A 922,746-nucleotide genomic window follows, 5' to 3' on the forward strand; every position below is an offset into this window, starting at 1 on the left:
TACGCATGAAGAGTTGCGTTATAATCGACTGAAGTATTCTTTTGATGCTCTTGATTATTCGATTTCTGACGAAGAAATTGATGCCATAGCAAATGATTATATTCGTTTTTTACCCGAAAACAATCATCTTTTTGATGGCACTTTTGAAGTTTTAGACTATTTAAATCAAAAATATAATCTTCATATAATTACAAATGGATTTGCTGAGGTTCAACACAAAAAGATACATAATTCTAATATTGGGAGTTATTTTCAAACCGTCACAAATTCTGAAATGGCAGGCGTAAAAAAACCAAATCCAATTATTTTTGATTATGCCTTAGATTTGGCCAAAGCCAAAAAAGAAAATAGTATTATGATAGGGGATAGCTTAGATGCAGATGTGCAAGGTGCTCTTGACGCGGGATTAGATGCTATTTTTTTTAATGAAAGTAAAATACAAGTTGAGCAGCAAATTAAACAAATTAATCATTTATTAGAACTTAAAAAATATTTATAAATATGAAAAAGCAATTTTTATTATTGTTATTATTGGTCGTTAGTTATTCCTATTCTCAATCTGTGAACGATTACAAAGCTGTAATTGTTCCTTTGAAATACGATTTTCTCAATGGCGAAAACCAATTCCGGTTGAATACATTAACCAAGTTTAATTTAAATAAAGCAGGTTTCGTTTCATTTTATGCCAGTGAAACTATACCGGCCGAGTACAATGAAAGATGCAGTTTGTTATATGTTGATGTGGTTAAAGATAACGGCTTTTTAACGACAAAACTTTTTATAACGCTGAAAGATTGTTATGGAAAAATAATATTCCAATCGATAATTGGAAAAAGTAAAGAGAAAGAATATAAGGTTGCTTATACAGAAGCTTTAAACGAAGCATTTAAATCTGTTTACGCTTTGCAATATAAATACAATGGAAGTGTGGCTGCTAAAGTCGAACCTGCGATACAAACAGAAGTTGTTAAGCCTATGGCATCTCCTGTTGCTGTGGTTAAAAATGTAGTGAGTGAGCCAGTTGTGGTCAATACTGTAGTTGGAGATTCTAATTTATTGTATGCACAGCCTACGGCTACAGGTTTTCAATTGATAGATAGCACACCAAAGGTTGTTATGAAGTTATTCAAAACCTCTCAACCGAATTCCTTTATTGCAATGAAAGACACCGTTCAAGGGTCATTAATTCTAAAAGACAATCAGTGGTATTTTGAATATTATCAAAACGATAAATTAATTTCTGAAAAAGTAGTTGTTAAGTTTTAAACTTCAGAAAGCTGTTATCTAAAATAGTTTCATAAAAAAAGGTCTTGAGAAATCAAGACCTTTTTTATGAAATTTAATATCCGTATTTATCTTTCCAACGGTTTTTCAGAAATTCCCTAATACTATTTTCTCTGGAATTGTTCCCAGGAATATATATAGGTGTTTTGCTTAATGCTTCGGGTAAAAATTCCTGTTCAGCAAAATTATTGGTGTAATCGTGCGAGTATTTGTATTCTTCACCATAGCCTAATTCTTTCATTAGTTTTGTTGGAGCATTGCGTAAATGAATAGGAACGGGTAAATCTCCAGTTTGTTTTACAAGTTGTTGTGCCGTTCCGATGGCTAAATAGGAAGCATTACTTTTAGGTGAGGTCGCTAAATAAACGGCGCATTGGCTCAAAATAATTCTACTTTCAGGATATCCAATTGTAGCAACTGCCTGAAAAGTATTATTTGCCATAATAAAAGCCGTTGGATTAGCATTACCTATATCTTCACTACTTAGAATTAGCATTCTTCGTGCTATAAACTTTACATCTTCTCCGCCTTCAATCATTCGGGCAAGCCAATATACTGCTCCATTAGGATCACTACCTCGAATGGATTTTATAAAAGCAGAAACTATGTCATAATGTTGTTCGCCGGTTTTGTCATACAAAACGGTATTTTGTTGCACCAAGGCAAAAACACGATCATTTGTGATTACAATTTCGTCTTCATTGGACGCATTTACGACAAGTTCAAATATATTTAATAGCTTTCGTCCATCACCACCGGAAAGTCTCAATAGCGCTTCTGTTTCGCTTAAAACAATATTTTTTGTAGATAAATAAGCATCTGTTTTCATGGCGCGTTCCAGCAAAGACTCTAAATCTTTTTTGGTAAAAGCATTCAAAATATAAACCTGACAACGGGAAAGTAATGCAGGAATCACTTCAAAACTCGGGTTTTCTGTAGTGGCGCCAATTAGTGTTATCCAACCTTTTTCTACTGCTGCCAGCAAAGAATCTTGTTGTGATTTGCTAAAACGGTGAATCTCATCAATAAATAAAATAGGATTTTTAGCGGTAAACAAACCACCGCTTTGCTTCGCTTTTTCAATCACATCACGAATATCTTTTACACCAGAATTGATGGCGCTCAAAATATAAAATGGTCGTTTCGATTCTTGCGCAATAATTTGTGCTAATGTAGTTTTTCCAGTTCCCGGTGGTCCCCAAAATATTAATGAAGGGATGATTCCTTTTGCGATTTGTTGCGTCAATGAACCATTTGGTCCTACAAGGTGGGATTGACTGATGTAGTCTTCTAATTTTTGTGGTCGTATGCGTTCTGCAAGTGGTGCTTCCATAACGTAAAATTACTGTTTTTTTTAATCTGAACTTGTCTTGGATTGTCAAAATTTGTTTCGTTAGGAGCTATTTCCAGCTGTACACTATATCTTTTACATCTCGTTGAAAAAACGAGATATAAAAGGATGTCGTTTCCATCTGGGCTAGGTAGTAGCATTAAAAAATGGTTTTCAGTTTAAATATGACAAAATAGCATTAAATTGCTTTTGGATAAGTTTTTGAATTAAAACCAGAATATAAAACTTCTCGCTATTCATGGAAAAGCATTTTAAATTTACCAATTCAGTTATTGGGTTACCACTTTTTTTTGTGGTATTCCTGTGGTTTGTTTTTTGGCTCGAAGTCCGATTTGATTTTGATTTTGTGCAAAACGGTATTTACCCAAGAACTTTTTCAGGTTTACAAGGTGTTTTGTTTAGTCCGTTTATTCATGCTGATATGGAACATCTTTATAATAATTCGATTCCGTTACTAATTTTATTGGCTGCTTTACAATTTTTTTATGCAGATCAATCGATAAAAGTTATTGGGTATGGGATTTTAGTTTCAGGATGTATAACTTGGGTTATTGGCAGAGATAATTACCACATAGGGGCAAGTGGATTGATTTATGTTCTCTTTAGTTTTGTTTTTTTTAAAGGCATACAAACTAAATACAATCGATTGGTAGCTTTGTCACTTGCTGTGATAGTTGTGTATGGAGGTTTGGTTTGGTATGTCTTTCCAAGTCCTGAAATTACAGGAAATAAATCTATTTCTTGGGAAGGTCATTTGGGAGGATTGCTCACAGGTTTTTTTCTTTCGTTAGTTTATAAAACTCCTGAATATAAAAAAGTCATTAAATATGATTGGGAACGCCCAGATTTTGATCCTTCAGAAGATAAATTTATGCAGCGTTTCGATGCTGATGGAAATTTTGTAAATATCCCAAAAATTGAAGAAAACGAAGAGCAAGAGGAATTGTCAACATTTTATATTCCCAGTTTTCCAGTAGTTTATGAGATTGTCACAAATGAAAAAAATGAATCAAAACCGGAGTCTTAATTCATTTTAGTAAATAGTTTAGAGAATATAGTATTCTAAAAATCTAAGAAGTCCAACAATCTAAGATCGCTGTCTTACTGCTTCATATAAAAAAGCTCCACAAGCTACTGATACATTCAGTGAGCCAATAGTTCCAAACATAGGAAGTTTTGCTTTCTCATCAACAATTTTAAGTACTGATGGGTTTACACCTCTATCTTCCGATCCCATAATGATTGCTACAGGTTCGTTTAATGAAATGTCATAAATATTTTGATCTGTTTTCTCAGTAGCTGCAACAGTTTTTATACCACTTGCTTGCAAAAGAAAGATAGCATCCTTAATGTGTTCTACTTTACAAATTGGAATATTAAATACTGCTCCGGCTGATGTTTTTACAGTATCGCCATTTACAGGTGCCGAACCTGCTTTTTGAACAATGATTCCGTTCACTCCAGTACACTCAGCAGTTCTGATTATAGCACCAAAATTACGTGCATCAGATATTTGATCTAAAATCAAAAACAAAGGTTTTTTTCCGTTTTCGATTACTGTTTCTATCAAAGATTCTAAGTCAAAGAATGATATAGGGGAGATGGTAGCCACCGCACCTTGATGGTTATTTGGTGTCAATCTATTTAGTTTTTCAACTGGTACATAAGAAAAATTAATATTACCACGCTTCATAACTTTCATCAGGTCTTTCATCAGTTCACTGCTCGCTTCCTTTTGAATATAGACTTTGTCTACAGTTGCACCCGCTTGTATAGCTTCAATTATTGCTCTAATCCCAAATATTTGATGTTCTTTTTCCATGGCGCAAAGATATAAAAAAAAACCACCCCAAAAAATGGGATGGTTTTAATAATAGAATTAAGTGATAATTAGAATTTATCCCAGAATATTTTTGTTGTTTGAGTATCGCCACCAATTGCAGCAGCAGCAGCTGTGTAATTGACTTTGTTTAAGTTTTGCTCATTAATAGGATAAGTATATCTTGTTGGAACTGGATCTTCAGAGATAGCTGGCAAGTTAAAGCCAGGGATATCATAAGTTCTCCAAGCAGTCCATGCTTCGTAACCTCTGTTATACATAGCTAACCAAAGCTGATTTCCGATTTTTACTTTCCAAGTACCTGGAGCTGTTGCATAATTTACATTAGGATTTAGTAAATAAGTAGCTACATTAGGGGCTCCCCAATAGTCGAAAGATGCTGTAATACCCGCATTGTAGAATCCAGCAGCTAAGGCTGGAGTTCCTGAAATTGAACGTTCCGCTGCATCTGCTAAATAGAAACACACTTCTGAATAATCCATTAAGGATGCTGGATTAGTTGGGTCTATAACTCTTGCGCTTACATGAGTGTAAGATGAAAAAGCATTATTATCACCATAAGGCCCACCTTCGTAAACATTTGTCCCTTTATTTTGATCAAAGTAAAAAGGTCTTCTAGGGTCATTAAGAGCATTCATTTTATCTACTAATGTATTAGCGACAACAAAATCTGATCTTCCAGATTGAACTAAATCAACCCAAACAGGATTGGTATTAGGTGTTGCATTGGAATATGCAAAAGCAGCATTATCAGCATTTGAAGTGAATACACCTCCAGCAACAGCTGCTTGAATAGCAGCAGTTGATTTTGCAGCCAAAGCTGGAACATCTGCAACTCGTAATCCCATTCTTAACATTAATGAATTTCCGAATTTTTTCCATTTTGCAGCATCTCCACCGTAAATTTTGTCTGCCGATCCAAAACCACTATTAGTTACGTTAGGAATGGCAACAGCTAAACGAGCAAGTAAATCACCATAAACGGTTGCTGCATCATCATATACAGGTAGTACATACTGATCTGGATTCATCGCTTGCGTATAAGGAATATTTCCAAATGTTTCAACCATTTGTGCCCAAGCATAAATACTTAAAATCTCAATTTGGGCATTTTTTGTTTTTCTAGTCTCCGCAGATAATAAAGGATTTGTATCATTATCATTATTTGTTTTCGCATCTGCTAAGTCAAATAAAACATCGGTATACATTTCACGCCAATGGTTTTGTGGGATATTACGAGTGTTAAAATCGTAATTTGCCTCATCTACGTATGTTGTTTCTGTCCAATGTTGACCTAACATCCTAAAGATGTTGGTGTTAACATTGGTGCTTGTCATTTGATCAAATAGACTCTTGGTTGCAGCATTGAATAAAAACTCTGAGCTTACCTCAGTAGGATTTTTCGGATCTATATTTTTATCTTCATATTGGTCATCAGACTGACACGATATTAAAGTAATGATAGATAAAGCTGTTATTATTATTTTTTTCATAATTTAATGTATTAAAACTGTAGTTTAAGACTTGCTCCGATTTCTCTTATAGATGGATAAGCTCCCGATTGGTATCCTTGAACATTTCCAGAACTTAGACCAGCTTCTGGATCTGCATATGGAGTGTTTTTATCGATAATCCATAGATTTCTTCCAATTAAAGATACAACAATGTTAGTGAATGGTGTTTTTTCTAATGTTTTAGTATTAAAATTGTAAGTTAAACTAGCTTCACGCAACTTAACATAACCAGCGTCATAAACGTGAAGTTTATTAGGAGCTCTTGCATAACCCCAAGCAGTTGTATATATATCACCAGCGGCTCTAACCTGATTTGGTGTTCCATCAGGAGCAACACCTGGTAAAATAAATCCACCACTGTTTGCTCCATAGTTACCTGGCGTTCCAACTATTGGATTTCTAACTGGGTTTCCTAATTCATTATCAGCAGCTGAGAAGTCATACATACCAGTTGCATAACCATACCATGTATCAAGTGAGAATACATCTCCACCTTTTTGCATGTCAATTAAGAAACTTAAATTGAAATTTTTATAAGTGAAACTGTTATTAAGTCCCGCTTTCCAATCAGCGTTAATATCTCCAATTACTACGTTACTTGCACTAGTTCTTTGATAAGTACCAATTCTAGTTGCACTTCCTGTTTGGTTAACAATTGGTTGACCGTTTTCAGCATAAATAAAATCACTACCTCTAATAGTTCCGTATGGTTGCCCAGGTGTTGCATTGATAGAAACACCACCTTGCAATGAAGCTAATTGTAAGTTTTCAATACCGTTCAATAATTCAACAACTAAACTCTTGTTTTTAGACCAGTTTAGATTAAGATCCCATTTGAAAGAATCCGTTTTTAATGGTGTTGCATTAATTTGAACTTCAAATCCTTTATTTTCGATTGTTCCCGCATTTAAAACGGCTGAATCATATCCAGTACCTGTTGATAATGGAATACTTGTAATTTGATTAACATTTAAATCACGGTAATATGATACATCAAATCCAAGACGTCTCTTAAAAAAGGCCATTTCTAAACCAAATTCATAACTTTTTTGTCTCTCTGGTAAAAGGTTCGGGTTAGCAAGTGTGCCATTATTTGAAGCAACACCTGTTCCATCGAATGGAGTTCCAATTTCATAGGTATTAAAAACTCTGTATGGAGTCGTATCGTTACCAACTTCAGCATAATTAGCTCTTAATTTACCAAAGGATAACCATTCTGCATTAATATATTTAGAGAAAACTAAACTTCCAGAAACTGAGTAGTAACCATATCTATTGTTTGCTTTCGGTAAATTAGAAGAACGGTCAGTTCTGTAGGTTCCCTCTAAGTAAGCAAAGTCATCATAACCTAAACTTGCTCTTATGTATGCACCATCAACCATGCTACTTGCTTCATATTCTTGTGGAGCAAGAATCGGAGCGAAACTATTTGAAAGTGAAAAAAGTCTTGATTTGTTTAAACCTCCGTTAGTAGCAGCGAAAATACTGTTTCTAAGATTGTTTCGTACATTGTAACCAATGTTTCCTTCTAAATTTAATTTTTCAGTTAAATCTTTATTGAAATTTAACATTAAATCATAATTATATTCAGAAACATTGTTGTTGTATCTTGAATATTTAGAAACATCTGCACTTCCTACATTTATTCTTTCCTCTTGTAATTCAGCATAAGTGTCAAAAGAAAATCTACCTAGGATGCTCAACCAGTCAGTTAGCTTGTCTTCTAATGCTACATTACCAAAATATCTTGATCTTGTATCTGTTTGATAGTTTTCATAAAATGTCCAATATGGATTGTCAGAGTAAATTGGTTTTAAATTAGTAGTGGAATTTGGATTCCATGTAATATTATCTCTTGTAAGAAAATACGCAGCTTTTTGCTCATCAAAATCAACGTTCATTTGATTCCATTGTCTAAACTGTTGCATTACGTTACCAGAAGAATAACCTGTTCCGTTTCTACCTTTTCCATCAGTTTTGACAAAATTGAAACTTGCAGAAGCTTTTAATTTTTCAGTTAAATTATGTGATCCTGAAAAAGATATAGTATTTCTTTTAATGCTACTGTTTGGTAAGCTACCTTCTTGTAATAAGTTGGTAAAACCTAATCTAAAAGAACTTTTGTCATCTCCACCATCTAATGATACAGAGTTTACAGCAGTACTTCCAGTGCCCCAAACAGAGTTTGGATTTGCTTTACCAGCTACCCAAGGAGTCGCTTTTCCGTAAGTTTCAGTTAATTGAGGATAAATGGAATTCCATTGGTAAATCAATAAAGATGGGTCAAATGCAGCTCCATAAGAAGCGTCTTCAGTAAAAGGTGTTGTTAAATCAGGCACACCATCTCCGTTTACATCAGCTTCATTGAAATATGAATCTTCATTAGGGCCATAGAAAGGGCCGTAACCTGCTCCATATTTATTTTGATATCTAGGTAAAGTTTCTTTGTCAGCAGTTCCTAAAGTTAAACTTGAGCTAATTGTGATTCCAATTCCTTTTTGACTTTTCCCTTTTTTGGTAGTGATCATTACTACACCATTAGAAGCACGAGAACCATAAAGTGCAGTTGCAGCAGCTCCTTTTAAAACGTTGATAGATTCAATGTCATCAGGATTGATATCTGATGCAGCATTACCGTAGTCATAACCACCTCTACCAGCTTTTTGATCCCCTGAATTTGAGTTGCTATTGTCTATTGGTACACCATCAATTACAAATAGAGCTTGGTTGTTACCAGCAATTGAGTTGTTCCCTCTAATAACTACTTGTGTAGAACCACCTAAATTACCTGAGGTTTTAATTTCTAAACCTGCAACTTTACCAGATAATGAGTTTACAAAGTTTGAGCTTTTTACCTTAGATACGGCGTCGCCTTTAACCTCTTGTGTTGCATAACCTAGCGCTTTTTTGTCTCTTTTGATACCTAAAGCGGTTACTACTACTTCGCTTAATTCTTGTGAATCTGTCGCCAGTTTTACATTTACTGAAGCAGAGCTAGCTGTAACTTCTTGGGTTTTCATCCCAATGTAGCTAAATACCAAGACTTGGCTTGGAGAAGCTTTGATAGAGTATTTTCCATCAAAATCAGTTTGTGTTCCTGAATTTGTTCCCTTTACTAATACACTCACGCCTGGTATCGGCAATCCTGCATTATCAGAAACAACACCTGAAACAGATCTTTCTTGCGCAAAAGTTAGTTGCGCCATAAGTACTACTAATAGTACTAAGATTCCATTGAACTTTAGTTTCATTTTTTAATATTTTGAATTAGTCTCGCAAACTTCTTAATAATTTGTTAACTTTCCTAATATATAAATCTCTATTTTTTATTGTAATTAAAATTTAACATTATAACAGATATGGATAATAGTGTTATAAATTTCTAATTGTTGGTCTTGTGTGCTGCCATTTGCTACAGCAAATTTTAACAACCCATTTTTTGTTTGTAGTCCAAATCCAAGTCCTATTCCTAGTAGTTTTTCGGTGTTGTCTGTTTGTTTAATGTCTGATTTGTTCTTGTAGATGCTGTAATCTAGTATTGAATGTACATATAGATTGGTAGAGAGTAAGTATCTGTATTCTGTAAGAATTGAGGTTGCGAAATATGCTTGTAGACTGTTTTCTGTAAAGCCTCTTATGCTGTTGAATCCTCCAAAACGGAAAAGTTCATTTGCAAGATAACGATTGCTTTGTAAATAATAATTCTGGCTATTTATATTTATTATATTCTTTTTGTTTAAGCTAAAGTTATGTGTCGCTTGAATATTTAAAAAAAATTGATTGCTTTTGTTGGTGTTTTCTGGTTTATTGTTGATTTGTCGTTTTCCGATTCCGGCAGTTATTGAAAAATTTGATTTTATAGGGAGGGTAAAATTGGTTAAATCTAATTTTGTGTAATTAAAGCTGGATGTTAAAAAGGAATTATTGAAATCGCTTATCGAAGTGTCGACTGAGTTTTGAATGTCGCTTGACTCTGTAGCTTGGTATCCTATATAGAAACGTGTATTGTAGTTTGTAAAGTAGCTTAAGTCAATTGCTGTTTTTGTGTTTTGGAAAGTGCTGTCTTGTCTGAATAATTGAATTTGTGCTTTTAATCCTATCGGAGTTTTAAATAAATAAGGTAGTTCGATATTGGCATTAAATGTTTTTTGGTCGTTCCCATCGCTTTTCCAATAAACGGATAATTGTTCGCCAGAGCCTAAAATATTTTCTAGCTTTACGTCTAAATAACCATTTAGAGTTGTTTTTTTATTTTCGTTATTTGAAAATCCAATAAAACCATCAAAAGTATTGGATTTTTTTTTCTCAAGATATACGAAAACTTTTGTCGTGTCTTTTGTGAATAAAATTTCGGGATATTTTACTTGGCTGGTAAATCCGAATTTTTCAAAATCATTATAAATTTGGTCTACTATTTTTTGATTAAAAATACTGTTCTTGTATTTTTTGTTGATTTGTGCTAAATGTCCACTTGGGAATTTATTTGATCGGTTATTTTCTGTATAATTTATTATTATGGAGTTTAGTGTTCTTTTTTGGTCTGAATCTAGTTTTAAATCAGCGTAAATTTCGGTATCGATTCTTTTAATATTAATCAGTTTTAATTTTGCTAATGCAAATCCGTTTAGCTCTAGTTTTTGAACAGCTTCTTTTAGAAAAGAATTAATTTTTGTGTAGGGTAGCGTTAGCGTGTCTTTTTTGCTTAGATCTGACAAGTTGTTGAGTAGATTATTTGTACCTATATATATATGTATAAATTTTATTTTTTTTCCTAACTCAAAATTCGCAACGTAACTAGAGTCTTCTTTTTTAGTAAGTTCTAAAGTAGTGTTGTCGATAAAGCCTATTTCGGATAGTTTTTCTGAAAGTTTTTGTATTTCTTCGCTAATGGATTTCGTGTTTTTGTGTTCTGTGTTGTATTTGAGTGAATCTATAGTTTTTGTTTCTAATGAATTACTTCCGGTTATCAATAATCGAAAATTTTGCGCAGAAGAATTAAGGCAAAAATTCAGAAAGAAAAGTAAAATAAAGGTGGATTTCAAATGAGTATGTATTTTTAATAAAAGTAACGCAAATATCTATTGTTTGTGATAAAAATCAAATGATAAAATAATCTTATTGAAAATTAATGAATTAACGTTTGTAGAGTAAAAAATATTTTCTACATTTGCAACCCCGTAAAAAGCGGGAATTTAATATAATAAGAAATTTTTAGTATTAATTATGCCAACAATTCAACAATTAGTAAGAACAGGAAGAACTCAGATAACTAAGAAGAGTAAATCGGTTGCTTTAGATTCTTGTCCTCAAAGAAGAGGGGTTTGTACGCGTGTTTACACTACAACACCAAAAAAACCAAACTCTGCAATGCGTAAAGTAGCGCGTGTACGTTTGACAAATGGTAATGAAGTGAATGCTTACATCCCTGGTGAAGGACACAATTTACAAGAGCACTCGATAGTATTAGTTAGGGGTGGAAGGGTAAAAGATTTACCAGGAGTTAGATATCACATCGTTCGTGGTGCGCTTGATACGTCAGGAGTAGCAGGAAGAACGCAAAGAAGATCTAAGTACGGAGCAAAACGCCCAAAAGAAGCAAAAAAGTAATTTAAAAAGTTATTTCTTGTAGAGAGGTGATTCGTCACAACTGTATGGGTATGACATTTTATTAAAAAAAAGACATGAGAAAAAGAGCGGCAAAGAAAAGACCACTTTTACCAGATCCAAGGTTTAATGACCAACTGGTAACACGTTTTGTGAACAACTTAATGTGGGATGGAAAAAAATCGACAGCGTTTAAAGTATTTTATGATGCAATTGACATCATTGAGTCTAAAAAACAAGATGCAGAGAAACCGTCATTAGAAATTTGGAAAGATGCGCTAACTAATGTTATGCCTCACGTAGAAGTACGTAGTCGTAGAGTTGGTGGAGCTACATTTCAAATTCCAATGCAAATTAGACCAGACAGAAAAATTTCTATGGCAATGAAATGGTTAATTCTTTATTCAAGAAGAAGAAACGAAAAATCAATGGCTCAGAGATTGGCTTCAGAATGTTTAGCTGCGGCTAAAGAAGAAGGAGCTGCAGTTAAGAAAAGAATGGATACTCACAAAATGGCAGAAGCTAACAAAGCATTCTCTCACTTTAGATTTTAATTCTTAAGAAATGGCTAGAGATCTTAAATATACAAGAAACATAGGAATTGCTGCTCACATTGATGCTGGTAAAACAACAACAACGGAGCGTATATTGTTCTATACTGGAAAATCACACAAAATTGGTGAAGTACACGATGGTGCTGCAACAATGGACTGGATGGCACAAGAGCAAGAAAGAGGTATTACAATTACTTCTGCTGCTACAACTTGTGAATGGAATTTTCCAACTACACAAGGTAAAATTTTACCTGAAACATTACCTTATCACTTCAATATTATCGATACCCCGGGACACGTTGACTTTACAGTTGAAGTAAACCGTTCTTTGCGTGTACTTGATGGTTTGGTTTTCTTATTTAGTGCTGTTGATGGTGTTGAGCCACAATCAGAAACTAACTGGAGATTAGCAGATCAATACAGAGTTCCACGTATTGGATTCGTTAATAAAATGGATAGACAAGGATCTAACTTTTTGATGGTATGTCAACAAGTAAGAGATATGTTGAAATCAAATGCAGTTGCGATCACTTTGCCAATTGGTGAAGAAAATGATTTCAAAGGTGTTGTGGATTTAGTTAAAAACCAAGCTATAGTATGGCATGAGGAAGGTTTAGGAGCAACTTATGATATTGTGCCTATTCCTGAAGATATGCTTGAAGAAGTTAAAGAATACAGATCGATTCTTATTGAAGCAGTAGCTGATTATGATGAGACTTTGCTTGAAAAATTCATGGAAGATGAAAACTCTATTACAGAGGAAGAAATCAACATTGCATTAAGAGCAGCTGTAATGGATATGGCTATCATTCCTATGATTGCTGGTTCTTCTTTCAAAAATAAAGGAGTTCAATTCATGTTAGATGCAGTATGTAAATACTTACCTTCTCCAATGGATAAAGATGGTATCGAAGGAATTCATCCTGATGATGCTGATTTATTAGAAGAAGATCAAGCTAAAATTTTGCGTAAGCCAGATGTTAAAGAGCCATTCGCTGCTTTAGCTTTTAAAATTGCTACTGACCCATTCGTAGGTCGTTTAGCTTTCTTCCGTGCTTATTCAGGACGTTTGGATGCTGGTTCTTATGTTTTGAATACTCGTTCAGGAAATAAAGAAAGAATTTCTCGTATCTATCAAATGCATGCTAACAAGCAAAACCCAATCGAATATATCGAAGCAGGTGATATTGGAGCAGCAGTTGGATTTAAAGATATTAAAACTGGAGATACATTGTGTGATGAAAAGAACCCAATTATCTTAGAAAGTATGAAATTCCCTGCGCCGGTAATTGGTATTGCAATTGAGCCTAAAACTAAAGCTGACGTAGATAAAATGGGTATGGCTTTGGCTAAATTAGCTGAAGAAGATCCTACTTTTACAGTTAGAACAGATGAAGCTTCGGGTCAAACTATTATCTCTGGTATGGGTGAGCTTCACTTAGATATCTTAGTGGATAGAATGAGACGTGAATTCAAAGTTGAAGTGAACCAAGGTGAGCCTCAAGTTGAATACAAAGAAGCTTTTACTAAGAAAGCACAACATAGAGAAACATACAAAAAACAATCTGGAGGTCGTGGTAAATTCGGTGATATCGTATTTATACTTGAGCCAGCAGATGAAGTTGACGGTAAAGCTCCGGTTGGATTGCAGTTTGTAAATGCAGTAAAAGGTGGTAACGTTCCTAAAGAATATATTCCATCAGTTGAAAAAGGTTTTAGAGAAGCTATGAAAACAGGTCCTTTAGCAGGATACCAAGTAGATAGTTTGAAAGTAACTTTATTAGACGGATCTTTCCACCCTGTGGATTCTGATGCACTTTCTTTTGAGCTTGCAGCAAGAATGGGTTATAGAGAGGTAGCTAAAGCAGCTGGTGCTGTTATATTAGAGCCAATCATGAAAATGGAAGTGATTACACCAGAAGAAAACATGGGAGATATCGTAGGTGATATCAACCGTCGTAGAGGTCAGGTGAATGATATGGGTGATAGAGCTGGTGCTAAAACTATTAAGGCAGATGTGCCATTATCTGAAATGTTTGGATACGTTACTACGTTAAGAACGCTTTCTTCAGGTAGAGCAACATCTACTATGGAATTTTCACACTACTCTGAAACGCCTTCTAATATTTCAGAAGCAGTTATCAAAAAAGCAAAAGGAAACGCATAATCTTTAAGAAAATGAGTCAAAAAATCAGAATAAAATTAAAATCTTACGATCACATGTTGGTAGACAAGTCTGCTGAGAAGATTGTAAAAACGGTAAAAAGTACCGGTGCAGTTGTTACAGGACCAATTCCATTACCAACACACAAAAAACTTTTTACAGTACTACGTTCTCCACACGTTAACAAAAAAGCGAGAGAGCAATTTGAAGTAATGTCATACAAGAGATTAATTGACATTTATTCATCTTCATCAAAAACTATTGATGCTTTGATGAAACTTGAATTGCCTAGCGGTGTTGAAGTAGAGATCAAAGTTTAAATAGCTTACTAGTAAGAAAGGAACGCTGTTTTTAAGCGAAAAATATTTTTTTGGTTTGTGTGTAAATAAGTTATACATTTGCACCCACTTAAAAAAATAGGATTCGGTTAAAAGCTGCGTTCTATATTTATATTTAATAATTAATAATTAATATTTATGTCTGGGTTAATTGGTAGAAAAATCGGCATGACTAGCATTTTCGACGAGAACGGGAAGAATATTCCTTGTACAGTAATCGAAGCTGGACCATGTGTTGTTACCCAAGTCAGAACCAAAGGTGTTGACGGGTACGAAGCGTTGCAACTTGGTTTCGATGACAAAAACGAGAAACATTCCACAAAAGCGGCTTTAGGTCACTTTAAAAAAGCGGGAACTGTAGCTAAGAAAAAAGTCGTTGAATTCCAAGATTTCGCAACAGAGCAAAAATTAGGAGATCTTATTGATGTTTCTATTTTTTCTGAAGGAGAATTTGTAGATGTACAAGGTGTATCTAAAGGTAAAGGTTTTCAAGGGGTTGTAAAACGTCACGGTTTTGGTGGTGTTGGTCAAGCAACTCACGGTCAACACAACCGTTTAAGAGCGCCAGGTTCTGTAGGAGCTTCTTCTTATCCATCTAGAGTATTCAAAGGAATGCGTATGGCTGGAAGAATGGGAGGAGACAATGTAAAAGTTCAAAACCTTAGAGTTTTAAAAGTAGTGGCTGATAAGAACCTACTTGTTATTAAAGGATGTGTTCCTGGTCATAACAACTCTTATGTAATCATTCAGAAGTAATGGAAGCAAAAGTATTAGATTTCAACGGAAAAGATACTGGAAGAAAAGTTCAACTTTCTGATTCAGTATTTGGTATAGAACCAAACAATCACGCAGTATACCTTGATGTTAAGCAATATCTTGCTAATCAAAGACAAGGAACGCACAAAGCTAAAGAAAGAGCTGAAGTAGCGGGAAGTACTCGTAAGATTAAAAAACAAAAAGGAACTGGTACTGCTCGTGCGGGTAGTGCAAAGAATCCATTGTTTAAAGGTGGTGGAACAGTTTTTGGACCAAGACCAAGAAGTTATTCATTCAAATTGAATAAAAGCTTGAAACGTTTGGCTAGAAAATCTGCTTTCTCAATTAAAGCAAAAGAGTCGAACATTATCGTTCTTGAAGACTTTAATTTTGAAACTCCAAACACTAAAAATTTCATCAACGTTTTGAAAGCTTTAGAGTTAGAGAATAAAAAATCCCTGTTTGTGTTGGGTGATACAAATAAAAATGTATATTTGTCGTCACGCAATTTAAAAGGCTCTAGCGTAGTAAGTAGCTTAGAATTAAGTACTTACGCTATATTAAACGCTAATAATTTAGTGCTTTTAGAGAGTTCTTTGGAGATAATTGAAGAAAATTTAAGTAAATAATAGGATATGAGCATCATAATTAAGCCTATAGTAACGGAAAAAGTAACCAAAGAAAGTGAAGTTTTAAACCGCTTCGGATTCGTTGTTGACAAAAAAGCAAACAAAGTGCAAATTAAGAAAGCTGTTGAAGCTGCTTATGGAGTAACTATTTTGAGTGTTAACACGATGAACGTAAGACCGGATAGAACTACTAAATACACTAAAAGTGGTTTAATTAGTGGAAAGACGAATGCAATTAAAAAAGCAATTGTTCAAGTACAAGAAGGAGAAACAATTGATTTTTACAACAATATCTAAGATAAAATGTCAGTAAGAAAATTAAAACCTATTACCCCAGGTCAGCGATTTAGAGTTGTGAATGGTTATGACGCCATTACAACTGATAAGCCGGAACGCTCTTTGATAGCGCCGATAAAAAACTCTGGTGGTAGAAATAGTCAAGGAAAGATGACCATGCGTTATACGGGTGGTGGTCACAAGCAGAGATATCGTATCATTGATTTTAAACGTACTAAAGAAGGAATTCCTGCTACGGTTAAATCAATTGAATATGATCCAAATCGTACTGCATTTATCGCTTTGTTAGCTTATGCTGATGGAGAGAAAACGTATGTTATTGCTCAAAACGGATTGAAAGTTGGTCAGAAATTAGTTTCTGGTCCAGAATCTCAACCTGAAATTGGTAATACTTTACCTTTAAGTAGAGTTCCACTTGGAACTGTTATTTCTTGTATCGAATTGAGACCGGGACAAGGAGCTGTAATTGCTCGTTCTGCTGGAACATTTGCTCAATTAATGGCAAGAGATGGAAAATATGCTACAATTAAAATGCCTTCTGGGGAAACAAGATTAATCTTGTTGACTTGTTCGGCTACAATTGGAGCGGTTTCTAATTCAGACCACCAATTAGTTGTATCTGGTAAAGCAGGTAGAACAAGATGGTTAGGAAGAAGACCTAGAACAAGACCTGTTGCAATGAACCCTGTCGATCACCCAATGGGTGGTGGTGAAGGACGTTCTTCTGGTGGACATCCACGTTCAAGAAATGGAATACCAGCTAAAGGTTATAGAACTCGTTCTAAGAAAAACCCGAGTAACAAGTATATCGTAGAACGTAGAAAGAAATAATAAGATATGGCACGTTCATTAAAAAAAGGACCTTTCGTTCATTATAAGTTAGACAAGAAAGTTCAAGAAAACATCGCAGGCGGAAATAAAGGAGTGGTTAAGACATGGTCTAGAGCTTCTATGATTACTCCAGACTTTGTTGGACAAACTATCGCAGTTCATAACGGTCGTCAATTTGTACCAGTTTACGTAACAGAAAACATGGTAGGTCACAAATTAGGAGAATTTTCACCAACTAGATCTTTTAGAGGTCATGCTGGAGCAAAAAATAAAGGTAAAAAATAAGAAGCAATGGGAGTTCGTAAAAGAGAAACAGCAGATGCAAGAAAAGAGGCTAACAAGTCATTGGCTTTTGCAAAGTTAAATAACTGCCCTACTTCACCTAGAAAAATGCGCTTAGTAGCAGATCTAGTAAGAGGTCAGAAGGTAGAAAGAGCACTTAACATCTTAAGATTCAGTTCTAAAGAAGCTTCAAGAAAATTAGAAAAATTGGTTTTATCAGTAATTGCCAACTGGCAAGCTAAAAACCCTGAAGCTAATATGGAAGAAGCTGGTTTATTTGTTAAGGAGATCCGTGTTGATGGTGGAATGATGTTGAAAAGACTTCGTCCAGCACCACAAGGAAGAGCACACAGAATAAGAAAACGTTCTAATCACGTAACAATCGTGCTTGGAGCTATCAATAACACACAAAGCAATTCTTAAGCAGCATGGGACAAAAGACAAATCCAATTGGAAATAGACTTGGTATCATCAGAGGGTGGGACTCAAACTGGTATGGTGGAAATGATTACGGTGATAAACTTGCCGAAGATCACAAAATCAGAAAGTATATCCACGCTCGTTTATCAAAAGCTAGTGTATCAAAAGTAATCATTGAGAGAACTTTGAAACTTGTAACCGTTACTATCACTACTGCAAGACCTGGTATTATTATTGGGAAAGGTGGACAAGAGGTAGACAAGTTGAAAGAGGAACTTAAGAAAATTACTGACAAAGAGGTTCAAATCAACATCTTTGAAATTAAAAGACCTGAACTTGACGCGTATCTAGTTGCTACAAGCATCTGTCGTCAAATCGAAAGCAGAATTTCTTACAGACGTGCAATCAAAATGGCTATTGCTGCTTCCATGCGTATGAACGCAGAAGGTATCAAAGTTTTGATTTCTGGTCGTTTGAATGGTGCAGAGATGGCACGTTCAGAAGGTTTCAAAGAAGGTAGAATTCCTCTATCAACTTTCAGAGCTGATATTGATTATGCTTTGGCTGAAGCTCATACTACTTATGGTAGAATGGGTATCAAAGTATGGATCATGAAAGGTGAAGTTTATGGAAAGAGAGATCTTTCTCCACTTGCCGGAATGGACAAAAAACAATCTGGTGCTGGTGGTAAAGGTGGTGATTCTCCTAGAGGAGACAGAAAACCTTTTAATAAAGGTGGAAAACCAGACGCTCGTAAACGAAAGTAAATTTTTAAACTAAAGAAAAATGTTACAGCCTAAAAGAACAAAATACCGTAAGGTACAAAAAGGTAAAATGAAAGGGAACTCTCAAAGAGGACATGAACTTTCTAATGGAATGTTTGGTATTAAATCTGTACATGAAGATGGAATGTTCTTAACCTCTCGTCAAATCGAAGCTGCACGTATTGCTGCAACTCGTTTTATGAAAAGAGAAGGACAATTATGGATCAAAATATTTCCAGACAAACCTATCACTAAGAAACCTCTTGAGGTACGTATGGGTAAAGGTAAAGGTGCCGTTGAATATTGGGCAGCTGTTGTTAAACCCGGAAGAATTATGTTTGAAGTTGGTGGAGTACCTTTGTCAGTTGCAAAAGAGGCGTTACGTCTTGCAGCTCAAAAGCTTCCAGTAAAAACTAAATTCGTCGTTGCTAGAGATTTCGAAGCATAATCTATATTATATTATGAAACAATCAGAAATAAAAGATCTTTCTGCAGCGGAGTTGCAAGAAAAACTTAGCCAGACTAAGAAGGCATATGCCGACCTAAAAATGGCTCACGCTATTTCTCCAATTGAGAACCCACTTCAAATTAGAAGTGTAAGAAGAACAGTTGCAAGATTAGCTACGGAACTTACTAAAAGAGAGTTGCAATAATTGTAATCTGCTGAAAGATGGAAGAAAAAAGAAATTTAAGAAAAGAAAGAGTTGGTGTTGTAACTTCAGACAAAATGGACAAGTCTATTGTTGTTGCTGAAGTACGTAAAGTAAAACACCCATTATACGGTAAGTTCGTGTTGAAAACTAAAAAGTATCACGCACACGACGAAAAGAACGACTGTAACATTGGAGATACTGTAAGGATTAGCGAAACGCGTCCTATGAGTAAAACAAAATGTTGGAGGTTAGTTGAAATCCTAGAAAGAGCTAAATAATTATGGTACAACAAGAATCAAGACTAAAAGTAGCAGATAACACTGGAGCAAAGGAAGTTTTAACTATCCGTGTTTTAGGAGGTACCAAAAGAAGGTATGCCTCTGTTGGTGACAAGATTGTAGTTTCTATCAAAGATACTGCTCCTAACGGAAGCGTTAAAAAAGGAGCTGTTTCAACTGCAGTTGTTGTACGTACCAAAAAAGAAGTAAGAAGAGCCGATGGTTCATACATTAGATTTGATGACAACGCATGTGTGTTATTAAATGCTGCTGGTGAAATGAGAGGAACTCGTGTTTTTGGTCCGGTAGCAAGAGAACTTCGTGAAAAACAATTCATGAAAATTGTATCATTAGCACCAGAAGTGCTTTAATTCGTTTTTAAGATGATAAAGCTAAAAATAAAATCAGGTGACATCGTAAGAGTAATTGCTGGAGACCATAAAGGTGCTGAAGGTAAAGTTTTACGTGTTTACCGTGAGAAAAACAAAGCGATAGTTGAAGGTGTAAACATGGTTTCAAAACATACGAAACCAAGCGCGAAAAGCCCTCAAGGTGGTATCGTAAAGAAAGAAGCTTCTATACAAATATCTAATATATCTTTAATTGATCCTAAAACTAAGGAAACAACTAGAGTTGGTATTAGAGTAGAAGGAGATAAGAAAGTAAGATTTTCAAAAAAATCTAATCAAGTACTATAGTAATGGCGTATATACCTAGACTAAAAGAAGAATATAAGAGCAGAGTAATTGCTGCTCTTAAAGAGGAATTCGGATACGTAAACGTAATGCAAGTTCCAAAATTGGAAAAAATCGTTTTAAGTAAAGGAGTTGGTGCAGCTGTATCTGATAAAAAACTAATTGACTATGCAGTTGATGAGTTAACAAAGATCACTGGACAGAAAGCAGTATCTACAATCTCAAAGAAAGACGTTGCGTCATTCAAATTGAGAAAAGGGATGCCTATTGGAGCAAAAGTTACTTTGCGTGGAGAAAGAATGTATGAGTTTTTAGATAGACTTATCACTTCTGCTTTACCACGTGTTAGAGATTTTAGCGGAATTAAAGCTACTGGTTTTGACGGAAGAGGTAATTACAACCTTGGTGTTTTGGAGCAAATCATTTTCCCAGAAATTGATATTGACAAAGTAAACAAAATATCAGGAATGGATATATCTTTTGTTACTTCTGCAAAAACTGATAAAGAAGCAAAATCACTATTGGCTGAATTAGGTTTACCTTTTAAAAAGAATTAAGATATGGCTAAAGAATCAATGAAAGCCCGTGAGGTTAAGAGAGAAAAAACTGTAGCAAAGTATGCTGAGAAAAGAAAAGCTTTGTTAGAAGCTGGAGATTTCGTAGGTTTGCAAAAATTACCGAAAAATGCTTCTCCAGTTCGTTTGCACAATCGTTGCAAATTGACAGGTAGACCAAGAGGATATATGCGTCAATTTGGTATTTCACGTGTAACATTTCGTGAAATGGCAAATAACGGATTAATCCCAGGTGTTAAAAAAGCATCTTGGTAGACTGTAACTCAGTTACGTCAATACAAACACATTTATAAATTGGTTAAAGGTTCATAGGATGAGTATCCTATGAAAACCATAACCGCAAATTAATACACATGTATACAGATCCTATTGCAGATTATTTGACAAGAGTTCGTAACGCTGTGGCTGCAAACCACAAAGTTGTTGAAATTCCTGCATCTAATCTAAAAAAAGAAATAACTAAGATCTTGTTTGATCAAGGTTATATCTTGAGTTACAAATTTGAGGACAACGCTGTTCAGGGTTCAATCAAAATCGCTTTGAAGTATGATAAAGATACTAAAGAGTCTGTAATTAAAGATATCCAAAGAATTAGTAAACCAGGTTTACGTAAGTATTCAGGTTCTTCATCAATTCCTAGAATCCTTAACGGATTAGGAATTGCTATTGTTTCTACATCAAAAGGTTTGATGACAGGAAAACAAGCCAAACAGTTAAATGTTGGTGGTGAAGTAATTTGTTACGTTTACTAATCATTAAAATAGTAGAAGATGTCAAGAATAGGTAAAAATCCGGTTGTAATCCCTGCTGGTGTAACTGTTGAAGTTGCAAATGGTATTATTACAGTAAAAGGAAAAAATGGTCAACTTACACAGGAGTTCTCGGACGTTACTGTAACGGTTGAAGACGGTCAAGTTCAAGTTGATAGATCGTCTGATCACAAAGACCAAAGAGCAAAACACGGTTTATATAGATCTTTAATCAATAACATGATTATTGGTGTAAACGAAGGTTTTACTAAATCTTTAGAGTTGGTAGGAGTTGGTTATAGAGCTTCAAATCAAGGACAAAAGTTAGATTTAGCTCTTGGATATTCTCATAATATTGTTTTAGAAATTGCTCCAGAAGTAACTTTAGAAACAATATCTGAAAAAGGTAAAAATCCAATTGTTAAATTAACATCATTTGACAAACAACTTTTAGGTCAAGTAGCTGCGAAAATCAGAGGTTTCCGTAAGCCTGAGCCGTACAAAGGAAAAGGTGTTAAATTTGTAGGTGAAGTATTAAGAAGAAAAGCAGGTAAATCAGCTTAAAAAATAAGATTATGTCATTAACAAAACCTGAAAGAAGACAACGAATTAGATTCAGAATTAGAAAAACAATTAGTGGTACTGCTACTAATCCAAGACTATCTGTATTTAGAAGTAACAAAGAAATTTACGCTCAACTTATTGATGACGTAAACGGAGTTACTTTATTGGCAGCTTCTTCAAGAGAAAAAGAAATAGGTAACGGTACGAACATTGAAGTTGCTACAGCAGTTGGAAAACTAGTTGCTGAAAAAGCTTTAAAAGCTGGGATAGACGTAGTGACTTTCGATAGAGGAGGTTATTTATATCACGGTCGTATTAAATCATTAGCGGAAGGCGCAAGAGCGGCTGGACTTAAATTCTAATATAGTATGTCTAATAGTAAATACAAGAATGTAGAGTTAGTAAAACCAAGTGGTCTTGAATTAAAAGATCGTTTGGTAAGTGTAAATCGTGTTACTAAGGTTACAAAGGGAGGTAGAGCTTTTGGTTTTTCTGCTATTGTAGTTGTAGGTGATGAAAATGGAGTGGTTGGACACGGATTAGGAAAATCTAAAGACGTTTCTGAAGCAATTGCGAAAGCAGTAGAAGATGCTAAGAAAAATTTAGTAAAAATTCCTTTGAATGGTCAATCAGTTCCTCACGAACAAAAAGGTAAATTTGGTGGTGCACGTGTATTCTTAATTCCTGCCTCTCATGGTACTGGAGTTATTGCTGGTGGAGCTGTTCGTTCAGTTCTTGAATCAGTAGGAATTCATGATGTATTATCTAAATCTCAAGGATCTTCAAATCCTCACAACGTAGTAAAAGCAACTTTTGATGCTTTATTACAAATGAGAAGCGCTTATACTGTTGCAAAACAAAGAGGTGTTTCTTTAGAAAAAGTTTTTAAAGGTTAATTCAAGGAAATTATGGCTAAATTATTAGTAAAACAAGTTAGAAGCAAAATCAACTGTCCTCTTACTCAAAAAAGAGGATTAGAAGCTTTAGGTCTACGTAAAATGGGACAAGTTGTAGAGCATGATTCAAACCCTACAATCCTTGGGATGATAAATAAAGTTAAACACTTAGTTTCTGTTGAAGAAACTAAATAACAAATACTGTTATGAATTTAAGTAACTTACAACCTGCTGAAGGTTCTACACACAATCAAAATAAAAGATTAGGTAGAGGAGAAGGTTCTGGAAAAGGTGGTACTTCTGCAAGAGGTCACAAAGGAGCAAAATCTCGTTCTGGTTATTCTAAAAAGATTGGTTTTGAAGGTGGGCAAATGCCACTTCAAAGACGTGTGCCTAAGTTTGGTTTTACAAACATCAATCGTAAAGATTACGAAGGTGTAAATCTTGATACACTTCAACTTTTGGTTGACAATGGTGTTATTAAAGATACTGTTGATATGACAGTTTATGTTGCTAATCGTTTAGCTACTAAAAATGAAATCGTTAAGATTTTAGGTAGAGGTGAATTGACAGCAAAATTAAAAGTAACCGCTCACAAATTTACTGCTACTGCAAAAGCTGCTATTGAAGCTGCTGGTGGAGAAGCTGTAACAATGTAATTTTTCAATTAATATGAAGAAATTTATTGAATCAATAAGTAATGTTTGGAAAATCGAAGAACTGAAAAATAGAATCCTAATAACATTGGGTTTGCTTTTAGTTTATCGTTTTGGGGCTCAAGTAACCCTGCCAGGTATTGATGCTACACAGTTAGGTAATTTAGCTGGGCAAACTAAAGAAGGAATTGGTTCAATTCTTGACATGTTTACTGGAGGTGCATTCTCTCAAGCTTCTGTTTTTGCTTTGGGGATTATGCCTTATATTTCTGCTTCAATTGTTGTTCAGTTAATGGGAATTGCGATTCCTTATTTGCAAAAACTTCAAAGTGACGGAGAAAGCGGTAGAAAAAAGATTAATCAAATTACTCGTTGGTTGACAATAGGAATTACTTTAGTTCAAGGTCCAACTTATATCTATAATTTATATAGAACATTACCTAGTAATGCATTTTTATTGGGATTCAATTCATTTGAATTCTTATTTTCTTCAGTAGTTATTTTAGTTACAGGTACAATTTTTGCCATGTGGTTAGGAGAAAAAATTACTGATAAAGGAATTGGAAATGGTATTTCTTTGTTAATCATGGTTGGAATTTTGGCTAGATTACCTCAGGCTTTTATTCAAGAGTTTACAACAAGAGTTACCAATAATAATGGTGGACCAATGTTGTTAGTTATTGAAATTATCATTTGGTTATTAGTTATCATTTGTTGTGTGTTATTGGTTATGGCGATCAGGAAGATTCCTGTTCAATATGCACGTCGTACAACATCAGGTGATTTTGAACAAGACATGTTGGGTGGAAACAGACAATGGATTCCTTTGAAGCTTAATGCTTCTGGGGTTATGCCAATAATTTTTGCGCAAGCAATTATGTTTATTCCAGCAGCCTTAGCAGGTTTGTCTAAATCAGATGCATCACAATCAATCGTTGGCGCTTTTAGTAATATGTTTGGATTTTGGTATAACTTTGTATTTGCAACTTTAATAATTGTATTTACTTTCTTTTATACTGCAATCACAGTTCCTACTAATAAAATGTCTGATGATTTAAAGAGAAGTGGTGGTTTTATTCCAGGTATCAGACCAGGAGTTGAAACTTCTGATTATCTTGACAAAGTGATGTCCTTGATAACTTTTCCAGGATCTTTATTTCTTGCTTTGATAGCTGTGTTCCCAGCAATTGTTGTGAGTCTTATGGATGTTCAACAATCTTGGGCAATGTTTTTTGGAGGTACTTCATTAATAATTATGGTTGGAGTTGCCATAGACACAATGCAGCAAATTAATTCATACTTGTTGAATAAACATTATGATGGTTTGATGAAAAGTGGTAAAAATAGAAAAGCAGTAGCTTAACTTATGGCAAAACAATCAGCAATAGAACAAGACGGATCAATCATTGAGGCATTGTCAAATGCAATGTTCCGTGTAGAGTTAGAAAATGGACATATTGTAATCGCACATATATCTGGAAAAATGCGTATGCATTACATCAAATTATTACCTGGTGATAAAGTGAAACTAGAAATGAGCCCTTACGATTTGTCAAAAGCAAGAATTACTTATAGATATTAAAGGATATTCAAAATGAAAGTTAGAGCTTCAGTAAAAAAGAGAAGTCCCGAGTGCAAAATTGTGCGAAGAAAAGGGAGATTGTACGTAATAAACAAAAAGAATCCTAGATTTAAACAAAGACAAGGATAGTTATGGCAAGAATAGCAGGGGTAGATATCCCAAAAAATAAGAGAGGTGTTATAGCACTTACCTATATCTTCGGATTAGGAAAAAGTAGAGCTGTTGAGATTTTAGAAAAAGCTCAAGTTAGCCAAGATAAAAAAGTTCAAGATTGGAATGATGACGAGATCGGAGCAATTCGTGAGGCGGTATCAACTTTTAAAATTGAAGGAGAATTACGTTCTGAAGTTTCTTTAAACATCAAACGTTTAATGGATATTGGATGTTATAGAGGTATCCGTCATAGAACTGGTCTTCCATTAAGAGGACAAAGAACTAAAAACAACTCTAGAACAAGAAAAGGTAAGAGAAAAACTGTTGCCAACAAGAAAAAAGCAACTAAATAATAAGTAATATGGCTAAAGCAACTGCAAAAAAACGTAAAGTTATCGTTGAATCAACGGGAGAAGCTCATATTTCTGCTACTTTTAACAATATCATCATTTCTTTGACAAACAAAAAAGGTGAAGTTATTTCTTGGTCTTCAGCTGGTAAAATGGGTTTTAGAGGTTCTAAAAAGAACACTCCATACGCAGCCCAAATGGCAGCAGAAGATTGTAGTAAAGTAGCTCTTGAAGCTGGACTTAAAAAAGTAAAAGTTTATGTAAAAGGACCAGGAAACGGACGTGAGTCTGCTATCCGTTCTTTGCATAACGGTGGAATTGAAGTTACAGAGATTATCGATGTTACTCCAATGCCTCACAATGGATGTCGTCCTCCTAAAAGACGTAGAGTTTAGTACTCAAAATATTTATAGTATAACCTAGGTAGAATATAGATTATCGAAGGATAAGACCTGAATTCATAATCTCTACCTTAAACAATTTAAAATGGCAAGATATACTGGTCCAAGTACAAGAATTGCTCGTAAATTTGGCGAGGCAATTTTCGGAGACGATAAAGCTTTCGAAAAAAGAAATTACCCACCCGGACAACACGGGATGGCTAAAAAAAGAGGAAAAAAATCTGAATATGCTGTCCAGTTAATGGAAAAGCAAAAAGCTAAATATTCTTACGGAATATTAGAAAAACAATTCAGAAATTTATTCGAAAAAGCATCAGCTACTAAAGGAGTTACTGGTGAAGTTTTATTACAATTGTGTGAAGCAAGATTAGATAACGTTGTTTTTAGAATGGGTATTGCTCCTTCTAGAAGAGGTGCTCGTCAAATCGTTTCTCACAGACACGTTACTGTAAATGGTGAAGTGGTTAATATTCCTTCTTACCACCTTAAGCCTGGTGATAAAGTTGCTGTTCGTGAAAAGTCTAAATCATTAGAAGCTATCGAACGTTCTTTATCTAATTCAAGTCATGTTTATGAATGGATTACTTGGAATAATGATATCAAAGAAGGTACTTTCGTTTCTGTACCTGCGAGACTTCAAATCCCAGAAAACATTAAAGAACAATTAATCGTAGAGTTGTACAACAAATAATAATTGACTTAGTCGAAATTTATGGCAATATTTAATTTTCAGAAGCCCGATAAAGTTATCATGATCGATTCAACCGATTTTGAAGGTAAATTTGAATTTAGACCTTTAGAACCAGGTTACGGATTGACCGTTGGTAATGCACTTAGAAGAGTTTTGCTTTCAGCATTAGAAGGTTATGCAATTACATCTGTTCGCATTGAAGGTGTAGATCATGAGTTTTCTACTATTTCAGGAGTTGTTGAAGACGTTACCGAAATTATCCTTAATCTTAAACAAGTACGTTTCAAACGTCAAATTGAAGATATCGATAATGAATCAGTTACTATTTCTGTTTCAGGTAAAGACCAATTAACAGCTGGTGATTTTCAAAAATTTATTTCAGGTTTCCAAGTTTTGAATCCAGAACTAGTTATCTGTAATTTAGACAGTAAAATCAAACTTAATTTTGATTTAACGATCGAAAAAGGTAGAGGATATGTTCCTGCTGAAGAGAACAAAAAACAGAATGCTGCAATTGGAACTATTTTTACAGATTCAATTTTTACTCCGGTAAAAAATGTAAAATATGCCATTGAAAACTTCCGTGTAGAGCAAAAAACAGATTACGAAAAATTAGTTTTTGAAATAAAAACTGATGGTTCTATCAATCCAAAAGATGCCCTTACTGAAGCTGCAAAAGTTTTAATTCACCATTTCATGTTGTTCTCTGACGAAAGAATTACACTCGAGGCTGACGAAATTGCACAAACAGAATCATATGATGAAGAATCATTACATATGAGACAATTGCTTAAAACTAAGCTTGTTGATATGGATCTTTCTGTAAGAGCACTAAATTGTTTGAAAGCGGCTGAAGTTGATACACTTGGTGATTTAGTATCGTTCAATAAAAATGACCTAATGAAATTCCGTAATTTCGGTAAAAAATCTTTAACTGAGCTTGATGAACTTGTTGCAGTTAAAAATTTGAACTTCGGTATGGATTTAGCAAAATACAAACTAGATAAAGAATAATCTAAGCCGCAAGGTTTAAATTTACATAGCAATGAGACACGGAAAAAAATTCAATCACTTAAGCAGACAGACTGCACATAGAAAATCTATGTTAGCTAATATGGCTTGTTCTCTTATCGAGCACAAACGTATTAACACTACTGTCGCTAAAGCAAAAGCGCTTAAACAATTCGTTGAGCCGCTTATAACAAAATCTAAAGCTGATACGACTCACAATCGTCGTATCGTTTTTGCTTACTTACGTAGCAAATATGCCGTAACTGACTTGTTCAGAGACGTAGCTGCTAAAGTAGGAGACCGTCCAGGTGGATACACTCGTATCATTAAAGTTGGAAATCGTTTAGGAGATAATGCTGATATGGCAATGATCGAATTAGTAGATTTCAATGAACTTTACAATGGTGGTAAAAAAGAAGTTAAAAAAGCAAAAAGCCGTCGTGGTGGAAAAGCTAAGAAAGATGAAGCTACTGAAGCTCCAGCTGCTGAAACTGAAACAACTACAGACACTGCTGAGTAATTATGAAAATAATCATTCAATAAAAATCAAGGATAAGCTAGTACTAGTTTATCCTTTTTTTTTGTTTTTTTTGGAGCAAAAACCTTGGGATTTAATTGCGCATCCTCCTGCTGTCCACTGTATCTTTTGCTTTTAAAGAAAAGCAAAAGGATGCCGTTCCCATCAGGGCTAGATTAGAATGTTTTTATTTTACAATAAATTTCAAAAACTTGCATCCATTGCTTTAAAGGATTAAATTTGCACAATATTTAACTACAGATGAAACTAGCTTTGCGAGTTCCATGAGACTATTAAAAAAATAATAGAAATCAAAGAATGAAATATACAACACGACAAAAAGCAATTCTTTTATTAAGTGACGGAACCATATTCCATGGAAAATCTATTGGGATAAGCGGAACCACTTTTGGAGAAGTTTGTTTTAACACAGGAATGACAGGTTACCAAGAAATTTTCACTGACCCATCTTATTTTGGTCAATTAATGGTAGCCACCAATGCCCATATTGGAAATTATGGGGTAAATGATTCAGAAGTTGAATCTGAAAGTATTAAAATAGCTGGATTGGTTTGTAAAAACTTTAGCTTCAATTATTCTCGTGAAGATGCTTCAGGGAGTTTAGAAGACTATTTTATCAAGCAAAACCTAATCTGTATCTCAGATGTAGACACACGTGCGCTAGTAAGTTATATTCGTGACAATGGCGCTATGAATGCAGTCATTTGCACTGATGAAACTTCAATAGAAGAACTAAAAATTGCATTGGCAAAAGTGCCAGATATGAAAGGTTTAGAATTAGCTTCTAAAGTTTCTACCACGGAACCTTACTTTTTTGGAGATGAAAATGCAACCTATAAAATTGCGGCACTTGATTTAGGAATTAAAACGAATATCCTTCGTAATCTTGCCAAAAGAGATTGCTACATCAAAGTATTTCCTTTTGATTCTTCGTATCAAGATTTAGCAGCATTTAATCCAGATGGATACTTTTTATCTAATGGACCTGGTGATCCGGAACCGCTTTCTGGAGCTATTCAAGTTGCTAAAGAAATCCTTGAAAATGACAAGCCTTTATTCGGAATTTGTTTAGGACATCAAGTTATTGGTTTAGCAAACGGAATTTCGACTTATAAAATGTTTAATGGTCACAGGGGAATTAATCATCCTGTAAAAAACATCATTTCCGGAAAAGGAGAAATAACTTCTCAAAATCATGGTTTTGCTGTTAATAAGGAAGAACTGGATAATCATCCTGATTTAGAGATTACTCATCTTCATCTAAATGATGGAACGGTTGCAGGTATGCGAATTAAAAACAAAAATTGTTTCTCAGTTCAATACCATCCGGAAGCAAGTCCAGGACCACATGATTCTTCTTATTTGTTTGATCAATTTATAGAGAACATAAAAGGATAAATTAGGATAACTTCCTAAATTAGATATTGAAAAGGGTTTGACTTTTAATTAAGTCAAACCCTTTTTTAATTACAATTACATTCCAAAAGGATATGTTTCCGGAATTTGGTTTCCGTCTGGCTGTATGTGTATGGGATGTAATGCACTTGTTTCGTCTAGAAAAATAAAAGCATCGTATCTTTTTGGTAATATTGTGGGAACATAATTTCCGAATCTTTCGTGTTCAGGATTGTAGACAACTCCTATTGCACGTTGTCCTATATAAGTTGAAAGACATTTTTCATCCTTTACTTTATTCATTAATAATAATTTGTTTTTGCCATTGCCAGCAAGATGAAAAGCATGTTCCCAACTGCCCATAACTGCTTCGGGAACTTTTATTTTTCGCATCGAATCACCCCATTCTCTACCAGCAACCACACTTCCTTTATAGGAGCCAAATCCTACCGGGACAACTCCATCATTCAAATGTTGTTCTCTTATTAGCTGTCCTACATTTACCATTCCTTCGGAAGCCATTTCTGTAGCACGGGCATCACCGATGTGAGTGTTGTGTTCCCAAACAATAATTTTAGCATCTTTTCCATGAAATTTCATAAGTCGTTGTATGGTGGCGACCATGTGTTCATCTCTAATGTTCCAAGAGGCAGAACCTCTTTTTATCATGGCGCGATAATATTTTTCGGCATTTCTGGCAATAAATGCATTTTGTTCTGTGCTTAAAACATTTTCTGCATCGTGGTTGTAATTGGGTACATTTTTTATGATTTCCGTAAGCATGTGCAGGATTTCTTTCTCGCATAATTCTGGAACATAGGAAGAGGCTCTGGCATAAGATTGCCCTTCGTCTTTATTGTAGGGCTCAAAACATTTCATGGCTGTTTTTGCAACTGCAAGTGCTTTTGGATCATTTTTTTCTAAATATTGAATAATCGAATTCATAGATTCCCTAAAGCTGTATACATCCAATCCGTAAAATCCTATTCTTTTATCAGCAGAAAAGCTTTCGTTATATACCTTGAGCCAATCTATGAATGCTGCTGTTTCCCAATTTGCCCACATCCAAGTAGGCCATCTTTTAAACTCATTCATAACGCTAAAAATATCTTTCCCGGAATCTAAATATCCTTTTGCATACCGATTTAAACGATAGCAATCCGGCCAATCTCCTTCAACTCCTACAAATGAAAATCCTTTCTCCTGAATGAGTCGTTGTGTTATTTTAGCTCTCCATGTATAATATTCATGTGTGCCATGTGACGCTTCACCTAAAAGGACATATTTTGCATCTCCTATATAGTCTATTAGTGGGTCTAAATCTGTTGAATTTTCCAATGAAGAAGCCGTTTTATTCAATAATGCTACAATTTCACTAGAATTCATTAAATTGTTAAGGTTTTTTAAAGCTTCCATCACATATTTATTTTTTAATTTAGAAATTGAATTATAAAAATTGCTAATCTGGAATGCTGTAATAGTACGTGGATTTTTTGGTTTTAAAAAAGCTGTATAAATTTAATGTATATAATTGATAATGAGGCTATTTGTATTGATTTGTTTGCTGAAATCAATTGATTTTATGCTTAAGTAAGTGTCATTAATTTTTAGTTAATGTAGCACGCATTTCCTGAATTAGATTTTAAAGGAATTGAAAAAAATAACAGATAATGTAAAAATAAATTCTTAAAATAGCTTAAATGTTTTGTTTGCCAAAAAATTATAACGTTTTCGTTAATAACATTCATTATTTTCATAAAATCATTCAAAAAGATAGAATATATTTGTATTTTAAAATTTAAAATTTTAGTATATGAGTATTATTATCAAAATTCACGCAAGACAAATTTTCGATTCAAGAGGAAATCCTACAATAGAAGTAGATGTAATTACAGACAATGGTGTTTTAGGAAGAGCAGCAGTACCATCTGGAGCTTCAACAGGAGAGCATGAAGCAGTTGAGTTACGTGATGGAGGAAAAGCATTTCTTGGAAAAGGAGTTTTGAATGCTGTGAAAAATGTGAATACCATTATTTCTGAAGAACTTGTTGGTGTTTCAGTTTTCGAACAAAATCTAATTGATCAAATGATGATCGATTTAGATGGTACTCCAAATAAATCAAACTTAGGAGCAAATGCAATTTTAGGTGTTTCACTAGCTGTAGCAAAGGCTGCTGCTAATGAATTAGGATTGCCTTTATACAGATATGTAGGTGGTGTTTCTGCAAACACGTTGCCGGTACCAATGATGAATATCATCAATGGAGGATCACATTCTGATGCGCCAATCGCGTTTCAAGAATTCATGATTTTCCCTGTAAAAGCAACTTCTTTTTCACATGCAATGCAAATGGGGACTGAAATTTTTCATAGCTTGAAAAAAGTGTTACATGATAGAGGACTTTCTACAGCAGTAGGTGATGAAGGTGGTTTTGCACCAAATCTAGCTGGAGGAACTGAAGACGCTTTAGATACTATCAAAAAAGCTGTTGAAACTGCAGGATATACTTTTGGAGATGAAATCATGATTGCTTTGGATTGTGCTTCTGCTGAGTTTTACGTAAATGGAAAATACGATTATTCTAAATTTGAAGGAGAAACTGGTAAAGTGAGATCTTCTGCTGAACAAGTAGAATATTTAGCTGAATTAGTAGCTAAATATCCTATCATTTCTATTGAAGATGGAATGGATGAAAATGACTGGGATGGATGGAAATTACTTACAGAGAAAATTGGAGATAAAGTACAATTAGTAGGTGATGATTTATTTGTTACTAATGTAACACGTTTGTCTACTGGTATCGAAAAAGGAATCGCTAATTCAATTCTTATTAAAGTAAACCAAATTGGAACTTTGACTGAAACTATTGCAGCTGTCAATATGGCTAAAAATGCAGGTTACACTTCAGTAATGTCACACCGTTCAGGAGAGACAGAAGATAATACAATTGCAGATTTAGCAGTAGCTTTGAACTGTGGTCAAATAAAAACAGGTTCAGCATCTCGTTCTGATCGTATGGCAAAATACAATCAATTATTAAGAATTGAGGAAGAATTAGGAAATACAGCTTATTTTCCTGGTAAAAATGCTTTCAAAATCAAATAATTTCTTACGATATTTTTATTTAAAGCCATTCACGTTTTGTGAGTGGCTTTTTTTTATAATATTTAACAATTTCATTGTGTTATTCTCTTTTTAATTAGTGTTTAATTCCCTAGATTTGATAAATTATTATTTTAAAAGTTTATTTTCAATTATATTATGTCAAAAATAGCAACATTAGAAATTGATGGTAAAAAATTTGAACTGCCGATCATTGTAGGAAGTGAAAATGAAGTTGCCATTGATATTAACAAATTACGTGATTTATCAGGTGTAATTACACTTGATCCAGGTTATAAAAATTCAGGTTCTTGTAAAAGTGATATTACTTTTTTAGATGGAGAGCTTGGAATCCTTCGTTATAGAGGATATTCAATTGAGGATTTAGCTGAAAAAGCAGATTTTCTAGAAGTATCATACCTTTTAATTTTCGGGGAGTTGCCTACTGTTGATCAGTTAGCACAATTTGAAACTGATATTAGAAAATACACTTTGGTCAATGAAGAAATGAAAAACATCATTGATGGTTTTCCTAAAACAGCTCATCCAATGGGTGTTTTAGCTGCGTTGACAAGTGCATTAACAGCATTCAACCCTAAGTCGGTAAATGTTGAGAATGAAAAAGAAATGTATGAGGCTGTGTGTAAAACTATGGGTAAATTCCTGGTTATAGCAACTTGGACGTATAGAAAAAGCATGGGCTATCCTTTGAATTATTACGATAATACTAAAGGTTATGTAGAAAACTTCATGCGTTTAATGTTTGAATTGCCTACAGAACCTTACACTGCAAATCCTGTAGTAATTGATGCATTAGATAAATTATTTATTCTTCACGGAGATCATGAACAAAACTGTTCTACATCTACAGTTAGAATGGTTGGTTCTTCTCATGCAGGATTATTTGCTTCAATATCTGCTGGAGTTTCTGCACTTTGGGGTCCATTACACGGAGGAGCAAATCAAGCAGTTCTTGAAATGTTAGAAGAAATCCATAGGAATGGTGGAGATGCTGATAAATATATGGCTAAAGCCAAAGACAAAAATGACCCTTTCAGATTGATGGGTTTTGGTCATAGAGTCTACAAAAATTTTGATCCAAGAGCAAAAATCATCAAAAAAGCAGCTAACGAAGTTTTAGAAACTTTAGGAGTTGAAGATCCAATTCTTGCAATTGCTAAGAAACTAGAAGAATCAGCTTTAGAAGATGAATACTTCAAGTCAAGAAATTTATATCCTAATGTAGATTTCTATTCTGGAATTATTTACAGAGCATTAGGAATTCCTACCGATATGTTTACTGTAATGTTTGCAATAGGTCGTTTACCGGGTTGGATCGCACAATGGAAAGAAATGCGTGAAAATAAAGAGCCTATCGGAAGGCCAAGGCAAGTTTATACGGGTCACCCTTTGAGGGATTTTGTACCAACAGATAAAAGATAAAATCAGTTTAAAAAGCTTCACTAATTAGTGAAGCTTTTTTTATATTTGCCAAAAGCTAAAATACATGTTAGAGTTAAATATAAAGAATGAAACTTCAAGACTAAGAGCTGTAGTTCTGGGTTCAGCAGTCAATAATGGACCTACGCCAAAGGTTGAAGATGCCTATGATCCAAAATCACTAGAGCATATTTTAGCAGGCACTTATCCGCAGGAGAAAGACATGGTAAACGAAATGGAAGCATTCAATACTGTGCTGAAAAAATATAATGTGACCGTTTATCGTCCGGAAATGATTGAAAATTACAATCAGATATTTACAAGAGATATTGGTTTTGTAATTGATGATGTTTTTGTGAAATCAAATATTTTGCCGGATAGAGAGCGAGAATTAGATGCTATTCAATATATAATTGACCAAGTTGATCCTAAAAAAGTGGTGCGCCCTCCAGAGGAAGTTCACATAGAAGGTGGTGATGTGATGTTGTGGAACGATTATATTTTTATTGGAACCTATAAAGGCAGTGATTACAAAGATTATATTACTGCACGAACGAATGTGCAAGGAGTGCAATATATTAAGGATTTGTTCCCAAATAAAATTGTTAAAGAATTTGATTTGGTAAAATCTAAAATTGAAGCCCGCGACAATGCATTGCATTTAGATTGTTGTTTTCAACCTGTAGGGAACGATAAAGGGATTATCTACAAAAATGGATTCCGTGAAGAAGCAGATTATTTGTTTTTGGTGAATCTTTTTGGAAAAGAAAACCTATTTCATATTACTAGAGAAGAAATGTACAATATGAATTCCAATGTTTTTTCTATTGATACAAATGTTGTCGTTTCAGAAAGGAATTTTACCAGGCTTAATAATTGGTTGCGTGCAAACGGTTTTGTGGTCGAAGAGATTCCATACGCAGAAATTGCAAAACAAGAAGGATTATTACGGTGTTCTACCTTACCTTTAATTAGAGATTAAATATTTGTTTAGGGTTTAAAGTTTAACGTTACCCAACATTAAACATTAAACGATTAAACATTAAACTAAAAATGATATGAAACAAACAACAAATTCCATATTGATGATTCGCCCAGTTGCGTTTAGAATGAACGAACAAACGGCAGTTAATAATTATTATCAAAAAGTATTAGACGGACTTTTGCCTGCAACTGTAAATGCTAAAGCGCAACAAGAATTTGATGCTTTTGTCGAAAAACTTACAGCAGCAGGTGTTGATGTTACTGTTGTTGATGATACATTGAATCCAGATACGCCAGACAGTATTTTTCCGAACAACTGGATTTCTTTTCATGAGAATGGTGATGTGGCTTTATATCCAATGTTTGCAGAAAATAGAAGGCAGGAACGTCGCGAAGATATTCTGGATATCTTGGAAGATAAAGGTTTCGTGATTAACAATATTGTAGATTATACATCGGCTGAGGAAGATGGCTTTTTCTTGGAGGGAACAGGAAGTTTGCTTTTGGACAGAGCCAACGCAAAAGCATACTGCGCATTATCTCCTAGAGCTGATGAAGAATTATTTATCGAATTCTGTGAAGATTTTGATTATGCACCAGTAATTTTTGAAGCTTTTCAAACTGTTGATTCAGAACGAAAATTGATTTATCATACCAATGTGATGATGTGTTTAGGAGAAACTTTTGCAGTAATTTGCGCGGATTGTATCGATGATAAAAAAGAGCGCAAAATGGTTTTGGATAATCTAAAAGAAAACGGAAAAGAAATCATTTTGATTACTGAGGCCCAAATGAATAATTTTGCGGGTAATATGCTTGAAGTTCGTGGAGCAAATGATAAAAGATATTTGGTTATGAGTGCAGCTGCACATCAAAGTTTGACTCCAAAACAAAAGGAACAATTAGAAAAACATGCTGAAATTTTGAGTTCAAGTTTAGATACAATTGAAGCTTGTGGCGGAGGAAGCGCCAGATGTATGATGGCAGAAATTTTCTTGCCTAGAAATTAAAAAAAACCGGATAAGATTCAGAATCTTATCCGGTTTTTTTTCTTGTTTTTAATTTAGGAGAGATTCCCTTTTATAATATTGATAATTGCACTCACGATATATTGTATTCCTATCGCAATTACAATGAAACCTACAATTCTTGATATCGCAACAATTCCGGATGCTCCCAGTATTTTTGCTAAATAATGGGCGCTTTTTAGGATGATAAAAATAGCAACTGCAATGGCAAGAATAGCAATTGAAGAAATAATGATCTCCATACTTGTATTGTGTTCCTGATAAAATGCGATAAGTAAAGAAATAGAACCAGGACCGGCAAGCATAGGGATTGCAAGCGGAGTCAAGGCAATATCATTCCTTTTTTGTGCATCAGTTTCTGCTTTTTTATTAATACCTCTCTTTTTATTAAACTTTCCTGAAAGCAAGGAAAATCCAGAACTCACAATAATAATTCCTCCAGCAATTCTTAGTGCGTCAATACTGATTCCAAAAAAAAGTAATACATATTGTCCAATAAAAAAAGAGACGATAAGGATGATAAATACATTTATCGCCGTCCATAAAGAAATTCTGGAACGCTCCTTTTTAGTGTCATTTTGGGTAAGTCCTACAAAGATAGGAACGGTTCCAATAGGATTTAATACCGAAAAAAGTGCGACAAACAGATAAATAAATAGATCCATATTTTGTTTTTTAATAGTGTAAAAGTACTCTTTTTTTACTTTTTAATGTTAGCGTAATGTTTTTTCTTACTTTTATAACTAAACCTAATAATTGCTAAACTCATGGGTCTTTTTTCATTACTTTTGCAAAATATAATTACAGAAAATGATAAAAAATAAAAAAACGCTAGTTCTTGGAGCTTCAACAAAACCTGCTAGATATTCTTTCATAGCGATTGAAAAACTGGTTGATAAAGGACATTCAGTTCTTGCTATCGGTCAAAACGCTGGTGAAGTAGCCGGAATAAAAATCCAGACCAAAGCTATTCCACTAAAAAATATCGATACGGTTACGCTTTACCTAAATCCTTTGCGTCAGCGTGATTACTATAATTATATCGTTGAGGCACAACCAAAACGTGTTATTTTTAATCCAGGAACTGAAAATCCTGAGTTCTATCAATTGTTGAAATTAAATGACATCAAAGTCGAGATAGGGTGTACGCTGGTTATGTTGGCAACAAATCAATATTAGTTTTTTTGGAGCTATTCCAGCTATCCGTTACAATCTTTTGTAAAGCCGGAAGCTTTCAAAAGGCTTCCAGCTTTATAAAAGGATTTTCACTTCTATCTGGGCTAAAACTAAAATCGTGTTCCAGAAGTTGCTTTCTTGCTAATCATTAACAATCCAAGAAAAGTGATTAGCCCGTTTACGATAATCAATTCGTTATCGAAAACATATCCGAAAAATAATGCTTTAGAATTTTCACTGATAAAGTAAGTCACAGCCGGAGATAATAAACATATAATAGGAACAAATTTGTCTTTGACTGTTTTTGATTTTACAAACAATCCAAAACAATACAACCCCAAAAGTGGGCCATACGTATAGGATGCAACCCTAAAAATCATTCCTACAACAGAACTGTCATTAATAGCATTAAAGAAAATAATCACCAGAAACATTAGGAACGAAAAGGCAATATGAACAAAATGTCTGGTTCGTACTACATTTGGTTTCCCTAGATTTTCTACTTTATCCATTCCTAAAAAATCCACACAAAACGAAGTTGTTAGCGCTGTTAACGCGGAATCCGTTGTGGCAAAAGTTGCGGCCGTTAATCCTAACAAGAAAATAACGGATGGAATTAGTGTTAAATGGTTAAAGGCAATTTCGGGAAATAGCAAATCGGTTCTGGGTTTTCCGGTAACTAAATCAGTTGGAACTTCAATTCCGTTTTTAGTGGCATAGATATAAAGTAAAGCTCCCACACTGAGGAAAAAAATATTGATAAGTACAAATATTCCAGTGAACGTAAACATATTTTTTTGTGCTTCGCCAATGTTCTTGCAACTCAGGTTTTTCTGCATTAAATCCTGATCCAAACCTACCATGGCAATAGTAACAAAAATTCCTCCCAGAATTTGTTTTACAAAATGAAACTTACTCGATATGAAATCTTCAAAGAAAAATACTTTGGAATAATTACTATTTTTTACTTCTTCAAAAGCTTCAAAAATATTCAGGTTTAAACTTCTGCAAATAAAGAAAATTGTCAAGAAAACCGAAGTGACCAAGAAAAAAGTTTGCAAAGTGTCAGTAATAATAATGGTTTTCAATCCACCACGATAGGTATAAGCAAATATCAAAGCCAGCGAAATTAAAACCGTAACTGCAAATGGAACTCCGTAAAAGTCAAAAACAAAACGTTGCAAAACAATCACAACAAGATACAATCTGAATGCAGATCCGATGGTTCGGCTAATCAGGAAAATAGTTGCGGCAGTTTTATAGGAGTAAATCCCTAGTCTATGTTCTATATAACCATAAATCGAAGTTAGATTCATCCGATAATATAGTGGTAGCAGTACTTTTGCAATAATGACGAAACCAATAGCATTGCCTAGTACAAATTGAAAATACTTGAATTGTTCCCCATTTGGAGAGCCAACTTCTCCCGGAACTGAAATAAAAGTCACTCCGGAAAGTGCCGTTCCAATCATTCCAAAAGCAACTAAGTACCATTTGGAGTTTTTATTGGCTTTAAAAAAAGCATCGTTTCCGCTGTCTTTTTTGCTTACAGCATGAGAGATGTAAAATAAAATTCCAAAATAAACGATTATAAGTATTAGAATGGTGCTGGGAGTCATTTTGTATAAATATTGTTTGGACCAAATTACATAAATAATCTTCAAATTTTCAAATTATCTATCCCGAACGTTCGGGACAAATTAACTACTTTTGCTGTTATGGAATTTTCTTCAAAACTTATAGAAAAAGCAGTTAACGAAATGTCTCAGTTGCCGGGAATTGGTAAACGAACGGCGCTGCGATTGGTATTACATTTGCTAAAACAGCCAAAAGAGCAAACAGGTTTTTTATCTCAAGCCCTAGTTGCTATGCGTGAGGATATTAAATATTGTAATAGCTGTCATAATATTTCGGATAGTATACTGTGTGAAATTTGTGCTAATCAGAGTAGAAATCACCAAATCATTTGTATTGTTGAGGATATTCGGGATGTTATGGCAATTGAAAATACAGGTCAGTTTAGAGGTATTTATCATGTTTTGGGAGGTAAAATTTCCCCTATTGATGGTGTTGGTCCCAGTCAGTTGAACATTACTACATTGGTCGATAAAGTAAAATCAGGTAGTGTCAACGAAATAATTTTTGCGTTAAGCTCTACAATGGAGGGCGATACCACCAATTTTTATATCTATAAACAAATCGCTGATTGTGAAATAATCATGTCAACAATTGCAAGAGGAATTTCGGTAGGAGATGAGCTGGAATATGCTGATGAAGTTACCTTGGGAAGGAGTATTTTGCAAAGAGTACCTTTTGAAAAGTCTTTTAAAAATAATTAATCCATTTAATGAATAGCGATGCTTTTTAAATAGTAAATGAAAAGCTATATTTGTCGTTAAAAATATTGAAAATGAGCAAGTCCGTACTCTATTTGTTGTTGTTTATTAGTGTGTTGTTTTCTTCTTGTATTCCAACTCAAGATTTAATTTACCTTCAGAAAAAGAACAATTCAGATGGTGAAACTATGATTGCGGCTGTTGAGTCAAAACCATACCGATTGCAAACTAATGACGTTTTGAGTATTACTATAAAAGCAATAGATCCTAAATTAGTCGCTATTTTTAGTCCTTCCAGTGAAGGAGCTGCAGCAGGTAAATCTGAATCAGGATTGTATTTTGACGGTTTTACAGTGGATGATCATGGAAATATAAGAATTCCTGTTTTGGGAGAACTAAATGTCATCGGTTATACGCTGGATGAAATTAGGGTTAGAGTTGAAAAGCAATTATTAGCAGAGTATTTTAATAAGGAGGCTAATATTTTTGTAACGGTTAAATTAGCAGGTTTTAGATATGTTATTAATGGAGAAATTGGGAGTACAGGAACTAAAACTTTGTTTCAAGAGCAGGTAACCATTATGGAAGCTATTGCTAATTCTGGAGATATTACTATTACTGGAGATAGAAAGGCAGTTACAATTATGCGAAAAACACCAACTGGAGTTCAAATGCATGATTTAGATCTTACCGATATAAATGTGATGCAATCACCTTATTTTTATTTACAGCCAAATGATTATATTTATGTAAAACCATTGAAGCAAAAAACTTGGGGAACCGGAAAGACAGGGATAGAATCTTTGGGGACAATCATTACATTGTTGTCTTTAGCTACAACCACTTTTTTACTATTAAAAAATTAAAACAGCGCTCAAAAAATGTTAGATATAAAAGATTTTTCGATTTTTGAAAACCAAGTAAGCTTTGACTTCAAGGGTTTCTTAATAAAAATCGGAAGTTATTGGAAGTGGTTTTTAATAAGTTTATTAATCACCTTCACAATTGCGTATCAGGTGAATATTCGTAAAGAAAAAATTTACGGTATGGAAACACTTATTTCTGTAAAAGAAGAAAGCAATCCGCTTTTTACCTCAAATACCAGCTTGGTTTTTAATTGGGGAGGAACTTCAGATCAGGTTCAGACCATATCAACGACTTTGCAGTCCAGATCTCACAATGAGCTGGTTGTTGATAAATTACAATATTATATTAATTACTTAGTTCAAGGTGAATATAATTTGGTAGATGCTTATGGATCAGTTCCTTTTTATGTTAATATTGATAAGTCAAAAGGGCAACTAGCTGGAACCTTAATAGGAATTAAGTTTATAAGTGAAGATACGTATGAAATTAGAATTCCGTTTCAGAGCCAAAATGTTTCTATAATTACGTATTCTGATAATTCATATAGTAATACAGCAGTAGCAACAGGAGATTTTGTAAAAAGGTATAAGGTTGGCGAAAAAGTTTCTTTGCCCTTTTTAAATTGGAAGTTGCAAATAAATGAAAATCCAGGTTTCTATAAAGGAAATGAATACTTTGTGCAGTTTAATGATTTTAACGGAACAGTATCAGGGTATAAAGGAATAAGCGTAAGGTCAGATGATAAAGGCGGTTCTATAATTACCTTAGGCATGCAGGGAACTAATAAAGCGAGAATGGTTGAGTATTTGAATGCAACTGTTAAAATGCTTATCAAAAGGCAGTTAGATAGTAAAAACCAGTTTGCAACCAATACTATTGCCTTTATAGATAGCACATTAGTAACGATGGAATCCCAACTTAAGGAAACTGGGAATGAGCTAAAAAGCTTCAGAAAAGGTAAAAATATATACGATATAGAAGAAGGCGGAGCTAAATTTTCTGAAAAGATTTTGGAATTTGATGTCAAAAAAGACGAGGTTAATCGCAAAATGGCATATTATAATTCTTTGAAAGCATATTTGAAAAACAGCGTAAACTATGCTAAACTTCCCGCACCTTCGGTTGCAGGAATAGAAGATCCTAATATTGTAGTAAATGTTTCAAAATTAATTGCATTGTCTACACAAAGATCTGAAATGGCTTATGCTGTAAAGAGTGATAAAATATTTAAGGATTTTGACAATCAAATGGAGGCTGTCAAAAATGTTTTATTAGAAAATATAGCAACAGCAAAAGCTTCTCTTCAGTATGATTTAGCTATGGTGAGCAGCAAAATAAATGAGACTGAAAGTACTATAAAGCAGCTTCCTGAGGATCAACAGGAGCTTATTAAAATTAAAAGAAAATATGATTTAAGTGATAATATTTACAGCACCTTTCTTCAAAAAAGAAGCGAAGCAGACATTGTTAAGGCGGCAAATTTATCAGATGTTCATTTTATAGATCCCGCTAAGGATGTTGGCGGAGGACTTATAGGGCCAAAAACATCAGTTAATTATGTATTGGCTTTATTTCTGGGGATACTTTTTCCATTGGTTTTTGTATTTGCAGTTTTCTTTATCAATAATTCGATTCAGAATGCTGAGGATATCAGTAAGATGACAAAAATTCCTTTAATAGGTGTTGTTGGAGTCAATAAAGAGAATACCAATTTAGCTGTTTATGATAAGCCAAAATCAGCTTTATCTGAATCCTTTAGAGCCATTCGTTCTTCTCTTCAGTTTCTCTATAAGCAACAAAATTTAGATGGTGCAAAGACACTAATGATCACCTCTTCGGTGAGTGGTGAGGGAAAAACATTTTGTTCTATAAATATCGCTACGGTATTTGCACTTAGCGAGAAAAAAACAGTGGTTATTGGTTTGGATTTAAGAAAGCCAAAACTCTCTACTGAATTTAATTTGTCGAATGAAGTTGGGGTAGTCAATTATCTGATAAAGCAAAAAACGATTGACGAAATCATAAATCATACACACATACCTTTTCTAGATGTTATTTTGTCAGGGCCAATTCCTCCAAATCCTGCTGAAATGATAATGAGTGAAGGAATGGGAGAATTGATAGGAGAGTTAAAGAAAAAATACGATTATATTATTTTGGATACGCCTCCAGTCGGCTTGGTGTCTGATGCTTTGGAGTTAGCTCAATATTGTGATGTTACCTTATATATAGTAAGACAGAATTTTACTAAAAAAGATATGATTACGCTGTTAAACAACAGAGTGAAACGCGGAGAGTTGAATAATACCAGTATCATTTTGAATGGTTTAGAGAATAAAGCAAAGTATGGTACGGGTTATGGATACGGTTATGGATACGGCTATGGTTATGGTACCTATGCAAATGGATACTATGAAGAGGGTAAAACTAAAAGTATTTATCAAAGAATAGCACAGAAGATTTTGAAAAAACATACGAAGTAATTGATTGTTTAAAAACCAACAGATGCAAGTAGAAACAAAAAGTTCCGTTTTAATTACGGGTGGGGCAGGATTTATCGGTTCTAATCTTTGTGAATATTTTTTGTCTAAAGAGTATGAGGTTGTTTGTTTTGATAATTTTGCAACTGGATATAGACATAATTTAAAAGACTTTATAAATCATCCGAATTTTCGTTTGATAGAAGGTGATATTCGTAATGCTATTGAATGTCAAAATGCAGTACAAGGTGTAGATTATGTTTTGCATCAGGCAGCTTTAGGTTCTGTGCCAAGATCTATTAATGATCCCATTACTACAAATGATGTAAATGTCTCCGGTTTTTTGAACATGATAGTAGCGTCAAGGGATGCAAAAGTTAAACGATTTATTTATGCAGCAAGTTCTTCTACCTACGGCGACTCAGAAGCTTTGCCTAAAGTTGAAGCGGTAATTGGAAAGCCACTTTCTCCTTATGCAATTACAAAATATGTAAATGAACTATATGCTGAAATTTTTAGCAGAACCTATGGTTTAGAGACAATCGGGTTGCGTTATTTTAATGTTTTTGGTCGAAAGCAAGATCCAAATGGAGCATATGCAGCGGTCATTCCTAAATTTGTAATGCAATTGATGCAATTAGAAAGCCCAAAAATAAATGGAGATGGGGACTATTCCCGTGATTTTACCTACATCGATAATGTTATTCAAATGAATGAATTGGCCATGTTAGTGAAAAATCCTGCAGCTATAAATACAGTTTACAATACTGCCTATGGTGACAGGAATACGTTGAATAATTTAGTTGATTATTTAAAGGAATTCTTAAGTGTTTACGATGAAAGAATTGCTGCTATAGATATAGAATATGGGCCTAATAGAGTCGGTGATATTCCTCATTCTTTGGCAAGTATTGAGAAGGCTAAATTATTATTGGGTTATAATCCAAAATATTCGATGCAAGAAGGATTGAAAGAAGCAGTTGAATGGTATTGGAATAATCTTAGGTAAAAATGTTTTTTAAGAAAAAGAACACAATAAATTAAAATATATTTGCAAATTAAAATTTAAATAAATGAAAATCACAAAAATTTGTTGCATTGGAGCTGGATATGTAGGTGGCCCAACGATGGCAGTTATAGCTCAAAAATGCCCACAAATACAAGTTACAGTAGTTGACTTAAATGAAGAACGTATAGCAGCTTGGAACGATGAGAATACCGATAATATTCCCATTTATGAGCCTGGATTAGATGAAATTGTTGGTGAGGCAAGAGGTAGAAATCTATTTTTCTCAACTGAAGTGGACAAAGCAATCGACGAAGCACAGATTATTTTTATATCAGTAAATACGCCTACAAAAACCTATGGGAAAGGGAAAGGGATGGCAGCTGATTTGAAATATATTGAATTGTGTGCGAGACAAATTGCCAGAGTAGCTAAAGACAACAAAATTGTAGTTGAAAAATCGACACTTCCTGTTAGAACAGCTGAAGCAATAAAAAGTATTTTAGACAATACCGGAAATGGCGTTCAGTTTCAAATTCTTTCTAACCCGGAGTTTTTGGCTGAAGGTACTGCTGTTCAGGATTTATTGAATCCGGATAGAATTTTAATTGGAGGAGATCCTTCGGAAGAAGGACAAAAAGCGATACAGGCACTTGTTGACGTGTATTCAAATTGGGTTTCTTCAGCTCAAATATTGACAACTAATTTATGGTCATCAGAGTTGTCAAAACTGACAGCGAATGCATTTTTGGCACAAAGAATTTCGTCGATTAATGCAATGTCTGAGCTTTGTGAAAAAACTGGGGCAGATGTAAATGAAGTGGCAAAAGCTATAGGAATGGATAGCAGAATAGGATCAAAATTCCTGAAAGCTTCGGTTGGTTTTGGAGGTTCTTGTTTTCAAAAAGATATATTAAATTTGGTTTATATCGCTAAATCGTACGGACTAAATGAAGTTGCTGATTATTGGGAGCAGGTAATTATAATGAATGATCATCAGAAAAGGCGTTTTTCGAACAATATAATTCAAACACTTTACAATACCGTTTCTGATAAAAAAATAACCTTTCTTGGTTGGGCTTTCAAAAAAGATACGAATGACACTAGAGAATCTGCGGCTATTTATGTTGCAGATGATTTAATAAATGAACATGCAAAAATTGCTATTTACGACCCTAAGGTATCTAATAAAAAGATCATTAACGATTTAAATTATTTAGAAACCAGAAGCGCTGAGTTAAATACGAATAGTGTTAGTTCTTTTGATAATCCATATGAGGCATGCCATAATGCTCATGCAATAGCGGTACTTACCGAATGGGATGAATTTATTAATTATGATTGGCAAAAGATATATGATTCCATGCAAAAACCTGCTTTTGTTTTTGATGGAAGAAACTTGTTGAATGCATCAGAATTAAGAGCTATTGGTTTTGTATATCAGGCTATAGGTTCGTAAAAAAAATAGATTATTAACATGTAAAAATAACTAAGAGACAAGATTAGAGTGTTATTATGAATCAAGTAGAGATGTATTGTCTCTCGTAGAAGTTTATTTCGATCAATGACACTAAAACTATTAGTGTAATACAAAATATAAGATGAATTGGTATGTAGTTTATACAAAGCCCAAATGGGAGAAAAAAGTTGCAGAACAATTAAGAAATAAAGGAATAGAGTGCTATTGTCCTTTGATCACACAAGTTAGGCAATGGTCAGATAGAAAGAAAAAAGTAGAAGTCCCACTTTTTAATTCCTATGTTTTTGTTCAACTGCCAGATTCTGAAAGAAACGCAGTATTTCAATCTGTTGGCGTGGTGCGTTATTTGTTTTGGTTAGGAAAACCAGCTATAGTTCGTGACGAAGAGATTAGTATTATAAAGAAATGGTTGAATCCTTCTGAAGGAAACGATGTTTCAATACTTTCTTTTCAAATTGGAGATGCTATACAATTGGATTCCGGACCATTTTCTAATCAAAAAGCAATTGTTCAAGAGGTTACTAATACCCATTATGTATTGGTTTTGGAATCGTTGGGTTGTGTCTTAAAGATGAAGTATAAATAATAGCTATTATCACATTTTTTAGGGTAATTTATATTAGATGCCTTCTGTAGTGTGCTTAAAAAATTTTAAAAATGCGAAAGCCTAGCTCAATTGAGCTAGGCTTTCGCATTTTTAAAATAGACATGGATTCGGAATTAGCAGTAATTTTTATATTTAAATAATTTATTGCACTTTCAGTCTTATAAATGTCACTATTAGTTTCGATTTTATAAGGGTTAGTTTAAAATCTCTTTTGTGTGTTTTTTATCACCAATTTAGGTGATTTTTTGGAGTACTTTCATTGGTTTTAAAAATGCTTCTTACTGGTTTTTAGTTGTTTATGTTTTTGTTTGGTTTTTGTGAAAGTATAGTCTTATTTCGAGGGGTAAATAATAGATGAAAAATCGGCATAATGTACCTATATTTGCCCTCTTAAATTATTCTGTTTTCAGCTCATTTCTGTGAGTATGATTTGCGAAGCAGTGTAATAAAGTTAACGATAGTTACTTATAATTGTTTAAAAAATGCATTCTAAGACAAAAATAGCTGTAATTGGTTTGGGTTATGTAGGTTTACCATTGGCAAGATTGTTTGCAACCAAACATGCTGTTGTTGGATTTGATATCAATCTATCTAGGGTTAGTTCATTAAAATCAGGTACTGATACTACATTTGAAGTAGATGACGTTACCTTGCAAAAAGTGTTATTGGAGCAGCCAAGTGATGCTATTGGTTTGTACTGTACTACTGATGTTAATGATATTGCAGATTGTAATTATTATATTGTTACGGTGCCTACTCCGGTTGATAAGAATAACCGCCCAGATTTAACTCCATTATATAAATCCAGCGAAACTGTTGGTTCAGTTTTAAAAAAAGGAGATGTCGTTATTTATGAATCTACCGTTTATCCTGGGGTAACTGAGGAAGAATGTGTACCTGTTTTAGAGCGTATTTCTGGATTGAAATTTAATGTAGATTTTTTCGCGGGTTATTCTCCTGAAAGAATTAATCCGGGAGATAAAGAACATACAGTTGAGAAAATTTTAAAAATCACTTCAGGTTCAACTTTCGAGATTGGCCAAAAAGTAAATGAATTATATAAGTCTGTTATTACTGCGGGTACACACTTGGCACCATCTATTAAGGTTGCCGAAGCTGCCAAAGTAATCGAAAACTCTCAGCGAGACATCAATATTGCTTTTGTAAACGAGTTAGCTAAAATATTCAATTTGATGAATATAGATACGCAAGCCGTTTTAGAAGCAGCGAGAACCAAATGGAATTTTCTGCCTTTTAAACCCGGCTTAGTTGGAGGTCATTGCATTGGGGTAGATCCTTATTACTTGGCTCAACGAGCACAAGAATTTGGTTATCACCCTGAAATTATTTTAGCCGGAAGGCGATTGAATGACAGTATGGGCGAATATGTAGCTTCTCAAGTAGTGAAGTTGATGATTAAAAAAGGAATTTCGGTTAATGGAGCTACAGTTTTAATGCTAGGAATTACCTTCAAAGAGAACTGTCCGGATGTTCGTAATACAAAAATTGTGGATGTAATAGCTGCTTTAACGGATTACGGAATTACAGTAACGACGTATGATCCTCTTGCTAATCCATTAGAAGTAAAAAAAGAATATAACTTGGTTACGACAAATTTAATCCCAACTCGAAAATTTGATGCCGTAATTTTAGGAGTTGCTCACCATCAATTTTTAGATTTAGACTTATCCATTTTACAAAATGACACTAGTTTGTTGTATGATGTAAAAGGGGTTTTGGGTGACGCTGTTGATGGGCGGTTATAGAATACCATTAATAAAAAATGTATAGAATTAAAATAGCAATAAAAGTTCAGCATGGAAAATAAGCCTTCAATTACACATGTCATTCTTACTGGCGGAGTAGGCAGCAGATTATGGCCTTTATCCCGTAAAAGTCAACCTAAACAATATTTAGATTTGTTTGATGGTAAATCATTATTTGAAATGACTGTGGAGCGTAATCGTAATGTTGCCAATAAAATTATGGTTGTGGGCAATATTGATAATTGCCACCTGAGCAGGAAAGTAATGGAGAAATCAAATACTCCCTATTTAGATATCGTTGAATCCACTCCAAGAAATACGGCTGCCGCAATAGCTTTTGCCGCTTTTGCCTCGGATCCGGAAGATATTTTAATTGTAACCCCTTCGGATCATATTATTGATGCCATGGAAAATTATGAAGCAGCAATTAATGAAGCGGTAGAAAAAGCTTCCAAAGGCTATATTGTAACTTTCGGAATTGTACCCACTAAGCCAGAAATAGGATATGGTTATATTGAAAGAAAAGGAGATGACGTGATTTCTTTTCGAGAAAAACCAAACCAAGTAACTGCAAAGGATTTTATTGCCAAAGGGAATTTTTTATGGAACAGTGGCATGTTTTGTTTTAAAGCGGGTGTGTTTTTAGATGAACTACAATCCTTTCAACCAGATGTATATGAAATGTCTAAAATTGCATGGGATAGTAATAAAAATGGCACTTTAGATTTACAATTGTCTCTTGAAATTCCTTCTATCAGTATTGATTATGCAGTTATGGAAAGAAGTAAAAAAATAAAAGTAGTTCCCTCCACATTTATTTGGTCTGATTTAGGTTCTTTTGAATCCGTTTATGACTATCTGGTTTCTACGGGGCATTCTGTTGATAAAAATGGAAATATGGTTATTGGGACTGATAATTATACCGCTTTTGTGGGATTGAAAAATACTATTTTTGTTTACACGGAAACGGCTAATTTAATTTTACAAAAAGATAGTTCTCAAGATGTCAAGAATATATATAATCAGTTGGAAAGAGAAAATCCAGATTTGTTAAATTAGAAAAGGATATGAATAAAGATACTAAAATTTATATAGCAGGGCACAATGGTATGGTAGGTAGTGCTATCTGGAGAACCTTGTCTGCTAATGGATATACTAATTTATTGGGAGCTTCAAGCAGCGAATTAGATTTGAGAAATCAACAAGCTGTTACCGATTTCATAGCTATCGAAAATCCGGAGGTTATTATTGATGCTGCAGCGCGAGTAGGAGGGATATTAGCTAATAATAATTATCCTTATCAATTTATTATGGAGAACATGCAAATCCAGAATAATCTAATCGATTCTGCACTGCAATCCGGTGTAGAGAAGTTTATTTTTCTTGGAAGTTCTTGTATTTATCCTAAACTAGCGCCTCAACCCTTGAAAGAAGAGTACCTGCTTACCGATACTTTGGAACCCACTAATGAATGGTACGCTATTGCAAAAATTACCGGGGTGAAAGCCTGTGAAGCTATCCGAAAGCAATTTGGAAAGGACTATGTTAGTCTTATGCCAACTAATTTATATGGTACACATGATAATTTTGATTTGAATACGTCACATGTTTTACCTGCGATGATGCGTAAATTTCATGAGGCAAAGGAAAATAATCATGCTCCAGTTACTTTATGGGGAAGCGGAACTCCTATGAGAGAATTTCTGTTTGTAGATGATATGGCTCAATCTGTAGTATTTGCTTTAGAGAACAAATTGCCAGACTATTTATACAACGTAGGAACCGGTGAAGATTTGACTATAAAACATTTGGCAGAAACCATTCAAAAAATCACGGGACATCAAGGTGAAATTATTTGGGATGCAACCAAGCCGAATGGTACGCCAAGAAAATTAATGGATATAACCAAAATGCACGATTTAGGATGGAAACATCAGGTAAACCTTGAGGAGGGAATCCAAAAAACCTACGATTGGTTTTTAGAGCATATAAATGAAATTAAAGAAGTAAAAATGTAAATCGGAACGTCGAACGTTTTTCTTTAAATTAAGAATCAAGAACAAAAAATTACAATAAAAAATTACAATAAAATTACGACAATACTATGAGTACAACACAAAAAACAGCCTTTATAACAGGAGTAACAGGACAAGATGGGGCATACCTAAGTGAATTTTTACTGAAAAAAGGATATATTGTACACGGATTAAAAAGACGTTCTTCGTTATTTAATACCGATAGAATCGATCATTTGTATCAAGACCCACATGTAGACCATCGTAATTTCTTTTTGCATTATGGCGATATGACGGATGGAACAAACTTAATTCGTTTGATACAAGAAATTCAACCGGACGAAATTTATAATTTGGCAGCGATGAGCCATGTTGCGGTTTCTTTTGAAACACCTGAATATACCGGAAATGCTGATGGATTAGGGACTTTGCGTATTTTGGATGCGGTTCGTTTATTGGGGTTAGAAAAAAAGACCCGTATTTATCAAGCATCGACTTCTGAATTGTATGGTAAAGTACAGGAAGTGCCACAATCAGAAACGACTCCTTTTTATCCACGTTCCCCTTATGCTGTGGCTAAAATGTATGCTTTTTGGATTACGGTAAACTATAGAGAAGCTTATGGAATGTATGCTTGCAATGGTATTTTATTTAATCATGAATCCCCTATACGTGGTGAAACTTTTGTAACGCGTAAAATTACGAGGGCGACTTCTAAAATTGCTCTTGGATTACAAGATAAATTGTATCTAGGTAATCTTGATGCCAGACGTGACTGGGGGCATGCCAAAGATTATGTGCGTATGATGTGGATGATTTTGCAGGCTGATGAGGCAGAGGACTGGGTGATTGCGACAGGTAAAACGACTCCAGTACGGGATTTTGTACGTATGAGTTTTGCTGAAGTAGGGATTGAATTAGAGTTTAAAGGAGAAGGTGTTGATGAAAAGGGGTACGTTAAAGCTTGTACTAATCCAGAATTCCAACTAGAAATAGGAAAAGAAGTATTAGCGGTTGATCCCAAATATTTCAGACCAACAGAAGTAGATTTATTGATTGGCGATCCTACAAAAGCGAAAACTAAATTAGGTTGGGAATGTAAATATGATTTACCAGCATTGGTAAAAGACATGATGCAATCTGACTTAAAATTGATGCAAAAAGATCAGTACTTGAAAGATGGTGGATATGCCACTTTGAATTATTTTGAATAGGAAAGGGTAATGGTTAGAATTAAAAGTTTAGACGGCATAAGAGCAGTTTCAATTGTAATGGTTTTACTAGGTCATGGAAAAGAAACAATTGATCCAAAATATACTGATAATTTTATATTTAATGTAATTTCTAATAGTAGTTTGGGTGTAATGATTTTTTTTGTGATTAGTGGATATCTAATAACAAGTTTACTTCTTAAAGAAAAAGAAGTACATGGAAAAATAAGTATTAAGAATTTTTATATACGTAGGATTTTTAGAATTTTTCCAATTTTCTATTTATATATAATTACCATACTCATTTTAAAAAATATAGGTTATCATTCTATTTTTACGGACTATTCAACAGTTCTTTTTGCGGGCTTGTATTTATGGAATTATAAACATTTTTTTCAAATTCCTGAGACTAATGGGAATTGGTTTTTTGGTCATACTTGGTCATTGTCTTTAGAAGAACAATTTTATCTAATCTGGCCGTTTCTTTTTAGTAGGTTTAATATTAACAATTTAAAAAAAGTAACTATTGGAATTATTTTAATTTCTCCTTTTCTAGGATTAATTACTTATTTTATTTTGCCAAATAGTAGGGGGCAAATAGGAATGATGCTACCAACTGGGTCTGGTACCATATTTATGGGGTGTTTAGGAGCTATACTTGAAAAAGAAATTGATTTTAAAAAGAAATTAATAAGTTTGTTAAATAATAAGGCGTTGGTTTTTTTAGGCTTCCTATTTGTTTTTATTATTAATCCATTTTTGAGTAATAAGTTTGGCGGAGGTTATTCAATTCTTTTTGGTAATAGTCTTAACAGTGCTATTATAATGTTTCTTATTTTTTATTGTATTTACGTAACTTCATTGGTCTCTACTTTTCTAAATAAAAAATTACTTGTCAAAATTGGATTAATTTCATATTCTCTCTATATATGGCAACAATTATTCCTAACTGATTTAATCAATTTGCCTATAAACAGGTTTCCAATTAATTTAGTAATGTGTTTTGTGGTAGCAATTATTTCATATCACTTTATTGAAAAACCTATAAATAATTTAAAAACCAGGTTTAAATTAATTAAATAGTTTGTAAAAAATGTTTTTACATAGCTGATTTCTATTACTGACTTTGTTTCTAAAACAAATATTAACATTAAACTCTAAAATAAACATTAAATATTTTAAATTAACATCCATTGGTTTTCAGGTCAAAGGTATTTGGAAAGAGTAAAAATAATATAATTTGAAATCGAAATTTAATACGCTCAAACAACACCCCAAGTACGATACAGTAATCAATTGGGGGAAGCTGATCTCTATTACAGGTAGTGCTCAAATTATATTGCAAGCTGTAGGTTTTGTAAGTGGTATTTTGGTTATTAGGCTTTTGTCTACTCAGGAGTATGCGCTTTACACCCTAGCAAATACAATGTTAGGTACTATGACAATATTATCCGATGCTGGAATATCGACAGGGGTTATGGCACAAGGAGGTAAAATATGGCAGAATCAAGAAAAATTGGGATCTGTAGTGGCAACAGGCATGGATTTACGTAAAAAATTTGCTATTGTTAGTTTAATCGTTTCCCTGCCTATTTTGTTTTATTTATTACTACACAATGATGCCAGTTTACTAATGTCAATAATGATTTCATTGTCATTAATACCTGCTTTTTATGCAGCACTTTCAGATTCTTTGCTTGAGATTGTTCCTAAATTACACCAGTGTATCGTACCGCTTCAAAAAAACCAGATTGTAGTGAGTATTGGGAGATTAGTTCTTTCTGCTGTAAGTCTTTTTGTTTTTCCTTGGACTTTTATGGCAATTTTGGCAAGCGGCTTACCGCGTATTTATGGAAATATAAAATTAAAAAAAATATCAGAAGGTTTTATTGATACGGCTCAAAAACCCGATCCAATAGTTAGAGATAATATTTTAAAAGTTGTAAAAAAAAGTTTACCAACCCTAATATTTTATAGTTTTTCTGGACAAATTACAATTTGGATTGTTTCAGTATTTGGTAATGTTACTTCTATTGCACAATTAGGTGCATTGGGACGTATTGCAATTTTATTAAACTTATTTAGTGTGCTTATAGGCACATTGGTAGTTCCTCGTTTTTCGAGATTAGAAAATAATATTTCCAAATTATTATTGCGATATACTCAAGTGCTTCTTATATGTACTGTGTTGATGATTGTTTTTGCAGGAGGTATCTATGTTTTTGCAGATAGAATTTTATGGATATTAGGTAAAAACTATAGTTCACTTAATTTTGAATTGTTTCTTATAATGATTAGCGCTTGTTTAAACGTAATTTCTGGAGTAGCTTTTGGTCTTTACTCATCAAAAGGATGGATTTTACCTCCTTTGTATACAATTTTAAAAACGATTTTAGTTATTCTGGTTGCTAGTTTTGTTTTTGATTTATCAACTTTAGGAGGAGCTTTGTATTTAAATATTTTATTTTCAATCACCGCAGTGTTTACAGATGTTTTTTTTGGATATTATAATATACTGAAAATAGATTCAACAAGTAAATCGTAAGCATAAAATAAATTAAATGAACCAATGGAAGTACAAAATAATTTCAGATCTAAAATTAGAGGATTTTTTACTAAAATGAGAATTTTTATAAATTCGTTTAATGGATTCTTATTTCATTCTTTATATTGTAAATTTAGCAATAATACCAAAAACTACAAAAAAGTAATTATTAACTCTAATGTTAATTACTATGAGAAGACTTGTATTGCTTTAATTGATTCATTAGTTAAGTATGGTGTTAAAAAGGACGATATTATTTTGATGGTTGGAGGGTTTTCTAAGATAGAAAAGTTTTATTACCATGGTGTTGAATCTTATTTTTTAGATAATAATACGATTGATTTCACTGCTTTTATAGGTGTTTTAGATCTTGAATTGACTAATAGCGTTGATTACTTCTTTTACATACATGACACTACTGTAATTAATTCCAAAAAATTCACGAATGTGTTTTATAAATACCCTGTAAAAAAACAGCATGCATATTCTATAGGTACGTTTATTAGTATGAATATTGGGTTTTATTCTAAAGAAAGTTTAATTAAGAATAAAACGCTTATAATGAGTGCTAAAAACACGGATTACTCGCGTCAAGGGGTTTACAACTCTAAAGTTTTAGGTTTTGAAATGGAAGATGCTATTTTTAAAAATAGTTTTAAATATCGAAAGACAATTTTTTTAGGATATTCTTTCCCAATTGTAAATAAAACTATTTATGTTGGACAAGAAAGGATTGAAGAAAACTTTAAATACCTTGGAATACTCAAATATAAAGCAAATAGTGATCATGTAGGGAAATATAAAATAACACTTACAGATTAAATAACAAAATTCAATTAGGTTCTAAAAGTAAAATGCTATTAAAAATAAACGTCCATATAAATAAAGGCATATTATATCTAATGAGTATAAAAAAATATTTATGAATAAAAAATTTGATTATTTAATTGTAGGTTCCGGTTTATTCGGTTCTGTTTTTGCACATGAAGCAAAAAAGAAAGGAAAAACGTGTTTGGTGATAGATAAACGAAATCACTTAGGAGGTAATGTTTATTGTGAAAAAATTGAAGATATTAATGTACATAAATATGGTGCCCATATTTTTCATACCAATGATAAAAAAATATGGGATTATGTTAATAGTTTAGTTGAATTTAACCGCTATACTAATAGTCCTGTTGCAAATTACAAAGGTAAACTTTACAATTTACCCTTTAATATGAATACCTTTTACCAATTATGGGGGGTAAAAACCCCCGAAGAGGCTAAAAATAAAATTCAAGAACAAATTCAAGATTTAAATATTACTAACCCCAGTAATTTAGAAGAACAAGCATTGTCTTTAGTAGGTAAGGATGTTTATTTTAAGTTGATTAAAGGATATACAGAAAAACAGTGGGGCCGTAAAGCTACGGACCTGCCAGCATTCATAATTAAAAGACTCCCTGTTCGATTTACGTATGATAATAACTATTTTAATGATAACTATCAGGGAATACCTATTGGGGGTTATAACAAATTGATAGATGCATTATTGGACGGAATTGAAACTCTTACCGATGTAGATTATTTTGAAAATAGAGAGGATTGGAACGCTAAAGCTGACAAAGTTGTATTTACAGGTAGAATTGACGAGTATTTTGGATTTAAATATGGAAAATTAAATTATAGAAGTTTAAAGTTCGAAACTGAAATTCTTGCTACTGATAATTTTCAAGGAAATGCAGTAGTGAATTATACGGATTTTGAAACGCCATATACTCGAATACTGGAACACAAACATTTTGAGTTTGGAAATCAAAAAAAGACTGTTGTGACTAAAGAATACCCGCAAGAGTGGGAAGAAGGTAAGGAGCCATATTACCCTGTGAATGATAAAGATAACAATGATTTATTTGATAAATACAAAGAGTTATCAAAGAACGAATCGAATGTTATTTTTGGAGGACGGTTGGCCGAGTACAAATACTATGACATGCATCAAGTAATTGCTTCTGCTTTAAAAAAAGCAAGCGATTTAATATAACGAATGTTTGTGTTTCTTTTCTTATGTGGTAGTGAAAACAAATCATTCGATAAGTCGAAAATAATGAATGTAAAACGCTTAAATTCAATAGATATTGCTAAAGGGATTGCTATAATCCTAGTTGTAATAGGGCATACCTCTACACACTTAGGGATTGAAAAAGTTATTTATCAATTTCATATGCCACTTTTTTTTATTTTATCTGGATTTTTTTATCAAGATAATTATATTAAAGCACCTCTAGTTTTTTTATTAGTTAGTCTAAAAAGATTATACGCACCCTTTGTTATTAATGGATTGAGATTGTTTTTTATTGGTTTACTGATGACCTATTTGATTTTGGGATCTACTGGATTTTCATTCTTAGGAGGACTTAAATATATTCTCCTGATAATTTTAGGTTTAAATAGTCCACAATTTGGTGGAGGTGCTTTTTGGTTTCTTAGAGCTTTATTTATGGTAAGATTTCTTTATTTATTTATAATTTTATTCAGTAATAAAATTGAGAATACCAGTTTAAAAAATTGTATTGTCTTTATGTCCGTTTTTATATTTTTGATTATTGGTTATAAAACGCAGTTTCCATATTCAATAAGTTCTTCATTTATTGCTTTATTTTTTTATTATATGGGGAATTTATATGCTAAAAACCAAAAGTACATTAATTTGAATGGGTTTTTATTAATTCCAGCTATAGCTTTTGTAATAGGTTCATCGTATATTAATACAGTAGATTTAGCCTATAATACCTATACCTATTTTTCATTGTTTATTTTAAGTTCCATTTGTGGTACTTATGTAATATTATTTGTTTCAGAAAAAATAAAGCAGAATTATATTTTGGAATATATTGGGCAAAAGTCTCTGTCAATCATGATATTTCATTTTCTTTCATTTGTAACAATAAATTTAGTTATTGTATTACTATTTGATTTACCAATTGAAAGAATACTTGATTATCCTACTATTAAAGAGTATCGTTGGTGGTGGTTATTGTATAGTGCCGTAGGAGTTATAGCACCTCTTTTTATTGAAAAAATAATTGTGAGTCTTGAAAAAAAACTTCCGAGATATTTAACAAACACGTTTTGGTTTGAAAAATTAAATACTAAAATAATTAAATAATATTATGTTTATTTCCGTCGTAATACCCACCTATAATTTATTAGAAGATTGTATAAAGGCTTTGGACCCTTCTATACAAAATCCTTCTTGTAGCTATGAAGTCATAGTTTCGGATGATAAAGTTCCTTCGGAAGCTAAAAAAATGTTAGATGAAAAGTATCCCTGGGCAATATGGGTTGAGGGGCCACATAAGGGTGTGGCTGCCAATCGTAATAATGGCGTGAAATACACCAAAGGAGACTGGATTGTATTTATTGATAATGATTGTATCCCTTCTGAAAATTTGATTAATACTTATATTAAAGCTATTGAAGATAATCCTGAAATTTTAGTTTTTGAAGGTAGAATTAGTGCTGATCGTAAAAGACGCCATTTTTTGGAAGAGGCTCCTATCAATGAAAAAGGTGGATTATTTTGGACCTGTAATGTGATGGTAAACAAAGCCTATTTTGAAAACACCTTGAAAGGCTTTGATGAAAAATTCTATATGTATGGAGAGGATCTGGATATTCGGGAGCGTATCAAACTTGATGGGCAACCCATGCTATTTTTAAAAGACGCCTTTGTGATTCATCCTTGGCGTTTGCAAAAACATCCTGTTGAAATAGTAAAGCAAAAATCTGTTATGGTTAATTATTTATATAATAAACATCCGCAACTTTTTAAACCTTCAAGTCTTTTTGTGCATTTAAAAAATGAATTGCGTTTTTATATAAAACAGGTGTTGTTTAACCTTATACCCTTTAGAGGTCGAGGGGTATTTGATTTCATTAAAGCGCATATAGTAGAAAATAAATACAAAAAAATAGTACTAGACGAGAGTTTAAATAATACCGAAAACTGGACAAGGTTCTATAAATAATTTTAAAAAAAAATAAAGGAGTAACTAAACCCAATTAACAATTTATTAAATGAAATTTTTATCAGAACGAAGCCCCTACATTTGTAATCATAGTATAATAAATCGACCCAGCCACAGCCTGTGTTTATGGTATTATAAAAACATAATGGGTTTTGATTGTCAAATGAATAAGAGTGAGTTTTATTTAAAAAGAGTTACTCGTAAATCAATCCCCGCTCTAATGGCACTTTTTGTGTTTAATTATTTTAACCTCTATATTAGTGTTGTATGGTCGCTAATTAATGATAATAGCAAAATCAGTTTTTCTAATTACATTAATGACCAGTTTGGTTTTTGCTCTTGGTCAATTAACTCTTTTTATTCACAAATACAAAACATTTAAACGTTAATTTTAAGCCAATGGAAATTACTATATCTATTATAAATTACAATTACGGTCAATATTTAAAACAGGCTATAGAGAGCGCTTTGAATCAAACAACTGATGTGGATTATGAAGTGTTGGTAATAGATGATGGTTCGACAGATAATTCGGACGAGATTATAGCAAGTTATCAATCACATCCGAAATTTAGAAGTTCCAAAACTGAAAATCGTGGTTTTGCAGCAGCCTTAACGCGTGCTTTAACAGAGGCAAATGGTTATTATGTTTTTTTTATGGATGCAGATGATTATTTTGAGTTGGATAAAATCAATGTGATACTACCTTTGTTAAAAATGAAGACAAATTATTATGTAGCTGATTGCCCAAAACCTTTTGATAACAAAGGTGGATTTTATTCAAGTTATTTTCCACCTGGTTGTACTTCCACAGTAGCTGTTAATCGAGAGAAAGCATTGGTACTTTGCCCTGTAGAAAATGAATTGTGGTTTCATACTTTAAAAAAACTTGGATTTGGTATTTTTTTGGAGACCTCTTATACAAATTATAGAATACATGGTTCAAATATGACCAATAGAACTATTGCAGGAAAGTGGCAAAATTATTTATATAAGATGACATTTAATCTGTATAATCAACTAATTAAAGAATCTGATAACATTGCAGATGCGCTAAGTATTAAATCATCAAAAGTAATAAAAACAGCAAAATTTTTGAAAGCACAAGGGTATTACAATAAAACAGAAATGCATTTGGAGTTGGGTTCAAGATCAAAGGCATTCAAGGCATTTTTGAAAATGGTTTACTATAATTTAATTACTATTCATAGGATTAAATTTTTTGATATTAAAATGTTAATAAGGGTTATCTTAGTTTGGCCTTCACAAAAAAAAGGATAAGAAATATGAAAATGAACATCCTCTTTATATGCGGCGCAGCCTCCTAACCCGGAAAAGATAGAATAGGATATGGTATATGACCATTAAAAAATAAATTATAAACGATGTATTTCAGTAATTTATGAGCTTATTAGCAAGAATAATATTTAGAATCCGCTTTAAAATGAATTTTTCCAGAATCATAAGTACATGCTATTGGAAAATTCTAGGCATGCAAATAGGGCCAAAAACATTACTCAAAGGTACTCGAGTTACATGGCCTCATCAAGTAAAAATGGGCAAGCAATGCCGCTTAGAGCATGACATATATTTTCATTATGATGGGATTTATAAAACTGGTCCCTCCATAATTATTGGCAATAATGTTTTTCTTGGTTTTGGATGTGAATTTAACATCACAAAAAAAATTGTTATTGGTGACGACTGTTTAATAGCTTCGGGCTGCAAATTCATAGATCATAATCATGGTATGGAGTTGGGAGAATTGATGAGTACACAAACTGCACCAAAAAGTAAAATTGTTTTAGAAAACGATGTTTGGTTAGGTGCCAATGTCATTGTTTTAAAAGGTGTAACTATAGGCAAAGGGGCTATCGTGGCGGCTGGAGCTGTGGTAAATAAATCAATACAATCGTATGAAATTTGGGGTGGGGTACCAGCCAAAAAAATTAGCCAACGAATATAAATATGAAAACCATCTTTCTCTGTGGATCTGCTGAACCTGGTAAAGATGGTGTAGGTGATTATACTAGACGCTTGGCAGGAGAATTGATTCGTCAAGGGCATCAAGCTCAAATTTTGTCTTTATGTGATAAGCAGTCAACTAGTTTTGTTGAAGAGATCCAAGTGGTCGAAGAGACCCCTGTTTTAGTAAGACGTATACCGATAATGAGTACTTATAAGCAACGATTGGTTTGGACGCTAGGCATATTGAAGGAAGAATCACCAGACTGGATTTCATTACAATATGTGCCATATAGTTTTCATTCTAAAGGTTTACCATTGTGGTTGCCTAGATTTTTAAAAAAACTTGAAGGAAATCACAATTGGCACGTGATGTTTCATGAGTTGTGGCTGGGAATTAAACATAATGCTAGTTACAAAGAAAAAGTTTATGGTTTTTTTCAGAAAAATATAATTTACAGGCTTTGTAATACTATTACGTTTAAAAGCGTACATACGAGCACTGATGTTTATCAAAATAATTTATCGAAAATAAATGTTGATAGCCTTTTATTAGAGCTGTTTGGAAATATTCCAATCGTCAATAATTACAAAAAAATTGAAGTAAAAAAGTTTATTAAATTCATTCATTTTGGGTCATTGCATCCTGAAGCCAATGAAGTAGTTTTCTTAAATAAATTATCTATTTTTTTTAAATCTAAATCAATTTCTTTTCAAATAAATTTTGTGGGTAATACAGGTTCCAAAATTGAAAATTGGATAAACACCGCTAATAGTTTGGGAATTATAACCAATGTATTAGGAATGAAGTCAGATGTTGAAATTTCTAAAATTTTATTAGAATCTGATTATGGGGTAACTACAAACCCTATTGAATTTATTACAAAAAGTGGTTCAGCAGCGTCTATGGTCGAACATGGATTGTCAATACTGAGCGCAAGAGAAGACCAAAAACCATTAGGAATTAAAAGTGATTTATCATATGTCTATTACAGTAATGAAACCGATATGGGTTTATTAATAAAGTCTAAAAAACAAAAACCAGTTAGTAGACTTTCGAAAATTTGTCAAGAATTTTTAAAAAGTCTGAATTAATAAAATATGAATAGTAATTTATCAGTGGGAATCCCTACCTACAATCAAGCCCAATATTTAAGAATTTCGGTTTTAAGCGCATATCATCAGTCTTGTCGGCCTACTGAGATAGTTGTGTTTGATGATTGCAGTACTGATAATACAACTCAGGTTTTAGAAGAACTTAGTCTAGAGATAAAAGAGCTAAAAGTTGTTCGACAAGACCAAAACAAAGGAATTGCAATTAATAAAGAAGCTTGTTTGAAAGCTTGTATGGGTGATTACATTATTCTCTTGGATTCAGACGATAAACTGGAACCCAATTATGCGGAAACTTTGATTCAACTTCTTGAAAAATACCCAGAAGCGGGCTATGCTCATGGGAATGTACAAGAAATAGACGAAAATGATAATAAAACTAGGTTGAGAAACCTTTTCAGAAAAGAGGAATATATTGAGCCAGATAAAGATTTAAAGCGCCAATTAAGTGGTATGAGAGTTGCGGCAAATATTATTCTTTATAAAAAAGAAGCACTTATAAAAATTGATTATTTTAATTGTACTGTAAATTTCTGTGAAGACTGGTATATGCTGTGTCAAATTGCAGATGTTGGTTATGGAAATGTTTTTAGCAATAAAGTTTTAAGTTCCTATAGGGTTTGGTCAGATAGTGGTCAAGTGCGACAAAAAAGAAAATTAGAAGAAATTAACGGCTACAGAGCAGTATTTGACGAGGTACTGATTCCCGCTTTTATAAAAAGGAATTGGAATTTACTTAGTATAAGAAAAGCAAAATTGGCAAAGGCTGCAGAGCAATCTAAATCTTTGTCAGTTACCTATTTTAATAAGCAAGAAAAAAAAGAGATAGAAGCTGCCATACTTAAATTGTCTGATCATTTTTTAGTCAAAATGTATGTTTTTTTATATACATCTAGGTTATCAAAACTTTTGATTTATTTTGATTTATTGAAATTTAATTTTAAAAGTTACATCAAAAATAAATTAATTAAGCACTAAAATGAATTTTATTTTTTCCATCAAGCCAGGCTTATTTAGGTTGTTTTTGGCATTACTTGTAGTACTATATCATCTATCAAAATATATTTATCTAGGAGGCTTTGCAGTCTATTGTTTTTTTATTCTCAGTGGTTATTGGGTGGTAAAAATGTATACTGAGAAATATAGTAAATTAAAACAGCCTATATTAGAATTTTATGCTTCACGAATTATTAGACTCTATCCACTTTATTTATTAACGACTCTTTCAGCCATCCTGATGAATTTGATTTTTAAATCAGATTATTTGGATATAATTAAAGCGTACAGCCCTATTAATTGGATCACTATCTTCGGATTAATTGGGTATAATACAGGGCCTTGGGTGATTCCTCCGGCATGGTCATTAGATATAGAAATGCAATTTTATATTTTAATACCCCTTTTATGGATCCTACTTTTAAAGATTGAAAAATTTGGAATTATTTTACTGGTGTTGCTATCAGGTTTAATTTGGTTAAATTTTTCGTTTCATTTAATTGATACTGGTATCAACATTAAACCCACTGTACTGCCCTATCTTTTTTATTTTGCTTTAGGGATTGTGTTGTATTTAATCCCAAACATTTTTTCAAAAAAACAGGTAGTTTCAGGAATGTTTATGCTAGTTAGTATTGTTATAATTCACTACGTAGTACCTGCTTTAAGATTAAAAGTCATTGGAAAAAATGATGTTGATTATTTTGAACAAATAAATTTATTATTACCCTTGCTAATAGTTCCCTTTATAAGTTTTAATTTAAAAGTTAAAAGTAATCAAAGGGATAGGTACTACGGAAATTTATCCTATGCTATTTATTTATGCCATTGGGTACTTATTATCCCATATAATTATTACATTGAAAACTTAAGTTTTACAAATAGAATTCCGTATGCCTTCCTGTATCTGGTACTGACATTATTGACATCTCATTGTATACTACTGTATTTTGAAGCCCCAATTCAGGATAAAGTAAAATTTTTTTTTAATAAAAATCATAGTACTCAACAAAGTTAAAATGAAAATCATTGTATCTCACCCATCCTCCAACCAATTTTCAAGAGCTTTGGTTGCAAATTTAATTGAAAGGAAAATATTATTACGCTTTTTTACAGCTATTGCAATTTTTCCAAATCAGTTACTTTATAAATTTGGAAAAATAGGAATGTTAAAAGATATCAACAGACGTTCCTTTGATCAAAGTTTTAAAAAGTACACGAGTTCTAATCCTATTTTAGAAATTGGTCGTTTAATAACTCCTAAATTAAAACTGAAAAGGTTGACAAATCACGAAACAGGAATTTTTTGTACAGATAAGGTGTATCAGAGTCATGATCGGTGGGTAGCCAAGAACTTGTCTACAATAAAAGATAAAACGCTTACTTCAGTTTATGCCTATGAAGATGGAGCATTGGAAAGTTTTTTAAAAGCCAAAGAATTAGGTTTAAAATGTATTTATGATTTGCCAATAGCCTATTGGGAAACTGGGAGGGAACTTTTAAAAGAAGAAGTGCTGCGTTATCCAAAATGGGCTGATACTATGATAGGTGGAGCTACAGATAGCCAAAATAAATTAAATCGTAAGATTAAGGAGTTACAGTTAGCTGATTTTGTAGTGGTTCCCAGCTATTTTGTACTTGATTCGTTACCGACCTGGGTAAATAGAGAAAAAGTAATCGTTTCCCCTTTTGGTTCTCCAATTTATTGTGATGACAATAAGTATAAATCGGTTGTAAAAAAGGAAGCTAATGCACCTTTAAGGGTTCTTTTTGTTGGATCGATGGGACAGCGAAAGGGGTTGGCAGATTTATTTGCTGCTATGCGTTTATTGAATACTTCAAAAATAGAACTGGTTGTTTTGGGCTCTTTAATAGCCCCTCTTGATTTTTATAAAAATGAATTTGCTGATTTTAGGTATGAGAAAGGACGACCTCATGAAGAAGTATTGGCTTTAATGCGTTCTTGTGATGTATTTTGTTTGCCTTCCATAGTAGAAGGAAGAGCATTAGTAATGCAGGAAGCCATGAGTCAAGGATTGCCATTAGTTATTACGGCCAATACGGGTGGGAAAGATTTAATTATAGAAGGAGAAACAGGATTTTTGGTACCCATCCGTTCTCCAGAAGCTATAGCCAGTAAACTGAATTGGTTTCTGGAAAACAGAGCTGATATTCCCGAAATGGGAAAGAAAGCACAAGTGCATGCTGCCCAATATACTTGGGATAAGTATGCTGAAACTATTGTAAATGGAATTGCTGATTTTTTATAAAAAAAAATATAGTGTTGGGAACAAAAAATGTAAAGAACGAGTTAACCGAATTGTTTTTTAGTACTAAATGATTATAATGAAGAATACTAATTTACAATTTCTTAAAAAAGGAATTTGGGTCTATTTTATCCTTTTGATTATGGAAGGTGGATTGCGTCGTTGGTTTTTGCCTAGTTTGGCGACTCCTTTACTTATTATACGAGATCCTTTAGCCGCGTATTTATTATTTACAGCCTACCGTTTTAATTTTTTTCCGAAATACAGATTCCTTCCCCTTCTGTTTTGGATTGGAATTATAAGTATTTTTACGGCCCTCTTTTTTGGCCACGGCAATGTATTTGTTGCTTTATTTGGTGCGCGTATTTTATTGATACAATTCCCGATGTTATGTCTAATAGCTTGTATTTTTGATCGCTCGGATGTAATAGAGATGGGAAAGGTCATTTTATGGCTCTCCATTCCCATGGCCATTTTGATTTCCTTGCAGTTTTATAGCCCGCAGAGTGCGTGGGTGAATCGAGGGGTTGGCGATGAGCTGGGAGGAGCAGGATTTTCAGGAGCTAATGGGTATTTTAGGCCACCAGGCACTTTTTCCTTTATTTCAGGAACGGCTTCTTTTTTTGGTTTGGTAGCCTGTTTTGTTTTCTATTTTTGGTTGCAACCCAAATATATAAATAAATTAGTTTTAATTAGTGCAACTTTGGCACTACTGGTAGCGATACCTACTTCTATCAGTCGTTCCTTGTTTTTTGGAACAGTAATATCCTTACTTTTTTTTCTTGTGGCTAAGTCCAGTCAGCCCGGTTTTTTAAAAAATATGGTGCAATTGCTCTTGGGTTTTTTGGTATTGATTATTGTGGTTTTAAGTACCGATAAGTTCAATACGCAGATAGAGGCATTTACTGCTCGATTTACTTCTGCGAATGAAATAGAAGGAGGTTTAGACGGGGTACTAATAGATCGTTTTTTAGGTGGATTAGTGGGGGCCTTTATACATATTGATGATAGTCATGCTTTTTTTGGTCAAGGCATCGGAATGGGTACCAATGTAGGCGCGCAATTGCTTTCAGGAAAAACTGCTTTTTTAATTTCAGAGGGAGAATGGGGAAGACTTATTGGAGAAAGCGGAATGCTATTTGGGACCCTTATTATTTTAGTAAGAATCAGTATGACGGCCACTATAAGTATCCAATCGTTTAAATTCCTTAGGAGGGGTGATGCTTTGCCTTGGATGTTGTTGAGTTTTGGATTTATAAATTTATTGCAGGCTCAATGGGCACAACCTACCAATTTAGGGTTTTATGTGTTGATCGGAGGGTTGATTCTGGCTTCTCTGAAAAAAACCGAGCTGCAAAAAATAAAATATTAATTAAATGGAATGTTTCGTAAAAATAATAATCTTCAATACCTAGTCCGAAAATTGACAGATGGTTTTAAAAAATAATAATTTTAAATAAAATAAATGAAGACAGTATTAATTTGTGGAGTATCAGGTCAGGACGGGGGATACTTAGCTAAGTTATTATTAGAAAAAGGGTACACGGTTTATGGTGCATCAAGAGATGCTCAAATGTCATCCTTTTCTAATTTAAAAAAAATGGGTGTTTACGAAAAGGTTCATAAAATTTCAGTAAATATTAGCGATTTTAGAAGTGTATTACAATCAATTCAAAATATTAAGCCATCTGAAATATATAATTTAGCTGGCCAAAGTTCTGTTGGATTATCCTTTGAGCAGCCTGTTGAGGCAATAGAAAGCATCTCGTTGGGCACACTAAATTTATTAGAAGCGATTCGATTTAGCGGTCAAGCTATTAAATTTTATAATGCAGGTTCTAGTGAGTCATTTGGTGATACAGGTGGGAAAATTGCTCATGAAAACACACAGTTTAAACCAAGTAGCCCTTATGCTGTAGCGAAAGCATCTGCTTTTTGGCAAGTAGCTAATTACCGAGAAGCTTACGGTATTTTTGCTTGTACAGGAATATTGTTTAACCATGAATCTCCCTTACGGCCTGAAAGATATGTTACTCAAAAAATAGTATCTACAGCATGTCGAATTGCAAATGGAAGTACTGAAAAATTATTACTGGGAAATATAGAAATTGCTCGGGATTGGGGTTGGGCTCCTGAATATGTTGAGGCAATGTGGATGATGTTACAAATGGATCACGCTGAAGATTATATTATAGCGACAGGAAAAACGGTTAAATTGAAATATTTTATAGAAATGGTATTTAAATATTTAGGTTTAGATTGGAAAAATCATGTTGAAATCGATACTAATTTATTACGCCCCACGGACATAATGGGGAATTATGCCAACCCGCAAAAAGCAAATTTAGAACTAAAATGGAAGGCAAAATATGATGTCAATGACGTAGTGAAGTTTATGATAGAGGATTATAAAAAAAGCTTGTAATATATACCTAAAGTATGAATAAATTAAAAGTAATGTATTTTCAGCGTAAACCAAAACCTGGTTTTAATTTTAGCTTAGAATTTATATTTGATGATATTAGAAAAAGGTTAAATAATTCTATAGATGCTGATATAAGGATATCAAGCTATGGAAATAATGGGATTTTTACCAAAATTGCTAATATTTTTGAAGCCGCCTTTAGACAATCAAAGTATATAAATCACATAACAGGAGAAACGCATTTTCTTAATTTGTTAATGAATAAGAAGAGGGTTGTGCTTACAATTTTAGATTGTGGTCCCATGTTTAGAAAAAAAGGTTTAGCTAAGGAATTTGTAAGATATTTATATTTAGTGCTACCAATTAAAAAAGCAGCTGTTGTCATTACAATTTCCGAAACTGTAAAGAAAGAAATATTGTCGTATACTAATTGTTTAGAACAAAATATAATCGTTATACCAGTGGCTGTCAGCGAACAGTACAAATCATACCCGAAAAAATTCAATGCAGAAAAACCAATCGTTTTACAAATTGGAACAGGACCAAATAAAAATGTTATTCGATTAATAGAAGCTTTGAAAGATATTAATTGCCACTTAGTTATTGTCGGTAAGTTGAACGATGCTATTTCAGAAGCAATAAAACACAATAATATTGAATATTCAAATTATGTAGGTTTATCTGATGATGAATTATTAATGCAATATAAATTATGTGATATTGTTTCATTTATCTCTACTTTTGAAGGTTTTGGAATGCCTATAGTGGAAGCAAACTGTATAGAAAGAGTCGTTATTACCAGTAATACATCTTCAATGCCAGAAGTCGCATCAGATGCTGCATGTTTAGTGGATCCTTTTGATATAAAATCAATCAAAAATGGTTTTTTAAAAGTTATTCAAGATGAAGCTTTCAGAGATTTACTAATCAATAATGGGAAAAATAATAGAAATCGATTTAATGCAGAGAAAATTGCTCAATCATATTTAGATATTTATAAGTTAATACAGTAAATTATTTACCAATAGTTAAAAAATATTGTTAAAACAGATGCAGCACCAATTACAGCCGTCGTGAGGAAAGTTTTTTAATTACTAGGAGACCGTTAGATTAGTTATTAATTACTAATTGGGAAAAATTATCCAACTGTCTATAGAAAGACAGAAAGTTTGTTTAAATGTGGGATTCAATACCATAAAAAGATTTGAGGCCAATACTTCATTGGGCAAAATGGAACAATGATACCAATTAATTTCAGTCAAAAAACAAAAATTTGAAAATTTTACATATTATAGCAAGTGCTAACCCCGAAAGTGGGGGGTTGATTCAAGGTATTCGAAACTATGAAGAGGCTTTGCATCTCTTAGGAATACAAAGAGATTTACTTTGTTTCGAGACTCCATCAGATATTCTGGAATGGCAGTTTCCTGTATCGCTAAAAGTCATTGGTCTGGGTACGTCAAAAACGGGTTGGCAATACAACGAGAAATTAATTCCTTGGTTGAAAAATAACATCCATAATTATGACCATGTTGTATTGGATGGCTTGTGGTCCTACCATACTTATGCTACTCTAAAAGTGGTTGAAACTTTGAAAAAAGAAAATTTATCTGCAAAATTGCCTGCTGTCTTTTTAATGCCGCACGGTATGTTAGATCCTTGGTTTCAAAGAGATAAATCGCGTAGAATAAAAGCAATACGAAATTTTTTTTATTGGCATTTGATAGAAAAGAAGGTGCTTAATGCTGTAGATGGCTTGTTGTTTACCTGTGAAGAAGAATTAATATTGGCAAGAACAACCTTTAGCGGCTACAAGCCAAAACAGGAACTTAATATTGGTTTTGGTATTGTTGAGCCTCCCATTTGTACCAAAGTTATGTTAGATGAATTTTACCGTCAATTTCCTATTTCAAAAGGAAAATACTTGTTGTTTTTAAGTCGGATTCATCCCAAAAAAGGCGTTGATTTATTATTGAAAGCCTATTGTCAAATAATAATTGAAAGTGATCAGCCTGAAGAATTACCAAATTTAATTATTGCGGGACCTGGTATCGAAACAGATTATGGTCAGGAATTACTTAAGTATTTGGATGCCAATCTTGTTTTACGAGATAAAGTTCAGTTTGTAGGGCATTTATCAGGTAATTTAAAATGGGGTGCTATTCATGGTTGTGAAGCCTTTATATTACCAAGTCACCAAGAGAATTTTGGAATTGCAGTGGCCGAAGCATTGGCTTGTTCCAAACCGGTCTTAATCACTGATAAAGTTAATATTTATCGTGAAATTGAATCAGGGCTAGGGGGTATTATAAATCAAGACACACTAGCAGGAACTACTAAAAGTATACTGGATTGGCTCTCATTATCAAGTCTGGAGAAAGAAAAAATGGAATTAAATTCACGCCTAGTTTATGAAAAGCATTTCAACATAGCGAATGCTGCCAAAAAATACTTTAGCGTAATGGCTGCCTCAAAATAAAAGATTATGAAGGATCAAGATTATCCAATTAGCAATCATTATGTTGTTTCTGTATTCTCAAGAGGTAATAAAGTAAAAAGACTACTTTGGCAAATGGTATGGACTGTTTGTTGCAGCTGGACGCCTGCTCCTTTCTATCTTTGGCGTAATTTTATAATACGTTTGTTTGGAGGTATTATAGGGAAGCATGTCCATATTTATCCCACTTGTGAAATATGGGCGCCTTGGCTGCTTGTAATGGAAGACTTTAGTTGCATCGGTCCGGGAGTTGCCGTTTACAATCCAGGTGGATGCACCATTGGACGGTATGCTATTGTTTCTCAGAATGCCTATTTGTGCGGTGCTACACATGATTTTAACAACGAAAATTTCACCTATATCAAAAAAGAGATTGTTATCGAAGCGTATTCTTGGATCTGTGCCAAAGCGACTGTTCTGCCAGGAGTACGTTGTGGTGAAGGGGCTGTTTTAGGTGCAGCCGCAGTTGCTTCCAAAAACCTGGAACCTTGGTCTGTATATGCAGGTAATCCTGCAAAATTTATAAAATCTAGGAATAACTTTAAAAACAAATAATGAAACAACTACTCAATATCACCATAGCCATCCCAATTAAAAATGAAGCACTTCTTTTACAAGGTTGTCTTGATGCTATTGGGAAAGACTTTGTTGAGAAAATTGTGATCATTGATTCCGGAAGCACTGATGATTCCTTGAAAATAGCGCAAAGAAATAGTGTTGAGGTATTGGATTTTAAATGGAATGGCCAATTTCCCAAAAAAAGAAACTGGTTTTTACAAAACTACACTCCAAAAACAAAGTGGGTACTGTTCTTAGATGCAGACGAATATTTGACAGAGGGCTTCAAAAATGAAATTAGAAACGCTATTGTTGATGAAAACAAAGTGGGTTTTTGGTTGACCTATACCCGTTATTTCTTAGGTAAGCAAATGAAGGGAGGCTACCCTTTGCGCAAGTTGGCTCTGTTTCAGGTTGGTTCAGGAGCGTACGAACGCATAGAAGAAAATAATTGGAGTACATTGGATATGGAAATTCACGAACACCCCATTCTAGAGGGTAAAACGGGTGTTATCAAAAGTGAAATTGATCATCTTGATTTTAGAGGTATTTCGCATTATGTCATTAAACATAATGAATATGCCAGCTGGGAAGCAGAACGCCTAGTGAAAACAGGCAACAATCCAGCTGTTACGAAAAACTGGACTTGGAAACAAAAAATAAAATACAAATTGATGCTGTCTCCATTGATTGGACCAATATATTTTGTTGGCAGTTATTTTTTATTGGCAGGATTTAGAGATGGTGGAAGAGGATTGGCTTTTTCTATTTTAAAAGCTTCTTACTTTACGCAGGTATATTGTAAAGTAAAAGAGCTTTATATAAAATAGGCGCCAACTATAAGTCGTTCAATCAATATGAGTTTGTAATTTTTTTTACTCCTCTTAAATAATAAAAATAATAGATGTCAAGAATAGCTATAAAAGAAAGAAATTCAAACATAGACTTAGTAAAATTTATTTGTGCCTTTGGAGTAATTTGTATTCACACTAATTCCAGTACTGCCAATGCAGCCTTAATAGTTGAATTTTTTTTACCTTTATGTGTGCCTTTTTTTTTACTGAGTGCCTTAGTTTTTTTTATAGTTGGATTGAAAAAACCAGACTTATATTCCTTAGCAAATAAAATTTCGACAAGAATTATTATTCCTTATTTTTTTTGGACTGCGATTTATTTTTTACTTATTGTAATGAAGCATCTTGCTAAAAATGAGAGTTATTCAAACGATTGGTGGAAAATTTTGTTTTTTGGAGAAAGTGCAGTTCAATTATATTACATTCCAAAAATGCTTATAATGGAAGGTATTGCACTATCGGTTGTATTGCTTTTAAATCAAAATAATAAAAGAAGATATACCGGGGCAATACTTTTTTTATTTTCATCTGCATGGTTACTTTTAGGTATTAAAAACAAGTGTTTTAGTTTTAGCGAAGCTGATTTTGCAATGACCGCTTTATACCTAGTTTTAGCATTTGCTATATCAAAAATATATGAACATAATGAGCACAAAAATATTTTTATAATTTTAGGTTTTTTGCTGTTACTATCATTGTTTTTATTTAAATATTTACATTTTGACAATAATAACGGCCTGCTTTTTAATACTAATGGTTTAATGAGTATTATTGGGGGTTTAAGTCTTACGCTATTAGCATTCACTTTACCATCTCTTAATTTCCCAAAAAGGATAGAAATAATTTTTGGGTTTAGTTATGGTATTTATTTGTCTCATATTTTATTTTTAGAGGCATTTGAATTTATTTTGAATCATTTTAGAATCAACCTATTTTATGATTTTTGGACTAAATTGATTTTCTCTATTTGTGTTTTAGTATCTTCTATACTTTTTGTTTTTTTAGTAAAAAAAGTTTCGATTTTAAAAAGAGTGTTACTTGGAGAATAATTTCTTTGAATGTACTCTTCCTAAATCTTTACAAAATAATGAATGGAATGTTTTCGAACTTAAAATATATATAGGTTATTTATTCATAATTTGTGAATTGTTAACCCAAATAATAAATTTTAATACAGCTTTTTAAATCATTAAATTATTTTTCTTTATTTCATTATCCAAGCATAAAGACTTTAATCTCTCAAAAGCCTTGATAATTTAAATTTATAAATAATTCTAAACGTTTAACAATAAAAATATTACTGATAACAATAAAAAATGAAAAAAATTCTAATCACCGGAGGTGCCGGTTTCGTAGGGTCACATTTGTGCGAAAGACTATTAAGAGAAGGAAATGAAATTATTTGTCTGGATAACTATTTTACAGGAAATAAAAATAACATCATCAAATTGTTGGATAATCCGCATTTTGAGATGGTACGCCACGATATTACCGAGCCTTATTATGCTGAGGTCGACGAAATCTATAATTTAGCCTGTCCTGCATCACCTATCCATTACCAGTATAATCCCATCAAAACGATAAAGACTTCTGTAATGGGGGCTATCAATACCTTAGGTTTAGCGAAACGGGTGAAAGCAAAGATTTTACAAGCCAGTACGAGTGAAGTATATGGGGATCCGCATGTGCACCCACAAAAAGAAAGTTACTGGGGGAATGTAAACCCTATAGGGATCCGCTCTTGTTATGATGAGGGGAAACGTTGTGCCGAAACTTTATTTATGGACTATCACAATCAAAATGATGTTGCCATAAAAATTATTAGAATATTTAATACCTATGGACCCAATATGAATCCTGCTGATGGCAGAGTGGTTTCTAACTTTATTGTGCAAGCTTTAAAGGGTGAAAATATTACTATTTTTGGGGATGGATTGCAAACACGCTCTTTTCAGTATGTGGATGATTTAGTTGAAGGTATGATCCGCATGATGGGTAGTGATAATTCGTTTTTGGGCCCGGTAAATATTGGTAATCCTAACGAGTTTACGATGTTAGAATTAGCTGAAGCTGTTATTGCGTTGACAGGTTCCAAGTCTAAGATTATTCACCTTCCTTTGCCGCAAGATGATCCTAAACAAAGACAACCAGATATTTCTTTGGCTAAGGAAAAACTGCAAGGATGGGAACCAAAAGTGCAATTACGAGAAGGACTTCAAACTACCATAGCGTATTTTGATTCCCTTTTATTGAATGCTAAATAACAATTCATTTAGTATCTCATTACCTTTTATTTTAAACTAAAATAAAAGGTAATGATTGAGGAAACTAGTACCATACTAATCCAAAATTGAAAATTTTCTTTTTGTTGTTTTTAAATTAAGTCAATAATTTATGCGTGTTTCCTTAATTACAGTTTGTTATAACCGAGAAGCCACTATAGCAAAATCCATAGAAAGTGTTTTAGAACAGGATTATCCCAACATTGAGTATATCATCATCGATGGTAATTCGACAGATAGTACTCAGAAAATCATTGAGTCTTATTCAGAAAAGATAAGTAAATATATTTCAGAATCGGATAAAGGGATGTATGATGCTATTAATAAGGGTTTATCCATTGCAACAGGTGAGGTTGTTGGGTTAATGCATTCGGATGATGTGTTTTATGATTGTTTCGTGGTCTCCAAAATTGTTGCAGCTTTTAAAAATGCACCTCATACCGATGCTATTTATGGGAATGGTATATATATCACCAATGATGCCGAAGAACGAATAGTCCGAAACAGAATTGGTGGTGAATATGATTTTGAAAAATTAAAATCAGGTTGGTTGCCTTTACATCCGACTGTTTATCTTAAAAAATCGCTTATTGAAAAATATGGCTCCTATAATTTAGATTTTAAGATTGCTTCCGATACGGAGTTCTTATTGCGCTATTTATTTCAACATAAAATTAAGTTGATTTACCTCAATGAATATGTTGTCAAAATGCGTATGGGAGGTTTGAGTACCAGTTATAAAAGAGCCTTTGAGGTATTACATGAAGATTATAAAATTTATAAGTACCATAATATTTCAGCAGTACGCGCTGTTTTTCTTAAAAAATTAAAAGCATTACTACAGTATGTAAAAAAATAAAGGTCATTTCACCTCATTTTTTTGTGTTATCTAGTAATCATTTTAAACAAATTTCATGGGTTTTTAAATTTAATCCGAATTATTACTTTAACAAATTAGTTATTTTTTATGTCAATTTTAAAAGAACTTGCTGCTTATCGGTTTTCGCGTTATTTCAAACTTTGTTTTCTTATGTGGGACATCGTGTTATTGAATGTGGCGATTATTCTCTCCTTTTTATGTATATCTGACGGTTTGGATGGACTGGATTTGAAAGAGGTCAGAACTATTTCTTTATTGTCTAACCTATTTTGGATTGGTTTATTGCTTTACAAAGATTCTTATAGAATAGTCCGAGTGGAGCGAATTGAAACTATTTTAATGCGAACCATTCGAATGATACTAATACATGGTGCTTTGATTGTTGGATTTATAGTTCTTTTAAAATATTCTGAAATTTCTCGATTGCGTTTGGTGTATTTCTATTTGATTTTTTTTCTATTTCTGTTTGTTTCCCGAGTGCTTTTTATGAAACTTTTAAAATACATTCGATCCCAAGGCTATAATTTTAAGAATGTAATTATCATAGGGGCTAATGATACCGGAGAACATATGCGCAAGATTCTTTCAAAAGATCTTACCTATGGCTATCGTGTTTTGGGTTTTTTTGATGATAAATTAGATCCTTTTGCCTTTATTTCTTCTCCATTATTGGGAGGATTTGATGCTATTCCAAATTATATAATCAATGAAAATGTGGATGAAATGTACATTGCACTCCATATTGACAATATAAAAATAATCAATTACCTAACTGAACTCTGTGAGCGTTACATGGTACGAATTAAATTCATACCTGATTTTCAGTTATATACGAAGTCTCGTAAGGTTGAGATTAGTTTTTATGAAAATACCCCAGTATTGATGCTGCGGAAGGAGCCATTGGAAATTACATTAAATCTTCTTACAAAAAAAGCATTTGATGTTTGTTTCGCCTTCTTTGTTATTGTATTGATTTTCCCTTGGCTGTTTCCAATTTTAATGATTTTAATAAAAATGGATTCTCCGGGACCAGTTTTTTTCAAACAAGAGCGTTCCGGAAGAGACAATCGGGCGTTTGGATGCTTGAAATTTAGAACTATGCGGGTAAATGCTGCAGCAGATAAGCTGCAGGCAACGCTGGGAGATAAGCGAGTAACTAAAATAGGGGCTTTTATGCGAAGAACTAATATAGACGAATTACCGCAGTTTTTAAATGTTTTTTGGGGTAATATGTCAGTGGTCGGTCCACGACCACATATGCTGATGCATACGGAGCAATATTCGGAATTGATTAATAATTATCTTGTACGGCATTATGCTAAGCCAGGAATAACGGGTTGGGCGCAGGTAAATGGTTTTCGAGGTGAAACCAAAGAACTTATCGATATGAAAGATCGAGTAGATTATGATATTTGGTATATTGAAAACTGGAGCTTGTTGCTGGATTTGAAAATTATTTATAAAACGGTTCTTAATGTATTTCAAGGAGAGAAAAATGCGTATTAAATGGGTATGGTTTAATCGGTTAATTGTTTTTCGACTTTTTTACATGAATATACTGTGGTTATAAATTAAATAAGTAGTTTTTTATTTTAAAACACTATTTATTATTGTAGAATCGCAGAAAGAATAATCGAACGGACTCTTCGATAAAAAATTAAAATAGAGTTACTTAAATCACCAATATAGATTTTTACAGCTCTATTCTTTAAAAGTAAATTCCCTGGCCGTGCTCCTTTTTAAATCATTAATACAAGTTAAATGTCTATATTTGTTGCTTTTCAAAATTTAAATTATATGAAATATCCTTTTTTATTAAAAAAAATAGCCTTCTTGTTTTTTGGGATACTATTTTTTTCCTGTGCTTCCAGAAAGGATGTTGTTTACTATCAGGATATTGATAGTATGGCATCTCAAGAAAAGTCTAATTCGTATGAAATTAAGATACAACCAGATGATTTGTTGAGTATCACTGTTTCTGCGGAAGATCCTGAAGTAGCAATACCTTTTAATTTGGGTGCGACTTCAGGCACTAGTGGAGCGTCTCAAACGATTCAGTTGTATTTGGTAGATTCCAATGGAACAATTGACTTTCCGATATTAGGTAATTTGAAGGTAAGTGGTTTAACTCGTTCAGAAATGCTTAAAATGTTACAAGACAGAATAACGGTATATATTAAAAATGCAATAATTAATCTCCGAATTACGAATTTTAAAGTATCTGTTCAAGGGGAAGTAAATGCCCCAGGAACTTATTCCGTTGCTTCTGATAGAGTTACGTTGATAGAAGCATTAAGTAAGGCCGGAGATTTGACTATTTTTGGAAAAAGAAATAATATATTAATTATACGAGAAATAGACGGAGTTAAGTCCTTTAATCGTGTAGACATCACCAAATCGGATTTTATTAATTCTCCTTTTTACTATTTGGCTCAAAATGATGTTATATATGTTGAGCCTAATAAAAGCAAAATAAGTGCGTCTGCAGTAGGGCCGAGTACAGGTTTGATTTTTTCAGTAACCTCACTTCTGATTGGAGTAATTACATTAATTATAAGTTTTTAAATATAATATTTGAATGGGAAATAATAACTTTGAGAATGATTTCGATAGTAGTATTGATTTAAAGACTGTTTTAAAAAAGTATTTAATACACTGGCATTGGTTTTTATTGGCTGTAATAATAAGTCTTTTAGGAGCCTTTTTTAAATTACGATATACTATCCCTCAATATACAGCTACAACTACCATATTGGTTAAGGATGAACAAAAAGGAGGTATGCTTTCGGAACTTTCTGCTTTTGCAGATATGGGTATCGGTAGTGGTATGAAGAATAATTTAGATAATGAACTTGAAATTTTAAAATCCAGATTTTTAACAGAGAGTACTGTGAAAAAATTAAATTTAAATATAAGTATTATTGCTAAAGGTAAAATATCTGATATAGAAATTTATGAAGATGCTCCTATAGCTGTCAATTTTGTTGATAAAACGAACGATTTTTACAAACAAACTATTAATTTGGCATTCACGGGTTTAAATTCAAAGAAATTTAAATTGGAGGATGAATTAGCAACTACTAATTCAAAAGTTATTTTATCATCAAAAAGTGAATTTTCTTTTGGAGAACAAATTGCTACTAAATACGGTGTTTTGGTTATAAGTAAGTCGGGTTCTATAGCAAATCCATTTAGTCCCAATTCAAAACCCATTACTATTGCTGTAAGTCCTCTTGAAAATGTTGTTGAAAATTACAAGAATGCACTAAAAGTCGACCCTGTTAATAAAATGAGTAGTGTTGTTGCTTTGTCAATTACAGGTCCAGTAATAAAAAAATCGGAAGATTTCTTAAATAATTTAGTTCAAGTTTACAATGCTGAAGCTGCTACGGATAAAAACTTTATCTCAGAAAACACTTCTATATTTATAGCCAACAGACTAAAATTGATTACCCAGGAATTGGATGGAGTGGAACAGGATGTGGAGAGTTTTAAAAGGTCCAATAACGTAACTGATATTGAATCCGAAGCAAAGCTTTTTATAGAAGGATCTAATGAATACGATAAGAAAGGAATTGAAATAGAGATTCAATTGAATGTAATAGCATCTCTATTGGATTTTATGAATAAAAGTAAAAATATTGAATTGTTACCTGGTAATGTTATTGCAGGAGAAGGAGATACTTCAGGATTAATTAGTTCTTATAATCAATTAATTTTAGATCGCAATAGAATTCTTAAATCAGCTACTTTAGAGAATCCTACTATTGTTAAAATGGATCAGCAGATAGCTTCTTTAAAGAGTACTGTTAAATCTAGTTTAATGCGTATGCAGTCTAGTTTAAACATTCAAAAAAGAGATTTAAACAGAAATGAAGGTGTTTTGAATGCTAAAATTGGTAAAATTCCTGTACAGGAACGTCAATTTAGAGTTATCGCTAGGCAGCAAAAAGTAAAAGAGGAATTATATTTATATTTGTTGCAGAAAAGAGAAGAAAGTGCTATTTCCCTGTCTGCAACAGAGCCTAATGCGCGTGTAGTAGATGCTGCCAGAGGAAATAAATTTCCTATTGCACCAAAGAAAAACATGATTTATTTGTCTAGTTTACTTTTAGGATTATTAATTCCGTTTGGGTTTATATACATTGTGGATTTATTAGATACTAAAATAAAAAGCCGATTAGACCTTGAGGGTAAAACAAATATTCCGTTTATAGGAGATGTACCCACCTCAGATTCTCCATCGCAAATCATAGGATCTGGAAGTAGAACAAGTTCAGCAGAAGCTTTGCGTATTATCCGAACCAATATGGAATTTATGTTGACTAAGGTTCCAGATGGAATAGCCAAAACGATATTTTTAACCTCTACTTTCCCTAAAGAAGGCAAAACATTTGTTTCGGTTAATTTGGCAGCTACTTTTGCATTGTCAGGTAAAAAGGTGTTGTTAATAGGGATGGATATCAGGAATCCAAAATTAGATGAATATTTAACATTACCAGAAAGAGGGGTGACCAATTATTTATCCTCTAAAGACTTAAAACTGGAAGATTTGATTGTTAAATATGAAGGATTTGAAAATTTTCATATACTTCCGGCAGGTATTATACCTCCTAATCCTGCTGAATTATTGATGGGTAAAAATGTAGATGTACTTTTTGCAGTATTAAAAACACAATACGACTATATTATAGTAGATACAGCTCCAGTAAGTTTAGTAACAGATACTTTATTGATTGCAAAATATGCAGATTCTTTTATCTATGTTGTCCGTGCCAACTTTTTGGAAAAAAGGATGTTGAATATAGCCAATACTTTTTACAAAGAGAAAAAGTTACCTAATCTGTGTATGCTTTTGAATGATACAGATTCAACAAAAGGTTATGGTTATGGTTATGGTTATGGGGTAAAAATTGAAAAAAAATCTTGGTATAAAAAAATCTTGAAAATTTAGTACCACTAGTTTTAAATAAAATAAGTTTAAAAGTTTACAGGGTATTTTATTTTGTAAACTTTTTTTTATTTAATGCTGTTATTTCTTATGGAATTCACTGTTTTTTCTTATTTGAAAACAATTGTTCTTACTTTCGCAAAAATAACAGCAAAATTTGTCGTCGGTATATTCGTATGAATCAAACATATGGCTTTTTTGATTTATATTTCCTACTGAAACTATAGATTTTCCTATAATTTTACTCTAGCTTTGTGGAAATTTAAAAAAAGAAGTAAGTCTATTATGTGGCTTACTGTTGCGAAGCTGTACCTAATTTTGATACTAAATAATTGTATAATCGTGATTTAAAATTAGAAGTAGTTAAATAGATTGTAAATTTGATAAAAATTAAATTTTATAGTAGATATGAAAAAAATAATTATTGCTGTTGTATTGTTTGTAGCTCTATTTCAATCCTCAACCCTGATGGCGCAAGATTTGCTTAAAAGTACTGATTTAAGTACCTTGAAAGTAGATTATATGTCAGATAGTGATATTGCAAAAATAAAAGCACAGTTGCAAACTAATAATATGACACTTGATCAAGTGGAGCCAATGGCCTTAGCTAAAGGAATGCCTGCAAGCGAGTTTACTAAGTTGAAAGAGCGATTGGCGATGCCTAGTTTGCAAAAAGGAGAGCTTAAGAAAGGGACTAAAGAAGAGGAGCAAGAGGAGATTGATCAGAAAGACAATTTTGGAAGAAAACAAGAAAAAATCATCAATACAAAAGTAAAAGATTCTATAAATGCTTTAATTTTTGGTTCGGAATTATTTGATAATCCAACTTTGAATTTTGAACCTAATTTAAAATTGGCTACTCCTGTAAATTATGTATTAGGACCTGGTGATGAATTACAAGTGAGTATTTATGGTGTGCAAGAATTTAATGCCAGTGTTCCAGTATCAATAGAAGGTAAAGTGACTATTCAATATGTAGGCCAAATACCAGTTTCAGGGATGACTATTGAGGCTGCTACGCAAAAAATAAAAGGTGCTATAGCCAAAGTGTATAGTACAGTTGCATCTGGTCAATCTCAAGTTGGGGTCAGTTTGAGTCGTATCAGAACGATTAGAGTTACCATCATTGGGAGCAGACAACCCGGAAACTATTCTGTTTCTTCTTTGGCAACCGTTTATAATGCTTTATTCCTTGGAGGTGGGCCTGGTAAAAACGGGAGTTATAGGAATATCGAATTGTTGAGAGATAATAAAGTTTACAGAAATATAGATATCTATCGTTTTTTGGTAAATGGAAATCAATCTGATAATGTTGGTTTGAAAGATAATGACGTTATTAGAATTCCTGCATACAATCAAAGAGTTACTGTTGAAGGCCAGGTAAAACGTCCCGGAATTTTTGAAATGAAAAAAGGGGAGTCGTTCTCTGATTTGATATCTTTTGCTTCTGGTTTTAATGAATTTGCTTACACAGCTTCTGTAAATGTATTACAAAAAACGGGTAAAGAATTTAAAGTTAAAGACATTACTGTATCAGAATTTAATAGTTATAAACCGCTTTCTGGAGATGTGTTTAGAATAACTAAGATATTAAATCGATTTGAGAATCGTATTAAAATTGAAGGCGCTGTTTTTAGACCAGACACCTATTCTTTTTACGAAGGCATGCGAATTTCGGACTTGATTACAAAGGCTGATGGCTTAAAAGAAGATGCTTATGGCGATAGAGCCAGAATTATTCGACAACAATCAGATTTGACTACCGAAATTGTTACTGTGAATTTGACGAAAGCTTTGGAAGGAAATCTTGAAGCGGATGTTGCATTGAAAAAAGAAGATATCGTGACTGTGTATTCTATTTTAGATTTTGTTGAAGAATATAAAATAACAATTGATGGCGAAATAAAAAAACCTGGTGTTTATGATTATCATGAAAATCTAACTTTAAATGATTTATTGGTTCAAGCAGGAGGATTAACCGGTTCAGCGTCTAAACGAGTTGAGGTTGCCCGAATGATTAAAGGAGAAGAGATAGATGATGCCAATCCGAGTAAAGTAGAACTGTTTAATATTGAAATCACTTCCAATAATAATGAACAGTTAAAAAACTTTACTTTGATGCCCTTTGATGTAGTGAATATCCGTAAAATGGCTGTGTATGAAAAACCAGAAACTGTAACGATTAAAGGTGCAGTGAATTATGCCGGAAAATATGTTTTAGCAAATAAAAAAGACAGGGTTTATGATGTTGTTCAACGAGCAGGCGGTCTTACTTCATTAGCTAATATGGATGGCGTAAAAATTAAACGACCTATACAGGCCAAGCAAATCGAAGAGGTAGAAAGTGTTAATTTAAATTTGGGTAAAAAAGATAGTGTTCAAAAAAAATTAACTAAAAAATTAAAAGAAGATTTAAAGTATGCTACCATACCAGTAGATTGGGAGTCTATTGTTAAGGATCCTAAAAGTAATACCAATGTCACTTTGTTTCCTGGAGATGAAATTGAAGTTGCAGCCTTTAATGAAGGGGTCAAAGTTACGGGAAATGTTTTGTTGACTTCTGAAATTCCCTACACAAAAGGAAAAGGATTTGGTTATTACTTGAGTGCTGTTGGGGGGTTAGACAATAAAGGATGGAAAAAGAAAACCTATATTATCTATCCAAATGGAAAAGCGGCAGTGGCTCATTCTTTTTTGTTTATAAGATCCTATCCTAAGGTAACTCCTGGATCTCAAATTATAGTTCCTGAAAAACCAGAAACAAAGAAGATGAGTACCGGTGAGTTTGTAAGTATAGCAGGAGTCTTGGCTAGTTTGGCAGGAATTGTAATTGCTTTAATCAGGTAGTAGTGTTTAATATAATCAGTATTTTTATTACTCTGTGTTCAGTAGCTATTTAGGGTTTTTTAAAAAGAGTCAGTAGGTTATTAGTAATAAAATTTTTAAAAGGATACTCTAATAATAAAATAAACAAGCGTAAAATCTTGATATAATGAATAAACAAAATACAGCTAGCGACGAAATATCTTTAAAAGAATTACTTGAAAAAGGAAGAGAATGGTATGCTTATTTACTTTCTCAATGGAAAATTATACTTCTGGCAGGAATCATTGGTGCAGGTTTAGGCTTGGCTTATTCTTTTAATAAAAAACCAGTATATACTGCAACACTATCCTTTGCACTTGAAGATGAAAAAAGTGGCGGTGGATTGGGAGGTGCTTTAGGTTTGGCGAGTTCGTTTGGAATTGATCTTGGCGGTGGTGGTGGCAGTATTTTTACAGGATCTAATTTGACAGAATTGTTTAAGTCCCGTGCTATGGTAGAGCAAACTATGTTAAGATCAGTTGTTGTTGATGGTAAAATTATTTCATTGGCGGAGATGTACATTCAGAAGAAGGGATGGAGAGAACAATGGAACGATAAACCCAAATTTAAGTTTTTACAGTTTTTACCCAATACTAAACGCAAGTATTTTACTAGGGTACATGATAGTATCTTGGGATTAATATATCAAGATTTGTCGAAAACTGGCTTGGTTGTAGGACAAAAAGATAAAAAAATAGCCATAATAAGTATAGATGTTAATTCTACTGATGAATTGTTTGCCATGTATTTTACGGAGGCCCTAGTTAAAGAAGTGTCTGATTTTTATGTTATGACCAAAAGTAAGAAGGCACGAATGAATATGGATATTCTGGAACGACAAACGGATTCTATACGTGATGAACTAAATGGAGCGATTACGGGTGTAGCTGTTGCAAATGATAATACTTTTGGTTTGAATCCCGCTATGAATGTTCGCCGTGCACCTTCCGCGAGAAGACAGGTGGATGTGCAGGCGAATACGGCTATCTTGACTGAATTGGTCAAACAATCTGAATTAGCTAAAGTAACCTTGCGCAAGGAAACTCCATTGATTCAAGTAATTGATCGGCCTATTTTGCCATTAAGAAAAGAAAAGTTTAGTAAAGGAAAAGGTATTGTATTGGGAGGTTTTTTAGCAGGATTCATAGTAGTTATTGTTTTATTTGTAAGGAGAGTTTTTAATATAATCAAATAAATTGACTGACTCTAATTCTAATATAATTTTATACCTTTTTATATGTGCTTAAATAGTTTCAATCTTGCTAACTTTAGGTATGCAGAAATTTCATAATTGAAAACTAAAAGTTTAGTTTAACGATGAATTGTTCATGACGATGAAATTTTTAAAGAAAATAATTCAGGATTAATTTTTATTTAATTGTTTTATTCATACAGAAATGCATTTTTTGATACTTAAAAGCATAATTACAAAAAATAATAGTAAACGTTAGTTGTATTGTTCTATAAGAAGTAATTTTCTATTGCTACAATAAATAATAAAACAGTTTTAATAATATGAATTCATAGATGACAATTCTTAGAAAAAATATTTTTTACAATACTTTACTTTCATTATCACAAATTCTTTTTCCTTTAGTCACATTTCCTTATGTTTCAAGAGTATTAGGGCCTAATGGTGTCGGGCAGGTTAGTTTTGTAGATAGTTTTACGCAATATTTCATTTTGTTTTCTGCATTAGGTATTCCATTGTATGGTGTTCGTGAATTATCTAAAATAAGAAATAAAGTTCAAGAATCTAGCAAGCTTTTTACGGAGCTAATATTGTTACATTTAATTAGCACATTTCTATTATTGATTGTTTATTTAGCGCTGATTTATTTATTGAGTTATAAAGGAATAAATATAAATTTGTTTTTTATTGGCTGCGGTATCCTTTTAAGTAATGTATTTATAGTGGAATGGTATTACCAATCTCAAGAAAAGTTTGGCTTCATAACTAAAAGAACGATTATTCTTAGATTTATGTTTATTATATTGTTGTTTTTTATAGTTAATGATAAAGCTGATTTTGTAAAATATTATTTACTTTTTTTACTTTTAAATGTTTTGAATGCTGGAGTTAACTTTTATTTTGTTTTAAAGTCAGAAATTAAACTAGATTTTTTAAATTTAAATTTAAATAAGCATATCAAGCCTTTATTTCTGCTTGTGTCATGCTCGGTTATTGGAAGTGTATATGTCTTGTTGGACAATGTTATTTTAGGAATCTTAAGTACAACAGAGTCAGTTGGGTTTTATTCTTCTGCGATAAAAATAACAAAAATTCCAATTTCTTTAATAAGTTCTTTAGGAATAGTTTTAATTCCGAGACTTTCTGAATCTTTTTCTAATAATGATTTAAAATCAATAAAATATTATATTGACAGTTCGGTACAATTTGTTCTCACATTTGGAGTCCCTTTATGTCTTGGGATTGCATTGACTGCAAAATGGACTGTTTTAATTATCTCCGGTACTGAATTTGAGCCTTCAATAGAACTTGTACGTTACTTGTCACCTATTATCATTTTAATTGCATTGAATGGTATTTTCTTCTTTCAATTGTTTACTCCTGGAAATAAAGAGGTTTCTATGATAATTATTTTAGCGATGAGTGCAATTATCAGTATTGTTCTCAATTTAATTTTAATACCTAAAATACAGCATCTAGGAGCTGCAATTACTACCACAATTACTGAATTTTCAGTTTTTTTAATTAGTATCTATTTTGCAAAAAAACATTTTAATATTAAAATTAATTTTAAAATGTTTATAAATCCTCTTTTATCTTCTTTAGTTTTTATACCAATTATATTTTTAGTTGAACTCTTTAGTGTTAACATAGGTTTAAAGCTTATACTTTCAGCAGTATTATGCATATTGTCCTATTATATTATTCAGAAGTTTGTCTTTAATGATGCAATTATTTCTAGAATGGAGGATTTCGTAAAAGATACACTTAAAATTAAATAAATATATTTTAATATTACATGAAAATTTCAGCAATAGTTGTAGGAAGAAATGAAAGTCACAAATTAAAAGAATGTTTAAATTCTTTATCCTTTTGTGAAGAAGTATTATATGCGGATTTAGATTCAAGGGATAATTCTGTAGAAGTTGCCATGAGTTTTGGTTGTCAAGTATTTAATTATAAGAAATTTGGTCCATCTTGTGAATATACACAGGCAGAACTTATTAGATTGGTTGAAAATGAGTGGGTAATTTTATTAGATCCTGATGAAGTAATTACAGAACAATTAAAGTTTGATATTCTCGAAAAATTACCATCAATTTCATTAGATCCCCAAGTTGGAGACGTTTATGTCCCATGGCAATTCTATTTTGGAAAAAAAAAATTAAAAGGAACTGTTTGGGGATATAATAAGTCAAAAGGAATAATAGTTAATAAAAATAGATATGAAATACTTCCTATTACTCATTATGGAAGAAAACTAAAAAAAGGGTATAAAAGTTTTTATTTATCTAATAATGGAGCCAATTTATTAAATCATTTTTGGATGGATGATTTACAAAGTTTCATATCTAAACACCGAAAATATTTAAAAGATGAAGGACAAGATAGATATGTTACTGGAGAGCGTATATCTATAATCGGAATTGTATATAATTTTTTTTATCAGTTTTTTAGATGTTTTTTTATTACCAAAGGGTATAAAGATGGTTTTACTGGTTTTTTTCTAAGCTTGTTCTGGATGTGGTACATCACAAACTCAAACATATCACTATACTTTGTAACTATTAAAAATAAAAAATGATTTTTAAGATAAACTTAATCAGGAAGATAGGTGATGATGCTTATTTGGATTGTTTTGATGAAATTGAGACGTGTATAAAAAAAAAAGACGGATATAACATTAAAATCATTCCTTCAAAAGACTCTAGTTTTAAAAATGTTATCTTATTGTTTTTAAATTTCATCAATTTCATCAATCTCATGAAATTTAAAAACAATAAGATAAGTTTTTCAATACTTATGGGAGCATCTTTTGGAAGTTTAATACCTTATGTTTTCTTTTTCAGTAAAAATTTTGTGTACATGTATGATGCATGGCCCAGATATCACAAAACAATAGCAAAAACTGCAAAAATATTAAATATTAAAATGATATTTTTTTCTTCCTATAAAGCTACAAACCTTTTTAATGAAATGAATTCTGGAATAAAAGGGATATGGGTTCCTGAAGGCATAAATATTGAGGAATATCATTATGAGCCATTTATATCAAAGAAAATTGATGTTATTGAGTTTGGTAGAAAATATGAAATTTATCATAATAAAATTTTATCTGCACTGAAAATGAATAATTATTCTCATTTTTTTGAAAAGAATAAAGGAGAAGTAGTTTTTAGATCAAGATTAGAGTTTATTAATGGTTTATCACAAAGTAAGATCTCGATTTGTATACCATCGAATATTACACATCCTGAAAGAGCTGAAGGTATTTCATCTATGACACTTAGATACCTTCAATCCATGGCATCAAAATGCCTAATAGTTGGGATTTTACCAGAAGAGATGAAAATGTTATTTGATTATATGCCACTTGTAGAGATAGATTTGGATAACGCATCATCTCAAATTTTAGATATTCTTGCGAATTATGAATCGTATATCCCTTTAATAGAAAGAAATTACAAAGAAATCCAGAAATTTCATACATGGGATGTCAGGTCAGAAAAAATACTTTTAAATATAATAAATGAATCAGCATATTAAAGAACCTTTAGTGACTGTAATAACGGTAGTTTATAATGGTGTAAAGACATTGGAACAGACGATAAAATCCGTCATAAATCAATCGTATCAAAATATAGAATATATTGTTATTGATGGAGGATCTACTGATGGATCTTTAGATGTAATAAGTAAATATGACAGTCATATTAAATATTGGATTAGTGAGAAGGATGAAGGTATTTATTATGCAATGAATAAAGCTTTAATGTTAGCTAAAGGAAGTATCATAAGTATTTTGAACAGTGATGATTGGTATGAAATTAATACTATAGAAAAAGTAATTAGTTATTATCAGTTAAATCCTGAAGTCGATATAATTCATGGATTACTTCGATTTATAGCTGTTAATAATAAACCAGATTTAATAACTGGACATTATAGCTCTTTTTTGGATAAAGGAATGATTGAGCATCCGACATGTTTTATTAAGAAAAGCTTATATGATAAAGTGGGTTTTTTTAATATAACGTATAATTCGGCCTCTGATTATGAATGGATGTTACGGGCTCGAAGATCAGAAGCCAAATTTTTATTAATACCCGAGCTTTTAACAAATTTTAGAAGAGGTGGGATATCAGATTCGCTTTTTGGTGCTTCAGAAGAGTTATTAATCAAAAAACGATTTGGTGTTATTAGTGCGTTTAAATATTTTTATTGGAAAGTTTTTATTACTCTATTGATCTTTAAAAATAGAATAATCTAATTCTAAAATAAAATAAAATAAAAAAATCAAAAATGAATAGTAAACCCTCTGTTTCAATTATTATTCCTTGCTATAATGATCAGAAGTATTTATTAAAGACTATAAATTGTGTCATCTCACAGACTTTTACTTGTTGGGAATGTATTATTATTAATGATGGTTCAAGTGATCAAACAGAGCATGTTATTCTTCAAATAATTAATAAGGATAACAGATTAAAATATATTTATCAGGAAAATAAGGGAGTTTGTATTGCTAGAAATAATGCTATTAAGACTTCTGTAGGGGAGTATGTTTTATGCTTAGACGCTAATGATTTAATCTCTGAAAACTTTCTTGAGGAAACGGTAAAGTTATTAGATTCAAATGACGATTTAACGGTTGCTTCATCAGTTGTTAAGTTCTTTGGTAGAAGTAGCGGGATTCTAAATGTAGTTTCCTATGATTTAGGAGTTTTGTTAGCGGAAAATCAATTGGTGATTACTTCTTTATTTCGTAGATCCGATTTTGATAAAGTTGGAGGATTTAATTTAAATATGAAGGAAGGTTTTGAAGATTGGGATTTTTGGATTTCCATTCTTAAAACAAATGGGATTGTAGCATGTGCTACCAAGGCTACTTTTTATTATCGATTGCTTAATACATCTAGAAATAATCAAATTTCAAGGGAGAAAGAAAGAAGATTACGAATGCAAATATGGGAAAATCATAAAGAACTTTTTTCGAAATATTTTGTAGATCCAACTACTAATTTTGAATACAAACGTTTTGCTAACTCAGTTGAATATAAAATAGGTCAAATTGTTATGAACCCTATCAGAAAAGTTAAATTTTGGATTGTTTTTTTGAAAGAAAAAATAATTTTTAAATAGGATTATTCTAGTTTATAAACAGTTATTTAACATGAATTTAAAAGAAATATTTCTAGTTATCGTTCTCTATAAAACGAGTCTTGAAGATTCGAAAACAGTAAATTCTTTAGAAAATATAATTGGAGAAAGAGTTAATTTATTTGTTTTTGATAATAGTCCCATTAGACAATATAAAAGTGATAATTTTGATTTTAGATCATTTAAAGTTTGCTATTATCATGATGAAACTAATCCGGGTTTAAGTGTAGCCTACAATTATGCACTTGATTTAGCTATAAATACTAATTATTCATGGTTGCTGTTGCTGGATCAAGATACTACTTTTACTCTGCAATACATAAAGGCAATTAAAAGTTTAGATTTTAGTGACATTTCAAGTTCTGTGGTTGCAATAATACCGAGAGTGGTTTCGCTGGTTGGAAAAAGTATAATTGCTCCTGCAAAAATATTATTAGGAGGAATATGTAGGCCGATAAAGTTGTCAAGTGGTGTCGTTAATATTCCAATAAGCGGGATAAATTCGGGAACTATTTTAAGTACTGCTTATATGAATTCTATAAATGGCTTCTCTGAAAAATATACTTTAGACATGCTAGATCATTGGTATTTTAGAAAAATATTTAATGATGGTAAAAGTGTTTATGTATTAGATAGTTTTATAAATCAAGATTTATCTATTTTTGGAAATTTTGAAGAAAACGTTTCTTTTATTAGATATCAACAAATGCTGAAGTCAGAATCTCTTTTTATTAAAGAAGAAGGTGTATTAAGTTTGTTGATTTTTAAATTTCGATTAATTTTTAGAGTTTTAAAACAGCTTAAATATAAGAATAGTGATTACTATAGATTTACTTTAAAACAAGTTTTTTATAATTAATTTTTCTAATAAAATGTTTTTTATAAAAAAAACTATTGAATTCATTCTAGATAAAATAAAAATTAATTTTTTGTATTCATTATATATTTATACTATATGAACATCAGTTCGAGTTTGTTTAGAGAAATAGGGATATGTTTATTAGTAGGTTTACTTTTAACGTATAGGTATATTAATCTTGGTGTTGATCATACACAAGTTTTATATTTTTCATCGTATTACAGCATAGCAACTTTTGCTTTTTTTTTGTCACGTATTAGGTTTAAAAGTCCGATTAATCCTATTTCTCTTTTTGTGCCTTTTTTATTTTTATTATCCTATAGCTTTATACAACTTTCAGATGAGCAAGTGACTTATTCAATAAATACATTTTTAGTTATTAATATTTCTATAGTAATATATATATTATTTGCTTCACTTAGTTATTCTTACAAACCCGTTAAATTATTTATTTTAGACAATAATTTGAAAAGGATTTTTTTTTATTTTATTTGTATCATGGCTTTTTTAACATTTGTAGCAGAATGTTTAATTTTTGGTTATATTCCAATTTTGAATTTTTCCGGATTGGATGTTTATAATGAAACTAATGCTAAATTAATACCCTTTCTTCATTATTTTATAACTTTGATGGGATTTATCCCTGCATGGGCATATATATATTTGAAGGAAACAGTTATTTCTAAACGTGAATATAGATTTTTTGTTTTTATATCGTTATTAATATTATTTAATTATCTAAGTAAACAAACTTTTTTGTTGTTGGGACTGTCTTTTTTTATGTCTTATTCTTTTTATAATAAATTGAATTTGATGTTTTTGTTCAAGTCAATAATTGCAATCGTTATATTATTTTTTTTTATTGGATATTTGAGATTAGATTCAGAAATGTCAATTTCTGCAGCTGAATATTTTAGAGCTGTTTCAGGAATAAAAAATGATAACGTCTCTCTTTTTGAGGCTGTATTTGTTGAATATAGTTCTAAAAGATTTTCAGTATTAGATGAGATGGTCAATTTTAGTAATAAAATGGGTTATTTAGGCTTTGGTACTTATACTTTTAGGCCACTTACATCCTTGTTTTTCATGGAGAAGTTAAACGTTATTCAAAGGATTCCAGAATTGGATTCTGAAAGAAGAGTAGGGACATTTTTAATTGACCCTTATTTAGATTATGGGTTAATGGGAGTTTTTGTTATAATTTCATTATATGGTTATTTAGCTTCGAGATATTTTAGCCAGTTTAAAGAAAAATATCCTGAAGCAATCATTAAATTTAGTATAATTCTATTTTGCATTTTAATGGGGATGTTTGTGAATTATTTTAACACTATGTTTATTTGGTTAGGATTGCTTTTTAATAAAATTCTTATTAGTGGTTTTCAAAATAAAAAACTAGAATTATGATTTCTGTTTGTATAGCCACATACAATGGCGAAAAATTTATTAAAGAGCAAATAGAATCTGTACTATTACAATTAAGAAGTAATGATGAAATTATTATATCTGATGATAATTCTTTAGATCATACTCTCAAAATAATAAAAGAGTTTAAAGATGATAGGATAAAAATTTTTAAGGGTAATGGAAAAGGACTAATCAGTAATTTTGAAAATGCTTTAACAAAAGCTTCAGGAGATTACATTTTTTTATGCGATCAAGATGATATTTGGGTCAATAATAAGATTGAACTTTGTGTTGCAGATTTTCAAGAAGGATATGATTTAGTTCTTTCTGATTGTTTGATTTTTGATTCTGATACAAAAGAAACTATTTATAATTCTTTTTTCAAATTTAATAATTCTAAAAAAGGAATTATAAATAATTTAATCAATAATAGTTATATAGGATGTTGTATGGCCTTCAAAAAGGAACTTAAAAATAAGATTTTACCTTTTCCAAAACATATTCCTATGCATGACAGTTGGATTGGCATCAATGCTGAATTATATTTTTCTGTTAATTATAATAAAAATAAACTTATTAATTATAGAAAGCATTCTAAAAACGCCTCGCATACTAGTTCGGGTATTAGTAAATATTCTTTTTTAAAAAAAGTATCATTTAGAATTATTACTGTGTATTATCTTTTTGTAAGATTTTTAATTTAAAAAAATGATTCTAAAATAAAATATGTACGATATAGTTTGCAGTTTAGTAATTTATAAAAATGACAGGAAGCAGCTTTTAGATGCTATTGATAGTTTCCTTAATACCAGTCTACAAGTAAGATTAGTATTAATTGATAATTCCCCCAGTAATGATTTAAACGATATTAAAAAAGATTCCAGAGTAGAATATATTCATAACCCTTCTAATCCCGGTTATGGTTCTACACATAATATTGCTATCAGAAAGTATTCTGATAAAACAAAGTATCATTTGATTTTAAATCCAGATATATATTATGGGAAAGGTGTTATAGAAGATATTATCTCTTTTATGGATGGTGATGATAATATTGGTTTAGTAATGCCCAAAGTTCTATATCCAGATGGTAAAATTCAATATCTGGCAAAATTAATTCCAAGTCCCTTCGTTTTTTTTGCGAGACGTTTTCTGCCACTACAGAACCTGAAAAAAAACATTTCAGATCGATTTGAATTGCGGTTTAGCGGATATGATACTATTATGGAAGTCCCTTATCTATCCGGTTGTTTTATGGTTTTTAGAACCGCGGTTTTAGAGCGAATAGATGGATTTGATGAAAAAATTTTTATGCATATGGAAGATTTAGATATCACTAGAAGATGTTATGATGCGGGTTTTAAGACTTTATTTTATCCAAATCAAATAGTTTATCATGATCATTTATTTAAATCATTTTTAACTTTGGCAAATTTAAAAATGTACTTTACTTCCGCTTTCTACTATTATAATAAGTGGGGATGGGTTTTTGATAAAAAAAGGACTTTTATTAATAAAAAAACAATCAAAGATATTGAGTTCGCTAAAAGAAATAAATAATTTTTTTGCTAGAAGTAAGCCACTTTTTAAGAGCTATTTCTTTTTGAAAAAATAAAATTAAAACATTAATAAAAATCCAATTTATATATTAAGAATAGTTTTTAATAAAATTACACTATGACAATTGAAAAAACAACTATACAAGATTTAGTAGTTATTAGTCCAACTGTATTCGAGGATTCCCGAGGATATTTTTTTGAAGCTTACAATCAAGCTCAATTTAATGAGAATGGAATTGAATATCCCTTTATACAAGACAATCAGTCTTTCTCTAGACGCGGGGTGATTCGTGGATTGCATTTACAAATTAATCCTTTTGCTCAAGCTAAATTAGTGCGGGTATTACAAGGAGAAATTCTTGATGTCGCAGTAGATTTACGAAAAAATTCCCCTACTTATGGGCAGCATTTTAGTATTGTTTTGAGTGCGGATAATAAAAAACAATTGATGGTTCCTCATGGCTTTGCTCATGGTTTTTCGGTTTTGAGCGAAACAGCTTCAGTTATGTATAAAGTAGATCAATTGTATCATAAGGAAAGTGAAAGAGGGATTCGTTACGATGATCCTACTTTGGCTATTGATTGGCAATTAGAGCCAAATGAAGTTATTGTTTCAGAAAAGGATTTAATTTTACCTAGTTTTAACGAAATAGATTGGAGTTTTGATTCATAAAGAAAAAATTTTAGTTACCGGAGCCAAAGGACAATTGGGTTCTGAATTGGCTGTATTGTCAAAAAACTATACTCAGTTTGAATGGGTTTTTACAGATAGAGAAGAACTGGATTTGTGTGATTTAGTAGCTTTAGAAACTAAATTAACCACAATTAATCCACAATTTATCATTAATTGTGCTGCCCATACTGCTGTGGATAGAGCAGAGTCTGAGCGAGAACTATCAGATGTTTTAAACCACCAAGCAGTTGCTGTAATTGCAAAATGGAGTCAGGCCAATGGCTGTAAATTGATACATGTTTCTACCGATTATGTTTTTGATGGCACTGCAGCTACAGCTTTGACTGAAACTGCTCTGACGAATCCTATTAATGTTTATGGTTTGACTAAGCTGGCAGGGGAAAAGGCCTCTTTGCAAGAAAATCCAACTACAATTATTATTAGGACTTCTTGGGTGTATTCCAGTTTTGGAAATAATTTTGTAAAAACGATGTCCCGATTGATGCAAGAAAGGGATAGCTTAAATGTTGTAAATGATCAGATAGGAAGTCCTACTTATGCCGCAGATTTGGCTCAAGCTATCATGATAATATTAACACATGATAATTGGCAAGCAGGTATTTATAATTTTTCCAATGAAGGAGAGATCAGTTGGTATGAATTTGCATTGGCAATAAAAGAAATTGGAGGTTTTGATTGTGAAATCAGCGGAATTTCTTCCTCCGCATATCCAACACCAGCAAAACGCCCTCAATATTCTTTATTGGACAAAACTAAAATAAAAGATACTTTTGAAGTTGTAGTGCCAAAGTATAAAGAAAGTTTAGAAAAAATGTTTAACGTTTAAAATATTTCAATAGTTCTCTATACAATTTTATATAACTGCCATAACTGTTTTATAAAATCACTAGAACTGACGAATATTAAAATATAGAAATAATAATGAAAAAAATACTAATTACCGGTGGAGCCGGTTTTATTGGGTCGCATGTGGTGCGGCTTTTTGTGAAGAAATATCCTCAATATCAAATTTTTAATTTGGATGCACTTACCTATGCCGGGAATCTGGAAAATATTGTTGATATAGAAAAAGAGCCTAATTATACTTTCATAAAAGGAGATATCGTTGATGCTACATTTATAGATCAATTATTTGCTGAGCATCAATTTGATGGGGTTTTGCATTTAGCTGCCGAATCTCATGTTGATCGTTCTATAACTGATCCGTTATCTTTTGTGAAAACAAATGTTATAGGAACGATGAATCTGTTAAACGCTGCTAAAACTATTTGGCAAGGTAATTATGAAGGAAAACGTTTTTACCATATCAGTACCGATGAGGTTTATGGAAGTTTGGGTGCTGAAGGATTATTCACTGAAACTACAGCTTATGATCCTAATTCTCCTTACTCTGCTTCTAAAGCGAGTTCGGATCATTTTGTAAGAGCGTATGGAGAGACCTATGGCTTGCCTTATGTATTGACGAATTGTTCCAATAATTATGGGCCTTACCATTTTCCGGAAAAATTAATTCCTTTGTTTATCAATAATATCATTCAAAACAAACCATTACCCGTTTATGGTGATGGGAAATACACGCGTGATTGGCTTTTTGTTGAAGATCATGCCGTAGCGATTGATTTAGTGTTTCATGAAGGTGTCAACCATGACACCTATAATATTGGCGGTTTTAATGAATGGCAAAACATTGATTTAGTGAAGTTGCTTTGCAAAATAATGGATGAAAAATTAGGAAGACCTTCCGGTACCTCTGAGCAATTGATCGCTTATGTAAAAGACCGTCCCGGGCATGATTTGCGCTATGCCATTGATGCCTCTAAGATAAACAAAGAGCTCGGATGGAATCCGTCGGTTACTTTTGAACAAGGGTTAGAAAAAACCGTAAATTGGTATTTGGAAAATCAAACCTGGTTGAATAATATCACTTCCGGGGAGTATGCCACTTATTACGAAAAACAGTATAATTAGTCAAAAGTTTAAAGTCGAAAGACGAAAAGTCAAAAAAAAGATGAAAGGAATTATATTAGCAGGAGGCTCAGGAACCCGTTTGCACCCATTAACTTTAGCGATGAGCAAACAAATGATGCCTGTTTATGACAAGCCCATGATTTATTATCCGTTGTCTACTTTGATGATGGCTGGGATTCATGAAATATTAATTATTTCTACGCCTCATGATTTACCTAATTTCAAGAAGTTATTAGGAGATGGCTCTGCAATAGGTTGTCAATTCAGTTATGCAGAGCAGGCTATCCCAAACGGATTAGCTCAAGCTTTTGTTATTGGGGAAGAATTTATAGGAAATGATAGTGTAGCTTTAGTCTTAGGGGATAATATTTTCTTTGGTTCTAATATGGATGAGTTGTTGCAATCCAATACCAATCCGGACGGTGGGGTAGTATTTGCGTATCACGTCTCTGACCCGGAGCGCTATGGTGTAGTTGAGTTTGATTCTAATTTTAAAGCACTTTCGATCGAAGAAAAACCTTTGGAACCCAAATCAAATTACGCGGTACCCGGATTGTATTTTTATGATAATTCAGTAGTCGAAATTGCCAAAAATATCAAGCCAAGTGCTCGTGGCGAATATGAAATTACCGATGTTAATAAAGTGTACTTGGAAAAAGGAGCTTTGAAAGTGGGTATTTTAAGCAGAGGAACAGCTTGGTTGGATACCGGGACTTTTAATAGTTTAATGCAGGCTGGGCAATTTGTACAGGTTATTGAAGAGCGTCAAGGGCTGAAAGTAGGTTGCATCGAAGAAATCGCCTGGAGACAAGGTTTTATTTCGGAACAACAACTTAAAGAATTAGCTGAGCCTTTGAAAAAGTCAGGTTATGGTGAGTATCTTTTAGGATTGTTGAAGCATAAGTTGTAAGTGTTCAGTAATCAGTGTTCAGTTTAAGATTATTACATAGCGTTAAAAAATATGGTTTACATTGCATTATTGTTTTTATTTGTTGGTATTGAGCTTTTTTATTTTAAAATAGCGGATAAATACAATATTATCGATAAGCCCAATTCCAGATCGTCACATACTTCCATTACTTTGAGAGGTGGTGGAATTATTTTTCCAATAGCTATAAGTATTGCTTTTTTATTGGGATACATTTCTTGGCCAATAACACTTGCCGTAGTGTTGGTTGCTGTAGTTAGTTTTATTGACGATATCAAGCCATTAGCACAATTACCGCGATTTGTATCACATGTGATTGCTGTTGGGTTGGTTTTTTATGAGTTGCATTTATTTTACGAGTCTTTATGGCTACTTCCCATTGTATTTGTATTGTTGATAGGTTGGATAAACGCTTTTAATTTTATGGATGGTATTAATGGAATAACTGTTTTGTATGCCTTGACAGCTATAGCTAGTTTTTCTTTTTTATCAATCAACGAAGCTAGTTTACCATTACTGATTACTGTGGGATTATCTTGTTTGGCTTTTGGATTATTTAATGTTCGAAAAAAAGCAAAAACCTTTGCAGGTGATGTTGGCAGTATCAGTATGGCACTTTTTTTAGGGTATTTTATGATAAAAACTATTATAGATTCAGGACAATTTGGATATATTCTTTTCTTTTCAGTTTATGGAATTGATGCAATTATTACCATTATCACCAGATTGTTTAAAAAAGAAAATATATTTCAGCCACACCGCTCCCATTTGTACCAATATTTGGCTAATGAAATGGGCTATTCCCATATTTTAGTAGCCTTTATTTATGCTGGGTTCCAATTAGGAATAAATGGATTGGTTATTTATATGGATACCAATGGGTACCTAACCCTGTTTTTTATGGTTGGATTTTTACTGCTACTGACCTTTATTTATTTACTTGTTCGAAATTTCGTTACTCGTAAAATGATTCTAGGGAATTCTTAATCCGTTTTTCACTTGTATTCTTATCAAGAATAAAGTACTTTACAGGTATGATAAAACGTCTTTTTGATATTATTTTTTCCCTCTTCACACTTTTCTTATTTTTTTGGGTTGTATTGATTTCTTGGCTGCTGGCTGTTATCGATACGCGGACGAATGGAATCTTCATCCAAGAGCGTATTGGTCAATATGGTAAGAAATTTAAAATATATAAACTCCGTACCATTCCAATTTCATCACCTCCAGAAGAGGCTCTTATTTCCAAAATAGGTCAGCTGCTTCGAAATTATAAATTAGACGAATTGCCGCAACTCTTTAATATTTTAAAAGGAGACATGAGCGTGGTGGGTCCAAGACCAGATGTACCGGGTTATTATGATTTGTTAGAAGGTGTAAACCGCAAAATATTAGAATTAAAGCCTGGATTAACCAGTTTGGCTTCCATAAAATATAATAAAGAGGAGCTTTTGTTGCAGCAGCAGGAGTTGCCTTTAGTTTATAATGATAGTGTTATTTTTCCGGATAAAGTACGGCTGAATCTAGCGTATTACTACAATCAAAGTTTTGGTGGAGATATACTAATTATTTTGAAAACTGTTTGGTTTACTTTTTTTAAAAAATAGCACAATCGATAGTAAAAAGAATATAGTATTTCAGTCAGATTTATGGAGCAGTTTTTTATTACTTTAGCAAGATTAATTTCTATAGATTTTATTTTCTAGAAGATGCAAACAAACAAAATTTGGCTTTTGGCTCCCCGTATGGGAGGTAACGAACAAAAATACATCCAAGAAGCATTTGATTCGAATTGGATAGCTCCACTCGGACCCAACCTAGATTATTTTGAGCATGATTTGGAAACGTATCTAGGATCGCATCATGTTGCCGTTTTAAATTCAGGAACTGCCGCCATTCATCTGGGATTAATTCTTTTAGGGGTTCAGGCGGGAGATGTCGTAATTTGCCAGAGTATGACTTTTTCAGCTTCTGCTAATCCTATTTTATACTTGGGAGCAACTCCAGTGTTTATTGATAGTGAATCAGAAACATGGAATTTGTGTCCCATCGCATTAGAAGAAGCGATTATAGACAGTATTTCTAAAGGTGTTAGGCCAAAAGTAATTATTGCAGTACATTTATATGGTACTCCGTATAAAATAGAAGCCATAAGGGCAGTTGCAAACAAATACGCTATTCCCATTCTTGAAGACAGTGCTGAGGCTTTGGGAAGCAGTTATAAAGGTCAAAAGTGTGGTACTTTTGGCGATGTAGCTGTTTTCTCTTTTAATGGAAGTAAAATTATAACTACTTCAGGTGGTGGTGCCATTATAACTAATTCTGCAGCTCTAAAGGAAAGAGCTGTTTTTTTAGCGACACAAGCCAAAGATGATGCGCCTCATTATCAGCATAGTGAAATAGGATATAATTACAGGATGAGTACTATTTGTGCCGGTATTGGACGCGGGCAAATGGAAGTGTTAGGTCAGCATATCGGTTTAAAAAGAGCGATGCATGATTTTTATGCGGAATTATTCAAGGATATAAAAGGTGTTGCCGTTTTTGAAGTGCCGAATACAAATTATGAAGCTAATTATTGGTTGAGCACTATTTTAATACATCCAAAAGAAACTAATGGAATTACCCGTGAGATAGTAAGATTGGCACTAGAAGAAGAAAATATTGAATCCCGACCTTTGTGGAAACCCATGCACCTGCAACCTGTTTTTTGCAATTATCCTTATTATGGTGGCAGTATTGCAGCTACTCTTTTTGATAACGGACTTTGTTTACCCTCAGGGTGTAATCTGACAAAAGCAGATTGCGATAGAATAAAGAATGTTATTTTGAAACTATTTAGAAAGAGAAAGTAACTAGTTTGTAAACAGTACTATTACGATGTAGTTTGCCTATTTTTGACTAATTAATTTAAAAATTCAATTTATTTGTTTGCTTTTATCCATTTATTAATCGTTATTTTTGCTTCAGTAAAACAAGTAATGTTAAAAATATATCTATTTTGAGTACTACTAAAAGCCAGGGTTCATCATCAGTAAACCCTAATTTTTTTTCAAGAGAAAACTTGAAATTCAGCATTCATAATTTGCGCTATCTACCCAGATGGATTATTGTTATGATGGATTTTTCGGTTTTGGTATTATCGTTTTTTTTTACCATTCTTATTTTTAAGGGAACTGGTTTAGACTATGTTATTACTCCACATAGCTTCAGATTTATAGGTGCCTTGTTTGGTGTAAATATTTTCTTTTTTTGGCTGTTTAGAACCTATTCCGGAATCATCAGGCATTCTTCTTATATTGATGCCGTTAAGCTTTTGTTTTCACAAATGGCAGTTTTAGTGTTATTTCTCTTTTTTAATTTTGCCTACGAGTTGTTGCATGGAGAGAAAGCATTTTTAAATACTGCTTTCTTTATAAATATAGTACTTTCCTTTTGTGGATTATTTTTATATCGAGTAATAATCAAACAAACTTTTGAGATCTATTTTTCAGAACAAGGGACAAATAAATTAATAAGAACCATAATTTACGGTACTGATGCCAATGCCATATCAGTAGCTAATGCATTAAAATTTGAAACACCCTCCCGATTTAAAATTGTTGGGTTTGTCGATAAAAATAATCAAAATGCAACAAAGCGTATGCTGGATTTGCCAATTTTGATTAAAAAGAAAAAATTACCACCATTAATGCGTTCCGTAAATGCTCAAGCGGTTATCATTGCTGATAAAAGTTTGTCAAAAGAAGAGCAATTAATTATTGTTGACCAATGTTTAGAATTTAATTACAATGTGTTTACGGTGCCATTAATTTCCGATTGGGAGAATCAAAAAGAAATTTCCCAAAAAGTAAAGAATATTCAAATTGAAGATTTACTGGAAAGAAAGCCTATAGTATTAGATAACAAATCGATATCCAAACAATTAAAAGATAAGACCGTTTTAATTACCGGTGCGGCAGGATCCATAGGCAGCGAAATTGTTCGCCAAGTGTTAGGTTTTAGTCCTAAAGTAGTTGTTATTTTGGACCAGGCTGAAACACCATTGCATCACATGAGTTTGGAGATGAGTGGTTTAAATTCCAGTTCAAAAATGCATACTGTTATTGCTGATGTAAGGAATAAAGAAGCGATGAATAGTGTCTTTAAAAAATATGAGCCACAAGTTGTTTTTCATGCCGCAGCTTATAAGCATGTTCCGTTGATGGAAGAAAATCCTTCCCAAGCGATTCTTACCAATATAGAAGGCACAAAAATTCTTGCTGATTTGTCGTGCTTTTACAAAGTCAAAAAATTTGTAATGGTATCTACTGACAAAGCAGTAAATCCAAGCAATGTAATGGGAGCCAGCAAAAGAATTGCTGAAAAGTATGTGCAGTCTTTACAATTGAAGAATAAGCATAATGGTGAAAAAAATGCTACAAAATTCATTACCACTCGCTTTGGAAATGTATTAGGTTCTAATGGTTCTGTTGTTCCATTATTTACCAAGCAAATTGCAAATGGTGGGCCTATTACCATTACACATCCCGATATTATCAGGTATTTTATGACCATACCTGAGGCCTGTCAATTAGTTTTAGAGGCAGGAGCCATGGGTAATGGAGGAGAGATTTATATTTTTGACATGGGTAAGCCAGTTAAAATTATCGATTTGGCTAGAAAGATGATTAAGTTAGCCGGTTTTATACCAGAAAAGGATATCAAAATACAAATTGTAGGATTGAGGCCCGGTGAGAAATTATATGAAGAATTACTGAATGATACCTCAAAAACACTTCCAACGTATCATGAAAAAATTATGATATCTGAAGAAATTCTAGATGATTTTGAGGCTTTGAGTGCTGATGTTGAGGAGCTTATAAATATTGCAAATCATTTTGATAACGATGAAATTGTTCTGAAAATGAAGCAAATTGTGCCTGAGTTTAAAAGTATGAATTCCGCTTTTGAATTGTTAGACAGGTAGCAAAAGATTTAATAGATTATAAAGAAAGAGCCCAAAGTAAACTACTTTGGGCTCTTTCTTTATAAAACAATCAGATTTAATCTAATTTAAAGAACTGATTATTATCTATTGCTTCTTTAAGTGGTGTTAAATCTTTAAGATTTACTTTTTGTTTGAAAGCGGCAATATGATTGTCATGATGTACATCAGAACCTACATAGGTATACATGCCTTTTTGCAATAATTGATCTGCAATTTTAGTAATTGCAGTACCATAATACCCAACCACGGATAATAAATTTAGCTGGAATAAACAGCCCGCTCTTTTTAGTTTCTGGTATTCATTAAAATTATTATGATAAAATAAGTACCGTTCCGGATGTGCCAATACTGGAATGTAACCCGCTACTTGTAAATCAAATAGTATAGAATACAGCTGAATTGGAGGGTTGATGTATGACATTTCTACCAGAACGTAGTTATCTTTTAAAGTCAATAAATTATTTGATTGGAACAGTTGTACAAACTGATCGTCCATAAGATATTCGGCAGCCGCTTTAAATGGAACTGTAATGTTGTTCTTTTCCAGTTCTAAAACTGTAGTGGTTTTTTTATTTAAAATTTGTTCATGAGTGTTGTCCCAAACATGTTGAATAATGTGCGGTGTTGTAATAAACTCTGAAATTCCAATGTCTTGAAGTGCTTGAGTTAGTCTTAGCGTATCTCCAAAAGTTCTTGCGCCATCATCTATACCCGGTAACAAATGAGAGTGTATATCGATATGATGCGCTGGAATTAAATCTTTAAGTATGGGTTTTGACCTGAAGAATGTTAACATACTGCAAAGTTAATAAAAAGTGTTCGAATTTTTAGAAATTAGTGTTCCGTTTTGAGTGTTCAATCTTTAGTTTTATGTTATGAATTTTCGTAAAGTGATACTTTTACCGATTGATATTGGAAATCCTGAAAAATTAGGTACTTTTATTATGTATTGTAATTTTATTCTTTAAAAACAAAGACTTCAAGGGAAGCTATTATTGGGTGATAATTAGAGTAATAGTTGTAATACGTGATTATCATAATTGACGATATACAGGAGAATGGTTTTGTATTTTGGAAGTTAAATGATAACAGAAAGTTATTTTTAGCTTAGTTTTCAAGCCAATTTAATAACTAAAAAAAAACGAGCATGAATCCAATCATTAAAAACATTTTGGCAGTCCTAGTTGGAATTGTCATTGGGAGTTCAGTAAACATGGGAATTATCATGATTAGTGGTTCAATTATTGCACCACCTAACGGCGCTGATGTTACCACTACTGAAGGTCTAAAAGCGTCCATGTATTTATTTCAACCCAAGCATTTTATTTTTCCGTTTTTAGCTCATGCAGTTGGGACTTTTGCAGGTGCATTTCTGGCTGCTCTGATTGCAGCAACCCATAAAATGAAATTTGCATTCAGCGTTGGAATCTTTTTCCTGCTGGGAGGTATTGCCAGTGTTTTTATGCTTCCTTCGCCCAATTGGTTTACTGTTGTTGATCTAGTAGGAGCTTATATTCCTATGGCATATTTTGCCGGTAAATTAGTTGTGAAGAGAATGAATCATGGAATTAGTAAGCTATGAATTCAAGAAACAATAGGATATCATATTTTGGAATAATTGCTTCTACGATTTTTAGTTTTGATCAACCTAATATTGTCTTCTGTTTTGAATTTTCGATTTTGCCCTTGATTTTCCAAATAAATCTTTCCTGATAATGCGTTTCATAGCATGTTCAAGGAGTTGTTTGCTTGTGTTGCATTTATATTAATCCTAATTTTTTAGCTATACTTATTAGGTCGCTGTCGCTGCCTTTTCCCATTAATAGCTGTCCTTTTATATTTGCTTTTCTTTTTTCTATGGCACTCATGGAAAGCGGAATATAGTTGGGAAGATTCACCGTTTTAATACCTTTTGAAATTAGTATTAAAATCTGGCTATCATGTTTGTCCCAATTAATATTTCTATCCAACAGTTCTTTCTGCGATTCTATAATAGTACGGCTTTTGTATATTTCCCCATTTATAATTTTTTTACAAATAATAGGAAATAATTCAAAATTAATATCATTTTTAGAAACGAAACCTTCCGGGTTTATGTCTTTTATTATTTTATCGACAGCCAAGGGTTCACCATGCATGGTAAGCAAGACGATTTTACAATTTGGGAATTTTTTCCTGATTAGTGAAGCGAGGTCTACACCATTTTCAATATTAAACTTTATATAAGGAGGAAGGCTTATATCTAATAATGCCAAATCAATAGTTGTATTTTGATTTAGATAAAAAAATATTTTGTTATACGCATCTTCACAATTATAACTCCTTATGAAATTAGGTGTTCTTTCTTGGAAGTTACTAACAGACAAAATATTACTATAGCCGTCAACTGTCATCGGGTGATCATCAACGATTAAAATAGTAAGGGGCGTCTTCATTTCATCGAATTTATTGTAAAATTAATTAAATATTACGGTATAACCGTAATATTTAAAGAAAGCAAAGATGTTTATTTGTATTCAATGATTGTTTAACTTAACCTACGTTTATATGAAAAAATTATGCATCACCGGACTTGTTTTGATTTCTTTACTAACTTATTCCTGTTCAAATGATGAGGAGCGTTTAGAGGTTCAAGCCAGAGATTTTAAAACGATTCCCCAGTCTGTTTTGAAAACCGACTTGCCGATAAAAAACATTGATTCCACTACAGTAAAATTGGGCTCCACGGAGTTAGATGGTGATCCAATTAATCCGATACCTCCAAGGCCAAGATAGTTTAAGACATGCTTAATTGTAATAAGAATACCATATGGTTTAAATAAGCTATATGGTTTTCTTGTTTTAAAATATAGTATATTTGACGTTATAAAATAATAATTGCATTTTGAGTACTCTTACTAAAATAATCTGTTTGCTTCCACTATTCTTTTTTTTTTCATGCCAAAAGAATGATTCAGATGCCTATGCAAAAAACAATACTATTTTATTTAACAAAAGTTTTTTTGACGCTTTAGAAAAAAATAAAAAAGAGCCATACTTAGACTCAATAGGTGATTTATTAGAGTCCAAAGAAAATGATTCCATTGTTAGAGAGACCCACTTAAAAGTCGCAACGGAATATTACTACATCAATAATTTAGAAAAATCTTTATCTTTTAGTCTAAAGGCTTTACAACTATCCAAGCAGGCTAACGATAGTGTCAGAATTTCGAAGGCATTATATTATGTGGGCGATTGTTATCAAAACTCAAAAAGTGACAGCGCTTACTTTTACTATTTACAAGCAGAAAAATTATACCATAAAATGAATGATTATGATGGTATAGCGCGAATGCTATTCAATAAAGCCTATGTTTTATTTTATGACGGAAATTATGTAGAATGTGAAGTTGAAATTTCTAAAGCATTACAGTATTTGAAAAATTCTACCAATCACCGTTTGATTTATTCTTGTCATACGTTAATGGGTAATTGTTTAGAGAAATTTGTTAATTATGATGAAGCCTTACGCTATCATAATTTAGCCTTACTGGATTTAGAGAAATTGAGAAGTAGTGGTGAAGACAAAGATCTAATACATAATTACAACTTAATTTCTGTTATTAATATCTGTAATTTGTATGATTTAAAAGGGGAATTTTCCAAATCTATAGAAAAATTACAAAGTTTGCGTTTCGAAGATTTAAAAAAGAAATCACCCAGATTGTATGCGAATGCTTTAAGCAATTTGGCTTACTCTAAGATGAAAAATGGGGATTATGAAAATGTTGAATCCATGCTTTTTGAATCCTTACGTATTGTCGATAGTATAGGACTTACTTCGGATATTTTGTATAAAAAAATACATTTAGGGGAGTATTTTTTAACTCAGAAAGATACCAGCAAATCAATTCAAAATTTAAAAGAAGCGAAACAATTAGCCATTAAAATTAAGAATAGTAACGAAATTTTAGCTTCACTGAAATTGTTATCTCAATTAGATAAGAAAAACCAATTGTTTTATGCAAATGAATATATTAAAGTAAGTGACAGTATTAATCTGGTTCAAAAAAATGCACATAATAAGTATGCCAGAATTGAATATGAAACATCCAGGATCGAGGATGAAAATAAAGTTTTGACTAAGAATAATTTTTACATTTTAATTATTTCATTTGTGCTGGTTTTAATACTGATTGTAATTATTGTTTTACGGTATTTAAAATATAGAAATAAAGAGTTACAGTTTTTTAAGAAACAGCAAAGTGCTAATGAAGAAATATACGAACTGTTAACCGAACAAAATAAAAAAATTGATATTGCAAAATTTAATGAGAAGTCTAGAATAGCAAGGGAATTGCATGATGGTATCATGAATAAAATTTATGGTGTCCGAATGAATTTAGGTTTTTTTAATTCTTTAACAGACGAGGAAACAATTGAGAAAAGAAAAATATATATATCTGAATTGCAAAATATTGAGGGTGAGCTCAGGACGATATCGCATGACTTAAGTCGGGGCTCTTTTTTTGATGGGAATGATTTTAATGTGTTGTTGACAAGTTTGGTCGAGAATCAAAAAGAGTTTAGCAGTACCCATTTTAAATATGTAAATAATGAAATATTTGAATGGGATACTGTTCAAAATATATACAAGATCAATTTATACCGTATTATTCAGGAGGCTATTCTAAATGTCAATAAATATGCTAATGCAAAAAAATGTATAGTTGAAATTCAGAAAAAAGGAAACGATATTTTACAACTGAGTATTACTGATGACGGACAAGGATTTGATGTTAAAAATATAAAAGGTGGTATTGGATTAAATAATATGAAAGAAAGAGCGAATTCTTTAAAAGGTCAATTTAGCATTACTTCAAAAATTGGAGAAGGAACAAAAATTGAAGTGGAGTTTAATCTTTAAACTTTATCTTAGTTAGTATTTAATAAGCACGTTCTGTTGAAGATATCTTTGCAATTCCTTGTTAAAAAGGAAGCAAAAAATATTCATCAATCTTTGATTTCAAACCTGAATATTTTTACACCAAAAATCATCGAACAAATTTTTCTATAGCTACACCAGTCTTTTGTGCTATTCATTCAGCTCTGGGCTCACTCCCTTCGACCAACGCTTAAATTCTTAGCGTGATTTTGTTTAAAAAATATAAGTGCGAGTTGCGGGTAGTACGATACTATTTTATAATTTTAGTTTTACTCTAATCTACTAAAGCGGGAGTCGAAAATTTACCATTATTCTTTTATAAAATCACTAGAATGATAGTTTGATAAAGACTCAGGTCAGGCTATGTATGTATTAAGGTAAAAATAGTATGAATCCCGTTACTAATCTATCAATATTGTCGATAGATTATTAATTGCTGTGGTTATTTGTAAATGAATAGTATATTCGCTGAAAAATAACTCTTATTAACAGCTTAGCTTTGCCGGCAATACTGTTAGTAAGAACAGCGAAGCGTATCCGGAAATTCCGTTTTTTTGAAGATTATCATTTTGTTCATTAATTAAAACAAGATATTGCCTCAAAATAAATACGAAAGGACTCCTTTTTTTAAGGAAATACCTAATACAAATTATTTATATTTGCTTCGAAATGATACTGTTTAGTTAATATAAAGAAAAGTGTCTAGTTTTTCAACTGTCCTCTAAATGATATGTTCGAGATGATCAAATTAACATCAGTGTTTTAACATCAATCCATGAACCACACCGAAGATACAAATACCACATGGCTGTTTGAAATAACGCCCAAAAACAAATTCTTTTCACTTAATCTCAAGGAAGTTTGGCAATACCGTGATTTGCTGCTGCTTTTTGTAAAAAGAGATGTAGTGACGGTTTATAAACAAACGGTTTTAGGACCACTATGGTATTTGATTCAGCCTTTGTTTACTTCTGTAACCTTTACCATTATTTTTAATAATGTAGCAGGAATTGATACCGGAACGGTACCTCCATTTTTGTTCAATTTGGCAGGAATCACGGTTTGGAATTATTTCACGGCTTGTCTAACAGGGACCTCAAATACCTTTGGCGCCAATGCTGGTATTTTTGGGAAAGTGTATTTTCCAAGGATAATTGTACCTATCTCCATAGTGATTTCTAATTTGATTAAATTTGGAATTCAGTTTCTGATATTTATAGCATTTTATATTTTCTATTATCTAAAAGGCGCTACAATTGGACTAAATGGTTCGGTGGTATTCTTCCCTTTTCTAATTGTACTGATGGGGGTTTTAGGATTGGGATTGGGAATGTTCATTTCATCTTTGGTTACTAAATATCGGGATTTCAGTAATTTAATTGGTTTCGGCGTACAATTGCTAATGTATTTGTCGGCGGTGATGTATCCTATGGCATTAATCAAAGAAAAATTACCTGCTTATGGCTGGTTGGTTCAATATAATCCTTTAGCCTATACAATAGAAACTGCTCGTTATATGTTATTGAATGTAGGACACATTTCTATTTGGGGATTAGGCTATACGTTTTTGGTTACCGTAGTAGTCTTTTTTGTAGGAGTGCTCATATTTAATAGAACCGAAAAGAGTTTTATAGATACAGTTTAAATTTATTATTATTATTATTATTATTATCGATTACAAGATTAACCGAATAAGCAGTTAACCAATTATACCTCCATTGAAAGATATTATATTAAAAGTCGAGAATATTTCCAAGCAATATCGCTTGGGTCAAGTGGGTACGGGAACGTTGACGCATGATTTGAATCGTTGGTGGCATCATGTGCGCGGGAAGGAGAATCCGTATTTGAAAATAGGGGATACTAATGATCGAAGTACTAAAGGGACCAGTGACTATGTGTGGGCTTTACAGGATATTAATTTTGAAGTGGAGCGTGGTGAAATTTTAGGCATTATAGGGAAGAATGGAGCAGGAAAATCCACTTTACTTAAAATACTGTCCCGAGTTACTGCTCCTACCACGGGCAGTATTAAGTTTGGGGGTCGTGTAGCTTCTTTACTCGAAGTGGGAACCGGATTTAACGGCGAAATGACGGGCAGGGAAAACATTTACTTAAATGGGGCTATTTTAGGAATGACTAAAAAAGAAACAGCCTCTAAGATTGATGAAATTATTGATTTCTCCGGTTGTGAGCGTTATATTGATACACCTGTAAAGCGCTATAGTAGCGGGATGTATGTGCGTTTGGCTTTTGCTGTAGCTGCATTTCTAGAACCGGATATTTTGATTGTTGATGAGGTTTTGGCTGTGGGTGATGCCGAATTCCAAAAGAAAGCCATTGGTAAGATGCAGGATATTTCGCAAAATGGAGGAAGGACGATTTTGTTTGTAAGTCACGACTTGAGTGCAATAAGTACTCTTACTAATAAAACAATTATCCTGTCGAATGGTAAAATAGCTGCTTTTGAAGAAACCAATAAAGCAATTACAATCTATTCCTCCATGCAAAATTCCGGAAATGTTTTTACACAAGAATCGTTATTAGATAAGCCAACTGTAACTAAAGTTGTAATTTTAACTTCTGAAGGAGGAACTTTGCAAGGGAGTAATAAATCTTTTACTATTGACTTTGAAGTTACAATGCCTGATAAGGAGGTAGAAAATATGGCATTATCTTTTCAGATTTTGAATCATTTACAGGTTCCAATCTTGTATGATTATATTTTTGATATTCACACTGAAATTTGTAGGTCAAAAGGATTGAATCGTTTTTCTTTTACGTATCACAAATTAGCACTATATAAAGGGAATTATAGTATTATCGTTCATTTAGCCGAAACAAAAACAAAAACAAAATTTCAAGAATTTAATTGTTGCTCATTTGAAGTAGATATGATAGGTATGAAGGAACCAGAATGGGGTTGGCAAAAAAATGTTTGTCAATATATTGATAATGGAAAATGGATTGCTTTTTAATAAAAGAAACTAAAATCATTAGTTTCTTTAAATTATTAATAACCCTGATAAATTGAACAAAAAAATATAAAAGATGACACCCGTAGATTATAATGATAATTTTCATAAAGTGCACTTTCAAAACTCGATAGATTCTGCGAATGAGATTGTGCCTCTGTTTTTGTCCTATTTTAAACCTAAAACTGTTTTAGATATTGGCTGTGGACTTGGAACTTGGTTATCTATATTTGAGCAAAATCAATGTGAAGTTTTTGGAATAGATGGCGATTATGTAAAACCAAAAGATTTAGTTATTGACCAAAATAAATTTAAAGCTTATGATTTAAATACTTCTTACAATTTAGAAAAGAAATTTGATTTAGCAATCTCACTTGAAGTTGCAGAACATATTTTTCCTGAAAATGCTAAAATTTTTATTGATTCTATGTGTTTGCATAGCGATATAATATTGTTCTCGGCAGCAGTTCCTGGTCAAGAAGGTACAATGCATTATAACGAACAATATAATGAGTATTGGATTGATCTTTTTTCTCAAAATGGTTATCAGTGTGTTGATTTTTTAAGACACAAAATTTGGAATAATCATAAAATTAGTTGGTGGTACAGACAAAATATTTTGATATTTATAAAAAAAACAGAAATTGATAATTCTAAATTTGATTTAATAACTAGTGAGAAAATGAATAATTTTAATTCATACGTTCATCCTGATTTATTAGAATACAAATGTCAAAAAGCTGATAGATTAGAAAAAATATTAAATAATCCGTTAGAGATTTTTAAATATTATCTAAGAGATAAAAAATTATATTAAATGGAAAGAGCAGAAAATCTTGCAAGACTTGAGGATGTTGAGGAAATAAATATTTCTAATACAAATTATCTCGTGTATCTGTCATTCCATCGTGATTTATATAAGGCAATTGAAACTTATGCTACAGGTAAATTATTAGATATTGGCTGTGGCAATAAGCCCTATGAATCATGGACTAAAGGGAGAGTCTCGGAATACATAGGATGTGATATAATACAATCGAGTTCTAATAAAGTAGATGTTTTGTGTGAAGCAAATAATATATCTCTTGAAAGTACTAGTTTCCATACTGTTTTATCGACTCAAGTTATAGAACATGTAGAAGATCATCAGGGCTTAGTAAATGAAGCTTACCGATTGTTAAAAAAAGATGGGTATTTCATTTTATCTGGTCCGATGTACTGGAATTTACATGAAGAGCCCTATGATTTTTTTAGATTTACAAAACACGGGTTTAGATATATTTTAGAAAAAGCAGGCTTTGAAGTATGTGAAATTGTTTCTAATGGAGGTGCATGGGCAACTCTTGGACAAGTCATAAATCATACTTTTGAATTTAGAAATCCGAATGCCCATAAGGTAGCTAGAGGAATCAAATATTTATTTCGTAAGCTGAGATTACAGATCTTGGTTAATAGAGTGTTTAGTTATTTAGATGCGAAAGATTTAAATGCCATAAACACAATGAATTATGTTGTTGTAGCAAGAAAAAAATAATAAATGAAACCAATTTTATCAATAATTATTCCTTGTTTTAATTCTGAAGCTACTTTGGATACTACGTTGGAATCTGTATTGAATCAAAAATATCAAAATTGGGAAGCCATAATTGTAAACGATGGGTCAACAGATGGGACCGAGGAAATTGCTTTGCATTGGATTAATAAAGACGATAGATTTAAATATTTTACAAAGCAGAATGAAGGTTTGGGTAAAACTCGAAATTTTGCAATCAACAAATCGTGTGGAATTTTTATACTACCGCTTGATTCCGATAATCAAGTTGAAGAGAGTTTTGTTCAAGATGCTATTTCTATTTTTGAGGCTAATTCTAATATTGGAGTTGTGTACGGTCACGCGCAATATTTTGGTAAAAAGAATGGTTTTTGGGAAGTAGATGATTATAAATTGGAGAAAATGTTGGTTCATAATTATATTGACGCCTGTGCAATTTACAAAAAGAAGTTTTGGGAAGAAGTAGGAGGTTATGATGAAAACATGCCTTATCAAGGTCATGAAGATTGGGAGTTTTGGATAGCTTTAGGAAATTTAAACATTGTGTTTTATCACTTAAATAAAATTGCTTTTAAATATTTTGTTTCGAAAAACACTATGAGTCAGTTATTTACTGATAAAATTATTGTGCAAAACCAAGACTATATTGTTAAAAAATATAGCAGGCAATATCATGAGCAATATACTAAAGCTTTTTTTAGAAATTTAGATATAGATAAATTAAATAGTGAATCGGTTTTAGTTAAAACGAGTAAAGATTTATTATTTATAATTTTGTTTAGAATAAAAAAACGTTTATGGAACAAATAACTCCTTTAGTTTCTATAATTGTTCCCAATTATAATCACTACAACTATTTAAAAGAACGTTTAGAAAGTATTTTCAATCAGACGTATTCTAATTTTGAATTAATTTTATTGGATGATTGCAGTACTGACAAAAGTCAAGGAATCCTTTTAGAGTATGCTGAGGATCCAAAAGTAAGTCATTGTATTTTTAATGAAACAAATTCTGGAAATACATTTATTCAATGGAATAAAGGATTGGTTTTGGCAAAAGGGGATTATATTTGGATTGCGGAATCAGATGATTTTTGTGAACTAAATTTTCTGGAGGAATTGATTCAGCCATTAATTAAAGATGAGGAAATAGTATTGTCGTACTGTCAATCAAAGAGGGTAGATGAATTTAGTATTCATACAGGAGATTGGTTAAACCATACGGCTAGTCTTGACAAAACATTCTTTTTGAAAAATTTTATTTTAAATGGAAATGATTTTATTGAACGTTTCTTGATTTATAGAAATGTCATTCCTAATGCCAGTGGTGTTGTGTTTAGAAAAAGAAATGCTGTTAGTTTAGGGGAATTAGAAACAGATTCTTTTTTAAGGTATTATGGTGATTGGTTGTTTTACATGAAATTAATTACAAACAATAAAGTAGCATTTAAAAGCACCACTTTAAATTCTTATCGATATCATCCTACAAGTGTCATTACTATGGCTCACAAAAGCGGAAAATTTGCATCCTATAATGGAATTGATATTAATGTCAGGAAAAAAATGAAAGCTTTTTTATTGGGTAAAAAACCGAATAATTTGCCAACTATTTTAAAAATTAATAAACAAATCAGTAATGACTTAAAATATGAAAGAGCATTTTATTTTGTTAGAAATCAAGAAAAAATTAAAGGATTTTCACTCTTAATTTCAATATTTAGAACGTTTATTAGAAAATATAAATTCAAAAAAAATATTGAGTTACGAATCAATAAAATGTTTTCTAAAAACACCATATAAGTTTTCATAATGATGAAAAAAATTATATTTATATCAAATAATGCAACAAGAACTGGAGCGCCTTATGTTTTACTATTGTTTTTAAAATGGTTGAAAAAAGAAAATAAAAATATTGAAATTGATGTTCTTTTCTTAGAAGGGGGTGATTTACTAGATGAATTTAAGCAAGTGGCTAATGTATGTTACAACTACAGTGATATTTTAATTAGGAAATCTTTTGGAAACAGGTTGTATTTCTATTTACTCAGAAAAACTAACAAAACTAATACTAGAAAAAATCGGTATATAAAAAAAATTGCTAGTCAGCAATATGACATCATTTATGCGAATACCATTGCCTCAGTTTCAATTGCTACACTTTTAAAAAAGAATTGTAGTAATCAACCCAAATTGGTTGCCCATATCCATGAATTAAATACAACAATTAAGGCTTATTTGCCTAATTTTAAGGAGCATATTCCCCATATCGATTTGTTTATATCTGTTTCTAATATGGTAATGCAACATTTAAATTTAGATTGGGGTATTGATCCATTAAAGAATTATCTTGTTTATGAGTTTTCTGGCAAAGTAGCTAGAAAGCAAGAAGAGAACGAGAAGGTTTTCGAGGTAGGTGCTTCTGGGATGGTGAGTTCGAGAAAAGGAGATGATTTATTTATACAAGTTGCTAATTACATAAAAATACGATATCCGGAAATTAAAATTAAATTTACTTGGGTGGGACAAATTTACAACAGGCAAAGAAACCTTATTGAAGCTGATATAGAGAAAGCAAATCTAAAAGAGACCGTTTTTTTTGTTGGAGAACAAAGCGATCCAGAAAACTATTTTAAAAATTTTGATATTTTTTTAATGACCTCAAGAGAAGATCCTTTTCCCTTAGTTTGTATCGAAGTTGGAAAAATGGGGATTCCCATTATTTGTTTTGAAAAAGCAACGGGAACTGCAGAAATTTTAGTCAATGGCGGTGGCTTTATAGTTCCATACCTTGATGTAGTTGTGATGGCAGAAAAAATTATTATGTATTATAACGATGTTGATTTAAGATTGAGAGATGGAGAAATGAATAAAGTAAATTTTTCAAGATTTACTGCTGAAATTATGGGTGCTGAATTATATACTATTCTTGAAAATATCTAAAGTAAAAAACAATAAATTATTGTTAATGAAATTATAAATTTTGAAAACTAATGTAGCAGTTTCCTGAATTAAAATAAATAAAAGTTAAAATTAACACTGTAAAAAGATCTGATGCAAAAACACTTAATGTTTGCCAATACTGTTCCTTCTTTTTTAAAGTGGATTTTTTGAAGTATTAGTTGAAATATTAGTCGAAGATATAAAAGTTTTTTATGAAGGAAATTAAAATAAATTTTGTTGATTTTTGGCCATCATTCAATAAAACTAATAATTATTTTTATAATTTGTTGGTCAAAAAATACATTGTGTTAATTGATGAAAAACCTGATTTCTTATTTTATTCTTGTTTTGGAGAAGAATATTTAAAATTTGATTGTTTTAGAATATTCTATACTGGAGAAAATAGAAGGCCTGACTTTTCAGTCTGTGATTACGCTTTTTCATTTGATTACAATAACAGAAAAAATCATTTTAGGTTGCCATTATATTCTTTGTATATTGATCATTGTGATATGCTGGATCAATTGCAAACTATTGTCAATAGAGAAGAAGCCAGAAGAATTTGGCGCACTAAGTCTAAGTTTTGTTGTATGGTAATTTCAAACCCAAATTGTATAGAAAGAATAGAATTTTTCAAAAATCTTTCAAAAGTAAAACTCATTGATTCCGGCGGAGCAGTTTTAAATAATGTTGGAGGCAGAGTTGCAGATAAATTTGATTTTATTAAAGATTACAAGTTTGTAATTTCTTTTGAAAACAAGGAACAAGACGGTTATACAACTGAAAAAATAATGGAGCCAATTTTTAAAGATTGTATTCCAATATATTGGGGAAATAGATTAATTGATAAAGATTTTAATGCTAAAAGATTTATCGACTATAATAAATTTAAGTCCGAAAAAGACTTGATTGATGAAATGTTGAAAATAGACCAAAATGAAGAATTGGCTATCGATATCATAATGCAACCCACTTTTAGTTTGGATAAACTATCTCATGAGGAAGAACATCAAGAGGTACTTCGGATATTAATCAAAATTATAGAAAACCATGAAAATCTATTTGTTAGAAAATTATGGAGATACATTCTAAGGTACAATATAGGATATAAAAAGCATAAAAAGAGATTTTTAGTAAAATTAAAATTAGTGTAAATGCTTGCTATAGTAATTCCATATTATAAATTGACTTTTTTTGAGGATACGCTTATTTCACTTGCCCATCAAACTGATAAACGGTTTAAAGTGTATATTGGTAATGATGCCAGTCCAGAAGATCCTCAATTTTTGTTAGATAAATACAAAGAAAGATTTGATTTTAATTATCATAGATTTGAAGATAATTTGGGAGCTATTTCACTTGTAAAACAGTGGGACCGTTGCATTGCTCTGTCAGGAAATGAGGATTGGATGATGTTGCTTTGTGATGATGATACACTCAGTGAGAACTGTATTGCTGATTTTTATAAAAGTTTACCAGAAATTAATGAAAATGAATGTAATGTAGTTCGTTTTGCAACACGAGTAAAACAAATGGAGCTACGAAAAATCTCTGAGTTGTACGAGCACCCGGTACTTGAAAAAGCAACTGATTTTATGTACAGACGGATGACTAACTCCACCCGTAGTTCTTTATCGGAATATATTTTTAGAAAAAGTATGTATTTGCGCTACGGTTTTTTTGATTATCGTTTGGCTTGGCATTCTGATGATAGGGCTTGGCTTGAATTTTCGCAATTTAAATATATTTATTCTATTAATTCAGCATCTGTGTGTTTTAGGTTAAGCAAGGAAAATATTTCTAGAAGTGACTTTAGGATAGAAGAAAAAAATCAAGCTACTTTAGCATTTTATCATTTTGTTATATTTAAGCATATTTTAAAATTTAAACGGCTTCAACGTAAAGAACTGTTACATGTCTATGAACAATTTATTTACAAAATCAATAAAGCAAATTTTAGTTTTTTTATTTGCGTTTTTACACTCTTATTTATCAATTTATATTTTATACAATCTATAAAGTTTGCAAGACGACTTTTAATCCATTTAAATAAGCATGCTCAAAGTTCCTAAAATTTCTATTATTATTCCAGTGTATAATCGGGAGCATTTGCTAACCTATACTTTAGACAGTATTATTGGGCAATCATTTACGGATTGGGAATGTATACTTGTAGATGATCATAGTTCTGATACCTCTTTTGAAGTTATGGATTTGTACCAGAAAAAAGACTCTCGTTTTAAAGTCTACAAAAGACCAAATGAACTAAAAAAAGGGGCTAATGCGTGCCGTAATTTTGGATATACAAAATCGATAGCACCATTGATAAAATGGTTTGATAGCGACGATTTAATGCTTTCCGATCATTTAAACATCGCTTATCAAACATTAATTGAAAAAGAGTTGGATTTTGTAGTTACGGATACTATAAATTTTGATCACGATACTGCCGCACTTTTGGATAAACCATATTCTTTTGATCGAACTCAAGAAAGTATCAATGCTGAAAATTTTGCTTACGTACGGATTGGCTGGATTACGGATGATTTTTTGGGTACCCGAAAAATTGTTGATTCTGTGAAATTTAATGAAAATATTATTGACGGTGACGAGTATAATTTTTTTATAAAAGTATTACAAAATGAAGTCAAAGGAGCATTTATAAGTCAAACGTTAACACATAGAAGAATACATATTGATTCTATTTCTTTAAAAAATAGACAAAATGATATTAATTATATGTCAATATTAGCTACGTTAAAATATCAGACAGCAAATGATTTGGTTATCTATAAGAATAATACATTAATAAGGTGGTTTTTATCGGGCTACATGCGCATTTCCTTTGATTTAGCTCTTACAAGAACGGGATTACCTTATAAAAAAGAGTCTTTTAAGTTGATTTGTAAATATCATTCTATTAAAAGAGGTGTTGCCTTTTTATTAGCGATTTTTCTGGGTATCTATTTTAAAAAAGGATATAATATTATGAAATATGCACGAAAATAAATTAAAGAGGAAACCTCTAGTTTCAATTATTCTTCCTGTGTATAATGGGGAAAAATTCCTAGCAAGATCTATCGAAAGCTGCCTGAATCAAACCTATCAAAATTTGGAATTAATCATTGTTTATGATTCTTCTACTGATAATTCTTTGGAAATAATCAGGTCCCATGCTAACAAAGACAGTAGAATTAAAATCATTAATAATGTCGAAAAAAAGAATTTACCAGCTGGTCTAAATATTGGTCATTATGTTGCAAAAGGCGATTTTGTCACTTGGACAAGCGATGATAATATATTTGAAACAATTGCGATTGAAGAGATGTCAAAAAAACTTTGTGAAAATGATATTGATGTAGTGTATTGCGATATGGTAATAATTGATCATAATGGTGAAAAAGTTAGGGACTTTGTTTTTCTTGATTTAGAAAATATAATATTCCGCAATTATATTGGTAACTGTTTTCTCTACAAAAAAGAAGTTTTTGAGAGAAACAAGGGGTATGATGAAAATTGTTTTTTAGTAGAAGACTATGATTTTTGGTTGAGGGCAATTGCACATAGTCGTTTTTACCAGCTCAGAAAAAAACTGTACCGTTATAGAAAACACGATTCAAGTTTAACCCATCAAATTGCAGTTGATAATGAAAAGAAACAAATTTTTAATGAGAGTGTAATTAAAATGTATGACAGTTTCTCAAAAACATTGTTAGAAAAGGATTATTTAATTATTAGGGAATTTTTAAGCAAATCTTTAACCTATCAAAAAATAACTTTTAAATGGATTATAGACAATGAAAGTGTTATTAACGAATTCAAACAACAGTTGTCCCATAATATTAATTTCCAAAATAAAAATACAATTGAAAAAGTATTTTTAAATAAAATAGTTCATTTAATGGTTCTAGATCAGGGTACGAAAACTAATCTATCCAAATCTTTTTATATTGTAAAAAAATACGGTTTTTTTTTGGATAAAAAAGCAATCAAAACGTTAATCAAATATTCATTTTTTAAGAAATAGAGATGCCAAAAGTGTCCATAATAATGGCGACTTATAACAGGTCGGAATATATATTAGAATCTATACAATCGATTTTGGCTCAAACCTATCAAGATTGGGAATGCATTATTATTGATGATGGAGGAACCGATAATACTCTGGAAATTTTATCACCTGTATTAAAGCATGATATTAGATTTCAATATTTAGTACGTACCCCAAATTATCAAAAAGGATTACCTGGAAGTAGGAATTACGGTTTAGACGTGGCAAAAGGTGATTATATTATATTTTTTGATGATGATGATATTGCACATCCCCAAAACTTAGAATTATGCGTATTCGAATTATCCGATAAGCAGCTCTCTTTTTGTAGGTACATCAGGGATGTTTTCAGAGGAGATTTTGTTTATAATTTTGATTACTCAAAAGAGTATACCTCTTTTTATATTGACAGTAGCGATATCAACAAAGTATTGAGAAATGAATTGCAATTTAATTCTTGTGCAGTCATGTGGACAAAAGAATGTTATATAAATCATAGATACACAGAGCATTTAAAGTACGCAGAAGAATGGGAGGTCTATGCACGAATCATAACTTCAGTAAATAAAGGTATATCGATTAACAAAACCCTTTATTATGGCAGAAAACACAATGTGTCTATCACGGGGGACTTTGGTAATAGAAATTTAAATAGTTTGTCCTCTTACACAGACGCCATCCAGTTAGTAATTGCAAATTTAAAAAATAAAAAAATGTTGTCTAGTGAAATAATTCGTTATTTTATTCAAGTTTCTTTGCAATATAAAAAATTCAACTTGTTTGAAAGAATTATAAATACCTTAGATTTACCAAAAAGACAAGAACTAAAATGGAGATTGTTTTATGCTCATTTGCCATTACGGTTGTATTTTTATGTAATTTGGAAGAAGATTAAAAAATAAGTAATATCAATTAAATGAAATTTTTGGTAATCGCACAAAATTTAAAAGTCTCAGGGGCAAGTGAAGGGATTGTTTCCCGTTCTTTTCTGGCTAAGTTGCGAATGGCTTATCCGGAGTCTATTATTGATGTGTTGTATTTGAAAAATCATTATAGCGAAGATCAATTGCATTTATTGCCGGTTGATTCCATTCAATCCCATGTTATTAATTTAAAACCTCCCTTTGTCATCAAATGGTTGAATCGGATTTCTTGGCGTCTTTTTCATATTTCTTTGTACGATCGGTTTGTGCATAAATCGTATGGTTCTTATATTTCAAAAATAGACCACGAGCAGTACAATCATATTTTTATCAGGAGTTCAGGCTTGAATCACGAAACGCTATTGGGCGGCAGAGATTTACCTATTCTTAAAAAAGCAATTATTAATTTTCATGATCCCTATCCTTTTTTTTGGTACCAAGGCTCTCATCATGAGCTGTCTGGTGTAGAATTATTTCGACTCAAAACGATGTATAAAGTAATTCAGCAGGCTAAAGGTTGCATCAGTACTGCACAATTAATGTCTAATGATTTAGAATTTTTATATGGTTCCCGTAAAAAATTCTACACTATACCACATCAGTTTTCACCGTCTGTTTTTGATTTGTCAGATATTCAACAGGTCCAGCTTAAGCAAAAAAAGCTTACGATTGCGTATCATGGCTCTATACAGTTTGGGCGAAAAATTAATACCCTATTGGATGCCTATGCAGCATTAGTAAATGAGAATGCAACAATCAAAGAAGAAACGGAATTTGTATTGCGTTTAGGAGGAGGAGATGTAAATGCTTTGCAGGATAACTATAAGGAATGTAGCAATATTGTAATATTACCCACTTTAAATTTTTCTAATTCGGCTTATGAGCAAGCTTATATTGCTGATATTAATGTTATATTAGAGAATGGACCATTGTACTGTAATATTTTAGTTGGGAAAGCGCCTTTTTTAGCTTCAATACATAAACCTGTATTTTGTATCTCACCAGAGCGGAGTGAATTAAGACAAATTATCAAAGACTCCCAATTGATTGCAAATGGAGGTGATATTGGAGATGTTAAAGTAAAATTAGAAGTGCTTATTGAGAAAAGATTGGTTTCTAATGAACCCGTCTATTGTTTTGGGGATTACTTTAGTGATGAACATTTTAAAAAGAAATTAAATGAAGTTTTATTTCAAAAGAGTTTTTAAATTATTTATTTTAATTACAAAATTTTAAAAAATAATAATGAGAGAAACATTAATAAAGCAATTGCTTTTTATTTATAAATATTTTATTAAAAGTAATTTTATAAGGAATCGCATCAAATATTTATTAGGAGTTAGGAAAGTAGTAATCCTTTATAATAAATTTAAAATTAATGTTGGTGTAAAATCGGCAATTGAATCTAATGTATTTTTTGATACTTACAATGAAGCTGAAGTTTTAAAACTTATAGAAAAATATTCCTCTATGAATTATACTTTTTTTGATGTTGGCGCAAATATTGGTATTCATTCTTTAACAGCAGCAGCGACTAATTCGAAAATTGCTGTATATTCTTTTGAGCCAGAAGTTAATAATTACAATTCTTTTTTAAAAAATATTATTTTAAATGAATTTGATAATATAATGCCTTTTAGAATGGGGGTTGGGAGTACAGTAAATAATGTTCTTTTAAATATAAATGAAGGGTGGAATAAAGGAAAGCATTCAATGAAAATAAATTTTTCGGGTAGTAATAAAAAGGTTTCTATTCCGATAATACAACTAGATTCTTTCAGGAATTATGTTGATTCACAATATTTACTTCTGAAAATTGATGTTGAAGGGTTTGAGAAAGAAGTTTTAGATGGTGCTAAATTGCTTTTAAATCAAGTTGAAAATATTGTTATTATTATTGAACTAGTGACAGAAATTAATTCAACACAAACTTGCAATAAAATATTTAGTTTTTTAAAACACTTTAATTTTGATAAAGTCTTTAAAATTGAAAACAACAAAAAATTAATTGAAGTATTTAATTTTGATAGTAGTGGCGATTATATATTTTTAAAAGGTAATCATGCTATAAATTCATTTATTTAAAAATAAATAATATTCGTGCGAATAGGTAATAACCCACATAAAGATAAAGCCATACTTCAATCAGACTACCTTCATCAGGTAGTTATTCCTGTATATATTCCTCATCAAGAAGGATACTTTAAAGACAGTCTAAGGATTTTTCAATTATGTATGCAATCGCTCTTGAAAACGGTTCATAGTAAAACCTGTATTACTGTTGTTAATAATGGAAGTTGTGAAATGGTAATCGAATATTTAGATCAGATCTATCATGAGGGTCATATACAAGAACTCATTCATACGGAGAATATAGGAAAATTGAATGCAGTGCTAAAAGGTCTTGCCGGGAATAATATAGAGTTAGTTACCATAACTGATGCCGATGTATTATTTTTAGAGAATTGGCAAGAAGCCTCAACAAAAGTATTTAGAACATTTCCAAAAGCAGGTGTAGTGGGTGTTGTACCTCAATTTTGCATGTATAAAAATAAGTGTGGAAATATTCTTTTTGACACTCTTTTTAGTAAAAAATTAAAATTTATTCCAATACAATCCTCAGAAGGATTTATTCGTTTTTATGACAGTATCGGTTGGGATAGAAGTTATAATAAAGATTATCTAAAATACGGTTTAGGCTTAGAACATGATGGTGTTAAGGTATTTGTAGGTTCAGGACATTTTGTAGCGACCTATAAAAAACAAATGTTCCAAGAAATGAAATCGTATTTCAATTATAAATTAGGAGGAGATTCAGAAAATTACTTAGACACTTTACCTTTGAAATATGATTATTGGAGAGTAACCACTTATGATAATTACGCCTATCATATGGGAAATGTTTTCGAAGATTGGATGTCTGAAATCGAACATAATAAAAACAACAGTACTGAAATCGATTCGGGGTTTAAACTACATAAACGTGCTAAGGATTCTATAGTTGGATTAAAAAGTAAAATATTTTCTAAGGTTTTAGGTAGTGAGTTTGTTTCTAGGTTTTTTTACCGATGGAAAAAATTACCTAAAACAATGATTAAAAATTATTCTACAATTGCGCCAATCGTAAAATAAGGGTCCATTTCGATATGTTAAGTTTTTAAAAATTAATATATGTGGTTGGTGACTTATGGTTTTCTTTGAGATGTATGAGGTATGATTTTGTATGTCAAGGGGTAGTTGATGAACGATTATGCTTTCCTCTATTCAAGTTTAATAAAAAATCTAACCGATAGAGGTGATTTATGAAGAATTATATTTTTGGATTGAATGGTCTTAGAGCTATTGCAGTTTTTTTAGTTATACTGTCTCATCGATTGCCAGTGAACCATTTCCTTAAAAAATTTTCAATTGGGGATTACGGTGTCACCTTGTTTTTTGTTTTGAGTGGTTTTTTAATTTCAAGATTACTATTTTTTCAAATTCAAAATCAAGTGATTTCAAAGACTTCGGATTTTGTTATTCTAAAAAAATTTATTTTGAGAAGAAGTTTACGTATTTTCCCTATTTACTATTTGTTGCTTTTTTTTATGTATTTTACTGATGGGATTATAGGGAATCGTTTCCGAGAAAATTTTTCATGGTATTTTTTTTATGGAGCCAATTATCTAAATTATACAACGAATAAATGGTATGGTAGTTTGGCTCATTTTTGGTCGCTTTCAGTAGAGGAACAGTTTTATCTTTTTTGGCCATTATGCTTACTTTTTATTTTTAAAAGAAGTCTTTTTAGCTTTATTTGTTTTGTTATTTTGTTGGGTACTTTGTATCCGTTCTTTTTTGAAGGTAAGGTTGAAATACTAACATTAAGTTCTGTGAATGCTTTTGGAATTGGAGCCTTATTAGCTTATTTTGAAATTATGAAACCCAATCGGATTTTATTTTTTAATTTGAGTTTGAAATGGCTTTTTGTTCCTATATTAGTTTTAGTATTTACGAATAACTTAATGTTTGAAATTCCTTTTTTTTCTGAAAGATTAGCTGTTTCAATACTATCAGTAACTTTGATCTCGTTTTGTCGATTTAATGGTAATCATTTCATGGTCCAAAAAATTCTCGAAAATAGAATTATAGAATTTGTTGGTTTAATTAGTTATGGGATTTATCTCTATCACAACATTCTTCCTAAATATTGGTCTTGGGGGCTTCAAAAGATTAATGTAGTAACCCCGAGCTCTTTGGGTCAATTTTCGTATATTGAATTTGTTTTACAAACTTTATTTCTAATTTTTTTAAGTTACTTATCCTGGATTATCATAGAAAAACCAATTTTGAAATTAAAAAAATATATAACGTATTAATTTTTCATCAAATAAATTAGACTTTTATACTTTTTGTAATCGGCATTTAATAGACTAGTTTAGTATTTTTATAATTTAAAATATAGTTTTATTATAGTTATGGTGACACAAAGTATGATTGAGAATTGAAGAGAAATTTATTTTTAGCCCCATATAAATTACTAATTTGATTTTCTTGATTTCACCGCATTTTTATAAATCGTTTAGTAACTATCTTTACAAAATATTTTTTTGCTTCGATCTAAGCGTTAAATTATAATAAAAACAATAAATTTTTTTTAAAAAATATTTGAAGTTGAAAAATGAGGAAAAAATATTTTCGATTCTCATAAGTACCAAGAACAGATGTAATGATTTGATTCTTACATTAAGAAAATTAGAGTATTTGTTAATTCGGAACGATGTTGAATGTATTATCTATGATGATGGTTCGAATGATGGAACGTTTAATTATATTCAGAATAATTATCCTACTATCTTACTCAAAAGAAATGAAGTGTCAAAAGGATATTTATATTGTAGAAACAAAATGCTTAGCCAAACAAAAGCAATGTATGCTATTTCTCTTGATGATGACGCTCATTTTTTAACAAATAATCCTTTGGAACCAATCCAAAATTATTTTGAATCCAATCCGCATTGTGGTTTGATTGCCTTTCGAATATTTTGGGGGCGTACCGAACCACTAAATACAGTTTCATTTGAATTTCCTCAACGTGTACAAAGTTTTGTGGGCTGTGCTCATGTTTGGAGAATGAAAGCTTGGCACAATATACCCAATTACCCGGAATGGTTTGTTTTTTATGGAGAGGAGGATTTTGGAGCATTTCAGTTGTTTAAGCAGAATTTGGGAGTACACTATTTTCCTGAAATATTAGTCAATCATAGAGTAGATTTGAAATCACGAAAGAACAATTCCGATTACTATATTCGTTTACGAAGTTCTTTACGTTCTGGATGGTTTTTGTGTTTTTTGTTTTATCCCAAACGTATTATTCCGCGAAAAATGGTATATTCGATTTGGAAGCAATTGCAATTAAAAGTGTTTAAAGGAGATGTAAAAGTCTTACAGGTACTCTGTTTGGCGCTATTTGATTTATTTTTTGCAATACCCAAAATAATACAAAATAGTAATCGATTGACTGAAAACGAATTTAATAGTTATGAAAAGCTTCCTGCTGCCAGGATATATTGGCAGCCTAAAGATAACGTTATTAGTTCAGATTTTTTTAAATGAAAAATATAGCAATAATTCCAGCGCGTGGAGGCTCTAAACGGCTGCCTGATAAAAATAGTCTTTTGTTTGGAGGTATTCCACTTATTGCTCACAGTATTTTGTTTGCTCAGCAACATAAGGATATTGTAGACGAAATTTACGTATCGACAGATGATGAGGTAATAAAAAAAATAGCACTAGATTATGGAGCTCAGGTGATTGACCGTCCAGCATATTTGTCAGGAGATTTAGAACCTACAATAACAGCTGTTCAACACGCTTTAGATGTTATTCCGTACGCTGTTGACACAGTGGTTTTATTGCAAGCAACTAATCCATTGCGACCTGAAAATTTATTACGTGAAGCTTTTGAATATTATAGTATCAGCGATTCTGACAGCTTATTCACTGTTACCAGAAACCATCAAAAATTAGGTAAAATTTCAAACCATTGCTTTGAACCTTATAATTATACCATAGGCCAACGCAGTCAAGATTTAGAACCGCTTTATTTTGAAAATGGACTGTTGTATATAAGTAAAGCAAAATTGATAAAAGAAGGCAAAATATTTTCTCAAAATAGCATACCTTATGAAGTAAATCATATTTTTGCCAGTATTGATATCGATACTCAAGATGATTTTGATTATGCGGAGTATTTGTATCAAAAAATCATAATTCATAATTCATAACATATTTTATGAACCCATACATAGAAATAGCAGGAAGAAAAATAGGACCCGATTATCTACCATTAGTAATCGCAGAAATAGGGATTAATCATGAAGGCTCTTTACAAATAGCAAAAGAAATGGTTGATGCTGCGGGTAGGGCTGGTGTTGAGGTAGTCAAACATCAAACACATATAGTTGCTGACGAAATGAGTGGTGCGGCTAAGAAAGTAATTCCTGGTAATGCTGATGTTTCTATTTATGAGATCATGGAGCGGTGTTCTTTGAACGAAGCCGATGAGTTGGAGTTGAAAAATTATGTTGAAAGCAAAGGGATGATCTTTATTTCTACCCCTTTTTCTCGTGCCGCTGCAGATCGTTTGGAAAAATTTGATGTACCAGCTTATAAAATCGGTTCCGGGGAATGTAATAATTATCCATTATTAGAACACATAGCTTCTTTTGGAAAGCCCGTCATTTTAAGTACCGGAATGAATACCATTGACAGTATCACCAAAGCTGTAGCAATATTCGATAAACATAAAGTTCCAGTAGCCTTATTGCATACTACGAATTTGTATCCAACACCCATTCATTTAGTGCGTTTTGGAGCTATGATGGAAATGCATAACGCTTTTCGTGATAATGTTTTTGGATTGTCAGACCATACTTTAAATAATAATGCCTGTCTTGGTGCTGTTGCTTTGGGTGCCAGTATTTTGGAACGCCATTTTACGGATCATATGTATCGCACGGGCCCAGATATTGTGTGTAGTATGGACGAACAAGCTTGTACAGAACTTATTGTTTCTTCCGATGAAATGTGGCAAATGCGAGGTGGAACAAAAAAACCTGCTTTAGAGGAACAAGTTACCATCGATTTCGCTTTTGCAACTGTTTGTTCTATTCAATCCATACAAAAAGGGGAACTATTTACTAAAGAGAATATTTGGGTGAAACGACCTGGGACAGGAGCTCTATTAGCTGATAAATATGACTCTATCATTGGTAAGATTGCAACAAGAGATATTTGTGACGATGAACAATTAAAGTATAATGACTATGAATGAAAAAATATCGGTAGTCATCCGGAATAAAAATCAAGCTGAGTCTTTAGATTTCTTACTTAATAATCTGAAAAAAAGATATTTTGAAGATATTGATGAAATTATAGTGTTGGATAATTTATCTACCGACAATAGTTCATCTGTAATACAAAAACACGCTGTAAAAAAAGTCTCTATTGATAAATTTTCTTATGGTGGGAGTGCAAATTTAGCAGCAGAAAGTGCCTCCAATGATATTGTGGTTATTTTTAGTGCGCATGCATATCCTGTAAGCCACGATTTCTTTAAGTTGATACAATTAAGTTTTCAAAATAACAGTAAATTGGCCGGCCTAAGATGTCTGCATAACAAGAATGATTATGCGCTCTATATAAATGGCGTAACGGCTAATGAAAATCCAAATGGGGCAGGTGTGATTTTTTGTGGATCAGCTTTTAATAAAAATGTGTGGAGAGAGTTGAAGTTTAAAGAAGACATTCAAACCATGGAAGATAAGGAATGGACTAAAAGAGTTTTGGATAAAGGATACGCTATTGAATTTACTCCATCTATTTTTTGCTACGACATAAAGCGAAGTAATAAAGAACTTTTTTTTAGATATAAAAATGAAGTTATTGGAGGATATCAATTATGGCATACGGAACATAATTTTATTACCGCTTTAAAAATGTTGGTAGGCTCCAAAATAAGTGCTTTTAGAGTTTTTATCAGCAGTATTTATTATTCTTTTAAAAGATTCTTTTTTCTTTTAAAATTTATAAATAATAAGCCTGAAAAATTTTAAAGGCTAGCTCATGTTCTACAGAGTAAATTTAATACAACATCATTTTTAATGAAAAAAATCCTTTTTCTTACCGGAACGCGAGCAGATTTTGGTAAAATAAAATCACTAATTTCTGTTCTTGATGATCATCAAGATTTTGAAGTTTTTGTTTTTGTAACAGGAATGCATTTGCAAGAAGAATATGGATACACGCTTTTAGAAATTGAACGTTGTAATTTTAAAAATGTACATACGTTTGAAAATCATACGCATGAAACTACAATGGACTTAACATTAGCCAAAACGATAGAAGGCTTGTCAAGTTACTGCAAAAAAGTGAATCCGGATTTGATTGTCGTTCATGGGGATCGAGTTGAAACTTTGGCTGGAGCTATTGTAGGTTCTTTGAATAATATTCTAGTAGCACACATTGAAGGAGGCGAGCTTTCAGGTACTGTTGACGAATTAATTCGGCATAGTGTCAGTAAGTTAAGTCATATTCATTTTGTTTCTAATGATGATGCAGCAAAACGCTTGCTTCAAATGGGAGAAATTGCGACTTCTATTTTTACTATAGGTTCGCCAGATATTGATATTATGTTTTCGGATTCGCTCCCTAGTTTAGCAATTGTAAAACACTATTATGAAATCAATTTTGATGAATTTGCCATTGTAATGTTTCACCCTGTGACAACAGAAGTTGTAGAAATGCAAAAATATGCAACGGATTTTATCAACAGTTTATTAAAAGATTCCCATAATTATATAGTAATTTATCCTAATAATGATTTAGGGAGTCAATGTATAATAAAAGAATACGAAAGGGTAAGAGATAATAATCGTTTCAGAGTTTTTCCTTCCCTGCGTTTTGAATATTTTTTAACTTTTTTAAAGAATTCCCAATTCATCATTGGTAATAGTAGCGCCGGAATCAGGGAAGCTCCCTATTATGGAATTCCTATCATTAATATTGGGTCTAGACAGCAAAATAGAGTTGTGCATGCTGATATAATAAATATTGATTATACTGTTGAAAGTATCGATAAAGCTTTACAGTCTATAGATTCCCACAAAGTACAAATTACAACAACAGATTTTGGACAAGGAAATAGTACTGCTTTATTTTTGAACTCCATTCAAAATGGCGATATTTGGAAAATAAATCATCAAAAACAGTTTAGAGATAATTCTTAAAAATAAATAATTTGTGCTAACCGTTAGTAATTATCATTACATAAGAGAAAATTATAAAACTAATTATCCAAGTGTTTTTGGGGTAACACCATGTCAATTTAAAGAACAACTTTTACTTTTAAAAAATCAAGGGGATTTTATTTCTGCGAATGATTTGACTAATAATGCAGATATAATCATCAATTCTAAAGAGAATTTTATTTTAATAACCTTTGATGATGGATTAAAAGAACAGTATGATTTTGGTTTATCAATATTGAATTCTTTGAATATACCCGCGTTATTTTTTGCTAATTCGATTAATTATGATCAAAAAAAAGTCAGTACAGTTCATAAAATTCATTTATTACGCTCTATTATTTCTTCAGATGATTTTTTAAAAAGTATTTCAAAAATTGACACAACAAAAATCAATAATATAAATACTTTTAAAGCTAAAGAGATTTATATTTACGATGATGAAAAAAGTGCTGTTTTAAAGTATATTTTAAATTTTAGATTAACATTTTCAGAACAAGAAAAAATAATAGATAGCTTATTTTTAGCTTATTATGATGAATCAGCAGTTTTGAATAGTTTGTATTTCAATGAATTGAATATAAGAGAATTAGCTTCAATTGGTTTTTTAGGAAGCCATACTCATAGCCATTACCCGTTAGGGTTATTAGAAAGTAAAGACATTATTTTAGAATTACAAAATTCTAAAATATATTTTGAAAAACTAACTAATACAACTATAAATACCGTTGCATATCCTTATGGAAATAAGGAATCTTGTACTAATGAAGTTGCTGAAATTGCAAAAAAAGTAGGCTACAAGATAGGATTTACTACTGATAGAGGTGTGAATAAAGGAAACGAAAATAAATTATTATTAAATCGTTACGATTGTAATGATTTAGTTGGCGGGAAAAATTATAGAATATGATTACGAGAGAAGCAACAGTAAAGGATTGGGGAAAATTATTACAATTTTTTAAAATAATTTATAGAGAAAATCACCCATTACACAATCAAGAATTTTGGCAATGGCAATATGGCGATTCACAATATGGTCGTTCCTTTATTTGTTTAAATGTAAAAGGAGAAATTGTAGGACATGTTGGAGCTAATTTTCAAGATGGGGTAGCTTGGATTATTAATGTATATTTAAATGACGAGTGCAGGGGTAAAGGTATTTTAAGTAAATTATATAGTTTAGCCAGAGATTATTATCCATTGGCTGCCACTGCTGCAAATGAAGCTGGCTTGGGGTTGTATAAAAATATGCGTTGGATTCGTTATTATGATTTAGTAAGATATGTAAAAATAAATCCTTCGATTTCAGATAAATCGTTTGTTTCAGTATGTAAAAATGTTTCAGTTAATATTGAGAGTTTTATAAAAAAGGACACTCATTATTTTCAACAACCAAATATTAAAGGTATTCAACTTAATGATGGATCAAGAGCTGTAAGTCAAGAGAATGTTGGAGGTTTACGAGTTTTAGAAATTGAAAATTTGCTAGAATTAGAAAATCAAGCTTGGGAATTAGGTTATAATTGGGTGGATTATATTACCTCTTGGAACGATTTAAAGACAAAAGATTTGGATAAAAATAATTGGACCTTAGATTATAAGAACGTAGTTCCTTGGAGATTGAATCCAGTTGAAGAAAACTATTTTTGTGACATTACATTTTTATCTGAAAAGCCTTTAGATAATGAATTTGTAGTTAAAAGAAATTTTTCTGATCATGGAAGAATAGGAAGTTTGTAACAATATAAAATGAATAAAAGAAAAATTTTAGTTTTATTACCCGACGGAATTGGATTGCGAAATTTTGCCTATTCCAAATTTTATGATATCGGAAAAAAAGAAGGATTTGATATTCTTTATTGGAATAACACACTATTCCCTTTGAGTAATTTAGGATTTGAGGAAATTACAATAACCAATGCGAAAATTCATCCATTTACGGATATTTTAAAAAATGCGAGAAAGCAAATTGAGTTAAATTTAAATATAAAAAAAACAAAAGATTCTGTTTACGATTCATATCGATTTCCAAATTCTTATAAAACTTTCAAGTCAACTTTAAAAAATCTAGCTATTCATACGATAACTATTTTTTTTTCATCAAAAAAGGGTTTAAGAAAAGTTAGACAGTTAATTTTAACAAATGAACGTAAAACCGATTATTATCAAAATTGTTTAACCACATTACTACAAGAGAAACCAACAATGGTTTTTTGTACCAATCAAAGAATTAGTTTTGCAATATCGCCTTTATTGGCAGCTCATGATTTAAAAATTCCTACAGCAACGTTTATTTTCTCATGGGATAACCTGCCAAAAGGGACAATGGTCGTAGAAACTGACTATTATTTTGTATGGAGTAAACTCATGAAAGAAGAGCTTCTTTATTATTATCCTTACATAAATGATAATCAAATTGTTATTGCAGGAACACCTCAGTTTGAAAATCATTATGATAAGAACTCTATAGAAGCTAAGGCGAGTTTTTTTAAACAGAATAATTTAGATTTGGACAAAAAATATCTTTGTTTTTCTGGCGATGATATTACTACTTCTCCAGATGATCCATCATATTTAGAAGATTTTGTAAAAGCAATAATCCTGTTAAATAAGAAAGGCAATAATCTTGGAATTATTTTTAGAAGATGTCCTGTTGATATTTCGAGTAGATATGATGTAATAATTTCGAATTACAAAGATTTAATTGTAGAAATTGCTCCAAAATGGGAAAATATCAATAATTCATGGAATACAATTTTGCCAACTAAAGAGGATGTGATTCTATTATCAAATACTATTACATATTCTGAATTGGTAGTTAATTTGGGTTCCTCTATGGTTTTTGATTATGCTAGCCATAGTAAACCATGCGCTTATTTTAATTATAATCAAAAAGATCGATCCAATAAGAATTGGGATTTACATCAATGTTATAAGTATGTTCATTTTCGTTCTATGCCTACAGATGCAGTAGTTTGGTTGAATTCACCGGATGAAATTGCCTCTAAAATAGAAATGATGTTGAGTGATGAAGCTCAAAAAGTGGTTGCTAATGCTCAAGAATGGTTTGAAAAAATTAACCAGCATCCAGCAGAAGATGCTTCTCAACGTATTTGGGAAAGCATTTCCAAAATTTGTAAAAAGGAAACATGTTAAAACAAACTATTTTATCGGATTATAAACGATATGGTATTACTAAAATTAGCTTTTGGGTACTCGTCAAGACTTTTATAATTATGCCTGTCCCTGGGTTGAAATTCATGACTATTTTTCGCTTAACTCAATTTTTTAGAAGCAGGAACAGGCCTTTGTTTTATTTTTTCTTTCTGTGGTTGCGGAACTTAAAAGTTAAGTACGGATTTGATATCTCCTACAGAACTCAAATTGGGAAAGGTTTTTATATTGGACATTTTGGAAATGTGGTTATTCATGGGGATACCGTAATAGGAGATAATTGTAATATTTCTCAAGGAATAACTTTTGGAGTTAGCAATTCAGGAGCTCATATTGGAGTCCCAAAAATTGGAAATAGTGTATTTATTGGACCAGGTGCCTGTGTTTTCGGTGCAATAACAATTGGGAATCATGTTACCATAGCTGCAAATGCAGTTGTAACGGAAGATGTACCGGATTATCATACAGTAGTGAGTTCTAAAACCACAATAATCAATAAGGATTTATCCTCTTTCTACATTCATAATAGCTGAAAATAGTATGTTTTTTAATTCTTTATCCTTTGCCGTTTTCCTGCCTATTGTGTTTGTGTTGTATTGGTTTGTTTTTAACAAAACTAAAAGCACTCAAAATGCAGTATTGATAGTAGCGAGTTATTATTTTTATTCCTGTTGGGATTGGCGTTTTTTATTTCTGTTGGTTTTTTCTACGTTTTTGGATTATTACACCGGTATTCGAATTGAAAAAGCGAAAACTGAGGCTGGCCGTAAATTTTGGTTTTGGTTGAGTATAAGCATCAATCTTGGTTTTCTGGGTGTTTTTAAATACTATAATTTTTTTGCTGATTCTTTTTCTGAGTTATTGAATGGATTTGGATTGCAAACGAGTCCTTTATTGCTGAATGTAGTTTTACCTGTGGGTATTTCGTTTTATACCTTTCACGGATTATCATACGTTATTGATATCTATTTAAAAAGAATCAAAGCCGAATATAATTTCGTGGATTATTCCTTGTTTGTCAGTTATTTTCCATTGCTGGTTGCCGGCCCCATAGAGAGAGCCACACATTTATTACCACAAGTAAAAATAAAACGTAACTTTAACTATCAAAAAGCCAAAGAAGGAGCAAATCAATTCGTTTGGGGATTGGTCAAAAAAGTTGTCATTGCGGATACCTGTGCTACGTATGCTAATGCTATTTTTGATAATTACGAATCCATGAATTCTCTGTCATTGTTATTGGGAACCGTTTATTTTGCGTTTCAGATATATGGTGATTTTTCGGGTTATTCGGATATGGCTTTGGGAATGTCAAAATTATTTGGAATCGATTTGTTGCGTAATTTTAATTACCCCTATTTTTCTCGTGATATTGCTGAGTTTTGGCGTCGATGGCACATTTCTTTATCGTCTTGGTTTCGGGATTATTTATATATTCCTTTGGGAGGCAGCAGTGGTGGTATGGCGATGAAAATTCGAAATACCTTTGTGATTTTTTTGGTTAGTGGGTTTTGGCATGGTGCGAATTGGACTTTTATTGCCTGGGGATTTATTAATGCGCTGTATTTTTTACCGTTGTTACTTTTAAAAAAGAACCGGTCTAATATGGAACCGGTTTCATTGCATTGGAATTGGAACTCTTTTAAAGTAGTTTTAAGTATCATTAGTACCTTTTCATTAACCTGTTTGGCCTGGGTTTTTTTTAGGGCAAAATCGATAGGTGATGCTTTTGACTATATTGGTCGTATTTTTACTGATCAGCGTTTTTTACCGCAGTATTTAGAAAATGAGCGCTATAATTATGAAATTGCATTGTTGACTGGCATTTTTGTAGTAGTTGAGTGGAACAGCCGAATGCAGGTGGAACCCATTTCTGGAAGATACAGTAGTCTTAAATTAGCATTATGTATTGCAGCTATCGTTGCTTTAGGAACGTATTCGGATTATAAAGAATTTATTTATTTTCAATTTTAATTAGGAGTTTGGTATAAGTTTTAATTTTCCTCGGCTATAAAAAGCTTACAATTTAAAATATTATGAAATGCGATAGTGGTGTATTTCTTTTTTTTCTTTAGGATTGTAGAAGCAAAAAGAAATCTTGAGTATAAATAATAATTAGAATGAATTTATAAATATAAAAGTGGGTAAACCTACCATGAAGCAGTTTTTACTTTTGACTTTCAAAATACTATTCCTTACGGCATTGATTGCTGTAGTTTTAGACTTTCTTTATACGGCTACCTACTTACAGTCCTCCAATAGGGGGAAAATTGAGTATGTTTACAATTCAAAGGCCAGGAATTACGACGTTGTGATTTTGGGCTCTTCCAGAGCCAACAATCATTTCGTAGCTCCGATGTTTGAAGATAAAGGATTGAAGACTTTTAATTTTGGGATGAGTGGTTCGCATTTATTTGAATCTTCATTGCTGTTAAAATTGATGGTTGAACGCAAGTATAGTATAAAAAATCTAATTTTAGAGACGGATTTGAATTTGTCTAATGAGAAGCGAGACAATGGAGTTTCGTCGCATTTTCTTCCATTTCTTCATGATTCTAAAATAATAAAAAATCATTTTTCCGGTGAAGAAGATTTTAAATCATTGTATTATGTACCTTTTTACAGGTATGTTGCCTTTGACTCCAAGATAGGATTTAGGGAATTGTATAAAACAATAACAAAAGAACCTACTGCTTATTTAGCACATTTAGGATATTATCCTTTAGGGAAGAAAAAGGGAAATATGAAAAATGACATACGTGGTTTGAAGCCGCTTAAAAACAAGTATTATGAAGAAATTAAGCAAATTTGTGCCGCTAATAAAATCAATTTAATAGCAGTGATGACCCCCATGTGCACCAATACAAAAGGATTGGATTATTTTGAAAAAGTGCATCAAATTTATCCCGAAATTCATAATTATGAAAGTGCGGTAGAAGGAGATCAGTATTTTTCCTCTTGTGGACATATGAATGATACTGGAGCAAGGAAGTTTACCTCAATACTTATCAGCCACTTTTTTAATTAATAAAATATGAAAATAGCTTTTTTGACTCCTGAATATCCACACCTCAATACGGGTAGTTCCGGTGGTATTGGCACCAGTATAAAAAATTTGGCAATAGGTTTATTGGCAGAAGGGTGCTCCGTTCGGGTTTTGGTATATGGTCAAAAAGAAGAGGCTGTTTTTGACGATAATGGGATTGTAGTTCAGCAAATACGAAATGTGAAGTTGAAAGGATTGTCATGGTATCTCACCCGAAAAAAACTTCAAAAAATAATTAATGGTTTGTATGATTGCAAAGAAATTGATGTGGTAGAAGCACCGGATTGGACCGGAATTACGTCTTTTATAAATCCTGAAAAATGCCCAATAGTGATTCGATTGAACGGTTCTGATACTTATTTTTGTCATTTAGATAGACGTCCTGTAAAATGGAAGAATAAATTTCATGAAAAAAGAGCTTTAAAAAATGCTGATGCATTACTTTCAGTAAGCCAATTTACAGCTGATAAAACGAATCAGGTATTTAGTTTAGATAAGGAATTTACCATTATTCCTAACTCAATTGATCTTGATGCGTTTAGCCCGAATGATGAAAGCAATGAAAATAACAATACTATTCTATATTTTGGTAGCTTAATACGTAAAAAAGGTTTGTTGGAATTGCCTCTTATTTTTAATGAAGTTGTAACAAAAAATCCTAAAGCAAGATTGATTTTAGTTGGAAAAGATGTTCCTGATATTACCTCAGGAAATGGTTCAACTTGGCAGATGATGCAGAAACTGTTTACGGAACAAGCATTGATTAATGTAGATTATTTAGGTGTAGTCCCTTATCAGGATATAAAAAAGTATATCAATGACGCAACTGTTTGTGTATTTCCCACATTTGCAGAAGCTTTGCCTGTTTCATGGATAGAAGCTATGGCCATGCAAAAAGCAATTGTCGCTTCTAATATTGGTTGGGCAACGGAAGTTATGGATGACGGAATAAATGGTTTTTTAGTGCATCCAACTCATCACTTGCTGTATGCAAATAAAATTATACAGCTACTGGAAAATGACAAGTTGCAAAAAGAGTTTGGCACTGAAGCGAGAAAACAGGTAACAGAGAAATTTAGTATAACAATTGTTGCACAAAAAAGTTTGTCATTTTATAAATCTTTAATAGTATAAGTTTTGATTATTGTTTGCCACATAAATACTAAAATTACAGCGGTGACGACTTTAGATAATCAAAAAATTGAATTTGATTATAAAGGAACTATTGCAAGTAGTTTACAGGAGATCGCCAAACAATTTCCAGAAGAAAAAATACTTTGGTGTCATTCAGCTATTAAAGAACACTTGGATTTAGAAGCAATAAAAACGCTGTTTCACCATGATAAAATGATGTTGTCTTTTTCCTCACAGCAAGATACTTTTTTTGATAGTAAAATAGGTTATGTTGAGGAATCTTTATTTATTAATGTTAATAAAAAGGTATCCTATCCAACTTGGCAAATGAGTAGTGAAGTAGGTGTTATTCATGCTTCTGTTTTAAATCTACTAAAGAATAGAATAGCTTGTGATGCTGATTTTGATTATTATTTGAGTTCGATAGCAAAAATAGGAATGCCTTTAGGTTTACTTTGTTATTCTGAACCGAAACTTTTAAAGTCAGAACTATTAAAAAACATACCCCAATCGAAAGCGAGTATTTATACTCTTTTCAGATTTGTTAAACAGCATTATAAGATACAATGGGTGTTTCTTTTGTTGTTGAATTTAGTTTTATATGAAAGGAAATTTCCTATATTTCCTTTATTTTCATCACTTTTTTTTAAGGGTAGAAAAAATAGTACCATAAACTTAGATAGCATAATCGTTCAGTCGTCAAGAAAAGTAATTGATACAATTACTGTCGATGTAATTATTCCAACTATTGGAAGAAGCGATTATTTGTATGATGTATTAAAAGATTTTTCAGAACAAACACTTCTGCCAAACAAGATTATTATTGTAGAGCAAAATCCAGAAGAGGATAGCCAAAGTGAATTGGATTATATTGAAATTGAAAAATGGCCTTTTAAAATAGAACATTTTTTTATACACCAAGCAGGTGCCTGTAACGCCCGAAATCTTGCTTTAGATCAAGTGGAAAGTGAGTGGGTATTTTTGGCTGATGATGATAATCGTTTTGGACCTAATTTAATTCAAGAAATTTTTCAGAATATTAAAAAATATGGAACTGAAGTAGTAACTACCTCCTATCCTCAAAAAAACGAATCTAAGTTGCATAAAAAAATAATACAATGGCAAACGTTCGGAGCTGGAAATAGTTTAGCGAGCAGAGATGTTTTAAATAAAATTAGATTTAATATTGCGCTGGAGTTTGGTTATGGAGAAGATGCTGATTTTGGAATGCAATTGCGAAATCAAGGTCATGATGTGCTGTATTTCCCTGAGCCTGAAATACTGCATTTAAAATCACCTATAGGGGGATTCAGAACAAAACCAGAATTGATTTGGCACAAAGACTGTATTCAACCTAAGCCATCACCAACAGTTTTGTTGTATATTATTTTACATAATTCCAAAGAGCAGCTCAAGGGGTATAAAACAATATTATTTATGAAATATTATAAATATCAGAATATTAAAAATCCATACCGTTATTTTAAAATGTTTCAAAAACAATGGAATCGAAGTGTATTTTGGGCTAATCAATTAAAAGAGGTATCATGAAGTTTTCCCTAATTATATGCACCTACAAGCGCCCAAGACCTTTAATTAAATTGTTGCAATCGGTTAAGGAACAAACTCTATACCCGAATGAAATTTTAGTCATAGATGGGTCAATAAATAAAGAAACAGAAATTGTTTTAAATGAAAATCGATTTGAATCTTTAAAGTATTTTTCAGTACCGCCTGAGCATCGTGGACTGACTAAACAACGGAATTATGGGATAGAGCGTGTAGAGGACGAGATGGAAATAGTTTGTTTTCTAGATGATGATACCGTTTTAGACAATGATTATTTTGAGCAAATAGTAAAAACCTACCAAATTTATCCAGAAGCTTTAGGCGTTGGAGGTTATATCATCAATGAATCTGAATGTGAATTTGTGGGTTATAATTATGTACCTAAAATTGAGGAGTATTTTTTTGATGGCTGGAAACGAATGGACGGGAGCCGATTTGTTTTGAGAAAAAGATTAGGATTGGATAGTGATTGTCCACCTGGTTTTTCATCCTTATTTTCGCATGGTCGAAGCGTTGGTTTTTTGCCTCCCAACGGCAAAATCTATGAAGTCGAAATGCTTATGGGGGGTGTTTCTTCTTTTAGAAAAAAAGTATTCGAAACGTTGCAGTTCTCTACTTATTTTGAGGGATATGGCTTGTATGAAGATGCTGATTTTACGTTGCGAGTAGCCAAAATGGGAAAGTTGTATTTGAATACTTCAGCGAAATTAAATCATTATCATGATGTCTCAGGAAGACCCAATCAATATCAATATGGTAAAATGGTAGTCAGAAATGGCTGGTATGTGTGGCGAACAAAAAATCCAAAACCACTTCTTGACGCAAAATGGAGGTGGCATTCCATTACGATACTTTTGACCATTATAAGATACAGTAATGCTTTAACCAGTACCAAAAAAAGGGAAGCCTTTACTGAAGCATTAGGTAGGACTGTAGGATGGTGGAGTTTATGGTTGAGTAAGCCAAAAGAGAAAAGCGATAGCTATTAATACGCTTTGAAATTTAAACTAATTTCAAAGCGTATTTTTTAAACCGTTATGACAAAAATCAATTATATGAATCCCTATTTTTATATTTTCGGAACCTTATTATTTACTGTTTATGGACAAATTGTCTTAAAATGGCGATTGAATCAGTTGGGGAGTTTGCCTGAAGGAGTGAAGGATAAATTACTGTTTCTGATAAAGGCACTTTTGGATCCTTTTATTTTCTCTGGATTTGTTGCTGCTTTTGCTGCGTCTCTTTGCTGGATGGCAACCATGACCCATTTTGAAATTACAAAAGCTTATCCCTTTATGAGTTTGTCTCCAGCTTTAGTGTTTATTATTGGAGTCCTTTTTTTAGGAGAAACTTTTACAATGGGCAAAGTAATTGGATTATTATTGATACTTTTAGGAATTATTGTGACTGTTAAATATTAAAAATAATGCAAGATTTAAATCCTATTATTTCATTTGTTAGCCCAGTTTATAAAGCGGAAAAAATACTTGATAAATTGGTTGATGAAATTCAAAAGACCATGTTGGTTCTCGATATGCCATATGAAATTATTCTGATTGATGACAGAAGCCCGGATAAAAGCTGGGATGTAATGAAAATAATATCCCATAGATTTCTGGAAGTGAAGAGTGTTCGATTGAGTCGGAATTTCGGGCAACATCCTGCAATTATGGCTGGTTTAACATTAGCAAAAGGAGAGTGGATTGTGGTCTTAGATTGCGATTTACAGGATCAACCAAAAGAGGTGTTAAATTTATATAATAAGGCTAAAGAGGGATTTGATGTTGTTTTGGCAAAAAGAAGAAATAGACAGGATAGTTTTTTCAAAAAAATGACCTCTTTAATCTTTTCAAAAATTTATAGTTTTTTTACAGATACAAAATATGATAATGAAGTAGCTAATTTTGGAATTTATCATTCTAAAGTAATTGCTTCTATTTTAGAAATTTCGGATGCTATTAAATTTTTTCCATTATTTGTTAAGTTTGTAGGTTATAACTCTACTTCAATTATTGTTGAACATGGACTAAGAGAAGAAGGAAATTCGAGTTATAGTTTTTCAAAATTAATAAGCTTGGCTTTTAATTCAATTATCTCGTTTTCTAATAAACCTTTGAAACTGTTTGTTAAGTTTGGATTAATTATTTCTTTGATTTCATTTCTATTTGGGCTTTACAATATTTATTTAACGGTAACAAATCAAATAGAAGTTTTGGGGTATAGCTCAATTATTGTTTCCATTTGGTTTTTATCAGGAGCCATAATTACTACTATTGGTGTAACTGGGATTTATGTTGGTAAAATTTTTGATCAAACTAAAGGTAGACCAACATTTATTATTGATGAAGCTCTTAATTCTTAAATTAGTAAGTAATGAAAATATCATTGTTTTTAATGACTAATAAAGGTTGTGAAGTGTTAAATGCTTTAATTAAAAATAACCTTGTTGATTTTGTCGATAAAATTATAGTTGGTATTGATAATGATGTGATTAATGATTACAGCAATGAAATAATTGAAATATGTAAGTTGAATCAAATTCCTTTTTTTCTTTCGAATCAAATTTTTCAAATTAACTCATCCTATGCTTTAGCTATTTCATGGAGATGGATTATTAATATTGAAAATTTAAAATTAATTATTCTTCATGATTCGTTATTACCTAAATATAGAGGGTTTGCCCCATTAGTAAATTCTTTAATCAATAAAGAACAAACTATTGGTGTAACAGCTTTGTTTGCATCAGATGAGTATGATAAAGGGGCAGTAATTCTTCAAAGGCAGAGCTCAATTATTTATCCTATTAAGATTGATGAAGCAATAGCTAAAGTGAGTATTTTATATTCAGAGATTGTTGTTGATATTTTCAAAAAATTAAGTTTAAATATTCAGATAGAATCGTTTTATCAAAATGAAGTTGATGCAACTTATAGTCTTTGGCGAGATTCAGAAGATTATTTTATAAATTGGAATAATTCTTCTTCTAAAATAAAAAGATTTATTGATGCTGTAGGCTTTCCATACCAAGGGGCTAAATGTTTTATTAATGATGAGATAGTTTTAATTCAAAGTGCATCAGTTATTGATGATTTAATAATCGAAAATAGAGATGTAGGTAAAGTTATTTTTATTCAACAAAATAAGCCTGTTATTGTTTGTGGAAAAGGTTTGTTAAAAATTGAAGAAGCTATTTTTAAAAATTCAAAAAATAGTATTTTACCTTTAAAAAATTTTAGAACTAGATTTAAATAAATGATTCCATTCAATAAGCCTTATCTCACAGGTAGAGAGTTACTTTATATTGAAGATGCTGTCAAAAAAGGCAAGATTTCCGGCAATGGCTATTATACTCAATTGTGTCATGATTTTTTTGAACGTAACTATGGGTTTCACAAATGTTTGTTGACCACTTCCTGTACCGATGCACTAGAGATGGCAGCACTATTAATTGATATAAAAGAGGGAGACGAGGTCATAATGCCTTCTTATACTTTCGTCTCTACTGCCAATGCTTTTGTACTTCGTGGTGCTACCATAATTTTTACAGATAGTAGAACCGATCATCCGGGGATAGATGAAGACCTTATTGAAGCATTGATCACTAAAAGAACTAAAGCCATTGTTCCGGTACATTATGCCGGTGTTGCCTGTGATATGGATAAGATTATGGCTTTGGCCGATAAATACAATCTTTATGTCATAGAAGATGCTGCCCAAGCCATTGACAGTTTTTATACTGGTAAAGATGGCGTTAAAAGAGCCTTAGGTTCTATTGGCCATTTGGCAGCTTTTTCATTTCATGAGACTAAAAATATTATATCTGGCGAAGGGGGAATGCTTGCCATTAATGATTCGCAATTTTCAGAAAGAGCTGAAATTCTTTGGGAAAAAGGAACGAACCGCTCTGCTTTTTTTAGAGGAGAAGTAGATAAATACGGATGGGTAGATGTCGGTTCCAGTTTTTTGCCTTCCGAGATTATTGCCGCTTTTTTATGGGCTCAACTAGAAAACATTGCTGATATTCAACAGGTTCGTAAGTCACATTGGGGAAATTACAATAGTAAATTGCAAAATTGGGCACAGGAAAATAAAATCCAATTACCAATACTACCATCATTTGCCACTAATAACGGGCATATGTTTTATATTGTATGTAAGTCGATGGAACAGCGGCAAACCATTATTGAAAAATTAAAAAGAGAGAATATACTTTCGGTCTTTCATTATATTAGCCTTCATGGGAGCCCTTTCTATAAAAGCAGTTACAATGGTCTAGATTTATCAGAATCTAATCGATATTCGGATTGTTTGCTTCGATTACCTATGTTTTATGAATTAGATGTTCAAGAAGTAATAAAAGTATTATGAAAGACTTATATTCCAAATATAATTTAAAAATAGAAGTGACTTTTAAGGTGTTGGTCTCGGCTTATTTCCTGTTGTCATTTTATTATTTTTTTATTATTGCTGAGATTAGTGGAGATGAGACTTTATTTTTGAATGACTTAGTTTTTATTAAAACAAATGGTTGGATTGCAGCAATTGAAAAAAGTATTTCAATACCTTATATGATGTTGGTCTATCCATTTTCATTTTTTTTGAAAGAATACCTGGCTTTAAAAACAGCTAATATTTTTTTGCTACTCTTATTACTGCTGTATTTTTTTAAAATTGCAAAAATAAAAGCATCTCCATTTTATTTTTATTTATTTTTTTTCCTAGCCACATCCAAATATTTTTTTGCAGGGACTAATGACGCTCTTTTCTTTACGGGACTAGTTATATTTATGACAGAGGTGTTTTATTTCATTGCAAACAAGAAAATTAATAATCAAGGGCTTGCTTTTTCAGGATTGATTATCTCATTTTTTACCAGAGAAATGTTCTTGGTTTACTTGCCAGTTGTGCTGTTAGGACTTTATTTTCTTTATAAAAATGGTTTTTCTTTTTTTAATAAAAAAAGGATATTTTCGATTTTGATATTCTTCTTTTTTATGGGACTAAATGCTCCCAGTCTGAAGTTGAATCATAAGTTGTCCTATGATGATAAAACGCCATCCAGCGAGATTAAAGTAAGTTGGTCACAGCGTCAATATTTAGCACAATTACTTGTGAATAAAGGAGAGCTTCAGAATTTTAGTCATCCAAGTTGGGAACAAACACAAGAGTATTTAAAAAAGAATGGACTAAACTCTTTGCCTAACGGAATAGTAGAGGGTTTGACTTTTGATTACTCCTTAACTGTAAAAGAATTTTTTAAAGATTTCTATTATTCCATGTTTTTTGGATTAAGACAATTAGGATTTATACTGCTATTTCCTTTTTATTTTATATTAACAAATTTAAAAAAGAAGAATATTTTAAATCCAGAAATGTTTATCCCATATTCATTGATAGTAACACTTTGTGTTTTTTCACTTATTATAATTTCTTATATTGAACCCAGATGGTATATTGCCGTTTTTATAAGTGCGATTGTATTTTATAATCAATATCAAGTCGATAAAAGGATTAATCCTAATTTTATTATTGCTAATTATTTAGTCTTTATTTGTTTTTCTTTTTTAGGGATTTATAGTATTCTTCATAAGTTTATGAGAATTATTTGATAGGGACAAATAAAATATTAGATATATTAAACTTTATACATAAAAGCACTTTATATGTCTATTAAATAGTCAAATATAAATTTTAGTACATTCGGATTTAAGGAAGTATTGAATAAAATAAGATTAACAACTAATTAATGAAAACAATTCTTATAGCCCATAATTATACTGAAGTTTCTTTTTCGGCAATGAGCTATAGTTTAGCTAATCATTTGGCTAGTTTAGGCTATCAGGTGGTTTTTATTTCTCATCAACCGTATTTTATAAAAGAACAATTTATTCATAAAGATAATGGAAAAATTATCGTCTGTTCTTGGCCAACTACTAAAAGACCAACTTCACTAAGTGATTTTTTGTGGTATTGTAAAATATATCTGAAATACAAACCGGAGGTCGTAATAGGCCATTTTGTAGGGAGTAATATTACTATTTTAGCTTCAAAATTACTTTCCTTTGGTAGAGTAAAAACCTTTGAATATTATCACACCTTGAGAAGTCAACTTTTTATAGATATGAAAAGAGTAACGTTGAGGCAAAAACTATTGTTTTTAAGAAAAAAGATATTCTATAAACTATATTGCGATATTATTGTGTGTCCTTCTGAATTAGCAAAGAAAGATTTAGAGTCTTTTTATGGGAATGAAAAGGGGGTTGTTTTGTTAAATCCTATGATGGACCGGTTTATAGATAGAAAAGTCTTGATTAAAGATTCAATTATTGTATCTTATTTAGGTCGATTAGACCCTTCAAAAGGAATTATTGATTTAATCGAAGCTTATAAAGTATACAAAGAGAGGGTTGTGAATTCAAAAATTACTTTGAGAGTTGCAGGAACCGGAAGTCAAGTAGTAAAAATTCAGAAATTGGTTAAAAATAATCCGGGGATAGAGTATTTAGGCACTTTACAATATGATGCTATCGATGATTATTTGAGTGGGAGTAATTTTACTATAATTCCATCAAAATTTGATAATTTACCTACTGTTGGTTTAGAATCAATGATGAATCAGACGCCTCTGTTGATTTCAAATACGACCGGTTTAGCTGATTATTTGACAGACGGTAAAGAATGTTTTAAATTTGAGCCCAATTTAGATTCAATAGTATCATTGTTTGATAAAATTGAAAATAACTTCAATCTTTATGAACAAATGAGTTTTGATGCAAGGGCTACTTATTTAGATAAATTTAGTATGGATACCTACTGTAATACATTTTATCAAGCCATTTTATGAAGTTTGTTGTATTTACCCATGTTCCGCATATTAAAGAGAATAATCAGTATTATGCTTATGCTCCCTATGTGAAAGAAATGAATATTTGGGGAAAAAATGTCAATGAGTTAATAGTTGTTGCACCCTTGTTCTTAGGCAATAAAACACTAATAGAGAGTTCTTACAGTCATCAAAATATACAATTTATCTCTGTTCCAAGTTTCGATGTTTTGTCTATTAAATCTATTTTGATCACTTTATTGAAACTTCCCAGCTTAATTAGGATTCTTTTTAAAGCGATGAAAAATGCTGATCACATCCATTTGCGTTGCCCCGGAAATATAGGGTTGTTAGCTTGTTTTATTCAGATGCTCTTTCCTTTTACACCAAAGTCGGCTAAATATGCCGGTAATTGGGACCCGAAATCGAAGCAACCTTTAACTTATAAATTACAACAATGGATTTTGAAGAATACTTTTTTAACCCGAAACATACAGGTTTTAGTTTATGGAGAGTGGGAAGGCATGACCCCAAATATTAAACCTTTTTTTACTGCTTCTTATGCATTAAACGAGATAGTACCTGTTGTTCAAAAAAAATTGAGTGAAATTGTTGATTTTATTTTTGTAGGTGCTTTAGTGAAAGGGAAGCATCCGTTATATGCTATACAATTAGTGGCAAATTTGCATCTTAAAGGATATTCAGTACGTTTGAGAGTCTATGGTGAAGGTGTGGAGCGGGAAATGCTAGAGGATTATATTGCAACCCATGCGTTAGAAAATATTGTTTCATTACAAGGGAACCAGACACAGGATGTTGTAAAAAAAGCTTATCAGGACAGTCATTTTGTGGTTTTGCCTTCAGACAGTGAAGGTTGGCCCAAAGTAATTGCCGAAGGTATGTTTTGGGGTTGTGTCCCGATTGCTACTTCCGTTTCTTGTGTGCCTTATATGTTGGATTATGGGAATAGAGGGATTCTATTGCAGCAGGATTTAGAAAAAGATAGTGCCCAAATAGCGGTTGTTTTGCATGATCAAACCGATTATGAGGCTAAACGAGATAAAGCTGCAGAATGGTCCAGAAGGTTTACACTGGATGTTTTTGAGGACGCGATACAGGAGTTAATTGTTTAGGGGTTTGAAGTTTAAGGTTTGAAGGGTTGGAATTGGGAGCGATGGGAGCGGTAAACTGCAATAGCCAGATTAAGGAAACAAGAATCAAGAAGAAAGTATCAAGAAGAAGAGGCAAGAAGAAAGATGCAACATGCAACATGACAATCATAAAATAAGAATCATACAAATTATAGATTCCCTTGAGGCTGGTGGTGCCGAGCGTATGGCGGTGAGTTATGCTAATGCGCTTGCCCAAACAATTGAGTTTTCCGGATTGGTGGTAAGCCGTAAAGAAGGGGCACTTTTAAGTCAGGTTGGTGAAGGAGTATCGTATTTGTTTTTGAACAGAAAAAAAGCAGTTGATTTAAAAGCACTGTACAAGTTAAGGAATTACGTAAAGCAGCATAAGGTAACTGTAGTTCATGCTCATAGTACCTCTTTTTTTATAGCTTTTTTATTAAAACTAAGTTGCCCGTATTTACAATTAATCTGGCATGACCATTACGGAGACAGTGAGTTTTTACCCAAAAGGCCCATCCGTGCTTTAAAAATGGCTTTGCCTTTTTTTAGTGGAATTATATCCGTAAACCAAAAATTGAAAGTTTGGGCTGAACAAAAAATGAATTTCAAGAATACCGTTTATTTACCTAATTTTCCTTCTGAAGGGAATGATAGCACGGTCAATACTGTATTGAAAGGAATAGAAGGAAAGCGGATTGTATGTTTAGCTAATCTGAGAGTACAGAAAGATCACTTTTTATTATTGAAAGTAGCGTGTAAACTAAAAGTATCTCATCCAGAATGGACTTTTCATTTGGTAGGAAAAGATTTTAATGATAACTATGCCCAAAAAATTAAGGATTTAATAGTTGCTTTTGCTTTAGAAAAAAATGTGTTTCTTTACGGCACGAAACAAGATATTGAAAATATTTTGCAACAATCTACCATTGGCGTTTTAACGTCTCAATCAGAGGGTTTACCCCTAGCGCTGTTAGAATATGGATGGTTAAAAAAACCTGTTGTTGTAACGGATGTAGGTGAAATGTCTTCTTTGGTAGCCAATGGTAAAAACGGTTTTCTTGTCATCGCTCAACAGGAACATTTGTTTTATGAAGCGTTGGTTGCATTAATAAAGAACGAAGCTCTGCAACAGGAGTTTGGCAATGCTCTTTACAAAATAATAATTGACACTTATTCAAAAAAAGCTGTTATAGCACAGTATTTAAATTGGTTGCAAAATAGTCACAAATGAAAAAAGAGGATCAATACTATCTCTATTTAATTCTTTTCCATGTTTTTATCGGTGCATTGGGATACATTCTCCCCTTTACTTCTAAAATTTATGGGTATTCTATTTTTATTTTTGGGGTTTATTACATTATTAAAACTCAAAATAGAAATAATGAAGCTCTTGTTGTTGCTGCTTATGTTGTAGGGAGCGAAGTTTTTTTAAGGATGACTGGCGGAAATCCTCTGTACGAAATTTCGAAGTATGGCGTAATGGTTTTTATTCTGTTAGGAATGTATTACAGTGGTTTTTCTAAAGGAGCGGCACCATATTGGACTTTCTTACTTTTATTGGTACCCAGTGTTGTTATTTCAACTTTTGCTTTGAATTTTGATACAGATATCCGTAAAGCGATTGCTTTTAATATATCTGGTCCGGTTTGTCTGGGTATTGCTTCCTTGTATACGTTTAGGCGTAAGATTTCATTAGAAGAAACAAACAGTATTTTGTTGAGTTTGGGATTACCTATTATCAGCTGCATGGTATATTTAACCCTTTACACACCAAATGTTCAGGAGGTGATTACCGGAACTGAATCTAATTTTCAAACTTCTGGTGGTTACGGCCCTAATCAAGTAGCCACTATTCTTGGCTTGGGTATGTTTATTTTTTTTTCCAGAATCATATTGGATTCTAAAACAAAATTCCAAATTTTAATCAACATTATAATTGCCTTAAATATTACGTACAGGGGGATGATTACTTTTTCTCGTGGTGGGATGATTACCGGATTTTTGATGATTGTTTTGTTATTGGCGTTTTTGTATTTTAAATCGAATTTTGGCGGGCGGGTAAAATTGAATTATATTATTGTATTATTGACACTTGCTATGTTTGCCACTTGGTCTTATACATCGTTTCAAACAGGCGGGCTTATTGAGAAAAGATATTCCAATCGAGATGCCAAAGGAAGGGTTAAAGAAAGTCAATTTACAGGGAGGGAGGATGTGGCTCAAAATGAAATTGATACTTTTTTTAAAAATCCCATTTTTGGCGTTGGTGTCGGGAAAGGAGCAGAGATTCGAGAAGATGAAACAGGACTTAAGGTATTGTCCCATGATGAGATTACCAGAATGTTAGCTGAACATGGTTCGCTTGGTATCTTAGCATTGTTAATTCTATTTTTTACACCTTTGGTTTTGTATTTAGAAAATAAGTTTAATATGTTTTTGTTGTGTTTCGTTGCTTTTTGGTTTTTAACGATTAATCATGCGGCTATGCGAACAGCAGTTCCTGCCTTTGTGTACTCTTTGTCTCTACTGAATGTGCAGTTGGGGAGTCCTAGGAGGGTTAAGAATGAAGAAGAATGATTAGTTTTTTAGTGGTCAGTAAACAGTGGTCAGATTTTAGTGATCAGTGTTCGGTGGTCGTTGAGTTATTATTATTATTATTATTATTATTATTATTAATTGAAGTATAGCCCTAATCCATTTTAGTACTTGAAAAACACTTCTGTCGCTTTATTTATGAGCCTTATTTGAAATAGTCTTGTATTAACTTACTCTCTATTAAAATTTTGTTAAAAAAATTAACATTTCTTAAATTTACTTCGAAGCAAAAGCATTAAATTGCAGTCCTAAACGTAAATATCATTCATGTTCTCAGTCGATAAAATACATTTTGAAATATCAGAGCGAAAGATGATTCTTCGTGTTTTTGATGTATTTTTTATTTTTAGTTCTTTATTTTTTATTGGGAATATATTTGATTTTGATTATTTTATTTTGTCAACCAAGAATTCATATTGGATGCTAATTCTGGGTATTTATATCAATCTTTTCGGAACTATTTTTGAAATGTATAATCTTCAGGTTGCCAGTAATCAATTTCAGGTACTAAAGAGTTCTATTCTAACCGTTTCAACGACCGTTTTAGTGTACTTGTTAACGCCGATTTATTCTCCGGAGCTTCCTTCGAAAAGAATTCAGATTGTATTGTTTTATCTCGTTGTGTTTTTGGCTTTGTTTTTATGGCGAATGTTTTATGTTTCGTTTTTAGCCTCTACTCGATTTTTGCAAAACGCAGTTTTAATCTGTGATAAAGAGCAGGTAGAAGAGTTGATATCCGGATTAGAGCATATCGATCCCCATTATAAAATAATTGCATTTGTGAATGCCGATGCTGCCGAAGATGAACTAGTCGAATACCCCTATGTTAAAAATATAAAGCGAGATTCGTTATTTTCTTTTGTAAAACAAAACTCTATATCCGAGATTGTAATTGCTTCCCAAAAAACAGATGGAATTACGGCTGAGTTGTATCAGCAATTACTTCATTTGCTGGAGTCCGGAGCTATAATTCGAGAATATACGCAGGTATATGAAAGTAAAACACAGCGTATTCCAGTGCATTATATGTCCAGAGATTTTTATCGCTTTTTTCCTTTTAGCAGAAGCAATCACAATAAATTATATTTGATTGGAGCCCGAATTTTTGAAATTAGTGCTTCGGTACTTGGATTATCCATTGGACTTGTGCTATTTCCATTTATATTGATAGGAAATGCAATAGGAAACAGAGGAAAGTTGTTTTATACCCAAGAACGTGTTGGTAAAGATGGCGTGGTATTTGAAATTTTAAAATTCAGGACCATGGTCAGTAATGCCGAATCTAACGGGGCTGTTTTTACCACTACAAATGATTCTCGAGTGACTGTATTTGGTAAATTTCTACGAAAAACCAGGATTGATGAATTTCCGCAATTTATAAATATTCTAAAAGGGGACATGGCCGTTATTGGTCCTCGTCCAGAACGTCCTTTTTTTGTAAAGGAAATCGCTGAAGTAATGCCTTTCTATGAGACAAGACATATTATAAAGCCGGGTCTTACTGGATGGGCTCAAGTAAACTATGCTTATGGAGCAACAATTGATGACAGTTTGATAAAGCTTCAATACGACTTGTATTATATCAAACACAGAAGTATTTTTCTGGATTTAAACATTGCTTTTAAAACAATTACCACCGTTTTGTTTTATAGGGGGCAATAGTATTATTATTATTATTATTATTATTTAAAAAAATTAAATGATAATTGGAATCCGTTTTTTATTCTGCATTGCCATTCTGACCAAAATAATTCCGTTGGTAATTATTAATGGTAATACCAGTAAAAAATGAGCTTTGTTGATTACTACAAAGAAATAGATTCCTAACGACAGGATATTAAATAATGCCAGATTGTAAATTCCTTTTTTGTTTTTTGTCCAATAAAAATAAAGCAACCCTACTAAAGTTGGATTGAAAAGTAAAATATTATAGTTATATCCTAATTCCAGATGCGACGAATAAAATCCGACAAACGTAAAAAACATGCCCATTACCGCTATCAGGATGAGGTAAAATAAATCAATACTTTTCTTATTTATCAGTACTATAAACCCAAGAAAAAGTATGTAGGTATAGATGTTATTCCACCAAGAGCCAGGAGCTTCATCCTCGAATTCTAGTAGTGTCTTGTTTTCCTGCACCAGCGGATGATTCTGAAAAGTAACTTTCTTCAGGCTTTTTTGCAGTTCAAAAGGTAAAAATAGTTGCGTTCCCAAACCATCTACTTTTTTACCAAAGATGATGCTTGTCCCTAATTTTTCGTAAAAGTGATTGTCAAAATACGGATAAAGTATCGTTCTGTAAGTGATGTCGGTATCTTCGTTTTTTACAATTGCGGTCGTATCTAATGTTTTATTGATGATGTCAACAACCATCGATGTACAGTTTTTATCAATAAACTTGTATGTGTAATGACTTTCGCCTGAGGCCAATGAAGTGTTCAGATTGTCAAATAGTTTTTGTTTCAAGTATGAAGGAATGTTTAATTCCTGCTCATAAACAGCCCTTTTTTCATATTGATATTGATTGATAAAATCAGGGTAGGAGTCCGCTACGGCAAAATATTGTAAGTCGCCTTTTATGAATTTCATGACGAAATTAGGGGTGTTAAAATCAAATGCCCCATAATTGTATACCACATCAATTCCGTTGACCGTATCGTGTACTCGAATTGCAGTGTGTCCAAAAAGAGAATAGGATTCGTTCCCCGTTCCACAAGTAAGTACGCTGACTTGTGTGTTTTTTGATAATTGGATGCTTTGTCCGAAACTATAGTTTGCAATTGAAAACAAGAGTATGAAAAGAACTATTTTTTTTAAAGAAGCTATATCCATTTGTTGTGGTATTGTTGTTTTTAAATTAATTTCTAAACATTCCCAAATCTACTTTAACTGAAAAAATATTGGAATACAAAGCTGTACTTTGATCGCCTAAATCAGTCAACGCATAATCAATCTGGATGCCTTTGTATTTGAACCCCAAGCCGATATTAGGCTGAAAACCCACTTTTTCGGAGTTGTCCAGTTGTTGTACATTCTGAAAATTACCCACACCTGCACGTACAAAAACCAAATCAGTATAGCCAAATTCAAGACCTAAAGCTGGATCGATACTGACAAAATCGGTGGAGATAAGATCATTCGTTTTTGCAAATCGCATATTCATATTGGCAGCAGCCAAAATGCTATAATCGTATCGAATGATGAACTTTTTAGCGATTCCTAATTGTGCTTTTGGAGCTGTAATCTCAGTACTCTCCGGTAATTCCTGGTTTTCTCCGGGAATGGAATTGGCAATTTTCTGATATTCATCTTCATCAATATTCCATACGTTATACGTGGTGGTTATATCCCGAAGCATTAATCCAAATTGCCAGTTGTTCTTTTCGAATTGTAATCCGACATCAAAACCAAAGCCCCAAGAATTGGCAAATTTGCCGATGATTCGTCGGATAACTTTTGCGTTTACGCCATATTGAAATCCGGGAACAGGGAGTTTTCGGGCATAAGAAAAAGTGAAACCATAATCGGCCGTTGAGAAAAGACTGATTCTGTTGTAGTTAATATTTCCTTGGCTGTCAATGAGTTCAGTAGTGTTTAAAATATCATCGACACCAAAACGAATTAATGAAATTCCCCAAGCGCTCCGGTCATCTATAGGACTTGCGTAAGCCAAGTAATCGTATTGGGCTATATTGGCAAAATAATTAGCATGCATTAAGGATACCTGATGGTCTTCCAGATGAATCAGTCCTGCAGGATTCCAATACCCCGAATTAACATCACTCGTAGTAGCCACAACAGTATTAGACATGCCTAATGCAGCCGCATCCACGCCGATATTCATAAACTCATTCGAGTATTTTCTGACGGCTTGACTGTAATTTAGCGTACTAACCAAAACCGCTGCTAATAGGAAGCTTTTTTTCAATGGGGTCATTTTTACAAACTAAAAGTCTGTTTAATTTTTATCAAAAATATAATTTTTTACTGAGCTTATTTCTTCCTTTGGGTAAATATATCTAAACAAGAAATCACTGTTGAAAAAACTCTATTAAAAAACGTACTTCTCCTTGACTTATTATACTAAATTTGCCAACTGTGGTTCACTAAATTTTATAACTATGACTATTAAAAAGCATATCCCCAATATTATTACTTTACTAAATCTTTTTTGCGGTTGTATCGCTTTGGTTTTTGCTTTTAACCAAGATTTTGAAATGGCATTTTATTTTGTTTGCTTGGGTATATTCCTAGACTTTTTTGATGGTTTTTTTGCCCGATTATTCAAAGTATCGAGCCCGCTTGGTTTGCAGTTGGATTCTTTGGCAGATATGGTTACCAGTGGAGTTGTGCCGGGTTTAGTGATGTCTCAAATGATGATCGACAATTCGTCAACTGCGGCGGTTGATCATTTGCAAATTTTCCCTTATTTAGGGTTTTTGATTGCCTTAGGATCTTGTTACCGATTGGCAAATTTTAATATTGATACCCGTCAAACTGATTCTTTTATTGGTTTGCCAACTCCTGCCAATGCGCTGTTTGTTTTAAGTCTGCCTTTGGTTTTAAAATACACCGACTCTTTATTTGTTATCGAAATATTGACAAATCAATGGGTTTTACTAGCAATAACGGTATTGAGTGCTTATATCTTGAACGCTGAAATTCCTTTGTTCTCCTTAAAAATCAAGAAGTTCAATTTCAAGGATAATGCGCTTCAAATTGTGTTTTTGATTTGCTCCCTTTTGTTGTTAATTTTTCTCCAATATTTAGGAATTCCTTTGGTCATTCTTTTCTATGTTTTGTTGTCAGTAATAAATAATAAAATGCTGAAAAAGTAGTTTTTTTGGATGAAAAGAAAAACGGTCAGAAGAAAAACTACGGTAGTTCGTAAACCCAAAAAGAAAGCAACTGTTTTCTCCGGGAAGGTTTTGCGTTATTCTATTGTTGCTTTTTTTGTTTTGCTGATTGTTGCTGTTGGCTATCATTATAGAGATGGTTTAGCCTACTATTTTAGTTTTAAATCAGATAAAATTCTAAGAGAAGAATCAGAAGCCAAGCGCATTTCTGACGTTCGCAATTATCAGGTTTTAGAAAAACACGAAGGAAAAAGTATTGGTTTGGATGTTTCAGAATATCAAGGAAAAATCCGATGGACTTATGTAGATACTTTAGAACAAAAATATCCGCTGCATTTTGTGTTTATCCGTGCTACAGTTGGAAAAGATAGAAAAGACCGCCAGTTTAATAAGAATTGGCTTGGCGCCAAAGAAAATAAAATGATTCGCGGTGCTTATCATTATTATCGTCCCAACGAAAATTCAATGGAGCAAGCCGAACTTTTTATAAAAACAGTAACCCTTCAAAAAGGAGATTTACCACCCGTTTTAGACATTGAAAAACTGCCTAAAAATCAGTCGATTGAAAATCTTAAGTTAGGTTTGAAAAGATGGTTAAATGCTGTAGAGTCACATTACGGAGTAAAACCTATTATTTATACCGGAGAGCGCTACTATGATGATTTTTTAAAAGAAGAATTCAGTGATTATCTTTTTTGGATTGCTAATTATAACTTTTACAGAGAAGAAATAGCCGAAGATTGGTTGTTTTGGCAATTCACCGAAAAGGCATCAGTTCCTGGCATTAAAGGTAATGTAGACATAAATATATACAATGGAGATTTACAGCAGTTGCGGTATATTACAGTGGAGTAGTTTTTTAGTAATCAGTAATCAGTGATCAGTGTTCAGTATTTAGTGATCAGTCATCTTAATTTATATAAAAAATCCATTCGTTTTGCGAATGGATTTCATTTTTTCTAAAATTCCAATTTTTTCTTTCTTAATTCGAAATTTTGACCAAGATACACGCGACGTACCATTTCATCTTCTACTAATTCTTCTGGCATTCCCGCTTTTAGGATTCCACCTTCAAACATAAGATAGGTTTTGTCCGTAATAGCTAAGGTTTCCTGTACGTTGTGGTCCGTAATAAGAATACCGATATTTTTATTTTTTAACTGCGCTACAATTCTCTGAATGTCTTCAACGGCAACAGGATCGACACCCGCAAATGGCTCATCTAATAAAATGAATTTTGGATCTGTGGCAAGACAACGTGCAATTTCGGTACGACGGCGTTCCCCACCGGAAAGTAAGTCGCCACGATTCGTACGAATGTGTTCTAAGCTAAATTCTTCGATTAAACTTTCCATCTTAGCCTCTTGTTCCGCCTTGGATAGTTTTGTCAGTTGCAGTACGCTTAATATATTATCTTCAATGCTCAATTTTCTAAAAACAGAAGCTTCCTGAGCTAAATAACCAATTCCCTGTTGTGCTCTTTTGTACATTGGATAATCAGTAATATTCAAATCATCAAGGAATATATTGCCCGAATTTGGTTTAACCAATCCTACAATCATATAAAAAGACGTAGTTTTTCCGGCACCATTAGGTCCCAAAAGCCCTACGATTTCGCCTTGATTTACTTCTACCGATATGCCTTTTACAACACTTCGTCCTTTATAGGTTTTGATTAGATTTTCGGCTCTTAATTTCATTTTTTTAGTTTAATCGTTGGATTGTTTAACTGTTTAATCGTTCAAATAAACGAATAAACAATTAAACGATTTTGCTTCTTAACAATTATTTCACAGCAGTTTCTTCCAGTGCTTCCCAGAATTCGTATGCTCTCCTTAAGTGAGGTACCACGATAGTTCCGCCAACAAGCGTTGCAATTCCCATCGCTTCCATCATTTCCTCTTTGGTTACACCTTCTTTATGGCTGGTTTCCAAATGGTATTTTACACAATCATCACAACGTAAAACTGCCGAAGCTACCAATCCCAGAAGCTCTTTAGTTTTTACGTCTAATGCTCCCGCCGCATACGCATTGGTGTCTAGATTGAAAATTCGTTTTACAATTTTATTATTGTCTGCCAATAATTTTTCGTTCATTTTAGAACGGTACTCGTTGAATTCTTCGATTATATCAGCCATTTAATTTTTTTTGATTTTTTACTACTATTTTTGAAATTAAGATACTCGCTTCATAGATTAACAACATCGGAATGGTTACAATTATTTGACTCACCACATCTGGAGGGGTTACAATTGCTGCGACAATAAGAATGATGATTACGGCATATTTCCAATATTTTCTCAAGAAAACTGGTGTAACCAAACCTAATTTGGTTAGGAAATAAATGATTATAGGCAATTCAAAAAACAATCCACAAGCAATAACACTCGTTTTTACCAAGCCAATATATGAATCAATGCTAAACTGGTTTTTTACTACTTCACTGATGGTGAAAGTGGCAAAAAAGTTTACTGACATGGGTACAATTACAAAGTAGCCAAACAATACTCCCAGAAAGAAAAGTAATGAGGATGACACGATAAAAAGTCTCGCATGTTTTTTCTCAGTATCATATAATGCTGGACTGATGAATTTCCATACTTCCCATAATATGAATGGAAAACCAAGAATAAATCCGGCAGTTATACAGGTCCAAATCAAAACGTTGATTTGTCCTTCCATGTTTGTGTTTTGGATGATGAAAGGCATTTCGGTTACGCAAATACTTTCGGCAAAGCCCAATTGATTTGAGAGGTCGCAAAAAAAGCGATAGGTTATAAAATTAGCATTTGTGGGGCCAAAAATGATGACATCAAAAATATAATCACTGATGAAAAAAGTGATGGTAGCCAAAATTAATATTGCAATTGTGCTTCGAACCAATAACCATCTTAATTCTTCAAGATGATCTAAAAACGACATTTCGTTTAAGTTTTTTTTCGCCATTATATTATTCCTTCTTTTAAAATATCGTGTAAATGTAATACTCCTTTGTATTCTCCATTGTCAACCACAACTAATTGTGTGATGGAGAAGTCTTCCAAGATGTTCAATGCATCTACAACCATAGCGGTAGATGGTATTAATTTGGGGTTTTTTGTCATAATGTCTCTGGCAGTCAAATCAACGAAAGAATCTCTGTCGTTTAACATTCTTCGAATATCACCATCAGTAATAATACCGATAACTTTATCTTCATCGACAACCGCAGTTACACCAAGACGTTTTTCAGAAATCTCGAAAATCACTTTTTTTATAGATGCATCAGGCGATACCATAGGTTTTAAGGTGTGTTCTAGCATGTCTTTTACACGCAATAGCAATTTCTTGCCCAATGCGCCTCCGGGATGATAAACAGCAAAATCTTCCGGTTTGAAATCACGCATTTCCATAAGACAAATGGCAAGGGCATCGCCCATTACTAATTGAGCGGTAGTACTGTTAGTTGGAGCAAGGTTATTAGGACAAGCTTCGGCATCTACAGTGGTGTTCAAAACAAAATCAGAACCTTTAGCAAGAAAAGAAGCAGTATTTCCAGTTATTGCAATCAATGTATTTCCAAAACGTTTTAGGAGTGGCACTAAAACCTTTATCTCAGGACTGTTGCCACTTTTAGAAATGCAAATGATACTATCGTCATTTTGTATCATTCCTAAATCACCGTGAATAGCCTCTGAGGCATGAAGAAATAGCGATGGCGTTCCGGTAGAATTAAAAGTGGCTACCATTTTTTGGGCAATAATAGCACTTTTTCCTATCCCTGTAACCACTAGTCTTCCTTTGGAATTATAGATATTTTGTGTCGCTTCAATGAAGTTTTCATCAAGAAAATCAGTTAGTTTAGCAATAGATTGGCTTTCCGATAAAATAGTTTTTTTGGCGCTAGCCAATATATTTTCTTTAGATATCAAAACAGAATAATTAAAATTTGTATGTGTAAAAGAAATTTGTACCTTTAGGTGTTGCAAATTTATACAAAATACCACATAATAAAGAATGAATTCAAACGAAATTGACATACACAAAGAATTAAAGAAATATTTTGGCTTCAGCCAATTTAAGGGGTTGCAGGAACAAGTCATAAAAAGTATCCTAAACCAACAGAATACATTTGTGATAATGCCCACAGGAGGAGGAAAATCACTTTGTTATCAATTACCTGCTTTGATTCAAGAGGGAACTGCTATCGTAGTCTCGCCCCTTATTGCTTTAATGAAAAATCAAGTGGATGCCATCAGAAGTTTATCTTCTGAAAATGGCGTTGCCCATGTTTTAAATTCCTCTCTTACTAAAACCGAAATTACTCAGGTAAAAAAAGATATTACTTCAGGATTGACGAAGTTATTATATGTTGCACCTGAATCTTTAACAAAGGAAGAATATGTGAGCTTTCTGAAAAATGTTACCATATCTTTTGTAGCTATCGATGAAGCGCATTGTATTTCGGAGTGGGGACATGATTTTAGACCGGAATACAGGAATTTAAAGCACATCATCAAGCAATTAGGCGATGTTCCTATTATTGGGCTTACTGCAACAGCTACGCCAAAAGTACAGGAAGATATTCTGAAAAACTTAGATATGTCTGATGCTACCACTTTTAAAGCATCATTTAACAGACCCAATCTGTATTACGAAGTACGTACTAAAACTAAAAATATAGAATCGGATATTATTCGTTTTATAAAACAACATAAAGGCAAATCAGGAATTATTTACTGTTTAAGCCGAAAAAAAGTAGAGGCTATTGCCGAAGTTTTGCAAGTAAACGGAATAAGTGCCGTGCCTTATCATGCGGGATTAGATGCTAAAACCCGTGCCAAACACCAAGATATGTTCCTTATGGAAGATGTAGATGTGGTGGTGGCAACCATCGCTTTTGGGATGGGAATTGACAAACCGGATGTGCGTTTTGTGATTCATCACGATATTCCAAAATCACTGGAAAGTTACTATCAGGAAACCGGTCGCGCAGGTCGTGACGGTGGAGAAGGCCATTGTCTGGCCTATTACTCCTATAAAGATGTAGAGAAGTTAGAAAAATTCATGTCTGGTAAACCAGTGGCAGAACAAGAAATTGGATTTGCTTTGTTGCAGGAAGTTGTGGCTTACGCCGAAACGTCTATGTCCAGAAGAAGATTTCTGCTTCATTATTTCGGTGAAGAATTTGATGATGTTAATGGGGAAGGCGCTGATATGGATGACAATGTTCGAAATCCAAAAACAAAAGTCGAAGCCATAGATCAAGTTGTGAAACTGTTGGAAGTGGTTCGAGATACGAAGCATTTATACAAATCAAAAGAAGTTGTTTTTACCTTGATTGGCCGCGTCAATGCTGTCATCAAAGCACATAGAACAGATACACAGTCCTTTTTTGGATGTGGTTCAGATCATGATGAAAAATACTGGATGGCCTTGTTGCGACAAGTTCTTGTTGCAGGATTTTTATCGAAAGATATTGAAACCTATGGCATTGTAAAAATCACTAAGAAAGGATTAGATTTTATTAAAAACCGGGAATCCTTTATGATGTCTGAAGATCATGAATACAACGAATCTGAAGATGAAGCAATTGTAACTGCTTCTAAATCTACTGGAACTGCCGATGAATTATTGATGGGTATGTTGCGTGATTTGCGTAAAAAAGTGGCTAAGAAATTAGGCGTTCCTCCATTTGTGGTTTTCCAAGATCCATCATTGGAAGATATGGCTTTGAAATATCCTGTTTCTCAAGAGGAATTGATTAATATTCATGGTGTTGGAGAAGGAAAAGCTAAAAAATACGGAAAGGAATTCTTAGAATTAATCAGTCGATATGTACAAGATAACGACATCATCCGTCCAGAAGATTTAGTGGTGAAATCTACAGGAGTAAACTCCGTAAACAAACTTTATATTATCCAAAATATCGACAGGAAACTATCCCTTGATGATATAGCTTCCGCCAAAGGCATCAATATGGATGCATTGATTAAAGAAATGGAGCAAATTGTGTATTCAGGAACTAAATTGAATATAAAATATTGGATTGATGATATGCTTGACGATGATCAGCAGGAAGAAATTCATGAATATTTTATGGAATCTGAATCCGATAATATAGAAAATGCACTCAAAGAATTTGATGGGGATTATGATATTGATGAATTGCGCTTGATGCGAATTAAATTCATCAGCGAGGTTGCTAATTAAGAAAAGTGGTCAGTGGTCAGTGTTCTGCAATCTGAATACTGATTACTGCAAACTAAAAAAGCTCCCCACGATGCGGTTTCAAAGCATCTCGAACCTGAATCATGTTTTCATCCGTTACTACCATAAAAGCAATGGCTTGCATTTCACCTTGAATTTCAAAACCGGTTATATTCAATGGTAATTTTTCAATTGTGATGTATTCTTTTAAATGAATTTCGTGATGTTCCGCTGTTTTTGCAGCTGCCGGACCACGAAAATCCCATATCAGTTTTATTTGTCTAGACATTTTTTATGAGGTACAAAAGTTCAGTAATCAGTGTTCAGTAATCAGTGTTCCTCGAAAATCAAATATTAATTTTATTCTTAATTGTTTAATCGGTTGAGGAGTTATCGTTTTACTATTTTTGAATTGCAAAGTTACAAAGTCTAATTCGAAAATTAGGCAATTTGAAAATTTGAAAAATGCATTTTCCTTTCAATAACAAGAAGTCAATACAAAATACTACTTTTGTACCTGGATTATTTTAGACATTTTTAAAAGTCAAATAATCTAAAAATCGATAATCTAAAAAAATGCCTCAAGAACTCTTATTACAAGTATCTCCAGAAATTGCAGCAAATGATTTGTTGTTGAAAAATCATTTATCGAAACAAATTAAGATTTCCGTAAATGAAATTCAGCACGTTTCTATCCTAAAAAGATCTATTGATGCCCGTCAAAAAGCTATAAAAATCAATCTTAAGGTTTTAATCTATTTAAAAGTAGAGCCTTTTCAGGAGCAAAAAATACAACTTCCGGATTATGGTAATGTGGCTACAGCTCAAGAAGTAATCGTTGTTGGTGCTGGACCTGCGGGACTTTTTGCTGCCTTGCAATTGATAGAATTGGGTTTAAAGCCTATAGTTATTGAGCGTGGAAAAGACGTAAGAGGCAGAAGAAGAGATTTGAAAGCCATTAATGTGGATCATTTTGTAAATGAAGATTCTAATTATTGTTTTGGAGAAGGTGGTGCAGGAACCTATTCAGATGGGAAGTTATACACGCGTTCTAAAAAAAGAGGTGATGTAACACGCGTTTTGGAATTGTTTGTTGCTTTTGGAGCTTCAGCCGATATTCTTATTGAGGCGCATCCACATATTGGTACCAATAAATTACCTCAAATCATTCAGGACATTCGAGAAAAAATCATCGAATGTGGCGGACAAGTTTTGTTTGAAACCAGACTGACTGATATTTTAATAAAAAACAATGAAGTGCAGGGTATCGTTACTCAAAAAGGGGATACAATTCTTGCCAATAAACTTATTTTAGCCACAGGACATTCGGCTCGTGATATTTTTGAATTATTGGATAGAAAAAAGATTTTTATCGAAGCCAAACCTTTTGCCTTGGGCGTAAGGGCAGAGCATCCTCAATCTTTGATTGACAGTATTCAATACAGTTGTGATTATCGTGGAGAATTTTTGCCTCCAGCTCCATATTCTATTGTGAAGCAAGTAGGAGGAAGGGGAATGTATTCCTTTTGTATGTGTCCCGGTGGCGTGATTGCACCTTGTGCCACAAGTCCCGGCGAAGTGGTTACCAATGGTTGGTCGCCATCCAAAAGGGATCAGGCTACCGCCAATTCCGGAATTGTAATTGAATTGCAACTGGAAGATTTTAAGCCTTTTGCTAAATTTGGTGCTTTGGCCGGAATGGAATTCCAAAAAAGCATCGAGCAACGCGCCTGGCACTTGGCAGGAGAAAGTCAAAAAGTTCCTGCACAGCGTATGATTGATTTTACACAAAACAGAGTTTCATCGGATATTCCTAAAACGTCTTATGTTCCCGGAACAACTTCAGTTGAAATGGGACAGGTTTTTCCCGGATTTTTAACGCAAATATTGCGAGAAGGATTCACTGAATTTGGAAAATCGATGCGTGGATATTTAACAAATGAAGCCATACTTCATGCACCAGAATCAAGAACGTCTTCGCCAGTGCGTATTCCCAGAGATCCTTTGACTTATGAGCATGTTCAAATAAAAGGGTTGTATCCTTGTGGAGAAGGCGCAGGTTATGCCGGCGGAATTATATCTGCTGCTATTGATGGTGAGAAATGTGCATTGATGATAAAAGAGTCTATAGGAAATTAATTTTTTAAGTGATATAATTTTATTTTAAAAAAAAGCAGCCTTATTAGGGCTGCTTTTTAATGTTTTTAATAAGATTGCATTATTTTTTCTTTGCAGGTTTTATTTCTGTCACCACAATCTTGAATGTGGTAGTTCCAGTGTTTTTTGCCATGTGGGTTACGGGAGGGAAATATAATACGTCTCCTGCTTTGATATCTGCATTAGTTGCAGGTTTACCTTTTTCTGTTATTTTAATTTTACCACCGGTCAAAGCATACACGGTGTGATGTGGATGGCTATGCCACGGCATTGTTGCGCCTGGGGTAAATTCTGCAGACATGACCCTCACTTTATCATTCTCAAGGAGGATTTTTTTATATACTTTTGGACCTGCTTTCATTGGGTCTTGTGCATACACACTTGAACTCATTATTAGGAATAATCCAATGAGTAAAGACATCGAAATCATTTTAATTGCTTTCATTTTATTTCATTTTTTATTGATTAGACTAAGTTGGACACTATTTTGTTGTCCATTAAAAAAAATATTTCAGCTTCATTCTGGATGCATATAGACTTCTGCTAACACACCATTTTTAATTAGAAATAAGGAATTTGGCGACACTTTAATTAATGTTTTTTTAATTTATTTTCTATGCATTTCGATTAAAAAAGTAATGTCAATTTTTCAGGATGGTGCAAACTCTTGCTTAGCAATTCATTTGAACTATCGAAGCGCGATAAATGGCTTTTGGGGAACCACTAATTTACAAAATAAACAGATAAAATATTGAATTGGGGGTTTTTATTTTAATTTAAATCGCTGAAAATTAAATATTTATGCTTCTAAAGAAAACAAAAAAATCCGTTTTTAAATTTTTAAAAACGGATTTTCTATAGGTATTAAAGCGAAGTGTTATTTTTTTATTTTGTTCCTAATGCAACAGGAATCGCGTCGGTTTTTATTACAAAGAAAGAAAACAAAATTCATGATTTGGACTTAATGGTCGTAACTGATTACTCTGGATATTTTCCATTGATTGTCTTTTTTCTTCCAAATCATAAGAAATTTAAACGTTCCAATTTCTTCTTTTCCGTTTTCCATATGTCTGAATTCGTGTACACCAATTTCAATTGCTCCATAGTCTTTGATAGGATGGACTTCCAGCGTTCCTTTGACTAGTTTTCGGGTTAGTTTATTTTCATTTTTAAACATATTCGAAAAATTTTTAAAAACGGTTTCATGCGAAAGCAATCCGCCATTGTCTTGAAACCATTCTAAATCCTCAGTAAATAAAGATTTGAATTTTTCGAAATCTTTTTTGTTGAACGCTTCGAACATAATCTCGTCCATTTGTTCGATTTCCTTATATAGTGCTGCGGATGTTGATGCTACTTTTTTTTCTTGAGCAGTTGCAGTATTGAAAAAAACTAAAGCAAGAATTAGATTTAAAAAGAAATGAAATTTGAATCTGTTTTGTTTCATAAGAATTTATTTTGAGTCGGTAGGTTTCTAATTGGTTTTGGAATATCAAATGCTTATTTTATCTTTATTTTTTAACTGCTACAGCAATTTTTGAATCGGCAGTTCCATAATACAGAAACCATTGTTTTTTAAAATAAACCAATCCTTCTACAAAGCAAACTTCATTTACCTCACCGGTTTTTTCATAAGGTTTGTCCGGATGAATAAAATAATCTTCCATTCGGTCTATTAATTTATAGGGCTTTTCTTTATCAAATAGCGCTTGACTTGCTGCGTAAGTGAATTTAGGTAAACTCGAATCATTATAATTAGCCGCATTACTTCCGTTGTAAATCAGTAGAATACCTTCTTTTTGGAGTAAAGCAAAAGGACCGGGTTCTACTAAACGACTATCAAAATATCCCATTCGAGGATGTAAAACGGTAATCATTTTTTTGCTTTCTTCATTTTCGGCTACTTTCCAATGGATAAGATCTTCAGAAGTTGCCAGATACAAATCAGTGTCCCCAAAATACATCCAGTATTTGCCTTTGATTTTTGTAGCTATGATTTTATCGCCGGCTAATTTACAAACTATAGCTCCAGATTTTGACCACAAATCTTTGTGTTTATCTTCATTTAAAACTAAACCGTGTTTTGTCCACGTTTTTAAATCTTTTGAGCTGGCTAAACAAAGTCTAGCTGTTTTACCATCATAGGAGGTATAAGTCATGATATAAGTTCCATTCTCACTTTCTATGATTCTTGGATCTTCAACTCCACCTTTCCATTCATACTGTTTCATCGTATCGTTGTCCGGATAGAATATAGGTGCAGGTTGTTTTTTAAAGTGCAATCCGTCTTCGCTGATAGCCAGGCCTAATCTAGACGTCATGTCTTTGTCCTGTGCTCTGTAGATGAGATATACTTTTCCGTCTTTGACAATCGCTGATGGATTAAGAACATTTCGTTCTTCCCAGTGTACTTCTTTATTACTTATTGGAGATTGAAAAACTTGATTTAATTGAGGTTCTAAAATAGGGTTAAGGCTGTCTACTTTTACAAAGTTGAGCATCGCCCAATCCTTGCTTTTTGTTTCGGATTTATATGTGGAATTACTGCCGCAACCTATTAGAATAAATAAGAATAATAACGTAATGGTTTGTTTCATAATGTTCAAAATAGTTTAGGAGGAACGCACGATTCCTACAGTTATTAAGTATGGTTTTTAGTTTTTATTGATTTCAATTATTTATAAAAGAGTCTGATAGGGTAAAGTTGCATTTATTTTATCGAATAACAATTCTCTTTTTGAAGTTAATAGTACTTTAGTTACTTGAAGTTGTTTCGTTTCGCTTGAAATTGTCTCATTTGACTTAATGCCTTTTTTTAAATGATTGATGACCACTTCGTAATCGTGCCATTCTCCAAGTAAATCCGATAAAATATTTTTGTTTTGCAACGATTGGTTTTGTGATTCGCAGCTTAGGATTTTTTCATTGTATTGGTATCTTTTTAATCGTTTGCGAAAAGTGTGCATTTGCGTTTTTTTAAACTTGGTTTTACACATTAATTTTTTAATTTTCCTTCTCTTTTTATCCATATAGCGGTTAACCTTTTTTTTGCTTGCTTGTGTAAGTAAGGGAATTATTTTGCGGTACTTTTTTCTAAATTTAACAACGAAGCTCTTATTCGCAATTGCGAAGAAACGTTTCAGTTCTTTAGTTTCGAGTTTTTTTAAATGCTTGTAGTAAGCTTGCAGCAAATGAGAATTAGGCTGTTCAGCAAGTAAGGATTGTTCTATTTGAAGTTCTCTGATTTTTCCAGCCTGTTTAAAAATAAGTTTAAAGAAGGAGTAGTTTTTTTTGCGTTTAAATTTTTTAGAGCAATAGTTTAATAAATCAAATAAAGCATTCATTTTCTTGATTTCTACTCGAAGGCTATGGAAGGTCTCCGGAATATAGGATTTTGGAGATTTTTCTAAAATAAGGTTTATGGCACTTTTTCGTTTATTAAAATATGTTTTAAGTGCTTTCATTTTTTATAAAATATTATTTTAGAATAAAAAGGGATGATACTTGCAACAATGGATGTGTTTTAAAAGGCATAAAGAAGTTTGTTTTTTGTTTTAATTATCTTCAAGAAATTTCTTTTTTTCTTCAAACTCTTCTTTTGTAATTTCTCCTTTGGCAAATCTTTTTTTCAGAATATCCAATGAAGTTTCCTTTTTTGTTCGCTGACCAAGAAAGTTATAAGGAGATGCAAATACCCAAATGAGGATGATGATCCAAAAAATCCACCAGAAAAAATGCATTCCACCGAAATGATGTCCGTTATACATGGTGTTGTTTTTAAGTTGTTGAAAATCAATATAAATATATGAATTTCAGCCCGGTAATTCAAGTAATTCCATTAAAAAAACGCCTCATTATAGTGAGGCGTTTTTGTACTTTTCTTATTTTGTTATTGATAATCAATTGGTATTACTTCGTTAATGCATTTACTGATATAATTACTTATTTTTTTTTAGTGTTCATTTCCATATAATCTATAGTCAAGTCAGACATTGCTTTCATTCCTAATACAAAACCGCTTTCATCAATATAAAAATCAGGAGTATGATGTGGAGCAGTTTCTGATGTTGGCATGCCTTTAGGAGCACCTCCCAAAAAGAAGTATAGACCCGGTATTTTTTCCTGATAAAATGAAAAATCTTCGGCACCTGTAACCGCAGGAGTCAGTAGAACATTCTCTTTACCAGCAACAGCTTCTAATGTTGGGACCATTTTTTCGGTCAATGATGGGTCGTTGTAGGTAATAGCAGTTTTGTTGGTTATACTCACATCGGCAGTGGCTCCGGCACTTTCGGCTATTGCCGTTGCAATTTGTTTTATTCTGGAATGAACCATTTGCTGTACTTTGCTGTCCAAAGAACGAATGGTGCCATTCATTGTAAGTTCCTCCGGAATCACATTACTTCGTACCCCTGCATTTATTTGTCCAACACTTACAACTGCAGCTGATTCTGTTATGTTTACATTTCGGCTAACAATGGTTTGCAATCCCATTATAATCTGAGAAGCGGTAACAATTGGGTCAATACCAAGCCACGGATAAGCACCATGCGTTTGTTTACCCATTATTTTTATTTTAAACCAATCGGATGCTGCCATTGTACCTCTTGGACGGTACTTTATTGTACCAACTTCTGTCTGGGCATTAATATGTAATCCGAAAATAACATCTACTTTGGGATTAGTAAGAACGCCTTCTTTTATCATCAATTCTGCTCCTCCTTCTTCGCCTTCAGGAGGTCCTTCTTCGGCAGGTTGAAAAATGAATTTAACGGTTCCTTTTAAGTCGCTTTTTATAGATGCTAAAATTTCGGCTGTTCCCATTAAAATTGCAATATGTGTATCGTGCCCACAAGCGTGCATGATAGGAACTACTTTGCCATTGTATTCCCCTTCTGCTTTGGAAGCAAAAGGAATGTCTACTCGTTCTTTTACAGGTAGTGCATCAATATCTGCTCTTAGGGCAACAACCGGACCTGGTTTTCCTCCTTTTAGAATACCAACAACTCCAGTTTTTCCTACTCCGGTTTGTACCTCAATCCCAAGAGAACGCAGGTGTACCGCTATTTTTTCGGCAGTTTTAAATTCTCTGTTTCCTAATTCTGGGTTTTGGTGAAAGTCTCTTCGCCAAGTAATAACTTTGGATTCTAAAGAAGCTGCCTTTTGAGCAATCTTAGCTTTTAGTGCTGCATTTTGCGCAGAAGCAAAAATGGAAAAAGTGAGTAATCCTGTAAAAAGAATGATTTTTTTCATTAGTAGTGTTGTAAGGTTTGGTTTCATAATAGCAATTGTTTCAAATGAAATTCAAGCTATTTTAGAGGTAAATACGGTCAGTCAAAACAAATATAGCAAAAATATTTTGCCTTGCAGTAATTTTAAAATAGTGTGCAAAGTATCTTGCTTTAAGTAAGATGTAAAAAAAAATCGCATTGTTACTGCTAACAAGGCGATAGTTTGATAATTTATTTTTTCTTCTTTAATCGGCTTTTAAAAAGCTTTTCAAATTTTTCCATTTTGGGTTGAATTACCATTTGACAATACGGTTGGCTTTTATTGTTTGCATAATAATTCTGATGGTAGTCTTCCGCTTTGTAAAATTTAGTCAACGGTTCCAATGTTGTAACTATCGGACTGTCATAAATTCCAGCTTTTTTCATTGCAGCGATGATTGTTTGCGCTGCTTTTTTCTGTGCTTCATTTTTATAAAAAATCGACGAACGATACTGTGTTCCTACATCGGCACCTTGTCGGTTTAATGTGGTTGGGTCATGAACTGTAAAGAAAACTTTGAAAATTTCATCCAGATTTGTTACTTTTTTATCATAGGTAATCTGAACTACTTCGGCATAACCGGATCTTCCGGTAGAAACATCCTCATAAGTAGGATTTGCGATTTTCCCGCCTGCGTATCCTGATACCGCCGATTTTACTCCTATTAGATTCTCATAAACGGCTTCAACACACCAGTAACAACCGCCGGCTAATGTAATGGTTTCAAAATTGGATTGTTTTTTGGTTTTATCAATTGTGCTGTTTTGTCCAAACATGCCAAATGAAGTCAATAGCACTATTAAAAATATATTTTTCATATGTAGATTAGATTTATTTTTATTTAGTATCAGGAATAAAGTCAAGTGCGATAGAATTCATACAGTATCTTTTTCCCGTTGGAGCAGGTCCATCGTCAAAAAGATGTCCTAAATGACCGCTGCATCTTCCGCAAAGGGCTTCAATTCTTTCCATTCCAAGAGAATTGTCGGTTTTGTAAATAACACTGCTCTTGTTGTCTTGTTCAAAAAAGCTTGGCCAACCACAGTTGCTTGAAAATTTGGCGCCAGAACGAAATAATTTATTGCCACAGGCGGCACAATAATAAGTTCCTTTTTCATCCGTGTCCCAATACTTCCCTGTAAAAGGTCTCTCCGTGTCAGCATTACGGGTTACTTCATAGACGTCTTCCGGTAAAACCTTTTTCCATTCGGCATCACTAACATTAAGTTTTGTCGTGTCTGTATTGGAATAATACGGATTTCCGGGTTTGTTGATAAAATTGCCCATTGCTATAGATTTTTTTGTGCTGTCTTTTTTGTTTGTCGTTTGTCCACAGGCAGTGAACATAAATAAAGGGAGCAAAAATAATATGCTTAAAATACGGCTTGTTGTTCTCATAATTTTCTTTTTATACTACAAATGTAAAGCGCTTTTGAATCAAAAAATGTCGTCTACATTGCAAATTAATAGTTATTTAACTATCGTTATTTACGGGTAAAAGACAGTTCTGGATTTAGAATTAACAAAACCTTATTATTATGAAATCATTCGCATGTTGATAAGGTGTTTTTTGAAGCCTGCTTTCTCATACGCCTTAATCGCGGAAGCATTGTCATTGTATACATCCAGCCTGATTTCGAATACGTCCTGAAGATTACACCAGTTTTTGAGCGCTTCAATAATTTTAGCGTTTACTCCTTTTCCTCTGTGATTAGCATCAGTGTACATGAAACCTAAATAGGCGTAGTTCAGGTGATTCAAATAAGGCTTTGCAGTCTCTATTCGCGCATATCCGGAACCTATAAGCTCCGAATCAATTTCGGCAACCAATACTTCTATATGTGGTGCTGAAATCATTTTTTCAATATCATAATAATGTGTTTTTTCTGCTTTTAAAGTAGGGTCAAATGGACGTTCGGCAGTAATAATTCCCTGTTCGAATTCAAGGAGTTTTTCTAAATCGTTTGGATGAGCTTTTCGGATGGTTATAGTTTGCATTTTGTTATTTATAATTTGTCATAAAAATACAAAAGAATCTTTAAAAGGAAGGCGTCAATTTTATTTGGACAGCCTTAAAATAATTCCGCTTCAACAAATCGAAACAGAACGTTAAAGCCCCCGTCCCTAATTATCTTTTTTGTATTTTTGACCAGTAATAGATTTATATGTTAGAAGAAAATGTAATATTAGTTAACCAAAATGATGAGCAAATAGGATTGATGCCTAAGCTTGAAGCACATGAAAAAGCGGTTTTGCACCGTGCTTTTTCAGTTTTTGTTTTAAACAGTAAAAATGAAATCATGTTGCAGCAGCGGGCACATCAAAAATACCATTCTCCTTTGCTTTGGACCAATACCTGTTGTAGTCATCAGCGCGAGGGCGAAACAAATATTCAAGCAGGAAGCCGCAGGTTATTTGAAGAAATGGGTTTCAAAACAGAGCTCAAAGAACTTTTTCATTTTATATACAAGGCTCCTTTTGATAATGGTTTGACTGAGCACGAGCTGGATCATGTCATGATTGGTTATTATAATGATGCGCCGAAAATCAACTTGGAAGAAGTAGAAGACTGGAAGTGGATGAAAATTGACGCTGTTAAAGAAGATATGGAAGTGCATCCAGAGTTATATACCGTTTGGTTCAAGATTATTTTTGACGAGTTTTATCATTTTCTAGAGGAACACAAAATATAGAATTGTAAAAAACAGTTCAAAAATATAGTAACATTAAAAGACTTTAGATTTCGTCACTTTGAGAAATCTGATCCCGAAGCTTCGGGACTAAAATCTGAAATTATGAAAGTTACCATTTCACGAAAAGCCCATTTTAATGCGGCACACAGATTATACAGGAAAGATTGGACTTTCGAGCAAAACGATGCTATTTTCGGCAAGTGCAATAATCCTAATTTTCACGGCCATAACTATGAATTGATAGTGAGTGTAACCGGCGAAATTGATCCGGAAACGGGTTATGTAATGGATGTGAAATTCTTGAGTGATATTATTAAAGAGGATGTTGAGGATCAATTTGATCATAAAAACCTAAATATTGACGTGCCTGAATTTCAGGATTTGAATCCAACAGCCGAAAATATTGTTGTAGTAATTTGGAATAAAATCAGAAAAAGAATCAAGCCAGAATTTGAATTGGAAGTTGTTCTTTATGAAACACCACGAAATTTTGTAACGTATAAAGGTCAATAATGGGACTAAAAGTAGGTGATGTCATCCCCAATTTCAAAGCAAAAGATGCAAACGGCAATGATTTTGACAGTCAGAACATTGTGGGGAAAAAACCTCTCGTTATTTATTTTTATCCAAAAGATAATACTCCAGGCTGCACTGCTGAGGCATGCAGTTTTAGAGATCAATATGAAGATTTCAAAGATTTAGGCGCTGAGGTAATAGGAATCAGTAGTGATAGCGTCAGTTCACATCAACAGTTCAGTGAACAGTATAAACTGCCTTTTATTCTTTTGTCAGACAACGATAAAAAAATCAAAACCCTTTTTGGAGTTCCTTCTGGATTGTTTGGATTACTTCCTGGACGAGTTACGTATGTAACGGATAAAAATGGAGTCATTCAAATGATATTTGATAGTGTGTTAGCTACCAAACACATTCCGAAAGCCCTTCAAGCCATCAAGAAATTAGTATCATAGATTTTGTATTATACATTTGTTTTATCTTAATTTGCATTTAGTTGCTATTTCACGGTCATAAATCTTCTCAAAGGATTAAACAGTAGCGTAGTTTGGCAAAAAAAATATTGATTTTATACATCTGTAATTCAAAAACACACACTTAAATGAAATTTTATCCATTACAATTTGAACCCATTTTAAAAGAAAGAATTTGGGGAGGTGAAAAACTTAAAACATTACTTAACAAACCAATTACGTCAACAATTACAGGGGAAAGTTGGGAGTTGTCTACAGTTGAAGGAGATATAAGTGTTGTTGCTAACGGAGAATGGAAAGGGAAATCATTGACTGATATTATCAATGATTCTCCGGATGAAATATTAGGAACGGAAGTTCATGCCAGATTCGGAAAACAATTTCCGTTGCTTTTCAAGTATTTAGATGCTCGTGAAGATTTGTCCATACAAGTACATCCAAATGATGAGTTGGCTAAAAAACGCCATAATTCTTTTGGTAAAACCGAAATGTGGTACATCATGCAAGCAGATGATGATGCCAGAATTATTGTAGGTTTCAAAGAAAAATCGAATGCCAGTGAGTATTTAGAAAATCTAAAAAACAAAACCTTGCTTTCTATTCTGGATGATGTAAAAGTAAAATCAGGGGATGTTTTCTTTTTAGAAACTGGAACGGTTCACGCAATTGGTGCCGGATTGGTAGTTGCTGAAATTCAACAAACTTCGGATATTACGTATCGTCTCTATGATTTTGATAGGGTAGATGCCAATGGTAACACAAGAGAATTGCATGTTGATTTAGCTTTGGACGCCATTAATTATAATAAAGTAGAAACTAAAAAAGAGTATACAAAGAACATAAACGATTCAAACGAAATTGTTGACTGTCCTTATTTTACGACTAATTTTATTCCGTTAGACGGAGAAATTTCGGTTTCTAAATCAGGAAAAACATTTACTGTATATATGTGTACAGAGGGAACATTTGAACTGGAATACAATAATTCAAAATTGCAATATAAAAAAGGAGATACTGTTTTGATTCCTGCCGCTTTGAATGCATTCATTCTCAATGGAAAAGCTTCAATTTTAGAAATTTACATTTCATAGTCGGTAATAGAAAGATTATGTGTACTTTTGCAGACGCAAATTAAAATTCAAATTTTAAAAAAATAAAAATGGCAAACGTTAAGAATTTAAAAAAAGACATCAACTACGTTTTAGGAGATATTATTGAAGCAGTTTACTTGTTCGAAATTTCTACAACAGGAAAACCAACAACTGAAACTAATGATTTAATTGATGAAGCTATCGCTGCTTTTGACGCTTTAATCACTAAAGTGAATGCAAAAAAAGTAGAAAATAAAAAAGCACACTTCAAACAAATCAATGTTGAATTGGAACAAACTGCAAATCAATTGATTGCTAAAATCAACGAATTGTAGTCAAAAAAAAAGCGAAAAAAGTTTGAATTTGTTTTGGAAAATAGAAATTCAGACTTATATTTGCACCCGTAATGAGTCGCCAGCGTAGCTCAGTTGGCTAGAGCAGCTGATTTGTAATCAGCAGGTCGTGGGTTCGAGTCCCTCCGCCGGCTCTTTAATAAAACCACTTAACTTTTGTTAAGTGGTTTTTTGTTTTTGGTAAAAATGTGAATTGAATTCCGTTTTAATGGTACGTAATAATTTTTTTGTTAAATTTGGTATCTAACCTAAACATTAAATTATGGAAGAGCATTCAGTTATTGAAAATTTTGAGATGAAACTAAATGAGTCTGCAAAAGACTTTTTGAAAGAAGCGGCAAAATGGGCTTATTTTTTATCAATTCTTGGTTACATAGGAATTGGTTTTATCGTTTTTGCAGCTTTATTTGCCGGTACATTATTCTCTACTATGGGGAAAATGAATCCAGCAATGGGAATGATGGGTTCTTCTTTTGGAATAGTGATTGCAGTCGTTTATTTGCTTATTGCGGCACTTTATTTCTTTCCGGTGTATTACTTGAATAAATTTGCGTCTAATGCCAAAGCAGCGTTCAATAACAACGATTCTGAAACTTTAACTACTTCTTTAAGATATCTGAAATCACATTACAAATTTATTGGGATTATGACTCTAGTTATTTTCTCTCTGTATCTGTTAATGTTTGTAGGAATGATTGTTGGCGGAATGGCTTTTAATAATGCTTAAATAGCTTTTATATCAGATAACGATGAGGTTTCGTTCAGTTAGGCTTCAGAGCTAGACACTTTATAAAAAAAAAATCATCTTGTTTTATAACAAGATGATTTTTTTTATTCTAATTATGGAATAAAATGTAGCTTTTAGAACTGTTTATTTTTGGTTCTTGATGCTGGTAATATATTCTGTCAATTTTTTACCATAAAGCGATTGTGCAACTTTAGGAGACATTGATTTTTGAATTGTATCTAAATATTTGATATTGATGTCATAGATTTCTGATAGTGCTATATAAGGCGCCACCTCAAATTTTCTGTTGTTTAGTGCAAAATTAGTAGCAAATAAGTACTTTCTTTTGATGTTAGAATCCTGTCTAGCACTTAAACTATCTACTTTTTGTGTGTTTTGACTTTTGATTGCATTAAATTTTTGCTCAATCAAAGAAAGATTTTCATCTGTGAAACGGGTGTTGATTTTTTTATATTCTTCAAATATTTCCTGATTTTTTGATCCTTTAATTTTGGCGTCAGACAAATAACGATCTAAACTCGTTTCAATAGTTATGTTTCCTGGCTCAGCAAAGAATGGTAAATTATTGTCTAAAGAATTGCTCACGCCTCTGTCTAAGAATAAATAAAGCATTTCAGGAGACTTTAGGTCCAAATTACTTTCAAATGAAGAGCTTCCATCGATGTTGATAGTGTCAATAGCCACTAGTGTAGTGTCAACAACTCTTTGGATATACAAAGTTCCTTTTTTTAATCCTTTGATATTTCCGGTAATGTGTAAATTAGTTTTTGACTCATTCTTGTTACAAGATGCCAATAGGATAAGCGTAACGAATGCAATAATTGATTTTTTCATGTGAAGTTAAAATTTGTTTTTTTGGAACATGGTATCGTCATTTTTATGATTTCTCCCGTCTCGAAACTTCGGGATCAGGATTGAATCATGGCGATTTCATCGATGTTTATATTTTGGCGCAAAATAAAGAAAATTGTTGGAATGATTTTGTTAACGCATTCAAATTTCACAAAAAAAATCCCAATCTATTTCTAAATTGGGATTTTCTGAATTATTTTTGAAATTATGATTTCAACCAAGCTTCTTTCAAAGCAGTTTTGGTTGCATCTGTAGCCTTAAGACCTTCTTTGTCTTCATAAGGGAATTTCACCTTTCCTTTTATTATTTGTTCCTTACCGTCACGTTTTATTTTTACGGTAATAGCATCGTTTTCTTTCCAGTTGTCACTTTCGGTAATCATCTCATAAATGTTATCCAATGAATATGGTTTTTCATTGATAGACACCAAAATATCTCCTCCTTTAAGTCCTAAATTTGTATAAAAAACATTCAATTCCATGTTTGGAATCACAATGATTTCTTTAGTTTGCTGATTCACGGTGATGTACGGTGATTGTCCTTTTATGAAGACATTTCCTGCTACTTTTTCTATGGATTTAGTAACGCCAACTTTAGCCAAATAAGTTTCGTAAGGAATTGGAGCTGGTCCAGATACGTATGTGCTTAAAAAAGTTCCCACTTCAGGATAGGTAAATGAAGTTATTTTGGCAAAAAGTTCATTGTCATTAAATGGTTTTGATGCACCATATTCATTGGATAATTTTTGCATCAAATCAAGAATTCCTCTTTCGCCATTACTTTTTTCTCTTATTATAATATCCAAACACATTCCAATAAGCGCTCCTTTTTCATATACGTTCAAGTATTGTGCTTTGTATGGTTCTGTCAATACATTAGCACTCATAGTAGTGAAAGGCATTGTGTCATTCATAGCATTTGCATGTTCAATTTTTTCTGACATACGCGTATAAAACTCTTCTTCTGAAATTAACCCTTGATTGATCTGAAAAAGATTGGCGAAATATTCCGTCACCCCTTCGTACATCCATAAATGTTCTGACATTTTAGGCGTGTTGTAATCAAAATAGTGAATCTCTTTAGAATGAATCGTAAGCGGTGTTACAATATGAAAGAATTCATGCGAAACCACATCTTTCATTGATTTAACCAATTCTTCTTTTGGCATCATTTCTGGTAAAACAACAGTTGTTGCGGTAGGGTGTTCTAATGCTCCAAATCCTTTAGCATCAGTAGGTGTCATACTTGATAAATACAATAAAACGCTGTATTTTTTTGTAGCATTGATTTTTCCTAAAAATGTTTTTTGAGCGGTCATCATCGTTTTCATCTCCGGAGTGATGCTTTCTGCAGTCACTTTTCCTGTAGGGGAATATACGCCAATCAGTATTTCCATTCCGTCAACCGTAAAAGTAGTATAGTCCGGTTTAGCATACATGATAGGATTTTCAACTAATTCAGCATAACGAGGAGTTGTAAATATATCATTAGTAGTGCTTGCATCTTGATCTGTCATTGAGGTTGCTCCCCAAAGCATTTCCGGATGCGAAATGCTTACAGTGTACGGAAGGTCTTTTTTATCTTGAAAATAACCTGCAAAACCGTGCATGTTCAGCATAAAGTTTTTTCCTGCATCAATGTTTGTTCCTGCTGGAGAAAAAATATCATTTTGACCAAAACCACCGCCTTTTTCGGTGTCAAATGTGTCGTTTACCAAATAAGTTATTTTTACTAACGTTTTTGCATTTTTAATATTCCAAGTGTTGTCATCTGTTTTAGTAACAGGCAATACACTTCCTTTACTGTCAAATGCTTTAAAATCCTCAATATATTTTCCATAATCATCTACAGAATAGGTTCCGGGAACAATTTTAGGAATGCTGTAGGTTACTTCATCTGTACTGATTTTTGGGGAAGTAATCGTGACAAGTACTTTGTCCTCTTTTACATCATTCAAATTAATTGCAACTTTTACTATATCAGTAACGGATTTTGAGTCATTTGTAGCAGTACTGGCAGTTTTACAGCTCAAAAGAACCGATGCAAATGCTAGTGTAAAAAATATTCTTTTCATTATTGTGTTATTTTATTTTAAGTGTTAGTCTTTCAAATTGTAGAATTGTTACAATTTATAAGGACTAGAAACTACTTTTAAATTTTTTATTTTTTAAAACTGATTTGAGAATAAAAGAAATTTTATTTTGCGTTTAATTCTTTCATTACTACTTCCGGATTTTCAACTTCGATAATTAGTTTATTGTAATAGGAATCTTTGAGTTCGACAATAATTGCATTTTTTTTATTGCAAACATCCCAAAAATTGCGTTTCCCTTTTTTTATGTAAGTTCCAGCAGTGATAACCCATGGCAATTGGGTGCCTGGCATTTTCCAACCAATCCAAAAGGTAAATTCATCGTTGCTTTGATACGCTCGGATTATTTTATCTTTGGGTACTTTAATTTTATTTTCAAAAGCCCAAAATTTATGACTTCGGAGAATGTCAAAAATAAATTCGTTTTCGTTTGATGTTACTGAAACCATTGCTGAGTTTGTGAAAGTTAATTGATATAAAAACAAAAACTCCCGAATATCAGGAGTTTTGTTTTTAGTCTAATTTATTTTTTATATAATATTTTCCATCCAAATCTTCATCAAAATCATCAATCTTAACGGGTTTTGGTTTTGGTTTGTTTGCAGTCGCTTTCTTTTTCCACATTTCAAATTTTTCTGCGGGCATTTTCTTTTTCATGATTTCAAGAACCTCTTTTTCGGCTAAACCAAATTCTTTTTTGATGATTTCAAAAGGATTTTTTTCTTCTAAAGCCAATGTAACAAGTTTTTCTGTTTGCTCCCAGTTCAATTCTTTACGGTTACTCTTTTTCATCACGTGAAAATTAATTCAAATAAGTTGTTAATGATTAATAAATTGCATTTTTAATTACATCCAATATTAAGAAAAAAAATAATTACTTTTTCTCAAAAGGCCATTTTTTTTATACTTTTTAACTATTTTCCTTCAAAGGTTGTTTTTGAAAGGGTATTTTTAATAAATTTTTTAATTCATTGTGCTCTTCAGGCTTCGGATGCGTGTCGATTCCATAAATGATTTCTTCTTTTGGAAGCGTCATGAAGGTTCCGAAAAGCCTGTCCCAAATTGAAAATATATTTCCATAATTACTATCCGTATACGGCAAAACATAGTGATGGTGTACTTTATGCATATCCGGAGAAACGATAAAATAACTCAATATGGTGTCTACTCTTTTTGGAAGCGAAATATTAGCATGATTGAATTGCGTAGCCACAACGGATAACGTTTGGTACAGGAAAACCATCCACATAGGACTTCCAATAATTAAAACGCCCATTGCCGTAAATGTAAATCGAATTACACTTTCTCCCGGATGATGTCTGTTTGCAGTTGTGGTATCAATCCAAGTATCGGTGTGATGTATCAAATGGAAACGCCATAAAAATTTGGTTTTATGCTCTACTAAATGCACCAGATAAGCGCCAATTAAATCCAACAAAAGCAATCCAACTAATGCATAAAGCCACAAAGGCATTTCTGGCAGCCATTGTAAAATTCCAAAATTATTGGCAATTGTCCAATCGGCTGATTTTAATAAAATAAACGCCAAACAAAAGTTGACTACTATTGTGGTAAACGTCATAAAGATATTAATACCCGCATGATGCCATTTTTTATACGTGAAGTTAAAAAGTGGAAAAGCATTTTCTATTAACCAAAAAAAAGTGATTCCACCCACAAGAATTAAGCTTCGGTGTGATGATGGAATGGTAGAAAAATAGGCAATAATATCATTCATAATTGGAGTATTTATTTCAAATTTAATAATTTTTATTGAAAATAATTATTTGATTACCCGAAAGGTACCATTTATTCTGGGACCAATGGGTTTTGCCGTTTTTGGAATTTGATGTTTCCAATAGTGCTGCGTTGTTCCTTTCATTATTAATAAACTTCCGTGTTGCAGAACGATACTTTTTTTTAGGTCTTTGTCTAAATTATGTTTCAGTTGAAACGTACGCTCCGCACCAAAACTCACTGAAGCAATTACAGGATTTATTCCTAATTCTTTTTCGTTATCGGCGTGCCAGCCGTTGCTGTCTTTTCCGTCGCGATACTGATTGAGTAAAACGGTTGTGAAATTTACATCAGCAATATTTTCGATTTCCGTTTTTAGCTTTTGCAAAAGCAAATTCCAAGGATGTGGTTGCATGGTTATATTCGAATACGAATAGGGTTTTCCTTCGTTTCCAAATAAAGCGGTCAGGCGAGGTTGCGGATGAGTTTTTCCGTACACCCGAATATCATCTTGTTGCCAAGGAATTTCTTTTACCAATTCTGCAAAAATAATATCGGCTTGCTCTTTGTCGAAAAACTGAGGATAATAGATGATTTCAGCGTCTGGCAAGTCAAGAAATATGGGGTCGGATATAGATTGAAACAGTGATTTCAATGGATTAGGTGTATTGGTAAGCCCAGAAAATGAGAACTAATTGTAATGGCATTCGCAAAAGCAAAACCCATTTTGGCAAACCCATTCTTGCTTTTTCATCGAAATACATATAGAGATGCGTTGGGAAAATAGCCATCAATAAAGCAATAACTCCCCAAGCAGCATAGTTTGAAAGTAGCGGAATACAGAGCGCAATTCCCAGAAATATTTCTGCTAAACCGCTGATGTGGTTTAATAATTTTGGATTCGGAAAATAAGGAGGGATGATTTTCAGGTACAGTCTCGGGTTTCTGAAATGGTTTAATCCTGCGATAAAGTAAACAAAAGCCATCACATATAAATGCCAAGGTAAATTCATAATAAAGTTATTTATCACGAATTTATAAAAATTTTAATGAAATGAGTACAAATGTTTTTAAATAGAAATTAAGTCCTTTTCTTGAAGTTGACATTCATAATCACAATTGCCAGGATGATTAAAATAATTCCAATCCATTGGATTAGATTCACGTTTTCATTCAAAAGAAAGTAAGCCATCAGTACGGATACGGGAAGTTCCAGCGCAGATACAATACTTCCTAACCCAATTCCTGTAAGTGGAAAACCGGCATTGAACAATAATGGCGGAATTATAGTTCCAAAAAGAGCCAGTATGATTCCCCATTTCATGAAAATCTCAAAATTAAAAGGGGTTGTTTGTGTCGCAATTGCAAATCCAAATACGATTATTGCACCACCAAGTAACATAAACAGACTTCGTTGCGCCGAAGAAACATGTGTTGCCACACGATTAGCGGTAAACATAGTTGTGGTAAAGGAAGCAGCAGATAAAAGCCCTAAAACGATACCGCGCCAGTCTAATTCTACTTTGCTTTGAATAAGATTTGTGGCAAGTGCCGTACCAATTAGTACAATAACTACCGAAACTATTTTTTGATTAGAAGGTCTTTTCTTTTCTAAAATCATTTCGAATAAAACGCCCATCCAAACGGTTTGCATCAATAAAACGATAGCAATAGAAACAGGAATATATTTTACTGCCAAGTAATAAAAAATACTCGTCATTCCCAGAGAAGTTCCGGCAAGCATTAATTGAGTGATGTTTTTCTTAGATGCTTTTACAACGTCATTTCCTTTTTTAGCTTTTTGAAACAGATTAATCAGCAGCATTCCCGTGATTCCATATACAAATTGAGCAATGGTAACTTCAGGTGTGGTGAACCCTTCGCCGTAGGCTATTTTTACAAAAGTAGCCAACATTCCATAACTTGTTGCGCCAAGACCTACCAGGAAAACTCCTTTTAATACACTATTCTTTATCATTTTTTCAATTTTAAAAAGCGGGCAAAGATAGGGTTTAGTTCCTAGTTATGAGGTATAAATTAGGACTTAATATTTGAGGCTGTTATTCTGGTTTGATTTTGCTTCGCAATGAGGGAATTATAGATAAATCTAAAGAATCGTTCAATTGAAAGTTAATTTTATTTCACTTCTTTGTCGACTAAATCGCTCAAATGCAATCGCAACGCATTTACTGAAATACTGATTTCCCAAAACGATAATCCTAGTGAAATCAATAATCCTAATAAACTCAGCCCAAAAAGATAAATTCCTGCGGTTTGCTGTTCTAAGAATAATAAAAGCATGGCGAAAACGGATAAAAACAGACTCATTACGCCAGCCATTTGCATATTGCGAATCAGTGTCAAACGCAAGTTCAGGTTTTTGATTTCCAATAAAATCATATCGTTTTGCTTTTCCTTGTAGGTTTTTTTTAATCCTCTTACGATAGTGGCAATAGTCAAAAATCGATTCGTATATGCCAATAAAATCAACGAAGTTGCGCTAAAAAGTAATGCCGGAGTTTCTATTTGTAAAATCATGTTTTTAGAATTTAGAATTATGTTTTTTTGTGCCTTAAAAGTCGGGATTCTTAACTTGTTAAAGAGTTTTTTCTAAAAAGAAACTGTGAATGTAAATTTGTATTTCAATGAATGTAGAATAATTTTCTTAAGAGATTGTACTCACTATCCGTTACAAATAAAGTTCATTAATCATTTCCGTAAGAGAGTTGTAAAAGCAACTATTTGTCTTTAAATTTAAGGAGGCAATCACAGTAGAAAGGTGTTAGAGAAAGGGTAAAAATGACCAGTTGAATTATTTTTTTATTAAAATTAATCAAGTAATTTTCTTGATGGGATTATATTTAAATGACTTATGATTGATTTAAAAAAATGAAAGACTTCTAAATTAATTCCATCATCTAGTAAAATAAAATTAAGTATACGATAATTAAAGCTTCGATGTGGAATGCCTGTATTTAACCAAAAAATATAATCAAAATATTTTTGGGTATAACCAAAGATATAATTGTTATCAGTAAAGTGCTTTTTTTTAATATAAACACCGTTGTGTATTTTTCCTGAATAAAATTTCGTTGTATCATCGGAATAAAAAGCTACACTATTAGGTAATTTCATTTTATTCCAACGTTTAATATCTTCAGCAGTGTGCTTATTAAAAAAGTCAAAATCAATTTTGTAAAAAATTCTGTTTGGGTTAATTTTTTTATACCGCATCCGAAATAACCTCTGAGCCACATCAAATTTTTCATAATGTAAAAAGTGAATTTTAGCATAAGGTGTAGTTCCTACAGGATAAATTAATTTAAGTGCAGGGTCACAATGTTTTTTATCTAATTCCTTAACATCATAAGCATATTCTTTATTTAAATTCTCAATAAAATCTAAGAAATCTTCTCCGATGCCAATGCCAACTGTTGGTGTGGCGTATGGTAATTCAAGAAATGTATAAAGTTCCCGTCCCCAACAGTTATCTGATATTAGTGAAAAATCATGATGATTTATCTTTTTTAAAGAATAATAACGGGCTAAATTTCTACGATAGTAAAATATTTTTTTTAATATTTTTAGCATTTTTTATGATACAATTACATTCTGTTTTTAATATTATAAACTTTTATAAATCGCTACAAACTAATACTTAGTTAGTCAAAATTATGGAGATTTTAGCTATTGAGGAACATGTTTATTGTCAAATATAATGATTATCTTACTTATCTTTGCAATGTCTGTATTCGATTACTGCTTTTTTGTGTGTATAACCTTTTTTATTCACATTTTTAAAATAGGTTTATAGTAATTAGGATCTTTCCATAGCCCCGATAGGAGTGAAAATCCTTTGCTTTGAAAGGAGTCAAAAGCAAAGATTGCTGCGCATAGCGGGACGTAAGTGATTCTGAAAAACAATCGTTCTGCTCCAAAAAAAAAGCTGCCCAAGATTGGACAGCTTTAGTGTATTGAATATTCCGAAGCAACTTCGGAATAAGCGATTCACACCATTTTACTTCATAAAATGGGTTCCCTGCTTATTTAATCATCTCAAAACTTCTTTTCACGAAAGCCGTTAATGCTTCTCCTTTTAATAGGTTTTGTGATAATTTAGCTAAGTCTAAGGCTTGTTTTACCAAACTTTCCTGAGCGTCTTTGTCTTTGTTGTTTAGGATGCTTGTTGCTAATTCAGAGTTAGTATTTACCACTAAATTGTACATTTCCGGCATATTTCCCATCCCGAACATTCCACCACCGCCAGACTGACTCATTTCTTTCATTCTACGCATAAATTCCGGTTGTGTGATGATAAATGGTGAAGCATTACTGTCTAAAGCTTCCAGTTGTACTGAATAGGTTTGTTTAGGAACAATAGCTTCCAGAACGGTTTTTAAGTTCGTTTGTTCTTCTTCTGATAATTTAGAAATGGTAGTTTCCTCTTTCTTGATTAAATTATCAATATGATCTGAATCGACACGTACAAAAGTCATGTTGCTGTTATCGCCTTCAATTTTTTGAATTAAATGCGAGATAATTGGTGAATCAAGCAATAATACTTCATATCCTTTGTCTTTGGCAATTTCGATATAAGAGTGTTGTGCTTCTTTATTTCCGGCATATAAAACCACTAATTTTCCGTCTTTATCGGTTTGGTTCGCAGCAAGATTTTCTTTTAATTCTTCTAACGTGTAAAATTTACCATCAACTGTTGGATACAAAACAAACGCACCTGCTTTTTCGTAGAATTTATCTTCAGAAAGCATTCCGTACTCCAAAACGATTTTGATGTCGTTCCATTTTTGTTCAAAATCTTCACGGTTTTCAGTGAATAACGATTTTAATTTATCGGCTACTTTACGCGTGATATAATTGGAGATTTTCTTCACCGCAGCATCCGCTTGTAATCCAGAACGAGAAACGTTCAACGGAATGTCCGGAGAATCAACAACACCTTTTAGCATCATTAAAAATTCAGGAACAATTCCTTCCACATTATCCGTTACGTACACTTGATTTTGGTACAATTGGATTTTATCTTTCTGAATCTGTAAATCGGAACCTAATTTGGGGAAATACAAAATACCGGTTAAGTTGAACGGATAATCTACATTTAAATGAATGTGGAATAACGGTTCTTCAAACTGCATTGGATACAATTCATGGTAGAAATTCTTGTAATCCTCCGCTGATAATTCAGTTGGTTGTTTCGTCCAAGCCGGATTTGGGTTGTTGATGATGTTGTCTACTTCAACTTCCGTGAAAGTTTTGTCTTTATCTTCTTCAGCAACTTCTTCACCCTTTTTTTGCTCTATTTTTTCTGTTTTGGTTCCAAATTTAATTGGAATAGGCATGAATTTATTGTACTTGTTCAAGAGTTCCTTGATTTTGTATTCTTCCAAGAATTCCAAAGAATCTTCGGCGATATGCAAAATGATTTCTGTTCCACGAGAAGTTTTGTCAGCTGGTTCTAGTGTGAATTCCGGGCTTCCGTCGCAAGTCCAGTGTGCAGCTGGTTCATCTTTGAAAGATTTAGTGATGATTTCCACTTTTTCGGCAACCATAAAAGCAGAATAAAATCCAAGACCAAAATGTCCAATAATTCCAGAATCTTTGGCAGAATCTTTGTATTTGTCCAAAAACTCCTCAGCTCCAGAAAATGCCACTTGGTTGATGTATTTCTCCACTTCATCGGCAGTCATTCCAAGACCTTGGTCAATGATGTGTAATTTTTTACCTTCCTTATCAATTTTTACTTCGATAATTGGGTTTCCGTATTCTACTTTGGCTTCGCCAATGCTTGTTAAATGTTTTAATTTAAGTGTTGCATCCGTTCCATTAGAAATTAATTCACGCAAGAAAATTTCGTGATCACTGTATAGGAATTTCTTGATTAAGGGAAAGATGTTCTCTACCGAAACATTAATTTTACCTGTTGTCATATTTTGAATTTTAAGTTTATTTTAATGAATATGATTCTTTCAAATAGAATACCAATTACAATTGAAGTGACAAATTGTCGTAAGCGTTAATTATGATACAAAATACTTTAATTTTGAAACAATTTTCTTTTTCTTGCATCGTATCTTTGTGTAAGTATTAATTCATTAAATTTTAAAAAAATGAGAAAAATAATTTTAGTATGCACGTTAGCTGTTTTGATGTTCGCATGTAAGTCAACATCAGTGACAAGTACGAATACAGATAGAAAGGCTCAAGTTGCTATGAAAGGAAATTGGACAATCAGCTCTGTAACATATCCAGGTTCACAATATATTAAAGTGAATAGTTTTCAACTTGCGGATTCGGAATGTTTTGTAGGAAGTACATGGAAATTTGTTTCCAATAACAATAAAGGAAATATGGCTTTGACAAAAGCAAATTGTGTATCATTTAGCTCACCAATTACTTGGTTTGTTAATAATGATGGTCAGTTTATCTTAAAAATTCTTGATGCAGGTGAAAAAGCAAGAAAAGTGAGAGATGGTTATATTTTATATGTAGCGAATCAAACAGAATCTTCTTTTCAATTGATTGATAAAATCGATGTTGGAGGGAAAATGACGAATGTAGTGTACCAATTTCAAAAAGTTAATTAATAAAAAATTTAGATATGAAAAAGATTTCAATAGTTGCAATGGCAACAATAATGATTATAGGTTCAATGTTTACAAGCTGTGAAGCAGTAAAAAATACGAATAAAACACAAAGAGGAGCAGGAATAGGTGCTGTTGCGGGAGCTGTTCTTGGAGGTGTTCTTGGGAACAATCTTGGTAAAGGTGGTAACGGCGCACTAGGAGCTGTATTAGGTGGAGTTGTAGGTGGAGTTGCCGGTGGAGTTATTGGTAACAAAATGGACAAACAAGCAAGAGAAATTGATGCTGCACTTCCAGGAGCCGAAGTAGTTCGTGTAGGAGAAGGTATTAAATTAGTTTTGAATGAAAATGCTGTGCGTTTTGATACTAATAAATCATCTTTGACATCTACTGCAAAAGCAAATTTAGATAAATTGGTTCCTGTTTTTGGAGAATATCCAGATACTAACATTACGATTTACGGATATACAGACAGTACTGGTCCAGCTGATTATAATTTAAAACTTTCAGGAGAAAGAGCAGCGTCAGTTAAAAATTATTTAGCTAGTAAAGGGGTGTCTTCTAGTAGATTTCAAGTTACTGGTTTAGGAATTGCTGATCCAATTGCTTCAAATGAAACAGTTGAGGGTAGAAGCCAAAACCGTCGTGTTGAATTTGCTATTACAGCAAATGAGAAAATGATTAAAGATGCCGAAGCTGAAGTGAAAAACTAAGCAAAAAATACTATATAAACAAAGGCTGTTTCGTCAAGAAGCAGCCTTTTTTTGTGCCTAAATTTGAATTAAACATTGTAAATTTGCACTCTTAAATACAGATGATGCTCGAGATAAAAGATATTTCCTTCACTTACATTGACAAACCCGTTATTGAAAATGTAAGTTTTACTATTGCCAAAGGTCAAAACACCGCTATTATTGGCGAAAGCGGTTGCGGTAAAAGTACGTTGTTAAAACTCATATACGGATTATATGATTTGGATAGCGGAGCAATAACCTATAATGAAAGACCTATTTTGGGTCCTAAATACAATCTTGTTCCAGGGGAAGATTACATTAAATATTTAGCGCAGGATTTCGATTTGATGCCCTACATAACTGTCGAAGAAAATGTAGGCAAGTTCCTGTCGAATATGTATCCTGAGGAGAAGAAAGCCCGCGTTCAAGAGTTATTGGATATGGTCGAAATGACCGCTTTCGCAAAAGTAAAAGCGAAATTCCTAAGTGGCGGACAGCAACAACGAGTGGCTTTGGCAAGAGTTTTGGCTTTGGAACCTGAAATTATCTTGCTGGATGAACCGTTCAGCCAAATTGATTCTTTCCGGAAGAATTCTTTGCGTCGCAATTTATTCCGTTACTTAAAAGACAAAAGTGTTACCTGTATTATTGCCACGCATGACAGTACCGATGCTTTGTCTTTCTCTGATGAAACGATTGTGGTTCAAAACGGAAAAGTAGTGGCAAAAGGCGACTCAAAAGCCTTGTATGAAAACCCCGCTAATAAATACATAGCTTCTCTTTTTGGAGAAGTAAATGAGTTGAAATTATCTCAATTAATAGACCTTGAGAATGACGAAGACGCAGCACTTTTATTATATCCGCATCAATTAAAAGTGGTGGACAACGCAATCATGAAAGCAGTTGTGAAACAATGCTATTTCAAAGGAAGCCATTATTTAGTCAAAGCAGCTTTTGAGAGACGAGCTATTTTCTTCGAACATGATTCGGAATTAGAATTCAATCAGGAAGTGTACTTGATGTTATCCTGAGAAAAAGCGTTCAGTAATCAGTGCTCAATATTCAGTGATTTTCAGTTCTGAAAACTATCTGAATTCGAAGCCGTTTTCAACTTTTATAACAGTATTGTCGTAAAAAAACAAAACCCCGAAACCAATATGGTTTCGGGGTTTTGTGCTATGTTCTGCTTTCGTATCACTTATAGCTGATCACGGATCACTACTTTCGAAGTTAATTCTTCAAATACTTTTCTAAGAACTGATCTTGTTCCCAAAGCAAATGCAAAATATTCTCTTTGGCTACATAACTGTGTGCTTCTTTTGGAAGAATAACCATTCTTGCCGGAGCACCTAAGCCTTTCAGAGCTTGAAAATAACGTTCGGTTTGCAATGTGAACGTTCCTGGATTATTATCGGCTTCACCGTGTACTAAAAGCATTGGTGTTTTCATTTTATCAGCATTCATGAATGGAGACATTGTGTTGTATACTTCAGGAGTTTCCCAGTAGTTACGTTGTTCAGTTTGGAAACCAAACGGAGTCAACGTTCTGTTGTATGCACCGCTTCGAGCAATTCCGCAAGCAAAAAGATTAGAATGTGTCAATAAATTAGCCGTCATAAAAGCACCATACGAGTGACCGCCAACGGCTACTTTTTTTCTGTTGATGTATCCCAAAGCATCTACCGCATTAATTGCAGCTTCTGCATTGTCAACTAATTGCGTCATGAAATTATCATTTGGTTCTGTTGTTCCTTCACCAATAATAGGAAAAGCAGCGTCATCAAGTACTACATATCCTTTGGTTACCCAGTATACGAAAGAACCATAACTAGGAAATGTGAATTCATTCGGGTTTTGTGTGCTTTGTCCCGCTGAATTTTTGTCTTTGTATTCTGCTGGATACGCCCAAATCAACAATGGCATTTTTTCTTTTTTAGCCTTGTCGTAACCAACCGGTAAATACAACGTTCCAGATAATTCAACACCATCTTTACGTTTGTATTTAATCACTTCTTTACTCACGTTTTTGATACTTTCAAATGGATTTTTGAATGCTGTGATTGGCGTTAGCTTGTTTTTTTGTTTGATGTTTCTAAGGTAATAATTTGGGTACTCGTTTTTAGACTGGATTTGTACTAAAACAGTTCCTTTTTTGAAGTCTTCAATCTCTAATAAATCTTCTTTTTTATCGGTGTAAGTCGATGTGTACAGACGATTTGACTGTAAAGTTTTCAAATTAAATTCACTGATAAAAGGAAATTGTCCGTTTTTAGTAAATCCATCCCCAATAAGATACGCATTGTCATTTTCGATAGCCAAAACATATCTGTTGTATTGGTTTTTTCTGGTTTCAAAATTTCCTGGATCGGAATATACATCCTGTGAGTTTCTGTCGGAAATTACTTTTGGAGCCTGACTTGGATTTGATGGATTGATTAAATACGTTTTAGTATTACGTGTATCATACCATTCATCTGAAACAATCGCAACGTTGTCGTTCCCCCAAATCATTCGGCTGTAGCGTTGCGGAGTTTTCACCAATGAAGTTGCTGCTGCATCAAATGGAGCGTTCCAAAGAAAAACTTCATCTCTGAATTCTACTTTATTTGCAGGATCTCCAGCATCTAAAGCTTCAGCGTAAACTAATGTTGCCGGTTTGTCTGCTCTCCAGCTCATGTTTCTTTTTCCTTTACGAACAGCCATGAAACCTTTAGGGATAATTTCAGTCAGCGGCACTTCATTCACAACTTTTACTTCGTTTCCAGCTTTGTCATAGACTACTGATTTTGAAGGAAAACGGTTCAATGGAACGATGTATGAAAATGGTTTTTGAATGGTAGTCAGCATGATGTAATTTCCATCAGGAGAGAAGCTTTCTCCGGCATACATATCTGCATTTTTGAATAAAGTTGCCGTTCCGTTCAGGTTTATTTTATACAATTCAGACGTGATGATATTCTCAAAATTGATTTCGTCATTCTTGTTTTTCAACATATCAGGATACGTTCTGTTTTGAGATTTAGCACCATCGGCATTCGAAATTATCGGACCGGTTGGCAAATCTTTTTTGGCATCCAAAAGTGCTGCTCTGTTTTTTGGTAACATTTTTACCAAAATAGTTTCGTTGTCATTCATCCAACTGAATGGATTGCCAAGATTAGCATTTACAGTAGCGGCTGTTAATTTGGTAGCTTTCGCTGAAACTACGTCGATAAACCAAAGCTCAACTCCAGTAGCTGTAGTGTGTGAAAACAAGATTTTTTTATCATTTGGCGACCAAGAGATATTACTGATACGAGGATTTGTTGGCAATCCTGCAACCTGTACTTCTTCTTTTTCTTTTATTTTACGTAATTTAAGGTTGTTGATATACGTAACGGTACTCGAAATATTAGTGACTGGATTAATTCTCAATCCTCCTAAACGCAATTCATCTTGGTTTAAATCGTCCAGTGATTTATACGTGTTTCTATACGTAAGCAGCATGTATTCTTTTTTGGTGTCCATTGATACCGAAGGCGCTCTTTCATAATCAGCTAAATCAGCGATTGATTTGGAAGGTTTTTGATAGTTTAAATTTTCTTGGGCAAAGGCATTGAAACCGATACATAGAAACACAAATAGTGTGACTTTTAATTTCATGGATAGAAATATTTTGGGTTAGTTTAAATATGTTTAATTGTTGGTCTAAATTAATTGAATGTTGTTACAATTGAAAACAAAAATTACTTTTTAACGTTTCTGACTGGCCAAAATTTTTACGAAAACTCTTTTCTGCTTCCTTATAATGTTGAAAAGGGTACTTTATGATTAGTTTTATTTCTAATGAATAGCTTGAAACAGCTGTTAACATTGTAAAACTTGTAAATTGACAAAAAAGTAGTAATTTGTGGGCTCATATTTTTTAGTATGTTTAAATTTGCAACTTTATTTTAATAAAATAACAATAGTATGTATCATTCAAAAATAGCAGGATTAGGTTATTATGTTCCCGAAAACGTGGTGACTAATGATGATTTATCGAAAATCATTGACACCAATGACGAATGGATTCAGGAGCGAACAGGAATTCAAGAGCGTAGACACATTATAAAAGGAGAAGATACAACAACTTCTATGGGCGTGAAAGCGGCTAAAATTGCGATTGAGCGTTCAGGTGTTGCTGCGGCGGATATTGATTTTGTAGTTTTTGCAACATTAAGTCCTGATTTTTATTTCCCAGGGCCAGGAGTTTTAGTACAACGTGATTTAGGTTTAAGAACCGTTGGCGCATTAGACGTAAGAAATCAATGTTCTGGATTTATTTATGCTTTATCTGTTGCAGATCAATATATCAAGACCGGAATGTATAAAAACATATTGGTTATTGGGTCTGAGGTTCATTCTACAGGATTGGATATGACGACTCGTGGACGTGGTGTTTCGGTAATTTTTGGAGATGGGGCAGGAGCAGCTGTTTTGAGTAGAGAAGAAGATTTGACAAAGGGAATTTTATCTACGCATTTACATTCTGAAGGGCAACATGCCGAAGAATTAATTGTAAAAGCTCCAGGAATGGGAGGGCGTTGGGTGACTGATATTTTGGCAGACAATAATCAGGATGACGAAAGTTATTTTCCATATATGAATGGGCAATTTGTATTTAAAAATGCAGTAGTTCGTTTCAGTGAAGTTATTAATGAGGGATTGCAAGCGAATAATTTAGAGGTTTCGGATATTGATATGTTAATTCCGCATCAGGCAAATTTGAGAATTTCACAGTTTATCCAAAAGAAATTTAACTTGACAGACGACCAAGTGTATAATAATATTCAAAAATACGGAAATACGACTGCAGCTTCTATTCCAATTGCTTTAACCGAAGCTTGGGAAAAAGGAAAAATAAAATCAGGTGATACTGTTGTTTTGGCAGCATTTGGAAGTGGTTTTACATGGGGAAGCGCTATTATTAAATGGTAAATAACGGTGACAAAATAGTATTTCAATAGTACTGTTCTTATAAAAATATTCAAAGTCTGCACAATCCATTGTGCAGACTTTTTTATTTGAATACGATGTTTTAGATTTGAGGAACCAAATTAAAGTAGAAAGAACTAATATAAAATCGAAAATATGACAAACCGTAGAAATTTTATACGAACAGCGGCGATTGCTTCTGCAGCTGTTGCGTTAAATTCATTTAAAGGGAAACCAGAAGAAGAAAATGATTTTTCATCAAAAAAGGGGAGTAAACCCATTGTACTTTCTACATGGAATTTTGGAATACAAGCCAATGCAGCTGCTTGGGAAGTTTTAAAAAATAATGGAAGAGCTTTAGATGCTGTAGAAGCAGGAGTTAAAGTTCCCGAAGGTGATCCAAAAGAACGAAGTGTAGGATATGGCGGAAGACCGGATAGAGATGGTCGTGTTACACTTGATGCTTGTATTATGGATGAAAATGCAAATATTGGATCAGTTGGGTGTTTAGAATTTATAAAACATCCTATCGCTGTGGCTCGAGCGGTGATGGAAAAAACGCCGCACGTAATGTTAGTGGGTGATGGAGCGCTACAGTTTGCACTTTCTCAAGGTTTTGTAAAAGAAAATTTATTAGTTGAAGATTCTGAAAAAGAATGGAAGGAATGGTTGAAAACTAGTCAATATAAACCGATTGCCAATATAGAAAATCACGATACTATCGGGATGATTGCTTTGGATGCTAAAGGAAATCTTTCCGGTGCGTGTACTACAAGTGGAATGGCTTTTAAGATGCATGGACGTTTAGGAGATTCACCAATTATAGGAGCTGGTTTGTATGTTGATAATGAAATTGGCGCTGCCACTGCCACTGGTCATGGTGAAGAAGTGATACGTATTTCAGGTTGTCACTTGGTTGTCGAATTGATGCGTCAGGGGAAATCGCCACAAAAAGCCTGTGAAGAAGCGGTTGCCAGAATTGTAAAATTAACAAAGAATAGAAATAAAGAACTAAAAGACATTCAAGTTGGTTTCATCGCCTTGAATAAAAAAGGGGAATATGGTTCCTATTGCATTCAAGGAGGTTTTAACTACGCCGTTAATGATGCAACGGGAAACCGATTAATTGATGCCGATTATTTTTTGAAATAAATGAAAAAAGGGAGACTGGAGATAGCGTGTTTTAATCTTGAATCGGCTAGGATAGCTCAAGAAAATGGTGCCGATAGAGTAGAATTGTGTGACAATATGAAAGAAGGCGGGACAACGCCAGATTTTGAAATAACTAAAGCTGTCCGTGATATTCTGTTTATCGATTTGAATGTAATGATTCGACCTCGTGGTGGAAATTTTGTTTATTCTGATTTTGAATTTGAACAAATGAAAATTGAAATTGAGCAGTTCAAAAAACTAAAAGTTGATGGTTTTGTTTTTGGAATTTTAAAAGAAGACGGTAGTCTTAATAAAGAACAAAATGCGGAATTAGTAGCGTTGGCAAATCCACTTCCGTGTACGTTTCATCGTGCTTTTGATGGAATTAAAAATAAATTTCAAACTCTTGAATCTCTAATTGAATGTGGTTTTATAACCATTTTGACTTCTGGAGTAGAAACAAATGTAGTAGAAGGTATTGATGCATTGGCCACATTAGCAGAAAAGGCAAAAGATAGGATTACCATCATGCCGGGTGGTGGTTTGCGTTCCACGAATATTGGAGTATTAAAAGAAAAAACGAAAGCTGTTTTTTATCATTCCTCTGCTATAACGGACTCAAGTGAAATAGCAAATGGTAATGAAGTAAAAGCGTTGAAAGCTAATTTGTAATAATTGTAAAAGAGTAATTCTTTAAATCGAAAAACCCGGAGTTGGCATACTCCGGGTTTTTCTTGCTACAACAAAATATTAAAACTAATTTTTATAAGCATTATGTTTCTCGTTTAAAACAATCCTCCACCGTCTTGTTTGGTGTTGTTGTCTCTTTGTTTGCGTTGTAAACTTTTGTTTTTTCCTGCACCAAAGATGTAGTTGAAACCAACATAAACCGATTGGCTTTCCCAAGTAAATTGACCTACTTGCGGATAAGGGTTTTGTCCATCAAAACCAGCTTTCATAGTGTCGAAAACATCATTGAAACGAAAACTTAACGTGGCTTTGTCTTTTAGGAATGAATAACGTCCGCCAGCATCAATTTTATACATTTCTTTACCGTTAAATTGCACACCGTCAACCCCAGATCTGTAGAATCCGAATAAAAGGAAACGAAGGCTTTTAGTTGCTTTGAAATTACTGTTGAAACGGGCATTGAAAGCTGATGCAGTAACTTCTTTGGAAACCAAATCAAATGAATTGCTTGTTGAATTAAATACTGAAACCAATCCTTTTTGGTTGATACTAGAAAAATCTATTGCCGGTTGGATGTCCCACCAACTATTGATTTTGTAGTTTAAAGAAACTTCAAAACCATAGGCTGTGTTGTTGTCGAAGTTATCAAAACTCATAATTTGTTGGTCCTGATTTTGTGGATCTGGATAGAGAATTCTGTTGATTTCGTTATTGATGCTTCGCACAAAAAGACCTGTGGTGAATGATCCTTTAGTAATTGTTTTAGTATAATTTAATTCAATCGAATTGGTAAATTGTGGATCTAATTCAGGATTTCCTATTGAGGTTACTCTTGGTGTGCTGAATTCTCTGATGGGTTTAGTTTGGTCTAAACTAGGTCTGTCTACACGGCGGCTGAAACTGATTTGAAACTGATTTTTGTCGGTTGGAGAATAAGTCATCGAAGCCGAAGGATATACAGTGAAGTAATCATCCTTGTAAGCAGTAGCGCCGTTTAACATTGCACTTACCTTGTAACTTTCAAAACGAGCACCCAATTGGTATCCTATTTTTTTGAATTTCTGTCCAAAGGTAGCATAAGCCGAATAAATATCTAAATCATAGGTGTAATCAGAATTTGATAAAGAACTGTTGTTGGTGATGTAATTGTTTTCGGTTCTTACAATTCTACTTTCGGCACCTAATTCTAGCTTAGTCTTGTCATTTAGCGGATTTACATAATCTAAATTGATAGTAGAATTTCTTCTTTTTTCGTCAAGATTATCGGTATAAGAGCTAGTAGGAATACTTGGATTATTAAAAGTAGTTCTAAAGTCAGCATTTTGATTTTCAGAATAGATACTGTGGTTTATTTCTAAATCCAGTGTTTCTCCCTCTTTTTTGGTTAGATGTTTGTAAACTAAATTATAAGTACCGTCCGTATTATCTGAAAAGTATTTAGAATTCAGTAGCAAATTTTGTGAGGCATCAGGATTTACAATGTTCACATCCACAATACCATCTCCAACAAATATGTTTTGATTTGTATAGGCAGAAATAGTGTTTTTGTCATTGATATAATAATCCATTCCAATTTTGAACAAATGAGATTTGTTATCATTTACAATATCAAACATTTGATTAGATTTGTCGTCAAGTCTTGAGATTTGTCCTTCATTGAATCGTTTGCCAAAATTATTCCCATAAGTGGAGAAAAAGTTCACTTTACCGGTTCTATAATTCATGTTAATCGAGTTGCTAATCTTTGGTGTTTGTGCAAAAGTTAGACCCGTATTAACGCTGGCATTAAATCCGTCATTTGCATTTTTATGTAAAACGATATTGATAATTCCAGACATTCCTTCAGGATTGTATTTGGCACTTGGATTAGTGATTAATTCAATTTTTTTAATAGAAGTGGATGGAATTTGTTTCAATAATTGCGAAGCTTCAATATTGCTCGGACGACCATCTACTAAAACACGTACGTTTTCGTTGCCGCGTAAGGATAATTTTCCGTCCTGATCTACATTTACAGAAGGAATATTATTCATGATTTCGGATGCGGTTGCACCAGCGGTAGTCAAGTCTTTTCCAACATTGATTACTTTTCTGTCAATTTTTTGTTCAATAGTAGAACGTTCCGCTACTATTTCTACACCTTTTAGTTGTACGGCATCTTCTTCTAGTGCAATTGTATTAAAATTGATGCTATTGTCTTCTGATAGTTTTGCCGATTTTGAGATTGTTTTGTAACCTATAAATTGGATTTCAACGGTGTAATCTTTTAAAGCTAAATTTTTTATTTGAAAAGTCCCCTTGTCAGATGTGATGCCACCAGTAATGACTTTATCATTTTCCTTAACCACAATATTTACATACGGTAATGGTTCGTTAGTCTTTTTGTCAGTGATTTTTCCAGAGATAATTCCAGAGTTTTCCAGAATTGTCGGTTTGACCGAAGTTTGAGCCTGCATCGAAAACAACGTTCCGAAAAAGCAGATTAAAAGTAATTTAAGTTTCATGATTGAGTTTGATTTAATTGATTGATGATGCAAATATATTCTTTTATATAATACTATGTTAAACATAATACCTTTTTTAGTAATATTTAACATTTTTTAACAAATACGAAATATTAAAATTTACTTAATAGACTTCTGAACATGGATTTTGTTACATCGATTTTTGAAAAAAATATGGATTTATACCTTAAACAAGGTTAAACACTTCATTTTTAGGTGTAAATTATCTTGTTTTCCAATTTTCAAATTACTGCAATATGACTATCTTTGCAGCCTTAAAACCAATACACGAAATGACATTACCACAAATTCTTACGCCCTCTATTGAAAAAGCTGTAAAAGTCTTGTTCGACGTTACGATTGATAAAGTTGAATTTCAAACTACACGCAAGGAATTTGAAGGGGATATTACAATGGTTATTTTTCCATTGTTGAAAGTTGTTAAAAGCAATCCAGTAGAATTGGGAAATAAAATAGGAAACTATTTAGTTGAAAATTTAGCTGAGGTAAGTCGTTTTAATGTGGTTTCCGGATTTTTGAATATTGTTATTTCAGATGACTACTATTTGGATTTCTTCGGAGAAATAAAAGATGATGTTAAATTTGGTTTCGTTACTCCATCCCGAAGCTTCGGGACAGAAGACAAAGCGGTAATGGTGGAATATTCTTCGCCAAACACTAATAAACCCTTGCATTTAGGTCACGTACGTAATAATCTTTTGGGATATTCAGTAGCGGAAATTATCAAAGCTTCGGGTAAAAAAGTGTATAAAACTCAAATCATTAATGATAGAGGAATCCATATTTGTAAATCGATGTTGGCTTGGCAAAAATTCGGAAACGGACAAACGCCGGAAAGTACAGGTTTAAAAGGAGATAAATTAGTTGGAAATTATTACGTAGCTTTTGATAAAGCATACAAAGAAGAAATAGCGCAATTAATGAGCGCAGGCAAAACGGAAGAAGAAGCCAAGAAACAAGCGCCAATCATTCTGGAAGCACAAGAAATGTTGTTGAAATGGGAAGCTGGAGATGATGCAGTTATCACGCTTTGGAAAACTATGAATCAATGGGTTTACGATGGTTTTGCAAAAACCTATAAAAATCTTGGTGTTGATTTCGATTGTTTTTACTACGAAAGTAACACGTATTTATTAGGGAAAGATGTCGTTCAGATTGGTTTGGACAGAGGCGTTTTCGAAAAAGATCCTGACGGTTCTGTTTGGATTGATTTAACGGACGAAGGTTTAGACCGTAAAATTGTTTTGCGTTCAGATGGTACTGCGGTTTACATGACGCAGGATATTGGAACGGCGATTCAGCGTGTGAAAGATTATCCAGATGTTGGCGGAATGGTGTATACGGTAGGAAATGAGCAGGATTATCACTTTAAAGTGTTGTTTCTTATCTTGAAAAAATTAGGTTTTGACTGGTCTAAAAATTTATTCCATTTGTCTTACGGAATGGTAGATTTGCCTTCGGGGAAAATGAAAAGTCGTGAAGGAACTGTTGTTGATGCCGATGATTTGATGCAGGAAATGGCAGATACAGCACAAAAAATTGCAGAAGATTTAGGGAAATTAGACTCCTATTCTCCAGAAGAAAAAGCAAAATTATACAACACGATTGGTTTAGGCGCTTTGAAGTATTATATTTTAAAAGTGGATCCTAAAAAACGAATCCTTTTTAATCCGGAAGAATCGGTAGATTTTGCTGGAAATACTGGGCCGTTTATTCAATATACGTACGCCAGAATTCAATCGATTATTCGTAAAGCAAATTTTGACTTTTCGAATAAATCAAAAATGACTGTGCTTCATGAAAAAGAAAAAGAACTAGTAAAACAGTTAGAATTGTTCCCTGAAGTTATTCAAAATGCAGCGCAGCATCACAGTCCTGCTTTGCTTGCAAATTTCACTTATGATTTAGTTCGTGAATACAATTCGTTCTATCAAGCTGTTCCTATTCTTGGAGAAGAGGATTTAGAGAAGAAAATTTTCAGAGTTCAATTATCTAAAAAAGTAGCAGATACTATTGCAGCTTCATTTAGATTGTTAGGAATTAACGTTCCGGAGAGAATGTAATATTTTTTTAAGGCATTCATTGTGAAAATAATATTTTTTTGGTGCATTTAGTATCAAATAAATATTTTTATCATGAAAAAGATATTTTTTTACCCGCTTTTGTTTGGTCTGTTTTTGCTGAATGTAGCCGGAACATGCTGTGCTGATGATCCCGAAGTAGTATCTGTTGAAAAGAATAATCTGGCACAGGTAAACAGTATACTAAGTCAAGGAAATTGGAAAGTGAGCTATTTTCTTGATAAAAATAGTAATATGACCAATGAATATTTAGGATATAATTTCACTTTTGGAACGAATGAAATTTTGACTTCCAGCAATGGTGAAAATATTTTTACTGGAAATTGGTCCGTTGTAAAATCGAATAGTATTGATGATAATCCAGATAATGATTTGGATTTTGCCATTTCGTTTTCAAGTCCGGATAAATTAATTGAGTTAACGCAGCATTGGGATGTTACTGAAATTACGGAAACTAAGGTTCGGTTAAAAAGTAAATCTGGCAATGTTGATGGAATCAATTATTTGACTTTCGAAAAAAAATAAATTTATATCGTTTAACGATTTAGTAAAACTTTAGAAACAGTCTCAAAAAAGGCTGTTTTTTTTATAATATTATGAATACAACTTCAAAATCAAATGCTTAAATTTGCATCTCAAAATAAATTAATACTATGTTCGATAATTTAAGCGATAAACTAGATAAAGCCTTTCATATACTTAAAGGTCATGGAAAAATCACCGAAGTAAATGTAGCCGAAACGCTAAAAGAAGTTCGTCGTGCCTTGCTTGACGCCGATGTCAATTTTAAAATTGCCAAAGATTTTACCACTAAAGTAAAAGAAAAAGCAATAGGTCAGGATGTATTGACTACCCTTCAACCAGGACAATTATTGGTTAAGTTAGTAAAAGATGAATTGACAGAATTAATGGGTGGTGATGTTGCCGGAATCAATCTTTCAGGGAATCCATCGATTATTTTAATGTCAGGTTTGCAAGGTTCAGGGAAAACTACTTTCTCAGGAAAATTGGCAAATTATCTTTTAACAAAAAAGAATAAAAAACCATTATTGGTTGCGTGTGATATTTACCGTCCTGCGGCGATTCAACAATTATATGTTGTTGGAGATTCAATAGGAGTAGAGGTTTATTCAGAACCAGAAAATAAAAATCCAGTAGAAATTGCTCAAAATGCAATCAAGCATGCTAAAGCAAATGGATTCAATGTAGTGATTGTTGATACTGCGGGTCGTTTAGCAGTCGATGAGGAAATGATGAACGAAATTGAACGCGTTCATAAAGCGATTCAACCTAATGAAACTTTGTTTGTTGTTGATGCAATGACAGGTCAAGATGCAGTAAATACGGCAAAAGCCTTCAATGAAAGATTAAATTTTGATGGTGTTATTTTAACCAAATTAGATGGTGATACGCGCGGTGGAGCAGCAATTTCGATTAAATCGGTTGTTAATAAACCAATCAAGTTTGTAGGTACTGGGGAAAAGATGGATGCAATTGATGTGTTCTATCCAATTCGTATGGCCGAAAGAATATTGGGGATGGGAGACGTTGTGTCTTTGGTAGAAAGAGCCCAAGAGCAATTTGACGAAGAAGAAGCAAGAAAAATCCAAAAGAAAATTGCTAAAAACGAATTCGGTTTTGATGATTTCCTTTCTCAAATTCAACAAGTAAAGAAAATGGGTAATATGAAAGACTTGGTTGGAATGATACCAGGTGCTTCAAAAGCCATGAAAGATGTTGAGATTGAAGACGATGCTTTCAAACATATTGAAGCTATCATTCATTCGATGACTCCAATTGAAAGAAGCAAGCCGGCTTTGATTGATGTAAAAAGAAAAGCTCGAATTGCTAAAGGTTCAGGAACCAAAATTGAGCAGGTAAATCAATTGATGAAGCAGTTCGAACAAATGAGCAAGATGATGAAAATGATGCAAGGCCCAGGAGGAAAAAACCTCATGAAGATGATGGGTGGCATGAAAGGTGGAATGCCAGGAATGAGATAAAAATGAGTCAAAAGTCGAAAGTCTTAAGGTTGTAATGACTTTAAGACTTTCGGCTTTAAAACTATAAACTAAATTAAAATGCAACTACTAGACGGAAAAAAAACAGCGGAAGATATTAAGACTGAAATCGCTGCAGAAGTACAAAAAATGAAAGACAATGGGGATAAAGTACCTCATTTAGCAGCCGTTATTGTTGGTACTAATGGAGCCAGCTTAACTTATGTTGGCAGTAAAGTGCGGTCTTGTCAGCAAATTGGTTTTGAATCTACTTTAGTGGCATTGCCAGAAACGATTACTGAAACAGAGTTGCTTTCAAAAATAAAAGAACTAAATGAAGATAGTGATTTAGATGGTTATATTGTTCAATTGCCGTTGCCCAAACACATTGACGAGCAGAAAATCCTGATGGCTATAGATCCTGATAAAGATGTGGATGGTTTTCATCCTGCCAATTTCGGAAAAATGGCTTTGGAAATGGAAACCTTTTTGCCCGCAACTCCTTATGGAATAATGGAATTGTTAGAGCGTTACAAAGTAGAAACTGCTGGTAAACATACCGTAGTTATTGGACGAAGTCATATTGTGGGTCGTCCCATGAGTATCTTGATGAGTCGCAAAGGATATCCTGGTGATTCAACGGTAACACTTACGCATAGTAGAACCAAAAATATTGAAGAATACACCAAAAATGCTGATATTATTATCACCGCTCTTGGTGTTCCGAATTATTTGAAAGCCGATATGGTAAAAGAGGGAGTGGTAGTAATTGACGTTGGTATTACCAGAGTAGAAGATGCCTCACACCCAAAAGGATATGTAATCACGGGTGATGTTGATTTTGAAAATGTAAGTAAAAAATCATCTTTTATCACTCCAGTTCCAGGTGGAGTAGGGCCTATGACCATTGCAATGTTGTTGAAAAACACGCTTTTGGCAAGGGAAATGAAAAGAAATAAATAAAAAAATAGTTTTTAATTGATAGCCTTAAACATACGTTTAAGGCTTTTTTTATTTTAAAATGTATAAAATTCTGATAATTGATGTTAAAACGGAATTTAAAGAATACTTTTGCACCACTTAAAAAAAAGACCTTTAAAATGGACGATTATTATTCGGAAATGTTGAACTAATATAGCTCTTGAACTATTTTCAAGATGCTGTAAATAAACCTATAGAATTTTGAAATGAGAACTTTTTACAAAAACAATAACGGATTAATTGCCACTACAGAATGGACTCCAAACTGCTGGATAAATATTGAATGTCCTACCGAAGCAGAAAAAAAATATTTACTCGAAGACTTACAAATTCCCGAAGCATTTTATAACGATATTGAAGATATTGACGAAAGACCAAGGATAGAAATTGAAAATGGTTGGACTTTGATAATCATGCGAATTCCTGTGAAGAGTAATGATGTAAAATTACCTTTTCATACAATTCCTGTCGGAGTTGTTTTTAAAGGAGAAGTTTGTATGACTATTAGTTTTCATAAAACGGAAATGCTTACGGATTTTGTTACTTATACCAAACGCAAGAATATCAACATTAAAGACAACTTCGATTTAGTGTTGAAGTTATTGCTTTCTTCCAGTGTTTGGTTTTTGAAATACTTAAAGCAAGTCAACCAAAAAATAAAATTAGCCGAGGACAATCTAGAAAAGTCAATTAAGAATGAAGAATTACAGGCTTTACTACAAATAGAAAAATGTTTGGTATTTTTCATGACTTCGTTGAAAGGTAATGATATTTTGTTGCATCGAATCAAGAATATAAAATCTCAAAAGGAACATTTTGATTTGGATTTATTGGAAGATGTTGAAATTGAATTGCGTCAGGCGCAAGAAACCACTAATATTTACAGCGACATCTTGACCGGAACTATGGATGCATATGCTTCTGTGATTTCTAATAATATGAATACGATTATGAAGCAGATGACTTCAATCTCGATAATTCTGATGATTCCAACATTGATTGCCAGTTTGTATGGAATGAATGTCCCTAATGATTTAGAAGATAACCGCTATGGAATATGGATTGTCATTTCTGTATCTATTTTGTTATCTGCTTTTGGTGTGTTTTTGTTCAAAAGAAAAAGATGGTTTTGATCTTATAATTAACATTTATAATCTTACTTTTTTTGACATTTCATGAAATAGTTTTTATATATTTAGACAAATAATTAAATATTATAAAAATGAAAGTTTCAAACAGAGACATAAAAATATTTTTCTTAGGATTTGCTACGCTTTTTATCATAGAGTCAATCTACGATTGGGATTCTACTATTGGTTCTTTTAAAAGAGGTTGGGATTCTGTAGGCTCAAAATAGATTTTGAGAAAAAGAAATCTTTACAATAACTTTTCCTTTAAATAGAGGGTATTTCCATTGTATAAACATACATTTTATAAAATTTATTAAAATTAAATCGATTTCTATTTTGAAATCTAAAAATAATAAATAACTTTGTAATTCAAAGTACTTTATTTATGAGTCAAAAGCTTCAAGAAGATTTATCACATATTCGTTCCATGATGGAGCGCTCTTCAAGATTTATTTCGTTAAGTGGCCTTTCAGGAGTATTTGCCGGTTTATTTGCTTTGGCTGGGTCAATTTATGCCTATCAGCTGTTTAAGTATAATGGCATTGAATATTTTGATGGTAAGCAAAAAAGCTACAGTTATGATTTAATAATCGAACTGGCATTCATTGCTTTGGCAATTTTGGTCTTAGCATTAGGATCGGGTATATTTTTTACTTTGAGAAAAAGTAAAAAGTTTGATTTACCGGTTTGGACTAATACTACTAAAAAAATGTTACTGAATCTAGCGATTCCTTTATTGGTTGGAGGCGTGTTTTGCATGGCACTTTTGTACCACCAGTTATTTGCTCTTATTGCTCCTGTCACTTTATTGTTTTATGGTTTAGCACTTATTAATGCTGGTAAATATACTTTTTCGGACATTAGATATTTAGGTGCATGTGAGATTGTTTTAGGTTGTATTTCCCTTTTTTATCTTGGGTTTGGACTTGTTTTTTGGGCAATAGGATTTGGAATTTTGCATATCCTTTACGGAATAATTGTGTTCAAAAAATACAAATAGAAATGAGTATCATTGATAAATTAAATAAAGATTTCGAAAGTCGAGTCAGATTAGGCATTATGTCTGTTTTGATGGTTAACGATTGGATTGATTTTACTGAAATGAAATCTTTATTGAATATTACCGATGGTAATTTAGCAAGTCATTCTTCTGCATTGGAAAAATCAGGATATATAGAAGTAAAAAAGGAGTTTGTAGGTAAAAAACCAAAAACCTCGTATCGTGTTACCAATATGGGTAGAGCAGCTTTTGTTTCCCACTTAAATAGTCTAGAAAAATTAATCAAATCGAAATAACCCTTTTTTTAACTTAATACTTTGAAATGCAAAGTACTTTTAAATTTTTTACTATGAAAAAACTACACTTTATTTTAGCCAGCAGTTTGGTTTTTACACTGCTTTTTTACAACGAAGATTTGGGTCTTAATTGGGCCATTTTCGGGATGATGCAAACCGCCTTAATATGTTATTTCTTCCAAGAGAAATTTACCAGTAGGTTGCATTTGGTTTTAGTGGTTACATCGGTTCTGTCTTGTTTTGCGTTTGCCTGGTATGGAGATTTTCCGTCGTTTTTAGCTATGGCTTTGTCGATTATCTTTTTACAATTCAAAACCCAGGAACCAAAACTTAAATTGTTACAGGCTATTCCTTTGGTGTTTATCAACGGAATCGCTTCGTTAGGTCGCATATTGATGTTCAGTCAATATCTTCCTAAGCGAAAAGTCAATAACGGTTTTGCTAAAAAACTGATTGCTTATTTTGTTATTCCAATCCTATTTCTTGGATTGTTTTTAATCGTGTATTCTTTTGGAAGCGATCATTTTTCGTCTTTGTTTACCGGTTATTATTTAGATATTGATGCGTGGCAAGCATTTGTACTTACCGTTTTAGGATTTTTTATTTCATTCACTTTCTGGAATTATTGGATTCCTGAGCTTTGTTATGAAAAGAATGATTTACTGGACAATGATTTTAAGGAAGAAGCCAAAACGCAAAATCAAAATTCATTTTCGTTTCTGGATATTGATTTTGAAAGAAGAAGTGGCGAGATTACGTTATTTCTTTTAAATGCGTTGCTTTTGATTTTCATTGCAACTTATAATTACGAACAGTTTTTTGAAGTGGTCAAAAAATCTAACTTAAGTTCTGATACACACGAAAGAGTAAATGCCGTTATTCTCTCAATCATAATGGCAGTTGGTGTTATTTTATTCTATTTTAAAGGAGGATTTAATTTTGATGAAAAAGCTAAAAATCTTAAAAAATTAGCTAAGATTTGGATTCTTTTAAACGGAATTTTAATAATATGTACTATCATCAAAAATACAGAATACGTTTCGTTTTTCGGATTGACTTATAAAAGATTGGGTGTTTATGCTTTCTTGATTCTAGCCATAATTGGATTGGTTATTTCTTTTATAAAAATCACCAAGCAAAAAACAAATGCTTTTCTTTTCAATCAAATGATTTGGTATTTCTACGGGACAATCCTACTATGCAGTTTTGTCAACTGGGGAAATCTGATTACCAATTATAATATTTCGGTAAACAAAGGTGTTGAACAACGTTTTCTGAGAAGTTTAAACTTTAATGATAAAGCCTATTATGATTATTTTAAACTTCACCCGGAAGAGGTGGAAGACAAATACTACTATAAAGAGGGTTATGTAAAGCGTGTTCAAAATGAAACGATTTTGTCGAGATCGCTCTATTTTGAGTTTTTAAAAACTAATAAATAAAAAAAAAATCCCATCAGCGGCGGCGGATGGGATTTTTATATTTTTAATAATCGCCTCTTTTTTTAAATCTGGGATCATCTCTCTTTATGAATTCAGTCCTTCTTTTTGGCGCTTCTGTTTTAGGTAAACTGGCTTCTTCTGTTTTGCTTGAAGGTTCAATCAATTCGTTTAATTCTTTGATTTCAGCATCGGTCAAATCACGGTAACGTCCCACAGGAACATCAAGTGAAATATTGATAATTCGGATGCGTTTTAGAGCCGTAACATCATATCCTAAATATTCTGTCATTCTACGAATTTGACGGTTTAAACCTTGTGTTAAGATAATTTTGAAAGTGAATTTACTAATTTGTTCCACTTTACATTTTCTCGTAACGGTATCCAAAATAGGAACTCCATTTCCCATTCTTTCGATAAAACGATCGGTGATGGGTTTGTTTACAGTTACCGTATATTCTTTTTCGTGATTGTTTCGCGCGCGTAATATTTTATTAACGATATCACCGTCATTGGTCATGAAAATCAAGCCTTCACTGGCTTTGTCTAATCTTCCGATAGGAAAAATACGTTTGGGATAATTGATGTAATCCACAATATTATTACGAACATCAAGGTTTGTGGTACACTCGATTCCTACAGGTTTATAGAAAGCAAGATAAACGGGTTTCTCATTTTTCTCACGGATTAGTTTACCGTCAATACGCACTTCGTCATTTGGGGAAACTTTTGTGCCTAATTCGGGAACGACTCCATTGATGGTCACACGACCTTCTTCAATGATTTTATCAGCTTCGCGACGGGAACAATACCCAGTTTCTCCTATGAATTTATTGAGGCGTTTTAAATTTTCTTCCATACTGCAAAAGTAGTACTAAATTGTTTAATCGTTTATGCGGTTATTTGTTTATTTGAAAAAACAGGAAATATGTAAAAAATTTCGCAGATGTTTTATTTAGTTATCCGATTCAAATAAAAAATCAGATACTTTTTGATACAATTCGGCGTCATGCATACTGTGTCCTAAGCCTTTGGTTTCAATAAAAACTGCATTTTCCCATGCTCCAGCAATTTTTTTTCCTTCTTCGAATAAAACTACCGTGTCGTCAATATCATGAGCAATTAGTCCTTTTATACTTATTTTAGAAGCAAATAATTTACCTGAAAATTGTTCCAGACTGAGTTTGAAATTATTTAGATAATGATCTTCTAAGGATTTTGAAATTTTAGCATTTAAACTCAATAACGCAATGTAATTGTTTAATATGATATTGAAGTCACTCGGAGATCCTAGAATCACCATTTTTTTTAGGGAGTCATTTTGATAAACAGATTGGTAATACAAACAGGTTTTTCCGCCAATAGAATGACCGATAAGATATTGAGGTTTGAATTTTTCGACAGCAATATGAATAAATTCCGCATATTTAGGAATGCTAAATTCTTTTCCGCTGGATAATCCATGAGCAGGACCGTCAATTGCAATAATGGTACTTCCTGATTTTTTTAGATACGGAAGTAAGTTTCCCCATCGAGAAGCATTGCTTTCCCAGCCGTGAACTAAAAGTATTACGGTGTCATTCCCTTTCCAGGTATAAGTGTGAAAGGAATGTTCTTCATTTTGAAACGTTTCAGATTGTGCTTCTTGTAGAATTTCCGGAAGACTGGTTTTTGATAACTTGCCTTCTCGAGGTTCACTAAAAAAGGCATACGCAAGTTGCGAAGCTTTTTTTGGAAATACAAAACTCAAAAGGTTAATGTATATCCCAATAGATTTAGTGAATATAAAAAATAATATTTTTTTCATAAAAAAAAGTCCCGATGTGTATCGGGACTTAAATGTAATTAGAATTTAGAAAACAACTGTTCCATTTTCTCTTTTTCTTCGTCAGCTAATACGCTGTCTACTAATATTCTTCCTGAATGTTCATCAGTAATGATTTTCTTTCTTGAAGCAATTTCTACTTGTGTCTGTGGAGGAATAGTAAAGAATGATCCTGCAGATGCACCTCTTTCAATAGAAACTACTGCTAAACCATTACGAACGCTAGTTCTGATTCTAGTGTAAGCAGCTAATAATCTTTCTTCGATTAATCCTTGGTATTCAGCTGATTTTTCAGATAAGAATGCTTCTTCTTTAGCAGTTTCAGCCATGATAGCATCTAATTCTGATTTTTTATGCTTCAAGTGATTAGATTTTGCTTCTAATCTTTCTTTTGAATTTGAAATTACTTCTTTCTTGTGTTCGATAGAAGCTTTCATTTCTTTAATTTGTTTTTCAGACAATTGAATTTCTAATTCTTGAAATTCAACTTCTTTAGTCAACGAATTAAATTCTCTGTTGTTACGAACCGTTTCTTGTTGTTTCGTATATTTTTTGATAGCCTCTTTGTGCTCATCAATTGCATTCTTTTTTACCTTGATAAGATCTTCGATAACTTCAAGTTCACTTTTCAATTTTTCTGAACGTGTGCTTAAACCAGCCACTTCATCTTCTAAATCTTCCACTTCTAAAGGAAGTTCTCCTCTTACGTTTCTGATTTCGTCAATTCTAGAGTCAATAAGTTGTAAATCGTAAATTGCTCTTAACTTGTCCTCAACACTTAATTCTTTCGTATTCGCCATATTCTATAAGTACTTAACTGGATTTGAATTTTCTTCTGATAAAATAACTGCAAAATTAAGGATTTTTTTCCGAAGATACTCAACAATATAATTTTTTGTATAGCGTTCGCTTTCAAAATGTCCAATATCAGCTAATAGTAGTTGATTTTCGGCTTCATAAAACTGATGATATTTTAAATCGGCAGTCAAATACGCATCTGCTCCAGCCTGAATCGCATTTTTTATCGCAAAACTTCCTGCTCCGCCAAGAACGGCTACTTTTTTTATTTCTTTTCCTGTGAAGTTAGAATGTCGAATGCCACCGCATTCCATTTTTTCTTTCGTAAAAAGGAGAAACTCTTTTTCACTCATGGGATTTTTTAATTCGCCAATCATTCCCAAACCAATATTTTGATGCTTGTTTAGCAATTCATAAATCTCATACGCGACTTCTTCATACGCATGACTTTTGAATAATGCTTTCAGGATTTTGTTTTCCAAATGTTTTTCGAAAGTGACTTCGATTTTAATTTCGTCGCCTTGTACAAACTCAAACCGTTCTCCAACTTGTGGATTGCTGTGTTCGTTTCCCATGTAGGTTCCAACTCCTTTCGAATTGAAACTGCAATTTTCATAATTTCCAATCGTTCCGGCTCCGGCATCAAATAATGCATTTCGCACCTCTTCTGCATTTTCAGGAATTGTATATGTCACTAATTTCCGAATGAAATTTTCCTTCGGAATTAGGATTTTAGTATTTATCAATCCTAATGCTTCACTGAATATTTTATTCACGCCTTCTTGATGATTGTCTAAAGCGGTGTGAACGGCATAAATGGCAATGTCATTTTTTATGGCTTTAATTACGGCTCGTTCTACGTAGTTTTTTCCCGTTATTTTTTTTAAACCCGAAAATAATATGGGATGAAAACAAACCACCATATTGCAATTTTTTGCAATCGCTTCTTCAATTATATTTTCTAAAGCATCATGGCAAACCAGAATTCCAGTTGCTTCAGATTCTTGGTCTCCAACCAATAATCCCACATTGTCAAAATCTTCAGCATAGGCGAGTGGTGCCATTTCTTCGAGTACGGAAATTATTTCTTTGATTTTACTCATCGTTTAGTTTTTTAGTATTTGTGACCCGAGCCTAAAAGGCTAACGGATGCAATAATCTTCGATTTCATAACATCAGATTCTTGATTGTTTAATTCTGGAATTTCGAATAAACAAATTAACGAATAAACAAATCAACTTTAAAATAAAATATTCTACTTTCGTATAATGAATTTACTGCGAAAATTACTGTTTCCGTTTGCCATTTTGTATGGTTTGATAACGAGTATTCGGAATTTTCTTTTCGATAAAGGGATTTTAAAATCGTATTCTTTTGATTTGCCCGTTATTGCTGTTGGAAATCTTAGTGTTGGCGGAACCGGAAAAACACCTCAAATTGAATATTTGATTCGCTTGCTTTCGAATAAATATAAAATTGCTACGTTAAGCCGCGGGTATAAAAGGCAATCTAAGGGTTTCATTTTGGCGGAAGCCAATACAAATGCAGCTATTCTTGGCGATGAACCTTTTCAGTTTTTTCAAAAATTTCCTTCAATACAAGTTGCAGTTGATGCTGATAGGAAAAATGGAATAGAACAATTGCTTTCGCAACAAGAAAAACCAGAAGTGATTCTGCTTGATGACGCTTTTCAACATCGAAAAGTAAAAGCAGGTTTTTATATTTTGCTCACTTCTTACGGTGATTTGTATTCGGATGATTTTATGTTGCCAACTGGAAATTTACGAGAAAGCCGAAGCGGAGCAAAAAGAGCGAACGTTATTATTGTAACCAAATGTCCTTTTAATCTTTCGCTCGAACAACAGGATGATATTAAGAACAGATTAAAAGTTTCTGAAGATCAGGAATTGTACTTTACTTTTATTGCATACGAAGATTTTATTTATGCAGAGAATAGGAAGATAAATGTAAATGAAATTCAATCGGCGGCTAAATTACTGGTGGCAGGAATTGCAAAACCGGAACCGTTTTTTGCCTATTTGCAAGATACCAATGATGTCTGTTTGTCTTTTCCGGACCATCATAATTTTACCGATAAAGACATTTTGGAAATTAAAAATTTAGCTCAAAACAATATTATTATCACTACCGAAAAAGATTATGTACGATTAAAAGGAAGTTTGCCAAGCGAACAACTTTTTTATTTACCAATACAAAGTTCTTTCGTTTCGGGTCCCGATTCCGAAGTGTCGGAACGGAGAGATAATTTTGATAAAACAATTATAGATTATGTGGGAACAAGTACAAGAAACGGTAAGTCAGATTAAAGGGAAAATCAATTTCACACCAGAATATGGTGTGATTTTAGGTTCAGGTTTGGGGAGTTTTACAGATGAAATGAAAGTAGAGTATACGTTGCCTTATCATGAAATTCTAAACTTTCCTGTTTCGACAGTGCAAGGTCATAAAGGGGCATTGGTTTTTGGAACAATAGGAGATAAAAAAGTTGTTGCTATGCAAGGACGATTTCATTTCTATGAAGGATATTCTATGACTGAAGTTACTTTTCCGGTGCGAGTGATGAAATTTTTAGGAGTTGAGAAATTAATAGTTTCAAATGCTTCGGGTGGTGTAAATCCAAGTTACAAAGTGGGTTCTATTGTCATGATTACAGATCATATCAATATGACACCGGAACATCCTTTGCGTGGAAAAAATGACGAACGTTTTGGACCTCGTTTTGTAAACATGAGTGAACCGTATTCGAGAAAAATGATTGCTAAAGCTACTGAACTGGCTAAAGTATTGAACATCGAAGTTCATGAAGGAATTTATCTGGGTTTACAAGGGCCAACTTTTGAAACCTTGGCTGAATATAAAATGGTAAAAATTCTTGGTGCAGATTGTGTAGGAATGTCTACTGTTCCCGAAGTGATTGTGGCGCGACATATGGATTTGGAAACATTTGGTATTTCAGTAATTACTGATATGGGAAATGAAGAAAGTATTGGGACTATTTCACATGACGAAGTATTGGAAGCAGCAAAAAAGGCAGAGCCAAAAGTAAGAAGTCTTATTAAAGAATTGATTTTAAACTATTAGAAATCTAAATATATTCAGCGATTACACTGTAAAATTCCTCTGGCACAAATGGTTTAGTGATTACTTCATTCATTCCGAACGATAAAAGCATTTCGCGGTTTTCATGTAATGAGATTGCAGTAAGAGCAATGATAGGAGTAACCTTGTCAAATGTTCGTATTGTTTCCGTTGCAATTGTTCCGTTTATGCCAGGTAAGTGAACATCCATAAGAACTAAATCGAATGTATTAGTTTTTAATAAATCGATTGCTTCCTCACCGTTGTCAATTATTTCGCAGATAATTCCTTTATTATCCAACATTTTCTGGGTAATCATTTGGTTGATTTTATTATCCTCAACCAACAGAATTTTCTTGTTTACTAATTTAGCGGCATCGTATTTTATCATTGGTTTTTTCTCAATTTGAGATTCCTGTTGCGGACTTATTTGAAATTCTAAGTTAAATGAAAATGTAGAACCTTCGCCTACCACACTTTTAAGTTTGATATGTCCGCCAAGGATTTTGATTAATTTTTTTACGATAGTCAATCCTAAACCGGTTCCGCCATATTTGCGATTCACTTCTATGGAGCCTTGCGAAAAACTATCAAAAACACTACTTAATTTGTCTTCTGGTATTCCTATTCCGGTATCAGTTATTTCAAAATATAAAGTTGCTTTTTTATCCTCCAATCTTTCAAGATTGGTGATAACGGTAACGTTTCCGTTTTTTGTGAACTTTAGGGCATTGTTGATCAAGTTCATTATTATCTGTGATAATTTTGTTGGATCACCAATTAAATAATCCGGAATAGCAGCATCAACTTCAAGTTTAAAATCGTTGTTGTTCACCACAGCCAACTCTTTCAAAGAATGTTTGATGTCTTCCAATAATTTTTTCAGATTAAAACTGGTGTATTCAATTTCTGATTTGTGAGAATCAATTTTATTAATTTCTAAAATTTCATTGATGAATTTTGTCAAATAATCTCCTGAAAATTTTAAGGAAGATAAGTAGTCCAATTGATTTTTTTTTGGGTTTTCTTCCAATAATAAGTGAGTGATACCATTGATGGCATTCAATGGAGTTCGAAGTTCATGGCTTACAGTTGATAGAAATTCAGATCTCGCTTTGGATGCTTTTTCTGCTTTGTCTTTAGCAATTTCTAATTCTTTATTTTTTTCTTGCAACAATAAATTTGACTGATTTCTAATGATGTTATTTTTGTACAAGGATAGACTTAATAAAGATAAAATTGAAATTAAGGCAATGGCGAAAATACTGATTAGTTTAGAAAATTTATTAGCCTTTTCCTGTTCTTTATTTTCATAATTGGATTGTGCAATTTCTTTTAATTTTTCTGTTTCTTTGAACTTTTGGTAATCATCTATACCTAGTCTTTCATTGTTCAGAATTGTTATATTTTCTTTTAAATTGAGATGTTGTTTTAAATAGAAATAGGCGTTATTTTTATCTAACGTTTTTTCATAAACATCACTCAAGGCAAGCAAAATATTTGATTTCTGTTCTAGGTTTTCAGATTTACTGTTTAATTCTAATGCTTTATTCAGATAGTTTAAAGCTAAGTTGTTCCTATTTCTGCTGGCTTCAATTTTTCCTATTTGATAAGTGGCTTCTGCTTTAGTGTTTGTCAAAGCTGCATTGTCAGGCTTTGCAATTATAACTTTAAAAGAAGATAATGCTAAATCTAATTTATTCTTTGATTTGTAAATGAGCCCTTTTTGAAGGTTAAATAATTCAGCAGTATCAGGAATTCGTAATTTATCATTGATAGATTTTGCCCTCTCAAAATATATTGAAGCTCTGTCATAATTTTGCTTTTGCATGTAGCACAAACCAATATGATAGTAGGTTGCAGAACGCTCTAAACTGGGCTCAAAATTCGAAAATAATGCAGCACTTTTCAGTAACGTTTCTATTGCATCATCGTATTTTTTTAAATCAAAATAAATTTTTCCAAGATTACAAGTTTGCTGCGCTTGGTCTTTAATATTCTTGTTTTTTTCAGCGTAATCTATTGCTTTTTGAGTATGCAATAACGCCTCTTTATAATTATTTGTCTGAATATTAGAATTGCTTAAACTGCTGTAATATGCTGTGCTGTCTCTTTCCTCATTGGGCTGAGAATACAATGAAGAGTAAAAAAAAACAATAAAAGCAAAAAAATACTTCATTAACAACTGAATTTTTTCTTGGGGTTATTTTATTTTTTTGTTAAAAGAATTAAATCAATAATCCTGGACGAATAACCTATTTCATTATCATACCACCCAACAACTTTTACCATTTTATCAATAACAGAAGTTAGTTGTGCATCAAATATACATGAATTTTTATTGCCAATCACATCAACAGAAACAATCGGGTCTTCAGTATAATCCAATATCCCTTTTAAATTTGTTTGTGCGGCAATTTTGAACGCGTTGTTAATCTCATTTATAGTCACCGCTCGTTTTACATTGAAAGTAATATCAGTCAAAGAACCATCGGGAACGGGTACTCGTATACCGCAACCGCCAATTTTACCTTCAAACTCAGGGAAAATTTTTGTCAATGCTTTTGCCGCTCCAGTTGTTGTGGGTACGATGGACTGACTTGCACCGCGAGCGCGACGTAAATCTTTATGAGGTTGATCGTGCAAACTCTGGTCTGTCGTGTAGGAATGTATGGTAGTGATGTACGCTTGTTCTATACCGCAAAGCTCATTGATCACTTTAATCATCGGTGCTGCATTATTCGTGGTGCAACTGGCATTCGAAATGATAGTTTCAGTTCCGTCAAGAATAAAATCATTTACACCCAGCACTACCGTTTTTATAGTGTCTACTTCCGAAGGTGCAGAAAGAATCACTTTTTTGGCACCAGCAATAATATGGGAATTAAGTTCTTCAAAAGTTTTGTATTTACCGGTAGATTCAACTACGTAATCAATATCTAAACTTTTCCAATCCAGGTTTGAAATGCTTTTTTCGTGAAAAAACAAAAAATGATTTCCATCGACCAGAATTCCTTTTTCATCATCGCTGACCGCAAATGGTAAAACACCGTGAATACTGTCATATTTTACTAAATGCGCCATTGTCTTTTTATCGGCAATATCATTTATGGCAACAACTTCTATAGAAGTATGGTTTAAAAGTAATCGGAATAAATTCCTGCCGATTCTTCCAAAACCATTTATGGCAATTCTTGTTTTCAAATGGATTCGTTTATTCGTTTATTCGTTTATTCGTTTATTTGGTTAACCGATTAAACAAATAAACGAATAAACTATTTATAAAATATGTTTTTGTGCTTTGTAAGATGAACGAACTAACGGTCCGCTTTCTACATGGCGGAAACCTAATTCCAAACCAAATTGCTCGTATTTTGCAAATTGTTCCGGTGTTATAAATTCCTTTACCGGTAAGTGTTTTTTACTCGGTTGCAAGTATTGGCCTATCGTTACAATATCAACATTGGCTTCACGTAAATCTCGCATCGTTTGATAAACTTCCTCTTCTTGTTCGCCAAGACCCAACATAATTCCAGACTTTGTTCTGTTGATTCCTTTTTCTTTCAAGTAGCGCAACACTTCCAGACTTCGGTCGTATTTGGCCTGAATGCGCACTTCACGCGTCAATCTGCGAACCGTTTCCACATTATGAGAAACCACTTCAGGATTCGCTTCTACGATTCTATCAATATTTCTTTCGATACCTTGAAAATCCGGAATCAGAGTTTCCAGTGTTGTGTTTGGGTTCATTCTTCGGATGGCTTTCACGGTTTCAATCCAAATAATGGAGCCTCCATCTTTCAAGTCATCTCTGTCAACGCTGGTAATTACGGCATGTTTAATATTCATGATTTTTATAGAACGCGCCACTTTTTCAGGTTCATCCCAGTCCACCGTTTCTGGTCTTCCGGTTTTTACACCACAAAAACCACAAGAACGCGTACATACATTTCCTAAAATCATAAATGTAGCCGTTCCTTCGCCCCAGCATTCACCCATATTTGGGCAGCTTCCCGAAGTACAAATCGTGTTTAAACTATATTTATCAACTAAGCCGCGAAGCTCTGTATATTTTTGGCCTATTGGGAGTTTTACCTTCAACCATTTCGGTTTTCCCACAGGTAAAGTATTTTCTAAAACAGTTTCCATATATCAATTTTCAGAGCACAAAGATAAGGAATGTAGTTTATTTGTGGATTCCTTTATTTGTTTATTTGAAGAAAGAGAAATGGATGTTTTAGGAGCATACTATTTGCTTGTTTTTAGGAAATAGTCGTCCTGCTTTTCGTTATATTCACACTAATCGCTGCGTTTCTCGCAATGAGCATGTGATACCACTGCAAATGTAATTCACTAAACTCCTAAATTAAATAAAGGTTTTGTGAAGTAATCAGGGATACATTAGAATTTTTTGTTGTTTTAGGATAAAATGTAAAAAGAATAAAAAGGTATTAAAAAGAAAAGCTTCAAAATTAATTGAAGCTTTTCTTTTTATATTTAATTCATCTGTACCGTAATGGGAAGGTTATAGGCAGTTCGTACTGCTTTTCCATCAATCATTCCAGGTGACCATTTTGTTTTCAAGGATTTCAACACACGAACGGCTTCTTTTCCCAAGCCATAACCAGGATCTCTTTTTACCTGAATGTCAGTCATGCTTCCATCTCTTTCAATTACAAAAGAAACATATACTCGAATCGAACCGCTACCGTCTATTTCTTGTTTTGCAAAATTATTACCCACATAAGTGTAGAACTTATTAATTCCACCTGGGAACTCAGGAAGTTTATCCAAAGCAACGCTGTTTACAATAGTATTTCCCAAATCAACGGGCGTTACGCTTTCAGTTCCAGTTCCCGAGGAAGAAGTTGGGTTTATACCCACAGTTCCAGTTCCTTCAGCGCTTGTATTTGTTACGCTAGTATTGTCGGTGTTTTTTGCAATGTCCTGATTTGCTTGTGAAGCCTGAACAATTTCAGGATTAACAAGTTTTTCGCTTGTAACGGGCACTTCAACAGCTTTGGTTTTTATCTCAGGAAGAGTCTTTTTTTCTTCTAGCTGATTGGGAATTATGTCAGTAAGTTGGACGACAGTATTTGTAAGTTCAGGAATACCTATCGTGATTCCTTTATTGGGATTCAGATAGGAAATGATTACGGGAATACTTAAAGCCCCCGATAAAAATAATACACCCATAAAAAGTGCCGTTAATGATGTTTTAGTACTTTCCTGACGTAATTGATACGCTCCATATTCTTTGTTTCGGTCTTGGAAAACAAGGTTAATCCAACCGGTCTCGTAAATGCTTAGTTTTGACATAATTTATGGATTTAGTGGTTAAGTAATAATTAAATCATAAGCAGAGGTGTTTTATTTTTATAACGTGTAAAATAAGAATTTTAGTATATAAATTTAATAATTATTTTTGATTTATTTAGTTTTATGTTTATTTATTTAACGATAACGTTGATTAATTTGTTTGGTTAGTCCTTAAAGTTGGAGTAATTCATAAAAAAAAGCGCATCCAAATCAATGAATGCGCTTTGTTCTTGTATTAAATAATTCTGTTAGTAGGGTTTAAAAAGCATATTTAAATCCAATTTGTATTTGAAATGGATTTCCTGATGCTGGTGTGCCTAAAGCATATAATGATTGACTTCTAAGGGATTTGTTATGTTGTTTAAAATAAAAACTACCTTTTATTCTGAATAATTTCTGCCAGAAGTTTTTTGGCGCGAAGCAATTTAATCTTCACATTACTCAAAGGTTCATCGATTTTATTGGCAATTTCCTGGTAACTCATTTCCTGAAAATAGCGCAACTGAATCACTTCTTGATAATGTGGTTTCAATTCTTTGATGAATTGCAATAACTGAGAAAGATTTTGCTCGGTAATCAATTCATCTTCTGCTGATGGAGTAGTGTCAGCAATATTGTAGGCTTGCTGATCTTGTTCATCGGTAATTTCGACAAAAAGACTCGATTTCTTTTTTCGTAATAAATCGATGTGTACGTTTTTTGCAATGGCGATAAGCCAAGTATTAAACTGGAATTCCGAGTTGTATGTGGCTATTTTATCGAACGCTTTAGAGAATGTTTCAATGGTAATGTCCTCGGCATTAGTTTCATTTTCGGTGCGTTTGAGCATAAAACCATACACTTCATTCCAATAATAATCCAATAGAAAAGTGAAGGCAACCTGATCACCTTGTTTTGCTTTTTCTATTTGTTTGTTTATTTCCAATGTACTGGTTTTGAGAATATATTTGTTATAAAGATATTGATTTGTGTTAAGATAAGTACTATTTCAACAATAGGAAACCAGAATTTAATATCATTTTCTTTAAGTTTACCTGCCGAAAATCCTACCACAATCCATGCCACAAGATAACGTAACGCGATTAAGCTTAAAACTAATATCCATTGAAACTGGAAGGCTAACAATATGATTGGTAATATAATAAATAGTAATTGTGAACAATAGAATGCTCCTAACTGTAGTTTGTCAAGAGGTTTATAATAATTTGCCGTAGCAATATGCCTTCTTTTTTGGGTCAACCAGTCTTTGTAGGTGGTTTTTGGTTTAGAAAGTGTAAAACTTTCCGGTGTGTAGGCAATAGTTGTGTTTTTAGCTTTTGCGGCTTGGTTTATAAATAAATCATCATCACCAGAACGAATCTGCATGTGTTCGATGAATCCATTTACATTGAAAAATTCCTCTTTTTTATAGGCTAAATTTCTACCCACGCCCATATAAGGATGTCCAATTTTTGCCCATGAAAAATACTGAATAGCCGTCAATAAAGTTTCAAAACGAATTATTTTATTCAGCAATGAATTAGGAATTTTTTCATACTTACCATAACCCAAAACAATTGTCTTTTGCATGGTAAATTGAGAGCTCATTGCTGTTATCCATTCTCTTGAAGTTGGGTAACAATCAGCATCTGTGAATAATAAATACTCTTTTTTGGCGGCTTTTATTCCTAGAGTCAATGCGTATTTTTTGTTTCCCCAAAAGGCTTCGTTGTTCTCCACTTTTACCAAGCGAACATTAGGATATTGCTTTTCAAAATCTTCAAATATATCCAAAGTAGCGTCACTTGAAGCATCGTCAATCAGAACAATTTCGAAATCAGGATAGTTTTGTTCCGCAAGCAGAGGAATAAAATTAGCTACATTTTCTTCTTCATTTTTGGCACAGACAATCACCGAAATCGGGATTCTTTTTGGGGTTGTTTTCTGCGCTTTGGCGAAAGCAAATTTTCCAAAAACACCTAGATAGTACGAAATTTGAACAACAACAATAAAAATAAAAAAGTAAAGAATTAGTATAAGCATCTGAGTTTAATGAGTTTTTAAATCGAGTGCAAAGGTATGAATAGAATTGTGAATTGTTAAATACAATCTGTGAATTTCGAAAGAATTTATATTGGACATTTCTTCATCTCATTCGCAATAGCGACGGACTGATTTGTGTTCGCTTTTTCTAACTCAGAAATGATGTTTCGATAATTTTTTTCGTCCCTGTTTTGAGATAGTTTTTTCGTAGCTTGGATTTCAGTGATTTCAATTTCAAATGCTACAATGCCACGAGTTTGCATCATGGTTTTCTTAGATAAATCTTCTACGCGAACCGGGTTTTCAGAACTTTGTTCGTACTTATCGACTAGCTTTTTTAAGGATTCGATGACGGCTTCTCCTTCGATAATTTTGATTTTTCCATACACATGAACGGCAATGTAGTTCCATGTTGGTACATTTTGATGATCGTACCAAGAGGAAGAAATATAACTGTGAGGTCCTGAAAATACTGCTAAAATTTGGTCATTGTCTATGAAACCATTCCATTGTGGGTTTTCTTTGGAAATGTGCCCGTATAAAACATCCTTGCCTTCTTTATTAGTGTCCAGTTCCAAAGGAATATGTGTGGCGCATAATTTCCCATTGGTTTGATTGATTAAAATACCAAAGCTATTCTCTTGAAGAAATTTTTTGATCTCTTCTTGATTTTCATTTTTGTAAATATCGGGTGTATACATATTTGATAACTTAGGTTTTTGATGTTAGAATTAAACACAAAATTAAAAGATATGAATTAATTTTTTTCTAATAATCTAAGGAGTCTAACAGTCTTTTTTGTTAAATCACATTCACTTCGGCTTCAATGTGAATGCCAAACGTTTTAAAAATAGTCTCCTGAATATTTTTTGAAACATTCAAAATTTCCTGTCCGGTTGCATTGCCATAATTCACTAAAACCAAAGCTTGATTTTTATGGATTCCGGCATCACCAAAACGTTTTCCTTTGAAACCGGCTTGTTCAATTAGCCAACCTGCAGGAACTTTTACTTCGGTTTCTGAAATATCGAAATATTTCATTTCAGGAAATTGCTGATGAATTTTCTCAAAATCCGATTTCAATAAAATTGGATTTTTAAAGAAGCTACCGCTATTTCCCAATTCTTTTGGGTCGGGTAACTTGCTTTGTCGAATGGCAATTACAGCATTGCTTACGTCCTTCAAAGTAGGATTTGTGATGTTGTTTTTGGCTAATTCTGATGAAATATCTCCGTAAGAAGTATTGATTTTATGATTCGTTTTTGTCAGTTTAAAAACAACGGATGTAATAATATATTGATTTTTAACTTCATTTTTAAAAACGCTTTCTCGGTATCCAAAATGACATTCATCCTTTGTGAACGTTTTCATTTCCTGATTTTCTATGGTCATCGCTTCACAGGAAACAAAAGTGTCTTTAATTTCTGTACCATAGGCTCCAATGTTTTGGACTGGCGTAGTTCCAACGTTTCCAGGAATCAGTGACATGTTTTCCAAGCCACCAAAATTTTGGTCGATGGTCCAAAGCACAAATTCATGCCAGCTTTCACCAGCTTGACTTTCGACCCATACAAAATCATCATTTTCTTCAATGATTTTTTTGCCTTTTAAATCGATGTGAATGACAAGTGCATCAATATCTTTTGTTAAAAGCATATTGCTTCCGCCGCCTAAAATAAATTTTTTCTGTGATTTATTTTCTTGTAAAATAGTTTTTAAATCCGGCACAGAATGAACGGCAACAAACTGTTTTGCTTTGGCTTCAATGCCAAAAGTATTGTATTTTTTTAAAGAGAAATTAGATACTATTTCCATAAAAGAAAGTGCTTTTTGAATTGTTTTATTCCGCACCAAAAGTAACGATTAAAATTTAGTTGCATACGTTTTCATCCAGATATGCATCATAAACAATGGCATAATGTAAGGAGTCATGGTAGTTTCCCCTTTTTGTAAATTCTGAACAAGTTTTTGAATGTTTATGTGTTCAAAATAAGGTATTTGAAATAAATCACTTTTTGAGAAAGATTCTAATTCGTCTTTAAAAGCGGGACTTTTTGTGATGTAATCTCCCCAAGGTGCGCTTAAACCTACTTTTCTGAATTTTAGAATTTCATCTGGCAAACGTTCTTCCATTGCTTTTTTTAGAATGAATTTCCATTTTTTTCCTGTAAAAAGCCATTTGTCTTCTAATGATCCTAATCCAACAATTAATCTCGGGTCCAAAAAGGGTTCCCTGCATTCTATGGATGCGCCCATTGTGCAACGGTCATTTCTGTCTAGAAGCGAGCATAAATAGGTGTGTTGGTCAAAATAAAGTGCTTGTCGGCGTAAATTATCAGGATACAAAGACTTTGCTTCTTTATAGATTTTTTTTCTGTATTCGTTGTTTGGAGGTGTGTTAATTCCAAAAGTCTCCGCAATATCATTTGGAAAAATATTGGAGCCATTATAGATGACTAAATCAGATTTTTTATTGATTTGGGCGTAACGTGTTAATTTTTCGTACCGTGGTTGTTTTGTAAAAACATCCAGATTTCCTATGGAAGCGATGGAATTTAATAAAGATGGATATTGTAAGGCTTTATAGCGCACATAACCACCCATCAACTCATCAGCGCCTTCACCGGAAAGTAACACTTTTACAGAAGGTTTAGCCATTTGTGAAACCGCTAAAAGGTGCGGTTCGCTTAAATGCATAATCGGTTCGTCCTGAAAATAAGTAGAACTGATTAACTGATCGTAAAGATTTTTATCCTCTAATTGCATGGTTTGAAATCCATAATCGAACTTCTCTGCCATCATTTTAGCTAGATGTGCTTCGTTATGTTCTTTCTCTTTAAAACCAATATTAAAAGTTTGTATGTCTTTGTATTTTTGATGGTGCAGTGAAGCTAAAATAGATGATGAATCCAGGCCGCCACTTAGCATTACGCCCACAGGAACGTCGCTGACCATTCGCATTTTTACAGAATCATCAAACGTTTCTCGAAACCATTCTACGGGATTTTTTATTTCGGGTTGGTTTTGAATCTCGTTTTTTAAATTCCACCAGGTATTGTTAGTGGTTTTTCCGCCTTCATGAATGATCATGATGTGTCCGGGCAAAACTTTTTTTACGTTTTGATATAAGGTGTTTTCACCAGCAACAAATCGGTTAAAAATATATTCTTCCAGCCCGTCTTGTGCCATCTTGAGAGGAACTCCAGCTGTGAAAAGCGCTTTTTGTTCGGATGCAAAATAAAAAGTTTCGTTATAAAAAGAATAATATAAAGGTTTAACACCCATTCTATCACGAACAACAGTTAGTTTTTTCTCTAATTTATCCCAAATAGCAAACGCAAACATACCGTTGAGGCGGTTGAGCATTTTTAAACCATATAATTGAAATAATTTCATTAAAACTTCAGTATCCGAAGTGGTTCTGATGTCAAATCCATTGCTTTTTAACTCGGGATAAAATTCTCTGAAATTGTAGATTTCGCCATTATAAACCAGTACATATCTTCCGTCTTCTGATAGGAAAGGTTGGTGTCCGGCAAGTGAAACATCTAGAATTGAAAGTCTTCGGTGTCCTAAACCAATATTGTTTTCTATGAACAATCCTTTATCATCTGGACCGCGATGTTCCAGCGAATCGCGCATTTTTACAAGAACGCGTTCGTCAATTTTTTTTTGCGATTGTAAATGCAAGATTCCATTAATTCCACACATAGTTAATTGGGGCTATTTGTGTTAATTAATTCGTGGTATTTATTGGCAATAATTTTCATATTTATGTTGTAATCTGCATTCTTTTCTAAAAATATTCTATTTTTTAAAACGGCTTCGTTTCGATGTTTATTGTTTTTAAATGCCCAGATTAATTCTTCTGCCAGCATTTTGTAATCATCAATGGTAACTAATTGTCCGTTTTCGCGGTGTTTAATCCAACTCTGATTTCCTGCAATATCTGTTACAATTGGATAACAATTTGTAGCCATAGCTTCAAATAATGACGCCGAAACACCTTCTGTTATTGGCATACTAATGTAAATATTAGATTGTTGCAATAATTTTGGTAATTCAGTATTTGGGATTCTTCCGGTAAAGTTGACTTTGTCTTCAATACCTAAATCTTTTGCTAGATCTTTTAATTTCGAAAGTTGGGATCCGTCCCCTATAATGGTAAGTACGAAATCTATTCCCTTTTGGTTTAAAATTGCAAACGATTTTAAAATAATATCATGACGGTATTCCGGTAATAAAGAACGAGTGACTATGGCACAAATTTTTTCTGGATTGGCGTTGTTTTGATTCCCAAATTTAGTCAGATCAATTCCTTTTGGTAAAACCAAAACTTTATTCATATCTACATTGGCTTCCAGCATAGAAATAGTCATCACGGGTCCCCAAGCATGAATTAAATCTGCTTTTTTGAAAGCGTAATTCTGAATGAGTCTTTTTAAGGGTAATGAAATCGATTTTTCAGGCCATAAATCGGTTTTGCCTTGTTGTGCAATTGCAACAGGTTTTACGCCGGACAATGCAGCAAGAAAGCCATAACTGGTGGTTCTTTCCGCAATTACCATATCCGGTTGTTGGGTTTTTATTATTTTCTTGATTTTAAAAATAGCCAATTCGAATTCGAAAATCCTTAAAATTCGGTTATGAATACAATTGCTGGGTGTTTTTAATTCCCATGTAATGATTTCAAAATCACCAAATTCCTTCAGACCGTTCATCCAAGTGATGGCATCGGCTCTGTAGGATTCTCCCAGAAAAAGTATTTTCTTTTTTTTCATCAGTGAAAATTATAATTACTCAGAAGTTAAAGCTCGATTTATAAAATCGTTCAATGGTTTAAGCGCAATCAATTTTTTACTCATTGTAGCAACAAAATCCTTTTTTGTTACTTCGGAGATATCAATTCTTTGAGAACATTCGAAACTTTTCAATTTTAAAAATTCAATAGCAGGATGTTCTTTTTCGTATCCTCGTGGTGGATTCTTTAGCGTATCTTTTTCATTTCTATCAAAATCTTTAAATTCCCTTTTAAAATCTTTTTCGTTAAGAATAGCTTCTAAATCATCATGGAAATAGGCAATTTCTTTACGCATTTTTTTCAAATCTGGCGCTTCGGGGCAATACAATCCACCGGCAATAAAACTGGCTCCTTTTTCTAAATGAAGGTAATAACCAGATCGATTCATACCTTTTGCTCCCGAAGAAAGCCAAACGCCTAAATGTGATTTATAAGGAGTTTTATCCTTAGAAAATCGAATGTCACGATTGATTCTAAAAGTACAATTTTTTACTTCAAGCATTTCCAGCGATGGATCGAGCGGTTTCATGGCATCCAGAAAATCTCCAACTAATTGTTGGTAATCTTTCTTGACTGCTTCGTAGCGTTTTTTATTTTCTAAAAACCAATCTCTATTATTGTTGGCTTTTAAATCATCCAGAAATTGTAGTGTATCTTTTGAAAGCATCTTGTAGCTATTGTAGTTGTTTTTTTAAATCGTCCTCACTTATAAAACCAGAATGTTTCCATTTTACTGCTGCCTTGTCATACAATAATAAAGTAGGAAGTTCGCTGATTTTCATTTCAGAAATTAAGGTTTTATTTTTATCGGCATCCAATCGAATGATAGTCACTTTGTCTGCTAAATCTTTTTGCATTTGCAAAACATAAGGAGTCATTTTTTTGCAGGGAGCACACCATTCAGCATAAAAATTAATCAGTACTTTTTTATCTGAATTCAATAGTTTGTTGTATTCCTGAACGGATAGACCTATAATTTTAGCACTTGGTTTTGAAAGACCGGCAGCATCCCATTTTAACATTCCTCCGTCTAGTTGATAAATAGTTTTAAAACCTAATTCATTTAGTTTTTCAGCCGCTTTCTGACTTCTCCCGCCACTTTTGCAATACACAAAAACGGGTTGTGATTTGTCTAGTTTTTCTACATTGGCAACAAAAGTAGTTCCAAGCCAGTTTATATTTTTAGCATTGTCAATATGGTCAGAAGTGAATTCTTCAGGAGTTCGTACATCCAAAATTTGTGGATTTTGAGTTGTAGCTATCTTTTCGGCAAAAGCTTTTGAATCAATAGTTTTGATTTCTTTAGAATTTTGCCCGTTGCAGGATAAAACAACAAAGCATATTATTGCCAAGAATATTGAATGAAATTTCATTGTAATCGAGTTTAAAATTGAATACGCTAAAATAGGTAATTTTTCAATTTTCGAACCGTATAAATTACTAAATAAAAGTTATAAGTTGAAAATTTTATACGTCTGATGTGTCGATTTTACAATAGCTTCAGTACGTTCCGGATGTGTATCTGAAATAAAAAGTTGACCAAAAGTATCACTGTTGACCATTTCTATGATTTTGGAAACGCGACTTTCGTCTAATTTATCAAAGATATCATCAAAAAGTAAAATGGGTTTCACACCGCTTTGCTTTTTTAGAAACTCAAATTGAGCTAGTTTTAAAGCGATTAGAAATGATTTTTGCTGCCCTTGAGAGCCAAATTTCTTAATTGGATGTTGGTCTATTTCAAATGCTAAATCGTCTTTGTGAATTCCTACACTTGTATAATGTAAAGCTCTGTCTTTGTTGATGTTTTCCTGTAATAAAGTCAATAAGTCTTTTTCGAATAAATGACTTTCATATACCAGTTGAACCGTTTCTTGTGAACCGGTTATGGCTTGATGATGTGTGTTGAAAATAGGAATGAACTCACTTATAAATTCTTTTCTTTTTTTGAAAATATAATCTCCAAAACCATTAAGTTGCTCATTATATATAGAGAGCGTATCATTGTCAAAAACATGGTTCAATGCAAAATATTTCAACAAGGCATTGCGCTGACTCATTACTTTTTGATATTGAATGAGTTGTTGTAAATAATGGGAATCCAGTTGCGAAATCACGCTGTCCATGAATTTTCTTCTGGTTTCGCTGCCTTCCACAATTAAATCCCTGTCGGCAGGCGAAATGATTACCAAAGGAATAAAACCAATGTGATCCGAGAATTTGTCGTAGGCTTTTCCGTTGCGTTTCAATATTTTTTTTTGCCCTTTTTTTAGGCTGCAAAGAATTTGTTCATTTCTTTCGTTTTTTTCAAATTCAGCATCAATCACAAAGAATTCTTCTCCGTGTTTAATATTCTGAACCGCTAATGGATTGAAATAGCTTTTTCCGTACGATAAATGGTAGATTGCATCAAGCACATTTGTCTTTCCAATACCATTCTTGCCTACAAAACAATTTATTTTGCTGTCAAAATCGAAATTTGCTTCCGAAAAATTCTTATAATTGAATAATGAAATCTTTTTTAAATACATCTGTAAGGCTTGCTGGTATTGAGAACTTTGATGTTTTTAAACGGGTTTTTCAAAGTGGGTGCAAATTATTGAAAAATATCGATAAAAATGGCTTTTAGATTTGAATAAAAATTTTATTTTTGCGACTCACTAAATTAAAAATAAATGGCTACTTACAGTAAAAGAGGATATAAAGCACCAAAAGAAAAAGAAGTAAATGACGCGGTTGAAGCAGTACAAATTGATGAAAAAGACAGCACAACAGCTGGTGTTTTTTCAACATTAGACGAAACAGCTTCAAAAACTGAGGATTGGGTAGCTAAAAACCAAAAAGTTATTATTGGTTTAGTTGCCGCTGCCGCTATTTTTACAATTGGTTATTTAGGATACCAAAGATTCGTTGCTGCACCACAACAAGAGGAAGCAGCAAATGAAATGTTTGTAGCACAACAAAATTTTCAAAAAGCAACTGATGGAGTAGCAAGTGACTCATTATATAAATTGTCTTTGAATGGTTCAGAAGGTAAATTTGGATTCTTAAAAATTGCTGATGAATATTCTGGAACTGATGCAGGAAATTTAGCTAATTATTATGCTGGAATTGCGTATTTGAACACAGGAAAATATACTGAGGCGATTGATTATTTAAGTAAATTTAAATCAGATGATATTGTTTTAGGAGCTTTGGCAAAAGGAGCAATTGGAGATGCTTATTCTCAAAAAAACCAACCGAAAGAAGCTTTAGAAAATTACATAAAAGCTGCTGAATCAAATAAAAATGATTTCACTACACCACGTTTCTTATTGAAAGCTGGGAAAACAGCTTTGGCATTAGGAAATAAAGCAGATGCTTTGAAATATTTTACAGATATTAAAGACAATTTTGAAGGAACTCCAGAGGCTGCTTCAGTTGACGTTTTGATAGGATTAGCACAATAGTAAAAAATGATATTAAGATTGGTGATTTAAGATTGTAGAATTTTGATTTCAAAATGCTATCTTTAATATCTGAAATCAAAATTTTAAAATCAAAATTCTAAAATCAAATGGCTACCGTAAATAAAAACTTATCCGAGTACGATAAAAATTCAATCCCAAACGCGAAAGATTTTCGCTTTGGGATTGTTGTTTCAGAATGGAATGATGCTATAACTGAAGGACTTTATAGAGGTGCTATTGAAGCCCTTTTAGAAAACCAAGTTCCAGCTCAGCATATTATTCGCTGGAATGTTCCTGGAAGCTTTGAACTTATATATGGTTCAAAGAAAATGTTGCAAACACAAAATGTTGATGCTGTCATAGCTATTGGATGTGTAATTCAAGGCCAAACCAAGCATTTTGATTTTGTGTGTGAAGGAGTAACTCAAGGAATTAAAGACCTGAATGTTCAAACGGATATTCCGGTTATTTTTTGTGTTTTGACTGATAATACCATGCAACAATCTATTGATAGAAGTGGAGGAATTCACGGTAACAAAGGTACTGAAGCTGCTATTGCGGCTATCAAAATGGCCTATATTCGTCAACAGGCTTCGTTATCACATCAAATCGATAACCAACATTTATTGTCAGCCGGCGCTATTCAATTAGAAGAAGGGACACCTTTAGAGTTGAAGGAATAAATAATAAAAAACACTAATTATTAAACCTATACTGTCTCATAAATAGTATAGGTTTTTTGTTTTTTTTATGATTAAATAAGCTACCATTCCCAATAGAAATTCATTAAATTTGTACATCTTGGTTTTAAAAAATTTAAACCTTAAACTTTAAACAACATTTTTTTAATGTCGAGTATAATTCAATTACTTCCTGATCATGTTGCCAATCAAATTGCTGCTGGAGAAGTCGTTCAAAGACCAGCTTCAGTTGTCAAAGAGTTGCTTGAAAACGCAGTTGATGCCAGAGCAACAGATATAAAATTAATTCTTAAAGATGCAGGGAAGGCATTAGTACAAGTGATTGATAATGGTTTAGGAATGAGCGTTACCGATGCACGTTTGTGTTTTGAACGTCACGCCACTTCCAAAATTCGTCAGGCCGAAGATTTGTTTTCTTTGCATACCAAAGGATTTCGTGGGGAAGCACTAGCATCTATTGCGGCGATTGCCCATATGGAAATGAAAACCAGGCAAGATCAAGAAGAACTTGGAACGCACATTGTTATTGAAGGCAGTAAGTTTGTGTCACAAGATGTTGCTGTTTTGCCAAAAGGAACTTCATTTGCTGTCAAAAATTTATTTTTTAATATACCGGCGCGACGTAATTTTCTGAAATCGGATACGGTGGAATACCGCCATATTATTGATGAATTTCAACGTGTGGCTTTGGCTCACCCAAAAATACATTTTACCTTTTATCACAATGGTAGCGAAATGTTTAATTTGCCGCCATCTACTTTGCGACAACGAATTGTCAATGTTTTTTCAGGTAAAACCAATGAAAAATTAGTTCCTGTTCAGGAAGAAACAGAAATAGTGACGATTCAAGGATTTGTTAGTAAACCTGAGTTTGCCAAAAAAAATCGTGGAGAACAGTTTTTCTTTGTCAATGATCGTTTTATAAAAAGCGGTTATTTGCATCATGCGGTTATGGCCGCCTATGACGGAATCTTGAAAGATGGTGCGCAACCGAGTTATTTTTTATATTTATCGGTGCCGCCAAATACTATTGATATCAATATTCATCCTACTAAAACGGAGATTAAGTTTGATGACGAACATGCTTTATATGCTATTTTAAGAGCTTCCATAAAACATAGTTTGGGACAATTTAATGTAGCCCCAGTTTTAGATTTTGACCGAGATTCTAATTTAGATACGCCGTATCATTATAAAGATTTAGAAGGTGCTACGCCGACGATTCAGGTTGATGGCAACTTTAATCCTTTCTCCGAAGAAAAACCCAGCAAGCAATTTTCCAGTTATAGAAAACCGGAACCAACGGCTAATTGGGAAAGTTTATACGTAGGTTTAAAACAAGATACGGATGAAATAGGGCAGATGACTTTCGAAAATGAAGAAGTGACTTCTTCTTTATTTAATGATGAAGAAGTAGAGCATTCTGTTCATAAAACCTATCAAATTCATAAAAAATACATTGTTTCGTCAATCAAATCAGGAATGGTAATTGTCGACCAGCAACGTGCGCATCAACGTGTTTTGTATGAGCAGTTTTTAGTAAATATGACAGTGAACCAGGCATCAAGCCAGCAGTTATTATTTCCTTTGAACTTGTTTTTTTCGTCAAGCGAAATGAATCTTATCGCTGAGTTACAACTTTCGTTGATGAATACCGGATTTGTTTTCGAAGAAAATAACACCGATCATATTGTTATTTCGGGAATACCGGTAAATGTAACGGAGAGCGAAGTTTCATTGGTTTTAGAACAATTATTGAGTGATTTGCAGGACGGAATTCCTGAAAGTAGTTTCAGTCAGAATGATACGATTGCCAAATCAATGGCCAAAAGTTTAGCGGTAAAAACAGGAACGCACCTTACAGAAAAAGAGCAGGAAAATTTGGTCAACGGACTTTTTGCCTGTAAAGACCCCAATGTTTCCCCATTTCATAAACCCACTTTCATCACGATGCGTGTGGAAGATTTAGATAAAAAATTTGCATTATGAGAAACGTAACTGAGACAGTAAAACAATTAATTATTATAAATATATTGTTTTTTGTAGGTACACTTGCTTTAGGGGATTTTAATCCCACAAATCCAGCGTATAGAATATTAGCCTTATATTTTCCGGAAAATCCTGATTTTCAATTGTGGCAACCGTTGACACACATGTTTATGCACGGTGGCTTTATGCATATTTTTTTCAATATGTTTGCTTTGTATTCTTTTGGGTCTGCTTTAGAGCAAATGTGGGGAAGCAAGAAATTCTTATTTTTCTATATTTCCTGTGGCTTAGGCGCTGCGTTGTTGCATACTGGAGTTAATTATTACTATTTCCAAGATAGTTTAAATACTTTGATTGCTAATGGATTTCCTAAACAAGAGATTTTACAACTTTTAAATGAAGGCAAAATAGATACTAGATGGCAACAATTTATATCTGTTTCTGATTTTCAAAATTTCACAGGTGCTTATATTGGTACTGCAGTAGGAGCATCTGGAGCTATTTACGGAACGATAGTGGCGTTTGCTTTTATGTTTCCTAACGCTGAATTGGCTTTGATGTTTATTCCTGTGCCAATAAAAGCAAAATATTTTGTACCAGGTTTGGTATTGGTTGACTTGTATTTAGGTATTTCTGGAAAATCAATTTTTGGTGGTGGTGGAATTGCTCATTTTGCACACGTTGGTGGTGCTTTGTTCGGTTTTATTATTATGTGGTATTGGAAGAAAAATCAGTTCAATAAAAACCGTTGGAATTAAAAACACAACCCTTTAAAAGTAGTACGACCTAAATATCAGATCTTAAATCCCAATTAAATTATGAATATTATTGACGACCTGAAATTACAATACAAGATGGGAGGAATAGTGACTAGGCTAATTTTTTGGAATGCCGCTTTGTTTGTTCTTCCGTGGTTGCTTTTTGCACTTTTATCTTTGTTGGGTGTCAATATTGATTATATTCATTATGTGAGTTTATCTTCTAATCCGGCACATTTGCTTTGGAAACCTTGGTCGTTGCTTTCGTATGCTTTTTTTCACAGCGGAATCATGCATATTATTTTTAATATGATTGTTTTGAACTTTGCTGGCAGACTATTTATGACGTATTTTACGTCTAAGCAATTATTGGGTTTGTATGTATTGAGTGCCATTTTTGCTGGAATTAGTTATATTTTGGTATTCTACGTTTTAAATATTAATGCTCCAATTGTAGGTGCTTCTGCTGCTATTATGGCTATTTTGGTTGCTACGACTACGTATCATCCTTTGATGGATCTTCGTTTATTGATCATTGGGAATGTCAAGTTGTGGCATATAACCGCCGTAATTGTTATTGTTGATTTAATGCAATTGCGTTCAGAAAATATGGGTGGGCATATTTCTCATCTTTCTGGAGCTTTTTTTGGTTTTATTTTTATTAAATTGCTTCAAAATGGAACTGATTTAAGTACTGTTGTTACTCGTGTGATAGATTTTTTTGCAAATTTGTTCAAAAAAAATACGGCAACACCATTCAAGAAAGTGCATAAAAATTACAGTAAGCCTTTGGAAAAAAGTATTTCAAAAATAGTTACTAAAGATAAATCGCAACAGCAGATAGATGAAATTTTAGACAAAATCAGTCAGTCAGGTTATGATAGTCTGACAAAAGAAGAAAAAGAATTCTTATTCAAAGTTGGGAAATAAGTATCAATGAGATTTTAGCTATTGTTTTAATAAAAAATATAGAAAATGAAAAATCTTTCATGGTTTAATAAAGGAATGTTTTTTTTGAATATAGTCCTTACTATTGTGACTTTTATAGCCTATGTTTTGCCCTTTTTGGCGCCAAAATCTTTCCCTCTTCTGTCTGTTTTGACACTTTTTATGCCGCTTTTTTTTATCTTGAATGGCTTGTTTTTTGTGTATTGGGCCTTGCAACTCAAAAAGCAATTGATAGTTTCGGGTTTGGTTTTATTGATAGGGATTACTTTTATAAATAAATTTTATAAATTCTCTTCTCCTGAGTTTCCAATAGAAGAAAAAGATTTTACCGTAATGAGTTATAATGTTCGTCTGTTTAATGTCTTTAAATGGATTGATAGAGACGATGTTCCTTCGGATATTCTTGCCTTCATTAATGATAAAAACCCAGATATATTGTGTCTTCAGGAATACTCATCTTCTGCTAACATAGATTTGAAAGTGTATCCGCACCGATATATTTTCACTGATGGAAACCAAATTAAAACCGGCCAGGCGATTTTTTCTAAATTCCCGATTATTGACCAAGGAAATATTATTTTTCCAAATTCCAGTAATAACGTAGTTTTTGCGGATGTAAAAAAAGGAAAAGACATTATCAGGGTTTACAATATGCACATACAGTCTATCAAAATTTCTCCTGATGTCAATGAAATTGATGAAAATATAGATGCGATTAATCAGCAGAAATCACAAATGTTATTTATTAGAATCAGTAAAGCATTCAAGCAACAACAACAGCAAGCGGAGATTTTTAAGGAGCATAAAATGAAATGTACGTATCCAATTATCATTTGCGGAGACATGAATAATAGCGCTTTTTCTTATGTGTACCGAAGCATTAAAGGAAAATTGAAAGATAGCTTTGAAGAAGTAGGAAAAGGTTTTGGAGAGACCTATAAATTCAGGTATTATCCCGCCAGAATTGATTATATTTTTGCTGACGAAAAAATGAAAGTAAAGAAATTTGAGAATTTCCCAAAATTTATTAACTCAGATCACTTTCCTATTATGGCAAGATTGTCTTTTGAATAAAATCTAATTAGGAATTTTATTTTAGAATCAGTTCTTGTTTTTTTAAATAATCCATGGCATATTTCCCTTCATTAAACAGCAAATCCAGTACGCTAAGATTGTTGATAAAACCATGTTTGTCATCAAAAACCTGCGTGTAACTTTCGAATACAGAAAGGTCTTTTTTTCCGTTTACCAAACCCCTGAAATCTGTAATTGTAGTTGGTTCAACTTCGTGAAAGTATTCTGTTGTGGTCGTGTAATCCAGTTTCAGACGAAAACATTTTGATAGAATGTCAAAAACCTCAAAATTTAGATCCAATAAAAAGGTGTATTTTTTCTCGAAAATCGGTCTGATATCATCTTCGAAAAATTCAAAAAAAGGAGAACTTCGGTATCCAGCTTCTAATGATTTGAAATGTTGTTTTTGCCAATCAAAATCGGTTTCAATTTTGATGTCTTTTGTTTTTTGATGGCTTTCTTTCGAATGTTTTACTGGGATGTTTAATAGCTGAATTCCGTTTGGACTATAAATATAAGCGCGATTGCGATTGGTTTGTTTCTGAAAATTATCTTCTACTTCAAAGGTAATATTTTCCGATTGTACCATCGCTGCAAAATGGCTAATCGATGGAAAATAGGTAGGATGGATGAGAATGTTCATATTGTCTAAAGTTTTTAAAGTCATAAAGTCGAAAGTCATAAAGCTAGATTAAATAGCAACTTTATGACTTTAGACCTTGAAACTTTTGACTAATTTTTCGCCTCTTTTCTTTTCTTCCAAAAATAATCTCCAATAAAAAATGCGGCTAAAGCAATTAGGAAATATTTAAAATAAGATTGAGGTTGACCTTCACCGCTAACAGTTGTAAAAACCCTGTCCCAACGTATTTTATTCAAACCTTTCCCGTTAGTATCCCAACTTAACCAAATAAAAATAGGTTTCCCTACAATATGATTTTCAGGAACAAATCCCCAGTAACGACTGTCTTCTGAGTTGTGACGGTTATCACCCATCATCCAGTAATAATTTTGTTGAAAAGTATAATCTTTAACTACTTTTCCGTTTAGTCTTATTTCGTTTCCTGTCACTTTAAGATCGTTTTTATCTCCATTTTCATTTGTTTCATAATCAGTAATTATGGTTTTATAAAATGGCAATGATTCGGTTGTTAAAGCGACAGTTTTTCCTTTTTCTGGAACATAGATTGGACCGTAATTATCACTGTTCCATTTATTAATGTGCGGGAAAACACCTTTTCCATTATTTGCTTGATCAACATCTCTAGATATTTGTCTGATTACAGCAGTTACACCAGGTACGTTTTTCAATCTTTCTGCTCCGGCAGCTGTCAAGGCACTAAAGATTAATGTGTCTCTTCGTGTTTCATCAGTAACCATTACAGGGTCAGTTACGTCCATCTCTTTAAGTAAATGCTCAAAATCGATTGGTGTTTTTCCGTCTAATGCTACTTTATAGGAGAATTGTGGTTTTGCTCTTTCGGGCAATTCCAATAGTTTGCCATCAATGTAAATCATGCCGTCTTTTATAGACAAGTTATCTCCAGGGATTCCAACACATCTTTTAACGTAATTCGATTTCTTGTCTATCGGTTTTAAAGCACGTCTATTTGAAGTGTCAAAAAACCTGTAAACGGTATCAACCGGCCAGTTAAATACAACGATGTCCGTTCTGTTTATGTTTTGAATTCCCGGCAATCTTAAATAAGGTAATTGTGGCCAAGTTAAGTATGATTTTTTTTGAAGTAAAGGTATCGAATCGTGAACCATTGGCAACGCTACAGTTGTCATTGGGATTCTAGCGCCATAATTCATTTTGCTCACAAATAAAAAGTCACCTACCAATAAGGATTTTTCCAATGAAGAGGTAGGAATCGTGTACGGTTGAATTAAATAGGTGTGAACCAAAGTAGCTACAATAACTGCAAAAAGCAATGAGCTAACGGTATCAGCTGCTTTGTTTTCGGGACTTAAACTTCTGTCAGCTATGTAATTTAATTTTTGGGTATAATTGACATAATAGATGTAAAAACCAAGAGTTACAATTCCTAAAAAAGTATCTAATCCAGATCGCTTTCCAAAACTTCTCAATGTTTCTACCCAGATTACAGGAAACATAATCAAATTGATAATTGGAATGAAAAGTAAAATAGTCCACCAGGTAGGGCGGCCTATTATTTTCATCAAGACAATAGCATTATATACTGGAATAGCGGCTTCCCAACGTTTCCTTCCTGCACTTTCATATAATTTCCAGGTTCCTAAAAAGTGAACTATTTGTACAAGCAGAAAAAATATAAACCATTGATATACTGACATAATTTTTTGTTTAAGGATTAAAGTTTATGATTGTCAAATTAGTAATCATAAACTGGATAACATTTATTTTAAATTTAAAACATCTTTCATTGTGAAAATTCCTTGTTTCCCCACAATCCATTCTGCAGCAATTACAGCACCTAGAGCAAAACCTTCACGATTGTGTGCCGTGTGTTTTATTTCGATAGCATCAACAACAGAATTGTAAGTCACCGTGTGGGTTCCCGGAACAGTTCCTATTCTTTTTGCTTCGATATGAATTTGATTGGCTTCTGGTTTTTCCATTGTCCAATTGGTATATGAACTGTTTTCAATTACTCCTTTGGCTAATGAAATCGCTGTGCCACTTGGCGCATCTAGTTTCTGGGTATGATGAATTTCTTCCATGTCAACCGAGTAACTGTCAAATTTTGACATGATTTTTGCCAAATATTCATTGAGTTCAAAGAAAATATTTACACCTAAACTAAAGTTAGAACTGGAGATAAAACCACCGTTTTTTGCTGTGCAAAGTGCCGCCATTTCATCATAATGTTCTAACCAGCCTGTTGTTCCTGAAATTACAGGGACATTAGCATGGAAGCAACTGGAGATATTACTGACTGCTGCTGTTGGAACACTGAAGTCTATAGCCACATCAGCATTTGAAAGACCATCAAAAGTATTGTTTTCATCTTTTTTCAAAACGATTTCATGTCCTCTTTCCAGTGCAATTCTTTCAATTACCTGACCCATTTTTCCGTATCCTAAAAGCGCAATTTTCATTTGTTTTTTATATTTATAAATTAAAATTTAAAGATGAATCGAGCAATCTGTTTTCGATCTAAAAATTATAATTAAATGTTAGTCCTACATTAGTCTTTAATGTTACATCATTTGGATAAAGAACGGGTCTTACTGATAAGTTTTCATCCACATTGAATTGTATTAAAGCGGCATCGACATTAGCATCTATGATGTTTAATGCATAGAATGCCAAAGTTACCAAAGCTGATAAATCTCGATTTCGTTGATAAAATTTTTGTCCGGCAATCAATCGATTGTTATCTAAGAAAGCCAAATCATCTGTAGTGTATCCTTCTAATCTGCTTTTGTAAGCATCTCTGTATTGATGGTATTTCCTGTTGTTATCAATATAAAAGTAAACACTGGTTCCTAAAGCTCCGTAAACGAGCGGTATTTTCCAGTATTTTTTATTGTAAGCCTGACCTAAACCCGGTAAAATTGCTGAAAAGAAAGCTGCTTTTGCAGGAGTCAACGGATCGATGTCATTTGATTTCAAAGTATCTTTTGCGACAAGCACTGCTTCTGTTTTCGTTTGGGCAAAAACAGTAGTGTTTCCTGCAATAAAAAGGAATAGACCTATGAAAATGATTTTATGCACTACTCGTTTATTAGTTTAATGATTCTGTTGAAGTCTTCTTCAGAATGAAATGGAATAGTGATTTTTCCTTTGCCGTTTCCGGCTACTTTCACATCGACTTTGGTTCCAAAATAATTTGTAAAAGCGCTTTTGTGGGCATCTGCAATTTCAAATGAGGCTGCTTTTGGTTTACCAGCAGGTTTTGGTTTTAAACTTTCCTGATAGTTTTTTACCAAAGTTTCTGTATCACGAACCGATAAATTTTGGCTCACGATTTTTTGATAAATATCGGCTTGAATGTCTTGGTCTTCAATATTGATTATTGCACGACCATGACCCATACTGATAAAACCATCACGAATTCCGGTTTGGATAATCGGATCCAGTTTTAAAAGTCTCAAATAATTAGCGATAGTAGAACGTTTTTTTCCTACACGCTCACTCATTTGTTCCTGAGTCAATTGAATTTCGTCAATCAAACGTTGGTACGAAAGTGCAATCTCAATTGGATCTAAATCATGACGCTGGATGTTTTCCACCAATGCCATAACTAATGATTCATTGTCATTTGCAATACGAATGTAAGCAGGAACTGTTTTCAATCCCACAAGAGTCGACGCACGAAGACGACGCTCACCCGAAATCAACTGGTATTTATTGAAGTCTAATTTACGTACGGTAATAGGTTGAATAACACCTAATTCTTTAATAGAAGTCGCTAATTCTCTCAATGATTCCTCATTGAAATTACTTCTGGGCTGAAACGGATTTATTTCAATTGCTTCAATTTCAAGCTCAATAATATTTCCTACAACTTTATCGGCATTTTTATCGTCAACGGATTTTATATCGTTTTCCGGATCTTTCAATAACGCAGATAATCCTCTTCCTAATGCTTGTTTTTTTATTGCTTTTGCCATAAAACTATTTACTGTTTTTCTTTATAACTTCTTGAGCAAGATGTAAGTAATTGGTAGCTCCTTTGCTTGTTGCATCGTAGTTTATTATACTTTCTCCAAAGCTTGGCGCTTCGCTCAGTTTTACATTTCTTTGAATAATGGTGTCAAAAACCATGTCGTTGAAATGTTTTTGAACCTCTTCAACCACTTGGTTTGATAAACGCAATCTCGAGTCAAACATGGTCAATAATAACCCTTCGATGTCTAAATCCGGATTGTGAATTTTTTGGATGCTTTTTATCGTATTCAATAATTTTCCTAAACCTTCCAGTGCAAAATACTCACATTGAATAGGAATAATCACAGAGTCAGCAGCAGTCAAAGCATTCAACGTAAGCAAACCAAGAGATGGCGCACAATCGATGATGATATAATCGTACTCGTCCTTGATGCTTTCCAATGCTTTTTTAAGCATATATTCCCTGTTTTCTTTATCGACTAATTCGATTTCAATAGCAACAAGGTCAATATGAGATGGAATTACGTCCACATTTGGAGCAGAACATTTTATAATGGCCTCTTTTGGCGTATGACTATGTTCCAGAATTTGATACGTACCTATCTCAACAGATTCAACATCAATTCCTAATCCTGAAGAGGCATTTGCCTGTGGATCAGCATCAATAAGTAACACTTTTTTTTCTAAAACACCCAGTGAAGCAGCAAGATTAACTGACGTTGTCGTCTTTCCAACTCCACCTTTTTGATTAGCAATCGCGATGATTTTGCCCATTTATTTTTCTAAATTTTGAACCGTAAAAATACAATTATTTATGGTTTCTAAAAATCTATTTTGTTAACATTTGTTAAAGCTTGATTAGTCGCTATTTGACAATTCCCATTTTCAAAACAGATTTCATTTTACAGGAGTTATTCCTGCTGTGCGCTTCAATCCCGATAGTTCGGGACTTGAGCTTCTCCCGGTTTTTTCTAAAGCCATAAAAGGAGCTTCCTTTGGTCGCTCTTTTCTGTCAAGAAAAAATCAAGAGCAGCTCGTCGAAGCTTTTCACTGCCATCTGGGCTAGGGCAGTTGTGGTTGAATAATGCTGTGGAAAAACAAATTTATTTTAGATTTTCAGACTAATTTTCGAACCAAATAAATTTAGTCCTTATTTCTGAAATAGTTTTGCATAAGCCAAAAATAGTACTATATTTGCACCCGCTTTCGGGGTGTAGCGTAGCTCGGTTATCGCGCCTGCTTTGGGAGCAGGAGGCCGCAGGTTCGAATCCTGCCACCCCGACTAAAAATCCTTTCTGTCTCTACAGAAGGGATTTTTTTATTGTATAATAACAAAAACTGATTATTCAGGTTCGATAATACAGTAATTATGACTTATTTTTGTGCTGTTAAAAAATTATAATATACCTTACTATGTCTGATACAATCGAAAAAATTAAATGTCTTATTATAGGTTCTGGTCCAGCAGGTTATACTGCAGCAATATATGCCGCCAGAGCAAATATGAACCCTGTTTTATACCAAGGAATGCAACCTGGTGGTCAACTGACAACTACTAATGAAGTAGAAAATTGGCCTGGTAATCCTGAAGGAATTACAGGTCCCGAAATGATGGTAGGATTGCAAGCACAAGCACAACGTTTTGGTACTGATGTGCGTGATGGTTGGGCAACTAAAGTTGATTTCTCAGGAGATGTTCATAAAGTTTGGATCAATGATACTATAGAATTGCATTGCGAAACAGTAATTATTTCTACTGGAGCATCAGCTAAATATTTAGGGATGCCATCAGAACAACACTATTTGAAAATGGGTGGCGGAGTTTCGGCTTGTGCTGTTTGTGACGGTTTTTTCTATAGAAATCAAGAAGTAGTAATTGTAGGAGCAGGAGATTCAGCTTGTGAAGAAGCACACTATTTGTCAAAACTTTGTAAAAAAGTAACCATGTTAGTGCGTAGCGAAAAATTCAGAGCTTCTAAAATCATGGAAGAACGCGTTCGTAAAACAGAGAACATTACCATATTAATGAATCACGATACTGTTGAAGTATTAGGAGATGAGCAAGTTGTTACTGGGGTGAAGGCTTTGAATAAAACAACAAATGAAGTTTTTGATATTCCTGCAACTGGTTTCTTCGTAGCTATTGGTCACAAACCAAATACTGATATTTTCAAAGATTATATCACATTAGACGAAACGGGATATATTATCAATACTCCTGGAACTTCAAAAACAAATGTCGAAGGCGTTTTTGTAGCGGGTGATGCTGCGGATCATGTGTATCGTCAAGCGATAACTGCAGCTGGAACTGGTTGTATGGCCGCTCTTGATGCCGAAAGATATTTGGCTTCTAAAGAATAATACCAGTAATAAAATTTCAACATAAAAAAAGTCCCATTTGCCTTAGCAAGTGGGACTTTTTGTTGGTTAGAGGATTTCTATTTCAACTTTTTTATCAATTTAGCTTCATCAGCAAATTTTCTGATTTCGATTTTTGGAGCACCCACAAGTTGGATTTCTGATTTATTAGCAGCGTCTATAATAACGGTTGTTACCGCATTAACACTACAGTTGGAATAACTTTCTGTGGTTACGTCAACATTTTTTATAGTTAATTTATTTCCTGTCAAGCTCGAGTTATTATCCAACCGAATGATGGCATTCGCTGCGTCCCCTTCGATAGTAGCATCTGATTTTTGATACATATCCACTTTTAAATCTGTAGTGGTGACTAAGGCTTTTAGAGAGGCGTTTTTACTTAATTCGATCGTAGTATTTTCTGATTTTAAATTGAGTTCTGTTTTTGATTTATCATCAGATTGTAATACGAAGTTTTTGGCATTCACATTCAAAAATAGTTTGGATGCATCGTGTGCTTTAAGTGTGAGGTCATTCACTAAAATTTCTTGAATTGCATTTACAGTCGTTTCATTTTTTGACGTAACCATATTCAAATCATTGGTATAGGTTACTCTGACAATCAGTTTCTTATAATTGGTGGCTTGTTTTGTGGTATAAATGCGCAATAGATTATCACTTAAATCCAAAGAAATAATATCGTGTAAATTTTCGTCGGCTTCAATTTTCAGTTCTGTTCGCTCGCCTCTTTCTAAGTATACTTCGAGATTGTCTTCAACAGTAAGCGACTCAAAATCCCCAACTTTCCTTTGTTCCACAGTTACTGTTTTTGAGCCTTTTATTTTTTCTTTTTTCTGTGCAAATAACAATGTAGTTGATAAAAGGAGCAGGAGTATAGCAGTATGTTTTTTCATAGTCATTTGGATTAGAGTCTACACAAATATAAAAAAATCATCCACTTGTGATGGATGATTTTTTGATTTTTAGTAAAATGATTTTATTGTTCTTGATGAACACTTCCTCCGGAATTGGTTTCTTTTCGAATTGATTTCGGAACTTTATTATAGCTTATACTTCCTCCGCTAGAGGCTTCGGCGTCTAAACTGACAATTGGATGAATGTTGATGGTAGCTCCACTGGAAGCTTCAGCATTAACTTCATTTGCTAATAAGTTTTTGGCGTCAATTCCGCTTCCACTTGATGCATTTGCTTTCATTTTTAATCCCATTCCATTAATGGTGATGCTGCTTCCGCTGCTTGAATCACAAGTAATATCATCTGCTTCTATATTCAGGTCAATAGTTCCGGCACTAGATGTGTTTAGTGTAATATTTTCTCCTTTTATAGTGTTTGTACTTGTGATTGAGGCACTGCTATTGGCTTCTAATTGCTCAATAACTGGCATTTTTACAGTTACTTTTTTAGATTTCGTATTGATGAAAGAATTTTTATCGCAATAAATAACGAGTGTGCCATTTTCAACTTTGGTAAAGATGTGCTTCTGCAAATTATCATCAGCCTCAACTACTATTTCGGTTACGTCTGATTGTTCAATGACAAGATCGATGGCATTACTAACTTCTATGCTTTTGAAATCACCTTCCACATTTCTTCTTTCGGTGGTGACATTTCCGCTTCCTTCAATTGAATTCAAATTAATGGAATGGTTACACGATGCGAATAGTAATGCAGTTAAGGCAACCAGAATAAATTTTGTAATTAATGTGATGATTTTTAACATAGCTTTAATTTTTAATGATTACACCGTTTTTGCTTACTGATAAGCCTTTTTTGGTTCCAGCTTCATTTACTGTAACCGTTTCTCCGTTTACTTTTACAGTAGTAGTTGTAATACTGTCATTTTCGGTTACTTTTCCAGTAATGTTTACTTCTACATTATCACCATTTTCATTTACTTCAACATCATTATATTCATTTTCATCAGCAGGACAATTTAAACATTTTATTTGAGAATTTTCTACTTTGTAAATGTAATTGTCTGAACTGTAGTGCAAGTTGAAGAATGAATCGTCAGATCTGTCAAAATTTTGTACTGAAGTATCTGGTTTCAATAGAATTCCTTCTGGTACGTATAAAAATATTTCCACTTCCTGGTCACGGAATTTATTAGCTACTTCTGTCAATAAATAATTATCCAGAATCAACTGATTTCCTTCAATTTTGATAGCGTATTTTATTTTCTCAGCTCTTTGTTTTGCATCTTGAAATGATTTACCTCTAGCTATTTTTTCAATTTGGATGAAAGGTAATTTCTCGTCTGTACGTAAAATTTCTAAACTTACATTATTGGAATAAATCAATTGAGTGTTAGCTGAATCCTGAACAAACTTGAAGCTTTCTCTGTCATCAATGTCTTTAGTGTAATACTCATTGTATCTGAATTTTACAAACAAAGTATCATTTGGTAATACATTAATCGTTTCTTTCTGAACTGTTTTCCCTTCGTAAGCCACTTCTGACGCTTGTTTTATTCCTATTGAAATTAATATCGCTATGGCAATAATCCAAAGTGCCAATAATGTATATTTAGCAATATTTCCAATTGATTTCATGCTTGGTGACAATAATTTGAAACCTAAAAGTGTCAAGAAAAAGAACGGAATTCCAACTGCAAAGAACATTAACAATCCAAAAGACCATATTGGGTAATCCGTGAAATTTCCTGCTTCAATGAAACTCTGCCATGGCACATCAATAAAATCTGAAGAACCTAAAGTGAAAACAGCAATTAGTAAAGAAACTAATGTTGCAATTCCCGTGATGATTAAAATTACTCCTAAAAACTTTGCGAAAATCTTGAAAACAGTCATGATAAAATCACCAAAAGAGCTTCCTATTTTCCCGGCACCCGTTTTTATTTGATTGCCATATTTGTCGTAATCCACATTTTTTATTTTGCCAGAAACGCTTTCAAACTCTTCACGTACTTTTTTTTCGATATTCGAAATATTTACCGGTTCCCCGGTCATTTCCAGTTTTTCTGATGTGGTTACCGCTTCAGGGGTTACAATCCAAAGAATGATATAAGCCAAAATTCCAGTTCCAAATCCAGCAAAAACTAATAGGATTAGGACGATTCTGATCCATACTGCATCAATTCCAAAATAATGACCTAATCCAGCTGCAACGCCTCCAATCATACCTTTTTCTTTATCACGGTATAATTTTTTTGTTCTTCTGTTTGAACTGTCACTAAAAGTTTGAGAACCTTTCAACTCGTCTTCAATGATGTAATCTTCCGGTTGTCCCATTACGGCAATAACCTCATCTACATCTTTTAAACCCACAACATGTTTGTCGCTTATTTGTTTCTCATTCAATAATTCTGAAACACGCATTTCGATATCTTTTATGATTTCATCATGTCCAGATGAATTAGATAAAGAACGTTTTATGGCATCAAAATATCGAGTTAATTTTTGGTATGCATCTTCATCTATATGAAAGAACATTCCGCCTAGATTTATATTTACAGTTTTGTTCATGACTATTGTTTTTGGTTGGTTATAAGGTTTACGGCATCGGATAATTCAGTCCATGTGCCACTAAGTTCTTTTAAAAATGTTTGTCCTATTTCTGTTAGACCATAATATTTTCTTGGTGGTCCTGATGTGGATTCTTCCCAACGATAGTTGAGCAATCCATCATTTTTCAATCGGGTTAGCAGCGGGTAAATAGTTCCCTCTACAACTAATAATTTTGCGTTTTTTAATGTGTCCAATATTTCCGATGTGTATGCATCTTTTTCTTTTAATACGGATAAGATGCAAAACTCGAGAACACCTTTACGCATCTGGGCTTTTGTGTTTTCAATGTTCATAATTTCTTTTTTTTGATTTTGTGTTGATTAAACGGTTCATTTTTTGATTGATGATTGATTTGTTTTTGCGAGGAATAAAGCAATTGTTTCTTGCTGTTTGGTTCGCTTTATTTATTACGTTTGTTCGCTTTTAATCCATTTTATTTCTCCTACTTAATAAACGGAATCGTTATTGGATATTTGTATTTTTCACCATTTGATGTTTTGATGGAAGCATAAATGATTAAAAAGAATTCAACCACTTTTAAAAGTCCAAAAATTAAAACAGCAACTAAACCTACTGTTAACATTCCGATGTTTCCTTCAAAGTTAAAATTTCTAAAAACAAAATCGTGATCATTTACTACAGCTTCGAAAGGAACATTTTTAAACAGTGTAATTAAAAATGTTGGAACTGCAATTAGTATCAGCACTAAAGAATACAATAATAAACTTAACTGAAAATTAAGTACTTGTTTTCCGTGGTGATCCACAAATTCTGAACTTTCCTTTTTTGAAGTCCAAAGTATTATTGGAAAAATATAATTTCCAAAAGGAATAAAATATTGAGTTAATGCACTCAAATGAGTAAATGTTGCGGTGTTTTTTTCGGTAGTTGTTTCCATGATTAAAAGTATATAGTAATTTCTTATGCAAATATATGTCTAAAAGACAGTATCTTGTTTTGCATAGTACCAAATATTAACATAAAATTAACAAATCAATTTAATATGTATGCATAGTATTTTTTTGTATTTTAGCAAAAAACCTAGCTATATATGAAACTTACAGCGTCAAAACTTAATAAATTTCTCTTATTTAAATTACCGTCGGCATTTATGTGTGGTGTACGTGTAAAAGAGATTGATGAAAACAAATGTGTGGTATCAGTAAAACACCGCTGGATTAATCAAAATCCGTTTAATTCCATGTATTTTGCAGTGCAAGCAATGGCTGCTGAGCTTTCTACAGGAGCTTTGGTGATGTTTCAAATCCAAAAAAGCGGTAGAAAAATATCAATGCTTGTTGCAAACAATAAAGGAAATTTTACCAAAAAGGCAACTGGTAGAATCACTTTTACCTGTACCGATGGTCATTTAATTGAAGAAGCAATTGAAAAAACAATTGCAACCGGAGAAGGACAAACCTTCTGGATGAAGTCTGTTGGAACAGATGAAAAAGGAGTTCAAGTGTCTGAAATGGATTTTGAATGGAGTGTAAGAGCCAAATAAAAACACGTAGTTTGTTTCTAAAAATAGAAAAACGCCTCTAAATTTAGAGGCGTTTTTTTATAGGAAATTAAAATTTATATTGTTTAGACTAGCATTTTTTGCCACTTGCTTTTGCTGATGCATCACACTTTTTTCCTTCAGCCTTACATTTTGCTTGGCATTTTTCTATTTCATCAGCACTCATCGCTTTTGATTTAGAATCTTTTTTAGCACAACAGGATTCTTTTTTTGCTTTTTCTTTTGTAGCGGTTTTACTTTCTTGCGCACTAAGATTCACAGTTAGAAATGCGATTGCTATACATGCTATTATCTTTTTCATTTGTATAAATTTAAATGGTTTTCATTTTTTATTTGGATGTAAATCCAAAATTATAATTCAAATATAAATAATAATTTAAACCAATTTATTAAAATTGAGATTAATATTCACTTAATTGAATAGGATTCTGGTACTGGGAACATACATTTTATTTGATTATGATTTTTTTACTGTAATCTCCTTTTGAAGTTTTCAGTTTTACGATGTATATACCTGAACTTAAATTTTTGATTGGAATTTGAATTCTGGTTTGATTTTCATTTTTCACATCCCAATTTGCCACAGCTTGTCCTAATATATTAAAGAGACGCACCTCGTTCACGTTTGAATCAAGAGCTTTATTTTGAATAATTAAGACTTTATAATTATTGGAATATAAAACTATAAGTCCGTCATTTAAATTATTCTCATCAACATCAAGTGTTTTGTTTGTAAATCGAAGCGAGAAACGGTTTCTATACTCGCCAACGGCTAATGAAATTGTAAAATCACTAGTACGAATGTCATGATAAATGCCCGTTATGTTATCATGGATGTAAATTTGAGTTGTACCAGATATGTTTTCAAGAGCATCAATTTTTATTTTGATTTTGCCTTCGGTTCCTACAGTAAGTCCTAAAGGGATTACTTGATTTTCATTAAAATCAGTAACTGCTTGAATCACATATTCAATATTATTAATTTCCCAAAACATATCATTTACACTCAAATCAAACATTGGAGCATCATAACCGATGTCGAACATTGCGGTTGTGTTACTATCGGCTCCAAGTAATAGTTGTCGGTGCGCACCAATTGAAGAGTCAAAACCGAGTCTGATTTTTGATCTCGTTTCAGTTTCAACATCTGAACCTTTTGCACTTGATTTTGTTGTTCCAATCGTTTTCATAAAGAGCGAGTTTCCTGCACTTTCTTTGACAAATACTCGTTGGCTATTTTTAAAAATTAAATTGCCACCATCAACTGTTGTTGGAATCATCGTTCCTGATAGGTCAGAGTCTAAATAGGCATCAACAAAAAATCCTTGTGCTACGGGAATGTATCGTTCCGGTACTTTTGTACCAGCTCCAGTTCCAGTCAAAGAACTGTCAGCAATACCGGCAACTCCTCCCATTAAGGTATAGGTAGCATAACCACCTTCATATTCAGCTAAATAGTGATTATTGGATAAACCAAAATGATCCCAAAAATAAAGTGCGCCATTAAAAACATTTTTGCCTAGTGCATTTCTAGCAGCTAAGTTGTCTCTTATGAATTCGTCGGCGTCAAGCGCTGATGGGTAAGGATTTCCTACTAAGTACGTTTGGTCATAAGGTAAAGATAATGTAATAGTCCCTGAATTAGGTTTTCCTACAAAGACATAGTTTTGTAGTGCTGTGATTGGAGCAATACCACCGGTTCCTTTCATAGTATACGCTTCTCCAGTTTTTATCAGACCGGTACTGCCAACATATTTCCATTGATGATAATCATTTAAATCTGTATTCGAATTTAGTGTTTGTGAATTGTAAGACCATAACCAGCGGTTACTAATTTTTATAGGACTTGAAACTACATCTGCAAAAAATGCACCGTCATCAAAATTGATACTATTCGGAATTAAAGAATCCGTTCCATCTTTTAGAATATTTGCAATTGCATATAGTGAATTATTTAAACCTCCTTGAATACTTACCGGTGATGACCAATAGTTGTAATTGAAACTGTTTTTTTGACCTTGTTGATCTCGTTCAATATATCCTGAACTAGCTTCATCTAAAATACTGTCATCGTATTGAGATGCTGAATATCTCTTTTGTACCAGTTGTGATTGGCCTACAAGATCAATATTGCCATTCAATAATAAATAAAGGGTAATCCATAAACCTTGACCGTCATTATTTTCAATTGGATTAGTTACAACAGGATCAGCCATTGTTAATTTTCCGGCAGTTGAAAGTAAACCTAATACTGTAATGTCTTTATTTCCAGAATTAATGTTATGTGATATTTGTACAATATTCCAATCAATTGGAGTACTATTATCAACTCCTAAGCTATTTGGTGCATCCCAAACATTAAAGTGTGTCCAAGTAGTATCTGTACTCCAATCTTGACCATTAACTCTTGAAGTATATGGTATTGGAGCGGTTTGATCTTGTATGCTGGTAATATTTCTTAACTTACCTATGGCAGTTCCTTTTGTTGGATTGAGATAACCACAACTAATGGAGCTCATTTGGTAATAGCCTAATAAATCGGCTGTCCATGATAATCCGTTTACATCTACAGGAACGATTACTCCTGCAACGGTAGCTCCGTTGCTTTTAATTTCCTGATTCATAATTTGATGCAATTGTTCTGGAGTTAATGCTTTATTCCAAATTCGGAGTTCATCCATCCATCCATTAAAATAGCTTATAGGTTGGCTTCCAGATTTATTCATCGCTCCTAAAATACAATCAAAGTCATTAGTTGCTGGTAATGATCCTGATGCATTTTTCACTTCAACACCATCAATATATAATCGATACGTTGTACCACTCAAAGTAACTGCAATATGATACCATCTGCTTGTACTAATGCCATAATTAGAGGCAACGGTTCCTGTTCCATTCCAATTAAATGAAATTTTGTCTCCTATCAATTTCAAATCATAACCTGTAGCCAGATTATTAGAATCGCGTTTAGAAAAGATGGTTTGTGTCCCCGTTACTGAATTGGGTTTTACCCAAACCTCGATACTAAATGGAGCTGTGAAATCATAATTATCTTTGAAGGTTATATTGTCATTTGTACCGTCGAAATTGATTGTAGAACAATCAGTTAAAACAACGGTAACATCATCTGAACACCCGGCAGCTGTCCAAGTTAATACATAAGTTCCAGCATCACCGGTAAACGTAGCATTAGGGTCGGTATCATTTGGAAAAAAGGTTGCTATATTACAAGGGCTTATTGCAGTACTGGATTTAATGGTCCATTTTCCAGTGGCACCAGTACCTATAGCAGTATCGGTTACATAATTATTGTCCCAAGCTCCTTTTGCTATATTTTGCGCAGCAGTAAGCCTATTGTCATAAGCATTAAGAGTTACCGTATTATTACCACAATCTGTAGCTGGAATTGCAAGATCTTTCCCAGCATAAGAAAAGTTTACATTAACGGTTACAAATTCAGTTCCGTCTATTCCTGAACTTCTACATCCATTAATTAAAGTTGTGACACCGTAAACTTGAACCCCTGGTGAAACAGGTGTTATATTCACCGTATTTATTGTTGAAATTATATTTCCTTCTTCATCAGTCCATTCAATTGTTTGATTTGGTGGTGCATCCGGAAATTTAAAATTATCTAAAGCCCAAGCACTATTTGTATTGGCGCCTATAAAAGTGAATTTTACTCTCAATTGTGTTTGGCCTATATAATTTTGTAAATCGAAAGAAGTATTGTCATTCGCAAAGGTATTAAAGAGGGCCGATTGAGCCGGTCCGGTAATATCTTGTAATGTAACAGTGTAACTTGCACCACCGTTAAGTGAAAGTTCAATGAGTATGCGGTCTCCAGCCAATAATTTATAGGCCTGGTCAAATCCAAATGAAAAGGTTGTTAAACCTAATGAATTAAATATAGGTGTTTGTAAGGTTGTGGTTAACGGACCATTCGCAATTGCGAATTTTGGATCACCAGAATCATAAATTATTCCGCCTGGAAAAGGATGTGGGTTTGTACCTGACCAATGGTTAGAATTCGTGTTATTGGCAGATGCGGTGTAACCTCCAGGAGAACCATCTACTAGCCAACCTCTCGGGTCTTGCGTATTTAATTGTCCTGTTTGAAAATCACCGCCTTGCAAAAATTGGCCTGTACCATAACTACTTTGGGATGTAAATAAAGAAGAACTTCCCAAGCATAAAGTTGAAGGTGATGCCGATACAGGATCTGGTTTGATATTTGGCGGAATGACATTTACATATGCTATAGCTGAATATGCCAAGCCACAAGCTCCACTATCAAGTACTGCTCTGTACAATGTTGTTTGGCTGATATTTGTAAAATTATTTGTAGCACTTATGTTTGCAATAGGCACCCATGTTACGCCTCCATTAGTAGTGTATTCCCATCGTACTATATTCCCAACAAAACCACTTAAAGTAAGTGTACCACTACCTAAGTGGCAGGCAGTAATTAAATTGCTTATTATTGTGGGAGTAGCACTAAAATAACCAGTTATTGAACCACCAATCGTTACCGGATTAATTGTTATTACTTGAGAATGTGTTACCGCTACACAACCACCAGATGCTGCAATAGTATTGGTAACTGTATATGTCCCTGCGGTACTCGCTGCCAAATTGATTGCTCCTGTTGAGGAATTAATAGACAATCCTGCAGGTGTCGCGCTAAATACTCCTGCAACTCCACCTCCCGTATAAGTTAACAATGGATTCGTAGCACTCTTGCAAAAAGTTGCAGAACCATAATTGAACGTAGCAACAGGAAGCGGATTAATAGTAACCGATGTTGTTACTGCTATGATAGCACAACCTCCAGAAGCTGGAATTCGATAGGTTACAGTATAAGTGCCTGGAGTACTAGTACTAGGTGTTATTGCTCCTGTAGTCGCATTAATTGTTAGTCCACTTGGAGCAGAATAGGTTCCTCCGGTATAGGCATTTGTTCCCGTTAAATTTACTGCTTGTGCGCTATTTATCGAATTGCAAAAAGGAGTTCCTGCATAGCTGATAGATGCTGTTGGAATTGGAGTTATCGTAACACTTGTAGTTGTTGAAACTGGAGCACAACCTCCAATAGTAGGGCCGGTGTAAGTTACAGTATAAGTTCCAGCCGAACTTGTACTAGGAGTTATTGCTCCAGTAGTTGTATTAATCGATAATCCACTTGGAGCAGAATAAGTTCCCCCAGTATAGGCATTTGTTCCAGTTAAATTTACTGCTTGAGCACTACTTAATGAATTACAAAAAGGAGTTCCTGTATAACTGATAGTTGCAGTTGGAATTGGAGTAATCGTCACACTTGTAGTTGCTGAAGCAGGCGCACAGCCTCCAGTGGCAGGACCAGTGTAAGTTATTGTATATGTCCCTGCTGTGCTTGTACTAGGTATAATTGCTCCAGTAGTTGCGTTAATTGATAATCCACTTGGAGCAGAATAGGTTCCTCCTGTATAGGCATTTGTGCCACTTAAATTTACCGCTTGAGCACTACTTGATGAATTACAAAAAGGAGTTCCGGTATAACTGATAGTTGCCGTTGGAATTGGAGTTATCATAACTGTTGTTGTCGCCGTTACAGGCGCACAAATTCCAGTAACGGGGGTTGTGTATGTTATAGTATAAGTACCTGCGCTACTTGTACTAGGAGTTATTGCTCCAGTTGAGGTATCTAAACTTAATGTTGGTCCCCCAGAAACAACTGAGTAGGAGTAAGTGCCTCCAGTGAAGGCATTTGTTCCTGTTCTTGTTACAGGTTGAGCAACGGTATTATTTTTACAAAATGGATTTCCTGTATAACTAATTGATACTGTCGGAATTTGTGTTACCATTAATGTTGCTATTGCTGATTGTACAGAGGAGCATGTATAACCAGCTGGCCCTGAAATTACTACATCGTAGTTTGCAGCATCTCCTGATGCAATAGAATTGATTGTTAAAGTTGAAGCTGTTTGTCCAATAATATTTGAACCATTTTTTCTCCATTGATACGATAAAGGATCTCCGTTTGCATCAGCAACTACGGTAAATGTAACATTAGAACCATTGCATAGTGATTGTGAAACAGGTTGAGAAGATACTATAATCGCTTGATCTACATTCAATGTTCTTTGTGCAGAAGTAACTGCAGCACAAGGTGATGCTCCGTTAATAACTACATAATAACTACCATCATCGCTTAAACTTGCTTGGTTGAAATTAAGATTAGCAGATTGCGCACCCGAGATATTAGCTGAATTAACTATTGCTGTACCAGTAGGAGCAGTACCTTTATACCATTGATACGTTAAGCCATCACCAATTGCAACTACACTTAGACTTGCAGGAAAACTGGCACATATACTTGTATTCGAAGGTTGATTTGTAATTGCAACTACTTTTTTAATAGTTAAAATGATATTTGCGGTTATCGCTGTACATGGACCAGCCGGGTCATTAGTAGAATATGTTAAAGTAACTGTGCCTGAATTAATATCAGTTGCACTTGGGCTATAAATTGCAGTTGGTGTATTGTTATTAAATGTACCAGTTCCGCTTGTACTCCAAGTAGCCGAAGAAGCACCACCTCCAAATGAACCCGCCATCGTAGCTGTAGTATTTGAGCAGATAGTTTGATTTATTCCAGCACTTACGGTTGAAGCTTCATTCACAGTAATCGTTCTAGTAGCACTTACGGTTGTACAGGAGGTTAATGCATTTGTGGTAAGAGTCAGCGTAACAGTTCCACTGAAATTAGCAGCAGGAGTATAAGTAATGGCCGCAGGATTTACCGTTTGAGCTGTACTGCTTAAAGTCCCTCCTCCGGAAGTGATTGACCATGCTCCGGTTGTAGCTCCACCACCTATACTTGCACCAGAAAGTGTAATCGCAGACGGTATTGCTGATTGACAAACAGTTACAGTTCCTCCAGCATTTACAGTTGGAGTAGCATTTATAGTAATGGTTTTTATAGCACTTATGACTGAACAGCCACTTAGAGCATTTGTAGTAAGAGTAAGAGTGACAGTTCCACTGAAATTTGCCGCGGGAGTATAAGTAACAGTCGAAGGAGTAGTAGTTTGGGCTGTATCGCTCAATGACCCACCTCCCGAAGTAATAGACCATGCTCCAGTTGTAGCTCCGCCACCAATACTTGCACCCGATAATGTAATCGCAGACGGTGTTGGAGATTGACAAACAATATCAGGACTTCCAGCATTTACCGTTGGAGCGGTATTTATAGTGATGGTTCTGGTTGCACTTATTACAGAACACCCAGTTGGAGCATTTGTAGTAAGAGTCAACGTGACTGTACCGCTGAAATTTGCAGCAGGAGTGTAAGTAACAGTCGCAGGAGTCGCAGTTTGGGCTGTACTACTTAATAATCCACCTCCCGAAGTGATAGACCATGCTCCGGTTGTAGCTCCACCACCAACGGTTGCACCAATTAGTGTAATTGCTGATGGTGTTCCCGATTGGCAAACAGTATTAGGACCTCCAGCGTTCACAGTTGGCGTAGCATTGACAGTTATAGTTCTAGTTGTACTTATAGCTGAACATGCAGTAAGTGCATTTGTAGTAAGAGTCAAGGTAACGGTTCCGCTAAAATTTGCAGCAGGAGTATAGGTAACAGTTGCAGGAGTCGCAGTTTGAAGGGTACTGCTTAAAGTTCCTCCACCAGAAGTAATAGACCATGCTCCAGTTGTGGCACCTCCGCCAACAGTTGCACCAGTTAATGTAATTGCAGATGGTGTTGAAGATTGACAAACAATATCAGAGCCTCCAGCATTTACCGTTGACGCAGCATTTATAGTGATGGTTCTAGTTGTACTTACTGGAGAACATGCAGTTGGTGCATTTGTGGTAAGGGTCAATGTTACCACCCCACTGAAATTCGCGGCAGGTGTATAGGTAACTGTTGCAGGAGTTGCGGTTTGGAGGGTACTACTTAATGATCCACCTCCTGAAGTAATAGACCATGCCCCGGTTGTAGCTCCGCCACCAATAGTTGCTCCAGTTAATGTAATTGCTGATGGTGAAGCTGATTGACAAACAATATCAGCTCCTCCAGCATTTACCGTTGGAGTTGCATTCACGGTAATAGTTCTTGTTGCGCTTACTGGAGAACATGCTGTTGGTGCATTTGTAGTAAGAGTCAAGATAACTGTTCCGCTGAAATTTGCAGCAGGAGTATAGGTAACGGTTGCTGGAGTTGCAGTTTGTGCTGTACTACTTAATAATCCGCCACCTGAGGTTATAGACCATGCTCCAGTTGTGGCTCCTCCGCCAAGGGTTGCTCCGGATAATGTAATGGGTGAAGGAGAAGGTGATTGACAAACCACATTAGTCCCACCAGCATTTACGGTTGGAGCTGTATTTACAGTGACAGTTGCAGTTCCTGAAACAGTTTGGATACATGTTGGAGTTGAAGAATAGGAAACACTTGTTAATGTATAGATTGTGTTTGAAGTCAATGCCGCTGTTGTCAATGTAGCTGTTCCACTTGCTCCAATATTTATTGTTGATGAACCGGCAACACCCGAAACGGTATAATTTAGAGTTGTATTAGGAGTTGCATTGAATGTTATATTAGATGTAGATCCATTACAGATTGGATTTGCTCCAGTTACACTAATGTTGGCTGTAGGAGTAGGAAGAACTGTGATAATCATTTCATCTGATACTACCGGGCAATCAACAGTTGTTTGATTACTAACAATTCTTATTGTAATGTTTCCAGAGGTGAAACCTGGAGGAAGAGTGTAAGTGCTTGACAATGAGTTAGGCGAATTAATAGTACCGGTAGTAACTACCCAATCCCATTCATTTTGGTTATTAATTACACCACTAATTAAACCTTCTAAAGTTATTGGAGGTGTTCCTGAACAAACTATTCGGTCAATTCCTGCAGATACTCCTCCATTAGTATTGACATCTACTTGCAAGATACTTGGAGAGCTATTTCCGCAAACATTGGTAGCAATTACTGAGACAAAACCACTTGATGCATTATTAGGTACTTGTACTATTATTGAAGTCGTTCCTTGACCACTTGTTATGCTCCAGTTTGTTGGTACAGTCCAAACATAACTGTTGGCATTAGAAACGGCAGCTATTGAGTATGTTAGTGTTTTAGTTGGACAGATTACGGTTACTCCATTAATAAGTCCTGGTGTAGCTGGGATTGCAGTATTTACAGAAACTGCAAAAGTTTGAGCACCACTTGTTCCACATGAATTATTAGCAGTTACAGTAATATTTCCAGCAACTGCAGTTCCTGATGTTGAAACAGTAATTGTATTTGTATTTGTACCTGATGTAATATTCCAACCTGACGGTAAAGTCCATGTATACGATGAAGCATTTGCAACAGCGGATATACTATAAACAAGCCCTGTTCTGCTTATACATTGTTCTATAGAGCCACTTATTGCTCCCGGCATTGCTGGTGCAGCTGGACTTACGGTTACAGCCAAAGTTCTTGCTAAACTCGTTCCGCAGCTATTTGTTGCAGTAACACTAATAGTTCCATTTTGGCCTGTACTACCTGATGTTACAGTTATTGAATTTGTTCCAGCACCTGCAGTTATTGACCATCCAGTTGGAACTGTCCAAGTATAAGTCGTCGCATTAGGAACGGCTGTTATACTATACGTTAATCCAATAATTGCCGGACATACAGTCGATATTCCAGCAATTAATCCTGGTGTTACTGGTGTTGCCGGACTTACGGTTACTCCAAGAGTATTAGCTAAACTCGTTCCGCAGCTATTTGTTGCTGTGACACTAATAGTTCCATTTTGACCCGCAGTACCAGATGTTACAGTAATAGAATTTGTTCCTGTACCTCCGGTTATTGTCCATCCAGTTGGTACTGTCCAAGTATACGATGAAGCATTTGCAACAGCAGCAATACTATATGTTTGTCCTGTTAATGCAGGACATTGTGTAACAGTTCCTGATATTGCTCCTGGTGTTGCTGGTGTTGCTGGACTTACGGTTACAGCCAAAGTTCTTGCTGAACTTGTTCCACAGCTATTTGTTGCAGTAACGCTGATAGTTCCATTCTGGCCTGTACTACCTGATGTTACAGTGATAGAATTTGTTCCTGTGCCTGCAGTAATTGACCATCCAGTTGGAACTGTCCAAGTATAACTTGTGGCATTAGTAACTGCTGTTATACTATATGTTAATCCAATAATTGCCGGACATACAGTCGGTGTTCCAGCAATTAATCCTGGTGTTACTGGTGTTGCCGGACTTACGGTTACTCCAAGAGAACTAGCTGAACTCGTTCCACAACTATTTGTTGCAGTAACACTAATAGTTCCATTTTGGCCTGTACTACCTGATGTTACAGTAATAGAATTAGTTCCTGTACCTGTAGTTATAGACCATCCAGTTGGTACTATCCAGTTATACGTTGTAGCATTTGCTACAGCAGCAATACTATAAGTTTGCCCTGTTAATGCCGGACATTGTGCTCCAGTTCCGGTTATTACTCCTGGTGTTGCTGGAGTTGCTGGACTTACAGTTACAGCCAAAGTTCTTGCTGAACTTGTTCCACAGCTATTTGTTGCAGTGACGCTAATGTTTCCGTTTTGACCTGTATTACCAGATGTTACAGTAATAGAATTTGTTCCTGTACCTGCAGTAATTGACCATCCTGTTGGAACTGTCCAAGTATAAGTTGTAGTATTAGGAACTGCTGTTATACTATATATTTGTCCTGTTAATGCGGGACATTGTGTAACAGTTCCCGTTATTGCTCCTGGAGTTGTTGGCGTTGCTGGACTTACAGTAACTGCTAAAGAGGCAGAAGCACTTGTACCGCAACTATTTCCAGCGGTAACACTTATGTTTCCATTCTGTCCTGCGCTTCCAGATGTTACAGTAACAGAATTTGTTCCTACGCCTGCAGTTATTGACCATCCAGTCGGAATTGACCAAGTATAACTTGTTGCGTTGGTTACTGCAACAACGCTATACGTTAATCCTGAAATGCCAGGACACACCGTTGATGTTCCTGAGATTACTCCAGGAGTTGCTGGTGTAGCGGGATTAACTGTAATTGGAATACTGTTGCTTATATCAGTTATTGGCGATACGCAAATAGCATTTGATGTTAGTCTAACAGTTACTATATCACCATCAGCAAGTAATGAAGTAGAAAAACTAGGACTATTTGTGCCAGTATTAATACCATTAATCATCCATTGATAAGAAGGAGTTGTACCTCCATTTGTTGCCAAAGCAGAAAAAGTTACTGAGTTGCCTGGGCAAATTGTTGTAGCGGAAGCTGATATGCTAACAGATGGTACAACAACATCATTTACAGTCATTGTAATTAAATTACTGGTAACTGGAGAAGTGCAAGCAGTACTTGAAGTTAGCACAACGGTTACTTTATCGGTATTCATAAGAGATGTAGAAGTAAATGTTGGAATATTGGTTCCAACGTTTATACCATTTACTTTCCATTGATAAGAAGGAGTAGCTCCACCATTAACAGGAGTAGCTGTAAAAGTAACTGAGATTCCTGCGCAGATGTTATTTCCTGGATTTACTGCAATTGATACAGTTGGTAACGGATTCACAATTACGGTGTATGTTGCTGTTTGAGTTTGTGGTGCGCAGGCATTATTACTAGTTACCGTCATTGTCAAAGTAACAGAAGTTCCTGCATCGGTAGCAGTTGGTGTATAAGTGGGCGTTAGTGTTGTAGCTCCTGCGGTAATTGTTCCTGCCCCGTTTTCAGTCCATAGGATTGTTCCGTTTGTAGCAGAAGCACCACTTACGGTTGCCGTTGCATTCGAACAAATAGTTTGTGTTCCACCAGCAGTTGCAGTTGGTAACGGATTTACAATTACTGTATATGTTGCCGTTTGAGTTTGTGGTGAGCAGGTATTGTTGCTGGTTACCGTCATTGTCAAAGTAACAGAATTTCCTGCATCGGCAGCAGTTGGTGTATAAGTTGGCGTTAGTGTTGTAGCTCCTGCAGTTATAGTTCCTGCCCCGTTTTCAGTCCATAGGATTGTTCCGTTTGTAGCTGAAGCACCACTTATGGTTGCCGTTGCATTCGAACAAATGGTTTGTGATCCTCCGGCAATTGCTATTGGTAACGGATTTACAAGTATTGTGTATGTTGCCGTTTGAGTTTGTGGCGCGCAGGCATTGTTGCTGGTTACAGTCATTGTCAAAGTAACAGAGGTTCCCGCATCGGCAGCAGTTGGTGTATAAGTTGGCGTTAGTGTTGTAGCGCCTGCGGTAATAGTTCCTGCTCCGTTTTCAGTCCATAGGATTGTTCCGTTTGTAGCAGAAGCACCACTTACCGTTGCCGTTGCATTCGAACAAATAGTTTGTGTTCCACCAGCAGTTGCAGTTGGTAACGGATTTACAATTACTGTATATGTTGCCGTTTGAGTTTGTGGTGCGCAGGTATTGTTGCTGGTTACCGTCATTGTCAAAGTAACAGAATTTCCTGCATCGGCAGCAGTTGGTGTATAAGTTGGCGTTAGTGTTGTAGCTCCTGCGGTAATTGTTCCTGCCCCGTTTTCAGTCCATACGATTGTTCCGTTTGTAGCAGAAGCACCACTTACGGTTGCCGTTGCATTCGAACAAATGGTTTGTGTTCCACCAGCAGTTGCAGTTGGTAACGGATTTACAATTACTGTGTATATTGCCGTTTGAGTTTGTGGTGCGCAGGTATTGTTGCTGGTTACCGTCATTGTCAAAGTAACAGAATTTCCTGCATCGGCAGCAGTTGGTGTATAAGTTGGCGTTAGTGTTGTAGCTCCTGCGGTAATTGTTCCTGCCCCGTTTTCAGTCCATACGATTGTTCCGTTTGTAGCAGAAGCACCACTTACGGTTGCCGTTGCATTCGAACAAATGGTTTGTGTTCCACCAGCAGTTGCAGTTGGTAACGGATTTACAATTACTGTGTATATTGCCGTTTGAGTTTGTGGCGCGCAGGTATTGTTGCTGGTTACCGTCATTGTCAAAGTAACAGAGGTTCCCGCATCGGCAGCAGTTGGTGTATAAGTGGGCGTTAGTGTTGTAGCGCCTGCGGTAATAGTTCCTGCTCCGTTTTCAGTCCATAGGATTGTTCCGTTTGTAACAGAAGCCCCACTTACGGTTGCCGTTGCATTCGAGCAAATAGTTTGTGATCCTCCGGCAATTGCTATTGGCAAAGGATTCACAATTACTGTGTATGTTGCCGTTTGAGTTTGTGGTGCGCAGGCATTGTTGCTGGTTACGGTCATTGTCAAAGTAACAGAAGTTCCTGCATCGGCAGCAGTTGGTGTATAAGTAGGCGTTAGTGTTGTAGCTCCTGCGGTTATATTTCCTGCTCCGTTTTCAGTCCATAGGATTGTTCCGTTTGTAGCAGAAGCCCCACTTATCGTTGCCGTTGCATTCGAACAAATGGTTTGTGTTCCTCCGGCAGCTGCAGTTGGTGGTGAATCTACTGTAAAAATACCGGTACTCGTAGCAGTTCCTAAAAGGGTAACTACTGAAATAAATCCAGTTGAGGTACTTGCGCTCAGTATTGCAGTTATTTGGGAGTCATTATCGACAGTAAAAGAAGTCGCAGCCACACCATTAAAGGTGACCGAAGTCGCTCCGGTAAAATTATTTCCAGTTATGATAACTGAATCGCCAGAATTATTACAGGCGTTAATTGGATTAAAACTCGATATGGATTGGGCAGAACTATCAATACAGAACAGAAAAGCAATCAGAAAAAACAAAAGAGAAGTTTTCGAATTTATTAATACAAGAAATGAATTTATATGTAATTGAGAGTAGTTTTTTTTCATAATAGGCACACTTTTTAATCAAACAATTAATGATTTTGTAAATCGGATACAGAAAATTATCTATGACGTTTACAGAAGTTAAATAAAGTTTATTGTAGTGGTATTATTTGCAATGAAAAAATGAATCAAGCTGTTGTTATTCTCTATGTTTTATTTTAGAATTGATATTCAAAAATGACAACAGCTATGATTTTATTCGGATTATATATATTGTTTTTTTTGGTTTCCGATACTTAATAATCTTAAAATTAAGTATTTATAATGGTCTTTTGTCGAAAAGAATCCTTTTTTCGATAAAAGGATTTTATCTCCCGATAAACTACTTGTTTTAAAAAAATAATTTCTGAGGTTTACTTTTTTTCTTATTTTCAGGATTGATTTAGATATAAAAAAAACTGCCTTTGCAGACAGTTTTCTCTTTTTGAAGTGTATTAAACTAGAAATTATTTGATAATTATTTTTTTGCTAAGCGTTCCTTTGGAAGTTTTTAGTTTTACAATATACACTCCTGAGCTTATTTTTTTGATTGGAAGCTGTATGTCATACTGCCCTTGATTTTCAATTTTCCAAGTGGTGATTGATTGTCCAACAATATTGAATAAAGTAACTTCTTCTACAGTTGTGTCTATTGCTTTATTACTTATTATTATGGTGTTTTTACTTTGTGAATGGGCTATTTTTATTTCATCATCAATACTAGTTCCATCATTAAGACCTAATGTTTTGTCTTTGAATCGTAATGAAAAACGAGAATGGTGCTCGCCATTTGCAAGATTGATTTCAAAAGCTTCATTTCGGATATTATGGTATATTTTAGTCTCATCATCGTATAGAAAAATACGCTGGTTTGCATCAAAGTTTTCTAAAGCATCAATCATGAATTTTACTTTCCCCGCAGCATCCGTTTTTACACCGATAGGGTAGGAAGCATCTAGGTCAAAAAATCCTTCGCCTTGAATTACCAGTTGATTTTCCCCATTCAAAAAATACATATCATTTGGAAAGTCATCGATATTTAAACCGTCATAACCGTGATCCATTTCACTGGTCGCTTTTTCATTCATAAATCCTAACAATACCTGTCTGTGATGGTCATTATGGGAATTGAATCCCAATCGAATTTTTTTATAAGTATCATTTATTACTACATCATTATCATTGTTATTCCAGGCTTTCTCTTTACTGGATGTAGTTTTGTACATCACATTTGAGTTCAAAGCGTCATTTTCTTTATGAAAACCCCTTTGACTATTGTTGAAAATAACCGTTCCTCCAGAACCAATTTTTCCATTTACAAAAAAGCCTTGCCCAACCGGAATATAGCGGTTAGGAATACCTCTTGACGGAGTTCCTGACTGGCTGATAAAATCAACACCAGCCGCTGATGGTGCTAATCCTCCTGTTAAATTTCTAACGGCATAACCTCCTTGGTAATCACGTAAAGTGTGGGTGTTGTTGCTGTCATAATGTTCCCAGAAATATAATGTTCCATCTGTGGAGGGATTTGAATTTATATTGGCTGTTATGAAAGCTTCGGCATCCAGCGCTGATGGATAAGGATTACCGGTTAATAACAATTGATCATCACCAACAGTATTTGTTGTTATTGATCCATTATTTGGTTTTCCAATGAAAGTATAGTTTTGAGTTCCTAATGCACCACCACTTCCTTTTAAAGTGAATCCTTGCCCTACTCGTATCGGATCATTTTCAGTTATTTGTACCCAATTAGCATAAGCATTGGTATAATCATCAAATTTATAAAGCCAATATCTAGCTAAGCTTACAGGAAATGTAGGAGCTCCGTCATAGCCGCCAACCCAGTTTATTGCTATTGGTGCCAGAGGATTTGTTCCGTCTTTCAAGCTGCCGGAAACGGTATAGTTAGTGTTATTTGTTGTCGTATTTATTGGACTTACCGGAGAGCTCCAATAATTATAATTGTATACATTAGATTGCCCTTTTTGATCTCTTTCGATATGTCCAGAGCTTGTAACGTCTAAATCACTTTCTACAGTTTGCACCAATTGTGACATCCCAACTAGATCAATTTTCCCATCTAATTTTAAGTACCAATCATTTTGTATTTTGGTATCATTGTTCATTATGATATTTTTCCCTGCATCTACCAGCATTCCTAAATCAATATTGTTAGCCGTTTCTGTTATGTCGTGTTTTACATGAACAATCGACCAGTCTTGTTCCATTATATCTTCACCTCTTATTTCTTTTGTAGGGCTGTTTACCGCTGTTGCAAAACTTCCATTTCGTTCCGTTAAAAATGGCATTGGTGCTTGTTGAACATGAATGTTTTTATGGTTGTATATTTTTGTTCCAATGATATCAATTGCAGGAGTTGTTAGGTCATCAATGATATCATCTTTGTAATTATCCATTCTGTAATAGCGAAGCAAATTAGTAAAAGGCAAAGAAATAGGAGAGGAGGCTACGTTTTTTGGAACTATCATACCTCTAATTTGTGAACTAACATCTTGAATTTCTTGGTAGACCATTCTTTGTAATTGAGATTCGGTCAAAGCCAAATTAAATACTCTTACTTCATCTATTTTTCCTTTAAAATATTTTGTATTACTGCTAGGATCTTTTCCTAAAGTAAAGAGTGATGCATCAGCTGGAATACTTCCTGTTTTAGCTTGACTTGTCACCAAAGCACCATTTAAATAGAGTTTAATATTTGATCCGTCATAGATTACGCCAACATTGTACCACTGTGATACATTTAAAGTGGTGTTAAAAAGAACTGATGTTCCATTAATAACAGCTTCTAATTTCTTGCTGGCTGTAATTCTTATTTGGAAATTATTTTGTCCCACTATAACTCCTTCCGATGAAAATGCAGGGTTTAAATTAATCCATGCCATGAGTGATGCATTGGCTAAACCACCAAGAATTGCTGTACTTTGACCATAATCATTTCGTCCGTCAAAATCAAGAAATAGTTTTGTGTGGATGTCTCTTGGTGAACCAAAAGAAGCCGTATTAGTATCAAAAATGTCTAGTATTCCGTCTTTATCAATATCCGTTGTACCGTCAATAATTCCATTATTATTAGTGTCTAAAGTTTTGTAATCATAGATTAATAATGTGTTAGCAATATCGAATGTACTTCCATTTGACATGAGATCTAAATAATCAGGGATTCCATCTGCATCTGTGTCTTTTAAATAAGTTGTGGCAGGATTTGCAGTTGCAATTCCTTGTCCTGAATTTCCATATTGTGTATTAAATGTCACTCCGGTACCATAGTCATACATGTCTAATATCCCGTCGCCAAAACCTTCTGTTATTCCGTCGCCATTGATGTCTTTACTTCTGAATGTTTCTGAATCAATTCCATCACCAACACCATCACCATTGATATCACCATCACCATTTTGATATCCAGAAACGGCATTTGTATTTCCTGCTCCAGACTCATCAACATCAAAAAGACTGTCATTGTCACTGTCTAAATCAATATAATTTGGAACACCATCACCATCAGAATCTAATGCTGGTATTGCTGCTACTGATTCACCACTATCATGAAGTCCATTTCCGTTAGAATCGACCCAACTCACATCAATTTTTCCTTTAGCATTACTCAAGTTTCCTAAACCAGCTTCAATAACATCTTCAATGCCGTCATTATCGGCATCCAAATCAAACATATCCGCAACGCCATCATGGTCTAAATCGCATAAAGTTTGTGAAATTAGAATGTCATCCAACGCAAGATCATTACCACCACCACCAGGAGCATTATTTTTAAAACGAATGGTAAAGGCATTTACATTTCCTAGGTTGACACTAGTGGTGAACTGTTTCCAGACTCCTTGAGTACAACTGTTATCTGTGATGCTTCCTGAGCATCTACCTATATCTCCAGTGTTGAAAGTTGTAAGAAGATTGTTTGATAAATCATAAAATTCTACTGTCACATTGGGTAAAATTGAACCAGGGAAAGTAGAGGGAGCCATAATGTTTAATACCCAGAAACTATAGGTTATAGGTAGATTTGACAAGATTCCTGTAATAGTTGTTTCATAAAATGTGCCTGGTGTAAAACTAGCATTAAAAACAGCCATCCTCCCATTAGTATCTCCTGTGGTATGGTCTTCGCCGTTATACCATGCTAAATCCCCATGAATGTTATCAGGATCGCTAGCAATTGTTCCGGTTATTTTAGAGACTACAGTGTACTCACCATCGTCCAGTATCCAAGTTGATTGACTAGGACATTCTGTTGTATTAGCCCCTACGATTCCGTCTTCATAACAATAGGTTGTTGTTGCATTATAAGCAGCGGTAAAACTTGACGTTTTCCCTCCTGTTCCAAAGGTTTCATTTAAGAATTTATAATCTACTTTATGACCATTTGCGTTGTTGCAATTTACTTCTTCTGTTCCATCTAAGATACCGTCGTTATCATCATCTATGTCAAAGTTGTCGTATACTCCATCCCCGTCACTATCATAAAAGGTTTGGATTCCTGTTCCTTGGATAGAAATATCATATGGGTTTTCATTACTGTCATTATTTATAATTGAAATTTCAGCAGTTTTTATACCTAAAGTATTAGGATTAAAACTAACAGAAAATGTTGAGGTAGCCCCTGAAGCAATTAATGCGCTCGGACTAGTAGTAACCGTGAAATCACTTGCATTAGTTCCAGAAATAGTGATAGCTCCTATAGCTAAGGGTGCAATTCCCGTATTTTGAATCGTAAACGTTTTTGTGATGATTCCAGTACTGGTTTCCATTGAGCCAAAATTTGTCCAATCTGTGGTACTTGGTGTGGTGTCACCATCAACAATAGAAATCGCATTTCCAAGGATGTTTATTTCGGGAGTATTTATAGTTGCTATTATCGGAATTCTTGGTGAAGAAGTACAGGAAGCATTAGTGACTTCTAAATAATATGTTGTGGTGGTTGCAAGAATAGGAGTAGTGAAGGTTAATCCCGTACCTAGATTAGTTCCGCCAGTTAGAGCTGTAAACCAAGAAATTGTGCCCACTGAAGCAACAGCTTCAAGTACAACTGTACCTGTTCCTATTCTAGAAGCAGGTGTCGTACTTAAAATTATAGGAGTTGCATTTACAGTTATGTTTACTAAGTTATTAATAATGATTAGTGAACTACAATTATAGGGAGCTGTTCCTCCACTTGACAGATTAGTTATTGTTAATGCTGTTACGCCTGAGTTTAAAAGTATACTTGTTGTAAAAGTTCCTGTACCAGCAGTTGTAACAGTCATAGTTGCTGTATTTCCTATAGCTATATCGGCTCCTAATAAGTTGTAAGTGACGGTATAAATTCCTACGGGTAAATTTGCAGCAGCAGCAGTGACAGCTATTGTTGCACTATTAGATGTACATACTGATGTTGCGATTGTAGTACTACTCAAACTATAAGCAGTAGGGCAATTCCATGTAATAATAACTTTACCATCTGATCCATTTCCTCCTGCTCTTGGATTTGATGGGGATGTAGAATGACCTCCCGCACCTCCCGCACCAAAAGTAGTACTTGAAGCACCATTTGCTTCTGCAATACTTCCGCTGGCTCCAGCTCCACCACCTATAGGCGCGAGTCCACCAATTAAAAGTATCGGAGCATTTCCGTTTGTTAAAGTACCGGCACTAGAACCACCACCGCCACCAGATATTCCCAATAGACCTCCACTACCTCCGGCACCACCGTAGTATGAAAAGGAGGAGGACCAACCTATATTTCCTGTTGTACTTGCACTAGCTCCAGCTGCTGTGTTATTGTTGCTTTCTGAACTGTTACCTCCATTTCCGCCTATTGCTTTGATTGTCGTTGATGATTGAAACCATGATGCACCACCTGCACCACCAGAGCTAGTACTACCAACTCCACCAGTTCCAACATTTATGGTGTAAACGGTACCCGGTATAACAGTAAAAGCTGTGTTTCTGACATAACCACCTCCAGCGCCACCACCACCTCCAGATGAGTTTTTTGTTGCACCACCACCTGCACCACCTGCACCCCAAGCTTCCACTTGTATCGATGTTACTCCAGCAGGAACTGTAAAAGTACCTGAAGTGCTATAAACTTGACTTGTTTGTGAAATTCCAAAAACGGTTATAAATAGAAGGCTAATCGTAAAAACTATTTTTTTGCTTATTAAAGTAATTTTCTCCATAATCTAATTACTGTATTTAATTAAGGTTCAGTTTTTTATCTTTTAATAGGAATGTGTTTAGGTTTGTTTTTTTATTATTACAATAAATTTAAATTTATTATTATAATTAAACAGTTAAAAAGTAAAAAAAATCGATGAAATACATCTTTATTTTAATATTGTAAGTTAATTAATATTAAATTATTATTTTTTTATAAGAATTTTATGAGTATATTATTGTAGGAAATTAGGAGTTGGTTTCAGGTTTTTTTGAGTATTATTTACTTTTCCAAAAAATGCAATTCTGAATAACAGTATTTCTTAATTTCATGTTTATGATTTGAGTTAGAATTTTTTGAACTGATTTTAGTGTAAAAAAAAAGACTTCCCGGTTATGGGAAGTCTTTTTTAAGTTGGATTATTTTAAATTATTTGATAATAATTTTTTTATTGATATTTCCTTTTGAAGTTTTCAATTTTACGATATAAACTCCTGATGTTTTGTTTTGAATCGGGATTTTAATGCTAGTTTGTTCCTTTTCGGAAACATCCCAAGTAGACATTAATTTTCCTTGAATATTGAAAAGCGACACAGCAACAACTGTATTGTCATTTGCTCCATTTGTAATATTCAAAACATTATTAGAACGTGTAAAAGCTACTTGAATACTATTCTCATAAATCACATCTTTTACACCAAGTGTTTTATCCGTAAAGCGAAGTGAGAAACGATCCTTAAAGTATCCTTCAGAAAGTTCTACTTCATAAAGCTTGTTTTTTATGCTATTGTAGGTATCCGTTTCTTTATCGTAAATAAAAATATTTTGGCTTTGATCAAAGTTTTCTAAGGCATCAATTCCAAATGATACTTTTCCAGTAGCTTCTGTTCGAACTGCAATAGGGAAGGAGGCATCTTCATCAAAATAACCTTCTCCTTGTATAGCTAATTCATTTTCGCCATTCAATAAATACATATCACTTGGAGAATCATCAATGTTAAAAGCATCGTAACCATCATTCATCTCACTATTTGCTTTCTCGTCCATAAAGGCTAATAGCACTTGTCTGTGAAACGTTTTGTCGATAACATTAAATCCTAATCGTATTTTTTTATGGGTGTCATTCTCAATTACAGTATCACTGTTGTCTGTCCAATGATTAGCTGTTTTTGGAGTAGTAGGGATTCTGTATGTTGTTTGTGAACTTGCATTACCCTCTTTAATAAATTCTCGTTGGCTATTATTAAAAGTTACAGTTCCTCCTGTACTAGCTTTTCCAATCACAAAAAATCCTTGCCCTACTGGAATAAACTGGTTAGGGATTAACTTACTTGCAGTGCCAGATCCACTTATGAAATCTACACCTACTGAACTTGGAGCAAGTCCTCCAGTTTTATTATAGATTGCATAACCTCCTCTATATGCTCCTAAATTGTGCGAAGCATTGGAAGGGAAGTGTTCCCAGAAATACAAGGCGCCATCTATTGCTGGAGTAGTTGTTGCTGTTTGTATGGAGCCAATGTTGTCATCTATAAATTTATTTGCATCTAATGCGGATGGATATGGATTTCCTATCAGTAACAATTGATCTGCTCCTACAGTATTTGTTATAGCACCGTTATTAGGTTTTCCTAAAAAGGTTAGATTTTGATCAGCAGTAGCAGTTCCACTTCCTTTTAAAGTAAATCCTTTACTGGCTTCTAATGGTCCTGTTTCAAATATTTGAGTCCAATTAGCATAATTATTCCCTAAATTATCAAATTTATATATCCAATAGCGAGCTAAGCTTATTGGAGTTGTTGGTGATCCATCATATCCAGCAACCCAGTTTATAAGTGCTGGTGTAGCTAATGCTGTATTTGTTCCGTCTCTTAAAACTCCGGCTACGGTAAAGCTATTGTTATTTGTAGTATTGTTTATAGTTCCTACAGGAGAACTCCAATAGTTGTAATTGTACTTGTTAGCCTGTCCTTGTTGGTCTCTTTCTAATGAACCAGAACTTGTTGCGTCTAAGTCGCTGCCTAATTTTTGTACCAATTGTGATCTTCCTACCAAATCGATTTTACCATTTAGTTTCAAGTAGTGGGAAACTTCAATTTTTGAATCGTTAGTCGCGCTCAAAGTATTACTGTTCACAAATAACCCTAGAACAGTTTTATCTCCCTCAGAAAAAACATTATGTGTTGTTCTAACAATGTTCCAGTCTATGGGAGTACTATCGTTGATAATAGATAAACTATATGGTAAATCTTGATTTGCTCCATTTGTCCATGTTGCAGCAGTTTGCCATAATCCATTAGCAGCGCTAATATACGGCATTGGAGCAGTTTGTACATTGATTGATATTTTATCAGGAATTACTAAACTTCCTCTATTCACGTTTACTGAATCATCGTCAAGGTGAGTTCCTATGTAAGAGTTCATAGAGTAATAAGCAAATAAATTAATCCAAAGCAAGGTATTAATATCGTTTTTAGTAATTGTAGAAGGAATAATTGTTCCAATTGTTCCTGTACTACTTTGTAATATTTCTTGGTTCATAATGAATTGAATCTCTGTTGCGGTAAGTACTCGATTCCACATTCTAAGTTCGTCTATGTCACCTTTAAATAAATTATTAATGACGTTTTTTGTTATGTACTGGCCTCCAATACTAAAAATTCCTGTTGATGCACCTGGGTTTCCAGCCATTGTCACTGTTTTTTCCAAAACACCATCAATATAAATGGATAATGTATTGGTAGTATAAGTATATGCTATATTATGCCATTTTGCATTTGGTAAAATGGTATTTGTTATCGCAGTTCTTATAACTGCAGACCCGTCATACCATTCAAACCTAACTCTGTTATCGTTTTGTAAAACTATTTGATATCCGTTTCCAGCTGCGGATTTTTTAGATAAAATAGTTCTTTCATTTCCTAAAGTATTGGTGCCGTTTGGTCGTATCCAAGTCATAACAGAAAATACAGTAGGTAGTTCGTTACTGTTATCAATTCTTACATAATCGTCAACACCGTCTAGTGTAATATGCAATGGATTTGTAGCTCTATGTGCCACACCAAAAGAAATGTATTTAGTTCCGTCAAAATCATATAAACAGGTTTGATTTCCTCCAGAAGTTGACATAAATACGGTTTCTAATCCTGTTGTAAATGTTGCATTGGTAGCTACAACCATCACGTAAGCATCTGTTGCACCAAGAGCAGGTAAGCCACTCAGAAAAGAGGCGGTAGGAATATTAACACGAACAGTTCCTACATCGATGCCAGTTTTCTCTACTACTTTCCATTTTCTATTGACTACCTCTGTAATAGTAGTAATAGTCGTTGGTCCTAAATCTATATTTAAATTTACTCCAGAATTTGACATTGTGCCATTGTTGGAACCCCACATCAGATAGTTTCTATCTCCTCCAAAATTATTTGGATTATTACTATTGGTGGTTGTTATATCTCCAAGACCAATAGTTAAAACAGTATTGGGATTTTCACTTTTAGATTGCTTTTGTGTTAGTAAAGTATTATCATCTTTTCCTATTCCGGCTATGTCATAATTAAAACCTGTATTAGCTGCTACATCCCAAATAACATCTCCATTGGAATCGATGTAGTTTACATCACCTAGATTGTCTGCTGTTGTACTACCAGTTGCGTGTAAGGTTACTCCATTTTTAATTCCCAGATAGGATTGTATTTTTTGTTGCTCTACTGCAGTTCTTGCGGTCGAATAACTGGCTACCTCTGTTATTCTTCCATCTAGATAAGTGTTTAACGGAAAACCATTAAGAGTAAATCTACCTACCCCTAATTGATAAACAGAATTATTAAAGTCAGAGTGAACTAAAGGAGTTCCCGTTCCTGTTGTGCCTCTTGTGCCTGTATGATTATCAATTTTTTTACCATTCAAGTAAATTTCGGTAACGTTTGGAATCACTGATGTATTTGATTTGATATTTAATATCATTACATTGCCACCCGTTGTATTTGTTGCTGGAGGTGCATACGATCTTCCATAGGAATTAAGTTTAGATGGATTCCATGGCTCATCAACACTTAAATAATCTCCAATCATGTGAGAGATTAAATTGTTGCCATTAAATCGAGAAGAAATTCTTCCAAAACCTAATCCAGTACCATCCTGTCCAAAATTATTTATATTGATTTTTCCAGAAATTACTTCTTGTGAATTGCTGGTTGTTTTATCAACTGTACTGTTTGTTTTTACTACAACATAATAATCCTTAGACCAATAACCGCCTTTCCCTTTTAAGACATTATTACCGCTTCGGCTAAAATCGACAACAGGATTAAAATTGATGTTTCTACTCGCATCATTCCTGTATTTTGGAGCAAAAGTGCTATAGCCGTTGGCGCTGTTATCATCTGCTTGATCTCCCCATGAGGTAACGTTACTGTTGTCAATTGAAGAGTTTGTTCCTACATTTGCTTTTAACCAAAGTTTAAGATTTCCATTTATATTTCCCGGTCCTCTAGTTGGATTTGGTGGTGGAGTAATATAGTCTCCTTTAATTATGACATTGTCAATCGCTACACCATCATCGTTACCACCGTTATCTGATCCAAAATTAATTCTAAAGCGTAACGAAGTGGCATTGTTTAATGCAGTAACATTGCTGCTTGATATAGAGGCTTCTATGAATTTTGAAGGGCTATCTGCACCTTCAATATTAGTCCCCGACCAACCATGTACATTATTGCCTATGCCATTAACATCATTGTCATTATACCAATTAGTACCTTGGCCTTGACTACCTAGGGGTGTCCATCCAGAAAGCCCAAGGGGATCTGTAGTATATTCAATGTTCATTCCATCCCTATTCACCTCAGTTTTATAACGGATGTCAATATAGAATGTTACATTGTTAAAACCTGCTGTTGGTATTACGGGACTCGTTAACCTTGTAAGATAATTATTTTCATAATCATTAAACCTATTCAAACTCCAATAACTGCCTTCTCCTACTATAGGGTTTGCGTTATAGGACCAAGATCCTAATCTCAGTGCAGCATTGCTTGAAGTCCAACCGCCATTATTAGCATCAAAATTTTCGTAATAAATGGTTTTGGATTGTGAATATCCTAAAAAAACAAGAAATAAAAAGGCTACAGTAAAACAGGTTTTTTTTGTAAAAAGTATAGTTCTATTCATATAATAATCTTGATGTGGTATTTATTTATGGGCAATAAAATTTTTGAGTATAATGTATTTACGTATTTATTCTTTATTTGGTTTTAATTGTCAGCTAATTAATACTTTAAAAAAATAATTTAACGTGTCAAAAGTAAAATATTTATTTCTAATTACAATGTCTTTTTAACGACAAAAAGCAATTATTAGCGTTTAAGTTCAATGTTTTATGATTTTTAATAATTTTCCATCAAAAAACGAGAATTAATCAGGGAGTAAGAAACACCTTATTCAAAAAAAAAAGCTATCGTATTAGGATAGCTTTTTTAGTTTCAATGTAACAAATTATTATTGTTTTATAAAACGTTTTATTGTAGTGGTTTCTTTATCAGTTATTTCCAGCAAATAGTTACCTTCGGCTATAGAAGAAACGTTAATGGAATTATTTGATAATTTACCTTTCATAATGGTTTGACCAATTACATTGTAAATTTTATAGGTTGCATCCTCAGAAATTGAATTTACATTTAGAATTGATGTAGTTGGATTTGGGTACACTACAATATCGTTTGTAATCTCTTTCTGTTTGCTGGTTTCAATTGTTCGGGCAGCTGGAGCGGTAATATTTACCGTATAATCTTCAACTTGTCCTGAAGCAAATGTTTCGCATGAAGTAGGAATTGCATTGTATTTCATAGAAACTCTCATTCTAGTTGCTCCAACTTTTGCTGTAGCAGGAATGGTGATGCTTCCAGTAACTGGCGTTGTTGTTGTAGCTGCTCTTGTGAAAACTTGCTCACCTGCATCGACAAAATCGCCATCTGCATTGTAATCAATCCAAACACTATATCCTTCTTTGTATTTTGTTGAAGCCCAAGAAGGAGTTATTGTAATAGTGTACGCAGTTCCTCTTGTGGCATTTGTTGCAATAGCAGTATAGTTTTCATAACCTGTTCCACCAGTTGTAGTATTGTTTATTGTTCCAAAAACAACTTTGCCAATTTTCTCTTTTGTAACACTATTTCCTTTAGAAGCGCAATAAGTAGCAATAGGCGCTGAGGTTGTTACGCTTAGAACATTACTTGAAACTGAAATGTTTCCCGCAGCATCTTTGGCTTTTATAGAAAATGTGTAGGCTGTTGAAGCTGTTAATCCAGTTACTGCATAAGAAGTTGTTGTTACACTGGCCTTCAAAGTAGTTCCTTGGTACACATCATAGCCAGTTACTGCAGTATCATCTGCTGAAGCTGTCCAAGACAAATTAGTTGTGGTTTGAGTGGTCCCTGAAGCGACTAATGAAGCCGGAGCCGAAGGGGCAGTTGTGTCAACAATTGGGTCTAGTGTGGTAACATTTACCATAATGCTTTCAGCCGAGATGTTTCCGACAGCATCTTTTGCTTTTACAGAAAAAGTATACGCAGTTGAAGCTGTTAATCCAGTTACTGCATAGGAAGTAGTTGTAACACTTGCTCTTAAAGTAGTTCCCTGATATACATCGTACCCAGTTACAGCAGTATCATCAGTGGAAGCTATCCATGACAAATTGGTTGAGGTTTGAGTGGTTCCCGAAGCTACTAATTCAGTAGGAGCTGTAGGAGCTGTGTTATCTATAATTACATTTTGATTTGCTGCTACAGATTGTCCGCTTCCATCATCAAAAGTCCAAACTACTACAGTTGTTCCTTGTGCAGTTATAGGAAATGTTGTGTCAGTTGTTCCTGTTATTGTTCCTGCACATACATCAGTTGTTGTAGGAGCAGTAAGCGTTACGGCATTTTGACTCGTTACAGTAGCCAAAGTTGGAATTACTGGCGCAGTTGTATCTTTAATAGTTACACTAGAAGTACAGCTTGAAGTTTGTCCGTCAGCATCAGTAACAGTCAGAGTCACTTGTTGAGTAGTGTTTCTATGGGTACAATTGAAAGTGTTTGGAGAAACCGAAATAGAGGTAATGGCAACGTCATCTGTAGATCCATTATTTATGTCTGTTGGCAATACGGTTAATTGTCCGCTACTGTTTAAGGACAAAGTTGCGTCTTTACAAATAGCTACAGGAGCTGCAGATAAGTCTAAAATTTTGATGACTTTAAAATCGTCGATATAAAAACCATCGAAGGTAGTCGTATAACCATCAGTATTATTGGAACTGTCAGATCTCATATACAATCTGAATCTGGCAGCTGTAGCACCAACTAAAAAGGAATTGTTACTGGCATCAATTACAATTTCTTCCATTACCCATTTACCCATTTGATTTCCATCATATAAAACACCACCAGCACCGGCAGTATTCTGGAAATTATTAGTAGATGATTTAGTGGCATGGGGATTCGTTTCGGTTGTTGATGTAGGCTTGGTGTAATTACCGCACAATGGAGTCCAGTTTGTTCCATTTGTAGAACCTTGCATTTGAACTAAATCAAAATTTCTTTCTAAATCCCATTTTGCATAATACTGTACTAAAACTTTAGTCGCTCCAGATAAATTTGAAGTAGTGGCTGTAGTAAGGGTTTTGTTAAGATTATTTGCATACGCTACAGTTGAAGCATCAGTAATTGATCTTGTTCCTGAGTAAGCACTGGTCGAATTTACCCATGTGCCACCAGCTTGTGTCCATTTAGACAGTAAATTAGCGTCTGGATTGTCGCTGAATAATACAGTTGGTTGGTAATATTTTATAAAATTAGCTTCGTATAAAATATAATCCCCGTTACTCAATGAAATTTTATATTCAATTTTTTGATTGGGTAAAATTCCAGGAGCTAATTGTATTGCAGCAGTTACATTTCTTTGTTCTAATACAGTCATTCCGGTTTGTACCGTTGGAGATGTAATAGAAACGATATTGCTGGATACAGGTGTAACTGTTAATGTATAATTTGCAGTAGTTTGCCCAAGTCTTTCAATTCCAAAAGTTAAATTAGAATTTAAGGAAGTGATGCTGCTTTGTGTAAGGTCATGAAACTTTGCATATTTTCCGGCATAGTAAGCTGCGATAAGATTCATTCTCAAGGCTCTTTTTGCAATAGCGGTAATATTTATTGGGCTAGGCCAAAAACCACCTTCTGCCAAACTTCCATTTTCCGGGGATACTGATAAAGTGTTTTTTCCAGATCCGGTAGAACCAGTTCCGTCATTAACTCCGCCTGTCATCCAGTCGCTTGCATCGCCACTCGCAGCATATAATATTCCTGGAGCTGGTCCATAAACATATCTGTTGTATTGTGTCATATCATGACTGAATTTAGCAAACTCATTTTCTCTACCTGTTAAAACTCCTGATTTTCCATTTATTGGGTGCGGAAGAAGATTTGAATACGCATGATGATTTAAAGCTGTTTTGAAATTTTTTGTTAAAACAAAATCTCTCATCATTTGAGTTTCTGGCTCAGAAAAGGCAGCTGTTCCTCTATAAGTATTGTCGCATAAAGCAGTAGAAGAACCAACTAATCCATAATAGTAACCGTAATTTCTATTCAAATCAACTCCTCTTGTATTGTTACTAGATGCTGTAGTTCCTGCATCACAAACTCCAGGTCTTAAATTTTTACGTTGCATTCCTCCACCGGACGGCGCAATAGTTTCATTCCAAGACAATCCATCAGGATTTGCTACAGGAACAAAATACATTTCGGTGTTATCAACGATACTTTTTATAAAAGGGTCTGAGTTGTAGTTTTCCAATAAATACCACATATAGTATATAGTATTCATCATACTGCTAACTTCTCTTGAATGTGTCATACCAGTATAAAGAACATTTGGTTCTGTTTCATTCACTGATGGGTTATCAGAGATTTTCACATAATAAATAGGTCTTCCTTGGTGTGTCAGTTGATTTGATGGAGAAATATTTGCTTTAACAGATATTAGATTTGGATACATTTGCTGCATTTTATCTAATTCAGCAATCATTCCGTTATTAGTTAAACATCCACCAAAAGTTGACGGAATAGTAAAATTAGTAGGTGTTACAAAGTTGATTTCACTACAATCATTTTGTTGTCCAATATTACCAATAATAACATTTTTTACGCTCAATGATTTGTTTGTTTTTGAGCTCTTTTTTTCTCTAAGTAAATTGCTTTGAGCCTGAGGCATATCTTTTTGAGCTCTTTCCGAATATAATTTTGTAAGATCTTCAATTACTACTTTATATTTCAAGCCGGCAGATTTGATTTTGCCTAATTCATAATCAGAAAGTTCTAATTGAATATAGGTAGCGGTATTCACTACACCGCAATCTAGATCTACACCAGTTTCCATTAATTTTTTGATAACATCGGGAGAATTTTTCGAAATCTGAACTCTTCTATACTTAAACTCTGTATCTTCAATTTGACTAGAATTACTAGTAATAGATTTTGTTTGAGCGTAAGATTTGATGAAAATAAAAGAAAACAAAAGAAAAATAAAAGTAGTTTTTTTCATGGTAAAATAATTTAGGTTTTCAAAACTAAAATAAAATTTTAACAAAAACAATTTAAAAATCGATAAAGTGCATTAATTTATCGATAAAGTGCGATTTTAGTGTGTTGACTCTGTTAAAAGATAAGGATTTTAGATAAAATATTTATTAAATAAGCCTTTTTACTAATTATTTGAACCGGGTTTTATTTTAGTATAATTTCTTTTTACTTGGTTATTAATGGCTTACTGACTCGTGCAAATATCTATTTTTAGTAAAAAAATATTTTGAGATTACTTTTTTAGTACATTTAATAAAATTTATAAAGTATTGAATTATGAAAATTTCTAGAACATTGGTAGTTGTATTCTTCGTATTTGTTGGTTTTGGTTATGCACAAAATAAGCTGATCGGAAAGGTTATGGATTACAAGAATAAACCAGTGGCAAATGCCAGGATATATTTAGATTCCATTTATTCAAATGTTACTACGAATAGTAAAGGGGATTTTGAAGTTTTACTTCCTGAAAAAGTTACTGTTATTAACGTGTACTCATATAAATATGGTTTGTTGTCCTCTAAATTCAATAATGAAAATGTAATGAATTTCATGTTTTTGGAATCGCAAAAATCGATAAAAGATCGAGCTAAAAATGGAGATAATATTTCTATCGGATATTCTGATGTGGATAAACAGTACAAAGTTAATACAGCACAAAGTTTAGATGCTCAAAACGATAAAAATTCAAGTATTTATAATACTATATATGACCTTATAAGAGGGCGTTTAGCTGGAGTTACTGTAACAAGGGATAATAGAATTACGATTAGAGGAGTGAGTTCCATTCGGAATATTGAAGATCCATTATTTGTAGTTGATGGTGTTATTGTATCAAGTATAGACTATATCTCTCCTAATAATGTAAAAAGTGTAAGTGTATTAAAAGATGCTGCGGCTTCTATTTATGGAGCTCAAGGTTCTAATGGTGTCATAGTAATAAAGATGAAGTAGGACTGGATGGCACTTCTCATCCTATAGTTTTTAGATTAGCATCAAAATACTTTCGCCTAATAGTTAATTCATACTTTGTGGTTCTGGTATTTTGATATTTATCTTATTTTTCTTGGCCATCAATAAATATAATGTGATTCCGCCTAAAATAACCAATAAAGCAATTTGAAGTTGACCAAGAAGATTATTGTCGTTGTGCAAGGTATTTGAGTGTGTCAATTTAGACTTACCCTCTTTACTTTGAATTTGCGACAAAAGTTCCAGTGTTAGTAAAGCTTGATTACTGGAGTAATTTACTTGATTCCAGTTTTTATTTTGAGCCTCTTTATTAATCGCAGAACAAGAAGCCAGAAATGCAACTAAAGATGTTTTTTCTTTGGGAGTTAAAACAGTTTTCAGGTATAATTTATCTATGTTTTGAATGTTTTTTAAAGCGACTGTGATTTGATTCTTTTTTTGAGCATCATTTAGTTTTGCTTCTACTGCGCTAGCTTTTATAAAATAAAGCTCATTTGCATACTGAAAAATATAACGAGCCACAACTAATCGGTCATTATAAATCGTATTGATATCCTCATTCGTTTTTTTAGAGTTTTGCAGTGTATTGAAATTACTCAATAAGATGATAAACATAACAATCAGTAAAACAAAAGCGGCTTTTGTTTTATTACTGTATTTTTTTAAATCTTTCATCATAATAGAATTTATTAGTATTGCAATATAAGCTATTGTATTGAATTTGTTTTAACTACAGTAGATAGTATAGAAAAGTATATATTTTAGAAACGATTCATTTTAATAATACAACCTGAAATCAAGTAGTTTACAAAGCGCATAATGTTTTTGATATAATTCTTCTACAATTTCGACAACATCATCTAGTTCTTCAAATAAACTAAAGAAAGCTTTGTCAAGATTACTGCTGGTTAATGCATTGAATTTTGCCCCATAACCGGAAACAGCACGTGCTCCTGTAATATCTAAAAAATATTGTGCTTCTTCCTGGCTCAAGTCCAATACTTTTGCATTGGCAAAATGTAAAATTTTCCCTTTCATTTTTCCTTCAAAAAGCTCGGCTATTTCTTCTAAACTGTAGTAATATTCATTGAGGCAAATATTGTTTCCTTCGCCTTGCATCACTAAGTAGATTATTTCATAATTGGTAAAATTATGGTCGTCATAAAGCAATGTATTTAAGCTTTCTTCTAGTCCTTCAATGGTATCGCATGTTTTATAAATACTTGTAATACCTTGTTCAAAGGCTAATTGCTCCAGGTTTTTGACTACTTCAGTAACGGTGTCAGTTTCTATATCGGGAACGGCTTCGAGGCAGAAAATAAATGTATCTGAATCCATGAATTTAGTTTATGTAGATGATATAATGCAAACAAATATTTTATTGAGACAAAAAATTCCCAAAAGTGACACTCTTAGGATTCAAAACAAACGACAGTCTTATTGTACTTGCCACAAAGTCAATAACTCTCCTCAAATTAAGGCTTCATAATCTCATTTTGTAAAATTACTTCAGAATGAAATTCGTTGTTAGTATTTAACAATAAATAGTTATTAACCTTTAAGTATAGAATAAGGAAGGATTAAAATAGAATAAAAATAGCTAATGAATAGGCTTTTTAAAGGCTTCATCATTAGCTATTATAGTTTTATAATGCAGATTACTTTTGTTAGAACAATCTGTGCATGTTTTGATTATTGATTCCTAAAGAGATAACCATTATTAGTTAAATGAAATCTCCGATAATAGAAAATTATGATTACTAACGATGCCGTTTTTGTCAAATAAGTTCAGCTTAATCAACGGCTCTTTGTCTTTGTAGAAAATTTCTATTAAACCAATATTGTTCTGTATAATCACATCACCAATCCTGTTTTTATTCGACTCAGTGCTAGTCCATGTTTGGGTTATTCCGCTTGAGGTAACATCATACAAAGGATACGAATTATTTGTTTTCATTTTTGAAATTTCACCCCAGTGAACATCTCCCGAAATAAATACAACACCATTGGCTTTGGTTTTTGCTATTAAATCAACAAATTTTGCTTGTTCATGAGGCATATTTGTCCAGGATTCATACCCATTATACTCATGCCCAAATTGCAAACTTGAGGCAATGATTCTGATGTCTGCTTTTTTTGACAACTCATTTTCTAACCATTTCCATTGCTTGTTTCCAAGTATCGTACTGTCTTTTTTAGTATAGGGAACATAGTCATTTTTATAGGCTGAATTTTTAGGTTCGTTTTTTAATAAATCATCTCTAAAGGTTCTAGTGTCCAGCATTATTATCTGGAGCGTTTTATCCCCTAGTTTTACATATTCGGAACCATAAATACCGTCATGAGTTCTTCTTTCAGAGTTTTGGGGAACTTCCCAAAAGTTCATAAAAATTTCTTTAGACTCTTTTTTAAACGGGTAGTGTCTTCCTTTGTCATTTTCTCCAAAATCATGATCATCCCAAACCGATAAAATTTTAGTGCTTTTTTTCAGTTCTTGAAACTCAGCTTTGGAAGCTAATTTTTCATATTTATTCTTTAATACATTCATGTCTCGTGTATCACCATAAATATTATCACCTAGATAGATGAATAAATCAGGATTTAGTTTTACGGCTTTTTGAAGCATAGGCTGCTCTTTGTCCTGATGGGCACAAGAACCAAATGCGATTTTGAAACTTTCATTAAGCGGAGTCGCTGGAGTCTCATTTTTTTGAGCGGTGCAAAAGATACTGTTTGTTAATAGCAACAATTGCAGTATTGTGAATAGTCTATTGAAATTTTTCATTGTTTTTTATTAAAAGTGGTTCTGCCACAAAACTAATTTATAAAATAAAGAGTAAATATAATCAGCATTAAGGCATTAAGTTTATTAAGCTTAATGCCATTTAATCTCTTAATGGTAAAACTTTAAAAGTTATCCCACCAAACTTTAGTATTAATGTTATCTCCTCCAATTGCTTTTACGGCAGCACTATTGTTTTCGGCATTCACTGATTGCTCAATACTTGGATACATAACTCTTCTAGGGACTTTACCGCCATTTTTAGCTCCAGGTCCGGCTTGAATAAAGCTTGGTTTTCCAGTTCTTTTCCAGTCTATCCAAGCTTCTGCACCAGTGTGGTATAACGCCAGCCATTTTTGTGTGTACAGCACATCATTTGTAGCGTTATAAGGTGCAGTTGTGATTAAATAATTTGCTGGCATGACAACATTCCATTGATTAAATGAAGCTTCAACTGCGGTATTATAATATCCTTGAGCAGTTCCGGTAGTAATTATATTTCGCTGACGGGCTTCGGCTAACAAGAAATTTAGCTCACTATAAGTCATGAATATCGAAGTTATTTTAGTCTTGTTATAAAAATAATCTTCGGCTCTTCTGGAGTATTTTGTTGGTTCCCCAATTTGATCCAAAGCAAGACCCGGTTGAACTCCTTTGTGATTCGTGGTTCCGGCAATTGGATCTATCCATTCCTCTAGACGCGGATCATTGTTAGTGATTAATGTGTTTACTATGTGGGTTGTAGGCATAACGATATTGTATCCATACAATCTGTTTATTCCATCACTCATAGGAGATATATTTGGAAAAACACCCGTGTACTTATAATTTGCATTATCTGAGTTGGACTCAAATAGGGGATAGGTTGCCGGTTTCGAAATGATTTCACTTAGTTTTGCATTCACAACAGTCTTATTAGAAACACGCATCAACAATCGTACATGAAGTGAATTACAGAATTTTTTCCATTTCAACATAGAACCATTAAACAATAAATCACCTTCTATGGATTTACTCGTTTCAATAATGGAATTAGCGGTAGTTAAATTCTCAAATATTTTCGTGTAAATCTGTTCTTGAGAATCATACACCGGTTTCAAGATTCCTTCTTCTCCTCTTGATGCTTCTGAATAAGGTACATTACCATACGTATCAGTAATTACACTTATTACGTAGGATTCTAAAATTAGGGAAACTGCCTCATAATTTTTGTCATTTATGACAGCTGCCTGCTTCTTAATGTCATTGATGTCATTAAGCCATTTGTACATATCCCAAAAACGGCCACTGGCTCCCCAGTTATATACATCAAGCTCATTGTACTCATAGTTTCCACCATATTGAGCCACAATATCTCCAAAGTCAAAAGCATTTGACACATTTTCATTTGCCAAATTAAAAATGACATTTGGCAATAGCGTTTTAGGTTGGGCAGCTGTTGGCTGATTTTTATTGGTGTTAATTTCTTCGAATTGATCGGTACAAGAAATCGAAACACTTAATAATAGAACTAATATTAGAAATTTTTTCATGATTGTTTTTTTTAGAATGAAACATTTAGTTTTACACCATAGCTTCTTGAGGATGGAAGTTGCAGTACTTCAAATCCGGGTAATAATGTCCCACCGCTTAAAGATTGAGTTTCCGGATCGATATTAGGTACTTTTGTCCAAAGAGCCAAGTTGTTTCCTACTAAGCCAATGCTTATGTTTTGCACGTTGGCAGCTTTGATTAATTTTTGTGGAAATCTGTAGTTCAAACTTACTTCCCTCAATTTTACATATGAAGCATCAAATGAATTGGCTTCAATATTATCACGACGGAAAGCATTTGAATAATACCAGTTTTCGGCACTTATCACTGTTGTATTTGGACTGTACGAACCATCGGAATTTTGTACAACACCATCGCCAACAATTCCTGTTTCTCTTCCTGGTAACGAAACGGCCAAAATGCCACTTTCCATTCCAATTGCATTAGTCATTGAATAGATTTTTCCACCGTGTCTAACGTCAAATAAGGCGTTAAGGGTTACGTTTTTAAACCTTAAATTAGTAGAAAGACCCAACATCCAGTCCGGATTGTAGTTCCCGATTTTTTTAATTTGGGTGTCCAAAATTGGAGAACCGGTATTATCAAAAACAATTTGACCATCAGGACTTCTAAGATATCCTCTGCCGTACATGTCTCCCATTCTTTCTCCTACACGAGCTTCTACAGTTCCGCCATTAGGTCCTTGTGCAATAATATAACTGCTGATTCCTTCCGTTAGTTCTTTTACAACTCCTCTGTTTTGGCTAAAGTTGGCATTAATCGACCATTCTAGATTTTCACTTTTAACGGGTGTAATCCCTAAACCAATTTCAATACCTTTATTCTGAATTTTTCCTGCATTGATTACGTTTGATGTAGATCCGGTTGCTTGTGAAACATCTAAACCTACAATTTGATTTTTAGAGTTTGTAATATAATAACTGGCATCTAATGTTACTCTTTTGTTGAAAAACTGAGCTTCAACACCTACTTCATACGATGTTGCGATTTCAGGTTTCAAATTGCTGTTTAAAATAGTACTTGGATTTGTCAATGTACCTGCCAAAGCTCCATTTTCATATGTTTTTACTAAACGATACGGATCAGTGTCATTTCCTACCGATGCGGCATTTGCTCTAAACTTTAAAAAATCAATGTTTTTATTCATTTCAAACAATGAAGTAGGAATAAAACTCAACGACGCCGAAGGATAGAAATAAGAATTATTATCTGCTGGAAGTGTAGAAGACCAGTCATTTCTGGCGGTAAGGTCTAAATAAAGATAGTTTTTGTACCCAATATTCGCCATTCCATAAGTACTATTTATACGTTTCTTATAAATATTTCTGGATTGTATAGGCATTACATTAATGTTTTGCAAGTTGTAAATTCCAGGAATACTAATTCCCTGTCCTTCAATTTTGCCTTCGGAAGTGTATTGATTCATTCGGTTTGCACCCAAAGATAATTTTGTAGAGAAATCTCCAAAAGTACGGTCGTAAGTAAGCAAAGCATCTGCATTGTACTCTGTAAAAGCGATGCTTTGTTCACGGTACATTCCTTGTGGATATCTGGAAGAACCAATAGGTCTTCGTGACCAACGGAAATCATTAGAATTGTCCATTCCCATTCGAACCATCAAGGAAAGGTTTTCATTGAAATCATACGTTGATGCTATGTTTCCATATAAACGTCCTTTTTTGAAGGCATTGATGTTTTCATAAGCAATTTTAAACGGATTGTCTCCCCAACTGAACATGCTGTTTTGTTGAACATCTTTTGTAATCCAGTAATCCTTAAGCCAGTCTAAATCAACATTGGTATGATTCCACAATAGATTATACATAAGTCCTTGGCTTCCATATCCAGTTACTGGAGTATTGTCACTACCGCTTTTTGTATAGGTTGCTATTGTTATTACTTTCCATTTATCAGAAATTTTATAGTTTAAGTTCAAACTGATATTATCTCTTTTTAAATTTGAATTTGGTACAATATCTTCACTGGTGGTCTTTCCGTAACTCAAACGGAAATTAGTCTTCTCGTCTGAACCGGTGATGGATACCGAATTAGAAATCGAACTGCCTTTTCTGAAAAAGTCATTCAAATCATATCTGAATTGAAAAGGTAATGCAACTCCTTGACCAACAGAATAACCTGGACTTCCGTTTTGTAAAATAGACAATCCTGCATCTAGTCTGGGACCTAAATTTGTATCTGCTCCCGGATCATAGGTTAGTTTTGATCCTGCACCGTAAACACCTTGTATTTCTGGCAATCTCAACGCTTCACTTGTCATGTATGAGGAAGAGATGGAAACACCAAGTCCTTTATTTTTTTTACCTGATTTTGTGGTAATAACAATAACCCCATTAGCGGCTCTTGATCCGTACAAGGCAGATGCTGCGGCACCTTTTAATACATTCACACTTTCTACATCTTCTTGGTTTATTTCGGATGCACCATTCCCATAATCTGTTGGTAAATCACGTTGATTGGTTGAGTTACCACCAACTCCATACGTATTGTTGTTTATTGGTATTCCGTCAACAACAAATAATGGGCTGTTATTATTTATGTTTAAAGATTTATCCCCACGAATCACCACTCTAGAAGAGCTTGTAATCCCATTTCCGGAGCCTGTTATTTGAACACCGGTAACTTTTCCTGATAGATTAGAAACAAAATTTGTGGAGTTGACTCTATTGATGTCATCTGATTTTAATTCTTGCGAAGCATATCCAAGAGCTCGTTTGTCTCTTTTGATACCTAAAGCTGTCACTACGACTTCCCCCAAAGTCAATGAATTATCATCCAATACCACATCTATTTTAGACCCTTCGGAAGTTAAAATCTCTTTGGTTTTAAAACCCATAAAAGAGAATACTAACGTTTTTCCATTTTCAGTTTTAATGGAATAGTTTCCGTCTAAATCTGATATGGAGCTCAGTTTGGTTTCCTTAACCATAATACTGGCGCCTGGTAATGGAAGCCCCGATTGATCGGTTACTTTCCCCGTAATTGTTTTTGTTTGTCCATTAATTAAGTGAACAGAAAAAACAAATAAAAAAAACAATAATTTTTGTCCTAAGATTTTCATTTTTTGTAAAGTTTGATTTTCGAGGACAAACTTAGTTGTAGGATGTTTATGGTGTATTATGATAATTTTAACAAAATGTATTCTTTTATTAATAAACAAAATGGAATGTAAAGTTATTGGTTGACGCCCTTTTATGGAGTGTTTGATAAATTCTGGAAGTGTCTTAAAGTGCTAAATAATAAGTTCTTATGTGTTTTATTTTTTTGATTTTAGCTTTCTCCAAATAGGTTAAAATTTAAAACTGCTAAAACTAATTAGGATAAAGACATAGATTATTTGAACTTGTAGCTTTAAGGTAGTGTTAAGTGCAAATTCCAGTAATATTAACTCAACCATTTAGAAAAAATAGAAATTGAAGAGGACGCATTGAAAATTCAAATTTTTTGGAATTTAGTGCGTCACTCTAATTCCTCACTTTTGTATTGTAACCTTTTATGCTTGTTAAAAACCTATTATATAAGAAAATAATGGTTATAAATAGGTGCATTTTTTCTAACTGAATCATCTTTTTGTTTTTAACATAAAAAATGTTTAATATTGCTTTTTTCGATCCTCACCTCTTTTAAATAATGTCTGTTTATAGCAAATATGCTGATCATATTTTATTAAATCTTCTTAGGGAAGATGATCAATTGGCGTTTACAGAAATTTTTGAAAGGTATTCTAAAATTTTAGTTAATCATGCTTATAAAATGCTGGGCAATCAGGATGAAGCAAATGATGTTGTTCAGGAAGTATTCTTATCAATCTGGAACAAACGCTATGAATTAACGCTTACCGGATCTCTTTCTTCTTATTTATACAAAGCCACAAAAAACAGAATACTAAATCATATCGCCCATGAAAAAGTGGTTTCGCGTTATGCAGATTCAATTTCAAACTTTATCGAAAACAGTTACGTTTTAGCAGATTCTAATCTTAGAGAAAAAGAATTAGAGGCAATTATTGCAAGAGAAATTGCTTTACTTCCAGAAAAAATGCGCGAAGTTTTTCTTTTAAGAAAGGTAGAAGAACTCTCCTATGATGAAATTGCACTTCAATTAAATATTACAGATAAAACGGCCAAGCAGCAAGTGTATAATTCGCTGAAGATACTACGAGGAAAACTCAAGTCTTTAATGAGCGTTTTTGTTTGGTAAATTATAGTAGTGCTTTTTGTTAATTTCTATGATAGAATCTAGTCAGAACATCCTTGTTGATGAAAAAGAAATAACATTGGTCTGGATTTATTAACGATATAATAATATTTTTTTAATTTTTTTTGTCATAGTCTATGACAAAAGTTATTTCTAACTGTCTTACTTAAAACAGGACAAAATTTCGTGTTGTAGTTATGAATGAAACTGAAATCTTAGCGTTGCTACAAAAATACCAGAAAGGTACTTTATCTAATGAAGATAAGGATAAACTAGATGCGTGGTATTTGCATAAAGCGTCTAATAGTAATGGGCAGCTTAGCGAGTATGAACTGCAAGATAGTTACGAATATCTAAAATCGAAATTGCCATTAAAGTATGAAACAAAAGTAGTTAGTCTTTGGCCACGTGTAGCGGTTGCGGCATCAATAGCTTTATTATTGGGTACGGGAATATTTTATTTTACAAAACCAAAAGAGCAAGTTATTCAGGTTGTTGAAAAACCACAGGAAATTGCTCCTGGAGGAAATAGGGGAATCTTGACACTTTCAAACGGAAAGCAAATTGTTCTGGCTGATATTTCGGCAAAAGATACTATTGCCAAAGAAGGAGAAAAAGAAGAAGTTACAATTAAGATGAATGCAAATGGAGTTATCACGTATATCGTAAATCCAGATGCTGATGCTTCAAAAAATGATGCTAATTCATTCAATACACTTTCAACACCTACAGGAGGACAATACAATATTGTTTTGGCAGATGGAACCAAAGTTTATCTAAATTCAGTTTCATCCATTAAATATCCAACCCAGTTTAATGGAGATCAAAGGATGGTGGAGTTAGAAGGAGAAGCTTATTTTGAAGTGGCCAAAAATAAAAATAAACCTTTTAGGGTAAAATCCGGCAATCATGCTATTGAAGTACTTGGAACTCATTTTAACGTAAATGCTTATAACAATGAATCAGTTGTAAAAACTACTTTATTAGAAGGAAGTGTAGCGATTACTTATAAAAATCAAAAAGCAATTTTAAAACCGGGACAACAATCTAATGTGTCTGATAATTTTAATAAGATTGCAATTCGGGAAGTGGATACCGAAGCTGCTATTGCTTGGAAAAATGGCCGTTTTAAATTTGATAATGCCAATCTGAAAACAGTAATGAAACAACTGGAGCGCTGGTACGGAATCAAAGTAGAATACCGTGGCGATGTTTCGGATGTAAGGTTTAATGGAGGTACGTTTATGAATAAAAATTTGTCTGAAGTATTAAAAGTACTTGAGCTTAGTAATATAAAATTTAAGGTCGAAGGAAAAACGATTATTGTGTATCCCTAGATGTTAAGTTTCCCCGATTATTAAGGCTATTAACCAAAAAACCAGAAGCAGTTACGATGCTTCTGGTTGTGATAAAGGTTAATGACCAATATAAATTGTTCTCGTTGTTTAACCCTAACCAAATGTAAATGTATGAAATTTAATTTACAACCAAAAAAAAATCCCCAAAGACCAGGGAAGAGAATTCCTAGGCTAAATTTATCAACTTATTTATGGGTATTCAGTACACTATTTCTACTATGTAGTTATACTTCTGAAGCACAGAATATTTCGATAAATGTAAAAGATGCACCTCTTGAGACTGTGCTGAAAAATATTGCTAAACAGGCTAACTATGAAGTTTTTTACAGCCAAAAGCTTCTAAAAAGTGCTAAGCCTGTCACTATTGCTGTAAAAAATACTCCGTTAAGAAGTGTTCTGAATTCAATCTTTGATGCTCAGCCATTAAAGTACTCCATCACCAATCAAACCATTGTGATAAGTGCTATTATAAAAGAGGATAAAGGAACGGGTTCTATCGATGTTCGCGGTCGTGTCATCAATGCTAAAAATGTACCTTTTCCCGGAGTAAATGTTCGGGTTGTGGGAGCCGAAATTGGAGCAATAACAGATTCTGACGGTAGTTTTGTTTTAAATAATGTACCTGAAAATGCAACAATTGAAAGCTCAGGATTAACTATTGAGAAAAAATCTTTTTCTGTTAATGGACGCACTGAATTGACGCTTGTAGTTGAAGAGAAAGTGTCGATAATGAAAGAAGTTGTTGTGACTGGTTTTCAGACTCTTGCCAGAAGTCACTCCACTGGTGCAATTTCTAAAATTGATGAAAAAACCTTAAACGAAAATATCAATGCTAATTTATTAACTGCACTGGAAGGTCGTGTGGCTGGTTTGATGTTTCAAAAAAATCCTTCTGGATCTGCAGCAGATAAACCTATATTACGAGGTATAGGCACCTTTTCTTCTTTAGGAGTTGGCTACACTCCGCTACTGGTAATTGATGGTTTGCCAACTGAATTGACTTTGGAAGAGATTAACCCTTATGATATTGAAAGTGTAAATGTCCTTAAAGATGCAGCAGCAGCTTCTATTTATGGTTCAAGAGCAGCAAACGGTATTATTGTTTTAACTACTAAAAAAGGAAATGGTAGCTTAAAAGTAAGTATCAATTCTGATTTCTTTATAGCTACAAAACCCAATTTAAGGGATATGAATTATGCCTCTACAAGTGACTTAATTGATTTTGAACAGGCTGTATATAATAGAGAACGAGCGAGATTTGCCAACACGGCTACTATGTTCAGCAGTTATGGAGATGTTGGAAATAGCAGTATGAAATATTATAGCCCTCTTTACCAGCTCAACAGAGATTTTGAAGAAGGAAAAATTAACAATTTAGATTACAACAACACGATTACCCAATGGAGAAAGAACGACTATAATAAAGATTATAGGGATAATGTATGGCAAAATGAATTAAGGCAACGTTACAATATTGCGTTTTCAGGTAGTACCAGTAAGCAAAATACCTATGTGTCATTTAATTATGACGAGTCAAAAAATCGTATAAAAAACAATGATAGCCGAGCATTTAATCTGTATGCAAAAAGCAGTTTTCAAGTATACAACTGGTTAAATGCTACCATTGGATTAAATGGAACATATAGTAATGATGATGTTACGGATTCTAGTTTTGGTAATTACGATATCCAAAAAAGATATGAGCGCATTACCGATGACAATGGAGATCTTGTAATATCTCCATTTGTAGGGATTAGCGATGGTTTTACGTCAGGCGGTGTAATTAATCCATTAGTAGCTTCAAAAATAGCTAGTCTTAGTGGTTTTAAGCCAGTAACTTTTAATGTTTTAAATGCGCTTCAGGAAGGTATTACACATGAAAAATCTTTAAGTTTAAGAGCTTTTGCAAACTTGCGTGCCAAGATATGGAAAGGTTTAAGTTTTAACACACAATTTCAATACGAAACAAGAAGAAACGATAATGAGCAATATAATGACATCAATTCTTATAAGATGCGTTATGCCATTAATTCTTTAACGGGATATAATCCCACTACTAATGCTTATACCTATGTAGATGGCTTCTCTACTGGAGGACGATACAAACAATTTAGCAGTCAGGCCAGCAACTATTCTTTTAGAAACCAATTAGATTATAGCCAAGATTTTAGTGAAGGTAAACATTCAGTTAGCGCTATAGCTGGTTTTGAAATGCGAGAAACTTTTGTTCCCAGAACTATTGAACAGTTAAGATACGGTTATGACCCCGTTACACTTACCTCTGCGGTAATCAATAATCTTGCTCTTAGTCAAACAGGAGTTGCAAGTTATATATATGGAAATAACCGAACTTTAGCAGCCTTGTCAAGAACCCAACAGGAAATTTTACATCGTTATTTTTCGGTTTTTAGTACTTTAGGGTACACCTTTTTATCTAAATATAACGTAACAGGAAGTTACAGGGTTGATAGAGCAGATTTGTTTGGAGTAGATCCAAAGTATAAAAACCGTCCTTTGTGGTCTGCAGGTTTAGGATGGAATGCCAGCAACGAGGATTTCATGAAAAAAATACAATGGGTAAGCTCACTTAAACTTAGAGCGACTTATGGTGTGAACGGAAATATTGATCAAACTACCACTCCATACGTTACCGCTACAAGAAGAAACGATAACTTATATCAATCTTTACAATACATCAATATCACGGCTCAACCAAATCCTTTGTTGAGATGGGAAAAAACACAAAGTACCAATTTAGGTATAGATTACAGCCTGTTTCAAAGTAAGTTAAGAGGTAGTGTCGATATTTATCGTAAATACAGTTCTGATTTATTAGCGACAACCGATTTAGATCCTACTGTTGGTGCATTGACCAGAAGAATTAATGCCGGAGCTTTATTGAACAAAGGAATCGAATTTAGTATTGGTTCTGAATGGTACAATAATGGTAATTTCCATATTAGTTCTAATGTAGTTTTGGGCTTTAATAAAACGACCGTTAAAAAAATTACCAGAGCGCAATCTAATGCTTCGGTGTATGTTAGTTCGCCATCAGATTACTTTTTAGAAAATGAGATATACAATAGTTTGTATGCTTATAAATATGGAGGAACGATTAATGGGTATCCTTATATTTTAGATGAAAATGGAAGTCCGTCAATCACTTTTGATGCAAATGGTAATCCAATATCAAATACTATAAAAACAGTTAATAATCCTGATGCTTTAGTAAACATGGGGAGTTTAACACCAACTTATACCGGTTCATTATCACAGCGATTTTCCTATAGACAATTCGATTTGAATATGTTGTTTGTTTTCTCAGGTGGAAATGTAATGCGTAAAGAGGTTCTTGATATGAGTTCTGATGCAGTAAATCTTTCAGGTATTTCAGATCGTTACACTGATTTGCAACAAAATGGCAATACTCGTTTGTATGTAGATTTTGATGAAAGTGTTAGAAATTATGCTGGAACTATTAGCAGTCAATGGCGAAATTCAGATGTAAATGTTGTAGATGGTGATTACATCAAGCTTAGAAACATTTCATTAGGCTATAATTTACCAAAATCTTTTGCAAATAAAATTAAAATGTCATCGGCTAAATTTACTTTTCAAGTAAATAATCTTTGGTACTGGAGTGCTGCTGGAAATCGTATTGATCCAGAAGTCTATTCTGTTAACGCTGGTACACGTAATTTACCATCGCCTAAAACGTACTTATTTGGTTTTAATCTTACAATTTAAAAAAATGAAACACATACATACTATATTGCTATCGCTGATCATGTTAACTGTAGCATCTTGCGAAGATTACACTGATGTTACACCAAAAGGAGCCTTAGTTGTTGAAACAGCTGCACAATTTCATGAAATGGTATCGCTCCCAAACAGAGGATATCCCATCAATAATTTTCAGTATTTGTCAGACGATCAATGGATGCGAGAGGCAAACGTAATAGGAAGAACACCAAACATCGATATTATTAATTTTACTTTTGATGAAAGCACAGATAGAGTTTCTCTATTTACAGGTTCCAGTTTTTATAATCAGGCTTATACTTATATTAACAGATGGAACACCATTATTTCATTAGTTGATATTAGTAAAGGAGATGAAAGTATAAAACAACTAGCAAAAGCAGAAGCTAAAATCTATAGAGCATACGATCACTTTTTGTTAATAAATACCTATGCAAAAGGGTATGACCCACAAACTGCCACCACTGATGGAGGTATTTGTATCATGGATAAATTTGATTTAGAGGCGCAGCCATCAAAATCTACTGTGGCGCAAGTTTACGAATTTATTCAGAAGGACATAGAGGATGCATTGCCGTATCTTCAGGAAAAGCCACTTGATGTTTATCATCCGTCATTAGCATTTGCTTATGCGTTTAAAGCTAAAGTTCATTTGTTTAAGCGTGAAATTGCCAGTGCTGCTACAGCTGCAGAAAAGTCACTAAGCTATAATAATCAAATATTTGATATGAAAGCTTACAGTGCACAGGGAGGACCAACAGCAGTTGCTGTACCTGCAGCAAATAATGTAGAAGTACTTAGCTATATGTACATGACAGGTTACAATGAGATGAATTTTGCACAGAGTTATGTCATAAGCCCGGAGTTGAGAACTTTATTTGGCACTAATGATGCACGTTTTAATTTGTTTTTTAATTCTACCAGCACAACAAATCTGGATCAAGGTTCAAATACAGCGTATTGGGGAACTCAATATACGAGATTTTTTTACCCTACTGTTGGAATGAAAACGCCGGAGGTCTATTTGATGTTGGCCGAATGTTATGCCAGAGAAGATAAATTTAGTGAGGCTGTAGCTGTTTTAAATACATTAAGAGCAAAACGTATTTTATCCGGTACTGTAAATTTAGCTGTTCCAGCTACCAGAGCAGCAACTATGGAGCTTGTTATAAACGAACGCAGAAAAGAATTACTATTGGGTTTCCATCGTTTTTTTGACCTTAAAAGGTTAAATAATGAAACGGAATACGCAAAGACTATCACAAGAGTATTTCCAATCGTTAACAAGACCGTTCCACAAAAAACGTATACTTTACAGCCCAACTCCAGATTATACATTGTGCCGTTTCCTTTGTCTGCTCTATCAAAGAATCCAAAACTTACATTAAACACAGACGAAAAACTCCCATTTTAATTCGAATGAAGAAATTATTTATATTAATAATCATGTTCGTTGCAGGACAGCAGCATGGTTTTGCACAAACTCAAGAAAAAAAAGCGGATAGTACCAGTACCCAGCCAAAAGGGATACAGCCCTACAGTAAGGTAATCAATGAAAGCGCTAAAAGTAAATTAGGTCTCTTTACTATTAGTAAGGTTGATAATAAGTTTTTCTTTCAGATTCCGGACAGTTTGTTTAATAGATATATGCTGGTGGTAACCAGATATCTTTCTACTCCTGAAGGCATGGGGCGTTTTGGTGGTGAGAAAGCCAACGAGCAGACTATTTACTTTGAGAAAGGAGCTAACAATACCGTTTTCTTGAGGTCATTGCAATACAAGCAAGATGTCCGTAACGCAGATTCGATGTTAGCAAAAGCATTGGCTGGAAGTAACGAAAATCCAATTGTTGCAGCCTTTCCAATAAAAGCAATCAATCCTGATACGAAAAATATTGTCATTGATGTAACAGATGCTTTCAAGAAAGATAATCCAATGTTCTCTTTGGCGAGCCAAGAGAAAACGGATAAAAAACTAACGACTCTTGCAGATGATAAATCGTTCATCGAGACGATAGATGTCTATCCTATTAACATTGAGGTCAAAACTACAAAAACGTACACAAATGCTACGGCGAGTAGCGGAAGCATAACACTGCGATTAAATACCTCAATTGTACTGCTTCCAAAAACGCCAATGCGCAAACGTTTTGCTGATGAAAGAGTGGGTTATTTCGCTAATAAATATGTTCTGTTTGATGATGATGAGCAGCGTGCCCAAGCTAAGTATATCGTTCAGCGTTATCGGTTGGAACCTAAAGACAAAGACATTAAAAAATACGAAAGAGGCGAATTGGTTGAACCAAAAAAACAAATTGTCTACTACATTGATCCTGCAACGCCTAAAAAATGGAGACCTTACTTAATTGCAGGGATTAACGATTGGCAAAAAGCTTTTGAAGCCGCAGGTTTTAAAAATGCTATTGTTGGTAAAGAATGGCCGGAAGATGATAAGACGATGAGTCTGGAAGATGCACGGTATTCTGTAGTACGATATTATGCTTCGGAAACGCCTAATGCTTATGGACCACGGGTGAGCGATCCCAGAAGTGGAGAAATCATCGAAAGTCACGTGGGGTGGTATCACAACGTGATGAAATTAGTACAAAAGTGGTATATGATTCAGGCAGGACCTTTAGATCCCAGAGCCAGAAAAATGCACTTAGATGATGAGTTAATGGGGCAATTAATTCGCTTTGTTTCTTCTCATGAAATTGGACATACCATTGGTTTACGCCACAACATGGGAGCCAGCAATGCCACACCGGTAGAAAAACTCAGGGATAAAAAATGGGTGGAAGCAAATGGTCATACCGTTTCTATAATGGATTATGCCCGTCTTAACTATGTTGCACAACCAGAAGATAATATTAGTCCAGAGGGTATTTATCCTCGTATTGGTATGTATGACAAATGGGCGATTAAGTGGGGTTATGGCTATTTTCCAAACGCTAAAGATGAGTTTGAAGAAGAGAAATTGCTCAGCAAGTTAACAACTGATAGCTTGGGCGCTAATCCTAAATTATGGTTTGGGGGCGAAGGAAAAGAAGAAGATCCACGCAGCCAAACAGAAGATCTTGGTGATGATGCGGTACTTGCCAGTGATTATGGAATTAAAAATCTAAAGCGTGTAGTGCCTAATCTTATTGAATGGACTTACCAGCCTAACGATGGATATGATAATTTATCAGATATGCATAAAGCAGTTGTGAAACAATATGGGGTGTACTTGTATCATGTGCTGAAATATATTGGTAATAACTACATAACCAAAAGAACTGTTGATGAAAAAGGTTTGGTTTACCAGCCTATTCCGAAAGCAAAAGTAAAAGCGGCTGTCGATTACGTTGGCAGACAATTGTTTGCAGCTCCTCTATGGATGTATCCGCAAGAGATTAGTCAGCTGATTTCTTTGAAAACCGCAGACGAAATATCAGATCAGCAAAATCAAGTGCTAAATATGTTGTTAAGCTCTGGTATGCTTTACAATATTAGTCTTAAAGCAATGCAATTTGAAGGAGCTTATACTGTTCCCGAGTTTCTAAACGATTTGCAACAAACCGTATGGGTAAAATTTAGTGGTAACGAAAAATTGGATTTTTACAGACGAGGTCTGCAACGCAGCTATATTGATAAACTAAATATGCTGTTATTACCTAAAGAAGTAGAACCAGGTAAAGCTTTAAATGCAGCACAACGCAGTGATGTGGCGTTATACAGCAAGCAACATCTTTTAAGATTAAGAACTGATGTTACGAAGCTAATGAATGTAACAACAGGTCTAAACAAAGAACATTTGGAAGGTATTTTGATAGAAATAGATAAAATAGTTTCAAAAATAAATAAAACAACTATATGAAAAATATATTAGTTATAGCATTAATTTGCTTTAGCAGTTTGTTGCAAGCCCAGTTAACTTCAAAGCAAGAAGTTACTCCCGAATTAGTAGCAAAACGCGAAGCAGAAAAAAAGGAAATCACAAACAATTACCTGGCTTTAAAGAATAATTTGCTAATTTCAGATAGTCTGGCAGTTGTTGTAAATGCGACTGCATTACAGAATTCGTTAAAAAACTTCAAGTTTAAAAAGTTAAGTCTTGAACAAATGAACGAGGCTACGAAAACAAGAAAGGAAATTATAGAACTTGCAACAGAAGTTTCATCAACTAAAAACATCAATAAGCAGCGTAAAATTTTCGAATTACTTTCTGTTAAATTTTGGAATATGGCACCTAAATTCAAGGCTGCTGATACCACATTACATCTGCAGGTATGTCCAATGACCAGTGCGATGTGGTTAAGTGATAGTATGGAAATCAAAAATCCGTATTATCCCAAAAACATGTTGACTTGCGGTGAAGTAAAAGCAAGCTTATAAAAAGTAAGGTAGTTTCTTTTTCAGGTTGTCAAGTGTCTAAAAAAACGCTTTACAGATATTTTATCATCACATTCAACTCATGAGATACTCGAAAGGTATTATATTGACCTAACTATTTTCGTTACTACTGGGGTTGAGGTCTGAAGAATTTTACAAATTTTAAATATAAAAACCCTAACATATTGATGTTAGGGTTTTTGCTTTGGTAGCGAGATCGAGATTTGTTTACGGTTAACATTAAAATTTAAGACTGCATTAATAAAAATTTATTAGAAGATATGACCTCTCTAAAGAGGCAAAGATGTAATTTTGTTTATTAAATTTATTTAGAGCCTGTTTTGAAAAATATACTTATCATCGACGACGAAGAAAAACTTCGTGGACTTCTCGCTAGAATTATAAAATCTGAAGGTTTTGAAGTTTTTGAAGCATCGGATTTAAAATCGGGTTTCAAAAAAATGGAAAGCAAAGATATTGATGTCGTTCTTTGCGATGTCAAACTACCTGATGGCAATGGTGTTGAATTTCTTCATAAGATGAAAACAAGTTTTCCATTAACAGAAGTTATCTTATTGACAGCTTTCGGGAAAATTTCCGATGGGATTCAAGCCATGAAAAACGGAGCTTTTGATTATATCGTCAAAGGGGATGATAATGATAAAATTATTCCGCTTTTGTACAAAGCACTGGAAAAAGTACAATTGCAAAAAAAAGTCAAACAACTCGAAAAAAGAATCTCAGATAAATATTCATTTGATACCATTATTGGAAAATCTAAAGGATTGGAGCAAGTAATTGATTTGGCCCAAAAAGTTTCTAAAACAGATTCAACAGTTCTTTTAACAGGAGAAACAGGAACAGGAAAGGAAGTTTTTGCGCAAGCAATTCATGAAAACAGTAACCGCATCGGAAAATCATTTGTAGCACTAAACTGTAGCACTTTCAGCAAGGAAATCCTTGAGAGTGAATTATTCGGTCATAAGCAAGGTGCTTTTACTGGAGCTGTTAAAGATAAAAAAGGATTTATTGAAGAGGCCAATGGAGGAACTTTATTTCTGGATGAAATTGGCGAAATGCCATTGGAATTGCAAGCTAAATTGTTACGGGTTTTAGAAACTAATGAATACATTCAAATAGGAGATACGACTCCCAAAAAATCAAACTTCAGGCTAATAGCAGCAACAAACCGAAATTTGAAAACTGAAAGTGAAGCGCATCATTTTCGTTCTGATTTGTATTTTAGACTTAATATTTTCGAGATTGTAATTCCGCCCTTACGGGAAAGAATAAAGGATATTGCTCCATTGGCGCAGTATTTTGTAAAACAGTTTTCAGCTAAAACGAACAAGCAAACCTTATCTATTGATCCAGAATTCCTTCATAAATTGCAAACATATCATTGGCCGGGAAATATTCGAGAATTAAAAAACGTCATTGAACGAGCCGTTATCTTAGCTAATGATTTATGCCTCACGCAAGATGTTTTACCTTATGAAATTCAGCATCAGCAAGATAATTCCAATAAGACGATGTCAGCTTTTTCGATGCAAAGTATTGAAAAACTCCACATTCAGAAAGTTATAAATTACACCAAAGGGAATAAAGCAGAAACGGCACGTTTACTAGAAATAGGAATTGCAACGCTTTATAGAAAATTAGACGAATATAACATATAATAGAAACCTATTGTTTTGAGAAAAGCCTATCATTTTGATAGGCTTTTTTTATGTCTTTTTTTAGTTGGGAATCATCAAGCCTTAAATCACAATCACTTACAAAGTTTTATTTTTCTTGGAATACATTTTGGCATAAGCGATGAAGAACATAAAAATCATTCTTATGAAAAATCAAGTCAGCACGATTTACAAACAAGCAGAACGCTTTGCCGAGATCACCAAGACTGCAATTATTACGGGAAATATTTCCAGGGCAAAAAAATGTTTAGCACTTGCTGAACAATTATTGATAACAGGAAGCAACGAAACAAAAATCGCTATTTCCAATGTTTATCTTTTTTCGGTTTCTTCTTTTATGGAATTACGCCATTGCAGTATTTCAAATCTTTTTCCTAAATCGTTGAAAGCAGAATACATTAAACAAATCAATGCTTCGGGAGTATAATGAGGCAAATCGATTGTCTAAAATTCTAATAATCCAATAATCTAAAATCTATGTTAATCACTATTCTATTACTCGCATTAGCCGTTTTGTTGTTTGCGATTTGTTTTAAATCTGTCGAATTTTTTGAAAAAATCTAAACTATGACTGCACTATTTATTATTTCAATAGCTGTTTTCGGCTATTTGGTTTATGTATTAATCAAACCTGAAAAGTTTTAATTCATGTAAAAAATAAAATTTGAATTGTAAAAAGTAAGAAGACGAAAAATCTACAGTACTACGCATCTCACATTTTACAATTTACATTTCACAAAAAAACAACAAATTATGAACACAGAATTATTTGGTGTCATCACTATTTTTATTCTCTCAATAATTTTAGCTATTCCCGTTGGAAAATATATTGCTAAAGTTTTTATAGGAGATAAAACATTCCTTGACCCGATTTTCAATCCAATTGAAAAATTTATTTTCAAAATCAGCGGTATCAATGCTGCCGAAGAAATGAACTGGAAACAACACTTAAAAGCACTATTGAGTGTCAATATGGTTTGGTTTTTCCTTTGCTTTTTCATTTTATTGTTTCAAGGATCTTTATTTTTAAATCCTGATAATAACCCAAATATGTCACCTGATTTGGCTTTCAATACAGCCATTTCGTTTGTTGTAAATTGTAATTTACAGCATTACTCAGGCGAAAGCGGCGTTTCTTATTTGTCGCAACTGTTTTTAATGTTTTTGCAGTTTGTTTCTGCAGGTGTAGGAATGGCCGCAGCCGCCATGGTTTTCAATGCAATGAAAGAAAGAACTACCGATAAATTAGGTAATTTCTATAATTATTTTATCAAAAGTTGTACTCGTATTTTATTGCCGCTTTCTGCAATTGTAGCTATCGCTTTGTTATTCAGCGGAACACCAATGACTTTTGAAGGAAAAGATACGATTACCACTTTACAAGGAGATTCAGTAGCCGTTTCTCGTGGTCCTGCCGCCGCATTTATTGCCATCAAACATATTGGTACCAACGGTGGTGGATTTTTTGGAGCCAACTCAACGCATCCATTAGAGAATCCTACTTATTTTACGAATGCGGTCGAATTATGGGCACAATTAATCATTCCGTTTGCAATGATTTTTGCTCTGGGTTTTTATCTCAAAAAAAGAAGATTGTCCTATGTCGTTTTTGGAGTTATGACTATTGGTTTTTTGCTTTTAGTAATACCAACCGTTATCAGTGAACGCAACGGAAACCCTGCTATTGAAAAAATGGGAATCTCACAAACTACTGGAGCTATGGAAGGCAAGGAAGTCCGTTTTGGACCCGCTATTTCTGGATTTTGGAGTATTGCTACGACCGTAATTTCTACAGGATCGGTCAATAGTATGCACGATAGTTCGATGCCAGTTTCAGGTTCCATGGAATTATTAGCTATGATGGTCAATGCCTTTTATGGCGGATGCGGTGTCGGCTGGTTGAATTTTTATATTTTCATTATTCTCGCTGTTTTTATTTCAGGTTTAATGGTGGGAAGAACACCTGAATTTCTGGGAAAAAAAATCGAAGCCAGAGAAGTAAAAATCGCTGCTTTTATTGCCATTCTTCATCCTTTATTGATATTGTCAGGAACGGCTTTGGCTTCTTATTTTGCTGCGCATGATACGGCGATGGGCTATTGGTTTAGCGGAAATGCAACTGGCTGGCTCAACAATCCGGGGCATCATGGATTTTCGGAAATGCTATATGAATATACATCAAGTGCCGCGAATAATGGTTCTGGTTTTGAAGGTTTGGGAGATAACAATCCGTTTTGGAATATCACTACAGGAATTGTTTTGTTATTGAGTCGTTTCATTCCTATAATCGGGCCATTGGCTATTGCAGGATTATTAGCCAATAAAAAATACATTCCGGAAAGTGCAGGAACTTTAAAAACTGATACGACCATTTTTGGTGTGATGGTTTTTGCTGTAATCGCCATCATTGCATCTTTATCGTTCTTTCCTGCATTGGCTTTAGGTCCATTGGCGGAATATTTTTCAATGTAAAATGTAAAAAGTGAGATGTAAAATGTAAAAATATTCAAAACTCACATTTCACAAAAAAACAACTCACATCTTACAACTATTGTAATCTGTCTTCGAGGTTTTTAATTAATCCATAAATGAGTTTTCCTATGATGTCTAATTTTCCAATCAGTTGTTCACATTCTTTTTTATTGATAAAGTTTAATTCTTTACTCAATAAAAGCAAAGTGTCAAGTTCAGATAAAGAACCTAATGAAATATGCAGAAAATGGATGAATTCTTTTGTGCCTTTTCTTGCAGCACCTTCAGCAATATTTACTGGAACTGAAACGGAAGCTCTTCTAATTTGTGAAGTTAATCCAAATTTTTCATCTGAGGGAAATTGATTTGTAACCAAATAAATTTCTTTGACGAATTCAAAACTTTTAATCCAAGAATTCAAATTTTTATGTGGCTTCATACTTTAAATATTTTAAATGAATATCAAATATATCCAATCTTACGACATTTCACATTTATCATCTAACATTTTACTAATAAGAAAATGACTAAAAATAAATCCAATTCATTATTCGAAGGGAAGCAGGTAAAAGATGCCTTGGTGCAATCTTTTGTGAAGCTTAACCCGAAAATAATGTTCAAGAATCCGGTAATGTTTACCGTAGAAATAGGGACAGCGATTATGTTTGCTGTGTGTATCGCCATATTATTTGGCGCACAAGACCAAGGCAGTTTTACTTATAATTTCATTGTATTCTTAATTTTGTTAGCAACACTTTTGTTTGCCAATTTTGCCGAAGCGATAGCTGAAGCCCGAGGAAAAGCACAAGCGGACAGCTTAAGAAAAACAAGGGAAGAAACTCCGGCGAGACAGCTTTTAGCTAATGGAGAAATCAAAAACATCAGTTCTTCTGAATTGAAAAAAGGAGATGTTTTCGTTTGTGAAGCAGGTGATTTAATTGCCACTGACGGTGAAATCATCGAAGGTTTAGCTACAATTGACGAAAGTGCGATTACGGGAGAAAGTGCTCCTGTAATTCGGGAAGCTGGTGGTGATAAATCATCAGTTACCGGAGGGACAAAAGTATTATCGGATAAAATTAAAGTTATTGTGACCAATGAGCCAGGGGAGAGTTTTCTGGATAAAATGATTGCTTTGGTAGAAGGAGCAAGCCGTCAGAAAACACCAAACGAAATTGCCTTAACGATTTTGTTGGCAGCCTTTACTTTAATCTTTGTGATTGTTTGTGTGACCTTAAAACCGTTTGCTGATTATGCAAATGCACCAATAACCATTGCGGCTTTCATTTCCCTTTTTGTTTGTTTAATTCCAACAACAATTGGCGGTTTGCTTTCCGCAATTGGAATTGCAGGAATGGATCGAGCCTTGCGTGCCAATGTAATTACCAAATCAGGGAAAGCGGTAGAAACTGCCGGAGATATTGATGTATTGCTTTTGGATAAAACGGGAACAATAACTATTGGAAACCGAAAAGCAACCCGTTTTTATCCTGCAAAAGGAATCTCGGAAGAGGATTTTATCAAGGCGGCAGTTTTAAGTTCGCTTGCCGATGATACACCGGAAGGGAAAAGCATCATTGAGCTCAGTAAAATGTTAGATGTAAACGGTAAAATGGAGTCCGACATTTCACAACTCACTTCTCACATTTTACACACTATCAAGTTTACTGCTGAAACCAGAACCAGTGGTGTTGTCTTAAAAGACGGAACAGATATTAGAAAAGGCGCGCAGGATGCAGTAAAAAATATTGCAAAACAAGCCGGAAATGCATTTCCGGAGGATACAGCGCAACAAGTAATCGAAATATCCTCTAATGGAGGAACGCCATTGGTTGTAGTTAAAAATAACATCGTTCAGGGCGTTATAGAATTGCAGGACATTATCAAAACGGGAATGAAAGAACGTTTTGATCGATTGCGAAAAATGGGAGTAAAAACTGTAATGGTTACTGGTGATAATCCTTTGACAGCAAAATTCATTGCCGAAAAAGCAGGTGTTGATGATTTTATTGCCGAAGCCAAACCGGAAGATAAAATGAACTATATCAAAAACGAGCAACAAAACGGAAAACTGGTAGCGATGATGGGCGACGGAACGAATGACGCACCCGCTTTGGCGCAAGCCGATGTAGGTGTGGCCATGAACAGCGGAACTCAAGCTGCAAAAGAAGCTGGAAATATGGTCGATTTAGACAATGATCCTACCAAGTTAATTGAAATCATAGAAATCGGGAAACAATTGTTGATGACTAGAGGAACGCTTACTACGTTCTCGATTGCAAATGACGTTGCCAAATATTTTGCCATTGTTCCGGCACTTTTCATTACGGCTATACCAGCACTCGAAGGATTGAATATTATGCGTTTGCACAGCCCGGAAAGTGCCATTTTATCGGCGGTAATTTTCAATGCGATTATTATTCCAATATTGATACCGCTAGCCTTAAAAGGGGTCGACTATAAACCAATTGGCGCGAGTGCCATTTTAAAAAGAAATCTTTTGATTTATGGTCTTGGTGGATTAATTGTTCCTTTTATTGGGATTAAATTGATTGATTTAATTGTGGCGTTATTTCTTTAATTAGTGAAATGTGAGATGTAAAAAGAAAAGGTAAAAATTACAGTTCAACTAACATCTCATATCTTACAACTAACATTTTACATTAAAAACATGAAAAATATATTTTCAATACTCAAATTCACACTATTCATGCTGGTATTGCTTGCTGTTATTTATCCCATGGCGATTTTTGGGATAGCACAATTGGCTCCAAATAAAGGAAAAGGAGAAACGGTTACCGTTAACGGAAAAGTGGTAGGATATCAAAAAATTGGACAGAAATTCGATAAATCAAATTATTTTTGGGGAAGACCATCGGCAGTGGATTATAATGCTGCCGGAAGTGCCGGAAGTAATAAAGGACCCAGCAATGCAGATTATCTTGCTTTGGTCCAAAAAAGGATTGACACTTTTTTAATCGTTCATCCTTATTTGAAAAAAGAAGAAATTCCATCGGATATGGTTACGGCTTCCGGTAGTGGTTTAGATCCGAATATTTCACCTAAAGGAGCATTGATTCAAGTGAAACGAGTGGCGGTAGCAAGAAAATTATCAGAAGAAAAAGTAAAAGCTTTGGTAGAAAGTAAAATCAATGTGCCAACTGTTATGGGAACTTCAACTGTAAATGTTTTGGAGTTGAATATAGCTTTGGATGAATTGAAATAAAAAAATAAATTATAGAACAAATTTTTTAGCCCCGATAGAAGGGAAAATCCTTTTGTTTTTTCCTTAAAAAACAAAAGATTTGGAATGATAGCGGGATTAGCTCTTAATATAAATAATGATGAGGATGAGATTGCTTCATTCCTCACAATGACAAAAAAACAATGAGAAAATTAATAGTTTCTGCTTTATTAGCTTTCGGATTTACAACAATCAATGCTCAAGAAGGTGGGAAAGATAAAAGTCCTTTCACGTTTTCGGGTTATATAGAAACGTATTACAGTTATGATTTTGGCGAACCCGACAATCACGTCAGACCCGGATTTTTTTACAGTCATAACAAACATAATGAGGTCAATTTGAATTTAGGATTGGCAAAAGTGAATTATTCGCAAGACAATGTTCGCGGAAATTTTGCTCTAATGGCTGGAACGTATGGAGAATACAATTTAGCAACAGAACAAGGTCTATTGAAAAATGTATATGAAGCCAATGTGGGAGTGAAAATTGCTAAAAATCAAAATTTATGGATTGATGCGGGAGTTATGCCGTCACATATTGGTTTTGAAAGTGCCATTGGTAAAGATTGCATGACGCTTACCAGAAGTATTTTGGCGGATAACTCTCCGTATTATGAAGCGGGAGTTAAAATTGGCTATACTTCGAAATCAGAAAAATGGTATTTGGCTGCGATGTATTTGAACGGTTGGCAACGCATTCAGAAAGTAGAAGGAAACCAAACGCCGGCTTTTGGAACTCAGATTACGTTCAAACCATCGTCTTTAATTACTTTGAATTGGAGTACTTACATTGGAAACGAACAACCGGATAATGATAGGAAATGGCGTTATTTTAATAATTTTTACGCATTGTTTAAAGTGTCTGAAAAAGCAAGTGTTGTGTCTGGTTTTGATATTGGTTCGCAACAATCAGCCCATAAAAGTGACAAATATGATGTATGGTTTTCACCAATTTTGATTTTGCAATACAAACCAACCGCTAAAATTCAATTGGCAGCAAGAGGCGAATATTACCAAGACGAAAAAGAGGTAATCATAGCAACGGGAACGCCAAACGGATTTAAAACCTATGGTTTCTCCGCTAATTTTGATTATTTGGTTACCGAAAATGTAATGTTTAGAGTAGAAGCCAGAAATTTGAATAGTAAGGATGAGGTATTTTTGAAAGATAATTTGCCTAGTAATGAAAATTTATTTTTAACGACTTCATTAGCGATTTCGTTTTAAAAAAAGGAAGGTGTAAAATGTAAAATGTGAGAAGTGAAATGTAAAGGAGAGATGCGGTCAATCACAAACATTTCACATTTTGCTTATTACTTTTCATTCTATCAGACAATGGAACAAGAAAAAGAACATAACGTTAAGCACTTTCTGGATTTAATTCAAAAATCACGTAAAGGAAAGTTTAAAGTCTACATTGGGATGAGTGCCGGTGTGGGTAAAACGTTTCGAATGTTACAGGAAACGCATACATTGTTGAAAAAAGGTATTGACGTAAAAATTGGGTATATCGAAACGCATTTTCGCAAAGAAACCCATGAATTGTTAGAAGGTTTGCCTGTAATTCCAAGAAGGACACTTTTCTATAAAGGCAAACAACTCGAGGAAATGGATGTGCAAGCCATTATCAATTTACGTCCTGAAGTGGTTATTGTTGATGAATTGGCGCATACAAATATTGAGGGGAGTAAAAACGAGAAACGCTGGCAGGATGTTTTGGAGATTTTGGAAGCGGGAATTAATGTAATTTCGGCAGTGAATATTCAGCATATTGAAAGTCTGAACGAAGATGTAAAACGCATTACCAATATTGATGTTCAAGAGCGAATTCCGGATAATGTACTGCGATTGGCCGATGAAGTGGTGAATATTGATTTGACCTCGGAGGATTTGATTGTGCGATTGAAAGAGGGGAAGATTTATACTGCGGATAAAATTCAGACCGCCTTGAATAATTTCTTCAAATCAGATCAGATTTTGCAATTGCGAGAATTAGCTTTAAAGGAAGTTGCAGGTCAGGTACTTAGAAAAGTAGAAAATGAAGTTTCAAATAATAGTGCTTTTAGACATGAAAAACTGCTGGCTTGTATCAGTAGTAATGATAAAACGGCTAAAATTGTAATCAGAAAAGCAGCTCGTTTGGCTAGTTATTACAATTGTAATTGGTCTGTTTTGTATGTGGAAACACCAAAAGAAAGCAGCGATAAAATTGCATTGGATAAGCAACGGCATTTGATAAATAATTTCAAATTAGCCACACAACTTGGAGCAGAAGTGATTAAAGTTCAAAATCCTAATATTACAAATGCAATGCTGAAAATTGTGGAGCAAAAAAACATTACAACGGTTTGCATAGGAAAACCACACTTCAATTTATTTAAAGTAATTTTGTCTACAACAATTTTCAGACGCTTGTTGAATAGTCTTTCGTTATCAAAAGTTGATTTAGTGATTTTGTCATAAAAGAATGTAGCCGCAAGTTCACAAATTTATAGCCGTAAATAGTAGTGATAAATAAAAAACTAATTAAATAAAAGAGGGTGGGATTACTTCATTTCTCGCAATGACACTATGAAAATTAAAACTAAATTAAACCTGGGTGTTGGGTTGCTTTTTCTAATGATAATTATTTTGTCAATAATAGCTTCGTTTTATATTTTTTCGATAAAAAAAGATACCGAAAACATTCTGAAAGCGAATTATAATACCTTAGAATATTCTCGGAACATGCTTCTTTCATTAGATGAAATTAATGTCGATAAAGGAAAGGCAATTGCTGTTTTTGAAACGAATCTGAAGAATCAAATTGCCAATATCACAGAAATCGGGGAAGATAAAGTGACGTATAATTTGCAAAAAAGTTTTGATTTTTTAGAAAAAAACAGAACTGATGAGAATGTAAAAAGCCAAATACGTCAGGATATTTTCAAAATCATGAAATTGAATATGATTGCGATAAAAGAGAAAAGTGATATTGCTAAACATACTGCCGAAACTGCTAATTTATGGATAGCCGTTACTGGAACACTTTGTTTTTTGATTGCGTTCAATTTATTAGTGAATTTGCCTAATAATATTGCCAATCCAATAAAAGAGCTTACCGCTAGTATTAAAGAAATTGCGAATAAAAACTATTCTGAACGCGTTCATTTTATGAATCATAATGAATATGGTGATCTGGCCAAATCGTTCAATACAATGGCACAAAAACTAGAGGAATACAGTAATAGTAATCTGCATAAGTTATCCTTTGAAAAGAAACGATTGGAAACACTGATTAACAATATGCATGACCCGATTATTGGATTGGATAATGATGGTCTTGTATTATTTGCGAATGACGAAGCCTTGAAAATTATGGGATTGAAATCAGAAGATGTGATTGGCAAACTAGCTTCTTCTTTGGCTTTGACAAATGATTTGATGCGCTCATTAATTATAAAAGAATTAGAAAGCGATATTAAAAACCCAAGACAAAAATCGCTTCCCATGAAAATTTTCGCAGATGGAAAAGAGAGTTATTTCGAGAAAGAAACAGTAACAATTACGATACAATCAACAGGTGAAGACCAAACTACCACTATTGGTGATGTGATTATTTTGAGAAACATTACCGTTTTTAAAGAATTGGATTTTGCCAAAACAAATTTTATTGCGACAGTCTCACATGAATTAAAAACACCAATTGCATCCATAAAATTAAGTTTACAATTATTAGAAAAACCGGAAACCGGAAAAATAAACGAAGAGCAAGAGCAGTTAATCGAGAGCATAAAAGAGGACAGCCAAAGACTTTTAAAAATTACAGGTGAATTATTGGATATGGCGCAATTAGAAACAGGAAATATCCATTTAAGTATAGAAAAAAGTAACCCGTATCAAATGGTAAAATATGCTATAGATGCTGTAAAAGTTCGAGCCGATCAAAAGGAAATTGAACTAATTATTGATGGAGAAGATGAATTGCCAGATGTAAAAGCTGACAGTGAAAAAACGGGCTGGGTATTAATTAACTTTCTAACTAATGCTATAACTTACTCTTCAAATCAAAGTAAAATAATTGTCAAACTCAAAAGAGAAAACAGTCAAGTAGTGTTTCAAGTTGTAGATAGTGGAAAAGGAATTGATAAAAGGTATAAAGACAAAGTTTTTGATAAGTATTTTCAAATTCCAGGAAGCAATAAATCTGGAACGGGCTTAGGTTTAGCAATAAGTAAAGAATTTATTGAAGCACAAAGTGGAACTATTGGAGTTGAATGTGAATTGGGACTGGGAAGTAATTTTTACTTTAAATTGACTGCGGTTTAAAATTTTTGAAACAGATTTATTTAAAAAAAATGTTGAAGATTTAAAATTGAACAATCCAAAAATCAAATAGTCTAACAATCTGCCAGATTCCCGATGATTGAAAAATGACTTTGAAAATTAAAATGTTTAATGTTTATTGATTTTTTATCTCGATTCTTAGAATTCTTTACTCCTTTTCCTCACTTGAGCCATTTGCAGTTGGTATTTCATAAATATAATTTCAATAAAAAACCCTAACATATTGATGTTAGGGTTTTTGCTTTGGTAGCGAGACCGAGATTTGAACTCGGGACCTCAGGGTTATGAATCCTGCGCTCTAACCGACTGAGCTATCTCGCCATGATTCCGGGTGGATAACCATCCCTGAATGCGGGTGCAAATATAAAAATAAAATTAATGCTTGCAAGCATATTTTTAATAAAAAAAAATATTTTTAAAAACGCTTTTTTTTCGGAGTTATATTCTATATATTTCGAAAAAAATAAATGTAGCTCATGGATCAAAAAGTACGTTACGAAATCGAGTTTCCCATAAATTCTTCGCCTCAATTATTGTATCAATATATATCGACTCCGTCAGGTTTATCTGAATGGTTTGCTGATAATGTGAATTCTCGTGGTGAGTTTTTTACCTTCATTTGGAATGATTCCCAAGAGAAAGCTAGACTTGCTTCAAAGAAAACAGGTGAAAAAGTAAAATTCAAATGGGTTGATGATAATAGTAAAGACACGGAATACTTTTTTGAGTTGCATATTTTAGTGGATGAACTTACCAAAGACGTTTCTTTGATGGTAGTTGATTTTGCAGAGAAAGATGAGGTTGACGAGGCTACATTATTGTGGGAAAATCAAATCTCAGACCTTAAACATCTAATTGGTTCTGTATAGTAAAATAGTATTTTATAACTTATATTTGCCCTGAATAAAATTTAGGGCTTTTTTTATGATTAATTTTAATGGAACTATTGTATCTGAGGATGCTAATATATTGACACAAAATAGAGCTTTTTTATATGGCGATGCCGTTTTTGAAACGGTTAAAATAATAAACAATAAAATCCTTTTTTTCGAGGATCATTATTTTAGGTTAATGTCTTCAATGCGTGTTGTTAGGATGGAAATTCCGATGAATTTTACCATGGAATACCTTGAAGAGCAAATACTTTCTTTAGTCGCAAAAAATCAAGTGCTAAATTCTTCTCGTGCTCGAATTACCGTTTATAGAAATGACGGTGGATATTATTTGCCGCAAAATAATTCGGTATCTTTTCTAATTCATTCAATAGCGCTTGAAAATACGTTGTATTCAATTGAAAAAAAGCAATATGAAGTTGATTTATACAAGGATTTTTACATTACAAAACAATTGCTTTCGTCTATTAAAACAACCAATAAAATTATAAACATAACAGGAAGCATTTTTGCAAATGAAAATGGTCTAGATAATTGTTTGCTGTTGAACGATAGTAAAAATGTTGTAGAAGCTTTACAGGGTAATATCTTCATGCTCTTGGGAAACAAATTAGTTACACCTCCGGTCTCTGAAGGATGCTTGAATGGTGTTATGAGAAAACAAATTCTAAGTTTGGCTAAAAAACTAGGAAATTTAGAAGTTGTAGAGGAAGTAATCTCACCATTTGACCTTCAAAAAGCAGATGAATTATTTATTACAAATGTCATAAAAGGAATTCAACCGATAACACAATACCGAAAAAAAGCATTCAGTACGAATGTATCTGTTGAATTGTTAGCGAAACTTAATGAAATGATCAGTACAACTTAATTTAAGTATGGATTTTCAGGGGCATTGGACCAGATAATATATTCTCCTCCCAATTCCATGATTTGCTCTTTCCAGAAATGAGTTGCTGATTTTCCAATTATTTTATTCTCGTAGCTATTAGCGGTAATAATCCAGGAATGACTTTCCATTTCGTTTTCTAGTTGGTTTTCATTCCAACCTGTATAACCTAGAAAGAATCGGATGTTATCGTTGTTAATGGCTCCTTTGTTGATTAATTCCTTTGTCGATTCAAAATCACCTCCCCAGTAAATTCCATTAGAGATTTCGATGCTATTGGGAATCAATTCTGGAATGTTATGTATAAAATAGAGGTTGTCTTGTTCTACCGGACCGCCATTATAAATCTTAAATCGCGCGTCTATATCCGGAATTAAATCATGTATAGTATATTTCAAGGGTTTGTTAATTATAAAACCAACTGATCCTTCTTCGTTGTAATCAGCTAATAAAATCACCGATCTGTTGAATGATAGATCCCCAATTATCGTAGGCTCTGCTATAAGCAAATATCCTTTCTTTAGTTTATCTGTAATCATCGGAATGTGTTTTTTTTATTAAATTTAAGTTTTTTATTATAATAATGCAAAATAAAATCGTTGAAACGCATAAAAAAACCTTCCAGATGGAAGGTTTTGATTATATTGGGGGAACTAAAATTAGTTTACCGCACCTTCTAATTCTGCACCTGCTTTAAATTTTACTACATTTTTAGCAGCGATTTGAATAGTTTTTCCTGTTTGAGGATTTCTACCGTCTCTTGCAGCTCTAGCAGAAACAGACCATGATCCGAAACCTACTAAAGATACTCTTCCACCTTTTTTCAAAGTTCCGCCTACATTACCTAAAAACGACTCTAAAGCCAATTTTGCTGCAGCTTTAGTAATTCCTGCATCAGCAGCGATAGCATCGATTAATTCTGATTTGTTCATAATAATTAGTTATTAATTGTTGGTTAAAAAAATTGTTAATACACAAATTTAGTAGGAAATACGTTCCTTGCAAGTGTTTTGCTTGATTTTAGTTTATTTTGTTAATAACTTATTTCTTTTGTTAATAATTAGAAAGTTATTTCTTACTAAAGCCAATTAAACGCCCGTTTTTATTGATGTTAATGAGCCTTTGCTTCAGCTGAAAATGCAATTCCATTAAGTAATTCTGCCGTATTCATCTTCTTTTTGCCTGGAAACTGCAAACTTAGCACTTGAATAAATCCATTTTCTACCGCAATCTTCATTTCTTTTTTGGTACAAATCAAACTTCCAATGCTGTAATTATGATCTTCTAAAACAATTTTAGCTTCGTATATTTTTACATTCCATTCTTCATTCTTGTCCTGAATGAAACACCACGCTGCTGGATATGGACTCAAACCTCGAATTAAATTGTTGATTTCTAAAGCTGGTTTTGTCCAGTCAATTTTGCAATTCTCTTTATTAAGTTTGTAAGCCGTTTTAATATCGGCAGTGTCTTTTTGAATAATTGTGGATACATTGCCTTTTTCAATCATCTCCAAAGTATTAATAACGGTCTTGCTTCCAAGATCCATTAATCGGTCATGCAATTGACCTGCATTTTCGGTTTCATTGATAGGTGTTTCGGCACTTAAAATCATTGCACCGGTATCAATTTTGTCATCAATAAAAAAAGTAGTCACACCCGTTTTTGTCTCTCCATTTATTATTGCCCAGTTTATAGGCGCTGCTCCGCGATAATTCGGCAGGAGCGAGGCATGAAGATTGAAAGTGCCTAACGCTGGCATTTCCCAAACTACTTTTGGTAACATTCTAAAGGCAACTACGATTTGTAAATTAGCATTCAACGATTTCAATTCCGATAAAAAAGTTTCGTCTTTAAGATTTACTGGCTGTAATAAAGTAAGATTGTTAGCCAGCGCATATTCTTTTACTGCTGAATATTTTAATTTTTGTCCACGACCGGCAGGTTTATCTGCGGCAGTAATGACACCAACAACTTCGTAGTTGTTTTTGAGTATGGTATCTAATATTCCCACTGCAAATTCGGGCGTTCCCATAAAAACAATTCGTAATTTTTCCATTATGATTTTAAAGTATATTTATTATTTGGTTTAACCAAAATTGTGTTATTTTCTAATAAATTCTGAAGTGCAAAGATAACTTCGTCAGGGTTATTTTTAGTTCTGTTTTGTATGTCTCTCGAATTTAAATCTTCGGACTGTAATAAAGCAATGATTGCTGCAGAAAGTGACGTGTTGTCTTTTTTCTTGTTTTTCTTGGTAATGCAAAAGGAACAAATTCCACAATCAACATCCGTTTTTTCTCCAAAATAATTCAAGATAAGCTTGTTCTTGCAAACCTTTTTTTCGGTAATATAATTCAGAACGGATTGAAGTTGTTCTTTCTTTAGTTGATTTTGATTTTCTAAATATTTTGAAACCCTACTGATAGTTCTTTCATCTTCCCGAACTTCATTAAAAATTAGTGTGGAATCATTATTTTTCGAATGGTACTCAATAATTTCTTTTCCTTTCAGTTTATGTAAGACCGCTTGTATTTCAGCTTCTTTATGATTTGATTTTTTGGCAATCAATTGTAAGTTGAAAGCGGTTTGCATTTCATAAATCCCGGGATAGGTTCTCAATATTGCCAAAATAATTTCTTCGTCATTCGGATTCAAACTCATATACCGAATCACTTCTTTGGAAGGAATAAGAAATTGTAATGTAATTTTTTCAGAAAACTCTTGAGACAAATTGATAATTCCTTGTCTGTCCAGAAATTGCATTGCATTGTATGTTTTCAATGTGGGGAATTCATATTTTAAACAAAAATGATGCAAATTGAATGTAAACTGCTCGTTGATTCCTTCTCCGTAAGCTATCTGAAAATAATTGCAGAGTTTGACATACATGAGATTCAAGAACTTTTTATCTGGAAGAATATTTATAAATTGGTTTTCAGCCTGAATTATATCCGAAGGGCTTGTTAGTAAAACAGCATAGGCTTTTTCTCCATTTCTTCCTGCGCGTCCCGCTTCTTGGTAATAATTCTCTAAATTTTCCGGTAGTTGAATGTGGATTACGGTTTTTACATTGGCTTTGTCAATTCCCATCCCGAAGGCGTTGGTGGCCACAATAACCTGAACGTCTTCATTCATCCATAATTGCATGTTTTTATCTTTTTCTTTGGACGAAAGTCCGCCGTGATAATATGTTGCTTTAAATCCTAATGAATTCAGTTGTGCCGAAATGTCCAGACAGGATTTTCTGTTTCGAACATAAATGATAGATGATTCTGGATTTTTCTTCAGGATTTGTTCTATTCTGAAAAGTTTGTCTTCTACTTCAAAAACCATGTAGGCGATATTTTCTCTTGCAAATGATTTCTCAAAAACGTGTACATCATGCAATCCAAGTTCAGTGATGATATCTTCTTTGACTTTTGGAGTTGCAGTAGCCGTTAATGCAAGGAAAGGTACTTTTGGGAAATGTTTTTTTAATGCCGAAATCTTCAAATAAGCAGGTCGGAAATCGTGTCCCCATTGTGATACGCAATGCGCTTCATCAATGGTAATTAAGTTTATGGGAAGGCTTTTTATTCGGTCCAAAATCCAGTCAGATTGTAAGCGTTCCGGGGATAAATAGAGGAATTTATAATTACCGAATTGGCAATTATCCAATAAATCAATCATTTCTTCGGATCTGATGCCACCAGTTAATGCAATGGCTTTGATATTTTGCTTTTGCAAATTAGCAACTTGATCTTTCATCAGCGCTACTAATGGCGAAATTACCAGACAAATTCCCTCGTTCATCATTGCCGGAATCTGGAAACATATAGATTTTCCTCCTCCGGTTGGCATCAATGCAAAGGTATCTTGACCACTTAAAACGGAATCGATAATTTCCTTTTGCAGCGACCTGAATTTGTCGTGTTTCCAATATTTTTGAAGAATAGCTAACGCTTCTTGCATAGATTACAGATTTCAATTCGTAGAAAAAATCCCAAATTGTAACTTCTAAACTCGAAAATTATTTAGAAATTTCATCTAAGATAAAAAGAATTCTGTTATCCAGAGTATCTTTAGGAACTTCTATGAGTTCGTAACCGTAACTTTGATACGTTTCAGTAAGGTGATTATAGATAAGTTTAGCTTGTTCGAAGTTTTCATAACGTTCGTGATCGCTAATATAAATTTCTTCCCAAGGCGGAAGAATGAAGATTTTTGAGTACGTATGTTCGCGACAAGCTATGTCAAAAGACGCAGGATAGCTATCGCCAATGTAATGCATGTAAGCTAAAACATCTGGAATTCCTCGGTCAATAAAAACGATTTCATGTGGCTCTTTGGAAGCATTATGAAACTGTTTTTTTCTTCCTTCAAGGAGTAATTCACTGAATAAGAGTGGTTTTTCGAGGAATAATTGCTCAATTCCTTGTTTTTTTGCTTCCAAAGTTACTTCCCGTGAAATTTCGGGATAACAACAATGTCCTTTGGCTATCAATCCATCGATGATAGTTGTTTTACCTGTTCCTGGACCGCCAATGATAACTATGATTTCTTTCTGCACCTTTAAAAAATAAGGGGCAAATTTACTTAAACTTATTGGGATTTGAAAAAATGATTGCGGTTAAAATAATATTAGGTAAAAAATCATAATTCAAAATTCATAATTTACGTTTGAAACTGTATATTTGCCTTTATTTTTAAATGAAAAATGGATAAGAACACTCAAGAATTTTATGATAGATTAAAAGTAGAGTTGGACATGAGCAATACATGGCCGGCAGAATACTTGTTTAAATTTATTGTGCCAACTGAAGAGGACAATATCGAACGTGTTCAACTGGCTTTTGATTGTATGGGAGCGGTCATAAAAACGACAAAATCTAAGACGGGTAAGTTTACCAGTATATCTGTTGACGTAACCATGAAAGATTCACAAGAAATAGTAGATAAATACCTAGAAGTTTCTACCATTAAGGGAATTATTTCTCTTTAGATATAAAACTAAATTTTGATGCATATACAATCGAATGATTGCAAATCTTCGAAAAAGAGCATGTAAGATTATAAAATATACATTCGAATATGAATTCAAAATATATTAAAGAAAACTCGAACGATGTGGTGCATCATTTGGAATATAATGCGGAAAGATCGCATTTGATTATTCCAGAATATGGACGCCATTTGCAAAAACTGATTGATCAGGCAACTAAAATTGAAGATGATGTAGAACGCAACAAAGCGGCAAAATACATTATTCAGGTTATGGGAAGTTTGAATCCACATTTGCGTGATGTTCCTGATTTTCAGCACAAGTTGTGGGATCAGATTTTTATTATGTCTGATTTTAAATTAGTGGCTGATTCTCCATATCCAATTCCATCCCGTGAAGTATTACAATTGAAGCCGGATGTATTAAGTTATCCTCAGAATTTTCCAAAATACAGATACTACGGCAACAACATAAAATACATGATTGATGTAGCCAATAAATGGGAAGATGGTGAAATGAAAAGTGCTTTAGTGAAAGTTATTGCTAATCACATGAAAAAATCCTATTTGAGTTGGAACAAAGACACTGTTAAGGATGATGTTATTTTCGAACATTTATATGAATTGTCAGGCGGTAAATTGAATTTGCTTCAAAGTACCGAAGAGCTTCTTAATACCACTGATTTATTGCGAACCAATAAGCGAGTTTCTAATAAAATCTCACCGGCTGGTCCTCCAAAAATTCAAAGTAATAAGAATACAAAAACTGGAAAACCAAATCCGATTCACAAAAATCAAAATAGAAAACCGTTGTAAAATTTAGTTATAAGGTATCAATTATAAGTTATGAGTTTAAAAAACCGTAGTTTATCAATTCATAGTTTATTCATTCATAATTCATAATTGTAAAAAAATATGGGAATTTTTAAAATAGAAGGCGGCATTAGTCTTAAAGGAGAAATCACGCCACAAGGAGCCAAAAATGAAGCATTACAAATTTTATGTGCTGTTCTTTTAACCCCTGAAAAAGTGATTATTAATAATATTCCTGATATTATTGACATCAATAAACTAATTACACTTTTAGGAAACTTAGGAGTTAAAATCCAAAAAACAGGATCTGGCTCGTATACTTTTCAAGCTGATGAAGTAAATATTCAGTATTTAGAAACCGAAGCATTCAAGAAAGAAGGCGGTTCTCTTCGTGGATCGATTATGATTGTTGGACCACTTTTGGCACGATTTGGAAAAGGATATATTCCAAAACCAGGTGGTGATAAAATTGGACGTAGAAGATTAGATACTCACTTTGAAGGATTTATAAATCTTGGAGCAAAATTCCGTTACAATAGAGAAGATCATTTTTATGGAGTAGAAGCGCCTAAAGGATTGAAAGGTGCCGATATGTTACTGGACGAAGCTTCAGTTACCGGAACAGCAAATATTGTTATGGCTGCCGTTTTGGCCAAAGGAAAAACAACAGTTTATAATGCTGCTTGTGAACCTTATTTACAACAATTGTGTAAGATGTTAAACTCCATGGGAGCTAAAATTACAGGCGTTGGGTCTAACTTATTGACTATTGAAGGTGTTGAAAGTTTAGGTGGTTGTGAGCATAGAATTCTTCCGGATATGATTGAAATAGGAAGTTGGATAGGTCTTGCTGCAATGACAAAATCAGAAATTACGATAAAAGATGTAAGTTGGGATAACTTAGGAGTAATTCCTAATACTTTTAGAAAACTTGGAATTACCCTGGAGCGTAAAGGAGATGATATTTACATTCCTGCTCACGTAGATGGATATGAAGTAAAAACAGATATTGACGGTTCTATTTTAACAATTGCAGATGCTCCTTGGCCTGGATTTACTCCAGATTTATTGAGTATTGTTCTTGTAGTTGCCACTCAAGCGAGAGGTGATGTTTTGATTCATCAAAAAATGTTTGAAAGCAGATTGTTCTTTGTGGATAAATTAATCGATATGGGGGCTAAAATCATGTTGTGTGATCCACACCGTGCCGTTGTTATGGGACACGATTTCAAATCACAATTGAAAGCCACCACAATGTCTTCACCAGATATTCGTGCAGGAATCTCATTATTGATTGCTGCGCTTTCAGCAAAAGGAACGAGTACAATTCAGAATATTGAACAAATAGACAGAGGGTACGAACGCATTGACGAACGATTGAGAGCTATTGGAGCTAATATTGTACGTGCATAAATCAAATAAATAATTACAAAATATCGTTTAAGTAAACCAAATAGGATTTGAATCTAACCATTCAATACGGTTTACTTAAACGTTTTTAATTTTAATTCATCTTTAGAAAAAGAGCATGTCAACGGAACAAACAGCGATAAAGGCCACTTATTTTAGTATTATTGGAAATACATCTTTGGCCATTATTAAAGGTCTGGCAGGTTTTTTTGGAAATTCGTATGCTTTAATAGCGGACGCAATTGAATCTACCACGGATATTTTTGCTTCATTTTTAGTTTTATTTGGAATAAAATATTCGAATAAACCTGCAGATAAAAATCATCCTTACGGACATGGAAGGGCAGAGCCTTTAATCACTTTTTTGGTTGTTGGTTTCTTAATCACTTCTGCCACCATCATTGCTTATGAAAGTATCATCAATATTGGTACGCCACATGAATTGCCAAAACCATGGACATTAATCGTTCTAGGGGCAATAATCATTTGGAAAGAGTATTCCTTTAGAGTAGTGATGAAAAGGAGTATTCAAACAAATAGTTCCTCATTAAGAGCTGATGCTTGGCACCATCGTAGCGATGCTATAACATCTGTAGCGGCATTTCTTGGGATTTCAATTGCTTTGATTTTAGGAAATGGATACGAATCAGCCGATGATTGGGCAGCACTTTTTGCATCGGGATTCATTCTTTATAACAGTTATCTTATTTTTAGACCCGCTTTGGGCGAAATCATGGATGAACATTTATACGATGATTTGATAGAGCAAATTAGAATAGTTTCACTTCAAGTAGACGGAATAATAGATACCGAAAAGTGTTTTATTAGAAAAGCAGGAATGCAATATCACGTAGATTTACATGCAATTGTAGATTCGAATATTACGGTAAAAGAAGGGCATGACTTAGCACATAAACTGAAAGATACGTTGCGGGAGGAAATACCTGAATTAGGTCATGTTTTAATTCATGTAGAACCGAATTAATTTTATAATTTAATTCATTTTGAAATTTATAAAAGCTAAAAAAGGCACAAGAAGATTATTTCTTGTGCCTTTTTTTCTTGTGGAAGTTTTACTCTAAAATATTTAAAAATTTAAGTCCAAAAACTACTCCGTCACCTTGAAATCCATTTTGGTAGGAACGTACATAGTCAATTCTTAGCATCTTAAATTTTCCAAATCCTAAATTATCTAAGCCTACCGTGAACTCAGTGTATGGCTTAACATTTGGTGTAGAAAGTGTATGAGCACCCAGAATTAATGTTGATTTTAATTTATTCAACAACGGAATTTTATTCATAAAATATCCTTCGTCATTGTATTCTGCGTGTGCTTCAAAATAACGGTTATTTGTACTGTTAGAATAATAAGGCAATAAGTTAAAAACATTCAAGTAGCGCTCTGTCTGACCTATGTGTGTTTGATTTCCATTGAAATGTTTGTAATCTACAAAAGAGATATTTTCTGCATTCAGGAATTTCCCGGCTTTTAAATTCATTCCTAGAGTTCCTTTATTTTCTAATTTTAAATCATAAGTTAATCGTGCATTTATGTGGTCAAATTCATATTTTTTTTCATTGGCAGCAAAGCCTTTTTCATACCCTAAAAATAATGTGGGATATTTTCCATTTCTAATATTATATTTTCCGTCTGGACGGGAAGAATATTTATTTCCAAAATTTATTCTCGCATTTAGATTCGCTTTCATCAAATGATGTTTTTCAAAAGCTGGAGTTGTGAAATCATCCGGTGCCAAAGGATTATTCGAAGTGTATAAATCATTTTTGTTAAAAAATGAGAAATCAGTATTGTTGAATAATGGTTTACGTTGTTGGTATTCTATTTTTCCATTTAGGTTCACTCCATTTGCAATATCTTGGCTATAGCCAATTGTTGCAAATTCAAGGTTATACAGCTTCATATAATTGTTCTTAAATGCTAATGAACTTATCGAATTTATAGTAGCACTAATGGGTTGTTCTGCATTAAATTGTTTCACTGTATTTCCTCCGGTCAAGTATAAAGTGGCATAATTCTGATTGTTGAACCGATGGATAAATTGTCCTGTTAAACGCAAACGATCTTCAGCAAAACCGTAGTTGAGTTTAGTACTTATAGAAGTATATATTCCTTTCTTTTCTTGATTTTTCCAGTTAGTGTATCTAAAGCCCGAATCAAAATTATACCCTTGTACGGTATTGAAACTTAGAGAACCTAGATTTAGTAATCCTTCATAACTAAAGGCATTTTTCTCTGAACTGTTTCTATAAGTATAACCCGTTAAGATTTTCAGCAGTTTGAATTTGTTTCCTTTTGCATCAATAGAATCTAAATATTTTTTAGAATTTCGAACCTTATAAATACTGTCTTTTCGAATGTAATCATTGCTTTCCTCAATGGTTAAAGGAATGGGTCTGTTGCTATTCCAAAAAATAGAATCTTTTTTATTTGAATTTATTTCGACACTTGTAATTTCATTTGTAAACGTTTTTTTAGCAAAGGAGTTCACAAATTCATAATTACTATAGACATAGGTATATTTCCCATCGAATTTTATTCCAAAGGCTCCGGCTGTAATATCGAGACTTTGGGTATTTTTTGCCCATATTTTGTTGCTTTTGTTGTAACTGAAGTTTTGTTTTAAGGTCATTACATCTACAAATTCTTCTTTCATTCGGTAACCTTTAATATCCAAGTCAACGGCATATATGGCCCAAGAATCTTCAACAATATAAATGTAACCTTCAAAAACAGGTTCGCTGTCACGTTTTGCAGTAACTTTTATTTTATTAATCATTTGATTATTGGCATCATAAAAAGTACTTTCTAATTTGTATGTATAATAATTGAAAGCATTATTTGAGATTGGAGAAATCATATTAACCCCAAAGTCAATTGTATTATCATAGAAGTCATAAAACGAAGATCTGGCCGTATTGTAACTGTAGCCGTTATCTCTTCCACTTACTTTGGAGGCAGTTACGACTTCTCTTAAATTATTGGGTTTCTCAAAAGTAATTTTAGAAAAAGTTTCAGACAATGAAATAATTCCCGTTCCTGTAGAATCCAAAGAACCATTCATATCACCAATTTTTTGGCCAAATATTTTTTTAGGGGCATTTTTTAGTTTGAAAATTCCTCTGGAGTAAAAATCAGCATTGAAACGTGCTGTTTTTTCAGTATTTTCTTTTTTACTGGCAATCGCATTTTTTATGATAGCAATTGCAGGATTGATTTTAGTGTTGATAACCACTTCGTTCAAAGAATAACTTTCTTCAATCATTTTAACGTCAAAAGAATAAGGTAATTTATCCGTCTGAATTGTTATTCGTTGCGTTTTAAAACCTAAAAATTGAAATACTACTGTTTGCTTTTCCGCTTTCTTCAAATTCAGCTCATATTTTCCTACTTCATTTGAGGTAGTCCCATTATAGGTTTCTTCTTGAAAAATAGTCACAAAAGGCAGGGGATTCCCTTTTTCGTCAGAAACGGTTCCTTTTATTTGTGCATGGTTCGTAAGCGATACCAATGAAATTAGAAGTAGGTAGTATTTTCTCATGAAAGTTTTTTCTTTCACAAAAATATAAGAAGTTTAAAAAGAGGCTATTAATTATTTGTTAAACATTTATAAGAATATTTTTATTCTAAAATGTGACTTACACGAAAGATTGGATAGCCAATTCATAACTTTTTAAACCAAAACCTAAGATTACTCCTTTTGCATTTCCAGAAATGTAGGACTGATGTCTGAAACTTTCACGTGAAAATGTATTCGAAATATGGACTTCAACAACTGGAGTTGTGATAGCTTTTATGGCGTCACCAATGCCAATGGAAGTGTGGGTATAAGCGCCAGCATTTAGAATAATACCATCGTAGGTGAAACCAAATTCCTGAATTTTATCAATTAATTCCCCTTCAATATTACTCTGAAAATAAGAGAATTCTATTGTTGGAAATTTTATTTGTAAAGTCGTAAAATATTCTTCAAAAGTTAAGCTGCCATAAACTTCTGGTTCGCGTTTTCCTAAAAGATTGAGATTTGGTCCGTTGATAATACTAATTTTCATAATTCCAGTTTTGGTAAAAATAAAAAAACCGTTCTAATTTAAAGAACGGTTTTGATAAATTTAATTTTTTTATTGGAATTAGAACGTAAATCCAGCTGATATTTGTACCACAGAGTTTTTAACTTCAGCCTCTTTTGACGCTTCAGTTAATCCTAGTACATAACGACCTTGTAAAAAGAAGTTTTTAGTGATATTAAATCCTAATCCTCCTGCTACACCAAACTCAAAAGTTTCTGCGTTTTCTATATCAAAATCATTTCTTTCGCTCAATAAAAAGGATGCTTGTGGGCCAAGATCAAGACTGACTGTTTTATTCAAATGAAATTTTGCTAAAACAGGAATAGACAGGTAACCTAATTCATTTTTGAATTCTTCAGCAGCATTCTTATAGGTTGCACCTTGAGTAGAGTACAATAATTCGGGTTGAACTGAAAAACCATCGGTTAACTTAATCTCGGCTACTAGTCCAGCATGATAACTGGTGATAGCATCTGTTGAATTGTAATTTGTCGAATTGATTGTCACTTCGCTTCCAGTTTGATTGGCATAGTTTAAACCAGCTTTAATTCCAAACTTGACCAATTGAGCTTGCATGTCTACAGACGCGGCAAGAAGTACTACTGCTACTAAAATTATTCTCTTCATAATTTGTTTTTTTATATTAATAATTGAATTGGGACTTTTACTTAAAACTATTTTGTTTAAGTATTATTGTCTAATTTTTCTTAAAACCAATTCTTGCAAAAATTAGTCCAATAAATTACAAAAGCAATTTTAAGTGCTCTATTTTTACTTGTTTTTTATGTTTTTAAATTTATTAAAAATATAAAATAATGATAGTCAGATAGTTATAAACTATATTTTTTACTGTTTTTAATCTGATTTATTTGATACTCAACGAGTTTTTCTTTCAAATAAGCCTTCTCCTATTTGATTTTTTTAACTTTGGTAGTATTAATTTTAAATGATGAATCATGAAAAAAATTATTTTAATGGTAGTTATGGTGTTCACTTTTGGTTTTGTGAATGCTCAAGAAAAAGCAGATATGGCATTTGGGGTTAAAGGAGGTTTGAATATCTCCACAATTACTAATGCTGATGTAGATGGAGTAAATACTAAATCTTTAGTAGGATTTCATGTTGGTTTTTTTGGAGAATTTATGATTAGTAATAAATTCGCTATTCAACCTGAAGTTTTGTACTCTGCGCAAGGAACGGAATTAGAGTTTGAGGGGATAAGTGGAGATTTGAAATTAGATTACATTACTATTCCGGTTATGGCTAAATATTATGTAGCGGATGCTTTTAGTCTTGAATTAGGTCCTCAAATAGGATTTTTAGTATCAGCCAAAGCTAAATCCGGTGGAGAATCTGAGGACGTTAAGGACGAGCTTAAATCAACCGATGTAAGTTTGAATTTTGGTGCAGGATATGATATTACGCCAAACTTTATGATTGGTGTGCGTTATAGTTTAGGCCTGACACGTTTGCAGGATGAAATTTTCCCCGGAGAAGATGAATCTAAAAATTCTGTTTTTCAAATTTCAGTAGGTTACAAATTTTAATATTTTTAAAAAGTTATATTCTAAGCCTCCCAATTTGGGAGGTTTTTTTATGTAATTAAATCGATATTTTCTTCAAATGAACTTTCAATCTATTTTTTTTTATAAGTTTTATATTGTTAAATTTAATTGGATTGTTTTAAAAAATAAACTCACTAAATTCCGTTAGAGAAGTGATATTAAATTATTGAAATTCATATATTTAATTAAAATTGATTAAATATCTCAAAATAAACTTACAATGAGTTTTTACTTTTTATTATAGAAAAAAAGTACTTATTCTGAGGTTTTTCTTATGTTTGTTAAAAAAAACAATCAAATGAAAAAAATTATTTTAACTGCAGTAGCAGTATTTGCATTTGGATTCGCAAATGCACAAGAAGCAAAATTTGGGCTTAAAGGAGGATTAAATCTTTCTACATTTACGGGTGATACTGATGGTCTGGATCTAAAATTAAAGCCAGGATTTAATGTTGGAGCTTTTGTAGCGGTTAAATTATCAGATAAACTTACATTTCAACCAGAAGCTTTGTATTCGATGCAAGGAACAAAAATTGATGAGTTTGAATTTGAATTAGATAATGCTGTTTATTTAGCTGAAGCCAAGATTAATTTGTCTTATATAAATGTGCCTTTGATGTTAAAATATTATGCTGCTGAAAAATTTAATCTAGAAATCGGACCACAAGTTGGGTTTTTAGTAGCTGCAAAAACAGTAGCTGAGGTAAATGGAAATGAGGGAGAAGAAGATGTTAAAGATAGTTTCGAATCGGTAGATTTCGGACTTAATTTTGGGGCAGGATATGACTTTACAGATAATATCTCAGCTGGCTTAAGATATAATTTAGGTTTGTCTAATATCGCAAAAACAGATTCTGGTGATGATTCTAAGCTGAATAACAGTGTGTTGTCAATTTCATTAGGATACAAATTTTAATATTTTAAAAAATATATAATTTTAGGCCTCTCAATTTGGGAGGCTTTTTTTATGCTCAAAAAAGCTTTACTTTGTAACTATGAATTGGATTTCCTGTATCAAAAGCTATCAGTCATACTTGAAAATCGAACGCGGTTTGTCTAAGAATACTATAGATAATTATTCTTTCGATATTGAACGGTTGTGTCTTTTTTTGACTAAAAATGAAATTGTTGTTTCACCGATTAAAATTGGAGAAGAAACAGTTCAGCAATTTATTTATAGTGTAGCTAAGGAAGTCAATCCACGTTCACAAGCCAGAATCATTTCAGGGCTTAAAAGTTTTTTTAGTTATTTGATATTTGAAGATTATCGGGTAGATAATCCATTAGAACTTATTGAAACTCCTAAAACTGGCAGGAAACTCCCGGACACTTTATCCGTGGATGAGATTGATAGTCTTATTTTTGCGATTGACTTAACCACTAACGAAGGTGAACGCAATCGCGCCATGCTCGAAACGCTTTATGGATGTGGATTGCGGGTTTCCGAATTAGTTTCTTTGAAAATTTCGGATTTATTTTTTGAGGAAGGTTTTGTTAAAATAACGGGTAAAGGAAATAAACAGCGTTTTGTGCCCATAAGTGATTTGACGCAGAAGTACATTCAAATTTACAGGAATACCATTAGAACTCATATCACTATTCAAAAAGGTTTTGAGGATACGCTCTTTTTAAACAGAAGAGGGAAACAGTTAACCAGGGCTATGATTTTTACTATTATTAAAAACTTAGCGGTCAAAATAGATTTGAATAAAACGATAAGTCCGCATACTTTACGACATTCTTTTGCTACTCATCTTTTAGAAAACGGGGCTGATTTGCGCTCTATACAATTGATGCTTGGGCATGAATCGATAACAACGACAGAAATATATGTACATCTTGACAGAACGTTTCTGACACAAGTTCTAAATTCATTTCATCCTAGAAAATAACATTTTGTTAATAATTTAAAATTTAGAATTGTTTAAGAAAGAAAAGGTTTACGGATTAAGCCTAAAATTAAATTTCTGAAAATTCAGTTTATAATCTCATCAAATTGGTGGGATTTTATTGTTAATTTGCCTGTTAAATAAAAAATATAATCTAAATTGTTCACGTATTAAATGTTATAAAAGAATATGGTTTTTGATTTTCCCCAAAACGGAAATTGCCAAGAGGTAAATGATTTTTACAGTAAATTATTTAATGAGATTCCAGATTTAATTTTTGAATTTGTGATTGCTCCTGACAATACCTATTTGTTTCCTTTAGTGAGTAAATCGGTAAACGATTTTTTTGAGCTGTCTTCAAATCATTTTGTTGACAGTGACAAATATGTGATCTATAACAGGATATTTGAAGCTGACCGATTGTCTTTTTTTCAGTCATTGGTAAATGCAAAAAGGAATATTACAAGATGGGATTTTGAGTTTCGGGTTTTATTACCTGAAAAGGGATTGAGATGGCTTAAAGTTTCATCAAAACCAGAATTATATCCTGATGGGAATATTGCTTTTTATGGAAGAATTTCAGATGTAACTGACTTAAAAGAACAGGAAATCAAGCTTAAAATTTCTGAAGAACGATTTAAATTTGCTCTTGAAGCTTCTACAGCAGGAGTATGGGATTGGGATTTAACGACCAATAAAGTTTTTTATTCCTCACAATCGATGAAAATCCTGGAGCAAGAGTCTTTGGATATTTTTGATAATCCGGAACGTTGGGACGAAATTGTGCATCCGGATGATTTAGAAAAATATTACTCTGAAATCCATGATCATTTTGATAATAAAATACCTTTTTATGAAAATTACCACCGTGTTTTAACCTCCAGCGGGAAATACAAATGGATTTTAGACAGAGGAAAAGTAATTGAGCGTGATGAAGATGGGAAGCCATTACGAGTTATTGGCACGCATACTGATATTTCTTCGCAAAAAGAAAAAGAGCTAGAATTAGTGCGAACAATGGAATTGTTTAGTCAGCAAAATAGCCGACTATTGAATTTTTCACATATTGTATCCCATAATTTAAATACACAAGCAGGAAATATTAAATCACTATTAGACATTATAGATGAGGATGATAATTTAGAGAGTAACAAAGAAATGTTGGCTCATTTGCGCACTGTTTCGAATGATTTAAACGAAACAATTGCTAATTTGACTCAATTGGTGCTCATACAAAGTAATTCGAACATTCCTATTAAATCATTAGACTTGAATTTTTATTTAAATAAGACTTTAGATTTAATCAAGAATTTAAAAAATTACAATCAAGTTACCATCATAAATGAGATTCCTGAAGGTGTTTTTGTCGATTTTAATCCGGCATACCTAGAAAGTGTTTTGTTGAATTTTACAACAAATGCTATAAAATATTCGAATTCTAATAAACCAGTGGAGATAAAATACTCGTTCTCATTGGAAAATGGTAAAAAGACCTTATCGATTTCAGATAATGGATTAGGCATCGATTTGAAGAAATATGGAGATTCTCTTTTTGGTATGTACAAAACATTTCACAAGCATGAAGAAGCTAGGGGATTAGGATTGCATATCACGAAGAATCAAATAGAATCGATGAAAGGGACTGTTTCGGTTGAAAGTGAAGTAGGAGTAGGGACTACTTTTAAAATCGTTTTTCACGACAGTTTGAATGATTAGTTAATTGGGTTGATAAATAACAAAGTATCTTTTAAAGTAACTATATAGTATGCAAAAAAAAAACTTCTCAGCGATGAGAAGTTTTTTTATATTAAAATTTAAATAAATTATTTAGCGATATTCACGGCTCTTGTTTCACGAATTACAGTTACTTTAACTTGTCCAGGATACGTCATTTCTGTTTGGATTTTTTGAGAGATATCAAAAGATAAGTTAGCTGCGTTTTCATCAGAAACTTTTTCGCTTTCCACAATTACACGAAGTTCTCTACCAGCTTGAATTGCATAAGCGTTTTTTACACCGCTGAATCCGTAAGCTACTTCTTCAAGATCTTTTAGACGTTGAATATAAGAATCCAATACTTGTCTTCTCGCTCCTGGTCTTGCGCCTGAGATTGCATCACAAACCTGAATAATTGGCGATAATAATGATTTCATTTCTATCTCATCGTGGTGTGCTCCAATAGCGTTACAAACCTCTTCTTTTTCACCATATTTCTCCGCCCATTGCATTCCTAATAATGCGTGTGGTAAATCACTTTCAGCATCTGGTACTTTACCAATATCGTGTAATAAACCAGCTCTTTTAGCCAATTTTACGTTTAGACCAAGTTCAGCAGCCATGATTCCACAAAGTTTAGAAACTTCACGGGAGTGTTGTAATAAATTCTGTCCGTAAGAAGAACGGTATTTCATACGTCCTACCACTTTAATCAATTCAGGATGTAAACCATGAATTCCTAAATCGATAACGGTACGTTTACCAACTTCTATAATTTCATCGTCAATTTGTTTAGCAGTTTTTGCAACTACTTCTTCAATACGAGCCGGGTGAATTCTTCCGTCAGTTACTAATTTATGTAAAGCCAAACGTGCAATTTCTCTACGTACAGGATCAAAACAAGAAAGGATAATTGCTTCTGGTGTATCATCTACAATGATTTCTACTCCAGTCGCAGCTTCCAGTGCACGGATATTTCTACCTTCACGACCAATGATTCTACCTTTTACGTCGTCAGATTCAATGTTAAATACCGAAACACAGTTTTCTACTGCTTCTTCTGTACCAACTCTTTGAATAGTATTGATGATGATTTTTTTAGCTTCTTGTTGTGCAGTTAATTTTGCCTCTTCAATAGTGTCTTGAATATGAGACATTGCTTTGCTTTTTGCTTCCGCTTTCAATCCTTCTACTAATTGATCTTTAGCTTCTTCAGCAGATAAACCAGAGATAACTTCCAATTGTTGCAATTGACTTTTATGCAATTTGTCAACTTCAGATTGTTTCTTATCTAGGTTTTCAATTTTAGTGGTGTATTCTAAAGTTTTAGATTCGAAATCATCATTTACTTTTTTAGCTTTTGATAATTCATTAGAAACTTGAGATTCTTTGTCACGAACTCTTTTTTCTATTTCTGCAACTTTTTTATCACGGGATAAAATAACCTGTTCGTGCTCTGATTTTAATTCAATAAACTTTTCTTTTGCTTGAAGAATTTTATCTTTTTTTATGTTTTCAGCTTCCAGATTTGCATCTTTTAATATGGATGCTGCTTCTTTTTTTGCGTTTTTAATTAAGTTTGAAATATTGCTTTTTTCAATCAATTTGGCGATCCCAAAACCTCCCGCAATACCTATAATTCCTGAAATAATAATCGTTAATATGTTGTCCATGTTTGTTAAAATTTATATATAAAAAAGCCTACATTAGATTGCTTGTATAAACTCGAAAAGACAAGTTTTGAGCTAACTCGTTGTTCAAGCTTCCAAACTGAATTGGCTTGCTATAGTAACGATGATTTGCTCATTCTAAATTGTTAGTGTTGAGTTTACCAAATATGAACTAATGTAGGCAGTATCTTAGTTTTTGTAAAGAACGTTTATTTGTCGAGATATTGATCTAAAATCGCATTGATTTTTTTAATTCTTTCGATGGTTGCTTCTCCATCTATCGCATTATCAATTTGTTTTTGTTCCGTTTGTGAGGCAAATTGTAAAGCACACATGGCTAATACATCTTGCTTGTCACGAACTGCATAATTTTCTTCAAATTGCTTGATCATCGTATCAATTTTTTTTGAAGCGCTTCTAAGGCCTTCTTCCTGAGAGAAATCAACCGTTAACGGGTAGACTCTGTCTGCGATTGATATTTTAATTTTAAGCTTTTCGTCCATATCTTTTATTAATCTGATAGCTGTGCTATACAGTAATCAATTTCGCGAATTAATGAATTTATTTTAAGCTTCGTATCTCTTTTATTATCGTCACTGCCTAGTAATGTATTTGCTACTTTGAGTGTTTCATACTGCGTTTTTAGCGCTTCAATCTCTTGTGACTGAGTTTGTATTATGGATGCAGTTTTTGTTAATTCGTTTTTCAAATCTTGATTATTTTTCTCCAAACCTTTCATTTTTGTGAAAAGTTTTTCAATCTTACTTTCAAGAGTATCAATAATTTCTGCAATTGCACTCATTATATATCTTATTCATTACATAATCATACAAAGTTAGTATTCCTTTTTAATTTTGCAATATTTTATTATTTTTTTTGCATTAAATTAATTAAATATCAGTTGTACAAATGGTTACGAACCATTTTTTTTATCGCTGTTTTGAATACTTTTTTTATCTTAGCAAAAATGTAAACGATGAGATTTCCTGTATTTTTTTTATTTTTTTGTACTTCTGTTTTTGCACAAGTTGACTATCCAAAAGATTATTTTAGATCTCCTTTAGATATTCCGATGCAATTATCAGGAAATTTTGGAGAATTGAGACCCAACCATTTTCATGCAGGTTTTGATTTAAGAACGCAACAAAAAGAAGGATTAAAAGTATACGCAGTGGCCGATGGTTATGTGTCAAGAATAAAGATTTCTACTTTTGGAAACGGAAAAACAATTTACATCAACCATCCCAATGGGTACACATCAGTTTATGGGCATTTAAAAATGGCCAATGGCGAAATAGAAAACTACATCAAGAAAACGCATTATAAAGAAGCATCATTTGAAATCGAAATGTTTTTTAAACCTGATGAAATGGTGGTAAAAAAAGGAGAAATCATTGCTTTTTCGGGTAATACAGGAGCTTCAGAAGGACCACATTTACATTTTGAATTTCGAGATACTAAAACAGAGTTTATAATCAATCCGATGCTTTTTGGGTACGATAAATTTTTAAAAGATACAAAGAAACCTGTCGTTTCCGGAGTTTATGTGTATCCTTTGGATTCAAAAACTACGGTTAATCACTCGAAACGACCTTTGTTGCTAAATGTTTCTTTGCAAAAAGATGGAACTTACCTTGCTGATAAAGTAGTTGCAAACGGTACAATAGGTTTTGGTATTTCGGCTTATGATACTGATGATGTTTCGTTTAATAATAACGGAGTATATAAAGTGCAGTCTTTTTATAATGGAAAACCAAATTTCGGTTATGAATTCAATACCTATTCATTTGACGAAATGCGCTATATCAATGCGCTGATTGATTATTCTAGATATAAGAAAATGCAGCAACGGGTTCAGAAATTATTCATGAAAAACCCGTACAATCTTAGCATTATACAAGCCGATGAAAATAAAGGAGTTTTACAGGTAACTCCAAATTTAGCATCTTTATATCGTATTGAAGTTTCGGATTTTTTTGGAAATAAAAAAACAATAGCCATTCCTATTCAATATGATTTATTGTCTACAACTATCAGTCCTGAGCCAGTGCAATCGAACTATTTTGTTAAAGCGAATAAAGACAGCAATTTTGCTTTAGCGAATATGTCGGTTTTCTTTCCTGCGGGAACTTTTTACGAAGATTTTGATTTGAATTTTGATGTAAAAAATGACACGTTGTTTTTACACGACGATACAGTTCCTGCCCACACTAATTTTACGGTTTCAATTGAAGACACAAAATCGACTGAAGCACAGAAAGAGAAAATGTTCATTGGCAGAATAGAAGGAAAGAAAATAAATTACAATCCAACCTATAGAAAAGACAGCATATTCAATACAAAGGTTAAAATTTTAGGTAAATATGCTTTGGTTGCAGATACTATTGCACCAAAAATTACTATGGCGGTTCCTGTTGAAGGGAAATGGATTAGCGAGCAAAAAACAATTCAGCTTTCTATATACGATGAAGTGTCTGGCATAAAATCATACAACGGCTATTTAAACGGAAAATGGGTGTTATTCGAATATGATAATAAAACCAGAAAACTAACCCATTATTTTACTGATGGAATTGTTGCTGAAGGTGCCAATGATTTAAAAGTTGTTGTGATTGATAATGTAGGAAATTCAACTACCTTTGAAACTCGTTTTTTTAGAAGCCAAAAAAAATAAAAACCAAATAATTTGAGTACTAATAAATTAATTTTTGTTTTCTTTTTCTTCTTCGTAAGCCTATCTTTATTGGCTCAAACGGCTAGAATAAAAGGAGTTATTTTAGACAAAAACAATCAACCCGTAGGTAACGTAAATGTTTCTTATTCCAGTATTGGCACTCAATCCAATAAAAATGGATTTTACGATCTAAAAGTTCCTGCGAACCAAAAAGTAACGCTTGTTTTTACGCATGTTTCGTTAAAAAAAATAACAATAACTTTTTCTTTGGATTCCAATGAGCAAAAGGAATTCAACCCAGTGATGAGTGATCAGGAAGAACAAATGGGTGAAGTGATTGTGACGTCCAATAACCGAAAGCTGATTCAAGGGATTTCTACAATTGAGCCTGAGGTTATTCGGAAAATTCCTGGAGCTAATGCCGGTATCGAAAATATTTTAAAAACCTTACCTGGAGTAAACTCTAATAACGAATTGAGTACACAATACGCCGTACGCGGTGGGAATTATGATGAGAATTTGGTTTATGTAAACGAAATTGAAGTCTATCGCCCGTTCCTGATTCGTTCGGGACAGCAAGAAGGTTTGAGTTTCACTAATACTGATTTGGTACAAAATGTTGATTTCTCGGCGGGAGGTTTTCAAGCTAAATTCGGGGATAAACTATCATCTGTTTTAGATATTACATATCGAAAACCGGTTAAATTTGGCGCAAGCCTTGAAGCTAGTTTTCTTGGCGGAAGCCTTTCTGTTGATGCGGTTTCTAAAGATAAAAAATGGTCTGCGGTAACGGGAGTTCGATATCGAAACAACAGCCTTTTGGTAAAAAGCCAAGAGACGCAGACGAATTTTACGCCGTCATTTGCAGATATTCAAACCAATATAAATTATCAGGCTTCGGCTAAATGGCAGTGGAGTTTTTTGGGGAATATTTCTCAAAATAAATACCAATATCAGCCATTGACGAGACAGACTACTTTTGGAACCATAGATAATCCTATGGCACTTACTGTTTTTTATGAAGGTCAGGAAAAGGATAAATACGATACGTATTTTGGAGCTTTAAAAACAACATTCAATGTTTCGGATAATTTTACGTTGAAATTCATCGGTTCTGTTTTTCATACTTTAGAACAAGAATATTTTGATATTTTCGCGCAATATCGTTTAGGTGAAGTGGATTCCAGTATTGGGTCAGAAACTTTTGGAGAAGTTGCTTTTACAAGAGGAATTGGTTCGCAGCTGAGTCATGCCAGAAATGATTTGGATGCACTAATTGTAAATACCGAGATAAAAGGATTCCACGACTGGAAAGAAAATCAATTTGAATGGGGAATTAAATATACACGGGAATCCATTCGTGACAGAATAATAGAGTGGGAGGTAATTGATTCGGCTGGTTTTTCATTGAATCCACCAATTATTGATTTGCCTAAAAATGATCAGCCGTATTCGCCTTACACCGGACCGCTTGTTCCGTATCAAAATATTCGAGCGACTAATTTTAACTCCATCAATAGATTTTCGGGTTATGGTCAATGGAGTTTGAAATCGAATATTGGTTCGAGTGAAGTTTGGTATAATGCTGGCGTGCGCATGCACAATTGGGAAGTTATAGGTACTGCTATAACTGGAAAGTCCCAAATTACTTTTAGTCCCAGAGCACAGTTTGCCATAAAACCAGACTGGGAGAAAGATATGGTTTTTAGACTTTCAGGAGGATTATACCATCAGCCGCCATTTTACAGGGAATTGAGAGGTGAGGATGGAATGGTGCAACCCAATACTAAGGCGCAACAATCGGTGCATATTGTTTTTGGGAATGATTATAGTTTTAAGATGTGGGATCGTCCTTTTAAATTGGTTTCAGAGTTGTATTATAAATCGCTGACAGATGTAAATACGTATACGATTGACAACGTTCGCATTCGTTACGCAGCCAATAATAATGCAACAGCCTATGCGCAAGGATTAGATGTTCGCTTGAACGGGGAATTTGTACCCGGAACAGAATCTTGGTTTAGCTTTGGCTATTTGAAAACAGAAGAAAACAGCAATGAAAAAGGATATATTGCCAGACCTACGGATCAACGACTGAAATTTGGGCTTTTGTTTCAAGATTATATGCCTAATATTCCAAGTATAAAATTGTACTTGAATTTGGTTTACAATACTGGATTGCCAGGAGGTTCGCCATCATATGCTGATTCTTACTTATACCAAAATCGATTGAATGATTACCGCCGTGTGGATGTTGGTTTCTCCAAAGTTTTCATAGATAACACTACAAGAAAAGAGAATAATACGGGTTGGTTTAAAAACTTTAAAGAGTTGGCGATAGGATTAGAAATTTTTAATCTTTTTGACAATCAAAATGCCATTACGAATACCTGGGTTCGGGATGTATATTCGAAAAATCAATATGCAATTCCTAATTATATGACCACCAGAGTTTTTAATGTAAAATTGACTGCGAAGTTATAAACGTTAAGAAGCGGTAAAGTTTAACCCAATTTTAATTCGTTAAATCAAGTATTGAATGGCGTTACCATTTTTAAAAATGATTACATTTGAATTTTAATAGTACAACAACATGAAAAAACTACATATCACAATATTAGGAATCGCAATTCTGCTTTTAACCAGTTGTAAAGAAGAGGTTGAAAAACCAAAAGTTACTTACGATGGAGCGAGTAGGGCTAAAGAACTAGCCAAAGCGGATTCTACACAAATACAAATTGCCGATTTGCCACTTCAAATGGAAGGAACGGATTATTTGATTCATCCCGTAGCTGATTTAAGCATTCGCGAGAAAGGGATAAAATCGAGATATGGTTCTTCCAGTGTGAACGATTTGAGTTTTACTATATCTAATTATGGCGAATATGAAATCACAGGTTTTTTGCAGAATTTAAAATTTCAAAAAGTTGATTCGGATTCCATCAGAAAATTGACAGACAAACCTGTTTTGATTCAAACTGCTACGTATTTAAAATCGGTTGCTGACAAAACCAATAACCAAATTATGGTGTACACCATGGTTGATATGGATACGAATAAAGACGGAAAATTAGATACAAGTGATATAAAAGCATTGTATTTAAGCGAAATTAGTGGCGAAAAATTCACTAAAATATCTTCCGATTTTCAGGAATTAATAGATTGGAAATTGATAGGTTCAAAAAATCGTTTGTACTATAGAACCGTTGAAGATACTAACAAAAACGGAGAGTTTGATAAGAAGGATGTGGTGAATTACTACTATATCGATTTGTCAAAAAAAGAATGGAAAATAATTGGTTACGAGCCAGTTTAGAAGCACCGATTTTAAATCAAAATATCACTTTCCAAGTCTGATTTTTCAATGGTGAAATCAAATCCCAGTTGTTTTACTAATTGAATAACCAGGTTTTTATACCAGTTTTCGGATTTGGGATGAATGTATATTTTTTCAATCAATTGATTGATATCTACATTGATTTTAAGTCCCTCATTGATTTTGATGTCACTTTTACCAATGTCTGTGATGATGCGTACTTCGCCTTCATACTGAAAACTTTTTCGCTTGAATAAAAAAGGAAAAAACATATCATCAAACGGAATGTGTTCTTTTTTGTAATCGATGTAATTTACTTCCCCAATATATTGATTGAAATTAGTTTCCGGAATAAGGGATTCCTGTAATCTGCCAATGGTTGATTGAATCGCCAAACCTTCACTATTTTGCGTGAAAATTTGCCACATAGCAAACGATTCATATTCATTGATATGCCAGCTGCTAATCGCAACTTTTTCCCGATGTGTTTTGTAATAGTTTAAAAAGTCAGGATTGTCAATGGAAAGTTTTTTTATTTCCTCAAAAGTGGGTTCGCTAAAAGTGCCTTCATATTGATCTTCAAATTTATCAGATCGCGACATGAATAACTTCTCGGACATTAATAAATCTAAGAATTTAGATAAGTCAAGATATTTCCAAACAATAGTGTTTGGGTCTTCAGGTAGTTTTATGTTTTGATTATTGATGTACATTTAAATTATTTAAAAAATTGTCGGGGCAACAAGTAAATAAGACATGTAAAGTTCACCAATTTATTTTAGAATTATGATTTAAGGACTTGTTTTTTTATAATGATTTTTTGTCCATTCAGCTTTTCTATTTCATAGCTGTCTTTTTTAAGATTTTCAATTCTCCACAATAAAAAATCACACTCGTCTTTAAAATCAATTGCCGTTAAACCATTTATTGATTTTATTTCTTCTTCTGTAGCTAATTCTTTTGCTGAACTTTCAGAATTGTTGTTTTTACCGACTATTATTAACTTACCATTTTTCAAAAAACAATCGGCATCAAAACTCATTTGTAAAGAAATAGGTTTGTTTGAAAGTTTTAAATAATATTTAGAATTGTCATTGTTTAGTATCATAATTGAGGATAATTGAGAAAAGAATTTGAGCCCGATTTTATTTTCAATATTGGCCCTGATTTCAATTTTTAAATCATCAAATCGTGTGTTGCCTATCATCAAATTATCAAAGCTTAAAGTCTCGTACTTGTTGATTTCCATATTTGAAAGACTCATTGTCAATCGCGAACCAGAAATTATTGCATCTTGATTTTCTTGTTTTAGTTTTTTAAAAAAGGGTTCTTTCTCAGAAACTTCAAAAAAGTCGTTATATCCTAAGTCTACTAAACAGTTTTTGAATTCAGTTTCATGGATATTAAAAGTAGTAAAATGTCGGTTATTTTTATAATTAATGTGCATTTCAAGCATTTCGTCTGAATATTCAAAAGTTGATTTTGAGACGTATAAAAGTTTTTTTTCAAAATCAATTTTCCAGTTCAGCTTGTTGATTGCATTTGCACCCAATAAATAATAATTATTACAAGCCAAAAACGGCATGTCATATACGACACTTTTTATGTTTTTAATTTCGAAAGTGCCTATTGTTACTGTTTCAATCATGGCTTCTGACATTGAGTTTACATTTTCATTACTGTCAGTAATATTCTTTTTCCCAGCAATTCGTATTTTAGTATCACTTGCTTTCGCAGATGTAATAACTCCAATAGCTGCACCTGTATCTAACACAAAATCAGTTTCGACACCATTTATTTGTCCCTTGAAAACTAATAATGATGATGAAGTAGTAAAGGGAATTGTATCAATTTTGACAGATTGAGCTTTGCTTAAAAAAGATATTAAAAACAGCACTGAGAGTAGTAGATTTTTTCTCATTGGTATTGATTTGATTTTTGAGATTTTAGTTTTCGTAATGTTCGACCGATGAAGATACCACCAATAATTCCTGGTAAACTCCACGCTAAAACTGCGGGTAAATAAGTGTTATTAATGACAAGAAATGCCGTAAAAGCTGCAATATAAGCTCCAGTCATTCTACCGATATGATTCTTTAATCCGTATAATTTATCAGTTACTTTTCCGGTGTAAGCTTTGTATTCAACGGAACATAATCGCAAACTAATACTTCCAAACAAAATATAAACTATTCCGAAAATTTGTTTTGCTAACATATATTTAAACCCAATATAAAAGAAGATAATACTGGAAATAAGCATTAGAATAGTCAAAAAAGCATCGCCTATTTTAGGTTTTTGACCCAGATGAGCCTTTTTTAAATGGATCATTCGATAGCCTGAAATAGACAGGTAAATTGTAAACACGCCTACTATAAAAAGGAATAAGTTAGGATGTACATACGAAAGGTAGAATGCGCACAAACCAGTTGAAACCATGGCTAAAGTAAATACTTTGCCAAGTTTTTTATGAATGACATCTCCTTTTTTGCGAATTAAAAGCAGCGTTCCTAACAGTAATCCGGTAAATCCAGAAATGATATGAATGGTTAAGATAATTTTGAAAATCATATTTTTCAGTATTAAATTAAAAAGGTTGAGTAAATATATTAGATGTTACTCAACCTTTTTTAAATTTTTTACTGAACTGTAATTTTAACAGTCTGAAGTGTATTTTATGGTAACTTACTCGAAAGACTGCATGGTAACTAATTTATTATATGTCCCATTCATTGCAATAAGTTCCTCGTGTTTTCCTTGCTCCACTATTTTTCCTTTTTGCATTACCACAATCAAATCGGCTTTTTGAATGGTAGACAGACGGTGCGCAATAACAATTGAAGTTCTGTTTTGCATCATGTTTTCTAGTGCTACTTGAACGAATTTTTCGCTTTCGGTATCCAATGCTGATGTAGCTTCATCCAAAATCATAATTGGAGGATTTTTCAAAACCGCTCTGGCAATGGATAATCGTTGTTTTTGTCCACCGGAAAGTTTGTTTCCGCTGTCGCCAATATTTGTATGAATTCCCAGTGGCAAGTCTTTCACAAATTCGTAAGCATTTGCAATTTTTAGGGCTTCAATGATTTCTGTATCAGTGGCATCATGTTTTCCCAAAGCAATATTAGCTTTTATAGTATCATTAAACAAAATACTGTCTTGCGTTACTAATCCCATTAAATCACGAAGGGAATGCAGGTTCATGTCTTTGATATCAATTCCATCAATAGCGATTGTACCTTCATTTACATCATAAAAACGAGTCAATAAATTGGCAATCGTACTTTTCCCACTACCAGATTGTCCTACAAGAGCAACGGTTTGTCCTTTTTTAACTTGAAGCGAAAAGTCTTTTAAAACGTTCTCGTCTTCATATCTGAAATTAATATTCTTAATTGCGATACTGTCTTCAAAAGTTAATTTTTTAATCGCATTTTCGCTGTCTGTAATCTCATTTTTTACTTCTAAAACTTCAAAAACACGTTGGGCTGCGGCTAGTCCATTTTTTACTGAATAGGAAGCTTTAGAAATGGCTTTGGCAGGAGTTAAGATGTTATAGGCAAGACCCATGTAAGCTAGAAATTTAGCTCCATCAAGTAATGCTTTTCCATTAGGTAATTTGTCAACAAGTACCATTTTTCCACCAAACCAAAGCAATATGCAAATAGTAATTATCCCTAAGAACTCACTTAAAGGTGTAGCTAAGTTATTTTTTTTACCTATACTGTTAGACAATTTTAAAACTCGTGTAACTGAATCATTAAATTTTTGTTTAAAATTTGATTCGGCATTATAGCTTTTAACAACTTTTAGTCCAGATAATGATTCTTCTACAATCGAAATTAGATAACCGTTTTCATACTGTACTCTTTCGGATTTGCTGCGCAGTGATTTACCAATTTTTGATATTAATAGTCCTGAAAGAGGGATGAAAATAAAGACAAACAAGGTGAGCTTGAAACTGATTGCAATCATACCAACGAGGGTGAATATGATGGTCATAGGCTCCTTAACAATCAATTCTAAGACAGAAAAAAAAGAATTTTGAACCTCATTTACATCACCTAACATTCGAGCCATAATATCACCTTTTCTTTTTTCAGAATAGTAGGAAACAGGTAAGTTGATGATTTTGTGATACATTGAATTTCTTAAATCCTTCAATACACCATTTTTAAGATGCATCAAATGATTAGATGCTAAGTAATTAAATAGATTTTTGAATAGGAAAGTTATACTCACTATGGCAATAACTAACAGTAAGGCAAATTCAGGACCATTCTTTTCGGTTAGTAGTGTGATGTTGTAATATAAGTATTCTTTAGAAAATTTGATGATGTCAAAAATAGACTCTAAAACAGGTTTTTGATTAACTTTTTCAGTAGTGCCAAAAAGCACATCCATCATTGGGATTAATGCAATAAAAGACAAGGTGCTAAAGAGTGCGTAAAAAATATTGAATATTACGTTCCAAACCACATGAGAACGGTACGGGTTTGTGAAAGGAATAATTTTTTTGAAATTTGAATCCATTTAAGTTGTTTTTTTATCATCAAGACCCGATAAGTTCTCTACTTATCGGGTCTGTCTGAAAAATCAATTTTGTTTTTTTTTATTAATTCAATTGCATTGAAGTAATAATGTTTTTTATTTTATTGTCCAAAATGCTTTCTACTTCGTTGAAATCTGCTACTGAATCCAATTCCGTATTTACACTGATATAGAATTTTATTTTAGGCTCCGTTCCACTTGGTCTGGCGCAAATTTTAGAACCATCTTCGGTATAATAAATCAATACGTTCGATTTTGGAATTTCCATTTTGGTTTCCTCATCAGTAAGCAAGTTTTTAGCTATTGAAGATTGGTAATCCTCTACCATGACAACTCGTTGTCCGTTGATTTCTTTCAATGGATTTTCACGCAAATCAATCATCATCTGATTAATTTCCTGTAAGCCATCCATTCCTTTTTTGGTCAATGAAACTAAATATTCTTTGTAAAAACCGTTATCAACATACAGTTGTAGTAGTTCTTTGTAAACCGTGCTTCCTTTTGCTTTGGCTTGAGCCGCAACTTCGCAAATCAATAAAGTAGCCGCAACAGCATCTTTATCACGTACGGCATCGCCTACCATATAACCAAAACTTTCTTCGCCACCTCCAATGAATTCCAACTCAGGAAAATCCTTAATCATTTTGGCAATCCATTTGAAACCAGTCAAACCAACTTTGCATTCTACACCGTAGTTTGTTGCTAATTCCATCATCATAGGAGTAGAAACGATTGTAGAACCCACAAATTGTTTGCCATTGATTTTACCTGCTTTTTTCCATTGTTCCAATAAAAATGCAGTCATCAAAATCATGGTTTGATTTCCATTAAGCAACGTCATTTTGCCTTCGTTATTTCTAACGGCAATTCCTAAACGGTCACAGTCAGGGTCAGTCCCAATAACGATATCCGAATTTGTCTTGTCTGCCAATGCCAATGCCATTGTCAATGCTTCCGGCTCTTCAGGATTTGGAGATTTAACAGTTGGGAAATCACCATTCGGCACTCTTTGTTCTTCAACAATATTCACATTAGGATAACCCGCTTGCGATAAAGTATCAGGAACTAATTTTATAGATGTTCCGTGCAAAGAAGTGAAAACAATATTCAGATTTTTTTTGGCTTCAGCCGAAGTTCCAAAGCTCGCATTTTCGATAGTCGATTTGATAAAAGCTTCATCAACTTCTGTATCAATATAGTGTATCAAATCTTCATTGGCAGTAAACTTGATTTGATTGTAATTTAAATTCTCAATAACATTGATGATTCCCTCATCTTCCGGCGGCACAATTTGTCCACCATCTTGCCAGTACACTTTGTATCCATTATATTCCGGTGGATTGTGTGATGCCGTAAGAACAATTCCGCACTGACAGCCTAAATGTTTCACTGCAAATGACAATTCTGGAGTAGGTCTCAATTCCGAAAACAAATACACTTCAATTCCGTTAGCCGAGAAAACATCCGCAACTAATTTGGCCAACGTATCACTATTATGACGACAATCGTAAGCAATAACCGCTTTCAAAGGCTGGTTAGGAAATGCAGTATGTAGGTAATCCGAAAGTCCTTGCGTGCTTTTTCCAAGTGTGTATTTATTGATGCGATTGTTTCCCACACCCATAACTCCGCGCATTCCACCAGTTCCAAATTCAAGATTTTTATAAAAACTCTCTTCCAGTTCTTTAGGCGATGTAGTCATCAATTCTTTAATTGCTTCCTGCGTAGCGGTGTCAAATGTTGGCGTAAGCCACTCATTTACTGCGTCCAAAATGTTTTGTTTGATATCCATTCGATATGTTTTTTAGTTTCTAAATTCGTAATTAAAATTTAAATACAGTTGTTTTGTTTTAGGAGCTATATCCTGCTATTCGCTGTATCTTTTTCTTTTTTTAAAGAAAAAAAAGAAAAAGGATGCCGCTGTTATCAGGGCTAGTTATAGTGTAAACGATAACTATTATCTTTAAATTTAGTTTTAGTTAAATTTATAAAAAATTAACTTCACTCGACACTTTATAACGCTCTTCATTATTTTTTGTTCGCAAAATTATTTCGCCAAGAAATCCGGCCAAAAATAATTGTGTTCCCAAAATCATCGTGGTAAGTGCGATGTAAAACCAAGGATTATTTGTTACCAGACTATAGCGCATGTCATTATACATATGATATAGTTTTGAAATACCAATATATCCGGCAAGCATAAACCCGATAATAAACATTAACGATCCCATGGCACCAAATAAATGCATCGGTCTTTTTCCAAAACGGGAAAGAAACCAAATGGTAATTAAATCCAAGAAACCATTGATGAAACGTTCCATACCAAACTTGGTCTCACCGTATTTTCTGGCTTGATGCTGTACTACTTTTTCGCCAATTTTTCCAAAACCGGCATTTTTTGCCAAAACCGGAATGTATCGGTGCATTTCGCCCGAAACTTCAATGTTTTTTACAACAACATTTTTGTATGCTTTCAATCCGCAATTGAAATCATTCAATTCAACTCCCGAAGTTTTTCTCGCAGCCCAGTTGAATAATTTAGAAGGCAAGTTTTTTGCCACTACGGAGTCGTAGCGTTTCTTTTTCCATCCGGAAACCAAATCATATTTACCGTTGGTAATCATATCATACAATCCCGGAATTTCCTCTGGACTGTCCTGCAAATCAGCATCCATAGTAATAATTACATCACCTTGTGCTTTTGCAAAACCAGCATGTAGCGCTTGCGATTTACCAAAATTTTTCATGAAACGAACCCCTTTTATATGAGGGTTTTCTTGTGCAAATCCTTCAATAATAGTCCATGAATTATCAGTACTTCCATCATCCAAAAAAATGATTTCGTACGTATAATTATGAGATTGCATCACTTTGATGATCCAGTTGTATAGTTCATTAAGTGATTCCTCTTCATTAAGAAGCGGTATGAGTATAGATAAATTCATTAATTTTTATTCTTGTGTAGATTTGCTTTTAAAGAATGCTGCCAAAATTAATCCGAAAATTGAACTAAAAACAATACTAAAAATAGATCCTTTTAGTAATTCCAATGTAGAATAAGGATTGTTTTCTTTCATTTTTGCTATAGCGTCGTTAATGGCTGATGCTGGTGTACCAAATTTTTGCATCATGTTGACAGTATATTTAATCATTAATTCACTTAAAGTCTCTTTAGCAGAAGGATCAATAAAATTGAATAAAAGAACATTAAAAAGTGTTGAAATTAAAATACCTATTAGTGTAGCAATGAAGTAAGTTGTAAAAGCATCTTTGAAAGAAAAAACATTGTTGAGCTCTTTTTTTGTTTTCGAAAGTAAAATAATTCCCAATGTAAGATAAACCAAAATACTTAAGACTCCAATCCACCAAGAAGTAAACAAATTTAAATCAATAGCGTAAATTGTTGAAGTAATTAATGCAGAAACAATTCCAATTGTTACTCCATAGGTTATTCCATTCTTTTTAATAATTTCATTTATCATTGTTGTTGTTTTAGAATTAATCCACAAATATAACAATTCCCAATATATTCGTAGCTAAAAATCGTTTTTTACGATTATATAAAAAAAGTGATACAAAGATTTGTTTATTGGAAAATAATTGTAAATTTGCAAACTCAAAATAATAGTGTAAAACAAAAAGTTATAAGGAGTTTATACCTTTTCTGTTAGAAGAAAAGCTTCAAGACTAATTATAATTAACAAATAAAAAAGATTAACAAGATGAAAAAAGGAATTCACCCAGAAAATTACAGATTAGTTGCATTTAAAGACATGTCAAATGACGAAGTTTTTATCACTAAATCTACTGCAGATACAAAAGAAACATTAACAGTTGACGGAGTTGAATATCCAGTTGTGAAAATGGAGATCTCTAGAACTTCTCACCCTTTTTACACAGGTAAATCTAAACTTATTGATACTGCAGGACGTATTGATAAATTCAAAACTAAATACGCTAAACACGTTAAATAATTTTAACTCGTTTTCAAATACAATTAAGCCTTCCTTTTTGGGAGGCTTTTTTATTTTTATCTATTTGAAAACTTTGTAACTTTGGTGTCAATATTATTAAAACGGCAGGTTGATGAAATTAATTTTCGAATCAACAAATAACCGAATCAACAAATAAACAATTTTTATGAATTACATACTTTTTGACGGACCTTCCAGAAACGGCTTATTGCCTTTTACTTTTACGCGTCCGGTTGCGGATATTCTTATTGGAATCATGACCATTCGTCAAAAATGGGAAATGCGTTTGGGTTCTACTACAACTACATTGACAGAGGAATATTTGTCTGAGAAATTCCCAATGGTAGAATTAGAAGAGAATGTAATGATAAACGCTTCCTTTCTTCCTAATGATGTTTTAGCAGAAATGGTTAGTAATCTGGAACCCAATCAGGCTATTTTCAAAGGAGACGAAGTAATTGCTTTTTATACGAATGATGAGCAGGAAGAAGTAAATTTTGATACCTATGAAATTATTGAATATACTGATGATTGCTTGACTATTGAGCATACTTGGGATATTTTTTCTAAAAATGATGCAGCGATACGAGAAGATTTTGAATACCTGACAGAGGATAGAAAATCACAACCAATACCAAAAAGTGTCAATGTCATTGCACCTGAAAATATATTTATAGAAGAAGGGGCGAAGTTAGAATTTGTGACTTTAAATGCTTCTGCAGGTCCTATTTATATTGGTAAAGATTCAGAAATCATGGAAGGTTCCGTAATCAGAGGGCCTTTTGCCTTGTGCGAAAATGCACAAGTGAAAATGGCTTCAAAAGTATATGGTGCTACAACCGTAGGACCTTATTCCAGAATTGGTGGTGAAGTAAAAAATGTGGTGCTTTTTGCATATTCAAATAAAGGGCATGATGGGTTTTTAGGAGATTCTGTTCTTGGCGAATGGTGTAATATTGGAGCCGACAGTAATAATTCTAATCTAAAGAATAATTACGAAGAAGTGAAATTGTGGAGTTATGAAACGGAAGGTTTTGCTAAAACAGGACTTCAGTTTTGCGGATTGATGATGGGAGACCACAGTAAATGTGGCATTAACACCATGTTCAATACGGGAACGGTAGTAGGCGTAAGCGCTAATATCTTTGGCAGCGGATTTCCTCGCAACTTTGTGCCTAGCTTTTCTTGGGGTGGTGCTTCCGGTTTTACCACTTATGTGACCAAAAAAGCTTTTGAAACGGCTCGATTAGTGATGAGTCGCAGAAACGTAGATTTTGATGAAAGAGAAGCTGCTATTCTTGAACATGTTTTTGAAGAATCAAAAAAGTGGAGAAAAGAATAATTTCTCATTTTAGATATAAAAAAAGCCTCTTGATAGAGGCTTTTTTATTTTAAGTTAACCTTTTATTGATAAGCATAAATAAGTGACCCATTTTTTATTAAGTTAATTAGGGTGTTGGCATTGTTGTCCGGAACTGAAAAACATCCCCAACTGAATTTACTAAACATCTTTTTTGACGAATGGACAACGATATTTCTTTTCAAAGCATTCGAATTTTTATCATTTTCCAACCCATCTAATCGTAAAGAATATCCCCACATCCCTTGATAGGTCTGTAATGTAAGATAGCATCCTAATGAAGTGGCTTTGCTTCCTTCAATATTGCTAAAGGAACTTGGAGTCAATCCTGTTCCTGAGCCAGAACCATGGTCAACATTACTGGTTAGAAGTATTTTGTTGTTTTTTAAATCAATAACGTAGAGCCTTGCTTCGTTGATTGATTTTGAAAAATCAATGAGTGTAATAATATTTTTATTTTTGGCTTTAAAGCCCCATTTTGTTTGTACTTCGCAAGCTTTCTGTACAATTTCTTCATTGCTTTGGGCTGCAATAAACTGGAAAGCGCACAAGAGAATAATTGTTAATGTTTTTGTCATGATCTAGTTTTTAAATTTTCATTCAACCTATAAAAGTTAGGTTTTCGGTTTACGCATCGGTTTTATTTTCTACACCATTCTCCTGTTTTTACATTGTTTAAACAGGGATTACTATTTTCATAATGATTTAGGGATTTGTTGTTTTTAAGATTTAATGTTGTTTCAAATGAAAATGTTTTTTTGTAGTTAAACGTCTAATTATCAAATGCAAAACTATAAAAAAATACTATTATTGTGCGTTGTTTAAATTTTATATTTCTTTTATTCAAAATTTAAATTGTTATAAATTATTCAATTGTCCAATTCCTGAATTAATCTATCTTTGCACTTTTAAAAAACACTTGCTGAGAAGTCTAATAATCTAAGCAGTCTAAAAATCTAAAAATCTAAATGATTACAGTTAACGATATTTCTGTGCAGTTTGGTGGCACGACACTTTTTAGTGATGTTTCTTTTGCTATAAATGAAAATGATAAAATTGCCCTTATGGGTAAAAATGGAGCAGGAAAATCGACGCTGCTTAAAATTATTGCAGGTCAAAGCAAGCCTTCAACCGGTAATATTTCGGCACCAAAAGATGCTGTTGTGGCCTATTTGCCTCAGCATTTATTGACTACAGATGGTGCGACGGTGATGGAAGAAACTTCTAAAGCGTTTGGAGAAGTTTTTGCAATGAAAGCAGAAATCGATGAAATCAATGAGCAACTAACCATTCGTACTGATTATGAAAGTGATGCGTACATGAAATTAATCGAAAGAGTTTCAGACTTGAGCGAGAAATTTTATGCTATTGAAGAAATAAATTATGAAGCCGAAGTAGAGAAAATTCTAATCGGTTTGGGATTTGTTCGTGAAGATTTTAGCCGTCAGACTTCGGAGTTTTCTGGAGGATGGAGAATGCGAATAGAACTTGCCAAAATCCTTTTGCAAAAACCAGACTTAATTTTACTGGATGAGCCTACCAACCACATGGATATTGAAAGTATTCAATGGTTAGAGGATTTCTTGATTAATTCAGCCAAAGCTGTTGTGGTAATTTCTCACGACAGGGCTTTTGTAGATAATATTACGAATCGTACCATCGAAGTTACAATGGGACGTATTTATGATTATAAAGCCAAATATTCTCATTATTTGGAACTTAGAAAAGACAGACGTGTGCATCAGCAAAAAGCATATGACGAGCAACAACGCATGATTGCTGATAACAGGACTTTTATCGATCGTTTTAAAGGGACGTTTTCTAAAACGGATGCCGTTCAGTCTCGTGTTAAGATGTTAGAGAAGCTGGTTATTGTTCAGGTTGACGAGGTGGATACTTCGGCTTTGAAACTAAAATTTCCGCCTGCTGCACGTTCCGGACAATATCCGGTAATTGTAAAGGATTTGTCAAAATCATATGGCGATCATGTGGTTTTTTCGAATGCAAATATGGTTATCGAAAGAGGAGAAAAAGTAGCTTTCGTTGGGAAAAATGGGGAAGGAAAATCGACGATGATCAAAGCCATTATGAAAGAAATCGAAATAAATGGCGGAAGTTTAGAGATTGGTCATAATGCACAGATTGGTTATTTTGCTCAGAATCAAGCCTCTTTATTAGACGAAAATGCTACTATTTTTGAAACTATTGATGATATTGCCGTGGGTGATGTTCGAACTAAAATTAAAGATATTTTAGGGGCTTTCATGTTTCAGGGTGATGATGTGACTAAAAAAGTGAAAGTGCTTTCCGGTGGCGAGAAAACGCGTTTGGCAATGATTAAATTATTGTTGGAACCAGTGAATTTATTGATTCTGGATGAGCCTTCGAATCACTTGGACATGAAAACCAAAGATATTATCAAAGATGCGTTGCGTGATTTTGACGGAACATTAATTTTGGTTTCTCACGACAGGGATTTCTTAGATGGATTGGCGACTAAAGTTTTCGAATTTGGAAACAAAAGAGTAGTAGAACATTTTGAAGATATTACCGGTTTCTTGGCAAATAAAAAAATGGACAGTATGCGAGAGATAGAAAAATAGTCTTTGGTAAGAACAGTTTATAAATACTGAAACGGCATGCGGATAACGCATGCCGTTTTTATTTAAGTCAATTTTTGAGTAGTTTTTCTGCAGTAAAACGATAGTGATTTTTGAATGTAATTTTTTATATATAAAAGGTTAAAGTGCTTGTTATTAAGTATTTAATTTTAAATTTTTCGTACCTTGTGTAGTGATTTAATTTCAATGTATAAAATTTTTTAGTCATGAAAAAATTAATTTTATCCTTAGTCTTTTTAGCTACTGCGCTGTTTAGTGTGCCTCTGTTTTCACAAATAGACAACAGACCGGTAGCTTTGGGTATGCCGGGTGATAACCTTAATCTTTATGCTGTATTAGATATTTTTCAAAAAGAAAAAACTTTAGAAGAATTTGAAAGAGCAATTAATGATAAAGATACCAATGTTAATAATCTTGATTTGAATAATGATGGCTATGTCGATTATATTCAGGTAGTTAGTTATAAAGAAGGCGATTCTTATTCAATAGTCCTTCGCGTAGCGGTAAATAGAATTGAATATCAGGATGTGGCCGTTATTGAAGTCAGTAAAAATAGATACGGGAAGGTTATTATTCAAATTATAGGCGATGAAGAATTGTATGGTGAAGATTATATTCTGGAACCTTCAGCAGGAGATGGGTATACGCCAAATCCAGGTTATTTAGGTTATGAAAGAGCGTACACGGGTAATTATTGGAATGGAGTTTTATATGTTAACAATTGGCCAATAATAATCAATTTATTTTCTCCGTCATTTGTAGTTTATATATCTCCGTGGCGTTGGGGTTATTATCCGTCTTATTGGCGTGCATGGACTCCTATTTATTATTATAATTATTGGGATTACCACCGTCATTATTATAGAAATGATTTTTATCGCAGAGTGGGATATGTACGATATCCGCTTGCGTATTCCTATTATTATTCCAGAAGGAACAGTTCTCCGGTGGTAAGGAGAAACAGAGTAAATAATGTTTATAGAGATACCTATCAAGGAAGAAGTTTTACAAGACCACAAGGAACAGTTCTTCCTAGAACTCGAGAACAAATAAGAGGAGACCGTTCTGTAAATCCTCGAGCCTCCCGTTCGGATCAGTCCATGAGACCTACAAGACGTCAAAATGTAGAAGAAAATCGTCAACAAAACCCTTCATCAGCGCGTCCTGTTCGGCCTGTAGCACCAACAAATCGTCAACCGGCTCCAAGAAGCCGACAAGATAATCCTGCAACTGCCCGTCCATCTCGATCCAATGCGCCGTCAAGTCGTCAACAAAACGAAGGAGCTCGTTCTATTCCATCTAGAAGACCTATGGAAAAATCGGCTCCGGCAAGAACGAATAATCCTTCTCGTGGTAAGGATAGAAATTAATACGGGTTTTGAATTTTCATTAAATAAAAAAGGCTGTGTTTTTATATGACACAGCCTTTTTTTATAATCGTATTCCGGGTGGTAAGAGCTCTTTGTAGACAGGATTTTTTTTGAAAAATGCCACTATTTTAGGTTGGATTGGAACAACTTTTAATTTTCGTTCAATCGCAATTTCCATGATATTTTTTAGAAAATTAGAAACGAATTCCTCGTTTTTGAATGTTTCCGGTACATTTAATTTTGTCAGAAATATTTTTTTCTCCTGAAAAGAATACTCAACTGAGATTAATTCTTTTTCAACTATAGTTTCAAATTGTCTTGAAAAAGTATTGTCTTTGATTTCCATAGTGATTGCTGTATTCATACTAATTAACGCTAATTCATTGGTACTTCTACCAATAGTATTTTTGATTTGGTACTGATTTTAATTTCGAATTGATCAAAATCGGTTATTCCCATGGCATCTCTTGCCTTCAAAGTTTGATTATTCACTTCTATTTCGCCCTCAATCAAAAATAAATAGACACCATTTTTAGGGATTTTAACCTCATATATAGTGGTGGTATTGCTATCGAAAATGCCTAAATGGAAAAAGGTTTTTTGGTAAACCCAAAGTGCATTTCCGTCATTTTTATCCTTTGGCGAAACGATGTTTACAAAGGTATTGATTTGATTTTCAATATCAAATGATTTTTGGTCATATCTTGGAGCCACGTTTTCGGTGTCAGGAAAAACCCATAATTGCAGTGTTTTTGCCTCGTTTTTCTGGCTGGCATTCATTTCAGAATGTTCTACTCCAGATCCGGCGCTCATTACCTGCACTTCTCCAAAACCAATTACTCCTTCGTTTCCCATGCTGTCGCGATGTTGTAGCCCGCCTTCGAGCGGAATAGTGATGATTTCCATATTGGCATGGCCATGAGTGCCAAAACCTGATCCGCCCGCAATAGTATCGTCATTTAAAACGCGTAACATTCCGAATTGTACGCGTTCTGGATTGAAATAATTTCCGAAAGAAAAAGAAAAATTGGCTTTAAGCCATCCGAAATCGGCCTTGCCTCTTGTATTTGATTCAAATAGTTGTGTAGTCATAAATTATTGATAATATAAAGTGAAAAGTGAATAGGGTTTGAATAAAAAAATTATTTTTATACAAAATTCGCCATAAAAAGACTGAATTTTGTTATAAAATAGTTAAAACAATTATGAGTAAAATCGCAGTTTATTTAATGCCGGGATTAGCGGCAAGTACGACCATTTTTGAGCGAATTGCACTTCCCGAAGAAATGTTTGAAATAGTCTTGCTGGAGTGGGAAATCCCTCTTAATAATGAGTCTTTGACGGATTATGCCAAGAGAATTGCAGATAAAATTACGCATCCGAATCCGGTTTTGATTGGGGTTTCGTTCGGAGGTATTTTGGTACAGGAAATGGCTAAATATGTCGAAGCCAGAAAAATAATTATTATTTCGAGTGTCAAAAGTAATGTGGAATTTCCCAGAAGAATGAAAATTGCTAAAACCACCAAAGCCTATAAATTAATTCCCATGAATCTGATAGCAAATATTGAAAGTCTTGCTAAGTTTTCCTTTGGCGAAAAAGTAAATCAAAGGCTCAAGCTATACGAGAAATTTCTCTCGGTTCGGGATATTCGTTATTTGAATTGGGCAGTGGAACAAGTGATTTTATGGGATAGAACGGTTGTTGACGAGGATGTAATCCACATCCATGGAGATATGGATGATGTGTTTCCAATAAAATATATCAAGAATTGTGTCGTTGTAAAAGGAGGGACGCACATTATGATTTTGAATAAGTACAAATGGTTGAATGAAAATTTGCCTACCATTATATTGGGAACAGAAAAGAAGTAAACGCACTTTTATAGCTATATGAAAGGTCTAAAAAAGAAAAGATGAAATTGATTAATAAAGTTGCCATAATCCTTACCGTGATTTTTGCGAGTAGTGTATTTATTTTTGCGGCTAAAAACCCGTCAGAAGAAAAAGAGGTTGCAAAAGAAATTGCGGGTGATTTTCCTGTGAAATTAGATTTTGCAGGCGAGGAAACACCTTTGAAAATATCAGATGTAAAAGAACGTTTGGACAGGGAATTACTGGTAAATGTAAATCTGCATGCTTCTACTATTTTGGCTATAAAAAGAGCGAATCGTGCTTTTCCTGTAATTGAGCCTATTTTAAAAAAGAACGGAATTCCGGATGATTTTAAATATCTGGCCGTTATAGAAAGTGGCTTGGTTAATGTGGTTTCGCCAGCAGGAGCAAGAGGGATTTGGCAGTTCATGCCGGATACGGCCAAAGAACGCGGAATGGAAGTCAATGAAAATGTGGATCAGCGCTATGATTTAGAAAAATCAACGCAAGCGGCCTGCAGTTATTTTTTGAGTGCCAAAGGAAAATTTGGAAGCTGGACTTTGGCGGCAGCTTCTTATAACGGAGGAATGACGGGTGTCAATAAACAAATTGACATTCAAAAAGTGACAAATTACTATGATTTGTTGCTTACCGAAGAAACGTCTCGCTATGTTTTTAGGATTTTAGCCTTGAAAGAAATCATGGAGAATCCCGTAAAATATGGATTTACAATTGCTTCCGAAGATTTATATGCAACGTTACCAACTAAGAAAATCGAAATTGACAGTACGATTACAGATTTGGCTGATTTTGCAAAAGAGCAAGGAATAAACTATAAGATTTTAAAAATTCACAACCCTTGGCTTAGAGAAACGAAACTAATAAATGATACCGGTAAAAAATACCAAATCGAAATTCCGTTAAAAGGATATTAACTATTCTTAAACTATATAAAGCATTTAAGGAAATATTACCCACGTAAAAACTTATTTGAACTTATATTTCTTATATGGTTAATAAAAAAATGGGGTGTAGTTTTGTTTTCCAAAAATTTAGGAGATAACCAAATAAAAAAGGGTCAAATGTGTATCATTTGACCCTTTTTCGATAATTATAAAAAAAATTATATTTTTTTCATTTGTTCTTTCATCATGACAATCTGATCTTTCAACATGTTTTGTTTGTCTAATTTTTTGGCTTCATTCAATAACGTAGTAGCTTCTAATTTTCTTCTGCGTGTCATGGCAACTCCGGCTAAGTTTAATTTGGCTACAGCCAAATCCATATCCATTGATAATCCCAGTTCAATTGCTTTTTTGAAAAATTTCTCTGCTTGATTGATATTGGTTTGCGAAAGCATGATTCCGTGTAAGTAATTAAAGTATCCTTGTTGTTTTCTTACCAAAGCTGTTTCCGGTTTTTTGATGTAAGCCAACCATTTTTTGGCCCCTTCAAAATCTTGTTTTCTTAATTTTAAGAAGGCTAATAAGATGAATTCGTTTTTAAAGTAAAGGAAAATAGGAATAGCACTCAATAATATAAGGAAAATTCCATTACCGATATTGCTTTCCGTGAATTGCCAAATGCCAGTAATGATAATTAGTCCGGCGATAATAAGTTTAATATTTCTGTGAAACATAGTGTGATTATTTTAAGATGACAAATATAGTAAAATGAATTGAAAATATTTTTACAAAACTGCTTGTGAGAAAAAAAAGTCTTTGTATATTTGCACTCGGTTTTAGAATAACAGTTATTCAAAAATAGGAAGACATATAAATAAGATTTTAAAGATACAAAGCAATGAGCAAAAGAACGTTTCAACCATCGAAAAGAAAAAGAAGAAATAAGCACGGATTTATGGACAGAATGGCTTCTGCAAATGGAAGAAAAGTTCTTGCGCGTAGAAGAGCTAAAGGAAGACATAAATTGACTGTTTCTTGCGAACCAAGACACAAAAAATAATGTTTCTATAAACATAAATAAGGCGTTACTTTTTTTAGTATCGCCTTTTTTTATACCTATTCGTTAAAAAAAGTTTAAGATTTACAGTTAAAGGGTTTGAGTTCAGTAACTTTAATCTTTTGAAGACAACAACTACACAACACAATAATACCATACAATGCCAAAAGATACATCTATAAAATCAGTTTTAATAATAGGTTCAGGTCCTATTGTTATTGGTCAAGCGTGCGAATTTGATTATGCGGGATCGCAATCTGCCCGTTCTATTCGTGAAGAAGGAATTGAAGTTATTTTGATAAACTCCAATCCGGCAACGATTATGACCGACCCAAGTATGGCCGATCATATTTATTTGAAGCCATTAACGACCAAGTCAATTATTGAAATCCTTAAAGCACATCCTCAAATCGATGCCGTTTTACCTACAATGGGTGGACAAACCGCTTTGAACTTGTGTCTGGAAGCAGATGAAAAAGGAATTTGGGAAGATTTCGGAGTACGATTAATCGGGGTTGATGTAAACGCCATTAATATTACCGAAGACAGAGAGCAGTTTAAACAATTGCTTCAAAAAATAAATGTACCAACTGCACCGGCAAAAACAGCTACTTCTTTCTTGGAAGGAAAAGAAATTGCACAGGAGTTTGGTTTCCCGTTAGTAATTCGTCCTTCGTTTACACTTGGGGGAACTGGAGCCGCTTTTGTACATACCAAAGAAGAATTTGACGAAAAACTAACCTACGGATTAGAAATGTCACCTATTCATGAGGTTTTAATTGATAAAGCTTTAATAGGTTGGAAAGAATACGAATTGGAATTATTGAGAGATAAAAACGATAATGTTGTTATTATCTGTTCGATTGAAAATATGGATCCAATGGGAATTCATACCGGAGATTCCATCACGGTTGCACCAGCAATGACATTATCAGATACGACTTTCCAAAAGTTGCGTGATATGGCAATCTTGATGATGCGCAGCATCGGAAATTTTGCAGGAGGTTGTAACGTGCAGTTTGCCGTTTCACCAGATGATAAAGAAGATATCGTAGCGATTGAAATCAATCCTCGTGTATCTCGTTCCTCAGCTTTGGCATCAAAAGCTACAGGTTATCCTATTGCAAAAATTGCTTCTAAACTGGCTTTGGGTTACAATTTAGATGAATTGCAAAACCAAATTACCAAATCGACTTCGGCTTTATTCGAACCGACTTTGGATTATGTGATTGTTAAAATTCCACGTTGGAACTTTGATAAATTTGAAGGAGCAGACAGAACGTTAGGACTTCAAATGAAATCCGTAGGTGAAGTAATGGGTATTGGACGTTCGTTCCAAGAAGCCTTGCACAAAGCGACTCAATCATTGGAAATCAAAAGAAATGGTTTGGGTGCCGACGGAAAAGGATACACTAACTACGAACAAATTATCGAGAAACTGACATTTGCAAGTTGGGACCGTGTTTTCGTGATTTATGATGCTATCGCGATGGGAATTCCATTGAGCCGTATTCATGAAATCACTAAAATCGATATGTGGTTCTTGAAACAATACGAAGAACTGTACACTTTAGAGAAAGAAATTTCTAACTATAAAGTTTCGAATCTTCCAAAAGAATTGTTGCTTGAAGCGAAACAAAAAGGTTTTGCTGACAGACAAATTGCTCACATGATGAACTGTCTGGAAAGTGAAGTGCATACGTTGCGTATGGATAAGAACATCAACCGTGTGTTTAAACTGGTTGATACTTGTGCTGCTGAGTTTAAAGCTAAAACACCATATTACTACTCTACTTTTGAGGCTGAAATCGAAAAAGCAAATGGCGAACGTTATGTAGATAACGAAAGCATTGTAACTGATAAAAAGAAAATAATTGTTCTTGGGTCAGGCCCAAATAGAATTGGACAAGGAATCGAGTTTGATTATTCTTGTGTACACGGAGTTTTGGCAGCAAAAGAATGTGGTTATGAAACGATTATGATTAACTGTAATCCGGAAACAGTTTCGACTGATTTTGATACAGCTGATAAATTATACTTCGAACCCGTTTTCTGGGAACATATTTACGACATCATTCAGCATGAAAAACCAGAAGGTGTAATAGTTCAATTAGGTGGTCAAACAGCCTTGAAATTGGCTGAAAAACTGTCTAAATACGGAGTAAAGATTATAGGAACCAGCTTTGATGCACTTGATTTAGCCGAAGACAGAGGACGTTTCTCTGAATTGTTAACTGACTTGAATATTCCTTTCCCACAATTTGGGATTGCTGAAACAGCTGACGAAGCTTCTGCCTTAGCAGATACTTTAGATTTCCCATTATTGATTCGTCCTTCGTATGTGTTAGGTGGTCAGGGAATGAAAATCGTAATCAATAAGAAAGAGTTGGAAGAGCACGTTATCAATTTATTGAAAACAATTCCAGGAAATAAATTGCTGTTAGATCATTATTTGGCCGGAGCAATCGAAGCGGAAGCCGATGCAATTTGTGATGCGGATGGTAATGTGTACATCATAGGAATTATGGAGCACATCGAACCTTGCGGAGTGCACTCTGGAGATAGTAATGCTACTTTGCCTCCTTTTAACTTAGGAGAATTTGTGATGCAACAAATAAAAGATCATACCGTTAAAATTGCTAAAGCGTTAAAAACTGTAGGTCTAATCAACATTCAGTTTGCTATAAAAGATGATACTGTTTACATTATCGAGGCAAATCCTAGAGCATCCCGTACGGTTCCATTTATTGCAAAAGCATACGGAGAACCTTATGTGAACTATGCTACTAAAGTAATGTTAGGTCACAATAAAGTAACCGATTTCAAATTCAATCCACAGTTGAAAGGATATGCGATCAAGCAACCAGTTTTCTCTTTCAGCAAGTTCCAAAATGTAAACAAAGCATTAGGACCAGAAATGAAATCAACAGGAGAAAGCATCTTGTTTATTGATGACTTGAAAGACGATCAATTCTACGAATTGTACTCCAGAAGAAAAATGTATTTGAGTAAATAAAACTTGAATGTATATATTGAAAAAGCCCCAATTTTGATTGGGGCTTTTTTTATGGGATAGTGTTTTATTTGCTTATAGTTACGGGGTCAAAGTCGGAGACATTTGCCCAGCGTAAAATGACTAACTCTACGGAGAGCTGGGTTTCTGCCCGGCAATTGCTTCCTCAAGATGATAATCTATTCTTTACAACTAACTAGATAAACAACCAAAATTAGTAACACAGCAGATAGCAATGAATATATTACATAATATAATCTTTTATATTTTGGTATTCTTTTTTTAATCATCTCTTTTTTTTCTTTACTCATTCTTTTGTATGCTAAATAATTTAGAATAAATAAAATAATCACTGTAATTATAAGATACCTCAAGTCAACTAAATTAAAATTAATTAATTTTAATAATATTAATAAAATAGTATTCACATTAAGTGATTGGATAAATGAAGTATTAAGAATTATCCTTACTTCGGGATCGTTCTCATACCTTTTAAGCCTATTATACCTGGAAACCGAATAATCAAGCCAGAAATCAAAGATAGTTTTAATCATTATCTAATATTTTACTTTTCCACCAATATTTCTCACTCTGTTTAATGCGGATGAATGAACACCAAAGAGAATTCTGTTATAAGTTTCTGTTTTGCTAACATACCTATCCATAACTTTCCACGTTGCAGACCATGCTAAACCAGCTCCCCAACCATAAGCCCAACCGATCTCTCCTCCGGTATAATTTGATAGACTACTAACCGCTCCTCCATATAAATCCCCATTAGCCACTTTCTGAAGTCCATCATAATATCTTATAATATCAGCCGAACCTTTTAGCAAACTTGAAACTTTATTTATTTTATTTGAGATAAGGATTCGCTATGTCCTTTTTCATAGACATTAAATTTAGAAAATCCTGTTTCGTTTAAAGTACTATAACTACCTATGAGAAAATCAGCTTTTGACATATTTACTTTTAATAAGTTTCCAGCAATTCCTGCCCCAAAATTGTAAGTAGTAGCATAATCAGTAAAACTTGAACCTGTGTTACTATCATAAAATTTATTACTAAATGACCAATTTAGGTTTAATTCACCATCTACAACAGTACTTTCGTTAAAACCATATCTATGATTTTTATTTGTTTACGTTTTTTTTGGTAATATCTCGCCTAACTTGCATATAGGTCTAACGATATCTGACTTGTCATCACTAAATTGTGTCTCTATATCTGATAAACGTCAGATTTTATTTATTTTCAAATATAACCAAATTCCTTATTTGCTTTTCATTTTTGCAGTGTTTTCTTTAAAAATGATAGCTATTCATAAATAAAAAAGCCCCAATCACGGGACTTTTAGATATCTGAATTCTGAAATTATTTCTTCTTCAATTTCTCCTTAAAAAAATCTATAGTTCTCGTCCACGATAAAGTAGCGGCTTTTTCATCGTATCTGGGAGTCGTATTGTTATGAAAACCATGATTGACACCTTCATAGAAATAAGCGGTATGCTCTACTTTGTTCTTTTTAAGGATGGCTTCAAAAGCGGGCCAACCTTCATTTACACGCGTGTCTAAACTGGCATATTGCGCTAGGATAGGTGTTTTTATTTTTTCGGCTTCGGCAGCAGTGGGTTGTCCTCCGTAATAGGGAACTGCGGCACACAAATCTGGGATTTTAACCGCCATCATATTGGCAATCCAACCACCAAAACAAAATCCTACTACGCCAATACGGCCATTACAATCTTTGTGTGATTTTAAGTATTCGTAGGCTGCAATGAAGTCTTCGAGCATTTCCTCACGCGTACGTTTTTTTTGTAATTCTCTTCCCGCATCATCATTTCCGGGATAACCGCCCAAAGGCGATAAAGCATCAGGAGCCAAAGTAATAAATCCTTCCACAGCGGCTCTTCGTCCTACATCTTCAATATACGGATTCAGTCCACGGTTTTCATGTACGACGATGATTCCCGGTAGTTTCTTTTTGGTTCCTGTGGGTTGGGATAAAAGTCCTTTGATTTTTCCTCCGCCTTTTGGAGAATCGTAGGTGATAAATTCTGATTTCAACCTTGGGTCACCAGGTTTTATCAAAATAGAATCAATATAATTGGGTGTCATAAAACTCAGAAGTGACGGTAGCGTAAGTGTTCCTACCGCAAACAAGGATAGTTTCTCGACGAATTGTCTTCTTTCAATTTTGTTATGGGCGTAATCATCGTATAAGTCAAATACTTCCTGACTGATATCTTCTTTGGTTAGTTTTTTCATAGCATTTATTTTGATTCAACTAATTTAGGAAAAAAAAGCAAGTAAAGTCCCAATGAAGGAATTTTACTTGCAGTATACGAATTGATTTACTCCCCTTGATTTTTCTCAAAATTTATCATCCAGTTTACCCCAAATTTATCCGTGAATGTCCCAAAATAGCCACCCCAAAAAGCATCTTCCATAGGCATGATGACTTTTCCACCGGCTGAAAGAGCTTGGAACACTTTATCGGCTTCGTCTTTGCTTTCGGCATTGATAGAAAGTGAAAAATTATTCCCGTAAATAGTTTTTGCCCCAAAAGATTCGAAACTGTCACTTCCCATTATTGCTGTTTCGTCACTAATGGGCAGAGAAACATGCATTATTTTTTCAGCATCTCCGGGAGGGCAGGTTTTGCCTTCTGACATTGGCATTTCTTTGAATCTTCCAAAATAAGAAAATTCACCACCAAAAACTGATTTGTAAAACAGGAATGCTTCTTCGCAATTCCCATTATAAGTGATATACGTATTAACTGTTACCATGATATTTTTTATTTAAAGGATTGTTTGCTTCTTTATTTTTTTCCAAATTTATAATAGGTATTAATCGTCTTTTGTTGTTAAATACCTTTTGTACCAAACCATTGCTAATTCAGCTACTTCAAGTAATTTTCCGGGTTCTTCAAAAAGATGGGTGGCTCTGGGAATTATTTTCATTTCTTTTACGGATTCTAATTGATCGTAGGCCATTTTATTCATCCCGATAACTGCAACATCAAGACCGCCTACAATCAGTAGAGTGGGAGCGGTTACTTGTGGCAATTCGGTAATGGCTAAATCGGGTCGTCCGCCACGAGAAACGACAGCTTTAATTTTTGTCTTGAAATAAGCCGCTGCCCGCAACGCCGATGCAGCTCCCGTGCTGGCCCCAAAATAACCAATTGGTAAATCCGAAGTGCTTTTATAATCCATCAACCATTGTGTAGTTTCGATTAATCGGTCGCTTAATAAATCTATATTGAACCGGTTCTCATACAGTTCATCTTCTTCCTCGGTGAGTAAGTCAAAAAGGAATGTACCGATGTTTTGTTTTTGTATCAACTCGGCTACCATTCTGTTTCGGGAACTGAATCTACTGCTGCCACTTCCATGAGAAAAAATAACGATTCCTCTTGCGTTTTCAGGAATTATCAAATCTCCCTTCAATGTGACAGATGATAAAGGAATGTCTAAATCTAATTTTTCCATCATTTCAAGTTTTAAATATGAAACTGTATTTTAAAAATGACATTATTCTGTGCTAATAGGAAGTCGCAACAATTCTATCACTTCATTATCTTCTACTTGATTGAATACTTCATAAAATCCGCCTACACCCGTAAAATATTTCGAAGCTATCAGGTAGATAAATTCATCAGTATTTTTCTCAAATACAGGCACGTTCTCATAAGGTATTACGGGTGTAGCCACGATTATTTTTGCCGGATTTTTTTTCCGAAGCATATTTATGCTGGCAAGCAAAGTATTTCCTGTAGCGATGCCGTCATCTACTAAAATTATATTTTTACCTTTTACATCCAGCGGTTTTCTATTGCCCATATAGAGCTCGTATTTATGTTTCATTAATTGCCGCAGCCGAATAATTTCACTGTCGATATACTTTTTAGGGATATTTGGATGTTCATCAAGAATCATAGAATCTGATGAGACGGCACCAATCGCAAATTCTTTATTATTGGGATGTCCTATTTTTTTTGAAAGAACGATATCTAAAGGAAGGTGCAAATTTTTAGCAATTACATATCCCACAGGTACTCCGCCTCTGGGAACGGCAAGTACTATGGTGTTGCTATTCTGGTACTTTTTTAGTTTTTCAGAAAGCAATAAACCCGCCTCAATTCTATCTTTTAAGATCTCGTCAAACATAGCTTAAAGTTTTGTGTGAAAGAATAAATCACACATAAAGGTATTGATTTTCAATTAATTACAATTGTGTTTTAAAAATATTTTAGCATTAAAAATAGCAGTTGTGCAAAAAAATATTCTTGAAAAGAAACATTAGTGATAAATAAAAAAAGTAGGGTACAAATGAACAAATAGCGTTATAAAAACAAGTTGGATTAAGGAATGGCATATTCGAAAGGTAAAAGCACTTCTTATTTATAAAGCGTTTTTTTTGCTATTTTTACCTCACAACAAATGAATAGCAATAACTGCAATGAAGAAAATAAATTCAAAAGCTAAGGCAGATACCAATACTGGTTTTGGAGTAAATGCCAATAACTATGGTGGGCGTTTTGTGAATAAAAATGGAACGGCTAATGTAGAGAAACGAGGCATGCATCTCTTGCATCGCATTAGTTGGTATCATACCATGATTGATTTGCCAAGATGGAAATTCATGTTGATTCTTTTGTTGTTCTACGTGGGTATGAATTTTCTATTTGCGCTACTGTATTATGCCATTGGAATCGAAAATCTGAATGGGATTGATGCTTCAGGTTCAAATTGGGTTCAATTTGGACAGGCTTATTTTTTTAGTGCGCAAACTTTTACAACCGTGGGATATGGACACATTAGTCCTTCCGGTTTTTTGACCAGTTTATTAGCTGCTGCTGAGGCTTTGATAGGATTGTTGAGTTTTGCGATTGCTACCGGTTTATTTTTTGGACGTTTTAGCAAGCCCACCGCTTTTTTGAAATTTTCTCACAATGCCCTGATTGCTCCTTATGGGGAAATAAAGGGTTTAATGATAAGAATTACACCTTTTAAAAATACTAATTTTACTGATGCTGAAGCCAAAATGACACTCGGTATGAGTGTGGAAGAAAATGGTGCAAAAACAAATAAATTCTATTCTTTAGATTTAGAATTGGAAAGAATAAATGCATTAACCTTAAGCTGGACTTTGGTTCATCCCATAACCGAAAATAGTCCGCTGTATAACTTAACCAAAGAAGATTTTGATAGTATTCATGGAGAAATCCTTGTTTTTATAAAAACCTTTGATGATATGTTTAGTAATACGGTTGCCATTCGTACTTCGTATACTTTTGAGGAAGTTATTTATGGGGCAAAATTTGAACCTATGTACACTCGAAGTACTGATAATTCAAAAACAGTTCTTGATTTAGACAAATTAAATGCTTTTTACAGCGTCACTTTAGACTAATGCAATAGTTTTCAAATTATTTCAAATTTATAATAAAATTTATTTTACATTTGTTTATTAAATTTAGACAAATGATAAACAATATAAAAAGTGTGTTTAGTATAAAAGATCTTGAAAATCTTTCAGGAATCAAAGCACACACTATACGAATCTGGGAGAAAAGATACGATATTCTTCAACCGATGCGTACTGATACTAACATCCGATTGTACGATTTGGCTAGTTTGCAAAAACTATTAAACATTACTTTGCTACATGACTATGGCTATAAAATTTCAAAAATAGCGACTTATCCACAAGAAAAAATACCCTCTCTTGTACGAGAAATAATTTCGAACAAAACGGCCAAAAGTCATGCTATCAGTGAGTTTAAGATGGCAATGATGAATTTTGACCAGGAGTTATTTTTCAATACATACAATTGGTTGATTGCTGAAAAATCATTCAAAGAAGTATTTCTTCAAGTCTTTATCCCTTTGATGAATGAACTGGGATTATTATGGCAATCTGATACGATAACACCAGCCCACGAGCATTTTATCAGCTATTTAATCAAGCAAAAACTACTCATTAATACGGAGAAACTTCAAGTTTTGAAGCAAACTAAAAACGATAAAGTTTTTGTGCTTTCGCTGCCAATGAATGAAATTCATGAACTTGGGTTGATGTATTTAAATTATGAAATTCTGTTACTGGGTTACAAAACCATCTATCTGGGTGAAAGTATGCCTATCAGTAATTTGAAAGATTTGAAAAAGCATTTTGACTCGATTATTTTTATTTCGTATTTCACGGTGCAACCTGAAAGAGATATTTTGGATGAATACATCCAAAAAATGGCAGATGAATTATTAGATGAGAATACTGAGTTATGGTATACTGGACGTTTGGTGGAGTTTATCAACAAAGAAGGGCTTTCAGATAAAATATCAATTTTCAATTCCATTTCTGAATTAGTGAATGAAATTTGATTTTTTGTTTAAACTTTTTGTATATTTGCTAAACAAATGAGAGAGATAAAAAAAATTACAATTATAGGTTCTGGGTTTTCTTCGCTTGCTGCTTCCTGTTATTTAGCGCAAAGCGGGCACGATGTTACCGTTTATGAAAAAAATGCAACAATTGGCGGAAGAGCACGACAATTAAAAATGGAGGGTTTCACGTTTGACATGGGGCCAAGTTGGTACTGGATGCCAGATGTGTTCGATCGTTTTTTTGCTGATTTTGATAAAAAAACTTCTGATTATTACGAGTTAATAAAGTTATCGCCCGCGTATCGTGTATATTACGGAATCGATGATTTTATTACCATTGCGGATAATTTAACCGATATAATATTTGCTTTTGAAGCGATTGAAAAAGGTAGCGGAAAAATATTAAATGATTTTATGGCTGAGGCCAAAAGTAATTATGACATTGCCATAAAGGATTTAGTATACCGCCCGGGAGTTTCTCCACTGGAGTTAATAACCGTTGAAACGGCTAAAAAAGTAGGGCAGTTTTTCAGCAACATCAGTAAAGATGTTCGTAAGAAATTTAAAAATGAACGATTGATTCAAATTCTGGAATTCCCAGTTTTGTTTCTTGGTGCAAAACCATCCGATACGCCTTCGTTTTATAGTTTTATGAACTATGCCGATTTTGGTCTTGGAACCTGGCATCCTAAAACTGGAATGTTTGATGTGGTTCGTGCCATGGAAAGTTTAGCAAGAGAATTAGGAGTTACGTTTCACACGAATTCAAATATTGAAAAGATAATTGTTGAGAATAAAACAGCTAAGGCTTTAGTGGTAAATGGCGAAACAATTGCATCTGATTTGATTTTGAGCGGTGCCGATTACCATCATACTGAAACATTGTTGGATCAGGAACATCGTGCGTATTCTGAGAAATATTGGAACAGCAGAGTTTTCGCACCTTCGTCATTATTGTTTTATGTTGGTTTCAATAAAAAAATAGATAATATTTCGCATCACGCATTGTTTTTTGATGTCGATTTTTATCAGCATGCCAAGGATATTTATGATGAACCACAATGGCCTAGTGAACCGTTGTTTTATGCCAATTTTCCATCAGTGACAGATAAAACTGCCGCTCCCGAAGGAATGGAATCTGGCTTTTTCTTAGTGCCTCTGGCCCCGGGAATCAATGATACTGAGGCATTACGAGAAGAATATTTTGAAAAAATAATAGATCGTTTTGAAACGTTAACACAGCAAAGCGTGAAAAATAATATTATATTTAAAAAATCATTTTGCAAAAACGACTTTGTTTCAGAGTACAACTCTTATAAAGGAAATGCATACGGAATGGCGAATACATTATTGCAAACCGCTTTTTTGAGACCTAAATTAAAAAGTAAAAAAGTAAAGAATTTATATTTCACAGGTCAATTGACCGTTCCGGGACCAGGTGTTCCACCAGCATTAATTTCTGGAAAATTAGTGTCAGAATTAATTAATAAGCAATTTTCAGAGCAATAATTATGAAGCAATTATTTGATGATGTATCTTTTAAATGTAGCAAGCTAGTTACAAAAAACTATAGCACCTCTTTCTCTATGGCGGTTTACATGTTGTCGCCAAGTATAAGAGATGCCATTTATAGTATTTATGGATTTGTTCGTTTTGCCGATGAAATTGTAGATTCATTTCACGGTTTCGATAAAGAAAGTTTAATCACGGAGTTTGAGGATGAGTATTACAAATCAATGGATAGAGGAATCAGTCTGAATCCAATTTTGAATTCTTTTCAGCAAACGGTAAAACAATACAATATCTCGGATGATTTAATTCAAGCTTTTTTGAGAAGTATGAAATTAGATTTAATCAAATCCGATTACAACAGCAAAGCCGAATATGATGAATATATTTATGGTTCCGCAGATGTGGTTGGATTAATGTGTCTTAAGGTTTTTGTTGCCGGTGATAATAATCGATATGAGCAACTAAAAGACGAAGCCATGCGATTGGGTTCTGCTTTCCAGAAAGTTAATTTTTTGAGAGATTTGAAAGATGATAATTTGGTTTTGAACCGAAACTATTTCCCAGGTGTAGACTTGAATTCATTCGATGAAAAAGCTAAAACAGCAATCATCAATGAAATCGAAGAAGATTTTAAAGTCGCCTATCAAGGAATTGTGAAATTGCCAATTGAAGCTAAGTTTGGCGTTTACACCGCATTTGTGTACTACAAAAAACTATTGAAAAAATTAGAAAACACGCCTTGTCATGAAATTGGAAATGCCAGAATTCGAGTTTCTAATTATACTAAAGCGGGTCTTTTGGCGCAATCTTTTGTAACGTATAAATTAAAATTGGTATAAAATAATACCAGTTTTGAAAAGTATATTTTTAATTAAATAAAAAAACAATGATTTCCTTTTTAATCTTTTTGGGTGTTTTCCTTTTCATGGAATGTGTGACCTGGCTTACGCATAAGTACATTATGCACGGTTTGATGTGGTATTTTCATGCCGATCATCACCAACCTAAATACGCCAATGTTTTCGAACGAAATGACATTTTTTTTGTGATTTTTGCCATTCCCAGCATCGTTCTTTTCTACTTTGGCGTGCAAGGCGGAATGAATTATTTGTTTTTCATTGGGCTCGGAATCACATTTTACGGATTCTGTTATTTCATGATTCACGACGTCTTAATTCACCAACGATTTAAGTGGTTCAAAAACACCAATAACAAGTATTTAATAGGTTTGCGAAAAGCACACAAAGTGCATCACAAACATTTAGGTAAGGAACACGGCGAGTGTTTCGGAATGTTATTTGTGCCTTTCAAGTATTATAAAATGTAACAATTCCATTTGGGCGTGACCCGCTGAAAAAGCGGGTCGGGCTGTACGTTCCCGCTTTTTTATAGATGGTCTCGTTATAAAAAAAACGAGACCACCTATAAAAAGAGCTCCACTGCCATCCCTCACGCACAATTCCGTAAAGTTAAAGAGATTTTTGGATGAAGATTAATGATTTTTGTCCTGAAGCTTCGGGAGCAGATTTCTGAAAATCCTTAAAAGCACGTTTGAAAATCTTAAATCAAGAATCGTTAATCAAAAATCTTAAATATTTTTAGATGAAACTCTATAAAAAAGAAACCGTTCAGCATGTAAATGCAACTTTAGAAGAATGTTGGGCTTTTTTCTCCAGTCCACGTAATCTTCAAAAAATTACACCTGAAACAATGGGTTTCGAAATCACTGATTTTGATAATAAATCCATGTACGCAGGGCAAATAATACAATACAAAGTGTCACCACTTTTGGGATTGAAATTGCCTTGGGTTACTGAAATTACATTCGTAAAAGAGAATAGTTATTTTATCGACGAACAACGTTTTGGACCGTATGCATTGTGGCATCACAAACATTTTTTCGAAGCTACTGAAAACGGAGTGAAAATGACTGATTTGGTTCATTATGCGTTGCCTTTGGGGTTCATCGGTCGCATTATGAACACACTTATCGTAAAGAATAAATTGAAAGCCATCTTTGATCACAGACGTGTTATGGTAGATCAAATGTTTAACTCAAAATAATGGTGAAACAAGAAGTATCTTTTTTTTGGTTCAGACGCGATTTACGTTTGGAAGATAACGTTGGATTATTCCATGCTTTGAAATCTAAATATCCAGTTATTCCATTGTTTATTTTTGATGATTCCATTTTAGATAGTTTACCAAAAAACGATGCTCGAGTAGGTTTCATCCACGAATCACTTTCGAAAATAAACACGCAATTACAACAAATAGGAAGTTCACTTTTGGTAAAAAAAGGAAAAACTATTGACGTTTGGCAATCGCTTATTCAAGAATTTGATGTTAAGGAAGTCTTTTTCAACAAAGATTACGAGCCCTACGCCATACAACGAGATATTGTTATTTGTGAGATTTTGGAAGCCAACAATACCATTTCTTATTCTTTTAAAGACCAAGTAATTTTCGAAGAAAAAGAAATCACAAAAGCTGATGGATTGCCGTACACGGTTTACACTCCTTTTAAAAATAAGTGGTTAGAAAAATACAAATCAATGGCTCCGGTTCCAGAATACGATGCCACGGATATGTTTTCTAATTTCCATAAAAATAGTTTTACTTTTCCAACATTGGAACAAATAGGTTTCGAAGAAAGTCCAATAAAAGTAAAGCCGCACAATTTAAAATTCATTGCAAATTATCACGATATAAGGGATTTTCCAGCCTTGGACAAAACCTCCTATCTTTCACCACATCTGCGTTTTGGAACTGTAAGCGTTAGGAAATTAGTCAATTGGGCATTTCATAAAAACGATGTTTTTTTGAGTGAATTGATTTGGAGAGAATTCTTCATGCAAATCTTATTTAGTTTTCCAAAAGTCGTTACGCAAAACTTCAAATCAGCGTATGATGGGATTCAGTGGCGCAATGATGAAGACGATTTCAAGCGTTGGTGTTCCGGAACAACTGGATATCCTATGGTTGATGCCGGAATGCGTCAGCTCAATGAAACAGGATACATGCACAACAGAGTCCGAATGGTCGTGGCGAGTTTTCTCTGCAAGCATTTATTGATTCAGTGGCAATGGGGTGAGGCTTATTTTGCTCAAAAATTACTGGATTACGAATTGTCTGCTAATGTAGGAAACTGGCAATGGGCAGCAGGAACCGGTTGTGATGCTGCGCCTTATTTCCGTGTTTTCAATCCGGAGATTCAACAAAAAAAATTCGACGAAAAAGGAATCTACATCCGAAAATGGATTCCAGAATTTGATTTAGGATATGGAAAACCAATGGTAGAACACGCTATGGCTAGAGACAGAGCGATTGCCACATACAAAGCGGGAATTTTAAAATAAAAGATACAAATTGAACAGATTGATAACCTGTTCAATTTGTATTTCCTTTTTCCAGTAGGTACAGAAAAGGATATTTGTTTACTATTGAATCAATTTCTTCAGCATTCCCTCGAAAATAAATCCATGAAACGGCAAAACAGAATACCAGTATAATTTTCCCCAAATTCCTTTTGGTCTGAAAGTCGCCGCTTGATATAAAGTATTTCCGATAATTTTAAATTCTAACCAAGCTTCACCTGGTAATTTCATTTCGGCAAATAAGATTAGTTTTCCCTCTTCTTTATTGGCATACAAAACGCGCCAAAAATCTAAGGCATCACCAGAATGTATATCATGACGATTCGTTCTTCCTCTTCGGGAACCCACGCCACCGTATAATTTGTCTATAAAACCGCGTAAATCCCAAAGCCAATCCCCATAATACCAACCCGAATCGCCTCCGATGGACCATATTCTGCTGATGGTAAAATCGCGGTCAATGATTTCCATTTTACGGCGGTCGATGTAGCAATCCTTTTTTGGAACTTTCAAATATTCCGACATATTGCTGCTAAAACGCCCGCTGATTAAGGAATCTTTCCAGCTGGAAGCTACTTTGTCTTCGTCTACTTTTATCAAAGCACGGGAAAGCGCTTGTTTGTAAGTCATAGGCGTAACATTCAATAAAGCATTGATTCGGTTATCACTGCAAACCACTTCGACTTTCATACTGCTAACCAGTGCTGATGCGAGTCTATACGATGTTGAGGTTACAAAATACAACCAATACGAGGATAATTTTGGAGTCATTATTGGGACAGTAAAAATCCATCGCTTTAGTTTTTTTGCTTCTGCAAAACCCAAAAGCATTTCTTTGTACGTTAAAATATCCGGTCCGCCAATGTCAAAACTCTGATTGTAGGTAAGCGGATTTAATAAAGATTTGGATAAAAAATCAAGAACATCCGGAATTGCAATCGGCTGGCATTTTGTATTGAGCCACTTTGGAGTAATCATAATGGGTAATTTATTCACTAAATCCCGAATGATTTCGAACGATGCACTTCCGGAACCTACAATAATTCCAGCTCGTAAAGTTGTCGTGGCAAACGTTCCAATATTTAAAATTTCTTCTACTTTTTTTCTCGATGATAAATGTTTGGACAGCGATTTATCATTGACAATGCCGCTCAAATAAATAACTTGTTTTGCTTTGGTTTCATTCAATCGTTGCACAAAATTCAATGCTGACACGCTTTCTAATTCATCAAAATTATTAGCGGATCCTGACATGGAATGAATCAGATAATAAGCGGCATCAATAGCATCTGGAATGGCTGTCAATGTTTCTTGTTTGAGAAAATCGACTTCAATTACGGTAACACTTTTTTGAAATTCTATTGGACAATAAAACCTGTTTTTATCTCTTACACAACAGATTATTTCATGTCCTTGTGCCACCAACAAAGGCAAAAGTCGCTTCCCGATATAACCTGTTGCGCCTGTTAAGAGAATTTTCATGATTTTGTGTTTAAATGATAAAAATTAACTCAGTTTATTAGAAACCAAACTGATAAATTCTTTTCTGGTTTTGTCTTTTTCGAAAGCACCGGTGAAAGATGATGTTGTGGTAACTGAGTTTTGTTTTTGAATCCCTCGCATTTGCATACACATGTGTTGGGCTTCAATCACAACCGCTACACCCAGTGGATTCAAAGCGTCCTGAATACAGTTTTTAATCTGGTCTGTCAATCGTTCCTGTACTTGCATTCTTCTGGCAAAAGCATCTACGACTCTTGGTATTTTACTTAAACCTACAATTTTTCCATTTGGAATATAAGCGACATGTGCTTTTCCAAAAAACGGTAACATGTGGTGTTCACACATAGAGTAAACTTCGATGTCCTTTACCACAATCATTTGTTGATGATCTTCGGTAAACATTGCCGATTTTAGTATTTCCAAAGGATCCAGTCCGTAACCATGAGTTAAATACTGCATGGCTTTGGCAACACGTTCCGGTGTTTTTTCAAGACCTTCACGAGTAACATCTTCTCCTAAATTTTCAATTATTACTCTATAATTATCAGCTAAAGCTTCCGTTATTTCAGTATCGTATTGTTCGATTTTTTCGTAACTTTTCATTTCTTTTATCATGGTGTTCTGTCTTTCAATATTAAGTTTGGCTAATTATTTTTTTAGATTTTAAAAGTCACTATTCCGTAATCCATTTCGAATATCTGACCTGAGATTGATTTCGCATTTTCCGAAATCAGGAAGTTTGCCATATTGGCCACTTCTTCCGGTTTCAAATAACCTTTCATCGGGTGGCGTTCCACCATATTTTCTTTCATTCGATCATTTCTTAAAATACCTGCCGAAAGTGATGTTTCGGTAATCGTGGGAGCAATGGCATTGATGCGTACTACCGAAGCCAATTCTGCTCCCAGCGATTTCACTAATCCTTCAATTCCTGCTTTTGCGGTAGCAATACTAGCATGAAACGGCATTCCTAATTTTGCGGCTACGGTGCTAAACAAAACAATCGATGGATTAGTTCCCTTTTTTAAAACAGGTAAATATTTCTGAATGGCTTTTACTGCGCCAATGACATTAATTTCAAAATCATTTCTAAAATCATCGATACTAAGACTTCCGATGGGTTTCAAATTGATGGAACCCGGACAGTAAATCAAGGTATCAATAGTTTCAATTTCCGGAAGTGCATCCTGCAAAACATCTGTAGAAAAGTGTTTCAGATTGGGATGTGTGATATCTGGAGCATTTCTGCTGATGTTGTACACCATGTTTGTCTCTAATTGTTGCAACAAAATAGCACTGCCAATTCCTTTACTACCACCTATGATTACTATGTTTTTCATTTTTTATTTATGTTGTTATTTTAACAGATTACGGTTCACTAAACCCTAATTTTTATCGCTTAGAAATCTTGTTGTTGTTAATTTGTCGTTGCATCGTACATTTAAAACGCCCTTCTCGAAAATCCCTCAATTTTTCATGTTTTGTTTTGCGGCCTTGCACTCTTTCGCGCCACATTCTAAAACTCGAAGGTTTCATTTCGGTACGCATCAGGTCGATTACTTCTTGTTCTTTTAATCCAAATTGCATTAAAATCGCATCAAAAGTGGTTCGGTCTTCCCAAGCCATTTCTATGATTCGGTCTTTGTCTAAATCGGTAAGTTCTTTTTTTACAGTCACGATATTTTATTTATTTGAAATTGCTATTGTTTTTGAGATTGCTATTGAAAAATTATTCACTGTCGCCAATATCGGCCATAGTGTGTAATTTTAATATGCGTGAACTTTCCTCTTTTACCAATGGATTTTTCTTCATTTTCCATAAAAAATCACTGGCAAATTTCCTCGTTCGTTCCATATTTACTATTGGTTTCGGATAGCTGATGCCTATTTCGAAATCATTAAATTTCTGGTCCAAATAGGTCATTTTATACGGTTCATGTATAAATCCTCGTGGCAAATTGCGTAATTCCGGCACCCATTTTTTTATAAATTCACCATCAGGATCGTGTTCGTAACTGTTCTTTATTGGATTATATATACGTAACATATTGATTCCGGTTTCACCAGCCTGCATTTGCAACTGCGGAAAATGAATTCCGGGTTCAAAATCAAGGAACATTTGTGATAAATGTTGTGTGGCTTCTTGCCAAGGCTGCCATAGATTATGTGTAAAAAAAGACACTAACATAGCACGCATTCTAAAGTTCAAATAACCGGTTTCATTCAAGCAGCGCATGGAAGCATCGATTAACGGAAATCCTGTTTTTCCTGTTTTCCAAGCTTCAATATAATTTTCATTGACTTTCTTTTTCATCGAATGAAACCCTTTATTGACACTTTCAAACTCCATGATTTCTTCCATTTCAAATTTTTGAATGAAATGTGCTTGCCACGTCAGTCTGGAGATAAAAGAATCAATTTGCTTTTTATGGCTGCACGTCAATCGGAACGTAGCTGCTTTTTGCAAAACTTGTCTGGATGATAGATTTCCCCAAGCAATGTATGGGGATAATCTGCTGCAACTTTTTCGAGCCAATAAAGGTTTCGAAATATGCGAACTATAATTGTGATAGCGCTCGTCAAAGAAGTTTTGTAAATATTTGCCAGCCATTGTACTGCCGCCTTTTTGAAAAATAGTATCCGGAACAGTTTCTAAATTTGTCTTTTCTAATGCTTTTTCTAGTTCGGTTATTGCTTCTGTGTCGAGGAAATTTTCTGCTTTCGAATCAAAAATAAATTGTGGTTCATTCATGTATTTTTCCCACTTTGAAACCCAGTTTGTTCTGTTTCTTAACGCTCTAAAAATGCCGTTATTGGTGTTTTCAACCCAATTTATTTGATTGTTTTTACAAAAACGTTTGAAGGTTTTGTCTCTTTCATAAGTGATTTTTAATCCCGTTTCCTGATGTGAAAAAACAGTGTCTATTTTATAGATTTCTTGCAGGGTATTGAAAACGGGAAGCACTTCAGAAGACACCGCTAAAACATGTGTATTCGATTGTTCCAGTTGTTTGTTGATATCTACAAGCGATTGTTTGATGAAATTCCAATGTCTCGGGCTGTAATGCGAATCATTTTCTAAAGATTTTTCGAATACATAAAGCAACAAAGTAGGAGTATCTGTTTTTGTGGCATTAAAAATCGCTTCGTTATCCTGTAAACGAAGGTCTCTTTTAAACCAAACCACATTGATATGTTTCTTGTTTGTATTCATTTAATTTTTAAAATAATTGTTGTTGCAACCATAATTTCTGGAATTTTGATTGCCCGTCATAATTCTCGGCCTGTAACTTAATATTGAATTTTCTATCTCTTGGGTCGTTGCCAACTCCTGAAACATACATCCAATTCCCGTAATTGCTGTGTACATCATAATCAATAAGCATCGCTTCAAAATAAGCCGCTCCTATGCGCCAATCTAACAGGAGATTTTTTGCAAAATAGGAACCTACATTTTGCCTGCCGCGATTGCTCATCCAGCCTGTTTGTTGCAATTCAATCATATTGGCATTTACAAAAGGCTCTTCAGTTGTACCGTTAATCCAATTTTTTATCGCTAATTGATTGTTTTTCCAATCGTATTTTTTGTCTAAAATCCCTCCAATTTTAAAAATCGAATTCCCGTTTTTCATCGAAACGTATTTAAAATAATCTCTCCAAATCAGTTCAAAAATCAACCAATACGTAGAATCATTTTTCTCGATTTGTCGTTCGTATTTGACAATCTCCCAATAAATGGTTTTCGCCGAAATTGAACCGTTTGCCAACCAAGGAGAAAATTTCGAACTAAATTCAGTGCCAATTAATCCGTTGCGGGTCAATTTATAAACACTTAGTTTTTTGGTTTCCCAAAAATAATGTTCCAATCTTTTCATTGCTTCGTCTTCACCTCCTCGAAAAGGAAAAGCTGTTCTGGAATCCATTTGAAAGTCAGTAAATCCTAATGTTTCCATCGTAGGAATTACAGTTTCATTTTCCATACAATTTTCTTCAGACATCTGTTGAACTGCAAATTCAGGTCTGACTTTTGTCGATTTTTCACACTGATTTCTGAATTGTGTAAAAACATTTGGAATCGATTGAATCTCAAACGGAATGTCTTCAGGATGAAATAAGAACTGATTGTAAGTAGCTTTAAACGCTACTGAATCTGAAACTTTCGATTTTATATTCTTTAAAAGTTCCATTTCCTCACTTGTCCATTCTTCTTGGAAGTAAACAGAATTGATTTTATTTTGAGTTACAATTTCCGGAATAGAATCTTCTGGTTTTTGGTGATACACCAAAAGCGGAATATTCAATTTTTCCAGATTTTGTCTCAATACTGTCACTGATTCAATTAGAAATTTGGCTCGAAATTTTTCTGTTTTTTTAAAACCAAATCTTGTTTGTTCAAAGTGTCTTGGATCAAAACAATAGACCGCAATTACAGTATCATTTTCTTGTATAGCATTTGTCAAAGATTCATTATCATGGACTCTGAGATCATTTCTAAACCAAACTAACCCTTTTTGTTTCTCTTGCATTTTTCACTACAATATTTGACTTCGTCCCAAACTTTTTCCCATTTTTTCCGCCAGCTAAAAGGTCGGTTACAAACCAAACACATTTTTGAAGGCAGATTTTCCTTTTTCACTAGTTGTATTTTTGATATTCATTGACAACAATTGTCGCTTTCAAATCAAACATTAAATTGTATAACCCAAAGAACGTTCTGTTCATATAAATGAAATGTTTGGAACCTCGATTGCCATTCATTTTTCTAAGATTGGTATCTTTTGAAAATCGTTCGCCCAATTGTGCGATGCTTTCAAAGAATGTTGCGTCCGAGAAATCAAACGTTTCGGTTTGAAAAGGTTTCGTGAAAAGCGATAATAAATCGTAAAACATTTGAGTAAAATATTCCACTTCCTCTTTGGAATCATCCTCTCTAAGGATTTCCAATTCGAATAATTTTTGACTAAAAAGTTTCTTGTTATCAATCACTTCTTTGTTTATTAATTCGAAATAAGGAATATAGAAGTCATTGGGAATTTGTTTCATACAACCAAAATCCAATGCTACTAATTGGTTTTTATCATTTACCAAGAAATTTCCCGGATGCGGATCAGCGTGTACTTTTTTCAGAATATGAATTTGGTACATATAGAAATCCCATAAAGCCTGACCAATTTTGTCCGCGATTTCTTGATTGTCATTTTTATTGGTAAATTCCGAAAGATGAATTCCTGTCATCCAATCCATCGTGATAATTTTCTCCGATGAAAATTCAGAATAGTAATTTGGGAAAACTAGATTTTCAATCTTTTTACAGGCTTCAACCACTTCTTGGCTTTGTTTTAATTCCAATAAATAATTGGTTTCTTCAATCAATTTGTCCTCCACTTCCTTGAAATACTTGTCAGAATCTTTTCCTTGAAGATTAAACATTCTGATTGCAATGGGTTTTACCAAAGCCAAATCAGATGAAATACTATTGGCTACGCCAGGATATTGAATTTTCACAGCCAGTTTTTTTCCGTCTTTTACAGCGAGATGAACTTGTCCGATACTGGCAGCGTTAACGGAATTTGCGTTGAACTCATCAAAAATTTCATACGGTGTTTTTCCGAAATTTGTCTTGAACGTTTTCAATACTAATGGAGCCGAAAGTGGCGGAACAGAAAACTGTGACAATGAAAATTTTTCTACATAAGCCTGTGGCAAAAAACTTTTGTCCATACTTAGCATTTGTGCGACTTTGAGCGCACTTCCTTTCAAACTTTTTAGTCCGTCATAAATATCTTCGGCATTATCTTCGTTTAGTTTATCACGAGTCAAATCAGAATTAACCATTTTTTCTCCATAATATTTTAGATAATTGACACCAACTTTAGCACCGGTTTGCACCAGTTTTGTGGCCCTTTCAATTTTTGAGGTAGGAATGTAGTCTATCGTTTTCATTACTTGTTGTATATTTTTTCTTTGAAAATAAATTTTCCAAAGTCTATTAAGCTATCCAGCGGTGCAATATTCATTAATTCAAAAGAGGCTTTTACTGACTTCTCAATATAGATGTCAGTTTTTTCAAAAGCTGGTGAAGAATCATCCAACCAGAATTTTAGCGTCAATAAAAGTTGAATCCATGACGTTTCCTGAAACGCTTTCTCCTGGAATTTTTGAATTTTTTCTTGTTGCGTTCTAAAGTCGTCTGAGATTATTTCGATAAGATAATTTTTAAAACTGTTTCTAAGTTCAGAAAGCTGCATCAGTTTTTTTAATTGATTGTTGTGTTCTTTTAAAACGAGCACGACATAACTTCTGTTCGCAGTTAGAATTTCAAAAAAAGTAAAGTAGAAGCTTAGCATTTTACTTTTCATATCATACATTTCGTATTCCTTGTTTTTGTTGAGCAATTCTACTGTTTTTTCTAAAAACATTTTAAAAATCTCTTTTTCGATGCTTTCTATTGTTCCAAAAAATGAATAGAATTCCGCTTCCGTAAAGTCATTCATTTTTGCAAAATGATATACGGATTTCGGTTTTTCACTATGATCGAGAACATAATTCATATAAAGTGAAACTATTTTGTCCTTTGTTAGTATTGTTTTTTTAGCAGCCATTTTTAGTATATTTCAAATTAAAGTATAAAGGTATGAAATGTTTAACTATATATTAATAAAGTTAAACAAAATTTAATATAATTTTATATCGTTATAAATCATTAGCTTTACACTATCATGAAAAAAAATGTTTTAATAAGCGGAGGTTCGGGATTTATCGGTAGCCATTTAACAGGTTTATTGATCGCGAAAGGGTATTCAGTATCTATCCTGAGTAGAAGTGAAAAACAAAATAAAGGAGACATTTTCTATTACAAATGGGATGTCGCAAATCAGACTATTGACGAAAGCGCCGTTTTAAACGCAGATTATATTATTCACTTAGCAGGTGAAAATATCGCTGAAAAAAGATGGACCGCTAAACGTAAAGCGGCTATTATTGATAGCCGGGAAAAATCAACTCAATTGTTATATTCTGTTTTAAAAAAGAACAATAAAAAATTGGACGCTTTTATTTCAGCATCGGCTGTTGGTATTTATGGAGCCGTAAATGGAGAAGAGATTTGTTCAGAAAACACGTCGCCTGCAAATGATTTCTTGGGTTATACCTGTCAGAAATGGGAAGGTGCTTTAGATTTTATAGAAAACCTAAACATTCGTACCGTAAAAATCCGTACTGGATTAGTATTAGGGAAAAATGATGGTTTCTTGAAAAAACTTATTCCCTTGTTCAAGTTTAGATTGGGTTCCGCATTGGGTTCCGGTAAGCAATACATGCCTTGGATTCATGTAGATGATTTGTGTAACATCTATCTTCAAGCGGTTTTAAATCCTAATATGGAAGGTGCATATAACGCAGCTGTAAATGATAATACGACCAATACTATTTTTTCTAAAACGTTGGCTCGTATTTTTGGCTATTCTATTTGGTTGCCTAATGTTCCTGCTTTTGTGTTAAAATTGGTAATGGGTGAAATGGCAGTGATTGTCTTGACCGGTAGAAGGGTTTCTTCTGATAAGATTGAAGAAACGGGTTTTCAATTTAAATTTAAAAATCTGGAAGAGGCTTTAAAGGATTGTTTAACAAAATAGATTTATTGTAAGACACAAATGAGTTGCGTGTTGACGCTTTTGGATATTTTGCTGCGAACTATAAAAGGAATTTCAATCATAAAATCATCCGTGTTTAAGGGAAACTCAGAGATAAGTTCAATTCGCTTATCCACTTTTTTTAGGGTGCCATTAATACCTATTTTTTTTGTTTTGCCATGAATGGTGATTTTCCCGTTGATTTGATATTGTTTAGGAACTGAGTTAATGTTTTTTAAATCAAATTTTTCAATTTTGCCTTTAAAAACTGCTCTTGGAAATCGTTTGCTTTCCATGTAGTTTTCATTAAAATGTTCTTCCATCAGGCTTCTTTGAAATTTGAAGTCTTTAATGTTCATCCAACAGGCTATCTGTCCTGTTTTAGTTATCAAAATACAGGTTGTTTTTTCATTACTTGCTTTTACTTCTTCAAATAAGGGAATTGAAGCCTCAAAATGTATGATTGCTCCATAAGTCACCATTTTATCTTGTGCAAAAGATTTAATTGCAATAATGAGTAGTACTATTAGAGTAATTTTTTTCATAATGATTTATGAATTAAATTACTTAAAGTTACGAAATTAACCGATGAAATAAAAGTATTGAACGGTTGAAAAAATCACCAAATGAGTTAATTTTTCTCGGTTTTTTTAATCAGAAATTAAAGTATAATTGGGAATGTAATATTCGTAGAAAAGTATTTTTTACAAAAGTGTTAGTTATCGATTGACTTAATTATAATTCTAACTTTATGTTGTATTTTTTTAAGCTTTCTAATGATTCTTCTGAAGTGTAATCAAACTTTTCTTCATGAAGGTCTTTTTCCTTTTTCAAGGCGATCTGTTTGATGCAATTGCAAAAACGACGTACTTCACTCATATTAGATAAAATTAATCCGGGAACAAGCATGCTATTGCCTTCTTTGTCTTTGGCAACCATCGTAAAATAAGAAGAATTGCAATGTTTAATTTTTCCCGTTTGAATATTCTCTGCTTCTACACGAATGCCAATAATCATGGAACTATTGCCTACGTAATTCACGCAGGCTTTCATTGTAACGAGTTCGCCTACTTCTATTGGTTTGAGGAAATTGACCGTATCCACGGATGCAGTTACGCAATAATTTCCTGAAAATTTTGATGCACAGGCAAATGCAATCTGATCTAATAAGGATAAAATATAACCACCATGAATTTTCCCGCTAAAATTAGTGTGTGACGGCAACATCAATTCTGAAATTCGAATATTTGAGGATGCAACGGTTTTAAAAGTACGGTTCATTTATTTTATTTTAAAAGGAGAATTTACTTTTTTGACTTCTGTTATAAAATAGCGTGTATCGCCCCACCAAGGAAATGTCCTGTAGCGTTCTACATAAGCTACCTGAACATATTGTCCTTCGAATTCTTGTAAGTCAGTAATTACTTTTTCCTCACTGTCCAATACTGAAAAAGAAAAAATTTGTGCCCCGGAAATCCCTTGACTTATTTCACCTTCCCAAGTTTTGAATGCAACTCCTTTGCGGCTCACCTTTATTAATTCGCCTGAACGTACCCCTTCGCTATACGTGGCAGTGTATAAAAAAGCGAAATAACCGGCAACTGATACGACAAGTATTAAAGTTATAACCATTAAAAATTTTCTCATTTTTGTTTAGTTTAAAAGTTGATTTTCGTCTTTTTCTGCTCTATTTAATATACTTTCTGGAAGTGCTTTTTTCGCTTTGGCTCCCATTTTTTTCAATTTCTCCACACTTACGATTAAGTTTCCTTTTCCTTCTACGAGTTTATTCATAGCGCCGCTGTATTCTGTTTTGCTTTCGTCTATTTTCTTTCCAATTCGGATTAAATCCCCAACAAAACCTTCAAATTTATCATACAAAGCACCAGCCTGACGTGCAATTTCAAGTGCGTTTTCCTGCTGCTTTTGGTTGGTCCACATGCTGTCAATCGTTCGCAAAGTAGCTAATAATGTCGCCGGAGTAACAATAACTATGTTTTTTTCGAAAGCTTTGTTGTACAAACTCGTATCCTCGTTCAGAGCCATGGCAAAAGCCGGTTCGATAGGAATAAATAACAAGACAAAATCAGGGCTTTCTATTTGATATAAATCTTGGTAGTTCTTATTGCCCAATTGCTCTACGTGGCGTTTGATGGAGTTAACGTGTTCTTTTAAAAATCCAACTTTTACATCGTCATCTTCTTCATTGATGTATTTTTCATAAGCGGTCAAAGAAACTTTAGAATCGACAATCATCTTTTTACCGTCCGGCAGATTGATGACAACGTCAGGAAAAACACGATTTCCATCTTCGGTAGTGAACGCTTGTTGCACTTCATATTCACGTCCTTTTTCTAATCCTGATTTTTCAAGAACACGTTCCAAAACCAATTCGCCCCAATTTCCCTGCATCTTGCTGTCGCCTTTCAAAGCCTTGGTCAAGTTGAGGGTTTCCTTGCTCATTTGGATATTCATTTCTCGTAAGCCAAGAATCTGTTGGCGTAAAGCCGCATGATAATCAATGCTTTCCTTGTGGGTGTCTTCGACTTTCTTTTCGAACAAATGAATTTTATCTTGTAAAGGCGTCAAGATGTTTTTCATGTTCTCCTTGTTCTGTTCCGTAAATTTATTGGACTTTTCTTCTAATATTTTGTTGGCGAGATTCTCAAATTCTTTGGTGAATTTTTCCTGTAGTTTCTCGACTTCTTCTTTTTGTTCTTTGTTGCGTTCCCAAAGATTCTCAAAATCAACTTCTTTTTTCGAAAGTTGAATCGCCAGACTGTCTTTTTCGTTTCGAATGCTTTCTTTCTCGGCATTTGCATTTTCTAATTGCTTTTCAAAAGTTGTTTTATCAATGACAATCTGCTCTTTTAGTTGGTTGAATTGGGAAGTAAAAGCAATTAGTTTTTCTTCTAAACTAATTTTTTCCGATTGGAATCGGGCGGAGAAAATGAGTTTGCCAATAAAAATACCAATAGCGAGAGCAACGATGAAAATCAATAAAAACGGAAGCATATTTGACATAAAATTTCTTTTTGTAAGTTTGTAAAAATAAACAAAAGTTTCCTTCTTTCCTTTCGGAAATCAAAATAGTATCTCAAGTTTTAGCATTCATGGATTTGCAAAATTAGTTGCCAATTAATTTTTATACTTTAAAAAATATGCAGGATAAATCTTTAAAATTGAATTCTCGTTTTTTTGCAATTATTGCTATTGTCGGTTGGTTTGCGGTTGTATTACAATTGTACCTTATCATTATCAATCGGGTGGTGTCACTTTCGGAAACGATTGTTCGGTTTTTTAGTTTTTTCACCATTCAAACGAATATTTTAGTGGCAGTTTGTTTTACTTTTCTTTGGCTGAAGCCAAAATCCAAAGGGGGATTATTTTTTTCAAAACCTAAAAACACAACAGCAATTACGTTATACATTACCATTGTTGGACTTGTTTACAATGCAATTCTTAGATTTTTATGGGTGCCTACGGGTTCTCAAAAAGTAGTGGATGAGTTGTTGCATTTGGTTATTCCAATTTTGGTTTTAGTATATTGGATTCTATTTGTCCCTAAGAAAACATTGGAATTCAAAAACATCTTTCCGTGGTTAATTTTCCCTGCGGTGTATTTGGTTTACACGTTAATTCGGGGCGCTTTTTTTAGTTTTTATCCCTATCCATTTATAGATGTGATACTTTTGGGTTATGATAAAGTATTACTTAACAGCTTTTTTATGCTGCTGGCTTTTGTTTTTTTTGGAACGTTGTTTATTGGAATTGGGAAAATAAAAAAGACCAATAGGAATTAGATTCGTATTGGTCTTTTTGCACTAAATCAATTATTATTCATCCAGTTTTATATTTCCTCGGTCTTCCTGATTATCCGGATGGGAATTTGGATAACGGTTTGGAATGATATCCGAGTTATGATCTTTATTTTCTACCATTTTTTTAGCTTGTTCTTCAGAGACATTTGCAATATCAGAACTTAAATTTATAGGAGTACTATCCTCATTCTGTTCTAGAGTTCCGTCTATATTCCGTGCTCTTTGGACAATTTTTTGATTTCCATGACTATCAGTTTCTACTTCTGATTTCAAATGGGATACTTCAGGATTCGTATTTTGGGCTAGATTCTGACCGCTAAATCCTTCATTTATATTTTGCTTATTATTTGTTTTTTTTGAACCTAAATCATTGCTTTCCATACTCTTTAATTTTAAAGCTAATACTGTTAGCTTCTATAAGATTACGCCTTTTAAACGAAGGAATTCAATCATTTAACATAGCTTTTGGTTTACACCAATAAATGTATGGCGACACTATTTTAAATCCAGAGAAAACAAAACTATCTTTGCACGCACAACTAATACACTAAAATGTCTCATTCTCATTTCATCATTCATAAGCCTTACGGGTATCTGAGTCAGTTTATTTACGAATTAAAAAGAAAAAAGAAACTGCTGGGTGAATTGCACGATTTCCCAAAAGGAACGATGGCAATAGGGCGTCTTGACGAAGATTCCGAAGGATTGTTGCTGTTGACCACAGACGGGATGATGAGCGAAATCATTCGAAGCAAAAAAGTCGACAAGGAATATTATGTCCAAGTCGATGGCATTATCAATCAGGAAGCCATTGAGCAATTGCAAAAAGGAGTCGAAATAGGTTTCAATGGCACGAAATACATCACGAAACGGTGTAAAGCTTTTTTGATAAACGAAATTCCCGCTTTTGGCGCAAGAGGAAAAAAGATACGCGATGAACGTCACGGTCCCACTTCTTGGGCTTCGATAACGGTAAATGAAGGGAAGTTTCGCCAAGTCCGAAAAATGACTGCCGCTGTTGGTTTTCCTACGTTACGATTGGTTCGTGTTCGAATAGGAAACGTACATCTCAATGATTTGCAGGCTGGAGAAGTTTTGGAAGTATCTGATTTTGCAGTCGATTCGAATGAAAAATAACAATAAAAAATAACAATAATTGCAATGTTAAACATCGTTTTAGTAGAACCTGAAATCCCAAATAATACGGGAAATATTGGCCGATTGTGCGTAGGTACCGAAAGCCGTTTGCACTTAATTCATCCTTTTGGATTTGTCATTAATGATAAAAACCTAAAACGTTCTGGATTGGATTATTGGGTGCATCTTGATGTTACCGAATATCAAAATGTAGCCGAATGGAAAGCGCAGATTCCTGATTTATCAAGAGTTTTTCTGATGAGTTCCCATGCCGAAAAATCGTATCTGGAGACTGATTTTCAGGATGGAGACTGGTTGGTTTTTGGAAAAGAAAGTAAGGGTTTGAGTGAAGCTGTTTTAAATGAATTCCCCAACCATCTGACAATTCCTATGTCATCGTTAATCAGAAGTTTTAATATAGCAAATTCCGTTGCGTTTGTCATTGGTGAAGCAAAAAGACAAATAGCTAGTAGACTGTGATTTGTAAATTAAAAGTTGTAAAAAAGTAAGGTTATTTTGTGGTTGAAATTTCATATATTTGAATAGGTCATTCTGGATCTAATTGTGTTTTTTCTCCCTTAAAACGTACTTTTTATGATTGATAAAATTACTCTTAGAAGCACCATTTTCAAACATTTAGACGGTTTGGTTACCGCTCCCGTTGCGCATGTTTTGTATGAAAAAGGGGTACTGTCCTATATTCTTGACAAAAAAGAAGTCACGCTTTCGGAACTTTCGGAACACTTTAAAGCCAATGAAGGCTATCTCAATGTGGGTTTGCGTGTTTTGTGTTCGCAGGGATTTCTGAATTATCACATCAATACTTCCACAGGCCAAATTTCGTTTGCCATAAACGAAAAAAGCGCGATTGCTTTTCCTATGTTCTATTTGTATGAAGACGTGCTTGATTTACTGCATTTCACGATGCAATTTCGCACGCGATTATTAGACGATATTCCATTCGTTCGATTGGGTTTAATTTTCGATTTGTATAAAAAAAATTATGGAATTTCATTTTCGAATGATGCGCTGACCAATGAAATTCAGCATCAGATTCTAACGCACATTGAAGGTTCTTTGGTTGGACCAATATTAGTGCGATTGGGTATGAGCGGTATGTTTCATAAGTATTTTATGGAGATTTCCTTCCGTCCTGAAGAATTTCATAAATCTCCCGAGAATTTCAAAATTATATTAGATTTCTTTGCAGATTTAGGTTGGTTTACCCAAAAAAAAGGCAATTACCAGTTTACGGGAAAGGGATTGTTTTTTGCCAAAAGGGCTTCTGCTTATGGAGTGACGGTTTCCTATTTGCCAACTTTCAGTAAAATGGAGGATTTGATTTTTGGTAACCCAAATATACTCCGAACGGTGGCCGAAGGCGAAGATGAAATTCATGTGGACCGAGAAATGAATGTTTGGGGAAGCGGAGGTGCGCACGATACTTATTTTAAAGTCGTAGATGAGATTATCATCAAATTATTCAATTTACCAATAGAAGATCAGCCGAAAGGAATTCTCGATATGGGTTGTGGCAATGGAGCATTTATTGAACATATTTATAATGTAATCGAAAGACAAACCCTTCGCGGAAAAATGCTGGATGATTATCCTTTATTCCTTGTGGGTGCCGATTATAATCAAGCAGCGTTGAAAGTAACCCGAGCCAATTTAATCAAAGCCGATATTTGGGCCAAAGTAATTTGGGGCGATATTGGTCAACCCGATTTGTTAGCCAATGACTTATTGGAAAATTATAACATTGATTTGAAAGATTTACTGAATGTGAGAACCTTCTTGGATCATAACCGAATTTGGGAAATGCCAAAACATGTTACCAAAGACAGAGTAAGTCATTCAACAGGAGCATTTGCGCATAGAGGAGAGCGAATCAGTAATGGTCTTGTCGAAGATAATCTATTGGAACATTTGAATAAATGGTCGCCTTACGTTCGGAAATTCGGGTTATTAATGATTGAATTGCATACGATTGCTCCAAATTTTACTGCTGCTAATTTAGGTAAAACAGCCGCTACGGCTTATGATGCCACGCATGGTTTTTCGGATCAATACATCGTTGAAATTCCCGTTTTGCACAAAATCGCTGCTGAAGCGGGATTGTATCCGGATGCTAATTTCTTTAGGAGATTCCCAGACTCAAATCTTGCAACAGTGAGTATAAATTTATTGAAAGGAAATGGTTAGTATGATTTTGGACGGAATAAAATGTTGGAACTAAACAATCATGAATTTTCCTTTTTCAGCGTCAAAAACAATATGTTCATCTTTGAATAAGGTATTGAAACTTCCTTTTGAAATAAAATTACAAGGCTCGTCTTGAAGCACTGTTTCAGGGGTCATAATAATCATTTCGTCACTCAATTGTATCGCCATATCAATATCATGAGTAGAAAATAAAATGCATTTTCCGGTTTCATGGGTGAGCTTTTTCAAAAGTTTGAATAAAGCCACTTTGTGCAATAAATCCAAATGGGTTGTGGGTTCATCCAAAATTATTAATGGAGTATCTTGTGCCAAAGCGCGTGCAATCAATACTTTTTGTAATTGCCCGTCACTAATCTCATAATGTTTTTTTGTGGCTAAATGACTGATTTGTGTCAATGCCATGGCCTCGTTAACTTTAACAATATCAATATCAGACAAAGTTCCCATCCAATTGGTGTAGGGCTGTCTTCCTAAAGCAATGAGTTCAAAAACGGTTAAATTACTGGGAGGCAATTTTTCGGTTAAAACGATACTTAGGTTTTGGGCTAAATCCAAAGGTTCGTAATCAGTGATTTTCTTTTCATTCAAGAAAACAGCACCGGAAAGCGGTTTCTGGATTCCAGTTATTGTTTTTAAAAGTGTTGATTTTCCAATGCCATTCGCACCAATTAAAGCAATCAGTTTTCCTTTTTTTAAAGCAATAGAAATATCCGAAGCCACAACGATTTTCTCTTTTTTATGAGAATAACCGATGCTAATTTGAGACGCTTGTAAGATGATTTTGTTTTCCATTAGGCAATCATTTTTCGTTTACTAACCAATAGCCAAATCACAACTGGAGCCCCAATTATAGAAGTTACAGCATTGATTGGCAAAGTAATCTCCAATCCGGGCAATTCTGAAATTACATCACAAATAAGCATAATTGAGGCGCCTAAAAGTAACGTACTCCAATACAAAACCGAATGGTTACTGGTTTGAAACACTAATTTTGCTATGTGCGGAACTGCCAGTCCTACAAAGGCAATTGGACCTGCATAGGCCGTGATGCTTCCTGCTAAAATACTTGTTGCAAAAATAATAATCAATCGTGTTTTTTTGAAATTCAAACCTAAACTGCGTGCGTAATTTTCACCCAATAATAGTGCATTAAGTGGCTTGATGCTAAATAGACTTAATAATAAGCCAATTGCCACACAAATTGTCAGAATTAATATAGAAGGCCAAGACAAATTGCCTAAGTTTCCCATAGACCAAAACGTGAATTTCTGCAATTGTTCAGCGGAACTAAAATACGTAAGAACGCCTACTATTGCGCTGGTAAAACTGCCAAACATCAATCCCACAATTAATATGGCCATCGTATCGCGTAACCTTTGGGAAACCATCAAAACGGCGAGTAATACAACTGAACTTCCTATAGTTGAAGCTAAAACCACTCCATAAGAGGATAACAAAATAGTACTTAAAAAAGGTGGAAGTAAGCTTGCTCCTAATAGTACAAAAGCAACACCTAAACTGGCACCGGAACTCAGTCCTAAAACATAAGGCCCTGCTAATGGATTTCGAAACAAAGTTTGCATCAGCAAACCACTTATAGATAATCCCATTCCAACAAGAATTGCTGTAATGGCTTTGGGTAAACGATAATTGATGATGATATATTCCCAAGTAGACTTACTCGCTTGACCACCAGTTAAACTAGTGTAAATTTCTTTAAAAGGAATCGTGATAGAACCGAAACTAATGTTTACAAAAAACAATAGAACTAGCCCCAAAGTAAGCAAGAAGAATAGAATCGTATTTCGTTTTTGATTCGCCAATTTAGTTTAGTTTTTGTGCAAAAGTAAAAGTATAATTTGGAAGCAATTCAGGATGGAAGATTTTAATGTAATCTTTCAAGACTAAATCCGGTCTGCTTGGTGCTAATTCATAATAAATGGTTCCTCCTGTTGTGCCTAATTTACTTTCAAAAGTATACACATTTTTAGATTTTGAAGCATCAAACTGACTGTAATGCGGATTACTGTTTTCAAATTCAGTAATACTTTTAAAAGAACCTGTTGCAATCCAATATTTAGCCGTTTTTGCTTTCTCCAATATTTTTTCAAAAGGCAAACTAAGACTTCCTGTCCCTTCGACATTTGCCCACAAATAATTTGCTTTGGCATCTTTCATAAATTGCGCTACCCAGCTATTTCCTCTTGCTACATACCATTGCTCTTGATACATTGATCCATACAAAACGGTTGCTGTTGGTTTTTTGGTTGCAACCAATTGTATTGCGTCATTGTAATTTTTAACAATTCCATCAAAAAGCGTTTTGGCTTCTTTTTCTTTTCCAAATAAAGCACCGTAAAGCTTAATCCATTCTGCTTTTCCCAGCGGAGTTTGTTCCATCCAGTCCGCTTGTATGAGTACTTTAAGGCCGCTTTTTTGTAAATTATCAATCATCGGATTATTGTTGTCAACTCCAAAAGTCACGATTAAATTAGGCTCCAATTCAATGAGTTGCTCCATGTTTAATTTTTCGTTTTGCCCTATGTTTTTAACAGCACCGCCATCAATTAGTTTTCTGGTTTTTTCAGAAGAAACATAATCGGTATGAGGGAAACCCACCAGTGATTTTTCAACTCCCAGCATTTCCAAAAAAGGAATATTGGTCGTTGAGGTAACGACGATTGATTCCAAAGGAACTGAAATTGTGGTGTATTTTTGCAGGCTATCAGGAATGCTGCCGTTTTTTTCTTTTAAGATATAAGTAAAGTTTTTATTGGCTTCAGGCCAAGGATTTGAAACTGTCACTACTGAATATCCTTCGTATTTATTAATAGAAAGTCCCGAGGCATATTCGATTGCATTTTTTGAATCAGTACTTTCTTTTACGGTTAGGTTTTCGCTTTTTTTACATCCAACGAAAGTTGAAAAAGAGAGAACAAAAAGGATTAATTTAAAGGTGAATTTCATGATTTAATTTTTCGATAGCGACAAAGGTATACCAAATTTATAAAATTTCTTGTTTATTTTTAGCAGTAAAAAATTGAACAAATACTATCTTTACGAAATGAATAGCATTAAAGTCAAAAACTGTTCTACTTGCGGAACTCCTTTTAATTGTGGGGACACACCTGAAGGAAGTAAATGCTGGTGCAACAATTTTCCACCCATTTTTACTCCGTCAGAAGTGGTGGATTGCTTGTGTTCCAGTTGTTTTACAACTGCCTGCTCCACTAAAATTGACGAATATGTTGCAACACTATCTTCTGAAACTGCAACGGATAATAAAGCCAAAGATTTACCCAAAACAATGAATCTCATAGAAGGAATTGACTATTATTTAGAAAATGGGAACTATGTTTTTAAAGCTTGGTTTCATCTAAAAAGAGGTAATTGTTGTGGCAATGGATGTCGACATTGTCCGTATAAATAATTATAAATTGTAAATTATCAATGATGAAAGATAATATTGTTAAAACCAAGAGTTTTGATTTTGCTGTACGAATAGTTAGATTATATCAATATCTATGTTGTGATAAAAAAGAGTTTGTGCTTTCAAAGCAGCTATTAAGATCTGGCACAAGTATTGGTGCTATGATTCGCGAAGCAGAACATGCCGAGAGCAAGCACGATTTTATTCACAAGTTTGCAATTGCACAAAAAGAAGCTAATGAGGTTGTTTATTGGTTAGAATTATTAAAAGCTACGGATTATTTAAATGAGAAAGAATATGAAAATATAAATAACGATGCAATATCAATATTAAAACTTATAACAAGTATTATTAAAACGACTAAAGCAAAAGTTGATACCAAGAAATAAGTTATTCAATTAGCATAAAAGATGTTACTACAATTTACAATTAATAATTTACAATTAGAATGATATATTTAATAACTGGCGGTGAACGCTCCGGTAAAAGTAGTTATGCCGAAAATTTAGCAAAAGAGTTATCGGATAAACCAATGTATGTGGCTACAGCCAGAAAATGGGATGATGATTTCCAAAAGAGAATCGATCGCCATCAAAAAGACCGTGACGAACGATGGATTAATATCGAAAAAGAAAAACACTTGAGCGAAATTGATTTTTCGGAAAAAGTAGCTATCGTCGATTGTGTTACGCTTTGGTTAACGAACTTTTTCGTGGATACTAAAAACGATGTTCCCTTGTGCTTAGAAGAAGCTAAAGCCGAATTTGATGCTATTGCCAATCAAGAAAATGCGACAATTATTATTGTAACCAATGAAATAGGGATGGGTATTCATGCCGAAACGCATATTGGGAGAAAATTCACCGAACTTCAAGGTTGGATGAATCAATATATAGCTGCAACTGCCGATACCGTTGTGCTTATGGTTTCTGGAATTCCTGTAACGATAAAAGAAAAAAAATGAAATAGCTATGATCTTACAATATTAAATTCAAAGAAATATTGCCTCATAGCGTATTACATATTCAATTAAAAATCAATAAATAACTACATATGAATTTTGTAACTTCTTGGAGTGGCGGAAAAGACAGTTGTTATGCAATGATGCAAGCAATTCAGCAAGGATTTATTCCAAAAGTGTTACTCAATATGATGAATGAAAACGGGAAAGTGTCTCGTTCTCATGGATTGCCATTGTCTATATTGAATCAGCAAGCCCAAAAAATGGGATTGCCTCTGGAAGGAATTCCCGCAACTTGGGGTGATTATGAAGCCAAGTTTATTGCAGTTTTGAAAATGCTAAAAGCTGAATATGATTTGGAAGCAGCCGTTTTTGGTGATATTGATTTGCAACCGCACAAAGATTGGGAAGATAAAGTATGTGCTGAAGCATCACTAAAAGCAATTTTACCTTTGTGGCAACAAGACCGAATCGTTTTGGTAAATCAAATGCTTGAAAACGGAATTGTAACGATGATTGTTTCTTGCAATACAATTATGGGAGAACGTTATCTGGGTAAAATTTTGACGAAAGAATTAGCTCAAGAATTACATGAAAAAGGAATAGATCCTTGTGGTGAAAATGGGGAGTTTCATACTTTGGTAATTAATTCTCCGTTATTTTCTGGAGCCATTGAACTGCCCGAATTCACTAGAATTACCTATGAAAATTATTGTTTCATCGTTTGGGAAGAAGTATAAAAACAAAATTATTTTAAGATGACTTATTTAGATGAAATTTTAAAATCCCGTCGTGACACCCGTCATTTTACGGAGGATCAAGTACCAGATGCTGTTCTTGAAAAAGCACTGCAAGCAGGACATTGGGCGCCTTCAGTGGGTTTGACTGATGCTACAAAATATTATCTGATCAAGTCGCCTGAAATGAAGAAAGCCATTAAAGATTTGTTTTTAGATTATGATAAAAAAGCAATTTCGCTAACTGATAATGAACAACAAAAACAAGCTTACAAAGACCTTAAGTTAGAGGCAATAGAAGAAGCGCCACTGGGATTAGTGATTTGTTATGATCGTTCCGTTTTAAATAATTTTACGATTGGAACCGTCGGGAGTAATGAAGCGGTAAAGTTCAGTTCCGTTTGTGCAGCACAAAATATTTGGCTATCCTTAACGGAGCAAGGCTATTCCATGGGATGGGTTTCTATCTTGAACTACTATCAGTTCAAGCAATTATTGGGTTTGCCTGAAAATATGGAGCCTTTGGGGTATTTTTGCGTGGGAAAACCGGCTACAGATTATGATAATCAACCCATGTTGCAACAACTGAATTGGAAACAAAAGCAAGAAATTCCATTAGTTGAGGAAATCACTGTTTTGCATGAAAGTAAGGTGGAGAAAGTATTTTTTGATACTAAAAAGGAAATGGACGGTGTTGCTTTTGCAAATGCGTTACAACATAAAATCGACCAAAAAACAAAACCAACGGGTTCATTAGGAATTTTAGAAGTACTTGCTAAACAAATCGGGATGGTATTTCAAACTTTAGAACCAAAAATTATAAAACCTAATCTGGTTGTTTTTGCCGCGGATCACGGAATTGCAAATCACGGAGTAAGTGCCTATCCGCAAGATGTAACCAGACAGATGGTGAGTAATTTTTTGATAGGTGGTGCAGCTATCAATGTGTTTTGTAAACAAAATAAGATTCAATTAGCTATTGTGGATGCAGGTGTGAATTATGATTTTCCTATGAATACGGATTTGATTTCGGCTAAAGTAGGAAAGGGAACCAACTCCTTTTTACAAGGACCTGCGATGAGTAAAACAGAAGTTGAATTGTGTTTTATGAAAGGAAGCGAAATTGTTGCCACTATTGCAAAAACGTGTAGTAATTGTATTGGTTTTGGAGAAATGGGTATTGGAAACACTGCTACGGCTTCGGTTTTAATGAGCATTATTTTAGAATTACCAATTGAAGATTGCGTAGGAAAAGGCACTGGTGTAAATGATGAACAGTTGATTCAAAAAATTAATATCCTTAAAAAATGCATTGCCAATTATAATGGTTCAGATGATTTAGAGAGCAAATTAGCTTATTTCGGAGGATTTGAAATCCTTCAAATGGTAGGTGGAATGCTTCAAGCTAAGGAAGCAAATATGTTGATTCTAGTGGATGGATTTATCTGTAGTGTTGCTTTTTTAATTGCCTTTAAAAAGAATCCATCTATTACTGAAAATGCTATTTTTTGCCATTCTTCCGCTGAGCAAGGGCACCAAAAAATATTAGATTACCTAGGAGTTCGTTCTTTGTTGCAACTTGATTTACGGTTGGGTGAAGGAACGGGTTGTGCCATTGCTTTTCCTATAATTGAGTCGGCTGTGGCATTCTTGAATGATATGGCGAGTTTTGAATCAGCGGGGGTTAGCAGTCGGTAGAGACGCTTGTAGAGACGCACTGCAGTGCGTCTCTACAAGAAATAAAATCAAAAAATAATTCCAAAAATGAAAAAAGAACTACACATATTTTTTACAGCATTAATGTTTTACACCAGGATTCCGTGTCCCAAAAACATCGATCATAATCCGGATTATTTGAATAAAGCGTCCCGTTATTTTCCATTAATTGGTTGGATTGTGGGTAGCGTTGCTTTTGGGGTATATTGTGTTTTTAATTATTTAGTTGCTCCTGAAATTGCGGTAATCTTCTCTATGATTGCCTCCGTTTTAGTGACAGGAGCTTTTCATGAAGATGGTTTTGCTGATGTTTGTGATGGTTTTGGTGGCGGTTGGACCAAAGAAAAAATATTGATAATTATGAAAGACAGTGCCATTGGTGCTTATGGAGCGATTGGTTTAGTACTGTTGTTAGTGCTTAAATTTCAAGGGCTGACTCAATTAATTGATGTCTCGGATAATCCTAAACTTATAATTTATAATTCACAATTTATAATTCTATTACTCCTTGTTTCTGCGCATTCCATCAGTCGATTAGCAGCGATTTCAATTGTTTTTACCCATGAATATTCTCGTGAGGACGCTTCCAGCAAAAGCAAACCAATCGCACAAAGTTATTCTTGGAGAGAAGTGACAGGAGCGTTCTTTTTTGGATTACTTCCATTAGTTGTTTTGTCTTATTTTCAGTGGCAAATGCTGTTGGTTTTAATCCCTGTTTTTTTGACTCGATTCTTTTTGGCGCGTTATTTTCAGAAATGGATTGACGGATATACCGGAGATTGTTTGGGCGCAACACAACAGGTTTGCGAAGTGGTTTTTTATATATCAGTTATTGCATTATGGAAGTTTATTTAGTACGTCACACGGAAACGGTTTGTGAAAAAGGAATTTGTTACGGGCAATCGGATGTGAAAATCATGGAGCCTTATGATGCTGTTTTTCAGTCTGTTTTGGATCAATTGCCTCAAGATGCAATATTGTATTCCAGTCCTTTACTTCGCTGTGTTCATTTAGCAAATTACATCAAAGACAATTCAGAGATTACTGCTGTAAACGAAGATTCCCGTTTAATGGAAATGAATTTTGGCGATTGGGAAATGAAAAATTGGGATGTAATTCCACCTGATGATTTTACACCTTGGATGACTGATTTTGTAAATGTTCGCGTGCCTAACGGAGAATCATTTACGGATTTACACAATCGAGTAATTGATTTTATGCATAATGAACTTCAAGGAACCAATTCAAAACCAGTAATTATTGTGGCGCATGCTGGAGTGATACGAAGTTTTTTATGTAAAATTTCGGATTTACCGCTGAAAGACGCTTTTCAGAATAAAGTTGATTTTGGAGCTGTAATTAAAATTGAATTATAAAATCCGCAATTATTTAGGTTATTAACTTAATATAATTTTATCTTTGCCGCCGTATTGAGGTTGAGGTTTGTTTTTTTCAAACCACATTAAAAGGGAATCAGGTGATAGATTTCAAGTTTTAGATTTCAGATTTCAGGATTTAAATCCTAAATCAAGAATCCTAAATCTTAAATCAAAAATCCTGAGCTGTACCCGCAACTGTAAGCTATCAAGCTTGTTGTTATCTACAAAACCATTGTTCGCCGCGGCGAATGAGAAGGTAAACAACAAGACGCAAGCCAGGAGACCTGCCTATTACATCGAGTATCAAACTTTCGGGAAAAAAGGTTTGGGTATGGGTCATTCTATGCTTTTCTCCCCATTTATTAAATTTTACATTTTTAAAATGAACAAAAAATTCATTCGCTTTAGTGCGATTGCATTGTTATTTGCAATGAACACGTATGCACAAGAACAAGAACCAAAACAACTTGATGAAGTTGTTGTTTCCGATTCGAAATTTGCTTTGCCAAAAGAAAAATCAGGAAAAGTTATCGTGAAAATTACTGCTGCAGATTTGAAGAAAAAAGCAGGACAATCAGTAGCTTCAATTTTAAGTACAGTAGCTGGTGTTGAAATCAATGGGAATCAGAGTCGTAATGGTAAGGATTTGGGACTTTACATTCGTGGAGGAAGAAATCATCAGGTTTTAATTTTGATTGACGGGGTTCCTGTTACGGATGCTTCCGGGATTAGCTTATCGTATGATTTGAGATTGCTTCCTGTGGAGCAAATTGAAAGTATTGAGATTATGAAAGGTGCTTCAAGTACTTTGTACGGTTCTGGAGCAGCTACAGGTGTTATTAATATTACACTTAAAAAAGCAGGTAAAAAAGCTATTGCAGGAAATGCATACGTGAATATTGGTACACAAACAGCTGCCAAAAATGCAAATTATAGCATACAAGATTACAGTCAAGGAATTGCTGTAAACGGTGGTTTTGAAAAAGTAAATTATTTTGCTTCTTTGAATAGTACTGAAACTACAGGGATTTCTGAGGCAAGACCATTAAATTCAAATACTAAATTTGAGAACGATGATTTTTCAAGATTAAATTCGGTGGTGAAAATTGGCTTTACGCCAACTAAAAAATTATCATTGGATTTCTTTGCAAATTATGATCGAATGAAAAACGGTTTTGATGCAGGTTCATTTTCAGATGATCTTACAAATTTCAGTCTTTCGGAGCAATTTAGAGTTGGTTTTTCTCCAAAATACAAATACAATAAAGGAGAATTGGTAATCAATACCGGTGCAAATGTAATCAACCGCGACATCTTTAGTTATGGATCTTTATTCCAGGCAAAGTCAAGAAGTGTTGATGTTGATGCTTTTAATAAATATGAAATTTCATCTGAGCTATTTGTGGTTACAGGAGCACAATTTCAGTTTCACGAAATGTCAAACTTAAGCGAGTATGATGCAATTACAACTGATATGGCAAAATTCAATATGATTGATCCTTATGTAACGGCAGTTTATAATTCTAGTTTTGGATTAAACTTAAATGCAGGAGCACGTTATAACATTCATAGTAAATACGGGAATAATTTAGTTTATAATGTTAATCCATCGTATAGCTTTTCAGAATCATTGAAAGTATTGGCTTCTTATAGCACAGCATTTGTTACTCCAAGTTTGTACCAATTGTACTCTCCGTATGGTGATTTGGATTTATCTCCAGAGAAAGATGCAACTGCCGAAGTTGGTTTTGAAGTAAGTTTGGCAGATAAGAAAGTGGTTTTAAATGCTGTTGTTTTTCAAAGAGAAGAAGAAGATGCAATAGGGTTTGATTTGATGACTTATAAATACTTTAATGTAGATGGTAAAAACAAAGCCAAAGGTCTTGAAACAATGATTTCTTATGCTTTTAATGATAAAGTAAAATTCAATGCCAATTATACTTTTACGGAGTTAGAAAGACAATCTCGCATTCTAAACCCGAAACATAAAGCTAATGCTTCTGTGGATGTGCAAGCAACAGAACGTCTTGCTTTTAATCTGGCGTATCAGTTTGTATCAGACAGATATTTAGAATACACGACTTATCCGGAGCCAACTTATGATCCTGTTTTAAATTCAGAAATTTTGAAAGACTATCAATTAGTAAATGCCAATGCTCGTTATGAATTGATCAAAAACAGATTGAATGTTTTTGGTGCAGTTGATAATATTTTGGATAAAGATTTTGTTGAAAGTCGCGGATACAGTACAAGAGGAAGAAACTTTAAATTAGGTTTAAATTTCTTATTCTAAAAGAGTATGTTTTAGTTTTTAGTCTTAATTCCCGTTCCTAATTTGGAGCGGGTTTTTTGTTGGAGAAAATCGGATTCTTTGATTTATAATGATAAAAAAAAGAGGCTTTCAGTGATGAAAGTCTCTTTTTAGTTTAATTTTTGAAATTAATATTATTCCAATGCTTTCAAAAGTCCTTCTGGAGCTTTGTCAATATACATTTGATTTTGGATTCCTTTGATTGATTTAGCATCTTTAAAAAACTCAAAATCTACTCCTGTATTTTGTTTCAACATTCTGGTTGTTCCTGTTATTTTTCCTATTGCGGTACTTAATAAAGGTTCTGAAGTGTCTCCAAGAACTCCATAAGTGCTAATAGTTTCTTTTAATAAATAATCAGGTTGTAGTCCATTGAAATAATCTCCAAAACCGGTTGAATTCACAATTTTCAATACAATTGGCTGCATGGCGTATCTGTGATTTGGGTTTCTGTTTTCGGAACCAAAAGTAGCAGAGTCATATAGTGTAACTGACCCAACATTTTTCCCTACAGTTACATCACCAATTTGTATTACATTGATATGAGGTTCTAATCCGTTGATTACTAATTCACTTGCCGATGCCGTGCTTTGAGTAGTCAATATATAGACTTTAGTCAAGTTTAAACTGTTTATTGCGGTAGTCCCAATTTTGTCAGTAAAATTATTTATTAAAGCTCCGGGATTGTTAGTTTCGAAATACGCGTTGATTTTAGCATTCCATTGTTGTTTAGCAAATACCTGTCCAGTAAATTGTCCGGTAATCATACTCGCTAAACGTGTAGCCGTTTGCACAGAACCACCTCCGTTATAACGTAAATCCAAAACTAAGTCCGTAACTCCTTGTGATTTTAAAGAAGCAAAAGCTTCATTTAATTGCGTGTCATAATTAGCATAAAAACCATTGTACATCAAATACCCTATTTTATGTGAACCGGAAGTGATTACTTTGTTGATTAAAATTGGATTTTCGGATAAAACGGTTTTTGTCAACTCTACTGATTTTCCGTTGGCAACAATAGTAGTTCCGTTATAATCTGCCAGATTTAATGTGTAAGTTTCGTTTGAACCAAATAATAGAGATTCATAATTACTCAAAGTAAGCTGAGTTCCATTTACGGCAGTAAAAAAATCACCACGCTTGATGTTCTTGTTCGACGCATCTGAATTTGCAATGATGTAACGTACATAACCAAATATTTCAGTAGTGCTTCCGGGCTTTCTGCTTAAACCAAAATCAACACCATTGTTTTTAGTTGTTCCTTGAAGCGTTCCTTCCAGCTCTAAATAATCATCCACAATCCAACTGAAACGGTCTATGGTTTTGTCAACTCTAAGCGCGTCAAACAACTCTTCAGGAACAGGGTATCCTCTTAGAAACGTATTTAATGCAGTTTGGTCTGCAAATTTATCATCTGATAAATTTGGAACATCTGCCTGCCATAAGTAATATTGGTTCATCCCTTTCCAAATAAAATCTTGTATGTCTAAACTGGCTGGTGGGGCAACATCATCATTATCTTGACAGCTTTGGAAAGTGAAAACTGCTATAAATAATAAAAGCGTAATTTTGAAACTTGTTCTCATATGTAGGTTTTAATATAATTAACGTAAAAATAGTAACTTTAGTTTTATTTTATGTTTTTTGTTACAAAAATAAAAATGAGTCGTCTAGATTATATAACCAGTTTAAAAACCAAATTTTTTATGAACCAAAATGAGTTTGTGCAACTCGTCACTCCTTTTAAAGATAAAGTCTTTAGGTTGGCTAAGCGATTGCTCGTAAGTACTGAAGAAGCCGAAGATGCAACTCAGGAAGTTTTGGTGAAATTATGGAGTAAAAATGGAAATTTAGCAGCGTACAGCAGTGTAGAAGCATTTGCAATGACAATGACCAAAAATTATTGTTTGGATCAGCTAAAATCAAAAAGAACAGGAAACCTCAAAATCGTTCATACAAATTATGTAGATAGAGAACCGGGTCTCGATAAGAAAATGGAAGACTTAGACAGTTTGGATTGGGTGGAGAAAATAATGGATAAATTGCCCGTTCAACAAAGATTAATTATTCAAATGCGGGATGTTGAACAATACGAATTTGAAGAAATCGCAAAAATACTCGACATGAATGAGAGTGCGATTCGGGTGGCGCTTTCAAGAGCAAGGAAAACGATACGGGATTATATGACAGAAACACACAATTATGGAATTAGTTAAAATAGAAGATTTATTAGAAAAATACTTTCAGGGAGAAACCAGTATTGCAGAAGAAAATGAATTACGTAATTATTTTTCTTCATCGAATGTTGCGCAGCATTTAGAACAATACAAACCTTTATTTGGGTATTTCTCTCTTGCAAAAGAGCATCAGTTTACGCCAGAAATTCCACTACTCCCGAGGCCTCGGGATAAAAAACGTAATGTTGCGTGGATATCAATTGCGGCTTCGGTTGTTGTTTTGCTGGGAATAGGAACCTATGCTTATTATAGTGCAGATGTTGTAAATAAAAGCCAAGATTTAGGAACGTATGATGATCCTGAAGAGGCTTTCAGAGCAACTCAAAAAGCATTATCATTATTATCAGATAATGTAAATGTTGGCATAGAAAGTGTACTGTATATTCAAGAATACCAAACCACAAAAGACAAAATATTCATTAGTACTAAAAAACAGTCTGGTGGTTCTTAATTGCCTTGAGTAAACAGTAAAAAACAAAAAAAATAATTTTAAACCATAACAATTTAAAAAAATGAAATCAACAATCAATAATAACAAAATGAACAGTAATTTTAATAAGAGTAAAAAGTTTATACTAACATTAGTATTTACATTAGTTTCAAGCACATTTTTTGCACAAGCGATTTTTGATAAATTCGACGGGCAAGAAGGCGTAAAATCAATCATTGTCAATAAAAAAATGTTTGATTTGATGAGCAAAGTAAAAATGGATGCTTCTGATAAAGAAACACAACAATACTTGAGTTTGATAAAGAAACTGGATGATTTGAAAGTGTTTACCACTAAAAGCGCCAGAATAGAAGGCGAAATGAAAGTTGTGGCTGATAAATACATAAAAACGGCAGGATTAGAAGAACTAATGCGTGTGAATGAAGATGGCAGAAGTATTAAAATTCTAGTGAAATCGGGAGCAAGTGATTCTCAAATAAGAGAGTTGTTTATGTTCATTGAAGGTGCTAAAAATGACGATACGGTTTTAATGTCTTTGAAAGGTAATTTCGATTTGAATGAAATTTCAGTTCTTACCAATAAGATGAAAATTCCTGGTGGAGAAGATTTGAAGAAAGCAACTAAAGGGAAAAAGTAAGATGAAAACAGTTTTTGGATTAGCGCTGCTATTGAGTTTGTTTCTCGTGAGCTGTAACTCGGAACCGACCTTGCAAAAGTATTTTGTGGAAAATACCGAAAACAAAAATTTTATAGCTCTTGATGTGTCACCTAATATTCTGAACGTTGATAAAACAAAATTATCAATTGCACAGAGTGATGCTTTAAAGTCTTTTGATAAGATGAATGTTTTGGCTTTCAAATTAAACGATAAGAATAAAGCGGAATTTGAAATTGAACGTGCCAAAGTTAATTTGATTTTAAAAGACAAAAAGTACCAACAGCTTATGAAGTTTGGTTCTGGTAAAGAAGGTGCTTCGGTGAGCTTTGTAGGGACTGATGAACATATTGAAGAGTTTGTTTTTTTTGCGAATAAAAAGGAAAATGGTTTTGCTGTTGTTCGAATTTTAGGCAAGGATATGAATCCTACTAGTGTTATGACTATGATGAGCGTTTTGCAGCAATCTAATGTTGATTTAGAGCAATTGAAGCCTTTGCAGCAGTTAATGAAATAAACGTATTCTAAAACAATAAAAAGCGCCTTGATAATATGTCAAGGCGCTTTTTTTATGATGTATAATTTTCGATTAAATGTAAATGTGTTATTGTTTGCAAAACATCTTTTTTATTGCCACTGAATCGTTCTTGTTAAATTATGATTTTAGATATATAAATAATTGAATAAGAGTTAGGATAAAAAATAAAAGGAACTAAAGCGGATTTATTTTACCTTTTCTAACAAAGCTCCGCTTTAAAAACAAAAATGCTTCAAAAATAATCAAGTTAACTTGGAATTATTTTTGAAGCATTTTTATTTATTCGTGACCACGGTGGGATTTGAACCCACACGCCCTTGCGAGCACCAGCCCCTCAAGCTGGCAAGTCTACCGTTTCTCCACGTGGCCTAAAAAAAGAAAAGGTCAAGTAATAAATTACTCGACCTTTTGTGACCCGACTGGGGCTCGAACCCAGGACCCCATCATTAAAAGTGATGTGCTCTACCAACTGAGCTATCGAGTCAATGCTTCAAGGAAATTATGTGTTGATCACTAAAATTGTGACCCGACTGGGGCTCGAACCCAGGACCCCATCATTAAAAGTGATGTGCTCTACCAACTGAGCTATCGAGTCATATTCTTTCCTTGAATGCGGGTGCAAATATAAGGACTTATTTTGGAGTTTTCCAAGCAATTTTATTATAAATTTGTCTTTTTTTAACAAAATCACTCAACACCTTAATTTGTAAGGTTTTATTCAGATGAAAAAAATTATATTATTAGGTTATATGGGCTGTGGTAAGTCCACAATTGCAAATAAATTGTCAAAACTTATCGGAATTCCTTTTGTGGATTTGGATAAAAAGATTGAAGAGAAGGTAAATTTGTCCATAAATGCTATTTTTGAAAAGCACGGAGAAATTTATTTTAGAAAGCTAGAACACGAAGTTTTTATCGAATTATTGCATTCGCCTGAACAATTAATCATCGGTTTAGGTGGAGGAACTCCATGTTATGCCAATAATCATGAGTTGTTAAAAGGCGATAATGTGGTGTCTGTTTATCTTAAAGCATCCATTGATACTTTGTTCAATAGATTGAGCCATAATAAAAGCAAGCGCCCTCTTATTGCAAATAAAAGTGACGCTGAGATGAAAGAGTTTATTGCGAAACATCTTTTTGATAGAAGTTTTTATTACAATCAAGCACAATATAAAGTGAATGTTGATGATAAGACAATCGATCAGACGGTACTCGATATCGTTGCAATTCTAGCTTAAATAAGCATAATTGTCATTGTTTTCATCAAAAACGACTTGTACGTGTTCCAATAATGATGTAGAAAGTGAGATGCCTTTGAAATCAGCTTTTACAGGGTATTTTTTGTGGTTTCGGTCCACAAGTACTGCGGTTTTAAACTTTTTCAAAGGAACGTCTATAAAATGCCTAACTGCATAGATTAATGTGGTGCCTGAATTTAATACATCATCAACAAGAACTAAGCCTTTATTAGCGTACTGTTCTTTTGATAAGGAAGTGTGAATTGGTAATTCGGGATTTTGCTTATTGATTTGTACTTCGCAAAGCGAAACTTTAAGAGGAGAAATAGTTTCTAAGATTGAAGCTATTTTTTTTGCAAATGTAAAACCGTTAGAGGCAATTCCTGCAATTACAATTTCTTCTTCATCTACAAATGTTTCATAGATTTGGTAAGCAATTCTTTTTATTTTATGCTCGATTTCTTGATTCGTTAAGATAATATTTTTGCTCATTATTTTTAGTTTGTTATTTAACCGTTTACAGTTTAAAATTCAAAGAATCATATTGGTAACTTAAAAAAGTAATGTTTTAGGTTTACTCATCATCTTCATCGGTGGTTGTTTCATTCCCAAATTCATCAATATCTCTTCGGTCTTTTTTGGTAGGTCTTCCGGTGCCATTTTTTCGGTAATGCTCCTTTGATAATTTCAGTAATTCTAAATGCTGGTAGGCTTCTGCAGGAGTATCATTTCGTCTGTAGATATCAACTAATTTAGCGCCAACACGATTCTCTGGTACATCCAGAACTGTGATGATTTGGGTAATTTGGTCTTTCCTAAACGTAATTTTGTCAGTAGGAAAAACCTCTTTTGATGGCTTTGCAACAAGACCATTTACAGTCACATGATTCTTTTTACAGGCCTCGGTAACCATATTTCTGGTTTTATAATACCGCATGCACCATAAATATTTATCTATTCTCATAAATTTTCTAAAATCGGAGTTAAATAGTTTACAAAAATCAATCAATATTGTATCTTGCGCACTTAAAAATTTAGCTATAATGAACAAATTTAAGTATTATTTTATTCTATTAATTACAACCGTCTCTTTATTTTCATGTTCAAAGGATGATGCTGCTGAAATTGAACCACCTAGAGATTATGCAGCACAACTTGCTACTGATTTAACTGATATTGAAGAATATTTAAAAACCTATTCTATAACTGTTCTTAATCATCCTGGTTTTTCTGATGATCAAGATGTTACTTTTACAAAAATTCCAACAGGAGGAACAGCACCCTCTATTTATTCGTATTTGAATAGTACCACTTTTCCTAAACTTTTGAGTAAAGAGGTGAAACTTCATGATATAACTTACAAGTTGTATTATTTAGTATTAAGAGAAGGAGTAGGAGAGAAACCTTCTAATGTTGATGGTGTGTTAGCCGCTTACAAAGGCGATTATTTAGATCGTCAAACGGTATCTGAAGTTACGGCATTAACGGCAACCCAATTTGAAGAAGTTAAGAATCCACAACAATTTTTAAGTTTATTTAGTACAATAACAGGATGGGGTGAAACTTTTCCTGAGTTTAAAGTAGGAACGTATTCTTCTAATGCTGACGGTACAGTTTCTTATAATGATTTTGGAGCAGGAATTATGTTTATTCCTTCAGGACTTGGATATTACAATTCAGGAAGTGCCAGTATTCCAGCTTACGCTCCTTTAGTTTTTAGTTTTAAATTATTTGCAATTAGCAGATTAGATTCTGATAATGATGGAATTATGAACTTTCAAGAGGATGTAAACGGAGACGGTTACATGCGTATTTTGGCAACAGGCGTTGTGAATCCTGATGATACTGATGGAGATGGTATTCCTAACTTTTTAGATGCAGACGATGATGGAGATGGAGTTAGTACAAAAACAGAAATTACAGGAGCTAATGGTGTTTTAATTCCTTTTGCAGATATACCGAGTTGTGATGGTAATACTACTGATCCGGCTAGAGTAAAAAGACACTTGGTAAAGTGTAATTAAAAAATAAATTCAAAAAAAAATCCAGTTCAATTGAACTGGATTTTTTTTGGTGTAAAATGAAAATATTATTTTCTTTTCATTACTCTTTCTACAGCTTCAATAATCGCTTGATTGTTCAATTTGTATTTTTCCATTAGTTGTTCTGGTGTTCCAGATTCTCCAAAACTGTCATTAACCGCGACAAACTCTTGTGGAGCCGGACTGTTCAATGCTAGGACTCTGGAAACGCTTTCGCCAAGACCACCAAGAATATTATGCTCTTCAGCAGTAACGATACATTTTGTTTTTGCCAATGATTTCAAAATCGCTTCTTCATCCAATGGTTTGATCGTATGGATATTGATTACTTCAGCAGAAATACCTTTTGCTTCCAAAGCTTCAGCAGCAATTAGCGCTTCCCAAACTAAATGTCCAGTAGCAATAATTGTTACGTCAGAACCTTCGCTTAAAACAATCGCTTTTCCTATTACGAAAGGCTCATCAGCAGGCATGAAATTAGGCACAACCGGACGGCCAAAACGCAAGTAAGCTGGACCATGGTGCTCTGCTAGTGCTAGAGTAGCCGCTTTAGTTTGATTGTAATCACAAGTATTGATTACAGTCATTCCCGGTAACATTTTCATTAATCCAATATCTTCAAGAATTTGATGTGTAGCACCGTCTTCACCTAATGTTAATCCAGCGTGCGAAGCACAAATTTTTACATTTTTCTCAGAATACGCCACTGATTGACGGATTTGATCATACACTCTTCCTGTAGAAAAGTTAGCGAAAGTTCCTGTAAAAGGAATTTTACCACCAACAGTTAAACCAGCTGCTATTCCAATCATGTTTGCTTCTGCAATTCCAATTTGGAAAAAACGTTCCGGGTGATTTTTCTTGAAATCGTCAAATTTTAAAGAACCTATTAAATCCGCACAAAGTGCAACCACATTTTCATTCTTTTGACCTAATTCAGTCATTCCCGCTCCAAAACCCGAACGAGTGTCTTTACTTCCTGTATTTGTATATTTTTTCATTTTTCAATTTAGATTTTTAGCAGTATTCTACTGAACACTAATTACTGAGCTCTGAACACTTTCTAGTAGTCGCTTTCGCCTTCAGTATAGTTTTGACCTAAAGCAATTTCAAGTTGCGTATCATTTGGCGCTTTACCGTGCCAAGCATGACTGTACATCATAAAATCTACACCATTACCCATTTCAGTATGTAACAACACACAAACTGGTTTTCCTTTTCCAGTTCTTGATTTTGCATCATTCATTCCAGCAATAATAGCTTCAATATCATTTCCTTTTTCAATTTCTAAAACATCCCAATCAAAAGCTTCAAATTTAGCGCGGATACTTCCCATTGCTAAAACTTCATCAGTTGTTCCGTCAATTTGTTTTCCGTTTAAATCGATTGTAGCGATAAGATTGTCTACTTTTTTTGCAGATGCATACATAATTGCTTCCCAGTTTTGACCTTCTTGTAATTCACCATCTCCGTGAAGCGTGTAAATTATATGATTGTCACCATTTAATTTTTTAGCTTGAGCAGCACCAATTCCTACTGATAATCCTTGTCCAAGAGAACCTGACGCAATTCTCACTCCAGGTAAACCATCATGAGTAGTTGGGTGACCTTGTAATCTTGAATTGATCAAACGGAAAGTTGCTAATTCCGATACAGGGAAATAACCGCTTCTCGCTAAAACGCTGTAGAAAACAGGAGAAATATGTCCGTTTGAAAGGAAGAAAAGATCTTCTCCAATACCGTCCATATCAAAACCTTCTTTGCGTTCCATTATGTTTTGGTATAAGGTTACCAGAAATTCAGTACAACCTAGAGAACCACCTGGGTGACCTGAATTGACAGCGTGTACCATTCGAAGAATATCTCTTCTGACTTGGATTGTTAAATCGTTTAATTGTTGTGTGTTAGGCTTCATTTTGTGTGTAAAAGTTAAACTGGTGCAAATGTAATTTTTATTTAGGGTTACCGCAAAAGTTTTTAGGAATATTTAATGTAAGATTCCGTTAGAATTTAAGTTGAATAAAATTACCGGCATAAGTTTGCATAATTCACAAAAAAGCCCGCATTTGGCGGGCTTTTTTGTGAATGGAGAAACATATAATATTTGTATATTCTCCAATTACAATTATAGTTAAGTGTTCGTAATTGCATCAGCTCTGTGCGCTTGATTATTGATAGCAGTTAATGCGATTCCAGTTAATACCGCATCTGTTTTTTTCTCCTCATCAAGACTCATCGCCAATAGATTTGCCGCTTTATCTTCTCCTAAAGTTTTTGCAAAAGCATGGAGGGTTCCATAAGTTGCAATTTCATAATGTTTTACCTTTTGATCTGCTGCAATAATTCCGGCATCTCGAACAACGCCAATATCAGTTTGTCTGATCAAGCTATTTGTTTCTTTCAATATGCCTCCCATTGCTTCGCATTTTTTGGCAGTCGCTTCAACACCAGTTGCTTCAAATATTTTTTCCAAACGTGAAACGTGTTCTTGCGTCTCATTCAATTGGTTTTTTAAAGAGTTAACTAATTCTGGTGATGATGCGTTTTTCATCATTTTTGGCAATGTTTTAGTTAACACTTTCTCTGCCCAATAAATATCTTTCAATCCAACTTCAAATAAATCTCTCAATCCATGTGCTGCATTTGCTTGTACAGCTCCTTTACTATTTTCGCTTTTACCCATTTCAGTTCTCATAACACTAGTTTTTTAAGATTAATTTTTTATGAAAAATATTAAATATGATATTCTCTTAAACAAACTCATTATTTAATTTTCAAGTAGGGTAAAATTAAACATATTAAAATGTAATCAATTGTTAATTAACTAATTGTAAATACGAAATGTATGATTTTTTAAAGAAATTAATGTTCTGATTTTAGTTTTGAATAGCTGTTGGATTGTCTTTTTTAAGTGGTTTGTGACTGATGATAATTCACATCCAGCCATGAACCGCCATTGTAAGATTCAATTCCATGTGCCGTTAGAAACACTTGTGCCTGTCCACTTCTATTTCCCGATGCACAACAAAGAATTAATGGGGCTTTAAGTTCTTGTATTTCCTGCATTCTATGTGGTATCTCATTCAAAGGAATGTTTATGGAACCAGCAACATGACCCCCCATAAATTCATCATAGGAACGTACATCGACTATGGTTCCCAGTTTTTCTTTAATTATTTTTGCTACTTCCATTTTGTTGTTCTTTAAAGATTATTAATCTATGATAGCATAAAGCTGTTTTGCTCTATCTAAATTTACGGATTTATTCAACGGAATTTCTAAGAAATATTCCAGTTGCCATTTTTGGGTTTTTTGCGCTTGTTTGCTTTCTGTCAAGTCCCACGGCGGATACACCCGAATTCCTCGTTTTCCTTCTTTTAAGTCAGTACTGATAATTCCTTGTTGGCAAAGCACCGACTTTGGAAATATAAATTGACCAAATTTATCGTTGCTTTTAGTATTTATAACAAAAAAATCAATTTCGTCTGAAACCGCATAAGGCTCGATAGGTCCATTTTCGCTTCTCTTCCAAAAAGTGACAAATTGCCCAATCTTTGTAGGGGTAATTTTTGCAACACGAAAGAGTATTTTAATGGTGTCAAGGTCAAATTTACAGGCGAAATATTCGGCACTTTCTTTTTCTATTTCAAGATTTCGGAGGTCAAAACCACATTTGTCAAATACAAGCTCTTTAGTCTCAATCAGGTTTTCGGGAATCATTCGTGTTGTTATTTGGGCTTTTTAATTGGAAACTAATTTTCTAATGCTTGTAAGTTAGTATCAGGTATGATTTTCACTTCTTCTTCCTCATCCTTCAATTCATAAAGTAAGTGTTCAACTTCAGAATAATCCTTAATCACTTTTACAGTAATTATGGCTAGAGGAATACCAATTATTGAAGCAACAATACTGGCAATTGTAGTCGTAGTAAGCTCTTCAAGTGTCTCCGCCTTCATGGAATATCTAAAAATGAATTGCCCTAAAAATGAAGAAATAATCCATAATGCCCACCACCATCCAATGAAATGTGTTGTTAGATTTCGAGCATAATTTTCATCCTTTTTAGATAGTAAAATTTGTGTTTCCTGATACAACTCTTTCATGATTTGATTGGGTCTATAAAGAGATATGATTGGTACAAACCAGCAACCGGCGGCCCATCCTTCGGTGAATGATAAACTTTCGGCTTTTATATGAAGATTGTAGTAGGCTCTCCTGAACCATCGTATAAAAGTAATTCCCGAAATCACATATACTGTCAAATAAATTAGGCCTATGATTTTTTGTCTTAAATCATTATCAGTGGCTGCTTCAGTTGTGATTTGTCCACCATTTGCAACAGTTTCTAATAAGTCATATTGCAAATAATCAGAAAGTAGTGAAATTATTTCGACAGTTAGCACAGTCCATAATAGCATAATAGCAATTTTTGCTCTTTGGCCGTTGGGTTTTAAATTTTCCATTTTTTATTTTTTTGTCAATTTAAATGCTCCACCACCTTGTTTTATAATCATTTGTTTTTCATTTGGCTTAAATTCTAGTTGTATTCCAGCGGCTAAAAACTCAAATTTATCTTTCTCAGTTGCTTCTAACGGAAATGCAGATTGTCCGGTTGCTTGTGCAAAAAGTTTTAAATTATCTTTTGTAATCGTAATTTTCATGGGAAATCCAGCATCTGAATATTCTCCTAAATAAGGATCCAAGTCTTCGGTTTTGAGTTCGAAATTTTTAAAAGTAGGAATTACAAACGGCTTGTTGAAGTAACTACTTAAAGCGGCGATAATGATATCATTATTGTCGTATGTCTTTCCGTTTGATGTTAATGCAACGGCAATCTTGTCCTCTGTAAAATAATACAACACAGATCTGAATTCATCAATTCCTCCATTATGGCCAAATCCCTTTTTATCATAAAACGGAATTTGGAAAATCCCCATGCCGTAGTTGTCTTGCAAAGTAATCATTTGTTTTAAACTGCTTTCGTTGATTATTTTATTCGCGAATAAATGGTCAATAAAAATGGTCAAATCAGTCGGATTAGAAACAATTGAACCAGCACCCATTGGGATTGACATATCCGTTTCGGTTTCTTTTATCCATTTTTCTGAAAATTTATAAGAATTAGATTCGTTGTTTTGAATGCTTATTTTATCTCCTACGTAAGTATTTTTTAAGCCTAATGGCTTTGTAATTTTATCTTTTAAAATAGCTGCATATGGTTTTTTGTATGCTTTTTGAAGAATATAACTCAACAAAACATAATTTGAATTGCTATAATCTGCTTTGCTGTTTGGTTCAAAATCACTTTTCCCTTTTGCAATGATTTCTACCATTTGCTCTTCGGATTTGGGTTCGGTATTGTACTTTAAATAGTCTGGATTATTGGTAAAATTATGGATGCCGCTTCTGTGGTTTAATAAATTTCCAATCGTTATTTTCGTTGCATTTTCGATTGTTGGGAAATAGATTTCGATAGTTTGATTTAATGCTATTTTCTTTTCTTCAACTGCTTTAAATACTAATGCAGAAGTAAACATTTTTGAAATAGAACCAATTCGGTATTTGGATAAATTAGTTGCTTTTTTATTCGTTTCAATATCTACTTTTCCAATTGATTTGGAATAAATCAGCGTTCCATTTTGCGAAACGGCTATGCTTCCCATAAACTTATCCTTTGCTTCAAGAATTTGAAATAAACTATCCAGTTTTGCAACGTTCATTTTTTGGGAATATCCAGTGCCAAATAATAAACTGAAAAGCATTGTAATTAAAATTTTCTTTACCATAATTGTTTCAATTGTATTGTTGTAAGGTTTTAAAAAATCTTGTGAAATCCCAGTTCATTTTGAAAAGGATAAAAGAATAAGATTTTAGCAATTTTCAAGTAAATATATACGATTAAACTGATATAAAATTATTTTTATAAAAAATAACTTCCTGTAAAAGGATTACAACAACGTTGCTTTTTTTGGAATTATATTTTTCTATTTCAGTTTTGAAAAGAGTTACGCAGTTAGGAAAAGTCCCTGTTTTTATGTTTTTATTCGTCCGTAAAAGGGAATTATTTTATGAATTTAAATGCATAAAAATTTCAAAAATGCTCCTTTTTTATTTAAAACAAGATGAAAGTTTTTAATCGTAAATACCTGATATTCAGTATTTATAGTTAAATTTAATGTCTTATTAACCAAAAAAACAAATAAATATGAAAAAATTTTTCTCAATGGTACTGTTGATTGCAGTTTGCATCACTTACGCTCAAAAGAAAACAAACGGGACTATTTATGTGGAGCATCCTGCAATTAATGTTGTTGAAGCCATGACTCAAGCTTATGTCAAGGGAGACGCTGATAAAGTTGCCAGTTTTTTAACAGACGATTTTAAATCATTTAATGGTGTGACTTCTAATAAGGATGATAAAGGATCAGACAAAACTGCTTTTTTAAACGAGGTCAAGTTTTGGAAAGAGAACATTGATTATTTAAGTATTAAAAAATCAGAAGGTGCTTATCCAGATGCTTTAGAATATAAAGAAGCTGATAATAAAGATGTAGTTTGGGTTCAAACTTGGGACGATTTAAAAGGAGTGCACAATAAAACAGGAGTTAAAATTGATACACCGTTGCACCGTTTATTTGTGGTGGATAAGAACAATAAAATCAAGACTATTATTAGATATAGAAATAGCAGTGTTTTTGATGAAATCGAGCATAGTTTCAATGACAGGGAAAATGGTGCGATTTATAATCATCACGAAAACATTAATAGTGTCAGAAAAATGATTTATGCTTTTGAAAACAAAGACTTTGACAAAGCGTATAGTTTTTATGACGAAAAGGCAACATTCTCGGATATAAATATGCCTGTAGACAAAAGCATCACTTTAGCGGAGCAAAAAGCAAATGATCAAAAGCTTTTTGAAAAATATGATTTGACAAGTATTGACATGGTAGGATATCCAGACTATTTGCATTATGAAATGGGAGATGCAAGAGTGGTACAGTCATGGTGGAATTTTAGACTAACAAGAAAATCAGATAACAAGAAAATAGTTTTGCCTATATTTTTCATTGATAATTTTGATGATAAAGGCAAAATAATTTCTGAAATTGCTTACTACAGTGAAAAACTATTAGAATAATTATATTCGTTTTGAAATGGATAACGTCCTAAAATAAGTTGGCAGAAAACACAACTTATTTTAGGACGTTTTTATATTCAATGATTTTTTAAAGAGTTTTTCTTTTCAAAACGGAATCCATTGAATAGGTACCGCTTCCCAATAAAAATAGGGCAATATAGCACAGTAAATACATTAATGCAGATTCCATTGTTCCCAGATCATCATTTATATGAACAATAAACACGGCTACTACCATGGTAATAATTAGCGGAATCAATGCCAGTCTGGTCCATAATCCGATTACAATTAATAAAGAGCATACAACCTCGGCAAAAACAGTCAAAGTCAATGATGCTGGAACACCAATGCCTATTGGGTCACCAAATTCCATTGTGCCATTCATTAATTTCATCAGTTTAGGAATGCCATGACTCAACATCAACAAACCAAGTGTTAATCGTAAAATAAGCGAAGCCCAATCGGTTGCATTAGCGGACCAAGAAGTTGGGGAGAACAGTTTTTGAATCATAATTTAAAGTTTTTAGTATTGTGTTCTTACAAACGTAAGATATTTTTGCAATAATTTGCTGTATGGAATAGCTTATTTTAGCGATAGCCCGAAGCATTTATTGTATTTTATTCTCTCGTTTTAAAGTGAATTTTTCAATGCTAATTACGGCCAAAATTCCAAGCACGTAGGCAAGCAAATCCATCCAGGCGAAAGAATTTCCAAGAACAACTTTAGCAATTTTGTAATGCTCTAATCCTAGTTTTTCAACCATATTAAAATATTGTGCAATTTCGATAGCAAATGAAAAGAGCAACACAAGACCAGCGGCAGCCCAAACCGATACGTTTAGAAACGATTTCAGGAAACAATAGAGTAGCATGACCACTAAAAAATCTCCAAAATAAGGTCTTATAAAGTTGTCATGAACAAACAAAGCGATGGCTGTTTCCAGGAGAAAAAGGAATACAGTAAAAGCAAAATAAGTGCGGTTGAATTGAAGCATTTTGGTTGTTTAATTATTTAGGATTTTACTTTTTATTGCATTCGTTTTTGTTGTTCACTGATTTGTATTGTTTTTTCAAGCCGTGATATTCTGGTTTTTTCTTGTTTTGCGGTCATTATCCAATGTATCATTACCTTTTTGTAAGAAGGTGCTTGTGCATTAAAAAAATCCCAGGCTAATGAATTCATTTTAAATTGGCTTTCATAATTTGGATTAAGAATAGCTGGTTCTTTCTCGTGAGAATAAATTCTGGATTTATTTTCTGTACGTAAATCAAATGCTTTTTGCCCTTCAAGAGTCATTAGTCCGGCTTTTGTGAGTTCCTCGACTTTCAGGATGTTGATGGCACTCCAAATACTGCTGCTTCTTCGTGGCGTAAAACGAATGCTGTAACTTTCAATATCAATTGATCTTCGTACACCGTCAATCCAACCAAAGCAAAGTGCTTGATCCACGGATTGCGACCAAGTCATGGAAGGTTTGCCGCTACTCACTTTATAGAAACCAACGAGAAGTTCCGTTTCCTCTTTGTGGTGCTTTTCTAACCATTCTCTAAATGCTGCTTGTGTTGCAAAAAAGGTTGGTGTCATTTTTAAATGAAGTTTATTAAATATCGCAGAAAAATACAAAAAAAGAGGAATTCAGATTGCCCGTATTTACGACAATCGTTAGGATGGTCAATCGATCGTATTTTTATTCAAGTTTAAATTTTACATTAACAATGCTTTCTATTTTTATTTTTTGGAATTCTATATCAATAGGTTTAAACTCTTGTTTACTTTTTCTAGCAAATCCTACGACTACAACTTCTTGTAAACTTTCACTGTCGTCAAAATTTCTTCCGTTTGTTAAATCTGAAATGAAAATTGCATTTCCCACTTTTTGTTTCAAAGGTTTGGCCATAAATTCAGCTTGAATTTTTGCTTTTGAAATTGCATTTGATTTAAGTATTAGCTTTATTTTTTCATATTCTGTATTTTCGGTTTTAACTACTCGAATATTTGAGATTTCTATTGTTTCAAGTTCTGAAATTACACTTCCAGCAATTTTTGCATTATCAACAACTAAGTTGTATGATTTCGATTTAAGAACATCGGTTTCTTTTATAAAATATTTTTTGAAATTACTTACTAAATCATTTAAACTTAAATTTTTGTATGTGTCAATTCCTAATCCTTTTAATTTTTGTTCCATTAAATTTTCTAATTCTTCAACGGAATATTTGTCTTTTGTATCTTTTTCAGATATTATTATGTTTAGATGAATCCTATTAGGCAACAACAAAGTATCTGCTGTTGCAGAAGTTTCAATATATGGCAAGTCAATGAAATTTTTTGTTTGTGAAAAACCTTTCGCTGAAATAAAAATTAAAAGTACTAATGTTAATTTTTTCATTTTTTTTATTTTGATTTTTTTTCGGTTAATATGTTGTCTAACTTTTCCTTGCAACCGTTAGTTTGGTAATAAATCAAGCCCATTATTCGGATTTACCACCCGAGCGATAGCGAACAGGCGAAGCAAATTATCCCAAATACAAAAGCAATTTCCCTTTAAGCCAATTTCCCAAATTCATTGTAGTAGCTATTACCTGCTGGCATTATTTCTGTTTTAATAACCATTCAATTAATTCGTTATTATTCACAATACTCCAAGAATGTGGATGCCTACTATTATCAGGTTTTCTATATCCTTTATTTTGTGTAATTATCAATTCGGCTTGAGTATTCCCAAGTCTATTCAATTCGTTAATCATTGCCGAACATTCCGAAACATTCATCCCTGTGAAATCTTCTGCATATTCTTTTAACCACCAATTGACATCAGGTTCAGAGTAAATTCTCAAAGGAAGTTTTATTATATTCTTAATAGCTGTTTGAGTAGTATCACTGAATGAATAAGGTGATGTTTTGTAATAATTTTTTAACGCAATTTTTGGTGGCCCTCCCATTTCTTTTTCTAGTCTCTCAATCATGTAAACTCTTTCTTCATCTGGAATTTTGTTTACGGATAATCTAACCTCTCTTTTACTCGAATTATAATATCTTTCAAGATCAAGTGGTGAATCGATAGCAAAAACTGCGGTTGGTTTTATAGTTGCATTTTCGGCAAATTTAATTGCTGTACTACCACCAATTGAAAAACCACCAACATAATATTTAAGGTCAGTTAATTTGTGTTTTTTCTTTACATCAAGTATAATATTATTGAACGATTGTTGGCTTAAGCTATCAATCCCAAATGACAAAACGCCATCTTGAAAAGTTGGAATAATTGTCAAGAGTCCACTTTTAGCAGTAAGTTTAACTAATTCAGTTTGTTCTAAAACTCTTTCGGCCGTTTCTCCAAATCCTGGAATAATAAATATATAACCAGTCCAAGGTAGTTTTGGTGGATAAATTATTGTGTAGCAATTTTTACTAGAATCATTTTTGTCAAGAAAGACTTTTTCTATTTTCTGTCCAAATGAATTTGTCAGAATGATAAGTGTAAAAATGGTTAATTTTAATCTTTGCATTTTAGTTGTTGTTTGACGCTTGCAGGTAAATAATATATAGGTCTGATAAAATCAGACCTATCACCCCAGAAGAAGAGAGATAAGTCTGACTAACATAAGACATTATTTCATATCAAATATATTAAAATTTTCTTACAATTTATGAGATGAATATTTTATTTGCTAGGTGCTTTTGAATTTACATGGAGACTATTTTAGTTGTCGTTACCGCTCATTTGCGTGAGGGATAGCAGTGGAAATCCTTTTATGAAGTGTAGCGGAATAAAAGATTACAACGGATAGCCCGACCTTTTTAGGGCACGCCCAAAATGATTTTCCAAATGGTAATTAAATTTTTTAAATTATGTAATTATCTAATTTTCAAATTAACCTATCTTTGCCAGCCGAACAATCGGGTGAAATACGTTACTATGAAGTTTGATTTATTAAAAAAAGATCCGCAGTCCAAAGCCAGAGCGGGAACTGTTACCACTGATCACGGTGTGATTGAAACCCCAATTTTTATGCCTGTAGGAACCGTAGGTTCTGTAAAAGGGGTGCATCAACGCGAATTGAAAGACGATATAAACCCGGATATTATCTTGGGAAATACTTACCATTTATACTTGAGACCACAAACCGAAATCCTCGAGAAAGCAGGTGGTTTGCATAAATTCATGAACTGGGATCGTAATATTTTGACGGATTCCGGTGGCTACCAAGTGTATTCACTTTCGGCCAACCGAAAAATCAAGGAAGAAGGAGTAAAGTTCAAATCGCATATTGACGGTTCGTACCACTTTTTTACGCCAGAGAATGTGATGGAAATTCAACGTACCATTGGTGCCGATATTATCATGGCTTTTGATGAGTGTACGCCGTATCCATGTGATTATAACTATGCGAAACGTTCGATGAAAATGACGCACCGTTGGTTAGACCGTTGCATCAATCATTTAGACACGCAGCCTTTTAAATACGGATACGAACAAACGTTTTTCCCAATTGTTCAGGGAAGTTGTTATAAAGATTTACGCCAACAATCAGCGGAATACATTGCGAATTCAAACCAACAAGGAAATGCGATTGGCGGACTTTCAGTAGGGGAACCTGCGGAGGAAATGTATGCCATGACCGAAGTGGTTTGTGAAATTTTACCGGAAGACAAACCGCGTTACCTGATGGGCGTGGGAACTCCGATAAATATTCTAGAAAATATAGCTCTTGGAATTGACATGTTTGACTGTGTGATGCCTACGCGTAACGCCAGAAATGGAATGTTGTTTACAGCAAATGGTACAATAAATATCAAAAACAAAAAGTGGGAAGATGATTTTTCGCCAATTGACGAAATGGGAATCACTTACGTGGACACCGAATATACAAAAGCATATTTGCGCCACCTTTTTGCTGCCAATGAATACCTTGGAAAACAAATTGCCACGATACACAATCTTGGTTTTTATATGTGGTTGGTTCGTGAAGCGAGAAAACATATCTTAGCGGGCGATTTCAGACCTTGGAAAGAAATGATGGTGAAAAATATGAGCCAAAGACTTTAAAAATGTTTAATCGTTTAATCGTTAATTCGGTTAAACGATTAAACAAATAACCGATTAAACTTTACTATGCTTACAATAATAGACAAATACATCCTAAAAAGATATTTAGCCACATTTGCGGTGATGCTGTTGTTGTTTATCCCTATAGGAATTGTTGTTGATGTATCGGAGAAGATCAATAAAATGCTCGAAAATAAAGTTGCGTTTTTAGAGATTGCACTCTACTATTACAACTTTACTATTTATTTTGCAAATTCCCTTTTCCCGATATTTTTGTTTTTATCGGTGATTTGGTTTACTTCAAAACTGGCGAATGATACGGAGATTATCGCGATTTTAAGTTCCGGGATTTCATTTACGCGCTTTCTAAGGCCTTATATAATAGGCGCTTCCATTGTTTCCGTTTTTGTATTGCTGATGGGTTTCTTTGTGGTTCCTGCAGCCAGTGAAGGATTCAATAATTTTAGATATACGTACTTGAAAGGTGGCGGAAAAGAAGCGATGCGTGGTGATAATACGGACGTTTACAGACAAATTAGTGATGATGAGTTTATCTATGTAAACAGTTTTAACGCGGAGTCTAAAACTGCTTTTAGTTTTTCGCTTGAAAAGTTTAAAAACGAAAAATTAGTCCATAAAATTACCGCTACCAGAATCAAATGGAATCAAAAGGACAGCACTTACACCATGTATGATTATACCAAAAGAACGGTGGGTGAACTGAATGATAAGATTGAAAAAGCACCTCAAAAAGACGCTGTTTTTACTTTTGATTTAGAAGATTTAACACCGGTGGTTTACATTGCAGAAACCTTGAGTTTAGGAAAATTGAATGCCTTTATTAAAAAAGAAAGAGAAAGAGGTTCCTCTAATATCAATGTGTATTTAGTGGTTTTGTATAAAAAATATAGTGTTCCGGTATCGGCATTTATTCTTACCATTATTGCTGTTGCCGTTTCTGCCATGAAGCGAAGAGGAGGAATGGGAACTAATTTAGCAATAGGAATTGCATTGGCTTTTGCCTTTGTATTTTTTGATAAAATCTTTGGCGTATTGGCCGAAAAATCGAGTATTCCACCCATGTTAGCCGTTTGGTTGCCTAATATTGCTTTTGGAATTTTAGCCATTTATTTGTTACGTAATGCAAAACGATAAATTAAAGAGTTACTTAAATCTTCATTTGATAGTTTTTATATGGGGTTTTACCGCCATTTTAGGGGCTTTAATCACCATTACCGCTGATGCTTTAGTTTGGTATCGCATGTTTTTTGCAGGGCTGTTTTTAGCTTTGTTTATTGCATTCAAGAAGATATCATTTAAAATCCCTTTAAAATCCTTCTTGAAATTGATTTTTGTGGGATTGCTGATTGCCTTGCATTGGATCTTTTTCTTCAAAGCCATCCATGTTTCTAATGTGTCCATTACACTATCCGTTTTTTCACTGGGAGCTTTTTTTGCGTCCATTTTAGAGCCTGTTTTTTATGGTCGAAAAGTATTGTGGTACGAAGTATTTTTTGGTCTTATTATTATTGCTGGTCTGGCATTGATTATGAAAGTCGAAATTAACTATTTGGATGGAATGCTATATGCTTTGGCATCGATCATATTAGGTGTTTTGTTTACACTGATGAACGGAAAATTGATAGAAAAACACGAACCTCCAGTAATTGCTTTTTACGAATTTCTGGCAGGTGTTTTCTTTATTACGATTTACTTTTTGTTCCAACAAAAATTCACTGCGGACTTCTTTATACTGACAGCTAATAATTGGGTTTTAATACTGATTTTGGCCTCTATTTGTACGGCTTATGCATTTACCGCTTCTGTAAAAGTAATGCGAAAACTAACGCCCTACACTGTAATGCTGACTACAAATTTAGAGCCGGTTTACGGGATTGTTTTGGCCTATTTTATCCTTGGCGGAAAAGAGAAAATGAGCTTTGAGTTTTATATCGGAGCACTAATAATTGTAATCACCGTAATCCTGAACGGGGTTATAAAACACTATCAAAAGGACAAATAAGAATAACTTTCTCAACGTTTTGAGAAGCAAACTTTTACACATAAATATAAAATTTACCTTTTTGAACGATTTAAAATTTTATATTTGCGGTTCCAAATAAAAACAAAAACGCAAAAATCCTATGGAATATTTAGATTTTGAGCTTCCAATAAAAGAACTAGAAGAACAGTTAGACAAATGTCTTATTATTGGTCAAGAATCGGATGTTGATGTAACGAATACTTGCAAACAAATCAACAAAAAGTTAGAAGAGACTAAAAGACATATTTATAAAAACTTGACAGCTTGGCAACGTGTCCAGCTATCAAGGCATCCAAGCCGTCCCTATACAATGGATCATGTGCGTGCTTTATGCGGTGATACTTTCTTGGAGCTTTTCGGTGACAGAGGTTTTAAAGATGACAAAGCCATGATTGGCGGTTTAGGTAAAATTGACGGACAGTCATTTATGATTGTTGGTCAACAAAAAGGATTTAACACTAAGACACGTCAGTTCCGTAATTTCGGAATGGCAAATCCTGAAGGATATAGAAAAGCATTGCGATTGATGAAAATGGCAGAGAAATTCGGTATTCCTGTTTTGACTTTGATTGACACTCCGGGAGCTTATCCGGGATTGGAAGCAGAAGAACGTGGACAAGGTGAAGCTATTGCCAGAAACATATTTGAAATGATTCGTTTAAAAGTGCCTATTATCACAGTAATTGTTGGTGAAGGAGCTTCTGGAGGAGCATTAGGAATAGGTGTGGGTGACAAAGTGTACATGATGGAAAATACTTGGTATTCTGTTATTTCACCAGAATCTTGTTCGTCTATTTTATGGAAAAGCTGGGAATACAAAGAACAAGCTGCCGAAGCATTAAAATTGACTTCTGCTGACATGAAAAAACAAAAATTAGTGGATGATATCATTCCGGAACCTTTAGGTGGAGCACACTATGATAGAGAGACTGCTTTCAAAACAGTGGAGCAATATATCATGAAAGGATTTAATGAATTGAAAGACTTATCAACAGAAGAATTAATAGCCCAAAGAATGGATAAATACTGTAAAATGGGCGAATATAAAGAGTAAAATCTTACAAATTAATCTTTAATCCGAAGCCTTACCGTTTCGGATTTTTTTTTGGTTATAAACAAAAAATAGTTACTTATGAACAATTATTTGTAACAACTCAATGACAATAATTTTTTAATTTTTGCTACTTTCGCTCTATGGAAAACTTCAGAAATATAAACCCTGTAAAGGTGGATAAAACAACAATTATAAGCTTAGAAAAAGGGAAATTGCCTCCTCAGGTTCTCGATTTAGAAGAGGCGGTGCTGGGTGCCATGATGATTGATAAAAAAGGGGTTGATGATGTGATTGACATTTTACAACCTGATGCTTTTTACAAAGATGCACACAAACATATTTTTGAGGCTATCGTTCAACTGTTTACAGAAACACAGCCTATTGACTTATTAACCGTTTCAGCCCAGCTTAAGAAAAATGCAAAATTAGAGTTGGCAGGCGGTGATTTTTACTTAATTCAACTAACGCAGAAGATTTCCTCTTCGGCACACATTGAATTTCACTCCAGAATCATTTTACAAAAATTTATTCAGCGTAGTTTGATTCGAATATCTTCAGAAATCATCGAAGAATCCTATGATGAAACAACAGATGTTTTTGATTTATTGGACAGAGCTGAATCTAAATTATACGAAGTAACACAAGGAAACATTAAACGTAGTTCTGAAACTGCCCAAAGTTTAGTATTGCAAGCCAAGAAAAGAATCGAGGAAATTGCTGGTCAGGAAGGATTGAGTGGTGTTGCAACAGGGTTTGATAAATTAGATAAGATTACCTCAGGTTGGCAACCAAGTGATTTAATTATTATTGCAGCGAGACCAGCGATGGGTAAGACCGCATTTGTATTATCGATGGCACGAAATATGGCAATTGATTTTGGAATGCCAGTTGCCTTATTTTCTCTTGAGATGGCATCGGTTCAGTTGATTACCCGTTTGATTTCTTCTGAAACTGGTTTGTCATCTGAGAAATTGCGTACTGGAAAACTGGAAAAACACGAATGGGAACAATTGAGTACCAAAGTTAAAAATTTAGAAAAAGCACCTTTGTTTATTGATGATACGCCTTCCTTGTCTATTTTCGATTTAAGAGCTAAAGCGAGACGTTTGGTTTCACAGCATGGTATCCGAATTATCATTGTCGATTACTTGCAATTGATGACTGCCGGAGGAAACGGAAAAGGTGGGGGAAATAGAGAGCAGGAGATTTCTACGATTTCCCGAAACTTAAAAGCATTGGCAAAGGAATTAAATGTTCCGGTTATTGCTCTTTCTCAATTGTCGCGTGCGGTTGAAACCCGTGGTTCGAGTAAAAGACCTTTGCTTTCTGACCTTCGTGAATCTGGGGCGATTGAGCAGGATGCCGATATTGTATCGTTTTTATACCGTCCTGAATATTATAAAATTGATGAGTGGGATGATGATGAAGCTTCCCCTACAACTGGTCAGGCAGAAATAATGATTGCTAAACACCGTAATGGTAGTATTGAAAACGTTCGTTTAAAGTTTATTGGACATTTAGGTAAGTTTGATAATCTGGAAGATTTCAGTGGTGGTTATGATGATTTACCGTCTAGTATGAATCAAGAAGATAATCCTTTTATCACTAAAAATCTCCCTTCGGCTAATGAAGCTTTTGGAAGTAATTTGAATGATTTGGATGATGACAGTGACGTTCCGTTTTAGAAAATTAAACAAGTCAAATATTGTTTTTAGAATATAAAATTAAAAAGCCTGAATCAAATAAATGATTTAGGCTTTTTAATTTTGCAATACATAGGATGTATTTTGTTAAAACAATAAAAAGTAGTAGTTTAGCTATCGATTTTTATTTTTAAATATAGTGTTGACCAAAACCTAAAACCTATGTCACAAGAAACTACTTCTGAAAACCATAAACAAACAAAAACTGTAAATGCAATTCCTTTAAAAACTGCACAAAAATGGGCCAAACGTTGGACTAAAAAAGAAGGAGATTACAACAAACACCATCATGTTAATGCTTTTTTGATTCCAAAAGTAGATTTACTGGAAGTATTGGCTGAAGGCGTTGATGCCGTTAGAGCTTACATTGGGATAGATGATGATAATGTAGAGAAATTGATGATCGTAGGTACTAAATACGATCCTGTAACAAAAATTTATGTAGACATGATTACCGTTGGGGTAGGGAATGCAACTGCCGAGGAAGATAATATTTATGATTTTTCAACGCCTTGCCCACCAGCGGGGGATCCTGAAAGTCCTTTAAATGTATAGTTAAAATGTATTATGTACTTGTAAATATTGGTTATTTAATTTTATTTTTTAATCTGGTACTATTTATAAAAGGTTTTGCCAATCAATGCAAAGCTTATAAAATCTTCACTTGGTATTTGGGAGTGGTTTTTACTATACAAATCATATCGAATATCTTTATGAGGATGAATACTAACAACTTATTCTTGTCTCACTTCTATTTTATTGGCCAATTTATTTTATTGAGCTTTTTTTATATAACGCTTCTAAAAGAAGAGTTTCAAAAGAAGCTGGTGAAAGCGGGTTTGGTAATAGGATTATTGGCTTTATCTATACAATATGCGTATGATACCAGTCTGTTTTTTAAATTTAATTTATTCGAAATATTCATCACCTCTTTTTTGCTGATCATTTATGCCACCATTCATTTTTATAATATGTTGAATGAAAAAAAGGAATTTTATTATGTTAATGTTGGGCTTCTGATATATTTATTAGGAAGCACGATATTATTTTTTGTTGGTAATTTGACAGCTGTTTTAAGTCCAAAAATGAGTTTGTTTACCTGGATATTGAATGCTTTGCTTATTATTATAAATCAATTTTTTATTTTAATAGAATGGAAAAAAAGTTTTTATAAAAAGGAAATTAATACCGCTTTATGAAAGTAAACACACTACAAGAAAGTGAAATAATTGAAATCGTAATTTATAGTTGTGTCGCTTTTCTTTTAATGGGATTTGTTTTGATATTGTTTTTCTATTTTTCAAGAAAGAAAATTATTCAAAAGGAATTAGAAAAAAAAGATTTAGAAATTCAGTATCAAAAAGAACTTTTAAGCGCTGTAATTATTACTCAGGAAGAGGAACGCAAGCGTATTGCCCAAGATTTGCATGACGATATTAGTTCTAAACTCAACATAGTTTCTTTGAACAGTCATTTGCTTACAACACCTAATTTAACCGAAAACGAGGTAGCTGAAATCACAACTAATATCATTAATCTTACGACCAAAGCATTAGATAATTCAAGGAAAATTGCACACGGTTTGTTGCCTCCAGTATTGGAGAAATTTGGATTGCATGCAGGTGTTGAAGAATTGTGTTTGGAATTTAGCAGTTCCAAAGCTGTAAAAGTAAATTATGAAAATAAAACTGCTTTTGATATTACTGACAATGATAAACATTTACACGTATTTAGAATTTTACAAGAGCTGATGAACAATTCGTTGCGTCATGGAAAAGCATCCTTTATTTCGATTGTTTTTGAAAATAAGAATGAAAAGAATTGGTGTTTTTACACGGATGACGGAATTGGTTTTGAAATGAAAAACAATGAAAATCAGAAAGGTCTGGGGATGAAAAATATAGAAAGCAGAATCGCTTTTTTAAACGGTAAAATGACCTTGGAATCATCAATAAATAAAGGTATTTCAGTAGTTTTTAATTTTTAAAGAATGAACAAAACTATAAAAATAATATTAGTGGATGACGAGATTCTTTTTAGAAAAGGAATCTCTTTTTTATTGGGACGCGAAACAAATATTGAGATTATTTTTGAAGCTTCTAATGGGGATGAATTGATTTCTTTCCTCCAAAACAATAAAAATAATCATCCTGATATTATTATCATGGATTTAAAAATGCCAATAATAAATGGAGTTGAGGCAACTAAGATTATTCGAAAGGAATTTCCGGAACTAAAAATCATTGCGCTGACCAGTTATGATTCTAAATCGTTTGTTGCAAATATGATTGATGTAGGTGCTGTTTCGTATTTGATAAAAAATGCAACGCCACAAGAATTGCTGACTACAATAAAAGAAGTCGCATCAAAGGGATTTTATTACACGGATTATGTCATGAAAATAATTCAGGCCGATGTATTGACTAATAAAAAGACCAAGAGTAATTTTGACAGCAACTTTCTTAGTCCACGAGAGATTGAAGTGCTTAAACTTATTTGTATTCAAAAAAGTACGGTGGAAATTGCTGAACAACTTTTTATAAGTCCGAGAACAGTAGAAGGACATAGAAATAATTTGTTGCTGAAAACCGAATCCAGAAACATTGCCGGTTTAGTGGTTTATGCCGTTCAGAACGAATTGATGTTGCTGAACGATTAATTCTATAATGCAATTGTGAAGTTGATTTCTTTATTTTCAATGTTTGTATCAAGAAACCCTCTGTAATTTTTCTGTTCTTTTGTAGGTTTTAAATCGGAGTTTGTATTCGTTTAAATCTCTTTCGAAAACTGTTTCCAATAATTTTTTTACAGATTTTTTTCCACCAAAATCTCTCAAATAAGACAATAAAAAATCGGAAGCTCTAATTGTTTTAGACTCATTATCAAATTCAGTTTCCAGACGAATAAAATCTTTGGTAACTATAGTAAGTTGTTTCTCAATTTCTTCACAATCGAAATAATCAATAGTTTTTTTCTCCAAATTAATACTTCTCAATGCAAAATGGATTCTGTAATCGACTTTGTTTACAGCTAAGGTTTTTATAAAATCAGAGTAGAATGGATTTGTAATATATCCAAAACCAATTCTAAATTTGTATTTTCTTAAAATACCGTGTTCAATATCATTTAATGAAAATATAGCGCGTGCAATTTTGATTCTTTTCAGATTGAAAATTTCTTTTCCTTGTTTTGTTTCTTTTAAGTTGATGAGGTAAAAAGCATTATAAATATTTATCCAAAAAGTCTTTTTTAAATCATCTGTATTTAAACTTTTTTCAAGTTTTGCTTGTCTGATGTAAAAAAGTTGTCTCCGCAAGGTGACAGTATCTTTCCCTGATTTTGCAAGAGAAAGAATTTCTTCTGATAAAGTTGTGTAATAATTTTTCACAATAATGGGGTATTGTATTTATAACTTAAAAGAAATATTAATTGAAAATAAGCTGATAACACAAAACATAGAAAGTAATGATAAGTATTATTAAAAATACTATTGCAACATTTTTTATAAGATTCTTAATATTGACAGGTCTATTTTTTTCGGTAGAATTCATTGTTAAATTTTTCATCTTCATTGATTATAGGATATCTGCGAATTTAGGAATAGGAAATTGTTTGGCTATGCGTATTTTTACGTGTTTTGTCTATAAACTTATTTTTAGAATAGATTTAATCGTTAAATTTCATGAATTTGAATAGCTTACTTTCTATCTTTGAGGTATAAAAATTAAAAATCGATGTCGAAACCATTTCTATATATTCTTATTTTTTTGCTGAGTATAACAGCAAAAGCCTCTTTTATTTTGTTGCCAATGGATGAAACGAGTCAACAGAATCATCTAAAAGCATACGGAATTACATACTGGTGTTTGGATAAAAATTATAAAGCCAGTTGGTTGCTTAACTATCGAGGAGGTTCTTTTTTATTACCTGATGCGGAGGAAATTCGCAAAGAATGTCAAATTAGGGGAGTGAGTTTTGAGGTTATTTCCGATGGTGATGAATTGGCAATCCTGAATGAAATATCCAGTCCTTCCCAAAATATGGAATCTGTTGTACTGGAAAAAGCACCTAAAATTGCGGTTTATACTCCAAAAGGAAAACAACCTTGGGACGATGCGGTGACGATGGTACTGACTTATGCAGAAATTCCTTTTACTCCAATTTATGATGAAGAAGTTTTGAGTGATCAATTGTTGCTATATGATTGGCTACACTTGCATCATGAGGATTTTACTGGACAATATGGTAAGTTTTATGGAGCTTATAAAAATGCACCTTGGTATATCGAGCAAAAGAAAGATTCAGAAACACTGGCAAGTAAATTAGGATTTCCTAAAGTGTCTCAAGAAAAAGGAGCTGTTGCTAAAAAAATCAGGGATTTTGTCATAGGTGGTGGGTTTATGTTTGCCATGTGTTCTGCAACGGATAGTTTTGATATTGCTTTGGCAGCGGATGGTGTTGATATTTGTGAAACCATGTTTGATGGAGACCCGAGTGAAGGAAATTACCAATCCAAAATGAATTACAGCAATTCATTTGCTTTCAAAGATTTTACTTTAGAAAGAAGACCGGAACAATATGAATTTTCAGATATTGATATGACTTCGAAACGAAGAGTTCCAATGGAGAAAGATTATTTTACTTTAATGGAATTTTCGGCAAAATGGGATCCAATTCCTAGTATGCTTTGTCAAAATCATACCCAACTTGTAAAAGGGTTCATGGGGCAAACCACTGCATTTGATATTCCTTTAATTAAATCGAATATTCTGGTGATGGGTACTTGCGAGGTTAATGGTGAAGCACGTTACATTCATGGGCAAAAAGGGAAGGGAATGTTCACATTTTATGGTGGTCATGACCCAGAAGATTTTCAGCACCAAGTGGGCGATCCACCAACGGTTTTGGATTTGCATCCTAATTCGCCGGGATATCGTTTGATTCTGAATAATGTATTGTTTCCTGCAGCGAGAAAGAAAAAACTGAAAACGTAGTATAAAATAAAAGCCAATCGTAATCGATTGGCTTTTGTATTTTTAGCACTGATGGCAGTGACATCCTTTCTTTGCCTTTTTAGGCAGAGAAAGATATAACGGACAGCAGGATTAGCTCCTGAAAAAACTACACGATTCCGTGTTCGTTTTCTTTGTCTAAATATTCTTGTACAATGTCGATGGCATTAGTAACAACGTCGCTTAATGCGGTGATGAAACTTCCCTCTTCGGCACAATTTATAGCGTGTTTTATCGCTTCAGTTTCTTTAGGGATAATTTCATAGGTAACAGTTTTGCCTGATTTTTTAATTCCGTCAAGGATTAAATTAATGATCTCATCTTCGGTTCTTCCTCTCAGATATTTTTCTTGGCGAATGATAATATGGTCAAACATTCGGGCGGCTATCGAGGCGCATTCTTTGATATCCTCATCACGACGGTCTCCAACACCGGCAATAATTCCAATTTTTTTGGTAGCTTCAACACTTTGTAAATATTCTTCAACACCTTTATAACCGGAAGCATTGTGTGCAAAGTCAATCAATACTTTGAATTTTTTGAACTCAAATATATTCATACGACCTGGAGTTTGTGCAGCACTTGGAATAAAAGTTTGTAGTGACAGGCTGATATCTTCGGTTTTAAATCCCCACAAATAACTCGCTAAAGTGGCCGCAAGGACATTAGCAATCATGAATTTTGCTTTTCCGCCTAATGTTAATGGAACGTGAGTGGCGCGTTCGATTCGGATTTTCCATTCTCCTTTTTTGATGGTAATGTATCCATTTTCATATACAGCAACTGTTTTACCTTCGGCAGAAAGTTTTTTGATAAAATCACTGTCTTCGCTCAAACTAAAATAAGCGACATTGCAATTCAAATCTTGACCTATTTTTACACAATGTTCATCGTCTCCATTCAAAACTGCCCAACCATTTTTCTTGATGCTTTTGACAACTGTAGCTTTTACCCTTGCCAAATCATCTAACGTATGAATGTCACTTAAACCTAAATGGTCTTCTTGAATATTAGTAATAATTCCAATATCACAACTGCTAAAACCCAAACCGGAACGAAGGATTCCTCCTCGAGCGGTTTCTAAAACGGCAAATTCTACAGTTGGATCTCTCAAAACATATTCAGCACTGATAGGCCCGGTAGTATCACCTTTTTCCATCATATGGTTTTGAATATAAATCCCATCGGATGTGGTGAATCCTACTTTGAATCCATTATTTTTTACAATATGAGCCAAAAGTCGGGTAGTGGTCGTTTTTCCATTGGTTCCTGTAACAGCAATTATAGGAATGCGACAGGATTTTCCCGGTGGGTATAACATATCAATTACGGGTGATGCAACGTTTCTTGGCAATCCTTCAGAAGGAGCAAGGTGCATTCTAAATCCAGGAGCCGCATTGACTTCCAGAATTACACCGCCATTTTCTTTTAATGGTTGGGTTAAATTTTCTGCCATAATATCAACACCACACACATCGAGTCCAATTACTCTTGAAATTCTTTCGGCAAGAAATATATTTTCAGGGTGCATCATATCGGTAACATCCACAGAAGTTCCGCCAGTGCTTAAATTTGCTGTAGATTTTAAGAATACAATTTCACCAATTCTAGGAATGGTTTCTAATGTGTAGCCTAGTTTTTCCAATAAATCTTCGGTATCTCTATCGACATCAATTTGTGTAAGTACATTTTCATGACCGTAACCTCTTCTTGGATCCAGATTCGTAGTTTCAATTAATTGCTGAATAGTATCCGTTCCGTTTCCAATTACATGAGCAGGAACTCGTTTTGCAGCAGCAACTAATTTATTATCAATTACCAATATTCTAAAGTCGAAGCCGGTAATGAATTTCTCAACAATGATTCGTTTGCTGTATTCTTTGGCGAAAGCCAAGCCTGAAACGGCATCTTCCCAATTTGTAACATTGATTGAGGCACCTTTTCCGTGGTTTCCGTCCAATGGTTTTAACACGATTGGGTAACCAATTTTTTTTATGGTCTCAGCCAAGTCGTCTTCGTCAACACAAATACTTCCGCTGGCAACAGGAATGGATGCCATGTCCAACATTTTTTTGGTAAGTTCTTTATTGCAGGCAATATCAACCGCAATACTACTTGTTTTACAGGTGATTGTTGCCTGAAAACGCATTTGGTTAATTCCATATCCTAATTGAACCAAAGAATTAGTTCCTAATCGTATCCAAGGAATATTTCTGGAAACGGCTTCTTCTACAATACTTCCGGTACTTGGTCCTAGTCTAACGCGTTCGCGTATTTCACGCATTTTCTGTAAGTCGGCATTCAAATCATAATCTGTTCCGGCAATTAATGCTTCAGCAATGGCAACAGAAGATTCTGCAGCAAAAAGGCCTACATTTTCTTCGGTATAACTAAAGACTACATTATAGGTACCGGGAGTTTTGGTTTCTCGAGTCCTTCCAAAACCAGTTTCCATACCAGCCAAAGACTGAATCTCAAGGGCAATATGTTCAATTACGTGTCCCATCCAAGTACCTCGTTCTACTCTGGAAAAAAATCCGCCACGACAACCTTCGGAACAACGGTGCTCAATCATCGTAGGAAACATAGCTTCGATGCGTTCTCTAAATCCTTCTATTTTATTAGTAGGAAACTGTTCCATTTCTTCCAAATCCAATCGCATTTGGATTAATTTTTTTCTTTGGATACTCCAAATATTGGGGCCACGAAGTGCTTGTACTTTAATTATTTTCATAAAACGGAAAGATTATTTTTGAACTAAAAAATGGATATGTAATGACTTAATTTTAAATGAAATAGATTCTAACTTAGGAAAAGAGCTGATTTGAGACGGTATTTTTTTTTAAAAAAGTATAGAATCCAACTAAAGTAGTTTTTTAAAAATAGGAATCAAAATTTATTACCTTAAAAATAAACAATAAATATTGAGTTTGTGATAATTTAAAAAAAAAGCCTAGTTCAATGGCTTCTTTTATCTTTTTGGTTATTTTTACAAAATGAATATACTAGGAAAACTAATAATAATAGGAGGTGCGGTAGATAAAGGAAGTTTTACTGAAACTGATTTAGATAAAAATGCAACTAGCAATTTAAACTTTTTTGAAGCAGGCATTTTAAAAAGGATATTAAACGAGTCAAAACACAAAGAGAATTCACGAATAGAAGTCATTACAACCGCTTCAATCATTCCGCGCGAAATAGGTCCAGAATATGTTAAGGCATTTGAATATTTGAATGCTAAAAATGTTGATATACTTACTATAGAAAGACGGGAACAAGCAGCTGATGCGGAAGTTTTAGCCCGATTAAAAGCTGCAGATATTGTTATGTTTACCGGAGGCGATCAATTGCGATTGACATCTATTCTTGGCGGAACACCATTTCATGATATTTTACTGGATAAATACCATAATGAAGAGTTTATTTATGCAGGAACTTCGGCTGGGGCAGCTGCGGCATCTAATAATATGATTTATCAAGGCAGCAGTTCTGAAGCTTTATTGAAAGGCGAGGTGAAAATTTCAAGTGGATTAGGCTTAATTGATGGTGTTATTATCGATACCCATTTTGTACAACGCGGGAGGATTGGCAGGCTTTTTCAAGCTGTTGTTGGTAATCCAAGAGTATTGGGAATAGGACTTGGAGAAGATACCGGTTTGTTAATTACCAATAATACCCAAATGGAAGCTATAGGTTCAGGATTAGTTATTTTGGTAGATGGTCGTGAAATAAAAGACACTAATTTGACAAAGGTGGAATTAGGCCAACCGATATCAATCTCACATTTGGTAACGCACGTTATGAGTAAATTTGACACTTACAATCTCGAAACGCATAAAATGCACATTCAATCTTCACACTACGTATAAATAAGAAAGCCTTTCAGTATTTAGATAACTGTCGAAATCTGGAAGCTGCACCCGATACATTATGAAACTAATTATACACGGAGGTTTTTTTTCGGAATCATCTACCAATCACGAAACAAAAGTTGCCAAACAAAATGCATTAGAGCGAATTGTAAAAGATTCGTACGATTTTTTAAAAACACATTCGGCATTGGAAACGGTTGTTTATGCAGTGTCACTTTTGGAAGACGATGAATTGTTTAATGCGGGAATTGGTTCCCAAATTCAAAGTGACGGAAAAATCAGGATGAGCGCTGCTGTTATGGATGGAGAAACTCAGAAAATGAGTGGTGTTATCAATATTGAAGAAGTTAAAAATCCAGTTCATGTTGCTCAAATATTGATGAATTATGACGATAGGGTTTTAGGTGGAAGCGGAGCAACGAATTTTGCAAGGGAGAATGGTTTTGAAGCTTTTTCAACTGAGATTCCACAACGTCGAGCTGAATATGAAGCAAAGCTAAAATCACTAGGAACCGGAACTGTGGGTTGTGTAGCTTTGGATACTAATGGAAAAATTGCCGTTGCTACTTCCACAGGAGGTAAAGGTTTTGAAATTCCTGGACGCATTTCAGATTCGGCTACAGTAGCGGGAAATTATGTCAATGCATTTTGCGGAGTGAGCTTGACAGGAGTAGGCGAGGACATTGTGAGCAATGCCACCGCTGCCAAAATAGTGACTCGTGTTACTGATGGTTTTACATTGCAAGATGCCTTTACTAAAACATTCAATGAATTAAAGCCTTATGATGGTTTTGCGGGTGCAATTGCTATCGATAATCAAGGAAATATGTTTCATCAGGATTCACATCCCAGTATGGTTTTTGCTAGTTTTGACGGAGATAATTTTGAAGTTTTCGATTAATTTAATTCAAAGAAAATTCAAACCAAATAGGAATATGATCTGATATTATTCTAGCTTCTTTTAATGAATTAAAGTTTTTATGAAAAGGGATAATTCCTGAATTTATAGTATTGATTTTTGAAGTTCTGTAGTACATATTGTCAAATTCGGATGCTAGACATTTACCATTTTTACATTCTTGTTTCAAAGAGGTTTTCTGGTTGACTAAAATCGATTGATACCCCATTTTTTTCAAAGGATTAAAAACCGTGTGTGATTGCGGACAATTGAAATCTCCTGCAAATATTAAATTCAAGTTAGGATATTCATCGGGTAAAAACCGGAAGTATTTTATTTCTGTTTCAGGTTGCCTATTTTTAGTGATAGCATGAAAATTAACGACAGTAAATTGTTTGTTTTCATATTGAAACGTGCAAAAATACGGTTCTCTATCAATCTCTAAATGGTATTTTTTTTCGAGCCAAGCGTTACCTATCTTTTTCAATTTGCTCGTTTTCCATATAAAAGCATAGCGTTCCGTTTTGTATGCACTACTACTGGTTGGGTCGCTGATTACATAATCCCATTTGGCTCCTTTGCGGTTGAGTTCATCTGCTAATCGCGCTACTGCTTGAGCACCGCCATAACCCGCTACAACCTCTTGGATTGCAATGATATCGTAATCACGAAGTGTATTGGCTATATAGTTTATCGTTTCATCTGATTTAGATTTACCAAGGTTTTCTATGTTCCAAGAAAGGAGTTTGGTTTGTGAGAAACAAAAGGTTGAAATAAGAAATAGTAGTAGAGAAAAGAGGAATTTCAATTTTAGGGGATTGTATTTTAAAGTTATTTAGTTAAACAATAACGAAATTAACTGTCAGCAATTGTTGGAGCTCATATTAAATTATGAATAGAGTATATTTTGCTTTGATTTTTCTCTTTATTACCTTTCTGACTAAACTGATTTAACAGCAAAAATAGTGAAATAACTTTGAAATTTTTGTTATGTAATTTTAAGCTTTTAAATTTACAAATTAATGAATCTTCCTTTTATTAACCTAAACGATAAAAATAAAGTTTCTTTTATTTTTATCTCCTTTTCCAAATTTTATAGACTAAATAGATGATGCATATAGAGCCAAAAAGAATTATTGCAATATGTGCAGCGTATAATAGATTAGATTTCAAAATAAGTAATGACTTCATTGATTTAATTTTATTAGTGTAAAACTACATGCTTAAAAGAATATTATTTTACGGTTTTCCTCATTTGAGATAAAAAACAAAAACCGTTTTATTTAATATCAATAGTTTGAGTTTTTGTTTGGTTTTTTATGTAGATAATTTTTCCTTTTCGATGTCTGGAAAAATGTTTTACCGGACGTTGTTTAGCAGAAATGTCTATGGTGCTTTTTATTGGTTCATCAAATTTATTTAATGGATAATCCCTTCTATTGATTATCAGTTGCCTTTCATTAGCATCATATTTATTTTGTGTATTCCTTTGTTTTTCGGGTTGCTTTTTTGAAGTATAAGAGAATAATGCTATGAATAACAAGAGTCCTAGAATTATAATTTTTTTCATTTGTTTTTAAAGGCTATATTAATTACAACATGCATTCACGATTTTTTTTCGAATTTTAAAAACCTTTGTGAGTTGCTTTTTCGTCAATAACTCTTTCTTGATTCCTTTATTCAATTTTTTGCTTAAGCTTTCAGATTTTACTTTTAAATAAGGGAATTTTGATAATGAAGCAATATTCCCTTTAAGAGATTTTTTATAATGTATGAGATATTCTTTGACATAATTATCATAGTCATTTAGTTTTTCATCCCATTTATCTAGAATTAATTCCTCTTTATTTTTTTCTGATACGTTCAGAATGGATATAGTTTCGTTTCTCGTCATGACCTAAAAATTATTTTTTTGAAAATGATTTGGATTTTTTATCTTCTCAAAAGTAAGTTTGATAAAAGAGATTACCTTACGGGAACCCGTAAACCATTGAAAAAAATACCACAATACTTTATAAGCTCTCGTGCTTATAAAATATTCTGAAATTCTGAATTTAGTGCATTGAAATAAACGGCTATTATATTTTTATCCAATTGCTTGCAATCCAGTCTAATAATTGAGATCGGTAGATTTCATTTTCCAAAGAGGGATGTTGTAAAAAGCTTTCTGCTTTTTGAAAACTTGCTTTGGTTTGAGGAACTTTATATTTCTTTAGAAACTGATTACAGAAATGAATTACTTCAAATTCTTCTGTTTTATCAACATAAATCCTATCAAGAACTTCGATAGTTTTAGGATAATCGTCAGCATTTATAGTTTGTGAATATCCAGTAAATGCTAAGTCTTCTCTCGTGAAATCTGCCATTTTATATGATTTAAAGTTTTATTAGCCAAACCTAATATCTTTAAAAACCATTTCTTTACGGGAAACCGTAAAAGAGGTAATTATTTTAAAAAATTAAATGATATCCAATTTCTAAGATTTGAAATTGCGATTTTCTTTAACGAATTTTATTGATTGTTGCACCGTTTTTATTGGAGAAAAATTAGCTTAAACTAAGCCTAAATCTTTGGTAATAGCAATAAGATGCACATTATTACTGGCTTTGAAGTATATTTTTAATCTGTTGATTCGTTTTTCGAGACTGCTGCTACCATTTGGGATGATTCCTGAATGTTTAAATTCTGATGAAATATCTTCAAGAGTCAAACCTTTAGATAATGATTTTAATAGTGAAATGTCATAGGATTCAATTTCAAATAGCGATTTGTCTCTTAATGCATGAGATATTTCAGCTGAAGGTTTAATTTCTTCATTATTATAAATGCGTTGTATCGCTTTCTTTAGCTCAGGAATACTGTCTCTCCCTTTAGATACATAGGCATTAATTCCCAAGTTATTGAATAGTGATTTTATTCTGAAAGATTTGTCTTCTATGGAGAATACTATAGTCTTGATATTCGGTTGTGCTTTTTTTACTGCCTCAATTAGTTCTTCGCCTGAGTTTAGTCTGTTTTCTCGATGGTCAGGTTTAAATGATAAATCACTAATTAATAAGTCATAGGGCTGATTGTCATGAAGTGCTTTTTTTATTTTTAAAAAAGCATCATCACAGTATTTGGCATGATGAATTTCTAAGATAGAAATTTCTTCCAGAGCTTGAACAACTGCTATACTAATACTGTCTAAATCTTCGGCTATTAAAACTTTATGGAACATAGAATCGAGTATTATATTGGAATAATAAATTGCACTTTAAATCCTTTATTTGATTTAGTGTCAAAATTAATTAATCCTTTTATAGCCTGAATACGGTTTTCCACATTTTGAAGTCCATTTTTTGAATTTAATTGTTCTATAGTTGCTCCGACCCCGTTATCAGTATAGTCTATTTGTAATTTATCTCCTGTTTTTTTAAAAGTCAGAACAACTAAACTGCATTGACTGTGTTTTTTCATGTTGACTAGTAATTCTTGGATGACACGATAAATGATGATTTTTTTGTTACTTTCTATTGCCATCCAATTGATAGAATCCATTCCATTAGTTATCACATTTACTTCTTGAGTATTAAAACCGGACATCATTTCTTTCAAATCAGATATAAATAACGGTCCAGTTTCCATAGCATTGTTTTCTCTGGAGATATTTCGCGTTCTTGAATAAATGGTGTCTAGATTGGAAATTAATATCTCTTTATTATGTTTTGTGGATAAATCTTGAGTTTCAGCAAATGCCATAGTATGATATACATCATTAGCTAATTCATCGTGAAGTTTTTTAGCAATTCGAATTTCAGTAGTATAGGAAGCTTTAATTTTTTCTCTTTTATTTCTGGCTAAAAGGAGATTAGTTATAAAAATACTTATTGCAATAATGATTCCCACAACTGTATATAACACTAGATTTCTCTTTTTTTGATGTTCTAATTGAAGTGTTTTCTGGGCTTTTAATTTCAGATTTTCATCTTTTTCTTTTTTTGAATCATATTTTATTTTAGCAAATTGGTTCTTAGCTTTTTGTCGCACTTTAGTGATACTGTCATTAATATGGAGGTATTTTAGAGAATATTCTTTTGATTTATTTGCTGAACTGTTTTGTATTAATAATTTTAGACATTCCAACCTTGAATCAACACTGTTAAGTTTTGTAGCTTTTTCATATGCAAGACGGGCATAATTATTACCTAAATTGACATTACTTTTTTTATAAAACTCAGAAAGATGGTAATAACTTGAAATTAAACCCCATTCATCCTTTTCTTGCGTTCTTATTTTTAAAGATTTATTCAAATAATCAAATGCTCTTGAATCTCCTACTTTAAAATAGGAATATCCTAGATTATCAATTATTCTGGATAATGATTCGGGATTATTTAAAACTTCTTTTTGGACCGTTAAAGGAGAAAGAATTTTTATTACTTGATGATGATTCTCCTTATCTGTATATATTTGTGAAATATTGTTTTTAGTATCTGCTTTCCGAAGTTCACTGATTCTTAAGTTTAAGGCTTTAGTATAATAATAAAGAGCATTGTTATGATCAGATGTATATAAATAGTTAATACCTATTATGGTATAAATATTCCATTTATGCTGGGGATTTGTAGTTTTTTCTAAAAAAGGAATCGCCTCCATGGCTGTAGTTTCACTGCCAGAGTAATCTCCTTGGTTTTGTTGGATAGTAGCCAAATTAGATATTGAATAGATGATTTTAGAAACATCATTATTTTCATCACAGGCTGATTTAGCTTTGTTGAAATAATAATAGGAACTGTCATATTCTGATTGCTCAAAATATTTGTCTCCTAGGGCAATCAGTCGATCAATTTCAGCTGTATTATGTTTTTTCTTGAGATTGTTTAGTGTCTTTTTTTCACAGGAGTGAAGTATTAAAAAGAATAACAATGATAAAAAATAAACTATGGGGCGTAACTTTTTTAGAATCATTTCTCGAAAATACAGAAATTAATTAAAATACTGAATATATCTCCTAAGCAATTTAGAGTATAGTTTTACAGGAAGAGTTAGAGTTTTCAGTTTCGATGTATCAATTAAATTATCCTCAGTGTTTTAAATGGTATGGTTACAATGTTTTAATTTAGTTAAAACTTTACGAAACATAGAACCGAATATTATATTGGAATAATAAATTGCATTTTAAATCCTTTACTTGATTTAGTATCAAAAGTTATTGTTCCTTTTATAGTTTGAATACGGTTTTCAATATTTTGAAGTCCATTTTTTGAATTTAATTGTTCTAATGTTGCTCCAACTCCGTTATCGGTATAATCTATCTGTAATTTGTTTCCTTTTTGTTTCAAAGTCAGTACGACTAAACTGCATTGACTGTGCTTTTTCATGTTGACAAGCAATTCTTGGATAACACGGTAAATGATGATTTTTTTATTACTTTCTACTACCAACCAATCAATTGAATCCATTCCATTGGTTAAAACATTCACCTTATCGGTAATGAATCCGGACATCATTTCTTTTAAATGAGATACAAATAATGCACCTGTTTCTATGGTGCTGTTTTCTCGGGATATATTACGTGTTCGGGAATAAATAGTATCCAGATTGGTCAGTAATATTTCTTTATTCTGACTGGTGGATAAATCCTGTGTTTCAGCAAAAGCCATAGTATGATAGACATCGTTTGCCAACTCATCATGAAGTTTCTTAGCAATTCGAGTTTCCGTATTGTAAGAAGTTTTTATTTTTTCTCTTTTATTTTTGGCTACCAGATAATTATAGACAAAAACACTTATCATTATTATAATTCCAACGGCTAAGTATAATAATAAATTTCTGTTTTTTTGTTGTTCTAATTGAAGTGCATTTTCGGCCTTTTGTGTTTTTAGATTTAGATTCTCTTCTCTGTTTTGATCACTATCGTATTTGATTTTTATAAACTGATCTCTGGCATTATTACGAACTTTTATAATACTATCATTAAGTCGGATGTAGTCTAAAGCATAGTTAGTAGTGCTTTTTTCAGAATTATTGGATACTAAAAAAGATAATGATCTCAATCTTTCATCAATACTGTTGAGTTTTGTAGCAGTTATATAGGCTTCTTCGGCATATGTTTTAGCATATTGGGGATTTATTCCTTGGTAATATTCGGCTAAATGTAAATTACTTTCAATACTTCCATAGAAATCTGTATTGCTTTTTCTGATGAATAGTGATTTTATCATCAATTGTAATCCTTCTGAATTACGTTTTGTTTTAAAATAACAATAGCCTAGATTGTCTAGAACTCTGGCTTTTCTTTTATTGTTCGTGTTTAAATAAGATGATTTCAAAATGGATTCTAATATCTTAATAGAAGAGTCGTATTTTTTCATTTTGATGTAAACCGTAGCAATATTATTTTCAAAAGTAATTCTTCCTATCGAATCATTAGTTTCAGTTTTGGCTTTATTGTAATAATACAAAGCATCTTCATAATTGAACAGTTCTTTTGAAGAAATGCCAAGAAGGTTGTATGCTGCTGATTTATAAGTCGAGTTTAGCTCTGTAAAGGATAAAGCTTCAATTAAATTTTTTTCACTTCCTACATAATCACCAGAGGTTTGTTGGCTATGCGCCATTTGAATTAAATTGTAGGTTACTGACGCACTATCTTTTTCTAATTCATATAGTATTTTTGAACGGTTATGGTAATGAAAAGCACTGTCAAATTTTTGAAGTGCTAAGAACTTATCGCCCGTATCTAATAGTTCGCGTGCCTGAATAGCATTTTTACTGATATTATTTTCTTTATTGGAGGCTGATTCGTTTTTTAAATCATTTTGACAAGAATAGATAAATATCGAGAATAGGAATATAAAAATCGGGGAACGCATCATAAAGATAACTTTCCCCGAAAGTAATAATTTATAGTTTATAAACTCTAGTTTTATTATTTTGATTAATTTTTAGGAGTATTTTCATATCCCGGATTCCATCCTTTATATGGGAAATCATTAAAACCAATTATACAGTATTATTTAAAGCTAAGTTATTCCATAAAAAAACTCCCATTCTGATTTTTTGAATCTAAATGGGAGTTTTTTATGGTTTAAAAAAATTATTTTATCGCAAGAGCATTATCGATTAAGAAAATGAGGTTGCCTCTATGTGCTCGCGTACTTTCGTCTATGGAAGTTGCTGTAAGCAGCATTGATTTAATTTTTTTCAATGTTTGTCTTGCGGCAGCTTTCGAAATATCATCATAAGAGTTTCTGGAAGAATTTATATCCGAAATTTCTACAGCTTGTTTAACAAAATAAGTTTGAAGGTATTGTCTTTGCATATTCACTTTTCCAACTAAATCAGCTTTGAATATTCCGCTAACTAAATCATTCATAACCTCTGCTACTGAATACGTATTGCCGTACAGACTTGTATTAGAAATTCGTTGCAATGTTGTAGGGTGGAGAATGTGTGAAAGCGCTCCATCAGTTTGCATTGATAGATAGATACCACCCAATTTTGGATCTTCTGTAGAAGAGAAAAATCCAAATCCACGTCTTTGCAATTGTAAATACGGATATAAAGAAGCATCAGCGTCAAATGCATTTGGTGCAAATGCATATTTATTCAATACTTCAATAGCTCTTTTTTGCTCAGCTTCAGATACAGGGGTGAATGGTTTTTCAGTTGTATTTTGGCCTACATAACTTCGGTCAACATACACTCCGCCAACATAGCGGCTTACCACAGCAATCATGTTTCTTCTTTGCCCATTTAGCATACTATATCGTGAACGCATTTCTGCATAATTCTGTCCAGTTTTACTATATTTTACTTTAAGTTTAGGCATTACAGTGTTGACTAATTTAAATCGGCCTTCGGCATATCCTATTGCATCACTACTTAAGTCTTCAACCATAACATGTGGATCAATCGCCTTTCCAGACGATCTCATATCATCGGCATCATTACCAAAAGCAAGACCAGGTTCAGTACTTCTGCTAAGAATTTTATTTAACTCATTCTCTTCCAGTTTTTCATCGAACTCTTTGTATCCATATTCAATGGCCCAAAGATCGTATGGTCCAGGTTTTGTTGTAAAATAGTTTCCTTGTTTTGTTCTATCCAATGAAAGATTAATAGTAGGATAATCCATTACTGAACCAATTAAACCAATTTTTTCTGTAATTGAAGTATCATTAAGTTCAGAAGGGCTTAACATTTGACTCGCTTTCATATTGTGATTTAGTCCCAAAGTATGACCCATTTCATGTAAGATCAAATAATATAAAAATTCTTTATGAACTTTTAAAATAGTTTTTGGATCTTCATCATAAGCTTCTGCTATAGTTGCACCAGTCAAAAACTGACTTTTTAGTTCGCTTGCCATGGTACAAAGATGTCCATCTGAATGGAAATAGGTGTTGAGATTATTTTGATTTTGAATGCTTTTCGCCGAAAATAATTCATCATATATTGGAGATCTGCTTCCTGAACTCCATTCCACTGTAATATCAGAACCTAAAATTTGCCCTGTTCTTGGATTGGCAAAACTTGGACCAATTGCACCATAATTTGGATTAGCAGAAGCAACCCAACGGATAACGTTATAACGCACATCTCCTGCATCCCAATCAACAGAGTCTGGTTGTATCTTCATTACAACAGCATTTTTGAAACCTGCTTTTTCAAAAGCTTGGTTCCAACGATTACCTGCCTCAATAATAGCTTGACGATATTCAACGGGAGTTGTGTTCTCAACCCACCAAACAATGGGTTCTACAGGTTCACTGATAGCTGCCGTAGGATCTTTTTTTGTCAAATACCATCGATTGATAATGTCTTTATAAGGTGTTGGTTTTATACTGGTTTGGTCATTAATAGTTTGTCCAAAATATCCAATACGAGGGTCATCCTGTCTGGATTTGAAATTATTTTCAGGAATTTCTAAAAACGTATGTTGCATACGTACACGAACATATCGTGCATCAGTAATGTCATTCCCACCGCCATTTAAAGGTGCTGGATTATCATAAGCCAAATCTACAACTACATCAGTGTTATTAGGAAAAGATCGGATGCTATGGTATTTTGACTTAGCGGAATTGAAATTACCTAGGTTGAAAATTGCTCCAGGAGGTATTCCTGGAGGCATCGTAGGCTTTACAGGATCTAATTTTTCACTCAAGAAAAGTCCATCAGCAGCAATTAAGAAACCAGTACTGTCTTGTGCTACAATTTTCTCAGCCAAAAAAATTGCTTCCGAAATATCAGTACCAGCAGTTTTACTAACAGCATTTGTTTTGTCGTAATAAAAAGCGGTGTTAACTAATCCAAATTCAATTTTGTCATTGGCTTTCTTTATGTTGAAAACACTTGTTGCACGATGCATACTTTGATTTAAAAACAAAGCCGTTGGTCCATTCATGGAATAGCTTTGATAAATAAATTCCTTATCCAGTTGGTTTTTCTTAATGTAAAGTTGCATGTTTCCAGTAACGGTATCCTGATACATGGTAAACAAGCCTTCAATTTTTTTAGCGCTTTTTATTTTATCATTTATAGAAACGGTAGCAGTTTTTTTCTTCTTAATGCTATCAGATTTTGCAGCTGCAATCTCTTTTTTGTTTCTCTTCTTACGATTGTTTTTTTCTTGAGCGAATGTAGAACTTGTAATAAATAAAAGCACTAAAGAAAGAAGCAGTGTGGATTTCAATTTAGTCATAGTATTTGAGTTTAATGAAAAATGATAGGAATCACGTCTGATTTTTTGAAAATCCTTACGAAAATAGAATAAAATTTTGATATTAGTTGCATGTTTTTTAATTAGAATAAATTTTGAAAACAAAAAAACCCCAATCTTTCGATTGAGGTTTCTATATAAGTAAGTAATCTAAATTGAGTTTATAAAACGTTTATTTTACTTTGTTAAGTATTGCTTTGAAAGCATCTGGGTGATTCATTGCTAAATCTGCAAGAACTTTACGGTTCAATTCGATATTGTTAGCTTTTAATTTCCCGATGAATTGAGAATAAGACATTCCTTCCAATCTAGCTCCAGCGTTGATACGTTGAATCCATAAAGCACGGAAATTTCTTTTATTCACTTTTCTGTCACGGTAAGCGTAGCACATTGCTTTCTCTACCGCATTCTTAGCAACTGTCCAAACGTTTTTACGTCTACCAAAGAAACCTTTGGCTTGCTTCATTATTTTTTTTCTTCTTGCTCTTTTAGCAACTGAATTTACCGATCTTGGCATAATTTTACTGTTTTTTTGTAGCAGGCGGCTTGAATTTAATCAAAAGCACTTAATGGCCATACTCCAAGGTTATTTGAAATTGTTTTAACCTAAAGATTATTTAGTCAAAAGTTTTTAAAGTCTAATGTCGAAAGTCTTTAAGACCTTTGACTTTGAAACTTTAAGACTTAATTAAATAATTCTTAATTGTTGTTTGATGCTTTTCATATCTGTTTTGTGAACTAGCGCTGAGTGTGTCAAAGCTAATTTACGTTTTTTAGACTTTTTAGTCAAGATGTGACTTTTAAAAGCATGCTTTCTTTTAATCTTTCCAGAACCAGTAACTTTGAAACGTTTCTTGGCGCTAGATTTGGTTTTCATTTTAGGCATTTTTTCCTAGTGTTTTAATTTATTCTTACTTACTTATCTTCTTTAGTCAGAAAGTTTTTAAAGTCTTAAAGTCAAAAGTATTCAACTTTTGACTTTAAGACTTTTGACTTTAAGACTTATTTCTTTTTCTTAGGAGCAATGAACATAATCATTCTCTTTCCTTCTAGAACTGGCATCGCTTCCACTTTACCAAATTCTTCAAGATCTGTAGCTAATCTTAATAATAAGATTTGCCCTTGATCTTTATAGATAATCGAACGTCCTTTAAAGAAAACAAATGCTTTCAATTTCGCACCTTCTTTCAAGAACTTCTCAGCATTCTTTCTCTTAAATTCGTAATCATGCTCATCTGTTTGAGGTCCAAAACGAATTTCCTTAACGACTACTTGTGTAGATTTCGCTTTTAGGATTTTATCACGTTTCTTTTGCTCGTAAACAAATTTCTTATAATCCATGATTTTACAAACCGGTGGATCTGCATTTGGTGAAATCTCAACTAAATCCAATTCAAATTGGTCAGCTAATCTTAAAGCTTCCGAAAGTTTAAAAACTCCAGGTTCAATATTTTCACCTACAAGTCTTACTTCTTGTACACCACGAATAAGGCTGTTTATTCTGTGGGCATCTTTTTTTTCTACGCGAGGTTGGTAACCTCTGTTGCTTCTTATTGCTATGACTTTATAATTTAAGTTAAACTGTAAATACTTTTAATGTTTTATTGATCTCTTCGTTTACAATAGCAGCAAATTCTTCTATTGTAACGCTGATATTTCCTTTTCCTTCCTGTCCATGACGACGGATAGAAATAGTCCCATTTTTCTCTTCTTCCTCACCTACAATCAACATAAATGGGGTTTTTTGCATTTCTGCATCCCTAATTTTCTTCCCGATTGTCTCGTTTCTATTGTCAATGAGGGCGCGAATTTCGTGATTTTCTAGCAAATCTAAAACTTTTTTCGCATATATTTCATATTTCTCGCTCAAAGACAATATTATAGCTTGTTCAGGCATCAGCCAAAGAGGGAAATTTCCTGCTGTATGTTCTAGTAAAATAGCGATAAATCGTTCCATTGAACCAAAAGGTGCTCTGTGAATCATTACGGGTCTATGCAATTCGTTATCAGATCCTTTGTAGGTTAAATCAAAACGTTCTGGAAGGTTGTAATCAACCTGAATCGTTCCTAATTGCCATTGTCTTCCCAAGGCATCTTTTACCATGAAATCCAATTTTGGACCATAGAAAGCTGCTTCGCCATATTCTACTACAGTATTTAGACCTTTGTCGGCTGCAGCGTTAATAATTGCATTTTCCGCTTTTTCCCAGTTTTCATCAGTACCTATATACTTATCTCTATTTTCTTTATCTCTCAGTGAAATCTGAGCGGTAAAGTTTTCAAACCCTAAAGAACCAAATACATATAGTACCAAGTCAATTACTTTCTTAAACTCTTCATCTAGTTGTTCAGGAGTACAAAAAATGTGCGCGTCATCCTGAGTAAACCCTCTTACACGAGTCAAACCGTGTAATTCTCCACTTTGTTCGTATCTGTAAACTGTACCAAATTCAGCATAACGCTTTGGTAAATCTTTGTATGACCAAGGACGTACATTATATATTTCGCAGTGATGAGGACAGTTCATAGGTTTTAATAAAAACTCTTCGCCTTCAGCTGGAGTGCTTATAGGTTGGAAACTATCAGCACCATATTTTGCATAATGTCCTGAAGTTACATACAATTCTTTTTGACCAATATGAGGTGTAACCACTTGCTCGTATCCGCCTTTTTTCTGTGCTTTTTTCAAAAACTGTTCTAGTCTGTCTCTTAAAGCGGCTCCTTTAGGCAACCATAATGGTAAACCTGCGCCTACCTTTTGAGAAAAAGCAAACAGTTCAAGTTCTTTTCCTAGTTTTCTATGGTCACGACGTTTTGCTTCTTCTAGTAATTCTAAGTATTCCGTTAAATCCTTTTGTTTAGGAAATGAAGTTCCATAAACACGAGTCAGCTGCTTGTTTTTTTCGTCACCACGCCAGTATGCTCCTGCAACGCTCATGATTTTCATCGCTTTGATTATCCCAGTATTTGGAATATGACCACCACGACATAAATCAGTAAACGTATCGTGATCACAAAACGTAATTGTTCCGTCCTCAAGATTGCTAATAAGCTCTGTTTTGTAAACGTTGTCCTTATATAGTTCTAAAGCTTCAGCTTTAGAAACGGGACGTAGTTTGAATTCATGCTTACCTCTAGAAATTTCAAGAACACGATCTTCAATTTTTTTAAAGTCAGCATCAGTGATTTTTTGGTCTTCAAAATCTACATCGTAATAAAAGCCATTAGAGATTGCTGGTCCAAGAGTTAATTTTATACCAGGAAACATTTCCTCAAGAACTTGTGCCATTACGTGTGAAGTAGAATGCCAAAAAGCTTTTTTTCCGCCTTCGTCATTCCAAGTATATAATATAAGACTGCCGTCCGTCGTCAAAGGAGTTGTTGTTTCCACAGTTGTACCATCAAAAGAAGCCGAAATAACATTTCTGGCAAATCCTTCACTAATGCTCTTGGCAACATCCATAGGAGTAATCCCAGGAGCAAACTCTTTAACTGACCCGTCGGGCAAAGTAATCTTAATCATCATTTATTATTTTAAGAATGCAAATATAGACCATTACAAAAATACATACAATATATATATAAGGTTTGTTGTCATAAATAGGTCTAAAAACTAAAAGAAGAGTTATTATAGCATATGAGTTTAGTAGGAGTGTTATAATTAGGAGCTGTTTCCCGCTATTCGTTGTAATCTTTTCTCTCGTAAAGAAATGAGAGAAAAGGATTTTCACTGCTATCGGGGCTAGGAGAGTGGTTTTGGTTAGTCGTATCCTGCTTAAATCATCCGAAATAGGGAGCAATTAGTGGTGTTAATTAAAAAAGTGAATAAAGATTATGGGTACGTATATATAGTATAGTCTTGATAAAAGGAGAATCCGGTGTGTTTTTTGATTTTTCTTATGTTTATCATAAAAAACTTTGTGTTTCAAGAATCATGTTTTCAGCGAGTTAAAGATTAGGTTACGAAAACATGAAAAAAAAGGTTTAAAAAAGCTTGTAAAAGCGAATAAAGGTGCTACTTTTGCACCCGCAATGACGCAGACGTTCTTTAGAAGACTGACAAGTAAACTGGATTAAAAGAGGAAATTTATTTTCAAAAAAAGATTCGGAAAAGCTTGTGAGATTAGAAAGAGCTTATTACATTTGCACCCCGCAAAACGCGCAAAGTTCCTTGACAAGCTGATAAGAAAACGGTAGTAAAACGGAGATAAAAATTTCCAAAAAAAACTTCAAAATTTTCTTGCCAGTTAAAAAAGAAGTTGTACTTTTGCACCCGCTTCGAGAAACACTTTAAGTAGTGTTAACGAAGGGAAAAACAAAGAAGAACACGTTCCTAGACATATTGAATTGACAGCCGTTTTGAAAGAGATTTCAAAACAAAAGAATGAGAGTAATAGAATCGAGAGATTTGAAAAAACCACTAGAATTTAGTCGAATAAACAAAGAGAGAAGATTTATCTGATCTCACACAATATACGATGAAGAGTTTGATCCTGGCTCAGGATGAACGCTAGCGGCAGGCTTAACACATGCAAGTCGAGGGGTATAGTTCTTCGGAACTAGAGACCGGCGCACGGGTGCGTAACGCGTATGCAATCTACCTTTCACAGAGGGATAGCCCAGAGAAATTTGGATTAATACCTCATAGTATTATAGAGTGGCATCACTTTATAATTAAAGTCACAACGGTGAAAGATGAGCATGCGTCCCATTAGCTAGTTGGTAAGGTAACGGCTTACCAAGGCAACGATGGGTAGGGGTCCTGAGAGGGAGATCCCCCACACTGGTACTGAGACACGGACCAGACTCCTACGGGAGGCAGCAGTGAGGAATATTGGACAATGGGCGCAAGCCTGATCCAGCCATGCCGCGTGCAGGATGACGGTCCTATGGATTGTAAACTGCTTTTGTACAGGAAGAAACACTGGTTCGTGAACCAGCTTGACGGTACTGTAAGAATAAGGATCGGCTAACTCCGTGCCAGCAGCCGCGGTAATACGGAGGATCCAAGCGTTATCCGGAATCATTGGGTTTAAAGGGTCCGTAGGCGGTTTAGTAAGTCAGTGGTGAAAGCCCATCGCTCAACGGTGGAACGGCCATTGATACTGCTAAACTTGAATTATTAGGAAGTAACTAGAATATGTAGTGTAGCGGTGAAATGCTTAGAGATTACATGGAATACCAATTGCGAAGGCAGGTTACTACTAATGGATTGACGCTGATGGACGAAAGCGTGGGTAGCGAACAGGATTAGATACCCTGGTAGTCCACGCCGTAAACGATGGATACTAGCTGTTGGAAGCAATTTCAGTGGCTAAGCGAAAGTGATAAGTATCCCACCTGGGGAGTACGTTCGCAAGAATGAAACTCAAAGGAATTGACGGGGGCCCGCACAAGCGGTGGAGCATGTGGTTTAATTCGATGATACGCGAGGAACCTTACCAAGGCTTAAATGTAGATTGACCGGTTTGGAAACAGACTTTTCGCAAGACAATTTACAAGGTGCTGCATGGTTGTCGTCAGCTCGTGCCGTGAGGTGTCAGGTTAAGTCCTATAACGAGCGCAACCCCTGTTGTTAGTTGCCAGCGAGTCATGTCGGGAACTCTAACGAGACTGCCAGTGCAAACTGAGAGGAAGGTGGGGATGACGTCAAATCATCACGGCCCTTACGCCTTGGGCTACACACGTGCTACAATGGCCGGTACAGAGAGCAGCCACTGGGTGACCAGGAGCGAATCTATAAAACCGGTCACAGTTCGGATCGGAGTCTGCAACTCGACTCCGTGAAGCTGGAATCGCTAGTAATCGGATATCAGCCATGATCCGGTGAATACGTTCCCGGGCCTTGTACACACCGCCCGTCAAGCCATGGAAGCTGGGGGTGCCTGAAGTCGGTGACCGCAAGGAGCTGCCTAGGGTAAAACTGGTAACTAGGGCTAAGTCGTAACAAGGTAGCCGTACCGGAAGGTGCGGCTGGAACACCTCCTTTCTAGAGCTTTAGTGTTAGCTATATGCACGCTAAAGAAAGAAGACGAAAGTTCAAGTTGGAAACAAATCCCAACGTTTTATTACTCTTGCTGTTAGTTCAAATAATACCATTTAAGAATAAGAGTGTCTCGTAGCTCAGCTGGTTAGAGTACTACACTGATAATGTAGGGGTCGACAGTTCGAGTCTGTCCGAGACAACTATTTAAAGCTTAAATAAAAGAAGAAATTCTAGAGTTGAGGAGTTATGAAATATAAATTCATAATTCATAATTCACAATTCATAATTAGATTGGGGGATTAGCTCAGCTGGCTAGAGCGCCTGCCTTGCACGCAGGAGGTCAACGGTTCGACTCCGTTATTCTCCACTATTCGAGTGAGTAGTAAAGAGTAAAAAGTAATTAGTCAAAAACTAATCACTAATTACTAAGGGCTAATCACTAGAAAAAAGTTCATTGACATATTGAGATAAGAAAATAATAAAAAGTAGAAAGCATTTTTTACTTGTTTATCATTAGACAAGTAAAAGAAACGGTCTCGTTTTAATTAACGAGATTGGTACAATAAGCAAAATAAGGGCGTATGGGGGATGCCTTGGCTCTCAGAGGCGATGAAAGGCGTGATAAGCTGCGAAAAGTTACGGGGATTGGCACACACGATACGATCCGTAAATACCTGAATGGGGCAACCCACTATGTTGAAGACATAGTACACCGATAGGTGGGCAAACCCGCTGAACTGAAACATCTAAGTAGGCGGAGGAGAAGAAAACAAAAGTGATTCCGTAAGTAGTGGCGAGCGAACGCGGATTAGCCCAAACCAATGTTGTTACGGCAATGTTGGGGTTGTAGGACCACGTTATTTGTTGCGGATAGAATTAGAATCTACTGGAAAGTAGAGCCAAAGAAGGTGATAGCCCTGTATAAGTAATAGAAGATAACGATAGTGGTATCCTGAGTAGGGCGGGGCACGTGAAACCCTGTCTGAATTTGGCGGGACCATCCGCTAAGGCTAAATACTCCTGAGAGACCGATAGTGAACCAGTACCGTGAGGGAAAGGTGAAAAGAACCGTGAATAACGGAGTGAAATAGATCCTGAAACCATACGCTTACAAGCGGTCGGAGCCCTTTCGTGGGGTGACGGCGTGCCTTTTGCATAATGAGCCTACGAGTTAACGTTGCTGGCAAGGATAAGTGGTTAAGCCACGGATCCGTAGCGAAAGCGAGTCTGAATAGGGCGCTTTAGTCAGTAGTGTTAGACGCGAAACCGTGTGATCTACCCATGGGCAGGATGAAGCGCTGGTAACACAGTGTGGAGGTCCGAACCGGTTGACGTTGAAAAGTCTTCGGATGACCTGTGGGTAGGGGTGAAAGGCCAATCAAACTCGGAAATAGCTCGTACTCCCCGAAATGCATTTAGGTGCAGCGTTATGCGTAAAGTTATATAGAGGTAGAGCTACTGATTGGATGCGGGGGCTTCACCGCCTACCAATTCCTGACAAACTCCGAATGCTATATAATGTTTCATAACAGTGAGGGCTTGGGTGCTAAGGTCCAAGTCCGAGAGGGAAAGAACCCAGACCATCAGCTAAGGTCCCCAAATATATGTTAAGTTGAAAGAACGAGGTTTGTCTGCCCAGACAGCTAGGATGTTGGCTTGGAAGCAGCCATTCATTTAAAGAGTGCGTAACAGCTCACTAGTCGAGCGGACGAGCATGGATAATAATCGGGCATAAACATATTACCGAAGCTATGGATTTGTAATTTATTACAAGTGGTAGGGGAGCATTCTAACAGGGTAGAAGGTGTGTCGTAAGGCATGCTGGACTGGTTAGAAAAGAAAATGTAGGCATAAGTAACGATAATGCGGGCGAGAAACCCGCACACCGAAAGACTAAGGTTTCCACAGCTATGCTAATCAGCTGTGGGTTAGTCGGGACCTAAGGCGAACCCGAAAGGGACAGTCGATGGACAACGGGTTAATATTCCCGTACTAGTTATTACTGTGATGGGGTGACGGAGTGATGAAAGCGCCGCGAACTGACGGAATAGTTCGTTGAAGTACCTACCTATAAGCTGCGCAGGCAAATCCACGCGGCTTGGGGAAATACGATAGTACTCGGAGTCTTCGGACAAAGAGATAGTGCGCCTAAGGGCTTCCAAGAAAAACCTCTAAACTTCAGGTAATAAGTACCCGTACCGCAAACCGACACAGGTAGTCGAGGAGAGAATCCTAAGGTGCTCGAGAGATTCATGGCTAAGGAATTAGGCAAAATAGACCCGTAACTTCGGGAGAAGGGTCGCCAGCAGCAATGCTGGCCGCAGTGAAGAGGTCCAGGCGACTGTTTATCAAAAACACAGGGCTCTGCAAAATCGTAAGATGAAGTATAGGGCCTGACACCTGCCCGGTGCTGGAAGGTTAAGAGGAGATGTTATCTTCGGAGAAGCATTGAATTGAAGCCCCAGTAAACGGCGGCCGTAACTATAACGGTCCTAAGGTAGCGAAATTCCTTGTCGGGTAAGTTCCGACCTGCACGAATGGTGTAACGATCTGGACACTGTCTCAGCCATGAGCTCGGTGAAATTGTAGTAGCGGTGAAGATGCCGCTTACCCGCAGTGGGACGAAAAGACCCTGTGCACCTTTACTATAGCTTAGTATTGACCTTGGATAAATGATGTGTAGGATAGGTTGGAGACTGTGAAGTGGCGTCGCTAGGCGTTGTGGAGTCATTGTTGAAATACAACCCTTTGTTTATCTGAGGCCTAACCCCGTTATGCGGGGGACATTGCTTGGTGGGTAGTTTGACTGGGGTGGTCGCCTCCAAAAGAGTAACGGAGGCTTCTAAAGGTTCCCTCAGTACGCTTGGTAACCGTGCGTAGAGTGCAATGGCATAAGGGAGCTTGACTGAGAGACATACAGGTCGATCAGGTACGAAAGTAGAGCATAGTGATCCGGTGGTTCCGCATGGAAGGGCCATCGCTCAAAGGATAAAAGGTACGCCGGGGATAACAGGCTGATCTCCCCCAAGAGCTCATATCGACGGGGGGGTTTGGCACCTCGATGTCGGCTCGTCACATCCTGGGGCTGGAGAAGGTCCCAAGGGTTGGGCTGTTCGCCCATTAAAGTGGCACGCGAGCTGGGTTCAGAACGTCGTGAGACAGTTCGGTCTCTATCTACTGTGGGCGCAAGAAATTTGAGTGGATCTGATTCTAGTACGAGAGGACCGAATTGGACAAACCTCTAGTGTATCTGTTGTCACGCCAGTGGCATCGCAGAGTAGCTACGTTTGGAAGGGATAAGCGCTGAAAGCATATAAGCGCGAAACCCACCACAAGATGAGATTTCTTTTAAGGGTCGTGGGAGATGACCACGTTGATAGGCTATAGATGTAAAGGCAGTAATGTCATAGTCGAGTAGTACTAATAACCCGTAAGCTTATGTACGCTTTTCTCCCGTCTTTCGGGACGGGAGAAGAAACTTTCTTTTATCCTGAATTTATTTCAGGAACTTCAATACTTTTTCTTTATCTCAGTATGTTAAGATATTATGTGATTAATTATCAATGATAAATTGTTAATTGTTACAATAATTGCCCAAAGCAATTATAACCTCTTAAGGTGGTTATTGCGGCGGGGCTCACCTCTTCCCATCCCGAACAGAGTAGTTAAGCCCGCCTGCGCAGATGGTACTGCAGTTATGTGGGAGAGTATGTCGTCGCCTTTCTTTGAAGAATCCTCATCATTTATTTGATGAGGATTTTTTTGTTATAAATCAATATTTTATTATTGTAATGTTCGAATTTAGAGGATTGTTATCATTTTTTTATCCTTATTTGCATGGCATAATTATAAGGATCGAGTGATGTAAATGATATTTTCTTCTTTTTCACAAATTGAAAATAGCTGTATATTTTTCCTTTTGTAAATCGTTGTGACCAAAATCTTTCTTTAGTAGCCGTAAAACTATCTTTTGCATCAGTTATTACTGTCATTCCCATTTTCTGATACGATAGTTCTTGCTTTTTTCTTGTATTCCCGTTGTCAATATAGCAGACTCCAATTAAAATTTCTCCATTTGCATTCAGCATTTTATAGGCAAAGGTGAAAATAGTACTAAATTTTTCATTTTTTGATAAATCAAGTTTTTCGGATAATAAATTATAATTTTCAAAAGGGAAGTTTTCAGGATAAAAATTACCTGCTGTAAACCAAGTTGTAATAATCAAATCATAATGCTTTTGTAATTGATTTAAATTTACTGCATCTAAAAAATAAACAATTACTTTGTCTTCAATATTTAATTCTTTTATTGTGTTACGGGATAAAATAACACATGTTTCGGCATTATCAGTACCATCATATAATTCAATCATATCCCACATTTTTGGTATTGCATATAAATGTTTTACTATTCTTGCATTTCCAATTCCTATGTCTAAGATGGTTATTGGACTTCCTTTTTTAAGGTATATATCGGCAATTACTTTCTTTAGTTCTATGAATTCAGCCCATTGAGCTTGTAACAACTCTTCGGATAAATAATTTTCATCAAATGATTTGTGTGAAGTATTTTCATTGTCATACATTTCCATAACTACTTTATTTTAAACTAATTCAAATTTAAAATTTAATCTGTCATAATTAAATCTGAAGAGCCTTTATATTTTAAGTGCTTATATTTTTTTAGATTCGATTTTAACCGAGTTAAGAGAAGATTAATTTATAGGTTTTAAGTTTTGTTCCGTACAATTTTTAAACATTAAATTGTATTTTTGGTAAACTATATAAAAATATAATATGAAAAGAATTATTTTGTTTTTGACATTTATTATGTCTTTAAACTCACAAGCTCAACAACGCCCAAAATTAGTGATAGGTATAGTGGTAGACCAAATGAAAATGGAATATCTATATCGTTTTTCAGATGATTTTTCTGCGAATGGTTTTAAAAGATTAATGAATAATGGTTATACTTTTCACAATATGCATTATAATTATGTACCTACTTATACTGCACCGGGGCACGCGAGTATTTATACTGGAACTACTCCATCTACTCATGGTATTGTAGGGAACGATTGGTTTAATAAAGCTACTGGAAAAGATATGTATTGTACTGATGATGCTTCAGCTAAAACAGTAGGTGACGGAACAGAAAAAGAGGGAGCAATGTCTCCAAAAAATTTGTTAAGTACCACCATTACAGATGAGTTGCGAATGGCCACAAATTTTAAAGGGAAAGTAATTGGGATGAGTGTCAAAGATCGTGGAGCAATTTTGCCTGCGGGACATTTTGCTAATTGGGCATTTTGGTACAGTAAAACTGGAGCTTTTATCTCAAGCACTTTTTATGGTTCAGCATTACCGAATTGGGTAACTGAATTTAATCAAGAAAAACGATACATGAATTACATTAATAAAGGATGGAATTTATTGAATCCCATAGCAACTTATAATGAAAGTCTTCCTGATGATAATCCTTATGAAGGAAAGTTAGATAAAGCTAATGCGCCAGTTTTTCCTTACGATTTAAGTAAAATGTATAAAGAAAAAGGAGCAGATGTTTTGAGAACTACCCCTTTTGGGAATGATATTTTGGCGGAATTAGCCATGAAAGCTATAGAAAAAGAAGAGTTAGGGAAAGATGAAATTACGGATTTTTTGACGGTTAGTTTTTCTTCAACGGATTATGTAGGACATACTTTTGGACCACGTTCTATGGAGTTGCAGGATACATATTTACGTTTAGATCAAACGTTGGCTCAGTTTTTAAACTATTTAGATAAAACGGTTGGAAAGGATAATTACTTGCTTTTTCTGACTGCTGATCATGCCGGTGCTGAAAATCCAAATTATCTAAAAGATAATAAATATAATGTGAAAAATATTCCTTCGAAAGACATTGTCGAAGCATTAAAAAAACATTCTAACGAAACTTTTGGCGCTGATTTAATATTAGATTATTCTAACTTTAATCTTTTTTTCAATAAAGAAATTATTAAACAGAAAGGTTTAGAATTAGCAAAAGTGAAGCAAAGTTTTAAGGATTTTTTGATGACGCAAGAACAAGTTAAAAGAGTGTATACTGAAGAAGAAATTTTAGCTTCGTCAGGAGATGACTATTTTTTAAGTTTTATTTCTAAAGGTTATGATCCTAAACAAAATGGTGATATTGTTATACTTGATAAAACAGGCTATATGCAATATCAAGCCACAGGAACTACTCATGGTTCACCTAATAGTTATGATACACATGTGCCTTTGCTTTTTTATGGTTGGCAAGTTCCAAAAGGAGAATTGCACAATAAAAAATTCATTACTCAAATAGCACCTACACTTTCACAAATGTTGAAAATTCCATTTCCTAATGGAACTGAATCTGAAGTTTTAGATACGCTGTTAGATAAGAAATAATAGTATTGCGTATTATTAAAAAATCCCATTTGCATTAGCGAATGGGATTTTTTATTTATGCTGTTGTTGCTGCAACTGGCAGCGGAATTTGATTTTTTAATAAATCTTCAAAGGTTTCATGCGCTCTTATTAAATGCCCTTCACCATTCATCCATAACACTTCGGCCGGTTTGTACCTAGAGTTATAGTTGGATGCCATAGAGAAACAATAGGCTCCTGCATTTCTAAAAGATAAAATATCACCTTCTTTTATTTCTGCAATTTTTCTATTATTTGCAAAAGTATCCGTCTCGCAAATATATCCTACTACGGAGTAGAAACGTTCTTTCCCTTTTGGATGTGATATGTTTTCTATATGATGTTGTGAACCATAAAACATTGGTCTGATCAAATGGTTAAAACCACTATCTATTCCTGCAAAAACAGTTGAAGTAGTTTGTTTAACTACATTTACTTTAGCCAAAAAGAAACCTGCTTCACTTACTAAAAATTTCCCAGGTTCAAATATTAACGTTAATTCTTTCCCGTATTCAGTACAAAAGGCATTGAATCTTTTTGATAATTTTTTACCTAATTCTTCAATGTCAGTTTCGATATCGTCTTTCTTATAAGGTACTTTAAATCCACTTCCAAAGTCTAAGAATTCAAGGTTTTTAAAGTTTCTAGCGGCATCAAATAATATTTCGGCAGCATATAAAAATACTTCGATATCTAAAATATCAGAGCCGGTATGCATATGAATTCCCACAATGTTCATTTTAGTATTTTCAACAATACGAACTAAATGAGGTAATTGGTGAACAGAAATACCAAATTTACTATCAATATGACCAACAGATATATTTGCATTTCCACCTGCCATTACGTGCGGATTTATTCTGATACATACTGGAACATTTGGGTATTTTGTACCAAATTGCTCTAATATGGATAAGTTGTCAATATTTATTTGAACTCCCATCGCCGATACTTCTTCAATTTCTTCAAGAGAAACACCATTTGGAGTATAAAATATTTTGTCTGGGTCGTAGCCGGCATGAAGTCCTAATAATACTTCTTGAATGGAAACAGTATCTAATCCTGACCCCATTTCTTTCAATAACTGAAGTATAGCAACATTAGACAAAGCCTTCATTGCATAATTGATGCGCAACTTATCTACCTTTGAAAAAGCTTTCGTTAATCTGTTGTATTGAGATTGTATTTTTTCGGCATCATAAACGTATAATGGACTGCCAAATTGTTCTGCTAATTGTAGTAAGTCTTTTGATTGCATGATTATTAATTTTGAGCAAATTTATTATTCTTTATTTAGTCCCACAAGCTAATGAATGAATTCTAACAAATTCTAACAAAAAGTTATAAATTAAACATTTATTTGAAATTTTATAAAAAAAATAACCCTTGACAAATTTTTCTATCAAGGGTTATAAAATGTTATTCAAACCTATAAGTTGGGTAAATCGCCATTTCCTTTGGTAGGTAAATTGGTATAACCCATCAAGTATTTATCTACTTCTCTTGCAGCTTCACGACCTTCAGATATTGCCCATACAATTAAAGATTGTCCTCTTCGCATGTCACCAGCAGTAAATATATGAGGAACATTAGTTTGATAATTAGTCGCTTTAAAATTGCTTCTCATATCAATTTCTAATCCTAATTGATCGCTTAAAGTTTTCTCCGGACCTGTAAATCCAAGTGCCAATAAAGCTAAATCACAAGGCCAAATTTTTTCAGATCCTTCTTTTTCTATCAGTTCAGGTCTTTGTCCAGGTGTCATTTTCCATGCCACTTCAACGGTTTTTAAACCAACAAGTTCTCCTTTTTCATTAGAAATAAATTCTTTGGTATTGATTAGCCAGTTTCTATTACAACCTTCTTCATGTGAAGAAGATGTTTTTAATTGCAATGGCCAAAATGGCCAAGGAGTAGTTTCACTTCTTCCAACTGGTGGTTTTGGTAAAATCTCAAAATTAGTAACTGATTTTGCACCGTGTCTGTTTGAAGTTCCAATACAATCTGAACCTGTATCTCCACCACCAATAACGATAACATCTTTACCAGTTGCTTTAATTTGATCTGGAATGGATTCTCCGTACAATACTTTAGTTTGTTGCGTTAAAAAGTCCATTGCCTGAACAACTCCTTTGCTTTCTATTCCTTTGGTAGGCAAGCTTCGTCTTTCGGTTGCACCACCACATAATACGATAGAATCAAAAGAATTCAATTCTTCAACACTATAGTTTACGCCAACATTTACATTAGTTTTAAAAGTAATTCCTTCAGCTTCTAAAACAGCAACACGTCTGTCGATAATTCCTTTTTCCAATTTGAAATTTGGAATCCCATAACGTAATAATCCTCCAATGGCATTGTCTCTTTCAAAAACTGTAACAGTGTGTCCTGCTCGATTTAATTGTTGTGCAGCCGCTAAACCAGCAGGGCCAGAGCCTATTACAGCTACTGTTTTTCCTGTTCTAACTTCTGGTGGTTGTGGTTTAATCCAACCTTCAGCGAAACCTCTTTCGATAATATTTTTTTCAATATTCTCGATAGCTACTGGCTCGCTTATAATTCCTAATACACATGATTTTTCACATGGAGCAGGGCATAAACGGCCTGTGAATTCTGGAAAGTTATTGGTTGATTGCAATATTTTCAATGCACTTTCCCATTCTTCCTGATGTACCATGTCATTAAAATCTGGTATCAAATTTCCTAATGGACAGGCACTGTGGCAAAATGGAATCCCACAATCCATACATCTGGATCCTTGTTCTTTGATTTTATCTTTGGTTAACGGAATTGTAAATTCATCATAATTCGATACTCTTTCTGGAACAGCAACATTACTTTCGTCGGTTCTAGTATATTCTTTAAATCCTCCTATCTTTCCCATGACTATAGTGCTATTAGTTCTTCAATTTTTTTTTCTTCTGCCAATCTCTGTAATGCTTTTTTGTAATCAGTAGGCATTACTTTGATAAAATGGTTGCGTTGGTTTTCCCAATCTTCTAAAATCCTTTTTGCCAAAGGACTATTGGTATACATAGAATGATTTTTTATCAAACGTCTCAGTTTAGTAAAGTCATCATCTTCCAATGTTTCAAAAGCGACCATTTCCATATTACATAATGTAGCATCGAATTTTTTATTTGGATCAAAAACATAAGCAATACCACCGCTCATTCCTGCAGCAAAATTTCTTCCTGTTTTTCCTAAAACCACTACAGTTCCTCCAGTCATGTATTCGCATCCATGATCTCCAATCCCTTCAACAACAGCTGTTGCTCCAGAATTTCTCACACAAAAACGTTCTCCGGCCATACCATTAATATAAGCTTCACCAGTGATTGCTCCGTAAAGTGCCACGTTACCAATAATGATATTTTCTTCTGGTTTGAAAGTGGCAGTAGGAGGGACTTTTATAATTAATTTACCTCCAGAAAGTCCTTTTCCTAAATAATCATTACAGTTTCCATGTATTTTAAAAGAAAGACCATTTGTTGCAAAAGCACCAAAACTTTGTCCGGCAGAACCTGTAAAATCTACTAATATTGTGTCCTCAGGTAAACCTTGTGCACCATATATTTTTGAAATTTCATTACTCAATATTGCTCCAACGGAACGGTCTGTGTTTTTGATATCAAAAGTAACTCTTGTTTTTTCTTTTCTATAAATAGAAGGAATAGCCGCTTTTATAATTTCAAAATCAAGTACATGGTCTAAAGCATGGTCTTGTGTAGTCGTATTGTGGTTTGGAACTTCTTTAGCTTTTTCTGGTTTATATAAAATAGTAGATAAATCTAATCCACTTGCTTTATAATGCTTGATGGCTTTATTGACATTCAATTTTTGAGATTGTCCCACCATTTCTTTTAATGTTCTAAATCCAAGTTGTGCCATGATTTCTCTCAACTCTTCAGCAATAAAATACATAAAGTTAATGATGTGTTCCGGTGTTCCTTTGAAATTTTTTCTCAATTCAGGATCTTGAGTTGCAATACCTACAGGACACGTATTCAAGTGACATGCTCTCATCATAATACAACCAGATGCTACTAAAGGAGCGGTTGCAAAACCAAATTCCTCAGCTCCAAGTAATGCAGCGATAGCAACATCACGCCCTGTTTTCAATTGTCCGTCACATTCTAAAACTACACGACTTCTTAAATCATTTAGAATTAATGTTTGTTGTGCTTCGGCTAATCCAAGTTCCCAAGGAATACCAGTATGTTGCAGTGATGTTAATGGTGCAGCTCCAGTTCCTCCGTCGTATCCTGAAATCAAAATTACGTCGGCTTTTGCTTTAGCAACACCGGCAGCGATTGTTCCAACACCCACTTCAGAAACTAATTTTACATTAATTCGAGCTTCACGATTAGCATTTTTTAAATCAAAAATTAACTGTGATAAATCTTCAATAGAATAAATATCATGGTGTGGCGGAGGTGAAATTAATCCAACATAAGGTGTAGAATTTCTTACTTCAGCAATCCAAGGCACTACTTTTTCGCCTGGTAATTGACCACCTTCTCCAGGTTTTGCACCCTGAGCCATTTTTATTTGAATCTCTTTGGCATTTGTCAAGTAGTTGATAGAAACTCCAAATCTTCCAGAAGCAACTTGTTTAATGGCACTATTTCTAGAATCACCATTTAAGTCTTTTTGGAAACGTTTAGAATCTTCTCCACCTTCTCCAGAATTACTTTTTCCACCAATTCTGTTCATTGCAATCGCTAGATTTTCATGAGCTTCTTGGCTGATAGACCCATAAGACATGGCTCCAGTTTTGAATTTTTTTACAATTTCTGTCCAAGGCTCCACTTCGTCAATTGAAATAGGATCTAAGTTATTGAATTCAAATAAACCTCTGATGGTCATCAAGTTTTCACTTTGATCGTTCACCATTTTAGAGTATTCTTTATAACTCTCAGGACTGTTTAAACGTACCGCTTGTTGCAATTTAGAAATCGTCGTTGGATTAAACATGTGTTTTTCTCCTGATCTTCTCCATCTGTAAATACCTCCAATTTCTAAAGGCAATAAATTGCTGACTTTTGAATTTGGAAATGCTTTTTGGTATCTTTTCTTGATTTCTTTTTCGACTTCCATTAGCCCAATTCCTTCAATTCTGGAAGGAGTATATGGGAAATATTTAGAAGTGAATGTTTTGTTTAATCCTAAAATTTCAAAAATTTGTGCTGCTCTATACGAATGTAAAGTAGAGATACCAATTTTATTCATGATTTTCAGAATCCCTTTTGCAATAGCTTTATTATAGTTTTTAATAGCATAATCTGCTTTTACACCAGTGATAAAACCTTGGTTAACTTGGTTATGAATAATTTCATTTACCATGTAAGGATTGATTGCGCTGGCACCATAACCAAATAGTAAGGCAAAATGATGTGGTTCGCGAGGTTCTGCGGATTCGATTATGATTCCAAATTTAGAACGAACTTTCAGAATGTTAAGCGAATGATGAATGTAAGAACACGCCAATAACATTGGTATTGGAGCCATTTTTTCGCTTACTCCTCTATCCGAAAGAATCACAATGTTGCAACCTTCTGAAACTGCTTTGAAAGTCGCCTGAACCGCTCTTTCCAAAGCGCGTTCTAATCCGTTTACTCCTTTTTCTATATCGTATAATGTAGAAATAGTGACTGATTTGAAATCAGCATGATCAATATTTCTTATTTTATCTAAATCCTCGTTTGAAATTACAGGATTTTGTATTTTTAATTTTTTACAATGCTTAGGCTCAATATCAAAAATATTAAAATCTCCACCAATCGCTAAACTGATATCAGTAATGATTTCTTCACGAATACCATCCAAAGGTGGATTGGTAACCTGAGCAAATAATTGTTTGAAATAGTTGTATAACAGTTGTGGCTGATCAGATAAAACAGCTAGCGGCGTATCATTACCCATAGAACTTAATGCTTCTGCACCTTCAGCTCCCATTGGGTTTATGATTGTTTTTAAATCCTCTATTGTGTAACCAAACAAACGTTGTCTTGTTTCGAAATCAATATTTTCCGTAGGGATTGGATTGTCAGTATAAGGGATTTTTGCTAATTGCAATAAATTTTCATCCAACCATTGTTTGTAAGGACGTTTGGTAACAATCGCATTTTTAATCTCATCATCTTCAATGATACGACCTTCGTTCATGTCAACCAAAAACATTTTTCCGGGCTCTAAACGACCGTGTTGAATCACATCTTCTGGTTTGATGTCAAGAACACCAATCTCTGAAGACATAATTACAAAACCACTTTTAGTCAATGTGTAACGAGATGGACGCAAACCATTTCTATCCAATAAAGCACCAATAACGTTACCATCTGTAAAAGGAATTGAAGCTGGTCCGTCCCATGGTTCCATGATGCATGCATTGTATTCGTAGAATGCTTTTTTGTCTTCCGACATGGTTTGGTGTTTTTCCCAAGCTTCAGGAACAACCATCATCATTGCTTCCGGCAAAGAACGACCTGTCATCAATAACAGTTCAATTACCATATCCATAGAAGCCGAATCTGATTTTCCTTCTAAAATAATTGGGAATAATTTTTTGATGTCATCACCAAAAACATCACTTTTCATCAGTTCTTCACGAGCACGCATACGGCTAATATTACCGCGAAGTGTATTGATTTCACCATTGTGGCACATGTAACGGAAAGGTTGTGCCAATTCCCAAGATGGAAATGTATTGGTAGAGAAACGTTGGTGAACCAAAGCTAATCTGGTTACCAAGTCATCGTCTAACAAATCAGTATAGTATCTACTGATGTCTTCCGGCATCAACAAACCTTTGTATATAATGGTTGTAGTGGAGAAACTTGAAAAATAGAATCTGTAACTTTCTGAAATTCGTGAATTTCTGATTGTATGCTCAGCAATTTTTCTTCCCGCAAACATTTTGGCGTTAAATTGTTGTTCTGTAAGGTCTAATCCATTTTTACCAACAAATACTTGTTTAACGGTTGGTTCTTTTTCGGCAGCAATTTGACCCAAATTAGAAACATCCACAGGGACATCTCTCCATCCTAAAACTTCTAAATTTTGATCACGTATTGATGCTTCAAAAGTTGTTTTACAAAAAGCTACTTGGTTTGGACTTTTAGGCATAAAAACCATTCCTACAGCATATTGTCTAGCTTCTGGGATTTCAAAATCACATACTTTCTTAAAAAAATCATGAGGGATATCAAATAATATTCCAGCTCCATCTCCAGTTCTGCCATCTGAACTCACAGCACCACGGTGTTCTAATTTGATTAGAATGTCCAGTGCTTTGTGTATAATATCATTTGATTTAATTCCATTCAAATTACAAATGAATCCTGCTCCGCAATTGTCGTGTTCAAATTCGGGCAAATAAAGGCCTTGTTCTTTAACTTTCATGCTTAATATTTTTTTTTACAAAATTAAAGATTTAGTAACATATAACAGGCTTAAAAGTTAAAAACGCCTTGTTTTTACAGTTCTAATAGAAAAAGGTTAAATAAATCACAATAATAAGATTTAAGGACATCTGATTTGATTTTTCGACAAAAACAAAATGAATTTTGAGCCGTAAAGCCCGGAATTTTGAGAGAAATGTTTTACTGATGGTTTTTCTTCAATATTTATAACAAATTAGTAATTAATTTTTATATTTTTTATAATTTGATGCCTGTTATTGCCGGGTTTAAAATATCTAAATTTAGACTCCATTTAAATTGAAAAAAAAATAACAGTTAAGTTTAATTTTGCTATTTTTGTGCCACTTTTATTCTGAAATAAATTCAGAATCCAGACAAATTCTATATTATGAACATACACGAATATCAAGGAAAAGAGATTTTAGCTAGCTACGGAGTTCGCATTCAACGCGGAATCGTTGCTAATAGCCCAGTAGAAGCGGTTGCTGCTGCAAAACAATTAACTACCGAAACTGGTACAAGTTGGTATGTTGTAAAAGCCCAAGTTCATGCAGGTGGACGTGGAAAAGGTGGTGGAGTTAAACTTGCCAAAAATTTACAACAAGTAGAAGAGATTTCAGAGCAAATCATCGGAATGCAATTGATAACTCCTCAAACTTCTGCTGAGGGTAAAAAAGTACACAAAGTTTTAATCGCTGAAGATGTTTATTATCCTGGTGAAAGTGAAACTTCTGAGTTTTATGTTTCTGTTTTATTGAATAGAGCTACAGGTCGTAACATGATTATGTATTCTACTGAAGGTGGAATGGATATTGAAGAAGTTGCGGAGCACACTCCACATTTAATTTTTACTGAAGAGGTTGATCCTTCTGTTGGATTACAAGGTTTTCAAGCAAGAAGAATTGCTTTTAACTTAGGTCTTTCTGGAAATGCTTTCAAAGAAATGGTGAAATTCATCGATTCTTTATACAATGCTTATATTGGATCTGATGCTTCGATGTTTGAAATCAACCCGGTTTTAAAAACATCTGACAATAAAATTATGGCTGTAGATGCTAAAGTAAATATCGATGATAATGCTTTATACAGACAAAAGAAATATGCTGACATGCGTGACGTTCGTGAGGAAAACCCAATCGAAGTTGAAGCAAAAGAAGTAGGTTTAAACTATGTAGATCTTGACGGTACAGTAGGATGTATGGTAAACGGAGCTGGTTTAGCTATGGCAACTATGGATTTAATTAAGTATGCTGGTTTTGAGCCTGCTAACTTCCTTGACGTAGGTGGAACTGCTGATGCAAAACGTGTTGAAACTGCTTTCCGTATTATCTTAAAAGATCAAAACGTAAAAGCAATTTTGATTAATATTTTTGGTGGAATCGTTCGTTGTGACCGTGTGGCGCAAGGAGTTGTTGATGCTTACAAAAATATGGGTGACGCAATTAAAGTACCAATCATTGTTCGTTTACAAGGTACAAATGCAGCTATCGCAAAAGAATTAATTGATAATTCGGGAATGCCAATTTTATCTGCTGTTGAATTTCAAGAAGCAGCTGACCAAGTAAAAGCAGCACTTTCTTAATTAGAAAATTGTTATATATATTTAAAAAATCCTGAGTGAAAGCTCAGGATTTTTTTGTTTTTACCTGTAGATTTTTTGTTTTTTGAAATCTATTTTTATGGGACATGTTTTTTTATAGCTAGAATTTTTAGGACCTAAAAATCATAAAAATAAATAAAAGTATAAATAATACTGACTTACAACCGTTACCTTTACTATTGTAAAAAATTCTTTTTTAAATATTATGAAACTTCATTTGCAAAATAATTTTATAGCCGAGTTACCTGCTGATACGAGTGATATCAATATGCCAAGGCAAGTGCAACAAGCTTGTTATTCGTTTGTTTTGCCAAAAAAGCCTTCAAATCCATCGCTGATTCACGCTTCGATTGAAGTGGCTAATGCTATTGGTCTTTCTCAGGAAGATATTGTTTCCGCTGATTTTTTAAATACTTTTTCAGGAAGTACTGTTTTTCCGGAAACAAAACCTTTTGCCTTGTGTTATGCCGGACATCAATTTGGGAATTGGGCTGGACAATTAGGAGATGGTCGTGCTATCAATCTTACCGAAGTAGTTCATGATAATAAAACATACACTTTGCAACTAAAAGGAGCAGGGCCAACACCATATTCCCGAACTGCAGATGGTTTTGCCGTATTGCGTTCTTCCATTCGAGAATATTTGTGTGCCGAAGCAATGCATTATTTGGGAGTTCCAACAACGCGTTCGCTTTCGCTAATGCTTTCTGGAGATCAAGTATTGCGTGATGTTTTGTATAATGGAAATCCTGCCTATGAAAAAGGCGCTATTGTTTGTAGAGTGGCTCCTTCTTTTATTCGTTTTGGAAGTTTTGAATTATTTGCAGCTCGGGAAGATCATATTAATCTCAAATTATTGGCGGATTTTACCATTAAACATCATTTTCCTCATATTCAACAAGAAGGTGTCGAAAAATACCTGGCTTTTTTTCAAGAAGTTACCCAAACTACACTCAAGATGATTGTTCATTGGCAACGCGTAGGTTTTGTTCATGGAGTTATGAATACCGATAATATGTCTATTCACGGCATCACCATTGATTACGGTCCTTACGGTTGGTTAGACGATTACAACTCCAGCTGGACGCCCAATACAACCGATATACAGCATAAAAGATACCGTTTTGGCAATCAACCTGAAATTGCGCTTTGGAATCTGTATCAATTGGCAAATGCATTGTATCCTTTGATAAAGGAAGCGAAACCGCTGGAAACTATTTTAGATGCTTTTAGTGTAGAGTACGAAAAGGAGTATTTGAATATGATGCAAAATAAGCTTGGTTTCCAAATCAAAAAAGAACAAGATGTAGTTTTGATTCAGAGTTTGACTCAATTGTTGGAACGAGTAGAAACAGATATGACTATTTTCTTTAGGAACCTGAGTACTGTTACCAAAGCGGATATTGTAATAAATGCTTTCAATACCATAAAAGACGCCTTCTATAATGAAAAGGATTTGAATGAAGCAATATTGAAAGATTGGCACGATTGGTTTGAGAAATACACTATTCGAATCAATGAAGAAACACTTTCTGATTCTGAAAGAAAAGAGCAAATGAATACAGTGAATCCAAAATATGTATTGCGAAATTACATGGCGCAGTTGTGTATTGATGACGCGGATAAGGGAGATTATTCGTTGCTGAACGAATTATTTGAAATGCTTAAAAATCCTTATGACGAACAACCGAATTTGCAAAAATGGTTTGCCAAAAGACCCGATTGGGCGAGAGATAAAGTGGGATGTTCTATGTTAAGCTGTAGTTCTTAAATTAGATTTAAACACTATTGAAAACAGAATCTATTTAACACCTATTGCTTCATGACCTCTTAATAAAACCTTGTTTTTATTTTCTAAATTTTCTTTGGTTTTCCCTAAGATGTTGATGATGTCAAATTTGGTATCGCTCTTTCTTAAGTTATAAAATTCTTCTGAATTAGTGATTTCAACTTCTAAAATATAGTTTCGATCTAATTTGAAAGTTTCAATATTGTCTTTTATAAATGCTCCATTTACCATATAAATGACATCGTTACTTTTGATTTTGGTAAATTCAGATTTAATTTGTTCCAAACTTATAAAATCATATTTCTTAGGGTTTTTGGAAGTAATGTTAATTTGGCCACGATACAAAACCCCATTTATTATGGTGTCTTTTTTGACAACATTTATAGATTCAATTTCATTTGGCTCAATATATTCCATTGTATTTATTGAAAGTAAGGTTGAATCAAAAAACATGGCTGGTTCTTCAGTTTTATTGTTTTGTCCAAAAAAGAGTGTAGTAAAAAATAATAGAGAGAAGGTGAGAATAAATTTCATTTTTCAAGGGATAAAGTAGTAATGATGAATTAAATATACAAAAAAAAATCTGTTCGCCACGGCGAACAGGTTTTTTTGACTTATTTAGCAAGGCACTGCAGTGATTCGCTACTATTTACGATTTTTTATTCTTACCGAAATTAAATTTCACTTTCTCTACAACTTGAACTTTTGGAGTTCCTTTTGTAAATTGCTTTTTGAACGGTTTCTTAGCAGCAGGTTTCGATTTTGAAGGACTTTCGTCACCTCTTGATTTCTCTTCGTCTCTAGGCTTTGCTTTAAATTCAGTTCTTTCAGAAGCTCCTTCTTTTACAGGAATTTGAGCTTTGTGTTTGGCTAAAACATCATTTGGGTTTTTTGGATTTTCTTTCGTTCCACGCAAGTGAATTACTAATCCGTTTAGGAAATTACGCAACACTTGGTCGCCACATTCCATATAATTTTCATGTTTTTCATCACGGAAAAAAGCACCCAATTCTGATTTGGTGATTCTGAAATCCACCAATTCTAATATTTCAACTATTTGATCGTCACGTAGCATTAAGGCCACACGAAGTTTTTTAAAGATATCGTTGTTTGTCATCTTATTCTAATTTTTTACAAAGGTACGGTTTAAAAGCAATTGCACCACAATTTTAGATTTAGAATTGATTTTGGTTAAGAATGTGAATTATTGTATCCAAATCTTCTTTTTGGTGATTCGCAGTAATTACAATTCGATTTAGATTCTTACTGTCGGTCGGGTATTTAAAATTGGTTACGATAATTTTATTCGCTGTAAAAATTTCATTTAAGCCTTCTATTTCTGGATAAATTAAAGGATAATTTGAATCAAAATGAATTGCTTTGTTTTTAATCAAATTTACATCTATATATTGAAGATTGTCTTTTAGTTTTTGATGCTGTTGCAAATAAATATTGTCCGCATCAGCCATTGTCTGAACAAATGCAGCATTCATTCCGGCACTGGAAACAAAAGTGTCGTGAGTTGCCATTTGATTAATAAATTCCGCATCACTGGCAATTACACCTCCTGTCAATCCAAAGGCTTTCCCTAAAGAGGATATCATAATTTTTCTTTTAATATTGGGAACATTGATTGTCGAAAAAATCCCGCAACCATTCATACCCAAAATTCCAAGCGAATGTGATTCATCAATAACCAAAGTAATTTCTTTATTGTACGGAATCGAATTTATTATAGTAAGATCGATTGGTTTAATATGAAATGAAGGAACCGAATCCGTTAGAATCGTAATTTTTTCAGTTGCGTTATCCAGCAAACGAGGATTTAATTTTTCTCCAATAAAAAAAGGAAGACTGTTTTGTGCTTTGATGGCAGTATGCGTATCCGGAAAATGAAAAAAGCAATCGGTTTCAGGTGTTAATGCTTCAATAACTAATTTTCCTGCCAGCATAACAGAAGAAAGGGTAAGTGTAGCATCTGCTTTGATGTAATTAGCTAAAAATTGTTCACCTTTTTCGTAGGCGGTTAGCTGAATATTGGCACTTCTCGAACTTCCATAAGCCGTTCCCCATTGTGAAATGTTTTTGATGAGCAGTTTTTGAAATTCGGGATGCGTTGGTAAACCCAAATAGGCTGTTCCTCCAAAATAGAGGTATTCTTCGTTGTCTATTTCAATTATTCGATCTGGAAATTGGCTGACTTTCATTTAAAACTACATTAAAGTTACACCGGTTCCGTTTAAATCAGAATAGTTTATTTTTCCAAAATCTATGGTTACACCAGTTGCTATATCTTCTGCCAAAAGCAATGCGCCGTCCATATCAACATAATCCAGTTGCGGCAATAAATGGGCTATCGCAGAAATCCCTACAGTTGATTCGGTCATGCAACCCACCATCGTTTTTAAACCTAATTTCTTGGCTTCCTGAATCATTCGTCTTCCAGGAGTTAGTCCGCCACATTTTACCAATTTTACATTGACACCATGAAAATGGTTGTGACATTTGGCTACATCTTCTTCAATGATACAACTTTCATCAGCAATTATTGGTAAAACGGAATGTTTAAAAACTTCCTTGTGTCCTTCCCAATGGTCTGCTTTCATGGGTTGTTCCAAGAATTCTACTCCTAGTTTTTTTAGTTCAAAGGCATTATTTATGGTTTCGTCCACGCTCCAACCACAATTAGCGTCGATTCTAAAAATGGCATTCGTATGTTTCCGAAGTTCAGTAACAATAGCAATATCTTCTTTGGTTCCCAATTTTATTTTATAAATCGGCCAAGGCAATTCCTTCATTTTTGCAACCATTTTTTCTATGGAAGCAATTCCAATTGTATAATCGGTCAATGGATTTTTATCGATAGTATAATTCCATAACTCATACAATTTCTTTCCTTTTTTGCGTGCGTATAAATCATTGTATGCCATATCCAAAGCGCACAATGCAAACATATCATCTTTTAAATAAGGATGAATTTTTGCCCAAAATTCTTCAGGTGTTTCATCTGTAGTGTTTTCGATTATGCTTCTAATTTTTTCTAAATCCTGCATCATCATCGGAACAGTTGTTTTGTAATACGGATTAGAAGTTGCTTCACCAAAACCTGAAAAGCCGTCAAGCTGCAACTCTACAATCAAAGAAGGTTGAAAGTCGATCGATTCTCTCGAAATTGTGAATGTATGTTTTAATTTGAGGTTGTATTCTCTTAATATTAGTTTCATTTGAATCTGATTTTGCACTTAAAATTAATACGTTTCTTTAAACGGAAAATTTAATAACCAAGCCATAACACTGCTTTTACAAAATTATCACGCCAGAGTTTTTCATTGTGTTGTCCGCCTTTTATAATTTTCTTTTCATTCAAATTAAGACAATAACATCGATTTGAATTTAATAAATATTCCATTTTATTCAAATCCGAAACCATATCGTCACTTTCATGATCTCCACATAGGAAATAGATTTTAGATTTTATCTTTTTAGATTTTTCAGTCAAATCATAAATGTCTTTACTGTACCAAAACGAAGGGGAAAACACACCCGCTTTTCCAAATATTTCAGGGTATTTTAAAATGGCATAATAAGAAGTAAGCCCACCAAGGGAACTTCCCATGATAATAGTGTTTTTCTTTTTAGTTTTTGTTCGATACGTTTTGTCGATTTGTGGTTTTAATGTTTTTACGATAAATTCTAAATAACTGTCTGCTTTTCCACCACCATATTTCTCATTTTTGAAAGGTGTTAATTCATCGATTCGTTTATCATTTCCATGTTCGATTCCTATAACAATAACCTGTGCTTTTAGGCTGTCCAGTTTTTCATCCACATTCCATTCACCCGAATAGGAAGTTTTAGCATCAAATAAATTCTGAGCATCATGCATATAAATTACTGAGAATTTCTTTTTGGAGGTTGCATAATTTTCTGGCAAATACACCCAAATTTTCTTTGTCATTTGCAGTTGTGGCGCTTCAATAGTAAAAGTGGAAACTTGTTTTGAAGCAGTGCTTTGTTTTGACTGGTTAGAGTCTTGAGCAGCAATTTTTGCTATTATAAAAAAGAAAACTAGCAGTAGGAACTGTGGTCGAATCATTATTAGTTTTTGTGTTTTGATTTAAAAACAATATTTTAGCTAAAAATAATAATTTGATGAATACTTTCGAAGAAAAGAGGAGTTTACTTTTAGAGATGATTGCTTTTTCCACTGTTGATGGACATTTGCATAAGAGGGAATATGATTTTTTAGCAATTATTGCCAGGGAATTGAGTTTTGATGTAGCAGTTTTTAAAGATTTGTTTCATCAGGAATTACCACAATTACCTATTAAAACAGAGTTTTTGCGCATTCAGCAATTTTACAGATTGGCTTTGTTGATGTATTGCGATGGTGTTTTGCATAAAAAAGAAATGACAACTATTCAGCAAATAGCGATTGATATGGGGCTTAATCCTATAGCGACAAAACGAATTCTTAAATTGATGAATGAAGCGCCCAATGCTATTATCGATGGCGAGATTTTATTGAATGTTTTTCAGGAGCAACACAATTAAATTTTTATTAAATATACTACAATGATTATTAGTTATTTGAATTTTTTTATTAAGAACTAATTAATTAGGATTTCTCTAAAAAAATAATTTGAAATAAAAATCTTATTTATTTCAAATTTTTGCAAAAATTTAACATTATCATTTTTTTTTTTAATAAAACATTTATATTTGTAAATCAACAAATAAAATGCTTATGAAAAAAATTACTCTTTTATCAGGTTTAGGTTGTTTATTTTTACTTTATTCGTGTGCTTCTAAAGCTCCAGTAGTAAAGTTATCTGGGCCACAAGTTACCGCAAGTGCTAAAGAATTAGTTAGAATAACGGATGATGTAGTGCCTGAATTTCAGCCATGTTTATCTCCTGATGGTAAAAAATTATTATACGTAATTAGAGATGATGCAAATACTGGATTCAGTAAATGGAGTATTAGATTAAAGAACGATGTAATGTTACCAGGTTTTACTCCATTAATTGGTAATAAAACAGATAGACCGTCATGGACTGATAATGAGAATTTTATTTTTACTTATTATGCTTCTAAACCAACTATTGCAGTGACAAGTGTAAACAAACTAGGGTTAACTTATATCGGTCAAAATGCTTATGGTGATTTCGATGCTGATGCTAGTCTTTCTCCTGATAATAAAAAAATTGTATTGACAACTACTCTTCAAGATACAAGAAATATTTGTCTTGTGAATAAAGATGGAAGCAGTTTTACAGTACTTTCTGAAGGGATAAATCCAAAATGGAGCCCAAAAGGAGATAAGTTACTTTATACAAAACTTTCTGGAGATTTTTTCCAGTTATTTGAATTAGACTTGAAATCATTTCAAAGTACTCAAATAACTACCGGCGAACAAAACTCTACTAATGGTGCTTACTCTCCTAACGGGAAGCATATTGTATACATCGGTACAAAAGATAAATTTAGCCATCTTTTTGTAATGAAAATAAATGGTACTTCTTTAACTCAAATTACAAGTGGGGATTCTAATGAAACTCAACCATTTTGGGGTGTTGATGGTAACATATATTTTTCTTCTACTGCTGGTGCACGTCAACCAGACAAAGCGGCTAGTAAAATAGGAAATGTTTTTGCTAGAATTTCTTCAAACAACATAACTCAAGAACAATCAGCATACTCTTATCCTTATACTGATATTTGGAGAGTTCAACCTTTGATTGTTGAATAATGTATAGCTTATGAATTGAACGTTCATAAGAGAAAATAATATTAAAAAGAGCTGTAATATATTCTTACAGCTCTTTTTTCTTTTTATGTAGAGTTCGATAATAATTAAACATAGGATTTATGTTGGCCTGATTTTTTATGACAATTGCCCTTGTAGCACTTTTATTTCATCACGTAATTTTGCGGCCTGCATAAAGTCTAATTCTTTAGCTGCTTTTTCCATGTTTTTTCGTTTTTCTCGAATACGTTTCTCAATATCGGGTTTTGATAGATATTCTGTAACTGGTTCTGCTGCAGTTGAAAGTGTATAGCCTAATTCGTAATCTGCTAAAGGATTTTTGGTAAAGGCACTTTCTATTTTTTTATTTAATGCTTGAGGAACTAAATTATTTGCAGTATTGTAATTAATTTGCTTGGTTCTGCGATAATTGGTTTCATCAATGGTTTTTTGCATACTAGCCGTAATTTTGTCCGCATACATAATTGCTTTACCATTTAGGTTTCTCGCTGCACGTCCAATTGTTTGCGTAAGCGAACGATGGCTTCGTAAAAAACCTTCTTTGTCTGCATCTAAAATTGCTACCAAAGAAACTTCAGGTAAATCCAAACCTTCACGTAGTAAATTCACACCAATTAATACATCAAAAATTCCTTTTCGTAAATCTTGCATGATTTCTATTCGTTCCAAAGTATCTACTTCAGAGTGAATATAGCGACAACGAATATTAACTTTGGTTAAATATTTAGCCAGTTCTTCCGCCATTCTTTTGGTTAAAGTCGTTACCAAAACACGTTCATCAATTTCTGCCCGAACCTGAATTTCTTCAATCAAATCATCAATTTGGTTTAAACTTGGTCGGATTTCAATAATGGGATCCAATAATCCTGTAGGACGAATCACTTGCTCTACAACAACGCCTTCCGTTTTTTGCAACTCATAATCGGCTGGTGTTGCCGAAACATAAATTACCTGATTTTGCATCGCTTCGAATTCTTCAAACTTCAAAGGACGATTGTCCATTGCTGCGGGAAGTCTAAAACCGTATTCTACTAAATTTTCTTTTCGGCTTCTGTCTCCGCCATACATAGCGCTAACTTGAGAAAGTGTCACGTGACTTTCATCTACCACCATTAAGTAATCTTTCGGGAAATAATCGAGTAAGCAAAAAGGTCTGGTTCCTGGTAAACGTCCGTCAAGATAACGAGAATAGTTTTCGATTCCAGAGCAATAACCAAGTTCACGAATCATTTCCAAATCAAAATTGGTACGTTCTTCCAATCGTTTTGCTTCCAAATGTTTGCCAATTTCCTTGAAATAATCGACCTGTTTTACTAAATCTTGCTGGATTTCCCAAATGGCATTTTGCAAAACATCTGGAGAAGTCACAAACATATTAGCAGGGTAAATGGTCAGTCTGTCAAATTTTTCAATAACCTGTGAGTTCTTTGTATCGAAACTTTCAATTTCTTCGATTTCATCACCAAAAAAATGGATTCGGTACGCTTCATCCGCATAACTCGGATAAATATCTACTGTATCACCTTTTATTCTGAAACTTCCGGGATTAAAATCGGCTTCAGTTCTGGAATATAAACTTTGCACCAATTGATGCAATAATTTGGTACGAGAAATAATTTGTCCTTTCTCAATTGGAATTAAGTTTTTCTGAAATTCGATAGGATTTCCAATACCGTACAAACAGGAAACCGACGCCACTACCAAAATATCTCTTCGTCCGGAAAGTAACGAAGCGGTGGTTGACATTCGCATTTTTTCCAGTTCTTCATTGATAGATAAATCCTTTTCGATGAAAACGCCAGTTACAGGCATAAAAGCTTCTGGCTGGTAATAATCGTAATAAGAAACAAAATATTCGACAGCATTATTCGGGAAGAATTGCTTGAATTCCGAATATAATTGTGCTGCCAACGTTTTGTTATGTGCCAAAACTAATGTGGGTCTTTGTACTTCCTGAATCACATTGGCCACTGTAAATGTTTTTCCAGATCCGGTAACTCCTAATAAAGTTTGGAATTTATCACCATCTATAATGCCTTGGGCTAATTTGTCAATCGCTTGCGGTTGGTCGCCTTTTGGCTGGTAATCGGATACTACTTGGAAATTCATTTAATTAAGGGGCAAAGTTTTAGAACTGTAAAGGTACAAAGTTTGGATTCTTTTTTTACCAAAGTTTTAGCCAAAAAAAAACCATCCTGCTTTAACAGGATGGTTTTTAGTAAAAAAAATAGTTCTTAGAAACTGAAGTTCAATCGGGCAAAAACAAAACGACCGTTTTGACCAAATTGAGACACGTTTCTTGAATATACAAATTGGTTTGCATTTGATAAATCGATTGTTGCTGGAGCAGATGTATAATCAATAGCTCCTGATACTAATCTAGGTCTGATTGCAGTTTGCGTACCAAGATTCATATCTGGATAAATATCAAAAATATTATTAGCTCCAATAACAATTTTTGCAGCATTAGTAATTTTGAAACCAACAGATAAATCAGTAATTATTTTAGCTCCCCATATTGGGTGCTCTATTTCTACCGCTTGACCGTTTACTATAACACCTTCAACTCTTCCATCTCCATTTACATCCGCAGTATTTGGATCGGTAACTTTACCGAAATAAACATTTCTCAAAAAGAAATCGAATTTTTTGTAAGTAATAGAGTTAGTTAAATTAGCTTTTACTCTAGGAATTGCTTCTTGTAAATAAACTCTACTTGCTTCAGAATAGTATCTGTTTATCTGACCTGCAGCTTCTAATACTGGTGAAGCGTGAATTTCTCCCACTCTGTAAGTTTTAGAAAAAGTTCCTGATAAATCTGTTTTTAAAGAAACGTTATTTCCAAAGCTTGTTTTATGACTTATGACAACATCAATTCCTTTTGATTCCGTATCAATAGCATTAGCAAAGAAAGTTGCTGCAGTTGCTCCGGCTGTATCAAATAATGCATTCAAAACTGCATTTGGAGATCCAGCTGCAGGAGTTCCGCCCGGTCTTGAAAATTGATCGGTAAGAACAACTCTGTCGTCTATTTTTACAATATAAGCATCAGCAGTCAAGGTTAAATTGGCTTCTGGTATTTTAGCAGTAAAACCAACACTTGCACTTTGAGATTCTTCTTGTTTTAATTTAGGGATTCCTAATAATTGTGCTGCTTGCGAGTCATTACTAAAAGTTCCTACTTCAAATGGTACGCCACCTACGAATTGTGTAGCGGTTGAATTGAAATAGATTTGATGTAACGATGGCGCTCTAAATCCAGTTGAAACAGCCCCACGTAAATTGATATTATCGGTTAGTTTATAACGAGTCGCTAACTTGAAATTAGTTGTGTTTCCGAAATCAGAATAGTTTTCAAAACGGACTGCACCGTTTACTAACCATTTGTTAGTAACGTCTAATTCTAAATCAGTATAAAGAGCTACACTATTACGGTCTTTATCAATGGCATTTGCTGGTCTGAAACCTGGGAATACTTGAGCTCCTCCTGGTCTGGCTGCTCCAAAAAAGTCAGTAACTCTGATATTTGCAGCTGTAGTTCCTGTTACTACACCTCCATTAATGTCATATTGATTGTAAGAATCAGGCTCACCTGCATTGATTTGGAAGTTTTCATGACGGTATTCTGCACCAAAAGCAACGTTTAATCCTTCTAAGACATCAAATTTTCTGTTCATGTCAAAATTAGTAGTGTTTTGCGCAAAAGCTAATCCACCAGCATCAAATTCCGTAGGAGAATTTTCTCTTAAAGAAGCATTTACTGTATTTTCAACTCCATAATCAAAAGCATTTCTTCCAAAAGTATTGCTTAAATCAAAATTCCAATTTTCGAATAGCATACCTCTAAGACCAGCTGCAACGGAGACGTCATTGATTGTAGAATGAATTTCCGGTAAAAAACCGTTTAAATATAATCCTGTGTATGATCTTGCTTGATTCGGTCTTCTGTAAAAACCTGCAGCTTCACCATTTCTGTAACTAGTTCCACCAAAAGCATACGCTTCTAATTTGTCATTTATTGGATAAGCAGCATTCAAAAAGAACTGGGCACTTTGCAAGGAAGATTGTCCCACTCTCATATTAAAATCTTTTCTTTGAAGACCTCTATATAATAATTCTCCTTCGGTTGCATCAAAATTTAATGCTGTCTGCATTTGAGAAATACTAGTTGCACCAAGTATTGCAGTTTGCTGTGCACCTGTAAAATAAGATACACCCGGAGCATACTGTTTTATAGTGGTAAGAATTTGAGCTGTATTTGGAGTATTTGTTATGTTTCCAAACAATGCATTAATATTTGTTCCAGCTTCTGCAGCTCTTTGTTCAACAGCATTGTACCCATTGAATAAAGTTCCGGTTACATCTTTTGCTCTACTTGTAGCATCACGCAATTGGAAACTACCAGTAGCATTAATGAAACTTTTTTCTTTACCAAGACTTGTTCCGTAGTTTAAGTCTAATTGATAGTTACCACCATCGAAACCACCGTCATGATCATTAGCACCTTTAGAAAGATTTCCTCCACCAAAAAGGTTTACTTCTAATTTATTCGTGTTTTTCTTAACATTAATGTTGATTACACCAGCAATAGCATCAGAACCGTATTGTGCAGAAGCTCCGTCTCTTAATACTTCAATTTTTTCGATAGCAAAAGCAGGAATAGCATTTAAATCTGTTCCTACAGATCCTCTACCTGGAGATCCGTTAATATTTACTAATGAAGAAGTGTGTCTTCTTTTTCCATTTATTAAAACCAATACTTGATCCGGTCCTAAACCTCTTAATTGTGCAGGGTCAATGTGATCCGTTCCATCAGCAACCGTTTGAGTGTTTGATGTAAACGATGGTGCAACCATGTTCAAAATTTGGTTTAAGTTTACTTGAGCTCCTTGTGAAGCAATCTCTTTCATAGAAATCACATCAATAGGCACAGCAGATTCTGTTACAGTTCGTGCAGGATTACGGGAACCTATCACAACAACATCTTGTAATGTTTCTCCACTTCCCGTTAAAGTAACGTTTAATGTAGTCCCAGTTACAGTTACCGATTTAGTTTCAAGTCCCACATAAGAAAATTGTAAAACATCTCCAATCTCGGCACTAATGGTATAGTTTCCTTCGATATCAGTCGTTGTACCTTTTGTAGTTCCTTTTACGAGAATCGTTACACCAGGTAAAGATTCTCCTTTTTCATCAACTACGCGGCCTTTAATAATTTCAGCCATTGCGTTTTGATTTAAAGTCGAGAAAACTTCTCCATTAATTCCTGTTTTTGCAATTCCTTCCTTTTGTAAAATAATTTGATTGCTTACTTCAGTGTAATTAATTTTTAGTGGTTTTAAAATGCGGGTAAGTACACTTGATAATGCTTCATTATTAGCATATACACTCACTTTTTGATTCAATTGTGACATTCTCGAATTATACGAAAATTTTACATGTGCCAATTTCTCAAGTTTAGTCAGCGCAGTATCTAAGTTCAAGTCGGTCACGGTAATAGTTACCTTTGTGTCCAGCTTTTTTTGACCTCTGATATTGTTCGCTATTGTTACACTTGAAAAGACAAGGGCTAAAACAAATTGAAATAAGGTTATTTTCATAATTCGAATTAGTAGTCGTTGTTTAAGGACGGTTTTTTTCATAGTTTTGGTCTGTTTTTATTAATATTCGTTAGTTAGGGTATTTGTAGAACACAGCAATTACTCTTTACAGAGAGTGAATTGATTTTATTCAAGGCGTCGGGAATGTTACAGCATTTTCGGCGCTTTTTTATGGTATACTTTAATTCATAGGCGAGTTACTGTTAGTTACATCCATCTGATATAATAATAATTTGGTTGCCATTCATTTCATAACTCGTATTGTTTCCAAGACTTTTACAAATAATTTTAAGCTTTTCAGGCAAAGGCTGATCGCTTAAAGATGTGGTGAGATAGCAGTCTTTTAATTTTGTTTGAGGGAAATCAATTTTTACTAAATACGCCTGCTCAATAGTTTTGAAAATTTGCGCCACAGGAATATCGGTGAATTCGAATCCCAATTGCTCTATATTGCTGGTCGAACGGCTTAATGATTCGTCCTGTGTTATATCCGTAATTTTATTGAAACTTAAGTTTTTTCGAACGAATCGTAAGGCTTGATTCGGTAATAAAACAATCAATTCGTCTTTTGTATTTGAAATTAATTCATTAGATCTTACTTTTACTTTTCCAGTTCGAACTACCACTTCTACATTTGGCTGATTAGCGTATGCTTTTATTTTAAAACTGGTCCCAACTACTTTAGTAACGATTTCATTTGCAAATACAAAAAACGGTTTTTTAGGGTCTTTACTGATTTCGAAAAAGCCTTCACCGGAGAGGTACACTTTTCTTTCATTGCCCACAAATATTTTTGGATAACTTAATTTACTGTTGGGTTGTAATAAAACAGAACTACCATCGGATAGGGTTATAATTTGTGGTTTGTCTGAATTATTAGTTTGTTCAACCAAACCTTCCTCATTTTCATTGATCAATTCACTATAACTTAACGCGGAGTTTTCAGAACTGCTGCTTTGATTGTACAACCAGCCGGATAAAAGACTTAAAACCAAAACTGCGGCAACTCCGTTAAACCATTTTTTTCTCAAAAGTTTAAGAACTGGTTTTTCGGTGTCTTTTTTATTTTCTTCTGCTCTTTCAATTTTTTCCCAAGTAGCTTCCAAAGCATGTTGAACGTCATCCACAGCTAAATTATCAGTAGGGACTTTCATTGCTAACAACCATAATCTGGCTTCTTCAACCAATTTAGCACGACTGGAATTCTCTAAAGTCCATTCTTCCCATTCTTGTTGGTCGTCTTTGAAACATACCCATAATCGGAATGATTCATCAGCTAAAAAGTGTTCTATCTCGGTATAATTATTACGGTGTTGCATCAAAAAAAGGGGTTACAATTATATAGAGGACCATTTCTTTAATTGATACTCACTAAAACGTAAATTTTTTTGAATTTATTTTTTGTAATTTAAAATGCAAATGAAAACAGCACTAAAATAAGGAAGATATTTCCTTTCCATTCTTTGCGTAAGCTCAACAAAGCGCGGTGTAAAAGGTTGTTTGCTGATTGATAATTAATGTCAAGTGTATCGGCAATTTGGTCTACGGTAAGTTCTTGGGAATAACGAAGATACAAGGCTTCTTTTTGTCGAGAAGGTAAATCATTTATCAGATGATTGAGATGCGAAACTTTAGAAGCTGTCGTTTCATCTGAGATAAGGTTGTGTTCAATGGAGAAATCAAATAAAAATTCAACAGTATCTATAGAAGTGCTGAGGCGAAAAATACGATCTCGTTCTTGTGATCTTGTAATTCGCTTGCGAACGCATGCCAGTAAATAGGCTTTTACAACCACTTTATCACTCAGTTTGTCTCTGTAAATCCAAATATCTGTAAAAACATCTTGAACACAGTCTTGTACTTTTTCAGGAAAAGGAAGAAATGAATTTCCATAACGTACTAAATGAGAATAATGTCTTTTAAAAAGTATTGAAAAAGCATTTTCATTCCCTTCCTTCAGGCTGTTCCAAAGTGTGGAATCCTCAAGTATTTCGGTATGTAAGAGTTGCTTTTTCACAATTTATGTTGAATTAGTTCATTGGTTTTATGCGAAATTTTGATACACGTATTTTTGATATTAAATGCCAAAAAAATAAAATAAAAAAGAATAATAATGGGGTGTTAGTATCTTATTTTAAGCGCTTTTTTGGTTTGAGAATTACGATTTTCAGTTAGCTTTTTGATGCATCGTAAAAGAAATTTCTTTTTAATTATTTAAAGATTTCTTTACCAAATTTACGCAAATTTATGTTAAAATTCATTTTTGCTCTTTAAAATAGGAAGAAATACAACTATTTATAGATAGACGTATTTTTTTTTCGAGAAAATAAATTTTTAGAAGTTTAATTATAGATTTAATAATGGAGGTTTTTTAATGCCTTGATTTTAAATAAATAATTTAAGGTAAATAATGTGAAAAAGTATTTAAATATATAGATTATCCCGACTATCAAGAATGATTGTGGGATTGAATACTAAAATGGAATAGGAGTTTTATTCGAACTTCCAGGCTTTTTGTTGCGCTTCACTCAGGAAAGTCCAAGCTACAATTCGGCTTGTTTTTTGGCCTTGAGCCATATCAATCGTTTTAACTTCGACAGCGCTAACCTTGTTTAATGTTTTGTAAAGACTGGAAAGATTTTCTTTCTTAGACACTAAAGTCGTGAACCATAAACACTGCATCGGATATTTTGCACTTTCGTAAATCATTTGGGTAACGAAACCTAATTCGCCGCCTTCACACCACAATTCAGCATTATGACCACCAAAATTTAAAACAGGTTTAGTTTCGCTTCTTTCGGCTGCGCCTCGGGTTGTAGTTTTGGTGTTTTCTAAATTATTTATTTTGCGAACGGTGCTTTTTGTGGCTTCATCTTGTGAAGCATGAAAAGGAGGATTGCAAATGGTGAATGTAAACTTGTCTTCAGGAGTAATTATATTTTTAAAAATAAAACGCGATTCCGTTTGTTGTTGTAAACTGATGGCATCAATCAATTTTGGATTGTCTTCAATGATGGCGCTGCAATTTTCAATTGCTTGTAAATCGATATCAGTTCCTACAAAACTCCATCCGTAAGCTGAATTACCAATTATAGGATAAATACAATTCGCACCAACACCAATGTCTAAACCTTGAACAGTTTCTCCTTCAGGAATGATTCCGTTGTTACTTGAGGCTAATAAATCGGCGATATAATGAATGTAATCCGCTCTTCCGGGAATGGGAGGGCAAAGATAGTTTTTAGGAATATCCCAGTTTTGAATGTCATAATGCGATAACAATAATGCCTTGTTGAGTGACTTTACGGCATCAGGATTACTAAAATCAATAGTCTCGATATTATGCTCGTTGATAGAAACAAAATGCTGCAGTTCAGGAGATTTTTCTATTAATTGCTCAAAATTATATCCAAATCTGTCAAGATTTCTGGGATGTAAATTAGTCTTTTCGGTAATCGTTTTCGGTTTCATTTTCTATATTTCGATGCAAAGATAGGCATAACTATTTTGTAAACGCATAAAGACGACTTTGACCTATTAAACGAATAAAAAATAAATCATAAAATTAGAATATTGCCGCTTTTTTGAGACATAAAAACGGTTACTTTTATAAAAAATACAAATAGTATGACTTTTATGCCCGCTTCATTTAAATTCAAAAAGAGATACATAGCTTACAGTTTTATGTTTTTTTATATCATAATGTGTCAGTCTTGTATGACTATGCGATTTTCGAATAAAGAAACCATCACTTTTTTTATGCCATCAAAAATAGAATTTCAGGATAAAACAATTGCTTTTGAAGGCTATAAAATTCATTATGTAGAAACGGGTAATGCGCAAAATCCGACATTGTTTTTTGTACACGGTTCGCCAGGAAGTTGGAATGCCTTTAAAGAATATCTTAAAGACACTTTATTGTTGAAAAAATACCGAATGATTGCTATTGACCGACCTGGTTTTGGGTACAGTGATTTTGGTGATGCTCAAAATTTAAGTGTTCAATCTAAAAGAATTTCGGAGTTTATAAAAAAAATCGATAATAAAAAACAGCTAATTTTGGTAGGACATTCCGTTGGCGGACCAGTTGTGGCTAAATTAGCTGTAGATAATCCAACTTGGTACAAACGATTAGTAATTCTGGCTGGATCATTGGACCCAAAAGCTGAAAACCCAGAAAAATGGAGAACGGTTATCAAAGTTTCGCCTTTGCGGTATTTGATTCCCGGAGCATTGCGCCCGTCTAATGATGAGTTGTGGTGGCTGAAACAAGATTTAGTAGATTTAGAGCTAGAACTGAAAAACATTACTAGCGATGTTACGATTATTCATGGAACTAAAGATGTTTTGGTACCGTACAGTAATGTTGCCTTTATTCAAAAAAAGTTTGTCAATGCAAAATCAATGGATACAATAACGATCGAAAAAGCGAATCATTTTATCCCGTGGAGTCATTATGAAATTGTGAGAAATGCTTTGTTGACTATTCAATAAGTCCTAATCCAGACATTCCATCATCAATAAATCGCCTTTGTCATGTTCTATTGTTACGATGCCGTCCTTGATGACATGATTGCTGCTTCCGGTTCTGTAACCAATGGTCAGACTATCATCTTTCAACGGATAAAATAAATTATCCGAATGAATTCCAGTAACGTGACCGATGGGAATTAAAGAAATAGGAGTGTTTGCCGTGTACCATTTTTCGAATTTCTTAGGCAATAAAAACACTTTCGAGTGATCGTCCAGAATCACAATTTTCAATAGATTTCTGTATCGTGTGATGTTGGTAAGATTGGTAATGGTATGATCGGCTCTTCGTCCGGTTGCCCAAACGACATTTACTGCGGGAATTTTTCTTTCGATTAAATAGTCAAAAGCTTTTTCTAAATCGGTTTTATTCTGATCCGGAGTATGAATGATTTCGATTGGAAATTGAGATGTTCTGTAAATTTCAGGATCAAATCCTCTGTCGAAATCGCCTAAAAGCACATCGACTTTGATGTCTAATTCCATAACACGCACCATAGCCGAATCTAATACTACCACAAGTGGCGACCATTCCAGTAATTGACCCAATAGTTCCGGGTTGCAGGAAGCGCCATTGGCAATGATTAAAGCAGGTTCTTGGTCGTCGCGAACGATATGATGTGAGGACATAGTTAATTATGAATTGAAAATTACATGCAAATATACTTATTCGATAGTGTAATTTCTAATATCGACTTCACTAAGGGAAAAATAGCCCAATGGATAATTAGCCGCATCAGTGGTGTTGATGATGTTTCCTCTAACGGTTGCTGGCGGAGATTGAAACGGTCCGCCGCCATTATTTCCAGCAATACTTACTAAAACACTCATGTAATTGTAATATGCTTTAGAAATCCCGAAATGGCTTATTTCGATTTTATCGTCTTTTTTCAAATCATCATTTTGTGAGATACTGAAGAATTCGTTTCCGTTAAAAAACTCATCTTGGTCTACATAATAGTTTGATTTTACTTGGTTTGAATACACATATTTGTAGAGGTAGTAATTCGATTCACCTGCTGGATCTTGATAAAATGTTTTAATTTCGATATCAGTTCCAGTAAAACCTCCTTGGTTGTTTTGAACAATTTTTGTTACAGGCGTAACGGGTTTCAACGTTTCGGTAGCGGTATACGTATTGCCATTGCTGATCACTGTCAGTGTATAGGTTTCGTTGATTACCGGTATAAAAGTAGCACAAGTATATTCGCCTGTTTTTTGGATTTCGGAAAAATTGAAAACTACATTAGCGCTGTTTTTAATGGAAACTGTTGCTCCAGAAACTTTTGGAATTTCAGTGCTGTAAAATCCGGTGGTAGTGGTTAGTTTTATTTTCTGTTGGCTTCCTGAAGTTCCTTTTTTCCAATTGATTGCTGCTTCAATAACCAGTTTTGGTGGTGCATTGTCTAAATCTACTTCGACAACATCTTCACAACTTGCCGAAAAAACAGCAATGAAAAGTACCAGATATAGTGTTATTTTTTTCATGATTTTATTTTTTATTTCTTTGCTTTATTGAATTCGAAGCTTAAAATTTGAAATTATAACTCACCGCAGGAACAACACCAAAAATCGAAGTTTTTACAGCTTCATTGCTTCCAGTATCTGAGTTTTGTCTAAAATTGATAGAGGCGGCATTTTTCCGATTGTACAAATTGTAAATGCTAAAAACCCATTCTCCTTTCCATTCTCTGTTTTTGTTTTTTCTTGGAGTCAAAGTTGCGGCAATATCCAGATGATGGTATGCCGGAAGACGATTCTCGTTTCTCAGTCCGTAACTGGGTACATTGATTCCTAAGTATTCATATTGCCCAACGGGATACGTTACCGGTTGTCCGGTTTGCAGGGCGAAATTAGCTCCAAAAGACCATTTTTCGTTCCAATTGTAAGAAGTGGTTATGGCAATATTATGCAGTTTGTCATATACTGAATTGTACCATTGACCGTTGTTGATTCCGGTTTCTATTGACGTTCTTCCGGGAGTTTGTTGCTCTGATTTGGATAGCGTATACGAAATCCAGCCGTTAAATTTACCTTCATTTTTTCGGAACATAATTTCTAAACCATAGGATCTTAATTGACCGTTCAGGATTATTTGTTCAATGGCTTTATTGGCAATCAAATCAGCACCATCAATATAATCCAATCGGTTTTGCACTTCTTTGTAATACGTTTCTACTTCAAGCGAATACATATCGTTTTCGAAATTTTTAAAGTAGCCCAAAGCCACTTGATCGGCAATTTGTGGCTTGATAAAACTATCGCTTGGCGTCCAGACATCAAGCGGAGTAGGTGATGAGGTATTCGAAATTAGTTGTAAATACTGTACCATTCTGTTGTAGCTTGCTTTTACAGATTGGTCTTCATTGATTTGATACGCCAATGAAAATCGCGGTTCCAAGTAATTATAACTTTGAATGACTTTATTTCTGTCGTAGAACTTGGTGCTAATTGGAGTTGCTTTTTCATAAATCTGTAATTCTGAATTGAAGATTACCGGATTGTCATTTTCATAAATATTCACGGTAGATTGCCCTAAGCGATAAAACATACTATAGCGAAGTCCGTAGGAAAGTGCTATTTTACTGGATATTTCGTGATCGGCATTGATATAAAGTGCCGGTTCAAAAGCATATTTTTTATCCAATTGATCAAAATTTATTCCAGAGTCAGCATCAGATGGCTGAATAGTTCCCGGATTGAACTCGTAATAAATTCCGTTTATCCCGTAATTCAATTTGAATTTATCCGAAATATAATTCTTGAAATCGTATTTGATATTGTAGTTTTTAATGCCGGAATCCCATTTGAAACCTACAAAATCTAAATCCAGGCCGTAATAATAATCGCTGTAAATTAAAGATAAATTCGAAAATAATCTTTCAGAAAACAAGTGGTTCCAACGGAGGTTTAAAGTCGCATTTCCGTAAATGTTGGTGAAGCTTTTATTCAGGCTGAAAACATCCCGTCCAAAATAACCGGATAAATACAGGCTGTTGTTAGCATCCAATTTATAACTCAACTTGGTATTCAAATCATAAAAATATGCCGAGTTGTTTTTTTGTTCTTCGGATAATTTCAGGAATAAATGCGCATAGGAACTTCTACCGCCAATAAGGAATGAACCTTTGTCTTTTACCAATGGTCCTTCGGCCAAAATCCTGCTGGAAATCAATCCGATTCCGCCATTGACATGAAATCCTTTGCTGTTGCCGTCTTTTTGATAAATATCCAAAACAGAAGAAGCTCTTCCTCCATAACGGGCTGGAATTCCACCTTTGTATAATTTTAAATCTTTGATGGCATCTGGATTAAAAACAGAGAAAAAACCAAAAACATGCGAAGAGTTGAATATAGTTGCTTCGTCCAATAGAATCAAATTCTGGTCGGCTCCACCACCACGAACATTGAAACCAGAGGCACCTTCGCCAGCATTAGTAACTCCGGGAAGTAATAAAATAGATTTTAAAACATCGACTTCACCCAAAACAACAGGCATTTTCTTGATGGTTGAAATAGAAAGTTTATTAACGCTCATTTCGGGTTTCTTGATGTCTATTTTTGTTTTATTATCGGTAATGATAACTTCTTTCAATGCCGTTTCATTACTGTATAAATTGAAATTATTTTTTATGTTTTGGTTCAGATTTATTGATTCCTCAATGGTCTGATATCCCAAATAGCTGATTTGTACAGTATATTTTCCTTGAGGAATAGTGAGGGAGTAAAACCCATATTCATTGGTGGTTACGCCAGTTTTTAGTTCTGGAATTACAACATTGACACCTATTAAAGTTTCATTGCTGTTGGCATCAATAATAGTTCCGCTTAGCGTAAATTTCTCTTGGGCGAAAGAAAAGAACGAGGATAATAATACAACTAAAAAGGTAATAATTTTCTTTGGAGTCATTGTTTAAATTTTATCAAAAGGAAGAAATGCAAATTACATTAAATAGAATTTCAATTGCATTATAACAGATGTTAAGGTATTGCTAATATAAAAAAAGACGACCGTTTCCAGTCGTCTTTTCAATAGTATTACTTATATAGCAATTATTAAGCGATTTTTGCCAATATTGTATTGAACGTTTCACTTGGACGCATTGCTTTGCTTGTTAATTCAGGATTTGGTTGGTAATGACCACCAATGTCTTGTGGTTTCCCTTGTGCTGCAATTAACTCGGCGTTAATTTTGGCTTCATTTGCAGTAAATTCTGCTGCAATAGGAGTAAAGATCGCTTTTAATCCAGCCTCTTTATCTTGTGCTGCCAAAGCCTCTGCCCAATACATTGCTAAGTAAAAATGAGAACCACGGTTGTCAATTCCTCCTAGTTTGCGTGCTGGGGATTTATCAGTTGCTAAGAATTTCTCCGTTGCAACATCAAGAGTTTCCGCTAAAACAATTGCTTTAGAATTGTTTAAAGTTTGTCCTAAATGCTCCAATGAAGCACCTAAAGCCAAAAACTCACCAAGAGAATCCCAACGTAAATATCCTTCAGCAGTAAATTGCTCAACGTGTTTTGGAGCTGATCCACCTGCACCAGTTTCAAACAAACCACCACCATTCATTAATGGAACAATTGATAGCATTTTTGCTGATGTTCCCACTTCTAAAATTGGGAATAAGTCTGTTAAATAATCACGTAATACGTTTCCTGTTACAGAAATAGTATCCAGTCCTTTTACGATTCTTTCCAATGTGAAGTTTGTTGCTTCAATAGGATTCAGGATTTGAATGTCTAAACCGGTAGTATCGTGATCTTTTAAATATTTTGTAACTTTTTCAATAAGTTCTCTATCGTGTGCTCTATTATTATCCAACCAAAAAATAGCGGGAGTATTAGATAAACGCGCTCTGTTTACAGCCAATTTAACCCAGTCTTGAATTGGAGCATCTTTTGCCTGACACATTCTGAAAATATCTTTAGCTTCAACAGCTTGTTCCATTAAAACGTTTCCATTCGTGTCTACAACACGAACCACACCATCAGCAGTCATTTGGAAAGTTTTGTCATGAGAACCATATTCTTCTGCTTTTTGTGCCATCAAGCCTACGTTTGGTACACTTCCCATGGTAGTTGGGTCAAAAGCACCGTGTTTTTTACAAAAATCAATAGTTGCAGTATAAACACCGGCATAACTTCTGTCTGGTATAATAGCTACGGTATCTTGTTGTTTACCGTCTTTATTGAACATCTGTCCTGAAGTACGAATCATGGCTGGCATAGAAGCATCCACAATCACATCCGAAGGAACGTGAAGATTAGTAATTCCTTTTTCTGAATTTACCATGGCCAATGCTGGTCCGTTTGCTATTGCTTGGTTTAATGCCGCTTCTACTTCAGCCTGCATTGGTTGTCCTGCAATTTTTGCATATACATCACCTAAACCGTTTCTGGTATCAATATTCAATTCATTAAATAAGGCAGCGTATTTTTCGAAAACAGCGGCGAAATATACTTCTACGATTGCTCCAAAAATAATAGGATCAGAAACTTTCATCATAGTAGCTTTCAGGTGAACTGAAAGTAAAACGTTTAATTTTTTTGCTTCTGCAATTGTTTTGGTAATAAACGTTTTTAAAGCGTTCAAGTTCATTACTGAACTGTCGATTATTTCACCTGCTTTTAGTGGAGTACTCGCTTTTAAGACAGTTGTAGAACCATCTTTAGCAACGAATTCGATTTTTACATCAGTTGCATCAGCAAGAGTCATTGATTTTTCACTTCCGTAAAAATCACCACTTTCCATAGACGCTACGTGTGTTTTTGAGTCAGCAGACCAAGCTCCCATAGAATGTGGGTTTGCTTTAGCGTAGTTTTTTACTGCTTTTGGCGCTCTACGATCAGAATTCCCTTCGCGTAAAACTGGGTTTACAGCTGAACCTAATATTTTAGAGTATTTAGCTTTGATAGTTGTCTCTGCTTCGTTTTGTGGTTCTTCAGGGAAGTTTGGTAAATTATAACCATGAGATTGTAATTCAGCAATAGCCGCTTTTAATTGAGGAACAGATGCCGATACATTTGGTAATTTTATGATATTAGCTTCTGGAGTTGTAGCTAATTGTCCAAGTTCTAATAAAGCATCTCCTGTTTTTTGATCTTCTGTCAAAAATTCAGGGAAATTTGCTAAAATTCTTCCGGCTAAAGAAATGTCTCTAGTTTCAATTTCAATGTCAGAAGTTGATGTAAATGCTTGTACAATAGGTAAAAATGAATAAGTTGCCAATAAAGGCGCTTCATCAGTAAGTGTGTAAAAAATTTTTGATTTCTGTGTCATTTTTTTATTTTTATAATCGAATCACGGTTAAATGTAGCTTATATAAGGTATTTCACTTAAAATAAGGCGGACAAATATATGAAAATCAGATGTAATAGAAGGTGGATTTTATGTAGAAAAATACGAATTTTAAGATTACTAACTTGTTATTCTTATATTGTTAGTTTTATGGGTTCAATAATCCTAAATTAGGAATTTATAAGGAAAATATTAAACAAAAAAAGTCCCAACATTGTTGGGACTTTTATAATAAAGAGACAGTAAACTATCTTCTTTTATCTTTAATTTTAGCTTTTTTACCAGTAAGTTCTCTGAAGTAGAAAATTCTAGCTCTACGTACAGCACCTTTCTTATTGATTTCAATTTTTTGTAAAGCAGGAAGATTTACTGGGAAGATACGCTCAACTCCAATAGCTCCTGACATTTTACGGATAGTAAAAGTTTCTGTATTAGCAGAACCTCTTCTTTGAATAACAACTCCTTTGAAAAACTGAGTTCTAGTTTTTTCACCCTCTCTAATTTCGTAGTAAACGGTGATAGTGTCTCCAGCTGCAAAAACTGGGAATTCTTTTCTTGTTACGAATTCGTCTTGAACGAATTTCATTAAATCTGCCATGATAATTTTTTTAATTATGGTTTGTATTAAATCAACATTCACGGATCTCGCCAGAGGTTGAACTAATGTGGGCGCAAAAGTAAATAAAAAAGTTTAAAGTTTAAAGTTTTTCTTGTTTAAAGTTTAGAAGTTCTTGAATACCAACTTTAAACCTAAAACTTTAAACAAATTTTTACTCCTCCAGTAAATCAGGTCGTCTGTTCTTTGTATGTTCGTACGCCATATCTTCACGCCATTTATCAATTTTGGCAAAATTACCACTGGTCAAAACCTCTGGAACTTTCCATCCATTGTAATCGGCTGGTCTTGTATATATAGGTCCTGACAGTAATCCATCCTGAAAACTATCGGTCAATGCTGAAGTTTCGTCACTCAAAACTCCAGGAATCAATCGGATTAATGCATCCGATAATACCAAAGCTCCTAATTCACCTCCGCTCAATACATAATCACCAATTGATATTTCTTTAGTAATAAAATGATCGCGTACGCGTTGGTCCACACCTTTATAATGTCCGCAAAGGATAATGATATTTTCATACATTGACATCGTATTCGCCATTTTCTGGTTCAGGGTTTCCCCGTCCGGCGACATATAAATAATCTCGTCGTAGGTTCTTTCACTTTTCAAATGGGTAATACAAGCATCAATAGGTTGCACCGTCATGACCATTCCAGCACCACCACCATAGGGATAATCATCTACACTTTTTTGTCTGTTTGTGGTATAATCCCGTAAGTTATGAAAATGAACCTCTACTAAACCTTTGTCAATAGCGCGTTTCATGATTGAAGCCTCAAACGGACTTCGCAATAATTCTGGGAGGACGGTAACAATATCGATGCGCATAATTTTGAATCTTAGTTTGAAAGGTGCAAAGGTACAAAGTTGCAGAGGTTTTCAAATAACCAAATCAATGATTAAACTTTTTTTAGACACTATTTTAGCTTTTTGCTGAGCTAATGATGCTTTTGACAGGGATTAATTCTTTAGTGCACTATTTCATACTATGCTTTTTTCAACTACTTTTATGTCTTAAAAATAAACCACTTAATTATGCAAATTTTTTCAAAAATAATTGTTGCTAGTTCCTTGTTTTTAGTCGCTTCTATACAAACTGAAACACTCTATGCACAAAACAAATCTGTTAAGATGACAAATCCTCTTTTACAAAAAAGTACGTTGCAGTATCAAGCACCGACTTTTGATTTAATCAAAGACGAACATTTTAAACCTGCTTTTGAATACGGTTTAAAAATTCATGATCAAGAAATTGAAAAGATTGCAAACAATCCAGTAAAACCAACTTTTCAAAATACAGTATTGGCATTAGAAACCAGTGGTGTGGATTTAGGGAGAGCAACAGGTGTTTTTTATAATTTAACGGGGTCTAATACTAACCCGACATTACAAGCGATTGATGAGGAATACGCTCCAATTTTTTCGGCTCATAATGATAAAATTTATTTGAACAGTAAGCTGTACAATCGCTTCAAGGCATTGAATATTGCAGTTTTAAAAGGAGAAGATAAAAAATTAACACAGTATTATTTGCAACAATTTGAATTAGCCGGAGCAAATTTATCAGCTACGGATAAAGATAAAATGAAAAAAATCAATGAAGAGTTGGCGAGTTTGAGCACGCTCTTTGGAAATAAATTATTGATTGCCCGAAAAAACGGAGCCGTTTTATTTGACAATGTAAATGATTTAGCGGGTTTAAGTGCTGATGAAATCGCTGCTGCAAAAGCAAAAGCTACAGAAGCGGGGCAAGACGGAAAGTATTTAATAGGGTTGTTAAACACGACACAGCAACCATTATTGCAAAGTCTTACTAATAGAGCCACTAGAGAAAAGATATTCAAGGCATCATGGAATCGTGCCGAAAAAAATGATGATGGTGATACTCGTGAAGTAATAGAACGAATGGCAAGATTGCGTTTGCAAAAAGCAAATTTAATGGGCAAGAAAAGTTTCGCCGAATGGAAATTACAAGATCAAATGGCGCAATCACCAGCACCAGCGATGGATTTATTGGCAAAAATTGCAGGTCCGGCAGTTGTAAAAGCAAAAGTAGAAGCCAAAGAAATTCAAGATTTGATTGATTCACAAAACGGAGGATTTAAATTAGAGCCTTGGGATTGGAACTTTTATTCAGAGCAAGTGCGTAAAGCAAAATATGATTTAGATGAAAGCCAAATAAAACCGTATTTCGAAATTGGTACTGTTTTAGAAAAAGGAGTATTTTTCGCAGCACAACAAATGTATGGCATCACGTTTAAAGAAAGGAATGATTTACCGGTCTATCATCCGGATGTAAAAGTGTATGAAGTATATGATAATGACGGAAAATCAATTGCAATATATTATTTAGATTTTTACACCAGAGACAATAAAAACGGTGGTGCTTGGATGAGTAATTTTGTGAATCAGTCACATTATTTAAAACAAAAACCAGTTATTGTCAATGTCTATAACTTCTCAAAACCAGCCGGAGGAAATCCATCCTTGATTAGTTTTGATGATGTAACCACGCTGTTTCATGAGTTCGGACATACTTTACACGGATTGTTTGCAAACCAGCAGTATGTAACGCTTTCAGGGACATCTGTACCGCGTGATTATGTGGAGTTTCCTTCCCAAATCAATGAGCATGCGGCATTGGATCCTTTGGTTTTAAAAAACTATGCAATACATTATCAAACCAAACAAGCCATTCCTCAGGAGTTAATTGATAAAATTAAAAAAGCCGATACCTTTAATAAAGGATACGTAGTAACGGAGCTTTTAGCAGCGGCAACGCTAGATATGGCTTGGCATAGTGTCGAAAAAGAATCGGATTTCAAACCGACTTTAGTTTTCGAAAAAGAAGCGTTGCAAAAATTCGGCTTGTTGGTAAATGAAGTTCCAACAAGATACCACACGCCTTATTTTGCCCACATTTGGGGCGGAGGATATTCAGCAGGATACTATGCGTATACTTGGTCAAAAACATTAGATTATAATGCTTTCGATTGGATGCAGGCCAATGGCGGTATGACAAGAGCCAATTGTGAGCGTTTCAGGAAATACATTTTATCAGTGGGTAATAGTGTTGATTTAAACAAAGCCTTCAAAGATTTTATTGGGCATGACATGCAAATAGAACCGTATTTGAGAAACGCGGGTTTACTGGTGAAATAATAAAATTTTGATATAAATAACTAAATGACATTCGTAAGGATGTCATTTTTTTTAGGATTTATTCTGAATTTAGTTCAGGAGCTATTTCCAGCTTTACACGCTATCTTTCCTTGCTTAAAGAAAGCAAGAAAAGGATGTTGTTTCAATCTGGGCTAGGATGTAGTGGAATTAGGAGATTTAAAGAGCCGAATTTGCGTAGCGGAAAAGATTATAATTATCTAAAAAAGTCTAAATAATTTGCAAACTTTCAAATAGTCAAATCAACGAATCTCCCAATTCCCTTTTTAAAATTAATTTCGTAAATTTGCCCTTCAATAAAAATTAAAAAACATGGAAAACGGAATATATGCTAAATTCAACACCTCTAAAGGTGCTATTTTAGTAAAACTAACACACGATTTGACTCCTGGTACAGTGGGGAATTTCGTAGGATTGGCAGAAGGAAATTTAGAAAATAAAGTAAAACCACAAGGGGTTAAATTTTATGACGGATTAAAATTCCACAGAGTAATTCCTGATTTCATGATTCAAGGTGGTTGTCCACAAGGAACAGGAACTGGAGATCCAGGGTATAAATTTGATGATGAATTTCATCCAAGTTTGAAACACGATCGTCCGGGAGTTTTGGCAATGGCTAATTCAGGGCCTGGAACAAACGGTTCTCAATTCTACATTACACACATCCCTACAGAATGGTTGGATAACAAACATACTGTTTTTGGACACGTTGTAGAAGGTCAAGATGTTGTTGATGCTGTTGCTCAAGGTGATGTTTTAGAGTCTTTAGAGATTGTTAGAGTAGGAGAAGAAGCTAAAAATTGGAATGCAATCGAAGCTTTTATAACTTTCAAAGGAGCTCGTAACAAGCGTGATGCAGCTTTAAGAGCAGATGCTGAAGCGGCTATGGAAAAATTAGCTGCTGGTTTTGAAAAAACAGAAAGCGGTTTGCGTTATCAATTCATCCAAAGAGGTGAAGGTAAAAAAGCAGAGAACGGAAAAACAGTTTCAGTACATTACACTGGACAACTTCCTGACGGAAAAGTTTTTGACAGTTCATATCCTCGTAAAAAACCAATTGAATTTCCATTAGGAAGAGGTAACGTTATTGAAGGTTGGGACGAAGGCATTGCCTTGTTGCGTGTAGGTGACAAAGCACGTTTTGTGATTCCGGCTCATTTAGGTTACGGATCTCGTGGTGCTGGAGGAGCAATTCCACCAAATGCTACTTTGATTTTTGACGTAGAATTAATGGACGTTAAATAGTTTAAACGATTCATATAGAATTAAAAAATCCCAAAACGAAAGTTTTGGGATTTTTTTTGCCTTGTAAAATAGAGTTTTCGATGTCTTTTTACGAATAAATTGGTGTGTTGTTTTTAAGGTTTTTTTTGACTTTTGAAGTATTAAAATTATTTACAATCACTCCTAAAAGTTCAAATTTTAAATAAAATTCAGCAGCGACACTTTCTTTGAGTAACTTATTTAATGCGGTTTTGTGTTCTTAAAATCTTTGTTTTTTTAAGTTAAGGCTGTTTTATTATTTTTAAAAACCTTAATTTAGTTTTTTAAAATTGTTAAATGTAACACTAAATAAAATCTATGGAACTAACTTGGTCTGAATTTGAAAGAGTAGAAATGCGTGTAGGAACTATTCTTGAAGTCAATGATTTTCCTGAGGCCCGAAAACCAGCGTATCAATTGACGATTGATTTTGGTTCTGAAATCGGAATCCGAAAAACATCTGCACAAATAACGAAGCGTTACCAAAAAGAAGATTTACTCAACAGACAAATGGTTGCTGTAGTCAATTTTCCTAAAAAACAAATCGGAAAATTTATGAGCGAGTGCTTGGTGTTGGGAGCAGTAGGTGATGAAGGGGATGTGATTTTGCTGGCTCCTGATTTTAAAATAGAAAATGGATTGCGAATTGGGTAAACTAGGAATTTTTTTTATTTAGTAACTGTTGCAAAATCAACTGTCCTTCTTCCCAATATTCTAAATTAGATTCAGAATTGATGTGTCCTTTTTGACCTACGTTGATAAAATCACTACCCCATTTTTGGGCTAAATATTCGGCTCTTTCGATTGAAATATAAGGGTCGTTTTCGCTGCTGATGACTATCGAAGGGAAATTAAGTTTTAATTTAGGTATAGGAGAAAAGTTCCAAGTTACCTCAGGTGTATGTTCAGCCGAATCAACATCGGCAGGAGCAACGAGCAAAGCGCCTATTATATTCTGATTACTATTGGCGGAAGCCCAATGCACAACCATTGAAACCGCTAGACTATGCGCTACTAAAACAGTTGGAGTGTCTAATTTTTGGATTGTTTCATTGAGATTAGTAAGCCAGTTATTAAGTTGAGGTTCTTCCCAATTATCCTGAATAAGCTTAGTTGAGTTGTCAAATTTTCGCAGCCAATAACTTTGCCAATGATTCTCTCCTGAATCTCCAAGTCCTGTTAGAATTAATAATTTTGGTTCCATATTTAAAATAAATTAGGCTATTTTTCTATTGGAAGATTTTCCAGTTGTCCCCATTCTGTCCAAGAACCATCATAGACTGATTTCGGATTTTTACCAATCAATTCGTAGGCAATTAAATCAATACAGGCTGTAACTCCGGAACCGCAAGTGAATATTAGCGGTTTATCGTCAGTTTTTAGGATAGTAACTAATTCTTCTTTTGGTAAAAATTTTCCGTTTTGTAAAAGCTGTGTGTACGGAATATTTATAGAACCGGGAATATGACCGCTTCGTAATCCGGGTCTGGGCTCATCGCCAATTCCTTTAAATCGGTTTTCTGCACGGGCATCAATCAAGATAGCATCTTTGGTTTGTATTTTTTCTAGAATTTGTTCTTTACTTTTTACTAATTCGGGGATAAATTTAGCTTCAAAATCTCCAAGGGCATAGGTTGGATTTTCCGGTATTTCCTCAACAGAATAACCTTTTTTTACCCATTCGGGTAACCCGCCATCTAAAACAGCAACATTTTGATGTCCCATTATTTTAAACAGCCACCAAGCTCTTGGACTCGAATAAATACCCAAGTTGTCATAGACTACTATTGTACTGTTCTTGTTGATTCCTAGTTTTTTAGCTTCTGTTTCAAACTGTTTGGGACTCGGAAGTGTATTGGGTAATGGATTAACGGTATCACTGAAGGTGTTCTTTATGTCAAAAAATCGGGCACTTTTAATTTGGATATTTTCTAAGCCAGTTTTTAAATTGGATTGATTCTCTTTTAAACTGGCATCGAGGATTATTACGTTTGGATTTTTAAGATTAGCTTGAAGCCATGCGACACTTACGATTGGTTCTGTCATTTTTTTTAGTGTTTCTTTTCCTTAGTAATTCTGCGGACTTCATTTAGCAATAAAGGAAAAGCGGGTTCTGTCATGTTGTGACCAAATCCGTCTAATTCATATAGTTTCGTGTTTTTGTGTCCAGCAATTTTCATCATGCGCATTAAATAAGCGTTTTCTTCATAACGGCCTAACATTTCTAATTCACGATCTCCGGTTATTAGTAATAGAGGAGGAGCATCTGCACGAACGTGAAAAAGTGGTGCTAAATCATCTATTACCGGCTGCGTATCTGCAATACCGCGTTCTTTTCGAACTAAAAAATGAGTAATTGCCTGTCCGCTAAGAGGAATAAGACCCGCTATTTTATTGGCATCGATTCCCTGAGTGTTCAGCCATTTTTTATCTAAACCTACCATGCTTGCCAGATATCCACCTGCAGAATGACCGGATACAAAAATCAAAGATTCGTCTCCACCAAATGCAGGGATATTTTTAAAAACCCAAGCTACAGCAGCTGCCGCATCCTCAATATATTTTGGGGCACTTACTTTTGGACCCAAGCGATAATTGACTGAAATAACTGCTATTCCTTGGTTTTTTAGTCCTTCAGGAAGTTCTTTGTTTCCACCGGTTAATCCACCGCCATGAAACCAAATCACGGTTGCAAATCCCGGACTATTTTTTGGGTAATAGACATCTAGTACACATCGTTCTTTTATGTATGCATCTGATTTATTGATGGTTTCTGTGTAATAAGGAAGATTGGTTTGTGTTGTATATTCTAGTTTTTGAGCTGATATAGTAAATCCGAAAAAGAATAGCAATACAAAAAGAGAAACGTTTTTCATTTGGCATCATTTATTTTTTAAATGTACAAAAAAAGTCCAAAAATCAAATGACTTTTGGACTTTTTTACTTTTGTAAGTAGGGAACTAAAAATTAAATATCATCAAATTCAATATCAGTGAACGTTGATGTTTGTGGTATAATTTCATCATCTGATTTCTCAGATGCATATTCTTTTTTGAAATCTTTTTGGTGTCTTTCTGAAATTACTTCTTCGCCTTTGTGGTTCAAAACATAAGAAGTCATTTCGCCAAGAATCTCTGCAAAAGCAGCAAAATCTTCTTTGTATAAATAGATTTTATGTTTTTTGAAATGGAATGATCCATCTTCTTCAGTGAATTTTTTGCTTTCGGTAATGGTAATGTAATAATCATCTGCTTTTGTCGCTCTCACATCAAAGAAATAAGTTCTTCTTCCAGCTCTTAAAACTTTAGAAAATATCTCTTCTTTTTCTAACATGTCATGTTCTCTCATAATCCTTTCTATCAATTTATGGTTGTTAAGTAGTATCCAAAAATCTAAAAAATATATGTATTATCCAACAATTATAGCATTTCTTTTTCTGAAAGTTGTTTCAAATACAAAGCGGCATAATAGCCTTCTTGATTTATCAATTGATTATGAGAACCTTGTTGTATAATTTCACCCTTTTCGATGATGATTATTCTATCGGCATTTTTAGCAGATGAGACACGATGGCTTACAATTATAGTAGTTTTGTCTTTGCAAATTTCATACAAGTTGTTTAATATAGTTTCTTCAGTTTCGGTATCTACTGCAGATAAACAATCGTCAAAAAGTAAAATAGGAGGATTCTTAATAATTGCTCTTGCAATAGAGACCCTTTGTTTTTGACCTCCGGAAAGTGTAATTCCTCTTTCGCCAAGAATGGTTTCGTATTGTTTATTAAAGCCCATAATATTGTCATGGACAACGGCACTTTTAGCGGCTGATTCCACTTCTTGCATAGTCGCATTCTCTTTGCCAAACATGATGTTATTCTTGATGCTGTCTGAAAATAAGAACGCATCTTGCGGAACGATACCAATGCTGTTTCGCAAATCAAAAAGATTGACAGTGCTTATTTCGCTTCCGTCAATGGTTATTTTTCCATCTGTTACATCATACATTCTGGAAATTAAGGATAAAATAGTAGATTTTCCGGAGCCTGTTTTTCCTAGAATAGCTAAAGTTTCTCCTTTTTTTACGGTGAAAGAAATGTTTTGCAACGCTTTGATATTAGTGTCTTCGTAAGTATAGCTTACATTTTCGAAAGAAATAGAACCTTCAATCACTGATTTATTCAGATTTTTATTTTTTATCTCCGGTTCGATTTTAAGGAATTCATTCAGCCTTTTTTGAGAAGCTTCGGCCTCTTGAACCATAGAAGAAACCCAACCTAAAGATGCTACAGGCCAAGTAAGCATATTGACGTATAAAATAAATTCGGCAATTGTTCCAATGCTTTTTATAGAACCGTTGATGTACATTAAACCACCAAAATAAATTACGACTAAGTTACTGATTCCTATCAGCGCCAACATTAACGGTCCAAATAAGGATTGCACTTTGGCCAAATTCAAGCTCTTACTTTTGCTTTCGTTGGCTAAATTCACCATATTATTTTGGTGTTGGTTTTCTAATGAATAGGCTTTTATCACTCGGATTCCAGAAAATATTTCTTGTGAAAAACTGGAAACTTTAGATAAATATTGTTGGAAAATGGTGCTTCTTACATTGATTTCGGAACTCAGTTTGAAAATAGCGTATGATAAAATTGGTAAAGGAAGCAATGTGTATAAAGTCAGGATTGGCGATACATTATACATATATACAATGACTATTGCAAAACGTATGACGGTATTTATGGTATACATTACGGCTGGCCCAACGTACATTCTCACCTTAGAAACGTCCTCACTGATTCGGTTCATTAAATCTCCAGTTCGATTTTGCTTGTAGAAGTTCTGCGAAAGATTCTCATATTGACGGAATACTTCGTTTTTTAAATCAAATTCTATGTGGCGTGACATCACAATTAAAGTTTGTCTCATTAAGAAAGTAAGAAATCCGGCAATAATCGTAGTAGCAATAATCAATAGGATATTCGAAATTAATTCTTCGTGAATAACTGATTTGGCTACGGTTTTATCTTTGGCGAAAGCCTCAATGACCTTGAATGATTTGCTAATCAACTTGGGTGTGAAAAGCATAAATATTTGTGCGATAATGGTAAAAATAATTCCCAGTAAGAAGCTGTATTTGTATTTGACGAAATATTTATTTAAATAACGTAATTCTTTCATTTTTTAAGATATTCTATGTTGAAATGATTTTATTTTTTAAAATAATTGTATTTTTTAATAATTTTAATGTTGAATTGCTAGTGAGCTAAATTATTGATTTGATAATTTTTAAACAAAAAATCAATACATATTCATTTTTTGTTTAAATTTGGATTGTCTTTTTGACGAATTCGTAATTTATCACTAAAAAAACTTACACTATGAATGCAGCTTTCACAACTGGAAAGGAACTTCAAAAAATGGATCCCGTTTTTGGTCAATTATCATTTGATGATCACGAACAAATTGTATTTTGCAACGACAAAGATACAGGTTTAAAAGCAATTATTGGTATTCATAATTCGGTTATGGGACCAGCTTTAGGTGGTACTCGAATGTATAATTATGCAAATGAATGGGAAGCATTGAACGATGTATTGCGTCTTTCTCGCGGTATGACTTATAAGGCAGCGATTACAGGATTGAATATTGGTGGAGGAAAAGCAGTGATTATTGGAGATGCTAAAACGCAAAAAACTCCTGAGTTGATGCGTAAGTTTGGTGAATTTGTACATTCTTTAAGCGGAAGATATATTACGGCTGAAGATGTAGGAATGGAAACCGCAGATATGGATATCGTTAGAGATGTAACGCCTTATGTTACCGGAATTTCTGAATCAAGAGGTGGTTCTGGGAATCCATCACCTGTTACAGCTTACGGTGTGTATTTAGGTATGAAAGCGGCTGCAAAACAACAATTTGGTTCTGATGTTTTGAGTGGCAAGAAAGTTTTGGTTCAAGGAATTGGTCACGTTGGCGAAACTTTAGTTGATTATTTGACAAAAGAAGGAGCAATAGTAACCATTTCGGATATCAACGAAGATAGATTGTATGAAGTGGGAGCGAAGTACAATGCAGAAATTTTCAGAGGAGACGATTTGTATAGTGCAGATGTTGATATTTATGCGCCTTGTGCGATGGGAGCAACGTTAAATGACAATACAGTTTATAAAATTAAAGCAAAAGTAATTGCTGGTGCTGCTAATAATCAATTGGCTGATGAGAATGTTCATGGTGCAATTCTACAGGAAAGAGGTATTCTTTATGCTCCGGATTTCTTGATTAATGCAGGTGGAATTATCAATGTGTATGCTGAATTAGCACATTATGACAAAGCGGAGATTATGCGTAAAACAGAAAATATTTATAACACTACATTAGAAATATTTGATTTTGCCATTGCTAACAAGATGACAACACATCATGCTGCTTTGACTATTGCTCAAAATCGCATCAATCAAAGAAAAATAGAAAACAGTAAAAAGTAAAAAATAGTACTCAGTTATCAGTATTCAGTGAGCAATTTATTGCTGTTCACTGATTGCTGCTGATTGAAAACTTTAAAATAAGCGATTATATATTTTATTTTAAAAAATGAAATACTTATTTTTGCAGACTAATTAATAAAAGTTCTTACAAGGTGGTAAATAGAAGACACATTCGCGTTAAAGTAATGCAATCCATTTATGCGATGCATCAAAGCGGTTCAGATAATCTGGAAAAAGAAGAAAAATTCCTTTTTTACAGTATCGACAATATTCAAGATTTATACCTTATAATGCTTTCTTCCTTGATTGAAATTTGTAAAACAGAGACTGTCTTTTTACATAAATCTAGTTTGAAACATCTTGCAACTCCTGAGGAACGTAAACCCAACGAAAAGTTCATCAAAAACAGAATCTTTCAAATCCTTGCCGAAAACAATTCATTAAGTATTGCGCTGGAAAACCGTAAAATCAATAATTGGTCTTTAAACGATGATTATATTTTACTGCTTTTGAATGACGTAAAAGCAAGTAAATTGTATGCGGATTACATGAGTAATTCAGTAAATACATTTGAAGAAGACAGACAGTTTATCGTTGATTTATTCATGGATGTAATTGTTCCAAACGAGAAATTATACGAGTATTTAGAGGATGATAAGTTAACTTGGGTTGATGATATTCCATTAGTGAATACGCATATTATCAAGCAATTGAAAGCCATTAAGTCTGGTGAAGATGATAATTTCAGAGTTCCAAAATTGTATAAAGACAATGAGGATAAGGATTTTGTTAAAGATTTGTTCAGAAAAACGGTCTTAAACGAAACGGAATTAGCCAAAGAATATCTTGATAAAACACCAAATTGGGATACTGAAAGAATTGCCGAAATTGACACCATTATTCTTAAAATGGCAATCTGTGAATTTTTGAAATTCCCATCAATACCAGTAAAAGTAACTCTTAACGAATATTTAGAAGTTGCCAAAGAATATTCTACGCCAAAAAGTAGTATTTTTATCAACGGAATTTTAGACAATTTAGTAAAAGAACTGGAATCCAGCAAAAGAATCATTAAAGCTGGTCGTGGTTTAATGTAATAATTAACTAATAAAAAAAGAATTTAAATTATGGAACAATTAACTCAATTTGCACCGTTTTTATTAATGTTTGTGGTAATCTATTTCTTCATGATCAGACCACAACAGAAAAGAGCGAAAAATGAAAAAGAATTTGAAAGCAGCTTGAAAGTAGGTGATAAAATCATCACAAAAAGTGGTCTTCACGGAAAAGTTTCTGAGTTAGCGGATACAACTGTTGTTGTTGAAACGATGTCAGGAAAATTGAAAATGGAGCGTTCTGCTATTTCTATGGAAATGAGTGCAGTATTGAACAAAAAATAATTCTCATTTTAATGAATTAAAAAAGTCCCAACCGATTATTCGGATTGGGACTTTTTTTTGGATAAAAAATATCCTTATTTTTTATTTTTTTTATTCTTCTTCGCTTTTTTTGATTTTGCTTTGGCTTTTTTAGCTTTTATCTTGGCTTTAACTTTTGCTTTCTTAGCTTTATCCTTTTTGGCTTTTTTTGCCTTTTTGGCTTTTGCTTTCGCTTTTTGTTTTGCTTTCTCTTTTGCGTCGGCTTTTTTAGCCTTTTTCTTGTCTTTATCTTTCATCTTTACTTTGGTTTTAATCTTGTTTTTACTTTTTTTCTGATTTGAAACGTCACTATCATCATTGTCTTCTAGATCAATAGTCGAAATTTCTATAGTTTCTGTTATGATTTCTTCAATTACAGGAACTATAATTTCAGCGGGTTCCACTTCAGGTTTAACAACTTTTGTTCTTCGAGCTCTAACTGGCTTAACAATTTCAGGTTTTGCCGGAGATACTGGATCAGTTTCCGCTTCTTTCTTTGGTGTCATAATTTATAGTATTAGTTTTTATGCAATTAATCGAATAGTTATTCTGGTGTTACTAAATTGTTACGTGGTTGTAAGTAAATATAGTGATTTAATAGACTGGTCAATGTTAAGTTTTTCAGAACGATTTAGGTAATTTATTCTGTTTTACAACAAATAGTAATCTAGGAAGGAAGTGTTTTTCTTTTTTTAAAGAAAGAGATCGTGTAAAAGATTATGGGAGAACAAAGAGCTATTCTAATATGATTTTGAACAAAAAAAAGTCCCAACTCTGAGTTTCAGAATTGGGACTTAATTTTATCGGTATTTATCATTCAAACCAATATTTTCTTTTATCATTGGTTTGATTTTTTCAATCCGGGAACGTTGGGTTTCTTCTCGTTTTGCAGTTTCAATATATTCTAAAAATTCATATTGCTTGTAAGGAGAGAATTTTAGAAAAGCATCTGCTAAATTGGCATCTGCATCTAATTCCTTTTGAAGAAGTTCAGAAACGATAGGTTCTTTTTTCTGTGGTTTACTATTCTTTCCTTGTTTTTCATTGGCAATCGCTTCATGAATGTAATCTAAAACTGCTGGTTCATTGACTTCGTTTTTTGATGAAAATCGCCATTGTCGCAATGATTTGGTAACGCCTTCTTGCGCATTAACCAAAACCTTTTTTTTATCACGCAATAAAACTCCATTGAAAAACCAAATCGCAAAGTAATTTTTGAATCCTCCAATTCCGAGTACGTTTTTACCATTCAAGACATAAACAATACCGCCCCATTTGGTTGTTTCCACAAGTTCCGTTTTGACAATAACTGATTTTAGAAGTTCTAATTCTTCTGACCAACTGTTATTTCTATCCCAGATATGAGTCGTTTTTGAAGGTTCCAAAATAGATTATTTTTTAGAAGAATCTTCTGTAGCTGTCAATTCAGCAATTTTTACAATTACTTCAACTGCTTTTTGCATGCTTTCTACTGGTACATATTCGTATTTTCCATGAAAATTGTGTCCACCGGCAAAAATATTTGGGCAAGGCAACCCTTTATAGGATAATTGAGAACCGTCAGTTCCACCACGAATAGGTTTTATAAGCGGTTTAATTCCTATTTCTTTCATTGCTTTTTCAGCAATATCCACAATATGTTTCACAGGTAAAACCTTTTCTTTCATATTGTAATATTGATCTTTAATCTCAGTGATAACGATGTCTTCACCAAATTGTTTTGCAAATTTCTTATTGATTTTTCGAGCGATTTTCTCGATTAGTTCTTTGCGCTTTTCAAATTTTTTCTTGTTGTGGTCGCGAATGATTAATTCCAATACGGTTTCTTCAATACTTCCATTCAGATGATGTACGTGAAAGAAACCTTCATATCCTTTAGTTTCTTCAGGAGTTTCTCCTGCGGGAAGTTCATTGATAAAAGCATTGGCAATCAACATAGAATTGATCATTTTTCCTTTGGCATAACCGGGATGCACACTTTTTCCTTTGAAAGTGATTTTAGCGCCAGCCGCATTAAAATTTTCATATTCTAATTCGCCTATTTGACTTCCGTCCATTGTATACGCCCAATCCGCTCCAAATTTCTCTACATCAAAATGATGCGCGCCACGGCCAATTTCTTCGTCAGGTGTAAAACCTATTCTGATTTTTCCGTGTTTGATTTCAGGATTGTTAACAAGGAATTCCATTGCAGTAACAATCTCGGTAATTCCGGCTTTATCATCAGCGCCTAACAGTGTAGTCCCGTCAGTAGTTATTAAAGTTTGCCCTTTGTAAAGCAATAAATCTTTGAAATAACTTGGTGATAACACAATATTTTTATCTGCATTTAATACAATGTCTTTACCATCATAGTTCGATACAATTTGAGGTTTTACATTGGCTCCGGTAAAATCAGGGGAAGTGTCAAAATGAGAAATAAATCCAATTACAGGAACTTCATGAGTTACATTACTTGGCAAAGTAGCCATGATATATGCTTTTTCATCAATTGTTACGTCCTGCAATCCAATTGTTTTAAGTTCTTCAACCAGTTTATTGGCTAAATCCCATTGTTTTGCTGTACTTGGCGTACTTTCTGATTTGTGGTCAGATTCAGTATCAATAGTTACGTAACTGATGAAACGGTCAATTATATGTTGCATTTTAAATTTGTTTTAATGCAAATATAAACATTTTTTCAGGAGCTTTTTGAAGTTAATCAGCAACTAAATCTTGCAAATTAAAAATAATAATTGCATTGTATGAACAGCAATAAACAATACTATTTTTGGTGCAAAATAGATTTTTTTACATAAAAAAACCACCCGAAGGTGGTTCAAATTAATCTCTCATTTTATGCAGTTTTTCTTCTGCTTTATCTAGATCGCCTTCCAGCTTATTTATTTTTATTTGTCGCTTACTGATTTTGATATTTTCTTTTTCAATTTCAGTAGAACTAAGCTTTCCTTTTGATTTTCTCTGTTCAAATTTTTCTTTGAGTTTTATTAAATATCTTTCCTCATCTGAGATTTTTGTTTTTATCTTACTAATCGATTTCTCACTCGAAAGAATTTTGTCTTGTCGTTTATCAAAAGCTTTTTGTTTTTTTTCAAAATCTTTCTGCTCTTTTTCAATTTTATTAGCTTCCCTTAGCGCTTTTTTCTCCAATTTCATTTTGTCCTTGAGTACTTTAGCTTCTTTTTTTAATGCTTCTTTTTCGGCAGTCGTTGCTAATTTTGCTGCTACTTCTGGAGCAACTTTTATGGTGTCTTTGATTGTTGTAACCGTAGTAATCGTAGTTTTTGTGGCTAACTTTATCGTGTCTGATTTAGTTTCTTGAGCAAAGAAAAGTTGAAAACTAGAAAGCAATACTACAGTGAGAAATAATTTTATATTCATGGCTATGTGTTTTTAAGTTGATGAAAATTGATGTTCAACACTAATTTATTTATTACAAGATAAGAAAAATCATTGAAAAAATCATTTCTTATTTTGTGTTGAGGATGTTGAGTCAATATTTTTTAATTTTAAATCACTAGTAGTCAATCGTTTGTTTTTTATTGGTGTAAAGTTTTTGTGCTTTATTTAACTACTGTTTATTTTAACTATTTCTTCTTTGGCTGAAGCCAAATCAAATGTTGCTGTATAATTTTTTTTCGAAATATTTAATTATCGATTAGATAGTTCTATTTTTGCACCAACAACACTACAACCATGTATAAATTACTCATTCGTCCATTTCTATTTTTGTTTGATCCGGAAAAAGTTCATTATTTTACTTTTTCATTGATTCGATTTTTGTCCAAAATTCCAGGTTTTACTAGCCTTTTTAGATTGCTTTACGAAGTAAAAGATTCAAGATTAGAAACTGAAGTTTTTGGTTTAAAATTTAGAAATCCAGTTGGACTTGCTGCTGGGTTTGATAAAGATGCCAGGCTGTATAAAGAATTGTCCAATTTTGGTTTTGGTTTTATTGAAATAGGAACGTTAACTCCAAAAGGTCAGGAAGGAAATCCTAAAAAACGATTGTTTCGTCTGAAAGAAGATAGCGCAATCATTAATAGAATGGGGTTCAATAACGGCGGTGTTCAAGAAGCGGTGGAACGTTTGAAACAAAATAAAGGCGTTTTAATAGGGGGGAATATTGGTAAAAATAAGTTGACACCAAACGAAGAAGCCACTTTGGATTATGAAATCTGTTTTGATGCATTATATGATTATGTGGACTATTTTGTGGTGAATGTAAGTTCCCCAAACACGCCAAATCTTCGAGCGTTACAAGACAAGGAACCGTTGACACAATTGTTGCAAACCTTACAAAATAAGAATTTGGCTAAGCCAAAGCAAAAACCAATCCTCTTAAAAATCGCTCCGGATTTGACAGATGAACAGTTGCTTGATATTATTGATATTATCAAAGAAACTAAAATTGCGGGCGTTATTGCCACAAATACTACCATTTCTCGTGAAGGATTACAATCCGAGAATAAAACAGAAATGGGCGGTTTGTCTGGTAAACCATTAACGCATCGTTCTACTGAAGTCATCCGTTTTTTATCTCAAAAAAGCAATAAAGCCTTCCCAATTATTGGAGTAGGAGGAATTCATTCTGCGGAAGATGCAATAGAAAAATTAGATGCAGGAGCAAGTTTAGTTCAGTTGTACACTGGTTTTATTTATGAAGGTCCGGCTTTGGTGAAAGCCATAAACAAAAAGATTTTAGAAAGATTGTAATATTTTATTTTTGAAGGTACTTTTCAAGATTTAATAATGTCTCCTTTGATTAAACGTATGATAATTCAATTATAATTTAAAAATCAAGTTTAATTCTAAAAGTTTAATATCAAATTGTTACCAAATTGCCTAATATTTTAATTTATTACCGAAATATGTAATAATGTCAATTTTAGAAAATTTGAAACGCATCATTTAAAAATTCTTAATTGTTTTTCTATCTTTGGCTTTCTATGGAGCCAATAAAAATTATAGAATGTCCACGTGATGCCATGCAAGGCATAAAGCCTTTTATTCCTACGGCAAGAAAAGTGACTTACATCCAGTCTTTGTTACGTGTAGGTTTTGATACCATAGATTTTGGAAGCTTTGTTTCGCCTAAAGCGATTCCGCAAATGCAAGATACAGCAGAGGTATTGGCACAACTGGATTTATCTCAAACCAAAAGCAAATTATTGGCAATTATTGCCAATACGCAAGGAGCAACTCTGGCTTCAAATCATCCCGAAATACAGTATTTAGGATTTCCTTTTTCGATTTCTGAGAATTTCCAAATGCGGAATACCCATAAAACGATTTCCGAATCGTTAATTACATTACATGAAATCCTTGAAATTGCCGATAGGACTAATAAGGAAGTAGTAGCCTATCTTTCTATGGGATTTGGTAATCCTTACGGTGATCCTTGGAGCGTTGAAATTGTAGGCGAATGGACGGAAAAATTAGCATTAATGGGAGTTAAAATCTTATCCCTTTCGGATACGGTAGGAAGTTCAACACCAGATGTGATTTCGTATTTGTTTTCGAATCTAATTCCGAAATATCCCAAAATAGAATTTGGTGCGCATCTTCATACCACACCTGATAAATGGTTTGAGAAAATTGATGCGGCTTATAAAGCGGGTTGCCGTCGTTTTGATGGTGCTATTCAAGGTTTTGGCGGATGTCCGATGGCAACAGATGATTTAACGGGTAATATGCCTACGGAGAAGTTATTATCTTATTTTACTTCGCAAAAAGAAAAAACAGACATGAGTCCTATGAGTTTTGAAAGTGCTTACAATGAGGCTTCTAAGCTATTTGGTGAGTTTCATTAAAATTAAAAAATGATAATTGTACTTGAACTCTAATCTTGAAAATAATAAGTTTATGAATGATACGTTAGTTATACAGTTCCCCAATTTACTTTTAATAGACTAATATGATGCAATTACGGACCATCCATAGAATCCTAAGTGTACTAATTCTAATCTTATTTTCGTCTTCATGCGCAAGTGATTTAGATTACAATCAAGTAAATGATATAAAGTTAGAACCTGTAATTATATCAAATTTAGCTTATTTTGATGTTGAGGCCAATCAGTTTGTAACTGGAGGAGTAGAACAAAACGTAATTTTTGATGCGCCAACTGTCGATGTGTTCAGCGAAAAATTTTTCACGGAAAAGTTAAACAGAATCGATCTTTTTTTTGAAATTAACAATACCATAAATAGAAGTTACAGAATAGACTTAGTCTTTCTGGATAGAAATAATCAGCCAGTTCATTCCTCAAATTTTTTCGTACCTGCTTACTCCGGTGCAGAAAATATAGTTACTAAAACTGAAACATTTCAAAATGCTTCACTGGATTTATTAAAAAGAACAATTAAAATTACTTTTAGGCTCACCATGTTAGCAGGTCCTCCATTAAGCGAAAGCAGTGTAGGAAATCTAAAATTACGTTCAGGAGTAACCGCTTATTTTGTAGTAGAATGAGAAAAATAATTTTAATTTTTGCTCTATTTCTAACAATAGGTTGCTTTTCACAAAACAAACAAATTCTATATAATTTTACTTCAGTGCCTCAGTCTTTGCTGACTAATCCTGGGTCTGATGTCAAGTACAATTGGTATTTTGGGATTCCTTTATTGTCTGGTATTTCTACAAATGTAGGCTCCAGTGGATTTTCGGCGTATGATTTATTTGCAGATAACGGAGTCGATTTTAATGTAAAACTACGAAATGTAGTATTCTCCACTACAAGAAAAGACAGAATGGCCATAAACGAACAAATAGAGTTATTTAATGGCGGTTTTAAAATAGCTGGAGAACAAGGAGATTCCTATGTTTCTTTTGGTATGTACCAAGAATTTGATTTTATGAGCTATGTTCCTAAAGATATTGCAATTTTGGTTTTGGACGGAAATAGAGATTATTTGGGCAAAGTATTCAATTTAGGCGATTTGAATCTAAAAGCAGAAATGCTTTCAGTTTTTCATCTGGGGTTTCATAAAAAGATAAATGAAAAATTAATTCTAGGAGCGCGAGGAAAGATTTATTCCAGTATTTATAATGTTAACTCCACGAATAATTCAGGATATATTTATACCATTCCTTCCACACAAGGTGTTTATGAGCAAATGATTTATTCGGATTTGCAATTCAATACATCAGGGATTGCTAAATATGATGATGAAGATTACGATCCAAATGTGGTAAAAGATATTACTAAAAGAGCCCTTCTAGGCGGAAATTTAGGTTTGGGATTTGATGCCGGTTTAACTTATTATCCAAAGAAAAACATTCAATTTACTGCAAGTGTGATAGATTTTGGTTTTATAAAGCATACTAATGAAGTAGAAAGTTTGACTTTTAAAGGAACTTATAAATACGAAGGGGTTATTCCCAAATTCAGTTCTGGAAATTCAGCAGAAGATGGGTATCAGGAATTTAAGGATGCCGTTCCTTTGGATACCTTGTATGCCGATTATACAACTTGGAGACCTACAAAACTCAATACTTCCATTCAGTTTTCATTCGAAGAAGAAGTCTCCGAAGATTGTAATTGTCTTAATTATGATCCTGAAACTATTTATAAAAGTGCTGTAGGTGCTCAATTATTTGTAATGTCTACCCCGAGAACGCCTTTAGTTGCTTTTACGACCTATTACAGAAGAAAAATTTTCAATTCGTTGCAAATGAAAGCAACTTATACCATAGATTCTTATTCCTATAAAAATATAGGATTGGGCTTGTCCAGTATGTTTGGACCGGTTAATTTCTATGTTCTTGCCGATAATCTTTTGGAATATAAGGATGTCACTAAAGCCAATAGTCTGTCTTTTCAGCTAGGTCTTAATGTTATTTTTAAGGATAGTAAAAAATAAGATTGGTTTTTATTTGAGTCTTTGTCGTTTAAATCCTTTGTAAATTTCTATCCAAAGTACCGAGACAAATCCCACTAAAATACTCAGGCAAATTTGAAAACCAGAAACTCTTTCGAACTCGAAAAAATGAGCAAATAAGGGGACAAATAGCAATAAAACAGTGATTAGAATGGTTGCGCCAATGATCATTAGAACTAAATTATTTTTATAACGTAAAGTTGTAAATATTGAATAGTAAAAAGAGCGGTTGGTGAGTGTCAAGAAAATATTGGAGGCAATCAAAGTGAGGAATACAACAGTTCTTGTGGCGCTTTCGGAGCAATTGTCAGCAACACAATATTGGTAGACAAATAAAAGTCCTAAAGTGATGACAAACCCTTGAATAATACTTATCGTTATTTCTTTCAGTTTAAAAAAGGTCGTGGTAAATGGTCTTGGTTCGAGGAGCATCAAATTGCGTTCCATAGGTTCATTTTCATAAATTATAGAACAGGTAGGGCCCATAATTATTTCCAGAAAAATGACATGAACCGGAGAGAAAATATTGGGATAAATCCATCCTAAAGCCAAAGGAATAAAGACAATCATGATAATTGGAATGTGAATCGAAATGATGTATTGAATCGCTTTTTTTAGATTGTTATATATTTTTCGGCCCATGGCAATAGCGTCAATCATTTTTGAAAAATCATCCTCAATAAGGATAAGATTCGCGGCTTGTTTGGCGATTTCGGTTCCCTTTTTGCCCATAGCAATTCCTATGTGCGCTGATTTTAATGCGGGTCCGTCGTTTACGCCATCGCCAGTCATGGCTACAATTTGATTGTTATCTTTCAGCGCTTTTATGATTTTGAGTTTGGCTTCAGGAAACATTCTTGTGAAAATGGCAGTTTCCATTACTTTTTCTTTCAAAGTGGCATCGTCCATCGCCATTAATTCATCTCCATTGAGTGTTTTTTCTACGTTTCGAAAACCAATTTGTTTGGCTATAGTGGCTGTTGTCGCTGCATTGTCACCAGTAACTATTTTTACTTGAATGCCTGCCTTATAAAATGTTTCAAAAACGGCTTTTATATTCTCTTTTGGTGGGTCATAAAAAGCAACCAGTCCTTTGAAATCAAAAGAAAATTCCTGTTGCGTTTCGGGATAATTTGTTCCTGAAAATTCAGCTACGCCAACACCCAAAACGCGAAACCCTTTCAGAGCCATAGTTGTCATTGCGGCAAGTACTTGTTGTGTTTCTTTTTCGGATAGATTAGAGCATGCAATTAAGGCTTCGGGCGCACCTTTGGCAGCAATAATTTTGGTTCCATTTTGGTTTTCAAAAATATGGGTCATCATGGGAGGTTTTCCGCATAATGGATATTCATGTGTCAATTTGAATTGGGCTCGTTCATCTAGAATTTCTAATTTTGAATACGCTTCATGTAATGCAATTTCCATGGCGTCAAACGGAATAGGTTCACTGGCCCACATGGAAAGCGTTAATAATTCGAGTTCGTCATTACTTAGCTGTTTCTTTGGATTAGATATTTCATTCGATGAAAAAGTGTACCATTGCGCCAAACTCATTTTGTTTTCGGTGATAGTTCCTGTTTTATCGGTGCAAATTACGGTGGCACTGCCCAAGGTTTCTACCGTTTTCGTTTGTTTGACAATAATTCCCATATTCATCAAGCGCCAAGCACCAAGTGCCATAAAAGTGGTAAAAGCCACTGGAATTTCTTCAGGGATGATGCTCATTGCCAAGGTCAACGCTTTTAATAAACTGTCCAGAACATCTTTTGAATTATAATAATTAATAATCCAGACGATACCAAAAATTGCCAGTCCCACAAAAGACATCTTTTTTACAAAGTTCCCAATTTGTATTTGCAAAGGCGTTTTTTCTTCGATAATCGTTTCCAGACTTTTCCCTATTTTGCCTAATTGGGTTTGGTTCCCAATGGCTGTTACTTCACAAATGGCTAAACCGCTGGTGACAATTGTTCCAAGATATACTTGATTATTTTCAGACGTTTCATTTTTAAAGACAGCCAGCGATTCACCGGTAAGAATGGATTCATTTATAGAAAAATCATTGGACTTGATAATGGTACCATCTGCGGGGATAAAGGTTCCTTCTTCGGTTTGAATGAGATCACCCAAGACAATTTCCTCGCTTGGAATTTCTATAATTTCGCTATTGCGAATGACTTTACTTTTGGGTTGAGATAATTTTTTTAAAGCTTCGATTGCGTTTCTGCTTTTTGATTCCTGATAAAGTGATATCGTAGAAACCATTACAATAGCAATAGCCATAAAAATTCCGTTGCCAAAATCGCCTGTGATAAAATAAATGCTGGTAGCGGTCAAAAGCAATAAAAACATAGGTTCTTTAACCATTTCGATTAAAGAAGTGAAGAAGTTGTTTTTGTCTTGATGCGCTATGGAATTTGTTCCATGTTTTGCTCTTGATTGCAAGACTTCATCATTTGAAAGTCCTTTTATTTGTTGTAGCGGTTCTTTCATAGCAAAAAATAAATGAATCAAATTTCACAGATTATAAAAACGGAAGAAGTTGGATTAGAGAAAACTCTGTAATGCAATTTAATCATTTATTATAAAATTTACTCGTTTTTTTGCATAAGATTGTCTATATTTGCACGCAATTAAACTCCAACTACAATTGCAATGATCGCACACAACTCTAAGATTATCGGTGAAGGATTAACTTACGATGATGTTCTATTAGTTCCCAACTACTCAAATGTGCTTCCTCGCGAAGTGAGTATTCAATCAAAATTTTCAAGAAATATTACACTTAATGTTCCTATTGTATCTGCTGCTATGGATACAGTTACCGAAAGTGCAATGGCAATTGCTATGGCGCAAGAAGGCGGAATTGGTGTTTTGCATAAAAATATGACTATCGAGCAACAAGCTGCGAAAGTTAGAAAAGTAAAACGTGCGGAGTCTGGAATGATTATCGATCCGGTTACTTTGCCACTGACTTCTACTGTTGCAGATGCTAAAAGTGCAATGAAAGAATTTGGTATTGGAGGTATTCCAATTGTAGACGAAAACCAAATATTAAAAGGAATCGTTACCAATAGAGATTTGCGTTTCGAAAAAAATAGTTCAAGACCTATTGTTGAGGTAATGACCAGTGAAAACTTAGTAACTGTTGCCGAAGGTACTTCTCTGGAACAAGCAGAAGTAGTTTTGCAAGGTCATAAAATTGAAAAACTTCCAGTAGTAAATGCTGATTATAAATTAGTGGGTTTGATTACGTTCAGAGACATCACTAAATTGACTCAAAAACCAAATGCAAACAAAGACAAATACGGACGTTTACGTGTTGCTGCTGCATTAGGTGTTACTGCAGATGCTGTTGAAAGAGCTACAGCTTTGGTTAATGCCGGAGTAGATGCAGTTATAATCGATACCGCTCACGGTCATACAAAAGGAGTGGTAGATGTACTGAAATTAGTGAAAGCTAAATTTCCTGACTTAGACGTTATTGTTGGTAACATTGCCACTGCAGAAGCAGCTAAATATTTAGTTGAAAATGGCGCAGATGGAGTAAAAGTAGGGATTGGACCTGGTTCTATCTGTACAACTCGTATTGTTGCGGGTGTTGGTTTTCCTCAATTTTCTGCAGTACTTGAAGTTGCTGCAGCGATTAAAGGTACTGGCGTTCCAGTAATTGCTGATGGTGGAATTCGTTACACAGGTGATATTCCTAAAGCGATTGCTGCAGGTGCTGATTGTGTGATGTTAGGTTCATTACTGGCTGGTACTATGGAATCTCCTGGTGAAACTATTATTTTCGAAGGAAGAAAATTCAAGTCATACCGTGGAATGGGTTCTGTTGAAGCGATGCAAGAAGGTTCAAAAGACCGTTATTTCCAAGATGTGGAAGATGATGTTAAGAAATTAGTACCGGAAGGAATTGTAGGACGTGTGCCTTATAAAGGAGAATTGAACGAAAGCATGCAACAATTCATTGGTGGTCTTCGTGCCGGAATGGGATATTGTGGCTCAAAAGATATTCCTACTTTACAAGATACAGGTCGTTTTGTTCGTATTACCGCAAGCGGAATCAACGAAAGTCATCCTCATAATGTAACTATTACAAAAGAAGCTCCTAATTATTCTAGATAATTTATAGTTTTAAAATCATAAAAAAAAGCATAATTAATTCCGTTTTAGAGGGTTTTAATTATGCTTTTTTATTGCTTTAAACTTTAGTCCTGCAATTCAGAGGAGTCAGACAAGTCAGCCAGATTGTTCTTTAAATGTTGGCTGTCCCAACTGTGATTGGTTGCTGCAACTTGGGAATAAATATCACTCTTTAATAACTGTTCCTGTAATTCAATTTCTTCCTTAATAGTAATCAGGTACGCCATTTTATCGTGGCGTTTTTCGGCAAGTTTACGTGTGGTAATTTCATCGTATTTTATAAACTGTTGCCCTTGTCTGGTTGCCGTATATTTTCGAAGTCCTAATTCTACTAATGCATCAACACCCATATTCACAGCACTGTATAAAGTTTCTCTGTAAATATGTTCCACTTTATGATCGATTAATTCATAGGCATCATTTCGGTTTCGGGCACGTGTTAAAATTTTTAAATTTGGAAAGTGCTTCTTTAAGGTTTCAATGACTTGAAGATTTACGGTTGGATTATCAATGGCGGCAATGAAAACTTTAGCATTTTCACAACCGGCAGCTTTCAATAGTTCTAGCCGGGTTGCATCTCCATAATAGACTTTAAAACCCATTTTTCGTAATAAATCGATTCGGTCTGAATCATAATCAAGAATAGTTGATTTTATTTGATTAGCTCTCAATAATCGACCGACTGTGCTTCCAAAATGCCCAAAACCAGCTATAATAACAGGGTTATCCTCGTCAATATAATCATTGTCTTTTTTTATTTCTTTTTCCTGAATTCGGGTGTTTGGATATATTATTCGCTCATTTATTAGTAACAGAAAAGGAGTTGCAACCATACTCATGGCTATGACTGCCATAATTTGATTGGCTAAAATATTGGGTATAATATTCAATTGCATGCAGAAACTCATGATTACAAAACCAAATTCTCCAGCCTGACTCAAACCAAATGCAAACAGTAAATTTTGGTCTAGTTTCTTTTTATAATACCGACTGGTAAAAAATAGAACGATGAATTTCACTAATGTTAGAATCGCTCCAAAAGCAAAAATAAATAATGGATTGTCAATAATTAATTGAAAGTTTATTGAGGCACCTACGCCCAGAAAAAACAATCCCAAAAGCAATCCTTTAAATGGTGCAATATCGCCTTCTAATTCATGGCGAAATTCAGAGTTGGCTAATACGACACCAGCCATAAAAGCACCTAACGCAGGACTTAATCCAATTAATTGCATCATATACGAAACCCCAACTACGAGCAGTAATGCAGAAGCAGTAAACAATTCCTGTAATCTGGTTTTTGCGATTATATGCAATAACGGAACAAACAAAAAGCGGCCTGCAAAATAAATTGTCGAAATAATTCCGATTACGATTACCGTTTGCAACCAGCTCGCATAACCTGTAATTAATGATTGTGGCGCATCATTTGTAGCCTCAAGATTTACGGTTGACAAAAGAGGTAAAAAGGCTAAAATTGGGATTACGGCAATATCTTGAAAAAGTAAAACTGCAAATGAGGAACGTCCTACTGAAGTATTTGACAACCCTTTTTCTTTTAAGGTTTGCAATACAATAGCAGTAGAAGATAAAGCCAGCGCCAGTGAAATCGCTAATGTAGTTTCCCATCTCCAGTCCATAAAAAAAAGACATCCTAGAAATAGGATTATTGTCGTTCCAATTAATTGCATGGAGCCCATTCCAAGAATGAATTTCCGCATTTTCCAAAACTTGCTTGGTTCTAATTCAAGACCAATTAAAAAAAGCATCATTACCACACCAAATTCTGCAAAATGCATTATATCCTGACCTTCCTGACCAATAAAACCAAGTACAAAAGGACCAATGATTATTCCCGCCAATAAATAGCCTAAAATAGAACTCAAGCCTAATTTTTTAGCAATTGGTACGCAAATTACGGCAGCAGTTAAATAAATGATTGCCTGAAGCAAAAAATTAGTATCCATATTATGTCAGTATTGTTGCAAACCATTCATTCAAGTAATGGTGTTGCAAAATTTCATCCGTATCTATATCATGATTCTCTAAATAGTCCAGAAAATAGCCATAAATCAAACCATTTTTTTCATAATCTTCATCGGTCATATTATGTGTTCCGTGCACTACAAAAGGAGGTAAGTAAATCATATTACACACTTTTGCAGTTTGGTTAAAAGGTTCCAATAATTCAAGAATACTATAACGATCACTACCCGTTTCGCAATAATTTTCCTTGTCGCCACCAGTAGTAATCACCTGAAAAATAATTTTATCCTGTAATGCTTTTCCCTTTTTTCCATAAGCCCAGTTATGTTCCAGTACCATATCAATCCATTGTTTCATTAATGGCGGACAACTATACCAATACATGGGATGGTGCCAAATGATAATATCATGCTGACTTAATAAATCTTGCTCGAATTTTACATCAATATCAAAATCAGGATAATGTTCATATAAATCATGAAAAGTAATGTTTTCTGAATCGGGAATGTTTTCCACCAAAGCTTTATTCGCATGAGATTTCTCGAATAGCGGATGTGAAAATAGGATTAAGATTTTATTTTTTGGCATAAATTTATTTTAACTATTTAAAAGAATTATTCTGTTGATTTACACTGTTTTTATGAAAATAAAACTGCTCTAAGGTATAAAATATTGCTTAATCTTAATAATTTACTATGGTTCAAATATTATTTTTTAACGATAAACAAAAAATCCCGTCTAAACAAAATCTAAAGTTTCGTTCAGACGGGATGTATTTAGAATCTATAATTCAGGATTGCATTAATTCAACCAAAATAGATTGTAAAAAAATGTTCTTATTTAATTTTTGGAAAGATTAGCTAATAATTTTTTGCTGCCCACAATCCAAAGAATATCATTTTTTTCTAAAATCAATTTTGATTCTGGGTTGAGTATTCTTTTTCCTCCTCTTTCCAAGCCAACAATCAAGCCGCGAGTTTTTTCACGTAATTCAGAATCACGGATGCTTTTTCCAATAAAAGCTTCGTTGATGAGCTCTAACTGTTGTAATACAATATCAGATTCAGTTTCCAATGGTGAAACATCAATCTCATTTTGGTCCAAATATTTTTTAAATGCTGCCACTTGGGTATCAGTTCCAATGACACAAATTTCATCGCCGGGAAAAAGTCTTTCGTTTCTACTAGGAATATTAATCGTGATTTCTCCTCGCTTAACAAATGCGATATTAATTCCTAATTGCTCGCGAATACTTAATTCTTCTAATGTTTTTCCAGCAATATTTGAGGTTGGAGCAATTTCAAAAGTCGTCATGTGTCCGTCCCAAGGTGTCAAATCACTACGACTTCTTACCGCTTTTTTAATTTCTCGGGCGTTTAAATTTTGCAAAAAGTGATTTTCAATTTTGTGGTACTGTGCATTTAATTTTTTTGGAAAAACAAAATAGACTACTACAGCTGCAATAAGGACTAAAAAAGCGATTACAGGAGAGAAAAAGATATTCAATAAAAATCCAATATAAATGAGTGTCAATATCATTCGCAGTAAAATCATCATTAGTATTGGCCCTCGATATTTGCGTTCTTCTCTTAATATTGCCACTTGTTTAACTGCAATGCGACGCAAAGAAAGTGCCCATAAGAAAGGGGATAGCATCACTAATGTAATTAATGCGGCGAATATGTTTCCAAATTGTGATCCTTGAACTAAAGGTAAAATGAATTTTGATGAAAGTAAAATGACGGCTACTATAATTACGGAATGTATAATTACCTGTGTCAGAAATGCGCGAACAACGATTTGCCAGTTGCTTACTAATTTTATGGATTGCGCATTGGCACTGTAGCGTTCAATTTTTTTAATCCATTTTCTAGGTAGTTTTTTTTCCAGATATTCTGAAAAAGGAGTGGCAAATTTCACCATAAATGGAGTCGTAAAAGTGGTCACTGCTGACACTGCCACTACAATTGGATATAGAAAATTACTGGTTACATTGAGTGTCATTCCTAATGTTGCAATAATAAAAGAAAATTCCCCAATTTGAGATAAACTCATTCCGGTTTGCACGGATTGTTTCAATGGTTGTCCCGAAAGTAACGCACCAATTGTTGAACTTACCGATTGTCCTATAATCACTACGAATGTCAAAATTGCGACAGGTAATGCATATTCATACAAGGTCCCCGGATTAATTAACATACCAACCGATACAAAGAAAACGGCACCAAAAAGGTCTTTAACAGGTTTAACCAAATGCTCAATGTGTTCGGCCTGAGTTGTTTCGGCAATGATGGAACCCATAATAAAAGCGCCTAATGCTGGAGAAAAACCAACATTGGCAGCCAGAATGACCATCATTAAACACAATGCAAGTGAGATAATTAACAGCATTTCGTCCGTTAATATATTTTTGGCTTTTTTAAGTAAAGTCGGAATAAAAAAGATACCGCCAACAAACCAAATGGTCAAGAAAAAGATTAGTTTAAGAACGGATAATAACAATTCACTTCCTGAAAATTGTTGACTTACTGCAATTGTAGAAAGCAATACCATCATCAAAATGGCAACTATATCTTGAACGATAAGTGAACCAATAACGATTCCCGCAAATTTCTGGGTTTTTACGCCCAATTCATCAAATGTTTTTAAGATAATGGTAGTGGATGAAATCGAAAGTATAACTCCTAAAAAGATACTGTCCATAGGTTTCCAACCAATCCATTGGCCCACTAAATATCCGATGGAAACCATCGCAATGATCTGTGTTACAGCAGTAATCGATGCGGTCCCACCCACTTTCATCAGTTTCTTAAAACTGAATTCCAGTCCCAAACTAAATAATAAAAAGATTACCCCAATCTCTGCCCAAACTTCTACACTTTTAATATCTTTTACGGAAGGGAAAAAATCAAAATGATTTCCTGCCAAAAATCCTGCAATTAAATACCCCAGAACCAGCGGTTGTTTTATTTTTTTAAATAACAAAACTGCCACTGCAGCTGTCATCAGGATTAATCCTAAATCACTAATTAGAGGTTGTAAGTGGTGTGATACATTTGCTACTGTTTCTGCGGTATTCATAGGCGTTTACTGATTTTTAAGGTTTTTGTGTATATTGGTAAGATATAAAAAAACTTTAATTTTTGAAGTATAATTGCAGCTGAATACGGCTTTTTATGATTTTTTTAGCAATAAAAATCCCGTTGAAAAGAATTCTTATTTCTTTTCAACGGGATTCTATAAAATGGAATAATCCTTTAAAATTTATATTCCTAAGAAATTACTTGGTGTGATTTGCATCAATTCAGCCTTAATTTCATCCGAAACTTCTAAGGTTGCAATAAAACCGTGAATTGCATTTTTATCAATCGCTTCATTGGTTCTGGTCAATCCTTTCAACGCTTCATACGGATTTGGATATCCTTCACGACGTAAAATAGTTTGAATTGCTTCCGCAACTACAGCCCAGTTTTTCTCTAAATCTTCGTGAAATTTTGGTTCGTTCAATAACAATTTGTTTAATCCTTTCAAAGTAGCTTCAAAAGCGATTAAAGTATGTCCCATTGGTACACCAATATTTCTCAAAACCGTACTATCTGTCAAATCACGTTGTAATCTTGACAATGGTAATTTAGCAGATAAATGTTCGAAAATAGCATTGGCAATACCTAAGTTTCCTTCTGAATTTTCAAAATCAATTGGGTTTACTTTGTGTGGCATTGCCGAAGAACCAATTTCTCCCGCTTTGATTTTTTGTTTGAAATATTCCATCGAAACATACGTCCAGATATCTCGGTCTAAATCAATGATGATGGTATTTATTCTTTTCAACGCATCAAAAAAGGCTGCGAAATGATCGTAATGTTCAATTTGTGTAGTAGGGAAGGAGTGGTGTAAACCAAGGTTTTCCTCTACAAATTTTCCGCCGAATTTTCTCCAGTCAATTTGAGGATACGCTACGTGATGTGCGTTATAATTTCCTGTTGCACCACCAAATTTAGCCGCAAAAGGAACATTAAACAACAAACGCATTTGCTCTTCTAAACGTTCTACAAAAACACCAATTTCTTTACCCAAACGAGTTGGAGAAGCCGGTTGTCCATGTGTACGGGCAAGCATTGGAACGTCCTTCCATTCGATACTTAAATCTTTCAATTTTGAAGTTAAAGTAATCAAAGAAGGCATGTATACTTTCTCGAAAGCTTCTTTTGTAGATAGCGGAATCGCCGTATTATTAATATCTTGGGAAGTCAATCCAAAATGAATGAACTCTTTATATTCTGACAAACCTAATTTCTCAAAAGCATCTTTGATAAAGTATTCCACCGCTTTTACATCGTGGTTGGTTACTTTTTCTGTTTCTTTTATCCAAAGTGCATCTTCAGTAGAGAAGTTTTTATAGATGTTACGTAAACTCTCGAATAAACTCGGGTTTACGTTTTTTAATTGTGGCAAAGGCACTTCGCACAAAGCAATGAAATATTCAATTTCAACCAATACGCGGTATTTGATTAAGGCTTCTTCAGAGAAAAATGGAGCCAGAGAAATAGTCTTGTTTCTATATCTTCCGTCGATTGGCGATATAGCATTCAATTCGTTTAAAGTAGTCATTGTTTTGTTGTTTGTTCGAAAGGCACAAATATAAACCTTTCGAGACAAATTAGAAAACGAATGGTTTTTAAATAAACGCTGTAAGCTTCTTTTTTAGTATTTTCATTCCTTCAGAAGCCACTTCCGGAATCACATCCAACGGATTTCGAAGATTTGGGATTTTTATAGGTTTTGGATCAATATAAAAAATAGGCGTTTCCCGACTCGTAAAATCGATTAATCCTGCCGCAGGATACACTTGCAATGAAGTCCCAATAACGGCAAAATAATCCGCACTTTGAGTTAATTTTATTGCTTCATCAAGTGCAGGAACTTCTTCACCAAACCAAACTATATGCGGGCGCAATTGATTTTTGTTATTGTCTAAATCGCCAAAATTCAAATCTTCCTGCCAATCCAGAATGTAATTTGGATTTTTGGTACTTCTCACTTTTAATAATTCGCCGTGCAAATGCAACACATTAGTACTTCCGGCGCGTTCGTGTAAATCATCTACATTTTGGGTAATGATATATACATCAAACTCATTTTCTAATTCAGCCAGAATTTGATGACCCAAATTGGGTTGTACTTCTTTGAGTTGTTTTCGTCTTTGATTGTAAAAATCCAGCACCAAAGCCGGATTTTTATGCCAGCCTTCGGGAGTTGCGACATCCATAACGTTATGGCCTTCCCAAAGTCCGTCACTGTCACGGAAAGTTTTTATACCACTTTCGGCACTGATTCCGGCACCAGTCAAAACCACTAATTTCTTTTTCATTATTTTTAAATATTAAGGAACACAGATGAAACAGATTTAACGGATTTTTTAAAATTTATTTAAAGTAATTTGTGAAAATCCGTTAAATCTGTTTCATCTGTGTTCTATTTTTATTTTAGCTTTTATTAAAAAATAAAACTACTCTTTTTTAGTATTTTTGCCAAAAAAATAACCCACAATGATTGATATCGATTACCTTAATTTTCTTGAAAATATCTTAACGGATAACCGCAAAGAAAAATTTCTGAAAGTATTGGAAAACAGAACCAAGCATTTTACGATTGCTGTTGAGGATATTTTTCAAATGCACAATACAAGCGCAGTGATGCGCAGTTGTGAGATTTTTGGAATTCAGGAATTGAATGTTATCGAGCAGCGTTATGGAAAAAGTATCGATAAGGAAATTGCGATGGGTGCACAAAAATGGGTTGATATCAATACCTTCGACAGTATTTCTAATTGTGTGGATACATTAAAAAGTAAAGGCTACCAAATCATTGCCACGACGCCACATGAGAATGATTGTTTGATGGAAGATTTTGATATTTCTAAACCGAGTGCTTTATTTTTTGGAACAGAAAGAGACGGATTATCAGAGGAAATTTTACAACGCGCCGACGGTTTTCTAAAAATCCCAATGGTAGGTTTTACCGAAAGTTTGAATATATCGGTTTCGGCGGCCATCATCATTCAAAACCTGACGAATCGATTGCGCAATTCAAACATTGATTGGCATTTATCCGAAAATGAAATTTTAGAAAAGCGTTTGGCTTGGGCCAAAAACTCCATAAAAGACATTAAGAGAATAGAAGAACGGTATTTTGAAGAGAATCCAAGATAGTGTAAACAAACTCTTAAATTAGATTGTAACGGTTTGCTGAGTCATTGCGAGGAATTCTAGCTGTTAGCAGCAGTTTTTTAATTTTCACTAGGACTAGCAAGTCTTTTTATTTTAGATTCTAGACCTATCATTTTGGTAGGATTTGGAAATAGATTTGATACATTTTCCGGAGCAACCAATGCTGGATGAATTTCAGCTCCTTTTGCTATAAGTTCTGCAAAAATTGAAATTGAATTTTTAAGTTTTTCAATATTTTCAGGAGCGTTTTCTTTAAAATGTTCTGAACTTATATGTTCCGCTTCGGCTTCTATCATTACAGATGTACTAGCCTTTTGAGCCTTCAATATATCTTCCAAACTTTCATTTTTTACTTTGAGACCTCTGATCTGTTCTTCAAGTAATTTGCCTTCTAAAATCTTTTTGTAAATAACTGCGGCTGACCAAACTAAGCTAGCAATAACGCCTACCGCTGTTGTCCCAACAAGTACATTCAACCAAATTGAGCCATTTTCGACGCTCACAATTTTCGTTTGACCATTCACATCGTCGTTCAATATTATTTGGGTTAAAGCGACATGAATTTCTCTTGAAACCTTCGAGAGTTCGTCAAAATCATTTACAGGTGGTAACTTTATATTTATCGAATCTGCACTTTCTTCCGGAACTGTACTGATTAGTACATTCAAAAAGTTTTCTATAAGACTCTTCAAAAGGTTTAATGAACTTGTTATTGTTAAATTTTCAGCAGGCTGAATTCTTAAATTGTCATTGGCAGTTGTGAAAATTGCTGAGTTAAATAGGGTTGAAGTTATATCATTAAAAAGATTTAAGGATTTAAGTTCATTAATTATTGAACGTAATTCATTTAAATTATTAATTACATATAATTGATTACCAGTGGCAGTATGAGACTGACTGTCCCAAACTAATCGTGGAAGAATATTTTGAAGTTTAGTTTTTATAACTTTTAGAGATGTGTCCATTTTTTATTTTTTGAGAATTCAATATTAACAAAAATATTGGTATTTAACTAAATGTGCTCAAGAATTGCTGCTAACTTGCCTATAGGTCTGACGATTTCAAACTAATCACATCAAAATGGGGTTCATAACTCTATTAAACCTCAGACTTTATTTATTTTCAAATATATAAATTAATCGCTGAAAAATCTTATAAATAAGGATCAGTATTAAATTAATCTTCAAAGATGTATTCTTTGATTACAGGATCATTACGGGAAACCGTAAACAGAGTTATTTATCACAAAATTCCTAGCCCCGACAGTAGTGGAAATCCTTGTGGGACTTTCGTTTTGCCCCACAAGATTGAAACGTATGGCGGGAATAGCTCCAAAAAAAATCCCCAACTACTTTCGTAATTGGGGAATTTAATTTTAAGGATTGAAACGGTTATTAGTTAACAATTACCCATTGTCCTGAAGCGATTAAGCTTTCGGCTTTTTTGTATTTCATTTCTTGTATTTGTCCGTTGGCCACGTTTTGAATCGTAACATTATCATTACGATTGATTTTTGGCATATCTCTCACGATAGTTTCGGTTACTTGTCGTTGTTGCGTTTCTCCCGCTTCACGATTGGCACTTTCACTATTTGGAATTTCGTCTTTACTTAATTTATAGTCTTCTTGTTGACGAACTTCTTTCGCTTCTTGAATTTGTTGATTCTCTTGAGCCGGTAAATCACCTTTGAACAAGAATGAAATCACTTCCTTGTTTACATTGTCAATCATTGCTCTAAACAAATTGAATGCTTCCAGTTTGTAAATAAGTAATGGATCTTTTTGTTCGTGAACCGCAAGTTGAACCGATTGTTTCAACTCATCCATTTTACGTAAGTGTTTCTTCCAAGCTTCATCTACAATAGATAAAGTGATATTTTTTTCGAAATCAGCAACAAGTTGAGCTCCCTCAGTTTCGTAGGCTTTTTTCAAATCAGTAACCACATTCAATGATTTAATTCCATCTGTAAAAGGAACTACAATACGTTCAAATTGGTTGTTTTTATCTTCGTAAACACTTTTTATGATTGGGAATGCTTCTCTGGCACTTCTCTCTGTTTTCTCGGTATAATATTCTAATGTTGCTTTGTATATTTTACCGGTTAATTCCATTTCACTCAATTTACTGAATTCACTTTCAGTAACTGGCGATGTGATTGAGAAATAACGAATTAATTCAAATTCAAAGTTTTTGAAATTATTTGATGCTTTGTTTTGGTCAACGATCAATTCACAAGTATCGTAAAGCATGTTTGCAATATCTAATTTCAAACGCTCTCCAAACAATGCATGACGACGACGTTTGTAAACCACTTCACGTTGTGCGTTCATTACATCATCATATTCCAATAAACGTTTACGAACACCAAAGTTGTTTTCTTCTACTTTTTTCTGAGCACGTTCGATAGATTTAGTCATCATAGAATGTTGAATCACTTCACCTTCCTGCAATCCCATTCTGTCCATAACTTTAGCCACTCTTTCAGAACCAAACAAACGCATTAGGTTGTCTTCAAGAGAAACATAAAACTGAGAACTTCCCGGATCTCCTTGACGTCCTGCACGACCACGTAACTGACGGTCAACACGACGGGAATCATGACGCTCTGTTCCTACAATCGCTAATCCACCAGCAGCTTTAACTTCGGCAGATAATTTAATATCGGTACCACGACCAGCCATGTTGGTTGCAATCGTTACTACACCAGGTTTTCCAGCTTCTTCAACAATTTGCGCTTCTTGTTTGTGCATTTTTGCATTCAAGACATTGTGTGCAACGCCTCTCATTTTCAACATTCGGCTTAATAATTCTGAAATCTCTACAGAAGTTGTACCAATAAGAACCGGTCTTCCTGCATTAGATAATTCAGTTACGTCTTCGATAACGGCATTGAATTTTTCACGAGTGGTTTTATAAATAAAATCTTCTTTGTCTTTTCTGGCCATTCCTCTGTTCGTAGGAATTTCTACAACGTCTAATTTATATATTTGCCATAACTCACCTGCTTCAGTTACAGCAGTTCCAGTCATTCCTCCCAGTTTGTTGTACATTCTGAAATAATTCTGTAACGTAACGGTTGCAAATGTTTGAGTTGCAGCTTCGATTTTTACATTTTCTTTGGCTTCAATCGCTTGGTGCAATCCGTCAGAATAACGACGACCATCCATGATACGACCTGTTTGCTCATCAACAATCATGATTTTATTGTCCATGATTACATATTCTACATCTTTTTCGAATAAAGCGTAGGCTTTCAAAAGTTGTGTCAAAGTATGAATACGCTCACTTTTCACTCCAAAATCTTGAAACAATTGTTCTTTTTCTTCGGCTTCAGTGTCTTTATCTAATTTTTTCTTTTCGATTGCGGCAATTTCAGTTCCAATGTCCGGAAGTACAAAAAAGTCAGCATCAGTATCTCCGGAAAGGTATTTAATTCCGTTATCGGTCAATTCAACCTGATTGTTTTTTTCTTCAATAACAAAATACAATGCCTCATCAATCTTGTGCATTTCTCTTTTGTTATCCTGCATGTATTGATTTTCGGTTTTTTGAAGCAATTGTTTAATTCCTTCTTCACTCAAAAATTTAATTAATGCTTTGTTTTTTGGTAATGCTCTGTAAGCTCTTAACAATTGGAATCCACCTTCTTTAGTATTTCCCTCTTTAATTAATTTTTTTGCTTCAGATAAGAAACCGTTAGCCAATTGTCTTTGTATGCTAACTAAGTTTTCAATTTTTGGTTTCAATTCATTAAACTCATGACGATCTCCTTGCGGAACCGGTCCTGAAATAATCAATGGTGTTCTGGCATCATCAATTAAAACTGAATCGACCTCATCGACAATCGCGTAATTGTGTTTTCGTTGCACTAAATCTTCTGGCGAATGCGCCATGTTATCTCTTAAGTAGTCAAAACCAAACTCATTATTGGTTCCGTAAGTGATATCAGCATCGTACGCTTTTTTTCTTCCTTCAGAACTTGGTTGGTAATTGTCAATACATTCTACAGTCATACCGTGAAATTCGAATAATGGCGCTTTCCAAGTACTATCTCTTTTTGCCAAATAATCATTCACAGTTACTAAATGCACACCGTTTCCAGTTAAAGCATTTAAGTAAAGCGGTAAAGTTGCCACCAATGTTTTTCCTTCACCTGTTTGCATTTCAGCTACTTTTCCTTCATGTAAAACCATTCCGCCAATTAATTGTACGTCATAGTGAATCATGTCCCAAGTAATTTCTTTTCCTGCAGCACTCCATGAATTTGCCCAAACTGCATTGTCACCATCTAAGGTAATGTAGGTTTTAGTAGCAGAAAGTTCACGATCTTTTGGTGTAGCGGTTACCACTATTTGCGTGTTGTCTTTGAAACGTCTTGCTGTTTCTTTTACAACGGCAAATGCTTCCGGAAGAATTTCCATCAACGTTTTTTCGGAGATATCGTAAGCTTCTTTTTCTAATGCGTCAATAGCAACATAAATATCTTCTCTTTTGTCAATATCTTCAATGCTTTCCACTTCTAGTTTCAGCGCCGCAATTTTTGCATCTTTTTCAGCACGTGCCTGTTTGATTCTATCTTTGAAAAAAGCTGTGCGTCCTCTAAGATCATCATTAGATAATGCCATCAGAGGAGTTTCAAAAGCTTTAATTTTGGTAAGATACGGTTGTAAAGCTTTGACATCTTTTTGGGATTTATCCCCAACAAAGACTTTAATAATACTATTTATAAAACTCATAATATGTTTTTATTTCTGTTTGTGTAATTCTGTAAATTTAAACAAAAAAAAAGCCTCTTTTGAGACTTTTTCTTGGTTTACTTTTTAATATTCATCCTCATTCCAAAGATAATCTTCGTCAGTTGGATAATCTGGCCAAATTTCTTCCATTGATTCATATATCTCGCCTTCATCCTCTATAGATTGAAGGTTTTCTACTACTTCTAATGGAGCTCCTGCTCTAATAGCGTAGTCAATAAGTTCGTCTTTGTTAGCAGGCCACGGTGCATCGCTTAAATAAGATGCTAATTCTAATGTCCAATACATGTGTTGTCGATTTAGTTTTGTGCAAAAATAAATTTTTTACTGAAAAAGACAAGTAAAAAATCATTTATTTTTAGTTAAAGTTAAGAACGTTTTGTTGATTGCTGATTTTTGATTTCAGATTAACGATTTTTGATTTTTTAAATACATCTGAAATCAAAAATCGTTAATCTTCAATCTGAAATCCTACTTCCTTGGAATCCATTGAACTTCGGCAGCGTTCAAATCATGAGACAACTTTCGTGCCAACACAAAAAGGTAGTCAGAAAGTCGGTTTAAGTACTTGATTGCTATTTCAGGAACGGGTTCATTGTGGCTTAAATGAACGGATAAACGCTCTGCTCTGCGACAAACACAACGTGCAATATGACAATATGACACAGTAGTATGTCCGCCTGGAAGTACAAAATGAGTCATTGGCGGCAATGCTTCTTCCATAGCGTCAATTTCATTTTCCAATAATTCAATGTCAGATTCTATAATCCCCAAATTTTTCAAACGAAGTTCGCCGTTTTTCATCACTTCTTTTTCCGGTGGTGTTGCTAATATTGCACCAACAGTAAATAGACGATCTTGGATTTCGATAAGGATTTCTTTGTAATGCGCATTCATTTCCTGATCGCGAATCAGACCAATATGAGAATTCAATTCGTCAACAGTTCCGTAGCTTTCAATTCGGGCATGGTCTTTTGGGACTCTGGTTCCGCCAAAAAGTGCTGTTGTTCCTTTATCTCCAGTCTTTGTATATACTTTCATCTACCGTTTATTTGATTTAAAAAACAAATTTAGCGTATTAATTCCACTATTGCTGCAACAAATCGTTCCAGTGAATTTTCACTGAGATTGAAATATAAATCAGGTTCAATGCATTCAATTTCCATTAAATAGAGTTCGTTCTCAATAAGGATTCCGTCTACTCGCGCATACAGTAAATTCTCTGGAAATGTATTGGCAATTTTTTGCGCTTTTTCAATTAGTTCCTGACTGGGTTGAACCAAATTGTATTTTCCTCCAAAAAGGGATTGGACTCTAAAATCGCCATCCACGGGTTTTTTGTTTACCGCGTGTGAGAATTTTTTATTGAAAAAGATAAAAGAGGTTTCGCCCAATGTTTGAATTTCGGGCATGAATTCCTGTAAAAGCAATTCTTTCTCCGCTGCAATACTTTTATATTTCGTGCTTATTTCCTGAATATCGGATACGTTAAAAACTTCGGTGAGATAGGAACCAGCAGAAAATGCGGGTTTTATAACCGCTTTTTTCCAATGTGTAGGTATCAATTCAGCAAGATTAAGATGATCTGTTTTATCAATGAAAACGGTTGGCAAAATGGTGATTCCCTGCTGTTCCATTTCACGCAAGTAAAACTTATGGATGTTTTGCTTGATTACTTCAATGGGATTTAGTGTTTTGATTCCCAGTTTTTCTATTTGGTCGAGCCAAATTTTAAACTCGGTTTCTTTCTCGAAATAATCCCAAGTATTGCGAAAAATTAGATAATCAAAATCAGTCCAATTGATGCTTTTGTCGCTCCAAATAGCGGCGCTGGCTTCTATATTATGTTTAGCTAATGCCGGAATTATTTTTTGATCTTCGGGATTTAGGTCTGGAAGTTTTTCGCAGGTTAGTATAGCGATTTTCATTTTTTTGTGGGTGTTATTTGGAATTTTAAACGCAATCGTAATTTGGATTTTCTAGCCCGGATAAAAGCGATATCCTCTTTATTGTCATTCAAACGAAGGAAGAATGGCAAGAAAGAGATACAAGCGGATAGCCGGAAGCAGCTCCTGAAAAAAAACTATTTAGAAGTATCGCTTTCTATAAGTCCGTCACGCAAACGAATTACGCGATTGGCGTAAGCGGCGATTTCTTCCTCGTGCGTTACCAGAATTACGGTGTTTCCATTGGCGTGGATGTCTCCAAAAAGTTTCATGATTTCTAATGATGTTTTACTGTCCAGATTTCCGGTAGGTTCATCGGCAAGAATGATGGACGGTTTGTTGACCAAAGCACGGGCAATTGCGACACGCTGGCGTTGTCCACCTGAAAGTTGGTTGGGTTGGTGGTCCATTCTGTCTGCAAGATTTACTTGTTCTAAAACTTCGGTAGCTCTTGCTTTTCTTTCTGATTTTGAAAATCCGGCATAAATCATGGGTAGAGCCACGTTATCTAATGCTGTGGTTCTGGGTAAAAGGTTGAAAGTCTGGAAAACAAATCCTATTTCTTTATTTCGAATTTCGGCTAATTCATCATCTTTCATCTGGCTGACGTCTTTTCCGTTCAGGATGTAACTCCCGGAAGTTGGTGTGTCTAAACAACCTAATAAATTCATTAAAGTTGATTTTCCAGATCCAGAAGGTCCCATTAATGCTACATATTCGCCTTTATTTATTTCTAAATCAATGCCTTTAAGAACATAAACGATTTCATTTCCAAGTACAAAATCTCGTTTGATATTGGTTATTTTGATTAGCGGGTTTGCCATTAGAATATATGATTTTGACCTGCGATCGAGCGTAGGCTGCTATTAAATTAGATTTTAAAAGTACAAAAGACTTTTGAATTATTAATAAGTAGTTGTTTTTTAAAATTTGTTACATTTTGCGCCTTAATTTTAAATAAGAACTAACTTTTTTAAAATCAAACAATTGCGTTTTTTGCCGATTTCTTTTAAAAGGCAATTTTTAATACATAGAATCAGCCGTAATTATTTATACTATTTCAGGGTTAGTTTATATAATTCACACTTTATGTCTCTTTATTTCATAATTATATGTAATATTTATAAGATTTTTGGATTATAATTATGAATCGAATAATGTTACTTAAATTTACATAAATAATATTAATCAAATCAAGTAGTTATGAAAAGTACAAAAATGGTGTTAGGAATAGCGGTAATCGCTTTAGGATTTACTTCATGTAAAGATGAGAAAGCTGAACAAGCAGAAAAAACGGTAGATACGTATGTAATGTATGTTGATTCATTAGGAAATGTTGCTTCAGAGGATGCTAAAGCAAACTGGCAAGGAATTGAAGCTACGTATCAATTAAGAAGCGGAGATGCTCAAGCGGCCTTGGCAAATATGAAAGATAACGCAGAAGCGCAAGAACGTCTTGATGCAGCAACTGCTAAATATGAAGCATTAAAAGCTAAATATGAAGCAGAAATGCAAGAGAATGCTCAAGCTGCTGTAGCTGCAAACCCAAAACAACAACTAAGAAATGCTTTGTTTGGTGAAGGAAAAATAGGGGATGACATGAGCTTTACTTGGGTAAACAAAGACAATATTCTTGGTGTTTATCAACAATTTGTAAGTACTGTTGAAACAAATAAAGATGCTTATTCTCGTGAAGACTGGGATGAAATTAAATTGATGTATGAAGCATTGGACAGCAGAAAAAATACTGTTGAAAAAGAAGGACTTTCAGGTGATGATAACAGAAAAATTGCTAGTTTAAAATTGAAATTTGCACCAATGTATACTGTAAACAGAATGGGAGCAAAATCAGGTGAAATGAAAAAAGCTAAAGAATAAGGAATAATTAATTCAATGTTAGAAATGACAGTCAGTAATGGCTGTCATTTTTTTTAGGTACGAATCACAAAATGCTCTTTGGGTTGTTCTCTTCTAAAAAAGACCAATCCCCACTGAAACGTATCAAGAGTCACCGTCACTTTTGAATGGTTTTTTATGATTTTCCAAGCCTCTTCCATTTCTGGTGACCAATGAATGTCATCAAATATCCAAACCGTTTCGTTTGTTATCGTAGGAAGTAATACTTCGAAATAGTCCAGTGTTGCTTTCTTGGAGTGATTGCCGTCGAAGTAAATTAAGGAAAAGTGTTCAGTGTTCAGTGTGCAGTTTTGCAGATAAGTACTGAACTCTGTTATTTCGGAACGTATAGTATTGAAATTGAATTTTTGAAATTGCAATTGAGCTTGTTTTGCAGTTTCGGGACAACCTTCTAAAGTGATTATTTTTGCTTTCATCCCGACGCTTCGGGACCCTAAAGAAAGCGCCGAAGTCGCTAATCCTAATGATGTTCCAATTTCTAATATCGTATCGGGCTGTAAATAATTTGTGATTCTAAATAATAATTCGGCTCGTTTTGGAGAAATCCCCGCTGTTTTAGCAATCTTGGAAATAACTCTTGTATTCGATTTAAAAACTTTCGAACCTGCACCAAAATCAGTGACTTCAATGGTCTTGTTATTTGCTAAAAGCGAGTTTCTGTATTTTTTTAAAATAGCATATTCCGGTTTTGATTTTTTATCATAAAAACATTTCGTCAACAAATTAAACACAAAAGGTGAATGTACAGCATGCTCATTTTTTGAGTGCCAAAGGAAATGTAAGTACGATTTTATTTGGAAAAACATAGAGATTGTTAGAAGGTAGGTGCGAAGATAGTAAGATTATAGTCGAAAGTCAAAAGATAGAATGACTTCATCTTCGCACTTGGACTTTGGACTTTATGACCTTGAAACTTTACGACTTTAAAAGCCTATCTTTGCGCGCTTGGAATTTACACCAAGAATAATACCTATTTTTTACGATAATGATTGAACAAATAGAAAATAAAAGTGCCATAAGCTCAGAGGAAATTGACCGATGCATCGCTATTTTGGCACAATTGAATACCGATACCGACCAAATATTTGATATTCCAAAAGAACAACGTACAGCTTTAATCAAAGCGGCTGGAATGTTTTCCAGACCCGATCGTGATGAGCTTTCCCGTAGAAAAAAAGACGGAAAAGTGGCTGCCAAACGCAAAATGGAAAAACGCGACCGTACCGCCCGAAAAGAAACCGGAATCCGTCATGCGCGTGAAGCGAGTGTTTTTGTGGCGCCAAAATTATTGGCTTTCAATGATCTTGCCCACAAAGAGCAATTAGAACTGGAAACTCCACGAAATTGTTACGTTTGTAAAACCGAATTTACTAAAATGCATCACTTTTATGATACGATGTGTACCGATTGTGGTGATTTTAATTATGCCAAACGTTTTCAAACGGCAGATGTGAAAGGACAAGTGGCCGTCATTACAGGTTCTCGCTTAAAAATTGGGTATCATATTACGTTGATGCTTTTACGAGGTGGAGCAACAGTTATTGCAACGACCCGTTTTCCGGTGGACTCGGCTTTGCGTTTTTCTAAGGAAGCCGATTTTATGGATTGGGGACATCGGTTGAAAATTCACGGATTGGATTTGAGGCACATTCCAAGTGTGGAGATTTTTTGCAACTTTATAGAGCAGAAATACGAACGATTAGATATCTTGATTAATAATGCAGCACAAACCGTGAGACGTCCCGCCGGATTCTATACCCATTTAATGGAAAACGAAAAGCGTTCCATTACGTCTTTGCCACAACAAGCGCAAGAATTATTGCTGGATCATACCAATTGTTTGGATGAATTGAAAGTGTTGACATCTGGAGCTTCCCCAAATCAGAATATGCCAGTGACTTGGCACGGACCAGAACCTGGAATTGGGTTGCGGGCTTCCGCCAAATTATCGCAGATTCCGTATTCGTTTGATAATGCATTGGTGGCAAACGAAGTTTTTCCGGAAGGAGAACTTGATGCCGATTTGCAACAAGTGGATTTGAGAAAAACTAACAGCTGGCGCTTGCGATTGGGACAAATAGAAACCACGGAGATGATAGAAGTACAGTTGGTGAATTCTGTAGCACCATTTGTATTGTGCAACCGCCTTTCGGAAGTAATGAAGAAAGACAACACCGGAAAAAAACACATCATCAATGTGTCGGCAATGGAAGGGAAGTTTCACCGCTTTTTCAAGGAAGACCGCCATCCGCATACTAATATGGCTAAAGCCGCTTTGAATATGTTGACACATACTTCTTCGGGAACTTTGGCAAAAGATGGTATTTTTATGAATGCGGTAGACACTGGTTGGGTAACCGACGAAGATCCGGCAGAATTAGCCAAAAGAAAACAGGAAGAAGAAGATTTTCAACCACCATTGGATATTGTAGATGGAGCTGCACGAGTTATGGATCCATTGTTTGACGGTATCAATACCGGAAAGCATTGGTGCGGTAAGTTTTTGAAAGATTACAATCCGATTCCTTGGTAGAAACTTCAGATTCATAAAATAAAAAACCACAACAGAATTAGATTTTGTTGTGGTTTTTTGTGTTTTTTGCTGATTGTCATGGGCTCAAAGTCCGAGACATTTGTGCAGCGTAATCAAGAACTATTGTATACTTCGAAGAGCTGGACTTGCAAGCTTATTTAGTAATAGTAATTAATATTCTATTTCTAATTCAAAATATAAAACTTGATTGTAATCTTTGCTTCTTTGTGTTTGTTTCCAAATACTGGAATCAACTTTCTCATTTTTTGTTAAGACTCTATATTCAATATCTTTATTCGCTTGAATATGTTTAAAAGCAGGAGATCTTTCAAAAGCTAAGCTTTCATATTCTTCTTTTGAAAAAGGTGAAAGTGCTATAAAAAAACCTGTATTATTTATTTCTATTTGGTTGTCTAATTTAAGAGTTACGTATTTTTTACCTTCCTCTAATTTTAAAATAAAATCTTTCTCAAAAATGCGCCGATCCGGAATGTCGTATATAGAATCCACTGTATATAAATTTAGTTTAAAAGGAGCATATTTCTGATTTTTATAACGTTCAGATTTGATTTTATCTTTCTCATTAAGATATGCAATCGAAAAATCTGTGGGTTCTAATGTAATACTGTTGATAAAAAAATTAATATTTAAATTGTTCGGAATATGAACAGCATATATGTTCTTTTCATCTAATGGAGCTGACGTTCCATAGTTTCTAGGATTTAAGTTGCCAACAGATTTTTTAGGATAAATTATCTTTATTCTCTTTTTGTGGATAACAATCTCATTCAGTTTTGTAATTCTCTTATTTAAGAAAAGTGTATCTCGTAGGGATGAAATCTTAGTGTTTATTGTATCGTAGGCAATATGTGTAATCACTACATTTTCAGAAGGAATTGATTTTAATATTACCCTGCCATTTTTGTTTGAACTATAGTTGGTGCCTCCATTAAATATAAAATTTACATTTTCTATAGCCTTATTTTCAGTTATGTCGTACGCAATTATTGTTTTATTTTGACTATAAATATTAGGTATACAGAAGGTGAAAATTATTAATAATTGAAATTTCATTCTGAAGTAGGGTTTTTTAAGGTCGATTAGGTTATTATTCTATATAAACATCAAGCTTTATTTTTCTCAAAAATATATAAAATAAACTATAAATAATTAGATGAACTTTTAATTTATTCTAATATTTCTTACCTAATTTAAAATTAGTTTTTACTAAAAAAATAAACCCACAACAAAATCAAAATTCTGTTGTGGGTGTAAACTAATAGGATTAATGTTCGGTATTACAAACTGCGATTGAACACTGAATGCTATTTTATCCTTCTATCTTCGCAGAAAGCTCAAACCATCTTTCCTCTTTATCTTCAATCTTATTGTTGATGTTTTCTAATTCTTTGGCTTTGGTCATTACATCACTTTCTTGCACTTTTCCATCCGAGAATAATTGCTCGATAGCTACTTTTTGAATCTCTAAATCTTTGATTTCTCGTTCGATTTTCTGGAATTCTTTTTGCTCGTTGAACGTTAGGTTTCCAGTTGGATTGTTTTGTTTCCAGTCTTTCTTTTCGGCTTTGTTTTCTTCTTTTTGCGCTACATCAGTGCTGTCTTCGTAGGCTCTAAAATCAGAATAGTTTCCAGGGAAATCTTCTACTACACCATCACCTCTAAAAATAAATAAGTGATCCACAATTTTATCCATGAAATACCTATCGTGAGAAACCACTAAAAGGCAACCTGGATAATCCAAAAGGAAGCTTTCCAAAACATTCAGCGTCACGATATCTAAATCGTTCGTTGGCTCATCCAGAATCAAGAAGTTCGGATTCTGAATTAAAACTGTACACAAGTACAAACGTTTCAATTCACCACCGCTCAATCTGTCCACAAAATCATATTGTTTTTTAGCATCAAACAAGAAACGCTCTAACAATTGCGAAGCCGAAATCAATTTCCCTTTCATCAACGGAATGAATTCTCCGTATTCCTTAATCACATCAATTACACGCTGACCCGGTTTTGGATTAATACCGCTTTGTGTGTAGTAACCCACTTTTATGGTTTCACCAATCACCACTTTTCCGCCATCAAGCGGTAAAGTTCCAGTCAATAAATTCAAGAAAGTCGATTTTCCGGTTCCGTTTTTTCCAATGATTCCAATGCGTTCGCCACGTTGAAAATCAAAACTGAAATTATCCATGATGACGTGATCCTTGAATTTTTTGGAGATTTTGTGAAGCTCGATAATCTTGCTTCCCATACGTTCCATATTAATTTCAAGCTCTACTTTATTTTCGCGACGGCGACTTTGTGCTTTTTCCTTGATTTCATAAAAATCATCCTGACGCGATTTCGATTTTGTCGTTCTCGCTTTTGGCTGACGGCGCATCCATTCCAGTTCTTTTACAAAAAGATTCTGTGCTTTATCCACACTCGAATTTTCGGATGCGATACGCTCTTCTTTTTTCTCTAAATAATACGAGTAATTTCCTTTATATTGGTATAGTTTTCCGTTGTCCAGTTCGATGATTTCATTACAAACGCGCTCCAAAAAGAAACGGTCGTGCGTCACCATAAACAACGTAATATTTTCTTTGGCAAAATAACTTTCCAGCCATTCAATCATTTCTAAATCCAAGTGATTTGTAGGCTCATCCAGAATCAACAAATCGGGACGATTAATCAAAATGATAGCCAGTGACAACCTTTTTTTCTGTCCACCGGAAAGATTTTTTACTTTCAGTTTGAAATTTTCCAATTTCAGTTTGAACAAAATTTGCTTGTACTGCGTTTCAAAATCCCACGCATTGTGCTGATCCATTCCGTCAAAAGCTTTTTGGTAGGCTTCTTCATCTTCTGGATTTTCTAACGCTTTTTCATAGGCTTCAATCACTTTCAAAGTCTCGTTATCCGATGCAAAAATGCTTTCTTCAATCGTTAATTCGTCCTGTAAGTTATTATTTTGCGAAAGGAAAGCCATTTTGATGCCTTTTCTCAATACGACTTGTCCAGTATCAGATTCTTCTAGACCATTAATGATACTCATAATAGTCGTTTTTCCAGAACCGTTTTTGGCTATGAAAGCAATTTTTTGATCTTTATTAATTCCAAACGAGATGTCTTTAAACAACGTACGTTCACCAAAAGATTTCGAGATATTTTCTACAGAAAGGTAATTCACAAGGCTAAATTTTTTGCAAAAGTAAGCTATTAAATAACGATTTGCCAATTGTTTAGTCGAATCTAAGGTTTCATTAACAATTATTGTTTCAGATAATTGGTTAGAAATGCACTTAAATCGAATTGATGTAACTTTTGTGGGACATTTATAATTGGTTTTCTGACGAAATTTTCATTGGTCAAATAATAATGAAGTCCATCTTGGGTGCTGATGCCTTCCATCTGATAAAACGGAAGTGCAATATTGATTTTTCTCTTATTTCCAAAAAAGAAACCGGAATCATTGTAATCGTAAAGCAGATAAATGAAAGGCGATAAAAACCTGCTGTAGCCCGCAAGAACGAGTAGCTTTTTTTTAGGTAAATAAGTCGCTGAGGTAATCAATCCTTTCACATTATAGGATTCTTTTAGTTGAGCAACGTGCTTGCCGGGAATCTTCGGAATCATATAGACACTGGTTTTTTTGTCTTTCCATTGTTTGGTAAACAAGTAAATTTCGTCACCGGAAACAATAAAAGCTTCACAATCAAAATTGGTCGCATTGGACTTGGTTTTGGTGAAATTCGTTTGATTGGAATATGAAAACGAAAGCGTATCAATTTTTTGGTTATTCTGTGAAAGTGATTTTTTTTCAACTCGCAATATATGAAGATCTTTCCTGTTTCCGGAGGCATTATTTCCAAAATCGCCAATGTAAAAGTAGTCGTTGTCTTGTGCAATTTCTTCCCAGTCGGTATTGGTAGTGCTTTTCAGTTGAATTTTATTTTGAATAACACCTTTGTTATTAATCGCATAAAGTGCTTTGTCAGTGTTGTCATTACTGGTCCATAACAGCGAATCACTTTGTGTCAAACTTGAAGTTTCTTTCAAAACCGCATCTAATTTTACGGAATATTTTGGTTTAATTTTTACCGAAGCATAGACACAACTTCCGTCATTAATAGTAGCAGCTGGATTGTAGTTTTTAGAAAGTGGATCCGTGCAACCCGAAATTTGAGACTGTGCAGGGTTAAAAAAAATCAAGAATAATAATGAGAATATCTTTTTCAATGTTTAAAAGGTATAGAATCGTTAGTGTTCTCCAAAAGTAATGGATTATAAAGATTAAAATCTTAATCTGGAGCGAATGATTTGGATTTATTTGCTGATATCGTTCCCGCTTACGCCTTTATCTTTGTTCGTTCCTCTCAAAGGATATCGGCTTTATCGGGGCTAAAAGAAAATATGTTTTGTGTTTTTAAATTTTGAACCTTTGTGTCTTTACATCTTAAAATATATCTTTGAAGAATGCAACTATCCGTCATCATCCTTAATTATAATGTTCGTTTCTTTTTAGAGCAATGTGTCCTAAGTGTTCAAAATGCATTAGAAACCATTGATGGAGAAATTATTGTAATCGATAATAATTCTTCGGATGACAGTTGTGCAATGATGAAACAGCGTTTTCCAAAGGTAAAACTCATTCAAAACAACGAAAATATAGGTTTTCCAAAAGGCAATAATATAGGAGTTGCTAAAGCTCAAGGGGAATACATTTGTATTCTGAATCCTGATACTGTAGTCGCCGAAGATACATTTATTAAAGTATTGACTTTCGCCCAAAAACAATCAGATTTAGGAATCTTGGGTTGTAAACTGATTGATGGAACCGGGAATTTTCTTCCCGAAAGCAAGCGCGGTGTTCCAACGCCTTTTGTTGCATTTACAAAAATTACGGGTTTGTATAAATTATTTCCTAAATCAAGGACTTTCGGGAAATATTATGCTGCGCATTTAAACGAAAATCAAACCGGAAAAGTGGATATTCTCGTTGGGGCGTTTATATTTATGAAAAGAGATTTATATCTTGAAATGGGTGGATTTGATGAAGATTGTTTTATGTATTCTGACGATATCGATTTGTCGTATCGAGTCCTGAAAGAAGGGAAATCTAATTATTATTTTCATGAAACCACCGTAATCCATTATAAGGGAGAAAGTACCATTAAAGACGAAACGTATATGAAACGTTTTCAGGAAGCGATGAATTTTTTTTATAAAAAGCATTTTCGTGTATCTGTGATATTCTCACTTTTTATGGAAATAGGAATTGTCTTTTTCTCTTTGGCAAAAATGTTTCAAGGAAAATCCTCGCGAAACTTCGGGATAAAAATGACTCCAAAATTATATCTGTTGTATTCGGCTAATGAAAAATTAGTAGATAAACTCCGTTTAGTTTTGCAAAAAAAAGTCCTGTTTCACGATTTGAAAACAGAAAAAATGGTAATTTCGTCTTCTGTTAAGAGTAAAATAAGCACAGAAGTTATTTTAGATAACGAATTCATTTCTTTTAAAGAATGTATTGCAATTCTCGAATCTTCAAGAAATAAAAGGTTTACCTTTAAAATTATACCAAAAAACGCTAATTTTTTAATAGGAAGTAACAATAGTAACGAGAGAGGTGAGATTATAGAAATAGAGTAAAAAATTACATTTAATGTAATTTATATTTGAAATATTTAGTAATTTCGCAAACTGAAAATCAAAATCACCTTTTAGGTTAACAATATGGCAAGATTTGAATTAAAGCTTCCGAAAATGGGAGAAAGCGTTGCAGAAGCGACAATTACAAATTGGTTGAAACAAGTTGGAGACAAAATTGAAGCCGATGAAGCGGTACTCGAAATTGCTACTGATAAAGTAGACAGTGAAGTGCCGAGCGAAGTTTCGGGTATTTTAGTCGAACAACTGTTCGGTAAAGATGATTTAGTTCAAGTAGGGCAAACGATTGCCATTATTGAAACGGATAGTGCAGCTGTTGCTGAAACAGTTCAAGAAGTTGCTGCTCCTGCTGAAGTTGCAATTATTGAAAAAACAGTTGAAGTAGCTAAAGAAGCGGTTGCGGTTCCTGCTGATTTCTCTGATTCTGAAAAATTCTTATCGCCTTTAGTGAAAAATATTGCCAAAGAAGAAGGGGTTTCTGTAGCAGAATTAGCATCAATTTCAGGAACAGGAAAAGAAGGAAGAGTTACTAAAAATGATATTTTAGACTACGTAAAAAATAGAACAAGCCAGCCAGCAGTTTCGGCTCCGGCTGCAGCAGTTCAAAAACCGGTTGCAACTCCAGTTGCTCAAAAAGCTGCTCCAGTATCAGTAAGCGGTGGTGATGAAATCATAGAAATGGACAGAATGCGCAAGCTGATTTCCGGTTATATGGTTGCTTCTGTGCAAACTTCGGCTCACGTACAATCATTTATTGAAGTGGATGTGACGAATATTGTAAAATGGAGAGAGAAAAATAAAGTTACTTTCGAAAAAAGAGAAGGGGAGAAATTGACCTACACGCCAATTTTTATGGAAGCAGTTGCTAAAGCGCTGAAAGATTTTCCTGGAATGAATATTTCTGTAGATGGTGATTATATCATTAAAAAGAAAAACATCAACCTAGGAATGGCTGCTGCGTTACCAAACGGAAATTTAATTGTTCCTGTTATTAAAAATGCGGATCAACTGAATTTAGTAGGAATGGCAAAAGCGGTAAACGATTTAGGAAACCGTGCTAAAATGGGGAAACTGAAACCAGACGATACGCAAGGCGGAACTTATACGGTTACGAATGTGGGGACTTTTGGAAGTGTTTTTGGAACGCCAATTATCAATCAGCCACAAGTTGGGATTTTAGCTCTTGGAGCAATTCGTAAAATGCCGGCAGTAATCGAAACTCCAGAAGGAGATTTTATCGGAATTCGTCAAAAAATGTTCTTGTCACATAGTTATGACCACAGAGTAGTTGACGGAGCATTAGGTGGTAGTTTTGTAAAAAGAGTTGCTGAATACTTAGAAGCTTTTGATGTAAACAGAGATGTTTAAATAAATATAATTAGAATAGTAGACCCGACCGATTTTCAAAAATCAGTCGGGTTTTTATTTTAGTACACCGTTTTAATTGCACAAAAAGACAAGAATTCTTGAAGAAATTATTTGGGGATAATTCGTCAAATTCGTGTTTAACCTATATATTTGTATCCACACAAAATTTAAAAATGGAACTCAAACTCAATAAACCAATTTGCTTTTTCGATCTTGAAACCACAGGAATTGATATCGGAAAAGATAGAATTGTAGAAATCTCAATATTCAAAGTTTTTCCAAACGGAAATAAAGAAAGCAAAACTTGGCTGGTTAATCCAACGATTCCAATTCCGCCACAAACAACAGCTGTTCATGGAATTACCGATGAAAAAGTGGCAAATGAGCCTACTTTTAATGAACTGGCTGCGCAAGTTTATAATATGATTAAAGACAGTGATTTGGCTGGATTTAATTCAGATCGATTTGATATTCCGTTATTGGCAGAGGAAATGCTTCGTGCCGGAGTAGATTTTGACATGAAAAACAGGGTTTCAGTGGATGTACAGACCGTTTTTCATAAAATGGAAGAGCGAACTTTAAGCGCGGCGCATAAGTTTTATTGTGGAAAAACGCTTGAAAATGCACATTCTGCAGAAGCGGATACTATGGCGACTTACGAAATTTTGAAAGCTCAACTGGATCGTTATCCGGAATTGGAAAACGATATGAAATCATTATCGGAATTTACCACAAGAAAGAAAATCGCTGATTTTGCTGGAATGATTGCTTTTGATAAGGATGATGAAGAGATTTTTACTTTTGGAAAACACAAAGGAGTGAAAGTGGATAAAATTCTGGAAACAGAACCCGGTTATTTCAGTTGGATACAAAATGCGGATTTTCCGTTGTATACCAAGAAAGTTTTAACGGCAATAAAACTTCGAAAACTGAATAATAAATTAAGCTAATTTTTGAATCAATAAGAAATGAAAATAATCTGCATTGGTAGAAATTACACCAATCATATAGAAGAATTACACAACGAAAGACCAACAGAACCTGTTGTTTTTATGAAGCCGGATTCGGCCGTTTTATTAAAGCAGCATCCATTTGTGATTCCGGAATTTTCGGAGGATATTCATCACGAGATTGAGATTATTGTCAAAATAAATAAAGTTGGTAAATACATCGAGCCTAAGTTTGCGCATAAATATTATGACGAAATTAGTGTTGGAATTGACTTTACAGCACGTGATTTACAGGCGAAATTAAAAGCAAAAGGCTTGCCATGGGAAAAAGCAAAAGCATTTGACGGCTCGGCAGTTATAGGTGAATTTTTACCAAAAAATCAATTTAGTTCATTAGAAAATATTACTTTTGAATTAACCAACAACAATAAAACGGTACAAAAGGGTAATTCCAGTCATATGTTGTGGAAAATTGACGAACTAATTTCATACGTTTCTCAGTTTTTTACCTTAAAAATTGGAGATATTATTTTTACAGGAACTCCAGAAGGAGTGGCTGCTGTAAAGCCAGATGACGTTTTGGAAGGATTTTTAGAAGGACAACAACTCTTTAGAATACAAGTAAAATAATGGCTATAAACTACAACCTTTCAAAAGTGTACGCACTTTCAGACAACGATGCAGAATTTGTAAATGAAATTTTGACATTGTTTGTTACCGAAGTTCCAGATGATTTAGTACAAATCAAAGAAGGAATAAAAAAGAAAGACCATAAGCACGCTTATGCTTATGCGCACAAGATAAAACCTACGCTTGATTTAATGGGGTTAAACGTGGCTTTTGAGGAGATTCTTCAAATCGAAGCCTGGACCAAAGCCGAAGGTAAAAAGAAAGACATCAAAGAAACTTTTAAGAGCGTAAAAAACCAAGTTAATGACGCTATCAAAGAAATCAAAAAAGATTTCGATTTGTAATATTGGGGCGTGACCCGCTGAAAAAGGGGGTCGGGCTATCCGTTACAAACTAAGTTCACTGAACTCCTATGAAAATAATTATTAGGTAAAGTAATCTCTCTCGTTAAAAAACGAGAGAGGATTTTCACTATTATCACTCACGCAAAAAACGGAATGTGCTATTTTACACATTTCTTTTTTAAGATTGCAATCCCACAAAAAATATCACAAAAAAAATGAAAGCAACCATAGTTACCATTGGTGACGAAATTTTAATAGGCCAAATTGTCGATACAAATTCGGGTTTTATAGCCAAATCATTAGATAAAATTGGTGTTGAAATCAATGAAATGATTTCGATTAGTGATGATAAGAAACACATTTTAGATACGTTTGCAGTACTTCAAAACAAAGTCGATTTGGTGATTATAACTGGAGGTTTAGGGCCAACAAAAGATGATATTACCAAAAAAACATTTTGTGATTATTTTGAAGATGAATTGATTGTAGATCAAAAAGTGCTGGCCCATGTTACGCAACTTATAGAAGGTTTCTACAAGCGAACAATTACGCAGATCAATAAAGATCAGGCACTGGTTCCTTCAAAATGTACGGTGCTTCATAATCAAGTAGGTACTGCACCAGGAATGTGGATGAAAAAGGAAAACACTGTTTTTATTTCGCTTCCCGGAGTTCCTTATGAAATGAAGTATTTAGTGGAGCATGAAATTATCCCAAAAGTAGTTCGGGAATACAAACGCCCTTATATTATCCATAAAACAATTCTCACGTACGGACAAGGCGAAAGTATGGTGGCCGAACGAATAGAGGATTGGGAAAATAACCTTCCTGAATTTATTAAGTTGGCTTATTTGCCTGCACCGGGAAGAGTTCGTTTGCGTCTTTCGGCCCGTGGTACTGACAAAGAAAAATTAGAAGCCGCTCTCGAAGAAAATGTAAATTCGCTGGATGCGATAATCCATGATATTATCGTGGGTTTTGATGATGATGAAACCTTGGAAGTTGTAGTAGGAAAAATGCTTACAAAGCAAAATAAAACGATTTCCACTGCTGAGAGTTGTACCGGAGGTAAAATTGCAGCAGTATTGACATCGGTTTCCGGGGCTTCAAAGTATTTTAAAGGAGGTGTTGTCTCGTATGCAACTGCTGCTAAGATTGATGTTTTGGGTATTTCGGAAAGTCTCATAAAAGAACATTCTGTTGTGAGTAGAGCGGTAGTTTCGGAGATGGCTTTGAATATAAAAAACATGATGAAAACGGACTATGCAATTGCGACAACCGGAAACGCTGGACCATCAAAAGGAGACTCAAATGCAGAACTTGGAGCAGTTTTTATTGCATTGGCAACGCCAAGCGAAGTAATTGTTGAAGAATTTAATTTTGGTCAACCCCGTGAAAAAGTGATAGATAGAGCTGTAATTAAAAGTTTAGAGCTATTACAGAAAGAAATTTTAAAAAATGTGCAATAAATTTGTTGCTTAATAGGTTTATTTTTCTTTTCTTTGCACCCTGATTTTGAATAACGATAAAAGATAAGTATAATGTCAAGAGTTTGTGACCTTACAGGTAAAAGAGCGATGGTAGGAAATAACGTTTCTCACGCTATGAACAAAACTAAGAGAAAATTTTCTGTAAACTTAGTTAAAAAGCGTTTTTATCTTCCAGAAGAAGATAGATGGATTACTCTAAGAGTAGCTGCATCTACGATAAAAACAATTAATAAAAATGGAATCGCTGCAGTTTTGAAAAAAGCGCAGTCAGAAGGATTTATTAAATAATCCATTCCAAAATAAAAAAATAGCAAGATGGCAAAGAAAGGTAATAGAATCCAGGTAATTTTAGAATGTACTGAGCACAAGACTTCGGGTGTTGCAGGAACTTCAAGATACATAACAACAAAGAACAAAAAAAATACACCAGACAGATTAGAGATTAAAAAATTTAATCCAATCTTGAAACGTGTAACTGTTCACAAAGAAATTAAGTAATAATTAGAGATTTTGATGAAATCTTAAATGGTAACATTTGAAGATTTTATTTAAATTTAAATAACATTTGAATCATGGCAAAGAAAACCGTAGCATCGTTACAAACATCTTCTAAGAGATTATCAAAAGCCATCAAAATGGTGAAATCTCCAAAAACAGGTGCATATACATTCGTAGAATCTATTATGGCTCCTGAAGCTGTTGATGAATTCTTGAAAAAGAAATAATTAGCAATCACATTATATAGAAAAGCTACTTTCATTCGGAAGTAGCTTTTTTATTTTCTATATTTACCGTTAGAAAAACGTATTGGTTCTAAGGACTTAAATACTTCATTCTTAATACTATTTATACAATGAGTTTTTTCAAAAGAATATTTTCATCAGAGAAAAAAGAAACATTAGACAAAGGTCTTGAAAAATCAAAAACAAATTTCTTTTCGAAGTTAACCAAAGCTGTTGCCGGAAAGTCTAAAGTTGATGATGAAGTTTTAGATAATTTAGAGGAAATCCTTGTTGCCTCAGATGTTGGTGTAAATACGACATTAAAAATAATTACCAGAATCGAGAATCGTGTTGCATTAGATAAATACCTTGGTATAGAGGAACTCAATCAAATTCTTAGAGAAGAAATTGCAGCTTTATTATCAGAGACAAATACTGGTGAAGCTACTGAATTTGTAATTCCAGTTCAGACTAAGCCTTATGTTTTAATGGTGGTAGGAGTTAATGGAGTTGGGAAAACGACTACCATTGGTAAGTTAGCCTATCAGTTTAAAAAAGCAGGTTATAATGTGGTTCTTGGTGCTGCCGATACTTTTCGTGCCGCAGCCATCGATCAGTTGCAAATATGGGCGGATAGGGTAGGAGTTCCTATTGTTCGTCAGGATATGGGAAGTGATCCGGCTTCGGTAGCTTTTGATACCTTGCAGTCAGCAGTGGCGCAAAATGCCGATATTGTTATAATTGATACTGCAGGTCGTTTGCATAATAAAATTAATTTAATGAACGAATTGACCAAAGTAAAACGAGTGATGCAAAAAGTTGTTGGTGATGCACCACATGATGTATTATTAGTTTTGGATGGTTCAACCGGTCAAAACGCTTTTGAACAAGCGAAACAATTTACAGCGGCTACTGAGGTTACTTGTTTAGCTGTTACAAAACTAGACGGAACAGCAAAAGGCGGCGTTGTAATAGGAATCTCCGATCAATTTAAAATTCCTGTAAAATATATTGGTGTTGGAGAAGGAATTGAGGATCTTCAGGTTTTTAATAAGTATGAGTTTGTTGATAGTTTTTTTAAATAATAATTAGAATGGATTTTTCTTCTTTAAAAAATACACCTCCAATGTATCTTTATTTAGTGAGTATCATTTCTTTTATATTGGCAAATATTGTTCGAGATAAAAGTCTTGGTTTTTATTATTTTTTGTTGATAATAGGGTTGGTTTTCTTTGTTTTAGGTTTTATGAGACGTTTGAAAACCAAGTAAATCTATTGATACAAAGCACTAATTTTTTGCCATAACGTTTCATCAAAATCGGATAAAGCAAAAGTTGGATTATCTGGATTTGCAACATCTCCCATTCTGATAACCACCATTTTCTTGCTTGGAATGACATAGATTTTTTGGTCATTTTTGCCTAATGCCATATACATATCTGCTGGAGCTGTTGGTATTAAACTACCATTGAACTGCAGTTGACTTTGTGGTAAATGGTAACTTGTTTTTCCATTCAGCCACCATAAATAACCGTATCCCATATTTATGGTTTGTGAAGTATTTGTAGCTTCATTTAAATAGTTTTCATTCACTATGGCATTACTTTCCCATTTTCCTTTGTTGTAGATTAACAAACCAAAGCGTGCCATAGAACGAGTATTACTTCCATAAACAGAATTATTGCCTAACTGAAACCATGCTCCATCCATTCCTATTTTATCTTTCAGTTTAGTGTTGAAATAGACATTCCAGGTTTGACCGCTGGCTTGCGCAATCACATCCTGTAATTTCACATAGACATTATGGTACGCCCAACGCGTTCCTGCGTCAGCTTTGTATTTTAGGTTCACTGGATCAACATCATCCGTACTGTCATCTAATCCGGAAGTCATATTGAGTAGATGTTTGTTTGTAATCAAATTTTCTTTTGCTAAAGGCAGGCTAGTCCAGCCAGTTCCTATGTATTGTGAAACTTTATTGTTGATGTTAATCAGGTTTTCTTGTTGTGCAATTCCCGTTACAGTTGATGTTAGTGTTTTACCGGCACTTGCCCAATACCAAAAAGCATTGGCATCATGACCATTGAAATAACTTTCCATTACGATTCTTCCGTTGACAAGAATTATGAAAGATTTTGAATTTTTGAGTGCCAAATAATCCAATAATGGTTGCACGGCGGATTGCTTCCAACCTAAACTTGCAATAGATTTTGTTTCCCAAGTTGTACCTGTTAAAGGTGGAAAATAGATTGTTTCTTCAGGTGTAGGAGTGGGAGTTGGTTCCGTAGTTTCGGAACTGCAGCTACTGCAAAATATTAGGATGAGGAGACTGTAGATTATTTTTGACATCTTGCTACTGATTTGTTTCTAATTCCTTTAAGACCAAAAATATAGAAAATAGTTTAATGTGTTTCTGCTATTTTTGTTTTCTTTGAATTTAATAAGAGTAACTTTGTATTTAGAACAAGCGAGATTTAACCCGAATTGACTAGCCCTGATGGAAGCGGCATCCTTTTTCTTGCTATTCTGACGAAAGGAAGAATAGCAAGAAAAAGATATAGCGTACAGCAGGAATTAGCTCCTAAAAATAATAATTATATGAAAAACACACTTAGCATTTTTTTTATAGCATTCCTTTTTGTGGGATGTCAGCAAAAGATTAAGCCTGCAGACATTTCTAAAATAAACGGATATTGGGAAATTGAAAAAGTTGTTTTTGATGCTGGGAAAGACAAGGATTATGGCATGAATGAAAGTTATGATTTTTTCAAAATAAGCGACAATAAAGGGATTCGGAAGAAAGTGATGCCACAATTGGACGGAACTTTTTTGGTGAATGATGTATATGAAAACGTTGCGGTGCGATTTGCCGATGATAAAGTATTTTTGGATTATTCCACATCTTATATGAAATGGAGTGAGGAGTTAATTGCTTTGTCAGAGGAAGAATTAGTATTGCTGAACAAGGACAAAATGGAATATCATTATAAGAAAGCAACACCAATAAATTTACTGGGCGATGGCAAAAAGGCTGAATAATCAAAGTACGATAGGGGATGTTTTGAAACAAATTATCCAAGTGAATAAACTTCAACCCGGAATGGATCAAATTGATGTTAAAGATGCGTGGAAAAATCTTATGGGGAATGGCGTGAATAATTACACTAAAAATGTGGTTTTGAAAGGAAGCACTTTGTATGTGGAATTGAGCTCTTCAGTATTAAGAGAAGAATTAAGTCACGGCAGATCTAAAATTGTAGCTATGATTAATGAAGAACTGCGTCGTGATGTGGTGAAAGATGTGGTTTTGAGGTAGTGATTTTAGATTGTTGATTAACGATTTTAGATTTCAGATTTTTGATATAAAAAAATCCCGTTTCAATTTTGAAACGGGATTTTCTATTTATAGGATTTTCTAAATCTTAATTCAAAAATCGTTAATTTTCAATCATAAATTAAAATTGCTCTCTTCCAGCAAAATGGAAAGCACCTTCGATAGCTGCATTTTCATCGCTATCAGAACCGTGAACTGCATTTTCTCCGATAGAAGTTGCGTAAGCTTTACGGATAGTTCCTTCAGCAGCTTCAGCTGGGTTTGTAGCACCAATTAAAGTTCTGAAATCTTCAACAGCGTTATCTTTTTCTAAAATAGCAGCAACAATTGGTCCCCTTGACATGAATTCTACTAATTCACCGTAGAAAGGTCTTGCAGCGTGAACTTCATAAAATGCTTGAGCATCAGCAATAGTTAATTGCGTTAATTTCAAAGAAACGATTTTGAAACCTGCATTAGTAATCATTGCAAGTATGTTTCCGATGTGTCCGTTAGCAACAGCATCAGGCTTGATCATTGTAAATGTTCTATTAGTAGCCATTTTTTTGTTTTTTAAATTTTGTGCAAAAATAGTATTTTTTTATTGATTATTTTTACAAATTCGGCATTCAAATAACCGTAATCTGATTAAAGTACAATAATGTCGAATTTGTTGTCCAGTGGTTTGAGCTGTTCGATCAATGTTGGAATAATATTGTCGCCGTTTTCTAGGTAAAATTCTGAAAAATTAGTTTGACGTTCCTGTAAACTCTGGTTAGGAAATAATTCGTTTTGCAAGTCGGTAATGCGTTGTAAAATATCGCTTAACTTTCTTTTTTGTGCTTTCAGTAAGCGTTTCTCCAGATTTTCTAATCCTTTAATTTGTTTTACTTCCTGCGCTTTTACAGCTCCAATAAAAGATTCATCGGTTTTATTCGCCACTTCATAAAGGGCGATAAATTGTTTTTGCAATTGTTCTTTCAAATGCGTTAAATCGATTGGGAAATCCGAGAATTCTGTGGTTTTAGTATTTACTAAATCGGCTTGTTTTGAAAATAAATCTTTCCAACTCAAATTTAGTTTGTCTACTTTTTTAGCTTGTTTTTCGGTAGCCAATAGCACAGAGTTTCTAAGCAACAGCATTGGGAAAGTTATTTTTGCTGCAGCAAAAAAGGATTTTAGTTCTAACCAATATGCGATTTCTCCACCTCCGCCGATGTAGCATAGATTAGGGAGAATCACTTCTTGATACAACGGACGCATTATCACGTTAGGACTGAATTTTTCTGGATGATTTTCTAAAAGTGATAAAATTTCACTTTCAGAAAACTCAATTTTTGTATGATTTACTTTGTAGGTGTCGTTTTCAAAGATGATGCGTTCGCGTAAATTATCTTCGATATAAAACAAATTGATTTCACGAGGATTTACTTGAATCGTATAGTCTTTTAATTTTTCGGCAGTTTCCAATACCAATTTATGGGAGGATTGGTGAAGCAATTCTTCTTTTACAAAAGGAATGAAGTTGCGTTTCAAATCCTGATCATCTGCGTCCAAAATAACTAAACCATACGCACTAAAAAGTGCATTAGCCAAAAATCTAGTAGCATCGGCTAAATTATCATGATTAAGATAAGAATCTTCAAACAGTTTTTTGAGCGTATTTGCATTTGTACTGGAACCTAATTCCAGTGCGTATACTTCAAGGAAATCAGCTAAACCTTCAGTAGACAATCGGCCAACGGGACCTGTACTTTCTTTGTTCCAACGGAATTTTTTGCCTTTAAAATTAAAATAATTGATTTCTTCAAAATCATGATCTTCCGTTGCCATCCAATAAATTGGGACAAAATTTGAATCAGGATATTTCGATTTTAACTCAGTTGTCAAATTAATGGTCGAAATAATTTTGTACAAAAAATACAATGGTCCGCTGAATAAATTCAATTGATGACCAGTGGTAACGGTAAATGTGTCGGAATTGGCTAAAGCGGCAATATTTTGATTTGTTAAAGCCGAAGTTTCAACTGTAGCATATTGTTTTTGTAAAACAGAAACTAAAGTAGCTCTGGATGTATCATTAAAATTCGCTTTTTTCTCCTGAATTTGTGATCCAAAGTTTTGAAGATTTGGAAAATGATGGTATAAAGATTGAAGATTGCTTTTTTCCTCTAAATAATCATTCATTAAAGTAGAAAAATATCCTGAATTCTGATAGCTGATACAGTCGGTTGGCATGTTTTGAGTTTCTAAATTTGTCGCTAAAGTAAGAAAAAGTAAAGTTATGTTTTTTTGGTTTAAGATATGTTTAGGAAAATAGTAATTATCGCTTTAAAGTAAAATGACCTTTATATTCATTTCCATCAGTTCTGGTTGCAATAAACCAATAATCATCTGATGGCAGTTCGTGCCCATTCATAGTTCCGTTCCAAGCTCCATTTTGGATTAGTACTTTTAATAATTTTCCATAACGGTCAAATATTTTTACAGTCAAGTTGGTTTCCTGATCTGAAAATTTAATATTCCAAGTGTCATTAAAACCGTCGCCATTTGGCGTGAAATATTTTGGATACATTAATAAAAATACTTCATCAGTAGCTGTTCCACAACCATTTTTATCTCTGACATGTACAGTATATTCACCACTATATAATGTCGAAAATTGATTGCTATCCTGAAAATGAATACCGTCAATTGAATATTCGAAATCACCTTCACCTGATGCAAAAACGGTGATTATATTTTCATTATCAGTCCAGTCTTTAGTTTCAATAGCTGTAATTGTTGCAATATTTGATTTCTTTACTTCGAAATTCTTTGTGCTCGAACATGAAATTGTACTGTAATTATTGGTGACTGTTACTGAAAAATCACCGGGAGTAGATACCATTATGGATGGTGTTGTTGCTCCAGTTGACCATAAATAGCTGTCATAACCGGCATCTGCATGTATTATAATAGTATTGTTTTCGCAAATGGGTACAATGTCCTGAATTGAAATAATTGGTTTTGATAAAAGAGTTAGTTTTAATTCAGCAACGGCATAACAAGGCGTATTTGAGTTGATACGAACATAGATTTTGTTGTCACCTACGACTAAGTTGTAATTTGAAAAATTAGTGATTTGATTGGCAGCCAATTGATTTTCTGCCCCTGAACTAGTTGAATAATAAGAAAATGTATATCCTGAAACATCTGAAATTAGCTTCGAATTATAGTCTGATAAATTTACTTTTTCAGAACCATCATTCAAATCATCACAAAATAATTCTTCATAATTATTTGCCGGCAAAGTGTCTATTAAAGTGATTGTTACAGCTAATTTATTAGGACTTTCGCAGCTGTTTTCTGTTTGCGAAGCATAATATGTCCCACCATCTTGTAAAGGAGTTGAACTAGACAAAAGAACTCCAAGACTATTATACCATTTTATCGCAGTTCCTAAAACTACAATAGTATTTAAAGTTGGATTTTGACTGGAACAAAAAGTTTGATTTGAATTTCCTGTTGGAGCAGAAGTATTTTTAATGTTAATTAGGACAGGAATTCTTTCGCTTTCGCAGCCATTAATTGTCTGTGAGGCGTAATAAGTGATTCCGTTTTGTAATAAAGTTGTATTTGATAAAAGTGTTCCATTGGTCAAAGTATCATACCATTTTATGTTTTGTCCTGTAATTGAAATCTCATTTAAAGTTGCATTTTGTTGGATACAGAAGGTTTGAGGATTTGTTAATGTAGGTTTCGGAGTAAAATTTGTAAAAGGAATTATGGTAGCTTTGATTGCATCGGAAATACATCCATTAGTATTTTTGATTTTGATAAAATATTCTCCTGAATTTAAAAAAGTTGAAACTGCTAAAGTATTCCATGTGATACCATTATCAAAACTATATTCAGATGCTACAGTATTAATTGTAATTTTCCCTTTAGAATTATTACAATTTGGTTGAGTAATACTATAGGTTGGGATAGTAGGAAAGTCCGTAGGTAAATTTATTTGAATACTAACTGATTCTGATTCACAGCCTGCAGAATTCTTAATCTTAATCTTATATGGTCCGGAAGGTAAATTAGTAGCAGTAGCATTTGTTGTCCAACTTAATCCATTATCAAAACTATAAGCAAAGGCAACTGTTGTAATACTAATTGAACCAAAGGGATTCGTACAACTTATTGGTTGAGAAATGACATAATTTGGTATTTCTACTGCATCAAGAGGTGGATTGATAGTTACTTTAACAGATGGAGATGGGCATCCGGTAGAACTATTTTTAATTTTAATAAAATAGTCACCTGGATCTAAATCTGTAGCAGTAGGGCTAGATGACCATGTAAGTCCGTCATCAAAACTATATTGATTAGCATTAGTATTTACAGATATTTTTCCTTTGGACGAAGTACAGCTACTAGGCTGTTGGATTGAAATAATAGGTTTTTGAGCAGGCGGATTTACATTGTAAAGATAGACTGAACTGTAATTTGATTCGCATCCTAAATTGTTTTTTATTTTCAAATCATAAGATCCTGGTTGCAAATTATTAAAAGTTCCACTAGTATACCAAGTGATTCCGTTATCAATACTGTATTGAGCTGTAATTGTAGTTATGCTTATGGTGCCTAAAGATTGACAATTTGGCTGTGTTATAGAGTATAAAGGTGCATTTAGGAAAAATGGTGGAACATAAATGTTGATAGGATAGGATTCGCATCCTATTTCATTTTTAATAATAACTGCGTAAATGCCTGCCTCTAAATTTTGTGCTACAGGATTTGCACTCCAAGTAGCGCCATTATCAAAACTATAAAATGCTGACGGAGTGGTTATTGAAATGCTTCCTCCTGTTCCGCAAATAGGATTTGTTTTTGTATAGCTTGGATTTGGTAAATAATAATGATATAATGTTTCCACTCTCGACCAAGATTCACAGCCTAAGTTGTTTTTTACTTTAATTAAATAATTTCCAGCCGATAAATTTGAAGCAATATTGTATTGACTCCAAGTCATACCACCATCAAAACTATATTGATCAAAAATAGGATCTACTGTAATAGTTCCTCTGTTTCCAGATTCGCAAGTAGGTTGAGTAACTTGAATATTAAATCCCGTTAAATACTCCTCGGTGAAATGAACTGAATTGATAGTTTCCGAGATACAACCAAATTCATTTTTAATTTTAGGATAATAAAAACCATTAGGTAGATTAGTAGCTTTAGGGTTTGTCCCCCAAGTTTCTCCGCCATCAAAGCTGTAAAATGGTGCCGGTGTGGTAATTGTAATAGTTCCTCCTTTACCACAAGATGGATTAGTAACGATAAAATCAGCCTCTTTTATTTTAAAAGGCATTATTTCGGTAACTAGATTTCCTGACTCGCATCCTGCTGCATTTTTAATTTTTAGTTGATACTTAAATCCTACTGGAAGATTTAAAGCTGTAGAGTTAGTGCTCCAACTTAAACCACCATCAAAACTATATAAGGCGGCTGATGTCGTAATTGTAATACTTCCTGTAGCATTACTATCACAAGTTGTTGGTTGCACTATTGTATAAGCCAGATTATCAAGGAAATTTGGGTTAAGAACAAATCCATTCGCTGCACTTATACAGCCTGATTTGTTTTTAATCCTAAGAAAGCCACTTACGCTACCATTTGGATATTTAATGAGATTTGGATCTGTACTCCATGTTGCTCCATCATCAAAACTATAAAATGCAGCAGGAGTAGTTATGGTAACAAGTCCTGGAGTAGTGCAAGTAGGTTGTGTAGCGACAAATTCAGGAGCTTCTAGAAAATAAGTATTATTTATGGTAGCGGCAGTAAAATTTGATTCACAACCTAAAGAATTTTTTATTTTTAAGAAGTAAGTTCCATAATCTAAACCAGATTTTGTTGAGTTTGTACTCCACGTTACACCTCCATCAAAGCTGTAAGATGCAGCAGGAGTTGTAATCGAGATACTCCATTTTGATTCCGTTTCGCAATTTGGATCAATTATTTTAAATGTCGGATCATCAAGATAAAAAGGAGGTAAATAGGCATATTCAACATCGGATTCACAGCCTATTTCATTTTTAATTTTTATATTATAATAACCCGAAGCTAAATTAGATGCCGTTGGATTTGTTGTCCATGTTTCACCATTGTTAAAACTATAAAAAGCTGCAGCAGAAGTTATGGTAATGCTACCATTTGTAGCACATGATGCCTCTACTAGGGTGAATGTTGGTTTAGGTAAATAAAAATTAATTTTAACTTCAGAAACAAGAGATTCGCAACCCAATGCGTTTTGTGTTTTTAAGAAATAATTGCTAGGTTTTAAATTTGAAAAAATGGGTGTATTCTGCCACGTTTTTCCGTTATCTATACTGTATTTGTTTGAGGGTTTTAAAAAAGAAATAATTCCGGTTTCACTGCATGTAATTGGTTGATTAACTTTGAATTCAGGGTAAGAATTCACATACTCATTAAAATAAATTTGATATATATGAGGTTTAGATACACATCCATTTTCATTTTTAATTCTAATATTATAATAACCATTAGGTAAATTAGATGCAGTTGAATTAGTTGTCCAAGTTTCTCCATTGTCAAAACTATATTCGGATGCGGGTGTGGTAATGTTAATAGTTCCCCCTTCGTTGCAGGTAGGCTGCGATATAGTATAAGCTGGAGATTCAATATAGAACGGAAAGAGAAAGACACTTTGTGCAAAAGATTCGCATCCGCTACTATTTCTTATTTTTAGTAAATAATTTCCTGAAGGTAAATTTGTTTTGATAGCATTATTTTGCCAAGTGGTTCCATTATCAAAACTAAACTGCGATGCTGAGGTGGTTATAGTGATAGTTCCTCCTGAATTACAAGTTGGTTGAATAGTTGAAAATGCTGGTCTGTCTAGTAAGATTGGGGGATCAATTGTTACAATTGTAGGTGTAGAAATACAACCAGAACTGGTTCTTGTTTGAATATAATATTTTCCGTATTCTTTTGTGACAAAGTTGGCATCTGTTTGCCATACCAAATCTTTTGTACCATAATTGTCATCTGAAAGGAAAGCCAAACCTTTATCAAAACTATATTCTATTCCCGGTTCATTAACTTTAATATAACCATTTGTATCTTGACAAGAAGGTTGAACTACTGTTACAGAAGGATTGGGAATTGAATTATTTACAGTTATTTTTGAGCTTATGAAGCATTCATTTCCATCTGTAACTTTTACAGTATATTCCCCCAAATTTGTTTTAAGTGAAGGAATTGAATAAGATTTATTAGTTCCTCCGTTTATCGCTATCCCGTTTAAATACCATTGAAAAGTTGTTCCTAAATTCAGGGTTTTATTCAGGTTAGCAGTCAATATTAAATCATTATTACAGAAATTTCCACTCTGGATAATAGTAACACCAAAATTTTCAGAAGTATTTAATCTTAAATTATCATACAAGAAAGAAGGCTCATAATCAGTGTTAAATGATGGAGGTAATGTTTTCTCTGGTCCTATCATTATTGCGTTAATCTCAATATTTGGGATAAAACTAATTGTTATTTCTCCCCAAACAGTCTGTGGTTGGTATAAAACTTTTCCAATTTCAACCCAGGATTGGTCAAATGAACTTGGATCTGAATTGGTATATAATGGTAAATTATCTTTTTTATTACATCCATAAAGTGTTACATAAGTAGGTGCTAAAAAATTAAAATCAAAACGTTTACTTAAGTTGGTTGTTTCGATACTCATTAATGTAGCAATATTCAGTGTTAACTGATAGTTTACTCCAGTAAGTAATGGAGATGATAATTTAGTAGCGATATATTCTTTTTTATTGTTTTTATATACAGCTCTCACAATTCCTTTACCATCTGGAAAATTTTGAAGATTTTTGGTATAAATAGTATTAAAAACATTGCAGTCTTTGTTTATGTAGTCTGGGGATGGAATTGTTCCTTTTGTCCAAAGATTGATTGTCGGAATGTCATCATAACCTTGAGGACAATTTGTTTTTTCTTCAAAAGAAGGATTCGGAAGTAGCGAAGTTATTATAGAGTTATTGCAAATACAATCACTATCATTTAAGTCAATTTTTCCGTCACCATCATCGTCAATACCATTGTCACAATTTTCTTGTGCAGAGCAGAAAGCAGAAAATAATAAAAAAAGGAAGAGTAATTTTAGATTCATTTTTTTAATTTAAACAACCGTAAATGTAATTAAATATCTACAGATTACATAAAAACTAAAAATTGCCTTATTTTATATTTGAATCTAAAGAATAAATAAAAATGTAGCTTTTTACTTTTGTATAAATCCCATAAATATCCCTTATTTTTGCACTAAACTTATTTCTTTTGAAAACCAAACTATTCTTAATTACGCCTCCTTTTACCCAACTGAATACACCGTATCCGGCAACTGCTTATATCAAAGGGTTTCTGAATACCAAAAATATTGCGTCTGTTCAAGCAGATTTGGGTATCGAAGTGATTTTGAAATTGTTTTCGAAAGAAGGACTTGAAAATTTGTTTAAAGTTTCAGGTTTAAAGATTAACGTTGGAGAAATCTCAGACAACTCGAAACGTATTTTCGCTTTACAAGATGAATATCTAAAAACGATCAATCCAGTTATTGCTTTCCTTCAAGGAAAAAATCCAACATTGGCACTTCAAATTTGTCAGGAAGATTTTTTGCCGGAAGCATCCCGATTTGCGCAATTGGAAGAACTCGATTGGGCTTTTGGAACTATGGGAACACAGGACAAAGCAAAGCATTTAGCGACATTGTACCTTGAAGACATCTCTGATTTTATTGTGGAATGTGTTGATGATAATTTTGGTTTCAGCCGCTATGCAGAACGTTTGGGACGAAGTGCAAATTCTTTTGACGAGTTGTACGAAGCCTTGCAACAAGAACCAACCTACATTGATAATTTACTTCTTTCGATTCTAAAAGAGAGAATAGAAACTATTCAACCTACATTATTCTTGATTTCGGTTCCGTTTCCAGGGAATTTATATTCGGCTTTTCGTTCCGCCCAATGGGTGAAAAAAAATTATCCTAATATTAAAATTTCAATGGGCGGTGGTTTCCCGAATACCGAATTGCGTTCGCTTTCGGATGCTCGAGTGTTTGAGTTTTTCGATTTCATTACATTGGATGACGGTGAAATGCCAATTGAAGAGTTAATTTCCAATATTGAAAATAAAGATTACAATTCCTATAAAAGAACTTTTCTGTTGGAAGAGGGGAAAGTAGTTTATAAAAATAATTCTCTAAAACACGATTACAAACAATCGCAAGTGGGAACTCCCGATTATTCTGATTTGCTTTTGGATAAATACATTTCGGTTATCGAAATTGTGAATCCAATGCACCGAATGTGGAGTGACGGACGCTGGAATAAACTCACTATGGCGCACGGTTGCTACTGGGGGAAATGTACGTTTTGTGATATTTCTTTGGATTATATAAAAGTATATGAGCCCGTTGCGGCCAATTTATTGTGCGACCGAATGGAGGAAATGATTGCTCAAACGGGCGAGAACGGATTTCATTTTGTTGATGAAGCGGCGCCTCCAGCTTTGATGCGCGCACTCGCACTCGAAATCCTTCGCAGAAAATTAGCAGTGACTTGGTGGACGAACATTCGATTCGAAAAAAGTTTTACTAAAGATTTATGTTTACTTCTAAAAGCATCTGGTTGTATAGCAGTTTCTGGCGGACTCGAAGTGGCTTCCGATAGATTATTAAAACTGATTGACAAAGGCGTAACTGTCGAACAAGTGGCGAAAGTCACCCGAAATTTCACCGAAGCTGGCGTTATGGTTCATGCCTATTTGATGTATGGTTACCCTACGCAAACCATTCAGGAAACCGTGGACAGTCTGGAAATGGTTCGTCAATTATTTGAAGTAGGTGTATTACAATCCGGATTTTGGCATCAGTTTGCGATGACCGCGCATAGTCCTGTTGGCTTGTATCCAGAGAAATTCGGTGTGATAAAAGAAACCGAAGCGATTGGAGCTTTCGCCAATAACGATATTAATTATACCGATTCCACAGGAATCGATCATGATAAGTTCAGTTTTGGACTCAAGAAATCCTTATTCAATTTTATGCACGGAATCTGTTTTGATTATGAGTTGCAGGATTGGTTTGAGTTTAAAATTCCAAAAACTAAAATTTCCCCTGATTTTATTTTTGACGCTTTGCAAGAAGACGATGATTTCAACATCAAGCCTACAGCAAAAATCGTTTGGTTAGGCGGGAAGCCATTTACAGAACATTTTACCAAATCCAAAAAAGGGAATTCTTGGGAAATGATGACTTTGACTTTCCATGATAAAAAAGAAAGTTTCAGTATTCAAACGAATAAAAAGGAAGGGGAATGGTTGGTAGAAATGTTACAGAAAATCTCTGTTTCGAATGCTAAAATTTATAATTATCAAGAAGTTAAAGCTGATTTCGAATCACATCTGGAGGACTTCGAATTGTTTTGGTACTCCAAACCAATTAAAACTCTTAGAGAATTTGGATTATTAGTGTTATAAATTTTTCTAACAAAACTATACCTATTTAGCATAAAACTTAATTTTAGTTTTACGAAAACGTTTTCTTTTACTTATTTTTACGATTCTAAAATAGAAACAAATGAGTATTGGTTATAAAGTTAATGTAAACGACACTTTTCATTTTGATTTGGAAAAGGAAAGTGTTTCACAACTGGATGCTGTGCGTGTGGAAACGAATAAGTTCCATATTTTACACGAAAACACTCCTTATCAAGCGGAAATCATCACTTCTGATTTTCTTCAAAAAAACTACACCGTCAAGGTAAACAACAACACGTATACCGTTGCCATTTCTAATCCTTTGGATATTTTGATTAAGGAAATGGGATTTGAAACGGGACTTACCAAACAAGTCAATTTTATCAAAGCACCTATGCCCGGATTGATTCTAGAAATCAGTGTTGTGGTAGGTCAAACTGTAAAAGAGAACGACAACCTGATTATTTTGGGTGCCATGAAAATGGAAAACAGTTTTCTTTCTCCGCGAGATGGCGTTATCAAAACCATTTCGGTAGTGATGGGAGATGCCGTGGATAAAGGCCAGTTGTTAATTGAATTCGAGTAGAGATAAAAGATACAAGATAAAAAGAACCAAGAATTTATATTTCTTTGCTCTTGCAGCGAAGCGGTCTTTATTCTTTTAGTCTTATTAAATATGAAAAAAATATTAGTTGCCAATAGAGGGGAAATCGCCATCAGGGTGATGAAAACCGCACAAAAAATGGGCATTAAAACTGTAGCAGTTTATTCTACTGCCGATAGAAATGCACCGCACGTAAAATTTGCTGATGAAGCCGTTTGGATTGGAGACGCCCCTTCAAGTCAATCCTATTTATTGGGGAGTAAAATCATAGAGGTTGCAAAATCTTTAAATGTGGATGCTATTCACCCCGGTTATGGTTTCCTGAGTGAGAATGCAGATTTTGCTGAAGAAGCTGAAAAAAACAACATTATTTTTATTGGTCCAAAGTCGAAAGCGATAAAAATAATGGGAAGTAAACTAGCGGCCAAAGATGCCGTTAAGCAATACAATATTCCAATGGTTCCCGGTTTTGACGAAGCCATTACTGATGTCGAAAAAGCAAAAGTCATTGCGAAGCAAGTTGGTTTTCCAATACTGATTAAAGCTTCAGCAGGTGGTGGAGGAAAAGGAATGCGTGTCGTAGAAAGCGAAGCTGATTTCGAATCTCAAATGGATCGTGCCATAAGTGAAGCAATTGCTGCTTTTGGAGATGGTTCTGTTTTTATCGAAAAATATGTGGGTTCGCCAAGGCATATCGAAATTCAAGTTATGGCAGACAGTCATGGCAATGTGTTGTATTTATTCGAAAGAGAATGCAGCATCCAGCGTCGTCACCAAAAAGTGATAGAAGAAGCGCCTTCTTCCGTTTTAACACCGGAATTACGTAAAAAAATGGGTGAAGCTGCTGTTTTGGTTGCCAAATCCTGTGATTATTTAGGGGCTGGAACCGTTGAGTTTTTATTGGACGAAAATAATAATTTCTACTTCTTGGAAATGAATACCCGTTTGCAGGTAGAACATCCCGTTACAGAATGGATTACCGGAACCGATTTGGTCGAACTGCAAATAAGAGTGGCAAGAGGAGAAGCATTGACAATCAAACAAGAAGATTTGAAAATAAAAGGACACGCGATGGAATTGCGTGTGTATGCCGAAGATCCGATGAATGATTTCCTACCGAGTGTAGGGCATTTGGATGTGTATCAATTACCTGTTGGTGAAGGAATTCGTGTGGATAATGGTTTTGAGCAAGGGATGGATATTCCCATTTATTATGATCCAATGTTAGCCAAATTAATCACTTATGGTGAAACCCGTGAAGAGGCTATTCAAATTATGATAAAGGCTATTGAAGATTATCGTGTGGAAGGTGTGCAGACAACGTTGCCTTTCGGGAAATTTGTTTTTGAACATGAGGCGTTTCGTTCCGGAAAATTTGACACGCATTTTGTAAAAAACTATTACAAAGCCGATGTGTTGAAAAAACAAATGGAGCAAGAAGCTGAAATCGCTGCTTTGGTAGCGTTGAAACAGTATTTTGAAGATCAAAAAATCGTACGCTTACTACATTAAAATAATGGTTTTAAATAAAATCAGCGAATTAGCGGTTAAAAAAAGAATAGTATGAAAGACAAAATAAATACATTAAACGATAAAATTGCCGAAGCTCATTTAGGTGGAGGTAAAAATAGAATAGCAAAACAACATTCGAATAAAAAGCTAACGGCAAGAGAGCGCGTTAATTATTTGATGGATGAAGGTTCATTTGAAGAAATTGGGATGCTGGTAACCCACCGTACAACTGATTTTGGAATGGAAACTGAAATGTATTATGGCGATGGAGTTATTACAGGATACGGAACCATAAACGGGCGATTGGTTTATATTTTTGCACAGGATTTCACGGTTTTTGGTGGTTCATTATCCGAAACCCATGCTGAGAAAATCTGTAAAATTATGGATATGGCAGTCAAAATGGGAGCGCCCATGATTGGACTGAATGATTCTGGTGGAGCACGTATTCAAGAAGGTGTTCGTTCTTTGGGCGGTTATGCCGATATTTTTTATAGAAACGTACAAGCTTCGGGAGTAATTCCACAAATCTCCGCAATTATGGGACCCTGCGCCGGTGGAGCCGTGTATTCTCCAGCCATGACTGATTTTACCATGATGGTTGAAGATACCAGTTACATGTTTGTAACAGGACCAAATGTGGTAAAAACCGTAACCAATGAAACGGTAACTTCAGAGGAATTGGGTGGTGCGAGCACGCATTCTACTAAATCTGGTGTGGCGCATTGTACCTCGACCAATGATGTGGAATGTCTGGAAGATTTGAAACGCTTGTTGAGTTATTTGCCACAAAGCAATAAAGAAAAAGCACACAATTTACCTTACGAACTAAATGATGAAGTTCGTACCAAATTAGCAACTATTATTCCGGATAATCCCAATAAACCGTATGACATGCACGAGGTGATTGGTGGAATTATTGACGAAAATTCGTTTTTTGAAATTCATAAAAATTATGCCGAAAATATCCTTGTTGGTTTTGCTCGATTGGGAGGAAAAAGCATTGGGATTATAGCGAACCAACCGATGATTTTAGCGGGTTGTCTCGATGTGAACAGTTCGAAAAAAGCAGCTCGATTTACCCGTTTTTGCGATTGTTTTAATATTCCGTTATTGGTTTTGGTGGATGTACCGGGATTTTTACCGGGAACCGATCAAGAGTGGAACGGAATCATTGTTCATGGTGCGAAATTATTGTACGCTTTAAGCGAAGCAACCGTACCGAGAGTGACCGTAATTACACGTAAAGCTTATGGAGGTGCGTATGATGTAATGAACTCGAAACACATTGGTGCCGACATGAATTTTGCTTGGCCAACTGCCGAAATTGCGGTGATGGGAGCCAAAGGAGCCTCTGAAATTATCTTCAAGAAAGAAATCAATGAAGCCGAAGATCATGAAGCAAAACTCTTGGAAAAAGAAGCGGAATATGCCGATTTGTTTGCGAATCCGTACACAGCAGCACAACGTGGTTTTGTAGATGAGGTAATTCTTCCTCAAGACACCAGACGCAAACTGATAAAAGCATTTAGTATGCTCGAAAATAAAGTTAGTGTGACTCCGAATAGAAAACACGGAAATATTCCTTTATAGTATTCTATAAGAATTGAAAAACCACCTGATGAAGGTGGTTTTTTGATTTATTGTAGTTTGTATTTAAAGTTTAAAAACCGGTAGGTGTTTTTTTTAGTATAATTTGACATTTTGTATCTTTCGCAGCTGACTAAAAAAATTAAACTAGAATTAGATTAAAAAACAACTAAATGAAATACAACAGATGTGGAAAAAGTGGTTTGTTACTGCCACAAATTTCTTTGGGATTATGGCATAACTTCGGTTCAGTGGATAGTTTTGAAAATGGAGAAAACATTGTCAAAGCAGCTTTTGATGAAGGAATTACCCATTTTGATTTGGCTAATAATTACGGTCCGGTTCCGGGTTCAGCAGAAACTAATTTTGGAAGAATCCTAAAGAATAATTTCCAGGGAAATCTGCGTGATGAAATGGTGATTACTACTAAAGCCGGTTACACTATGTGGGATGGTCCTTATGGCGACTGGGGTTCCCGTAAATATTTGTTGTCGAGTTTAGACCAGAGTTTGAAGCGCATGAATCTGGAATATGTAGATATTTTTTATTCGCATCGTTTTGATCCTGAAACACCTTTGGAGGAAACCATGATGGCTTTGGATTATGCAGTTCGAAGCGGAAAAGCATTGTATGCAGGGATTTCGAATTATAATGCAGAACAGACTAAGGAAGCTACTGAAATCTTGAAACGATTGGGAACGCCTTGCTTGATTCATCAAGTAAAATATTCGATGTTTGTGCGAGAGCCTGAAGCGGGATTACTAGATGTTCTCGAAGAAAAGGGAGTGGGTTGTATTGCTTTCTCACCTTTGGCACAAGGACTTTTAACGGATAAATACTTGAAAGGGATTCCAGAAAATTCAAGAGCTTTTAACCCAAATGGTCATTTAAAAACAGATGAAGTTTCAGAGGAAAGAATCCAAAAAATCATTCAACTGAATGCTATTGCACAACAAAGAAATCAATCATTGGCACAAATGGCTTTAGCTTGGCTGTTAAAAGATAACCGAATTACTTCTGTTTTGATAGGTGCAAGTTCTGTTGGTCAATTAAAAAATAATATTGACAGTTTACAAAATCTGGATTTCTCTACAGCCGAATTATTGGAGATTGAGAATATTTTGAGATAGTTAGAAAAGTTTGAACGAAAAGTGAAAATAAATATTTTGTAGAGCCAGAAATCAAGGTTTGATGGTTTTTGTAAAAGTATATCGTTGATAAATAAACCTTTATTGCAATGGACTCCATTGGCTTAAATCGATGGAGTTTTTTTTTATGATAAAAAAGATTAACTTGCGCCAAAGAAAAAAAGTGATATATCTTACAAAAACGGAAACTGTGTTTTGGTTTTTCTTTTATATTTGAGTGTATTCCATGAAGAGATTGATTAATTTAAATACGTATTCTAAACTACTATTGTTGATAATTTCGACAAGTATTTTCTTTTTTCTAATTTACATCTCGCTTTATCTTTATACTGTTCAAGAAGAAAGTCATTTTTACAAAATCACTTATAATCAATACGATAAAGAAGTGAAGTCTTTGTTTAGACTTAATTCCAAAACGCCTACAGCCACTATTATTGATGTTACCTACTGGGACGAGTTAGTCCATTTTACAAATACAAAAGACGAAAAGTGGTATAATAAGTATATTTTAAGGGAATTTGAATCGTATGAAGCTGATTACATTGGTATTTATGGTTTAGATCAAAAACTAATCAATAAGACAGTTTCTTCTAAGATTAAAAACTTTGATTTTATCCCAAAAGAGATGATGTCAGTGCTTTATAAATCTAAACTTAAAAGATTTTATATAAAAATTCCAGAAGGTATTGTTGAGGTTTTTGGAGCTACAATTCACCCTTCAAATGATCCTAAAAAGAATAAAACGAAGCCTTCCGGTTATTTTTTTATGGCCAGACTTTTAGACGAATCATTTATGAGTGCTTTAGGGAACATAAGCAGCTCAAAAGTTAATTTAGTTTCAAGCGATTATGTAATTGCAAATGAAGATGATTTTGTTATTGTAGGTTTACATTTAAAAGATTGGAAAAATGAAGTTGTAGCCAGATTGCTTTTTAAAAGACCTTTCAATTTAAATTATACGAACACTAAAGAGATTCTTTTTATTGTTGTTCTGGTTTCCTTGATTAATATTTTTGTCTACGTTTATTACACGAAACGATGGGTTTATAATCCATTAAAGCTAATTAAAAGTATTCTTGAAACGGGAAATATAAGTTCCATAAATAGCTTAAAAAGATCTGATGGAGAATTTGGATACATTGGAAACCTATTTGAAGAAAACAGCAATCAGCGGAAACAATTAGAAATTTCCAAGCAAAAAGCAGAAGAAAGCGATACGTTAAAATCATCTTTTTTGGCAAATTTATCGCATGAAATTAGAACACCCATGAATGCCATAATGGGATTCAGTGATTTACTTCATGATACAAAATTAGAAGAAGAGGAGAGATTAGAATATTTGAAAATTATAAAAAACAGTGGTGGCAACCTGGTTTCAATTATCGAAGACCTTATTGAAATGTCTAAAATTGATGCAAGGCAAATCATGCCTAATTATAAGGGATTAGATATAGAAAAGTGTATTACAGAATTGTATGATTCCATAAAAGTCACGATTCCTAAAGACAAAGAAATTCAATTTTATATTCTTGAAAATCCGGAGAAACTTCAGGGGGATATTCTAACGGATGAAACAAAACTGAAACAGATTATAGTTAATTTAATCACTAATGCGTTAAAATTTACCGATAGAGGTTTTGTGGCTTTTGGATATTCAATAAACAAAGAAAAAGAAGTTTTAGAATTTAAGATTGAAGATTCAGGAATGGGAATCAGCGAAAGTTATTTAAAAGTAATTTTTGATAGATTTAGAAGAATTGAGGGCGATGGATCGGTTGAATTATCTGGACTAGGATTGGGCTTGTCAATTACAAAAGCTTATGTAGAAATGTTGGGTGGAGAAATAAAGGTAAAATCCACAATTGGACAGGGTTCCGTTTTTTCATTTTCGATACCATTAAAATTTGATCGAACGATAAAAGCAATAAAACCAAAAAAAGTAAAATCTTTTTACAGGAATTATGACAATGAAATTATTTTAGTTGCAGAAGATGATACCATTAATTTCTTGTTATTGAGAAAAATTATTGAATCAAAAAATCATACTGTTCTAAGAGCTAAAAATGGACAAGAAGCTGTAGATATTTGTACAGAGAATCCAAACATTACTTTGGTGTTTATGGATATAAAAATGCCTATTTTGGATGGCTATCAAGCTTTCGAAAAAATAAAAGTAATAAAACCAGAACTTCCTGTCGTAGCCCAAACGGCTTATTCCTCATTTGAAGATAGAGAAAAAATGATGCAATTTGGTTTTACGGACTGTATCACAAAACCATTGGATAAGGAAAAAGTATTCGAGCTGCTGGATGCTGTTTTTATGGGAATCAATAAATAAAGTTTAGGGTATTTAATTGAATACTTTTGATTGTGCTCTCTTTAGTGATTTCTAATGGTTTTCAAAATTTTTAGAATCTGACTTCTTTTGCTCTTGCAATTTTTTAAACTTTTCCTCTCATTTATAGCTGTAATTTTACTAGATTTAAAACATGACTAAGCATGCATGAATCGTTAATCAATGTTTAAAATGATTTTAAACTGCTGCTTAATTTTCCAAAACTTATATTTCAAAGAATTTAAATTACAAACACATGGTTTTTAAATCGATAAATCCGTTTTCACAACTAATTATTGCCGAACACGAAGTATTGACAAATGCGCAATTGAATCAAAAATTGCAATTATCAGAACGCGCATTTAAAAACTGGAAACAAACCACATTTGAGCAAAGAGCAGATTGGATGAAAAAGCTAGCTAACATTCTTAGAGAAAAGAAAGAGGAGCTCGGTTTGTTGATTACCAATGAGATGGGTAAGGTGCTATCAGAAAGTATTTCTGAAGTAGAAAAATCAGCTGGAAACTGTGACTTCTATGCCGAAAATGCTGAAAAAATGCTGAAAGATGAATATTATGATACTCCTTTCAAAAGTATGTCGGTTTATGATCCAATGGGAGCTGTTTTTGCTATAATGCCTTGGAATTATCCTTTTTGGCAAGTGTTGCGTTATGCTGCTCCGGCAATTATGGCGGGCAATGTGACACTTTTGAAACATGCGCCAAACGTTATTGGTTGTGCCAAAGCTATTGAAAATGCTTTTTTGGAAGCTGGTTTTCCTGAAGGTGTTTTTCAACAAATTACGATTGATATTCCTCAGGCCGAAAGTGTAATTGCGGCGGATATTGTGCATGGAGTTACTTTGACCGGAAGTGAAATGGCGGGATCATCTGTGGCTTCATTGGCAGGAAAACATATCAAAAAATCAGTCATGGAATTGGGAGGTTCAGATGCATTTATAGTTTTGAATGATGCAAATCTTGAAAAGGCAGCTACGGTTGCAACACAATCCAGAATGCTAAATGCAGGTCAGGCTTGCATTTGTGCCAAACGATTTATTGTTACAGAGAAAGTAGCGGATGAATTTACAGCGCTTTTTACCCAAAAAATAAAATCATTGCAACAAGGAAATCCATTACAGCAAGGAATTAATATGGGGCCACTGGCTAGGCTTGATTTAGCGGAGAAATTAGCAAATCAATTGGAAAAATCATTACAACAAGGTGCTAAATTAATAGTAGGCGGGGAGCGCGAAGATTGTAATTTTCAACCTACGCTAATAGATTTTGTTGATTCAAATAATATTGCTTTTCAGGAAGAAACTTTTGGACCGTTAGCAACTGTTATTAGAGCTAAAGATGAGAATGATGCTATAACTATTGCTAATAATCATAGATATGGATTGGCTTCTGCAATTTGGACAGAAGATCGAGAAAATGCATATAGACTGGCAAGGAGAATTGAAGCAGGAAATGTGTTTGTGAATTCATTAGTGCGATCTGATTCTAGGGTTCCTTTTGGAGGCATAAAAAAATCAGGTTATGGCAGAGAATTAGGTGCAATAGGAATCAAAGAATTTATAAATATGAAGTCATTGATTATAGAATAATAGTATTTAGTGCATATTATAAGTAAAGAATCGAGAACAGGAATTGTATTTATAACAAATCTGTTCTCGATTTTTTTATTCACTCGATTCCTATTTATAAAAGTATCAAGTTGTCAATTCATTACTTGATTTAAACTTATTAATAGGTGTAAATAGCTGCTTTTAAATCTTTTGGTTTATTGGAAAGAATCACAATAAATGCAGACCCTTTAAGCGCAGCATTTTGTTTTAATCGTTTTTCACCGTTATCAGAAAACGATAAAGAAGATTCTCCTTTCGTTCCTCCGTAAAAACTTGTAATTATCCCAGATTCTTTCAATCCGATGGTTTGATGTTTTTTTAGTACAACAACTTTTTTATAATCTGATTTTCCATTTAGTTGAATTTTTTCAGATATGATTTTAGAATCACTTTTTGACTTTTCATTCAATTGTGCTACCGCGTATTGACTGATTGTCTTTTCTTCGACGCTTTGAGGTAACGTATAGTAAACTAAATTATTTGCTGTTTTAATAAAGTTTATATCCATCGTTTCGCCATCATGTTTGATAATTTGATGGGTTTGTGCAATTAATGAAGTTGTAAATAAAATAGTGAACGCTATAAATAAATTTTTCATGTGTTTAGATAATAGTAAAGGTGTATGTTCCCAGTTTTAAATTGGGACATATATTAATAATGTTTTTTTAGTAAAAATTAGGGATTAAACTATTTCTGGCGGAGGAGTGAAATTTTTTAAAGCAAACTCTTTGACTACAAATAAATCGAAAGAATTAATTCGGGCTTTATTAAAAGAGTAATATTCGAAACAATTAAAAAGTTCAATTGAATCCATGAACAGTAGTTTTAGCTTACTCTCAAAATTGTTTTCTTCGGTGTTATTTTCGGCTAGTTCATAAAAATCATATTGCTTCTCATGAATAAGTATTGAAAGTTTATCACTTACCCAAATAAGGGAAAAAGTGAGGAATACAAGTAAAACGGAAATTTTAAGTGCTAAACGAAACATGGTTTAAAAGTACTAAAAAAGGAATCTGATCACAATTAAAATTTTCATAAAATTAGTGTTAATAATAGGGTGATTTAGTTTTTTATCACTTTTGATTTAGCCGCTTTTTCAATGTAGTCTAAATTGTGTTTCCTTTGATGAAAATTTTATATATAGATGTCTTTGTATAAAAAAATCAGTACATCAAGTCTCTATTCTTAAAATTGATTATTTATTTTAATGTGTGTTTTTTATAGGGGTTTGATTTTATTTCACGCAAAAATGTCTGTAAAAAATGATTTTTAAGATTTATATATGGTTTATAATTCAAAAAAATAGGGGTAGGTGTTTAAAAACTGATTATTAAATTTTTAAAATTGATGCTTTAAAATACGGAATATCTATTATTTTTTGTTGATTTTTCGTTATTAATAATTCTTCTCAAAACAAGGCAAAAAAGTGCCAAATAGTAATTCAAGTGAAATAAAAGTTAATAAATTCGCTTCAGAAACAAGAAAATTTCACATTAAAAAAAGTGCATTTCAAAGCAGTTTTCTGGATTATAAGTACTAGAATTTTTTAAACCGTATAAACTAAGACCAAAATAATAACCAAACTAGATTACTAATTAAAACCAATTAAAGATGAAAAAAAACCTAGCTATTTTAGCATTAATGCTAACAACAAGTTTAACTTTCGCACAAGACGCTCCAGTTGCACCTTCAACTACTTTTGCAGGATCTGCTGATGCATATTATAAATATGATTTTTCTGGTGTAGACAACAGTTTGACCAGTTTTACAAATTCTCACAATTCATTTGAATTAGGGATGGCTTCCATCGAAGCATCTCATAAAATGGGGAAAGCATCTGTTTTTGTTGATTTGGGGTTTGGAAACAGAGCTGCTCAATTTACTTATAATGATGCCGCTTCAACTTTCATGATCAAACAATTGAATTTCACTTATGAATTTTCAGATAAATTTAAAGTTACTGCAGGTAGTTTTGGAACCCATGTAGGATATGAACTTCTAGATGCGGTAGATAATAAAAACTACAGTATGTCTTATGCATTTACTTACGGTCCATTCTTTAATACTGGGGTAAAAGCACAATATACTTCTGGAAAATTCAGCTTCATGGCTGGAGTTTCAAATCCAACAGATTTTAAAACAACAATTGAAGCAGGTTCAAGCCAAAAAACGTTCATAGGTCAATTAGGCTATGTTGGTGATACTGGAAGTGCATATTTCAATGTTACTTCTGGAAGTAGTAATCCTTCTTCTGATGAGAACAAAACACAATTTGATTTTGTAGGTTCAAAGAAAGTGAGTGATTCATTCTCTTTAGGATTCAACGGTACTTATGCAATGACTAACAATGACTTTGATAGTACATTAGATGGTGAATGGTTTGCTTTAGTAGGATATGCAAATTTTGCATTGAAAGAATCATTAAGTTTAGCTTACAGATTAGAGTATTTGGATGCTAAAGATGCAACTGCTGGACTTGGTTCACTTGCTGGAACTAGTGTTGTAGGTAATACTTTATCACTAAACTATAAAGTAGGAAACTTGACTATTATTCCTGAATTCCGTGTTGATACAGCTTCAGAAGATATCTTTACAAACAGTGATGCTGCGCCAAAAGGTTTAACAGCTTATGCATTACTTGCAACAACATACTCATTCTAGTATTGAAATAATATTTTTTTTTTTAGCTGCCAAGATGCTTTTAAGTATTTTGGCAGCTTTTTTTTGTTTAGATATTACAGTTGGATTTGTTATGCAGTCATAAAAACTTTAAGGGTTCATGTATTACTTGCAACAACTTGTTCATCTTGTATGGAGTCGTTATTATGCTTCCGGTTTTATGTCAGCCTGTTTGTTTAGCTTTTAAAAGTAAAAGAAGTCTATATTAGGATAAACTACGAGAAGAGTTTGAAAAAGTATTTAAATAAAAAAACGGTTCTTTGAATGATTCAAAAAACCGTTTTTATAGGTGTTTGTATAATATAAACTATTTACTGTTTTTTGTAAATAGAATAAATGGTGTTTATTGTTTTTTCATCTAATACTTCATTGACTTCTGTTTGAATATAATGTAGTTTAAAAGCAGTTATTGCTGCGGGTAAATTTTTTGTATCATATCCTATAATTCGCAATCCTTGTTCTATATTGAAATTAATAGGCGCAGTTTCTAAAAACTCATCTGACCAAATACCAAAACCTTTGTCGGCTAATATTTTCCAAGGAAACAATTGGCTAGGGTCTTTTTTTCTGGTTGGTGCAATATCTGCGTGACCAATAATGTTTTGAGCAGGAATATTGTAATCTTTTTTTAGCTTAGTCAAAAGTGCCAGTAAGCTGTTGATTTGTAATTCAGAAAAAACTTCAGATCCATTATTGTCTAGTTCAATTCCTATTGATGTTGAATTGATATCTGTATTTTTTCCCCAAGTACCAGCACCTGCATGCCACGCTCTTAAATAATCATTCAACATTTGAACCACTTTACCGTCATCCGAAATTAGATAATGGGAACTCACTTGAGATTCTATTTTGGTGAATGTTTTTAGTGTTTGTTGTAATGAATCCTGTGCGGTATGATGAATAATAATGAAATTCGGCTTTCTTAAATTAAAATTTACAGTTCCTATCCATTCCGTATTGACACCGTTTTGCAAAGGTGTAGACCCCATTTTTGAAAGAGTATCTTTATAGGTATGCAACTGTTTTGTGTATAGTGTGTCAATGTTTATTTCTACATGAGGAATAACAGGTAATGGCTGCGGATCTTTATTAGAAATAGTCTCTTTTAATGTTTTGAGTTTAGAGTCATAAATTTTTTCACTCTTTTTATAAGGATTTGTTGAGCAGGATGCAGCGATAACTGCCAAAATAAGGTAATAAAAAATTTTTCTCATGTAGGTTTTCATTTAGCAACAGACTAAAAATCGATTAATTAGATTTCTTTTTAGATTTCGATTTTTTAGGATTCTTAGCTTCTTCATTCATAGCTATATATTTCTCCTTTTGGTCTTTGTTTAATAATTCCATTATTTTTCTATCAGTAGTTTCTGAAAGAACTGTTATGTTTTTTATTTTTTCATCTTGGCTAACTTCTGCTTTTATAAGCATGCCTTGAGTTTTTATGCTTTCGGTCAAAATATTTGAGATTGCAATTACCTGAAGTTCGTCCAGAATAAGTTCCGGTTGTATTCGCTTCATGATTTTTCCAACCGTTACTTCAACAGGAATTTCTTTTGGTTTGTCTTGAGTTCTGGATTGATCCATTGCACTATTCATTCTACGATTACTTCCATAACCATTACCGTAACCGTTTCCATATCCGCCATTACCGTATTGCGCCGAAATTATATTTGTTGATAATAATACAAATGCGATGATTAATAGTGATTGAAATGATTTCATATTTAGTTTTTAAAATGGATTAAAATCGTCTTAAGAAAATTATGCTGGTTCTCCGTATAAATCAAATTCTGTTGCTTCAATAATTTTTATCATTACAAACTCACCCGTTTTCACATAATGTTTTGATGCGTCAATTAAGACTTCATTATCTACATCAGGGCTGTCAAATTCAGTTCTTCCTACAAAATGTCCACCTTCTTTTCTGTCAATGATACATTTGAATGTTTGTCCTACTTTCTCTTGGTTTAAATCCCAGGAAATTTGCGATTGTAATTCCATGATTTCGTTTGCGCGTTCTTGTTTTACGGTATCTGGAACATCATCCTCCAGTGCGTAAGCATGCGTATTTTCTTCGTGAGAATAAGCAAAACAACCCATTCTGTCAAACTTCATTTCTTGAACAAAATCTTTTAATATGTTGAAATCCTCTTGTGTTTCTCCAGGATATCCTACAATCAAAGTAGTACGAATAGCCATTCCGGGAACTGCAGCGCGGAAATCTTTTAATAATTTTGTTGTTTTTGCTTGAGTTGTTCCACGACGCATTGATTTCAAGATAGAATCTGAAATGTGTTGCAACGGAATATCAATATAATTACAAATTTTAGGCTCGCGCTTCATGATTTCCAGAACATCCATTGGGAAACCGGTAGGGAAGGCGTAATGCAGACGAATCCACTCAATTCCTTCTACTTTTACTAATGCTTCCAATAATTCTCCCAGAGCTCTCTTTTTGTAAAGGTCTAAACCGTAATACGTTAAATCCTGAGCAATCAAGATCAATTCTTTTACGCCGTTTTTAGCTAATCCTTCCGCTTCTTTTACTAATTTTTCAATAGTTTGTGAAACGTTTTTTCCTCGCATTAACGGAATCGCACAAAAGCTGCACGGTCTGTCGCAACCTTCTGAAATTTTTAAATAGGCATAATTTTTTGGAGTCGTAGTCAATCGTTCCCCTAATAATTCATGCTTATAATCCGCTCCTAAAGCTTTCAATAATTGTGGTAATTCTGTAGTACCAAAAAACTGATCTACATTTGGTATCTCTTTTTCTAAATCGGGTCTGTAACGTTCAGATAAACATCCTGTAACGAATACTTTGTCGACTAAACCTCTTTCTTTCTTGTCAGCATATTCCAAAATCATATTTACTGATTCTGCTTTAGCATTATCAATAAATCCACAAGTATTTATTACAATAATATTTCCCTCTTCAGCTTCCGGAGCTTCGTGCGTAACGTCCTTTCCGCTTGCGCGAAGTTGTCCCATTAGCACTTCACTGTCATACACATTTTTCGAACACCCAAGAGTGATTACGTTGATTTTATTCTTTTTTAACGACTTAGTTCTCATAACATTAGAATCCCGATAATTTGGGAATTTTGCAAAATTACAATTTTTATTTTTAGGACCATAAATCTTTGTGTTTTTTATGGAGCTATTCCTGCTGGTCCCGAAAAAACGGGAGGATTTCTCCCGACGCTTCGGGACTATCAGGGCTAAAAAAAATCCGTTCCATGATAACGAAACGGATTTTAAATTTTATTTTTCAGATTGATTACAATTCAAATAATAATGTTACTGAAACATTGTTGTTTATCGCCTCAATACTGGCACCATCTGTAAATCCTTGATTGAAAAATGCTTGTTGTGAGTTTCTTTTGGCGTATGAATAGGCCAAATCTACTTTGGTAGAACCAAAACTGTACCCTAAACCTGCTGAATATCCAGTTAAATCTCCTATTGTTACGGAGTTTTTGTAAGGACTTTGTTCGTAACGATATCCTGCTCTTAGACTCAAAGCATCAATTTTATATTCAGCACCTATTCGTAGTTCGCCTGTTGTATCTAAGATTGAATTCATATCACTGTTTAAATCATTAAAATAAGGATCGTTTTCAGGTTTGAATTTAGTATTACTATAATCCTTAATAGCGTAATCAACACTTATTAAACCAGATTTTCCAAAAACATAAGCAAAACTTCCGGTTAGTTTGCTTGGAGTTTGTAATTTATAAGGCTCGTAAATATTAACGATTTGTGGATTTACAACATCATTGGTGTCGTCAGCATTTGTTGCGCTGCTTACTGCAAATAGTCTTTGCGATAACTCATCATTTAATTTATACCATGTAGATGATTCGTAAGCCAGACCTAAACGAATTTCATCAGAAACCTTTGCGATTGCACCCAATTGAAAAGAGAATCCTGTTCCGTAAGTGTATAAGTCATTTTCAAAACTTAATCGAGTTACTGTATAATCATTTGTTAATGGGGCATTATTCTCTTCGAAAAAAGTAGATGATTTGTGAAAGTCGGTAAAATGAGAGTTCAAATTCAGACCTATATACAGTTTGTCATTATATGATGTCGCTGCATTAAAAGATAATTTTCCGTTATATCCAGTGCTGTAAATAGAGTTTTCTTGGTAATAATTACCTCCAGTTGGAACATTTGATATGTAAGGGGAATTATTATTAGTTTCGTCAACTGCATCAATAATAAAACCTTGGTAACCTAAAAATGCTTGTTGGGCTGCAAATCCATTTAAATTTGGATACTGGTTATTAGGGAGATTGCTTCCTAAAAAGGAATATAAATCAGATATAGATTCTCCGGGATTTGTATTTACAAATTCTTGAGGTACCGGAGCTCCATTATTAGAATTGTTGGCATAACTTAAAAAATAATCGCCTATAGAATTGTTTGGGTTGGTTCCGGCAGAGAAAAAGCCATTGTCAAAATTTTTAATGTTTTCGTAATTAACACCCAATGAAATCTTTTTCCAATTGCTGTTTGGATTTTTGTTATTAAAAACAAAAACGGCACCCGCTTGATTCAAATCAAAGGAATTGTTTTTCTCGCTTGTCGTGCTGCCAAAATAATTAGACTTATTTTTTGTGTCAAAATTACTTAAGGTAAGAGTCATTTGGTTGTTTGTAAACACTGCTGAACCTGCAGGATTTACATTTAGAGAGGATAAATCCCCGCCAAGAGCTCCAAAAGCACCACCCATTGCTCTAAAACGAGCTGTTCCGTTCAGGTTGTCCTGTGCGTAATGCATGGCATCTGATATTTCTTGTGATTGTGCAACGCTTGCAGTGAAGCCTAAAGCTAATAAAAATATATATTTTTTCATTTTTAATTCGTAGGTTTTAATTTAATATCAAAATAGGAAGGTGTAGAAAGAATTATTATCCTCTGCCACCTCTTCCGCCACCGCCAGATGATCTACCGCCACCGCCAGAATTTCCCGAACTATTTGAGCTAGGAGTGTATGATCTGGAATTGTTATCGTTTCTTGAACTTGGAGTATATGATCTTGCAGGAGAGTTGTTTTCGCTACGTGTGCTACTTGTATTTGATCTTCTGCTAGGTGTACTGTTGGAATTGTTTTGATTTCTTGAAAATGTTGGACTAGTTCTATTGAATCCGTTTGTAGTACTTCTTCTGAAATCAGTATTCGTATTTCCTCTGTAATTTGAATTAGTTCTGCGACTAACGGTATTGCTCTGGTTTCTAGAGTAATTTGCTGAACTTCGGGTACTGTAATTTCTATTGCTACTTGTATTGGTAGTATAAGAAGAACCTCTTCTGCTTGCGTTATAAGAATAGGCTCTGTTATTGTAGTAATTTGGATATCCCCAATTATTACCATACCAGTTATTCCAGCCCCAGTTGTTTCCATACCAACTATTCCAACCCCAATTATTTCCGTACCAATTGTTTCCGTACCAATTATTCCATCCAAAACCAACGTTCCATCCCCATCCATAACCAGTATTCCAACCCCAGTTATTTCCATACCAATTATTCATTCCCCATCCATTGTCATAAACGTTTATGCTTACAGTTTGAGGATTACTGCCCCATCCGGGATAGTTGTTATAGTCTATACTGTCGTTTTCTATATTATAATCATTGTAATTGTCTACATCTGTAAAAATTTCTACAGGTTGGTTATTGTTCTGCAAAGACCCAAAGTAGTCTTTGTATTGATTATTTGGAGCATTTTGCGTCTCAACTTCTACAGCTCTTCTTGGAGTGTTACCATATATTCCGTCAGAATCATAGTAAGAACTGTTTTGGTAGGAGCCACAGGATGTCAACAGGACGCTCAAAAATCCAACAAAGTAATATATTGTTGGGTTTCGGAAGGAAAGAGTACTAGTTTTCATATATATGGAGTTTTTATTGTTGCACATTACAAAAATAGTTAGTTTTGCTGAACTATTTACTTAAAATTATTAATGCAAAATTTGTGCCAAATTATTCAATATGAGTAAGAACTTAACTACAAGATCAGAAGATTATTCAAAATGGTATAACGAATTGGTTGTTAAAGCCGATTTAGCCGAAAATTCAGGAGTTAGAGGCTGTATGGTTATCAAACCTTACGGATATGCAATATGGGAAAAAATGCAAGCTGAATTGGATCGAATGTTTAAAGAAACAGGTCATCAAAACGCCTATTTCCCACTATTTGTTCCCAAAAGCATGTTTGAGGCTGAAGAAAAAAATGCAGAAGGATTTGCAAAAGAATGTGCAATTGTGACTCATTATAGATTAAAAAATGATCCGGACAAACCAGGGAAACTTATGGTTGATCCTAATGCGAAATTAGAAGAGGAATTAATCGTTCGTCCTACAAGTGAGGCTATTATTTGGTCCACTTACAAAGGATGGGTTCAGTCTTATAGAGATTTACCTTTATTAATTAATCAATGGGCGAATGTAGTGCGTTGGGAAATGAGAACCAGGTTATTTTTGCGAACTGCAGAATTTTTATGGCAAGAAGGGCATACAGCTCATGCTACAAAAGCAGAAGCAGTTGAAGAATCAGAAAAAATGATGAATGTGTATGCTGATTTTGCCGAGAATTTTATGGCAATTCCAGTTATAAAAGGAATGAAAACTGAAACCGAACGTTTTGCAGGAGCTGAAGAGACCTATTGTATCGAAGCTTTAATGCAGGATGGAAAAGCTTTGCAAGCTGGAACATCACATTTTTTAGGTCAGAATTTTGCGAAAGCCTTTGATGTTAAATTTGCAAATGCCGAAGGGAAGCAAGAATATGTTTGGGGAACTTCTTGGGGGGTTTCTACTCGTTTGATGGGTGCATTAGTAATGACACATTCAGATGATCAAGGATTGGTATTGCCTCCTAGTTTAGCACCTATTCAGGTGGTGATTGTTCCTATTTACAAAACAGACGAGCAATTGGCCGCTATAACAGCCGAAGTAAATGTTTTGACAGCAGCTTTACGAAAATTACACATCTCTGTGAAATTTGATGATAGAACGACTCAGAAGCCTGGTTTTAAATTTGCTGAATGGGAATTAAAAGGAGTACCTGTTAGGATAGCAGTTGGTCCAAAAGATTTAGAAAATGGAACTTTTGAGGTGGCAAGAAGAGATACATTGACTAAAGAAGTAGTTTCTAAAGATGGAATTACAGCTTATATTGGTGATTTATTAGAGCAAATTCAAAAAGAATTGTTCGAAAAAGCATTAAATTACAGAAATACGCATATTACTGAAGTAAACAGTTTTGAAGAGTTTAAAGAGGTTTTAGATACTAAAGGAGGTTTTGTATCAGCACATTGGGATGGAACTGCAGCAACGGAAGAGAAGATTAAAGACTTGACTAAAGCTACTATCAGATGTATTCCTTTGGATAGAGTAGAAGAGGCGGGAAGCTGTGTTTTTACTGGGGAAAGCTCAGTAGGAAGAGTGTTGTTTGCAAAGGCGTATTAAAAAAAAATAATTTTTTTTGCATGTACTATTGTACGTTTCAAAAATAGTTGTATTTTTGCATCCGCATTAGAGAAGCAGGGCCCGTTCGTCTATCGGTTAGGACGCATGGTTTTCATCCATGTAAGAGCGGTTCGATTCCGCTACGGGCTACTATTTTTATTGCAGATTAAAGTTTTCCTGAACTTAGAAGGAAGTATGGCCCGTTCGTCTATCGGTTAGGACGCATGGTTTTCATCCATGTAAGAGCGGTTCGATTCCGCTACGGGCTACAATTTCAATATTTTAGATTGATAAAAACTTAGGGGATAATGGTCCGTTCGTCTAGGGGTTAGGACGCCAAGATTTCGTCTTGGTAACAGGGGTTCGATTCCCTTACGGACTACAAAAATTAGTAAAAGATAAAAAAATAATAAAATGGCAAATCATAAATCAGCTTTAAAGAGAATTAGAAGTAACGAAAAGAGAAGAGTATTAAACAGATACCAACATAAAACTACTCGTAACGCTATCAAAGCCTTGAGAATAGCTACTGATAAAACAGATGCTACTTCTAAATTATCAAGCGTGATATCTATGATTGATAAATTAGCTAAAAAGAATATCATTCATGATAACAAAGCTTCTAATTTAAAATCTAAATTAACTAAGCACGTTGCTAAATTGTAATTAATACAATTTTAAGATATAAAAAAAGCTCTCATTTTATGAGAGCTTTTTTTATATCTTATATTTTCTTCCTATTCCATCTTGTTCTTTAAGTATTCAAGCATTGAACGGGTAATTGGTTTAGATAGGAAGTCAATAACCATTGGGTATTGTTTCGCTTTTTCTAAGTCTTCAGGGTCTATTGTTGAGGAAAGAACAACAACTTTTATAGTGTTAAATTCAGAAAATTCCGGGCTATTGAAATGGTCTAAAAATTCCCATCCACCCATTACGGGCATATTTAAATCTAAAAAAATTAATTGTGGTTGTTCGTCTGGTTTGTTTTTAGCATATCTCATAGTGTTGAAGTAGCTTAGTGCTTCTTCTCCATTTTGAGCCGTTATTATTTCATTAGAAAATGATGATTTGATTATTACTTTTTTGCATAACATAAGTGTTATCGGGTCGTCATCAATACATAAAATTTGATCTAACATTATTCTTTGTTTTTAAATGTTAATGTAAATGCAGTTCCTTTATTTACCTCGCTTTCAATTTCAATTGTTCCTCCCATCGTTTCAACTTGTGATTTTACTAAATAGAGGCCTAGTCCTTTGCTGTCAGGGTAATTATGGAAACGTTGATAAAGCCCAAATACTTTATCTCTATTTCTTTCTAAATCGATACCTATTCCGTTGTCTGTAAATATTAATACAACAGTGTCATCAATTTCTTTGGAAGTAATAGTTATTTTAAGCTTTCTGTTTTCGGATTTGTATTTTATTGCATTTGTCAAAAGATTCAATAATATGCTTTCTATATATGCTTTGTTAATGTTTATAATAGAGACTTTTTCGAAATTAAGCTTTATGATTGGTTTGTATAATTCGATTTGAAAATTAAGTTGGCTAAAAACATTTTCAAAGATTTCTTTTATTAAAACAGCTTCTTTTTGAATTGAAGGATTGTCTTTAATGATAATAACTTTTACTAAATCATTGATAGTATCATTTAATAAATGAGTGGATTTATTAAAGCCATTCAAGATTTCTTTTAATTCTTGGTTTTCAACAGGAATGTCCTCCAGTAGATTCAGTAGTCCAGTTAAGTTTGATAATGGGGCTCTAAGGTTGTGGGAGGTTATATAAGAAAATTGCTTTAGGTCTTTATTGTTTTGGGTTAATTCTCTAATAAGCTGCTCTTTTTCCTTTTCTTGCTTTTTTTCATCGGTTATATCTCTTTGAATGGAGATCCAGTGAGAAAGTTCATTTTCAGAATTATAAATTGGTATCATAGAGAAGCGAACCCAGTATTCTTCTCTGTTTTTGTTTAGGCTGATTGTTTCTATTAGGCATTCCTGTTTGTTTTTAATGGAGCTTAAAAGTTTTTCAAGTTCGGTGATATCGGAATTTGGACTATTGAAAGGATCTGCTGATTTTCCTGAAATTTCTTCAAACTCATATCCTGACATAGCGGAAAAAGCTGGATTAGCATAAATGACGTTAGGGATTTTCCCGTCAAAGGAACTGGCTTCGGTAATGATAATTGAATCTTTTGACTGTGTAAATACGGTTTCCAGTAATTTAAGCCTTTGTTCTTCTTCTTTTTGTTTTGTGATGTCTTGTATGGCTCCAATCATTCTGATGGCTTTTCCATTTTCATCTTTCAATAGAAAACCTCTGTCTAAAACGTATTTATAGGAGTTATTGGCACATTTAAAGCGGTATTGATCTTGCCAGTTTTCGGTTTTTTGTTCTATAAAGGAGTAGAGTCTGATGGACATTTTAATGCTGTCCTCGGGGTGAATTTTATCAAACCACCATTTTGAACTATTGCCAACTTCATCTTCAGTATAGCCAAAAACATTTTCAATTCCTTTATTCCAAGAAAAGCTGTCTTCTTGTATTTTCCAGTCCCAGATAGTATCGCTGGTTGCTTTGGCTACAATATCGTATTTTTCATTTGACTCCTTGATTTCGTCATTTGTATTCTTAAGTTTTTCAAAAATGGATATATTTCGGTTGTCGTTTTTTGATAAAATAAGTTTGAAAATTATTCCAGTCAAAAATATAAATAAGATGTCTTTGGTAAAATTGTAAAATTGATGGTTTGAATCAGAAATATATTGAGCTAATAATTTATGACTAACAATGGCTACAAACATTGAGATTAGAATGTAGATGATGATTACTTGATTGGTTTTGCTTTTCATTACTCAAATATAATTAATTATTGCTGAATTATTAAAGAACATCTGTAACTTATTTTTCGAGTTTTTTTTAAAGGCCTATTTTTGGGTCTAATGGGTTAAGAATATGTAAACTATTGCATAAATATTTTTTATATCAAAATAAAGTGTACCTTTGCACCCATTAAAAATCACAGATGGAATCTATTAGAAACATTGCAATTATTGCCCACGTCGATCACGGTAAAACAACTTTGGTTGATAAAATTATGTATCACTGTCAGTTATTTCGTGATAACGAAAACACAGGTGACTTAATCCTTGATAACAACGACTTAGAGCGTGAAAGAGGTATTACCATTACTTCAAAGAATGTTTCTGTAGTATACAAAGGAACAAAAATCAACATTATTGACACTCCTGGTCACGCCGATTTTGGAGGAGAAGTAGAGCGTGTATTGAACATGGCTGATGGAGTTTGTCTACTTGTAGATGCTTTTGAAGGTCCAATGCCTCAAACTCGTTTTGTACTACAAAAAGCTATTGACTTAGGTCTTAAACCTTGCGTAGTAATCAATAAAGTTGATAAAGAAAACTGTACTCCTGAAGAAGTTCATGAAAAAGTTTTTGACTTAATGTTTGAATTAGGTGCTGAAGAGTGGCAATTGGATTTTCCAACTGTTTACGGTTCTGCTAAAAATAACTGGATGTCTGACCATTGGGAAAACGTAACCGATAATGTTGAAGCATTATTGGATATGGTTATTGAAAATGTACCAGCTCCTAAAGTTTCTGAAGGAACACCACAAATGTTGATTACATCATTAGATTTCTCAGCATTTACAGGTCGTATCGCTATTGGTCGTCTTGAAAGAGGTGTTTTGAATGAAGGTATGCCAATCTCATTAGTAAAAAGAGATGGTACTGTAATGAAATCTAGAATTAAAGAACTTCATACTTTTGAAGGACTTGGTCGTAAAAAAGTACAACAAGTAATTGCTGGAGATATTTGTGCAATTATTGGTGTTGAAGGATTTGAAATTGGAGATACTATCGCTGATTTTGAAAACCCAGAAGCGTTGAAAACAATTGATATTGACGAGCCTACGATGAGTATGTTGTTTACAATTAATGACTCTCCTTTCTTTGGTAAAGAGGGTAAGTTTGTAACTTCTCGTCATATTAGAGACCGTTTGACAAAAGAATTAGAGAAAAATTTAGCAATGAAATTGGGTGAAACTGATTCTGCTGATAAGTTTATGGTTTTTGGTCGTGGAGTACTTCACTTATCTGTTCTTATTGAAACAATGAGAAGAGAAGGATATGAATTACAAATCGGTCAACCACAGGTTATCATCAAAGAAATTGATGGTAAAAAATGTGAACCAATTGAAGAGTTAACAATCGACTTACCTGAGAATCTTTCTGGAAGAGCAGTTGAATTTGTTACTTTGCGTAAAGGAGAAATGCTTTCTATGGAAACTAAAGGGGAGCGTATGATTATTAAATTTAATATTCCATCTCGTGGAATTATTGGATTGCGTAACCAATTGTTGACTGCTACTGCTGGTGAGGCTATTATGGCACATCGTTTTATTGGATATGAGCCTTTCAAAGGAGAAATTGCTGGACGTAACAAAGGTTCATTAATCTCTATGGAAAAAGGAAAAGCTATTCCTTATTCTATTGATAAATTGCAAGATCGTGGTAAATTTTTCGTTGAGCCAAATGCTGAGATCTATGAAGGACAAGTAATTGGAGAAAACTCTCGTGGAGATGACATGTGTGTAAACGTAACTAAAGAGAAAAAACAATCTAACGTTCGTTCTTCTGGGAATGATGAAAAAGCTAGAATTATCCCTCCGATTATTTTCTCTCTTGAAGAAGCATTAGAATACATTCAAAAAGATGAATATGTAGAGGTTACACCAAAATCTATTCGTTTGAGAAAAATATATTTGACAGAAACAGATAGAAAAAGATTTAAAATCTAATTTTATCTTTATAAGATTGAAAAAGCCATTCATTTATTTGAATGGCTTTTTTTATGTTTGTTTAGTAACTTCTTCTGTCGAATTTATTATTAGAAATGTGATTAAAAAAGTAGTTAAGGTAATAAATAAAATTCTTATTATCTTTTCAAACTAAAATGGCTTTTAGCTTCTCTTCCGTCTTCAAGTTTTATAGTGAACCAATAATCAGCTGCAGGTAATGGTTCCTTTAAGAAAGTACCATCCCAACCAAGACTTGAAGGAGATAATTGTTTCAATAATTTTCCATATCGATCAAAAATGTATATTATTGCATTTTCATAAAGACTACTATTTATTCCTTTCAAATTCCAGTAATCATTGTATCCATCACCATTAGGAGTAAAGAATTTGGGAGCATTTAGTACAGCAAAACTTTTTGTTGTTTGACCACATCCATTATTGTTCGCCACTATTAATTCGTGGAAACCGCCTGGTACGTTTTCAAAAAGAGTTGAATTTTGAAAAGAAGTTTCTGTTCCATCTTCATAGTGAATCATATAATTATAATCACTTGGATTATTGAGTTCAATTATGACTTGATTTGTTTGCTGTAAATCATGTACAATTATAGTATTTATTTTTGCTAAATGTGATAGTGTCACAATACACTTTCGAGTAGTGGTACAGCCTGATTTGTTTTTTACAGTTACGCTATATTCACCTTCTTTATTTATGGATATGTTAGGCGTTGTTTCGCCTGTTGACCATAAATAAGTGAAATCACTGGTTCTAGCCGGGGCCGAAATTCCTGCATTTAATAGTATAGAAGGATTTACGAGTCCTTCACATAAAATTATATTTTCTAAAATATTAATTTTTGGAGATGACTCGACTATAATTTCAAAATTCCCAGTTCCATAACAACCTTCGGTATTTTCTGCTCGAATGAATATTGTTTTAGAACCAGAAAGTAATGGCTCTTTGATCTCATTAATTCCCATAGAGGCATCCTCCTCATTTGAATAAAAAAACAAACGCACATCTGAAGGTAAATTCAATTCGGTTTTTATTAAATCTTTTTTCGGTTCTAAGTCAAATGATCCTTTTCCATCACCAAGATCACATTCATGCATTGCTTCGGGTAATAATGATATGTTTTTATTAGCATGCAAAATAACTGTTCCTATACTGTAGCAACTTGAATTTGGTTGGGTGACTTTTGCATATAAAAGCTCATCTGGAACGCTATTTCGATAATTTACAGGAATGGATTGAGTGTTAGTTAAATCATTTTCAGCATCGTTAGCACTATGGTAATAATATACTTCAAAATCCTTTTCACCTAAACTAATTGGCTCATTAGTAAGAGCTAAATTAAATAAAGCTAATCCATCATTAGGAGCACTATCTTGTGTGTCACATTGTGTTAGTTTGTAAGAAGTTGAAAGTATTTTTGGAACTTCATAAATAGTAATTGTTTTTTCAAGAGGCTCTCTGTCTTCACCATTTACAGTTTTTATAAGTGTTACTTTATAATCACCAGCTTGTGCGTATGTATGATAGGCATCAATATCAGTGGAAGTAAATCCATCCCCAAAATCCCAAACTACGGAGTCAATTGTCTCGACAGAATTACTGTAAAAATGAGTAGCATCCCCTAAACAATTGAATTCATAACTAAAGGCATATAAGAATAAAGAGGTGATGAATGGAGGTAAGCCTTGTTCTACGCTACCTGTTTTCAAATTAATTGCATTTGGCATATAATTACAACTAGTTCCATCTAATTCGGGATTGTTGATTACCGACAATTTATTACGTAGGTTATCAGTTGTGACATATCCTGCGCGGTATATCTTCTCATCAATAGCCAATTGTAGGGCTCCTGCTATAAGAGGAGAAGTGTCTATAATAGTTTTTGAAGTTGGTATATTAGCACTTTTTAGATTATATTGAATTAATGAACTTTCTAAAATAGTCTCGCCATCTGCATTAAATTGATTTGCTGTTACATATAATTTTTTTGTTTTTGACGAAAATTCGACCCCATAAGGATTTGAATTAATCAACAGAGGAACTTCATTGCTTGTTTTTCCTGTACTCGAATCGAAATCATAAAGTAAAACATTGCCGGTATTTCTGATTGGATTGCCTTTTGGTCCATTTTCATTTGTTCGTCGTGAAGCATTATTTGCAATAACTATTTTCCCCCCGTTTGGAGATGCTTTTAAATACCCAATGGCATTTGGAAGATAACCGCCTAATTGAATTTTAAGATTAGTCATCGTCTTGACAGGATTCTTGTTGACACCTTGTGTGCTAATCTTGAAAGAATAAAAATTATTTATAAAATGTGTAATTACCCAAAAAGAAACTCCATCTCCGTGTTGGACAGCTGTAATCTTTTCGGAACATTTGTATTTTACTTCCTCGCTATCATTTGGATTATAAGTGACAAGATGAACGTTCTTTTCACTATTTACGATGTCACCTAGGCCATTATTTAGCTTCATGTCAACTTGGGAATAATTCAATCCATTATTAGGAGGATCCCTATCATTTAAAGGATTATCATCTGCATTTGCAGGAAGCGGTTGGTCAACGGTAAAAATATAATATATATTAGGATTATTTGGTTTTGGAACGATAATCGCCGACTGTGTACTTGAATTATGTCCGAGTAAATCAGAGCCGTTAGGCATGATTTGATGATTTTTATTATAAACGACCCTACCATCTGTGTAAAAAAGTAAATTACCATTTTTATCAGAAATAGTGGTACATCCTTCTTTGGTAACCAATTTACCATTGGTTAAAGCAATCGGACTCCCTGAATTAAAATCGAGACCGGCATTATTACCAAAATACCATATAGCCGCTTCTTTTTGTCCAAAAGAGGGAATAGTTAGAAAAAGGTAAATAAACAGTAAATAATAGTATTTCATAACTATCAAATATAGTCAATATCTACAAAAAAGTAATATTTCGGATCATGAATATTACTTGTATATTATCTTTTCAAACTAAAATGTCCCTTAGCTTCTCTACCATCATCTAATTTTATGGAGTACCAATAATCGTCTGAAGATAAAGGCAAACCTAAAAAAGTACCATCCCAACCTTGACTAGAAGCAAGAATTTGTTTTAATAGTTTACCGTAACGATCAAAAATATAAATGACTGAATTTTCATTGAAATTTTCATTTACTCCTTTTACATTCCAATAGTCATTGTAACCATCTCCATTTGGTGTGAAAAATTTTGGAACACCAATTACTGCAATTGTTTGGCTCACAGTTCCACAACCATTTTTATCATTAATGTATATTTCATGAATTCCGGCAGTTACATTATCAAAGAAATTAGAATCTTGAAAAGGTCCAGATGGAGCGTCCAGACTGTATTCATATTGTCCTTGTCCGGTTACATTTACTGTAACTGAGTTTACATCTGATAAATCAATAATTGAAATACTTGTTATTGCTGCTATATCAGAGGCCGTCACTTTTATTGTTCGGATTCTACTACAACCGGCTAGAGAACTAACTTCTACTGTATAAATACCTTCTGCGTTTACATTCAATGTTGCTCCAGTCTCATTCGTTAAAACTACATTGTCTTTTGACCAGACATAGGTATAGTCATTACTGGAAGTGCCATCTTGAATTCCGGAATCTAATCTCACAAAGAAAGTAGGAAGGTTAGAACAAACTAATTCATTTTCTTCAAAATCAGCGTTTGTATCAATATTAGGTTTTGGATTTACTGTTAAAGTTACTCTTGGACTCAAACCATAACACGCATTGTCTGATGTGCTTTCCACACGAACCCAAATTTTTTGTTCGTTTGGATATCCGGTATTTCTATAATTTGATGTATTTGTTATTTCATCATTCTCTGACAAGGCATCGGCTTCATTTTTATAAAATTTTATCGAATAAGAAGAACTCGATGAAGGAAGAATAGCTAAAATATCAGTGGTTACACTACTAAAATCAAAAGTTGCAATTCCATCAGTATCGTCATTAGCAGCTCCTAAGTCATCACAAGTAGAAAAAGTACGACTGAATGAAGCTGGAATTTGAGTAGTAGAAACTATTAAGTTAATTTGAACTATACTATTACATTCATTAGTGTTTTTTACTCTTGCCCAAACCGGCATACCACCTGAGATTGTATTTGTAAAAGCTAAAGGATTAGATATTAATTTTTCTGCATCAGCTGTTTCAGCTCCCGAAAGTGAAGTATAGTAGGTAAATGTTTCAGAAGTATAATTAGTCGATATCTCATTGTTTTTTACCGTTAAATTAAAATCAGAGAAACCATCTGTATCGTCATCACATTGAACTATCGTGACTGTATTGACTACAGGTAAAGTATAAATTGTCAAAGTAGTTTCGGTTGAAATCAAACCACAAGAATTTCCAATTTTATCCAATTTCACTCTGTATTTATAACCATTCATTGCGTTAGTCACTTTTATCAGTGTTAAGGTTTGTGCTGTAGCATCCTGATAAGTAGCATTATTTAGAATGTTATTCCAAGTTATTCCGTCAGTTGACAATTGCCATTGATAGGTATTTCCTCCATTGTCAAGAACTGTAATTGTTGTGTTTTCTCGCTCACAAGTTGGTTTTGCCTGAGGTTGAGATGTGATGTCTATTGGCGCCGCAATTACATAATTGTTATTTGGAGTTGTATAACCCACACCGCTCGTAACTATTCCTTTAGCGTTAACAGTAACGGGATTGTTTCCTAATATTCCATCATTGTCAGGGTCATTAAAACCTGCCTCGATAACATCAAAACAAACATCATTATCACTATCCAAATCGATGTAATTAAAAGCTCCATCTGAATCGGTGTCAGTAACGGTATAATTTAGTTTGCCACTATCCGGACTCGTTTCAAGTCCGTCAAATAAACCGTTTGCACCAAAAACAGCAGCTGGGCCATCTATAATTCCATCGTTATTAAGATCAATTGCAGTACTACCGGATTCAATTAAGTCAAAAATTCCATCATTATCACTGTCTAAATCCAATAAATCATAAACAACAGGAAAAGTATTGAAAATATCATTGTCTGTATTAATTCGTGTTAGTCCGGGTTCAAAAGCATTGTCAAGACCATCTTTATTGGAATCAGTTCCAGAAAAGATTTTAAAGCCTTTTCCTTGTGCTTCAATAGTGTCAGGAATTCCATCATTATCACTGTCTATGTCTAATAAATCTGGAATTGTATCAGAATCAGAATCAAAAGTTTCTGTACGGTTAATCATGAATATAGCTTTATTAACAGCTGTTTCGGATAGATTATTATGAGTTAATTTCACTGAATTAGTGAGATAAGATGAAAACTGAAAGCTACCTAAACCAGGTGTTAATGGTGTTGTGCTATTTAATCTAAATCGGATTTCGAAAGAAGAAAACTCAGTTACGCCACTTTCAAAAATCCCATCATAATTAGTATCTACAAGCAATTGATTTTGCGGATTAGTCAAAGTAATGGTTTTATCTGCCGGTACTTGTAAAATAAAATCCCCGTCTGCGTTTGTATATTCCGTAATATCTGTTGTTTGCGTTTGACTGTCTTGTGCTATATAACTAATGTTGATAGTTTCATTTTTTGTAAGATTCAGAGTGTAAACAACACTATTTGTTATACCAGCAGGAACTTCTGAAACAAATCCGTAAAATGGTTTTCCAGTGATGGTTCCGCTTCCCGTAATTGTAGCAGTATAATCAGAGCTTGAGGTAGTATTTGACTGGTTTAATAGAGAAATATTAGCTTCAAGATTGTTTATGATACCATCATTATCTAAGTCGATATCAATATTATTATTAGTTCCATCATTATCTGAATCTAATGGGCAGTCGCTCACGGGAATCTTGTCTGAGAAGATAGGAACTGTATTTGGACAACCTACAATACTTCCTTTTACTTGATAATAACCGGGCTGAGTAGGGGTGTATGAATTTGAATTTGCACCAATTATTGGATTGTCATTAAAATACCATTGAAAAGTGTCGTATGATGATAAAGTGCTGATTTTTAAAACAACATTTGGTATACAGGCTGAGTTAGATACTGTAATTTTATCAGTTACAATTTCTGGTTTCGTATCAAAACCTGAATAATAACCGCCATAAGTAGCTGCGCCATTTGTTCCAAAGTAAGAAACATAAACTTGCCTCGTAGATTTTACAGCAACATTCCCCGTTTGATTAAAAACAGTATATCTCACATAATTTGTGTTTCCTGTTACTGCTTCAGGAGGGCTCGAGATAGGAATGTTGTTTATGGTTAGAGTTGCACCAGCTTCAGTCACAATATTTAATCCACCACTATAAAGTGTATTTCCTATCGATTCAATGAAAGGAATATTATCAACAATGTTTGGAGTGGCACAATTTAAAGGTGGTACAAAAAATAAATTTTGATTGGCAGGAGGATTACCGGTAGTACTTGATCCTCCAATACTTTGATAGGCAAAAACATTTTCGGACGTAGTAACATATAAATTTCCATTGTTAAATTGAGATCCGTCTATTGCCACATAATCGCCAGCATTAATTAGGGTAGCAAAAGCAGTTGGATTGCCATTTAAATAGATACTGGTTTGAGGTTTGTGAGCAACCAATAAAACACGTTCTATTTCATCCGTTCCATATCCTTTTACAAATATATATTCCTTACCGGTTTTTTCTGTTGGAACGATTTGGTCAAAACCTACATCTCTACCATTTGTACTACTACTATTGCTTCCCGCAAAGGAACCCGAATTGACAACTACTGGCTTATCAGATTCCACTAATGCACCAATCATTGTTGAACTATTGGAAACGGTATTATTGTAATTTTCCAAAGCCAAAACATAACTTTCATTTTTGCCTAAAGTAACAGTTATAGGTCCAGTAATAATAGTTCCATTTGATAGTACAGATCCTATTGGAATGTTTGAAATAGTTACTTTGGTATTATTCTCTGTTGATAGTATTGAAGCAAAATTTAATACACTTTGATCGTAAACCGGATTTAACATTGCTCCTAATCTAAATTCTTTCCCCAAAGCGCTATTTCCTTTTGACACTAATCCACCAGCATGATTATAGGAATTGTTTTGAGAACTAAAACCGGCATTAACCCTGACACTTACATAAATTAAATCCTCGGCCTCAACTATATATCCTTTGTTAGTTACAATTCCAATACTGGTTTTTGGAGTGAACAACTGTGTATTTTGACCTTGACCAATAGAATAAATATATGGAGTAGTATTTTTGACTACACCAGTTATTATGTTGCCTCCGTTTTCTATAATTTTGAAATTAACATCGGTAGTACTTGGTGTAGATATGTATAAATAATGATCCCCTGCTAAATTTATTGAGCACGTTAACGGTGGGATATAGTGTGTTTTGCTAAACTGCGAGAAACAACTTATGGAAAAAAGGGTAAAGAGTAAGAGTAATGTTTTTTTCATTTGCTAAAAATAGCAAAATTTAGATTATCTTTTTAATGAAAAATGACCTTTTATTATTCTGCCGTTTTCTAAATTCAAATGAAACCAATAATCATCTGTTGGTAATGCAAATCCATTAAAAGTACCATTCCATCCCATATCTGAAGAGACTAATTGTTTTAATAATTTTCCGTAACGGTCAAAAATAAATAAAGTTGATTGGGGTAAATTATCCAGATTTTTAATTTGCCAAATATCATTATAACCATCATTGTTAGGCGTAAAATAACGAGGATAATCTAAAACATATACCACAAACGGAATTGATAAACCACAGCCATTTTTATCTCTGGTATAAACTAAATATTCTCCGGGTGCAACTCCGTTAAACATTGGACTATCCTGAAAATAAGATCCATCTATAGAAAATTCATAATCTCCAATTCCAGTATATTCAATTGATATTGAATTTTCATTTCTTTCAAAATCATTCACTGTTACTCCGGTAATTGTAGCAATTCCAGAAACAGCTACAAGGTATTTTTTTGTTTTTTGGCAACCATCAAAACTCGTAACGGTTACTGAATAATCTCCTGGAGTATTAACTGTTATGGTGTTTGAACTCGCTCCAGTACTCCATAAATAGCTTGAATATCCTGAATTTACGGTTAAGTTAATCGAGCTTGTCTCGCACAAAACAAAAGTTTCATCTTGAAAATTTGGAGGGTCAAAGGTGTTTACTACAAGTGTAATAGGAGTAATTGCATAACAATCAGGACCATTTACGATTCGGACATAAATAATTTGTTGGGTTGCCACAGTGTTTTTAAAAATATTTGATAACTGATTTTGTTGGGCTATGGCATCTGTTGGGTTTAAATAATATTCTACGATTAAGCCAGCTGGTAAACCTGCAACTACTTGTGGCGTTACTTGAGTGTTTAAATCAAATTGTGATAAACCATCATTTGTACCATCGGTGTCACAAGTTGAAATCGGATTTTGAACTGCAATAGCATTATTGGAGATAATTAGTTTTACTTCAGCATAATTTGCACAGTTAAATGAATTGCTCACTCTTGCAAATAGGGACTGATTAACGAATTTGTTGCTATATGTTGTGGGATTTGCGATTGGATTAATTTGTCCTTGAGCATCAACCAAAGTCTCATAGTAAACAACCGGACTTAAATTGCTATTATTATTTTTTACAATGGCATCGACTTTGGTTAAGTTAAAAATAGATATTCCGTCATTATCGATGTCACATTGCGAAAGCGAGGTGTCATTCAAATCAATTTCTGGAGTAAATTCAATTTTTATTTCTTCGGTAGCAATACAGCTGGGTGTCAATAGTACTTCAACTCTATAAATACCCGGACTTGTAACGGTGTAAGTAGGAGTAGTATCTGTCAATTCAACATTATCTTTAAACCATTTATAAGTATAGCCAGACGGTAAATTAGGGTTTATAATATAGCTTTCGCCAAAACAAATAGGATTGTTTGTCGCTAATAATCGGTCTGGTCCCAAATCAATTTTTGGTAAAAAACTACCTGCTTCAAGAAAAACTGCCGAGTCATAATCTTCATTTTCATCATCAGCAATTACTAGTTTTATATGGTATGTTTTTCCTGCTACAACATTTGTTTGCGCTGTTAATACCTTAGTTTGCCCACTGTAATTTATAGGACTGGAGAGATTGTTAAATCCGTTAAAGTAAGTTTCGTTTATTGATGGACAACCAGGTATAACGTTTCCTTGAGTATCAGTAATTGGATTTATTAAGGGGTGAACATTTACGGATGAAACAGGAGTTGTAGTATTGGGTAGCACGGCTAAATTTTGATAAGTGCTTGTGCCAATTTCTTTGATTAAAAAGGCAAATCCATCAGAAAATTCACAAGGAAAATAAGATTGATACTCATTAGATGCAAAGATGTAATTAAAACTTATAAAATTAGTTAATGGAACGAAATCAAATTCTAAAATTGTGGCATTTATTGTATTTGTTATTCCTAATGCTTGCTCTAAATCCGAATCACCTAACCATGATTTATTTCCTCCTCCTCGAGTGGAAACATAAGGCCCTTCAGAATTCTTGCTACTCCAAGTGCTCAAAAGAACGCCTTGTGTAAAAGGAAAACTACTTGCTCCGGAATTAAAATACCCGTAGCTGTTTTGACTGCCGGAAAATGTATCTCCTTTTACATTAATATTAGAAACATTAGCGCAAGAACTATTAACTAAAATATTTTCAACAAGTTGTTGCGCTGTAAAAGAGTCATTTACTGAAATAGATTGTGCGGTTGCATCACATACAGCGCAACTAATAAAAATATAAAATAATATTATTTTTACACATTTCATCATGTGTAAAGATACTACAAATCTCTATTTTTTAATAATCGATGGGAAAGGAAAATAAAAATCGCAGTCCAAAATAATACAATAATAATAGACGATATACTCACATCGTATTCTTTAATATTATCCAAACCAATTTGTGTCCCCAGATTTTTTACGACTGATAATCTGCTAAAAGGTTCTACTATTAAATTCGACATGGATTGTAAAGGTAAAAACTGAGTAATGGATGCCGCCGTAGTACTATTTGGGAATACTTTAAAAGTCAAAACGCCATTGATAATTCCTTCTATGATATTCCAAACCAAAAGAAATCCAAGTGCAAAAGCAGAACGTTTTACTAATATTCCTAAAAATAAACAGAATGAGAAAAAACCAACCAGTTTCACAAAATAAGCTAAAAGGTATTCTAAATCAGAGAAAACGATACTAAATTCAGTGTAGGAGGAATAGCTAAGCCCTAAAATGAGTGACATTATAAAAACAAAAATAGTGGATACTGTAGCAAACAAAACAACCGTTAGAAACTTAGATTGAATAAATTCTTTTTTACTCATTCCATCAATTAAGTTTTGTTTTAGTGTTCCATAACTATACTCATTTGCCATCATGGAGACAATTACTATCGCTAAAAACAGTTTTAATATAGCCGCGATATAGGTGTTGAAATGCCAAATAAAAGGGAAATTAAAAATTCCCATTTCAGCAAGGTGAAATTTAAAAATACCAAGATCAAATTTTATGGAAGCTATTAAAGCTATGAAAGTTAAGAGAATAAAATAAGCCAATGTTAAAACACGACTGGCTTTGTTTTTCCAAATTTTTTGTAATTCTATTGAGAGTAATCTTTTCATTTTAGATTATTAGATTGTTAGACTATTGGATTTTTAGAATTTATTTGTATTGAAATTCTAATTGAAATTGTTATTGATTTTTAGTCAGTTCTAAAAATTGTTCCTCTAAGCTATTTTTACGTTTTACCAAATGATTTAGTACGATGTTTTTTTCAAAAAGAAATCGATTCAATTCCTTAGCTTCCAAATCATTTTTTAAATAAACTAAAACTTTCCCTTCCTCATTTACTACATTTTTAATTGCAGGATGAGTTGTAACCGCCAGGATTAAATTTTCAGTATCATCAGCTTGCAATTCAAAAAAGCCCTCATTTGCTGACATACCATCTACTAAACCAGTGTATAAAATTTCGCCTTTTCTTAAAACCAAAACATGGGTACATACTTTTTCTACTTCGTCCAATAAATGAGAAGCGAGTAAAATAGTAGTTCCTTTTGAGGCAATTTGTTTGATGATATCTCTTATTTGATGAATCCCTTGAGGGTCTAAACCGTTTGTTGGTTCATCAAGAATTAAAATTTCTGGATCATTCAGTAGGGCAGAAGCAATGGCTAACCGCTGTTTCATTCCCAAAGAAAAAGTACTGAATTTACTGTTTTGTCTATCAACTAAACCTACTAATTCAAGTTTTTCATTGACTTTTGCATAGTTAATTCCTTTAATTTTACAAACCAGTTCTAAGTTTTCCTTAGCAGTCATGTAAGGATAGAAATTAGGTCTTTCTATAATGGCACCTACTTTTTTTAGGGCTTCATGTGTTTCCATTGAACCACTAAACCAGCTGTATTCTCCGGAGGTTTTGTTAACTACGTTTAAAACTATGCCTAAAGTTGTTGATTTTCCGCTTCCGTTAGGGCCTAGAATTCCGTACACATTGCCTTTATGTATGTCGAAAGAAACGTTTTTTAAGGCTTGAAGTGAGCCATAGCGTTTGTTGAGATTTTTGATAGAAAGTATAGTTTCCAATGGGTTCATCTTTTTGATTTAATAATAGGACGAACAAGATAGGAAATTGTTACCGCTAAACTTAAATTAGTTTATTTTAGAAATTAGTTTGCACAGCATATCTAATTTGTTTGCAGTGATAGGTTTCATGATATAATCTTTTATCACATCATATTTTTTTGCCATTTCTATATCAGCAGGGTCGATTGACGAGGTCATGATAAAAATTGAAATTTCTTTTTTTATAGGTAAATGAATAAATTCATCCAAAAACTGCCATCCATCCATCACTGGCATATTTAAATCAAGTAAAATAGCATCAGGTAGAATTTCACTATCATCCCAATTTTCTTTTAATTTATCAATGGCAAATTGAGCATTATTAAAGGAATGGATTTCTTCGCAAAACTTACTTTTAGAGATGAGAATACTCATCAATTTCACGGTTAGTTTATCATCATCAATAATGTATGTTAATTTATTTTTCATTTAAATAAATTTTAAAATTAGAACCATGACCTACTTCGCTTTCAACTTCAATTTTTCCATCCATAGCTTCGAGTTGGTTTTTGGTTATAAATAATCCAATTCCTTTTGCATCTTCGTTGCCGTGAAAGGTTTTATACATTCCAAAAAGTTTATGCTTATTCTTTTTCAAATCCAAACCTAAGCCATTGTCTCTAAAGTTGATAACGGTATAGTCATCTATGATTTTGTAACCAATTTCTAAAGTTGCCTTCCGTTCGGGAGATTTATATTTAATGGCATTTGTAAATAAATTTAGCAAAATACTATCTAAGTAAGCTGGAATTGCATTAACAATCAGGTTTTCTGGAATTGTATGCGTAATCGTTATTTGACTATCCTTTATGGCTAAACTCAAAGCCATTCTTGTTTTTTCAATTTCACTTTTTAACTGAATCTTAGTCTTTTCTATATTTGTTTTTTGTTGAATGGTAATAATTTCATTCAAATATTCAATTGATTCTGATAGTTTTTCAGTTCCTTCTTTGAATAAATCAAAATAGGAAAGCTTTTCGTCAATATCATCAGTATTTTCAATTACATCCACTACCATTGATAAATTACTCGTGTGGGAGCGTATGTTGTGGGAAACAATATGGGTAAAATTATATAATTTATTGTTTTGACTACTGGTTACGTCCAATAATCGTTTAAGTTCAAACTCTTTTTCAATTCGTTGGGTTACGTTTCGACCAACACCAACAAAATTAACGAAATTGTTATTACTGTCAAATACGGTAGTTATATTTAATTCAAACCAATACTTCTCTTTATTTTTATTATAATTTAGTATTGTGATTTTGATACTTTCTTTGTTTTTAATTGCTTTTCTCATTAATGATGAAGCGCTTAAATCAGTTTCAGGACCTTTGGATAAATAACCTGGTTTTTTTCCTATTATTTCCTGCATATTCAAACCGGTAAGATCTAAATAGGCTTGATTTGCCCAAACTGCTTCTCCTTTTTCATTTGCTATTACAATGGTATCTGTAGTTTCTGAAGCCGCAAGCGATAGCAAACTCAATTTAGCTTCAACGTTCTTTCTTTCGCTAATGTCTCTAATGAAACAAACTAAATACTTTATGTTGTCGACTTGAAATATTTTTCCGGAAGCTATTTCAACAGGAATTGTTTCTCCTAATTTTGTTTTGATATACGTTTCGTTGACGGTATATTCATTTCGGGTTAGATTATATTTCAAGAATAACCGAAGCTCTGTCCTTAATTCAACCGGAAATAATTTTGAATTATGTAGACCCTTTAATTCAGAATTATTGTATCCAGTGAGTTCTGATGATCGGGGATTACAGTCAGTAATTACCCCATTTGACGTGTCAATAATAAAAATTGCATCATTGGCACTGGAAAAAATCGAAGAAAATTTTTCTACATTTAATTGTAGTTCATTGATTAGATTCTGCTCATTTGTGATGTCTTGAAATGTACCCAATAAATTCATGGGTTTTCCGTCAATAATTTCTACTTGACAAATACATTCAATATACTTGATGTTGTTTTTAGCTGTGGTAATCTGAAATTTATCATCAAATGAAATTCCTTCATTGATTGCTCTTTCGATAAGTACTTTAATTCGATCTCTATTTTCGCCTTCTGTATAAAAACTTATGCCGTTTCCATTTACAGGTTCAAAATCTTCAGGAACTTCAAGTATACATTTCGTAACAGCATCCCAATATACTTCATTGGTTTGCAGATTCATTTTCCATATTCCAATTTTAGCTGATTGTGCAGCCTTGAAATAGAGTTCAAGCTTATCTATCATTAGTAGGGTTTAAATATTTTAATAGTCTTGGGGACAACCAAATATAAAATTTAAATCTTGGAGCTAGCTATTTTTAACATAAAAAACTGCTTCCTTGTAATTTTATTTTTATTAAATAAGAGTAATGTGTTTGTTATTAGTGCTTTAGGTTTTCATGCTAAATTTCAGTAAAAATATAAAAAGTCAGTTTTTATCTAATAATTAAGTAGTTGCGATTTATTTTTGAATTTTTACTCTTTTTTAGTTCTTCTCAGATAAAAATATTTTGGATTTAAAATAGGAACCAAAATGGTATTCGAAATCCTTTTTCATTTCTGATTACTAAGTAGTTTGAAAACATATATTTAAAAAGGAATACCCTTCAACGGCTTAATTTATTGTAATTTTGTAATAAATTATTTTTCAAATGAGTAGTGAGCCAGTAATGCTTTTTAAAAAACCATCGTATCCCATAAATAAATCACTTTTGGAATACTTGGAGCGTTTTGACCGTTTGTCAAAAGTTTCTATTTTTTACGATGATTTATTGCGTTTTTCAGGATCTGTGAACGTTTATGATAAAAACGAGGAGGATACTTTATGGATTCGAGTGTACTATAATGAGTTTGAAAGACAAGAAATTGATTTAACGCTGAAAAAAATCTATTCCTTGCTCCATTCTGATGGTAATCTGGGGATTATTAAATTTTTGAATGTGGATTCCATTGACTACTGCACTTTTGGAAATTCGAAACCTTTTCGAATAAAAGTCAGAAATATTCTGAATGACAATTACACTCATTTTTATATCAAGAAAGCTGATGCTTCCCGTATTTACGGACTTGAATTAGAACATATTTTATCTCCGGATAAAATAAATTTTTTAGTGTACAATGACACTTTGATAGAGGAGCATATCATGGGAATTCCTGGTGATGTTTTTATAAAAACACTTTTGGCAGATTGTACCGAAACTGAAAAATCACAAATTGCAAAAGAGTTTGTAAAATTCAACGAGCGTTGCATGATACGATTATTGGGAGACATGCGTTCCTATAATTATGTAATTGTTCCTACACATGATTTTGACCACGTTGTTTATAAAATACGTGCCATCGATTTTGACCAGCAATGTTACGAAGGGAATTTTAAAGTCTACCGACCTCAATTTTTCAAAGAAAATTATCCAATGGTAAAATTAGTTAAGGACAAACTTCAAAACAGTTCAATCGAGCAATACAAAGACGAAGAAAGAGCGGTTCTTGCCAAAAGAATTCATTCTGCCGAGAATCGTATCAAAAGATTATTGCAAATTATGGGAAATGATGTTATTGCTCCAGAGGAACATTTGAAGCAATTGCAGTTAGAATTGTACCGTTACACGAATGATTTGAATTTTAAAAAAGCAAAATCTATGGGTAATATTATGAGTGCTGCTTTTGAATTTATTACGAGAAACTTTAAAAATACAAATTTATTTAAAACTGAATTTTAGTCTTTTTATAAATTTATAATTTACATTAATTCAACTATGAGAAACTATATTTTCATCTTATCTGTTTTTACTTTTCTGTCTTGTCAACAAGATTCAGGTGCTTTGACAACAGTTTATTCGCTGCCTAAAAAGCTAAAAGAAGTTTCGGGGATTACTTATTTGACATCAAGTAATTTGCTTTGGTCACTGGAAGACAGCGGCAATGCGAATGAAATTTATGGACTGAATTTTGTAAATGGCAAAATTGAAAAAACGATAACCATCGAAAACACAGAGAATATTGATTGGGAAGATATTACTAAAGACAAAGATGGAAATCTATATATTGGAGATTTTGGCAACAATGACAATGAAAGAAAGGATTTGAGTATTTATAAAATCGATAAAAATTCTTTAGCTACTGAAAGTGCAATTCCGGCTTACAAAGTTTCATTTGCGTATCCGGAACAAAAAGATTTTCCTCCTAAAAAAACAGAAATGTTCTATGATGTAGAAGGTTTTTTTGAGTTTAAAAATAATTTCTATCTCTTCACCAAAAATCGAAGCAAAGGTTTTGACGGAACCGCTTTTTTATACAAAATCCCCAATACGGCAGGTTTTCATCAGGCGGTTTTAATGGGGGAATTCAAAACCTGTGACAACTACAATCATTGTGCAATTACAGCTGCAACGATAAGTCCAGATGAGTCCAAAGTTGCTGTTTTGACCCATGATAAAGTTTTTTTATTCGAAAGTTTCGAAGGTGATAATTTTCTGAAAGGAACAAAAACTATCCTAGAATTAGATCATTTTTCTCAAAAAGAAGCAGCTTCTTTTATTGATAATGACAGACTTTTTATTGCCGATGAAAGATCCAAAAGCATAGGAGGGAATGTTTATGAGGTAAGTATCAAAAAACTAAAACCCAAATCCTAAACCAAAAGCAATTCGGGCTTCCTCATTGGCAGTTTTAAAATAGGTGATTCTGGCTGTAACTACATTCAGACCGTTGAGCCATAATCCACCTCCAAAAGATTGATGCCATTTATCTGAATCCTCGCCTTTTTGCCAAACTCTTCCATAATCAAAACCACCCAGAATTCCGTAAGTCATAGGCAAAACGCTTCTTCTGATTTTTCCTAAATTCCATCGGATATCACTGCTTTGATAGAAGGATTGATTGCCTAAAAAGCGTTCGTTTCTAAAACCTCTTAAGTCATAATCACCTCCTAAAACCGCAGCCTGATAAAATTCGAAATTGTTATTTAGCAACATTTTCCCTTTCAAAATAGTAGCCAAAACTACTTTACCATTGGCATCAATTTTATGGTTGAAATTCAGTTTACTTTCTAATGAAGGAAAATTTCTTTTAGCATCATTCAAATTCATTTTCCATGTTCCAGCTATAGAAAATCCCATTCCCATAGAAGGAAATGAAGGGATGTCATAATTTTCGAAACTGTATTTAAGTGTTGCTCCTGCAAATTGTTGACTGTCAAAAATAGCAGGATTTACAATTCCGGGAATATTTATAAATCGATTATTGGTTTCCTCCACGCTGATTTGCTCAAATGAAGTTTGGAAATGGATTGTACTTCCATATTTACCCACTTTTTTGATTGATGGCAGAACTTTCAGCATTCGGATGCGCACGCGATTGTAATCCATTCCGAAAGTTTCATCATTGTTTACGGTTTCATTTCCAGTGCCAAAATAATTAATTGTAAAATTTGGACTCGTGAATTGGCTTTCCAAATCTAAATCCCATTTGCCAATAGACTTCGGGAAATGTGCATTGTAAATCAGTTCATATCCGTCTGTGGCAAAAAAGTAATTTGCTTTCAAAATGTGTTTTTGCGTGTATGGATTTTGATTGAATTTATTGATGGTGTAGTTGGTAATAAAACCTATTTTGACACCATCATCAGGATTAAAACCAATATTTGGTAATCCTGAAAAAGCATTGTATTTGGGCTTTTCATAATCATAAAGACTGGCTTCATAATCATCTGACAAAAGAACTCTGGTTTTTGAATCTAAAGCGTAGGTATTCGTTTTTGATTTAAAATCATGAATTTTTACCTTTTTTCCATTTTCTACAGTATAGGAATCTTCGTTTTGTCCTCCAATTAATCGAATATTTATGTCTGATTTAGCGTTTCCTTTTACTTCAAAAATATCATCATCATCCAATCCATAAATCCAAATATTTTTTGTGTTTGCAGCAACAAAATCTTTTGTGTACAGCAATTCATCTCCTTCATTTTTTAAACGATACACTTCAATATCAATTTTATTTTTTGCTGTCTGACGGATTATAAATTTGTCTTTTTTATCGGTACCAACAATTAAAACTGTTTTTTGAAGCACTCTATAATAGTCATATGCATAGCGCTGTAATTCTGTTTTTCGTATTTTTAATTTACGTTTTATGTCTGCTATAGTTTCGTCCTGAACTTCTCTTGGCAGATTATCAAAGGCATTTTCTATAGCACTATCCGAAAGGTTTTCCTGAATGTATTTGGCTTGTTGTAACCAATCGTTTTCAGTGGTAGTTTTTAGAAAAGCAAGATCCAATGGATAAGGTTCACGATTCAGCCATTTTACATTTTTAATTTTCTCATTAAAGGTTTGCATGTGGCGCAATGACGGCATATTCATCAAAAGAGTAAGCAATGCTCCATCATATTTTGTAAATGCCTGATCACGATCTCTTGGGATGGGCTTGTAAATTATTTTTTTGCCTACTTTATATTCTCCCCAACGCCATTGATCTTCATGTCTGTCCCAATCTCCAATGAGCATATCAAATAATCGTGCTTTGATATATTCCTCTTCATCAATGACATATTTTTCATCTTTATGAAGGTTCTTCAATACATCTTCTGTACTGATTATTGCTGTAGGATTCCCAAAGCTTTTTACGTCTATTTGACTATCAGTAGGACGCTCTTCCACCATATACAATTCATCACCAAAATTTGCATTGAAATCTTTTAAAGCTTTATGTTTAGGAATATAATACAAAACAGGGTTTGAATGTGCTACACCAATTTTTTCGGCTAAATTCCCAATAGCAAAAGGTAGGTAAGGATGTGAAGTGGTGTAGAAATCAAGTAAAAAATTCTCGGCATACGTATCTTCAAATTCATTTTCGATAAATTGATCTTTAAATGCTACCGATTGCAGAAAACGAGAAGCACTTTTTTTCAAGGCGCGCATTACATATTCTTTTCCGTTTTTGTCAACAATTTGCAATGATCTGGATTGATGTCCACCACCAGCACGTTTTGGTTTTAAACCACCAAAAAGAGTGTCAATCGTTGTTGTTTTTACTTCTATCGGTAAGCTGTAATACTTTCGATAATGATTTCCGAAAAGGAATCTATAAAATGCATTTTTATCTGTTTGTTTTTCTGAATAGATGGTCGCAGAGGTAGTTTTAGCAAATGAAGGCGGAAAATTTTTGGTGCTGAAATCATCTTTTTTAGCCACTATAAATTGTTCGAAAATCAGTTTTTCTTTGTTGTTTTCTTTTCCGTAAAAAGAAACTTTTGCAGCTCCATTTTCATAAATGCTTAATGCGGCATACCCATTTCCACCATAAGAAAAATCATTTGGAAAAACGGCTTTTGCAGCCTCTGATTTTGATCCGGCACCACTTATAATTTGCTTGATATTGTCTTTTTCAATGTATTGTAAATTATGGTCATGACCAGAAACTACAATAACATTATCCTGACTCTGCAATATTGTTTTTATGCGTTTTATGAAAACAGTATAGTCTTTATTTTGAATGTCTTGCGGGCTTATTCCAGATGTTTTTCGGACAAGGTTGATAACGGAACCTAACACAGGAAGCGGAATTTTTTGTTCTAATGGGAATAGTTGTTTTTCCAATGAAAACTGGCCACCGTGTGTTCCATTACTCATTAATGGATGATGCAACGCCAGAATTATTGTTTTCTCCTGATTTTTATTCAGAATATCTTCTAACTCATTAAAAAAAGCTTCTCTTGATTTTATCGTGCAATCATCGTTTATAGTGGGGCTGTTATCCCAGTCTTCCAGAAACCATTGACTGTCGATAGTAATCAAAGTCAGATTTTTATTGATTTCTACATCATCAATTCCACAGCCTTTTCTGGGCAAAAATGATTTTTTATCGTTTAAATATTCCGTTACAAATTTTGCTTGGCGTTCCAGACCTTTTATTCCGCTGTACCAATCGTGATTTCCGGGAATAAAAATAGTTTTACCCTTAAAGTCTTTAGATAATTGAAGTTGATTTTTTAATTTGGTTTCAGCAATAATTCGCTCATTTGTATGATCAGTATTGGGTAATCCTTTTGGATAAATATTATCGCCAAGAAATAAAAGAGTTGTATTATTGTTTGCTTTTTTTAATCGATCTTCCAGTAAACCAATTGTTTGTTGTGCTTTTTCTTCATTGGCATTTCCTGCATCACCAATTAAATAAAAAGTATGTGCAATTTTTGAGCTATCTGTTCCGTTTTGTAGTACCGGATTTTTGATTTTTTTACCAAATTGTGCGTGATGTGTTGCACACGATTGAAAAATCAAGACCGAAACAAATAACATAAAAGCTACTTTATTCGAAGTAATAAAACAATTATCCGAAAACAATTTCATAATTTAGTAGTATAAAAATTTCTTTATGAATCTTATAGAACAAGCCGAAAATTTTGTTAGTAAATTACTCAAAGATAAACTTTCTAATTCATATACCTATCATAATTTTCAACACACTCTTGACGTAGTAGCAGCTGTTGATACACTTGCTGACAGCGAAAATATAAGTTCTTCTGATAAAGAAATGTTGCTCATTGCCGCTTGGTTTCATGACACAGGATATATAACGGGTTGCAGTAATCATGAAGATTCAAGCATTGTAATAGCTTCTGATTTTTTAACAAAAAACGAAAAATCTGCTGATTATATTGAGAAAGTGGCAGGATTAATCAAAGCCACCGAAAAGGAGTATGTTCCCAAAACCCTTTTTGAAAAAATAATAAAAGATGCCGATTATTTCCATATTTTGAGTGATGATTATATTCTTAGCTGTGAAGGGTTAAGAAACGAATGGAGAAATATAGAAGGAAAATCTTTTACAGATAAAGATTGGGCTGTAGAGAACTTCAATTTTTTAGCTAATATTCATCGGTTTTATACCGATTATGCCATTGAAAATTGGCAACCTTTAAAGGAGAAAAACATAAAACGTCTTCAGAAAAAAATAAAAAAAATGAGCTTGAAAACGAATAACGAACCAGATAAAGAATATAAAAAAAGAGAAAAAGAAGAAAAACCGGAGCGAGCGGTTGATACTTTATTTAGGGTAACATTAAATAATCATACCAGTTTAAGCGGAATTGCTGATAGTAAAGCCAATATTTTACTCTCCGTAAATGCAATTATTATTTCGATAGCGCTTTCTACGTTGATTCCAAAATTAGACAGTCCAAAAAATGTTCATCTGATGGTTCCTACTTTCATCATGCTGATGTCCAGTGTTATTACTATTATTTTTGCCATACTTTCCACACGACCAAAAGTGACGAAAGGAGTTTTTACACGACAAGATATTGAAAATAAAAAAGTGAATTTACTATTCTTCGGAAATTTCTATAAAATGCCTTTGGATGAATACCAATGGGCTATGAACGAAATGATGAAAGACAGGGAATACCTTTATAACTCCATGATTAAGGATTTATATTTTCTGGGACTAGTTCTCGAGAAAAAATACCGTTTATTAAGAGTTGCCTATAATTTTTTCATGATAGGAATTATAATCTCGGTAATTGCTTTTGTAATTGCGTTTAAAATGGTTGGTACTTAATTCAATTCATCCAGTAAATCTTGGTAAGAAAAGTTTTTGGGCGTTTGTTCTTTAGTATCATTAATCACTTTTACCCTGATTGCTCTTAAACCCGAAACGCCTTGTAATTCTTCCACTTCAAATTGTTCGATGGTTGGTTCCAATATTTTTTTAAATTGTAGAAATTTGATATAATTCAAATATTCTGTTTCCTCATTATTATGGGAATAGACAATTGTAATTTTTTCTTTTTCGGTGATTCTCTCTTTGCTTCCTTTGATATTGGCTTTGTCGATACGTTTTTTTACTACTTCGTAACGGGCATTGTAGGTACCGTCAACATCAAAACGTTTTTCATCCATTCTAAATCGGATAGAAATAGCAGAACTAAACACTAAAATCAAAGAAGTCACATCAAGTTCATAAGGCAAAGTAGATTTGAGTTGATGGTGTTCCAGCTCCATTTCGCACAAGGTTTGCAATTGCCATAATCTCAAATTATGAAGATACATACTATCAAAATCTTTACTTGGCGTAATTGATGAACCTATATAAAGATTGTGTTCCACACCATCGGTTTTGAAACGCTCATAATAATGCGGAAAAATATTTTGTGCTTCAACTTGTTTTTTATCCAGAATAGAAGCTAATTTTTTATTGACAATAGACATGGCATTGTCAAATTTCTTTCTCGAATGGTAAAACATTCCTGTTTTTTCATCTAGACTTTCAAAGTAATTTTGCTCCAGCGTTTCACCTAGCGCATTAGTTTTTGTATTCCTTAAAATAGGATGAATTTCTTTTTCTATGTAAAGTTGAATTTGTTGTTCGGTATCCGCTTTTAAAGGGAATTCCAGTTGATTGTAAAATGATTGCAATTCAAATTTTCGTTGTTCTAATAAAACCAAATTAGTATTTGAATTTTGATTTTCAAAGATTTTTATAAGAGCACCCAGTTGATTTTTTAAATCTTCTTTTACCGTTTCATTTCTATGATTAGACGAACCTTTAATGTCTATTTGACCATACAAAGGGTATACTTCCTTAAACACGATTTCCTTGAAAATATAGTCTTTATTTGGATTATTAGTCTGAAAATATTTAAGCGCTTCTCTTCTGAATTTCCAATAAACACTTGGGTGTATGGCTGTATATTCTCTTTGAATGATAGCTTCTATTTGGTGTTGCATATCATTTTTGTAACGCTCTAATGTGTCTACCACGTATGGTAAAATCAAATCCAGATTGTTTACATTAATGCTGTTAAGTTCTCTGGGTTTTCCCGAAACTAATTCTATAATGCCCAAAAGTTTACCGTTTTTTATCACCGGAGCAAGAATACAGCTTTGAATATTGAGTTTTAAAAAATGTTCTCCCAGTTTTTCATTTTCTGATGTTTTGGCAAATTTTTCAACATTTGAAATTACAAACGGTTTATTTTGTTCCAAAATATTTTCCAATGAGCAACCAAAAAGCGCATTTTTACAATCGACTTCTTGCATGTCGTGTAGAATAAAACTGTCTATTTTTTTATCATCATAGGGAGGCTTAACAAACTTTTCATCTTCTTCATTGTAAATGATAAAACCAACTTTCAAATCTGAAACTTTAAAAATAGAGCGAAAAATAGTTTCAAAATCATTACTACTATCCGTCTGATGTTTTTCTGATTTTAAAAGACTGCTTTTCAAATTTGAAATCGCACTTTCAATAGATGCATCAAATAGTGATACAATACCAAATCCCTTTAAAATCCAGCTTTCAGAAGGGAATTTTTCTTTCCACAAATCGATATTATCATAATTATCCATCAATAAATCAATATCTTCAGCAGATAAGGTTATCGATTTATCAGTAGGGATGATTTCCATAAAATCAGCATTATATAGAATTCTATAATGCTTCATGATGCCATTTGCATCCGGGATATCGTAAAATAAAGGTCTGTTGAAATCAAAATGTTGATTATAAAAGGTATTCAAAATCAAAATGCAATTCATAATGTAGAATTGATTTTGATCAAAATCCCTGATTGTCATATCAAATGTTCTTCCGGCATTTTGAAGTATTTTTTTGAATCTTTCGGAGTAATTGAACGTAAAGTTCTGAAAAGGAATGGTAGCCGCTTTAATTTCGTTTTGAGTCAGCGCAGTAGGGAAAAGATCAGCTAATAAATAGTTTATCAGAGTTTCGTTTTCAGGAATTAAATTCAAATCCTCGATTCCTATTTTGAATTCAGGGAAAGGTTCTATTTCTTTCAATAAAGCTTTAGCATAATTTGAGCGGTAATCGACATTAGTGACTGCGATTTTCTCTAAAGCTTCAATGAGTTTATGGAACGAAATTAGAGTTTTGAACGGGCTTTCTTTAAACAAATGATAATCCATCTGATAGTTTATTTAGAATACAAAATTACTAATAAACGAAATTGGATTGACAAATTTCTGGTTCTTTTTTCTAAAGAATTACTTTGATTTTAATTTAGAAAATCAAATGTTTTGTGTTACAAAATGTGAGTGTGTGTTTTTGAAATTATCTAATAGAAATGCTATTGTATCTAAGCAGTTTTTTTTGATTGTTTTTCTGTCTCAATATCAGTATTGATTTTATTAATAGAAGAATTAGCATGGTTTTGTTTTTTTGTAACGTTAGACATAATTGAATCTTTATTCTTGTAGGTATATTTTTTTTTAAGAATAAAAAGTAATAATTGGTTGTTTTGGTAATCAAATGAATTGTAATAATTTCTGGGATTAATTTTAGACTGAATGAATTCTTTTATTGTAGAAACCTATGAGGGTTTCATTTATTTCTTTTAGTTCTGGTGTAAGAAACGTTTTTCGACCTTTCTCATCGTTAGTTAATTCCAGTTCACAAACAGTACATTTAAATTCTTTGAAATGATTTGTAACATTTCGGGTTGTAATTATTTTATGACCAAATAGCGAACACAGAATTTTTTTACTGAGAAATTTTTCTTTGATTTCGGTTGTACTCATACTATTTGGTTATTTAGATTTGGGGATTAAAGGGGATTAAACTTAATTAATAACCGATTAAATATCAAATAAAATCGATTAAATACACTTTAAGTTGATAAAAACAATAAAATTCTTATAAAAAATGAATTTTATTTAAAAAAAATCCTCAACTACTTAAGTAATTGAGGATTAAAAATTTAGAAGAAAAAATTATAAACTAGCTTTTTTCTTCTTTATTGAAATAAACTAAGTAGTAATACATTTGTTTTTCTTCGTCCCAGCCTTTTTCTACAAATTTCTCGGCACTTTCAGGATTGATGAAGTCCATTTTAATTTGGATGTGTGTATCCAAATTAATCACGTTCTTGATTGATTTTCTGGCATCAGAAACTGCTGCATTTGCTATAGGAAATGACGTAACATCTTCAATACTGTATTTTTCTCCTTTGTCTACTTTATAGTTTTTAAACTCAGGAATTAAGTCTGGATTGTCTAAAACTTCGTTTAAGAAATTTGTTTCCTCGAACTGATCATTTTTTGCAAAATAGTTTACAGAACGGTTCATGAACATCACTTCTTCTTTCTTGTCCTCAGCAGGGAAAACAACATCTTTAGCAAAGTTCTGACAGAATTTCAAATACTTTTTAGTGATAAAGTTTTCATCTTCAAAGGCATCAACGGATAAGAAATGTTCTAACCAATATCTGGCATCATAGCGATTGCTGTCTACAGTCAGGATTTTATAACCTTCTTCTTTTTTATAATTGAAGATCAAACATCCTTTGTCTAATTTATTCAAACTCACACCTTGTTGCAAAATCATTTCTAAGTGTGTTTCTTTCTCTTCAAATTGTAAAAAGTCAGCTTGAATCTCACTTTTGAAAATTCCAATCGCATCCACGACATTATTATCAATGCTTACGTTGGTTAAATAGGTAACATATACTTCACCATTCTTGATGTGAGGATGATTAGATTGCTCAAATAAATGTTTTGTGATTTTTTGAGAAACTTCATGAATCGTATTTGGATTCTCAAAAATCTCAGTTGCAAATTTGAACATATCATTGAAATCCAAATCAATTTCATGGGCAAACTGAAAATAGTTCTCTTCTTTTTCTCTAAATGGTTTAAAGAAAAATTCTTTCATCAATGGCACAATTTCATCGTTCAGATTAAAGGGTTGCTCTGATAAAAAAATCGCTTCATTTCTACTTTTATTACCAACTCTGTGAATTGATAAATTTTCGATGTGTGTATTATATAAATTGATCATATTTTTATTTTTTTAGATAAAAGAACCAAGATGAAAGACAGCAAAAAGGTCTTTTATCTTGGCTCTTGATTCTTAATTGTATAATGCTTTAATTCCAGTTTTCCTCAAATCCAAAATCTTCAAAACTATCGTCTCCTTCAAACATATCCAAATCATCGTCGTCTAATCCGTCTTCAAATTCATCATTGTAGTCATCGGCATTATCTGATTCAAAGTTTTTTTCCATCGCTTCATCCGGCATTTCACCGTGAGAAAAAATAGTTTCCGGATAGGTATTTCCTGCCAGTTGATCTTCTATTGCAGCCAGTTCTACAAGGAATGTCCACATATTGATGAAATCATAAACATAGATGATTTTAGTATTTTCCTTATCTAAAATATCTGACAATTGGTAATCGCTCATGATTTTTTGCTCCCCTGGAATATCACCGGTATCAAAAAGTGAAATTTCATCTTCTTGATTCCAAGTTTCATCGCAAGTATAAAACGAAGCCACTTCCATTCCGTCAAATCCGAAGGAATTGAAAATAGCATTGTGCAAATCTTCTAAAGTATCGTCTTCAAGTATTGCAATGTCTCTAAAAACATCTTCTTCCGCGTCTAGAATCACTCTAAATTTATAAACCATAATCTTTGTTTTTATTGAAAGCTCAAAGGTAAAATTTAATTTTTAGATTTAGATTTTAGATTTTCGATTTGTTGATAAGATTTTTGTGTATGACTTTCAAAGGAAATAAGTGATTGATTGTCATTTATTCTATGAGTATTTAGATTTTTGTATAAAATAAATGCGCTACTTGTGCTTTATTTTGTGTACGTTAAGAGATACTTTTTTTAATCTTACCAACGAGTTTTTTTCTAATGATATGGTACTTCTTATGATTTGGATAATATCTGTCTGGCGTCATATTGTTGAAAATTAGAGCGACAACCAATAAAATTAGTACGCCGGTCAAAACTGGATAAAGTACATACCAATAGCCAAGATTTTTAATCTTTGGTGTGCCAATGATGGCAATCAAAGCAGTAGCGCCACCCGGAGGATGTAGTGTTTTTGTTATTTGCATTAAAACGATAGATAAGGAAACGGCTAGAGGAGCGGCTAACCATAAAATATCAGGTATCAATTTAGCGACAGTAACGCCAACAAGTGCTGAAACGATATGTCCGCCCACCAGATTTCGCGGTTGTGCCAATGGACTTTGAATAATACCATAAACCAGTACGCTTGAAGCACCAAAAGACCCAATTAAATAGACTACATCTACATGCAATAAAGTTTTAGATTGCATGTAAGCTATTAATCCGATGCCGATAAATGAACCCAGAAAAGCCCAAAAATGTTCCTTAAAATCAATTAAAGTTTCTTTGTAAAGAATGTATTTGGTTTTGCGATAACTCCTTTTTATTTTTTGAACAGGCATAGGTAATTATTTTACTAAACTTGGGGAATAGGAGTAAACAGTGAACGGATAAATCATTTTAGCCGTATATTTTGAAATCAAACAAACCACTAGAATTGGAAGAAACAACGTATAATCATTGGTTAATCCGCAAACTAAAAATATGGAGGTAAACGGTGCATGAATACTGGCACTCAAAACGGCTGCCATTCCTATTATGATGAAGTTTACTGGGATTACATTTGCATTAAAATATCTGTTTAAAACTAAAGCAACTAAAAGTCCTAAAAAAGCACCAATAAACAAGCTTGGAGCAAAAACGCCACCATCTCCTCCTGAGGCTAGCGTAACTGAAGTGACAATGGGTTTCAAAACTAAAATTCCAATGAAAGTTAGTACTAATGAAAGTGAAAGTACTATTCCATTTGGATTGATAAAAATAGTTTTAATAGCATGATATCCTTCGCCATAAAGCTGAGGGAATACAAAAAGGGAAATACTTAAAACCACAGATCCGAAGATGATTTTGAAATAGGGCACTTTTATTTTCGAAAATTGTTCTTTAAAAAATAACACACAACGGGTTAAATAAACAGAATTTATTCCTGCAATAATTCCCAATAGTATAAAGTAGGGAATAGCTCTTAAATGCCAAGTAGTTATGTGCACTGCAAACAATGGTTTTTCGTCAAGCAAATATATGAGTCCAAAAGCGATTGAAACAGCTATCAGGTTTGTTAGTACAAACGCTCGAGTTACTTTTTTTGAAATCACTTCAAGTGAAAATAAAATTCCGGCTATTGGGCTGCTGAATAATGCCGTAATTCCGGCCGCAACTCCCGCACAGATTAACTCGGTTTTGTATTGTCGGAATACATTTTGTTTCCTTTGTGCAACAGAACCAATAGTAGCCGAAGCGACAACTGTTGAAACTTCTATTCCTGTAGAGCCACCAAAAACCACGGTCAATAAACCGTTAATGAAATGGGAAGGAATTTTATAGTTTGGTAAATTCTTCGAATTGGAATTAGTGCTTTCAAAAACTTCTTTTATGCCTTTGTTTTCCTTTTTCTTAAATAAATACTCCCTAAGAAAATAAATAATTGACAATCCAAAAACGGGGAAAACAACAAAAAATATTGGATTTACAATCGTTTGATGAAAAAAGATTTCTTCATAATATTCAGTTGTGTTTTTCAAAATAACACCTAAAAAAGTAGAAAGAAAACCAATTAAAATGGATACAACAACAAGTTTTTGAAGTTTAATGAATTGATAGTTCTTTTTAATTTGTGTGGTATTGTTCATTTGAAAAAGTAATGTGTCTGAGTATTACAAAATTAAAGAAACAAAATCAGATTTGAATTGAAAAAAGGATTGGACTATTTTCTTTTGCGATTAATACATTGTTTTTACTTTTTCATAAACAAAAATGACTTATTTTTCATAAAACTCTATCGGTAAATCATCTGGATCTGCAATAAAGAAAAAGCGTTTTTTAGTGTGTTCATCAACACGAATTTCTTCTGAACTTATATTGTTATGGACTAAAAAATCGCGTGTTAATTGAATGTCATCAACTTCAAAAGCTAAATGGCGTAATCCTGCCGCTTCAGGTTTTGAAGGGCGTTGCGGAGGATTTGGAAACGAAAAAATCTCAATGATGTAATTTCCGTTTAAAGCCAAATCCAGTTTATACGATTGTCTTTCTGCGCGATATATTTCTTGAACAATTGTAAGTCCTAGAACATTTGTGTAGAATGTTTTTGATTTTTGATAATCAGAACAAATAATGGCGATGTGGTGAACTTTATTAAGTTGTAGCATGTTATTTTAAATAAGTCATTATTGGAAGATTTGCATTGACATCTTGGGTCAAAGCATCAGCATGAAGTTGATGTATCAGCGCTTTGGTTTCATCAATATCATTTATTAGAAAAAGAAAAAACACTTCATTTTCATCATCGGCATTTTGCCAAAGATGCTCCAGAAACATATTATTTTCGGCATGAAAGGCTTTGTCTTTTTCTAAAATCTCGCTAATGACCGCAATAGGAACATTTTTAAGTTTTGCTAATAAATGTGGCATTTTTATTGAATTGATAAGGTGTAAAAGGAAGAAAGCCTAATCGGTTGATTAGGCTTTAGGTTTTTATTTTTTTGCATCGGAACAAAGTCCCACAATCTCATGGAAAGTGTCATGTAAATCAGTGATTGATTTCAAAATTGCTGCATCAGATCCATTTGAAGCAACTAATTTATGCAGTGCTTTACTTTTTAACTGTAATCTTTCAGCCGAAGCCAATATGGCGTTTGTTCTAAATTCTGCAGGAATATCAGACTTTAATAACATGGCGGCTTTGTTCATCATTTCTTCTGAACGTGCTTTGATTGGAGCAAGATTTCCTTCTTCAGCAGGATGAAATGTTTGTGACATTACTTCGTGAAATTCTTTTATGGCAGACCATTTTTCGAAAGTGGATTGTGCCGAAACGGAGTTAGCGACAACAATAAGTGCCAAGACTAGAAATGCTTTGAGATGTTTCATGATGATTTTATAAAGTTTAAATGTTTATAACAAAGATAAGGAATTTTAGTCTTGAGGACTTGTAATTTGGGTTAGGATATTCATTAAACATTTAATTTCCGAATCACTTTTGCCGGATTTCCTACTGCCAAAGAATTGTCAGGAATGTCTTTTGTTACTACTGAACCTGCTCCAATTACACAGCCATTCCCTATGGTAATACCAGGACAAATAACTGAATTTCCTCCAATCCAGCAATCATCACCAATGGTTATTGGCAATGCATTTTCGAGTGTTTTTCTCAGTTCAGCATCCAGCGGATGTGTGGCGGTGTACAATTGAACGCCCGGAGCAAAAAACACATTGGAACCAATAGTGACTTTGGCACAATCCAAAACAACGCAGTTTACATTGAAATAAACATTTTCGCCACAACTGATATTGTATCCGTAGTCACAAAAAAATGGAGGTTCGATATAAAGATTTGGTCCTGCATTAGGTATGAGCTCTTTAAGTATCTCTCTCGCTTTTTTTGTCACTCGGTATTCTGTAACATTTAATCGGTGTAGTAAATTTTTAGATTTTCGTCTGTCTTTTACTAAAACAGGATCTCCTGCCAAATAATATTCTCCGGCAATCATTTTTTCTTTTTCAGTTATCATAGTTTATAAATTTGAGCAAAACACATAGTTGTTTTTGCTGTTATATTTTAGTTTTGGCTATTTTATCATGGATTTTTAGTGTTTCCTGCAATGCTGCACTTCCATACCAAAGCGTGAGTTCTGCTTCCAGAAGTTTCGATTGTACCGCTGGATCTGTCGCCACAAATGTTTTAGCTTCTTCTATACTACTGGCGTTAAAAATATAAATGCCTCTATAATTTCGTTCGTTTTTCATGAAAGGACCCGCCACAACCAGTTTTCCTTCTTTTGCTAATTGATTGATATTAGCCATGTGACCCTCAAATAGTTTTTTAGTTTCTTCTTTCGTTGCCGTTGTATTGCTTCCAGTTTTTAACAAACAAAATACATATTGCTTCATTCCGTAATTATCTGCTTTAAGAGATTTTGCCAGTTTTTCATCAAATGCTGATTCCGTTTCCTGAGAAAATAGTACGGTGCTAAAAGAGAACAATAAAAGGAATAAGATTGATTTTTTCATTTTTACAGAATTAGGTTGTACACAAATTTAACGTTTTCATTATAAAATAAAAAATGCATGATTTCAAATTCGAAATGGATTAGGCAAAACAACTCATCCAGTAATTTCAACAGTTCAGTAATAACTTTTTCTGGTTCTGATTTTTGCAATAGATATTTGCTCATCAAAATCAAATACCATGAAACCAACATTTACGCAACAATCAAATCATTCTAACACAAGGCTTAAATTTATTTTTACGTTTGCCTTTTTAGTATTCAGCTTAACTATTTTTTCACAAAACACAATTTCAGGGAAAGTGGTGGATGAGAAAGGAAGACCGGTTTCAGGTGCTAATATTTTTATTGAAGGAACTTATGACGGTGCTTCCAGTAGTGAAACGGGGAATTTTAGTTTTACAACTACAACAACCGGGAATCAAACTCTGGTTGTGAGTTTCCTGATTTATGAAACTTCAAAAACAGTAATTGATGTGGCTAATTTCCAAAATAAAACCATCAAATTACGAGAAAGTGTTACATCGCTTGACTCAGTTGTGATTACAGCAGGGACATTAGAAGCGGGCGATAAAGCAAGAGTATCGGTTTTAAAACCTTTGGACATCGTAACTACGGCGGGCTCTGCGGGAAATATTATTGCTGCTTTGCAAACGTTGCCAGGAACACAAACGGTAGGCGAGGACGGCCGATTGTTTGTTCGTGGTGGCGAAGCCAATGAAACACAAACTTTTGTAGACGGGATTCGGGTGGCACAGCCGTATGGCGCAACCACGAATAATTTGCCAACACGAGGCAGGTTTTCTCCTTTTTTATTCAGCGGAATATCATTTTCTACAGGTGGATATTCAGCGGAATATGGCGAAGCATTATCCAGTGTTTTGTTATTGAATACACAAGATGATCCAGACCAAAATAAAACCGAAATAGCTTTGATGACCGTTGGTTTAGGTATTGGGAATACCCAAAAGTGGAAAAAAAGTTCGTTGAGCGTAAATGCGAATTATATCAATTTAGCGCCGTATCAAGCAGTTATTCCTCAAAATGTGGATTGGAATAGTCCTTTTCAATCGTTGTCTGGAGAAACCGTTTATCGTTATAATTTTAACAATGGAATTTTGAAAGTGTACGCTGCTTTTGATAGTTCTAAATTTGATATTAATCAGGAAAATATTAATTCGCCAGAGAAAATCAGAGTTAACTTGAACAACAATAATTTCTATTTGAATTCGTCTTATAAAGGCGTTTTTGGGAACAATTGGCAAATTACTTCCGGGTTGAGTTATGGTTACAGCAACAATAAAATAAATCTGGATTCAGATAAAGTGGCGAATGATGAAAATGCGGCCCATTTGAAATTGAAATTAAAGAAAAGCTTTTCGGAAAGATTGAAACTGTCTTTTGGAGCGGATTATTTTGTTACTCAATTCAATGAAGATTTTAAGGAAAATACAGGTTCGGTTTTCACCAATGGATACGATGCTAACATTGCTGCAGTTTATACGGAAGCCGATATTTTCTTCTCTAAAAAGTGGGCTGCAAAAGTAGGAGTTAGGGCTTCTAATAACGATTTGCTGAATGAAACAGCCATTTCACCTCGAATTTCATTTGCATATAAAATGGCTAAAAACAGTCAATTTTCATTTGCCTATGGTGATTTTACCCAAACTCCAAACGCAGAATACATCAAGTATTCCAACAATCATCAGTTTGAAAGTGAAAAGGCTTCGCATTACATCATGAATTTTCAATACAATAAAAACGGAAAAACCTTTCGTGCAGAAACCTATTTTAAAGACTACAGCAATTTAGTAAAATTTGACACCCAAATGGCAGCATATAATTCGGTTTATGATAATTCGGGTTCTGGTTATGCGAAAGGATTGGATTTGTTTTGGAGAGACGGAAAATCAATCAAAAACTTAGAATATTGGGTTTCCTATTCGTACATCGACACAGAGAGAAATTATAAAAATTTTAGTTCTCAAGTGACACCAAGTTTTGTTGCAGATCACAGCTTGTCAATCGTTACTAAATACTGGATAAACGACTGGAAATCACAAATAGGTTTTACGAATTCATACAGTTCTGGGCGTCCTTACAACAATCCAAACGAAGCTAAATTCATGAACGGAAAAACAAAATCCTACAACAGTTTGAGTTTCAATTGGGCGTATTTAGTGTCACAGCAAAAGATTTTATATTTCTCGGTTTCTAATGTTTTAGGAAGTCAGAATGTATTTGGATACGAATATGCCAACAATCCTGATAATACAGGCTTTTACAACAGAAAAGAAATTGTTCCTACGGCTGATCGTTTTTTCTTCGTAGGATTCTTTTGGACAATCAGCAACGATAAAAAAGACAATCAGTTGAGGAATTTGTAAAAAGAGTCATAAAGTCTACTGTCTTTGTAAACTCTTTCAACTGTATGACTTTCGACTAAATCACAATTCATCCATCAAATTCTACAGTTCAGTATCTATAAATTTTAAACCAATAAAAACGGAGATACTTTTGAAGTATAAATTATTACAACGTTTCAATCATCAAAAAAATAACCATTTTAAAACAAGAAATCATGACAAAAGTTATCACCACAATCGTATTATTAGTATGTAGTTTAGTATCAGCTCAAGGGCAATTCGAACAAGGAATGGGAAAAGCATTCCAGCTTTGGGGCGAAGGAAAAAATACGGAAGCTTCTGATTTATTCGAAAGAATAGCTGCCGCTGAAAAAACAAGCTGGTTGCCTAATTATTACGTTGCATTGGTAAACACAACCACCGCTTTTAGAACAAAAGATAAAGATCAAATGAATTTATTACTTTCGAAAGCACAAAAATCATTGGATATAGAAATGGATAAAAATCCCAATAATGCCGAATTGTTGGTAATGCAAGCAATGATCCACACCGCTTGGATTGCTTTTGATCCCATGACAAACGGACAAAAATTATCTGGAACGGTTATGGAATTGTACGGAAAAGCACAGGCAATTGCACCGGAAAATCCAAGAGTTGTTTTTGGCAAAGCCGAATTTGAAATAGGCGGTGCTAAATTTTGGGGAACAGACACTAAACCAATGTGTGTGCAAATTGAAAAAGCTATTGGACTTTTTGCTACTTTTAAACCTGAAACACCTTTCTCTCCAAAATGGGGTTTAGAAAGAGCTTTAGAAGCACAGAAAAATTGTAAATAGGAAGTAGAAACAAGAAAGAATAGAAGTGATTTTCAAGTCTTTTATTGATGCTACAATCAGAATAAATATCAAAATAAAATGAATAGAATATATAAAGAACTTCAAAGAGCGATAAAATTGACACTTATTATTTTTGCTGTGATTCAATTAGTCAATGTGATAATGGGAAGTGAAGTTTATTTTGGTAAAAGGTTGCTAGTCAATTTTTTATTCACAATGATGTATACTTTTTCTTTATACGCATCCAATATGTTCCTTTTTTGGAAATTAGACTCTTATTTTGAAGATAAATTTTCGGTAAAAAGATTGACTCTGGGTTTTATAGGTTCGTTTTTAGTTTCATTAGCAGTTATTTTTTTAATGCACTTATTTGAAGAAGTGGTGTACAACAAGAATTCTTTTGATTATTTCTTGGCAAACGAAAAACCTTCAAGTTATTTAGCATCGATAATAATCACTTTTTTTGTCACATTATCCATTTACACGATTTCATTTTACAAAGCGTATAATGAGAACAAAGTCAAGGAACAGAAAATTATTGCAGGAACAGCTAACGCAAAATTCGAGAGTTTAAAAAATCAAATTGATCCTCATTTTCTATTTAACAGTTTAAATGTATTGAGCTCTTTGATTGAAGAAAATCCAGATAATGCGCAGCGGTTTACAATTTCATTATCAAAGATTTATCGCTATGTATTAGAACAAAAAGATAAAGAGCTGGTTTCGGTTGAAGAAGAATTGGCTTTCGCCAAAACGTACATGAATTTATTGAAAATGCGTTTTGAAAACAGTTTGTTTTATGAATTACCAACGACAGCTATAAATCCAGATGCCAAAGTAGTGCCGCTCTCTTTGCAGCTTTTATTAGAGAATACGGTGAAGCATAATGTGGTTAGTGAACAAAGGCCATTACATATTCGGATTTATATTGAGGGCGATTATTTAGCCGTTCAAAACGATTATCAAAAGAAAGAAGTATTGCAAGAACGTCAAGGTGTTGGTTTACAAAATATCGTCAACAGATATGGAATTATAACCAACAGAAAAGTATTGATTATTCAAAACGAGAAAACATTTACGGTCAAAATACCTCTTTTGACAAAACAAATTACAGTTATGGAAACAACTACAAATTACAATGAAGATACCGCTTATTATAGAGCTAAAAAACGTGTGGAAGAACTTAAAGGGTTTTACGGAAACTTGATTTCTTACTGTTGTGTCATTCCATTTTTGATATTTATAAATTTAACATATTCTCCACATTTTCAATGGTTTTGGTTTTCGGCTGCCGGGTGGGGATTTGGATTGGTGATGCATGCTTTCAAGGTTTTTGGGTACAGTTCCAATTGGGAAGAAAGGAAAATCCAGGAAATTTTACAAAAAGAAGAGCAAAAGCAATCATGGAAATAATAGGCTAAGGCTTTTTAAACGTTGAACAAATTTTAAATAAAAAATCATGGAAAATACATATCAAAACGAAGAGCGCTATTTTAAAGCGAAAAAACAAGTAGAAGAAATAAAATCATTTTATGGCAACTTGATTGCTTATATCGTTATAAACATAGGATTGATGATTCTGAATTTAGTAACATCTCCGAATCATTTGTGGTTCTTTTGGCCATTAATCGGTTGGGGACTCGGAGTGTTTTTTCATGGATTGAAAGCTTTTAATTTTAGTCCTTTTCTCGGAAGAGACTGGGAACAGCAAAAAATTAAAGAGTTTATGGATAAAGAAAATGAAAGAAAAGACAATTGGACTTAATGTCGTGATTTTTATCTCAAAATAGAATTTGTTTTTAATAGTAAATACATAATACCATCAAGATGAAAAGGAATTATAAATCGGAGTTTGAAGGGTTTCAGCCAGAAGATAAATATGCTGATGCGCAACGAAAAGTGAAACGATTAAAGGGATTTTACACGCATTTAATTGTTTATATAGTCATAAATATAATGATTGTGTTTATCAATATTAGAGATTTAGATGCGGGAGAAAGCTATTTTAAAATAGAGAATTTCTTTACGGCTTTCTTTTGGGGAATTGGATTATTGGTGCATACATTTTCTATATTTATGCCCAATTTTATTTTTGGAAAAAACTGGGAACAGCAAAAAATCAAGGAATTCATGGAAAAAGAGAAAAGTGAGAAATGGGAATAGAACCAGAGATTCAGCCCTAATTTAATTTCAGTTAACCAAAATCACCAAAATAAATGATTCAATATTAAATGATGACAATAATAATCGAAGACGAAAAACCAGCTGCAAGATTGTTGCAACGAAAATTAGAAAAACTAAATATTCAAGTAGACGTAATGTTGCATTCAGTAGAAGAAGCAATTGATTGGTTTTCTAATAATGAACATCCGGAATTGATTTTTTTGGACATTCAATTGTCGGATGGATTGTCATTTGAAATATTTGATAAAGTTCAAATTAAGAGTGCTGTGATTTTTACCACGGCTTATGATGAGTATGCTTTGCGGGCTTTTAAATTGAATAGTATCGACTATCTTTTGAAGCCTATTGATGAGGATGATTTAGAGGTTGCCGTTTCTAAATTTAAAGCGCGTTTGCCAAAACAAGAAACCGGCTCCCGAGACTTCGGGATGGATTTTGAGCAGATTAAAAAAATGCTTTCCAATCCATTTGAAAAAAATTATAAAAAACGGTTTACAGTAAAAATAGGGCAACATTTGAAAGTGATTGCTACCGATGAAATTGAGTGTTTTTTTAGTGAAAATAAAGGAACGTATCTTCATACTTTCGACAATAGGAATTATTTAATTGAAACGACTTTAGAACTTTTGGAGCAGGAATTAGATCCGGCAGCTTTTTATAGAGTTAGTCGAAAATTCATAGTTCCTCTCAAGGCAATTAAAGAAATTGTAGTCTACAGTAACTCCCGATTAAAAGTTATTCTGCCTTCATATAAAGAAGACGAAGTGATTGTGAGCAGAGAAAAAGTTTCTGATTTTAAGAATTGGATTGGCTAATTAAATTGTTAGATTTTTAATTTAGATAAGATTATTTAAAAATCTGATAATAGGTGTCTTATGTTTCTATTATAGATTATCTTTATGACGGTTTTAAACCTTGAAAACCACTTTTCGAATGCCAATTATGACGAAAATTAGTGCCGTGTAAATTATAAAAAACGGAATGATATATTCAATTAAATCCATAGGTAGCATTACCGCAATTATCAATAGTTGAAAACCCAAACCGTAAATTGAAAGTACGGTCATAAACCAGTTTGGAAACGTTTTTACTTTGTATGCTTCTTGGTCAAGTGCGTGAATTATTTTATCAAAAGTACCGTAAACAATAGTGTAAATCCAGAATAAAATATCAACTGATTTTTGGGTTTCTCCAGGCAAAGCTTTCGGAGATTTGTATTCGAAAATTTTGCTGGTTGTATCTCCACCTACTGATTTATTTCTTAAAATCACATAGTAATAATTGTATAAAGTTCCCTGTAATTGAATGCCGATAAAAGCCAAAACAGTAAACCAAAATGATGTTTGTGAAACATAACAAATGGTCATTAAAAACAGAAAGTTTAAGATGATATCAAATACGCTGTCCAAGTATCTTCCGGTATAGGAAGGCGTGTTTTTTAATCGTGCCAGTTCGCCATCAGCAGCATCAATTCCTGATTTTAGAATGATAAAAAAACTTGCAAAATAGTAACTTCCTTGCAGAATACAGTAAATGGCAATCAAGCCTGAAACACCAAAAAGTAAGGTGACATGGATAGGAGTGAACCGAGTGTTTTTTAATTGATTGGCAAGAAATTTTCCAAATGGTCTTCCATAATCTGATAAATCTAAAAATTTATCTTGAGCAGCAAGTTTAGACATTTATGTTTATAAACAAAGAAATGTGACAATATAGTCAGGTATTATGGTTGGTATATTTTTATTTTGATAATCGATGTAAAGTGAATGTCATTGCCGTCAGTAAAAAGAAAGCCATTACTTGATGTAATAATCCTAACCAAAGCGGTACACTGTAAAGCAACGTAAAAACGCCTAATGTGAATTGCAAAAATACGATTAATACCAAGATATTGATTCCTTTTTTCTGTAACGAAGAAAGGATGTGTTTTTTACTGGAGAAATAAAGCGCAAGAATCAATCCTACTACAACATATGCCATGGTTCGGTGTACAAATTGAACGCCGCTTTTTCCTTCGATAAAATTCAAAAACAAGGTGCTTTTTTCTATAAAAACACTGTCGTGAATGAATTGTCCATCACTCATTAATGGCCAGTGATTGTGTATTAAACCTGCATTTAAGCCTGCAACAAACCCACCATAGATAATTTGCAACAACAAAAAGACTAACGCAACGCGTGCTAGTTTTCGCAATGGAAGTATAACTGTCGCTTTGTTTGGATAAATTAAATCCAAAGCTACCCAAAGTGTATACGCAAAGGTAATAAAAGCAAATGTGAGGTGTAATGCTAATCTAAAATGACTTACATCAGGATTGTCGATTAATCCGCTTCGAACCATGAACCAGCCCAAAAATCCTTGAAAACCGCCCATGAATAATAAAACCACACATTTTTTGATGGTTTCGGTCGAAAGACGTTTCTTGAACAAGAAATAGACAAAAGGAACGATAAATGCTAAACCTATTATTCTCCCTATAAAACGGTGGAACCATTCCCAGAAATAAATGAATTTATAATCACTTAGGGTAAAATCATTATGTATATTGATTTTTTGATATTCTGGAAATTTTTTATATTCTTCAAAAGCATGCGACCATTTTTCTTCTGTTAAAGGTGGAAAAGTATCGGTTACTAAATGCCAGTCGGTCATTGATAAACCTGAATTGGTCAATCGGGTAATTCCTCCCACTACAACCATCATAAACAATAATAAGCATCCTGATAATAACCAAATGATAATGTAATTATTCTCTTTTTTCATTGTTTGAAATTAATTTGTGCAAAGATATTTGAAATGTAATTAATTGTTAATTCAACAAGCGTTAATCTTTAATCCAATTTTTTCTGCTCTTTTTAGCATAAATTGATACGCTGCCTCATATTCATTTGGAATTTCTCCTTCCAGAATTGCCTCTTTTATGGCTTCTTTCAGCATTCCAATTTCTTTTGAAGGCTTTAAATTGAATTTTTCCATAATCTCTTCACCTGATATTGGTGGTTGAAAATTACGAACCTGATCACGTTCTTCGACTTCCACAATTTTCTTACGTACAATTATAAAATTGTTGTGGTATTTCTTGAATTTATTAGGGTTTTTGGTAGTGATATCCGCTTCGCATAATGTCATTAAATTCTCTACATCTTCACCGGCGTCAAAAACCAAACGACGCACCGCTGAATCCGTAACCGTGTCTTGTGATAAAACGATAGGGCGAGAACTCATCATGACCATTTTTTGTACAAATTTCATTTTGTGATTTAGTGGCATGTGTAAGCGTTCAAATATTTTTTTTGCCATTTTTCCACCAAGAAATTCATGTCCATGAAAGGTCCAACCTTGTTTTTTGTTAAAGCGTTTCGTTGGTGCTTTTCCAATGTCGTGCAATAATGCCGACCAGCGCAACCAAACATCATCTGTATGCGGACAAATATTGTCAACTACCTCTAAGGTATGATAGAAATTATTTTTATGCGTATGACCTTCAATTTCTTCCACTTGATTCAAAGCGGTCAATTCTGGAAGGATTATATCTAAAAGTCCCGTTTTGAACAATAGCAAGAATCCTACGGAAGGTTTATCTGTAGAAAGTATTTTGTTCAACTCATCAACGATGCGTTCTCCGGAAATGATTTTGATTCGGTTTGCGTTTTTGGTTATGGAATTCAACGAATTTTCTTCGATATCAAACCCCAATTGGTTTGCAAAACGAATGCCTCTCAACATGCGCAATGGATCATCAGAAAAAGTAATATCTGGATCCAAAGGTGTTCTAATTATTTTATTTTTTAAATCTTCCAATCCGTTAAAAGGATCCGAAAGTTCTCCAAAATTAGCAGCGTTTAAAGATAAAGCCAGCGCGTTTATGGTAAAATCACGACGATTTTGGTCGTCTTCCAATGTTCCATTCTCTACAACAGGATTGCGACTCTCAAAATGATAGGATTCTTTACGGGCACCTACAAACTCAATTTCTGTGTCTTCAAAACGCAACATCGCTGTTCCGTATGTTTTGAAAACTTGAACTTTTGGTTTTTTTGGAAGTAATTGGGAAACTTTCAAAGCTAATTCGATTCCGCTGCCAACAGCAACAATATCAATATCTTTTTTAAAGTCTCTATTTAAAAGTAAATCTCTCACGAATCCGCCAATAACATAACTTTCAATGTTAAGTTCTTGGGAAGCTTGAGAAATTACTTCGAAAATTTTATTATTTAAGGCTTCTTTATATGAAGTTTTGATACTCATTTTTAAAATGTTTAAAGTCTAAAGTTTAAAGTTGCTAAACTTAAAACTGAATACTGCAATCTATTTCCGAATCACTTTCACCTGAGAATCATTCGTTAATTTTATTATTGTTGACGGTTTTCCACCGATTTTTTCACGGTGCAAATTTACAACATAGTCCACACCTTTTATAATTTCCGGGCTAATATCTTTGAAGGCTATAGGAGTGGGTTGACCTGAAATATTTGCAGATGTCGAAACCAATGGTTTTTTCATCTTTTCCATTAATTTGAAGCAAAATGGTTCTTTCACAATGCGAATTCCTAGTGAGTTATCTGTAGAGATTATATTGGGAGCAACATTTCGGGGTTTGTCCAGTATTAAAGTAGTTGGTTTTTCGGATAAGTCAATGATTTGCCAAGCAACTTCGGGAATGTCTTTGAAAACATTGTACATCATTTTTTCACCATTCATCAAAACGATCATGCTTTGGGTTTCGGCTCTTTGCTTGAGTTTGTATATTTTGGCAACAGCCTCAGGATTTGTTGCGTCACAACCAATTCCCCAAACGGTATCGGTAGGGTACAGGATAATTCCGCCTTCTTTTATGACCTCGTAGGCTTTGTGAACTTCTTCGTTTATATTTTCCATATTTTTATTTTTGTGGAGATTTTAAGTTTCAGTTCAATAAAACTAGTGTAATTTCCAGAGTGTAAAAATACTTCATTTGGGCTTTGCAATCCAAATATATTTCGAAGTGTGATTAATCCTTTTCCTGTTTTTTTACTTTAATTTTAGAACATTTGATAATTCAAGCTATTTAAATTAATATTTAGTGTTATTTTGGCATAATTTTAAATTTAGAAGGCTAAAATTTAGCTTCTAATTAATTAGAAAATCAAAATTTAAATTAATTTATTCCAACAATTGAAAATGACATCAGCACTTTTAATTTCTACATATAATTGGCCAGAAGCACTTCGTTTAGTTATGATTAGTGCTTTATCGCAAACGGATTTACCTAATAAGATTCTTATCGCTGATGACGGTTCTGGCAAAGAGACAGAAGAGCTTATAAGAGAACTTCAACTTAAAAGTAGTGTTCCGATTCTTCATTTTCATCAAACAGATAAAGGTTTTAGGAAAGCAAAAATTTTGAATAAAGCTATAGCAGGAACTAATGTTGATTATGTTATTCAAGTTGATGGAGATTGTATTTTGCATCCTAATTTTGTGAAGGATCATTTAAGCTTTGCAGAAAAAGGCATGTATTTATATGGCTCTCGTGTGAATATACTTCCTACTGCTGTTGGGAAAATTTTTAAAACCAAGAAAATCTATTTTAATTTTCTTTCTAGTGAAATTAAAAATAGAACTAGAACCTTGCATATTCCATTCTTGTCAAGACTATATAAATCACATGAAGGAATTTCTAAAAAATTTAGAGGTTGTAATGTTTCGTTTTGGCGTGATGATTTTATAGCGGTCAATGGCTATAATGAAGACTTTGAAGGTTGGGGAAGGGAAGATTCGGATTTAGCCATTCGACTTGGAAACAATCATATAAAAGCTAAAAGACTTCGTTATGCTGGAATTGTTTATCATATTTTTCATAAAATAAGTTCAAAAGATCATTTTGAATTAAATGATAAAATACAAAAGGATACTATTGCAAATAGAACGGTAAGAGTTTTAAATGGAATAGATAAGTATTTGAAATAGATTTTTTAGTTATTCGGTATACTAGCTATTTTTATTTGGAGATTTTTTTTAATAAAATTATTATTGGATATATGGTAATCCTTAAATTGGATAAATAAAAAGCAATACCTACTTTTGTTTACTCTTATTATTGTATTGATGCAAATAAATATTCATTCTCATTTTCTTAACCATAAATCAAAATTATCGAGTTGTATTCAAAATTTTGATATGACAGGAATCCTTTTTGGTGATGGAAAACGAAACAAAATAAAATTATTTGATTTAGACTCTTTAACGATTAATATCAAATCGTTTAAAATCCCAAATCTAATTAATAAAATTGCTTACAAGTATTTTAGAAAGTCTAAAGCCAGACGTTCCTACGAATATGCGAATAAATTGCTCGAAAACGGAATAGGAACGCCACAACCAATAGCTTATTTTGAAAATTATAATTGGTTGGGTTTGACAGATAGTTATTATATCAGCGAACATCTCCAGGCCGATTTGACTTTCAGAGAATTGGTAAATGATTCTAATTATCTCGATTTTGAAAATATTTTACGTCAGTTTACTAAATTTTCTTTCGATTTGCATCAAAAGGGAATTGAATTTTTAGACCATTCACCAGGAAATACTTTAATTAAAAAGACAGCTGAAAATCAATATAATTTCTATTTGGTAGATTTAAACCGAATGAATTTTCATAAAACAATGGATATTGATCAGCGCATGAAAAATTTGAGCAGGCTCACGCCAAAGAAAGAAATGATTGCAATAATGAGTGATGAATATTCTAAACATTATTCAGAATCCAGCAGTTTAATTTTCGAAAAAATGTGGTATGCAACTAATGAGTTTCAGGGTAAATTTGCCCGTAAAAAGACATTAAAAAAGAAACTTAAATTTTGGAAATCTTAGCGATTTGAATTCATTTTCTTTAATTCCTGAAAGCGCGTATACACACTAAATGCTTTCAAATAGCAAATAACAATTCCGTTTTTGCCATCTAAAAAACCCAATCTAAAGATGTATTTATTTAGGAATAGGTACAATGGTCTGATGTAAAAATGAAAAAAAGTAGGTTTAATTCCTTTTTTGAACTCTTCTTTAGCTTTTAATTTTCCGTAAAAAATCATTTTTTGCTTGTAATCGGAATAATTTCTATAAGAATAATGGATTAATTTGTTCTTTAATTTTCCAGTTTTTCCAGTAACAATTAATTTTTCATGTACAATTTTATCTAAATTATAATGTGCATTTTCTTTTTTGAAAAGCCTGAAAATTTTATCGCTTTGGGAACCGCTAAATCGTATTTTGGTGTTTTCGAACATGAAATTTCGATAGAAATAATACGCCGAATGCGCCTCTCTCAGTTCAATTACCTCCAGTATTTCCTCTTTTAGTTCTGGAGTTAACCTTTCGTCAGCATCTAAAAAAAGAATCCAGGAATTCTTAGCCAGACTAATGGCATAGTTTCGCTGAGTGGCATAATTCTCAAAAGGGTGTTGTACAACTGTTACTTTATTGTAAGTGGCTGCAATTTTTGTAGTTTCGTCAGTGCTAAAGGAATCTACAACGATAATTTCATCAGCTATATCCAAATTCTCTATAACAGATGCAATATTGTGTTCTTCGTTATAGGTTATGATTAAGGCACTTAATGACATGTTTTTTAGACAGTTTTTCTTTGTTACAGCACTATTTTTTGAAAATGGAGTTGATTTTAAATCTTCTCAATATTGAAAGTTTACGTTTTTCTGGCACTCCATTTTTCTTGATATAATCGGCTACGGCATCAACCATTCTTTTCGCTGATTTCCCGTCATTATAAGGATGGTAATTTTCAAAAATGAATTTGCGTTCTTTTGAATATGGATCCTCATTAAGGTTTTTCTCAACTAATGGTATAAGTTCAGTATAGTTGGAACTATTTTGCCAAAGTATATTATCTGATATGTTATTGAATGTAATAACAGGCTTGTCTAGTAATAGAAATTCATAAATTACAGAGGACGTATCACTGATTAGTACATCTGAAATCAATAAGAATTTGATAATGTTTTTTTCTGTTTCAAAAATTATATTAGGGATTTCATTGGCTAAATCTTTATAGATTTGAATCCAAGACTCGTCCATCAATGGATGAAATTTCAATAAAATTAAATACTCTTTATTTTTGGATAAGGACTTTATTTGCTCTACTAAAAATGGAGCAGAAGTCAGTTTTGGAGAAAATGTCGGTGCGTAAAGCAGTATTTTTTTTGCATTATACTTTTGAAGCAATTCTTTTCTTTCTTGTTCAAAAACGGATTTGTCGGTTCCATAAACATCTAATTTTGGCCAACCGGTTTCAATAACATCAAAGTCTTTATGAACCGATTTAAATTTGTTAAATCGTTCTGTAAAGTAAGGACCTTGGGTTAAGTATAAGTCAAAATAATGGCGTATTCTAAAATGTCCTTTTTTCTCTCCTGCTAAACCATGAAATATTTGAACTTTTAAGCCTCTTAAATAGTGAGGTACTTCATTTCCGGGAACAAAAATGGCATCACTTTTATAGTTTTCTAATTCAGTTATAGACGATGTATTCTTTTCATTTTTAAACGGAAAATCGGCACTTATTTTGTCGTTTACATACCAAATATAATCATGTCCGTTATTTTCGAGATAGGCTTTTATCGGTTCAAGAATTCCAAAAGCATAATTGTTTTGACAAAAAAGAATACATCTCATAGTTTAACTAAATATTTTATTTGCATTTTCTAAATCCTCAGTAAAATCAACTTCTATGCAGCTATATTTTGAGATATCGATAGGTTTCACGCAAATAGCATCGTGCTCAATTGCCATCTCTAATCCTTTTTCGAAATAGTCATTATCATCACATTCTTCTAATCTTTTTATAAAAGATTTTATGTCTTTTGAAGAAATGAAATTTATTCCTACAGCTTCACCCAATCCATTTTTTACTTCTTTAGAAAGTTTATCAATGTAATTGTCTTTCAAAGTGTATTTTACTTCCTCGTCAGCAACTTTGCTCGTATTCACCGCTACAAATGATTCATTAGCTTCAATATGTGGATGAAGGATGTCTAATATTAAGTCATCAAAAACCACATCGCCATTAAACCATAAAACAGATTCATTTTTGTATTTTTTTAAAGCACGCAACAAGCTTTTTGAAGTGTTTGTTTGGTCAAAAAACGGATTATAGATATAAGTTAACTCAGGAAAACGTTCCATGATTAAATCTTTCTTAAAACCGACAACAACATTAATATCGTCAATATCATATTTAGATGTAATGTTTTCTGTTTGTATTTCCATTATACTTTTTCCATTTTGAAGTAAAGTCAATGGTTTAGGAAATGGATTTCCAAGTCTAGAGCCTATACCTGCTGCCAGAATAATTATTTTCATTTGTGTTAAATTATGTGTTTTCAAAAATAGTTTAAATGATTAACATTTAAAAGGTATTTACTTTTATTCCGCCTACAAAGGATAGAGTTACTGTTTTGAGCGTAGTTTATTAAGATATTAGCTAAAATTATTCTTTAAAAACAACACCAATTCAGCATGAAATAATTCGGGCGTAAATTGATTGTAATAACTACTGTTGTTTTTTAATTCTTTTCTGGATTTTGCTTTAAAAACGTCAGGCTTGTAGTCTTTTAGATGAATGGCTTTGTTTTTTATTCCGTCTTCAAATGTGCTCCAGCTTTCTTTTTCTATCCATGGGGAAAAAATCGTAAACGTTGGTTTGTCGAGTGCTTTGGCCATATTTATTGCTCCGCCGTCGTTTCCAACAATTGCATCACATTGATTCATAATGGCGATAAACGATCTTAAATCACCACCTAATAACTCAAAATAAATTTTTTCTTGTGTTGAAGATTTACAAGCCTCAAAAATAGTTTTGGCATCCTTGATTTGCTTTGGAAAATAATTAAACAGAATATTTACATCTTTATTTTCGGCAATTGTATCAATAACTTTTGCCATATATTCCAGCGGATATGTTTTGAGTTTTTCACTTCCCAAAAGGCTGATCATTACTGTTTTTCTATCTTTTTTCAATTGGTGTTTTTCAAAAAGTGCAATGGCTTTTTGATTTTCTTCATTGGTAACAAATAATTTAGGGAACGGATCAATTGGGATGGATAGTTCTAAAGGATCTAATAATGACAGTCGTCTTTCGATTGCTAAGCCAAAATTAGTTTTTGGAGCAGCTTGATAAGGGATGTTGTTGGTATATAAAAATTTTCGTCCTTTCTTCTCGTAAGATATTTTCTTTTTGGCACCACTTAAAAAAACAATGAGCCAGCTTTCGAGTTTAGAATAAGCGTCTATGATTATGTCATATTTTGTAGCTCGTATTTCCAGCGCTAAACTCAAGAATTCTTTTTTACTTTTGCGGTGTTTTTCCTCAAATAAAATAATGGTATCAATATTAGGATTGCCTTCTAATACAGGAGTTGTTGATGCATACACCAAATAATCAATTTGAGCTTCAGGATAAGCAGTGCGAAGATTATTGCATAAAATGCTGCTTATCAAAACATCACCAATCATTTTTTGTTGTATAACTAGTATTTTCATAATATAAAAAACCTCCCGTTTAAGGGAGGAATATACAATAATTTTTTATTTTAAGAGGTATTAAACCGCTACGTCATATTCACGTAAAGCATTATTCAATGATGTTTTCAAATCTGTCGAAGGCTTACGTGTTCCAATGATTAACGCACAAGGTACTTGGAATTCACCGGCAGCGAATTTTTTAGTGTAACTTCCAGGTATTACAACAGAACGAGCAGGAACATACCCTTTCATTTCAACTGGAGTTTCTCCTGTAACATCAATAATTTTAGTAGAGGCAGTCAAACAAACATTGGCACCAAGAACGGCTTCTTTCCCAACGTGTACACCTTCTACAACAATACAACGAGAACCAACAAAAGCACCGTCTTCGATAATTACCGGAGCAGCTTGCAAAGGCTCAAGTACACCACCGATACCAACACCGCCACTTAAATGTACATTTTTACCAATTTGAGCACAGCTTCCTACAGTTGCCCATGTGTCTACCATAGTTCCTTCATCAACATAAGCACCAATGTTTACATAACTTGGCATCAAAATAACACCACTAGAAATATAAGCACCGTAACGCGCTACAGCATTAGGGACTACACGAATTCCTTTTTCGGCATAGCCTCTTTTTAGCAACATTTTGTCATGGTATTCGAAAATTCCAGATTCTAAAGTTTCCATTTTTTGAATAGGGAAATACATCACAACCGCTTTCTTTACCCATTCGTTTACCTGCCATCCTTCACCTACCGGTTCAGCAACACGTAATTTTCCAGTGTCTAATAATTCAATAACTTCTCTGATAGCATCAGTTGTTGTAGTTTCTTGCAACAAGGCACGGTTTTCCCAAGCTTGTTCTATAATTGTTTGTAATGGATTCATTTTAGTTAGATTTTTGACAAAGATATGTTTTTTAACTAAAATCAAAAACGCAAATTGATTTGAAAAATGTTACAGATTTAACTTATAGTATATTTAATGTTTTTCAAATGTTGTAAATTTGAGGAATAAATGAAAATCATTCAAATATGAAAGATAATTTCTCCAAACAAGCTGCTGAGTATTCTAAATTTCGACCACAATATCCAGATGCAATGATTGATTATTTGGTTTCATTTGTCAAAAATAAAGGGGTTGCGCTAGATATTGCTACCGGAAATGGACAAGTCGCACAAAAACTTTCGAGTTTTTTTGAAACGATTTATGGAATTGATATTAGTCAAAACCAACTTAACAATGCGATTCCAACGGAAAATATAATTTACAAAGTAGCCGCTGCAGAAAACACCTTTTTCAAAAATCAGGAGTTTGATTTAATCACAGTTGCCCAAGCAGTTCATTGGTTTGATTTTGATTTGTTTTACAAAGAAATTTACCGAATCTTAAAACCAGATGGAATCTTTGCCGTTCTGGGGTATGGTTTGTTTTCGACCAATGCGGATTCGGATAAGATAGTGCAAGATTTCTATCAAAGTATAGTAGGTCCATATTGGGATACCGAGCGAAAATACTTGGATGAAAATTACAAAACAATACCATTTCCATTTAATGAAATTGTTACGGAAACTTTCGAAAATAAGTTAACATGGACTTTTGAGGAACTTATAGGATATTTGGAAACATGGTCAGCGACGCAGCATTATATTTCGAAAAACAATAAAAACCCAATAGATTTGATTTACGATGATTTGAAAACTTCTTGGCAAAAAAGCGATAAGAAAGTGACTTTTCCGTTGTTGCTAAGAATTGGAAAATTAAAATAGTTACCTTTGAAAAAAATATACAAATGCCAAGAATTCTCGCCATAGATTACGGACAAAAACGAACAGGAATAGCCGTTACCGATGAAATGCAAATTATAGCTTCGGGATTAACAACCATTCCTTCTCCAACTGCAATCGCTTTTTTGAAGGATTATTTTTCCAAAGAGAAAGTTGAGGCTGTTCTTATTGGTGAGCCTAAACAAATGAATGGAGAACCTTCAGAAAGTGCTTCCATCATAAAAGGTTTCGTAACGCATTTTACCAATCATTTTCCGGATATGAAAGTCATTCGGGTAGATGAACGGTTTACTTCAAAAATGGCTTTTCAAACCATGATTGACAGCGGGCTTAGTAAGAAACAGCGTCAAAATAAAGCACTTATCGATGAGATTTCGGCAACGATAATGCTTCAGGATTATTTGACTCGGAAGATGTTTTAAAAATCCAACTGCAAAGCTGGTCAACTGACCAAAATAGATTTGAAATTCCTTACTTTTTAACAATAATTTGTTACATTTTTTTTGCATATATAAAGTATCTTTGCACTTTAAAATTTTGTTATGCCCGATACAACCATTCGTTCGCAAAGTGATGTAGTTCTTATAGGAGCTGGAATAATGAGCGCCACTCTTGGCTTAATCCTAAAGGAGTTACAACCAGATATAAAGATTGAAATATACGAAAGATTAGATATGGCTGCTGCCGAAAGTTCTGATGCATGGAATAATGCCGGAACTGGACATTCTGCTTTTTGTGAGCTTAATTATACTCCAGAAAGTGAAGATGGAAGCATCAACCCTAAAAAAGCAATCGGTATTGCGGAATCTTTTGAGGTTTCCAGACAATTTTGGGCCTATTTAGTGCAACAGAATAAAGTTTCATCACCTGAAAATTTCATTAAAAGTATTCCTCACTTGAGTTTTGTTTGGGGAGAAAAAAATGTAGAATACCTTAAAACAAGATTTGAGGCTTTACATTCGAATCCTCTTTTTAAACAAATGGTTTTCAGCACTGATTTTACGCAATTAAAAGAATGGATGCCTTTGGTTATGGAAGGTAGAAATGAATCTGAGAAAGTTGCAGCAACTTCAATGGCTATTGGTACCGATGTGAATTTTGGGGAATTAACCCGAAATATTTTTAGTTATTTGACTAAATTGGACGGAGTTACGATGTATTTTAATCACGAAGTTCAAAAATTGAGACAACGTGAAGATAAATCGTGGAGAATAAAAATTACTGATTTGGCTACAGGCCAAAAAAGAAAAGCATATACCAAATTTGTTTTTATTGGTGCTGGTGGCGGTTCATTACCGTTATTAGAAAAAGCAAACGTTCCCGAAGGAAAAGGCTATGGCGGTTTCCCTGTGAGTGGACAGTGGTTAAAATGCACTAACCCTGAAGTGATTGCAAAACATCAGGCAAAAGTATATGGAAAAGCGAGTGTGGGTGCACCACCAATGTCTGTACCACATATTGATTCCCGAATGATAAATGGAGAAAGACAACTGCTTTTTGGACCTTTTGCAGGTTTTTCAACTCGATTTTTAAAAAATGGTTCGTATTCTGATTTGCCTTTATCCATAAAACCGGATAATATCATTCCGATGCTTGCTGCAGGAATTAAAAATATACCACTTACAAAATATTTGATTGAGCAAGTACGTCAGTCTCCTAAAGACAGAATCAATGCGTTGAGAGAATATGTTCCTGGTGCAAGATCTAAAGACTGGAAATTAGAACGTGCAGGACAACGTGTTCAAGTGATAAAAAAAGACGAAAAAGAAGGTGGTATACTTGAGTTTGGTACTGAAGTTATCACAACTGCTGATGGAACTTTAGCTGTTTTATTGGGTGCTTCTCCTGGTGCTTCAACCGCAGTTTCTATTATGGTTGATTTAATAGGAAGATGTTTCAAAGATGAAATTGAAACACCGGAATGGCAGGAAAAATTGAAAGTGATGATTCCTTCTTATGGTCAGACTTTGAATGATAATCCAGCTTTATTAGCCGAAATAAGAAAAGATACTGCTTCTGTTTTAAAACTGAATAATTAGTATACAGTGTTCAGTAATCGGTGTTCAGTAATCTACTGAACACTGATTACTGAACACTTTTTTAAAATTCCATTAATTCTTTTGTGGTTTTTAAAATATTTTCAGAGAGATTAGTCAACCAGATTAATTGTTCTATAACCAATTGCGCTTCCTGCATTTTCAATTGAAACGCTTCTTCATCAATAGGAATTCCTTCTTTTAACTCTTTGGCTCTAATGTTTTTTAATTCCGTAAATCGCATGGCCAAATCTTCTTTTGCGAGATTTTCTTTTAGATATAATTCATTTTCTTTCAAAAGTGCAATTGCATTATCCAGATTTCTAATGACAGTATCTACTACAACATTGAACGCTTCAGAAGCTGATGTAGTTTTGTGCGATTGAATGTATGTTCCTAACGAAGCTGATGATGATAGCAATGAATGATTCAGCACCGCTAATTTATATACTTGTGGTAATTGCTTTTGTTTCGATTTTGGTTCTTGCACCATTCTTTGGAATGAAGCCATTAAATTTCCTATTTCGATAAAAGCATTTTTTCGGGCCAAACGATACGAAGTAGAAATAGTCCCTTTTTTATTGTAAAAAAGCGAAATTTCTTTCAAGTAATTTTGATTTGCAATAATCGATTTTTCTATGTGTGACGGAATATTTAAAAACTCCCACGAAGGCCATAAAAAGTGATTGGCAAGAAAAGCTAAAGCAGAACCTACAACGGTATCGAGTATTCTATATTGAACTACATCAACAATATTAGGAGTTAATATCCCGTAAATAAAAACAACATACATGGTCACAAATGTGGCGCTGACTTTATAATTTATTTGGGTAAATGAAAATCCTAAAAGCATGCTTAAAATAGAAAGTATACTGATTGTGATGTTATCGTGTACCAATGAAAGAATCCCAAAAGCGATTAATCCGCCTATGATAGTACCGAAAATTCTATGAAAAGATCGTTGTTTCGTTAAGCCATATCCAGGTCGCATGATAACTATGATAGTCAACAAAATCCAATAGACGTTATGAAAAGGCAGTATGTTTCCAATGATAAAACCAAGCAATAATGTTATGGTTAGTCGTAACGAATGTCTAAAAATTGTCGAAGAGAAACTGAAATTTTCAATTAAAGTGCTCAAAGGATAATATTGAGGCGTCAGGAATTTCTCTAAGTCTTTGTCCTGTTCTTTAAAATCCTGTGAATTGAAGGCTAGCGTAAAAGCACGTTCTACAATTTTTATTTTCTCCACTTGTTTTTCAGCATACTGTAGCATAGTGGTCAGCATAAAAACGCCTTCGGAAGCGGGAACTTTACCTAAATCATTTTCATAATCAGTGATAGCAAGTTGCAAAGCATTCAAGTCACCTCGTAAAGTATGTTTAGAGATGTATTTAGTTCGGTTTTGTACGCTTTTGGACAATTTTTTTAAACTTGCGGCAAGATTGTAGGCTAGTTTTTGATAGGTTAACAAGACCTTTGGATGGTCGTCAAATTTTTGATGCAATTTATCATGGTCGAATGAAGTAGCTAATGCAAGCTCTAGAATTTCCATCAATGAAATAAAAACGATTAACATTTTTCGGTTTTGATTGGAAGATCCAGAAGTTGTATGACTGCTAATCAATACTTCTCTTATGTTTTGTCGAATGGTATTCAGTTCTACCTGAAGGTGTAATTGTTTTTCAATAATTGCTTTTCTATCAGTATTAATCGTCCATAAATCGCCTCTTAATTTTAAATATTTAGCCGTAAGTTTAATGCATTCTGCAATTTGTAATTCAACATAGCGATGAGGTCTTACATAATGAAAAATGAGGGAAATCATTAGGTAAAATAATCCTCCGGATAATATTAAAAGGGAGTGTTGGACCATTGCCCAACCGGTATTGATACTTGCAAACGCCAATGAAACTGAAATTAGCGCAGAGAAAGAGACCATTGTTGCCCGTTGTCCATAGACGGAAATCATCGAAATCAGAAAAATTAATACAGCCAAAAAAGGATAGAAAATCAAGGAATAAGGATAGACAATATTCACTAACAAATTGACACCTGCAACAAGTAAAGCCGTAACCAGAATACCGTTTATTTTATGTTTTAGATTGCTGGGAATATCGCTTGGATAAGTGAAAAAAGCACCTAAAGCGATGGTAAAACCTATTTCGAATTTGCCTAAAAAGGAAAGTACTACAACCGGAATAACTGCTGCTATTGTTACTTTTAGAGCATTAGTGAAATAAGTGCTGTCGGTAAATTTTCGGATTTTGTAAATCATACAATTGGATTACAAGCAAAGGTAAGAATTGAGTGACTGATTCAAAGAATAATTTGCCCTGTTTTTGCCTAAATGGTAAAAAAACGCGAATTATCAATACAGGATTATTCATTGTCTATTTTTTTACTATTTTTGCACACTGAATTAAAGGGAAACTTATTTCAGTTTATAGTAGATAATACTTAATATAAAAACAATGATTTTACCAATTATAGGATACGGTGATCCAGTTTTAAGAAAAGTAGGCGAGGTTCTTTCACCAGAGCATCCTAATTTGAAAGAAACGATTGCTAATATGTACGAAACGATGTATAATGCCTATGGTGTTGGACTTGCCGCACCTCAAGTAGGAATGGCACTTCGTTTATTTGTAATCGATACGACGCCTTTTAGCGATGATGAAGAATTAGGAGACACAGAACAAAAAGAATTAAAAGGATTCAAAAGAACTTTTATCAATGCAAAAATGATAAAAGAAGAAGGTGAAGAGTGGAGTTTTAATGAAGGTTGCTTGAGCATTCCAGACGTTAGAGAAGATGTATATAGAAATCCAACCATAACAATTGAATATTGCGAAGAGGATTTTGTAATGAAAACCGAAGTTTTTGATGGATTAATAGCCAGAGTAATCCAACATGAATACGATCATATTGAAGGAGTATTATTCACAGATAAAATTTCGTCATTAAAAAAACGATTGATTCAAAAGAAATTGAAAAACATTTTGGAAGGAAAAACATTCCAAGACTACCGAATGAAATTTTTTGCTAAAAAAGGAAGATAAAACAGCTTTTACAGCTTTATCTTGGTATGATTTTTGGTTTTAAATGAAAAAATAAATAAGTCAAATTCTTAATAATAATTACACAAAACATGAATTTAGAAAAAATATTAGCCATTTCTGGGAAACCAGGTTTATATGTATTAAGAGTGCAAACACGTACTGGGTTTGTTGCTGAATCATTATTGGATGGAAAAAAAATCACAGTAAACTTAAAAAGTAATGTGAGTTTATTGTCGGAAATTTCAATTTATACGTATGAAGGCGAAAAACCATTAGCTGAAATCATGCAAAAAATTGCTGATAAGGAAAACAAAGGTCAAGCAATTTCACATAAAGAAGACAATGCTACATTGACAGCTTATTTCAAAGAAATTTTACCTGATTATGATGAAGAAAGAGTGTATCCTTCTGATATCAAAAAAGTTTTAAACTGGTATAATATGTTGCAAGCAAAAGGATTAGTTACTGATGAAGTACCTGCTGCTACTGAAGAAACACCGGCTGCTGAAGAACTTGTTGCTGTTGCTGAAGAAGTTCCTGCAACAGAAACTAAAACTCCTGCTAAAAAAGCAAAAGCTAAAAAAGAGTAATTCTATTTTAAAATAATATTTAATCCTGTTCAGCTATTTTTCTGAACAGGATTTTTTTATTTTTACCAAAAACCATTTCTGATGAATTCAAGACAAAACCAACTGCAAGCTTTCGAAAGATTATTAGACATTATGGATGATTTGCGAGAAAAATGTCCTTGGGACAAAAAGCAAACCATGCAAACGTTACGTCATCTTACTATTGAAGAAACCTACGAATTAGGTGATGCTATTTTAGACAATGATTTAAACGAAGTCAAAAAAGAACTTGGGGATTTGTTATTGCATATTGTTTTTTATGCCAAAATAGGAAGCGAGACGGACGATTTTGATATGGCCGATGTCTGTAATGAAATCTGTGAAAAGCTAATTCACCGTCATCCCCATATTTATAGTGATGTTGTGGTAAAAGACGAGGAAGAAGTAAAGCAGAATTGGGAAAAATTGAAACTCAAAGAAGGTAAAAAATCTGTTTTGGAAGGTGTTCCAAAAAGTTTACCCGCATTAGTTAAAGCAAGCCGAATTCAGGATAAAGTAAAAGGAGTAGGTTTTGATTGGGAGGAATCGCATCAGGTTTGGGATAAGGTTCAAGAAGAATTGGAAGAATTGCAAGTCGAGGTTCAATCAGGAGATCAAGATAAAATTGAAGCCGAATTTGGAGATGTTTTATTTTCGATGATCAATTACGCCCGATTTCTTAACGTAAATCCAGAAGATGCTTTGGAACGCACCAATAAAAAATTCATTAAACGCTTTCAATATTTGGAAAGTAAAGCCGGAGAATTAGGAAAACCTTTAATGGATATGACTTTAGCTGAAATGGATGTTTTTTGGGAAGAAGCAAAGCGTCTTCCTAATAAATAGGAATTGGAAATCTATGATTTCCAAATAACTCAATTTTGGGAAGAAGCGAAGAAATTATAGTGTTCAGTATTAAATAATTAAATTACCATCATTTATAAAATTATCCAATGCCAGAAAATAAAACCGAGTTAAAACGTTCTTTAGGATTAATTGATGCCACGAGTTTAGTAGCCGGTTCCATGATAGGATCCGGGATTTTCATAGTTACATCAGCTATGGCAAGAGATATTGGATCTGCTGCCTGGTTATTGGTGATTTGGTTGGTAACGGGATTAATCACGGTCGCTGCGGCATTGAGTTACGGAGAATTGGCAGGAATGATGCCTAATGCGGGCGGACAATTTGTTTACATACAACGCGCCTACGGAAGATTAGTTTCTTTCCTGTACGGTTGGACCGTTTTCACAGTAATTCAAACGGGAGTTATTGCCGCAATTGCTGTTACTTTCGCTAATTATGCAGCTATCTTCTTTCCTGTTCTGGATCATACACTTTTTACGGTTGGTACCGGTTTTGTTTTTTCGTACCAAAAAGTGTTGGCTATTTTTAGTATAATACTGCTCACGTACATTAATACCAAAGGTGTCGAAAGCGGAAAAACAGTTCAATTGATTTTTACCTCGGCTAAATTAATTGCGCTTTTTGCATTGATTATTTTAGGATTGTATGTTGGTTTACAAACGGATGTTTTGTCCAATAATTTCGAAAATATGTGGGAAGCCAGCAAAACAGTTGTGAATCCTGACGGAACAATTACAGTAACAAAATTAGCAGGAATGGCAATTTTGGGCGCTGCAGGAGCTACTATTATTAACTCTTTATTTTCAAGTGATGCCTGGAATAATGTTACTTTCATTGCAGGGGAAATTAAAGAACCCAAAAAGAATATTCCCCGAAGTTTGTTTCTTGGAACCTTGATTGTTACCATTATTTATGTTTTAGCGAATGTTGCTTATTTGGCTTTGTTGCCAATGCAGGGAACTCCAAACGCTGCTGATATTGCCGGTAACGGAATCATGTTTGCCGGTAATGACAGAGTAGGAGCAGCGGCTGCAAGTATGATTATGGGAAATGTAAGTGTTTTTGTAATGGCTGGCTTAATTATGGTTTCCACTTTTGGTTGCAATAGCGGTTTGATTCTTTCGGGAGGAAGATTGTTTTTTGCAATGGCAAAAGACAGATTGTTTTTTAAACAAGCAACTGAATTAAACAAAAATCAGGTTCCTGCAAAAGCATTATGGGTACAATGTATCTGGGCTTGTGTACTTTGTATTTCAGGAAAATTTGGAGACTTGTTAACGTATGCGACTTTTGCGTCTTTGTTATTTTATATACTGACGATTCTGGGTGTTTTCATCCTTCGAAAAAAAGAACCCAATGCAGATAGACCTTATAAAGCGTTTGGGTATCCATTTGTACCTGTACTTTATATTGTGGTTACAGTGGCAATTTGTCTCACTTTATTGATTTATGATACATTCAATACAGGCTTGGGATTGTGTATTGTGGCGTTGGGAATTCCGGTGTATTATTTTGTGATGAATAAGAAAGACTAAAGTGAATTGGAATTAATCTGCTAATTTTTTTAGTTTGTTGATGTCTTTTAGGGTTATTTTTTTTCCATTCAATTCAATAAGTCCTAGTTTATTAAAATCAGAAAGTAAACGGATGCAACTTTCAGTCGCAGTGCCAATAATACTGGCTAGTTCATCTCTGGAAAGTTGTATTTTTAACGAATTATCCTCGTTTTTTCCAAAGGTATTGTGTAAATAAAGAAGCGTTTCGGCTAATCTTTCTTTGACTGTTTTTTGGGCTAAATTCACCATATGACCATCGGCTTCTTTTAGGTCACCGCAAATAGTTTTCATCACATTCATCGAAAACTGATTGTTTTTGTCAAAATATCCCATCACTTCTGACTTTGGAATAAAACAAACTTGCATGTCTTCAAGAGCTACGGCGCTTAGATTTACCGGTTCATCACTAATCATGGAACGTTGTCCCAATAATTCACCTTTTGTAACCAATTTTACAATGTGATCTTTACCATTTGCACTGAGTTTAGTCAGTTTACAAACACCATCTTTTATACAATAAATGCCATTTACATTTTCTCCTTCTTCAAATATAACCTCCCCCTTTTTAATGATATGGGATGTTTTACAGTCAGAAAGTTTTAGTAATTCTTCTTTAGTAAGTGCTTTTAAAGAGCTAAATTCTCTGACGATACATTGTTCGCATTTGCTCATATTGTTTGTGATTTATTGGTACTACAAAACTAACTATTTAATATGACAAATATCATATTTTTAACTCATTCGATTAATGACCTTTGTTCAAGGTAAAATGAGCAAAGTTATGGACACACAAAACTGTTTCCATTGTGGGTTAGATATTATAGTAGAAGAAAAAATTATTTTTGACACAAAAAATTTTTGTTGCAATGGTTGTAAAACCGTTTACGAAATTTTTAGTCTGAATGATTTGACTTGTTATTATGATTTTGAAAAATCCCCTGGAGCAACCCCGCAAGACATTAATGGTAAATATGATTTTTTAGACAATGAAAGTATTGTATCCAAACTTTTGGAATTTCAAGAAAATTCAACCGCAATTATTTCACTTAACATTCCTCATATTCATTGTAGCTCGTGTATTTGGATTCTGGAAAATCTACAGCGTCTTCAAAAAGGAATAAGCACTTCTCAGGTTAATTTCCCTGAAAAAAGAGTCCGAATCACTTTCAATCCAGAAGTAGTTTCTATCAAAACGATTGTTTATTTGTTGAGCTCCATCGGTTACGAACCCTACATCAGTTTAGAAAACTATGAAACGGGAAGCAATAATGTCGATAGAAGTTTAACGTATAAACTGGGCGTTGCTTTCTTTTGTTTTGGAAATATCATGTTGCTTTCGTTTCCGGAATATTTTGAAGTAAAAGAATATTGGTTAGACCAATACCGTGGCTTTTTTCGCTGGTTGATTTTTGCTTTAGCGTTACCCAGTTTCTTTTACTCGGCGAGTGGCTATTATGTTTCGGCGTATAAAAGTATCAAAACCAAAATGCTCAACATCGATATTCCTATTGCTTTAGGGATTGTTGTAATGTTTGTGCGAAGTACGTTTGATATCGTCATGGATTACGGTTCCGGTTTTTTCGACAGCTTAACCGGATTGATTTTCTTTATGCTTTTGGGGAAAATGTTCCAAATCAAAACCTATAGTTTTTTGAGTTTCGAAAGGGATTTTAAATCCTATTTTCCAATAGCAATTACCAAAATTAATCCTGATTTATCAGAGGAAAGCGTTGCGATTTACGAAGTTGAAAAAGGCGATCGATTACTTATCAGAAACCAAGAACTCATACCGGTTGATGGGATTCTAATTTCGGAAAAAGCTGAAATCGATTATAGTTTTGTCACGGGAGAAGCAATTCCTATTACGAAACATTCTGGTGATAAAGTATTTGCCGGAGGAAAACAAATAGGGAAAGTAATCGAGATGGAAGTATTACATTCTGTTTCCCAAAGTTACTTGACGCAATTATGGAGTAATGATGTGTTCCAAAAAAATGTGGAGCAAAAACACAAAACGATTACCGATAGCATCAGCCGTTATTTTACACCTATTTTATTATTGATTGCTTTTGCAGGCTTCGGCTATTGGATTTTTATTGATGCCAATACCGCTTTCAATGTGTTTACAGCAGTGCTTATTGTTGCTTGTCCTTGTGCTTTAGCATTGACAGCACCATTCACTTTTGGGAACGTATTACGTACTTTAGGAAAACAGAAATTCTATCTCAAAAATGCTTTGGTTATTGAGCAATTAGCAAAAGTTGATACGATTGTTTTTGATAAAACAGGAACGATTACCACCAATAAAAAATCGAATATTTCCTATGAAGGAACCGTTCTTTCCGATGAGAATTTGTTGCTGATAAAAAATGTGCTTCGGGCTTCAAACCATCCTTTGAGCCGAATGTTGTATGATTATTTGCCAATTCCAATTTTACAAAATAAATCAGAAAATGACACCAAAAAGTTGAAAGTAGATGCTTTTGAAGAAATTACCGGAAAAGGAATCCAAGCACAGATTTTTGGCCACCAAATTAAAATAGGTTCTGCAGCTTTTGTAGATAAAAAAGAAGAGACTAACATTCAGCAAACTTCGGTTCACATAAAGATAAATGATGTTTATTATGGGAAATTTATTTTCAATAATCAATATAGAGAAGGACTTGAAGAGCTTTTTAAAAGTTTAAAAAATAACTATCAAATCAAGGTTTTATCTGGCGACAATGAAGGTGAACGAGACACTCTTGAACAACTTTTGCCGAAAGGCACGGAATTGATTTTCAATCAGAAACCGGAACAAAAATTAGAATTTATTAAAAATTTGCAGGACAAGGGTAAAAATGTAATGATGGTTGGCGATGGATTGAACGATGCCGGAGCTTTGGCACAAAGTAATGTTGGGATTTCAATTTCTGAAAATGTGAATGTTTTTTCACCGGCTTGTGATGCTATTTTGGATGCTGGTGAGTTTCAAAAATTGAACTATTTCTTGAAATTATCCAAGAATTCCATTACGACTATCAAAATGAGTTTTGCACTTTCTTTATTGTACAATGTAGTGGGATTATCGTTTGCTATTACAGGTAATTTATTGCCTTTGGTTGCAGCTATTATCATGCCGTTGAGCACAATAACCATTGTGAGTTTTGTAACGGTGATGAGTAGTTATTATGCAAATAAAAAATAGAATTGTATACGTTTTGAGTTGCGCTTTCACATAAATTTAACAGATATCGATAAGTATGACAAATGTCATATTTTACTCCAAAACGTCAAAGTAACTTTGTTAACACAAATTAAGGTATGAGTGTCATTTATTTATTAATCTCCATCAGTATAATAGTCGCCATTGGTTTCTTTATTGCTTTTATACGAGCAGTAAAAACAGGTCAGTATGACGACGATTATACACCATCAGTCAGAATGTTATTTGACGATGAGCTAATTCAGTCGAAAGTTAAAAAAACGAAAAAAGAAAGTTCAACGACTTTGTAATATTCAATTTTATGACTTTCAACAAAACAAATAATAAACAACTTTAAAAATAATTATAAATATGGAAATGCAGCAGTTTTATTATGACAACAAAATTGTAAAAAAATTCATTTACGCAACCATTGTCTTTGGAGTGGTAGGGATGTTAGTAGGGCTTACATTGGCCTTTATGTTCCTTTTTCCAAATATTACTGATGGTATTTCGTGGTTGAGTTATGGTCGATTAAGACCTTTACACACCAATGCAGTTATTTTTGCTTTCGTAGGAAATGCAATGTTTGCGGGTATTTATTACTCGTTGCAACGATTGTTAAAAGCCAGAATGTACAGTGATTTTTTGAGTAATCTTAATTTCTGGGGTTGGCAATTAATCATTGTTGCTGCAGCCATATCATTACCATTAGGCTATAGTTCTTCTAAAGAATATGCCGAATTAGAATGGCCAATAGATATTGCGATTGCATTAATTTGGGTTGTTTTTGGTATCAATATGATTGGAACTATTATAAAACGTAGAGAGCGCCATTTATATGTCGCGATTTGGTTTTACCTGGCAACATTCGTTACTGTGGCAGTTTTACATATTTTCAATAGTTTATCATTGCCGGTTTCTGGAATGAAAAGTTACTCTGTTTACGCAGGAGTTCAAGATGCTTTAGTACAATGGTGGTACGGTCATAATGCAGTTGCGTTTTTCTTGACTACACCTTTCTTAGGATTAATGTATTATTTTATTCCAAAAGCGGCGAATCGTCCCGTGTATTCTTATAGACTGTCAATTGTTCACTTTTGGTCATTAATCTTTATTTATATCTGGGCTGGACCTCACCATTTATTATATTCGGCTTTACCTAACTGGGCTCAAAATTTAGGGGTTGCTTTCTCTATTATGTTGATTGCGCCATCTTGGGGTGGAATGATAAACGGACTTTTAACCTTGAGAGGGGTTTGGGATAAAGTGCGTGTTGAACCCGTTTTGAAATTCTTTGTGGTAGCGATTACCGGTTACGGAATGGCGACTTTTGAAGGTCCGATGTTATCCTTAAAAAATGTAAATGCTATTGCGCATTACACGGATTGGATTATTGCTCACGTTCACGTTGGTGCATTGGCTTGGAATGGATTTATGGCTTTTGGTATGATTTATTGGTTGGTTCCTAGAATGACTAAAAGCAATTTGTACTCTCTTAAGTTAGCTAATTTCCACTTTTGGATTGGTACTTTAGGTATTATATTATATACGATTCCAATGTATGTTGCTGGTTTTTTACAAGCATCTATGTGGAAACAATTTAATCCGGACGGAACTTTAACCTACGGTAACTTCCTTGAGACAGTAACTCAAATTATGCCAATGTATTGGATGAGAGCTATTGGTGGAACCCTTTATTTAATTGGGATGTTTACTTTAGTTTATAATATTATCCAAACGGTTAGAGCAGGTTCTAAAATTGAAGATGAATTGGCTGAAGCTCCTGAATTATTGAAAATTAGTGCAGGAAGAGTAAAAGGAGAGAAATTCCACCCTTGGTTAGAAAGAAAACCGATTCAGTTAACCATTTTGGCAACTGTTGCTATTTTAATTGGTGGTGTTATCCAAATTGTTCCTACGATTATGGTTAAATCCAATATTCCAACCATTGCAAGTGTAAAACCGTATTCTCCATTAGAATTAGAAGGACGTGATTTATACATTCGTGAAGGTTGTGTTGGTTGTCACTCACAGTCTGTTCGTCCTTTCCGTAGTGAAGTGGAACGTTATGGACCGCAATCTAAAGCTGGGGAATTTGTGTATGATCATCCATTCCTTTGGGGTTCAAAACGTACTGGTCCGGATTTATTAAGAGTGGGTGCTAAGTATAATGATAATTGGCATTTTAACCACTTTTGGAATCCGCAAAGTATATCCGCAGGCTCCATTATGCCAGGATACAAATGGCTGTTTGATAATAAACCGATGGATGTTTCTTTGACTCAAAAGAAAATGCAGGTCATGGTTACGCTTGGAGTTCCTTACACTGAAGCTCAGATTGCTAGTGGTTTAGATGATTTAAGAAAACAAGCGATTGCAATTGAAGAAAACTTGAAAAATGACCCTGACTTTGTAAAAAGTTATGATGAAAGCAAGAAAAAAGCCGAAGCCAGAGGAGAAAAATTTGTTCCAATGAACGAAAGGGAAATCATCGCCTTGATTGCTTATATGCAAAGACTTGGAACAGATATTAAAGTAAAAGATATCGCTAAAAAATAAAAGTTATGTTCGAACAAATAAAACACAATATGGAAACGATAGAAGGTGTGGCAATATATCCCATCTTATCATTATTAATTTTTTTCGTCTTTTTCGTGGGCCTCGGTCTATGGGTGTTCTCTTATAAGAAAGAAACGATAAATGAATTGAGTCAAATTCCATTGAGAGACAATCAAATAGTATAATTTTTTAAAATTTAGAAAATGAAAAAATTAATTCCAGTATACGTTAGAGTACCTGTTATTTTCTTTGCTGTCATGATGGCAATGGAATATTTCATAGACTCAGGAGACAGACCTGCTTTTATAAAATTTCCAATGGTTTCTGTATTCTTATTCGTGTTCCTTTTCCTTTTGATAGCAATAGAAATCACGATGAAGGCAGTTGATAATATTACCTATCATTTATTGACCGAGGAACAAAAAAAACAATTAAATGAAGCAAATGATTTGAGTTTCAAGGATAGTGAATGGTACAAAAAGCTGATGGAAAAATTGACTAAAACCGAACCTTTAGCAAATGAAAATCAGTTATTATTAGAACACGATTACGATGGCATCAAAGAATTAGATAATAATTTGCCGCCTTGGTGGGTATATTTATTCTACGCTTGTATTCTTTTTGGCGTTGTTTATATGGTGCGATATGAAGTTTTAGGAGCTGATAATCAAGAAATGGAACTTAAAAAAGAAGTTGCTCAAGCCAAAATAGATATTGCAGAATACATGAAAACGGCTCCGGATTTAATGGATGAAAAAACGGTGACCTTGTTGACTGATCCTGCGGATTTAGCAGCTGGTAAAGAAATTTTTACTGCCAATTGCGCTGCTTGTCACAGAGCTGACGGTGGAGGACAAATTGGACCAAATCTAACGGATGAGAAATGGATTTTAGGTGGCGGAATAAAAAATGTATTTCATACGCTGGTAAATGGAGGACGTGACGGAAAAGGGATGATTTCTTGGAAAGGAACATTGAAACCTAAAGAAATGCAAAAAGTTGCCAGCTACATTTTATCCTTGAAAGGAAGCAATCCACCAGATGCTAAAGCTGCGGAAGGAGAAGTTTGGGTAGAAGAAAATGTTACTGTTGCAGTTAAATAACAATTAAAAACACACGTTTTTATTTAGCTTAAGAATTTTAATAATTATTTTGAACTTGTGTTTTAAATAAAAAGAAATGTCAAAATTACCAGACGAAGCTTTTAGAGATACCATCGGGACGATTGATGAAGAAGGAAACAGGAAATTTATTTTCCCTAAAATGCCTTCAGGAAAGTTTTATGATTACAGGAAATGGGTTAGTTATTTTTTACTGATTGTACTTGTTGCAAATCCTTTTATGAAGATAAATGGGAACCAGTTCATGATGTTCAATATATTGGAGCGTCGATTTAATATTTTCGGATTTCCATTTTGGCCTCAGGATATTTATCTATTCGTTCTTTTTATGATTATTGGCGTCGTTTTCGTCATCCTTTTTACAGTAATCTTTGGACGGATATTTTGCGGATGGATTTGTCCGCAGACCATCTTTTTAGAAATGGTCTTCCGCAGAATTGAATACTGGATTGAAGGTGATCGTGGTGCTCAGATTCGTTTGGAAAAACAGGAATGGAATGCAGAGAAAATCAGAAAAAAAGCCTTTAAATGGACAATTTTCTTAATCATTTCTTTTTTTATTGCCAATGTTTTTCTGGCGTATCTTATCAGTAGCGACAAGTTGCTTTTAATGATTGAAGAAGGACCAGAAAATCATTTAAGCACTTTAGTTTCTTTATTGATTTTCACCGGAGTTTTCTATTTTATTTTTGCGTGGTTCAGAGAACAAGTTTGTATTATCGCCTGTCCTTACGGAAGATTGCAAGGCGTTTTATTAGACGATAAATCGATAAACGTAGCATACGATTTTGTTCGTGGTGAAAAAGAAGTGGGCAGAGCAAAATTTAACAAACAAGAAGATAGAGCCGTAACTGGAAAAGGCGATTGTATTGATTGCAAGCAATGTGTAAATGTTTGTCCAACCGGAATTGATATCCGTAACGGGACTCAAATGGAATGTATCAATTGTACTGCTTGTATTGATGAATGTGACACGATTATGGATAGCGTAGGTTTACCCAAAGGGCTCATTCGATATGCATCTGAAGATGAAATTGAGAAAAAAGTAACGTTCAAGTTTACGCCTAGAATGAAAGGCTATTCAGCCGTATTATTCATTTTGACAGGTATTTTGATTGGATTATTGTTTTTACGTTCTGATGTTGAAGCCAGTATTTTGAGGCTTCCGGGTCAGTTATTCGAACACAAAGGCGAAAATATCAGTAACATTTATACTTTTAAAATCATCAATAAAACCAATACTGATTTTAATGATATTCATTTCAAGTTGGTGGGTATAAAAGGAACTTTAAAAGTGGTTGGGAAGCAAGATTTAAAAGTGCCTAAACAAGGTATGAATGGTGGAACGCTGTTTGTTGAAATCAACCAAAATTTATTGGACAGTGATAAAACAAAACTGAAAATTGAGGTTTATAATGGGGATGAAAAAATTGAAACGGCTACGACTAACTTTTTGAGTCCGCGTAGTTTTGATTAATATCCTTTTAAGTTGGGAATAGAATTTATAAAAAAATAGATCATGAAAATTAGCTGGGGAACAGGAATCGTAATCGCTTTTGGGTTGTTTATAACCTTCATTTTGTATTTTGTTTTTACGGTACAATCCGATTCAAAATATGACAACGAGTTGGTTGTAGAGGAATATTATAAACATGATGCGCATTTTGGAGATGAAATGACTCGTGTTCAAAATGTAGCAAATTTGGCTCAAAAGCCAACAATAAATAATGTTTCAAATGGAATTGAAATAATATTTCCAAAAGTATTTGTTCCAAAAAATATCAAAGGTAAAGTGTCCCTTTACAGACCGTCTAACAAAAAATTAGATTTTGAAATTCCAATTTCACTATCTGATGCTACTACTTTGCTCATACCTAAAAAAAGTTTGGCAGGCGGTCGATGGGACATTAATATGGAATGGCAATATGATGGAAAATCGTATTTGTCTAAAGAAACGATATATATCAATTAGTCTTAAAGTCAAAAGTCAGAAAGTCCATCAATTGGCTTTGAGGCTTTTAATTTTATGACATTAGACTAAAAAAATGCTTTATACTGCCTTCATTTTCGGTTTAATAAGTAGTTTTCACTGCATTGGTATGTGCGGTCCTATTGCTATGATGTTGCCCGTAGACAGAACGAATCAGACCAAAAAAGCAACTCAAATCATTACCTATCATTTAGGAAGATTAACGGCTTATGCTACAATAGGTTTTGTTTTTGGACTGCTTGGAAAAGGTTTTTTTATGGCCGGTTTACAACAGAATTTGTCCATATTCATTGGTGTAGCCATGATTTTGATAGTTGTAATTCCAGACAAACTTTTTGCGAAATATAATTTTTCAAAACCAGTTTTTAAATTAATTTCTAAAATCAAAACGGCGTTAGGAAGTCAGTTTAGAAATAAGAGTTACAAATCCCTGTTCACGATTGGTTTGCTGAATGGTTTTTTACCCTGCGGAATGGTTTATGTAGCTTTGTTTGGTGCTATCGCCATGCAAAGTGAGAGTTTGGGCGTTTTGTATATGATTTTATTCGGATTAGGAACCGTTCCTATGATGAGCAGCGTCGTGTATATCAATTCATTTCTTACGGTACCTATTCGAAACCGAATCCAAAAAGCGATTCCTTATGTAGCGGTATGTATTGGTTGCTTATTTATTTTAAGGGGATTGGGATTGGGAATTCCTTATATTTCCCCGTCAAATATGAGTTTATTTATTCAAGCTGATCCTAATTGTCATTAATATTCTAATAGTTTTGTATATAAAAGCACGCCATTCAGCGTGCTTTTTTATTTTGTAAGATTGTGAAATATTAGATTGTCATCGAAAATAATTCGGTTTCCGGTGCTTTTCTTTTCAAACGTAAATCAAATGCCATACAAATATTTCGAACATAAGGTTTCCCTTTTTCTGTAACGGCAATGCTATTGTTTTTAATGATTACTAAACCATCATTTTCCATTTCTTTCAGTTGAATTAATACGTCTGGAATTTCGTTGAAATAACCTTCTTTGTTTTTCCAGGAAGTTTCAAATTGGCACATTAAATTCAGAATGTGTTTTCGGATGATGAGGTCTTCATCAGTCAATAAATGTCCTCTGAAAATCGGTAATTTGTTCCATTCTAGTATTTGATAATAATCTTCTAAATTTTTTACATTCTGTGCAAAACTGTACCAACTGTCACTGATGGAAGAAACTCCCAATCCAATCATCAATTGTGTTTTTGATGAGCTGTAGCCCATGAAATTACGGTGCAATGTTCCATCTTTAAAAGCTTTATATAAACTATCTGTTTCCAAAGCAAAATGATCCATTCCTATTTCTTGATACCCGTTTTCGTACAATAGTTTTTTACCGGTTTCATACAGCATTCTCTTTTTATCATCTTTTGGAATGTCTTCATCGTTAAAACCGCGTTGTCCATTTCCTTTAATCCAAGGAACATGCGCGTAACTATAAAATGCCAAACGGTCGGGCTGTAATGATTTTGTTTTCTCAATCGTATCAATAACATCTTCTATTTCCTGAAAGGGCAATCCAAAAATGATATCATGACCTATGGAAGTATACCCAATTTCTCTAGCCCAAAATGTAACTTTTGCCACATTATGAAAAGGTTGCAAGCGATGAATTGCTTTTTGGACTTTTTCGGAGTAATCCTGAACACCAAAACTTACTCTTCTAAAACCTAAATCGTAAAGCTTTTGTAAATGTTCGTGTGAAGTGTTATTCGGATGGCCTTCAAAACTAAATTCATAGTCTTTGGCTTTATTTGCATGAGAAAAAATACCATTTATTAAATCCTCTAAGTTTTTTGTAGAAAAAAATGTGGGAGTTCCTCCGCCCAAATGAATCTCTTTTATGATTGGTTTCTCTCCAAGGATTTTACAATATAATGTCCATTCTTTTAAAACGGCCTCTATATACGGATTTTCAACGCCATGATTTTTGGTAATACGCTTGTTACAACCACAAAAAGTACACAAGCTTTCGCAAAAAGGCAAATGAATATATAAACTGATTCCTTCTGAAGTATTACTTTCTATAAATGATTTTTTTAGCGTTTCAGCCCATATTTCATCTGAAAAATCAGTTTCATCCCAATAGGGAACCGTTGGATAACTGGTGTATCTGGGACCTGGAACATTGTATTTTTGAATTAAAGAATTTTTCATGGCAGAGTCATTTAACGTTAATCAAAAGTAGAACGACCACTCAAATATTAAAATGATAATTATCATATCGAGAGAACCTTTTGCAAAAAAAAGAGGCTTCAAAAACCTCTTTTACAGAACAAATCAGTTTCTTAAACGGTTATACAATCCTGAATCATTTTTGCCCATTTTTTGGCTAGTTGATGATCTTCATACAAACAAACTTGACCTATTTGATCATTTTCAATTTTGTAAAATGAAATATACTCTGTTTTTTTAGCTTCTTTGTATTGAAATTCAAATTCAATTTTTAGAATTGTATCACTATTATTTTCCGTAGTTGGAACTAGTTTGCAAGATTGAATTGTATTTAAATCAACAAAAGAAACAACTTCTTCTTTTGCATTAAAATCAATCAAAAGAAATCCTTTGTTTTTTTCGTCTAACGCCAAAACTTTTTTGTTTTGTGTTTCTGTCAATTCAAAATTAAAGCGATTGTTTTGGCTGAATTTGGTTTTTATATTTTTGATTTTTGTTTTGTTAATAGAGTTTGAGTGAATCACATAGAAAAGAGGAATGGCAATTATAAAAGTTAGTGCCAGACCAATTATTGTTACGGATGTATCCATTTTTTTATTTTTTAGTTATTTGTAAAGCATGATGATCTGAACCGAAAACCCAAAAAGGAATCAATTCAAAAGGGAAGATTAATCTATCTTCTAATTACGAAATTAGTGCTTCAAATCACCAAAAAAAATGGAAAGGAAAAAGTAGGAGCGAAACCATTTCACATCGATTGATGTCTTGTTTCGCAAAGCGAATAAAGAATATGCTAATTTTAAAATCCGGAATTGCTATCAGAAAATTTTCCAGATATTTAGCAATCGTATAATCCGGAGTTTTATGATAGGAAGTAAACGGATTGCTTACTTGAGGTTGTATAAAATCTAAAGAATGGATGCTGTCAAGAGAAACGGAAGAACTGGATTTTTCCAATTGAGTTGTATGAATAGCAGCTTCACTTGCACTAAGAGCAAATAAAAAAGCTATTAAAAGCCCAATAAAAACAAGTGTTTTTCGAAAAAAATCCATTTTGCAAATTTAAAATTTGTCACCCGATTTATATAACTTTTTCTAATAAATGAAAGTTAAAATTTAGTGTTAGGTAGTTTTCTCCCATAAAAAAACCTCGAACTGTTTAAGATCGAGGGTTCTATTTTAACGTTAACTAAGATTTACTCTTGGTTTAGATTTCTCAGTTGTTTTAGTTTTTCTTTCCAAACATCAAGACTTTCTTTATGAATAGCGATGTTTTTACGAACTTCTAATACTATAGAGTTTTCTTTTTTTGCATTTCTGGTATTGGTAAAGAATTGAATGTTGTTTTCCAATTGGAAAATTTCATTCTGCACTTCATCAATCTTACGCATTAAGAAAATCTTTTCGTTGTCCAGTTTTCGAGTGTCATTGCTTTCTGATAAATGATCCATTCTATTAGCAAAACGCATCATATCAGTATCTTTTTTGCTCAAACTCAATTTTTCAAAAAGAGCATCCAAAATTTTATTGAATTTCCCTTCAATATGTCTTCTTGGGAAAGGCACTTTTCCAAAGTTTTTCCAGGTTTCGATATGCAATTTGATTGCATCCAAATCTGTTTTATGATCTCCGGTCAATTGAAATTCTCTCAACGTTTCCAAGTAGGCTTTTTTATTATCAAAAGCTTCAACTTCTTCACCGTTTTCCTCATTCTTTTGCTCTTTTAACTTGTCAAAATAATGATTGCACGCATCTTTAAACTCTTTCCAGATTTTATCCGAATATTTTCTTGGCACATGTCCTATCTGTTTCCATTCATCCTGAATTTGTTTCATGATAGGAGTAGTCGCAGCAAAATCTAGACTTTCTTGCAATTCTTTAGCTTTGGCCACAAGAGCTGTTTTCTTGCTTAAATTGTCGTTTTGATCTTTTTTAATGTCTTTGTAAAATGAATTTTTGAAAGAATTGAAATTTCTGACAGCAGTTTTAAAACCAGCCCAAGTTTCCTCATTCACATCCGAAGGAACTTTTCCGGCAGAGAAGAAAGCAGTACGCAACGCTTCCACTTTTTCTATTTGAGCAAGCCATTGAGTGTGTGCATTTACTTTTTCAGTAGCCAAAACTTCAATCTTGGCAATAATTTCTTTTTTCTTTTCTAAATTCTCAAGTTCTGTTCCTCTTTGATTTTCGAACAAAACTTCACGTTTATCATGCATTTGTTTGGTCAAATCGCTAAACTTGTTCCAAATGGCATCACGATGTTCTCTGGAAACAGGACCAATGTCTTCTTTCCAAATTCTATGTAAATCCTGCAGTTCTCTGAATGCTTTGTTGATATCGGCTTCATTCACCAATTCTTCAACACGAGCAACAATTTTTTGTTTTTGCTCTAAATTATGTTTGAAATCTAAATCTCTGGCTTCTCTGTCTAAATGCAGGTAATCATAGAAATTTTCAACATGAAAATGGAAATTATTCCAAACGTGGTTGTATTTATCTTTCGGAATTGGTCCGGCAGTTTTCCATCGTTCTCTTAAATCATTAAAATGTTTTAAAGTGTCTTTGATGTTTTCCTGTGGGTTGATCAACTCTTTCAATTCCTCAACAATAGCCAAACGGTTTTCTAAATTTGTTTTTAGATTCGTTTGTAAACTCTTGAAATGGGTGTTTTTAGTATCTCTAAAAAGAGAATAATATTTGTCAAAATTTGTTTTTAGTGGAGAATGATATTGAAATTCTTCATTTGGATCTTGATTTTCTGCTAAGAACTCCTCTTTTTTCTCTTCAAGAAGGTGGTTGTATTTAGCCAAAAATGCTTTTTTGATTTCTTCAATATGCTCCTTAAACGACATTACTTTTTCATTGGAAACCAAACTTTTCAGCTCGTCTACCAGTTCTTCAAGTGATAAGGTATCATAATCCTGCATTGGAATTTCGTGGCGTTCCTTTAACGTTTCGTCCTCACTTTCGGCAGCATTTGTTTCGGCAATCGCATCTAGTACAGTCTGGTTTTCAGTCTCTGTAATAGGCTCATTAGCTAGCAACTCTTCATCATTTAGAGTTACAGCATTATCTTCTGCAGGAATAGTAGTAACAGTGTCACTAGTTTCCGTTTCCAAAACTTCTGATTCTATTGGAGTAGATTCAACAGAATTGTGTTCTAAATTTCCATCTGCCTCAAGCAGGTTATCATTCTTTTCTTCTAACATTTTTTCAATGTGTAAGGTTTCTATTTTTTTATCGAACACGAAAGATAGTAAAGGAGCATGAAATTTCAAAATAAATCCTTCTATTTATAGTCGTTTTAGGTTAGGAATCAGCTCTTTTTGAAGCAATTTCCTGCTGTTCGCTGTATCTTTTTTGTTCGCCGAAAAGACGAACAAAAAAGGATGCCGCTGCCATCAGGGCTAGGGTTCTGGGGTTTTAATTATAAATTTTTTTCTCGAGTTCGATATGTTATTGCAAACAAAAAACCACTCCAAAAGAGTGGTTTTTTACGTACTCGAATACGTGTAAGAAGTTAACTCCGTATTTAGATTATTTATTCCAAATTTTCCAAGCTTTCTCTGCTTGAAAAATGAGCATATCCAAACCATTTTTGATTTGTGCTCCATGTTGTTTGGCTTTTTTAAGGAATTGTGTTTCAGCAGGATTATAAATCAAATCATAAGCAATATGTTTCTCCGTGAAAAATTCGTATGGAATTAATGGGAACGCCTCCACATTAGGACTCGTACCTACCGGAGTCGAGTTAATTATGATTTGGTAATTATCAAATGTCGTTGCGTTGATTCGGTTATAGTCGATTGCATTTTCTTTGGCTTCTCTTGAAACAAAAGTATACGGAATATCAAGCTCGTCCAAAGCAAAAGCGACTCCTTTAGAAGCGCCTCCTGTTCCTAAAATCAAGGCTTTTTTATGGTGCGGTTCCAATAACGGTTGTAATGATTTTTTAAAACCATAATAATCTGTATTGTAGCCTTTCAACTTGCCTTTTTTGGTAATTTTGATAGTATTTACAGCACCAATTAGCTCTGCTTTTTTAGATAATTTATCCAGAAATGGAATTACAGTTTCCTTGTACGGTATGGTAACATTCAATCCTTTTAAATCCGAAGTGTTTTTAATTACCTCCGGGAAAGCACTTATCTCGGGAATATCAAAATTTTCATAGGTACAACCTGCAAAGTTCTCACTATTGAATTTATCTGTAAAATATCCTTTAGAAAATGAATAACTAATGTTGCGTCCTAATAATCCAAAGCGTTTTCTAACTATGTCAACCATTATTATTTTTTATGTTTTGCAATATAATTCTGTACCATTTTTTTTGCCCAAACTACTGGAAATAAATCTTCTAAAAGAATATAATTATCAAAATTTAATCGTAAGGCATTGCTCAAATGGAATTTTGCTTTTGTATTATCAGTTAACATAAAATACAATCCAGCCAAACGGTATTCGATTTCATTCTCTTCCGGAAAATACTCTGAAGCTTGTAATAAGGTTTGTATAGCGCTTTCAAATTCTCCTAAAAACTGAAGAATATCCACCCAGAATAACCAAGTGTCTAAACCATAATCACCAAATTCCACCGCTTTTCGGTATCCAAATTCAGCTTCTTCAAAGAAGTTCATTTGTTTATTGATAGTCGCAAAACGTTTCCAATACAAACGATTTTGGTTGTCAATAGCTAATGCTTTGTTGACATAAAATAACGCTTTTTGGTAATTTTTTTGACGAACGTAAAAATCAGTAATGGCAATCCAACCTTTATCTAAAAGTGGATCTTCATGCACGGTTTGATTGAAATATTTTAATGCTAATGCTTTATTGCCCAGTTTTTCATAACATTTCCCCATTCGAAGTAAAGCATACGAAGTCGCATCATCTAATTCGATGGTTCTGCTGTAGCTTTCAATGGCTTCATCGTATTTTTTTAATCGCTCAAAAGCTTTTGCTTTTTCCATGAAAGCACCAAGGAATTCATCATCAATTAAAGTGGCATAATCAAAGGCACGAATCGCATTTTCATATTCTTTAACTCCATAATGCAAACGACCCAGTTGATGCCAGGCGATTTCACTGTAGGGGTTTTTGTCAATGTATTTATTCAAATAGGTAATTGCTTCTTGGTTTTGATCTAAAAACTCAAAACAATATACAACGTTGTACAACGCTGATTGGTCTTCCAAATCTTCTTCTAAACACTTGATAAAGCTTTCTTTTGCCATTTCAAGATTGTCCATAAAAAGATATTCCATGCCTATTAAATTATAGACATCGGCATAATCATCGGTATATTTTAAAGCTATTTTTAATAATTCAACTGCCTTTTCGTGTTGGTCTCTTTTAGAGCAGATATTGGCTTTTTGAATGTAAATTTCTTCATTAGTTGGTTCAATGGCATACAACTCATTCAATAGCTTTTCGGCTAATTCGAGTTTGTCATCATAGACTAGCATTTCCACTTGAACTAATTTTAGTCCGGTAGATTTTGGGTGTTGTTCCAATGCCAGTTTCAGAGCTTTTTTTGCCAAAGCGGCCTTACCCATATCGAGATAATGAAGAATAATTTCTTCAAATTCTTCGGAGTCAAAAAAGAGCACTTTGTTGGTTTTCAACATGGACTCAAATTTAGACAGGGATAAGTTATAGTCTTCTTCTTCGTTGCTTAATTGCATACTGTGTGTTTTTAATTTGGCCTAAATAAATTTAGGTAATCGTGCGTGTACTGTGAGGGAAAGTTAGAATTGTTGTGAACAATTTAATTAACAAAAAAGCTTTGGTTTAAACGGATGCCATAGCCCTGATAAGAGTGGAAATCCTTTTACTTTTTGCTGCCAAAAAGTAAAAGATTATAACGGATAGCAGGACACGAGCGAAGCGAACTGACGAAGTAAATAGCTCCCAATTTTAATAATTGTTTTGAATATCTATTTGATATGTAATCAGTGTTGCTACTTCTGAAATCAAAAATTGTTAATCATCATTCTTCAATCATCATTTCATCCATTACTTCAAGTATGATGCTGCAACCTTCTCGTATTTCTTCTTCAGAAATGGTTAGAGGAGGTGTTATTCTAATGGCGCAACCTTCAAACAGTAACCAGAATAAAATAAGTCCTTTGTCTTGACATTTGAGAATCACTTCGTTTGTTATATCGGCACTTTTTGTCATAGCTGCCAGCATCAATCCTTTTCCTCTTATTTCTTCTATCAAAGGATGTACCAAAAGTGTTCTGAATAGCTTTTCTTTCTCCATGGCTTCGGCCATAAGGTTGGTCTCAGTTATTTCCTGCAAAGTCGCCAAGCAGGCTGACGCAATGACAGGGTGACCTCCAAAAGTAGTGATATGACCTAGTTTTGGATCATGACTTAGCAAATCCATTATTGTTGATGAAGCCGTAAAAGCACCTACAGGCATTCCGCCGCCCATTCCTTTTCCCATCACCACGATATCAGGAACGACATCATAATTTTGAAATCCGAAAAGTTTTCCGGTTCTCCCAAAGCCCGGTTGGATTTCGTCGAGAATCATCATCGCGCCCACTTCGGTACAGCGCTCGCGCACTTTTTTAAGGAAATCATTGTGTGGTTGAATAAATCCGGCACCACCCTGAATGGTTTCCAGGATAATTCCTGCGGTTTTAGTCGTTATTTTTTGTAAATCATCTTCGTTATTGAATGTGATAAAATCAACATCAGGAATCAACGGACGAAAGATTTGTTTGCGTTCTTCAAATCCCATGACGCTCATAGAACCCATAGTATTACCGTGATATGCATTGTGACATGAAATCAACTGGCTTCTTCCTGTGGTACGTCTGGCGAGTTTTAACGCGCCTTCAATGGCTTCGGTTCCTGAATTCACCAAATAGGTTTTGTCTAAAGTAGCGGGCAGGAGCGAGGCTAATAATTTGCAATATTGAACCGCAGGACTTTGAGAATATTCCCCATACACCATGACATGAGAATATTTGTCCAGCTGATCTTTGATGGCTTGATTGACTCTTGGATGTTGGTGTCCCAATGCACAAGCGGAAACTCCAGCCACAAAATCCAAGTATTTTTTAGAATTAGTATCGTAAATATAAGAACCTACCGCGTGTGAAACTTCCATGCCCAATGGATACGGTGAGGTTTGCGCTTGGTATTTTAAGAAATCGGTATTCAAAATTTATTTGTTTAATCGTTTATTGGTTTAGTCGTTTTCATAAAAACTGAATACTGCGACTGAACACTATTTTTTCCCTTTCTTCTTATCGTAATTCAGGGTTTCTTTCCTGATTTTCATAGGAATATCTTCTTTGGCTTCAGCGGCCTCGGTTGCTTTCGCTATTTTATCATTGTCTTCATTTTCTTCAGGCGGAAAAATATCGTCTTTGGATTTTATTCGTTCATCGCCTCGCCAGACTAATCCTCGCAGTTTTCTTGCGTTCTCCGGCAACTCTTTTTCAGGATAGATTTCGCCATCTACTTGCTGAAAAAAGGTAATGGTTTCGATCTCATTTTTTTCTAAAATAAGATTGATTTTACTGCTCACATTTTTGTTGATACCAATAAGTTCTTGTGCTTCATTCCGCATATAATAGATGACTTCAGCATTTTTTACAATATCGACATCATGAAGTTTTCCTTCCTCAAATTTGCCATAGAGATTTTGTCCCTTGACCTGATTATAGCCGGTTCCCAGGGTGTCTTTGGAGACTATAAACGTATTGTTGAGCACTTTGAGTGAATCTAATTTTTGAGTGGTATTATTGCCTATAAGATGCATTACATCACCTGTGATTTGGTTTTCTGCGTTCCAAAGTATCGGATTTCCAATCATTTTTGTCAAAGCTGTTTTGGAACTCGAATGAATCGAATCACATTTGCCACTCATATCAGTTTTAAAAAATCGGACATTATTGAACGCTCTGATAATTCGGTTTCCTTCTTTTCCGGTAACCATTAATTTTTTTCCGTGGATGTAAACTGAGTCATTTTCGACAAAATTAACCGCAACGGCTCTTTTGGTCACAAACATAGAATCGAGTTTTTTATACACTTCGGCATAATGTCCTTTTACGATTCCGCGATTGATGGAATCCGTTATTTTTACATTGCGTGTTGCCGATGCAAATTCACGGTTGCGGTCATAATATAAACTGTCTCCTTTAATCACCCGGTCATCGTATCTGATGTATGATTTATTCAGAAAATGCGCCAGATTTTTTTTGGTGTCGTAAAACCCTTTTTCGGTATAAATATAATTGGCTTTACTGGTAATTGTTGATGGCCCAAAAAGATAGGAATGTCCGGAATTACTAAAATAATCCAAGTGATTTGATTTGATTACATACGTTGGATTTGTGATGGTAACCGCAGTCAGGAATTGGAATTTCTTTTGTTTTACATAATATCTTCCTGAATTACTTTTTAGCGTATTGTCTTTATTGGTAATTGTCCCTGGCGTATCGTAAAATACTTCTTGGATATTTCGGTCAAAATTAATTATTTCTGTGGTCAAAGTTGCATCTGGAGAACTCATTACAGCGTCACCGGAAGCATATGCTTTTTTTACATTTCCATTGTATTCCGCGTATTTACTGTTTAGAAATAAAGTGTCTCCTTGCACCATCTGTACATTTCCAAAAGCCTTGATGTAGTTCTCCTTTTGGAAATAATACGCTTTATTACAGGTCATCACCACGCCATCATGATTGACACGTACGTTTCCGATAAGTAATAATGCATCCGGAATTTCTACCTGGTTTACATCGGCAAAATCAGAGTTTTCTACAATAATTTTTTTTGGGGCTTGCGCCAAAACTAAATTAGTAACAAGCAGTATCAAACAATAAGGAAGGAAAAATATTGATTTCTTCAATGGATTTATTTTTTGTCAAATTTATGAAAAAGGAAACAATCCTAATCTATATTAGGATTTATTTATAATTAGTCAAAAAGGCGGTAAAAGCTATTGTTGTCTCTCTTTAAAGTTATCAACAAATGGCCTTACTCCTTCGATGTAGTTTCTGCTTATGTGCATAGAATTATTTAATTTCAAACGATATAGACTTCTTTTATTTAAAAAATATTAAATTTAAAAATTGATACTCATTTTATTATCAAAAGAATTGAAATCGGTATATATAATTTTATATGATGAAAAAAATAACTATTGTTGCAGGGATAAGCGTGGTGCTTTTGGCAACAGCTTGTAAAACAAAAGATTTAAAAATGAATGCAGAACAGAAAGAGTCAGTCTCTAATAAGAAAGAAGTTGTATATCAGGTTTTTACCCGATTATTCGGAAATAAAAATACTACCAATAAACCTTGGGGAACCATTGAAGAAAATGGAGTAGGGAAGTTCAACGATTTTACCGATACTGCATTACGGGAAATAAAGGATTTGGGTGTTACTTATGTTTGGTATACCGGAGTTCCGCATCATGCTTTGATACGGGATTATTCGGATATTGGTATTTCCAATGATGACCCGGAAGTGGTAAAAGGGCGGGCAGGTTCTCCTTATGCCGTAAAAGATTACTACAATGTAAATCCAGATTTAGCCGTAAATCCAGCGAATCGTTTGCAAGAATTTGAGGCTTTGATTGCGCGAACTCACAAAGCGGGATTAAAAGTGATTATTGATATTGTTCCGAATCACATTGCACGTAAGTACGAAGGAAAGAGTAATCCGGCAGGTGTTAGAGATTTTGGTGCTGATGATGATACAACTGTTGAATACAAAAGAGATAATAACTTTTATTATATTCCAAATACGCACTTTGAAATTCCCGATACGGATAAACCATTAAATGGAGAAAAGAATCCTTTAATTGATGGTGAATTTGAAGAAAGTCCCGCAAAATGGACCGGAAACGGTTCTCGTTTAGCTAAACCTGATAAGAATGACTGGTACGAAACCATAAAAGTAAATTACGGAATTCGTCCGGATGGCTCCAAAGATTTCCCGGAACTTCCGGCTGGTTTTGATACCAAATCGTATCAGGAACATTTCGATTTTTGGAAAGCAAAAGACGTTCCGGATTCTTGGGATAAATTCAAAGACATTGCTTTGTATTGGACCGCAAAAGGAGTTGACGGTTTTAGATTTGATATGGCCGAAATGGTTCCGTATGAATTTTGGAGTTATATGAATTCAGCCATTAAAGTAAATAATCCAGATGCTTTTTTATTAGCCGAAGTCTACAATCCTAAAGAATATAGAAATTATATTCATTTAGGTAAAATGGATTATTTATATGATAAAGTAGAAACCTATGATAAATTAAAAGATATCATTCAAGGAAGATCTTTACCAGATGGATTATCAGACATACAAAACGGAATGGCAGATATTGAGCATCATATGTTGCATTTTTTGGATAATCATGATGAACAGCGTTTGGCTAGCCCGGAATTTGCGGGAACACCGCAAAAAGGAAAACCTCTGATGGTGGTTTCAACAACCATAAGCACTTCGCCTACGATGGTTTATTTTGGTCAGGAAGTAGGAGAGGCCGGAAATGAGAATGCAGGATTTGGAACTCATTCCAGAACATCAATCTTTGATTATATTGGAGTTCCGAATCATCAGCGTTGGATGAATGGAGGGAAATTTGATGGAGGTCAATTATCGCAGGATGAAAAAGAGTTGCGTGATTTTTACAAAAGAGTATTGAATTTTTCTTTGAACAGCCCGGCTTTGATGGGGAAATACCAAGAAATTCAAACATTAAATCGCCAAACTACTCAAGGCTACGATCCTGGAATTTATGCGTTCACACGCTGGTCTGATACTCAAAAACTAATCGTTGTTACTAATTTTTCTTGGCTTACCACTAGCAATTTCGAATTGAAAATTCCTTCAGATATCATTCAAAAATGGAATTTGAAAGATGGAAATTACACATTAACAGATCAGTTATACAATAAAAGTTCCGTTCAACTGAAAGTTTTGAATGGTGAAGGAAAAGTACAAATTACAATCGCACCTTCGGAATCGTTTATTTATCAATTGTAAGACATTCTTTAAAATTAATTTTTAAATCTTTAAACTCATTTTTAATGACAAAAATATTCACAATTTGTTTACTGTTTTTAATTTCCTTGGTAACCTTTGCACAAAAAGATTTTACGCCTAATTGGAGTAAAGGAGTAGTTTGGTATCAAATATTCCCGGATCGGTTTCATAATGGAGATCCTTCAAACGATCCAAAAGTGAATGATCAAGATGGTGCATATCCTTTTGATATAACTTCTGATTTTCAAATTCATCCCTGGACAAGCGATTGGTATGAATTGCAGCCTTACGAAAAGAAAAATGGTAAAGATATTTATTACAATCTTCAACGCAGACGTTATGGTGGAGATTTGCAAGGAGTTATTGACAAGTTGGACTACCTGCAATCATTAGGTATTAACGCTATTTATATGAATCCTGTTTTTTGGGCGCCTTCTTCACATAAGTATGATGCATTGTGTTACCATCATATTGACCCATCATTTGGTCCAGACCCTGAAGGTGATAAAAAATTAATTGCAAATGAAGACCCTTTAAATCCAGAAAAATGGGTTTGGACAAAAGCAGATTTACTGGCGCTAAAACTTATTGATGAAGTACATAAGCGTAAAATGTTTATCATTTTTGATGGCGTTTTCAATCATTTGGGAGTAAACAGTTTTGCTTTTCGTGATGTGGAGGAAAAACAAGAAAAATCAGCCTACAAAGATTGGTTCATGGTTGACAGTTGGAAAGATGCTGTAAAAGGTACTAAGTTTGAATACCAAGGATGGTTTGGTATAAAAACGTTGCCGGAGTTTAAAGAGGATAACACAGGAATTGTTTCGGGGCCAAAACAATATATTTTTGACGCTACAAAACGATGGATGAATCCTATGAACAAAGGAGCTCAATACGGAATTGACGGTTGGCGATTAGATGTAGCGTATTGTATTGCACATCCTTTTTGGAAAGATTGGCGAAAATTGGTAAAATCAATTAACAGCGAAGCTTATCTGACGGCTGAATTAGTTGATCCTATTGAAAAAACAAAACCTTATTTAAGCGGAGACGAATTTGACGCTACGATGAATTATAATTTTTCTTTCCTAGTACATGATTTTTTTGTGCAAGATGTGAAAGGCATTTCTGTTACCCAATTTGATACTCAGTTGAAGGAATTGCGTGAAGGATTTGGAGAAGGAGTTGCAATGAATATGCAAAATCTGGTTGGAAGCCATGATGCTACTAGAATAGGTAGTGCGGTAGCAAATCCTGATGGGAAGAAATTTAGTGACTGGGGAGCGTATTTTAATTGGAGCCAGAAAAGTAATAATACCAATTATATTGCTCGAAAACCCACTGTACAACAATTGAAAAAGCAAAAACTTATAGCTGCATTTCAAATATTATATTTAGGTTCGCCAATGATTTATTATGGTGATGAAGCAGGTATGTGGGGTGGTAATGACCCTGATTGCCGTAAACCGATGGTATGGAATGACAAAAAGTATAACCAGGAAATATTCAATCCCGACCAAAGTAAACACGAAGCAGATGTAGTAAACTTCGATACGGATTTGTTTAATTGGTATAAAAAAATCATTAGTTTACGCAATCAGTACAAAGCTATTAAAGTGGGGAATTACACAACGATTGCAACAAATGATGCCGAAAAAATATATGCATTTAGTCGCAAACTTGGTGATGAAGAAGTAATTGTAATCATTAATCGAAGTGATAAAAATGTTAACTTCACGAATCCCATTTTGAAAAAAGGGAAATACAAAGATGTTTTTACTAAAAAAGGAATCAAAAAGTTGACTATAAAACCTATGGATATTGTTGTGCTGAGCAATAGTATTCGTTAAGTGCCTGAAATATTTAGTAAGACTCAGAGTTAAAATAGAAAGTCTAAAAGAATAGTTTATTGTATAAAAAAATGCTGATATAAATTTATATCAGCATTTTTTTTAGTTTGAATTTAGTGAGTTATTTGATCAAAGTAGCATCGTAATTTTCTTCTACTTTTTTCCAATTGATTACATTGAAAAATGCATCGATATAATTTTTTCTACGGTACTGATAATCCAAATAATAAGCATGTTCCCATACATCTAAAGCTAATATTGGAGTTCCGGGAATAAGTGCATTTCGCATCAAAGGATTGTCCTGATTTGAAGTACCGGTTACCTGAAGTTTTCCAGATCTGTCTACAATAAGCCAAGCCCAACCGGAACCAAATTGTTTTGTAGCTTCCTCTTTGAATAAGGTAACAAAGTTTTCAAATGAACCAAAATCTTTACTAATTGCTTCAGCTAGTGCATTTGTTGGTTCGCCTCCTGCTTTTGGAGCCATACATCTCCAATATAAGGAATGATTGTAAAATCCACCGGCATTGTTACGAAGCACAGCATCGTTAGGATCTAATTTTGACAATACTTCTTCGATTGTCAAATTTTCTAAAGGCGTTCCTAACACCGCTTTATTCAAATTATTGGTATAGGTAAGGTAATGCTTGGAATAATGCATTTCTAAAGTCGTAGCTGATATACTTGGTGCCAAAGCATTGTAAGCGTAAGGCAATTTTTCAAGCTGAAAAGAGCCTTCATCTGCTTTTACATCATCGGGAGATCCCATGATGGCAACTGTTTGTTCGGTTGTAGGTAAAGGGACTTCAACAACTTCAGTTAATTTCTTATTGTTGCAAGAAAGTAAAGTGATAAATAAAAATAAAACAGAAATTAAAAAATTTAGCTTTTTCATATGAAGACAATATTTTTTTAGCATAATATGGTATCGCCATTCTTCATCCCTGTATGTGATTTGGAATCAAGGCGATTTCATAATTTGTATTATTTTTTGATCAGTGTGTTAATTATTTCAATGTATTGTTCTTTGGCTTGATCAGGAGTTAGATGACTAATTTGCATCCAGGCATTGGTTTTAAAAGCATCTCTCAAATGGTATGATGATGTTTGTTTTAAATCTAAAGTCCCAAAAGTTGCTTGTTTATAAAAAGCATAAAGCCGCAATTGGACATCTTGAGGTAAAGATGCCTGCGTCATTTTAGAAGCTATTTCTACTGCTTCTAAAAACCGAGTATCTAAATCTTTTTCAATCATGCTTATTTTGTAGCAATAATAGTTTTTCCTCCGATTGCTTTTTGATTCAGTACAACATTTACTGGTGTTCCTAATGGTAAAAAGATATCTACTCTTGAACCAAATTTTATGAAACCAGCATCAGTTCCCTGAATTACTTGCATTCCTTCTTCGGCGTAATTCACAATTCTTCGTGCCAAAGCTCCAGCAATTTGACGGTATAAAATCTCACCAAATGTTTTGTTCTCGATGACAACCGTAGTTCTTTCATTTTCTTCACTGGCTTTAGGATGCCATGCTACCAAGAATTTTCCTGGATGATATTTACTGAACTTTACAATTCCACTTAATCCATAACGCGTAACATGTACGTTTATTGGGGACATAAAAATGGAGATTTGTAAACGTTTATCTTTGAAATATTCGCTTTCAAACACTTCTTCAATAACTACAACTTTCCCATCTACAGGAGCAAGAATATGATTTTCATTGATTACCACTGTTCTTTTTGGATTTCTGAAAAATTGCAGAATGATAATCAAAAGTAACAAAGTAGCTATTTGTATAGCCATTTTGATCCAGTTGGTGTCAATGAAATTATCAGACAATAAAAGGACAACAGCCGTGAAAATAGTGCCTAATAAAATAGATTGGGTTCCTTCTTTATGAAACATAGTTTAAAATTTGATAAAATAAAAATATTATTGGTGCTACAAATATAACACTATCTAGTCGATCTAGTATACCTCCATGACCAGGCATTATACTTCCGCTGTCTTTTACGCCTGCTATACGCTTAAATTTGGATTCAATTAAGTCTCCAATAGTACCTGCGATTCCAACAATAACGGCTATAGAAGTCCAAATCAGGATTGATCTGTCGCTGAATTCAGGGTTGGCCTTTATGTAATATTTAGATATTAAATAACCCGCCAAAATTGCAAAAACGATTCCGCCTAAGAACCCTTCAATTGTTTTTTTAGGAGATATTTTTTCAAATAATTTAGTTCTGCCTATAGATTTACCAACAATGTAGGCAAAGGTATCATTGGTCCAGATTAAGATAAATAATCCAATTATGATTTTTGGATTGTAATCATTTATACCAAATGAAATTTTTGTTATAAATACAAATGGGAGTATAATATATCCCAGTAAATAAAGGTATTTTGATGAAGTACTTATTTTTTGAATGTTATCATAAAATAAAAAAAGGATACATTTTATAGAGACTACTAATGCAATAACCAATAAAACGACATCTAGTTGTTGAATATTGATTGTTATTTCTAAATCCGTATTAAATATATGATTAATAGTATCAGTAGTGATTTTATTGTAATGGCTTACTAAAGTTACTATGGAATATAGAGCCGTTGCAAAAAGTATTGGAAATACTTTATGTATTTGGATTAAATTACAAAATTCATAAACTGCAATAATGAGAAATATACCAAAAAGGATAAAAAAGCTTTCAGTAGAATATAAAATAGAAGCGAGTAATAGTATAATATAAATAGCTCCTGATATACCTCGTTTTAGAGTTTCATTCATCTTAAAGATCTTCTAAAAGCAATAAATATAGATTTTTTGCTGAACTTCCGTATTGTGTGAAATCTTCTTCTTTAGCTTTCTCGAAATATTTTACTGTAGTAATATTGGTAGGATAATCTCTTTCGTATTTCTTTTTTATAGCACTAAGTCCATCGCTTTTTGCAGCAAGAATTTGACTAGTATTCGCTATAATGATAATATTGGTAGGTAATTCGTTAGGTTTGTTTTGTTTAATTTGTTTTGATGAAAAAAGGATAGAACCTTCCTCAGCAATCAAATTTTCACAACTTGCAAGAAGAAACTTAGGACTTACAGGTTTGTCGTAAGTAAGTTTGTTATCATCAAGCATTCCAAAAAGATTTGGTTCATAGCATAAAACTTCGCTTTCAAACCAATCATTTTCTTCTAATATGTTTTCAAATTGTTCTTTTACTTCTTCAGAGTTTTCGCAATACAAAAATTTACCACCATTTTTTTTAAAATTGTAGATAAATTTTTCATCTATAGAGGTTGTATTATCAGTATGGGATTTACTAAATTCACTTTCTTGATCTTCATCAGAAGCCGGATTGCTAGAACCAAAAATTTTTCTAAAAAGACTCATATTTTTGTAAAATACTATAATTTGTTATTTGAAAACGTCCAAAGATAAAAAAATCTTAATTCAAAAGTAGTTTTTGAATTAAGATTTTAAAAATAATTAAATATTTTATATGTTTTCTAAGATACTACTTCCTCAAGATTTTTATCAAATGTTCTTTTTCCGAAAATAGCTTCTAAGTCATCTTTAAAAATGACTTCTTTCTCGATTAAGATATTTGCCAGTTGATCTAGTTTATCTTTATTCTCTTCTAATATTTGAATCGCTCTTTGGTATTGACCTTCAATTAGTAATGAAATTTCTTCATCAATAACTCTGGCTGTTTCTTCTGAATAAGGCTTAGAGAAATTGTATTCGCTTTGTCCTGTTGAATCGTAATAGGTTACATTACCAATTTTTTCATTCAAACCATAAACAGTTACCATAGCTCGGGCTTGTTTTGTAACTTTTTCTAAGTCACTTAAAGCACCGGTAGAAATTCTGTTAAAAGTTACTTTTTCAGCAGCTCTTCCACCCATAGTTGCACACATTTCGTCTAGCATTTGATCAGGACGAACAATTAAACGTTCTTCTGGTAAGTACCAAGCGGCTCCTAAACTTTGTCCTCTAGGAACAATGGTTACTTTAATTAATGGAGCTGCATGTTCCAGCATCCAACTAACGGTTGCGTGTCCTGCTTCATGAATAGCAATTGCTTTCTTTTCATCAGGAGTTACAATTTTATTTTTCTTTTCAAGACCGCCTACAATTCTATCTACAGCATCAAGGAAATCTTGTTTGTCAACTGCAGTCTTGTTGTTTCTTGCGGCAATCAAAGCAGCTTCATTACATACGTTTGCAATATCAGCTCCCGAGAAACCAGGAGTTTGTTTGGCTAAAAAGTCAGTATCCAATCCTTCAATTTTTTTCAAAGGTGCAAGGTGTACTTTGAAAATTTCAGCACGTTCACGAATGTCTGGTAAGTCTACAAAAATTTGTCTGTCAAAACGACCTGCACGCATTAAGGCTTTGTCCAATACGTCAGCTCTGTTTGTCGCAGCTAAAACAATTACATTAGAATTAGTACCAAAACCGTCCATCTCTGTCAGTAATTGATTCAAAGTATTCTCACGTTCGTCATTTCCACCGGACATATTGCTTTTTCCTCTGGCTCTACCTACTGCGTCAATTTCATCAATAAATATAATCGCTGGAGATTTTTCTTTGGCTTGTTTGAATAAATCACGTACACGGGAAGCTCCCACACCTACAAACATTTCAACAAAATCAGAACCTGATAAAGAGAAAAACGGTACTTGCGCTTCACCAGCTACGGCTTTTGCCAATAAGGTTTTTCCAGTTCCTGGAGGCCCTACAAGTAAAGCTCCTTTTGGTATTTTACCACCCAGATTAGTATATTTTTCAGGATTTTTTAAGAATTCAACAATTTCTTGTATCTCTTCTTTTGCTCCTTCTAAACCAGCTACATCTTTAAAAGTAGTTTTGATATCTGTTTTTTCGTCAAAAAGTTTAGCTTTTGATTTCCCGATGTTAAAAATCTGTCCGCCACCGCCACCAGCGCCGCCACCAGACATTTTTCGCATGATGAATATCCAAACAGCTATAATAATGATGATTGGCAATAAACTGATTAAAATATCCGACCAGTTGTTTTTTGGTAAGAAGTTAAAATCTTTCAATTTACCTTCAGCAACAGCTTTTTCCAGTTTGTTTTGGAAAATCTGATCGTTCCCAATGTCAAAAGTATAATGAGGACCTTTGTTAGGTCTGTCAAAAACGTCTTTAGAAACTTTTTTGTGTGCTGCATCTTTCAATGCTGTAGCATTAAGAAAAACTTCGGCTTCTGTTTTATTGTAAACTATAACTTTCTCGATCTGGCCTTTTTCTAAATAATCGTTAAATTTAGAAGAAGTTAATTGACCTGGTTCGTTTAAACTAGAACCGCCAGTTATAAAACTTATAAACAAGAAAATTAATAATATTGCAGTGTAAATTAACCAAGGGCTTATTTTAAACTTATTCGAATTTGGATTATTATCTTTAGCCATTACTAGGAGTTATGTTTCTTTAGTATTTGTTTTCAATGGTAGTTATTTTTGCATCGCCCCATAAACTTTCGATGTTGTAGTATTCACGGATGTGTTTTTGAAATACATGAACTACAATATTTACATAATCCATTAGTACCCATTCTGCATTATCAGTTCCTTCAACATGCCAAGGCTTGTCTTTTAATTCTTTGGATACTGTTTTTTGAATGGAGTTGACTATAGCGTTAACTTGTGTATTTGAATTACCATTGCAGATGATGAAATAGTCGCAAACTGCAGTGTCTATCTCTCTTAAATCAAGAATATCAATATCATTTCCTTTTACCTCTTCTATCCCCTTAATGATGTTCGCTAATAGAACGTCATTATTTATAGTCTTTTTCGCCATGAATTATTTTTATATATAAGTTTGTAAAGTTACCATTTTTTGTGATTATTTTTGAACCTTAACACAATATTAAATTCTGTTTCACAAAAAACTGTATATGAAACTAATCAAACTCGATGCCATAGATTCTACAAACGAATTCCTTAAAGGGTTATCGAATAAACAAGAGTTAGAAAACTTTACTGTTGTAACTGCTGAGAATCAAACTAAGGGGAAAGGCCAAATGGGTGCTGTTTGGGCCTCTGAGACGAGTAAAAACTTAATAATGAGTATTTTGGTTAAGGATTTTCTGGAGGATATATGTCAGATTTTCAACCTGAATATTGCAGTTTCACTTGCTGTAATTGAAGTTTTGGAATCGTTTAAGATTCCTAATCTTAGTATAAAATGGCCTAACGACATAATGTCATACAATAAAAAAATAGGTGGCATTTTGATTGAAAACAGTATCAAAAGTGACGGAACCATTATTTCTATTGTAGGTTTAGGACTTAATGTGAACCAAACCAATTTCGAAAATTTACCAAAAGCCTCTTCTTTGGCGGTTATTTGTGATGCTAAATTTGATAAAGACGAACTTCTTTTTTCCATTTGTGACGCAATAGAAAAAAATGTGAAGCTATGCAAACACAATGCTGCCGTTTTGTGGTCAGCTTATAGTGATAAATTATATAAAAAAGGGTTGCCAATGCCTTTTTCAAATCAAATGAAACAAAATTTTATGGGGATAATTCAAGGAGTTTCTTCAGTTGGGAAACTGCAGGTTCTTCTGGAAGATGACACTATTGCTGAATTTGATATCAAAGAAATTCAAATGTTATATTAATGGCTGATTGTAACAATTAAATAAAAAACCCTTTCAGGTTTAAACTGAAAGGGTTTCCTGTATTTATTTAATGTGTTGTTTACAATTTAGTCATATTTCCGGCTAAAGTTTCGATAAATTTTCCAATTGGTCCTTTTATCATCATTGCCATCATAGGATTAAAATCACCTTCGAAATCAAGTTTTACATCACTGGAATTGTCCGAAACCGAATCTATGTTTGCTATCAATGTAAATGGAAGTTTATCACTTGCTGCTCCTAGTACAATTTTGTTTGGAGCTACTTTTTCTTTCATTTTAAGCTTAATTTCTGGCATTCCTTTCAATCCAAAAATAAAAGCATCGTCACCTATAACTTCAAATTTAGCAATGTTTTCAGGCATTAATTTTTCAAAATTTTTGACATCACTCAACAAGTCAAATAATTCTTGAGCTGATTTTTGAACACTGACTTTTGGACTTTCTAAGTTCATCTTTGTGGTATTTATTTATTAGGTTGTTTTAAACTTCAATAGTCCAAGTGGACGGACTCACATTCCATTCTCTTAAAGTTTGCTCTTCTTCCTCAGTAATATACCTTTTGGCAACAGCTAAATTTAATAAATTTTGATAATTACTCAATGTAAACAAATCGATATGTGCGTTTTTAAAGTTTTCTTCAGCAACTTCAAAACCATACGTGAATATGGCGGCCATACCTTTTACATTAGCTCCAGCTTCGCGCAAAGCTTCTACAGCAAGTAAACTGCTGCTCCCGGTGCTGATTAAATCTTCTACAACAACTACATTCTGTCCTTTTTGTAAAAAACCTTCCACTTGGTTTTGTCTTCCGTGTTTCTTTGGTTCTGGGCGAACATACACAAATGGCAATCCCAAACTTTCTGCTACTAGCATTCCAATTCCTATTGCTCCAGTGGCAACACCAGCAATAACATCTGGTTTACCAAATTGTTTCTCAATATTTTTGGAAAATTCATCCCGGACGTAATTCCTTACGGCTGGAAATGAGAGGATTAATCGGTTATCACAATAAATAGGCGATTTCCATCCAGAAGCCCATGTAAAAGGATTTCTTGGATTCAATTTAATTGCATTTATTTGCAAAAGAAATTCGGCTGTTTTTTCGGCTGTATCTTTATTAAAAATCATAGTACAAATGTATAAAGTTTTTGTTAACGACAAACCACTTTTTTTGACAAATCACATCTCTAAGGAGACGGATTTTCAATTGTTTTTATTAGAAAGTATTGACATAGAGCAACTTATAGTAAAAATCTTTCAAAATAAAATTCAAAAAGCCTACCTATATCATCCTGATGAAAGCGTTATTTTGAAGACTTTGAAAGCAAAAATCCCTGTTGCCAAAGCTGGTGGCGGTTTAGTTTACAATAAAAAAGGCGAGGTTTTGTTCATTTTCAGAAATGGAAAATGGGATTTACCAAAGGGCGGAATCGAAAAAGGGGAGGAAATTGATGCCACTGCCATGCGTGAAGTAGAGGAAGAAACTGGTGTAAATGGATTGACAATATCTCATAAACTTCAAAAAACATATCACGTTTTTAGACGTAATGGAAAATATAAACTAAAAATTACGCATTGGTTCGAAATGCAATCTGATTTTGAAGGAACCCCACAAGGGCAATTAGAAGAAGGAATTGAAAAGGTAGCTTGGATGAATCCGGAACAAATAAAAGAGGCATTGAAAAACTCTTACGAGAACATAAAATTATTATTTGAAGAAGAAAAGCTCCTGAAATAGGAGCTTTTTTTTATTTTAAAATACGATATACCGGATATTGTAAATGTGCCTTTTCATAATAAACAGAATGTTTGTAAATCCAGTCCAGTTGCGCTTCCGGATTATTGATAAAGTTTACGTCACTTTGTTTTTTCAAATCAAATTCGGCTTTTAGTTTTGAATTTTCTTTTAAAATCTGCGTAGCTGAATCTTCAAATACATAATCAGAATAGCCTTCTTTTTGCTGTAACATCGTGTCAAAAAAGTTCCAGTTGAAAAAAGAATCTATTGCTTCGGGTTCCAGTGTTTCCAATAAATATTTGATTCCTTTTTGTTGTGTTGGAATAACGTAATCTCCTTTGGCGAAAGCCACTTTCTCCATTTTAGCGGTTACCGAAGTGTTTCGGTGTAAATAATGCCCTTCATATGCTGAACTTGTTGTTTTAAAGTCGACGATTTTATAGCTTTCCACTTCAATTATAGTATCATTTTTTAGTTGGCGATACGAGATAGTATTGCTCTTTAATAATTCAATTACCGGCCAAAATCCTCTTGGAATAATATACGCTTCCGGAATGATTATCTCTTTTACGGATTTGAATTCCTTGCTGTACTGAATGTCTTTTTTGTATGGTTTTGTACGGTCATAAAACAAGCGATTTCCAGATGTTACATCACTTTTCTTATAACTGGCTTCATAGCCTAAAAACGAAAAAGGAATCGTTTTTGTACTGTCAATTTCCCATTTTATAGGGTACGATTTTTTTGGTTTATACTGCTCTTCATTTTTCAATCGTAGTTGTTTGATTTTTTGATAATTTGCATCCGTAAAATCAATTGCGGAACGCATGTATTCGTATGTTACTTTCACACGATCAGCGTATTTTTTCAGCATGTGTGTTTCCACCACAAACCCAATGGTATTGAACAATGAAGTATAGCCCGTAGCAAATCGTGGGCTTTCAAAAAATTGACCAAAACCTTTATCCGGAGTATCCTGAAAAGCATTGACATAAGGAGTAGTTTCAATGTCCTTTTCTTGTAAATCTTTGACCAAAGCAGGCATCATTTCGGTGTTTAAAAAATCCCCTAAAACAGTTCCTAATTTGTTGTGTTGGGTCATAATGTAGGTAAGTTTGTATTGGTAATCTGCGCCATTGCTAACGTGATTATCAATAAAAACATCGGTATTTATTTTATGGAAAATGTCCACAAAACTTTTGGTGTTTCGGGTATCTGACTTGATGAAATCGCGATTCAAATCGTAGTTTCTGGCATTACCCCTAAAACCATAGATTTCCGGTCCGTCCTGATTAGCTCTTGAAGTGGAGTTTCTGTTTAAAGCACCTCCAATATTATACACCGGAATACAAACGATAACGGTATTTTTTGGTACTTTTATTTTGCCCAAAGCCAAATCTCTAAACAATTGCATACTGGCATCAATTCCGTCCGGTTCTCCCGCGTGGATGCCGTTATTAAGCAGAATTACCGCTTTGTTTTTTTTGATGATTTCAAAATTAAATTGCTTTTCAGGATTAAAAACAACCATATGCAATGGTTCGCCGCTGTCTGTCAAGCCCATTTTTTGCATTTCGATAGTCGGGAAGTCATCTGCCAGAAGTTTATAATAAGCTATCGTTTCCTGGTAGGATGCAGATTGATTTCCATTTCCTTTTTCGAAAAAAGTATCGTATTTATTCGTTTTTTGTGCAAATGAGTTGATGGAGAATAATAAAAAAAGCAATGTGAAAAATCTCATATTTCGGTTTTTAAATTGAATTTCAAATGTAGCTTTTTTTCGATAGGAATAGAAATGATCGTAAGAAAAGGAAGCTCCCGATTTAAAAAAATGAAAATTTAGAATTCAAAATTCATAACTCAGAATTAAAAATTACCTTTGCAAAATGAATAAGAAACACCATTCCAACAATATACTTTTGAATTTAGGCATCGAAAGCCTGAATGAAATGCAGGAAGTAGCACAAGATACGATCCTGAATGACAATAATGTTTTATTGCTTTCGCCAACAGGTTCCGGAAAAACTTTGGCTTTTTTGTTGCCTATTTTAGAAATGTTACAACCCGAAATCCAATCGGTTCAATGTTTGATTTTGGTTCCATCACGTGAATTAGGATTGCAGATTGAGCAGGTTTGGAAAAAAATGGGAACTGATTATAAAGTAAATGTGTGCTACGGCGGACATTCCATTGATACTGAAATCAAGAACTTAAGCAATCCTCCAGCAGTTTTAGTAGGAACTCCGGGAAGAATTGCAGATCATATTGACAGAGGAACTTTTCGTGTCGATAAAATTCAAACCTTGATTTTGGATGAATTTGACAAATCATTGCAATTGGGTTTTCATGAGCAAATGTCATTTATCATTGGTAAATTAACGAAACTCAACAAACGCGTTTTAGTTTCGGCCACTTCGGATATTGAGATTCCAAGATATACAAGAGTCGTAAATCCAACTATTTTAGATTTCATTCCAGAAAACGTGTACGAAACGAATCTTTCCATGAAAATGGTTGTTTCAAAAGAAAAAGACAAAATAGGAAGTTTGTTCAACTTGATTTGTTCGTTGAAATCACAGTCGGCAATTGTTTTTTGTAACCATCGTGATGCTGCAGAACGCATCAGCGATACCTTGAACGAAAAAGGAATTTATGCCACGTATTATCATGGCGGAATGGATCAGGACGAAAGAGAACGCGCTTTAATCCAGTTCAGAAACGGAAGTGTAAGCTATCTTATCACTACTGATTTGGCTGCCCGTGGTCTTGATATCCCCGAAATGAATCACGTAATTCATTATCATTTGCCATCCAAAGAAGATGAATTTACCCATAGAAACGGACGTACAGCACGTATGTTAGCTTCTGGGACGGCGTATATTATTGCTCATGAAAGTGAGAAAAAAATGGATTATATCGATTATGGCATGCAAGCTTTGAAAGTTGAAAACTCCACTTCATTACCAAAACCACCTGAATTTCAAACTATTTACATCAGTGGCGGAAAGAAAAATAAATTGAATAAAATTGACATTGTCGGTTTCTTTTCCCAAAAAGGAAAACTGGAAAAAGGCGATTTAGGATTAATCGAAGTGAAAGATTTTATCTCGTTTGCTGCCGTGAAATTCAACAAAGTGAAAGATTTGCTTCATGCCATTAAAGACGAAAAAATGAAAGGCAAAAAATTTAAAATTGAAGTGGCCCGAAAAGTGATTAAGAAGGAAGAGGAGTAGTTTTTTAGTGTTCAGTTTAAAAATTTGTTCAGTATTCAGCTTTTAGTGAGCAGAAAAAAAACAGTATAAAATAAAAAATCGTTAACAGTAAATTTGATTTACTCTTAACGATTTTTTGCTACAATGAAGTCACTAAAATCTGAACACTTTTTTTAAACTTCTGGTGCTGACCACTAAAAACTGAACACTGATCACTATATTTTCTTAACGTATTGTGTAATGATAACAATCTGCTGACCATCTACTTTTCCTTCAATGTATTCGGCATTTTCATGGTCAAGTCTAATGTTACGCACTGCGGTTCCTTGTTTAGCCACCATACTGGAACCTTTTACTTTTAAATCTTTGATTAAAACGACTGAATCTCCGTGTTCCAAAATTACGCCGTTGCTATCGCGGTGAATTACTTTATTTTCATCGTCTTCACCTTCGCCTGTTGCTTGCGCCCAAGCTAAAGTATCCTCGTCTAAATACATTTGGTCCAATAATTCTTGAGGCCATCCCGCAGCACGCATGCGGCTTAACATTCTCCACGCAACCACTTGCACCGCGGTATGTTCGCTCCACATGCTGTCATTCAAACATCTCCAATGATTTAAATCTACGTTATCCGGATTTTCGATTTGGTCGATACACGTGCTACAAGCCATAATACTTTCATCAAGTCCATCTTTTTTGGTTGGTAAAACTTGATATACTTTTAAGTTTTCGGTTGCACCACAAAGTTCACATTTCGATCCGCTACGCTTGCTTAATTCTCTTTCTATACTCATTGTTTGATGGCTTTTATTTTTAGGCGAAATTATGGTTTATTGCCTCGTTTAACAAATTTATATTATTACTGTTTATTTGTCAAGTCGAGCGCAGTCGAGACGTATCATTTAGTCTCGACTGCGCTCGACTTGACAAAATCTCTTAAAATTATTTCACTCGCACTGCATCTGGAACCAGCATTTCATATTGCCCTCCATTGCGGATTACATCTCTCACAATGCTGGAACTGATATATGAAGTTCTTGCGGCAGTCAATAAAAAGACGGTTTCTATTTTTGATAAACGGCGATTGGTGTGTGCAATTGCTTTTTCAAATTCGAAATCGGCAGGATTGCGCAAACCACGAAGGATAAAATCGGCTTTTATCTTATGACACAAATCAATAGTTAAACCTTCATAGGTAATCACCGAAACTTTAGGCTCATTCTTAAAGGTTTCTTCAATAAAACGTTTTCTTTCTTCCAGTGAAAACATGTATTTTTTTTCGGCATTGACACCAATAGCGATTACGATTTCATCAAACAACGAAATGCTTCTTTTGATGATGTCTTCATGTCCTAATGTTATTGGGTCAAAAGAACCTGGAAATATAGCTTTTCTCATTTTTATATTTTTAGGCTAAAGCCAATTCTATCGCATTTGTAAACAAATCTTCCAATGAAATTCCGGCGGCTTTGGCTTGTTGTGGAATCAAACTTTCCGTTGTTAATCCTGGAATAGTGTTCATTTCCAACATGTGTGGTTCTCCGTTTACCAATATAAATTCGCTTCGGGAGAAACCTTTCATTTTGAGTACCTCGTAAGCACGTTTGGCTATTTCGCTCACTTTTTGGGTCATTTCATCTGAGATTCTTGCCGGTGTGATTTCTTGTGATTTACCTAAATATTTAGCTTCATAATCGAAGAAATCATTGTCAGAAACGATTTCAGTAATTGGCAAAACGATTACTTTTCCTTTGTAATTGATTACTCCGACAGAAACTTCGGTGCCGTCAAGGAAACTTTCTATGATGATTTCGTTGTCTTCTTTGTAAGCGACTTCTATGGCGATAGGCAATTCATCGATGGTTTTTACTTTGGAAATTCCAAAACTGGATCCCGCTTTATTTGGTTTTACAAAACAAGGCAGACCAACTTTAGCGACAATCTCTTCAGTATTGATAGCATCGCCTTTGTTTAAGTAATAGGAAGTGGCGGTTTTTATGCCGTATGGTTTTAAAACGGATAATAAATCACGTTTGTTGAACGTTAATGCCGCTTGGTAATAATCGCAGGAAGTTTGCGCAATATGCAATAATTCGAAATACGCCTGCATCAATCCGTCTTCGCCGGGAGTTCCGTGAATGGCATTGAAAACACAGTCAAAAGTGATTTTATTACCATCAACAGTTACTGAAAAATCATTTTTATCGATAGGAAATTCAGTGTCATTAGCATCAACATAGACCCATTTTTCTTTGAAAATATGGATTCGGAATCCGTTGTATTTCGTTTTGTCCAGAAATTGATATACGACGTTTCCACTTATAAGTGAGATTTTATACTCGCTGGAATATCCGCCCATGATGATGGCAATGTTTTTCATTTTGTATCGTTTTGTTCTTAGTTGTTCGAATAAATAATTAAGGTGTTTTTAGCACTAGATTCTAGCCCCGATAGTCCCGAATCTTCGGGAGAAATCCTTTTTATCAGCCTTTTTGGCGGATAAAAAGATTATAACGAATAGCGGGAAATAGCTTCAAAAAGCATTAAACAAAATTATCATTTTTTTTGAAACGAAATAGCTTTATCTTTGCCACATATAAAAATAAATTTATGAGTTTACGTAAGTATCTTACAAGCCGCGTCTTTTTAGTACAAGTATTAATTGCTCTTGCCATTATTGCCGCTTTGGGCTATTTGTTTATGCATTGGTTGACTTTTACAACAGATCATGGTCATGAAATTGCAGTTCCGAATTTGAGTAAATTGACTGAAGAGCAAGTGGAAGAAAAGCTGGATGAGTTGGATTTAGATTATGTGCTTTTGGATAGTGTGGATTATAGAAGTGATTTTCCGCAATTCAGTGTGGTTGAGCAAGATCCGACGCCAGGTACGAAGGTAAAAGTTGGTAGAAAAATATACATCAAAATAAATACTTCGGGATTTTCATCTGTGCGAATTCCTGATTTGATAGAAAAAACATATCGTGAAGCAGTGCCAACCTTGAAAGCATTAGGTCTTGAGGAAGGAACGGTTACGTATGTTCCAAATCTTGGAAAAGATATGGTATTGGAAATGCGTTTCAAAGGAAGAAACCTGAAAGTAGGGGACAGAGTCTTGAAATCATCTAAAATTGATTTGGTTTTAGGAGACGGAAAAATGAGTTATGAAGAAGAAGAAAGTGCTGCGGATACTCTGGTTGCACCAATAGAAGAAACACCAGTTGATGAACAATAATATAGATACAATAGATTTAGAAGACGAGTTATTTGAACATTTCAGGTTTGAAGTTCCTAAAGGCCAAACGTCTTTGCGAATTGATAAATACTTGATGAGCCTGATTCAAAATGCAACTCGCAATAAAATACAAACCGCTGCTACCGAAGGGAATATTTTTGTAAACGACGCTACGGTAAAGTCGAATTACAAGGTCAAAGCCAATGATGTGGTTCGGGTTATGTTATCTCATCCTCCTTTTGAAAATAGGGTAGATCCCGAAGATATTCCGTTAGATATTGTCTATGAAGATGCTACGCTTTTATTGATTAATAAACCGCCAGGATTGGTGGTGCATCCCGGTCACGGGAATTATACGGGAACATTAGTGAATGCGTTGGCTTTTCATTTTGAGAATTTACCCATGAACAGCAGTGAACGTCCCGGATTAGTGCATCGAATTGATAAAGACACTTCGGGTTTATTGGTAATTGCCAAAACCGAAGCGGCTATGACGCATCTTGCCAAGCAATTTGAAGCCAAAACTTCTGAAAGAGAGTATGTGGCTTTGGTTTGGGGAAATGTAGCCGAAGAGAAAGGGACCATTGAAGGAAACTTAGCAAGACACTTGAAAGATCGCATGCAAATGGCGGTTTTTGCTGATCCGGAAATAGGGAAACCTGCCGTGACGCATTATAAAGTTTTGGAGCGTTTTGGATACGTAACGTTGATTTCGTGCCAATTGGAAACTGGAAGAACGCACCAGATTCGTGCGCACTTGAAACACATAGGTCATCCGCTTTTTAATGACGAGCGTTATGGCGGTCATTTGATTTTGAAAGGAACTACATTTACGAAATACAAACAGTTTATTGACAACTGTTTCAAAGCTTTGCCAAGACAGGCTTTGCATGCCAAAACATTAGGTTTTGTGCATCCTACGACCAAAGAGATGATGCGTTTTGATACGGAACTTCCACAGGATTTTCAGGATTGTATTGAGAAATGGAGAGGCTATTCAAAATCCCATGGCACTGATCAAGAAGAAGAATAAAAATATGAAAAGCCCCGGATTGGGGCTTTTTTTGTGGGTTTATGTTTGTTTTGCTTATTGTTGTGGGCGTAAAGTCAGAGACATTTGCGTAGCGTATAGAAGGAAATACTTTGCGGATTAGGGCGAGATTTTTTTATTGAATTATTATTGTATTGACAATTTTTTTAAACAATTCTGTGTTATTGTCTTCTTCGGTATCCATTAATGTAACTTGATAAAATTGATCCTTTACTGGAATGGCATATACTATAATTTTGACTTTCGCACTTCCTCCTTTACCAGTTAGTGTGTAAATACAAGAGGCAGTTAAACATTTTTTACCATCGACTACGCTCTCATTAGGTTCACTTGTATATTTAAAATCAGGGAATACTTTTTTTATTCCAATTAAACTTTCTTCAATACTTTTTCTAAAATCTGCAAAATTTTTATGAGGATTACTTCTTAAGTTAACTTTAATAGTTGGTATAATTCCAACTGTTGTTTCGATTGGATATTTGAAAAAACTAACAACTTCAATTGTTCCTTTATTTTGCTCTAATAATTTAATGAGAACTTTATCATCTAATTTTACGTTGCTTTTTAAATTTTCAATAGTTTGCCCTTCTTTTGCTTTTATCCATTTGCTTGGTTGTTCAATACTAAATCCAATACTTTCATTTTTGAAAACATTCTGACTAAAACTAATATTTGTTACAAATACTAAAACCAAAAAATTTAATTTTTTCATCATTTTTATTATGTTATTTTTTTTAAAATATCGCCTAACGTTCTCTCGCTACAAGCAGTTTGGGATTAAATTAAGCCTATTACCAAAATACGTTATAGAAGCTGCCGTGTTGAGTATTTTCAGTAACTCCAAATAGCTAGCGTAAGTGTAATAAGAAAATACGAAAGCACCAATGCAAAAAAACATTTCCAGTCTTTAAAAACATCTACAGACGAATTATTACAAATCCGATTAACAATGGTTATAACAATCAAATTTAAAAATGTAAACACAAAAAAATATGCAGGAATCAACATTCCCATATAGATTTTGTAATTTGCCACGTATAAAAAGCTCAATATCCCTAACGGAATCGAAATGTAATTCACCCATTTTAGTATTTTGAGGAAGTTGTTCATGTTTTTCAATTTGTGGGGTTATAAAGCGGTTGCTGCTAAATTTTCATATGTCTGACACTGTTAGACATATACACCCAAAATTTGGTAACTATATCTGATAACCGTCAGTATTCATTTCTCAAATATAATCAAATTATTCTCACAAATATATCTGTTTCTTAAAACTAAATCCGTCCTGTAAAATCATTTCAGGGAAAACATTACTACTAATTCCAGTATGAAATGTACAACAAGAAATAGAACGGTTGTTAATTAAAAGTTAAACCAATGAATACTATTCAATTTACTGGCACTAAAATTTATTTTTGATATTGATTAACCATTAAAAAACCACTAAATGAAGAAACTTTTCATTTTAACCGCAATCGCTGCAGCGATGATTGTGCCCACCACGCAATTTGCACAGTCCAAAAAGAAAAAAGATAAAAATGCCGCTGTCGTTCCTCCTCCCGAAAAGAAACCGGAAACCACTATCAAGGAATACAGCAAGGTAATTACTAAAGATGCAGTTTCTGATCAAGGATTGTTTACGGTGCACAAAGTAGATAAAAAATATTTCTTCGAAATCCCTAATAAATACTTGGATAAAGACATGCTTTTGGTAAGTCGGTTATCTAAATTGCCTTCTAATTTAGGTGGCGGATATGTAAATGCTGGCTCCGAAACCAATGAGCAATTGATAGTTTGGCAGCGTTTTCAGGATAAAATCCTTATCAAGTTAAAATCATTCAGTGCGGTTGCCAATGACAGTTTGCCTATCAGCATTTCGGTGAAATCCAATAATTATGAGCCTACATTATTTGCTTTTGATATCGTGGCATTCAGCAAAGATTCTGCAAATACGGTGATTGATGTGACTAAATTTTATGGCACTGATGTGAGAGCCATCAGCGGTTTATCAGCAGAAATGAGAGAAACCTACAAAGTAAAAGGAATGGATGATTCCCGCAGTTTTATCAATACGATGAAAAGTTTTCCGATGAATATTGAAGTGATTCAGGATTTCACCTATAACGCTTCTAAACCGCCTGTTCAGGAAGATTCAGAAACGATTAGCATCCAAATGAATCAGTCGATGATTTTATTGCCTGAAAAACCAATGCAACCTCGATTAGCTGATCCACGTGTGGGATGGTTTACGATGAATCAAATCGATTACGGAAGCAACGAATTGAAATCAGACAGCAAAACTTATATCCGTCGTTGGAAATTGGAGCCTAAAGATCCAGTCGCTTACGCAAAAGGCGAACTGGTAGAACCAATAAAACCTATTGTGTATTATTTAGATCCTGCTACGCCTGAAAAATTGCGCAAGTACATCAAACAAGGAATTGAAGATTGGCAAAAGCCTTTTGAAACTGCTGGTTTTAAAAATGCAATTATCGCCAAAGACGCACCAACGAAAGAACAAGATCCTGATTTTAGCCCGGAAGACATCCGTTATTCCGTAATTCGTTATGTGGCGAGTACGACTCGTAATGCCGTTGGGCCCAGCGTTTCTGATCCCAGAACGGGAGAAATTATCGAGAGTGATGTAATTTGGTACCACAACCATTTGCGTTCGTACAGAAATCGCTATTTGTTAGAAACTGGAGCTGCAAATCCTACAGCAAGAACATTAAATACAAGTGATGAAGAAATGGGTGAAATGATGCGTATGGTTATCGCTCACGAAGTAGGTCATGCTCTTGGTTTTCCTCATAATATGGGTGCAAGTTGCGCTTATGACACTGAAAATTATAGAAATGGTGATTTTACACAGAAAAACGGAATCGCAGCCAGTTTGATGGATTATGCCCGTTTTAATTACATCGCACAACCTGGAGATAAAAACGTTCGTTTTATACGCCAAATGGGACCTTACGATCATTATGCGACTAATTGGGGATACAGAGTTATCCCAAATGCGACTTCACCAGAGGTTGAAGTGCCTACATTAGACAAATGGATTATGGAAAAAGCTGGAAATCCTATTTATAAATTCGGGAAACAAAGCAGTAGTTTTGACCCGTCTTCACAAACGGAAGATATTGGAAATAATTCAATGAAAGCGGGTACTTACGGACTTAAAAACTTGCAATATGTAGCGGCACATTTACCAGAATGGACGAGTGATGTGACTAACAATTACGAGGATTTAGATGAGTTGTACAAAGAGATGATGGATGTATGGAGCAGGTATGTAGGGCATGTGGTGACCAATGTTGGAGGTGTTTATGAAGCTACTAAAAAACCAAACCAAAAAGGTAGTATTTATGATATTGTGCCAAAAGCAAAGCAACAAGAAGCGATGCAATGGTTGCAGGCCAATGCTTTTGCATCTCCAACATGGTTGGTAAATGTGAGCACATTAAAAAATATTGATTACTCCGGTTACACAGAGCGTTTTAGAAATTTACAAGCCAGACATTTGAATAGTGTAATGAGTTTTGAGCGCATTGGCCGATTGATGGATGCCGAAATAATGGGTACTGCTAATTATAAAGCGTTGGATTTATTGGGTGATATGCGAAGAGGAATTTGGAAAGAAGCCGGTTTGGGTTCGAATGTGACTATTTACAGAAGAAATTTACAGCGCGCTTATATAGAAAGAATGAGTTACCTGATGAAAGAAGAAATTAAATCAGGTCGTCCTTCTGACTATTATAATGTGGCGCAATCCGATGTGAGAGGATTGGTTAGAGGTGAATTGACAACTTTAAAATCTACTTTATCAGTTGCTAAAACCAAAGCAGTAAATGCAGAAACGAAATACCATTATGAAGATGCGATTAAAAGAATCGACTTGATATTAAATCCGAAATAATACTATTTTAGTATCCTAATTATAGTTAAGATGCTTTAGAGCGGAGAAATATTTACGAAATGCATAAAGGTACTTTTGCGGAGTTGGGTTTGAATGAAGAAGAAATTGAAATAGTAAAGACCCATATTTCCTGCCAGCTAAGTAAAATGTTGGCTGGCATTTGCTTATTTGTCATTTTTTGTAAATCCTTATTATTTTTGGATTTTATTTTCTGCTTGATCTTTTGAGTTTTGAATAAAATGATTTAGCTCATGAGTAAATTCTTCCAGATTAATAGCGGAAAGTTTTATAAATTCAACTATTTTTTTTAATTCAGTTGGATCAGCTATTGATTCATCAAGTGTATCTGATAGACCCAGAATATTTGCAATAGGTACTCTTACTCTATGCGAAGTCATAAAAAGCATTTCTTTGAGCTGGATTATGTTATTTTTTAGGTTTGTAATATCAGCGACCGCTCCTATCATTCTGAAGGGTTTTCCATTTTGATCGCGGAGTAAATAACCCCTATCTGTAAAATAATAAACTTTTCCTTTATTATCCAAAAAGCGATATTCGCTGGACCAAAAAATTTCTTTGCTTTCAAAAAAAGCGGTAAGACTTTTCGTAACACTGGCGTGGTCATCAGGATGAATGGAATTTGTCCAGCTTGCGAGGTCTAACCATTCCTTCTCTTTTTTAATCCCCAATAAATTGTAGTAGGCGTCATTTCTCCAAATGGCGCCATCGTTTATCTTCCATTCATAAATGATATCATTGGAAGCACAGGTGGCGAGACTGAAACGTTGGTTTGCTTCTCTATTTTCTTTCTTTTCTTCGGCCTCTTTCAGTGAGCGGGTTATTTTCGGGGGCAGCGTAAATAATCGGTCCTTTATAGTATAATCGGTAACGCCATTTTTAATGAGTTCTACTGCATTTTCTTCCCCAATAGCGCCAGAAACAATAATAAACGGAATAGAGGGACACTTTTTTTTCTTAATAAGGAAAGCGGTTGCTCCATCAAATGAAGGAAGGTGATAATCGGATAATATTATATCGGGTTTAAAGTTATCAAGCGCATTTTCATACGCTTTACGAGTTTCAACAATTTCTGCAGTAAAAATAAATCCAGATTTCTTTAGTTCACGTTGAAGTAAATCGGCATCATTTTTATTATCTTCAAGAATTAATATTTTTAATGGAGTGTTCATATTTATAGTAGTTTTATTGTGGTGATTGGTTTAAAATCATCCAGTACAATCCCAAATTACTTACCGCTTTAACGAAATGTTCAAACTCCACGGGCTTCACGACATAACTGTTAACGCCCAAGTTATAGCATTCCTGGATATCTGGATCCTCTTTAGAAGAGGTGAGCATAACAACGGGAATTCTTTTTGTACGCTCGTCTGATTTTATTCTCCTCAATACTTCAATACCGTTTACTTTCGGCATTTTCAAGTCCAATACAATTACATTTGGTAAGTCACTCATTTCTCGCTCTAAATATTTGCCTTGTGCAAAGATAAAGTCTAGTGCTTCCGCTCCATCTTTAAGATGGATTAACTCGTTTGCAAGATTATTTTTTTTCAGCGCGCGAATGGTTAATTCGGCATCGTTAATATTGTCCTCGACTAAAAGAATTTGTAAGCTGTTCATGTTGTTTCAGTTTTTATAATGAAAAATAAAATGTTGCTCCATTGTCTACTATTCCTTCTGCCCAAACTTTTCCTCCAAGTTTGGTGATAATCCGTTGAACAATTGCCAGACCCACTCCTGTTCCTTCAAACTCTTCATCTGTGTGCAAGCGCTGGAATACACCAAACAATTTGTCGGAATATTGCATGTCGAAACCTACACCATTATCGTTTACTGAAAATATAATTTCACCGTTCTGATCTTCTGAAGAAATTGTTACTATAGGATTTTCTCCCTTTGAAGAGTATTTAATCGCATTCGAAACAAGATTGAACATTACCTGGTGTAGTAAATTATAATCCGCTTTCACATTGTGTAGACTAGTAGTATTGATTTTGGCCTTGTATACTATTGATTTATTTGTTTCATTGATTACACTTTTGATTAATTGATTCATATCGACTTCTGTTTTCTGCATCTCTTTTCTTCCCAGACGTGAAAAAGCTAGTAGGTCGTCTATGAGCGTACCCATTTTTGTGGCATTGGACGTTATTGTTGTAAGGATGCGCATTCCTTCCTGATCTAACCTTTGTCCATAATCTTCGTTGAGTATTTGAGCATAACCATTGATAGCGCGGAGTGGAGCACGTAAGTCATGAGAAATCGAATACGAAAATGACTCTAATTCTTTATTTATTTCAATTAGTTTTTCTTCGGCATTTTTTATTTCTGTTATATCCTGAATAGTTCCAAAAAAACGTGTGGGATTATTATTTTCATCAAAATCCATATTACTTTGAGAAAAGGCATGAATGATTGTTCCGTCTTTTCTTTTTATCCGGTAATCATATGTGTTTCCTTTCAAGGTGGTGAAAACTTCATTTACTTTCTCTTTTACAAAAGCCAAATCATTTGGGTGAATACAAGAAAAATAGGTGTCGGGTGAAGGTATTGTTGTATTTTGGTCAAGACCCAAAATTTTAAAAGCTTCGTCAGACCATGCATCTGTATTGGTAACTAAATTACTATCCCAATTACCCATTTTGGCCAACGCCTGTGCTTCTTTTAGTTTTGCCGTAATAAATTCCAATTCATGTTCTGAATTTTTGCGATCTGTAATGTCAATAACTATTCCCATCATTTTGGTTAATTCTCCTTCTTCATTCTTATACGCTAGGCCTTCCGCTGAAATCCAACGAATGGTATTATCGTTTACTCTTTTAATGCGGCATTCCAGACTGAACTTGCCATGCGAATATGCTTCTTCGAATCGCTTCTCAACATAATCCCTATCTTCAGGAATTACATGTTTTATAAAAATGTCATAGCCCCATTCCGGTAAAAGATTTTCATAACCGAAAATTTGGTCATGTAATAAGGAACGCCAAGCGGTGTCTTTGACTAAATTTAAATCCCAAGCTCCAATATGGGCGGAATCTAAAACTACTCTGAATTTTTCTTCGCTTTCTGCTAATTGCAGAATATAATTTTCCAATTCTTTATTTGCTACTAACAGCTGCTCTTCCGTTTTTTTTCGGTTGGTGATGTCGCGGGCAACACAATAAAGTTTTTGAGTTACAGGGTTTGGGGTTGCATTCCAGTCGAGATATATATAGCTGCCGTCTTTTTTGCGGTAGCGATTTACAAAATTTATTACCAATGCACCCAGTTTCAATTTTTCATATTCCTGAACTGCAACGGGAATATCATAGGGATGTATTAATTCAATAAACGGTGTCTCGCAAAATTCTTTTTCAGTGTATCCTAATGTCTCAGTAAAGTTGGCATTAATGAACTCAAAATAACCCTCCATGTTAGCAATACCGCAAAGGTCATGGTTGATGTTAAAGAAATGTCTGTATTCGTTTAATTGTTCTTCGGCTTCTTTTCGTTTCTTGTCAATTGATAAAAGAGTTCCGGAAATCCCAAAAACCACAACCACAAATATTAAAATAGTAATAAATGTGAAAAGTGCTACTCCAAATTCAGTACTATAGTAACCTGCTTGCTGTCCTATCAATCTCAACCAACCCAAAATAAGAGGGGTGAAAATGATAAACGGTAATAACTTTCTTGTGGTAATCCCTGCTATACCATCGTTTGTAAAAATATACATAATGCCTTTTTCAGAATTTGAAAATAACATTCCAACGGACAGGAAGATAAATGCTATTGATGTATGAATAGCCATTTTAGTGAAACTTACTATTCCTCCCTGAAAATCATTTACGGCGTAGGCATATCCGATTAATGTTAATAGTGCGAGAACAAATACTAAGAGACTGAGTAATTGAAACATTTGAAAGGCTTTGTTTTTGTAAAGGAGTAATAAAGATATTCCTGATAAAACAAAACTAATAGCAGTTATAGGTGCCATTCGTCCCGGATGAGATGTTGCTATGGCTGCAGTTTCTTCTTTAAATAAGAACTCATCTATTCCATAATTAATTTCAAAGAGGTATTCATTAAAAGTCAGCAGTCCTATAAGAATCATTATGGAAGGAAAAATAATCGAACCTATTTTTTTAAAACTACTTAGTCTTTCTTCATTTAAAATCCATAAAGTGAATCCACTAAATATAAAACATAAAGCGGTGTTTACTTTCATAGAAACAACACTTGGAATAACACTCTTTAATACAGAAATATTCAATAGCCATCCTATTAATACTATAATCCCCAAGGAGGATATCGCGATTGCTAGAATTTTTGATATTAAGCGATACTGTTTATTCATTTTACTTCCTTTTTTTATTATAAAGAATATAAATTGTGTTTTGTGATGAAGCTTATATTATTTTATATCTTGCCATTTATTTAAACATATTGAGTAAATACGATAGAATTATTTTTATGTAAGGCTATTTTTTTAAAATCGATTTATTCATTTAACTATTACTTTTGATAGATTGATTCTAATTGTTTTTAATTACTACCAATATGTTTATTGTAAACTGCATATTTTACATATTTTGTTTGTATGCTAACGATCGTAATACTGGAAATAGAAATTGTCTCTGTTAAATAACTTTTACAATATTGTTTGCCATCCTAGAAATGGCCGCATTTTCAAGGATTAAATATCTAAATGTTAGTTATTTGTATTGCCAATTTAAGAAAATATTTATCTAAAAGTACAAAAAAAATATTTTTTTTAACTTTATTTTAACTCGAAAAACTTTACAATTTTAAACAAAATAAAGAAAGGGGTCATTCTAAATGCAATCAAAATTTATCTTTTGGAAATTTATTCCTATTTTGGAAACTCAAAAAAATAACTTTTTCCAATAAGAAACAGTAAGCCATGAATGAAAGGACCTGGCATGAATTTTAGTGTATTTAGATAAGAATCATAGGTTTTATTGTGATAATTTGTAATCACAAAAGGAGAAGAATTAGATGTAAGATATAAATTGGTTATCCTTTTATTGTCCATCATATTTTTTTCGTTAAAACTGGAAAAGTAAATTTCTTGGTTTTCATTTTTTAAATGGATAAGATCAAAAACAGAGAGCGGAACGGTTTTATTTGTGGAATAAAAAAGTATTGATTTAGAAACATCAATTAAAATCCATTTTTTTAATTCCTTGGAATAGATTTCATTAAAAGCATGTCCACCTTTAATACATGGGTCGTCTGACGCTATTTTTAATCCCCATTCTTTTACTTTTAAATCGTTTATGACACAGAAGTTATTATAGACTTGAGAAAAATCACTGCAAACGCCACCTTCGCCATTTATCATTTTTCTTAAGGTTGAATCTGAGGATTTACCTAATCCGGGACCACCTTTTATATAGTTTCTCAACCAAACGGCTATTTGTTTTGCTTTATCAAGATCGCTTATTGCAGTTTCATTCTTCCCAAAAATTAACGGATTTAGTTCAAAATAAATTTCGGGAATTTCAGTAGTCTTGTTTAAGTTATTGTAACAAAAACTTTCAATCCTATCAAAAGTGACTTTTTTGGAAAGTAAACTAAACCGTATTTTGTACAATAAGGGATGTCTTCGGAAATACCAGATTAAAGATCTACTCATTTTTCAATAATTTATCATGTTAGTAAACAATTAAAATAAAGAAATGCCATTTACAAACAGTTTGTATTTAATAGTTTGTAAATCAAGTAGGTAGTATCAAATATAAGAAAAATAATAATTCAAAAGCATAAAAAAAGCCCCAATATGGGACTTTTTTTATGCTTTTGAAAGAAAAAATTTCAATCAGTTCATTGTAAATGACTTATTTCATTGGAAAATTAGCTTCGAAAGCCTTAAATCTGCTGTCTAAATCTTTAAGCAATTGCTTTTTTACGGAAGCCTCTTTTATAAAACTGTAATTAATACTGTTGTAAACAAATTGCTTGATATCCGTATACGAAACGTCTTTGTATCTTTTGGCTAACAAAACATATTGCTCAGTCATATTGGTACGCAAAATCCCTGCATCATCTGTGCTTATTACGATGGGAACGCCAAATTCTTTATACAAGGTCAGCGGATGACGGCTTTCTTTCACTTTCAAAATGAACTCGTTACTCACTAAGTTGATTTCGATAGGAATGCTTTTCTTCGCCATGTAGCGCAATAAATTATAGGAATCTTTCTCGTACGCCATAGCTACTCCGTGACCAATACGATTTGCTCCTGCGGTATAAACGGCTGCGCCAATGTGCCAAGTCAGCTCTTCCGGTTGCACCAATCCAAGAGTCAGCTCGCCGGCATGCATCGTGTATTTCACATTTGGATAACGGGAATGGCAGTATTTAAACATCATCATGTGCAACCAATAATCTTTCATCGAGGTTTCACCATCTTCCGGAGAAACAATGTTAACTCCTGCCATCAGCGGACTTTCATCGGCCGAAATGAATGCGATTACCAGATTTTTAAATAAATCTACTGGTTCCATGAAACGCAATACAAAATTTTGATAGCGCATCGTAAATTGTTTATCATCAATTTTAAGGTCTTTGTGAAGCTTAGCTACAAAATTGGTGTTGAACGCTGTGGCATAGGACTCCGCATCTTTTTTCAGGAATGAATTGTATAACGAATCAAGCGACTTAGTAATGGCTTTTTCATCTTTTGCCAAAGCCAATTTTCGCAATCTGGAATTGAATTGCGTCAAATCATCGGTAATCATTGTGGTTGGAATCGTAGATAATTGCGTTTCAATATAACTTACATTTTCTGAAATTGCTCTGTTTTTTAGTTCCAATAAACCTTGTCCAAAATTCCCTTTGATGGCCGGTTCAAACTTCATAAAGGATTCAAAAAACAACTTATCGGATGGGTAATCCACATAATTATAGTCTTTTACAGACCATTTTTGCATTATTTTTTGTTTGTAAGCGTCTAATGTTCCGTTGCTTTTTAATGTCGAAAATTGTTCCCAGTTTCCGTTTGAAGGTCTTTCTTTTAGAACATCCATCGTTTCGGTATTGAGATAAAAATCATCAGCAATAGCGTGTTGTAATAAGGGTTCAGCATAAATCGAACCGGAATAATGGTGGTGCAAATCGCCTCCTTTTGGCATTTGGGAAAAGAAAGCGGTTAGTTCCGCTTCGTTGTTTCTAATCTTTTCAAAATAGTCATTTGGAGCTTGAGAATAAGCACTATTCAATACTGTTATAAAAAGGAAAATATATATTAATTTCATGTTTTAAATTTTTATCGAAAGGATGCTTTACCAAATCTTTAAATTAATAAGTGAGTATTTTTTAACCAATGTATGAGTTTCAAAATCAATTTATTATAATTTATACTACTTATTTAGGGTACAAAATCATAAATTTTAAGGAACATTTCAAGTAAAGGTAAATTTTTGCCAAATTTACGCAATTCCGATTTCTATTTTACACATCGAATAAAAAGTTTTATTTTTGCCACTCTCTGAAAAGGAGTTTGATTTTTTTTCTCAGTCATACTACTCGGATTTAATCCTATTGCACCAATTTATTGATACAGTTTTGTATTATTTTTATTGACTTCTATCGGGATTTTTATTTTAGAAATTCCAATGCCACTATTGACATACCCAGTTACCTTAAACATGAAAAAATATTTTAAATTATTTGATTTTAAGCAAGTTGTTGATTATAAAACAGAAATCTTAGCAGGATTGACCGTCGCCATGACTATGATTCCAGAGTCGCTTTCTTTTGCGATATTGGCTGGATTCCCGCCATTAGTAGGTTTATATGCCGCTTTTATAATGGGGTTGGTTACCGCAATATTGGGAGGCAGACCCGGAATGGTTTCTGGAGGAGCGGGAGCAACCGTGATTGTTTTAATCGCTTTAATGAAATCAAATGGGGTAGAATATGTTTTTGCAGCAGTTGCTTTAGCGGGGATTTTACAAATTTTAGTGGGCGTTTTTAAACTCGGAAAATTCATCCGTTTAGTGCCGCAGCCCGTAATGTTTGGATTTGTGAATGGATTAGCGGTTGTTATTTTTATGTCACAATTAGAACAATTCAAAACCATTGTCAACGGAAAAAGCGAGTGGATTTCTGGAAGTCCCATGTTGATTATGCTGGGTTTAGTTGCGTTGACAATTGGAATTGTATTCTTTTTCCCAAAAGTTACCAAAGCAGTTCCAGCGTCATTAGTAGCTATTATTGTGGTTTTTGCATTGGTTTTTTTCTTTGGAATCGAGACCAAAACCGTACGTGATATTGCTTCAGTAAGTGGTGGTTTTCCGCCATTTCACATTCCGAATATTCCAATAAATCTTGAAACGCTGCAAATTATATTTCCGTACGCTTTAATCATGGCTTCCGTTGGATTAACGGAAGGCTTATTGACGTTGAATTTAGTGGACGAAATTACGGAGACAAAAGGAAACGGAAATCGAGAATGCATTGCACAAGGAAGTGCAAATATTTTGAATGGTTTTTTCTTCGGGATGGGAGGATGTCCTATGATTGCTCAAACTTTAGTGAATCTTTCGGCTGGTTCCAGAGCGCGATTGTCGGGAATTATTGCTGCGTTGACGATACTTGGAATTATTTTATTTGGTGCTCCAATAATTGAGCAATTGCCTATGGCGGCTTTAGTTGGCGTGATGATCATGGTGTCAATTGGAACATTTGAATGGGCGAGTTTTAGAATCATCAATAAAATGCCAAAGCACGATATTTTTGTTGGAGTATTGGTGGCATTGATGACTATTGTCTTGCATAATTTGGCTTTAGCCGTTTTAATTGGAGTAATTATTTCTGCTTTGGTTTTTGCTTGGGAAAGTGCCAAAAGAATTCGGGCTAAGAAATATATGGATGAAAAAGGAGTGAAGCATTATGAAATATATGGTCCTTTATTTTTTGGATCGACAACTGCTTTTTTAGAAAAATTTGATGTTGCAAATGACCCAAATGAAGTTATTATTGATTTTAAAGAAAGTAAAATTACCGATATGAGTGCGATTGATGCCGTGAATAAAATTACGGAACGGTATGCAAAGCTCAATAAAACAGTTCATTTACGACATTTAAGTGCTGATTGCAGAACGTTATTAAAAAATGCGGATAGCGTAATTGAAGTAAATATTCTGGAAGATCCTACTTATAAAATTGTTGCCAATTAGTCTTTAAGATTTGTTGTTATTCCATTATTTTTTAGACTTGTTTAAATTATTCTTCATTCTTGCTTGAATGATTTTTTTTAAAAGTGCTTCAGGAATTGGTTTTTCAGTAGTAAAACGAATGGTACCGCTTGCTAAACTGAAATCTTTTAATTCATCTTTAAATTGTTCAACAGTGGTTGCATTCCAAGGATAAAAACTGCAATGATTTTTGAATGCCGCAAAGCTACATAACATGCCATGAAATTTATAAGCAGGCATTTTATAACTAATGAATTCTTCCGCTTCTGGCGCTACTTTTTTAATGATTTTCCGTAAGTTTTCTAAAGTAACTCTTTGTTCTTCCGGTAGGTTAATTAAATAGTCGTCAACAGCATTACCTTTATTATTGTCAGTGAAATTAGTCATAGTTATTTTATTTTCATTCTTAAATTAGTGAACGGATTGATTGGCAAAAATCATTTTTTAGGATTAGATAATTCCCATAATCAACAAAACGGCAAATAGGATAAGCATGAAAGTCACTATATTCTGAATGGTTGTTAGCGTAACTTTTTTTAGTAATTTATTGCCAAAATATGCTCCAATAAATGCCGAAAGTGTTGCTAGAATCAGTAAAGTGTAATCAAATTGACTTTGATTGTTCAGTATTTGTTTGGAATAAACGGTTAGTCTGGAAATGTCCACTAAACAAGCGATTACTACGCCGGTTGCAATGAAGGATTGTTTGGATAAATTGGCTCTTATCAAAAAAGCAGCTCTCAAAGCACCTTGATTCCCGGAAAGACCACCAAAAAAACCACTCAAAATTCCTCCTACAGGAAGGTATTTCTTGTCAAACTGTAAGTTGGTCAAACTAGGAACGACTTCAAATAAAGAGAAAAACAGCAGCACAATTCCAATAATTAGTTTGATTGGCATAATTTCAAAAGTGTGATTTCCTATTTGATAATCCGTTAGCGGTTGCATATCTGTCAATAAGGAAAGTACATAAGCGCCAAGAAATGCAAAAATAATTGCAGGAATCCCAAAGCGTAAAACAACATTTAGATTAGCACTTTTACCCAATAAAAACAATTTAAATAGATTGTTTAGAAAATGAACTATTGCCGTAAGTAAAATAGCCATTTCGATAGGAAAAAATAGTCCAAAGACTGGAACAAGCAGTGTTCCAAGACCAAATCCGGAAAATAATGTCAAACCTGAACCTATTACTGCAGCAAGACAAATGATGATATATTCCATTTCATTTTAGATTTAAAATAAGAAAGCTATACGAAAGGTTGGATTTCGTTTTCGGAATAATTTAAATCCGTATGGAAGGTTTCTTTTAGTTTCCAAAGTGCCAAAATTGAAATTACCGATAATAGTGTTCCAACAATCATTGCCGATTTTAAGATGTCGCCTTCAAAAACAGTGTCTCTGAAAAAGCCATAAATGATAATAATCAGTGGCAACGAACCCCGAACAAAATTTGGAACCGTTGTAGTTACTGTTGCACGAATATTTGTTCCAAACTGCTCTGCTGCAATAGTGACAAACAAGACCCAATATCCTACGGAGAAGCCCATTATAAAACAAAGGAGATAAAAAGTGGATGCTGAAATTCCAAAAGCATTGAGGAACATAAAAACCATAATCAGATTAAAAGTCAGAAACAAGTACATCACTTTTTTTCGACTTTTCAGCCACTGACTTAATAATCCGCTGGCAATATCTCCAAAAACCAATCCGCCGTAACACCAAGCGATTGCTTTTCCTGCGGCAATCGTTTCGAAACCTTGAACGCCTAATGCTTTGGCAAATTCCGGGGAGAAAGTAATTAATACGCCAACTAAAAACCACAACGGAATTCCGATAAGAATACATTGGATGTATTTTGAAAAACGTTTTTTATCGGTAAATAATGAAAGGAAGTCGCCTTTTTTCTCGTCGCTTTCCTGTACTTTTTTGAACATACCCGATTCAGAAATACTGATTCGTAAAAACAATAATAGCAGTCCTAAAACGCCACCTGCGTAATAACACAAACGCCAATCTTGAAAAATCTGATAGACTAAATAAGCTACAACCGCACCCGAAACACCTACAGATGCTACAATCATAGTTCCGTAACCTCGTTTTTCTTTGGGCAGACTTTCGGTTACCAAAGTAATTCCGGCGCCTAATTCTCCTGCAAGACCAATTCCCGCTATCAATCTCCAGAACGCATATCCATCAACGGTGGTCACCATTCCGTTAGCAATATTGGCCACCGAATAAATTAAGATAGAACCAAATAAAACAGAAATTCGTCCTTTTTTATCACCTAAAATTCCCCAAAGAATACCGCCAAAAAGCATCCCGAACATTTGCATACTAATCAAAAATTCTCCCTGATTCCTGATGGCATCACCGGTTATCCCTAAATCTTTTAGACTGTCGGTACGAACGATTCCAAAAAGCAATAAGTCATAGATATCAACAAAATAACCCAGTGCGGCCACGATTACGGCTGCGTTCAGGATTCGGACTGGCTTTTCAGTTTCAGAGGATAAAGTAGTACTCATTATTATTTGATTAAAAGTTGCATCAATAAGTCGGTTTGTTCGTCATTTCCTAACGTAAAAACGTGTTTGTCAAATACAACAAATCCATTTTTAGCATAAAATCGAAGTGCTCTGTGATTTTCTTCCCAGACACCAAGCCAAATATATTCAACGCCAGTGTGTTGTGCAATCTTTTTTACTTCGTCAAGCAACAGCTGACCAATGTTTTTTCCATGAAAAGTTTGCAAAACATAAATCCGTTGTACTTCTAAAGCATTTTTGTTAATGGTTTCGGTTTGGGCATCACCAAAGTTTATTTTTAAATATCCAACAGCTTCTGTATTCGAATACGCTACATAAAACTGAGAATTAGCATTGTTCAATTCAGCCGTTAATTGTTCCGTATTTAAGCTGTCTTTTATATAATTGGCAATATTTTCGGGTGTATTTACAGCAGCAAAAGTCTCTATAAAAGTTTGGATACTTATCTTTTGAATTGTTTTCAAATCGGATAGTGTTGCTTTTCTAATTTCAATTGGGTTCATAGTTAAAATAAGGTTGTTTGGTTTATTTACAACTCAAAAATAATTAAATTAGGGAACAATTTTCATTATCTATGGCACTATTAAACAAATCAATTTAAAGATTCTTGATTTCTTGATTTCAATTAGTACTTTTGGGAGAATTAATAAAAAGAACTCGAAAGAGTATTGTGTATGAAAATTGTAATATCGCCAGCCAAGTCTTTAAATTTTGAAAAAGAGTTACCCACTCAATTGCACACCGAACCTTTATTTTTAAAAGAATCGCGACAAGTTCACAAAGTTTTAAAAGAAAAAAAGCCCACTGATTTATCAGATTTAATGAGTATTTCAGATAAACTGGCTGATTTGAACTGGAAGCGAAATCAAGATTGGAAAACACCTTTTACTACTTCAAATGCACGTCCGGCAGTGTATGCTTTTGATGGTGATGTGTACATTGGATTAGATGCCTATTCGATTTCTGAAAAAAAGATAGAAGCTTTACAAGATCGTTTGAGAATATTATCCGGTTTGTATGGTTTGCTAAAACCATTAGACTTGATTCAAGCGTATCGACTGGAAATGGGAACCAAATTACCCATTGGCGAAAGCAAAAACTTATATGAGTTTTGGAAACCAATTGTTACTAAAGCTTTAAATAAAGAGCTTGAAAAAGGCGAGTTGTTTGTCAATTTAGCCAGTAATGAATATTTTTCGGCAATTGATGTTAAGGCGTTGAAAGTTCCTGTAATTACTCCGGAATTCAAAGATTATAAAAATGGAAAACTTAAAATAATCAGTTTTTTTGCTAAGAAGGCGAGGGGAATGATGGTACGTTATATTATTGATACCAATGCTCAAACGATAGAAGATTTAAAAGGTTTCAATTACGATGGTTATCAATTTGACGCTAATTTATCGGAAGGAAATCATTTGGTTTTTACCCGCTAATATATTTTAAACAAATAAAAAAAACGCCGTTTTCATAATGATAACGGCGTTTTTTATGCTTTAATATTAATGCATTGCATCGGCAGGATTGATTTTGTTTTTTCCTTTTTTTATCAAAAGAATAAAAGGAATACAAAATAAAAATAACGCGCCTAAGTATAAAAAGATGTCCATATAAGAGAGTACAGAGCTTTGTACCATTACTTTGTATTCAATGGCTTTGTAGGCTTTTGCCAAAGCTTCATTCTCAGAATAGCCTTTGGACATGAATCCCATTTTTAGTTGTTGCACCGTTTTTTGTACTTCATAAGATGTCACATTAAGATGCGAAATAAGATTTACTCGGTGTTCCTGATTGAATCGGGCAATAAAAGTGGTGATAATGGCAATACCAAAAGAACCTCCCAATTGTCGCATCATTCCCGTAAAAGCAGCTCCTTCACCAATACTTTTTCCTTTTAAGGTTGATAATGAAAGTGTAGAAATAGGAACAAATAACAATCCCAATCCAATTCCTCTTAGTATCAACGGCCAATATAAATGTTCTTCTCCAGAATCTGGTGTGATAACTTGTTGCATCCAATACGTAAAAAAGAAAAACAACAAAAACCCAGCAGCTACCATATACGCTTGCGGTACACCACGCTGAATCATTTTACCAATGAATGGCATCATAATCCCAGTCGTAATGGAACTTGGAATTAACAACAAACCGGCATCCAAAGCACTCCAACCTAAAACGGATTGGGTGTAAATAGGAATGATAAAGGTAGAACCATATAATCCGAAACCTAGAATAAAACACATAATGGTTCCTATTCTTAAGTTGGTATCTTTTAAAACTCTTAAATTTACGATTGGATGTTTATAGGTTAGTTCTCTCCAAATAAAGAGCAGTAAACCAAAAACTGAAATAACAGATAACAATACAATCGTACTATTATTGAACCAATCGTCTTGCTGACCGTGTTCCAAAACATATTGTAACGACCCAATAAAAGCCGTTAAGAGAAAGATTCCCCACCAATCGACCTGACTGGCTTTTAGTTTGTCACCATATTTAGGACTTTTTACAAAAGATAAAGTCAATAAAGTAGCTATAATTCCGATAGGAATGTTGATATAAAAGATATACGGCCATGAAAAATGATCTACAATATAACCTCCCAAAGGCGGACCAAGAGTAGGTCCTACAATAACTCCCATTCCGTAAATAGCTTGTGCCATTCCTCTTTTGGCAACAGGATAACTTTCTGTAATTATGGTTTGTGCAGTTACTAATAAAGCGCCACCGCCTAATCCTTGAATGAATCTAAAAGCAACTAATTCCCAAATATTATTGGCATTACCGCATAAAAAGGAAGCGACCGTGAATATAATGATGGAAACCGCAAAATAATTCCGACGCCCAAATTGTTGTGACAACCAACTCGTCATAGGAATCACAATCACATTTGCAATAGCGTAAGCTGTGATTACCCAAGCCACATCAGTAAGTGATGCACCAAGGCTGCCTCGCATATTATTTAAAGCTACATTTACAATTGTAGTATCTACAATTTCAAGCATAGCACAAAGAACGGCTGTAATGGTAATTATGACTCTTCTAAAGCCATATTCTACTAAATCATCTTCTCCTGTTTGTACCATTTTATACTAAAGTGTAAACTATCATTTTCTTAAAAGTATTGCCGTTTTTGCCATTTTGGAAATCACCAAAAGGGTGAATTTATTTTAAATGTACATCTACATCCACATTCATTCCCGGGCGAAGTAATTTTATTTTCTCAGGATCATTGGATGTGTTCAAACTTATTTTAACGGGCAATCTTTGGATTGTTTTCACAAAGTTTCCTGTAGCATTATCAGGAGGAAGTAATGAAAAACGAGAACCTGTAGCAGGTGAGAACGAAGTGATTGAACCCTGGAAATCGTAACCGGGATACGCATCTACTTTTACGGTAACTTTTTGACCAATTACCATTTTGTTCAATTGCGTTTCTTTGAAATTAGCAATTACCCAAGCTTCTTTGTTGTTGATAATATAAAATAACGATTGTCCCGGTTGCACTAATTGTCCTGGCTGAATGTCAATTTTAGAAACCTGACCATCAATCGCAGCAGTTACAGCGGTGTAAGTCAAATTTAATTTTGCCGCATCAAGCAACGCTTTAGCTCTTTTGATATTGGCAGCAGCCACTTCCGTTTGTTTGTCTGAAACTTTAGATTTAGCTACAATTACTGATTTTTGAAAAGCACTCGCTCTTTGTTGTTGTTGTAAAACGCGCACTTGGCTTTCTGCTTCCAATTTTGCAGCCAGAGCTTGCTCGTATTGTTGTTTTGTAATCGAATGACTTTTGTATAAATTGTTATATCTGTTGTAATCACTCGTAATACGATCCAATCTGATTTTTGCCGATTCGATATTTCCACCCGCTGATTGCACATTAGCATCAGAAACTGAAATGTTAGCCAAAGCACTTCCAATATCCGCTTTAGAAACTTCAAAACTACCTTCAGCGCCAACCATTGCAGCATTAGCTTCTTCAATTTTCAGTTGGTAATCTCTTTTATCGATAGTAAAAAGCGTATCGCCTTTCTTTACAAAATCATTGTCTTTGATGTACACTTTATCCACATATCCTGAAACTCTTGGAATAATAGGATTCATGTTTTTTTCAATTTGCGCATCGTCTGTTTCTTCGTGAGCCAAGGAATGCATGTATTTATAAGTTCCGTAAGTTCCACCTAAAACTACCAAAGCCACTAGGATAATAATAAATTTTGTATTTGTTTTTTTCTTTTCCATGGTAGGTATGATTAGTTTTTTGAAATAGTAAAGGTTTGAGATAATTGTCCAGTTACCGACAGTAACTCGTAGTATTTTTGAATGGTATTTGCTTGCGCCAATGCTTTATTGATTTTTGAACTTAATTGCTCTACATCAGCTTCCAGTAAATCATTCGTATCCGAAAGTCCGTTGTCATATTTATCTTTTATGATTCGGTAATTTTCCGAAGATTGTTCTACTGCTTGTCCGTAAACTACATTTTGTTTCAAAGCTAAATCGTAATCTTCAATTGCTTTTTGAACCTGAACTTTAATATAATCCGTTAATATAGCTTCTGAGTTTTGTACTTCAAGGAATTTATTTTCAGCCAGTTTTACCAGTGTTCCGTTTTTAAGAATGGCACTTAAGTCATAGGAAATACCCACACCAATATTCATCGCATTTTGTACGGTGATAACATTGCTCAAGTCTAATGTAGTATAACCGCCAATGATTGCAATTGCAGGATAATAGGAACCTTTAGCTATTTTGATATTGGCTTCACTTGCTTTTCCTTGGAAACGAATTGCTTCTAAATCTTTACGATTTTCTAATGCCGGCAACTCATTTGTTGGGACATTCGTCATTTGGAAATCGGCAAAATCACTTTCACGAATCTCCAGTTTGGTATCTGGATTTAATTTTAAAAGCGTAACCAAATAAAAGTTGATAATTTTCAAATTATTATTCGTCTCGTCTAATGACAATTGAATTTTAGAGGCTTGTAATTGTGATTTTAAAAGGTCGTTTTTAGGAATAATTCCATTTTTTTCGAGCTCAATAAAATCGGTTACACGTTGTTGTGCACTTTTTTGATTTTCTTTCAGCAATTCAATTGTTTTTTGAGCTTTGTACAAACCAGCATAATAATCAATTACGCGCAAAGCGATTTCTTCTTTGGTTTGTGATGCTGTTGCCATTTCAGCTTCATAAAGATTCTCATAAACTTTGATGCTGTTTTGGATTTTAAAACCAGAAAATAGAGGAACACTGGCGTTCAACTGTCCAATCATCAATTGATTTACTATAGGAAGCGGTTCTTGTGAACCGGAATTATTTTGATTTATTTTAAAATCTACCGATGCATTTGCCAATCTTTGGTATTGACCCGATAGTTTCAAATCAGGATATTGATTGTTTTTTGTGGATTGCAGCTCGTACTTTTTAGTTTTCACTTTTGTATTGGCCAGAGTAACTTCATTGCTCTTGGTCCAAGCCAAATTAATGGCTTCGTTCAATGTTAAACTTGTTTTTTCTTGTGCTGCTACGGATGAAATTCCAATAAAGAAAATCCCAAAGAGCATGAGTTGACTAACTTTCATATATCAGAAGTGCTTTTATAGTTTGTTGAATGTGCTTTGTCAAATTGGTTTTGATGTAATTGTTGTATAAATCTTCAGTTTTCAAGTTTAATAAATTTTCGAAGAAAGGTTTATTCATGTGAAAATGAAAGAAAGTCCCAAGAATTGTAGGTGTGATAAGCGGAATAATAACGTCTTTTCTGAAAATGCCTTTTTTCTGGCCTTCCTCGATAATGGTTTCAAGGGATTTTAAATTTCCTTTTTTTAATTCAGAAAAAGCTTGGAGATTTTGTTCTCTCTTTTTGGAGGTAAATTCGAAGTGTAAAATTCTATATATTCCTCGATTACTATTGATTCTATTGATGTACAGTTCAATCAGTTTATTGATTTTGTCAATAGGTTCCAGATCTTCCTGCAATAAATTTTCTAATTGGTTTTTAAGATCCGAAGTTCTGTAAACAATAAGCGATTCCAATAATCGCTCTTTGGAACCAAAGTAGTAGGAAACCATGGCAATATTGATTTTTGCCACTTTTGCTATGTTTCGGATGGAAGTACCGTCAAATCCTTTCTCTGCAAAAAGTGTTTCTGCAACCTCGAGAATTTGAATTTGTTTGTCGTTAAAATTACTTTTCAATGGAATCTAATTTTTTCAAAAAACAAAACTAAACAAGTGTTTAATTTAAACAACTGTTTAGTTTTTATTTAACATTGTTTTAACATTTTATATAGGGCCAGAATAAAGTTCATAACAACACTAATCTTCTTCCGAAATTGTGAATATCTATTTTAGGAATACTACATTTTTTAACCTCTAAAATCTATCTTTGACATCCTTAAAAAAAAAGAGATGAGCACAATTTGGTACGAATGCAAGGTAAAATATAGAAAAACGGATGAAACTGGCGGACAAAAGATTACGACAGAACCGTACTTGGTAGACGCGTTATCCTACACAGAAGCAGAAAGCAGAATCAATGAAGAAATGTCGGCGTATATCAGTGAAGAATTCAAAATCACGAATATAAAAGTGGCTAATTATGCAGAGATTCATCCTTTCGAAAATGCGGATCGTTGGTTTAGATCTAAAGTTTCATTATTGGCGTATGACGAAGAAAGCGGTAAAGAGCGCAAGACCAATATGTATTTATTAGTGCAGGCTAATGATGTAAAAGAAGCTTATGATAACACCACTAGTGTAATGAAAGGTACGATGGGCGATTATACCATACCAGCAATTTCAGAATCACCTATTATGGATGTTTTTCCTTATTTCAGTGGTGAAGAAGGAGAACTGGAACAATTAGAACGGTTCAATGCGCTTAAAGGTTCTAAACCGGAAGCAGCAGTAGAAATTGTGGATCACATGGAATTTGAAACGGCTCCTGAAGAAGAAGCTGTAGTTTAAGATAAGTTGTTCTCAAAAAAAACACCGAAAATTCGCATAGTATAGAAACAGTTGCTAACTATTTTTATCTGCGAATTTGCGGTTTTTTTTATTGTCACCTTAAGTTTTCAAAATTTCAATTAGTCCAGTTTCGCTAAGACTTTTTCGTATGCTTTTCTAGGACTTCCTCTAAAATATACTTCGCCACAATACGTATAACCCGAACTTTCAAAAATTTTCATCATGGCGATGTTGTCAAAATTGGTGTCTGCTTTTATGCTGTAAATATTGTTGCTTACTGCAAATTCTTCTATGTATTTGAGAATCATTTTAGCCAAGCCTTTACCCAAATACTTTTCAGAAATGGCAACGCGGTGCAGTACTACAAAATCACCATTCGTTAGCCACTTTCCTTCAATTTTCTCATAAGCAGGTTCGTCATTGATAAGTACGGCACTATAACCGATGATAGTTTCTCCATCAACCAAAACAAATCCTTCCCCTTTTTCAATATCTTTTTGTATAACTTCCGGATTTGGATAGCCGTCTTGCCATTGATTGCTCCCGTCTTCTTTTCTTCGTTGTATAGCTTGTTGTAAAATTTCCCATATTGGAGCTATTTCAGATAGTTCCGCTTTTCTAAAGTGATAATTCATTCTTGTAATTTAAATTTTTTCGGTTAACGAATAGGCTTTAAAAGTACAAAACAAACTTTAAGTTTTGCAAATTCAAATTACAGGATGTATTTATTTTTTAGAAGAGTATTTTCAATCTCGCTTTTCACATTATATGTTGTCAATGCTAGCGCGAGCGTCCCGCTCGTGAACACTAACTAAAAGTAAATAACCTTGCTTTCCGAAGTGTTTGTTGTGTATGCTGCGCAAATGTCTCTGACTTTGCGTAATTTTCAGCATCTGTTTAAATTAGGTAGTATCATAAAAGTCTCTGACTTTTGTACTATTTCATTGCTGATTGTATTTTACAAAAGCATTCGAATCTAAAACATTGATGATTGAATTATCTGCTTTTTCTATTTTTAATAATCCGGAATCATTTATGTAATTGCTTGCGCTGGAATAAATATAGTGTGAAGCCTTTTCAACTAAACCGGCTCTTACTGGATTCAGATGAATGTAATCTAATTTAGACCACATAAATTTATTGCTATAAATCTCTTCTGCATGATTTCCGTATTGCCAAAATTGATAATTTTTGTTTCTTGTATGCTTTTCTGCTGCTAGTTTGAAGCGTTCTAGCATCCATTCTTTTCGGCTTTCTGGTACAGCTTGGATTTTATCCAAAATGTTTTTTGCGGTAAATTTTTTAAAATCTCTTATCAAATCTGATAATTTCCCGTCCTCCGATTGAATAATTAAATGAATGTGATTGCTCATAATAACATAACCATACAAAATCATTCCTTTGTTTTTTATGCAGTAATCCAAAGATTCTATTATACTATCTCTGTAAGTTTGCCTGGTAAAAATATCGATCCAATCGACAACAGTTGCCGTAATATAATATGGTAAATTTTGGTCCCGAATTATATAGCCTTCTTTCATTTTGACGTATTTTTACTATAAAAATAACGATTTTAATGACTTGTTTGTGTTTTTTTAATTTAAGACGATGAAAGTCAGAGACTTTATGGCGTTTTGTTTTAATGGCAAGTTCCTAAAATTGCGCAAAGTCAGAGACATTTGCGCAGCATTAACGAGAAATTTATTTTTCAGAAGAACACTTTGCGGAGCGGGTGGGAACACTTTGCGGCGCGGGCAATTACTGCCCAACTTTCGTCATAAATATTCTAATTTTTTCTATTATTTCTTCTCCATCTTCTTCTAATGCAAAATGCCCAGTATCATAAATATTATAGTCGATTTCCTTTACATCTTTTTTGAAAGCAACTGCTCCGCTTTCAGGAAAAAACTCATCATTTTTTCCCCAAACTATTAATAAAGGTGGCTGATTATCTCTTAAATACTGCTGCCATTTTGGATAAAGTTTTAAGTTGTTTTGATAATCGTAAAATAAATCCATATTGACTTTATGTGCATTTGGTCTTGAAATTCTTAAATAATCTAAATGCCAAGTATCGGGATTTATTGTTTCAACATTTCTTGTTCCGTGTGTGTATTGCCATTTCAAACCGTCTAATGAAAAGGCTGGTAGTATTGCTTTTTCGGTTTCAGGATTTCGGTCTTTCCAAAGCGCCCTAATTCCAGCCCAAGCATCACCCAAACCTTCTAAATATACGTTTCCGTTTTGATTTATTATTGCCGTAACCCTTTCTGGGTGAGCTGTCGCTATTCTGAAGCCAATAGGTGCTCCATAATCTTGTATCATTAATGCATAAGACTCAATTTTTTTCTTTTCTAGAAAGGCATCTATAGTTTTTGCAATATTATCAAAAGTGTATTCATAGTCACTTGCCAATGGAAAATCGCTATTTCCAAATGAGGGATAATCTGGTGCAATCAAATGAAAGTCATCAGATAACTGTGATAAAACTTTTCGGTATTGATGTGAAGATGAAGGAAAACCATGTAATAGCACTATTGTAGGATTTTTGGGGTTTCCTGCCTCTCTGTAAGCAATATTAATTCCGTCAATTTCGATGGTTTTAAATAATGTGGGGTGATTGTGTGTCATACTTTTTGATTTATCGATAGTTTTACTACTTGTTTTGCTTTTACATCCAAATAATGTGAATAGGATAATTAGTTGTAATAGGATAATTTTTTTCATATTCTAATTGTTTATAACCTTCTTTCTGTTTCTTTAATTTTTAAGTCATTTATGCTCGCGAACCTTTTTTTCATTAATCCATTTTCATCAAATTCCCAATTTTCGTTTCCATAAGCTCTATACCATTGACCATTTTTATCTCGATATTCGTACTCAAATCGTACAGCAATACGATTGTCGTTAAATGTCCAAAGTTGTTTTTTTAGTTTATAATCCAATTCATTTTTCCATTTGTTAGCAAGAAAATCTTGTACTTCTTTTCTCCCGTTAATGAATTGATTTCGATTGCGCCATTCTGTATCAAGTGTATATGCTTTTGAAATTTGAATTGGGTCTTTGCTGTTCCAAGCATCTTCTGCCTTTTGAATTTTTTGTATCGCTGTTTCTTCGTTAAAAGGTGGTAGTGGATGTAATTGTATCATATTTTACCGAACGTTTGTTAATTAATTAGTTCAAATTTTTTTATTCTATTGAATATCGCCTTTCAATATTTTTTAAAGTGTTTTTAAAAATACTTGTATCAGCTAACCCTTTTGTTACAATTAGACTGCCTTGCAATTCTATTAAGGTCTGAATAGCGTTTTGTTGAGATTCTGTGGAAGTTAATTTTAAGGCAATACCAAATGCATTAAAAGCGGTAATCCATTTATCCATACCAGATTTCACCTGTTGCTCAAATAGCGATAAACCGCTATGCATAGAAAAGGCTCTTAAAACACACGTTTCTTTTCCGCTATCATAAAGAATTTCAATATTTTTTAGAGCATCTTTTAATCTCAATTTTGTTGATTTATTTTCGTCCAATAGAGGAAAGAAAATATTATCATCAACCCACTGATCTATATCTCTTAATACAGATTCTGCCATCTCTTGTTTTCCATTTGGAAATCGATGATAGAGGCTTGCTTTTTTTAATCCAGTTACTTTTGCTAAATCATTTAAACTCGTTCCTTCATAGCCTTTATCTCTAAAAACTTTGGTAAGTCCGGCTATCATATCTGTATCTAAAATTTTCTGTGGTCTCATAGTGCAAATATAAGTAAAAATTATAAATTACCTAACGTTCGTTAAAATTCTTATATTCTCGATTATAGACGGTGTTTCTTTTGCTTGTTGCTAACGGTTGCGGCTAGGCCTGCGTTGCGATCAAAACGAACTGAGTCGTTTCGGCTATTATAGAATTTTTTCGTGATGAAAAAAGTTCCGGCTACGAAAATGAAGGAATGAGGCTTAGCTCCTGTTAGCAGAAGTTACGGGTTCATTTCCGTAAATTCTTTTGATAATTCCCACACAGTATTTTTGCTAAACTCTCCAAAATAAGAAAGATATTTGCCCTTCTTATTTAAAATCACAAAACTAAAACATGGATAGTGGAACTTAAAGAACATTTTTTCTACTAATTGATTTTGATCGCTTTGCCATTTAACTTGTTTCGGGTGATAATATTTTAAATTCTCATCACTTTTATAAATCCAAAAATGATCATAAGAATTGATTTTTTTGAGTTTACGTAAATAATCGCCATCAAAAATATTCCACGTTGAAATTCTTTCCATTCCGTTGCATCTATCTTTTCCTGGGTAATACACTAGAATAGTTAATTCATTAGTTGCTTCTGAATTATGATAAAGATAGTCGTTCAGGCTTTTTAATTCGATATCGTTAAGTTGTCCATGGTTTTTTCTGGTAACTAAAAAGCTGGAAACTAAGCTGTCATTTTCGAAATAGATGTCGAGATTTCGCTGATTGTTTTTTTGTTTGAAGAAATCGGTTTCAGAAATTTCTTTTTGATTTTCATTGTAGTATACCACTTTCTTGACTTGCGAGAAACTGCTATAGTAATATGTTAGTAAGATTGCAAAGAGGTATTTCCTCATGTTTACGACGATTTTCATATAATTTCGGCTAACGTTCCGCCGCTTCTCGTCAGTTGCGAACTTCGGAACTGATTATTTTCTGTTAAAGATAAAAATTCTTGCGAAACGTAAACGTGAACTTACCACAAAATTCGCAATTGCGAGAAACGGCTGTTGTGTGCAGTATTTATGAGACAATGCAATTTCCAGTCTTTTTATAAATTCCATTTGATTTCATTTTAAAATAACCGTTAAAGTTAATCTCAAAAAATACTGATTCGTAAGTTTCTGGACAACCATTATACTTTAAAAGGTTCATCTCATAGCCCTTTTTAGTTTTTTTATAAGACCCTCCTTTTTCATTCTCTTTATCTATCCAGAGTCCTTGTGTTTTGCCAACTAAAATTGCTTCTGAGATATTGTCAATTTTTCCAATAAAATTTAATAATGTCTTTTCATCTGTAACAAAATTCAACCCATTATTGTCAATGTAAATTATATATGAATAGCAAAATCCAGGGTGGCATTCTACAAAAAAACCTTGATTAGGTTCTTCTATTTTGTAACTTGATAATAATTTTTTGTCACCAACTTCTTTGACTACTTTATTTGAAGATGTCTCTACATATTTCCAGTACAAAATTGTTTTATTTGGAAGTATGCTGTTTATTAGTTGCTCTCTGTCAGTAAATTTCTTCTCAATTCTTAAATATCTGCTATTTTGTTTACAGGATAAAAATGTTGTCAAAACGGTAATTGTAAGTATAGTTTTTAATGTCATTTCAACTCTAAGGTTTTTTTAATATTGCACACAACGTTCTCGCGCTACAAGCAGTTTGGGGTTAAATTAAGCCTTATCTTCGGATTTGCCAAATCTTCCAAATACAAACCAATTTTTTCCATTAAGCCAAATCCCCAAATTGCTTGTAGCGTGTGTTGGCAGATCGGGCTATTTATTTATATTTTTGGTAAGATCAGAGATTCCTGCTTTTAAAACTTGCCAAGATATTTTTGCGGTATCAATATCTGGGTTAAATCCACTACTCATTTGTTCATAAGGATGAATATAATTTCTAAAATCTCTTAAACTATGGCTGAATTTTTTAACATCTAAACCTAAAATACCAATGCTATGTGCTACGTCGATAAAATTGCTCAATGTCCAATTATGGAACGGTAATACTTTGCCCGTTTCTTTATTTTTCGGACTTGAAGTGCTTTGGTTGAATTCTTTCATTTTTGAAGTAGCAACACCTAATAAAAGTCCTTCTAGAACACTTCCGCACATTATTATAACTGATAAAGGTGATTCATTCTGAATACTTTTATTAATTTCAATTAATCTTTTAGTTAATATTTCAGTTACTGTGCTGTCAATGTTTAATTTATACAAAGAAATTTCTTTGAATTCTTTGTTAAGAAACTCGTTTATAGTTGAAGGTTCTTTTTTGATTTCTTCACTTTTGAGACCAAGTAAGCGATTAGATATTTTTAGACATTCTTTAGCAAGTATATCTTCATTTTTTTCTATTTCATTATTGTTTAAGACTTTTTCAGTTTTCCAATATTCAATTAGTTCTTTAATTACTTTACCGACAATGATATCTGACTCAAGTTGCCAAAAAGCTCTTAATAATTTTGCTTTCGAACTTCCTTTTTCTGCATATTTATTTTGATAAATATTTATTTTTGTAGTATCTAAAATAAATTGATGAAAGGAATCATTTGAAAAATTCAACACATATCCACCGCTCATTCCTAATAATTTCTCAAGCATTAACTTTTCGGACTGCTTAATTTCTGCCATTTATTTTTCTTTTTTGTCGATTTCTACGTGCCTGTCTGCCAACTTGTTTATATGTATGATAAAATCATACTTATCACCCCATATTTGGGTGGCTTTGTCTGACAAACGTCATCTTTTTTGCTTTTGCTAATGTAGGAATAAAAACTTACAAATAATTTTAGTATTTTATAAAATAGGGGCATAAAAAAACGGCGTTTAAATGAACTTTAAACGCCGTTTAATATTTATATAAAAGAAGTTGTTTTATCGAATCGCTTGTACAAATTCTTCAATTTTCCCTGTTCCGTTTTCGGTTAAATGCTGAATGAAAGCACTACCTATAATCGCTCCTTTGGCATATTGCGTGGCTTGATTAAAGGTTTCGGCATTGTTGATTCCAAAACCAATTACTTGAGGATTTTTTAGGTTCATTGCGGCAATGCGTTTGAAATACTCTTCTTGAACGTTTCCAAAACCAGTTTGTGATCCTGTAACACTCGCCGAACTTACCATATAGATAAATCCATCAGATACGCTGTCAATAAAACGGATGCGCTCGTCAGAAGTTTGTGGCGTAATCAAGAATATATTTTTCAATCCGTATTTTTCGAAAGTAGCTTTGTATTCATCGGCATAGACATCAACTGGAAGATCAGGAATGATTAATCCATCGATGCCAATCTCCGCACATTTCTGGCAGAAATTCTCTATTCCGTATTGCAACATTGGGTTGAAATAGCCCATAATCACTAAAGGAATTGAAACCGCTTTGCGAATGTCCTTTAATTGGTCAAACAAAACTTGTGTGGTCATTCCGTTATGCAACGCTTGGGTTGAACTGGCTTGAATAGTAGGTCCATCAGCCAATGGATCGCTGAACGGCAATCCGATTTCTATCATATCGATACCGCTTTTTTCTAAATCCTGAATGATTTGTACGGTATCATTTAAGTTAGGATATCCCGCAGAGAAATAGATGGAAAGTATCTTTTTGTCTTCTTGTAATTTTTGATTTATTCTGTTCATTGTTTTATTTTTTGTCCTGCAAGGTTTTCAAAACCTTGTAGGTGTATGTATTTATATTTACAATTATTAATTTTCCAGATAAATCCATGCAACTATTCCAGATTTCAATGTTATTTGAACTCTTTTATACGCATTAGATTCGAATTGATCTGCTTTAGTCAGATCTTCACTGGAAACAGTAAAAACAATACCATTTATTTCATCCGAAGGATTTTCGCTTGGTGTTGCTACAAAATAATCTGCCATTCCAAATTCTTCTTCTATTTTTAGATCTTTTAGTTTATAGCCTTTGAGTTGGTCTAGTGTTCCAGTCAATAGCTTGTTAAAAACCTGCATTTGAATTTCTTTAGATTGTAATGTTCCGTAAGAGAATATATTTTCCATAATATTATTTTTTCTCGTTATTTATTTGCGTTAGGGATAGGAACGGCATCCTTTTTTGTGGTTTTTTCTACCACAAAAAAGATATAGTGTACAGCCCGACCCGACTTTTTTTGGGAGGGTAACGCCCAAATTATTCTTCTGTTATAATTTAAAATAATCGATATAGGTATTCAAATCTTTGTCACCGCGACCGGAAAGATTGATGACTACAATATCCTCCGGTTTGAATTTCATTTCGTCCAGAACGGCAAAGGCGTGCGCACTTTCGATGGCGGGAATAAGTCCTTCCATTTTAGATAATTTCAATCCCCATTGCATGGCTTGATCATCCGTAATCGAGATGAATTGTGCTCTGCCAGTAGCGAATAAATTAGCGTGCATAGGACCTACGCCCGGATAATCCAATCCTGCCGAAATGGAATAAGGCTCTGTGATTTGACCATCAGTAGTTTGCATCAACAAGGTTTTGCTGCCGTGAATGACACCTACTTTTCCTAATGCTGAAGTTGCGGCACTTTCGCCAGAATCGACTCCTAAACCGGCTGCTTCGACTGCAATTATATTCACGTCTTTTTCATCCAAAAAATGATAATAAGCTCCGGCTGCATTGCTACCACCACCTACGCAAGCAATCACATAATCCGGGTTTTCACGACCTTCTTTTTCCAGTAATTGTTCTTTAATTTCCTTAGAAATAACGCTTTGGAAACGCGCCACCATATCCGGATAAGGATGCGGACCAACTACAGAACCGATGATGTAATAGGTATCAACGGGATTGTTGATCCAGTCGCGAATGGCTTCGTTTGTGGCATCTTTTAAGGTCTTTGAACCTGACATTGCCGGACGAACTTCGGCACCTAACATTTTCATTCGGGCTACATTTGGTGCTTGACGTTTGATGTCGATTTCACCCATATACACAATGCATTCCAGTCCCATTAACGCGCAAACGGTTGCTGTAGCAACGCCATGTTGACCGGCACCGGTTTCGGCAATGATTCGTTTTTTACCCAAGCGTTTGGCTAATAAAATTTGCCCAATCGTGTTGTTGACTTTGTGCGCACCAGTGTGGCATAAATCTTCTCTTTTCAGATAGATTTTGGTGTTGTATTGTTCTGATAGGCGTTTTGCAAAATAAAGAGGTGTTGGGCGACCTACATAATCTTTTAGCAATGCATCAAACTCAGCTTGAAATTCTGGTTCGGCCGTTATTTTTAAATACTGTTGACGTAATTCTTCCACATTTGGATATAACATTTCAGGAATGTAGGCGCCTCCAAATTCTCCGTAATAGCCTTTTTCGTTAACGTTGTATGACATAATTTTATTTTTTTATTTTGTTATCGGTAGAGATGCACATTGTAGAGACGCACTGCAGTGCGTCTCTACATAATTCTATGTTTTTTAATCCTGGTTCTATTTCAAATTTACTGTTTACATCAATCGCGTGAAGAGGTAAATTTGTTTTCAAAATTTCTTTCACCGCTTCCATTTCCTCCATTCCGATTCCGCCACTCAGGAAAAACGGTTTGCTTGACGGATACTTTTCTAATACTTTCCAGTCGAATGTGGTTCCGTTTCCGCCGGGTAATTTTCCTTTGGTATCAAATAGAAAATAATCACAAACGGCTTCAAACGGTGTCAGTACTTCAAAATCAAAAGCGTCATCAACAGAGAATACTTTGATAATTTCAATCTGAGCTTGTTTCAGATTCTCTCTCAAATCCTGACAAAATACAACTGATTCTTGTCCGTGTAATTGAATGGCTTGTAAATCATATTTTACTATTTTTTCAAGAATCTCTTCTTGTGTTGCATTTACAAAAACGCCCACTTTTTTAATCGATTTTGGTAAACTGGGAATCACACCGTCAAAATACCGAGCTGATTTCTCCCAGAATATAAATCCCATATAATCGGGTAGGAGCGAGCCTACTTCGAGAATATTATCGGGATATTTCATGCCACAGATTTTGAGTTTCATCTTTATAGTTTTGATATAAATTCGGTTGCTGCTTTACCGGCATTATCCGTTTTCATAAAGTTTTCTCCAATTAAAAATCCTTTGTAACCAAAAGGTTTTAATTCATTAATAGCTTCAATGGATGAAATTCCACTTTCGGAAACTTTTACAAAATCATCCGGGATTTGCGCTGCCAATTGCTTGCTGAAATCCAAACTCACTTCGAATGTTTTTAGGTTTCTATTGTTCACACCAATCATGTCTAATGTGGGTATAATCGATTTTTCCAATTCTTCCTGATTGTGAACTTCCAGTAAAACCTCTAATCCCAAATTTTTAGCAAATTCAGATAAGGCTTTGATTTCGTCTCTCGTTAAAACCGCTGCGATAAGCAAAATTAAATCGGCTCCATGTGCTTTGGCTTCTAATATTTGGTATTCATCAACAATGAATTCTTTACGCAATAATGGAATATTTACTGTGGCTCTTGCCAAAAGTAAATCGTCTAAAGAACCACCAAAATATTTTCCATCCGTCAATACTGAAATTCCACATGCACCAGCATTTTCATAGCCTTTTGTCACTTCTTCCACCGTAAAACTATAATTTATTTCTGCTTTGGATGGCGAACGGCGTTTGTGTTCTGCAATAATTCCTGATGTGCTGTTTCTTAAATTATCACTCAAAGAAATGGTCTTTTTTCCAAAGAAAACTGAGGCTTCCAATTGCGAAACGGGAATAATAGATTTCTTGAGAATGACTTCTCTTTTTTTGTCAACTATAATTTTATCTAAAATGTTCATTCTTAATTCTTTGTTTAAAGTTTTCTTTGTTTAACGTTTAAAGCTGTTCATTATTTGTAATTATTCATTTTCAGAACTTTAAACCTTAAACTTTAAACTATTTTATTTACTCAATTCTTGTAATGTTTTCAAAGCTACAAGTCCTTTTCCGGATAATAAACTTTCTTTCGCTATTTGAAATCCTTCTAAAGGAGAACATTTTGTAACAGTAGCAATTGCCATTGCAGCATTGGCACAAACCACATTATTTTGGGCTTCGCTTCCTTTTCCGGAAATGATATCAGTAAACATTTGAGCGGACTCTTCGATGGTTTTCCCACCTTCAATTTCGCTTTGCAGCAAAAGTTGAACACCAAAATCTTCTGGATTTAGCATTCCTTCCATTGAACTGGTAATCGTTTTTGTAGGTCCTGTCAAGGAAACTTCGTCATACCCGTCAAGCGAATGCAAGATGGTGAAATTAGTATTTGTGTTTTGGTACAAATACGCATACATTCTGGCCATTTCTAAATTGAAAACACCTACCAATTGATTTTTTGGAAACGAAGGATTAACCATTGGTCCCAACATATTGAAGAACGTTTTTACAGCTAATTCTTTTCGGATTGGTCCTACATTTTTCATTGCAGGGTGAAATAAAGGAGCGTGCAAAACACAAATTCCGGCTTTGTCCATGCATTTTTCCAAGAAATCAGTATCATTACTGAACTTGATTCCCATTTTTTCCATCACATTACTAGATCCGGAAATCGATGATACACCATAATTTCCATGTTTCGCCACTTTTATTCCTGCACCTGCAGCCACAAAAGAAGCCAAAGTAGAAATGTTGAAAGTGTCTTTTCCATCACCACCGGTTCCGCACAAATCGATGGTATTGTATGCCGATAAATCTACACGGATACATAATTCCAACAGCGCTTCACGAAAGCCCGCAAGTTCTTCGATACTAATGCTTCGCATCATATAAACGGTCAGAAAAGAAGCAATTTGGCTGGTGTTATAATTTCCGTTAGAGATATTAACCAACACGTTTTTTGCTTCTTCTTTCGAAAGCATTTCGTGATTGATTAATCTGTTTAATATGTTTTTCATTTTTATTATTTGTCTTAAAGTTGAAAGTCGAAGGTCTTAAAGTCTTTCGACAATATGACATTTGAAATTACAACAATTAATGTTCATTTCCTTTGTAAATCCACATCGGTTCTGTTTGTCCAGCGCGTTCAAAACCATTTTTTTTATAGAAATCTATCGCTTTTCCATCTGCGGTTAGCATTTGCATGTGAAAGCTACTATATTTCTCTTGCATTTTATCAAAAATCATCTTGCCAATTCCTTTTCCTTGATAGTCTGGATGAACTAACAGATGAGGGTAATACACCACTAAATATCCATCAGAAATAGAATTTCCCAGTCCAACTAATTTTTTATTTTCCCAAGCAGTGATTAAAGTAGCTGAATTCAAAAGACCATTAAACAATTGTTCTGGTTTGTCAGCGGAACTCCATTCGTTTGCTTTATAAAGTGCTATTACATCTTCAATTTTTAAATCTTTTGTTTCGGAAATTATAATTGTCATTTCTATTTTTTAATTGATTTAAGGAACACTGTAATTTAATCTTAAAAGCGGATTACTAACTTTTTACCCAGTTTTCTAATATCTTTTTCCCGTTTGGAGTTAACACACTTTCGGGATGAAATTGTACACCGCGTACATCGTACGTTTTGTGTCGCAATGACATTACTTGTCCGTTTTCATCGAATGAAGTTGCTTCCAGAACATCCGGTAAATCAGCATCTACAACCCAAGAATGATAACGTCCCACTTCAAATTCGCTTCCTAATCCTTCAAATAAAAGCTCATCATCAACAACCGTTTTTACGATAGTGGAAACACCATGATACACTTTGTCTAAATTAGAAAGCGTTCCTCCAAAAACTTCGCCTATGGCTTGTTGTCCCAGACATACTCCAAAAATACTTTTGCTAGGCCCGTATTTTCGGATTACCTCTTTCAATAATCCTGCTTCATCCGGAATTCCAGGTCCTGGAGAAAGAAGAATTTTGTCGAAGATTGCTATCTCGTCAATATCAAATTCATCGTTTCTGTAAACGGTTACTTCGCAATCTAAATCTTCCAGATAATGCACTAAATTATAAGTGAAACTATCGTAATTGTCTATGACTAGTATTTTTTTCATTTTTATTATTGAAAAATTGAAAGATTTAAAGATTGAAAAATTCTAGTGTTTCAGCAATCTTTAAATTCTTAAATTATTGAATCTTTAAATTATTTTATATTGTTTCGGCTAAATCCAAAGCGGCATTCAGTGCTCTCAACTTATTGTAAACTTCCTGCATTTCGCTTTCTTCATCTGAACTGGCAACAATCCCGGCTCCCGCTTGGGAATGCAATTGGTGATTTTTGCTCAGAAAAGTTCGAATCATAATGGCGTGATTAAAATTACCTTCAAAATCCATAAAACCAATCGCGCCTCCGTAGAAATTTCTATTGGTTTTTTCATACTCTTCAATCAGTTGCATCGCTCTGTGTTTTGGAGCACCGCTCAATGTTCCTGCCGGAAAAGTATCGGCTACAACCTGCATCGTAGAGGCTTTTTCATGTAAATGTCCGGTAACTTTTGAAACCAAGTGAATTACATGCGAGAAAAACTGCACTTCTCTGTATTTCTCTACATTGACATTATGACCGTTTCGGCTTAAATCATTTCTGGCTAAATCGACTAACATCACATGCTCACTATTTTCTTTCTTATCCTCAGATAATTGCTTGGCAAGAATGGCGTCTTTTTCATCATCACCCGTTCGTTTGAAAGTTCCTGCAATAGGATGAATTTCGGCTTTACGGTTTTTGACAATAATTTGGGCTTCGGGTGAAGAACCAAATATTTTGAAGTCACCATAATCAAAAAAGAATAGGTAAGGAGATGGGTTGATACTTCTCAACGCTCTGTACACATTAAATTCATCGCCTTTAAAACCTTGGGTAAACCTTCTGGATAAAACCAATTGGAACACATCACCTCTAAAGCAATGCTTTTTGGCCAAAGCCACATTATGTTTGAATTCTTCGTCAGTTAGATTCGAGAAACCTTCACCTTCTTTAAAGAATTTATAAGAAGCAATATTTCGGGATTGTAATAATTGTTCGATTTCTGAAATGTTATTTTTTCCATCCAAACTGTGACAGAAAATATACGCTTGATTTTTGAAATGATTGATGGCAATTATATTTTGGTACACGGCATAATACACATCTGGAATGGTATTGCTATTTTCCTTTTTGGCAATTGACACTTTTTCGAAATAACGAACGGCATCATATGAAATATATCCAAAAAGTCCATTATTGATGAATTTGAAATCGTTTTTCTCGGATTTAAATTGACCTGAAAATTCTTGAATTACTGCTGGAATATCAGTATTAGAATCAATTGTAATTTTCTCAAAACTACCGTCGGGAAAAGTCTTATGGATGGTTTCGTTTTCTATTTTTATTGAAGCAATCGGGTTGCAACAGATGTATGAAAAACTGTTGTCATTTCCATGATAATCACTACTTTCCAGTAATAAACTATTGGGAAATTTATCACGAATTTTGAGATATACGCTCACAGGAGTAATAGTATCTGCAAGGATTTGTTTGTAATTTGTATTTAGTAAGTACGGTTTCAAAATATAATTTTTTAATATTATTGGATAGCGAATAAATGAAGCATAAAAAAAAGGCTTGTCGTGATGACAAGCCTTTTATATTTATAGTTTAATAATACTATAGGAAGCTTTGTTCACGACGACTGACGTAAATTGTTCCACCACCAAGTATTGTTTAATATTGTTTTCATGTTTTATTTTGTTGCAACAAATATATAAAGGTAATTTGGTTTTCCAAATAGAATTAAATAAAAAAAATAATGATTTTTTTATTTTTTTGTTAAATAAACTAATGACTCCGGTCTATAAAAGACAAAACCCCAACAATTGCTTGTTAGGGTTTTAAGATATTTTTTCTGAGATGAAATTAGAATTTCAAGTCTACAGCTAAATTGAAATCATCATTGATTGCTTTGTCTCCTAAGCTATCAAAGAAACTTCCAGAACCATATTTAATATCGTATTTTGTTCTGTCAATTTTCACATTAGTTGTAGCTGTATTAGCAGTTGTAGTTAAATCAAAAGTAACTGGTTTAGTTATCCCTTTAATTGTTAAATCTCCAGTTACAGTGTATGCATTAGGAGCTTTAGTAACTAATTTTTTGAAAACTAAAGTTGCTGTTGCAAATTTATCAGTTCCAAAAAAGTCATCAGCTTTCAAGTGACCTTCTAGTTTTTCTTTACCTTGACCTGCTTTTAAGTCAGTAACTACAATTGAATTCATGTCTACATTGAATGTACCACCAACTAATTTTTTTCCTTTGAAAACTAATGCACCATCTTTAAGATTGATTGTACCTTCATGTTGTCCAGTTACTTTTTTCCCAGTCCAGTTAATTGAACTTTTTGTAGCATCAACTTTTTTAGTTTGTGCTGTTGCTGATAAAGTAGATAAAACTACTACTAATGCCAATGCGATTGTTTTGAAATTTTTCATGTGTTTGAATTTGAATTTAGATTAATATTTGAATTAGTTATTTATAATGTAATGAATAAGTCTTCGTTTGATTTTCTGACTTTTTTATAGTGTTGTGTAGCGTCTTCATCATGTCTGTACCCTAGAGTTGCGATTAGAGTTGCGTTCAATCCTAATTTGTCAAGCCCTAGTATTTCATTAACCTGAGCAGGAACAAAACCTTCCATTGGAGTAGCATCAATCTTAAGTTCTGCTGCTATGTTCAATAGATTTCCCAAAGCTAAATAAGTTTGTTTTGCTGTCCAAATATTTTTTTCTTCCTCTGTAAGAGAAATGATTTTAGACTTCATAAAGTCACCATAACCTGCTAAAGCTTCAATTGGAGTATTTCTGGTAAGGCTTATGTTTTTAATATATTCATCTATAGCTACCTCATCAAGTTTAGTTTCATTTGCAAAAATGATCAAGTGTGATGCATCTACAATTTGAGATTGTCCCCATGCCGCTGGTTGAAGATTTGCTCTTAATTCTGGATTTTCAACGATAATAACTTTATACGGTTGTAACCCATAAGATGAAGAACTCAAACGAATGGCTTCTTTTAAAGTATTTAAATCTTCTGTAGTTATTTTTTTTGTTGCATCAAATTTCTTTGTTGCATATCTCCAATTTTGATTTTCTAGGAAAGTACTCATAATGTGTTTTATTTATTGATTTCTATATTTTTCTAATAATTGATTTAATTGATCTATTTCTTCAGCATTTAAGTTTTTTGAAAAAAACTCTTCATGTGCAATTACTTTTGGATCTAATTCTTTTAAAACATCCAGTCCTTTTTGTGTAATCAGGACTTCTATTTTTCGTCTGTTTTCTGGGCAGACTTTTCGGGTTACAAAATCTTTCAGCAGTAATTTATCTACTAATCGAGTCGTGTTACTCGTCTTGGCCAACATTCGTTCTTGAATTACGCACATGTTTGCCGGGTTTCCTTTTTGGCCTCTTAATATGCGCAAAACATTATATTGTTCTCCGGATAGGTCATAAGGCTTTAATAATTCATTAAAATTATCTGTTATCACGTTTTGCGTATACAGAACGTTCAGAATAATTTTTTTCGAATTATCCATGGGTACAGTTGATTTTATTATTTCCTCAATTTTCATATTTGTATATATGTAATTTGTTGGTACAAATGTAACACATTTTTTATTTGTATATACAAATGTTAGTTATTTTTTTGTTAAATAAATTTTACGAGATGTTTAAGAACTGTTTTTGGTCTAAAAATAAAAATCAGTTTCTTGATTTGGAATAAAAAGTCACCAAAAATTAAGCCGAAATGCATTCGGGTTTAATCTTTTTTATAAGTATCATTCATTTTAATTTTTCAGCAATGATTTTTAGAATAATGAGATGTTTTTTAATAGTTATGAAAAATAAAAATGGCAAGTATAATTAATGTTAAAACTATAGTATTGAATGTCTTTGAGCAATTTTTTAATATAAAAGCCTTTTTATTTATAATTAAATTTTGTTATATTTAACACTTATTTGAAATTAATGAGTATGAATAAAGACAAGCCTTCCTATGACGATTTGCTCAGTAAAATTGAATCCCAAAAATCAGAAATAAATCGTTTATTAAAAAAAGAACAATCCGTCACTAATTTTGAGTTCTACCAAAAAGGATCTCAAGATTTGGTTTGTATTGCTGGTTTCGACGGTTTCTTTAAAGAGATTAATCCCGCTTTTATAAAAATATTAGGGTACTCGGAGGAAGAGTTACTGACGAATCCTATCTTGACATTTATTCACCCGGATGATATTGAGAAAACAAGTCAGGAAGTCGTATTGTTATCTCAATCCCAATCATCGGTTAATTTTGAAAACCGATACGTAAACAAAAACACCGATGTTGTAACCATACAATGGACAATTACGGTATCTCCTACACAAGAATTTGTTTATGGAATAGGTAGAGATATTTCGGAAATCAAAAAAAATCAAGAACATTTAATCTCGAATGAAAAATTATTAAATGAAGCCCAAAAAATTGCCAAGATGGGGAGTTGGGAATTTAATTTAATAACTAAAAAAATGATTTGGTCTAAGGAATTGTATTCAATTTATGAAATTGAAATGAAGCCTGACCAAAATTTGTTTCAAGAATTTTTAAATCTTTTTTCTAAAGAAGATGTGGCATTTTTTCTAAATAAAATTGATGAATCCATTGCTGATAAAAAGCAATTTGAAGTGGAGCAAAGTGTCATTTTATCAAATAATAGAAAAAAATGGATATATGCTATTGTAATTCCATTGATTGACAATAATGGGAATGTTTTTGCATTAAGAGGAAATACGCAAGATATCACTCTAAAAAAACAAATTGAGGAATCTATAAAAGATCAAGAAGCCGCAGTAATAGATTATAAGTTGCAATTAATTGAAGAAGAAAGTAATGCTAAATTTAAGAATTATATAGAAAATGCTCCTGATGGGGTTTTTGTGATAGATGGACAAAGAAACTATATAGAAGTTAATGAAGCGGCAATTCAGCTCACCGGTTATTCAGAAGAGGAACTTTTAAAAATGAAATTTGGAGATTTATCTTTAAATGAGCAAGTTGAACAAACAATTAATAAATTCCAAGTGCTCCAAACGACAGGAATTATTAAAGGAGAAATAAGGATTCGTCATAAAAGCGGAGAAGCGATATGGTGTTATGTTGATGCGGTAAAACTTTCTGAAAACAGATTTCTTGGATTTGTTAAAAATATAACTGAAAATAAAAATTCAGAAGAGAAGATTGCGCAAAGCGAAAGACGCTTTAAAGCCTTATTAGAAAACAATCAAGATATTGTTTCATTAGTGGATGAAAAGCTAAATGTTCTTTTTCGAAGTGAATCAGCAAAGAGAATTACAGGTTGGTCTCATGATGAGTTTCAAATAATATCAGCAATCGATTTTGTTCATCCGGACCATCTTACAAATGTTCAGAAGTTTATGCAGGATGCGATTTCAAATCCGGGTGTTCCTATTCCTATTTCACTTCAAGTGAAGCATAAAAAAGGGCATTATATCTGGATGGAAGGTTTTGTTAATAATTTGTTGCATGATCCTGAAATAGCTGGTATTGTAACAAACATGCGAGACGTTACGGAGACAAAAAAGGCACAAGAACTACTTAAAGCCGAAAGAGATAAGTTTTCCAAAATTGCCGAAACTTCACCTGGATTAATCTATTCCATGCGTCAAAACAAAGATGGCAGCTTATGCTATCCTTATGCCAGCAATGCTATTGAGGAAATTTATGGTTTTGCTTTTGAAGAGATTGAGAATGATGCCGACAAAATTTTTAATCTCATTCATCCCGAAGATGTAGATTTTGTCATGAAAAGTATCATTACAACTAAAACAAAATTAATTCCTCTTAAAGGAGAATACCGTTATTTCCATCCAACAAAAGGAATGGTTTGGCATGAAGTAAATTCTTTACCGGTGGTAGAGCCGGAAGGAACGGTAATTTGTCATGGAATTATTACCGATGTTACCGAAAGAATTTTGGCAAAACAGAAAATCCTTAAAGCCAATCGACTTTATTTATTTATCAGTCAGATAAACCAAATGATTGTTCGCACGACTGATCAAGAAACCTTGTTTAGAGAGGCATGTACCATTGCGGTTGATTTAGGAAAGTTTAGATTGGCATGGATAGGACTAATAGACGAAAACACTCATAATGTACTTCCTGCAATGATTGCTGGAGATGATAGCGGTTATTTCTCTAAAGTTAAAACGATTTCAATAGACGATAAACCGGAAGGAAGAGGCCCAACTGGTCGTGCCATGAGAGAAGGTAAATCTGTTATTTGTAATGATATTGAAAACGATTCCATGATGCAACCTTGGAAAAAAGAAGCATTATTACGCGGATATTTATCTTCAATGGCGGTTCCAATAAAAAAATTCGGAAAGGTAATTGGCGCTTTTTCTTTTTATGCGGATGAAATAAACTTTTTTGATGAAGAGGAAATTGCTTTATTGGAAGAAGCAACTGGAGATGTAGCTTTTGCATTAGAGATTTTTGAAAAAGAAGCTTTGCGCAAAAAAACCGAAGAAGACATATTTGAAAGTGAGCAAAGATATCATACACTGACAGAAGTATCTCCCGTAGGAATATTTCGTACGGATGTAACAGGTTATACGACTTATGTTAATCCATCTTGGAGCCAAATTTCAGGATTGTCTTTTGAGGAAGCTTTAGGCAACGGTTGGTTTAATGCGGTTCATGAAGAAGATAAAAAAACATTGTTTGCAGGATGGGAAGATGCCTCAAATAATCAGGAAACCTCGTTGTCAGAGTATCGTTTTGTTCGTCCTGACGGTTCAATAGCCTGGGTTATGGGGCAAGCCATTCCGGAAAGAAATGTTAGAAATGAGATTGTGGGATATATTGGTACAATAACTGATATCACGGAACGTAAGATTGCCGAAGATGCAATTTTGAAAGAAAAACAACTATCGGAAACGATTATCAATAACCTCCCAGGTGTTTTTTATCTTTATGAAGAATCAGGAAGTTTTGTAAAATGGAACAGAAATTTCGAGATAGTTAGTGGCTATGCTACAGAAGAAATTGCTCAAATGCAACCAGTTGATTTTTATGACGACGATTTTAAAGAAAAAATAAGAACAAGGATAAAGACTGTATTTGAAAAAAAATCACCGGGAATAGAAGTCGAATTATTTACAAAGAGCAAAAATAAAATTCCATATTATATTAATTCTCATGCAATTGAGTACAAAGGAAAAAAATGTTTGCTGGGAATGGGATTGGATCTTTCAGAGATTAAAAAAGCAGAAGAAAAAATCAGGATTGCTAATGAACGATTTGAGCGAATTTCAGTTGCTACAAATGATGCCATATCAGAAGTTGATTTGTTGACAGGTCAAAGTTGGAATAATAAAGTTTTCATAGATCTTTTTAATTTTGGAAATAGTGAACCAAGTAGTGTAAATAATACCGTAATATGGAGATCCAGACTTCATCCAGACGATAAAGAAAGGGTTATTAATAAACTGGAAGATGCTTACGCAGGAACTTCAAATACATGGTCAGATGAATTTCGTTTTATGAAAGGCGATGGAAGTTATGGTAATTTTTATGATCGTGCCAGTATTATTAGGGATGAATCTGGTAAAGCAGTCCGATACATAGGCTCAATGTTGGATATTACTGAATTAATCAATGTAAAAGAGCAATTAATAAACAGTGAGGAAAAATATAAAAGCTTAATAGAACAAGCCTCCGATGCTATTTTTATTAATGATATTTCCGGAAATTTACTCGAGGTAAATGAAAGTGCCTGCGTTATGCTGGGATATACCAAAGAGGAATTGTGTACAAAAAACTTGATAGACTTATATACCGAAGAGGAGCTTGCTACTAGGCCAATAATGTATAAAGAATTGCTAAATGGTGAACAAACCTTGATTGAACGCAAGATGCTTCACAAGAATCGATCATTTATTTCTGTAGAAATTACGGCTAAAATGATTGGTGACGGGCGAATAGTTGCCATTGTAAGAGATGTCAGCGAACGTAAGAAAATAGACGACGAGTTTAAGAAAATGCATAAAAAACTGGAAGCTATACTTGGCGCCATTCCGGATTTGTTGTTTGAAGTAGACTTGAAAGGTGAAATTTTTAACTACCATTCTCGTCGAGATGATTTATTGGCAATGCCAGCCAATCAATTTTTAGGAAAAAACTTTACCGAAATATTACCTTCAGATGCCGCAAATTTGTGTCTGTCAGCTGTACGGGAAGCTTCAGAAAAAGGATTTTCAACAGGAAGACAGTATTCATTACAACTAGAAACCGGTTTGCACTGGTTTGAACTTTCTGTGGCACCTATGCAGGAAAGTATGGATCATGATATACATTTTATTTGTCTTTCCAGGGATATTACCAATGCGAAACAATCTGATTATGCTCTTTTTAAAAGTGAGGAAAGATACCGTGGTTTGTTAAATAATCTAGATGCAGGTATTGTTGTCCATTCATTAGATACTTCAATAATTGTGAGCAATCAAAAGGCTTCAGAATTATTGGGTTTAACGGATGATCAAATGAAGGGTATTACGGCCTTTGATTCGGCTTGGAATTTTTTGAATGAAGACGGCTCCGTAATGCAGTTTGAAAATTATCCTGTAAACCAAATTGTAGCTAACAAGAGCGCTATCAAAAATTTGAAAGTTGGTGTCAATCGACCTGTAAATAAAGACATTGTATGGCTTTTAATTAATGGATTTCCTGATATTGATGCTAGTGGTACTATTAATGAAATTGTAATTAGTTTTATTGATATCACAGAGCAAAAATTGATGGAAATGGAACTGATAAGTGCCAAAGAACAGGCTGAAGGAGCTAATAAAGCTAAAACAGATTTCCTTGCCAATATGAGCCATGAGATACGAACTCCATTAAACGGTATAATTGGTTTTACCCATTTATTAATGAAGTCAGATCTGAAAAAAAATCAGGCGGAGTATATGACTACGGTCAATGAATCAGCGACATCATTGATGGAAATTGTTAATGATGTTCTGGATTTTTCTAAAATTGAATCCGGGAAATTAGAGTTGGATATTGAAGAAGTCAATCTTTTTAAATTGACAAATCAGGTCATCGATTTATTTAAATTTCAAGCAAATCAAAAGAAAATAGATTTAATACTTGATATAGATAGCAAAGTTCCGCAATATATTCATGCTGATTCTGTGCGGTTGAAACAAATATTGGTAAATCTGTTAAGTAATGCCATAAAATTCACCAGTTTTGGAGAGATAAGATTGGATATTAATGAGGTAGATTTTTCAGATAAAAAATGGTCAACCATAAAGTTCTCTGTAAAAGATACCGGAGTAGGAATAAAAACAGACAATAACGAGAAAATATTCAATTCGTTCGTCCAGGAGGATAATTCAACCAATAGAAAATTTGGCGGTACCGGATTAGGATTGGCTATTTCAAATCAGTTATTGGCATTGATGGACAGTAAGTTGCAATTAATCAGTAAGTATGGTGATGGAAGTGATTTCTTCTTTGTTATTAAATTCAAAAAGGCAAACCATAAAAAAAATGCAGATACATTATTTGCAAGAACGATTCAAGCTGAACTTGCTACACATCTAAATACTTTGAGTGACAATAAAGTTTTAATAGTTGAGGACAACAAGATTAATATGCTTTTAGCCAAAACATTGGTCAAAAGAATTATCTCTAATTGTACAATTTTTGAAGCAAAGGATGGTAATGAAGCTGTTGAACTTTATAAAAAAGAACAACCAGATGTGATTTTGATGGATATTCAAATGCCAAATAAAAATGGATATGAAGCTACAGACGAAATTAGACAATTAAAAAATTCTGGAAGTATTCCCATAATTGCAATCACTGCCGGAATAATGGTTGGGGATAAAGAAAAATGTTTTGAAGCCGGAATGAATGATTACTTGCCTAAGCCTATTATTCAATTGGATTTAGAAAAAGTATTATACAAATGGCTGACTAAGAATTAATTCTATTTTTTAAATTTTATAAAAAAAGGTGTTCATTAAAGTTCACCTTTTTTTTATGAAATTTAATTTTTTTAGAACGCTATAATGTAATGCGGTTTTCCTCTTTTTTATGGAATGTTTAGCTATTTAGTTTTGTGTTTATTTGTTAAAAAAATATTTTTTTACTATATTTAACGTCTTTTACCGGTTATTTTAGTTAAATATTTTAATTAACAATAATATAGTCTCAAAACACATTGAAATGTGTAATTGCGATAGGTATTAAAATTTAATTTATTTTAAAAAAGAATAAACAATTGTTAAATTAAAATGATTTCTTAGTTATTTGTAACAAGTTTTCTAATCATTTTTACTTTTGTAAAAGGTGAAATTTTAAAAAAAATAGTAAACCTGCCGTTCAATAGTAATCAAAGTTAAAAGTATAGTTATTGAAACAAAAATCCGACTCAACTAATAATAAGATAGAGAAATTCTAATTTCGAGATGATAAAAAATAATCAAATCAGCCAAGGGGAAGGCGAAATTCTTGATTTGAAACTAAATTCAAGCTTGTCTATTGCCGATAACAGTGATTTTCCAATAGTTGGTATTGGAGCATCAGCAGGCGGACTTGAGGCATTAGAATTGTTTTTTAAAAATATGCCAAACAACACTGGTTTGGCTTTTGTGGTTATTCAACATCTTGATCCTACACATGTTGGAATTATGCCTCAGTTGTTGCAAAGGATGACGCTAATGAAAGTTTTGCAGGCAACGGATTCACTCAAAGTAAAACAAAACACTGTATATGTAATTCCTCCTAATAAAAGTTTATCAATATTAAATGGGAAACTACATTTGTTTGATCCTATAGAATCTCGTGGGTTGCGATTGCCAGTAGATGTTTTTTTCAGGTCATTGGCATTGGACCGTATGGAGAAAAGTATAGGAATCATTCTTTCCGGAATGGGATCTGACGGAAGCTTAGGACTTAAAGCTATCAAAGAAAAAAATGGGATTGTGCTTGTTCAAGATCCAGTCTCGGCAAAATTCAATAGTATGCCAAGCAATGCAATTGATGCCGTTATAGCAGATGTTATTGCTCCAGTTGAAGAATTACCTGCAAAACTAATTGCTTTACTCAAATACTTTCCTAAAATCAATTCCGATTCAGAAATACTTATTAAAAGTAAAAGTAGCATTGATAAGATTATAATTCTACTGCGGGAACAATCAGGACATGATTTTTCCATGTATAAAAAAAACACTTTGATGCGCCGCATCGAAAGGAGGAAAGGAGTACATCAAATTGATAAAATACAATCCTACGTTCGTTTTTTGCAAGAAAATCCAAAAGAGGTAGAATTACTTTTTAGAGAATTATTAATTGGTGTAACAAGTTTTTTTCGCGATACCGCAGTTTGGGACAAGCTTAAAGAAGATATTATTCCAAATCTACTGAAAGAATTACCAAACGGATATACCATTCGGGTTTGGGTTTCGGCTTGTTCCACTGGTGAGGAAGCGTATTCTCTGGCGATTGTTTTTGAGGAAGCTCTAGAAAAAATCAGAAAACAAAAAAATATTAAACTCCAGATTTTTGCGACTGACTTAGATTTAGTTGCCATAGAAAAAGCGAGAAAAGGTATTTTTCCGTCCAGCATAACAAAAGAGATTTCTCCGGAACGAATCAGTACTTTTTTTAGTGTTGAAAAATCAGGATATCGCGTGAATACATCCATCAGAGAACTGATTGTGTTTGCACCGCATGATATTATTAAAGATCCTCCTTTTACAAAACTAGATATGTTAACTTGCCGTAACATGTTGATATACATGGAACCGCAATTGCAAAATAAATTAATAACGCTATTTAATTATAGTCTTAATCCAGGTGGTATAATGGTACTTGGAACAGCAGAAACGATAAATAGCAGTATAAATGGATTTGAAGTAATTGATTCTAAATTAAAAATTTTTAAACGTACCTCAAAATCTGTAGCGCCCGAATTTACTAACTTTCCAAGCTCCTTTCCACAAACAAAAAGATTAACTACTGATACTATGAAAGAAACTAAGGTTGTTGAAAACATACAAACTCTTACAGACCAAATTTTGCTTCAACGTTTTTCACCAGCAAGCGTATTAGTTAATAGTAAAGGAGATATTATTTACATTACCGGAAGAACAGGGAAATACTTGGAGCCTGTTGCCGGTAAAGCCAACTGGAATGTGCATGCCATGGCGCGTGAAGGTTTAATAAATGAATTACCGGGAGCTTTTCGAAAAGCTTTAGAAAGTTTTAGTCCTGTAAAAATTGATAATATCAAAATAGTGGAAGATGGAAAATTTCACTTTGTAAATCTAACGGTTCAACAAATTGAAAGTCCAGAGGCTATTAAAGGAATGATTCTATTGGTTTTTAATGATGTACTTGTAAATTCAGAATCAGAAATAGGTTCTCCAAAACAAAAAAAGCAACATGTTTCCGGAAAACAGAAAGAACTCGAAGCTGAATTGATGCGATGTAATGAGGATTTGAACAGCATTCGAGAAGAGATGCAAACCTCGCAGGAGGAATTGAAATCCACTAATGAAGAATTACAATCCACTAATGAAGAACTGCAATCTACAAATGAAGAACTAACCACTTCTAAGGAAGAATTACAAAGTTTAAATGAAGAGTTGCAAACGGTTAATACAGAACTTCAAAGTAAATTAATCGATTTTGAACAGGCCAATAATGATATGAAAAACCTGCTCAACAGTACTGAAATTGCCACTCTTTTCTTGGATAAGGAATTGAATATCCGAAGATTTACGGATCCGGTAACCAAAATATTTAAATTAAGACCAACAGATACTGGAAGACCTTTTACAGATTTAGTCTGTGATTTGAACTTTCCTGATATGGTAAGCAATTCTCTTGAAGTAATTAAAACATTGACTTCTGTCCAAAAAGAAGTCGTAACAAAAGATGGTGGAAGGTATTATTATGTAAGGATAATGCCGTATCGTACGCTGGACGATCGTATTGATGGAATCGTAATTACTTTTACTGACATTACAACTGCAAAACTTGCCGAAGAATCTCTTAAGATGGAAAATCAATACCGTCGTTTATTTGAATCAGCCAAAGATGGAATTCTGATTCTTGATTTTGAAACAGGAAAGATAATGGATGTAAATCCGTTTTTGGAAGATATTTTAGAGTATTCGCATGAACAATTAATTGAAAAATCTATCTGGGAAATAGGTTCTTTGAAAGATTTTGTAGCCAATAAAGATAAGTTTTCAGAATTGCAAAAAAAAGAGTTTGTCCGTTATGAAAATTTACCGCTGGAGACAGCTAAGGGAAAAAAAATAAATGTTGAGTTTGTAAGCAATGTGTATCTGGTCAATAATAAAAAAGTGATTCAATGTATTATTCGGGATATTTCGGATCGTGTTTTTGTCCAAGATGCATTGGTCAATACTGAAACCAGATACGAACATCTATTTGAATCGGTTAATGATGGTGTTTTATTTGTTGATGCCGAAACCGGGAAAATAAATGCAATCAATCCTTTTTTAGCAGATTTAACAGGCTTTTCCAAAGAAGATTTTATTGGAAAAGAAATCTGGTCAGTTAATTTTTTTAAAGATAATATCCTAAGCAAAGAAAAATTTATAGAATTAAGTCAGAAAAAAATGTTTAGTTCTCGTTACATGAAAATTGAAACGGCAACTAAGAAAAATATCAATATTGAACTGGTTAGTACGATGTATTTTATTGGTAATCAAAAAAATATTCAAATTTTTATACATGAAGTTCCAGTATAAAAAATGTAATGAGCATATAATTTCCAATTGTAAACAAGAATAAAAGTATTTTTAAAAAGTAGTACTCATGGAAAATATTAGAAATAAATCAGAAGCTCAAATAATCCTGAGACAGAAAGCAGAGGAATTGCATCAACAAAAACATTCAATAACTGATTCTAAACTTTCAGAAGTGGAAACATTAAAACTGATCCATGAATTAGAAGTTCATCAGATAGAATTGGAGATGCAAAAAGAAGAACTGATTCTTGCGAAAGAAGAAGCCGAAATGGCTATGCAAAAATATACTGAATTGTATGATTTTGCTCCTTCAGGTTATTTTACACTAACAAATTCAGGAAAAATAGCACAACTCAATCTTACCGGTTCCCAATTATTACAAAAAGACAGATCAAAATTAATAAACAGTCAATTTGGGTTTTTCATTTCAGATGATACAAAGCCAATCTTCAATGAATTCTTAAGTAATGTTTTCCATAGTAATAGAAAAGAATGTTGTGAAGTAAAACTGTTTTTAGAAAACAATTTTACTATAAATGTTTACCTCACAGCAGTGCTTTTTGAAAATAGAAATGAAGCTCTAATTACTGCGGTGGATATTACACAACTTAAATTGACAGAATGCGCTCTGAGAGAAAGCGAAAAACGGTACAGAGAATTATTAAACAATCTTGATGTTGGGATTATCTTGCATGATAAAGACAATTCGATAATTTTTTCTAATCCTAAAGCTTCTGAATTGATAGGGTTAGACATAGATCAGATGAATGGGAAACAGATTTTTAATCCTGAGTGGGAATTCATAAAAGTAGATAACAAGCCTTTGACTCAGGAGAATTATCCGGTAAACGAAATTCTGAATACTAAAAAACTTATAAAGAATTTTATAATTGGAATTAAAAAAAACGAGAAGGATTCCATTCAATGGCTTTTGATAAATGGTTTTCCTGTGTTTAATAATCTAGGGGAAATAGCTGAAGTTGTGATCAGTTTTATTGAAATTACGGAGCTAAAAAAATTAGAAATTGAATTGATTAAAGCCAGAGATCAAGCCGAAGCGGCGAATAAGGCAAAATCCAGTTTTTTGACTAATATGAGTCACGAAATTAGGACTCCATTGAACGGAATCATTGGTTTTACGGATTTGCTGATGAAAACAAATCTGGATAAAAATCAGACCGAATATATGAATACGGTTCATGAATCAGCTATAATATTAATTGAGATTATCAATAATATTTTAGATTTTTCAAAAATTGAATCCGGTAAATTAGAATTGAATGTTGAACAGGTTAATCTTTTTGACCTGATTCATCATGTAATCGATATTTTCAAATACCAAGCAGAAATAAACAACATAGATTTAATAGTAAATATTGATGCAACGGTGCCCAATTATGTTTTAGTTGATTCTGTTCGATTGAAACAGATTCTAGTGAATTTAATTGGCAATGCTATGAAATTTACAAAAGAAGGTTCTGTTGCGTTAAATGTTACTGCAGTTTTTTCAGAAAATGAAAATCAATGTCATTTGAAATTTTTGGTTAAGGACACTGGTATTGGAATAAAAGATGAAAATCATGAAAAAATATTCCAATCCTTCATACAGGAAGATAATACAATTACGCGAAAATTTGGAGGAACTGGTTTAGGATTGGCTATTACAAACCAGCTTTTAGCTTTAATGAACAGTAAGTTAGAACTGAATAGTCATTTTGGCGAAGGAAGTGAGTTTTTCTTCACGGTTCAATTAGAAAAATCAAATCATAAAAATGATTCAAATGATTTTGATGATAGTGTTGAGGTTGGTGAAGAAATTCCTTCAATCAAAAATTTATCAAACAAGAAAATATTAGTAGTCGAGGATAATAAAATCAACATGCTTTTGGTAAAAACATTACTTAAATCAATACTTCCGGGAAGTACAGTATTAGAAGCTTCTGATGGTAAAAAAGCCATTAAATTGTATAAAAAAGAGAAACTGGATTTAATTTTAATGGACATTCAAATGCCACATAAAAATGGTTATGAAACTACTGCCGAAATTAAACAGCTAAAGAAATACAATAATATTCCCATAATTGCCTTAACTGCAGGAATAATGCTGGGTGAAAAGGAAAAGTGTTTAGAATCAGGAATGGATGATTATATTTCGAAACCCATTATTCGATCCAACCTAGAAAAGGTGCTTTTTAAATGGTTAAAAAATTAAAGTCTTTTTATCCAAACCACCGTTGAGGTTTGTACTCCTGTTTTTTTAAACCAAATTTTTTTATAGCATGTTTTTTAAGATGTTCAATCAATTCCTCTACGGAGTCCGTTACAAATAAAAGGCTCATATCCTCAGGACTGATGCTCTCATTTTGTGACATAACTTGAATGTGATGGTACAACTCTTTGTGATATTCAGTATCAAAAATTACTATAGGGAAATTATTAATTATTTTATTTTGAATCAGTGTCAGTGCTTCAAATAATTCATCGAGCGTGCCTATTCCTCCTGGCATAACAACGAATGCATAGGAATATTTTATTAAAATAACTTTCCTCACAAAAAAGTATGGAATGTAAATCCATTTGTGCAAATAAGGATTTGGCTTTTGTTCAATAGGAAGCACAATATTTGACCCCACAGAATAACCTCCTGCTTCATAAGCTCCTTTATTTGCTGCTTCCATAACTCCTGGACCGCCACCTGTCATTACCGTAAATCCTAATTTGGCAATTTCAGCACCAATTTTTTCAGCACTTTTGTAATGTTCTGTCTCCGGACCAAATCTGGCAGAGCCAAAAACCGTAACACAAGGACCAATAAAATGCATTTTTTGAAAAGCTCTAATGAAGTTGTATTGAACTTTGAAAGTAAAAAAAAGATTTTTTAATCGTGTCAAAGGTCCTCTTACAAATAAAGATTCAGATTTTGAAAGTCTATATTGGCGCGGTTTTTCCATAGTGAGCCTAAGTTAGGAAAAATAACAATTAAATTCTGAAAGTATAAAACAAAACTTAGATGACACTTTTTTTGAAAAAAAATTGGCACCAAAAATTCAATAATTACTTCCAAAAGTAACTGCTAAGCTGAAAATGCTTTGGGTTATTTATTGCTTTTTTTCCAAAATAGTTTTGATGATTTCCTCTTTGGATACTACACCGGATTGTCTCCATAATTGTTTTCCGTTTTGGAACAAAATCATCGTTGGAACACCTCGAACCTGATACTGACTTGAAATTTGCTGGTTTTTGTCCACATCAATTTTGATGATGGAAACGTTATCACCTAAGCTGTCTTTTACTTCTCTCAAAATGGGACTGAGCATTTTGCAAGGTCCGCACCATGTGGCAAAAAAGTCTACTAAGACCGGTTTGTCTGAATTGATAATCGTAGCGAAATTATTCATCTTTATTGTATTTATTGTTAGGAATAGTACAACCATTAGAACCACAACCCAAATTAAAAATGACCTGAATGAAGAAAAATAGTCCAAAACCAATGAACATCCACTCTTTTAAAATATAGGCTTGAGCGAATAAAAATAAGGCAAACACCAGACGAACCCAGCGCATAAGATGCCAATTTGTAAATATTAATGCTTTCATTTTTTTTGAAAAAAAGAATTTAGTTTTACGGATTTATTTTTTTGATTTTATACTTCTCATCATAAGAAATAACGTCTTGCAATACTTCGATTGCAATTTCATTTTTACTGACAATTAATACTTCAGCAAAGTTACTGCTGATGCTTACATTTAATACACCGTCAATTCCTGCCAATTTTTTTGTGATGGTTTCCATACAGTCGCTGCACGTAATTCCATAAAATTCATATAAATTCACAACAACTTGATTGTCCTTTTTTAATTCGAAAAACAATTCAGAATTTGCTCTTGGTGCAATTGAATTTTCAGAAACATCCATTTTCAAAAAGTCAAAAGCAGCTGTAAAAAGCAGTTCATATTCTTCTTTACTTCCGCCAAAAGGAGGACCGGATTCAAACATTCTATTGAACAATAATCCCGCCAAAATTCCTTCATCAGCCAAAAGTTGATGCATTTTCCACACATATTTTTGACGCATTATTGGAGGCAAAGCACAGAAAAAAGTTTGCTCAAGAATCCAATCATAGTTCCCTTTATGTTCAAAGAAATCACCCAGTATGATTTGAATATTAGGATTGTTTTTGAACTTTTCTCTTAAAACTGCCACAGGTGTTGGTGCAATATCTATAACGGTTAGGTTTGTAAAACCTTGTTCCAAAAGATATTCGGCTTCATAACTGTTTCCACAACCGGGAATCAAAATACTGCAATTTTTATGGGCAATCGTATCTACATATGCTTGTATTGGCGGCGATACTTTGCCTAAATCCCAACCGGTAGTTTTGGCTTCGTATTGCGATTCCCAATAAGATGCGTCTAGCGGTTTATCACAGGAAACTACACAACATTTTATATCTTCCATAATTTCATTTTTTTTGAAAATGCTTTTACTATTGTTATTGAAATTGCTTTTATTTCAAAACTTTACTTTGGCAAACAAAATCGGTTTTTGGAACAGTCGTTTTTGCAATAGCATTAAAGCCACCTTCAATTTCTGTAAAATTTCTAAATCCGCGAGCTTCCAGTATCGAAGCCGCAATCATACTGCGGTATCCGCCTGCGCAATGCAAATAAAAATGTTCTTTTGGATTTATATCTTTTATCCATTCATTTATTGCAGCTAAAGGCTTGCTGTAGGCTTCTTCAACATGCTCGGCACAATATTCACTTTCTTTACGGATATCGATTACGTTGCTTTCGCCAATTTTCACAGCTGCAGCAAATTGTTCGGCTGTTATTCTATTTACGGTATCAACTTCTTTTCCGGCTTTTGCCCAAGCATTAAAACCACCATCAAGATGGCCAATCAACTTATCAAAACCTACACGACTTAAGCGCGTAACGGTTTCTTCCTCTTGACCCAGTTCACAAACAATTAAAATTGGTTGTTTTACATCGGCAATTAAAGCACCAACCCAAGGAGCGAAATCGCCATCAATTCCAATGTTTATCGATTGAGGAATAAATCCTTTGGCAAATTCACCGTTTTTTCGAGTATCTAGAATTAAGGCTCCGGTTTCTTCGGCAGCCACTTCAAATTCAACTACAGATAACGCGCGCATTCCTAAATGCAATACGTTTTCAAAACTGTCATATCCTTTTTTATTCATCGCCACATTCATTCCAAAATAGGCTGGAGGAGGTAATAAACCCTCAGTTACTTCTTGTATAAATTCGGCTTCAGTCATATTGGCTCGCAACGCATAATTTGTAGCTTTTTGGTCGCCAATGGTTGATACTGTTTCCTTACTCATATTTTTTCCACAGGCACTTCCTGCACCGTGAGCCGGATACACAATGACATCATCTGCCAAAGTCATTACTTTATTTCTTAAGGAATGAAATAAAATACCCGCTAATTGCTCTTGAGTCATGTGTGCCGCTTTTTGTGCTAAATCCGGTCTTCCCACATCTCCAATAAATAAAGTGTCTCCGGAGAAAATGGCATGGTCTTTTCCGTTTTCGTCAATCAATAAAAAAGTGGAGCTTTCCATCGTATGTCCAGGCGTGTGCAATACTTTTATTTTGATGTTTCCAATGGAGAATTCCTGTCCGTCTTTAGCAGAAATACATTCAAATTCACAAGTTGCATTTGGACCATAAACAATAGGAGCACCGGTTTCTCTGCTCAAATCAACATGACCGGAAACAAAATCAGCGTGGAAATGGGTTTCGAAAATGTATTTTAATTTTACGCCATCTCTCTCCAATCGGTCCAGATAAGGTTGGGTTTCACGTAACGGGTCAATAATTGCCGCTTCGCCATTTGAGGTTATATAGTAAGCACCTTGGGCTAAACATCCTGTATATATTTGTTCTATTTGCATGATTGCGTTTTTTAATTTTACAGTACAAATGTACTTCTGTTTTTTAGGATAAACAGTGACAATTGTTACATTCCATTTTTTAATTGAAGAAAAATTCTTTGATAATAATATAAATTCCCATTACTAATACAAACCAACCAAAGATTGGTTTTAGTTTAGTTCCATCTATTTTTTTTGAAAGCTTGATGCCAATAATCATTCCTATAAATGCCATACTTGAAATCATCAGTAAAAACGAATAATCTATAGGAGTACCAATATATAAATCACCTCCAAAACCGATACTTGAGTTTATAAAGATAATCAATAATGAGGTGCCAACGGCTTGTTTCATTGGTAAATTAGCAAAAAATAATAAGGCTGGGATGATTAAAAACCCGCCTCCGGCTCCTAAAAATCCGGTTATAATTCCAATTAAAAATCCAATTAGTCCCAACTGTGTATAATTTGTTTTTGGAGGATTTATCACCGTTTTTGTTTTGCGTATCATAGCTATAGCGGCTGCTATCATGAGTACTGAAAAAACAATCATTATCAGGAAATTTTTTGATACTTGGTAGGAAGCAATGGAGAAAATTGTTGCCGCTATTTTTGGGAAAATGACTTCTCGAATGATCAGGATAGAAAAAACGGAAGGAATGGCAAAATATAATGCCGATTTAATTTTAAGATTTCCCATTTTATAGTGACTGATGCATCCAAATAAAGCCGTGATTCCCACTATAAATAGAGAATAACTGGTAGCCGTTTCAGGATCTATTTTAAAGAGATAAACCAGAATAGGAATAGTAAGTATAGATCCTCCGCCTCCAATTAATCCTAATGAAAGTCCAATAATAATTGAAGCAAAATAGCCTAAATATTCCATCTTAAATTTTTTGAAATAATATTTCTATCCATTTTGTTTACAAGAAATGGACTTTATTGAGCTAATTTTATTTTAAAAGTTCAATGTTATTGCGGTGTAAGGAAACAATACCGCGTTGTTCCATTTTTTTCAACAAACGGGAAATTACTTCTCTTGATGTATTGAGTTCAGATGCGATTTCCTGATGGGACAGTTTCAATTCCTTGCAGCCACAAGCATCAGCATGGCGTTTTAAATAAAATTCCAAACGCTCGTCCATTGCCCTGAATGCAATACTGTCAATCACTTCCAAGACTTCTTCAAAACGACTGCGATAAGAACCAATCACAAATTCATACCAACTGCGGTGCTGCATCATCCACTTATCCATTAATGGAAGCGGAACCATGATTAATTCAACATCCTCAACAACTTTAGCCATTATTTGGCTTTTTTCGTTCTTGGTGGCACAAATCATAGAAATGGCACAAGCTTGTCCGGGTTGCAAATAATACATGAAAAATTCACCGCCATTTTCATCTTCGCGGTAAATCTTTATTTTCCCGCTGATTACTAAAACAGTGTTTTTGATATACTGCCCAGTTCGTATAATTATATCACCTGTTTGATAGGAATGAATAGTTGCATTGGCTTCTATTTCTTTCACTAATTCATTAGAAAATGAAGGAAAAATTTTTTTTACGGAATCAAGCATTTTTGGTTTTTTTTTCTATCGTTTGTATTGTAAAAGTAATCTAAAAAACTCAAAAAAGGATGGTAATTTTTGGCGTTAAAGAAAATGGCTAGTCCTTCATTGGCGCTATATTGTTTACGCATTTCCTATGGATTTAATAGGCTATTTTTCGTAAAAATACTTGCTGATTTTATAGTTTCTTGATAGTTAATGTTTTGCGAAAACGTTTTCTTATGAATATTATCCAATTAACAAATCGTGCGTTTATTGTTAGCTAAAATCTTTGTATTTTTACAAAAAACATCACTATGAATTTAACACAAGAAGATTGGGTTTCTCAATTTGAAACTGACGAAAACGCAGTAATTTTAGACGTGAGAACTGAAGCCGAATTTAACGAAGGAATTATAGCCAATGCCATTAATATTGATATTCATTTGGGACAAGGTTTTATCTCTGAAATTGAAGCGTTAGACAAAACAAAAAACTATTATGTGTATTGTCGCTCCGGAATGAGAAGTGCAAAAGCCTGTGAAATAATGAATGAGTTGGGCTTTGAAAATGCATATAACTTAGTTGGAGGCATTATAGAATGGGATGGAGAAGTAGTTGCTCCATAAAACGCAAAGAGGCCAGTGCCTCTTTGTTTATTTAAAATTTAAATTAAAAACATAAAATACTTTAGTATGAATGTAATACCAGAAGAATTTCAAATTAGCACTTTATTAAATCAAGATACGTATTTAGTTGACGGAGAATTAAAAAAATGGACCGGTCAGACCACTCCGGTTTTTTCAACAATTTCATCCACCGAAGAATACGGCCCAACTATTTTAGGTTCAATCCCGTTTATGGGAGAAGCTGAAGCGCTGGAAGCAGTTAATGCAGCTAGTGCAGCGTATAATAACGGTCAAGGATTATGGCCTACCATGAAAGTGGCGGATCGTATCAAATGCATGGAAAATTTTGTTACTCAAATGAAAACAACCCGTAAAGAAGTTGTTAAATTATTGATGTGGGAAATTGGAAAATCATTGGGTGATTCTGAAAAAGAATTTGACAGAACCGTAGAATATATCTACGATACAATCGACAGTTTAAAAGAATTAAACAGCCGTAGCGCTCATTTTTCTAAAGTACAAGGAATAAATGCCATGGTTCGCAGAGGACCGCTTGGTGTTGTTTTATGTCTAGGACCATACAATTACCCGTTGAATGAGACTTTTTCGTTGCTGATTCCTGCCTTGATTATGGGAAATCCTGTAATTTTTAAACCTGCTAAACATGGAGTTTTATTAATTTCTCCTTTGTTGGAAGCTTTCAGAAGCAGTTTTCCAAAAGGAGCCATCAATATTGTGTACGGTCGCGGACGTGAAGTGGCTTCGCCAATAATGAAATCCGGGAAAGTAGATATTTTGGCTTTGATAGGAAACAGTAAATCAGCGATTGCATTACAAGACCAGCATCCGAATAAAAACAGATTGCGTTTGATTTTAGGTTTAGAAGCTAAAAATCCTGCGATAATCCTTCCGGATGCCGATTTAGATTTGGCTATCCAAGAATGTATTGCGGGCTCTTTATCGTTCAATGGACAGCGTTGTACAGCTTTGAAAGTGTTGTATGTGCATGAGTCTATTGCAGATGAGTTCAACAAACGTTTTGCTGCCAAAGTGGATGCGCTGGTTTTTGGAAATCCGTGGGATGCATCCGTGTTTCTGACGCCTTTACCAGAAAAAGAAAAACCGGCTTATATTCAGGAATTGATTGATGATGCGACCAGTAAAGGAGCTGCGATAATCAATGAAAAAGGTGGGAAGCATTCTTCTAATTATATATTTCCAGCGGTTTTGTTTCCTATTAATAAAGAAATGCGCGTGTATCACGAAGAACAATTTGGTCCAGTTGTGCCTATTATTTCTTTCAAAGACATTCAAGAGCCTTTGAACGATATGGCCGAATCAAATTACGGGCAACAAGTAAGTTTGTTTGGAAAAGACATCAAAACGATTGCACCGCTTATTGATGCTTTGGTAAATTTAGTGTGTAGAGTAAACTTGAACAGTTCTTGCCAAAGAGGACCGGATGTTTTCCCTTTTACAGGACGAAAAGACTCTGCTGTAGGAACATTGAGTATTCACGATGCCTTGCGTTCATTCTCGATTAGAACCTTTGTAGCGTCTAAAGACAATGAGTATAACAATGCTATTTTGCAGGAATTATTGAGCAGTAAAGAATCTAATTTCATTAATACCGATTATATTTTGTAATCTCTTTTTAATTAAAAATTTAAGCCGTCTCGTTTTTCGTGATGGCTTTTTTTATGGGATTGAGTTTGCTTATAAGATTTTTATTCTCAAAAAATTATGTAATACGTCTAAGTCTTTTTAAATAATTATAAATTTTCAATGTTTTACGGTTTCCCGTAAAGCATTGAAAATGAAATCATTTAGATTTGTCGGTATAGATTAATTTATGGTTAGTTATCTATCACATTAGCAGAAGTCATTTAATGGCACGAAGCCATCCAAAAAGGAGGGATTAGTGCCACTTTATGGCTGGTATATATGTTATGAAAAATACAGAATATAGAATCTTTTTAAGATTAATCAACAAGTTTTATTTAGGTATAATCAGTCTGCAAATCAAACTACAAAATAAAAAAAGGTGGTCCGTTTCCAGACCACCTTTTCAAACAAATTATAAATTCTAATATTAAACTAAGTCGAAACGGTCTAAGTTCATCACTTTAGTCCAAGCTGCGATAAAGTCTTTTACAAACTTTTCTTGAGCATCGCGATAGCCATACACTTCGGCAAGTGCTCTTAACTCTGAGTTAGAACCAAAAATAAGATCCACACGAGTTCCAATCCACTTTAATCCGCCTGCCATACGATCACTTCCTACAAAGGCATCATCAGATTCTGAAACTGCTTTCCATGTAGTACCTAAATCAAGTAAATTCACAAAGAAATCATTAGTAAGAGTCTCAGGACGTTTTGTGAAAACACCGTTTTGTGATTGATCGAAGTTAGTATTTAGCACACGCATACCACCAACAAGAACTGTCATTTCTGGTGTTGTCAAGTTCAATAATTGAGCTTTGTCAACCAGCATTTCCTCTGCTGAAACCGTATATTTTGTCTTAACATAATTACGGAATCCATCTGCCTGAGGCTCCAGAACTGCAAATGATTCTACATCTGTTTGTTCTTGTGAAGCATCTGTTCTTCCTGGAGAAAAAGGCACGGTTACATAATGTCCTGCATTTGCAGCTGCTTTTTCAATTCCTGCGCTACCACCTAAAACGATCAAGTCAGCAATTGAAACTTGTTTTCCATCAGATTGTGTGCTGTTGAACTCATTTTTGATATTTTCAAGTTTGTTAAGCACTTTTTCCAGTTGAGACGGATTGTTTACTTTCCAATCTTTTTGAGGTTCTAAACGAATGCGGGCACCGTTAGCACCACCACGTTTATCAGAGCCACGGAAAGTAGATGCTGATGCCCAAGCAGTAGTTACCAATTCAGACACAGACAATCCTGAAGCCAGAATCTTAGCTTTAAGCGTAGCAATATCTTGGTCATCAATTAATGGATGCGTAACAGCTGGAACCGGGTCTTGCCAAATTAATTCTTCAGCAGGAACCTCTGGTCCCAAATAGCGCGCTTTTGGTCCCATATCTCTATGCGTTAGTTTGAACCAAGCTCTTGCAAATGCGTCGTTAAATTCGGCTGGATTTTCAAAAAAGTGTCTTGAAATTTTCTCGTATATTGGGTCAACTCGTAATGATAAGTCGGTAGTCAACATAAAAGGTTGATGGGTTTTTGAAGGGTCGTGAGCATCTGGAACTGTACCTGCTCCTGCATCACCTTTCGGTTTCCATTGATGTGCTCCGGCCGGGCTTTTTGTTAATTCCCATTCAAACCCGAACAGGTTTTCAAAGTAATTATTACTCCATTTTATTGGGGTTGTGGTCCAAGCACCTTCCAGACCGCTGGTAATTGTATCACCTGCATTCCCAGTACCATAGGTATTTTTCCAACCTAAGCCTTGCTCTTCAATAGACGCTCCAGCTGGTTCTGGTCCCACGTATTTATTTGGATCAGCAGCACCATGGGTTTTCCCTAATGTATGTCCACCAGCAATAAGAGCTACCGTTTCTTCGTCATTCATCGCCATACGGGCAAATGTTTCGCGAATATCACGAGCTGCTAATAGCGGATCAGGATTACCGTCAGGACCTTCAGGGTTTACATAAATAAGCCCCATTTGCACAGCAGCTAAAGGATTTTCTAAATCACGATCACCTGAGTAACGGCTATTTGGAGTATTACTAAGTGCTAACCATTCTTTTTCAGAACCCCAGTAAATATCTTCTTGTGGTTCCCAAACATCAGCACGTCCACCAGCAAAACCAAAGGTCTCAAAACCAGCCGACTCAAGTGCGCAGTTACCCGTAAGAATCATTAAATCTGCCCAAGAAATTTTCTTGCCATATTTTTGTTTGATTGGCCATAATAACAAACGAGCTTTGTCCAGATTCGCATTATCAGGCCAACTGTTTAGTGGCGCAAAACGCTGTGTACCAAAACCCGCACCACCACGTCCATCTGCAATACGATACGTTCCTGCACTGTGCCAAGCCATTCTAATGAAGAACGGACCATAGCTGCCGTAATCTGCCGGCCACCAATCCTGAGAGGTGGTAATGACATCCATAATGTCTTTTTTCAAAGCTTCTAAATCCAGAGACTTAAATTCCTCAGCGTAATTAAAAGCTTCTCCCATAGGATTGGATAGAGAGGAGTTTTGGCGCAGAATGTTCAATTTCAATTGATTTGGCCACCAGTCACGGTTACTAGTTCCTGAACCGGAACCTTGTTTTGGAGCAACTCCTCCAGAAAACGGGCATTTACTTTCTCCGTTGACGTTGTAGGATGTTGAGCTCGGGTTTGTGTTATTTTCCATAGTATGATTGATTTTTTATTTACTTAAAGCGAATTTACCAAAAACTATCCGTACCTAATTTTATTTTTAATAGATAAAAACTATAGTTGCAAATGGTGTTAGTGATTGATAAATTTACTAAAAATGTTTAATTAAATGAACATCAGTTCATCAGGATATTATTAAGCCAGTATTAAATTCATAAATTAGTGAGAATCGTTCTCCTTAACTTTTATTATTTTTGATACGGTTGTATTTTGTCTTATAAAAATTGGGAATTGGTTTCTTGTTCAAGTGGTCCTCTAGTTGAAAATTTACTGATACCTAAAAAATAAATGGTAATTTATTCCCAAACTCAAGCAATGTGTTGGAAGGTAAACAGTAACTTTAGAAAAAAATAAAAATATGAATTCATTTGAAAATAAAAATAATAGTGACCAAAATCCAGTTACCTCAGAGTTTGAAGCTTGGGTTGGAATTTTATATTCTTGTATTTCTGCCGATAATCAAATTACGGATTCGGAAACAGCATCGTTATCAAGAGTATTGCATTCGAAACAAAAATTTATCGGAATCGATATGGCACCACTTTATGCAAAATCATTCAATTTAAGAATGGAACTGGGGCAATTAAAATACATTTCTGCCTGTTGTGAACTAATTAAAGAAGAAGATAAAGAAACTGTATTCGCTCTTGCATTAGAAGTGTTACTGGCTGACGGAACATTGGAAAAAGAAGAAAAAAACCTAATTGAAGTTTTATCAAATCGACTCAAAATTGATGCTGATATGACCAGTAAAATAATTGAAGTGATTTTCTTGAAAAACAAAGGGAATATAAAAGGGATATAAAAGGCAATTCTGATGCAGTCAATACCTAAGCAGATTAAATCTATTCTATAACCTCTTTATCTTAAAAATATTACGTAATTTAGAGTATTCAAAATAGGAAACCAAAATCAATAGTGACCATTCATCGCTATTGTCTTTAAAACGCAAGGGCTATCAAAAAGAAACTCAAAATAGCAAAGGAAAACTTTCACGAAAGACTGCATCGGGAACCCTTAATTACACATCCCCGATTGAAGTTTATTCCTAATATTGTGTTTAACCTGATTAGCTGTGTCATCACATTTGCTGTGGTAGGAACGTTGTTGTATCTACTGCTGAATTATTTGATAATGAAATTTTATCACTTGGATTAAAGGATTTTAAAAATTAAAATTGACAATAAAATTGATAGTACTCATGTCAGTTTTGTTGAAAACATAATTTTTGTTGCCGTAAGTTTCTCCCACATTGAATTTATGCACATACAATAGTTGCGCATCAAAACCTTTTAAAAATCCTTGAAATTCATATCGAATGTCAGCATTAGTCTGTACATAAGACGGTAATCCGTATTTGTTTAATGCAACGTTTTTTACATCCGGCAAATCAAAATAACCAACTGCGAAATTTGATTTGAATGTTTTTTTAGGATGTGTATATTGTAATTTGGTCATCAGGGCATTTACATCTCCAAAACCTTCATTGCGTTCTCTTGGCATAAACGTATAAAAAGGATCTCGTCCCCATTCTCTGGGCATTAAATACCTTCCTTTGGCTGTAATTCGGTTGTAATTTAAAGTCAATTCGAGCGCTTTATTTTTCCAACCGAGCCTTCCTCCAAAAGTTTGTGAGTTGCTATTTTTTGGAAAATAGGTTTTATTTTGATCTTCATTTCCTCCAAAATTCAGCGCGTTTTGGTAAATGGTTTGAAATCCAAAAAGCAGTTTTGAGTTTGAATGTAAAGGGTAGGCATAGTCCATTTGGAACAAAGCAGTATTAAATATATTCTCTACATATTGATTCCACAAAAGTGTTTTTAGATGCTGTATGGATTCATTTTGCACACCAAAAATATAAATTCCGTTGCTGTCTAAATTCCCTGCATAACCGGATTTTGTTCCATCTGGATTCACACCGGTTGGATAGATTCCTATTGATTCTCCCACTTCAAAATATTTTAGCGTGCTTCGTGGTGAGATTCCGTAGAGGTAGCCTAAATTGATTGTAGTCTTTTTGATTTCATTAAAATCTATCCAAATCCCGTTTACTGCTGTAGGACGCATTCGGCCATCTTGAAGATTAATAAAGGGAGTATTCAGGAGTTGTTTTCCAAGAGTTACATCCGATTTTTTATAGTTGTATTTCAAATATAATTCTTCTAATCGACTTAAAATATCTTTTTTTGATGGGTTTTGGATATCAAAAAGTGCTACTTCATATCGATTGGGAGCATTGGTAACAGGATCTTTTTCAGTAAAGTCAGAGGAACCAATATTAAAAATGTAATAGCCGCTTACGCCAAATTGAAAATTATAAAATTTTGCGGTTTCAAACTTTACGCCTCCACCAAGTGCATTCGCATAATAATCAGATAAACCCTTTTCATTATTTGTATTCATAAAAAAATAGCGAAAATGGCCGCTGAAATATCCATTTTTGAAAGCATTTAAAATCGAGGTAGAATCAATTTTTTCATTACTTTTTTCTTTCCAAACGGTTGGTTTATCTAAAATTTCCTGATGTTGCGCTATTGTATTTATAGAAAAAAGGAGAGAGGAAAGTATATAAATTATTATGAAAAATTTTTTCATTTTTGAAGGTTTAGATTTGGTACAAAAATAATTCCATCAATATAATTGGGAAGTAACTTTTATCACATTGACCAAAAAAAACAAAGCCGAATGTTCTATACATTCGGCTTTATAACTTTTGACTTTACGATTGAAAGACTATCTAAAAGTATAATCAACACCTGTAACTTGAGATAGCAATGTTTCTGGAGCATCCAAAATTATCGCGTTTTTTTCGGGTGTTGGCGTAACGGGAGAATTTTGTTTTAAATATTCTCTCATTACCGTATGCAAAGTTGAGGTTGTATTTTTGGCATCTATAACGCCTTTCATTCTGCAAAGCATATCCACAGGATCGCCATCACGTTCACATGCCATGATGGTATATAGTTTTTCAGAATCGATCGGAATATTTTTCACAGTAATACTTTGCACTCTTTTGTCCATTTCTGCAAAAGCATTGAATTGTACCTCCATTCCCTTGAATTTTACGACCCAACCGCCAAAACGTTTCGAAGCATCTTCGGCAAAGACATTATTTAATTCTTTTTCGAGCCAGTTTTTCAATTGCTTTCCAGTCACTTTTGCGGTTCTTACGGTGCTGTCCACGGGAAGCATATCAAAGATAAATCCGTTTGTGATGGGAATATTTCCTGTTTCATCCGGAGTAGTTTTGGGCGGACAGAAACGGAATCCATTAGAAAGATTAATATCGATTTCAGGAAATTTCCAGTTTAGAGCATTCAAAATCATCGTGTCAATAGGATTTTCTACCACAAAATAACGGTACAAAGGAATCGTGCTATAGCCAATAACCTGATTGATTTGTTCTTGATAAAGAGCTTCTTTCTCTTTTAATAATTTCTCAATTGTAGCATCGGGTTTTATTTTTGGAGAATCGACTTCTATTAATTCATAGCTGTCTTCAATGACTTTTCCGTTGAGGATAGTCAAATCTAATTTCCCAATAAAAGAACCGAAGGCTCCAGGTTCCACCACTTTAGAATACTTACAAACAATAGGTTTGCGGACTCTTTCGTGCGTATCGCCACCCAAAATATAGTTCACACCTTCACATTCTGGTCGGTTTGCCAATGCTATTTGCTGCGATAAACCCAGATGTGCAATTATAATTACATAACTGCATTGTTCCTGATTTCTTAGCACATCCACATAATGAGCCAGATTTTCTTCGGGATTAGTATATAAGATTCCCTTGCTGTAATTTGGACTTTGGCGCAATGGTACCAAAGGATCGGTGTATCCTAAGAAACCAATTTTTGCACCGGCAATATTCCAAATTATATACGGCTGAAAAATAAGTTCACCTCGTTTTCCTTCGCCTAAATCATGGTACATATTTGTACAAATTTTTGGTGCATCAAGAGAACCTAACAGCGTTTGCATTTTTCTTTTTCCATAAATTACTTCCCAGTTTCCAGGTAAGTACAAATCGTAATTCAATGCATTTAAAATGGGAACAAAAGCTTCACCACTGGTTTCTACGCTTAATTCGCTGCCTTGAAACATATCACCGGTATCAATAGTAAAAGTATTTGGGTTTTTCTTTTTTAACTGTTTCAATAAGGTTGCCATATAGGCATAACCGCCCGTTTTTCTAAAAACGGCTTTGCCATTTTCCCAGAATAACTCATCATGCGGATGAATCTGACAATGCACATCGGTGGTTTGAAGAATAGAAATTGTTTGCAGTTTAGAACCATCTATTGTTGTATCCAAGTTTATTTTTTCAGTCTGATTTGCATTTGCAATAGCGGAAATAGGCGAAATAATCGCAGCACCGAGGCCTAATGTCCCCACTGATTTTAGAAAATCTCTTCGGTTATTGCTCATGGTTTTAGGTTTGTTGGTTTAGTTTTTAACAGCTTTTTACAGAAAAACTACAGCTAAATTAATGGTGTAGGATGGTGTAAAATATAATTTACATTTTTAATTTAGAATCCGCCTTTGACGTACGTCCAGCCTTGCTCTTGTTTTTCAACAATTTCAGCAATTCCAACAGGTACATATTCTACTTCTGAAATTAGTTGGTCTTTGTTTACTTTTTGACTTTTCATGGTGTTCTCACACACTAAAAAGCGGACACCTTTAGCCCGAAGCGCTTTTATGGCGTCTATTTGCTTTGATTTTGCAGACATTACTAATGGCAAACCCATACTGTGAATGACGACTTCGTATTTGGCATTTGGCCAATGTGTAGTCATATTTTTCAGCTGGTTTACAATTGCTTTCTGTTGCAAAGTATCAGTAGCATTGGTAAACTGGAAAACGATTTTATGGTTGTTCGGCTTTTTTTGTGCCAATGCGCCAATTGAAATCATACTAAATACAAGAATAAATAAAAGGGTCCCGTTTTTCATAATTGAGTTTTAAGATTGTTTTTTTTCGTTTTTCTTTTTTTCGTCTTTTATGGGTTTAAAAGGTCCGAATTTATGTTGCGCTTCCGTAAAGGTATCAGAAAAAGGACCAAAAGGATGATCCAACGGTTTTTTAGAAATATTGGGCCAGTCTTGACTTAAATCTTTTGATGGTCTATCAAGATTTTCAACATAAGCGGCAATATCCCAAGACTCTTCATCAGATAATTGAGGATTATCATACGTAGCGCCCAGCGGCATATTGTATTTTATATACCCGGCAAAACGACTGATTCTAAATAATCCCGCACCATTATTATATGAATTTTTGCCCCAAAGTGGCGGATACGTATATTCCTTTTTATCTTCTGCCAAAATTCCTTGACCATTCACTTGATGACAACTTGCACATTTGGTATCGTATAAGGCTTTTCCTTTAACGGGGTCTGCAGCGCGATCTAAATACTCTAAATCATAGATTCCAGAGGCATTTGCTTCTTTTCCTTTAGGGACATTACTACCAATATATTCGATATACGCAATCATAGCTTTCATCTCTTTTTCGTCTCGTTTTAGAGGCTGACCATTTAAGCTTCTTTCCATGCAATCATTGACTCTTTTGTAAAGGTCTTCTACTTGTCCGCTTCGCGCTCTCATTTTTGGATACATAGAATATACAGAACCGTAATTATTTCCCCAAGGTTTTGTGCCCGCATCTAAGTGGCAATTGTTACAATTCATACCATTAGTAATTTGCTTCACACTACCATTTGGACCCAAATATTTAGCGGTATGTGCAATTAAATCTTTGCCATATTCCACTTCCTGCTTTAAAGTTGAATCAGTAATCAAATTGATATCAGCTGGTTTCCAGAATTTTGCCATTTCGTTTTGTAAAATCACTTTTTTCTCGGCATCGATATAAAGAGAGTCAATATTTACATCACTTTTTTGAAACCAAGCGGTGATTGATGAATTGAAAAACAAGAATAGCAACAACCCTATTATTAAAGAAATAATAGTGATGAAGAGGTAAATTACCCTTTTTATCATCGACCTAAATTGGACTATATTTTGTTTTTCTGAATTCATATTTTTTTAATGAGGTAGTTTATCTCTAAAATAACCATATACCCAAGTTCCCACTACTGCGGATAATAAGGTAACAATCATAACAGTAGCACCTGTTCCAATTTGTGCAAACAATGGTCCAGGACAAGCTCCAGTTACGGCCCAACCCAATCCAAATATGAGCCCGCCGTAAATTTGTCCTTTGTTGAATGTTTTGTCGTGGAACTCAATTTTTTCACCATAAATGGTTTTAATATTGAATTTTTTAATAAGAAATACTGAAATCATTCCCACCACAACAGCACTGCCTATAATCCCATACATGTGAAAGGATTGAAAACGGAACATTTCCTGAATGCGGTACCAGCTGATTACTTCGGCTTTGATGAAAACAATTCCAAACAATAAACCGATGACTAAGTATTTTAAATTATGGTACCACTTGTGTTCCAATTGACTCTCGTTGACACAAACCGTATCTAAGGAACGAGTTTCGAAATCTGTATTTTGATCTTTATTTTGCATAGCTAATAATTTTATAGTGAAAGGATTAAAGGTAAAATGATGTTCGCCATAATCAATCCGCCTATGAAGAAGCAACACGTTGCAATCAAAGAAGGCAATTGTAAATTTGACAAACCTGAAATTGAGTGACCACTGGTGCAACCTCCCGCATAACGAGAACCGAAACCAATAAAAAATCCACCTATAACCATCATAAAAAATCCTTTTAGTGTGATTAAGTTTTCCCACGAGAACAGTTGTTCAGGCAGCATTCCGTTGATATTTGTAACTCCATACGACGCTAATTCTGTTCTTAGATTGTCGTTTATAATAATTGGATTCGGATTTGATAAAAAACTGAAAGCAATAATACCACCAATTAAAATTCCGAAAACGAAAAACATATTCCAGATTTCTTTTTTCCAATCGTATTTGAAAAATTTAATATTTGCCGGTAAACACATCGCACAAGTGTGACGTAATGAAGCACTAATTCCAAAAGATTTATTTCCAATAATTAATAATGCCGGAACTGTAAGTCCAACTAATGGGCCTGCAATATACCAAGGCCAAGGTTGTTTGATAAATTCTAAAATTTCCATATTTGTTGATTTAATACTGCAAAGATTATACTTATAAATGAGGAGTTGTGTTACTTTTGTCACACAACAAAAAAGATTTTAAAAAATTACATTGATTTTATTTTCTAATGTAATAATCTAACTTTTCTCGGAACGAATCACTATTCCAATTTGCAGTGCCAATTTTTGCTAAAATTACATTTCCTTGTTTGTCAATAAGATATGTGGCAGGAATTGTTGATGACTTCATTTCTAAAGGAGGATTTGTAACCGATTGATAGATAGGAAGCGTTAAATTTTCTTTGACCATAAACGCATTTGCTTTTTCAAAAGAATCCGTTGTCACAAACAAAAAGACAATTTTATCCTGATAATCAACATATAATTTTTGTATACTTGGCATTTCGGCAATGCAAGGCGGACACCAAGTGGCCCAGAAATTAATGAATATCATTTTCCCTTCATAGTCTTCTAATGTCACACGCTGCCCCGAAGCATCAACTAATTGCCATTGGTAACTGGAAAGCATTTTTTGATCCGTTACAGCAATAGTTTTAGGTGAAAAAACAATCAAGCGGTTTAATTGTATTTTTACAAAAGTCCCCAAAGGACTAAACAGAAGCAGTGCTATAAATAGGATAAAAGCAATATTTTGCAGAGTAGATTTTTTAGGTGTTTTCCAGTTCATTTTTTATGTTTTTGTAGCATTACTTTCTGAAAAGAAAGAATATTGACTTTAACTTTATAGTTTATTTTAAATTCAACCACTCATTTGTTCCACCGCAAAGCCAGTTGGCATTGTATCCCATTTCTTTTAAAATTTTAGCGCCATCCATCGACCTTCCTCCACCTTTGCCACAAGCGATGATAATTGTATGATCTTTTTTAATTTGATGTATTTGGTTTTCAATTTCTGACAAAGCAATATTTATGGCATCCGGAATATGATTGTTTTCGAATTCTTCTTTGGAACGGACATCAATAATCTGTATTTTTTCATTTTGCTGAAGCGCTTGTTTTGTCTCTTCAACTGAAATACATTCATTTGAGGTGCTATCTATTTCTTTCATGTTGATTGTATTAGTTATTTGTCTTTTGCAAATGGTCTTTCGGCATACGAACTTCGATTATTACAGACGATAGAATCGTGATAACACCTATCAATATAATAGCATAATTCACCCCAAATAAATCAGCGGTTATTCCTGAAATAATCGCGCCTATCGCATAACCTAAATCTCTCCAAAGTCTAAATGTACCAATGCTTTCCGCTCTTTGTGTTGGATTTGTGGCTTGCGCAATGGCTGATAAAAAAGTAGGATAAACTAAGGCAGTTCCAAATCCCAGTAAGGCTGAAATAGTTGCTAATTGATACATTTCTGTACTAAAAGGAATAAAAAGAATCGCAATTCCCTGTACCAGCATTCCCCAAAAAAGCATCTTTTTCTTCGAATATATATCCGACATTTTTCCGGTTATCAATTGTCCAAAACCCCAAACGGTGGGATATATAGCTGTTATGACGCCAATGTTTTCAGAGTCGTAGTTCAAAGAAAGTAAGACAATAGGCAAAAGTCCCCAAATCATGCCGTCATTCAAATTATTGACTAATCCAGCTTGTGTAACAGCACTTAAAGTTTTGTTTTTGAAAGTGGTTTCCAGAAAAATGTTTTCTAATTTTTCTGTTTTATTGGTGGTGTTTTCTTGGTGTACAAATACTCTGGTATCTTTCACAAAAAACAAAGTCAATAAAAAACCAATTATCGAAATTCCAATTCCCAGATAAAAAGGGTAGGGTGTAATGCCATATTTTTGGGCGATATAGCCTGACAGGAAAGCAACTAATCCAACGGCAAAATAACCGGCAAATTCATTGAGTCCCATTGCCAGTCCGCGATCTTTTTCTCCAACCAAATCAATTTTCATCACCACCGTACTGCTCCAAGTAAGTCCTTGACTAATTCCCAACAGAATATTGGCAAAAATCACCCAATTCCATGATTCTGCATGTATCAAAATGAAAGGAATAGGAATTGCCAGAGTCCATCCAAATAGGAGTAAATTTTTTCTCCCGAATCGATTTGCAAGCTTACCCGTAAAATAATTGGTGATGGCTTTAGTAATTCCAAAGGCAGTTATAAAGGAAAGAATAGCTGTTTTTGAAGCAATACCAAATTCAATTTCGGCAAATTTTGGAATTATCGTTCTTTCCATTCCTATCATCCCGCCAACAAAAGCATTTACGATTACCAAAATGGTAAATTGTTTCCAATTTTCCTTTAGTCCGAGTTTCATAGTATTCATATTCTATTGTTGAATGATTTATTTTTAATTCGCAAAAGACCAATATTTTTCCATTTATTCTTGATGTAGCAATAGGAAGTAAGGTATTAAAAAGAGATGTATTGGAATTACTCGTAATATTGTAATTGGTAATCACCAATGTGTTTTTTGTTTTCGGAAATGGATTTTTTATGCTTGAAATAGTTAAGAGTTCCAAGTAAAAGTATCACGAATGAAATAACAAACAATGCCATTTCAATCAGGAAACTATTTTCTACTTTTAATAAATTTCGCAAACTCAATCCTGCAATCAAAAAGTACATTGCCGTTCTCAGGAAGGCAAGAAATGTAGATTGATTGGCCAGTACAGTTCGTTGTAGCGCTAATCGTTCTCTTAAAATTAAGTCTTTGTTTATTGCCTTAGTATCTTTCATATCAGTTTTTTTCGAGTTAATTTCAAAAAGGAGTTCGGTAGTCTTTGTTACATTTAATGCAATAAATTCATTAGTATCTCTTAAAAGGTCTATCAAATTTACTTCTTTATTTACATCAAATTTCGATTTCTAAATAAGTGTGCAGTTTAAAACAAATATATTTCTTGTTTTAAACTGCACACTACTTTAATAGCACCTCTGCTTATTTGCTTATCGCTTCATTTACATCCATCCAAGTACCACCATTTGTTACGTTTTTGAAACCATTTTGTTCCAAAATCATTTTGGCTTGACCGCTTCGATTCCCGCTTCGGCAGAAAACAATAATGTGTTCTTTTCCTTTAAATGTAGCCAATTGATTCGGTACTTGATCCAAAGGAATATTTGTGGATCCTTTTACGTGACCTTCTGCAAATTCTGCAGGCGTGCGAACATCTACTAGAAACGCACCTTCTTTTACTAATTTTTCCATCTGTGTTGTGTCTTTTTTTGAAAACATATTTTTAAAAATTCCGAACATAATTATTTGTTTTTATGATTTTAATACTTTGCTTTGACAAACGAAATCAGTCTTAGGAACTGTAGTTTTAGCTATTGCTCCAAAACCACCTTCAATTTCTGTAAAGTTTCGATATCCTCGTGCTTGCAAAATTGATGCGGCCATCATACTTCGGTATCCTCCTGCACAATGCATGTAAAAATGTTCTTCAGGATTGATGTCTTTTACCCAATCATTGATGTACGCTAATGGTCGGCTGTAGGCTTCATCAACATGTTCTGCCTCATACTCGCTTTCTTTACGGACATCGATTATTTTGCTTTCGCCAATTTTCACTTCTTCTGCAAATTGTTCCGCAGTGATGCGATTTACAGTATCGATTTCAAAACCGGCTTTTTTCCAAGCTTCAAAGCCGCCTTCTAAATGTCCTATTAAATTATCAAACCCAACTCGTGTTAAGCGCGTTACGGTTTCTTCTTCAAGTCCCGGTTCAGTCACTAAAATAATCGGTTGTTTCACATCGGCAATTAAAGCACCAACCCAAGGAGCAAAATCGCCATTGATACCAATGTTTATGGACTGTGGCACATATCCTTTTGCAAAATTACCATTGTCTCTGGTATCTAAGATTAAAGCACCGGTTTCTTCTGCCACAGCTTCAAATTCAGTTGCATTAATTGCTCTCATTCCGTTATTGAAGACATTTTCAAAGCTTTCAATTCCTTTTTTGTTCATGGCAACGTTCATCCCAAAATAGGCTGGTGGAGGCAATAAACCTTCGGTAACTTCTTGCACAAATTCGGCTTCGGTCATATTGGCGCGCAAAGCATAGTTTGTTGCTTTTTGTTCACCAATGGTTGAAACAGTTTCTTTGCTCATATTTTTTCCACAAGCAGAACCAGCGCCGTGAGCCGGATATACGATTACATCATCTGCCAGCGTCATTACTTTGTCTCTTAACGAATGGAATAATATGGCAGCCAGTTCGTCTTGTGTCATGTGTGCTGCTTTTTGAGCTAAATCTGGTCGGCCAACGTCGCCAATAAATAAAGTGTCTCCAGAGAAAATGGCGTGGTCTTTTCCGTTTTCATCTATTAATAAGTACGTGGTACTTTCCATAGTGTGACCTGGCGTGTGCAATACTTTTATTTTGATGTTGCCAATTGCAAATTCTTGGTTGTCTTTGGCAGAAATAAATTCAAACTCAGGATTGGCATTAGGGCCATAAACAATTGCGGCTCCAGTTTTTTTGCTCAAATCTAAATGTCCTGAAACAAAATCAGCATGGAAATGGGTTTCGAAAATGTATTTCAATTTCACACCGTCTTTTTCCAGTCTTTCCATATAAGGTTCAGTTTCACGAAGCGGATCAATAATGGCAGCTTCACCATTTGAAGTAATATAATAAGCACCTTGTGCTAAACATCCTGTATATATTTGTTCTATTTTCATATTCTTAAATTTTTTCTTTATTAAATTATAATACAAAGATATAGCATGAATTTAAGGAAGATAGTGACAAATGTTACACAACAAAAAAAGTTGTTGTAATTGTAAATTTTTAAAATATAATTCTTGTTTTTTCTGGGAATTGCAACACACAACTACTTTTAAAAAACAAAAAAACACCAGCTATTCAACTGGTATTTCTATTATTAATTAACCAAACCCAAAAAACTAATCAATAACTATAGTGTGTGTTACAAACTCAGTAGCCGTTTTTTTGAATTTTAAATTGTAAGTTCCCACAGCTGTCGATTTAAACTTGTAAACAACAGTTTTGCTTGTTGGAGTCGTTCCACAATCTGTTCCTTCATACTTTGATTCCACTTCAATCGTTTTTGTGTTGGCAGCTGCAGTTTCGATAAACTTGTTGTAAGACCCACAATTGTTGTCCACTGAAAAAGTCACAGTTAAAGGAACTTCAACATTTATGTCTCCGGTTACAGCGCCTTCAACTTTTGTTACCAATGAACTTTTAGTCACTGCATTTGGTGTGTTGTCATCATCGCTGCATGATACGAAAGCTGTTGAAATTAATAGTACAATGACTGCTGCTTGTAATCTGAAATTTTTCATAATTATTAAATTTATTTGTTGCTCTAAGGATGTCAAAGAGAATGAAAGGTTGCTTTTTGCATGTTGTTAAAAAATGCTTTGGCGATTATTCAATCATTTATAGTTCTCTGAATGAGTGTACTAAAACAAATATTTTTTTTAATTATTTTTTTAACAAATAGGCTTATTACAATGTTTTCTTCTCAAATGGAATATATGATTTTCAGTTTAAATGCAATTGAAACTAAAAAATCCTTCTCATTTTAGTATTAAAAGGAGAAGGAATTTTTGTTCTAAAGTGACTTTTAAAATTCAATTTAGTTTCGATTTTTTATTAAATTTTATTTTAGAAAAAGCTCTTTGGTTATAATATAAATTCCCATTACTAAAACAAACCAACCAAATGCGGGTTTCAGTTTGTCACCATTAATTTTTTTTGATAATGCAGTGCCAATGAAAATTCCAACAATTGCAAATGTTGAAATGGTAATCAGAAATTGCCAATTGATTCCATTTTCTCCTCCTTCTCCAAAGAAACCAATCAACGATTTTGCAGCTATAATTACCAATGATGTTCCAACTGCTTCTTTCATAGGAAGCTTACTTAATACGACTAATGCCGGTATAATTAAGAAACCGCCGCCGGCTCCCACTAATCCTGTAATAACACCAACAATTGCACCTTCGATAAGTATGAGTGGGTAATTGAATTTTTGTTCTTCGGACTTTTCGGTTATAATTTTTTTGTCTTTTTTGATCATGCTATACGATGCGGCAATCATAATTACGGCAAAAAGTAACATCATCAACAAGTTTTTTGTAACTATAAATTCTCCAATGGAAAACACTTCTTTTGGAATTGCAGGAACAATCAAAGCTCTTGTGGTAAAAACCGCAATGATTGACGGAATACCAAAAACAATTGCTGTTTTGATATTTACTAACCCTTTTTTGAAATAGCCCACAGTGCCCACAGCACTTGTAAGCCCTACAATAAATAAGGAATAAGCAGTTGCTAAAACGGGTTCAATAGCAAATAAATAGACTAAAACTGGTACGGTAAGAATACTGCCGCCACCGCCTATTAATCCCAATGCAACGCCAATGAGTATTGATGTAAAATAACCGATATATTCCATAAGTTGTAAAATTTTATACTGCAAAGATTGTCAGTTAAAATTCCACGTACAGTAACATTTATCACACAGGAAAGTTTTTTCAAAAAATAAATTAGAAAAGGAAAAAATATAAGAAGGAAATCAGTAGTAGAAGCAATGCTTTTAATCAGTTATAAAAAAAAACAGCTGCTTTTGATAAGCAGCTGTTTTTTATATTGTAGTAGTCCTTTTTTTTAATCAGCAGGTTTTTAAATTAAATCATCGAAAGTATTTAAAACTGTACTGAAAATTTTAATGTTCTTGCGTTTTTGATGTAATTGTTGATCCGGCAGAAGCTATTACCACAAAAACAACCGCTAAAATTTCATTAAAAGTAAGGTATTCTTGTAAAAATATAAAAGCACAAATTGATGCTGCAGCAGGTTCTAAACTCATTAAAATACTGAAAGTACGTGCAGGAAGTTGTCCGAGTGCTTTCATTTCTAATGTGAAAGGAATTGCACTGGATAATAGCGCGAGTGCTACTCCTAAACCTAAAAGTTGAGGCGTAAGATTACTTAAGCCATTTCCTAGAATTCCAAAAGGGACAATAAGTATAGATGCAAATAGCATTCCTATGGTCACTGCGTCTCCACCTTTCATTATTTTTGAAATTTTTCCTCCTAATACGATATAAGCTGCCCAAAGTGCACCAGCCAAAAGAGCAAAAAGCATCCCCCAAATATCTAATCCATTATTTGACCATGGAGCAATTAATACGATTCCTGCCGCAGCAAGAAGTACCCAGAAAAAATCTATGATGCGTTTTGAACCAAAAACAGCTACTAGTAACGGACCTATGAATTCCAGTGTAACAGCAAGTCCAATGGGAATTCTCTCAATGGAAAGATAAAAAATCAAATTCATTGCGCCCAAGGATAAACCATAAGGAATAACTAATTTCCATTGGTCAGCAGTTACTTTTTTTAGGTTTGGCCTGTAAACAGCCAATAATATTAATGCGGAGATGCCAATTCTTAAAGAAGCTGTCCCGGCAGCACCAATAGCAGGAAAAAGACCTTTGGCGATAGCCGCCCCAGATTGTACACTTATTATTGCTAAAAGTACGGCGGGTAATGGAGGTATGTTGATCTGTTTAAGTTTCATGAAGGGTTGAATATAGGCGGGTAAAACTACAAAATTTATAATTTAAAGTAGGTATTGATGTAAATAATCATTGGACAATAAAACACAAAAAGCAATCAATTGTGGCTACATTTTTACCGTTTATTTCATCAGCTCTTACTTGTCCTAAAATATACTGTGACTACCAATAACAGTTTTGGTAGCATGTTTTAGAATACTATGACTAATAAATGAAGAGGGTATAGCAGCATCAGCAAAAATATTTTTGTCTTTTTTATGCTCCATAAAATTAAATTAATTTCTTTTTTACCAGTTCATTAACTCCGCCTGTTAGTGAATATACCTTTGCATTTGGCATCACGGACAAATATAATAATGCGGCTTTTAAACTTCTCTTTCCAGACTGACAAACAAATACAATCTCTTTATCTAATAAATCATCTAAATTAGAATTTAATGTGGGCAAAGGAATCGATAAATGTGAATAGAAATCTAAACGGGGCTTTTCTATAAGTTCCCGTACATCAACTAAAATAGTGTTTTCCCTAATTTCCAACCATTGTTCAAATTCAATCTCGATGACATTAGTTGGGCTATAGTTGCATAACCATTCATAATCTGTATTTTCAAAGGCTTCTACAGAAGCTGGAATATAGTTGGAAACTTCTGTATTTGGAGTCAAATACATAGTGAAAAACTCCTGATTTAATGCGTTGTATGTCAGGATTCTGTTTGTTAATGGTTTTCCAATGCCAGTTATAAGTTTAATGACTTCCGTTGCTTGTAAAACTCCAATAATACCTGGTAATACTCCTAAAACTCCTGCTTCGGAACAGTTTAAAACTTCATTATTATTTGGTGGTACAGGAAATAAATCTCTATAATTGACTGTTTTTTCCTTTTCGTTTATTGGAACATTAAATACGGCCACTTGTCCTTCAAATTTTGAAACTGCCCCAAATACTAATGGTTTGCCAAATAATACACAGGCGTCATTTATCAAATACCTGCTGGCAAAATTATCTGTAGCATCAACAATAATATCATAATCCTTGAAATGATTAATACAATCCTTTTGCGAAAAGTGCAGTTTCCAAGTTTTAATATCAATTGTGTCATTCATCAAAAGGAGTTTTTCTTTGGCAATAGCCACTTTAAAACGTCCCACATCTTGTTGTCCAAATAAAATCTGTCGGTTTAAATTGGAGTAACTTACTACATCATCATCTGCAATCCCAATATGCCCAACACCAGCAGCAACTAAATATTGTAGAATAGGGCAACCTAAACCTCCGGCTCCAATAACTAATACTTTAGCGTTTGAAAGTTTTTCTTGTGCTTCTAATCCAAATTCATTTAGCATTAGTTGACGTTGATATCGCTCCTGTAAATGTTTCATATTTTGTTATTTTAACCACCAGAAAACGGAGGCATAAAGGCGATACTACTATTTTTTTCTATTGAAATATTGTCTGTTACCATTTGTTTATTTACTGCGATTGCAAATTTCAACGATGATAAAGCAGGGAATTTCTCTAGGATTATTTTTTTTAAGTTGTCAGTAGTGTCGACATAATCAATAACTAATTTTGAGCAACCGGTAATGTCCGTTAATTGTCCAAAAAAAAGCACTTCTATTTTCATAAAATAAAATTAATCAGGTAAATAATAATTTAATGGAAGCCACTAATAATGCTGTTGCTAAAATATATTTAAGGACCGATTGATTGAACTTCTTAGCACCCAACCAAGCACCCAATATCCCGCCAATAAAGGCTACGGCAACAAAAGCAAGCATGTCGTTTTCAAATTTGACACCCTTTGATAATTGCCCCGCTAAACCGGATACCGAATTGACAAAAATAAATAATGCACTAATAGCTGCAGTTTGTTTTTGGTTTGACCAATGCAACATTAAAAGTATTGGCGAAAGTAGAATACCTCCTCCAATACCAATCAGGCCAGAAAGAAATCCGATACTGGCACCGATAATAATTGTCAATGCAAGCGTATTTTTTTTTAACTCTGAATCATTCGTATTTGGATATACAAAAAATTTTATAACTGGTATTAAGAGTGTTAAACCCAAAACTTTTTTATAAATATCTCCGTCTAATGATATCATGCCGCCTAAAAACGAAAAAGGAATTGAGGCTAGGGCAAAGGGGAGAAAAAGTTTCCATTTGAAATGTCCTTCGCGAAAAAACAGCGTAAAGGAGACCAACGATACAAACAAGTTTAATACCAATGCTGTTGGTTTCATAAAATTTGGATCAAAACTGAAAATAGCCATTAATGCTAAATAACCGCTTGCTCCACCATGACCTACGGAGGCATATAAAAATGCAATGATAAACAGTAATAAAAAAAAGGATAATGATAACGTCATTTTGTAATTTTAAAAAGGAAATAAATGTACTTCTATTTCCTGACCTGATTCAATTTTTGATGCATTTTCTGGAATTATGGCCAGACAATTAGCGTTAGCAAACGAAGAAAGTTTATAGGATTCTTGGCCCGTTTCAAGATAAACTAAATCATTATTATGCGACGCTTTTAAAAAATGTGTCATTCCTACCTGCTTATGATATTCTTGTGTAAGAACCATTTTTTTAGTTTGCAATTTTACGTTGCGTTCGGTCATAATTCCAATTGCGGGAAGTACATACTCATAAAAACAGGTTAATACCGAGGCTGGATTTCCAGGAAGACCAAAAATAACTTTTTCCGTTTTCATTCCAAATAATAATGGTTTACCGGGCTTCTGTTTTATCTTATGAAAAATGGGATTTACAGCACATTTCTCCAATGCACTCATGGTAAAATCATAATCTCCAACACTTACACCGCCCGAAATTAAAACGAGATCATTTACTTCCAATATTTGTGATAAAAGAGTCTGTAATTGATTCAGATTATCCTCAGATCTGTAAATAGTTACGTTATTAATATTCATTTGATTTAATGCAGATTGCAAGGTAAATGAATTGGATTCAAATACTTGACCATATTCTAAATCTTCTCCCGGCAATCGTAATTCATTACCGGTGACTAAAATTCCAACGCTAGGATTAGGATATACTTTGACTTTAGCAATGCCCATACTCGCCAGAAAACCTATAGTAGCCGGTTTTAAAACGGTTCCTTTTTCAAGTGCTTTTGTTCCTTTTTTTATTTCAGAACCAATACTTCTGAGGTTAGTTCCTTTATTTAAACTTTCATCATTTACAGTTAGTTTATCTGATTCGATCAATGCTTTTTCTTGCATTAAAACAGTATCAGCAGCTAACGGAACGGCAGCTCCCGTAAAAATTCGGACAGCTTCGCCCTGCTTTAATTCAAAAGTTTGTTTGCTTCCAGCTGCAATTTCTCCCACCAATTTATAATCTGAACGATTATCGTCAAAAGCAAAAGCATATCCATCCATGCTGGACTGAGGAAATGCGGGCACATTTTCAGGCGCGTAAATGTCTTCCGCCAAAACCAATCCGTTTGCTTTTTCTAATTGCATCACTGCAACGGGTAACGATTTGACATGATTTATTATTAATTCCAAAGCGCTGTGTACCGAAATCATTGTTTCCATTTATGCTGAATTTTAATAGGCGTAAGATGCAAATAAAATCAACGAAATGCGCAAGTAATCATGGATTTTATTGAATGTATCAACAAGCATATTTATTCTTTTTCGTTGTGTAAATTTTCATAATCTTCTACTGTGTCAATATCAATAACTCCTTTATCGAAATGTACTGTAGCTACATCCTGTTTTCTTTTTTCGATGATTTTTTTGGCACCAATATCACCTTCAAGCAACATCAGTTCTGGAAAAATCGTTTTGTGAAAAAGGGCAGGAGTTCCCATAATACCGGCATAGGAACAGGCAGAAATTGGCAATCCGGATTCGTCTTGAGCATCAATCAGTTGTTCTATATGCTGATTATTTATGTAAGGTTGATCGCCAACAAGTATTATGACGCCATCAACTTGAGGATACATTTTATTCATGGAAAAAAGCCCTTTTCGTAAAGAGCTAGCCATTCCTTCTTCCCAGTTTTCATTAAGTACAATATCAAGTCCCAGAACATCGAGATGCGCTTGAATCAAATCAGCATTGGCACCTAAAACGGCAATTACAGGATATAATTTTGATTGGCAAGCCATTTTTGAAACCCGTGTTAAGAGCGTCATACCATCAAATTCAAGTAATTGTTTTGGTTTTCCCATGCGACTGCTTGAACCTGCTGCCAAAATAATTATACCACATTGCTTTATTTTATGATGCATTATAAATTTTGATATCTTCTATTTGAATGTCTAATGAGTCTCTGGAATGAATGACTTCATTTTTGGTTTTTAGCATACCACCCATTTTCCCAGTCAATACGGCTTGAATTTCCGCTATAATACTGAGTGCAATTTCTTCTGGTGTTTCTGCTCCAATATCTAAACCTGTCGGACCATAAATTGTTGCCACTTTATCGGCATTTAAATGGATGCCTTCATTATGTTGTATTTCTTCCAACATGCGATGCAACTTCTTTTTTGGTCCCAAAATACCTATGTAAGGAACAGCAGCAGTACATAATGATTTTAACATATAATAATCACATTTGTAACTGTGCGTTACTAAAACAAAAAAAGTACGATTATCATACGCAAGATGTTCTAATGCAACATCTGGATTTGCTACCAAAATTTGTGAGGCGGTAGGATACCTTTCTTTGTTGGCATGCGTATCTCTTCGGTCTACAATTCTAAAATCCCATCCCAAGACATCTGCAAACTTCATAAGCGGAATAGCATCATTTCCTGCTCCTAATACCACAAGGGAAACTGGCGGATGCAAGAATTCAAAAAAAGCAGTTACTGATACGTCACCTGATTTGTATTGTTTGAAAACAGATTCGCCATTTTGCATGACATCCGTTATGTCTTTTAAAACCGCATCTTCAAACTGTTGTAGCGGTATTTTACCGGAAAGAGTTCCATTTTCTTCTAATAGTAAACAAGTGCCATATTGGACATTTTGATTATTATCTAAATCAAATAAAGTAACCAAAACTGCTTTTTGACGAACGGCTAATGCTTTACTCAGCAATTGTATTGGGTTTTCTTCTTTTTCAGAATCGATGCTTTCGAATAATACTTGTATAAGGCCTTCACATCCTAAATGAATTCCCATTTCTGAATCGTCTTCTTTTGAAGTGTCATAAGTAAAAAGAGTATTTTTTTGCTCAGAAATAGCAAATAAGGCTTTTTTTAAAGCATCACCTTCTAAACAACCGCCGCTTATGGCACCGGTAATTCTTCCGTCATCATTCACTAACATTCTGGCACCGGGTCTTCTGTAAGAGGAACCATCTAAATGAACTACGGTTACTAGAGCTGATTTTATATTTTTCTGACTGGCAACGTCATATTTTTTAATAATTTCTTGAAGTTCTTTCATTTGAAAATTAATGGAATTATAAATAAATATTTAGGATAATTTAAGGTCAAAAGGCATCTTTTTAATGCGCTTTCCGCTAATTGAAAATATGGCATTTGCTAATGCTGGTGCAAAAGGAGGTAAGCCAGGTTCACCAACGCCTTTTATTTTTCCGCCATCTGCAAGAATGTGTACTTCAATTTCTGGCGTTTCATGCATTCGTATCATTGGATTATCGTGAAAATTACTTTGCTTTATTTTCCCGTTTTCAATGGTAATTCCCGTTTTTATAGCCGCTGTCAAAGCCATCACGATGGATCCTTCAATTTGATTTTTTACATTATCTGGATTTACTACTTCTCCCAAGTCAATTACGGCATACACTTTATCAATTTTTATAGTATTGTCTTTTGTAACTGATACTTCGACTACATGGGCACACAATCCCGCAAAAAATTCCCATTGCGCAACACCTCTGCCTTTTCCTTTTGGTAATGGTTTGTCCCAATTGGAAACTTCTTTTAATTTCAATAAAACTCTTTTGGTATCGGAATCTTTGTCTAGCATTTGCAATCTAAAATCTAAAGGGTCTTTTTTGACTTTATGCGCTAATTCATCAATAAAACACTCATGGGCAAAAGCGACAGTTGAACTGGTTACCGATCTCCATGCGGCTACAGGCACATGAAAATCAGCATACACATATGAGGTTTTAATATTTGGAATTTGATAAGCCTGTTCTCCAATTCCCTCTATCATAATCGCATCGACTTTTGTTTTATCGAAATTTGGACCTACCGAATCAAAATAAGAAGGGCTTATCACTTTATGTTGAAAGCTAATTAATTCTCCTTCTTTTGAGAAACCACCTTTCAACTGTGAGAAAGTCATAGGGCGTACGGCACTATGTTGTGTGGTATCTTCTCGAGACCAAATTACTTTTACGGGTTGCTCTATTTGCTTTGCAATATTTACGGCTTCTATAACATAATCAGTATACAATCTTCTGCCAAATCCGCCTCCAATAAATTTGGAATGTAAAGTGATATTCTCTGGTTTCATTCCAATTTGGCTATGAAGGTCATTTGGTCCTAAACCGGTAATAGCACTAGGAACCTGAGTAGAGGTCCATATATCTACCTTTTCACCATTTACATGTGCGATACAATTCATCGGTTCGAGTGTATGGTGAGCCACCATAGGAGTTTCATAAAAGGATTCCACTGAATTTCCAGGTTCCGTTTTAACGCTTTCTACATGTCCTATATTCTTATCCAGTACACCAGCTTCTTTGGAAAGGTTTCGCAACTTATTTTCATAGTCGGATAAATTGAAATTTTCATATCCATTTGTATCCCATTCCACTTTCAATACTTTTCGGCCTTGAAGGGCTGACCAGTATGATTTAGCAATAACTGCCACTCCGGAATATTGATATTTTCCAACAGTTGTTTTGGCTTCCACAACTTTAATGACTCCGGGAATTTTTAAGGTTGCATCAGCATCAAAACTTTTTAAAGTACCACCAATTACCGGGGAACGAAATACAGTTGCATATACCATATTGGGAACTTCTACATCAATTCCATACTCTGCTTTTCCAGAAACTTTTAAGGGTACATCTGGTCTTTGAATAGATTTTCCGATAATCTTAAAATCACTTTTGTTTTTAAGTTTCGGTTCTTTAGGAACTTCTAATTTTGAAGCTTCTTCGATTAAATCGCCATAAGAAAGATGTTCCTTTGATAGCTTAGAATGTACGCTTCCGTTTTCGGCATAACAAGATTCAATTCCAATTCCCCATTTAACACTGGCTGCCTTAATCAGCATCTCTTTTGCGGCAGCGCCAATTTTTCTATACGCATCATAATTTCCTCTGATGGAAGAACTTCCTCCTGCTGCCTGGCCGCCGCCAAATTGTTTCTCGCCGCTGGTTTGAACTATCGTTATTGCATCAAGCGAAACTTCTAATTCTTCGGCTATAAGAGCTGGAACAGATTGAAAAGTACCTTGACCCATTTCGGGCTTAGTATTGAAAATTGTTATTTTTCCGTTTTTCTCGATTTTTACAAAAGGAGTAAAATTACTGGGTGCATCTGTAATAAAAGCTGCGTTTGCAAAACCATTAGAAGTAGCTCCTAACCATAATGCAAAACTTGCTTTACCTGTATTTTTAATAAATTGACGTCTTGATACCATTTAGTTAGTATTTAGAATTTATAATTTATAATTCTCTCTATGCAACGAATTCAATATGTTACAAATTAATAGGCTTTGTAATCTTTAGTGACAGCTTTTTTAGCTTGTTGTATTTCACTTGGTAAAACTGCCTTAGCTTCATTTTTCCATGAATTTCTGACATAGTTTAAAACATCAGCCACTTGTTCATCAGTTAAATCAGTAGCGGGCATTTCTCCATCATAGTTTACACCATTAACTACTATTGGTCCACGTAATCCAGTTGTAACCACTTTTATCAATCGATTTTTATCTGCAAAATAATCTGATTTTATCAATGTTGGAAAAACGCCTTCTATACCATTTCCTTCTTCCATGTGACAGGATGCACATTGTGTATTATAGACCGATTTACCGCGTACAATACTTGCTTTCAAATCAAAATTCTGATTGAATGATTGCAGCGTTACTGCCAATATTAAAACGACTACTATTGAAAAAACTATTTTCATTTGTTTTGTATTTTTAAAATTAAACTTTTGCTAATTCGAAAGGAAGCTTTCTAATACGTTTTCCTGTCAAATCAAATATTGCATTTGTTAAAGCAGGAGCAAATGGAGGTAATCCAGGTTCTCCAACACCTCCGGCATCGGCATCATTTTCCATGATATACACTTCAATAGGTGGAATATCTGTTATACGAGGCATTTTATACGTATTGAAATTATTTTGAACCGTTTTACCATCTTTGAATGTGATTTCATGAATCGCTGCAGCACCTAATGCCATAACAATACTTCCTTCCACTTGTGCTTTGATTATATCTGGATTTACATACCATCCACAATCAATTACTGCCCAAACCTGATCGATTTGAATTTTATTTTCTGCGTTTTTTGAAACTTTCACAATTTGTCCCACGGTACTGCCAAAACATTCCGTTATAGCAACGCCATATCCTTTGCTTCTGTTTTTCCATCCGGAAACCTCTTCCAGTTTATTCAGTAACTCACTACTTCTCTCATCTTTAAGATAGGTTCTTCTAAAAGTTATTGGATCTTTCGCTGATTCAGCAGCGAGCTCATCCATAAAACTTTCATACGCAAAACCATTGGTAGAAGCATAAACAGAACGCCACCACATAGTAGGTATTGGTGTTTCAAAAGGAATATCAACAATACTTAAATTCTGAATGTTGTCTACGTATGGTTTTAAAAATCCTTCCGTGGCACTTCTGTTGGGAATATCTTTTGCTCCGCCTCTCCAATGACTATTGTTCTGACCTGCAATAGATACTTTAAAAGCACTTATTTCATTATTTGCAACCACACCTTGACAACGGTATGAAATGCCGGGTCTGTAGGGACCTTGCGTGGCATCGTCTTCTCTGGACCAGATAACCTGAACCGGCGCATTTATTTCTTTAGAAATCATCGTGGCTTCATGTGGGTAATCCATAAAGGCTTTTCTACCAAATCCGCCTCCCAGGAAAGTCATATTAACAATGACTTTTTCCCTTGCAATTCCTAGTTCTTTACTGATGTAATCTTGAACCCATTCCGGAGCTTGTATTGGCCCCCATATTTCTATTTTATCTTTTTGATAATGTGCAATACAATTCAGTGGTTCCATACAACTGTGCGATTGATACGGAGTAGTATATACAACATCAATTTTCTTTTCTGCTGATTTTATAATGGCGTTTGAATCTCCTTTTGAAACAAAAGAAAGTCCCTCATCTTTTTGAAGCGCTTCCTCCATCCGACGATAAATATCCTCGGTATTCAAATGTTCAAATCCGGTATCGTCCCAGTCCACTTTTAAGGCTTTTTTTCCTTTCATAGCTGCCCAAACAGAATCAGCCACAACTGCTACACCTTCTCTGAACGTATTGAAAACTCCCATACGAACTACAAAAACTTGTTTTACTCCCGGAATTTTAAGCGCTTCAGTAGCGTCAAAACTTTTTACCTTACCACGAAGTCTGGGGTTTCGTTCCACCATGGCATACAGCATTCCCGGAATCATTTTATCGATACCAAAAACGGCTGTACCATTTGTTTTCAAAGGCGTATCTTGTCTTTGAAGTGGTTTTCTAATTAATTTATATTCGGATGTTTTCTTTAAAACAACATTTTTCGGAATATCAAGTTTTGATGCCTCCAATACTAATTCACCGTAGTGTAATTTTTTACCACTTGGTCTATGAATTACATGACCATCTTCTGCATAACATTCCAATTCAGAAACATTCCATTTATTACTGGCTGCTTTTATTAACATTACACGGGCAGTGGCGCTCAGATTCAAAAGGTTTTTATAGGATCCTCTAATACTGGAACTGCCTCCTGTAATTTGATTTCCATACTTCACATTATCGCCAGGAGCGAAAACTATGTTTACTTTATCAAGATCTACATGAAGTTCTTCAGCGATTATTTGAGGTATGGATTGATAGACTCCTTGTCCCATTTCGGCTCTGTGACTATAGAGCGTAACTTTACCTGAAACATCAATGTATATCCATGAATTAAGCTCAATGCCGCGATTCTCAGCATCAAAAGCAGTGATTAATTTAGGTTCTTTAGCATCTGCAGGTAAATAATATCCTAATGTAAGAGCAACTCCTGTTAAACCAGATAGTTTTAAGAATTTTCTTCTTGATATAGTATCTATGTCCATATAAAATATAAGAATAGGTTATTTTAGTACTCTTCTCAAGGCTTGTTTTCTGATGCTTTCTTGATGGCTCGTTTGATACGCGGATAGGTTCCACATCTACAGATATGCCCTTGCATTGCGGCATCAATATCGGCATCATTAGGAGAAGCATTTTTGGATAATAATGCTGCGGCAGCCATGATTTGACCCGATTGACAATAGCCACATTGAGGAACTTGCTCTTCTATCCAAGCTTTTTGAACCGGATGCGAATTGTCGTCTGATAATCCTTCTATGGTCGTTATGTTTTTATTTGCAACAGCAGCTACAGGCAAAGAGCAGGAGCGAACCGGCTGACCGTTTAGATGAACTGTGCAAGCACCACATTGCGCGATACCACAACCATATTTAGTTCCTTTTAACCCTACAAAATCTCTGATTGCCCAAAGAAGTGGCATTTGAGGATCTACATCTATTGAATAATCCTTACTATTGATTTTAAGATTAATTATTGCCATATAATATTATTTTTTAAGTAAATGAAAATCAACATATCTGTTACTGCAAGTTAATGAATTTAATAATTTAAAATTTATACAATTCAAATAATATATTACTAAAATCAAAAAATTAAAATTTTGAAAAAAAACATTGGTTTTAAGCAGAGTAAAAAGATACGTTTTATAATGTTTTTTAAAATTAAAAAGAACGATGATACTACTGAATACCATCGTTCTCTTTACAATTCTGACTATAGCAAAAGGCTAAAAGTATAGCGTAATTTAGCTTTTTAGCGAAGCCATATCAATTACAAAACGATAACGAACATCACTTTTTAGCATTCTTTCGTAGGCTTCGTTGATATCCTGCATTTTGATTACTTCAATTTCAGATACAATATTATGTTCTCCACAGAAATCAAGCATTTCCTGAGTTTCTGCAATTCCACCAATTAAAGAACCAGCTACAGATTTTCTTCCCATAATCATCGGAACAGTATTCAAAATAGGTTCCAAGCCACCCAAATAACCTACCAAAACCAAAGTTCCATTAGTGTTTAAAGTCCCTACATAAGGATTAACGTCATGAACATAAGGAACGGTGTCAATTATTAAATCGAATTTTCCATTTACAGCCTTCATGTGATTCTCGTCAGTTGAAATAACAACAGCATCTGCACCCAATTCGAAAGCATCTTTCTCTTTCTCTGGTGTTCTGGAGAAAAGGGTAACTTCGGCACCCAAACCTTTGGCTAATTTAATGGCCATATGCCCCAATCCACCTAAACCTACAACGGCAACTTTACTTCCTTTTCCAACTTTCCAGTGGCGAAGCGGTGACCAAGTGGTTATTCCCGCACATAATAAAGGTGCTGTAGCAGCCAAGTCAAGATTAGCAGGCACTTTTAAAACGAAGTCTTCGTCTACCACAATTTTTTCCGAGTAGCCTCCAAAAGTCATTCCGCCTAAATGCTTGTCTGCTCCATTATAAGTACCAATAAAACCGTTAGAGCAGTATTGTTCCAAGTCTTGTTTGCAATTATTGCATGTCTTGCATGAATCTACCATACAACCTACAGCAGCAAAATCACCTACTTTTAGTTTAGTGACTTCGTTTCCTACTTTGGTCACTTTGCCCACAATTTCGTGGCCGGGAACCGCAGGATAAGTGGTAAATCCCCAATCATTTCTAGCAGTGTGTAAATCAGAGTGGCATACACCACAATACAAAATTTCGATTTCAATGTCTTTTGCAGTAGCATTTCTGCGTTGGATATCCATTTGTTTTAAAGGGGCATCAACGGCAACTGTACCGTACGCTTTTACATTTGTTGTAGTGTTCATTTTTAAAGTGTTTTTATTAAAAAATAGTATTTATAGTTTTTTGTTTTCCAGAGTCATTTATAATTAAATAAATTTAGTAAATAGTTTGATTACTAGTATAATAAAAAAAAATATTGTTTTCGAAAAATCAAATATTACGGAATTTTATAGGGCTTATTTGAGTGTATTTTTGTTTATAAAATTGGTAATTTTATTATGTTATCCATTTTATAAAATAACCAAATTTTAAAAGATTATGAGCTAATATGTTTATGAAGCTGTTCGTAATCATAAAAAAAGAGAGAAATGATTAAAACTTCTCTCTTAGTTGTGGTCATTAAGACTATTGATAAAATCGTATATACTTGTTTATAGAAAATAGTCATTTGGAATTTAATGCATTAATTTATTCCAATACTAATTCACCCAAAGCTTCTTTACTAAAGCCTTTTAGTTGGTCATTTTCTCCTGCTTTTATTTTGCTAACCCAATTCGGGTCTGATAAAAGAGGTCTTCCTACTGCTACAAGATCAAAATCACCTCTGTCTAAACGTCTGGTTAATTCATCCAAAGAGGTAGGCTGTGAACTTTCACCCGTAAATGCTCCGAAGAAATCTCCAGAAAGTCCAACAGAACCTACAGTAATAGTTGGTTTTCCAGTTAATTTTTTTGCCCATCCTGCAAAATTAAGGTCATTGTCTTCAAATTCCGGTTCCCAAAAACGACGTTGAGAACAATGCAAAATATCGACACCGGCATCAATCAAAGGACTAAGCCAAGCTTCCATTTCTTGAGGTGTTTTTGCCAGTTTAAAGTTGTAATCCGAAGGTTTAAACTGAGAAAGTCTCATGATTATGGCAAAATCTTCACCTACTTGTTTTCTGATTTCTTTAATCACTTCTACGGCAAAACGAGTACGTTCTGCTAAGGTTTTACCACCGTAATTATCGGTACGCAGATTCGTTGCATCCCAGAAAAATTGATCGATCAGATAATCGTGAGCACCGTGAATTTCGATACAGTCAAAACCTAATTTTTTGGCATCAGCAGCAGCTTTTCCAAAAGCAATAATGGTATTTTCGATATCATTTATTGTCATGGTAGTTCCATTGCTAAAACCCGGTCTGTTTAATCCTGATGGTCCTTCAAAAGGTGCTGTTGGAACCCAACCAGAATGGTGATTGTCCATAATTCCCATGTGCCATATCTGTGGTCCCATCTGTCCACCTGCAGAATGCACGCCATCAATCACTTGTTTCCATCCTGCCAAAGATTCCTCTCCGTAAAAGTGAGGTACATTGGCATCATTTGATGAAGAAGGTCTGTTAATCACAGTTCCTTCAGATAATATTAAACCTACTTCGCCTTCAGCTCTTTTTTGATAATAAGCTGCTACAGCATCTGTTGGTACTCCATTTGGAGAAAATGAGCGCGTCATAGGCGCCATTACAATTCTATTTTTAAGATTTAGCGTCTTCAATTTGAAGGGCGTAAATAAGCTATTAGTATTCATATTGTTTTATAGATTAGATTCGATTATTTTGCTCAGTGCTGTAAATGCTTTTTCGTTGCGTTTGTAATAGGTCCATTGTCCAACACGGGTAGATTCTATAAATCCAGCGCGTTGAAGAATTGATAAATATTCTGAAACTGTTGATTGGGTGAGTCCCGCTTTGGCTTGTATTTGTCCTACGCAAACTCCGTGTTCATAACATTCAGCCATTTGTTCGGGAAAATTTATTTCAGGTTCTTTTAGCCATTCCAGTATTTGTAGTCTGGACTTGTTTGATAATGCTTTAAATATTTCTGTATGATCCATAGTGCAAATATATCGAGTTTTCCCGATATGCCAATTTAATATGAATTATTTAGGATATATTTAAGAGAACGAGTTGTTGAATATTTAGGTTTTCTTATTGTTTTTCTGGGGAAAATTTATCTGATTTTATAAAATTTTAGAGAATAGTACAAACAAAAAAAGCCTGTAAATAGTAGTATTTACAGACTTTTGATTTCAATAAAAAAATAATTAGTGAGCGCTAAGAATCTCGAATAAAATTGCTTGCGTTGCTGGTTATCCTATTAATTGAGTAAATAAATCATGCCTTTCATTAAGGTATTGGTATTCGAATCCTTTGGTATTCATATTCGTTTTGATGGACTGAATATCATTTGGATTCTTCAATTCTAACCCAACAACTACTGATCCTACTTCACGGCTATTTTTTTTGGCAAACTGAAAATAAGTAATGTCATCATCCGGGCCTAATATATAGTTTACAAATTCCTTTAATGCTCCGGGACGTTGCGGAAACTGAATCATAAAATAATGCATTAATCCTTCGTAGAGTAATGAGCGTTCTTTAATTTCGGCAGTTCTTTCAATGTCATTGTTACTGCCGCTCACAATGCAAACTACTGTTTTGCCTTTTATTTCTTCTTTGTAAAAATCTAATGCAGCGATGGTTATTGCTCCGGCAGGTTCGACCACCATGGCTTCTTCATTGTACAGTCGTAATATGGTGGTACATACTTTTCCTTCGGGAACCAGTATAATGTCGTCTAGATTTTTTTTGCAAATATCAAAAGTCAGGTCGCCCACTTGTTTTACGGCAGCTCCATCAACAAACTTATCGATAATATCTAATGCCGTGTTTTTGTCATTGTCAATTGAAGTTTTCATCGAAGGCGCTCCTTTCGGTTCTACACCAATGATTTTAGTACTAGGACTCAATTGTTTGAATACGGTTGAAAGTCCGGAAGCCAGTCCGCCACCACCGATGGGTACAAATACATAATCTATAGGTTCTTTATACGTGTCTAAAATTTCTAACCCAACAGTTCCTTGACCGGCAATGACTTCTACATCGTCAAAAGGATGGATGAACGCTTTGTTATTTTGTGTGGCATCGGCTACCGCTTTTGCGTAAGCGTCATCAAAAGTGTCTCCTGTCAAGATAATTTCGACATAGTTTTTTCCAAACAATTGAACCTGTTTTACTTTTTGTTTGGGCGTGGTTTTTGGCATGTAAATTTTCCCCATTATTTTCAAAAGGTGACAGGAAAAAGCAACGCCTTGCGCATGATTTCCAGCGCTGGCACAGACAATTCCGTTTTCTTTTTCGGGAGTGGTAAGTGTACACATTTTATTATAAGCGCCTCTTATTTTATAGGATCGAACGACTTGTAGGTCTTCGCGTTTTAGTAGAACTGTTGCTCCAAATTCCTCTGATAAATTTAAGTTTTCGATTAGTGGAGTAGGAGAGACAACGTTTTGAAGTTGTTTTTGTGCTTGTTGTATAGTTTTAAATAAAGTCATTTTTTTAGTATTTGGAATTAAAAGGAATTCATGGGGTCTAATTCGGCTATTTTTGTGGCTAATTGTTGGATTGTTTCTTTGTGTGTTTTACTGGTATAAACGCAATAATCAGTTTCCCGAATAATTGGAAAGGCATTGATAATTGATGCGACTTGTTTTTCTTTTTCATCGGAATTCGGAAACTTAAATAGTAGAATTTGGTGAGTAAAAAGTTCAGCTTCAGTCTGAAAATAACATTTGAAAACTTCAATTATTTTTTCCATTTGATACACTATGTTTTGAACGGCTTCTTCTGTTTCAATAAGCGTAATCGTAAAGCGATATAAATTTACTGTTTTGCAAAAAAATACGGAGAAGCTGTTTATGTTTGTTTTTCTTCGAGTCAAAATAAGGACCACTTTATTGATTAATCCTTCCTGTTTTTCACTGAAAAGTGTTATTGTAAATTCTTGTTTCATTGCTGAATAGTTTGTTTTTAGTTAAAAAAAAGCCTTTCTCAATTTGAACTGAGAAAGGCTTTATTAGAGAATAGAATCCTGACTCGTCACGTGAAACGAATAATGATAATTACGATACTAATAATTGTTGCTAATTTTTTCATGTTTGTTTAAAATAAAAAACCTCCCGATTGGGAGGTTTTATAAATTGTATATTGATTACTTATTTATATAACACCTCGCCATAATTATCGAATGATAATTATAATAATGACAATGATGATGTTAACTAAGTGTTTCATTTTTTCTTGATAAGGTGCAAATGTATTGATTTTTAGGAAACCGAAATAATAATTTATTATTTCTTTACTGTTTTTTTATTTTCAGCTATCATAAGTAGATACTGAACTAGAATTTAGATTACGATAACAGATTGATATCAGTAAGATAGGAAACATTAAAATCAATGCAACAAATCACTATAGCGTCTTTGGGCGATAAACAATAATCAAGATTATAACCAGATGGTTTCTTTTTGTTTGATGTGATTTGAAATTTTTAAAATGTCTTTTAGAATAGTTCTGGCGGCTATCTCTTTACCTGAGCTAGCTCCCTGAATTATGATTGGGTTTTTACTGTTTGTTGTAGTATATATTTCTATTAAATTTTCGGCGTTTTGTAACTGACCAAGCGCGGAATTAATAGGTACAGAAATTAATTTTACCTCTATTTTTTCACTTTCAATATCAAATTCTCCAACGTATCGTAAAACATGATTCTCATTCTGAGTCAGTTTAGCAATTCTATACGGTTTATCTAATAAATTTTTATTGTTTTTGTATACTGACTTTGTATGGGTTTCATTGAGAGTAGGTATTAATAAAGGCATAATTTGTACCTCTTTCAATTCTGCTTTATGCTCTATTTCTCGGGCTAGAATTACTAATTTTTCGGCTTCAGCATTTCCGGAAAGATCTTCACGGGAATCAGTTTTGGTATAGCCTAATTTTTCAGCATCTTCAATTATTTTTGAAAACGGAATGTCTTCATTTCCAAATCTATTAAAGATATAACTCAATGAACTGGAGAATACACCTCTGATTTTTGTGATTTTTTCCCCTGAAAAATGCAATTCTTTAATGGTGTTTAGAATTGGCAATCCCGCACTAATATTTGCTTCATATAAATAGTCTTTATCGAATTTTTTTAGATTTCTACGAATTTCAGTATAAAAATCATGATGTAATATATTGGCCTTTTTATTAGCAGCTACAATATTAAAACCATTTTGTATTAATGAAATGTACGATTTTACAATGTCGGGACTATTGGTTGCATCAACGGCAATCAAATTTTCTAATCCCTGATTTGTGGTATATTCTATAATATCTTCGACTCTGAAAGGAATGGCAGATTGTGCAAAATTTGCTTCCCAAGTATTCGCCAAACCCTCTTTTTCAAAAAAAGCTAAACTGGAATTGGTTATGATTGGGAAACGCAATTCGATAGTATACTTTTCCTGAAAAAAATGCTGGCTTTCCAGAACCTGTTGGATTAAATTGCCTCCTACATTTCCAATTCCAAAAAGAACTATGTTAATTCTAAGCGCTGACATAATTTTGTGTTTTATGATTTAAAAAAATAGGGTTCAATATATCTGCTAATTGGTTGAATTCTATCAAGAATGCATCATGTCCATGAATAGATTGAATTTGATGGTAAAAAACATTTTGTTTTATATTTTTTAGTCCACGGTAGGTTTTTCGGCTTTCGTCAGCGATGAACAAACAGTCAGTGTCAATCGTAATGAGATGAATGTTAGATTGAATGGTATTGGCTACAGCCAAAAAATCTTGTCTACTGCGGGTAATATCATTCGTCTTTAGCAAATGATTCATCAACTTATAAGCTGCCAATCGATACCTGTTTTTCAACTGAATTCCATGACCGAGCAACCAATTTTCGATTTGAAGAATGGAGGAACTGTCTAATTTGTTTCTTTGAAATCGTTGATTTACATATTCGGGCGTTCTGTACAATAAAGTAGCATGCAATCGTGCATCAACAATTGGGTCGTCCGAGTTATTGAGAATTTGATCTTGTATTAAAACATTCGCAATTACCCAATCAGTAGCTTTCCAATCAGTGGCAATTGGAATTAAATTTTCAATTCTTTCGGGTTGTAAAGCCGCCATTTCCCATGCAATTGCACCACCTAAACTTCCACCAATGACGGTAAAAACAGTTTCTATTTTTAAATAAAATAAGCCTTCCCAAAAAATTCTAGCAATATCACGAACGGTGAAATCACGGTAGTTGTCTATTAAATTCCCAACTTGGTCATCGTATCCGTTTCCTGGAATGTTAAAAACAATTACGGTAAAATAATTAGTATCAATGGATTTGTTTTCTCCGACAATTCCGTTCCACCAGCCGTTTTTTCCGGAAACGGTTGAGTTTCCTGTCAAAGAATGATTCACCACGACTATTGGTGCATGACCAATGGGCGGACCAAAAACTTGATAGGATAAAGAAATATATGTTTTCTGTTTCCCTATTTCTAAATCAAAATTAAAAAGATCTATTTTTTCTATATTTTCCATTTTTTACGGTTTTAAGATTCAAGTAGTTTTTTGTTTTTAGAAAAGCAGCCTTTGGAACCAAAAACAAACCAAAGGCACGCTTTTCAACCAAAAAACAAAAATTAGTATTGTTGTATTTCTTGAAGTTCTTTGATACTTGCAAAAGCAACTTTCAAATCTGTTTTTAAGTCTTCAATATCTTCTAAACCAACTGAAAGTCGAATCAAATCTTTAGAAACCCCTGTTGCAATTTGTTCCTCATCTGTTAATTGCTGGTGAGTTGTGCTTGCCGGATGAATAATAAGTGATTTAGTATCTCCAATATTGGCTAAAAGTGAAAATAATTGAGTCTCATCGGCTACTTTTTTAGCGGCTTCAAAGCCCCCTTTTAATCCAAAAGTAACGATACCGCTTTGTCCTTTTGGTAAATATTTTTGAACTAAATCATAATATTTACTTGTGCTTAAACCAGGATAATTGACCCAAGCCACTTCTTCTTGAAGTTCTAACCATTTTGCTAATGCCAATGCGTTTTGGCTGTGTCTGTGTATTCGAAGCGGTAAAGTTTCTAATCCCTGAATGATCTGAAAGGCGTTGAAAGGACTCAAAGCGGCACCAAAATCACGCAAGCCTTCTATTCTCACTTTTGCAATAAAAGCTGCATTGCCTAATGCTTCATGATAAATTAACCCGTGATACCCCGCCGAAGGTTCTGTAAACTCAGTAAATTTTCCATTTGACCAGTCAAAATTTCCTGCATCAATAATAACGCCTCCAAGTGAAGTTCCGTTTCCTGAAATGTATTTTGTCAGGGAATGAATTACAATATCGGCTCCATATGCAATAGGATTGAGTAGGTAAGGAGACGCAACGGTATTATCAACAATAAACGGGACTTTAAACGCCTTAGCCTCTGTTGAAATTGCTTTTAAATCCAACACATCTAATTTTGGATTTCCTAATGATTCTACAAAAAAGGCTTTGGTATTTTCTTGGGCAGCATTTGTAAAATTTGAGGGCTCTGTAGGATCTACAAATGTAGTGGTAATGCCCAATCTTGGTAAGGTCACTTTTAATAAATTGTAGGTTCCGCCATAAAGACTATTTGACGCAACTATGTGATCACCGGCTTTCAATAAAACCAAAAAAGCCGTTGCAATTGCTGCTGTTCCTGAGGCAGTAACCACAGCTCCGATTCCTCCTTCCAAAGCGGCTAATCGTTGCTCTAAAATATCATTGGTTGGATTATTTAATCGGGTGTAGATAAATCCGGCTTCGGCTAAGCCAAATAAATTGGCGGCATGTTCCGAATTATTGAAAACATAAGAACTGGTTTGGTAAATAGGAACTGCTCTGGTTCCTGCGTTTTTTGTTACGTCGTGACCTGCATGTAATGCATTTGTTTCAAATTTTTGTGTGCTCATGATCGTTAATTTTTAGGGTTATTTAGTGTTTTTTCTTGTTTTGTTTATGGATATAAAAAAACCTCTGCGGTTTGCAGAGGTTCTATTTATCTTTTTAAAATTAATTATAATAGAAACGCTGCGGAAAATTCCGGCATCATTTTACACATATTGCAATTGATTAATTTCATTTGTTTTTATCTTTTGTTGAGGCAAATGTGCAAACTATTTTTTATTCCACCAAGGAAAAATTGATTTATTTTATAAATTCTATAGAAATAGTAGAATTTAATATTATTTCAAAGTATTTAATACATTGTTTTATGAAATATTTATTTCTGATTTTATTTAATGGTAAGATGTTGAGAGTGTTATTTAAGAGCTTTAATATTTGTAGTAATAACTATAAGAATATTGAAATTCCTTCCTATTAAATTGGAATTATACTATTTATGTCTGGGAAGATAAAACAGGAGTTGTAGAGTTTAGCAAAATTAGACCTGGAAATGAGGCAATTCCCGGAGCAGTCAGCAAAAATTAACGAAGTTTAAGTATCCACATATAAAAAATTTGTATTTTGACACCAAAACAATAACTATTTATTAGAATGTCACAAAAAACAAAGCAATTTACAATTCATGAAGATTGGACAGTAGTACTCTTAGGTTTCCTGATTATCGGGTTATCCCTTTTTGTTTTTCTTCCCTCGGTTCCTGTATTCAAGTGGTCAAATGATACGGATTTACGCAACGATGTATTTGATTACGGGAATTTACAAATCATTATGGTGCAGTTTGTGTACCTTATTTCTATTGGGAGTATTGGTGCTTTTTTGACTGGAAAGTCAGTAAAAAACTTCTTGATGGGTTTTCCTGTCGTTTATTTATTAACCGTTATAGCATTGATTATTGCAGGAAACAGCGAGATAAAAGGACTCAATTTAGAGGCTGTAATTTTCAGCTTGATTATCGGTTTGTCTATAGGTAATTTTTTTACGCTTCCAGAATGGTTTAGAACAGCACTTTCTACAGAAATTTTTGTAAAAATTGGATTGGTATTATTAGGGACCAGCGTCATATTTTCAGATATTCTTAAAGCAGGTTCTTTGGGATTGATACAAGCTTTGATAGTCGTATTATCGGTTTGGTATTTTGCTTTTTGGTTGTGTAAAAAACTAAAAGTAGATGACGAGTTGACCATGATGATATCCAGTGCGGTTTCCATTTGTGGAGTTTCGGCAGCTATTGCCACATCAGGAGCTATTAAAGGAGACTCAAAGAAGCTTTCGTATGTTATTTCGATGGTTTTGGTTACTGCCATTCCAATGATGATTTTTATGCCGATAATTGCCAAATACTTTAATTTTCCGGAAGAAGTTACCGGGGCATGGTTAGGCGGCAGTATTGATACTTCTGGAGCAGTAGTAGCTTCGGGTTCCTTGGTGGGAGAAACAGCTTTGAAAATTAGTACTATCGTTAAATTTTCTCAGAATGTATTATTGGGTTTAGCTGCTTTTGCTATTTCGGTTTATTGGACATACACTCAAAATGCATCTGATGGAGCTACTGTGTCTAAACCAACTTTAAAAGTGATTTGGGAACGTTTTCCAAAATTTGTTATCGGGTTTATTGCAGCTTCATTACTTTTTTCTTTTTTACTCACATCTGACGCTCGGGATGCAGTCAAAGACGGATTAAAGAATTTACAAGGAATTTGGTTTGCTTTAGCTTTTACCAGCATTGGTTTAGAAACCAATTTTAAAGATTTGTTCAGCAAAAACAGTAAAAAACCGCTTTATGCGTTCTTAATTGCACAGTTGTTCAACATCATAATTACACTTATTATTGCCTTTATATTGTTTGGTAAATGATAGTTTGATTATCATAGATAGTCCTAAAAAAATCCATTTTACAGTTTGTAAAATGGATTTTTTATTTTGTGGAGTCACTGAGATCAAAATCGAACAGCTTTATTAGATCTGGTTTTCATAGTTTATCGATGAACATTTTAAGTTGAGTCTATCATAAAGGAAAACTACTAAGAAAGTAATCACATGTTTGCGATTTAGTAATCTTGGAGAAATCAATGGCTCAATTGAGGTGCAGGAATTATGTACTCATCAATGGATTTCATTTAATACTGTTTTTAAAAGAACTTCAATCGTTTTCGCTTTCTTTTACTTGTTAAACATAATTAAAATTGTTTTTTTCTTTCATTACTTTCATTACTTTTGGCCTCCAAATGAGAGTAACTGTATTTTTTTTATACCTGTTTTTCTATCTGCAAAGCGGAGGAAATTATGTTCATGCTGCTTCGCATGACAACGACATTTACAGCTCATTAATTTCCAAACTTGTACAAGCGAATCAAGTAAAATTTGCTAAGACTGGTTCGAGCAGTATAATTATTAATGCTGACGGTTTTGATCTAGAAGAGGAATGCTCCAACAGCGATTCTCTTAAAAACAAAAATTTAAACAAAAATTTTACTGAAAAATTTGGCATTTCAAAAGTTTGGTATCAGACATTTTCTTGTCAGTCTATCATAAACTATTGTAATAAGAATTTTAAAATCTTCGCGCCATTTTGTGGCCAGTCATATCCTATTTATATTATTCAGCAGGTATTAAGAATTTGATTAATACTGAAATCAGTTACTAAATTTATGAGATTGCTTACTTTATGAACGCTTTAGGCTTTCATTTACGGTATGGCAGTTCCAATATTTTTTGGAAACTGATGACTTTTTATGTCTAAGGAATTCCCAATTCCAAGTATTTAATCGCTTAATTTCCATTTTATATCATGAATAAAATACTCGTGTTCACGGGCTTGATTGCCTTGTTGTGCCTAACAAGTTGTACAACAAAAAAAGAAGAAAAAGAAGAAGAGACAAAATTTATTGTTACCAATCCCATAAAAATTGATACTTCGTTTACCAAACAATATGTTTCACAAATTCGTTCCGTACGTAACATTGAAGTTCGAGCGCAGGAAAAAGGATATTTACAAAACATCTATGTAGATGAAGGTCAATATGTAAAAGCAGGTCAGCTACTATTTAGAATTATGCCGGGAATGTATCAGGCAGAATTGCTAAAGGCACAAGCAGAAGCTAAAGGCGCTGAGATTGAATTACAAAATGCCAAAAACCTTGCCGACAAAAATATAGTTTCCAGAAACGAGCAGTCTTTGGCTCAAGCCAAATTAGAGCAGGCAAGAGCAGAAGTGGCTTTGGCGAAACTTCATTTATCATTCACTGAAATCAGAGCGCCATTTGCCGGAACTATTGATCGCATTCCCTTAAAATTAGGGAGTCTGATTGATGAAGGGGAACTGTTAACCAGTCTGTCGGATAACAGTCAAATGTTTGCCTATTTTAATGTTTCAGAACCGGAGTACTTAGAATATCAAAGCAATGTAAAAGATCGTGCAACTAATAAAGTAGGTCTGCTATTGGCTAATAACCAAGTGTTTCAATTTAAAGGAAATGTCGAGGTTATTGAAAGTGAATTTAATAATGAAACAGGAAATATAGCCTTCAGAGCACGATTCCCAAACTCAAACAAATTACTGAAACACGGAGAAACAGGATTGGTTCAAATGAATGTTCCGCTTAAAAATGCTATTGTAATTCCGCAAAAAGCTACGTATGAAATTCAGGATAAAAAATATGTTTTTTTAGTAAATAAAAACAATGTGCTGGAATCAAAGGAAATTATTATTACTGGTGAAATCCCCGATTTGTATGTTGTTTCCAGTGGAATTACTGAAAATGACAAGATTTTACTGGAAGGTATTCAGAAAGTTAAAGACGATGAAAAGATAAAGTATGATTTTGTAAAATCGAAAGACGTCATCGCTCATTTGCGATTAAAAACGGAATAGGTTTATAATTTTCAATTTGGTTTAACCATAAAAAATAAATATAATGTTTAATAAATTTATTCAAAGACCAGTTTTGTCGATAGTAATATCGCTCATAATAGTCTTTTTGGGAGTCTTGGCGGTAACCAATTTGCCGGTGACTCAATTCCCTTCCATTTCGCCACCAAGGGTAAACGTAATAGCAGATTATCCGGGATCAAATGGAGAACTGATGATCAAGTCCGTAATCATACCATTAGAAAAGGCACTCAATGGAGTTCCTGGAATGAAATACATGACTTCAGATGCGGGTAACGACGGAGAAGCCAGTATTCAAATAATTTTTAATTTGGGTACCGACCCGAATCAAGCAGCTATAAATGTTCAAAACCGTGTAGCCTCTGTAGTCAATAAATTACCGCCATTAGTGGTAAGAGAAGGAGTGAAAATTACGCGTGAAGAATCGAGTATGCTGATGTATGTGAATCTTTACAGTACGGATAAGAATACGGATCAGAAGTTTTTATACAACTTTGCCGAGATTAATATTCTCTCTGAATTAAAAAGGGTAAATGGAGTAGGATTTGCAGATGTTTTGGGTAATCGGGAATATGCGATGAGAATTTGGCTTAAGCCAGACAGAATGTTAGCCTATAAAATTTCTGCAGAGGAAATTATGGAAGCCTTAGCCAATCAAAGTCTAGAAGCGTCACCGGGTAAAACAGGAGAAAGTTCAGGTAAAAGATCGCAAGCATTTGAATATGTACTAAAATATTCTGGCCGATTTACTACTAAAGAACAATACGGAAATGTAGTACTTAGGTCTAATCCTGACGGCGAAATTTTACGATTAAAAGATGTCGCCAATATTGAGTTTGGAAGTTCTATGTATGATATTTATTCGAACTTAAACGGAAAACCTTCTGCTGCAATTGTTTTGAAACAATCCTACGGAAGTAATGCCAGTCAGGTTATTAAAGATGTAAAATTAAAATTAGCTGAAATCAAGAAAAATTCTTTCCCAAAAGGAATGGATTATGAAATCAGTTATGATGTATCTAAATTTCTGGATGCTTCTATCGAAAAAGTAATTCACACTTTGGTCGAAGCCTTTATTTTAGTGGGTTTGGTAGTATTTCTTTTCTTGGGCGATTGGAGATCAACTATTATCCCGGCCATTGCTGTGCCTGTTTCCCTTATTGGAACCTTTATGTTCATGCAATTATTCGGGATTACACTAAATCTTATTACTTTATTTGCATTAGTATTAGCCATTGGAGTCGTCGTCGATGATGCCATTGTGGTTATCGAAGCCGTCCACGCCAAGATGGAGGAAGACCATCTCTCACCGCTAAAAGCTACAAAAAAAGCGATGCACGAAATAGCAGGAGCAATTATAGCGATTACATTCCTGATGGCTGCGGTATTTATTCCGGTGGCATTCATGTCCGGGCCTGTAGGGATTTTTTATCGTCAATTCTCGATTACAATGGCAACTGCTATTATTCTTTCGGGTATTGTGGCATTAACGCTTACACCGGCACTTTGTGCGATGATGTTGAAAAGCAATCACGGCAAACCAAAAAAGAGAACGCCAATAAACCGCTTCTTAGATGGATTTAATACTAAATTTAATAATACTGCCGAGAAGTATCAAAGCGTTTTAAGTCGCATTGTAAACAGAAGAACCATCACTTTTATTGCGCTTATAGGTTTCTGTGCAGGAACTTGGTTCATCAGCAGTACTGTTCCTTCAGGATTTATTCCTAATGAAGATCAGGGGATGTTTTATGCCATCATCCAAACGCCTCCCGGTTCCTCATTAGAAAGAACGGATAATATTGCTGAAAAATTACAGAAAATTGCCGAAACCATCGACGGTGTGCAATCGGTATCTGCTTTGGCAGGATATGAAATTCTTACGGAAGGTACGGGTGCCAATGCTGGAACTTGTTTGATTAATCTTAAAGAATGGAGCGAGCGAAAGCATTCTGTACAAGAAATTATGACCGAATTAGAAGAGAAAACTAAAGATATTCCGGGTGCCAATATTGAGTTTTTCCAACCGCCGGCTGTGCCAGGATATGGAGCCGCAGGAGGTTTTGAACTTCGTCTGTTGGACAAAGCTGGGTCAGGGGATTACAAGAAAATGGAAAGCGTTAATAATGATTTCGTTAAGGAATTGAATAAGCGTCCAGAATTAGCATCTGTATTTAGTTTTTACAGTGCCAGTTTTCCTCAGTATATGATGAAAGTCGACAATGATTTGGCACAACAGAAAGGGGTTTCTATTGAAAACGCTATGAACACTTTATCAACATTGGTGGGTAGTAACTATGAAATCAGTTTTATCAAATACGGGTTTAATTACAAAGTCATAGTACAGGCCGCTCCTGAATATCGTGCTTTACCGGAAGATATTTTGAAACTATATGTGAAGAACAATAGGGACGAAATGGTGCCTTTCTCCGCTTTTATGAAGTTGGAAAAAGTATATGGACTATCAGAAATCACCCGACATAACATGTATAATTCTTCTGAAATAAGTGGTTCAGCTGCGCCAGGTTACAGTAGTGGAGCGGCCATTAAAGCTGTACAAGAAGTAGCAGAGTCAAAATTACCTCGAGGTTTTGGTATTGATTGGGCGGGTATTTCTGCTGATGAGGTTTCACAAGGAAATCAAGCCATTTGGATTTTTCTAATCTGTTTAGGTTTTGTCTATCTTGTTTTAGCAGCACAGTACGAAAGTTTCATTCTTCCGTTGTCAGTAATCCTTTCTTTACCGGCAGGAATTTTTGGAGCCTTTCTTTTATTGAAGTTGACAGGCTTAGAGAACAATATCTACGCTCAGGTAGCCATGGTGATGCTGATAGGTTTATTGGGTAAAAATGCAGTTTTGATTGTCGAATTTGCAATTCAAAGGCATGCTTCCGGAAGAACGGTGCTTCAAGCCGCAATGGAAGGTGCTAAAGCCAGATTCCGTCCTATATTGATGACCTCTTTTGCATTTATAGCAGGTTTGATACCACTGGTATTTGCTACTGGACCGGGTAAAATTGGTAATAGAACTATTGGTACAGCAGCTGCAGGAGGAATGCTGATAGGAACTATATGTGGGGTATTTGTGATCCCTGGACTGTATTATGTTTTTGGTAGAATTGCTGAAAAATATAAACTGGTAAAAAATGAAAAAGAGAATCCATTAACCGAAGAATTTGATGATAATCATGTCTAAAATAAAGAATTATAAATATATTATCCCGCTAGGTATTTGTCTGGCAGTTGCAGGTTGTACACCAGTTTTAGCACCTTTGGTTGAAGCCAAAGCTGTTCCGGAATCTTTCAACAAGAGTACGGATACTACCAATATAGCTGCGATGCCTTGGCAAACCTATTTTAAAGACCCGAATTTGATAAACCTGATTGAAATTGCTTTAAAAAACAATCAAGAATTACAGATTACTTTGCAGGAAATTGAAATTGCTAAAAACGATATCCGTGTGCGAAAAGGGGCTCTTTTACCAAAAGTGGGTATTGGAGCAGGAGCAGGAATTGAAAAAGTGGGTAGATACACCAGCCAAGGTGCCGGAGATGCTTCAACTGAAATAAGACCAGGTCTAGAAATGCCAGAACCATTGGGTGATTTGAAAATAGCCGCTTATGCCAATTGGGAAGTGGATATTTGGAAAAAATTACGCAATTCTAAAAAAGCATCTATAAGTAGGTATTTATCAACTGTTGAAGGGAAGAATTTTGTGATAACCAATCTTATTGCAGAGGTTGCTGATTCGTATTACGAATTACTGGCTTTGGATAGCCAATTGGATATTGTAAAACAGAATATTGCCTTGCAAAGCACCGCTTTGGAAATTGTGAAATTTCAGAAAGAAGCCGCTAGGTCAACTGAATTGGCTGTTCAGAAATTTCAAGCTGAGGTAATGGCTTCCAAAAGTATGGAGTTTGAGATTCTTCAGAATATAAATGAAACGGAGAATAAAATCAGTTTCTTGTTAGGGCAATACCCGCAGGAAATAAAGAGAGACAAATCTAATTTTATTAGTTTATTGCCTCCGGTAATTCATTCTGGGATTCCTTCTCAATTGTTAGCGAACAGACCCGATATCAAACAAGCCGAAATGGAATTGGAAGCAGCAAAACTAGATGTAAAAGTAGCTCGCGCTGAGTTTTACCCTTCATTAGATATTACGGCAAAGGTAGGTGTAAATGCTTTTAAGGCATCGTACTTGTTTACATTGCCAGAATCATTATTGTATTCATTTGTGGGAGATTTTGCAGCACCATTAATCAACCGAAATGCAATAAAAGCAGAGTATAAATCTGCGAATGCCAGACAAATTCAGGCTTTGTACAACTATGAGCGTGCAATTCTTAAAGCGTATCTGGAGGTTTCCAGCCAGCTTTCTAAAATCAATAATTTGGAAAAAAGTTACCAACTGAAAGCACAACAAGTAGATGCTTTGAGCCGTTCGATTGCTGTAGCAGGTGATTTATTTAAGTCTGCCAGAGTAGATTATTTTGAAGTTTTGATGACCCAACGCGATGCTTTGGAATCCAAGCTCGAACTTATTGAGACTAAAAAAGAGCAACTCAACGCTGTAGTTCATGTTTACAGGGATTTAGGTGGCGGTTGGAAATAAATTAATTTGAGTTTCTAAATAACAGTACGTTACGAATCAGATATAAAAAAACATTTTTAGACAGTAGTAAGCACAAGTTTACTACTGTTTTTTTTGTTTTATAAGAACAGATTTAAATTTGGTTTTGATTCTGCTATTATTGTTAAGTCTTGATTTCGCTGAAATTTAGACATAAAAAAACCTTGTAATTCAATTGATTACAAGGTTTTCTGTGGAGTCGCCGGGAATCGAACCCGGGTCCAAACAAGCAACTAAAAAGCTTTCTACGCGTTTATTTCCTGATTAGGTTTTCGATAGTGTGCTAGGCCAGAAACAGCCACACAATACTTATCTTCTTAATTTCGAAATCCACCCGAAGCTTATGGAAATCTAGGTTTATTTTTACGGTTCCCCTAAATTGACCGCCACAAACCAAGGCTTTCAAGGAGAATCCAGCTTTCCTATCTGATAGGAACGTGGCTTAATCGTACTATAATTCGGATTATGCAGCTAAAGCGTAGTTATTTTCGCCGTGTAAAATTGTAAGATCTTATATTTACGAGCAAGGTCTCAATGCTCGACGTGCTTACTTCTCAATTCGACTCGCTGTCAAAACCAGTCGACCCCTTTTTTATTTCAAAATCCAAAATTTGAATTTTGAGTTTGCAAATGTACACTTTTAAACTTGAATTAGTAGTGCAAAACTCCCAACTCTATTTCAAAAATCATTCCTTTTTTTATTCGTCTTTTAATTTGAACGGGTAGTCCCCAAATAAAACGGCTAACTTCCTAACATCATATGTTTTTCGGGTAAATTTATTGGATAACGCAATAATGGTAACGCTTTCTTTTCTCAAGGTAATATAAGAGGAAGTGTTGCCATGCCACCAACCGTTATGAAAATAAAAGTTTTGTCCGGTCTCCCAATTGACCATTCTAATGCCTAAACCATAGTTTTTAGTGCCTTTGCGTTCATTACTGTATCCTTTATATACTAGACTTAACAATTTTGGTGTTAGGAAAGCTGAACTGTTTCTGGCTCTGTCAAATTTTAATAAATCACGAGGTGTGGAGTAGATATTCTTATCTCCATAAATCGCATCTAAGTAGTCCTTTCCAATTTCGACTTTATTGCCTTTGTAGGAAGTAACAGCGGTGTCTTTATCTCTTTCATAATCAAAAACATAGGTGTTTTTCATGCCTAATGGTTCAAAAATGATTTGTTTCATGGCATCTTTGTAAGGAAGTTTTGTGATTTTTTCAATTATTAATGCCAACATGGCATAATTAGTATTGCAATAACTAAAACGAGTATCGGTTTTGAATTCTAAACCAATATCCTTTGTTGCCATGATAGTCAGGATATCTTGATTGGTAAGTATGTTGTGTCTATCCCAGATGGTTTTATCACGATCCGTAAAATAAGCATAATTACGCATACCACTTCTGTGATTCAACAAGGTTTGTATCGTAACATCAGGATACGGAAACTCTTTCAAGATAGTATTCACCTTTTGATCTAAGTCAAGTCTTTTAGCATTTATTAGTTTTAAAATAGCCGTTGCCGTAATTACTTTACTCACAGACGCTATGTGGAGCGGAGTAGATTTAGTAATTAATGTTTTATCTCTAAAATTGGAGTAGCCTTCGTATTTTTCATAAATAATTTGACCATTTTTAGCAACCAGAAAACTTCCGTTTGCACTATTGTTGGGCCAGTTTTTTTTATAAAAAGAGTCAATGGAAATCTTTTTTGAATTGATGTATTCGGCAGTTAATTTTGTCTCAGGTTTGCGTAACGGCTTCATCTTAGGTAATGTACTCTTTGGGAGTTGAGCATCACTTAATTCTATTTTCTTTTTCTCATTATTGCAAGAGCTTAAAACCAAAAAGAGGAGGAATATATGTAGTATATTTGTTTTTTTTATAAAATTCATTTCTGTAGTGCTAGAAAGGCAAATATATAGAATCAATGTCTTTTGAGACGTTGTTTTTTTGAAACCTTAACACTATTTTATCAGTAACAAAGAAGAGCAATTTTTGTATTATTTTGTACATCAGCTTATAGTAGTTTCTTGCTGGTTTTTTTTATGAAAAAAATAAATTGAATTTCGTTTAAATTGTTATATTTGTAACAAATAAACCAAATAAAGTTATAATAAAAACAAATCAAAAGCATAAAAAAATATGAAATTCGGAATTTTAAAAGAAAGAAAAAACCCGCCTGACAGAAGAGTTATTTTCTCACCTGATGAATTGGCCAGATTAAAACAGCTGTATCAAGGTGCTTCTATAAAAGTAGAAAGTTCCGATATTCGGGTTTTTACGGATGAACAATATAAAAATTTAGGAATTGAAGTAACCAATGATATCAGTGATTGTGATGTTTTATTTGGGGTAAAAGAAGTTCCAGTAGAAAATTTGATTCCTAATAAAGCATATTTCTTTTTTTCGCATACCATAAAAAAACAGCCTTACAATAGAAAATTATTACAAGCCGTTTTAGAAAAAAACATTGATTTATACGACCATGAAACCATTGTAAATTCTCATAATCACAGGCTAATTGGTTTTGGACGTTATGCTGGAATTGTGGGTGCGTACAATAGTATAAGAGCTTTTGGAATAAAATTCGAATTGTTTAAATTGCCAAAAGCGGAAACGCTTTCCGGTAAAGAAGCCTTAATTGCACATTTAAAACGATTGGTTTTACCTCCATTAAAATTTGTGATTACTGGTACAGGAAAAGTAGGGAATGGGGCAAAAGAGATTTTGGACGCCATAAAAATAAAAGAAGTTTCAGTTGAAAATTATTTAACAAAAAACTATACACAACCCGTTTACACTCAGATTGATGTATTAGAATACAACAAACGTAAAGACGGACAAGTGTTGGATTTCACAGATTTTTATGATAATCCACAAGAATACGTTTCTGATTTTGAACGATTTACTAAAGTCTCTGATGTTTATATTACAGGACATTTTCATGCCAATGAAGCTCCAGTAATTCTGACCCGTGAAATGCTTCAGTCTAATGATTGTAAAATTAAGATTGTTGCCGATGTTTCCTGTGATGTTAATGGTCCAATAGCCTGCACGCTCAGATCATCAACAATTGCGGAACCATTATACGGATATTTACCAAGTGAAGATAAGGAAGTAGATGTTTTTCATCCGGCTGCAATTGTGGTGATGGCAGTAGATAATTTACCTTGTGAATTGCCAAAAGATGCCAGTGAAGGATTTGGAGAAATGTTTATGGAGCATGTAATTCCTGCATTTTTCAATGGAGATAAAGATGGAATCTTACAAAGAGCCAAAATAGCTGAAAATGGAAAACTGACTCCAAGATTTAGTTATTTACAAGATTATGTCGACGGGAAATAAATACCGTTTCTTTAAAAATAGATAGACCTGCAATGTAAAGTTGTAGGTTTTTTTATGGAAATTTTCTTGGTTAAAAAATTGCTTCTTTTTAAAATATTATAAATCAATTAACACCTCAAAATTTAATGAGTTTGTGTAATTGCCTAATTTTGTTCAAAATCTGAAATTTATAATGACTAAAAATATTCCAATTTCCCTACTTGAATTAGCGATAATTACCGAAAATAGTAATGCAAGCGAAACATTACAAAAAACAAAAGTACTGGCACAACTGGCTGACAGTTTAGATTACAACCGTTTTTGGTTAGCCGAACATCATAATATGGCGCACGTAGCGAGTACTGCTACGGTAGTTTTGATTGGTTATATTGCCAGTCAAACCCAGAATATCCGTGTAGGTTCCGGTGGTATTATGTTGCCCAATCATGCCCCGTTAATTATTGCGGAACAATTTGGTACACTTGAAACACTATATCCCAATCGGATTGATTTAGGATTAGGAAGAGCGCCAGGAACTGATGGTTTAACAGCACAGGCGATTCGGAAAGATTTCTTCGAACAATCACAGCGATTTCCTCAAAATGTTGCCGCGCTACAGGAATTTTTCTCGGAGGATAATGCTACTGCAAAAGTGCGTGCTTTTCCTGCAGAAGGGACTAATGTTCCCATTTGGATTTTAGGCTCTAGTATGGATAGTGCTGCTTTGGCTGCTGCTAATGGATTGCCGTATGCCTTTGCAGGACATTTTGCGCCGAAACAAATGTATCAAGCATTTCAATTTTACCGAGATAACTTTGAGCCTTCAAAATATTTAGACCAACCCAAAACAATGGCTTGTGTAAACGCAATAGCTGCAGATACAAATGAAGAAGCAGAAAAATTATCAACGAGTTTAACTCAAATGTTTCTGAATTTGATTCGAAATGATAGAAAGCCGTTACAACCACCAGTTGATTCGCTTGATGGGATAATGCGTGAAGAAGAACATTTTCATGTAAACCAAATGACTGCTTGTTCGTTTGTAGGAAGCAAAGAAAAATTAGTTACCGAATTGAAGCAATTTATTGAATATACACAAATTGATGAATTGATGATTACGAGTCCAATTTTTAATCATGAAGATAAATTGAAAAGCATTCGAATCATGAAAGAAGTAATGGATACAATTAATAAGAAATAGAATTTCGGATGTTTTTTAAACTAAAATTAACTTATATTTTGATAAATTTAAACCATATAAGTCATGTAAGTTCATCTAAGAAGCTCAATTATTTAAAATAAATTAAATTAAAAACCCTGCAACTTATATTGCAGGGTTTTTAATTTATAACTCATTAATAATTAACAATTCATCATTGATTATTTAAGGCTTCCAACCATATCTTCCGGTTTAACCCAAGCATCAAAATCTTCAGGAGTTACATATCCTAAACGAACCGCTTCTTCTTTAAGCGTTGTTCCGTTTCTGTGTGCAGTTTGAGCAATTTCAGCTGATTTGTAGTACCCAATTTTAGTATTCAAAGCCGTAACTAACATCAATGAATTATCAACTAATTCTTTGATACGTTTGTAGTTAGGTTCAATACCTTGTGCGCAATGTTCGTCAAAAGATAGACAAGCATCACCAAGTAATCTAGCTGATTGTAAGAAGTTTGCAGCCATCAATGGTTTGAAAACATTCAATTCATAATGACCTTGCATTCCACCAACAGAGATTGCAACATCATTCCCCATAACTTGTGCGCAAACCATAGTCAATGCTTCACACTGTGTTGGGTTTACTTTTCCTGGCATAATAGAAGATCCTGGCTCATTTTCCGGAATAAGGATTTCTCCAATTCCTGAACGAGGTCCAGATGCTAACATACGCACATCATTGGCAATTTTATTCAATGAAACCGCCAGTTGTTTTAACGCACCGTGTGTTTCTACGATAGCATCGTGTGCTGCCAGCGCTTCAAATTTATTTTCGGCAGTTACGAACGGATGTCCTGTAAATTCAGCAATATATTCCGCTACTTTTACGTCATATCCTTCTGGAGTATTTAATCCTGTTCCTACTGCAGTTCCTCCTAAAGCTACTTCTGATAAGTGTGCCAAAGTATTTTTAACCGCTTTCAAACCGTAGTTCAATTGCGCTACATATCCTGAAATTTCCTGTCCTAATGTAAGTGGCGTAGCATCCATTAAATGCGTACGACCTATTTTAACCACATTATTGAATTCAACTGCTTTGGCATGAAGTGTATCTCTTAATTTTTCTACACCGGGAATCGTAACTTCTACAACTGCTTTATACGCTGCAATGTGCATTCCTGTAGGGAAAGTGTCATTTGAAGATTGTGATTTATTCACATCGTCATTGGCTTTAATGAATTGTTCGCCTTCGCCAATGTTGAATCCTTTTAGTACTTGCGCACGATTTGCAACTACTTCATTCACGTTCATGTTACTTTGTGTACCTGAACCCGTTTGCCAAATCACCAATGGGAATTCGTTATCTAATTTTCCAGCTAGAATTTCATCACAAACAGCACCAATGGCATCGCGTTTTTCGACTGGCAAAACACCTAAATCACAATTGGCATAAGCCGCTGCTTTTTTAAGATAAGCAAAACCTTCAATAATTTCTTTTGGCATAGAAGCCGATGGACCTATTTTGAAGTTGTTTCTTGAACGTTCTGTTTGTGCGCCCCAATATTTATCAGCTGGAACCTGCACTTCACCCATGGTGTCTTTTTCTATTCTGAATTTCATTTCTTGTTATTTAAAAATAATTATGTCGTTTATTACGTTTTAGCCCCGATGATCCCGAAGCTTCGGGAGAAATCCTTTTCTTTTTGCTGCCAAAAAGAAAAGATTAGAGTGAACAGCGGGAAACAGCTCCAAATTCTGAGCTCAAAAATACGGATAATTCCTTTTTTATAAAAATTGATTGGTAGTTTTTATGTTTTTTTATTGGTACGAAAAGGAATTAAACTTACATTTGTGGCTACATTCAAAAATTCCGGAAAACATGTTTGAATTTTCACAGTACTTAGGCTTTTTACTTTTCTTAACCATTCTTACTATAGGATTTTGGTTAATGTTTTTTCTTGTAGGTTTCGTTCAATATTGGATTGGTGGAGCTTTATGGGAAAGATATAAAGAAAGAAAAGCGAAGAAAGAACAATCAGTTTAAACTTTTTGTTAAATAAAAAAAGGACTCATTTTATGGGCCCTTTTTTTTATGCGTTATACTCTGCTATTTTACTTTTTATCTAAAAAGAAAAAGGACCCGTTTTCACGAGTCCTTATTTTTTTATCCTTGAAAATCACCTTCATTTTCATTTTGATTTCGCTTAGGTTGTTGTTCTCTTTCGTTTTTCTGTTTGTTAAAACGATACGTGAACGATAAGCTAAACTGTCTTTCTCTCCATTGCATTTCGCTGTACGAACTTACAATTCCTGGAAGATTACTTTCCATGATTCTTTTTCTGGAATTGAATACATCACTTACGTTGAATGAAAGTGTTCCTTTGTCTTTTAATACGTCTTTACTGAATGCAATGTTTGCTGCAAAAATCCCTAAGCTTCTTCCTTGTGCATTATTTTGCGGACCATTATAGGTTGCATTAGTCTGCCAGTCGATTTTGTATGGCAATGTGATTTTTGAAGTTAGTCTTGTTGACCAAGATGTCGCTACGTTATCAAAATTTTGTACGATTTCATTATTGTTGAAATCAGTATAGGTAAAATCTCCTTGCGTTTCGTTTCTGAAGAAATTGAAGTTACTGTTTAATTTCCACCATTTGTATGGAGAATAGTTTAATGTAAATTCAAATCCTGTTCTGTATTCAGTTGCCAAGTTGATAGGAGAACTGATTAAGATTGGTGTTCCGTTAACGAAATCTCCTGATTCTCTTCTTGCAAATTGAAAAACATCTGTTGTTTTATTTACGTATAAGGAAGTATTGAAGGTTAATTTTTCCCATCTTTTGATGTAACCAAAATCAATAGCATCTGAAAATGCAGGATCTAAATCTGGATTTCCAACAAAAATATTGATGTTACTCGACAAGTTGCTGAACGGATTCAACATTCTTCCTCTAGGTCTTTGAATTCTTCGGCTATAGCTTAAAGAAGCGCTGCTTTTGTCTGATATTTCATAAGTGAAGAAAGCACTTGGGAAAAAGTTGTTGTACTTTTTAGTGTTGAAATCATTGGTCGCTAATTGATTGATTTCAATATTGGAATCCTCAAAACGCAATCCGAAAAGGGCTGAGAATTTATTAATTTTTACACCATATTGAGTGTAAAGCGCATTAACTTTCTCCTTGTATTCTAATGTATTTGTGAAGTTGTTATTGATTACTCCATCATTTTCAACTCTGTAATCAGTAAGTAATTCTGAGAAATCACCACGGTATCCTGCTTCAAACTGGCTTCCTTTTCCAATAGGTAAAACATAATCCATTTGAAGTAAATTTCTGCTTTGAGTTTGATTGTTGATAGTGTTATCAAATTTTATCACACTTGTATTTGTAGCTGTGTCTGTAATTAATGCATCGTTGATGTCATCATTAGTAGAAAAGGAACCGTCAATGGTTAATTTATGACCGTCTTTTTTAAATTTCTTAGTGAAGTTTGTTGCAAATTCTACGTTTTCACTATCGCTATTTTCTAAATTGATACGATTACGGGTATAGTCATAATTAAATCCTGAATCATAATTATTTTGGAAAACGTTATCAACGTTGATACCATTACTTTTTCTGTAGTTAAAGGTATTGGTCCAAGAAAGGCTTTCACTTAAATACCATTCCATTCCAAAATTACCATTATACCCTTTATTATCTCTTTCGTTTTCTCTAGTTTCATTTACATAATTTCGAGTAGAATTATCAGCATTTAAATATCTTGAATCTGTAAATGCATTTCCGGGATTACTACGGTCATTGTATCCTTGAGTAGTAAAAAGATTAAAGTTTTTTGATTTATAGTTTAAGGTACCGCTTAAACCGTATGTTTCAGGATATCCGGTTGAAGCTATAAAAGTTCCGTTTAAACCTTGATTTTTACCTTTTTTCAAGATAATATTTAATAAACCTCCACCACCTTCGGCATCATATCGTGCAGATGGATTGGTAATAACTTCTACTTTGTCAATCGCATCGGCTGGAATTAATCGCAATGCCTCAGCAATATTAATCGCATTTGAAGGCTTGCCATCAATAAGAACTCTTACATTTTCATTTCCACGAAGACTTACATTTCCTTCAACATCAACAGCAACAGAAGGGATGTTGTCTAAAACATCACTAACAGTTCCTCCTTTTACCATAAGGTCATTCCCTACATTGTATACTTTTTTGTCTAATTTTATTTCAACAGTTGTTTTTTCAGAACGAATAACAACTTCATTCAATTGATTCGCATCTTCATCTAAACTGATTAAACCTAAACTCGTACTTTTTTGAAGGTTCTTTTGTTTAATTTCGTTTATTTTAAAAGATATAAATTCAATTTTTATATCATAAACACCCGGTTTAACTTCAATTTCAAATTCCCCATTTGGATTTGTAATTCCACCAGCAACTGGTTTTGGATTGTTTGGAATTAAAAAAGTAATTGTAGCGTATTCAAGAGGTTGTTTACTTATTTTCTCAATTACCTTACCTGTTATTTTAATTTTTGGAACTGCAGGACCTTGTTGAGCTTGTGGAGCTTGAGCAAAACTGAACAGGGTCGTAAAAAAGAGAACAAGAATTAAAACGGATTTCATTTTTTTCATTTTTTAAAAACTTTGGTTACAAACTTTAGATTGCAAAAGTAGGATTTGGTTTAATACTACAAATCACAAAAAAATGTTAATTAAAACAACCGGATTTTTATAAAATAAAAGAGGCCACTTTTTCTAAATCACGTCCTATAATAGCCGAGTTTCCATCGATTACAATTGGTCTTTCAATTAGAATTGGATGCGAGATCATGGCTTGAATAATTTGTTCATCATTCAATTTTTGATGTTTAAAATTTTCTATCCAAATTTTTTCTTTTTGGCGGACTAATTCAATGGGTTTTATGTTTAATTTTTGGATAATAGCTGACAACTCTTCAAATGAAGGTGGGTTTGTCAAATAATTGATGATTTCAAACTCTTTTTTTGAGTTTTCCACAAATGCGAGGCAATTTCTGGATTTTCCACAGCGTGAATTATGGTATATTTGTATCATAGTTAATACTATTGGGTTATTATAAATGGGTATTTCAAGGATTAGTATTAATGTAACAAAAATAGCATTTGCTAAACTAATTAAGTATAAAAATAAAACGAAAATTATATGTTTATAGAACAGGGAATAAAATCAGAGAATCATTTTTGGAAATATATTTTAGGTTCAATAATAATAATTTGCGCTTCATTTGTGGGTCAGTTGCCACTTTTAATAGGGATATTGTATGAAACAATTTTCAATGGAAAACCTTATCCAACAGATAATGAATCGGTAATGCGTTTTTTTGATTCAAATCTGACTTTGTTTTTAATACTGATTTCGTTCGTTTTTATTATGCTAGGCATTGTGTTGGTAGTTCGTAATTTACATGGACAAACGATGCTTTCTGTAACAACATCAAGAGCTAAAATAGATTGGAAAAGAGTTGGATTTTCTTTTATGGTTTGGTCCGTTTTTACAATTGTATCCACTTTGCTATTCTATTTTTCTAATCCTAACGATTTTGTAATCAATTTTAAACCAGTGCCATTTGCAATTTTAGTCGTAATTGGTGTAGTGCTAATTCCTATTCAAACCAGTTCTGAAGAATATATTTTTAGAGGATACTTAATGCAGGGATTTGCTAATCTTGCCAAGAATAAATGGTTTCCCTTATTGATGACTTCGGTTATCTTTGGAGGAATGCATATTTTTAATCCTGAAGTGGCTAAAATAGGGCATATAGTACTTGTATATTATATAGGAACTGGGCTTTTACTGGGAATTATTACATTGATGGATGAAGGAATGGAGCTGGCTTTAGGATTTCATGCTGCCAATAATTTAGTAGGTGCTTTACTTGTTACTTCTGATTGGTCTGCATTTCAAACCAATTCTGTTTTTAAAGATATTTCGGAACCGTCAGCCGGATTAGATGTTATAGTGCCGGTGGTTCTTATTTACCCAATACTTTTATTTATCTTTAGTAAAAAATACAATTGGACCAATTGGAAAGAAAAACTAACTGGAAATATTTAATCATTAAAACTGTTCAATAATTTAAAATAAACCTATCATGATTGATACAATAACATATCATAATGTCCACAACCTCTTTAAGTTAAACGGGTTTCATCTGAACCGAAATGATTTATGCAGAGTAGCGTACAGTTTTATAAAAGAAGGAGACGAATTCGAAAAATCAGTGGGAGATTTTGTACTCGATTGGTTTGATAACAAATCGTATATAGAAATGAATACTTCCGGGACTACCGGAACTCCAAAATTGATTCGTGTCGATAAACAAGCGATGGTCAATTCAGCAATTGCTACCGGTGATTTTTTCGATTTAAAACCTGGAGACAAAGTATTACATTGCTTACCGACTAAATATATTGCAGGAAAAATGATGTTTGTGAGGGGTTTTATTCTGGGTCTTGATGTTGATTTTGTTGCGCCAAGTTCTCATCCTATGTTGCAAAACGATACCAAATATGATTTTGTAGCGATGGTTCCTTTACAAGCTCAAAACTCTTTATCAGAATTGAAGAATGTAAAAAAGATGATTGTTGGTGGTGCAAAAATGAACAATACTCTTGAAAAAGGACTTTCTAAATTGAAAACGGAAGTGTATGAAACCTACGGTATGACGGAAACGATTACTCATATTGCAGCCAAGAAAATAGGTGAGGAGACTTTTTCAATTTTGCCAAATATTAAAATTAGCCAAGATGATAGAAATTGTCTGGTGATTGATGCTTTAAAAATTTCTAATGAATCTATTGTCACAAATGATTTAGTGGAACTTGTAGGCGAAAATCAATTTGTTTTTTTAGGACGTATTGATAATGTAATAAACAGTGGTGGAATCAAATTGATTCCTGAAAAAATTGAAGATAAGTTATCCGATAAAATTAACTCAAGATTTTTTGTAACCGGAAAACAAGATGCTGTTTTAGGTGAAAAATTAGTTATTGTTATTGAAGGGGAGCAGCAAATACTGGACGACACTATTTTTGATGGTTTGGACAAATATGAAAAACCAAAAGAAGTTTTTTATGTTTCTAAATTTTCTGAAACCGAAAACGGGAAGATAAAGCGCAAAGAAATTATAGAAAGTATTTAAATTGTTTTAATAAAAAAGCTTCCGTTACTTTTGGAAGCTTTTTTATTTAATTATTGCTCCATTTTAAAGTAATAATCAGCTGAATTTTTTCCACTTCCGTAGAATAAGAAAAAGATACAAATTCCTAATATCAGTAATGCCAAAAGTAAATTTTGGGAATGCATTTCTCCCATAAAATTTACTACAATAGCACCTATTAATATAGGAAGTTGTGCTATTATTGCCCATCTTGTCAATAAACCAAAAGCAATCATTATACCGCCAACCATGTGCGCCGGAGCAATATAATGAACGAGAAACATTCCACCACCAATTCTGTCAATTGGAGATATCAGATCATTTAAATATTGGATATTCGTTATAAAAGAGATTCCTTTCATAAACAAAAATACTCCAAGTGCTATTCGTACCAAATCCACGGTTAAATAAGTGTGCGTATTCGCCCATTTGTTTAAATTTTTGACGCTGTTCATAATACTATAGTTTTAAAAATGTAGTACTAAGTTACTGATTTTTAATTAAATAATTTATAATTGTTAAAGAAAACTAAACTTTGAATGTTTTCTTCCTTCAAAAGAATTGTACGGTAGCTTTTGCGAATAAATTACTAATAATGGTGTCTTAATTTATAAGTACAGCGAGAGTAGAGAAGTTAAATTTTAAAAAGGATTGAGTAATTTTTAATAATTTGAAATACCTTGTTTAGTTTAGGAATAGGTAATTTATTCGCAAACCAAGGCTGTTTTCAGCATGGCCAAGAGCTAAAAATTGACTAAAATTAAGAGATAAACTGATTTTGTCTTTATTAGAACCAATGTCAAATGATTTTCCAAAATACAGACCTGAACACAATCCAAATTGCTGGTCACTGGCATATTCAGATACAAAACCCAATCCAATTTTACTATCTTCATCAGAAAGTGCATATCCTAAACCGGTTTCGACTCCCAAAAAATAATTTGAATTTAAATTAAACTGAACATTTGGTTTAATACTGAATAAACTAAAATTACTATGTAAAGCTCTTTCTGTCAATGTGCTTTCGGTAGTAAGTATTCGACTGCCTTTTTTAATGAATCTATAATCATAATCAAATCGGATTCCGAGTTCTAATTTTCTTGAAATTATTTTTCCAGCTCTGGCATTTATTCCTAGAGCAAGTCTATGACTTCGATACATTTGTATGTGTACAGGCAGCGATGCGTTGATACCTGTTTCGAGATAAAAAGGTTTCTTATCCTTTGACAAAATAGTATTTTCGGTTTTATTTTGTGCATATGTAAACTGCCCCACTAACAATAAAAGTGTTGTTAGTAAAACAAAAATCTTTTTCATTTCTTTTAATTTTAGATAATTAAATGAATTAGGTTAAGATTTTTTAGGGCATTATAACTACTTTTAGGAACCATTTATATAGTTCCTAAAAGCATTATAAATATACAAAATATAGATTTAAGTATCTGTAAATGAGTGGTTAAACTTGAATAACGCCCAAATTAAATTTCTTCTCAATAGGCGAGTGGTTTGCCGCTTCAATACCCATAGAAATCCAGGTTCTGGTGTCTAAAGGATCGATGATTGCATCAGTCCATAATCGTGATGCTGCATAATAAGGCGAAACCTGTTCGTCATATCTAGCTTTGATTTTATCAAACAATTCTTTCTCTTTGGTTTCGTCAACCAGTTCGCCTTTTGCTTTAAGCGAAGAAGCTTCAATTTGTGCTAATACTTTCGCAGCTTGCGTTCCGCCCATAACGGCTAGTTCAGCACTAGGCCAAGCAAAAATTAATCTTGGGTCATACGCTTTTCCACACATGGCATAATTTCCTGCACCGTATGAATTCCCTACGATAACCGTGAATTTTGGTACAACTGAATTGGATACAGCATTTACCATTTTGGCACCGTCTTTAATAATTCCGCCATGTTCAGATTTGGATCCAACCATAAAACCGGTAACATCTTGAACGAATACCAAAGGAATTTTCTTTTGGTTGCAATTAGCGATAAAACGGGTTGCTTTATCAGCGCTATCAGAGTAAATTACGCCACCAAACTGCATCTCGCCATTTTTGGTTTTTACTACTTTTCGTTGGTTGGCAACAATTCCAACTGCCCAACCGTCAATTCTGGCATAACCGGTAATAATGGTTTGACCATAACCGTCTTTATACGCTTCAAACTCGGAATTATCAACCAGACGATTGATGATTTCCATCATGTCGTACTGTTCATTTCGGGCTTTTGGTAAAACACCGTAAATTTCTTTTTCGTCTAATGCTGGTTTTTCTGATTTAATTCGGCTGTAACCAGCTTTGTCAAAATCACCTATTTTGTCAACAATATTTTTTATTTTATCTAATGCGTCTTTATCATCTTTGGCTTTGTAATCTGTAACGCCCGAAATTTCACAATGTGTAGTTGCTCCGCCTAACGTTTCGTTATCGATGCTTTCGCCAATGGCAGCTTTTACTAAATAACTTCCGGCTAAGAAAATACTTCCTGTTTTATCCACAATCATCGCTTCATCACTCATAATTGGCAAATAAGCACCACCAGCAACACAACTTCCCATTACAGCAGCGATTTGAGTAATTCCCATACTGCTCATTTGAGCATTATTTCTAAAAATGCGACCAAAATGCTCTTTATCCGGGAAAATCTCATCTTGCAAAGGCAAATAAACGCCTGCGCTATCCACTAAATAGATGATTGGAAGGCGATTTTCCATTGCAATTTCTTGCGCACGCAGATTTTTCTTTGCAGTTATGGGAAACCAAGCACCTGCTTTTACAGTAGCATCATTAGCCACAACAATACATTGTTTTCCTCTGATATATCCTATTTTGACAACAACTCCACCAGAGGGACAGCCACCATGTTCTGCATACATTCCTTCACCAACAAACTCCCCAATTTCGATGCATTTTGCTTTTGGGTCCAATAAATAATCAATACGCTCGCGTGCTGTCATTTTACCTTCACCATGTAATTTTTGGATGCGTTTTTCACCACCTCCTAATTTGACTACGCTTAATTTTTGTCGCAATGCTGAAAGTAAAAGTTTATTGTGGTCTTCGTTTTTGTTGAAGTTCAAATCCATGATGAAATAGTGTTAAAAAAATTTTGTGCTAAAATACAAAATCCAACTAAATAAATTTTATTATTTTAATTGGATTTTGATGAAAATCGAATATATGTTTACTATTAAAACAAAAAAACAGAAGTTTATCTCTGTTTTTTATGAATTTAATAAAAAAGTAAGTGTTTATTTTTTTGACTCATTGACAAGTCTTTTCAAAATTGCCCATTGTTTTAATGCATCACGAGCTTCAACAGCTGGATATCCTAACATGGTTTTTCCCGCTGGAATATCTCCTGTAACACCGGAACCGGCACCAACAATGGCACCATCACCAATAGTGGTGTGGTCTTTTATAGAAGCGCTTCCGCCAATGATTACACCATTTCCTAATGTTACTGATCCTGCAAGTCCACTGTTTCCAGCCATAATACAGAATTTCCCCAATTTACTGTTATGACCTATTTGAACTAAATTATCAATTTTACAACCATCTCCTAAAACGGTAGAGCTGAATTTTCCTCTATCAACACATGAGTTAGCACCAATTTCTACACTGTTACCAATAATTACATTTCCAATTTGTGGAATTTTCACTAAACCTCTTTGTGGGTCAGGACGAAAACCAAAACCATCGGCACCAATTGTTGCATTGGGATGCAAAATACAATCATTCCCAATATGACATCGTTCTCTAATAACTGTTCCTGACCAAATCACGGTGTTTTTACCTATTGTACATTCGTCAAGTATAGTCACATTTGGATAAATAGTTGCATTGTCTCCAATTATAACTTTAGGCCCTATATAACATCCTGCACCAATTCGGGCACCATTACAAATGGTTGCAGTTGAATCAATTACTGCTGTTGGGTGAATGTCAATTGTAAATATTGGTGTTGGAGGTGCAAAAAGTTCCAATACCTGAGACATTGCTAAATCAGCATTTTTTACTTTTATGAAAGCCCTGTCTTCTCCGGGTTCTATAGATATATCTTCGTTGACAACCGCTACACAAGCCTTGGATGCAGACCAAAATTTTTCGTATTTTTTGTTTCCAATAAATGAAATTTCAGATTCATTAGCGGCTTCAAGTTGTTCAGGCGCAGTAATACTTTGAAAAGTATTCCCGACTATTTCTCCTTTTAGAATCTCATTTATTTCTTGAATTGTGTAGGATTTCATTAAGTATATATTGGATTTGGTTGTTTAATAATTATCAAATAAAAGAATTTAGGGTTAAAATTCCTAATCTTAATAAATTCTTTAACAAGATAAAAAAGTGTTATTTATATAAGTAATAAAAATAAATTCACAACAAAAGGGAGTCTTAAAAAATTAATTTTGCTGTTTAATGTATGCTTGTACCTGATGAAATCATTTCAAATAAAATTTTCAGTTTTTATACTTTTCTTTTCTGGTTTTTCTGCAAATGCACAAATTCAGGCTTTATTTAACAGTAAAACACAACTTCGGGATTTGACTGAACGCTGGGAATTAGACACCACTTCTGTTAGAGGGACATTTTTGTTGACTCCTTATAAACCAATGTATGTTTTACCGGTTCGATGGACAAATAATCCAAATGAACAACCTATTTCAGGAAATGTAGATCCTGATTATGTTGCTCCTGATGGAGTTGATTATAATAATATAGAAGCTAAATTCCAATTGAGTTTCAAGACCAAAGTCTTGCAGGGAATTTTCTGGGGACACGGCGATTTATGGGTTGCTTATACACAAATATCACATTGGCAAATCTATAATAATGATCTTTCAAGACCCTTTAGAGAAGTGAATTACGAGCCGGAACTTATTTTGAATGTTCCTGTTAAATTTAATTTTTTGGGTTTTAAAGCCCGAATGGTTGGAGTGGCTTTCAATCACCAGTCTAACGGGAAGAGCGAACCTTTTTCAAGAAGTTGGAATAGAGTTATTCTTCATGCAGGATTAGAACGTAAAAATTGGACAATTTATCTTAGGCCTTGGTTTCGTCTGCCTGCAGAGAAAGATGATAATCCGGATATTTCAGAATATGTTGGACGTGGTGATATAAATGTGATTTATACCAAAAATGGTAATATATTTTCTTTTATTGGCAGCCATAATCTAAATTTTAATTCAAAAACAAGAGGGAATTCATCCTTTTCCTGGTCGTATCCCATAAAAGATAATCTTAAGGGATACTTGCTAATCTCTCATGGATATGGTGAAACGCTGATTGATTATAATAATTTACAAACTACTATTGGAGTAGGGGTTTCCTTGATAGAATGGCTTTAAATTTTAAAGGAGCAATTCTTAAAAATAGCATGAAAAATCTACAGAACGGTAATTGGTATACCAAATTTCACACGTGTTTCTTTACCATCTATTTTACCTGGAGTCCATCTTGGGCCATTAACTAATAATCGTATAGCTGACAAATCCATCTCTTTATTGATACTTTTTACAACTTCGAAGTGGTTTAAAGTTCCGTCTAATTCAACATAAAATCCAATTCTTATTTCCCCTCTACCACTGTTTGGAGATTTAAAATTATTTGCTACATAATCATAAAAAGCTTTCATTCCTCCAGGGAATTCAGGTTTTACGTAGTAAGGAAAAAACGCTATTTCAGTTCCGTTTTCATCAAAACATTTTCCATCAACAAATTCTCCATTTTTAAAATTTTCGGTACGTTTTACTTGACCGTTTTCAAAATATCGAGTTTGAACGCCTTCTGGTTTGCCTTTAATATATATTGCCAGCATTTGTTTAGTGCCATTTTTATACCACTTTTCAGATGTGCCGTTTAAAATTCGTCTTTTGTAATTTGAAAAATGATCTTTGGTAAAAAGAGAATTATCGAGGTAGTAAGTTGTTCGCAATGTTCCTTCTGGACTCTCTTCATAAATAGTATAATAAGTGGCATTATCTGCAGATGGTAATTCTTTGAAATCTTCTGTAAAATATACTTTTTTCTGTGCATAAAAAGTTATGGACGATAATAAAACGAATAATACAAGTAATTTTTTCATGGTAACGTGATGATTTTTGAACAAAAGTAACAAAAAAATCCTACAATATAGCTTTAGCTTACTGTAGGATTAAATTTAATAGTAGAATATTTTTACTCTTCTTTTTGTCCCATCATCATGAGATATGCTTTAAGGAATTCATCGATTTCTCCATTCATTACGCCTTCAACATTGCTGGTTTCATGACCGGTTCGAACATCTTTGACTAATTTATAGGGTTGCATCACGTAATTTCTGATTTGTGAACCCCATTCTATTTTCATTTTCCCAGCTTCGATATCCGCGCGTTGTGCCTGTTTCTTTTTTAACTCAATTTCGTACAATTGAGAGCGTAACATTTGCATCGCTCGTTGTCTGTTATCTTGTTGTGATCGTGTTTCAGAACATTGTATCTGAATCCCCGTTGGTTTGTGAAATAATTGTACTTTAGTTTCTACTTTGTTTACATTTTGTCCTCCCGCACCACTGGATCGCGAAGTGGTAATTTCGATATCGGCAGGATTAATGTCAATTTCGATACTATCATCTACAAGCGGATACACATAAACGGATGCAAACGACGTATGACGCTTGGCATTACTGTCAAACGGTGATATTCGAACCAATCGATGTACGCCGTTTTCGCCTTTCAAATAGCCAAAGGAATAATCGCCTTCAAATTCGAGTGTTACGGTTTTTATTCCAGCTGCTTCACCTTTCTGGAAATTCAGTTCTTTGATTTTATAGCCGTATTTTTCGCCCCACATCATGTACATGCGCATTAGCATTTCGGCCCAATCACAACTTTCCGTTCCTCCGGCACCGGCAGTTATTTGCACAACAGCACTCAACGTATCACCTTCATCCGAAAGCATATTTTTGAATTCGATTGCTTCAATATGAGCTTGAGTGGCGTTGTAATGTTCGTCTAATTCTTGTCCGGTAAGTTCTCCTTCTCTGTAAAAATCATAGGCGAGTTGCAATTCGTCCGTCATTTCGACAGCTTTATTGTAATCTTCAATCCATTTTTTCTTGTTTCTAAGATTTTTTACAATGAGTTCCGCTTCTTTTGCATTGTTCCAAAAGTCGGGAGCAAAAGTTTTCTCTTCTTCATTAGAAATCTCAATTAGCTTGGCATCAACGTCAAAGATACCTCCTCAACGCACCAAGGCGCTCCACAATACCTTTAATTTGTTCGGTAGTTGTCATAAAATTATATTAATTTGATAGGTCTGTTTTCAATATTTACAAAAAATTCCGTTGTGTAATATATTTAGTTTAGTTTTAACTGAACTAGTTTGAATTAACAAACGGTATTATGTAAATTTGTGGCACAAAAATAGAAAAATTTTACGAAGGGACAATTCGAGAATAGCCCGTACTGATAATAAAAAAATATGGAAATAAATTTAATTAGCGATACCATCACAAAGCCTTCCAACGAAATGTTGCAATATATGTTCAAAGCAGTTGTAGGTGATGATGTTTACAAACAAGATCCTACAGTTATTGAATTAGAAGCAAAAGTTGCAGCGATGTTTGGTATGGAGGCAGGACTTTTCTTCCCTTCAGGAACAATGGCCAATCAAGCAGCCATAAAATTGCATACACAGCCCGGCGAACAATTAATAGCGGACAAATACGCGCACGTTTATCATTATGAAGGTGGTGGAGTTTCTTTTAACAGCGGAGTTTCTTGTTGTTTATTAGACGGAAACCGCGGAATGATAAATGCCGAACAAGTGGCGGGAGCAATTAATGACCCTGAATTTTATCACAGTCCTTTGACGAGTTTAGTTTGTGTGGAAAACACAACCAATAAAGGCGGAGGCGCTTGTTACGAACTAGAGGACTTGCAAAGAATAAAACAGGTTTGCGATGTTAATAATTTGAAATTCCACATGGATGGCGCCCGAATTTGGAATGCATTGGTAGCCAAAAAGCAAGATCCAAAAGCATTTGGAAAATTATTCGATACGATTTCGGTTTGTTTATCCAAAGGATTGGGAGCACCAATTGGTTCTGTTTTATTGGCTGATAAAGCGACTATTCACAGAGCGTTGCGTGTTCGAAAAATATTTGGTGGCGGAATGCGTCAAGTAGGATATTTGGCAGCAGCCGGAATTTATGCTTTGGATAACAATATAGAACGCCTTGCTGAAGATCATCGTAGAGCTAAAGAAATTGCCGATGTATTGAAAAAGTTAAGCTGGGTTGCTTCTGTAGAGCCAGTTGAGACTAATATTTTGATTTTTTCATTGGTACCAAATTGTAATGAGAAGAATTTAATTGAAGTTTTAAAACAAAAAAACATTTCAATCAGCTCAATGGGACATGGAAAATTGAGAATAGTAACGCATCTTGATTATAGAGAAGTGATGCATACTTATGTTTTGGAAACACTCCAAAAATTAGTATAATTCTGTTTGGAAAATTTGTTTAAAGTTTAAGGTTTAACGTTTTTATCGCAATGAAAAAACAGTAAGCCTTAAACTTTAAACTTTTTTATTTAAAAAGATTATCCATTCCTGGAATCATTGGCATATCCATTTTTGCAACAGCATCAAGTTCAGCTTCATTTACTTTAGTAGCTTTTTCGATAGCTTTGTTTAGTACCAAAATCATATAATCTTCTAATTGTTCTTTGTCTTCCAGCAAAGAATCGTCAATAGTAATTGATTTAATGGAGCGATTGGCAGTCAGTGTCACTTTCAATAAACCATCGGTACTTTGCTCATCTATAAGGACTGTGTCTAAACGTTTTTTAGTGTCTTCTATCTTTTGTTGGGTTTCTTTAAGTTTGCCCATCATTCCCATTAAATCCATGTTTTAATTTTTTTAAATTAATTGAATCACAAAATTAGTATATTGCATAGTCATATTCAACAAAATATTCATGAAAAATAGACTCATCATAACTTCTCTTTGTGTTATTTTTGTAACTTCATTTACTAATACAAAAGCACAACAAATGTTAAAAAAAAGTCCAATTCCAGTAGCTAAAATAATTCCTAAATCATTAGAAAAACATAATGAGACAAGAATTGATAATTACTTCTGGTTAAATGACAGAGAAAATCCCGAAGTTATTGATTACCTGAATAAGGAAAACACATATTATGATGCAATGACTGCTCATACTAAAGATTTTCAAAAAGAATTGTTTGAGGAAATGAAAGGAAGAATTAAGGAAGATGATCAGTCAGTTCCTTATTTATACAACGGCTATTACTACATCACCCGTTTTGAAAAAGGGCAGGATTATCCCATTTATTCGAGAAAAAAAGGAAGTCTTTCAGCCAATGAAGAAATTTTATTCAACTGCAATGATTTGGCCAAAGGACATTCGTACTTCCAATTAGGAGGTTTGAGTGTGAGTCCGGACAATAAATTTGCAAGTTTTGGAATAGACATTGTTGGAAGAAGAATTTACACCATACAGATAAAAAATCTTGAAACGGGAGAAATCCTTTCGGATAAAATCGAAAATGCCACAGGGAACTCCGTTTGGGCAAACGATAATAAAACTATTTTTTATACCAGACAGGACAAAGTTACCTTGCGTTCAGATAAAGTTTTCAAGCATAAATTATCCACTGATGCTGCCGATGATGTTTTGGTTTTTAACGAAAAGGACGATACGTTCAACGTTTCGGTGAGTAAAGAAAAATCAAGAAAATACATTGTCATTGGTTCCGGAAGTACATTGACTACTGAATATAGAATACTTAATTCTGATACTCCAGACGGTGAGTTTGTGGTTTTTCAACCAAGAGTTCGTGGTTTAGAATACAGTATTTCTCATTTTGGAGATTCTTTTTACATTCTTACCAATAAAGATAAAGCTACCAATTTCAAGTTGATGAAAACGCCTGAGAACGCTACTGCAAAAGAAAATTGGAAAGATATAATTGCGCATAGAAAAGACGTTTTGCTGGAAGATATCGAGATTTTCAGAAACTACTTGGTTGTTGAAGAACGTTCGAATGGATTGAATCATATCCGGATTATGCCTTGGAGTGGAGCAGGAGAGTATTACTTGCCTTTTGGAAGTGAAACGTACAATGCCTATACAACTACAAATGTTGATTTTGACACGGATATTTTGCGTTACAGCTATCAATCATTAGCAACGCCATCTTCGGTTATTGATTTCAACATGAAAACCAAAGAGAAAGAAATCAAGAAAGAGCAAGAAGTTCTTGGAGGCAAATTCGATAAAAATAATTACATCGAAGAACGCGTTTGGGCCACGGCTACCGATGGTACAAAAGTGCCTATTTCTTTGGTATACCGAAAAGGATTAAAGAAAGACGGTAACAATCCTTTATTGCTTTATGCATATGGCTCTTACGGAGTTACAATGGATACTTACTTTTCATCGACACGCTTGTCTATTCTTGACAGAGGATTTGTATTTGCAATAGCACACATTCGCGGTGGAGAAGATTTAGGTAGACAATGGTATGAAGACGGAAAATTATTGAAAAAGAAAAATACATTCACTGATTTTATCGATTGCTCTAAGTTTTTAATTCAGGAAAAATATACTTCTCCTAAACATTTATATGCCGAAGGCGGTTCAGCAGGAGGATTATTAATGGGAGCAGTAGTAAATATGGCACCTGAATTATACAACGGAGTGATTGCTCAAGTTCCTTTTGTGGATGTAATTACTACGATGCTTGATGACACTATTCCGCTTACAACTGGAGAATATGACGAATGGGGAAATCCAAATGTTAAAAAATATTACGATTATATGTTGTCTTATTCACCTTATGATAATGTAAAGGCTCAAAAATATCCTAATATGTTTGTTTCTACTGGACTTCATGACTCTCAAGTGCAATATTGGGAGCCTGCAAAGTGGGTTGCAAAGCTACGAACTCAAAAAACAAATGACACTGTTTTATATCTTAATACAAATATGGATGCTGGTCACGGAGGTGCTTCAGGCCGTTTTGAAGCCCTAAAGGAATTAGCAAAAGAATATAGTTTTCTATTAGATTTAGAAGAAATTAAAAACTAATTAGATTTTTTTGTTAAATTTGTAACATTCGTGTTTAGTGAAAGATTGCCACGACTAACTATTTTTTTATGAAAAAAGAAATAACTGCTTATAATAATGTCTTAGAATTAATAGGTAATACTCCACTTATTAAGCTAAATAAAGTTACTGAAAATTTAGAAGGAAATTTTTACGCTAAAGTAGAAGCTTTTAATCCGGGACATTCTTCAAAAGATAGAATAGCATTATACATAATTGAAGAAGCTGAAAGGAGAGGTATTTTATCTCCTGGTGATACCATAATTGAAACAACTTCCGGTAATACGGGTTTTAGTTTAGCAATGGTCAGTATTATAAAAGGCTACAACTGTATTCTTGCTGTTAGTTCTAAATCATCTAAAGATAAAATTGACATGCTTCGCAGCTTAGGTGCTAAAGTATATGTTTGTCCCGCGCATGTTTCTGCTGATGATGAACGCTCTTATTATAACGTCGCTAAACGTTTGCATGAAGAAACGAAAGGTTCGATTTATATTAATCAGTATTTTAATGAGTTGAATGTTGATGCGCATTATAAGTCTACCGGTCCGGAGATTTGGAAACAAACTAGCGGAGCAATTACACACTTAATTGCTTGTAGTGGAACAGGCGGAACTATTTCAGGTACTGCAAAATATTTAAAAGAACAAAATCCTACTATTAGAATTCTTGGAGTGGATGCTTTTGGGTCTGTATTGAAAAAATATCATGAAACTAGAGAATTTGATAATGACGAAATTTATCCATATAGAATAGAAGGTCTAGGAAAAAATTTAATTCCATCTGCAACTGATTTTGATATTATTGATAAGTTCATGAAAGTAACCGATGAGGAAAGCGCTCATGCTGCACGAGAAATTACCAGAAAAGAAGGTTTATTTGTTGGATATACTTCAGGAGCAGTGATGCAAGCGATTAGACAATATGCAGAAGAAGGTGAATTTGACGCTAATAGTAATGTAATAGCAATTTTCCCGGATCATGGTTCTCGTTATATGAGTAAAGTATTTAGCGATGATTGGATGAACGAACAAGGTTTCTTTGACAGCATCAACGAAGAAGAAGTTCAAAAAATAGAATTTATAAAATAAATTTAATATTCAATAAAAAAGTCCCATTTACCTCAGCAAATGGGACTTTTTTATTGAATATTAAATTTGAACACTTTTTATTTAATCCAATAATTCAGAATTATTAAGTATCAATTCAATTTTTTTAATAGTGATTGTGATCTGACTCATTTGTAATTCTATATTTCTAAAAAAGAGACTAATATCTCTATTGACCCAACTTTCAGAAATAACTCTTGCGCCTAAACTAATTCTTAAAATAGCACTTTCAATTTCTGGAGTATATTTTACATTAACTGCTTGACCAATATGACATTTTTGGGCAGCAAGTCGAATGATTTCTAAAGAAGAACCTTCAAACTGATCAGATAAATCCGAATTTAATAAAGTATATAATTTTTTTACTTTATCAACAGATAAGACCTCATTGTTTTTTAAAATAAAGAAAGGAAAAATGGTACGAATATTTCTTATTCCAAATTCTTTACTGCTGTAAATCTTAGTTTTTGTTTCATCCCCGTAAATAGGCTGTAAAAAAGTGGCCTCTTTTATGGAGTCGTCCACAAAATTACAAAACATCTCAATACCCATATTTCGATATAAAATAGGTGTTTTGTAATACCTGTCCATTTCAACCACCGCAGCATTCCAGCGCATATAGGAACCATAGTTATAGCCTTCAGATAATTCATTGGAACAAAACCAGGAAGTCGGCCAATCAGAACGATTATAATATTGGTTTAATCCTTTGGGTAATGTGTTTTTTACAGATTGAATTAATTTATTGACATTTTTAGGTAAAATTAATGCACCGCAATATGGAGGACCAGTAAAGAATTTACTCCCCGTTATGGTGACAATATAGCCTTTATTTAAATAATTTTGTATGTCTTTTGGATCTAATCTTAGCTGTGAACCATCTACAATTATTTGAATTGATAAGTCTTCAAGTGTGTTTAGTTTTTTAATAAATTCGTCGCTGGGAGATTGATATCCTAATTTTGATTGGTCCATAGTATGTAATACTATATGTCTGCCTTCATTTCTGGTCTTAACAACGGCATCAAATACTTCCTGATCTAATTGATTAGACGTTTTTAATGCGCCATTTTGATCTCTAAAAGGGATTTGTATTAAATCAACATCTCTAAAACCTTCAATTTTAGTGTCTTTTTTAATTGGATAATTTAAAGCTGTAGTGTTTTCAAAATGACACCCTTTTAAGGCCGCAGCTACACCGCTACCAGTTTCATCAGAGGCCACCAAAATATGTGTAATTTCTTTGTCAGAAATAATTTGTGTTATGGCTGCTATTTGGAGTGAAGAATCAGTACCTGATGGTGAAAAAATTATTTCACTTTCCTCATTTAATTTAAAGATATGTCTAAGATTATTTTTTAGCAATTCAGAAAACTCGATTGTAGTATTTTGAAAACCTTTCTTAAGACTATTTCTAATCAATATACTTCTCACTTTATCTGTTTTATCAAAAGCAAAATTAGAAACACTTGACGCCGTAGACGAAGCAAAGGTAAATGCATCAGGTCTTGGAAATGGACGGCATCCGTATTTGTTTAGCAAATGAATCTCATCGATATTCAATCGAAGATCACCACCAGACATCAACATGTATTCTGTCGGTTTTGCAAGATTTTCGACAATTGGTTTCCAAGATTCTTTGAGTTCAGTGTTTGAATTTTTTAAACCATGAAAAGATTGAAGTTCGTCGTTTATTAATGAAGATTCAGTATTTAAAGAGGCATCATTTTTAATTAAGTTAATTAGAATATAATCAAGATTTTCTAATTTTTCCTTATCATCTTTCGGTAGTAAATTATAAAAAATTCGAATCACTTCGAGAGCTGCAATATCACATAAAACAACATCTTTTTTCTCGGCGTTCAATGCTTTGTACCATAGCTGCCATTCGATTCCATATCTTAAATAGACTAACGCTAAAATGGGTTTGTCTAAAAATGAGGAACCAATTATAATTGATTTGTTGGGTACAATTTTAAAAACAGTAGGCTCACTGGTTGAAGTGATAATATTGATGTTATTTATCTTTGGTACTGTATTGAATCTTTTTAAAATGCGCACTAAATAGTTCACATTTTCTTTTTCAAATAAACTGGTTCTTTTATATTGATTTTCAATTAGAATGTTGTTTGTCATAGATGTTGTAATTTAAAACGTTCTTTAGAACGATACTCTGTATTTGGAAATTTAGATTGCTAACTAAACTCATTCAATCAGGGACTATTTTTTGTAGATGAACATAACAAAAAATAATTGTGCTCCTAACGGTTTGATGTTTCGCTTGTTTTTAAGGCGTAGCATTTCGCAAAAGTCAGCAAATATAAGAAACTTGGTAGCAGTATAAAAGATATTAAATAATACTCGTTTGCTAAATCTTCTATTTTTAGATAAAGTCAATAATTTAAACGGTATTTATAAAATAATTTGGAGGCAAATGTCTTTTAAAAACTTATTTATATACTATTGACTTATTGCTTGAAAATTTTAGAAAAAGGTAAAAGCCTTAGGGAAACATATAATTCCAAGAAACTATTTGGTTTGTTTTACAACTATGTTTTCAGCCGATTTTAATAAATAACTCAAAGAATACTTTAAAGGATAAATCACAGAGGTAATATTGTTAGTTCATAAATTGTGAAACAAAAAAACTCTAGCCAAAGCTAGAGTTTAAAGTATAATTGTATCAAAATCTATTCCTCTTCCATAGTATGATATACGTTCATCACATCATCATCCTCCTCTAATTTTTCAATTAGTTTTTCTACATCAGCGACTTCAGCTTCTGTAAGTTTTTTGGTGATTTGAGGGATTCTTTCAAATCCGGAAGAAAGAATTTCAAGTCCTCTATTTTCTAATTCTTTTTGAATGGTTCCAAAACTGCCAAAAGGAGCATATATTAAAATACCATCTTCATCTTCAAAAATCTCTTCAGCACCAAAATCGATTAATTCTAATTCTAATTCTTCAGGGTCGATTCCGTTTGCCGGAATTCTGAAATTACACGTATGATCAAACATAAATTCAACAGAACCTTGAGTTCCCATAGTTCCATTGCATTTGTTAAAATAACTTCTAACATTAGCAACAGTTCTGTTATTATTATCTGTAGCTGTTTCAACTAGAATTGCAATTCCATGAGGCGCATATCCTTCAAATAAAACTTCTTTATAGTTGGCGGTGTCTTTATCAGTAGCTTTTTTAATGGCACGTTCTACATTTTCTTTTGGCATATTTACTGCCTTTGAATTCTGGATTACGGCTCTTAATCTTGAATTGGCTTCAGGATTTGGTCCGCCTTCCTTTACGGCCATTACAATATCTTTACCAATTCTGGTAAATGCTTTGGCCATTGCTGACCAACGTTTCATTTTTCTACCTTTTCTAAACTCAAACGCTCTTCCCATTTCTATTTTTTATTTTGAACTGCAAAAATACAGTTATTAGTTATTTTTTCAAAAATTTTTATTAATCAATTGGCACGTGCTTTGAAATAAAACTATCACCGGTTACATTCCAAAAATTGATTGTATTTGCACGCTCTGAATTGAATTTATTATTGTTAGCATTATAATTTCCAACTTCTTTATTCAACTCGTTTACCAATTTATTGAAATTATCCACTTCTTCCTTTGATCTGGAAGCGACTGATTTGTTATCCATTATTTTTTTAGTTTCTTGAAATTTCTGATTGAGCATCATAAAAGCAACTACTTTAGGACTAAATTCTAACGCTTCTTTTTTACTGAATTCCAATACTTTTTTGGTAGCATTTACCAGTATTAAATCATTATTGTATGCTTTAAATGTTTTTAATTTATCCAAACCCTCATTCGAATATTGTTCTAATGCATTACTGTTTTGTTGAATAGCATTCAAATTGTTTTGAGCAATAGCATTCATCAAAAGAGATTCTGTGAAATTTACTTTGAAAAAAATCAGAAATAATTGGGTATGATTTTCAAAAACTTCATTTGAGATTTTCATTTTTTTACCCAATTCACTTTTATCTTCTCCAATTTGGATGCCATATTTAGTTGCAAATATTTTTTGGTTGGCATTCAATTTATCCACTTCTTCATTGATTTTAGTATTGACCAAGTCTCTTGCCAAAATAAAAGCTTCCATAAAATCATAGGATTGTTCCGCCACTTCCTGCATGTTTATGATTTTTTCATATTCCTGATTGATTTGTTTTTCAGAAATTGATAAATAAGCTAGTAGTTGGTCTTTGTATTCAACATCACCTTTATACCCATCTTTTAAAGCTTCTATTTTTTTAGTGGCATTTTGGATACTTTTTACCAATGTTTTACGCGTTACATCAATTCTTCGGGCATTTTTACTATGTGCAACTGCCGAAGTGTATTTCCATGTTGTTCGAGAAATAGCATCAGTTTCTTTGCCAATGTAATTCAAATAGTCAACAGGAGTTTTGAATTCTTGCGCATTAGAAAAGGTAATTGTAATTAAAAAGAGGAACGAAGTAAAGGTTAGTTTCATTTTTTTTGGTTGGTTATTTATTTAAATTCTTATAATCGTTTATTATGGCAATTGCTTCTTCTAAATAAGGATTGTTTTTCACCTCTTTGATTTTATAGCGATTAATATCCTGTTGAAAAACATCAAATTTTAATTGCTCTAAATCAAAGGAATTATTCGAGATTGTACTGTTACTTTCGCTTTCCACAATTTTTTTGACTTTTTTCCAAAGCGAATCAATTTCATGAATATCATTGAATACATCTTTAAAAACTAATCGAGTCGGTTTTTTAGGATTGTTATAAAGTGCATTTATCTGCTTGTTAGCCAAACTAATTTCATTGAAACGAGAGGCGTTTTTCACTCTTGAATTACTTAATTCGACTATTTTGGGGAAATAGGTTTTTGAAAACGGATTAAATCTTGCTTTTGTGGTAATCATATCATATTTCAAAGCAGTTTTAAAACTAATTTCTCGCTGAATGATGCTGTCAAATAAAACTGGTACAGCAATATCTGGAACAATCCCTTTTATCTGGTGGCTGTCGCCAGTAATTCTGTAGAATTTTTCAATAGTTAGTTTTACAAAACCCTGTTGATTGTTTTCGTCCAATGGTAGAATAGTTTGCATGGAAGCCTTGCCTAACGATGTACTGCCAATGATGATTGCCCGGTTATAATCCTGCATTGAGGCCGCAAAAAATTCGCTTGCCGATGCTGAATTTCCGTTGATTAACAGCACAATTGGGCCATTGTATGCGCTGCCACGATTCCCGTCTTTTAAAATAGTTTGTTTATTTTTATTATTTACCAAAACAGATACTGGACCAATATCTAAAAACATTCCGGCTAATTTAATGGCTTCTTCCATTGATCCACCGCCATTGTCTTGAAGATCGATTACTAAACCTTCAACATTGTCTTTTTGAAGTTTCACAATTTCTTTGGCAACATCATCAGCGCAACCTTGAATAGAATATCCATCGAAATTAGAATAAAAACTAGGAATATTGATGTACCCAATTTTAGTTTCCGCTTCGGCAATATAACTGAAAACAGCATTTTCAGTGGCTTTCATTACTTGCTTTCTCAGGCGTACAGATTGTACTGTTCCATTTTTTTTCTGAATGGTCAACTCAATTTCTATATTCGAATCAGAAAAAATTAATTCTCCAATTTTTTCTATGGAAGAGCAGGAAACAGAATATGCATCTCCTTTGGTATTAGACACTTTCAGGATTACATCATCTTTTTCAAACTTATCCGTTTTGGCTGCTGGACCACCGGGGACAATTTCTTCGATGATAATTTCCTCTTTTTCATTAAATCCAATATTTAAACCCAATGAAAGATTACTCGTTGATAAACCCGACATAAAACTGGATTTAGCATCCATTGAAAAATAATTGGAATGAGGATCAAAATAGGTGCAAAAAATATTCAAAAAATTATTTTGAAGGTCATTTTCTAATCTGTTTGTGTCTCCAAGAATGCTATTTACTTTGCATAAGTTGGTGTCAAATATTTTTGCTTTAGAAGTTTTTTCGAGCTTTGAAAAATTCTGCGTCAGTGAATCTAAATTCGAACTTAATTTAGAAATGTCTTCCAGAATATCATACTTAATTCTCTTTCTCCAAACTCTTTCGATATCCGTTAAAACCAAATCAAAAGGGAAGTTTTTCTTCGAAAATTTAACGGAGTCATTCGTATTGTAATCAAAAGTCTCCTGTTGTATTTTTTCTAAAATTTTCTTTTTTCGAACTAAAGCCAATTTATAAACAGCAACAAAATCACTCATAAAAGAACAATTATTCTGTAAAATATAATTGTCCAGTTGAAGTCTATGCTCACGTAGTTTTTGATATTCAATCTTGGTAAACAAGTTTCGGTTAGAGTCCAAAACATCCAAAAAACTATCAAAAACAAAAACCGATAAACTGTCGTCTACCGGTTTTGGTTGGTAATGTTCGCGTTGTATTAACGCATTTATTTTAGAAAGTGTTTCACAAGTTTTTGCATCATTTTGACCCAAAAGTGAAAATGTAGTCAGCAACAATACAAGTGAAAGTTTCTTCATTTATTATTATTTCTTGTAAAAAGGTAATTTCACCACTTTTGCAGGAACATCATTTTTACGGATTCTTATAAAAATGTCACTTTCCAAAGCACTGTTTTCAACAGTTACATAACCCAAACCAATTCCTTTGTTCATGGATGGAGACATTGTTCCCGAAGTTACAATTCCGATTACATTTCCTGAAGCATCCACAATTTCGTAATCATGTCTTGGCACTGCACGTTCTTGCATTTCAAAAGCGACTAATTTTTTAGTAACTCCTGCTTCTTTTTGTTTTTTTAGATTTTCTGAATTCGTGAATTCTTTAGTGAACTTTGTAATCCATCCCAAACCAGCTTCCAGTGGTGAAGTCGTATCGTTGATGTCATTTCCGTACAAACAGAAACCCATTTCTAATCGCAATGTATCACGAGCCGCAAGACCAATTGGCTTGATGCCAAAAGGGGCACCCGCTTCAAAAACTTTATTCCAAATTTGTTCTACTTCTGAATTTTTGCAATAAATCTCAAAACCTCCAGAACCCGTATATCCTGTAGCCGAAATAATTACGTTTTCGATACCGGCAAAATCACCCACTTCAAAATGATAATACGGAATCGCTGATAAATCTTTTGAGGTCAAGGATTGCATCGCTTCAACTGCTTTTGGTCCTTGAATCGCCAATAAAGAATAATCCTCTGATAAGTTTTTCATCTCCACACCCAAGTCATTTTGAGCCGAAATCCAATCCCAATCCTTGTCAATATTCGAAGCATTTACAACTAATAAATATTGCTCGTCTTTCATTTTATAAACAATCAAATCGTCTACAATTCCACCGTCATTGTTCGGTAAACAAGAATATTGCGCTCTTCCTATTGTCAAAGTTGAAGCATCATTCGAAGTCACTTTTTGAATCAAAGCCAATGCATTTGGACCCGTAAGCAAGAATTCACCCATGTGAGAAACGTCAAAAACACCCACGGCATTACGTACCGTTTCATGTTCTGCATTCACACCTTCATATAAAATGGGCATATTGTATCCGGCAAACGGAAGCATTTTTGCTCCCAAACTCTCGTGTATGTGCGTAAGCGCAGTATTTTTCATTGTGTTTTAATATAAAATTTGAAGTCGCTAATTTATTGATTTTATTTCGGGTGACAAAGGCGGAGCGAAGCAAAGTTTAAAGTTTCAAACGTTTTCGGAATAATTCGTGCTGTAGGATTTATAGTCATTTTTTTTTAGGAGCTAATTCCTGCTATTCGCTCTATCTTTATTTAAAGCTTTCACCCTTCATAAGGCTGGAAGCTTTAAATAAAGGATGCCGCTGCTATCAGGGCTAGGGAATTTAGGTCCAATTAATGAATTTGTTTCCTATTAAATTCGTAATTTTAAACAAACAAATTTCAATGACGAATCCCATTTACATCAACCAAAAAGAAATCCTGAAACGATACAAACAGCCAGATAAGCATACTCACAAAGGAATTCAGGGACACGCTTTAATCATTGGCGGAAGTTATGGAAAGATAGGAGCAGTAAGTTTGTCTGCCAAAGCTTGTTTGAAAACAGGTTGCGGATTAGTCACCGTTTTTATTCCGAAATGTGGCTACACAATTCTGCAAACCGCCATTCCCGAAGTTATGGTTCTTACAGATATTCAAGAGGAAAAAATTTCTAATATCACTTTCGAAATTACACCACAAGCTATAGGAATTGGTCCCGGTTTAGGTCAGGAAATTGAAACCCAAAATGCAGTACATCAGTTTTTAAAAACAAATAAAAGCCCTTTGGTAATCGATGCCGATGCGTTGAATATTGTATCCCAAAACAAAGAATGGCTTTCTTTTGTACCGCCTAAAACAATCTTAACGCCACATCCCAAAGAACTGGAGCGATTAATTGGAAAATGGCATTCCGAAGAGGAAAAAAGGAGTAAAGCAGTTTCTTTTTCAAAACAGTACGATGTTATAATTGTGATGAAAGGCGCACCAACACACATAATTGATGGAGAAACTCTCTTCGAGAACACCACAGGAAATGCCGCTTTGGCAACCGCAGGAAGCGGCGATGTTTTAACGGGAATGATTACCAGTTTATTGGCACAATCTTACGAACCCATTAGTGCCGCAATTCTTGGAGTATATCTTCACGGATTAACTGCCGATATTGCATTACCCGAAACCGGATATCAATCTTTTATCGCTTCAGATGTTATTGCGAATATTGGGAAAGCCTTTTTGAGTTTAGAAAAATTGGAGTAAATAGCGCTCACAAATGAATTTTACCCTACTTATTTGTAAGTTTGTATCCAAGCAAAATTGCTTTATCCAATTCGATTATGGAAAAAACACCCCATCTTAGAACCGTAAATGTTACGCGATACATCACTCCTTTGCGGGAAGGCGGTTCTTTGCCTGCGCTCGCTGAAGCCGATGATGATTTTAAATACGTATTGAAATTCAAAGGTGCCGGACACGGCGTGAAAGCCTTAATTGCCGAATTAATAGGCGGAGAAATTGCCCGTGTTTTAAAATTAAAAATGCCGGAACTCGTTTTCGCAAATCTCGACGAAGCTTTTGGACGTTCAGAAGCTGATGAAGAAATTCAAGATTTACTTCAAGGCAGTCAAGGACTCAATTTGGCATTGCATTATTTATCGGGAGCTATAAATTTTGACCCTGTTGTCACTTTGGTTGATCCAAAATTAGCATCCCAAATTGTTTGGTTAGATGCTTTTATCACCAATGTCGACAGAACGTTTAGAAACACCAACATGTTGATTTGGCATAAAGAATTGTGGTTGATCGATCACGGTGCCAGTCTTTATTTTCATCATTCGTGGACCAATTGGGAAAAGCATGCACAAAGCCCTTTTGCATTGATAAAAGACCATGTATTGTTGCCTCAGGCTTCCTTATTGCCAGAAACAGATGTACTATTCAAAAAAATATTGACTGATGATGTACTGCAAAATATCGTGAATCTGATTCCAGAGGATTGGTTGCAATGGGAAGATACCGATGAAGCTCCGGAAGCCATTCGAGAAGTCTATTTCCAGTTTTTATCCATACGTTTGAACCATTCCGAAATTTTTATAAACGAAGCACAAAATGCAAGAGAAGCACTTATATGAGTATGCCGTAATCCGGGTTGTGCCAAGGGTAGAACGCGAAGAATTCCTCAATGTGGGTATTATTCTCTTTTGTAAAAAAGCGAAGTTTATAAAAGTGCTTTGCTCGATGAACGAAGCCAAATTGCAACTATTTTCAGCCGATTTAGATCTAGAACAATTGCATTTAAACTTACAAGCATTTGAGAAAGTGGCGCATGGCGAAAAATCAGGTGGACCAATAGGACAATTTGATATTCCATCGCGTTTCCGTTGGTTGACAGCACTTCGCAGTTCAGCTATTCAAACCTCAAGACCGCATCCGGGATTGTGTGATGATTTGGAAAAAACAACGCAACGCTTGTTTGAAGAAATGGTATTATAAATAAATTGAAAAAGAAAAACTGTTGGAAAGTCATTTCGCAAACAAAACACTCTTTTGGAGTCAACATTAGAACATTAAAAATTAAGAAATACTATTCAGGTGACGCGCAAGATGCATGCCCATACTAAAGCAAGCCTGAAGAAGATAGCCGCCCGTGGGTGCATCCCAGTCCAGCATTTCGCCAATACAATAATGACTTTTCTTGTTTTTAAATTGAAAATTTTCATCTACAGCATGCAATTGAATGCCGCCTGTTGTAGATATTGCATCGTTCAATAGGGCAGATCCGGTGATTTCGATACTCAGTTTTTTAATGTTTTGTGCCAATAATTCCGGATTTAGGTAGGTTTCTTTCGAAAGGTATTTTTTCAAAAGCCCAATCTGCGCAGCACTCAATTTAACTTCTTTTTGTAGTGTTTCGCTCGTCTTTTTAAAGGTTGATTTTTTGATCTTTTGAAGTAAATCATCATACCGTAACGTTGGTTTCATATCCAGAAAAATTGTTGCCTTTTGTTGGCTTTCCAATTCCTTTCTAATCTGTGGACTCAGGGCATAAATCGCATTCCCTTCTAAACCGAAACGTGTGATTACCGCTTCGCCTTTTTGTCTTTTATTCAAACAGCTTATGGCGATATTTTTAAGCGGACTGCCTTCATGTTCCAAAATAAAATCTTCCGGCCAGTTCACACGATACGCACAATTGGATGATTGAAAAGGAACAATAGCAATATCTTGCTTTTCGAACAAGTCAAGCCAAGTGCCATCTGAACCGGTTACTTTCCAGCTCCCACCGCCAAGGGCAAAAATGGTATAGTCTGATTGTATTGCTGTATCCGTATTGAAAATAATAGCATCCTCGCTGGTCCAACCTTTCCAAGTATGTTGGTATTGAATAGCAACACCTTGTTTAGTCAGAATATCCAGAATTGCATTGAGCACTGTTATAGGTTTGATGCCACTTTCAGGATATACGCGTTTGCTGCTGCCGATGTAGGTTGGAATACCGATAGAATCAATCCATTTCCGAAAATCGTCGTTGTCAAAATCAAGGAGTGCTTTTTCCAGAAAATGGGGTGGCGTATAGCGCGCAATCAATTCAGCTATTGGTTCTGAATGGGTGAGGTTAAATCCTCCTTTTCCCGCCACCAGAAATTTTCTTCCTAGTGTTTTATTTTTTTCGTAGATGGTAACGGTAAATTTTTGACAATCGAGTAATGCAGCGAGTATAAGTGCTGCGGGTCCTCCTCCAATAATTGAAACTGATTTCTTCACGCTGCAAAAATACGGTTTGTTTTACCCATTAACCTTGATATGGGGTTTTATATTAGCTATTGTATTTGTAAAGCAAAAAAAAGGCTGTCCAAAATCATTTTGAACAGCCTTTTTTATAAAAATAATGCTAAACCTAATATTTTGCCGATTCTCCGGCTTTAGGCAAGGATTGTTTTATAAATTGTCTAATATCTTCGTTGGCAGTTTCCAAATCTACTTTTCGTAAGTACATCATGTGACCGCTTCTATATCCTTTCCAAGACATTCTGTCTTTAAGTCTTCCGCTTGGGTCCATTTGCCACATGTTGTATTTTGAGTTAAAATAATCACAGGCTCCGTCATAATACCCAGACTGAACCATAACATGCAAATATGGATTTTGTGCCATGGCTTGACGCAGGTTTTCTCCGGTTTTATCATTGGAATCATCCCAAGGTCTCACAGAACCAAACATATTGTATTTAAAATCGGTTTTGTAGTTTAGATTATTACGCAAGTACATATTGATGGCAGGAGTAAAGGAGTGGAGCCACGAAGTAAGTTCAGCATTAAAATCAGGTCCGTCACCAGCCGCTTTACGGTCAATTCCTTTGTAGCGGGAATCTAATCTTCCTACCGTAAACCCTTGCTCGCGCAATAATTCTTTCCAGAAATAATCATACGGTACGTCTAAATTATTTTGCAAAACCACTTTTTCCGAAAGTCCGGAATAGCGTGCTATTTTAGCGGCCATTTCTTTTCTTTTTTGGTCGTCTAATGCGCCACCTTTGCTCATTGCGGGTAGCAACTCATTGATGGTGAAGTCTTCCACTTCTGGTAACATTGCGGTTAAATCTTTGTTCTGTAAATCAGCAGGCAGCATTTTGTGATACCAAGCCGTAGCAGCAAAATAAGGCAGTTTTAGTGCGGCTTCAGAAGCGACTCCACGAGTGATTCCCAATTCAGTTGGCGATACTAGAATAACACCGTTCAGATACATCCATTCGCTGTTTTGCAATTCTAGCGCCAATCCCGAAACGCGTGTGGTACCATAACTTTCACCAATCAAATATTTTGGCGAAGCCCAACGATTGGTTCTGGATACAAATCCATTAATCCAATCGGCGAGGTATTTAATGTCGGCATTTACACCAAAGAATTTAGTGGTTGGTATTTCTTTGCTCGTTGCTCTTGAATACGCGGTATTAACCGGATTTACAAAAACAATATCGGCAACATCCAAGATCGAATATGGATTTTCCTTGATTCCATAAGGCTGTAACGGATAGCCTTCATCATCAATATTGATTAAACTTGGACCGGTATAGGCAATCTGCATCCAAACCGAAGCCGAACCTGGACCACCATTAAAGGAGATAACCAAAGGGCGGGCGGCACGATCTTTTACATCGGAGCGTTCGTAATACGTATAAAATAAACCGGCTATAGCTTTTCCGTCTTCATCCCAAACCGGCATTGTACCAGTGGTGGCTTTGTAAGGCACTTTTTGACCTTTGATAGTTGTAGTATGTTCCGTCACCACTTGTGAATCCGGATTGAAAGTAAGATTTGCGGCTGAACTTTCTTCTTTTGGAGCGGCAGGAGTTGTGGGTGTTTTTGAAGGCTGGGCATGCAAAGCGGTAAAAAATCCAACGAAGAGCAAGGATAGTACTGTTTTTTTCATAAAAGAGATGGGTTTGGGGTATTTCAATACCGTTTTTCGGATATAATTTTGACAGCACTAATATATTGCTTTTTAATAGAGTGACAAAAAGCAGCATAGTAATTTCCAAACCATGAAACCTTATTTGGGCGTAACCCCAAAGCAGAAAATTCCCTTTTCCATTCCCGCAACTGCAGCTTTGGGGTCGGGCTTTTGGCTCTATCTTTATTTTTAAAAAAAAAAAAATAAAGGATGCCGCCGCAATCCCTTACGCGAGCCGCCCGACAATAGATAGAATCTTTGGTAATCGCTAGATTTTATTTTCTTGAAATAAAGCTTCCAATTGTTCCAAACAAGCCGTAATACCTTGTTCAAAGCCCATTTCAATCATGGTTTCAATCTCTTTTTCATTAGAATAAAACATCTTGAATTCAACCAAAGTACCGGATTCTGTAGTCGTAAAAACAATAGTTCCTGTAGCAACCGGCAACGAAGTGTTTACAGTTCCCTCTTCGTCACAAAAACTATCTTTAATTTCAAAACTTAAATGGGGTGTTATGGCTGTATAATCCATTCGTCCCCAATGTTTTTCATTTTCGGGCCCCACCATTGCGTACAACCAATAACCGCCAACAGAAAAGTCCATCGATTTGGTTTCGGCTTTCCAAGGTTTTGGTGCCCACCATTGTTCCAATAATTCACTTTCAGTATACGCACGCCAGACTTTTTCAAGTGGCGCAGAAAATGTTCTGGAAACCAGAATTGTTTTTTCTTCTAAATCTTTTACAACAAGTGTTTTGCTATTAGTTGCCATTTTATTTCGATTTAAGATTGATTATTACTAGTTCTAAACCCTTTTCTCCAATACAATAAATTCCAAAGGCACTTCCGTAATTGGAATATGAACATCGCTTGCCGGAAATGGTTCTCTTGCTCCCGTATCCACATAACCGTTGCGTTTGTACCAAGCAATTAATTCTTCCCGAACAGCTATTACTGTCATTACAATTTTTGGTAATCCCAATGCCGAAGCATGAATTTCAGCTTGTTGCAATAATTTTTTTCCAACGCCACTATTTTGCAATTCTGGCGAAACCGTCAGCATTCCTAAATACAATTGTTGCTCTTTTTCAATCAACAATACGCAACCTATAATCTGGTTATTCTCTGTAAATTTCAGAATCGTATTTTTTGGTTTCTGAATCGTTTCTATCAGTTCTTTTTCAGTGGTTCTGAGTCCTTCTAAAATGTTCGCTTCAGTGGTCCATCCTTTTTTAGAAGATTCGCCGCGATAGGCTGAATTGATTAATGTATTTAATAAGGAAACGTCTTCTATTGTTGCTTTTGTAATCATGGAAAATACTTCTATTCTAGGGTTATTGCTTTATGTTTTTCAAAGGTAGAAAAAAGGGATTAATCACTCGTTTTTTTTAATAAAATAATTTATATAATATTGATAATCAGTATATTTAACTATTAAGCAAGAATTTTTTTTTACCTTTGAGCAAAGAAACTGTACAACAATTTAATACATACAATTATGAAAAATTTAAATATTTTTTGGGTAATACTGATGGCTTGTGTACTAAACATAGCGCCTGTATTAGGGCAATCAACCGCTAAAAAGAATAAAATTATTGCTGACAGCAAAACAGCAAAAGCGGAGTTCATTAAAAGTGACCCGTTGATGAAAGCACTTTTTGATAAGGCATATGGTTATGTTATTTTTCCTAATGTTGGAAAGGGAGGAATCGGTGTTGGAGGAGCAGCTGGTAACGGCGTGGTCTATGAGCAGAACAAGCGAATAGGAATGGCAAAATTAACGCAATTGAGCATAGGATTTCAGGCTGGCGGACAAGCCTATCGGGAGGTGATATTTTTTGAAACAAAAAACGAAATGAACCGGTTTAAAGAAAGCCGATTCGAGTTTTCCGCACAAGCCTCAGCGGTAGCCGTAACTGAAGGCGCTTCGGCAAATGTAAAATATACCGATGGCGTTATGGTGTTCACCATGCAAAAGGGCGGACTCATGTACGAGGCATCGATTGGCGGACAGAAGTTTAAGTTTAATAACTTGTGATAAAAACAAAACGGCTGAGGAATTTTTTCAGCCGTTTTGTTTTTAGTAGGTATATTGAAATGCTATAATTATTTCTTTTTCGTCTCAAATAAAATGTATTTTTTGAATACATATTTCCAAGGCATGAAAAGTATTGGGATAATAATTCCGGTGAACATATACGCCATTCCTTCGGCTGGTGAACCTTTGAGCGTCCCGGCCGACCATAAAGGATAAGCAACAACAATAAGCCAAAGTCCTTTGTAAAAAATCATAAAAAGCATAATGGGTAACATGCGCAACGTATGGAATACACCCAAAAGCGCCAGTGTGGAGTAAGCTGCCCAAGTGCACCAAGCTACAGCTCTTGTAGGATCCCATTCCCCTTCATGGGTAAGAATAACGGTCCAGGAATCTGTGGCAACAAAAACAAACATTAACGCGAAGAACAACCGCATCACATAAATATTGATTCTGCGAACGCCTTCGTAGTTTTCGTAGTCTGGAAGAAAAATATTTTTGATACTGAACTTTGATTGCTTTAACTGCGGTGGTATTTGCTCTGTTGTGTTCATTGTTTTTTCTATTTGGTTTTTATTGTAGTACCAAGGTATAAAAAAAGCTACATCCTTTTGAGTCAGTAGCTTATTTTGTTTTTTAGGATTGTTCGATAATTTAATTTGCTAGCGTGAGTGTCCCGCTCGTGCCTATTACAATTTAAATCATAATCTCTTATTTCCTTTTTTAGTGGTCACGAGCGGGATGCTTGTGCTAGCTGGGCGATGTTGTTTTTACTCTTAAAATTCTTCTTCAATTATTTCTCTGTTTGCCATAGCACCTGCAATTCCACCCATTGCAACTGCATAAGATACGGAACGCATCATATTTGTATTGTCACCACAAGCAAATATTCCGTTTTCGGTTGTTTTCTGGAATGGGTCTATCTTTAAATAATTTTGTTCTGTCAATTCACAACCTAATTGTTTTGGTATTTCACAATGTTGTTCAAATTTTGGTCTTGCATATAAAGCCTTAATTTTTTTTGAAGTTTTGTCTTTAAAAACAATATTTTTAATTTGCCCTTTCTTATGCTCAAAATAGTCAATTTCATTTTCTATTATTTTTATATTGTGTTTTTGTAATTTCTCTGTTTGCTCTATTGTTAGGGTTGATTTTCCATTTGTAAAGACAGTTAAATCCTTTGTCCAATTATTAATTAATTTGCCTATTTCAAATGCAATATCTCCGTTGGCAAGTATGCCTGTTTTGTCGTTACTATATTCGTAACCGTGACAGTATGGACAATGAATAATTGATATTCCCCAACATTCTGTAAACCCTTTTATATCAGACATTATGTCTTTTATTCCAGTTGCAAAAATCAATTTTTTTGCAATGAATTTGTCGCCCGATTGTGTTATTATTTCAAAACCATTTTTCGTTTTTATCCCGCTTATTGCAAGTTTATTATAAAATTTTATGGTTTCATATTTTTGAACTTGCCGTTTAGCAAGAGTTGAAATTTCTTTTGGTGTTTTTCCGTCTTGCGTTATAAAGTTATGCGAATGAGGAGTTTTGATGTTGCAGGGTTTTCCACTGTCTATGATTAATACATTTCTTAGTGCTCTTCCTAAGGCCATTCCTGCTGAAATTCCCGCATAACTTCCACCTATTATGATTACGTCAAAATCTTTGTTATCCATCATTATGTTAAATTTTGTAAATGCTGTTAATGGAAATGGTAAAGCAAATGCTGTCAAAGTCAAAATACATTGTTGTATAAATTTTCGTCTTGAAATCATTTTTTACTATTTACTTTCGCAAATATAATATTTTTTTATTAATGCGACTTTATCGCAATAAATTAATACAAGTTTGTCGCATTAATTTATTTTGACTAATTTTGTGCTATGATAAAACGTAGAAATACTGCAACACAAGAGGCTGTTTTGTCAGTCTTGTCTAGCAAAAGAAGGGCAATGAGCCAAGATGCTGTTGTCAAACAAATGGATATTAATGCCGATAGAGCTACTATTTATAGGATATTAAACCGCTTCTGTGAGGATAATATAGTTCATAAGATTGTTGCTGACGATGGAAAACAATATTTTGCAGTCTGTATGAAATGTGATGAAATAACTGTTCCAGAGAATCATTTTCATTTTCGTTGCACCATATGTGAAACGATTGAGTGTCTAACTTCACTTGTTGAGTTTTCAGTACCCGAAAAATATATTGTTAAACAAATGAACTGTGTTCTTGTTGGTATTTGTAAAGATTGTTCGTAGTTTGGGTTAATCCTGAAATAGCCAATAACTTGTATTTACTAGCTACAAAGTAGCGACTATATACTCTAATAAGGTGGATTTTTGCTATAATTTGTTTTTTTTACACTTTAACAAACCTAATAATTTTACTTACAGAAAACTAATTCCGACAAAAAAACCGACTGAAAATCACTTCACAGTCGGTTTGTATTTTAAAAAATGTATTTAATTTTTACGCCAAAAACGCTTTCAATTCGTCATAGGTTTTAATTTTTACGCTCACTTTTTCCTTTCCTAAAACACTTTCAATTTGTGTTGGAATCGGTAGTTTTACGTTTAATGTTGGTTCAACCGTATCCAGAAACTTAATTGGATGCGCGGTTTCTAAGAAAATACCAATCGCATTTGGGTGGTTTTGTAATTCTTCTTTCAATCCTAAATAGCCAACAGCTCCGTGCGGTTCTGCAATATAACCGTCGGTGTTGTAAATGGTTTTCATGGCTTCTAAGGTCTCGGCATCTGAGAACGTAAATGAAGAAAAATCTTTTTTGAATTGCTCCAAATCATTGTGGTACATTTCCTGAATTCGGATGAAATTACTTGGGTTTCCAACATCCATCGCATTAGAAATCGTCGCTTTGGAAGGTTTTGGATCGTAAATACCGTTTTCTAGAAATCTTGGAACCGTATCATTCACATTGGTGGAAGCCACAAAATGTTCAACAGGCAATCCCATTTTTTTAGCAATGATACCCGCGCAAATATTCCCAAAATTTCCACTTGGGCAAGAGAAAACTAACGGTTTGTTTTGTTTCTTTAATGCTTTATACGCAAAGAAGAAATAAAACATTTGTGGCAACCAGCGCGCAATATTTATCGAATTTGCCGAAGTCAGATTTTTATGTTTTAAACTTTCGTCAAGAAAAGCTTTTTTGACCATATCCTGACAATCATCAAAAACGCCGTCTACTTCGAGCGCTTTAATATTTTGTCCTAAAGTGGTCAATTGTCGTTCCTGAATATCGCTCACTTTTCCGGATGGATACAGGATAATCACTTCAACGCCTGTTACACCAAGGAAACCGCTGGCCACAGCACCACCAGTATCACCGGAAGTCGCTACAAGAACCGTGTTTTTACTGTCTTTGTTGTCTTTATTGAAGTAACCCAAACAACGCGACATGAATCGCGCGCCTACGTCCTTAAAAGCCATCGTTGGGCCATGAAACAATTCAAGGGAATAAATGCCTTTTTCGACTTCGACGACAGGGAAATCAAAACATAAGGTTTCGGCAATGATTTGTTTTAAAGTGTCTGCGGGAATTTCGTCACCCACAAATTGTTGAATCGCTTGAAAAGCAATTTCCTCGTTGCTTAGATTTTCGATTGTATCAAAAAAATCTTGTGGTAATGGAGTAATGCTTTCAGGAAAATACAATCCTTTATCAGTTGCTAATCCTTGTATTACGGCTTCTTGAAAAGAAACTTTGGGTGCGTTATGGTTTAAACTGTAATATTTCATTATGATTTTTGATTGAAGATTAATGATTTTTGATTTTTTTTCGCAACATAAGTTACATCTGAAATGCTACGCCAGTTCGCTGACGCTCGGGTCAAAAATCGTTAATCATAATTCTTAAATTATTTTTATCCCTTCATCATTTACTTTAGAAACGTGAATTTCATAAGGTAAATTCATGGCGTCGTACACTGCGCTCATGGCTTTGGCGATTTTATTAGCGGTTGCTTCCCCTTTGCTTAAAGCAAAAATAGAAGGACCGGAACCCGAAATCCCGGAACCTAAAGCTCCGTTTTCGTAGGCTGTTTTTTTGATTAAATCAAATCCCGGAATCAAAACACTTCGCAACGGTTCCACGATTTCATCATGCAACGAACGTCCGATTAAATCATAATCTTTAGTATACAATCCAGCGACTAATCCGCCAACATTTCCCCATTGCGTAATTGCACTTTTTAAGGAAACAGTTTGTTTCAATACCGAACGCGCATCCGAAGTTTTCAACTCAATTTGAGGATGAACTACAGTAGCGTACAATTCCGATGGGCTTTCAATTTTGATAATATCCAACGGATTCGAACTTCTCACCAACGTAAATCCACCCAAAAGGGCAGGAGCAACGTTATCAGCATGAGCGTTTCCACTGGCTAATTTTTCACCTTGCATGGCAAATAAAACTAATTCTTTGCGTGTAAATGGACGTCCCAATAATTCATTGATTCCAAAAACAGCTCCTGCTGAACTTGCAGCACTGCTTCCAATTCCGCTTCCGGCTTTGATGTGTTTGTAGATTTCGATTTCGAATCCAAATTCCGTTTCGATAGCTTCCAACATCGCCAAAGCCGCAACTCCAGCAACATTTTTTTCGGTTTCCAAAGGCAAATCGGCGCCCACAATTTTAGTGATGCGAATCCCTTTTATATCGGATTTTCGAATAATCATTTCGTCCCCCGCAGTTTCTAAACACAGTCCAAGGACATCAAATCCGCAGGAAAGATTAGCGATTGTAGCGGGGCAAAATATTTTTATTTCATTCATAATTTTTTGTTTCAGGTTTAAAGTTTCAGGTTTAAAGTTGTTGCTAGTTGTTGAACTTGAAACTTTAAACAAAGAAAACTTTAAACTATTTCTTATACGTTTCCAATTCTAATCACATCAGCAAATATTCCTGAAGCGGTAACTGCAGCTCCGGCACCGGCACCTTTTATTAATAAAGGTTGGTCTACATAACGGTCCGTGAAAAACAATACGATATTGTCTTTTCCTTCCAGATTGTAAAAAGGATGGTCTTTCGGGATAAAACGCAACCCAACATTTGCTTTTCCGTTTTCAAATTGCGCTACGTATTTCAATCGGGAATCTTTGCTCAACGCTTCTCTATAAATAGTTTCAAAATGAGCTGCGTGTTCTATTAAAGATTTGAAAAAAGCTTCATTATTAGTTGTGTCCAAACATTCAGCAGGCATAAAAGATTCATTGACAATCTCGTCAATTTCCATTTTATAACCGCTTTCTCGTATCAAAATTAATATCTTTCTGGCAACGTCAATTCCGCTCAAATCAATTTTCGGGTCTGGTTCTGTAAATCCTTGTACACCAGCTTCTTTAACAACGTCATGAAAAGTATTGTTTTCATTGAAATTATTAAAAATAAAGTTCAAACTTCCCGATAAAACGGCTTGAATTTTATTCACTTTGTCCCCTGAAGCAATCAGATTTTTTACGGTATCAATAATTGGTAATCCAGCTCCAACATTAGTTTCAAATAGAAACGGAGCATTGAACTGTCGGGATAATTTTTTTAGTTTTTTATAATTATCGTACTCTGATGCACAGGCAATTTTGTTGCAAGTCACTACGGCAATATTGCGTTTTAAATACTGCTCATACGTTTTAGATACGCTTTCGTTTGCAGTAATATCAACAAAAATACTGTTGCGTAAATTGAGCTCTTTTACAGTATAAAGAAACTTTTCTTTATTGGCTTCTTCGCCATTTTCTAAAGCAGATTGCCAATTTTTTAAGGAGATTCCGTCCTCGTCAAAATGCATTTTTCTGGAATTAGATAAAGCAATAACGCGTACATTTATTTTTAGATTGTCTTTTAGGAATTTATTTTGTTGGTAAATCTGCTCGATGAATTTCTCTCCCACATTTCCAACACCCATTACAAATAGGTTTAACTGTTTGGTATTTTCTTCGAAAAAGTTTTCATGCAGCGAATTCAATGCTTTTTTCACATCTCTTTCGTTGATTACTGCCGAAATATTTCTTTCGGAGGCACCTTGCGCAATCGCTCTGATGTTTACGTTGTTTTTACCCAAAGTGCTAAACATTCGACCGCTTAAACCTTGATGATTTTTCATGTTCTCACCAACCAAAGCAATGATGCACAGGTTTTTTTCAACGATACAAGGATCGATTTTGTTTTGTAAAATTTCCACTTCAAAAGCGCGGTTGATAGCATCTTCTGCCACATCAGCATCTGAGTTTAGAATTCCGATACAAATAGAATGTTCCGATGAAGCTTGCGTAATAAAAATCACATTGATATTTTCATGTGACAATACCTCAAAAAGCCTTTTGGAAGAACCAGTAACACCAATCATTCCGGGTCCTTCAAGTGTAATCAAAGTAATATTATCGATGTGGCTAATTCCTTTTACAGGATTAGTGTGATCCATTTCCTGATTTGAAATATAAGTTCCTTCGGCTTCCGGTTCGAAAGTGTTTTTGATAAGAATTGGAATATTCTTTCTCAACACGGGCTGAATAGTTGGCGGATATAAAACTTTGGCACCAAAATGAGACAATTCCATTGCTTCCTGATAGGAAATAAAGGCGATAGGTTGGGCTTGTTTTACAATTTTTGGATTTGCAGTATACATTCCATTAACGTCTGTCCAAATTTCCAAGTCAGTTGCGTTTAATGCTCCAGCGAGAATAGCGGCAGTATAATCAGAACCACCACGACCTAAAGTAGTATTGATTCCGTCCATCGATGCGGCAATAAATCCAGGCATTACAACCACTTGATTTTCATTCGAAGCAAAAAATTCAGCAATTAATTGATTTGAAACTTCAAAGTTTACTGTGGCTTTTCCAAAATGATTGTCGGTTTTTATTAGTTCACGACTGTCTTTATAACTACTGTTTTTTAGATTTTGTTTTAATGCTTCGGCAATAATATAAGAAGACAATAATTCTCCAAAACTTAAAATAGTATCTGAAGTTCTAGGAGATAATTCCCCCAAAAGATAGCAACCATCCAACAGAGTTTCAAGATGATTGACGATTCTTTTTATATGACTTAACAAGCTGCTTTGCTCGCTTACAGGAATAAGTTCTTTTAAAGCGTCTAAATGTTTTTTCTCTAAATCGGCAAGGATTTCTTTAAAGCTTTCGTCGCCGGCAGCTGCTTTTTGAGAAGCAAGTTGAAGCAAATCGGTAATTTTGCTAAATGCAGAAACCACAACAATTAATTTTTCTTCTTTTGCTTTATTGATAATGATATCTAAAACCAGTTTTATATTTTGTGCATTGGCAACCGAAGTTCCACCAAATTTTAATACTTTCATTTTTGTTTATTTTATGTAAAAAATGCAAATGTTTATTATATACCCAAGAACTTTCTTTCTTTAGAAAAAAAATATAATAATAGGATTATATGTAAAATGTATACCCCTAAGGGGTAGTAGTTGTTGTAGTAAATGTAACAGAAGAAGCAACCCAAAGTTGAGTTGTAATCGAAGAGTGATATGTTGTTCTGTTGTTTATCATTTGATTTTTCAAAAGTACAGTTTTTTATAAAAATGAAAACCTTTAATTTCGTTTTTGCGAATATTTTAATATTTCAATTTCATTCAAGGGAATATTGAACATTGTTTAGTTTTCAAGGTCTATGTTGGAGCTATTCGTATTTTTAGTGAAAAAATTAAACGAATTGGAATTCGTTTTATAGCTTTATAGAAATAATTAATTCCTGCAATAAAGCCGTTTTGAGTAGCTTTAGGAACTAATTCCGAAATTTAATGTAGCACTCGCACTAAATCTTAGTGCTTTATGTCTCACATTTTAAGTCAATTAATTTGTAACTTTTTATGCATAAAACTTAAGGTTAGTTTGGTTTTAGGTTTGATTTTTAAATTATCGTCAATAAATGTTGTTTATTAATATAGATTTATTGAATTTTACCCTTTAATTAGAAAGTAAAAATGGACAATACACATTATATAAGTACGCAATTACTCAGTTTTGAAACATTAGAAGAGATTATTTCTCATGGTAAATTATTGGCATTGTCTGAAGAAGCCAAAGTTAATATTCAAAAATGCAGGGATTATTTAGACAAAAAAATGGCTTCGCATTCAGATCCTATTTATGGTATAAATACTGGATTTGGCTCGCTTTGTAATGTAAAAATATCAAATGAGAACTTATCAAAGCTACAAGAAAACTTAGTGAAATCACATTCTTGCGGAACAGGTGAGGAAGTGCCAACTGAAATTGTGAAATTGATGTTGTTGCTTAAAATTCAATCGTTGAGCTATGGACACTCCGGAATCCAATTGCAAACAGTGGAGCGATTGATTGCATTTTATAATAATGATATTCTACCGGTAATTTATACGCAAGGTTCTCTTGGAGCTTCAGGAGATTTAGCTCCTTTGGCGCATTTATCGTTGCCTTTATTAGGAGAAGGTGATGTGTATTTTGAAGGAAAAAAAGTGCATTCCAGTGAAGTTTTGAAACATTTTGATTGGAAACCGATTGTATTACAGTCTAAAGAAGGATTAGCTTTATTGAACGGAACCCAATTCATGAGTGCCTACGGTGCGCATATTTTGATGAAAGTCAGTAAATTTTCTTATTTGGCGGATTTAATCGGAACAATTTCATTGGAAGCTTTTGATGGAAGAATAGAACCTTTCCATGAATTGATTCATTTTATCAGACCACATAAAGGACAAATTGTAACGGCAAATCGTATAAAAGGATTTTTGGAAGGAAGCGAAATCATTGAGCAAGTGAAAACACATGTTCAAGACCCGTATTCTTTTAGATGTATGCCGCAAGTTCATGGTGCATCAAAAGATGCATTTGATTATGTAAAGAAAGTTTTCAAAACAGAAATCAATTCGGTGACGGACAATCCTAATATATTCATTGAAAGCGACCAAATCATTTCTGGAGGTAATTTTCATGGGCAACCATTAGCATTAGCGTTAGATTTTATGGCAATTGCCTTGGCGGAATTAGGAAGTATTTCAGAACGAAGAACCTATCAGTTGATTTCTGGTTTGCGTAACCTTCCTGCATTTTTAGTGGATAATCCAGGATTAAATTCTGGTTTGATGATTCCACAATATACAGCGGCCAGTATTGCCAGTCAAAACAAACAATTGGCAACTCCTGCCAGTATTGATAGTATTGTATCCAGTAACGGACAAGAAGATCATGTAAGTATGGGTGCAAATGCTGCTACAAAAGCGTTACGTGTTTTGGATAATCTGGAACGAATTTTAGCAATCGAACTAATGAATGCTTCGCAAGCCATTGAGTACAGACGACCGTTGCTATCGAGTGATTTTATTGAAATGTTTTTAAGTGCATATCGGGAGGAAGTGCCATTGATAAAAGAAGATCGAATTTTGCATTATGATATTGAGAATACTGTTTCATTTTTAAATACTTTTCAAATAGAAAACGATTTGTTAATATTAGCTTAACATTAGGGTTAAATAATGCAGTAATTTTGCCGAACTAAATTTTAATGAAATGAACATAAATAATTTTTTCCAATTTTTGGTTCCTAAAGACAAAAAGTTCTTTCCTCTTTTTGAGGAAGCTTCAAGTAATTTAATTGAAATTGCTACAAACTTACACGAAGCTGTAAATCTTCCTTTGAAGGAACGTGAGGTTCTTTTTCAAAAAATTGATGCTTTAGAGCAAAAAGGAGAAGATATTACTCGTCAAACAAATTTAGAGTTGAGTAGAAACTTCATTACTCCATTTGATAGAGAAGACATACACTCATTGATTACTTCAATAGATAACGTTGCGGATAACCTTCACGGTGCAGCAAGTAGAATGAAGTTATATCAAGTAGATAAAATCACAAAATCAATCAGAAAGTTGACTGAAATCAATCTTGAAGCTTGCCAAAACATTGATGTTGCGGTAAGAGAATTAAGAGATTTGAAAAAAATCAAGAATATTACTGATGCTTGTGTTAGAATTAACAAGTTAGAAAATAAATCAGATAATGTTTATGATAAAGCAGTTCTTGATTTATTCGAAAACGAAACGGATGCGAAAAACATTATCAAGTACAAAGAAGTATTGTCAGTTCTAGAAACTGCTGCTGATAAATGTAAAAGTGTAGCTAGTGTTTTAGAATCAATTTCTGTAAAACATTCTTAATTCAATCGGTTTTATTCTGAAATTATAATTATGGAATTTACTCTACTTATAGTTATTATAGTCCTGGCTTTAATATTTGATTACATCAACGGTTTTCATGATGCTGCCAATGCTATAGCAACTGTTGTTGCCACAAAAGTATTAACTCCTTTCCAAGCAGTAGTTTGGGCGGCATTCTTTAACTTTTTGGCGTATTGGGTTTTTGGTTTTGGTGTAGCAGATACTGTTGCTAAAACAGCCAATACCATGGATATCAACTTAGTTGTAATCCTTGCTGGTGTAATAGCGGCTATTATTTGGAATTTATTTACTTGGTGGCAAGGAATTCCTTCCAGCTCTTCTCATACCTTAATTGGTGGTTTTGCCGGAGCAGCAATTGCTCATGCAGGTTTTGGCGTAGTTTCTTGGTATAAAGCAGGAAAAGATGGTGGTATGCCTTCAGGAGTTTTAATTATTGTTGCCTTTATTATATTGGCACCATTGTTAGGAGCTTTGATTTCTTACTTGATGTCGATATGGCTTCTTAATGCGTCCAAAAAGAGCATTTATCCAAAGATTTTTACAGCTTCTTTAATGATATTGACAGTTTGGTTTGTAGAAAGCCAAATGATTTATTACGATCAAATTGAAAAACCTCGTTTCGATTCTCCTTTTTGGAGTGTTGCTTTTGAAGCGCATAATATCAAATGGTTTTTAGTTGCCTTTATAATTCTGTCAATAAGCACATTCTGTTTAATATTCAGTAGTTTAAATTTAAATCAAGCTACGGCATGGTTGAAAAAAATGCAATTACTGTCTTCAGCAGCCTTTAGTTTAGGACATGGTGGAAATGACTCTCAAAAAGTAATGGGTATTATTGCGGCAGCAGTTGCGGTTTATATTCACACAAGTGGTGTTGCTCAAGAATCGTTACCTGCTTGGTTAGATGTTGTGTTGCCAAATGATGAAGGTGCATTTAAAATGCCGGCTTGGATTCCTTTAGCTTGTTATTCTGCTATTGCAGCCGGAACATTAAGTGGAGGATGGAAAATTGTGAAAACAATGGGTTCGAAAATTACAAAAGTGACTTCTTTTGAAGGTGTTGCCGCAGAAACTGCAGGAGCATTGACATTATATTTTACAGAGCATTTTAAAGTGCCTGTAAGTACAACGCATACTATTACTGGATCTATCATTGGAGTTGGACTTACTAAAAGAGTTTCTGCAGTACGATGGGGAATGACTGTTAGCTTATTATGGGCTTGGGTTTTAACCATTCCAATTTCAGCAATATTAGCAGCAATCATTTACTATATCTTTAGTATTTTTATTTAATGCTAAAATAAACAATCATAAAAAAACCATTCTCACTGAGAATGGTTTTTTTATGTTCTAAAATTAATTTTTTTAAAACAGTAGATCTTGTATTTCCTTCGTTTTATCAAATACGCTTTTCGCGAAAGGACATAATGGTAAAATTTTAAGATTATTTTCCCGTGCATATTGTACGGCTTCCATCACTAATTTTTTGCCTACACTTTGTCCTGCAAAATCAGGATTTACTTCGGTGTGGTCAATAATAAATTTATCGGTTCCTGCCCAAGTATATGTCATTCTTCCGGCTTCGATGTCATTATCAACGGCTCTAAAGTAGCCGTTTTTGGTTTCGTTTATTTGTTCTAATATCATAGGTTTCTAATTTAATGCTGTTGTTATTTCGATTGGGTTGCTTAAAATTTTGTGTATCGGACATTTATCGGCAATGTTTACTAATCGGGCTTTTTGATCAGTGTCTAGATCCCCGAATAATTGAATGTTACGATTTATTTTGAATTTATTTTCTACTGAATCAGTTTCAAAAGTGACTTCAACTTTTACATCGGTTAAATTCCAGCCTTTTCTATTGGCATACATGCGTAAAGTGATGCAGGTGCAAGCTGCTAATGAAGAAGCGAGTAATTCTTTTGGCGCAAAGCCTAAATCTTTTCCTCCGCTACTTTCAGGTTCATCAGAAATGATGAAATTAGTTTCTGATTGTATTTCTGTTTTATAAAGTTCAGTACCGATACTTGCTGTTATTTTACCCATATTATTGTCTTTTATTTAGTTCTGGAAGAGGAACAAATTCAGTTTCACTAGGAACTTTATCAAAGGTTTGTGCCAACCATTTTTCTTTTGCTTTTTCAATCAATTCTTTGGTTGAAGCGACAAAATTCCAATAGATAATTCGTTCTTCTGGAAAAGGATCACCACCAAAAATGTAAATAGTGGTGTTTTCTGCCATATCGAAGGTGCAGAGTTTACTGTCTTTGGCAATCAAAATTTGCTTTGGACCAAAAACATTTCTTTCACTTTCAATACTGCCTTCTAGAATGTATAAAGCGCTTTCGCCAAATAAATGCTCGCCTATAGTCACTGTTTGACGCGAAGTGCTTTTTAGTTCTAATAAATACAGCGGACTGTAAACTGGAACGGGTGATTTCTTGCCAAGTACTTCGCCAGCTATAAGTTTAAAAGCAATGTTATCCGTTTTCCATTCTGGAATTTGATTTTCAGGAACGTGAAAAAACGAAGGTTCCATTTCTTCTAACTCCTTCGGCAATGCTACCCAAATTTGAAGTCCGTGCAACATTTTGTTTGAACTACGCAAATATTCAGGTGTTCGTTCTGAGTGTACGATACCTTTTCCAGCGGTCATCCAATTGATTTGCCCAGGTTTGATTTCCATTTCAGTTCCCAAACTGTCTTTGTGCATAATACTTCCTTCAAACAAATACGTCAAAGTGGAAAGTCCAATGTGTGGATGTGGCGGAACATCTAAATTTTCGTAATCGCTCATGCAGGTCGGTCCCATATGATCGATGAATGCAAATGGTCCAACCATTCTTTTTTCTCGAAAGGGAAGCAATCGCCCAACCATAAAGTTACCAATATTGCTTGGGCGTTCTTCTATAATCAGTTTTATGTTTGACATTTTTAGGGGTTTTAAAATATAAAAATAAGGAATTATTCTTCTAAATAACCGAATTTACCCATATTCACATCATTGAATGCTTGCATGATTTCTGCTTGGGTATTCATTACAAATGGTCCGTGCGCTGCAATAGGTTCATTGATAGGTTCTCCACTTAAAATCAAAACGATGGCATTTTCAGTTGCTTCAATGATAAATTCTTCGCCTTCATTTTCAAATAATGCAAAATGATCTGCAGGAACATTTTCGCTGTTATTCACTTTTATGCTACCTTCAATTACCAATAAACCGGTGTTGTAATTTGCCGGAAAATGGAAAGATGCTTTTGCTCCTTTATTCAATTTGGCATTTTGTAAATGTACCGGTGTGAAAGTAGAGGCAGAACCTTTCAAATTTTCATATTCTCCAGCAATAACTTCAATTACACCACCATTTTCAGGAAGTTCCAGTTTATTGATTTGGTCATTAGTAATTCCTTGGTATTTTGGTGTTGACATTTTGTCTTTTGCCGGAAGGTTGACCCAAAGTTGTACCATTTGAAAATCACCGCCATTTTTGCTAAATTCTTCTTCATGGTATTCTTTGTGTAAAATTCCCGAAGCCGCTGTCATCCATTGAACATCTCCTTCGGAAATGACACCGCTATTTCCTGCGCTGTCATGATGCGCTACTTTTCCCTTGTAAGCAATCGTAACAGTCTCAAAACCTCTGTGTGGATGAACACTTACGCCTCTGGGTTGGTCTGTAGGCGGAAAATAAAATTTAGAATTATAATCCATCATGATAAATGGACTCATTCTTTTCATGTCTAAATGATATCCGCTCGGGATAAAATTGTGTACTCTAAATCCGTCACCTATCATGTGTGGTGGAGGTGGAGCTAATACTAATTCAATATTTTTTGTTTTCATTGCGATGTCTTATTTTAATTATAGTACAAATTTACTATGGATTAAAATCAGATGCATTGATGTAGGATAAGAAATGATTTTAGAAAGAACTAATATGGCTTAAAATTTCTTTTAGCTAATTCCTTGCGAACTCTACTCAAAGTTTCAGGTGTAATGCCTAAATAGGAAGCAATCATCCATTGTGGAATACGCAAAGTAAGACTTGGGTAAATGGTTATGAAATCTAAATAGCGTTGTTCAGCAGTTGCTCCCAATAATAAGTTCACTCGTTTTTGAAGTTGTCGAATGTGATTGTGTAACGCTGTATTGTCCTGCTCCCGAAAAGAAACGCTGATTTCTGCAGCTGCATTAATGAAGTTTTTATCGATAAACACAATTTCAGTATCCTCAATGGCATCAATAAACAATTCAGAAGGTTCATGGAAATAAGAACTGCTTCTGTCCGAAATAATCCAATTCTCAGCCGCAAACTGAATGATATGTTCTTTTCCGGTTTCGTCTATGGTATAGGAACGCAATAATCCTTTGGATACAAAAAAAGAATGATGACAAATATCGCCCTGATGAAGCAGAATGGTTCCTTTTTCAACTTTTTTGGATTGTAATGTATCCGTAATCGAAAGAAACTGCTCGTCCGTTAAATTTGTTTTAGATTGAAAGTATGTTTGGAAAGAATCGAGCATAATTGTTTCAGGACTTTATTGGTGCAATTTGGTTGTTTTAAACTCCTTAAAATATCTTCAGAGTTAGTTGTTATTAATTTATTCCTCCTAAATTTTTATGAATTCGTCTGCGTTTGTAATGGGTTTGCCTAAGGTTATTATCACCCGATATAATGCTAATGTTGCCATCAATCTCAAGCATTGCCAGTTTTACATCTTTGAAATATTCGACACCATGTTCGCGCATGGCTTCTTTTAATTCATCAGAAGAAATATTTAATTTGCTTAATGCTTTAAAATCCAGATTTCCGTTATGAATTAGAATTTCGGGTTTTTCCTGCATGAAATCGCCAAATTTCTTGTATTTGTACATCAACTTCTTTAAAATAAAATTGATGGTAAACAACACAGTTGCTGCAGCTATTCCGCCATAAAGGCTCGTGTTACTGCCAACCATAGCATTTTGGACGGAGTTGCTTATGAGCAATATCAATATCACGTCGGCAGTGTTCAGTTGAGACAATTCTTTCTTGCCAAAAAGACGCAAGGCAATAACCATGAAAAAATAAACGGCTGTACTTCGAAGAATTATATCAAGATATTCGTTCATTTTTTTTGCTTAAAGTAAAAAGTTCAAAATTTTTCTGCAGACAGAAAACTATTTCAGTTTAAAATTTTTCTCAATTGCTTTTATCATTTCACCTGCAATGTCTTTGTTGGTAGCGCCTTCAATTCCTTCCAATCCTGGGGATGAATTTACCTCTAATAATAAAGGCCCTTTTGAAGAACGAATAATATCAACACCTGCCACTTTCAGGTCCATTGCTTTAGTTGCTTTTATGGCTATTTTCTTTTCTTCTGCGGTTACTTTTATGATTGATGCAGTTCCTCCAAGATGAATGTTAGCTCTAAATTCACCAGGCATCGCTTCACGCTGAATGGCAGCAACAACTTTTCCGTCAATTACAAAACAACGAATGTCTTTTCCGTTAGCTTCTTTGATGAATTCTTGGACTAATATATTTGCATTTAAGCTTTTGAAAGCATTAATAACGCTTTCTGCGGCTTTTTTTGTTTCCGCCAGTACAACACCTTTTCCTTGTGTTCCTTCCAGTAATTTTACAATTAAAGGAGAACCTCCCACCATTTTTATCAAATCATCGGTATCCAATGGAGAATTTGCAAAACCAGTAGTAGGAATTTCTACACCGTGATTCAACAGTAATTGTAAAGAATATAATTTGTCACGCGATTGCGTAATGGCGTTAGATGAATTTAAGCAATATACTTTTAAGGCTTCAAATTGTCGTGTCAATGCGCAACCGTAAAAAGTAATGCTTGGTCTGATTCTAGGTATAATAGCGTCAAATTGATTTAATATTTTACCGCCACGATAATGAATTTCAGGTGTTTTTGCATCCAGTTTCATGTAACATTCCTTGATATTAAGAAAGTGCATTTCATGACCACGCATTTCTCCTGCTTCCATAATACGTTTGTTGCTGTACAATTCAGGATTACTGGCTAAAAGTCCGATTCGTAAACCAGAGCTCGCTTTCTCAGAATTTTTATATAATTCTTTTAAGATGTCAGAAGTAGGTTGTCCCAAAAGGTATTTCTGTTCCGGATCAACAAGAACTCTTCCGCTCATGGCTTCTCGACCTAAAAGCATTCGAAAACCCATTGAATCCCTATTAGTCAATGTCATTTCAATAGGCCATTTTGAACTCCCTATTTGAAGATTTGTTTGAATAACATAGCGTTGTTCTCTAAAACCACTGGAACTTTTAACGATGCGTTTATCAATTAAAGGTGCTTCACAATGAATTACCGTTTTCAGATTATTTTGTATCGGGTTGATGTCAAATTTTACCCAGTTGCTTTCATTTTTGATAAATGGAGCAATGTTTATAGCATGTAAAGCGGATGTTTTCGCTCCTGAATCTACTCGGGCTTTAATAGTAGGAATTCCTAATTCTGGAAAAGAACACCATTCTTCACTACCTAAAATAACTTTGTTATCTGACATAAATTAATTTTGTTTAACCTTTTTTATAAAGACCAAATGTAAATATTTGTTTTCAAAAAAAGTATGTTTACTGTAAAGAATAAACCCGTTATGTTATAAAAACGTAACGGGTTTATTTTGCTATAATTGTTCGCTAAATTTAAGGATTTGTAGGTTCTCCAGCTTTATGAATTTGCACTGTTAACTCTTGTGAGCCATCTTCAATATCCATAAAAATCTCATCTCCTGAAGTAATTTTCGAAGTGATGATTTCTTCTGCAAGGGCATCTTCAACATACTTTTGAATGGCTCTTTTTAATGGTCTTGCGCCAAATTGTTTATCAAAACCTTTCTCTGCTATAAATGCTTTTGCTCTGTCAGAAAGATTCAATTGGTATCCTAATTCAGCAACACGAGCAAATAATTTTTTCAATTCAATTTCGATAATCAAATCGATATCATGTTTTTCTAAAGCATTGAAAACAATTACATCGTCAATTCTGTTAAGGAATTCAGGAGCAAAAGTTTTTTTCAATGCATTTTCAATGATGCTTTTTGAATTATCGTCAGCCTGAGCCACTTTGGCAGCAGTTCCAAAACCAACACCTTGTCCAAAATCTTTTAATTGTCTTGCCCCAACATTGGAAGTCATAATAATTATAGTGTTCTTGAAATCAATTTTTCGACCTAAACTGTCTGTCAAATAACCATCATCTAAAACTTGCAATAACATATTGAAAACATCAGGATGCGCTTTTTCTATTTCATCCAATAATACTACACAATATGGTTTTCTTCTTACTTTCTCTGTTAATTGACCACCTTCTTCATATCCTACGTATCCCGGAGGCGCTCCAACTAAACGGGAGATTGCAAATTTTTCCATGTATTCACTCATGTCAATACGAATCAATGCATCTTCAGAATCGAATAATTCTTTAGCTAATACTTTGGCTAATTGGGTTTTACCAACACCGGTTTGCCCTAAGAAAATGAAAGAACCAATTGGACGATTCGGATCTTTTAATCCGGCACGATTTCTTTGGATGGAACGAGCAATTTTCATTACCGCTTCTCTTTGACCAATCACCTTACCTTCAATAAGTTCTGGAAGTTTAGCTAGTTTGTTACTTTCAGTTTGTGCAATACGGTTAACAGGTATTCCACTCATCATAGAAACCACATCAGCTACATTGTCTTCAGTAACTTCAATTCGATTATTCTTAGCATCTTCTTCCCATTGTTCTTGGGCAATAGCTAAGTCTTTTTCGATACGTTTTTCATCATCACGAAGTTTAGCAGCCTCTTCGTATTTTTGTTTTTTAACTACAACATTCTTCAATTCACGTACATCTTCTAATTGACGTTCCAAGTCTAAAATTTGTTTTGGAACTTCAATATTGGTAATGTGAACTCTAGAACCTGCTTCGTCTAAAGCATCAATGGCTTTGTCCGGTAAAAAACGTTCGGACATATATCTATCTGTTAGTTTTACACACGCTTCGATTGCTTCTTGTGTGTAGGTAACATTATGATGGTCTTCATATTTGTTTTTGATGTTATTCAAAATGGTGATTGTTTCAGAAACTGATGTAGGTTCCACAATTATCTTTTGAAAACGTCTTTCTAATGCGCCGTCTTTTTCTATATATTGTCTGTATTCGTCTAATGTTGTTGCACCAATACATTGAATCTCTCCACGAGCTAATGCAGGTTTGAACATATTAGAAGCATCCAGTGAACCTGTTGCGCCACCAGCACCTACAATAGTGTGAATTTCATCTATGAAAAGAATGATATCGTCATTTTTTTCTAATTCATTCATCACTGCTTTCATGCGCTCTTCAAACTGTCCGCGGTATTTTGTACCTGCAACAAGACTTGCTAAATCTAAAGTAACGACACGTTTATTGAATAAAGTACGCGATACTTTTTTCTGAATAATTCGCAACGCTAAACCTTCGGCTATAGCTGATTTCCCCACTCCAGGTTCCCCTATAAGCAATGGATTGTTCTTTTTACGACGGCTCAAAATTTGCGAAACACGTTCAATTTCTTTCTCACGTCCCACTACAGGATCTAGTTTTCCTTCTTCGGCCATTTCAGTTAAATCCCTTCCAAAATTATCTAAAACTGGTGTTTTAGATTTTTTATTTGATTTATTGGCTGGATTGTTGAAAGTTCCTTCTTTTAGACTGTCATCTTGTCCTGAATCGTCATTATATGATTCGTTTCGTGGCAAATTTTCTATAAAATCTTCTTCGTTTGGAGTCATGTTTAGATATTGTTCTTTAGCTATGTCATAATCAATTTTTAATTTATTCAATAGCTTGGTTGTTGGATCGTTTTCATTTCTTAAAATACACAACAATAAATGTGCTGTGCTGATAGACGAGCTTTGAAAAACTTTTGCTTCAAGAAAAGTGGTTTTCAATGCGCGTTCTGCCTGGCGTGTCAGGTGTAAGTTTTTCTTTTCAACATTTACTTCCAGGCTTGGACTAGCAGGACTTAAGATCTCTACTTTTCTGCGTAAATGATCCAAATCAACAGATAGGTTGTTCAATATTTGAATTGCTTTCCCGTTACCGTCTCTCAAGATACCCAGCATTAAGTGCTCAGTTCCTATAAAGTCATGACCTAGTCGCAAAGCTTCTTCTTTGCTGTAAGTAATAACGTCTTTTACTCTTGGTGAAAAATTATCATCCATAATATATATTTGATATCGTAAATTTAGTGAATTAGTAATTGAAAAACAAAAACCATTCCTATAAGAAGTGGTGTCAGCTAATAGACAAAAATAAAAATAATATTAAAGTTAAAATTCACTTAATTTATTAACTAAAACGGCAGTAAAATTTGTTAATAAATCATTGAAATAACTAGTGTGAAATAGGTCTAAAAATTTCAAAAAGGCGTATATTGGCACGTTTTGAAACTAATATAATTTTTTAATATAACAACTTATGTCTGAAGGAGAAAAGTTAATTCCTATTAACATAGAAGATGAAATGAAATCAGCTTACATCGATTATTCGATGTCAGTAATTGTATCAAGAGCGCTTCCAGATGTTAGAGATGGCTTGAAACCAGTACATCGAAGAGTATTATTTGGAATGCATGATTTAGGAGTTAACTCCAGATCTGCCCATAAAAAATCAGCAAGAATTGTCGGGGAAGTTCTTGGAAAATACCACCCACACGGAGATACATCTGTTTATGATGCGATGGTTCGTATGGCACAAGAATGGAGTATGCGTTATTTATTGATTGATGGTCAGGGTAACTTTGGTTCTGTAGATGGCGATAGTCCTGCAGCGATGCGTTATACGGAGGCTAGAATGCGTAAGATTTCGGAAGAAATTTTGGCAGATATCGATAAAGAAACAGTTGATTTTAAATTAAATTTTGATGATACATTAGAAGAACCAACAGTTATGCCAACTCGTGTTCCTACCTTATTAATTAATGGGGCAACAGGAATCGCAGTAGGAATGGCTACTAATATGCCGCCTCACAACTTAACTGAGGTAATCAATGGTACGTTGGCTTTCATGGATAATAATGATATTGAAGTTGATGAGTTGATGAATCATATTAAAGCCCCGGATTTTCCTACCGGAGGTATAATATATGGATATGAAGGCGTTCGTGAAGCATTCAAAACCGGTAGAGGACGTATTGTAATGCGTGCTAAAGTTGGTTTTGAAGAAGTAGATGGCAGAGAATGTATTATCGTTACCGAAATACCTTATCAAGTCAATAAAGCCGATATGATCAAGCGTACGGCTGATTTGGTTAATGACAAAAAAATTGATGGAATTGCGAATATCCGTGATGAGTCAGATAGAAATGGGATGCGTATCGTTTATATTTTAAAACGTGATGCGACACCAAACGTAGTTTTAAATACACTTTATAAGTTTACACAATTACAATCTTCTTTTAGTGTAAATAATATTGCAATTGTAAAAGGGCGTCCACAAATGTTGAATCTGAAAGATTTGATTCATTATTTTATCGAACACCGTCATGATGTAGTGATTCGTAGAACGCAATTTGAATTGAAAAAAGCGGAAGCAAGAGCGCATATATTAGAAGGGCTGATTATCGCTTCGGATAATATTGATGAAGTGATTGCTTTAATTAAAGCTTCAAAAAGTACGGAAGAAGCAAGAGAGAAATTAATCGAAAGGTTCAATTTATCAGATATTCAATCTCGTGCCATTGTAGAAATGCGTTTGCGACAATTAACAGGTCTTGAACAAGATAAGTTAAGAACTGAATACGAAGAAATCATGAAGTTAATCGAGCATTTGAAAGCTTTATTAGCGGATGTAAACTTAAGAATTGCTTTGATTAAAGAAGAACTAACTGAAATTCGTGATAAATACGGAGATGAGCGTCGTTCTGTAATTGAATATTCAGGTGGTGATGTAAGTATTGAGGATTTAATTGCCGATGAAAATGTAGTAATTACAATTTCTCATGCAGGTTACATTAAACGTACTAATCTTACGGAATACAAAACTCAGAATAGAGGAGGAGTTGGACAAAAAAGTGCTGGAACAAGAGATCAAGATTTCTTAGAGCACATGTTTGTGGCAACAAATCACCAATACATGATGTTCTTTACCCAAAAAGGAAAATGTTTCTGGATGCGTGTTTATGAAATACCGGAAGGTAGTAAAACAGCTAAAGGTAGAGCAATCCAAAACTTGGTAAATATTGAAAGCGACGATAAAGTAAAAGCGTTTATCTGTACTCAAGATTTAAAAGATAAAGAATATATCAATAGCCATAACCTTATTATGGTAACCAAAAAAGGTCAGGTTAAGAAAACATCTTTAGAGAAATATTCTAAACCTAGAGTTAATGGTGTTGCTGCAATTACTATTAAAGAAGGCGATGAATTATTGGAAGCGAAACTTACTAACGGAGAAAGTCAAATTATTTTGGCTGTGAAATCCGGTAAATTAGTTCGTTTCGAAGAAACAAAAACCCGTCCAATGGGAAGAACAGCTTCTGGAGTTCGTGGAATAACGCTTAAAGATGATACTGACGAAGTAATTGGCATGGTTACTGTAAATGACATGAACAGCGAAATTCTAGTTGTTGCTGAAAATGGTTATGGAAAACGTTCAAGCCTAGATGAGTATAGAATAACAAATCGTGGTGGTAAAGGAGTTAAAACTTTAAATATTACTGAGAAAACAGGAAAACTGATTTCGATAAACGCCGTTACTGATGCTGATGATTTAATGATTATCAACAAATCAGGATTGACTATCAGAATGGCCGTTGAAGATTTGAGAGTTATGGGACGTGCTACGCAAGGAGTGAAGTTGATTAACATCAAAGGAAACGATTCGATTGCCGCAGTTACAAAAGTTATGAAGGACGATGTCGCTGAAGTAGTTGTAGATGAAGAAGGTAATGTTATCGAAACGGAAGCTATCGAAAGAGTTAAACCAGTTTTAGAAGTTCTTGAAGACGAAGGTACGGAAGAGGATGACGACGAAGACGATTCTGAAGAAGAAGAAGTTGAAGACGAGGCTGAAGGTGACGACGAAGATGACGAAGCATAAATAAAAATTAGAAAACCAAGAATAATTATTAAACAAAAATAGAATATTATGAAAAGTAAATATGTATTACTAGCATCAGCATTATTGATATCAGTAGCTACTTTTGCTCAAAAAGATCAAATTAAAGCCGCAGAAAAAGCGTTGAAAGCTGGTAAGTCTCAAGAAGCAGTAACGATCTTGAATGAAGCTGAATATTTAGTAGTGAATGCTCCAGATGCTGAAAAAGCACAATTTTTCTTTGTAAAAGGGAATTCTTTATTAGATTTAGCCAACAAGAATGTTGATACTAATACCAATCTTTCGCTTGCTGCAAAAGCATACCAAGATTTAATTGCTGCTGAGAAAACTTCTGGGAAAGTAAAATTTTCAACTCAGGCTGCAGCTTCAATTACTGATATTAAATTCAAATTGATTAACGGTGCAATTGCTGATTCAAAAGTGGATAAGCATGCTGATAGTGCTAAAAAATTATATGACGCTTATTTGTTAGATAAAAAAGACACCATCAATTTATATTACGCAGCTTCTACGTATGTAAACGCTAAAGATTATGATGCAGCTCTTAAGTTGTATGATGATTTGAAAAACTTAAACTATTCTGGAAAAGGAACCAGCTATTTTGCAGTTAACAAATTAACTAGTCAAGAAGACTTTTTTACGACACTTCAAGAAAGAGACAGAATGGTGAAGTTAGGAACGCATGAAAAGCCAAGAACTGAAGTTATTCCTTCAAAAAGAGGTGAGATTTATAAAAACATGGCTTTGATTTTAGTTGAAAAAGGTAAAACCGAAGAAGCTAAAAAAGCAATCTCTGAAGCGAGAATAGCTAACCCGGAAGATACTTCATTGACTTTAACGGAAGCTAATCTTTATTTGGAAACAAAAGATTTCGATATGTACAAAAAATTAATCGCTGAAGTATTGGAAAAAAATCCAAATGACGCTGATTTGATTTTTAACTTGGGAGTATTAAGTGCAAATGCTAAAAATGTTGCAGATGCTGAAAAATATTACAAGAGAGTTATAGAAATTAACCCAAAATATATTAATGGGTATATTAATTTAGCTGCTTTAAAATTAGAAAATGAGAAAGCGATCATTGACGAAATGAACAAGCTTGGAACGTCTACTAAGGATATGAAGCGTTATGATGAATTGAAAAAGAAAAGAGAAGAGCTTTTTAAAGGAACAATTCCTTATCTTGAAAAAGCGGTTGAACTAGATCCTAAAAATACAGATGTTTCTAAAACTCTTTTAGGTGTTTACAGTGCATTAGAAATGACTGCAGAATACAAAGCGTTAAAAGCTAAAATGTAAAATAATTTTTCAAATAAAAAAGCCTGTCTAATTTTAGACAGGCTTTTTTTTTATACTATTTTTTTGATGACTCTTAATTTGTGAGTATGCTTATTTGTCTCAGCATTAAATATTCCTAAATGATCTATGCGGTCAATCCGTACTTTTCCACTGGCGTGAATGATGTAATTATCGGCCATTATGATTCCAACATGAATAATGTTGCCTTCTTCATTGTCAAAAAATGCTAAGTCTCCAGGTTCGCTTTCTTCAATAAAACTTAATGCTTCTCCTTGTGTTGATTGTTGAGAGGCATCTCGCAATAATTTGTATCCATTGAGTTTGTATACCATTTGGGTAAAACCCGAGCAATCAATACCAAAAGGAGTTTTTCCTCCCCAAAGGTAAGGAGCATTCAAATACATAAAAGCAGTATTTATTAAGCTCTCTTTGCTTTTTTCTCCACTGGTTTTAGTTCCTTCAAAATCAAAATTCGAAATATTTATCTCATTATGATGTATAAAAGATAAAGAGGAACCAAGCGGAATGGGTATCAATAAATTATTTGGTGCGGTAATATATTCTATTAAATCAGCATTTAAAATGATAGCTTCAGAAGATAGTTGATTAAAACTGGCTTCGGAAATCAGTTGTAATTGTTTAGAATCTATCCAACCTTCGTAATCGTCATATTGCATTCTGATTTTGGACCATTGTCTCAATTGCTCTAAAATTTCAAAATGTTCACCAAATAAAACTTGAGAAACGATTTCGCTTCTGTCACTGGGTTCAAAGCGAAGTGGGATTATGGCTAGATTACAAATTCCGAACATTTAGGTTCTTTTATGAGTTAAGAATTAAGAGTTATAGACTTGAAAAAAACTATAACTCTTAATCTATAATTATTTAAGCTCTTTCAATAACAATTGCTGAAGCACCGCCACCGCCATTGCAAATTGCAGCAGCACCAATTTTAGCATTGTTTTGTTCTAAAACATTTAATAACGTAACAATGATTCTAACTCCTGAACAACCCAGAGGATGTCCTAAAGATACAGCACCACCATTTACATTTACTTTGTTGTCTTCTAATCCAAGAATTTGTGAATTAGCCAAACCTACAACGGCAAATGCTTCATTAAATTCAAAATAATCTACATCATTAATCGTTATTCCAGCTTTTTCCAATGCTTTAGGAATTGCTTTTGCAGGACTTGTAGTAAACCATTTAGGTTCTTGAGCGGCATCAGCATATCCGTTGATGTAAGCCAAAGGTTTTAGTCCTAAAGCGATTGCTTTTTCCTCACTCATTAATATTACTGCTGCCGCTCCATCGTTTATTGTTGATGCATTAGCTGCAGTTACAGTTCCATCTTTTGTGAAAACGGCATTCAATGATGGTATTTTATCTAATTTCACATTCGTGAATTCTTCATCTTTAGAAACGATGATAGGATCTCCTTTTCTTTGTGGAACCGGAACAGGAACAACTTCATTGTCAAATTTTCCTGAATCCCATGCTTTTGCACTACGCTCATACGATTGAATTGCGTAGTTATCTTGATCTTCTCTTGTAATATTATATTCTGAAGCACATAAGTCAGCACACACTCCCATAGCGCTGTTATCATAAGCATCAGTAAGCCCGTCTTTCTGCATTCCGTCAATCATGGTTGCAGGGCCAAATTTAGTTCCATTTCTTAAATTCATATAATGTGGAATCAAACTCATGTTTTCCATTCCACCGGCAACTACAATTTCGGCATCACCGCATTGAATAGCTTGTGCGCCTAACATAACTGCTTTCATTCCTGAAGCACATACTTTATTTATTGTGGTGCAGGCAACGGAATCTGGTAAACCGGCAAATAGTGCAGCTTGTCTTGCAGGAGCTTGTCCTACACCGGCTTGAACTACATTGCCCATGAATACTTCATCAATTAAATTTGGATCTAACTTTATTTTATCTAAAGCACCTTTAATAGCAATTGCTCCTAATTTTGGAGCAGTAACTGTAGATAATCCCCCCATAAAACTTCCGATAGGTGTCCTAACGGCAGAAACGATAACAACTCTTTTGTTCATGACTTTTTTATAATGTTGGTTTATGTAGCAAATTTAATCTTTTTTAAACAATTTCAAATTTTGATTTTGCCATTATCTTTTTTTAAATTTATTTCTATTCTATATATTTGATTGTGAAGTGTTTTTGTAAAAATGATAAAAAATATTAAAAAAAAGGTCTTAAATAGTTGTGAGAAACGTAAAGATGTCTTAAATTTGCAACCGCAAAACAGGACACGTTTCTTTGAGCTTGGAGGGGTGCCAGAGTGGTAATGGAGCAGTTTGCTAAACTGTCATCGAGTAATCGGTGCCAGGGTTCGAGTCCCTGTCCCTCCGCTTTATAATTTGCTTTTCGGGGTGTAGCGTAGCTCGGTTATCGCGCCTGCTTTGGGAGCAGGAGGCCGCAGGTTCGAATCCTGCCACCCCGACTAATTTTACTCTGTTTATTACTACAGAGCACCTGTCTTCTAAGCAGGAGGTCAAAATAATAAATGGAGGCATAGCTCAGCTGGATAGAGCACCTGCCTTCTAAGCAGGCGGTCGAAGGTTCGAATCCTTCTGCCTTCACTTAAAACGATACTAGAAATAGTATCGTTTTTTTTGTTTTTATAGTTCCTGAAATCCCTTTATTTATTCTATTTTTATAAAAAATAGCATTTATGACTTCCTACTTCAAACCATTAGCACTTCTATTTTCTTTTTTATGTATTGTTTCCTGTAAATCGCAAACAATTGTTTCTGCTGGTCAAGAAAGGAATTCTACAAGTATCAATGATACTACATTTGTAAATTTAAAAGAGTATAGTCAAGATTTTGTGTATGATATGAAGTATGCAACGTCTGATAATTTCCTGAAAGCAAAAGTGTATGATTGTGCGGAATGTTTTTTACGTTTAAAAACTGTTAATGCACTAGTTGATGTGAATAAAAAATTCTTGGAAAAAGGATACAAAATCAAAATTTTTGATTGTTACCGCCCTTTGGACATTCAGAAAAAAATGTGGAAAATTGTATCTAACCCTGAATATGTTGCAAATCCTGCCAAAGGTTCTATTCACAATAGAGGTGGAGCCGTAGATATTACTTTGGTAGACAGAAATGGAAAAGAATTAGACATGGGAACTTCTTTCGATTTTTTTGGAGTTGAGGCGGGCCACAATTATCCAAATCTTTCAGAAGTAGTAAAACAAAATAGAATACTATTAAAAACAATTATGACTAGCAGCGGTTTTAATTCTTTTGATTCAGAATGGTGGCATTACAATTTGAAGTCAGGTTTGAATGATAAAGTTTCTAATGCTAAATGGGACTGTAAATAGTCCCTATTGAATGCATTTTAAGTAATTGATGAAGTAGTTTTCCGGATTGTAAATTTCATTCGTTAATTCCGATTTAAACTCTTTTTTGAAGACATAATCTTCGGTGTCTGTCAAATATTTAATTCGCATCATCGACACTGGAGAGTTTTTTAATTCTTCAAAGCTATCTTTCATAAACATGAAAATACCTGTATTAACTCTATTATCAAATCCTTTATCGTCGCGTAACATGGTACCGCAATTTTCTTGATCGATATGTATCAATGTGATTATTTTTCCATTGTTTAACTGTAAAAATAATTTAGAATTTTTATCAAAACAATTCGCTTTCAAAAAATCTTTGCTTTTTTGAATTAATTGCACACTCAATGTTGGTATTCCATCTGTTAATGCCAAAGAATAAAAAATATAACTGGAATTTCCGGCAAAATTTTTCTCGCTAATCATGTATTCTTTTGTCGATTTGTAAGTACCTAAAGAATCGGTAACATTTGCGTTATATTCACATGGTTTTTGAGCAAATATATTCAAGCTGAGGAATAATAAAGTTATTGTAATAACGTATTTCATTTTTATGATATTTTGGTGCAAATTAAAACTATTTTATGATTATTTTCATCAGTTGTGAAAAAACAATATACATTTCCTCCGTCTTTTATTTTCCATTTTTTTCGAATGGTTTCTACGCTGTCAGGAAAATTACGGGTAGTGATATTTGCTTGACTTTTTTCTAAATAACTTTTCATTTCCGTTTTGTTGTAAGGAAATGTATTTTGAATTTCAAAAACGCGCCCCGGAAAAGATAGTAAAGCTGTTGATGTATACAAATGAGAATGTTTGTGTAATTTATTTAGATTATAAAACGAGCTTACTTCATCAAATCCACCCGATTTCATGATAGCGCTGTTGGGTTCGTATAAATACTTTTGCGGCAAGCTTAAGTTCGGGAATTTAGAATTTTCGTTCAGAACAAAATCAAATGTTTCTGTTTTATCTTTTAAAATATTGACAGTTTTAATGTTTATATTTCCAGAATAATCTTTGTGTAATTCCCATAACAATTCTTTCACTTCATTTTCTAAAGCTACGATATGAATCGTTTTTACGTGTTTTAATTCGGATAATCCTGCAGAAATATCAAGAATAGGTGCTGTTTTTATTAGAACGGCATTTGAATGCGTAAAATAAAAATCAATATTTTCAGGAACATTTGGTAAACAATCCTTTAGCATGAATACTTTGCCTTTAGTGTCATTTCGTCTGGAAGGATCAATGTAAATCCAGTCCCATTTTGAATTTAAAGAGAATAAAGTCGCTAAACTGTCTCCGGCATAACAAGTGATATTGGAAACATTCAATTGCTCGAAATTATGTTTTACCAGATTTGACAATTCTGGATTAATTTCACAATGCGCAACTGTTTTTATTTTTTTTGAAAAATAAAAATCGTCAACTCCATAGCCTCCCGTTAAATCGATTAGAGATTCCCCTGATACAATAGAAGCTTTATAGGCTGCGGTTTTTTCGGATGACGTTTGTTCTATTGAAATTTTACTTGGATAAATAATATTTTCGGTTGAAAACCAAGTTGGGAGTTTTTCTTTAGCTTTTGTTTTGGCTTCTATTTGGTTCAAAATAGAAATCCAATCCACCTCTTGAAAGGGATTTTTTTGCAGTGCTAACTTTGAAATGCTTTTGCCAATATTATTATCGATAAACGCCTGTATTTCGGCATTTAGAATCCTTAAATCCAAAATTAAATATCTTTAGTTAATAGTTGAATGATTTTGTTTTCAGGAAAGAATTCTTTTCCAATCACTTTTATTATGGTGTATAAAGGAACTGCCACAATCATTCCTACTATTCCAAAAAGGAAACCTGCAATTAGGATTACTAGAAATATTTCTAAAGGATGTGAGCTGACGCTTTTGGAAAAAATTATAGGTTGTGACAGATTATTATCTATTACTTGAACAATCCAAAAACCTATTAATACATAAATTGTTGTAGGCAAAATTTCAGATTGAAAATCACTTCCTAAATTACTCATCATAGTTAAAATTGCCGCTAAAAAAGAGGCAATCAATGGACCAATATACGGAATGATATTTAGCACCGCGCATAAAAAAGCAATTACAATAGCATTTGGAACGCCAAAAATAACTAGAACTATAAGGTATAAAAGGAATACAATAAATAATTGAAGCAGTAAACCAATAAAATAGCGCGACAGTAAATGATTTATTTTTTCCAATGAATTCAAAATTTGATCTTCATGACTGTCTGGAATTAATTTCTTTGCGCCAACAATAAACATTAATCGGTCTTTTAAAAAGAAAAAAGTGATGAACAGAACCGATCCCAATCCCATTCCGAAACTGCTGATGGTACCTAAAATTGCATTTAAAAAATTAGGGATAACATTGAAATTTATTTTAGAGGTAATGTTTGCTTCTTTTAAAACTTGTGCGGAATCAATTTGGTGGTTGTCCAAAAACACAGTGATTTGATTGATTAACTGAACTATGTTTTTTTCAATTTCAGTAGTGTTAAGAAGTGATAAGTTTTCCCCTTGTGATAAAATTAAAGGAATAAACATCATTATAAACCCTAATATGATCAATATGAAAATAAATAAAGTAGTAATAGTTGCAAATAGATGGTTGAATTTCAATCTTTTTTTGAAAAAGTCTAAAATAGGATTTCCAATCAGTGTAAGTATAAAAGATACCACTAGATAAATTAGAACCGATTGAATTTTATAGAAGAAGAACAAAATTAAACCAACGAAAACCGTTGTTAATAATGCTCTGATAATGCCATTTGAAATGGTTTTAGATGTAATCATATTGCTATTTTAGGTTATAAAGATAAAAAAAACTCGCTAACAAGTAGCGAGTTTTAAAATCTAAAAAAACTAAAAAATTATATTCCAAAACTAGCTCTTGATCCGCCAGAAACGAATAAAGCAGCCATTCTTGATTTTTGACCGTTAGAGAACATATACATTCCTCTATCGTCTGTGTAATCCATGTAATTCATAGTCATTTCTACTGGAGTTCCAGAACAAGTGCTGTAATGTGGGTAAGCTGGTACACCGTAGTTAGCAGTATTGTGTGTAGGTGTATCAGAAACTAAATCACTTCCACAAGTTGCATCTCCCCAAATGTGACGTAAGTTCATCCAGTGACCAACTTCGTGAGTAGCTGTTCTTCCTAAGTTGTAAGGATAAATAGCAGTTCCGGTAGTTCCTAAATATTTAGAATCAATTGCAACACCATCTGTTGAAGATGATCCTCCAGGAAACTGAGCATATCCTAAGATTCCACCACCAATAGTACAAATCCAAAGATTTAATTTTGTTGTTGGAGATGTTGGAGCCAAACCACCATAAGTAGTTTTCTTCATAGTGTCTGTTGTTCCCCAAGATGTTTTAGTAGTTGATTTTCTGATTACTTGGTCTAAAACAAAAGAGATTCCTACATTCGCTTTAACTCCAGAAAATAATGCAGGAACGCTATTGAAATCAGAATTAGCTGCGTTAAAATCTTTGTTTAATACATCAATTTGTGATTGAATCTGTGCTAATGAAATATTTTCGGCAGTAGTTCTGTAAAGAACATTTACAACTACAGGAATTTGAACCTTTCCGTTTACTAAACGTGCAGTAGACATTGTTTTTTGTGTGAATGCTTCAATTTCGTTCATTCTTAAGGCTAAAGTTGGATCAGCCTTCATTTGGGCCGCTAAAACCTCTTGAGATGCACAACCGCGTTTTGTAACTGCATCAGCAGATGGAGTCATTTCTGTTGTTTCATTTTGACAAGAAAAAAGCATCAATAATGCTACAGCAGATAAAAGAATTTTTTTCATAATAAATTTGTTATAAATTAATGGTTTTGGTTAATTATTTCACAATTTTATAACAATTTTTCCTAAAAACAAATTTTTTAAACATTTATTTAAAAAATAATTCAAAAAGATGTTGAAATTATGCTTTTAGGGTATGAACTTTAAATAGTTCAACCTTATAATTTTAGCATATAATGCTATTAAATAAGATTTATGGAGCTAATATCTACTTCAGCATTAAACGAAAAATAAAATAATATAGGCTTTTAAATAAAAAAGAGGCGACTTTTTAGGTCGCCTCTTTTATTAAGTTTTAAAGGGAATTATATTCCGAAACCTGCTCTTGATCCACCAGAAACAAAAATTGCAGCCATTCTTGATTTTTGACCGTTAGAGAACATGTACATTCCTCTATCGTCTGTGTAATCCATGTAGTTCATAGTCATTTCTACCGGAGTTCCAGTACAAGTGCTGTAATGTGGGTAAGCTGGTACACCGTAGTTAGCAGTGTTGTGAGTCGGTGTATCAGAAACTAAATCACTTCCACAAGTAGCATCTCCCCAAATGTGACGTAAGTTCATCCAGTGACCAACTTCGTGAGTAGCTGTTCTTCCTAAGTTGTAAGGATAAGCTCCTGATCCAGATAATCCAAAATATTTTGAATCGATTACAACACCATCAGTAGTTGTTGATCCTCCAGGAAATTGAGCATAACCTAAGATTCCACCACCAATAGTACAAGCCCACATGTTAAGTTTTGTTGTAGGTGAAGTAGGGTCTAAACCTCCTTGTTTTGTTTTTTTCATTGCATCTCTAGTTCCCCAAGATGTTTTAGTAGTAGATTTTCTATTTACTGTTTCTAAAACAAAAGTGATTCCAACATTTGCAGCAACTCCAGAGAATAAAGCAGGTGTACTGCTGAAATCTGAATTAGTTGCATTAAAATCGTCATTTAATACATCAATTTGAGATTGAATTTGAGCATCAGAAATGTTTTCTGCGGCAGTTTTGTACAATACGTTTACTACAACAGGAATTTCAACTTTACCGTTTACTAAACGACCAGATAACATTGCTTTTTGAGTAAATGCTTCAATTTCGTTCATTCTTAAAGCTAAAGTTGGGTCAGCTTTCAATTGCGCTTCAAGAACTTCTTGAGACGCACAACCGCGTCGTGCCAATACACTGGCTTCTGGTGCAACTTCTGTTGTTTCATTTTGACAAGAGAAAAGCATCAATAATGCTACGGCAGATAAAAGAATTTTTTTCATAAAAAATTTGTTATAAATTAATAGATTTGGTTAATTATTTCACAATTCTATAACAATTTTTTCACAAAAAAAATTTTATTGAAAAAAAAATTAAAAAATAAATCATTCTATTGATTTTACTGCTTTGAGTTAATTTTAAAGATTTACAATTTACAAGTACTTTCATACAAATTTTTTTCAACCAGATTTCAACATTCCAAAATTGTAGTGATAATGGATTCATTTAAGAGATATTTTGTCATTAAATAAAATAATCTCATAAATGTATATGAAATTGATGTTTTTATTTTTTGCTGGAAATAGCCTTTTGCAGGTTCTTTTTCCTTATTTTTCAGTACCTGTGTGTGTAATATGTTTTTGTTGAAACGGTTTTAAATGAAAACGCCTATTCAAATCTAAATATTGAATAGGTCGTTTTTAAATGAAACTTAAAAACAGAATTCTTAATTATTAAAAATATAATTAAGAATGTTTGCGCCCATTTTTAATGCTTTTTCACGAACATCAATTGGGTCGTTATTCACTTCTGGATCTTCCCAACCGTCTCCTAAATCACATTCGTATGTGTAAAGCAATACTAATTTGTTTTCAACAAATATCCCGAAGGCTTGCGGTCGTTTTCCATCATGCTCATGTATTTTTGGCAATCCGTTTGGGAATGAATATGGTTTTTGAAAAATGGCATGATTGGATGGGATTTCAATCAGGTTATTATTTGGAAATATTTTTTTTATTTCTTTTCGTATGTATTGATCCATACCGTAATTATCATCAATATGGAGAAATCCTCCAGCGAGTAAATAATTTTTAAGATTACTACTGTCAGCATCACTAAAAACAACATTTCCATGTCCTGTCATGTGAACATAGGGATAGGAGAATAAGTCAGGACTGCTGGGTTCAACAGTTGATGGTTTTGTTTTTATTCGGGTATTGATATTGGCATTACAATATTTTATCAAGTTGGGCAATGATGTAGGATTTGCATACCAATCACCGCCGCCGCTATATTTTACCAAAGCGATTTCTTGTGAAAATGTTGGTATAGAAAACAATAAGAGTAGATAAAATAGTTGTTTCATAATTGCATAAAATCAGTTCTTATTCTTCTTCATTGACAAAAACTACGCTATGGCAGGCGACAATTGCAGCGGTTTCAGTTCTTAATCTGGTATTTCCTAATGAAACTGGGGCAAAGTTATTTTCAAGAGCTAAAGCAATTTCTTTTTCGGAAAAATCACCTTCGGGTCCTATGAGCAGCGTTATATTTTCATTGGGTTTCAAAACTGATTTCAGTGTTCTTTTATCCGTTTCTTCGCAATGTGCAATCAGTTTTAAACCATCTCTTTCAAGTTTAATGAATTCTTTGAAGGTTATGGCATTATTTAATTTTGGTAAATACAATTCATTAGATTGCTTCATGGCCGCCAACAAAATTTTATCAAATCGTTCATTATTGATGACTTTTCGCTCAGAATGATCACAAATGATAGGCGTGATTTCGTGTATGCCTATTTCGGTTGCTTTTTCAAGAAACCATTCGTAACGATCATTCATTTTAGTAGGTGCTACGGCTAAATGCAAATGAAATTTTGAGGCTGGTGCTTTTTCGAAAGAAAGGATTTTAACCGTGCATTTGCTATCCGAAGCTAATGTGATTTCTGTTTTAAATAAAAAACCCAAGCCATTGGTTACAAATAATATATCGGTATCTTTCTTTCGTAATACTTTAATAATATGTTTGCTTTCTTCTTTATCAAAAGAAAAAGTTTCGGTAGATTCTGTAATATTTGGATTGTAAAATAATTGCATAATTTATAATTGTATTCTTGCTTTAGAAACAACAGAAGAAGTTTCAAATTTTTGCGATAAAAACTTTTGATAACCTACAATTCCAATCATTGCAGCATTATCGGTAGTGTATTCAAATTTAGGAATAAAGGTTTTCCAACCGTATTTATTCTCTGTTTCTTTTAATGTGTTTCGAATTCCAGAATTTGCAGAAACTCCTCCGCCAATAGCTATTTGTTTAATTCCGGTTTCCTTTACTGCCAATTTTATTTTGTCCATTAAAATTTCAATAATCGTATGTTGAATGGATGCACAAATATCATTAAGGTTTTCGTCAACAAAATTGGGGTTTTCTAATTTTTTCTTTTGAATAAAATACAGAATAGCCGTTTTTAAACCCGAAAAGCTGAAATCCAATCCTGGGACTTTTGGTTTAGTAAATGCAAAAGCTTTTGGATTTCCTAATTGTGCATATTTGTCAATTAAAGGACCGCCAGGATAGGGAAGACCCAGTATTTTTGCACTTTTATCAAAAGCTTCGCCAACCGCATCATCAGTGGTTTCTCCAATTACGGTCATTTCAAAATAGTTGTCCACTTTTATAATTTGAGTATGTCCACCGCTTATGGTCAACGCCAAAAAAGGGAAAGTAGGTTTTTCATATCCTTCTTCATCTATAAAATGGGCTAAAACGTGCGCCTGCATATGGTTTACTGCAATCAATGGAACTTTCAAGGCCAAAGCAATTGATTTTGCAAATGAGCTTCCTACTAAAAGCGACCCCATCAGTCCAGGACCTTGTGTAAAGGCAATTGCCGATAGCTGTTCTTTTTGTATATTTGCATTACGAAGCGCGGCATCGATTACTGGAACTATGTTTTGTTGGTGCGCGCGAGAGGCCAGTTCAGGAACCACGCCGCCATATTGATTGTGTATAAGCTGATTTGCAACAACATTTGACAACACTTTATCGTTTTGTAAAATAGCAGCAGCGGTATCGTCACAGGAACTTTCGATGGCAAGAATAAAAACCTCGGAATTTTGCATAAAAAGGCACAGATTTTGAATTACATTTGACAAGTCGATTGTAAAAATCGTTTTGTAGAAGCCAAAATTAAAGAATTTTTATTTAAGGTGCTTCCGTTTCCTAAGGCAAAATGAAATATTAGAAAATTTAAATTATATATAGGTATCAAAAAAATTAAAAAAATAGTATTTCGTTCTCTGCTTGGACTAATCCTACTTTTGTTGGTACTCGGTATTACTCTCACCATGCCATTTGTTCAAACAAAAATTGCTCAATATTTTACAAATAGCATTAACAAAGATTTTGGCACTAATATTAATATTGATGAAGTTGCCATTTCAGTTTTTGGAGGTGTAAAGTTTAAAAAAGTATTGATTCGCGATCACCATAAAGATACTTTAATTTATGCCAATAGAATTTCAACCACTATTTTAGAAGGTAAAAAAATGCTCGATGGAGATTTAATCTTTGATGATTTAGATTTACATGGGCTGCTTTTTAATTTGAGAACGTATAAAAACGAAAAACAATCAAATCTAGATAAGTTTATTGCAGCTTTTGAAACTGGAAAGCCATCAACCAAGAAATTTTTATTAAAAGTAAATACTTTAAAAATTTATGATGGTCATTTTATTTTGACTGATGACAATCGTGAGAATCCTAAGGATTTAGATTTTACTAAACTGAATGCTTCAGTAACTGATTTCAAAATATACGGTCCGGATGTTACCACAATGATTAATAAAATGTCATTTTTGGATTTTCGTGGTTTGTATGTTAAAAATTTAAGTTCCAAATTCAGTTATTCGAAAAAGAATATAAAACTGGAAAATCTTGATTTGTTGACCAAAGAATCAACGCTGAAAGGAACCGTTTTATTAAAATATAAAATTGAAGATTTTTCTAATTTTACCGATAAAGTTCAGTTTGATATAAAATTAGATGCAGCATCAATTGCTTCAAATGACATTCGTTATTTTTATAAAGAATTAGGCAAAAACCAACATTTTTATACCAAAGCAAGTATAAAAGGGACTTTAAATGATTTAAGATTTAAAAACTTAAAATTAGTTGATGACCGTAAAACGCGAATCAATGGTGATATCAATTTTAAAAATTTGTTTGCCAAAAAAGGACAAAAATTTTCGATGTATGCCAAATTTGATAAGCTTACTTCCAGCTATGATGATTTAATTGTTATACTTCCCAATATTCTAGGAAATAAATTACCTACTTCTTTAAAAAAATTAGGAAGATTTACCGCTGTAGGAACTTCTAATGTTTCAACTACTGCAGTTGAAGCTGATTTTTCTATGATTACCGCATTGGGAAAAGTAACTTCTAATTTAGCAATACAAAATATTGATGTAATCGATAAGGCTTCTTATTTAGGGAATGTTATTTTAGAAAATTTTGATATCGGGACATTATTTGATCAAAAGGAGCTAGGTAGTGTAAGTTTGAATATTGATGTCGACGGAAAAGGTTTTAAAAGGGAATATCTTAACACCGCAATCAAAGGAGATATTAGTCAAATCGATTATAAAAACTATAATTATACCAATATTGTTGTCAATGGAACGCTTAAAAGTCCTAATTATAAAGGTCAAATATCTGTAAATGACCCTAATTTGAGTATGACTTTTGATGGTTTATTGGATTTAAGTAAAAAAGACAGCCGATATGATTTTCATATTAATGTTGAAAACGCCGATTTAACTAAATTGAAATTAGTAAAAGATTCTGTTTCTATTTTCAAAGGGGACGTTGTGGTGGAAGCTTCGGGAAATAATATAGAGAATTTTCAAGGAAATGTTTACATTAATAAAACGTCTTATCAAAATACAAAGGGAATTTACAACTTTGATGATTTTACAATAATTTCCAGTTTTGACCAAAACAGAATCCGAACCATAACAGTAAACTCTCCGGATATTGTTGAAGGTGAAATTGTAGGTAAATATGAATTCAATCAGTTGGAGAATTTAGTAAAAAATTCTTTAGGAAGTCTTTATACCAATTTCAAACCAAGTAAGGTTAAAAAAGGGCAGTTTCTTAAATTTAATTTCTCTATTTATAATAAAATCATCGAAATATTTTATCCTGATATTTCAATCGGTTCTAATACTATAGTTAAAGGAAATATAAACTCTGATAATCAAGAGTTTAAACTTAATTTTAATTCGCCTCAAATAGTAGCTTCCGATAATACATTTGATAATATCCGAGTTACGGTAGATAATAAAAATCCACTTTATAATGCTTACATTGAATTGGATAGCATAAAAACGAAATATTATAAAATTCGTGATTTTAGTGTGATAAATGTGACCATGAAAGATACTTTGTTCTTTCGTTCAGAATTTAAAGGCGGATCAAAAGGCGAGGATTATTATAATCTGAATTTATACCATACAATTAATAAAGACAACAATAACGTAGTAGGAATCAGCAAATCAGAAGTTAAATTCAAAGACTATCTTTGGTTTTTGAATGAAAATGAAACGCCAAATAATCAGATTGTCTTTGATAAATCATTTAAGAATTTTGACATTGACAATATAATATTGTCGCATGAAAATCAGTCTATTTCGTTAATGGGTGCTTTTAAAGGCTCTAATGTCAAGGATTTGAAATTGAGCTTTAAAGATGTAGATTTAAACCAAATTACGCCCTTCAATAATAAATTTGTTGCACATGGTAATATAAATGGCGAAGTAAATTTCAAGCAAAATAATAATGTTTATCAGCCTACATCTTCTATAGTAATCGATAATTTGAATGTCAATAAAACAGATTTAGGAACTTTGAATTTTGAAATTGAAGGGGATGAAAGCCTTAGAAAGTTTACCATAAATTCTAATTTAGAAAATAAAAATTTTGAATCTTTTAATGCCAATGGAAGCTTTGAAATAGTTAACAAAGAAACCATTCTGGATTTAAAACTAAAATTCGAAAAGTTTAACATTGCAACTCTTAACTCGCTTGGCGGGGAAGTTTTATCAAATATTAGAGGTTCTATTTCCGGTAATGCCACGATTGAAGGAAATCTTAAAAAACCGAATATTAATGGGCGTTTATTTTTGGATGATGCCGGTATAACGATTCCGTATTTGAATGTTGATTATGCATTGAGCAACAATACCATTATTGACCTTACCGATGAGAAATTTCTGTTTAGAAATAATACGCTTACGGATACAAAATACGGAACGATAGGGAAATTAAACGGAAGTATTGAACATAATAATTTTGCAGATTGGAAGCTGGATTTAGCCATTAATTCCAAAAGGCTTTTAGCGTTAGATACTCAAGACAGTGAAGATGCTGCTTATTATGGAACTGCTTTTATTGACGGTATAGCCACTATAAAAGGGCCAACGAATTCTTTGTTTATAAAAGTTGACGCAAAATCTGAAAAAGGAACAGCTGTAAAAATCCCTATTAATAATGCCGAAAGCGTAAGTGATAATGTTTTTCTACATTTTGTGACCGCTCAAGAAAAATACAATCTAGAAAACGGAATTACGGATAATTCCAGAAACTACAACGGACTGGAATTAGAGTTTGATTTGGATATTACACCGGATGCTGAAGTAGAAGTAATTTTGGATCGAAATACTGGTCATGGAATGAAAGGGAAAGGTTTTGGATCTTTATTGTTTAAAATAAATACTTTAGGAAAATTCAATATGTGGGGGGATTTCCAGGCGTATGAGGGAACCTATAATTTTAAATATGGAGGACTTATTGATAAGAAATTTGCAGTTAGAAAAGGTGGTTCTATTTCTTGGGAAGGAAATCCGATGAGAGCACAATTAAACCTTGAAGCGGTATATAAAACGACAGCAAATCCTGCTGTATTGCTAGATAATTCATCGTTTAACACTAAAGTTCCTGTTGAAGTAGTGATTGGTATTCGAGGCGATTTGACGAGTCCAGAACCTGATTTTAATATTGAATTCCCAACAGTAAGTAATGTTTTGAAATCAGAAATTCAATATAAATTAAACGATAAGGATGTAAGACAAACTCAAGCTTTGTATTTATTATCATCCGGTGGTTTTTTAAGTCCGGAAGGAGTGAGTCAATCTGATTTTTCAGGAAGTTTATTCGAGACAGCTTCTAGTATACTTGGTGGAATCATACAATCGGATGATGAGAAATTTAAAGTAGGTCTTAATTTCATTGGCGCCGACAGAAGAATAGGAAAAGAAACAGACGGGCGATTTGTAGCTACAATTTCATCAAAAATTAATGAAAGAATTACGATTAATGGAAAACTCGGAGTTCCTTTTGGAGGGATTAATGAATCAGCAATCGTAGGAGATGTTGAAGTTTTGTATAGAGTAAATGAGGATGGAACACTTAATTTACGTCTTTTTAATAAAGAGAATGATATTAATTATATAGGTCAAGGAATTGGTTATACACAAGGTTTAGGGGTTTCTTATGAGGTCGATTTTGATACTTTTAAAGAGCTAGTTAATAAAATTTTTAAAAATCTAAAAATAGACCGAGCTACTGTTCCTGTTGCCGAAGATCAAGATTCTGATATGTCTCCGGATTATATTAATTTTTCTAAATCAAATAAATCCGTTCCCAAAAAGATCAAGAAAAATCAAGAAGGTTTGCTTCCTGAAGAAAACTAATAGTTGGTCTTTTTGAATACAAAAACTACGAATTCTGAATAAAAATGCATTTTAATGTTGCTGGCGATTAATATTTCGAACAGTCAATCGCTGCATAAAATCATAATTATTTTTTAAAGTTTACAGAAGAAAACCCTCTTTTTGTATCTTAGTAACAAATAGTTAATGTATTGTCTTGATTTTTAATCAAAAAAACAAGCGAATTGTTAATTATCAAATAAAAATCGATTATTTTTCAATTTTGTTAAATAAAATCCTTTTTATTTTGTTTTTCCAAAAACTTATCAACGAAAACGTTTGAATTTGGAACGGTTTACTAATTTATTAAAAACACAGCTTTAAAAGTGCTGAATGTTTGCTAATTTTACACTTTAATACTTAAATAATGCCAAAAACAATAAAAAAAGTTGGCGTTCTAACTTCGGGAGGAGACTCGCCAGGAATGAATGCAGCTATTCGATCAGTTGTTCGAACATGTGCTTATCATAATATAGAATGCATAGGGATTTATAGAGGATATCAAGGAATGATTGAAGGTGACTTCAAAGAAATGGGACCTCGAAGTGTAAACAACATTGTAAATAAAGGAGGGACGATTCTTAAATCGGCTCGATCTTTAGAATTTAAAACTCCAGAAGGAAGAAAAAAAGCACACGAAAATCTTACTAAAGCAGGAATTGACGCTTTAGTGGTAATAGGAGGTGACGGAACTTTTACCGGAGGTTTATTATTCAATACTGAATTTAATTTTCCAGTAATGGGAATCCCAGGAACTATTGATAATGATATTTTTGGGACGAGTCATACTTTAGGGTACGATACTGCTTTAAATACTGTAGTTGATGTAATTGATAAAATTAGAGATACTGCAAGTTCTCACAACCGATTATTCTTTGTAGAAGTAATGGGAAGAGACGCTGGGCATATCGCTTTGAATGCAGGTATTGGTGCAGGAGCCGAAGAAATTTTAATTCCTGAAGAAGATTTAGGTTTAGACCGATTATTAGAATCACTGCAAAAAAGTAAAGCTTCAGGAAAATCATCCAGTATAGTTGTTATTGCTGAAGGAGATAAAATTGGGAAAAATGTATTCGAATTAAAAGATTATGTTGAAGCCAATTTGCCTGAATATGATGTTAGAGTTTCAGTTTTAGGTCACATGCAGCGAGGTGGTTCCCCATCTTGTTTTGACAGAGTCTTAGCCAGTAGATTAGGTGTAAAAGCCGTTGAATCTTTATTGGAAGGGAAGTCAAATTATATGGTTGGATTGCAAAATGATAAAGTAGCGTTAACGCCTTTAGAACAAGCAATTAAAGGAAAAACAATGATTGATAGAGAATTATTGAGAGTTTCAGACATTATGTCTACATAAGTGGTTAAAGTTTATTGTGAGGAAATTAGACTTTAGGTTGAGTTAATAAAAATAAACAAAAAAATTAAAGTAAAATGTCAAAAGTAAAATTAGGAATAAACGGATTTGGAAGAATTGGAAGAATTGTTTTCAGAGAGTCTTTCAACAGAGATAATGTAGAAGTTGTAGCTATCAATGATTTATTAGATGTAGATCACTTAGCTTACTTATTAAAATATGATTCAGTTCACGGTCGTTTCAATGGAACTGTTGAAGTTACAGATGGAAAACTTTTTGTAAACGGAAAAAACATTCGTATTACTGCTGAAAGAAATCCTGCAGATTTAAAATGGAATGAAGTTGATGTTGATGTAGTTGCTGAATGTACTGGTTTCTTTACAACTATTGAAACTGCAAACGAGCACATCAAAGGTGGTGCAAAAAAAGTAATTATTTCAGCTCCTTCTGCTGATGCTCCAATGTTTGTAATGGGAGTAAACCATGAGGAAGCTTTAGCAACTGATATGGTTGTTTCTAATGCATCTTGTACTACTAACTGTTTAGCTCCATTAGCTAAAGTTATCAATGATAACTTTGGAATTGTTGAAGCGTTGATGACTACTGTTCACGCAACAACTTCAACTCAAATGACTACTGATGGTCCTTCTAGAAAAGACTGGAGAGGTGGACGTGCTGCTTCATGCAACATCATCCCATCTTCTACAGGTGCTGCTAAAGCAGTAGGAAAAGTTATTCCTTCATTGAACGGGAAATTAACAGGTATGTCAATGCGTGTTCCTACAACTGATGTTTCTGTAGTTGATTTAACTGTAAAAGTTGAAAAAGAAACTACTTACGAAGAAATTATGGCTGTATTGAAAAATGCTTCTGAAACTACAATGAAAGGTATCTTAGGATATACTGAAGATTTAGTTGTTTCTCAAGATTTCGTTTCTGATTCAAGAACATCTATCATTGATGCTAATGCAGGAATTGGATTGAACTCTACTTTTTTCAAAATCATCTCTTGGTATGATAATGAATATGGTTATTCTAGCAAATTAATTGATTTATCTGTACATATTGCAGGTTTAAAATAATTCTTTATATTTACAAATCCCGTTATATTATATTTAACGGGATTTTATTTTTTGTTTACTTTTTTGAATGTAAATTTTATACTGCACACATTTTAAACTAGAAAAACGAAACACAAAAACCAAAAAAACCAAAAAAAATGAGATTATTAGTTGATAGTGGTTCTACTAAAGCCGATTGGATTGCGATAGATGATGCCGGAAAAGTATTGTTCACCACACAAACATTAGGATTAAATCCAGAAATTCTAGATGGAGATGAAATTATTGAACGTCTAAATGATCGTTTTGATATATTGCAAAATAAAAAAGAGGCCACTCATTTATTTTTCTATGGCGCAGGCTGTGGAACTGATAGAATGAAAATTTCACTTTCACAAATTTTTCAAAACTATTTTCCTAACGCAATTATTGTAGTTGAAGAGGATACTTACGCTGCAGTTTACGCTACAACGCCTAAAGGTGAAAAAGCTATTGTCAGCATATTAGGAACCGGATCTAACTGTAGTTATTTTGATGGAAAAGAATTGCACCAAAAAGTACAATCATTAGGATATATCGTTATGGATGATTGTAGCGGTAATGTTTTTGGAAAAGAATTAATCAGAAAGTATTATTTCAATAAAATGCCAAAAGAATTGGCAGTAGAATTTGAGAAAGAATACGATTTAGATCCTGATGCTATTAAAAGTAAATTATACAAAGAAGCAAATCCTAATGCTTATTTAGCAACATTTGCAAAGTTCTTAATTCAACATAAAGACACTGAGTTCTGTAGAAAAATAATTTTAAAAGGAATGAAATCTTTTGTAAAAAATTATATTAAACAATTTGATAATTGCAAGGAAGTACCTGTTCACTTTGTGGGATCTATTGCATTTTATTTAAAAGATGAATTACAAGAGACTTTCGATAAATATGAATTACAATTAGGGAATGTACTTAGAAGACCAATTGATGGACTTATTGCGTATCATATTGCCAACAAATAAAAATCTAAATGATTGCAATACTTAACTAAAGTATTGCAATCATTGAAATTTCAACATTTACATTTTTTGGCAAACAAGCCACTTGAACCGTTTCACGAGCTGGAGCGGTTTTTTCGTTAAAATAAGAACCATAAACGGTATTTATTTTTCCAAAATCATTCATGTCCATGATGAATATGGTTGTTTTTACAACATTTTCAAATGACATTCCTGCTGCTTCAAGTACGGCTTTCATGTTTTGCATTACTTGCTCAGTTTCCGCTTCAATACTATCCGTAGTCAATTCTCCAGTTGCAGGATTAATTGCAATCTGACCAGAAGTATATAGCGTATTTCCTTTAAGAACAGCTTGGTTATAAGGCCCGATTGGTGCCGGAGCATTTTCTGTAAAAATTATCTTTTTCATAAAACTATGTTTTTTATATAGTAAAAAGTTTAATAATCAATTATCGGTTTATGGTGCTTCGCTTATCCCATTTGATATCACTAAGAACACCAGATTTGATTCCGATAAAGAAACCCCAATTTGCATTTGTTCCAAATGGGGACCAGTTGAAATCCATTCTCCAACTCAATAAATCCCTCTCAAAACGAAGCTGTGTGAAAGTAACTCCTTTTTGTACAAAATCATAACCTGTAGATACTCCGGCTTTCCATTTTGGAGTTATGTCAGCATTTGCTGAAATCATTATAGAATTACCAATAATTTTATTTTCTCGATTGTTATTTCCGTATGTCAGGGAATAAGCAAATGTCATGTCCCAAGGCAACTTTGAATTGAAAAATTCTGAGATTTTATCTTCGCCTTCGTCTTCATCCTCTTCATCAAATTGACTTCTTCGGCTGTCACCTAAATCAGTATTTGTCCCAAATAAATCATCTTCACGACCACCATTTCGTTGACTTTGGGTATTCTTGTCCTTATCGGTTTTGTCTTTGCCCTGGCTCGAAATAGAATAATTTAAAGTCATATTCGAACTTGTCATTCTAAAAAGACTTCCGCCATTATCAATGTTGAACACATTTATTCGGTTTCCTGAATTGTCAATGGCATAAGGGTCTAATGTAGCACCAAAATTGACATTCATTTTGTTGTCTAATAATGTTGTACCACCGCTAACTCTTATTGGAGCAAAAGCAAGTGTAGTTACGCCATCTGCATCAAGATTATAACTAGTGGAAAGGTTCAAGTTATTAAGCAGCATTATTTTTTTAGGTTCCACTTTGGTGCTGTCTTTGTCTGTAACTTTTGCTTCAAAAGTATTACTCAAATCAAAACCTAACGTATTGGAATTATTTAATCCCGGAGCACCAAAAATTCCACTTTCAAATCTTGAATATTGTTTCATTGTCCCGCTAGCGTCTGAAGCATAGGTGTCGTAGTATTTTTCAAAACTAGGAGTATAGCCATACGATACAGATGGTCTCATGACGTGTCTTATCGATTTGATTTTTTTGTCATTACCAAAATTAAAAGTTCCATATATAGTTGTTCCTACGCTGGATGAAAAGGAGTATGTTCTAAAAGCGTCAAATCCATTTATGGTTTTATCAACAACTTTACTTTGGTCAACATCATAACTTCTTTCAATTGTTTTGGTATACCAAATTTCCTCGTAGTTCATGGAAGTAGAGGCACTAAAATATTTAAATAATTTAAAATTGGTGCTTAATGGAATGCTGTGTTGAAAACCAACTTTTGCATCTCTAAACATTTGTGGTTTAAAGAATAAGGAGTCAGTAGTTACGATGCTATTTCTACCGTTTAAATTGTATTGTAAATTGATGTTTTTGAAAAAACCTTTCTTCACTCCATCTTTACTTACAAAAGGATAAATCCTGTCAACACTCAATTGTAGTGTTGGTAAAGTCATATTGATTTCTTCTGTTTGTGTATTTTGAGAGTGTGTTGCGGTCAAAGACATTCTGACTTGTGGAACTGAAGTAAATGTTTTTGAATACGATATCGAAGAGCTTAGTGTATTATTAAGATTGGAACCAATATTAACCTGATTGATGGATTGCTTGAAGTATTTACTGCTTCCAAGATTCACAGAAGCTGAAAAACTGGAATTAGGATTCGATTTAGAATCTTTGGAATGAGACCATTGAATGTTATAAATATTTTGTTTCAAATAATCAGGATATCCTCTTTCACTGGTGATTAAATTTTCGAATCTAATGTTTAAGTTTCCTCTATAATTATATCTTTTGGCATAACTGGATTCAAAACGCAAACCATAACTTCCATTGGTATAATAATCTCCCAAAACGGTTAAATCATAATTGTCGCTCAACGCAAAATAATATCCTAAATTTTGAAGAGAAAATCCACGATTGTTGGAGTCGTTATAGCTGGGTAAAATCAATCCTGAAATGCTGGTTTCTTTACTCATTGGAAAAAAAGCAAACGGTAAAGCAATAGGAGTCGGAACATTTGCAATGACCATATTAGTCAATCCGGTAACTACTTTTTTACCGGGAATAAATTTTACTTTGTTGGTTTGGAAATAATATTCAGGATTATCAACATCTTTTGAAGTGGTAAAACGAGCTCCTTTTAAAAAATAAACAGAGTCATTTTCTTTTTTTGTTATGGAAGCTTTAATTTTAAATTCTCCTTGATCTGATCTGGAATTCCAGATTAAAGCTTTTTTTGTTTTAAAATTAAAACGAATTGAATCTGGTTCTACCACATTTGCGCCTTGCTTGAAATTTGGGTATTGTGTGTAAGCACCAGTTGAATCTTTAATACGTCCTGCGTAGACTTCGTTTTTCTCATAATCCATAACGATTATACCAGATTTCAATTCGACATCTTGATAATACAGTTCTGCTTTATCATACAATGTAATGAGCTTTTTCTTTTGGTCAATTTTAGCATATTGATCCGCTTTGTATCTCACCTTTCCATCAAGAAATGCTTTTTGAGGTTTTACAGTGTCTTTTTTTATGGAGTCAGCTTCTTTTTTAACAGATAAAGGAGCAGTATTTTTTTTGCTAGTATCTAAATTGGTAGTGTCTGCTTGTTTTTTTGCGGATATAGCCGTCTTTTTTTTTGTTATATCTTGAGAATATAATTTACCACACCCCAATGACAGGAAAAATGATAATAAAACGATATTAAATAAGTTTGTATGCAAAGGTTTAAATGCTATTTTTGTAAAATTATGGCCTGTTTTTTGACATGTCAAACTTACATATAATTTTTTGTCAAAAATAGCCAAATAAAAAATTTTATGAGGGTAGTGTTTTAATTAAATTAACTTTTGGATTTATGCGTATTACATATAAAATAAAAATAATATTAACTTTTATTTTGACGATAATTTCTTTATCGAGCTTTAGTCAATCCAATATTTTCAAGGTAACTTTAGATGCAGGCCACGGTGCACATGATTTTGGTGCTGTTTATGAAGGACGTGTGGAAAAAAACATTGCCTTGGCAGTAGTTTTGAAAGTTGGAAAAATATTAGAAGCAACACCACAGATTAATGTCAACTATACCCGAAAAACAGATGTGTTTATTGATTTAATTGAAAGAGCGAATATTGCCAATAGATTTAACGCTAATATTTTTGTTTCGATTCATTGTAATGCCAATAGAAATACTGCTGCCGATGGAACTGAGACCTACGTAATGGGTTTAAGTAAAGTAGCGTCAAATCTTGAAGCCGCTAAAAAAGAGAACTCTGTAATAACATTAGAGAAAGATTACAAACAAAAATACGAAGGATTTGATCCAAACTCTCCGGAGACTATGATAGGAATGACTTTGATGCAGGAAGAATATTTAGACAATAGTATTTCATTAGCAAGTAAGGTAGAAGATTCTTTTGCAGATTTAGGAAAAAAAATTAGAGGAGGAGGAGTAAAGCAAGCACCTTTTATGGTACTTCATAAAGCTTACATGCCTAGAGTATTAATCGAAATGGGATTTATCTCGAATTCTATTGAAGGAAATATATTAAATTCTGAAGACGGTCAAAATGAAATTGCCAAAGCTATCGCTGATGCAATTATCAGTTATAAAAAAGAATATTTTGGTAATGGTGAAACTGAAATTTTTGAAGAGTTGCCTTCGCAAAAAATCAACGAAAAACCTATAAGAGATACTGTTTCTCCTGCTAAACCTAAAATGATTCCACAAGCCGCAGCAGAATCATCACAAGTAAAAAAAGCGGTTGATAATGCTAAGCCTTTATTCAAAGTGCAACTTTCTGCCAGTAGTAAAAAATTAGATTTAGTTCCAAGAAATTTTAATGGACTTAAAAATATTTCTGTAGCCTATGAAAACAGGGTTTACAAATATATGTATGGTGAAACCTCAGATTATGATGAAGCAAAAAAGCAACTAAGCGAGGCGAAAGAAAAAGGATATAATTCTGCGTTTTTGATTGCATTTAAAAATGGAGAGAAAGTTAATATCCAAGACGTAATTAAATAGTAATAGCTTATCTTTTTTATATTAAATTTGTAAAAAAAATACTTATATTTTGAAAATAACCAGAGGATTCAAAACCACAATTTTAGCGCTATTTCTATTTTTCTGCTCAAATACTTTTTCTCAATCCAATCAAAAGTTTACGGTTATTTTAGATGCGGGTCACGGAGGTAAAGATCCGGGGAATTCCTATCATGGCTTTGTTGAAAAAGAAATTGCTCTTAAAACGACTTTGAAATTAGAAAAATACCTTAAAAAAGATAATAATATTCAAGTTGTTTATACCAGAAAATCAGATGTTTTTATAGAATTAAAGGATAGACCAAAAAAAGCAAATAGTATTGATGCTAATTTATTTGTTTCTATCCATTGTAATTCTGTTGATAACCCAATTCCCTTTGGGACAGAGACTTTTGTAATGGGTTTGGCAAGAAGTAAAGGTAATTTAGAAATTGCTAAACAAGAAAATTCGGTGATATTACTGGAGAAAGATTACAAGCAAACCTACAAAGGTTTTGATCCTAAGAATCCTGAAACCTTGATTGGATTAAAAATTCTGCAAGAAGATTATTTAGATCGAAGCATAAATCTGGCTTCAAAAATTGAGAGTAATTTTAAAAATAAATTACATCGAAAATCAAGAGGTATAAAACAGACTCCACTATGGGTTTTGGATGCGGCTTATATGCCAAGTGTATTGATTGAATTGGGTTTTTTATCCAATAGCGAAGAAGGTCTTTATTTAAATTCAGAGGAAGGACAAAATAATATGGCAGAAGCTATTGCATCAGCGATTATTGCTTACAAGAAAGAATATTTTGGAACACCATCCAATGATGATTATGAAGAGCTGCCATCTAAAAAAGTAATCGAAAATGAGATAAAAGATACTTCAAAGAGTACTAAATCAAAACGAATTATAGAAAAACAAGTTTCGCAAAAGCAAGAGTCGAAAACACAAAATTCTGATGTAGTTTTTAAAGTTCAATTTGCCGCCGGAAATAAAAATATTAAATTAAATCCTTCAAATTTTAAAGGATTAAAAAATGTTTCGATGACAACAAGCAATGGATCTTTATATAAGTATGCATATGGCTTAACATCAGACTATAACACTGCAAAAGAGGATTTGAAAGTTGTGAAATCCAAAGGGTATACTTCAGCGTATATAATTGCAATTAAAGATGGAAAGAATATTAGTATTCAAGAAGCACTTAAATAATTACAACAAGTCAAATATTTTATATTAAATTTGTAAAAAATACTTAAATTTTGAAAATAACACGAGAAATTAAAACTGCTATTTTAGTAATTGCATCTATTTTATTATTTATCTGGGGCTACAGTTTTTTGAAAGGAAGAGACCTTTTTACCAATTACAAAACATTTTATGTCGAATATAAAAGTGTAGAAGGTTTAGCCACATCTGCGCCGGTTACACTAAACGGATTAGTTATTGGTAAAGTTAGCAGTATCACAATTGATGAAAACACAGGTGTATTATTAGTTGAATTACAATTAAAAACTGATTTTCCAATTTCTAAATCGAGTACAGCTTCTATTTATGAGCCAGGATTTATCGGAGGAAAACAAATTGCAATTATTCCTAATTTTGATGATAAAATATTAGCTGTTGATGGTCAAAAATTGCAAGGCGGAGTAAAATTAGGACTAACAGATAAAGTTGGAGATCAATTAGCGCCACTTCAAGAAAAATTAGAAAAGTTATTGGGAAGTACTGAAAAATTAATTTCAGGATTGAATAATGTTTTAGACCAAAAAGGACAGCAGGATTTAAAACTTACCTTAGCGGAATTGAGCAAGACTATTGAGCAATTTCATAAAGCTTCTTTAAGCGTTAATACATTATTAGATGCTAACAAAACTCAAATCAATGGAGTTGTTACTAATTTTAATAAAATATCCGGAAATTTTTCTAAAATATCTGATTCGCTGAATAAAGCTGATTTGGGTAAAACGGTTAAAAATCTAAATGCAACTTTAGCCAGAGTCGATGGTATTATGACTGGTTTAGAATCTGGTAAAGGTTCTATGGGGAAATTATTGAACGATGAAGCTTTCTACCAGAATATTAAAAGTTCCACAAAAGAATTAGAATTATTATTGCAGGATGTTCGACTTTACCCAACTAGATATGTAAATATTTCTTTATTTGGAAAGAAAAACAAACCTTATGTTGCTCCTGTAAACGATTCTATACCTAATGTAAAAAATTAGCAATTATGAGCTATTTAGACAATATTTTATTTGCCATTCTATTGGTAATTGGTTTTGGATATTTTTTCAACAGTGTTAAAAAAATTAGAAGGAATATCAATCTTGGAACCGATGTAAATCGTTCAGATAATCCCAAAGCACGATGGACTAATATGGCCATGATTGCTCTTGGTCAATCTAAAATGGTGAAAAGACCTATTGCTGGAGTATTGCATATTATTGTCTATGTAGGTTTTGTAATTATAAACATAGAATTATTAGAAATTATTATTGACGGACTTTTTGGGACGCATCGTGTTTTTGCTTTTTTAGGAACTACGTACGATGTACTGATTGCTTCTTTCGAAATTTTGGCTCTTTTAGTTTTAGTTGCAGTTGCTTCTTTTTGGATAAGAAGAAATATCATCAAACTAAAGCGATTTGCTAATCCTGATTTGGCAGGAGCACCTAAAAACGATGCTAATTACATCTTGTATTTTGAGGTAGTTTTAATGACATTGTTTTTATTGATGAATGCTTCTGATTTGCATTTGCAGAATGTGCCTGGAGGTTTTTCTCATTTTATTAAGGCAGGTTCATTTCCAATAAGCCAATTTATTGAGCCATTATTCAATGGAATGTCAAATGAATTAGTAATGCTTCTTTCTGAAATATTCTGGTGGTTGCATATTACCGGGATTCTGATTTTCATGAACTATCTTTATTTTTCTAAACATTTACACATTCTGTTAGCGTTTCCAAATACGTATTTTGCGAATCTAAATCCTCAAGGACAATTTGATAATTTAGAATCTGTTACTAAGGAAGTAAAACTAATGATGGATCCAAATGCTGATCCTTTTGCAGCAGCACCAGTAGATGAAAATGCAGTTCCAAGTAAATTTGGAGCCAGTGACGTTCAGGATTTAAATTGGGTTCAGTTATTGAATGCTTATACCTGTACCGAATGTGGTCGTTGTACTTCATCTTGTCCTGCGAATATAACCGGGAAAAAATTGTCTCCACGTAAAATCATGATGGATACAAGAGATCGATTGGAAGAAGTAGGAAGAAATATTGATGCCAATAAAGGTGTTTTTATTCCGGATAACAAAACATTATTGAACGATTATATCACTCCTGAAGAACTTTGGGCATGTACATCATGTAATGCGTGTGTAGAGGAATGTCCTGTAAATATTAGTCCGCTTTCAATTATCATGGATATGAGACGCTATTTAGTAATGGAACAGAGTGCTGCACCAATGCCAATTAATGCAATGATGACTAATATAGAGAATAACGGTGCGCCATGGCAATACAATCAGCAAGACCGATTGAATTGGAAAAACGAATAGTCGTTAAATCGTTTAATTGGTTATTTGTTTAACGAATAACCGATTTATAAATTAAGAATTTGTGATTAACCAAATAAGCAAATAACCGAATCAACAAAATAGTATGTCAGAGAATTTAATAGTGCCAACTATGGCCGAAATGTTAGCTCAAGGGAAACAACCAGAAGTTTTATTTTGGGTAGGTTGTGCTGGAAGTTTTGATGATAGAGCAAAGAAAATAACGAAGGCATTTGTTCGAATTTTAAATCGTGCCAATGTATCTTTTGCCGTTTTAGGTACTGAAGAAAGTTGTACCGGTGATCCTGCAAAAAGAGCTGGAAATGAGTTTTTGTTTCAAATGCAAGCCATGATGAATATCGAGGTTTTGAATGCATACGAAGCAAAAAAAATTGTTACTGCTTGTCCACATTGTTTCAATACGCTAAAAAACGAATACCCAGAATTAGGCGGAAAATATGAAGTTGTTCATCATACTGAGTTTTTGAAATCGTTGTTAGACGACGGAAGATTAACCATTGAAGGAGGACAATTTAAAGGAAAACGAATTACTTTTCATGACCCTTGCTATTTAGGAAGAGCCAATAATGTGTATGAAGCGCCAAGAGATTTGATTCTTAAATTGGATGCTGAATTAGTAGAAATGAAACGTTCTAAAGCTAACGGTTTATGTTGTGGTGCCGGTGGTGCCCAAATGTTTAAAGATGCTGAACCTGGAAACAAGGAAGTCAATGTTGAAAGAACCGAAGACGCATTAGAAACAAAACCAGAAATTATTGCTGCGGGTTGTCCTTTTTGTAATACCATGATGACTGACGGTATTAAAAACAAAGAAAAGGAAGGCGAAGTAAAAGTTATGGATATTGCTGAATTAATTGCTAATGCACAAGATTTGTAATTATGAAAAAAATATTTTTTATTCTAATTGTACTTTGTAATTCAGTGTCATATTCTCAGGATATTTTTGATGTTATTGGAAAAGAAACTTGTGAATGTTTAAATGCAAAAAAGATAGATTATTCTAAGATGAATAAAAAGGAGATGCAGACCCAAGTTGGAGTGTGCATGATACAAAGTTATTCTTCTCATCTTTCAGAATTTAAACCGGAAGATAAAATAAGTTTTGATGATGAAAAAGGAATGCAAAACTTAGGAGAAAAAGTAGCAATGAAAATGATGGTTAGTTGTCCCGAAATTATTATGGAAATGGGCAAAAGATCTATTGATGAGGATGATTCTATAGAGGAAGTAAAAGACATTGCTTTTATTGAAGGTGAAGTAACCGAAATAAAAACAGAACAATTTATCACACTTCAGGTAAAAGATAAAAATGGAAGAAATTTTAGTTTTCTGTTATTAGATTACTTTGAAACAGCCTCTTTATTAACTAATAATGAGATTAATAAAAAAGATAGTATAAAAGTGAGTTATACTGAAATTGAACTCTTTGATCCAAAAAATAAAGAATTTAGATATTTTAAAGTTATAACTGATTTAGCAAAAAAGTAAATTTTTAATTTTCTGAAAATCTAGAAAAAAATAATATTATGTACGTTCCATTTGAAAATTTACCCGAAGAATCCAGAATCTGGATTTATCAATCAAACAGAAAATTTTCGGATGCCGAGTTTTCTGAAATAGAAACTGCTTTGCAATCCTTTCTTGAAGGTTGGGCTGCACACGGTACCAGTTTAGAATCATCGTATCAATTAAAATACAACCGATTTATCATTATTGCCGTAAATCAGGATGTACAAGCAGCTACAGGATGTTCTATAGATTCATCTGTGGAATTTATTCAAAGTTTAGAACAAAAATACACGGTTGATTTATTGGATAAAATGAATGTTACTTTCAAACTTGGAGAGCATATTGCCCACAAGCCTTTGATTGATTTCAAGAAAATGGTAAAAGATAAAGCAGTTACTGAAAATACTATAGTTTTCAATAATTTAGTTAATAATATAGAAGAATACAATGAATCTTGGGAAGTTCCTGCCATCGATAGCTGGCATAGTCGCTTTTTTTAAACAAAACAGTTCAATGAGAAAAATAGGCATCAAAATTGTTTTATTTTATGTCTTAATTTTCTTTGTTGCTTCAAGTTGTGTTGGGACAAAAATTAATAAGAATAAAGTAATTGTAGCCAACATTCCGTCCAAAATTGAAAATTTGGACAGTATCAAATCGAGTAATACACCCACACTTTTTGAATTATCTCCCGAAGGAAATAAATGGGTTGATAGTGTTTACAATGCTATGACTTTAGAGGAGAAATTTGGGCAATTATTTATGGTTGCCGCTTATTCTAATAAAGATACTGTACACTTCAAGGGCATTGATAAACTGATTCAGGAAAGCAAAATTGGAGGATTGATTTTCTTTCAAGGTGGTCCTGTTCGTCAAGTTAAATTATCCAATCGTTTTCAATCGAAGTCAAAAATCCCTTTGTTTATTGGTAGTGATGCTGAGTGGGGATTGAGCATGCGATTAGATTCTACCTATCGTTATCCTTGGAATATGACACTTGGAGCCATCCAGGACATGAAATTGTTGGAGAAAGTTGGTCTTCAGATGGGAAAACAAAGTAAACGATTGGGTTTGCAATTTAACTTTGCTCCAGTTCTTGATATCAATACAAATCCCAGAAATCCTATAATAGGTTTTCGCTCTTTTGGCGAAGATAAATTCAAAGTTACAGAACGCGCCATTGCTTTAATGAAAGGGGTTCAGAGTCAAGGAATCTTTTCTACAGGAAAGCATTTTCCTGGTCATGGCGATACTGAAACGGATTCACATAAAGGATTACCAACGATTAATTTTTCGAAAGAAAGATTAATGGATGTAGAGTTTTATCCGTATAAAAAAATGTTTCATGAAGGACTTTCTTCTGTTATGGTGGCGCATTTAAACGTTCCCAGTTTAGAGTCAAGACCTAATTATCCTTCATCGATTTCCTATAATGTCGTAACTGATATTCTTCAAAAAGAATTAGGATTCAAAGGACTTATTTTTACTGATGCTTTGAATATGAAAAGTGTAAGTAACTTTAAATTACCAAGCGAAATTAATTTTGAAGCTTTTATGGCTGGAAATGATGTGTTGTTATTTCCTGAAGATGTTCCTTCTGCAATTGAAAAATTTAAGCTGGCCTATTCAGCTAATTTATTTTCTGACGAAAGATTGGCTTTTTCGGTAAAGAAAATTTTGAAATTTAAATACAAAGCAGGTTTAAACTCTTATAAACCTATTGCAACAGAAAATTTATATAACGATTTAAACTCATCTGAAAATGATGCTTTACAATATGAGTTGTATGAAAACGCAGTTACTGTTCTAAAAAATACGGCTGCTGTTTTACCAATTAAAAATTTGGAAAAACAAAAAATAGCCTATGTAAAAATAGGAGATGACAGTAATGATGCTTTTGTTTCGACTTTAAAAAAATACGCTGACGTAACTGTAGTTGCAGATACTAATTTGGATAGTTTACAAGTAAAATTGCAACCGTTTACAACTGTAATCATTGGATATCATAAATCAGATGTTGCTTTTAGAAACGATGATTTAAAATCTAATGAATTGTTTAAAATCAATTTTTTAGCTAAAAACAATAATGTAATTCTGGATGTTTTTGCAAAACCGTATTCGTTATTACCTATTACAAATTTTGATGATTTCGAAGGATTGGTTGTTTCCTATCAAAACAGTACGATTTCACAAATAGTTTCTGCAGAACTAATTTTTGGAGCGATTGAAGCCAAAGGAAAATTACCGGTTTCTATTAATACAAGCTTCAAAGTAAATGATGGCTTAGCAACTGAAAAATTAAATCGTTTAGGATTCACAACCCCTGAAAATGTGGGAATGAATGCTGAAATTTTATCCAAAATTGATGCCATTGCCAATAAAGCGATTAATGGCAAAATGACGCCTGGAATTCAAGTTTTGGTAGCCAGAAAAGGTAAAGTTATTTATCAAAAATCATTCGGGCATCATACGTATGATAAAACGATTAAAGTTCAAGATTCAGATATTTATGATGTTGCTTCGTTGACAAAAATTCTGGCTACGTTGCCGAATGTTATGTTGCAATACGATCAGCAAAAAATAAATCTGGAAACTACATTAGGAACCATGTCTCCCATTTTTAAAGATTCCAATAAAGCGAATATTAATTTTAAAGATTTATTATCTCATTACGCTGGACTTGCCGCAGGAATTCCATTTTATAAAGCGACAATGGATAAATCTAAATTTCCTTCGGAAGTTTATTTTAGAAAAACCTCCGAAGAGCAGTTTTCTAAACGAATGACAGACAGTCTTTTTGTAAGAAATGATTTTAGCGACACCATTATGAAAATGATTGTTAAGAGCAAGCTTTCCTTGAAAAAAGAATACAAGTACAGCGATCTTACTTTTATGATTTTGAAAGATTATTTAGAAAAAACAACGGGTAAAACATTAGATATTTTGATTCAGGAGAATTTCTACCGCTCACTCGGAATGAATAATTCCAGTTTCAATCCGTTAGGGAAATTTGATAAAAACAGAATTCCACCAACAGAAACAGATACGTATTTCCGTCATCAACTTTTACAAGGATATGTTAACGATTTATCTGCTGCTTTAGAAGGCGGAGTTTCCGGGCATGCCGGTGTTTTTTCGAACGCCATGGATGTGGCTAAAATAATGGAGCTTTACTTGCAAAAAGGGAATTATGGCAATCAGCAGTATTTTTCTGAAAAGACATTTGAAGATTTTAATACGTGTTATTTTTGTGCGGCAGGAAATAGGAGAGGTGTCGGTTTTGATAAACCACAATTAGGTGCTGAAGGACCTACGTGCGGTTGCGCTTCGATGACTAGTTTTGGTCATACCGGTTACACCGGAACAATGGCTTGGGCTGATCCCGAAACGCAAATTGTCTATGTGTTTTTATCGAATAGAACTTTTCCAATAGCAGGTGAAAATAGATTATCCAAAGAAAACATTCGGGAAGATATTCAAAAGGTGATTTATGAAGCGATTATAAACTAAGCTTACTTTGACGGAATAATAAAATAGTCCAAATGAAATTATAGACAATTTCATTTGGACTATTTTTTTGTTAAAATGATTTTATTAGCAGTATTTCATTACAAATTTTGCCTGTATTATAGTATATTTGAGATAAAAACTGTTTGATGAAAAATAGGAATACCGTTTTTACAAAAGTCTATTTAATTGTGTTGCTTTTTTGCATGACTTTTGTAAATGCTCAAAATAGTGATATAAATATTTTACGGGATATCAATGTTCATAGAAATAAGAGTTTAGATCCTACTTTTAAATTAGTAACAAATAGTGCGGTTCCAATCAGTGTTGCAACTCCCATTATTCTATATTCGGTTGCTTTAATTAAGAAAGATAGTACCATCAAGAAACAAGCAATTTTTATAGGAGAAGCATTCTTGGTAAATGCATTTATTACCACAGCATTGAAACATACTATAAAAAGAGACAGACCATTTGAAACCTATCCGGATATCGATCAAGCAACGTCGTCTGTTGGTAATTCCTTTCCTTCGGGACATACTTCTTTAGTTTTTGCAACAGCAACATCACTGAGTTTGGCTTATCCTAAATGGTATGTTATTGCCCCATCATTTGTTTGGGCAGGAGCAGTGGGATATTCTCGAATGCATTTAGGGGTTCATTATCCAAGTGATGTATTTGCTGGAGCAATTATCGGCACTGGCTCGGCTTATCTTAGTTATAAAGTGAATAAATGGATTAATAAAAAAAGTACTAAAAAGGACAAATAGTACTTTAAACACTATGATTATTGTTTGAAAACGAAAAGAATTCAAGTCTGAAACATTTTATTGTAAACAAATAATTGTTGGGTAATTATTAGCATTAATTTTATGTGCTGTATCAAAAGATAAAACATTAAATTCAACTAACTTTACAGTAATAGTAACACTTTGGTTAGTATTAGTATTTTTCTTTTACTAAAAATAAATTAGCTAAAATGACACACAAACAGGATATGGATGATAAACAAGCTTGCTGTGCCTTAGAAGAAAAAAAAGTCAATAAAGCAGAGCAAGATGCAGGATGTTGTTCTTCTCACAGTGAGTCACAACATAATGATGAGGAAGATCACGATCATTCTACTGGAAATGAAAGCACTTTCAGAATGTTTTTACCTTCCATAATTAGTTTTATAGGATTGCTGATTGCATTATTGTTTGATAATTACGTTCCACAATCTTGGTTTAATGGTTGGATTCGAATCGTTTGGTATATTATAGCTTATATTCCGGTAGGTTTTCCAGTTTTGAAAGAAGCGTATGAAAGCATCCGTAAAGGAGCTATTTTTTCTGAATTTTTCTTGATGGGAATTGCTACGTTAGGCGCATTTGGAATTGGTCAATATGCCGAAGGTGTGGCTGTAATGTTATTCTATGCCATTGGTGAATTATTCCAGATGTTAGCCGTAAAAAGAGCAAAATCGAATATAAAATCATTATTAGACCAAAGACCTGATGTAGCAAATGTAATTGAAGGAGTGAATATTGTTTCCAAAAAAGCTTCGGATGTAACCATTGGAGAAATCATAGAATTGAAACCAGGTGAAAAATTAGCTTTAGACGGAAAATTACTTTCTGATCATGCCACTTTCAATACTGCAGCATTAACAGGAGAAAGTAAACCTGATACCAAATCTAAAGGAGAAACAATCCTGGCAGGAATGATTAATCTCAATACGGTTTCTCAAGTAGAAGTAACTACAGCATTTAAGGATAGTAAATTATCTAAAATTCTGGAAATGGTTCAGGAAGCTACTGCAAAAAAAGCACCAACAGAATTGTTTATCCGGAAATTTGCTAAAATTTACACACCAATTGTGGTCTATCTGGCGATAGCAATTTGTGTGCTTCCAATAGTATTTATGGACAATTATGTTTTTAAGGATTGGTTGTACAGAGCATTGGTTTTCTTAGTGATTTCTTGTCCTTGCGCATTGGTAATTTCTATTCCGTTAGGGTATTTTGGAGGAATTGGCGCAGCAAGTAAAAACGGAATTTTATTCAAAGGATCTACGTTTCTGGATATAATAGCATCAGTCAAAGTAGTCGTTTTTGATAAAACAGGAACATTGACTAAAGGGGTTTTCAAAGTTCAAAAAGTTGTAGCTGTAGGAATTCCAGAGACCGATTTGATACGATATACAGCCGCAATTGAAACTAAATCCACACATCCCGTGGGTTCGGCAATTATAGAATTTGCCAAAGACCATACAAAAGCTACTAGTGTAACTGAAGTAAAGGAAATTCCAGGATTGGGATTAAAAGGTTTTGTGGATGGAAAAGAGATTTTAGTTGGAAATGCTAAGTTGATGAAAAATTACAATATCACTTATGATGCTGAAATTGATACTATTCCATTTACAATTATACTTGTTGCTGTCAATCAAAAATATGCTGGTTATTTTATTATTGCTGATGAAGTTAAAGAAGATGCAAAAGAGGCAATTAGGAACTTACACAAATTAAATGTCGAAACCATTATGCTTTCTGGCGATAATCAATCAATAGTTTCTGTTGTTGGCAAAGAGTTGAATATTGATCAGGCTTTTGGAAATTTATTGCCTGAAAACAAAGTTGAAAAACTAGAGGCTTTATTGAAGCAAAATTTAAGCGTTGCATTTGTTGGTGATGGAGTAAATGATGCTCCGGTAATTGCTTTGGCAAATGTAGGAATTGCAATGGGTGGTTTAGGAAGTGACGCCACCATTGAAACTGCTGATGTTGTTATTCAAAATGATCAACCCACTAAGATTTATACTGCAATTAATATTGGAAAAAAGACAAAACAAATTGTTTGGCAAAACATTTTTTTAGCTTTTACCGTTAAATTGATAGTTTTGGTAATGGGAGCAGGAGGATTAGCTACGATGTGGGAAGCAGTTTTTGCGGATGTTGGCGTCGCTTTATTAGCGATTTTAAATGCGGTAAGAATCCAACGTATTAAGTTTTAGACTTTAAAGATTTAACTTAAATTTCCATAAAACACATTCCTATTTTTATTAATTTCGTTTCACTAAAATACATAGATGAAAATTGCAATAGTTTGTTATCCTACCTTTGGAGGAAGTGGTGTTGTCGCTACAGAATTAGGTCTTGAATTGGCAAGACGTGGTCACGAAATCCATTTTATAACGTATAGTCAACCTGTACGTTTGGCACTTTTAAATCCAAATGTGCATTACCACGAAGTGAATGTTCCTGAATATCCATTATTTCATTATCAACCATACGAATTGGCTTTGTCAAGCAAATTAGTGGATATGGTAAAGCTATATAAAATCGAGTTATTGCATGTGCATTATGCAATTCCTCATGCTTATGCAGGTTATATGGCCAAACAAATGCTGAAAGATGAGGGAATTAATATTCCGATGGTGACTACACTTCACGGAACTGATATTACATTAGTTGGGAACCATCCATTTTATAAACCAGCCGTAACTTTTAGCATTAACAAATCTGATTTTGTTACTTCGGTTTCCCAAAGTTTGAAAGATGATACCCATAAATTATTTAATATTAAAAATGAAATTGAGGTAATTCCTAATTTTATAGAATTAGATAAAAACCATAATGATCCAAGTACAGCTTGTCATCGTTCCGTAATGGCTAATAAAAATGAGAGAATTATTACGCATATCAGTAATTTCAGAAAAGTAAAACGAATTCCGGATATAATTAAAATTTTCTATAATATTCAAAAAGAAATTCCTGCTAAATTGATGATGGTAGGGGATGGTCCTGAAAAAGAAAAAGCAGAATATTTATGTCAGGAATTAGGAATTCAGGATAAAGTCATCTTTTTTGGAAACAGTAATGAGATTGATAAAATTTTGAGTTATACTGATTTATTCTTGTTGCCATCTGAAACAGAAAGTTTTGGACTTGCGGCTCTCGAAGCAATGGCTTGGAGTGTTCCCGTAATTTCAAGTAATTCCGGAGGTTTACCAGAAGTAAATTTTGACGGTATTTCCGGATATTTAAGCAATGTTGGGAATACAGATGAAATGGCACAAAACGCTTTGAAAATTTTAAAAGATGACGCTACTCTTCATAAATTTAAAGAAAATGCGCTGTCAGTTGCAAAACAATTTGACATCAAAAACATCTTGCCGCTTTATGAAGCTTTATATAAAAAAGCGATAAAAAAATACGCATAGATTTTACATTTTTCTAAAATAAAAAGTAGTAAGACTTTTTGAAATTAATCCATTAACCAATAAAATGTTGCAATGAAAAAAATAATAGTATCACTAGTTGCTGTCGCTTTAGTTTCCTGCGGTGCAACAGTTACAAAAAGTTCTGATAAAAGTTCTTTATATGAAGTCTTGACGCAACAGACAAACGGTGGTGCAAGTATTCGTTTTTTTGAGATTCTTTCGGAGCCAAATGAAATTGCAATGTTGCAGAACGATGAAAATCTAAAAAATAAAATCAGCTCAAATGATGTTCAGACTGCGAATTTTATCGTTTTGAATATGGGAGAAAAAACATCTGGAGGGTATAGTATAGGGATTGATAGTGTTATCGAAACCGATAAAAATATTGTTATCACCATAAAAGAAACTAATCCTGAACCGGGAAGTATGGTTACACAAGCTTTTACAAATCCTTTTTGTGTAGTCAAGATAAATTCCAAGAAAGAGATTATTTTTAAATAAAAAAAACGCCACTATTGCTAGTGGCGTTTTTAATATGTTTTCTAGATAATACTAGAATCTATATCTAATACTTAAGGCTAAGTCTGGACCAAAATTATCTTCTCTAAAATTATCAGAATTGAAATAAAGTTCTGGTCTGATATCCAAAGCTAATTGTATTGGAGCTTCATTAAAGTTATACTCAATACCAAGATCTCCAGCAACAAAAACAAATGCGCCGCTGTCATCAATATCATTGTTGTTGTTGAAATCATTATCATAACTCCAGCTACCTACACCACCACCAACACCTGCATACCAGTTGAAACCACCTTCTATGTTCCAAACCCATTGGTATATACCTGTTAATTTCAAAGCATCAACATTATTGCTGTTTCTCCAACCTAAGTCTAATTCTAAACGGTTGTTATCGCCTAAACCCCTTTGGTAAGAAAGTTCTCCTCCAAATCCGTCATTATCTCCTAGACGTAGACCTAAAGCATTTTTCGAAATATCTTGTGCTTGTGCAGTAAATGCTAATCCCATTAACATTATTGCTGATAAAATAATTTTTTTCATAAGTAAGTTTTTTATAGATACAAATGTATAATTAAGTAGGGTATGAAGTTTATAAAATTTTATAGAAAAGTTATATAATTTACGTTTTTCAGGATTTTGATGCTTTTTTATGTTGGTATTACATTAGGATGTTTTGTTTGGAGAAAAGCGCTGAAGCCACGATTTGATTGCTTAAAATATCTTCCATTTCAAAAAGGTTCTCTTCTTCAATATAATTTGCTTCGGAATAATTATATAATTTCCAACGTTTTTTGTTGTATTCCAATGCTGTTAAGTTTTCAACCCAATCTCCAGAATTCAAATATAAAGTTGACCCGTTTTTAGTTTCTTGATGAATCATTTTTGGTTCATGAATATGTCCGCATATAACATAATCGTATTTTTTTTCGATGGCTAATTCAGTTGCCGTTTTCTCAAAATCAGAAATGTGTTTTACCGCTTTTTTTACACTTGCCTTTATTTTTTTAGAAAAAGAATAAGGCTCTCTTCCTATTTTGGATAAACACCAATTGACAAATCGGTTTGAAAGTATTAAATAATCATACCCTAAACCACCAAGTTTGGCAATCCATTTTGAATGTTGCACAGAGGCATCAAAAACATCACCGTGAAATATCCAGGCCTTTTTGTCATCGAGATTTAAAACTAACTTGTCTACTAATGCGAAATTACCCATATTCATATCGCTAAATTTTCGGAGCATTTCATCATGATTTCCTGTGATGTAGTAAACCTTTGTCCCTTTGGATGCAAAACTTATAATTTTTTGTATGACTTTTAAATGTGCTTTTGGAAAATAGGATTTTCGAAACTGCCATACATCTATAATATCACCATTTAATACTAGCGTTTTAGGTTTTATAGAAGATAAATAATTATAAAGTTCTTTAGCATGACTACCAAAAGTTCCAAGGTGTACATCAGAAATCACCACTAACTCGACTTTTCTTTTTTTCAATGTATTTGAATTTGAAGTTTACCAAATTAATAGAATTATTAGCAATAGAAATGGAATTAAAGGTTAAGAAATCTAAGACAAGATTAAATTAATATCAATAAATGTGAAATGTTTCTTAAAACTTTATCCCGAAATTTCGGGATAAGCTTTTAAACTTTAAACTAAAATGGTACTTTTGTTCAAAACTAATTATAATGGCAGGAAATAGCTACGGAACACTATTTAGAATAACAACTTTTGGAGAATCACATGGTGAAGCATTAGGTGGTATAATAGATGGTTGCCCTCCTGGAATAACTATAGATTTAGATGCAATTCAATTTGAAATGTCAAGAAGAAAGCCGGGTCAATCGGCTATAGTTACCCAACGTAAAGAGCCGGATGATGTACAATTTTTATCCGGAATATTTGAAGGTAAAACCACTGGAACACCAATAGGTTTTATTATTCCTAATACCAATCAAAAATCAGATGATTACTCTCATATAAAAGATAATTACAGACCCAGCCATGCTGATTATGTGTATGAAAAAAAATATGGTGTTCGTGATTACCGCGGTGGCGGACGAAGTTCTGCCCGTGAAACTGCCAGTAGAGTAGTGGCTGGAGCGGTAGCAAAACAAATGCTGTCAGAAATAAAAATCAATGCTTACGTTTCTTCTGTAGGTCCAATTTTTTTAGAAAAACCATACCAAGAATTAGATTTTTCAAAAACTGAAAACAATCCTGTGCGTTGCCCTGATGAAGCTTCAGCGGTAATTATGGAGGAATATATCCGTGATATACGCAAACAAGGTGATACTGTGGGTGGAACTGTAACCTGTGTGATTCAAAATGTGCCTATTGGTTTAGGAGAACCTGTTTTTGATAAGCTTCATGCTGAATTGGGAAAAGCCATGCTTTCAATCAATGCCGTAAAAGGATTTGAGTTTGGAAGCGGTTTTGATGGAGCCAGAATGAAAGGAAGCGATCATAATGATTTATATAATCCTGACGGTACTACTAAAACCAATCTTTCAGGTGGGATTCAAGGTGGAATCAGTAACGGAATGGATATTTATTTCCGTGTGGCTTTCAAACCAGTGGCAACCATTATGCAAAAACAAGAATCATTGGATAACAAAGGGAATATTACTGAAATGACTGGAAAAGGACGACATGATCCTTGTGTTGTGCCGCGTGCAGTACCCATAGTTGAAGCAATGGCAGCCATTGTATTAGCTGATTTTTATTTGATAAACAAAACCTATTAATATTAATTTTTGAAGCTTTTCCTGTTTTTTACTTTATTTTTCCTTGCTTGGCAGCAAACAAGAAAAAGATAGTATTGTAAAGAAAATTCACTGAAGACCTGTAAAGTTGAGTGAAGTAACGGGTTAAGACTAAAACCTAACAATCAATTTAATGAACACCAAAACAACTAAAAAACCATCTTTTTTTTCAGGATTAACGGGACAAATATTAATTGCGATGGTTTTAGGTGCTATTTTAGGCATTGTAATTCATAATTCCATTTCGCCAGAAGCAGCTCAAGGCTTCAGTGCAAAAATTAAAATCTTGGCAACAATTTTCATTCGATTAGTTCAGATGATTATTTCGCCATTAGTTTTTACAACACTTGTTGTGGGAATTGCAAAACTGGGAGATATTAAAGCTGTTGGAAGAATTGGAGGAAAAGCAATGGGTTGGTTTTTTACAGCCTCATTCATCTCTTTATTATTGGGAATGTTTTTTGTAAACATACTAGAACCGGGAGTTGGTCTTAATTTATCAAATGTTGATTTGGCTTCTGTTTCTGAAGTTACTGCAAAAACTCAAAATATATCTTTTGAAAATTTTATAGAGCATATTGTGCCTAAAAGTATTTTTGAAGCAATGGCGACCAATGAAATTTTACAAATTGTGATTTTTTCTATTTTCTTTGGTTTAGCCGCAGCATCATTGGGAGATTATGTTAAGCCAGTTACAAATGCTTTAGATAAAACATCTCACATTGTTCTTAAAATGGTGAATTATGTAATGAAATTTGCTCCAATAGGGGTTTTTGGAGCCATTGCAGGAGTTTTCGCTGTAAGAGATTTTCAAGAATTAGCGATTACCTATTTCAAATTTTTTGGTTCATTCTTAGTTGGAATTTCATCACTTTGGTTGGTATTAATTGTGGTGGGTTACATTTTTCTAAAAAGCAGAATGACTGTTTTACTTAAAAGAATTGTAAGTCCTTTGATTATTGCTTTTGGGACAACCAGCAGTGAAGCAGTTTTTCCAAAATTGACAGAGGAATTAGAGCGTTTTGGAGTAAAGGACAGAATCGTTTCTTTCATGTTGCCATTAGGTTATTCATTTAATCTGGATGGGAGTATGATGTACATGACTTTTGCCAGTATTTTTATTGCTCAAGCTTATGGTATTGATTTAGATCTAGGAACACAAATGACCATGCTTTTAGTTTTGATGCTTACCAGCAAAGGAATTGCAGGTGTACCTAGAGCAAGTTTAGTTGTAGTTGCAGCTACTTGCGGTATGTTTGATATTCCAATTGAAGGAATCGCATTAATTTTACCAATAGATCATTTTTGTGATATGTTCCGTAGTGCAACAAATGTTTTAGGAAATGCCTTAGCTACATCAGTTGTAGGACAATGGGAAGGTAATGATGAAAATGAAACTGTAGCTTCAGAATAGTTATTACGGTACCTTTTCCAATAAATAACATCTTTAACCTGCTCAATTAGTTGAGCAGGTTTTTTTTTGGATTTAAAACCTCAGAATTTTAATTGTTTCTTATTTTAAAGGTAGCATTGCTGTTTTTAAAAAATGTGCTTATTCAATTTTATTTTAATAGATAATATGCACTTATTCCCCTTTTTTTTATTAATAAAATGTATATTTGATAAACTCTAATTGTTTATGTATCATTTACGTATTGTTTTGTCGCTATTGTTTGTATTAAATTGTTTTAGTGATAATTCAATTGCTCAAACAAAAACATATTCTAAGCAAGAAATCACTAATCTTACTGACGAAGCTTCCCGATACTTAAAGGAGTCTAATTTTGAGAAATCTCTGGATATTTCTAAATTGGCACTTCGCTCCTCCATTAATGCTAATGATTTATATTCAACAGCCATTTCCTATATTACAATTGCGGCAAATTATGCCGAGATGGCTGAATTTGATAAAGCAATATTCTTCTATAACAAGAGTTTATCCTATGCTGATAAGACGAGTAATGACACATTAAGAAAACGGATAAATAATAATTTAGGAAATATCTATTGTTTTGAGAAAAAGCAATATGAAAAAGGCATAAATTTTTACGAGAACTCTCTTAAATACAGTCAGAAATTAGCAGATACCAACCAGGTTTTTATGACTAAACTTAATATTGCCTGGGCTTATTTTGATATTGGTCTTTTTGAAAAAGGTTTCCCAAGTTTAGAATTCATCAACAAATACAATAAAAAATATGGTGATGAAACAAACGCTGTAGCTGTAAATATGCTAAATGGAATGTATTATGGTTACAAAGGAGTCCATGATAAAGCAACATCATCTTTTATCAATGCTATAAAATTTGGAAATGAAGGAAATGAAAAATCAGATTTATCCTTTTCATATCTTGAATATTCAAAATATTTATTGAAGAAAGGTGATTATAAAAATGCCTATGAAAATCTCGCCCGTTACAACATAATTACTGACGAACTATATAACGAGGAAAAAATAAAGAAAGCTAATTTAGCCGGGATAAATTTAGAATTAGATGAATACAAAAGAGAGATAGATAAAATTGAAACGGAGAAAGTGGCTCAGCTTCAAAGTTTAAGGAAATCAAAAATCATTGTATTGCTATTTGGGGTAGTTTTTTGCTTTCTGTTATTATTGCTTTATACTTTATTCAAGAATAATAATTTTAAGAAAAAAGCCAATGAAAAGCTTTCTCAAACAAATATAGAATTGCTGGCTGCCAAAGAAAAAGCAGAAGAAGCGTCTATATTAAAATCACAATTTGTCTCTACAATCAGTCATGAATTAAGAACTCCTTTATACGGTGTAGTAGGGATTACAAACATGCTGCTTGATGAGCATAAAGAGTTAGCCGGTAGTCCACATTTAAGTTCTCTTAAATTTTCTGCCCGATATTTATTATCATTAGTGAATGATATTCTACAAATTAATAAAATTGAAGACAATAGAATTGTTCTTGAAAATTTAACTTTTAATATTTCTGATGAAATTAATATGGTTAAAAGTTCATTATCATTTATAGCTAAAACGAATGATAATGTAGTTCATGTGAATGTTGATCCTAATATTCCGGAATATTTAATTGGTGATAAGTTAAGACTTTCTCAAATCATTATGAATTTAGTCAGTAATGCATTAAAGTTTACCAAAAAAGGAGAAGTAAGCATAAATGTAAACTTGGTGAAAGTAGAAGGTAAATCCCATTTTTTAGAATTTAAAATTCAAGATAACGGAATAGGAATTCATGCTACAGATCAGGAAAAGATTTTTGATAAATTTGTTCAGGTTAGCAGAAAAGAAACGGATTACCAAGGAACCGGTTTAGGTCTTTCTATCGTAAAACAAATGTTAGGATTGTTTGACAGCGATATTTCACTCGAAAGTGCCATAGGAAAGGGAACTTCATTCAAATTTGTAATTGCATTTGAATTTAATCCTGAGCGAACAACTGAAATTATTAATAACATTCAAGTAGACATGAGTTCAACCCAAACCGTTAATGTTTTAGTAGTAGAGGATAACCATATAAATCAGGTTATTACCAGAAAAACGATAGAAAAGAACAACTATAAATGTAGTGTTGTTGACAATGGTTACGCTGCATTAGAAATATTAGAAAAAGAGAATTTTGATGTGATATTAATGGATATTAATATGCCTTTAATCAATGGTTTTGAAACAACAAGAAAAATCCGTCTTAAAGGTATTGGTATACCCATTGTAGCATTGACGGCATTTGATAAAACAGAAATAACCGAAGAAGCCCTTTCTGCCGGAATCAATGATATAATCATAAAACCTTTTGATTCGATTAAATTATTTGAAATCATCAGTATTTTAATATCAAAACCTAAAAGTATCGCTTAATTTATTTTTATATAATCCTGTTTTTAAAAATTGTTTGATGATGAATTTTAATAGATTTTGTATAAAAATTAAAATCGTTAAATCTTCAAAACCAATTATTGATTCCAAGGATTTAACGATTTTTAAGGCGTTATCTAATAACTACTATTGAATACTATTTATTTGATAGCTATAGTTTTATTTGCTTTTTTCTTGCCAATTTCTTTTTTGGCAATGTCCACATGCAAAATTCCATCTTTATAACTGGCTTCAACTTTACTTTCATCAATATATTCAGGTAAAGTAAAAGTTCTGCAGAATGATTGATAATTAAATTCTTTTCTGACGTAATTATCTTTTTTTCTTGTTTCTTCTTTCTCTTCCTTTTTTTCGGATGAAATCATAAGCATATTGTTGTCAATTTCAACTTTGAAATCTTCTTTTTTCATTCCCGGAGCAGCTAATTCCACTTGCAATTTATCATCAGTTTCTTTTAAATTCACCGAAGGTAAATTACTGCCAATAGCAGTAAAATTTTTATCATTCCAATCAAAAAGATCTCTTGAAATAAAATCATCGAAAAATGTATTCACAGTGGGAAATAAACCGTTTCTTTTTACTAAAGTTTCCATAGTTTTATGTTTTAATTGTTTGAAATAAGTTAAATCAAATTTAATGATATTATTTATTTACAAATATTATTTAACTTATAAAACGTTGAAAATAAGATATTTAACGATAAAATACCTTTTTAATTTAAACTTAAAAAGGTATTTCTTACGGATGAAAACAAGTATTAAATATTTTTAATACCAGCGTTTTTTGTTTTGTTTAGAAACTTCTGATTTTCTCGATTTGTGAGCTCCACCGCTTCGGTTTGAATTTTTTTGTTGGGATCCAGGAGCAGTTTCAGGGCTTCCTGAATGCCAAGGATAAGGATGATCATTTACGGTTTTTACATCCACTTTTATTAGTTTTTGGATGTCTTTCCAATAAGTATGCTCGTCCTTACTGCAAAAAGAGATTGCAATACCGCCATTTCCGGCACGACCTGTTCTACCAATGCGGTGAACATACGTTTCTGGAATGTTTGGTAAGTCAAAATTGATTACAAAAGGCAATTGGTCAATATCAATTCCTCTGGCTGCAATATCAGTAGCGACCAAAACACCAACTTCTTTATTTTTGAAAGCATCCAAAACGCGTTGTCTAGCATTTTGTGATTTGTCACCGTGAATGGCTTCTGCGGCAATATTGTTTTTTCGCAATGCTTTTACAACATTATCAGCACCATGCTTTGTTCTTGAAAAAACCAAAACATCGGATAGATTTTCATTTTTAATTAAATGATATAGTAAGTTCCTTTTTTCTGTTTTGTCAACAAAATAAACACGTTGTTCTACATTTTCAGCAGTTGAAGATACAGGAGAAACTGTTACTGTTGCAGGATCAGTCAAAAACATTTCAGCTAATTCTCGTATTGCAATTGGCATTGTAGCAGAGAAAAATAATGTTTGTCTGTTTTTTGGCGTAAGCTTTACAATTTTCTTTACATCATTCACAAAGCCCATATCCAGCATTTGATCCGCTTCGTCAAGAACTAAAGTATGTAAATGGTCTAAATCAATAAAACCCTGTTTGTGTAAATCTAGTAGTCTTCCTGGTGTTGCAATTAAAATATCGACACCGTTCTTTAAAGTGTCTACTTGTGGATTTTGTGAAACTCCACCAAAAATGGTTAGTTGTGTCAGGTTTGTGTATTTTCCGTACGTATCAAAGCTTTGTCCTATTTGAACAGCTAATTCACGGGTTGGAGTAACAACTAAAGCACGAATTTGTTTGGCTTTTTTTGAAGAACCTACAATTCGATGCAATTGATGTATAATCGGAATAGCAAATGCGGCTGTTTTTCCAGTTCCAGTTTGTGCGCAACCTATTAAATCTCTTCCTGATAATACAATTGGGATAGATTGTTCTTGAATAGGTGTTGGGTTAAGGTAGCCTTGTTCAAATACGGCTTTTTGTATACTTTTTGAAAGTGATAAATCTTCGAATAACATATTTTTGGTATTTAATATCCTGTATTATGTACATAGATAGTGCGACAAAGATAGTATTATTATTTTTGATGGTGGATTACAAGGTATTTAGGGGTACAACTTCTGGATTTTGAATTCAGGAATTCATCAATAAAACAGACTAAATAGTATTAGATTTAATAAAATCAGTTACTAAATATCCTATAAGTTTACCTATCAGATGATTGTTTTTTTCTTCCCCTAAATCTGGTGCGCCTTCGCAAATATGCAAATAGGTCGCATTTTTATTTTTTGCAAAATAGGATATAAATTGGCGCAGTTGCTCCACTGAGAAACCACTCAAAGTCATTGCGCTACAAGCTATATTAGGAATGGAATCCAGATCTATCTCAATTCCAAAAAAATCTTCATTTATAAATTCTAAAGCTAGAGCCATTTCTTGATTGAAATCTTTTTCTTTTCTAATGTTTACGCTATCATAAGTATTGTAGCGCACACGGTCTTCTATTTTTTTAATGATGTCCAATACACTTTTGGAAGTGTAATTTTCGTGTAAACCAAAAATAAAATATTTCTTTAAAAACCCTTCTTCAAAAGCATATGAAAAACCATTACCGCTGTGACGTCCTTCTAAAATTCTAAAATCGGAATGAGCGTCAAAGTTTATAGCATTGATAGGTTTTCCTTTAGCAAGAGCGGTTCCTTTTATATTTCCATAGGAATTATTATGTCCGCCACCTATAATTATAGGAATTTTGCCCAGTTTTATAATATTGAAAATTATATGAGAAACATCTTTATCAATTTTTTCTACCAGTTGGCTTAATTTAGATCGATCATCAATATCATTAAAATCTAAATGCTCTACTTCTTTCATTTCGGCACTAACATTTAATTGGCCTAATACAAAAAGTTGACTTCCTTTACAAAATCGATTATGCTGAATATTAGCGATACTTTTAATGGCGCTATCCCATGCTGATGCTGCACCAGGCCTGCCATAATTAGCTCTTATGCCTATATCTTCCGGAATTCCAAACAATACATATTTTGCGTCACAAGTCTTTAAAAACTCAATAGCATCAGTCTCTTTTGGAACGGTTATCATTTTCTCTCCAAATTTTATTTCACCACTTCTATGGTTCGTAATTTTAGCAAGATCTTTGATGGTAAACGGGATAATTTTTTCCATTAAAAAAAATATTTTTTTTCCAAAAATAATATAATTACGTTAACTTACGTTATTACGTGGTTATATATTGTTAAATTTGTAAAATAAATTAAATTAAATTAAAAGATGGAAAATCAAAAAAGCAGTTCAAGTCTTAAAGCGGTTATAGCAGTATTAGCTATTTTATTAGTGGGAAGTTTAGTTTATATTTTTAAAATGACTTCAGATACCGAAATCGTTAAAACAGAATTGAAAACGACATTAACTGAGAAAGAATCAGTTATGAAAGATTTACAAGAATTAAAATCAACCTATGATGCTGCAATTGCAGAAAATACATCTATGTCTGAAGAGTTAATTCAAGAAAGAGATAAAGTGGTAAACTTAATGTCTGATTTAAGTAAATCGAAAGGGGATGTAGCTTCATTATCGAAATACAGAACTCAATTCAATGCTTTGCAAGGAAATATGAAAGTTTTAATTGCTGAAAATGACAACTTAAAAAAGGCAAATACAACACTTACTACACAACGTGATAGTACAGTTGTAGTATTAGGAGAAACTAAAAAGAATGTTGAAGCATTGACAGGTCAAAATGAAGAATTGGCTAAAGCGGTTGAAATCGGTTCAAAATTGACGGTTTTAAACACTAGAGGTTCTGCTTTTAAATTAAGAAGTTCAGGAAAACAAATTGAAACTGATAAAGCAAGCAGAGCTGATGTTCTTAGAGTTAATTTTACAATAGCTGAAAACCAAATTGCTAAATCTGGTGATAAAACATATTATGTTCAAGTAATTGACAGTAAAAACAATGTTTTAGGCGATAAAAAAACAGAGACTTTTGGAGACAATACTTTAACATATAGTTTTTTAACTAATGTGAAATATGAAAACAAAACAATCAATGTCACAGAAGATTTAAGAGGTAAAGATTTTGCTAAAGGGACGTACTATATCAATATTTTCGATAGAGATATATTAGTTTCTAAAACAAGTTTTGTTTTAAGATAACAACAATAGTTGACGTAATAAAAAAGAGGAACGTAATGTTCCTCTTTTTTTATGCAAAAATTTTACCTTCTATCAATACAGTATCAATTAGATTACTGCCAAAAGCGTAGGGCAATTGATAATAGGAGGGAATAGGTTTTGTAATAATCAGGTTTGCTTTTTTACCAATGGTTATACTTCCGTGGGTTGCTGAAATTCCCATGGCATAAGCTCCGTTTATTGTAGCCGCATTTATGGCTTCTTCGGGAGTCATTTTCATTTTGATACACGCAGTAGCAACAACAAAGTTCATATTTCCTGATGGAGTAGAACCTGGATTATAATCGGTTGCAAGAGCTAGAGGAAGTCCGGCAGTTATCATTTCTCGTGCCGGCGTATATGGAATACTCAAAAAATAAGAACAGGATGGTAACGCTACAGGCATTGTTTCTGTATTTTTTAAAGCTTCAATATCTTCTGTTGTCATAACTTCTAGATGGTCAACCGAAAGTGCATTGTATTTAATTCCAGCCTGAATTCCGCCAATAGAGTTGAATTGATTGACATGTATTTTTGGCTTTAAGCCAAATTTAATCCCAGCTTCCATTATTTGTTGGGTTTCATCAACAGTAAAATAACCGGTTTCACAAAATACATCGATGAATTCTGCCAGTTTATTTTTGGCAATTTCAGGTAGTATTTCGTTAATGATTAAATCTATATATCCTTGATGATTTCCTTTAAATTCTAATGGGAAAGCGTGAGCACCCAAAAAAGTTGCTTTAATGGTTATTGGATAGTTTTGCGCTAAACGTTGAATCACGCGAAGCATTTTTAATTCTCCTTCAACTGTTAATCCATATCCTGATTTGATTTCTACAGCGCCAGTTCCTAAACGCATGACTTCTTCAAGCCGTGCTTTGGATTGATTATAGATTTCTTCTTCGGTCGTTTCATTCAATTTTTTAGCTGAATTTAAAATTCCCCCACCACGATTGGCAATTTCCTCATAGGTCATACCATTGATTCGATCGACGAACTCTTGTTCTCTATTGCCGGCATAAACAATATGGGTATGACTGTCACACCAAGATGGTAAAACCATTTTTCCGGTGGCATCAATTGTTTTGTCAGCAGGTATTTGAGGTAGATTATCCATAGAGCCAAAATCAGCAATTAAATTGTCTTTAATTACTAAAAAGGCATTTTTGATAGTTGGAAGGATTGCCATTTCAGCACCGGAAACTTTAGCTATAGCCGTTTCTCGAATCTGAAGTAACTCTTTTATATTGATAATTAACGTTGTCATTTTATATGATAATTACTCTGAAATTTTGATTTCAAACATTTTATTCCAGTTTTTACCGGTTACAAAAATGGTTTTTGTTTTTGGGTTGTAAGCGATTCCGTTTAAAACGTCAGTATCTTCTAATTTAGCAATTTTTGTAGTCAAATCTGCAAGATTAATTATTCCCTCGACCGCTCCATTTTTAGGATTAATGACAGCAATTGCATCTTTTTGGTACACATTTCCATATATTTTTCCGTTAATCCATTCCAGTTCGTTTACTCCCTTTACTTTAGATTTTAAAGAGTAAACATTGATATGGTCAATCGCATTAAAAGTTTCAGGATTTAATACATGTATCGTTTCAGAACTATCAGTCATATATAAGTTTGTACCATTACTCACTAAACCCCAGCCCTCCATATTTTTGTAATACGGAACTGTTTTTTCTTTTTTGAAAGTATCTGCATTATAAACATACGCTTCATTATTTTTCCATGTCAATTGATATACTTTGTTGTTTAGAATTGTAATTCCTTCGCCAAAATATTGAGCATCTAGTTCTACTTTCTTGTAAACTTCCCCAGTTTTATAATTTGTTTTTCTTAAGCTGGAAATTCCTCTTTTTCCAGATGGACCTGATCCGTTTCCTGTACCTTCATAAAGCGTATCACGGTAAAATTCTAATCCTTGAGTGTACGCTTGAATATCGTGCGGATATGTATTTACTATGGTATACTTCAATAATTTTGGCGCAATATTAGATACTAATTCTACTCTTGCGGTCGCTTCTGAGTTTTGTCCCTCATAATAAACTAAAGCCTTTAGGTTTTGATAGCCTAGTTTTTGATCTTTTAATTCAAAAATTAATTTGTCAACTCCTTTTTTTGAACCAATTTTTTTGTCATTCACATAGTAAATAATACTGTCAATAGTTTTTGAATTGGAGTTCAAAATTTCCAAAGAAAGTGCTTCTTGAGGTTGGTATTGTTCCTTAAATTTTGAATTATCAAAGGTAAATAAAGAATTTTCACCTTTTTTTGTATCACCACAGTTAACGAATAAGGTTCCTAATAAAATGATAGATAGTATGTTATAATTTTTCATAATGTAAAATTTGAATACCCCAATATACAACGTTATTTTAATAGGTGCAAAGCACTTGCAAAAATATAAAAAGGTTGTATATTTGCACCGGCAAGTCCTACACGACCAGCTCCTGCAGACTCCCCCAGGATGGGAACATAGCAAGGGTACGTGGTTGAGCGGTGCGATGTAGGTCGCTTGCCATTTTTTATTTCTTACAAAAGTAGTCTTCCTTCGGGAGGATTTTTTTATTTTTGGACTATTCTAACTGAAGTTGGGTTTAGCTTTTTGTAGTTGTACAAGATGTCAAAAAACTTTAGACTTTAAACCTTAAACAAAATAAATGAATAAAGTAGTTCTAATTACAGGAGGTTCTTCGGGAATAGGGAAATCTATTGGCGAATTTTTGCATCAAAAAGGTTTTGTTGTTTATGGAACCAGCAGAAATCCGGAACGAGTTTTAAATTCTGTTTTTCCATTGGTAGCTTTAGATGTTCGGGATGCAGATTCTATTCATACGGCTGTAGCCAAAGTAATTGCTATTTCAGGAAGACTGGATGTTGTAATTAACAATGCCGGTGTGGGAATTACAGGACCATTGGAAGAAATTCCAATGCATGAAATCAAGAACAATTTTGAGACTAATTTTTTTGGTCCAATTGAAGTGATGAAAGCCGTTTTACCACAAATGCGTTCGCAAAAATCAGGATTGATTATCAATATTACTTCAATTGCCGCGTATATGGGTTTGCCATACCGAAGTGTTTATTCAGCTTCCAAAGGCGCTCTTGAACTCATCACTGAAGCGTTACGTATGGAAGTGAAATCCTTTGGTGTTCATATTACGAATGTGGCTCCGGGTGATTTTGCTACTAATATTGCTTCGGGACGTTATCATGCTCCGGTTATAAGAGGTTCTGCTTACGAAATTCCGTACGGGGATTCACTAAAAACTATGGATGAACATGTCGATAGTGGCAATAATCCTAATGAAATGGCAGAAGCGGTGTATAAAATTATCCAAACTCCAAATCCTAAAATTCATTATAAAGTAGGTGTTTTTATGCAAAAGTTCTCGATTGTCTTGAAGAGAATTTTACCAGATAAAGTATATGAAAAAATGCTTATGAATCATTATAAGTTGTAATTTTGCACCGAATTTTAGTAGCGTGAGATTAAGAGGAGAACGCCAGTGGCTGTCAAGTATTTGAATTTACGTATGCATGAGGGATTGTAGCGGCATCCTTTTTTGTGGCGCTGTGCAAAGCAAAAGCGGAACAAAAAAGATACAGCGAAAAGCCCGACCCGAAGTTTTTTACGAAGGGTCATGCCCAAATTATAAAACACACAATTAAATAGATATATTATGAAGTTTTTTATTGACACGGCTAATTTAGCTCAAATTAAGGAAGCACAAGCATTAGGCGTTTTGGATGGTGTTACAACTAATCCATCATTGATGGCAAAAGAAGGAATCACAGGTAAAAACAGCATTTTGAAACATTACGTTGACATTTGTAACCTAGTTGATGGTGATGTAAGTGCCGAAGTAAATGCTTTGGATTACGAAGGAATGGTTAAAGAAGGAGAAGAATTAGCAGATTTACATGAGCAAATCGTGGTAAAATTACCTATGACTAAAGAAGGAGTTATGGCTGCTAAATACTTTTCGGATAAAGGAATTAAAACGAATGTAACTTTAGTATTCTCTGCTGGTCAAGCTTTATTGGCTGCAAAAGCTGGAGCTACTTATGTTTCTCCGTTTATTGGTCGTTTAGATGATGTATCTACTGACGGTTTGGCTTTGATTGAAGAAATTAGATTGATTTATGATAACTACGGTTATGAAACTCAAATTCTTGCTGCTTCAGTTCGTCACACGATGCATATTGTAAACTGTGCAAAAATAGGTGCTGATGTTATGACTGGACCATTATCTGCCATTTACGGTTTATTGAAACACCCATTGACTGATATTGGATTGGCACAGTTTGTTGCTGATTTCGAGAAAGGAAATAAATAGATTTGAGATTTCAGATTGCTTTGCCTGTTCGCCTTTCAGGCTCGGGTAACGATTTTTGATTTGAGATTTCGATAAATAAAAACTCCCATTTTGCTAAGCATAATGGGAGTTTTTTATTGGTTTGGTTTTGGTTAGTTTGTGTTGAAATTAGTGTCCTCCACCAACTTCTATTTCTTTTCCGATTCCTTGTTTTTCTAAAATTCCAATTACTTTCCAACCATAGAATGCTATGAATGCAAAACACAAAACTGGAATGAAATAAGAAGGATGAATTCCAATGATATCAGCAAGTTTTCCTTGTAGTGGCGGGATAATTCCACCACCTAAAATCATCATTACCAAGAATGCGGATCCTTGTGATGTATATTTTCCTAATCCGGCAATTGCCAATGAGAAAATACAAGGCCACATAATACTTAAAAATAAACCACCGCTCATAAAAGCAAAAATAGCAGTTGTTCCAGTAGTTAATAAACCAATTATCATGGCAACCATTCCCATTAAACCAAAAATCATTAAAGTTCTTGATGGTTGATCTTTCCCTAAAAAGAAACCTGCAATTTGGAATAAAATTACTAATGCGTAAGCATATAACGGTGTAACATCTTGTCCAGAAATTGCATTAGCAGTCAATACCACTCCAAATGCTACATAAGGAACAACGATAAGTAAAATTTTTCTTAATTGAGATGATGGGTTAAAAACGGTGATAGCTCCAGCCCAACGACCAATCATTAAACTTCCCCAATACATAGACATATAAGGTGCTAATGCAGGTCCAGAAATAGAACCAAAATCAGCAGTTACCAATAATTCTCCAAGATTACTTCCAATAGTTACTTCGACACCAACGTAAGCGAAAAGCGCTAACATTCCCAAAACTAATTGTGGGTATTTCATAGCACCCCAACCTTCAGGATTTTTCTGAGCTGTAGTATTGGCAAAAAACAAACCGATAACTACAACTAATAATGTAGACACAGTTAAGGCTAAACCTAAATAATCCTTCTCTTTATTCTCGATGAAACGAGTGATAAATTCAGAATCTTCATAACGAGAAAATATATAAGCAAAAATAGCTACCAGAATTACTGTGATAGCAATAAGCGTTTTCATTGCTTTGCTGGCTGTTTCAAAAGTAGAGTCACTTTTACCCGCTGGCAATTTTTTAGAAAAATGAAATAATGCTGCAGCTAATAAAAATAAACCTCCAACAAATACATATAATATTCTCATTGAATCCAATGAGTTTTCTTTTTGAGCAAATTCTTCAATATTTACTCCGGCAACAACACCAAACAAGGCAATAGAAACAACTATTGGTCCTATTGTAGTTCCTAATGAATTGATTCCTCCAGCAAGATTCAATCTACTTGAAGCAGTATGTGCTTCTCCTAAAGAAGCAGCAAATGGTTGTGCAGAAGTTTGTTGTAGTGAAAAGCCTAATGCAACTATAAATAAAGCTCCTAAAATAAATAAATAACTTCCCTGTGTTACAGCTAAGATCATTAATACAGCTCCAAATGTACTAATCAATAGTCCGTAGATAATTCCTTTCTTGAATCCCCAAGCATTTAAAATGTCCTTTTTTGCGATGCTGCTAAAAATAAATAAAAGTAATGCTCCAATATAATATGCTCCGTAAAAAGCAAAATCTATAAGTTGACTTTGAAATTGATCTAAGCCAAACTTGGCTTTACAAAAAGGGATAAAAATACCGTTTGATGCTCCAATAAATCCCCAAAAGAAAAATACGGTAATGAGCGTATAAAGTGCGGAATTGTTAGACTTTGTTTGTTCTGAATTCATAATTTTAAATTGGTTAATGATTAAGTTAATTACATTTATAGCTGCAAGACCGTAAATATATTTGTTAAGTAAATTAAAAAAAAATTATTTAGAATAAATATTGTTAGAATTATAGAATAATCACTTTTTGTTAAAAAACGATGCTTTTTTTTCGAAGTTTTTGCTTTTTCAAATAAAAATATTGAAATGGAATTTACTCTAAAATTTTACTTTTTACATCTTTGGTGTAATTTCTACCAATTGGTAGCGTGTAAGAAAGGATTTGTATCCTGTTGCCTTCGATTGATTTTACTTTATCAATGGCTATAGTGTACGATTTATGGATGCGCATGAACCTATCAGCAGGTAATTCTTCGGATAAAGAGGTCAATGATTTGTGGGTAATATAAGTTTTATCCGTTGTAACTACTTTTATGTATTCCTTCATTCCTTCAATAAACAGGATTTCATCTATTGTTATTTTGACCATTTTCTTATCTACTTTGATAAAAATATGTGGCTCAATTTTATGCGGTTCAATTTTAATATTGTTTTTTAAATTGAAATCGGCTTCAATTTTATGAATGCATTTTATAAATCTTGGTAAGGGTATTGGTTTTACTAAATAGTCTAAAACATCTAAATCGTAACTTTCGGCAGCAAACTCTCTAAAGGCAGTCGTGATAATAATTTTGGTCTTGTATTCTATCAATCGAATCAATTCAAAACCGGTCATCATTGGCATATTAATATCTAAAAAAACAGCATCGACAGAGTTGCTGTTTATAAATTCTAGAGCCTCCAGTGCATTATTGAATGTACCAGTAATTTCAAAGTCGGCAAAATTATTAAAATAATTCTGCAATACTTTCATGGCTAATGGTTCGTCGTCAATCAAAACACATTTAATCTTCATTAGATAGCGGTATTTGTAAGCGGATGATATAAAAATTGAACTTTACCTGTTGTTCTAATTTATATTCTTTCTTGAAAATTAACTTTAATCTCTTCTTGGTATTCGTTAATCCAATTCCTTTTTTTTCTTTAAAATCTGGTGAAAGTACAAAATTATTCAGCATTTCAAAATCAAGTATGGATCCTTCAATAATTTTACAATTTATCTTTATTTTAATATTGTTATTATTTATCCCACCGTGTTTAAAGGCATTTTCCACAAAGGAAATCAGCAGTAATGGCGGTACTTTGACTTCATCAATGTTTGATTTCAGGTTTATACTTACCTCTACGTTTTCAAAACGGAGTTTTTCAATTTCAATATAATTTTGAATATAATCTATTTCATTTATTAATGGTACAAATTTAGTGTCTTCGATATCATATAATACATATTCCATCAATTTTGACAACTTAATAATTACATCGGGAACTTTATTTGAAGATTCCAGTGACAATGCGTATAAATTGTTTAGGGTATTAAAGAAAAAATGAGGCTGAATCTGATTCTTTAAATACTTCAGTTTCATCTTGGATTGATTCTCAATTATGGCTCTATTTCGTTCTCTTTCTTTGAGCCAAATTTGGGTAAGATAAATAGATGAAGCAATCGCCACAACATATAATTCACCAATGCAAACAGCTACAATATGATTGATGTCAAATGGTTTGTAGTCTCTATTAGCTTCTGGCCAAATATCCTCAGAAATAATGTAATAGGTTAATCCTGTTTTTAATAAGTAGATGATCATTAAACTAAAAAGTAAAGCAACTGTATACTTATAATATTTTGATGTTAATATATAGCGGGGAATAAGAATAAATAAATTGAAATAGACTAATGGAATATGCAACGAAAATTCTAAAACATTAGATTTAAAAGAATATTCATAATCATTGAAATACGCTCCCCATCGTAGAAAGTTCATTAAAAAAAACAATCCCCAAAACCAAAAATGATTTTGAAGTTTGCTATCGAATTTTTCCTCGTTGGTATGCTTCATTTTTTGTTGGAATTATCTTTTGGAGTAACCATTTTTAAAGAAAGTGATTTTTATGGGACTTAAATCATTTGACACTAAAAAATCTTTTTAAATAAAAATATCAAAAATATGCAAATTGATAAGAAAAACTCATAATTGTTGCAGTTGAAAAACGCGTTGTTGACAAAATTGTGTCGTTGGTTTAAAATAAGCTACCGTTGGTATAAATTATTTTCTCAGGAAAAGCGTTTTATTTAATTTTATACTTAGATTAAAACAATTAATATCAACGAAGTAATTAAATCGAATAAATAAAAATAAAATGAAAAGTGCTTTAGAAATTAAACCTGACATCAGCTATAAAAGTGCCGGTAAATTTGAAGAAACGAGATTTGAAAAAATCCACAATGAAATTTTTAAAAACTCAGTAGAAGCGTCTGTTATTGTCGCTCAGGAAATTGCACAATTAATTAGATCCAAACAAGAAGAAAATAAACCTTGTGTTCTAGGTTTAGCAACAGGATCTTCACCAATAAAAGTATATGAAGAATTGGTGCGAATGCATAAAGAAGATGGCCTTAGTTTTAGTAATGTAATCACTTTTAATTTGGATGAATATTATCCAATGACAAAAGAGAACAATCAGAGCTATCATTATTTCATGCACCAACACCTTTTCAATCATATTGATATCAATCCGGAAAATGTAAATATTCCAGACGGAACGGTAGTTATCGAAGAACTGAATCAATATTGCATTGATTATGAAATGAAAATAAAAAATGCAGGTGGACTTGATTTTCAATTATTAGGAATTGGTCGTACAGGTCACGTTGGTTTCAATGAGCCGGGTTCGCATATCAATTCAGGAACTCGAATAATTACTTTGGATCATATCACTAGAGTAGATGCTTCATCAGATTTTAATGGTATTGATAATGTTCCTAAAAGAGCTATTACGATGGGTGTTTCTACGATTCTAAGGTCTAAAAGAATTGTATTGATGGCTTGGGGACAAAATAAAGCCGATATTATAAAAAGAACAGTTCAAGGAGACATCAGTCCTGAAGTTCCTGCTACTTTTTTGCAAAATCATACCAATACTACTTTTGTTTTAGACCAATCGGCAGCTTCTGAATTAACCCGATTCAAAACGCCTTGGTTAGTGGGAGAATGTATTTGGACACAAGAGTTAAAAAGTAAAGCGATTGTTTGGCTGTGCCAAAAAACAGATCAATCAATTTTAAAACTAACCGACAGGGATTACAATAATAATGGTATGTCTGATCTTTTGGCTTTAGAAGGCTCTGCTTACGATTTAAATATCAATATGTTTAATGTATTACAACATACGATAACTGGATGGCCAGGTGGAAAACCGAATACGGATGATACATACAGACCGGAACGCGCTAATCCTGCTAAGAAAAGAGTAATCCTTTTTAGTCCGCATCCAGATGATGATGTAATTTCTATGGGAGGAACTTTTTCAAAATTGATCAAACAAGGACATGATGTTCATGTGGTGTATCAAACTTCAGGAAACATAGCCGTTACTGATGATGAAGCTTTAAAATTTGCCGAAGTTTGTAACGATTTTATTGGTGCGGATGAAACTAAAATTAATTTCAAAGCAGTTATCAATTTTCTAAATAACAAAACAGAAAACCAGATAGATTCATTAGAAGTTCGAAAATTAAAGGGTTTAATAAGAAGACGTGAATCGTATGCTGCCACAAGATACATTGGATTAAAAGATGAAAATATTCATTTTTTAGACCTGCCTTTTTATGAAACAGGACAAATAAAGAAAAATCCATTAGGAACTGAGGATGTAGCCATAGTTGCAGCTATAATTGCAAAAATTAAACCCCATCAAGTTTTTGCTGCTGGGGACCTTGCTGATCCGCATGGCACGCATGAAGTTTGCTTGAATGCAATTTTTGCAGCAATGAAACAACTGAAACCAGAGCCTTACATGAATGATTGTTGGTTGTGGTTGTATAGAGGTGCTTGGCACGAATGGGATATTCACGAAATTGACATGGCAGTTCCTTTAAGTCCAGATGAAGTTTTACTAAAAAGACACGCCATTTTGTACCATCAATCTCAAAAAGATAGGGTAATGTTTCAAGGAAACGATTCTAGAGAATTTTGGGTAAGAGCTGAAGATCGAAATAAAAGTACAGCAAAATTATATGATAATCTAGGTCTTGCTGAGTACGAAGCTATCGAAGCTTTCAAGCGTTTCGACTATTAAAAATTAACTTTATAAACGGATAAATAACATGAAATTCATTCTAATCCTATTATTCTCTGCTTTTGTTTCTAATGCTCAAATACAAAAAGAACAATTAGATCTGATGCCTTGGCCTCAAAATGTAAATTTGACTGCTGGTACTTTTGCTTTAAGCAAAGGATTTAAAGTAAATATTACCGGTAATCCAAATCCTCGAATTTTTGTAGGTGCAACTAATTTTTTACGAAGATTAGACGGTAGGACGGGTTTGTTTTTTGAGCAAGGTTTTTCGACAAAAATTAACGAATATCCAGAGGCTCAATTGCAAATTAATTGTGTTCGCAGTGGAAAAATAGGATTGTATGAAGATGAAAGTTATCAACTGAGTATTGATCCCAATAAAATAAAAATCACTGCTACTACTGATTTAGGGGCCTTACATGCATTAGAAACAGTATTGCAATTATTGCAAAACAATAGTAAATCATATTATTTTCCAGCAGTTGAAATTACAGATTTGCCACGATTTACATGGAGAGGATTGATGATAGATGCAGCAAGACATTTTCAGCCTGTAGCAGTAATCAAAAGAAATCTGGACGCTATGGCTTCCATGAAAATGAACGTTTTTCATTGGCATTTAGTAGATGATCAAGGATGGCGAATAGAAATGAAAAATCATCCAAAGTTTACAGAAATGGCTTCAGATGGAGAGTTCTACACCCAAGAAGAAATCAAGAATGTTGTAAAATATGCCGGAGATAGAGGGATTATGGTTGTTCCTGAAATTGATGTTCCAGGCCATGCATCTGCAATACTTGCCGCTTATCCGGAAATAGGCAGTAAAGTGGTGGATTTACAATCGAATTCAGTGGAAAGTAAAAAACAAAGTATCGCAATTGCAAATTATGCAGTTGAAAGAAGATCAGGAATTTTTGATGCAACATTAGATCCAATAAATCCCAAAACGTATCAATTGTTAAGTGAAATTTTTGATGAAGTTTGTCCTTTATTTCCAGGGGATTATTTTCATATTGGAGGTGATGAAAATAATGGAAAAGAATGGGATGCAAATCCTAAAATTCAAGAATTCAAGAAGAAAAATAAACTGGCCAATAATCATGATTTGCAAACCTACTTTAACATGAAGCTGGTTCCAATGTTAAAAAAGCATAACAAAAAATTAATGGGCTGGGAAGAAATAATGACTGAGAACATGTCTAAAGATGCTATTATTCATGCCTGGAGAGGACCTAATGAAGGGCTTTCGGCTGGAGGATCATTAATCAAAGCAGCTAAAAATGGTTATCAAACAGTTTTGTCAAATGGTTATTACATTGATTTAATGTTAGGAGTAGAAAGTCATTATAAAAATGATCCAATCTCTAAAAACAGTATTTTGACTCCTGAAGAAAAAGCGAGGATATTGGGTGGTGAAGCGGCAATGTGGAGCGAACTTGCAACACCATTAAATATCGATTCAAGGATTTGGCCACGTACAGCTGCTATTGCAGAACGATTATGGTCTAATGAAAATGTTACTGATATGAATAGTCTTCATAAAAGACTAAAAACGGTTTCTTTTAGGTTAGAAGAACTAGGCATTACACATCTAAGGAATAAGGAAGTAATTTTAAGGAACATAAGTAATAATCAGGAAACTGTTGCTCTGAATGATTTTTCAAATGTTTGTGAACCTTTGAAAATATATACCCGCAACAGTCATGGAATAAAATATCGCATGTATTCTCCTTTTACTTTATTTGCGGATGCGTGTACAGCTGATGCTTTAGATGTTTTTGATTTTGATAAAGCAGTAAATAAATATTTAGCGAATCAAAGCACAGAAAATCAAACAGCAGTAACCAATTATTTAAAAAAATGGGTGGATATGAATACAAAATTGATTGATTTGAGTGCCAATGCACCCTTGGTTCAACCACTTTTACCATTGTCAAAAAGCTTAAGTGCTATATCAGAACAACTTCTAGCAGGAATTGAAAAAAAACAATCTTTAAATTCATCGGTGATAAATGATTTATTGGAACAATGCAATTCAAAAAAACATGCCGATGTAGAATTGGCAGTATATAATAGTTTGAAAAAACTAATCAAATAATGAAAGTTCAAAAATAAAATAGGTTTGTTGAAATTGAGTTTGGTTATTTATATTTTGATTTATTTTATTTTGAATAAATATTAGTTTCTTTAATGATTTGGAGAAAGGTTTGTTTTAAAGAAAATGATATTATAAACCTGGCATTTTGTGTCAGGTTTTTTTTTGATTAGTCATTTAATCGTAAGCGAAATACAATTCCTGAAAATGTACTTTTTTGGATAAAAAAAATTCGTATTTTTTTCGTATTTTTGCAAAAATTTTATAAAATAAATATTCATGTTAACAGTAAATAATTTATCAGTTCAGTTTGGCAAACGAATTTTGTTTGACGAAGTAAATACTACCTTCACACACGGTAATATCTATGGAGTTATCGGAGCCAATGGCGCTGGAAAATCTACTTTTCTTAAAATAATTGCAGGTGAAATGGATCCAACATCGGGACATATTCACTTGGAACCAGGAAAACGTATGTCGGTTTTGAATCAAAACCACAACATGTTTGACGAAAGTACCGTTCTTGAAACCGTTATGATGGGGAATAAAACCTTGTATGCGATCAAAAAAGAAATGGATGCTTTGTATTTAGATTACAATGATTCGAATGCAGATAGAATAGGGGAATTGCAAGTGCAATTTGAAGAAATGAACGGTTGGAATGCTGATTCTGATGCTGCATCAATGTTATCGAATCTTGGAATTACCGAAGATAACCATTATACTCTAATGGGAGATTTGGAAGGAAAAATAAAAGTTCGAGTACTTTTGGCACAAGCACTTTTTGGTAATCCAGATTTGCTTATTATGGATGAGCCTACCAATGATTTGGATTTTGAAACCATTGCTTGGTTAGAGAATTTCTTGGCAAATTATGAGAATACAGTAATTGTAGTTTCTCACGATAGACACTTTTTGGATTCAGTTTGTACCCATATTTCTGATATTGATTTCAATAAAATCAATCATTATTCAGGAAATTATACTTTCTGGTATGAATCAAGCCAATTAGCTGCAAAACAACGCGCACAACAGAATAAGAAAGCGGAAGAAAAGAAACAGGAATTAGAAGAATTTATCCGTCGTTTTAGTGCGAATGTGGCCAAATCAAAACAAGCTACTTCTCGTAAAAAAATGATCAGTAAGTTGAATATTTCTGAGATAAAACCATCTAGCCGACGTTACCCGGCGATTATTTTTGACCAAGAGCGTGAAGCAGGAGATCAAATTTTAAATGTACAAAATCTAAGTGCTTCAATTGATGGTGATGTTTTGTTTAAAGGAGTTGATTTGAATATGGCAAAAGGCGATAAAATTGTTCTTTTCTCAAAAGATTCTCGTGCAACTACAGCTTTCTATGAAATTTTAAATGGAAACCAAAAAGCCGATTCAGGAACTTATGATTGGGGAGTTACTACAAACCAAGCGTATTTACCAGTAGAAAATCATTCCTTTTTTGAGAGTGACTATTCTCTTGTAGATTGGTTGCGTCAATGGGTAAAAACTGAAGAAGAGCGTGATGAAGTAAATATTCGTAGTTTCCTTGGGAAAATGATTTTCTCTGGAGAAGAAGCTTTAAAAACGTGTAGAGTATTATCAGGAGGAGAAAAAGTACGTTGTATGTTGTCTCGAATGATGATGGAAAGAGCGAATGTTTTAATGCTTGATGAACCAACGAATCACTTAGATTTAGAGTCCATTACAGCTTTTAATAATTCATTAAAAAACTTCAAAGGATCTGTGATTTTCACCACTCATGATCATGAATTCTCTCAAACGGTTGCCAATAGAGTTATCGAATTGACACCAAATGGAGCGATTGACCGTTACATGACCTTTGATGATTATCTTGATGATGAAAAAGTACAGGAATTGAGAGTTAAGATGTATTCTTAAAAAAATAAATTCAAATAGAAAAAGGCGATTGTTTCAAAACAATCGCCTTTTTTATTATATCAATATCGTTGAATCGATTATTTCTAATTACAAGTTAAACCTAGAATAGGAGCAGGTGCAACATTTGGATTATTTGTTGATACAGACCAACTTCCGGTAATTGTACCACCAGTATTAGTAGAATTCCAAGTGACTCTGATTGTTACTTCTGAACATTTAGCGATACCTCCTTCAACTTTTATTATTCTGTTTGAACTTCCACCAGGTGTAGATTGTGTAGTTGTTGTATTAGTACCGCCAGTAACAGTTACAACAGCATTAGCTCCAGTGAAATTAGTCAATCCACCTTGGATTTTAAAATAGGATAAATCAGCATCCGATTTAAACGTATAAACTGCCTCACGAGATTGACCACACGAAATAGCTTCTGCTGTAAATGAAGTTACACAATCAGTACATATACCAAAAAGGCTATAGTTTACATTAAAAACGGCTTGAGGTCCATTTCCTGTAATTTGTAATGCAAAACTCTTAATGTCACAAGCTTTCCAACCTGAACTTAACGGAATAACTAAAGTTTCCCATGTATTTTCAGCAACAGGACCTGTTGTCCATGATGAAACACCATTGATTACCAAATCGCTCCATCCATTAGAACTTTTTACTTTCAAAATAAAATCAGTAGTAGTATTGTAATACTCAATGTTTACTGTTTTACTGAACTTGTCATTATTAGGGCCACCCCAAGTTACAATTTGTTGTTCAGAAGTTTTAAAGTAAGGACCGTCAGCTTTAATGCAATCAATACTACAATTTCCGTTAGATATTTTAGTAGAAACAGGAGCTGCAGTTTTTAATGTGTTACTTGTATTTTTGTTATTTGCAGCTTCAGATGTTGTTGTCGTTAATTCTTCTGTTTGGCAAGAATGTAATACAGTAAAAAAGATAAGTAGGTAAGAAAATTTCAAAAAGACTTTAGATTTTAGGGCAATTTTTTTCATATTTATATTTTTAAATTGTTAAACTTTTTGTTAAATTATTAAAAATAGTGCTACAAAAAAATGTGAGTTAACTTATTCTATGAACGGATTCGTAAAAACGATTAAAGGCATTTGAAATTAAAAATTTATAAGGTATTTAGGACTAATTATTATTGTGATATCTGTTTGTTACTTGAAGAAAGTATTTAAGAATAAAAAAATAGAGTAATAAAAAAGCTATCCAAAAATTACTTTCTGGATAGCTTTATTTTGTAGAATGTAAAGTATTCAATAATTAACTAGAAATAATTAATTATACGACATTCAGTTTTTATTTATTTCTGTTGAAAATTTTACTTACAATAAATGCGATAATCGCTAGTACTGCAATGACAATAAAAATACCTACACCAACTCCCGCTTTAAATATACCTTCTATAATTGAACAACTTGTAAATGATACTAATACTACTAAAAGCATTAATATTCTGGTTAGTTTCTTTTGCATGATTTTTATCTTTAAATTGAAATATAAAATTACTAAATCAAGAGGCTAATTTGTTATATAATTTCTACTGTTTATTGTAAAATTTTTTAATAGTTTTAAAAAAAAATCACAAAATGCATCTTTATAAATATTTTTTAAACGACTATTTATGCAAAAAAATATATTTTTGATTTTTATTATTTCTATTTAAACCAAGCTATTGATATGACCAACATTACTTTAAATTTAAAATCTCCCAGAATAGAAGTGGTAGATGCCTTACGGGGTTTTGCCATTATGTCTATTATGTTACTTCATAATGTTGAACATTTTGAATACTTTCATTTGCCCGAAAATTTTCCAGCTTGGCTTGTAGCTTTGGATAAAATAATTTGGGATACTTTATTTTTTCTTTTTGGAGGAAAGTCTTATGCCATTTTTGCGCTTCTTTTTGGATTTAGTTTTTACATTCAAAATGATAATCAAGCTAAAAAAGGGAATGATTTCCGTGGTCGATTTTTTTGGCGCATGATGCTATTATTAGTTTTTGGACTTATAAATACAGCATTTTATCAAGGAGACATTCTGACTTTATATGCTTTTCTTGGGCTTTTATTGATACCGGTTGTCAACTGGAGTAACAAAGCTATTTTTATTACGGCTGTTATCTTGATGTTGCAACCTTTAGAATGGGGAAGGTGTATTTATTATATACTGAATCCGGATTATATAGCGCCGCCTAACGTATCAACTGGATATTATGAAAGTATTGCACTTTATATGAAAAATGGTTCTTTCGTAGATTATGTAGTTGGAAACTTGACATTAGGAAAAATCGCTTCTCTATTATGGTCTTGGGAAAATGGAAGGTTTTTTCAGGCTCCAGCTCTATTTATGTTTGGGATGTTACTGGGGCGAAAACAACTTTTTAATGCAACCGATGCAAACCAGCAGTTTTGGAAAAAAGTACTACTATACTCAAGTATTTTATTTATACCATTATTTGTATTAAAGACGCATACGGTAGATGTTATAGCAAGAGTAACGTTATCTAATAAACTCACTATTATATTTGCTTCTTGGTCAAACGTAGCATTTATGTTAGTTCTCGTTTCAGGATTTGTTTTGTTGTATCAAAAGGATTCTGTTAATAAAGTATTGTCTAAGCTTATTCCTTTTGGAAAAATGAGTTTGACTAATTACATCATGCAATCTATGATTGGTTCCTTTATTTATTACCGATACGGATTAGGACTTTTTGAATATACGGGAGCAACATATTGTTTATTGATAGGTATTGTGTTATTTATTATTCAATTGTTATTTTGCACCTGGTGGCTTAAAACCCATAAACAAGGACCTTTAGAAACTATTTGGCACAAAGCTACCTGGATTTCATGGGGTAAATAAAAAATGACTCTATTTTCTCTCTTTATAATTATAAAATCATAAATCGGAATTCGTATATTTGCAAAACCAAACAACACACTTTACAATGAGTCAAAAAGTATTACTTACTGCAAAAGAAGTTACTATCATATTACATCGTTTGGCCTGTCAATTAATTGAAAAGCACTTAGATTTTTCAGACACTATTTTAGTAGGTATTCAACCAAGAGGCGTTTTTTTAGCAGAGCGTTTGAAAGAAATATTAGAAAAAGAATACCAAACACCTGAAATTCAATTGGGCTATTTGGATATTACTTTTTTCAGAGATGATTTTCGAAGAACTGATAAGCCATTAGAAGCAAATAAAACCAAGATTAATTTTATCGTTGAAAACAAAAAAGTTATTTTCATTGATGATGTTTTATTTACAGGACGAAGTATACGTTCCGCTTTGACAGCCATTCAATCTTTTGGCAGACCATCAGAAATTGAACTTCTGGTTTTGATTGACAGACGTTTTAGCCGCAATTTACCTATTCAACCGGATTATAGAGGGAGACAGGTAGATGCCATAAATAACGAAAAAGTAAAAGTGAGCTGGGCAGAAAATGAAGGTGAAGATGGTGTATATTTAATTACAAGTTAGATACTGATTTGTTTAAAAGTCTAACATTAAAAACTAATAATCGTAAAAAGAAATGAAAGAATTAAGCGTAAATCATTTATTAGGAATAAAATACATCAATAAGAATGATATTGACCTAATTTTTGAAACAGCCGATCATTTTAAAGAAGTTATCAATCGACCAATTAAGAAAGTACCTTCCTTACGAGATATTACCATTGCCAATATTTTTTTCGAAAATAGCACTAGAACAAAACTCTCTTTTGAATTAGCACAAAAACGTTTATCTGCCGATGTTATTAGCTTTTCGGCAGCACAATCTTCAGTCAAGAAAGGGGAAACTCTAATAGATACTGTTAATAATATACTTTCGATGAAAGTAGATATGGTGGTAATGCGACATGCTAATCCAGGTGCTGCTTATTTTCTTTCCAAAAACGTAAAAGCCAGCATTGTAAACGCTGGAGATGGCGCACATGAGCATCCTACACAGGCCTTACTAGACAGTTATTCGATTAGAGAAAAACTAGGCGAAGTAGCCGGAAAAAAAGTAGTTATTGTAGGTGATGTTTTGCACTCCAGAGTGGCCTTGTCAAATATATATGCGTTGCAAATGCAAGGAGCTGAAGTAAAAGTGTGCGGACCAAAAACGTTGATTCCAAGATACATTGAATCGCTTGGTGTTACAGTAGAGCCTAACTTGATAAAAGCGCTTGAGTGGTGCGATGTGGCAAATATGTTACGCGTGCAAAACGAAAGAATGGATGTGAATTATTTTCCATCTACAAGAGAGTATGCTCAACAATATGGAGTTGATAAAACGATTTTGGACTCCCTAAATAAAGAAATCATAATTATGCATCCGGGACCAATCAATCGTGGTGTCGAAATTACCAGTGAGGTGGCTGATTCACAACAATCGGTAATTTTAAACCAAGTCGAAAATGGTGTTGCAATTAGAATGGCCGTAATTTATCTTTTGGCATCAAAAATTCAGTAATTTAATATAAAACTTTGTAAATTAGCTATTTATAAATCCTCTACCTTGAGTAGACTTAGAAATTAAAAAGATGAAAGTAGATCAAAAAGGACACACAATTAGCATTAGAGATACGCAAGGTGATTTTACCTCTTTTTTAATGAAGGTTACTCATCAATACAAGACATTTGAAAAGCATAATCTAATCATAGATCTTTTGCTTTACAAAGATTTACCGGCGGGTAATATGAAATTATTTATGCCTTTATCAAAAGTTCATAAAAAAGCTAAAAAATCATTTGTTATAGTTACTTCTGATTTTGATTATAACGCGGTTCCTGAAAAATTAACCGTTGTTCCTTCTTTATTAGAAGCACATGATATTATTGAAATGGAAGAGATTGAAAGAGATTTAGGCTTTTAAAAATAGTAAATGGATTTTTATAACAACAAAAAAAGAGTACATATTTTTAGAATTATTTTATTAGTATGCTTTGTAATTTTACTGTTTGTTAATCTATATAATGTATTCATCAATACGTATTCAGGTAGCTATTGGGGAATAGTAGCCAATTTATTATTAGCGATTTCTATGGCGCTGCAAATTAGAAAATACAACAAGGAAAAGAATATTGATAGTTTATAGTTTGGTTATAAATAACGAAATGTGAATTTTCAATTTTTAATTCTATCCTAACTTTTAAATTGAAATTAAAAATTGAAACTAACAATCCTTGGTTGCTATGCAGCTACACCCCGAACATTTACGAATCCAACCTCACAGATTTTAGAAATAAAAAACAGAATTTTTCTGATTGATTGCGCAGAAGGAACCCAAGTACAATTGCGGAAAAATAAAATCCGATTTTCTAAGATTAATCATATCTTCATTTCTCATTTACATGGAGATCATTTTTTTGGACTAATAGGATTAGTATCTACTTTTACTTTACTGAACAGAACTACCGATTTACATATTTATGGTCCAAAGGGAATTCAAGAAATCATCAAGTTACAATTGAGATTGTCTAATTCATGGACTAATTATGGTTTGTTCTTTCATGAATTAGAATCCAACGAAAGCGAAGTAATTTTTGAAGATGAAAAAGTTTTGGTAAAAACCATTCCTTTAAAGCATCGTGTATATACGAATGGGTTTTTATTCCAAGAAAAAGCAGCACCGAGAAAACTTAACCTGGATGCTGTTCAAAATTATGAAATTGATACCTGTTATTATCAAAAAATAAAAAACGGAAAAGACATTACTTTAGAAGATGGCCGAGTTATTGAAAATGATAAATTAACATTTGATCCAATTCCTGCAAAAAATTATGCTTTTTGTTCTGATACCGCATATAATGAAACTATGATTCCAATCATTGAAAATATTGATGTTTTATACCATGAATCAACTTTCTTGCAATCAGAAGAAAATTTAGCTAAAAAGACTTTGCATTCCACAGCAAAAGAAGCGGCTACAATTGCTTTGAAATCTAATGCAAAGCAATTAATTTTAGGGCATTATTCTACTCGATATGAAAATATTGACCTTTTTAGAGAAGAAGCCGCAACTATTTTTCCGGAAGTGCTCTTGGCCGATGATGGAAAAAGCTTTGAGTTTTAAATAAAAAATAATTTATTTCATCTGAATTCACATTTGGATATTTGATACTCTTAAACTGAATCATTCAAATATCTAATAATCTTAAAATAAAAATCATGAACGATTTAAGTAACTATAGAAAATCTTACGAAAAGAGTGAGCTATTAGAATCAAATATTCCTGAAGACCCAATAAACCTTTTTAACAGGTGGTTTCATGAGGTAGAGGACTTTGGCGGTGATAGCGAAGTTAACGCTATGACGGTATCTACAATAGGATTAGATGGGTTTCCAAAGGCCAGAGTAGTTTTGTTGAAAAAGTTTAATGAGGAAGGATTCATTTTTTATACCAATTATAATTCAGAAAAGGGTAGGGCTATTGCCCAAAATCCTAAAATTTGTCTTTCTTTTTTTTGGCACACTATGGAACGCCAGGTTATTATCAAAGGTATTGCCCATAAAACTACAGAAACGATTTCAGATAATTATTTTGAATCCAGACCTGACGGTAGCAAGTTAGGCGCAATAGTTTCTAACCAAAGTGAAATTGTCCCTTCCCGAGAATTTTTAGAAGAAAATCTAAAAGAGTTAGAAAAGGATTTTGATGGTATGGTTATTCCTAGACCAAAACATTGGGGAGGATTTCTTGTGACACCTTTAGAGGTAGAATTTTGGCAAGGAAGACCTAATAGATTGCATGACAGAATTAGATATAGTAGTCAAGAAGATTTTTCATGGAAAATCGACCGCTTATCGCCATAATGTAAGAAAAATACATATTTAAATATTTTTATTGTGTAGTTCGTCGATTTTTTTTGGTAGTTTAACGATAAAACAAGTATGTTTGTACAAGAATTACGAACATATATTTATTTATTAAAGGAGTTTGCCCCACAATCTACTTTAAACTTAAACTACTATATTATGAAAATAAAATTACTTCGCGCATTATTACTTGTTACTGTTATTTGTACTATGAATTCTTGCTCTTCAGATGAATCTGAGACACAAACTACTGAGGCATCTGCACAAAAAGTAGTAAGTTATTCTTATAATTCTATTGAGTTAGAAACAATGGATTTAATCAATAAACACAGAATTAGTGTTGGATTAAAACCTTTGGAAAAAATCAATCATATGTCATTCAAGTCAGAAGAACATGACAATTACATGATTGCAAATAATGTAGTTAATCATAATGATTTTGTAGCTCGTTCTGAAAATATAATCAAAACTTTAGGAGCTAAAACTGTAAGTGAAAATATAGCTTACAATTACAATACTCCTGAGGCAGTTTTAAATGCTTGGTTAGCGAGTCCTACTCACAAAGCTAATATCGAAGGTGATCATACTCATTTTGGAATTGCAATTAAAGAAAATCCTGCAAATGGTAGAAAGTATTACACTAATATTTTCGCAAAAATATAGTTAGAGTTTGTTTTTTAAACTAAAAGGCTGTCTTATCCCCAAAAGACAGCCTTTTATATTTATCAGGTATTTGAAAGATAATTAATAAACGTATAGCTAATTTTAATTTGGTTGTTTGAATAGAAAAGTCCAATGAAATAATTTTCATTGGACTTTTTTGTTTTGAGTAATTATCGGTTGGGTTTTAGTTAACTCTGGAAGATTGATTAAGCTCTAAGAGTGAAACAAATTATACCTAGTTTGTATTGTAATTCATTATTCTAGAAAATTATAGTATACAAAAAAGGCTGCCTGATAAAGGCAGCCTATTAAATTTTTATGATAAATTATTACAACGCTGTAATTATAAATTCGCTTCTTCTGTTGAGTTGATGTTCTTCTTCGGTACAAATCACATCATCAGCGCATTTGTTTACCAGTTGAGTTTCACCGTATCCTTTACCAGTTAATCTGCTTGCATCAATACCATTTTTAACTAACCATTTGATGGTTGATGCAGCTCTTCTTTCAGATAGTGCTTCATTGTATTTGAAGGTTTGTCTGCTGTCAGTATGCGAACGGATATCAATTTTCATTGTTGGGTTCTGATTTAATACATCTAATATTTTTTCTAAATCCAGAGCCGCTTCTGGTCTGATGTTGGATTTGTCTAAATCAAAATAAATCATTTTGATACCAAAACATTTACCCAAATCATCACCAACAGCAACTTTGCATATTTCTTTTTCTAATGCAATAGGTAAATAGGTTTTTCCTGTTGTTGCGGAGATCGTTATTTTTTCTTCTTTAGTTGCGTATTCTGGTTTTTCAGCTCTTACATTGTACGTTTTTCCACATTCAACGGTAAAGCTGTATTTTCCTTTCTCATCTGAAGTAGCAGTATTGATAACCTTAAACTGACTATCGTATAAGGTAATTTTTGCATTAGCAAGTATTTCACCTGTTTTTATATCGGTGATTTCACCATAAAGCAGTTGTTCGCAAATCAGCCTTCTTGTTTCCAAAAATTTATAGATGTCGTCATAACCTTGACCACCGTCTCTATTGGAAGTAAAAAATCCTCTTCTTGATTTTGTATCGATTAAATAAGCGAAATCATCTTTAGGAGAGTTCACATCAGCACCTACATTTTGAACTTCACTAAAAGTGCCATCAGTATTTATTCGAGACATAAATACATCTAATCCTCCAAGTCCAGGATGTCCATCTGATGCAAAGTAAATTTCATTTTCATCATTGATAAAAGGGAAGGTTTCTCTTCCTTCAGTATTAATAGTATTGCCTAAATTCTCAGGGGTTCCAAAAGTACCATCTTCATTTATCTTTACTTTGAACAAATCAGATTGTCCTAAAGTTCCAGGCATATCAGAAGCAAAATACAATGTTTTTCCATCAGGACTTAATGCAGGATGTGCAGTACTGTAATTATCACTGTCAAAAGGGAGTTCGGTTACATTTGACCATTTGTCATTCTCTAAAGTAGCTTTGTATATTTTTATTAAAGTAATTTTATTTCCATCTTTTCCTTTTTTACCATCGAGATAGTTGTTTCGGGTAAAGTACATAGTCTTTCCGTCACTACTAAAAGTAGGAGTAGATTCATGGAACTTAGAATTTATGGTTCCATCAAACTTTTTTGCAACACCGGGCGTCATGTCTTCCCCTAAATCAGTTGTGTACAAGTTTGTAAAATACTGATTGGTCCATTTGTGTTTTCTTTGTCCAAGACTTCCGGTATCTCTTGCTGAAGCAAACACTAATTTATTTGAATATAGTGCAGTTCCATAATCAGAATACATAGAGTTTATTCCGGCATCTTCAACTGTATACCTTCCGGAATTCGCTTTTATAGCTTCTAAATAATTGGTATTTTTTTTAAAAAGTTTCCCTCTGGTATCGTTACCTGATTTTTGGTTGAATAACTCCATCATCTCATTAGCCTTATCATTTTGGTCCATTGCTCTTAAAGATTGGGCATAACGATAATAATATTCCGGTTCTAAATTGGAGGTATCCATAGTAAATAATTCACCATACCATTTAGCTGCTTTATCGAACTGAGCATTAAAGTAGTAAGCATTCCCCAACTTTTTAAACAGATCCGCAGATTTATATCCTTTTTCAGCAACCCTTTCATAGGTTTTGATGGCATCGACATAAGCATAGCCGTCATACTTTTTATCGGCAGTAGCCAATTTTGCTTTTTGGGAATAAATGTTAATAGAAAAAACACTTACTATTGTTATGTAAAGGAGTATATTTTTTTTCATAATAATTGTTTTTAGAAGAATTTTGGAGTTGTGATTTTATCGTTATTTTCGATTTTTTTTCTCTTTTATTGCCCCTGATTTTTGTTTTAATTTTTCCAGTATTTGATTGGCATTATCATCTTGACCAATAAACAGTAAACTCTTAGCATATTGATAATAATATTCAGGTTCCAAATCATTGCTTATTGCAAATAATTCACAATACCATTTAGCAGCTTTGTCAAAATCTGCGTTTGAGTAATAGGAATCTCCAAGTTTTTTAAATAAATCTACTGATTTATATCCTTTTTCAGCAATCCTTTCATAGGTTTTTATAACATCTATATAAGCATATTTGTCACTTATTTTATCAGTTACATAAAATTTTGAATCTTGTGCATTTCCTTTAAAAGAAACAAGACTTATTATTGTTATGTAAAAGAATATAAATTTTTTCATAGTCTTAATTTCTAGAAGAATCTTGGAGTTGTAATTTTACCGTTATTTTTAAATATTTCATAACGTAAAAATATTTCATGGGAACCGGAATTATAGTTATTCAAATTAGTGGTTTCATGATCATAACCATATCCTATATACATTCCGTCAGAAACTTGAAATCCAACCATTGCACTTACAGCAGCAGACCACCTATATGCTATACCTACAACAAATTTATCACTGAACATAAAGTTTCCTGATACATCCAATTGAAGCGGTGCACCCGCAACAACTTTTGTTAATAATGCGGGTTTAAACTTTATAGATTCATTCAAATCAAAGACATAACCTGCCATTAAATAGTAATTAATTTTTTCTTTAAAAATAGCTACTTCATTATCATCATAACGGTTGCTTTCGATGAAATTAGGTATTGAAAACCCTACATAAGCTTTATCAGAATGTAAATAAACACCCGCTCCAATATTAGGCGTAAATTTATTATTGAAATCATGCAGACTAGGATCATCGTCAACAGGATTTAATCGGTTGACATCCAAATTAAAAAAGTTAGCAGTTGCTTTGATTCCAAAAGATAATTTAAAGGTTTCAGAAGTAGGAACGGTGTATGATAAATCAGCTGAAATCGTGTTTTCAGTAGTAGGCCCAATTTTATCATTTATAATCGATACTCCCAAACCTAAATTACTTTCGTTAAGAGGAGTATTGACAGAAGCTGCATTAGTAACCGGAGCACCATCAAGTCCTACCCATTGTGTACGGTGTAGCGCAAAAATACTTAAAGCACCTCTTGACCCAGCATAAGCGGGATTAATATTGATTGTGTTGTACATGTATTGAGTAAATTGAGCATCTTGTTGCGCATAACTTACTAAGGCTGTAAACATCAAAACGAAAGAAAATAATTTTGTTTTCATAGTAGATATTTATTATTTTAAATTATCTATCGAACTCATTTATAAGAATTCGGCAGGTCGGTTTGATAAATTTCTTTAGGGATAATCATTCTGTAAAATCGGCCTAAAGATATTATTTTTATTAAACCTGAGAACTTTTTTTGTCCTCAGGTATAAGATTAATTATTTTGTTAAGTATAAATATCCGTCTTTTTTATTGGTTATGATTTTTCCATCATTGTCAACAGAAGTATAATTTAAAATATAGAAGTAAGTTCCTGTTGGTAAACCAGAAGATTGTTGAACAGTTGATCTACCACCAGAAATTCCATCAAATGAATTACTTGCATTATTATATCCTTTTGTTTCATAAACCAATACACCCCAACGGTTGTAAATCTCTACCGTATTTTCTGGGTAACAAACAGTATCGTCAATATTATCGATTATGAATTTTTCATTAATTCCGTCACCATTTGGAGAGAAGGCATTATGAACTAATACAGTTCCGCAAGCTAATACAATACCACCACAACCAGTATTCACCGTCATTGTAATTCTTATTGTTCTAGGGCAAGTTGCATCATTAATTTTATATTCAAATGTATAATCTCTAACCGAAAGTCCAGCAGCATTAAGAGTACTTCCTTGTAAACCACCTGAGTTATTTACATCTACCCAAGTTCCGTTTGTTGGAGTTCCTACCGGTAATAAATCATTTAGATTCGTCGTTGTGATTTCTCCATCATTACAAATTGAACTGCTTATTGTCACAACACTATTAGGAATTGTAACATTGATGATTTGAGTAAACTCAGATACATTTCCACAAGCATCAGCTACAGACCATTTTCTTACGATTGAATAAGAATTTTCGGTTCTGTTTATGATGTTTTCAGTAAAAATAGCCGGTGAAACTGTAGAACAATTATCTACAAATACAAGTTCAGGTTTAGCTGGAATTGCATCACAATTCACATTAACAGTTGAACTGAATTGAGTAGCAGTTGTAGGACCAACAGTGTCTACTATATTTATTGTTTGCGTAGCTGTTGAGGCATTTCCACAAGCATCAGTAGCAGTCCATGTTCTAGTTACAGAATACGAACCAGCACATTGACCGTTTGTAGTTACATCCGCGAAAGTCAAAGTAACAGTTGAACCACATCCGTCAGTTGCAATGGCTTGAGTAAATTCAGGCGTTGCAGGACAAGAGATAGTTGATGTTTCCGGTAACGCAGCAATAACTGGAGCAGCTGTATCTTGAACGTTTATGGTTTGTGTAGCTGTTGAAGCATTTCCACAAGCATCAGTAGCAGTCCATGTTCTAGTTACAGAATAGGAACCAGCACATTGACCGTTTGTATTTACATCAGCGAAAGTCAAAGTAACAGTTGAACCACATCCGTCAGTTGCAATGGCTTGAGTAAATTCAGGCGTTGCAGGACAAGAGATAGTTGATGTTTCCGGTAACGCAGCAATAACTGGAGCAGCTGTATCTTGAACGTTTATGGTTTGTGTAGCTGTTGAAGCATTTCCACAAGCATCAGTAGCAGTCCAAGTTCTAGTTACAGAATATGAACCAGCACATTGACCGTTAGTAGTTACATCCGCGAAAGTCAAAGTTACAGTAGAACCACATCCATCAGTTGCAATGGCTTGAGTAAATTCAGGCGTTGCAGGACAAGAGATAGTTGATGTTTCCGGTAACGCAGCAATAACTGGAGCAGCTGTATCTTGAACGTTTATGGTTTGCGTAGCTGTTGATGCATTTCCACAAGCATCAGTAGCAGTCCAAGTTCTAGTTACAGAATATGAACCAGCACATTGACCGTTTGTGGTTACATCCGCGAAAGTCAAAGTTACAGTAGAACCACATCCGTCAGTTGCAATGGCTTGATTAAATTCAGGCGTTGCAGGACAAGAGATAGTTGATGTTTCCGGTAAAGCAGCAATAACTGGAGCAGTTGTATCTTGAACGTTTATGGTTTGTGTAGCTGTTGAAGCATTTCCACAAGCATCAGTAGCAGTCCAAGTTCTAGTTACAGAATAGGAACCAGCACATTGACCGTTTGTAGTTACATCCGCAAAAGTCAAAGTTACAGTTGAACCACAATTATCAGTTGCAATGGCTTGAGTAAATTCAGGTGTTGTAGGACAAGAGATAGTTGATATTTCAGGTAGTGCGCTGATTACTGGAGCAGTTGTATCAATTACATTAATGATTTGTGAAGTGAAAGAGGAATTGCTGCAAGCATCAGTAAATGTCCAAGTTCTTGTAATAACAAATGAGTTAGGACAATCACCTTGAGCAATAACATCAATTCCCTCAGCTGTGATTTCACCATTACAATTATCAATAGCTGTAAGTGTTGTTGATACAGGAACATCTGTAGCACAAGCTACGGTTATCGTTGCTGGAGCTTCAGGAGCTATAGGGGCAGTAGTGTCTTTTACACTAAATGTAGCTGACGTTGTAGAACTATTTCCACATGCATCTTTTGCTGTAAATAGTACAGTTACTGCAGTTGAACAATCATTAGAAAGTGTATTAAAATTATTAGACCAAGTTACATCTGAACAATTATCAGATGCAGTTGCTCCTCCGTTATTAGATAACCAATCAGCAATTGCATTTTGATTCCCTTGACTATCACATTCAACAGTTATATTTGAAGCAGTTGTATTAATTATCGGAGCAGTTGTATCTTGAATCGTAATCACTTGAGTAAATACAGCCGAAGTGTTTCCACAATCGTCGTTTACCGTCCAAGTGTTGGTGTAAGTTCCTGCATTGGCACATTCAGAAGAAGGAACAAACGCACCGCTTACTTTAGTGATATTGGAAACATCCGTATCACATAAATCAGCAGCAGCAGGGAAAGCAGCTTGGGCTGTTGCCAAAGCTTCAGCATCGCTACATTCTACCGTAGTGTTTAAAGCTGTTGCTTGAGTAGACCAAGTTGGAGCTGTTGTATCTTGAATCGTAATCACTTGAGTAAATACAGCCGAAGTGTTTCCACAATCGTCATTTACCGTCCAAGTGTTGGTATAAGTTCCTGAATTGGCACATTCAGAAGAAGGAACAAACGCACCGCTTACTTTAGTGATATTGGAAACATCCGTATCACATAAATCAGCAGCAGCAGGGAAAGCAGCTTGGGCTGTTGCCAAAGCTTCAGCATCGCTACATTCTACCGTAGTGTTTAAAGCTGTTGCTTGAGTAGACCAAGTTGGAGCAGTTGTATCTTGAATCGTAATCACTTGAGTAAATACAGCCGAAGTGTTTCCACAATCGTCGTTTACCGTCCAAGTGTTGGTGTAAGTTCCTGCATTGGCACATTCAGAAGAAGGAACAAACGCACCGCTTACTTTAGTGATATTGGAAACATCCGTATCACATAAATCAGCAGCAGCAGGGAAAGCAGCTTGGGCTGTTGCCAAAGCTTCAGCATCGCTACATTCTACCGTAGTGTTTAAAGCTGTTGCTTGAGTAGACCAAGTTGGAGCTGTTGTGTCTTGAATCGTAATCACTTGAGTAAATACAGCCGAAGTGTTTCCACAATCGTCGTTTACCGTCCAAGTGTTGGTGTAAGTTCCTGCATTGGCACATTCAGAAGAAGGAACAAACGCACCGCTTACTTTAGTGATATTCGAAACATCCGTATCACATAAATCAGCAGCAGTAGGGAAAGCAGCTTGGGCTGTTACCAAAGCTTCAGCATCGCTACATTCTACCGTAGTGTTTAAAGCAGTTGCTTGAGTAGACCAAGTTGGAGCCGTTGTGTCTTGAATAGTTATCACTTGAGTAAATACAGCCGAAGTGTTTCCACAATCGTCATTTACCGTCCAAGTGTTGGTGTAAGTTCCTGCATTGGCACATTCAGAAGAAGCAACAAACGCACCGCTTACTTTAGTGATATTGGACACATCCGTATCACATAAATCAGCAGCAGTAGGGAAAGCAGCTTGAGCCGTTGCCAAAGCTTCAGCATCGCTACATTCTACCGTAGTGTTTAAAGCAGTTGCTAGAGTAGACCAAGTTGGAGCCGTTGTATCTTGAATCGTAATCACTTGAGTAAATACAGCCGAAGTGTTTCCACAATCGTCATTTACCGTCCAAGTGTTGGTATAAGTTCCGGCATTGGCACATTCAGAAGAAGGAACAAACGCACCGCTTACTTTAGTGATATTGGAAACATCTGTATCGCATAAATCAGCAGCAGCAGGGAAAGCAGCTTGGGCCGTTGCCAAAGCTTCAGCATCGCTACATTCTACCGTAGTGTTTAAAGCAGTTGCTAGAGTAGACCAAGTAGGAGCCGTTGTATCTTGAATCGTAATCACTTGAGTAAATACAGCCGAAGTGTTTCCACAATCGTCATTTACCGTCCAAGTGTTGGTATAAGTTCCGGCATTGGCACATTCAGAAGAAGGAACAAACGCACCGCTTACTTTAGTGATATTGGAAACATCCGTATCACATAAATCAGCAGCAGTAGGGAAAGCAGCTTGAGCCGTTGCCAAAGCTTCAGCATCGCTACATTCTACCGTAGTGTTTAAAGCAGTTGCTTGAGTAGACCAAGTTGGAGCCGTTGTATCTTGAATAGTTATCACTTGAGTAAATACAGCCGAAGTGTTTCCACAATCGTCGTTTACCGTCCAAGTGTTGGTATAAGTTCCTGCATTTGCACATTCAGAAGAAGGAACAAACGCACCGCTTACTTTAGTGATATTGGAAACATCCGTATCACATAAATCAGCAGCAGAAGGGAAAGCAGCTTGGGCTGTTGCCAAAGCTTCAGCATCGCTACATTCTACCGTAGTGTTTAAAGCAGTTGCTAGAGTAGACCAAGTTGGAGCTGTTGTATCTTGAATCGTAATCACTTGAGTAAATACTGCCGAAGTATTTCCACAATCGTCATTTACCGTCCAAGTGTTGGTATAAGTTCCTGCATTTGCACATTCAGAAGAAGCAACAAACGCACCGCTTACTTTAGTGATATTGGAAACATCCGTATCACAATTGTCTTTAGCTGTTGGACTTAGAGATTGAGCATTAGCCAAAGCTTCTGGATTATTACATTCGATAGAAGTATTTAAAGCATCTGCACCAGTAATCCAAGTTGGAGAACTAGCATCTATAATTTTGATAGTTTGAGTTGAAGTTGCTTTATTTCCACATGCATCGGTTACAGTCCAAGTTCTAGAGATTACTTTATTTCCTATACAAAGACTAGTAGGTTTCAAACAAACACTTTTAAATTTGACACTACCATTTACATTAGCTTGTTTTTTTGAATATACAAACCAATCTCCGTTCATAGATCCTGTAAATTCTTCAAAACTAGAAACAAAAGACGATACACCAAGAATACTATTCGAAGAAGTAGTTTCTCCATTTGGTATCAAGTTTTGATTAATTCCATCTTGAATAAAATCGTTATTATTCCATTTTGTATAACCTGAACTATTAGGATAAAAAACAGGTAAATATAATTCTTGAGTATTTGATGATTCATCATCACATTCTCCTCCCTCACAATAAGGTCCAACTAATTTAATTGCTTGACCACTTGGAGCAACTAAAATAAATTCAGCTCTACCTTTTCCTTGATTTGTTTCGAATGCCAAACTAATTTTTTCAATATTAGCAGCTGTTAAATTATCAAAGCCAGATATAGTAAAAGGAAAATAATTCCCATTTCCTGCATTTATTTCTTGCTCATCAAAACTTCCAAAACATTCAGAATCTACATACGTAGCTAATGGATTAGAATCGCAATTATCTTGAATATTAGTTACTGTACCAGTTGAACTTGTACTTCTGTCTGCAAGACAATTTTCATCACTTGAAATTGTTATGTCTGCAGGGGTAGTAAAAGTTGGAGGTGTAGTATCCTGAACTTTTATTGTTTGAGTATGAGTAGTTTTATTATTGCATGAATCAGTAGCTATCCATGTTCTTAAAATAGTTGAAGAACCAGGGCAATTTCCTGGAGTTTCTGTTTCAGAAAAATCAATTCTTGCAATACCACAATTGTCTGTAGCAGTCAATGTTTTTGCAACTGGAACAGCTTTACACTCTACGGTTATGTTAGATGGTAATGATTCATTAAAAGTTGGAGCAATATTATCAATCACAGTAATAGTTTGAACAAAATTAGCAGAAGTGTTTCCACAACCATCCGTAAAGTTCCAAGTTCTAACTCTTACGTAAGCATTGGTACAATTAGCATCTGCAGTTGTCACATCACTCACTAAAACTTTATTTGGAGCAAGTGTACAATTATCGGTAGCAGCAGGCGATAAAGCCAAAGCAGCAGTTATACCTTCAGTATTATTGCATTGTAATGTTTGGTTTAATGAAGCTGCGGTTGTAGTTACAACAGGAGCGGTATTGTCAATCACAGTAATAGTTTGAACAAAATCGGCAGAAGTGTTTCCACAACCATCAGTAAAGTTCCAAGTTCTAACTCTTACGTAAGCATTGGTACAATTAGCATCTGCAGTTGTTATATCACTCACTAAAACTTTATTTGGAGCAAGTGTACAATTATCGGTAGCAGCAGGTGATAAAGCCAAAGCAGCAGTTATACCTTCAGTATTATTGCATTGTAATGTTTGGTTTAATGAAGCTGTTGTTGTAGTTACAACAGGAGCCGTATTGTCAATCACAGTAATAGTTTGAACAAAATTAGCAGAAGTGTTTCCACAACCATCAGTAAAGTTCCAAGTTCTAACTCTTACATAAGCATTGGTACAATTAGCATCTGCAGTTGTTACATCACTCACTAAAACTTTATTTGGAGCAAGTGTACAATTATCGGTAGCAGCAGGCGATAAAGCCAAAGCAGCAGTTATACCTTCAGTATTATTGCATTGTAATGTTTGGTTTAATGAAGCTGCGGTTGTAGTTACAACAGGAGCGGTATTGTCAATCACAGTAATAGTTTGAACAAAATCGGCAGAAGTGTTTCCACAACCATCAGTAAAGTTCCAAGTTCTAACTCTTACGTAAGCATTGGTACAATTAGCATCTGCAGTTGTTATATCACTCACTAAAACTTTATTTGGAGCAAGTGTACAATTATCGGTAGCAGCAGGTGATAAAGCCAAAGCAGCAGTTATACCTTCAGTATTATTGCATTGTAATGTTTGGTTTAATGAAGCTGTTGTTGTAGTTACAACAGGAGCCGTATTGTCAATCACAGTAATAGTTTGAACAAAATCGGCAGAAGTGTTTCCACAACCATCAGTAAAGTTCCAAGTTCTAACTCTTACGTAAGCATTGGTACAATTAGCATCTGCAGTTGTTACATCGCTCACTAAAACTTTATTTGGAGCAAGTGTACAATTATCGGTAGCAGCAGGCGATAAAGCCAAAGCAGCAGTTATACCTTCAGTATTGTTGCATTGTAATGTTTGGTTTAATGAAGCAGCCGTTGTAGTTACAACAGGAGCCGTATTGTCAATCACAGTAATAGTTTGAACAAAATTAGTAGAAGTGTTTCCACAACCATCAGTAAAGTTCCAAGTACGTACTCTAGTATAAGCATTGGAACAATCAGCATCTGCAGTTGTCACATCGCTCACTAAAACTTTATTTGGAGCAAGTGTACAATTGTCGGTAGCAGCAGGTGATAAAGCCAAAGCAGCAGTTATACCTTCAGTATTGTTGCATTGTAATGTTTGATTTAATGAAGCAGCCGTTGTAGTTACAACAGGAGCGGTATTGTCAATCACAGTAATAGTTTGAACAAAATCGGCAGAAGTGTTTCCACAACCATCAGTAAAGTTCCAAGTTCTAACTCTTACGTAAGCATTGGTACAATTAGCATCTGCAGTTGTTACATCGCTCACTAAAACTTTACTTGGAGCAAGTGTACAATTATCAGTAGCAGCAGGTGATAAAGCCAAAGCAGCAGTTATACCTTCAGTATTGTTGCATTGCAATGTTTGATTTAATGAAGCAGCGGTTGTAGTTACAACAGGAGCGGTATTGTCAATCACAGTAATAGTTTGAACAAAATTAGCAGAAGTGTTTCCACAACCATCAGTAAAGTTCCAAGTTCTAACTCTTACATAAGCATTAACACAATTAGCATCAGCAGTTGTCACATCGCTCACCAAAACTTTATTTGGAGCAAGCGTACAATTATCGGTAGCAGCAGGTGATAAAGCCAAAGCAGCAGTTATACCTTCAGTATTATTGCATTGTAATGTTTGGTTTAATGAAGCTGCGGTTGTAGTTAGAACAGGAGCGGTATTGTCAATCACAGTAATAGTTTGAACAAAATTAGCAGAAGTGTTTCCACAACCATCAGTAAAGTTCCAAGTACGTACTCTAGTATAAGCATTGGAACAATCAGCATCTGCAGTTGTTATATCACTCACTAAAACTTTAGTTGGAGCAAGTGTACAATTGTCGGTAGCAGCAGGCGATAAAGCCAAAGCAGCAGTTATACCTTCAGTATTGTTGCATTGAAGGGTTTGGTTTAATGAATCTACAGCATTGGTTACAATAGGTAATGTTTCGTCTATGACTGTAACGGTTTTTGTACAAGTTGAAATACATCCATTGGCATCAGTAATTATTAATGATAACAAAAATGTTGCATTACAACCTGAACCAGCGGTTACCGATACAGATTGAGTATTTGTATTTCCCACAATTGTTCCATTTCCTGAAATACTCCATGCATAATTAGCGCTGACTGGAGCGGAATAAATATTAGAAGTAGAAGACGGACATAAAGGACCATCTGAACCCGATATAGAGCAGGTTAGTGGTTGATTCACAGTTATGGTTACATCATCAGTTACTGTACATTGTGATCCTGAACTAGACATTGGTCCTGTTACTACTGTAAGTCGGAATGTTGCAGAACTTCCAGTGATATTTACAATTGAATTGAGGTTTGTTGGATCCTGTATGGTTGCGGAACCACTTAAAACAGACCAAGTTTTGGATATAACTTCATATCCATTGCTAGGTACTGCTGATCCTTGAAGCGTATATGGTAGTCCTGAACAAACAGTAGCATCATCTCCTGCATCAGAACTTCCTAGAGTAAGGTTATCAATAGCAACTGGATTAAAAAAATCTTTAATAGCTGCAGATGAGGATGTAGAAGTTTTAGATTTAACAAAAACAGTTTTTATTTTAAGACTAGTACATGGATCAATCGCTCCTAATACTGCTGTTAAATTTACTGCTGATTCAATAAATGTATTTTGAAGATAACTGTTAACCCCAAATGCCGGATAAGGCACTGGAACAGTACTTGTATTTCCTGCAGCAAATACTGAGTTAAGCGGTAAAGATGCAAAGTAAGTTTTGTATTCCCATGTACTGCCAATAAGTTCCCATCGTTGAATGTCAAATTTAGCAACACCATTTTCAAAATATACGGTTAATAAAAAATCGCCCAATGTTCTTCCACCAGTTGAAGCTGGAGCAGCAGTAGCAAATCCAGTACTTGTTTTAGTCATCGGTGTTTGAAGAAATTCAAAATCAACATAAGCATTTCCACTGTTACTTAGACGATCCGCTGCAAAAACAACCCATACATTTCCATTTGAATCAGTAGTTAAATGGATTAATGCATTGTTCATGTCGGTCTTATCATTGGCTGTACCAGGTGTCCATGTCCAATTGTTAGGATTATCGCCTACTTTATCTCCTCCTCCAAAAATGTTGTCTGATGAAGTGTTATACAGATCATACAAATGATATGTAGTTCCTGTATTTAATGCACCTCCTGAATTATTAAGTATAAAACCGCCTGTGCCAGTTCCATCTACCCAATCTCCTGATGCAGTATTTGCAATAAGAGTACCGTCAATATTAAATCCTCCACTTGGAGTATTAATAGGAGCAATACCAGGACCTATTTGAGCAAGAGATACTGTTGTAAAACTTAAAAAAAATAATAAGAAAATTGTAAATAATCTTGTCGAATGAGTAAAATTTGATTTCATATTGATTTGTTTTAAATCGTTAGAAAGTTTGAATATCTTAAAATTGCTAAATATATTTTCGGCAATTTTTATCAGAGTTAATAGATGAATAGCTTGGATTAAAATATTTAGTTAGCATTGGATTTGAATCAATGTTTATTGAAACTAAATGGTATATCGATGAATTAATACACAAAATTCTGTTAGATTCAGAACCTATTATTTGTATTAAATTTTCCCAGTATTTTAGAGTTTTAAATGTAGAATATAGATTACTCACAAACGTTAAAGAAGTAAGTATAAGGAAAGTAATTTTTGCATTCATACTATCAAATTTTTAATTTATTATTACTAAAATTAATTTTGTGGTATTTGATAAATGGAAAATCAATTTTTTTATTTAAAAAAAAGTAAAAAATATTTTTAAACGAACAATTACAATTTTTAGACTTTAAATCAATTTTAATTTCTAAATTTTTAAAAGATTAAAGCTTTTCCTTTTAATATTAAAGAATCTTTTATTTTTAGCAATTATTTTTTTGTTAAAGCATTAAAAAACACATTTTTACTTTATTAAAATAAAATTACAAAGAATTAGCAGTATTGGTTTTTTTTCTCTATAACTAACCTAAATACTCGTTTAAATGTACTTTTTTTAAGAAAAAATTAGTTTTTCATTTCAAAAAATTAACAATTGTTTTATTTTTTTAACAAGCAGAGTGGTAATGATTTTTAGAAATTAACTTAATTTTTTTAGGACTTTAATTGCATTGTCTAATTAAACTTATTACGATTTTATATTTATATATAAAAAAATAAACCTCGAAAGTCAAACTCCCGAGGTTTATAATTGTTTTATACAATTAACTATTTTAAGTCATAAATAATATTACAAAGCAGTAATAATAAATTCGCTTCTTCTGTTGAGTTGATGTTCTTCTTCGGTACAAATCACATCATCAGCGCATTTGTTTACCAGTTGAGTTTCACCGTATCCTTTACCAGTTAATCTGCTTGCATCAATACCATTTTTAACTAACCATTTGATGGTTGATGCAGCTCTTCTTTCAGATAGTGCTTCATTGTATTTGAAGGTTTGTCTGCTGTCAGTATGCGAACGGATATCAATTTTCATTGTTGGGTTCTGATTTAATACATCTAATATTTTTTCTAAATCCAGAGCCGCTTCTGGTCTGATGTTGGATTTGTCTAAATCAAAATAAATCATTTTGATACCAAAACATTTACCCAAATCATCACCAACAGCAACTTTACATATTTCCTTTTCTAATGCAATAGGTAAATAGGTTTTTCCTGTTGTTGCGGAGATCGTTATTTTTTCTTCTTTGGTTGCGTATTCTGGTTTTTCAGCTCTTACATTGTACGTCTTTCCACATTCAACGGTAAAGCTGTACTTTCCTTTCTCATCTGAAGTAGCAGTATTGATAACCTTAAATTGACTATCGTATAAGGTGATTTTTGCATTAGCAAGTACTTCACCTGTTTTTATATCGGTGATTTCACCATACAGCAGTTGTTCGCAAATCAGCCTTCTTGTTTCCAAAAATTTATAGATGTCGTCATAACCTTGACCACCGTCTCTATTGGAAGTAAAAAATCCTCTTCTTGATTTTGTATCGATTAAATAAGCGAAATCATCTTTAGGAGAGTTCACATCAGCACCTACATTTTGAACTTCACTAAAAGTGCCATCAGTATTTATTCGAGACATAAATACATCCAAACCTCCAAGTCCAGGATGTCCATCTGATGCAAAGTAAATTTCATTTTCATCATTGATAAAAGGGAAGGTTTCTCTTCCTTCAGTATTAATAGTATTGCCTAAATTCTCAGGGGTTCCAAAAGTACCATCTTCATTTATCTTTACTTTGAACAAATCAGACTGTCCTAAAGTTCCAGGCATATCAGAAGCAAAATACAATGTTTTTCCATCAGGACTTAATGCAGGATGTGCAGTACTGTAATTATCACTGTCAAAAGGCAGTTCGGTTACATTTGCCCATTTGTCATTCTCTAAAGTGGCTTTGTATATTTTTATTAAAGTAATTTTATTTCCATCTTTTCCTTTTTTACCATCGAGATAGTTGTTTCGGGTAAAGTACATAGTCTTTCCGTCACTACTAAAAGTAGGAGTAGATTCATGGAACTTAGAATTTATGGTTCCATCAAACTTTTTTGCAACACCGGGCGTCATGTCTTCCCCTAAATCAGCGGTGTACAAGTTTGTAAAATACTGATTGGTCCATTTGTGTTTTCTTTGTCCAAGACTTCCAGTATCTCTTGCTGAAGCAAAAACTAATTTATTCGAATATAGTGCAGTTCCATAATCAGAATACATAGAGTTTATTCCGGCATCTTCAACTGTATACCTTCCGGAATTCGCTTTTATAGCTTCTAAATAGTTGGTATTTTTTTTAAATAGTTTCCCTCTAGTATCGTTACCTGATTTTTGGTTGAATAACTCCATCATCTCATTAGCCTTATCATTTTGGTTCATTGCTCTTAAAGACTGAGCATAACGATAATAATATTCCGGTTCTAAATTGGAGGTATCCATAGTAAATAATTCACCATACCATTTAGCTGCTTTATCGAACTGAGCATTAAAATAGTAAGCATTCCCCAACTTTTTAAACAGATCCGCAGATTTATATCCTTTTTCAGCAACCCTTTCATAAGTTTTGATGGCATCTACATAAGCATAGCCGTCATACTTTTTATCGGCAGTAGCCAATTTTGTTTTTTGGGAATAAATGTTAATAGAAAAAACACTTACTATTGTTATGTAAAGGAGTATATTTTTTTTCATAATAATTGTTTTTAGAAGAATCTTGGAGTTGTAATTTTACCATTATTTTTAAATATTTCATAACGTAAAAATATTTCATGGGAACCGGAATTATAGTTATTTAAATTTGTGGTTTCATGGTCATAACCATATCCTATATACATTCCGTCAGAAACTTGAAATCCAACCATCGCACTTACAGCAGCAGACCATCTATACGCTATACCTACAACAAATTTATCACTGAACATAAAGTTTCCTGATACATCCAATTGAAGCGGTGCACCCGCAACGACTTTTGTTAATAATGCGGGTTTAAACTTTATAGATTCATTCAAATCAAAGACATAACCTGCCATTAAATAGTAATTAATTTTTTCTTTAAAAATAGCTACTTCATTATCATCATAACGGTTGCTTTCGATGAAATTAGGTATTGAAAACCCAACATAAGCTTTGTCAGAATGTAAATAAACCCCCGCTCCAATATTAGGCGTAAATTTATTATTGAAATCATGCAGACTAGGATCATCGTCAACAGGATTTAATCGGTTGACATCTAAATTAAAAAAGTTAGCAGTTGCTTTGATTCCAAAAGATAATTTAAAGGTTTCAGAAGTAGGAACGGTGTATGATAAATCAGCTGAAATCGTGTTTTCAGTAGTAGGCCCAATTTTATCATTTATAATCGATACTCCCAAACCTAAATTACTTTCGTTGAGAGGTGTATTGACAGAAGCAGCATTAGTAACTGGAGCACCATCAAGTCCTACCCATTGTGTACGGTGTAGCGCAAAAATACTTAAAGAACCTCTTGACCCAGCATAAGCGGGATTAATATTGATTGTGTTGTACATGTATTGAGTAAATTGAGCATCTTGTTGCGCATAACTTACAAAGGCTGTAAACATCAAAACGAAAGAAAATAATTTTGTTTTCATAGTAGATATTTATTATTTTAAATTATCTATCGAGCTAATTTATAAGAATTAATTAGATCGGTTTGATGATTTTTTAGAGTTTATTATTTAAGAAATAGGGCTATTTGAATTTTATAATGCCTGAGAACTTTTTGTCCTCAGGCATTAATTTTTTAATTATTTACAATATATAAATATCCATCTTTTTTATTGGTCATGATTTTTCCATCATTGTCAACAGAAGTATAATTCAAAATATAGAAGTAAGTTCCTGTAGGTAAACCTGTAGATTGACTAACGGTTGTTCTACCAAGAGAAGTACCATCGAAAACATTACTTGTATTATTATATCCTTTAGTTTCATAAACCAAAACTCCCCAACGGTTATAAATTTGTACAGTATTATCTGGATAACAAACAGTATCGTCAATATTATCAATTATGAATTTTTCATTAATTCCGTCACCATTTGGAGAGAAGGCATTGTGTACTAATATGGTTCCACAAGCTAATACGATACCACCACAACCAGTATTAATGGTCATTACAACTCTTACCGTTCTAGGGCAAGTAACATCGTCAATTTTATATTCAAATGTATAATCCCTAACAGAAAGTCCAGAACTATTAAGCATACTTCCTTGTAATCCACCGGAATTATTTACATCTACCCAAGTTCCGTTTGTTGGAGTTCCCATTGGTAAGAAATCATTTAGATTCGTCGTTGTGATTTCTCCATCATTACAAATTGAACTATTTATTGTTACAACACTATTAGGAATTGTTACATTGATAGTTTGAGTAAACTCAGATACATTTCCACAAGCATCAGCTACAGACCATTTTCTTACTACAGAATAAGAATTTTCGGTTCTGTTTATGATGTTTTCAGTAAAAATAGCCGGTGAAACTGTAGAACAATTATCTACAAATACAAGTTCAGGCTTAGCAGGAATTGCATCACAATTTACACTAACAATCGCTGTAAAAGCTGTAGTTGTAGTTGGACCAACGTTATCTTGAACACTAATAACTTGAGAAGCAGTGGCAGTGTTTCCTGATGAATCAGTTGCGGTCCAAGTTCTAGTTATTGTGTAAGAGCCAATACAATTTCCTTGTACTGTTACATCAACGAATGTTAAGTTTACAGAGCCACAGGTATCTGTTGCCAATGCTTGAGCAAAGTTAGGTGTCATGCCGCAAGATATTGTTGAAGCTACTGGTAATTGAGCAATAACAGGAGCTGTTGCATCTTGAACATTTATTGTTATCGTAGCGGTATCACAATTAGTCGGATTTAGTTTTTCACATATTTGATATGTTAGTACATATGAACCACTAACTATTCCGCTTTGAACACTAATGTTTCCAAGGTTATCTAATGTGATATTTGAATTTCCTCCAAAAATTACTGTAATGTTAACTTCTTCTGATTTAGCAGGATTACCATTTAAAGTATCATTAGCTAATACATTACCAATTGCACCAAATGAAGAACAATTAATATTTGAATAAGTATCCGCTACAGCATCAATAGCAGGAGCAGTAACCACAATAGTAACAGTAGACGTATCACAATTAGTAGGGTTCAATACCTGACAAATAGTGTAATCTATGGTATACGTTCCCGCCGGAGTGTTTGGTGCTACGCTTACCGTTCCATCAGGATTTATCGTCAATGGTCCGTTTGGAGTAGAACTTAATACTACATCTGCAGGATTAACAGGCAATCCGTTCAAGGTATCGTTAGTGAAAACATTCACTCCTGAATTTCCTCCGGTTGTTCCGTTTACTGGAATCGTATTGGTATCCGCTACAGCATCTATAACAGGAGCCGCAACAACAATAGTAACAGTAGCCGTATCACAATTAGTAGGGTTCAATACCTGACAAATAGTGTAATCTATGGTATACGTTCCCGCCGGAGTGTTTGGCGCTACGCTTACCGTTCCATCAGGATTTATCGTCAATGGTCCGTTTGGAGTAGAGCTTAATACCACATCCGCAGGATTAACAGGCAATCCGTTCAAGGTATCGTTAGTGAAAACATTCACCCCAGAATTTCCTCCGGTTGTTCCGTTTACTGGAATCGCATTGGTATCCGCTACAGCATCAATAGCAGGAGCAGCAACAACAATAGTAACAGTAGCCGTATCACAATTAGTAGGGTTCAATACCTGACAAATAGTGTAATCTATGGTATACGTTCCCGCCGGAGTGTTTGGTGCTACGCTTACAGTTCCATCAGGATTAATAGTCAATGGTCCGTTTGGCGTAGAACTTAATACCACATCCGCAGGATTAACAGGCAATCCGTTCAAGGTATCGTTAGTGAAAACATTCACCCCAGAATTTCCTCCGGTTGTTCCGTTTACTGGAATCGCATTGGTATCCGCTAGAGCATTAATAGCAGGAGCAGCAACAACAATAGTAACAGTAGCCGTATCACAATTAGTAGAGTTCAATACCTGACAAATAGTGTAATCTATGGTATACGTTCCAGCCGGAGTGTTTGGCGCTACGCTTACCGTTCCATCAGGATTAATAGTCAATGGTCCGTTTGGCGTAGAGCTTAATACCACATCCGCAGGATTAACAGGCAATCCGTTCAAGGTATCGTTAGTGAAAACATTCACTCCTGAATTTCCTCCGGTTGTTCCGTTTACTGGAATCGCATTGGTATCCGCTACAGCATCAATAGCAGAAGCCGCAACAACAATAGTAACAGTAGCCGTATCACAATTAGTAGGGTTCAATACCTGACAAATAGTGTAATCTATGGTATACGTTCCCGCCGGAGTGTTTGGTGCTACGCTTACAGTTCCATCAGGATTTATAGTCAATGGTCCGTTTGGAGTAGAGCTTAATACCACATCCGCAGGATTAACAGGCAATCCGTTCAAGGTATCGTTAGTGAAAACATTCACTCCTGAATTCCCTCCGGTTGTTCCATTTACAGGAATCGCATTGGTATCCGCTACAGCATCAATAACAGAAGCTACAACAACAATAGTAACGGTAGCCGTATCACAATTGGTTGGATTTAATACCTCACATATAGTGTAATTTATGGTATAAGTTCCCGCCGGTGTGTTTGGAGCTACGCTTACAGTTCCATCAGGATTTATAGTCAATGGTCCGTTTGGCGTAGAACTTAATACCACATCCGCAGGATTAACAGGCAATCCGCTCAAGGTATCGTTAGTTAAAACATTCACCCCAGAATTCCCTCCGGTTGTTCCGTTTACTGGAATCGCATTGGTATCCGCTAGAGCATTAATAGCAGGAGCAGCAACAACAATAGTAACAGTAGCCGTATCACAATTAGTAGAGTTCAATACCTGACAAATAGTGTAATCTATGGTATACGTTCCAGCCGGAGTGTTTGGCGCTACGCTTACCGTTCCATCAGGATTAATAGTCAATGGTCCGTTTGGCGTAGAGCTTAATACCACATCCGCAGGATTAACAGGCAATCCGTTCAAGGTATCGTTAGTGAAAACATTCACTCCTGAATTTCCTCCGGTTGTTCCGTTTACTGGAATCGCATTGGTATCCGCTACAGCATCAATAGCAGAAGCCGCAACAACAATAGTAACAGTAGCCGTATCACAATTAGTAGGGTTCAATACCTGACAAATAGTGTAATCTATGGTATACGTTCCCGCCGGAGTGTTTGGTGCTACGCTTACAGTTCCATCAGGATTTATAGTCAATGGTCCGTTTGGAGTAGAGCTTAATACCACATCCGCAGGATTAACAGGCAATCCGTTCAAGGTATCGTTAGTGAAAACATTCACTCCTGAATTCCCTCCGGTTGTTCCATTTACAGGAATCGCATTGGTATCCGCTACAGCATCAATAACAGAAGCTACAACAACAATAGTAACGGTAGCAGTATCACAATTGGTTGGATTTAATACCTCACATATAGTGTAATTTATGGTATAAGTTCCCGCCGGTGTGTTTGGAGCTACGCTTACAGTTCCATCAGGATTTATAGTCAATGGTCCGTTTGGCGTAGAACTTAATACCACATCCGCAGGATTAACAGGCAATCCGCTCAAGGTATCGTTAGTTAAAACATTCACCCCAGAATTCCCTCCGGTTGTTCCATTTACTGGAATCGCATTAGTATCCGCTACAGCATCAATAACAGAAGCTACAACAACAATAGTAACGGTAGCCGTATCACAATTGGTTGGATTTAATACCTCACAAATAGTGTAATCTATGGTATACGTTCCAGCCGGAGTGTTTGGTGCTACGCTTACAGTTCCATCAGGATTTATAGTCAATGGTCCGTTTGGAGTAGAGCTTAATACCACATCCGCAGGATTAACAGGCAATCCGCTCAAGGTATCGTTAGTTAAAACATTCACTCCTGAATTTCCTCCGGTTGTTCCGTTTACAGGAGCCGAATTGGTATCCGCTAGAGCATCAATTTCTCTAGGAGTCACAGTCAAGGTAGCATCGGTAGCCACCACAGTATAGTTTGGATTGGCACCCAAAGTCACCGCAATCGGGTAGTCCCCGACATTAGAGAACTGAGTTGCGGTAGTAGCTAAGGTATAGTTGATGGTATCTCCATTAACCGCACCACTAACAATAGCCGTAAGTGTAGGATTAAGGTCCCCGTATACTTTGGTTTGATCATCAGCCACCACAGTCACATTAAGGACTTTCGGAGTCACAGTCAAGGTCGCATCGGTAGCCACAACAGTATAGTTAGGATTGGCACCCAAAGTCACCGCAATCGGATAGTCCCCGACATTAGAAAACTGAGTTGCGGTAATAGCCAGGGTATAGTTGATGGTATCTCCATTCACCGCACCACTAACAACAGCCGTAAGTGTAGGATTAAGGTCTCCGTATACTTTGGTTTGATCATCGGCCACCACAGTCACATTAAGGACTTTCGGGCTAACAGTCAAGGTAGCATCGGTAGCCACCACAGTATAGTTTGGATTGGCACCCAAAGTC

At 33.8% G+C, this 922,746-nt stretch carries 788 protein-coding genes, 14 tRNA genes, 3 rRNA genes, 3 other RNA genes and 1 riboswitch (2 of these 809 running past the window's edge); of the genes, 403 read left to right on the forward strand and 405 right to left on the reverse strand.

Annotated elements, in window-relative coordinates:
- Together C8C87_RS02115 and C8C87_RS02120 are read left to right on the forward strand one after the other, a co-directional pair.
- Positions 1–499, forward strand: the 3' portion of a protein-coding gene (locus tag C8C87_RS02115; protein WP_121340949.1) for a YjjG family noncanonical pyrimidine nucleotidase. The gene continues 191 nt to the left of window position 1, outside the view; only the last 499 of its 690 coding nucleotides appear in the window; its start codon lies beyond the left edge, outside the window; its stop codon occupies positions 497–499.
- A gap of 2 nt (positions 500–501) precedes the next feature.
- The gene (locus tag C8C87_RS02120) at positions 502–1,266 is read left to right on the forward strand and encodes a hypothetical protein (protein WP_121340950.1); all 765 of its coding nucleotides are present in this window, start codon (positions 502–504) and stop codon (positions 1,264–1,266) included.
- Positions 1,267–1,339: 73 nt separating this feature from the next.
- Here C8C87_RS02120 and C8C87_RS02125 read toward each other — a convergent pair whose 3' ends face one another.
- On the reverse strand, positions 1,340–2,617 hold the full coding sequence (locus C8C87_RS02125) for a replication-associated recombination protein A (RefSeq protein WP_099713451.1): 1,278 nt from the start codon (positions 2,615–2,617) through the stop codon (positions 1,340–1,342).
- A 256-nt stretch (positions 2,618–2,873) separates the two neighbouring features.
- Between C8C87_RS02125 and C8C87_RS02130 the strand changes: the two genes are divergently transcribed.
- On the forward strand, positions 2,874–3,662 hold the full coding sequence (locus tag C8C87_RS02130; protein WP_121340951.1) for a rhomboid family intramembrane serine protease: 789 nt from the start codon (positions 2,874–2,876) through the stop codon (positions 3,660–3,662).
- A 60-nt stretch (positions 3,663–3,722) separates the two neighbouring features.
- On the opposite strand, the gene rlmB is transcribed toward C8C87_RS02130, so the two are convergent.
- From rlmB to C8C87_RS02150, 4 genes are all read right to left on the reverse strand, one after another.
- Positions 3,723–4,457 carry a 23S rRNA (guanosine(2251)-2'-O)-methyltransferase RlmB gene (gene rlmB / locus C8C87_RS02135; RefSeq protein WP_099713449.1) on the reverse strand — a complete coding sequence of 245 codons (735 nt, stop codon included), beginning with the start codon at positions 4,455–4,457 and terminating at the stop codon, positions 3,723–3,725.
- A gap of 68 nt (positions 4,458–4,525) precedes the next feature.
- Positions 4,526–5,968 carry a SusD/RagB family nutrient-binding outer membrane lipoprotein gene (locus C8C87_RS02140; protein ID WP_121340952.1) on the reverse strand — a complete coding sequence of 481 codons (1,443 nt, stop codon included), beginning with the start codon at positions 5,966–5,968 and terminating at the stop codon, positions 4,526–4,528.
- Between the two features lie 11 nt (positions 5,969–5,979).
- Positions 5,980–9,240, reverse strand: coding sequence for a SusC/RagA family TonB-linked outer membrane protein (locus tag C8C87_RS02145; RefSeq protein WP_121340953.1), 3,261 nt, complete (start codon positions 9,238–9,240; stop codon positions 5,980–5,982).
- An 84-nt stretch (positions 9,241–9,324) separates the two neighbouring features.
- Entirely contained in the window at positions 9,325–10,959 is a 1,635-nt protein-coding gene (locus tag C8C87_RS02150; RefSeq protein ID WP_233549991.1) for a hypothetical protein, read from the reverse strand.
- 253 nt (positions 10,960–11,212) lie between these two features.
- On the opposite strand from C8C87_RS02150, the gene rpsL reads away from it, so the two are divergent.
- From rpsL to carA, 33 genes are all read left to right on the forward strand, one after another.
- The gene (gene rpsL, locus C8C87_RS02155; protein WP_007136570.1) at positions 11,213–11,596 is read left to right on the forward strand and encodes a 30S ribosomal protein S12; all 384 of its coding nucleotides are present in this window, start codon (positions 11,213–11,215) and stop codon (positions 11,594–11,596) included.
- Between the two features lie 74 nt (positions 11,597–11,670).
- Positions 11,671–12,147, forward strand: a complete 477-nt coding sequence (gene rpsG / locus C8C87_RS02160; protein ID WP_035668130.1) for a 30S ribosomal protein S7 — start codon at positions 11,671–11,673, stop codon at positions 12,145–12,147.
- 10 nt (positions 12,148–12,157) lie between these two features.
- Positions 12,158–14,314 (forward strand): elongation factor G, encoded by a 2,157-nt coding sequence (gene fusA / locus C8C87_RS02165; RefSeq protein ID WP_121340955.1) that lies wholly within the window; start codon positions 12,158–12,160, stop codon positions 14,312–14,314.
- Positions 14,315–14,325: 11 nt separating this feature from the next.
- Complete coding sequence (gene rpsJ, locus C8C87_RS02170; protein WP_011963470.1) at positions 14,326–14,631, forward strand: 30S ribosomal protein S10; 306 nt, start codon at positions 14,326–14,328, stop codon at positions 14,629–14,631.
- Positions 14,632–14,787: 156 nt separating this feature from the next.
- Positions 14,788–15,405 (forward strand): 50S ribosomal protein L3, encoded by a 618-nt coding sequence (gene rplC, locus C8C87_RS02175; RefSeq protein WP_099713444.1) that lies wholly within the window; start codon positions 14,788–14,790, stop codon positions 15,403–15,405.
- The gene (gene rplD, locus C8C87_RS02180) at positions 15,405–16,034 is read left to right on the forward strand and encodes a 50S ribosomal protein L4 (RefSeq protein WP_035668126.1); all 630 of its coding nucleotides are present in this window, start codon (positions 15,405–15,407) and stop codon (positions 16,032–16,034) included. Before rplC ends, rplD begins: the two co-directional genes overlap by 1 nt.
- 6 nt (positions 16,035–16,040) lie before the next feature.
- On the forward strand, positions 16,041–16,331 hold the full coding sequence (rplW, locus tag C8C87_RS02185) for a 50S ribosomal protein L23 (RefSeq protein WP_035668124.1): 291 nt from the start codon (positions 16,041–16,043) through the stop codon (positions 16,329–16,331).
- 6 nt (positions 16,332–16,337) lie between these two features.
- Positions 16,338–17,162 carry a 50S ribosomal protein L2 gene (gene rplB / locus C8C87_RS02190; RefSeq protein ID WP_035668122.1) on the forward strand — a complete coding sequence of 275 codons (825 nt, stop codon included), beginning with the start codon at positions 16,338–16,340 and terminating at the stop codon, positions 17,160–17,162.
- Between the two features lie 6 nt (positions 17,163–17,168).
- Positions 17,169–17,447 carry a 30S ribosomal protein S19 gene (rpsS, locus tag C8C87_RS02195; protein ID WP_007136562.1) on the forward strand — a complete coding sequence of 93 codons (279 nt, stop codon included), beginning with the start codon at positions 17,169–17,171 and terminating at the stop codon, positions 17,445–17,447.
- A gap of 6 nt (positions 17,448–17,453) precedes the next feature.
- Positions 17,454–17,867 (forward strand): 50S ribosomal protein L22, encoded by a 414-nt coding sequence (rplV, locus tag C8C87_RS02200; RefSeq protein ID WP_035668120.1) that lies wholly within the window; start codon positions 17,454–17,456, stop codon positions 17,865–17,867.
- Between the two features lie 5 nt (positions 17,868–17,872).
- Positions 17,873–18,631: a 30S ribosomal protein S3 gene (rpsC, locus tag C8C87_RS02205; RefSeq protein ID WP_035668118.1), complete on the forward strand. Its 759-nt coding sequence runs from the start codon at positions 17,873–17,875 to the stop codon at positions 18,629–18,631.
- Between the two features lie 19 nt (positions 18,632–18,650).
- Complete coding sequence (gene rplP, locus C8C87_RS02210; protein WP_007803637.1) at positions 18,651–19,076, forward strand: 50S ribosomal protein L16; 426 nt, start codon at positions 18,651–18,653, stop codon at positions 19,074–19,076.
- 13 nt (positions 19,077–19,089) lie between these two features.
- Positions 19,090–19,281: a 50S ribosomal protein L29 gene (rpmC, locus tag C8C87_RS02215; protein WP_035668115.1), complete on the forward strand. Its 192-nt coding sequence runs from the start codon at positions 19,090–19,092 to the stop codon at positions 19,279–19,281.
- A 17-nt stretch (positions 19,282–19,298) separates the two neighbouring features.
- Positions 19,299–19,559, forward strand: coding sequence for a 30S ribosomal protein S17 (gene rpsQ / locus C8C87_RS02220; RefSeq protein WP_039110222.1), 261 nt, complete (start codon positions 19,299–19,301; stop codon positions 19,557–19,559).
- 2 nt (positions 19,560–19,561) lie between these two features.
- Positions 19,562–19,930, forward strand: a complete 369-nt coding sequence (rplN, locus tag C8C87_RS02225) for a 50S ribosomal protein L14 (protein WP_026717863.1) — start codon at positions 19,562–19,564, stop codon at positions 19,928–19,930.
- Positions 19,931–19,942: 12 nt separating this feature from the next.
- The gene (gene rplX / locus C8C87_RS02230) at positions 19,943–20,257 is read left to right on the forward strand and encodes a 50S ribosomal protein L24 (protein ID WP_035668111.1); all 315 of its coding nucleotides are present in this window, start codon (positions 19,943–19,945) and stop codon (positions 20,255–20,257) included.
- A gap of 2 nt (positions 20,258–20,259) precedes the next feature.
- Positions 20,260–20,811 (forward strand): 50S ribosomal protein L5, encoded by a 552-nt coding sequence (gene rplE, locus C8C87_RS02235; protein ID WP_099713443.1) that lies wholly within the window; start codon positions 20,260–20,262, stop codon positions 20,809–20,811.
- A gap of 3 nt (positions 20,812–20,814) precedes the next feature.
- Entirely contained in the window at positions 20,815–21,084 is a 270-nt protein-coding gene (gene rpsN / locus C8C87_RS02240) for a 30S ribosomal protein S14 (RefSeq protein WP_026707007.1), read from the forward strand.
- Positions 21,085–21,182: 98 nt separating this feature from the next.
- Positions 21,183–21,581: a 30S ribosomal protein S8 gene (rpsH, locus tag C8C87_RS02245; RefSeq protein ID WP_099713442.1), complete on the forward strand. Its 399-nt coding sequence runs from the start codon at positions 21,183–21,185 to the stop codon at positions 21,579–21,581.
- A gap of 18 nt (positions 21,582–21,599) precedes the next feature.
- Positions 21,600–22,142 (forward strand): 50S ribosomal protein L6, encoded by a 543-nt coding sequence (rplF, locus tag C8C87_RS02250; RefSeq protein ID WP_099713441.1) that lies wholly within the window; start codon positions 21,600–21,602, stop codon positions 22,140–22,142.
- Between the two features lie 11 nt (positions 22,143–22,153).
- Entirely contained in the window at positions 22,154–22,504 is a 351-nt protein-coding gene (gene rplR, locus C8C87_RS02255) for a 50S ribosomal protein L18 (RefSeq protein ID WP_039110219.1), read from the forward strand.
- A gap of 6 nt (positions 22,505–22,510) precedes the next feature.
- Positions 22,511–23,038: a 30S ribosomal protein S5 gene (gene rpsE, locus C8C87_RS02260; RefSeq protein ID WP_035668102.1), complete on the forward strand. Its 528-nt coding sequence runs from the start codon at positions 22,511–22,513 to the stop codon at positions 23,036–23,038.
- A 12-nt stretch (positions 23,039–23,050) separates the two neighbouring features.
- Positions 23,051–23,233 carry a 50S ribosomal protein L30 gene (gene rpmD, locus C8C87_RS02265; protein WP_035668100.1) on the forward strand — a complete coding sequence of 61 codons (183 nt, stop codon included), beginning with the start codon at positions 23,051–23,053 and terminating at the stop codon, positions 23,231–23,233.
- Positions 23,234–23,244: 11 nt separating this feature from the next.
- Positions 23,245–23,697 (forward strand): 50S ribosomal protein L15, encoded by a 453-nt coding sequence (gene rplO / locus C8C87_RS02270; RefSeq protein ID WP_066081007.1) that lies wholly within the window; start codon positions 23,245–23,247, stop codon positions 23,695–23,697.
- Positions 23,698–23,710: 13 nt separating this feature from the next.
- Complete coding sequence (gene secY / locus C8C87_RS02275) at positions 23,711–25,057, forward strand: preprotein translocase subunit SecY (RefSeq protein ID WP_099713440.1); 1,347 nt, start codon at positions 23,711–23,713, stop codon at positions 25,055–25,057.
- A gap of 3 nt (positions 25,058–25,060) precedes the next feature.
- Complete coding sequence (infA, locus tag C8C87_RS02280; RefSeq protein WP_007136545.1) at positions 25,061–25,276, forward strand: translation initiation factor IF-1; 216 nt, start codon at positions 25,061–25,063, stop codon at positions 25,274–25,276.
- Positions 25,277–25,288: 12 nt separating this feature from the next.
- Positions 25,289–25,405 (forward strand): type B 50S ribosomal protein L36, encoded by a 117-nt coding sequence (gene ykgO, locus C8C87_RS02285; protein WP_008992256.1) that lies wholly within the window; start codon positions 25,289–25,291, stop codon positions 25,403–25,405.
- Positions 25,406–25,407: 2 nt separating this feature from the next.
- Complete coding sequence (rpsM, locus tag C8C87_RS02290) at positions 25,408–25,782, forward strand: 30S ribosomal protein S13 (RefSeq protein WP_091203660.1); 375 nt, start codon at positions 25,408–25,410, stop codon at positions 25,780–25,782.
- Between the two features lie 8 nt (positions 25,783–25,790).
- Complete coding sequence (rpsK, locus tag C8C87_RS02295; protein WP_024981527.1) at positions 25,791–26,174, forward strand: 30S ribosomal protein S11; 384 nt, start codon at positions 25,791–25,793, stop codon at positions 26,172–26,174.
- Between the two features lie 91 nt (positions 26,175–26,265).
- Positions 26,266–26,871 carry a 30S ribosomal protein S4 gene (gene rpsD / locus C8C87_RS02300; RefSeq protein ID WP_099713439.1) on the forward strand — a complete coding sequence of 202 codons (606 nt, stop codon included), beginning with the start codon at positions 26,266–26,268 and terminating at the stop codon, positions 26,869–26,871.
- Between the two features lie 21 nt (positions 26,872–26,892).
- Positions 26,893–27,885, forward strand: a complete 993-nt coding sequence (locus tag C8C87_RS02305; protein WP_039110214.1) for a DNA-directed RNA polymerase subunit alpha — start codon at positions 26,893–26,895, stop codon at positions 27,883–27,885.
- Between the two features lie 31 nt (positions 27,886–27,916).
- Positions 27,917–28,402 (forward strand): 50S ribosomal protein L17, encoded by a 486-nt coding sequence (gene rplQ, locus C8C87_RS02310; RefSeq protein WP_099713438.1) that lies wholly within the window; start codon positions 27,917–27,919, stop codon positions 28,400–28,402.
- A gap of 315 nt (positions 28,403–28,717) precedes the next feature.
- On the forward strand, positions 28,718–29,818 hold the full coding sequence (gene carA, locus C8C87_RS02315; protein WP_121340956.1) for a glutamine-hydrolyzing carbamoyl-phosphate synthase small subunit: 1,101 nt from the start codon (positions 28,718–28,720) through the stop codon (positions 29,816–29,818).
- A gap of 75 nt (positions 29,819–29,893) precedes the next feature.
- On the opposite strand, the gene C8C87_RS02320 is transcribed toward carA, so the two are convergent.
- Positions 29,894–31,201 carry an erythromycin esterase family protein gene (locus C8C87_RS02320; RefSeq protein ID WP_121343265.1) on the reverse strand — a complete coding sequence of 436 codons (1,308 nt, stop codon included), beginning with the start codon at positions 31,199–31,201 and terminating at the stop codon, positions 29,894–29,896.
- Positions 31,202–31,628: 427 nt separating this feature from the next.
- Here C8C87_RS02320 and eno point away from each other — a divergent pair, with 427 nt between their 5' ends.
- The 4 genes from eno to ctlX all read left to right on the forward strand — a co-directional run bounded on the left by eno (position 31,629) and on the right by ctlX (position 36,352).
- Positions 31,629–32,921, forward strand: a complete 1,293-nt coding sequence (eno, locus tag C8C87_RS02325) for a phosphopyruvate hydratase (RefSeq protein WP_099713436.1) — start codon at positions 31,629–31,631, stop codon at positions 32,919–32,921.
- Positions 32,922–33,077: 156 nt separating this feature from the next.
- On the forward strand, positions 33,078–34,361 hold the full coding sequence (locus C8C87_RS02330; RefSeq protein ID WP_121340957.1) for a citrate synthase: 1,284 nt from the start codon (positions 33,078–33,080) through the stop codon (positions 34,359–34,361).
- A 64-nt stretch (positions 34,362–34,425) separates the two neighbouring features.
- Positions 34,426–35,340: a dimethylarginine dimethylaminohydrolase family protein gene (locus tag C8C87_RS02335; RefSeq protein WP_121340958.1), complete on the forward strand. Its 915-nt coding sequence runs from the start codon at positions 34,426–34,428 to the stop codon at positions 35,338–35,340.
- A gap of 76 nt (positions 35,341–35,416) precedes the next feature.
- Entirely contained in the window at positions 35,417–36,352 is a 936-nt protein-coding gene (ctlX, locus tag C8C87_RS02340) for a citrulline utilization hydrolase CtlX (protein WP_121340959.1), read from the forward strand.
- Positions 36,353–36,405: 53 nt separating this feature from the next.
- On the opposite strand, the gene C8C87_RS02345 is transcribed toward ctlX, so the two are convergent.
- Positions 36,406–37,035 carry a MarC family NAAT transporter gene (locus C8C87_RS02345; RefSeq protein WP_099713432.1) on the reverse strand — a complete coding sequence of 210 codons (630 nt, stop codon included), beginning with the start codon at positions 37,033–37,035 and terminating at the stop codon, positions 36,406–36,408.
- 148 nt (positions 37,036–37,183) lie between these two features.
- On the opposite strand from C8C87_RS02345, the gene C8C87_RS02350 reads away from it, so the two are divergent.
- On the forward strand, positions 37,184–37,549 hold the full coding sequence (locus C8C87_RS02350) for a CoA-binding protein (protein WP_099716185.1): 366 nt from the start codon (positions 37,184–37,186) through the stop codon (positions 37,547–37,549).
- A 107-nt stretch (positions 37,550–37,656) separates the two neighbouring features.
- Here C8C87_RS02350 and C8C87_RS02355 read toward each other — a convergent pair whose 3' ends face one another.
- Positions 37,657–39,165, reverse strand: a complete 1,509-nt coding sequence (locus tag C8C87_RS02355) for a sodium:solute symporter (protein WP_121340960.1) — start codon at positions 39,163–39,165, stop codon at positions 37,657–37,659.
- 99 nt (positions 39,166–39,264) lie between these two features.
- Here C8C87_RS02355 and recR point away from each other — a divergent pair, with 99 nt between their 5' ends.
- The 53 genes from recR to C8C87_RS02620 all read left to right on the forward strand — a co-directional run bounded on the left by recR (position 39,265) and on the right by C8C87_RS02620 (position 100,261).
- On the forward strand, positions 39,265–39,885 hold the full coding sequence (gene recR / locus C8C87_RS02360) for a recombination mediator RecR (protein ID WP_099716183.1): 621 nt from the start codon (positions 39,265–39,267) through the stop codon (positions 39,883–39,885).
- Positions 39,886–39,956: 71 nt separating this feature from the next.
- Positions 39,957–40,748, forward strand: coding sequence for a polysaccharide biosynthesis/export family protein (locus tag C8C87_RS02365; RefSeq protein ID WP_121340961.1), 792 nt, complete (start codon positions 39,957–39,959; stop codon positions 40,746–40,748).
- A 15-nt stretch (positions 40,749–40,763) separates the two neighbouring features.
- Positions 40,764–43,232: a polysaccharide biosynthesis tyrosine autokinase gene (locus C8C87_RS02370; RefSeq protein WP_121340962.1), complete on the forward strand. Its 2,469-nt coding sequence runs from the start codon at positions 40,764–40,766 to the stop codon at positions 43,230–43,232.
- A gap of 22 nt (positions 43,233–43,254) precedes the next feature.
- Positions 43,255–44,238, forward strand: a complete 984-nt coding sequence (locus tag C8C87_RS02375; protein ID WP_121343266.1) for an SDR family oxidoreductase — start codon at positions 43,255–43,257, stop codon at positions 44,236–44,238.
- 64 nt (positions 44,239–44,302) lie between these two features.
- A complete protein-coding gene (locus C8C87_RS02380; protein WP_121340963.1) occupies positions 44,303–45,694 on the forward strand; it encodes a UDP-glucose 6-dehydrogenase in 1,392 nt (463 codons plus the stop codon).
- A gap of 142 nt (positions 45,695–45,836) precedes the next feature.
- On the forward strand, positions 45,837–46,301 hold the full coding sequence (locus tag C8C87_RS02385; RefSeq protein WP_121340964.1) for a UpxY family transcription antiterminator: 465 nt from the start codon (positions 45,837–45,839) through the stop codon (positions 46,299–46,301).
- Positions 46,302–46,804: 503 nt separating this feature from the next.
- Positions 46,805–48,088, forward strand: coding sequence for a nucleotide sugar dehydrogenase (locus C8C87_RS02390; protein WP_121340965.1), 1,284 nt, complete (start codon positions 46,805–46,807; stop codon positions 48,086–48,088).
- Between the two features lie 51 nt (positions 48,089–48,139).
- Positions 48,140–49,147 (forward strand): mannose-1-phosphate guanylyltransferase, encoded by a 1,008-nt coding sequence (locus C8C87_RS02395; protein ID WP_121340966.1) that lies wholly within the window; start codon positions 48,140–48,142, stop codon positions 49,145–49,147.
- A gap of 8 nt (positions 49,148–49,155) precedes the next feature.
- Positions 49,156–50,106 (forward strand): GDP-L-fucose synthase, encoded by a 951-nt coding sequence (locus C8C87_RS02400; protein WP_121340967.1) that lies wholly within the window; start codon positions 49,156–49,158, stop codon positions 50,104–50,106.
- 86 nt (positions 50,107–50,192) lie between these two features.
- Complete coding sequence (gene gmd / locus C8C87_RS02405; RefSeq protein ID WP_121340968.1) at positions 50,193–51,317, forward strand: GDP-mannose 4,6-dehydratase; 1,125 nt, start codon at positions 50,193–50,195, stop codon at positions 51,315–51,317.
- A gap of 9 nt (positions 51,318–51,326) precedes the next feature.
- The gene (locus C8C87_RS02410; protein ID WP_121340969.1) at positions 51,327–52,397 is read left to right on the forward strand and encodes an acyltransferase; all 1,071 of its coding nucleotides are present in this window, start codon (positions 51,327–51,329) and stop codon (positions 52,395–52,397) included.
- Between the two features lie 157 nt (positions 52,398–52,554).
- Positions 52,555–53,859: a lipopolysaccharide biosynthesis protein gene (locus C8C87_RS02415; RefSeq protein WP_121340970.1), complete on the forward strand. Its 1,305-nt coding sequence runs from the start codon at positions 52,555–52,557 to the stop codon at positions 53,857–53,859.
- Between the two features lie 24 nt (positions 53,860–53,883).
- Positions 53,884–54,681: a hypothetical protein gene (locus C8C87_RS02420; RefSeq protein WP_121340971.1), complete on the forward strand. Its 798-nt coding sequence runs from the start codon at positions 53,884–53,886 to the stop codon at positions 54,679–54,681.
- 100 nt (positions 54,682–54,781) lie between these two features.
- On the forward strand, positions 54,782–55,885 hold the full coding sequence (gene glf / locus C8C87_RS02425) for a UDP-galactopyranose mutase (RefSeq protein ID WP_121340972.1): 1,104 nt from the start codon (positions 54,782–54,784) through the stop codon (positions 55,883–55,885).
- 63 nt (positions 55,886–55,948) lie between these two features.
- The gene (locus C8C87_RS02430; protein ID WP_158589727.1) at positions 55,949–57,010 is read left to right on the forward strand and encodes an acyltransferase family protein; all 1,062 of its coding nucleotides are present in this window, start codon (positions 55,949–55,951) and stop codon (positions 57,008–57,010) included.
- A 4-nt stretch (positions 57,011–57,014) separates the two neighbouring features.
- On the forward strand, positions 57,015–57,872 hold the full coding sequence (locus tag C8C87_RS02435; protein WP_121340974.1) for a glycosyltransferase family 2 protein: 858 nt from the start codon (positions 57,015–57,017) through the stop codon (positions 57,870–57,872).
- 399 nt (positions 57,873–58,271) lie between these two features.
- The gene (locus C8C87_RS02440; RefSeq protein WP_121340975.1) at positions 58,272–59,153 is read left to right on the forward strand and encodes a glycosyltransferase family 2 protein; all 882 of its coding nucleotides are present in this window, start codon (positions 58,272–58,274) and stop codon (positions 59,151–59,153) included.
- A 163-nt stretch (positions 59,154–59,316) separates the two neighbouring features.
- Positions 59,317–59,838: a DapH/DapD/GlmU-related protein gene (locus C8C87_RS02445; RefSeq protein ID WP_233549992.1), complete on the forward strand. Its 522-nt coding sequence runs from the start codon at positions 59,317–59,319 to the stop codon at positions 59,836–59,838.
- Between the two features lie 2 nt (positions 59,839–59,840).
- A complete protein-coding gene (locus C8C87_RS02450; protein ID WP_121340977.1) occupies positions 59,841–60,932 on the forward strand; it encodes a glycosyltransferase in 1,092 nt (363 codons plus the stop codon).
- 6 nt (positions 60,933–60,938) lie between these two features.
- Positions 60,939–61,928: a glycosyltransferase family 2 protein gene (locus C8C87_RS02455; protein WP_121340978.1), complete on the forward strand. Its 990-nt coding sequence runs from the start codon at positions 60,939–60,941 to the stop codon at positions 61,926–61,928.
- Between the two features lies 1 nt (position 61,929).
- The gene (locus C8C87_RS02460) at positions 61,930–62,964 is read left to right on the forward strand and encodes an acyltransferase (protein WP_121340979.1); all 1,035 of its coding nucleotides are present in this window, start codon (positions 61,930–61,932) and stop codon (positions 62,962–62,964) included.
- A gap of 1 nt (position 62,965) precedes the next feature.
- Complete coding sequence (locus C8C87_RS02465) at positions 62,966–64,216, forward strand: glycosyltransferase family 4 protein (protein WP_121340980.1); 1,251 nt, start codon at positions 62,966–62,968, stop codon at positions 64,214–64,216.
- Positions 64,217–64,292: 76 nt separating this feature from the next.
- Positions 64,293–65,585 (forward strand): hypothetical protein, encoded by a 1,293-nt coding sequence (locus tag C8C87_RS02470; RefSeq protein ID WP_233549993.1) that lies wholly within the window; start codon positions 64,293–64,295, stop codon positions 65,583–65,585.
- 93 nt (positions 65,586–65,678) lie between these two features.
- Entirely contained in the window at positions 65,679–66,638 is a 960-nt protein-coding gene (locus tag C8C87_RS02475; protein ID WP_121340982.1) for a GDP-mannose 4,6-dehydratase, read from the forward strand.
- 14 nt (positions 66,639–66,652) lie between these two features.
- Positions 66,653–67,651 carry a glycosyltransferase family 1 protein gene (locus C8C87_RS02480; RefSeq protein WP_121340983.1) on the forward strand — a complete coding sequence of 333 codons (999 nt, stop codon included), beginning with the start codon at positions 66,653–66,655 and terminating at the stop codon, positions 67,649–67,651.
- 260 nt (positions 67,652–67,911) lie between these two features.
- Positions 67,912–69,117: a glycosyltransferase gene (locus C8C87_RS02485; RefSeq protein WP_121340984.1), complete on the forward strand. Its 1,206-nt coding sequence runs from the start codon at positions 67,912–67,914 to the stop codon at positions 69,115–69,117.
- Positions 69,118–69,123: 6 nt separating this feature from the next.
- Positions 69,124–69,690, forward strand: a complete 567-nt coding sequence (locus tag C8C87_RS02490; RefSeq protein WP_121340985.1) for a putative colanic acid biosynthesis acetyltransferase — start codon at positions 69,124–69,126, stop codon at positions 69,688–69,690.
- Positions 69,690–70,523 carry a glycosyltransferase family 2 protein gene (locus C8C87_RS02495; protein ID WP_121340986.1) on the forward strand — a complete coding sequence of 278 codons (834 nt, stop codon included), beginning with the start codon at positions 69,690–69,692 and terminating at the stop codon, positions 70,521–70,523. Before C8C87_RS02490 ends, C8C87_RS02495 begins: the two co-directional genes overlap by 1 nt.
- A gap of 74 nt (positions 70,524–70,597) precedes the next feature.
- A complete protein-coding gene (locus tag C8C87_RS02500) occupies positions 70,598–71,596 on the forward strand; it encodes an acyltransferase family protein (protein WP_121340987.1) in 999 nt (332 codons plus the stop codon).
- 267 nt (positions 71,597–71,863) lie between these two features.
- On the forward strand, positions 71,864–72,811 hold the full coding sequence (locus C8C87_RS02505; protein ID WP_121340988.1) for a UDP-glucuronic acid decarboxylase family protein: 948 nt from the start codon (positions 71,864–71,866) through the stop codon (positions 72,809–72,811).
- A gap of 130 nt (positions 72,812–72,941) precedes the next feature.
- Entirely contained in the window at positions 72,942–73,688 is a 747-nt protein-coding gene (locus C8C87_RS02510; RefSeq protein ID WP_121340989.1) for a glycosyltransferase family 2 protein, read from the forward strand.
- 171 nt (positions 73,689–73,859) lie between these two features.
- Positions 73,860–75,215 carry an undecaprenyl-phosphate glucose phosphotransferase gene (locus tag C8C87_RS02515; RefSeq protein WP_233549994.1) on the forward strand — a complete coding sequence of 452 codons (1,356 nt, stop codon included), beginning with the start codon at positions 73,860–73,862 and terminating at the stop codon, positions 75,213–75,215.
- Between the two features lie 291 nt (positions 75,216–75,506).
- Entirely contained in the window at positions 75,507–76,274 is a 768-nt protein-coding gene (locus C8C87_RS02520; protein WP_121343267.1) for a polysaccharide biosynthesis/export family protein, read from the forward strand.
- A 13-nt stretch (positions 76,275–76,287) separates the two neighbouring features.
- Positions 76,288–78,663 carry a tyrosine-protein kinase gene (locus tag C8C87_RS02525; RefSeq protein ID WP_121340991.1) on the forward strand — a complete coding sequence of 792 codons (2,376 nt, stop codon included), beginning with the start codon at positions 76,288–76,290 and terminating at the stop codon, positions 78,661–78,663.
- A 405-nt stretch (positions 78,664–79,068) separates the two neighbouring features.
- Positions 79,069–81,507: an SLBB domain-containing protein gene (locus C8C87_RS02530; RefSeq protein ID WP_121340992.1), complete on the forward strand. Its 2,439-nt coding sequence runs from the start codon at positions 79,069–79,071 to the stop codon at positions 81,505–81,507.
- A gap of 145 nt (positions 81,508–81,652) precedes the next feature.
- The gene (locus C8C87_RS02535) at positions 81,653–82,720 is read left to right on the forward strand and encodes a Wzz/FepE/Etk N-terminal domain-containing protein (RefSeq protein ID WP_121340993.1); all 1,068 of its coding nucleotides are present in this window, start codon (positions 81,653–81,655) and stop codon (positions 82,718–82,720) included.
- Between the two features lie 332 nt (positions 82,721–83,052).
- Positions 83,053–84,498, forward strand: a complete 1,446-nt coding sequence (locus C8C87_RS02540) for a flippase (RefSeq protein WP_121340994.1) — start codon at positions 83,053–83,055, stop codon at positions 84,496–84,498.
- 17 nt (positions 84,499–84,515) lie between these two features.
- A complete protein-coding gene (locus C8C87_RS02545) occupies positions 84,516–85,301 on the forward strand; it encodes a hypothetical protein (RefSeq protein WP_121340995.1) in 786 nt (261 codons plus the stop codon).
- Entirely contained in the window at positions 85,298–86,263 is a 966-nt protein-coding gene (locus C8C87_RS02550) for a glycosyltransferase (RefSeq protein WP_121340996.1), read from the forward strand. The genes C8C87_RS02545 and C8C87_RS02550 overlap by 4 nt, the downstream gene beginning before the upstream one ends.
- The gene (locus C8C87_RS02555; protein ID WP_121340997.1) at positions 86,247–86,987 is read left to right on the forward strand and encodes a glycosyltransferase family 2 protein; all 741 of its coding nucleotides are present in this window, start codon (positions 86,247–86,249) and stop codon (positions 86,985–86,987) included. The genes C8C87_RS02550 and C8C87_RS02555 overlap by 17 nt, the downstream gene beginning before the upstream one ends.
- Positions 86,988–87,019: 32 nt before the next feature.
- On the forward strand, positions 87,020–87,859 hold the full coding sequence (locus C8C87_RS02560) for a glycosyltransferase family 2 protein (RefSeq protein ID WP_121340998.1): 840 nt from the start codon (positions 87,020–87,022) through the stop codon (positions 87,857–87,859).
- 31 nt (positions 87,860–87,890) lie between these two features.
- The gene (locus tag C8C87_RS02565; protein WP_121340999.1) at positions 87,891–88,736 is read left to right on the forward strand and encodes a hypothetical protein; all 846 of its coding nucleotides are present in this window, start codon (positions 87,891–87,893) and stop codon (positions 88,734–88,736) included.
- Positions 88,737–88,832: 96 nt separating this feature from the next.
- Positions 88,833–90,143, forward strand: a complete 1,311-nt coding sequence (locus tag C8C87_RS02570) for an O-antigen polymerase (RefSeq protein WP_121341000.1) — start codon at positions 88,833–88,835, stop codon at positions 90,141–90,143.
- Entirely contained in the window at positions 90,140–90,847 is a 708-nt protein-coding gene (locus C8C87_RS02575) for a glycosyltransferase family 2 protein (protein WP_121341001.1), read from the forward strand. Before C8C87_RS02570 ends, C8C87_RS02575 begins: the two co-directional genes overlap by 4 nt.
- A gap of 22 nt (positions 90,848–90,869) precedes the next feature.
- Positions 90,870–91,703 (forward strand): glycosyltransferase, encoded by an 834-nt coding sequence (locus tag C8C87_RS02580; protein ID WP_121341002.1) that lies wholly within the window; start codon positions 90,870–90,872, stop codon positions 91,701–91,703.
- A 117-nt stretch (positions 91,704–91,820) separates the two neighbouring features.
- A complete protein-coding gene (rfbC, locus tag C8C87_RS02585) occupies positions 91,821–92,375 on the forward strand; it encodes a dTDP-4-dehydrorhamnose 3,5-epimerase (RefSeq protein WP_121341003.1) in 555 nt (184 codons plus the stop codon).
- Positions 92,365–93,222: a dTDP-4-dehydrorhamnose reductase gene (gene rfbD, locus C8C87_RS02590; RefSeq protein WP_233549995.1), complete on the forward strand. Its 858-nt coding sequence runs from the start codon at positions 92,365–92,367 to the stop codon at positions 93,220–93,222. The genes rfbC and rfbD overlap by 11 nt, the downstream gene beginning before the upstream one ends.
- Positions 93,223–93,317: 95 nt before the next feature.
- Positions 93,318–94,364: a dTDP-glucose 4,6-dehydratase gene (rfbB, locus tag C8C87_RS02595; protein WP_121341004.1), complete on the forward strand. Its 1,047-nt coding sequence runs from the start codon at positions 93,318–93,320 to the stop codon at positions 94,362–94,364.
- 40 nt (positions 94,365–94,404) lie between these two features.
- Positions 94,405–95,274 carry a glucose-1-phosphate thymidylyltransferase RfbA gene (gene rfbA, locus C8C87_RS02600; protein WP_121343269.1) on the forward strand — a complete coding sequence of 290 codons (870 nt, stop codon included), beginning with the start codon at positions 94,405–94,407 and terminating at the stop codon, positions 95,272–95,274.
- A 51-nt stretch (positions 95,275–95,325) separates the two neighbouring features.
- Positions 95,326–96,279, forward strand: a complete 954-nt coding sequence (locus C8C87_RS02605; RefSeq protein WP_121341005.1) for a UDP-GlcNAc--UDP-phosphate GlcNAc-1-phosphate transferase — start codon at positions 95,326–95,328, stop codon at positions 96,277–96,279.
- A gap of 47 nt (positions 96,280–96,326) precedes the next feature.
- Positions 96,327–96,899 (forward strand): sugar transferase, encoded by a 573-nt coding sequence (locus C8C87_RS02610; protein WP_121341006.1) that lies wholly within the window; start codon positions 96,327–96,329, stop codon positions 96,897–96,899.
- Between the two features lie 102 nt (positions 96,900–97,001).
- The gene (locus tag C8C87_RS02615; protein WP_121341007.1) at positions 97,002–98,147 is read left to right on the forward strand and encodes a DegT/DnrJ/EryC1/StrS aminotransferase family protein; all 1,146 of its coding nucleotides are present in this window, start codon (positions 97,002–97,004) and stop codon (positions 98,145–98,147) included.
- Between the two features lie 146 nt (positions 98,148–98,293).
- Positions 98,294–100,261, forward strand: coding sequence for a nucleoside-diphosphate sugar epimerase/dehydratase (locus tag C8C87_RS02620; RefSeq protein WP_121341008.1), 1,968 nt, complete (start codon positions 98,294–98,296; stop codon positions 100,259–100,261).
- A 76-nt stretch (positions 100,262–100,337) separates the two neighbouring features.
- On the opposite strand, the gene C8C87_RS02625 is transcribed toward C8C87_RS02620, so the two are convergent.
- Entirely contained in the window at positions 100,338–101,078 is a 741-nt protein-coding gene (locus C8C87_RS02625) for a tyrosine-protein phosphatase (protein WP_121341009.1), read from the reverse strand.
- A 351-nt stretch (positions 101,079–101,429) separates the two neighbouring features.
- Between C8C87_RS02625 and C8C87_RS02630 the strand changes: the two genes are divergently transcribed.
- On the forward strand, positions 101,430–101,864 hold the full coding sequence (locus tag C8C87_RS02630; RefSeq protein WP_121341010.1) for a hypothetical protein: 435 nt from the start codon (positions 101,430–101,432) through the stop codon (positions 101,862–101,864).
- 178 nt (positions 101,865–102,042) lie between these two features.
- On the opposite strand, the gene C8C87_RS02635 is transcribed toward C8C87_RS02630, so the two are convergent.
- Positions 102,043–102,717, reverse strand: a complete 675-nt coding sequence (locus C8C87_RS02635) for a response regulator (protein ID WP_121341011.1) — start codon at positions 102,715–102,717, stop codon at positions 102,043–102,045.
- Positions 102,718–102,829: 112 nt separating this feature from the next.
- On the opposite strand from C8C87_RS02635, the gene C8C87_RS02640 reads away from it, so the two are divergent.
- From C8C87_RS02640 to C8C87_RS02845, 42 genes are all read left to right on the forward strand, one after another.
- A complete protein-coding gene (locus tag C8C87_RS02640; protein ID WP_099713389.1) occupies positions 102,830–103,057 on the forward strand; it encodes a hypothetical protein in 228 nt (75 codons plus the stop codon).
- 136 nt (positions 103,058–103,193) lie between these two features.
- Positions 103,194–105,188: a tetratricopeptide repeat-containing sensor histidine kinase gene (locus C8C87_RS02645; protein ID WP_233549996.1), complete on the forward strand. Its 1,995-nt coding sequence runs from the start codon at positions 103,194–103,196 to the stop codon at positions 105,186–105,188.
- A gap of 793 nt (positions 105,189–105,981) precedes the next feature.
- Positions 105,982–106,851, forward strand: coding sequence for an ABC transporter permease (locus C8C87_RS02650; protein ID WP_121341013.1), 870 nt, complete (start codon positions 105,982–105,984; stop codon positions 106,849–106,851).
- A 73-nt stretch (positions 106,852–106,924) separates the two neighbouring features.
- Positions 106,925–108,184 (forward strand): ABC transporter ATP-binding protein, encoded by a 1,260-nt coding sequence (locus tag C8C87_RS02655; protein ID WP_121341014.1) that lies wholly within the window; start codon positions 106,925–106,927, stop codon positions 108,182–108,184.
- Positions 108,185–108,257: 73 nt separating this feature from the next.
- Positions 108,258–108,998, forward strand: a complete 741-nt coding sequence (locus C8C87_RS02660; protein WP_121341015.1) for a class I SAM-dependent methyltransferase — start codon at positions 108,258–108,260, stop codon at positions 108,996–108,998.
- Entirely contained in the window at positions 108,999–109,715 is a 717-nt protein-coding gene (locus C8C87_RS02665; protein ID WP_121341016.1) for a class I SAM-dependent methyltransferase, read from the forward strand.
- 3 nt (positions 109,716–109,718) lie between these two features.
- Positions 109,719–110,543 (forward strand): glycosyltransferase family 2 protein, encoded by an 825-nt coding sequence (locus tag C8C87_RS02670; protein WP_121341017.1) that lies wholly within the window; start codon positions 109,719–109,721, stop codon positions 110,541–110,543.
- A complete protein-coding gene (locus C8C87_RS02675; RefSeq protein WP_121341018.1) occupies positions 110,531–111,532 on the forward strand; it encodes a glycosyltransferase family 2 protein in 1,002 nt (333 codons plus the stop codon). Before C8C87_RS02670 ends, C8C87_RS02675 begins: the two co-directional genes overlap by 13 nt.
- A 9-nt stretch (positions 111,533–111,541) precedes the next feature.
- Positions 111,542–112,672, forward strand: coding sequence for a glycosyltransferase family 4 protein (locus C8C87_RS02680; protein WP_121341019.1), 1,131 nt, complete (start codon positions 111,542–111,544; stop codon positions 112,670–112,672).
- 212 nt (positions 112,673–112,884) lie between these two features.
- Positions 112,885–113,826, forward strand: a complete 942-nt coding sequence (locus tag C8C87_RS02685; RefSeq protein ID WP_121341020.1) for a glycosyltransferase family 10 domain-containing protein — start codon at positions 112,885–112,887, stop codon at positions 113,824–113,826.
- Positions 113,827–114,744 carry a glycosyltransferase family A protein gene (locus C8C87_RS02690; RefSeq protein WP_121341021.1) on the forward strand — a complete coding sequence of 306 codons (918 nt, stop codon included), beginning with the start codon at positions 113,827–113,829 and terminating at the stop codon, positions 114,742–114,744. It begins immediately after the preceding gene.
- Positions 114,728–115,681 carry a glycosyltransferase family 2 protein gene (locus C8C87_RS02695; RefSeq protein ID WP_121341022.1) on the forward strand — a complete coding sequence of 318 codons (954 nt, stop codon included), beginning with the start codon at positions 114,728–114,730 and terminating at the stop codon, positions 115,679–115,681. The genes C8C87_RS02690 and C8C87_RS02695 overlap by 17 nt, the downstream gene beginning before the upstream one ends.
- Entirely contained in the window at positions 115,668–116,699 is a 1,032-nt protein-coding gene (locus tag C8C87_RS02700; RefSeq protein WP_121341023.1) for a glycosyltransferase, read from the forward strand. Before C8C87_RS02695 ends, C8C87_RS02700 begins: the two co-directional genes overlap by 14 nt.
- 2 nt (positions 116,700–116,701) lie before the next feature.
- Positions 116,702–117,625 (forward strand): glycosyltransferase family 2 protein, encoded by a 924-nt coding sequence (locus tag C8C87_RS02705; RefSeq protein WP_121341024.1) that lies wholly within the window; start codon positions 116,702–116,704, stop codon positions 117,623–117,625.
- 14 nt (positions 117,626–117,639) lie between these two features.
- Positions 117,640–118,854 (forward strand): glycosyltransferase family 1 protein, encoded by a 1,215-nt coding sequence (locus C8C87_RS02710; protein WP_121341025.1) that lies wholly within the window; start codon positions 117,640–117,642, stop codon positions 118,852–118,854.
- Between the two features lie 37 nt (positions 118,855–118,891).
- Complete coding sequence (locus C8C87_RS02715) at positions 118,892–119,731, forward strand: FkbM family methyltransferase (protein ID WP_121341026.1); 840 nt, start codon at positions 118,892–118,894, stop codon at positions 119,729–119,731.
- A 15-nt stretch (positions 119,732–119,746) separates the two neighbouring features.
- Entirely contained in the window at positions 119,747–120,778 is a 1,032-nt protein-coding gene (locus C8C87_RS02720; protein ID WP_121341027.1) for a glycosyltransferase family A protein, read from the forward strand.
- Between the two features lie 170 nt (positions 120,779–120,948).
- A complete protein-coding gene (locus tag C8C87_RS02725) occupies positions 120,949–122,004 on the forward strand; it encodes an acyltransferase (protein WP_121341028.1) in 1,056 nt (351 codons plus the stop codon).
- Positions 122,005–122,299: 295 nt separating this feature from the next.
- On the forward strand, positions 122,300–123,241 hold the full coding sequence (locus C8C87_RS02730; RefSeq protein ID WP_121341029.1) for a glycosyltransferase family 2 protein: 942 nt from the start codon (positions 122,300–122,302) through the stop codon (positions 123,239–123,241).
- A complete protein-coding gene (locus C8C87_RS02735; RefSeq protein WP_121341030.1) occupies positions 123,238–123,912 on the forward strand; it encodes a cytidylyltransferase domain-containing protein in 675 nt (224 codons plus the stop codon). Before C8C87_RS02730 ends, C8C87_RS02735 begins: the two co-directional genes overlap by 4 nt.
- An 8-nt stretch (positions 123,913–123,920) precedes the next feature.
- Positions 123,921–124,961, forward strand: coding sequence for an N-acetylneuraminate synthase family protein (locus tag C8C87_RS02740; RefSeq protein ID WP_121341031.1), 1,041 nt, complete (start codon positions 123,921–123,923; stop codon positions 124,959–124,961).
- Positions 124,954–125,742, forward strand: coding sequence for a glycosyltransferase family 2 protein (locus C8C87_RS02745; RefSeq protein WP_121343270.1), 789 nt, complete (start codon positions 124,954–124,956; stop codon positions 125,740–125,742). Before C8C87_RS02740 ends, C8C87_RS02745 begins: the two co-directional genes overlap by 8 nt.
- A gap of 48 nt (positions 125,743–125,790) precedes the next feature.
- Complete coding sequence (gene neuC, locus C8C87_RS02750; protein WP_121341032.1) at positions 125,791–126,915, forward strand: UDP-N-acetylglucosamine 2-epimerase; 1,125 nt, start codon at positions 125,791–125,793, stop codon at positions 126,913–126,915.
- 13 nt (positions 126,916–126,928) lie between these two features.
- Positions 126,929–127,843 carry a polysaccharide deacetylase family protein gene (locus tag C8C87_RS02755; protein ID WP_121341033.1) on the forward strand — a complete coding sequence of 305 codons (915 nt, stop codon included), beginning with the start codon at positions 126,929–126,931 and terminating at the stop codon, positions 127,841–127,843.
- Positions 127,840–128,673 carry a GNAT family N-acetyltransferase gene (locus C8C87_RS02760; protein WP_121341034.1) on the forward strand — a complete coding sequence of 278 codons (834 nt, stop codon included), beginning with the start codon at positions 127,840–127,842 and terminating at the stop codon, positions 128,671–128,673. Before C8C87_RS02755 ends, C8C87_RS02760 begins: the two co-directional genes overlap by 4 nt.
- A 141-nt stretch (positions 128,674–128,814) precedes the next feature.
- The gene (locus C8C87_RS02765; RefSeq protein WP_233549998.1) at positions 128,815–130,089 is read left to right on the forward strand and encodes a UDP-glycosyltransferase; all 1,275 of its coding nucleotides are present in this window, start codon (positions 128,815–128,817) and stop codon (positions 130,087–130,089) included.
- A 176-nt stretch (positions 130,090–130,265) separates the two neighbouring features.
- A complete protein-coding gene (locus C8C87_RS02770) occupies positions 130,266–130,640 on the forward strand; it encodes a serine O-acetyltransferase (RefSeq protein ID WP_199716366.1) in 375 nt (124 codons plus the stop codon).
- A gap of 7 nt (positions 130,641–130,647) precedes the next feature.
- The gene (locus tag C8C87_RS02775; protein ID WP_121341037.1) at positions 130,648–132,081 is read left to right on the forward strand and encodes an MBOAT family protein; all 1,434 of its coding nucleotides are present in this window, start codon (positions 130,648–130,650) and stop codon (positions 132,079–132,081) included.
- Positions 132,082–132,262: 181 nt separating this feature from the next.
- Positions 132,263–133,135, forward strand: coding sequence for a hypothetical protein (locus tag C8C87_RS02780; protein WP_121341038.1), 873 nt, complete (start codon positions 132,263–132,265; stop codon positions 133,133–133,135).
- A 6-nt stretch (positions 133,136–133,141) separates the two neighbouring features.
- The gene (locus tag C8C87_RS02785) at positions 133,142–134,287 is read left to right on the forward strand and encodes a glycosyltransferase family 4 protein (protein WP_121341039.1); all 1,146 of its coding nucleotides are present in this window, start codon (positions 133,142–133,144) and stop codon (positions 134,285–134,287) included.
- Positions 134,288–134,458: 171 nt separating this feature from the next.
- The gene (locus C8C87_RS02790) at positions 134,459–135,838 is read left to right on the forward strand and encodes a glycosyltransferase family 2 protein (protein WP_233549999.1); all 1,380 of its coding nucleotides are present in this window, start codon (positions 134,459–134,461) and stop codon (positions 135,836–135,838) included.
- Positions 135,835–136,845, forward strand: a complete 1,011-nt coding sequence (locus C8C87_RS02795) for a glycosyltransferase family 2 protein (RefSeq protein ID WP_121341041.1) — start codon at positions 135,835–135,837, stop codon at positions 136,843–136,845. The genes C8C87_RS02790 and C8C87_RS02795 overlap by 4 nt, the downstream gene beginning before the upstream one ends.
- Positions 136,846–136,911: 66 nt before the next feature.
- The gene (locus C8C87_RS02800) at positions 136,912–137,277 is read left to right on the forward strand and encodes an EamA family transporter (protein ID WP_121343271.1); all 366 of its coding nucleotides are present in this window, start codon (positions 136,912–136,914) and stop codon (positions 137,275–137,277) included.
- Positions 137,278–137,282: 5 nt separating this feature from the next.
- Positions 137,283–138,218 carry a glycosyltransferase family 2 protein gene (locus C8C87_RS02805; RefSeq protein WP_233550000.1) on the forward strand — a complete coding sequence of 312 codons (936 nt, stop codon included), beginning with the start codon at positions 137,283–137,285 and terminating at the stop codon, positions 138,216–138,218.
- 11 nt (positions 138,219–138,229) lie between these two features.
- A complete protein-coding gene (locus C8C87_RS02810) occupies positions 138,230–139,108 on the forward strand; it encodes a formyltransferase family protein (protein ID WP_121341043.1) in 879 nt (292 codons plus the stop codon).
- On the forward strand, positions 139,109–140,224 hold the full coding sequence (rffA, locus tag C8C87_RS02815) for a dTDP-4-amino-4,6-dideoxygalactose transaminase (protein ID WP_121341044.1): 1,116 nt from the start codon (positions 139,109–139,111) through the stop codon (positions 140,222–140,224).
- Positions 140,221–141,465 carry a hypothetical protein gene (locus tag C8C87_RS02820; protein WP_121341045.1) on the forward strand — a complete coding sequence of 415 codons (1,245 nt, stop codon included), beginning with the start codon at positions 140,221–140,223 and terminating at the stop codon, positions 141,463–141,465. Before rffA ends, C8C87_RS02820 begins: the two co-directional genes overlap by 4 nt.
- 137 nt (positions 141,466–141,602) lie before the next feature.
- The gene (locus C8C87_RS02825; RefSeq protein ID WP_121341046.1) at positions 141,603–142,700 is read left to right on the forward strand and encodes a glycosyltransferase family 4 protein; all 1,098 of its coding nucleotides are present in this window, start codon (positions 141,603–141,605) and stop codon (positions 142,698–142,700) included.
- A complete protein-coding gene (locus tag C8C87_RS02830; protein WP_121341047.1) occupies positions 142,697–143,812 on the forward strand; it encodes a glycosyltransferase family 4 protein in 1,116 nt (371 codons plus the stop codon). The genes C8C87_RS02825 and C8C87_RS02830 overlap by 4 nt, the downstream gene beginning before the upstream one ends.
- Positions 143,813–143,942: 130 nt before the next feature.
- Positions 143,943–145,043 (forward strand): glycosyltransferase family 4 protein, encoded by a 1,101-nt coding sequence (locus tag C8C87_RS02835; RefSeq protein ID WP_233550001.1) that lies wholly within the window; start codon positions 143,943–143,945, stop codon positions 145,041–145,043.
- Positions 145,040–146,389, forward strand: coding sequence for an O-antigen ligase (locus C8C87_RS02840; RefSeq protein WP_121341048.1), 1,350 nt, complete (start codon positions 145,040–145,042; stop codon positions 146,387–146,389). Before C8C87_RS02835 ends, C8C87_RS02840 begins: the two co-directional genes overlap by 4 nt.
- A gap of 285 nt (positions 146,390–146,674) precedes the next feature.
- Entirely contained in the window at positions 146,675–148,069 is a 1,395-nt protein-coding gene (locus tag C8C87_RS02845; RefSeq protein ID WP_121341049.1) for an exopolysaccharide biosynthesis polyprenyl glycosylphosphotransferase, read from the forward strand.
- A gap of 33 nt (positions 148,070–148,102) precedes the next feature.
- Here C8C87_RS02845 and C8C87_RS02850 read toward each other — a convergent pair whose 3' ends face one another.
- Both C8C87_RS02850 and C8C87_RS02855 read right to left on the reverse strand, forming a co-directional pair.
- Entirely contained in the window at positions 148,103–149,242 is a 1,140-nt protein-coding gene (locus C8C87_RS02850) for a DUF4105 domain-containing protein (protein ID WP_121341050.1), read from the reverse strand.
- Positions 149,243–149,267: 25 nt separating this feature from the next.
- A complete protein-coding gene (locus tag C8C87_RS02855) occupies positions 149,268–150,254 on the reverse strand; it encodes a PorV/PorQ family protein (protein ID WP_121343273.1) in 987 nt (328 codons plus the stop codon).
- A gap of 277 nt (positions 150,255–150,531) precedes the next feature.
- Here C8C87_RS02855 and C8C87_RS02860 point away from each other — a divergent pair, with 277 nt between their 5' ends.
- The gene (locus C8C87_RS02860; protein WP_121341051.1) at positions 150,532–151,248 is read left to right on the forward strand and encodes a phosphatidylcholine/phosphatidylserine synthase; all 717 of its coding nucleotides are present in this window, start codon (positions 150,532–150,534) and stop codon (positions 151,246–151,248) included.
- A gap of 9 nt (positions 151,249–151,257) precedes the next feature.
- Entirely contained in the window at positions 151,258–152,121 is an 864-nt protein-coding gene (locus C8C87_RS02865) for a glycoside hydrolase family 25 protein (protein WP_121341052.1), read from the forward strand.
- Between the two features lie 104 nt (positions 152,122–152,225).
- Here the strand turns inward: C8C87_RS02865 and lptB are convergent, their stop codons facing one another.
- From lptB to C8C87_RS02885, 4 genes are all read right to left on the reverse strand, one after another.
- Positions 152,226–152,966, reverse strand: a complete 741-nt coding sequence (gene lptB / locus C8C87_RS02870; protein ID WP_099713342.1) for an LPS export ABC transporter ATP-binding protein — start codon at positions 152,964–152,966, stop codon at positions 152,226–152,228.
- An 85-nt stretch (positions 152,967–153,051) separates the two neighbouring features.
- On the reverse strand, positions 153,052–153,405 hold the full coding sequence (locus tag C8C87_RS02875; RefSeq protein ID WP_099713341.1) for a carboxymuconolactone decarboxylase family protein: 354 nt from the start codon (positions 153,403–153,405) through the stop codon (positions 153,052–153,054).
- Positions 153,398–154,213, reverse strand: a complete 816-nt coding sequence (tatC, locus tag C8C87_RS02880) for a twin-arginine translocase subunit TatC (protein ID WP_099713340.1) — start codon at positions 154,211–154,213, stop codon at positions 153,398–153,400. Before tatC ends, C8C87_RS02875 begins: the two co-directional genes overlap by 8 nt.
- Entirely contained in the window at positions 154,213–155,178 is a 966-nt protein-coding gene (locus C8C87_RS02885; protein ID WP_199074736.1) for an SIS domain-containing protein, read from the reverse strand. Before C8C87_RS02885 ends, tatC begins: the two co-directional genes overlap by 1 nt.
- Before the next feature lie 85 nt (positions 155,179–155,263).
- On the opposite strand from C8C87_RS02885, the gene recQ reads away from it, so the two are divergent.
- Positions 155,264–157,459 carry a DNA helicase RecQ gene (gene recQ / locus C8C87_RS02890; protein ID WP_099713339.1) on the forward strand — a complete coding sequence of 732 codons (2,196 nt, stop codon included), beginning with the start codon at positions 155,264–155,266 and terminating at the stop codon, positions 157,457–157,459.
- 52 nt (positions 157,460–157,511) lie between these two features.
- Here the strand turns inward: recQ and C8C87_RS02895 are convergent, their stop codons facing one another.
- Positions 157,512–157,745 carry a hypothetical protein gene (locus tag C8C87_RS02895; RefSeq protein WP_099713338.1) on the reverse strand — a complete coding sequence of 78 codons (234 nt, stop codon included), beginning with the start codon at positions 157,743–157,745 and terminating at the stop codon, positions 157,512–157,514.
- A gap of 287 nt (positions 157,746–158,032) precedes the next feature.
- On the opposite strand from C8C87_RS02895, the gene C8C87_RS02900 reads away from it, so the two are divergent.
- On the forward strand, positions 158,033–159,595 hold the full coding sequence (locus tag C8C87_RS02900) for an NAD(P)/FAD-dependent oxidoreductase (protein WP_121341053.1): 1,563 nt from the start codon (positions 158,033–158,035) through the stop codon (positions 159,593–159,595).
- A 79-nt stretch (positions 159,596–159,674) separates the two neighbouring features.
- Here the strand turns inward: C8C87_RS02900 and C8C87_RS02905 are convergent, their stop codons facing one another.
- From C8C87_RS02905 to C8C87_RS02945, 9 genes are all read right to left on the reverse strand, one after another.
- Positions 159,675–160,034: a cupin domain-containing protein gene (locus C8C87_RS02905; protein ID WP_158589728.1), complete on the reverse strand. Its 360-nt coding sequence runs from the start codon at positions 160,032–160,034 to the stop codon at positions 159,675–159,677.
- A 540-nt stretch (positions 160,035–160,574) separates the two neighbouring features.
- Positions 160,575–161,060, reverse strand: a complete 486-nt coding sequence (locus tag C8C87_RS02910) for a nuclear transport factor 2 family protein (RefSeq protein WP_121341055.1) — start codon at positions 161,058–161,060, stop codon at positions 160,575–160,577.
- 64 nt (positions 161,061–161,124) lie between these two features.
- Positions 161,125–162,210 carry a glycoside hydrolase family 130 protein gene (locus tag C8C87_RS02915; RefSeq protein ID WP_121341056.1) on the reverse strand — a complete coding sequence of 362 codons (1,086 nt, stop codon included), beginning with the start codon at positions 162,208–162,210 and terminating at the stop codon, positions 161,125–161,127.
- A gap of 81 nt (positions 162,211–162,291) precedes the next feature.
- Positions 162,292–163,077, reverse strand: a complete 786-nt coding sequence (locus tag C8C87_RS02920; RefSeq protein WP_121341057.1) for a CHAD domain-containing protein — start codon at positions 163,075–163,077, stop codon at positions 162,292–162,294.
- Positions 163,078–163,167: 90 nt separating this feature from the next.
- Complete coding sequence (locus tag C8C87_RS02925; RefSeq protein ID WP_121341058.1) at positions 163,168–163,380, reverse strand: SHOCT domain-containing protein; 213 nt, start codon at positions 163,378–163,380, stop codon at positions 163,168–163,170.
- A gap of 175 nt (positions 163,381–163,555) precedes the next feature.
- Positions 163,556–164,866, reverse strand: coding sequence for an amidohydrolase (locus tag C8C87_RS02930; RefSeq protein WP_121343274.1), 1,311 nt, complete (start codon positions 164,864–164,866; stop codon positions 163,556–163,558).
- Positions 164,867–165,075: 209 nt separating this feature from the next.
- Positions 165,076–165,702, reverse strand: coding sequence for a peptide-methionine (S)-S-oxide reductase MsrA (gene msrA, locus C8C87_RS02935; protein WP_121341059.1), 627 nt, complete (start codon positions 165,700–165,702; stop codon positions 165,076–165,078).
- A 19-nt stretch (positions 165,703–165,721) separates the two neighbouring features.
- A complete protein-coding gene (msrB, locus tag C8C87_RS02940; RefSeq protein ID WP_121341060.1) occupies positions 165,722–166,282 on the reverse strand; it encodes a peptide-methionine (R)-S-oxide reductase MsrB in 561 nt (186 codons plus the stop codon).
- A 138-nt stretch (positions 166,283–166,420) separates the two neighbouring features.
- Positions 166,421–166,882 carry a GNAT family N-acetyltransferase gene (locus C8C87_RS02945; protein WP_121341061.1) on the reverse strand — a complete coding sequence of 154 codons (462 nt, stop codon included), beginning with the start codon at positions 166,880–166,882 and terminating at the stop codon, positions 166,421–166,423.
- A 167-nt stretch (positions 166,883–167,049) separates the two neighbouring features.
- Between C8C87_RS02945 and idi the strand changes: the two genes are divergently transcribed.
- The 7 genes from idi (at position 167,050) to C8C87_RS02980 (ending at position 170,737) form a co-directional block, all read left to right on the forward strand.
- Positions 167,050–167,577 (forward strand): isopentenyl-diphosphate Delta-isomerase, encoded by a 528-nt coding sequence (gene idi / locus C8C87_RS02950; RefSeq protein ID WP_099713328.1) that lies wholly within the window; start codon positions 167,050–167,052, stop codon positions 167,575–167,577.
- A gap of 102 nt (positions 167,578–167,679) precedes the next feature.
- A complete protein-coding gene (locus C8C87_RS02955) occupies positions 167,680–168,090 on the forward strand; it encodes a 6-carboxytetrahydropterin synthase (protein WP_099713327.1) in 411 nt (136 codons plus the stop codon).
- Positions 168,090–168,548, forward strand: coding sequence for a peroxiredoxin (locus C8C87_RS02960; RefSeq protein WP_121341062.1), 459 nt, complete (start codon positions 168,090–168,092; stop codon positions 168,546–168,548). Before C8C87_RS02955 ends, C8C87_RS02960 begins: the two co-directional genes overlap by 1 nt.
- Positions 168,549–168,694: 146 nt before the next feature.
- On the forward strand, positions 168,695–169,657 hold the full coding sequence (locus C8C87_RS02965) for a type I phosphomannose isomerase catalytic subunit (RefSeq protein ID WP_121341063.1): 963 nt from the start codon (positions 168,695–168,697) through the stop codon (positions 169,655–169,657).
- 68 nt (positions 169,658–169,725) lie between these two features.
- Positions 169,726–169,992, forward strand: a complete 267-nt coding sequence (locus tag C8C87_RS02970; RefSeq protein ID WP_099713324.1) for a hypothetical protein — start codon at positions 169,726–169,728, stop codon at positions 169,990–169,992.
- Positions 169,993–170,070: 78 nt separating this feature from the next.
- A tRNA-Thr gene (locus C8C87_RS02975) sits at positions 170,071–170,144 on the forward strand.
- 128 nt (positions 170,145–170,272) lie between these two features.
- Positions 170,273–170,737, forward strand: a complete 465-nt coding sequence (locus tag C8C87_RS02980) for a hypothetical protein (protein WP_121341064.1) — start codon at positions 170,273–170,275, stop codon at positions 170,735–170,737.
- Positions 170,738–170,881: 144 nt separating this feature from the next.
- Here the strand turns inward: C8C87_RS02980 and C8C87_RS02985 are convergent, their stop codons facing one another.
- The 11 genes from C8C87_RS02985 to htpG all read right to left on the reverse strand — a co-directional run bounded on the left by C8C87_RS02985 (position 170,882) and on the right by htpG (position 181,384).
- Complete coding sequence (locus tag C8C87_RS02985) at positions 170,882–171,592, reverse strand: DUF4369 domain-containing protein (protein WP_121341065.1); 711 nt, start codon at positions 171,590–171,592, stop codon at positions 170,882–170,884.
- A 223-nt stretch (positions 171,593–171,815) separates the two neighbouring features.
- A complete protein-coding gene (locus tag C8C87_RS02990; protein WP_121341066.1) occupies positions 171,816–173,684 on the reverse strand; it encodes a peptidase M61 in 1,869 nt (622 codons plus the stop codon).
- Positions 173,685–173,806: 122 nt separating this feature from the next.
- A complete protein-coding gene (locus tag C8C87_RS02995; protein WP_099713320.1) occupies positions 173,807–174,151 on the reverse strand; it encodes a hypothetical protein in 345 nt (114 codons plus the stop codon).
- A gap of 64 nt (positions 174,152–174,215) precedes the next feature.
- Positions 174,216–174,494 carry a DUF2805 domain-containing protein gene (locus C8C87_RS03000; protein ID WP_035670363.1) on the reverse strand — a complete coding sequence of 93 codons (279 nt, stop codon included), beginning with the start codon at positions 174,492–174,494 and terminating at the stop codon, positions 174,216–174,218.
- Positions 174,495–174,612: 118 nt separating this feature from the next.
- The gene (locus tag C8C87_RS03005; RefSeq protein WP_099713319.1) at positions 174,613–175,440 is read right to left on the reverse strand and encodes a sterol desaturase family protein; all 828 of its coding nucleotides are present in this window, start codon (positions 175,438–175,440) and stop codon (positions 174,613–174,615) included.
- A gap of 45 nt (positions 175,441–175,485) precedes the next feature.
- Positions 175,486–176,094 (reverse strand): alpha-ketoglutarate-dependent dioxygenase AlkB, encoded by a 609-nt coding sequence (locus C8C87_RS03010; protein ID WP_121341067.1) that lies wholly within the window; start codon positions 176,092–176,094, stop codon positions 175,486–175,488.
- Positions 176,095–176,098: 4 nt separating this feature from the next.
- Entirely contained in the window at positions 176,099–176,452 is a 354-nt protein-coding gene (locus C8C87_RS03015; protein WP_099713317.1) for a DoxX family protein, read from the reverse strand.
- 68 nt (positions 176,453–176,520) lie between these two features.
- A complete protein-coding gene (locus C8C87_RS03020; protein WP_099713316.1) occupies positions 176,521–177,417 on the reverse strand; it encodes a DMT family transporter in 897 nt (298 codons plus the stop codon).
- Between the two features lie 158 nt (positions 177,418–177,575).
- The gene (locus C8C87_RS03025; protein ID WP_121341068.1) at positions 177,576–177,977 is read right to left on the reverse strand and encodes a DUF2721 domain-containing protein; all 402 of its coding nucleotides are present in this window, start codon (positions 177,975–177,977) and stop codon (positions 177,576–177,578) included.
- 291 nt (positions 177,978–178,268) lie between these two features.
- Complete coding sequence (locus tag C8C87_RS03030) at positions 178,269–179,030, reverse strand: DUF1919 domain-containing protein (RefSeq protein ID WP_121341069.1); 762 nt, start codon at positions 179,028–179,030, stop codon at positions 178,269–178,271.
- A 452-nt stretch (positions 179,031–179,482) separates the two neighbouring features.
- Positions 179,483–181,384 carry a molecular chaperone HtpG gene (gene htpG / locus C8C87_RS03035; protein ID WP_121341070.1) on the reverse strand — a complete coding sequence of 634 codons (1,902 nt, stop codon included), beginning with the start codon at positions 181,382–181,384 and terminating at the stop codon, positions 179,483–179,485.
- Positions 181,385–181,564: 180 nt separating this feature from the next.
- Here htpG and C8C87_RS03040 point away from each other — a divergent pair, with 180 nt between their 5' ends.
- The 3 genes from C8C87_RS03040 (at position 181,565) to C8C87_RS03050 (ending at position 183,803) form a co-directional block, all read left to right on the forward strand.
- Positions 181,565–182,041 (forward strand): lipocalin family protein, encoded by a 477-nt coding sequence (locus tag C8C87_RS03040; protein ID WP_121341071.1) that lies wholly within the window; start codon positions 181,565–181,567, stop codon positions 182,039–182,041.
- Positions 182,042–182,055: 14 nt separating this feature from the next.
- A complete protein-coding gene (locus C8C87_RS03045; RefSeq protein ID WP_121341072.1) occupies positions 182,056–182,751 on the forward strand; it encodes an OmpA family protein in 696 nt (231 codons plus the stop codon).
- A 104-nt stretch (positions 182,752–182,855) separates the two neighbouring features.
- Complete coding sequence (locus C8C87_RS03050; RefSeq protein WP_121341073.1) at positions 182,856–183,803, forward strand: ABC transporter ATP-binding protein; 948 nt, start codon at positions 182,856–182,858, stop codon at positions 183,801–183,803.
- A gap of 199 nt (positions 183,804–184,002) precedes the next feature.
- Here the strand turns inward: C8C87_RS03050 and C8C87_RS03055 are convergent, their stop codons facing one another.
- Entirely contained in the window at positions 184,003–186,414 is a 2,412-nt protein-coding gene (locus tag C8C87_RS03055) for a S9 family peptidase (RefSeq protein ID WP_121341074.1), read from the reverse strand.
- A gap of 309 nt (positions 186,415–186,723) precedes the next feature.
- Between C8C87_RS03055 and C8C87_RS03060 the strand changes: the two genes are divergently transcribed.
- From C8C87_RS03060 to C8C87_RS03070, 3 genes are all read left to right on the forward strand, one after another.
- Complete coding sequence (locus C8C87_RS03060; RefSeq protein WP_121341075.1) at positions 186,724–187,731, forward strand: 3-oxoacyl-ACP synthase III family protein; 1,008 nt, start codon at positions 186,724–186,726, stop codon at positions 187,729–187,731.
- A gap of 153 nt (positions 187,732–187,884) precedes the next feature.
- Positions 187,885–188,880, forward strand: a complete 996-nt coding sequence (locus tag C8C87_RS03065; RefSeq protein WP_121341076.1) for an isoaspartyl peptidase/L-asparaginase family protein — start codon at positions 187,885–187,887, stop codon at positions 188,878–188,880.
- Positions 188,881–189,552 carry a copper homeostasis protein CutC gene (locus C8C87_RS03070; RefSeq protein ID WP_121341077.1) on the forward strand — a complete coding sequence of 224 codons (672 nt, stop codon included), beginning with the start codon at positions 188,881–188,883 and terminating at the stop codon, positions 189,550–189,552.
- 113 nt (positions 189,553–189,665) lie between these two features.
- On the opposite strand, the gene C8C87_RS03075 is transcribed toward C8C87_RS03070, so the two are convergent.
- A complete protein-coding gene (locus tag C8C87_RS03075) occupies positions 189,666–192,074 on the reverse strand; it encodes a TonB-dependent receptor domain-containing protein (RefSeq protein ID WP_121341078.1) in 2,409 nt (802 codons plus the stop codon).
- Positions 192,075–192,367: 293 nt separating this feature from the next.
- Here C8C87_RS03075 and argS point away from each other — a divergent pair, with 293 nt between their 5' ends.
- The 9 genes from argS (at position 192,368) to C8C87_RS03115 (ending at position 201,025) form a co-directional block, all read left to right on the forward strand.
- On the forward strand, positions 192,368–194,158 hold the full coding sequence (argS, locus tag C8C87_RS03080) for an arginine--tRNA ligase (RefSeq protein ID WP_121343275.1): 1,791 nt from the start codon (positions 192,368–192,370) through the stop codon (positions 194,156–194,158).
- Between the two features lie 72 nt (positions 194,159–194,230).
- Positions 194,231–194,701, forward strand: a complete 471-nt coding sequence (locus tag C8C87_RS03085; RefSeq protein WP_121341079.1) for a hypothetical protein — start codon at positions 194,231–194,233, stop codon at positions 194,699–194,701.
- Positions 194,702–194,829: 128 nt separating this feature from the next.
- A complete protein-coding gene (gene ffh, locus C8C87_RS03090) occupies positions 194,830–196,179 on the forward strand; it encodes a signal recognition particle protein (protein ID WP_099713305.1) in 1,350 nt (449 codons plus the stop codon).
- 78 nt (positions 196,180–196,257) lie between these two features.
- Entirely contained in the window at positions 196,258–197,139 is an 882-nt protein-coding gene (locus C8C87_RS03095) for a bifunctional 5,10-methylenetetrahydrofolate dehydrogenase/5,10-methenyltetrahydrofolate cyclohydrolase (RefSeq protein WP_099713304.1), read from the forward strand.
- 224 nt (positions 197,140–197,363) lie between these two features.
- Positions 197,364–198,290 carry a magnesium transporter CorA family protein gene (locus tag C8C87_RS03100; RefSeq protein WP_121341080.1) on the forward strand — a complete coding sequence of 309 codons (927 nt, stop codon included), beginning with the start codon at positions 197,364–197,366 and terminating at the stop codon, positions 198,288–198,290.
- An 89-nt stretch (positions 198,291–198,379) separates the two neighbouring features.
- Entirely contained in the window at positions 198,380–198,514 is a 135-nt protein-coding gene (locus C8C87_RS15940; RefSeq protein WP_255415443.1) for a hypothetical protein, read from the forward strand.
- Between the two features lie 158 nt (positions 198,515–198,672).
- Positions 198,673–199,287 (forward strand): hypothetical protein, encoded by a 615-nt coding sequence (locus tag C8C87_RS03105; protein WP_121341081.1) that lies wholly within the window; start codon positions 198,673–198,675, stop codon positions 199,285–199,287.
- Positions 199,288–199,289: 2 nt separating this feature from the next.
- On the forward strand, positions 199,290–199,583 hold the full coding sequence (locus C8C87_RS03110; RefSeq protein WP_099713301.1) for a transcriptional regulator: 294 nt from the start codon (positions 199,290–199,292) through the stop codon (positions 199,581–199,583).
- 53 nt (positions 199,584–199,636) lie between these two features.
- Positions 199,637–201,025 carry a DUF4153 domain-containing protein gene (locus tag C8C87_RS03115; RefSeq protein ID WP_121343276.1) on the forward strand — a complete coding sequence of 463 codons (1,389 nt, stop codon included), beginning with the start codon at positions 199,637–199,639 and terminating at the stop codon, positions 201,023–201,025.
- A 43-nt stretch (positions 201,026–201,068) separates the two neighbouring features.
- Here the strand turns inward: C8C87_RS03115 and rluF are convergent, their stop codons facing one another.
- From rluF to C8C87_RS03135, 4 genes are all read right to left on the reverse strand, one after another.
- Positions 201,069–201,881 carry a 23S rRNA pseudouridine(2604) synthase RluF gene (rluF, locus tag C8C87_RS03120; RefSeq protein WP_099713300.1) on the reverse strand — a complete coding sequence of 271 codons (813 nt, stop codon included), beginning with the start codon at positions 201,879–201,881 and terminating at the stop codon, positions 201,069–201,071.
- Positions 201,882–201,977: 96 nt separating this feature from the next.
- Positions 201,978–202,829, reverse strand: a complete 852-nt coding sequence (locus C8C87_RS03125; protein ID WP_121341082.1) for an alpha/beta fold hydrolase — start codon at positions 202,827–202,829, stop codon at positions 201,978–201,980.
- Positions 202,830–202,867: 38 nt separating this feature from the next.
- Entirely contained in the window at positions 202,868–203,647 is a 780-nt protein-coding gene (locus tag C8C87_RS03130; RefSeq protein WP_099713298.1) for a zinc ribbon domain-containing protein, read from the reverse strand.
- Between the two features lie 3 nt (positions 203,648–203,650).
- Positions 203,651–204,748: a Nif3-like dinuclear metal center hexameric protein gene (locus tag C8C87_RS03135; RefSeq protein ID WP_121341083.1), complete on the reverse strand. Its 1,098-nt coding sequence runs from the start codon at positions 204,746–204,748 to the stop codon at positions 203,651–203,653.
- A 165-nt stretch (positions 204,749–204,913) separates the two neighbouring features.
- Between C8C87_RS03135 and lpxK the strand changes: the two genes are divergently transcribed.
- The gene (gene lpxK / locus C8C87_RS03140; protein ID WP_121341084.1) at positions 204,914–205,972 is read left to right on the forward strand and encodes a tetraacyldisaccharide 4'-kinase; all 1,059 of its coding nucleotides are present in this window, start codon (positions 204,914–204,916) and stop codon (positions 205,970–205,972) included.
- Positions 205,935–206,747, forward strand: coding sequence for a purine-nucleoside phosphorylase (locus tag C8C87_RS03145; protein WP_121341085.1), 813 nt, complete (start codon positions 205,935–205,937; stop codon positions 206,745–206,747). Before lpxK ends, C8C87_RS03145 begins: the two co-directional genes overlap by 38 nt.
- A 4-nt stretch (positions 206,748–206,751) precedes the next feature.
- Here the strand turns inward: C8C87_RS03145 and C8C87_RS03150 are convergent, their stop codons facing one another.
- The 13 genes from C8C87_RS03150 to C8C87_RS03210 form a co-directional block, all read right to left on the reverse strand.
- Entirely contained in the window at positions 206,752–208,923 is a 2,172-nt protein-coding gene (locus C8C87_RS03150) for an ATP-binding protein (protein ID WP_121341086.1), read from the reverse strand.
- A 29-nt stretch (positions 208,924–208,952) separates the two neighbouring features.
- Positions 208,953–209,948 carry a type I glyceraldehyde-3-phosphate dehydrogenase gene (gene gap, locus C8C87_RS03155; protein WP_121341087.1) on the reverse strand — a complete coding sequence of 332 codons (996 nt, stop codon included), beginning with the start codon at positions 209,946–209,948 and terminating at the stop codon, positions 208,953–208,955.
- A gap of 75 nt (positions 209,949–210,023) precedes the next feature.
- Positions 210,024–210,893 carry a lipoyl synthase gene (gene lipA, locus C8C87_RS03160; protein ID WP_091171698.1) on the reverse strand — a complete coding sequence of 290 codons (870 nt, stop codon included), beginning with the start codon at positions 210,891–210,893 and terminating at the stop codon, positions 210,024–210,026.
- A gap of 348 nt (positions 210,894–211,241) precedes the next feature.
- Complete coding sequence (locus tag C8C87_RS03165; RefSeq protein ID WP_121341088.1) at positions 211,242–212,063, reverse strand: energy transducer TonB; 822 nt, start codon at positions 212,061–212,063, stop codon at positions 211,242–211,244.
- A gap of 373 nt (positions 212,064–212,436) precedes the next feature.
- Positions 212,437–212,988 carry an RNA polymerase sigma factor gene (locus C8C87_RS03170; RefSeq protein WP_121341089.1) on the reverse strand — a complete coding sequence of 184 codons (552 nt, stop codon included), beginning with the start codon at positions 212,986–212,988 and terminating at the stop codon, positions 212,437–212,439.
- The gene (locus C8C87_RS03175; protein WP_121341090.1) at positions 212,979–214,085 is read right to left on the reverse strand and encodes a glycosyltransferase; all 1,107 of its coding nucleotides are present in this window, start codon (positions 214,083–214,085) and stop codon (positions 212,979–212,981) included. The genes C8C87_RS03170 and C8C87_RS03175 overlap by 10 nt, the downstream gene beginning before the upstream one ends.
- Positions 214,086–214,171: 86 nt before the next feature.
- Positions 214,172–214,786, reverse strand: coding sequence for an FMN-binding negative transcriptional regulator (locus tag C8C87_RS03180; RefSeq protein WP_121341091.1), 615 nt, complete (start codon positions 214,784–214,786; stop codon positions 214,172–214,174).
- 100 nt (positions 214,787–214,886) lie between these two features.
- Entirely contained in the window at positions 214,887–215,900 is a 1,014-nt protein-coding gene (gene murB / locus C8C87_RS03185) for a UDP-N-acetylmuramate dehydrogenase (RefSeq protein WP_121341092.1), read from the reverse strand.
- Between the two features lie 48 nt (positions 215,901–215,948).
- Positions 215,949–217,796, reverse strand: a complete 1,848-nt coding sequence (asnB, locus tag C8C87_RS03190; RefSeq protein WP_121341093.1) for an asparagine synthase (glutamine-hydrolyzing) — start codon at positions 217,794–217,796, stop codon at positions 215,949–215,951.
- 2 nt (positions 217,797–217,798) lie between these two features.
- Positions 217,799–218,866 carry a glycosyltransferase gene (locus C8C87_RS03195; protein WP_121341094.1) on the reverse strand — a complete coding sequence of 356 codons (1,068 nt, stop codon included), beginning with the start codon at positions 218,864–218,866 and terminating at the stop codon, positions 217,799–217,801.
- 15 nt (positions 218,867–218,881) lie between these two features.
- Complete coding sequence (locus C8C87_RS03200) at positions 218,882–219,553, reverse strand: DUF2461 domain-containing protein (RefSeq protein ID WP_121341096.1); 672 nt, start codon at positions 219,551–219,553, stop codon at positions 218,882–218,884.
- 7 nt (positions 219,554–219,560) lie between these two features.
- Positions 219,561–220,259 (reverse strand): thioredoxin domain-containing protein, encoded by a 699-nt coding sequence (locus tag C8C87_RS03205; RefSeq protein ID WP_121341098.1) that lies wholly within the window; start codon positions 220,257–220,259, stop codon positions 219,561–219,563.
- A 78-nt stretch (positions 220,260–220,337) separates the two neighbouring features.
- Entirely contained in the window at positions 220,338–221,417 is a 1,080-nt protein-coding gene (locus C8C87_RS03210) for a DNA replication/repair protein RecF (protein WP_121341099.1), read from the reverse strand.
- A 144-nt stretch (positions 221,418–221,561) separates the two neighbouring features.
- Between C8C87_RS03210 and C8C87_RS03215 the strand changes: the two genes are divergently transcribed.
- From C8C87_RS03215 to C8C87_RS03240, 6 genes are all read left to right on the forward strand, one after another.
- Positions 221,562–222,335 carry a tetratricopeptide repeat protein gene (locus C8C87_RS03215; RefSeq protein WP_121341101.1) on the forward strand — a complete coding sequence of 258 codons (774 nt, stop codon included), beginning with the start codon at positions 221,562–221,564 and terminating at the stop codon, positions 222,333–222,335.
- A 107-nt stretch (positions 222,336–222,442) separates the two neighbouring features.
- Complete coding sequence (gene ribH / locus C8C87_RS03220; protein WP_099713280.1) at positions 222,443–223,018, forward strand: 6,7-dimethyl-8-ribityllumazine synthase; 576 nt, start codon at positions 222,443–222,445, stop codon at positions 223,016–223,018.
- A 165-nt stretch (positions 223,019–223,183) separates the two neighbouring features.
- Positions 223,184–225,025, forward strand: coding sequence for a DNA mismatch repair endonuclease MutL (gene mutL / locus C8C87_RS03225; protein ID WP_121341104.1), 1,842 nt, complete (start codon positions 223,184–223,186; stop codon positions 225,023–225,025).
- On the forward strand, positions 225,022–225,783 hold the full coding sequence (locus tag C8C87_RS03230) for a rhomboid family intramembrane serine protease (protein ID WP_099713278.1): 762 nt from the start codon (positions 225,022–225,024) through the stop codon (positions 225,781–225,783). The genes mutL and C8C87_RS03230 overlap by 4 nt, the downstream gene beginning before the upstream one ends.
- Before the next feature lie 60 nt (positions 225,784–225,843).
- Positions 225,844–226,713, forward strand: a complete 870-nt coding sequence (locus tag C8C87_RS03235) for a rhomboid family intramembrane serine protease (protein ID WP_121341106.1) — start codon at positions 225,844–225,846, stop codon at positions 226,711–226,713.
- 45 nt (positions 226,714–226,758) lie between these two features.
- Positions 226,759–227,805, forward strand: coding sequence for an endonuclease/exonuclease/phosphatase family protein (locus C8C87_RS03240; RefSeq protein ID WP_121341109.1), 1,047 nt, complete (start codon positions 226,759–226,761; stop codon positions 227,803–227,805).
- Positions 227,806–227,821: 16 nt separating this feature from the next.
- On the opposite strand, the gene C8C87_RS03245 is transcribed toward C8C87_RS03240, so the two are convergent.
- The 6 genes from C8C87_RS03245 to C8C87_RS03270 form a co-directional block, all read right to left on the reverse strand.
- Positions 227,822–228,448 carry a WbqC family protein gene (locus tag C8C87_RS03245; RefSeq protein WP_121343277.1) on the reverse strand — a complete coding sequence of 209 codons (627 nt, stop codon included), beginning with the start codon at positions 228,446–228,448 and terminating at the stop codon, positions 227,822–227,824.
- Positions 228,449–228,537: 89 nt separating this feature from the next.
- The gene (lepB, locus tag C8C87_RS03250) at positions 228,538–230,124 is read right to left on the reverse strand and encodes a signal peptidase I (RefSeq protein ID WP_121341112.1); all 1,587 of its coding nucleotides are present in this window, start codon (positions 230,122–230,124) and stop codon (positions 228,538–228,540) included.
- 63 nt (positions 230,125–230,187) lie between these two features.
- Positions 230,188–230,889 (reverse strand): 4-hydroxy-tetrahydrodipicolinate reductase, encoded by a 702-nt coding sequence (gene dapB, locus C8C87_RS03255; protein WP_121341115.1) that lies wholly within the window; start codon positions 230,887–230,889, stop codon positions 230,188–230,190.
- A 58-nt stretch (positions 230,890–230,947) separates the two neighbouring features.
- On the reverse strand, positions 230,948–231,508 hold the full coding sequence (locus C8C87_RS03260) for a DUF5683 domain-containing protein (RefSeq protein WP_099713273.1): 561 nt from the start codon (positions 231,506–231,508) through the stop codon (positions 230,948–230,950).
- Complete coding sequence (locus C8C87_RS03265) at positions 231,508–232,407, reverse strand: ParB/RepB/Spo0J family partition protein (RefSeq protein ID WP_121341117.1); 900 nt, start codon at positions 232,405–232,407, stop codon at positions 231,508–231,510. Before C8C87_RS03265 ends, C8C87_RS03260 begins: the two co-directional genes overlap by 1 nt.
- Positions 232,408–232,411: 4 nt before the next feature.
- On the reverse strand, positions 232,412–233,179 hold the full coding sequence (locus C8C87_RS03270) for a ParA family protein (RefSeq protein ID WP_035667779.1): 768 nt from the start codon (positions 233,177–233,179) through the stop codon (positions 232,412–232,414).
- Positions 233,180–233,612: 433 nt separating this feature from the next.
- Between C8C87_RS03270 and C8C87_RS03275 the strand changes: the two genes are divergently transcribed.
- Both C8C87_RS03275 and trxB read left to right on the forward strand, forming a co-directional pair.
- Positions 233,613–233,687: transfer RNA gene (locus C8C87_RS03275), tRNA-Pro, on the forward strand.
- Between the two features lie 131 nt (positions 233,688–233,818).
- On the forward strand, positions 233,819–234,766 hold the full coding sequence (gene trxB / locus C8C87_RS03280) for a thioredoxin-disulfide reductase (protein ID WP_099713271.1): 948 nt from the start codon (positions 233,819–233,821) through the stop codon (positions 234,764–234,766).
- 77 nt (positions 234,767–234,843) lie between these two features.
- Here trxB and C8C87_RS03285 read toward each other — a convergent pair whose 3' ends face one another.
- The 5 genes from C8C87_RS03285 to C8C87_RS03305 all read right to left on the reverse strand — a co-directional run bounded on the left by C8C87_RS03285 (position 234,844) and on the right by C8C87_RS03305 (position 239,209).
- Positions 234,844–235,677 carry a GIN domain-containing protein gene (locus C8C87_RS03285; protein ID WP_121341120.1) on the reverse strand — a complete coding sequence of 278 codons (834 nt, stop codon included), beginning with the start codon at positions 235,675–235,677 and terminating at the stop codon, positions 234,844–234,846.
- A gap of 83 nt (positions 235,678–235,760) precedes the next feature.
- On the reverse strand, positions 235,761–236,504 hold the full coding sequence (locus tag C8C87_RS03290; RefSeq protein WP_099713269.1) for a head GIN domain-containing protein: 744 nt from the start codon (positions 236,502–236,504) through the stop codon (positions 235,761–235,763).
- A gap of 4 nt (positions 236,505–236,508) precedes the next feature.
- On the reverse strand, positions 236,509–238,269 hold the full coding sequence (locus C8C87_RS03295; RefSeq protein WP_121341123.1) for a PspC domain-containing protein: 1,761 nt from the start codon (positions 238,267–238,269) through the stop codon (positions 236,509–236,511).
- A 2-nt stretch (positions 238,270–238,271) separates the two neighbouring features.
- Positions 238,272–238,604, reverse strand: a complete 333-nt coding sequence (locus tag C8C87_RS03300; RefSeq protein WP_099713267.1) for a PadR family transcriptional regulator — start codon at positions 238,602–238,604, stop codon at positions 238,272–238,274.
- A 149-nt stretch (positions 238,605–238,753) separates the two neighbouring features.
- Positions 238,754–239,209: a DUF4870 domain-containing protein gene (locus C8C87_RS03305; RefSeq protein WP_121341126.1), complete on the reverse strand. Its 456-nt coding sequence runs from the start codon at positions 239,207–239,209 to the stop codon at positions 238,754–238,756.
- A gap of 153 nt (positions 239,210–239,362) precedes the next feature.
- On the opposite strand from C8C87_RS03305, the gene C8C87_RS03310 reads away from it, so the two are divergent.
- Positions 239,363–239,815 (forward strand): DUF4442 domain-containing protein, encoded by a 453-nt coding sequence (locus tag C8C87_RS03310; protein WP_121341129.1) that lies wholly within the window; start codon positions 239,363–239,365, stop codon positions 239,813–239,815.
- Between the two features lie 88 nt (positions 239,816–239,903).
- On the opposite strand, the gene C8C87_RS03315 is transcribed toward C8C87_RS03310, so the two are convergent.
- The 5 genes from C8C87_RS03315 to C8C87_RS03335 form a co-directional block, all read right to left on the reverse strand.
- Positions 239,904–240,134 carry a hypothetical protein gene (locus C8C87_RS03315; protein ID WP_099713264.1) on the reverse strand — a complete coding sequence of 77 codons (231 nt, stop codon included), beginning with the start codon at positions 240,132–240,134 and terminating at the stop codon, positions 239,904–239,906.
- 148 nt (positions 240,135–240,282) lie between these two features.
- On the reverse strand, positions 240,283–253,641 hold the full coding sequence (locus C8C87_RS03320; RefSeq protein WP_121341132.1) for a LamG-like jellyroll fold domain-containing protein: 13,359 nt from the start codon (positions 253,639–253,641) through the stop codon (positions 240,283–240,285).
- Between the two features lie 443 nt (positions 253,642–254,084).
- Entirely contained in the window at positions 254,085–259,814 is a 5,730-nt protein-coding gene (locus C8C87_RS03325) for a LamG-like jellyroll fold domain-containing protein (RefSeq protein WP_121341135.1), read from the reverse strand.
- Positions 259,815–260,221: 407 nt separating this feature from the next.
- Entirely contained in the window at positions 260,222–264,964 is a 4,743-nt protein-coding gene (locus tag C8C87_RS03330; RefSeq protein ID WP_121341137.1) for a LamG-like jellyroll fold domain-containing protein, read from the reverse strand.
- 327 nt (positions 264,965–265,291) lie between these two features.
- Positions 265,292–269,374 (reverse strand): M14 family zinc carboxypeptidase, encoded by a 4,083-nt coding sequence (locus C8C87_RS03335; protein ID WP_121341140.1) that lies wholly within the window; start codon positions 269,372–269,374, stop codon positions 265,292–265,294.
- Between the two features lie 314 nt (positions 269,375–269,688).
- Here C8C87_RS03335 and C8C87_RS03340 point away from each other — a divergent pair, with 314 nt between their 5' ends.
- The gene (locus C8C87_RS03340) at positions 269,689–270,363 is read left to right on the forward strand and encodes a TonB-dependent receptor plug domain-containing protein (RefSeq protein WP_121341143.1); all 675 of its coding nucleotides are present in this window, start codon (positions 269,689–269,691) and stop codon (positions 270,361–270,363) included.
- 63 nt (positions 270,364–270,426) lie between these two features.
- Here the strand turns inward: C8C87_RS03340 and C8C87_RS03345 are convergent, their stop codons facing one another.
- The 5 genes from C8C87_RS03345 to C8C87_RS03365 all read right to left on the reverse strand — a co-directional run bounded on the left by C8C87_RS03345 (position 270,427) and on the right by C8C87_RS03365 (position 277,796).
- A complete protein-coding gene (locus C8C87_RS03345) occupies positions 270,427–271,059 on the reverse strand; it encodes an MCP four helix bundle domain-containing protein (protein WP_233550003.1) in 633 nt (210 codons plus the stop codon).
- Positions 271,060–271,158: 99 nt separating this feature from the next.
- The gene (locus C8C87_RS03350) at positions 271,159–271,719 is read right to left on the reverse strand and encodes a DUF6642 family protein (protein ID WP_121341144.1); all 561 of its coding nucleotides are present in this window, start codon (positions 271,717–271,719) and stop codon (positions 271,159–271,161) included.
- A 382-nt stretch (positions 271,720–272,101) separates the two neighbouring features.
- Positions 272,102–273,166 (reverse strand): alkaline phosphatase D family protein, encoded by a 1,065-nt coding sequence (locus C8C87_RS03355; RefSeq protein ID WP_099716152.1) that lies wholly within the window; start codon positions 273,164–273,166, stop codon positions 272,102–272,104.
- Positions 273,167–273,288: 122 nt separating this feature from the next.
- Positions 273,289–274,695 carry a SusD/RagB family nutrient-binding outer membrane lipoprotein gene (locus C8C87_RS03360; RefSeq protein ID WP_121341147.1) on the reverse strand — a complete coding sequence of 469 codons (1,407 nt, stop codon included), beginning with the start codon at positions 274,693–274,695 and terminating at the stop codon, positions 273,289–273,291.
- An 11-nt stretch (positions 274,696–274,706) separates the two neighbouring features.
- The gene (locus C8C87_RS03365) at positions 274,707–277,796 is read right to left on the reverse strand and encodes a SusC/RagA family TonB-linked outer membrane protein (protein ID WP_121341150.1); all 3,090 of its coding nucleotides are present in this window, start codon (positions 277,794–277,796) and stop codon (positions 274,707–274,709) included.
- Positions 277,797–278,365: 569 nt separating this feature from the next.
- Here C8C87_RS03365 and C8C87_RS03370 point away from each other — a divergent pair.
- The 10 genes from C8C87_RS03370 (at position 278,366) to kdpA (ending at position 292,594) form a co-directional block, all read left to right on the forward strand.
- The gene (locus C8C87_RS03370; RefSeq protein ID WP_121341153.1) at positions 278,366–278,935 is read left to right on the forward strand and encodes an RNA polymerase sigma factor; all 570 of its coding nucleotides are present in this window, start codon (positions 278,366–278,368) and stop codon (positions 278,933–278,935) included.
- A 194-nt stretch (positions 278,936–279,129) separates the two neighbouring features.
- The gene (locus C8C87_RS03375; RefSeq protein ID WP_121341155.1) at positions 279,130–280,269 is read left to right on the forward strand and encodes a FecR family protein; all 1,140 of its coding nucleotides are present in this window, start codon (positions 279,130–279,132) and stop codon (positions 280,267–280,269) included.
- A gap of 132 nt (positions 280,270–280,401) precedes the next feature.
- Positions 280,402–284,037 (forward strand): SusC/RagA family TonB-linked outer membrane protein, encoded by a 3,636-nt coding sequence (locus tag C8C87_RS03380; RefSeq protein ID WP_121341157.1) that lies wholly within the window; start codon positions 280,402–280,404, stop codon positions 284,035–284,037.
- Positions 284,038–284,041: 4 nt separating this feature from the next.
- Positions 284,042–285,466 (forward strand): RagB/SusD family nutrient uptake outer membrane protein, encoded by a 1,425-nt coding sequence (locus C8C87_RS03385; protein ID WP_121343279.1) that lies wholly within the window; start codon positions 284,042–284,044, stop codon positions 285,464–285,466.
- Between the two features lie 5 nt (positions 285,467–285,471).
- Entirely contained in the window at positions 285,472–287,910 is a 2,439-nt protein-coding gene (locus C8C87_RS03390; protein ID WP_121341160.1) for a zinc-dependent metalloprotease, read from the forward strand.
- Entirely contained in the window at positions 287,907–288,428 is a 522-nt protein-coding gene (locus tag C8C87_RS03395; protein WP_121341163.1) for a DUF3347 domain-containing protein, read from the forward strand. The genes C8C87_RS03390 and C8C87_RS03395 overlap by 4 nt, the downstream gene beginning before the upstream one ends.
- A gap of 338 nt (positions 288,429–288,766) precedes the next feature.
- Positions 288,767–290,104 carry a sigma-54 dependent transcriptional regulator gene (locus tag C8C87_RS03400; RefSeq protein ID WP_121341166.1) on the forward strand — a complete coding sequence of 446 codons (1,338 nt, stop codon included), beginning with the start codon at positions 288,767–288,769 and terminating at the stop codon, positions 290,102–290,104.
- Between the two features lie 163 nt (positions 290,105–290,267).
- On the forward strand, positions 290,268–290,549 hold the full coding sequence (locus C8C87_RS03405; protein ID WP_121341169.1) for a hypothetical protein: 282 nt from the start codon (positions 290,268–290,270) through the stop codon (positions 290,547–290,549).
- A 140-nt stretch (positions 290,550–290,689) separates the two neighbouring features.
- Positions 290,690–290,767, forward strand: coding sequence for a K(+)-transporting ATPase subunit F (kdpF, locus tag C8C87_RS03410; RefSeq protein WP_072975519.1), 78 nt, complete (start codon positions 290,690–290,692; stop codon positions 290,765–290,767).
- Between the two features lie 108 nt (positions 290,768–290,875).
- The gene (gene kdpA, locus C8C87_RS03415) at positions 290,876–292,594 is read left to right on the forward strand and encodes a potassium-transporting ATPase subunit KdpA (RefSeq protein WP_121341172.1); all 1,719 of its coding nucleotides are present in this window, start codon (positions 290,876–290,878) and stop codon (positions 292,592–292,594) included.
- A gap of 76 nt (positions 292,595–292,670) precedes the next feature.
- On the opposite strand, the gene C8C87_RS03420 is transcribed toward kdpA, so the two are convergent.
- Positions 292,671–293,033: a four helix bundle protein gene (locus tag C8C87_RS03420; protein WP_121341175.1), complete on the reverse strand. Its 363-nt coding sequence runs from the start codon at positions 293,031–293,033 to the stop codon at positions 292,671–292,673.
- Between the two features lie 84 nt (positions 293,034–293,117).
- Here C8C87_RS03420 and kdpB point away from each other — a divergent pair, with 84 nt between their 5' ends.
- From kdpB to C8C87_RS03445, 5 genes are all read left to right on the forward strand, one after another.
- A complete protein-coding gene (kdpB, locus tag C8C87_RS03425) occupies positions 293,118–295,175 on the forward strand; it encodes a potassium-transporting ATPase subunit KdpB (RefSeq protein WP_121341177.1) in 2,058 nt (685 codons plus the stop codon).
- A 90-nt stretch (positions 295,176–295,265) separates the two neighbouring features.
- Positions 295,266–295,820: a K(+)-transporting ATPase subunit C gene (locus C8C87_RS03430; protein WP_121341180.1), complete on the forward strand. Its 555-nt coding sequence runs from the start codon at positions 295,266–295,268 to the stop codon at positions 295,818–295,820.
- 161 nt (positions 295,821–295,981) lie between these two features.
- Positions 295,982–297,064 carry a porin gene (locus C8C87_RS03435; RefSeq protein WP_121341183.1) on the forward strand — a complete coding sequence of 361 codons (1,083 nt, stop codon included), beginning with the start codon at positions 295,982–295,984 and terminating at the stop codon, positions 297,062–297,064.
- A 108-nt stretch (positions 297,065–297,172) separates the two neighbouring features.
- The gene (locus C8C87_RS03440; RefSeq protein ID WP_121341186.1) at positions 297,173–298,300 is read left to right on the forward strand and encodes a sensor protein KdpD; all 1,128 of its coding nucleotides are present in this window, start codon (positions 297,173–297,175) and stop codon (positions 298,298–298,300) included.
- A gap of 108 nt (positions 298,301–298,408) precedes the next feature.
- Complete coding sequence (locus C8C87_RS03445; protein ID WP_121341188.1) at positions 298,409–300,145, forward strand: ATP-binding protein; 1,737 nt, start codon at positions 298,409–298,411, stop codon at positions 300,143–300,145.
- A gap of 262 nt (positions 300,146–300,407) precedes the next feature.
- On the opposite strand, the gene C8C87_RS03450 is transcribed toward C8C87_RS03445, so the two are convergent.
- Positions 300,408–300,484, reverse strand: a tRNA-Met gene (locus C8C87_RS03450).
- Positions 300,485–300,639: 155 nt separating this feature from the next.
- On the opposite strand from C8C87_RS03450, the gene C8C87_RS03455 reads away from it, so the two are divergent.
- The gene (locus C8C87_RS03455) at positions 300,640–301,032 is read left to right on the forward strand and encodes an START-like domain-containing protein (RefSeq protein ID WP_121341191.1); all 393 of its coding nucleotides are present in this window, start codon (positions 300,640–300,642) and stop codon (positions 301,030–301,032) included.
- Between the two features lie 55 nt (positions 301,033–301,087).
- A complete protein-coding gene (locus C8C87_RS03460) occupies positions 301,088–301,927 on the forward strand; it encodes an aminotransferase class IV (protein WP_121341194.1) in 840 nt (279 codons plus the stop codon).
- Here C8C87_RS03460 and C8C87_RS03465 read toward each other — a convergent pair.
- The 5 genes from C8C87_RS03465 to C8C87_RS03485 all read right to left on the reverse strand — a co-directional run bounded on the left by C8C87_RS03465 (position 301,924) and on the right by C8C87_RS03485 (position 306,497).
- Positions 301,924–302,484 (reverse strand): YqgE/AlgH family protein, encoded by a 561-nt coding sequence (locus tag C8C87_RS03465; protein ID WP_121341195.1) that lies wholly within the window; start codon positions 302,482–302,484, stop codon positions 301,924–301,926. The two genes, C8C87_RS03460 and C8C87_RS03465, sit on opposite strands and share 4 nt — an antisense overlap.
- A 120-nt stretch (positions 302,485–302,604) precedes the next feature.
- Entirely contained in the window at positions 302,605–302,877 is a 273-nt protein-coding gene (locus C8C87_RS03470) for an HU family DNA-binding protein (RefSeq protein ID WP_073017033.1), read from the reverse strand.
- Between the two features lie 179 nt (positions 302,878–303,056).
- Positions 303,057–304,004: a methionyl-tRNA formyltransferase gene (fmt, locus tag C8C87_RS03475; protein ID WP_121341198.1), complete on the reverse strand. Its 948-nt coding sequence runs from the start codon at positions 304,002–304,004 to the stop codon at positions 303,057–303,059.
- Positions 304,004–305,899, reverse strand: a complete 1,896-nt coding sequence (locus C8C87_RS03480) for an ATP-dependent DNA helicase RecQ (RefSeq protein WP_121341201.1) — start codon at positions 305,897–305,899, stop codon at positions 304,004–304,006. Before C8C87_RS03480 ends, fmt begins: the two co-directional genes overlap by 1 nt.
- A gap of 58 nt (positions 305,900–305,957) precedes the next feature.
- Positions 305,958–306,497: an AAA family ATPase gene (locus tag C8C87_RS03485; protein WP_121341204.1), complete on the reverse strand. Its 540-nt coding sequence runs from the start codon at positions 306,495–306,497 to the stop codon at positions 305,958–305,960.
- A 147-nt stretch (positions 306,498–306,644) separates the two neighbouring features.
- On the opposite strand from C8C87_RS03485, the gene C8C87_RS03490 reads away from it, so the two are divergent.
- The 4 genes from C8C87_RS03490 (at position 306,645) to C8C87_RS03505 (ending at position 310,136) form a co-directional block, all read left to right on the forward strand.
- Entirely contained in the window at positions 306,645–306,929 is a 285-nt protein-coding gene (locus tag C8C87_RS03490; RefSeq protein WP_099716115.1) for a DUF493 family protein, read from the forward strand.
- 89 nt (positions 306,930–307,018) lie between these two features.
- On the forward strand, positions 307,019–307,744 hold the full coding sequence (locus C8C87_RS03495; RefSeq protein ID WP_099716386.1) for a DUF4290 domain-containing protein: 726 nt from the start codon (positions 307,019–307,021) through the stop codon (positions 307,742–307,744).
- A 99-nt stretch (positions 307,745–307,843) separates the two neighbouring features.
- Positions 307,844–309,154 carry a UDP-N-acetylglucosamine 1-carboxyvinyltransferase gene (gene murA / locus C8C87_RS03500; RefSeq protein WP_099716114.1) on the forward strand — a complete coding sequence of 437 codons (1,311 nt, stop codon included), beginning with the start codon at positions 307,844–307,846 and terminating at the stop codon, positions 309,152–309,154.
- Between the two features lie 115 nt (positions 309,155–309,269).
- A complete protein-coding gene (locus C8C87_RS03505) occupies positions 309,270–310,136 on the forward strand; it encodes a cation diffusion facilitator family transporter (protein WP_099716113.1) in 867 nt (288 codons plus the stop codon).
- An 88-nt stretch (positions 310,137–310,224) separates the two neighbouring features.
- On the opposite strand, the gene C8C87_RS03510 is transcribed toward C8C87_RS03505, so the two are convergent.
- The 3 genes from C8C87_RS03510 to C8C87_RS03520 all read right to left on the reverse strand — a co-directional run bounded on the left by C8C87_RS03510 (position 310,225) and on the right by C8C87_RS03520 (position 313,867).
- The gene (locus C8C87_RS03510) at positions 310,225–312,711 is read right to left on the reverse strand and encodes a DUF5686 and carboxypeptidase regulatory-like domain-containing protein (protein ID WP_121341207.1); all 2,487 of its coding nucleotides are present in this window, start codon (positions 312,709–312,711) and stop codon (positions 310,225–310,227) included.
- A 97-nt stretch (positions 312,712–312,808) separates the two neighbouring features.
- Positions 312,809–313,222, reverse strand: a complete 414-nt coding sequence (aroQ, locus tag C8C87_RS03515; RefSeq protein ID WP_099716111.1) for a type II 3-dehydroquinate dehydratase — start codon at positions 313,220–313,222, stop codon at positions 312,809–312,811.
- Positions 313,223–313,300: 78 nt separating this feature from the next.
- A complete protein-coding gene (locus tag C8C87_RS03520) occupies positions 313,301–313,867 on the reverse strand; it encodes a porin family protein (RefSeq protein WP_099716110.1) in 567 nt (188 codons plus the stop codon).
- Between the two features lie 329 nt (positions 313,868–314,196).
- Between C8C87_RS03520 and C8C87_RS03525 the strand changes: the two genes are divergently transcribed.
- From C8C87_RS03525 to C8C87_RS03540, 4 genes are all read left to right on the forward strand, one after another.
- Complete coding sequence (locus C8C87_RS03525) at positions 314,197–314,787, forward strand: porin family protein (RefSeq protein ID WP_099716109.1); 591 nt, start codon at positions 314,197–314,199, stop codon at positions 314,785–314,787.
- 316 nt (positions 314,788–315,103) lie between these two features.
- Positions 315,104–315,721, forward strand: a complete 618-nt coding sequence (locus C8C87_RS03530; protein ID WP_121343280.1) for a porin family protein — start codon at positions 315,104–315,106, stop codon at positions 315,719–315,721.
- A gap of 79 nt (positions 315,722–315,800) precedes the next feature.
- Positions 315,801–316,697, forward strand: a complete 897-nt coding sequence (xerD, locus tag C8C87_RS03535) for a site-specific tyrosine recombinase XerD (RefSeq protein WP_099716108.1) — start codon at positions 315,801–315,803, stop codon at positions 316,695–316,697.
- A gap of 186 nt (positions 316,698–316,883) precedes the next feature.
- Positions 316,884–318,410 (forward strand): PAS domain-containing protein, encoded by a 1,527-nt coding sequence (locus tag C8C87_RS03540; protein WP_099716107.1) that lies wholly within the window; start codon positions 316,884–316,886, stop codon positions 318,408–318,410.
- 107 nt (positions 318,411–318,517) lie between these two features.
- Here C8C87_RS03540 and rny read toward each other — a convergent pair whose 3' ends face one another.
- The 4 genes from rny to C8C87_RS03560 form a co-directional block, all read right to left on the reverse strand.
- The gene (gene rny, locus C8C87_RS03545) at positions 318,518–320,083 is read right to left on the reverse strand and encodes a ribonuclease Y (protein ID WP_099716106.1); all 1,566 of its coding nucleotides are present in this window, start codon (positions 320,081–320,083) and stop codon (positions 318,518–318,520) included.
- A 48-nt stretch (positions 320,084–320,131) separates the two neighbouring features.
- Positions 320,132–320,238, reverse strand: a non-coding RNA gene (ssrS, locus tag C8C87_RS03550) — 6S RNA.
- Between the two features lie 51 nt (positions 320,239–320,289).
- A complete protein-coding gene (locus tag C8C87_RS03555; RefSeq protein ID WP_099716105.1) occupies positions 320,290–320,583 on the reverse strand; it encodes a cell division protein ZapA in 294 nt (97 codons plus the stop codon).
- An 8-nt stretch (positions 320,584–320,591) separates the two neighbouring features.
- A complete protein-coding gene (locus tag C8C87_RS03560) occupies positions 320,592–320,882 on the reverse strand; it encodes a hypothetical protein (protein WP_099716104.1) in 291 nt (96 codons plus the stop codon).
- Positions 320,883–321,056: 174 nt separating this feature from the next.
- Here C8C87_RS03560 and C8C87_RS03565 point away from each other — a divergent pair, with 174 nt between their 5' ends.
- From C8C87_RS03565 to C8C87_RS03575, 3 genes are all read left to right on the forward strand, one after another.
- Positions 321,057–322,754 carry a M23 family metallopeptidase gene (locus tag C8C87_RS03565; protein ID WP_121341210.1) on the forward strand — a complete coding sequence of 566 codons (1,698 nt, stop codon included), beginning with the start codon at positions 321,057–321,059 and terminating at the stop codon, positions 322,752–322,754.
- 12 nt (positions 322,755–322,766) lie between these two features.
- A complete protein-coding gene (locus C8C87_RS03570) occupies positions 322,767–325,238 on the forward strand; it encodes a TonB-dependent receptor (RefSeq protein ID WP_121341213.1) in 2,472 nt (823 codons plus the stop codon).
- Between the two features lie 109 nt (positions 325,239–325,347).
- Entirely contained in the window at positions 325,348–326,070 is a 723-nt protein-coding gene (locus C8C87_RS03575) for a hypothetical protein (protein WP_099716101.1), read from the forward strand.
- Positions 326,071–326,081: 11 nt separating this feature from the next.
- On the opposite strand, the gene C8C87_RS03580 is transcribed toward C8C87_RS03575, so the two are convergent.
- From C8C87_RS03580 to C8C87_RS03610, 7 genes are all read right to left on the reverse strand, one after another.
- Entirely contained in the window at positions 326,082–326,783 is a 702-nt protein-coding gene (locus C8C87_RS03580; RefSeq protein WP_099716100.1) for a hypothetical protein, read from the reverse strand.
- Between the two features lie 71 nt (positions 326,784–326,854).
- Positions 326,855–327,991, reverse strand: coding sequence for a retropepsin-like aspartic protease (locus C8C87_RS03585; RefSeq protein WP_121341216.1), 1,137 nt, complete (start codon positions 327,989–327,991; stop codon positions 326,855–326,857).
- Positions 327,988–328,641, reverse strand: a complete 654-nt coding sequence (locus C8C87_RS03590) for a hypothetical protein (RefSeq protein ID WP_121341219.1) — start codon at positions 328,639–328,641, stop codon at positions 327,988–327,990. The genes C8C87_RS03585 and C8C87_RS03590 overlap by 4 nt, the downstream gene beginning before the upstream one ends.
- A 114-nt stretch (positions 328,642–328,755) precedes the next feature.
- Positions 328,756–330,603: an ABC transporter ATP-binding protein gene (locus C8C87_RS03595; RefSeq protein WP_121341222.1), complete on the reverse strand. Its 1,848-nt coding sequence runs from the start codon at positions 330,601–330,603 to the stop codon at positions 328,756–328,758.
- 82 nt (positions 330,604–330,685) lie between these two features.
- Entirely contained in the window at positions 330,686–332,413 is a 1,728-nt protein-coding gene (locus C8C87_RS03600; protein ID WP_121341224.1) for a phospho-sugar mutase, read from the reverse strand.
- A gap of 193 nt (positions 332,414–332,606) precedes the next feature.
- The gene (locus C8C87_RS03605; RefSeq protein ID WP_121341227.1) at positions 332,607–333,566 is read right to left on the reverse strand and encodes a glycosyltransferase family 2 protein; all 960 of its coding nucleotides are present in this window, start codon (positions 333,564–333,566) and stop codon (positions 332,607–332,609) included.
- Between the two features lie 6 nt (positions 333,567–333,572).
- On the reverse strand, positions 333,573–334,103 hold the full coding sequence (locus C8C87_RS03610; protein WP_121341229.1) for a DUF4199 domain-containing protein: 531 nt from the start codon (positions 334,101–334,103) through the stop codon (positions 333,573–333,575).
- Between the two features lie 240 nt (positions 334,104–334,343).
- Here C8C87_RS03610 and C8C87_RS03615 point away from each other — a divergent pair, with 240 nt between their 5' ends.
- Both C8C87_RS03615 and C8C87_RS03620 read left to right on the forward strand, forming a co-directional pair.
- Positions 334,344–334,595 carry a type B 50S ribosomal protein L31 gene (locus C8C87_RS03615; RefSeq protein WP_099716093.1) on the forward strand — a complete coding sequence of 84 codons (252 nt, stop codon included), beginning with the start codon at positions 334,344–334,346 and terminating at the stop codon, positions 334,593–334,595.
- Positions 334,596–334,761: 166 nt separating this feature from the next.
- Positions 334,762–335,937: a GlmU family protein gene (locus tag C8C87_RS03620; protein WP_121341232.1), complete on the forward strand. Its 1,176-nt coding sequence runs from the start codon at positions 334,762–334,764 to the stop codon at positions 335,935–335,937.
- Between the two features lie 62 nt (positions 335,938–335,999).
- On the opposite strand, the gene C8C87_RS03625 is transcribed toward C8C87_RS03620, so the two are convergent.
- Positions 336,000–336,533 carry a murein L,D-transpeptidase catalytic domain family protein gene (locus tag C8C87_RS03625; protein WP_099716091.1) on the reverse strand — a complete coding sequence of 178 codons (534 nt, stop codon included), beginning with the start codon at positions 336,531–336,533 and terminating at the stop codon, positions 336,000–336,002.
- A gap of 390 nt (positions 336,534–336,923) precedes the next feature.
- On the opposite strand from C8C87_RS03625, the gene C8C87_RS03630 reads away from it, so the two are divergent.
- Entirely contained in the window at positions 336,924–338,558 is a 1,635-nt protein-coding gene (locus C8C87_RS03630; RefSeq protein ID WP_099716090.1) for an ABC-F family ATP-binding cassette domain-containing protein, read from the forward strand.
- A 224-nt stretch (positions 338,559–338,782) separates the two neighbouring features.
- Positions 338,783–339,946: a hypothetical protein gene (locus tag C8C87_RS03635; RefSeq protein WP_121341235.1), complete on the forward strand. Its 1,164-nt coding sequence runs from the start codon at positions 338,783–338,785 to the stop codon at positions 339,944–339,946.
- 61 nt (positions 339,947–340,007) lie between these two features.
- Here the strand turns inward: C8C87_RS03635 and C8C87_RS03640 are convergent, their stop codons facing one another.
- Together C8C87_RS03640 and C8C87_RS03645 are read right to left on the reverse strand one after the other, a co-directional pair.
- Positions 340,008–340,292, reverse strand: a complete 285-nt coding sequence (locus C8C87_RS03640; RefSeq protein WP_099716384.1) for a GNAT family N-acetyltransferase — start codon at positions 340,290–340,292, stop codon at positions 340,008–340,010.
- A 29-nt stretch (positions 340,293–340,321) separates the two neighbouring features.
- Positions 340,322–341,038, reverse strand: coding sequence for a pirin family protein (locus tag C8C87_RS03645; RefSeq protein WP_121341238.1), 717 nt, complete (start codon positions 341,036–341,038; stop codon positions 340,322–340,324).
- 113 nt (positions 341,039–341,151) lie between these two features.
- Here C8C87_RS03645 and C8C87_RS03650 point away from each other — a divergent pair, with 113 nt between their 5' ends.
- Together C8C87_RS03650 and C8C87_RS03655 are read left to right on the forward strand one after the other, a co-directional pair.
- Entirely contained in the window at positions 341,152–341,820 is a 669-nt protein-coding gene (locus C8C87_RS03650; protein ID WP_121341241.1) for an alpha/beta hydrolase, read from the forward strand.
- 41 nt (positions 341,821–341,861) lie between these two features.
- The gene (locus C8C87_RS03655; protein ID WP_121341243.1) at positions 341,862–342,755 is read left to right on the forward strand and encodes a lytic transglycosylase domain-containing protein; all 894 of its coding nucleotides are present in this window, start codon (positions 341,862–341,864) and stop codon (positions 342,753–342,755) included.
- A 188-nt stretch (positions 342,756–342,943) separates the two neighbouring features.
- Here the strand turns inward: C8C87_RS03655 and C8C87_RS03660 are convergent, their stop codons facing one another.
- Complete coding sequence (locus C8C87_RS03660) at positions 342,944–343,459, reverse strand: DUF2892 domain-containing protein (protein WP_121341245.1); 516 nt, start codon at positions 343,457–343,459, stop codon at positions 342,944–342,946.
- A 164-nt stretch (positions 343,460–343,623) separates the two neighbouring features.
- On the opposite strand from C8C87_RS03660, the gene rpmH reads away from it, so the two are divergent.
- Both rpmH and carB read left to right on the forward strand, forming a co-directional pair.
- On the forward strand, positions 343,624–343,785 hold the full coding sequence (gene rpmH, locus C8C87_RS03665) for a 50S ribosomal protein L34 (RefSeq protein ID WP_007136275.1): 162 nt from the start codon (positions 343,624–343,626) through the stop codon (positions 343,783–343,785).
- Positions 343,786–343,942: 157 nt separating this feature from the next.
- Positions 343,943–346,798 carry a carbamoyl-phosphate synthase large subunit gene (gene carB / locus C8C87_RS03670; protein WP_121341247.1) on the forward strand — a complete coding sequence of 952 codons (2,856 nt, stop codon included), beginning with the start codon at positions 343,943–343,945 and terminating at the stop codon, positions 346,796–346,798.
- A 554-nt stretch (positions 346,799–347,352) separates the two neighbouring features.
- Here carB and C8C87_RS03680 read toward each other — a convergent pair.
- The 5 genes from C8C87_RS03680 to C8C87_RS03700 form a co-directional block, all read right to left on the reverse strand.
- Positions 347,353–347,631 (reverse strand): hypothetical protein, encoded by a 279-nt coding sequence (locus C8C87_RS03680; RefSeq protein WP_121341252.1) that lies wholly within the window; start codon positions 347,629–347,631, stop codon positions 347,353–347,355.
- Positions 347,632–348,169: 538 nt separating this feature from the next.
- Positions 348,170–349,063 carry a dienelactone hydrolase family protein gene (locus C8C87_RS03685; protein WP_099716082.1) on the reverse strand — a complete coding sequence of 298 codons (894 nt, stop codon included), beginning with the start codon at positions 349,061–349,063 and terminating at the stop codon, positions 348,170–348,172.
- An 86-nt stretch (positions 349,064–349,149) separates the two neighbouring features.
- A complete protein-coding gene (locus tag C8C87_RS03690; RefSeq protein ID WP_121341254.1) occupies positions 349,150–349,587 on the reverse strand; it encodes a VOC family protein in 438 nt (145 codons plus the stop codon).
- Positions 349,588–349,647: 60 nt separating this feature from the next.
- The gene (locus C8C87_RS03695; RefSeq protein ID WP_121343281.1) at positions 349,648–350,292 is read right to left on the reverse strand and encodes a dienelactone hydrolase family protein; all 645 of its coding nucleotides are present in this window, start codon (positions 350,290–350,292) and stop codon (positions 349,648–349,650) included.
- Positions 350,293–350,334: 42 nt separating this feature from the next.
- Positions 350,335–350,970 carry a phosphoribosyltransferase gene (locus tag C8C87_RS03700; protein WP_121341257.1) on the reverse strand — a complete coding sequence of 212 codons (636 nt, stop codon included), beginning with the start codon at positions 350,968–350,970 and terminating at the stop codon, positions 350,335–350,337.
- Positions 350,971–351,262: 292 nt separating this feature from the next.
- Here C8C87_RS03700 and C8C87_RS03705 point away from each other — a divergent pair, with 292 nt between their 5' ends.
- The 7 genes from C8C87_RS03705 (at position 351,263) to C8C87_RS03735 (ending at position 358,061) form a co-directional block, all read left to right on the forward strand.
- Positions 351,263–352,216 (forward strand): ion channel, encoded by a 954-nt coding sequence (locus C8C87_RS03705; protein ID WP_369800960.1) that lies wholly within the window; start codon positions 351,263–351,265, stop codon positions 352,214–352,216.
- 71 nt (positions 352,217–352,287) lie between these two features.
- Positions 352,288–353,187 (forward strand): MerR family transcriptional regulator, encoded by a 900-nt coding sequence (locus C8C87_RS03710; protein ID WP_199074811.1) that lies wholly within the window; start codon positions 352,288–352,290, stop codon positions 353,185–353,187.
- A 36-nt stretch (positions 353,188–353,223) separates the two neighbouring features.
- Positions 353,224–354,699: an NAD(P)/FAD-dependent oxidoreductase gene (locus C8C87_RS03715; RefSeq protein WP_121341260.1), complete on the forward strand. Its 1,476-nt coding sequence runs from the start codon at positions 353,224–353,226 to the stop codon at positions 354,697–354,699.
- Between the two features lie 2 nt (positions 354,700–354,701).
- Complete coding sequence (locus tag C8C87_RS03720) at positions 354,702–355,541, forward strand: phytoene/squalene synthase family protein (RefSeq protein WP_099716076.1); 840 nt, start codon at positions 354,702–354,704, stop codon at positions 355,539–355,541.
- A gap of 47 nt (positions 355,542–355,588) precedes the next feature.
- Positions 355,589–356,029, forward strand: coding sequence for a sterol desaturase family protein (locus tag C8C87_RS03725; protein WP_099716075.1), 441 nt, complete (start codon positions 355,589–355,591; stop codon positions 356,027–356,029).
- Positions 356,030–356,304: 275 nt separating this feature from the next.
- The gene (locus C8C87_RS03730; protein ID WP_099716074.1) at positions 356,305–356,766 is read left to right on the forward strand and encodes an SRPBCC family protein; all 462 of its coding nucleotides are present in this window, start codon (positions 356,305–356,307) and stop codon (positions 356,764–356,766) included.
- Positions 356,766–358,061, forward strand: coding sequence for a deoxyribodipyrimidine photo-lyase (locus C8C87_RS03735; protein ID WP_121341262.1), 1,296 nt, complete (start codon positions 356,766–356,768; stop codon positions 358,059–358,061). Before C8C87_RS03730 ends, C8C87_RS03735 begins: the two co-directional genes overlap by 1 nt.
- An 81-nt stretch (positions 358,062–358,142) precedes the next feature.
- Here the strand turns inward: C8C87_RS03735 and C8C87_RS03740 are convergent, their stop codons facing one another.
- From C8C87_RS03740 to C8C87_RS03780, 9 genes are read right to left on the reverse strand one after another with little or no spacing between them, the layout of a single operon-like run.
- On the reverse strand, positions 358,143–359,561 hold the full coding sequence (locus tag C8C87_RS03740) for an SDR family oxidoreductase (RefSeq protein WP_099716072.1): 1,419 nt from the start codon (positions 359,559–359,561) through the stop codon (positions 358,143–358,145).
- A 24-nt stretch (positions 359,562–359,585) separates the two neighbouring features.
- Entirely contained in the window at positions 359,586–360,197 is a 612-nt protein-coding gene (gene folE / locus C8C87_RS03745; protein WP_233550004.1) for a GTP cyclohydrolase I FolE, read from the reverse strand.
- Between the two features lie 41 nt (positions 360,198–360,238).
- Positions 360,239–360,922, reverse strand: coding sequence for an SDR family NAD(P)-dependent oxidoreductase (locus tag C8C87_RS03750; protein WP_121341264.1), 684 nt, complete (start codon positions 360,920–360,922; stop codon positions 360,239–360,241).
- 52 nt (positions 360,923–360,974) lie between these two features.
- Positions 360,975–361,259, reverse strand: coding sequence for a TIGR03643 family protein (locus tag C8C87_RS03755; RefSeq protein WP_255409053.1), 285 nt, complete (start codon positions 361,257–361,259; stop codon positions 360,975–360,977).
- A 52-nt stretch (positions 361,260–361,311) separates the two neighbouring features.
- The gene (locus C8C87_RS03760) at positions 361,312–362,796 is read right to left on the reverse strand and encodes a cryptochrome/deoxyribodipyrimidine photo-lyase family protein (protein ID WP_121341266.1); all 1,485 of its coding nucleotides are present in this window, start codon (positions 362,794–362,796) and stop codon (positions 361,312–361,314) included.
- 7 nt (positions 362,797–362,803) lie between these two features.
- On the reverse strand, positions 362,804–364,108 hold the full coding sequence (locus C8C87_RS03765; protein ID WP_121341269.1) for a DASH family cryptochrome: 1,305 nt from the start codon (positions 364,106–364,108) through the stop codon (positions 362,804–362,806).
- Complete coding sequence (locus C8C87_RS03770; protein WP_082014130.1) at positions 364,084–364,218, reverse strand: DUF2256 domain-containing protein; 135 nt, start codon at positions 364,216–364,218, stop codon at positions 364,084–364,086. Before C8C87_RS03770 ends, C8C87_RS03765 begins: the two co-directional genes overlap by 25 nt.
- A complete protein-coding gene (locus C8C87_RS03775) occupies positions 364,218–365,525 on the reverse strand; it encodes an AarF/ABC1/UbiB kinase family protein (RefSeq protein WP_121341271.1) in 1,308 nt (435 codons plus the stop codon). Before C8C87_RS03775 ends, C8C87_RS03770 begins: the two co-directional genes overlap by 1 nt.
- Entirely contained in the window at positions 365,525–366,184 is a 660-nt protein-coding gene (locus tag C8C87_RS03780; protein ID WP_121341273.1) for a TetR family transcriptional regulator C-terminal domain-containing protein, read from the reverse strand. The genes C8C87_RS03775 and C8C87_RS03780 overlap by 1 nt, the downstream gene beginning before the upstream one ends.
- Before the next feature lie 117 nt (positions 366,185–366,301).
- Between C8C87_RS03780 and C8C87_RS03785 the strand changes: the two genes are divergently transcribed.
- Positions 366,302–367,216 carry a TIGR01777 family oxidoreductase gene (locus C8C87_RS03785; RefSeq protein WP_121341276.1) on the forward strand — a complete coding sequence of 305 codons (915 nt, stop codon included), beginning with the start codon at positions 366,302–366,304 and terminating at the stop codon, positions 367,214–367,216.
- 2 nt (positions 367,217–367,218) lie between these two features.
- On the opposite strand, the gene C8C87_RS03790 is transcribed toward C8C87_RS03785, so the two are convergent.
- The 4 genes from C8C87_RS03790 to rmuC all read right to left on the reverse strand — a co-directional run bounded on the left by C8C87_RS03790 (position 367,219) and on the right by rmuC (position 370,237).
- Complete coding sequence (locus C8C87_RS03790) at positions 367,219–367,758, reverse strand: YceI family protein (RefSeq protein WP_121341279.1); 540 nt, start codon at positions 367,756–367,758, stop codon at positions 367,219–367,221.
- Positions 367,759–367,948: 190 nt separating this feature from the next.
- Complete coding sequence (locus C8C87_RS03795; protein ID WP_099716063.1) at positions 367,949–368,494, reverse strand: acyl-CoA thioesterase; 546 nt, start codon at positions 368,492–368,494, stop codon at positions 367,949–367,951.
- Positions 368,495–368,860 carry a 6-phosphogluconate dehydrogenase gene (locus C8C87_RS03800; RefSeq protein WP_121341281.1) on the reverse strand — a complete coding sequence of 122 codons (366 nt, stop codon included), beginning with the start codon at positions 368,858–368,860 and terminating at the stop codon, positions 368,495–368,497.
- Between the two features lie 6 nt (positions 368,861–368,866).
- Positions 368,867–370,237, reverse strand: coding sequence for a DNA recombination protein RmuC (gene rmuC, locus C8C87_RS03805; protein WP_121341284.1), 1,371 nt, complete (start codon positions 370,235–370,237; stop codon positions 368,867–368,869).
- Positions 370,238–370,374: 137 nt separating this feature from the next.
- On the opposite strand from rmuC, the gene C8C87_RS03810 reads away from it, so the two are divergent.
- Entirely contained in the window at positions 370,375–371,016 is a 642-nt protein-coding gene (locus tag C8C87_RS03810; RefSeq protein ID WP_121343282.1) for a Pr6Pr family membrane protein, read from the forward strand.
- 33 nt (positions 371,017–371,049) lie between these two features.
- On the opposite strand, the gene C8C87_RS03815 is transcribed toward C8C87_RS03810, so the two are convergent.
- On the reverse strand, positions 371,050–371,415 hold the full coding sequence (locus C8C87_RS03815; RefSeq protein WP_121341287.1) for a hypothetical protein: 366 nt from the start codon (positions 371,413–371,415) through the stop codon (positions 371,050–371,052).
- 171 nt (positions 371,416–371,586) lie between these two features.
- Between C8C87_RS03815 and C8C87_RS03820 the strand changes: the two genes are divergently transcribed.
- The 3 genes from C8C87_RS03820 to C8C87_RS03830 all read left to right on the forward strand — a co-directional run bounded on the left by C8C87_RS03820 (position 371,587) and on the right by C8C87_RS03830 (position 374,376).
- A complete protein-coding gene (locus tag C8C87_RS03820; protein ID WP_099716060.1) occupies positions 371,587–372,171 on the forward strand; it encodes a pseudouridine synthase in 585 nt (194 codons plus the stop codon).
- Positions 372,172–372,195: 24 nt separating this feature from the next.
- Positions 372,196–372,651 carry a tRNA (cytidine(34)-2'-O)-methyltransferase gene (locus tag C8C87_RS03825; RefSeq protein WP_121341289.1) on the forward strand — a complete coding sequence of 152 codons (456 nt, stop codon included), beginning with the start codon at positions 372,196–372,198 and terminating at the stop codon, positions 372,649–372,651.
- Between the two features lie 114 nt (positions 372,652–372,765).
- Complete coding sequence (locus C8C87_RS03830; protein WP_121341292.1) at positions 372,766–374,376, forward strand: class I SAM-dependent methyltransferase; 1,611 nt, start codon at positions 372,766–372,768, stop codon at positions 374,374–374,376.
- Between the two features lie 30 nt (positions 374,377–374,406).
- Here the strand turns inward: C8C87_RS03830 and C8C87_RS03835 are convergent, their stop codons facing one another.
- The 4 genes from C8C87_RS03835 to C8C87_RS15885 form a co-directional block, all read right to left on the reverse strand.
- On the reverse strand, positions 374,407–375,189 hold the full coding sequence (locus C8C87_RS03835; protein ID WP_121341295.1) for an ABC transporter ATP-binding protein: 783 nt from the start codon (positions 375,187–375,189) through the stop codon (positions 374,407–374,409).
- Entirely contained in the window at positions 375,189–376,220 is a 1,032-nt protein-coding gene (locus C8C87_RS03840) for an iron ABC transporter permease (protein ID WP_121341298.1), read from the reverse strand. Before C8C87_RS03840 ends, C8C87_RS03835 begins: the two co-directional genes overlap by 1 nt.
- A gap of 1 nt (position 376,221) precedes the next feature.
- Positions 376,222–377,364, reverse strand: coding sequence for an ABC transporter substrate-binding protein (locus C8C87_RS03845; RefSeq protein ID WP_121341301.1), 1,143 nt, complete (start codon positions 377,362–377,364; stop codon positions 376,222–376,224).
- A gap of 90 nt (positions 377,365–377,454) precedes the next feature.
- Complete coding sequence (locus C8C87_RS15885; RefSeq protein WP_233550005.1) at positions 377,455–377,715, reverse strand: hypothetical protein; 261 nt, start codon at positions 377,713–377,715, stop codon at positions 377,455–377,457.
- Between C8C87_RS15885 and C8C87_RS15890 the strand changes: the two genes are divergently transcribed.
- The 8 genes from C8C87_RS15890 (at position 377,705) to C8C87_RS03885 (ending at position 384,913) form a co-directional block, all read left to right on the forward strand.
- The gene (locus C8C87_RS15890) at positions 377,705–377,827 is read left to right on the forward strand and encodes a DUF5522 domain-containing protein (protein ID WP_233550006.1); all 123 of its coding nucleotides are present in this window, start codon (positions 377,705–377,707) and stop codon (positions 377,825–377,827) included. The two genes, C8C87_RS15885 and C8C87_RS15890, sit on opposite strands and share 11 nt — an antisense overlap.
- Before the next feature lie 23 nt (positions 377,828–377,850).
- Positions 377,851–378,216: a four helix bundle protein gene (locus C8C87_RS03855; RefSeq protein ID WP_121341306.1), complete on the forward strand. Its 366-nt coding sequence runs from the start codon at positions 377,851–377,853 to the stop codon at positions 378,214–378,216.
- A gap of 59 nt (positions 378,217–378,275) precedes the next feature.
- Entirely contained in the window at positions 378,276–378,791 is a 516-nt protein-coding gene (cobU, locus tag C8C87_RS03860; protein WP_121341308.1) for a bifunctional adenosylcobinamide kinase/adenosylcobinamide-phosphate guanylyltransferase, read from the forward strand.
- An 89-nt stretch (positions 378,792–378,880) separates the two neighbouring features.
- A complete protein-coding gene (locus tag C8C87_RS03865) occupies positions 378,881–379,528 on the forward strand; it encodes a diphthine--ammonia ligase (RefSeq protein ID WP_121341311.1) in 648 nt (215 codons plus the stop codon).
- Positions 379,529–379,546: 18 nt separating this feature from the next.
- The gene (gene cobT / locus C8C87_RS03870; protein ID WP_121341314.1) at positions 379,547–381,223 is read left to right on the forward strand and encodes a nicotinate-nucleotide--dimethylbenzimidazole phosphoribosyltransferase; all 1,677 of its coding nucleotides are present in this window, start codon (positions 379,547–379,549) and stop codon (positions 381,221–381,223) included.
- A 66-nt stretch (positions 381,224–381,289) separates the two neighbouring features.
- Positions 381,290–382,096, forward strand: coding sequence for an adenosylcobinamide-GDP ribazoletransferase (locus C8C87_RS03875; RefSeq protein ID WP_121341317.1), 807 nt, complete (start codon positions 381,290–381,292; stop codon positions 382,094–382,096).
- Complete coding sequence (gene cobC / locus C8C87_RS03880) at positions 382,081–382,617, forward strand: alpha-ribazole phosphatase (protein ID WP_121341320.1); 537 nt, start codon at positions 382,081–382,083, stop codon at positions 382,615–382,617. The genes C8C87_RS03875 and cobC overlap by 16 nt, the downstream gene beginning before the upstream one ends.
- A gap of 46 nt (positions 382,618–382,663) precedes the next feature.
- A riboswitch (cobalamin riboswitch) is annotated at positions 382,664–382,927 on the forward strand.
- A 75-nt stretch (positions 382,928–383,002) separates the two neighbouring features.
- Positions 383,003–384,913, forward strand: coding sequence for a TonB-dependent siderophore receptor (locus C8C87_RS03885; RefSeq protein WP_121341322.1), 1,911 nt, complete (start codon positions 383,003–383,005; stop codon positions 384,911–384,913).
- Between the two features lie 152 nt (positions 384,914–385,065).
- Here the strand turns inward: C8C87_RS03885 and C8C87_RS03890 are convergent, their stop codons facing one another.
- Positions 385,066–386,517: a S41 family peptidase gene (locus C8C87_RS03890; RefSeq protein ID WP_099716047.1), complete on the reverse strand. Its 1,452-nt coding sequence runs from the start codon at positions 386,515–386,517 to the stop codon at positions 385,066–385,068.
- Positions 386,518–386,637: 120 nt separating this feature from the next.
- Between C8C87_RS03890 and C8C87_RS03895 the strand changes: the two genes are divergently transcribed.
- The 4 genes from C8C87_RS03895 (at position 386,638) to C8C87_RS03910 (ending at position 388,791) form a co-directional block, all read left to right on the forward strand.
- Positions 386,638–387,147 carry an RNA polymerase sigma factor gene (locus tag C8C87_RS03895; RefSeq protein ID WP_121343283.1) on the forward strand — a complete coding sequence of 170 codons (510 nt, stop codon included), beginning with the start codon at positions 386,638–386,640 and terminating at the stop codon, positions 387,145–387,147.
- Positions 387,134–387,619, forward strand: coding sequence for a hypothetical protein (locus C8C87_RS03900; RefSeq protein WP_121341324.1), 486 nt, complete (start codon positions 387,134–387,136; stop codon positions 387,617–387,619). The genes C8C87_RS03895 and C8C87_RS03900 overlap by 14 nt, the downstream gene beginning before the upstream one ends.
- Positions 387,620–387,680: 61 nt before the next feature.
- A complete protein-coding gene (locus tag C8C87_RS03905; RefSeq protein WP_233206922.1) occupies positions 387,681–388,256 on the forward strand; it encodes a DUF4252 domain-containing protein in 576 nt (191 codons plus the stop codon).
- Between the two features lies 1 nt (position 388,257).
- Complete coding sequence (locus C8C87_RS03910) at positions 388,258–388,791, forward strand: DUF4252 domain-containing protein (protein ID WP_121341327.1); 534 nt, start codon at positions 388,258–388,260, stop codon at positions 388,789–388,791.
- Positions 388,792–389,098: 307 nt separating this feature from the next.
- Here the strand turns inward: C8C87_RS03910 and C8C87_RS03915 are convergent.
- From C8C87_RS03915 to C8C87_RS03925, 3 genes are all read right to left on the reverse strand, one after another.
- Positions 389,099–389,181: transfer RNA gene (locus C8C87_RS03915), tRNA-Leu, on the reverse strand.
- 42 nt (positions 389,182–389,223) lie between these two features.
- Positions 389,224–389,296 (reverse strand) — tRNA-Lys (locus C8C87_RS03920).
- Between the two features lie 38 nt (positions 389,297–389,334).
- Positions 389,335–389,407: transfer RNA gene (locus tag C8C87_RS03925), tRNA-Lys, on the reverse strand.
- 127 nt (positions 389,408–389,534) lie between these two features.
- Between C8C87_RS03925 and C8C87_RS03930 the strand changes: the two genes are divergently transcribed.
- Positions 389,535–390,053, forward strand: coding sequence for a shikimate kinase (locus C8C87_RS03930; protein ID WP_099716044.1), 519 nt, complete (start codon positions 389,535–389,537; stop codon positions 390,051–390,053).
- Here the strand turns inward: C8C87_RS03930 and C8C87_RS03935 are convergent.
- Positions 390,045–390,545: a phosphoribosyltransferase domain-containing protein gene (locus C8C87_RS03935; protein WP_099716043.1), complete on the reverse strand. Its 501-nt coding sequence runs from the start codon at positions 390,543–390,545 to the stop codon at positions 390,045–390,047. The genes C8C87_RS03930 and C8C87_RS03935 overlap by 9 nt on opposite strands.
- Positions 390,546–390,627: 82 nt before the next feature.
- Entirely contained in the window at positions 390,628–391,017 is a 390-nt protein-coding gene (locus tag C8C87_RS03940) for an RNA-binding S4 domain-containing protein (protein WP_099716042.1), read from the reverse strand.
- A 79-nt stretch (positions 391,018–391,096) separates the two neighbouring features.
- On the opposite strand from C8C87_RS03940, the gene C8C87_RS03945 reads away from it, so the two are divergent.
- Positions 391,097–392,077 carry an FKBP-type peptidyl-prolyl cis-trans isomerase gene (locus C8C87_RS03945; protein WP_121343284.1) on the forward strand — a complete coding sequence of 327 codons (981 nt, stop codon included), beginning with the start codon at positions 391,097–391,099 and terminating at the stop codon, positions 392,075–392,077.
- 65 nt (positions 392,078–392,142) lie between these two features.
- Here the strand turns inward: C8C87_RS03945 and C8C87_RS03950 are convergent, their stop codons facing one another.
- From C8C87_RS03950 to C8C87_RS03980, 7 genes are all read right to left on the reverse strand, one after another.
- The gene (locus C8C87_RS03950; protein ID WP_121341330.1) at positions 392,143–393,096 is read right to left on the reverse strand and encodes a transketolase family protein; all 954 of its coding nucleotides are present in this window, start codon (positions 393,094–393,096) and stop codon (positions 392,143–392,145) included.
- 62 nt (positions 393,097–393,158) lie between these two features.
- A complete protein-coding gene (locus C8C87_RS03955) occupies positions 393,159–394,010 on the reverse strand; it encodes a transketolase (RefSeq protein WP_099716040.1) in 852 nt (283 codons plus the stop codon).
- Between the two features lie 216 nt (positions 394,011–394,226).
- A complete protein-coding gene (locus C8C87_RS03960; RefSeq protein ID WP_233206921.1) occupies positions 394,227–394,790 on the reverse strand; it encodes a ferritin-like domain-containing protein in 564 nt (187 codons plus the stop codon).
- 212 nt (positions 394,791–395,002) lie between these two features.
- Positions 395,003–395,287 carry a rhodanese-like domain-containing protein gene (locus tag C8C87_RS03965; RefSeq protein ID WP_099716039.1) on the reverse strand — a complete coding sequence of 95 codons (285 nt, stop codon included), beginning with the start codon at positions 395,285–395,287 and terminating at the stop codon, positions 395,003–395,005.
- A 21-nt stretch (positions 395,288–395,308) separates the two neighbouring features.
- On the reverse strand, positions 395,309–395,815 hold the full coding sequence (locus C8C87_RS03970) for a MepB family protein (RefSeq protein ID WP_121341331.1): 507 nt from the start codon (positions 395,813–395,815) through the stop codon (positions 395,309–395,311).
- A gap of 32 nt (positions 395,816–395,847) precedes the next feature.
- The gene (locus C8C87_RS03975; protein ID WP_121341334.1) at positions 395,848–396,558 is read right to left on the reverse strand and encodes a DUF4328 domain-containing protein; all 711 of its coding nucleotides are present in this window, start codon (positions 396,556–396,558) and stop codon (positions 395,848–395,850) included.
- Between the two features lie 3 nt (positions 396,559–396,561).
- Positions 396,562–397,881, reverse strand: a complete 1,320-nt coding sequence (locus tag C8C87_RS03980; protein WP_121341337.1) for a serine hydrolase — start codon at positions 397,879–397,881, stop codon at positions 396,562–396,564.
- A 419-nt stretch (positions 397,882–398,300) separates the two neighbouring features.
- Between C8C87_RS03980 and C8C87_RS03985 the strand changes: the two genes are divergently transcribed.
- On the forward strand, positions 398,301–399,236 hold the full coding sequence (locus C8C87_RS03985; RefSeq protein WP_121341340.1) for a nuclear transport factor 2 family protein: 936 nt from the start codon (positions 398,301–398,303) through the stop codon (positions 399,234–399,236).
- An 88-nt stretch (positions 399,237–399,324) separates the two neighbouring features.
- On the opposite strand, the gene C8C87_RS03990 is transcribed toward C8C87_RS03985, so the two are convergent.
- From C8C87_RS03990 to C8C87_RS04010, 5 genes are all read right to left on the reverse strand, one after another.
- Positions 399,325–399,747, reverse strand: coding sequence for a DoxX family protein (locus C8C87_RS03990; protein WP_121341342.1), 423 nt, complete (start codon positions 399,745–399,747; stop codon positions 399,325–399,327).
- A 97-nt stretch (positions 399,748–399,844) separates the two neighbouring features.
- On the reverse strand, positions 399,845–400,231 hold the full coding sequence (locus C8C87_RS03995) for a DUF2809 domain-containing protein (RefSeq protein ID WP_121341345.1): 387 nt from the start codon (positions 400,229–400,231) through the stop codon (positions 399,845–399,847).
- 32 nt (positions 400,232–400,263) lie between these two features.
- Entirely contained in the window at positions 400,264–400,821 is a 558-nt protein-coding gene (locus C8C87_RS04000) for a YdeI family protein (RefSeq protein ID WP_121341347.1), read from the reverse strand.
- A 103-nt stretch (positions 400,822–400,924) separates the two neighbouring features.
- Positions 400,925–401,626, reverse strand: a complete 702-nt coding sequence (locus C8C87_RS04005) for an SIMPL domain-containing protein (protein WP_121343285.1) — start codon at positions 401,624–401,626, stop codon at positions 400,925–400,927.
- A gap of 202 nt (positions 401,627–401,828) precedes the next feature.
- Positions 401,829–402,746: an alpha/beta hydrolase gene (locus C8C87_RS04010; protein WP_121341350.1), complete on the reverse strand. Its 918-nt coding sequence runs from the start codon at positions 402,744–402,746 to the stop codon at positions 401,829–401,831.
- Between the two features lie 410 nt (positions 402,747–403,156).
- Between C8C87_RS04010 and tgt the strand changes: the two genes are divergently transcribed.
- The 8 genes from tgt (at position 403,157) to C8C87_RS04055 (ending at position 411,747) form a co-directional block, all read left to right on the forward strand.
- The gene (gene tgt / locus C8C87_RS04015) at positions 403,157–404,287 is read left to right on the forward strand and encodes a tRNA guanosine(34) transglycosylase Tgt (protein ID WP_099716030.1); all 1,131 of its coding nucleotides are present in this window, start codon (positions 403,157–403,159) and stop codon (positions 404,285–404,287) included.
- Positions 404,288–404,353: 66 nt separating this feature from the next.
- Positions 404,354–405,442 carry an LptF/LptG family permease gene (locus C8C87_RS04020; RefSeq protein WP_099716029.1) on the forward strand — a complete coding sequence of 363 codons (1,089 nt, stop codon included), beginning with the start codon at positions 404,354–404,356 and terminating at the stop codon, positions 405,440–405,442.
- Positions 405,429–406,310, forward strand: coding sequence for a DMT family transporter (locus C8C87_RS04025; RefSeq protein ID WP_099716028.1), 882 nt, complete (start codon positions 405,429–405,431; stop codon positions 406,308–406,310). The genes C8C87_RS04020 and C8C87_RS04025 overlap by 14 nt, the downstream gene beginning before the upstream one ends.
- 121 nt (positions 406,311–406,431) lie before the next feature.
- Positions 406,432–407,385, forward strand: coding sequence for an acetyl-CoA carboxylase carboxyltransferase subunit alpha (locus C8C87_RS04030; protein WP_099716027.1), 954 nt, complete (start codon positions 406,432–406,434; stop codon positions 407,383–407,385).
- Between the two features lie 140 nt (positions 407,386–407,525).
- A complete protein-coding gene (dnaB, locus tag C8C87_RS04035) occupies positions 407,526–409,070 on the forward strand; it encodes a replicative DNA helicase (protein ID WP_099716026.1) in 1,545 nt (514 codons plus the stop codon).
- A 180-nt stretch (positions 409,071–409,250) separates the two neighbouring features.
- Positions 409,251–409,643, forward strand: a complete 393-nt coding sequence (locus C8C87_RS04040; protein WP_121341353.1) for a hypothetical protein — start codon at positions 409,251–409,253, stop codon at positions 409,641–409,643.
- 640 nt (positions 409,644–410,283) lie between these two features.
- On the forward strand, positions 410,284–411,075 hold the full coding sequence (locus C8C87_RS04050) for a sensor histidine kinase (protein ID WP_099716023.1): 792 nt from the start codon (positions 410,284–410,286) through the stop codon (positions 411,073–411,075).
- A 3-nt stretch (positions 411,076–411,078) separates the two neighbouring features.
- Positions 411,079–411,747 (forward strand): response regulator transcription factor, encoded by a 669-nt coding sequence (locus C8C87_RS04055; protein ID WP_121341358.1) that lies wholly within the window; start codon positions 411,079–411,081, stop codon positions 411,745–411,747.
- A gap of 48 nt (positions 411,748–411,795) precedes the next feature.
- Here the strand turns inward: C8C87_RS04055 and C8C87_RS04060 are convergent, their stop codons facing one another.
- Entirely contained in the window at positions 411,796–412,476 is a 681-nt protein-coding gene (locus C8C87_RS04060) for a DUF547 domain-containing protein (RefSeq protein WP_158589729.1), read from the reverse strand.
- A 346-nt stretch (positions 412,477–412,822) separates the two neighbouring features.
- On the opposite strand from C8C87_RS04060, the gene C8C87_RS04065 reads away from it, so the two are divergent.
- Positions 412,823–414,082, forward strand: a complete 1,260-nt coding sequence (locus tag C8C87_RS04065; RefSeq protein ID WP_099716020.1) for an asparagine synthetase B — start codon at positions 412,823–412,825, stop codon at positions 414,080–414,082.
- A 127-nt stretch (positions 414,083–414,209) separates the two neighbouring features.
- Here C8C87_RS04065 and cphA read toward each other — a convergent pair whose 3' ends face one another.
- A complete protein-coding gene (gene cphA / locus C8C87_RS04070) occupies positions 414,210–416,834 on the reverse strand; it encodes a cyanophycin synthetase (RefSeq protein WP_099716019.1) in 2,625 nt (874 codons plus the stop codon).
- Positions 416,835–417,096: 262 nt separating this feature from the next.
- Between cphA and C8C87_RS04075 the strand changes: the two genes are divergently transcribed.
- On the forward strand, positions 417,097–417,969 hold the full coding sequence (locus C8C87_RS04075) for a cyanophycinase (RefSeq protein WP_121341364.1): 873 nt from the start codon (positions 417,097–417,099) through the stop codon (positions 417,967–417,969).
- A 61-nt stretch (positions 417,970–418,030) separates the two neighbouring features.
- Positions 418,031–418,873 (forward strand): isoaspartyl peptidase/L-asparaginase, encoded by an 843-nt coding sequence (locus tag C8C87_RS04080; RefSeq protein ID WP_121341368.1) that lies wholly within the window; start codon positions 418,031–418,033, stop codon positions 418,871–418,873.
- 1 nt (position 418,874) lies between these two features.
- On the opposite strand, the gene C8C87_RS04085 is transcribed toward C8C87_RS04080, so the two are convergent.
- The 12 genes from C8C87_RS04085 to thrS all read right to left on the reverse strand — a co-directional run bounded on the left by C8C87_RS04085 (position 418,875) and on the right by thrS (position 432,103).
- Positions 418,875–419,678, reverse strand: coding sequence for an endonuclease/exonuclease/phosphatase family protein (locus tag C8C87_RS04085; protein WP_121341370.1), 804 nt, complete (start codon positions 419,676–419,678; stop codon positions 418,875–418,877).
- Positions 419,679–420,149: 471 nt separating this feature from the next.
- Positions 420,150–420,440, reverse strand: coding sequence for a hypothetical protein (locus tag C8C87_RS04090; RefSeq protein WP_121341373.1), 291 nt, complete (start codon positions 420,438–420,440; stop codon positions 420,150–420,152).
- Between the two features lie 18 nt (positions 420,441–420,458).
- Positions 420,459–420,764: a hypothetical protein gene (locus C8C87_RS04095; RefSeq protein WP_121341376.1), complete on the reverse strand. Its 306-nt coding sequence runs from the start codon at positions 420,762–420,764 to the stop codon at positions 420,459–420,461.
- A gap of 184 nt (positions 420,765–420,948) precedes the next feature.
- The gene (locus tag C8C87_RS04100; protein ID WP_099716013.1) at positions 420,949–421,236 is read right to left on the reverse strand and encodes a hypothetical protein; all 288 of its coding nucleotides are present in this window, start codon (positions 421,234–421,236) and stop codon (positions 420,949–420,951) included.
- Between the two features lie 186 nt (positions 421,237–421,422).
- Positions 421,423–422,091: a response regulator transcription factor gene (locus C8C87_RS04105; RefSeq protein ID WP_121341379.1), complete on the reverse strand. Its 669-nt coding sequence runs from the start codon at positions 422,089–422,091 to the stop codon at positions 421,423–421,425.
- Between the two features lie 11 nt (positions 422,092–422,102).
- Complete coding sequence (locus C8C87_RS04110; protein WP_121341382.1) at positions 422,103–423,821, reverse strand: tetratricopeptide repeat-containing sensor histidine kinase; 1,719 nt, start codon at positions 423,819–423,821, stop codon at positions 422,103–422,105.
- A gap of 185 nt (positions 423,822–424,006) precedes the next feature.
- Positions 424,007–425,731, reverse strand: a complete 1,725-nt coding sequence (locus C8C87_RS04115) for a tetratricopeptide repeat-containing sensor histidine kinase (RefSeq protein WP_121341384.1) — start codon at positions 425,729–425,731, stop codon at positions 424,007–424,009.
- 221 nt (positions 425,732–425,952) lie between these two features.
- Complete coding sequence (locus C8C87_RS04120; protein WP_121341387.1) at positions 425,953–428,562, reverse strand: zinc-dependent metalloprotease; 2,610 nt, start codon at positions 428,560–428,562, stop codon at positions 425,953–425,955.
- A 190-nt stretch (positions 428,563–428,752) separates the two neighbouring features.
- Entirely contained in the window at positions 428,753–429,097 is a 345-nt protein-coding gene (gene rplT / locus C8C87_RS04125; protein WP_099716008.1) for a 50S ribosomal protein L20, read from the reverse strand.
- Positions 429,098–429,268: 171 nt separating this feature from the next.
- The gene (rpmI, locus tag C8C87_RS04130) at positions 429,269–429,466 is read right to left on the reverse strand and encodes a 50S ribosomal protein L35 (RefSeq protein ID WP_022827375.1); all 198 of its coding nucleotides are present in this window, start codon (positions 429,464–429,466) and stop codon (positions 429,269–429,271) included.
- A gap of 116 nt (positions 429,467–429,582) precedes the next feature.
- A complete protein-coding gene (gene infC, locus C8C87_RS04135) occupies positions 429,583–430,140 on the reverse strand; it encodes a translation initiation factor IF-3 (protein WP_369800971.1) in 558 nt (185 codons plus the stop codon).
- A 16-nt stretch (positions 430,141–430,156) separates the two neighbouring features.
- On the reverse strand, positions 430,157–432,103 hold the full coding sequence (thrS, locus tag C8C87_RS04140) for a threonine--tRNA ligase (RefSeq protein WP_099716006.1): 1,947 nt from the start codon (positions 432,101–432,103) through the stop codon (positions 430,157–430,159).
- A gap of 952 nt (positions 432,104–433,055) precedes the next feature.
- Between thrS and C8C87_RS04145 the strand changes: the two genes are divergently transcribed.
- The 5 genes from C8C87_RS04145 to rrf all read left to right on the forward strand — a co-directional run bounded on the left by C8C87_RS04145 (position 433,056) and on the right by rrf (position 438,290).
- Positions 433,056–434,569 (forward strand): 16S ribosomal RNA (locus C8C87_RS04145).
- 123 nt (positions 434,570–434,692) lie between these two features.
- A tRNA-Ile gene (locus C8C87_RS04150) sits at positions 434,693–434,766 on the forward strand.
- A 93-nt stretch (positions 434,767–434,859) separates the two neighbouring features.
- A tRNA-Ala gene (locus C8C87_RS04155) sits at positions 434,860–434,933 on the forward strand.
- A 193-nt stretch (positions 434,934–435,126) separates the two neighbouring features.
- A 23S ribosomal RNA gene (locus tag C8C87_RS04160) occupies positions 435,127–438,010 on the forward strand.
- 170 nt (positions 438,011–438,180) lie between these two features.
- Positions 438,181–438,290 (forward strand): 5S ribosomal RNA (gene rrf, locus C8C87_RS04165).
- Together the 16S, 23S and 5S rRNA genes with 2 tRNA genes alongside form the textbook arrangement of a ribosomal RNA operon.
- 91 nt (positions 438,291–438,381) lie before the next feature.
- On the opposite strand, the gene C8C87_RS04170 is transcribed toward rrf, so the two are convergent.
- Positions 438,382–439,158, reverse strand: a complete 777-nt coding sequence (locus C8C87_RS04170; protein WP_121341390.1) for a hypothetical protein — start codon at positions 439,156–439,158, stop codon at positions 438,382–438,384.
- 205 nt (positions 439,159–439,363) lie between these two features.
- Here C8C87_RS04170 and pafA point away from each other — a divergent pair, with 205 nt between their 5' ends.
- Positions 439,364–440,980: an alkaline phosphatase PafA gene (gene pafA / locus C8C87_RS04175; protein WP_121341392.1), complete on the forward strand. Its 1,617-nt coding sequence runs from the start codon at positions 439,364–439,366 to the stop codon at positions 440,978–440,980.
- Between the two features lie 55 nt (positions 440,981–441,035).
- On the opposite strand, the gene lysA is transcribed toward pafA, so the two are convergent.
- The 3 genes from lysA to gltB all read right to left on the reverse strand — a co-directional run bounded on the left by lysA (position 441,036) and on the right by gltB (position 448,402).
- Entirely contained in the window at positions 441,036–442,256 is a 1,221-nt protein-coding gene (lysA, locus tag C8C87_RS04180) for a diaminopimelate decarboxylase (protein WP_099716003.1), read from the reverse strand.
- A 171-nt stretch (positions 442,257–442,427) separates the two neighbouring features.
- Positions 442,428–443,882 (reverse strand): glutamate synthase subunit beta, encoded by a 1,455-nt coding sequence (locus C8C87_RS04185; protein WP_099716002.1) that lies wholly within the window; start codon positions 443,880–443,882, stop codon positions 442,428–442,430.
- A gap of 2 nt (positions 443,883–443,884) precedes the next feature.
- Positions 443,885–448,402, reverse strand: coding sequence for a glutamate synthase large subunit (gene gltB / locus C8C87_RS04190; protein WP_121341395.1), 4,518 nt, complete (start codon positions 448,400–448,402; stop codon positions 443,885–443,887).
- Positions 448,403–448,810: 408 nt separating this feature from the next.
- Between gltB and sucC the strand changes: the two genes are divergently transcribed.
- Together sucC and C8C87_RS04200 are read left to right on the forward strand one after the other, a co-directional pair.
- On the forward strand, positions 448,811–450,004 hold the full coding sequence (gene sucC / locus C8C87_RS04195; protein ID WP_099716000.1) for an ADP-forming succinate--CoA ligase subunit beta: 1,194 nt from the start codon (positions 448,811–448,813) through the stop codon (positions 450,002–450,004).
- A gap of 220 nt (positions 450,005–450,224) precedes the next feature.
- The gene (locus C8C87_RS04200) at positions 450,225–451,793 is read left to right on the forward strand and encodes a YdiU family protein (RefSeq protein ID WP_199074835.1); all 1,569 of its coding nucleotides are present in this window, start codon (positions 450,225–450,227) and stop codon (positions 451,791–451,793) included.
- Positions 451,794–451,823: 30 nt separating this feature from the next.
- Here C8C87_RS04200 and C8C87_RS04205 read toward each other — a convergent pair whose 3' ends face one another.
- The 5 genes from C8C87_RS04205 to C8C87_RS04225 all read right to left on the reverse strand — a co-directional run bounded on the left by C8C87_RS04205 (position 451,824) and on the right by C8C87_RS04225 (position 455,907).
- The gene (locus C8C87_RS04205; protein ID WP_099715998.1) at positions 451,824–452,345 is read right to left on the reverse strand and encodes a hypothetical protein; all 522 of its coding nucleotides are present in this window, start codon (positions 452,343–452,345) and stop codon (positions 451,824–451,826) included.
- Between the two features lie 115 nt (positions 452,346–452,460).
- Positions 452,461–452,928 carry a DUF1456 family protein gene (locus tag C8C87_RS04210; protein ID WP_099715997.1) on the reverse strand — a complete coding sequence of 156 codons (468 nt, stop codon included), beginning with the start codon at positions 452,926–452,928 and terminating at the stop codon, positions 452,461–452,463.
- A 58-nt stretch (positions 452,929–452,986) separates the two neighbouring features.
- Positions 452,987–454,018 carry an aminotransferase class I/II-fold pyridoxal phosphate-dependent enzyme gene (locus C8C87_RS04215; protein ID WP_121341398.1) on the reverse strand — a complete coding sequence of 344 codons (1,032 nt, stop codon included), beginning with the start codon at positions 454,016–454,018 and terminating at the stop codon, positions 452,987–452,989.
- Positions 454,019–454,024: 6 nt separating this feature from the next.
- Positions 454,025–455,035 (reverse strand): dipeptide epimerase, encoded by a 1,011-nt coding sequence (locus tag C8C87_RS04220; protein ID WP_121341401.1) that lies wholly within the window; start codon positions 455,033–455,035, stop codon positions 454,025–454,027.
- Between the two features lie 50 nt (positions 455,036–455,085).
- The gene (locus C8C87_RS04225; RefSeq protein WP_121341403.1) at positions 455,086–455,907 is read right to left on the reverse strand and encodes an alpha/beta hydrolase; all 822 of its coding nucleotides are present in this window, start codon (positions 455,905–455,907) and stop codon (positions 455,086–455,088) included.
- A 56-nt stretch (positions 455,908–455,963) separates the two neighbouring features.
- Between C8C87_RS04225 and C8C87_RS04230 the strand changes: the two genes are divergently transcribed.
- Together C8C87_RS04230 and C8C87_RS04235 are read left to right on the forward strand one after the other, a co-directional pair.
- Positions 455,964–456,365, forward strand: coding sequence for an excinuclease ABC subunit B (locus C8C87_RS04230; RefSeq protein WP_121341406.1), 402 nt, complete (start codon positions 455,964–455,966; stop codon positions 456,363–456,365).
- A gap of 193 nt (positions 456,366–456,558) precedes the next feature.
- The gene (locus C8C87_RS04235; RefSeq protein WP_158589730.1) at positions 456,559–457,563 is read left to right on the forward strand and encodes a PD40 domain-containing protein; all 1,005 of its coding nucleotides are present in this window, start codon (positions 456,559–456,561) and stop codon (positions 457,561–457,563) included.
- A gap of 135 nt (positions 457,564–457,698) precedes the next feature.
- Here the strand turns inward: C8C87_RS04235 and uvrB are convergent, their stop codons facing one another.
- From uvrB to rlmF, 5 genes are all read right to left on the reverse strand, one after another.
- On the reverse strand, positions 457,699–459,690 hold the full coding sequence (gene uvrB / locus C8C87_RS04240) for an excinuclease ABC subunit UvrB (RefSeq protein ID WP_121341411.1): 1,992 nt from the start codon (positions 459,688–459,690) through the stop codon (positions 457,699–457,701).
- 125 nt (positions 459,691–459,815) lie between these two features.
- On the reverse strand, positions 459,816–462,806 hold the full coding sequence (locus tag C8C87_RS04245) for a TonB-dependent receptor domain-containing protein (protein ID WP_121343286.1): 2,991 nt from the start codon (positions 462,804–462,806) through the stop codon (positions 459,816–459,818).
- Between the two features lie 578 nt (positions 462,807–463,384).
- Positions 463,385–464,500 (reverse strand): FecR family protein, encoded by a 1,116-nt coding sequence (locus C8C87_RS04250; RefSeq protein WP_121341414.1) that lies wholly within the window; start codon positions 464,498–464,500, stop codon positions 463,385–463,387.
- Between the two features lie 89 nt (positions 464,501–464,589).
- Complete coding sequence (locus tag C8C87_RS04255) at positions 464,590–465,198, reverse strand: RNA polymerase sigma factor (RefSeq protein ID WP_099715989.1); 609 nt, start codon at positions 465,196–465,198, stop codon at positions 464,590–464,592.
- A 476-nt stretch (positions 465,199–465,674) separates the two neighbouring features.
- Positions 465,675–466,652, reverse strand: a complete 978-nt coding sequence (rlmF, locus tag C8C87_RS04260; protein WP_121341417.1) for a 23S rRNA (adenine(1618)-N(6))-methyltransferase RlmF — start codon at positions 466,650–466,652, stop codon at positions 465,675–465,677.
- Positions 466,653–466,940: 288 nt separating this feature from the next.
- Between rlmF and C8C87_RS04265 the strand changes: the two genes are divergently transcribed.
- The gene (locus tag C8C87_RS04265; RefSeq protein WP_158589731.1) at positions 466,941–467,675 is read left to right on the forward strand and encodes an alpha/beta fold hydrolase; all 735 of its coding nucleotides are present in this window, start codon (positions 466,941–466,943) and stop codon (positions 467,673–467,675) included.
- A 3-nt stretch (positions 467,676–467,678) separates the two neighbouring features.
- Here C8C87_RS04265 and C8C87_RS04270 read toward each other — a convergent pair whose 3' ends face one another.
- The 6 genes from C8C87_RS04270 to trmD form a co-directional block, all read right to left on the reverse strand.
- Complete coding sequence (locus C8C87_RS04270; RefSeq protein WP_121341423.1) at positions 467,679–468,341, reverse strand: thiamine diphosphokinase; 663 nt, start codon at positions 468,339–468,341, stop codon at positions 467,679–467,681.
- A 36-nt stretch (positions 468,342–468,377) separates the two neighbouring features.
- Positions 468,378–469,199, reverse strand: coding sequence for a DUF4249 domain-containing protein (locus C8C87_RS04275; protein ID WP_121341425.1), 822 nt, complete (start codon positions 469,197–469,199; stop codon positions 468,378–468,380).
- A gap of 40 nt (positions 469,200–469,239) precedes the next feature.
- The gene (locus C8C87_RS04280; RefSeq protein ID WP_121341428.1) at positions 469,240–471,621 is read right to left on the reverse strand and encodes a TonB-dependent receptor; all 2,382 of its coding nucleotides are present in this window, start codon (positions 471,619–471,621) and stop codon (positions 469,240–469,242) included.
- A 146-nt stretch (positions 471,622–471,767) separates the two neighbouring features.
- Positions 471,768–473,990, reverse strand: coding sequence for an NADP-dependent isocitrate dehydrogenase (locus C8C87_RS04285; protein ID WP_121341431.1), 2,223 nt, complete (start codon positions 473,988–473,990; stop codon positions 471,768–471,770).
- A gap of 265 nt (positions 473,991–474,255) precedes the next feature.
- Positions 474,256–474,606: a 50S ribosomal protein L19 gene (rplS, locus tag C8C87_RS04290; protein WP_073354306.1), complete on the reverse strand. Its 351-nt coding sequence runs from the start codon at positions 474,604–474,606 to the stop codon at positions 474,256–474,258.
- A 172-nt stretch (positions 474,607–474,778) separates the two neighbouring features.
- Positions 474,779–475,456 (reverse strand): tRNA (guanosine(37)-N1)-methyltransferase TrmD, encoded by a 678-nt coding sequence (gene trmD / locus C8C87_RS04295; RefSeq protein WP_074723946.1) that lies wholly within the window; start codon positions 475,454–475,456, stop codon positions 474,779–474,781.
- A 303-nt stretch (positions 475,457–475,759) separates the two neighbouring features.
- On the opposite strand from trmD, the gene C8C87_RS04300 reads away from it, so the two are divergent.
- The 3 genes from C8C87_RS04300 to C8C87_RS04310 all read left to right on the forward strand — a co-directional run bounded on the left by C8C87_RS04300 (position 475,760) and on the right by C8C87_RS04310 (position 479,725).
- A complete protein-coding gene (locus C8C87_RS04300) occupies positions 475,760–477,790 on the forward strand; it encodes a M3 family metallopeptidase (protein ID WP_369869764.1) in 2,031 nt (676 codons plus the stop codon).
- Between the two features lie 330 nt (positions 477,791–478,120).
- Positions 478,121–479,053 carry a peptidylprolyl isomerase gene (locus C8C87_RS04305; protein ID WP_121341436.1) on the forward strand — a complete coding sequence of 311 codons (933 nt, stop codon included), beginning with the start codon at positions 478,121–478,123 and terminating at the stop codon, positions 479,051–479,053.
- Positions 479,054–479,389: 336 nt separating this feature from the next.
- The gene (locus tag C8C87_RS04310) at positions 479,390–479,725 is read left to right on the forward strand and encodes a tRNA-binding protein (RefSeq protein WP_099715980.1); all 336 of its coding nucleotides are present in this window, start codon (positions 479,390–479,392) and stop codon (positions 479,723–479,725) included.
- A gap of 1 nt (position 479,726) precedes the next feature.
- Here the strand turns inward: C8C87_RS04310 and C8C87_RS04315 are convergent, their stop codons facing one another.
- The 5 genes from C8C87_RS04315 to C8C87_RS04335 form a co-directional block, all read right to left on the reverse strand.
- Positions 479,727–480,275 carry an alpha/beta hydrolase gene (locus tag C8C87_RS04315; RefSeq protein WP_121341439.1) on the reverse strand — a complete coding sequence of 183 codons (549 nt, stop codon included), beginning with the start codon at positions 480,273–480,275 and terminating at the stop codon, positions 479,727–479,729.
- A 17-nt stretch (positions 480,276–480,292) separates the two neighbouring features.
- Positions 480,293–481,117, reverse strand: coding sequence for a sulfurtransferase (locus C8C87_RS04320; protein WP_121341442.1), 825 nt, complete (start codon positions 481,115–481,117; stop codon positions 480,293–480,295).
- Positions 481,118–481,122: 5 nt separating this feature from the next.
- On the reverse strand, positions 481,123–481,947 hold the full coding sequence (locus C8C87_RS04325; RefSeq protein ID WP_121341444.1) for an alpha/beta hydrolase: 825 nt from the start codon (positions 481,945–481,947) through the stop codon (positions 481,123–481,125).
- A 91-nt stretch (positions 481,948–482,038) separates the two neighbouring features.
- On the reverse strand, positions 482,039–482,419 hold the full coding sequence (locus C8C87_RS04330; RefSeq protein WP_099715976.1) for a PUR family DNA/RNA-binding protein: 381 nt from the start codon (positions 482,417–482,419) through the stop codon (positions 482,039–482,041).
- A gap of 71 nt (positions 482,420–482,490) precedes the next feature.
- A complete protein-coding gene (locus C8C87_RS04335; protein ID WP_121341447.1) occupies positions 482,491–484,251 on the reverse strand; it encodes an ABC transporter ATP-binding protein in 1,761 nt (586 codons plus the stop codon).
- Between the two features lie 200 nt (positions 484,252–484,451).
- On the opposite strand from C8C87_RS04335, the gene C8C87_RS04340 reads away from it, so the two are divergent.
- The 3 genes from C8C87_RS04340 (at position 484,452) to yajC (ending at position 486,958) form a co-directional block, all read left to right on the forward strand.
- Positions 484,452–485,558, forward strand: a complete 1,107-nt coding sequence (locus C8C87_RS04340) for a Glu/Leu/Phe/Val dehydrogenase (RefSeq protein WP_121341450.1) — start codon at positions 484,452–484,454, stop codon at positions 485,556–485,558.
- A 185-nt stretch (positions 485,559–485,743) separates the two neighbouring features.
- Positions 485,744–486,655, forward strand: a complete 912-nt coding sequence (gene nusB, locus C8C87_RS04345; protein WP_121343287.1) for a transcription antitermination factor NusB — start codon at positions 485,744–485,746, stop codon at positions 486,653–486,655.
- Positions 486,656–486,685: 30 nt separating this feature from the next.
- The gene (yajC, locus tag C8C87_RS04350; RefSeq protein WP_099715973.1) at positions 486,686–486,958 is read left to right on the forward strand and encodes a preprotein translocase subunit YajC; all 273 of its coding nucleotides are present in this window, start codon (positions 486,686–486,688) and stop codon (positions 486,956–486,958) included.
- A 74-nt stretch (positions 486,959–487,032) separates the two neighbouring features.
- Here yajC and C8C87_RS15830 read toward each other — a convergent pair whose 3' ends face one another.
- From C8C87_RS15830 to C8C87_RS04370, 4 genes are all read right to left on the reverse strand, one after another.
- Positions 487,033–487,482 carry a hypothetical protein gene (locus C8C87_RS15830; protein ID WP_199716367.1) on the reverse strand — a complete coding sequence of 150 codons (450 nt, stop codon included), beginning with the start codon at positions 487,480–487,482 and terminating at the stop codon, positions 487,033–487,035.
- Positions 487,483–487,776: 294 nt separating this feature from the next.
- Positions 487,777–488,361 carry a YdeI family protein gene (locus C8C87_RS04360; protein ID WP_121341454.1) on the reverse strand — a complete coding sequence of 195 codons (585 nt, stop codon included), beginning with the start codon at positions 488,359–488,361 and terminating at the stop codon, positions 487,777–487,779.
- Between the two features lie 6 nt (positions 488,362–488,367).
- Positions 488,368–489,621: a peptidase T gene (gene pepT / locus C8C87_RS04365; protein ID WP_121341456.1), complete on the reverse strand. Its 1,254-nt coding sequence runs from the start codon at positions 489,619–489,621 to the stop codon at positions 488,368–488,370.
- A gap of 178 nt (positions 489,622–489,799) precedes the next feature.
- Positions 489,800–490,357: a hypothetical protein gene (locus C8C87_RS04370; protein WP_099715970.1), complete on the reverse strand. Its 558-nt coding sequence runs from the start codon at positions 490,355–490,357 to the stop codon at positions 489,800–489,802.
- Between the two features lie 315 nt (positions 490,358–490,672).
- Here C8C87_RS04370 and C8C87_RS04375 point away from each other — a divergent pair, with 315 nt between their 5' ends.
- The 4 genes from C8C87_RS04375 (at position 490,673) to C8C87_RS04390 (ending at position 494,839) form a co-directional block, all read left to right on the forward strand.
- Positions 490,673–491,692, forward strand: a complete 1,020-nt coding sequence (locus C8C87_RS04375; RefSeq protein WP_121341458.1) for a quinone-dependent dihydroorotate dehydrogenase — start codon at positions 490,673–490,675, stop codon at positions 491,690–491,692.
- Between the two features lie 233 nt (positions 491,693–491,925).
- A complete protein-coding gene (locus tag C8C87_RS04380; RefSeq protein ID WP_121341460.1) occupies positions 491,926–492,789 on the forward strand; it encodes a hydroxymethylglutaryl-CoA lyase in 864 nt (287 codons plus the stop codon).
- A gap of 104 nt (positions 492,790–492,893) precedes the next feature.
- Positions 492,894–493,448 carry a hypothetical protein gene (locus tag C8C87_RS04385; RefSeq protein ID WP_233550007.1) on the forward strand — a complete coding sequence of 185 codons (555 nt, stop codon included), beginning with the start codon at positions 492,894–492,896 and terminating at the stop codon, positions 493,446–493,448.
- The gene (locus C8C87_RS04390; RefSeq protein WP_121341463.1) at positions 493,445–494,839 is read left to right on the forward strand and encodes a DUF5723 family protein; all 1,395 of its coding nucleotides are present in this window, start codon (positions 493,445–493,447) and stop codon (positions 494,837–494,839) included. The genes C8C87_RS04385 and C8C87_RS04390 overlap by 4 nt, the downstream gene beginning before the upstream one ends.
- A 9-nt stretch (positions 494,840–494,848) precedes the next feature.
- On the opposite strand, the gene C8C87_RS04395 is transcribed toward C8C87_RS04390, so the two are convergent.
- Complete coding sequence (locus C8C87_RS04395) at positions 494,849–497,350, reverse strand: cation-translocating P-type ATPase (protein ID WP_121341466.1); 2,502 nt, start codon at positions 497,348–497,350, stop codon at positions 494,849–494,851.
- Positions 497,351–497,512: 162 nt separating this feature from the next.
- Between C8C87_RS04395 and guaB the strand changes: the two genes are divergently transcribed.
- Positions 497,513–498,985 (forward strand): IMP dehydrogenase, encoded by a 1,473-nt coding sequence (gene guaB, locus C8C87_RS04400; RefSeq protein ID WP_099715965.1) that lies wholly within the window; start codon positions 497,513–497,515, stop codon positions 498,983–498,985.
- A gap of 83 nt (positions 498,986–499,068) precedes the next feature.
- On the opposite strand, the gene C8C87_RS04405 is transcribed toward guaB, so the two are convergent.
- The 5 genes from C8C87_RS04405 to C8C87_RS04425 form a co-directional block, all read right to left on the reverse strand.
- Positions 499,069–500,970, reverse strand: a complete 1,902-nt coding sequence (locus tag C8C87_RS04405) for a monovalent cation:proton antiporter-2 (CPA2) family protein (RefSeq protein WP_121341468.1) — start codon at positions 500,968–500,970, stop codon at positions 499,069–499,071.
- A gap of 1 nt (position 500,971) precedes the next feature.
- Entirely contained in the window at positions 500,972–501,577 is a 606-nt protein-coding gene (locus C8C87_RS04410) for an NAD(P)H-dependent oxidoreductase (protein WP_099715963.1), read from the reverse strand.
- A 252-nt stretch (positions 501,578–501,829) separates the two neighbouring features.
- Positions 501,830–504,070 carry a cation:proton antiporter gene (locus tag C8C87_RS04415; RefSeq protein ID WP_121341471.1) on the reverse strand — a complete coding sequence of 747 codons (2,241 nt, stop codon included), beginning with the start codon at positions 504,068–504,070 and terminating at the stop codon, positions 501,830–501,832.
- 183 nt (positions 504,071–504,253) lie between these two features.
- A complete protein-coding gene (purB, locus tag C8C87_RS04420; protein WP_121341474.1) occupies positions 504,254–505,600 on the reverse strand; it encodes an adenylosuccinate lyase in 1,347 nt (448 codons plus the stop codon).
- A 67-nt stretch (positions 505,601–505,667) separates the two neighbouring features.
- Positions 505,668–506,360, reverse strand: coding sequence for an NAD-dependent deacylase (locus tag C8C87_RS04425; RefSeq protein WP_121341477.1), 693 nt, complete (start codon positions 506,358–506,360; stop codon positions 505,668–505,670).
- Positions 506,361–506,538: 178 nt separating this feature from the next.
- Here C8C87_RS04425 and C8C87_RS04430 point away from each other — a divergent pair, with 178 nt between their 5' ends.
- Positions 506,539–507,201: an RNA methyltransferase gene (locus C8C87_RS04430; RefSeq protein WP_121341480.1), complete on the forward strand. Its 663-nt coding sequence runs from the start codon at positions 506,539–506,541 to the stop codon at positions 507,199–507,201.
- Between the two features lie 77 nt (positions 507,202–507,278).
- On the opposite strand, the gene C8C87_RS04435 is transcribed toward C8C87_RS04430, so the two are convergent.
- The 6 genes from C8C87_RS04435 to C8C87_RS04460 all read right to left on the reverse strand — a co-directional run bounded on the left by C8C87_RS04435 (position 507,279) and on the right by C8C87_RS04460 (position 514,743).
- A complete protein-coding gene (locus C8C87_RS04435) occupies positions 507,279–508,184 on the reverse strand; it encodes a hypothetical protein (protein ID WP_121341483.1) in 906 nt (301 codons plus the stop codon).
- Between the two features lie 429 nt (positions 508,185–508,613).
- Positions 508,614–511,955, reverse strand: coding sequence for a preprotein translocase subunit SecA (gene secA / locus C8C87_RS04440; RefSeq protein WP_099715955.1), 3,342 nt, complete (start codon positions 511,953–511,955; stop codon positions 508,614–508,616).
- An 84-nt stretch (positions 511,956–512,039) separates the two neighbouring features.
- Positions 512,040–512,261: a DUF2795 domain-containing protein gene (locus C8C87_RS04445; protein ID WP_007138072.1), complete on the reverse strand. Its 222-nt coding sequence runs from the start codon at positions 512,259–512,261 to the stop codon at positions 512,040–512,042.
- Positions 512,262–512,444: 183 nt separating this feature from the next.
- Complete coding sequence (locus C8C87_RS04450) at positions 512,445–513,014, reverse strand: cob(I)yrinic acid a,c-diamide adenosyltransferase (protein WP_121341485.1); 570 nt, start codon at positions 513,012–513,014, stop codon at positions 512,445–512,447.
- Between the two features lie 29 nt (positions 513,015–513,043).
- Positions 513,044–513,901 carry a RimK family alpha-L-glutamate ligase gene (locus tag C8C87_RS04455; protein WP_121341487.1) on the reverse strand — a complete coding sequence of 286 codons (858 nt, stop codon included), beginning with the start codon at positions 513,899–513,901 and terminating at the stop codon, positions 513,044–513,046.
- Between the two features lie 155 nt (positions 513,902–514,056).
- Positions 514,057–514,743: an ABC transporter ATP-binding protein gene (locus C8C87_RS04460; protein WP_099715952.1), complete on the reverse strand. Its 687-nt coding sequence runs from the start codon at positions 514,741–514,743 to the stop codon at positions 514,057–514,059.
- 379 nt (positions 514,744–515,122) lie between these two features.
- Here C8C87_RS04460 and C8C87_RS04465 point away from each other — a divergent pair, with 379 nt between their 5' ends.
- Complete coding sequence (locus C8C87_RS04465) at positions 515,123–515,797, forward strand: hypothetical protein (RefSeq protein WP_099715951.1); 675 nt, start codon at positions 515,123–515,125, stop codon at positions 515,795–515,797.
- A gap of 53 nt (positions 515,798–515,850) precedes the next feature.
- Here C8C87_RS04465 and C8C87_RS04470 read toward each other — a convergent pair whose 3' ends face one another.
- Positions 515,851–516,642, reverse strand: a complete 792-nt coding sequence (locus C8C87_RS04470; RefSeq protein ID WP_121341490.1) for an O-methyltransferase — start codon at positions 516,640–516,642, stop codon at positions 515,851–515,853.
- A gap of 179 nt (positions 516,643–516,821) precedes the next feature.
- On the opposite strand from C8C87_RS04470, the gene C8C87_RS04475 reads away from it, so the two are divergent.
- On the forward strand, positions 516,822–518,369 hold the full coding sequence (locus C8C87_RS04475; RefSeq protein WP_121341492.1) for an SDR family NAD(P)-dependent oxidoreductase: 1,548 nt from the start codon (positions 516,822–516,824) through the stop codon (positions 518,367–518,369).
- 171 nt (positions 518,370–518,540) lie between these two features.
- On the opposite strand, the gene C8C87_RS04480 is transcribed toward C8C87_RS04475, so the two are convergent.
- The 3 genes from C8C87_RS04480 to C8C87_RS04490 all read right to left on the reverse strand — a co-directional run bounded on the left by C8C87_RS04480 (position 518,541) and on the right by C8C87_RS04490 (position 522,611).
- Positions 518,541–519,443, reverse strand: a complete 903-nt coding sequence (locus C8C87_RS04480; protein WP_121341495.1) for a hypothetical protein — start codon at positions 519,441–519,443, stop codon at positions 518,541–518,543.
- Positions 519,444–519,699: 256 nt separating this feature from the next.
- Positions 519,700–521,562: an ABC-F family ATP-binding cassette domain-containing protein gene (locus C8C87_RS04485; protein ID WP_099715944.1), complete on the reverse strand. Its 1,863-nt coding sequence runs from the start codon at positions 521,560–521,562 to the stop codon at positions 519,700–519,702.
- 80 nt (positions 521,563–521,642) lie between these two features.
- On the reverse strand, positions 521,643–522,611 hold the full coding sequence (locus C8C87_RS04490) for a T9SS C-terminal target domain-containing protein (protein ID WP_233550008.1): 969 nt from the start codon (positions 522,609–522,611) through the stop codon (positions 521,643–521,645).
- 237 nt (positions 522,612–522,848) lie between these two features.
- Between C8C87_RS04490 and C8C87_RS04495 the strand changes: the two genes are divergently transcribed.
- The 10 genes from C8C87_RS04495 (at position 522,849) to ftsY (ending at position 530,631) form a co-directional block, all read left to right on the forward strand.
- Complete coding sequence (locus C8C87_RS04495) at positions 522,849–524,024, forward strand: glycosyltransferase family 2 protein (protein ID WP_121341498.1); 1,176 nt, start codon at positions 522,849–522,851, stop codon at positions 524,022–524,024.
- Positions 524,025–524,108: 84 nt separating this feature from the next.
- A complete protein-coding gene (locus tag C8C87_RS04500; protein WP_121341500.1) occupies positions 524,109–525,410 on the forward strand; it encodes a dihydrolipoamide acetyltransferase family protein in 1,302 nt (433 codons plus the stop codon).
- Positions 525,411–525,583: 173 nt separating this feature from the next.
- Positions 525,584–526,360 (forward strand): 3'-5' exonuclease, encoded by a 777-nt coding sequence (locus C8C87_RS04505; protein WP_099715941.1) that lies wholly within the window; start codon positions 525,584–525,586, stop codon positions 526,358–526,360.
- An 18-nt stretch (positions 526,361–526,378) separates the two neighbouring features.
- The gene (locus C8C87_RS04510) at positions 526,379–526,990 is read left to right on the forward strand and encodes a fumarylacetoacetate hydrolase family protein (protein WP_121341503.1); all 612 of its coding nucleotides are present in this window, start codon (positions 526,379–526,381) and stop codon (positions 526,988–526,990) included.
- Positions 526,990–527,334 carry an Hpt domain-containing protein gene (locus C8C87_RS04515; protein ID WP_099715939.1) on the forward strand — a complete coding sequence of 115 codons (345 nt, stop codon included), beginning with the start codon at positions 526,990–526,992 and terminating at the stop codon, positions 527,332–527,334. Before C8C87_RS04510 ends, C8C87_RS04515 begins: the two co-directional genes overlap by 1 nt.
- A 215-nt stretch (positions 527,335–527,549) precedes the next feature.
- Positions 527,550–528,803, forward strand: coding sequence for a competence/damage-inducible protein A (locus C8C87_RS04520; RefSeq protein ID WP_121341506.1), 1,254 nt, complete (start codon positions 527,550–527,552; stop codon positions 528,801–528,803).
- Between the two features lie 72 nt (positions 528,804–528,875).
- Positions 528,876–529,112, forward strand: coding sequence for a 50S ribosomal protein L28 (gene rpmB, locus C8C87_RS04525; RefSeq protein ID WP_024980263.1), 237 nt, complete (start codon positions 528,876–528,878; stop codon positions 529,110–529,112).
- 27 nt (positions 529,113–529,139) lie between these two features.
- On the forward strand, positions 529,140–529,322 hold the full coding sequence (gene rpmG / locus C8C87_RS04530) for a 50S ribosomal protein L33 (RefSeq protein ID WP_017495179.1): 183 nt from the start codon (positions 529,140–529,142) through the stop codon (positions 529,320–529,322).
- 74 nt (positions 529,323–529,396) lie between these two features.
- Complete coding sequence (locus C8C87_RS04535) at positions 529,397–529,549, forward strand: DUF4295 domain-containing protein (protein ID WP_073370281.1); 153 nt, start codon at positions 529,397–529,399, stop codon at positions 529,547–529,549.
- A gap of 128 nt (positions 529,550–529,677) precedes the next feature.
- Complete coding sequence (gene ftsY / locus C8C87_RS04540; protein ID WP_121341508.1) at positions 529,678–530,631, forward strand: signal recognition particle-docking protein FtsY; 954 nt, start codon at positions 529,678–529,680, stop codon at positions 530,629–530,631.
- Between the two features lie 187 nt (positions 530,632–530,818).
- Here ftsY and C8C87_RS04545 read toward each other — a convergent pair whose 3' ends face one another.
- Positions 530,819–531,895 carry a serine hydrolase gene (locus C8C87_RS04545; protein ID WP_121341511.1) on the reverse strand — a complete coding sequence of 359 codons (1,077 nt, stop codon included), beginning with the start codon at positions 531,893–531,895 and terminating at the stop codon, positions 530,819–530,821.
- A gap of 249 nt (positions 531,896–532,144) precedes the next feature.
- Here C8C87_RS04545 and C8C87_RS04550 point away from each other — a divergent pair, with 249 nt between their 5' ends.
- Both C8C87_RS04550 and C8C87_RS04555 read left to right on the forward strand, forming a co-directional pair.
- Positions 532,145–532,585, forward strand: coding sequence for a hypothetical protein (locus tag C8C87_RS04550; protein ID WP_099716370.1), 441 nt, complete (start codon positions 532,145–532,147; stop codon positions 532,583–532,585).
- A complete protein-coding gene (locus tag C8C87_RS04555) occupies positions 532,566–532,862 on the forward strand; it encodes a DUF721 domain-containing protein (protein WP_099715934.1) in 297 nt (98 codons plus the stop codon). The genes C8C87_RS04550 and C8C87_RS04555 overlap by 20 nt, the downstream gene beginning before the upstream one ends.
- Positions 532,863–533,001: 139 nt before the next feature.
- Here the strand turns inward: C8C87_RS04555 and C8C87_RS04560 are convergent, their stop codons facing one another.
- The 3 genes from C8C87_RS04560 to C8C87_RS04570 all read right to left on the reverse strand — a co-directional run bounded on the left by C8C87_RS04560 (position 533,002) and on the right by C8C87_RS04570 (position 541,038).
- Positions 533,002–533,421 (reverse strand): nucleoside-diphosphate kinase, encoded by a 420-nt coding sequence (locus tag C8C87_RS04560; protein ID WP_091259031.1) that lies wholly within the window; start codon positions 533,419–533,421, stop codon positions 533,002–533,004.
- Positions 533,422–533,507: 86 nt separating this feature from the next.
- Positions 533,508–535,097, reverse strand: a complete 1,590-nt coding sequence (gene bshC / locus C8C87_RS04565; protein WP_121341514.1) for a bacillithiol biosynthesis cysteine-adding enzyme BshC — start codon at positions 535,095–535,097, stop codon at positions 533,508–533,510.
- An 85-nt stretch (positions 535,098–535,182) separates the two neighbouring features.
- The gene (locus tag C8C87_RS04570; protein WP_121341516.1) at positions 535,183–541,038 is read right to left on the reverse strand and encodes a T9SS type B sorting domain-containing protein; all 5,856 of its coding nucleotides are present in this window, start codon (positions 541,036–541,038) and stop codon (positions 535,183–535,185) included.
- Between the two features lie 167 nt (positions 541,039–541,205).
- Between C8C87_RS04570 and C8C87_RS04575 the strand changes: the two genes are divergently transcribed.
- The 7 genes from C8C87_RS04575 to C8C87_RS04605 all read left to right on the forward strand — a co-directional run bounded on the left by C8C87_RS04575 (position 541,206) and on the right by C8C87_RS04605 (position 552,202).
- Positions 541,206–543,404 (forward strand): radical SAM protein, encoded by a 2,199-nt coding sequence (locus tag C8C87_RS04575; protein ID WP_121341519.1) that lies wholly within the window; start codon positions 541,206–541,208, stop codon positions 543,402–543,404.
- A gap of 100 nt (positions 543,405–543,504) precedes the next feature.
- Complete coding sequence (locus tag C8C87_RS04580; RefSeq protein WP_099715929.1) at positions 543,505–543,990, forward strand: acetyl-CoA carboxylase biotin carboxyl carrier protein subunit; 486 nt, start codon at positions 543,505–543,507, stop codon at positions 543,988–543,990.
- 90 nt (positions 543,991–544,080) lie between these two features.
- Positions 544,081–545,520: an acetyl-CoA carboxylase biotin carboxylase subunit gene (gene accC / locus C8C87_RS04585; protein ID WP_121341521.1), complete on the forward strand. Its 1,440-nt coding sequence runs from the start codon at positions 544,081–544,083 to the stop codon at positions 545,518–545,520.
- 51 nt (positions 545,521–545,571) lie between these two features.
- Positions 545,572–547,113 (forward strand): acyl-CoA carboxylase subunit beta, encoded by a 1,542-nt coding sequence (locus tag C8C87_RS04590; protein WP_121341524.1) that lies wholly within the window; start codon positions 545,572–545,574, stop codon positions 547,111–547,113.
- Between the two features lie 170 nt (positions 547,114–547,283).
- On the forward strand, positions 547,284–548,240 hold the full coding sequence (locus tag C8C87_RS04595; protein WP_121341527.1) for an aldo/keto reductase: 957 nt from the start codon (positions 547,284–547,286) through the stop codon (positions 548,238–548,240).
- A gap of 244 nt (positions 548,241–548,484) precedes the next feature.
- Positions 548,485–550,596: a response regulator gene (locus tag C8C87_RS04600; protein WP_121341530.1), complete on the forward strand. Its 2,112-nt coding sequence runs from the start codon at positions 548,485–548,487 to the stop codon at positions 550,594–550,596.
- 253 nt (positions 550,597–550,849) lie between these two features.
- A complete protein-coding gene (locus C8C87_RS04605) occupies positions 550,850–552,202 on the forward strand; it encodes an NAD-dependent succinate-semialdehyde dehydrogenase (protein ID WP_121341531.1) in 1,353 nt (450 codons plus the stop codon).
- A 139-nt stretch (positions 552,203–552,341) separates the two neighbouring features.
- Here the strand turns inward: C8C87_RS04605 and C8C87_RS04610 are convergent, their stop codons facing one another.
- Positions 552,342–552,821, reverse strand: coding sequence for a hypothetical protein (locus tag C8C87_RS04610; RefSeq protein ID WP_121341534.1), 480 nt, complete (start codon positions 552,819–552,821; stop codon positions 552,342–552,344).
- A gap of 1,013 nt (positions 552,822–553,834) precedes the next feature.
- Between C8C87_RS04610 and C8C87_RS04620 the strand changes: the two genes are divergently transcribed.
- Positions 553,835–554,884 (forward strand): porin, encoded by a 1,050-nt coding sequence (locus C8C87_RS04620; protein WP_099715921.1) that lies wholly within the window; start codon positions 553,835–553,837, stop codon positions 554,882–554,884.
- Between the two features lie 329 nt (positions 554,885–555,213).
- On the opposite strand, the gene C8C87_RS04625 is transcribed toward C8C87_RS04620, so the two are convergent.
- The 5 genes from C8C87_RS04625 to C8C87_RS04645 form a co-directional block, all read right to left on the reverse strand.
- On the reverse strand, positions 555,214–556,116 hold the full coding sequence (locus C8C87_RS04625; protein WP_121343290.1) for an N-acetylmuramoyl-L-alanine amidase: 903 nt from the start codon (positions 556,114–556,116) through the stop codon (positions 555,214–555,216).
- Between the two features lie 34 nt (positions 556,117–556,150).
- Positions 556,151–556,624 carry a hypothetical protein gene (locus C8C87_RS04630; protein ID WP_099715920.1) on the reverse strand — a complete coding sequence of 158 codons (474 nt, stop codon included), beginning with the start codon at positions 556,622–556,624 and terminating at the stop codon, positions 556,151–556,153.
- A 39-nt stretch (positions 556,625–556,663) separates the two neighbouring features.
- Positions 556,664–557,977, reverse strand: coding sequence for a 30S ribosomal protein S12 methylthiotransferase RimO (rimO, locus tag C8C87_RS04635; protein ID WP_099715919.1), 1,314 nt, complete (start codon positions 557,975–557,977; stop codon positions 556,664–556,666).
- Between the two features lie 205 nt (positions 557,978–558,182).
- Positions 558,183–559,763, reverse strand: coding sequence for an OmpP1/FadL family transporter (locus tag C8C87_RS04640; protein WP_121341536.1), 1,581 nt, complete (start codon positions 559,761–559,763; stop codon positions 558,183–558,185).
- Between the two features lie 55 nt (positions 559,764–559,818).
- On the reverse strand, positions 559,819–560,802 hold the full coding sequence (locus C8C87_RS04645; protein WP_121341539.1) for a hypothetical protein: 984 nt from the start codon (positions 560,800–560,802) through the stop codon (positions 559,819–559,821).
- 100 nt (positions 560,803–560,902) lie between these two features.
- Between C8C87_RS04645 and proS the strand changes: the two genes are divergently transcribed.
- From proS to rpsT, 5 genes are all read left to right on the forward strand, one after another.
- A complete protein-coding gene (gene proS / locus C8C87_RS04650) occupies positions 560,903–562,381 on the forward strand; it encodes a proline--tRNA ligase (protein ID WP_121341541.1) in 1,479 nt (492 codons plus the stop codon).
- Between the two features lie 78 nt (positions 562,382–562,459).
- Positions 562,460–562,531, forward strand: a tRNA-Glu gene (locus C8C87_RS04655).
- A 47-nt stretch (positions 562,532–562,578) separates the two neighbouring features.
- A tRNA-Glu gene (locus tag C8C87_RS04660) sits at positions 562,579–562,650 on the forward strand.
- A gap of 41 nt (positions 562,651–562,691) precedes the next feature.
- Positions 562,692–562,763 (forward strand) — tRNA-Glu (locus C8C87_RS04665).
- A gap of 32 nt (positions 562,764–562,795) precedes the next feature.
- Positions 562,796–563,047, forward strand: coding sequence for a 30S ribosomal protein S20 (gene rpsT / locus C8C87_RS04670; protein WP_035673520.1), 252 nt, complete (start codon positions 562,796–562,798; stop codon positions 563,045–563,047).
- A gap of 71 nt (positions 563,048–563,118) precedes the next feature.
- Here the strand turns inward: rpsT and C8C87_RS04675 are convergent, their stop codons facing one another.
- Complete coding sequence (locus tag C8C87_RS04675) at positions 563,119–563,523, reverse strand: response regulator (protein ID WP_099715916.1); 405 nt, start codon at positions 563,521–563,523, stop codon at positions 563,119–563,121.
- Positions 563,523–565,238, reverse strand: coding sequence for a PAS domain-containing protein (locus C8C87_RS04680; protein ID WP_121341544.1), 1,716 nt, complete (start codon positions 565,236–565,238; stop codon positions 563,523–563,525). Before C8C87_RS04680 ends, C8C87_RS04675 begins: the two co-directional genes overlap by 1 nt.
- Positions 565,239–565,411: 173 nt before the next feature.
- Here C8C87_RS04680 and typA point away from each other — a divergent pair, with 173 nt between their 5' ends.
- Positions 565,412–567,208: a translational GTPase TypA gene (gene typA / locus C8C87_RS04685; protein ID WP_099715914.1), complete on the forward strand. Its 1,797-nt coding sequence runs from the start codon at positions 565,412–565,414 to the stop codon at positions 567,206–567,208.
- Between the two features lie 137 nt (positions 567,209–567,345).
- On the opposite strand, the gene C8C87_RS04690 is transcribed toward typA, so the two are convergent.
- The 7 genes from C8C87_RS04690 to C8C87_RS04720 form a co-directional block, all read right to left on the reverse strand.
- Positions 567,346–570,132 carry a T9SS type B sorting domain-containing protein gene (locus C8C87_RS04690; RefSeq protein WP_121341547.1) on the reverse strand — a complete coding sequence of 929 codons (2,787 nt, stop codon included), beginning with the start codon at positions 570,130–570,132 and terminating at the stop codon, positions 567,346–567,348.
- 65 nt (positions 570,133–570,197) lie between these two features.
- Entirely contained in the window at positions 570,198–574,673 is a 4,476-nt protein-coding gene (locus C8C87_RS04695; RefSeq protein ID WP_121341550.1) for a T9SS type B sorting domain-containing protein, read from the reverse strand.
- Positions 574,674–574,697: 24 nt separating this feature from the next.
- The gene (locus C8C87_RS04700; RefSeq protein ID WP_233550009.1) at positions 574,698–577,025 is read right to left on the reverse strand and encodes a T9SS type B sorting domain-containing protein; all 2,328 of its coding nucleotides are present in this window, start codon (positions 577,023–577,025) and stop codon (positions 574,698–574,700) included.
- Positions 577,026–577,036: 11 nt separating this feature from the next.
- On the reverse strand, positions 577,037–577,873 hold the full coding sequence (locus tag C8C87_RS04705; protein ID WP_099715911.1) for an ABC transporter permease: 837 nt from the start codon (positions 577,871–577,873) through the stop codon (positions 577,037–577,039).
- Positions 577,874–577,943: 70 nt separating this feature from the next.
- The gene (locus tag C8C87_RS04710) at positions 577,944–578,840 is read right to left on the reverse strand and encodes an ABC transporter ATP-binding protein (protein ID WP_121343291.1); all 897 of its coding nucleotides are present in this window, start codon (positions 578,838–578,840) and stop codon (positions 577,944–577,946) included.
- 66 nt (positions 578,841–578,906) lie between these two features.
- On the reverse strand, positions 578,907–579,308 hold the full coding sequence (locus C8C87_RS04715) for a response regulator (protein ID WP_099715910.1): 402 nt from the start codon (positions 579,306–579,308) through the stop codon (positions 578,907–578,909).
- Positions 579,298–581,127 carry a PAS domain-containing sensor histidine kinase gene (locus C8C87_RS04720; RefSeq protein WP_121341555.1) on the reverse strand — a complete coding sequence of 610 codons (1,830 nt, stop codon included), beginning with the start codon at positions 581,125–581,127 and terminating at the stop codon, positions 579,298–579,300. Before C8C87_RS04720 ends, C8C87_RS04715 begins: the two co-directional genes overlap by 11 nt.
- 406 nt (positions 581,128–581,533) lie before the next feature.
- On the opposite strand from C8C87_RS04720, the gene C8C87_RS04725 reads away from it, so the two are divergent.
- A complete protein-coding gene (locus C8C87_RS04725) occupies positions 581,534–582,601 on the forward strand; it encodes a hypothetical protein (protein WP_121341559.1) in 1,068 nt (355 codons plus the stop codon).
- Between the two features lie 36 nt (positions 582,602–582,637).
- Positions 582,638–583,516: a hypothetical protein gene (locus C8C87_RS04730; RefSeq protein ID WP_121341562.1), complete on the forward strand. Its 879-nt coding sequence runs from the start codon at positions 582,638–582,640 to the stop codon at positions 583,514–583,516.
- On the opposite strand, the gene C8C87_RS04735 is transcribed toward C8C87_RS04730, so the two are convergent.
- The gene (locus tag C8C87_RS04735) at positions 583,499–587,233 is read right to left on the reverse strand and encodes a metallophosphoesterase (protein ID WP_121341565.1); all 3,735 of its coding nucleotides are present in this window, start codon (positions 587,231–587,233) and stop codon (positions 583,499–583,501) included. The two genes, C8C87_RS04730 and C8C87_RS04735, sit on opposite strands and share 18 nt — an antisense overlap.
- Before the next feature lie 25 nt (positions 587,234–587,258).
- On the opposite strand from C8C87_RS04735, the gene C8C87_RS04740 reads away from it, so the two are divergent.
- Positions 587,259–588,443 (forward strand): Pycsar system effector family protein, encoded by a 1,185-nt coding sequence (locus C8C87_RS04740; protein WP_121341568.1) that lies wholly within the window; start codon positions 587,259–587,261, stop codon positions 588,441–588,443.
- Here the strand turns inward: C8C87_RS04740 and C8C87_RS04745 are convergent.
- From C8C87_RS04745 to C8C87_RS04795, 11 genes are all read right to left on the reverse strand, one after another.
- Positions 588,440–590,809, reverse strand: coding sequence for a GAF domain-containing protein (locus C8C87_RS04745; RefSeq protein ID WP_121341570.1), 2,370 nt, complete (start codon positions 590,807–590,809; stop codon positions 588,440–588,442). The two genes, C8C87_RS04740 and C8C87_RS04745, sit on opposite strands and share 4 nt — an antisense overlap.
- Positions 590,810–591,181: 372 nt before the next feature.
- The gene (locus C8C87_RS04750; RefSeq protein WP_099715903.1) at positions 591,182–591,421 is read right to left on the reverse strand and encodes a DUF1660 family phage protein; all 240 of its coding nucleotides are present in this window, start codon (positions 591,419–591,421) and stop codon (positions 591,182–591,184) included.
- Positions 591,422–591,620: 199 nt separating this feature from the next.
- Positions 591,621–592,679, reverse strand: a complete 1,059-nt coding sequence (locus tag C8C87_RS04755; protein WP_121341573.1) for a nucleoid-associated protein — start codon at positions 592,677–592,679, stop codon at positions 591,621–591,623.
- 88 nt (positions 592,680–592,767) lie between these two features.
- Positions 592,768–593,307, reverse strand: a complete 540-nt coding sequence (locus C8C87_RS04760) for a hypothetical protein (protein ID WP_099715901.1) — start codon at positions 593,305–593,307, stop codon at positions 592,768–592,770.
- A 190-nt stretch (positions 593,308–593,497) separates the two neighbouring features.
- Positions 593,498–594,103, reverse strand: a complete 606-nt coding sequence (locus tag C8C87_RS04765) for an HPP family protein (RefSeq protein ID WP_121341575.1) — start codon at positions 594,101–594,103, stop codon at positions 593,498–593,500.
- Between the two features lie 6 nt (positions 594,104–594,109).
- The gene (locus C8C87_RS04770; protein WP_121341577.1) at positions 594,110–595,390 is read right to left on the reverse strand and encodes a chloride channel protein; all 1,281 of its coding nucleotides are present in this window, start codon (positions 595,388–595,390) and stop codon (positions 594,110–594,112) included.
- 129 nt (positions 595,391–595,519) lie between these two features.
- Positions 595,520–595,909, reverse strand: coding sequence for a VOC family protein (locus C8C87_RS04775; protein ID WP_121341580.1), 390 nt, complete (start codon positions 595,907–595,909; stop codon positions 595,520–595,522).
- A gap of 1 nt (position 595,910) precedes the next feature.
- A complete protein-coding gene (locus tag C8C87_RS04780; RefSeq protein WP_121341582.1) occupies positions 595,911–596,171 on the reverse strand; it encodes a hypothetical protein in 261 nt (86 codons plus the stop codon).
- Between the two features lie 63 nt (positions 596,172–596,234).
- Entirely contained in the window at positions 596,235–596,630 is a 396-nt protein-coding gene (locus tag C8C87_RS04785) for a hypothetical protein (RefSeq protein ID WP_121341585.1), read from the reverse strand.
- Between the two features lie 83 nt (positions 596,631–596,713).
- Positions 596,714–597,271: a sugar O-acetyltransferase gene (locus C8C87_RS04790; protein WP_099715895.1), complete on the reverse strand. Its 558-nt coding sequence runs from the start codon at positions 597,269–597,271 to the stop codon at positions 596,714–596,716.
- Positions 597,272–597,311: 40 nt separating this feature from the next.
- The gene (locus tag C8C87_RS04795; protein ID WP_121341588.1) at positions 597,312–597,770 is read right to left on the reverse strand and encodes a YciI family protein; all 459 of its coding nucleotides are present in this window, start codon (positions 597,768–597,770) and stop codon (positions 597,312–597,314) included.
- Positions 597,771–597,948: 178 nt separating this feature from the next.
- Between C8C87_RS04795 and C8C87_RS04800 the strand changes: the two genes are divergently transcribed.
- The 6 genes from C8C87_RS04800 (at position 597,949) to C8C87_RS04825 (ending at position 603,967) form a co-directional block, all read left to right on the forward strand.
- Positions 597,949–600,153: a TonB-dependent receptor gene (locus C8C87_RS04800; protein ID WP_121341591.1), complete on the forward strand. Its 2,205-nt coding sequence runs from the start codon at positions 597,949–597,951 to the stop codon at positions 600,151–600,153.
- A gap of 194 nt (positions 600,154–600,347) precedes the next feature.
- On the forward strand, positions 600,348–600,968 hold the full coding sequence (locus tag C8C87_RS04805; RefSeq protein WP_121341593.1) for a hypothetical protein: 621 nt from the start codon (positions 600,348–600,350) through the stop codon (positions 600,966–600,968).
- A 78-nt stretch (positions 600,969–601,046) separates the two neighbouring features.
- Positions 601,047–602,381 carry a 2TM domain-containing protein gene (locus C8C87_RS04810; protein ID WP_121341596.1) on the forward strand — a complete coding sequence of 445 codons (1,335 nt, stop codon included), beginning with the start codon at positions 601,047–601,049 and terminating at the stop codon, positions 602,379–602,381.
- A 46-nt stretch (positions 602,382–602,427) separates the two neighbouring features.
- Complete coding sequence (locus C8C87_RS04815) at positions 602,428–602,733, forward strand: 2TM domain-containing protein (RefSeq protein ID WP_121341600.1); 306 nt, start codon at positions 602,428–602,430, stop codon at positions 602,731–602,733.
- 62 nt (positions 602,734–602,795) lie between these two features.
- Positions 602,796–603,131, forward strand: coding sequence for a 2TM domain-containing protein (locus tag C8C87_RS04820; RefSeq protein WP_099715888.1), 336 nt, complete (start codon positions 602,796–602,798; stop codon positions 603,129–603,131).
- Positions 603,132–603,199: 68 nt separating this feature from the next.
- Positions 603,200–603,967, forward strand: coding sequence for a LytTR family DNA-binding domain-containing protein (locus tag C8C87_RS04825; protein ID WP_099715887.1), 768 nt, complete (start codon positions 603,200–603,202; stop codon positions 603,965–603,967).
- Between the two features lie 93 nt (positions 603,968–604,060).
- On the opposite strand, the gene C8C87_RS04830 is transcribed toward C8C87_RS04825, so the two are convergent.
- Genes C8C87_RS04830 through C8C87_RS04845 form a run of 4 tightly spaced genes read right to left on the reverse strand, consistent with a single transcriptional unit; the run spans position 604,061 to position 608,030 of the window.
- On the reverse strand, positions 604,061–604,834 hold the full coding sequence (locus C8C87_RS04830; RefSeq protein WP_121341602.1) for a CDP-alcohol phosphatidyltransferase family protein: 774 nt from the start codon (positions 604,832–604,834) through the stop codon (positions 604,061–604,063).
- 58 nt (positions 604,835–604,892) lie between these two features.
- Positions 604,893–605,915 (reverse strand): COX15/CtaA family protein, encoded by a 1,023-nt coding sequence (locus C8C87_RS04835; protein ID WP_121341605.1) that lies wholly within the window; start codon positions 605,913–605,915, stop codon positions 604,893–604,895.
- Positions 605,916–605,966: 51 nt separating this feature from the next.
- Positions 605,967–607,400: a CCA tRNA nucleotidyltransferase gene (locus C8C87_RS04840; RefSeq protein ID WP_121341608.1), complete on the reverse strand. Its 1,434-nt coding sequence runs from the start codon at positions 607,398–607,400 to the stop codon at positions 605,967–605,969.
- 60 nt (positions 607,401–607,460) lie between these two features.
- Positions 607,461–608,030 (reverse strand): L-threonylcarbamoyladenylate synthase, encoded by a 570-nt coding sequence (locus C8C87_RS04845; RefSeq protein WP_121341611.1) that lies wholly within the window; start codon positions 608,028–608,030, stop codon positions 607,461–607,463.
- A gap of 282 nt (positions 608,031–608,312) precedes the next feature.
- Between C8C87_RS04845 and C8C87_RS04850 the strand changes: the two genes are divergently transcribed.
- A complete protein-coding gene (locus C8C87_RS04850) occupies positions 608,313–609,101 on the forward strand; it encodes a glycosyltransferase family 2 protein (RefSeq protein WP_121341614.1) in 789 nt (262 codons plus the stop codon).
- Positions 609,102–609,311: 210 nt separating this feature from the next.
- Positions 609,312–610,004: a lipopolysaccharide kinase InaA family protein gene (locus C8C87_RS04855; protein ID WP_369869770.1), complete on the forward strand. Its 693-nt coding sequence runs from the start codon at positions 609,312–609,314 to the stop codon at positions 610,002–610,004.
- On the opposite strand, the gene C8C87_RS04860 is transcribed toward C8C87_RS04855, so the two are convergent.
- The 5 genes from C8C87_RS04860 to C8C87_RS04880 form a co-directional block, all read right to left on the reverse strand.
- Complete coding sequence (locus C8C87_RS04860; RefSeq protein WP_121341619.1) at positions 610,001–610,753, reverse strand: glycosyltransferase family 2 protein; 753 nt, start codon at positions 610,751–610,753, stop codon at positions 610,001–610,003. The two genes, C8C87_RS04855 and C8C87_RS04860, sit on opposite strands and share 4 nt — an antisense overlap.
- A 31-nt stretch (positions 610,754–610,784) precedes the next feature.
- Positions 610,785–611,819, reverse strand: a complete 1,035-nt coding sequence (locus tag C8C87_RS04865) for a CDP-glycerol glycerophosphotransferase family protein (RefSeq protein WP_121341621.1) — start codon at positions 611,817–611,819, stop codon at positions 610,785–610,787.
- A 3-nt stretch (positions 611,820–611,822) separates the two neighbouring features.
- Positions 611,823–612,506: an NTP transferase domain-containing protein gene (locus C8C87_RS04870; protein ID WP_121341624.1), complete on the reverse strand. Its 684-nt coding sequence runs from the start codon at positions 612,504–612,506 to the stop codon at positions 611,823–611,825.
- Positions 612,507–612,623: 117 nt separating this feature from the next.
- Entirely contained in the window at positions 612,624–613,685 is a 1,062-nt protein-coding gene (locus tag C8C87_RS04875; protein WP_121341627.1) for a glycosyltransferase family 9 protein, read from the reverse strand.
- Between the two features lie 60 nt (positions 613,686–613,745).
- Positions 613,746–614,561: a 2,3,4,5-tetrahydropyridine-2,6-dicarboxylate N-succinyltransferase gene (locus tag C8C87_RS04880; RefSeq protein ID WP_099715877.1), complete on the reverse strand. Its 816-nt coding sequence runs from the start codon at positions 614,559–614,561 to the stop codon at positions 613,746–613,748.
- A 146-nt stretch (positions 614,562–614,707) separates the two neighbouring features.
- On the opposite strand from C8C87_RS04880, the gene C8C87_RS04885 reads away from it, so the two are divergent.
- The 3 genes from C8C87_RS04885 to C8C87_RS04895 all read left to right on the forward strand — a co-directional run bounded on the left by C8C87_RS04885 (position 614,708) and on the right by C8C87_RS04895 (position 617,499).
- A complete protein-coding gene (locus tag C8C87_RS04885; RefSeq protein WP_121341630.1) occupies positions 614,708–615,442 on the forward strand; it encodes a class I SAM-dependent methyltransferase in 735 nt (244 codons plus the stop codon).
- A 23-nt stretch (positions 615,443–615,465) separates the two neighbouring features.
- Entirely contained in the window at positions 615,466–615,882 is a 417-nt protein-coding gene (gene ruvX, locus C8C87_RS04890; RefSeq protein WP_099715875.1) for a Holliday junction resolvase RuvX, read from the forward strand.
- A 120-nt stretch (positions 615,883–616,002) separates the two neighbouring features.
- On the forward strand, positions 616,003–617,499 hold the full coding sequence (locus C8C87_RS04895; RefSeq protein ID WP_121341633.1) for a malate:quinone oxidoreductase: 1,497 nt from the start codon (positions 616,003–616,005) through the stop codon (positions 617,497–617,499).
- Positions 617,500–617,560: 61 nt separating this feature from the next.
- Here C8C87_RS04895 and C8C87_RS04900 read toward each other — a convergent pair whose 3' ends face one another.
- Positions 617,561–619,774: an FUSC family membrane protein gene (locus C8C87_RS04900; RefSeq protein WP_121341636.1), complete on the reverse strand. Its 2,214-nt coding sequence runs from the start codon at positions 619,772–619,774 to the stop codon at positions 617,561–617,563.
- A 196-nt stretch (positions 619,775–619,970) separates the two neighbouring features.
- On the opposite strand from C8C87_RS04900, the gene def reads away from it, so the two are divergent.
- From def to C8C87_RS04920, 4 genes are all read left to right on the forward strand, one after another.
- Complete coding sequence (def, locus tag C8C87_RS04905) at positions 619,971–620,558, forward strand: peptide deformylase (RefSeq protein ID WP_121341638.1); 588 nt, start codon at positions 619,971–619,973, stop codon at positions 620,556–620,558.
- 89 nt (positions 620,559–620,647) lie between these two features.
- Positions 620,648–621,148 (forward strand): DUF5606 domain-containing protein, encoded by a 501-nt coding sequence (locus C8C87_RS04910; RefSeq protein ID WP_099715871.1) that lies wholly within the window; start codon positions 620,648–620,650, stop codon positions 621,146–621,148.
- A gap of 81 nt (positions 621,149–621,229) precedes the next feature.
- On the forward strand, positions 621,230–622,012 hold the full coding sequence (mazG, locus tag C8C87_RS04915) for a nucleoside triphosphate pyrophosphohydrolase (protein ID WP_121341641.1): 783 nt from the start codon (positions 621,230–621,232) through the stop codon (positions 622,010–622,012).
- A gap of 107 nt (positions 622,013–622,119) precedes the next feature.
- On the forward strand, positions 622,120–623,568 hold the full coding sequence (locus C8C87_RS04920) for an APC family permease (protein WP_121341644.1): 1,449 nt from the start codon (positions 622,120–622,122) through the stop codon (positions 623,566–623,568).
- A 12-nt stretch (positions 623,569–623,580) separates the two neighbouring features.
- Here C8C87_RS04920 and C8C87_RS04925 read toward each other — a convergent pair whose 3' ends face one another.
- Complete coding sequence (locus C8C87_RS04925) at positions 623,581–624,261, reverse strand: Crp/Fnr family transcriptional regulator (RefSeq protein WP_121341647.1); 681 nt, start codon at positions 624,259–624,261, stop codon at positions 623,581–623,583.
- A gap of 109 nt (positions 624,262–624,370) precedes the next feature.
- On the opposite strand from C8C87_RS04925, the gene C8C87_RS04930 reads away from it, so the two are divergent.
- From C8C87_RS04930 to C8C87_RS04965, 7 genes are all read left to right on the forward strand, one after another.
- Positions 624,371–626,776 carry a heavy metal translocating P-type ATPase metal-binding domain-containing protein gene (locus tag C8C87_RS04930; RefSeq protein ID WP_121343292.1) on the forward strand — a complete coding sequence of 802 codons (2,406 nt, stop codon included), beginning with the start codon at positions 624,371–624,373 and terminating at the stop codon, positions 626,774–626,776.
- 116 nt (positions 626,777–626,892) lie between these two features.
- Positions 626,893–627,084, forward strand: a complete 192-nt coding sequence (ccoS, locus tag C8C87_RS04935; protein WP_121341650.1) for a cbb3-type cytochrome oxidase assembly protein CcoS — start codon at positions 626,893–626,895, stop codon at positions 627,082–627,084.
- 61 nt (positions 627,085–627,145) lie between these two features.
- Entirely contained in the window at positions 627,146–629,335 is a 2,190-nt protein-coding gene (gene ccoN, locus C8C87_RS04940) for a cytochrome-c oxidase, cbb3-type subunit I (protein WP_121341653.1), read from the forward strand.
- Positions 629,336–629,538: 203 nt separating this feature from the next.
- Positions 629,539–630,438 carry a cbb3-type cytochrome c oxidase N-terminal domain-containing protein gene (locus C8C87_RS04950; RefSeq protein WP_121341654.1) on the forward strand — a complete coding sequence of 300 codons (900 nt, stop codon included), beginning with the start codon at positions 629,539–629,541 and terminating at the stop codon, positions 630,436–630,438.
- A gap of 76 nt (positions 630,439–630,514) precedes the next feature.
- Positions 630,515–631,933: a cytochrome c oxidase accessory protein CcoG gene (ccoG, locus tag C8C87_RS04955; RefSeq protein WP_121341657.1), complete on the forward strand. Its 1,419-nt coding sequence runs from the start codon at positions 630,515–630,517 to the stop codon at positions 631,931–631,933.
- 42 nt (positions 631,934–631,975) lie between these two features.
- On the forward strand, positions 631,976–632,428 hold the full coding sequence (locus C8C87_RS04960) for a FixH family protein (protein WP_121341660.1): 453 nt from the start codon (positions 631,976–631,978) through the stop codon (positions 632,426–632,428).
- A gap of 73 nt (positions 632,429–632,501) precedes the next feature.
- On the forward strand, positions 632,502–633,203 hold the full coding sequence (locus C8C87_RS04965) for a sulfite exporter TauE/SafE family protein (RefSeq protein ID WP_121341663.1): 702 nt from the start codon (positions 632,502–632,504) through the stop codon (positions 633,201–633,203).
- A 70-nt stretch (positions 633,204–633,273) separates the two neighbouring features.
- Here the strand turns inward: C8C87_RS04965 and hemN are convergent, their stop codons facing one another.
- The 8 genes from hemN to C8C87_RS05005 all read right to left on the reverse strand — a co-directional run bounded on the left by hemN (position 633,274) and on the right by C8C87_RS05005 (position 643,531).
- Entirely contained in the window at positions 633,274–634,638 is a 1,365-nt protein-coding gene (hemN, locus tag C8C87_RS04970) for an oxygen-independent coproporphyrinogen III oxidase (protein WP_121341666.1), read from the reverse strand.
- Between the two features lie 131 nt (positions 634,639–634,769).
- Entirely contained in the window at positions 634,770–635,246 is a 477-nt protein-coding gene (locus tag C8C87_RS04975; RefSeq protein ID WP_121341667.1) for a hypothetical protein, read from the reverse strand.
- 115 nt (positions 635,247–635,361) lie between these two features.
- On the reverse strand, positions 635,362–635,709 hold the full coding sequence (locus C8C87_RS04980; protein WP_121341670.1) for a hypothetical protein: 348 nt from the start codon (positions 635,707–635,709) through the stop codon (positions 635,362–635,364).
- Between the two features lie 143 nt (positions 635,710–635,852).
- The gene (locus tag C8C87_RS04985; protein WP_121343293.1) at positions 635,853–637,865 is read right to left on the reverse strand and encodes a DUF349 domain-containing protein; all 2,013 of its coding nucleotides are present in this window, start codon (positions 637,863–637,865) and stop codon (positions 635,853–635,855) included.
- A 328-nt stretch (positions 637,866–638,193) separates the two neighbouring features.
- Positions 638,194–638,943 (reverse strand): shikimate dehydrogenase, encoded by a 750-nt coding sequence (locus C8C87_RS04990; RefSeq protein ID WP_121341672.1) that lies wholly within the window; start codon positions 638,941–638,943, stop codon positions 638,194–638,196.
- A gap of 2 nt (positions 638,944–638,945) precedes the next feature.
- The gene (locus C8C87_RS04995) at positions 638,946–640,340 is read right to left on the reverse strand and encodes a tetratricopeptide repeat protein (protein ID WP_121341675.1); all 1,395 of its coding nucleotides are present in this window, start codon (positions 640,338–640,340) and stop codon (positions 638,946–638,948) included.
- A 305-nt stretch (positions 640,341–640,645) separates the two neighbouring features.
- Positions 640,646–641,833, reverse strand: a complete 1,188-nt coding sequence (locus tag C8C87_RS05000) for an aspartate aminotransferase family protein (RefSeq protein ID WP_099715856.1) — start codon at positions 641,831–641,833, stop codon at positions 640,646–640,648.
- 66 nt (positions 641,834–641,899) lie between these two features.
- Entirely contained in the window at positions 641,900–643,531 is a 1,632-nt protein-coding gene (locus C8C87_RS05005) for an OstA-like protein (RefSeq protein WP_121341677.1), read from the reverse strand.
- Positions 643,532–643,806: 275 nt separating this feature from the next.
- On the opposite strand from C8C87_RS05005, the gene C8C87_RS05010 reads away from it, so the two are divergent.
- Together C8C87_RS05010 and C8C87_RS05015 are read left to right on the forward strand one after the other, a co-directional pair.
- Positions 643,807–645,675, forward strand: a complete 1,869-nt coding sequence (locus C8C87_RS05010; protein ID WP_121341680.1) for an alpha-amylase family protein — start codon at positions 643,807–643,809, stop codon at positions 645,673–645,675.
- Positions 645,676–645,719: 44 nt separating this feature from the next.
- Complete coding sequence (locus tag C8C87_RS05015; protein WP_121341683.1) at positions 645,720–647,525, forward strand: glycoside hydrolase family 13 protein; 1,806 nt, start codon at positions 645,720–645,722, stop codon at positions 647,523–647,525.
- 121 nt (positions 647,526–647,646) lie between these two features.
- Here the strand turns inward: C8C87_RS05015 and C8C87_RS05020 are convergent, their stop codons facing one another.
- From C8C87_RS05020 to rsfS, 7 genes are all read right to left on the reverse strand, one after another.
- Positions 647,647–648,420 carry a superoxide dismutase gene (locus tag C8C87_RS05020; RefSeq protein WP_121341686.1) on the reverse strand — a complete coding sequence of 258 codons (774 nt, stop codon included), beginning with the start codon at positions 648,418–648,420 and terminating at the stop codon, positions 647,647–647,649.
- Between the two features lie 89 nt (positions 648,421–648,509).
- Positions 648,510–648,779, reverse strand: a complete 270-nt coding sequence (locus tag C8C87_RS05025) for an acyl-CoA-binding protein (protein ID WP_121341689.1) — start codon at positions 648,777–648,779, stop codon at positions 648,510–648,512.
- 2 nt (positions 648,780–648,781) lie between these two features.
- A complete protein-coding gene (locus C8C87_RS05030) occupies positions 648,782–649,432 on the reverse strand; it encodes a phosphatidylserine decarboxylase family protein (protein WP_121341691.1) in 651 nt (216 codons plus the stop codon).
- A complete protein-coding gene (locus tag C8C87_RS05035; protein ID WP_121341694.1) occupies positions 649,422–650,312 on the reverse strand; it encodes a phosphatidate cytidylyltransferase in 891 nt (296 codons plus the stop codon). Before C8C87_RS05035 ends, C8C87_RS05030 begins: the two co-directional genes overlap by 11 nt.
- A gap of 1 nt (position 650,313) precedes the next feature.
- Positions 650,314–650,916 (reverse strand): LUD domain-containing protein, encoded by a 603-nt coding sequence (locus tag C8C87_RS05040; RefSeq protein ID WP_121341697.1) that lies wholly within the window; start codon positions 650,914–650,916, stop codon positions 650,314–650,316.
- Between the two features lie 116 nt (positions 650,917–651,032).
- On the reverse strand, positions 651,033–652,961 hold the full coding sequence (gene ftsH, locus C8C87_RS05045; protein WP_099715847.1) for an ATP-dependent zinc metalloprotease FtsH: 1,929 nt from the start codon (positions 652,959–652,961) through the stop codon (positions 651,033–651,035).
- Between the two features lie 19 nt (positions 652,962–652,980).
- Positions 652,981–653,352 (reverse strand): ribosome silencing factor, encoded by a 372-nt coding sequence (rsfS, locus tag C8C87_RS05050; RefSeq protein ID WP_039109645.1) that lies wholly within the window; start codon positions 653,350–653,352, stop codon positions 652,981–652,983.
- Between the two features lie 97 nt (positions 653,353–653,449).
- Between rsfS and C8C87_RS05055 the strand changes: the two genes are divergently transcribed.
- On the forward strand, positions 653,450–654,178 hold the full coding sequence (locus C8C87_RS05055; protein ID WP_121341699.1) for a biotin--[acetyl-CoA-carboxylase] ligase: 729 nt from the start codon (positions 653,450–653,452) through the stop codon (positions 654,176–654,178).
- Positions 654,179–654,257: 79 nt separating this feature from the next.
- Here C8C87_RS05055 and C8C87_RS05060 read toward each other — a convergent pair whose 3' ends face one another.
- Both C8C87_RS05060 and pyrE read right to left on the reverse strand, forming a co-directional pair.
- Entirely contained in the window at positions 654,258–654,650 is a 393-nt protein-coding gene (locus C8C87_RS05060; RefSeq protein ID WP_099715845.1) for an SRPBCC family protein, read from the reverse strand.
- A 28-nt stretch (positions 654,651–654,678) separates the two neighbouring features.
- Positions 654,679–655,326 (reverse strand): orotate phosphoribosyltransferase, encoded by a 648-nt coding sequence (pyrE, locus tag C8C87_RS05065; protein WP_099715844.1) that lies wholly within the window; start codon positions 655,324–655,326, stop codon positions 654,679–654,681.
- A gap of 7 nt (positions 655,327–655,333) precedes the next feature.
- On the opposite strand from pyrE, the gene C8C87_RS05070 reads away from it, so the two are divergent.
- A complete protein-coding gene (locus C8C87_RS05070) occupies positions 655,334–655,936 on the forward strand; it encodes an NUDIX hydrolase (protein WP_099715843.1) in 603 nt (200 codons plus the stop codon).
- A 10-nt stretch (positions 655,937–655,946) separates the two neighbouring features.
- On the opposite strand, the gene C8C87_RS05075 is transcribed toward C8C87_RS05070, so the two are convergent.
- Complete coding sequence (locus C8C87_RS05075) at positions 655,947–657,677, reverse strand: M14 family metallopeptidase (RefSeq protein ID WP_121341702.1); 1,731 nt, start codon at positions 657,675–657,677, stop codon at positions 655,947–655,949.
- A 145-nt stretch (positions 657,678–657,822) separates the two neighbouring features.
- On the opposite strand from C8C87_RS05075, the gene C8C87_RS05080 reads away from it, so the two are divergent.
- Positions 657,823–659,169: a DEAD/DEAH box helicase gene (locus C8C87_RS05080; protein ID WP_121341704.1), complete on the forward strand. Its 1,347-nt coding sequence runs from the start codon at positions 657,823–657,825 to the stop codon at positions 659,167–659,169.
- Positions 659,170–659,363: 194 nt separating this feature from the next.
- Here C8C87_RS05080 and C8C87_RS05085 read toward each other — a convergent pair whose 3' ends face one another.
- The 3 genes from C8C87_RS05085 to C8C87_RS05095 all read right to left on the reverse strand — a co-directional run bounded on the left by C8C87_RS05085 (position 659,364) and on the right by C8C87_RS05095 (position 661,528).
- Positions 659,364–659,942, reverse strand: a complete 579-nt coding sequence (locus C8C87_RS05085; RefSeq protein WP_121341706.1) for an alkylphosphonate utilization protein — start codon at positions 659,940–659,942, stop codon at positions 659,364–659,366.
- Positions 659,943–660,090: 148 nt separating this feature from the next.
- On the reverse strand, positions 660,091–660,546 hold the full coding sequence (coaD, locus tag C8C87_RS05090; protein WP_039109652.1) for a pantetheine-phosphate adenylyltransferase: 456 nt from the start codon (positions 660,544–660,546) through the stop codon (positions 660,091–660,093).
- Positions 660,547–660,556: 10 nt separating this feature from the next.
- Positions 660,557–661,528, reverse strand: a complete 972-nt coding sequence (locus tag C8C87_RS05095) for a D-alanine--D-alanine ligase (protein WP_121341708.1) — start codon at positions 661,526–661,528, stop codon at positions 660,557–660,559.
- Between the two features lie 230 nt (positions 661,529–661,758).
- Between C8C87_RS05095 and C8C87_RS05100 the strand changes: the two genes are divergently transcribed.
- Positions 661,759–662,382 carry a PASTA domain-containing protein gene (locus C8C87_RS05100; protein WP_099715835.1) on the forward strand — a complete coding sequence of 208 codons (624 nt, stop codon included), beginning with the start codon at positions 661,759–661,761 and terminating at the stop codon, positions 662,380–662,382.
- Complete coding sequence (locus tag C8C87_RS05105; RefSeq protein ID WP_121341711.1) at positions 662,372–663,415, forward strand: RluA family pseudouridine synthase; 1,044 nt, start codon at positions 662,372–662,374, stop codon at positions 663,413–663,415. Before C8C87_RS05100 ends, C8C87_RS05105 begins: the two co-directional genes overlap by 11 nt.
- Before the next feature lie 133 nt (positions 663,416–663,548).
- Here the strand turns inward: C8C87_RS05105 and C8C87_RS05110 are convergent, their stop codons facing one another.
- Complete coding sequence (locus C8C87_RS05110) at positions 663,549–664,148, reverse strand: hypothetical protein (RefSeq protein ID WP_099715833.1); 600 nt, start codon at positions 664,146–664,148, stop codon at positions 663,549–663,551.
- A 732-nt stretch (positions 664,149–664,880) separates the two neighbouring features.
- Between C8C87_RS05110 and C8C87_RS05120 the strand changes: the two genes are divergently transcribed.
- Positions 664,881–667,349, forward strand: coding sequence for a zinc-dependent metalloprotease (locus C8C87_RS05120; protein WP_121341714.1), 2,469 nt, complete (start codon positions 664,881–664,883; stop codon positions 667,347–667,349).
- 191 nt (positions 667,350–667,540) lie between these two features.
- Here C8C87_RS05120 and C8C87_RS05125 read toward each other — a convergent pair whose 3' ends face one another.
- The 5 genes from C8C87_RS05125 to C8C87_RS05145 form a co-directional block, all read right to left on the reverse strand.
- On the reverse strand, positions 667,541–668,539 hold the full coding sequence (locus C8C87_RS05125; RefSeq protein ID WP_121341717.1) for a PAS domain-containing protein: 999 nt from the start codon (positions 668,537–668,539) through the stop codon (positions 667,541–667,543).
- 13 nt (positions 668,540–668,552) lie between these two features.
- Entirely contained in the window at positions 668,553–668,987 is a 435-nt protein-coding gene (locus C8C87_RS05130; RefSeq protein ID WP_121341720.1) for a response regulator, read from the reverse strand.
- Between the two features lie 13 nt (positions 668,988–669,000).
- Positions 669,001–671,703 (reverse strand): PAS domain-containing protein, encoded by a 2,703-nt coding sequence (locus C8C87_RS05135; protein ID WP_121341723.1) that lies wholly within the window; start codon positions 671,701–671,703, stop codon positions 669,001–669,003.
- Positions 671,704–672,219: 516 nt separating this feature from the next.
- Positions 672,220–673,005: a transglutaminase domain-containing protein gene (locus tag C8C87_RS05140; protein ID WP_121341725.1), complete on the reverse strand. Its 786-nt coding sequence runs from the start codon at positions 673,003–673,005 to the stop codon at positions 672,220–672,222.
- Positions 673,006–673,207: 202 nt separating this feature from the next.
- Positions 673,208–674,626 carry an adenosine deaminase gene (locus C8C87_RS05145; protein ID WP_121341728.1) on the reverse strand — a complete coding sequence of 473 codons (1,419 nt, stop codon included), beginning with the start codon at positions 674,624–674,626 and terminating at the stop codon, positions 673,208–673,210.
- 393 nt (positions 674,627–675,019) lie between these two features.
- Here C8C87_RS05145 and C8C87_RS05150 point away from each other — a divergent pair, with 393 nt between their 5' ends.
- On the forward strand, positions 675,020–676,552 hold the full coding sequence (locus C8C87_RS05150; RefSeq protein WP_121343294.1) for a SulP family inorganic anion transporter: 1,533 nt from the start codon (positions 675,020–675,022) through the stop codon (positions 676,550–676,552).
- Positions 676,553–676,576: 24 nt separating this feature from the next.
- Here C8C87_RS05150 and C8C87_RS05155 read toward each other — a convergent pair whose 3' ends face one another.
- The 4 genes from C8C87_RS05155 to C8C87_RS05170 all read right to left on the reverse strand — a co-directional run bounded on the left by C8C87_RS05155 (position 676,577) and on the right by C8C87_RS05170 (position 679,622).
- A complete protein-coding gene (locus C8C87_RS05155; protein WP_121341731.1) occupies positions 676,577–676,957 on the reverse strand; it encodes an iron chaperone in 381 nt (126 codons plus the stop codon).
- Positions 676,958–677,020: 63 nt separating this feature from the next.
- Complete coding sequence (locus C8C87_RS05160; RefSeq protein WP_121341734.1) at positions 677,021–677,794, reverse strand: sulfite exporter TauE/SafE family protein; 774 nt, start codon at positions 677,792–677,794, stop codon at positions 677,021–677,023.
- A 26-nt stretch (positions 677,795–677,820) separates the two neighbouring features.
- Positions 677,821–679,098, reverse strand: a complete 1,278-nt coding sequence (locus tag C8C87_RS05165; protein ID WP_121341736.1) for an MFS transporter — start codon at positions 679,096–679,098, stop codon at positions 677,821–677,823.
- Positions 679,099–679,100: 2 nt separating this feature from the next.
- Positions 679,101–679,622 (reverse strand): GNAT family N-acetyltransferase, encoded by a 522-nt coding sequence (locus C8C87_RS05170; protein ID WP_121341737.1) that lies wholly within the window; start codon positions 679,620–679,622, stop codon positions 679,101–679,103.
- 171 nt (positions 679,623–679,793) lie between these two features.
- On the opposite strand from C8C87_RS05170, the gene yaaA reads away from it, so the two are divergent.
- Positions 679,794–680,552, forward strand: a complete 759-nt coding sequence (gene yaaA, locus C8C87_RS05175; protein ID WP_121341740.1) for a peroxide stress protein YaaA — start codon at positions 679,794–679,796, stop codon at positions 680,550–680,552.
- Between the two features lie 66 nt (positions 680,553–680,618).
- Here the strand turns inward: yaaA and C8C87_RS05180 are convergent, their stop codons facing one another.
- From C8C87_RS05180 to C8C87_RS05195, 4 genes are all read right to left on the reverse strand, one after another.
- A complete protein-coding gene (locus C8C87_RS05180; RefSeq protein ID WP_099715822.1) occupies positions 680,619–682,202 on the reverse strand; it encodes a DHA2 family efflux MFS transporter permease subunit in 1,584 nt (527 codons plus the stop codon).
- Positions 682,203–682,281: 79 nt separating this feature from the next.
- Positions 682,282–683,361 carry an HlyD family secretion protein gene (locus tag C8C87_RS05185; protein ID WP_099715821.1) on the reverse strand — a complete coding sequence of 360 codons (1,080 nt, stop codon included), beginning with the start codon at positions 683,359–683,361 and terminating at the stop codon, positions 682,282–682,284.
- A gap of 11 nt (positions 683,362–683,372) precedes the next feature.
- Complete coding sequence (locus C8C87_RS05190; RefSeq protein WP_121341743.1) at positions 683,373–684,704, reverse strand: TolC family protein; 1,332 nt, start codon at positions 684,702–684,704, stop codon at positions 683,373–683,375.
- Entirely contained in the window at positions 684,694–685,320 is a 627-nt protein-coding gene (locus C8C87_RS05195) for a TetR/AcrR family transcriptional regulator (RefSeq protein WP_369869774.1), read from the reverse strand. The genes C8C87_RS05190 and C8C87_RS05195 overlap by 11 nt, the downstream gene beginning before the upstream one ends.
- A 213-nt stretch (positions 685,321–685,533) precedes the next feature.
- Between C8C87_RS05195 and C8C87_RS05200 the strand changes: the two genes are divergently transcribed.
- Entirely contained in the window at positions 685,534–686,091 is a 558-nt protein-coding gene (locus C8C87_RS05200; protein WP_121341749.1) for a DUF4494 domain-containing protein, read from the forward strand.
- Between the two features lie 119 nt (positions 686,092–686,210).
- On the opposite strand, the gene C8C87_RS05205 is transcribed toward C8C87_RS05200, so the two are convergent.
- From C8C87_RS05205 to C8C87_RS05300, 20 genes are all read right to left on the reverse strand, one after another.
- Positions 686,211–686,726, reverse strand: coding sequence for a GNAT family N-acetyltransferase (locus tag C8C87_RS05205; protein WP_121341751.1), 516 nt, complete (start codon positions 686,724–686,726; stop codon positions 686,211–686,213).
- Positions 686,727–687,032: 306 nt separating this feature from the next.
- Complete coding sequence (locus C8C87_RS05210) at positions 687,033–687,632, reverse strand: transposase (protein ID WP_121341753.1); 600 nt, start codon at positions 687,630–687,632, stop codon at positions 687,033–687,035.
- A gap of 217 nt (positions 687,633–687,849) precedes the next feature.
- Positions 687,850–688,818, reverse strand: a complete 969-nt coding sequence (locus C8C87_RS05215; RefSeq protein ID WP_121341755.1) for an alpha/beta fold hydrolase — start codon at positions 688,816–688,818, stop codon at positions 687,850–687,852.
- A gap of 11 nt (positions 688,819–688,829) precedes the next feature.
- Positions 688,830–689,240, reverse strand: coding sequence for a nuclear transport factor 2 family protein (locus tag C8C87_RS05220; RefSeq protein WP_121341757.1), 411 nt, complete (start codon positions 689,238–689,240; stop codon positions 688,830–688,832).
- Between the two features lie 40 nt (positions 689,241–689,280).
- A complete protein-coding gene (locus tag C8C87_RS05225; RefSeq protein WP_121341759.1) occupies positions 689,281–689,844 on the reverse strand; it encodes a TetR/AcrR family transcriptional regulator in 564 nt (187 codons plus the stop codon).
- Positions 689,845–690,068: 224 nt separating this feature from the next.
- Positions 690,069–690,695 (reverse strand): hypothetical protein, encoded by a 627-nt coding sequence (locus C8C87_RS05230; RefSeq protein WP_147402355.1) that lies wholly within the window; start codon positions 690,693–690,695, stop codon positions 690,069–690,071.
- 166 nt (positions 690,696–690,861) lie between these two features.
- Positions 690,862–691,455: a hypothetical protein gene (locus C8C87_RS05235; protein ID WP_121341763.1), complete on the reverse strand. Its 594-nt coding sequence runs from the start codon at positions 691,453–691,455 to the stop codon at positions 690,862–690,864.
- Between the two features lie 168 nt (positions 691,456–691,623).
- Positions 691,624–692,481: a hypothetical protein gene (locus C8C87_RS05240; protein WP_121341764.1), complete on the reverse strand. Its 858-nt coding sequence runs from the start codon at positions 692,479–692,481 to the stop codon at positions 691,624–691,626.
- A 243-nt stretch (positions 692,482–692,724) separates the two neighbouring features.
- A complete protein-coding gene (gene trpA / locus C8C87_RS05245) occupies positions 692,725–693,486 on the reverse strand; it encodes a tryptophan synthase subunit alpha (protein WP_121341766.1) in 762 nt (253 codons plus the stop codon).
- A gap of 66 nt (positions 693,487–693,552) precedes the next feature.
- A complete protein-coding gene (locus tag C8C87_RS05250) occupies positions 693,553–693,870 on the reverse strand; it encodes a gamma-glutamylcyclotransferase family protein (protein WP_099715811.1) in 318 nt (105 codons plus the stop codon).
- 141 nt (positions 693,871–694,011) lie between these two features.
- On the reverse strand, positions 694,012–695,193 hold the full coding sequence (gene trpB, locus C8C87_RS05255; RefSeq protein WP_121341768.1) for a tryptophan synthase subunit beta: 1,182 nt from the start codon (positions 695,191–695,193) through the stop codon (positions 694,012–694,014).
- Between the two features lie 4 nt (positions 695,194–695,197).
- Positions 695,198–695,857 carry a phosphoribosylanthranilate isomerase gene (locus C8C87_RS05260; RefSeq protein ID WP_121341770.1) on the reverse strand — a complete coding sequence of 220 codons (660 nt, stop codon included), beginning with the start codon at positions 695,855–695,857 and terminating at the stop codon, positions 695,198–695,200.
- Between the two features lie 2 nt (positions 695,858–695,859).
- Entirely contained in the window at positions 695,860–696,639 is a 780-nt protein-coding gene (gene trpC, locus C8C87_RS05265) for an indole-3-glycerol phosphate synthase TrpC (RefSeq protein ID WP_121341772.1), read from the reverse strand.
- 102 nt (positions 696,640–696,741) lie between these two features.
- Positions 696,742–697,734: an anthranilate phosphoribosyltransferase gene (gene trpD / locus C8C87_RS05270; protein WP_121341774.1), complete on the reverse strand. Its 993-nt coding sequence runs from the start codon at positions 697,732–697,734 to the stop codon at positions 696,742–696,744.
- A 76-nt stretch (positions 697,735–697,810) separates the two neighbouring features.
- The gene (locus C8C87_RS05275; protein WP_121341776.1) at positions 697,811–698,218 is read right to left on the reverse strand and encodes a GNAT family N-acetyltransferase; all 408 of its coding nucleotides are present in this window, start codon (positions 698,216–698,218) and stop codon (positions 697,811–697,813) included.
- A 55-nt stretch (positions 698,219–698,273) separates the two neighbouring features.
- Positions 698,274–698,840 carry an aminodeoxychorismate/anthranilate synthase component II gene (locus C8C87_RS05280; RefSeq protein WP_121341778.1) on the reverse strand — a complete coding sequence of 189 codons (567 nt, stop codon included), beginning with the start codon at positions 698,838–698,840 and terminating at the stop codon, positions 698,274–698,276.
- 94 nt (positions 698,841–698,934) lie between these two features.
- Complete coding sequence (locus tag C8C87_RS05285) at positions 698,935–700,335, reverse strand: anthranilate synthase component I family protein (protein WP_121341780.1); 1,401 nt, start codon at positions 700,333–700,335, stop codon at positions 698,935–698,937.
- A 346-nt stretch (positions 700,336–700,681) separates the two neighbouring features.
- Positions 700,682–701,251 carry a YceI family protein gene (locus C8C87_RS05290; RefSeq protein ID WP_121341782.1) on the reverse strand — a complete coding sequence of 190 codons (570 nt, stop codon included), beginning with the start codon at positions 701,249–701,251 and terminating at the stop codon, positions 700,682–700,684.
- 41 nt (positions 701,252–701,292) lie between these two features.
- Positions 701,293–701,925, reverse strand: coding sequence for an NAD(P)H-dependent oxidoreductase (locus C8C87_RS05295; RefSeq protein WP_121341784.1), 633 nt, complete (start codon positions 701,923–701,925; stop codon positions 701,293–701,295).
- Between the two features lie 12 nt (positions 701,926–701,937).
- Positions 701,938–702,393, reverse strand: coding sequence for a MarR family winged helix-turn-helix transcriptional regulator (locus C8C87_RS05300; RefSeq protein ID WP_099715801.1), 456 nt, complete (start codon positions 702,391–702,393; stop codon positions 701,938–701,940).
- Positions 702,394–702,796: 403 nt separating this feature from the next.
- Between C8C87_RS05300 and C8C87_RS05305 the strand changes: the two genes are divergently transcribed.
- The 3 genes from C8C87_RS05305 to C8C87_RS05315 all read left to right on the forward strand — a co-directional run bounded on the left by C8C87_RS05305 (position 702,797) and on the right by C8C87_RS05315 (position 714,827).
- Complete coding sequence (locus C8C87_RS05305) at positions 702,797–708,814, forward strand: PAS domain S-box protein (protein ID WP_158589732.1); 6,018 nt, start codon at positions 702,797–702,799, stop codon at positions 708,812–708,814.
- 483 nt (positions 708,815–709,297) lie between these two features.
- A complete protein-coding gene (locus C8C87_RS05310) occupies positions 709,298–712,615 on the forward strand; it encodes a chemotaxis protein CheB (protein ID WP_121341787.1) in 3,318 nt (1,105 codons plus the stop codon).
- Between the two features lie 67 nt (positions 712,616–712,682).
- Positions 712,683–714,827 (forward strand): PAS domain-containing hybrid sensor histidine kinase/response regulator, encoded by a 2,145-nt coding sequence (locus C8C87_RS05315; RefSeq protein WP_121341789.1) that lies wholly within the window; start codon positions 712,683–712,685, stop codon positions 714,825–714,827.
- Positions 714,828–714,834: 7 nt separating this feature from the next.
- On the opposite strand, the gene C8C87_RS05320 is transcribed toward C8C87_RS05315, so the two are convergent.
- From C8C87_RS05320 to C8C87_RS05350, 7 genes are all read right to left on the reverse strand, one after another.
- Positions 714,835–715,566 carry a TIGR00730 family Rossman fold protein gene (locus tag C8C87_RS05320; RefSeq protein WP_099715797.1) on the reverse strand — a complete coding sequence of 244 codons (732 nt, stop codon included), beginning with the start codon at positions 715,564–715,566 and terminating at the stop codon, positions 714,835–714,837.
- A gap of 147 nt (positions 715,567–715,713) precedes the next feature.
- Positions 715,714–716,013, reverse strand: coding sequence for a thioredoxin (gene trxA, locus C8C87_RS05325; RefSeq protein WP_099715796.1), 300 nt, complete (start codon positions 716,011–716,013; stop codon positions 715,714–715,716).
- The gene (locus tag C8C87_RS05330) at positions 716,006–716,212 is read right to left on the reverse strand and encodes a hypothetical protein (protein WP_121341791.1); all 207 of its coding nucleotides are present in this window, start codon (positions 716,210–716,212) and stop codon (positions 716,006–716,008) included. Before C8C87_RS05330 ends, trxA begins: the two co-directional genes overlap by 8 nt.
- A 25-nt stretch (positions 716,213–716,237) precedes the next feature.
- On the reverse strand, positions 716,238–717,074 hold the full coding sequence (locus C8C87_RS05335) for a methyltransferase domain-containing protein (RefSeq protein ID WP_121341793.1): 837 nt from the start codon (positions 717,072–717,074) through the stop codon (positions 716,238–716,240).
- Between the two features lie 49 nt (positions 717,075–717,123).
- Entirely contained in the window at positions 717,124–718,539 is a 1,416-nt protein-coding gene (locus C8C87_RS05340; protein WP_121341795.1) for a rhodanese-like domain-containing protein, read from the reverse strand.
- 79 nt (positions 718,540–718,618) lie between these two features.
- Positions 718,619–719,407: a sulfite exporter TauE/SafE family protein gene (locus C8C87_RS05345; protein WP_121341797.1), complete on the reverse strand. Its 789-nt coding sequence runs from the start codon at positions 719,405–719,407 to the stop codon at positions 718,619–718,621.
- 67 nt (positions 719,408–719,474) lie between these two features.
- On the reverse strand, positions 719,475–720,101 hold the full coding sequence (locus C8C87_RS05350; protein ID WP_121341799.1) for a Crp/Fnr family transcriptional regulator: 627 nt from the start codon (positions 720,099–720,101) through the stop codon (positions 719,475–719,477).
- Positions 720,102–720,388: 287 nt separating this feature from the next.
- Here C8C87_RS05350 and C8C87_RS05355 point away from each other — a divergent pair, with 287 nt between their 5' ends.
- Together C8C87_RS05355 and C8C87_RS05360 are read left to right on the forward strand one after the other, a co-directional pair.
- Positions 720,389–720,700 (forward strand): rhodanese-like domain-containing protein, encoded by a 312-nt coding sequence (locus C8C87_RS05355; RefSeq protein WP_099715790.1) that lies wholly within the window; start codon positions 720,389–720,391, stop codon positions 720,698–720,700.
- Positions 720,701–720,766: 66 nt separating this feature from the next.
- The gene (locus tag C8C87_RS05360; protein WP_121341801.1) at positions 720,767–722,347 is read left to right on the forward strand and encodes an NADP-dependent glyceraldehyde-3-phosphate dehydrogenase; all 1,581 of its coding nucleotides are present in this window, start codon (positions 720,767–720,769) and stop codon (positions 722,345–722,347) included.
- A 445-nt stretch (positions 722,348–722,792) separates the two neighbouring features.
- On the opposite strand, the gene katG is transcribed toward C8C87_RS05360, so the two are convergent.
- Positions 722,793–725,048: a catalase/peroxidase HPI gene (gene katG / locus C8C87_RS05365; RefSeq protein WP_121341802.1), complete on the reverse strand. Its 2,256-nt coding sequence runs from the start codon at positions 725,046–725,048 to the stop codon at positions 722,793–722,795.
- Positions 725,049–725,432: 384 nt separating this feature from the next.
- On the opposite strand from katG, the gene C8C87_RS05370 reads away from it, so the two are divergent.
- A complete protein-coding gene (locus C8C87_RS05370; protein ID WP_121341804.1) occupies positions 725,433–725,879 on the forward strand; it encodes a tellurite resistance TerB family protein in 447 nt (148 codons plus the stop codon).
- Between the two features lie 359 nt (positions 725,880–726,238).
- On the opposite strand, the gene C8C87_RS05375 is transcribed toward C8C87_RS05370, so the two are convergent.
- From C8C87_RS05375 to C8C87_RS05535, 33 genes are all read right to left on the reverse strand, one after another.
- On the reverse strand, positions 726,239–727,669 hold the full coding sequence (locus tag C8C87_RS05375; protein WP_121341806.1) for an OprD family outer membrane porin: 1,431 nt from the start codon (positions 727,667–727,669) through the stop codon (positions 726,239–726,241).
- 138 nt (positions 727,670–727,807) lie between these two features.
- Positions 727,808–729,502 (reverse strand): bifunctional UDP-sugar hydrolase/5'-nucleotidase, encoded by a 1,695-nt coding sequence (locus C8C87_RS05380; RefSeq protein ID WP_121341808.1) that lies wholly within the window; start codon positions 729,500–729,502, stop codon positions 727,808–727,810.
- A 101-nt stretch (positions 729,503–729,603) separates the two neighbouring features.
- Positions 729,604–730,029, reverse strand: a complete 426-nt coding sequence (locus tag C8C87_RS05385) for a DsrE family protein (RefSeq protein WP_121341810.1) — start codon at positions 730,027–730,029, stop codon at positions 729,604–729,606.
- A 9-nt stretch (positions 730,030–730,038) separates the two neighbouring features.
- A complete protein-coding gene (locus C8C87_RS05390) occupies positions 730,039–731,079 on the reverse strand; it encodes a c-type cytochrome (protein ID WP_121343295.1) in 1,041 nt (346 codons plus the stop codon).
- Positions 731,080–731,124: 45 nt separating this feature from the next.
- Positions 731,125–731,622 carry a DUF6691 family protein gene (locus tag C8C87_RS05395; protein ID WP_099715782.1) on the reverse strand — a complete coding sequence of 166 codons (498 nt, stop codon included), beginning with the start codon at positions 731,620–731,622 and terminating at the stop codon, positions 731,125–731,127.
- Between the two features lie 11 nt (positions 731,623–731,633).
- Complete coding sequence (locus C8C87_RS05400) at positions 731,634–732,197, reverse strand: YeeE/YedE family protein (RefSeq protein ID WP_099716364.1); 564 nt, start codon at positions 732,195–732,197, stop codon at positions 731,634–731,636.
- A gap of 103 nt (positions 732,198–732,300) precedes the next feature.
- Complete coding sequence (locus tag C8C87_RS05405; RefSeq protein WP_099715781.1) at positions 732,301–732,870, reverse strand: TlpA disulfide reductase family protein; 570 nt, start codon at positions 732,868–732,870, stop codon at positions 732,301–732,303.
- Positions 732,871–732,931: 61 nt separating this feature from the next.
- Positions 732,932–733,252: a rhodanese-like domain-containing protein gene (locus tag C8C87_RS05410; RefSeq protein ID WP_099715780.1), complete on the reverse strand. Its 321-nt coding sequence runs from the start codon at positions 733,250–733,252 to the stop codon at positions 732,932–732,934.
- A gap of 10 nt (positions 733,253–733,262) precedes the next feature.
- Positions 733,263–734,477: an MFS transporter gene (locus C8C87_RS05415; protein ID WP_233550010.1), complete on the reverse strand. Its 1,215-nt coding sequence runs from the start codon at positions 734,475–734,477 to the stop codon at positions 733,263–733,265.
- A gap of 116 nt (positions 734,478–734,593) precedes the next feature.
- Positions 734,594–734,899 carry a DUF202 domain-containing protein gene (locus tag C8C87_RS05420; protein ID WP_121343296.1) on the reverse strand — a complete coding sequence of 102 codons (306 nt, stop codon included), beginning with the start codon at positions 734,897–734,899 and terminating at the stop codon, positions 734,594–734,596.
- Between the two features lie 202 nt (positions 734,900–735,101).
- Entirely contained in the window at positions 735,102–735,371 is a 270-nt protein-coding gene (locus C8C87_RS05425) for a rhodanese-like domain-containing protein (protein WP_315161806.1), read from the reverse strand.
- Between the two features lie 60 nt (positions 735,372–735,431).
- Positions 735,432–736,850, reverse strand: coding sequence for a rhodanese-like domain-containing protein (locus C8C87_RS05430; protein WP_121341816.1), 1,419 nt, complete (start codon positions 736,848–736,850; stop codon positions 735,432–735,434).
- A 225-nt stretch (positions 736,851–737,075) separates the two neighbouring features.
- Positions 737,076–737,477, reverse strand: a complete 402-nt coding sequence (locus C8C87_RS05435; RefSeq protein ID WP_121341818.1) for a hypothetical protein — start codon at positions 737,475–737,477, stop codon at positions 737,076–737,078.
- A gap of 320 nt (positions 737,478–737,797) precedes the next feature.
- Positions 737,798–738,595, reverse strand: coding sequence for a sulfite exporter TauE/SafE family protein (locus C8C87_RS05440; RefSeq protein ID WP_121341819.1), 798 nt, complete (start codon positions 738,593–738,595; stop codon positions 737,798–737,800).
- Between the two features lie 270 nt (positions 738,596–738,865).
- Entirely contained in the window at positions 738,866–739,720 is an 855-nt protein-coding gene (locus tag C8C87_RS05445; protein ID WP_099715774.1) for a DMT family transporter, read from the reverse strand.
- Positions 739,721–739,988: 268 nt separating this feature from the next.
- The gene (locus C8C87_RS05450) at positions 739,989–741,098 is read right to left on the reverse strand and encodes a HesA/MoeB/ThiF family protein (RefSeq protein ID WP_121341821.1); all 1,110 of its coding nucleotides are present in this window, start codon (positions 741,096–741,098) and stop codon (positions 739,989–739,991) included.
- A gap of 11 nt (positions 741,099–741,109) precedes the next feature.
- Positions 741,110–741,343, reverse strand: coding sequence for a MoaD/ThiS family protein (locus C8C87_RS05455; RefSeq protein ID WP_121341823.1), 234 nt, complete (start codon positions 741,341–741,343; stop codon positions 741,110–741,112).
- A 13-nt stretch (positions 741,344–741,356) separates the two neighbouring features.
- Positions 741,357–742,088 (reverse strand): sulfite exporter TauE/SafE family protein, encoded by a 732-nt coding sequence (locus C8C87_RS05460; RefSeq protein WP_099715771.1) that lies wholly within the window; start codon positions 742,086–742,088, stop codon positions 741,357–741,359.
- Positions 742,089–742,097: 9 nt separating this feature from the next.
- Positions 742,098–743,285 carry a gephyrin-like molybdotransferase Glp gene (gene glp, locus C8C87_RS05465; protein WP_199716368.1) on the reverse strand — a complete coding sequence of 396 codons (1,188 nt, stop codon included), beginning with the start codon at positions 743,283–743,285 and terminating at the stop codon, positions 742,098–742,100.
- Positions 743,286–743,377: 92 nt separating this feature from the next.
- Complete coding sequence (locus tag C8C87_RS05470; RefSeq protein ID WP_121341825.1) at positions 743,378–743,986, reverse strand: NTP transferase domain-containing protein; 609 nt, start codon at positions 743,984–743,986, stop codon at positions 743,378–743,380.
- On the reverse strand, positions 743,976–745,151 hold the full coding sequence (locus tag C8C87_RS05475) for an XdhC family protein (protein WP_121341827.1): 1,176 nt from the start codon (positions 745,149–745,151) through the stop codon (positions 743,976–743,978). The genes C8C87_RS05470 and C8C87_RS05475 overlap by 11 nt, the downstream gene beginning before the upstream one ends.
- A 30-nt stretch (positions 745,152–745,181) precedes the next feature.
- Positions 745,182–747,329 (reverse strand): molybdopterin cofactor-binding domain-containing protein, encoded by a 2,148-nt coding sequence (locus C8C87_RS05480; protein WP_121341829.1) that lies wholly within the window; start codon positions 747,327–747,329, stop codon positions 745,182–745,184.
- A gap of 65 nt (positions 747,330–747,394) precedes the next feature.
- Positions 747,395–747,820, reverse strand: a complete 426-nt coding sequence (locus C8C87_RS05485) for a cytochrome c (protein WP_121341830.1) — start codon at positions 747,818–747,820, stop codon at positions 747,395–747,397.
- Positions 747,821–747,839: 19 nt separating this feature from the next.
- Entirely contained in the window at positions 747,840–749,990 is a 2,151-nt protein-coding gene (locus C8C87_RS05490) for a molybdopterin cofactor-binding domain-containing protein (RefSeq protein ID WP_121341832.1), read from the reverse strand.
- 35 nt (positions 749,991–750,025) lie between these two features.
- On the reverse strand, positions 750,026–750,487 hold the full coding sequence (locus C8C87_RS05495; protein ID WP_302137192.1) for a (2Fe-2S)-binding protein: 462 nt from the start codon (positions 750,485–750,487) through the stop codon (positions 750,026–750,028).
- Between the two features lie 264 nt (positions 750,488–750,751).
- A complete protein-coding gene (locus tag C8C87_RS05500) occupies positions 750,752–751,813 on the reverse strand; it encodes an NAD(P)-dependent alcohol dehydrogenase (protein ID WP_121341835.1) in 1,062 nt (353 codons plus the stop codon).
- A 385-nt stretch (positions 751,814–752,198) separates the two neighbouring features.
- The gene (locus C8C87_RS05505) at positions 752,199–753,305 is read right to left on the reverse strand and encodes an NADH:flavin oxidoreductase (RefSeq protein ID WP_121341837.1); all 1,107 of its coding nucleotides are present in this window, start codon (positions 753,303–753,305) and stop codon (positions 752,199–752,201) included.
- A 6-nt stretch (positions 753,306–753,311) separates the two neighbouring features.
- The gene (locus C8C87_RS05510; protein WP_099715763.1) at positions 753,312–753,611 is read right to left on the reverse strand and encodes a helix-turn-helix transcriptional regulator; all 300 of its coding nucleotides are present in this window, start codon (positions 753,609–753,611) and stop codon (positions 753,312–753,314) included.
- A 255-nt stretch (positions 753,612–753,866) separates the two neighbouring features.
- Complete coding sequence (gene ilvA, locus C8C87_RS05515; protein WP_121341839.1) at positions 753,867–755,111, reverse strand: threonine ammonia-lyase IlvA; 1,245 nt, start codon at positions 755,109–755,111, stop codon at positions 753,867–753,869.
- 17 nt (positions 755,112–755,128) lie between these two features.
- Entirely contained in the window at positions 755,129–755,569 is a 441-nt protein-coding gene (locus C8C87_RS05520) for a hypothetical protein (RefSeq protein WP_121341841.1), read from the reverse strand.
- Between the two features lie 493 nt (positions 755,570–756,062).
- Positions 756,063–757,163: an aspartate kinase gene (locus C8C87_RS05525; protein WP_121341843.1), complete on the reverse strand. Its 1,101-nt coding sequence runs from the start codon at positions 757,161–757,163 to the stop codon at positions 756,063–756,065.
- Positions 757,150–758,151 carry an alpha/beta fold hydrolase gene (locus C8C87_RS05530; RefSeq protein ID WP_121341845.1) on the reverse strand — a complete coding sequence of 334 codons (1,002 nt, stop codon included), beginning with the start codon at positions 758,149–758,151 and terminating at the stop codon, positions 757,150–757,152. Before C8C87_RS05530 ends, C8C87_RS05525 begins: the two co-directional genes overlap by 14 nt.
- 101 nt (positions 758,152–758,252) lie before the next feature.
- Positions 758,253–759,554 (reverse strand): O-acetylhomoserine aminocarboxypropyltransferase/cysteine synthase family protein, encoded by a 1,302-nt coding sequence (locus C8C87_RS05535; protein ID WP_121341847.1) that lies wholly within the window; start codon positions 759,552–759,554, stop codon positions 758,253–758,255.
- 586 nt (positions 759,555–760,140) lie between these two features.
- On the opposite strand from C8C87_RS05535, the gene C8C87_RS05540 reads away from it, so the two are divergent.
- The 4 genes from C8C87_RS05540 to C8C87_RS05560 all read left to right on the forward strand — a co-directional run bounded on the left by C8C87_RS05540 (position 760,141) and on the right by C8C87_RS05560 (position 768,057).
- Positions 760,141–761,403, forward strand: a complete 1,263-nt coding sequence (locus C8C87_RS05540; RefSeq protein ID WP_121341849.1) for a YeiH family protein — start codon at positions 760,141–760,143, stop codon at positions 761,401–761,403.
- Between the two features lie 934 nt (positions 761,404–762,337).
- A complete protein-coding gene (locus C8C87_RS05550; RefSeq protein WP_121341853.1) occupies positions 762,338–763,420 on the forward strand; it encodes an efflux RND transporter periplasmic adaptor subunit in 1,083 nt (360 codons plus the stop codon).
- A 43-nt stretch (positions 763,421–763,463) separates the two neighbouring features.
- Positions 763,464–766,634 (forward strand): efflux RND transporter permease subunit, encoded by a 3,171-nt coding sequence (locus C8C87_RS05555; protein ID WP_121341855.1) that lies wholly within the window; start codon positions 763,464–763,466, stop codon positions 766,632–766,634.
- Positions 766,627–768,057 carry a TolC family protein gene (locus C8C87_RS05560; protein ID WP_121341857.1) on the forward strand — a complete coding sequence of 477 codons (1,431 nt, stop codon included), beginning with the start codon at positions 766,627–766,629 and terminating at the stop codon, positions 768,055–768,057. The genes C8C87_RS05555 and C8C87_RS05560 overlap by 8 nt, the downstream gene beginning before the upstream one ends.
- Before the next feature lie 209 nt (positions 768,058–768,266).
- Here the strand turns inward: C8C87_RS05560 and ssrA are convergent.
- Positions 768,267–768,663, reverse strand: a transfer-messenger RNA (tmRNA) gene (ssrA, locus tag C8C87_RS05565).
- A 110-nt stretch (positions 768,664–768,773) separates the two neighbouring features.
- Positions 768,774–769,973, reverse strand: a complete 1,200-nt coding sequence (locus C8C87_RS05570) for a serine hydrolase (protein WP_121341858.1) — start codon at positions 769,971–769,973, stop codon at positions 768,774–768,776.
- 250 nt (positions 769,974–770,223) lie between these two features.
- Between C8C87_RS05570 and C8C87_RS05575 the strand changes: the two genes are divergently transcribed.
- The gene (locus C8C87_RS05575; protein ID WP_121341860.1) at positions 770,224–771,426 is read left to right on the forward strand and encodes an NAD(P)-dependent oxidoreductase; all 1,203 of its coding nucleotides are present in this window, start codon (positions 770,224–770,226) and stop codon (positions 771,424–771,426) included.
- A 172-nt stretch (positions 771,427–771,598) separates the two neighbouring features.
- Positions 771,599–772,606, forward strand: a complete 1,008-nt coding sequence (locus tag C8C87_RS05580) for an LLM class flavin-dependent oxidoreductase (RefSeq protein ID WP_121341862.1) — start codon at positions 771,599–771,601, stop codon at positions 772,604–772,606.
- 179 nt (positions 772,607–772,785) lie between these two features.
- Here the strand turns inward: C8C87_RS05580 and fumC are convergent, their stop codons facing one another.
- Entirely contained in the window at positions 772,786–774,183 is a 1,398-nt protein-coding gene (gene fumC, locus C8C87_RS05585) for a class II fumarate hydratase (RefSeq protein WP_121341864.1), read from the reverse strand.
- A 259-nt stretch (positions 774,184–774,442) separates the two neighbouring features.
- On the opposite strand from fumC, the gene C8C87_RS05590 reads away from it, so the two are divergent.
- Entirely contained in the window at positions 774,443–774,607 is a 165-nt protein-coding gene (locus C8C87_RS05590) for a hypothetical protein (protein WP_099716357.1), read from the forward strand.
- Between the two features lie 120 nt (positions 774,608–774,727).
- On the opposite strand, the gene C8C87_RS05595 is transcribed toward C8C87_RS05590, so the two are convergent.
- Positions 774,728–777,190, reverse strand: a complete 2,463-nt coding sequence (locus C8C87_RS05595; protein ID WP_315161886.1) for a TonB-dependent receptor domain-containing protein — start codon at positions 777,188–777,190, stop codon at positions 774,728–774,730.
- A gap of 106 nt (positions 777,191–777,296) precedes the next feature.
- On the reverse strand, positions 777,297–777,641 hold the full coding sequence (gene arsC / locus C8C87_RS05600; RefSeq protein ID WP_121341867.1) for an arsenate reductase (glutaredoxin): 345 nt from the start codon (positions 777,639–777,641) through the stop codon (positions 777,297–777,299).
- A 108-nt stretch (positions 777,642–777,749) separates the two neighbouring features.
- On the opposite strand from arsC, the gene C8C87_RS05605 reads away from it, so the two are divergent.
- Together C8C87_RS05605 and C8C87_RS05610 are read left to right on the forward strand one after the other, a co-directional pair.
- On the forward strand, positions 777,750–778,661 hold the full coding sequence (locus tag C8C87_RS05605) for a CPBP family intramembrane glutamic endopeptidase (protein ID WP_121341869.1): 912 nt from the start codon (positions 777,750–777,752) through the stop codon (positions 778,659–778,661).
- Positions 778,662–778,698: 37 nt separating this feature from the next.
- Positions 778,699–779,748 (forward strand): AMP-binding protein, encoded by a 1,050-nt coding sequence (locus tag C8C87_RS05610; RefSeq protein WP_369869775.1) that lies wholly within the window; start codon positions 778,699–778,701, stop codon positions 779,746–779,748.
- A 50-nt stretch (positions 779,749–779,798) separates the two neighbouring features.
- Here C8C87_RS05610 and C8C87_RS05615 read toward each other — a convergent pair whose 3' ends face one another.
- The 4 genes from C8C87_RS05615 to lpxD all read right to left on the reverse strand — a co-directional run bounded on the left by C8C87_RS05615 (position 779,799) and on the right by lpxD (position 784,015).
- Positions 779,799–780,221, reverse strand: a complete 423-nt coding sequence (locus tag C8C87_RS05615; RefSeq protein WP_099715723.1) for a DoxX family protein — start codon at positions 780,219–780,221, stop codon at positions 779,799–779,801.
- Between the two features lie 229 nt (positions 780,222–780,450).
- Positions 780,451–781,083: a hypothetical protein gene (locus tag C8C87_RS05620; RefSeq protein ID WP_121341871.1), complete on the reverse strand. Its 633-nt coding sequence runs from the start codon at positions 781,081–781,083 to the stop codon at positions 780,451–780,453.
- A 139-nt stretch (positions 781,084–781,222) separates the two neighbouring features.
- On the reverse strand, positions 781,223–782,851 hold the full coding sequence (locus tag C8C87_RS05625; RefSeq protein WP_121341873.1) for an acyl-CoA carboxylase subunit beta: 1,629 nt from the start codon (positions 782,849–782,851) through the stop codon (positions 781,223–781,225).
- 165 nt (positions 782,852–783,016) lie between these two features.
- A complete protein-coding gene (gene lpxD, locus C8C87_RS05630; protein WP_121341875.1) occupies positions 783,017–784,015 on the reverse strand; it encodes a UDP-3-O-(3-hydroxymyristoyl)glucosamine N-acyltransferase in 999 nt (332 codons plus the stop codon).
- A 186-nt stretch (positions 784,016–784,201) separates the two neighbouring features.
- On the opposite strand from lpxD, the gene C8C87_RS05635 reads away from it, so the two are divergent.
- Positions 784,202–785,113: a phospholipase A gene (locus C8C87_RS05635; protein WP_121341877.1), complete on the forward strand. Its 912-nt coding sequence runs from the start codon at positions 784,202–784,204 to the stop codon at positions 785,111–785,113.
- A 38-nt stretch (positions 785,114–785,151) separates the two neighbouring features.
- On the opposite strand, the gene C8C87_RS05640 is transcribed toward C8C87_RS05635, so the two are convergent.
- Both C8C87_RS05640 and prfB read right to left on the reverse strand, forming a co-directional pair.
- Positions 785,152–785,850 carry an energy transducer TonB gene (locus C8C87_RS05640; RefSeq protein ID WP_121341879.1) on the reverse strand — a complete coding sequence of 233 codons (699 nt, stop codon included), beginning with the start codon at positions 785,848–785,850 and terminating at the stop codon, positions 785,152–785,154.
- Positions 785,851–785,942: 92 nt separating this feature from the next.
- Positions 785,943–787,038, reverse strand: a protein-coding gene (gene prfB, locus C8C87_RS05645) for a peptide chain release factor 2 (RefSeq protein WP_121341881.1) whose coding sequence is annotated in 2 segments (ribosomal slippage) — positions 785,943–786,974 and positions 786,976–787,038 — 1,095 coding nt in all. Because the reading frame shifts where the segments join, the coding sequence is not laid out codon by codon here.
- Positions 787,039–787,226: 188 nt separating this feature from the next.
- Here prfB and C8C87_RS05650 point away from each other — a divergent pair.
- Positions 787,227–788,249, forward strand: coding sequence for a low specificity L-threonine aldolase (locus tag C8C87_RS05650; RefSeq protein ID WP_121341883.1), 1,023 nt, complete (start codon positions 787,227–787,229; stop codon positions 788,247–788,249).
- An 85-nt stretch (positions 788,250–788,334) separates the two neighbouring features.
- Here the strand turns inward: C8C87_RS05650 and C8C87_RS05655 are convergent, their stop codons facing one another.
- Positions 788,335–788,655, reverse strand: coding sequence for a YbaB/EbfC family nucleoid-associated protein (locus C8C87_RS05655; protein WP_099715715.1), 321 nt, complete (start codon positions 788,653–788,655; stop codon positions 788,335–788,337).
- A 145-nt stretch (positions 788,656–788,800) separates the two neighbouring features.
- Here C8C87_RS05655 and C8C87_RS05660 point away from each other — a divergent pair, with 145 nt between their 5' ends.
- Complete coding sequence (locus C8C87_RS05660) at positions 788,801–790,861, forward strand: S9 family peptidase (protein WP_369869860.1); 2,061 nt, start codon at positions 788,801–788,803, stop codon at positions 790,859–790,861.
- A 68-nt stretch (positions 790,862–790,929) separates the two neighbouring features.
- Positions 790,930–791,970, forward strand: coding sequence for a PLP-dependent cysteine synthase family protein (locus C8C87_RS05665; protein WP_099715713.1), 1,041 nt, complete (start codon positions 790,930–790,932; stop codon positions 791,968–791,970).
- Between the two features lie 81 nt (positions 791,971–792,051).
- Here C8C87_RS05665 and C8C87_RS05670 read toward each other — a convergent pair whose 3' ends face one another.
- From C8C87_RS05670 to gcvT, 5 genes are all read right to left on the reverse strand, one after another.
- Complete coding sequence (locus C8C87_RS05670) at positions 792,052–794,124, reverse strand: hypothetical protein (RefSeq protein ID WP_121341886.1); 2,073 nt, start codon at positions 794,122–794,124, stop codon at positions 792,052–792,054.
- A 554-nt stretch (positions 794,125–794,678) separates the two neighbouring features.
- On the reverse strand, positions 794,679–795,392 hold the full coding sequence (locus tag C8C87_RS05675; RefSeq protein ID WP_099715711.1) for a YebC/PmpR family DNA-binding transcriptional regulator: 714 nt from the start codon (positions 795,390–795,392) through the stop codon (positions 794,679–794,681).
- Between the two features lie 61 nt (positions 795,393–795,453).
- The gene (locus C8C87_RS05680) at positions 795,454–796,488 is read right to left on the reverse strand and encodes a hypothetical protein (protein ID WP_121341888.1); all 1,035 of its coding nucleotides are present in this window, start codon (positions 796,486–796,488) and stop codon (positions 795,454–795,456) included.
- 13 nt (positions 796,489–796,501) lie between these two features.
- A complete protein-coding gene (locus C8C87_RS05685; RefSeq protein WP_121341890.1) occupies positions 796,502–798,544 on the reverse strand; it encodes a S41 family peptidase in 2,043 nt (680 codons plus the stop codon).
- A 6-nt stretch (positions 798,545–798,550) separates the two neighbouring features.
- Positions 798,551–799,633 (reverse strand): glycine cleavage system aminomethyltransferase GcvT, encoded by a 1,083-nt coding sequence (gene gcvT / locus C8C87_RS05690; protein WP_121341892.1) that lies wholly within the window; start codon positions 799,631–799,633, stop codon positions 798,551–798,553.
- Positions 799,634–799,935: 302 nt separating this feature from the next.
- Here gcvT and C8C87_RS05695 point away from each other — a divergent pair, with 302 nt between their 5' ends.
- The 3 genes from C8C87_RS05695 to C8C87_RS05705 all read left to right on the forward strand — a co-directional run bounded on the left by C8C87_RS05695 (position 799,936) and on the right by C8C87_RS05705 (position 802,023).
- On the forward strand, positions 799,936–800,790 hold the full coding sequence (locus C8C87_RS05695; RefSeq protein ID WP_121343300.1) for an NAD(P)H-hydrate dehydratase: 855 nt from the start codon (positions 799,936–799,938) through the stop codon (positions 800,788–800,790).
- A 77-nt stretch (positions 800,791–800,867) separates the two neighbouring features.
- A complete protein-coding gene (locus C8C87_RS05700) occupies positions 800,868–801,662 on the forward strand; it encodes a HipA family kinase (protein ID WP_121341894.1) in 795 nt (264 codons plus the stop codon).
- A complete protein-coding gene (locus C8C87_RS05705) occupies positions 801,640–802,023 on the forward strand; it encodes a DUF3037 domain-containing protein (protein ID WP_099715705.1) in 384 nt (127 codons plus the stop codon). Before C8C87_RS05700 ends, C8C87_RS05705 begins: the two co-directional genes overlap by 23 nt.
- Before the next feature lie 81 nt (positions 802,024–802,104).
- Here the strand turns inward: C8C87_RS05705 and C8C87_RS05710 are convergent, their stop codons facing one another.
- From C8C87_RS05710 to C8C87_RS05725, 4 genes are all read right to left on the reverse strand, one after another.
- Entirely contained in the window at positions 802,105–803,295 is a 1,191-nt protein-coding gene (locus C8C87_RS05710; protein WP_121341895.1) for a TIGR03862 family flavoprotein, read from the reverse strand.
- Between the two features lie 133 nt (positions 803,296–803,428).
- Complete coding sequence (locus tag C8C87_RS05715) at positions 803,429–804,958, reverse strand: S10 family peptidase (protein ID WP_121341897.1); 1,530 nt, start codon at positions 804,956–804,958, stop codon at positions 803,429–803,431.
- A 289-nt stretch (positions 804,959–805,247) separates the two neighbouring features.
- Positions 805,248–805,751, reverse strand: a complete 504-nt coding sequence (locus C8C87_RS05720) for an SRPBCC domain-containing protein (protein ID WP_121341899.1) — start codon at positions 805,749–805,751, stop codon at positions 805,248–805,250.
- A gap of 33 nt (positions 805,752–805,784) precedes the next feature.
- Complete coding sequence (locus C8C87_RS05725) at positions 805,785–806,291, reverse strand: GNAT family N-acetyltransferase (RefSeq protein ID WP_121341901.1); 507 nt, start codon at positions 806,289–806,291, stop codon at positions 805,785–805,787.
- 186 nt (positions 806,292–806,477) lie between these two features.
- On the opposite strand from C8C87_RS05725, the gene C8C87_RS05730 reads away from it, so the two are divergent.
- Positions 806,478–807,017 carry a YSC84-related protein gene (locus C8C87_RS05730; protein WP_121341903.1) on the forward strand — a complete coding sequence of 180 codons (540 nt, stop codon included), beginning with the start codon at positions 806,478–806,480 and terminating at the stop codon, positions 807,015–807,017.
- Between the two features lie 68 nt (positions 807,018–807,085).
- On the opposite strand, the gene C8C87_RS05735 is transcribed toward C8C87_RS05730, so the two are convergent.
- Positions 807,086–807,571, reverse strand: a complete 486-nt coding sequence (locus C8C87_RS05735; protein ID WP_147402356.1) for a hypothetical protein — start codon at positions 807,569–807,571, stop codon at positions 807,086–807,088.
- Between the two features lie 222 nt (positions 807,572–807,793).
- The gene (locus tag C8C87_RS05740) at positions 807,794–808,699 is read right to left on the reverse strand and encodes an NAD(P)/FAD-dependent oxidoreductase (protein WP_199716395.1); all 906 of its coding nucleotides are present in this window, start codon (positions 808,697–808,699) and stop codon (positions 807,794–807,796) included.
- A 207-nt stretch (positions 808,700–808,906) separates the two neighbouring features.
- Between C8C87_RS05740 and C8C87_RS05745 the strand changes: the two genes are divergently transcribed.
- Entirely contained in the window at positions 808,907–809,284 is a 378-nt protein-coding gene (locus tag C8C87_RS05745) for a Fur family transcriptional regulator (protein ID WP_121341906.1), read from the forward strand.
- Positions 809,285–809,495: 211 nt separating this feature from the next.
- On the opposite strand, the gene thrC is transcribed toward C8C87_RS05745, so the two are convergent.
- The 3 genes from thrC to thrA all read right to left on the reverse strand — a co-directional run bounded on the left by thrC (position 809,496) and on the right by thrA (position 814,360).
- Positions 809,496–810,785 (reverse strand): threonine synthase, encoded by a 1,290-nt coding sequence (thrC, locus tag C8C87_RS05750; RefSeq protein WP_121341908.1) that lies wholly within the window; start codon positions 810,783–810,785, stop codon positions 809,496–809,498.
- Positions 810,786–810,899: 114 nt separating this feature from the next.
- Entirely contained in the window at positions 810,900–811,820 is a 921-nt protein-coding gene (locus tag C8C87_RS05755; protein WP_099716353.1) for a homoserine kinase, read from the reverse strand.
- Between the two features lie 92 nt (positions 811,821–811,912).
- On the reverse strand, positions 811,913–814,360 hold the full coding sequence (gene thrA, locus C8C87_RS05760) for a bifunctional aspartate kinase/homoserine dehydrogenase I (RefSeq protein WP_121341910.1): 2,448 nt from the start codon (positions 814,358–814,360) through the stop codon (positions 811,913–811,915).
- Positions 814,361–814,996: 636 nt separating this feature from the next.
- Between thrA and hutH the strand changes: the two genes are divergently transcribed.
- The 3 genes from hutH to C8C87_RS05775 are packed head-to-tail and all read left to right on the forward strand — an operon-like array spanning position 814,997 to position 818,519.
- A complete protein-coding gene (gene hutH / locus C8C87_RS05765; RefSeq protein ID WP_121341912.1) occupies positions 814,997–816,511 on the forward strand; it encodes a histidine ammonia-lyase in 1,515 nt (504 codons plus the stop codon).
- 49 nt (positions 816,512–816,560) lie between these two features.
- Positions 816,561–817,205 carry a DUF47 domain-containing protein gene (locus tag C8C87_RS05770; RefSeq protein ID WP_099715695.1) on the forward strand — a complete coding sequence of 215 codons (645 nt, stop codon included), beginning with the start codon at positions 816,561–816,563 and terminating at the stop codon, positions 817,203–817,205.
- A gap of 30 nt (positions 817,206–817,235) precedes the next feature.
- Entirely contained in the window at positions 817,236–818,519 is a 1,284-nt protein-coding gene (locus tag C8C87_RS05775) for an inorganic phosphate transporter (protein ID WP_099715694.1), read from the forward strand.
- A 72-nt stretch (positions 818,520–818,591) separates the two neighbouring features.
- Here the strand turns inward: C8C87_RS05775 and C8C87_RS05780 are convergent, their stop codons facing one another.
- The 8 genes from C8C87_RS05780 to C8C87_RS05815 form a co-directional block, all read right to left on the reverse strand.
- Entirely contained in the window at positions 818,592–818,873 is a 282-nt protein-coding gene (locus C8C87_RS05780) for a GNAT family N-acetyltransferase (RefSeq protein WP_121341914.1), read from the reverse strand.
- 6 nt (positions 818,874–818,879) lie between these two features.
- The gene (locus tag C8C87_RS05785) at positions 818,880–819,272 is read right to left on the reverse strand and encodes an OsmC family protein (RefSeq protein WP_121341916.1); all 393 of its coding nucleotides are present in this window, start codon (positions 819,270–819,272) and stop codon (positions 818,880–818,882) included.
- Position 819,273: 1 nt separating this feature from the next.
- Entirely contained in the window at positions 819,274–820,158 is an 885-nt protein-coding gene (locus C8C87_RS05790; RefSeq protein WP_121341918.1) for a pirin family protein, read from the reverse strand.
- Positions 820,159–820,190: 32 nt separating this feature from the next.
- Complete coding sequence (locus tag C8C87_RS05795; protein WP_121341919.1) at positions 820,191–821,069, reverse strand: pirin family protein; 879 nt, start codon at positions 821,067–821,069, stop codon at positions 820,191–820,193.
- Positions 821,070–821,158: 89 nt separating this feature from the next.
- On the reverse strand, positions 821,159–821,755 hold the full coding sequence (locus C8C87_RS05800; protein WP_369869862.1) for a Crp/Fnr family transcriptional regulator: 597 nt from the start codon (positions 821,753–821,755) through the stop codon (positions 821,159–821,161).
- Between the two features lie 70 nt (positions 821,756–821,825).
- Positions 821,826–822,341 carry a DUF421 domain-containing protein gene (locus tag C8C87_RS05805; RefSeq protein WP_121341923.1) on the reverse strand — a complete coding sequence of 172 codons (516 nt, stop codon included), beginning with the start codon at positions 822,339–822,341 and terminating at the stop codon, positions 821,826–821,828.
- A 48-nt stretch (positions 822,342–822,389) separates the two neighbouring features.
- Positions 822,390–823,760, reverse strand: a complete 1,371-nt coding sequence (rimK, locus tag C8C87_RS05810; RefSeq protein WP_099715688.1) for a 30S ribosomal protein S6--L-glutamate ligase — start codon at positions 823,758–823,760, stop codon at positions 822,390–822,392.
- Between the two features lie 139 nt (positions 823,761–823,899).
- The gene (locus tag C8C87_RS05815) at positions 823,900–826,446 is read right to left on the reverse strand and encodes an ATP-dependent Clp protease ATP-binding subunit (protein ID WP_099715687.1); all 2,547 of its coding nucleotides are present in this window, start codon (positions 826,444–826,446) and stop codon (positions 823,900–823,902) included.
- 256 nt (positions 826,447–826,702) lie between these two features.
- On the opposite strand from C8C87_RS05815, the gene gyrA reads away from it, so the two are divergent.
- The gene (gene gyrA / locus C8C87_RS05820; RefSeq protein ID WP_099715686.1) at positions 826,703–829,324 is read left to right on the forward strand and encodes a DNA gyrase subunit A; all 2,622 of its coding nucleotides are present in this window, start codon (positions 826,703–826,705) and stop codon (positions 829,322–829,324) included.
- Positions 829,325–829,372: 48 nt separating this feature from the next.
- The gene (locus tag C8C87_RS05825) at positions 829,373–830,641 is read left to right on the forward strand and encodes a lipopolysaccharide assembly protein LapB (protein WP_099715685.1); all 1,269 of its coding nucleotides are present in this window, start codon (positions 829,373–829,375) and stop codon (positions 830,639–830,641) included.
- A 50-nt stretch (positions 830,642–830,691) separates the two neighbouring features.
- Here C8C87_RS05825 and C8C87_RS05830 read toward each other — a convergent pair whose 3' ends face one another.
- Together C8C87_RS05830 and C8C87_RS05835 are read right to left on the reverse strand one after the other, a co-directional pair.
- Positions 830,692–831,453, reverse strand: a complete 762-nt coding sequence (locus C8C87_RS05830; RefSeq protein WP_121341925.1) for a C40 family peptidase — start codon at positions 831,451–831,453, stop codon at positions 830,692–830,694.
- 73 nt (positions 831,454–831,526) lie between these two features.
- Entirely contained in the window at positions 831,527–832,705 is a 1,179-nt protein-coding gene (locus C8C87_RS05835; protein WP_121341927.1) for an acetyl-CoA C-acyltransferase, read from the reverse strand.
- Between the two features lie 231 nt (positions 832,706–832,936).
- Between C8C87_RS05835 and C8C87_RS05840 the strand changes: the two genes are divergently transcribed.
- From C8C87_RS05840 to C8C87_RS05855, 4 genes are all read left to right on the forward strand, one after another.
- Positions 832,937–833,020, forward strand: a tRNA-Ser gene (locus tag C8C87_RS05840).
- 17 nt (positions 833,021–833,037) lie between these two features.
- Positions 833,038–833,112 (forward strand) — tRNA-Pro (locus C8C87_RS05845).
- A gap of 65 nt (positions 833,113–833,177) precedes the next feature.
- A tRNA-Arg gene (locus C8C87_RS05850) sits at positions 833,178–833,251 on the forward strand.
- Between the two features lie 92 nt (positions 833,252–833,343).
- Complete coding sequence (locus C8C87_RS05855; RefSeq protein WP_121341928.1) at positions 833,344–834,003, forward strand: M15 family metallopeptidase; 660 nt, start codon at positions 833,344–833,346, stop codon at positions 834,001–834,003.
- A 3-nt stretch (positions 834,004–834,006) separates the two neighbouring features.
- On the opposite strand, the gene C8C87_RS05860 is transcribed toward C8C87_RS05855, so the two are convergent.
- The 8 genes from C8C87_RS05860 to tsaD form a co-directional block, all read right to left on the reverse strand.
- Positions 834,007–834,573, reverse strand: coding sequence for a hypothetical protein (locus C8C87_RS05860; RefSeq protein WP_121341930.1), 567 nt, complete (start codon positions 834,571–834,573; stop codon positions 834,007–834,009).
- Positions 834,574–834,575: 2 nt separating this feature from the next.
- A complete protein-coding gene (locus tag C8C87_RS05865; RefSeq protein ID WP_121341932.1) occupies positions 834,576–835,757 on the reverse strand; it encodes a class I SAM-dependent methyltransferase in 1,182 nt (393 codons plus the stop codon).
- 2 nt (positions 835,758–835,759) lie between these two features.
- On the reverse strand, positions 835,760–836,851 hold the full coding sequence (locus C8C87_RS05870; protein WP_121341934.1) for an AI-2E family transporter: 1,092 nt from the start codon (positions 836,849–836,851) through the stop codon (positions 835,760–835,762).
- A 77-nt stretch (positions 836,852–836,928) separates the two neighbouring features.
- Positions 836,929–837,876 carry a zinc metalloprotease gene (locus tag C8C87_RS05875; RefSeq protein ID WP_121341936.1) on the reverse strand — a complete coding sequence of 316 codons (948 nt, stop codon included), beginning with the start codon at positions 837,874–837,876 and terminating at the stop codon, positions 836,929–836,931.
- A 302-nt stretch (positions 837,877–838,178) separates the two neighbouring features.
- The gene (locus C8C87_RS05880) at positions 838,179–839,126 is read right to left on the reverse strand and encodes a zinc metalloprotease (protein WP_099715678.1); all 948 of its coding nucleotides are present in this window, start codon (positions 839,124–839,126) and stop codon (positions 838,179–838,181) included.
- Positions 839,127–839,569: 443 nt separating this feature from the next.
- The gene (locus tag C8C87_RS05885; protein WP_121341938.1) at positions 839,570–840,208 is read right to left on the reverse strand and encodes a DUF4159 domain-containing protein; all 639 of its coding nucleotides are present in this window, start codon (positions 840,206–840,208) and stop codon (positions 839,570–839,572) included.
- Between the two features lie 19 nt (positions 840,209–840,227).
- Positions 840,228–840,938: a 16S rRNA (uracil(1498)-N(3))-methyltransferase gene (locus tag C8C87_RS05890; RefSeq protein ID WP_121341940.1), complete on the reverse strand. Its 711-nt coding sequence runs from the start codon at positions 840,936–840,938 to the stop codon at positions 840,228–840,230.
- Positions 840,939–840,941: 3 nt separating this feature from the next.
- Positions 840,942–841,964, reverse strand: coding sequence for a tRNA (adenosine(37)-N6)-threonylcarbamoyltransferase complex transferase subunit TsaD (tsaD, locus tag C8C87_RS05895; protein ID WP_121343302.1), 1,023 nt, complete (start codon positions 841,962–841,964; stop codon positions 840,942–840,944).
- Positions 841,965–842,189: 225 nt separating this feature from the next.
- Here tsaD and C8C87_RS05905 point away from each other — a divergent pair, with 225 nt between their 5' ends.
- From C8C87_RS05905 to C8C87_RS05920, 4 genes are all read left to right on the forward strand, one after another.
- A complete protein-coding gene (locus tag C8C87_RS05905) occupies positions 842,190–846,596 on the forward strand; it encodes a translocation/assembly module TamB domain-containing protein (RefSeq protein WP_121341943.1) in 4,407 nt (1,468 codons plus the stop codon).
- A 385-nt stretch (positions 846,597–846,981) separates the two neighbouring features.
- Positions 846,982–847,968: a 6-phosphofructokinase gene (pfkA, locus tag C8C87_RS05910; RefSeq protein ID WP_099715673.1), complete on the forward strand. Its 987-nt coding sequence runs from the start codon at positions 846,982–846,984 to the stop codon at positions 847,966–847,968.
- Between the two features lie 74 nt (positions 847,969–848,042).
- Positions 848,043–849,047 (forward strand): type I glyceraldehyde-3-phosphate dehydrogenase, encoded by a 1,005-nt coding sequence (gene gap, locus C8C87_RS05915; RefSeq protein ID WP_099715672.1) that lies wholly within the window; start codon positions 848,043–848,045, stop codon positions 849,045–849,047.
- A gap of 137 nt (positions 849,048–849,184) precedes the next feature.
- Positions 849,185–850,036 carry an N-acetylglucosamine kinase gene (locus tag C8C87_RS05920; protein ID WP_099715671.1) on the forward strand — a complete coding sequence of 284 codons (852 nt, stop codon included), beginning with the start codon at positions 849,185–849,187 and terminating at the stop codon, positions 850,034–850,036.
- Positions 850,037–850,061: 25 nt separating this feature from the next.
- On the opposite strand, the gene C8C87_RS05925 is transcribed toward C8C87_RS05920, so the two are convergent.
- Both C8C87_RS05925 and C8C87_RS05930 read right to left on the reverse strand, forming a co-directional pair.
- Positions 850,062–850,442 (reverse strand): RidA family protein, encoded by a 381-nt coding sequence (locus tag C8C87_RS05925; protein WP_121341945.1) that lies wholly within the window; start codon positions 850,440–850,442, stop codon positions 850,062–850,064.
- A gap of 40 nt (positions 850,443–850,482) precedes the next feature.
- Entirely contained in the window at positions 850,483–853,230 is a 2,748-nt protein-coding gene (locus C8C87_RS05930; RefSeq protein WP_121343303.1) for a putative LPS assembly protein LptD, read from the reverse strand.
- Positions 853,231–853,313: 83 nt separating this feature from the next.
- Between C8C87_RS05930 and C8C87_RS05935 the strand changes: the two genes are divergently transcribed.
- The 12 genes from C8C87_RS05935 (at position 853,314) to C8C87_RS05990 (ending at position 867,791) form a co-directional block, all read left to right on the forward strand.
- Complete coding sequence (locus tag C8C87_RS05935) at positions 853,314–854,483, forward strand: N-acetylmuramoyl-L-alanine amidase (protein WP_121341947.1); 1,170 nt, start codon at positions 853,314–853,316, stop codon at positions 854,481–854,483.
- A 49-nt stretch (positions 854,484–854,532) separates the two neighbouring features.
- Positions 854,533–855,702: an N-acetylmuramoyl-L-alanine amidase gene (locus C8C87_RS05940; protein ID WP_233550011.1), complete on the forward strand. Its 1,170-nt coding sequence runs from the start codon at positions 854,533–854,535 to the stop codon at positions 855,700–855,702.
- 50 nt (positions 855,703–855,752) lie between these two features.
- Positions 855,753–856,718 carry an MlaD family protein gene (locus C8C87_RS05945; RefSeq protein ID WP_121341949.1) on the forward strand — a complete coding sequence of 322 codons (966 nt, stop codon included), beginning with the start codon at positions 855,753–855,755 and terminating at the stop codon, positions 856,716–856,718.
- A gap of 5 nt (positions 856,719–856,723) precedes the next feature.
- On the forward strand, positions 856,724–858,055 hold the full coding sequence (locus C8C87_RS05950; protein ID WP_121341951.1) for a (Fe-S)-binding protein: 1,332 nt from the start codon (positions 856,724–856,726) through the stop codon (positions 858,053–858,055).
- A gap of 103 nt (positions 858,056–858,158) precedes the next feature.
- Positions 858,159–858,950, forward strand: a complete 792-nt coding sequence (locus C8C87_RS05955; RefSeq protein ID WP_114755209.1) for a (Fe-S)-binding protein — start codon at positions 858,159–858,161, stop codon at positions 858,948–858,950.
- Positions 858,951–858,952: 2 nt separating this feature from the next.
- Complete coding sequence (locus C8C87_RS05960; RefSeq protein WP_121341953.1) at positions 858,953–859,561, forward strand: hypothetical protein; 609 nt, start codon at positions 858,953–858,955, stop codon at positions 859,559–859,561.
- Positions 859,562–859,599: 38 nt separating this feature from the next.
- Positions 859,600–860,082, forward strand: a complete 483-nt coding sequence (locus C8C87_RS05965) for an ABC transporter ATPase (RefSeq protein ID WP_099715664.1) — start codon at positions 859,600–859,602, stop codon at positions 860,080–860,082.
- 13 nt (positions 860,083–860,095) lie between these two features.
- Complete coding sequence (locus C8C87_RS05970) at positions 860,096–863,092, forward strand: glycoside hydrolase family 3 N-terminal domain-containing protein (RefSeq protein WP_121341955.1); 2,997 nt, start codon at positions 860,096–860,098, stop codon at positions 863,090–863,092.
- Positions 863,093–863,238: 146 nt separating this feature from the next.
- Positions 863,239–863,859: a phosphatase PAP2 family protein gene (locus tag C8C87_RS05975; RefSeq protein ID WP_121341957.1), complete on the forward strand. Its 621-nt coding sequence runs from the start codon at positions 863,239–863,241 to the stop codon at positions 863,857–863,859.
- A 209-nt stretch (positions 863,860–864,068) separates the two neighbouring features.
- Positions 864,069–866,081, forward strand: a complete 2,013-nt coding sequence (locus C8C87_RS05980; RefSeq protein WP_199716369.1) for a heavy metal translocating P-type ATPase — start codon at positions 864,069–864,071, stop codon at positions 866,079–866,081.
- Between the two features lie 75 nt (positions 866,082–866,156).
- Positions 866,157–867,290: an N-acetyl-alpha-D-glucosaminyl L-malate synthase BshA gene (gene bshA / locus C8C87_RS05985; protein WP_099715661.1), complete on the forward strand. Its 1,134-nt coding sequence runs from the start codon at positions 866,157–866,159 to the stop codon at positions 867,288–867,290.
- A gap of 72 nt (positions 867,291–867,362) precedes the next feature.
- Positions 867,363–867,791: a protease complex subunit PrcB family protein gene (locus C8C87_RS05990; RefSeq protein ID WP_121341959.1), complete on the forward strand. Its 429-nt coding sequence runs from the start codon at positions 867,363–867,365 to the stop codon at positions 867,789–867,791.
- A 51-nt stretch (positions 867,792–867,842) separates the two neighbouring features.
- On the opposite strand, the gene C8C87_RS05995 is transcribed toward C8C87_RS05990, so the two are convergent.
- Together C8C87_RS05995 and C8C87_RS06000 are read right to left on the reverse strand one after the other, a co-directional pair.
- Complete coding sequence (locus C8C87_RS05995) at positions 867,843–868,349, reverse strand: hypothetical protein (protein ID WP_121341960.1); 507 nt, start codon at positions 868,347–868,349, stop codon at positions 867,843–867,845.
- Positions 868,350–868,467: 118 nt separating this feature from the next.
- The gene (locus C8C87_RS06000) at positions 868,468–869,307 is read right to left on the reverse strand and encodes a UDP-2,3-diacylglucosamine diphosphatase (protein WP_099715658.1); all 840 of its coding nucleotides are present in this window, start codon (positions 869,305–869,307) and stop codon (positions 868,468–868,470) included.
- 194 nt (positions 869,308–869,501) lie between these two features.
- Between C8C87_RS06000 and aroC the strand changes: the two genes are divergently transcribed.
- The 3 genes from aroC to C8C87_RS06015 all read left to right on the forward strand — a co-directional run bounded on the left by aroC (position 869,502) and on the right by C8C87_RS06015 (position 874,425).
- Positions 869,502–870,560: a chorismate synthase gene (gene aroC, locus C8C87_RS06005; RefSeq protein ID WP_121341961.1), complete on the forward strand. Its 1,059-nt coding sequence runs from the start codon at positions 869,502–869,504 to the stop codon at positions 870,558–870,560.
- A gap of 151 nt (positions 870,561–870,711) precedes the next feature.
- Complete coding sequence (locus tag C8C87_RS06010) at positions 870,712–871,992, forward strand: dicarboxylate/amino acid:cation symporter (protein ID WP_099715656.1); 1,281 nt, start codon at positions 870,712–870,714, stop codon at positions 871,990–871,992.
- A gap of 225 nt (positions 871,993–872,217) precedes the next feature.
- A complete protein-coding gene (locus C8C87_RS06015; protein WP_121341962.1) occupies positions 872,218–874,425 on the forward strand; it encodes a response regulator in 2,208 nt (735 codons plus the stop codon).
- 158 nt (positions 874,426–874,583) lie between these two features.
- On the opposite strand, the gene C8C87_RS06020 is transcribed toward C8C87_RS06015, so the two are convergent.
- From C8C87_RS06020 to C8C87_RS06030, 3 genes are all read right to left on the reverse strand, one after another.
- Positions 874,584–875,036, reverse strand: coding sequence for an Hsp20/alpha crystallin family protein (locus tag C8C87_RS06020; RefSeq protein ID WP_099715654.1), 453 nt, complete (start codon positions 875,034–875,036; stop codon positions 874,584–874,586).
- Between the two features lie 174 nt (positions 875,037–875,210).
- Positions 875,211–876,464: a DEAD/DEAH box helicase gene (locus C8C87_RS06025; RefSeq protein ID WP_121341963.1), complete on the reverse strand. Its 1,254-nt coding sequence runs from the start codon at positions 876,462–876,464 to the stop codon at positions 875,211–875,213.
- Between the two features lie 139 nt (positions 876,465–876,603).
- Positions 876,604–877,635, reverse strand: coding sequence for a formimidoylglutamase (locus C8C87_RS06030; RefSeq protein WP_099715652.1), 1,032 nt, complete (start codon positions 877,633–877,635; stop codon positions 876,604–876,606).
- 105 nt (positions 877,636–877,740) lie between these two features.
- Between C8C87_RS06030 and C8C87_RS06035 the strand changes: the two genes are divergently transcribed.
- Positions 877,741–878,625 (forward strand): hypothetical protein, encoded by an 885-nt coding sequence (locus C8C87_RS06035; protein WP_099715651.1) that lies wholly within the window; start codon positions 877,741–877,743, stop codon positions 878,623–878,625.
- 49 nt (positions 878,626–878,674) lie between these two features.
- Here the strand turns inward: C8C87_RS06035 and hutI are convergent, their stop codons facing one another.
- Together hutI and C8C87_RS06045 are read right to left on the reverse strand one after the other, a co-directional pair.
- The gene (hutI, locus tag C8C87_RS06040; protein ID WP_121341964.1) at positions 878,675–879,913 is read right to left on the reverse strand and encodes an imidazolonepropionase; all 1,239 of its coding nucleotides are present in this window, start codon (positions 879,911–879,913) and stop codon (positions 878,675–878,677) included.
- Between the two features lie 12 nt (positions 879,914–879,925).
- Positions 879,926–880,999, reverse strand: a complete 1,074-nt coding sequence (locus C8C87_RS06045) for a glutaminyl-peptide cyclotransferase (RefSeq protein ID WP_121341965.1) — start codon at positions 880,997–880,999, stop codon at positions 879,926–879,928.
- 88 nt (positions 881,000–881,087) lie between these two features.
- Here C8C87_RS06045 and ffs point away from each other — a divergent pair.
- The 3 genes from ffs to fsa all read left to right on the forward strand — a co-directional run bounded on the left by ffs (position 881,088) and on the right by fsa (position 883,001).
- Positions 881,088–881,185, forward strand: an RNA gene (gene ffs, locus C8C87_RS06050) — signal recognition particle sRNA small type.
- Positions 881,186–881,321: 136 nt separating this feature from the next.
- Complete coding sequence (locus C8C87_RS06055) at positions 881,322–882,125, forward strand: SDR family oxidoreductase (protein ID WP_121341966.1); 804 nt, start codon at positions 881,322–881,324, stop codon at positions 882,123–882,125.
- A 219-nt stretch (positions 882,126–882,344) separates the two neighbouring features.
- Positions 882,345–883,001: a fructose-6-phosphate aldolase gene (fsa, locus tag C8C87_RS06060; RefSeq protein WP_099715647.1), complete on the forward strand. Its 657-nt coding sequence runs from the start codon at positions 882,345–882,347 to the stop codon at positions 882,999–883,001.
- Positions 883,002–883,148: 147 nt separating this feature from the next.
- Here the strand turns inward: fsa and C8C87_RS06065 are convergent, their stop codons facing one another.
- The 3 genes from C8C87_RS06065 to C8C87_RS06075 form a co-directional block, all read right to left on the reverse strand.
- A complete protein-coding gene (locus C8C87_RS06065) occupies positions 883,149–884,810 on the reverse strand; it encodes an MFS transporter (protein ID WP_121341967.1) in 1,662 nt (553 codons plus the stop codon).
- 193 nt (positions 884,811–885,003) lie between these two features.
- Positions 885,004–885,705 carry a LytTR family DNA-binding domain-containing protein gene (locus C8C87_RS06070; protein WP_099715645.1) on the reverse strand — a complete coding sequence of 234 codons (702 nt, stop codon included), beginning with the start codon at positions 885,703–885,705 and terminating at the stop codon, positions 885,004–885,006.
- Positions 885,695–886,747: a sensor histidine kinase gene (locus C8C87_RS06075; protein ID WP_121341968.1), complete on the reverse strand. Its 1,053-nt coding sequence runs from the start codon at positions 886,745–886,747 to the stop codon at positions 885,695–885,697. The genes C8C87_RS06070 and C8C87_RS06075 overlap by 11 nt, the downstream gene beginning before the upstream one ends.
- A 301-nt stretch (positions 886,748–887,048) precedes the next feature.
- On the opposite strand from C8C87_RS06075, the gene nagB reads away from it, so the two are divergent.
- From nagB to C8C87_RS06090, 3 genes are all read left to right on the forward strand, one after another.
- The gene (gene nagB, locus C8C87_RS06080; protein WP_121341969.1) at positions 887,049–888,986 is read left to right on the forward strand and encodes a glucosamine-6-phosphate deaminase; all 1,938 of its coding nucleotides are present in this window, start codon (positions 887,049–887,051) and stop codon (positions 888,984–888,986) included.
- Positions 888,987–889,014: 28 nt separating this feature from the next.
- Positions 889,015–891,084, forward strand: a complete 2,070-nt coding sequence (locus C8C87_RS06085; RefSeq protein WP_121341970.1) for a beta-N-acetylhexosaminidase — start codon at positions 889,015–889,017, stop codon at positions 891,082–891,084.
- 276 nt (positions 891,085–891,360) lie between these two features.
- Positions 891,361–892,977 (forward strand): ABC-F family ATP-binding cassette domain-containing protein, encoded by a 1,617-nt coding sequence (locus C8C87_RS06090; protein WP_099715641.1) that lies wholly within the window; start codon positions 891,361–891,363, stop codon positions 892,975–892,977.
- 83 nt (positions 892,978–893,060) lie between these two features.
- Here the strand turns inward: C8C87_RS06090 and C8C87_RS06095 are convergent, their stop codons facing one another.
- The gene (locus tag C8C87_RS06095) at positions 893,061–893,978 is read right to left on the reverse strand and encodes a hypothetical protein (RefSeq protein WP_121341971.1); all 918 of its coding nucleotides are present in this window, start codon (positions 893,976–893,978) and stop codon (positions 893,061–893,063) included.
- A 310-nt stretch (positions 893,979–894,288) separates the two neighbouring features.
- Positions 894,289–894,465 carry a hypothetical protein gene (locus tag C8C87_RS15835; RefSeq protein WP_199074802.1) on the reverse strand — a complete coding sequence of 59 codons (177 nt, stop codon included), beginning with the start codon at positions 894,463–894,465 and terminating at the stop codon, positions 894,289–894,291.
- Positions 894,466–894,669: 204 nt separating this feature from the next.
- Here C8C87_RS15835 and C8C87_RS06100 point away from each other — a divergent pair, with 204 nt between their 5' ends.
- The 8 genes from C8C87_RS06100 (at position 894,670) to C8C87_RS06135 (ending at position 900,467) form a co-directional block, all read left to right on the forward strand.
- Positions 894,670–895,854, forward strand: a complete 1,185-nt coding sequence (locus C8C87_RS06100; protein ID WP_199716370.1) for a DUF418 domain-containing protein — start codon at positions 894,670–894,672, stop codon at positions 895,852–895,854.
- An 85-nt stretch (positions 895,855–895,939) separates the two neighbouring features.
- Positions 895,940–896,479: a bifunctional pyr operon transcriptional regulator/uracil phosphoribosyltransferase PyrR gene (gene pyrR, locus C8C87_RS06105; RefSeq protein WP_099715639.1), complete on the forward strand. Its 540-nt coding sequence runs from the start codon at positions 895,940–895,942 to the stop codon at positions 896,477–896,479.
- A gap of 52 nt (positions 896,480–896,531) precedes the next feature.
- Entirely contained in the window at positions 896,532–897,458 is a 927-nt protein-coding gene (locus tag C8C87_RS06110) for an aspartate carbamoyltransferase catalytic subunit (RefSeq protein WP_099715638.1), read from the forward strand.
- 70 nt (positions 897,459–897,528) lie between these two features.
- The gene (locus C8C87_RS06115) at positions 897,529–897,861 is read left to right on the forward strand and encodes a ribonuclease Z (protein ID WP_099715637.1); all 333 of its coding nucleotides are present in this window, start codon (positions 897,529–897,531) and stop codon (positions 897,859–897,861) included.
- Between the two features lie 9 nt (positions 897,862–897,870).
- The gene (locus tag C8C87_RS06120) at positions 897,871–898,083 is read left to right on the forward strand and encodes a hypothetical protein (RefSeq protein ID WP_099715636.1); all 213 of its coding nucleotides are present in this window, start codon (positions 897,871–897,873) and stop codon (positions 898,081–898,083) included.
- A 72-nt stretch (positions 898,084–898,155) separates the two neighbouring features.
- Positions 898,156–899,061, forward strand: coding sequence for a ribonuclease Z (locus tag C8C87_RS06125; protein WP_121341972.1), 906 nt, complete (start codon positions 898,156–898,158; stop codon positions 899,059–899,061).
- 95 nt (positions 899,062–899,156) lie between these two features.
- Positions 899,157–899,801 carry a pyridoxamine 5'-phosphate oxidase gene (pdxH, locus tag C8C87_RS06130; RefSeq protein WP_099715634.1) on the forward strand — a complete coding sequence of 215 codons (645 nt, stop codon included), beginning with the start codon at positions 899,157–899,159 and terminating at the stop codon, positions 899,799–899,801.
- A gap of 162 nt (positions 899,802–899,963) precedes the next feature.
- The gene (locus C8C87_RS06135; RefSeq protein ID WP_121341973.1) at positions 899,964–900,467 is read left to right on the forward strand and encodes a CAP domain-containing protein; all 504 of its coding nucleotides are present in this window, start codon (positions 899,964–899,966) and stop codon (positions 900,465–900,467) included.
- Between the two features lie 329 nt (positions 900,468–900,796).
- Here the strand turns inward: C8C87_RS06135 and C8C87_RS06140 are convergent, their stop codons facing one another.
- The 7 genes from C8C87_RS06140 to C8C87_RS06175 all read right to left on the reverse strand — a co-directional run.
- Positions 900,797–902,737 (reverse strand): OmpA family protein, encoded by a 1,941-nt coding sequence (locus C8C87_RS06140; protein WP_121341974.1) that lies wholly within the window; start codon positions 902,735–902,737, stop codon positions 900,797–900,799.
- A gap of 42 nt (positions 902,738–902,779) precedes the next feature.
- Positions 902,780–903,175 (reverse strand): lipopolysaccharide assembly protein LapB, encoded by a 396-nt coding sequence (locus C8C87_RS06145; RefSeq protein WP_121341975.1) that lies wholly within the window; start codon positions 903,173–903,175, stop codon positions 902,780–902,782.
- Positions 903,176–903,186: 11 nt separating this feature from the next.
- Positions 903,187–904,095, reverse strand: coding sequence for a type IX secretion system membrane protein PorP/SprF (locus C8C87_RS06150; RefSeq protein ID WP_121341976.1), 909 nt, complete (start codon positions 904,093–904,095; stop codon positions 903,187–903,189).
- A gap of 162 nt (positions 904,096–904,257) precedes the next feature.
- A complete protein-coding gene (locus tag C8C87_RS06155) occupies positions 904,258–914,055 on the reverse strand; it encodes a gliding motility-associated C-terminal domain-containing protein (RefSeq protein WP_121341977.1) in 9,798 nt (3,265 codons plus the stop codon).
- An 868-nt stretch (positions 914,056–914,923) separates the two neighbouring features.
- Positions 914,924–916,864 (reverse strand): OmpA family protein, encoded by a 1,941-nt coding sequence (locus C8C87_RS06165; protein WP_121341979.1) that lies wholly within the window; start codon positions 916,862–916,864, stop codon positions 914,924–914,926.
- Between the two features lie 11 nt (positions 916,865–916,875).
- Entirely contained in the window at positions 916,876–917,784 is a 909-nt protein-coding gene (locus C8C87_RS06170; protein WP_121341980.1) for a type IX secretion system membrane protein PorP/SprF, read from the reverse strand.
- 152 nt (positions 917,785–917,936) lie between these two features.
- Positions 917,937–922,746, reverse strand: the final stretch of a protein-coding gene (locus C8C87_RS06175) for an MBG domain-containing protein (protein WP_147402357.1). It continues 10,784 nt past the right edge of the window; the window shows 4,810 of its 15,594 coding nt (coding positions 10,785–15,594); its start codon lies beyond the right edge, outside the window; the stop codon is at positions 917,937–917,939.

Source organism: Flavobacterium sp. 120 (assembly GCF_003633605.1).
In the GTDB taxonomy this organism is placed as follows: domain Bacteria; phylum Bacteroidota; class Bacteroidia; order Flavobacteriales; family Flavobacteriaceae; genus Flavobacterium; species Flavobacterium algoritolerans.

Excerpts from the sequence above, each read along its gene's own strand:
- C8C87_RS02380 (WP_121340963.1), top strand. The coding sequence starts at position 44,303 with ATGAAAATCACAAAAATTTGTTGCATTGGAGCTGGATATGTAGGTGGC.
- C8C87_RS04470 (WP_121341490.1), bottom strand. The coding sequence starts at position 516,642 with ATGTTTTTCCAAATAAAATCGTACTTACATTTCCTTTGGCACTCAAAA.
- C8C87_RS04580 (WP_099715929.1), top strand. The coding sequence starts at position 543,505 with ATGAGTATTGGTTATAAAGTTAATGTAAACGACACTTTTCATTTTGAT.
- trxB (WP_099713271.1), top strand. The coding sequence starts at position 233,819 with ATGTCTGATACAATCGAAAAAATTAAATGTCTTATTATAGGTTCTGGT.
- tgt (WP_099716030.1), top strand. The coding sequence starts at position 403,157 with ATGAAGTTTGATTTATTAAAAAAAGATCCGCAGTCCAAAGCCAGAGCG.
- C8C87_RS03590 (WP_121341219.1), bottom strand. The coding sequence starts at position 328,641 with ATGATTTTCAAAATTATCTTAACCATTCATATCATTTCTGGATTTACC.
- C8C87_RS04630 (WP_099715920.1), bottom strand. The coding sequence starts at position 556,624 with ATGAAATCATTTCAATCACTATTAATCATCGCATTTGTATTATTATCA.
- C8C87_RS02345 (WP_099713432.1), bottom strand. The coding sequence starts at position 37,035 with ATGGATCTATTTATTTATCTGTTTGTCGCACTTTTTTCGGTATTAAAT.
- C8C87_RS04305 (WP_121341436.1), top strand. The coding sequence starts at position 478,121 with ATGGAAAACGGAATATATGCTAAATTCAACACCTCTAAAGGTGCTATT.
- C8C87_RS02905 (WP_158589728.1), bottom strand. The coding sequence starts at position 160,034 with ATGTCTTTACTCATTGGATTATTCCTAATAATGAGTTCAAGTGTGTAT.
- C8C87_RS03505 (WP_099716113.1), top strand. The coding sequence starts at position 309,270 with ATGTCAACGGAACAAACAGCGATAAAGGCCACTTATTTTAGTATTATT.
- C8C87_RS02445 (WP_233549992.1), top strand. The coding sequence starts at position 59,317 with ATGAATTTTTCCAGAATCATAAGTACATGCTATTGGAAAATTCTAGGC.
- C8C87_RS03855 (WP_121341306.1), top strand. The coding sequence starts at position 377,851 with ATGAAAGATAATATTGTTAAAACCAAGAGTTTTGATTTTGCTGTACGA.
- cobC (WP_121341320.1), top strand. The coding sequence starts at position 382,081 with ATGGAAGTTTATTTAGTACGTCACACGGAAACGGTTTGTGAAAAAGGA.
- rpmH (WP_007136275.1), top strand. The coding sequence starts at position 343,624 with ATGAGCAAAAGAACGTTTCAACCATCGAAAAGAAAAAGAAGAAATAAG.
- C8C87_RS05025 (WP_121341689.1), bottom strand. The coding sequence starts at position 648,779 with ATGATTGAAAAAGATTTAGATACTCGGTTTTTAGAAGCAGTAGAAATA.
- C8C87_RS04330 (WP_099715976.1), bottom strand. The coding sequence starts at position 482,419 with ATGAGAGAACATGACATGTTAGAAAAAGAAGAGATATTTTCTAAAGTT.
- C8C87_RS05125 (WP_121341717.1), bottom strand. The coding sequence starts at position 668,539 with ATGAACACTCCATTAAAAATATTAATTCTTGAAGATAATAAAAATGAT.
- C8C87_RS05650 (WP_121341883.1), top strand. The coding sequence starts at position 787,227 with ATGGAAATAAATTTAATTAGCGATACCATCACAAAGCCTTCCAACGAA.
- C8C87_RS04590 (WP_121341524.1), top strand. The coding sequence starts at position 545,572 with ATGAAAGACAAAATAAATACATTAAACGATAAAATTGCCGAAGCTCAT.
- C8C87_RS05335 (WP_121341793.1), bottom strand. The coding sequence starts at position 717,074 with ATGGAAGATATAAAATGTTGTGTAGTTTCCTGTGATAAACCGCTAGAC.
- C8C87_RS03360 (WP_121341147.1), bottom strand. The coding sequence starts at position 274,695 with ATGAAAAAATTTCTAATATTAGTTCTATTATTAAGTGTTTCGATTTCT.
- C8C87_RS03325 (WP_121341135.1), bottom strand. The coding sequence starts at position 259,814 with ATGGAGAAAATTACTTTAATAAGCAAAAAAATAGTTTTTACGATTAGC.
- C8C87_RS05350 (WP_121341799.1), bottom strand. The coding sequence starts at position 720,101 with ATGCTTGATTCCGTAAAAAAAATTTTTCCTTCATTTTCTAATGAATTA.
- rpsS (WP_007136562.1), top strand. The coding sequence starts at position 17,169 with ATGGCACGTTCATTAAAAAAAGGACCTTTCGTTCATTATAAGTTAGAC.
- C8C87_RS04030 (WP_099716027.1), top strand. The coding sequence starts at position 406,432 with ATGGAATATTTAGATTTTGAGCTTCCAATAAAAGAACTAGAAGAACAG.
- trmD (WP_074723946.1), bottom strand. The coding sequence starts at position 475,456 with ATGCGCATCGATATTGTTACCGTCCTCCCAGAATTATTGCGAAGTCCG.
- C8C87_RS03145 (WP_121341085.1), top strand. The coding sequence starts at position 205,935 with ATGTGGGAACAAGTACAAGAAACGGTAAGTCAGATTAAAGGGAAAATC.
- C8C87_RS03960 (WP_233206921.1), bottom strand. The coding sequence starts at position 394,790 with ATGAGAACTGAAATGGGTAAAAGCGAAAATAGTAAAGGAGCTGTACAA.
- C8C87_RS05595 (WP_315161886.1), bottom strand. The coding sequence starts at position 777,190 with ATGAAATCCGTTTTAATTCTTGTTCTCTTTTTTACGACCCTGTTCAGT.
- C8C87_RS05450 (WP_121341821.1), bottom strand. The coding sequence starts at position 741,098 with ATGAAACATTTACAGGAGCGATATCAACGTCAACTAATGCTAAATGAA.
- C8C87_RS02760 (WP_121341034.1), top strand. The coding sequence starts at position 127,840 with ATGATTACGAGAGAAGCAACAGTAAAGGATTGGGGAAAATTATTACAA.
- C8C87_RS03955 (WP_099716040.1), bottom strand. The coding sequence starts at position 394,010 with ATGAAGCCTAACACACAACAATTAAACGATTTAACAATCCAAGTCAGA.
- C8C87_RS05030 (WP_121341691.1), bottom strand. The coding sequence starts at position 649,432 with ATGTTTCATAAAGAAGGAACCCAATCTATTTTATTAGGCACTATTTTC.
- thrS (WP_099716006.1), bottom strand. The coding sequence starts at position 432,103 with ATGATTAAGATTACTTTGCCCGACGGGTCAGTTAAAGAGTTTGCTCCT.
- C8C87_RS03900 (WP_121341324.1), top strand. The coding sequence starts at position 387,134 with ATGGAATTAGTTAAAATAGAAGATTTATTAGAAAAATACTTTCAGGGA.
- C8C87_RS05020 (WP_121341686.1), bottom strand. The coding sequence starts at position 648,420 with ATGAAAAAGCTAAATTTTTTAATTTCTGTTTTATTTTTATTTATCACT.
- C8C87_RS03885 (WP_121341322.1), top strand. The coding sequence starts at position 383,003 with ATGAACAAAAAATTCATTCGCTTTAGTGCGATTGCATTGTTATTTGCA.
- C8C87_RS05970 (WP_121341955.1), top strand. The coding sequence starts at position 860,096 with ATGAGAAAAATAGGCATCAAAATTGTTTTATTTTATGTCTTAATTTTC.
- C8C87_RS05980 (WP_199716369.1), top strand. The coding sequence starts at position 864,069 with ATGACACACAAACAGGATATGGATGATAAACAAGCTTGCTGTGCCTTA.
- C8C87_RS05055 (WP_121341699.1), top strand. The coding sequence starts at position 653,450 with ATGAAACTAATCAAACTCGATGCCATAGATTCTACAAACGAATTCCTT.
- C8C87_RS05620 (WP_121341871.1), bottom strand. The coding sequence starts at position 781,083 with ATGAAAAAGATTTTTGTTTTACTAACAACACTTTTATTGTTAGTGGGG.
- C8C87_RS05780 (WP_121341914.1), bottom strand. The coding sequence starts at position 818,873 with ATGATATTAGAACAAATAAACGAAACCAAAAACGGCTACTTTAGAGCC.
- ftsY (WP_121341508.1), top strand. The coding sequence starts at position 529,678 with ATGAGTTTTTTCAAAAGAATATTTTCATCAGAGAAAAAAGAAACATTA.
- C8C87_RS03575 (WP_099716101.1), top strand. The coding sequence starts at position 325,348 with ATGAAAAAACTACATATCACAATATTAGGAATCGCAATTCTGCTTTTA.
- C8C87_RS03110 (WP_099713301.1), top strand. The coding sequence starts at position 199,290 with ATGAGTATCATTGATAAATTAAATAAAGATTTCGAAAGTCGAGTCAGA.
- C8C87_RS02370 (WP_121340962.1), top strand. The coding sequence starts at position 40,764 with ATGTTAGATATAAAAGATTTTTCGATTTTTGAAAACCAAGTAAGCTTT.
- C8C87_RS04855 (WP_369869770.1), top strand. The coding sequence starts at position 609,312 with ATGACAGGAATCCTTTTTGGTGATGGAAAACGAAACAAAATAAAATTA.
- C8C87_RS04280 (WP_121341428.1), bottom strand. The coding sequence starts at position 471,621 with ATGACTCCAAAGAAAATTATTACCTTTTTAGTTGTATTATTATCCTCG.
- rplE (WP_099713443.1), top strand. The coding sequence starts at position 20,260 with ATGGCGTATATACCTAGACTAAAAGAAGAATATAAGAGCAGAGTAATT.
- C8C87_RS05635 (WP_121341877.1), top strand. The coding sequence starts at position 784,202 with ATGAAATCATTTCAAATAAAATTTTCAGTTTTTATACTTTTCTTTTCT.
- rpsL (WP_007136570.1), top strand. The coding sequence starts at position 11,213 with ATGCCAACAATTCAACAATTAGTAAGAACAGGAAGAACTCAGATAACT.
- C8C87_RS05330 (WP_121341791.1), bottom strand. The coding sequence starts at position 716,212 with ATGAAAGCATTAATATTTACAAATTGGCATCTTATGCGCTGGGTTCGT.
- C8C87_RS03945 (WP_121343284.1), top strand. The coding sequence starts at position 391,097 with ATGAACAAATTTAAGTATTATTTTATTCTATTAATTACAACCGTCTCT.
- C8C87_RS02450 (WP_121340977.1), top strand. The coding sequence starts at position 59,841 with ATGAAAACCATCTTTCTCTGTGGATCTGCTGAACCTGGTAAAGATGGT.
- C8C87_RS05835 (WP_121341927.1), bottom strand. The coding sequence starts at position 832,705 with ATGAACAAAAGAGTTGTTATCGTTTCTGCCGTTAGGACACCTATCGGA.
- C8C87_RS04515 (WP_099715939.1), top strand. The coding sequence starts at position 526,990 with ATGGCTATAAACTACAACCTTTCAAAAGTGTACGCACTTTCAGACAAC.
- C8C87_RS03975 (WP_121341334.1), bottom strand. The coding sequence starts at position 396,558 with ATGGAAAATTTAAAACCCAACGGCCAAAGAGCAAAAATTGCTATTATG.
- C8C87_RS02505 (WP_121340988.1), top strand. The coding sequence starts at position 71,864 with ATGAAAAAAATTCTAATCACCGGAGGTGCCGGTTTCGTAGGGTCACAT.
- ccoS (WP_121341650.1), top strand. The coding sequence starts at position 626,893 with ATGAGTGTCATTTATTTATTAATCTCCATCAGTATAATAGTCGCCATT.
- C8C87_RS03775 (WP_121341271.1), bottom strand. The coding sequence starts at position 365,525 with ATGAAAACGATAGACTACATTCCTACCTCAAAAATTGAAAGGGCCACA.
- C8C87_RS05215 (WP_121341755.1), bottom strand. The coding sequence starts at position 688,818 with ATGAAAAAAATTATCCTATTACAACTAATTATCCTATTCACATTATTT.
- C8C87_RS03730 (WP_099716074.1), top strand. The coding sequence starts at position 356,305 with ATGAAACTCTATAAAAAAGAAACCGTTCAGCATGTAAATGCAACTTTA.
- rplD (WP_035668126.1), top strand. The coding sequence starts at position 15,405 with ATGGAAGCAAAAGTATTAGATTTCAACGGAAAAGATACTGGAAGAAAA.
- C8C87_RS05405 (WP_099715781.1), bottom strand. The coding sequence starts at position 732,870 with ATGAACTGGAAAACACCTAAAAAATCTACTCTGCAAAATATTGCTTTT.
- C8C87_RS03355 (WP_099716152.1), bottom strand. The coding sequence starts at position 273,166 with ATGAAAAATTTCAATAGACTATTCACAATACTGCAATTGTTGCTATTA.
- C8C87_RS04705 (WP_099715911.1), bottom strand. The coding sequence starts at position 577,873 with ATGAAAAGATTACTCTCAATAGAATTACAAAAAATTTGGAAAAACAAA.
- C8C87_RS03930 (WP_099716044.1), top strand. The coding sequence starts at position 389,535 with ATGAAAAAAATTATATTATTAGGTTATATGGGCTGTGGTAAGTCCACA.
- C8C87_RS04715 (WP_099715910.1), bottom strand. The coding sequence starts at position 579,308 with ATGAAAAATAAATTAACATACATTATTGATGATGATAAACTAACCGTG.
- trpA (WP_121341766.1), bottom strand. The coding sequence starts at position 693,486 with ATGAACAGAATAAATCAAAAATTACAAGAAGACAAAAAGATACTTTCC.
- C8C87_RS02700 (WP_121341023.1), top strand. The coding sequence starts at position 115,668 with ATGCACGAAAATAAATTAAAGAGGAAACCTCTAGTTTCAATTATTCTT.
- C8C87_RS02540 (WP_121340994.1), top strand. The coding sequence starts at position 83,053 with ATGACAATTCTTAGAAAAAATATTTTTTACAATACTTTACTTTCATTA.
- C8C87_RS05210 (WP_121341753.1), bottom strand. The coding sequence starts at position 687,632 with ATGAAAGAAGGCTATATAATTCGGGACCAAAATTTACCATATTATATT.
- C8C87_RS15890 (WP_233550006.1), top strand. The coding sequence starts at position 377,705 with ATGAATCTCATAGAAGGAATTGACTATTATTTAGAAAATGGGAACTAT.
- C8C87_RS04100 (WP_099716013.1), bottom strand. The coding sequence starts at position 421,236 with ATGGCAGATTTCACGAGAGAAGACTTAGCATTTACTGGATATTCACAA.
- C8C87_RS02465 (WP_121340980.1), top strand. The coding sequence starts at position 62,966 with ATGAAAATCATTGTATCTCACCCATCCTCCAACCAATTTTCAAGAGCT.
- trxA (WP_099715796.1), bottom strand. The coding sequence starts at position 716,013 with ATGAATAATTTCGCTACGATTATCAATTCAGACAAACCGGTCTTAGTA.
- dapB (WP_121341115.1), bottom strand. The coding sequence starts at position 230,889 with ATGAAAATTGCGCTTTTAGGATACGGAAAAATGGGTCAGGTAATTGAA.
- C8C87_RS02735 (WP_121341030.1), top strand. The coding sequence starts at position 123,238 with ATGAAAAATATAGCAATAATTCCAGCGCGTGGAGGCTCTAAACGGCTG.
- C8C87_RS05735 (WP_147402356.1), bottom strand. The coding sequence starts at position 807,571 with ATGAACACAACAGAGCAAATACCACCGCAGTTAAAGCAATCAAAGTTC.
- C8C87_RS05965 (WP_099715664.1), top strand. The coding sequence starts at position 859,600 with ATGTACGTTCCATTTGAAAATTTACCCGAAGAATCCAGAATCTGGATT.
- rplO (WP_066081007.1), top strand. The coding sequence starts at position 23,245 with ATGAATTTAAGTAACTTACAACCTGCTGAAGGTTCTACACACAATCAA.
- C8C87_RS05225 (WP_121341759.1), bottom strand. The coding sequence starts at position 689,844 with ATGAGACCACAGAAAATTTTAGATACAGATATGATAGCCGGACTTACC.
- C8C87_RS03565 (WP_121341210.1), top strand. The coding sequence starts at position 321,057 with ATGAGATTTCCTGTATTTTTTTTATTTTTTTGTACTTCTGTTTTTGCA.
- C8C87_RS04675 (WP_099715916.1), bottom strand. The coding sequence starts at position 563,523 with ATGTTAGATCAAATTTTATGTATTGATGACGACCCGATAACACTTATG.
- C8C87_RS03720 (WP_099716076.1), top strand. The coding sequence starts at position 354,702 with ATGAAGCAATTATTTGATGATGTATCTTTTAAATGTAGCAAGCTAGTT.
- C8C87_RS05610 (WP_369869775.1), top strand. The coding sequence starts at position 778,699 with ATGATTGATACAATAACATATCATAATGTCCACAACCTCTTTAAGTTA.
- C8C87_RS03540 (WP_099716107.1), top strand. The coding sequence starts at position 316,884 with ATGGTTTTTGATTTTCCCCAAAACGGAAATTGCCAAGAGGTAAATGAT.
- C8C87_RS03530 (WP_121343280.1), top strand. The coding sequence starts at position 315,104 with ATGAAAAAAATTATTTTAACTGCAGTAGCAGTATTTGCATTTGGATTC.
- rpmI (WP_022827375.1), bottom strand. The coding sequence starts at position 429,466 with ATGCCTAAAATGAAAACCAAATCTAGCGCCAAGAAACGTTTCAAAGTT.
- C8C87_RS02420 (WP_121340971.1), top strand. The coding sequence starts at position 53,884 with ATGGAAGTACAAAATAATTTCAGATCTAAAATTAGAGGATTTTTTACT.
- C8C87_RS03705 (WP_369800960.1), top strand. The coding sequence starts at position 351,263 with ATGAAGAAAATAAATTCAAAAGCTAAGGCAGATACCAATACTGGTTTT.
- C8C87_RS03290 (WP_099713269.1), bottom strand. The coding sequence starts at position 236,504 with ATGTTAAAAATCATCACATTAATTACAAAATTTATTCTGGTTGCCTTA.
- C8C87_RS05525 (WP_121341843.1), bottom strand. The coding sequence starts at position 757,163 with ATGTCAGCGCTTAGAATTAACATAGTTCTTTTTGGAATTGGAAATGTA.
- rplC (WP_099713444.1), top strand. The coding sequence starts at position 14,788 with ATGTCTGGGTTAATTGGTAGAAAAATCGGCATGACTAGCATTTTCGAC.
- C8C87_RS05605 (WP_121341869.1), top strand. The coding sequence starts at position 777,750 with ATGTTTATAGAACAGGGAATAAAATCAGAGAATCATTTTTGGAAATAT.
- C8C87_RS02675 (WP_121341018.1), top strand. The coding sequence starts at position 110,531 with ATGGAACAAATAACTCCTTTAGTTTCTATAATTGTTCCCAATTATAAT.
- C8C87_RS06135 (WP_121341973.1), top strand. The coding sequence starts at position 899,964 with ATGAAAATAAAATTACTTCGCGCATTATTACTTGTTACTGTTATTTGT.
- sucC (WP_099716000.1), top strand. The coding sequence starts at position 448,811 with ATGAACATACACGAATATCAAGGAAAAGAGATTTTAGCTAGCTACGGA.
- C8C87_RS02375 (WP_121343266.1), top strand. The coding sequence starts at position 43,255 with ATGCAAGTAGAAACAAAAAGTTCCGTTTTAATTACGGGTGGGGCAGGA.
- C8C87_RS02660 (WP_121341015.1), top strand. The coding sequence starts at position 108,258 with ATGACACCCGTAGATTATAATGATAATTTTCATAAAGTGCACTTTCAA.
- thrA (WP_121341910.1), bottom strand. The coding sequence starts at position 814,360 with ATGAAAGTATTAAAATTTGGTGGAACTTCGGTTGCCAATGCACAAAAT.
- C8C87_RS03555 (WP_099716105.1), bottom strand. The coding sequence starts at position 320,583 with ATGGACGAAAAGCTTAAAATTAAAATATCAATCGCAGACAGAGTCTAC.
- C8C87_RS02605 (WP_121341005.1), top strand. The coding sequence starts at position 95,326 with ATGGTTTACATTGCATTATTGTTTTTATTTGTTGGTATTGAGCTTTTT.
- C8C87_RS04775 (WP_121341580.1), bottom strand. The coding sequence starts at position 595,909 with ATGCTACAACTTAATAAAGTTCACCACATCGCCATTATTTGTTCTGAT.
- rny (WP_099716106.1), bottom strand. The coding sequence starts at position 320,083 with ATGGACAACATATTAACGATTATTATTTCAGGAATTATAGGTATTGCG.
- C8C87_RS05235 (WP_121341763.1), bottom strand. The coding sequence starts at position 691,455 with ATGACATTAAAAACTATACTTACAATTACCGTTTTGACAACATTTTTA.
- C8C87_RS05075 (WP_121341702.1), bottom strand. The coding sequence starts at position 657,677 with ATGAGATTTTTCACATTGCTTTTTTTATTATTCTCCATCAACTCATTT.
- C8C87_RS03740 (WP_099716072.1), bottom strand. The coding sequence starts at position 359,561 with ATGAAAATTCTCTTAACAGGCGCAACAGGTTATATCGGGAAGCGACTT.
- C8C87_RS03765 (WP_121341269.1), bottom strand. The coding sequence starts at position 364,108 with ATGCAAGAGAAACAAAAAGGGTTAGTTTGGTTTAGAAATGATCTCAGA.
- C8C87_RS03315 (WP_099713264.1), bottom strand. The coding sequence starts at position 240,134 with ATGAAAAAGATAATAGCATGTATAGCAATCGCATTTCTAACTGTGAAT.
- C8C87_RS05535 (WP_121341847.1), bottom strand. The coding sequence starts at position 759,554 with ATGAGCACACAAAAATTTGAAACAAATGCATTACATGCAGGTCACGAC.
- C8C87_RS02895 (WP_099713338.1), bottom strand. The coding sequence starts at position 157,745 with ATGTCTAGACAAATAAAACTGATATGGGATTTTCGTGGTCCGGCAGCT.
- C8C87_RS03510 (WP_121341207.1), bottom strand. The coding sequence starts at position 312,711 with ATGAGAAAATACTACCTACTTCTAATTTCATTGGTATCGCTTACGAAC.
- C8C87_RS04810 (WP_121341596.1), top strand. The coding sequence starts at position 601,047 with ATGAATAGAATATATAAAGAACTTCAAAGAGCGATAAAATTGACACTT.
- C8C87_RS03780 (WP_121341273.1), bottom strand. The coding sequence starts at position 366,184 with ATGGCTGCTAAAAAAACAATACTAACAAAGGACAAAATAGTTTCACTT.
- cobU (WP_121341308.1), top strand. The coding sequence starts at position 378,276 with ATGATATATTTAATAACTGGCGGTGAACGCTCCGGTAAAAGTAGTTAT.
- hemN (WP_121341666.1), bottom strand. The coding sequence starts at position 634,638 with ATGAAAAATTCTTTAATTCAAAAATACAATGTTCCAGGTCCCAGATAC.
- C8C87_RS05675 (WP_099715711.1), bottom strand. The coding sequence starts at position 795,392 with ATGGGAAGAGCGTTTGAGTTTAGAAAAGGTAGAAAAATGAAACGTTGG.
- C8C87_RS04725 (WP_121341559.1), top strand. The coding sequence starts at position 581,534 with ATGAGTAGTGAGCCAGTAATGCTTTTTAAAAAACCATCGTATCCCATA.
- C8C87_RS06035 (WP_099715651.1), top strand. The coding sequence starts at position 877,741 with ATGGAAAATCAAAAAAGCAGTTCAAGTCTTAAAGCGGTTATAGCAGTA.
- C8C87_RS05170 (WP_121341737.1), bottom strand. The coding sequence starts at position 679,622 with ATGAACCCAATTGAAATTAGAAAAGCAACACTATCCGATTTGAAAACA.
- C8C87_RS04040 (WP_121341353.1), top strand. The coding sequence starts at position 409,251 with ATGTCACAAGAAACTACTTCTGAAAACCATAAACAAACAAAAACTGTA.
- C8C87_RS05625 (WP_121341873.1), bottom strand. The coding sequence starts at position 782,851 with ATGGATTTGAACTTCAACAAAAACGAAGACCACAATAAACTTTTACTT.
- C8C87_RS05590 (WP_099716357.1), top strand. The coding sequence starts at position 774,443 with ATGTTTGAATTTTCACAGTACTTAGGCTTTTTACTTTTCTTAACCATT.
- C8C87_RS05685 (WP_121341890.1), bottom strand. The coding sequence starts at position 798,544 with ATGAAGAAACTTTCACTTGTATTGTTGCTGACTACATTTTCACTTTTG.
- C8C87_RS03075 (WP_121341078.1), bottom strand. The coding sequence starts at position 192,074 with ATGAAACTTAAATTACTTTTAATCTGCTTTTTCGGAACGTTGTTTTCG.
- rpsJ (WP_011963470.1), top strand. The coding sequence starts at position 14,326 with ATGAGTCAAAAAATCAGAATAAAATTAAAATCTTACGATCACATGTTG.
- C8C87_RS04800 (WP_121341591.1), top strand. The coding sequence starts at position 597,949 with ATGAAACCAACATTTACGCAACAATCAAATCATTCTAACACAAGGCTT.
- C8C87_RS03175 (WP_121341090.1), bottom strand. The coding sequence starts at position 214,085 with ATGCTTATACTAATTCTTTACTTTTTTATTTTTATTGTTGTTGTTCAA.
- C8C87_RS04025 (WP_099716028.1), top strand. The coding sequence starts at position 405,429 with ATGCAAAACGATAAATTAAAGAGTTACTTAAATCTTCATTTGATAGTT.
- C8C87_RS05240 (WP_121341764.1), bottom strand. The coding sequence starts at position 692,481 with ATGGCAGAAATTAAGCAGTCCGAAAAGTTAATGCTTGAGAAATTATTA.
- C8C87_RS02615 (WP_121341007.1), top strand. The coding sequence starts at position 97,002 with ATGCAAACAAACAAAATTTGGCTTTTGGCTCCCCGTATGGGAGGTAAC.
- carB (WP_121341247.1), top strand. The coding sequence starts at position 343,943 with ATGCCAAAAGATACATCTATAAAATCAGTTTTAATAATAGGTTCAGGT.
- ykgO (WP_008992256.1), top strand. The coding sequence starts at position 25,289 with ATGAAAGTTAGAGCTTCAGTAAAAAAGAGAAGTCCCGAGTGCAAAATT.
- C8C87_RS03600 (WP_121341224.1), bottom strand. The coding sequence starts at position 332,413 with ATGGATATCAAACAAAACATTTTGGACGCAGTAAATGAGTGGCTTACG.
- C8C87_RS03630 (WP_099716090.1), top strand. The coding sequence starts at position 336,924 with ATGATTACAGTTAACGATATTTCTGTGCAGTTTGGTGGCACGACACTT.
- C8C87_RS02850 (WP_121341050.1), bottom strand. The coding sequence starts at position 149,242 with ATGGATATAGCTTCTTTAAAAAAAATAGTTCTTTTCATACTCTTGTTT.
- C8C87_RS02560 (WP_121340998.1), top strand. The coding sequence starts at position 87,020 with ATGAATAGTAAACCCTCTGTTTCAATTATTATTCCTTGCTATAATGAT.
- C8C87_RS05205 (WP_121341751.1), bottom strand. The coding sequence starts at position 686,726 with ATGAATTATCACTTTAGAAAAGCGGAACTATCTGAAATAGCTCCAATA.
- C8C87_RS05370 (WP_121341804.1), top strand. The coding sequence starts at position 725,433 with ATGAATTCATTTGAAAATAAAAATAATAGTGACCAAAATCCAGTTACC.
- C8C87_RS06095 (WP_121341971.1), bottom strand. The coding sequence starts at position 893,978 with ATGAAAAAAATTGCCCTAAAATCTAAAGTCTTTTTGAAATTTTCTTAC.
- C8C87_RS02475 (WP_121340982.1), top strand. The coding sequence starts at position 65,679 with ATGAAGACAGTATTAATTTGTGGAGTATCAGGTCAGGACGGGGGATAC.
- C8C87_RS05805 (WP_121341923.1), bottom strand. The coding sequence starts at position 822,341 with ATGAACGAATATCTTGATATAATTCTTCGAAGTACAGCCGTTTATTTT.
- C8C87_RS04235 (WP_158589730.1), top strand. The coding sequence starts at position 456,559 with ATGAAAAAAATTACTCTTTTATCAGGTTTAGGTTGTTTATTTTTACTT.
- C8C87_RS03420 (WP_121341175.1), bottom strand. The coding sequence starts at position 293,033 with ATGAAGCCACATAAAAATTTGAATTCTTGGATTAAAAGTTTTGAATTC.
- C8C87_RS04455 (WP_121341487.1), bottom strand. The coding sequence starts at position 513,901 with ATGAAAATCGCTATACTAACCTGCGAAAAACTTCCAGACCTAAATCCC.
- C8C87_RS03790 (WP_121341279.1), bottom strand. The coding sequence starts at position 367,758 with ATGAAAAAAATTACTCTAATAGTACTACTCATTATTGCAATTAAATCT.
- C8C87_RS04110 (WP_121341382.1), bottom strand. The coding sequence starts at position 423,821 with ATGATTCTAAAAAAGTTACGCCCCATAGTTTATTTTTTATCATTGTTA.
- C8C87_RS03050 (WP_121341073.1), top strand. The coding sequence starts at position 182,856 with ATGCTCGAGATAAAAGATATTTCCTTCACTTACATTGACAAACCCGTT.
- C8C87_RS03940 (WP_099716042.1), bottom strand. The coding sequence starts at position 391,017 with ATGAGAATAGATAAATATTTATGGTGCATGCGGTATTATAAAACCAGA.
- C8C87_RS02960 (WP_121341062.1), top strand. The coding sequence starts at position 168,090 with ATGGGACTAAAAGTAGGTGATGTCATCCCCAATTTCAAAGCAAAAGAT.
- rplP (WP_007803637.1), top strand. The coding sequence starts at position 18,651 with ATGTTACAGCCTAAAAGAACAAAATACCGTAAGGTACAAAAAGGTAAA.
- C8C87_RS02535 (WP_121340993.1), top strand. The coding sequence starts at position 81,653 with ATGAATAAACAAAATACAGCTAGCGACGAAATATCTTTAAAAGAATTA.
- C8C87_RS05870 (WP_121341934.1), bottom strand. The coding sequence starts at position 836,851 with ATGATTACATCTAAAACCATTTCAAATGGCATTATCAGAGCATTATTA.
- C8C87_RS05470 (WP_121341825.1), bottom strand. The coding sequence starts at position 743,986 with ATGCATCATAAAATAAAGCAATGTGGTATAATTATTTTGGCAGCAGGT.
- C8C87_RS05190 (WP_121341743.1), bottom strand. The coding sequence starts at position 684,704 with ATGAAAGTTAGTCAACTCATGCTCTTTGGGATTTTCTTTATTGGAATT.
- C8C87_RS04185 (WP_099716002.1), bottom strand. The coding sequence starts at position 443,882 with ATGGGAAAGATAGGAGGATTTAAAGAATATACTAGAACCGACGAAAGT.
- C8C87_RS04840 (WP_121341608.1), bottom strand. The coding sequence starts at position 607,400 with ATGAGTATCAAAACTTCATATAAAGAAGCCTTAAATAATAAAATTTTC.
- C8C87_RS05955 (WP_114755209.1), top strand. The coding sequence starts at position 858,159 with ATGTCAGAGAATTTAATAGTGCCAACTATGGCCGAAATGTTAGCTCAA.
- C8C87_RS02865 (WP_121341052.1), top strand. The coding sequence starts at position 151,258 with ATGAAAAGAAAAACGGTCAGAAGAAAAACTACGGTAGTTCGTAAACCC.
- C8C87_RS03520 (WP_099716110.1), bottom strand. The coding sequence starts at position 313,867 with ATGAAGAGAATAATTTTAGTAGCAGTAGTACTTCTTGCCGCGTCTGTA.
- C8C87_RS05660 (WP_369869860.1), top strand. The coding sequence starts at position 788,801 with ATGTTAAAAAAAAGTCCAATTCCAGTAGCTAAAATAATTCCTAAATCA.
- C8C87_RS05440 (WP_121341819.1), bottom strand. The coding sequence starts at position 738,595 with ATGGAATATATCGGTTATTTTACATCAATACTCATTGGCGTTGCATTG.
- C8C87_RS05320 (WP_099715797.1), bottom strand. The coding sequence starts at position 715,566 with ATGGAAAAACCGCGCCAATATAGACTTTCAAAATCTGAATCTTTATTT.
- infA (WP_007136545.1), top strand. The coding sequence starts at position 25,061 with ATGGCAAAACAATCAGCAATAGAACAAGACGGATCAATCATTGAGGCA.
- C8C87_RS02795 (WP_121341041.1), top strand. The coding sequence starts at position 135,835 with ATGAAGTTTTCCCTAATTATATGCACCTACAAGCGCCCAAGACCTTTA.
- C8C87_RS04735 (WP_121341565.1), bottom strand. The coding sequence starts at position 587,233 with ATGAAATTGTTTTCGGATAATTGTTTTATTACTTCGAATAAAGTAGCT.
- C8C87_RS04555 (WP_099715934.1), top strand. The coding sequence starts at position 532,566 with ATGGCAAAAAGGCTGAATAATCAAAGTACGATAGGGGATGTTTTGAAA.
- C8C87_RS04465 (WP_099715951.1), top strand. The coding sequence starts at position 515,123 with ATGAAAAGTACAAAAATGGTGTTAGGAATAGCGGTAATCGCTTTAGGA.
- C8C87_RS06110 (WP_099715638.1), top strand. The coding sequence starts at position 896,532 with ATGAAAGAATTAAGCGTAAATCATTTATTAGGAATAAAATACATCAAT.
- C8C87_RS05085 (WP_121341706.1), bottom strand. The coding sequence starts at position 659,942 with ATGAGTATAGAAAGAGAATTAAGCAAGCGTAGCGGATCGAAATGTGAA.
- C8C87_RS03195 (WP_121341094.1), bottom strand. The coding sequence starts at position 218,866 with ATGAAAAAAAAGAAAATACTTTTTCTGGGAGAATCCTACAGAGCCGAT.
- C8C87_RS03015 (WP_099713317.1), bottom strand. The coding sequence starts at position 176,452 with ATGAATTTACCTTGGCATTTATATGTGATGGCTTTTGTTTACTTTATC.
- C8C87_RS03085 (WP_121341079.1), top strand. The coding sequence starts at position 194,231 with ATGAAAAAGATATTTTTTTACCCGCTTTTGTTTGGTCTGTTTTTGCTG.
- rfbB (WP_121341004.1), top strand. The coding sequence starts at position 93,318 with ATGAAAAAAATACTAATTACCGGTGGAGCCGGTTTTATTGGGTCGCAT.
- rpsE (WP_035668102.1), top strand. The coding sequence starts at position 22,511 with ATGTCTAATAGTAAATACAAGAATGTAGAGTTAGTAAAACCAAGTGGT.
- bshA (WP_099715661.1), top strand. The coding sequence starts at position 866,157 with ATGAAAATTGCAATAGTTTGTTATCCTACCTTTGGAGGAAGTGGTGTT.
- accC (WP_121341521.1), top strand. The coding sequence starts at position 544,081 with ATGAAAAAAATATTAGTTGCCAATAGAGGGGAAATCGCCATCAGGGTG.
- C8C87_RS05920 (WP_099715671.1), top strand. The coding sequence starts at position 849,185 with ATGAGATTATTAGTTGATAGTGGTTCTACTAAAGCCGATTGGATTGCG.
- hutH (WP_121341912.1), top strand. The coding sequence starts at position 814,997 with ATGGACAATACACATTATATAAGTACGCAATTACTCAGTTTTGAAACA.
- C8C87_RS04220 (WP_121341401.1), bottom strand. The coding sequence starts at position 455,035 with ATGAAACTAATATTAAGAGAATACAACCTCAAATTAAAACATACATTC.
- C8C87_RS03995 (WP_121341345.1), bottom strand. The coding sequence starts at position 400,231 with ATGCTTCAATTCAACCGCACTTATTTTGCTTTTACTGTATTCCTTTTT.
- C8C87_RS04275 (WP_121341425.1), bottom strand. The coding sequence starts at position 469,199 with ATGAAAAAAATAACACTATATCTGGTACTTTTCATTGCTGTTTTTTCG.
- ctlX (WP_121340959.1), top strand. The coding sequence starts at position 35,417 with ATGAAACAAACAACAAATTCCATATTGATGATTCGCCCAGTTGCGTTT.
- proS (WP_121341541.1), top strand. The coding sequence starts at position 560,903 with ATGAGTAAGAACTTAACTACAAGATCAGAAGATTATTCAAAATGGTAT.
- gcvT (WP_121341892.1), bottom strand. The coding sequence starts at position 799,633 with ATGAAAAATACTGCGCTTACGCACATACACGAGAGTTTGGGAGCAAAA.
- C8C87_RS02775 (WP_121341037.1), top strand. The coding sequence starts at position 130,648 with ATGTTTTTTAATTCTTTATCCTTTGCCGTTTTCCTGCCTATTGTGTTT.
- C8C87_RS03640 (WP_099716384.1), bottom strand. The coding sequence starts at position 340,292 with ATGGAAATCAAAGACAATACTTTTTCAAGACAATTTGAAACTATAGTT.
- C8C87_RS05700 (WP_121341894.1), top strand. The coding sequence starts at position 800,868 with ATGGAAAAAACACCCCATCTTAGAACCGTAAATGTTACGCGATACATC.
- C8C87_RS04005 (WP_121343285.1), bottom strand. The coding sequence starts at position 401,626 with ATGAAAAAATTAACATTAGTACTTTTAATTTTTATTTCAGCGAAAGGT.
- rimK (WP_099715688.1), bottom strand. The coding sequence starts at position 823,760 with ATGTCAGATAACAAAGTTATTTTAGGTAGTGAAGAATGGTGTTCTTTT.
- C8C87_RS05390 (WP_121343295.1), bottom strand. The coding sequence starts at position 731,079 with ATGATAAAAAGGGTAATTTACCTCTTCATCACTATTATTTCTTTAATA.
- C8C87_RS02335 (WP_121340958.1), top strand. The coding sequence starts at position 34,426 with ATGTTAGAGTTAAATATAAAGAATGAAACTTCAAGACTAAGAGCTGTA.
- rplB (WP_035668122.1), top strand. The coding sequence starts at position 16,338 with ATGTCAGTAAGAAAATTAAAACCTATTACCCCAGGTCAGCGATTTAGA.
- C8C87_RS05510 (WP_099715763.1), bottom strand. The coding sequence starts at position 753,611 with ATGGATCATACAGAAATATTTAAAGCATTATCAAACAAGTCCAGACTA.
- C8C87_RS04780 (WP_121341582.1), bottom strand. The coding sequence starts at position 596,171 with ATGCCACATTTATTAGCAAAACTTAAAAATGTTCCTATTGCGGTCATT.
- C8C87_RS05885 (WP_121341938.1), bottom strand. The coding sequence starts at position 840,208 with ATGAAACAACTATTTTATCTACTCTTATTGTTTTCTATACCAACATTT.
- pyrE (WP_099715844.1), bottom strand. The coding sequence starts at position 655,326 with ATGATTTTTAATAAAGATACAGCCGAAAAAACAGCCGAATTTCTTTTG.
- C8C87_RS04430 (WP_121341480.1), top strand. The coding sequence starts at position 506,539 with ATGATTGATATCGATTACCTTAATTTTCTTGAAAATATCTTAACGGAT.
- C8C87_RS04610 (WP_121341534.1), bottom strand. The coding sequence starts at position 552,821 with ATGAAAAATTTATTTATAGCGTTCACTATTTTATTTACAACTTCATTA.
- C8C87_RS03340 (WP_121341143.1), top strand. The coding sequence starts at position 269,689 with ATGAAAATTTCTAGAACATTGGTAGTTGTATTCTTCGTATTTGTTGGT.
- C8C87_RS05260 (WP_121341770.1), bottom strand. The coding sequence starts at position 695,857 with ATGAAACTCAAAATCTGTGGCATGAAATATCCCGATAATATTCTCGAA.
- C8C87_RS02495 (WP_121340986.1), top strand. The coding sequence starts at position 69,690 with ATGAAACAACTACTCAATATCACCATAGCCATCCCAATTAAAAATGAA.
- C8C87_RS03800 (WP_121341281.1), bottom strand. The coding sequence starts at position 368,860 with ATGAGAAAATTTTTAATGGTTATAACTTTAATACTTGTCGTATCAGTT.
- C8C87_RS03895 (WP_121343283.1), top strand. The coding sequence starts at position 386,638 with ATGAACCAAAATGAGTTTGTGCAACTCGTCACTCCTTTTAAAGATAAA.
- C8C87_RS15835 (WP_199074802.1), bottom strand. The coding sequence starts at position 894,465 with ATGCAAAAGAAACTAACCAGAATATTAATGCTTTTAGTAGTATTAGTA.
- C8C87_RS05425 (WP_315161806.1), bottom strand. The coding sequence starts at position 735,371 with ATGGAAAAATTAGTAAAAGAAGGTGCGTTTCTAGTAGATGTTCGCACG.
- C8C87_RS04995 (WP_121341675.1), bottom strand. The coding sequence starts at position 640,340 with ATGCAATTAAGCAACGAAGAAGAAGACTATAACTTATCCCTGTCTAAA.
- C8C87_RS04965 (WP_121341663.1), top strand. The coding sequence starts at position 632,502 with ATGCTTTATACTGCCTTCATTTTCGGTTTAATAAGTAGTTTTCACTGC.
- C8C87_RS03060 (WP_121341075.1), top strand. The coding sequence starts at position 186,724 with ATGTATCATTCAAAAATAGCAGGATTAGGTTATTATGTTCCCGAAAAC.
- gmd (WP_121340968.1), top strand. The coding sequence starts at position 50,193 with ATGAGTACAACACAAAAAACAGCCTTTATAACAGGAGTAACAGGACAA.
- C8C87_RS03820 (WP_099716060.1), top strand. The coding sequence starts at position 371,587 with ATGTCTCATTCTCATTTCATCATTCATAAGCCTTACGGGTATCTGAGT.
- C8C87_RS04225 (WP_121341403.1), bottom strand. The coding sequence starts at position 455,907 with ATGATTCGACCACAGTTCCTACTGCTAGTTTTCTTTTTTATAATAGCA.
- C8C87_RS03240 (WP_121341109.1), top strand. The coding sequence starts at position 226,759 with ATGAAAAATCTTTCATGGTTTAATAAAGGAATGTTTTTTTTGAATATA.
- tsaD (WP_121343302.1), bottom strand. The coding sequence starts at position 841,964 with ATGCAAAATTCCGAGGTTTTTATTCTTGCCATCGAAAGTTCCTGTGAC.
- C8C87_RS05500 (WP_121341835.1), bottom strand. The coding sequence starts at position 751,813 with ATGAACACTACAACAAATGTAAAAGCGTACGGTACAGTTGCCGTTGAT.
- C8C87_RS03700 (WP_121341257.1), bottom strand. The coding sequence starts at position 350,970 with ATGTTTGACGAGATCTTAAAAGATAGAATTGAGGCGGGTTTATTGCTT.
- C8C87_RS05995 (WP_121341960.1), bottom strand. The coding sequence starts at position 868,349 with ATGAAAAAAATTATTTTATCAGCAATAATGTTAATGGGATTAGCATTT.
- C8C87_RS03445 (WP_121341188.1), top strand. The coding sequence starts at position 298,409 with ATGAAAATTAAAACTAAATTAAACCTGGGTGTTGGGTTGCTTTTTCTA.
- aroC (WP_121341961.1), top strand. The coding sequence starts at position 869,502 with ATGGCAGGAAATAGCTACGGAACACTATTTAGAATAACAACTTTTGGA.
- gap (WP_099715672.1), top strand. The coding sequence starts at position 848,043 with ATGTCAAAAGTAAAATTAGGAATAAACGGATTTGGAAGAATTGGAAGA.
- C8C87_RS06025 (WP_121341963.1), bottom strand. The coding sequence starts at position 876,464 with ATGTTATTCGAAGATTTATCACTTTCAAAAAGTATACAAAAAGCCGTA.
- C8C87_RS03490 (WP_099716115.1), top strand. The coding sequence starts at position 306,645 with ATGGATAAGAACACTCAAGAATTTTATGATAGATTAAAAGTAGAGTTG.
- C8C87_RS05875 (WP_121341936.1), bottom strand. The coding sequence starts at position 837,876 with ATGAAAAAAATTCTTTTATCTGCTGTAGCATTATTGATGCTTTTTTCT.
- C8C87_RS02145 (WP_121340953.1), bottom strand. The coding sequence starts at position 9,240 with ATGAAACTAAAGTTCAATGGAATCTTAGTACTATTAGTAGTACTTATG.
- rplV (WP_035668120.1), top strand. The coding sequence starts at position 17,454 with ATGGGAGTTCGTAAAAGAGAAACAGCAGATGCAAGAAAAGAGGCTAAC.
- hutI (WP_121341964.1), bottom strand. The coding sequence starts at position 879,913 with ATGACAACGTTAATTATCAATATAAAAGAGTTACTTCAGATTCGAGAA.
- C8C87_RS02690 (WP_121341021.1), top strand. The coding sequence starts at position 113,827 with ATGCTTGCTATAGTAATTCCATATTATAAATTGACTTTTTTTGAGGAT.
- C8C87_RS05555 (WP_121341855.1), top strand. The coding sequence starts at position 763,464 with ATGTTTAATAAATTTATTCAAAGACCAGTTTTGTCGATAGTAATATCG.
- glf (WP_121340972.1), top strand. The coding sequence starts at position 54,782 with ATGAATAAAAAATTTGATTATTTAATTGTAGGTTCCGGTTTATTCGGT.
- pafA (WP_121341392.1), top strand. The coding sequence starts at position 439,364 with ATGAAAAGAATTATTTTGTTTTTGACATTTATTATGTCTTTAAACTCA.
- C8C87_RS02580 (WP_121341002.1), top strand. The coding sequence starts at position 90,870 with ATGTACGATATAGTTTGCAGTTTAGTAATTTATAAAAATGACAGGAAG.
- C8C87_RS04115 (WP_121341384.1), bottom strand. The coding sequence starts at position 425,731 with ATGATGCGTTCCCCGATTTTTATATTCCTATTCTCGATATTTATCTAT.
- C8C87_RS05165 (WP_121341736.1), bottom strand. The coding sequence starts at position 679,098 with ATGAGTACTACTTTATCCTCTGAAACTGAAAAGCCAGTCCGAATCCTG.
- C8C87_RS15885 (WP_233550005.1), bottom strand. The coding sequence starts at position 377,715 with ATGAGATTCATTGTTTTGGGTAAATCTTTGGCTTTATTATCCGTTGCA.
- C8C87_RS04595 (WP_121341527.1), top strand. The coding sequence starts at position 547,284 with ATGAAATACAACAGATGTGGAAAAAGTGGTTTGTTACTGCCACAAATT.
- pfkA (WP_099715673.1), top strand. The coding sequence starts at position 846,982 with ATGCCAAAAACAATAAAAAAAGTTGGCGTTCTAACTTCGGGAGGAGAC.
- C8C87_RS02745 (WP_121343270.1), top strand. The coding sequence starts at position 124,954 with ATGAATGAAAAAATATCGGTAGTCATCCGGAATAAAAATCAAGCTGAG.
- C8C87_RS05345 (WP_121341797.1), bottom strand. The coding sequence starts at position 719,407 with ATGGAATATTTAGGCTATTTTGCTTCAATTATTATTGGACTTTCATTA.
- C8C87_RS04680 (WP_121341544.1), bottom strand. The coding sequence starts at position 565,238 with ATGAAAAGCAAAACCAATCAAGTAATCATCATCTACATTCTAATCTCA.
- xerD (WP_099716108.1), top strand. The coding sequence starts at position 315,801 with ATGAATTGGATTTCCTGTATCAAAAGCTATCAGTCATACTTGAAAATC.
- C8C87_RS04750 (WP_099715903.1), bottom strand. The coding sequence starts at position 591,421 with ATGAGTACAACCGAAATCAAAGAAAAATTTCTCAGTAAAAAAATTCTG.
- C8C87_RS03300 (WP_099713267.1), bottom strand. The coding sequence starts at position 238,604 with ATGAACATTGAAAACACAAAAGCCCAGATGCGTAAAGGTGTTCTCGAG.
- kdpA (WP_121341172.1), top strand. The coding sequence starts at position 290,876 with ATGAACACAGAATTATTTGGTGTCATCACTATTTTTATTCTCTCAATA.
- fumC (WP_121341864.1), bottom strand. The coding sequence starts at position 774,183 with ATGAAATTCAGAATAGAAAAAGACACCATGGGTGAAGTGCAGGTTCCA.
- uvrB (WP_121341411.1), bottom strand. The coding sequence starts at position 459,690 with ATGAATTTCCAAGTAGTATCCGATTACCAGCCAAAAGGCGACCAACCG.
- C8C87_RS03395 (WP_121341163.1), top strand. The coding sequence starts at position 287,907 with ATGAAAAATATATTAGTTATAGCATTAATTTGCTTTAGCAGTTTGTTG.
- folE (WP_233550004.1), bottom strand. The coding sequence starts at position 360,197 with ATGATAAAAGAAATGAAAAGTTACGAAAAAATCGAACAATACGATACT.
- murA (WP_099716114.1), top strand. The coding sequence starts at position 307,844 with ATGGGAATTTTTAAAATAGAAGGCGGCATTAGTCTTAAAGGAGAAATC.
- C8C87_RS04415 (WP_121341471.1), bottom strand. The coding sequence starts at position 504,070 with ATGAATACCGCAGAAACAGTAGCAAATGTATCACACCACTTACAACCT.
- C8C87_RS04870 (WP_121341624.1), bottom strand. The coding sequence starts at position 612,506 with ATGAAAATAATTATTCTGGCAGCAGGTATAGGCTCTAGACTTGGAAAT.
- C8C87_RS02970 (WP_099713324.1), top strand. The coding sequence starts at position 169,726 with ATGGCAAACGTTAAGAATTTAAAAAAAGACATCAACTACGTTTTAGGA.
- C8C87_RS05120 (WP_121341714.1), top strand. The coding sequence starts at position 664,881 with ATGAAGAAACTTTTCATTTTAACCGCAATCGCTGCAGCGATGATTGTG.
- C8C87_RS04990 (WP_121341672.1), bottom strand. The coding sequence starts at position 638,943 with ATGGTTGACATAGTTAGAAAACGCTTTGGATTATTAGGACGCAACATT.
- C8C87_RS03040 (WP_121341071.1), top strand. The coding sequence starts at position 181,565 with ATGAGAAAAATAATTTTAGTATGCACGTTAGCTGTTTTGATGTTCGCA.
- C8C87_RS04740 (WP_121341568.1), top strand. The coding sequence starts at position 587,259 with ATGAATCTTATAGAACAAGCCGAAAATTTTGTTAGTAAATTACTCAAA.
- C8C87_RS05230 (WP_147402355.1), bottom strand. The coding sequence starts at position 690,695 with ATGAGGAAATACCTCTTTGCAATCTTACTAACATATTACTATAGCAGT.
- C8C87_RS03480 (WP_121341201.1), bottom strand. The coding sequence starts at position 305,899 with ATGCAAGAAGCGTTAGCTATTCTTCAAAAATATTGGAAACACGACAAA.
- C8C87_RS04375 (WP_121341458.1), top strand. The coding sequence starts at position 490,673 with ATGTATAAATTACTCATTCGTCCATTTCTATTTTTGTTTGATCCGGAA.
- C8C87_RS04270 (WP_121341423.1), bottom strand. The coding sequence starts at position 468,341 with ATGTCCTCACATCATATCGTTCGCGACGACCAAGAACCTGCTTTAATC.
- C8C87_RS04520 (WP_121341506.1), top strand. The coding sequence starts at position 527,550 with ATGAAAGCAACCATAGTTACCATTGGTGACGAAATTTTAATAGGCCAA.
- C8C87_RS06015 (WP_121341962.1), top strand. The coding sequence starts at position 872,218 with ATGTATCATTTACGTATTGTTTTGTCGCTATTGTTTGTATTAAATTGT.
- C8C87_RS04600 (WP_121341530.1), top strand. The coding sequence starts at position 548,485 with ATGAAGAGATTGATTAATTTAAATACGTATTCTAAACTACTATTGTTG.
- C8C87_RS03710 (WP_199074811.1), top strand. The coding sequence starts at position 352,288 with ATGATAAACAATATAAAAAGTGTGTTTAGTATAAAAGATCTTGAAAAT.
- C8C87_RS02855 (WP_121343273.1), bottom strand. The coding sequence starts at position 150,254 with ATGAATATCGGCGTGGATGCGGCTGCATTAGGCATGTCTAATACTGTT.
- C8C87_RS03150 (WP_121341086.1), bottom strand. The coding sequence starts at position 208,923 with ATGAAGTATTTTTTTGCTTTTATTGTTTTTTTTTACTCTTCATTGTAT.
- ilvA (WP_121341839.1), bottom strand. The coding sequence starts at position 755,111 with ATGACTTTATTTAAAACTATACAACAAGCACAAAAACAACTTCAAAAC.
- rimO (WP_099715919.1), bottom strand. The coding sequence starts at position 557,977 with ATGAGAACTAAGTCGTTAAAAAAGAATAAAATCAACGTAATCACTCTT.
- C8C87_RS03580 (WP_099716100.1), bottom strand. The coding sequence starts at position 326,783 with ATGTACATCAATAATCAAAACATAAAACTACCTGAAGACCCAAACACT.
- C8C87_RS05380 (WP_121341808.1), bottom strand. The coding sequence starts at position 729,502 with ATGAGCAATAACCGAAGAGATTTTCTAAAATCAGTGGGGACATTAGGC.
- C8C87_RS04410 (WP_099715963.1), bottom strand. The coding sequence starts at position 501,577 with ATGCCAAAAAATAAAATCTTAATCCTATTTTCACATCCGCTATTCGAG.
- C8C87_RS04805 (WP_121341593.1), top strand. The coding sequence starts at position 600,348 with ATGACAAAAGTTATCACCACAATCGTATTATTAGTATGTAGTTTAGTA.
- C8C87_RS04265 (WP_158589731.1), top strand. The coding sequence starts at position 466,941 with ATGCCATCAAAAATAGAATTTCAGGATAAAACAATTGCTTTTGAAGGC.
- C8C87_RS04975 (WP_121341667.1), bottom strand. The coding sequence starts at position 635,246 with ATGGATACATCCGTAACAATAATTGGTCTGGCACTAACTTTTATAATT.
- ruvX (WP_099715875.1), top strand. The coding sequence starts at position 615,466 with ATGCCAAGAATTCTCGCCATAGATTACGGACAAAAACGAACAGGAATA.
- C8C87_RS05160 (WP_121341734.1), bottom strand. The coding sequence starts at position 677,794 with ATGGAATATATCATCATTTGTCTTGCTGCAGTAATAGGTTCAGGTTTG.
- C8C87_RS02330 (WP_121340957.1), top strand. The coding sequence starts at position 33,078 with ATGTCAAAAATAGCAACATTAGAAATTGATGGTAAAAAATTTGAACTG.
- C8C87_RS04930 (WP_121343292.1), top strand. The coding sequence starts at position 624,371 with ATGGACACACAAAACTGTTTCCATTGTGGGTTAGATATTATAGTAGAA.
- C8C87_RS05855 (WP_121341928.1), top strand. The coding sequence starts at position 833,344 with ATGACTTCCTACTTCAAACCATTAGCACTTCTATTTTCTTTTTTATGT.
- C8C87_RS04285 (WP_121341431.1), bottom strand. The coding sequence starts at position 473,990 with ATGACACAGAAATCAAAAATTTTTTACACACTTACTGATGAAGCGCCT.
- C8C87_RS06120 (WP_099715636.1), top strand. The coding sequence starts at position 897,871 with ATGGATTTTTATAACAACAAAAAAAGAGTACATATTTTTAGAATTATT.
- C8C87_RS02320 (WP_121343265.1), bottom strand. The coding sequence starts at position 31,201 with ATGAATTCTAGTGAAATTGTAGCATTATTGAATAAAACGGCTTCTTCA.
- C8C87_RS05680 (WP_121341888.1), bottom strand. The coding sequence starts at position 796,488 with ATGAAACTAACCTTTACTTCGTTCCTCTTTTTAATTACAATTACCTTT.
- C8C87_RS03825 (WP_121341289.1), top strand. The coding sequence starts at position 372,196 with ATGTTAAACATCGTTTTAGTAGAACCTGAAATCCCAAATAATACGGGA.
- C8C87_RS03910 (WP_121341327.1), top strand. The coding sequence starts at position 388,258 with ATGAAAACAGTTTTTGGATTAGCGCTGCTATTGAGTTTGTTTCTCGTG.
- C8C87_RS03115 (WP_121343276.1), top strand. The coding sequence starts at position 199,637 with ATGAAAAAACTACACTTTATTTTAGCCAGCAGTTTGGTTTTTACACTG.
- C8C87_RS05015 (WP_121341683.1), top strand. The coding sequence starts at position 645,720 with ATGACAAAAATATTCACAATTTGTTTACTGTTTTTAATTTCCTTGGTA.
- rplW (WP_035668124.1), top strand. The coding sequence starts at position 16,041 with ATGAGCATCATAATTAAGCCTATAGTAACGGAAAAAGTAACCAAAGAA.
- C8C87_RS02490 (WP_121340985.1), top strand. The coding sequence starts at position 69,124 with ATGAAGGATCAAGATTATCCAATTAGCAATCATTATGTTGTTTCTGTA.
- C8C87_RS02715 (WP_121341026.1), top strand. The coding sequence starts at position 118,892 with ATGAGAGAAACATTAATAAAGCAATTGCTTTTTATTTATAAATATTTT.
- C8C87_RS02140 (WP_121340952.1), bottom strand. The coding sequence starts at position 5,968 with ATGAAAAAAATAATAATAACAGCTTTATCTATCATTACTTTAATATCG.
- C8C87_RS05485 (WP_121341830.1), bottom strand. The coding sequence starts at position 747,820 with ATGAAAATAGTTTTTTCAATAGTAGTCGTTTTAATATTGGCAGTAACG.
- C8C87_RS05705 (WP_099715705.1), top strand. The coding sequence starts at position 801,640 with ATGCAAGAGAAGCACTTATATGAGTATGCCGTAATCCGGGTTGTGCCA.
- fsa (WP_099715647.1), top strand. The coding sequence starts at position 882,345 with ATGAAGTTTTTTATTGACACGGCTAATTTAGCTCAAATTAAGGAAGCA.
- cphA (WP_099716019.1), bottom strand. The coding sequence starts at position 416,834 with ATGAAAATAATTAAAGTACAAGCACTTCGTGGCCCCAATATTTGGAGT.
- C8C87_RS04545 (WP_121341511.1), bottom strand. The coding sequence starts at position 531,895 with ATGTCAAAAATAATCTACAGTCTCCTCATCCTAATATTTTGCAGTAGC.
- C8C87_RS04625 (WP_121343290.1), bottom strand. The coding sequence starts at position 556,116 with ATGAGAAAAATTTTTTATTACCTTATTTTGGCAGTTATCGCTGCATCC.
- C8C87_RS04850 (WP_121341614.1), top strand. The coding sequence starts at position 608,313 with ATGACATCAGCACTTTTAATTTCTACATATAATTGGCCAGAAGCACTT.
- C8C87_RS04885 (WP_121341630.1), top strand. The coding sequence starts at position 614,708 with ATGAAAGATAATTTCTCCAAACAAGCTGCTGAGTATTCTAAATTTCGA.
- C8C87_RS05135 (WP_121341723.1), bottom strand. The coding sequence starts at position 671,703 with ATGAATAAACAGTATCGCTTAATATCAAAAATTCTAGCAATCGCGATA.
- C8C87_RS02460 (WP_121340979.1), top strand. The coding sequence starts at position 61,930 with ATGAATTTTATTTTTTCCATCAAGCCAGGCTTATTTAGGTTGTTTTTG.
- C8C87_RS05520 (WP_121341841.1), bottom strand. The coding sequence starts at position 755,569 with ATGAAACAAGAATTTACAATAACACTTTTCAGTGAAAAACAGGAAGGA.
- msrB (WP_121341060.1), bottom strand. The coding sequence starts at position 166,282 with ATGAGAACAACAAGCCGTATTTTAAGCATATTATTTTTGCTCCCTTTA.
- ribH (WP_099713280.1), top strand. The coding sequence starts at position 222,443 with ATGGCTACCGTAAATAAAAACTTATCCGAGTACGATAAAAATTCAATC.
- C8C87_RS04700 (WP_233550009.1), bottom strand. The coding sequence starts at position 577,025 with ATGATGAAATGTGTAAAAATAATATTATTTTATATTTTTATTAGTTGC.
- carA (WP_121340956.1), top strand. The coding sequence starts at position 28,718 with ATGAAATATACAACACGACAAAAAGCAATTCTTTTATTAAGTGACGGA.
- C8C87_RS03830 (WP_121341292.1), top strand. The coding sequence starts at position 372,766 with ATGATTGATAAAATTACTCTTAGAAGCACCATTTTCAAACATTTAGAC.
- C8C87_RS02910 (WP_121341055.1), bottom strand. The coding sequence starts at position 161,060 with ATGAAACAAAACAGATTCAAATTTCATTTCTTTTTAAATCTAATTCTT.
- C8C87_RS04475 (WP_121341492.1), top strand. The coding sequence starts at position 516,822 with ATGATTGAACAAATAGAAAATAAAAGTGCCATAAGCTCAGAGGAAATT.
- C8C87_RS02650 (WP_121341013.1), top strand. The coding sequence starts at position 105,982 with ATGAACCACACCGAAGATACAAATACCACATGGCTGTTTGAAATAACG.
- C8C87_RS06010 (WP_099715656.1), top strand. The coding sequence starts at position 870,712 with ATGAACACCAAAACAACTAAAAAACCATCTTTTTTTTCAGGATTAACG.
- C8C87_RS02435 (WP_121340974.1), top strand. The coding sequence starts at position 57,015 with ATGTTTATTTCCGTCGTAATACCCACCTATAATTTATTAGAAGATTGT.
- C8C87_RS03685 (WP_099716082.1), bottom strand. The coding sequence starts at position 349,063 with ATGAAAAAACTAACCAAAGAAGATATCAGTCAGGAAGTATTTGACTTA.
- C8C87_RS04745 (WP_121341570.1), bottom strand. The coding sequence starts at position 590,809 with ATGGATTATCATTTGTTTAAAGAAAGCCCGTTCAAAACTCTAATTTCG.
- C8C87_RS05540 (WP_121341849.1), top strand. The coding sequence starts at position 760,141 with ATGTCACAAAAAACAAAGCAATTTACAATTCATGAAGATTGGACAGTA.
- C8C87_RS04695 (WP_121341550.1), bottom strand. The coding sequence starts at position 574,673 with ATGAAAAAAACATTACTCTTACTCTTTACCCTTTTTTCCATAAGTTGT.
- C8C87_RS04425 (WP_121341477.1), bottom strand. The coding sequence starts at position 506,360 with ATGAAAAAGAAATTAGTGGTTTTGACTGGTGCCGGAATCAGTGCCGAA.
- C8C87_RS03305 (WP_121341126.1), bottom strand. The coding sequence starts at position 239,209 with ATGGAAACAACTACCGAAAAAAACACCGCAACATTTACTCATTTGAGT.
- C8C87_RS03365 (WP_121341150.1), bottom strand. The coding sequence starts at position 277,796 with ATGAAAATCTTAGGACAAAAATTATTGTTTTTTTTATTTGTTTTTTCT.
- C8C87_RS03690 (WP_121341254.1), bottom strand. The coding sequence starts at position 349,587 with ATGGTAACAGTTAATACGTATATCACTTATAATGGGAATTGCGAAGAA.
- tatC (WP_099713340.1), bottom strand. The coding sequence starts at position 154,213 with ATGGCGAAAAAAAACTTAAACGAAATGTCGTTTTTAGATCATCTTGAA.
- C8C87_RS05615 (WP_099715723.1), bottom strand. The coding sequence starts at position 780,221 with ATGAACAGCGTCAAAAATTTAAACAAATGGGCGAATACGCACACTTAT.
- C8C87_RS03650 (WP_121341241.1), top strand. The coding sequence starts at position 341,152 with ATGAGTAAAATCGCAGTTTATTTAATGCCGGGATTAGCGGCAAGTACG.
- rffA (WP_121341044.1), top strand. The coding sequence starts at position 139,109 with ATGATTCCATTCAATAAGCCTTATCTCACAGGTAGAGAGTTACTTTAT.
- C8C87_RS03165 (WP_121341088.1), bottom strand. The coding sequence starts at position 212,063 with ATGTCAAAACTAAGCATTTACGAGACCGGTTGGATTAACCTTGTTTTC.
- C8C87_RS05745 (WP_121341906.1), top strand. The coding sequence starts at position 808,907 with ATGATAAAACGTAGAAATACTGCAACACAAGAGGCTGTTTTGTCAGTC.
- C8C87_RS02500 (WP_121340987.1), top strand. The coding sequence starts at position 70,598 with ATGTCAAGAATAGCTATAAAAGAAAGAAATTCAAACATAGACTTAGTA.
- C8C87_RS04620 (WP_099715921.1), top strand. The coding sequence starts at position 553,835 with ATGAAAAAAAACCTAGCTATTTTAGCATTAATGCTAACAACAAGTTTA.
- C8C87_RS03375 (WP_121341155.1), top strand. The coding sequence starts at position 279,130 with ATGAATGAAACTGAAATCTTAGCGTTGCTACAAAAATACCAGAAAGGT.
- C8C87_RS02630 (WP_121341010.1), top strand. The coding sequence starts at position 101,430 with ATGAATCCAATCATTAAAAACATTTTGGCAGTCCTAGTTGGAATTGTC.
- C8C87_RS04325 (WP_121341444.1), bottom strand. The coding sequence starts at position 481,947 with ATGAAAAACGTTTCTCTTTTTGTATTGCTATTCTTTTTCGGATTTACT.
- C8C87_RS04000 (WP_121341347.1), bottom strand. The coding sequence starts at position 400,821 with ATGACACCAACCTTTTTTGCAACACAAGCAGCATTTAGAGAATGGTTA.
- C8C87_RS05410 (WP_099715780.1), bottom strand. The coding sequence starts at position 733,252 with ATGAAAGAAATAGATAGCACCTCAAATGAATGTATTTCAGTTGAAGAG.
- C8C87_RS03065 (WP_121341076.1), top strand. The coding sequence starts at position 187,885 with ATGACAAACCGTAGAAATTTTATACGAACAGCGGCGATTGCTTCTGCA.
- C8C87_RS04920 (WP_121341644.1), top strand. The coding sequence starts at position 622,120 with ATGCCAGAAAATAAAACCGAGTTAAAACGTTCTTTAGGATTAATTGAT.
- C8C87_RS05720 (WP_121341899.1), bottom strand. The coding sequence starts at position 805,751 with ATGGCAACTAATAGCAAAACACTTGTTGTAAAAGATTTAGAAGAAAAA.
- C8C87_RS05960 (WP_121341953.1), top strand. The coding sequence starts at position 858,953 with ATGAAAAAAATATTTTTTATTCTAATTGTACTTTGTAATTCAGTGTCA.
- pdxH (WP_099715634.1), top strand. The coding sequence starts at position 899,157 with ATGAACGATTTAAGTAACTATAGAAAATCTTACGAAAAGAGTGAGCTA.
- C8C87_RS03095 (WP_099713304.1), top strand. The coding sequence starts at position 196,258 with ATGCAACTACTAGACGGAAAAAAAACAGCGGAAGATATTAAGACTGAA.
- C8C87_RS03660 (WP_121341245.1), bottom strand. The coding sequence starts at position 343,459 with ATGTTTCACAGAAATATTAAACTTATTATCGCCGGACTAATTATCATT.
- lepB (WP_121341112.1), bottom strand. The coding sequence starts at position 230,124 with ATGTCAGTATATCAATGGTTTATATTTTTTCTGCTTGTACAAATAGTT.
- C8C87_RS03135 (WP_121341083.1), bottom strand. The coding sequence starts at position 204,748 with ATGAGTAAAATCAAAGAAATAATTTCCGTACTCGAAGAAATGGCACCA.
- C8C87_RS05950 (WP_121341951.1), top strand. The coding sequence starts at position 856,724 with ATGAGCTATTTAGACAATATTTTATTTGCCATTCTATTGGTAATTGGT.
- C8C87_RS05095 (WP_121341708.1), bottom strand. The coding sequence starts at position 661,528 with ATGAAAAACATTGCCATCATCATGGGCGGATATTCCAGCGAGTATAAA.
- C8C87_RS03725 (WP_099716075.1), top strand. The coding sequence starts at position 355,589 with ATGATTTCCTTTTTAATCTTTTTGGGTGTTTTCCTTTTCATGGAATGT.
- pepT (WP_121341456.1), bottom strand. The coding sequence starts at position 489,621 with ATGCAACATATAATTGACCGTTTCATCAGTTACGTAACTATTGATACT.
- C8C87_RS03990 (WP_121341342.1), bottom strand. The coding sequence starts at position 399,747 with ATGATTCAAAAACTGTTCTCCCCAACTTCTTGGTCCGCTAATGCAACC.
- C8C87_RS03320 (WP_121341132.1), bottom strand. The coding sequence starts at position 253,641 with ATGAAAAAAAACTACTCTCAATTACATATAAATTCATTTCTTGTATTA.
- C8C87_RS06085 (WP_121341970.1), top strand. The coding sequence starts at position 889,015 with ATGAAATTCATTCTAATCCTATTATTCTCTGCTTTTGTTTCTAATGCT.
- C8C87_RS02525 (WP_121340991.1), top strand. The coding sequence starts at position 76,288 with ATGGGAAATAATAACTTTGAGAATGATTTCGATAGTAGTATTGATTTA.
- C8C87_RS05340 (WP_121341795.1), bottom strand. The coding sequence starts at position 718,539 with ATGCAAATAGAACAAATATATACAGGATGTTTAGCCCAAGGTGCTTAC.
- C8C87_RS02900 (WP_121341053.1), top strand. The coding sequence starts at position 158,033 with ATGCCTCAAGAACTCTTATTACAAGTATCTCCAGAAATTGCAGCAAAT.
- C8C87_RS05070 (WP_099715843.1), top strand. The coding sequence starts at position 655,334 with ATGTATAAAGTTTTTGTTAACGACAAACCACTTTTTTTGACAAATCAC.
- C8C87_RS04310 (WP_099715980.1), top strand. The coding sequence starts at position 479,390 with ATGGAACTAACTTGGTCTGAATTTGAAAGAGTAGAAATGCGTGTAGGA.
- C8C87_RS04480 (WP_121341495.1), bottom strand. The coding sequence starts at position 519,443 with ATGAAATTTCAATTATTAATAATTTTCACCTTCTGTATACCTAATATT.
- C8C87_RS04230 (WP_121341406.1), top strand. The coding sequence starts at position 455,964 with ATGAATACTTTCGAAGAAAAGAGGAGTTTACTTTTAGAGATGATTGCT.
- gyrA (WP_099715686.1), top strand. The coding sequence starts at position 826,703 with ATGTCTGAAGGAGAAAAGTTAATTCCTATTAACATAGAAGATGAAATG.
- C8C87_RS05550 (WP_121341853.1), top strand. The coding sequence starts at position 762,338 with ATGAATAAAATACTCGTGTTCACGGGCTTGATTGCCTTGTTGTGCCTA.
- C8C87_RS05530 (WP_121341845.1), bottom strand. The coding sequence starts at position 758,151 with ATGGAAAATATAGAAAAAATAGATCTTTTTAATTTTGATTTAGAAATA.
- trpD (WP_121341774.1), bottom strand. The coding sequence starts at position 697,734 with ATGAAAAACATATTAAACAGATTAATCAATCACGAAATGCTTTCGAAA.
- C8C87_RS02800 (WP_121343271.1), top strand. The coding sequence starts at position 136,912 with ATGAATCCCTATTTTTATATTTTCGGAACCTTATTATTTACTGTTTAT.
- C8C87_RS05415 (WP_233550010.1), bottom strand. The coding sequence starts at position 734,477 with ATGAAACTCGGACTAAAGGAAAATTGGAAACAATTTACCATTTTGGTA.
- C8C87_RS05305 (WP_158589732.1), top strand. The coding sequence starts at position 702,797 with ATGAATAAAGACAAGCCTTCCTATGACGATTTGCTCAGTAAAATTGAA.
- C8C87_RS03585 (WP_121341216.1), bottom strand. The coding sequence starts at position 327,991 with ATGAGAAAAAATCTACTACTCTCAGTGCTGTTTTTAATATCTTTTTTA.
- C8C87_RS03125 (WP_121341082.1), bottom strand. The coding sequence starts at position 202,829 with ATGAAAAAAATATTATTTTTTATATTCACTAAATCTATTGGGATATAC.
- lpxK (WP_121341084.1), top strand. The coding sequence starts at position 204,914 with ATGAATTTACTGCGAAAATTACTGTTTCCGTTTGCCATTTTGTATGGT.
- ftsH (WP_099715847.1), bottom strand. The coding sequence starts at position 652,961 with ATGGCTAAAGATAATAATCCAAATTCGAATAAGTTTAAAATAAGCCCT.
- recR (WP_099716183.1), top strand. The coding sequence starts at position 39,265 with ATGGAATTTTCTTCAAAACTTATAGAAAAAGCAGTTAACGAAATGTCT.
- C8C87_RS04790 (WP_099715895.1), bottom strand. The coding sequence starts at position 597,271 with ATGATAACTGAAAAAGAAAAAATGATTGCCGGAGAATATTATTTGGCA.
- rlmB (WP_099713449.1), bottom strand. The coding sequence starts at position 4,457 with ATGGAAAAAGAACATCAAATATTTGGGATTAGAGCAATAATTGAAGCT.
- msrA (WP_121341059.1), bottom strand. The coding sequence starts at position 165,702 with ATGAAAAATATATTTTTAATAGTGCTATTGACTTCATTTGGCATGTTT.
- C8C87_RS04460 (WP_099715952.1), bottom strand. The coding sequence starts at position 514,743 with ATGGCAAACCCGCTAATCAAAATAACCAATATCAAACGAGATTTTGTA.
- C8C87_RS03130 (WP_099713298.1), bottom strand. The coding sequence starts at position 203,647 with ATGGCGAATACGAAAGAATTAAGTGTTGAGGACAAGTTAAGAGCAATT.
- C8C87_RS05715 (WP_121341897.1), bottom strand. The coding sequence starts at position 804,958 with ATGAAAAAAACAGTACTATCCTTGCTCTTCGTTGGATTTTTTACCGCT.
- C8C87_RS03525 (WP_099716109.1), top strand. The coding sequence starts at position 314,197 with ATGAAAAAAATTATTTTAATGGTAGTTATGGTGTTCACTTTTGGTTTT.
- C8C87_RS05200 (WP_121341749.1), top strand. The coding sequence starts at position 685,534 with ATGAGCACAATTTGGTACGAATGCAAGGTAAAATATAGAAAAACGGAT.
- C8C87_RS03890 (WP_099716047.1), bottom strand. The coding sequence starts at position 386,517 with ATGAGAACAAGTTTCAAAATTACGCTTTTATTATTTATAGCAGTTTTC.
- C8C87_RS04825 (WP_099715887.1), top strand. The coding sequence starts at position 603,200 with ATGATGACAATAATAATCGAAGACGAAAAACCAGCTGCAAGATTGTTG.
- C8C87_RS03435 (WP_121341183.1), top strand. The coding sequence starts at position 295,982 with ATGAGAAAATTAATAGTTTCTGCTTTATTAGCTTTCGGATTTACAACA.
- C8C87_RS04090 (WP_121341373.1), bottom strand. The coding sequence starts at position 420,440 with ATGAAAAAAATTATAATTCTAGGACTCTTGTTATTCATAGCATTATTC.
- C8C87_RS02810 (WP_121341043.1), top strand. The coding sequence starts at position 138,230 with ATGAAAATATCATTGTTTTTAATGACTAATAAAGGTTGTGAAGTGTTA.
- C8C87_RS04730 (WP_121341562.1), top strand. The coding sequence starts at position 582,638 with ATGAGAAACTATATTTTCATCTTATCTGTTTTTACTTTTCTGTCTTGT.
- C8C87_RS02470 (WP_233549993.1), top strand. The coding sequence starts at position 64,293 with ATGAAGAATACTAATTTACAATTTCTTAAAAAAGGAATTTGGGTCTAT.
- C8C87_RS03460 (WP_121341194.1), top strand. The coding sequence starts at position 301,088 with ATGATTAATTTTAATGGAACTATTGTATCTGAGGATGCTAATATATTG.
- C8C87_RS02305 (WP_039110214.1), top strand. The coding sequence starts at position 26,893 with ATGGCAATATTTAATTTTCAGAAGCCCGATAAAGTTATCATGATCGAT.
- fmt (WP_121341198.1), bottom strand. The coding sequence starts at position 304,004 with ATGGAAAAATTACGAATTGTTTTTATGGGAACGCCCGAATTTGCAGTG.
- C8C87_RS04095 (WP_121341376.1), bottom strand. The coding sequence starts at position 420,764 with ATGACGAGAAACGAAACTATATCCATTCTGAACGTATCAGAAAAAAAT.
- C8C87_RS02665 (WP_121341016.1), top strand. The coding sequence starts at position 108,999 with ATGGAAAGAGCAGAAAATCTTGCAAGACTTGAGGATGTTGAGGAAATA.
- purB (WP_121341474.1), bottom strand. The coding sequence starts at position 505,600 with ATGACTACTTTAAACGAATTGAATGCTATATCGCCAATCGACGGAAGA.
- C8C87_RS04120 (WP_121341387.1), bottom strand. The coding sequence starts at position 428,562 with ATGACTAAATTGAAATCCACACTGCTTCTTTCTTTAGTGCTTTTATTT.
- C8C87_RS03215 (WP_121341101.1), top strand. The coding sequence starts at position 221,562 with ATGGCTACTTACAGTAAAAGAGGATATAAAGCACCAAAAGAAAAAGAA.
- C8C87_RS06075 (WP_121341968.1), bottom strand. The coding sequence starts at position 886,747 with ATGAAGCATACCAACGAGGAAAAATTCGATAGCAAACTTCAAAATCAT.
- C8C87_RS03200 (WP_121341096.1), bottom strand. The coding sequence starts at position 219,553 with ATGCTTTCAAAAGATACACTACAATTTCTGGATGATTTAAAAGCCAAC.
- C8C87_RS03950 (WP_121341330.1), bottom strand. The coding sequence starts at position 393,096 with ATGAAAAAATATACAAATACAGGAAGTAAAGACACTCGTTCGGGTTTT.
- C8C87_RS03815 (WP_121341287.1), bottom strand. The coding sequence starts at position 371,415 with ATGGAAAGCAATGATTTAGGTTCAAAAAAAACAAATAATAAGCAAAAT.
- C8C87_RS05460 (WP_099715771.1), bottom strand. The coding sequence starts at position 742,088 with ATGACGTTATCATTATCCTTTTTTTTATTACTGTTTATCATTGCATTT.
- murB (WP_121341092.1), bottom strand. The coding sequence starts at position 215,900 with ATGGAAATAGTATCTAATTTCTCTTTAAAAAAATACAATACTTTTGGC.
- C8C87_RS02635 (WP_121341011.1), bottom strand. The coding sequence starts at position 102,717 with ATGAAGACGCCCCTTACTATTTTAATCGTTGATGATCACCCGATGACA.
- C8C87_RS02915 (WP_121341056.1), bottom strand. The coding sequence starts at position 162,210 with ATGAAACAAACCATTACGTTATTATTCTTATTTATTCTAATAGGTTGC.
- C8C87_RS03750 (WP_121341264.1), bottom strand. The coding sequence starts at position 360,922 with ATGAAAAACATAGTAATCATAGGTGGTAGTAAAGGAATTGGCAGTGCT.
- C8C87_RS05790 (WP_121341918.1), bottom strand. The coding sequence starts at position 820,158 with ATGTCAAACATAAAACTGATTATAGAAGAACGCCCAAGCAATATTGGT.
- C8C87_RS03645 (WP_121341238.1), bottom strand. The coding sequence starts at position 341,038 with ATGACTACACAACTATTTGAATCAAATACAAGAGGCAAGGCCGATTTC.
- C8C87_RS02680 (WP_121341019.1), top strand. The coding sequence starts at position 111,542 with ATGATGAAAAAAATTATATTTATATCAAATAATGCAACAAGAACTGGA.
- C8C87_RS03310 (WP_121341129.1), top strand. The coding sequence starts at position 239,363 with ATGAAACTTACAGCGTCAAAACTTAATAAATTTCTCTTATTTAAATTA.
- rpsD (WP_099713439.1), top strand. The coding sequence starts at position 26,266 with ATGGCAAGATATACTGGTCCAAGTACAAGAATTGCTCGTAAATTTGGC.
- htpG (WP_121341070.1), bottom strand. The coding sequence starts at position 181,384 with ATGACAACAGGTAAAATTAATGTTTCGGTAGAGAACATCTTTCCCTTA.
- C8C87_RS05150 (WP_121343294.1), top strand. The coding sequence starts at position 675,020 with ATGAAAAAATATTTTAAATTATTTGATTTTAAGCAAGTTGTTGATTAT.
- C8C87_RS04500 (WP_121341500.1), top strand. The coding sequence starts at position 524,109 with ATGGCAAGATTTGAATTAAAGCTTCCGAAAATGGGAGAAAGCGTTGCA.
- C8C87_RS03610 (WP_121341229.1), bottom strand. The coding sequence starts at position 334,103 with ATGATAAATGAAATTATTAAAAAGAATGGAATAACCTATGGAGTAACA.
- C8C87_RS04950 (WP_121341654.1), top strand. The coding sequence starts at position 629,539 with ATGAAAAAATTAATTCCAGTATACGTTAGAGTACCTGTTATTTTCTTT.
- C8C87_RS03465 (WP_121341195.1), bottom strand. The coding sequence starts at position 302,484 with ATGATTACAGATAAACTAAAGAAAGGATATTTGCTTATAGCAGAGCCT.
- C8C87_RS04335 (WP_121341447.1), bottom strand. The coding sequence starts at position 484,251 with ATGAAAGAATTACGTTATTTAAATAAATATTTCGTCAAATACAAATAC.
- rfbA (WP_121343269.1), top strand. The coding sequence starts at position 94,405 with ATGAAAGGAATTATATTAGCAGGAGGCTCAGGAACCCGTTTGCACCCA.
- C8C87_RS04205 (WP_099715998.1), bottom strand. The coding sequence starts at position 452,345 with ATGAAATTTATTCTCACCTTCTCTCTATTATTTTTTACTACACTCTTT.
- C8C87_RS05290 (WP_121341782.1), bottom strand. The coding sequence starts at position 701,251 with ATGAAAAATTTCAAAACAATCGCATTGGCATTAGTAGTAGTTTTATCT.
- C8C87_RS03905 (WP_233206922.1), top strand. The coding sequence starts at position 387,681 with ATGAAATCAACAATCAATAATAACAAAATGAACAGTAATTTTAATAAG.
- C8C87_RS04435 (WP_121341483.1), bottom strand. The coding sequence starts at position 508,184 with ATGGACACATCTCTAAAAGTTATAAAAACTAAACTTCAAAATATTCTT.
- C8C87_RS04900 (WP_121341636.1), bottom strand. The coding sequence starts at position 619,774 with ATGATTTACAAAATCCGAAAATTTACCGACAGCACTTATTTCACTAAT.
- C8C87_RS03330 (WP_121341137.1), bottom strand. The coding sequence starts at position 264,964 with ATGAATAGAACTATACTTTTTACAAAAAAAACCTGTTTTACTGTAGCC.
- C8C87_RS04075 (WP_121341364.1), top strand. The coding sequence starts at position 417,097 with ATGAATATACTAGGAAAACTAATAATAATAGGAGGTGCGGTAGATAAA.
- C8C87_RS04785 (WP_121341585.1), bottom strand. The coding sequence starts at position 596,630 with ATGAAACATCTCAAAGCATTTCTAGTCTTGGCACTTATTGTTGTCGCT.
- C8C87_RS06170 (WP_121341980.1), bottom strand. The coding sequence starts at position 917,784 with ATGAAAACAAAATTATTTTCTTTCGTTTTGATGTTTACAGCCTTTGTA.
- C8C87_RS03295 (WP_121341123.1), bottom strand. The coding sequence starts at position 238,269 with ATGAACAAAACTGTAAATATAAATCTAGGCGGAATGTTCTTTCATATA.
- C8C87_RS03735 (WP_121341262.1), top strand. The coding sequence starts at position 356,766 with ATGGTGAAACAAGAAGTATCTTTTTTTTGGTTCAGACGCGATTTACGT.
- C8C87_RS05640 (WP_121341879.1), bottom strand. The coding sequence starts at position 785,850 with ATGAAAAAATTACTTGTATTATTCGTTTTATTATCGTCCATAACTTTT.
- C8C87_RS05295 (WP_121341784.1), bottom strand. The coding sequence starts at position 701,925 with ATGAGTACTTTCCTAGAAAATCAAAATTGGAGATATGCAACAAAGAAA.
- C8C87_RS04835 (WP_121341605.1), bottom strand. The coding sequence starts at position 605,915 with ATGAAAAAAGAGAATAATTACATTATCATTTGGTTATTATCAGGATGC.
- C8C87_RS04910 (WP_099715871.1), top strand. The coding sequence starts at position 620,648 with ATGAATTTAGAAAAAATATTAGCCATTTCTGGGAAACCAGGTTTATAT.
- C8C87_RS02670 (WP_121341017.1), top strand. The coding sequence starts at position 109,719 with ATGAAACCAATTTTATCAATAATTATTCCTTGTTTTAATTCTGAAGCT.
- yajC (WP_099715973.1), top strand. The coding sequence starts at position 486,686 with ATGGAACAATTAACTCAATTTGCACCGTTTTTATTAATGTTTGTGGTA.
- C8C87_RS03335 (WP_121341140.1), bottom strand. The coding sequence starts at position 269,374 with ATGAAAAAAACTACTTTTATTTTTCTTTTGTTTTCTTTTATTTTCATC.
- C8C87_RS04570 (WP_121341516.1), bottom strand. The coding sequence starts at position 541,038 with ATGAATCTAAAATTACTCTTCCTTTTTTTATTATTTTCTGCTTTCTGC.
- C8C87_RS02845 (WP_121341049.1), top strand. The coding sequence starts at position 146,675 with ATGTTCTCAGTCGATAAAATACATTTTGAAATATCAGAGCGAAAGATG.
- C8C87_RS03205 (WP_121341098.1), bottom strand. The coding sequence starts at position 220,259 with ATGAAATTTCATTCAATATTCTTGGCAATAATATGCTTTGTTGTTTTA.
- C8C87_RS02925 (WP_121341058.1), bottom strand. The coding sequence starts at position 163,380 with ATGTATAACGGACATCATTTCGGTGGAATGCATTTTTTCTGGTGGATT.
- C8C87_RS02995 (WP_099713320.1), bottom strand. The coding sequence starts at position 174,151 with ATGGTTTCAGTAACATCAAACGAAAACGAATTTATTTTTGACATTCTC.
- C8C87_RS02625 (WP_121341009.1), bottom strand. The coding sequence starts at position 101,078 with ATGTTAACATTCTTCAGGTCAAAACCCATACTTAAAGATTTAATTCCA.
- C8C87_RS04390 (WP_121341463.1), top strand. The coding sequence starts at position 493,445 with ATGAGAAAAATAATTTTAATTTTTGCTCTATTTCTAACAATAGGTTGC.
- C8C87_RS05060 (WP_099715845.1), bottom strand. The coding sequence starts at position 654,650 with ATGAACTTAGAAAGTCCAAAAGTCAGTGTTCAAAAATCAGCTCAAGAA.
- C8C87_RS03455 (WP_121341191.1), top strand. The coding sequence starts at position 300,640 with ATGGATCAAAAAGTACGTTACGAAATCGAGTTTCCCATAAATTCTTCG.
- C8C87_RS05315 (WP_121341789.1), top strand. The coding sequence starts at position 712,683 with ATGGAAAATATTAGAAATAAATCAGAAGCTCAAATAATCCTGAGACAG.
- C8C87_RS03430 (WP_121341180.1), top strand. The coding sequence starts at position 295,266 with ATGAAAAATATATTTTCAATACTCAAATTCACACTATTCATGCTGGTA.
- rfbC (WP_121341003.1), top strand. The coding sequence starts at position 91,821 with ATGACAATTGAAAAAACAACTATACAAGATTTAGTAGTTATTAGTCCA.
- recQ (WP_099713339.1), top strand. The coding sequence starts at position 155,264 with ATGAATTCAAACGAAATTGACATACACAAAGAATTAAAGAAATATTTT.
- lipA (WP_091171698.1), bottom strand. The coding sequence starts at position 210,893 with ATGGAAACTGTTTTAGAAAATACTTTACCTGTGGGAAAACCGAAATGG.
- nagB (WP_121341969.1), top strand. The coding sequence starts at position 887,049 with ATGAAAAGTGCTTTAGAAATTAAACCTGACATCAGCTATAAAAGTGCC.
- C8C87_RS05880 (WP_099715678.1), bottom strand. The coding sequence starts at position 839,126 with ATGAAAAAAATTCTTTTATCTGCCGTAGCATTATTGATGCTTTTCTCT.
- thrC (WP_121341908.1), bottom strand. The coding sequence starts at position 810,785 with ATGAAATATTACAGTTTAAACCATAACGCACCCAAAGTTTCTTTTCAA.
- trpC (WP_121341772.1), bottom strand. The coding sequence starts at position 696,639 with ATGAACATTTTAGATAAAATTATAGTTGACAAAAAAAGAGAAGTCATT.
- rpsG (WP_035668130.1), top strand. The coding sequence starts at position 11,671 with ATGAGAAAAAGAGCGGCAAAGAAAAGACCACTTTTACCAGATCCAAGG.
- rplX (WP_035668111.1), top strand. The coding sequence starts at position 19,943 with ATGATAAAGCTAAAAATAAAATCAGGTGACATCGTAAGAGTAATTGCT.
- C8C87_RS05925 (WP_121341945.1), bottom strand. The coding sequence starts at position 850,442 with ATGAAAAAGATAATTTTTACAGAAAATGCTCCGGCACCAATCGGGCCT.
- C8C87_RS04980 (WP_121341670.1), bottom strand. The coding sequence starts at position 635,709 with ATGGATTTTTTTCGAAAAACACTTGTTTTTATTGGGCTTTTAATAGCT.
- C8C87_RS04960 (WP_121341660.1), top strand. The coding sequence starts at position 631,976 with ATGAAAATTAGCTGGGGAACAGGAATCGTAATCGCTTTTGGGTTGTTT.
- C8C87_RS02785 (WP_121341039.1), top strand. The coding sequence starts at position 133,142 with ATGAAAATAGCTTTTTTGACTCCTGAATATCCACACCTCAATACGGGT.
- C8C87_RS02710 (WP_121341025.1), top strand. The coding sequence starts at position 117,640 with ATGAAATTTTTGGTAATCGCACAAAATTTAAAAGTCTCAGGGGCAAGT.
- kdpB (WP_121341177.1), top strand. The coding sequence starts at position 293,118 with ATGACTAAAAATAAATCCAATTCATTATTCGAAGGGAAGCAGGTAAAA.
- C8C87_RS03020 (WP_099713316.1), bottom strand. The coding sequence starts at position 177,417 with ATGATAAAGAATAGTGTATTAAAAGGAGTTTTCCTGGTAGGTCTTGGC.
- C8C87_RS03625 (WP_099716091.1), bottom strand. The coding sequence starts at position 336,533 with ATGACAAAAACATTAACAATTATTCTCTTGTGCGCTTTCCAGTTTATT.
- C8C87_RS04020 (WP_099716029.1), top strand. The coding sequence starts at position 404,354 with ATGCTTACAATAATAGACAAATACATCCTAAAAAGATATTTAGCCACA.
- C8C87_RS04385 (WP_233550007.1), top strand. The coding sequence starts at position 492,894 with ATGATGCAATTACGGACCATCCATAGAATCCTAAGTGTACTAATTCTA.
- C8C87_RS04215 (WP_121341398.1), bottom strand. The coding sequence starts at position 454,018 with ATGAAAGTCAGCCAATTTCCAGATCGAATAATTGAAATAGACAACGAA.
- yaaA (WP_121341740.1), top strand. The coding sequence starts at position 679,794 with ATGAAAATTGTAATATCGCCAGCCAAGTCTTTAAATTTTGAAAAAGAG.
- C8C87_RS04505 (WP_099715941.1), top strand. The coding sequence starts at position 525,584 with ATGGAACTCAAACTCAATAAACCAATTTGCTTTTTCGATCTTGAAACC.
- C8C87_RS05725 (WP_121341901.1), bottom strand. The coding sequence starts at position 806,291 with ATGATTACAAAAGCAACAATAGAAGACGTTTCCTTATTAAATACATTA.
- C8C87_RS05580 (WP_121341862.1), top strand. The coding sequence starts at position 771,599 with ATGACTAAAAATATTCCAATTTCCCTACTTGAATTAGCGATAATTACC.
- C8C87_RS05505 (WP_121341837.1), bottom strand. The coding sequence starts at position 753,305 with ATGAATACTAATAGCTTATTTACGCCCTTCAAATTGAAGACGCTAAAT.
- C8C87_RS04250 (WP_121341414.1), bottom strand. The coding sequence starts at position 464,500 with ATGCAACACCGTAATAATTATACCGAGATAGAACACTTTTTAGCTGAT.
- C8C87_RS03380 (WP_121341157.1), top strand. The coding sequence starts at position 280,402 with ATGAAATTTAATTTACAACCAAAAAAAAATCCCCAAAGACCAGGGAAG.
- C8C87_RS03875 (WP_121341317.1), top strand. The coding sequence starts at position 381,290 with ATGAAAAAAGAACTACACATATTTTTTACAGCATTAATGTTTTACACC.
- C8C87_RS05655 (WP_099715715.1), bottom strand. The coding sequence starts at position 788,655 with ATGGATTTAATGGGAATGATGGGCAAACTTAAAGAAACCCAACAAAAG.
- C8C87_RS03560 (WP_099716104.1), bottom strand. The coding sequence starts at position 320,882 with ATGAGTGCAATTGCAGAAATTATTGATACTCTTGAAAGTAAGATTGAA.
- C8C87_RS02390 (WP_121340965.1), top strand. The coding sequence starts at position 46,805 with ATGCATTCTAAGACAAAAATAGCTGTAATTGGTTTGGGTTATGTAGGT.
- C8C87_RS04445 (WP_007138072.1), bottom strand. The coding sequence starts at position 512,261 with ATGTATTGGACATTAGAATTAGCATCTTATTTAAGCGATGCACCGTGG.
- rmuC (WP_121341284.1), bottom strand. The coding sequence starts at position 370,237 with ATGTCAAATATGCTTCCGTTTTTATTGATTTTCATCGTTGCTCTCGCT.
- C8C87_RS02955 (WP_099713327.1), top strand. The coding sequence starts at position 167,680 with ATGAAAGTTACCATTTCACGAAAAGCCCATTTTAATGCGGCACACAGA.
- eno (WP_099713436.1), top strand. The coding sequence starts at position 31,629 with ATGAGTATTATTATCAAAATTCACGCAAGACAAATTTTCGATTCAAGA.
- C8C87_RS06045 (WP_121341965.1), bottom strand. The coding sequence starts at position 880,999 with ATGAAAAATTATAACATACTATCTATCATTTTATTAGGAACCTTATTC.
- C8C87_RS02840 (WP_121341048.1), top strand. The coding sequence starts at position 145,040 with ATGAAAAAAGAGGATCAATACTATCTCTATTTAATTCTTTTCCATGTT.
- C8C87_RS02385 (WP_121340964.1), top strand. The coding sequence starts at position 45,837 with ATGAATTGGTATGTAGTTTATACAAAGCCCAAATGGGAGAAAAAAGTT.
- C8C87_RS05890 (WP_121341940.1), bottom strand. The coding sequence starts at position 840,938 with ATGCAATTATTTTACAATCCAAATATTACAGAATCTACCGAAACTTTT.
- C8C87_RS04720 (WP_121341555.1), bottom strand. The coding sequence starts at position 581,127 with ATGATAGATAAGCTTGAACTCTATTTCAAGGCTGCACAATCAGCTAAA.
- C8C87_RS02610 (WP_121341006.1), top strand. The coding sequence starts at position 96,327 with ATGATAAAACGTCTTTTTGATATTATTTTTTCCCTCTTCACACTTTTC.
- C8C87_RS06030 (WP_099715652.1), bottom strand. The coding sequence starts at position 877,635 with ATGGAAAAAATTATCCCGTTTACCATCAAAGATCTTGCTAAAATTACG.
- rplT (WP_099716008.1), bottom strand. The coding sequence starts at position 429,097 with ATGCCAAGATCGGTAAATTCAGTTGCTAAAAGAGCAAGAAGAAAAAAA.
- C8C87_RS05815 (WP_099715687.1), bottom strand. The coding sequence starts at position 826,446 with ATGGATGATAATTTTTCACCAAGAGTAAAAGACGTTATTACTTACAGC.
- mazG (WP_121341641.1), top strand. The coding sequence starts at position 621,230 with ATGAATTCAAGACAAAACCAACTGCAAGCTTTCGAAAGATTATTAGAC.
- C8C87_RS15830 (WP_199716367.1), bottom strand. The coding sequence starts at position 487,482 with ATGACACCAAAGAAAGAAGCGGAAACTGATCCAGTATCTCCGGCAAAA.
- C8C87_RS03810 (WP_121343282.1), top strand. The coding sequence starts at position 370,375 with ATGCAGGATAAATCTTTAAAATTGAATTCTCGTTTTTTTGCAATTATT.
- C8C87_RS04405 (WP_121341468.1), bottom strand. The coding sequence starts at position 500,970 with ATGGATACTAATTTTTTGCTTCAGGCAATCATTTATTTAACTGCTGCC.
- C8C87_RS05375 (WP_121341806.1), bottom strand. The coding sequence starts at position 727,669 with ATGAAAAAATTTTTCATAATAATTTATATACTTTCCTCTCTCCTTTTT.
- C8C87_RS04860 (WP_121341619.1), bottom strand. The coding sequence starts at position 610,753 with ATGTCATTAAGTGCCTTAATCATAACCTATAACGAAGAACACAATATT.
- C8C87_RS03695 (WP_121343281.1), bottom strand. The coding sequence starts at position 350,292 with ATGGAAAAATTAGATTTAGACATTCCTTTATCATCTGTCACATTGAAG.
- C8C87_RS04010 (WP_121341350.1), bottom strand. The coding sequence starts at position 402,746 with ATGCAAAGATTAAAATTAACCATTTTTACACTTATCATTCTGACAAAT.
- C8C87_RS02555 (WP_121340997.1), top strand. The coding sequence starts at position 86,247 with ATGAATCAGCATATTAAAGAACCTTTAGTGACTGTAATAACGGTAGTT.
- C8C87_RS02990 (WP_121341066.1), bottom strand. The coding sequence starts at position 173,684 with ATGAAAAGAATATTTTTTACACTAGCATTTGCATCGGTTCTTTTGAGC.
- cobT (WP_121341314.1), top strand. The coding sequence starts at position 379,547 with ATGACTTATTTAGATGAAATTTTAAAATCCCGTCGTGACACCCGTCAT.
- C8C87_RS02740 (WP_121341031.1), top strand. The coding sequence starts at position 123,921 with ATGAACCCATACATAGAAATAGCAGGAAGAAAAATAGGACCCGATTAT.
- C8C87_RS02805 (WP_233550000.1), top strand. The coding sequence starts at position 137,283 with ATGCAAGATTTAAATCCTATTATTTCATTTGTTAGCCCAGTTTATAAA.
- C8C87_RS05990 (WP_121341959.1), top strand. The coding sequence starts at position 867,363 with ATGAAAAAAATAATAGTATCACTAGTTGCTGTCGCTTTAGTTTCCTGC.
- C8C87_RS04640 (WP_121341536.1), bottom strand. The coding sequence starts at position 559,763 with ATGAAAAAATATATATTTTTATTAGCTTTAGGCTTCACTGCAAGCGTT.
- C8C87_RS03845 (WP_121341301.1), bottom strand. The coding sequence starts at position 377,364 with ATGAAATTCACCTTTAAATTAATCCTTTTTGTTCTCTCTTTTTCAACT.
- C8C87_RS03635 (WP_121341235.1), top strand. The coding sequence starts at position 338,783 with ATGAAAAAATTAATTTTATCCTTAGTCTTTTTAGCTACTGCGCTGTTT.
- rpmD (WP_035668100.1), top strand. The coding sequence starts at position 23,051 with ATGGCTAAATTATTAGTAAAACAAGTTAGAAGCAAAATCAACTGTCCT.
- C8C87_RS04875 (WP_121341627.1), bottom strand. The coding sequence starts at position 613,685 with ATGAAAATACTAGTTATACAACAAAAAATGATTGGTGATGTTTTGATA.
- C8C87_RS03390 (WP_121341160.1), top strand. The coding sequence starts at position 285,472 with ATGAAGAAATTATTTATATTAATAATCATGTTCGTTGCAGGACAGCAG.
- typA (WP_099715914.1), top strand. The coding sequence starts at position 565,412 with ATGGAATCTATTAGAAACATTGCAATTATTGCCCACGTCGATCACGGT.
- C8C87_RS04245 (WP_121343286.1), bottom strand. The coding sequence starts at position 462,806 with ATGGCTGAAATTATTAAAGGCCGCGTAGTTGATGAAAAAGGAGAATCT.
- C8C87_RS03980 (WP_121341337.1), bottom strand. The coding sequence starts at position 397,881 with ATGGTAAAGAAAATTTTAATTACAATGCTTTTCAGTTTATTATTTGGC.
- C8C87_RS03385 (WP_121343279.1), top strand. The coding sequence starts at position 284,042 with ATGAAACACATACATACTATATTGCTATCGCTGATCATGTTAACTGTA.
- rplF (WP_099713441.1), top strand. The coding sequence starts at position 21,600 with ATGTCAAGAATAGGTAAAAATCCGGTTGTAATCCCTGCTGGTGTAACT.
- C8C87_RS04320 (WP_121341442.1), bottom strand. The coding sequence starts at position 481,117 with ATGACAGAACCAATCGTAAGTGTCGCATGGCTTCAAGCTAATCTTAAA.
- rplN (WP_026717863.1), top strand. The coding sequence starts at position 19,562 with ATGGTACAACAAGAATCAAGACTAAAAGTAGCAGATAACACTGGAGCA.
- C8C87_RS04820 (WP_099715888.1), top strand. The coding sequence starts at position 602,796 with ATGAAAAGGAATTATAAATCGGAGTTTGAAGGGTTTCAGCCAGAAGAT.
- C8C87_RS03345 (WP_233550003.1), bottom strand. The coding sequence starts at position 271,059 with ATGATGAAAGATTTAAAAAAATACAGTAATAAAACAAAAGCCGCTTTT.
- C8C87_RS02530 (WP_121340992.1), top strand. The coding sequence starts at position 79,069 with ATGAAAAAAATAATTATTGCTGTTGTATTGTTTGTAGCTCTATTTCAA.
- C8C87_RS02835 (WP_233550001.1), top strand. The coding sequence starts at position 143,943 with ATGCAACATGACAATCATAAAATAAGAATCATACAAATTATAGATTCC.
- C8C87_RS02980 (WP_121341064.1), top strand. The coding sequence starts at position 170,273 with ATGGAAGAGCATTCAGTTATTGAAAATTTTGAGATGAAACTAAATGAG.
- C8C87_RS02480 (WP_121340983.1), top strand. The coding sequence starts at position 66,653 with ATGAATAAATTAAAAGTAATGTATTTTCAGCGTAAACCAAAACCTGGT.
- C8C87_RS04770 (WP_121341577.1), bottom strand. The coding sequence starts at position 595,390 with ATGAACAATACCACACAAATTAAAAAGAACTATCAATTCATTAAACTT.
- C8C87_RS04645 (WP_121341539.1), bottom strand. The coding sequence starts at position 560,802 with ATGAAAACTAGTACTCTTTCCTTCCGAAACCCAACAATATATTACTTT.
- C8C87_RS02570 (WP_121341000.1), top strand. The coding sequence starts at position 88,833 with ATGAACATCAGTTCGAGTTTGTTTAGAGAAATAGGGATATGTTTATTA.
- C8C87_RS04340 (WP_121341450.1), top strand. The coding sequence starts at position 484,452 with ATGAATGCAGCTTTCACAACTGGAAAGGAACTTCAAAAAATGGATCCC.
- C8C87_RS04895 (WP_121341633.1), top strand. The coding sequence starts at position 616,003 with ATGCCCGATACAACCATTCGTTCGCAAAGTGATGTAGTTCTTATAGGA.
- C8C87_RS04815 (WP_121341600.1), top strand. The coding sequence starts at position 602,428 with ATGGAAAATACATATCAAAACGAAGAGCGCTATTTTAAAGCGAAAAAA.
- asnB (WP_121341093.1), bottom strand. The coding sequence starts at position 217,796 with ATGTGTGGAATTAATGGAATCTTGCATTTACAATCGCAAAAAAAAATT.
- C8C87_RS03235 (WP_121341106.1), top strand. The coding sequence starts at position 225,844 with ATGAATATTATTGACGACCTGAAATTACAATACAAGATGGGAGGAATA.
- C8C87_RS06150 (WP_121341976.1), bottom strand. The coding sequence starts at position 904,095 with ATGAAAACAAAATTATTTTCTTTCGTTTTGATGTTTACAGCCTTAGTA.
- C8C87_RS03760 (WP_121341266.1), bottom strand. The coding sequence starts at position 362,796 with ATGAATACAAACAAGAAACATATCAATGTGGTTTGGTTTAAAAGAGAC.
- C8C87_RS04065 (WP_099716020.1), top strand. The coding sequence starts at position 412,823 with ATGTCGAAACCATTTCTATATATTCTTATTTTTTTGCTGAGTATAACA.
- C8C87_RS02550 (WP_121340996.1), top strand. The coding sequence starts at position 85,298 with ATGATTTTTAAGATAAACTTAATCAGGAAGATAGGTGATGATGCTTAT.
- C8C87_RS05975 (WP_121341957.1), top strand. The coding sequence starts at position 863,239 with ATGAAAAATAGGAATACCGTTTTTACAAAAGTCTATTTAATTGTGTTG.
- C8C87_RS05310 (WP_121341787.1), top strand. The coding sequence starts at position 709,298 with ATGATAAAAAATAATCAAATCAGCCAAGGGGAAGGCGAAATTCTTGAT.
- C8C87_RS03935 (WP_099716043.1), bottom strand. The coding sequence starts at position 390,545 with ATGAGCAAAAATATTATCTTAACGAATCAAGAAATCGAGCATAAAATA.
- argS (WP_121343275.1), top strand. The coding sequence starts at position 192,368 with ATGACATTACCACAAATTCTTACGCCCTCTATTGAAAAAGCTGTAAAA.
- C8C87_RS04795 (WP_121341588.1), bottom strand. The coding sequence starts at position 597,770 with ATGAAAAAATCAATCTTATTCCTTTTATTGTTCTCTTTTAGCACCGTA.
- rpsC (WP_035668118.1), top strand. The coding sequence starts at position 17,873 with ATGGGACAAAAGACAAATCCAATTGGAAATAGACTTGGTATCATCAGA.
- C8C87_RS02565 (WP_121340999.1), top strand. The coding sequence starts at position 87,891 with ATGAATTTAAAAGAAATATTTCTAGTTATCGTTCTCTATAAAACGAGT.
- C8C87_RS02860 (WP_121341051.1), top strand. The coding sequence starts at position 150,532 with ATGACTATTAAAAAGCATATCCCCAATATTATTACTTTACTAAATCTT.
- C8C87_RS04605 (WP_121341531.1), top strand. The coding sequence starts at position 550,850 with ATGGTTTTTAAATCGATAAATCCGTTTTCACAACTAATTATTGCCGAA.
- C8C87_RS02430 (WP_158589727.1), top strand. The coding sequence starts at position 55,949 with ATGAATGTAAAACGCTTAAATTCAATAGATATTGCTAAAGGGATTGCT.
- C8C87_RS05035 (WP_121341694.1), bottom strand. The coding sequence starts at position 650,312 with ATGAATGAAACTCTAAAACGAGGTATATCAGGAGCTATTTATATTATA.
- secY (WP_099713440.1), top strand. The coding sequence starts at position 23,711 with ATGAAGAAATTTATTGAATCAATAAGTAATGTTTGGAAAATCGAAGAA.
- C8C87_RS03985 (WP_121341340.1), top strand. The coding sequence starts at position 398,301 with ATGAAAAAATTTTTCTCAATGGTACTGTTGATTGCAGTTTGCATCACT.
- C8C87_RS03620 (WP_121341232.1), top strand. The coding sequence starts at position 334,762 with ATGAATTACATACTTTTTGACGGACCTTCCAGAAACGGCTTATTGCCT.
- rpmG (WP_017495179.1), top strand. The coding sequence starts at position 529,140 with ATGGCAAAGAAAGGTAATAGAATCCAGGTAATTTTAGAATGTACTGAG.
- C8C87_RS04395 (WP_121341466.1), bottom strand. The coding sequence starts at position 497,350 with ATGAAAGAACCGCTACAACAAATAAAAGGACTTTCAAATGATGAAGTC.
- C8C87_RS04985 (WP_121343293.1), bottom strand. The coding sequence starts at position 637,865 with ATGTTAGAAGAAAAGAATGATAACCTGCTTGAGGCAGATGGAAATTTA.
- C8C87_RS03210 (WP_121341099.1), bottom strand. The coding sequence starts at position 221,417 with ATGTATTTAAAAAAGATTTCATTATTCAATTATAAGAATTTTTCGGAA.
- C8C87_RS02520 (WP_121343267.1), top strand. The coding sequence starts at position 75,507 with ATGAAATATCCTTTTTTATTAAAAAAAATAGCCTTCTTGTTTTTTGGG.
- C8C87_RS03000 (WP_035670363.1), bottom strand. The coding sequence starts at position 174,494 with ATGAAAAAGAGTAACCGTAAAGAATTGAACTGGGAGCAAACAGAAAAA.
- neuC (WP_121341032.1), top strand. The coding sequence starts at position 125,791 with ATGAAAAAAATCCTTTTTCTTACCGGAACGCGAGCAGATTTTGGTAAA.
- lptB (WP_099713342.1), bottom strand. The coding sequence starts at position 152,966 with ATGAAATTAAGAGCCGAAAATCTAATCAAAACCTATAAAGGACGAAGT.
- C8C87_RS15940 (WP_255415443.1), top strand. The coding sequence starts at position 198,380 with ATGAAAGTTTCAAACAGAGACATAAAAATATTTTTCTTAGGATTTGCT.
- C8C87_RS05695 (WP_121343300.1), top strand. The coding sequence starts at position 799,936 with ATGACGAATCCCATTTACATCAACCAAAAAGAAATCCTGAAACGATAC.
- C8C87_RS05905 (WP_121341943.1), top strand. The coding sequence starts at position 842,190 with ATGCCATTTGTTCAAACAAAAATTGCTCAATATTTTACAAATAGCATT.
- C8C87_RS02515 (WP_233549994.1), top strand. The coding sequence starts at position 73,860 with ATGTGGGACATCGTGTTATTGAATGTGGCGATTATTCTCTCCTTTTTA.
- C8C87_RS03045 (WP_121341072.1), top strand. The coding sequence starts at position 182,056 with ATGAAAAAGATTTCAATAGTTGCAATGGCAACAATAATGATTATAGGT.
- C8C87_RS05795 (WP_121341919.1), bottom strand. The coding sequence starts at position 821,069 with ATGAAAACAAAAAATATTGAATTAGTATTAGCTCCACCTCCACCACAC.
- C8C87_RS05575 (WP_121341860.1), top strand. The coding sequence starts at position 770,224 with ATGAAATTCGGAATTTTAAAAGAAAGAAAAAACCCGCCTGACAGAAGA.
- C8C87_RS05360 (WP_121341801.1), top strand. The coding sequence starts at position 720,767 with ATGAATGTAATACCAGAAGAATTTCAAATTAGCACTTTATTAAATCAA.
- C8C87_RS05665 (WP_099715713.1), top strand. The coding sequence starts at position 790,930 with ATGAAAAAAGAAATAACTGCTTATAATAATGTCTTAGAATTAATAGGT.
- C8C87_RS04105 (WP_121341379.1), bottom strand. The coding sequence starts at position 422,091 with ATGTTCCATAAAGTTTTAATAGCCGAAGATTTAGACAGTATTAGTATA.
- C8C87_RS04370 (WP_099715970.1), bottom strand. The coding sequence starts at position 490,357 with ATGAATATAAAATTATTTCTCACTGTAGTATTGCTTTCTAGTTTTCAA.
- C8C87_RS05775 (WP_099715694.1), top strand. The coding sequence starts at position 817,236 with ATGGAATTTACTCTACTTATAGTTATTATAGTCCTGGCTTTAATATTT.
- C8C87_RS03835 (WP_121341295.1), bottom strand. The coding sequence starts at position 375,189 with ATGGAAAACAAAATCATCTTACAAGCGTCTCAAATTAGCATCGGTTAT.
- rlmF (WP_121341417.1), bottom strand. The coding sequence starts at position 466,652 with ATGAAACCGAAAACGATTACCGAAAAGACTAATTTACATCCCAGAAAT.
- C8C87_RS02395 (WP_121340966.1), top strand. The coding sequence starts at position 48,140 with ATGGAAAATAAGCCTTCAATTACACATGTCATTCTTACTGGCGGAGTA.
- C8C87_RS03440 (WP_121341186.1), top strand. The coding sequence starts at position 297,173 with ATGGAACAAGAAAAAGAACATAACGTTAAGCACTTTCTGGATTTAATT.
- C8C87_RS03245 (WP_121343277.1), bottom strand. The coding sequence starts at position 228,448 with ATGAACATTCTCATCCATCCTACCTATTTTCCATCGATTAGCCATTTT.
- ffh (WP_099713305.1), top strand. The coding sequence starts at position 194,830 with ATGTTCGATAATTTAAGCGATAAACTAGATAAAGCCTTTCATATACTT.
- C8C87_RS03055 (WP_121341074.1), bottom strand. The coding sequence starts at position 186,414 with ATGAAATTAAAAGTCACACTATTTGTGTTTCTATGTATCGGTTTCAAT.
- C8C87_RS05145 (WP_121341728.1), bottom strand. The coding sequence starts at position 674,626 with ATGAAATTAATATATATTTTCCTTTTTATAACAGTATTGAATAGTGCT.
- C8C87_RS05825 (WP_099715685.1), top strand. The coding sequence starts at position 829,373 with ATGAAAAGTAAATATGTATTACTAGCATCAGCATTATTGATATCAGTA.
- C8C87_RS05185 (WP_099715821.1), bottom strand. The coding sequence starts at position 683,361 with ATGGAAAAGAAAAAAACAAATACAAAATTTATTATTATCCTAGTGGCT.
- C8C87_RS05010 (WP_121341680.1), top strand. The coding sequence starts at position 643,807 with ATGATGAAAAAAATAACTATTGTTGCAGGGATAAGCGTGGTGCTTTTG.
- C8C87_RS03605 (WP_121341227.1), bottom strand. The coding sequence starts at position 333,566 with ATGAATTTATCTATACTCATACCGCTTCTTAATGAAGAGGAATCACTT.
- guaB (WP_099715965.1), top strand. The coding sequence starts at position 497,513 with ATGATCGCACACAACTCTAAGATTATCGGTGAAGGATTAACTTACGAT.
- rpsM (WP_091203660.1), top strand. The coding sequence starts at position 25,408 with ATGGCAAGAATAGCAGGGGTAGATATCCCAAAAAATAAGAGAGGTGTT.
- C8C87_RS03025 (WP_121341068.1), bottom strand. The coding sequence starts at position 177,977 with ATGATTTTACAAATAGAAACTCCGGCATTACTTTTTAGCGCAACTTCG.
- C8C87_RS05740 (WP_199716395.1), bottom strand. The coding sequence starts at position 808,699 with ATGGATAACAAAGATTTTGACGTAATCATAATAGGTGGAAGTTATGCG.
- C8C87_RS06090 (WP_099715641.1), top strand. The coding sequence starts at position 891,361 with ATGTTAACAGTAAATAATTTATCAGTTCAGTTTGGCAAACGAATTTTG.
- coaD (WP_039109652.1), bottom strand. The coding sequence starts at position 660,546 with ATGAGAAAAGCTATATTTCCAGGTTCTTTTGACCCAATAACATTAGGA.
- rpsQ (WP_039110222.1), top strand. The coding sequence starts at position 19,299 with ATGGAAGAAAAAAGAAATTTAAGAAAAGAAAGAGTTGGTGTTGTAACT.
- C8C87_RS02455 (WP_121340978.1), top strand. The coding sequence starts at position 60,939 with ATGAATAGTAATTTATCAGTGGGAATCCCTACCTACAATCAAGCCCAA.
- C8C87_RS02830 (WP_121341047.1), top strand. The coding sequence starts at position 142,697 with ATGAAGTTTGTTGTATTTACCCATGTTCCGCATATTAAAGAGAATAAT.
- C8C87_RS04315 (WP_121341439.1), bottom strand. The coding sequence starts at position 480,275 with ATGGAACCAAAATTATTAATTCTAACAGGACTTGGAGATTCAGGAGAG.
- C8C87_RS05300 (WP_099715801.1), bottom strand. The coding sequence starts at position 702,393 with ATGAAAATTGAGGAAATAATAAAATCAACTGTACCCATGGATAATTCG.
- C8C87_RS05755 (WP_099716353.1), bottom strand. The coding sequence starts at position 811,820 with ATGAATGAAATAAAAATATTTTGCCCCGCTACAATCGCTAATCTTTCC.
- C8C87_RS04510 (WP_121341503.1), top strand. The coding sequence starts at position 526,379 with ATGAAAATAATCTGCATTGGTAGAAATTACACCAATCATATAGAAGAA.
- C8C87_RS05105 (WP_121341711.1), top strand. The coding sequence starts at position 662,372 with ATGAACAATAATATAGATACAATAGATTTAGAAGACGAGTTATTTGAA.
- C8C87_RS05280 (WP_121341778.1), bottom strand. The coding sequence starts at position 698,840 with ATGAAAAAAATACTAGTCATAGACAATTACGATAGTTTCACTTATAAT.
- pyrR (WP_099715639.1), top strand. The coding sequence starts at position 895,940 with ATGAGTCAAAAAGTATTACTTACTGCAAAAGAAGTTACTATCATATTA.
- C8C87_RS04550 (WP_099716370.1), top strand. The coding sequence starts at position 532,145 with ATGAAAAACACACTTAGCATTTTTTTTATAGCATTCCTTTTTGTGGGA.
- C8C87_RS03005 (WP_099713319.1), bottom strand. The coding sequence starts at position 175,440 with ATGAATGATATTATTGCCTATTTTTCTACCATTCCATCATCACACCGA.
- C8C87_RS02410 (WP_121340969.1), top strand. The coding sequence starts at position 51,327 with ATGGTTAGAATTAAAAGTTTAGACGGCATAAGAGCAGTTTCAATTGTA.
- C8C87_RS05130 (WP_121341720.1), bottom strand. The coding sequence starts at position 668,987 with ATGAACAGCTTACAAATTCTTTTAGTCGAGGACAATATTAACGATGCC.
- C8C87_RS03370 (WP_121341153.1), top strand. The coding sequence starts at position 278,366 with ATGTCTGTTTATAGCAAATATGCTGATCATATTTTATTAAATCTTCTT.
- rpsT (WP_035673520.1), top strand. The coding sequence starts at position 562,796 with ATGGCAAATCATAAATCAGCTTTAAAGAGAATTAGAAGTAACGAAAAG.
- C8C87_RS03865 (WP_121341311.1), top strand. The coding sequence starts at position 378,881 with ATGAATTTTGTAACTTCTTGGAGTGGCGGAAAAGACAGTTGTTATGCA.
- C8C87_RS05830 (WP_121341925.1), bottom strand. The coding sequence starts at position 831,453 with ATGTTCGGAATTTGTAATCTAGCCATAATCCCACTTCGCTTTGAACCC.
- fusA (WP_121340955.1), top strand. The coding sequence starts at position 12,158 with ATGGCTAGAGATCTTAAATATACAAGAAACATAGGAATTGCTGCTCAC.
- kdpF (WP_072975519.1), top strand. The coding sequence starts at position 290,690 with ATGACTGCACTATTTATTATTTCAATAGCTGTTTTCGGCTATTTGGTT.
- C8C87_RS04050 (WP_099716023.1), top strand. The coding sequence starts at position 410,284 with ATGAAAGTAAACACACTACAAGAAAGTGAAATAATTGAAATCGTAATT.
- C8C87_RS04380 (WP_121341460.1), top strand. The coding sequence starts at position 491,926 with ATGGAGCCAATAAAAATTATAGAATGTCCACGTGATGCCATGCAAGGC.
- C8C87_RS04170 (WP_121341390.1), bottom strand. The coding sequence starts at position 439,158 with ATGGAAATGTATGACAATGAAAATACTTCACACAAATCATTTGATGAA.
- C8C87_RS05420 (WP_121343296.1), bottom strand. The coding sequence starts at position 734,899 with ATGAAAGATACTAAGGCAATAAACAAAGACTTAATTTTAAGAGAACGA.
- C8C87_RS05110 (WP_099715833.1), bottom strand. The coding sequence starts at position 664,148 with ATGATGAAAAAATTAAATTTTTTGGTTTTAGTATTTGTAACAAATATT.
- C8C87_RS05495 (WP_302137192.1), bottom strand. The coding sequence starts at position 750,487 with ATGGCAATAATTAATCTTAAAATCAATAGTAAGGATTATTCAATAGAT.
- lysA (WP_099716003.1), bottom strand. The coding sequence starts at position 442,256 with ATGCAATCAAAAGACTTACTACAATTAGCAGAACAATTTGGCAGTCCA.
- C8C87_RS02120 (WP_121340950.1), top strand. The coding sequence starts at position 502 with ATGAAAAAGCAATTTTTATTATTGTTATTATTGGTCGTTAGTTATTCC.
- C8C87_RS06055 (WP_121341966.1), top strand. The coding sequence starts at position 881,322 with ATGAATAAAGTAGTTCTAATTACAGGAGGTTCTTCGGGAATAGGGAAA.
- ccoN (WP_121341653.1), top strand. The coding sequence starts at position 627,146 with ATGGAAATGCAGCAGTTTTATTATGACAACAAAATTGTAAAAAAATTC.
- C8C87_RS04765 (WP_121341575.1), bottom strand. The coding sequence starts at position 594,103 with ATGCCTGTTCAAAAAATAAAAAGGAGTTATCGCAAAACCAAATACATT.
- C8C87_RS05250 (WP_099715811.1), bottom strand. The coding sequence starts at position 693,870 with ATGGAAAATATATTCTCTTACGGAACATTACAATCTAAAGAAATTCAA.
- rplS (WP_073354306.1), bottom strand. The coding sequence starts at position 474,606 with ATGGCAGATTTAATGAAATTCGTTCAAGACGAATTCGTAACAAGAAAA.
- C8C87_RS04865 (WP_121341621.1), bottom strand. The coding sequence starts at position 611,819 with ATGAGATGTATTCTTTTTTGTCAAAACAATTATGCTTTTGGAATTCTT.
- ccoG (WP_121341657.1), top strand. The coding sequence starts at position 630,515 with ATGTCAAAATTACCAGACGAAGCTTTTAGAGATACCATCGGGACGATT.
- C8C87_RS03715 (WP_121341260.1), top strand. The coding sequence starts at position 353,224 with ATGAGAGAGATAAAAAAAATTACAATTATAGGTTCTGGGTTTTCTTCG.
- C8C87_RS05395 (WP_099715782.1), bottom strand. The coding sequence starts at position 731,622 with ATGCAAAATAAAGATCAAAATACAGATTTCGAAACTCGTTCCTTAGAT.
- C8C87_RS05480 (WP_121341829.1), bottom strand. The coding sequence starts at position 747,329 with ATGGTATCAAGACGTCAATTTATTAAAAATACAGGTAAAGCAAGTTTT.
- C8C87_RS02400 (WP_121340967.1), top strand. The coding sequence starts at position 49,156 with ATGAATAAAGATACTAAAATTTATATAGCAGGGCACAATGGTATGGTA.
- C8C87_RS05455 (WP_121341823.1), bottom strand. The coding sequence starts at position 741,343 with ATGAAAATAGAAGTGCTTTTTTTTGGACAATTAACGGACATTACCGGT.
- C8C87_RS04755 (WP_121341573.1), bottom strand. The coding sequence starts at position 592,679 with ATGATCAATTTATATAATACACACATCGAAAATTTATCAATTCACAGA.
- C8C87_RS05730 (WP_121341903.1), top strand. The coding sequence starts at position 806,478 with ATGAAAAATTTAAATATTTTTTGGGTAATACTGATGGCTTGTGTACTA.
- aroQ (WP_099716111.1), bottom strand. The coding sequence starts at position 313,222 with ATGAAAATTAGTATTATCAACGGACCAAATCTCAATCTTTTAGGAAAA.
- C8C87_RS04495 (WP_121341498.1), top strand. The coding sequence starts at position 522,849 with ATGCAACTATCCGTCATCATCCTTAATTATAATGTTCGTTTCTTTTTA.
- idi (WP_099713328.1), top strand. The coding sequence starts at position 167,050 with ATGTTAGAAGAAAATGTAATATTAGTTAACCAAAATGATGAGCAAATA.
- C8C87_RS05490 (WP_121341832.1), bottom strand. The coding sequence starts at position 749,990 with ATGGACATAGATACTATATCAAGAAGAAAATTCTTAAAACTATCTGGT.
- C8C87_RS05080 (WP_121341704.1), top strand. The coding sequence starts at position 657,823 with ATGAATAAGAAACACCATTCCAACAATATACTTTTGAATTTAGGCATC.
- C8C87_RS03100 (WP_121341080.1), top strand. The coding sequence starts at position 197,364 with ATGAGAACTTTTTACAAAAACAATAACGGATTAATTGCCACTACAGAA.
- C8C87_RS02780 (WP_121341038.1), top strand. The coding sequence starts at position 132,263 with ATGAAGCAGTTTTTACTTTTGACTTTCAAAATACTATTCCTTACGGCA.
- secA (WP_099715955.1), bottom strand. The coding sequence starts at position 511,955 with ATGAGTTTTATAAATAGTATTATTAAAGTCTTTGTTGGGGATAAATCC.
- C8C87_RS06165 (WP_121341979.1), bottom strand. The coding sequence starts at position 916,864 with ATGAAAAAAAATATACTCCTTTACATAACAATAGTAAGTGTTTTTTCT.
- C8C87_RS02125 (WP_099713451.1), bottom strand. The coding sequence starts at position 2,617 with ATGGAAGCACCACTTGCAGAACGCATACGACCACAAAAATTAGAAGAC.
- C8C87_RS02875 (WP_099713341.1), bottom strand. The coding sequence starts at position 153,405 with ATGGCTGATATAATCGAAGAATTCAACGAGTACCGTTCTAAAATGAAC.
- rsfS (WP_039109645.1), bottom strand. The coding sequence starts at position 653,352 with ATGGCGAAAAAGACTATAAATAATGACGTTCTATTAGCGAACATCATT.
- C8C87_RS05355 (WP_099715790.1), top strand. The coding sequence starts at position 720,389 with ATGAATTTAACACAAGAAGATTGGGTTTCTCAATTTGAAACTGACGAA.
- C8C87_RS04690 (WP_121341547.1), bottom strand. The coding sequence starts at position 570,132 with ATGAAATACTATTATTTACTGTTTATTTACCTTTTTCTAACTATTCCC.
- C8C87_RS05430 (WP_121341816.1), bottom strand. The coding sequence starts at position 736,850 with ATGAAAATAGAACAAATATATACAGGATGTTTAGCACAAGGTGCTTAT.
- C8C87_RS03265 (WP_121341117.1), bottom strand. The coding sequence starts at position 232,407 with ATGGCAAAAGCAATAAAAAAACAAGCATTAGGAAGAGGATTATCTGCG.
- C8C87_RS02685 (WP_121341020.1), top strand. The coding sequence starts at position 112,885 with ATGAAGGAAATTAAAATAAATTTTGTTGATTTTTGGCCATCATTCAAT.
- C8C87_RS03470 (WP_073017033.1), bottom strand. The coding sequence starts at position 302,877 with ATGAACAAATCAGAATTAATCGATGCTATCGCTGCTGATGCAGGAATT.
- C8C87_RS05275 (WP_121341776.1), bottom strand. The coding sequence starts at position 698,218 with ATGACAATTATAATTTCCGAAACAAAAGATTTAAAAATTGAAGATGTA.
- rluF (WP_099713300.1), bottom strand. The coding sequence starts at position 201,881 with ATGGAAGAAAATTTAAAACGCCTCAATAAATTCATAGGAGAAACTGGG.
- C8C87_RS05570 (WP_121341858.1), bottom strand. The coding sequence starts at position 769,973 with ATGAATTTTATAAAAAAAACAAATATACTACATATATTCCTCCTCTTT.
- C8C87_RS05140 (WP_121341725.1), bottom strand. The coding sequence starts at position 673,005 with ATGAGTAGATCTTTAATCTGGTATTTCCGAAGACATCCCTTATTGTAC.
- C8C87_RS04080 (WP_121341368.1), top strand. The coding sequence starts at position 418,031 with ATGAAACTAATTATACACGGAGGTTTTTTTTCGGAATCATCTACCAAT.
- C8C87_RS04450 (WP_121341485.1), bottom strand. The coding sequence starts at position 513,014 with ATGAAAGTATATACAAAGACTGGAGATAAAGGAACAACAGCACTTTTT.
- C8C87_RS06140 (WP_121341974.1), bottom strand. The coding sequence starts at position 902,737 with ATGAAAAAAAATATACTCCTTTACATAACAATAGTAAGTGTTTTTTCT.
- C8C87_RS03180 (WP_121341091.1), bottom strand. The coding sequence starts at position 214,786 with ATGTATACACCCGATATTTACAAAAATGAAAATCAAGAAGAGATCAAA.
- glp (WP_199716368.1), bottom strand. The coding sequence starts at position 743,285 with ATGGAAACAATGATTTCGGTACACAGCGCTTTGGAATTAATAATAAAT.
- C8C87_RS05040 (WP_121341697.1), bottom strand. The coding sequence starts at position 650,916 with ATGAGTCTTTTTAGAAAAATTTTTGGTTCTAGCAATCCGGCTTCTGAT.
- C8C87_RS05435 (WP_121341818.1), bottom strand. The coding sequence starts at position 737,477 with ATGAAAAATTTCAGATTACAAGCAGCAGTCATTGTACTATTAATTTCA.
- C8C87_RS04560 (WP_091259031.1), bottom strand. The coding sequence starts at position 533,421 with ATGGCTACTAATAGAACATTTACAATGATCAAGCCTGATGCTGTTGCT.
- C8C87_RS05180 (WP_099715822.1), bottom strand. The coding sequence starts at position 682,202 with ATGGTACAAACAGGAGAAGATGATTTAGTAGAATATGGCTTTAGAAGA.
- C8C87_RS06100 (WP_199716370.1), top strand. The coding sequence starts at position 894,670 with ATGACCAACATTACTTTAAATTTAAAATCTCCCAGAATAGAAGTGGTA.
- C8C87_RS02365 (WP_121340961.1), top strand. The coding sequence starts at position 39,957 with ATGAGCAAGTCCGTACTCTATTTGTTGTTGTTTATTAGTGTGTTGTTT.
- C8C87_RS02825 (WP_121341046.1), top strand. The coding sequence starts at position 141,603 with ATGAAAACAATTCTTATAGCCCATAATTATACTGAAGTTTCTTTTTCG.
- katG (WP_121341802.1), bottom strand. The coding sequence starts at position 725,048 with ATGGAAAATAACACAAACCCGAGCTCAACATCCTACAACGTCAACGGA.
- C8C87_RS02945 (WP_121341061.1), bottom strand. The coding sequence starts at position 166,882 with ATGCAAACTATAACCATCCGAAAAGCTCATCCAAACGATTTAGAAAAA.
- C8C87_RS03965 (WP_099716039.1), bottom strand. The coding sequence starts at position 395,287 with ATGGAAGTAGCAAAAATAATTAAAGAAAAACTGGGAACCATAGTCGAT.
- mutL (WP_121341104.1), top strand. The coding sequence starts at position 223,184 with ATGTCGAGTATAATTCAATTACTTCCTGATCATGTTGCCAATCAAATT.
- C8C87_RS06020 (WP_099715654.1), bottom strand. The coding sequence starts at position 875,036 with ATGGAAACTTTAGTAAAAAGAAACGGTTTATTTCCCACTGTGAATACA.
- rpsK (WP_024981527.1), top strand. The coding sequence starts at position 25,791 with ATGGCTAAAGCAACTGCAAAAAAACGTAAAGTTATCGTTGAATCAACG.
- C8C87_RS06145 (WP_121341975.1), bottom strand. The coding sequence starts at position 903,175 with ATGAAAAAATTTATATTCTTTTACATAACAATAATAAGTCTTGTTTCT.
- lpxD (WP_121341875.1), bottom strand. The coding sequence starts at position 784,015 with ATGAAATCCTACACAATTCAAGAAATAAATGAGATTCTAAAAGGAGAA.
- C8C87_RS03595 (WP_121341222.1), bottom strand. The coding sequence starts at position 330,603 with ATGGATTCAAATTTCAAAAAAATTATTCCTTTCACAAACCCGTACCGT.
- C8C87_RS02440 (WP_121340975.1), top strand. The coding sequence starts at position 58,272 with ATGGAAATTACTATATCTATTATAAATTACAATTACGGTCAATATTTA.
- C8C87_RS04845 (WP_121341611.1), bottom strand. The coding sequence starts at position 608,030 with ATGGAAAATATAAACGAAGAAGTTCACAAAGCCTACGAGGTCATAAAA.
- C8C87_RS03105 (WP_121341081.1), top strand. The coding sequence starts at position 198,673 with ATGAGTCAAAAGCTTCAAGAAGATTTATCACATATTCGTTCCATGATG.
- nusB (WP_121343287.1), top strand. The coding sequence starts at position 485,744 with ATGCAATCCATTTATGCGATGCATCAAAGCGGTTCAGATAATCTGGAA.
- C8C87_RS02355 (WP_121340960.1), bottom strand. The coding sequence starts at position 39,165 with ATGACTCCCAGCACCATTCTAATACTTATAATCGTTTATTTTGGAATT.
- C8C87_RS05445 (WP_099715774.1), bottom strand. The coding sequence starts at position 739,720 with ATGAAACTTAAACAGATCAACATACCTCCATTACCCGCCGTACTTTTA.
- C8C87_RS04760 (WP_099715901.1), bottom strand. The coding sequence starts at position 593,307 with ATGGTTTATAAATTTAGAGTGATTCTAGACGCGGAAGAAGATGTTTTT.
- dnaB (WP_099716026.1), top strand. The coding sequence starts at position 407,526 with ATGGAAAACTTCAGAAATATAAACCCTGTAAAGGTGGATAAAACAACA.
- C8C87_RS04880 (WP_099715877.1), bottom strand. The coding sequence starts at position 614,561 with ATGAATCCATTACAAACAATTATAGAACAAGCTTGGGAAAACCGTGCC.
- C8C87_RS03795 (WP_099716063.1), bottom strand. The coding sequence starts at position 368,494 with ATGAACCGTACTTTTAAAACCGTTGCATCCTCAAATATTCGAATTTCA.
- C8C87_RS03970 (WP_121341331.1), bottom strand. The coding sequence starts at position 395,815 with ATGATTCCCGAAAACCTGATTGAGACTAAAGAGCTTGTATTTGACAAA.
- C8C87_RS02640 (WP_099713389.1), top strand. The coding sequence starts at position 102,830 with ATGAAAAAATTATGCATCACCGGACTTGTTTTGATTTCTTTACTAACT.
- C8C87_RS05475 (WP_121341827.1), bottom strand. The coding sequence starts at position 745,151 with ATGAAAGAACTTCAAGAAATTATTAAAAAATATGACGTTGCCAGTCAG.
- C8C87_RS06070 (WP_099715645.1), bottom strand. The coding sequence starts at position 885,705 with ATGAAGATTAAATGTGTTTTGATTGACGACGAACCATTAGCCATGAAA.
- C8C87_RS03230 (WP_099713278.1), top strand. The coding sequence starts at position 225,022 with ATGAGAAACGTAACTGAGACAGTAAAACAATTAATTATTATAAATATA.
- rplQ (WP_099713438.1), top strand. The coding sequence starts at position 27,917 with ATGAGACACGGAAAAAAATTCAATCACTTAAGCAGACAGACTGCACAT.
- arsC (WP_121341867.1), bottom strand. The coding sequence starts at position 777,641 with ATGATACAAATATACCATAATTCACGCTGTGGAAAATCCAGAAATTGC.
- C8C87_RS05385 (WP_121341810.1), bottom strand. The coding sequence starts at position 730,029 with ATGAAAAACGGGACCCTTTTATTTATTCTTGTATTTAGTATGATTTCA.
- C8C87_RS03495 (WP_099716386.1), top strand. The coding sequence starts at position 307,019 with ATGAATTCAAAATATATTAAAGAAAACTCGAACGATGTGGTGCATCAT.
- C8C87_RS05785 (WP_121341916.1), bottom strand. The coding sequence starts at position 819,272 with ATGGGTAAAATAACAGCAAGTATCGGTACTGAACTTTATAAAACAGAA.
- C8C87_RS04830 (WP_121341602.1), bottom strand. The coding sequence starts at position 604,834 with ATGTCTAAACTTGCTGCTCAAGATAAATTTTTAGATTTATCAGATTAT.
- gltB (WP_121341395.1), bottom strand. The coding sequence starts at position 448,402 with ATGAAAGTTAAAGAACAAGGCCTTTATTTGCCCGAATTTGAACACGAC.
- bshC (WP_121341514.1), bottom strand. The coding sequence starts at position 535,097 with ATGCCAACCGACTGTATCAGCTATCAGAATTCAGGATATTTTTCTACT.
- def (WP_121341638.1), top strand. The coding sequence starts at position 619,971 with ATGATTTTACCAATTATAGGATACGGTGATCCAGTTTTAAGAAAAGTA.
- C8C87_RS05100 (WP_099715835.1), top strand. The coding sequence starts at position 661,759 with ATGAGTTTACGTAAGTATCTTACAAGCCGCGTCTTTTTAGTACAAGTA.
- C8C87_RS03285 (WP_121341120.1), bottom strand. The coding sequence starts at position 235,677 with ATGAAAAAACATACTGCTATACTCCTGCTCCTTTTATCAACTACATTG.
- C8C87_RS02820 (WP_121341045.1), top strand. The coding sequence starts at position 140,221 with ATGAAAGACTTATATTCCAAATATAATTTAAAAATAGAAGTGACTTTT.
- rplR (WP_039110219.1), top strand. The coding sequence starts at position 22,154 with ATGTCATTAACAAAACCTGAAAGAAGACAACGAATTAGATTCAGAATT.
- C8C87_RS04300 (WP_369869764.1), top strand. The coding sequence starts at position 475,760 with ATGACAAATCCTCTTTTACAAAAAAGTACGTTGCAGTATCAAGCACCG.
- C8C87_RS02130 (WP_121340951.1), top strand. The coding sequence starts at position 2,874 with ATGGAAAAGCATTTTAAATTTACCAATTCAGTTATTGGGTTACCACTT.
- trpB (WP_121341768.1), bottom strand. The coding sequence starts at position 695,193 with ATGTCATACAACGTTAACGAAAAAGGCTATTACGGAGAATTTGGAGGC.
- C8C87_RS03350 (WP_121341144.1), bottom strand. The coding sequence starts at position 271,719 with ATGGATTCAGATACATTTATTTTCTGCCTCGAAGCCGTTCCCGATATA.
- C8C87_RS06115 (WP_099715637.1), top strand. The coding sequence starts at position 897,529 with ATGAAAGTAGATCAAAAAGGACACACAATTAGCATTAGAGATACGCAA.
- C8C87_RS02695 (WP_121341022.1), top strand. The coding sequence starts at position 114,728 with ATGCTCAAAGTTCCTAAAATTTCTATTATTATTCCAGTGTATAATCGG.
- C8C87_RS02930 (WP_121343274.1), bottom strand. The coding sequence starts at position 164,866 with ATGAAAAAAATCATTCTTTTTACAGGATTACTCACTTTTTCCATTTTT.
- C8C87_RS05860 (WP_121341930.1), bottom strand. The coding sequence starts at position 834,573 with ATGAAATACGTTATTACAATAACTTTATTATTCCTCAGCTTGAATATA.
- C8C87_RS05770 (WP_099715695.1), top strand. The coding sequence starts at position 816,561 with ATGAACATAAATAATTTTTTCCAATTTTTGGTTCCTAAAGACAAAAAG.
- C8C87_RS03785 (WP_121341276.1), top strand. The coding sequence starts at position 366,302 with ATGAAAAAAAATGTTTTAATAAGCGGAGGTTCGGGATTTATCGGTAGC.
- C8C87_RS04055 (WP_121341358.1), top strand. The coding sequence starts at position 411,079 with ATGAACAAAACTATAAAAATAATATTAGTGGATGACGAGATTCTTTTT.
- C8C87_RS05155 (WP_121341731.1), bottom strand. The coding sequence starts at position 676,957 with ATGACTAATTTCACTGACAATAATAAAGGTAATGCTGTTGACGACTAT.
- C8C87_RS05935 (WP_121341947.1), top strand. The coding sequence starts at position 853,314 with ATGCGTATTACATATAAAATAAAAATAATATTAACTTTTATTTTGACG.
- rpsH (WP_099713442.1), top strand. The coding sequence starts at position 21,183 with ATGTATACAGATCCTATTGCAGATTATTTGACAAGAGTTCGTAACGCT.
- C8C87_RS04925 (WP_121341647.1), bottom strand. The coding sequence starts at position 624,261 with ATGAGCAAATGCGAACAATGTATCGTCAGAGAATTTAGCTCTTTAAAA.
- C8C87_RS06155 (WP_121341977.1), bottom strand. The coding sequence starts at position 914,055 with ATGAAATCAAATTTTACTCATTCGACAAGATTATTTACAATTTTCTTA.
- C8C87_RS04535 (WP_073370281.1), top strand. The coding sequence starts at position 529,397 with ATGGCAAAGAAAACCGTAGCATCGTTACAAACATCTTCTAAGAGATTA.
- rpmC (WP_035668115.1), top strand. The coding sequence starts at position 19,090 with ATGAAACAATCAGAAATAAAAGATCTTTCTGCAGCGGAGTTGCAAGAA.
- C8C87_RS02985 (WP_121341065.1), bottom strand. The coding sequence starts at position 171,592 with ATGAAAAAATCAATTATTGCATTCGTTACGCTTATCCTATTGGCATCT.
- C8C87_RS02965 (WP_121341063.1), top strand. The coding sequence starts at position 168,695 with ATGAAATTTTATCCATTACAATTTGAACCCATTTTAAAAGAAAGAATT.
- C8C87_RS03615 (WP_099716093.1), top strand. The coding sequence starts at position 334,344 with ATGAAAAAAGGAATTCACCCAGAAAATTACAGATTAGTTGCATTTAAA.
- C8C87_RS04210 (WP_099715997.1), bottom strand. The coding sequence starts at position 452,928 with ATGACAAACAACGATATCTTTAAAAAACTTCGTGTGGCCTTAATGCTA.
- C8C87_RS05560 (WP_121341857.1), top strand. The coding sequence starts at position 766,627 with ATGTCTAAAATAAAGAATTATAAATATATTATCCCGCTAGGTATTTGT.
- C8C87_RS03655 (WP_121341243.1), top strand. The coding sequence starts at position 341,862 with ATGAAATTGATTAATAAAGTTGCCATAATCCTTACCGTGATTTTTGCG.
- C8C87_RS02575 (WP_121341001.1), top strand. The coding sequence starts at position 90,140 with ATGATTTCTGTTTGTATAGCCACATACAATGGCGAAAAATTTATTAAA.
- rpmB (WP_024980263.1), top strand. The coding sequence starts at position 528,876 with ATGTCAAGAGTTTGTGACCTTACAGGTAAAAGAGCGATGGTAGGAAAT.
- C8C87_RS05220 (WP_121341757.1), bottom strand. The coding sequence starts at position 689,240 with ATGATACAATTACATCCACTACCACCTTTTAACGAAGAAACAGCGATA.
- C8C87_RS05670 (WP_121341886.1), bottom strand. The coding sequence starts at position 794,124 with ATGACAAACAACATTCTAATTGAAAATCAATATAAAAGAACCAGTTTA.
- C8C87_RS02725 (WP_121341028.1), top strand. The coding sequence starts at position 120,949 with ATGAAGAATTATATTTTTGGATTGAATGGTCTTAGAGCTATTGCAGTT.
- C8C87_RS02545 (WP_121340995.1), top strand. The coding sequence starts at position 84,516 with ATGAAAATTTCAGCAATAGTTGTAGGAAGAAATGAAAGTCACAAATTA.
- C8C87_RS02705 (WP_121341024.1), top strand. The coding sequence starts at position 116,702 with ATGCCAAAAGTGTCCATAATAATGGCGACTTATAACAGGTCGGAATAT.
- rpsN (WP_026707007.1), top strand. The coding sequence starts at position 20,815 with ATGGCTAAAGAATCAATGAAAGCCCGTGAGGTTAAGAGAGAAAAAACT.
- C8C87_RS03030 (WP_121341069.1), bottom strand. The coding sequence starts at position 179,030 with ATGCTAAAAATATTAAAAAAAATATTTTACTATCGTAGAAATTTAGCC.
- C8C87_RS03270 (WP_035667779.1), bottom strand. The coding sequence starts at position 233,179 with ATGGGCAAAATCATCGCGATTGCTAATCAAAAAGGTGGAGTTGGAAAG.
- C8C87_RS06065 (WP_121341967.1), bottom strand. The coding sequence starts at position 884,810 with ATGAATTCAGAACAAACAAAGTCTAACAATTCCGCACTTTATACGCTC.
- C8C87_RS03405 (WP_121341169.1), top strand. The coding sequence starts at position 290,268 with ATGAAAAATCAAGTCAGCACGATTTACAAACAAGCAGAACGCTTTGCC.
- C8C87_RS02510 (WP_121340989.1), top strand. The coding sequence starts at position 72,942 with ATGCGTGTTTCCTTAATTACAGTTTGTTATAACCGAGAAGCCACTATA.
- C8C87_RS02920 (WP_121341057.1), bottom strand. The coding sequence starts at position 163,077 with ATGAAAGCACTTAAAACATATTTTAATAAACGAAAAAGTGCCATAAAC.
- C8C87_RS03070 (WP_121341077.1), top strand. The coding sequence starts at position 188,881 with ATGAAAAAAGGGAGACTGGAGATAGCGTGTTTTAATCTTGAATCGGCT.